Origin of the sequence: Microcoleus vaginatus PCC 9802 (genome assembly GCA_022701275.1) — a bacterium.
Classification (GTDB): Bacteria; Cyanobacteriota; Cyanobacteriia; order Cyanobacteriales; family Microcoleaceae; genus Microcoleus; species Microcoleus vaginatus_A.
The window spans coordinates 2,153,497-3,076,242 of sequence record CP031740.1; the positions used below are offsets into that span (position 1 = coordinate 2,153,497).

At 46.1% G+C, this 922,746-nt stretch carries 651 protein-coding genes, 6 tRNA genes and 67 pseudogenes (1 of these 724 only partly in view); 388 read left to right on the forward strand and 336 right to left on the reverse strand.

Annotation, left to right across the window (positions count from 1 at the left end; translation table 11 throughout):
• The 3 genes and pseudogenes from D0A34_08815 to D0A34_08825 all read right to left on the reverse strand — a co-directional run.
• A protein-coding gene (locus D0A34_08815; protein ID UNU18959.1) for a GAF domain-containing protein crosses the window boundary here: on the reverse strand, window positions 1–4,476 show its 5' portion. It extends 861 nt beyond the left edge of the window; 4,476 of the gene's 5,337 nt are visible here — the first part of the coding sequence; it begins with the start codon at window positions 4,474–4,476; its stop codon lies beyond the left edge, outside the window.
• Window positions 4,469–4,597, reverse strand: coding sequence for a tetratricopeptide repeat-containing protein (locus tag D0A34_08820; protein UNU18960.1), 129 nt, complete (start codon window positions 4,595–4,597; stop codon window positions 4,469–4,471). The genes D0A34_08815 and D0A34_08820 overlap by 8 nt, the downstream gene beginning before the upstream one ends.
• Before the next feature lie 160 nt (window positions 4,598–4,757).
• Window positions 4,758–4,916 (reverse strand): annotated as a pseudogene (locus D0A34_08825) (integrase).
• 598 nt (window positions 4,917–5,514) lie between these two features.
• Between D0A34_08825 and D0A34_08830 the strand changes: the two are divergent.
• A complete protein-coding gene (locus D0A34_08830; protein UNU18961.1) occupies window positions 5,515–6,105 on the forward strand; it encodes a class I SAM-dependent methyltransferase in 591 nt (196 codons plus the stop codon).
• A gap of 159 nt (window positions 6,106–6,264) precedes the next feature.
• Here D0A34_08830 and D0A34_08835 read toward each other — a convergent pair.
• Window positions 6,265–6,357: pseudogene (locus D0A34_08835) on the reverse strand (glutathione S-transferase family protein).
• A 229-nt stretch (window positions 6,358–6,586) separates the two neighbouring features.
• Between D0A34_08835 and D0A34_08840 the strand changes: the two are divergent.
• A pseudogene (locus D0A34_08840) lies at window positions 6,587–6,688 on the forward strand (IS1 family transposase).
• A 22-nt stretch (window positions 6,689–6,710) separates the two neighbouring features.
• A pseudogene (locus D0A34_08845) lies at window positions 6,711–7,049 on the forward strand (Uma2 family endonuclease).
• Between the two features lie 95 nt (window positions 7,050–7,144).
• On the opposite strand, the gene D0A34_08850 reads toward D0A34_08845, so the two are convergent.
• Window positions 7,145–7,330 carry a hypothetical protein gene (locus tag D0A34_08850; GenBank protein UNU18962.1) on the reverse strand — a complete coding sequence of 62 codons (186 nt, stop codon included), beginning with the start codon at window positions 7,328–7,330 and terminating at the stop codon, window positions 7,145–7,147.
• A 25-nt stretch (window positions 7,331–7,355) separates the two neighbouring features.
• Window positions 7,356–8,435, reverse strand: coding sequence for a PIN/TRAM domain-containing protein (locus D0A34_08855; protein UNU18963.1), 1,080 nt, complete (start codon window positions 8,433–8,435; stop codon window positions 7,356–7,358).
• 375 nt (window positions 8,436–8,810) lie between these two features.
• Here D0A34_08855 and D0A34_08860 point away from each other — a divergent pair, with 375 nt between their 5' ends.
• The 4 genes from D0A34_08860 (at window position 8,811) to D0A34_08875 (ending at window position 12,976) form a co-directional block, all read left to right on the forward strand.
• Window positions 8,811–10,154: a coproporphyrinogen III oxidase gene (locus tag D0A34_08860; protein ID UNU18964.1), complete on the forward strand. Its 1,344-nt coding sequence runs from the start codon at window positions 8,811–8,813 to the stop codon at window positions 10,152–10,154.
• A gap of 225 nt (window positions 10,155–10,379) precedes the next feature.
• Window positions 10,380–10,640 (forward strand): hypothetical protein, encoded by a 261-nt coding sequence (locus D0A34_08865; protein ID UNU18965.1) that lies wholly within the window; start codon window positions 10,380–10,382, stop codon window positions 10,638–10,640.
• Window positions 10,641–10,741: 101 nt separating this feature from the next.
• Window positions 10,742–11,014 (forward strand): DUF1830 domain-containing protein, encoded by a 273-nt coding sequence (locus D0A34_08870; protein UNU18966.1) that lies wholly within the window; start codon window positions 10,742–10,744, stop codon window positions 11,012–11,014.
• Between the two features lie 396 nt (window positions 11,015–11,410).
• Entirely contained in the window at window positions 11,411–12,976 is a 1,566-nt protein-coding gene (locus D0A34_08875) for an FAD-binding oxidoreductase (GenBank protein UNU18967.1), read from the forward strand.
• A gap of 177 nt (window positions 12,977–13,153) precedes the next feature.
• Here the strand turns inward: D0A34_08875 and D0A34_08880 are convergent, their stop codons facing one another.
• Window positions 13,154–14,023 (reverse strand): lipid kinase, encoded by an 870-nt coding sequence (locus tag D0A34_08880; GenBank protein ID UNU18968.1) that lies wholly within the window; start codon window positions 14,021–14,023, stop codon window positions 13,154–13,156.
• Window positions 14,024–14,247: 224 nt separating this feature from the next.
• On the opposite strand from D0A34_08880, the gene D0A34_08885 reads away from it, so the two are divergent.
• On the forward strand, window positions 14,248–15,540 hold the full coding sequence (locus D0A34_08885; GenBank protein UNU18969.1) for a HEAT repeat domain-containing protein: 1,293 nt from the start codon (window positions 14,248–14,250) through the stop codon (window positions 15,538–15,540).
• A 112-nt stretch (window positions 15,541–15,652) separates the two neighbouring features.
• On the opposite strand, the gene D0A34_08890 is transcribed toward D0A34_08885, so the two are convergent.
• Entirely contained in the window at window positions 15,653–19,075 is a 3,423-nt protein-coding gene (locus D0A34_08890) for a PAS domain S-box protein (protein ID UNU18970.1), read from the reverse strand.
• Between the two features lie 591 nt (window positions 19,076–19,666).
• On the opposite strand from D0A34_08890, the gene D0A34_08895 reads away from it, so the two are divergent.
• The 7 genes from D0A34_08895 (at window position 19,667) to D0A34_08925 (ending at window position 26,534) form a co-directional block, all read left to right on the forward strand.
• The gene (locus tag D0A34_08895) at window positions 19,667–20,641 is read left to right on the forward strand and encodes a LysR family transcriptional regulator (protein ID UNU18971.1); all 975 of its coding nucleotides are present in this window, start codon (window positions 19,667–19,669) and stop codon (window positions 20,639–20,641) included.
• Window positions 20,642–20,755: 114 nt separating this feature from the next.
• Window positions 20,756–21,820 carry a hypothetical protein gene (locus tag D0A34_08900; GenBank protein ID UNU22227.1) on the forward strand — a complete coding sequence of 355 codons (1,065 nt, stop codon included), beginning with the start codon at window positions 20,756–20,758 and terminating at the stop codon, window positions 21,818–21,820.
• A 145-nt stretch (window positions 21,821–21,965) separates the two neighbouring features.
• A complete protein-coding gene (locus D0A34_08905) occupies window positions 21,966–22,571 on the forward strand; it encodes a molybdenum cofactor guanylyltransferase (protein UNU18972.1) in 606 nt (201 codons plus the stop codon).
• A 56-nt stretch (window positions 22,572–22,627) separates the two neighbouring features.
• Complete coding sequence (locus D0A34_08910; GenBank protein UNU18973.1) at window positions 22,628–23,803, forward strand: aminotransferase class V-fold PLP-dependent enzyme; 1,176 nt, start codon at window positions 22,628–22,630, stop codon at window positions 23,801–23,803.
• A gap of 420 nt (window positions 23,804–24,223) precedes the next feature.
• Complete coding sequence (locus D0A34_08915; protein ID UNU18974.1) at window positions 24,224–24,571, forward strand: hypothetical protein; 348 nt, start codon at window positions 24,224–24,226, stop codon at window positions 24,569–24,571.
• Between the two features lie 14 nt (window positions 24,572–24,585).
• Window positions 24,586–25,932: a LytR family transcriptional regulator gene (locus D0A34_08920; GenBank protein ID UNU18975.1), complete on the forward strand. Its 1,347-nt coding sequence runs from the start codon at window positions 24,586–24,588 to the stop codon at window positions 25,930–25,932.
• A 92-nt stretch (window positions 25,933–26,024) separates the two neighbouring features.
• Window positions 26,025–26,534, forward strand: coding sequence for a pentapeptide repeat-containing protein (locus D0A34_08925; GenBank protein UNU18976.1), 510 nt, complete (start codon window positions 26,025–26,027; stop codon window positions 26,532–26,534).
• A 128-nt stretch (window positions 26,535–26,662) separates the two neighbouring features.
• Here the strand turns inward: D0A34_08925 and D0A34_08930 are convergent, their stop codons facing one another.
• On the reverse strand, window positions 26,663–27,916 hold the full coding sequence (locus D0A34_08930; protein ID UNU18977.1) for an S-layer homology domain-containing protein: 1,254 nt from the start codon (window positions 27,914–27,916) through the stop codon (window positions 26,663–26,665).
• A 346-nt stretch (window positions 27,917–28,262) separates the two neighbouring features.
• Between D0A34_08930 and D0A34_08935 the strand changes: the two are divergent.
• Window positions 28,263–28,838, forward strand: a pseudogene (locus D0A34_08935) (amidase).
• 24 nt (window positions 28,839–28,862) lie between these two features.
• On the opposite strand, the pseudogene D0A34_08940 reads toward D0A34_08935, so the two are convergent.
• Window positions 28,863–30,071, reverse strand: a pseudogene (locus tag D0A34_08940) (transposase).
• A gap of 170 nt (window positions 30,072–30,241) precedes the next feature.
• Between D0A34_08940 and D0A34_08945 the strand changes: the two are divergent.
• A pseudogene (locus D0A34_08945) lies at window positions 30,242–30,940 on the forward strand (amidase).
• Between the two features lie 17 nt (window positions 30,941–30,957).
• On the opposite strand, the pseudogene D0A34_08950 reads toward D0A34_08945, so the two are convergent.
• Window positions 30,958–32,101 (reverse strand): annotated as a pseudogene (locus D0A34_08950) (IS4 family transposase).
• A gap of 112 nt (window positions 32,102–32,213) precedes the next feature.
• On the opposite strand from D0A34_08950, the pseudogene D0A34_08955 reads away from it, so the two are divergent.
• Window positions 32,214–32,432 (forward strand): annotated as a pseudogene (locus D0A34_08955) (amidase).
• Between the two features lie 42 nt (window positions 32,433–32,474).
• On the opposite strand, the gene D0A34_08960 reads toward D0A34_08955, so the two are convergent.
• Together D0A34_08960 and D0A34_08965 are read right to left on the reverse strand one after the other, a co-directional pair.
• Window positions 32,475–34,046: a DUF262 domain-containing protein gene (locus D0A34_08960; protein UNU18978.1), complete on the reverse strand. Its 1,572-nt coding sequence runs from the start codon at window positions 34,044–34,046 to the stop codon at window positions 32,475–32,477.
• A 160-nt stretch (window positions 34,047–34,206) separates the two neighbouring features.
• Window positions 34,207–34,899 (reverse strand): G-D-S-L family lipolytic protein, encoded by a 693-nt coding sequence (locus D0A34_08965; GenBank protein ID UNU18979.1) that lies wholly within the window; start codon window positions 34,897–34,899, stop codon window positions 34,207–34,209.
• 80 nt (window positions 34,900–34,979) lie between these two features.
• Here D0A34_08965 and D0A34_08970 point away from each other — a divergent pair, with 80 nt between their 5' ends.
• The 5 genes from D0A34_08970 to D0A34_08990 all read left to right on the forward strand — a co-directional run bounded on the left by D0A34_08970 (window position 34,980) and on the right by D0A34_08990 (window position 37,096).
• Complete coding sequence (locus tag D0A34_08970) at window positions 34,980–35,210, forward strand: DNA-directed RNA polymerase subunit omega (GenBank protein ID UNU18980.1); 231 nt, start codon at window positions 34,980–34,982, stop codon at window positions 35,208–35,210.
• 248 nt (window positions 35,211–35,458) lie between these two features.
• Window positions 35,459–36,103: a hypothetical protein gene (locus tag D0A34_08975; GenBank protein UNU18981.1), complete on the forward strand. Its 645-nt coding sequence runs from the start codon at window positions 35,459–35,461 to the stop codon at window positions 36,101–36,103.
• A 149-nt stretch (window positions 36,104–36,252) separates the two neighbouring features.
• Window positions 36,253–36,621 carry a DUF1818 family protein gene (locus D0A34_08980; GenBank protein UNU18982.1) on the forward strand — a complete coding sequence of 123 codons (369 nt, stop codon included), beginning with the start codon at window positions 36,253–36,255 and terminating at the stop codon, window positions 36,619–36,621.
• A 37-nt stretch (window positions 36,622–36,658) separates the two neighbouring features.
• Window positions 36,659–36,732 (forward strand) — tRNA-Pro (locus D0A34_08985).
• 133 nt (window positions 36,733–36,865) lie between these two features.
• Window positions 36,866–37,096: a DUF3596 domain-containing protein gene (locus D0A34_08990; GenBank protein UNU18983.1), complete on the forward strand. Its 231-nt coding sequence runs from the start codon at window positions 36,866–36,868 to the stop codon at window positions 37,094–37,096.
• A 170-nt stretch (window positions 37,097–37,266) separates the two neighbouring features.
• Here the strand turns inward: D0A34_08990 and D0A34_08995 are convergent.
• Window positions 37,267–38,111, reverse strand: a pseudogene (locus tag D0A34_08995) (IS630 family transposase).
• A 742-nt stretch (window positions 38,112–38,853) separates the two neighbouring features.
• Complete coding sequence (locus D0A34_09000) at window positions 38,854–39,333, reverse strand: Hsp20/alpha crystallin family protein (protein UNU18984.1); 480 nt, start codon at window positions 39,331–39,333, stop codon at window positions 38,854–38,856.
• A 795-nt stretch (window positions 39,334–40,128) separates the two neighbouring features.
• On the opposite strand from D0A34_09000, the gene D0A34_09005 reads away from it, so the two are divergent.
• Entirely contained in the window at window positions 40,129–40,539 is a 411-nt protein-coding gene (locus tag D0A34_09005) for a hypothetical protein (GenBank protein UNU18985.1), read from the forward strand.
• A gap of 64 nt (window positions 40,540–40,603) precedes the next feature.
• Here the strand turns inward: D0A34_09005 and D0A34_09010 are convergent, their stop codons facing one another.
• Window positions 40,604–42,283 carry a hypothetical protein gene (locus tag D0A34_09010; protein UNU18986.1) on the reverse strand — a complete coding sequence of 560 codons (1,680 nt, stop codon included), beginning with the start codon at window positions 42,281–42,283 and terminating at the stop codon, window positions 40,604–40,606.
• An 84-nt stretch (window positions 42,284–42,367) separates the two neighbouring features.
• Window positions 42,368–43,585, reverse strand: coding sequence for a transposase (locus D0A34_09015; GenBank protein UNU18987.1), 1,218 nt, complete (start codon window positions 43,583–43,585; stop codon window positions 42,368–42,370).
• A 147-nt stretch (window positions 43,586–43,732) separates the two neighbouring features.
• On the opposite strand from D0A34_09015, the gene D0A34_09020 reads away from it, so the two are divergent.
• Window positions 43,733–44,197, forward strand: a complete 465-nt coding sequence (locus tag D0A34_09020) for an SRPBCC family protein (GenBank protein UNU18988.1) — start codon at window positions 43,733–43,735, stop codon at window positions 44,195–44,197.
• A 147-nt stretch (window positions 44,198–44,344) separates the two neighbouring features.
• Here D0A34_09020 and D0A34_09025 read toward each other — a convergent pair whose 3' ends face one another.
• The 7 genes from D0A34_09025 to D0A34_09055 form a co-directional block, all read right to left on the reverse strand.
• Window positions 44,345–45,031, reverse strand: coding sequence for an alpha/beta hydrolase (locus D0A34_09025; GenBank protein UNU18989.1), 687 nt, complete (start codon window positions 45,029–45,031; stop codon window positions 44,345–44,347).
• A 319-nt stretch (window positions 45,032–45,350) separates the two neighbouring features.
• Window positions 45,351–46,175, reverse strand: a complete 825-nt coding sequence (locus D0A34_09030) for a hypothetical protein (protein ID UNU18990.1) — start codon at window positions 46,173–46,175, stop codon at window positions 45,351–45,353.
• Window positions 46,176–46,498: 323 nt separating this feature from the next.
• Window positions 46,499–48,376: a DNA mismatch repair endonuclease MutL gene (gene mutL / locus D0A34_09035; protein ID UNU18991.1), complete on the reverse strand. Its 1,878-nt coding sequence runs from the start codon at window positions 48,374–48,376 to the stop codon at window positions 46,499–46,501.
• Window positions 48,377–48,573: 197 nt separating this feature from the next.
• Window positions 48,574–49,668 carry a cyclic nucleotide-binding protein gene (locus D0A34_09040; protein UNU18992.1) on the reverse strand — a complete coding sequence of 365 codons (1,095 nt, stop codon included), beginning with the start codon at window positions 49,666–49,668 and terminating at the stop codon, window positions 48,574–48,576.
• Window positions 49,669–50,004: 336 nt separating this feature from the next.
• Window positions 50,005–51,261: a beta-ketoacyl-ACP synthase gene (locus tag D0A34_09045; GenBank protein ID UNU18993.1), complete on the reverse strand. Its 1,257-nt coding sequence runs from the start codon at window positions 51,259–51,261 to the stop codon at window positions 50,005–50,007.
• 211 nt (window positions 51,262–51,472) lie between these two features.
• A complete protein-coding gene (locus D0A34_09050) occupies window positions 51,473–52,252 on the reverse strand; it encodes a peptidylprolyl isomerase (GenBank protein UNU22228.1) in 780 nt (259 codons plus the stop codon).
• 322 nt (window positions 52,253–52,574) lie between these two features.
• Window positions 52,575–53,141, reverse strand: a complete 567-nt coding sequence (locus D0A34_09055; GenBank protein ID UNU18994.1) for a photosystem I assembly protein Ycf4 — start codon at window positions 53,139–53,141, stop codon at window positions 52,575–52,577.
• A gap of 203 nt (window positions 53,142–53,344) precedes the next feature.
• Here D0A34_09055 and psbD point away from each other — a divergent pair, with 203 nt between their 5' ends.
• From psbD to D0A34_09080, 5 genes and pseudogenes are all read left to right on the forward strand, one after another.
• Window positions 53,345–54,403, forward strand: a complete 1,059-nt coding sequence (gene psbD, locus D0A34_09060; GenBank protein ID UNU18995.1) for a photosystem II D2 protein (photosystem q(a) protein) — start codon at window positions 53,345–53,347, stop codon at window positions 54,401–54,403.
• A gap of 157 nt (window positions 54,404–54,560) precedes the next feature.
• Window positions 54,561–55,940 carry a photosystem II 44 kDa subunit reaction center protein gene (psbC, locus tag D0A34_09065; GenBank protein UNU18996.1) on the forward strand — a complete coding sequence of 460 codons (1,380 nt, stop codon included), beginning with the start codon at window positions 54,561–54,563 and terminating at the stop codon, window positions 55,938–55,940.
• 228 nt (window positions 55,941–56,168) lie between these two features.
• On the forward strand, window positions 56,169–58,976 hold the full coding sequence (locus D0A34_09070) for a helicase (GenBank protein UNU18997.1): 2,808 nt from the start codon (window positions 56,169–56,171) through the stop codon (window positions 58,974–58,976).
• 321 nt (window positions 58,977–59,297) lie between these two features.
• Window positions 59,298–59,492 (forward strand): annotated as a pseudogene (locus tag D0A34_09075) (Photosystem II reaction center protein).
• Between the two features lie 413 nt (window positions 59,493–59,905).
• Window positions 59,906–63,763, forward strand: coding sequence for a GAF domain-containing protein (locus D0A34_09080; GenBank protein UNU18998.1), 3,858 nt, complete (start codon window positions 59,906–59,908; stop codon window positions 63,761–63,763).
• Between the two features lie 303 nt (window positions 63,764–64,066).
• Here the strand turns inward: D0A34_09080 and D0A34_09085 are convergent, their stop codons facing one another.
• Window positions 64,067–70,117: a response regulator gene (locus D0A34_09085; GenBank protein ID UNU18999.1), complete on the reverse strand. Its 6,051-nt coding sequence runs from the start codon at window positions 70,115–70,117 to the stop codon at window positions 64,067–64,069.
• Window positions 70,118–70,342: 225 nt separating this feature from the next.
• A complete protein-coding gene (locus D0A34_09090; protein ID UNU19000.1) occupies window positions 70,343–71,356 on the reverse strand; it encodes a diguanylate cyclase response regulator in 1,014 nt (337 codons plus the stop codon).
• On the opposite strand from D0A34_09090, the gene D0A34_09095 reads away from it, so the two are divergent.
• Window positions 71,344–71,565: a hypothetical protein gene (locus D0A34_09095; protein ID UNU19001.1), complete on the forward strand. Its 222-nt coding sequence runs from the start codon at window positions 71,344–71,346 to the stop codon at window positions 71,563–71,565. The two genes, D0A34_09090 and D0A34_09095, sit on opposite strands and share 13 nt — an antisense overlap.
• A gap of 328 nt (window positions 71,566–71,893) precedes the next feature.
• On the opposite strand, the pseudogene D0A34_09100 reads toward D0A34_09095, so the two are convergent.
• Window positions 71,894–72,072 (reverse strand): annotated as a pseudogene (locus D0A34_09100) (IS701 family transposase).
• A 157-nt stretch (window positions 72,073–72,229) separates the two neighbouring features.
• On the opposite strand from D0A34_09100, the gene D0A34_09105 reads away from it, so the two are divergent.
• From D0A34_09105 to folP, 5 genes and pseudogenes are all read left to right on the forward strand, one after another.
• A complete protein-coding gene (locus D0A34_09105) occupies window positions 72,230–73,183 on the forward strand; it encodes a hypothetical protein (protein ID UNU19002.1) in 954 nt (317 codons plus the stop codon).
• Between the two features lie 100 nt (window positions 73,184–73,283).
• Window positions 73,284–73,470: pseudogene (locus D0A34_09110) on the forward strand (protochlorophyllide oxidoreductase).
• A gap of 68 nt (window positions 73,471–73,538) precedes the next feature.
• Window positions 73,539–74,264, forward strand: a complete 726-nt coding sequence (locus D0A34_09115; protein UNU19003.1) for a triose-phosphate isomerase — start codon at window positions 73,539–73,541, stop codon at window positions 74,262–74,264.
• 122 nt (window positions 74,265–74,386) lie between these two features.
• A complete protein-coding gene (locus D0A34_09120; protein ID UNU19004.1) occupies window positions 74,387–74,947 on the forward strand; it encodes a Uma2 family endonuclease in 561 nt (186 codons plus the stop codon).
• A 93-nt stretch (window positions 74,948–75,040) separates the two neighbouring features.
• A complete protein-coding gene (gene folP / locus D0A34_09125; GenBank protein ID UNU19005.1) occupies window positions 75,041–75,907 on the forward strand; it encodes a dihydropteroate synthase in 867 nt (288 codons plus the stop codon).
• On the opposite strand, the gene D0A34_09130 is transcribed toward folP, so the two are convergent.
• Entirely contained in the window at window positions 75,898–76,740 is an 843-nt protein-coding gene (locus tag D0A34_09130; protein UNU19006.1) for a paraslipin, read from the reverse strand. The two genes, folP and D0A34_09130, sit on opposite strands and share 10 nt — an antisense overlap.
• A 192-nt stretch (window positions 76,741–76,932) precedes the next feature.
• On the opposite strand from D0A34_09130, the gene D0A34_09135 reads away from it, so the two are divergent.
• A complete protein-coding gene (locus D0A34_09135; GenBank protein ID UNU19007.1) occupies window positions 76,933–77,703 on the forward strand; it encodes a tetratricopeptide repeat protein in 771 nt (256 codons plus the stop codon).
• Window positions 77,704–77,800: 97 nt separating this feature from the next.
• Here D0A34_09135 and D0A34_09140 read toward each other — a convergent pair whose 3' ends face one another.
• Window positions 77,801–78,895, reverse strand: coding sequence for a 3-dehydroquinate synthase (locus D0A34_09140; GenBank protein ID UNU19008.1), 1,095 nt, complete (start codon window positions 78,893–78,895; stop codon window positions 77,801–77,803).
• 77 nt (window positions 78,896–78,972) lie between these two features.
• Here D0A34_09140 and D0A34_09145 point away from each other — a divergent pair, with 77 nt between their 5' ends.
• A complete protein-coding gene (locus D0A34_09145) occupies window positions 78,973–79,074 on the forward strand; it encodes a cytochrome b6-f complex subunit 6 (GenBank protein UNU19009.1) in 102 nt (33 codons plus the stop codon).
• A 347-nt stretch (window positions 79,075–79,421) separates the two neighbouring features.
• Here the strand turns inward: D0A34_09145 and D0A34_09150 are convergent, their stop codons facing one another.
• On the reverse strand, window positions 79,422–79,685 hold the full coding sequence (locus D0A34_09150) for a KTSC domain-containing protein (GenBank protein UNU19010.1): 264 nt from the start codon (window positions 79,683–79,685) through the stop codon (window positions 79,422–79,424).
• Window positions 79,686–79,807: 122 nt separating this feature from the next.
• Here D0A34_09150 and D0A34_09155 point away from each other — a divergent pair, with 122 nt between their 5' ends.
• From D0A34_09155 to D0A34_09195, 9 genes are all read left to right on the forward strand, one after another.
• Window positions 79,808–80,398, forward strand: a complete 591-nt coding sequence (locus D0A34_09155; protein UNU19011.1) for a chorismate-binding protein — start codon at window positions 79,808–79,810, stop codon at window positions 80,396–80,398.
• A 110-nt stretch (window positions 80,399–80,508) separates the two neighbouring features.
• Entirely contained in the window at window positions 80,509–81,657 is a 1,149-nt protein-coding gene (locus D0A34_09160) for an NAD-dependent epimerase/dehydratase family protein (GenBank protein ID UNU19012.1), read from the forward strand.
• Window positions 81,658–82,140: 483 nt separating this feature from the next.
• The gene (locus D0A34_09165) at window positions 82,141–82,323 is read left to right on the forward strand and encodes a hypothetical protein (GenBank protein ID UNU19013.1); all 183 of its coding nucleotides are present in this window, start codon (window positions 82,141–82,143) and stop codon (window positions 82,321–82,323) included.
• Between the two features lie 28 nt (window positions 82,324–82,351).
• Window positions 82,352–83,485, forward strand: a complete 1,134-nt coding sequence (locus tag D0A34_09170) for a glycosyltransferase family 1 protein (GenBank protein UNU19014.1) — start codon at window positions 82,352–82,354, stop codon at window positions 83,483–83,485.
• A gap of 582 nt (window positions 83,486–84,067) precedes the next feature.
• The gene (locus D0A34_09175) at window positions 84,068–86,716 is read left to right on the forward strand and encodes an adenylate/guanylate cyclase domain-containing protein (protein UNU19015.1); all 2,649 of its coding nucleotides are present in this window, start codon (window positions 84,068–84,070) and stop codon (window positions 86,714–86,716) included.
• A gap of 151 nt (window positions 86,717–86,867) precedes the next feature.
• Window positions 86,868–88,010 carry a hybrid sensor histidine kinase/response regulator gene (locus D0A34_09180; GenBank protein ID UNU19016.1) on the forward strand — a complete coding sequence of 381 codons (1,143 nt, stop codon included), beginning with the start codon at window positions 86,868–86,870 and terminating at the stop codon, window positions 88,008–88,010.
• Between the two features lie 150 nt (window positions 88,011–88,160).
• Window positions 88,161–88,991: a hypothetical protein gene (locus D0A34_09185; GenBank protein ID UNU19017.1), complete on the forward strand. Its 831-nt coding sequence runs from the start codon at window positions 88,161–88,163 to the stop codon at window positions 88,989–88,991.
• 717 nt (window positions 88,992–89,708) lie between these two features.
• Window positions 89,709–90,299: a YdcF family protein gene (locus D0A34_09190; protein ID UNU19018.1), complete on the forward strand. Its 591-nt coding sequence runs from the start codon at window positions 89,709–89,711 to the stop codon at window positions 90,297–90,299.
• 165 nt (window positions 90,300–90,464) lie between these two features.
• Window positions 90,465–91,010, forward strand: coding sequence for a GAF domain-containing protein (locus tag D0A34_09195; protein ID UNU19019.1), 546 nt, complete (start codon window positions 90,465–90,467; stop codon window positions 91,008–91,010).
• 266 nt (window positions 91,011–91,276) lie between these two features.
• Here the strand turns inward: D0A34_09195 and D0A34_09200 are convergent, their stop codons facing one another.
• From D0A34_09200 to plsX, 7 genes are all read right to left on the reverse strand, one after another.
• The gene (locus tag D0A34_09200) at window positions 91,277–91,810 is read right to left on the reverse strand and encodes a hypothetical protein (GenBank protein ID UNU19020.1); all 534 of its coding nucleotides are present in this window, start codon (window positions 91,808–91,810) and stop codon (window positions 91,277–91,279) included.
• Window positions 91,811–91,964: 154 nt separating this feature from the next.
• Entirely contained in the window at window positions 91,965–92,603 is a 639-nt protein-coding gene (locus D0A34_09205) for a 1-acyl-sn-glycerol-3-phosphate acyltransferase (GenBank protein UNU19021.1), read from the reverse strand.
• A gap of 242 nt (window positions 92,604–92,845) precedes the next feature.
• On the reverse strand, window positions 92,846–93,787 hold the full coding sequence (locus tag D0A34_09210) for a phosphate ABC transporter substrate-binding protein (GenBank protein ID UNU19022.1): 942 nt from the start codon (window positions 93,785–93,787) through the stop codon (window positions 92,846–92,848).
• 10 nt (window positions 93,788–93,797) lie between these two features.
• Entirely contained in the window at window positions 93,798–94,511 is a 714-nt protein-coding gene (locus tag D0A34_09215) for a PspA/IM30 family protein (protein ID UNU19023.1), read from the reverse strand.
• Between the two features lie 243 nt (window positions 94,512–94,754).
• On the reverse strand, window positions 94,755–95,636 hold the full coding sequence (fabD, locus tag D0A34_09220; GenBank protein UNU19024.1) for a [acyl-carrier-protein] S-malonyltransferase: 882 nt from the start codon (window positions 95,634–95,636) through the stop codon (window positions 94,755–94,757).
• Between the two features lie 405 nt (window positions 95,637–96,041).
• Window positions 96,042–97,043 carry a ketoacyl-ACP synthase III gene (locus tag D0A34_09225; GenBank protein UNU19025.1) on the reverse strand — a complete coding sequence of 334 codons (1,002 nt, stop codon included), beginning with the start codon at window positions 97,041–97,043 and terminating at the stop codon, window positions 96,042–96,044.
• A gap of 163 nt (window positions 97,044–97,206) precedes the next feature.
• Complete coding sequence (gene plsX / locus D0A34_09230) at window positions 97,207–98,361, reverse strand: phosphate acyltransferase PlsX (GenBank protein UNU19026.1); 1,155 nt, start codon at window positions 98,359–98,361, stop codon at window positions 97,207–97,209.
• Window positions 98,362–98,470: 109 nt separating this feature from the next.
• On the opposite strand from plsX, the gene D0A34_09235 reads away from it, so the two are divergent.
• From D0A34_09235 to D0A34_09260, 6 genes are all read left to right on the forward strand, one after another.
• Complete coding sequence (locus tag D0A34_09235) at window positions 98,471–99,805, forward strand: D-alanyl-D-alanine carboxypeptidase (protein ID UNU19027.1); 1,335 nt, start codon at window positions 98,471–98,473, stop codon at window positions 99,803–99,805.
• Between the two features lie 81 nt (window positions 99,806–99,886).
• Window positions 99,887–100,171 (forward strand): 30S ribosomal protein S16, encoded by a 285-nt coding sequence (gene rpsP / locus D0A34_09240; GenBank protein ID UNU19028.1) that lies wholly within the window; start codon window positions 99,887–99,889, stop codon window positions 100,169–100,171.
• Window positions 100,110–100,646, forward strand: a complete 537-nt coding sequence (locus D0A34_09245) for a KH domain-containing protein (protein UNU19029.1) — start codon at window positions 100,110–100,112, stop codon at window positions 100,644–100,646. Before rpsP ends, D0A34_09245 begins: the two co-directional genes overlap by 62 nt.
• Before the next feature lie 374 nt (window positions 100,647–101,020).
• The gene (locus D0A34_09250; GenBank protein ID UNU22229.1) at window positions 101,021–101,974 is read left to right on the forward strand and encodes a PhoH family protein; all 954 of its coding nucleotides are present in this window, start codon (window positions 101,021–101,023) and stop codon (window positions 101,972–101,974) included.
• Between the two features lie 180 nt (window positions 101,975–102,154).
• Window positions 102,155–102,562, forward strand: coding sequence for a heme utilization protein HuvX (locus D0A34_09255; protein ID UNU19030.1), 408 nt, complete (start codon window positions 102,155–102,157; stop codon window positions 102,560–102,562).
• A 253-nt stretch (window positions 102,563–102,815) separates the two neighbouring features.
• Window positions 102,816–103,595 carry a hypothetical protein gene (locus D0A34_09260; protein UNU19031.1) on the forward strand — a complete coding sequence of 260 codons (780 nt, stop codon included), beginning with the start codon at window positions 102,816–102,818 and terminating at the stop codon, window positions 103,593–103,595.
• Window position 103,596: 1 nt separating this feature from the next.
• Here the strand turns inward: D0A34_09260 and D0A34_09265 are convergent, their stop codons facing one another.
• From D0A34_09265 to D0A34_09280, 4 genes are all read right to left on the reverse strand, one after another.
• Window positions 103,597–104,316, reverse strand: a complete 720-nt coding sequence (locus tag D0A34_09265) for a DUF4276 family protein (protein ID UNU19032.1) — start codon at window positions 104,314–104,316, stop codon at window positions 103,597–103,599.
• Window positions 104,304–105,605: an ATPase gene (locus D0A34_09270; protein ID UNU19033.1), complete on the reverse strand. Its 1,302-nt coding sequence runs from the start codon at window positions 105,603–105,605 to the stop codon at window positions 104,304–104,306. The genes D0A34_09265 and D0A34_09270 overlap by 13 nt, the downstream gene beginning before the upstream one ends.
• A 107-nt stretch (window positions 105,606–105,712) precedes the next feature.
• Complete coding sequence (gene fabF / locus D0A34_09275; protein ID UNU19034.1) at window positions 105,713–106,966, reverse strand: beta-ketoacyl-[acyl-carrier-protein] synthase II; 1,254 nt, start codon at window positions 106,964–106,966, stop codon at window positions 105,713–105,715.
• Window positions 106,967–107,063: 97 nt separating this feature from the next.
• Window positions 107,064–107,318 (reverse strand): acyl carrier protein, encoded by a 255-nt coding sequence (locus tag D0A34_09280; GenBank protein UNU19035.1) that lies wholly within the window; start codon window positions 107,316–107,318, stop codon window positions 107,064–107,066.
• 385 nt (window positions 107,319–107,703) lie between these two features.
• Here D0A34_09280 and D0A34_09285 point away from each other — a divergent pair, with 385 nt between their 5' ends.
• From D0A34_09285 to glmS, 3 genes are all read left to right on the forward strand, one after another.
• Window positions 107,704–108,609, forward strand: coding sequence for a heterodisulfide reductase (locus D0A34_09285; GenBank protein ID UNU19036.1), 906 nt, complete (start codon window positions 107,704–107,706; stop codon window positions 108,607–108,609).
• Window positions 108,610–108,878: 269 nt separating this feature from the next.
• On the forward strand, window positions 108,879–109,124 hold the full coding sequence (gene psaC, locus D0A34_09290) for a photosystem I iron-sulfur center protein PsaC (GenBank protein ID UNU19037.1): 246 nt from the start codon (window positions 108,879–108,881) through the stop codon (window positions 109,122–109,124).
• A 160-nt stretch (window positions 109,125–109,284) separates the two neighbouring features.
• Window positions 109,285–111,207, forward strand: coding sequence for a glutamine--fructose-6-phosphate transaminase (isomerizing) (glmS, locus tag D0A34_09295; protein ID UNU19038.1), 1,923 nt, complete (start codon window positions 109,285–109,287; stop codon window positions 111,205–111,207).
• 286 nt (window positions 111,208–111,493) lie between these two features.
• Here glmS and D0A34_09300 read toward each other — a convergent pair whose 3' ends face one another.
• Window positions 111,494–112,972, reverse strand: a complete 1,479-nt coding sequence (locus D0A34_09300; GenBank protein UNU22230.1) for an O-antigen ligase domain-containing protein — start codon at window positions 112,970–112,972, stop codon at window positions 111,494–111,496.
• A gap of 43 nt (window positions 112,973–113,015) precedes the next feature.
• On the reverse strand, window positions 113,016–113,861 hold the full coding sequence (locus D0A34_09305) for a hypothetical protein (protein UNU19039.1): 846 nt from the start codon (window positions 113,859–113,861) through the stop codon (window positions 113,016–113,018).
• Between the two features lie 272 nt (window positions 113,862–114,133).
• Here D0A34_09305 and D0A34_09310 point away from each other — a divergent pair, with 272 nt between their 5' ends.
• Window positions 114,134–115,201, forward strand: a complete 1,068-nt coding sequence (locus D0A34_09310; GenBank protein ID UNU19040.1) for an FAD-dependent oxidoreductase — start codon at window positions 114,134–114,136, stop codon at window positions 115,199–115,201.
• A gap of 39 nt (window positions 115,202–115,240) precedes the next feature.
• Window positions 115,241–115,414 (forward strand): annotated as a pseudogene (locus D0A34_09315) (Uma2 family endonuclease).
• 74 nt (window positions 115,415–115,488) lie between these two features.
• Here the strand turns inward: D0A34_09315 and D0A34_09320 are convergent.
• The 3 genes from D0A34_09320 to D0A34_09330 form a co-directional block, all read right to left on the reverse strand.
• Window positions 115,489–116,373: a polysaccharide deacetylase family protein gene (locus tag D0A34_09320; protein UNU22231.1), complete on the reverse strand. Its 885-nt coding sequence runs from the start codon at window positions 116,371–116,373 to the stop codon at window positions 115,489–115,491.
• A gap of 551 nt (window positions 116,374–116,924) precedes the next feature.
• The gene (locus D0A34_09325) at window positions 116,925–118,514 is read right to left on the reverse strand and encodes a bifunctional pantoate--beta-alanine ligase/(d)CMP kinase (protein ID UNU19041.1); all 1,590 of its coding nucleotides are present in this window, start codon (window positions 118,512–118,514) and stop codon (window positions 116,925–116,927) included.
• A gap of 193 nt (window positions 118,515–118,707) precedes the next feature.
• Window positions 118,708–119,784: a septal ring lytic transglycosylase RlpA family protein gene (locus D0A34_09330; protein ID UNU19042.1), complete on the reverse strand. Its 1,077-nt coding sequence runs from the start codon at window positions 119,782–119,784 to the stop codon at window positions 118,708–118,710.
• A 492-nt stretch (window positions 119,785–120,276) separates the two neighbouring features.
• Between D0A34_09330 and D0A34_09335 the strand changes: the two genes are divergently transcribed.
• Entirely contained in the window at window positions 120,277–121,305 is a 1,029-nt protein-coding gene (locus D0A34_09335; GenBank protein UNU19043.1) for a phosphoribosylformylglycinamidine cyclo-ligase, read from the forward strand.
• A gap of 419 nt (window positions 121,306–121,724) precedes the next feature.
• On the opposite strand, the gene D0A34_09340 is transcribed toward D0A34_09335, so the two are convergent.
• The gene (locus tag D0A34_09340; GenBank protein UNU19044.1) at window positions 121,725–122,513 is read right to left on the reverse strand and encodes a hypothetical protein; all 789 of its coding nucleotides are present in this window, start codon (window positions 122,511–122,513) and stop codon (window positions 121,725–121,727) included.
• Between the two features lie 263 nt (window positions 122,514–122,776).
• On the opposite strand from D0A34_09340, the gene D0A34_09345 reads away from it, so the two are divergent.
• Window positions 122,777–123,325: a hypothetical protein gene (locus D0A34_09345; GenBank protein UNU19045.1), complete on the forward strand. Its 549-nt coding sequence runs from the start codon at window positions 122,777–122,779 to the stop codon at window positions 123,323–123,325.
• 44 nt (window positions 123,326–123,369) lie between these two features.
• Window positions 123,370–123,783 (forward strand): DUF1542 domain-containing protein, encoded by a 414-nt coding sequence (locus tag D0A34_09350; protein UNU19046.1) that lies wholly within the window; start codon window positions 123,370–123,372, stop codon window positions 123,781–123,783.
• Between the two features lie 228 nt (window positions 123,784–124,011).
• Here D0A34_09350 and D0A34_09355 read toward each other — a convergent pair.
• Window positions 124,012–124,146 (reverse strand): annotated as a pseudogene (locus D0A34_09355) (Uma2 family endonuclease).
• Between the two features lie 298 nt (window positions 124,147–124,444).
• Complete coding sequence (locus tag D0A34_09360) at window positions 124,445–125,068, reverse strand: DedA family protein (GenBank protein ID UNU19047.1); 624 nt, start codon at window positions 125,066–125,068, stop codon at window positions 124,445–124,447.
• Between the two features lie 346 nt (window positions 125,069–125,414).
• Here D0A34_09360 and D0A34_09365 point away from each other — a divergent pair, with 346 nt between their 5' ends.
• Entirely contained in the window at window positions 125,415–125,759 is a 345-nt protein-coding gene (locus D0A34_09365) for an anti-sigma factor antagonist (GenBank protein UNU19048.1), read from the forward strand.
• A 44-nt stretch (window positions 125,760–125,803) separates the two neighbouring features.
• On the opposite strand, the gene D0A34_09370 is transcribed toward D0A34_09365, so the two are convergent.
• From D0A34_09370 to psbN, 7 genes are all read right to left on the reverse strand, one after another.
• The gene (locus D0A34_09370; GenBank protein ID UNU19049.1) at window positions 125,804–126,454 is read right to left on the reverse strand and encodes a hypothetical protein; all 651 of its coding nucleotides are present in this window, start codon (window positions 126,452–126,454) and stop codon (window positions 125,804–125,806) included.
• A complete protein-coding gene (locus tag D0A34_09375) occupies window positions 126,447–127,004 on the reverse strand; it encodes a hypothetical protein (GenBank protein ID UNU19050.1) in 558 nt (185 codons plus the stop codon). Before D0A34_09375 ends, D0A34_09370 begins: the two co-directional genes overlap by 8 nt.
• Window positions 127,005–127,399: 395 nt before the next feature.
• The gene (locus D0A34_09380; GenBank protein ID UNU19051.1) at window positions 127,400–127,999 is read right to left on the reverse strand and encodes a class II aldolase/adducin family protein; all 600 of its coding nucleotides are present in this window, start codon (window positions 127,997–127,999) and stop codon (window positions 127,400–127,402) included.
• Window positions 128,000–128,860: 861 nt separating this feature from the next.
• Entirely contained in the window at window positions 128,861–129,856 is a 996-nt protein-coding gene (locus D0A34_09385; GenBank protein ID UNU22232.1) for a hypothetical protein, read from the reverse strand.
• A gap of 561 nt (window positions 129,857–130,417) precedes the next feature.
• Complete coding sequence (locus D0A34_09390; protein UNU19052.1) at window positions 130,418–131,329, reverse strand: MBL fold metallo-hydrolase; 912 nt, start codon at window positions 131,327–131,329, stop codon at window positions 130,418–130,420.
• Between the two features lies 1 nt (window position 131,330).
• Window positions 131,331–132,431, reverse strand: coding sequence for a chorismate synthase (locus tag D0A34_09395; GenBank protein ID UNU19053.1), 1,101 nt, complete (start codon window positions 132,429–132,431; stop codon window positions 131,331–131,333).
• Window positions 132,432–132,675: 244 nt separating this feature from the next.
• Window positions 132,676–132,807, reverse strand: a complete 132-nt coding sequence (gene psbN / locus D0A34_09400; protein UNU19054.1) for a photosystem II reaction center protein PsbN — start codon at window positions 132,805–132,807, stop codon at window positions 132,676–132,678.
• 213 nt (window positions 132,808–133,020) lie between these two features.
• Here psbN and psbH point away from each other — a divergent pair, with 213 nt between their 5' ends.
• The 4 genes from psbH to D0A34_09420 all read left to right on the forward strand — a co-directional run bounded on the left by psbH (window position 133,021) and on the right by D0A34_09420 (window position 134,562).
• Window positions 133,021–133,224, forward strand: a complete 204-nt coding sequence (gene psbH, locus D0A34_09405) for a photosystem II reaction center protein PsbH (GenBank protein UNU19055.1) — start codon at window positions 133,021–133,023, stop codon at window positions 133,222–133,224.
• 151 nt (window positions 133,225–133,375) lie between these two features.
• A complete protein-coding gene (locus D0A34_09410; protein UNU19056.1) occupies window positions 133,376–133,636 on the forward strand; it encodes a TatA/E family twin arginine-targeting protein translocase in 261 nt (86 codons plus the stop codon).
• Window positions 133,637–134,299 carry an aminoacyl-tRNA hydrolase gene (locus D0A34_09415; protein UNU19057.1) on the forward strand — a complete coding sequence of 221 codons (663 nt, stop codon included), beginning with the start codon at window positions 133,637–133,639 and terminating at the stop codon, window positions 134,297–134,299.
• Window positions 134,296–134,562, forward strand: a complete 267-nt coding sequence (locus D0A34_09420; protein UNU19058.1) for a DUF3146 family protein — start codon at window positions 134,296–134,298, stop codon at window positions 134,560–134,562. The genes D0A34_09415 and D0A34_09420 overlap by 4 nt, the downstream gene beginning before the upstream one ends.
• 81 nt (window positions 134,563–134,643) lie before the next feature.
• Here the strand turns inward: D0A34_09420 and D0A34_09425 are convergent, their stop codons facing one another.
• Entirely contained in the window at window positions 134,644–135,018 is a 375-nt protein-coding gene (locus tag D0A34_09425) for an S-layer protein (GenBank protein ID UNU19059.1), read from the reverse strand.
• A gap of 84 nt (window positions 135,019–135,102) precedes the next feature.
• On the reverse strand, window positions 135,103–135,933 hold the full coding sequence (locus D0A34_09430; protein ID UNU19060.1) for a CPBP family intramembrane metalloprotease: 831 nt from the start codon (window positions 135,931–135,933) through the stop codon (window positions 135,103–135,105).
• A 179-nt stretch (window positions 135,934–136,112) separates the two neighbouring features.
• On the opposite strand from D0A34_09430, the gene D0A34_09435 reads away from it, so the two are divergent.
• Entirely contained in the window at window positions 136,113–137,561 is a 1,449-nt protein-coding gene (locus D0A34_09435; GenBank protein ID UNU19061.1) for a DUF697 domain-containing protein, read from the forward strand.
• Window positions 137,562–137,917: 356 nt separating this feature from the next.
• On the opposite strand, the gene D0A34_09440 is transcribed toward D0A34_09435, so the two are convergent.
• Entirely contained in the window at window positions 137,918–139,126 is a 1,209-nt protein-coding gene (locus D0A34_09440; protein UNU19062.1) for an argininosuccinate synthase, read from the reverse strand.
• Between the two features lie 308 nt (window positions 139,127–139,434).
• On the opposite strand from D0A34_09440, the gene D0A34_09445 reads away from it, so the two are divergent.
• The 3 genes from D0A34_09445 to D0A34_09455 all read left to right on the forward strand — a co-directional run bounded on the left by D0A34_09445 (window position 139,435) and on the right by D0A34_09455 (window position 146,589).
• Window positions 139,435–140,373 (forward strand): glycosyltransferase, encoded by a 939-nt coding sequence (locus D0A34_09445; protein UNU19063.1) that lies wholly within the window; start codon window positions 139,435–139,437, stop codon window positions 140,371–140,373.
• Window positions 140,374–140,944: 571 nt separating this feature from the next.
• Window positions 140,945–144,097 carry a PAS domain S-box protein gene (locus tag D0A34_09450; protein UNU19064.1) on the forward strand — a complete coding sequence of 1,051 codons (3,153 nt, stop codon included), beginning with the start codon at window positions 140,945–140,947 and terminating at the stop codon, window positions 144,095–144,097.
• A 377-nt stretch (window positions 144,098–144,474) separates the two neighbouring features.
• Window positions 144,475–146,589, forward strand: a complete 2,115-nt coding sequence (locus tag D0A34_09455; GenBank protein ID UNU19065.1) for a TIGR00300 family protein — start codon at window positions 144,475–144,477, stop codon at window positions 146,587–146,589.
• A 226-nt stretch (window positions 146,590–146,815) separates the two neighbouring features.
• Here the strand turns inward: D0A34_09455 and D0A34_09460 are convergent.
• From D0A34_09460 to D0A34_09490, 7 genes and pseudogenes are all read right to left on the reverse strand, one after another.
• Window positions 146,816–147,883: pseudogene (locus D0A34_09460) on the reverse strand (hypothetical protein).
• The gene (locus D0A34_09465; GenBank protein ID UNU19066.1) at window positions 147,873–151,388 is read right to left on the reverse strand and encodes a hypothetical protein; all 3,516 of its coding nucleotides are present in this window, start codon (window positions 151,386–151,388) and stop codon (window positions 147,873–147,875) included. The pseudogene D0A34_09460 and the gene D0A34_09465 overlap by 11 nt, the downstream one beginning before the upstream one ends.
• A gap of 376 nt (window positions 151,389–151,764) precedes the next feature.
• Window positions 151,765–152,910: a citrate synthase gene (locus D0A34_09470; protein ID UNU19067.1), complete on the reverse strand. Its 1,146-nt coding sequence runs from the start codon at window positions 152,908–152,910 to the stop codon at window positions 151,765–151,767.
• Between the two features lie 236 nt (window positions 152,911–153,146).
• A complete protein-coding gene (gene sixA / locus D0A34_09475; GenBank protein ID UNU22233.1) occupies window positions 153,147–153,641 on the reverse strand; it encodes a phosphohistidine phosphatase SixA in 495 nt (164 codons plus the stop codon).
• Between the two features lie 70 nt (window positions 153,642–153,711).
• A complete protein-coding gene (locus tag D0A34_09480; protein ID UNU19068.1) occupies window positions 153,712–157,362 on the reverse strand; it encodes a diguanylate cyclase in 3,651 nt (1,216 codons plus the stop codon).
• A gap of 871 nt (window positions 157,363–158,233) precedes the next feature.
• A complete protein-coding gene (locus D0A34_09485) occupies window positions 158,234–159,508 on the reverse strand; it encodes a bifunctional oligoribonuclease/PAP phosphatase NrnA (protein ID UNU19069.1) in 1,275 nt (424 codons plus the stop codon).
• 235 nt (window positions 159,509–159,743) lie between these two features.
• On the reverse strand, window positions 159,744–160,241 hold the full coding sequence (locus tag D0A34_09490) for an HNH endonuclease (GenBank protein ID UNU19070.1): 498 nt from the start codon (window positions 160,239–160,241) through the stop codon (window positions 159,744–159,746).
• 344 nt (window positions 160,242–160,585) lie between these two features.
• Between D0A34_09490 and D0A34_09495 the strand changes: the two genes are divergently transcribed.
• Entirely contained in the window at window positions 160,586–161,050 is a 465-nt protein-coding gene (locus D0A34_09495) for a hypothetical protein (GenBank protein ID UNU19071.1), read from the forward strand.
• A 72-nt stretch (window positions 161,051–161,122) separates the two neighbouring features.
• Here D0A34_09495 and D0A34_09500 read toward each other — a convergent pair whose 3' ends face one another.
• On the reverse strand, window positions 161,123–163,963 hold the full coding sequence (locus tag D0A34_09500) for a hypothetical protein (GenBank protein ID UNU19072.1): 2,841 nt from the start codon (window positions 163,961–163,963) through the stop codon (window positions 161,123–161,125).
• A 239-nt stretch (window positions 163,964–164,202) separates the two neighbouring features.
• Between D0A34_09500 and D0A34_09505 the strand changes: the two genes are divergently transcribed.
• A complete protein-coding gene (locus tag D0A34_09505; GenBank protein UNU19073.1) occupies window positions 164,203–164,949 on the forward strand; it encodes a 5-formyltetrahydrofolate cyclo-ligase in 747 nt (248 codons plus the stop codon).
• Between the two features lie 50 nt (window positions 164,950–164,999).
• Window positions 165,000–165,509, forward strand: a complete 510-nt coding sequence (locus D0A34_09510) for an O-acetyl-ADP-ribose deacetylase (GenBank protein UNU19074.1) — start codon at window positions 165,000–165,002, stop codon at window positions 165,507–165,509.
• Between the two features lie 293 nt (window positions 165,510–165,802).
• Here the strand turns inward: D0A34_09510 and D0A34_09515 are convergent, their stop codons facing one another.
• On the reverse strand, window positions 165,803–167,671 hold the full coding sequence (locus D0A34_09515) for a TIR domain-containing protein (protein ID UNU19075.1): 1,869 nt from the start codon (window positions 167,669–167,671) through the stop codon (window positions 165,803–165,805).
• Between the two features lie 495 nt (window positions 167,672–168,166).
• On the opposite strand from D0A34_09515, the gene D0A34_09520 reads away from it, so the two are divergent.
• Window positions 168,167–168,499, forward strand: coding sequence for a hypothetical protein (locus D0A34_09520; GenBank protein ID UNU19076.1), 333 nt, complete (start codon window positions 168,167–168,169; stop codon window positions 168,497–168,499).
• A 152-nt stretch (window positions 168,500–168,651) separates the two neighbouring features.
• Here D0A34_09520 and D0A34_09525 read toward each other — a convergent pair whose 3' ends face one another.
• Window positions 168,652–169,920: an IS701 family transposase gene (locus tag D0A34_09525; protein ID UNU19077.1), complete on the reverse strand. Its 1,269-nt coding sequence runs from the start codon at window positions 169,918–169,920 to the stop codon at window positions 168,652–168,654.
• Window positions 169,921–169,957: 37 nt separating this feature from the next.
• A complete protein-coding gene (locus tag D0A34_09530; GenBank protein ID UNU19078.1) occupies window positions 169,958–170,158 on the reverse strand; it encodes a hypothetical protein in 201 nt (66 codons plus the stop codon).
• On the opposite strand from D0A34_09530, the gene D0A34_09535 reads away from it, so the two are divergent.
• Entirely contained in the window at window positions 170,157–171,488 is a 1,332-nt protein-coding gene (locus D0A34_09535; GenBank protein UNU19079.1) for a serine hydrolase, read from the forward strand. The two genes, D0A34_09530 and D0A34_09535, sit on opposite strands and share 2 nt — an antisense overlap.
• 86 nt (window positions 171,489–171,574) lie before the next feature.
• Here the strand turns inward: D0A34_09535 and D0A34_09540 are convergent, their stop codons facing one another.
• Entirely contained in the window at window positions 171,575–171,946 is a 372-nt protein-coding gene (locus tag D0A34_09540; protein ID UNU19080.1) for a DUF4342 domain-containing protein, read from the reverse strand.
• Window positions 171,947–172,365: 419 nt separating this feature from the next.
• On the opposite strand from D0A34_09540, the pseudogene D0A34_09545 reads away from it, so the two are divergent.
• A pseudogene (locus D0A34_09545) lies at window positions 172,366–172,690 on the forward strand (AraC family transcriptional regulator).
• Window positions 172,691–172,742: 52 nt separating this feature from the next.
• On the opposite strand, the gene D0A34_09550 reads toward D0A34_09545, so the two are convergent.
• Entirely contained in the window at window positions 172,743–173,900 is a 1,158-nt protein-coding gene (locus tag D0A34_09550) for a hypothetical protein (protein UNU19081.1), read from the reverse strand.
• A gap of 198 nt (window positions 173,901–174,098) precedes the next feature.
• On the opposite strand from D0A34_09550, the gene D0A34_09555 reads away from it, so the two are divergent.
• From D0A34_09555 to D0A34_09570, 4 genes are all read left to right on the forward strand, one after another.
• A complete protein-coding gene (locus D0A34_09555; GenBank protein ID UNU19082.1) occupies window positions 174,099–176,021 on the forward strand; it encodes an ABC transporter ATP-binding protein in 1,923 nt (640 codons plus the stop codon).
• Window positions 176,022–176,704: 683 nt separating this feature from the next.
• Entirely contained in the window at window positions 176,705–177,952 is a 1,248-nt protein-coding gene (locus tag D0A34_09560) for a hypothetical protein (protein UNU19083.1), read from the forward strand.
• 335 nt (window positions 177,953–178,287) lie between these two features.
• Window positions 178,288–178,863 (forward strand): TIGR04376 family protein, encoded by a 576-nt coding sequence (locus tag D0A34_09565; GenBank protein ID UNU19084.1) that lies wholly within the window; start codon window positions 178,288–178,290, stop codon window positions 178,861–178,863.
• Between the two features lie 265 nt (window positions 178,864–179,128).
• A complete protein-coding gene (locus D0A34_09570; protein ID UNU19085.1) occupies window positions 179,129–180,286 on the forward strand; it encodes a transposase in 1,158 nt (385 codons plus the stop codon).
• Window positions 180,287–180,539: 253 nt separating this feature from the next.
• Here the strand turns inward: D0A34_09570 and D0A34_09575 are convergent.
• From D0A34_09575 to D0A34_09595, 5 genes and pseudogenes are all read right to left on the reverse strand, one after another.
• Window positions 180,540–180,974, reverse strand: a pseudogene (locus D0A34_09575) (pirin family protein).
• Window positions 180,975–181,050: 76 nt separating this feature from the next.
• Window positions 181,051–181,485: a hypothetical protein gene (locus tag D0A34_09580; GenBank protein ID UNU19086.1), complete on the reverse strand. Its 435-nt coding sequence runs from the start codon at window positions 181,483–181,485 to the stop codon at window positions 181,051–181,053.
• Window positions 181,485–181,685, reverse strand: a complete 201-nt coding sequence (locus tag D0A34_09585; protein ID UNU19087.1) for a hypothetical protein — start codon at window positions 181,683–181,685, stop codon at window positions 181,485–181,487. The genes D0A34_09580 and D0A34_09585 overlap by 1 nt, the downstream gene beginning before the upstream one ends.
• 181 nt (window positions 181,686–181,866) lie before the next feature.
• Window positions 181,867–182,160, reverse strand: a complete 294-nt coding sequence (locus tag D0A34_09590; protein ID UNU19088.1) for a hypothetical protein — start codon at window positions 182,158–182,160, stop codon at window positions 181,867–181,869.
• Window positions 182,161–182,517, reverse strand: coding sequence for a hypothetical protein (locus D0A34_09595; protein UNU19089.1), 357 nt, complete (start codon window positions 182,515–182,517; stop codon window positions 182,161–182,163).
• Between the two features lie 720 nt (window positions 182,518–183,237).
• Between D0A34_09595 and D0A34_09600 the strand changes: the two are divergent.
• Window positions 183,238–184,085 (forward strand): annotated as a pseudogene (locus D0A34_09600) (IS630 family transposase).
• 240 nt (window positions 184,086–184,325) lie between these two features.
• On the opposite strand, the gene D0A34_09605 reads toward D0A34_09600, so the two are convergent.
• From D0A34_09605 to D0A34_09620, 4 genes are read right to left on the reverse strand one after another with little or no spacing between them, the layout of a single operon-like run.
• Window positions 184,326–185,855, reverse strand: coding sequence for a hypothetical protein (locus D0A34_09605; GenBank protein ID UNU19090.1), 1,530 nt, complete (start codon window positions 185,853–185,855; stop codon window positions 184,326–184,328).
• Entirely contained in the window at window positions 185,855–187,918 is a 2,064-nt protein-coding gene (locus D0A34_09610; GenBank protein UNU19091.1) for a hypothetical protein, read from the reverse strand. Before D0A34_09610 ends, D0A34_09605 begins: the two co-directional genes overlap by 1 nt.
• Window positions 187,911–188,738, reverse strand: a complete 828-nt coding sequence (locus D0A34_09615; GenBank protein ID UNU19092.1) for a hypothetical protein — start codon at window positions 188,736–188,738, stop codon at window positions 187,911–187,913. The genes D0A34_09610 and D0A34_09615 overlap by 8 nt, the downstream gene beginning before the upstream one ends.
• Window positions 188,738–189,280, reverse strand: coding sequence for a hypothetical protein (locus D0A34_09620; GenBank protein ID UNU19093.1), 543 nt, complete (start codon window positions 189,278–189,280; stop codon window positions 188,738–188,740). The genes D0A34_09615 and D0A34_09620 overlap by 1 nt, the downstream gene beginning before the upstream one ends.
• Window positions 189,281–189,492: 212 nt before the next feature.
• Here D0A34_09620 and D0A34_09625 point away from each other — a divergent pair, with 212 nt between their 5' ends.
• The 3 genes from D0A34_09625 to D0A34_09635 are packed head-to-tail and all read left to right on the forward strand — an operon-like array spanning window position 189,493 to window position 191,123.
• On the forward strand, window positions 189,493–190,065 hold the full coding sequence (locus D0A34_09625; GenBank protein ID UNU19094.1) for a site-specific integrase: 573 nt from the start codon (window positions 189,493–189,495) through the stop codon (window positions 190,063–190,065).
• 3 nt (window positions 190,066–190,068) lie between these two features.
• Window positions 190,069–190,410, forward strand: a complete 342-nt coding sequence (locus tag D0A34_09630) for a hypothetical protein (GenBank protein ID UNU19095.1) — start codon at window positions 190,069–190,071, stop codon at window positions 190,408–190,410.
• Window positions 190,411–190,412: 2 nt separating this feature from the next.
• Window positions 190,413–191,123 (forward strand): tail fiber domain-containing protein, encoded by a 711-nt coding sequence (locus tag D0A34_09635; GenBank protein ID UNU19096.1) that lies wholly within the window; start codon window positions 190,413–190,415, stop codon window positions 191,121–191,123.
• A 7-nt stretch (window positions 191,124–191,130) separates the two neighbouring features.
• Here D0A34_09635 and D0A34_09640 read toward each other — a convergent pair whose 3' ends face one another.
• The 7 genes from D0A34_09640 to D0A34_09670 form a co-directional block, all read right to left on the reverse strand.
• Window positions 191,131–191,739, reverse strand: coding sequence for a hypothetical protein (locus D0A34_09640; protein UNU19097.1), 609 nt, complete (start codon window positions 191,737–191,739; stop codon window positions 191,131–191,133).
• The gene (locus D0A34_09645) at window positions 191,714–192,109 is read right to left on the reverse strand and encodes a hypothetical protein (GenBank protein ID UNU19098.1); all 396 of its coding nucleotides are present in this window, start codon (window positions 192,107–192,109) and stop codon (window positions 191,714–191,716) included. The genes D0A34_09640 and D0A34_09645 overlap by 26 nt, the downstream gene beginning before the upstream one ends.
• A gap of 68 nt (window positions 192,110–192,177) precedes the next feature.
• Entirely contained in the window at window positions 192,178–192,657 is a 480-nt protein-coding gene (locus D0A34_09650) for a hypothetical protein (GenBank protein UNU19099.1), read from the reverse strand.
• A 183-nt stretch (window positions 192,658–192,840) separates the two neighbouring features.
• A complete protein-coding gene (locus D0A34_09655; protein ID UNU19100.1) occupies window positions 192,841–193,374 on the reverse strand; it encodes a hypothetical protein in 534 nt (177 codons plus the stop codon).
• Window positions 193,375–193,483: 109 nt separating this feature from the next.
• Complete coding sequence (locus D0A34_09660) at window positions 193,484–193,762, reverse strand: HU family DNA-binding protein (protein UNU19101.1); 279 nt, start codon at window positions 193,760–193,762, stop codon at window positions 193,484–193,486.
• A gap of 103 nt (window positions 193,763–193,865) precedes the next feature.
• Window positions 193,866–194,279 carry a hypothetical protein gene (locus D0A34_09665; GenBank protein UNU19102.1) on the reverse strand — a complete coding sequence of 138 codons (414 nt, stop codon included), beginning with the start codon at window positions 194,277–194,279 and terminating at the stop codon, window positions 193,866–193,868.
• A gap of 80 nt (window positions 194,280–194,359) precedes the next feature.
• On the reverse strand, window positions 194,360–194,794 hold the full coding sequence (locus D0A34_09670; protein ID UNU19103.1) for a hypothetical protein: 435 nt from the start codon (window positions 194,792–194,794) through the stop codon (window positions 194,360–194,362).
• A gap of 151 nt (window positions 194,795–194,945) precedes the next feature.
• On the opposite strand from D0A34_09670, the gene D0A34_09675 reads away from it, so the two are divergent.
• The 6 genes from D0A34_09675 (at window position 194,946) to D0A34_09700 (ending at window position 199,990) form a co-directional block, all read left to right on the forward strand.
• Window positions 194,946–196,226 (forward strand): hypothetical protein, encoded by a 1,281-nt coding sequence (locus D0A34_09675; protein ID UNU19104.1) that lies wholly within the window; start codon window positions 194,946–194,948, stop codon window positions 196,224–196,226.
• Window positions 196,227–196,346: 120 nt separating this feature from the next.
• Window positions 196,347–196,760, forward strand: a complete 414-nt coding sequence (locus tag D0A34_09680; protein ID UNU19105.1) for a hypothetical protein — start codon at window positions 196,347–196,349, stop codon at window positions 196,758–196,760.
• Between the two features lie 4 nt (window positions 196,761–196,764).
• Window positions 196,765–197,583 (forward strand): hypothetical protein, encoded by an 819-nt coding sequence (locus D0A34_09685; GenBank protein UNU19106.1) that lies wholly within the window; start codon window positions 196,765–196,767, stop codon window positions 197,581–197,583.
• 11 nt (window positions 197,584–197,594) lie between these two features.
• The gene (locus D0A34_09690; protein UNU19107.1) at window positions 197,595–198,086 is read left to right on the forward strand and encodes a hypothetical protein; all 492 of its coding nucleotides are present in this window, start codon (window positions 197,595–197,597) and stop codon (window positions 198,084–198,086) included.
• Between the two features lie 85 nt (window positions 198,087–198,171).
• Window positions 198,172–198,474 carry a hypothetical protein gene (locus D0A34_09695; GenBank protein ID UNU19108.1) on the forward strand — a complete coding sequence of 101 codons (303 nt, stop codon included), beginning with the start codon at window positions 198,172–198,174 and terminating at the stop codon, window positions 198,472–198,474.
• Window positions 198,475–198,754: 280 nt separating this feature from the next.
• A complete protein-coding gene (locus D0A34_09700; GenBank protein UNU19109.1) occupies window positions 198,755–199,990 on the forward strand; it encodes an IS110 family transposase in 1,236 nt (411 codons plus the stop codon).
• Here D0A34_09700 and D0A34_09705 read toward each other — a convergent pair.
• From D0A34_09705 to D0A34_09725, 5 genes and pseudogenes are all read right to left on the reverse strand, one after another.
• Window positions 199,980–200,453, reverse strand: a pseudogene (locus tag D0A34_09705) (pirin family protein). The gene D0A34_09700 and the pseudogene D0A34_09705 sit on opposite strands and share 11 nt — an antisense overlap.
• 155 nt (window positions 200,454–200,608) lie before the next feature.
• Window positions 200,609–200,824, reverse strand: a complete 216-nt coding sequence (locus D0A34_09710) for a hypothetical protein (GenBank protein ID UNU19110.1) — start codon at window positions 200,822–200,824, stop codon at window positions 200,609–200,611.
• A 592-nt stretch (window positions 200,825–201,416) separates the two neighbouring features.
• The gene (locus D0A34_09715) at window positions 201,417–207,302 is read right to left on the reverse strand and encodes a CHAT domain-containing protein (GenBank protein ID UNU19111.1); all 5,886 of its coding nucleotides are present in this window, start codon (window positions 207,300–207,302) and stop codon (window positions 201,417–201,419) included.
• Window positions 207,303–208,010: 708 nt separating this feature from the next.
• On the reverse strand, window positions 208,011–209,624 hold the full coding sequence (locus tag D0A34_09720) for a glutamine-hydrolyzing GMP synthase (protein UNU19112.1): 1,614 nt from the start codon (window positions 209,622–209,624) through the stop codon (window positions 208,011–208,013).
• Between the two features lie 335 nt (window positions 209,625–209,959).
• Window positions 209,960–211,117 carry a cobalt-precorrin-5B (C(1))-methyltransferase gene (locus D0A34_09725; GenBank protein UNU19113.1) on the reverse strand — a complete coding sequence of 386 codons (1,158 nt, stop codon included), beginning with the start codon at window positions 211,115–211,117 and terminating at the stop codon, window positions 209,960–209,962.
• A gap of 812 nt (window positions 211,118–211,929) precedes the next feature.
• On the opposite strand from D0A34_09725, the gene D0A34_09730 reads away from it, so the two are divergent.
• The 7 genes and pseudogenes from D0A34_09730 (at window position 211,930) to D0A34_09760 (ending at window position 220,294) form a co-directional block, all read left to right on the forward strand.
• Window positions 211,930–213,363: an MFS transporter gene (locus D0A34_09730; GenBank protein ID UNU22234.1), complete on the forward strand. Its 1,434-nt coding sequence runs from the start codon at window positions 211,930–211,932 to the stop codon at window positions 213,361–213,363.
• A 324-nt stretch (window positions 213,364–213,687) separates the two neighbouring features.
• Window positions 213,688–214,375 (forward strand): annotated as a pseudogene (locus tag D0A34_09735) (IS1 family transposase).
• A 392-nt stretch (window positions 214,376–214,767) separates the two neighbouring features.
• On the forward strand, window positions 214,768–215,832 hold the full coding sequence (locus tag D0A34_09740) for a DUF2235 domain-containing protein (GenBank protein ID UNU19114.1): 1,065 nt from the start codon (window positions 214,768–214,770) through the stop codon (window positions 215,830–215,832).
• A 31-nt stretch (window positions 215,833–215,863) separates the two neighbouring features.
• Window positions 215,864–216,520 (forward strand): annotated as a pseudogene (locus tag D0A34_09745) (heme peroxidase).
• A gap of 98 nt (window positions 216,521–216,618) precedes the next feature.
• A complete protein-coding gene (locus D0A34_09750) occupies window positions 216,619–217,818 on the forward strand; it encodes an ISAs1 family transposase (protein ID UNU19115.1) in 1,200 nt (399 codons plus the stop codon).
• 134 nt (window positions 217,819–217,952) lie between these two features.
• A pseudogene (locus D0A34_09755) lies at window positions 217,953–218,848 on the forward strand (heme peroxidase).
• Between the two features lie 243 nt (window positions 218,849–219,091).
• Window positions 219,092–220,294, forward strand: coding sequence for a catalase (locus tag D0A34_09760; protein UNU19116.1), 1,203 nt, complete (start codon window positions 219,092–219,094; stop codon window positions 220,292–220,294).
• A gap of 272 nt (window positions 220,295–220,566) precedes the next feature.
• Here the strand turns inward: D0A34_09760 and rpsD are convergent, their stop codons facing one another.
• Entirely contained in the window at window positions 220,567–221,175 is a 609-nt protein-coding gene (rpsD, locus tag D0A34_09765) for a 30S ribosomal protein S4 (protein UNU19117.1), read from the reverse strand.
• A 196-nt stretch (window positions 221,176–221,371) separates the two neighbouring features.
• On the opposite strand from rpsD, the gene D0A34_09770 reads away from it, so the two are divergent.
• Both D0A34_09770 and D0A34_09775 read left to right on the forward strand, forming a co-directional pair.
• Window positions 221,372–222,001: a hypothetical protein gene (locus tag D0A34_09770; GenBank protein UNU19118.1), complete on the forward strand. Its 630-nt coding sequence runs from the start codon at window positions 221,372–221,374 to the stop codon at window positions 221,999–222,001.
• Window positions 222,002–222,106: 105 nt separating this feature from the next.
• A complete protein-coding gene (locus D0A34_09775; GenBank protein ID UNU19119.1) occupies window positions 222,107–222,454 on the forward strand; it encodes a rhodanese-like domain-containing protein in 348 nt (115 codons plus the stop codon).
• Window positions 222,455–222,546: 92 nt separating this feature from the next.
• Here the strand turns inward: D0A34_09775 and D0A34_09780 are convergent.
• Window positions 222,547–224,271, reverse strand: a pseudogene (locus D0A34_09780) (diguanylate cyclase).
• Between the two features lie 302 nt (window positions 224,272–224,573).
• Here D0A34_09780 and D0A34_09785 point away from each other — a divergent pair.
• The 5 genes from D0A34_09785 to D0A34_09805 all read left to right on the forward strand — a co-directional run bounded on the left by D0A34_09785 (window position 224,574) and on the right by D0A34_09805 (window position 232,121).
• On the forward strand, window positions 224,574–225,836 hold the full coding sequence (locus D0A34_09785; GenBank protein UNU19120.1) for a methionine adenosyltransferase: 1,263 nt from the start codon (window positions 224,574–224,576) through the stop codon (window positions 225,834–225,836).
• A gap of 204 nt (window positions 225,837–226,040) precedes the next feature.
• Window positions 226,041–227,216, forward strand: coding sequence for a hypothetical protein (locus D0A34_09790; protein UNU19121.1), 1,176 nt, complete (start codon window positions 226,041–226,043; stop codon window positions 227,214–227,216).
• A 465-nt stretch (window positions 227,217–227,681) separates the two neighbouring features.
• Window positions 227,682–229,598, forward strand: a complete 1,917-nt coding sequence (locus D0A34_09795; protein UNU19122.1) for a PBS lyase — start codon at window positions 227,682–227,684, stop codon at window positions 229,596–229,598.
• Between the two features lie 88 nt (window positions 229,599–229,686).
• A complete protein-coding gene (locus tag D0A34_09800) occupies window positions 229,687–230,013 on the forward strand; it encodes a hypothetical protein (protein UNU19123.1) in 327 nt (108 codons plus the stop codon).
• Window positions 230,014–230,060: 47 nt separating this feature from the next.
• Window positions 230,061–232,121 carry a sensor histidine kinase gene (locus D0A34_09805; protein UNU19124.1) on the forward strand — a complete coding sequence of 687 codons (2,061 nt, stop codon included), beginning with the start codon at window positions 230,061–230,063 and terminating at the stop codon, window positions 232,119–232,121.
• Between the two features lie 332 nt (window positions 232,122–232,453).
• Here the strand turns inward: D0A34_09805 and D0A34_09810 are convergent, their stop codons facing one another.
• Window positions 232,454–232,639: a hypothetical protein gene (locus D0A34_09810; protein ID UNU19125.1), complete on the reverse strand. Its 186-nt coding sequence runs from the start codon at window positions 232,637–232,639 to the stop codon at window positions 232,454–232,456.
• Window positions 232,640–232,849: 210 nt separating this feature from the next.
• On the opposite strand from D0A34_09810, the gene D0A34_09815 reads away from it, so the two are divergent.
• The 4 genes and pseudogenes from D0A34_09815 (at window position 232,850) to D0A34_09830 (ending at window position 234,783) form a co-directional block, all read left to right on the forward strand.
• On the forward strand, window positions 232,850–233,332 hold the full coding sequence (locus D0A34_09815; protein ID UNU19126.1) for a hypothetical protein: 483 nt from the start codon (window positions 232,850–232,852) through the stop codon (window positions 233,330–233,332).
• A 178-nt stretch (window positions 233,333–233,510) separates the two neighbouring features.
• The gene (locus D0A34_09820) at window positions 233,511–234,011 is read left to right on the forward strand and encodes a hypothetical protein (protein ID UNU19127.1); all 501 of its coding nucleotides are present in this window, start codon (window positions 233,511–233,513) and stop codon (window positions 234,009–234,011) included.
• Window positions 234,008–234,085, forward strand: a pseudogene (locus D0A34_09825) (VapC toxin family PIN domain ribonuclease). Before D0A34_09820 ends, D0A34_09825 begins: the two are co-directional and overlap by 4 nt.
• A gap of 20 nt (window positions 234,086–234,105) precedes the next feature.
• A complete protein-coding gene (locus D0A34_09830; GenBank protein ID UNU19128.1) occupies window positions 234,106–234,783 on the forward strand; it encodes a tetratricopeptide repeat protein in 678 nt (225 codons plus the stop codon).
• 42 nt (window positions 234,784–234,825) lie between these two features.
• Here the strand turns inward: D0A34_09830 and D0A34_09835 are convergent, their stop codons facing one another.
• A complete protein-coding gene (locus D0A34_09835) occupies window positions 234,826–235,410 on the reverse strand; it encodes a hypothetical protein (protein ID UNU19129.1) in 585 nt (194 codons plus the stop codon).
• A 66-nt stretch (window positions 235,411–235,476) separates the two neighbouring features.
• On the opposite strand from D0A34_09835, the gene D0A34_09840 reads away from it, so the two are divergent.
• Window positions 235,477–237,054: an FAD-dependent oxidoreductase gene (locus D0A34_09840; GenBank protein UNU19130.1), complete on the forward strand. Its 1,578-nt coding sequence runs from the start codon at window positions 235,477–235,479 to the stop codon at window positions 237,052–237,054.
• A gap of 229 nt (window positions 237,055–237,283) precedes the next feature.
• A complete protein-coding gene (locus tag D0A34_09845) occupies window positions 237,284–239,050 on the forward strand; it encodes a fibronectin/fibrinogen-binding protein (GenBank protein ID UNU19131.1) in 1,767 nt (588 codons plus the stop codon).
• A gap of 465 nt (window positions 239,051–239,515) precedes the next feature.
• Here the strand turns inward: D0A34_09845 and D0A34_09850 are convergent, their stop codons facing one another.
• On the reverse strand, window positions 239,516–241,606 hold the full coding sequence (locus D0A34_09850; protein ID UNU22235.1) for a porin: 2,091 nt from the start codon (window positions 241,604–241,606) through the stop codon (window positions 239,516–239,518).
• A gap of 300 nt (window positions 241,607–241,906) precedes the next feature.
• On the opposite strand from D0A34_09850, the gene D0A34_09855 reads away from it, so the two are divergent.
• The 5 genes and pseudogenes from D0A34_09855 (at window position 241,907) to D0A34_09875 (ending at window position 247,910) form a co-directional block, all read left to right on the forward strand.
• Window positions 241,907–243,073 (forward strand): glycosyltransferase family 4 protein, encoded by a 1,167-nt coding sequence (locus D0A34_09855; protein UNU19132.1) that lies wholly within the window; start codon window positions 241,907–241,909, stop codon window positions 243,071–243,073.
• Between the two features lie 243 nt (window positions 243,074–243,316).
• Window positions 243,317–244,048 (forward strand): sugar transferase, encoded by a 732-nt coding sequence (locus D0A34_09860; protein UNU19133.1) that lies wholly within the window; start codon window positions 243,317–243,319, stop codon window positions 244,046–244,048.
• 456 nt (window positions 244,049–244,504) lie between these two features.
• A complete protein-coding gene (gene gmd, locus D0A34_09865; GenBank protein UNU19134.1) occupies window positions 244,505–245,536 on the forward strand; it encodes a GDP-mannose 4,6-dehydratase in 1,032 nt (343 codons plus the stop codon).
• A gap of 537 nt (window positions 245,537–246,073) precedes the next feature.
• Entirely contained in the window at window positions 246,074–247,018 is a 945-nt protein-coding gene (locus D0A34_09870) for a GDP-L-fucose synthase (protein ID UNU19135.1), read from the forward strand.
• 232 nt (window positions 247,019–247,250) lie between these two features.
• A pseudogene (locus D0A34_09875) lies at window positions 247,251–247,910 on the forward strand (Uma2 family endonuclease).
• A 142-nt stretch (window positions 247,911–248,052) separates the two neighbouring features.
• On the opposite strand, the gene D0A34_09880 reads toward D0A34_09875, so the two are convergent.
• The gene (locus D0A34_09880; GenBank protein UNU19136.1) at window positions 248,053–250,302 is read right to left on the reverse strand and encodes a DNA-binding protein; all 2,250 of its coding nucleotides are present in this window, start codon (window positions 250,300–250,302) and stop codon (window positions 248,053–248,055) included.
• Window positions 250,303–250,504: 202 nt separating this feature from the next.
• Here D0A34_09880 and D0A34_09885 point away from each other — a divergent pair, with 202 nt between their 5' ends.
• From D0A34_09885 to D0A34_09895, 3 genes are all read left to right on the forward strand, one after another.
• Window positions 250,505–251,932, forward strand: coding sequence for an ATPase (locus tag D0A34_09885; GenBank protein UNU19137.1), 1,428 nt, complete (start codon window positions 250,505–250,507; stop codon window positions 251,930–251,932).
• A gap of 96 nt (window positions 251,933–252,028) precedes the next feature.
• Complete coding sequence (locus D0A34_09890) at window positions 252,029–252,628, forward strand: 5-formyltetrahydrofolate cyclo-ligase (GenBank protein ID UNU19138.1); 600 nt, start codon at window positions 252,029–252,031, stop codon at window positions 252,626–252,628.
• Between the two features lie 102 nt (window positions 252,629–252,730).
• On the forward strand, window positions 252,731–253,504 hold the full coding sequence (locus D0A34_09895) for an FAA hydrolase family protein (protein UNU19139.1): 774 nt from the start codon (window positions 252,731–252,733) through the stop codon (window positions 253,502–253,504).
• 69 nt (window positions 253,505–253,573) lie between these two features.
• Here the strand turns inward: D0A34_09895 and D0A34_09900 are convergent, their stop codons facing one another.
• Both D0A34_09900 and D0A34_09905 read right to left on the reverse strand, forming a co-directional pair.
• On the reverse strand, window positions 253,574–254,047 hold the full coding sequence (locus D0A34_09900; GenBank protein UNU19140.1) for a hypothetical protein: 474 nt from the start codon (window positions 254,045–254,047) through the stop codon (window positions 253,574–253,576).
• A gap of 142 nt (window positions 254,048–254,189) precedes the next feature.
• Entirely contained in the window at window positions 254,190–254,387 is a 198-nt protein-coding gene (locus D0A34_09905) for a hypothetical protein (GenBank protein UNU19141.1), read from the reverse strand.
• Window positions 254,388–254,555: 168 nt separating this feature from the next.
• Between D0A34_09905 and D0A34_09910 the strand changes: the two genes are divergently transcribed.
• From D0A34_09910 to D0A34_09940, 7 genes are all read left to right on the forward strand, one after another.
• Entirely contained in the window at window positions 254,556–255,839 is a 1,284-nt protein-coding gene (locus D0A34_09910) for a serine hydroxymethyltransferase (GenBank protein UNU19142.1), read from the forward strand.
• Window positions 255,840–256,293: 454 nt separating this feature from the next.
• Window positions 256,294–257,349: an undecaprenyl/decaprenyl-phosphate alpha-N-acetylglucosaminyl 1-phosphate transferase gene (locus D0A34_09915; protein UNU19143.1), complete on the forward strand. Its 1,056-nt coding sequence runs from the start codon at window positions 256,294–256,296 to the stop codon at window positions 257,347–257,349.
• 173 nt (window positions 257,350–257,522) lie between these two features.
• Window positions 257,523–258,779: a competence/damage-inducible protein A gene (locus D0A34_09920; GenBank protein ID UNU19144.1), complete on the forward strand. Its 1,257-nt coding sequence runs from the start codon at window positions 257,523–257,525 to the stop codon at window positions 258,777–258,779.
• 542 nt (window positions 258,780–259,321) lie between these two features.
• A complete protein-coding gene (aroQ, locus tag D0A34_09925) occupies window positions 259,322–259,762 on the forward strand; it encodes a type II 3-dehydroquinate dehydratase (protein ID UNU22236.1) in 441 nt (146 codons plus the stop codon).
• Window positions 259,763–259,929: 167 nt separating this feature from the next.
• Window positions 259,930–261,078: an ADP-ribosylglycohydrolase family protein gene (locus D0A34_09930; GenBank protein ID UNU19145.1), complete on the forward strand. Its 1,149-nt coding sequence runs from the start codon at window positions 259,930–259,932 to the stop codon at window positions 261,076–261,078.
• 73 nt (window positions 261,079–261,151) lie between these two features.
• A complete protein-coding gene (locus D0A34_09935; protein ID UNU19146.1) occupies window positions 261,152–261,403 on the forward strand; it encodes a hypothetical protein in 252 nt (83 codons plus the stop codon).
• A 117-nt stretch (window positions 261,404–261,520) separates the two neighbouring features.
• Window positions 261,521–264,055, forward strand: a complete 2,535-nt coding sequence (locus D0A34_09940) for an HDIG domain-containing protein (GenBank protein ID UNU19147.1) — start codon at window positions 261,521–261,523, stop codon at window positions 264,053–264,055.
• Between the two features lie 372 nt (window positions 264,056–264,427).
• On the opposite strand, the gene D0A34_09945 is transcribed toward D0A34_09940, so the two are convergent.
• Window positions 264,428–265,345 (reverse strand): carbohydrate ABC transporter permease, encoded by a 918-nt coding sequence (locus D0A34_09945; protein ID UNU19148.1) that lies wholly within the window; start codon window positions 265,343–265,345, stop codon window positions 264,428–264,430.
• Window positions 265,346–265,360: 15 nt separating this feature from the next.
• On the opposite strand from D0A34_09945, the gene D0A34_09950 reads away from it, so the two are divergent.
• The 4 genes from D0A34_09950 to argJ all read left to right on the forward strand — a co-directional run bounded on the left by D0A34_09950 (window position 265,361) and on the right by argJ (window position 270,214).
• The gene (locus D0A34_09950) at window positions 265,361–265,696 is read left to right on the forward strand and encodes a 30S ribosomal protein S6 (protein UNU19149.1); all 336 of its coding nucleotides are present in this window, start codon (window positions 265,361–265,363) and stop codon (window positions 265,694–265,696) included.
• A gap of 433 nt (window positions 265,697–266,129) precedes the next feature.
• Entirely contained in the window at window positions 266,130–267,662 is a 1,533-nt protein-coding gene (locus tag D0A34_09955; protein ID UNU19150.1) for a right-handed parallel beta-helix repeat-containing protein, read from the forward strand.
• A 601-nt stretch (window positions 267,663–268,263) separates the two neighbouring features.
• A complete protein-coding gene (locus D0A34_09960; GenBank protein ID UNU19151.1) occupies window positions 268,264–268,458 on the forward strand; it encodes a hypothetical protein in 195 nt (64 codons plus the stop codon).
• A 514-nt stretch (window positions 268,459–268,972) separates the two neighbouring features.
• Window positions 268,973–270,214 (forward strand): bifunctional ornithine acetyltransferase/N-acetylglutamate synthase, encoded by a 1,242-nt coding sequence (gene argJ, locus D0A34_09965; protein UNU19152.1) that lies wholly within the window; start codon window positions 268,973–268,975, stop codon window positions 270,212–270,214.
• A 319-nt stretch (window positions 270,215–270,533) separates the two neighbouring features.
• On the opposite strand, the pseudogene D0A34_09970 reads toward argJ, so the two are convergent.
• The 3 genes and pseudogenes from D0A34_09970 to D0A34_09980 all read right to left on the reverse strand — a co-directional run bounded on the left by D0A34_09970 (window position 270,534) and on the right by D0A34_09980 (window position 273,208).
• A pseudogene (locus D0A34_09970) lies at window positions 270,534–271,391 on the reverse strand (hypothetical protein).
• 225 nt (window positions 271,392–271,616) lie between these two features.
• A pseudogene (locus tag D0A34_09975) lies at window positions 271,617–271,853 on the reverse strand (hypothetical protein).
• A gap of 113 nt (window positions 271,854–271,966) precedes the next feature.
• The gene (locus D0A34_09980) at window positions 271,967–273,208 is read right to left on the reverse strand and encodes a decarboxylase (protein UNU19153.1); all 1,242 of its coding nucleotides are present in this window, start codon (window positions 273,206–273,208) and stop codon (window positions 271,967–271,969) included.
• 28 nt (window positions 273,209–273,236) lie between these two features.
• Here D0A34_09980 and D0A34_09985 point away from each other — a divergent pair, with 28 nt between their 5' ends.
• A complete protein-coding gene (locus D0A34_09985; protein ID UNU19154.1) occupies window positions 273,237–273,536 on the forward strand; it encodes a hypothetical protein in 300 nt (99 codons plus the stop codon).
• Here D0A34_09985 and D0A34_09990 read toward each other — a convergent pair.
• The 5 genes and pseudogenes from D0A34_09990 to D0A34_10010 all read right to left on the reverse strand — a co-directional run bounded on the left by D0A34_09990 (window position 273,429) and on the right by D0A34_10010 (window position 280,313).
• A pseudogene (locus tag D0A34_09990) lies at window positions 273,429–275,195 on the reverse strand (asparagine synthase). The gene D0A34_09985 and the pseudogene D0A34_09990 overlap by 108 nt on opposite strands.
• A 146-nt stretch (window positions 275,196–275,341) precedes the next feature.
• Complete coding sequence (locus tag D0A34_09995) at window positions 275,342–275,965, reverse strand: DUF3859 domain-containing protein (GenBank protein ID UNU19155.1); 624 nt, start codon at window positions 275,963–275,965, stop codon at window positions 275,342–275,344.
• Between the two features lie 251 nt (window positions 275,966–276,216).
• Window positions 276,217–276,933 carry an HAD family hydrolase gene (locus D0A34_10000; GenBank protein ID UNU19156.1) on the reverse strand — a complete coding sequence of 239 codons (717 nt, stop codon included), beginning with the start codon at window positions 276,931–276,933 and terminating at the stop codon, window positions 276,217–276,219.
• A 91-nt stretch (window positions 276,934–277,024) separates the two neighbouring features.
• On the reverse strand, window positions 277,025–278,941 hold the full coding sequence (locus D0A34_10005) for a S9 family peptidase (GenBank protein ID UNU19157.1): 1,917 nt from the start codon (window positions 278,939–278,941) through the stop codon (window positions 277,025–277,027).
• Window positions 278,942–279,119: 178 nt separating this feature from the next.
• Window positions 279,120–280,313, reverse strand: a complete 1,194-nt coding sequence (locus D0A34_10010) for an NAD(P)/FAD-dependent oxidoreductase (protein UNU19158.1) — start codon at window positions 280,311–280,313, stop codon at window positions 279,120–279,122.
• A gap of 608 nt (window positions 280,314–280,921) precedes the next feature.
• Between D0A34_10010 and D0A34_10015 the strand changes: the two genes are divergently transcribed.
• Together D0A34_10015 and D0A34_10020 are read left to right on the forward strand one after the other, a co-directional pair.
• Window positions 280,922–283,987 (forward strand): PAS domain-containing sensor histidine kinase, encoded by a 3,066-nt coding sequence (locus D0A34_10015; protein ID UNU19159.1) that lies wholly within the window; start codon window positions 280,922–280,924, stop codon window positions 283,985–283,987.
• An 84-nt stretch (window positions 283,988–284,071) separates the two neighbouring features.
• Entirely contained in the window at window positions 284,072–284,497 is a 426-nt protein-coding gene (locus D0A34_10020; GenBank protein UNU19160.1) for a DUF393 domain-containing protein, read from the forward strand.
• 41 nt (window positions 284,498–284,538) lie between these two features.
• Here the strand turns inward: D0A34_10020 and D0A34_10025 are convergent, their stop codons facing one another.
• The 4 genes and pseudogenes from D0A34_10025 to D0A34_10040 form a co-directional block, all read right to left on the reverse strand.
• Window positions 284,539–284,964 (reverse strand): hypothetical protein, encoded by a 426-nt coding sequence (locus D0A34_10025; GenBank protein ID UNU19161.1) that lies wholly within the window; start codon window positions 284,962–284,964, stop codon window positions 284,539–284,541.
• A 220-nt stretch (window positions 284,965–285,184) separates the two neighbouring features.
• A complete protein-coding gene (locus tag D0A34_10030; protein UNU19162.1) occupies window positions 285,185–290,638 on the reverse strand; it encodes a GAF domain-containing protein in 5,454 nt (1,817 codons plus the stop codon).
• 179 nt (window positions 290,639–290,817) lie between these two features.
• Window positions 290,818–291,693 (reverse strand): annotated as a pseudogene (locus D0A34_10035) (IS630 family transposase).
• Window positions 291,694–291,909: 216 nt separating this feature from the next.
• Window positions 291,910–294,294 (reverse strand): GAF domain-containing protein, encoded by a 2,385-nt coding sequence (locus D0A34_10040; protein ID UNU19163.1) that lies wholly within the window; start codon window positions 294,292–294,294, stop codon window positions 291,910–291,912.
• 492 nt (window positions 294,295–294,786) lie between these two features.
• On the opposite strand from D0A34_10040, the gene D0A34_10045 reads away from it, so the two are divergent.
• The 4 genes and pseudogenes from D0A34_10045 (at window position 294,787) to D0A34_10060 (ending at window position 298,346) form a co-directional block, all read left to right on the forward strand.
• On the forward strand, window positions 294,787–295,569 hold the full coding sequence (locus D0A34_10045) for a calcium-binding protein (GenBank protein UNU19164.1): 783 nt from the start codon (window positions 294,787–294,789) through the stop codon (window positions 295,567–295,569).
• 293 nt (window positions 295,570–295,862) lie between these two features.
• Window positions 295,863–295,997: pseudogene (locus tag D0A34_10050) on the forward strand (transposase).
• Between the two features lie 128 nt (window positions 295,998–296,125).
• Complete coding sequence (locus D0A34_10055; GenBank protein UNU19165.1) at window positions 296,126–297,574, forward strand: signal recognition particle protein; 1,449 nt, start codon at window positions 296,126–296,128, stop codon at window positions 297,572–297,574.
• A gap of 163 nt (window positions 297,575–297,737) precedes the next feature.
• Window positions 297,738–298,346 carry a Uma2 family endonuclease gene (locus tag D0A34_10060; protein UNU19166.1) on the forward strand — a complete coding sequence of 203 codons (609 nt, stop codon included), beginning with the start codon at window positions 297,738–297,740 and terminating at the stop codon, window positions 298,344–298,346.
• A 332-nt stretch (window positions 298,347–298,678) separates the two neighbouring features.
• Here D0A34_10060 and D0A34_10065 read toward each other — a convergent pair whose 3' ends face one another.
• From D0A34_10065 to D0A34_10110, 10 genes and pseudogenes are all read right to left on the reverse strand, one after another.
• The gene (locus D0A34_10065) at window positions 298,679–300,571 is read right to left on the reverse strand and encodes an EAL domain-containing protein (protein ID UNU19167.1); all 1,893 of its coding nucleotides are present in this window, start codon (window positions 300,569–300,571) and stop codon (window positions 298,679–298,681) included.
• Between the two features lies 1 nt (window position 300,572).
• Window positions 300,573–303,371: a hybrid sensor histidine kinase/response regulator gene (locus tag D0A34_10070; GenBank protein UNU19168.1), complete on the reverse strand. Its 2,799-nt coding sequence runs from the start codon at window positions 303,369–303,371 to the stop codon at window positions 300,573–300,575.
• 473 nt (window positions 303,372–303,844) lie between these two features.
• A pseudogene (locus D0A34_10075) lies at window positions 303,845–304,045 on the reverse strand (Uma2 family endonuclease).
• Between the two features lie 79 nt (window positions 304,046–304,124).
• A complete protein-coding gene (lptC, locus tag D0A34_10080; GenBank protein UNU19169.1) occupies window positions 304,125–305,324 on the reverse strand; it encodes an LPS export ABC transporter periplasmic protein LptC in 1,200 nt (399 codons plus the stop codon).
• Between the two features lie 197 nt (window positions 305,325–305,521).
• On the reverse strand, window positions 305,522–306,127 hold the full coding sequence (locus D0A34_10085; GenBank protein UNU19170.1) for an NYN domain-containing protein: 606 nt from the start codon (window positions 306,125–306,127) through the stop codon (window positions 305,522–305,524).
• A gap of 105 nt (window positions 306,128–306,232) precedes the next feature.
• On the reverse strand, window positions 306,233–307,825 hold the full coding sequence (locus D0A34_10090; protein ID UNU19171.1) for a methionine--tRNA ligase: 1,593 nt from the start codon (window positions 307,823–307,825) through the stop codon (window positions 306,233–306,235).
• Window positions 307,826–308,659: 834 nt separating this feature from the next.
• Window positions 308,660–309,796, reverse strand: coding sequence for a heat-inducible transcriptional repressor HrcA (hrcA, locus tag D0A34_10095; protein ID UNU19172.1), 1,137 nt, complete (start codon window positions 309,794–309,796; stop codon window positions 308,660–308,662).
• A 388-nt stretch (window positions 309,797–310,184) separates the two neighbouring features.
• The gene (locus tag D0A34_10100) at window positions 310,185–311,054 is read right to left on the reverse strand and encodes an alpha/beta hydrolase (protein ID UNU19173.1); all 870 of its coding nucleotides are present in this window, start codon (window positions 311,052–311,054) and stop codon (window positions 310,185–310,187) included.
• 266 nt (window positions 311,055–311,320) lie between these two features.
• Window positions 311,321–311,443: pseudogene (locus D0A34_10105) on the reverse strand (transposase).
• Window positions 311,444–311,993: 550 nt separating this feature from the next.
• Window positions 311,994–312,719: a hypothetical protein gene (locus D0A34_10110; protein ID UNU19174.1), complete on the reverse strand. Its 726-nt coding sequence runs from the start codon at window positions 312,717–312,719 to the stop codon at window positions 311,994–311,996.
• Window positions 312,720–313,235: 516 nt separating this feature from the next.
• Here D0A34_10110 and D0A34_10115 point away from each other — a divergent pair.
• The 6 genes from D0A34_10115 (at window position 313,236) to D0A34_10140 (ending at window position 318,117) form a co-directional block, all read left to right on the forward strand.
• Entirely contained in the window at window positions 313,236–313,787 is a 552-nt protein-coding gene (locus D0A34_10115; GenBank protein ID UNU19175.1) for an N-acetyltransferase, read from the forward strand.
• A 494-nt stretch (window positions 313,788–314,281) separates the two neighbouring features.
• Window positions 314,282–314,355 (forward strand) — tRNA-Pro (locus tag D0A34_10120).
• A 152-nt stretch (window positions 314,356–314,507) separates the two neighbouring features.
• Window positions 314,508–315,374: a hypothetical protein gene (locus D0A34_10125; GenBank protein ID UNU19176.1), complete on the forward strand. Its 867-nt coding sequence runs from the start codon at window positions 314,508–314,510 to the stop codon at window positions 315,372–315,374.
• Window positions 315,375–315,535: 161 nt separating this feature from the next.
• The gene (locus D0A34_10130) at window positions 315,536–316,516 is read left to right on the forward strand and encodes a peptide chain release factor N(5)-glutamine methyltransferase (GenBank protein UNU19177.1); all 981 of its coding nucleotides are present in this window, start codon (window positions 315,536–315,538) and stop codon (window positions 316,514–316,516) included.
• A 46-nt stretch (window positions 316,517–316,562) separates the two neighbouring features.
• Window positions 316,563–317,156 (forward strand): Sua5/YciO/YrdC/YwlC family protein, encoded by a 594-nt coding sequence (locus tag D0A34_10135; protein ID UNU19178.1) that lies wholly within the window; start codon window positions 316,563–316,565, stop codon window positions 317,154–317,156.
• Window positions 317,157–317,190: 34 nt separating this feature from the next.
• A complete protein-coding gene (locus tag D0A34_10140) occupies window positions 317,191–318,117 on the forward strand; it encodes a sensor histidine kinase (GenBank protein UNU22237.1) in 927 nt (308 codons plus the stop codon).
• A gap of 192 nt (window positions 318,118–318,309) precedes the next feature.
• Here the strand turns inward: D0A34_10140 and D0A34_10145 are convergent, their stop codons facing one another.
• Together D0A34_10145 and D0A34_10150 are read right to left on the reverse strand one after the other, a co-directional pair.
• Complete coding sequence (locus D0A34_10145; protein ID UNU19179.1) at window positions 318,310–318,798, reverse strand: N-acetyltransferase; 489 nt, start codon at window positions 318,796–318,798, stop codon at window positions 318,310–318,312.
• A 483-nt stretch (window positions 318,799–319,281) separates the two neighbouring features.
• Window positions 319,282–320,265 carry a porphobilinogen synthase gene (locus D0A34_10150; protein UNU19180.1) on the reverse strand — a complete coding sequence of 328 codons (984 nt, stop codon included), beginning with the start codon at window positions 320,263–320,265 and terminating at the stop codon, window positions 319,282–319,284.
• Window positions 320,266–320,705: 440 nt separating this feature from the next.
• On the opposite strand from D0A34_10150, the gene D0A34_10155 reads away from it, so the two are divergent.
• Complete coding sequence (locus D0A34_10155; protein UNU19181.1) at window positions 320,706–321,689, forward strand: DUF1517 domain-containing protein; 984 nt, start codon at window positions 320,706–320,708, stop codon at window positions 321,687–321,689.
• Window positions 321,690–322,020: 331 nt separating this feature from the next.
• Window positions 322,021–322,575 carry a cyclic nucleotide-binding protein gene (locus D0A34_10160; GenBank protein ID UNU19182.1) on the forward strand — a complete coding sequence of 185 codons (555 nt, stop codon included), beginning with the start codon at window positions 322,021–322,023 and terminating at the stop codon, window positions 322,573–322,575.
• A gap of 228 nt (window positions 322,576–322,803) precedes the next feature.
• Here D0A34_10160 and D0A34_10165 read toward each other — a convergent pair whose 3' ends face one another.
• Together D0A34_10165 and D0A34_10170 are read right to left on the reverse strand one after the other, a co-directional pair.
• Complete coding sequence (locus D0A34_10165; protein UNU19183.1) at window positions 322,804–323,250, reverse strand: hypothetical protein; 447 nt, start codon at window positions 323,248–323,250, stop codon at window positions 322,804–322,806.
• Between the two features lie 366 nt (window positions 323,251–323,616).
• Complete coding sequence (locus D0A34_10170) at window positions 323,617–324,387, reverse strand: hypothetical protein (protein ID UNU19184.1); 771 nt, start codon at window positions 324,385–324,387, stop codon at window positions 323,617–323,619.
• A 953-nt stretch (window positions 324,388–325,340) separates the two neighbouring features.
• Here D0A34_10170 and D0A34_10175 point away from each other — a divergent pair.
• The 7 genes and pseudogenes from D0A34_10175 to D0A34_10205 all read left to right on the forward strand — a co-directional run bounded on the left by D0A34_10175 (window position 325,341) and on the right by D0A34_10205 (window position 331,605).
• Window positions 325,341–326,039, forward strand: coding sequence for an SAM-dependent methyltransferase (locus D0A34_10175; protein UNU22238.1), 699 nt, complete (start codon window positions 325,341–325,343; stop codon window positions 326,037–326,039).
• A 223-nt stretch (window positions 326,040–326,262) separates the two neighbouring features.
• Window positions 326,263–326,889: a 7-carboxy-7-deazaguanine synthase QueE gene (locus D0A34_10180; GenBank protein ID UNU19185.1), complete on the forward strand. Its 627-nt coding sequence runs from the start codon at window positions 326,263–326,265 to the stop codon at window positions 326,887–326,889.
• A gap of 121 nt (window positions 326,890–327,010) precedes the next feature.
• Window positions 327,011–327,463 (forward strand): annotated as a pseudogene (locus D0A34_10185) (aspartyl protease).
• A gap of 64 nt (window positions 327,464–327,527) precedes the next feature.
• A complete protein-coding gene (gene uvrA / locus D0A34_10190) occupies window positions 327,528–330,488 on the forward strand; it encodes an excinuclease ABC subunit UvrA (protein ID UNU19186.1) in 2,961 nt (986 codons plus the stop codon).
• A 223-nt stretch (window positions 330,489–330,711) separates the two neighbouring features.
• On the forward strand, window positions 330,712–331,128 hold the full coding sequence (locus tag D0A34_10195) for a fatty-acid oxidation protein subunit alpha (protein UNU19187.1): 417 nt from the start codon (window positions 330,712–330,714) through the stop codon (window positions 331,126–331,128).
• Window positions 331,116–331,436 carry a XisI protein gene (locus D0A34_10200; protein ID UNU19188.1) on the forward strand — a complete coding sequence of 107 codons (321 nt, stop codon included), beginning with the start codon at window positions 331,116–331,118 and terminating at the stop codon, window positions 331,434–331,436. Before D0A34_10195 ends, D0A34_10200 begins: the two co-directional genes overlap by 13 nt.
• Before the next feature lie 4 nt (window positions 331,437–331,440).
• Window positions 331,441–331,605: pseudogene (locus D0A34_10205) on the forward strand (ATP-binding protein).
• A 37-nt stretch (window positions 331,606–331,642) separates the two neighbouring features.
• Here D0A34_10205 and D0A34_10210 read toward each other — a convergent pair.
• Window positions 331,643–332,137: a GAF domain-containing protein gene (locus tag D0A34_10210; protein ID UNU19189.1), complete on the reverse strand. Its 495-nt coding sequence runs from the start codon at window positions 332,135–332,137 to the stop codon at window positions 331,643–331,645.
• Window positions 332,138–332,539: 402 nt separating this feature from the next.
• Between D0A34_10210 and D0A34_10215 the strand changes: the two genes are divergently transcribed.
• The gene (locus D0A34_10215; GenBank protein ID UNU19190.1) at window positions 332,540–333,412 is read left to right on the forward strand and encodes an alpha/beta hydrolase; all 873 of its coding nucleotides are present in this window, start codon (window positions 332,540–332,542) and stop codon (window positions 333,410–333,412) included.
• Window positions 333,413–333,507: 95 nt separating this feature from the next.
• Here the strand turns inward: D0A34_10215 and D0A34_10220 are convergent.
• Window positions 333,508–333,711, reverse strand: a pseudogene (locus tag D0A34_10220) (pyridoxamine 5'-phosphate oxidase family protein).
• 137 nt (window positions 333,712–333,848) lie between these two features.
• On the opposite strand from D0A34_10220, the gene D0A34_10225 reads away from it, so the two are divergent.
• The 6 genes and pseudogenes from D0A34_10225 (at window position 333,849) to D0A34_10250 (ending at window position 343,903) form a co-directional block, all read left to right on the forward strand.
• The gene (locus tag D0A34_10225) at window positions 333,849–335,141 is read left to right on the forward strand and encodes a hypothetical protein (GenBank protein ID UNU19191.1); all 1,293 of its coding nucleotides are present in this window, start codon (window positions 333,849–333,851) and stop codon (window positions 335,139–335,141) included.
• Between the two features lie 78 nt (window positions 335,142–335,219).
• On the forward strand, window positions 335,220–335,417 hold the full coding sequence (locus tag D0A34_10230) for a hypothetical protein (protein UNU19192.1): 198 nt from the start codon (window positions 335,220–335,222) through the stop codon (window positions 335,415–335,417).
• Between the two features lie 157 nt (window positions 335,418–335,574).
• Window positions 335,575–336,728 (forward strand): annotated as a pseudogene (locus tag D0A34_10235) (ISL3 family transposase).
• 161 nt (window positions 336,729–336,889) lie between these two features.
• Window positions 336,890–337,201: a hypothetical protein gene (locus D0A34_10240; GenBank protein UNU19193.1), complete on the forward strand. Its 312-nt coding sequence runs from the start codon at window positions 336,890–336,892 to the stop codon at window positions 337,199–337,201.
• A 348-nt stretch (window positions 337,202–337,549) separates the two neighbouring features.
• Window positions 337,550–337,861, forward strand: coding sequence for a hypothetical protein (locus tag D0A34_10245; protein UNU19194.1), 312 nt, complete (start codon window positions 337,550–337,552; stop codon window positions 337,859–337,861).
• A gap of 549 nt (window positions 337,862–338,410) precedes the next feature.
• A complete protein-coding gene (locus D0A34_10250) occupies window positions 338,411–343,903 on the forward strand; it encodes a response regulator (GenBank protein ID UNU19195.1) in 5,493 nt (1,830 codons plus the stop codon).
• Between the two features lie 173 nt (window positions 343,904–344,076).
• Here the strand turns inward: D0A34_10250 and D0A34_10255 are convergent, their stop codons facing one another.
• Entirely contained in the window at window positions 344,077–344,784 is a 708-nt protein-coding gene (locus D0A34_10255; GenBank protein UNU19196.1) for an ABC transporter ATP-binding protein, read from the reverse strand.
• A gap of 316 nt (window positions 344,785–345,100) precedes the next feature.
• Between D0A34_10255 and D0A34_10260 the strand changes: the two genes are divergently transcribed.
• The gene (locus tag D0A34_10260) at window positions 345,101–345,961 is read left to right on the forward strand and encodes a PEP-CTERM sorting domain-containing protein (protein UNU19197.1); all 861 of its coding nucleotides are present in this window, start codon (window positions 345,101–345,103) and stop codon (window positions 345,959–345,961) included.
• 88 nt (window positions 345,962–346,049) lie between these two features.
• Here D0A34_10260 and D0A34_10265 read toward each other — a convergent pair whose 3' ends face one another.
• The 3 genes from D0A34_10265 to D0A34_10275 form a co-directional block, all read right to left on the reverse strand.
• On the reverse strand, window positions 346,050–346,829 hold the full coding sequence (locus D0A34_10265) for an ABC transporter ATP-binding protein (GenBank protein ID UNU19198.1): 780 nt from the start codon (window positions 346,827–346,829) through the stop codon (window positions 346,050–346,052).
• Between the two features lie 88 nt (window positions 346,830–346,917).
• On the reverse strand, window positions 346,918–347,733 hold the full coding sequence (locus D0A34_10270) for an SAM-dependent methyltransferase (GenBank protein ID UNU19199.1): 816 nt from the start codon (window positions 347,731–347,733) through the stop codon (window positions 346,918–346,920).
• 143 nt (window positions 347,734–347,876) lie between these two features.
• Window positions 347,877–349,442: a branched-chain amino acid ABC transporter permease gene (locus D0A34_10275; GenBank protein ID UNU19200.1), complete on the reverse strand. Its 1,566-nt coding sequence runs from the start codon at window positions 349,440–349,442 to the stop codon at window positions 347,877–347,879.
• Window positions 349,443–349,692: 250 nt separating this feature from the next.
• Between D0A34_10275 and D0A34_10280 the strand changes: the two genes are divergently transcribed.
• The 3 genes from D0A34_10280 (at window position 349,693) to D0A34_10290 (ending at window position 354,538) form a co-directional block, all read left to right on the forward strand.
• Entirely contained in the window at window positions 349,693–350,265 is a 573-nt protein-coding gene (locus D0A34_10280; protein ID UNU19201.1) for a Uma2 family endonuclease, read from the forward strand.
• Between the two features lie 208 nt (window positions 350,266–350,473).
• On the forward strand, window positions 350,474–353,323 hold the full coding sequence (locus D0A34_10285) for a tetratricopeptide repeat protein (protein ID UNU19202.1): 2,850 nt from the start codon (window positions 350,474–350,476) through the stop codon (window positions 353,321–353,323).
• A gap of 111 nt (window positions 353,324–353,434) precedes the next feature.
• Window positions 353,435–354,538, forward strand: a complete 1,104-nt coding sequence (locus D0A34_10290; GenBank protein UNU19203.1) for a response regulator — start codon at window positions 353,435–353,437, stop codon at window positions 354,536–354,538.
• Window positions 354,539–354,624: 86 nt separating this feature from the next.
• Here D0A34_10290 and D0A34_10295 read toward each other — a convergent pair whose 3' ends face one another.
• From D0A34_10295 to D0A34_10320, 6 genes are all read right to left on the reverse strand, one after another.
• Entirely contained in the window at window positions 354,625–354,891 is a 267-nt protein-coding gene (locus tag D0A34_10295; GenBank protein UNU19204.1) for a Precorrin-3B methylase, read from the reverse strand.
• 47 nt (window positions 354,892–354,938) lie between these two features.
• Window positions 354,939–356,015: a branched-chain amino acid ABC transporter permease gene (locus tag D0A34_10300; protein UNU19205.1), complete on the reverse strand. Its 1,077-nt coding sequence runs from the start codon at window positions 356,013–356,015 to the stop codon at window positions 354,939–354,941.
• Window positions 356,016–356,176: 161 nt separating this feature from the next.
• The gene (locus tag D0A34_10305) at window positions 356,177–357,571 is read right to left on the reverse strand and encodes a branched-chain amino acid ABC transporter substrate-binding protein (protein UNU19206.1); all 1,395 of its coding nucleotides are present in this window, start codon (window positions 357,569–357,571) and stop codon (window positions 356,177–356,179) included.
• Between the two features lie 268 nt (window positions 357,572–357,839).
• Window positions 357,840–359,291, reverse strand: a complete 1,452-nt coding sequence (locus D0A34_10310) for an FAD-binding protein (GenBank protein UNU19207.1) — start codon at window positions 359,289–359,291, stop codon at window positions 357,840–357,842.
• A gap of 128 nt (window positions 359,292–359,419) precedes the next feature.
• Window positions 359,420–360,451, reverse strand: coding sequence for a glycosyltransferase (locus D0A34_10315; GenBank protein UNU19208.1), 1,032 nt, complete (start codon window positions 360,449–360,451; stop codon window positions 359,420–359,422).
• A gap of 172 nt (window positions 360,452–360,623) precedes the next feature.
• Window positions 360,624–360,881: a hypothetical protein gene (locus D0A34_10320; GenBank protein ID UNU19209.1), complete on the reverse strand. Its 258-nt coding sequence runs from the start codon at window positions 360,879–360,881 to the stop codon at window positions 360,624–360,626.
• Window positions 360,882–361,060: 179 nt separating this feature from the next.
• Between D0A34_10320 and D0A34_10325 the strand changes: the two genes are divergently transcribed.
• On the forward strand, window positions 361,061–362,161 hold the full coding sequence (locus tag D0A34_10325) for a glycosyltransferase family 2 protein (protein ID UNU19210.1): 1,101 nt from the start codon (window positions 361,061–361,063) through the stop codon (window positions 362,159–362,161).
• A gap of 180 nt (window positions 362,162–362,341) precedes the next feature.
• Here the strand turns inward: D0A34_10325 and D0A34_10330 are convergent, their stop codons facing one another.
• A complete protein-coding gene (locus D0A34_10330) occupies window positions 362,342–362,881 on the reverse strand; it encodes a DNA starvation/stationary phase protection protein (protein ID UNU19211.1) in 540 nt (179 codons plus the stop codon).
• A 466-nt stretch (window positions 362,882–363,347) separates the two neighbouring features.
• Between D0A34_10330 and D0A34_10335 the strand changes: the two genes are divergently transcribed.
• From D0A34_10335 to D0A34_10350, 4 genes are all read left to right on the forward strand, one after another.
• Window positions 363,348–363,554 (forward strand): hypothetical protein, encoded by a 207-nt coding sequence (locus D0A34_10335; protein ID UNU19212.1) that lies wholly within the window; start codon window positions 363,348–363,350, stop codon window positions 363,552–363,554.
• Between the two features lie 638 nt (window positions 363,555–364,192).
• Window positions 364,193–365,374, forward strand: a complete 1,182-nt coding sequence (locus tag D0A34_10340; protein UNU19213.1) for a hypothetical protein — start codon at window positions 364,193–364,195, stop codon at window positions 365,372–365,374.
• A complete protein-coding gene (locus tag D0A34_10345; protein ID UNU19214.1) occupies window positions 365,367–366,437 on the forward strand; it encodes a hypothetical protein in 1,071 nt (356 codons plus the stop codon). Before D0A34_10340 ends, D0A34_10345 begins: the two co-directional genes overlap by 8 nt.
• A gap of 203 nt (window positions 366,438–366,640) precedes the next feature.
• Entirely contained in the window at window positions 366,641–369,004 is a 2,364-nt protein-coding gene (locus tag D0A34_10350; GenBank protein ID UNU19215.1) for a DUF3488 domain-containing protein, read from the forward strand.
• A gap of 216 nt (window positions 369,005–369,220) precedes the next feature.
• Here the strand turns inward: D0A34_10350 and D0A34_10355 are convergent, their stop codons facing one another.
• On the reverse strand, window positions 369,221–372,403 hold the full coding sequence (locus D0A34_10355) for a GTPase (GenBank protein ID UNU19216.1): 3,183 nt from the start codon (window positions 372,401–372,403) through the stop codon (window positions 369,221–369,223).
• Window positions 372,404–372,794: 391 nt separating this feature from the next.
• Here D0A34_10355 and D0A34_10360 point away from each other — a divergent pair.
• Window positions 372,795–372,935: pseudogene (locus D0A34_10360) on the forward strand (Uma2 family endonuclease).
• 92 nt (window positions 372,936–373,027) lie between these two features.
• Here D0A34_10360 and D0A34_10365 read toward each other — a convergent pair.
• From D0A34_10365 to D0A34_10445, 17 genes and pseudogenes are all read right to left on the reverse strand, one after another.
• Window positions 373,028–373,109: transfer RNA gene (locus tag D0A34_10365), tRNA-Leu, on the reverse strand.
• 316 nt (window positions 373,110–373,425) lie between these two features.
• Window positions 373,426–374,133, reverse strand: a complete 708-nt coding sequence (locus D0A34_10370) for a peptidoglycan-binding protein (GenBank protein UNU22239.1) — start codon at window positions 374,131–374,133, stop codon at window positions 373,426–373,428.
• Between the two features lie 628 nt (window positions 374,134–374,761).
• Window positions 374,762–377,182 (reverse strand): sucrose synthase, encoded by a 2,421-nt coding sequence (locus D0A34_10375; GenBank protein UNU19217.1) that lies wholly within the window; start codon window positions 377,180–377,182, stop codon window positions 374,762–374,764.
• 129 nt (window positions 377,183–377,311) lie between these two features.
• Window positions 377,312–378,835 (reverse strand): carboxypeptidase M32, encoded by a 1,524-nt coding sequence (locus tag D0A34_10380; protein UNU19218.1) that lies wholly within the window; start codon window positions 378,833–378,835, stop codon window positions 377,312–377,314.
• Window positions 378,836–378,914: 79 nt separating this feature from the next.
• A complete protein-coding gene (locus tag D0A34_10385) occupies window positions 378,915–380,117 on the reverse strand; it encodes a tetratricopeptide repeat protein (protein UNU19219.1) in 1,203 nt (400 codons plus the stop codon).
• 374 nt (window positions 380,118–380,491) lie between these two features.
• A complete protein-coding gene (locus tag D0A34_10390) occupies window positions 380,492–380,833 on the reverse strand; it encodes a type II toxin-antitoxin system PemK/MazF family toxin (protein UNU19220.1) in 342 nt (113 codons plus the stop codon).
• On the reverse strand, window positions 380,820–381,221 hold the full coding sequence (locus D0A34_10395; GenBank protein ID UNU19221.1) for a type II toxin-antitoxin system Phd/YefM family antitoxin: 402 nt from the start codon (window positions 381,219–381,221) through the stop codon (window positions 380,820–380,822). The genes D0A34_10390 and D0A34_10395 overlap by 14 nt, the downstream gene beginning before the upstream one ends.
• Window positions 381,222–381,459: 238 nt before the next feature.
• A complete protein-coding gene (locus D0A34_10400) occupies window positions 381,460–383,481 on the reverse strand; it encodes a tetratricopeptide repeat protein (GenBank protein UNU19222.1) in 2,022 nt (673 codons plus the stop codon).
• The gene (locus tag D0A34_10405) at window positions 383,478–384,815 is read right to left on the reverse strand and encodes an ATP-binding protein (GenBank protein UNU19223.1); all 1,338 of its coding nucleotides are present in this window, start codon (window positions 384,813–384,815) and stop codon (window positions 383,478–383,480) included. Before D0A34_10405 ends, D0A34_10400 begins: the two co-directional genes overlap by 4 nt.
• A gap of 147 nt (window positions 384,816–384,962) precedes the next feature.
• Window positions 384,963–385,481, reverse strand: a complete 519-nt coding sequence (locus tag D0A34_10410; GenBank protein ID UNU19224.1) for a hypothetical protein — start codon at window positions 385,479–385,481, stop codon at window positions 384,963–384,965.
• Between the two features lie 98 nt (window positions 385,482–385,579).
• Window positions 385,580–386,638 (reverse strand): response regulator, encoded by a 1,059-nt coding sequence (locus D0A34_10415; protein UNU19225.1) that lies wholly within the window; start codon window positions 386,636–386,638, stop codon window positions 385,580–385,582.
• A complete protein-coding gene (locus tag D0A34_10420) occupies window positions 386,635–387,009 on the reverse strand; it encodes a response regulator (GenBank protein UNU19226.1) in 375 nt (124 codons plus the stop codon). The genes D0A34_10415 and D0A34_10420 overlap by 4 nt, the downstream gene beginning before the upstream one ends.
• Window positions 387,002–390,715 carry a response regulator gene (locus tag D0A34_10425; protein ID UNU19227.1) on the reverse strand — a complete coding sequence of 1,238 codons (3,714 nt, stop codon included), beginning with the start codon at window positions 390,713–390,715 and terminating at the stop codon, window positions 387,002–387,004. Before D0A34_10425 ends, D0A34_10420 begins: the two co-directional genes overlap by 8 nt.
• Window positions 390,716–391,004: 289 nt before the next feature.
• A pseudogene (locus tag D0A34_10430) lies at window positions 391,005–391,834 on the reverse strand (IS5 family transposase).
• Window positions 391,835–392,383: 549 nt separating this feature from the next.
• Complete coding sequence (locus tag D0A34_10435) at window positions 392,384–394,897, reverse strand: PAS domain S-box protein (protein ID UNU19228.1); 2,514 nt, start codon at window positions 394,895–394,897, stop codon at window positions 392,384–392,386.
• Between the two features lie 573 nt (window positions 394,898–395,470).
• Window positions 395,471–396,811, reverse strand: coding sequence for an ABC transporter substrate-binding protein (locus D0A34_10440; GenBank protein UNU19229.1), 1,341 nt, complete (start codon window positions 396,809–396,811; stop codon window positions 395,471–395,473).
• Between the two features lie 65 nt (window positions 396,812–396,876).
• A pseudogene (locus D0A34_10445) lies at window positions 396,877–397,827 on the reverse strand (RsmB/NOP family class I SAM-dependent RNA methyltransferase).
• Between the two features lie 420 nt (window positions 397,828–398,247).
• On the opposite strand from D0A34_10445, the gene D0A34_10450 reads away from it, so the two are divergent.
• On the forward strand, window positions 398,248–399,246 hold the full coding sequence (locus D0A34_10450) for a methionyl-tRNA formyltransferase (protein ID UNU19230.1): 999 nt from the start codon (window positions 398,248–398,250) through the stop codon (window positions 399,244–399,246).
• Window positions 399,247–399,330: 84 nt separating this feature from the next.
• On the opposite strand, the gene sbcD is transcribed toward D0A34_10450, so the two are convergent.
• The 4 genes from sbcD to D0A34_10470 form a co-directional block, all read right to left on the reverse strand.
• Window positions 399,331–400,572, reverse strand: coding sequence for an exonuclease subunit SbcD (gene sbcD, locus D0A34_10455; protein UNU19231.1), 1,242 nt, complete (start codon window positions 400,570–400,572; stop codon window positions 399,331–399,333).
• Between the two features lie 188 nt (window positions 400,573–400,760).
• Window positions 400,761–401,336: a Uma2 family endonuclease gene (locus tag D0A34_10460; protein ID UNU19232.1), complete on the reverse strand. Its 576-nt coding sequence runs from the start codon at window positions 401,334–401,336 to the stop codon at window positions 400,761–400,763.
• Window positions 401,337–401,425: 89 nt separating this feature from the next.
• Window positions 401,426–402,703, reverse strand: a complete 1,278-nt coding sequence (locus D0A34_10465) for an ATP-dependent DNA ligase (GenBank protein UNU19233.1) — start codon at window positions 402,701–402,703, stop codon at window positions 401,426–401,428.
• Between the two features lie 51 nt (window positions 402,704–402,754).
• Window positions 402,755–402,952, reverse strand: a complete 198-nt coding sequence (locus tag D0A34_10470; GenBank protein ID UNU19234.1) for a hypothetical protein — start codon at window positions 402,950–402,952, stop codon at window positions 402,755–402,757.
• 102 nt (window positions 402,953–403,054) lie between these two features.
• Between D0A34_10470 and D0A34_10475 the strand changes: the two genes are divergently transcribed.
• The 3 genes from D0A34_10475 (at window position 403,055) to D0A34_10485 (ending at window position 410,641) form a co-directional block, all read left to right on the forward strand.
• The gene (locus D0A34_10475; GenBank protein UNU22240.1) at window positions 403,055–403,360 is read left to right on the forward strand and encodes a glutaredoxin family protein; all 306 of its coding nucleotides are present in this window, start codon (window positions 403,055–403,057) and stop codon (window positions 403,358–403,360) included.
• Between the two features lie 200 nt (window positions 403,361–403,560).
• Window positions 403,561–405,087 (forward strand): UDP-N-acetylmuramoyl-L-alanyl-D-glutamate--2,6-diaminopimelate ligase, encoded by a 1,527-nt coding sequence (locus D0A34_10480; protein ID UNU19235.1) that lies wholly within the window; start codon window positions 403,561–403,563, stop codon window positions 405,085–405,087.
• A 169-nt stretch (window positions 405,088–405,256) separates the two neighbouring features.
• Window positions 405,257–410,641 carry a GAF domain-containing protein gene (locus D0A34_10485; GenBank protein UNU19236.1) on the forward strand — a complete coding sequence of 1,795 codons (5,385 nt, stop codon included), beginning with the start codon at window positions 405,257–405,259 and terminating at the stop codon, window positions 410,639–410,641.
• Window positions 410,642–410,664: 23 nt separating this feature from the next.
• Here the strand turns inward: D0A34_10485 and D0A34_10490 are convergent, their stop codons facing one another.
• Entirely contained in the window at window positions 410,665–412,281 is a 1,617-nt protein-coding gene (locus tag D0A34_10490) for a sensor histidine kinase (protein ID UNU19237.1), read from the reverse strand.
• 268 nt (window positions 412,282–412,549) lie between these two features.
• Here D0A34_10490 and D0A34_10495 point away from each other — a divergent pair, with 268 nt between their 5' ends.
• Window positions 412,550–413,956 carry a TldD/PmbA family protein gene (locus D0A34_10495; GenBank protein UNU19238.1) on the forward strand — a complete coding sequence of 469 codons (1,407 nt, stop codon included), beginning with the start codon at window positions 412,550–412,552 and terminating at the stop codon, window positions 413,954–413,956.
• A gap of 307 nt (window positions 413,957–414,263) precedes the next feature.
• Here D0A34_10495 and D0A34_10500 read toward each other — a convergent pair whose 3' ends face one another.
• The gene (locus tag D0A34_10500) at window positions 414,264–414,473 is read right to left on the reverse strand and encodes a hypothetical protein (GenBank protein UNU19239.1); all 210 of its coding nucleotides are present in this window, start codon (window positions 414,471–414,473) and stop codon (window positions 414,264–414,266) included.
• Window positions 414,474–415,235: 762 nt separating this feature from the next.
• On the opposite strand from D0A34_10500, the gene D0A34_10505 reads away from it, so the two are divergent.
• Window positions 415,236–415,430 (forward strand): hypothetical protein, encoded by a 195-nt coding sequence (locus D0A34_10505; GenBank protein ID UNU19240.1) that lies wholly within the window; start codon window positions 415,236–415,238, stop codon window positions 415,428–415,430.
• Here the strand turns inward: D0A34_10505 and D0A34_10510 are convergent.
• On the reverse strand, window positions 415,411–416,148 hold the full coding sequence (locus tag D0A34_10510) for a dephospho-CoA kinase (protein ID UNU19241.1): 738 nt from the start codon (window positions 416,146–416,148) through the stop codon (window positions 415,411–415,413). The two genes, D0A34_10505 and D0A34_10510, sit on opposite strands and share 20 nt — an antisense overlap.
• A gap of 205 nt (window positions 416,149–416,353) precedes the next feature.
• On the opposite strand from D0A34_10510, the gene D0A34_10515 reads away from it, so the two are divergent.
• Window positions 416,354–421,504, forward strand: coding sequence for a CHAT domain-containing protein (locus tag D0A34_10515; GenBank protein ID UNU19242.1), 5,151 nt, complete (start codon window positions 416,354–416,356; stop codon window positions 421,502–421,504).
• Window positions 421,505–421,573: 69 nt separating this feature from the next.
• Here the strand turns inward: D0A34_10515 and D0A34_10520 are convergent.
• From D0A34_10520 to cobA, 7 genes and pseudogenes are all read right to left on the reverse strand, one after another.
• Window positions 421,574–422,146: pseudogene (locus D0A34_10520) on the reverse strand (restriction endonuclease subunit R).
• A 264-nt stretch (window positions 422,147–422,410) separates the two neighbouring features.
• Window positions 422,411–422,989 (reverse strand): Uma2 family endonuclease, encoded by a 579-nt coding sequence (locus D0A34_10525; GenBank protein ID UNU19243.1) that lies wholly within the window; start codon window positions 422,987–422,989, stop codon window positions 422,411–422,413.
• Window positions 422,990–423,076: 87 nt separating this feature from the next.
• Window positions 423,077–424,267 carry a tetratricopeptide repeat protein gene (locus D0A34_10530; GenBank protein UNU19244.1) on the reverse strand — a complete coding sequence of 397 codons (1,191 nt, stop codon included), beginning with the start codon at window positions 424,265–424,267 and terminating at the stop codon, window positions 423,077–423,079.
• Between the two features lie 81 nt (window positions 424,268–424,348).
• On the reverse strand, window positions 424,349–425,554 hold the full coding sequence (locus tag D0A34_10535) for a tetratricopeptide repeat protein (protein ID UNU19245.1): 1,206 nt from the start codon (window positions 425,552–425,554) through the stop codon (window positions 424,349–424,351).
• A 313-nt stretch (window positions 425,555–425,867) separates the two neighbouring features.
• Window positions 425,868–426,167, reverse strand: a complete 300-nt coding sequence (locus tag D0A34_10540) for a type II toxin-antitoxin system death-on-curing family toxin (protein UNU19246.1) — start codon at window positions 426,165–426,167, stop codon at window positions 425,868–425,870.
• Window positions 426,137–426,382, reverse strand: a pseudogene (locus tag D0A34_10545) (DUF2281 domain-containing protein). The gene D0A34_10540 and the pseudogene D0A34_10545 overlap by 31 nt, the downstream one beginning before the upstream one ends.
• 129 nt (window positions 426,383–426,511) lie before the next feature.
• Window positions 426,512–428,092 (reverse strand): uroporphyrinogen-III C-methyltransferase, encoded by a 1,581-nt coding sequence (cobA, locus tag D0A34_10550; GenBank protein UNU19247.1) that lies wholly within the window; start codon window positions 428,090–428,092, stop codon window positions 426,512–426,514.
• Between the two features lie 141 nt (window positions 428,093–428,233).
• On the opposite strand from cobA, the gene D0A34_10555 reads away from it, so the two are divergent.
• Window positions 428,234–431,452, forward strand: a complete 3,219-nt coding sequence (locus tag D0A34_10555; GenBank protein ID UNU19248.1) for a glycosyltransferase — start codon at window positions 428,234–428,236, stop codon at window positions 431,450–431,452.
• A 73-nt stretch (window positions 431,453–431,525) separates the two neighbouring features.
• Here D0A34_10555 and D0A34_10560 read toward each other — a convergent pair whose 3' ends face one another.
• The 3 genes from D0A34_10560 to D0A34_10570 form a co-directional block, all read right to left on the reverse strand.
• The gene (locus D0A34_10560; GenBank protein UNU19249.1) at window positions 431,526–441,365 is read right to left on the reverse strand and encodes a tetratricopeptide repeat protein; all 9,840 of its coding nucleotides are present in this window, start codon (window positions 441,363–441,365) and stop codon (window positions 431,526–431,528) included.
• Between the two features lie 222 nt (window positions 441,366–441,587).
• Window positions 441,588–442,646, reverse strand: coding sequence for a homogentisate phytyltransferase (locus D0A34_10565; GenBank protein ID UNU19250.1), 1,059 nt, complete (start codon window positions 442,644–442,646; stop codon window positions 441,588–441,590).
• Between the two features lie 36 nt (window positions 442,647–442,682).
• Window positions 442,683–443,636: a methyltransferase domain-containing protein gene (locus D0A34_10570; GenBank protein UNU19251.1), complete on the reverse strand. Its 954-nt coding sequence runs from the start codon at window positions 443,634–443,636 to the stop codon at window positions 442,683–442,685.
• Window positions 443,637–443,888: 252 nt separating this feature from the next.
• Between D0A34_10570 and D0A34_10575 the strand changes: the two genes are divergently transcribed.
• Window positions 443,889–445,223: an ATPase gene (locus D0A34_10575; protein UNU19252.1), complete on the forward strand. Its 1,335-nt coding sequence runs from the start codon at window positions 443,889–443,891 to the stop codon at window positions 445,221–445,223.
• Window positions 445,224–445,363: 140 nt separating this feature from the next.
• Window positions 445,364–446,059 (forward strand): TrkA family potassium uptake protein, encoded by a 696-nt coding sequence (locus D0A34_10580; GenBank protein UNU19253.1) that lies wholly within the window; start codon window positions 445,364–445,366, stop codon window positions 446,057–446,059.
• Between the two features lie 340 nt (window positions 446,060–446,399).
• Here D0A34_10580 and D0A34_10585 read toward each other — a convergent pair whose 3' ends face one another.
• Window positions 446,400–446,669: a hypothetical protein gene (locus tag D0A34_10585; GenBank protein ID UNU22241.1), complete on the reverse strand. Its 270-nt coding sequence runs from the start codon at window positions 446,667–446,669 to the stop codon at window positions 446,400–446,402.
• Window positions 446,670–447,074: 405 nt separating this feature from the next.
• On the opposite strand from D0A34_10585, the gene D0A34_10590 reads away from it, so the two are divergent.
• The gene (locus D0A34_10590; protein UNU19254.1) at window positions 447,075–447,674 is read left to right on the forward strand and encodes a sulfite oxidase-like oxidoreductase; all 600 of its coding nucleotides are present in this window, start codon (window positions 447,075–447,077) and stop codon (window positions 447,672–447,674) included.
• Window positions 447,675–448,300: 626 nt separating this feature from the next.
• On the forward strand, window positions 448,301–448,993 hold the full coding sequence (locus tag D0A34_10595) for a PEP-CTERM sorting domain-containing protein (protein ID UNU19255.1): 693 nt from the start codon (window positions 448,301–448,303) through the stop codon (window positions 448,991–448,993).
• 752 nt (window positions 448,994–449,745) lie between these two features.
• On the opposite strand, the gene D0A34_10600 is transcribed toward D0A34_10595, so the two are convergent.
• Window positions 449,746–450,222 (reverse strand): hypothetical protein, encoded by a 477-nt coding sequence (locus D0A34_10600; GenBank protein UNU19256.1) that lies wholly within the window; start codon window positions 450,220–450,222, stop codon window positions 449,746–449,748.
• 222 nt (window positions 450,223–450,444) lie between these two features.
• Between D0A34_10600 and D0A34_10605 the strand changes: the two genes are divergently transcribed.
• The 3 genes from D0A34_10605 to D0A34_10615 all read left to right on the forward strand — a co-directional run bounded on the left by D0A34_10605 (window position 450,445) and on the right by D0A34_10615 (window position 454,369).
• Window positions 450,445–451,722 carry an adenosylhomocysteinase gene (locus D0A34_10605; GenBank protein ID UNU19257.1) on the forward strand — a complete coding sequence of 426 codons (1,278 nt, stop codon included), beginning with the start codon at window positions 450,445–450,447 and terminating at the stop codon, window positions 451,720–451,722.
• Between the two features lie 174 nt (window positions 451,723–451,896).
• Window positions 451,897–452,514, forward strand: coding sequence for a DedA family protein (locus D0A34_10610; protein ID UNU19258.1), 618 nt, complete (start codon window positions 451,897–451,899; stop codon window positions 452,512–452,514).
• 430 nt (window positions 452,515–452,944) lie between these two features.
• Entirely contained in the window at window positions 452,945–454,369 is a 1,425-nt protein-coding gene (locus D0A34_10615) for an NADP-dependent isocitrate dehydrogenase (protein ID UNU19259.1), read from the forward strand.
• Between the two features lie 255 nt (window positions 454,370–454,624).
• On the opposite strand, the gene D0A34_10620 is transcribed toward D0A34_10615, so the two are convergent.
• On the reverse strand, window positions 454,625–455,233 hold the full coding sequence (locus tag D0A34_10620; GenBank protein ID UNU19260.1) for a thiol:disulfide oxidoreductase: 609 nt from the start codon (window positions 455,231–455,233) through the stop codon (window positions 454,625–454,627).
• Window positions 455,234–455,370: 137 nt separating this feature from the next.
• Here D0A34_10620 and D0A34_10625 point away from each other — a divergent pair, with 137 nt between their 5' ends.
• Window positions 455,371–455,763, forward strand: a complete 393-nt coding sequence (locus D0A34_10625) for a DUF2358 domain-containing protein (GenBank protein ID UNU19261.1) — start codon at window positions 455,371–455,373, stop codon at window positions 455,761–455,763.
• A gap of 306 nt (window positions 455,764–456,069) precedes the next feature.
• Entirely contained in the window at window positions 456,070–457,242 is a 1,173-nt protein-coding gene (locus D0A34_10630; GenBank protein UNU19262.1) for an arsenic-transporting ATPase, read from the forward strand.
• An 86-nt stretch (window positions 457,243–457,328) separates the two neighbouring features.
• Here the strand turns inward: D0A34_10630 and D0A34_10635 are convergent, their stop codons facing one another.
• The 4 genes from D0A34_10635 to D0A34_10650 form a co-directional block, all read right to left on the reverse strand.
• A complete protein-coding gene (locus D0A34_10635) occupies window positions 457,329–457,919 on the reverse strand; it encodes a hypothetical protein (GenBank protein UNU19263.1) in 591 nt (196 codons plus the stop codon).
• Between the two features lie 155 nt (window positions 457,920–458,074).
• Window positions 458,075–460,402 (reverse strand): DNA phosphorothioation-associated putative methyltransferase, encoded by a 2,328-nt coding sequence (locus D0A34_10640; GenBank protein UNU19264.1) that lies wholly within the window; start codon window positions 460,400–460,402, stop codon window positions 458,075–458,077.
• Window positions 460,403–460,608: 206 nt separating this feature from the next.
• Window positions 460,609–464,025, reverse strand: a complete 3,417-nt coding sequence (locus tag D0A34_10645; GenBank protein UNU19265.1) for a hybrid sensor histidine kinase/response regulator — start codon at window positions 464,023–464,025, stop codon at window positions 460,609–460,611.
• Between the two features lie 124 nt (window positions 464,026–464,149).
• Window positions 464,150–464,581, reverse strand: coding sequence for a response regulator (locus D0A34_10650; protein UNU19266.1), 432 nt, complete (start codon window positions 464,579–464,581; stop codon window positions 464,150–464,152).
• A gap of 260 nt (window positions 464,582–464,841) precedes the next feature.
• Here D0A34_10650 and D0A34_10655 point away from each other — a divergent pair, with 260 nt between their 5' ends.
• The 10 genes from D0A34_10655 to D0A34_10700 all read left to right on the forward strand — a co-directional run bounded on the left by D0A34_10655 (window position 464,842) and on the right by D0A34_10700 (window position 475,588).
• On the forward strand, window positions 464,842–465,570 hold the full coding sequence (locus D0A34_10655) for a phosphoribosylaminoimidazolesuccinocarboxamide synthase (protein UNU19267.1): 729 nt from the start codon (window positions 464,842–464,844) through the stop codon (window positions 465,568–465,570).
• 178 nt (window positions 465,571–465,748) lie between these two features.
• The gene (locus D0A34_10660; GenBank protein ID UNU19268.1) at window positions 465,749–468,130 is read left to right on the forward strand and encodes an outer membrane protein assembly factor; all 2,382 of its coding nucleotides are present in this window, start codon (window positions 465,749–465,751) and stop codon (window positions 468,128–468,130) included.
• Window positions 468,131–468,335: 205 nt separating this feature from the next.
• Window positions 468,336–469,190 carry a UDP-3-O-acyl-N-acetylglucosamine deacetylase gene (locus tag D0A34_10665; protein UNU19269.1) on the forward strand — a complete coding sequence of 285 codons (855 nt, stop codon included), beginning with the start codon at window positions 468,336–468,338 and terminating at the stop codon, window positions 469,188–469,190.
• A 68-nt stretch (window positions 469,191–469,258) separates the two neighbouring features.
• Entirely contained in the window at window positions 469,259–469,780 is a 522-nt protein-coding gene (fabZ, locus tag D0A34_10670) for a 3-hydroxyacyl-[acyl-carrier-protein] dehydratase FabZ (protein ID UNU19270.1), read from the forward strand.
• A gap of 241 nt (window positions 469,781–470,021) precedes the next feature.
• Window positions 470,022–470,816: an acyl-ACP--UDP-N-acetylglucosamine O-acyltransferase gene (locus tag D0A34_10675; GenBank protein ID UNU19271.1), complete on the forward strand. Its 795-nt coding sequence runs from the start codon at window positions 470,022–470,024 to the stop codon at window positions 470,814–470,816.
• A gap of 41 nt (window positions 470,817–470,857) precedes the next feature.
• Window positions 470,858–471,460, forward strand: a complete 603-nt coding sequence (locus D0A34_10680; protein ID UNU19272.1) for a Uma2 family endonuclease — start codon at window positions 470,858–470,860, stop codon at window positions 471,458–471,460.
• Between the two features lie 9 nt (window positions 471,461–471,469).
• Window positions 471,470–472,642 carry a lipid-A-disaccharide synthase gene (locus D0A34_10685; protein UNU19273.1) on the forward strand — a complete coding sequence of 391 codons (1,173 nt, stop codon included), beginning with the start codon at window positions 471,470–471,472 and terminating at the stop codon, window positions 472,640–472,642.
• Window positions 472,643–472,778: 136 nt separating this feature from the next.
• Window positions 472,779–474,041 (forward strand): DNA (cytosine-5-)-methyltransferase, encoded by a 1,263-nt coding sequence (gene dcm / locus D0A34_10690; protein UNU19274.1) that lies wholly within the window; start codon window positions 472,779–472,781, stop codon window positions 474,039–474,041.
• A gap of 485 nt (window positions 474,042–474,526) precedes the next feature.
• Window positions 474,527–474,871: a BON domain-containing protein gene (locus tag D0A34_10695; GenBank protein ID UNU19275.1), complete on the forward strand. Its 345-nt coding sequence runs from the start codon at window positions 474,527–474,529 to the stop codon at window positions 474,869–474,871.
• Window positions 474,872–475,216: 345 nt separating this feature from the next.
• On the forward strand, window positions 475,217–475,588 hold the full coding sequence (locus D0A34_10700; protein ID UNU19276.1) for a DUF4278 domain-containing protein: 372 nt from the start codon (window positions 475,217–475,219) through the stop codon (window positions 475,586–475,588).
• A gap of 110 nt (window positions 475,589–475,698) precedes the next feature.
• On the opposite strand, the gene D0A34_10705 is transcribed toward D0A34_10700, so the two are convergent.
• Window positions 475,699–475,956: a hypothetical protein gene (locus tag D0A34_10705; protein UNU19277.1), complete on the reverse strand. Its 258-nt coding sequence runs from the start codon at window positions 475,954–475,956 to the stop codon at window positions 475,699–475,701.
• A gap of 45 nt (window positions 475,957–476,001) precedes the next feature.
• Between D0A34_10705 and D0A34_10710 the strand changes: the two genes are divergently transcribed.
• The 3 genes from D0A34_10710 to D0A34_10720 all read left to right on the forward strand — a co-directional run bounded on the left by D0A34_10710 (window position 476,002) and on the right by D0A34_10720 (window position 480,585).
• On the forward strand, window positions 476,002–476,433 hold the full coding sequence (locus D0A34_10710; protein ID UNU19278.1) for a hypothetical protein: 432 nt from the start codon (window positions 476,002–476,004) through the stop codon (window positions 476,431–476,433).
• A 159-nt stretch (window positions 476,434–476,592) separates the two neighbouring features.
• Window positions 476,593–480,240: an NACHT domain-containing protein gene (locus tag D0A34_10715; protein ID UNU19279.1), complete on the forward strand. Its 3,648-nt coding sequence runs from the start codon at window positions 476,593–476,595 to the stop codon at window positions 480,238–480,240.
• Between the two features lie 24 nt (window positions 480,241–480,264).
• Window positions 480,265–480,585 (forward strand): DUF433 domain-containing protein, encoded by a 321-nt coding sequence (locus D0A34_10720; protein UNU19280.1) that lies wholly within the window; start codon window positions 480,265–480,267, stop codon window positions 480,583–480,585.
• A gap of 12 nt (window positions 480,586–480,597) precedes the next feature.
• On the opposite strand, the gene D0A34_10725 is transcribed toward D0A34_10720, so the two are convergent.
• Entirely contained in the window at window positions 480,598–481,779 is a 1,182-nt protein-coding gene (locus tag D0A34_10725; protein UNU19281.1) for an RtcB family protein, read from the reverse strand.
• Window positions 481,780–482,312: 533 nt separating this feature from the next.
• Here D0A34_10725 and D0A34_10730 point away from each other — a divergent pair.
• Window positions 482,313–483,358, forward strand: a pseudogene (locus D0A34_10730) (IS630 family transposase).
• A 48-nt stretch (window positions 483,359–483,406) separates the two neighbouring features.
• Here D0A34_10730 and D0A34_10735 read toward each other — a convergent pair.
• From D0A34_10735 to D0A34_10745, 3 genes are all read right to left on the reverse strand, one after another.
• Window positions 483,407–484,498, reverse strand: a complete 1,092-nt coding sequence (locus D0A34_10735) for a hypothetical protein (GenBank protein ID UNU19282.1) — start codon at window positions 484,496–484,498, stop codon at window positions 483,407–483,409.
• Between the two features lie 365 nt (window positions 484,499–484,863).
• Complete coding sequence (locus D0A34_10740; protein UNU19283.1) at window positions 484,864–488,091, reverse strand: AcrB/AcrD/AcrF family protein; 3,228 nt, start codon at window positions 488,089–488,091, stop codon at window positions 484,864–484,866.
• A 319-nt stretch (window positions 488,092–488,410) separates the two neighbouring features.
• A complete protein-coding gene (locus D0A34_10745; protein UNU19284.1) occupies window positions 488,411–489,013 on the reverse strand; it encodes a thiol:disulfide interchange protein in 603 nt (200 codons plus the stop codon).
• Between the two features lie 178 nt (window positions 489,014–489,191).
• Between D0A34_10745 and D0A34_10750 the strand changes: the two genes are divergently transcribed.
• The 3 genes from D0A34_10750 (at window position 489,192) to D0A34_10760 (ending at window position 490,495) form a co-directional block, all read left to right on the forward strand.
• Window positions 489,192–489,596, forward strand: a complete 405-nt coding sequence (locus D0A34_10750; GenBank protein ID UNU19285.1) for a 4Fe-4S dicluster domain-containing protein — start codon at window positions 489,192–489,194, stop codon at window positions 489,594–489,596.
• Window positions 489,597–489,661: 65 nt separating this feature from the next.
• Entirely contained in the window at window positions 489,662–490,105 is a 444-nt protein-coding gene (locus D0A34_10755; protein UNU19286.1) for a hypothetical protein, read from the forward strand.
• A 183-nt stretch (window positions 490,106–490,288) separates the two neighbouring features.
• Entirely contained in the window at window positions 490,289–490,495 is a 207-nt protein-coding gene (locus D0A34_10760) for a hypothetical protein (GenBank protein ID UNU19287.1), read from the forward strand.
• Window positions 490,496–491,069: 574 nt separating this feature from the next.
• Here the strand turns inward: D0A34_10760 and D0A34_10765 are convergent.
• The 4 genes from D0A34_10765 to D0A34_10780 all read right to left on the reverse strand — a co-directional run bounded on the left by D0A34_10765 (window position 491,070) and on the right by D0A34_10780 (window position 495,995).
• Complete coding sequence (locus tag D0A34_10765) at window positions 491,070–491,621, reverse strand: shikimate kinase (protein UNU22242.1); 552 nt, start codon at window positions 491,619–491,621, stop codon at window positions 491,070–491,072.
• A 22-nt stretch (window positions 491,622–491,643) separates the two neighbouring features.
• Window positions 491,644–492,528, reverse strand: coding sequence for a LapA family protein (locus D0A34_10770; protein UNU19288.1), 885 nt, complete (start codon window positions 492,526–492,528; stop codon window positions 491,644–491,646).
• A gap of 86 nt (window positions 492,529–492,614) precedes the next feature.
• Complete coding sequence (locus D0A34_10775) at window positions 492,615–493,232, reverse strand: UbiX family flavin prenyltransferase (GenBank protein ID UNU19289.1); 618 nt, start codon at window positions 493,230–493,232, stop codon at window positions 492,615–492,617.
• Window positions 493,233–493,634: 402 nt separating this feature from the next.
• The gene (locus D0A34_10780; protein ID UNU19290.1) at window positions 493,635–495,995 is read right to left on the reverse strand and encodes an RNB domain-containing ribonuclease; all 2,361 of its coding nucleotides are present in this window, start codon (window positions 495,993–495,995) and stop codon (window positions 493,635–493,637) included.
• 868 nt (window positions 495,996–496,863) lie between these two features.
• Here D0A34_10780 and D0A34_10785 point away from each other — a divergent pair.
• Complete coding sequence (locus tag D0A34_10785; GenBank protein UNU19291.1) at window positions 496,864–497,862, forward strand: hypothetical protein; 999 nt, start codon at window positions 496,864–496,866, stop codon at window positions 497,860–497,862.
• Between the two features lie 214 nt (window positions 497,863–498,076).
• On the opposite strand, the gene clpP is transcribed toward D0A34_10785, so the two are convergent.
• On the reverse strand, window positions 498,077–498,685 hold the full coding sequence (gene clpP / locus D0A34_10790; GenBank protein ID UNU19292.1) for an ATP-dependent Clp endopeptidase proteolytic subunit ClpP: 609 nt from the start codon (window positions 498,683–498,685) through the stop codon (window positions 498,077–498,079).
• A gap of 875 nt (window positions 498,686–499,560) precedes the next feature.
• Between clpP and D0A34_10795 the strand changes: the two genes are divergently transcribed.
• Window positions 499,561–503,652: a PAS domain S-box protein gene (locus tag D0A34_10795; protein ID UNU19293.1), complete on the forward strand. Its 4,092-nt coding sequence runs from the start codon at window positions 499,561–499,563 to the stop codon at window positions 503,650–503,652.
• A 125-nt stretch (window positions 503,653–503,777) separates the two neighbouring features.
• Here D0A34_10795 and D0A34_10800 read toward each other — a convergent pair whose 3' ends face one another.
• The 3 genes and pseudogenes from D0A34_10800 to D0A34_10810 all read right to left on the reverse strand — a co-directional run bounded on the left by D0A34_10800 (window position 503,778) and on the right by D0A34_10810 (window position 512,152).
• Window positions 503,778–504,998: a DUF1624 domain-containing protein gene (locus tag D0A34_10800; GenBank protein ID UNU19294.1), complete on the reverse strand. Its 1,221-nt coding sequence runs from the start codon at window positions 504,996–504,998 to the stop codon at window positions 503,778–503,780.
• Between the two features lie 163 nt (window positions 504,999–505,161).
• Window positions 505,162–506,574 carry a response regulator gene (locus D0A34_10805; protein UNU19295.1) on the reverse strand — a complete coding sequence of 471 codons (1,413 nt, stop codon included), beginning with the start codon at window positions 506,572–506,574 and terminating at the stop codon, window positions 505,162–505,164.
• A 48-nt stretch (window positions 506,575–506,622) separates the two neighbouring features.
• Window positions 506,623–512,152 (reverse strand): annotated as a pseudogene (locus tag D0A34_10810) (GAF domain-containing protein).
• A gap of 356 nt (window positions 512,153–512,508) precedes the next feature.
• Between D0A34_10810 and D0A34_10815 the strand changes: the two are divergent.
• Together D0A34_10815 and D0A34_10820 are read left to right on the forward strand one after the other, a co-directional pair.
• Complete coding sequence (locus D0A34_10815; protein UNU19296.1) at window positions 512,509–513,393, forward strand: Cof-type HAD-IIB family hydrolase; 885 nt, start codon at window positions 512,509–512,511, stop codon at window positions 513,391–513,393.
• Between the two features lie 135 nt (window positions 513,394–513,528).
• Window positions 513,529–513,810, forward strand: a complete 282-nt coding sequence (locus tag D0A34_10820) for a hypothetical protein (protein ID UNU19297.1) — start codon at window positions 513,529–513,531, stop codon at window positions 513,808–513,810.
• 144 nt (window positions 513,811–513,954) lie between these two features.
• Here the strand turns inward: D0A34_10820 and D0A34_10825 are convergent, their stop codons facing one another.
• From D0A34_10825 to D0A34_10845, 5 genes are all read right to left on the reverse strand, one after another.
• On the reverse strand, window positions 513,955–514,845 hold the full coding sequence (locus D0A34_10825; GenBank protein ID UNU19298.1) for an alpha/beta hydrolase: 891 nt from the start codon (window positions 514,843–514,845) through the stop codon (window positions 513,955–513,957).
• 171 nt (window positions 514,846–515,016) lie between these two features.
• A complete protein-coding gene (locus tag D0A34_10830) occupies window positions 515,017–515,202 on the reverse strand; it encodes a hypothetical protein (protein ID UNU19299.1) in 186 nt (61 codons plus the stop codon).
• The gene (locus tag D0A34_10835) at window positions 515,181–517,208 is read right to left on the reverse strand and encodes a response regulator (protein UNU19300.1); all 2,028 of its coding nucleotides are present in this window, start codon (window positions 517,206–517,208) and stop codon (window positions 515,181–515,183) included. The genes D0A34_10830 and D0A34_10835 overlap by 22 nt, the downstream gene beginning before the upstream one ends.
• On the reverse strand, window positions 517,174–521,874 hold the full coding sequence (locus tag D0A34_10840; protein UNU19301.1) for a PAS domain S-box protein: 4,701 nt from the start codon (window positions 521,872–521,874) through the stop codon (window positions 517,174–517,176). The genes D0A34_10835 and D0A34_10840 overlap by 35 nt, the downstream gene beginning before the upstream one ends.
• An 812-nt stretch (window positions 521,875–522,686) precedes the next feature.
• Window positions 522,687–523,196, reverse strand: coding sequence for a hypothetical protein (locus tag D0A34_10845; GenBank protein UNU19302.1), 510 nt, complete (start codon window positions 523,194–523,196; stop codon window positions 522,687–522,689).
• A gap of 77 nt (window positions 523,197–523,273) precedes the next feature.
• Here D0A34_10845 and D0A34_10850 point away from each other — a divergent pair, with 77 nt between their 5' ends.
• The 11 genes and pseudogenes from D0A34_10850 to D0A34_10900 all read left to right on the forward strand — a co-directional run bounded on the left by D0A34_10850 (window position 523,274) and on the right by D0A34_10900 (window position 534,362).
• Window positions 523,274–524,191: a histone deacetylase gene (locus D0A34_10850; GenBank protein UNU19303.1), complete on the forward strand. Its 918-nt coding sequence runs from the start codon at window positions 523,274–523,276 to the stop codon at window positions 524,189–524,191.
• Window positions 524,192–524,333: 142 nt separating this feature from the next.
• On the forward strand, window positions 524,334–525,344 hold the full coding sequence (locus D0A34_10855; protein UNU19304.1) for a glycosyltransferase family 2 protein: 1,011 nt from the start codon (window positions 524,334–524,336) through the stop codon (window positions 525,342–525,344).
• A gap of 198 nt (window positions 525,345–525,542) precedes the next feature.
• On the forward strand, window positions 525,543–526,124 hold the full coding sequence (locus D0A34_10860) for a serine acetyltransferase (protein UNU19305.1): 582 nt from the start codon (window positions 525,543–525,545) through the stop codon (window positions 526,122–526,124).
• 34 nt (window positions 526,125–526,158) lie between these two features.
• Window positions 526,159–526,773 (forward strand): acyltransferase, encoded by a 615-nt coding sequence (locus D0A34_10865; GenBank protein UNU19306.1) that lies wholly within the window; start codon window positions 526,159–526,161, stop codon window positions 526,771–526,773.
• Window positions 526,774–526,841: 68 nt separating this feature from the next.
• The gene (locus D0A34_10870) at window positions 526,842–527,357 is read left to right on the forward strand and encodes a serine acetyltransferase (protein UNU19307.1); all 516 of its coding nucleotides are present in this window, start codon (window positions 526,842–526,844) and stop codon (window positions 527,355–527,357) included.
• 99 nt (window positions 527,358–527,456) lie between these two features.
• Window positions 527,457–527,768: pseudogene (locus tag D0A34_10875) on the forward strand (glycosyltransferase family 2 protein).
• Window positions 527,769–527,888: 120 nt separating this feature from the next.
• Window positions 527,889–529,037 (forward strand): annotated as a pseudogene (locus tag D0A34_10880) (glycosyltransferase).
• A gap of 369 nt (window positions 529,038–529,406) precedes the next feature.
• Complete coding sequence (locus D0A34_10885) at window positions 529,407–530,420, forward strand: glycosyltransferase (GenBank protein UNU19308.1); 1,014 nt, start codon at window positions 529,407–529,409, stop codon at window positions 530,418–530,420.
• 46 nt (window positions 530,421–530,466) lie between these two features.
• Window positions 530,467–531,762, forward strand: coding sequence for a glycosyltransferase family 1 protein (locus D0A34_10890; protein UNU19309.1), 1,296 nt, complete (start codon window positions 530,467–530,469; stop codon window positions 531,760–531,762).
• 43 nt (window positions 531,763–531,805) lie between these two features.
• Entirely contained in the window at window positions 531,806–533,050 is a 1,245-nt protein-coding gene (locus D0A34_10895) for a colanic acid biosynthesis glycosyltransferase WcaL (GenBank protein UNU19310.1), read from the forward strand.
• Window positions 533,051–533,111: 61 nt separating this feature from the next.
• The gene (locus tag D0A34_10900; protein UNU19311.1) at window positions 533,112–534,362 is read left to right on the forward strand and encodes a glycosyltransferase; all 1,251 of its coding nucleotides are present in this window, start codon (window positions 533,112–533,114) and stop codon (window positions 534,360–534,362) included.
• A 170-nt stretch (window positions 534,363–534,532) separates the two neighbouring features.
• Here the strand turns inward: D0A34_10900 and D0A34_10905 are convergent, their stop codons facing one another.
• From D0A34_10905 to D0A34_10915, 3 genes are all read right to left on the reverse strand, one after another.
• Window positions 534,533–534,886, reverse strand: a complete 354-nt coding sequence (locus D0A34_10905) for a DUF1257 domain-containing protein (GenBank protein ID UNU19312.1) — start codon at window positions 534,884–534,886, stop codon at window positions 534,533–534,535.
• A gap of 130 nt (window positions 534,887–535,016) precedes the next feature.
• Window positions 535,017–536,537 carry an AAA family ATPase gene (locus tag D0A34_10910; GenBank protein UNU19313.1) on the reverse strand — a complete coding sequence of 507 codons (1,521 nt, stop codon included), beginning with the start codon at window positions 536,535–536,537 and terminating at the stop codon, window positions 535,017–535,019.
• A 107-nt stretch (window positions 536,538–536,644) separates the two neighbouring features.
• A complete protein-coding gene (locus D0A34_10915; protein ID UNU19314.1) occupies window positions 536,645–536,995 on the reverse strand; it encodes a hypothetical protein in 351 nt (116 codons plus the stop codon).
• Window positions 536,996–537,421: 426 nt separating this feature from the next.
• Here D0A34_10915 and D0A34_10920 point away from each other — a divergent pair, with 426 nt between their 5' ends.
• Window positions 537,422–537,886, forward strand: coding sequence for a hypothetical protein (locus D0A34_10920; GenBank protein UNU19315.1), 465 nt, complete (start codon window positions 537,422–537,424; stop codon window positions 537,884–537,886).
• Between the two features lie 97 nt (window positions 537,887–537,983).
• Here the strand turns inward: D0A34_10920 and sds are convergent, their stop codons facing one another.
• Window positions 537,984–538,955: a solanesyl diphosphate synthase gene (sds, locus tag D0A34_10925; GenBank protein UNU19316.1), complete on the reverse strand. Its 972-nt coding sequence runs from the start codon at window positions 538,953–538,955 to the stop codon at window positions 537,984–537,986.
• Between the two features lie 1,080 nt (window positions 538,956–540,035).
• Between sds and D0A34_10930 the strand changes: the two are divergent.
• Window positions 540,036–540,943, forward strand: a pseudogene (locus D0A34_10930) (IS630 family transposase).
• Window positions 540,944–541,229: 286 nt separating this feature from the next.
• Here D0A34_10930 and D0A34_10935 read toward each other — a convergent pair.
• Window positions 541,230–541,412, reverse strand: coding sequence for a hypothetical protein (locus D0A34_10935; GenBank protein UNU19317.1), 183 nt, complete (start codon window positions 541,410–541,412; stop codon window positions 541,230–541,232).
• A gap of 203 nt (window positions 541,413–541,615) precedes the next feature.
• On the opposite strand from D0A34_10935, the gene D0A34_10940 reads away from it, so the two are divergent.
• From D0A34_10940 to D0A34_10980, 9 genes are all read left to right on the forward strand, one after another.
• Window positions 541,616–541,936 (forward strand): sensor histidine kinase, encoded by a 321-nt coding sequence (locus tag D0A34_10940; protein UNU19318.1) that lies wholly within the window; start codon window positions 541,616–541,618, stop codon window positions 541,934–541,936.
• Between the two features lie 159 nt (window positions 541,937–542,095).
• Window positions 542,096–544,639, forward strand: a complete 2,544-nt coding sequence (locus tag D0A34_10945) for a CBS domain-containing protein (protein ID UNU22243.1) — start codon at window positions 542,096–542,098, stop codon at window positions 544,637–544,639.
• Window positions 544,640–544,699: 60 nt separating this feature from the next.
• Window positions 544,700–545,098: a response regulator gene (locus tag D0A34_10950; GenBank protein ID UNU19319.1), complete on the forward strand. Its 399-nt coding sequence runs from the start codon at window positions 544,700–544,702 to the stop codon at window positions 545,096–545,098.
• Window positions 545,095–548,253: a hybrid sensor histidine kinase/response regulator gene (locus D0A34_10955; protein ID UNU19320.1), complete on the forward strand. Its 3,159-nt coding sequence runs from the start codon at window positions 545,095–545,097 to the stop codon at window positions 548,251–548,253. Before D0A34_10950 ends, D0A34_10955 begins: the two co-directional genes overlap by 4 nt.
• Before the next feature lie 286 nt (window positions 548,254–548,539).
• The gene (locus tag D0A34_10960) at window positions 548,540–550,483 is read left to right on the forward strand and encodes a hybrid sensor histidine kinase/response regulator (GenBank protein UNU19321.1); all 1,944 of its coding nucleotides are present in this window, start codon (window positions 548,540–548,542) and stop codon (window positions 550,481–550,483) included.
• Window positions 550,484–552,391: a PAS domain S-box protein gene (locus D0A34_10965; GenBank protein UNU19322.1), complete on the forward strand. Its 1,908-nt coding sequence runs from the start codon at window positions 550,484–550,486 to the stop codon at window positions 552,389–552,391. It abuts the gene before it with no gap.
• 92 nt (window positions 552,392–552,483) lie between these two features.
• Complete coding sequence (locus tag D0A34_10970; protein UNU22244.1) at window positions 552,484–552,714, forward strand: hypothetical protein; 231 nt, start codon at window positions 552,484–552,486, stop codon at window positions 552,712–552,714.
• Between the two features lie 163 nt (window positions 552,715–552,877).
• A complete protein-coding gene (locus tag D0A34_10975) occupies window positions 552,878–553,330 on the forward strand; it encodes a response regulator (protein ID UNU19323.1) in 453 nt (150 codons plus the stop codon).
• A 59-nt stretch (window positions 553,331–553,389) separates the two neighbouring features.
• Window positions 553,390–555,120 (forward strand): diguanylate cyclase, encoded by a 1,731-nt coding sequence (locus D0A34_10980; protein ID UNU22245.1) that lies wholly within the window; start codon window positions 553,390–553,392, stop codon window positions 555,118–555,120.
• Window positions 555,121–555,338: 218 nt separating this feature from the next.
• On the opposite strand, the gene D0A34_10985 is transcribed toward D0A34_10980, so the two are convergent.
• The 3 genes from D0A34_10985 to D0A34_10995 all read right to left on the reverse strand — a co-directional run bounded on the left by D0A34_10985 (window position 555,339) and on the right by D0A34_10995 (window position 569,028).
• Window positions 555,339–560,375 (reverse strand): PAS domain S-box protein, encoded by a 5,037-nt coding sequence (locus D0A34_10985; protein ID UNU19324.1) that lies wholly within the window; start codon window positions 560,373–560,375, stop codon window positions 555,339–555,341.
• A 683-nt stretch (window positions 560,376–561,058) separates the two neighbouring features.
• Window positions 561,059–562,264 (reverse strand): hybrid sensor histidine kinase/response regulator, encoded by a 1,206-nt coding sequence (locus D0A34_10990; GenBank protein ID UNU22246.1) that lies wholly within the window; start codon window positions 562,262–562,264, stop codon window positions 561,059–561,061.
• A 266-nt stretch (window positions 562,265–562,530) separates the two neighbouring features.
• Window positions 562,531–569,028 carry a PAS domain S-box protein gene (locus D0A34_10995; GenBank protein UNU19325.1) on the reverse strand — a complete coding sequence of 2,166 codons (6,498 nt, stop codon included), beginning with the start codon at window positions 569,026–569,028 and terminating at the stop codon, window positions 562,531–562,533.
• A 759-nt stretch (window positions 569,029–569,787) separates the two neighbouring features.
• Between D0A34_10995 and D0A34_11000 the strand changes: the two genes are divergently transcribed.
• The gene (locus D0A34_11000) at window positions 569,788–572,265 is read left to right on the forward strand and encodes a phosphoenolpyruvate synthase (GenBank protein UNU19326.1); all 2,478 of its coding nucleotides are present in this window, start codon (window positions 569,788–569,790) and stop codon (window positions 572,263–572,265) included.
• On the opposite strand, the gene D0A34_11005 is transcribed toward D0A34_11000, so the two are convergent.
• Window positions 572,262–572,441 (reverse strand): hypothetical protein, encoded by a 180-nt coding sequence (locus tag D0A34_11005; protein ID UNU19327.1) that lies wholly within the window; start codon window positions 572,439–572,441, stop codon window positions 572,262–572,264. The genes D0A34_11000 and D0A34_11005 overlap by 4 nt on opposite strands.
• A gap of 273 nt (window positions 572,442–572,714) precedes the next feature.
• Here D0A34_11005 and D0A34_11010 point away from each other — a divergent pair, with 273 nt between their 5' ends.
• The 4 genes and pseudogenes from D0A34_11010 to D0A34_11025 all read left to right on the forward strand — a co-directional run bounded on the left by D0A34_11010 (window position 572,715) and on the right by D0A34_11025 (window position 589,854).
• Window positions 572,715–573,035 carry a hypothetical protein gene (locus D0A34_11010; GenBank protein UNU19328.1) on the forward strand — a complete coding sequence of 107 codons (321 nt, stop codon included), beginning with the start codon at window positions 572,715–572,717 and terminating at the stop codon, window positions 573,033–573,035.
• A gap of 1,317 nt (window positions 573,036–574,352) precedes the next feature.
• Complete coding sequence (locus D0A34_11015) at window positions 574,353–581,354, forward strand: DUF4347 domain-containing protein (protein ID UNU19329.1); 7,002 nt, start codon at window positions 574,353–574,355, stop codon at window positions 581,352–581,354.
• 234 nt (window positions 581,355–581,588) lie between these two features.
• Window positions 581,589–582,651 (forward strand): annotated as a pseudogene (locus D0A34_11020) (IS630 family transposase).
• Window positions 582,652–583,182: 531 nt separating this feature from the next.
• Entirely contained in the window at window positions 583,183–589,854 is a 6,672-nt protein-coding gene (locus D0A34_11025) for a DUF4347 domain-containing protein (GenBank protein UNU19330.1), read from the forward strand.
• Between the two features lie 47 nt (window positions 589,855–589,901).
• Here D0A34_11025 and D0A34_11030 read toward each other — a convergent pair whose 3' ends face one another.
• Window positions 589,902–590,459, reverse strand: coding sequence for an NUDIX hydrolase (locus tag D0A34_11030; protein UNU19331.1), 558 nt, complete (start codon window positions 590,457–590,459; stop codon window positions 589,902–589,904).
• Window positions 590,460–590,549: 90 nt separating this feature from the next.
• On the opposite strand from D0A34_11030, the gene D0A34_11035 reads away from it, so the two are divergent.
• Window positions 590,550–591,878, forward strand: a complete 1,329-nt coding sequence (locus D0A34_11035) for an AMIN domain-containing protein (protein UNU19332.1) — start codon at window positions 590,550–590,552, stop codon at window positions 591,876–591,878.
• Window positions 591,879–592,070: 192 nt separating this feature from the next.
• Here the strand turns inward: D0A34_11035 and D0A34_11040 are convergent, their stop codons facing one another.
• Window positions 592,071–592,667, reverse strand: a complete 597-nt coding sequence (locus D0A34_11040; GenBank protein UNU19333.1) for a DUF3172 domain-containing protein — start codon at window positions 592,665–592,667, stop codon at window positions 592,071–592,073.
• A gap of 287 nt (window positions 592,668–592,954) precedes the next feature.
• On the opposite strand from D0A34_11040, the gene clpS reads away from it, so the two are divergent.
• Window positions 592,955–593,236, forward strand: a complete 282-nt coding sequence (gene clpS / locus D0A34_11045) for an ATP-dependent Clp protease adapter ClpS (protein UNU19334.1) — start codon at window positions 592,955–592,957, stop codon at window positions 593,234–593,236.
• A gap of 239 nt (window positions 593,237–593,475) precedes the next feature.
• Here the strand turns inward: clpS and D0A34_11050 are convergent, their stop codons facing one another.
• The gene (locus D0A34_11050) at window positions 593,476–593,808 is read right to left on the reverse strand and encodes an RNA-binding protein (GenBank protein UNU19335.1); all 333 of its coding nucleotides are present in this window, start codon (window positions 593,806–593,808) and stop codon (window positions 593,476–593,478) included.
• Between the two features lie 287 nt (window positions 593,809–594,095).
• A complete protein-coding gene (locus D0A34_11055; GenBank protein UNU19336.1) occupies window positions 594,096–595,376 on the reverse strand; it encodes a hypothetical protein in 1,281 nt (426 codons plus the stop codon).
• Window positions 595,377–595,786: 410 nt separating this feature from the next.
• On the opposite strand from D0A34_11055, the gene murF reads away from it, so the two are divergent.
• Window positions 595,787–597,169, forward strand: coding sequence for a UDP-N-acetylmuramoyl-tripeptide--D-alanyl-D-alanine ligase (murF, locus tag D0A34_11060; protein ID UNU19337.1), 1,383 nt, complete (start codon window positions 595,787–595,789; stop codon window positions 597,167–597,169).
• A 143-nt stretch (window positions 597,170–597,312) separates the two neighbouring features.
• On the opposite strand, the gene D0A34_11065 is transcribed toward murF, so the two are convergent.
• From D0A34_11065 to rpsB, 6 genes are all read right to left on the reverse strand, one after another.
• Window positions 597,313–597,957: a Uma2 family endonuclease gene (locus D0A34_11065; protein UNU19338.1), complete on the reverse strand. Its 645-nt coding sequence runs from the start codon at window positions 597,955–597,957 to the stop codon at window positions 597,313–597,315.
• Window positions 597,958–598,258: 301 nt separating this feature from the next.
• Window positions 598,259–600,349, reverse strand: a complete 2,091-nt coding sequence (locus D0A34_11070) for an elongation factor G (GenBank protein ID UNU22247.1) — start codon at window positions 600,347–600,349, stop codon at window positions 598,259–598,261.
• 551 nt (window positions 600,350–600,900) lie between these two features.
• The gene (gene recG, locus D0A34_11075) at window positions 600,901–603,414 is read right to left on the reverse strand and encodes an ATP-dependent DNA helicase RecG (GenBank protein ID UNU19339.1); all 2,514 of its coding nucleotides are present in this window, start codon (window positions 603,412–603,414) and stop codon (window positions 600,901–600,903) included.
• 204 nt (window positions 603,415–603,618) lie between these two features.
• Window positions 603,619–604,554 (reverse strand): hypothetical protein, encoded by a 936-nt coding sequence (locus D0A34_11080; protein ID UNU19340.1) that lies wholly within the window; start codon window positions 604,552–604,554, stop codon window positions 603,619–603,621.
• Between the two features lie 189 nt (window positions 604,555–604,743).
• On the reverse strand, window positions 604,744–605,403 hold the full coding sequence (tsf, locus tag D0A34_11085) for a translation elongation factor Ts (protein ID UNU19341.1): 660 nt from the start codon (window positions 605,401–605,403) through the stop codon (window positions 604,744–604,746).
• A 322-nt stretch (window positions 605,404–605,725) separates the two neighbouring features.
• Window positions 605,726–606,556, reverse strand: coding sequence for a 30S ribosomal protein S2 (gene rpsB, locus D0A34_11090; protein UNU19342.1), 831 nt, complete (start codon window positions 606,554–606,556; stop codon window positions 605,726–605,728).
• 435 nt (window positions 606,557–606,991) lie between these two features.
• On the opposite strand from rpsB, the gene D0A34_11095 reads away from it, so the two are divergent.
• The 4 genes from D0A34_11095 (at window position 606,992) to D0A34_11110 (ending at window position 611,963) form a co-directional block, all read left to right on the forward strand.
• Window positions 606,992–609,196 carry a cation/H(+) antiporter gene (locus D0A34_11095; protein ID UNU19343.1) on the forward strand — a complete coding sequence of 735 codons (2,205 nt, stop codon included), beginning with the start codon at window positions 606,992–606,994 and terminating at the stop codon, window positions 609,194–609,196.
• Window positions 609,197–609,335: 139 nt separating this feature from the next.
• The gene (locus D0A34_11100) at window positions 609,336–609,851 is read left to right on the forward strand and encodes a hypothetical protein (GenBank protein UNU22248.1); all 516 of its coding nucleotides are present in this window, start codon (window positions 609,336–609,338) and stop codon (window positions 609,849–609,851) included.
• A 279-nt stretch (window positions 609,852–610,130) separates the two neighbouring features.
• The gene (locus tag D0A34_11105; GenBank protein ID UNU19344.1) at window positions 610,131–610,757 is read left to right on the forward strand and encodes a DUF3038 domain-containing protein; all 627 of its coding nucleotides are present in this window, start codon (window positions 610,131–610,133) and stop codon (window positions 610,755–610,757) included.
• A 3-nt stretch (window positions 610,758–610,760) separates the two neighbouring features.
• On the forward strand, window positions 610,761–611,963 hold the full coding sequence (locus D0A34_11110) for a DUF4335 domain-containing protein (protein ID UNU19345.1): 1,203 nt from the start codon (window positions 610,761–610,763) through the stop codon (window positions 611,961–611,963).
• Window positions 611,964–612,138: 175 nt separating this feature from the next.
• Here D0A34_11110 and D0A34_11115 read toward each other — a convergent pair whose 3' ends face one another.
• A complete protein-coding gene (locus tag D0A34_11115) occupies window positions 612,139–614,217 on the reverse strand; it encodes an abortive infection protein (GenBank protein ID UNU19346.1) in 2,079 nt (692 codons plus the stop codon).
• Window positions 614,218–614,222: 5 nt separating this feature from the next.
• The gene (locus D0A34_11120; GenBank protein ID UNU22249.1) at window positions 614,223–614,894 is read right to left on the reverse strand and encodes a hypothetical protein; all 672 of its coding nucleotides are present in this window, start codon (window positions 614,892–614,894) and stop codon (window positions 614,223–614,225) included.
• Between the two features lie 307 nt (window positions 614,895–615,201).
• On the opposite strand from D0A34_11120, the gene D0A34_11125 reads away from it, so the two are divergent.
• Window positions 615,202–616,137 (forward strand): OmpA family protein, encoded by a 936-nt coding sequence (locus tag D0A34_11125; GenBank protein UNU19347.1) that lies wholly within the window; start codon window positions 615,202–615,204, stop codon window positions 616,135–616,137.
• Between the two features lie 436 nt (window positions 616,138–616,573).
• Here the strand turns inward: D0A34_11125 and D0A34_11130 are convergent, their stop codons facing one another.
• Window positions 616,574–617,686, reverse strand: coding sequence for an AI-2E family transporter (locus tag D0A34_11130; GenBank protein ID UNU19348.1), 1,113 nt, complete (start codon window positions 617,684–617,686; stop codon window positions 616,574–616,576).
• 144 nt (window positions 617,687–617,830) lie between these two features.
• On the opposite strand from D0A34_11130, the gene D0A34_11135 reads away from it, so the two are divergent.
• A complete protein-coding gene (locus D0A34_11135) occupies window positions 617,831–618,787 on the forward strand; it encodes an alpha/beta hydrolase (GenBank protein UNU19349.1) in 957 nt (318 codons plus the stop codon).
• 40 nt (window positions 618,788–618,827) lie between these two features.
• Here D0A34_11135 and D0A34_11140 read toward each other — a convergent pair whose 3' ends face one another.
• Entirely contained in the window at window positions 618,828–619,112 is a 285-nt protein-coding gene (locus D0A34_11140) for a type II toxin-antitoxin system mRNA interferase toxin, RelE/StbE family (GenBank protein ID UNU19350.1), read from the reverse strand.
• A complete protein-coding gene (locus D0A34_11145; GenBank protein ID UNU19351.1) occupies window positions 619,109–619,336 on the reverse strand; it encodes a hypothetical protein in 228 nt (75 codons plus the stop codon). Before D0A34_11145 ends, D0A34_11140 begins: the two co-directional genes overlap by 4 nt.
• A 113-nt stretch (window positions 619,337–619,449) precedes the next feature.
• Between D0A34_11145 and D0A34_11150 the strand changes: the two genes are divergently transcribed.
• Complete coding sequence (locus D0A34_11150) at window positions 619,450–619,641, forward strand: DUF433 domain-containing protein (protein ID UNU19352.1); 192 nt, start codon at window positions 619,450–619,452, stop codon at window positions 619,639–619,641.
• A gap of 50 nt (window positions 619,642–619,691) precedes the next feature.
• Here the strand turns inward: D0A34_11150 and D0A34_11155 are convergent, their stop codons facing one another.
• The gene (locus D0A34_11155; protein UNU19353.1) at window positions 619,692–621,305 is read right to left on the reverse strand and encodes a cysteine--tRNA ligase; all 1,614 of its coding nucleotides are present in this window, start codon (window positions 621,303–621,305) and stop codon (window positions 619,692–619,694) included.
• A gap of 71 nt (window positions 621,306–621,376) precedes the next feature.
• Entirely contained in the window at window positions 621,377–621,538 is a 162-nt protein-coding gene (locus D0A34_11160; protein UNU19354.1) for a hypothetical protein, read from the reverse strand.
• Between the two features lie 337 nt (window positions 621,539–621,875).
• Between D0A34_11160 and D0A34_11165 the strand changes: the two genes are divergently transcribed.
• The 19 genes and pseudogenes from D0A34_11165 (at window position 621,876) to D0A34_11255 (ending at window position 646,376) form a co-directional block, all read left to right on the forward strand.
• Window positions 621,876–623,390, forward strand: coding sequence for an HlyD family efflux transporter periplasmic adaptor subunit (locus D0A34_11165; protein ID UNU19355.1), 1,515 nt, complete (start codon window positions 621,876–621,878; stop codon window positions 623,388–623,390).
• A 73-nt stretch (window positions 623,391–623,463) separates the two neighbouring features.
• On the forward strand, window positions 623,464–624,639 hold the full coding sequence (locus D0A34_11170; GenBank protein ID UNU19356.1) for an ABC transporter permease: 1,176 nt from the start codon (window positions 623,464–623,466) through the stop codon (window positions 624,637–624,639).
• A gap of 53 nt (window positions 624,640–624,692) precedes the next feature.
• A pseudogene (locus D0A34_11175) lies at window positions 624,693–626,603 on the forward strand (TolC family protein).
• Window positions 626,604–626,657: 54 nt separating this feature from the next.
• A pseudogene (locus tag D0A34_11180) lies at window positions 626,658–626,790 on the forward strand (ISKra4 family transposase).
• Window positions 626,791–627,245: 455 nt separating this feature from the next.
• The gene (locus D0A34_11185; GenBank protein UNU19357.1) at window positions 627,246–627,509 is read left to right on the forward strand and encodes a hypothetical protein; all 264 of its coding nucleotides are present in this window, start codon (window positions 627,246–627,248) and stop codon (window positions 627,507–627,509) included.
• Window positions 627,510–627,607: 98 nt separating this feature from the next.
• Entirely contained in the window at window positions 627,608–628,942 is a 1,335-nt protein-coding gene (locus tag D0A34_11190; protein ID UNU19358.1) for a DUF4912 domain-containing protein, read from the forward strand.
• Window positions 628,943–629,079: 137 nt separating this feature from the next.
• Window positions 629,080–629,301: pseudogene (locus D0A34_11195) on the forward strand (hypothetical protein).
• Between the two features lie 593 nt (window positions 629,302–629,894).
• Window positions 629,895–631,211, forward strand: a complete 1,317-nt coding sequence (locus D0A34_11200; GenBank protein ID UNU19359.1) for an ABC transporter substrate-binding protein — start codon at window positions 629,895–629,897, stop codon at window positions 631,209–631,211.
• 202 nt (window positions 631,212–631,413) lie between these two features.
• Entirely contained in the window at window positions 631,414–632,307 is an 894-nt protein-coding gene (locus tag D0A34_11205) for a sugar ABC transporter permease (GenBank protein UNU22250.1), read from the forward strand.
• 71 nt (window positions 632,308–632,378) lie between these two features.
• The gene (locus tag D0A34_11210; GenBank protein UNU19360.1) at window positions 632,379–633,242 is read left to right on the forward strand and encodes a carbohydrate ABC transporter permease; all 864 of its coding nucleotides are present in this window, start codon (window positions 632,379–632,381) and stop codon (window positions 633,240–633,242) included.
• Window positions 633,243–633,378: 136 nt separating this feature from the next.
• Window positions 633,379–634,461 carry an ABC transporter ATP-binding protein gene (locus D0A34_11215; protein ID UNU19361.1) on the forward strand — a complete coding sequence of 361 codons (1,083 nt, stop codon included), beginning with the start codon at window positions 633,379–633,381 and terminating at the stop codon, window positions 634,459–634,461.
• A 339-nt stretch (window positions 634,462–634,800) separates the two neighbouring features.
• Window positions 634,801–635,151 (forward strand): hypothetical protein, encoded by a 351-nt coding sequence (locus tag D0A34_11220; GenBank protein UNU22251.1) that lies wholly within the window; start codon window positions 634,801–634,803, stop codon window positions 635,149–635,151.
• A gap of 332 nt (window positions 635,152–635,483) precedes the next feature.
• Window positions 635,484–636,544 (forward strand): annotated as a pseudogene (locus tag D0A34_11225) (IS630 family transposase).
• A gap of 363 nt (window positions 636,545–636,907) precedes the next feature.
• A complete protein-coding gene (locus tag D0A34_11230; protein ID UNU19362.1) occupies window positions 636,908–637,345 on the forward strand; it encodes a DUF3574 domain-containing protein in 438 nt (145 codons plus the stop codon).
• A gap of 162 nt (window positions 637,346–637,507) precedes the next feature.
• Window positions 637,508–637,711 (forward strand): hypothetical protein, encoded by a 204-nt coding sequence (locus D0A34_11235; protein ID UNU22252.1) that lies wholly within the window; start codon window positions 637,508–637,510, stop codon window positions 637,709–637,711.
• 325 nt (window positions 637,712–638,036) lie between these two features.
• Window positions 638,037–638,546: a hypothetical protein gene (locus tag D0A34_11240; protein ID UNU19363.1), complete on the forward strand. Its 510-nt coding sequence runs from the start codon at window positions 638,037–638,039 to the stop codon at window positions 638,544–638,546.
• A gap of 223 nt (window positions 638,547–638,769) precedes the next feature.
• Window positions 638,770–640,803: an ABC transporter ATP-binding protein gene (locus tag D0A34_11245; protein ID UNU19364.1), complete on the forward strand. Its 2,034-nt coding sequence runs from the start codon at window positions 638,770–638,772 to the stop codon at window positions 640,801–640,803.
• A gap of 665 nt (window positions 640,804–641,468) precedes the next feature.
• Window positions 641,469–644,879: a PAS domain S-box protein gene (locus D0A34_11250; protein UNU19365.1), complete on the forward strand. Its 3,411-nt coding sequence runs from the start codon at window positions 641,469–641,471 to the stop codon at window positions 644,877–644,879.
• 195 nt (window positions 644,880–645,074) lie between these two features.
• A complete protein-coding gene (locus D0A34_11255) occupies window positions 645,075–646,376 on the forward strand; it encodes a cytochrome P450 (protein UNU19366.1) in 1,302 nt (433 codons plus the stop codon).
• 158 nt (window positions 646,377–646,534) lie between these two features.
• Here D0A34_11255 and D0A34_11260 read toward each other — a convergent pair whose 3' ends face one another.
• The gene (locus D0A34_11260; GenBank protein UNU19367.1) at window positions 646,535–647,140 is read right to left on the reverse strand and encodes a DUF98 domain-containing protein; all 606 of its coding nucleotides are present in this window, start codon (window positions 647,138–647,140) and stop codon (window positions 646,535–646,537) included.
• 221 nt (window positions 647,141–647,361) lie between these two features.
• On the opposite strand from D0A34_11260, the gene D0A34_11265 reads away from it, so the two are divergent.
• On the forward strand, window positions 647,362–648,981 hold the full coding sequence (locus D0A34_11265; GenBank protein UNU19368.1) for an NAD(P)/FAD-dependent oxidoreductase: 1,620 nt from the start codon (window positions 647,362–647,364) through the stop codon (window positions 648,979–648,981).
• A gap of 69 nt (window positions 648,982–649,050) precedes the next feature.
• Here D0A34_11265 and D0A34_11270 read toward each other — a convergent pair whose 3' ends face one another.
• Complete coding sequence (locus D0A34_11270) at window positions 649,051–649,602, reverse strand: acireductone dioxygenase (GenBank protein ID UNU19369.1); 552 nt, start codon at window positions 649,600–649,602, stop codon at window positions 649,051–649,053.
• Between the two features lie 228 nt (window positions 649,603–649,830).
• On the opposite strand from D0A34_11270, the gene D0A34_11275 reads away from it, so the two are divergent.
• The 5 genes from D0A34_11275 (at window position 649,831) to D0A34_11295 (ending at window position 654,619) form a co-directional block, all read left to right on the forward strand.
• A complete protein-coding gene (locus tag D0A34_11275; GenBank protein ID UNU19370.1) occupies window positions 649,831–650,796 on the forward strand; it encodes a M48 family peptidase in 966 nt (321 codons plus the stop codon).
• A 220-nt stretch (window positions 650,797–651,016) separates the two neighbouring features.
• Window positions 651,017–651,442 (forward strand): DUF4359 domain-containing protein, encoded by a 426-nt coding sequence (locus D0A34_11280; protein UNU19371.1) that lies wholly within the window; start codon window positions 651,017–651,019, stop codon window positions 651,440–651,442.
• Window positions 651,443–651,669: 227 nt separating this feature from the next.
• Complete coding sequence (locus tag D0A34_11285; GenBank protein ID UNU19372.1) at window positions 651,670–652,236, forward strand: TerD family protein; 567 nt, start codon at window positions 651,670–651,672, stop codon at window positions 652,234–652,236.
• 33 nt (window positions 652,237–652,269) lie between these two features.
• Complete coding sequence (locus D0A34_11290; protein UNU19373.1) at window positions 652,270–652,488, forward strand: hypothetical protein; 219 nt, start codon at window positions 652,270–652,272, stop codon at window positions 652,486–652,488.
• A gap of 151 nt (window positions 652,489–652,639) precedes the next feature.
• Window positions 652,640–654,619, forward strand: a complete 1,980-nt coding sequence (locus D0A34_11295) for a tetratricopeptide repeat protein (GenBank protein ID UNU19374.1) — start codon at window positions 652,640–652,642, stop codon at window positions 654,617–654,619.
• A gap of 94 nt (window positions 654,620–654,713) precedes the next feature.
• On the opposite strand, the gene D0A34_11300 is transcribed toward D0A34_11295, so the two are convergent.
• From D0A34_11300 to hisH, 9 genes are all read right to left on the reverse strand, one after another.
• Window positions 654,714–655,949 (reverse strand): glycosyltransferase, encoded by a 1,236-nt coding sequence (locus D0A34_11300; GenBank protein UNU19375.1) that lies wholly within the window; start codon window positions 655,947–655,949, stop codon window positions 654,714–654,716.
• 47 nt (window positions 655,950–655,996) lie between these two features.
• Entirely contained in the window at window positions 655,997–656,176 is a 180-nt protein-coding gene (locus tag D0A34_11305; GenBank protein ID UNU19376.1) for a hypothetical protein, read from the reverse strand.
• Window positions 656,173–656,520 carry a hypothetical protein gene (locus D0A34_11310; GenBank protein UNU19377.1) on the reverse strand — a complete coding sequence of 116 codons (348 nt, stop codon included), beginning with the start codon at window positions 656,518–656,520 and terminating at the stop codon, window positions 656,173–656,175. The genes D0A34_11305 and D0A34_11310 overlap by 4 nt, the downstream gene beginning before the upstream one ends.
• Window positions 656,521–656,563: 43 nt before the next feature.
• A complete protein-coding gene (locus D0A34_11315) occupies window positions 656,564–657,733 on the reverse strand; it encodes a glycosyltransferase family 4 protein (GenBank protein ID UNU19378.1) in 1,170 nt (389 codons plus the stop codon).
• 27 nt (window positions 657,734–657,760) lie between these two features.
• Window positions 657,761–658,735 carry a glycosyltransferase gene (locus D0A34_11320; protein ID UNU19379.1) on the reverse strand — a complete coding sequence of 325 codons (975 nt, stop codon included), beginning with the start codon at window positions 658,733–658,735 and terminating at the stop codon, window positions 657,761–657,763.
• 18 nt (window positions 658,736–658,753) lie between these two features.
• The gene (locus D0A34_11325; protein UNU19380.1) at window positions 658,754–660,379 is read right to left on the reverse strand and encodes a hypothetical protein; all 1,626 of its coding nucleotides are present in this window, start codon (window positions 660,377–660,379) and stop codon (window positions 658,754–658,756) included.
• Between the two features lie 191 nt (window positions 660,380–660,570).
• Window positions 660,571–662,031 (reverse strand): phosphoglucosamine mutase, encoded by a 1,461-nt coding sequence (locus D0A34_11330; GenBank protein ID UNU19381.1) that lies wholly within the window; start codon window positions 662,029–662,031, stop codon window positions 660,571–660,573.
• Between the two features lie 256 nt (window positions 662,032–662,287).
• The gene (gene rsmD / locus D0A34_11335; GenBank protein ID UNU19382.1) at window positions 662,288–662,830 is read right to left on the reverse strand and encodes a 16S rRNA (guanine(966)-N(2))-methyltransferase RsmD; all 543 of its coding nucleotides are present in this window, start codon (window positions 662,828–662,830) and stop codon (window positions 662,288–662,290) included.
• Window positions 662,831–662,986: 156 nt separating this feature from the next.
• Window positions 662,987–663,622 (reverse strand): imidazole glycerol phosphate synthase subunit HisH, encoded by a 636-nt coding sequence (hisH, locus tag D0A34_11340; GenBank protein UNU19383.1) that lies wholly within the window; start codon window positions 663,620–663,622, stop codon window positions 662,987–662,989.
• Window positions 663,623–663,668: 46 nt separating this feature from the next.
• On the opposite strand from hisH, the gene D0A34_11345 reads away from it, so the two are divergent.
• Window positions 663,669–664,190 (forward strand): peptidase C15, encoded by a 522-nt coding sequence (locus tag D0A34_11345; GenBank protein ID UNU19384.1) that lies wholly within the window; start codon window positions 663,669–663,671, stop codon window positions 664,188–664,190.
• Between the two features lie 113 nt (window positions 664,191–664,303).
• Here the strand turns inward: D0A34_11345 and D0A34_11350 are convergent, their stop codons facing one another.
• From D0A34_11350 to D0A34_11365, 4 genes are all read right to left on the reverse strand, one after another.
• A complete protein-coding gene (locus D0A34_11350; GenBank protein UNU19385.1) occupies window positions 664,304–664,786 on the reverse strand; it encodes a flavin reductase in 483 nt (160 codons plus the stop codon).
• A 152-nt stretch (window positions 664,787–664,938) separates the two neighbouring features.
• Window positions 664,939–665,775, reverse strand: coding sequence for a dienelactone hydrolase family protein (locus D0A34_11355; GenBank protein UNU19386.1), 837 nt, complete (start codon window positions 665,773–665,775; stop codon window positions 664,939–664,941).
• Between the two features lie 71 nt (window positions 665,776–665,846).
• Window positions 665,847–666,683, reverse strand: coding sequence for a precorrin-4 C(11)-methyltransferase (gene cobM / locus D0A34_11360; GenBank protein UNU19387.1), 837 nt, complete (start codon window positions 666,681–666,683; stop codon window positions 665,847–665,849).
• A 120-nt stretch (window positions 666,684–666,803) separates the two neighbouring features.
• Window positions 666,804–667,697, reverse strand: coding sequence for a prolipoprotein diacylglyceryl transferase (locus D0A34_11365; GenBank protein UNU19388.1), 894 nt, complete (start codon window positions 667,695–667,697; stop codon window positions 666,804–666,806).
• A 369-nt stretch (window positions 667,698–668,066) separates the two neighbouring features.
• Between D0A34_11365 and rlmN the strand changes: the two genes are divergently transcribed.
• A complete protein-coding gene (gene rlmN, locus D0A34_11370; protein UNU19389.1) occupies window positions 668,067–669,182 on the forward strand; it encodes a 23S rRNA (adenine(2503)-C(2))-methyltransferase RlmN in 1,116 nt (371 codons plus the stop codon).
• Between the two features lie 194 nt (window positions 669,183–669,376).
• Here rlmN and D0A34_11375 read toward each other — a convergent pair whose 3' ends face one another.
• The 3 genes from D0A34_11375 to D0A34_11385 form a co-directional block, all read right to left on the reverse strand.
• Window positions 669,377–670,411 carry a class I SAM-dependent methyltransferase gene (locus D0A34_11375; protein UNU22253.1) on the reverse strand — a complete coding sequence of 345 codons (1,035 nt, stop codon included), beginning with the start codon at window positions 670,409–670,411 and terminating at the stop codon, window positions 669,377–669,379.
• Window positions 670,412–670,478: 67 nt separating this feature from the next.
• Window positions 670,479–671,150 (reverse strand): phosphoribosylglycinamide formyltransferase, encoded by a 672-nt coding sequence (locus tag D0A34_11380; GenBank protein UNU19390.1) that lies wholly within the window; start codon window positions 671,148–671,150, stop codon window positions 670,479–670,481.
• A gap of 270 nt (window positions 671,151–671,420) precedes the next feature.
• Window positions 671,421–671,996, reverse strand: a complete 576-nt coding sequence (locus tag D0A34_11385; protein ID UNU19391.1) for an N-acetyltransferase — start codon at window positions 671,994–671,996, stop codon at window positions 671,421–671,423.
• A 59-nt stretch (window positions 671,997–672,055) separates the two neighbouring features.
• Here D0A34_11385 and D0A34_11390 point away from each other — a divergent pair, with 59 nt between their 5' ends.
• Window positions 672,056–672,946 (forward strand): sugar ABC transporter permease, encoded by an 891-nt coding sequence (locus D0A34_11390; GenBank protein UNU19392.1) that lies wholly within the window; start codon window positions 672,056–672,058, stop codon window positions 672,944–672,946.
• A 132-nt stretch (window positions 672,947–673,078) separates the two neighbouring features.
• On the opposite strand, the gene D0A34_11395 is transcribed toward D0A34_11390, so the two are convergent.
• A complete protein-coding gene (locus D0A34_11395) occupies window positions 673,079–673,669 on the reverse strand; it encodes a DJ-1/PfpI family protein (GenBank protein ID UNU22254.1) in 591 nt (196 codons plus the stop codon).
• 66 nt (window positions 673,670–673,735) lie between these two features.
• On the opposite strand from D0A34_11395, the gene D0A34_11400 reads away from it, so the two are divergent.
• The gene (locus D0A34_11400; GenBank protein ID UNU19393.1) at window positions 673,736–674,107 is read left to right on the forward strand and encodes a hypothetical protein; all 372 of its coding nucleotides are present in this window, start codon (window positions 673,736–673,738) and stop codon (window positions 674,105–674,107) included.
• A 272-nt stretch (window positions 674,108–674,379) separates the two neighbouring features.
• Here the strand turns inward: D0A34_11400 and D0A34_11405 are convergent, their stop codons facing one another.
• Complete coding sequence (locus tag D0A34_11405; GenBank protein UNU19394.1) at window positions 674,380–674,526, reverse strand: Photosystem I protein; 147 nt, start codon at window positions 674,524–674,526, stop codon at window positions 674,380–674,382.
• A gap of 126 nt (window positions 674,527–674,652) precedes the next feature.
• Window positions 674,653–675,609: a lipoyl synthase gene (gene lipA / locus D0A34_11410; protein ID UNU19395.1), complete on the reverse strand. Its 957-nt coding sequence runs from the start codon at window positions 675,607–675,609 to the stop codon at window positions 674,653–674,655.
• Between the two features lie 198 nt (window positions 675,610–675,807).
• Here lipA and D0A34_11415 point away from each other — a divergent pair, with 198 nt between their 5' ends.
• Window positions 675,808–676,359, forward strand: a complete 552-nt coding sequence (locus D0A34_11415) for a response regulator (GenBank protein UNU19396.1) — start codon at window positions 675,808–675,810, stop codon at window positions 676,357–676,359.
• A gap of 286 nt (window positions 676,360–676,645) precedes the next feature.
• Window positions 676,646–677,737 carry a D-glycero-beta-D-manno-heptose-7-phosphate kinase gene (locus D0A34_11420; protein UNU19397.1) on the forward strand — a complete coding sequence of 364 codons (1,092 nt, stop codon included), beginning with the start codon at window positions 676,646–676,648 and terminating at the stop codon, window positions 677,735–677,737.
• A 165-nt stretch (window positions 677,738–677,902) separates the two neighbouring features.
• Here D0A34_11420 and D0A34_11425 read toward each other — a convergent pair whose 3' ends face one another.
• Entirely contained in the window at window positions 677,903–679,657 is a 1,755-nt protein-coding gene (locus tag D0A34_11425) for a CapA family protein (GenBank protein ID UNU19398.1), read from the reverse strand.
• A gap of 915 nt (window positions 679,658–680,572) precedes the next feature.
• Here D0A34_11425 and D0A34_11430 point away from each other — a divergent pair.
• From D0A34_11430 to D0A34_11480, 11 genes are all read left to right on the forward strand, one after another.
• On the forward strand, window positions 680,573–681,766 hold the full coding sequence (locus D0A34_11430; GenBank protein UNU19399.1) for a HEAT repeat domain-containing protein: 1,194 nt from the start codon (window positions 680,573–680,575) through the stop codon (window positions 681,764–681,766).
• Window positions 681,767–681,873: 107 nt separating this feature from the next.
• Entirely contained in the window at window positions 681,874–682,959 is a 1,086-nt protein-coding gene (locus D0A34_11435; protein ID UNU19400.1) for a UDP-glucose--tetrahydrobiopterin glucosyltransferase, read from the forward strand.
• Window positions 682,960–683,094: 135 nt separating this feature from the next.
• Window positions 683,095–683,856, forward strand: coding sequence for a type I methionyl aminopeptidase (map, locus tag D0A34_11440; GenBank protein ID UNU19401.1), 762 nt, complete (start codon window positions 683,095–683,097; stop codon window positions 683,854–683,856).
• A 301-nt stretch (window positions 683,857–684,157) separates the two neighbouring features.
• A complete protein-coding gene (locus D0A34_11445) occupies window positions 684,158–685,087 on the forward strand; it encodes an LD-carboxypeptidase (GenBank protein ID UNU19402.1) in 930 nt (309 codons plus the stop codon).
• Window positions 685,088–685,252: 165 nt separating this feature from the next.
• Window positions 685,253–686,035, forward strand: coding sequence for a hypothetical protein (locus D0A34_11450; protein UNU19403.1), 783 nt, complete (start codon window positions 685,253–685,255; stop codon window positions 686,033–686,035).
• Window positions 686,036–686,275: 240 nt separating this feature from the next.
• A complete protein-coding gene (locus D0A34_11455) occupies window positions 686,276–687,340 on the forward strand; it encodes a uroporphyrinogen decarboxylase (protein UNU19404.1) in 1,065 nt (354 codons plus the stop codon).
• Between the two features lie 414 nt (window positions 687,341–687,754).
• Window positions 687,755–688,720, forward strand: coding sequence for an NAD(P)-dependent oxidoreductase (locus D0A34_11460; protein ID UNU19405.1), 966 nt, complete (start codon window positions 687,755–687,757; stop codon window positions 688,718–688,720).
• 367 nt (window positions 688,721–689,087) lie between these two features.
• Window positions 689,088–690,680, forward strand: coding sequence for a B12-binding domain-containing radical SAM protein (locus D0A34_11465; GenBank protein UNU19406.1), 1,593 nt, complete (start codon window positions 689,088–689,090; stop codon window positions 690,678–690,680).
• 106 nt (window positions 690,681–690,786) lie between these two features.
• Window positions 690,787–691,032, forward strand: a complete 246-nt coding sequence (locus tag D0A34_11470) for a type II toxin-antitoxin system Phd/YefM family antitoxin (GenBank protein UNU19407.1) — start codon at window positions 690,787–690,789, stop codon at window positions 691,030–691,032.
• A complete protein-coding gene (locus D0A34_11475) occupies window positions 691,029–691,430 on the forward strand; it encodes a type II toxin-antitoxin system VapC family toxin (GenBank protein ID UNU19408.1) in 402 nt (133 codons plus the stop codon). The genes D0A34_11470 and D0A34_11475 overlap by 4 nt, the downstream gene beginning before the upstream one ends.
• A gap of 233 nt (window positions 691,431–691,663) precedes the next feature.
• Complete coding sequence (locus D0A34_11480) at window positions 691,664–692,560, forward strand: protease HtpX (protein ID UNU19409.1); 897 nt, start codon at window positions 691,664–691,666, stop codon at window positions 692,558–692,560.
• 250 nt (window positions 692,561–692,810) lie between these two features.
• Here D0A34_11480 and D0A34_11485 read toward each other — a convergent pair.
• From D0A34_11485 to D0A34_11505, 5 genes and pseudogenes are all read right to left on the reverse strand, one after another.
• Window positions 692,811–693,323 (reverse strand): annotated as a pseudogene (locus tag D0A34_11485) (hypothetical protein).
• A 30-nt stretch (window positions 693,324–693,353) separates the two neighbouring features.
• Window positions 693,354–693,797 (reverse strand): hypothetical protein, encoded by a 444-nt coding sequence (locus tag D0A34_11490; GenBank protein ID UNU19410.1) that lies wholly within the window; start codon window positions 693,795–693,797, stop codon window positions 693,354–693,356.
• 303 nt (window positions 693,798–694,100) lie between these two features.
• Window positions 694,101–695,975, reverse strand: coding sequence for an ATP-dependent zinc metalloprotease FtsH (gene hflB / locus D0A34_11495; GenBank protein ID UNU19411.1), 1,875 nt, complete (start codon window positions 695,973–695,975; stop codon window positions 694,101–694,103).
• Between the two features lie 226 nt (window positions 695,976–696,201).
• Window positions 696,202–696,675 carry a TspO protein gene (locus D0A34_11500; GenBank protein ID UNU19412.1) on the reverse strand — a complete coding sequence of 158 codons (474 nt, stop codon included), beginning with the start codon at window positions 696,673–696,675 and terminating at the stop codon, window positions 696,202–696,204.
• Window positions 696,676–696,787: 112 nt separating this feature from the next.
• A complete protein-coding gene (locus D0A34_11505; protein ID UNU19413.1) occupies window positions 696,788–697,633 on the reverse strand; it encodes a M48 family peptidase in 846 nt (281 codons plus the stop codon).
• Window positions 697,634–697,911: 278 nt separating this feature from the next.
• Between D0A34_11505 and D0A34_11510 the strand changes: the two are divergent.
• The 3 genes and pseudogenes from D0A34_11510 (at window position 697,912) to D0A34_11520 (ending at window position 700,385) form a co-directional block, all read left to right on the forward strand.
• Window positions 697,912–698,292: pseudogene (locus D0A34_11510) on the forward strand (sensor histidine kinase).
• A gap of 252 nt (window positions 698,293–698,544) precedes the next feature.
• Window positions 698,545–699,504 (forward strand): annotated as a pseudogene (locus tag D0A34_11515) (sensor histidine kinase).
• 302 nt (window positions 699,505–699,806) lie between these two features.
• Window positions 699,807–700,385 carry a hypothetical protein gene (locus D0A34_11520; GenBank protein UNU19414.1) on the forward strand — a complete coding sequence of 193 codons (579 nt, stop codon included), beginning with the start codon at window positions 699,807–699,809 and terminating at the stop codon, window positions 700,383–700,385.
• Between the two features lie 370 nt (window positions 700,386–700,755).
• Here D0A34_11520 and D0A34_11525 read toward each other — a convergent pair whose 3' ends face one another.
• Both D0A34_11525 and D0A34_11530 read right to left on the reverse strand, forming a co-directional pair.
• The gene (locus D0A34_11525) at window positions 700,756–701,952 is read right to left on the reverse strand and encodes an N-acetyltransferase (protein ID UNU19415.1); all 1,197 of its coding nucleotides are present in this window, start codon (window positions 701,950–701,952) and stop codon (window positions 700,756–700,758) included.
• Window positions 701,953–702,058: 106 nt separating this feature from the next.
• Window positions 702,059–702,787: a riboflavin deaminase gene (locus tag D0A34_11530; protein ID UNU19416.1), complete on the reverse strand. Its 729-nt coding sequence runs from the start codon at window positions 702,785–702,787 to the stop codon at window positions 702,059–702,061.
• Window positions 702,788–703,076: 289 nt separating this feature from the next.
• Here D0A34_11530 and D0A34_11535 point away from each other — a divergent pair, with 289 nt between their 5' ends.
• From D0A34_11535 to D0A34_11565, 7 genes and pseudogenes are all read left to right on the forward strand, one after another.
• Window positions 703,077–703,460: a photosystem I reaction center subunit IV gene (locus tag D0A34_11535; protein ID UNU22255.1), complete on the forward strand. Its 384-nt coding sequence runs from the start codon at window positions 703,077–703,079 to the stop codon at window positions 703,458–703,460.
• Between the two features lie 2 nt (window positions 703,461–703,462).
• Window positions 703,463–704,395: a DNA-formamidopyrimidine glycosylase gene (locus tag D0A34_11540; GenBank protein ID UNU19417.1), complete on the forward strand. Its 933-nt coding sequence runs from the start codon at window positions 703,463–703,465 to the stop codon at window positions 704,393–704,395.
• A gap of 255 nt (window positions 704,396–704,650) precedes the next feature.
• Window positions 704,651–704,866 (forward strand): NAD(P)H-quinone oxidoreductase, encoded by a 216-nt coding sequence (locus D0A34_11545; protein ID UNU19418.1) that lies wholly within the window; start codon window positions 704,651–704,653, stop codon window positions 704,864–704,866.
• Between the two features lie 116 nt (window positions 704,867–704,982).
• A complete protein-coding gene (gene mdh, locus D0A34_11550; protein ID UNU19419.1) occupies window positions 704,983–705,936 on the forward strand; it encodes a malate dehydrogenase in 954 nt (317 codons plus the stop codon).
• A gap of 125 nt (window positions 705,937–706,061) precedes the next feature.
• Window positions 706,062–706,909 (forward strand): annotated as a pseudogene (locus tag D0A34_11555) (IS630 family transposase).
• A 44-nt stretch (window positions 706,910–706,953) separates the two neighbouring features.
• Window positions 706,954–707,349 (forward strand): sensor histidine kinase, encoded by a 396-nt coding sequence (locus D0A34_11560; protein ID UNU19420.1) that lies wholly within the window; start codon window positions 706,954–706,956, stop codon window positions 707,347–707,349.
• 930 nt (window positions 707,350–708,279) lie between these two features.
• Window positions 708,280–712,839 carry a PAS domain S-box protein gene (locus D0A34_11565; protein ID UNU19421.1) on the forward strand — a complete coding sequence of 1,520 codons (4,560 nt, stop codon included), beginning with the start codon at window positions 708,280–708,282 and terminating at the stop codon, window positions 712,837–712,839.
• Window positions 712,840–713,266: 427 nt separating this feature from the next.
• Here D0A34_11565 and D0A34_11570 read toward each other — a convergent pair whose 3' ends face one another.
• Both D0A34_11570 and D0A34_11575 read right to left on the reverse strand, forming a co-directional pair.
• A complete protein-coding gene (locus D0A34_11570; GenBank protein UNU19422.1) occupies window positions 713,267–717,394 on the reverse strand; it encodes an EAL domain-containing protein in 4,128 nt (1,375 codons plus the stop codon).
• A gap of 101 nt (window positions 717,395–717,495) precedes the next feature.
• Complete coding sequence (locus tag D0A34_11575) at window positions 717,496–717,813, reverse strand: hypothetical protein (protein UNU19423.1); 318 nt, start codon at window positions 717,811–717,813, stop codon at window positions 717,496–717,498.
• Window positions 717,814–717,965: 152 nt separating this feature from the next.
• Between D0A34_11575 and acnB the strand changes: the two genes are divergently transcribed.
• The 4 genes from acnB (at window position 717,966) to D0A34_11595 (ending at window position 722,031) form a co-directional block, all read left to right on the forward strand.
• Window positions 717,966–720,581 (forward strand): bifunctional aconitate hydratase 2/2-methylisocitrate dehydratase, encoded by a 2,616-nt coding sequence (gene acnB / locus D0A34_11580; protein ID UNU19424.1) that lies wholly within the window; start codon window positions 717,966–717,968, stop codon window positions 720,579–720,581.
• Between the two features lie 163 nt (window positions 720,582–720,744).
• Window positions 720,745–721,101 (forward strand): hypothetical protein, encoded by a 357-nt coding sequence (locus D0A34_11585; GenBank protein ID UNU19425.1) that lies wholly within the window; start codon window positions 720,745–720,747, stop codon window positions 721,099–721,101.
• A 9-nt stretch (window positions 721,102–721,110) separates the two neighbouring features.
• Window positions 721,111–721,566: a nucleic acid-binding protein gene (locus D0A34_11590; GenBank protein UNU19426.1), complete on the forward strand. Its 456-nt coding sequence runs from the start codon at window positions 721,111–721,113 to the stop codon at window positions 721,564–721,566.
• A gap of 84 nt (window positions 721,567–721,650) precedes the next feature.
• Entirely contained in the window at window positions 721,651–722,031 is a 381-nt protein-coding gene (locus D0A34_11595) for a cupin domain-containing protein (GenBank protein ID UNU19427.1), read from the forward strand.
• Between the two features lie 191 nt (window positions 722,032–722,222).
• Here the strand turns inward: D0A34_11595 and D0A34_11600 are convergent, their stop codons facing one another.
• From D0A34_11600 to D0A34_11635, 8 genes and pseudogenes are all read right to left on the reverse strand, one after another.
• Window positions 722,223–722,882, reverse strand: coding sequence for a pentapeptide repeat-containing protein (locus D0A34_11600; GenBank protein UNU19428.1), 660 nt, complete (start codon window positions 722,880–722,882; stop codon window positions 722,223–722,225).
• 160 nt (window positions 722,883–723,042) lie between these two features.
• The gene (locus tag D0A34_11605; protein ID UNU19429.1) at window positions 723,043–724,692 is read right to left on the reverse strand and encodes a peptide ABC transporter substrate-binding protein; all 1,650 of its coding nucleotides are present in this window, start codon (window positions 724,690–724,692) and stop codon (window positions 723,043–723,045) included.
• Window positions 724,693–724,857: 165 nt separating this feature from the next.
• Window positions 724,858–729,690: a PAS domain S-box protein gene (locus D0A34_11610; GenBank protein UNU19430.1), complete on the reverse strand. Its 4,833-nt coding sequence runs from the start codon at window positions 729,688–729,690 to the stop codon at window positions 724,858–724,860.
• 42 nt (window positions 729,691–729,732) lie between these two features.
• A pseudogene (locus D0A34_11615) lies at window positions 729,733–729,984 on the reverse strand (XRE family transcriptional regulator).
• A 551-nt stretch (window positions 729,985–730,535) separates the two neighbouring features.
• Complete coding sequence (locus D0A34_11620) at window positions 730,536–732,011, reverse strand: PAS domain-containing protein (protein ID UNU19431.1); 1,476 nt, start codon at window positions 732,009–732,011, stop codon at window positions 730,536–730,538.
• Window positions 732,012–732,081: 70 nt separating this feature from the next.
• On the reverse strand, window positions 732,082–732,426 hold the full coding sequence (locus D0A34_11625; protein ID UNU19432.1) for a hypothetical protein: 345 nt from the start codon (window positions 732,424–732,426) through the stop codon (window positions 732,082–732,084).
• A gap of 46 nt (window positions 732,427–732,472) precedes the next feature.
• Window positions 732,473–733,051 carry an ATP-binding protein gene (locus D0A34_11630; GenBank protein ID UNU19433.1) on the reverse strand — a complete coding sequence of 193 codons (579 nt, stop codon included), beginning with the start codon at window positions 733,049–733,051 and terminating at the stop codon, window positions 732,473–732,475.
• A 77-nt stretch (window positions 733,052–733,128) separates the two neighbouring features.
• Window positions 733,129–735,102 carry a HAMP domain-containing protein gene (locus D0A34_11635; protein ID UNU22256.1) on the reverse strand — a complete coding sequence of 658 codons (1,974 nt, stop codon included), beginning with the start codon at window positions 735,100–735,102 and terminating at the stop codon, window positions 733,129–733,131.
• A gap of 528 nt (window positions 735,103–735,630) precedes the next feature.
• Here D0A34_11635 and D0A34_11640 point away from each other — a divergent pair.
• Window positions 735,631–736,215, forward strand: a complete 585-nt coding sequence (locus D0A34_11640) for a hypothetical protein (GenBank protein UNU19434.1) — start codon at window positions 735,631–735,633, stop codon at window positions 736,213–736,215.
• A gap of 262 nt (window positions 736,216–736,477) precedes the next feature.
• Here the strand turns inward: D0A34_11640 and mnmA are convergent, their stop codons facing one another.
• Window positions 736,478–737,569, reverse strand: coding sequence for a tRNA 2-thiouridine(34) synthase MnmA (gene mnmA / locus D0A34_11645; GenBank protein ID UNU19435.1), 1,092 nt, complete (start codon window positions 737,567–737,569; stop codon window positions 736,478–736,480).
• A gap of 114 nt (window positions 737,570–737,683) precedes the next feature.
• Here mnmA and D0A34_11650 point away from each other — a divergent pair, with 114 nt between their 5' ends.
• Window positions 737,684–739,336 carry a bifunctional ADP-dependent NAD(P)H-hydrate dehydratase/NAD(P)H-hydrate epimerase gene (locus D0A34_11650; protein ID UNU19436.1) on the forward strand — a complete coding sequence of 551 codons (1,653 nt, stop codon included), beginning with the start codon at window positions 737,684–737,686 and terminating at the stop codon, window positions 739,334–739,336.
• Between the two features lie 268 nt (window positions 739,337–739,604).
• Window positions 739,605–740,135 carry a peptidoglycan-binding protein gene (locus D0A34_11655; protein UNU19437.1) on the forward strand — a complete coding sequence of 177 codons (531 nt, stop codon included), beginning with the start codon at window positions 739,605–739,607 and terminating at the stop codon, window positions 740,133–740,135.
• Window positions 740,136–740,541: 406 nt separating this feature from the next.
• Here D0A34_11655 and D0A34_11660 read toward each other — a convergent pair whose 3' ends face one another.
• From D0A34_11660 to D0A34_11675, 4 genes are all read right to left on the reverse strand, one after another.
• Entirely contained in the window at window positions 740,542–741,015 is a 474-nt protein-coding gene (locus tag D0A34_11660; protein ID UNU19438.1) for a TerB family tellurite resistance protein, read from the reverse strand.
• Window positions 741,016–741,123: 108 nt separating this feature from the next.
• A complete protein-coding gene (locus D0A34_11665; protein ID UNU19439.1) occupies window positions 741,124–743,025 on the reverse strand; it encodes a M61 family peptidase in 1,902 nt (633 codons plus the stop codon).
• Window positions 743,022–743,702 carry a Crp/Fnr family transcriptional regulator gene (locus D0A34_11670; GenBank protein ID UNU19440.1) on the reverse strand — a complete coding sequence of 227 codons (681 nt, stop codon included), beginning with the start codon at window positions 743,700–743,702 and terminating at the stop codon, window positions 743,022–743,024. The genes D0A34_11665 and D0A34_11670 overlap by 4 nt, the downstream gene beginning before the upstream one ends.
• Window positions 743,703–743,862: 160 nt before the next feature.
• Entirely contained in the window at window positions 743,863–744,747 is an 885-nt protein-coding gene (locus D0A34_11675; GenBank protein UNU19441.1) for an inositol monophosphatase family protein, read from the reverse strand.
• Window positions 744,748–745,157: 410 nt separating this feature from the next.
• On the opposite strand from D0A34_11675, the gene D0A34_11680 reads away from it, so the two are divergent.
• Complete coding sequence (locus tag D0A34_11680) at window positions 745,158–746,210, forward strand: glycosyltransferase (GenBank protein UNU19442.1); 1,053 nt, start codon at window positions 745,158–745,160, stop codon at window positions 746,208–746,210.
• A gap of 287 nt (window positions 746,211–746,497) precedes the next feature.
• Here D0A34_11680 and D0A34_11685 read toward each other — a convergent pair whose 3' ends face one another.
• The gene (locus D0A34_11685; protein ID UNU19443.1) at window positions 746,498–748,423 is read right to left on the reverse strand and encodes a cyclomaltodextrin glucanotransferase; all 1,926 of its coding nucleotides are present in this window, start codon (window positions 748,421–748,423) and stop codon (window positions 746,498–746,500) included.
• 289 nt (window positions 748,424–748,712) lie between these two features.
• Window positions 748,713–748,829 (reverse strand): annotated as a pseudogene (locus D0A34_11690) (transposase).
• 382 nt (window positions 748,830–749,211) lie between these two features.
• Here D0A34_11690 and D0A34_11695 point away from each other — a divergent pair.
• Window positions 749,212–749,691, forward strand: coding sequence for a hypothetical protein (locus tag D0A34_11695; protein UNU19444.1), 480 nt, complete (start codon window positions 749,212–749,214; stop codon window positions 749,689–749,691).
• Between the two features lie 358 nt (window positions 749,692–750,049).
• Here D0A34_11695 and D0A34_11700 read toward each other — a convergent pair whose 3' ends face one another.
• Both D0A34_11700 and D0A34_11705 read right to left on the reverse strand, forming a co-directional pair.
• Window positions 750,050–750,913: a metal-dependent phosphohydrolase gene (locus D0A34_11700; GenBank protein UNU19445.1), complete on the reverse strand. Its 864-nt coding sequence runs from the start codon at window positions 750,911–750,913 to the stop codon at window positions 750,050–750,052.
• 330 nt (window positions 750,914–751,243) lie between these two features.
• Window positions 751,244–751,458, reverse strand: a pseudogene (locus D0A34_11705) (hypothetical protein).
• A 451-nt stretch (window positions 751,459–751,909) separates the two neighbouring features.
• On the opposite strand from D0A34_11705, the gene D0A34_11710 reads away from it, so the two are divergent.
• Complete coding sequence (locus D0A34_11710; GenBank protein UNU19446.1) at window positions 751,910–752,725, forward strand: cobyrinic acid a,c-diamide synthase; 816 nt, start codon at window positions 751,910–751,912, stop codon at window positions 752,723–752,725.
• A 156-nt stretch (window positions 752,726–752,881) separates the two neighbouring features.
• On the opposite strand, the gene D0A34_11715 is transcribed toward D0A34_11710, so the two are convergent.
• Window positions 752,882–753,886, reverse strand: coding sequence for an AI-2E family transporter (locus D0A34_11715; protein UNU22257.1), 1,005 nt, complete (start codon window positions 753,884–753,886; stop codon window positions 752,882–752,884).
• 171 nt (window positions 753,887–754,057) lie between these two features.
• Window positions 754,058–754,261, reverse strand: coding sequence for a hypothetical protein (locus D0A34_11720; GenBank protein ID UNU19447.1), 204 nt, complete (start codon window positions 754,259–754,261; stop codon window positions 754,058–754,060).
• An 81-nt stretch (window positions 754,262–754,342) separates the two neighbouring features.
• Here D0A34_11720 and gshA point away from each other — a divergent pair, with 81 nt between their 5' ends.
• The 7 genes from gshA (at window position 754,343) to D0A34_11755 (ending at window position 765,101) form a co-directional block, all read left to right on the forward strand.
• Window positions 754,343–755,494 carry a glutamate--cysteine ligase gene (gene gshA, locus D0A34_11725; protein UNU19448.1) on the forward strand — a complete coding sequence of 384 codons (1,152 nt, stop codon included), beginning with the start codon at window positions 754,343–754,345 and terminating at the stop codon, window positions 755,492–755,494.
• Between the two features lie 240 nt (window positions 755,495–755,734).
• Window positions 755,735–756,196: a tRNA (cytidine(34)-2'-O)-methyltransferase gene (locus D0A34_11730; protein UNU19449.1), complete on the forward strand. Its 462-nt coding sequence runs from the start codon at window positions 755,735–755,737 to the stop codon at window positions 756,194–756,196.
• 581 nt (window positions 756,197–756,777) lie between these two features.
• On the forward strand, window positions 756,778–759,252 hold the full coding sequence (locus tag D0A34_11735) for a LysM peptidoglycan-binding domain-containing protein (protein UNU19450.1): 2,475 nt from the start codon (window positions 756,778–756,780) through the stop codon (window positions 759,250–759,252).
• 138 nt (window positions 759,253–759,390) lie between these two features.
• Window positions 759,391–759,463: transfer RNA gene (locus D0A34_11740), tRNA-Met, on the forward strand.
• A 126-nt stretch (window positions 759,464–759,589) separates the two neighbouring features.
• Window positions 759,590–760,189 (forward strand): peroxiredoxin, encoded by a 600-nt coding sequence (locus D0A34_11745; GenBank protein UNU19451.1) that lies wholly within the window; start codon window positions 759,590–759,592, stop codon window positions 760,187–760,189.
• A 105-nt stretch (window positions 760,190–760,294) separates the two neighbouring features.
• Window positions 760,295–760,834 (forward strand): alkyl hydroperoxide reductase, encoded by a 540-nt coding sequence (locus tag D0A34_11750; protein UNU19452.1) that lies wholly within the window; start codon window positions 760,295–760,297, stop codon window positions 760,832–760,834.
• Window positions 760,835–761,048: 214 nt separating this feature from the next.
• Window positions 761,049–765,101 carry a hypothetical protein gene (locus D0A34_11755; GenBank protein ID UNU19453.1) on the forward strand — a complete coding sequence of 1,351 codons (4,053 nt, stop codon included), beginning with the start codon at window positions 761,049–761,051 and terminating at the stop codon, window positions 765,099–765,101.
• A 107-nt stretch (window positions 765,102–765,208) separates the two neighbouring features.
• Here D0A34_11755 and D0A34_11760 read toward each other — a convergent pair whose 3' ends face one another.
• Window positions 765,209–767,677 (reverse strand): ATP-dependent Clp protease ATP-binding subunit, encoded by a 2,469-nt coding sequence (locus D0A34_11760; protein UNU19454.1) that lies wholly within the window; start codon window positions 767,675–767,677, stop codon window positions 765,209–765,211.
• Between the two features lie 429 nt (window positions 767,678–768,106).
• Between D0A34_11760 and D0A34_11765 the strand changes: the two genes are divergently transcribed.
• Complete coding sequence (locus D0A34_11765; protein UNU19455.1) at window positions 768,107–773,452, forward strand: GAF domain-containing protein; 5,346 nt, start codon at window positions 768,107–768,109, stop codon at window positions 773,450–773,452.
• A 4-nt stretch (window positions 773,453–773,456) separates the two neighbouring features.
• Here D0A34_11765 and D0A34_11770 read toward each other — a convergent pair whose 3' ends face one another.
• Window positions 773,457–774,023, reverse strand: coding sequence for a hypothetical protein (locus D0A34_11770; GenBank protein UNU19456.1), 567 nt, complete (start codon window positions 774,021–774,023; stop codon window positions 773,457–773,459).
• A gap of 122 nt (window positions 774,024–774,145) precedes the next feature.
• On the opposite strand from D0A34_11770, the gene D0A34_11775 reads away from it, so the two are divergent.
• From D0A34_11775 to D0A34_11785, 3 genes are all read left to right on the forward strand, one after another.
• Window positions 774,146–775,159 carry a hypothetical protein gene (locus D0A34_11775; GenBank protein UNU19457.1) on the forward strand — a complete coding sequence of 338 codons (1,014 nt, stop codon included), beginning with the start codon at window positions 774,146–774,148 and terminating at the stop codon, window positions 775,157–775,159.
• Window positions 775,160–775,573: 414 nt separating this feature from the next.
• A complete protein-coding gene (locus D0A34_11780) occupies window positions 775,574–776,674 on the forward strand; it encodes a glycosyl transferase (protein UNU22258.1) in 1,101 nt (366 codons plus the stop codon).
• 103 nt (window positions 776,675–776,777) lie between these two features.
• Complete coding sequence (locus D0A34_11785; protein UNU19458.1) at window positions 776,778–777,194, forward strand: YjbQ family protein; 417 nt, start codon at window positions 776,778–776,780, stop codon at window positions 777,192–777,194.
• Here D0A34_11785 and D0A34_11790 read toward each other — a convergent pair.
• The gene (locus D0A34_11790; protein UNU19459.1) at window positions 777,181–777,696 is read right to left on the reverse strand and encodes an ABC transporter substrate-binding protein; all 516 of its coding nucleotides are present in this window, start codon (window positions 777,694–777,696) and stop codon (window positions 777,181–777,183) included. The two genes, D0A34_11785 and D0A34_11790, sit on opposite strands and share 14 nt — an antisense overlap.
• A gap of 421 nt (window positions 777,697–778,117) precedes the next feature.
• Here D0A34_11790 and D0A34_11795 point away from each other — a divergent pair, with 421 nt between their 5' ends.
• Together D0A34_11795 and D0A34_11800 are read left to right on the forward strand one after the other, a co-directional pair.
• Entirely contained in the window at window positions 778,118–779,320 is a 1,203-nt protein-coding gene (locus D0A34_11795) for an EAL domain-containing protein (protein UNU19460.1), read from the forward strand.
• Between the two features lie 53 nt (window positions 779,321–779,373).
• A complete protein-coding gene (locus D0A34_11800) occupies window positions 779,374–780,225 on the forward strand; it encodes a prohibitin family protein (protein ID UNU19461.1) in 852 nt (283 codons plus the stop codon).
• Between the two features lie 112 nt (window positions 780,226–780,337).
• Here D0A34_11800 and D0A34_11805 read toward each other — a convergent pair whose 3' ends face one another.
• Window positions 780,338–781,279, reverse strand: coding sequence for a LysR family transcriptional regulator (locus tag D0A34_11805; GenBank protein ID UNU19462.1), 942 nt, complete (start codon window positions 781,277–781,279; stop codon window positions 780,338–780,340).
• Between the two features lie 383 nt (window positions 781,280–781,662).
• Here D0A34_11805 and D0A34_11810 point away from each other — a divergent pair, with 383 nt between their 5' ends.
• The 9 genes from D0A34_11810 to D0A34_11850 all read left to right on the forward strand — a co-directional run bounded on the left by D0A34_11810 (window position 781,663) and on the right by D0A34_11850 (window position 789,037).
• Window positions 781,663–783,165, forward strand: coding sequence for an APC family permease (locus tag D0A34_11810; protein UNU19463.1), 1,503 nt, complete (start codon window positions 781,663–781,665; stop codon window positions 783,163–783,165).
• Window positions 783,166–783,377: 212 nt separating this feature from the next.
• A complete protein-coding gene (locus tag D0A34_11815) occupies window positions 783,378–784,082 on the forward strand; it encodes a transporter (GenBank protein UNU19464.1) in 705 nt (234 codons plus the stop codon).
• Between the two features lie 20 nt (window positions 784,083–784,102).
• On the forward strand, window positions 784,103–784,765 hold the full coding sequence (locus D0A34_11820; protein ID UNU19465.1) for a transporter: 663 nt from the start codon (window positions 784,103–784,105) through the stop codon (window positions 784,763–784,765).
• A 542-nt stretch (window positions 784,766–785,307) separates the two neighbouring features.
• On the forward strand, window positions 785,308–785,973 hold the full coding sequence (locus D0A34_11825; protein UNU19466.1) for a hypothetical protein: 666 nt from the start codon (window positions 785,308–785,310) through the stop codon (window positions 785,971–785,973).
• Between the two features lie 148 nt (window positions 785,974–786,121).
• A complete protein-coding gene (locus D0A34_11830) occupies window positions 786,122–786,544 on the forward strand; it encodes a DUF202 domain-containing protein (GenBank protein UNU22259.1) in 423 nt (140 codons plus the stop codon).
• Window positions 786,545–786,559: 15 nt separating this feature from the next.
• Window positions 786,560–787,006, forward strand: a complete 447-nt coding sequence (locus D0A34_11835; protein UNU19467.1) for a DUF202 domain-containing protein — start codon at window positions 786,560–786,562, stop codon at window positions 787,004–787,006.
• A 19-nt stretch (window positions 787,007–787,025) separates the two neighbouring features.
• Entirely contained in the window at window positions 787,026–787,262 is a 237-nt protein-coding gene (locus tag D0A34_11840) for a hypothetical protein (GenBank protein ID UNU19468.1), read from the forward strand.
• 172 nt (window positions 787,263–787,434) lie between these two features.
• Window positions 787,435–787,938, forward strand: coding sequence for a hypothetical protein (locus tag D0A34_11845; protein ID UNU19469.1), 504 nt, complete (start codon window positions 787,435–787,437; stop codon window positions 787,936–787,938).
• 304 nt (window positions 787,939–788,242) lie between these two features.
• Entirely contained in the window at window positions 788,243–789,037 is a 795-nt protein-coding gene (locus D0A34_11850; protein UNU22260.1) for a sulfite exporter TauE/SafE family protein, read from the forward strand.
• Between the two features lie 226 nt (window positions 789,038–789,263).
• Here D0A34_11850 and cysK read toward each other — a convergent pair whose 3' ends face one another.
• A complete protein-coding gene (cysK, locus tag D0A34_11855; GenBank protein ID UNU19470.1) occupies window positions 789,264–790,244 on the reverse strand; it encodes a cysteine synthase A in 981 nt (326 codons plus the stop codon).
• A gap of 18 nt (window positions 790,245–790,262) precedes the next feature.
• Window positions 790,263–790,700 carry an Rrf2 family transcriptional regulator gene (locus D0A34_11860; GenBank protein ID UNU19471.1) on the reverse strand — a complete coding sequence of 146 codons (438 nt, stop codon included), beginning with the start codon at window positions 790,698–790,700 and terminating at the stop codon, window positions 790,263–790,265.
• A 110-nt stretch (window positions 790,701–790,810) separates the two neighbouring features.
• Between D0A34_11860 and D0A34_11865 the strand changes: the two genes are divergently transcribed.
• Entirely contained in the window at window positions 790,811–791,044 is a 234-nt protein-coding gene (locus D0A34_11865) for a hypothetical protein (protein UNU22261.1), read from the forward strand.
• Between the two features lie 171 nt (window positions 791,045–791,215).
• Complete coding sequence (locus D0A34_11870; protein UNU19472.1) at window positions 791,216–792,463, forward strand: transposase; 1,248 nt, start codon at window positions 791,216–791,218, stop codon at window positions 792,461–792,463.
• Window positions 792,464–792,660: 197 nt separating this feature from the next.
• Here the strand turns inward: D0A34_11870 and D0A34_11875 are convergent, their stop codons facing one another.
• The 5 genes from D0A34_11875 to D0A34_11895 form a co-directional block, all read right to left on the reverse strand.
• On the reverse strand, window positions 792,661–793,245 hold the full coding sequence (locus D0A34_11875; protein ID UNU19473.1) for a Crp/Fnr family transcriptional regulator: 585 nt from the start codon (window positions 793,243–793,245) through the stop codon (window positions 792,661–792,663).
• An 87-nt stretch (window positions 793,246–793,332) separates the two neighbouring features.
• Entirely contained in the window at window positions 793,333–794,064 is a 732-nt protein-coding gene (gene cysE, locus D0A34_11880) for a serine O-acetyltransferase (protein ID UNU19474.1), read from the reverse strand.
• 156 nt (window positions 794,065–794,220) lie between these two features.
• Window positions 794,221–796,164, reverse strand: coding sequence for a histidine kinase (locus D0A34_11885; protein ID UNU19475.1), 1,944 nt, complete (start codon window positions 796,162–796,164; stop codon window positions 794,221–794,223).
• Between the two features lie 220 nt (window positions 796,165–796,384).
• Entirely contained in the window at window positions 796,385–797,416 is a 1,032-nt protein-coding gene (gene cysA, locus D0A34_11890) for a sulfate ABC transporter ATP-binding protein (GenBank protein ID UNU19476.1), read from the reverse strand.
• A 251-nt stretch (window positions 797,417–797,667) separates the two neighbouring features.
• Complete coding sequence (locus tag D0A34_11895) at window positions 797,668–797,850, reverse strand: hypothetical protein (GenBank protein ID UNU19477.1); 183 nt, start codon at window positions 797,848–797,850, stop codon at window positions 797,668–797,670.
• Window positions 797,851–797,940: 90 nt separating this feature from the next.
• Here D0A34_11895 and gltD point away from each other — a divergent pair, with 90 nt between their 5' ends.
• Window positions 797,941–799,425 carry a glutamate synthase small subunit gene (gene gltD / locus D0A34_11900; GenBank protein ID UNU19478.1) on the forward strand — a complete coding sequence of 495 codons (1,485 nt, stop codon included), beginning with the start codon at window positions 797,941–797,943 and terminating at the stop codon, window positions 799,423–799,425.
• 81 nt (window positions 799,426–799,506) lie between these two features.
• Here the strand turns inward: gltD and D0A34_11905 are convergent, their stop codons facing one another.
• From D0A34_11905 to D0A34_11915, 3 genes are all read right to left on the reverse strand, one after another.
• On the reverse strand, window positions 799,507–802,068 hold the full coding sequence (locus D0A34_11905) for a primosomal protein N' (protein UNU22262.1): 2,562 nt from the start codon (window positions 802,066–802,068) through the stop codon (window positions 799,507–799,509).
• Between the two features lie 79 nt (window positions 802,069–802,147).
• Entirely contained in the window at window positions 802,148–803,218 is a 1,071-nt protein-coding gene (locus D0A34_11910; GenBank protein ID UNU19479.1) for an ATP-binding protein, read from the reverse strand.
• A 184-nt stretch (window positions 803,219–803,402) separates the two neighbouring features.
• Window positions 803,403–803,660, reverse strand: a complete 258-nt coding sequence (locus D0A34_11915; GenBank protein ID UNU19480.1) for a hypothetical protein — start codon at window positions 803,658–803,660, stop codon at window positions 803,403–803,405.
• Between the two features lie 173 nt (window positions 803,661–803,833).
• Between D0A34_11915 and D0A34_11920 the strand changes: the two genes are divergently transcribed.
• Together D0A34_11920 and D0A34_11925 are read left to right on the forward strand one after the other, a co-directional pair.
• Window positions 803,834–804,778 carry a methyltransferase domain-containing protein gene (locus D0A34_11920; GenBank protein UNU19481.1) on the forward strand — a complete coding sequence of 315 codons (945 nt, stop codon included), beginning with the start codon at window positions 803,834–803,836 and terminating at the stop codon, window positions 804,776–804,778.
• A gap of 39 nt (window positions 804,779–804,817) precedes the next feature.
• Window positions 804,818–804,988, forward strand: a complete 171-nt coding sequence (locus tag D0A34_11925; GenBank protein UNU19482.1) for a YqaE/Pmp3 family membrane protein — start codon at window positions 804,818–804,820, stop codon at window positions 804,986–804,988.
• Window positions 804,989–805,120: 132 nt separating this feature from the next.
• Here D0A34_11925 and D0A34_11930 read toward each other — a convergent pair whose 3' ends face one another.
• The gene (locus D0A34_11930; protein ID UNU19483.1) at window positions 805,121–806,401 is read right to left on the reverse strand and encodes a lipid-A-disaccharide synthase; all 1,281 of its coding nucleotides are present in this window, start codon (window positions 806,399–806,401) and stop codon (window positions 805,121–805,123) included.
• A 36-nt stretch (window positions 806,402–806,437) separates the two neighbouring features.
• Between D0A34_11930 and D0A34_11935 the strand changes: the two genes are divergently transcribed.
• Window positions 806,438–806,914: an ankyrin repeat domain-containing protein gene (locus D0A34_11935; GenBank protein UNU19484.1), complete on the forward strand. Its 477-nt coding sequence runs from the start codon at window positions 806,438–806,440 to the stop codon at window positions 806,912–806,914.
• 106 nt (window positions 806,915–807,020) lie between these two features.
• On the opposite strand, the gene D0A34_11940 is transcribed toward D0A34_11935, so the two are convergent.
• Together D0A34_11940 and D0A34_11945 are read right to left on the reverse strand one after the other, a co-directional pair.
• On the reverse strand, window positions 807,021–807,992 hold the full coding sequence (locus D0A34_11940; protein ID UNU19485.1) for a calcium-binding protein: 972 nt from the start codon (window positions 807,990–807,992) through the stop codon (window positions 807,021–807,023).
• Between the two features lie 207 nt (window positions 807,993–808,199).
• Window positions 808,200–809,222: a calcium-binding protein gene (locus D0A34_11945; protein UNU19486.1), complete on the reverse strand. Its 1,023-nt coding sequence runs from the start codon at window positions 809,220–809,222 to the stop codon at window positions 808,200–808,202.
• A 74-nt stretch (window positions 809,223–809,296) separates the two neighbouring features.
• Here D0A34_11945 and D0A34_11950 point away from each other — a divergent pair, with 74 nt between their 5' ends.
• A complete protein-coding gene (locus D0A34_11950; GenBank protein ID UNU19487.1) occupies window positions 809,297–809,524 on the forward strand; it encodes a hypothetical protein in 228 nt (75 codons plus the stop codon).
• On the opposite strand, the gene D0A34_11955 is transcribed toward D0A34_11950, so the two are convergent.
• Window positions 809,506–810,492: a calcium-binding protein gene (locus tag D0A34_11955; GenBank protein UNU19488.1), complete on the reverse strand. Its 987-nt coding sequence runs from the start codon at window positions 810,490–810,492 to the stop codon at window positions 809,506–809,508. The genes D0A34_11950 and D0A34_11955 overlap by 19 nt on opposite strands.
• Before the next feature lie 103 nt (window positions 810,493–810,595).
• Between D0A34_11955 and D0A34_11960 the strand changes: the two genes are divergently transcribed.
• Window positions 810,596–810,826 (forward strand): hypothetical protein, encoded by a 231-nt coding sequence (locus D0A34_11960; protein UNU19489.1) that lies wholly within the window; start codon window positions 810,596–810,598, stop codon window positions 810,824–810,826.
• On the opposite strand, the gene D0A34_11965 is transcribed toward D0A34_11960, so the two are convergent.
• The 3 genes from D0A34_11965 to D0A34_11975 all read right to left on the reverse strand — a co-directional run bounded on the left by D0A34_11965 (window position 810,815) and on the right by D0A34_11975 (window position 814,181).
• Window positions 810,815–811,888 (reverse strand): calcium-binding protein, encoded by a 1,074-nt coding sequence (locus tag D0A34_11965; GenBank protein UNU22263.1) that lies wholly within the window; start codon window positions 811,886–811,888, stop codon window positions 810,815–810,817. The two genes, D0A34_11960 and D0A34_11965, sit on opposite strands and share 12 nt — an antisense overlap.
• A 119-nt stretch (window positions 811,889–812,007) precedes the next feature.
• On the reverse strand, window positions 812,008–813,057 hold the full coding sequence (locus tag D0A34_11970; GenBank protein ID UNU19490.1) for a calcium-binding protein: 1,050 nt from the start codon (window positions 813,055–813,057) through the stop codon (window positions 812,008–812,010).
• A gap of 140 nt (window positions 813,058–813,197) precedes the next feature.
• On the reverse strand, window positions 813,198–814,181 hold the full coding sequence (locus D0A34_11975) for a calcium-binding protein (GenBank protein ID UNU19491.1): 984 nt from the start codon (window positions 814,179–814,181) through the stop codon (window positions 813,198–813,200).
• Window positions 814,182–814,715: 534 nt separating this feature from the next.
• On the opposite strand from D0A34_11975, the gene D0A34_11980 reads away from it, so the two are divergent.
• The 5 genes from D0A34_11980 to D0A34_12000 all read left to right on the forward strand — a co-directional run bounded on the left by D0A34_11980 (window position 814,716) and on the right by D0A34_12000 (window position 820,508).
• Window positions 814,716–818,711, forward strand: coding sequence for a magnesium chelatase subunit H (locus D0A34_11980; GenBank protein UNU19492.1), 3,996 nt, complete (start codon window positions 814,716–814,718; stop codon window positions 818,709–818,711).
• Between the two features lie 214 nt (window positions 818,712–818,925).
• Window positions 818,926–819,201, forward strand: coding sequence for a hypothetical protein (locus tag D0A34_11985; GenBank protein ID UNU19493.1), 276 nt, complete (start codon window positions 818,926–818,928; stop codon window positions 819,199–819,201).
• Window positions 819,202–819,575: 374 nt separating this feature from the next.
• Window positions 819,576–819,836: a type II toxin-antitoxin system HicA family toxin gene (locus D0A34_11990; GenBank protein ID UNU19494.1), complete on the forward strand. Its 261-nt coding sequence runs from the start codon at window positions 819,576–819,578 to the stop codon at window positions 819,834–819,836.
• A 113-nt stretch (window positions 819,837–819,949) separates the two neighbouring features.
• A complete protein-coding gene (locus D0A34_11995) occupies window positions 819,950–820,288 on the forward strand; it encodes a type II toxin-antitoxin system HicB family antitoxin (protein UNU22264.1) in 339 nt (112 codons plus the stop codon).
• 13 nt (window positions 820,289–820,301) lie between these two features.
• Window positions 820,302–820,508, forward strand: a complete 207-nt coding sequence (locus D0A34_12000) for a type II toxin-antitoxin system HicB family antitoxin (GenBank protein ID UNU19495.1) — start codon at window positions 820,302–820,304, stop codon at window positions 820,506–820,508.
• Window positions 820,509–820,571: 63 nt separating this feature from the next.
• Here the strand turns inward: D0A34_12000 and D0A34_12005 are convergent.
• The 3 genes and pseudogenes from D0A34_12005 to D0A34_12015 form a co-directional block, all read right to left on the reverse strand.
• A pseudogene (locus D0A34_12005) lies at window positions 820,572–820,958 on the reverse strand (type II toxin-antitoxin system VapC family toxin).
• Window positions 820,951–821,181 carry a hypothetical protein gene (locus D0A34_12010; protein ID UNU19496.1) on the reverse strand — a complete coding sequence of 77 codons (231 nt, stop codon included), beginning with the start codon at window positions 821,179–821,181 and terminating at the stop codon, window positions 820,951–820,953. The pseudogene D0A34_12005 and the gene D0A34_12010 overlap by 8 nt, the downstream one beginning before the upstream one ends.
• 129 nt (window positions 821,182–821,310) lie before the next feature.
• Window positions 821,311–822,489 (reverse strand): glycosyltransferase family 2 protein, encoded by a 1,179-nt coding sequence (locus D0A34_12015; protein UNU22265.1) that lies wholly within the window; start codon window positions 822,487–822,489, stop codon window positions 821,311–821,313.
• A gap of 156 nt (window positions 822,490–822,645) precedes the next feature.
• Between D0A34_12015 and D0A34_12020 the strand changes: the two are divergent.
• The 3 genes and pseudogenes from D0A34_12020 (at window position 822,646) to glcD (ending at window position 825,560) form a co-directional block, all read left to right on the forward strand.
• A pseudogene (locus D0A34_12020) lies at window positions 822,646–823,038 on the forward strand (transporter).
• Window positions 823,039–823,130: 92 nt separating this feature from the next.
• A complete protein-coding gene (locus tag D0A34_12025) occupies window positions 823,131–824,015 on the forward strand; it encodes a hypothetical protein (GenBank protein ID UNU19497.1) in 885 nt (294 codons plus the stop codon).
• A gap of 69 nt (window positions 824,016–824,084) precedes the next feature.
• Window positions 824,085–825,560, forward strand: a complete 1,476-nt coding sequence (glcD, locus tag D0A34_12030; protein ID UNU19498.1) for a glycolate oxidase subunit GlcD — start codon at window positions 824,085–824,087, stop codon at window positions 825,558–825,560.
• Between the two features lie 204 nt (window positions 825,561–825,764).
• On the opposite strand, the gene D0A34_12035 is transcribed toward glcD, so the two are convergent.
• Window positions 825,765–827,657: a PAS domain-containing sensor histidine kinase gene (locus D0A34_12035; GenBank protein UNU19499.1), complete on the reverse strand. Its 1,893-nt coding sequence runs from the start codon at window positions 827,655–827,657 to the stop codon at window positions 825,765–825,767.
• Window positions 827,658–828,132: 475 nt separating this feature from the next.
• Here D0A34_12035 and purH point away from each other — a divergent pair, with 475 nt between their 5' ends.
• Both purH and D0A34_12045 read left to right on the forward strand, forming a co-directional pair.
• Window positions 828,133–829,677 (forward strand): bifunctional phosphoribosylaminoimidazolecarboxamide formyltransferase/IMP cyclohydrolase PurH, encoded by a 1,545-nt coding sequence (gene purH / locus D0A34_12040; protein UNU19500.1) that lies wholly within the window; start codon window positions 828,133–828,135, stop codon window positions 829,675–829,677.
• A 334-nt stretch (window positions 829,678–830,011) separates the two neighbouring features.
• Window positions 830,012–830,944 carry a proline hydroxylase gene (locus D0A34_12045; GenBank protein UNU19501.1) on the forward strand — a complete coding sequence of 311 codons (933 nt, stop codon included), beginning with the start codon at window positions 830,012–830,014 and terminating at the stop codon, window positions 830,942–830,944.
• A gap of 176 nt (window positions 830,945–831,120) precedes the next feature.
• Here the strand turns inward: D0A34_12045 and D0A34_12050 are convergent, their stop codons facing one another.
• Complete coding sequence (locus tag D0A34_12050) at window positions 831,121–832,602, reverse strand: ankyrin repeat domain-containing protein (protein ID UNU19502.1); 1,482 nt, start codon at window positions 832,600–832,602, stop codon at window positions 831,121–831,123.
• A 96-nt stretch (window positions 832,603–832,698) separates the two neighbouring features.
• On the opposite strand from D0A34_12050, the gene D0A34_12055 reads away from it, so the two are divergent.
• The 4 genes from D0A34_12055 (at window position 832,699) to D0A34_12070 (ending at window position 836,821) form a co-directional block, all read left to right on the forward strand.
• A complete protein-coding gene (locus tag D0A34_12055; protein ID UNU19503.1) occupies window positions 832,699–833,169 on the forward strand; it encodes a DUF4079 domain-containing protein in 471 nt (156 codons plus the stop codon).
• A gap of 305 nt (window positions 833,170–833,474) precedes the next feature.
• A complete protein-coding gene (locus D0A34_12060; protein UNU22266.1) occupies window positions 833,475–833,822 on the forward strand; it encodes a hypothetical protein in 348 nt (115 codons plus the stop codon).
• Window positions 833,812–834,261, forward strand: coding sequence for a hypothetical protein (locus tag D0A34_12065; GenBank protein ID UNU19504.1), 450 nt, complete (start codon window positions 833,812–833,814; stop codon window positions 834,259–834,261). The genes D0A34_12060 and D0A34_12065 overlap by 11 nt, the downstream gene beginning before the upstream one ends.
• A 187-nt stretch (window positions 834,262–834,448) precedes the next feature.
• On the forward strand, window positions 834,449–836,821 hold the full coding sequence (locus D0A34_12070) for a hypothetical protein (protein UNU19505.1): 2,373 nt from the start codon (window positions 834,449–834,451) through the stop codon (window positions 836,819–836,821).
• On the opposite strand, the gene D0A34_12075 is transcribed toward D0A34_12070, so the two are convergent.
• Together D0A34_12075 and D0A34_12080 are read right to left on the reverse strand one after the other, a co-directional pair.
• Window positions 836,822–836,977: a hypothetical protein gene (locus tag D0A34_12075; GenBank protein ID UNU19506.1), complete on the reverse strand. Its 156-nt coding sequence runs from the start codon at window positions 836,975–836,977 to the stop codon at window positions 836,822–836,824.
• A 102-nt stretch (window positions 836,978–837,079) separates the two neighbouring features.
• A pseudogene (locus D0A34_12080) lies at window positions 837,080–837,175 on the reverse strand (hypothetical protein).
• 179 nt (window positions 837,176–837,354) lie between these two features.
• Between D0A34_12080 and D0A34_12085 the strand changes: the two are divergent.
• Window positions 837,355–837,627, forward strand: a complete 273-nt coding sequence (locus D0A34_12085; protein ID UNU19507.1) for a hypothetical protein — start codon at window positions 837,355–837,357, stop codon at window positions 837,625–837,627.
• A 108-nt stretch (window positions 837,628–837,735) separates the two neighbouring features.
• On the opposite strand, the gene D0A34_12090 is transcribed toward D0A34_12085, so the two are convergent.
• A tRNA-Cys gene (locus tag D0A34_12090) sits at window positions 837,736–837,806 on the reverse strand.
• 176 nt (window positions 837,807–837,982) lie between these two features.
• On the opposite strand from D0A34_12090, the gene D0A34_12095 reads away from it, so the two are divergent.
• From D0A34_12095 to D0A34_12105, 3 genes are all read left to right on the forward strand, one after another.
• Window positions 837,983–838,762 carry a 3',5'-cyclic-AMP phosphodiesterase gene (locus D0A34_12095; GenBank protein UNU19508.1) on the forward strand — a complete coding sequence of 260 codons (780 nt, stop codon included), beginning with the start codon at window positions 837,983–837,985 and terminating at the stop codon, window positions 838,760–838,762.
• 188 nt (window positions 838,763–838,950) lie between these two features.
• Window positions 838,951–840,429 carry an alpha-amylase gene (locus D0A34_12100; protein UNU19509.1) on the forward strand — a complete coding sequence of 493 codons (1,479 nt, stop codon included), beginning with the start codon at window positions 838,951–838,953 and terminating at the stop codon, window positions 840,427–840,429.
• A gap of 165 nt (window positions 840,430–840,594) precedes the next feature.
• Window positions 840,595–841,371: an SDR family oxidoreductase gene (locus D0A34_12105; protein ID UNU19510.1), complete on the forward strand. Its 777-nt coding sequence runs from the start codon at window positions 840,595–840,597 to the stop codon at window positions 841,369–841,371.
• Between the two features lie 144 nt (window positions 841,372–841,515).
• Here D0A34_12105 and cofG read toward each other — a convergent pair whose 3' ends face one another.
• Entirely contained in the window at window positions 841,516–842,469 is a 954-nt protein-coding gene (gene cofG / locus D0A34_12110; protein UNU19511.1) for a 7,8-didemethyl-8-hydroxy-5-deazariboflavin synthase subunit CofG, read from the reverse strand.
• Between the two features lie 361 nt (window positions 842,470–842,830).
• Here cofG and psbA point away from each other — a divergent pair, with 361 nt between their 5' ends.
• The gene (psbA, locus tag D0A34_12115; GenBank protein UNU19512.1) at window positions 842,831–843,913 is read left to right on the forward strand and encodes a photosystem II q(b) protein; all 1,083 of its coding nucleotides are present in this window, start codon (window positions 842,831–842,833) and stop codon (window positions 843,911–843,913) included.
• A gap of 436 nt (window positions 843,914–844,349) precedes the next feature.
• Window positions 844,350–845,120, forward strand: coding sequence for a hypothetical protein (locus tag D0A34_12120; protein ID UNU19513.1), 771 nt, complete (start codon window positions 844,350–844,352; stop codon window positions 845,118–845,120).
• A 108-nt stretch (window positions 845,121–845,228) separates the two neighbouring features.
• Here D0A34_12120 and D0A34_12125 read toward each other — a convergent pair whose 3' ends face one another.
• The 3 genes from D0A34_12125 to efp all read right to left on the reverse strand — a co-directional run bounded on the left by D0A34_12125 (window position 845,229) and on the right by efp (window position 846,966).
• Window positions 845,229–845,621, reverse strand: a complete 393-nt coding sequence (locus D0A34_12125; GenBank protein UNU19514.1) for a transcriptional regulator — start codon at window positions 845,619–845,621, stop codon at window positions 845,229–845,231.
• Between the two features lie 30 nt (window positions 845,622–845,651).
• Window positions 845,652–846,209 (reverse strand): acetyl-CoA carboxylase biotin carboxyl carrier protein, encoded by a 558-nt coding sequence (gene accB / locus D0A34_12130; GenBank protein ID UNU19515.1) that lies wholly within the window; start codon window positions 846,207–846,209, stop codon window positions 845,652–845,654.
• Window positions 846,210–846,408: 199 nt separating this feature from the next.
• Window positions 846,409–846,966, reverse strand: a complete 558-nt coding sequence (gene efp / locus D0A34_12135) for an elongation factor P (GenBank protein ID UNU19516.1) — start codon at window positions 846,964–846,966, stop codon at window positions 846,409–846,411.
• Window positions 846,967–847,377: 411 nt separating this feature from the next.
• Between efp and D0A34_12140 the strand changes: the two genes are divergently transcribed.
• From D0A34_12140 to D0A34_12150, 3 genes are all read left to right on the forward strand, one after another.
• Window positions 847,378–848,370: a peptidylprolyl isomerase gene (locus D0A34_12140; protein UNU22267.1), complete on the forward strand. Its 993-nt coding sequence runs from the start codon at window positions 847,378–847,380 to the stop codon at window positions 848,368–848,370.
• 241 nt (window positions 848,371–848,611) lie between these two features.
• On the forward strand, window positions 848,612–848,926 hold the full coding sequence (locus D0A34_12145) for a hypothetical protein (protein ID UNU19517.1): 315 nt from the start codon (window positions 848,612–848,614) through the stop codon (window positions 848,924–848,926).
• A 32-nt stretch (window positions 848,927–848,958) separates the two neighbouring features.
• On the forward strand, window positions 848,959–849,954 hold the full coding sequence (locus D0A34_12150) for a thiamine-phosphate kinase (protein UNU19518.1): 996 nt from the start codon (window positions 848,959–848,961) through the stop codon (window positions 849,952–849,954).
• A 222-nt stretch (window positions 849,955–850,176) separates the two neighbouring features.
• On the opposite strand, the gene D0A34_12155 is transcribed toward D0A34_12150, so the two are convergent.
• The 4 genes from D0A34_12155 to D0A34_12170 all read right to left on the reverse strand — a co-directional run bounded on the left by D0A34_12155 (window position 850,177) and on the right by D0A34_12170 (window position 853,546).
• On the reverse strand, window positions 850,177–850,833 hold the full coding sequence (locus D0A34_12155; GenBank protein ID UNU19519.1) for a hypothetical protein: 657 nt from the start codon (window positions 850,831–850,833) through the stop codon (window positions 850,177–850,179).
• 116 nt (window positions 850,834–850,949) lie between these two features.
• Entirely contained in the window at window positions 850,950–851,771 is an 822-nt protein-coding gene (locus tag D0A34_12160) for a Uma2 family endonuclease (GenBank protein UNU19520.1), read from the reverse strand.
• Window positions 851,772–851,868: 97 nt separating this feature from the next.
• On the reverse strand, window positions 851,869–853,059 hold the full coding sequence (locus D0A34_12165) for a cysteine desulfurase (GenBank protein ID UNU19521.1): 1,191 nt from the start codon (window positions 853,057–853,059) through the stop codon (window positions 851,869–851,871).
• Between the two features lie 85 nt (window positions 853,060–853,144).
• Entirely contained in the window at window positions 853,145–853,546 is a 402-nt protein-coding gene (locus tag D0A34_12170) for a hypothetical protein (protein ID UNU19522.1), read from the reverse strand.
• A 191-nt stretch (window positions 853,547–853,737) separates the two neighbouring features.
• Between D0A34_12170 and D0A34_12175 the strand changes: the two genes are divergently transcribed.
• Window positions 853,738–855,399, forward strand: coding sequence for a DUF655 domain-containing protein (locus D0A34_12175; GenBank protein ID UNU22268.1), 1,662 nt, complete (start codon window positions 853,738–853,740; stop codon window positions 855,397–855,399).
• 199 nt (window positions 855,400–855,598) lie between these two features.
• A complete protein-coding gene (locus tag D0A34_12180) occupies window positions 855,599–856,243 on the forward strand; it encodes a hypothetical protein (GenBank protein ID UNU19523.1) in 645 nt (214 codons plus the stop codon).
• Between the two features lie 136 nt (window positions 856,244–856,379).
• Here D0A34_12180 and cax read toward each other — a convergent pair whose 3' ends face one another.
• The 6 genes from cax to D0A34_12210 form a co-directional block, all read right to left on the reverse strand.
• Complete coding sequence (cax, locus tag D0A34_12185; protein ID UNU19524.1) at window positions 856,380–857,480, reverse strand: calcium/proton exchanger; 1,101 nt, start codon at window positions 857,478–857,480, stop codon at window positions 856,380–856,382.
• A gap of 189 nt (window positions 857,481–857,669) precedes the next feature.
• Window positions 857,670–858,128, reverse strand: a complete 459-nt coding sequence (locus tag D0A34_12190; protein ID UNU19525.1) for a hypothetical protein — start codon at window positions 858,126–858,128, stop codon at window positions 857,670–857,672.
• Between the two features lie 382 nt (window positions 858,129–858,510).
• Window positions 858,511–859,131 carry a hypothetical protein gene (locus D0A34_12195; GenBank protein UNU19526.1) on the reverse strand — a complete coding sequence of 207 codons (621 nt, stop codon included), beginning with the start codon at window positions 859,129–859,131 and terminating at the stop codon, window positions 858,511–858,513.
• Between the two features lie 177 nt (window positions 859,132–859,308).
• Window positions 859,309–860,022, reverse strand: a complete 714-nt coding sequence (locus tag D0A34_12200; protein ID UNU19527.1) for an MORN motif-containing protein — start codon at window positions 860,020–860,022, stop codon at window positions 859,309–859,311.
• A 105-nt stretch (window positions 860,023–860,127) separates the two neighbouring features.
• Window positions 860,128–860,868 (reverse strand): MORN motif-containing protein, encoded by a 741-nt coding sequence (locus D0A34_12205; GenBank protein ID UNU19528.1) that lies wholly within the window; start codon window positions 860,866–860,868, stop codon window positions 860,128–860,130.
• A 183-nt stretch (window positions 860,869–861,051) separates the two neighbouring features.
• Window positions 861,052–862,476, reverse strand: a complete 1,425-nt coding sequence (locus D0A34_12210; protein UNU19529.1) for a hypothetical protein — start codon at window positions 862,474–862,476, stop codon at window positions 861,052–861,054.
• Window positions 862,477–862,706: 230 nt separating this feature from the next.
• Here D0A34_12210 and D0A34_12215 point away from each other — a divergent pair, with 230 nt between their 5' ends.
• The 5 genes from D0A34_12215 to D0A34_12235 all read left to right on the forward strand — a co-directional run bounded on the left by D0A34_12215 (window position 862,707) and on the right by D0A34_12235 (window position 867,126).
• Window positions 862,707–863,354: a hypothetical protein gene (locus D0A34_12215; protein ID UNU19530.1), complete on the forward strand. Its 648-nt coding sequence runs from the start codon at window positions 862,707–862,709 to the stop codon at window positions 863,352–863,354.
• A gap of 426 nt (window positions 863,355–863,780) precedes the next feature.
• On the forward strand, window positions 863,781–865,379 hold the full coding sequence (locus D0A34_12220) for a 2,3-bisphosphoglycerate-independent phosphoglycerate mutase (protein ID UNU19531.1): 1,599 nt from the start codon (window positions 863,781–863,783) through the stop codon (window positions 865,377–865,379).
• 134 nt (window positions 865,380–865,513) lie between these two features.
• Window positions 865,514–865,753 (forward strand): preprotein translocase subunit SecG, encoded by a 240-nt coding sequence (gene secG, locus D0A34_12225; protein UNU19532.1) that lies wholly within the window; start codon window positions 865,514–865,516, stop codon window positions 865,751–865,753.
• 117 nt (window positions 865,754–865,870) lie between these two features.
• Window positions 865,871–866,617 (forward strand): peptidase, encoded by a 747-nt coding sequence (locus D0A34_12230; protein ID UNU19533.1) that lies wholly within the window; start codon window positions 865,871–865,873, stop codon window positions 866,615–866,617.
• Between the two features lie 74 nt (window positions 866,618–866,691).
• Complete coding sequence (locus D0A34_12235) at window positions 866,692–867,126, forward strand: NUDIX domain-containing protein (protein ID UNU19534.1); 435 nt, start codon at window positions 866,692–866,694, stop codon at window positions 867,124–867,126.
• A 171-nt stretch (window positions 867,127–867,297) separates the two neighbouring features.
• On the opposite strand, the gene D0A34_12240 is transcribed toward D0A34_12235, so the two are convergent.
• Complete coding sequence (locus D0A34_12240) at window positions 867,298–867,777, reverse strand: rhodanese-like domain-containing protein (GenBank protein ID UNU19535.1); 480 nt, start codon at window positions 867,775–867,777, stop codon at window positions 867,298–867,300.
• Window positions 867,778–867,913: 136 nt separating this feature from the next.
• On the opposite strand from D0A34_12240, the gene D0A34_12245 reads away from it, so the two are divergent.
• The 4 genes from D0A34_12245 to D0A34_12260 are packed head-to-tail and all read left to right on the forward strand — an operon-like array spanning window position 867,914 to window position 872,417.
• Complete coding sequence (locus D0A34_12245; GenBank protein ID UNU19536.1) at window positions 867,914–868,186, forward strand: hypothetical protein; 273 nt, start codon at window positions 867,914–867,916, stop codon at window positions 868,184–868,186.
• A gap of 2 nt (window positions 868,187–868,188) precedes the next feature.
• Entirely contained in the window at window positions 868,189–868,911 is a 723-nt protein-coding gene (locus D0A34_12250; GenBank protein ID UNU19537.1) for a hypothetical protein, read from the forward strand.
• 48 nt (window positions 868,912–868,959) lie between these two features.
• Complete coding sequence (locus D0A34_12255) at window positions 868,960–870,939, forward strand: ATP-binding protein (GenBank protein UNU19538.1); 1,980 nt, start codon at window positions 868,960–868,962, stop codon at window positions 870,937–870,939.
• A gap of 2 nt (window positions 870,940–870,941) precedes the next feature.
• Window positions 870,942–872,417 carry a DUF1802 family protein gene (locus D0A34_12260; GenBank protein ID UNU19539.1) on the forward strand — a complete coding sequence of 492 codons (1,476 nt, stop codon included), beginning with the start codon at window positions 870,942–870,944 and terminating at the stop codon, window positions 872,415–872,417.
• A 259-nt stretch (window positions 872,418–872,676) separates the two neighbouring features.
• On the opposite strand, the gene D0A34_12265 is transcribed toward D0A34_12260, so the two are convergent.
• Window positions 872,677–875,751, reverse strand: a complete 3,075-nt coding sequence (locus D0A34_12265) for an EAL domain-containing protein (GenBank protein ID UNU19540.1) — start codon at window positions 875,749–875,751, stop codon at window positions 872,677–872,679.
• Between the two features lie 211 nt (window positions 875,752–875,962).
• A pseudogene (locus D0A34_12270) lies at window positions 875,963–876,793 on the reverse strand (prohibitin family protein).
• Window positions 876,794–877,218: 425 nt separating this feature from the next.
• On the opposite strand from D0A34_12270, the pseudogene D0A34_12275 reads away from it, so the two are divergent.
• From D0A34_12275 to D0A34_12330, 12 genes and pseudogenes are all read left to right on the forward strand, one after another.
• Window positions 877,219–878,421, forward strand: a pseudogene (locus D0A34_12275) (transposase).
• A 369-nt stretch (window positions 878,422–878,790) separates the two neighbouring features.
• Entirely contained in the window at window positions 878,791–879,444 is a 654-nt protein-coding gene (locus D0A34_12280; GenBank protein ID UNU19541.1) for a deoxyribonuclease V, read from the forward strand.
• Between the two features lie 453 nt (window positions 879,445–879,897).
• Window positions 879,898–880,128, forward strand: a complete 231-nt coding sequence (locus D0A34_12285) for a stress-induced protein (protein ID UNU19542.1) — start codon at window positions 879,898–879,900, stop codon at window positions 880,126–880,128.
• Window positions 880,129–880,790: 662 nt separating this feature from the next.
• On the forward strand, window positions 880,791–881,321 hold the full coding sequence (locus tag D0A34_12290) for an FHA domain-containing protein (GenBank protein UNU19543.1): 531 nt from the start codon (window positions 880,791–880,793) through the stop codon (window positions 881,319–881,321).
• 102 nt (window positions 881,322–881,423) lie between these two features.
• Window positions 881,424–883,427: an FHA domain-containing protein gene (locus D0A34_12295; GenBank protein UNU19544.1), complete on the forward strand. Its 2,004-nt coding sequence runs from the start codon at window positions 881,424–881,426 to the stop codon at window positions 883,425–883,427.
• A gap of 421 nt (window positions 883,428–883,848) precedes the next feature.
• A complete protein-coding gene (locus tag D0A34_12300) occupies window positions 883,849–884,277 on the forward strand; it encodes a hypothetical protein (GenBank protein ID UNU19545.1) in 429 nt (142 codons plus the stop codon).
• Window positions 884,278–884,457: 180 nt separating this feature from the next.
• Window positions 884,458–885,600: a DNA cytosine methyltransferase gene (locus tag D0A34_12305; protein UNU19546.1), complete on the forward strand. Its 1,143-nt coding sequence runs from the start codon at window positions 884,458–884,460 to the stop codon at window positions 885,598–885,600.
• A gap of 444 nt (window positions 885,601–886,044) precedes the next feature.
• Window positions 886,045–887,388: a tRNA (N6-isopentenyl adenosine(37)-C2)-methylthiotransferase MiaB gene (gene miaB / locus D0A34_12310; GenBank protein ID UNU19547.1), complete on the forward strand. Its 1,344-nt coding sequence runs from the start codon at window positions 886,045–886,047 to the stop codon at window positions 887,386–887,388.
• A 129-nt stretch (window positions 887,389–887,517) separates the two neighbouring features.
• Window positions 887,518–887,733 carry a hypothetical protein gene (locus D0A34_12315; GenBank protein UNU19548.1) on the forward strand — a complete coding sequence of 72 codons (216 nt, stop codon included), beginning with the start codon at window positions 887,518–887,520 and terminating at the stop codon, window positions 887,731–887,733.
• Between the two features lie 184 nt (window positions 887,734–887,917).
• On the forward strand, window positions 887,918–888,988 hold the full coding sequence (locus tag D0A34_12320) for a D-alanine--D-alanine ligase A (GenBank protein ID UNU19549.1): 1,071 nt from the start codon (window positions 887,918–887,920) through the stop codon (window positions 888,986–888,988).
• A 262-nt stretch (window positions 888,989–889,250) separates the two neighbouring features.
• Complete coding sequence (locus D0A34_12325; GenBank protein ID UNU19550.1) at window positions 889,251–890,333, forward strand: AI-2E family transporter; 1,083 nt, start codon at window positions 889,251–889,253, stop codon at window positions 890,331–890,333.
• A 530-nt stretch (window positions 890,334–890,863) separates the two neighbouring features.
• Window positions 890,864–892,153, forward strand: coding sequence for a PDZ domain-containing protein (locus D0A34_12330; GenBank protein ID UNU22269.1), 1,290 nt, complete (start codon window positions 890,864–890,866; stop codon window positions 892,151–892,153).
• 21 nt (window positions 892,154–892,174) lie between these two features.
• On the opposite strand, the pseudogene D0A34_12335 reads toward D0A34_12330, so the two are convergent.
• Window positions 892,175–892,432, reverse strand: a pseudogene (locus D0A34_12335) (hypothetical protein).
• 96 nt (window positions 892,433–892,528) lie between these two features.
• On the opposite strand from D0A34_12335, the gene D0A34_12340 reads away from it, so the two are divergent.
• Window positions 892,529–893,401, forward strand: coding sequence for an MBL fold metallo-hydrolase (locus tag D0A34_12340; GenBank protein UNU19551.1), 873 nt, complete (start codon window positions 892,529–892,531; stop codon window positions 893,399–893,401).
• 77 nt (window positions 893,402–893,478) lie between these two features.
• Here the strand turns inward: D0A34_12340 and D0A34_12345 are convergent, their stop codons facing one another.
• The 3 genes from D0A34_12345 to gcvH form a co-directional block, all read right to left on the reverse strand.
• A complete protein-coding gene (locus D0A34_12345; protein ID UNU19552.1) occupies window positions 893,479–895,158 on the reverse strand; it encodes an endoglucanase in 1,680 nt (559 codons plus the stop codon).
• Between the two features lie 166 nt (window positions 895,159–895,324).
• Window positions 895,325–898,297 carry a glycine dehydrogenase (aminomethyl-transferring) gene (gcvP, locus tag D0A34_12350; GenBank protein UNU19553.1) on the reverse strand — a complete coding sequence of 991 codons (2,973 nt, stop codon included), beginning with the start codon at window positions 898,295–898,297 and terminating at the stop codon, window positions 895,325–895,327.
• Between the two features lie 302 nt (window positions 898,298–898,599).
• Entirely contained in the window at window positions 898,600–898,989 is a 390-nt protein-coding gene (gene gcvH / locus D0A34_12355) for a glycine cleavage system protein GcvH (GenBank protein ID UNU19554.1), read from the reverse strand.
• Window positions 898,990–899,048: 59 nt separating this feature from the next.
• On the opposite strand from gcvH, the gene D0A34_12360 reads away from it, so the two are divergent.
• Window positions 899,049–899,882: an alpha/beta hydrolase gene (locus tag D0A34_12360; protein ID UNU19555.1), complete on the forward strand. Its 834-nt coding sequence runs from the start codon at window positions 899,049–899,051 to the stop codon at window positions 899,880–899,882.
• Between the two features lie 114 nt (window positions 899,883–899,996).
• On the opposite strand, the gene gcvT is transcribed toward D0A34_12360, so the two are convergent.
• The 3 genes from gcvT to D0A34_12375 form a co-directional block, all read right to left on the reverse strand.
• Window positions 899,997–901,148: a glycine cleavage system aminomethyltransferase GcvT gene (gene gcvT, locus D0A34_12365; GenBank protein ID UNU19556.1), complete on the reverse strand. Its 1,152-nt coding sequence runs from the start codon at window positions 901,146–901,148 to the stop codon at window positions 899,997–899,999.
• A gap of 238 nt (window positions 901,149–901,386) precedes the next feature.
• Window positions 901,387–901,459: transfer RNA gene (locus D0A34_12370), tRNA-Ala, on the reverse strand.
• A gap of 152 nt (window positions 901,460–901,611) precedes the next feature.
• Window positions 901,612–901,815: a hypothetical protein gene (locus tag D0A34_12375; protein UNU19557.1), complete on the reverse strand. Its 204-nt coding sequence runs from the start codon at window positions 901,813–901,815 to the stop codon at window positions 901,612–901,614.
• A gap of 361 nt (window positions 901,816–902,176) precedes the next feature.
• Between D0A34_12375 and D0A34_12380 the strand changes: the two genes are divergently transcribed.
• On the forward strand, window positions 902,177–905,512 hold the full coding sequence (locus D0A34_12380; protein ID UNU19558.1) for a class I SAM-dependent DNA methyltransferase: 3,336 nt from the start codon (window positions 902,177–902,179) through the stop codon (window positions 905,510–905,512).
• A 36-nt stretch (window positions 905,513–905,548) separates the two neighbouring features.
• On the opposite strand, the gene D0A34_12385 is transcribed toward D0A34_12380, so the two are convergent.
• From D0A34_12385 to D0A34_12400, 4 genes and pseudogenes are all read right to left on the reverse strand, one after another.
• Complete coding sequence (locus tag D0A34_12385) at window positions 905,549–905,827, reverse strand: type II toxin-antitoxin system RelE/ParE family toxin (protein ID UNU19559.1); 279 nt, start codon at window positions 905,825–905,827, stop codon at window positions 905,549–905,551.
• Window positions 905,814–906,083 (reverse strand): type II toxin-antitoxin system Phd/YefM family antitoxin, encoded by a 270-nt coding sequence (locus D0A34_12390; GenBank protein UNU19560.1) that lies wholly within the window; start codon window positions 906,081–906,083, stop codon window positions 905,814–905,816. The genes D0A34_12385 and D0A34_12390 overlap by 14 nt, the downstream gene beginning before the upstream one ends.
• 83 nt (window positions 906,084–906,166) lie before the next feature.
• Window positions 906,167–906,496, reverse strand: coding sequence for a XisI protein (locus D0A34_12395; protein UNU19561.1), 330 nt, complete (start codon window positions 906,494–906,496; stop codon window positions 906,167–906,169).
• A 90-nt stretch (window positions 906,497–906,586) separates the two neighbouring features.
• Window positions 906,587–906,901: pseudogene (locus D0A34_12400) on the reverse strand (fatty-acid oxidation protein subunit alpha).
• A gap of 199 nt (window positions 906,902–907,100) precedes the next feature.
• On the opposite strand from D0A34_12400, the pseudogene D0A34_12405 reads away from it, so the two are divergent.
• Together D0A34_12405 and D0A34_12410 are read left to right on the forward strand one after the other, a co-directional pair.
• Window positions 907,101–908,155 (forward strand): annotated as a pseudogene (locus tag D0A34_12405) (IS630 family transposase).
• Window positions 908,155–908,559, forward strand: coding sequence for a hypothetical protein (locus D0A34_12410; protein ID UNU19562.1), 405 nt, complete (start codon window positions 908,155–908,157; stop codon window positions 908,557–908,559). The pseudogene D0A34_12405 and the gene D0A34_12410 overlap by 1 nt, the downstream one beginning before the upstream one ends.
• A gap of 62 nt (window positions 908,560–908,621) precedes the next feature.
• On the opposite strand, the gene D0A34_12415 is transcribed toward D0A34_12410, so the two are convergent.
• Both D0A34_12415 and D0A34_12420 read right to left on the reverse strand, forming a co-directional pair.
• Entirely contained in the window at window positions 908,622–913,397 is a 4,776-nt protein-coding gene (locus D0A34_12415) for a glutamate synthase subunit alpha (GenBank protein ID UNU19563.1), read from the reverse strand.
• A gap of 581 nt (window positions 913,398–913,978) precedes the next feature.
• A complete protein-coding gene (locus D0A34_12420; protein ID UNU19564.1) occupies window positions 913,979–914,215 on the reverse strand; it encodes a hypothetical protein in 237 nt (78 codons plus the stop codon).
• Window positions 914,216–914,691: 476 nt separating this feature from the next.
• On the opposite strand from D0A34_12420, the gene D0A34_12425 reads away from it, so the two are divergent.
• Together D0A34_12425 and D0A34_12430 are read left to right on the forward strand one after the other, a co-directional pair.
• Window positions 914,692–920,166 (forward strand): GAF domain-containing protein, encoded by a 5,475-nt coding sequence (locus D0A34_12425; GenBank protein UNU19565.1) that lies wholly within the window; start codon window positions 914,692–914,694, stop codon window positions 920,164–920,166.
• A 451-nt stretch (window positions 920,167–920,617) separates the two neighbouring features.
• Window positions 920,618–922,477 (forward strand): hypothetical protein, encoded by a 1,860-nt coding sequence (locus D0A34_12430; protein ID UNU22270.1) that lies wholly within the window; start codon window positions 920,618–920,620, stop codon window positions 922,475–922,477.
• Window positions 922,478–922,746 lie beyond the last annotated feature (269 nt).

Here is a 922,746-nt window from a genome sequence, read left to right on the forward strand (position 1 = left end):
GGAAATTGCTGCCTGAGAGGAAAGCAGATTTAAGAGTTCTACGCGATCAGAAGTAAAAGCCTCTGTGGTTAGATTATTTTCTAAATAGATAATTCCTGCCAGTTTACCTTGATGTTGGAGAGGGAAGCACAAAATTGATTTAGGCTTATGTACTTTGATATAGGGGGAATGAGCAAATTTAGGGTCATTAGCAGCATCATTCAAGACTACACTTTTACAAGTGCGAGCGACATAGTTGATGATGGACACGGGTAGGGGTGCAACGCCTTGTGCCCCTACAGATTCAATGGGGGTTGATTGTAACACCGTAATGATATCAGAACTTACGGAACCTGACGCTTTAATCCGCAGTTTCCCCTCAATTTCTAAAATCAAATAGCCACATTGCGCTCCAGCATTTTCAATGATAATTCTCATCAAAGAGGTGAGTAATTTATCCAATACAATTTCGCTAGAAATTGCTTGGGAGGCTTTCATGAAGGTAGCTAAATCTAAGGCTTCACCTGACTGACTACCACTTGTGGAGTTGGTAGTTGTCCTGTGGGTGGAATTAATGCTTTTGGTGGCCGATAATTTACGACGTAACTGCGGGTACTTGGCTTCTAAATCCTCCACTTTGCGTTGAGCACCCCAGCGTTGGTAGCCATAGTGAGCTTTTTTCATGTAGAGTTGAGCGATTTCCTCTTTGCCTTTACCTAACCAAAACTTAGCTGCTAGTTCCGACGCTAGAGCTTCGTTCTGCAAAAATTTATTTTCTCGGGCTGAGGAGATCGCTTGGTCATACAAATCCTGCGCTTCCAGAGTCTTGCCTGTAATTCGCGCCAACTCAGCTTCGATTAGCAGACGTTGATGAAGGTAGGTACTCGGAGAATGTTGACTCCAGAGTTTGAATTTCTCAAGATTGGATTTAATCTTCTCCACATACTGTGCCTGTTTTTCACCATCAGCATCGTCATACCCAACTGATAAGGCTAGACATTGATGAAAGTGGAAAGCCGGATTAATAAAAATCCCCGTCGCGCCTATCAAATATTTTTCGGCAGCGTTAGCATAGTCGATCGCTTTCTCAGAATCTGAATACCAGTTGGCTAAAGACAATTTACAGGCTATTTCTATAAATACCGTGAATAAATCATTTTTTTCAAGGCAAGACTTAATGATCTCCTTGGCATTCGGCCATAAGGATTCATCAAGAACACTCCAATCTTCAACTGGTTCAATCAAATTATAAATAGTCGCTTTAACCGCATAATAATATTGCACCATGTTTGGATCAACTTTTTTCAAGCCGGGGATAATCTTATCAATTTTTTCTGATAATTCTTTTAACGAATCAGTCCCCCAAAAACACATGAACAAAAAATTGATTGCACAATATCCTGCCCATTGATAGGCACCGTTTTCTACGCCGCTATAATAACCTCTCATTAAATGCTCTTTAGAGCGATCGAGAGGTTCAGTGTAATGGGAAACAAATCCTCCCCACATATTTAAAATTAATGCTTCATAACGCTTCATTTGATACTGGTCATCGTTCAATCTCAAGGCTAAATTTCCAAATTTATAGGCGGTTTCAAAATCTTGTGCTACAAAGGCCAGTGTTAACGAATAATAGATATACCCAACTGAAGAGTGAGGACTGTTCCCATAGGTGAGCGATAGCTCAATCATTTTTATGCCTAGGATGAACAGCAATCTAGACCCTAAAAAGTAAGCTGGAGGTACACATTCTCTGAGGAGTACCATAGCAGCAAGTTTTTCAGGGTCTTGCATTTCAGGAAGGTCTATAAAATTTTCAATTTTCCGGGCAGCGATTGTCTCATTAGCCTGATTCACTTCTGCGATAAGTTCATCTTCTTCAGGAAAAGCTTTCAACTTGATTCCCAATAGTTCGAGGGTCTGTACTCCCAGATATAAGGAGGATTCCAAATCATTTTTCATTCGATATAACGTCACTTTATATTCATTGACTTTACATCGATCCAACAAATTATCGATATGCTCAAGGGCTTCATCAAAAGTTAATAAAGCTTCGTCCCAACTAGCAGTTAAATATTCTATTTCACCTTTTTCAAGGTGATATGAAAATGTCCCCTGATAGTCTTCCTCCCAGCTATTAGGGGGTAAAAGTTTTATCCCGTTCGTTATATATATTAATGCGGGTTTATAGGCTGAAGATAATTTAGCTTTTCTTCCAGCGATTAGATTCAATCTAGCTAATTGTTCTTTTTCCCATTTATCACTGAGCAATGCTTGTCCTGTGTTCAGGTGATTGACTATATCAAAGATTCGTTCTTCTAACTCATGTTTTTCAAACTTATTCAACAGAAGGCGACCAATTTTTAAGTGAATTTCTTGTTTATGTTTTTCGTCAATTAGAGAGTAAGCTGCTTGCTGCACCCGGTCATGCAGGAATTTATAATTTTGAATTAACAGTTCTTCATCTAACTCGGATGTGGGCAAGATTAACCCGGATTGAACTGCTGCTGTTAGATCCTTAAAAACTTCCGCTGTAGATTTTTCACTGATGATAGAAAGGATGTTTAAATCGAAATCAGCACCTACACAAGCTGCTAATTGTAAAACTTGCTGTGTAACCAGAGGCAGTTTCTTTAACTTGCCAATCATCAACTCTACCACATTGTCAGTAATGCCCTGAGCTTCAATGGTTGAAATATCCCACTGCCAGCCGTGACGTTCAAAATAAAAAGTGATCAGGTTTTCGGCATATAGGGTTTTGAGAAACTCATAGACAAAGAAAGGATTGCCTCCAGTTTTATGCACTACCAACTCCGCCAAGGGTTTTACTGAAGATGTATCCCTGTGCAAAGTATCGGCAATTAACTGGTTAATATGCTGGCTATTTAAGGGAGTTAAGGTAATAAAGTTGACAGTTGCCCCCAGATTCCGTAGCCCCTCAAGAGTTATCATCAACGGATGAGTGGGGTTGACTTCGTTATCCCGATACGCCCCAATTAGAAATAGGTATTCTGTATCCGTATCCGTCATCATCAGTTCGATTAACTTGAGCGTTGCGGAGTCTGCCCACTGCAAATCGTCAAGAAAGATAACTAAAGGATGCTCTTTTGCACAAAATGCCCGAATGAAGTTTTGGAAAACCAGATTAAAGCGATTCTGGGACTCAGCGGGGCTTAATTCTGGCACGGGTGGTTGCTTGCCTATAATCAGTTCCACTTCCGGAATCACTTCAATAATCACTTGTCCATTGGAACCAAAAGCAGCCAGGAGTTTTTCTCGCCAAAGGTTTAGTTGTGCTTCGCTTTCGGTTAACAGTTGGCGCATCAATCCCTGAAAGGCACTGACAACAGCTAAGTAGGGAATATTGCGCTGAAATTGGTCAAATTTTCCGGAGATGAAATAGCCGCGCTTTTGAGTGATGGGTTTATGAACTTCTGCCACCAACACTGATTTACCGATGCCGGAATAACCGGCCACTAGCATCATTTCAGTTGTGCCTTGACTCACTCGGTCAAATGCTGTTAGGAAGGTTTTAACTTCTGACTCTCGTCCGTAAAGCTTTTGGGGAATTTGAAACTTGTCGGAAATATCCTTAGAACCGAGAGGGAAATCTGCTATAGTCCCATTAGCTTGTAACTGAAAGAGACATTCTTCTAAATCAGCTTTGAGTCCCCAGGCACTTTGATATCGTTCCTCTGCCGTTTTCGCCATCAGCTTCATGACAATATCCGAAATGGCTTTAGGACAAGGTTCTCCCCTTCTGCCTCTCTCCTCCTCTCCTCCTCCTAAAAGATGAGGGGGTATTGGCTGTTTGGCGATATGATAATGCACCAGTTCCAACGCATCGGTACTTTCAAAAGGTAACTGTCCCGTCAGTAGTGCGTAAAAGGTAACGCCGAGAGAGTAAAAGTCAGTCCGGTAATCTAAAGAACGATTCATTCGTCCCGTTTGCTCCGGTGACATATAGACTAAAGTGCCTTCTAAAACATTGGGATTTTTCAGCGTAGGATTTTCGCGGGTTAATTGAGTGGAGATACCAAAGTCGATGATTTTGATAATTTCTGTTTCTGGGTTAAAGACGATGTTGGCAGGATTAATATCTTTATGAATAATATTGGCGGCGTGAATCGCGCCCAATATCTCTGCTGTTTGGATGGCTAAGTTGAGGAATTTTGCTAGAGATAAGATATGCCCTGCATCTACAGAGTCCTTGAATAATTGCCTTAAGGATGATGCGCCAAAATCCTCTAAGATAATGACCAGAGTTCTTTGATAAGTTTCTAAGGCATAAGCTTTAACCACACCCTCTATGTTCAGATTGCGAGTGATTTCATATTCCTGCTTATATCGAGTTAGTTCAGAGGGGGTGGGATAGTCTTGTTTCAGAACTTTGAGAATTACTGCTTTGTGGTCTTGTTCTCGAATCCCTCGATAGACAACAGAATTGTCACTTTCATAGATTTGGGCTAAAACTTTAATTCCAGGGAATCTAATCATGTTGGGATCTCCAGTTTTGGCAGTTATGAACGTTACGGGCGATGGTCAATGACTGCTGATGGTACTCGATCGCCTTGACCGAGTTGCCCAGGGAAGTGTAAACATTTCGCAGATTACCCAATGCTGCCCCCTCACCTTAGCGGTCTTTAATCTCTCGCTAGATAATCAAGGTCTGTTGACAAGACTCAAGGCTTCTTGAAATTGACTTGTCTGACCCTACTGAATTCGCTCCAACAACTTAGTATCGCAGCCAACAGGCTAGTATTTTTTCTAATATTCATCTAAGGATAGCCGAGACGCTTGCAGATAGTATTGAGACTGACTCCTTCATTAACCAGTTCGGTCGCGTGTGCGTGTCTGTGTTCATGGATGGTACAGCTTAGGCCTGCCTTGGCACAATAACCAACCCACTTTTCCTGAACCGATCGCTCACGTAATAAGCCACCCCTTCCATTCTTTTGAAGCTAGATGCCAAGTCCCATGAGATTTCTGCCATCCCCAAAGTGCGGGAGATGCTAGAGATGCTGGCCGGGTTGAAGGATGAAGCCCGACACTCATCACTGCTTCTCCACCTCAACCCTGTGCGATCGCCCAATCGAGTCATGTTTGCTTTCACGTTACTTATTGATTTACAAGCAAGGATTTGACAGGCTCAACCCAACCTACAGCGAAAGGCGATCGCACTCCTTCGTGCTCTGCGAAGACTCCGCCTCAAGCAAGCGGTAAAGCTGCATCGGAGCGGTAGATTGCGACATTAGGTTAATGCTGGATAAGACCGACAGAGAGGATATTATCAGCAAAAGTGACAAATAACACCCCTGATTTCCAGGATTAACTATCAGAAGCGATGGATAACACCCAAGAACCCGGACTTAACCTGCAAAGTTTCTGTTTAATTCCTTAAAACTAGGATGTTGTCCAACAGATATGATGGATAATCCTCGAAGGTAAAGGTATTATCCAGCATATCTGCGGTTGAATACATAGCTATATTTTTTTGGCATCAAATGTGCCAACAGCAACAATTGGAGAAAACAGATGTGGGATGAAAGATACAGTGCCCAAGAGTACGCATATGGCACAAACCCGAACAAGTTTTTGGAAGCAAACGTCAGCAGTATTCCAAAAGGTAAAGTTCTGAGCTTGGCGGAAGGAGAAGGGCGGAATGCCGTTTTCCTTGCGAAACAGGGTTATTCTGTAACCGCTGTAGATGCTTCTTTAGTTGGTTTGAATAAGGCCAGAAAGTTGACCGAAGAGAATGGGGTGATTGTTGAGTTTATTCATACTGACTTAGCAGAGTATGATTTAGGCGAAAATAAATGGGACGGAATTGTGTCTATATTTTGTCCATTGCCTTCTTCCATAAGAAAACAACTTCATAAAAAAGTTGAAGCAGGGTTAAAGCAAAACGGTGTTTTTCTGCTTGAGGCTTATACACCCGATCAGTTGAAGCATGGTACTGGGGGCGGAAATTCAGTAGATGTGATGCAATCTAAAGAATCTTTAAGCCTTGAGTTAGCGGGCTTAAAGTTTAGGCATCTAATTGAGCTTGAGCGTGATGTAGTAGAAGGTATTTATCACACTGGCATTGGCGCAGTAGTTCAGGCGATCGCATCAAAAGAAATATAACATTCTGGTGCAGCGGATTGCCTGAAGCTGCTTAGGTGAGATGCACAGATCCCAACAACCGCTGACCAGAACCGTTAGCTATCTTTGCACAAAGGTGTTGTACTCTCTGTGTACAGCCAAGAGTCTGCTTCTGGTGCCATCCCAAATGCAACTATTGGCACCGTTAAACCATTCGCGATCACCTAGCTGCTGTGCTAGCCATTGGTAATACTTAGTGATCTGTTCTTTCGCGTTCCCTTCCACCTCAACCAGCAGTGCGATCGCTCAATCGACTCATGTTGGGTTTCACGTTACCTAGTGATTCAAAAGTAAGGGCTTGACAGGCTCAATCTAAGGTACAGCGAGGGGCGATCGCACTCGTGCTAGTGTTCCGCCTTGGCATACTCCGCGAAGGCTCTGCCTCCAGCAAGTGGCAAAGCGTTTCTAAACGTTGGCTACAACTATATGTCAATCAGAAGTTCTACGAGACTCCAAAGGGGGGCGATAGGTTCGTAAAACCTGGTCGTTGTCGAAGAAATTGAGTAACCATATTGGTGCAATTTGGTACTTTGTGCATCATTACAATGCCTCTGTTGGCTCTTGACCATTACTATTCACCACTACCATTTTTTTACTATCCTGATGTAGCCGTGAGTTGCGATGAACAGGACAGAAATACTGCTGAAGATTTCATTTGCTACCCGCGCTTAATTGGGGAAGTTTTATCGCCGACAACCGCGGCTTTTGACAGAGGCGATAAATTTGCTGATTACCGCACTTCTGAAAGTTTGCAAGAGTATGTATTAATCAATGAATAAAAAGTTAGTGTAGAGTGTTTTCGCCGGAAGGCAGAGGGTTTGTGGGTGCTTTATCCTTACAGTCAAGGACAAGAAGTTCAGTTGGCTAGCGTTAATTTTAGCTGTGCGATCGAGACCTTGTATGAAGATGCGATCGAGATTGGTTGATTTTAATTACTCCTGAATCACTGATATTGATATGATTGAACCGCGAAGACGCAAAGAACACGAAGGAAGAGAAAAGAAGAAGAAGCTGGTAATTGCTATTTTTTCTTGGTGGCTTTCCAAGTGCCACCGTAGAAGTAAAAAGGAGTGTTTTTACTTACCGATTCCCAACATTTAAGACAGAAAAAAAACCACTGCCCCGACTCGTCATACCGGGCGCGGTAGAGAGTCGGGGCAGATTGGGAACAACGATCGCAATATTTGATTCTGATTGCCCTGGCCATTGTTACTCAGTTACAAAACTCAGTTTCAAACAATAACGGACTCTTGAGGGCGGGCGAATATCATGCGGCCGGCGCTAGTTTGCAGGGCGCTGGTGACTACGACTCGGGCTTCGCCGCCGACATAGCTGCTTCCTGCTTCTACGACCACCATTGTGCCGTCATCCAAGTAACCGATTCCCTGAGACGGTTCTTTGCCTTCTTTGCGGATTTTTAGTTCGATCGTATCTCCCGGCAAATAAGTGGGGCGCACCGCATGAGTCAAATCGTTGATATTCAAAACCGGCAGTTTTTGCACGGTAGCTACTTTCGATAAGTTGTAATCGTTGGTAAGCAAAATGCCGTCGATATCCAAAGCAAATCGGACTAATTTCGCATCGACTGTGGCAATATCTTCGTAGTCTGCCGAGTGAATTTGAATCCGTTCTGGATATGTTTCTTTGATGCGGTTGAGTACATCTAAGCCGCGGCGGCCGCGCACTCGCTTTTGATCGTTGGCGGAATCAGCTACAAGTTGCAGTTCTTGGAGAACGAATTGCGGCACGATAATTTGACCTTCGAGGAAACCGGTTTCTAGCAGGTTTTCAATCCGGCCGTCAATAATGCAGCTAGTATCGACTACTTTGGCAGAGGCTGGTTTGAAAGTACCTTCGGCTACCAACACCGTGTCAAAACTTTTGGGGTTGATCAGTCGCAAGAAAGCGCGGCCGTGGGTGTCGGTCAAACTGACGCCTGTGAAGCCGAACATGACGCTACCCAAGACTGCGACTAGAGGTTTGATGAAGCCGAACTCGCGGGGAATTGGCAGCAGGAACAGCGGAGCCAGCATTAAGTTTGCTACTAGCAGTCCGATGATTAAGCCGATCGCCCGCGTCAGCAGCATCTCCACTGGCATATCGCGGACTTGTTTTTCCAGGCGCCGATAGGTTGTTTGAGCCACTAATCCCATCACGAAGCCGATTAATGCTCCAAAGGAACCTAGTACAGAACTTAAGCCTTGTATATTTGTAACTTGCTCCAGCAGCTCGCTCGGCAGGAGTTCGACTCCGTAATAGCCGATGCCTCCGCCTGCGATTATGAATGAGATTATTATGATTGCGTCTAGCATTAGTTCTAGGTTAATGAATTTATTCGTATTATATCTTTCTAGTGCTGATACTTGTTTTCATGCTTTGGTCGGATATCGCTATATTTACTCAGGGATTTTCATAAACTTATATTTCGCGGTTGTACCTTTTAGGGGATGTGCCAGGGAGTCCCTTGGCATTTACGATGCCCCGCCGAAAGCAAGCACGAAGTGCGAATAGACCGCCCTGCGGGCTGTTCGGGAATTGTGGTCTATCAAAATTCGTACGAGGTTAAATTAAAAGAGCCGATCGTTCGCAGCGCTTTTTTGCTAAGAAAATGTCATAATATACATAATTATTCATGATTGTTTAATTAAAACTTTAGATTTGAAGTTGCGCTTTCGGCTTGAAATGTAATGAATCCTACCACCGATTATTTAACATTTGAATTAAAAAAAAGTGTGCAAGCGACAAATTCCGGGATTCCTAGTTCGGCTTACCTGCACATACCTTTTTGTCGCCGCCGCTGTTACTACTGCGATTTTCCGGTTTTTGTGGTGGGCGATCGCAAAAATGGCGAGAATTCCGGCACAATTGTGCAATATGTTGCTGTACTCTGTCAAGAAATTCAAGAAACTAAAAATTTAGGCGCATCTCTGAAAACAGTTTTTTTTGGTGGCGGCACGCCTTCGCTGCTTTCTGTCAGTCAGTTGAGCAATATTTTAGAGACTCTCGACGGCAAATTTGGAATTGCTGCTGAGGCGGAAATTTCTATAGAAATAGACCCGGGTACGTTTACTTTAGAACAGTTGCGGGGATATGCAGCGGCGGGAGTAAATCGAGTTAGTTTGGGAGTGCAAGCTTTTCAAGATGAATTGCTGCAAGCTTGCGGGCGATCGCACTCTGTCGCTGATATTTTTGAAGCAGTGGAAATAGTGCGATCGGCTGGTATTGTCAATTTTAGTTTAGACCTAATTTCGGGACTGCCGCACCAAACTTTAGAAAACTGGGAAGCTTCTCTGAAATCGGCGGTGGAAATTAGCCCGACTCACCTGTCGAGTTACGACTTAATTGTTGAACAGGGAACTGCTTTCGGGCGCTACTTTGAAGCAGGCGCCCAGCCACTACCAGCAGATGAAACGGCGGCTGGAATGTACCGTTTAGCAAGGGAAATTCTGACGGGGGCTGGCTACGAACATTACGAAATTTCTAATTACGCTCGATCTGGCTATCAGTGCCGCCACAACCGCGTTTATTGGGAAAATCGCCCTTATTACGGCTTGGGGATGGGGGCGGCGAGTTACGTGGAAGGCCGAAGGTTGACTAGACCTCGCAAAACTCAAGAATATTATCAGTGGGTGCGATCGATGTCTCGCCTCATTTCCCCTGCTACCCCAAAGCTGGGAGGGGAAACCCAGGCAGATATTGAACCAGCTATTGAGCAAAATTTTCAAGTCTCAGAAAATGACGTTTTGTTGGAAACGCTGATGCTAGGTTTGCGTTTAGCAGAAGGAGTTAGCCTGTCGGCGCTGACTCAGAAGTTTACTCAGCCAACGGTTGATAAAATTTGGCGTTGTTTGCAGCCCTACTGGCGGCAAGGATGGGTGGAAATTGGGCGATCGGATGGATCGATCGCAACTTTAGGCGAGGGCGCGAAACTGCCACTGTCGGGAAATTTGAGGTTGAGCGATCCCGAAGGTTTTTTATTTTCTAATACAATTTTAGCCGATTTGTTCAGCAAGTTAGGCGAGGATAATTAGCTCTGTCGGAGGAAGTATATCCCCAGCAAGCGCGATCGGCACTAAAGCCGGGTCCGCCAATGCGAGCGAAGGAAATTCAATTGCTCCCTAGCTTGATCATCTCAAAAATCATCTATTTTCTATCGATCCCTAAACAAATCTTAAAGGCGAACTAAGCCTTGGGATAGACGCAACGACGGCACTCCAGCCGTCATACTTAAGACTGAACATTTAAAAAGTAATTTAATGAACACTTTAACTATCGATCGCAACCAAACCCAAAACCAGCCCTGCCTTGTAATTAGCGAGCGCGGCTGCAATCAGACTTCCAAATGTAATTTTTGCGGTCACTACCAACAGGCAAGAGGTTCAGTTGGTCACTGTCAATTGTTGAACGCACCTGTTAGGGGCGGATGGAAATCTTGCACTTTAGCAATGCCGGCTTTTGCACCTTCTTGGGAATTCGTGGAAGGCGCTAATGTTTCCCCGGCGAAATTTATTAATTAACCCAAACAATGTAAAAAAAATGTGTCTTAACGGGTAATATGCTATATTAAGTTTAGGGCCGTCGCCGATCGCTCGCACAATTGCACAAACAAGTTAAAAAGATGAATTTGACACTAAATCAGGTAATTTCCGAAGGTCATACGCGCATTTTGTGTTGGTATCTTAATAATACTAGCAAAGTGCAAATCGCTCGCATTACAAATATTCCTAATTGGTATTTTGAGCGGACAGTGTTTCCGGGGGAACGTTTTTTGTTTGAAGCGCTGCCAGAAGCTCAGTTAGAAGTGTGCAGGAGTGCGGATACGGGTAGTATAGTGTGCGAGCGAATTTTGTGCGATCGGCTGCGAGTTGAAGAATTAAGCACGGCTGATTGAAGATAATTCCTTATACTTACCAACGAGAGGTAGAAACCCGGTTTTTTGTCACAAACCGGGTTTCTCTCTGTATGATTATAAAAACTCCGTTCACGATCGTACTTGCAACATCCGAAACCGGATTTATTCGTATATTTCTCGTTACTCAGCCCAAAACTCGTAGAAACTGAGATATTGCACCATTCTCAATAATTATTTCAGAGCGTGCTAGCAGCAACGACCCACAAGAAAAGTGATCGGTTGTGGAACAGGCCGTCGGGCTTTTTAAGCAGAATGGTGCAAGATGTGAGTATAAACCGGGATTCTCGCCACCCTATGCGTCAGCCCTGAAACTGTCGGAAGTGTTGATCTAAGCTAAATTAGATAAAATCCAACACTCTTCAATATAAAAACCCGATGTCCCTCACCGAACAAATCCTCTCCCAACTGCCAGGAGACGCCCTCGGAGGCCTGCGAAAGGTCGATCGACTCTGGGAAAACCTCAAACAAAACACCGCACCAGCACCCCAAGCAGTCAAACACAGCCAACAACCCCTGGAAACCCTCGACTTCGACATAGTTATCGGCGGCGGAACCCTAGGAATATTAATCGGTACAGCCTTAGTCCTCCGGGGTTGGCGAGTAGCCCTGCTCGAACGCGGCACCCTGCGAGGCCGCGAGCAAGAATGGAACATTTCTCGCAAAGAATTAGACGCATTCTTAGAACTAAATTTGCTATCTGTTGAAGAGATAGAAAAGGCGATCGCCACCGAATACAACCCAGCCCGCATCAGCTTTACCAACACCCCAGACATTTGGGTGCGCGACGTACTCAACATTGGAATCGACCCAGTTTACCTCCTAGAAACCCTCAAGCAGCGATTCCTCCAAGCTGGAGGAAAGCTATTTGAAAATACACCATTTAAAACAGCAACCATTCACCCGGATGGAGTCTTGGTAGAATCTGCAAATACCGATACACAACCTGCTACAAATTTATTTAAAACCAGATTATTATTAGACGCAATGGGACATTTTTCGCCCATTGTGCGCCAAGCAAGACAAGGCAAAAAACCCGACGCCGTATGTTTAGTAGTCGGTAGTTGCGCTCAAGGATACCCCAAAAACGACACTGGCGATATATTTGCATCCTTCACCCCAATGCAAAATCAGTGCCAATATTTTTGGGAAGCATTTCCAGCCAGAGACGGCCGCACAACCTACTTATTTACCTACATAGACGCCGACACCGAAAGATTCAGTTTAGAAACATTATTTGAAGAGTATTTGCGCTTGCTTCCCCAATATCAAAACGTCGAACTCGAACAGTTAAAATTCCAAAGAGCACTTTACGGATTTTTCCCCTGCTATCGTCAAAGTCCTCTAAAAACGCCTTGGGATCGCCTACTCCCAGTCGGAGACAGCAGCGGTAGCCAATCTCCCCTCAGCTTCGGCGGTTTCGGCGCAATGGTGCGCCATCTCAAACGCTTGACTCTAGGAATTGACGAAGCTTTGACAAGCGACAGTCTCAGCAAAAATGCCCTCGCACTTTTGCAACCCTACCAGCCGAATCTATCAGTTACCTGGTTGTTTCAGCGTTCGATGAGTGCTGCGATTAATCAAAAAATAGACCCCAATCAAATTAATCAACTTTTGGCTGCCGTCTTTCAGGTAATGGAAGAGTTGGGAGAACCGGTGCTCAAACCTTTTCTTCAGGATATCGTGCTGTTTCCGGCTTTGTCAAAAACCTTGTTTAAAACAGCAATTAGCCATCCCGGATTAGTTATGAAAATTATCCCGCAGGTAGGAATCGCTAACTTGCTAGATTGGATGGTACATTATTTAAATTTAGGGATTTATACGGGATTGCAGCCTTTGGGGAAAGCCGTAGAACCGCAGGTAAAAAATTTAGCGCCGGAGCAGCAATACTATTTTCACCGATTAGTTGAAGCATGGCACTATGGCGCTGGAGGCGATTATTAAGTGATTAATTGTGCCACAGGCATCTTGCCCGTGGCTAACAGATGAACAGGCAAGATGCCTGTTCCACAACACAATATAATTTATTAAGTGATTAATTGTGGCACGGGCATCTTGCCCGTGGCTAACAGATGAACAGGCAAGATGCCTGTTCCACAACCTAATTATATTAGTTGTGAGTTATGAAGGAGCTATAACTGCTAAAGCTTGGGGAATCACTCGGAATTTTGCAGGTGTGTAAGTGGTGATTTCACCGTCGGTATTAATCGGACGGCGTTTGCTAGTATTAACCTCAAATTCTTGAGCGTACAAGACGCGAACTTTAGGCGAAGTGGTATAATTTCCTTGCCTCATAGCCGGCAGCAAAGCAATGATTTCCCACCAATTTATTGTTTCCAAACTGTACAAATCCAGTCGCCTGTCGTCGATGGTGGCATCCTCGGCAACTGTCATGCCACCTCCGTAATAGCGGCCGTTGCCAATGGCAATTTGAATAGTTTTAACCTTAAAAGATTGGTTGTTTATCTTAATTTCTGCTCGGAACGGTCGCGCTGAAAAAATTGTCTGCAAAGCAGTAAAAGCATAAGCTAAAACTCCCCAGCGCTGCTTCACCTTTTTAGTCAGCCGCTGGGTAATTTCCACGCTTAGTCCCAAACTTGCAACATTAAAAAAATGTTGGCCGTTAACCCAACCCAAGTCTATTAGCCGAACTTTACCGCTGGCAATTACTTGACAAGCTGCGGATAAATCTGTAGGAATTGCCAGAGTCCGGGCTAGGTCGTTAGCAGTTCCCATCGGCAAAATACCCAAGGGTAACTTGGTATCTATCAAACCTTCTATGGCAGCGTTGAGAGTGCCGTCGCCGCCGCCGATTATTACTAATTCGACTCGATTTTGGTAGCGACGAATAGTGTCGGAAAGTTCGTGGGCGTGGTCAGTAGATTCTATAATTAACTCGATACCGAGTGCTTCTAATTCTACAGTGGCTTGAGATAATAGCTTTTGCCCTTTTCGGGAGTGCTGGTTTACTAAAAGTAGAGCTTTCTTCATTTGTTAATTTTTCATTAGGAATATTGCGTATTTTAAATTACAAAAAGTATAGCTTGATGCTTTAACTGGATGAAATTAATGCTTTACTTCTATTTTACCAGCTATGATGGATTGACAAAAATGTCAAAAAATGGATAATTGTAGCAAAAGATTCCTAAAAAGTCCCTCCTGCTCTGACCTAGCAGCAAAAAACCTCGCTTCTCGATCGAACTTAATTTAAAATCATGTGTAATATTTTACAAAAAGCGCAAGTCGCTGCCGATCGCCAAAACTGGTCTGGGCTAGTCGAATGCTTGCAGGAAGTGACAGCCAAGGGCAGTAAGCCGCAGGAACAACACATTTTAGAACAAGCTGTCAGTTTAGCAATACAAGCCTTGGAATGGGGCGATTTTCAAGACCGTTGGGAAATTGCTAAAGTATTACCCAATCTAGGAAATTGCGCGATCGCACCTTTAATTGCCGTGCTCGAAGACGAAGATGCAGACACGGAACCCCGGTGGTTTGCCGCCCGCATCCTCGGAAAGTTCGATCGTCCAGAAGTGATTCAAGCTTTAGTAGAATTGGTCAAAAATTCCGACGAAGAATTGAGCCAAATCGCCGCCGAAACCCTAGGGAATTTGGGCCAAACAGCCATAGAATCCCTAGCAACTCTCTTGCAGCAAAAAGACTCGCGACAGTTTGCAACAGTAGCACTCGCCCAAATTCGGCGCACCGAAACCATCGCACCGCTGTTGAGCGTAGTCGCAGACTCTCAAGTTGCGGTGCGAGCAGCCGCAATCGAGGCCCTGAGCAGCTTTCACGACTCCCGCATCCCGCCGGTACTGGTAGCAGCGCTCAAAGATCCGGCGACAGCAGTCAGAAAAGAAGCCGTGCGAGCTCTTGGCGCGCGCGCCTATTTAGACGCAGAATTAGATTTAGTTAACTTGCTCAAACCTTTACTTTCGGACATCCGATTAGAAGTTTGTCAGCAAGCGGCGATCGCGATCGGGCGAGTCAAAACTGATGCAGCAGCGGCGGCTTTATTTGAATTGCTGCGATCGCCCACAACTCCGGTTGAATTGCAAATCGAAACTGTGCGCGCCCTAAGCTGGATGGAAACTGCAACCGCTTTAGCATATTTGCATCAGACCTTAATGGCGCAATTTACTAACATAAATCCTACTGTTTCTCAAGAGATAATCACTGTTTTAGGGCGAGTAGAAAAGCCGGAATTAAAAGCTGTTGCTTCTGAAATTATGATTGATTTGTTGAAAACAAATCATCCGGCCGTGCAGGAGGCAGTTGGCAAAAACTCTTTAGCTTTAGGTTTAGGAAAATTAGGAGATATGAGAGGGCTAGATGCTCTGATTTCAATGTTGGGCGACGCAGATAGCAGCGTCAGGCTGCACTGCATGGCAGCGCTCAAACAGCTAGGTGCTGCCGGGGCCAGGCAGAAATTAGAAAACTTAGTGAAACAAGAGAGTCTCGAACCAAGATTGAAACAAGGAATTGCGATCGCATTGCAAGAATGGCAATAAAATCAAGAGCGAGCGGATTTGCGGAGAACGTTTAAATATAGGGTGCGCCATCAACACCTTACGTAGAACTTAAATATTGAATTTTGAACTCGATAACTGAAAAATCAAAATTTTAGCTCTGCTCAATTGGCAGCCGCACTCCGAAAGTCGAGCCGAGTCCTTCCCCAGGACTTGCGGCCCAGACACTGCCGCCGTGGAGTTCCACGAGATGGCGGACGATCGCCAATCCCAGTCCCAGGCCGCCGTAATTGCGCGTAGAAGTGCTGTCAGCTTGGCGGAAGCGATCGAACACAAAGGGCAAAAACTCCTTGCTGATGCCAATTCCCGTATCGCTGACAACGATCGAAACAGAGTGAACCGGAGACGGCCCAGACAACATGGCGCCACCCCCTGCTCCCGGTTCCCCATCCTCTGAGAGTGTGATTTCCACGCGACCCGACGGCGGCGTAAACTTAATAGCATTCGAGAGCAAATTAGACACCACCTGCTGCAAACGAGTAGCATCGCCCCTCACCAAGCTCACCCCTTCGCCACAAAAACTCACCAATTCAATTCCCCTAGCTTCAGCATCAGGGGTCAGCGCCTTCACTGCCGTTTCTACAATCCGCACCAAATCCACCGGGAACAGCTTCAAACACACTTTGCCACTCACAATCCGGGAAACGTCGAGCAAATCCTCAATCATCTGAGTCTGCAACCGCGCGTTTCGCTCAATAGTCTCCAAACCCACAGCCGTTTTTTCGGCACTCATCTGGCGCTGCCGCAGCATCTGGGCCCAGCCCAAAATGGCGTTCAGAGGCGTCCGCAACTCGTGAGAAAGCGTTCCCAAAAACTGGTCTTTAATCCGGTTGGCCTCCGCTGCTTCCCGGTAAAGCCGCGCATTGTCGATCGCCACCGCCGCATCCCGCGCCAAATCCTCCAGCAAAACCAAATCCTCCTGCCCGCAGCGGCGGCCAGACTCCCCGCACAGCAGCGAAATCGCTCCCAGCGTCCGCCCGCGAGCGATTAGCGGCACGCAGATTGCCGACAGCACCGGGGATTGGGCTCGCAGCACCAACTGCAGCTCCCTGTCCGGCACAACCGCCTCGATCACCCATTCCGGTATTTCTGGGTAGAGCTTCGACTCACCAGTCCGCAGCACCTTTGCTACTCCGTGTCGTCCTTGGGGGTCTAGTGGCATACGCCGATCAATTTGCCACAGCAGAGCGACTTTGCTCGGATCTGAGTGAGCAACTGCTTGCAAGCGGATTGAGCCGTCTGCATCAAGCAAATGCACACAGCACCAGTCTCCCAGCCCCGGTACTGTTAAATCTGCCAAACCTTGCAGCGCCTTCTCGTAATCCAGGGAAGCCGACGACAGCAAAGCCAAAGCTTGAGCGCTAAAATAGGCTGTTTGGGCCAATCGCTGGCGATCGTCAATATCGGTACAAGTCCCGAACCATTTGAGAATTTTCCCGTCAGCGTCCCGCACGGGCAACGCCCGGCCCAGATGCCAGCGGTAAGCTCCATCAGATGCCCGTTTAAAGCGGTATTCCACCTCGTAAGTCTTCCCTGTCTCCACCGAGGTCTTCCAGCTTTCTACGGAATTTTCCACGTCATCTGGATGCAGGGCTAGCTGCCACCCCCAGCCTTGAGTTTCCTCCAGCGTCAAGCCAGTATATTCAAACCAGCGTTGGTTGTAGTAGTCGAACCAGCCGTCGGCTCTGGCAGTCCAAACTATTTGCGGGATGGCTTCAGCGAGGACGCGGTAAAGCAGTTCGCTGGCTTCTGCTTGGCGACGGGCGGCCTGTTCCCGCGCCAATGCCCAATTCCGCTGTTCTTCGGCTTCTTTGCGAGCGGTGATGTCGCTAATCACGCCGATCCATCTGCAGGGATTGCCTTGTTTGTCAAGCACTGCTTTGCCTCGATCGATCCAGTGGAGCAAGCGGCCCCGCTGGCACTGAACGCGGTATTCCTGAAAAAATGGGGCGGCAGAACTGTGTGGCGCACTCAAATACCGATCGACCGCAGCCAAAACTCGATCGCGGTCGAGCGGGTGCAAGATACTGTTCCAAGCTGTTCTTGTCCTCGGAAATCCGCCTTTTTCGTACTCCAAATGTTCGTCTACGTGACCGAACCACAGCACGATGCCGGTTTCGATATCCCATTCATAAATTAAATCACTGGCACTTTCGGCAGCAATCCGAAACCGCTCTTCAGACTGTCGCAGCACTTCCAGAAATTTAAAGCGTTCCGTCACGTCCAAAACCAGAGACAGCACCGATACCAACTGTCCCGAATCGCTGTAAAAAGCCGAATTGTACCACTCGCAATGCACCAACGAACCACCCTTATGATAATTGCTGTTGCGAACTACATTGCAGCGATCACCTGGTTTGTTTAAACTATAAATTGCCGATTCTACCTCTTCAAAATCACCCTTATCAATAAATTTCCATTCGCTAAAATGCTTGCCTAAAACTTCTGTTTCCTTCCAGCCAAAAATCTTCTGGGCTGCCGGCGACCACCCGCTAACCCGAAAATTTTCATCCCACTCAATCACCGCTAGGGGAGTATTTTCAAAATGAGAAGTGAGTTTTTGCAGCGCCTCGCGTAGGGATGCTTCTACTTGCTTGCGCCCAGTAATATCGCCAAAAGAAATAGCAATGCCGTCGCCCAATTTAACGGTCATAATCCGAAACCAGCCGACAATGCCTTCCCTGTTGTAATAAATCTCGGTATCGAGGGGAATTCCTGTTTGGACAACTTGCACGTAATGGTCGAACAAACCGCTATCTTTATGACCGGGCAGGACTTGCAGCAATCGCTTGCCGATTAATTCTTCAGGTGTACGTTGTTGAATTTTTGCCCCTGCGGGATTGACGTATTCCCATTCAAAATCCACAATTGTGGATTCGTCACGAATGCTGCGGAACACGTTAAATCCGTCTAGAGATAATTCCTGAAAAACGCGGAAGCGTTCTTCGCTTTCTTGCAGCTTGTCTACAGTGTCAAGCAGGAGGTTCTCGACTCGCTCGCGCTGTGTTATTTCTGCAAGCAATTGCTGGTTAATTTGCTGGAGTTCGCTTGTGGGGGAGAGGACGGAATTTGTAATAGCAGAGTCGGCTTGCAGTCGATCGACCTTTTCAGTTCCCAGTGCCGTATTTCCTGGAAAAGAGACCGCCCCAGCCAAAGCCAACACTTGAGAAATCCCGGGTATCAGGTACGCTAAAGCCCACAAAGAGATGATAGCGGTCAAGGCGGCGATCGAACTTGACAGCCAGTAGCTGGGATGCACCAGCATCCAAACTTGCACCAAGTGAGTTGTCCCGCCGCAGAAAAACCAGGCTCCCAATAGGAGAAACCCCTTGCTCAAAGGCACGTCTCGCTGCTTCCCGGCATAGTATGTCAGAATTGCTGGAATTGAATAATAAGCCAAGGCAATTAACAAATCGCTGACGGCTTGCAGTCCCATAAACTGGAACTGCCACTGGCAACATCCACCCTGCGGAATAAAATTGTGGTTAAATGACATAATCTTAAGAAATTGCAGCATTTCGGCTTTCCTGTGCGATCGATCCTAGTTGCACTTGTGTTGCTGACCCGCTAATTCCTAGTTTATACACAAAAAAACATAAAACAAGAGTGACTTTAGTCCGGGGAGGAAAGTTCACTACAGGTTTTAACCTGCCTGCAATATTCGTACATTTATTGAGAGGTTTAGGGAGAGTCAGGTACTATAATGCCCAAGGAGGTAAGAAATTTAAGGCTAGTTTTAGAGTCCCAAGCATAGGGATAAACCAAGCAATTTAGCGCAATTGATGAAGCGATTCTGAGTGTGCAGTTCATTCCAACCGTTTAGTTACAATCTTACAAGAATCGATTAATTTATCTTTATTTAATCGATTTTTTGAGGATTTTGCAGATTCATAAATCCCTTCAACATTGGAGAATCGACCTCTACTTGGGCGCTCATAAATCCTACCCGAGCAAATTGATTCATAGAGCCAAGCATCCCCGCCTCTCGCCCCGGAATCAAAACTAATCTCTACCTGTATCAAAGTCTACTAAATTCTTCTACTAAATCGGTTAATGTCACAGATTATCTTCCAGTGAAATTTCTGAAACCATCTCGAATTAAACATCCATGCGCTTAGAGCAGCTTCAAGCATTTCTTTCAGTTGCTGAAACTGGTAGCTTTCAGCAAGCGGCCCGGAAGTGTGGCGTTACCCAATCGACTATTAGCCGCCAAGTGCAGGGATTAGAAGCGGAAGTGGGTTTGTCGCTGTTTCACCGCACGGCCCACGCGAAGCTGACTGTGGGAGGGGAACGCCTGCTACCTCACGCTCGCAAAATCTGTCAGACTTGGCGAAATGCTGCTGAAGAATTGGGAGACTTGTTGTCGGGAAAGCAGCCGGAACTGTGCGTGGCTGCGATTCACTCGGTTTGCGCTGCTTATCTGCCGCCTGTGCTGCAAAAGTTTTGCCGCGACTATCCAGACGTGCAGTTGCGGGTGACTTCCCTCGGGAGTGATCGAGCTCTGAAAGTCCTCAAAGACGGTTTGGTGGACATAGCGGTGGTGATGAACAACCGCTATTTTACTCAAGCCCCGGAAATGTTGGTTGAGGTGCTCTACAATGAGCCGATCGAGGTGTTGATGGCGGCGGGTCATCCCCTGGCCCAGTATGATCGAGTACCTTGGCCGGAATTGATTTGTTACCCGCAAGTGGTGTTTAAGGACGGGTACGGAATGCAGCGGATGGTGCAAGAACAATTTGGACGCATGGGTGCTAAACTTCATGCTGTTTTGGAACTCAACACTCTTGATGCTTTTCGGGGTGTGGTGCGACAGGGAGAATTGATTGCTTTGCTGCCGCATTCAGCTTTGGTGGACGCGAAGGGCGATCGCACTTTAGCAATTCGGTCGATCGCCCAAGAGCGGTCAACTTCCAAGGTTTCGGCAATCGGTCAATTGGCGACCGATCCGACTTGGACTCGCGAAGTGGTGTTGGTGACAACTCACGATCGAATGCAAATTCCGCCGATCGCCCATTTCTGGAATCTGGTACGCGAATTTGTGCCACCATTTGATGTAATCAAGCTAGAAAAATCAGGGAGTTAATTCGATAATTTTGAATTGAGAGTTCGGAATTTTAAATTTAAAACGATTCAAATATTACCAATTACTAACTACCAATTACTAACTACCAACTACCAATTACCAACTTCAAAAGTTATGAGTGACGCATTTAGAGAATTGCTGCGAAAAATTGGCAGCGGCATACACACAGGAGAAAACTTAACTCGCTCCGAAGCAGCAGCAGCCACGCGGATGATGCTGCTGGGGGAAGCAACACCGGCTCAAATTGGAGCTTTTATGATTTCCCACCGCATTAAACGGCCCACTGGCGAAGAATTAGCCGGAATGCTCGATGCTTATGAAGAATTGGGGCCTATGCTTGCCCCCCCAAACCGAGAAAAAGGGTTTTCCGTCTCTACCGTCGCCGTGTTTGGCGTTCCTTACGACGGGCGATCGCGCACGGCTCCAATTAGCCCTTTAACAGCCTTAATTTTAGCAGCCTCTGGCGTGCCAACCCTCATGCACGGGGGGGATACTATGCCAACCAAAGAAGGCATTCCCCTGATTGAAATTTGGCGCGGTTTGGGAGTTGACTGGAGAAAACTGAGTTTAGAAAAAGTCCAGCAAGTTTTTGACAGTACCGGTTTAGGTTTTGTTTACCTTCCCAAGCATTTTCCTCAAGCCACCGCTTTAGTTCCCTACCGCCGCGAAATCGGCAAACGGCCACCTTTTTCGACAATGGAGTTGATGTGGTGTCCCTGTGCCGGCGACGTTAACGTCATCTCCGGCTACGTCCACCCGCCGACAGAAGGTATGTTTCAAAAAGCCTTTGAGTTGCGGGGAATCAAAAATTATACCACTGTCAAAGGATTGGAGGGAAGCTGCGATTTGCCGCGCGATCGTACTGCGATTATCGGCATTGCTAAGCCGGACACTAAGTTCGAGCGAGTGCTTTTGGCCCACGGAGATTACGGTTTTAGCAGCACCAATCCTGCCTTTGAATCAGCCCCTGAGTTATTAAAACAAATGCAGGAAGTGTTGTTGGGAAAACCCTCCGAATTGATGCAGTCGGCTATCTGGAACGGCGGATTTTATCTGTGGCGCAGCGGAGTTTGTTTGGATATGAACTCGGGTTTGATTCAGGCAGAAACTTTATTGAGTAACGGTCAAGTCGTGCAAAAACTTGAGGAAGTTAGCCAAGCCGTTAGTGTTTTTAGTTGAAAATGATTAATCAGGTTTTGTGTGCAGTGGGAACCTACATTGAGCAGGTTTTGTACACAGCACCCTACATGGAGAAATTTTTCTTCCTTCTTCCCTCTTCCTTCTTCCCTCTTCCTTCTTCCCTCTTCCTTCTTCCTTCTTCCCAATGACTCATCATAAAATTGCTGTAATTGTGCTTGCAGGCGGTCAAAGTTCGCGGATGGGTAGGGATAAAGCTCTGCTGGAAATTGAGGGCAAATCCCTATTGCAGCGGGCGTTGGAAGTTGCCACAGTTATAACGCCAGCAGTTTATGTTCTGACTGCTTGGCCCGATCGCTATCGATCGACCTTAACCGAAACATCCCAATTTCTGGTAGAGTACAATCCCGGCTCCGGGCCCTTGGTGGCATTGACTCAGGGATTGAAAGAAATAGTCGCCGAGTGGATTTTACTGTTAGCTTGCGATTTGCCTTTGTTGGATGCCCAGATTATCCAGAAGTGGGCAAGTCAGTTAAGCGAATTTCCCCCATCAACTTTAGCAGTTGTGCCTTATCAAAATTCGCGCTGGGAGCCTTTGTGCGGCTTCTACCGCCAACAATCTCTGCCCAGCTTGCAAAGTTTTATTGACAAAGGGGGACGTTCCTTTCAAGTGTGGTTAAATCAAATCCCCGCAATCCCTCTACCTGTAAGGGAACGAGAAGCAGTAATGTTATCGAATTGCAATACATTAGAAGAGTTTGAGAAATTAAAAGGTAAAATGGTTAACGGTTGACTGTTGACTGTTGACAGTTAACTGACTAATGACTAATGACTAATTACTAATTACTAATGATTAACGCATATTGGTTGCTCGATCGCAATATAACTTTCCTCAATCACGGCTCTTTTGGGGCTTGTCCGATTCCCGTACTGGAAGCGCAAACCATTTTTCGAGAACAACTGGAAAGAGAACCATTGCGCTTTTTACTGCGGGAATTTGAACCATTGTTGGATAATGCAAGAAATCAGTTAGCAGCATTTATTGGTGCGAGTGAGGATGACTTGGCGTTTGTGCCGAATGCGACGACGGGAGTAAATGCAGTTTTGCGATCGCTCTGTTTTGCTCCGGGCGACGAATTGCTAACTACAAATCAGGAATACAACGCTTGCCGCAACACACTTAATTTTGTAGCCGAGCGTACAGGGGCTAAAGTAATAGTAGCAGAAGTTCCCTTTCCAATTGAGTCGCCCGAACAAATTATTGAAGCAATAATTAAGTGCGTTTCACCGCAAACAAAGTTAGCCTTATTAGACCACGTTGTGAGCCAAACAGGTTTAATCTTTCCCATCAAACAGTTAGTCGGCGAGTTAGCTAACCGTGGCGTGGATGTATTAGTAGACGGAGCTCACGCGCCGGGAATGGTAGCCCTGAATTTAGATGAAATTGGGGCGGCTTACTATACGGGAAATTGCCACAAATGGCTGTGCGCGCCCAAAGGTGCAGGCTTTTTATACGTGCGGCGCGACAAGCAAGATGCCATTCGGCCAACTACGATCAGTCACGGCGCTAACTCGCCCCGCGCTGATAAATCGCGCTTTCAATTAGAGTTTGACTGGATGGGAACTGTCGATCCGAGTCCTTATTTGTGCGTGCCTGTGGCTATTGATTTTATGGGTTCTTTGTTGAGTGGCGGCTGGCCGGAATTGAGGGCCAAAAATCATGCTTTGGCGTTGGCGGGGAGAAAAATATTGGCGGACAAATTAGATTTGCGGCTGCCTTGTCCTGATGAAATGGTGGGTTCTATGGCTGTTGTGCCATTGGCAGACTCTCAGTCTGATGTGGTTGCAAAGGGAGGAATTCCACCTTTGCAAGAGGCGCTGTGGGAGATTTTTAAAATTGAAGTTCCGGTGATTCCTTGGCCGAATGCTAGTAAGCAGTTGGTGAGGATTTCGGCTCAGTTATACAATACTTTGCCACAGTATCAATATTTGGCTAAGGCGCTGGTTGAGCTGACGAGAAGTTGAGGGGGAGCTTCAAAAAAAAACCTAACACCCAGCTACAAACAGTTATAGGTTTGTAGTTAGGGTGTCGGCTCTCATAGTTTTGGTGAATAAAGACTATTCCTTACTACCAAGGTAATAAGTGTTATAAAACTAGGCATAATTAGAAGGAAAAATCCTGCAAGGAATTACCTTTAATTTTCTTTAACTTGGCTACCATTTACCTAAACAAAAAACACACAAAAAACTCCTCTAAAGCCCGAGAGCCATCGATTACGCCAATCCGCCCAAACCGAATAAATTTTGTACATAACCCGCAAAATTTCCTAAGTTAAAACAGGGTGGTCAAACCGGATAGTACACAAGTTCCGCGCAACAGAATATAATGTATCCACACTTGCATTTTGGCTGACAAAACAAACGAAATAAAAAGAGGAAAATACCATGTCCAATGCCATGATGGTAATTTACCCCTATCGCCAACAGTACACCTGGGTTTTTGACGACGAGCGAGTCGGGCTTGTCCGAGAACCATTTGTTCAGGGCGTCCCCGAAATGATTAACACGCTTGTCGCAGACATTCCCAATGCCGCTCAAGGTTTCCGACTTTTATTTTCAGCCAATCCATTTCCCGGATATCAAGCAGAAATGCTGTGGTTGAAAGCAGAATACGGCGGTAACTGGTATCGGTGGGAATCGAAAAATCTCGAAGGCTGGCTGTGTCCGGCTTTGCTCAAATACTTTCCAGAAGCACCGCCCAAGTTTTACTGCAAAGCTGAAAAACTGCAATAACCAACAGCAAGTCAATGAAAAACTTGTCAATTTTTAAAAGAAACTTTGTTGAACGAGTCGATCAAACATCTCGAAAAAAGCCTAAGTTCTTCGTATATGTAGTGGGGGTATTTTTCCTAGTCTTCACCGCCGCCATCTCGGCCACAATGGGGGCAATTACTGCCCTGTTAGCTCCCGTGGAACCCCCAATTATCAATAGAGTATTAGAGGCGACTGGCTTTGACTATCTATCCTCCAACCGCTCTGGATACCGCCTGTCGCGGTCAGTTAATATCTTGATATTGGGAATTGACGGCGTGCCGGAACCTGCCGTCGGCCCTAAGATATTTAACGGTCGCAGCGATACAATACTCTTATTCCACCTCGATCCTAGAGATAAATCTATTAGTTTGCTTTCAGTTCCACGAGATACTAAAGTCGAAGTTCCCGGAATGAGCTTCAGCAAAATTAGCGAAGCCAATGCTACGGGAGGAGCAGCTTTGGCGACGCAATTAGTTAGCAGTATGCTGAACAATACGAAAATTGAACGATACGTGCGAGTCAGCAGCAGTGCGTTTCGGGAATTAGTCGATTTGTTGGGTGGAGTTGAGGTATTTGTACCTCGCGCGATGTCCTATACAGATAGCGCCCAAAAGTTAAAAATAAACTTAGCCAAGGGATGGCAAACTCTCAACGGAGAACAAGCAGAACAATTTGCTCGATTTCGCAACGACGGTTTAGGAGATATCGGCCGCATTCAGCGGCAGCAATCTTTAATTCAAGCTATTCGGGACCGCCTCGCAAGTCCATCAGTATTGGTGCGCTTGCCACAAATTGTTCGATTGATGCAAAAATATGTGGATACAAACCTAAATTATGAGGAAATATTGACGCTGGCAAATTTTGGTTTGCAATTGGAGCGAGAGAATTTTAAAATGGTAATGTTGCCTGGAAGTTCTAGTCCAGAACAAGGGGATTTGAGGAGTTATTGGATTGTAGATGTGGTCGGGCTCGATCGCATTATCGCACAATATTTAAACCCGGGCGTGCCGGATTTTGCACAAGGACGATTTCGCAACACAACCGAGTCTGCTTTGCCCAAAAACCTCAAAATAGCTGTCCAAAACGCTTCTAGCAAACCGACAGCCGCCAAAACCGTTGGTGAGTTTCTCACAAAAAAGGGCTTTTTTAATGTATCTGTAGTGCAGGATTCGCCCGAGAAGCAGCGTCACAGTCAAATTATTGTTCAGCAAGGCGATTTAGAGGCAGCCAATCTACTGCAAAAAGAGTTAGGCGGCGGTAAAATTGAAGCATCTTCTACCGGTGAAATCAATTCTGACTTGACACTTCGCGTTGGCGAAGATTGGGTAAAACGATTTTAATTACTTATTAGTCAGTTGTTAGTTGTCAACAGTCAACAGTCAAAAATGCCCAATGCCCCATTCCCCATTCCCCATTCCCCATTCCCATCATCATGAAAAGTGTCTTCCGAATTTTCCTGAGCTTGGTTTTAAGTTTAGTGTTGGCTTTGGGGTGGGTGCTGCTGAGCGCAACTCCGGCATTTGCCCTGCCGAAAACAAGTATTAATTACACAAATATTAATTTGTCCGATCGCGATTTTTCCAACTCTGATTTAGCGGGGGGAACATTTGTCGCAGCCGAAATGCGGGGAACAAATTTTCAAGGTGCTGATTTAACTAATGCGATTTTGACTAAGGGAGTTTTGCTGAATGCCAACTTGTCAGGTGCCAACCTCTCCGGTGCTTTGGCAGATAGAGTTACATTCGACGGCGCTAATTTGACAAATGCTAATTTTTCCGAGGCAATTATGACTCGAACTCGGTTTTTTGATGCTGCCATTTCCGGCGCTGATTTTACTGACGCGATTATCGACGCTTATCAAGTGAGTATCCTGTGCGAGAAAGCAGATGGTGTCAATCCCGCGACGGGAGTTTCTACCCGAGAAAGTTTGGGATGTCCGTAGAAATTCACACTTAAAGAAAATCCCTGACTAATTATTTGATTAGATGCACCTGTAGCGAGATAAAATACACACATTAAAGCCCCTCTGCTGCAAGGCGAGGGGTTTGGGGAAATTTCCAAGTATCGGCTCTATCGAGCGCTACAAATGTCTGTGCTGGCAGTACCAACTACCAAATCGGAATTCAAAAGCAAATCTAAATCGGTGTCAGGATTAACAGCATACAAATCGACTTTATCTCGACCCAAAAACACTCCGATCAAAGTCCCGATTCCCGCACCGCCGAGCACCTCTTCAGTCGCGATCGCCCGATCGCCCGTAACACCTGCGATGGCCGCCGCTGCTGCTGCACCCAACGCCGTATTCTTAACCAGATTACCAACATTAACGCCCTTGGTAACAGTTTCTTTCTTAGTAATCACTTGCGAAGTGGCATTGAGAGGCACTCTGCTGCCGTTGATGATGCTTAATTCTTGAGCCACAAACTGAACGCCCGAAGCAGTCGATCGCAATTCGCCGCTAATTTTCGAGCCTTCGGGTATCAGCACTTGGCCATTATCCCCCGTGATATCCGCAGCTACAGTCAGCGTAATCGGAGACTTGTCATTGGGGCCGAGCAAAATCTTGCCTTTTGTGTACTCAATGGGGATAGTCACCCCCCTGGGAATTTGCACAGCAACAGATTCGCTAACATCAATCTTAGCAATGTAAGGAGAATTAATTGCTCTTGCTTGATTGGTACTCACTAATGTTTGATAGATAAAAGCAGCTACTTCAGCTCGCGTTGCTGACTTGTTGGGTTTGAGAGATTTAGGACTGGGATAGCTGACAACCAACTGTTTTTCAGTAGCAGCAGCAACGCTTTTAACAGCATAACTTTGAATCTCACCCGCATCATTATAGTAGCTGAGAACATCTTGAAAATCGCACTTAGGCTCATAGCCCATGCCGTTATTCAAAGCGACTACAACTTGAACGCGAGGAATCTGCTGTGTCGGCCTGAAAACATTGCCGGGATAGCCAGACATCCATCCCATTTCGTAAGCTTCTGCGATCGCCCCGCTTGCCCAAAAATTAGACGGAACATCGGCAAACCTTACAGCAGCGCGGGTTTTTGCCTTTTTCACAGAACGGATCATTGCCGCGAATTCAGCCCGTGTTACCGGTGCATCCGGGCGAAAACTGCCATCGGGAAATCCTTTGATAATTCCTCTTTCTGACAAATCTTGAATAAAATATTTTGCCCAGTAGTTATTATTAACATCCGAAAAAGCTGTCTGAGCAAAAGAAGGCGCGGGAGCTAGCATCGGCGCTGCGGTTCCGGCAACGGTTCCCAAGGTTAATAAAACAGATGTACCGGATTTGATGCGATGTAATACAGACATTTTTTGATTCTCCAATTTACACAATTTTTTTATTGAGGAGAACTAAGCTTTTGCTAGGCTGATTGATTCCTGTCCAACTTGCTCTTTCCCTCAGTTATGTAATCATTATTGAAAAATAATACTTCTTGTGCGGGGAAGATACGGTCTTTTAAAATAAATATTTTTATTCTTAGTGTGGAATTTTAAAATGCTTAAATTCCTTAAAATCCTTATGTTGCTTATCTCCCTTATCTACCTTGTGTCTGCAATTAACAGGATTTAGGGACAAAGCCGTTTGATATTAGTTAACTAAATTATCTAAAAGTGAATATAATTGACTCGATCGAGAAATACCTGTTTGTTGCTTATGAGTAGCCTGACGTTTGCCTCTGCCCATCAGCTAGCGCGAATGATTCGCGATCGCGAAGTCTCTGCCGTCGAAGTTCTCGACGCTTACCTTACTCAAATCGCAAAGCACAACTCGAAACTAAACGCCATTTGTACGCTGGATGAAGACAATGCCCGTACTAGAGCAAAACTTGCGGATGAAGCCCTAGCCAGAGGAGAAAACTGGGGTGCTTTACATGGGGTTCCCATCACGATTAAAGACATTTTTGAAACAGCCGGACTCCGCACCACAGCAGGCTATATTCCCCTCAAAGATTATGTGCCTCAACAGGATGCAACTGCTGTTGCGAGATTGCGGGCAGCAGGTGCCGTCATTATGGGAAAAACCAACATGGCGGAACTGGCGGCCGATTATCAAAGCACAAATTCTCTGTTTCCACGGGTGAATAATCCTTGGCATCTAGACTACACACCTGGTGGCAGTTCTGGAGGGAGTGCCGCTGCTGTCGCCGCAGGACTTTCACCGTTAGATTTGGGCAACGATTTCGGGGGTTCGGTGCGTCAGCCTGCTCATTTCTGCGGCATATATGGTGTGAACTAGCCAGCGCTGACATAAAGGTACAGCGTGAGCTTCTGACTTCAACGGGGATTGCGTCAACTTGGACTTGCGTCCCAGTTTCGGGCTCACATCCCCTCCATCAGCAGCAGTCCTGGCTCCCAAGACCGATAGCATTCTGATTCCTTCTGCTCTGATATTTATTGAGGCGTTTCCATCCCTATCGTGATGAGTACCACAACTAGGACAAGTCCATGTCCTAACATCTAATGGCATTTCATTCACCTGATAGTGGCAATTTGAGCAGAGTTTCGAGCTAGGGAACCATCGGTCAATCTCTACCAACACTTTGCCTTCGCGATCTAGCTTGTAACGCAAGAAATTGACAAATATTCCCCAACCTACATCAGAAATTGCTTGAGCTAGTTTGTGGTTGCGAACCATGCCCTTAACGTGAAGGTTTTCGACTACGATGACTTGGTTATCGTCAACAAGCCTTCTAGATAGCTTATGCAAGTAGTCTTGACGGACATTGCTAATTCGTTCGTGAACCCTAGCCACCAGTTTCCTGGCTTGATCTCTCGACTTGCTTCCTTTCTCCTTTCTTGCTAGTTTTTGGTGTTTTCTTTTGAGGTTGCGTTCGTGTTTTGCTAAATGCTTAGGGTTAGGATATTTAGATGTCTTGATGCCATCATTGACAATCGCAAAATCTTTCAATCCCAAGTCAATTCCTGCAACTTTTCCACCGGTGCTTGCAACTGGTTTGTCTCCTTCGACTTCTGTCAGCACAGAGGCATAGTATTTCCCTGAAGGAGTAACACTGACGGTTACGGTTTTGATAGTTCCCTCGATCGGTCGATGTAACTTGGCTTTGACAATGCCGACACGACCGGGAAACTTGATAAACTCGTCAACAAGTTTGACTGATTGCGGGTACTGAATTGACTGCCTATTTTTTTTTGATTTGAATCTAGGGTATTTTGCCCGGGATTCAAAAAAGTTTTTGTAAGCAGTTACCAAGTTGAGCGTAGTGGATTGCAAAACTTGAGAGTAACACTCCGACAACCATTGTGTTTCTTCTTGTTTTTTGAGATTTGGTAGGAGTTTGTTCAATGCAATTTGAGTCAAGCCTTTACCCGTATTTTTGTAGGTTTCAATACACATATTGAGTGCGTAATTCCACCACCAGCGAGAACAGCCAAAGTGCTGAGCTAATATCGTCTGTTGTTCAATTGTTGGATACAGTCTAACTTTGACGGCTTGATGTTGCATTGCTTCCACCTCCTTTTAGGATTATATACATTCCTGATAAAAAGTCACCCGAGTTGGCAAATTTTACGCCTGTTTGACCGGATAAAATTTGCTTGGGGTGTCCATGTATCCCAACGCTGACCCAAAGGGTACAGCCTGGGACTTATCGCTCCCCCAAACCCCCTCAAAAGTTAAAGCCGACAGATCGCCGTATTTCTACAGCAGGGCAGATTCCTGAAGTGCCGGGAATGCCACTGTCTATTCGGCAAATGATGACCGTTGGCTGTTTTGCACGATCGCTCGAAGACATCCGGCTATGTTTTTCCTTAATTGCAGGCGCGGATCGGCGACGCCCTGATGTCCCGCCGATTCCCCTCGATAGACCCTCTGGCAAGCCTTTGCAGGATCTCAAAATCGCTTGGAGCGATGAATGGCCCGAAGTTCCCGTTGCTTCTGAAATTCGAGCAGCTATGGAGTCGATCGTGCAGACACTCTCTGAGGCAGGTGTCCAAACCGAACGCTGGCTTCCCAAAGACTTTGACCTTTCAAAAATATTGAATCTCTACGGACGGATCTCAATGTACCTCACTATCTACGCTCAACCGCAGGATAGATATAACCTGCGTCGTAGTTTAGAGTTAATCTTCCGCACCGCAACCCAAGGCGACAAGGAACTCCGAAAATTGGGAGATTTCAGCAGATTCCTACCTGAGATATTGAATCCAAGTTTGAAAGGATATTTCGAGGCACTAACACAGCGCGATCGCTTCACTGCCGATATGGATGAGGCATTAGAACCGTGGGATGTATGGCTTTGTCCAGTTGCGGCAACCGCTGCGTTTACCCATCGTCCCGCTTGGAGTGCCGTTGATGTTAATGGCAGATCCTGGGGGGGTGACAAAGAGGCCTAGGAGATAGACCGAATCAGGGTTGCAGCCCGCATACCTTGTTGATAAAAGCGACGTTTATTTGGAGTTAACTTTATTAACTGTTCCACCACATCAGAATATTGTTCGAGATAATTAACCCACTTTTCTCCATCTAAGCCAACACCAAATGTACTCCGTCTTCGATATCTTTTTTTAGGTTCTTGACGCCGACATACATATTTTTCTACCTGCTTTTTCCGAAGAGATGTGCCTTCAAATATTGCCGAACTGTAGGCGAGTGTCATGAGCAGAATTATGTTAATCAGTCGATTTTCTTTTAAGCTAGTTCCTTCCAGAGCGTAGCCTCCTGTTTTACAATCTCTAAACATTTCTTCAATGCCCATCCGTTGCTTGTAAGCATCGATAGCTGCCGATAATGAACCTAAATCTGTGAGAATAAACCATGCTTCATCAACCTTCCATGCTCCATAGTTTCTTTTCCACTTACAAGCAACATCAAATCCCGTGGCAGGCCGAGTTTTCCTAACTCTTTTACCTTGAAAATATAAAGAGGTTTAAGAGTACTATTCCTAATTCATCTAACCGCTGCCAAACTAAATGTTCTATTTCGATAGAATGATTCCTCTTTATTCTTAAGCAAAAAGACACACCCTTTTCCTTCAGCCAGTTTCCTAAATCGACCGAACAAAATTCACGATCTCCTAAAACGATGACTTTATATTCTGAAAACAATGGTAAAACTTGCTGTAGATTTGTAGTTTGTTCCTCGAAGTTGCTGCTGCCCAATTTCGGCAACAATGACCAGTACAATGGAATTGCTCTTCGCTCCCAGATTAAGCTAACCATGAACAGATTAATACAGCCCCATTGACTGATCTCGATTGCGATTGATAAGCGAGTACCAACACGGCAATAAGTGGTCAACCAATAAGTAATTAATGGGAACCAAATTAATTCGATTGTTAAGTTCGGTAAATCTAAAAATCTTTGTAATTTACGTCGCCGACTTTCGGCTGTAATTAGACAGGGAAATACTCGGGAGAGCCGCTCTAATCTCACTTGTTTTTCTGATTGCATCAAGGATAGCAAAATTGTCATCACCAAAAACTGAGATGGCGTCAGGTGTTTTTGTAAATGAGTCTGGTAGAATCTTGGTATCATTATTTTTTTGGATAGGCAAGCGTGTAACAACTCTGCTGCCTATCTTTTTTTACCACAAGTTGGCTCAATCCTTACTAACTATGGGTTTGGGGCGGGTCGTCACCCCCCCAGTGGCAGATCCTATCCTTATGCAGTGGCAAACGGGGCTTACACCATGCCTTCTAATCTGAGCGGACATCCTGCGGTGGTAATTCCAATTGGACAAACTCAAAATGGTTTACCGATTGGAATGCAAATTGTTGGTAAGCGGTGGCGTGAAATGGAGTTGTTGGCGATCGCAGAAGCGATCGACAAAGTGGTTGGTAGTTTGCAACACCCACCTGGTTACTGATCTTGGGTCGTGTGTCAAGATTAACTCGAATACAATTTTTTTTCAATTTTTATAGGTAGTATTGCAGTATGGGTGAGTTAATTGTGCGTTTTTTAAAGTTCCTAAACCCCCATCAGCTTTTCTTGTAATATGGTCGATACTGTTAAATCGGCTAGGCAGATACCCTCCACAAATTTTACAAACTGGCCAGCCTGGTAGAGCCTCTCTGATAAACGCAGATGCTTTGGTTTCTCTAGAAAATTCTTTACTCTGAATTTCACCTGTGTCGGCTTTCTTTGGAATTTTCAGAGTCGCAAATCTTTTATCGCCCGATCTTATTTCTGTGATAACATTCTTTTTATCTATACCTCCTGACAACTTATTAATGACTTCTAAGTAGAAGTCTCTCACTAGCTCTCTAGCTTGTAATGCGTCACTCTTCTTGGCAACAAGTTGTGGAACCATATCATAATTCCAAATTACCCATTCAAAGTCTTTTCTTACCTTTATCAATTTAGACCAGGATTTAGTCTCTTGTAAATGTAAAATTAAACTGACCACCCCATAAAAGGAACCAATTTTTGGCTTTCCTTGTTGAGTATAAAAGTATACCAGTGGATGTAAACCGAGAGATGAAGGATCGCTGCTATTAATTCTTTGAGCCACTTTTTTGCACTGCTTTAGTAGCTCAATAGTTTGATCGCCTGTTGAATCTTCTCCCAACTGATTATCGGTTGATATGTTATTGACAATATTTATAAATTCTAAAATCAATTCCAGCTTATCCGAAGATGAAAGATTGCCCACAATTGGTACATCTAATGTTTTAATGGGATTTGAAAGTTTGGGCTGAAATATAAGTTGGTGTATTTCTTGCGCTACTGTTTCAATCTCATCCTGTTTTTCTTCAGAGAAATCCGACCAATATTTATGACCATTACCACTTCTCACGATCGCACGCGCCGCTACACCATTGGGTGTTTTACGTGCTTGTAGCAACCTCATCTCAGTCTCGCTAATCGGGGCTGCTTTCTGGTTGATTTTGAAAAAAGATTCCTCCGCTTTCATAGCATCACCTTCAACCCATTGAAGTGAAATCGCTGAGGCCCCTAAGTTCCTGGTTCTTTCCAGCATTTTAGGATTAACTTGGCCTGCTTGTGAAGTCAATGATTGATAATCTTTGTAAGCTCCTATTTTCTCTTTAATTAGTTTGCGAGTTTCTTTGGCGGCCTCTTTCTGTTCGTCAGTGATGTTGCCGTCATAAAATTGTTTAGAAATCTTACCATCGCCATAATCATCATTAATCCAAGCAAGTAACGAACTCAGTCGATGAGAACCATCAACGACAAAATAGTGGCTACTACCTCGCCAAAGAATAACTGCGGGGATTAAATCTCCATCTAAAAAACTTTCAATAAACTCGCATATTTTTTCGGCATCCCATTCATTAGTTTCTCTTTGAAAATCCGGTTTTCGCAAAAACGGATAGAAGAAAGAACTTTGTTCTAGATCGCGAATACCTATAGTGAGGATACTTCTTCCCATATTGCGTTCTTGCTGATCTTTAATTTCAAATGCGTCTCGGGGAATAAGTGCATCTAGACTAACTGGAGCATTTTTGGATGATTTGGCCATTTTAAGTACCGATTGTTACTTCTTAGTGTTTCTTGAGTTTTCGCTTGATAATGTTCCGTTTGAGCGTTGCAAGTCAGATCAATTTTGATTGCTGAATCACGCGGCATATTGCCAGTTCAGAATGCTGCGAAAGTTAGCCCTGATGACGGATGAATACTAACTAATGACTAATAGAGGCGATCGGCTCCCAACTGGTCACATCTTCAAATAAAGATTGATAGCCCGCTGCATTGGGATGAAGCCCATCGGAAGTTAGACACGAACTACACCAAATATTGCCCCGAGCGAGCCATTTATCAAAAATATCTAAATAGGGAATTCCCCGCAACTCACAAGCTAATTTCGTTGCTTCCTTATACCGATATTGGTCAGCATGACTGTAATACAAACAATCTTGAAAAGGCATTTTACTTTCATCCACCGGCACCATCCCGACAAATATCACCGGACAAAGTTGTTTGGAAGTGTCTAATAAATTATCCAAAACAGTCTTAAAATGTTCAAACTCAGTGTAGCTGCGCCCGGTAGGCGACTGCACTCTCGCCGAATCGTTGAGGCCTACGGAAAGAATAATCGCATCCGGGACGCGGTTTCTGAGCTCGCCACGGTGGCGAAACTCGTTTTCGAGCCGCTGGGAGACTTGATAGGTGCGATCGCCCCGAACGCCCAAATTGTATAAAACGTGTCCTGCACTCTCCGGTAACATCCACTGGCGCCGCAATCTTTCCACCCAGCCACCGCCTACACCGTCGCCGAAACCGTAGATTAAGCTGTCACCGAAAGCAACCAATTTGAGGGGATGAGAATTTCCCCGATGCAAGTGACCAAAGGAATAGGCTGTTGCTACCTGCATAAGCAATGATACTCAGTTAATAAATTATGAATCTTGACATACTAGACTAGAATGTAACATTACATAAAGTAGGGAGTCTCATGGCTAAGCGTCCAACTTTCGATTCAACTCAGCTAACCCGTCGGGCGGAAGAGTTGATTAACGGTGCATCCAACCGCTATCGGATTACGGTGCAGGTGGCGAACCGCGCAAAACGCCGTCGCTATGAAGATTTTGATAATATGGACGACCATCAAATGAAACCTGTAATGCGGGCGATATTTGAGATGTCGGACGAACTGACTCAGCCGGAAATTATCGGAGACATCTAGACTTCGGGAGTTTTGGGTTTTGAGTGGTGAATTGCGAGCAATTTTTTTAAACTCCACACTCAAAACTTTCTCAAACTAGACTAGCGGGCAAGGGCGAGAAACCCGGTTTCTTCTTAGCTGTCTCGTTGACAAACTTCTGATTTTCCTAAACCGGGTTTCTTTTCCTAAGTCCTAAAATTAGAAACTAGGACATCTGCTTGGGGGTAAGTTTATGAAATTATTCTATTTTTGAAATTATTGTCAAAACCGTGAATAGATTAAAGCAGGGCTTAAGTTTTCTGTTCGTTACTTTGACTGTGGCGATTTTCACGCTTTTGAGTTGGGTATTGGAATCCGGGGAACTGAGTATGTCGGCTTTGGAACCTTCGCTGCTGCGGAGTTCAGAGTCGGCCTCAGTGCAGCGGGTGGCTCAACAATCTGCGTCACCCCAAGTGAGGGTGCAAGATGCGTGGAAATTGGTGTACGAAAAATTACCGGATTTCCCGATCGAAAATAACTACATTTCTCAAGAAACGGGAAAAGTCGATCCTACCAATACTTTAGTCGGGCGGTTGATTCGATATCACGTATTTGTCAAAGGACGGCCGCCCAATTACCGCTTTGATTGGAAGTTGAGTTTAGCTGACTATTTGGGGGCGACTCCCGATTATTTGGTAGAAAGCGTGTATCCGGGAAAAGACGTTTTGCGCTCAAATCCAATGGAACAGGATCGCGCTGCTATTCAGAGGTTAAATAGAGCACAGCGCGATGCTTTGGTTCAAGCTTTGGTGGATGTTTTTACGGAGAATTCCGGGGGTGGGCGCACACCGGCGGGGGAAAAACCACAAGGGCGATCGAATTCGCCGGAGATACCGCAGCCGCAGCCGGGAGATGCGAAGTTGCTGGCACCTTAATACTCATGGATACAGAAACCGAGTTTTATTACGGAAATATTGCTGTTGAGCCTTTAACACAGGTAAAAAACCCGTTTTCTTTCGTATTTATGGGTAAGCCCCACTAATCTAAAATCCAAAATCTAAAATCTAAAATCTAAAATCCCTTAATGGTGGAACGTGTAATTAAAACGGGTGTTGGGTGGCGTTTGGGATGGAACCCGGAGGCGGAGGAGTTTAAGGGTTTGGTGGCGGGCGACGGTTGGGCGATCGAACTCACAGAGGCTGAGTTAAACGATTTTTGCCGATTGTTGGGGCAATTAGCAGGCACAATGAGTCAAATGGCCTCTGAGTTAATGGACGAGGAAAAAATCGCCATTGAAGCCGAAAGCGACTTGCTGTGGGTGCAGGTCGAAGGCTATCCCGAAGCTTACAGCCTGCAATTGATCTTGAATGCTGGCAGGAGGTGCGAGGGTTTTTGGCCCACGGCTGCGGTTCCGACTTTGGTGCAGGCTGCAAAAGTTTTAAAAGTTTTTTGACTTTTTCGGGAATTCTATGCTAAGCTGTTAAAGCTGTCGGGGCGTAGCGCAGCTTGGTAGCGCACTACTTTGGGGTAGTAGGGGTCGTGGGTTCAAATCCCGCCGCTCCGATAGATGGAATCCTTATACACTAAGGATTCCATTATTTTTGGTAGATTTTCACCCTGTGCTCAGACACTGCCAAATCCTGCCAAATTAAGCCATACTCGGACAAGAAGTGAGATAAAACTGAGATACCGAAAATATGGCTTCCGGCTACATGGCGGTACAGGTTGTTAAGAATCGACTCCCTTTGGCTTGGTCATGGCAGTGCAAGCGTTTTTGGCTGTACATCGGTCTGCCGGATACGATCGTCGATCGCAAAGCCACCTCGATGAAAGCCAGCCAAATTGAACTCGACCTGGCTAGTGGCAACTTTGACCCCTCTCTGGCAGGTAGTCCTAAATATGTAATGATTCGTTATAAGGGTGAATAAAATACCACAAGGCTCAAATATGAGTTTATAATTTTTTATAAAAAGATAAAGTTTTTCACTCCTCACCTCGAAATCCCTTGTCTTAACTTATTATTAAACCGTTCAATATGGCTAGTTTTGCTGCTACTTTTGCTTACAGATTTATAGTCATTTCAAATAAAAAAGAGACACTATTGAGCGCAGCAGGCACAGATGAGTTCATCTAAAGATGTGCCAGGAGGAGCATACATTCGGGTTCGCTTTAAGGCCCTAAAATCCTGTTCAATATCGTTCCGGTCGGGAGAATAGTTCGGGAGAAAAAGAACTGGATAACCCGTTTCGTCTACCAGTTCTCCAATGGCTGTTTTTCGATAATCGGTGCATGATCCATGATTAATATAGATGGCTTTGTTAGAGAGGGTAATCAATATAAAGATAACCACCCTTCAAAGCCTTCTGCATTGAGGCTTCCCGTAAAAACCCTTGGGGCAATTAAGTTCTTTTTTCCTTTCCGTTTTCCTGCTACTAGATTTTCTCTTTTCCCCGTTTTCCGGACTTTTCACCCCAGATTTTTTTTTCTTTTTTGGACCAGCCCTAAGCACAATCTTGAAACGACTCAAATCCTGATTCATCAAGAAAAACCAGACTTTGACTTCCCGATACTTTAATCAATTCTCTGAGAGGAGAGTAGTCTTTCATTCTTTTTTTTCTGTTTCTCTCCTGGTAACCAAGTTCTTTTTTTTCGGGTAATTTTCATTTCTTTAAGAGCATAAGATCGGGCACTGGGTCTGATCCCAAACTTCTTGGCTATGTCGATTAATCTGGCATCTGGATTCTTTTTAACATCCTTTTCCAATGCCTTCCAATCTAGTTTTCTCTTACGTCTTTTTACCTTTGTAGCTTAAATGTCTGACCGACAGAGCCACCGATATATCGTTGTTATTCCTACCTTAAATAGGACAGCAGCGTGGGCGAGACGAACGCCCTTTTCTACTTAGTCCACTACTCTTTTTCTCAAATCTATGCTGTAAGAAATTTTCCTAACTCGTTAACGATTTTTGTTCATTTTTTAATATTCTCATACCTATTTGAAATGACTATATCTAACCCCCCAAAGCAGAACCTCAATTATGCAAGGGATGGAAGAGGTTGCCTTGCTTTTGCCACGCCCGAAAAGCAGGCTCTCATCGCTTGCTCCATTCTTGGAAGGAAGCACTTCTATTCAAGGAAGCAGCAGTTTCAATAGTTTCCCCTGGTGGTATTCTGGTGGCAAGTAACCTACAATTCTGACGTTCTTGGTTGTCATGTAAGGAGAGCGGGTAAAAATAATGCCGTTTCAGGGAATCCGATGCCAACAGAGCTAGTTAGCTATAGTATGCTGTTGGGGTACTCTTCAGGTTTACTGAAGCACGATCGCGCTTTAGCTAGCAGCGTATGTCTAGCTGTGCTACTTTACTACAGATAAGCCGGTGATTAGAGGCGATCGCCAATGCTGTGTAGCTTCGCAGACTCAATGAAATTGGTGTTGACAAGCGTGATTTTTATTTGCAGACTAACTGAAATTAGTGCGGGTTTACGGCACTTGTAGGGAGTTCTTCTAAGGCTTTCCCAAATAAAGAATACCGAGAGCAATTGTAGCTCCCGGTATCAGTTTTTCCAATTCCGTTGTTGTTAGGTAAATCCAATGAGGCTCAATTTGGTAAAATTTGCCTCACTCAATTAAGCACAGCCTTCTGCGTACTGAGTTCACCATTCGGTACACCAAACGCCGATCGTTATTAATTAGCCTGTTCCAGAGCGGGATTTGCTGGAGCTCCAGCAACTTGAGCCAAGTTAATCTTGACGACTTTATTGCGAGCTTCAGTCACTTTGGGCAGGGTTAGCGTTAGAATGCCATCTTTGTATTCAGCTTGCACAGAGTCATTTTGAATGTGTGCGGGCAAGGGAAGCACCCGGTGGAATTTGCCATAGCGGAATTCTGAGCGGACGTAGCGGGGTTTTTCTTCTGTGTTTTCGTAGCGACGCTCGCCAGAGATAGAAATTGCTTCGCGAGTGACTTGAACGTCAATGTCTTTGGGGTCAATTCCAGGCAGTTGCGCTTTTAATACGAAGTTGTCCCCAGCATCAACCAATTCCAGAGCGGGCATCCAAGCGGCTTCTGAGTTATCTCTCGTTGTTGCCCGTTGGTCAAAAACTTTATCGAGTTGCTCGCGGATGGTTTCAATTTCTGTGAAGGGTTGCCAATAGCGCATCAACATAATCTGTCACCTCAAAGATTGGTAAGACTTTATAACGAATGTTTGGGCTGAAGCTCATTGCTTACAGTTATTATGATGGCGCTTTATAAGTAGGAGGAACAGCCAGGAAAACCCCACTAAGTTGGTCGTATTTACCAGAATGAACGTGAAAGAATCCGAATTACTTGGCAGTGAAGAAAACCGTACAAAGCTATTCCTAGAAACCGAAAAGGCTGTAGCAACGCCATGATGAGCCAGCCTCAGAACCCTGCACGGCGCAAGCGTCGCCGGAAGTATCGCCGGTGTTGCCAACCGTACCCAAAACAGGGTGCGGGTGATGTGTAGCAGGCGCGTAAGGACGTGCAGAGCAGGTAATCGCTGCTTTCCCATAGCCATCGCTCGCTGTATGAGGGATCTCGCATAATCCCACTCTTAAACACGCGATCGCCCAAGAGGCTATGTGTCGTTAGTTCAACCATGTAGTAAGAGCCTAAAGCGCTTCTGTAAACTGTGTAAGAGTCAATGGCTGTACTTGGGAGCGATGACTACGCCCCCTTCCGACGCACTTATCTAATCCGTTGGCATCTGGGTTTTGACTCACATTATCTTCCTTCTCGATAAAACTCAAGAAGAGCGCTTTATAAGAGACATAATTTTTGGAAAAAAACGATATCGGAGATATTGGAAGTTAGCACGGGCCCCGAAACTTTACCGCCAAACTCTACTTGGTATGTGATGACAGAAATTTCCGACCTTAGCTACAAAGATGTCGGAAATATATACGGCTGTATAAATTGGGTATAATATGCCCTAAAAATGATAAAAAATGAATTGGGATGGGCGGATTTTCGTCTGAGTCGTTATGAAAGTATTCAGAAATGGTGGCAATTGGTTAGTAGTGCTTACTTATTGGTCAGTTTATTCGCGCCCCCTTGGAGAGACTCAAATTCATCACCTGTGAATCTTCCTAGTCAGTCAGTTATCAATCTGCTCTCAGAACCTCCTAATTGGGATTTGTCCAAGGGATGGAAAAATTTCCTAAATAATTGGCGCTTAATTATTAGCCAGCCATTTATCTACTTCAATCTCCTCCAAGCCTGGTTGAATATATTTCCAATTCCGCAATTATCTTTGGGATTTCCTAGGCTAATTTCTTTGATGAATTGCTTTGCCAGTCCTATGGCTCAAACGACTTTTACCCCTGATTGTCTATTTTCCGGTGCTTAGGCTGACAGAAGAGCGATAATCATAAAAAAAAGGCGTTTGTCAAGTACAAACGCCTTTTATAGAATTACGAACGCGGCGTCTTATCTTGTTTAAACGACGCTAACCATTCGCGAATTTGGTCGGCCGCAATCTCGCGCCCGCCCAAACCAAAAGCTAGAGCAATACCAACTGCGATCGCCCCAAGCAGCAGTCCGAAAGCCAAATTCACAATATCGCTGCCAATGCCCATCTGTTGCAGCGCCAAGGCCGAAACAAAGGCAATAATCGCAATCCGAGCCGTTTGGCCCAAAAGCCGCGCTTGGCGAGTTCCAGAACTGGCAATCAAACTAAACGCCAGATTCGCCAAATACAAGCCGATCGCAAATACCACCAAACCGGCCAGCACCCGACCTGCAACCAGCACAATACCGCTGACAATCGCCGTCAGTGCCGGAATCCCCAGCACATCGGTAGCCGCCACCACAGCAAACAGCATGATGCCCACCTGCACCACAATGCCGACAAACTCAGAAGGCGTGCGGGCCGCCGGAAGTTCCGGTTCCTGAAGAATCGTTGCGTCGGGATCGATCGAACTCGGCGGTAGCCGCAGGCGCTGTTTCGGCTGCTGCACTCCCAACCAAGAAAAGACATTGTTAAAGCCAATTCCCGTCAGGATATTAGTCACCAAATCGCTGATCCAGCGGCCCAAAATGTAAGCAACCGCCAGAATTAGGGCTGCTGTAAAAATGTTGGGAAGCGCGCCCAGAATCGTGTTGAGCATCGCGATTGCCGGCTGCGAAATCGCCTGAATGTCCAAAGCGTTCAGAGCTGCGATCGCCGTTGGAATCAAAATCAAAACATAGACGATCGTCCCGACAATCCACGACAGCGATTGTCCGCCCGAAGTCCGCGAAATTCCAAACCGAGCGCCCAAACCGTCCGCCCCAGCAGCAGCCAACAGATTCGTGACAATCCGCCGCACCACCATAGCCAGCAGCCAGCCCACAAACCCAATCAGCACAGCTTCCAGAATTTTCGGAATTGCCGCCAGAATTTGGTTGAGTAAATTATTAACCGGCAGCAGAGCCTGCTGCATTTCCAGTGAGTCGAGAATCAGCGGCAAAAACAGCAGAAAAATGAACCAGTACAGCGCATTCGCCACAGTATCGCTCAGCAGCAAAGGGCGCTCAGTGGACGCATTGCCCACCTCCTGATTCAAGCGCTCGTCCACGCTAAAAGTCCGCATCGCCCGCGATACAGCCATTTTGGCTACAGTTGCCAACACCCAAGCAATGCCCAACCAAATTAGCGCGCCGGCTAACTTCGGCAAGAAACCGGTAATTTGATTAAGAAAAGTATTGAGGGGTTGCGAGACAGCCGTTAGATTCAGGCGGTTGAAAAAGGCAATTAGGAAAAAGATAAAAATGATCCAGAACACCGCTGTGGAAATCCATTTTTCCACTTGCGGGGCTCCAGCTCCTTCCGGTCGGCCGGTAATCCAAGCCGCCAGCCGATTGTCGAGCGTAGTCTTCTTGAGCAATCCCCCGACTACAGATGAGACGAGGGCTGATACTATCAAGCCAATTAGCAGGATACCGACGGCCCAGAGGAGATTTTCAATGTTTGAGCCCTGAAGGAAATTGTTAATTCCGCGTTCTGCATCTGTCAGGGCATTCCCGGGCTGGGCCTGTGCCAAAATGCGATCGGACAAAGCCGCTATTGGCCCCGATACCGGTTGAGTTATCTCTTGCCAAGTTTCATTCATTTTTTTCTCAGGTTAACGTCAGATTTGACAGGGAGAAGAGGAAACTTTAATAATAGTTCCACAAAATCTAGACATCGCCTAAATTTAATGTTTGTACGCTTTTAATCGTACTGGGTTAACTACAAAACCCTCTATCGAATTAGGGATAAACCCATCTCCGACTGCTTTTCGGCCAATATTCAAAGAACCGTTTACATCGGCATTTATGAAGCGTCCAGTTTTGGTTCTGAACAATCCTCTTTTTACCCTACTGCCAATGTAGTCGGAATGTTGTTGAATTGGTTCCCAATCCAAGGCTGAACATTTGGATGTGTAATTCTCCTCTACTAACACAACTTTAATTCCCGCAATCTGTCCTTTGTAATGCAACATTTGCACGAATCGGCGATGGGGAATACAGGCAAAATTTTGATTATTAACCTTGCCAGTCTTAATCCCATCTTTGAAATCCTGGTTCCAGCCTATAACCAGCAAGCCAATTTGATGATTGACGAGTTCTTTAATAATTGCGGAGCTCGTCGTGTGGAGGTAGTAATCCACTTTACAGTTACGCTTGTGCCACAATTTGGCGAGTTTTTTACTGTTTTTTTGCGCTGCGGGCAGCAATGATTTCAAGGCCGATGAAACTTGATTGCAGTATTGGTTAGTTGACTTAAGAGCCCGTCCGTCGAAGATTGTCGGTACTAACCCAGGAACATTGTAGGTTAATGTTGCCAGATTGTTTAATCCTAAATCTATGGCAGCTACTCTCTGATTAACTTGTAAAGGCTGTTCTAACTTTTCATAGAGCACCTCGACAACATAACAACCTACTTTGGGAACAATCCGGATTTCCAGAATCGAGGTAACTTTTGAGGGCAACCAAATATTTGTCCCAGAGGGACGAGCATATCCTTTTTTTAAGGCTCTTTTGCTGACAGCTTGACAATTAAATACAACTACATAGCGCCCGTCCTCTCTTTTTCGCTCTCTTGAACCTTTATAATGAGGGATTTTCGGGGCGGCTTTAAATTTTGTTGGGTCTTCCTGATAGTTTCGCACCGCCAGATAATAGCTAGTCCATGCTTTGAGCACTAAGCCGAGTGTGCTTTGTGCTACCTTGGCGGGCAGTGCTTTGTAATCAGGACTTGTTTTGAGCGTGTGATAAACAGCCAGAGCGTTTGTTTGTTGGCTAGCGAAAAAGTTTTGACGGTAGATGTAGTTAGCGCTATTGTAAAGATTTTTGCACAGCCAAGACAGTCGATCGGCTTCTCGATAAAACCTATGATTTGGTTTAATGACGTGCCTTTCGACTAACTGCATAATCGGTATATATACTTTAATTCAAGATGATACACTGTATTTATGAGTGTGTCAATCTTTTAATTTCTGGAAAAATTGACGGTACAAGTAAATAAAGGACTATAAAGTAAGCAAAGTTTTGTAATACCCTCGTTGTTGCAGGTTCTCATGTCAATTCGTCAAGTTTTCGAGCAATCCATTGAAATTCACGCTGCTGCTACTCTGGTGGAGCGCTGTATAGTCGATCAAACTTTGATGCACAAGTGGCTTAATCCCCTGCTACGCTGCGAGCCCGAGGGCCAATGGGATACGGCTGTAGGAAGTCGCAGCTTATTTATCATAAAACTTCCCGTTTTGCAACCCACTTTAGAGAGTGTGGTGTTGGAGCGACAACCCGGTTTAATTGTGTGGGGGTTTGACGGATTTTTCAAAGGATGCGATCGTTGGGAATGCCAGCCCCAAATCCAAGGAACTCTCTTGATTAATCGCTTTGAATTTCAAATTCCCAATCGTTTAATTAGATTTGGTTTCAATCGCTTTGCAGCCCCTTGGACGCAGAAAGATATGAAAGACCAACTCCGCCGACTCAAGCGGGTAGCCGAGCAACTATCTCAAAAAATGGGTAAGGGGTAATGGAGAAGGGGTAATTGGGAACTTGTTCGCTCCCGTAGCCGAAGTATTGGTAATTGGTAATAGCTGAAAACTAAGAGCTAATAGGAAAAAAAGCACCAATTTCCAATTCCCAATTCCCAATTCCCAATCCCCTGGAATTTCAGTTATTTACTTCGCACTTCCTGATGGACTGGGCTGACAAATCATTTGTCTGGCAGAATTCACCGCTTGACCGGCGGTATTTTGCAAAGCCGGGGAATTCTGATACAAAGCTTGCAAATCTTGCACGTCTTTAATCACTCGCTCGTAGATAGCCATAGCTTGATTGCCGTCAACTTCTAAAGCCGCAGGGCTGTAATTTTGCATCACTTCAATCAGCGATATTTTGCCATCTTTGGAAGCTGCGACTAAAGCATCGCGCAGTGCGGGAACGCTTTGAAGCCGAGCAGTCGGCGCATAAGCAACCTCGCCCAATTGTTTGAAAACAATTTCCCCAAAATAAGTAGTTGCCAGCCGCCCTACTAATTGGGAATCTAAAGGCACTTCTCGCGTTAAGATTTCGCGCACCGACTCGGGAGTTTGTTTCGCAAGACTCAGAACACTTTGCAGTTGAGATGATGCTTTGCCAGTTTGTGCAAAGCTTTGCAAGTCGCTCATCGGTAATGTTACGTCAACAGCACCGTATTTTACGGTAAGATTGTCTAATGCAAAGGCTTTGTCGCTGCTTAGGACTACTGCACTTGTTCCCAGCAAAAGAGCCAAACCTAATGATAAAGACTTTGACATTCTTTTGGTTAAATGGGCTGACAGCGGTTGCATTGCGTTGAGATAACCTTGTTGAAACTGAAAGTTCATGAGTTTGTGCCTCTTTACTTCAAAATACTTTTTCGATCGCTCGTCTGTGCGGGTATCAGTGCAGGTATCAGTGCAGGTATCAGTCGGGAAAGTGGACTCGGGATTTCCGTAAATGACCTATGATTTTACAGTCAATTCAAGCAAATTTAACCTATCAAAAGATAGGTGTTAATTGACAATTAATATGTTATGCTTAGCTTTTTGACAATTTCAGATACCTTTGTAAAAATGATAAAAGCGAAATTTGGTCGTCGGGCAACAGTTTATTGAGTGTCACTTGAATATGTCTTCTAGTGTGCGATCGATACCAAATTTAAGTTCACATATCCTGATCGAGCCGATCGACCAATTGGCGAATTCTAGCAGCATCAGGAGCATTCGGAGCATTTCTCAGGTATAGTTCCAAATCGTGGCGCGCTTCCACGAAGCGTCCCAGTTGATAATAGAGAATTCCCCGATCGCGCCGTTCCCCCAGCGCATCGGGAAACAGCAGCAAAATCCGTTCGATCGCCAAGAGTACCTTCACAGCATCTCCCTGTTGCAAGTAAATCGCCTTCAGATTTCCCAGCATTCGCCCCAAAAAATGTCGGCGACTTACCGGAGCTAGAAAAGTCGGCTGTAACTCCATAGGTTGACCATAAATTTGAGAAAGTCTGGCTTGACAATCTTCAGGAAACAAGATTTCGCCGCCGTTAAACGCATCAACAAAGATACCAGCATCTTCAAAATCCGGTCTAATTAAAAAATGTCCTGGCATCCCAATTCCCACCATCGGAAAATCAATGCGCTGAGCAACCTCCAAATAAACCAAAGATAAAGATATCGGAATGCCAGTACGCCGATCGAGCACTTCATTCAAAAAGCTATTGCGGGGGTCGTAATAATCAACATCATTGCCCGCAAACTGCAACTCCCCGTATAAATAGGCGTTAATAGTTTGAATAATCCGCAGCGGATAATTCTGTGCCGGCAGGCGTGAGCGCACTTCATCTGCGATCGTGTCCAGAGCATTGAGATACTCCTCTGGCTCAAAATTTGGGTATTCTTCCAAAGCCATATAAAGAGCAGCTTTCGCCAGGTCGATCGAGCCATCAGGCTGATTTATTTCTCGATAAAAAAGTTGTCGGGCGAGCGGAAAATCCATATTTATTATTGATTTATTTTTAATTTACTTTTTCTACCAACATCAGGAACAGGCATCTTGCCTGTTCCACAACAAAGATTATTCTAGGAAACAGGCATTTTTTGTAGTATAATTAACCTTTTTTAGTGTAAAACAGGTACTTCTTATGGTGAAACAGCAATCTGGTCTGTTGCCCAAAAGAGATTAAAAACAGTGAATTATTTAAATTTTAATATATTATAAGTTTTTTCATCGAAATCAGCCACTCTTTTTAATAAAGCTTCACGATTTTTTTTAAAATCGAGCCAGATTGATGTGAACGCCCTCGGATGTTAAATCAACTTTCAAATCCCGTGACTTTTACCAATCACCCAACTGCGGCGAAAAATCTGAGCCAGAGTCGATTCTTCCAAAGCAAAATAGATAGGGCGGCCGTGAGGACAAGTGCGCGGATTGCGAGTTTGCTGCCATTCATCCAACAAATTTTGCATTTGGGAAAGACTCAAAGGAGTACCGTTTCGCATAGCACTACGGCAAGCAGTCGCAACTTGAGCCGCTTGTAAATCTGCGACTTTACTGAGTTCAAAAAGCGCATCCCCACAGTCATCTCGCTCGGCTAATAATTCGGGAACTTCGCGGGCAGCCCATAGCTGTTCGCCAAAACTTTCTACTTCCAAACCCAAGCGAGATAAATTCTCAATTTGCAGCGCCGATAATTGACTGAGAATCACTGGTTTTTCTAGAGATTTTAGCTGCCAAGCCGCGCACAATTGCTCGTATAAAACGCGCTCGTGAGCGATATGTTGTTCCACCAACCACATTCCGCTGGAATGTTCGGCAACAATGTAAGTATTGTGGACTTGAGCGATCGCCCTCAATTCCATCAATCCTATTTTATTAGCTTTTTCCTGTTCGCCACCTTCATCATTCTGCCTAGCCGAAATCCCGACACTGTAAGCACTTTTTTGTTCCGATGCCTTCAGCAATTTTCCCACTCGATCGGGAATTGGGGCAGGCGGCAAAACTTCATCGTTCAAATGCAAAGCACGAGCAATTGCTGCGCTAATTTGTGCTTGCCAAAAACTCGGATCATGCAGATAAATTTCAACCTTAGCCGGGTGGCGGTTCCAGTCAATTTCCGAAGGGGAGATTTGCAGGTGGACAAAACACACGGGATAGCGATCGCGCGGACAAGTGCGGGCAAAGGCGCTGAGAATAGTTTGCTCTAATTCTGGCGATCGCACAACTCGCCGATTTACCCCAACTTTCACCCAATCCGGCCGCCTGCGGTGACACCGATCGGGCAAACCAATTACTAACTCCAAACGCTGGGAATTTGGCATTTGGAAATGGGAGCTGGCAAGTGGTAATTGGTAATTAGGCTTAACTGTAGCGCCAACAAGTTGAGTTTCTATCAATAAATTTGCTGCTTTCTGATTTTGAGGACTCGCCGGCAAATCTAACTTTAAATACTGCAAATCGCTCGATCGCACACCGCGCACGAATTGAGGTAAAAGTTGTTCCGCTGTGCTACCAGGAGTTACGTGCAAACAAGGCGTATTTCCTTGACGCAACTGCCAATTAACGTGCGGGTGACAAATAGCAATTTGCTGAAGGGTTAATTGGATCGATCGCATTTGCTGTGCCGCCGACAAAAAACTGCGGCGCACAGGCCAATTGCCAAACAAATTATCAACAGTCACCACCGTACCCGGAGCGATCGCCGCTGTTTCCACCTCCACAGCAACGCCCGCGTTATTGTAAACCACCCGCCAGCCCGATCGAGCATTTTCAACTCCCCCCTTGTTAAAGGAAGATTTGGCGGGGGTTTGCGCCGACTCTCGATTTTCCGCAAAATCCCCCAATCCCAAATCATTCGATCGGCTCAAAACCTCCAAACAGCCCAACTGAGCTAAACTGTGCAAAGCTTCCCCACGAAATCCCAAAGTATCAATTTTGTAAAGGTCTGCTTCAGTGGTAATTTTGCTCGTACTGTGAGGCGAAGCCGCCTGTCGCAAATTTTCCAGATCCATTCCCGTACCATTATCTGCAACTTGCACCCGCCACTGTTCCGGCCAGACAGAAACAACGATGCGAGTTGCGCCAGCATCCAGAGAATTTTCAACTAATTCTCGTACCGCAGCGGCGATCGAGTCAATCACTTCGCCTGCGGCAATTAAATTGATAACTTCTGTGGGTAAGGTTTGAATAGTAACTGGCATCAGATTTTTAGCGCTTCGTTAATTCAATTCTACTTGATTCTGCAAATCGCTACACAGTATTAGGAATTAGGCTCTTAAACTCGGTTTCTCATAAAAATATTGTTTAATAACAAGATATCTACTCATCAACCAAGTCTCTAACGCTTAGTGAGAAAGTCCTAAGTATATATCTTCTTACCTACTTAAACTCGATCGGCTTAAGCCCTGATTTTCGGCAAGCGGATGTAAAAAGTGGTTCCTTTTTCCTCCTCCGACTCATAAGTAATTTTCCCTTTGTGAGCCTCAACGATTGACTTAACAATCGCCGTTCCCAACCCGGTACCAGTCCGCTTTCCATAAGTCACAAACGGTTCAAATAACTTTTCTTTAATTGTCGGCGGAATGCCAGGGCCGTTATCGTAAATGCTAATTTCTGCCCACTCCTCACTTTGTGTCACAATAATCTCTACTCGCCCCCCTCTTCCGCCAAAAGCCTCAACAGCATTCCCAACTAAATTTTGTAAAACGCGCAAAATTTTATTTTCATCCGCTTCCACTATTACTTCTGTCACCCGTACTACCAAATTTACTTTGACTGCTTCACAATAAACTCTGTTCAATTTTTCAAACTGTTGCAACGTCTGAATTAGATTAACGGGTTTTTTATGTAAGACAGAATGACCGCGCGAAAATTCTAACACTTCTTCAGCCATCCCCAACATTCGCTGAACCTGCAATTGAATAAGTTCACACCACTCCTGACTTTCCTCATCTTCGTGCATTTCTTTGAGCATTTCAGTGGAGAGTTTAATTCCCGTAACAGGGCTTTTGAAATCGTGAATAATTGTACTCACCATTTCTCCTACCAATACCATTTTTTGTTTGTGTACCAACTGGCTAACATAGTGATCCGTGGTTTCTCGTAAATTTTTAGTAATAAAACTAAACATTTGCAGCACCGAACTGCCTTTAGCAAACTGGAGAGTTGCTATTAGTTCTTCACGGGCTATTTTGGCCAAAGTCGAGCCTGCAACTGCCACAGCTCTAGCACTGCGAGGTTCTCCGTCTAAAACTCCGAGTTCGCCAAAATAATCGTCTGGCTTAGCCACAGCAACAGTTTGATATTTATGATTTTCAAGACGCTTGCTAAACTCGACTTTACCTTCTAAAACTAGATATAAAAAATCCGCTGTTTCTCCTTCTTCAAAAACCAGCGTTTCCTGAGCAAAACTCTCCAAAACAGCTATTTGGTAAAGGTGAGCAGCTTGCTCGGGTTCAAAATAAGACATAAATCGATGAGAGGCCAGATCCATGTGAAAATACCTGAGGCTTAATTTAAACAGTTTCTTTTTTCTCTTTTCGCCGATCACCATCGGTGCGTTAATAAAATACAATACTGCTTTAATCTGCCTCTGTTTTCGAGCCTCCTCGGCTTTGACGCAAGAATCAGCGTCGGGATGCAGAGCCAGACTAGGATAGCAGCACCAGCAATCTCACCAAAATTCTCAGTTAATTGACTAAAATACATAAGTATTGTACTATTTTTGAGATTTAAATTGGATGTCCGGGGGGTTCTCCGGCCACCTCAGAAGATTTTAACTGTAGAGAGATCGTGTAATTTAAATGTCGATCGACCGAGTTTACAAAAATTAACGCTCGCCTGATAAAACGATCGCAGCATTCTGCCCGCCAAAGCCAAAACTTAAACAAACCGCATTTCTGACAATAGCCGATCGCGCACAGCGAACAAAATCTAATTCAAACCCCGGTTTTGTCATTCCAACGCAAGGCGGCAACATCTGATATTTAATGCTCATCAAACAAAAAGCCGCGCCCAAAGCTCCCGAAGCTCCCAAAGTATGACCCGTAGCCCCCTTAGTCGAACTAACAGCAACTCCTGGGTGAAATAACTTCTCAATTAACAGTGCTTCGTGTCGGTCATTTAACTCAGTTGCAGTACCGTGAGCGTGAATAAAATCTATATCAATCGCCGCTAAATTGCTGCGTTTCAAACATTGATTTACCGCCGCGATCGCACTTTCCCCCCCCAGCTCCGGTGAGTTAGCATGGCAAGCATCATTTGTCAAGCCCAAACCGGAAATTCGACCGTAAATTTTAGCACCACGACGCCTTGCTAACTCGGCAGATTCTAATACAAATAAAGCCCCGCCTTCACCGAGAACAAAGCCTTCCCGATTTTCATCAAAGGGATAGCAGCCATTGTTTGCCAAAGCACCCATCCGGCTAAATCCAGCGAGAGTCAGCGGTGTGATAGGCGCTTCGACAGCACCTGCGATCGCCCGCTGACACTCACCGGTGCGGATTAAATCAACAGCGCGGGCGATCGACCAAATACCCGTGGCACAAGCAGCCATCGGCGCCAGTACCGGCCCCATCGAGCCAATTGCCCTCGCCGCCGCGATCGCCCCCATGTGAGGCAAAAAATTCACAAATTGAGAATTGGGCATTGGGCATTGGGCATTGGGCATTGGGCATTGCGAATCGGTAATTGAGAATTCTCTATCCTCTTCCTTCTTCCCTCTTGCCTCTTCCCTCTTGCCTCTTCCCTCTTGCCTCTTCCTTCTTCCCTCTTCCTTCTTCCCTCTTCCTTCGCTTGCCAACAGTTCCAAATTTGCCTGGAAGCCTCGGCTAGAACCGATAACAATCCCGCAATCGGGCAAAGGCAAAGTCAAATTAGCATCTTGCACAGCATCTATTAACACCTGCCGAATTAAACTTATTAAATCGACAGGTTTTGTGTTAATTAAAGCCAAAGGTCGCCGTTCAAGTTCTATAAAAGGCTGATGTTGCCGAATTCCTGATTCCCCAGACAACAATCTTTTCCAGCTACAATCCAGACTGCCTAAAGCAGAAACCAGGCCAATTCCCGTAACAACAACATCCACATCTGCCCTCAGATTCCCAAATTTTTAGTCATTAGTCATTAGTCATTAGTTATTTATTATTGGAACTAATTATTAACTACTAACCAATGACCAACGACTGATATCGTTTCCCGTTGCATCGGAATAATAAAATCGAGTCAACCGTCAACAGCCAACAATCATCTCGATCGTGCAACCAGAATTGATATGACGAGTGACGACTGACTACTGACTACTGAACAGGCTTAAAATTTTCCAAACCCTGAGTAACAGTAGCCCTCTCAATGCGATCGCCCGCTTCAATCTTATCAATCACATCCATACCTTGCTTGACGTACCCAAAAACCGCATAGCTACCGTCCAAAAACGGTACATCCGTCAAAGTAAAGTAAAACTGAGAAGAAGCCGAATCAGGACTCTGCGATCGAGCCATAGCAACAGCGCCGCGACTGTGCACCAACACGGGTTTCTCCTTAACCCTAGCTTCTTCTAGCGTTTGGCTGTAAGTAGGGTTTGCAGCACCTTTAGCTTTAATTTCCAGAGGAATCCTGCGTTCTGCAGAAGTTTTCGGGTCAATAAAACCGCCAGTTCCCAGTCGCGCTGTAGGGAATTTAGGGTCTTTACCCTGGGGATCGCCGCCCTGAACTACAAAAGGCTGAGGTTCCCGCACGACTCGGTGAAATACCAGTCCGTCGTAGACTCCTTTCTGAACCAAATCGACAAAATTGCCCGCAGTAATTGGCGCATTTGTGCCGTCGAGTTCGATCGTAATTGGAGCACCTTTAACCGTCATAACCACCGTTGCTTTTCCTTGCAATCGTGGCAAATTGCTAAATTGCGAACTCGCCGCTACAGCAGCAGGAGAAGGAGACGGAGACAAAGAAATATTTTCACCCGACGCCGGATTCGATGTCGGAGTCGAGTTGGCCACAGGGGAACTACCACATCCTCCGACAAACAACGCGCCAATTATTAAAAGTGAGAACAACCACCGCTGAATTTTGATTTGCATTTGCATTTGTATTTTCACTTTGAGTCAATTACGGACTTTGCAACTAAAGATTTTAGTTCAATAGTCCGGACTGTTTTTAGTTCGTAGTCTGAAACCCGCGATTTTGCTTTGGTAGCGAACTTGCCTTGGAGCCTTGAAACCCTTATTCTACGGTTGGCAATCAAAAACTGTCGGAAGTATTGTTAATTGATAGATTCAAAAATTGGTAACGGGCTTACTCGCAGATCGCTCTTTTTCACTTACCGGGTAGGTAAGGTGCGCGGCCCGGCGCACCCTACGAGACATTACCAATCTAAAATCTAAAATCGCAAATCGAAAATCCCTAAAGTCCTTCTAGGGGAACTTGCAAAAATCGAGCCAATTCGGCCGCTTGATTTTCCACTTCCGACAAAGCAATCGGCTGTCCGACTCTAGTCAGGGGAAACTGACGGCGGTCTTTGAGCTTAAGATAAATACTGCGGCGGGGACTGAGACCTTCTTTAATGTCTACCCGCACAGATTGCACGTCCGATGTCTTGCAAGTAAAATCAAGCTTGCGGTTTTTGCCGGGAAAACCCCAGCGAAAGATCCGAATGTTGCCAGTTTGTCGATCGAACTCGCTGTAACCGCCACCGACATCCCAGAGAATAGTCAGCCACAGGTAGAGCGCCAACAGCACGCCACAGACACCGTAGAAACCCATCGCAATGCCTTGGGGGATGAAAACAAGGTGAGTCGGGTCAGCAAAAGGCAGCAGGTTAACGTGCAAGTAGCTGGAAATGCCCGACAGCAGGAAACCAGTCCCTCCAATGCTGACCACCGTCGCCCACCAGTAATTGCTGAAGCGGCGGGAGCCCAAAACCGGGTAGCGCAGGACAGGATCGATCGAGGTCGTTGTTTTTGCAGTCATAAAATTAAACAGCCTTAAAGCCAAATCTTAATTCAATTAGTCCACCGAGCGTCACGCTTGGCTGACGCGATCGCAAGCGACCGATCGGCATTGTGTAACAACTCCTGCTAATTATGTTGAAAAATTCTGAACTTCTAATATATAGTTATGTTAACTTTAATTAGAAACCTTAGTCTTTTAACAAGCAAAAGGATTTTACCGCAATGACAATCGCAGTCGGACGCGCCCAGACCGAAAGAGGCATCTTTGATGTCCTCGACGACTGGCTCAAACGCGATCGCTTCGTCTTCGTAGGCTGGTCTGGCATCCTGCTATTCCCCTGCGCCTACCTAGCCATCGGTGGCTGGTTAACAGGCACCACCTTCGTCACATCCTGGTACACCCACGGTTTGGCAAGCTCCTACCTCGAAGGAGCCAACTTCCTCACCGTAGCAGTCTCCACCCCAGCCAACAGCCTCGGACACTCCCTGCTGTTCCTGTGGGGCCCGGAAGCACAGTGGGACTTTACCCGCTGGTTCCAACTTGGTGGGCTGTGGACATTCGTAGCCCTCCACGGCGCTTTCGCGCTGATCGGCTTTTGCCTGCGTCAGATTGAAATCGCTCGTTTGGTAGGCATCCGTCCCTACAACGCCCTAGCATTCACCGGCCCCATCGCCGTGTTTGTTTCGGTGTTCCTGCTTTACCCCTTGGGTCAATCAGGCTGGTTCTTCGCCCCCAGTTTCGGCGTCGCAGCAATTTTCCGCTTTTTGTTATTCCTGCAAGGCTTCCACAACTGGACGCTCAACCCGTTCCACATGATGGGCGTTGCAGGCATCTTGGGCGGCGCGCTGTTGTGCGCTATCCACGGTGCAACCGTAGAAAACACCTTGTTTGAAGACGGCGAAGGCGCAAACACCTTCCGCGCCTTCAACCCAACTCAGTCAGAAGAAACCTACTCGATGGTTACAGCTAACCGCTTTTGGTCGCAAATCTTCGGAATTGCCTTCTCCAACAAGCGCTGGTTGCACTTCTTCATGTTGTTCGTACCTGTCACAGGCTTGTGGATGAGCTCCATTGGCATCGTCGGTTTAGCATTAAACCTGCGCGCCTATGACTTCGTATCACAAGAATTGCGCGCTGCTGAAGATCCTGAGTTTGAAACGTTCTACACTAAGAACATTCTGCTTAACGAAGGCATTCGTGCCTGGATGGCTCCTACCGACCAACCTCACGAAAACTACATCTTCCCTGAAGAAGTTCTGCCTCGCGGTAACGCACTTTAAAAAAATCAGGATTTGGATTTCAGATTAATTTAAGTTTTTTAAACTAATATGAAATCCACATCCCTATTCCCTGGCGCAGGTGCGGTACTCCCGTGCCCTACTAGGGGAACAAAAAAACCCAAAATCCAAAATCTAAAATCGTTGGAGGTTCTACCGCGTGGTAACGCTCTCTAATTCCTACGCAAGCGGTCGCGACCAAGAATCCTCCGGGTTCGCTTGGTGGTCTGGCAACGCTCGTTTAATCAATCTTTCCGGCAAACTGCTGGGCGCCCACGTCGCTCACCAAGGTTTGATCGTTTTCTGGGCTGGAGCAATGACTTTGTTTGAAGTCGCTCACTTTATCCCAGAAAAGCCCATGTACGAACAGGGCTTAATTTTGATGCCCCACATCGCTACTTTGGGTTGGGGCGTCGGCCCCGGCGGTGAAGTTACGGATATCTTCCCGTTCTTCGTAGTCGGCGTTCTTCACTTGATTTCATCTGCTGTTCTCGGTTTGGGCGGCATTTATCACGCCGTTCGCGGTCCGGAAGTTCTCGAAGAATACTCTTCGTTCTTCGGCTACGACTGGAAAGACAAGAACCAGATGACCAATATCATTGGCTACCACCTAATTTTGTTGGGATGCGGCGCTTTGCTGCTCGTAGCTAAAGCCATGTTCTTCGGCGGTGTCTATGACACTTGGGCTCCGGGCGGCGGCGACGTGCGGGTCATTACTAACCCCACTCTGAATCCGGCTGTGATTTTTGGCTACTTGACTCGCTCTCCTTTTGGTGGCGAAGGCTGGATTGTCAGCGTCAACAACATGGAAGATATCATCGGCGGTCACATCTGGGTTGGCCTGATTTGTATCGCTGGCGGTGTTTGGCACATTTTGACCAAGCCTTTCGGTTGGGCTCGCCGCGCCTTAATCTGGTCTGGCGAAGCTTACCTGTCTTACAGCTTGGGCGCTTTGTCCCTGATGGGATTCATCGCTTGCTGCTTTGTCTGGTTCAACAACACTGCTTACCCCAGCGAATTCTACGGCCCGACGGGCCCGGAAGCTTCTCAAGCGCAAGCTTTGACCTTCCTGATCCGCGACCAACGCTTGGGTGCTAACGTCGGTTCTGCACAAGGCCCCACCGGTCTCGGTAAATACCTGATGCGCTCTCCTACTGGCGAAATCATTTTCGGCGGTGAAACGATGCGCTTCTGGGATTTCCAAGGCCCTTGGTTGGAACCCTTGCGCGGTACTAACGGTTTGGACTTGAACAAAATCAAGAATGACATTCAGCCTTGGCAAGCTCGCCGCGCGGCTGAGTACATGACTCACGCTCCTTTGGGTTCTTTGAACTCTGTGGGTGGTGTGGCGACTGAAGTTAACTCGTTTAACTTCACTTCTCCTCGTTCTTGGCTGTCCTGTTTCCACTTTGTGATGGGTTTCTTCTTCTTGATCGGCCACTTGTGGCACGCTGGTCGCGCTCGCGCGGCTGTCGCTGGCTTTGAGAAGGGTATCGATCGCGAAAATGAACCAGTGCTGGCTATGCCTAATTTGGACTAATCGATCGAATTTATTTCTGATTTGATTGTCTAATCGAAAAAAGCTCCTGCTTAACGGCGGGAGCTTTTTTTTGTAGGGGAATCTTTGGGAAAGTTTGGTTGACAAATAGGGAAGATTATGGAAACATTGAATTCGCAAGGGGATAGAAAAATTAGAGCGGGAGAGGGAAAACCAGCCTCTGTATGGGCTGACGGGTGATGGAATGAATATTATTAGGGTAGAGTAATTATGCAACACAATAAAAAACGTTTAAGTTGGTTTGAATCAGGTAAATCATTGCAATATATTATTGATCTGCTACAAGAAGCTAAACAAAAAATTCGGATTGCTACAGGATTTTTTACAATTAAAGGATGGAACTTAATCCGTCATTACACTACAGGTAAAAAAACCTATCTTTTAGTTGGCTTAGATGATCCTGGTGAACAACGAGCAAGAATGGCTTTAATTCAAGAAATAATGCGAGACTTACGAACAGGATTAGACAGAGATAGAAGAAATTCGGTTCGTGACCTTGTGAAAAAAATAGAGTCTAATCAATTTGAAATTGTTGATGCTAGGGCAAAAGACCACCATAACAAGCTTTATATTTTTGATGAAAGAGCTGCTATTCAAACCTCCTCAAATTTAACAGGAAAAGGACTCATCGAGCAAGTCGAAGGAGGAAATATTATTACAAAAAAATCTGAAGTGATAGACTTAATTCAAGAATTTGATAACTTTTTTAACAAGGCTCACGATTTAACCCAAGACCTACTAGAAATTTTGAGGAAATGGTTAGAATTTGCTACACCTTGGGATATTTATCTAAAAACACTCTTAACTTTAGAGCAAATTAAACCAGTTAAAACTACTTATAGTAAAAAGCCTCTCATTTATCAACAAGATATGATTTCTTTAACATTAAGCCAAATTTATGAACATGGTGGCTCAATGCTAGTTGCTTCAACAGGACTAGGTAAAACTGTGATGGGAACTTTAATTGCGGTTCAATTAAAAGCAGAAGATTTTATTGATAAAGTGATTATTATTTGTCCTATGCCTGTTAAGGCTAGTTGGCGTAAAGAAATGCGAGACGCTAGTATATCTGCTGATTTTTTTACTCTGGAAACTTTAGATAAAGAAGATTCAAATAAAGCAAGCGATCTGGATATGTGGGAGGATTTTATTAAGGATATCCGCTCAGGGAAAGGACGTTATTTATTAATATTTGATGAAAGTCATAAGTTAAGAAAGCGTTATCCCGATCAATTTGGAAATAAATATTCTAAAATTGAAAGAAGAAGAGAAAGAAAAGCATTCACTAGAATCAATGAAGTTGTGAATGAATTTGGAAACTCCGAAAGAGTGAAAGTTTTATTATTAACAGGTTCCCCTTACGCCACAGATATTGATAATATTAATGTTCAACTTCATTTATTACCTCACACAGCCGAAACTTCTGTTTTGTTTCCGCACTTTTTTGATGATGCTTGTGCTTGGAAAATTGAAGAATCAAGTAAATTCACACAATTACCTGTTGCTCACCAATTAACAACTCCCCACGTTGCTAAATATTATGGTCAATCAGATGAAAAAGGACGTTATATCAATTTTGGAGAAGAAAAAAAATATTTTCCTGATGTTTTTCTTTTTACTATTTCTTTTCCTGTAATTTTGGAATCTGAGTTAAGTTCAGTAATCACTCAAGGCTATTTTGATTTAAACATACCTAATCCTATATATCGAAAAAATATTGTTAGTCTTATCAAGAAAGCCTGGGCAAGTTCTCCTTTAGCATTAAAAGAAAGTTTAGAAAGTGTTGTTGATACCCCGGAAGGAGAAAAATCATTTAATTTGGATAAGTCTGAATTTGTAATTTCACAAGAACAACGTCAAGAAGTTTTAAATCCAATTATTAGTAATCTACATAAATTAAAACAACAACAAGATAAAAAGCTCCAAAATTTGCTGAATATTATAGATTTTCACTGTCCTCAAGAAAAATTAGTTATTTTTTGTGAACGTTATCCTACTGCTTTTTACTTAGAAGAAGCAATTACATTGTTAAAGTCATCTTTAAGAATATTTAGCACGATTGAAAAAAGTAAAGATGCTAAATATCAACCAAAAACTTTAAAGAACGTAGAAAAAGCAATTGAAAAATTTGCTCCCATTGCCAATAATAGTTCTCCAAATAGTCAAGATACTTATGATATATTTATCACTACTGATAATTATGGCATTGGCGTTAATATGCAGGATGCCTCAGTTGTAGTTAATTATGACATAGCATGGACTCCTATTGAGCCGATTCAAAGAGCCGGAAGAATTTTAAGACTTTGGGATGATTTTCGGACTGTAAGAATATATACTTTCATTCCAATTCTTACAGATACAAAAGAATTACAAGATGAAGTTGTAGATATAGGTAAACGTTGGGATAAGTTAATGCAACGCCATGAAGAATCTCGAAAACTAACTGATTTGCCTGTTTTAACATCAGATAAGAAACAATTAATTAATATGCCAGATTTTGCTTCTGGTACTAAAGTTAAAAAGGGAATCTTAAATCTTCAGCAGGCCGATGATAAAGACGTTTCTCGTTATTATCAACATACTCGGAAACTACATTCCTATCGTGATTATGCGGAAACTCTCGAAAGTGATTTGGTTAGTGCTTTAAATTATTCAGGTGAATTTATTTTTATATATATTCTTTTAAAACATAAGGATGACTATAAAATATTACTGTACGATCAACAAAAAGAAAAGTTGCGTTCTCCTTCACATGAGGATATTCTAAATTTAATTGAATGTACTCCTGAAACTGAAGTTGCTTTAGTAGAGGCGAATATAGTAGAAGAGTTGGCTGATGTTGTTATTAGAAAATGGTGTCAGCAAAATCAGATTTATGAAGAAGATGTGAGTAGAGAATGCACATTATATTTGAAGCCCAAGGATAATGAAAATTATATCAAACAATTGCTGAGGTATGAACGCCCTGACGAGTCTGAGGCTGCTGATTGGACGCGACCCGACCATCCGCCCGGTTGAGAGAGTTGCTGCTAAACGAAGGTTTAGAGTGTTACACGATGGATAGTTCATCAGTTACTTCGATGCGACCTAGGGGATGAAAAGGTTGGAGGCAATTCGACAATAGCAGAGTCAGCTTTTACAAGAAGCGTCGGCTATTTTAGGCAAGCAATTTAATGCAGAGTGAGAAAGTGTGACCCGATCGCACTCATGGTAAATTTAATAAATCCAGGCTTTTCCTCAAAAGCAGACAAAAGAAGGCTTGCAGTTGATCGCCCAATACGCCATGCCCGATTCCGAATTTTCCGATGACTTAAAATGGACACCTGAAGCCAAGGCAAAGTCGCAACTGAAGTTAACTCGTTTAACTTCACTTCTTCTCGTTCTTGGCTGTCCTGTGTCCACTTTGTGATGGGATTCTTCTTCTTAATCGGCCCCTAGTGGCACGCGGGTCGCGCTCGCGCTGCTGTCGCTGGCTTTGAGAAGGGGATCAATCGCGAAAATGAACCTGTACTGGCTATGCCTGATTTGGACTAATCGAGAGAGTTTATTCCTGATTTGATTGTCTAATCGAAAAAAGCTCCCGGTCGCGCGGCGGGATCTTTTTTTTGAGCAAATATCTGGAAAAAGCGGCTTTGCGGTCCCTCAACCGTTCTCTGAATGAATCTGCAAGTCTTAAAAATTGACAATTTTAATCAGTTAGGGTATAAAGCTTGCAAGGCAGGCTCTACAAAGTTTATATTTAAAGTACAAAAGTTTTCATCCCACACAATGGAAAGTTGCAATGGAAAGTTGCAATTTTAAGGCAGATCGCTACAGGTGCAAAACTAATCGACGATCGCCCTCAGGATATTTATATTTTATTAAATGGCTGTGCTTGCCGATTTTTTTAACAGGCACAAAACTTTTGGGCGGCTTACTGTTATTGCTAGGAAAGCAAAAGATTAATAATGGACTTATTAAAGATCGAAAATGTCAAGGTGATGTTCGATCGAGCAAATTTGCTCGATCGCATCGCAAACCGCATTCGCCGCTCTCTAGAACTGCCAGAAATTCTGAGCGCAACAGCAGCGGAAGTTCAATCGTTCTTGGGAACAGACAGAGTAAAAATATACAAGTTTCATAGCGACGGCAGCGGTGAAGTGATTGCCGAATCAATTAACGGCAACCGCTTGCCATCCCTATTGGGTCTGCATTTTCCAGCAGACGATATTCCCCCTCACGCCCGTGAACTGTTCGCGCAAGTACAGGTGCGATCGATCGTCGATATAGATTCCGGGCTGCTAGGCCAAAGTCCCCACCGCGACCCGGTTTCCGGCCAACTGCTGCCCGACGAAGTGCGCTTTCGCGCGGTTGACCCCTGCCATGCTGAATACTTGACTGCACTCGGCGTCAAGGCTTGCTTGGTAGTACCAATTTTTCACGGCGAAGAATTCTGGGGGTTGTTGGTATCTCACCACTCCGAGTCCCGGAGTGTCGCAGAACACCAACTGCAAGGCGTTCAGATGGTGGCAGATCAGCTCGGCGTCGCCATAGCCCAATCAACCCTCCTCGCCCAAGCGAGGGCGAAAGCTCAACGGGAAGCTGCTGTCAACCGCGTCGCCGCAGCCCTTAACTCCCAGCCGGCGATTGAACTCCAAACAGCTTTGGTAGAATCGGTAGCAGCACTAGACGCCGCCGGCGGCAGGCTGTGCATTTTCGCCACACCATTCATTTTCGACAGCAGCAAGGTTACGAATCTAGTTCCCTATTCGGATAGCTCGAATCGGGAACTCACAGTCTACACTTGCGGCTCAGGGCCGAAGATGGGAATTTTGGCAAAATACCCGCAGGTGGAGCAATACAGCGTTTGGCACGAATATTTTAAATCCGGCGAGCAACAGGTTTGGGCAATTCCCGACTTGTACCAAATTAGCAATTTGAGAAGCCTGCAACCTGCATTTCGATCGACCAAAATTCGCAGCATTTTAATCGTACCGCTCAGAACCCGCCAGCAAATATTCGGTTACTTGACCATTTTTCGAGAAGAATTTGACACCGAAACTCTCTGGGCCAGACAGTTTGATAGCGACGGGCGGCTCGCCCAATCTCGGATATCTTTTGAAGCGTGGAAAGAGTCAAAAAATGCCCAAATTCGCGAATGGAAGGGTGAAGAAATTGAATTGTTCCAAATTTTTGGCAGCCACTTTTCTAATGCTATTAACCACTCCCAACTCGATCAACAAATAGAGGAACTTAACACAAATTTAGAAAATCAAGTTCAAAAACGCACCGCTCAACTGCAGCAGTTGACCCAACAGCAGCGAGTGCTGTTTGAAGTGGTGGCAAAAATGCGGCAATCCCTCGACTTGAACAAGATTTTTAGCACGATGTCCCAGGAAGTGCGGCGGGCTTTAAATGCCGATAGAGTTGCGGTTTACCGCTTCGATCCCGCGTCGGAATTTAACGACGGCGAATTCGTTGCCGAAGATGTTTTGCCAGATTTTGTGTCAGCCATGGCAGTCAAAGTGCACGATCGCTGCTTTGGAGAAAACTACGCCAATCTCTACTCTCAGGGGCGAGTTCACGCAATGTCCGACATCAGACAGGCCGGACTGCAAGATTGTTATGAGCAAGTATTGGAGCAATTTCAGGTCAAAGCTACTTTAGTTGCACCGATTATGAAAGGCAAGGATCTTTGGGGGTTGCTGTGCGTGCACCAGTGTTCGGCTCCCCGCAACTGGGAATCTTCCGAAATTAAGTTTGCTACCCAAATTTCCGCTCAGCTCAGCATCGCCTTAGAACAAGCAGATTTACTCGCTCAAACTCAGCAGCAAGCAGTTGAGTTGCAGCGAGCAGCAGAGCAGGAGCGAATACTGTTTGAGGTAGTTGCTAAGATTCGACAATCTCTAGATTTAAATACAATTTTTAGCACGACAACTACAGAATTGCGCCGGATTTTAAAGGCCGATAGAGTGGGCGTTTATCGCTTCGATACGGACTCAAATTTTAATGAAGGCCAATTTATTACCGAAGATGTTTTGCCAGATTTTCCTTCAGCAATGGATGTGAAAATTCGCGATCAGTGTTTTGGAGAGAACTATGCAAATAAATACAGCCAGGGACGCATTCAAGTGCTGCCAGATATTGAAAGTGCGGGACTATCCGACTGCCACGCTGCTATTTTAGCTCAATTTCAAATTAGATCTCAAGTGATTATGCCGCTGATGAATGGCAGCGAGCTTTGGGGCTTGCTGTGCCTGCACCAGTGCGACAGTTCGCGCAATTGGAAAACTTCGGAAATTCAGTTTGCTACGCAAGTAGGATCTCAGTTGAGCGTAGCATTAGAACAAGCAGATTTGCTCGCTAAAACGCGCCAGCAAACGGTCGATTTGCAGGCGGCAGCCGAGCAACAGCGGATACTGTTTGAAGTGGTGGCAAAGATTCGAGAATCTCTCGATATCAACGCAATTTTTAAGACTGCAACCCAAGAAGTTTGTCAGTTTATGCAAGTCGATAGAATTGCTGTTTATCGCTTTAATCCTGATTGGGGTGGCCAATATGTGGCAGAGTTTGTGAAAGATGGCTGGATAAAATTGATAGGGGAAGGTATCAGTACGGTTTGGCAAGATACTTATTTGCAGGAAAACCGAGGTGGCAGGTATGTCAATAATGAAACTCTAGCCGTTGACGATATATATCAAGCTTGCCACTCGGAGTGTGTTGTCGGTATTTTAGAGCAATTTCAAGTGAAGGCTTATGCGATCGCGCCGATTTTTGTAGGACAAGAACTTTGGGGTTTGCTCACAGCCTATCAACATTCTGGACCCCGCTGTTGGGAAAGTTCAGAAGTTAACTTTTTAGCTCAGATTGCCAATCAGTTAGGCGTAGCTATCCAACAAGCCGATTTGCTAGCTCAAACCAGACGCCAAGCAGAACAAATCGCTCAAAGTTTAAAAGATTTGCAGCACACTCAAGCTCAATTGATTCAAACTGAAAAAATGTCTGGTTTGGGGCAACTGGTAGCTGGGATTGCTCACGAAATTAACAATCCGGTTAATTTTATTTACGGCAATCTCAATCACGCTAGTGAATATACTGCTAGCTTAGTGAGTTTGCTGGAACTTTACCAGCAGCAATATCCCGATTCTAGTCCTGAAATAGACAAATTGAGTGAAGATATTGACGTGGACTTTCTGCTAGAAGATTTGCCAAAATTGCTATTGTCAATGAAGGTGGGAGCAGATCGCATCCGTCAAATAGTTCTGTCTTTAAGGAATTTCTCTCGTCTTGACGAAAGTCAAATGAAGGCGGTTGATATTCACGAAGGGATTGACAGCACGCTGTTAATTTTACAGCACAGGCTGAAATCTAATGCGGACAGTGCAAACATTGTGCTAGTGAAAGAATACGGCACTTTGCCTTTGGTTGAGTGTTATGTTGGACAGTTGAATCAGGTGTTTATGAATGTAATTGGGAATGCGATCGATGCTTTAGATTCGCACAAGTTGCTTGCTGACCAATCGGTGGCTCCTCAAATTAAAATCTCTACTTCTGTCGGGAAACTTAATGGCACTATTCCTAGCGCGGTGATTCGGATTTCTGACAACGGCACGGGAATTTCGGAATCTATGAGAAAACGCATATTTGACCCTTTTTTCACCACTAAGTCGGTGGGGAAAGGTACAGGATTGGGACTGTCAATTAGTTACCAAATTGTGGTAGAAAAACACGGTGGCGTTTTAAAATGCAATTCGGAATTGGGGAAAGGTACTGAGTTTGCAATCGAGATTCCGCTTCGACAGCAGCCAGCAGTCATTACTGATTAGTCATTATTGTAAAATCCAGCCAATAGTCAACAGTCAACAATCACGGACGCTGCAACCATAATTGATATAATTAATCTGCGTTAATCTGTATTAGTATGCCCTTATCTGCGGTAAAAAAAAGAGAATGTATTAACCGCAGATGACAAGGGATTGACGCTGATTCACGCAGATGAAAAGAAGAGAAATATGAAAAATTCCGATGCTAACAGATTTGGAATCAGGCTTGATCGTGCGTATGCGATCGCATAGCCGCCTTGCGGCATCGCGTGTGACAGTTGCCTAAGTCCTGATGCCAAAAGATGCCTATTGAATTGACTTTCCTAGATTAGTTTCGCTCTTTTGTAGTTCTTGTTGGAGAGTATTCTTGACACGATCGTACTCAACCTCGATTTGAGCCAAAAGGGTTGAGGCTTGAGCGAGTTCACCAGAGGTACTCATAACTTCTAGCGTGGCACAAAGCTGGGCCAGAGGGCCCGCGCTTAGGTTCGCACTACTGCCTTTGAGGGTATGAGCCGCTCGGTTTAGGCTTTGAGTATCCGCTTGGACGATCGCAAATTTCATAGCTTGTAGCAACTTTAAAGCTTCCTCCAAGTAGCAGTTCGCCAGCAAGCTCAAAATCTGGGTTGAATCTTCATCGATGCTGCTACAGAAGGCTTGCAGTTCTGTGAGGTTAACCGCTGGCACCTCAATTTCTGGCTTGTGGCTATCTGATTCCTCCTTTTCGGTGTGCTGCTGTTCCTGGTTGAGCTGACACTGACTCAGCGCTTGGATGAGAGCCTCTACTCGAATCGGTTTACTGATATAGTCATTCATGCCAGCATCAAGACAAAGCTGGCGATCGCCCTGCATAGCATTTGCCGTCATTGCAATAATCCAGGGACGAGGAGGAGCCGGCCACTCCTGGCAAATACGACGGCTGGCTTCTAGTCCATCCATCTCTGGCATTTGTACATCCATCAACACTAGATCATAAGGCTGGCGGTGCAGGGCTTCCAAGACTTCTAATCCATTGGCAGCAATATCGGCCCGGTATCCCAAACGCTCTAACAGCAGCAGTGCCACCTTCTGATTCACCAGATGATCCTCTGCTAACAGAATTCGCAGTGGGAGTCTCTGGGCCAGTTTCATATCATCCTCAACAGATATAGGGAGGTGTTGTTGAACTTTTGTCGGTTGAGCTTGTAGCACATGGATCAGTATTTGATAGAGCTGGGATTGTTTGATGGGTTTGCTTAAAAAAGCCGCAAAGTGGGTGGAGAGCGCTGAAGAACTCGCTTCTGGGTAGCCCATTGAAGTCAGCAACACTAGGGGTAAACGGTGGCACTTAGGATGCTGGTGGATGGCTGAGGCTAGTGTGAGGCCGTGCATTTGTGGCATTTGCATATCTAAAATAGCGACATCAAACGTTTCTCCACTCTCAAGCCAGTTGAGCGCTTCCACAGCCGATTGGGCAGCGCGAATCTGCATCCCCCAACTCTGGGCTTGCAGCGTCAGAATTTGTCGGTTAGTGGGCTGGTCATCCACGATTAATAAACGCTTGCCAGATAGTTCTGGTACCATTTCAATCGGTTCCCCTAACTCAATAGCAACAGCGGGTGCCACAATCGTGAAGTAGAAGGTAGAACCCATTGTGATTCGATGAGGCTGACCGGCTTGCCATTTTGGGGAAGGGGTTCCTCCGACGTGGCCTCGGCTCTCAACCCACATCATGCCGTTCATCGTTTCACTAAGTCGCTTACTAATCGCCAGACCTAAACCAGTCCCTCCATACTGCCGAGTCGTCGAAGCATCTACTTGACTAAAAGACTTGAACAGTCGATCGAGGCGGTTGGCTGGAATGCCAATCCCTGTGTCTTGAATGGCAAACTCGATTTCATACAAGCTTTCTGACAAGTTCCCAGGCTCAGAAATCGTTTTGTCAGAATCAACTAGAGAGGCTTGCACCGAAATGGTCACTTCCCCAGTTTCGGTAAACTTAATCCCATTGTTGAGCAAGTTAACTAGAATCTGACGCAGACGGGTGACATCACCCAAAATGAACTTAGGAGTCTGAGGGTAAATGAGGTAGCCCAAGTCAATCCCCTTCTGATCTGCTTTAACTGCAAGTTGGTCGATCGCATTTTCTATGCAATCTCTCAAGCTCAAGGGATACATTTCTAGCTCCAGCTTGCCCGACTCAATTTTGGAGAAGTCAAGGATGTCGTTGATGATACTCAGAAGGGTATCCCCACTATTGCGAATCGTCTCGATAAAGTCTCGCTGTTGAGCCTTGAGTTCTGTATCGAGCAGTAGTCCCGTCATACCAATAACCGCATTCATGGGAGTGCGAATTTCATGGCTCATCATCGCCAGAAACTCACTTTTGGCTCGGCTCGCTGCTTCTGCTTCCCGTCTAGTTTGCTCCAAAGCAAAGTTTTTCAGAGTTAATTCTTCTCGTTGTCGAGTTTCTTGCTCTAGTAATTTGGCTTGAGCTAGGGCAATTCCTACTTGAGCCGCCACTGATTCTAGCAACTCCACTTGATCGGTGGTCCAATGACGGTAGCGATCGCACTGGTGCAAACAAATGGCACCATTCGGTTCTCCTTGGTAAGAGGTTCGCACTGCTAATATCGCTCTCAATTGGAGACTGGTACAAATAGAATGAGCACAGGTGAGCAATAATTCGCAATAGACATCCGGGGAGGCGATCGCTTCATCCCCAGCCATCAACTGTTTTGTATAAGCAGGACTCGCGGCCAGAATGTCATGCTCCCCGCTGGGGGCAGATCCGGGTGCTAGATACTCTGCAACGACAGGAAACTGAGGCTGTGGATTGTCCAAGTATGTGTGAATTAAGCAGCGACTGACCCCAAAAGTTTGCCCAATCTGAACAGCAGCCGTTTCAAATATCTGCTGAGCATTGAGGCTTTGACGAATTTCTTGGGTAATTTGCTTCAGCAGTAGGGCTTTTTCCAATTGTCGTTGTAGTGCTTCTTCTGCCTGCTTGCGATCGCTAATATCCTTCATGAAGCAGTGATGCCCCACAAAGACATTTTGCTCGTCATAAGCAGAGACCATCACAACTTGTTTATAGAACATAGAGCCATTTTTTCGCATCCCCCTAGCTTCCACTTCGAGTCTGCCATCTATCAACATGTGTTGATAAGCAGCCACCATCCTGCCAACATCTTCAGGATGAACGGTTCTTTGCCATTCCATCCCTAGCATTTCCTCTGGCTGATATCCGCAGATGGCGGCATAAGTTTCGTTAACGAAGATATAGCCTCCTTGAGGGTCGAGCCGAGAAATGCCTGCCACGGCATTTTCTAGCGCTGCACTCATTTGTTGCAGTTCCGCTTCGGCGCGTTTGCGAGCGCTAATTTCAATTAGAATGCAACCCACTGCTATAGGCTGCTCTGCATTTTTGAAAATGGGAAAGTGAGAAACGAGCCAGTAGCGCTTGGCACCCGTTTGGCTGGATCCTTCTGAGTTCATTTCCAAGCTGATGGAAGGTTGTCCTGTCATTAAAACCTGTTGTAACAGTGCATTTATACCAGGAGCAAATTCCCCCAACATCTCATCAGTTGTCTTACCTAAGTGAGCCTCCACAGAGTGGCCATTAATTTCAGCTAGTGCCTCATTGATTTGTAAAAATCGAAACTGCCGATCGTGGATACATAGCCCCACTCCTGCCAGGGAAGCTCCTTTAAAGAAAGCATTCAATAATCGCTCTCTGGCTTGGATTTCCTGCTCTAACTTTTTGCGCTCGGTAATATCGCTGTGAGAACCAGTCATACGGACAACTCTGCCCGCTTCATCCGAAAGCGCTTGCCCTCGAGTCAAAATCCATTTGTAGCTCCCATCCTTGCAAAGCACTCGATGTTCTGTAATATAAAAGGGAGTTTTCCCCTCAAAGTGATCTTGAATTACTTGCATCACCCAACCGAGATCATCGGGATGCACCCGCTTGCTCCATTCGTCCAGGTAATTGGGAATTTCATGGTCTTCGTAGCCCAACATTTCTTTCCAGCGAGCCGAGAAGAATACTTCATTGGTGTTGACGTTCCAATCCCATACCCCATCATTACTACCACGTAGGGCGAGTTCCCACCGCTCTTCACTCGCTTGCAGAGCGACTTCTGCCTCATGCCGTTCAATTTCACTACCAATCCATTGAGCCATCAGCTTCAGTAATTCCACATGGGCAGATTTAAAGCTGTCTCTACGGGGAGATTTACTAGAAAAGCTGAGGGTACTGTAGACTTTGCCTGCAACTAAAACTCGTGTTCCAATATAAGCTTCTATGCCAAAGGCAAGATAGGCAGGATGGTAACGCCATTTTGAGGTGCCTGTATGTTGGATGGTTAGCGGTTCATCGGTGTCTAAAACTTCACAGCACAAAGTTTGCTTAATATCAAAGACATCACCTGGTTTCAGGACTTGATCGGGCGATCGTGCCACCATCACCTCATAACGGTTATTTTGCACACGAGCCAAGATGCCACTTTCAAGCCCAAAATTCTGACATCCCATGTCAATCAACGCTTGGATGCGCTGCTCAAAATTGAGATTTTGGGTAGCAGTAACTTCATATAAAGCTCGTATCGTCGCCTCTCTTGTTCTTAGTTCACCTTCGGCTTGTTTACGTCTCTTAATTTCACCTTTGAGAGATCGATTCATTCTCGATAATTTTTGCGTTCGTTCTTGAACCCGCTGTTCTAATGTGGCGTTGGCCTGTTTAATCTCCCTAAACTTTTGATTGAGTGCGATCGCCATGAATTGAAAATTGCGAGCAAGCTCATTGATTTCAGTAACAGGGCTATGTTTCCATTCAAATGTTTCTTCTGAAAGCTTGTTGGGTAAGTCAGTAGTCGCACGAGCTAAATAGGATAATGGCTTGACCAGTCGTTCGCTAACCAGCGTTGCAAACAAAAATGCCAACATTGTGATGACGAGTAGAATACTCAAGTCAGCCTTATAGCGATTTTGTAAATTTTCTATATAGGGAGCCGCTGGAATTTCTAAACGCAATCTCCAATCCAGAGAGGAGCTAATAGTAAATTCCTGTATATATATAGAGTTTTTCCAACGGATCATCGGATTGGTGCTCTTAGAAGGAGTCCACTGCTGCAAGGTTCTCTCTAAGGTGCTAGTGCTGCCGTCCTTTGGCTGCTCAACACTGGTCAAAACCTTTTGGTCGGATTGATTACTAGCAATGACTCGGTTGTTTTCATCGAGTAATGTAATGCGTAATTGCCGATCGTTTCTCTGGAAAATGTAGAGAGCTTTGATCTGGCTCAATCCTAATGAACCGTGGATCACCCCAAGAAAACGACCTTGAACTTGCAGGGGTACATTCAATCCTACATGAGGTTCGTCAATTAATAGCTCTTGGTGGATAGGAGTCATCCAAGGTTTAAACCGCTCTTGAGCCTGGGTAATGAGGGATTTATGTTCGGTGCTTTGTTCGATAAACCGCCGACGGGTTTGATTAAAAGGAGAAGAAGTAGCTAAAATTGTTCCCGATGAATCGGTCACATAAATTTGGTCAAAATCGGGAAACAACTCCTCGATCAGGCTAATGTATTGTTGTAGCTCCTCGGATGATTTAATTGCTTGATTAGTAGCAGTGGTGGCTTCAGGCATCAGCGATTTTTCAGCTAAGTTGTTCAAGGTTGTGAGATGTCGCTGATGCCATCTAGATATTGCGCTAGTGATAGTTTGTGCGTTTGTTTGTAACTCCGTTTGCACCGTCGTTTGGATTTGACCAAGAAAGTATCTACCATCAAAAACTAATAGGAGCAGTCCTGGAACAAAGACAAAAGCAACCAACAGATGAAAAATAGTTTGTTGTAAAGAGACAGCAGAAAAACGCTTTGAATGACTAATCCACCCATAAATCGGCGCATAAGAAATGATTAAGCTGGCAACTAAGGCATTAAAAATGCCGTTGACTGCTTGTTTGCACATAACGAGGATGAGCTGATTCGCCTCCATGTGCATCATTTGACCGTAGAAAAGCCAAACGAGGGGCATTCCAATTAAGAACCAGTAAATCCCATCGAATAAAAGGAGGTTCGGATGTTTGCGCTTCTTGCAAAGAAACCCTACAAACAGAGCCTCAATTACCAAAATAATCGTGGCGTATGGATGATGCCAAAGGAAATAAGTATAGCTGCCTGCTATTAGAGCAGCCAAGCCTCCCCAGCCCCAGCCAAAATAGTAAGCAATAATCAGTATTGCAATACTGCCAAAGAGGAAATCAACCCCAAATAAAAGAGACAAACTGAAATAGTTGCCCAGAAAACCCGCACCAGTGAGAAGGGCGATCGCACCTAACCATCTTTTATCACGCACTGAGCTAGACTCTCCCATAAACTTTTATAATCGCTAGTTGCTGAATATGACCTGATTCCGATAAAAAAAGCGCCCTAGAGCCGATCTGTTATTTACCTGACAGTTTCCATGAAGGTCGCACCACCGATTATTTAAGCTTTAATACTAAAATCAAGGCTTACTCATGCAGGACTTGATATTTCGCTCAACTTTTAAGAAAAAATTATTCCCAATTAGGAGAGGCATAGTTTTTACTCTTATGATTTAACGGGTGAATTCATTAATTGTATTAATCTTGGTACAAAAAGTATTACGACCTTGGTCTTTGGCTTGATAAAGTGCTGCATCGGCAGCCGTAATTAAAGTTTCTGGCAGGCTCTCTTGGGTGGGAATCACTGTGGTAATACCGAAGCTGAGCGTAATGCAATGATGCGGAGAACTCTTATGGACTATTGCTAAAGCTTGGATGCGAGCCTGAATTTTTTTAACGATGTGTACGGCTCCCTCAAGCTCTGTGTCGGGCAAAATCACTACAAATTCTTCACCTCCATAACGTGCGGCTAAATCTCCAGCTCGATTAATACTGCGATTGAGAGCTGCGGCAACTTGCTGTAAACATACATCCCCTGCTTGGTGTCCATAAGTATCGTTGTAAGGCTTGAAGAAATCGATATCACACAAAATTAGTGACAAAGGAGTTTGCTGCCTCATCATGCGTCGCCACTCGTGTTCTAGCTGTTCGTCAAACTGACGGCGATTGGCAATCTGAGTCAAACCGTCAATTGACGCTAGGTATTTTAATTGTCGATTGGCGGCCTCTAGCTGCTTGTAAATTAGGGTTTGTTGCTGTTGCAAGTGGAATTGCTGAATCAACCGCCGCACTCTCTGTCCCAGAACAGCCCAGTGAATCGGCTTAGTGATATAGTCAGCCGCTCCTGCTGCAAACGCTCGATCGACAGATTCTTTGTCTTCCAAGCTAGTAATCATCAAAATAGGTGGGCGATCGCTCTCAGGCACTTCCGATAATTTTTGACAACAAGCAAAACCATCCATAGTAGGCATCACTGCATCTAGCAGGATCAGGTCTGGATGTACTTCCTCATAAGCTGCTAGCCCTGTCAACCCATCACTAGCTTCGACCACTCGGTATTTTTCCTTCTGTAAATACAGTCGAAGTTGCAAACGAATCAAGGCATCGTCATCCACGATGAGAATTAGAGAGGACGGTTCCGTAGATGGGTTAGTCGAAATGGCTGACTCTTCTAATGATTGATACATACGTCATGGTGTATCTTAAGCTTTGGAAACATTCTAGCCTACCATATTTTGAGCTTGGGATGGAAAGTAAAATTGTGGCAAATATGTCAGGAATAATACACCAGCTAAGCTTCCGCAACAACATCCTAGGCAGCGTCGGGTTTGTTAAACCAACAGCCACAGTCTACTTAAAATTTCTCGCTTTTTTTCGGAGATATAAAGTCTGTTAAGTCGCGCTAATTTGTGTAGGTATGTAATTATTTTTGGGGGCGTTAAACAGTTTTTACAACGCCGAGCGAGCTTTGACGGACGATCGCCCGTTATCCCTCGAACGATCGCCCGTTCTCCCGCGATCGCCGATGGGATAATATGCTATATTTCTCAAGCTCATTCAGACTTTTTCAGGTGCCTCAAATTCCTGCCTCATCTTTGAGCGATCGCCAGCTCTATTTTTGGGGAATACATCTGATGGTCACACTATCACGTATAGCTTCGCCCTTAGTTGAGCGTTTGTTCGCACTAGGAAGCTCTGACTGCAAAATGGCGTAAGCTTTGTTAAGAAACATCTACAGCGTTCTGCGCGAGCTGGGATAGGTTTTTTCTCTTTTTTCTCCCAATAATCCCCCCAGATAGTGTCTAAACTCCTGTCTTTGGGCTTGAGTGGGGAACACATCGTCAAAGCGTTGACACCATCTTTCAAAGCATGGGAGCATGGATGTCCAAACTGTTTCTCTCATCAGATTCCCTCAGCCAAGAGACTAGCCTAAAAACCTTACCCTATATATTTTCGCTCTATTTATCGCTCAATTTTGGGCTAAAGTCCCGCTATTAAAAACAGAAGCTATACTATAATCACTTGGAAACAGTAAGTTAAGTTGATGGAGGTCACTTACTATGGAAGTAGCACGGTCTGATGTTTCTCAAAGCTTTCAAAAAACGAAAGAATTTTTGACCGAAAAAGTTGGAAAAGCAGTTGATTCTGTTTCAGAAACAACAGGTCAAGCTAAATCTTATCTCTCAGAATATGCGGAAAAGGCAAAAGAAGCTCTCACTCAAACTACGAATTCTGCCGTGAATGCTGTTAATGAAGCTACGAATAATGCTTTAGGTACTGTAGCGGCTAAAACCGAAAAAGCGACTATTTCTATATCTGAAGTCGCGAATCAAGCCGTTAGTCGCGTCAGTGAAACTACCAACACATCTGTTGATGCTGTTTCTCACTCGGCGGCAACTGCTAAAGAAACTATTAATCAAACTACTAACTCGGCCGTCAATACTCTGAATCCAAGCACTAGCCAAGCTTTAGAGAGTGTAACTCAAGCTACAGAAAAGGCTAAGGCTTCATTAGAAGATAGCCTTCAAAAGGCAGGAATTATCAGCGATGCCACTTCCAATGCCCTTCAAAGTGCTATCGATGGTATGTTTAAAAATTGGATGGATTCGCACCCTGTAGTGTTCTGGTTGGTGAGTCACCCGCTGATATCTTTAGCAATGTTGCTACTATTTATATTCATTATCTTGGGTTTCTTACAGGCTTTAGGTAACTTTTTTGCAAAAGGATGGTTATTTATTCTGCAAATTCCTTTAAAATTTATGCAAGGGGTTTTGAGTCTCGCCTCTAAATCTGTAAGGAATCTGGGTGGAGTGGTTGTAAACTCATTGGTTTCAAAGAATCCCAAAAACAAAAATAATTCAGCTTTACAATTGAGAGGAGTTGAATCAAACAGTTTGGAGTCTCAGGAACGAATTGCTAATATTTTGATAAGGTTGGAGGCAATTCGACAAGAGCAGAATCAGCTTTTACAAGAAGCGTCGGCTATTTTAAGCAACAAAATTAAGGCAGAGTGAGAAGGTGTGACCCGATCGCAACTCGTGGTAAATTTAATACATCTAGGCTTTCCATCAAAGCCAGATCCATGAAGGCTTGTAGTCGATCGCTCAATACGCCATGCCCGATTCCGAATTTTCCGATGATTTAAAATGGACGCCCGAAGCCAAGGCGAAGCTGAAAAATATTCCCTATTTTGTCCGGGGACAAGCTCGCGTCCCGCATCGAGCAGTTGGCCCGCGAAGCCGAAACCGAAGTCGTCACCGTTGACTTAGTTGAGCAAGCTCGCATCGAGTTTGGGCAATGAAGGATCGAAAGGTACGCTAAAGCTTTAGACTATAAATTGCGTTGTAAGGACAAGGACTTAAAGAAATAGTGCGCAAAATAGTTATAGCTGGCAACTGGAAAATGTACAAAACTAGGGCAGAATCCCTAGAGTTTCTTCAAGGATTCATGTCCTGCCTGACGGAAACCCCAGAGGAACGGGAAGTGGTGCTTTGCGTTCCCTTCACTTCCTTGGCTGTCCTGTCGAAAAATTTGCACGGCAGCCGGATCAGACTCGGTGCTCAGAACGTTCACTGGCAAGAGTCTGGAGCTTTTACTGGGGAAATTTCCGGGCCAATGCTGAGTGAACTGGGTGTCCGTTATGTCATCATCGGTCATAGTGAGCGGCGCCAATATTTTGGGGAAACTGACGAAACGGTGAATTTGCGGCTGAAAGCTGCTCAGAAATACGATTTAATTCCTATTCTGTGCGTTGGGGAAACCAAGCAGCAGCGAGATGCAGGCGAAACTGAAGCTCACATTTTTTCTCAATTGGAAAAAGATTTGGTTGGTGTTGACCAAAATAAGTTGGTAATTGCTTACGAGCCGATTTGGGCGATCGGCACTGGCGATACTTGCGAAACGAAGGAAGCTAACCGAGTTATTGGTTTGATTCGCAGTAAATTGACTAATCCTGACGTGCCAATTCAGTACGGTGGCTCCGTCAAACCGGAGAATATTGATGAAGTCATGGCTCAGCCGGAGATTGACGGGGTTTTGGTTGGTGGTGCTAGTTTGGAAGCTGCGAGTTTTGCTCGAATTGTCAATTATCAGTAATAGGTAATTGCTAATAGGTAATTGCTAAGTGGTAAGTGGAACAAGGGCAGCGGGAATTAAACAGCTATCGCCTACAATTGTGATGTGCCGTTCAGTGTTTCTCGGATCGGGAGAATTAACCTATGACTGCGATCGTTCAACCCAAACCCGCCTTAGACGAGTTCCTCAAACTTCCTGAAACTGAACCGGCATCAGAATTTCTTGAGGGAGAAATCATTCAGAAGCCCAGGCCTCAAGGTGAACACAGCATACTTCAAGGTGAGCTCTGCAAGAGTATCAATCAAGTAGCGAAAACTCGGAAAATTGCCAATGCTTTTCCCGAGTTGCGCTGCACTTTTGGCGGCGCATCAATCGTGCCAGATGTAGCAGTATTCCGATGGGAAAGAATTCCTTTTTTGCCGTCTGGGAGAATTGCTAACCGCTTTGACATTAATCCCGACTGGTCGATAGAAATTCTCTCTCCAAACCAAAGCCAAACAAAAGTGCTGAGTAACTTACTCCACTGTTCGCGAAACGGCACTGAGTTGGGGTGGTTACTAGGTCCAGAAGAAGAGAGTATTTTGGCGGTATTGTCCGGACAAAAAGTAGAACTGTACAAAGGTGCAGATCTGTTGCCAGTAATTGATAAAATTGAATTAGAATTGACAGTTGACACTGTTTTTAGCTGGTTAAGTTTTGGTTGAATTAAGAATGGCCCTTCGGGTTTATTCTTGAGTCTTTTAGAGAGGGATTTCTTTTGACAAGAAGCGATTTCCATCGCCGAGTAATGAGGTGATATGATAAATAACAAAAAAATTACAATTAGAAATAAAGTTTTCGAGTGGGAAAAACGCACTTATTTAATGGGCGTTTTGAATGTAACCCCTGACAGTTTTAGTGATGGCGGAGATTTCAACACCCTAGAAGCGGCTTTAGCGCAAGCGGAAAACATGGTAAAATCGGGGGTAGATATTATTGATATTGGCGGTCAATCTACTCGACCCGGTGCAGCGGAAATATCCTCTTCAGAGGAGAGCGATCGCGTTATACCTCTGGTACAAATACTGCGACAAAAAGCCGATATTTTTGGCTCAGTTCCTATTTCTGTCGATACTACCAGAGCGCAGGTTGCCAAAGCTGCGGTTGAGGCGGGAGCTGATATAATTAACGATATTTCGGGAGCAACTTTTGACTCAGAAATGCTGTCAACCGTTGCTAAGTTAAAAGTGCCAATAATTTTAATGCACATTCGGGGAAATCCCCAGACGATGCAAAAACTCACAGATTATCGGGATTTAATTGGGGAAATTGGGGAATTTTTAGAGAGTCGAATTGCGGCGGCAGTTGCTGCGGGGATTGACAAATCTCAAATAATTCTCGACCCTGGTATTGGCTTTGCTAAGAATTACAGTCAAAACTTAGAAATTCTGCGCGAGTTGCGAAAATTCCGTATTTTAAACTGTCCGATTTTAGTCGGAGTATCGCGAAAAAGCTTCATCGGTCACATTTTGAATCAGCCAGAAGCGAAACAAAGAATTTGGGGGACAGCGGCGGCTTGTACAGGTGCGATCGCCAATTCGGCAGATATCTTGCGCGTTCACGATGTCAGAGAAATGCGCGATGTCTCTCAGGTAGCCGACGCCATCTTCCGATATCAGTCTTGAGAAGTTGGAGTATCCATAAGTTTCATTTCCCCGCCGCCGCCAGCTTCCGAAGGGACATCAGGGATAGACTCCATCAAATTGTTGAGCGACTCTGACATATTTCTCGGGTCCATAAACAGAATTTTGGCATTGTCGCTTTCGCCCAATTTTTGTTGAGCCTCTAAGTATTTTTCGGTTACTAAGTAATTCAAAACTTGCGTGCTATTCGGATGGGAGTCCAGAGCCTCAACTAAGAGCCTCATGTACTCCTTAGTGCCGATCGCCTTATTGACCATTGCTTGCCACTCGCTCTTGGTAGCGCGCTCCAATTCCATAGCTTCTTGCACCCTTTTAGGAGGGGTAATGCTTTGAATTTCCACGCGAATTACTTTGACACCCCAAGTATCGGTAGCTTCGTCCAACTTTTTGAGTAACTTTTTATTCATGTCATCTCGGGAACCCAAGATGTCTTGCATGGGCAATCGACCAATTTCAGCGCGAAACGTCGTTAAAACTAAGTTGGCGATCGCATTTTCAATTTGATCGATTCCATAATAAGCTTTCTGTAAATTCACAACCCGCCAATACACAACGGCATCGACTTCGAGAGCCACATTATCTCCCGTGATTGCTGACTGAGGTTTAATGTCTAAAACTCTTTCACGGCTTGTGTCCACGCAGACGACTTTTTCGACCAGGGGACTGATAAAGTGGAATCCTGGCTTAAGGGTGCGCTTGTATTGACCCAAACGTTCCACTAGAGCTTCGTCGCCACCGCTGACTATTTTGACGCTTGAGTTAACAGCGTAGCCGAGGACGAGCGCAAAGAGCATGGTAAGAATAGACTGCCCCATTTCTATTTTCCTGCTAAGGTTGACTGAGAATCGATCGGAATTCTACTCTAATTTAACTCAAACTCGGTCACACAGTGTTAAAATATCTCGACTGTTAATAACTAACTATTTCATCGGGTGGGCCCTGATCTGCTCCGACTCTCACGGCGCTAGTGAAACCCAGGATATCAACAACACGTTTCCACAAAAGACATGAAAAACGATCGAGAGTTTCGCTTGTTCAAACCTTTGAGGTGGATTGCCCCAAGCATTTTGGTGGGTGCAGGAATCTGGAATGCCCCAGTGGCCCAACCGGCACAAGCTGAGCCAATCGCCCTGCAACTCTCGCAAAACTTGCAGTCGCAGAACTTGCAGCCCCCGCGCCGAGGCCCGGCTGTTCGGGAAGTTATGTCCTACGAGATGAAGGGAGACGAACTCAGGATTTGCAAGCAGGAAGGCAACTCCGAGAAAAAGTGCCAAGTTGTAGGTAAAGGCTACACGGTGGGCTTGAGAACTGCTAACGACCTTTACGGTCAAGGAAATGCTGTGAATGCCGAAGCTTTGTACCGCCAACTAATGGCTCGCTATCCCAAACAAGCGGATGCTTATTACAAGCTGGGAACTATGCTGTCGGGGCAAGGTAAAATGAGCGATGCGATCGTTCTCTTCCAAAAAGCAATTGAAGTCAACCCACAGCACGCCAAAGCTCACAACGATTTAGGCGTGGCGATGGCAAGTCAGGGGCAGTTGCCCGAGGCAATTGTTCAGTGGAGACAAGCCGTTAAAATTAACGATCGATATCCCGATGCTTTAAACAATTTAGGAGTCGGTTTGTACCAGCAAGGAGGCCAGGAAAACCAAGCCGAGGCCGTAGCCAGCCTCACAAAAGCTAAGGAGTTATTTATCAAGCAAGGCAGAACTCAAGCCGCTAACAGAGTAGATAAAATTTTGGAGGAAATTAATTCGCGGTCGAGCGGTTCCTAAACTCAACCGCCGATCGCCGATTGAAAGAAAAAACATCTTTGGCGATCGGCGTTAATCAGCGTTTAGCGACGGTTAAACAACCCCGAAAAACGGGAATCTAAAGCATTTCCTTCAAAACTTGTATAATCAAATCCCCATCCACCCGATCGCTCACAGCAGCCTCACCCAAGCGCACGGGCAGCACAAACCGCACCTTGCCATCCTGCACCTTCTTATCCAGTTGCAAAGTATGCAAAATTTCCTCAACATCCACACCAGCAGGCAATTTGGCAGGTAAACCCGCTTTTTCAATCAAAGCAGACTGGCGGCGATCGCACTCAGCGTCCCACATTCCCAACTCCACAGCCAATCGGCTTGATGCAGCCATGCCGATTGCCACTCCTTCCCCGTGATTGATCACCTTGTAATTGGTCAAACTTTCCACAGCATGACCGATGGTGTGTCCGTAATTCAAAATCGCCCGCAAACCCGATTCCTTCTCGTCTTTGCTTACCACCTCAGCCTTAGCTTGGCAAGACCTGCTCAAAATTTCTGCCAACAAATCCGCCTTCACATAGCGCATTTGATCCAAACGCTTGCAATCCTCCAACATTTCAAACAATTCAACATCCCAAATCACCCCGTACTTAATCACTTCCGCCATCGCCGAACGAAACTCCCTCGCCGGCAGAGTTTTGAGTACATCCGGGTCAATTAACACCAAACGTGGCTGGTGAAAAGCCCCGATTAAATTCTTCCCTAAAGGATGATTTACCCCCGTTTTGCCCCCTATAGAAGCATCAACCATCGCCAGCAGCGAAGTCGGAACCTGCACCACATTAATTCCCCGCAGCCAAGTCGCCGCAGCAAAACCCGTCATATCGCCCACAACCCCGCCGCCCAAAGCCACCATTGTCGAGGAACGTTCTAAACGGTTTGCCAAAGCCGCACCGTAAATTTTCTGCACCGAATTTAAAGTTTTGTACTGTTCTCCCGGTGGTAAAATGCAGCTACTGACTTCCAGACCGGCCGATTCGAGGGCTGCTGTTGCTCTTTCGCCGTACTGCCGAAAAATCGACTGATTCGACACCAACAGAACTTTTTTGCCCAAACTTAGATCGCCCATCAGACTGCCGAGTTCGTCTAAGCCGCCCGATCGCACGCAAACATTGTAAGATTGTGGCCCCAAGTCAACTTTAATTATGGATTGCATATTTATCTAATTTAGATATTAGATTTTAGATTATAGTTCTTATAGGTCTTTTTATTGATTGTTTTGGAGAAATTGCAATGACTCTTAGCGGAGCAATAACTTATTTTGGGATTTTTGGCGGCATGATCGGCTTGGCGACAGTGCTGATGTTTGGTTTGCGGGCTGTCAAACTCATCTAATTTGCTAATTTAGATGTCTCAACCAGAGGATTTAATCTCTGGAAAAAGTATCAATTGGACAAAGTATTTGCGCCAAAAATCTCTGATTTAATCTGTGGATTGACGGCGCAAATACTTGGTTTCATAGAAGTTGATGCTACACTTGGCTAATTTAATATTTGACCCTAAGTAATTTGGTTAATGATAAAATATAAAATATAAAATCGCTCGATTCCCCAATGCTCTAAAAGATGAGGAAAATGATTAATTAGAGGGAGCTTATCAGCAATATATTGAGAGGAACGCTAAATCTGAGGTTGATTCGCCTTGAAAATGAGAAGTATCCTCAGCCTAGATTAATGCCGTACTTATCGTCGTCGTTTCTTTACTTGTTCATAGGGAAAACAATCAATAACGTTGGATAGCATATAACTACCTTTGGAATCGGATTCCATCAGTTCCAAGTAGACAGTCTTGGGAACTTCAAAGTATCGATAGGTTTTGCCACTCTTGAAAATAACCTCAAGGTTAGACGTGGTTTCGTCATAACCTACAGCTTCGATCATGCTAGATTCGACTGCTTGTAGTTTCATGATTTCCTGATAAGTAAGGCTACCTGGAAAAAACAGAATACCCAGATTCCCGACTTATTTAAGAAGTCAGGGATCTAAAGTGCGATCGCGTCTTATTTCCCCTAAAATAACTTTTACTAGACCCGCCATCTAAAATCTAAAATCTAAAATCTAAAATCGAAATGACTCATTCCACCGATATCGTCACCCTCGCCCGCTGGATGGCCGCCGACTTCAGCAACCAAGCCCAAGCCTTTGAAAACCCGCCATTCTTCGCCCACATCCGCGTCTGCATGAGGCCTTTGCCGGTCGAAGTTCTGGATGGACTCAGCTTGTACCTAGAACAAGCCTACGATATTGAACTGAATGTACCGTACCGAGTCCGAGTTTTGAAATTAGTCCCGGTGGACGATCGAATCGAGATCGAAAATTATGCCATAGAAAACGAAGAACAATTCTACGGCGCTTCCCGCGACCCGCAACGGCTGCAAGAAATCAAAAAAGCACAACTGACACTGCTTCCCGGCTGCACCTTTATTACGCAGTGGACGGGCAACAGCTTCAAAGGGTTTGTCGAACCAGGAAAAGGCTGCATGGTGGTCAGAAAGGGCAAAAAAACCTATCTAGACAGTGAATTCGAGATTGACCAAGACAAATTTATTAGCCACGATCGCGGACGTGACCCCGAAACCGATGCCCACGTCTGGGGAGCCCTCGCCGGCCCTTTTGAATTCACCCGCCGCGCCAGTTTCGCCGACGAAATTCCGGTTTAATCTAAAAAAACAGACTCCCTCCTGGGCGAACACGCTTGATTAAAGGTTCAGAATGCACCAATACCTGGTACATTAACCCAGTATTGGCAAGCAAGATTCACCGTTGATTTATGAAAGTCCTGGTTATTGGTGGCGATGGCTATTGCGGTTGGGCAACCGCACTCTACCTTTCTAACAAAGGTTACGAAGTTGGCATCCTCGACAGCTTCGTGCGGCGGCACTGGGATCTGGAACTGTGCAGCGACACCCTCACTCCCATCGCACCGATTCAGCAACGACTCCAGCGATGGCAAGATTTAACGGGCAAGTCGATCGACTTGTTCGTCGGTGACATCACCAACTACGATTTTCTCAGCAAAAGCATGAGAAAATTTGCACCAGAGGCGATCGTCCATTTCGGCGAACAGCGTTCGGCACCTTTCTCGATGATCGATCGCGAACACGCAGTCCTCACTCAAGTCAATAACGTCGTCGGGACACTCAACCTGCTGTACGCCATCCGCGAAGACTTCCCCGACTGTCACCTAGTGAAATTGGGGACAATGGGCGAATACGGCACGCCGAATATTGACATTGAAGAAGGCTACATTACGATCGAACACAACGGCCGCAAGGATACACTACCCTATCCCAAACAACCAGGCAGCTTCTACCACCTGTCAAAAGTCCACGACTCCCACAACATCCATTTTGCTTGCAAAATCTGGGGTTTAAGAGCCACCGACTTAAATCAGGGCGTAGTATACGGCGTGCTCACAGATGAAACCGGCATGGACGAACTGTTGATCAACCGTTTGGACTACGACGGAGTATTCGGTACAGCATTGAACAGATTTTGCATCCAAGCTGCGATCGGTCATCCTTTGACGGTTTACGGCAGTGGCGGACAAACCCGCAGTTTCTTAGACATTCGGGATACCGTGCGGTGCGTGGAATTGGCGATCGCCAACCCCGCCGAAGCCGGACAATTCCGCGTATTCAACCAATTCACCGAACAATTCAGCGTCGGCGACTTAGCCTCCTTGGTGCAAAAAGCAGGCATGGCAATGGGATTAAAAGTAGAAATCAACAACATCGAAAATCCCAGAGTCGAGAAAGAAGAACATTATTTCAATGCCAAAAACACCAATTTGCTAGACCTCGGTTTGCAACCGCACTATCTCTCAGATTCCCTGCTCGATTCTCTGCTGAATTTTGCTACAAAATATCAGCACCGTGTCGATAAAAACCAGATTTTGCCGAAAGTTTCTTGGAAGTAAGTTCTGGTATCTACCTGCAGGGTAAGAGATTTTTTAAGGAACCGCGAAGGCGCGAAGGGCGCGAAGTAAGAGAAAAGAAGGGAAGAGAGGAGAAATGTTTGCAAGTTCAGAAGGGATTTCTTTGTAGATTAATTTTTTCATATCTATCTTTTTGATCTTTTGCTCTGTGTTCTCTGCGTCCTCTGCGCTTAATTGAAAAATGGCATAAGGTTTTTACGGCTGGCTTTTTGGGAATAAAGCCCTGAAAAGTCAAATTCTCATTCTGTAGCTTTTGGTTGTTCTGCCTGGATTGTCAGCGAGTGCAGTTTGTGCTTATTATTTAATAGCCGAAGGGGTTGCAGTAACGGCGAGTTATCAAAATTAGCGCCGAGCGAGTTAGCGAAGCCCAATCTGTCACGGAAACAGCAATATTATAAATTGCCAGAACAGCACAGGAAATTCACAGAATTAATTGCTTTGCCGAAAGTGGGGGATGGCTTTTAGGTGGGAGAATTTTATCAATTGGCATTCCGGGAATTTGCATCTTATCCCAAAAACCTCTCGCTCGAAATTAGCGGTAGTGAAACAGAAAGAAGAAGTGTAGAAAAGCAGCCGATCGCACGCCATGACTTAGCTCCCCGCGAGACAGTGTATCCTGTTACCGATGACCTTGGCCACAGGCTATGATTATCGGCTCCCTAAGTAACTTATTTTTATGAAAATTGCTCTGTTCACTGAAACATTTCTGCCGAAAATAGACGGCATTGTGACGCGCCTGATTCACACTGTAGATCACTTGCAGCGCGCGGGCGAACAAGTTCTGATATTTTCTCCAGATTACGGGATTAAAGAATACAAAGGCGCCCGAGTTTACGGTGTGGAGGGTTTGCCTTTGCCGATGTACCCGGAATTGAAAATGGCACTTCCTTCTCCGGCTGTCGGTCGCCAATTAGAGCAGTTTAAACCGGATATTATTCACGTTGTCAATCCCGCTATTTTGGGATTGGGCGGTATATATTACGGGAAAAAGTTCAATATTCCGATTTTGGCTTCTTACCACACGCATTTGCCCAAATACTTGCACCACTACGGTTTCGGAGTCCTCGAACCTTTATTGTGGGAACTACTCAAAGGAGCGCACAACCAAGCAGAATTGAATCTGTGTACTTCTACAGCAATGGTGGAGGAATTGAGAACCCACGGCATTGAGCGAGTAGATTTGTGGCAGCGGGGCGTAGATACTGAAATGTTTGTCCCGGAATTGGCAAGTCGAGAAATGCGATCGCGCCTTTCTGAAAATAACCCAGACAGTCCCCTGCTGCTGTACGTCGGCCGCCTCGGTGCAGAAAAAGAAATCGAACGCATCAAACCAGTCCTCGCAGCGATTCCCGACGCCCGCCTCGCCCTAGTGGGAGACGGCCCGCACCGGCAAACCCTGGAACAATATTTTGCCGGTACCCCCACCAATTTTGTCGGCTACCTCAAGGGGCAAGAACTCGCAACAGCTTACGCATCGGCCGACGCCTTCATTTTTCCGTCCCGCACCGAAACCCTGGGCTTAGTGCTCCTAGAAGCAATGGCTGCGGGGACGCCCGTAGTCGCGGCGCGCAGCGGCGGAATTCCCGATATCGTCACCGACGGTGTTAACGGATATTTATTTGACCCCGCCGACGAAGAAGGATCTCTGGTTGCCACCAAGCGTCTGTTTGCCAATCCCGAAGAACGGGAAACCCTGCGCCATAACGCTCGCCGAGAAGCCGAACGCTGGGGTTGGGCCGCCGCCGCCGCACAACTCCAGCGGTACTATCAATCAGTGGTGTTTGCCGAGTCCATGCCCAGAGCGGCCTAAATGTCAGGATCTGTAGCACCTTTAAACATCACCGCCAGCTTAGCTTCGCTGTTCGATCGTCAGTTGGTAGTGAGGAGGGATGTTTTCAAAGACCGATCGAACTTTTTTGCTGCATAAATTACCGTCGTTATCCTGCTGTTGCGTTTACCATTAAACTATGAGTAAGCTCTGTAGGAATGCCTTGCGCGCTGCTTTTATAGCGCCCTTTACCTGACCGGATATGGTCGCCGAGTGCGCTAAAACAGTTACACCGCGCGCTGGGGCCGAGCACAGAGCGTCAAATCCACACTGCACTCTCGATCGAACTAAAGCCTGTCACCCAATTTTCAGGCTAGCAGTTTTGCGAACTCAAGTTCAGCTTGAATTGACGAACCCTCATCAGTATCGAGGTTGTAAAAAAGATCGATCGAGCATACATAACAAGCAAACTGAAGTTGCGTGCGACACTTTTGAACTCACGATTCATTAAAGCGACAAGCGAGTGGCGATGCGCTTGCAAACAAATTCAAGAGTTTGCACTGCCGCCGAATCTAGCGCCGCTCAACCTGCAGTCAGTTTACCCCTCTGAGCAAGCAGTTAATCATGACATTCTCCAATACTGGTAGCGTTCTGGCTACACTGACTCAAGTCAATTTTATGGGGGCATTGACCTCCCGTGTTAAGAGCCTGCCAGTTCCTGAATTAGTGTGCCTGCTGGACTTTATCACGGCTGAATTTCAGCAATTTATCCGGGCGATGGACCTGATTAACAATGAAGCGCTCGAAAGTCTCTTAGAGCAACTTTTAGATGCCTTCACTGTCAAAATTGGTCAAATTTTGCAAGCAGAGCGGACAACAATTTTTTTGGTTGACTGCAACAAAAAACAACTGTGGCACAAAACAGTCGATCCACTTGGCGAGGATGTAGAAGTGCGCTTGCCGATGGATGCAGGCATTTTAGGCTACGTAGCAACCACCGGAAAATCGATCAATGTCGCCGAAGCTCGATCGCACGAGTATTTTAATTCCGAAGTAGACGAACCACCGGGCTACCAGATCGAGACCATGCTCTGTATGCCCATTTTTAGCAGCAAGAGCCAACACGAACCCGTAGCGGTGGTCAGACTCTTAAATAAAGCTGGCAATGTCCCTTTTAGCGAGGAAGACGAACAGCAATTCCAGGCTTTTGCAGATTCGATCGGGATTATTCTCGAAAGCTGTCAGTCTTTCTACGTCGTGGCCCGCAACCAGCGAGGGGTTGCTGCACTTTTGAGAGCCACCACCACTTTGGGTCAAAGTCTTGACTTGGAAACAACTTTGCGCTCTGTCATGGATCAAGCTCGCGACTTGATGCAAGCCGATCGCAGCACGCTATTTTTGTTAAATCGGGAAACCAACGAACTCTGGACAAAAGTCGCCAAGGCCGACGGCAAAACGATGGTAGATCTCCGCATTGCTGCTAATAAGGGAATTGCTGGCTACGTGGCTTCGACCGGTCAACCTCTAAATATTACAGATGCTTACGACGATCCCCGCTTTGACCCCTCTACAGACCAGCAAACGGGATACCGCACTCGCACTGTCTTGTGTATGCCCGTGCATAACGCTAAAGGTGAGCTCATCGGGGTGACTCAGCTAATTAATAAGAACCAAGGTACTTTCACCCCTTCCGACGAAGAGTTTTTGCGAGCGTTTAATTCCCAAGCGGGAATGGCGTTGCAAAATTCTCAACTGTTTCAGAACGTGATGGTGGAAAAACAGTATCAGAAAGATATGCTGCAAAGTCTTTCTGATGCAGTGATTTCCACGGATTTGAAGGGGCGAGTTGTGACGATCAACGAAGCAGCCTTAGAATTGTTGGGCTGTCCGGTCAATCAAGCTAAAAGCAAACACAATCCCCAGATTTGGGAAGATAAACTGGTGAATCGCTATGTTTGGGAAGTTGTGCCGATCGAAAATTTGCAATTTCGACTCGAAGACAGTCTCAACAATGCTGCCCGACATTACGTTCCCGAACAAAGTTTAACTGTAGGACTGTTGGTAGAAAAAACGTTAAATTCCCAACAAAAAGAAGAAGAAGAAAGTTATATTTTGGCCGTGCCCGATCGCGCCGATCCGAATTTATATTACGCTTGGGGCGAAAACAGCGCGTGGACTGAGGAAGTAGCGCTGGCAGAATTAGCTAATGCCCAATCTCTATTTTCGCTGCGAAATTCTGCCTTGTATCACCCTTATTGTCCGCTGCCCATCCCCGCCTCTAGAATTAAAGTAATTGAACGTAGTTTGAATTTGACTGTCAACCCGCTGATCAATCCAGAGGGTGGCGTGCGCGGCGGTTTAGTGGTACTCGAAGACATCAGCCGCGAAAAGCGGATGAAAAATACGATGTACCGCTACCTGACTCCTGGAGTCGTAGATAAGGTGATGGCCTTGGGTGAAGGCGCCATGATGGTGGGCGAACGCAAAGAAGTGACTATTTTATTTTCCGACATTCGCGGCTACACCACGCTGACGGAAAATCTGGGAGCGTCCGAGGTGGTATCCCTGCTAAACCAATATTTTGAGACGATGGTGGAGGCGGTTTTCCCCTACGAAGGCACTTTAGACAAGTTTATCGGCGATGCTTTAATGGCGGTGTTCGGCGCGCCCCTGCCGCTGAATCCCCCGGAAAGTCACGGTTGGATGGCGGTTCAGTCGGCTTTAGATATGCGCCGGCGTTTGAAAGAGTTTAATGATTCTCGCCCCGGCGAAGTTCCGTTTCGCTTCGGAATTGGGATTAGTTCCGGAGAGGTGGTTTCGGGAAATATTGGTTCCCAAAAGCGGATGGATTACACGGTAATCGGGGATGCGGTGAATTTGAGTTCGCGATTGGAACAGCTTACGAAGGAGTACGGTTGCGATATAATTTTGAGCGAATTTACATACAGTTTGTGCCGCGAAGGGATTTGGGTGCGAGAGTTAGACAAGGTGCGGGTTAAGGGCCAAAATCAGCCAGTGGGTATTTACGAGTTGCTGCAAAATAGTTCTGAACCCATCGATGGGGAAACCCTTCGGTTTTTGGAACTTTACAGTAACGGTAGGGATGCTTATATTGCTAGAAATTTTCAGAAAGCTATTAGTTATTTTGAACCAGCTTTAGCCATGCGACCCAGCGATCGACCTGTGGAAGTTCACCTCGACCGATCCCTGAGCTATTTGGAAGTACCCCCGCCCGATGATTGGGACGGCGTGCATACGATGACAACCAAGTAGTAGATTATATTACATCCGAGTGCTCAAAAGTAAAAAGATTTGATAAAGTGGTGAGATCTTCCTTATGACAGAGTTAACAGATGTAAAAATGTGAAAACATAAATCGGATGCCATATTAAACTTTAGTATTTATTTCCAGGCTAGCAATTAAATGAGTTATTTATCTGTTCCGAATGCCACAAAAGCCGATCGGATTCTGGTGGTAGACGACGCACCAGATAATGTTTTGTTGGTTCAAACAATCCTAGAAGAAGAAGGTTACGAAATTAGCACGGCAGAAAACGGCTTTTCTGCCTTGAGTCAAATTGACAAGTCAGCCCCGGATTTGGTACTGCTAGACGTGATGATGCCGGGAATGGACGGTTACGAAGTCACTAAACGAATCCGACAAAATAAGGAATTGCCCTTTATCCCGATTTTGCTGATCACGGCTCACGACAGTGCGAGCGTAGTGCAGGGGTTGGACATGGGAGCAGACGATTTTATCCGCAAACCAGTCGAAATGGATGAACTGCTGGCGAGGGTACGATCGCTCCTGCGGCTAAAACACAGTGTAGACGAGCGGAATTCGATCGCCCTCCAGCGCGAAGATTTTGTCTCCCGACTCGCTCACGACTTGCGGACGCCCCTCGTAGCCGCCGATCGAATGCTAACTTTAATGCAGCAGGGAGCTTTGGGAGAAATTTCCCTTCCCATGCGGGACGCTTTCGGGACGATGGTTCGCAGCAACAAAAACCTGATTACGATGGTAAATATGTTGCTGGAAGTCTACCGCTACGAAGCAGGCGCCAAATCCCTAAGTTTTGCTCCCGTGGACTTGCGCCAGCTTATTACTGAGGTAGCTGAAGAACTAGCTCCCCTAGCGGATGCTAAAGGTTTGTCGGTAAATTTAGACTTGACCGAAAGTGCAGAAAGTGCACCGATTGCGAAGTATCCGGGCGATCGTCTGGAACTGCACCGCTTGCTGACAAATTTAATCGGAAATGCGATTAAATTCACGGACAACGGCTCAATAGATGTCAGCTTAAAAGCTGCAAATTCACCTGCTTATACGAGCTTCAAAAACCAACCGCTGGCATGGGTAATCATAGAAATCAAAGACTCCGGCGCCGGCATTTCTCCCACCGAGAAAGCAAAGTTATTTGAAAGGTTTGGCCCGGGAACTCACAAGAGATCCGGTACAGGTTTGGGACTACACCTCTGTCGGCAAATTGTCGAAGCTCACCGCGGCACGATCGAAGTAAAATCAGATTTGGGCAAAGGCAGTTTGTTTAGTATTCGCTTGCCTTGTTAGATCGGTATAATTAACTCTAACTTTGGGGTGCGAAAAGCGCACATTACTACAGATAAACTGTAATTGTAGGCGGCAAAGTGCGTACCTAATCGAATTATGGTTAATCTACCCGATGTCATATAATTACTTGGCAACCGAATTTATGGCAATATGTCTAACTGTCCAGTGTGCGGTGCTGAATACATAGAAAAAAAAGCAGAGTTTTGCTCGATTTGTGGCTGGGATTTGACTCCCTACCCGCAACGTGCTAAGCCTTCCAAAACTTATTTAAAAAAAGAACAAGTTAGATTGCAGTGGGCAAAACAAATGTGGGAAGTGGCTCGCAATCAACAAAATTGGTCAGCTCAATTTGAGCAGTTGCAGAGTGAATTTCAGGAAGGGGCGATCGCCCGCACATACATTCAATCTCAGTTAGAATGGGTTCTGTACCGCCTCGAACAACTAAACCCCGAATTGATTGTCAGCACTCTACTGCGACTGGAAGACAAAATCGGCGCCATACCTGACTCTCCTCCGGCTATCTCCGAAGTAGGGATGGACTACCGCCAACTGACAAAGCTATTAGAAACCGGAAAATGGCGCAAAGCTGATGAACACACTTGGGAAATCTTGCTGAAAATCGCTGTCAGGGAAGACGAAGGCTGGCTGAGTGCAGCCGATATTGACAGTTTTCCTTCTACAGACCTTCGCACGATCGACCAACTTTGGCAACAATACAGCAGCGGGCGGTTCGGGTTGAGCGTGCAGCAGCAGATTTGGGAAAGTACCGAGGCAAATTATACTGAATTTTGCGATCGCGTCGGCTGGCGAGTCAAGGAAAATTGGAAATATTACAGCGAGCTCTCATTTAACGAAGATGCTCCCGCCGGACATCTCCCCGTCACCGCATGGAGACAGCGCGCCTGTTACGGTGCTGGTAAACTCACTGCCGCAGAAAACTTTGCCCGCATCGCTGCGAAACTGGCAACTGGCGATCGCTAATCATCCAAAATAAAAAATTCAAAATCGACATTAACTGCTATAATCAAAACGGTTTAGCAACTGGGGCTGTGGCTCAGATGGATAGAGCAAGCGCCTCCTGAAGAATCGGGCACCCTGCGAGGAAACTCTAGGAGTGAATGTGGTCAAATTTGGTGAAACCTAAAGAGTTCGTGGGTTCCTATGACTCTAAGGCAATACCAAGCCAAGCCTGAGTTCAGCGCGATTAAACAATCGCCTATATTGAAATCAGGAAGGTTTAGAGACTAGACGGTCACCACCTAAAAGCTGCAAGCATATGGTGAAGGTATAGTCCAGAGAGTGGGGAAACTCACACAAATCTGAAGCGCTAGGTCGCCGGTTCGAACCCGGCCAGTCCCGTTAAAAATCAAGAAAAATTAAAAGCAGGAGGGGAAAGCTTAAGTTTTGCCCCTCTTTTTTGCATATCTGCTAACGAATTCGCCCACAGACGAATACTTGCTGGAAGACGAGGACTTACGCAGAACCTCTCTCTCTAGGGTCCATCTGAAATCTAAAATCTAAAATCACCTGTTTAAGCCCCACCACAAGCGTAGAGTCAATCTACAATCTAAAATCTAAAATCTATGATCCCCCGACCCTTTTTTAATTTTTAATTTTTAATTCCTGTTAGTGGGCTATACGTGCGGTATTTTTTGTTATGGTTCCTTTGTGAGTTACATAAAATTTTTATAGGTTTAGATGTGGTTAAGAATCAATTCCAACACGCAGCGTTACAAGCGTTTGAACACTTCACGCAGTTTTTGGTTCGTAGTAGGGCTTTTGATGGCGTTTTGGTTTGGCTATCAGCAGGTTAAGAGCGAATTTCAGAGACCCCAAGCTGTGTTAGTTCTAGGTGGGGCTACGGAGCGAGAGGTGTTTGCCGCCAAATTTGCTCGCGATTACCCTGAATTGCCGATTTGGGTGTCGTCTGGGAGCAATCCGGAGTTCGCGGAATGGGTGTTTTCAGAAGCCGGAATTGAGTCCGATCGCCTGCACTTAGACTACAGAGCGGTGGATACGGTAACAAATTTTACCACCCTGGTAGATGAATTGAAAGCTCAAGGGATTGAGAGCGTGTATCTGATCACTTCTGACGATCATATGCGGCGAGCTCAGATTATCGGCGAAATCGTGCTCGGCAGTCGAGGCATTAGCTTTAAGCCTGTGGCAGTTCCGTCTGGGCGAACCCCCGAACCGGTGGAAAAAGCTGTTCGCGACGGCGCTAGGGCTATTCTTTGGCTGACAACCGGTTATACGGGTGCTAACTTCAGCCAAGCCAGAATTGAATAAACACAAGGAAGCATTGAGCAATTGTTAATTTTTTGCCATTCGCTCAGGTTTTAAAACTTGTCTTCTACAGCTATTTCAGGAAGGGGGAAGATGCTGATGATAAATGCGTAACAGAAGAGAACGAGTAGTTTAAAATCAGTATATGAACTTCAAGAGCCAAAGTTAATGACCGACCAAATTCTGCCGCAAGTTCTGGAGCAAATTTTGAGTGACACCAAAACGCCGGATGCTGTTTTTTCGGCTTTGGTGCCGGCTTTAGGCGAGGTGTTAAATTGCGATCGCGTCTTTCTCTACCTCCGCAATCCTGAAACGCAAATGGGCAGAGTACCTTACTGCTGGCGTCGCAACTCAAACTATCCCGAGGTTTGGGACGCGGAATGGAAAAAAGAACCTGAATCTTTAGGGGAAGAAGACCCTTTGTTTGCAGCAGCTTTGCGAACTGAAGCGTCGATTTTTGTTGAGGATGTTGAAACAGCCAATCCTGAAGTAGTCAACAAAAATTTTGAGGCCAAAGAGTTCGGACATCGAGCTTTAATTCACGCTCACCTTTGTGCTGACGAGTTATTGTGGGGGGTTTTGCAGCCTTGTATGTTCGATCGCCCCCGAGTTTGGACTGACTTCGATCGCCAAGTTATCGCAGCAGTTACAGAAAAAATTTCGCCTTTAGCTGTCGCTTATGTCACCGCCTCCGCATCAAAAGATGAGCGATAAAAATCAATAATTTACTTGTAGAGAGCGGCTGGGCCTTGAATGAATGTCAACTTAAGACTAAAACCACGTCTAGATCGGGGTTTTAGCCCAATCTCAATCCCCTTTCCGGCAGACGAAAGACCGTTTCGGGTTCCCCCCTTTTTAAGTTAGGGGGGATCGAGGCGCTAATTTTCACACAAAAGTGTGGTACTCAATTTGAGCTGAGTGTTCTCACCAATGGTGAGGTGTGCATCGCCCTGAGGATAGACTTGGTGCACAATTCTTGTTTAAAAAACGCCCCAATTTTGAATGCCCCGACTGCTGAAAATCCCTTGAGCTCGACTAATATCATCCTCAGCGCCATCTACTACCACCAAATAATCGCCGGCCCGCAGGCGATCGGTGTAAATTCTAGCTGTTTCTTCGGGAATTCCCAAGTCAGTCAAAGCCTTCACCACTCCACCGAAATTCGCAGCCGCGACGCCAGTGCTTGCTACGGTAGCCACCAGTGAGGCGCCGAAAGTCCCCGCTGCAATCATCGGCCCGATTCCGGGAATAGCTAAACTTCCGAGACCCACTAGGAAGCTGGCTAAAGCACTATTTGTCAGAGTTTCTCCAACCACTGCTGATCCTGTGTCTAGATTTTTGTCGCCCACCTGAGTGCTAGTTTGAGTATCGCCTACAGACTCACCTGCCTCCCTAGCAACAACCGAAACTTTATCCATTGGAAACCCGGAAGATTTCAATTCTGTCAGAGCTTGCTCGGCATCTTCGCGGTTAGAAAACAATCCCAACGCGCGGGTTTGATTGCTTGTTACCATATCTTTCTTCTTATCTCCTGTCAAATTAAACTCAAATTCAAGCCTAATTATTGCGCTTGTTTTCAATCACTTATATTGATATTTTTCGATGTTTATCTTCAGCCTTCATCTATCTGTAGATATAACCTGAAAAACAGCAACAAAAGTTATAAAATCAGCGACCCAAATCGTGCATGGCATTAATCTCGATCGCACATCTTTGAGTCAGCGCTTGCAATTCCTCGCGATCCGAGGAACCGGGCGCTTCAATTAGCTTGCCAATTCGCACCGTCAGCGGCACCGGACGCGGCACTGCCGAACCTTTGGACGAAATGGCGTGAGTTCCCCACAAACTAACAGGTAACAGCGGCGCTTTTGCCTTAGCAGCTATCAGCGCAGCACCTAATTTCGGTTCAGTAATTCTGCCATCTGGCGTGCGAGTTCCCTGCAAAAATACACCCGTCGCCCAGCCATTTTCCAAAGAGTGGATAGCCGATCGAATTGCACTGCGATCGGCACTTTCTCGCTTCACTGGATAAGCGCCATAAAGCGTAATTGCCTGCTTCAAAATAGGAACTTTAAATAACTCTTCCTTTGCCATAAATGCGACAGGTCGCCTCATGCAATTAGACAAAATCGGCGGGTCAAAATCGCTGGCGTGATTGCTGACTACCACCAGCGGCCCTTCTGCTGGAACATTTTCTGCACCGTAGATGCGGCCTCGAAAGTACAGGTGCAGCATCGGGCTGACAATTGACCATTTGAATAAATAGTAGAGAAGTAAACTTTCGACCGGTTCGCGACTTTTGCTCACAGAAAAACCTTAGATTTTAAATTACATCGAATATTAGCCTATCAGATCGAGTCCGTTTGAGATTATTCGGCGCTTGAAACCGCTTCTTGTCAAACGAAGTCCGCCTGCGCGGACTGAAGAATATAGTCCGCGCAGGCGGACTTTGCTTGTGTAGCGGCAGAATTTATTCTGGCGGACTATTTGCTTGTGTAGCGCCAGAATTTATTCTGGCGAATTCCTAAATGTCAAAACTTTGCAAAGGCTCAATTTCCAGCCAGCATGGCTTTCTGTCCTTCCGAAGAAGTCGCATAGCCCAAGAAATCCTTAACTGCTTGGCTAGGAGGATTTTTGTAAGCGTAGTACAACTGTCGCTTGTAAGGATAGTTACCAGCATCCGGCGTCGCACCGTTGACGGGAACAACGCGCACCGTTTTCTGATTGACTACTTGAGCGAAAGTCGCATAGCCAATACCGTTGTTGCCTAAAGCTTGCAGCAGGGGAGTTGTCGCATCTCGATCGAGCGTGGTAATATTTGGCGCCCGGCCAAACTCGCCACCTCCGAGCACTTGTTCTTTAAACGTTTGGTGAGTGCCACTAACTTCTGGTCGATTTATCACTTTAATCGGGCCTTGGGGGCCACCGACTTTCGACCAGTCTTGAGCATTTCCCTTGAAGATATCTTGCGTTTGAGCGGAAGTTAAACCTCCTTTAAACGGGTTGTTAATGCCGACTACGAGGGCGATCGTATCTAGGGCAACAGGCACCGCTGCCAAACCCTGACCTTGTTCTTGAGCCGTCAAAGGTTGCGATACCGCAGCAATATCGGCTGTTCCTGCGACCAAATCTTGAATTCCCTTTGCAGAACCGTTAGCTTTGGAATCAACTCTAGTGCCAGGAAACTTGGCCTGAAAGCCATTCTTAAGGTTGAGGTTGATTGTCACCATACTGGTAGAACCTTGAATCCTGACAGTCGTACCCGCAGGAACAGAAGCTGGAAGCGCAAAGGAACTAGCTGCAACAGGCGAAGCACGGCCGACTACTGGCGCGACGGGAAGTGGGACGACATCGCCTGCAGGTGTGGGAGTGGGGGGATTGTTACTAACATCTTGCGACGCTGGTTTGTTCAGAAAAAAGAACCAGCCACCACCGGCTAGCAAGAGAAATAACAGGATAAAAACTATGGGGGAAGGCCCGCTCTTAGCCATAAAATTGTCCTTAGCTGGGAAGTTCTTTGTTGTTGGAGTCGTCTAACATTTCCAGCCTGCGATTAACTTCATCGTCTAAGGTCATATTTTCTAATTCTGCCTGAAGTCTTTCTTGGGGATTCTCAGATAGCTCTGCTAAAGCTTGCTGTTTGAGGTTGTGGCCGTGGACGGCGTTTTTGGCTTGCTCAAATTGCGATCGAGCTGAATCAATACTGAGGTCGTTGTGGACTTTGGATATGGCTCGGAGGGCTTCGTTAATCTCGGCCATATCTTTCATATTTTGCATATCGGTTTTGTACGCTTCCAGCTTCATCCGTTCTCGATTTAGCTTGTCTTTGGAAGCGTTCACAAACTGTTCGGCTTGTTTTACTTGAGCTTCTAACTGCGGCAGAATTTGTTCTGTCTGAATTACCTTCGCCATTGCCAAGCGGGCTGCTTCTTCGTTGCCGTGGCGCTTGGCTGTGATGACTTGGCGTTCTACGGTTTGCATTTCCCTAACTTTTTCTTCATATTTCGTTTTGGCGCGCTGGTAGGCTGCAACTTGGGTGGAGACTGCTGCTGCCAATTTTTGTACGGATTCTTGCATGGATCGCAGCGACTCTTCGGCTACCGCCACCGACACCTTGCCGCCGGATTCTACGGGCAGTCCCCACATCCAATTCCAGGCACCTACTATGGTTCTGCCTGCCTTGTCGCCCATCAACCAGTAAAGAACTTTTTTCATATAAATACCAGATAAGCTTGGTTTTTACGCCTAGTTTACATCAGGATTTGTCGATCGTCCCGTCAGGTCGATCGATTTCTAGATTTTTGATTAATATTTTCTAACTGTCTGGATCGTCTATCCCCAATTGGCACAACAGCCAATATTCGGATTTGCCTGTTGTGCTCTTTATTTTTCGACACTCTTCGGGCCAATTAACTCTAAATTTTATAACCTGCCGTTTAATAACAGGCTAAAAATAGATTAAGCGGGCAAATCTGCAAAACTGCTAACATTTACCAGTGCTAAATCCGGACAAGTCCGTTTGATCAAACCTGTGAGAACTTTGCCGGGGCCAATTTCCACTACCCGATCAATTCCTTGTTGTGGCAATTGCAGAGAAATTTCTCGCCACCGCACGCCTTTGGTCATCTGCTGAGTCAACCGCTGCTTTAAAGTGGCTGCGCTGGTAGTGGCTGACGGTTCTGCGTTCGAGAGCACCAGCATTTTAGCATCGGAAAACCTTGCAGACTTTAACGCTAGTTGAAACTCTGCCGCCACCCCGGCCATCAGGGGAGAGTGAAACGCACCAGAAACATTCAATTTAACGGCGCGTTTGACTTTGATTTTGGCAAGCAAATCTTCTACTGCTGCGGGCGTTCCAGAAATCACGACTTGTGCTTCGCTGTTGTCGTTTGCCAGCACTACGTCTCGGCTGTATTGAATTTGCAGTTCTAGTTCCTGTCTGTCGAAACCGATCAAAGCCACCATTTGCCCGCCTGAGGCGGTGTCCATGAGTTCGGCGCGGCGTTTGACTAAGCGCAATCCCGTTTCAAAGTCAAAGACGCCTGCTGCGTAGAGGGCAACATATTCTCCTAAACTGTGACCGGCAACTACCGCGGGCCGATCGCTTTTTTCTCGCATTAAGTCGGTCAAAATACTTTCTACTACGAACAAGCAAGGCTGAGTGTAGAGAGTCCGAGATAGTTTTGCTTCTTCTTTTTGGCAAACTTCCGGCACAGACCAACCTAAAATCTCTTTAGCGAGCTCAAATTTGGCTTTGGCTGTTGGCAAGTTTAATAAGTCTGCACCCATCCCGATCGCCTGGGAACCTTGTCCGGGAAATACCCATGCTGTTTTAGTCATTTTTCCGGTAATCTGCTAATTGGTGGTTGCTAATTGGTGATTGCAAAAATTCTTTGTTTCCCGCTTCTAAGTTCGCTCGCTGGTATCCGCTATCTTTGGGTTAACGAACTATCTACTCGCGACTCACAATTCTAACATAATAATTGCAGTTTTTACGAATTTTATATTTTTTTTGCTACTTTAATTAAATTAATAGCCGTAACAAAATTTTCCACTTTCTAGCTGGGGAAAGTCGATCGAAGAATAGAGTATTTTCTATTTCAGAGCGCGCTTGTCAAGAACTCCTGTCCCGGGGGTGTGCGGCTGCACACCTTGCCCTATGTATGGCGTGTTCAAGGATTTGTATTTTGCAAGTGTCACAGACCCAACAATAAGCAGGGCAAGTTTACAGCCGGCCGCCAAATATTACCTTCCCCATTGAAAAATCGCCGCCCCCCAAGTCAAACCTGCACCGAAACCAGCCGCAGCAATAGTATCACCGGGTTTAACTTTACCCAGACGCACGGCTTCGTCTAAGGCAAGGGGAATTGAAGCCGCGGAGGTATTGCCGTAATTTGCCAAATTGCTGATTACTTTTTCGGGGGGAATCTTTAGCCTTTGGGCAACTGCATCGAGAATCCGCTGATTGGCTTGGTGCAACAGCAGCCAGTCAATTTCTGCAGCGTTAATATTGGCCCGAAACATAGCTTTTTCTATGACTTCCGGGACTTTTTTTACGGCAAAGCGATAAATTTCTTGACCATTCATTGTGATGGGATTAAATCCGCCAACTCCGACGCTGACGCCCTCAATTAATTCTTTTGACTCGGCTTTGTAAGCCAAATTGAGAGACGAATTTTGCGTGCCGTCGCTGCGAATTTCAAATCCCAAAAAGCGATCAACTTCTGAAGCTTGCAATACCACCGCACCTGCACCGTCTCCAAATAGAATGCAAGTACCCCGATCCGACCAATTCACCCAACGAGACAAAATATCTGCTCCGATCAGCAAAACATTTTGATAAACCCCTGTCCGAATGAACTGCGAGGCTGTAACTAAACCAAAAACAAAGCCTGAACAAGCTGCTGTTAAATCAAAAGCCACAGCTTTTGTTGCGCCCAATTGATATTGAATTTTACTGGCAGTGCCAAACAAATCGTCAGGACTGGAAGTCGCCAAAATAATCAAATCAATATCGGTCGGCGAAATTTCTGCCATTGCGATCGCCTGAAGCGACGCCTCCGACGCTAAATCGCACAAAGAAGTGCGATCGTCCGCCAGCCTGCGGGAGCGAATGCCCGTCCGCGCCCCAATCCACTCGTCAGAAGTTTCTACTATCTGACTCAAACCGTTATTATCCAGCGAAACCTGCGGTGTACAAGAACCGCTACCCGTGACGGCAATGCCGAACCCTGATTGCTGCAACATTCCTCTCCATTTATGAGCGATCGATCGAGGAATTAAAAATTAAAAACTACCAATTAAAATTATTTTTTAAACTGCTGAAATTACTTTTTTTTAAGCAAAACAGTGGGTTTAAGCTGACATTTTTAATTTTACATTTTTAATTTTCAATTCCTACTTACTGCCTCTAATTCACAGCTTCTTGTTCCATAGCGCTTTGGTGATTGGACGATCGAATTCGCTCCAGCACTTGGTTGTCAATAGCCTCCTTCGCCAAACGAATGGCATTAAAAATCGAGCCAGCTTGAGACGAACCGTGGCTGATAATGCAAACTCCAGCAACGCCCAATAGCAAACCGCCGCCGTGTTCAACGTGGTCTACCCGCTGCTTAAATCCTTGCAAGCTTTTTTGCAGCAGAGGATCGTTAATTTGATGTTGGAGTCCTTTGACTAATTCTTCCTTCAGCACTTGCACGACGACTTCGCCCACCGCTTCGGCAAACTTCAACAACACGTTGCCGACAAATCCGTCGCAGACAATCACGTCGAATTTCCCCGACAGCACGTCGCGGCCTTCGGCATTGCCCACAAAAGGAATGTTCGGATTGTCCACCAATAACTGGTGAGTCCGCACTGCCGCGTCGTTGCCTTTTGAAGGTTCTTCGCCAATGTTGAGCAGGCCGATTTTAGGTTCAGCGACGCCCAGCACGCACTGGCTGTAAATAGTTCCCATAAGAGCGAACTGCTCCAAAAATTTGGGGCGGCAGTCCACATTAGCGCCGACATCGAGAATGAGTACAGAGGTGCCCGCTACCATTGTCGGTAAAACCGCACCGATCGCAGGGCGATCGATTCCGGGGAGCCTCCCCAACCTCAGCAGGGCAGCAGCCATTGCCGCGCCGGAGTGACCGGCGGACACCACAGCATCAGCTTGCTGCTGCTTTACCAAGTTCATCGCTACGTTAATCGAAGCGTTGGGCTTGCGTTTGAGGGCACTCAAAGGTTCTTCGTGCATTTCCACCGCTCCTTCAGAAGGAACGATTTCTAGCTGACCTGTAGAGACGCGGCCGATCGCGTCTTGTTGCCGGAGCGAGTCTTCTATTTGCTGCGGGTCGCCCACGAGCAAAATCTCTACGCCTAATTCTTCTTGTGCCTTAAGCGCTCCAGCTACAACTTCGGCGGGGGCATGATCCCCGCCCATAGCGTCTATTGCAATTCTTGCGCGTGTCGATCCCATTGACCAATGTTTGAGAAACACTAAAAATTCTACCAGGAAGTCAGGAGCGTGAATCCAGAAGTCTGAATAAAGAACTAAAATCCGCTCGCAACGGCGATCGGACAATTCTCATTTCCGACTACTCTGATAGAACTTGTTTTGTCACTACTTTACTATTTTTGACTGCAAATTGAAAAAATCAATGCAATAGTTTACATGACTTTAGGAGTAAAAAATGCTGGATTTATTTAGCTCAGGGATGATGTCTCTGTGGCTGGACATGGCTGGGGTAGGCACTGCCGCGCCTAATGCTGCGTCAGTGCTGGCTTGGCGGGGAGGGATACCCGGGTTAGTGGTGGCCGAAGATTTGGCTTTTGGGAGAATAAATGTGGCAAATCCAGACTTGCCCGCAGAAGCGACGGTGCGAGAATATTTAAAAGAGTTAAAAGACAAGAACCTGATTGATGGGAATCAGGGAATTTGGGTGCAAGCGGGAATGGTGCCGCTGGTAAATCAGCAGGGGACAGTGCTGATGCCTGGGGCTTCTCTGACTAAGATTGCGACTTCTCTGGCGTCACTGGAGACTTGGGGCGCGGATTATCAGTTTGAAACGCGGTTCCGGGGAACGGGGCCGATTAGGAATGGTGTATTGCAGGGAGATTTGGTGGTCAGCGGCGGGGGCGATCCGCTGTTTGTGTGGGAGGAGGCGATCGCCGTTGGTAATGCTCTCAATCAAATGGGTATCGAACGTGTGGCGGGGAATTTGGTGGTGACAGGCAATTTCCGCATGAATTACCAGTCCGATCCTTTGGTGGCGGGGGACATACTGCGGCAAGCCCTCGACGGGAGCAGTTGGCCACAGGAGGTGGTGGCAATGTATTCTAAGATGGCTCCGGGAACTAGAAAGCCGCAAGTAACGGTTGCCGGCAGCGTCATTGCTGAGAAATTTGTGAGTTCGGGGCATTTGCTACTGAAACGCCGATCGCTTCCTTTAGCCGAAATTCTCAAGCAGATGAACGTCCACAGCGATAATGAAATAGCTCAGATGCTGGCCGACGATTTGGGCGGGGCAAAAATAGTGCAGCAGCAAGCGACTTGGGCTGCGGGGGTGCCGGAGGAGGAACTTCAATTAGTTAACGGTTCGGGATTGGGAGTGGAAAATCAGATGTCTCCGAGGGCGGCTTGTGGGATGATGCAGGCGATCGGGCGTAACCTTCAGACGACTGGGCTAACAGTTGCTGACTTGTTTCCGGTGTCTGGGCGCGATAAAGGAACTTTGGAACACCGACACATTCCGCCATCGGCTGTGGTGAAAACTGGTACTTTAGACACGGTGATTGCTTTGGCTGGAGCCATACCCACGCGCGATCGGGGTTTAGTTTGGTTTGCAATTATTAATCGCGGTACCGATTGGGACGCTTTGAGGGCGCAGCAGGATATATTTTTGCAAAAATTGGTGCAGCAGTGGGGAAGTGCATCGATTTTGCCACTAGCAATTACACCGCACATTGACGGCGCTAGACCTGCCTTGGGGGCAGCAAATCGTAGTGATATTTTGGTGGGAGGTTAAGAAATAGGGGTTGAGTTGGAGTTCGGGGAAGGAGCGCTGACAAAATAGCTTAGAATTGGAACAAGACTATTGTGCAAGAAGATGATCAAACTGCGATTGAAGAGATACGGGAAAAAACGAGAGACAAGCTACCGGATTGTAGCGATGAACAGTTCTACTCGCCGCGACGGCCGTCCCCTAGAAGAGCTCGGCTATTACAACCCCAGAAATAACGAAACCAGGCTGGATGTTCCAGCGATTGTCAAGCGCCTGCAAGAAGGCGCTCAGCCAACTGACACCGTGCGTGACATCCTGAGAAAAGCCCATGTATTTGAACAAGTCGGAGCCGGAGCCAACGTTGAATCCAGCACAGCAACAGTCAGCTAGTCCCAACTATGCTGGACTGGTTAAGTTTTTAATTGGGCCTTTTTTAGAGACCCCAGGCTCTTTGCGGGTTGATTGCGAACTGCACCCGCGCCAATCGCGGGTCTGGGTTAGGCTTGCTTTTGAAGATCCCGACAAAGGCCGGGTTTACGGTAGGGGCGGACGCAATATTCAGGCAATTAGAACTACGCTCGAAGCAGTGGCGCAGACGGCGGGTCAGTCCCTCTACTTAGATATATACGATGGTGAAGCGGGCGAGCGTGGATCTGGCCCGCCCCGGGGCGATCGCGATCGCCCGGATCGCGACCGCCCGGATCGCGACCGCCCAGAGCGTGGGTCGCGGGAACCACGAGGCGACTTCCGACCCCGGACGCCTCCTCCGTCGCCGAGTCCCTTAGCTAGCAGAACTCCGAGAGAACAACCTCGCCGTACTAACACACCTACGTTTAGAACGAGCAGAAATACTCCCGGTTATTAACTAACTGCATAGCCCAGAAAGAATTTTAGATTTTAGATGGCCTGTTGTAGACTTTGTATTACAAGCCCTGTTTGGTTTGAAATTGCCGGTTTTGCGATCGGAAACAAATGTAAAATTGAAAATTTCAAATGTCAGTGGCATCAGGTTAATCTAAAATCTAAAATTTCAAATCTAAAATCTAAAATTGCCTGACTTAATAGAAGGGAGATTTGATTTGTGCCTCAAGCACCAAACTCATTTGGGAGCTAAATCTAAAAGACGCCTTAGATACTAGGTTTTACCTAGTAACGGGCGTCTTTTTGTTCGCAAATAGTGACTGGTTTAACGTTGATTTGTTAAGTTTTAATTGCTTATTTGGAGGAGCTTATGTTGGCATGAATGAAAAACTAACCATAGAGTTACCGAGCGCTCAAAGCGCAATGTCGCTGGCCGGTAATCAAGAAGAAAACCTGAAAATGATCTCTAAGCAAACCGGTGCTACCCTGGTAATGCGAGGGCAAGAACTGCTGATTTCCGGCACAAAAAGTCAAGTAGAATTGTGTCATAAATTAGTGCGATCGCTCTCCGACTATTGGAAATCCGGCAAAAATATTACCGGAGTTGAAATCCAGACGGCGCGCCAAGCTTTGGATACCAACCGCCAAGGCGATTTACAAGACTTGCAGCGAGACGTTCTCGCCAGAACCCGCCGCGGCGAAGAAATTAGAGCCAAAACCTTCAAGCAGCGGCAATACGTCCAAGCCGTACGCACACACGACCTGACATTTTGCATTGGCCCCGCTGGTACCGGCAAAACATTTCTAGCTGCTATTTTCGCCGTGCAAGCGCTGTTGAGTAAGCAGTACGAACGGCTGATTTTAACAAGGCCAGCCGTGGAAGCTGGCGAAAAATTAGGGTTTTTGCCGGGAGATTTGCAGCAAAAAGTCGATCCATATTTGCGCCCGCTTTACGACGCCCTGCAAGAAATGATCGACCCTGAAAAAATGGCCGATTTAATGGAAAGAGGCTTGATCGAAGTAGCTCCTTTAGCTTATATGCGGGGACGCACTCTCAGCAATGCTTTCGTAATTTTGGACGAAGCTCAAAATACGACGCCAGCTCAGATGAAAATGGTGCTGACTCGTCTGGGCTTTCGATCGAGAATGGTTGTAACGGGCGATATCACTCAAACAGATTTGCCGCCCAACCAACAGTCGGGATTGTCAGTTGCCCAAAATATTCTGCGTAACGTTGAGGGCATTGCTTTCTGTGAATTTTCTCAGGCGGATGTGGTACGACATCCGCTAGTGCAGCGGATTGTCGCTGCTTACGAACTGCACGAAACATGAAGGAAGAAGGAAGGATGAAGGCTTTAGTTATCTACGAGAGAAGGAAAGCTTTAGTTATCTAGGAGAGAAGGGAGAAGGAAGAATTATCCTTTTTTCTCTACTTCCTTTTCCTAATTCCCAACTACCATTTTCTTCTTATCGATTTAATCCCAAATTCACAATCCACAATCCAAAATTGATATGACTGCGACTCTGAAAGAATTCTTGGAAGCTTGCGAACCATTGGGAACGCTGCGTTTAATCGTGACTAGCAGCGCGGCTGTGCTGGAAGTGCGCGGTTCAATTCACAAGCTGTTTTATGCGGAGTTGCCGAAGGGTAAATATGCCAATATGCACGCCGATATATTTGAGTTTCACTTGAATATGGACAAAATCAAACAGGTGAAGTTTGAAACTGGCGAGGCGAAAAGAGGCAATTTTACTACTTATGCAATCCGTTTTCTGGACGAACAAAATGATGCTGCTTTGAGCGCGTTTTTGCAGTGGGGAAAGCCGGGGGAATACGAACCGGGACAGGTGGAAAACTGGCACCAATTGAAGGAGAAATACGGAGATGTGTGGGAACCAGCACCTGTTGAGGCGCTTTAAAACATAGGCTTTTCCACCTTTAAATTGCATACTGGGGGCGGGAGAGCCTGCCCAACCCCTACTCCCCACAAGCAGAACATTTATTTTTGTGCAACAGGCATCTTGCCTGTTTGTGAAAAGGGTAGAAAATATGATGTTTAACTGATTTGTTGTCTAATTTTTGAATTAATGAACCACAGAGGACGCAAAGAACGCCCAGAAGAGAGAAAGAAGATAAAAAAATATAAGGTTAGTTGTTTGAATGTAATGTGGTATGAAGGGAATTTGGAGTTTTTGTCTGGTTTTGGCGGTACTGCTGTGGGGTGGCGTTGCCAGAGCGGGGGTTTTGGGCGATCGCATATCAAGTTTTCCCAATTGGGAAAGCAAGCCTCCTATCGCTGTAGCTAAGGGAGATTTGGTATATCCCGACTGGATGGCGGGGAATTGGAATGTTGCTAGCACTTTGGTAGACTTAGCCGCTCCTTTAGCGCCAAATATTGTCACGCCAGGGTTTGAAAGCAACCGCCAGTATTTGCAGCAGCCGGTATTATTTAAAGTGCGATTTCAACCGGAAAAAAATATTGGTTTTATTTATAAAAATACATCTAAAAAAGCTACAAAGATTGTAGCCGATCGCACTTTTAACGGTTTGAACATTGCCAAGGCTTATTTAGGCGATGGTGGCGTACTTTCGGTGAAAGTCGATCCGACCAATCCCAACCGCCAAATTACTGTTTTGAAAGGGGAACGCCAACTGATTTCGATTGTTACCAGTCGGGGAACTGAGACGCCGAATCCTCGCGAGTTTGTGTCTACAGAGATTTCTCAGCAGATTTTTCGGGGAGAGTCTGATATTTATTTAAACGAGGTGGAAACTACAACGGCTTATCAAGTTGTTGAAGGCAGGAAAAATGGCGATTCTGCGAGTAAAAGAATTGAGGCGGATCAGGTGACAGCGATTTATTTGTCGCCGCAAGACCCGGATTATTTTGCTGCTGGGGGGCATCCTGTGGCTTTGTATCGATATCGGTTGGAGTTATTGCCGGGAGAATAAGCTAACAATAACGACAAAAATTATTGAGATAGTTATAGAGTTCGCGAAATAACGGACATTTTTTTTGAACTTCATTGGGATCAATTTCTCTCAAGAGCAAAGGAGTATGTAATCCTTTAGAAAAGCGTGCTTTATCGCGATCGACTTCATCTTGAACACTTGACTCAATTAAAGCGTCTGATAGTTTTTCGAGACAGCAATCTCTTTGAGAATCATATTCACTAAATGATTCGGGATTCTCAAAAGAAACTTTTTTTTCTGTACTCAGCCACCAACACATACGTTTATGTCTGGCTCTAAAATCTGAATGTTTAGCTATTGAATTATTCCAATCAGCAATAATCCAAGCTTCGATTTCCGGCGCGGCAAACCCAACAAATTTTTCGATGGCAGCACATTGTGGTATTTTTGATATCTCTGACAATATTTTTAATTTTTGTGTCTCAGAATCGCGACAATCCAAATCGTCAAAAACTAAAATTAGGTCGCATTTATTTGGTTCTGCTTTTAAGGCGCCCGGCAATTCTTGCTTGATTTGGTCGATTAAGCTTTTACCTGTTCTTCCATAACTACTTGCTTTATTAGGTTTAGGGCCAGGTTTGTCACGAACTGGTGTTTTTCGTTCAAATTTACACCCAGGAAAAGTTTTGTCTAAAAAAGGAAATAATCCTCTAACCTCAGCTTCACCGCCTCCAGAGTAAACCCACACTACCACGGCCATCCTCCAATACTTGGATCGCCAACACGGTATAAGTCGCCTAATTGCCATCCCTCTTCAAGTTTTTGCTCCAGCATTTCTTTTGAAAGAGATTTGACTGAGAAATGCGTTCTATTTTCGGAATAAAAACAAAGAACATTCTCTACACAATCAGTAAAGTGATCTAAAAGGTCGGGACTATGTGTGGTAATAATTATCTGAGTTTTTGTCGCAGCTTTTTTAATCCAGTCAGCTAAAATTGGCATCCAGGATACGTGCAATCCTAATTCCGGTTCATCAATAACTATCAAAGAAGGAGGAAGTGGAGAATGTAAAATAGTTGCCCAACAAAGCATCCTCACAGTTCCATCTGACATTTCATTAAGGTAAAATCCATCTTTGATACCTTCAAAATACCATTCTACAGTAAGAGATAGGCGACCAGAACGTACAGGTTTAAGGCGACGAGTTTTGGGTAATATCGACTTCATCGCTTCGTTAAGGCTATCTTCAAAATCGATATTTTGGCTTAAATTCTCCAAAACTAACGGCAGATTATCTCCCGATGCAGATAGGTAAATATCACTTCCACCTATTTTAGGCTCGACGGTTCTAATTAAATTCAAATTCATGTTATTGGCATTATAAAATTGCCATTTTGAAATAAATTCAATTAATTCTCTTCTAATTTTGTAAACAGGTGTAGTTTCTGGGGGCGATTGACTATTTTCAAGCAGTGTCGGAATTGTCAACAAACCAAAAGAATTTGTAGGAATGTTATCTAAAGGTTCAAAATGAGTTGACTCTTGGCCCACAGAGTTGTAAACCGATAAAACTCCTTGCCCTAATTCTCTGTTATGGAATTTATAGTAATAGAAAGGTTGCCTGCTGGAAGTTTCCTGCAAATCTTCTCCACCATATAGATATTCTTCAGAGATGCTCGCTCTTACTTTTTGTCGATCGGTATAAAGTTTGAAATCCAGAATTGCGCTGTCTTTTTGAAGATTACCAGTTTGGTTAATTTGCGAAAAACAGCAAGCTATACTGACCTTTGCCGGACTTTCAACATTGACATCTAAGATTTTATCACCGCCAAATTTAGAAACAGCATCCTCAAAACTACTCACGCCGCGATTTTCGTCGGGAATAGCTATTAGGCAATCTTTTAAAAATTTTAAACAACTGATGAAATTGCTTTTGCCTGAACCGTTTGAGCCGATAAATATATTAAGGCTGTTTAAATTTACAGATGGAGCTAAGTGTAGATTTTTATAATTCTTGGTTGTCAAAAATCGAATAATTGGTTGATTCATACGAGCACTAGGGTTATACTTCAGAAAGTTAGGGCAGGCAAGATGCCTACCCTAAAAAGGTAAAAAAATATTTTTTTACCTTTTAACTCTCGATTTTGGATTAGCCGTTACTGAACAAACTTCTTGAATGCCAGTGTCACGTTGTGACCGCCAAATCCAAAGGAATTCGACAGCGCCACATCAACTTTTAGATCGCGGCTTGTATGAGGAACATAATCCAAATCGCACTCAGGATCGGGATTTTCCAGATTAATTGTCGGCGGGATTTTGTCATTGGCGATCGACATTACCGTCGCCACCGCCTCAATTCCCCCAGAACCGCCCAAAAGATGGCCGGTCATCGACTTGGTAGAACTAATTGCTATTTTGTAAGCATGGTCTCCCAAAGCCTTTTTAATCGCTTTCGTTTCCGTAGAATCGTTGGGAAGCGTGCTCGTGCCGTGAGCGTTGATATAGCTCACTTGATCCGGCGTCAAACCCGCATCCTTGAGCGCTAAAGCCATCGCCCGCGAGGCACCTTCCCCCCCCGGTACCGGAGAAGTCATGTGATACGCATCGCAAGTTGAACCGTAGCCGACGATTTCTGCGTAAATCTTCGCGCCACGCGCCAGAGCGTGTTCCATTTCTTCTAGAATCAGAACGCCAGCACCTTCGCCGACGACAAAACCATCACGATCACGATCGAACGGACGAGAAGCATGAGTCGGGTCATCGTTGCGAGTCGAAAGCGCCCTCGCCGCAGCAAAACCCGCCACGCACAAAGGTGTCACCGCAGCTTCCGTACCGCCGCAAATCATGGCTTGCGCGTAACCCCCCTGAACTAAGCGAAACGCATCGCCCACCGCATTTGACCCGGCAGCGCAGGCCGTCACCGTACAAGAGTTTGGCCCCTTAGCACCCGTGTGAATCGCCGTCAGCCCCGCGGCCATATTCGCAATCATCATGGGAATCATAAACGGGCTGCATCGATCGGGGCCGCGAGTTAGATAGATCTCTTGCTGCTCTTCCAAAACCTTCAGGCCACCAATGCCAGTGCCAAGAATGACACCCACCTGTTCTGCGTTCAGGTCGTTAATCTCAAACTTCGCATCAGCAATCGCTTGTTTGCTCGCTGACACCCCAAATTGAGCAAAGCGATCCATGCGCTTTGCTTCCTTGCGCTCTAAATAGTCGTGTGGGTCGAAACCCTTCACCTCTGCGGCAAAGCGGCAGTCGTGCCGCGACGGGTCGAATAAGGTGATCGGGCCTATACCATTCTTCCCGGCAAGCAACCCGTCCCAATATTCGGACAAGGTATTGCCGATCGGTGTAATCGCGCCGAGACCCGTGATAACAACGCGCTTACGCTCTAAATTTGTCATGATTTCAGTTTCAAAAAATTAAACACCCAGAACGCAGAACAAAAGAGGAGTTTCCAGTTTTCTAACTTCTCTCCTCTTAGGGGAAAAGACAGGTATTTTATGCTTTTGGAGCTGCAAGTTTGCTGCTGATGAAATCTACAGAAGCTTGAACCGTAGTAATTCCTTCGGCTGCTTCGTCGGGAATTTCAATATCAAACTCTTCTTCCAAGGCCATGACCAGCTCTACAGTATCTAAGGAATCTGCTCCTAAATCGTTAGCAAAGTTGGCTTCGGGCTTGACTTCGCTCTTATCGACTTCCAGTTGCTCTGCCACAATTTTCTGGACTCTAGCAAAAATGTCGTCTTGGCTCATAACATCGTGTCCTCATTGGTTGCTGCGTATCTAATCTTATCCGAAAGGGGGATCTGCAGGAGAAAGCCTGGCCGCTTTTCTAAGTGACACGGGTCAGCGACAATTGGGACACGGACGATCGCAGCAACTCTGGGACTAAGGCAAAAAAAACCCCCATAGCCCAAAATCAATCATCTCGTTTAGGCACCTGATAACCTTGAGGAACCGGATTTTTGGTCGATGGTGCGTCAGTCATCAACTAAAAATGCTTGAGAAAAGCTGACAATTAGCTCCTAGCTAGGCGGTGATACGTTAATTATAAAGAGGGAAAACTAAGCAGGAAGCCTCCCGACTTCGATGGCTCAAGTTTCTTTTCCCGAACCTTGTGTCCCCAGCAGAAACGACTATGCCATCCCAAACTCTCAGATATGCTTACTTTCCCGGTTGCGTTGCCCAAGGGGCGGCCCGCGAACTTTACTTGTCTACAATGGCGCTAACTCAAGCGTTGGGGATTGAACTGGTGGAACTAAAGAAAGCTTCCTGCTGCGGTTCTGGCACTTTCAAGGAAGATTCGCAGTTACTGGAAGATACTGTCAACGCTCGCAATATTGCGTTGGCTGAGGAACTGAATCTGCCTTTGCTGACGCATTGCAGCACTTGTCAAGGAGTAATCGGTCATGTGGACGATCGCCTCAAGGAATCTCAAAAAACCGATCCCAACTACATAGAAAAAGTCAACGGTTTACTAAAAAAACAAGGCTGTTCGCCTTATCAAGGCAGTACCGAGGTGAAACATCTGTTGTGGGCGATCGTTGCAGATTACGGGCTCGACGAGGTGCACAAGCGAGTCACCCGGAAGCTTTCGGGCTTGAAGTGCGCGTCTTTTTACGGATGCTACCTGCTGCGAGCTCAGGATAAGCTGCTTTACGATGACCCGCACCAACCGGAATCGATGGAAAATGTATTTCGGGCGATCGGGGCAACTCCGGTTTACTATCGAGGGCGGACGCAGTGCTGCGGCTGGCCGTTGGCGAGTTATGCCACTAACCAATCTTTTCAGATGGCAGGCAAACATATTCAAGATGCTCTTGACAATGGCGCTGATTGTATGGTAACGCCTTGTCCTCTCTGTCATTTAAATTTGGATTCGCGGCAGCCGGAGGTGGAAAAAGTAATCGGGCGCAAGTTGGGTTTGCCCGTGTTGCATTTGTCGCAATTGGTGGCTTTAGCTTTGGGTGTGGAGCCAAAAAAACTAGGACTCGATCGACATATTGTTTCAACTAAGCCCGTGTTAGAAAAATTAGGCTTTTAGTCGATCGATTTGCACAGATTTGTAGTAAAGAAGTCCGTCCTTGATAACTCCGCTTTAAGGACGGACGTGTTCAGTAACAACATACTTTGATAAGACTCCCAGCGTGAATAACTGTGAAGTTTTGTCGCTTTTTCGCGAAGTGCTTCCAGGCACTGCGGTAGACTAACCTTTAATTCTCTGTGCAGGCTATAGCGGTGTCACCTCGCCGTCAAATCTGTTAATTCGCAGAGCTAGCAAATTTTTAGTGACTCGTTGGGAGCCTTTATTCAATGTCTCATTCAGTCAAAATTTACGATACCTGCATCGGCTGCACTCAGTGCGTCCGCGCTTGTCCGACTGACGTTTTGGAGATGGTGCCCTGGGATGGCTGCAAAGCAGCTCAGATTGCCTCCTCTCCCCGCACAGCAGACTGTGTAGGCTGCAAGCGTTGCGAAACTGCTTGCCCCACCGATTTTCTGAGCATCCGGGTTTACCTGGGAGCAGAAACCACTCGCAGTATGGGTCTAGCTTACTAAAAATCGATCGACACGCCGATCGAATTACGGGCACAAGAGAGGGGGCAATTTAATCGCCCCCTCTTTTTTTGTCGCGGAATCTGCATTCTGGGGCCCGAAGAAGGTAAAAATGATAAAACTTGAGTTTTATTGCGATCGCTAAGCAGGAGTAGTACGTTAAATGTGCGGAATCGTTGGCTATATCGGCACGCAAGCAGCAAGCGAGATTTTGCTAGCAGGATTGGAGAAACTAGAATACCGGGGCTACGATTCAGCGGGCCTCGCTACCATCTCCGAAGGAGAAATTACCTGCATCCGAGCAAAGGGCAAATTGCACAACCTCCGGGAAAAGCTAGCAGAGATAGACTCCCCGGCTCCCATCGGCATCGGGCACACCCGCTGGGCAACTCACGGCAAACCCGAGGAATATAACGCTCACCCTCACCGAGATAATAGCGGGCGAGTTGCGGTAGTTCAAAATGGAATAGTCGAAAATTATCGCGAGTTGCGCGAAGAATTGAAAGCGAAGGGGCATAAATTTGTCTCGGATACGGATACAGAAGTTATTCCTCATTTAATAGCTGAATTTTTGAAAGAAGCAAGAAGCCAGAAGCAAGAAAGAAAAGATAAAAAAGCAGAGGAAATTGCTGATACATCGTTTTTGGAAACAGTTTTAAAGGCGGTAAATAAATTAGAAGGAGCCTTTGCAATCGCCGTTATCTGTGCAGATTATCCAGACGAACTAATTGTCGCCAGACAGCAAGCTCCTTTGGTGATTGGCTTTGGTGCAGGCGAATTTTTCTGCGCTTCCGACACGCCGGCCTTAGTATCTTACACCCGCACTGTTTTGTCCTTGGAAAATGGCGAATTGGCAAGGCTAACTCCGATGGGAGTCGAAGTTTACAGCTTTGCAGGGGAAAGGCTGAAAAAAAGCCCGCGCATCCTTGGTTGGAGTCCGGTTTTAGTCGAAAAACAAGGCTTCAAACATTTCATGCACAAGGAGATTTACGAACAGCCAGCCGTAGTCCGAGCTTGTCTGGAGGCTTATTTAGACAGCGATTGGCAGCCGGGAAATCCGCGCTCTCCCATCAATCTCAACTTGCCCAAGGAACTTTGCGCCGATGTCGAACAAATTTCAATTCTCGCCTGCGGAACGAGCTGGCACGCCTCGCTAATTGGCAAATATTTGTTGGAACAATTAGCTAATATTCCCACTGCGGTGCAGTACGCTTCTGAGTACCGCTACGCCCCCCCACCGCTGACAGCAAATACTTTAACTATTGGGGTAACACAGTCGGGAGAAACGGCGGACACGCTGGCTGCTTTGGGGATGGAACAGCAGCGCCGCGCGGCTTCTACCGATAAATTCCGGGCGAGAATGTTAGGCATTACTAACAGGACTGAAAGTTCGATCGCCCACATGATGCCGCACGTGATCAATACCCACGCCGGTATAGAAGTCGGCGTTGCTGCCACTAAAACTTTTGTCACTCAGTTGATGGCATTCTATTTCTTAGCTTTGGATTTGGCGCACCAGCGGCAAACAATCAGCAGCGAGAGATTGGCAGAAATTCTTGCAGGTTTGCGGCAGTTGCCAACAGAAATTGAGAAGTTTTTGGAGATTCAAGAACAGTATGTGGAGGAATTGTCCCACCAGTTTACAGAAACCCAAGATTTTATCTTTTTGGGGCGGGGAATTAACTTTCCCATTGCTTTGGAAGGGGCGCTGAAACTGAAGGAAATCAGCTACATTCACGCCGAAGGATATCCGGCGGGAGAGATGAAACATGGCCCGATCGCCCTTTTGGATGCGAAAGTGCCTGTAGTGGCGATCGCCATGCCAGGAAGCGTCTACGAAAAAGTGCTTTCCAACGCTCAAGAAGCGAAGGCGCGCGACGCCCGTTTAATTGGTGTTACGCCGAAGCAAGGTGTGGCGGAAGCCGATATTTTTGACCACATTTTGCCGGTGCCTTTGGTGGATGAATTGTTGTCACCGATTGTGACAGTGATTCCGCTGCAATTATTGGCTTATCACATTGCAGCCCGTCGGGGTTTGGATGTGGATCAGCCACGAAATTTGGCGAAGTCGGTGACGGTAGAATAAAAGAATTCAATTGGCAGTTAACTTGTATTCTGAAAATAAAGTTGTACACTACCTCAAACTCCTTACTGACTAAAGGTTTTGGTATCTGGTGTACAACTTTAGTCGCAAAACTTTGCACCAGACATCAAAGCTTTCGAGGGTTTTCAGTGTACAACTTTATTTTGCATATACATAACTGTTGACAGTTAACTGTTGACTGTTGACTGTTGACTGTTAGCAGTTGTTATTGGTTATTTGTTATTTGTTATCAATAACCTTCCAGGCTCTGCCTCCAATGCGCGATCGTCTATTCCCTCTGGCTGACTCCCCAAATTGCGGCTAACAGCAACCAGCTTGTAGTATTGAGTCGAAAATCAAACAGCGTCACATCTACAGTGTTAAAAAGCGTACAGGCGGCGAAGGCTAATAAATAACTGAAAAAAATTAGGCGATCTGCCGCTCTTGCATCTTCATAAGCAACCTGACTTGTGATAGAAACTAGAGATTTTCTATGGATAAATAAAGCATTTTTCGCTACTTCCTGTGTGGCTATTTTTTCCGGTTTAATATCCCCAGGAAAAAGCGGCCAATTCGCCAGCAGCAAAACACCCCTAGCCAAAACCCCGCCGACTAAACTACACAACAGAAGCGTTGCCGGTATTCCCGTTTCCGCAGTCAACATCAGTATCAAACTGTGAGGATGACCAAGCCATTGTTGCATTTGAGCTTGATAGAGAGGCGTAAAATTTCGCAGTCCCCAACCAGTCCAAGGACGCTGCTGAGTCATAGACCAAGCAAATTCCCACTGAGTAGTTCTCAAAGTAGCAGTCGGCCGATTTGGGAACATTTCGTCGGTGAGTCTAGCCCAAAAGAAAGCCGGAACAATTCTTCGTAAAGATTGCCGCAGTGGTTCCGGGCCAAAGGCAGACAAAAAAATTGTGCTAGCCACACTCAAAACAGCAGCTAATAATTTTTTATAACCCGCATAAAATGCAAAAGCCAAAACTGCCATAACTGCCAGTCCCCAAGCATTGCGAGAATTAGTAAAAATCAAAGCAACAGCATTTCCGATCACTGCACAACTTAAAAATAGGAATTGGGCATTGGGCATTGGGCATTGGGCATTGGGCATTGGTAAGTGGTGACGACTGACAACTGCCAACTGACAACTGACTTCTTCCATCCACAGTCCCAGTGCTAAAATAAAAGCAATTGTCAGATAGCAAGCTAAAATATTTGCGTACATAAACACAGAAGCCATGCGGCCGGGGGGATTGCCTTGGGGTTCGAGTACCCAGCCAAAAACAGGCTGCAATTGATTGATGCCGCTCCAACCTAAAAATTGCTGTCCCAGACCTAAAATTATCACCGGAATTGAACTAATTACAATCATCCAAGATAATTGTCGCAATTGAGCAGAAGTTTGAATTAAACTGCTGAAAGCGGCAAACAATATAAAGAACGGCAAGAAATTGTACAACCCTACAAAAGCCTCAATGCGGTTGTGGGCAAAGACCGCTGTGATGACTAGCAGCCCGCTCAGAATTGCGAATCCTCGATTCAACGGGCGGCGACTAATTTGACGGAACTTTTGCTGGCAAGTGCCGGCCAATCCCAGGAATAAACCTAAAGCTCCCAAAATCGGAATTAAGGGAAAAATCAGCATCCCCACTTGGGCGAAATTCCAAGGGATTTGCAGGCGGGGATCTGGATGTTTTTGGAGGCGAGACTTGAGATTTTCGGCTGTCTGTTTGGCAGCTAATTTCAACCGATTTTTGATATTCACCCACACTCCCAATCTCAAATCTAAAATCTACAATCTACCATCGTTAAGCTAGTTCCCAAACGCATTCCGATCGCGTCAGGCGAATTTGAGCTAAGGCAAAAATGGTCGGGATAATGCGGCCGTAGTTCGTGGAAATCGATCGCCAACCTAAATCCGCGAAAAACCAAGTCCACATCATCGGGCCGAGCAACGAAAATACGCTCCGCGTCGCACCGTAACGAGCCGCACTCACAGCCATACCGCGCCGCGCCGTCTGAATTGCGACATAATTTTGAAACTGGGTTGCTGCGGTTGCAGTGCCTGCAAGCACTCCTTGTTTGGCCATTTGATAGGTGGCAAAATGCAGCGCAAATTGATTGGCCATTAGTTTGAGCAGGACTGGTTTTAAGATGGAACTCACAGCTAAAGCGCTGCCGCCTTTGAACAGCAAACCGAGCGGGTCTTTTTCTGCAGAAATTGGCAGGGGTTCTGAGAGTTTAGAATCAACGATCGCTCGCTGTACGCGCACTGTCAGCGCTTGCTGTTCATCTGCCGGTAAACGCTTCCACGCGCGGCCCATTAAGTGCAGAAATACTTCTGCCTCTAAGTCGGTGGTTGACAACTGTCTGGGATAAGGGATTTTGAGATAGCGACAAACTTGAATTAGTGCTTGTCTGTAAGTTACTTGTTCGGTTCGCCCTCGGAGTACCGTCAGCCCGTCGGCTGCAAGATAGCGAAACCGCTGCTCTACGGCGTCTAGCCAGGCTTGGCGATCGCGACTTTGTACATCTATCGGTGCGGGGGTTTGCACGTAATCTAAAGGGTTAAACTTGCGGCTGAACAGAAGTTCTGTTAGTTGCTGCAATTCTTCTTCTGTTGTCAATTCGAGTGCTGCTCTGAGTTCGTCCAAAATTTTGCCCTCCCCTATTCGATTTTAGATTGTAGATTTTAGATTTTAGATTGCTGCTGATTGACAACCATGAGGATTTAGGATTTACCTACAGTGGCATTTTTTGATCTGGTCTTAATCATGGATTCGTGCTGTCCTTTATTCTACTACTTGGTGCAGGGCGATGGCGTCGGGCCCCGCAAGCTACGGCTCTTTTGAGTCATCGGTAAGGTACAAATTCAGCTCGCAGCCTTTAAGCTGATGTTTAGATTCACAAGGCTGACTGATTGATTATGTTTGATGTTGCGGTGATTGGTGCGGGTATGGCGGGGCTGAGTTGCGCTCAACGGTTGCGTCAAGCTGGTTATTCTGTGGCTGTTGTTGAGAAATCTCGCGGCGCGGGGGGACGAGTCGCTACCCGCCGCGTACAGGGTACTAGAGCCGATCACGGCGCGCGGTATCTGGAACTGCAGGGGGATGCGGTGCAGGGGTTAATTGAGGCTTTGGTCGATCGGGATATCCTCAAACTCTGGACTGATAGTGTCGGGGAATTCAGACAGGGAAAACTTTCTGCTATTGCTAGTTCTTGTTATGTCGCACCTGCAGGTATGAATGCTATCGGTAAGTATCTGGCTGAGGATTTAGAGATTTGGTTTGGCCGCCGCGTACAAGCTATTTCTACTACAGATAACCAAATGTGGCATCTTTCCCTAGAAGTTACTGATGACAATTTACAGACGCCTCAAGAATTGATTGCTAAGGCTGTTGTAGTAGCAATTCCGGCTCCTCAAGCTTTAATGTTTTTGAATTCGGAAATTGGTTTTAAACCTGATTTTCTTGACAAATTGCGTTCTGTGGATTATGACCCTTGCATTACGGTTATGGCTGGCTATTCTGCAGCAGAACAGCAAGATTTAAGCAATCTAAATCCGCAGTGGAAATCTGTTTCTTTTCCCGATAATTCTGATTTAGCTTGGGTTGGTTTGGACAGCAGCAAACGGCTCGATCCGCTACAGCCAGTGTTTGTGGTTCACAGCAGCGCAATTTTTGCAGAACGCTATTTAGAAGCTGCTGATTTGGAAACTGCCGGTCAGGAATTGCTTTCGAGAGCTTCAGAATATTTAATCCCTTGGCTGAAGCAGCCAGAATGGTTGCAGGTTCACCGCTGGCGCTATGCTTTTTGTCGAAATCCTTTGCGTGTTTCTTGTTTGCCTGCTGGGGGAAATTTGCCGCTGGTTTGTGCGGGGGATTTGTGCGGGGAAGGTCAAATAGAGGGTGCTTTGCGATCGGGTTTGGCGGCGGCTAATTGGGTGAATTCTCAGTTGCAGCATTTGCCCTTAGATTCAAGCCTAAATTGGTAATATGGCTACCGTTAATGTATCGATTTTGCCTCTAACGCTATGATTGCCATCCCCTCTGGGTTTAGCCCGGAAGATTACCTTCCCCTCGAACGTGATAATACCGTCCGACATGAATATCGGCGCGGTTTGGTGTACGGGAGGGCGGGAGGTAGTGATGACCACCGCCGTCTCTGTATTAATTTTATAACTGGGATTAACCTTCACCTGCGCGATATAGTTATAAAAAATCCATCTAATGACTTAGAAAAAAATGGAAAAATGGTGTAAAATCCCACTTTTCCAAATTTTTATTTTTGTGCTGTTTCCTGCTGTTTTGACTCTTGTTCTTGCATATGCAATAACTCGGGAACTGTTACGAAAATGTACCCTTCATTTCTCAATCGAGCAATAATATCCGGCAAAGCTTTTACAGTTCTCGCTCGATTGCCGCCGCCGTCGTGCAGCAGCACAATGCCGCCGGAATTTGCCTGCCTCATCACGTTGTCTATCAAAGATTCCGTAAGAGTTCGCCAATCAAAAGAATCAGCAGACCACATCACAACTGCATAATTTTTCTTTTGAGCATAAGTGGCCAATCCATTGTTTAAAATGCCTCCAGGCGGGCGGAACATCGATGTTTGGACGCCGGTCAACTCCTCAATTAAGGATGAAGTGCGATCGATCTCGCGAGCGGCACCGTCTTCGTTATACTGAAGGTATTCATGGTTCCAAGTGTGATTGCCGATCGCGTGACCGGCTGCTACGACCTGTTGGCCAATTTCGGGAGAATTTTTCAGGTATTTTCCTACCCAGAAGAATGTAGCCTTAATATTATTTTCCTTGAGAATATCTAGGATTTGTGTAGTTGTTTTCGGCCAGGGGCCGTCGTCAAATGTCAGGGCGATCGCCTTGTGCTGGGAATCGAGTTTCGCGTGACGAATGGTTGTACCTTGAAACTGCGACGGTACGGCTGATTGAAATCGGATTGCCTGCACTTGGGCTAGAGCCTGTTGGGAAAATTCTACTCGATTGGCGATCGCCTCGGAGAACTTATTAATATTGGACATCGGCTGTTGTTCTTGGGACTGGGATACGGCCAAGACTTGCGCCTGAATCGGTTGCAAGGGCTGATTGGCCCGCAAGAAGTTAATCGGCCATGTCACACCCAGCAAAAAACTTCCTGTGGCTGCCATAAAAGCAACGATGAAAGTTTTTCGCCGCCTCCACAGCAGTTTCAATTTTGTCACGTCATTCTCTCCTTCACACCTTGCACAGTTAATTTGAGATTTTATGTTTATATCAAGTTAATCCACTTAAGAGGATAATCTTAAATTGGACTGTTCCTAAAAATGCTACTGGAAATAACCGATCGCGGGGAAGTCCGTCCGGATAAAAAAATTTAAGATTTGTGTGCGAGAAATCCCCTAACCCATAAAAACGTCGGATGGTTGAACTTTTTCCCCAGCCAGGGGACGGCGCTCAAGTCGGATTCATGGCACGATATTCTTAGGGACTCAGCCCGCATCAGCCCGCGTCCCTACCTGACACTGCAAGATGTGAGTTTAACCTGAGACGTTGCACTATTGTTAATAAGCCTTTTAAGGGCGGGTTAGAATATCCCACCCCACAAGAAAATTTAGTCTTTGTGGGATAGACCGGAAAGCCTATTAAGCGAGAATGGTGCAAGATGTGAGTTTAACCGGATTTGATATGAGGGCGATCGCGCGCCCCCAGGCTCGTAAAATTAACTTTTAGGGCCGATTCTCTCTTTGTACAAGCCGACAATCCGATCGATAACTTCAGCAACAGTCAGATTGTCTGTTTGAATTTCCACAGCATCCGCCGCTTTACGCAAAGGTGCAACCTCGCGGGTGCTGTCCTTTTCGTCCCGTAGGGCGATGTCTTGTTCCAATTGCGCCAAGCTAGTATTAGCCCGATCGGTATCTTTAAGTTCTAACAGCCGCCTGCGCGATCGCTCTTGTACCGAAGCCGTCAAAAAAATCTTCAGTTCCGCATCGGGAAACACGTTAGTGCCGATATCGCGGCCTTCTGCTATAATTCCGCCTTTTGTGCCGCAGCGCCGCTGTTCCTCCACCAGAAACTGCCGCACGGCGGGAATCGCCGCCATTTCCGAGACGCGGGAGGTCACTTCCAAACTGCGAATTGCCTCGGTTACGTCTTCGCCGTTAATCTTCAACATCTTTGATGCGGGATCGAGGTTGTATTCCAAATAACTGGAACTGATTAATTCGGCGATCGCGCATTCGTCGGAAATCGGCGTGTCTGTTTTCAATGCCAGCCAAGTCAGCGCCCGATACATCGCACCGGTATCCAGATAAAACAAGTTCAAAGCAGTTGCGGCAAGGCGAGTTACGGTAGATTTGCCTGCTCCCGCCGGGCCGTCGATCGCCACAATGGGCCGACGATTCCTGAGAATTATATTGTCAATCAAACGAGTAGAGCCAACTCTGGCGGCCACGGCTAAAAGTCCCGCTGTTTCCACAACTTGCAAGGGCGTTAAAGTGTCGGGATCGACGAGTTCGGCGTATTCGAGATCGACTGCGGGTTCTTGTGCGACTGCTGCGTGGGCTGCTGCGAGTGCGGCTGCTGCCGTGCGAGCCCCTGAAGAAAAAGTTTCCGAGGCTTGTTGCAGCGCGCGGTAGAGTACGGAGGCTTGCTGTTTTTGCTCTACTGTTAAATACAGATTGCGAGAACTCATTGCCAGTCCCGACTCTTCGCGGACGATCGGACAAGCGACAATCTCTACAGGCAAATTAAAATCAAAGACCAGCTTCCGAATAATTGCTAGCTGCTGGGCGTCTTTTTGACCGAAATAAGCTTTTGTCGGCTGCACCAAACTCAAAAGTTTAGTAACAATTGCCGCGACGCCCTGAAAATGACCGGGCCTTGCTTTGCCGCACAAAACCGATGTCATCGCCGGTGGCGGGACTACTTGAGTTAAGGATGAAAGGTGAATCTCTATCTGTTTTTGGGCGGTTTGCTCTGTTTCTGCGCCGACTGCTTGGTTGCCGAACATTTCGGTTGCTGAGGGAGCAAATATGGCATCAACCCCAGCTTGTTCGCACAACAGCCGATCTTGCTCGAAATTCCGAGGATAATCTTGAAAATCTTCTGTCGGCCCAAATTGCAGCGGGTTGACAAAAATGCTGACCAGGGCGATCGCATTTTCTTGCCTTGCCCGCTGGATCAAGCTCATATGCCCTGCGTGCAAAGCTCCCATCGTCGGCACCAAACCGACTGTCAAATGAGGTGCAGCAGACTTTTGTAAATTTAAGTAGCAGCGAAGTGCTGCAATGGTAGTAAACAGGCGCACCGGTAGAATCTCCTGAAGGCATTCGGCAGAATACAGAGTTTATTTGTCAGAATTTGTTCGACTTGACATCTTGCATCCTCCTCCAGAACAGGTAAGATGCCTCTCTACAAAGAATGGTGCAAGATGTCAGTTTTATTCTACTTTCTGCCTTCTACACTTCGGATAACTTTTGTATTCTGCCTTAGACTACCGTTCAGCGTTCAACTTTTGTTGGCTGCGGCGGTTCGATCACTTCGATTTCCACTCTCGCAACGCCGCTACTCATCATTCCCAGCACGCTGGCGGCGCCGGCGGACAAGTCAATGACCCGATCGCCGACATAGGGGCCGCGGTCATTAATGCGGACGACTACGGTGCGGCCGTTGTCGAGATTTCTCACCATGACTCTAGTTCCGAATGGCAAGTGGCGGTGGGCTGCGGTCAAATCATTTTGGTTGAAACGCTCGCCGCTGGCGCTGAGGTTGCCGTCAAATCCCGGGCCGTACCAGGAAGCCCAGCCGCTGAGGCGCACTTGAACTGGGCCCAGAGACAGTATGGGGGGTTCTGGTTGGGGTTTGCCTGCGACTTCTTCCAGGGGTGGGGCGTTGCCCAGAAGCCGGCGGAGGCGATTGGTTGCTTGCAGGGCGTCTCGGCTAAAGTCGCTGGTGGTGTCGGGGAGGATTGTTTCGGCGTTGATGTTTACCAAGTCCTCGCCGTTTGCTTGGATAATGTAGCGATCGCCTTTTTCCCACTTAACGGTAATGCTGTTGGGATCGATGTTGTTGCGGGCTAGCTGGTTGAGTCTTGCTGCTAAGGTTGATGCCCGCCAAACTGAATCGGGTTCTTGGTTGTTGGAGTTGCTGGCAATGTTTCCGACTTTGGGATTTTCTCTGGCGCCCGTTACTTTCGACGGACTGCTAGCACCGGCTTGGCTGTTGCCAGCTTCTCCCATTTTCGTGTTTGTTTCCGGATTGGCGTTCAGAAAGGTGATGACTGGAATGTTTCGCACGTAGACTGTCGCTGCTTGTCGCCCGTCTAACTCGTGGGGCTGGATTTTGGCGATCGAGTCTCGGGCAATTTCAGCTCTTGCTTGATACTGATACTGTCCGACTTTTTGCGCTTCGACCCGACTCGCGTTTAACTGCCGGGACGGTTGGGTGGCAATTACTTGCTCGGAAACCGGAGAGTTTTGGTTGTCGGCACCTGTTGCTTGTGCGTGACAAGAGGATGCCGTTCCTACCACAGGAACTAACAGGATAGCGAGTAGACCACCAACAAATTTTTCCTTCATACGTCCATTTTTGTGAATAGCCATTGCCAACCGAGATTGGAGGATTGGCCATTTGGCGGCGGGCGTCAAGGATTTCTCTCTTGCCCTTCGCCATTCCCCCGTGAGTCAAAGCAAAGTATCGGGGTGCGTTTTTGCTTTAATGCTTCCGCCCCAAAAAAAATTGGCGGAAACTTCCCTGACACTTGACAACTCGTACTCGATCCGCAATTTGTGTTTTGTTCACGAACTGCAACAGACTACCACAAACTTTTGCGGTTGGGGATCGCTGCGATCGCGATTTTCACCAAATCTTCATCAAATTTTCTCCAAACCCTCTATCATAAAATCCTTTAGTTACAGTGCTTACAGCCGTTTCAGTTATTCCTGAAAAATTTACAAAAATTTACAAAAATTTAGTGTCTGTTGTGGGCTGCCGAATGGCTAGTGTGAAAAAAGCTGTTTGTCAACTGTTATGGCCATAAACTAAAAATTAGAAATCGATTTGGCGGACTTATGGATTATCGAGAAGCAGGTGTGGATGTTGAAGCGGGCAGAGCTTTTGTCTCGCGCATCGGGAGTATGGTCAAGAGCACGCACCGATCGGGAGTTTTGGGCGGATTCGGCGGGTTTAGCGGGTTTTTCAGCGTTCCGGAGGGTTTAAAAGAGCCGATTATGGTTTCGGGTACTGACGGCGTTGGGACTAAGTTGAAATTGGCCCACAATCTCGATCGGCACGACACGGTAGGTATCGACTTGGTGGCGATGTGCGTCAACGACGTGCTGACATCCGGGGCCGAACCCCTCTTTTTTCTCGATTATTTAGCGACCGGAAAGTTAAATCCCGAACAATTAGCTGCGGTGGTGGCCGGGATAGCTAACGGGTGCAAGCAAGCGGGCTGTGCTTTGTTGGGCGGGGAAACGGCAGAAATGCCCGGTTTTTACCAACCGGGAGAGTACGATTTAGCTGGTTTTTGCGTGGGAATTGTCGAAAAGAGCAAATTGTTGGACGGTTCGCAGGTGCGGGTAGGAGATGTGGCTGTGGGGCTGGCAAGTTCGGGCGTGCACAGCAACGGTTTTAGTTTGGTGAGAAAAATTGCGGGCGATCGGGGTTTTGACTGGAATTCCCAACCCGAAAAGTTAGGTGGCAAAAGTTTAGGAGAAGTGCTGCTAACTCCGACTACAATTTATGTTAAACCAGTCCTCGAAGCAATTAAGAGTGGTTTAGATATTCACGGCATGGCTCACATTACGGGCGGCGGTTTGCCGGAAAATTTGCCCCGCTGTTTAGGCGCAAATCAATCTGTGAAAATTGACAGCAATAGCTGGCCAAATTTGCCAATTTTCCAGTGGATTGCTGAAGCTGGCCAAGTTGCCACAGCAGATATGTTCAATACCTTTAATATGGGGATTGGGTTTGTGCTGTTGCTCGAGCGCACAGAAGTCGATCGGGCTGTTAAATGGTTTGAATCTCAAGGAATTGGTGCTTGGGCGATGGGGGAAGTGATTGAGGGGAAAGGAGAATTGATAATGGATAATGGGTAATGGGTAATTAGTAAGAAGCAATCGCAGGGGCTGAAGATTGCTTCGCTTTGCTTTGTGCAATAACAGACAATCTCACTCTGCATTCATCTGTGTATATCTGCGGTTAAATTTATACTTTTGAAAGTAAACGCAGAGGACGCAGAGAAGACAGAGCAAGAAAGAGAAAAAAAATCACAACAGATGACTTGTTGCTACAATTTTAAATAAAATTGAAATAAGCTCTTGTGCCTTTAAATAAGATATAATTCAAAATTATTTCCGTGAATTAGTGTAAAATTTTCCGCCAACGTTTAAATTAATTGAAGAGCTATACTATTTATTACATCGGCTCTGAAATGAAGGTCACTTAATTCTTAAAGGAAAAAAATATTAAAAACTAAGGTAATGTTTCTATCACATTTTAAATAAAAAACACCTTATTAGGCTTGTACGTGACTCAAAATTTCCAAAAACTCCTGCACAACTAGATCCGGTTGTTCGCTGCATCGGGTAGCGTCGTAATGTTTGACAAGAAAGATGCCAGAATCTCTCAAAAGCCGCTGGCACATTTCATCTTCTGTTGCGTTTGGATGGGATGATTCACGGTCAATTTTCAGCATCCCTAGCTTGTTTTGGTGGAAGATCAGAAAGTCAGCTTCTTGGTTTTGTCTCCCTGCGGGTGTTGCGAGTCGGAGTTGGGAGTTGGGGATGAAGAGAGTGGAAGTGTGATCGAGTATTTCAGCAATTTTCACTTGTGCGTCGGAGTGAAAGCAAAAACCGTTCCAGTTAATTTCGTTTTCTGAGTCAGATAATTCAGTTTCACTGCCAGCGGTTATTTTTTTATCTAAATCGGTTTGAACATAATCAGCTTCATTCAAGTTTGCGAATAATCTAGCTCCACTTAGGTTTGCTCCGCTGAGATTTGCGCCGCTGAGATTAACTTCTATTGTCAGATTTCGCTGTAGATTCACTTGACTCCGCCGTAAATATCGCTTTAAGACTGATTTGAGGTTATCTTTTTTGACTTTTTCTTCTAGTGCTTTTGAAAGTAATTTCCAGAGTTTAGCACCAGCATCTTTGATATAATCGTATTCATATTCCGTGCTGGCTGCAATTTCTTTATAAGACCGTCCTTCCCAGGATTGACGAAACACTATCTCTTGAATTTTGTTTAGGCGATCATAGTTGAGGGCTGTTTCTGCGATCTCTATGGCTTCGTCAACTGTCATGTGTTAAAGTCCCTTACTAGCGGAGCGTTAAGGTAGGATTAGTACAGATTGTACCGCAACAGACACCTAAAATTACTTTTCCATTACTATTTTATTACTTTTTATTACTTGGCAGCCAATATAAAGTTGCTATTATATCTCTAAATACACACCGATGTCAATGCCAATAACACCCACCAGCAGTCTTAAAAACCTGATTGAATAAGGTCTAAGATAGATGCTTGCTAATTGGTAGCTTCGCTGTTCCTTGGAAAGGAGTAATTATGGCTGCAAATAACTTATTGCCCAAAGATGATAATGACAGACCGCTCAGGAATACCAGGATAGAAATTACTAAGCAAACAGTTAGATTTGATTCTGATGTCTATCAGTTTCGTAACGTCACCGGTTTTGGGTTAGCTCCTGTTATCAACACAAATCTATTTCCCATACAATTTATTTTAGTAGTGTTTGTAATTGGACTTTTTTGTGCAAATATTCCTGAGTGGAGATTTTGGGGAATAATATTTGTTTTAGTAGCAATAGGGGGAGTTTATGCAAACACTTCACAACCCAAAAAGTACGGTCTAAAATTGTACCTAAATTCCGGCTCTCCGTGCCCAGTATTTATTACTAGCGATATGCCAGGTTTAGAAAAAGTAGTTTCAGTATTATACAAATTCATGGAAAGTAATGCAGAAGGTACTTATGTAATCCATGCAGAAGATAGATCGATCCGAATAGAAGGAAGTGTTGGAGGTTCCGTCACAGCAGGTAATATTGGAGGCAGTTCATCAAGTCAAGTTAGAGGGAATGTCTCTCGAAACGACTAAAAATAAAAGTGTCACCCAAAGATCAATTAAATTAGGAGGGAATAATGGAAGATAAACAAGGTATTCAGATCGGAGGAAGTGTTGGAGGTCCTGTTACTGCAGGTAAAGTTGAAGGGGATTCATCAAGTTATGTTGGAGGAAATGTTTCCTTCGCTATAAACGAGTTACCTTCATCCTCTGAACCTGATAAACCCGGAATCAAAGAATTACTCACCAAACTCAAAGCAGAAATTGAAGCCGACCCAAATTTAAGTGAAGAGGACAGGGAGGATGCTTTAGAACAAGTAAAAGACTTAGCTGAAGCTGCTAAAAATCCTAATGATGCAGAAATGCAAAATAAAGCCAAAAAGGCAGATAGGATGCTCGGACGAATTATCTCCGCTGTACCACAAGCCACAAAACTCCTAGAATTCTGTAATAATCTACTGCCATTGATTACTAAAGTGTTTGGGTTTTAGTAAGCGATCGCCTTTCAGTAAACACCCCTAATAATTACGATCGCACTTCCTCTCCTCTCATTTGTTCGCAGAACTCCTTGATCTATGGTGAACAGGTTTGTGAAGTGCGATTTAACTCAATCCAGGAACATCCTCCTACAAAGCAGAGATTGGATACTGAAAATTCATCCTAGCCAAATCCAGAAATTCCCCCTCGCTGTAGAAAGAAAAACCCCAACCTTCTGCCACATCCCGACGATAGCAATCCACATTCATCACTTGTTGACCGATTAATACATATTCTTGTATAGTTTAGAGCGAGCGATAATCCGCAAATTTATCTCCTCTATCAAACGCCTCAGTTGTGGGAGATAAGACTTCCACTTTATATGATGTTATGTTAATTGCAAATAAAAATGCTTGGTAGTCAGGAGTTTAGTCTTTATTGACTAATATTTTCCTTATTCAGTACAGAATTACTCCCTACCAACTTGATGATTTTGCTGCCAGAAGTTCTCGCTACAAATTCGATAATTTTGAGGACAGAAGTCCTGACTTATTAATAGGCGATCGACAATCCTTAGACTTTTTGCAAAAATAGATAATATCTGCATTCATTTGCGTTCATCCGCAGTTAAAAACAGAAAATCCAGAACTCTTGCAAAAAGTCTAACCACCAATCTTATTTAGTCTTGTCCAAATTCCGCGACTCCAACCAAATAGGAATTGCAATCCAAGCCACTGCTAACAGCAAAGCAAATACCGCAAATTGAGCGGCCCAAGCTACCAATTTCTCCAAAGACACAACTTGTCCCAAGAAGTAGGATAAACTCACCATTACAGATGCCCAGCTTGCAGCACCCAGAATATTGAACAGCGAAAATTTCCAAAAAGGCATTTCTGCAATACCTGCTAGGGGGCTAGCAAAAATTCGCAGTAGTGCGATGAAACGACCCAAAAATACGGCTTTAGCTGCATTTTTGCTAAACTGTTCTTTTAAGTCAAACAGTTGTTCTTCTCGAAAGCGGAAAAATTGTCCCAGCTTCAGCAGCAGTGGCCAGCCACCGTACCTGCCGATCGCATAACCAAAATTTCCCCCCACAGTCGCACCCGCGATCGCACTGCCGAGTACAAACCAGTAATTCAGTTCCCCGCTGCCAGCTAAAAACCCGCCAGCAATCGTAATAGTCTCGCCTGGAAGAGGAACTCCCAGATTTTCCAGCAAAATTCCCAGAAATACTGCCCAGTAGCCGTAATCACGCGCAAACTGCTGAATAGTCTCTAACGATAAAAACTCAAAAGACATTCGATACTGCCTTCGTAAACTTTTGCAAAGCTCAATACATTTATATATTGGCTCGATTCAGCCAATAGTGCAATCTTTCGCTGTGATGAAGAACACACTGTTGTCGCGATCGCTAATCCAACTAAAAATTAGCCTTTCAGGCATACTAGAGGAATAGAGAATTGTTGCGGTTGCGTTCCGCGCGATCGCTAGCCAGTTTCTTACTAAATTTATCACAACGGCTCTCCCCATCGATTCCCTAGCCCGATCGCGCATCCTAAAACATAGGCTGAACTCCCCTGAGTCTCTCAATAGAGTCAGCAAATAAACTCACTTATTCATACTTTACGAGCGTAGGATAACTGCTATGGAATTTCCCAACTTCAACCCACCCATCGTCCTTCAACCTCACAACTGCCTCGACTCCCAAGCCGGCAGCCTCCTCCAGCAACAGCTAGCCGAGATTATGCCGGATCGCCACAAACTCTGGGTAATAGACATGGCCGCCGTTGATTTCATCGACAGTTCCGGGATCTGCGCCTTAGTCGGCGGACTCAACGCCGCCCGCCACCGGGGATGCCGCCTCGTCATCTGCAACCTCTCAGCCACAGTCAAGCTAATTTTTGAAATTACTCAACTCGACCAACTCTTTGAAATCTTCGACAGTTTCGAGCAAGTTATCTCCACTGAAACTCCGGCTTTAGTTGCTTGATTAAAATGAGATCCCGAGTTTAAATCTCAAGTTTGCAAGAGACTTCAAGCAACCGCAGAGTTAATTTCTATATCATAAATAGGTTTATTTGTCAAGCAATACCAATGACAAACAAATAAATCCGGCACTTGAACGCCGACAGAAGCGATCGCAGGTGCAGCCGGAAAAGGCCAAAGTCGATCGAAACAAATCCTTTCCCCTACGAACCCGAACTGCATCAAATAAGTCGCCGGCGGCGCATTTAAAAGATTCAGCAAGCGGTAAGCCAACTCATACAACTGCTGCCGCCAAACATCCGACAAATGCACCGGTTGAGAGTAACTCAACTCGCCAGACTGCTTGTCAGATCCCGCACCAATCACCTCAGCATACAGTGGCCCCTTTGCCGTCAACACCACAGGCAGCCAAAAATTGCCCTCGCCGACGGGAAAAAGCAGATCCTGAGCCACTCGATCGCGCGCCACCGAAACATTGCGGCAAAATCGAAACACCTCTTGAGCCGGAAAAACCAGATTTTCTGGCACATCCAGCGTCAACGGACAAAGGATCGCCCCACCCGGAGCGATCGCGCCTGAATTGAGTTCCGTAACCCCACAGATATTGACTTCAGTTAAAGGATTAGATTGAGCGATCGCCGCCTTGAGACTGGCGGCCGGGCCTTTCTCGTCACCCGCCACAATCAAAACCTTAGGCATTGCCAAAGCTCGGCATTTGAATTCCCCGATCGTCCTCAGCATCGACGCTCGGCAGATCCAAGCCCTTAGCCTTGCGACTCCGCACAGCGAGACGGTAAGTGACGCTTTGCAACTCAGTGTGCAACTGGCGGTTTTCCTTTTGCAGTTGATCCAATTTTTCCTTAATTGGCTCGATCCGTTCGGCAAACTTCTGGCGGTAAACCCCCGGCAATTCCTGAACCACCTGTTCTAGCATCCTAGACCGATCCGTCAATTCCTGCACTGACTGCCGCAGTTGGTAAACCTCAGCATCCCGCTCGGCGATTTGTTCCTGATAAAAACCCACCTGTTCTTCAACAGCTTGGAGTTGTTCCCGCATTGCCTGCATTTGAGCTTGGTGGCGATCGGAAACTTCCGGCGCCGGCACAAAATTAGAATTGCCCTTCACCAGCCTGAAAAGTTCTTGAGACAACTGCTGCACCAATTGGTCGCGCATTTGCAGCTCTTCGGTGAGACGAGATACCTCTGATTGCAATTCTTTTGAGCTTACAAGTTTAGTTGGATTCACGATGACTCTCAGCTTTTGTTATATAATGTGTTTCTATTTAAAAATATCTTTCCCTTACCGCAGAGGCAAGAGGCACTTCAAAAGTTTTGAACCCCTTAGGCTAAATCGAACCCGCAGCCCGATGTCAAGGGTAAAGCTCAGTCTAACTCAAATCAGGCATTCACGTCATCACCTTAGTTTCTTGTCACTGAGATGTTGCACCATTCTCAAGAACAGGCAAGAGGCCTGTTGCACAAAGAATTAATTTGTTGTGGGGTGGGCAGGAGATCCCGCCCAAAAAAGGATTAAGGATTATTGATATTGGTGCAACATCTCAGTTGCCATAGACACAGGTAAAACCCTAGGTTTTTTGTCAATAAACCAGGTTTCTTAGCTTTTTCTCAGAATAGTGCAAGATCTCATGTGTAACCAATCACAGCCGAAAGCACTTTGGCAGCTTCGTCCACGGTGCTGCCAAAACAGATAATGCCGTCCTCGTGACCTGCCATCGCCAGAATTTTGCGTTCTGCCAAATTCTCCTCCTCAAAAAGTCTAAACATTTCTAAGGCCATCTGGGGAGTGCCGTAAGGTATTTCTTTTCTAGTAGTAGGAATATTAAACAGCAGTTGCTGCCATAGCGTAGGATTATGGACATGAATTATCCCGCCCACCTCCTCTCTCTGAAGGTACAGGGCCCCGTGAGTCAGGGACTCCGACGAAGCTTGTACGGGGCCCCGGCAGCCGAGGAAATTTTGTTCTAAATTAAATTCGGTAACAGTACAGTAGGATTCTGGTCCCAGATTTCTCAAGTGTGCAGTCTGGGTTCCCGAAATCACGAATTGGCAAGAATTGCCGAGTCTGACGCTGACGTTGCCAAACCCTATGCCATTTTCGTAGACGCCAATTAATCCCCAAGCGTGGAGCCGATCGCGCCAGTCCATCAAATCTGCTATGTTCCGGGCAGCTACAGGGTCTGCTTTTTCCCAGTCACAGCGGTACTTAACGACTCCTTCATCCATCCATTTTTTTGTCCGACCTGACACGACAGACATGGCCCAAGCTGAGACTTAATCGAAGTTGTCAAGAAGTTGTCAAACAGCTTTTTTTGCCTGCTGCCTTATGTCTCGGTGCATAAGTGCCTTAACTAATCTACATTCCAGTGTCGCCGTAATTAGCGACCGACATTAGCAAAAAGTAAGCTAGGAAAGTTGAACCAATTATTCCAAAAATCATGATTTAGCCTCTAGGTGATTACAAAAGTTCAATATGAAAATGCACGCTTTCATTCGGGGAGTTTGATTCCAGGCTTTTGCCCGATCGAGTTTCTGATGTGAAACTACATAACATCCCTGAATCCGTTATTGTTCTACCCTACAGCATTTTTACTGAGTGTAGTTCTACCTTAAGAAAGACTTAAGGATAAATTACCCCTTAATCAGGTAAATTAGGTAAAAAGCAACCGTACATTTACTGATTTTTTATCATTATACATATATTTAAGCAAAAAGCAAGCGGAACACAAAAAATATTTTTTAGCCAGTCTTGGAGGAACTGGCACAATCTTCGGGTACTCAACGTTAGTCAACACCTCTGTTGATCGAGCAATTTTTAGCTCCGGGGCACCCTACAAGCTAAGAAACTGGGTTGAGCGTAATATGATGTCGGGTAAAATCACCGCAACGCCAGCTCGCGTCGGCGGGTTCACCAAAATCTGTAAGTAGTAGTATAAGTTATAGATCCCGTAAACCCGCGCCTACCTAGAGGGGGATAGTCGATCGACCGAACCTGATATAAGTCCTATTAAGAAAAAAACCAGCCGATCGAGCAGTGAGGGCCCGATCGGCTAAATTTTTCTGTGGAGCGCGATCGCTCGCAGCCCTTTAAATGTGGAAGTGATACAAGATACTGCCGTCGTCTTTAATTTCGCAATTGGCATTAAAGACTTCAGCTTGTTGGTTCAAAAAACGCTGAGCGACATCCGGCGACAGCCGCGTTTCCATTGCAAACCGCACCAGAGTTATTTCGCCGCGGCCTTCTTTGATCAGTCGGTACAAAGCACTTTGGAGCCTTTCGCTCTCTTCTCGCTGAAAAGCTGCCTTGTACCTCCAATCCGCCACCGAAGGAATCAAACCCCGGCTGACCAAAATCGCCAACAGCAAGCCAATTCCCAAAATCAGAGGCACTGTCGGATCGCTCGTGGGCGTCGCCACAATTTGCGGCACTGTAGCGGCGGCCAAACTGCTAACCATTTCTTTTTCCGACGCTTGCGTATCCGCCATTGCAAGCTGAGTTTTGTTGTAAAAATCTTGCTGAAGCTTCATTTGCTGCAACAGGCGAGCGCGCTCTCTTTCGTATTGGTCGAGTTTTTGCTGAGCTTGTTTCAGGTCTTGAGTGACTTGTGCCAAGCGTTGGTTGAGCGACTGATTGACTGATTGCCACCGATATCTGTTAATCAGGCGGCTTTTTTCAACCATGCCCTTCATCAACATATCCGCCGTTTGGATTGCTTGCTCCTGATCGAGCGAGCGATACCCAACAACAATCTCTAGGGGTTGTTCCGGCTTAGAAATTTTGACACTAGCATTTTGTCGAACTTGCTGGGGCGACAGCTTAACTGCATCTGCCACTGCTTTGACAACATTATCTGCCAGCAGAACCTCTGGGGTGAGTTGCTCTCCCTGCTTGAGAATTGTCGTGCCCGTACTCGAAAATTTGACTGGCGGATTATTAGAAGTGAGAGTGCCTTGAGCCATGAATCCGGGGGGCGGGGCGAGGCGGTAGGCCAGGGCGCCTGAAATACCCATAATTACAGCAAAACTGCCTAAGGCAATCCATCTGTATTGATGTGCTGAAGATTTAAAACGTAAATTTCCCATTTTGATAGTCAAATCATAACATTCGCTTGCCGCAGCTACTGCCAAACGCAAGAGCGATCGTTTCTTTCTGGTTAGTCAAATTGACTGCTGAAAATTTTCTCAGTTTGTACCTAAAAGCTACTAGCTTTTGAGAGTTGTCAATATTCATGATCCGAAAAAACCGATCGCGCTTTTATTTGATCCGAGCTATAACTTCAGTTTTTGTCCTTAATAATTAATCTGTAACAAGGCTTCTGGAAGTATACTGGCCTCAGACTAGCACTCAGGCGTGCGATCGCCTCGCCTCCCCGTGTTTGTTGACATTCAAAACAGTCTCCTTTTCACCCTTGGCAATTCTCCAATTATCTTACGTCTTGGCGTCTTGCGGACGCGGTTGAAGAATAAAAAAAACCTTAAATACTGGACCTAAAAACTTAACAAGCAAGAATTATACCATGCAGTTAAGAGTTTGCTGCGTATTAAAAAAAATTGTGGAGCTGGTTTCGCCCCCAGATCCACATATTCACATAACAATTATGGTTCGATCGGTTGATGGTTCGAGCAACCGTCAGAGGCGAATGTTCAGAAGCCGATCGGCAAAATAAGACCCTCGCGGGCCATGACAGCCTTCGGAAAAGCGATTTGCACATCTTCGGCGATGCGATCGAGAAAATCGTCAGTATGAGCCGGATCATGGTGAAAAATCACCACTCGTTTCACCCGGGCTTCCTTAGCCATTCTCACCGCTTCCTGCCAAGTCGAGTGTCCCCAACCCACCTTCGGAGATTTGGGGTTGTGATATTCCTCGTCTGTGTACATCGCATCGTAAATCAGCACATCAGCGTCGAGGGCTAAATTGTAGACATTCTCATCTAGGCGATCGGGAAAATGTTCAGTATCCGAACAGTAAACAACTGATCGTCCCTGCCAAGTCACCCGATATCCCATAGCAGTATTCGGGTGATTCAGAGAACCCGTCCTAATCTCAATATCGTCCAGCATCATTGTCTGGTTGTGATGGAGTTCGTAGAAATTCAAATCTGCCTGCAAACCCATCAGTGGCACCGGCGAATTCGAGTGCAACACCCGTTCGACAAAGTGCCTTTTCATGCAATCTCCATCCGGCGGAGTCGCCCCGTAAATATCAAAGCTATTGCCACGGATGAAAGCTGGGGCGAACAGCGGGAAACCTTGAATGTGATCCCAGTGATAGTGAGTAAAAAACATATAAGCTTGCACGGGCATTTCTTGCACCAACTGGTCTCCCAGCATCCGCAAGCCAGTTCCGCCGTCAAAAATCAAGCGTTTGCCAGCGACTCGCATTTCCAAACAAGAAGTATTGCCGCCGTAGCGAACAGTTTCCTGTCCGGGTGTCGGAACACTGCCCCGCACGCCCCAGAACTGTACTACAAAATCATCTATACCTTTTATTGATTCGGAGGGTTGAGGGCAATCAACGGGAGTTGCCGCTACAGAGGACAAGCTGATTTCCATTTTAAAATTCAGGCTTTAAGGTTCCACATTGTCCGTGATGGCGCAGCAGATGGTCGCACAACACTAAAGCTACCATCGCTTCCACCATTGGCACAGCTCTTGGCAAAACGCAAGGGTCGTGCCGTCCCTTGGCAGCCAGCAGCGTTTCTTCGCCTTCTCGGGTAACGGTGCGCTGCTGCTGGCGAATTGTCGCAGTCGGCTTGAATGCGGCCCGCAAAATGATATTTTCGCCGTTAGCAATCCCACCCTGAATTCCGCCAGAGCGATTCGTCACTGTACGAATTACACCCTTATCATCAGTATAGTATTCATCATTATGTTCGCTGCCCTTGAGCCGAGTCCCGGCAAACCCGGAACCAATTTCAAAGCCTTTGCTGGCGGGCAAGGACATGATGGCTTTGGCCAAGTCGGCTTCGAGTTTGTCGAATACGGGCATTCCCAGCCCTTTGGGTACATTGCGGGCGACGCATTCGACTACACCGCCGATCGAATCTCCACTGTCGCGAACTTTTTCGATCAGTTCAATCATTCTTTCGGCACATTCGGCATCTGGACAGCGGACGATGTTGCTTTCTACTTGTTCTAAGGTAACAGTGTCCGGGTCGGCGACACATTCTAAGTCTTTGATGCGTTTGACGTAGCCGACTATTTCGACTCCTGCTGCTTGTTTGAGAATTTTTTTAGCGATCGCCCCTGCTGCTACTCTACCAATTGTCTCTCTCGCCGAACTGCGACCTCCGCCTTGCCAGTTACGAATTCCGTACTTAGCATCGTAGGTAGCGTCAGCGTGGGAAGGGCGGTAAGTTGTCGCCATTTCGCCGTAATCTTGGGGGCGAGTGTCTTGATTGCGGACTAAAATGGCGATCGGCGTTCCCAAAGTTTTGCCTTCAAACACCCCGGACAGAATTTCGCAGGTATCTGCTTCTTTACGGGGCGTAGTAATTTTGCTTTGGCCAGGGCGGCGGCGATCAAGTTCGGCTTGAATTTCCGATGCGTCGATCGACACTAGGGGCGGGCAACCGTCAATTACTACTCCCACACCGCCGCCGTGAGATTCCCCAAATGTCGAGATCCGAAATAAATGCCCAAAGGTATTGCCCATGATGCTTTTGCCTGAAACTTAATAATTTTTAGCTTAAATGGAATAGAGATTTACTGTATTTCTGAAAAATATACCATTGACGAGTAGGCGACACGCGATCGCCCCACAGCATCACTCCCTTCCCACCCCTAGAAGAATATCTACCAGGGAGAGAGGGAGAGACAGAGAATAGGAGATATCTGGAAACACACTTAAATTCATCCGTGTATCCGTGTCCGAATCCGTGTTGTGCCTTCCTTCTTCTTTAGTCCTCGTGTTCTTCAAAAGGATCTCTCAATTCCTTAGAAGGGGGACCGAAAGCGGTGTAGATCGAGAATCCGGTGATTGCCACCAGACACACGCCAAGTGAAATGCCTAGAACTGCTGCGGGTTCCATATTTTTGATAGATTATGAGTGCTCCACTCTATAATATTACAAAAAATAACAATCCGTCTGAAAGTCTAGTGATTTTAGGCGCAATACGGTATGGTCGCCAACCCTCACTCCCCCTTCTCCCAGTCCCCCATGCAGCATTTCTGAGAAATTGCGATCGCAATTAGCGGTGAAAATATGTCAAACTTCTCTGTAGAGATTCATTGTAGGTGACTTATGGCACAACGGACTTGGTTAGGAGATATACTCAAACCCCTTAACTCAGAGTACGGCAAGGTCGCTCCGGGTTGGGGCACCACGCTGTTGATGAGCGTTTTCATTGGACTGTTTTTCGTGTTCTTGTTGATTATTTTGCAAATCTACAACTCTTCTCTGATTCTGGAGAATGTAGATGTCGATTGGTCGAGCCTAGGCCGCTAAAAATTGATCACAAAACAGTAAGGCTAAAAGTAAAAGCTGAGGGTTGAGGAGAAAGGGTAAAAGGTAAGTTTTCCCATTTTTCCTTACCCTTTCCGGTTACTTTTTCCATAAATAAACAAGAAGTAACTAAAGAAATTGCAGGAGAGAAAAAATGAATATTTTTGGCATTGGTTTGCCGGAAATGGCAGTTATTTTTACGATCGCCCTATTGGTATTTGGTCCGAAAAAATTACCTGAAATCGGTCGAAGTATGGGGAAGGCAATTCGGGGCTTTCAAGATGCTTCGCGGGATTTTGAGTCGGAGTTCACGCGGGAAGCCAAGCAGTTAGAAGAAGCAGTAGCAACTAGCAGCAAACCGGAAACTGAAAAACTCACGGCGGCTACTCCCAAGGAAGATAGTACAGACAGTTAAATGAACAACACTCAGAAGTCGGAAACACCAGCGGAGTTAGTGATTCCCCAGCTAATTGTTGGGTTAGGCAATCCCGAACCTAAATACGATCGCACCCGACACAACATAGGCTTTAATGCTGTCGATGCCTTGGCTAAATCTTGGCAGATTGCGCTGTCGGAAAATCGCAAATTTCAAGGCACATTTGGCGAGGGAAACCGGCCGCGGGGACAGAAAATCCGCTTGCTGAAACCGCTTACTTACATGAATCTGTCGGGTCAAGCGATTCGGGCGGCGACGGATTGGTACAAAATACCTGCTGAGTCGGTATTAATAGTATACGATGATATGGATTTGCCGATCGGGAAATTGAGAATGCGGCTTGCCGGTTCGGCCGGCGGACACAACGGCATGAAATCGACAATTTCTCATTTGGGTACAGACAAATTTCCCCGCTTGCGGATTGGCATCGGCAAACCTCAAAACGATTCTGCTAAAAATGAGAAAGATACGATTTCCTTCGTTTTAGGAAAATTTTCCTCAGAGGAAAGTCAGTTAGTAGAGAAAGTGCTTAAACTGGTTGTAGAAGCTGTGGAACTAAGTCTGCACCAAGGAGTAGAAAAAGCCATGAGCCTTTACAATAGTCGCACAATTGCAGAAACAAACGCGGAAACAAAAAGGTGAGTTCGAGACGTTTGCCTGAAACAACTGCATATGTCCGAGTTACTGGTCAATCTTGGCAAAAAGGCACGATTGAGGGTGAAGTGACTGCCGGGAATTTTGAGTGGCAGTTTCAGTGGCGTTTCACGTCAGAAAAAACACTGATACTTGAGCCTTCTCAGGGTAGGGCATTGATTCAGGAACCGCTGCACCGTTTCCTGGAAAAATGGGATTATCAGCTTGAACCGGGCGGGGATTATTCGTTTACGGTTCGGGCTCAATTTTAAAATCTTGGTAATGGGAAATGGGGAAACGGTAATCGGGAATAAAAACTTCCTCTAGTAGGAGATCCCGCTTCCAGTAATTCTTTAATTAATCACGGGAAATTGCTGTAATGGGAAATTGGGAAACGGTAATCGGGAAGGCAAACTTTCTCTAGTAGTATCTCCCGATTCCAGTAATTCTTTAATTAAACCAGGTGGCGTCGCTTCTCGGTAAGCGCCGCAATAATACATTGTCAAAACAGCTTTGTAAGCCCAGTGATTGGAAGGTACATCGCTAAAAGGATTTGGCAGGGTTTCAGCCTGATTCTGCACGCAAGCATTGAGAATTTGTTCTCGCATTAGCTGCGCTTGAACTAAAGAATTATTTGGCTTGGCTTCTGTGGTATTTTCTGCTTTGGCAGGAGCCCAAATACCTGTATAAATTAACAGTGTAGCAGTGGCAAAGAGGGTGAGTTTCATACATTTATAAATTTCTGAATAAGTTGATTGGTAGTGAGGAGTTTAGTCATCAAAATTGCGGAAAATAAGGAGTCTTCGTCCTTACTACAAACCTTTGGAATGTTCAGACATTTTTCGCATGCCCAAGGCCAATACACTCAAAAACAACAGCCCCACGGCCCCAGCTAGCGGATTGCCGTTAACTCCTGTCACCCACTCGGGAACAGATGCCGAATATCGCACTAACTGTCCGATGTTAATCACGTAATATCCCCAGACTAAACCTGCATGAAGCCCGATCGACAAACCGAGGCGATTTTGGCGCGATCTTTTTCCCCAAACCAGAATCAAACCCAGCAACAACAACCCCGGAAACTGCGGCCAACTCCCGAGCATTGCCGCGACAGGTTTGATAAAATGAGATAGGGCAAACACCAGGCTATTCGCCCACAGAGATATTTTATAATTGTAATCCCGCTGCAACTCGTCCAGCAACCAACCCCGGAATACCAACTCCTCCGCAAAACCGACTCCAAGGGCGCTTAACAGCCCTTCTGCGATGATTCTCGGCAAATTATCTGAATTTTGCCACGCGACTAAGCCGAACACCCCTTGCACCGCAAATAGGGTGAAAGTGAGACAAAGCCCGATCGCCAATCCGATTAAAAGCTCAAAACCGTTTTTTCGGGTATTGATTAAACCGTAACTTTTGAGTAATTGGGTTTGTCCGTAAACCTGTTTTCCCCAGGGTGGCACTAGGAACACAAACTCTGCAAATAGCAATCCCATTGTCAGAATAGTGGCTAGGTTACTATCTTTAACTAAGAGATAAATGGGTGCTGCTAGCGGGAGCCAAATTGCTAGCAAGATTAATAGGAAAATTATTACACGTAAAGGAAATGGATAACTGGCTATTATTTGGAGGCGGTTAATCATTGTTGTAAATTAAACAGGTTTTACATGATATCTGTAGGGACACAGCATTGCTGTCTCCCTACCCGGATTATAAACACGCCATTGCCCTACCCCTAATGTACAAAGCAGACGGAAAAAGCTAGAATGGCATCGTATCGGTTGAAACTTTAAGTGAAGCAAAACTATAACATCAGGTAACAATGACTGAAGCCTCGGATTTTTCAAATGTCGATCGCGAATTAGATGACACAATTTTAAGCTTCGCAGACATTCAGGCAGAACTCAACCTGCGCCACGCTAAAGATGCTCTGCGAGATATAGTAGAAAATCTCGACTTGACAGTTCAAGAGCGAACTGGACTAGAACCGGAAATTGGCGGATTGGAGAAAATGCTCGACAAGCTAGAGCGCGCTTGCGTGCAAATAGCTGTGTTTGGGATGGTGGGAAGGGGAAAATCTTCGGTTTTGAACGCGCTGCTAGGTCAAAATGTGTTTGAAACTGGCCCGACTCACGGGGTGACTCGCACGACAACTATTGGCCAGTGGGATGTCGGAGAGGGAATTGATGAGAATTTGCCCGATCGACTTTCGCCAGTTATTTACCGTTTGTCGCAAGTTGAATTAATCGACACTCCGGGAATAGATGAAGTTGACGGCGAAACTCGCGAACTTTTAGCCCGCCGCGTTGCTAAACAAGCAGATTTGATTTTGTTTGTAGTTGCTGGCGACATTACAAAAGTGGAATACGCAGCACTTTCGCAGTTGCGGGAAGCCGGAAAACCGATGTTATTAGTGTTTAATAAGATTGACCAGTATCCTGATGCAGACAGGCTGGCAATTTATCATAAAATTCGAGACGACCGCGTGAGAGAATTGTTGTCTCCCGATGAAATTGTGATGGCGGCGGCTTCGCCTTTGACGGCGAGGGCGGTGCGCCGTCCCGACGGAAGTATGGGCGTGCAAATGACTCGCAGTTTGCCACAAGTGCAAGATTTAAAATTAAAGATTTTGGAGATTTTAGACCGGGAAGGCAAATCTTTGGTCGCGCTGAATACGATGCTCTGTGCGGGGGATATTAACGAGCAGTTGGTGCAGCGAAAAATGGAGATTCGAGATGACGCCGCTAATCGAATTATCTGGAACGGGGTAATGACTAAAGCGGTGGCGATCGCACTTAATCCAATTACTGTAGTTGATATTCTTAGCGGTGCGGTAATTGATGTGGTGATGATATTAACTTTATCTAAAGTTTACGGCATTGCGATGACGGAAGCGGGCGCGGTGGAATTGCTGCAAAAGATTGCGATTAGTATGGGGGGAATTACTGCGGGCGAATTGGTGGCTAATTTTGGTTTGAGCTCGTTGAAAGGATTGTTGGGTTTGGCGACGCCGGCGACGGGGGGTTTGGCTTTAGGGCCTTATTTGTCTGTGGCAGTGACGCAAGCTGCGATCGCGGGGGTTTCTTCCTACGGTATCGGTCAAGTTACTAAGGCTTATTTAGCTAATGGTGCTTCTTGGGGAGATGATGGGCCAAAGGCTGTTGTGAGCAAGATTTTGTCTTCTTTGGATGAGGAGTCTATTTTAAATCGGATTAAGGAAGAGTTGCGGGCTAAGTTGGATTTGGGAAGTGTGGAAAAACAGAAATCTTAGCGAGCGGCTGTTTTACGTTGACCCAGCAATCCTGGCGCAGCCCTGCCGCAATCAGGCAGGGGTTTAAACCCCTACCTCAAACCTAAATTTGTGTGAAGACAATTTAACAAATTATTAGGATAAAAACCTGTTACCAATTACCAATTATTACTGTATCTTACTAACTCATAACTTAGGCAATTGGCAGAGGTTGGGCGATTGCGGCAAATAAGGTGTGCTGTGCACACCCTACTCTAATTCCGCGAAGGTGGACTTTGTTTGTGTAGCCGCCAATTCGATTCGGCGGGTTAAGATCGAATTTTTAATCCGAATTCGATTCGGCGGCTTAACATCAGGTTTTTAACCCTAATTCGCTCCTATTTGTAACCTCTATTTTTCTCCGACCAAATGCGGGTTGGTAGCCCCCAAACATAGACAAATCCTTCGGCAGCTTTGTGATCGAATTCGTCCTCTGCGCCGTAGGTGGCTAAGTCGAAACTGTACAGGGAATTTTCAGATTTGCGGCCAACAATTGTCGCATTTCCTTTGAATAGTTTGAGCCGCACGGTTCCAGTTACTCGCTTTTGCGTGTCCTGAATAAATGCGTCTAAAGCGGTTTTCAAAGGATTGTACCAAAGGCCGTTGTAAATCATTTGGCTGTAGGTTTCTTCGATGCCTCGCTTGTACCGCGTCACATCTGCTGTCAACGTCAAACTTTCTAAGTCTCGGTGCGCCTGCATCAAAACTAAAATCGCTGGTGTTTCATAAATTTCCCGCGATTTAATCCCGACTAAGCGGTTTTCAATCATGTCAATCCGGCCGACTCCGTGGTTTCCAACTATTTCGTTTAGTTGGGAAATTAGGGCGACTGGTGATAAATTGTTGCCGTTCAAAGTGACAGGATTTCCGCAATCGAAACCGATTTCTATGTATTCGGGTGTGTCGGGAGTTTGTTCGATCGCCTTTGTCATCAAATACACCTCTTCCGGCGGTTCCGCCCACGGATCTTCGAGGATTCCGGCTTCAATTGCCATTCCCAATAAGTTGCGATCGATACTGTAAGGGGAAGACTTTTTCACCGGGGACGGAATGCCACATTTCTCGCCGTATGCGATCGTTTCCTCGCGGCTCATTTTCCACTCCCGCGCAGGTGCTAAAATCTTAATCTTGGGGTTGAGCGCGCCGATCGACACATCGAACCGTACCTGATCGTTTCCTTTACCTGTGCAACCGTGGGCGATCGCATCTGCACCGTATTTTTCCGCAGCTTCTACTAACAATTTAGCAATCAGCGGGCGAGCCAGGGCAGTCGAAAGGGGATAACGGTTTTCGTAAAGTGCGTTAGCTTGAATCGCTGGAAACGCATAGTCTTTGACAAATTCCTCGGTAGCATCAATAACTAAAGATTCCGAAGCACCGGATGCTAAAGCTTTTTTGCGGATCGGTTCTAATTCGTCTCCCTGTCCCAAATCCGCAGCCAGAGTAATTACCTCTTCCACACCCCACTCATTTTTGAGGTAAGGAATGCAGACGGAGGTATCGACTCCGCCCGAATATGCTAGCACAACTTTTTTAGCGCGACTCATTGCTATTTACATCCTGAATTTAACTGACATCTTGCACCCTTGTCACTAAGCTTTTCAGGGCGGGCAAGATGCCCACCCCACAAAAAAATATTATTTTTGTGGAACAGGCATCTTGCCTGTTCTTGAGAATGGTGCCTAATGTGAGGTTTAACCGACTTTTCATTATGCACCTAATTGAGATCGATTCTTGTCAGAAATAGTACAGATTTATATATTCTTTTTTTGCTAAACTTTGCTATTTCCCTGCGGAGTTGCTGCGAAAAATCTGCTACCGTGGGATACGGTAACTGTGGAGATGGGGAAAAACCGTGTTTTTTAGTGTTGTGATTCCGACGTACAATCGTAAACCGATTTTGGCCAAATGTCTACTGGCTTTGGAAAATCAGCAGTTCGGTGAGATTGTTAGAGACTATGAAGTAATTGTGGTGGACGACGGATCGACGGACGGGACGCTGGAGTGGTTGGCTGCAGATGCCGACTTGTTGCCTCATGTACGATCGATCTGTCAATCTCACCAGGGCCCGGCGGCGGCCCGGAATTTGGGCGTTGAAGATGCTAAGGGCGATACGATTATTTTTATTGACAGCGATTTGGTGGTAACAGAGCATTTTTTGCAAGCACACGCCGATGCTTTACTACAGGGTTACAAAGATACTGATGCTGTTTTTACTTACGGCAGTGTGATTAATACTTGTAATTTCGATAATCCTACCTCAGAGCCTTACAAAATCACCGATTTTTCGGCGGCTTATTTTGCTACGGGAAATGTGGCGATCGCGCGCCACTGGCTACTGGCTGCTGGACTGTTTGACACTCGCTTTCAACTGTACGGATGGGAAGATTTAGAATTGGGTGTTAGGTTGAAAAAATTAGGTTTAAAATTGATTAAATGTCCGGCTGCTGTGGGCTATCACTGGCATCCACCTTTTAGTTTAGAGCAAATTCCGGGCATGATTGATCGAGAAATTCAGCGTGGGAGAATGGGAGTTTTGTTTTATCAAAAACACCCAAGTTGGGAAGTGCGGATGATGATTCAAATGACTGTTTTGCACCAAATCCTGTGGGGATTTTTATCATTAGGTGGGATGCTGAACGAGCGAACGATGACTCCTTTTTTGCAGTGGTTGATTGACCAAGGTAAGCCGCAGTTAGCTTTAGAAATTGCGCGAATTTTTCTGAATTGGTATAACGTGAAAGCCGTGTACGCCGCTTGTGGGAAATTGCAGGTCGAGACAAAGATACCATAAATCAGCCGGACGCTGCAAATAAAATATAAGATATTGTAGGAGTGGTTCAGGGCCCATTGGTGTCAACTTAAGCTCAAATGTAGTAACGGTATACTGGTTGACACTTATGCCTAAATTCTCCTAGCCTTGCTTAAGAAAGGGGATTTGCCGGACTCAAGGCTTGGATACAAACCAGAGAAACAAAGGATTTTAGTCTTAAGTTGACACCACTGATTAGGGGGTGTTTTAATTGTCATTTCCACTAAGGATATTTACTTAGAAAACATAATAGCGAGCCACCAGGTAAAGGCAGGCGAAACCCGGTTCTAGATCTTGTAAAAATTTTACCTTTAATCAAAGTTGCTTGCTGAGCCTGTGATTTGAGGAATCTCGGCTGCTTTCTTGATGGGCTGCGATAATTACATTTCCCGACATTTTCCAACTATTCTTATTTTTGATATAATTATAGATAATTTAGGAGTGTGCTATATACCCAAGAGTTGTGCTGATTTACCTGAAAGTGTTAGCTACAAACGGTTAAGGACTTACAAGTATTCCCACATAAAAAATTTGAATAATTTGAGGGTCGGCTGTGAATACAACTGATGAGAAAAATCCAAGACGAGAAACAATTAGACTTCCAAACACTGCTTTACAAGAAAATATTTTAATGGTGGACGACAATCCAGAAAGCTTGCGACTTGTATCCCGGCTTTTGTCTAAGCGGGGATATAAAGTGCGGCCGACACGAGATGGCAAATTGGCTCTCAACTTTGCTCTATCGAGTCCACCGGATTTGATTTTGCTGGACATCATGATGCCCGGTATGGATGGCTATCAAGTCTGCGAACAGTTAAAAGCGTCTCCGAAAACGAAAGATATTCCTGTGATTTTTATCAGCTCTTTAAATGAAGTTTTTGATAAAGTCAAAGCTTTTTCGCTGGGGGCGGTAGACTACATTACTAAACCGTTTGAAATAGATGAAGTCGTGGCTCGCGTCGAAAATCAACTGCTGCTCAGTCGGCTTTCTAAGGAAATTTTAGCAAAAAATGCGCTGCTAGAAGCTGAAATAGAAGAACGCAAGCGGATCGAAGCACAACTAAGAGAAAGCCAGCACTGGCTGTCGGCAGTAATTAAAACGAATCCTAATTTATTGTACGTTTACGATGTGATAGAAGAGAGAAGTCTCTACGTCAACCGCGAAATCTATAGCGATATTGGCTACACCTTTGAAGAAATACAGGAGATGGCAGCCACATTTATTCCTAAGTTAATACACCCTGACGATATCCCTGGATTCTTAGAACAAAGAAAAAAAATTGAGACAGCAAAAGATGGCGAAAGCTTTGATTTTGAATACCGGATACAGCACAAAAATGGTGAATATCGGTGGTTTTGCAGCCGGGAGAGCGTGTTTGCCAGAACAGCGCAGGGCAAACCTTGGAAAATTCTGGGAACTGCTGCTGAAATTAGCGATCGCAAACAAGCAGAACTCGAACTTAAAACAGCTTTAGCTGCTTTGGAACGGCAAATCAAGCAAAGATTTCTGTTAGAAACAATTACTCTCGAAATCCGCTACAGCTTAAATCCCGATCAAGTTTTTCAAACAGCAACGGCCCAGATAGGTCGAATTTTTAACGCCGATTCCTGCTTGATTCACACCTACACAGAAAGCCCAGCTCCCCGAATTTTTAATGTCGCTGAGTACAGAAAAGACGCAGCAAAATCGCTTTTAGATTTAGAAATTCCCGTACAGGGCAATCCTCACCTTCAGTTTTTATTGTCCCAAGATCAAGCGGTAGTTTGTGACGATGTTTTTTCCGAACCCCTGCTAGAAAATGTCAGAGATTTGTGCGGTCAAATAGGTTTGAAGTCGATGATATCCATCCGCACTTCCTACCAGGGAAAAGCCAACGGAATGATATGCTTGCACCAGTACGATAGCCCGCGTCACTGGACGCAGGATGAGATCAGATTATTGAAGGCTGTGGCGGCACAGATGGGAATTGCGATCGCTCAAGCCAATCTTCTCGAACAAGATAAACAACAGCGACTTAAACTTCAACACAGCGAAGCTAGTCTAGCAGCAGCCCAGAAAATTGCCCATATCGGCAGTTGGGAATTGGATTTAGTCACCCATAAAATTACTTGGTCAGAAGAAGTATTCCGCATTTTTGGTCTTGACTCAACCGCAACTGAACCGACATCTGCCCAACTTTTAAAGATGTGTCATCCCGAGGACAGACACTTGTTTCAAAAAACTGTCACTCTCACTATCTCACAAGGCATTTCCTACAAAAGAGAGTTCCGATTTTTTCATCCTAGCCGTCAAATCATATACGTGGAAGGAAGGGGAGAAGCTGTTTTTAACGAAACCGGGGAAGTAATCAAACTTCTGGGAACAGTAATGGATATTAGCGATCGCAAACAAGCCGAAGCTGCTTTGCTTCTTAGTGAAGAACGTTTTGAGCTGGCATTTGAAGGCAGTGCGATGGGATTGTGGGATTGGAATCTTGTCACGGCCGAAGTCTATTTTAATTCGCGGTGGAAAACGATGCTAGGATATGAAGTAGAGGAAATAGAAAATAATATCGCATCGTGGGAGGAACTGGTACATCCAGAGGATTGGCGTTCGGTTAAAGCAGCGCTAAATGCTCACCTAGAAGGCAAAGAACCCACTTACGAAAAGGAATTTCGGATGCTGACAAAATCCGGCGAGTGGAAGTGGATTTTGAGTCAAGCGAAGGTGATGGAACGCGACGCTTCGGGAAATCCTGTGCGGATGACGGGCACGCATACCGATATTAGCGATCGCAAACAAGCCGAAGCAGATTTGCTGCTTAGCGAACTGCGAGAACGGGAAAAAGCGCAACAGTTAGAACAAACTCTGGAATACTTAAAAAATGCTCAATCCCAGCTCATTCAATCCGAAAAAATGTCAAGTATCGGGCAAATGGTAGCGGGAGTTGCCCACGAAATTAATAACCCTGTCAACTTCATCTACGGCAATATTCTTCCCGCCAAACAGTACGCTTGCGATTTAGTAAAATTGCTCCAGCTATACCAGCAATACTATCCTGAACCAGTTCCTGAAATAGCCCAAGAATTGGCAGAAGTCGAGGTGGATTTTATCGCTGACGATTTTCCGAAAATCATGGCTTCAATGCAAGAAGGTGCTAACCGGATTAAGCAGATAGTGCTGTCTTTGCGAAACTTTTCGAGACTCGATGAAACAGCTCGCAAAGTAATAGACATTCATGAAGGGATAGAGAGCACTTTGGTGATTTTGCAGCACCGATTGCAGTCACAGCCCAAACGGGGGGAAATTCAACTTATTAAAAATTACGGCACACTGCCAAAAGTCGAGTGTTATCCGGCTCAATTAAACCAGGTATTTATGAATTTATTGTTGAATGCGATCGACGCTGTGGAAGAGTCATCAGCAAACTGTACTTGCAAAGTTAAGCAGATTCGCATTGTTACTGAACTCAGCGGAGAAAATCAAGTGTGTGTGCGGATTTCTGACACCGGGCCCGGTATCCGTCCCGAAGTTCAGTCAAGGATCTTTGACCCGTTTTTTACTACCAAACCGATCGGCAGCGGCACTGGTTTGGGGTTATCGATTAGTTACCAAATTGTTAAAGACAGGCACGGCGGTAAGTTGGAGTGTCATTCAGAAGTTGGCCGGGGAACAGAATTTGCGATCGAACTACCGATTTCGCAAAAGGTGAAAGTTAAAAGTTAGGATAAGCTGTTAAATCAGGTGCGGTAAATTAACCAGAATTCTTGTAGCGGCCGGTTCACCAACCATCTATAATATAAGCCAGAGATGAGCCTAAACCCGCCCCGACCGTAAGAGTGGGGGCAATTCAACGGAGAGCATATTAATCGTCTCTCAGAACCTATTTTAGAGTGCGTCATAACCTGACATTTTCTCCAGTATTTCCTGCGAACAATCTGTCATTTAGTGTAATCTCATCTTAAACATGATATAATAAAAAGTTAGCCTTTTGAGGCTCCAGACGTTGCGCTGCTAAAATTAGTAGTGAATATTACAGTTACTATTATACAAACTCTGTCAACATACGTCTGCTGTAGCGTCTACCACATTTTAACTGAATTATGACTGACTCAATTCGCTTCCTCATGTGTGCTCCCGACCACTACGATGTGGATTACGTGATTAATCCGTGGATGGAGGGAAATGTCCACAAATCATCGCGCGATCGCGCCGTCGAACAGTGGGAAAAACTTTACCACGTCCTCAAAGACAACGCTGTGGTAGACCTCGTACCGCCCGAAAAAGGCTGGCCGGATATGGTTTTCACCGCCAACGCAGGCTTACTTGTAGGCAATACCTTCGTCCTCAGCCGTTTCTATCACAAAGAGCGCCAAGGCGAAGAACCCTATTTCAAAGCATGGTTTGAAAGCAAAGGTTTCACCGTGCATGAACTCCCGAAAGACTTGCCGTTTGAGGGCGCTGGCGATGCTTTGCTCGATCGCGAAGGACGCTGGTTGTGGGCCGGATACGGCTTCCGTTCCGAACTCGACTCGCACCCGTTACTAGCAAAATGGCTCAACATTGAAGTGCTTTCGCTGCGTTTAGTGGACGAACGTTTCTATCACCTAGACACTTGTTTTTGTCCCCTAACAGGCGGCTATTTGCTCTACTATCCAGCAGCATTTGACTCGTATTCCAACCGCTTAATTGAAATGCGAGTTGCCCCGGAAAAACGCATTGCCATTGAAGAAGCAGATGCCGCCAATTTTGCCTGCAATGCCGTCAATATTGACAAAGTTGTGGTAATGAACAAGGTGAGCGAAGCCTTGAAAACGCGCATTACTAAGGCCGGTTTTCAAGTAATTGAAACGCCAATGACCGAATTTCTGAAAGCGGGCGGCGCCTGTAAGTGTCTGACGCTGCGGGTAACGGAACCGGTGCAAGAAGATCGATCGGCAAACGTGATGGTAGAAAGTCGCACCATTCGCATGGACGGCCACCTGCTCGATGCCGGTTTAATCAGCCGCGCTTTAGACTTAATTATCGAAAACGGCGGCAGTTTCCAAGTGCTCAATTTCAATTTAGGAGAGCAGCGGCAAAGCACCTCATCTGCGGACGTTAAAGTTTCGGCTCCTTCCCACGATGTGATGGAAGAAATCATGGGAATGCTGATTGACTTGGGTGCAGTTCCTCCGCCGCAAGAGATTTGCGACGCTATTTTAGAACCGGTAGTGCAAGATGGCGTCGGCCCGGACGACTTTTATGTGAGTACGATTTATCCCACGGAAGTGCGGGTAAATAACCAGTGGGTGAAGGTACAAAATCAGCGGATGGATGGAGCAGTAGCTATTACTGAAACTGCTGAGGGCCCAGTGGCTAAATGCAAATTATTGCGCGATTTAAAAGTAGGAGAAAAAGTCGTTGTAGATGTAGTCGGTATCCGCACCATCCGCAAAACAGAATCGCGGGAACAGCGCAATTCTCAAGAATTTAGCTTTATGTCCGGCAGCGTTTCTAGCGAGCGCCGTGTAGAATTGGTAGTGGAACAAGTAGCGTGGGAATTGCGCCAAATTCGCGATCGCGGTGGCAAAGTTGTAGTTACGGCGGGGCCTGTTGTTATCCACACTGGCGGTGGCGAACATTTAGCGCACTTAATTCGTGAAGGTTACGTACAAGCGCTTTTAGGTGGAAATGCGATCGCAGTTCACGACATGGAACAATCGAATATGGGAACCTCTTTAGGGGTTGACATGAAACGCGGTGTTGCTGTGCGTGGCGGACACCGACATCACTTGAAAATAATTAACACTGTGCGACGTTACGGGAGTATTGCAAAAGCTGTTGAAGCAGGCCTGGTTACTAACGGTGTGATGTATGAGTGTGTGAAGAACAATATACCGTTTTCTCTGGCCGGTTCGATCCGCGATGACGGGCCACTTCCCGACACGCAAATGGATTTAGTTAAGGCTCAAGAAGAATATACCGAACTGCTGCGCGGTGCGGATATGGTGTTAATGCTGTCGTCTATGCTGCACTCAATTGGTGTGGGAAATATGACGCCGGCTGGTGTGAAGATGGTGTGTGTGGACATTAATCCGGCGGTGGTGACGAAATTGAGCGATCGGGGTTCGATCGAATCTACTGGAGTTGTTACCGATGTGGGATTGTTCCTGAGTTTGTTGGTGAATCAATTGGATAAATTGACTAGCCGCCATCATGTAACTCAATCTGTTTAGATTCGGCGGTTGAAACCGCGTCTATACAAACGAAGTCCGCCTGCGCGCACTGAAGAATAGAGGCTGGTAGGGTACGCATTGCGTACCTTACAGAGCCGATAATAATGCTCATTATCATCGCTCAAAATGCGCCCCAATAAATTGAGCGATTGCCCTTTCGATCGCCGTTTTCTCCCGCAGAGGATGTAATTTCTAAATTAGGGGCGGTGACGCCAGACAAATCGCCCGGTAAAGACCTAATTCGCAACTCATTTAGCAAAGCATTAATATTGTTCGGCTCAGCATCCAGAATGCTTGCTAGCGGCAGCAGATTTTGCACTGCATATTCGCCGAGTCGAGCATTAATACTCTCGGCTAAATAGCAGAGCATAATGTATCTGCTACTGCTACTGATAATATGAAATATTTTATTCAACTCATCAAAGTATTGAGTCCCCGGTATAGATGCCGCGATTTGGGTTTCACCCTTCCAGAATAAATCTACATGAATTTGACTAGCTGGCGAAACTTTAGCCTTTGTAATCCAGATGATATCGAGGATTAGTTCACAGTCGCGCTCGTGGAAAATCAGCCGCTTTAAACCAGATAGAAATTCTGGGGAATTTAGCGTATTTTGCCATTCTAGACACCAATCATTACTTTTAGCATTTAGAGCATTTTTTACCGTCGTCGGACGTTCAATCACATCTTTTAATAAAGAAAGACTTCCCGCAGCTTTGGCAAATTTTGGGGAGATTTGCTGGTGCAGTATCTGTTTGGGATCAATGTAATCTTTGCGCCAAGGTGCGTCCGGGATGAGAACTTCACAGGCGGGAGCAAGTGTGATGTTAGCAGTAAGTATCGGTGGGTTTTTAACTGTGCAGCCTTCTAATGACTGTTGAGATTCTAGACGACCGATGACCTCGATCGCAGAGTTTTTATCTGCTGCGTTTAAAGGTGTGTTGCTGTACTCTGCTGCTAATTCTTCGAGAAAATCTAGGTAATCCTGCACAACAGGCGATATCCCTTGTCCTAAAAGCTGATAGACTTCGGAAAATGGATGAGAAACCGCTATAGTTGTGCGGCGGTTGCCGAAAAAAGGCACGTCATCCAAAAAAGCGTGTTTTGGCCGCCAAAACTTACCCCTAGACTCATCCCACAGACATTGACGGTGAGCAAAGCGCTTTTGAATTAGCTGGCGTTGTTCGCTGGAAATACTGCCTTTGATGAAAGTATCATCGAGATACTTGTAAATTGCCTTTACTGATTGTAAATGTGCGTTTAGATTGTCGGATGTCCTGATTTCAACTGTCATTTTCCCAAGTTTTGATTAGTGTATCAAAGTGGTCGATAACTGTAGTGGTATCTACAGGCTCAAAACCAAGTGCAGTTCTGATTTCGGGCTTCAGCAAGTCGCACTCAGGGCGTGCAAATAAAAATTTTTGGCTAGCAACTAAGCGAACATCTTGAATGAAACAGACATCTTTAGCGCGATACAGCCTCGGTTCAGGTATCGCCGCGCCGGGGTATTGGCTTAACTTTTGAGGATTTTGCTCGACAGGAACCCAAGGCTTATCTGCGAGTGTTTCAGCCAGTGTTTTGTTGGTATTGGCAATTTTCGTATGTTTTAGTTCATCCCAATTATCATTATCAACGATGTAGTTAAAAACAGCAATGCAAGCATCGGTTACTGCAACTGCACCTGAACGATTTGCGGTTTGAATTAGATTGTCAACAGCAGCTACAATGTCATCTGCACTCAAGGTTCTTCGCATACCCAAACCCTCGAAAAAATCGAGCCAGAGTAGCTCATCCTGCGAATAAAATTCCATGTCGGGAATAGCTGCTAAATTTCCGACAATGTTGCGGATTACTTGATTTTCAGGAGTGTAAATTAATTCGGCAGAGCGTAATCTGCGATCGCTACAGCGTACCAAACGCGCCTTTTTAAGCTCTTCCTTGAATGAGGAAGCATCCTCTCCTCCCTTTTCTAGTTCTTTGCAAGCTTCACTCAGATGATCTCGAATCCAGGCCAGCGCCGTTAATTGTTCTTCCGGGGCAAATGACGCATACTCAGGCAACAAGCACTCGCGAATTAGTCTAGCGCGATTCAGTACCGGAACTTGCAAAAGTTGGAATAGCCGCAGCCATTCCCGATTTTTTTCTAGGCGTAAAAGCCTCAACGTACCTGCAATTTCTGGCGGTTCGTATCCGCCGCCAGGAAGGTAGACATTTTCATCGTTGAGGGAAACTATTTCGTTGGAAGTTGTGGGGTAAATTGGAAGTTGACGCAGCTTATTGAGGCTATCTTGGTTGTAATCTATTGGCTCTGAATTTGCCAGGAAATTGAGGAGAGATGTATAATGCTTTTGGTGGTAGGGTGGCAAACCTCGGGCGTAGCGCGAAGATACTGTATCTAGGACATCTGGGCCAACGACAAACGAAATTAACTGATTTTTGTGTCGTTGGGCAAATTGTGCGATCGCACTTTCAAGTTTTACTGGTGCTTTGACAAGCGTCACCCCAAAATACTGTACAGCTTCCATCATTTCCGCTGCAATATTATCGCCGCCCAACAAAGGAGTGTCAAGTTTTCCTCCTTTGTAAAGCTTCCCATCATTTCCCGGAACCAGCGGAACTTTCTTCAATTCATCGATTGTTTCTTGCGGCAGATATCTGGGTGAGATATTGAAAAAATAATTGTATACGAGAGTCAGCCACTCTGCATTTGGTGGATGTGGTGCATCAGCTTGCCAATCACATTCTGACTGCGTTGAACCAATTACGTGAACCAATTTCTTCGCTACTTCTGCGGCATTCATCTCGGAAACGCCAATCATGTTATGTGGAGGCAATACATTGGTTAAATCTCCGTGTAAAAACCATTCTAGATGATTGGCAAATATCTGCCTTGGTGTATACTCTGAAATGTAAACAGTTCCTATCGGGTTGTAACCAAAGACTTGTAGAGTATTATTAGCGAGAATAGCTAACGGCAAACCGCGCAAATTTCGGTTGTTGTCGCTGATGCAATAGCGGAGCATATTCGCAATCCACTGTCTATTTTGCAAGCTGGGTTTCGGTGCATTTTGCAAAGGCACGCCTAGCTGTTTATTTTCGGTTAAGTGCTTTCGCAAGTTCGCGGCAGTGAATGTTTGCAATGGCAAACCTGCATCTTTGAAAACTCCCAAAATTGACTCGGGCAATGGCGGTTCAGGAATGTCGATATTGTCGGCGCGCAGCGGTTCTAATAATTCGTCCCACAACTTTTTAGAAGGTAGATTTCTGATTGTCGGAGGCGTCACCCATCTTGTTTGCGACATCACTACCACGCTGAATACACGTTCAGTTACAGCGTGTTCTACAGCGGATCGCACAACTTTTTTATGATATAATAACTCGATTACAAAGCGGGGCAGTTCTTCTAGAACTTTGCTGACAGTAATTTTGCTAACAGGCCAAAATTTATAAAATTCCTCTGTCTGATACCTGCCGATATCTTGCACTAAATCAACAATTAAGTTAGCATAAGCGTGGGACAAAACGTGCTGCGCGAGTAGTTGGTTCCAAATCGATCTCGGTCGGTCTTTTCCCGTTTGTCCGCTGTCGCTGCTGAGGTTGTCCCGCGAACTATTTAAATTAAAAAAACCGTTGATGTGAACCGGTAGCCCTGTTTCCAGGGGAAGTGGCAAAAAACAGTAAACTTTTCCGCCCACAGGTTGAAGGTTTTCCTCGGTACTAACAGCATTAATCCTAGCAGCAGCGCCCGCCCAAGGCAAGACTTTTTCTTGGCTTTCGTACATTGCTTTTATGACTTTTGCCAACTCGCCGCCTTCATCTGTGCGAATTAAACTTACTGTTCTCCAAGTTGATTTGGTATTCCGATTCCCGCTAATTGTTTCAATCTCGTGGCGGTAAGAAACTGATATTAAACCCGCTGGATTATTGTGGCACAATTCCAGCAATTTGTCTGCTGTCTTGGGAATTGCATCAAGGAGTTGTTGCCGCGCTTCTCGTACTTCTTGCTGGTTCTTCGTAACAATCGCCAGAATTTCTTGCCGAGTTTCTTGACTGTTGGCGGGGATTTCGTAAACTCTAATTTCCTGAACAGATTTCAGGAATAGCAGCAGTTCTTCACCTGAATTAATCAGTGCGTCTAGTAGTTCCTTGACGTTGGATTCGGTAAAAGCTTGTTTGCGAATTTCGCTATTTTTAGCGTGTTCTGCGGTTCTCAAGGGCAACCGAAACAAAGTGCCTTGAAAATTTGTATCTCCTAATGGCAATCCTCCCGCTGCGTAGACTTGCATAAAATCGGGATATTGTTCGTACCATTTAGCGTCTGCTAAATTCCACTCGCGTCCGGGTTCTTGTCGGGAAGTGCCGGCAATAGCTGCACCGTGAGGATCAAAAAAGATGATGCGATCGCGCGATACGAAACTCGGATAATCTGTAACGTGATATATTGCATTAAACCCGACGCCAAATCTACCCGTTTTCTGCAAATCTCGTGCTTTTTCGCTTTGTCCCAGACTGCGAATACTCTCAAAATCTTTATCTGCAAATACGCGATCGTTGTAGACTAACATCGCCGGCCCCATTAGCACTACCATACGATCGTCAGGCAATTGTTTGACCGGATGGTGGCGCCAATCAAGAGTAATTTCTACCCGCGTTGCTTTAGCGTCGTCAGCATTTTGGATCAACTCTTTGATAATGCCAACGCCTTCGGGATAATCTCGGATAATCCCTCTCAAGCGGGCGATCAAGGGTTCGGATTGGTAGAAAGACTTGCCCTCAATTTCGCTGTTGCTGTAAGCCATAGATGTTCTGACGACTAAAAGCGGGAGGAATTTAAATGCGATCGCGCATCTTAACTTTGTACCTAATACTATACAAGCGAAGCGTAAATACAAGTAGGGTGCGCGCGCAGCAACCTACCGAAAGCTATTCGTAATATTGCAATAAAAAACCTCAGACCCGCAAGCCTGAGGACCGGAGTTCCTGAAAATCGTCACTTCTTACTATTGTCGCCAACAAACAGCACACCATACAAGAGGGGTGTAACCCAGCACGGAAGCTTGTGGCAGACAGAGATTGCTTCCTGACTCCGAAGGCGAAAGCAATTTTTAATTCAACACTTCATGAAAGCAAAACAATTCTTCTCGCCATTTTCAGATCTGGGTTGATAATTTTGCTTTAGGATGGGAGTCTGTCCTCGATCGGAATATAAGGAGCACCGTGAGTCCCCGTATATATTTGAGTCGGGCGGTAAATGCGGTTTGCCTCTAGCTGTTCCTTCCAGTGGGCCAACCAGCCAGCAACGCGGGCGATCGCAAAAACCGGTGTAAATAAGTCGATCGGAATTCCCATTTTTCGGTAAACCAGACCCGAATAGAAATCTACATTTGCATAAATTCCTTTGTGACCCAATTTCTCCTCAACCACTTCTTCCAACTCGACAGCAATGTCGTAATAATCGTCGTGACCGAAGTTCTCAAACAACTGTTCTGCTAACCTCTGAAGAATAGTTGCTCTCGGATCTTTCACCTTGTAAACTCGGTGACCGAAACCCATGATTTTGTCCTTATTTGCAACGCTCTTCTCGACAAAAGCCCGCACGTTTTGTACCGAACCAATTTGCTCCAACATATCAATCACTTCTTCATTAGCTCCCCCGTGCAGCGGCCCCGCCAAAGTGCCAACTGCTGAAGCAATCACTCCGTAAGGGTCTGTCAGCGTCGAAGCTGTTACCATTGCCGAAAATGTAGAGGCATTAATTGTATGTTCAGCGTGGAGAGTCAGACAAGTGTCAAAAATTCTAGCTAACAGCGGATCTGGTTCTTGCTCGTTGAGCATATAAAGAAAGTTAGCCGAGTAGTCCAAGTCATCCCTCGGTCGCACCGGGTCATTTCCCCGTCGCATTTGCTGGAACGCTGCTACCATTGTGGGAATCTTAGCTAGCAGCCGCACTACAGCTTCTCGAATGTATGCTGGGTTAGCCAGAGCTCTGCGGGAGTAAAACAAGCCCAAGGCGGCCGCTGAAGCTTGCAGGGCGTCCATGGGATGTCCTCTTTCTGGAAAGCATTTCATCATGTCCCGGATGCGATATTTGATCCGGCGGTGATAACGAATTTCATGCTCGAAAGCTTCGAGTTCTTCCTTTGTCGGAAGTACCCCCCAGATTAATAAATATGAAGTTTCGAGAAAGGAGCTTTTCAGTGCCAGTTCCTCGATGCTAATCCCGCGATATTCCAGCAACCCTTTTTGTCCATCGACGTAGCTAATGCTGGACAAGGTGGCGGGAACACCTTCTAAACCTGGTTTGAATTCGCCGACGACCATTGCGATACCGTTTTGTGTGAGTTCAATCTACTAAAAGTACATTACCAGAAACGAAGATAGTGTCACAGTGTTGACAAATAATCATTTAATTGGGGTTCAGAAACCGGGTTTTTCAACAGACAGCCCGATCGCACCGCTGCGTATTGTCGTCGCCCCTCAAACCCGGTTTCGCCGTCCCAGAATGCGGTTTTAAGAGGGCTGGCGCGTCCTGTTAATGTCGGGGCGGTTCGCTGTTTCTAGGGGAGCAAAAACTTGGGCGCAGTTAGCCAAAACATTTGGCTGCGGCCCACTGGGGAGCCTGTTTCGGGGACGATTAAGCCGATGATCCCTGCTTTCTTGAGAATCAGGGCATCTTGCGATCGAGCCCAAAGCAAATTTTCTGCCCAGTGACCTAAGTCTGGTTGGTGGCCCACTAGGGCCAAGCTGCGGCTACCTATTTCCTGCCACTGTTTGTACCACTCCAACCAGTTTCCGATGTCTCCTGAAGGTGCGAGGGTGGCGGATTCTTCTATTTTGGAACTCAAACCGACTGTTTGCAGGATTTGGGCGGTTTGCTGCGCCCGCAGTAGGGGACTGGTGAGAATCAAGTCAAACTGAATTTCGAGCTCGTACAGCCGCTGGGCGATTTTCCGGGTTTTACGCTCGCCCTCTTTAGTCAGCGGGCGTTCTGAGTCTGTATCATATTCTTCGGGTTCGGCTGCGATACCGTGACGGATCAGATATAAATGCACTGTCGCTGTCCTTTTGATAGCTGTGCGATCGAACTTATGCGTGAAGTTTGGCGCGATCGACATCTTTTGCCTATTCTACAACTGCATTGAAATCTTCCGCCCTCATCGGGTTTGCGTTAGAGGCGTAGCGATCGCGCCCTTGTCGTTTCGCATCGTACAATGCTCGATCGGCGAAGGCAACGAGTTCATCCGGTGAAGTTCCCAAGCAGGGAATCACAGTCGCAATTCCCATGCTAACAGTCACGATCGCGCTCACATCAGATTGCTCGTGAGGAATTGCCAAATGGCGGATTGCCTGACGCATCGACTCAGCAACCGCGATCGCCCCTGCAGCATCCGTACTCGGCAGGATAGCAGCAAATTCTTCGCCCCCATACCGCACAAACAAATCGGTGGAACGCTTAACCGCGGCTGCTGCGGCTTTGGCGACTTTCACCAAACAAGTATCCCCAGCTTGATGTCCGTAGCAATCGTTATATCGCTTGAAATAATCTACATCCAACATAATCAACGAAAGCTGTTGTTTGCCCTGCAGCATCAGCCGATGCCATTCCGACTGCAATCGCTCATCAAAACAGCGGCGGTTTGCTACTTGTGTTAACCCATCTGTCGTAGCAATTAATCTTTCTCGTTCCGCCCGGTGTCTTAGCATCTCATCTGCCCGCTTGCGTTCTGTAATATCAGCAAAAGTCGTCACTACTGCATAGGGTTGAGACTGATTGAGATGGAACAGCGGTTGAGAATTAATCGAAATCCAAGTCAGCGTTTTATCCGATTTGTGAATGCCCATCACCACATTCGATCGCCCTTGTCCCGTGCGTAGGGTGAGGATTGCCGGATGCTGTTGGCCCGGGAACGGTTGGCCATCCTCCCGAACGATTCGCCAGTCTAAATCTACGGATGTGCGCCCCATCATTTGCTCGGGGGTCAGTCCGAGAATTCTTTCGGCACTAGCATTACACGCAGTAATTTGTCCGTTTGCTAGCTGGAGTACGACACCTTCTGTCATGCTAGTAATCACAGAACGGTAGCGTTCCTCACTTTCCTGTAATTGACTCAGGAGAATGTTTTTGGCATCAAACTCTGAAGCCAGATGCAGGCTGCTTGCCAGAAACCCGGCCATCAGTTGTAAGGTATGAATATCTGACTCTGTAAAGGCACAGGGTGTAGCTGAAACAACTTTTAAGACGCCAACCCGATCGTCCTGATAGAACAAGGGAACAACCACCATTGACCGCAGACCAATGCGCCCACAGGCAGCCCGATCCACCCGTTCATCGGTTTCTGAATCCTCGCAAAGCATGATTTGGCCGGTCGCAATACATTTTCCCGATAAACTTGTCCCTACTTTGAGCCGTAATCCAACATACGGGGTGACGATACCGCTGGCTGCCCGATACACCAATTCATCCCCTTCAACCATTTCAATCACCGCTCCATCGGCGCGGGTCAAATCTTGAGTCCTCTCTGTAATCACCGCCATCACTGCATCCAGGTTAGGATTGCGGATGGCGATTTCCTGTTGGGTGGCAATCACCACAGCCCGACGCTGGAACTCTTGCTGTAATAATGCTTCTGCTTGCTTGCGAGCGGTGATATCCTTCATAAAGCAGTGATGTCCGATCGATCGCTCCTGCGAGTCGTAGGCTGCCAACAGCACCACCTGCTTGTAAAAGATCGAGCCATCTTTCCTGATACCCCGGGCCTCAACCTCCACTCGACCCTCGGCTAGCATTTTTTGATAAGCCGCCATCATCCTGTCGCAGTCTTCGGGATAAACTGTTTTCTGCCAATTCATACCAACCATTTCTTCAGGCTGATAACCTGCTATATTCGCGTAGGCTTGATTAACGGTGATGTACCGTCCGAAAATATCCAGCCGCGAGATGCCCTCAACGGCATTAGCAAGAGCTGTACTCAATTCTCTGAGTTCTGTTTCTGCTTGGACAAGATCCGTAATGTCTTGAAATGTACCAAACAACCGAATGACTTTTCCCTCTGCATTGAGTTGGGCTTGCCCTCTAGCTTCGGTATGGCGGAGAGAACCATTCGGGCGCACGATTCTGAGGCGCAATAGATAAGGCTGCCCGTGAGTGAGTGCTCGTTGAACTACCAGGTGTAGGTGTTTGGCACTTGCGGGATGGTAAAGCCGCAGGTTTTCTTCATAAGTAGGTTCGCCTAGGGCGCTGTCGCGTCCCACAATCTCAAAGAGTTCGGGAGACCAGGTAATTTTACCCGTAATTACGTCCCATTCCCAGTTACCGATGTGGGCCACCCGCTGGGCTTCTGACAACCGGGTTTGACTCTTTTGCAGGGCTGTTTCTGTGTGCTGGCGGTCGGTAATGTCCTTTTCGTTCACGAGCAACATCGGGTTGCCTGTTACCGGGTCGTCGGTACACCGCACGTCCATCCTATGCCAGCGCATTCCCGCCACAGTAATCACTTGAGCCTCCGTGCTAAATACCTCACCGGACTTAAGAACTGCCATTGCTCGCTCTCCTACCTGAGAGTCAACAAAGCGGCTCACAAAAGCATTATCTGTCGCAGATCCCGGGTGCAGCGCCTCCCCGTAACAGCGCAACGCCGCCGGGTTTTGCAGCAGTGGCACACCTTCGAGGGTGTACAGCGAAACCATCAGTGTCGTGTGTCGGAGTGCCTCGATCGATCGCAGGGTTTCCGGCTCGATTTGATGAGCGGTTTTGACCGTACCCTCGACCAGGATTGCCAAACCCCCGCTATCCATCCTGATCCCAGAGCACCGACAGCCGACAGAAACAGGCTGACCGCCCGGATAAAACGTCCACTGCTCGGACAAGGTTTGGCCTTGCTCAAACTGCTGCAGATAGCTCTGCAAGCGAATCCGACTAAACTCTGACAACATATCCCTAAAGTTGTGGCTCGCGAGTTGCTGGCGCGTGGAAGCATCCCACAGGTACAAGGATGCTTGGTTGGCCCACCGGATTTGCCAATGCTCAATATCAAATATCCAGATCGGGTTTTGCAACAAGTCAAAGGCTTTGAGGTGGACAATATCCCCGCTCAGGGAACAGGCAAACTCTGGTTGTAGACAATTTTGATGATGATTGACTCTTGGCGCGCTTTCTGTATTGGGATCAGTTTGATTCGGTTCTGTTTCGAGTTCCGGCGGTTGATTTGGCCCCAGCACCGGGCGGTGAAATTCCAAGTGCCGCATCCTCAACCCGATGTGCATTGCAACCTGTTGCAGGATCTGAACGTCGAGAGGTTCCCACTGACGCGGACTTCGGCAGTGATGAGCAATCAACAGTCCCCAAAGCTTCGGAGATTGCTGCTGTTTGCCATCTAGCAAGATTGGCGCAACTAAATTTGCCTGAACTTGGAGGCGCTCGAGCAATTCTACATAACAAGCTTGAAGATGACCGCTGGGAATATCAGAAATGCTGCTCGTTTGTCCCTGGCTGTAACGCTCTACCCAGGTAGCTTCCAAGCAAGGAGCATAAATCAGTTTTCCTAGGATTCGCGGCCACTGGGCATCAACCGATTCAGCCCATACTACGCCATTTCCTTTTGGTAGGAAGCGATAAATAATCAGGCGATCGGTTTCCAGCAGCACCCTGGTTTCTTCTAGCGCACATTGCAAAATTGTCTCCAGCTCCCCGAAATCGTTGATTTGAAGTGCAATTTCAGAATTTTTTTCTAGGATTTTCTCTAACGACCAAGAGAAAGTCTGTTTTGTAGACATCTCCGTGTTCCTTTTTTTTTAAGCTATTTGTTACTATTCTAGCCCGCAACAAATAAATAAATATAATATTTTTTTAAATCCTAAAAGTCTGTTGTTGGATTTATCAAAAAACACTACTTGACTTGTGTTAAAAAATTTGGTAATACTACAACTCCTTGTTTTTTAGAATTTAGCCCATAATCTAAACTCTCCTGTATTTGTTTTGCCTTTTCTACGCCGTTTCTTTTATAATTATGATCGGAAACCTCCTGCACCAACTCTAACAAATTATGATTGAGTTAGCGAATTTATAATCAAATATCTAAAAATTAACCCTGTAGAAGTTTTATAATTGAATAATTATGTTTTGAATTTTAGTAAACTAGAGCCAACTAAATTTTTCCCAACACCAGCTTTTTCACTAAAATACTTCGTTGCATCCCTTGACAATATTTAAAAAACTAGGTTTTTTGGGTGTGTACTTTTGGAAAATGGGGATAAAATTTATTAGTGTTAGTCCTGGAGAACTCAACCGGATTTTTTAACCCCCTTACTTCGTTCAAACTGACATCTTACACCATTTTCACTAAGCTTTTTATGCGCGGGTTCTCCTGCCAGACCCCTACTACCCACAAGAAAATTTAATTTTTTTGGAACCGGCCGGAAAGCCTGTTCATGAAAGAGGTGCGCTGGGGGGTGAGTTCCCACCCTCAATAAGAGTGAAAAAACCCGGTTGAGGAGAGTTGAAGTGCCGGCAGGACTGATGATCAAGTTGAGATTTTGCCCTTCAGTAGAAAAAACATGGCAAAACCTGGTAGCAACCGGAGGCCGAACCCAGCATCGCATTTCCAGACTGTTGTTGGAATCAAGACCGCATCTACAAACTCCCGAGTTAATGATCGTAAACAGGATTGTCTTTAGGACTAATTAATTTAAGCAACTTTTGCTTGATCTGAGCATCGAATACTTCCCATTTGTGCCTTGCATAATCGCTATTCTCATTCCCGCCCGAAAGAAATCCCACCGGAATTTCAAAACCTCCTGCTTGACTTCTGCCACCGCCAAAAAAGCGTCCTTGAGCATCTTGTCCGAAGGCTTCTTTAATGAATTCGTCGGGGTCGAGAGTGAGTTTATTAGTCCGCAGCGACCCAATTACTACTTCAATCTCCTCATCTTTGTCGTGAACAATTCCGTAAACAACGGCTGTATGTACGTTCTCCTCTGTTACTAAAAAGTCCGCCGCTTGGGGAATAGAATCCCGATCGTCATAGCGGAGGTAGCCGATGCCGGCGATCGAAAAATTGTTCTGGACGGTGCGGTGTTTGAGCGATCGCTCGATCGCGTCCATCACCCACTTAGAACGAGACGACTGTAACACGGCATTCAGCAACTGCGGGTCGTAAAACCGGCTCAAATAAGCCGCAGCCAAAAAGTCCTCCTCCTGAGCTTGTCTGAGGGCGATCGTATCCGATCGCAAACCGTGCATCAAAGCTGTAGCGCACTTGATGTGCAGACTGACGCTGGCGTCTAGAGCTAAAAGTCCAGACTGTAAATACTCGGCAAAAATCGTGGCTGTAGCGCGGATTTGAGGGCGCAAATCGGTAAATTCTGCGTTCATTTCCCCCTGCAGATTGTGGTGGTCGATGACGGAGGCGATCGGAACTCCAGCCGCTAAAATAAACTCGGTTAAGTTACAAGTCGTCCCTTGGTTGTCGATGAAAGCACAGCCCTGATACGCGGACAAATCCTTAGTTTTTAGTGTTTCCACCGTCCAGCGCTGCAACGGCAACCCTGTCAATTTAACTAAGGCAATATTTTCTTGGTGGCTGAGGGCGCCGGCGTAGATAATCTCGCATTGGATATCGTACTGTTCGGCGATTAATTTGTAAGTCCAAGCGCTTGAAAGGGCGTCGGGGTCTGGAAAATCTTGCAGCAAGATTAACTGGCGAGTGCCTTTGTGCCGATCGAACATTTGGCGCAATTGCTCGACTTTGCGATCGTGCAATTCCTCGCGGAGACGGCCACGATTCTCTTGGGAAGCAACTTCGGCTTTGCTGCGCCGTTTCCCAGGCGCACTCACTGCGGGTACAACCTCGCTGCTGGTATCAAGTTCACCTTCGCGGTTGCCAGATGTTCCATCGGAATTGGTAAGGGCGTGGTCTTTCATCATTAAAAATTAACTTAACTATTTCAGGATGTGCGCGACATTCTATCTTAAACCCGGTTTCTTTGTAGATGCCTCGTTGTCAAAGCCAATACTTCTGACGAGAAACCGGATTTAAGAGCGTAAATTCTCTCTTTAATTTTTTAATTCATGCAGAGAGTGTGTGTTGCCAGGAACGAAGCAATCTCATAACTAACAACTCCTGCAAAAAACCCCCGCGCTTGCGCTGACAGGGGTTTTAAAGGCCTATTACATATTTTTGCCATTCTTTGTGCATACCGCTCTTAACGTGTTTAGTGACTTCAAAATAAAGACCGCTGTGAGGTTTCCTAGGCGGATAGCGCAGCGACATTCCCGCTTCTTTCGGGGTGCGGCTGCCTTTATTGACATTGCAGCGCACGCAGGCGGTGACGAGGTTTTCCCAACTGTCGCCTCCTCCGCGCGATCGGGGAATTACATGATCGAGAGTTAAATCGTCCCCCGTGTAACTACAGTATTGACAAGAGTGTGCATCCCGGTGCAAGATGTTCCGGCGGGTCAGCGGAATATCCTTATAGGGAACTCGGACATAATGGCGGAGTCGGATCACAGTTGGTAGCGGGAAGTTTGGCGCAATAAATTTCCCGTTGTGTTCAACCTGTTCTGCTTTTCCTTTCAGCAACAAAACTACCGCCCTTCGCCAATTGGTGATGTTAAGGGGTTCGTAGGAGGCGTTCAGCACCAGAACATTGCCCATTGTTGATTATTAAAGAGAATATTTTTTTCGATGTTAACACAGGTTCCCCTTTAGGTGGGACGGCCTCAGGAAGGGCAAGGCTCAGCAAAAAACGGTGCAAAACCACTCCTTTACCCTATACCTTCGTGCTTGCGCCCCCTGTGGCTGCACCTGTTTTCTGCCTTTGGTGTTTGTCAGGGAGCTTTTTTCCCGGAGTTTTGGCTTAGATGAGGCCAGTGTGTGGGATCGCAAAAATTTGCAGAATAAATTTTATTTTTTTCTCTAAATGCCTAATCTTCCCGGCAACAAACAGTTTAACTTTTTAGACTATTAGTAACCTTAAATGAAAAAGCTTATTTCTGCTCATGAAATTTCGGCTCTTAAAGTCTGCTTTTAGCGCGTCAATTATTGCCCTTGCTGCTCCGATTTTAGCAAACAGTCCAGCCTTTGCCCAAGCGCCTTCATTCTTCTGCGGCGCTGCTGGCGGCCGCCCAGCTACAATTGCTGTCCAACAAGGCAAAAATATTCCCGTTATTTTGTGGCTAGCTGATAACTATTTCAATGAATCAGGAGAAGATGCGATTACTCGATGTACCAGAGTCTCAGGAATTCTCAACAACTCGCAACCGCAAGGAAGCTGGGATAATATTGTCACAGCAGGTGCATCGACCACCGGTAAACTAATTATTTGTGCAGCTAATCCTCAAGACGGTTCCTGTAGATTATTATATCAAGTACCCAAAGGTCAAAATCCCGAACAAGCCCGACAAGAACTCTTAAAAAGAGTTACAAATCCTAATGTAAGTGTTTCACCTGTTAAAGTAAATTGATAGTCATAACTCATTAGCTACGGATAGGAGATGGCAATGCTGTGTCCTACGTGCTAAAGTCAGGTATGCACCCTACTTACAGATAGTTGAAACTCTGGTAAAATACTTCGGTTGAGTGGTGAAAAAATTGCAGCTTTGCTTCAGCAATTCTTCTAACCCTTCAACCTGCCTCAGCCAGACAGTGCCGTTGCTTCCAGCTACAGCAATTTGCTTTCCGTCTGGACTCCAACTGACACTAACAACATTCTCCTCGAACTCAAATTGAGCAACCTGCCGCCCCGCTAAATTCCACAGCCGTACAGTCTTGTCAATTCCCACTGTAGCCAGCCGTTCTCCGTCGGGACTAAAACTAATTGATTTCGCATCAAAATGCAAGGTTTGAAATTCCTTAACTAATTCTTTTTCTGACAGATTCCACAGCCCCACTTTGCCATTCAATGTTACTGTAGCAAAGCGATACTGGTGTTGAGCCGGAGTGAAACTGAGCCCAATTGCCTGAACAGGCAGTGTTTTTTTCCGCTTGCCCGACAAATTCCAAAGTCGCACTGTAGAGTTGCCATCTAAAGTCGTTATGAAATTGCCGTTTGGGCTAAAATTTACGCTTCTCACTAAGCCGTTATGACCTGGGAGTTTCAGGCTAGACGATACTAATTGTGGCAGTTTAGACAAATCCCAAATTGCAGCATAGCTGTCTATCCCTGCCGCCGCTAATAACTTTCCGTCGGGACTAAAACTGATGCTGGTAACAGAGCCTTGAATTCCTTTCAAATTAGAAATATTTTTACCTGATAAATTCCATATTTTAACAGTGCTGTCCCTTCCGGCAGTCGCTAAAAAGTTACCGTTTGGGCTAAAATTTACCATATTAACTGACTGCTGTAAAGCTCTCCATTCAACAATTTTTTGCCCGGAAAAGTTCCATATTCTAACTCTACCGTCTATTCCTGCGGTTGCTAAAATTTGCCTCTTTGGGCTAAAAGTGACGCTGGTAACTGCACCTTTATGAGCTTGCCACTTTATCTTTCTTTGCGGGCTTAATGAGGCTTTGAGCTGCTGTGTTTCACTAATTTTATCGAGAATTATTTGTAAGGCTAACAGCGGTCTAGTTGCCGGGTATTGTTCTAGCTTATGTTTGTTTTCAACCAAGGTTTTTAATTTTTTCCCGGAGGCGATCGCCCTCAGTAAAGCTTCTGATAAAGCTTCGCTATTTTCTGTCTTTTGAGAAACAGCCAACAATAAAGCATCGCTGCCATTTTGTTCGATTTCAATACTTGCTTGTGCTAGTTTAAACCGCTGGTAAGCGAGAGTTGAAAAGCCGATCGCCGCCAGTAACGATGCTGCCAGTACCGCAGAACCGATGCCGATCCACTGTTTGGCTTTTTGTTTGGCAGAGTCAGCTTCACTCCAAGCTTTTTCCGCATCCCAGACAGCTTTTTTGGTTTCTAGTGTAGCTGAATGCAGCAGTTGATTTTGGTCGCTCAAAATAACTTTCTGGCTGGCAGTCAAAAACTGAAAATCTTCGTTTCTCAAACTTTTTCCTGCCGCCCAAACTAATGCTGACTGCAAATCATTCCCTCGCAACAGTTGGGAATCATCTTCACAGCTAGAATTTAGCCAGACTTTGATCGCTTCCGAGTAAGGCGAGAGTTTTTCTAATTTTTCTTCAATTAATTGTTTGTTAAATACAGCTTCATAAATAGGATTAGAAATTGTTAATTTCTCCCCACGCTTAACAATTAATCCGCTTAATCGCAACTCCATTTGTTCGGCACTACCATCGGGGACAATTTCAGTTTGTTCTAAAATTTGCTGATACAATCCCAGTCTCCTGACAATGCGCTGGTTTTCTTTGAAAAGCCGATCGCGAATTGTGGACAAATGTTCTGGGACATCCTGAGATTCCCAATTCTCCACTATTTTCAAGCGCACTACCTTTTCAACCCACTCTTTAGAAGTGTTAATTTTATCTTTTTCCCCCCCTTGGGCACGGGCGGCTGTATTTTCCTCTCCCCGTTGGCAAGGGGCGGCTGCATCTTTCTCTCCCCGTTGGCAAGGGGCGGCTGCATCTTTCTCCCCCCCTTGGCAAGGGGGGGCTGGGGGGGGTAAATTCGGGATTAATTCGGCATTTTCCAACAATAGTTTGCACAGCTTTTGAGTCAGGAACGGCTGCCCGCCCGTCCAATACAAAACCTCTCTCAAAACTTGATTAGGGCTGTCTGTAAACTCTGCCAACCCCGCTGCTAGCGGTTGAGCTTCGGTTTCGTCAAAACCCGTTAATTCGATCGCCTTGCCAATATTAAAAGGAGTATTGCTGCTGGCATTTTTCTCGCGGCACAAATCCGTCGGCGATGCTACGCCTAAAAGAGCCCAAGTTAGGCGATCGAACTCTGAATTGTTGGCCCGCTTGTTGTAGCACGATCTAATTAAGGCTAAAAAATCGTCGGCGGGAAAATCTAGGGCGAGAATGCTGTCGATTTCGTCAATAAAAATGACAATATTACTGGAAATGTTGGGTAATAGTATGGTTTCGATGAATTCGCTCAATCTTTGAACCGGGGTTAAAAAATTGCGATCGCGCCACCAAGTCCGCACGTTGACAATATCTGACAGGTTAAAGTTATTTTCGAGAATGCGTAGCAAACCAGCATACCACTGTTCGGGAGTGACGCCGCGGTTGCCAATTTCCGAAATGTCGATCGCAGCACAAGCAATTCCTTCATTTCTCAGCCGCTGAATTGTCCGCACCTGCAAGCTAGATTTGCCCATTTGCCGGGAATTCAAAACATAGCAAAATTCCCCGGCTTTTAATCCGTTATAAAGGTCGTCGTCGGCTTGCCTCTTCACATAATTCGGAGCGTTATTTGTCAAACTCCCACCGACTTGATAGTAACTGGGCTTTGTGGTAAAATTCATAAAATAAAAAAGAACATTCGGCGGTTTAAACCGCTCAAGAGTCAAACGAAGTCCCTCTCTAAGAGACTAAATAATCGAGGGCTTATTATAATTTTGTATGATTAATTGTACCACAATAAATGAATATACTTAATTAAATCTCAGATACAAATGGCTAAAAAAGTTGCTAGATGAGCATTTTTCCTTCTTCCTTCTTCCTTCTTCCTTCTTCCTTCTTCCTTCTTCCTTCTACTTACAGCATGAAAACTGATTGGACTGGATATAACGACGACAAAGACAAGTTAAGAGCTGAAATTTGGTCTTTGCTGAAGCAGCAAGCCGCATCTATTGGCGATCCGTTGGGTCATATCCCCAACTTTGTCGGTACTCAGTTGGCTGCCGAAAGATTGGCAAATTTACCAATATGGCAACAAGCAAAAACGATTAAGTGCAATCCAGATTCGCCACAAATTCCGGTGCGGATGCGAGCTTTGCAAGATGGAAAACGCCTGTATATGGCAGTACCGCGATTGACAGACGATCGCTGTTTTGTAGAGTTAACTGCTGAAGATTTGCAGCGGCAAAATATATCTATTGCCGAAAGTGCGATCGCCCGCAAAGCACTGACTTGCGGAAAACTGGTAAGTTTTGCAGAAATGGAGCCGATTGATTTAGTAATAGTCGGCTGCGTAGCAGCAGGGCCGGGCGGTGGAAGAACCGGGAAAGGTGCAGGTTTTGCCGATTTGGAATTGGCTATGTTGAAAAAATTCGGGTTAGTACAAATCGATACGCCAATTGTCACAACAGTGCATCCTTTGCAAATAGTCGCCGATTCGCGTTTACCAATGCAGGCTCACGATTGGGCGCTGAATTGGATTGTTACTGCTGAGGATGTAATTGAGACTAATACAAGTTATCCGCGTCCAATTGGGTTAAACTGGGACTGTATACGGCCGGAACAGTTGGAACAAATTCCGATTTTGCGAAAGTTGAGAGCGCAAGACTAGATAAGGAGTTTCTTTGCTAAACTTGCCTAGAGTTTACTATTACAAAAAATATGAAAGTTATTTTGGGCGACATCACAAAACTGGAAGTTGATGCAATCGTGAATGCTGCAAATACCAGTTTACTTGGGGGTGGTGGAGTAGATGGAGCAATACACCAAGCAGCAGGTTCAGAACTTCTTCATGAGTGCCGATTGCTTGGAGGATGTAAGATTGGGGATGCTAAGCTAACTAAAGGATATAACTTGCCGGCGCGGTTCATCATCCATACAGTAGGGCCAGTATGGCGGGGAGGTAATCATGGAGAACCTGAACTCCTGGCCGAGTGTTACCGCAAGTGTATGCAAATCGCCGCAGAGCAAGAGTTAGAGAGTTTGGCATTTCCTTGCATTAGCACTGGGATTTACCAATATCCTAAAGCTCTAGCAGGTGAGATTGCAGTGAAGATATGCTCAGAAGAAATACAAAAGAATGGTGGTTCTCCAAGAGTAATTTTTTGCTGCTTCGATCGAGAGAATTATGAAATTTATGAAAGGATTCTATCTAACTACAGTCTGAGGTAGTGAATTTAGTTAGGTTAGGGTTTTTACCCTAGTCTTAATATCTACATTTTTTACTATTTATTTAACAAACCGCGAAGGCGCGTTAGCGCTAGGAGGCGAAGCAAGACAGAAGAAGAAGGTAATTTCATGATATATCTACTTTGTGGTGAACACGCGCCATGCAATGAAAGCTGTAAAGGCTAGATAACCAAACACGGTTATCCAATCTAGCCAATTATCGGAAGTTATCAAAAAAATATCGTTCATAGGTATCATTCACCTGATTATTACTTACCGCACTTACAGACAAAATTTTACACGATCGCGCTTAAGTGCGATCGAAAATATTGTCGATACAGTTCGCACCTCGGCACGCACTCGTTCCCCTGCAATTTCACCAACCCCAAACTTTCCAACTTAAACGCCTGCATTGGCTTTAATTGCACGGGATTTTCTGCCTGTGCAATCTCTCTCATCCCCTGGGCCAATTCTGGATATTCTTCTAAATTCCACAGTTGGCGGCGCAAATGGTCGCTGTAAATTCCCGCATCTGCGATCGCAGTTTCTTTTAATTCATCGAGTGTCAAACCCGATCGCGAAATGTGATATAATGCAACTCGCACTAAATACGGATGTCCCCCGACAAGGGCCATCAATTCCTCAACTTTCGCCTCCGACCAATTCAACTGGTGGCGCGCTGCTAAATCTTGTATTTGCTGATGGTTGAATTCTGGCAAATCTACTGGCAGCCCGACGTTGAAAGGCGATTGATTGATGTTCATTGGGATGTAAACTTCGGTGGAGTGAACTACAATTAATCGCAGTTTTTTCCAGATATCGCGCCGCTTCGATTCTTCGTGCCACGCCCGCAGCAGTCCTAAAAAGTCTTCGGCAATGTCGGGATATTGGAAAACGCGATCGATCTCGTCTAATCCTAAAATTAAAGGACTGTCGATTTGCGGTAAAATGTATTTTTCAAAGTAATCTTTGCAGTTGACTTTGCTGCCAAAAATCTCGTCCCAATAATCGTCTAATTGATTGGCTAAGTGCAACTCGCGGCCGACGTAAGCGCAAAACCATTTTAAGAATTTATCTAAGTTGGCAAAGACGCCTTTATCTACTAACTGAAAAGTTAGCGGCACGGTGCAATAACCTTGACGGGCGCCGTGATGCAAAATTCTTGCCATCAAGGAAGTTTTGCCCATTTGTCTCGGTGCTTTGATTCTAATTAACGCGCTGGGCTGCACAATAGTTTGATAGCAGTGTTCTTCGATGGGCGGGCGTTCTACATAAAATTGAGAAGCGACATCCACTTGTCCTCCCGGTAATTCCGGTTCGGCGGCGGGTAGAGGTATTTCGTCGCTGCTAATTTCTAATAGCTGTTTTTGCGTTAAATCTTCCGTTTGTTCTGTGACTGGTGCGGGTTTTTCTGCTAGCAAATTCACAACTTCTTCGATAATAATTGGAGTGTCGGCGGTGGTTTTCCATTCCCTCTGTTTGATGCGGTACAGATAGCCCCGCAAGTCGTGATTGAGAGGCGCGTTCAGGGGAAAGCCGACGCGGATAGGGAGAATTATGGGTTTTCTGTCAGGGCGGGAGTCTTGCAGTTCTTTTGCTTGCTGAACTTGATATGTTAGTAGTTCGCTTTGGTTTCCCGTTGGCGGCAAAAGTATCAGCAAATAATCGCATTCTTGAAGGAATAAATTAATGCGATCGAACCAATTATCTCCCAATCTAATGTTATTTTCTGCTGTGAAAACTGTATGACCGATCGCGCTTAAGGCCGTTTCTAACTCTTTTCCCAATTCGCGATCGGGATCGGCGCTGCGATAACTGACAAATATTTTAACAATTCTGCTGCTGGTGGCTGTATCTTCCGCTGGTGGCAAATTGTCCAGCTCGTCTAAATTTTCCGGTTCCTCAAGTTTAGCCGATCGATGGTCGCTAGCAGCCAGAGTCATTTCAAAAGCCGCGAACAACTGTCGAATTTTACTCAAATCCGCACCTTCTCTACCCTGCTTAATTTTGCTGACTGTATCGGCACCAACGCCAGACTCAGCCTCGATTTCAGTCAGAGTACCTCTAATGTTATTTCGGTCAGACCATTCTTGGAGCGCCTCGTTAAGTTTCTTTAAGCCAGAGGCAGTGAGAATGCGACCGCGATCGCGTTTTGACTTGAGCACTTCGCTTGCAGTGAAAGGAGAACGAATCTAGAAATTTTAACGCCTTAAGTTCCTATTTTGGGCGATTTTAAGGGAGATAGTCCGCTAGGCGGAATTTAAGAAATTTTACGACCAGAGGTTTTTTGGGCGATCGACTCCTCAAACTCTGTCCTGATAACGGCTTCAACAGTTGAATATATTTGAGGAGAAAAAGTTTTTCTTAACTCCCCAATCTCCGCCGCTAATCACCACTTAACTTTTTAGAGTAGATACACCAAGCAAAAAAGGAGCAGCCAAATGAGCAAAATCTTACACAGACTGGCAATGGCCGCTTTGGGAACCGCCGCCATTTTCACAATTAATACACTTAATAATTTAACAGAAGCATCAGCCGCTGGTAAATTTGACCAACCAGAAATTTATCAAAACACTGTTTTTCCACTTGGCGTACCGGGGTCAGTTCCATAAATAGCGCAATTCATTGATTGATTGATTTAATTGAATTAAGGAGAAATTATGAAGTCTACACTGTGTTCGCCACAACCTATAGCTACCAAATCTGACTCCGTTGACGCTGAGGCGATCGATGCCTGCACTGCACTTGCATGGGTGGAATTGGTAGCATTAGATGCTAGCGCTCTCACGGGGGACGATTGGCTGGCTTTGTGCGATGATATAGATAGCGGGGAAATCTACCGCTGCTGGTTTTTGTGGCGCGATCGCGAAGTTAGCGGTAATTGGGAAGCTTACGATCCTTTGAGCGATCGCCGATTTGTTGCTAAAGGAAAAGTGTTTTTAAAAGCCGCGATCGACTCGCTCGAAGATGCTAGAAATCGAGAAGTCGCCTAAGTTTAATTCATCGCAGGTGAATAAAATTTGTGCCTACAAAACAAGAATTCTGCCAAGAGAATCCGCCAGTGTACAAAGTTTTGTCGGCCTGCGCGAGACTGGAAGAAAAAGGGGTAATAGAACCGGATTTGATAGTGGGACTTAAACAAGTTTTAAGCCCAAACAAAGCCCAAACTGGCTTTATATAAAGTAAATAGGTCCCTGTTTTCTTGCAACCAGCCAAAAAACCTGTAAGATATAGCTGTTCTAAAAGCTGACAAAGCTTCAGTAAATGTTGTTAAAGGTTGGTTAGCCCACTGCCGACGCAATCCTCCTGTTAACTGATGCCAAATGATAAAAGTATAAGCACAAAATACTAATATTAAATGTCGATAAAGGCTTCTCTTTCCTCGGATTTGATATTCTTTTAACCCTAGCCATCCTTTAGCTTCACGGTAAAACACTTCTACCCAATTACGTTGGGAGTAAGTTGTTACTATCCATGATGCTGTTGCCCGCTCACTGGCAGCGTTAGTCACTAAATAATCAACTTCTGTGGCGGTAGAACAAGTCGGAGCATTCATGACGATAGCGACTGTTTTTGGCCCGGACATGGTTGAGAATTCTACTGTGATAGTTGCTACCCACACAGTTCTGGGCTTTTCCCGATTTAGTGTAATAGCACTTAAAGCCTCTGCTGGTAAACGTTTTGCTAATTCTGAGAGTTTGAGTTCTTCGGGTTGTCGCTCGGGTTCTATTTGACAGACTACTTTTCGATTTTTGGCTAATCCTCCTACATAGGTTAACTTCCTTTTCTCTAACTCCTGCAAAAATCTACTATTATTCCCATAGCCTGCATCGATTAAAACTACTGCTGGTCGCTCTTTCCTTTCTAAGCATTTGTCAATTAGTTTGATGGCTATATCGGGTTTTTTAATAAATTCTGGATTTTCTTTTCCTTGAGGTAACGAATGAGCGTGTTGATATAATTCAACATCAAGTGGTAGGCTTTTCACTCCATCATATAAGTGTGTAGTTACCACTACTACACCATTATCTGTTTTTCCGATTTCTCCAATATATTGCCGACCAACTCCTGCTGTTAAATTGCCACTTTTTCTGTGACCGGAATCATCTATTATCAGAGTAAACCCTCTGCTGATATGAGTCTGCCTACACTGCTGCATCACCTGCAACCGTCGTTGGTTAACTTGCTGGGCATTCCAAGGAGCTTCTGTCAAAAAATGATGCAATCGGTTGTATGTAACTCCTATACAGTCTCTTGACATCTGAGTCAGGTTTTTTCGCTCACTTTCTCCCAATAATCCCCCTAAATAGTGCTTAAACCCTGTTTTTTGGGCTTGATGGCTAAAAACATCGTCAAAACGACGACACCATCGATCGAAGCATGGTGGCATGGCGCTAGGAGTTGTTTCTTTCATTGCGCGTTTTTGACGTAAAAAGCTTAACCTGACTACATTATACTATTTTTAGCACAATTTTTTTGTTTAAGTCCCGATAGGAGTGCCGGAAACGAAATACTCCCAAAGAGAATAAAAACATTACGGCTGCGGGCAAGAGTTGACTGTATGATGCTAGGTGCTTCATCTCGAAAGCGGTTGATAACGTTTTTCCAGTCGCTTTCTTGCTGCAGCCGTTAAACTCTTTCTCTTCAAACATGACTCCTAAACTGCGATGGCTGTTGCCGGCCGCCCTTAGTCTTTTCTCGCTCGCCCTGCCCGCAAAAGCTGATACACTAACATCTTGGCACTTCGATCCCAGGGGAAATCAGCTCAATTTAACCACAGATTCAGGAGTTCAGCCGGAAGTTAAACTAATTGCTAATCCCACCCGCTTAGTAATTGATTTACCGGGAATAGTCTTGGAATATCCCGAAAGTCCTCAAAGTTACAACTCAGCTATTCAACAAATTAGAGTCGGGCAATTTGACACCGGAACTACCAGGTTAGTCATACAATTAACTCCCGGTTATAAGTTAGACCCGCAAAAAATCCGAGTCATTAGAGAATCTGCCACGCGCTGGTCATTTCAGTTGCCAAATCCCGAGCAAATAGCGGGGAACGAGTCTTTTATACCCACAGCTATTACTCGCATAGAACAAGCAGCAGGTCAAGTTACGCCCTCTGTTTCGCCGGGAAATAAGATAAACTATTCCACTGATTTGGTGATGTCAACAGGCTCGGAAATGACAGCCATCAAGCCTCAAATCGAAAGTGCGATCGAACAGTATAGATCCCTGAGCGCCGGAATGTTTTTTCTGGATTTAGATACAGGCAACTATTTAGATATCAAAGGCGATCGAGTATTTCCGGCCGCCAGTACCATCAAATTACCTATTCTGATTGCTTTTTATCAAGATGTAGACGCGGGCAAAGTTAGCCTAGACGAAACATTAGTTATGAAGTCTGACTTAGTAGCCAGCGGTTCTGGCACTATGCAAGACAGACCAAATGGAACTCGGTTTAGCATCAGAGAAACCGTAGATAAAATGATTACCATCAGCGACAATACAGCCACCAACATGATTATTGAACGTTTGGGGGGAATTGCTAAACTTAACGAGCGTTTTCGCAGTTGGGGATTAACGGACACCCGAATTCGCAATTGGTTGGGAGATTTTCAAGGAACAAATACCACAAGTTCTGTGGATATGGTAAAGTTGCTGGCGATGCTATCTCGCGATAAATTAGTTTCTGAATCGAGTCGGGAACAAGCTTTAGAATTACTGCGGAACACAACAACTAGAACGCTTTTGCCTTCGGGTTTAGGCCCGGGAGCCGTGATTGCTGACAAAACCGGAGATATCGGCTTTGTGGTTGGCGATGCGGGAATTATTGATATGCCCAACGGTAAGCGTTATTTAGCGGCAATATTTGTCAAACGTCCTTACAATGACCCGATTGTGAGAGATTTTGTCCGTCGGATTTCGCGGATTGTTTACAATTATTTAGACCAACCTGCGGCGAGAGTACCGGATAATTTGCGTTGAGCAGACAATTCGGCGATTGAAATCGCTACTAAACAAACAAAGTCCGCCTTCGCGGACTTGAAGAGAAGATTTTTAATTACTAATGACTATTCTTTGCGCTCGATGGCTACAGTCAAATGAGCCACAACTGCCCCTACTGTAGCAAGTACAGCAGCAATTGGAAAGACTACTGAGCCTGCCACGCCGCCTACTAATCCCGCCATCAGCGGAATGTCTGCCAAAGTCCGCCCTTGCGAGTTTTTGATGACGAGGCGGCGGAGTTTTCCTTGCTGAATTAGTTCTTTGACTTTACCAATTAGGCTGTCGCCGCTAATCTTAAATTCTTCCACTCTGACTTTTTCCTCTGCTGCAAATTCTGAGGCGTATAAAGGAGTTTCAACTGTTGGGTTGGCTGAATTTCCTGCCGCTGCTGTTTCGTCTTGTAGAATTGTTACTTGTTGTTCTTTTTGTAAGTTCATTTTGTGTAAGGGCGGGTGAAAACCAGCCGTTTAATTTCTATACTCTTATCTTCGGCGATCGCACTTGGGAATGACAGGCCAGGAAACCCTACAATGTGCATTCGTACTTTCCACCCCCGCCTTTTTACTCAAAACTTTATTTTTGTCTGGTTAGAGCGGGGCGGGTTTATCTATTCCTAAAGATAGAGAAGATTTTGTTGAAACAACCCGTCTCTAGATACAAGTAAGGTGCGTACTGCCAGCCCGGGTCTTGGTGGCGACTGTCGGTTGAATCTTTAAGTTGGACACCAAGTGAACTAAAGTCAGGGAAAATTATTAAAATTAAAACTTTATATTTCTAGAATGACTTCAAAACTGATTGCTATCTAGGCACAATCGACCTATGTCTTGCAATGCCAGTTCCCAAAAGCATCCCAGAGATAGCATCGCATTGGCGAAGCACAATAAAATCAGAAACTCAAACCGAGTACATCAACTAACATCTGAATCAAGATATTAAATTGGCAGATTTACCTCCATTGCTGGATACGAGTCAATTTCATGTCAGCCATGTATTTAAGCAGTCGGCACATCCCCCTACAAATACCCGATCGCCCAACGGGTAAAACGGGCAAAGCAATTGTTGAAATTTTCTAGATCGATGATGGACATTGCCGTATTGGTGTGAATTCAACAGCCACAGCCATTGGCAGCACACAGTTTCGGCAATTTACGGGGATGACACCGAGAGTCGGAGCGAATTAAGCGAGCGAGGTTTTGTACAGTACACAGTTTGTTATGCCGCTTTTCAGTAGTCCTAATCTTCGTCTCCCCAATCTGGATCAATATCCCCAAAATCAATGCTGACAGGTGTTTTCATCTCCACTTCAACCTCATCTACTTTGACCTGTGCGCCAACCCTTTTAAAATCACCTGCAAATGTAATTAAAACCTCCACCTCCAAATTGTCTTGAGTATTTACGCTATAGCCTCCTATTCCAACATAATCTTTGTCGATATGATCGTAGACATAAAATGAAAAACTGCACTCAACATTGACATCAACACTTAATTTTGATTCAACTATCAAGCTATTGTCATCAAAATTAACAGGTCTAAATATTATGTTAGGAGACTCAAGCAATTCAAATTCAAATTCCGTGACCTTGATTTGTGTTACTTCTTGTTCATAATTAAAAGAAGAGTTAGCCTCTGGATAAATATCCATTTCACAAATTTTATAATCTAAAGCATTAAAGACAGCTTGTTTTACATCTTCAAGAACGCCATTTTCATATTGTTGGGATAAATGTCTACATAGATCATCAGCATTTTGAAACAGTCCTAAAACGCCGGCAAAGTCATCACTAGAGTAAAGTCGTTCAGAGCCTTTGCAGAAATTTTTCCAGTCATTGTCAGATGTAACAACAATAATTTTTGTTTTGTTTTTATTAGCCCAAGTCTCAAGAGAGATTAAAGCAATTGCATCAGGAAATTCATTTTTTTTCTTACCATTTTCAGAAAAAGGGGGCTTGGCTCTAAAATATTTTTGTATTAGTTCGGTGACTATTAAATAATCTTGAGCTTCGAGAATCTCCAGAGATGTAGCCTCTATAAACTGACTAAATCGCTCAGACGCAACTTCTTGTGCTTCACGTCCACCGAAAAGTGAGTTTTTTATGTCTTCAATATCACTATCCTCAACTTGCCAATAATCCTTAGCGTCTTTGAGGGATTTATCAATGTCCCTTTGTGCATCTTTGGTTTTTTTAGTTAAGTGCGATAATACTTCCTCTTTAACCACCTCGGAGATAATCAACTTTGTAGAATTATCTAGAAATTGGTCTAATTGCTTAAGCAGCCCAGACTCTAGCTTTAACCCTTGAGACTCAAAAATTGATGTATCCAAACTAATTGCTCCAAACTCTCCCATTCTGACAAGCTCCTTAAGTTCATTTAGTTCCATATGTTCCATATATTTAAGTCACGAAGATACAAGATATTAATATATAAATTTTATCACATTCTTAACATTTATTAAAGTTTATATCCTCATAAAAATCAAGTTCGCCCTTGTCTTGAAGAAGTTTCATCGGAACGACAGACCATACCGATGCAACCCGAAAGGATCGAACTAAGTTAAACTAAGTCAGGTAAATGACTTTCTATACAGATGACTATTTTTACTCTACGATCGATCAAAAAAGACTTCGGCATCAAGGAACTCTTGACAGATGCCAGTTTCAGCCTGGATGAAGGCGATAAAGTCGGACTCATCGGCACCAACGGTTCCGGCAAATCAACGCTGCTGAAAATGATTGCGGGTATGGAGTCGATCGACTCTGGCGATCGCTGGGTCAATCCAGGGTCTACAATTGTCTATCTCCCCCAACAGCCGGATTTAGACGAAAATCACACTGTCTTAGAGCAAGTATTTGCCGACAGTGGCGAACAAATGGCTTTAGTGCGCGAATACGAGGAAATTTCCGATCAATTGTCCCACGGCAAAGGCGATACAGACAAGTTGATGGCGCGTCTGTCTGCAGTGTCTGAACGCATTGATGAGGTGGATGCGTGGGATTTGGAAACCAAGGCGAAATTGATTTTGACTCAGTTGGGGATTGAGGATTTTGATGCGAAAATTGCCGATTTGTCCGGCGGCTACCGCAAGCGAATTGCCTTAGCAACGGCATTGTTGTCCGAGCCCGATGTGTTGCTGATGGATGAACCGACAAACCACTTGGATGCGCTGTCTGTAGAGTGGTTGCAGAACTATTTGAACGGCTATCGCGGTGCTTTGCTGCTGATTACCCACGATCGCTATTTTCTCGATCGCGTTACCAATCGGATTCTGGAGATCGATCGCGGCGACCTTTACAATTATGCTGGCAATTACGCTTATTACTTGGAGAAAAAAGCCTTAGCTGAAGAATCCGCCGCCAGCACTGTTCGCAAACACGCGGGTGTATTGCGGCGCGAATTGGAATGGCTCAAACGCGGGCCGAAAGCGCGGAGTACCAAGCAAAAAGCTCGGATCGATCGCATTAAAGATATGCGAGCCCAGGAGTTCAAAACAGCCAACGGCAAAGTCGAAATTGCCACAGCGGGCCGCCGAATTGGTAAGAAGGTGATTGAGTTATTGAATATCTGTAAAGCTTATGGCGATCGCACTTTAATTAAAGATTTTACCTACAATTTCACACCCGAAGACCGGATTGGAATTATTGGTAGCAACGGTGCGGGAAAATCGACGCTGATGGATATCATTACCGGACGCATTCAGCCGGATTCGGGTACGGTCGAAATTGGCACAACCATTCATATCGGTTATTTTGACCAGCATTCAGAGGATTTGACGCCGAACGAAGACCAACGAGTTATTGAATACTTGAAAAGTGTCGCGGAATTGGTGCAAACGGCGGATGGGGAAATCATTACCGCTTCTCAAATGTTGGAAAAGTTTCTGTTTCCACCGAACCAACAGTATGCACCGATTAACAAACTTTCTGGCGGGGAAAAGCGCCGGTTATTTCTGTTGAAAGTGCTGATGAGTGCGCCGAACGTGCTGATTTTGGACGAACCGACAAACGACTTAGACGTGCAGACTTTGGCGGTTTTGGAGGATTATCTCGAAGATTTTAACGGCTGCGTGATTGTGGTGTCCCACGATCGCTATTTTCTCGATCGCACGATCGACATGGTTTTCGCCCTAGAACCGGGCGGCAATTTGCGTTTGTATCCCGGCAATTATTCGGTGTATTTAGACTACAAGAAAGCCGAAGAAGCCAAAGAAATCAAAGGGCAAAAAGAAAAAGAAAAAATTACACGCACCGCTGAATCTAATAATTCTAAAAGCCCAACTTCTACTCAAAAATCTACCAAAGTTTCCTTTAATGAGAAGCGGGAATACGAACAATTAGAAAGTCAAATTCCACAGATGGAAGCTGAGAAACAAGAGATTGAAAAGAGGTTGTCTAACAATGCTCCCAGCGGGTTTGCCGAGGTGAAGAAGTTATCGGATCGTTTGGCTCAGTTGACGCAGCAGATCGATCGCGCGACTGAGCGCTGGTTGGAACTGGCGGAACGGGTGGGTTAATTTGGGTTGTCCGAGTGTTGTCTTTAGCTCCTGCTCACAATGACAGGAGCTAGAGTAATTATGGATGAAAAAATTTCCTGCTGAAACGAATATATATTGACAAATTTCAATATTTTTTTCTTTTTGTATTACAAATAGTAGTGTAAAAAAATATTAGGAATAATGCTTGTTTAGCAGACCATTTGGCAACCTTTGACAATTTATTACCTAAGTGTGATGAAGCTATGGTACTATTAAAGTTATAAAATCGGTTGCTTGTTACTACTGTCAAGCAAACTGACCAACAAACTTAAGACGAGTAAAAGTCTGAAATCCTTGTTAAACCTGCAAGGCGATCGGAAACAGCGCCAAAAAACCCGCTTTTTTTGCGAGAGCCTCAAGTAAAGCTGTATGTCAAAAACTGTGAAGACCCGGAGGGTGGGATTGACACAAGCAGTGAATATGCAGTAAAAGTCAGCGTAAGCAAATAAGACTGGCAGCAGAAAACAGGGACTAAAAGGCCCAAAACAGGTAAAAAAAAAGTCGATCGGGCAAAGTAAGTTGGCCGAGGACTAAAAATATGGTGATGAGTGAGATACAATTGACCTGTTCCGAGCCAAGAATTGGTCAACATCACAAGTATCCTGTAGAAGTCAAAAGTTAACAGTCTCAGGGTTGTCGAGCAGCGCGAATCAGAGAAAACTATGCCTCAAAAAGTAATCGCCAAACAGATGTCTTTGGAATCAGCGTCCGATCCGATCTCCGTGGTTGCGACCGTCGAAACAGTGCCAGCCGAAGCAGTGGCAGTAGAGTCCTACGCCGATCGGTTGATGGACGAACTGTTTGAAGGAGTCGATCGAGCATTCGACGGCAGCGACGGACTGCCATCGGAACCAGTGCAGCCTGAATTCGTGGCGCTCAAGTCGATCTCTGTACCTCAAATAGTTTTGTCGCAGTTGGCACCCCCCCAGCCGCAGAGGGGGGAAAAAGACGTAGAAGCGATCGCCCGCCAAGTCGCCCTAGAAACAGCCAAAAAACAGCAGTCCAAACAATCATTCGACAGAATGCTGCTGGGAGCAGCATTTGGGTCGCTGCTGCTAGTCATGGGGTTATGGCTCGCAAGCAGGTCGGGATTGGTGCGCTTGCCCGCCGCCCCCGCACCAGAGACACCCGCAGCAAGTGGCAAAACAGCACCAGATACCCAGTTTGTCGAATATGTGGAACGCTCCCTAGAAGCGATCGAACAAAAAAAAGCACCCCAAGCTAACCCCCAACTTGCAGGAGTTCCCGGAGCCCCCACCCCAGGGACACTGCCGAGCATTCCAATTTCCGGCGCGCCGCCGGCAACCGCAGGTCTTTCGACAGCAGTCAACCGCATTGCTAATGCCCTCGAACAAGCTGCCTCGCAGCCGGGAGCACCAGCACCTCAAGTCGTAGTCATCCCTCCCCCCGCTCAGGTGACTGTGGCTCCGGCTGCTCCGGTAGCTGCTGCTCCGGCTGCTCCGGCTGCTCCGGCTGCTCCTCAAACCGCTGCAGTTTCCCCCTCGCCTGCTGCTCCAGCCTCGGGTCGTGCGATCGCCGCTGCGGGAACTCGCTCTCCCCTCGCCGCTTCGCCTTCCCCCTCGGAGTCTCCCCAGCCAAAGATTTTGGCTCGCGAAACCGAACCGGCACCAGCGCCCCCAGCAGCAGCAGCCCAGCAATCCGCGCCCGCGCCCGAGCAATCCGCACCGGCCGTCAGCAGCGCCCCGACTTCCGCCCACACGTTGGTAGGGATTTTGGAGTTGGGCGATCGATCGGCTGCTTTGTTTGAAGTAGACGGCGTAGCCCGCAGAATTTATGTGGGCGAAAGCATTGGGGCTAGCGGTTGGACGCTGGCAGAAATCAAAAATCAAGAAGCCGTTATCCGCAAGGGAGGAGATGTGCGATCGGTTTTTGTCGGCCAAAAGTTCTAATCAGTCATCAGTTATCAGTCATTAGTCATCAGTCATTAGTTATGAGTTAGGTCATCGGTAATCGGTAATGGGCCGCGATCGGGCTGTATATCACGAGCAGTGACAACAGTTATAATATAGGAACCGCCAAGACGTTCTTAATGGCTGAAACCATTGCTCTTATTACTTCTTGCTTCTATCCGTTAAATCGGTTCCCCCATTCGTTGCCGAACTTTCTTCTGCTATAACTAACAACTCAGGATCAATAATCGATCTCCAGTGACTAAGAACCAATGACTAATAACTAATGACCAATGACTAATGACCCAGGACTAATGACTGAGGAATTATAAAAAATGGGCTTATTTGATGATTTCAGCCGCTTTCTAGAAACCAGATTAGAAGAATTTTTGCGTAGCAATCCCCATCTGGAATTGCAGGCAATAGAAGAACAACTGAAGGAACAAGAAGAAGACACTCTGCGGCTGATTCTCGATATCCAAAAACAAGAGAAAAAACTGCAAGCCGAAATTCTCTCCGCCGCTCAAGAAATTCAGCGTTGGAACGATCGCATCAACAAAGCTAAAGCTGCTCAAAGGCTCGATTTAGCTCAAGCCGCCCAAGAGCGGCAAGCAGCTTTGTTGCGTCAGGGAAATCAGCGCTGGGGTCAAATGCAAGGCTGCAAAGAACGGATTGAACAAGCAAAAGAACTCTACCGCCAAATTCAAGTACGGCGAAAAGAAGTCCGAGCAAAAGCCGCAGAAGCTGCAACTCGAACTACCACTAAAACAGAGCCAAATTGGGATACAAAGGGTTGGAATCAGAGTTCAAATTATAACAGTTTTAATGCGGCAGATCCTTTAGAAGAAAAGTTTCAACACTGGGAAGCTCAGGAAGAACTAGATCAAATGAAGCGGAATATAGGCCGATAGTTACGAAATTATCCCAATTTTTTAGGGACTGGTTCACTCGAAACTCGGATTCCCAACGCTTATATTCGTCAACCCCCCAGACTCTCAGGTATGGCGATCGCTCGCTCAGACTTTATCAAGAAATTGGGTTTAAAACCCCGTCCTTCGCTCGACGGCTTTCTCCTAATGTAGGGGATACGACACGTACTTGTAAAGCTTTGTGAACAAGTTTAGCGATGTTAAGCTAGCGTTGCTAGCATAAGAGTATCGTGATTAGGTCGAAGTCATGCTAGTTTTTGAATTCAAAGCATACGGTAAAAAGCAGCAATTAGATGCTATAGATGAAGCAATTAGAACAGTGCAGTTCATCCGCAACAAAGCATTGCGCTTTTGGATGGACAACCAAAAAGTCGATAAATACGACTTAAATAAGTACAGCGCTGTTTTAGCTAAAGAATTTTCGTTTTGCGATGACTTGAACAGCATGGCTCGGCAATCTAGCTCAGAAAGAGCGTGGTCGGCAATCTCCCGATTCTACGATAACTGTAAAAAGAAAATTCCGGGAAAAAAGGGATTTCCGCAGTTCCAGAAAGACAACCGCTCGGTCGAATATAAGACAACCGGATGGCGTCTGGCAACCGACCGGCAATCTCTCACTTTTACCGACAAGAAAGGAATCGGGAAACTCAAACTAAAAGGGACGCGCGACTTACATTTTTATCACCGTAGTCAAATCAAGCGAGTACGCTTAGTAAAGCGAGCAGACGGATATTTCGTCCAGTTTTGCGTTCAAGTTGACCGCTCTCAAAAGATTGAGGTCACAGGCAATGCCATTGGATTAGACGTGGGGCTCAAAGAGTTCTACACAGACTCAAAGGGCGTTGCCGTCGAAAATCCGCGATTTCTGGGCAAGGGAGAGTACAGATTAAAAAAAGCCCAAAGACGAGTTTCAAAACGAGTCAAGGGTTCGCACAACAGAAGAAAAGCTAGAGTGATTCTAGGAAAGCGCCACCTCAAAATAAGTAGACAGCGTAAAGATTTTGCCGTGAAATTGGCAAGATGCGTCATCCAGTCAAACGACTGTGTAGCCTACGAAGATTTGAGGATTAAAAATATGGTGAAGAATCACTGTTTAGCCAAATCGATTAACGACGCATCTTGGTATATGTTCCGAACATGGATGGAATATTTCGGCAAAGTATTCGGAAGGATTACGATTGCCGTGCCAGCCAATGGAACAAGTCAAGAATGTTCTAGCTGCAGGACTGTTGTTAAGAAAAGTCTATCAACGCGAACCCACGCTTGTCAGTGCGGATGCACCCTTGATAGAGATTGGAACGCCGCTAGAAATATCCTCAAGGAGGGGATTAAGTACGGTGGGGCACACCGGAACTTGGATCTTAGATCCGAACGCTTGTGGAGAATTGACCGCTACCGATGTTGAAGCAATTCTGCATCGGCAAGTCGATTCTGCGAAACAAGAATCCCCTCGGCTTTAGCCAGGGGAGTGTCAAATAATTACCATCCTAAACTTGTAGGGACAATTAATTAATCATCCCTACAATATTCTCACCTAATTAATTAGAATCTATGCCTAACGGCATCAAAAGTTTGGGAATAATAGGCGTGAAGATTAGAGTAAAAAAGAGAGATTCTGAATCAACAAAAAGTTTTTTAATTTAAATCGCTGCGGTTATTCACAACGGTTGCTCTGCTTGAGAAGGTGGCTCTTCTGGCAGCGGAATAAACTCTGTCTCTTGAGGAACCTGAGCAAACCGTCCCTCTCTCCAATCGAGTTTAGCTTCCTCAATGCGCGAGTGGCGACTTGAAACAAAATTCCACCACTTATGCCGCTCACCAACAGGTTCACCGCCAATCACAATACAACGAGCCTTGCCTGAAGCAGAAATGTTTACTTCAGTGCCTGAATGTAGAACTGCCAACCGATGTTGTTCCAGAGGCACTCCATCGATAACAAGCCCCTCTGTTACGCTGTAAACCGCCTGTTCGCTGTAATGGCCAGGTAAGGTAAATTCTCTTCCAGCAGTCAGTTGCACGTCCAGATAAATCATGGGTGAAAATATTTGAACTGGGGAAGTACGACCATAGGCCTCACCGGCAATTAGGGTGAATCCCCAACGATGATAGGATTTTGATGGCTCGCGACTAAAGCAATGGAACCGCTTCGGGTTGCGGGCCTCCCCGAATTCAATACTTCACAGTTAGCGGCAAACTCTTCACCCCTAAATCGGCGATTGACGCGAGCCGATCGCACAAACGCCGCCAGCCATCCCAATTTTTCAGCACCACACAGCCCGCGCTACCGGGATAATTGGCGTCAAAATGCAGACCTAACTCGGCTCGAATTCCTTTATCCGAAACTACCGGGTCGGGCGTGATGTGGAAAAAATCGCCCTCTACTCCCCTTGTCTCTAAATAGTAAGGCTCGGTTGGGATTTGGTATTCACCTGCCGGAATCGGGCCCTTCCCCCTCACCCATTCATCACCGGGGCGCTGCCAGTCGGCACAGCCCGAAGTTGCCACATAGTCGATCGCTCGATCGTCTGGGTAAATTAACTGCAAATTTCCATAAATTAGCTCTGACGATTGGTGCAAATCCATTGTAAAAATTAGTTGGTGCATTATATTTTGTGCTTAATTTGTTCGATTAATGATTGAATTTCTGCAAGTGTTTTTCGCCCTGATACTAAATCGCGCCGACCCGCAATCGTCATACCCTGTATGTATCCGTACTCTTTGCCTAAATCCTCTAAGCAATCTACTAACTGAGATTTACTAGAGTTAGGAATTTCTAAAAGTTGTTTAGCTTTGTCGATTGTCATGCTGCGCTCTCGGGGGGGAAACGAGCAAACCGCCCAACAGTGTTAGAATCGGCGCTAGAAAAGGAATAAGTGCTGTAGGGTTTTCTTTTTGGAAAATTAAGACTATGCCCGCGCCAACTAACATAATTACAGATATATTTAACGAGGCAATAGTGAAACGATACGAGTATTTGTCCACTTATTAAAAGTCTGTATGTTGGGGTTTATTCTCTTCTGGCAAAGAGGGTTTTCGCCGCATATCTAAAACCCTAAAAATGTCATTTACAGCATTTTTTAAGAGCCCGAGTTCTACCATGGTGTGATTGTCATTCTGGATAGATTTTTGGGCGAACCTATTCCATTCCTTAATCTCGTTTCTCACATCTTTCATGTTTGATTCGGCTCGCAGTGTTGCAACGGTAAAGGCTCCCGTTGCAACAGCACCAGCGCAACCGATGGAGATTCCAATAATCTCTATCAAATCTCTAACATTCATTTAATTTCCAGTATATATTTCAATAACTAGCGCGATTTCTTTAAGCCAGCGCACAGGCTCAAACTTGATGCGGTATTCAGCGGTGAAGACGGGCAGCTTTATTAATGTTTGCCTTTTCAATGGAACGGCCCAGCGCGAAGCCTCGAAGTCCGGCCCTGACGTGCTACTGCCTAATAATTGCGTTAGTCGTCCTGCTAACCACCACGTAGGCTTAGCTTGCAAGGATGTTGTATAAGCTCTAATTGTGTGATTAGTGAAGCTTCCCGGAATTAGTATTTTTTCAATTGGATTTTCACCCGCAGCCGAGTAAAAGCCATTGTGTACAACTTCCCAATTACTCTCATCGTCGAGGCTCATTTCTTTATTCGCAATAGTAGGGCGGCAAGGTAATTAAATACCGCCCTAAAAATTACCCTGATTAGGTTGTGGGAGGTGCTACCGCTACCGCTTTTTTCTTGCGGCTCTTGGTACCGGCCAAGATTGTCACTTCGTCGGCTGGAGTTCCTGCCGCGTCGGTGTCGGTGGTGGCCTCTGCTTCTGTCTGCAGCGGGATCGGATAAGTACCGCCGCCTTTAACTGTGAAAAATGGATCGATATCAGCCGCGCCTGTTGTTCCAGTGCGGTTAACTTTTGTGGCGGGGATTATGTCGCCCAGAGCGTCCCCGATTTCAGCAATTGACAGATAACTAGGAAAGGTAAAAGATAGTTTCCGCCGTGTTCCTTTCGCCGTTTTTCTGCCAGTAACTAGGAAAACTGTGCGCGCGTTTGGTTTGCCGCTTGCAAGATAAGTCCGCTTGCCTTCTGGGACTGTGATTTCTCCTTCTGTCCCGTCCGGCTTGGTGTATGCGCGAGTGTAGCCAGCGCGATCGACTAAATCGTCTAGGTTTGGTACGTATTGCTTCGTGTCGATGTCTAGAAATTTGGCAACTCTAGGAATGCAGCTGCAGGTAGTGCGATAAAAATCGGTGCCCGTGCCTGTCTGGCCTTTATCCTTATATTTATAGTCATTTCAAATAAATCTGAGACAAATGCAAGATGATGTAAAATCAAGAAAAATTGTTAACTCGGAGCCGAAAAATGGCATACAGTCTAGATTTAAGAAAAAGAGTAGTGGATTATGTGGAAAATGGAGGGGGTATAACTAAAGCCGCCGCCCTGTTTAAAGTAGGAAGAGCAACAATATACAGATGGCTAGGGAGGGAAGACCTTCGAGCCACTAAGGTAGAACACCGTGAGCGAAAGATAGACTGGGAAGCGCTCAGAAAAGATGTAGAAGAAAATCCCGAAGCAAGATTAATAGAAAGAGCAAGGAAATTCGGGGTGAGAGCGAGTGCCATATGCTATGCCTTAAAGAAAATGAAAATTACGAGAAAAAAAAAGAATATCGTTATAGAGAAAGGAATAGAGAAGAAAGAATACAATACTACCAAACACTGAGAAATTTAATTAAAGCTCATGGGAGTAAAAGCCTTGTATTTATTGATGAGTCAGGGTTTGAAGAGTTTCATGCTTGTGTTTATGCGTGGTCAAAAAAAGGAAAAAAAGTATATGGGGATAGACAAGGAAAACGCGGAAAGAGAGAAAATTTAGTAGCAGGAAGAAGAAAAGGAAACAAGGACTTGATTGCACCTATGGTCTTTACAGGGAGCTTGAATGCAGAAAGTTTTGAAGGGTGGTTAGCTTTATATTTATTGCCATCTTTAACAATACCATCAATATTAATCATGGATAATGCACCGATTCATCGTAAGACAGCAATTAGACTGCTGGTGGAGGAAGCAGGCCATCAGATACTTTTTTTACCAAAATACTCTCCTGACTTAAATGATATTGAGCATGATTTTAGTGCATTAAAGAGAGCTATAATGTATTCGCATTCTGCCACATCTCTTGATGAGATTATTCGCGCTTATTGTGCAACTTAGTGTCTCATTTTTATTTGAAATAACTATAACAAGAAAGCTAGTTCGAGCCATAATGATTCTGACTGGGGTCTTAAGGTTTTGTTTGGTAACTTCACCTTAAGTTTTCCCTTTCAAGCTGTCAACCTCTAAAACCTTTGTCTGGCGAGGGTTTCAGTTATAAAATATTTTGCGGAGGCCTAGGGTTCCGCAAAATATTTTATAGATGGATTTTGCAGAATGTAAATTTTTGTTAAGCCCGAGTTAACCCAGAGGTTTTATCCCCGGTGGCTCTCTGTCAGGCCACAAATCAATTTCGATCCGCTGTTCTTCCCAGATGTTGCCTGCTATATCTTCTCTACCTTGCAAGTCAGCCGCTCGCCTCTTCCAAGTAAGCACCGCTTTGCATGGGTAAACAAGATAGGGTAATGAGCGCCGCCGGGGTGTCGGGTTAATATAGCCAGAGTCACGGGCACCGTTAGGCAATATTTCAGCAGTTGAGAGCACCAACAACTCCTTAATCTTTTGTAGACCTTCGTTTTCTGTGCTTGCATAACACTGCATCTGACGACCATTGTTAAGCCTCGCGGTAACGAGTCGTTGGCCGCTGGTGTACTGTTTGGCGGCCAATTTTATTTCGTCCCACGTTAGACCACGCTTGATATCAGGAATTGTGATTTCACGACAGCGTGCTCTTTTCCCGCTCGGCATTTTCCACGGCGGCGCTGTTTTTTCTCGAAATTCGATAAATAATTGCCGCTCTTGAACGCCCGGAGTAATGTAATCATCTGTCGGGGTTCCATTAATCAGAACTCCGACATCACGGTTATCTAACATTTGATGTGTTGCTAGAACGCTAACAATTGTTGGCCTCAATACCGCTTCAGAACCAGTTAATATGATCCGCTCGTCCGGCGCGCTGCGGTCAGGGGTAATTTCCACAGTCCGATCGGGCCCGAGTACAGAGTTATCTTGCATCGCTTGTTGAGCAAGAAAGGCATCAATACCACCTGCGACGGCAAAACCTGCTTCTATACAAGCCTCTGAACCTTCTTCGAGCATTTCCTCTGTGAAGTTTCGCCAGAAAGCGTCGGGGATTTTTTCGATGGTTTCCTCTACTGCTTTGGCGATCGTCCAAGATTCGCCGCTTCCCCAGTTGTCGATTGTTTTGGAGCCTAGTACAGCCCGCAGTCCTTGCCCAAAAACATTATTTGGGTCTTTGAGTGCGCGGCGCACATCTTTGTACAACCACAAGAAAGTCGCTTGAGTCCCCATGCGAAAGCCTGCATTGATAACCTCACTAGCAGCGTCTAGCATTTCATCTAGCGCTTGCTCGCCAACTTCTTTCAGCAAGTGCGTGCCCAGCGACTGATTGAAACTAAAAACTGTGGCGGCCGGCACTACTCCGCAGCCGAGCCAGCCGATCGCCCGACCGACAGCGCCACCCAAAATTCCTCCAAAAGAATTCCAAAGTCCTTGAATTTGTTTATCGATTGCAGTATCACTAATATTCCAGTTGAAGTTATAAATAAACTGCACGCCGGATACTATCCAACTCCAAAGCTTTGTAAAGCTAAAAGAAATTACACTGGCAATTCCTGAAATCAAAAAATTGCCAAAACGGATAGCACCATTTATTACCGTCTCAAGAAAACCGCCGTTGTTTTGAGTTGTAATCGCGCTGGCTGACCAAGTTCTGATCAGGTTTCCACCCGTTGAACTTGACCGAATTTTTCGCGATGCCAAATCCTTAAGAATCATCCCTATTTTAGGAATTGCTGAAACAGTTGGCATTAGTTATCATCCCCAGCTTGTGAAATGTTATCGCCAATTTGTCGAATCCTTGGGCGACGGTCGGGCGTCTTTCCGTAGGGGTTTTGTATATCTGTAATCCCCGTCGTGTTTGTAAATCCGCTTTCTGCACTGTCAAGGAAGTCTTCAAAGTTTTGGGCGGGGTTCGGCTTTTCCTCGCCGTCTGTTGGCTTAGTGGGATTTTTAATGGAATTTGCCAAGTCAAGACTGCCTTTCAATATCCCCAATAGTTGAGATTTTGTATCTTTTTTGGTGTCAATTCTTTGCCAATGCACCGCACGAATTACAGCAGCAGCTTGCAACAAATCTAAAAGGATATCGCGTAACGTTTCTTTTTCCGTGTAATCCAATCCCTTTAAGTGGATTTCAGACTCTGCGATCAATTCATGTATTGTTTCGGCACCCGGAGTAAAACATGAAGGCACGGTAACATCTATTTCCGTGCTTTTAAAAGCCATGTATTTGATGATTGACTTCGAGGCTAAGTAACCTTTAATTGCCTCTTGCCTAGCCAGCCCCGACTCTACTAGGTTCTTTGTTGTAATAGCAATTAGGGCGTCGAGATTTGTAGTCACTGACAATAATTGACCTTCCATCTCCGCGACAGATTCTGCTAAGTTTGGAAATTTAACAGACTTGCCCTGATCGCCTTCTTTCGTTAAATCAGAATCCTTGACGTTTATTTGTATTTCCCATTGTCCCCAGCGTTCATCATCGCGCCTAAATTGCCAGTCAAGCAAACCCACTAAATCTGTAATCGGTTCCTGTAGTGGCTCTGCGGGTTCCTCTCCCTCGTTCGGCACTTCTTGAATGATAGTTGAAGGAAGCTCACCCGGAAATCTAGCAAGCCCTAATTTTGTATAAATTGCTCTTAGAAACTTTAGGTTTTCTTGACAACAAGTATCCAATTCTTTTCTCCTTGGTGGTGGGTTGGGAAAAGGAGCGAGGGAAGGAGGAAGAGGTGTAATATGCTTTGGTAACGTTGGATCAGTGTTGTTGCGACTGCAAGGGATTTCATAAGCTGAAATATCCCATATTTGATTAGCGGGTCGAGTATTGGCAATATGATTTTTCAGGTAATCGCCAGTACCTGTTAACATGAAAGGCGCTAACAACCTATCGAAGTATTGAAAACTTTGAGGAGAAATTATTATTTGTGGGCCCCCATCAAGTACGCCCCATGCTTTAAAATTAGCGCTAAATTTATTGTAATTTGCAGAAAAAGGATCTCTAGAGCCATTAGGATCAGGCGGCTCATGATAGTCAATAAAAGCGGGAGTTCTACTATAAGGAATCTCTTGATAAGACGCGTAAAACAAAGGAGTTTGTTGAGTCCAATTACCACCACCATAAGGGCTGCTAGGTGAAGATTGACTTATGAATTTAAGGGCGTTTTTATGTACTATATCCCACGTATAAATAGCAAGTGAGGCTGTATGCCACAAAATCACTAAGTGATAACATTTGTTATCTTCGAGCAAGGGTACTATCTGATCGTGCGAAAAAGCAATGCCCGGTATTGAGGGAGTTGGAGATATTGGGGTTGTCGGCTCTTCTTTTTTAGGAAATCCAAATCCGAGGCTTATTTCTACGGGGGTAAATGGAATTTGCAACGTAAACTCAACGCCTACATCTCCCTCTGATGAGGAAACATTAATTCCTAATCCTCCAATCTCTCCCCCAATACTTCCCCCTATAACTTCGCCTGTATTTGTATTAATCTTTACGCCCCCACCGACTCCTAAAAAGCCGCCGGGAACCTCTGCACTGCCGCTGATAGAAATACTATTTTTATTGGGGTCTTCAGCGTTCGTTTCGCCGCTGACATTGACAGCAAGCGGCGACACATCGACGCTCACGCCGCCAGTTACGGAAACGCCCCCAATATTTGCAACTTCTTGAGTGACGCCAATTCCTCCACTCGTTGCTGACGGTCGCGCCTTTCGCCCCATATCAACGCCGCTGTCCTTGCCGAGGTCGATTCCACTCGCCCCCCTGGTAGCGCTTGGTGATAGCCCTGACTTGCGACTGACTCTGCTAGACATAACTAGCTTCAACTCCTGAGAGGCGAGAGGGGCCGCCATCTGCGATCGCCCAAAGTTCCCCCGTCAACGTTTGCTCGGTCAGGTTGCCGCCGCCGTTGCGAGCAAGAAAAATGCCGCTGCCGACAGCGACGCTCGAATTGCCAGCAATCCAGATATCGGTGTTGCCAGTATTGGTGGCATAGAGGATGGCGCGGTTTTGGTTTGCTGTTCGGAATCGTGTAGGTGCTGCTGAAGGGATTTCGATGCCGTAGGGCAAGCCAGCGCCGATCGTCCTAATTTGTGGTTTGGCAATTAGGTCGAGATTAAATCTAAAATCTCCCTCTAAATTGATATAGTCGCCATTTCCGAGAACTCCATGCCCGTAATTAATAATAGAAATTCCAAGCCGATCGTCGGGGCTTAGTAACTTTAGTTGATTAATCGTTAGGTAGGGAATCGTGAAAGGAATTGTTGTTTCCCTTCCCTTGTTCTGAAGCCGTGCGGTTGCTAGAGTTGACCACGCGCCTGTTCCCTTGCGAGCGTGAAAACTCAGACCTACAAACGGATAATCCTTTTCAATAGCAAGCATTGCAGCGATTTTTTCAGCCGCCGACATTTCAGGGTAAATATCTGGATAAGGTGCCTCTTGATAGGATGGCAAGTAAATTGCGCCGCTCAAGGCTTCTAGATAAAAACTTTTGCCTAAGTAATAGGAAGCAGACAACAGATCATATTCAGCAAAAGCATTAGCGCAATTGAGAATTTCAATAATTCCCGTTCCGTCGGCGCTTGTGATACTTCGCCTAAAAGTCCTTGTGTTCCCAAGTTGATTTTCAGCCATCAGGTTAAGTACACCTTTCCTTCGATTACACTGCCGCCACCGGGTAAGCTAATTACTTCTATGGGGAATTCCATCAAAGCGGTGAATGTTGCGTTAGTACCCCCGCTCGCTGCGAGTGTATGGGTGCAGCGGGTGATTACATTTTTGTTATCAGGATTGCGCGATTTATCGAGTTCAATGAGCTTGAGGGCGATGACAGCCTCCATTGCCGCTTGAGCGAGGTTAGGGGCGCTGCTGCCACCCGTGCCACTGGTAAAAGTTGAACCTGTCAAATAATGAGTTGCGTTGTAACTTGTACTGCCACCTACTGCGTTGCTGGCTGTTACGTTTAACAGCAAGTCAATGGCCGCTGTTTTAGTGGATAGATTGGCGGTAATTGTTATGCGATCGGTTCTTTCAGCGACTCGCGTTAAATTATTTTCCTCCTGCTCCAAGAGTGCCAAAATTCCGTATACATACCGCTCCTTGCTTGCTGGGCCGGTAGGGTTGGCGTGAGAGGTTCCTGAAACCGAAGCGCCGGAACCCGAAGTGTGATCCGCCATAAATGATTTAATATAATTCTTACTTCTCAAGTTTAAGTAAGATTAGAAGGCGGCTTGGTAGGCTTTTAAATTCTTAAGAAGTTGCTGAAATAGATAAATTACCAACCTTCCCAAATTTAAAGACAACGTGACACCAACAGTTTGGGGCGCTAGAATAAAAACAGCAACTAAATGGTTGCTGTTTTTACGGTATTTACAGGGAAATAGCAACTGTGAAACTTTTAAGACTAGGACAAGCTACGCCGCTTTGTCACTCGACTTTTAACCAAATCAGCAACCATTTTGTAACAGATGTTTACAGATTATTCTTAGGAATTGCGTGGTACACTGGGGAAAGACCAGGCGCGATATTAAAAATGGATGTTAACCACATCTACCAAAACCCTGTAACACGTCAACCGCGCGAAAAAGTTATCTATCCGGCTGCTAATCGCAAGGACAAACAAACGCGCGAACTAGACATCAACTGGAATCTTAAATTACTACTAAAGGCTTACCAGCCGCCGGAATCAGGCTTTTTATTCCCTTCTTTGTATCGCGCTGATAAGCATTTGAGTTCCCAAGCTGTAGATAAAGCTTTTAGGCGGGCGGTTAAGAAAGCTGGCTTAGAGCATCAAGGATTCTCGCTTTATTCGGCGCGGCGCGGGTTCATCACTCGGTTAAATGAGCAAGGATGCGATATTAAATTAATTCAACGCGCAACAGGTCACAGAAGTCTATCTTCATTGGTGCGCTATATCGAAGTGTCAGAAGCTCAACTCAAAAATGCAATTGATAATTTTTAAATTATGACTTTAGTTAATTTAAGCCCCAGCGCTGTCGCCGTTAATATTGCCGAGGATATCCAAGGCGCTGATACCGTAACGGCTGTCAGTGCGCTTTCAACTGTAACCGTGGCTCTGGCGGCTAATGCTTCAAGGGCTTATTATTCGATTTTTAATGCTGGCACTCAAACAGTTTATTTAAGAGAAAATGCGACGGTATCTGCAACGCTCTACAAGCATCCTATCCCTCCGAACCATTTACTAGAGCGAGAGTTTACAGGGACGCGCTACACGGGGGTAGTTAGCGTGATAACCGCGAGCGGAACTTCTAACTTAATGGTTGCCGAAAGCTCGATCGTTCCCTAACTATGAGTAAGATCACAAATCTCGGCCCGCCTGTAGCGTTGACTGATTCTGATATTCCAACGTCGATCGCCCGCGACGCTGAAGTAGCGACCCAAATAGCCGCACACGTAGCCGCGTCCAGTCCCCACGGCGCGCAAAATTTCACCCTTTCCACCAAGGCAATAGGACTAAGTTTAGGCATCATTCAAAGTAGTAACCCTGTTAATACTTGTGGCTTTGAAGTGCAAGCCACTAATAGCGATAGTGCCGCTTTTCTATCTTTTCACCGTCCCGGGTTTTTTGGCTGTCATATGGGCTTGTCTGCTGATAATCAACTAAAGATTGGCGGCTGGTCATATGGCACCGCTTCCTACAATATTTGGCACCAGGCTTACGGAACGCCTGTCTGGCAAACCCCCAGCGATGCGACCCTCAAAGAAAATATTCGGCCGATTCCTTCAGCACTACAGTTGATTCTTGAGTGCAAACCCGTAAGCTTTCGTTATAACAAAATTATTCGCAATCAAAAAGATTTTTTTGGCGATACTTTTCAGAGAGATAAAATTCATTACGGCTTTTTGGCTGACGAAGTACCACTACAGGATCTAGTCAGTCGGCGAGAGAATGGTTTTTTAGGATTAGATTATTTAGAATTCATTCCTTTTCTATGTCGTGCCATTCAAGAGATGCACGTTCAGATTACTGAGCTAAAGACACAGCTTAAGGATGCCTAATCAAGCGCTACCTACGAAGCGTAGCGGCAATTTCGGCGGGGGGGATTCCTGCTGCTAATTGCGATCGCACTTCGGCAACTTTCGCCTGGGCGATCGGGGAGTCGGTGTTGCCGCCCCTGATGTGAATGTGTCTTACTCGGCTGCCTTCTTTGTAAGACAGTCGGTAATACTCGCCGCTGCGGGCCGTGCCACGTGGGCGGTAAATCGAAACTGCATTGAGTGCTAAATACTCACCCTCGCCGGGGGGATTTGATTCTGTAACCGCAGGCTCAACAGGAGTTACAGAATCATCAGCGGGCGGGGGTGTTGATTCTGTAACGGCAGGCTCAACCGGGGTTACAGAATCAATTTTCTCGGTGGGGGCGAGGGCGAGCCTCACTTCTTCGGGGTGCAGGTAATCCCACTGGCTCGCGAACGGATTCCAAAATTTGAGCAGTCCGTTGCTGGGATCGACTGCGTGGATTTTATAGGTGTGCCCACATTTGACGTGTTTTGCGATCGTCGGCACTTTGCAAATTTTCACCCAATCGCCGGGCTTGTAAAAACTACCGATTTCTGCAGCAGTAGTATCAAAGAGTGAAAGTTGAGCGCTAACCATCTCTGTTGTAAGCTCCATCCCTTGTGCAGCCTGAAGTTTTTTCTATTTCCACAAGTTGCAAATCGGGAAATATGCAGCGCAGTTTGTCGTTGATGTAATCCAATTCCCAGCCCTCTATCTGGAGTTTTGGTTCACCGGGACAGTGAGCGCTGGTTTTAGTAAAATCCACTCCCTGCTGCTTGAGGTTTCTCTCGCAGATTTTGATGTACTCGTTAATCAGGCCGGTGAATTCAATAAATGTGTGGCAGTTGGTGGCAATCGCTTCACGGTAGTAGTTGTTTGCCGCAATCTTCATTGCCTCCAATATCTCCTCTGGGGTTTGGGGGGAGTCTGGGAGTTCTTTTCTAGCTCCTCCCAACAGAGATACAGCTTCCTCTTTCGTCAACATTGATTCCTCCACATTTGGTGTCTAGTGTTGGTCTAGTAGCCGATCGCCCTTCACGACCGATCGCCCGTTTACATATCGAGTTCAAAACCTTCTCTCTCCAGATTCCGCTGGAGCTGGTACATCATCGCAGCACCGGCAGCTAAAGTTTTGGGGTCAATATCTTCATCGCCCGCCATAACTTCCGCCCTCTTGTAGCCAGTGCAGCGGCAGCCGAGGTTTTGCAGAAATCTGTCGCAGAATTCCTCGCACTGTTGCCAAGGTTCCTCCTCGACTCCCTCCGGCACCATAATGTCGGCTTCTGGATTCCAGCCGAGTTCTAGCACTTTGTAAGTTTCGGAATTTTCGCTAAACAGGTTTTGCAATTGTCGCGCTGTGTCGATCGCAATCTTGGTAAATTCATCATCCACAATGCCGGGGTGACGAGTTGCCAGTTGAATGTGGCTGATAATTGCGATCGCTGCTAGCGGTGGAAGTAATACCGTTGCGGGCGGCAAGTCCTGCATCGCGTTCATTTCGTCGGTGTATTTCTTTAGGTCGGGAGGTTTCATTGTGTCTACAAGTTGTTTACAAATTGTCTACAGCCGATCGCCCTTCACGACCGATCGACAGATTGTCTTACTGGTGACTTACAGCATCCCTGACTTCTCTAGATTGGTTGTCTAGTAGCAGCCGATCGCACTTCGAGCCCGCTCGCTCTCAGGGCAAAGGTAAGAACTTCGAGTAAAACCAGCTTAATCGGAATAATAAAAGTCGGAAAAATCCCGGAGCAAACGTTTGAGGCTTCTTTGGTTAATAGGAAGCGCTACATTGAGCGAGCAATGACCTTCCCATTGATTGCTAAAATTCAAACCCAAAGTTAAGGCAGCCATAATCAAACATCCATTGGAGATGTAAGAACTTCGTACAGGAGAAAGCTCAAGTTTTTCCTGAGTACGACGCCACCAATTTTCGGCTCCGTGCTTGTATCCGTAACTAGAGTGACGCCTGTTAAGCGTTTTAGTAAATTCAAGTCGCGAAAGCCAATAGCGAGAACGGTAGACCTGATCCAAGTAGTCCTCATTCTTCCATTGGTTTACATTCCAAGTGGTGTTTGTAATCCGCATTGAGGAGCAATGCCTCAGCCAAGACAATTCGTTATCGAAATATCCGTGATAATTTGACCAAGGATGCTTCTTTGCTGCCGCTCGTACTTTTATCCATTCGGAACGAAAGTCGATTGCTGGCAAAAAAGGAAAGTCATATTCACTGAGATATTTTGTGGTCATGTTACCTCGCTACTAATTGAATTTCTTCAGGTCGGGAGTTTTCACTGTGTCTACAAATTGTCTACAGCCGATCGCCCTTCACGACCGATCGGCAGATTGTCTTACTGTCTTACTGGTGACTTACAGCATCCCTGAACTGCTTGCCTGCTGAAAATGCAGGAATTGTAGTTGCTGGAATTTCCATCTTCTCCCCGGTCTTGGGGTTGCGGCATTCCCTAGCTTTCCGCTCTCTCGCTTCCCAAGAGCCGAAACCTACCAGAGTTACTTTCTCGCCACCGGAGACAGTTTCCATAATTACCTCGAAGCCGGCACTTAACACGGCATCTGCCTGCTTTTTCGTTACGCTGGCCTTTTCTGCTACTGCATCAATTAATTGTCCTTTGTTCATAAGTGCGATCGCCCCTAACGACTAATAACTAATGACTAATATCTAACGCAAAACCAGCACCCGAGGGCGACATTTTGAGCAAATGCGGGCGACTCTTGCTAGTTCAGCAAAATACCAAGTCCAAATCGCTGCACAGGAGGCTAACTAAGCGCTGTTGTTTAACACAATTGGGATATACCTTAAATCCACCGTCCTCTGCTTCAATTTCAATGTCACAAGAGCGAAAAGCATTGATCACATAATTGATAATTTCTGGATCACGCTCTTCTGGGCCCATGAAACATATGTTCGTTAGGCGATCGCCTCTAGTGAATAGTTTTTCTAGTGCAGTTAATGCTTCCAAGGCTTCATCGCAGCAATTGAATGTTCTCATGTGTCTTCGCAAGCTACTAGCGGTTGTGCCGGTCCAGTTTGACAATATAGAGAAGCTGTCGCGAGCTAAATCGCCAAACGGACTATCTTCTTCTAGGTAAGTTCTCAAAAAAGCCCGAAAACTTTTAGTTTCATTCGTTGCCATACGTCTGCTTCACTTAATTCGTTATTAACGCAGTAATGCAAAACCAGCACTCCTTGTGGGGGCGCTGGTTTCTGTTGCGATTATTCTGCGAGGTTTTCCCCGCCGTTAGTGGTGGATGACTGTGTTTGTTGCTGTTGCCGCTGCGCTTCTTGCCAGCGGCGCATCTCTTGCTGTTGCTGCTGCTGCAACTCCTTCAGTTTGATTAAGTTATCGAGCTTTTGCTTATATTCTTCAGCTTCTGAACGATACCAAACGATGCACTCCTGCGACTTGACCCACTGCTTTCTAGCATCGTCGATTAGCTGGTCAATAACTCCCCCAAAGGGGTCGAAATCTCCAATTCCCTCCGTGCCAATTTCTCGATCAAGTGTGAGGGACTGACCCCCAACCCGTGCGCCAACTCCCGAAAGAGCCTCGCCCCCGTCGGCGTGAGAGTAAACATCTTGTTTTTCTTCAGTTCGCCATACTCCAACTGTTGAGCCTTCTTGACTTTGACCATGTTCTTGATGATTCATAACGTCTTCCTTAAGAGATTAGCAAAGTCACATATGCGATGTTGACATTTACACATATGTGACTTTATGATAGACCAAAGTCACGTATGTGACAAGATTGCAGAGTTCACCCCTGATGTTGGCGGGTGGGTAACTCCCACCCTTTCCCCTTATGCACTACACGCTCGAAGAACTGAAACAGAAAAACCTCAAGGAACTGAAGGAAATCGGCTATCAGCTCAACGTACTCCCGGAGGACGATCGGCGGTATGCCCGGAACTGGGTTAAGGCACTCGTTGGCAAACAGCCCCCGCTGCTGCAACTGCTGGAAGCTTCCCCGGTGGCGGAAGAAGTCGAACCAGTCCAGGAGCCGATCGAAATTCAAGCCCAGGAGTCGCCACTAGAATCCAATTTTGGCCGCATCGTCTACCCCAAACCGGCCACTAAGCCGATCGCACAAAATGCAGAAACTCAACCCCAACTCGCCAGAACAGAAGGTGCTGATGTACATCACCGGCGCTCTCATCCCGCCCAATCAGTTCGAGATAGCAATGGCGCTCAAGCTGAAGCACTGGGAAGCGAAGAAGGCGATCGAGTTCTGGCAGTGGCAGGGAATCATCAAGCAGGTCGAGGGGGAGTTTTACCCGATCAGTCAACTCAATTAACCACCCTCACAGAAGGCGAACGCCCGCCCAACCGTGGCGACAACGGCCGCGACAGACTCGAAAATGAGGCAAAAGTGAGCCAAAGTGCGATCGTACAAGCGGCCAAAAATTCCCCCGGTGTTTGCTGCTACTGCACGTCTCCCGAATACGCTTCGCTTCGCAATCAATCGTATCGGTGTTATGTCTGCGAACCTGAGACTTCGCCGCTTACTCTTTCCCCTAAATTCCTCGCCACCTACCCGCCCTACTTCGGGGATGTTCACTACAAAGCAGAGGAAGACACCGGACAACTCAACTTACTCGAACCGGTGACAGACGACGAACCGCCTGACCCCGACGATTTCCCCGGCATCGATGCGTTCCGCGAGGCGATGGCTCGCTGGGATGCCGAAAACGCCGAAGCCCTGACTATATCTATGGATTCGATGTGTGAGTGGGCACCGTGTCCTGATGAGTGGTACGAGCCAGAAGCCGGAATTATGCCGCTAAAACCTTCCTCCATGCACGAAAGTTCCAGCACTTCCCAATTCCTGATTCCTGTTTTTGATGCTTGGTGCGATCGCACAAACCGACAAATCGACACCGACGAACCGCCCGACACAGGGATTTTTGCTCGGTTGCCCAAGCCCAAACCTCCCAGCTTTCCGCCGATGGCGAGTGCTTTAAAGCAAATCGCATACCAATCACACACCAGTCACATACCAGTCACATACCAAACAGGTACTTGTCGCGTCGCCGCTGGCAGCAGTCAGCCCGGGCGAGCTCCTCCGGGAGGTGATGCTATGTAGCAGCTATTTGCTTTTTACAAGCGTTTTGAACTTTATCACCCTTCTGAATCTGAACAGCGCGATCGTCTTTGATACTTTTGGCGATCGCTTCCTCCCTACCAATTACCCAAAATTAAAACCATGACAACTCATCTATCAATCACCATCCCCGTTTATAAAAAAGACCGCTGGGATAGAACTGAACGCGACGGAAAACTTGAGGTTAGCAGCGATGTAGATTCCTTGTCAGAGGGCTATGAGGCGTTAAAGCAACAGTTAGACCAACTGCTGGCAGAGTTAGACGCTCAAAACCGTTTAGCCGAAAATGCCCTCGTGCTAGACCATCAAATCCAGCAAAAAGCCTACACTCTCAAGCGCCTCACCGACGACATAGAGCGAGCAACTCAGCATTACAACGACTTGAAAGTATTGTTAAAAGCCTTGGGAATTGACCCTCAGCAATCTCGCTTAACTTTTGATAAAGATCTGCTGTTAAATGCAGCATCCGTCGCAGAAGTTGAAGTGGTTACAAGCAAGCTAGGCGACGAATTTTAAAACAATGCAACTCACTCTAGATTCTGATTTTTCAGACGAGTGCTGGCAACCCCCAGAAGCGGAATTTCAGCCGCTTCTGGACTTCGAGAACGAAATTCTCGACCAAGCACCCTATAACGATATTTCACTCCTTACCCAGCGGATCAAGCGCAGTTTTCTCGACTACGTGCGCCAAGGCATCATGCTTGACGCCGTGCGCCGTTACCGTCTCTATAAACGGCAATACCGCGACTTTGCCGAATACTGCAAGCTCGCACTCGGGCGATCACACTTCTACTGCAAGCGCATAATTCAAGCGGCCCAAATCTGCCTGCACTTAATCAAATCCAAATTTAAAATCCTTCCGACCTCAGTTGCTCAAGCCTTGCCGTTGGTGAAATTTGCTCAAGTGGACGAGTACGGACAAACCCAATTAGAGGAAAAATGGCAGACCGTGCTTGACGGACTCCCCCCGCAGTTAATCACAGCGGCCAAAATTCAAGAAGCCCTAGACGAGAACCCAGAGGACAGAGCCAAGCAAGTCCGCATTGGTGGCAAAGCCTACCAACTGTTGCAACAGAAAGCACTAGCAGCAGGCATGGCAGTTAGTAAGTATCTCGAAATGCTTATTGGCGCTACCGAACCGCCCGACGATGAACCCGACGACGTGGAGCCGACAGAACTGACACCCGAAAAAGAGGAAATTTGCGATCGGGCTGAAGCCTTCGCCCGTCGCCAAAAGCCAAAACGTGTAGCAGGTTTTGGGAGCAAGAATCTATCAACTTGCCCTCAAAAAGCTATCGGTTCCCCCATTAGATCGGACAAATCGTCCGACTCATCCTAGTTTTTAAAAAAATGACAAACGAAACAAACGAGGCTGCCAAATACCCGACTGTCAGGCCTGAAATTACAGCAGAGACAATCGCCCTCGACTGCCAACTCACCGATTTAATCCTTAAATGCCAAGGCAACGCCCGCGAGCTCGACGAACTAGCAGGAATGCTTGACGCCCACCTAAGGTGTTGCGAAGAAGCCCGGGATTCACTCATGGGATTTAACACCGAACACCCGGAACCGTTAGACATGACAGATTTACCCGCCGACCAACAGCGGCTTATTTTAGAATCCGCAGTTTTCGGGGGATTAGCGATGCAAACATTGCAAAATCTAACCGATAAAGACGTTGCATTTTTAATGGAACGACTATCGGAGGGAGTAAAAACAATTACGGGAAAACTGAACGATAAACAAGTGACGGAAAGCTTGCAAAATTACTTAGAGATGCACGAGCAAAATACAGTCAAATTAGTATTTTATTCGAGTATTCAGCCAGCCGACAACAACTAAAAAAAACAAGCGACTAATTCATAACTTTAGTCGCTCGCATCCAAGCTATCTGACTATTTCACCACAATTCATATACCAATCTATCATGAAAACTCAATCCCAAAGCAAACGAGTCGCCGAGCTAATCGAATCAGCAAAGCAGCGATTCGGCGACTTTAGCGAAGCTAAAAAGCAAGAAATCTTCCTCACAATCAAAGAAGCCAAAGCACGGGGATTGCTGCGAAAACAGCCCCCCGACCGCTGCTTAAGTGAGTATGTCAACGCGGCGAATCATCTCCTAAGAAGCTACGCAACGGATGAATTCACCGCCGCACTCAACCGCAACCTTGACTATATATACGTTTACGTCGCCCTCGTCAGTACCAACTCGATCACCGTTACCGCCTGACGAGCGCCGCTCGGAATCAGCGGCCGAAACTCCCCTTAATAAGGGGAAGTCGCGGATCGATTCCAACCCGACCGCCGATTAAACAGGTTGTGGTTTAGGGCTTTCAGGGTGAACCAAGCTGTTATGGCTTTTTTTCGTTCATAAGCTCAGTCACAACCTAGTTAATTGTTTTATCTCGCGCACTTAGAAGCTTTAAGAGTGAAGTAGGCTCATTTTGTGGCCTTTGGGTGATTCATAAGCTACTGCTGCGGGATTTGGAAACCTCACCTACAAAAATTAAATGCTGCAAATTATTGGGCTAGATATCAGTAAAGCCTCAGTTTCCGCTTGCCTAATTTTAGGAAAAGTGGACGAGCCAAAGGAATTTTACTATCACTACAACTTCCACAAATTCAACGCTACAGCGCATGGAATTTCAGAATTGCTCGCCCTAATCGGAGTCGAAAATTTAGCCAGCACGATCGCAATAATGGAGCCCACGGGCATCAATTACCAAATCCTTTGGGGAACCCAACTCGCCCGCGCCGGGGTAGAAGTGCGCTTAGTCGGTCACAAGGAATTAAGAAGTTTTCGCGAGCATCACCTATCGCTGCCGGACAAAGACGACGACGCCGACGCGCTGGCACTGGCGATTTATGGTTGGGATTATCAAACTAACCCACGTCGGTTTGTGCAAATGCGCGATCGCACAATCGTAGAGATTCGCCGCCTAGTCCTGCGGCTCGCGCACCTCAACCGCATACAAAGCCCCATTATTAATAGGGCAAGGCAAGATTTGGCTTGGCAATTCCCAGAAGCGGCACTGATTAAATCGCTGCGGTCTGGCGAGAAAGTGCCGCTGCTTTGGGGATGGCTTTGCAGCCAGCGGCAGTCTGTAAAATACGATCTACTTTATGAGCGGTCGATCGGACTGGGAATCACGGATGAAGTCCGCCGCCACGCCGCCCGAATTTGCGATTTGCAGCGAGAAGAAATGGCGATCGAGTTTGAGCTTTCCAAATTGGTGGGCGAGGCGCAGTTCTTGCCCTACCGCAAAGTTTTTGCCCGATTCGGTTTTGGTCGCAGAGTCGAGGCGCTGTTACTTTCCCAAATCTTCCCAATCGAAAATTATCTTGCTGCCGACGGCAAACCCGATGTCAAAATTCGCACTGGTCGGCGATCGGGCAAACCTACCAAGCGGCATTTGTCTCTTCGGAGGTTTTGCAAAGCCCTGGGCTACGCGCCATCCCAGGAAAGTAGTGGCGACTTGCAAAAGTCTAAAGTTGTCGGCGGCAGTGATTTGTGCCGGAAAGCCTTATGGCAGTGGGTTTTTACTAGACTTGAAGTTCAACGCTGCCGTATGGCTAACAACATCGGCGATCGGTTGGGGGAAATCATGGATGCAGAAAAACTCAGCGGCCGGCCGGTGCGACTTGTGCGATCGCGCGTGGCAGCAAAAGCAGTCAAGCTGCTGTTTAAAGAATTGGTTCGCGAGCTTGTTCGCTCCCAAAGCCCAAACCAAAAATTACTAGAGTGAACGAAACTCCTGCATCCTCCCACACAGGCAGCTCAGAAGCCGGATGATGCCGAAACCAGGGGTCGGTTTCTTCGTATTCCTCGGGAAGTGCTATCCAGGTTTGAATGCCATGCAGGATGGCTTCTTTGCTGCGCTCGTCGTCAGGCGTGCGTTCGGAGTGGACAATGCCTCGCCCTGCTGTCATCCAATTCACCGCACCGGGACGGATTTCTTGAACGCTGCCGACACTATCACGATGCAGCAAAACCCCTTCAAACAGGTAGGTGACGGTTGCTAAGTTGATGTGCGGGTGCGGCCTGACATCCACGCCCCGGCCGGGTGGAAACACCGCAGGGCCCAGATGGTCAAAAAAGATGAACGGGCCTACCAGTGCTAGAACGTCTGAGGGAAGCAAGCGACGGGCTTGGAATCCACCCAAATCTTGAATGTGTGGCTCAATGAGATGCTGGATGGTATCCGTCATAATGTTTATGAAGTTGCGATCGCTAATTGTCTATGTCAAAAGCGCATTATACAAAAACCTATCCTGGTAGAGGGCGATCGCAATATCAGTGACTGGTCTAAACTTTCCCAATCGAAAGCTGTTGTAGAGTGTCGAGTTCTCAACGAGCTTTCTGCTTACGAGACGATGGAGAGTTCATCACTGACTTGAATCCGACCTTTGACCAGGGAGCGAATCAGACGATCGAGTGAGCCACGTTCTTCTTCACTGATGGACTCATCAAGGATGGCGGCCATCATGCCGTAGCGGTCAGCTTTGGTAACGCGGTGAGTATCCGTGACAGTGGCAATTAATTCGTTGATAGCGCCGGGGAGAAGATTAACTGGAGACATGGGATTATTTTGAACTCGACACCTTAATCATCTCGTGGTTTCTTCTAAGAGCAAGTGATGGTGCTGGTTTTTTTCCGTGATAATACTGAAAATATTGGGTGAACCAAGTCCGTGTTACCAGTGATCGAAGTCACAACATTGAAACCAATGCAGCGGTGGAAAAATTACAACCCACCTTCCGCCCTTTGACTATCACACCGTGATAATTTTCGTCTTTCACGAGTCTGAACTTCCTGCTGTGCAAAAGTTTCAGACCTTCATAGGAAGAACTGCCCCTTCTTCAACTAATTCTCAACAAGTAACGACTGTTGACTTTTTATTTCCTCAAAATTGATGCAAACCTCATGGCTTGGGCAAAAATACCTGAATGTGAGAGTCATATCAAATCCGCCCATGATCGGAATTATTCATCTGTCTTCCCTTCCTCTGTATCCTCTGCGTCCTCTGTGGTTTAATCATTCCGATATAACCGGAATTGATATCCAAGGGCCGGACGTGGGGTGTAAGACACCAGAAAAATAATAATTTGGCACACTAAGTACGCAAGAGTAGGTATTAGGTCTCTTGACGACAGGAAATCAGCTTTTCCGAGTTAACGTTTCTCTGCTTCGCCAATGAGGGTAAAAGCGGCCCAATCTACAGGATTAGGATGTTTGACCAATGTCACCAGCATGGCCTTCCGCAGCGCTTGGGCAATATCAGGCGTTAGCTGCATCTGCCGATAAAATTCCGCCATCAAGTCGGCTGTTGATTGGTCGGTTACTGACCACAGAGAAACTACAACACTCGGAACGCCTGCTGCAATAAACGAGCGCGATAAACCAATGATGCCATCACCTGTAATACGACCGCGACCCGTATTGCAAGCACTCAAAACGACGAGTTCGGCATTCAACCTCAAATTGAAAATTTCGCTAGCAGTGAGTAAACCACTGTCACCCTTGCTTGGAGCAAGTGCGATGACTCCAGGTACCCCCAATCCCTCCACGTCATCCAGGATGCCGTGAGTTGCTAAATGCACGATGCGCGATCGCTCTATTTGCTGTAAAACTGCTAATTTTGTCGCTTTGTCGCCTGTAAGCGGTTCAGCATTCAAAAGCTGAGCAATCGCGATCGCCTCGGTTTCAGCGTGTGGGAGTGAGGACAGTTGTTGAGGAGGTTGGTTCGTCGTAAAGGCAACACTTGGCATGGTAGGATTCCCAACGACTAGCGCACCTTTTCCTGAAGCAAGCTGTTGCTGTTTCTTGGTTAAAGACAGCACTTGAATTGAAGGTGCTGTTAAAATAGTATGTTTTTCTATCAAGTAGTTTCCCGAACTATCTTGCAACGCCGCAAAGGGAACTAAGAACAAAGATTCATGAGGAATAAAGGTAATTCGCGACGCTGGATCTTGAGGTAGAAGGTCAGCAATTGGTTCGATCAGTAGTTGATAAAGCTCTTGCAATGACGGGTATAAAAATCGTTGCTCGCCAATAGGCATGGTTCCGGTGGGATTTGTAGCTGGTTGGGATAGCTGCTTGTTTTCCAGGCAACTGGGAATGAAGCAACGACCTTGAGTAATCAAGGCTTTTAATGAAGTTTGTTCCTCAACCAAACGTTTCAAACTGATGCGACGAAATTCTATTTTTCCGGTCGGCTGCATTACCCAGATATAAAGTTCTGAATCTTGCAGCTTTCTTTGGCCATCAGCTTCTCCAACTTCTTTGATAATCGAGTAAGAAACTAAAGTAGAATTTTGTTCTTTAGCAATTTGCTGAATTTCCTGGATGTCGAGCGGTTTTATTTGAGTTTCCGATGACTTTAGGGTAGCCTGTCCTGACTGGGAAGAAAAACGGTTGGTCAATAATCTAACAAAAGCTTGCGCCCGTCCCCGCTCTGTTATTTCTAGCGCTTTCTTAGGCTGATTTTGATTAGCAAGCACTTCTTGCAATGTACTATAACTTGTTTCTTGGGTTTCAAAAATTGAAACTAAATTGAGGTCGTTATTTTCTAAATTTGACCGCAGAGATTCCCAAATTTCAATGGCTGAAAATAAAACTTTGATAGCTTCTGCTGGTTGCTTTGCTTTGTATAAAGCGTCACCTAAATTTGTGAGTGCGCGGCCTTCAGCGTGGCGATCGCTCAGTTCTCTGGCAATGGCTAAACTTTGTTGGTGAGACTCAATCGCTTGACGATAATTTTTGACAGCATAGTAAGCAATTCCTAAATTCTCTAGAACACGACCTTGAACGAAACGATCGCCCAGTGCTGAGGCGATCGCTAAACTTTGTTTGTGATCATCAATTGCTTTGGCATAATCGGTTAGGGAATAGTGTACTAATCCCAAATTGCTCAAAGCAAGAGCTTCGCCTCGGCGATCGCGCTGCTGTTTAGCGATCGCTAAACTTTGCTCTTGATATTCAACTGCCTTTTTATAGTCTTTTTGGGCATAGTAAAGTAATCCCAAATTTCTCAGAACACTGGCCTCTAAATCAGCGGATTTTAGGGAATGCGCTACTTCCAAACTTTGCTGGTAGTATTCGATTGCTTTTTTATAATTGCCAATCGCGCCGTAAGCAGCCCCCAAACCAATAAAAGCTTGTCCCTTTCCCAATAAATCGGCCCTGGATTCAGCTTGTGCTAAGCGCTGCTGGTGGTAAGAAATTGCTTTTTCATAATCTCCGATCGCGTAGTAAGTCGCGCCTAGATTGTTGAGCGCGTAGCCTTCCCTAGCGGGATCGCGGGAGAGTCTCGCCAGCTCTAAATTTTGCTGGTAGCAGGCGATCGCTTTGCTGTAGTCTTTTGGCGCAGTCTGGAGAGGCAATCCTGGTTGCTGCCCCAGTAATTGTTCCTCAGTTAAGCATTGAGCGGCACTCGGTGTCAGGCTTGCTAAATTTTGCGGTTCGCGATTTCGATCGCCATTAAGCTGGCTCAATTGTTGAGCGGCAAGGGTATTAGGATTTCCTGGCTGTGTATTAGAGACTTGCACTGAGACAGGTACAGTGGCTGCCGCAGTTGGTATTGCATCTGAGTTTGCAAGCGTTGGTACGAGTGGTGTGATGGTTGGGAGACGTAATGGTTCTGGCACGCCCCTTTCTGCGGGCAGCGTAGGAGCTAACCCAGAGGAAGGAAATTCTAATGGTTCTACCACGCCCATTTCTGGTGGCAGCGTGGGAGTTAACCCAAGGGTAGGGGTAGGAGTAGGAGTATCTGGTTGCGATACACCTGAGCCTAGAGGTGCGATCGCAGGGAATTGAATCGCAGGTGGTGCGAGTGCTGCGAGTGCTGGTGGTTCTGGGGGTACGCTGGGAGCATACCCACCACTCCCAAAGCCGAGACCTCGCCACATATCTAATGGTGGACTGCCCAAAACAAGGGTAGGATCGGTCAGAGATATTAATCGGCTGCCACTGGTATCAATGCTGTTGGGGTCATTACTGCTAGTAGCGAGGCGAATCGTACCCTCATAGCTGAGGATAGTACCGGGAGCGATCGCGCCCAAGGCTTGCAAAGTGATGTTTCCATCTGGTATACCCATCGGAGCGACAGAGGTGAGGAAGCTGTTTTTGGCATTAATACTGCCATCAGAGCTAAGCAAATTGATGTTGCCCCCTCCAGAAAGGATAGAACCCGCTACAGTCATGTCTTCGTAGGAGCGGAGTAGAATATTACCGCCAACTCCTGCGCTCGTGCTCGAATCTATTCTGTCTCCGGTGGTGCTAAGACTGGATTCTGCTTCAAGGAGAATCGCGCTACCCCCAGAAGTTATGTTGCCTACAGTAGTTAAACGACCCCCCCTAATCTCAATATTGCCACCCCTCCCTTGGGCAGATGTAGAATTTAAAGCGCCAATATCGAGCGTGATTCCCCCAAGTGGCTCATTCCGAAAACCAATCGCGCTATCGCCGGAAATAATATCTCTGACACTAACATCGGTTCCATAAATCTCGATTGCGCCACCTTTCCCCGTGCTGGAACTTGAATTTATTACCCCACTGACGTTGACTTCGCCTAGGATCGATAACTCGATCGAGCCACCTCCAGAAATGACATTTCCAAGAGTTACAGGCCCTGCATTTACTTTGATCTGGCCTCCAACTCCACCGCTATAGCTGGAATTTAGGGTACTATTGCCAGCGTTAAAGCCGGCGCTTTCGCTCAACACATAAATGCGACCGCCACCGGAGGTTATATTACCAGTCACAATGTCACCCCCAGTATCACCCCCACCAGCTTTGAGTTTGATCGCGCCTCCCACTCCTCTGTTAGAACTCGAATCAAAATTTCTGGCGCTGATGCTGCTGTTGTTGAAGCTGAGACTATTGAGGCTGATACTGCCACCGTTTGAGGCAATGTTGCCGGCTGCAATGCTACCAAATGCCACAAGCCCTACATCGCCACCTGCACTGCCGCTGCCAGAGTTGAGCTCGCCGACGCCGATCGCACCTGCTTGACTGCTGAGGGTAATGTTGCCACCGCTAGAGACAATATTTCCCGTTGCTATATTCCCGTAAGCATTGAGAGAGATGTTACCCCCTCCGCTGCTACCAGTCGCGTTCAGAGTGCTGGCACCGGTGTCGATCGCACCTCGATTGCTAAGCAAGCTGATCTCGGCTGCCGTGATTCCGCTAGTGTCGATGTTGCCGGCACTGATGTTGCCTTCTCCATAAAGGGTGACTTTGCCTCCGTTTCCAAGGAAGCTAGAGGTTGTAATTCCACCCGCGGCGATCGCGTTTGTCCCATATAGGAAAATTGACCCACCGTTACCGACAATCGAGGAAGCGTTCAAGGTGCTGGCGCTCGTATTAATGCTTCCCCCCGTGCTGTAGAGGGTAATATTGCCGGCATTGCCCGTTAAAGTGGAAGTATTCAGGTTTTCCACTGCGATGTCCCCGGACGCTACCAGCGCCAGATCTCCGCCATTTGAAGTAATGGATGCTGCTTGAATGCTGTTTGCAGCGCCTAAAAAAACTGAACCTGCGATCGCGATATTGCCAACTTGAATGCTGGCAGGTGAAGAACTGGCGGGTGCTAGAGTGCTGTTTCCAGCGAGGGGAGTGGGTAGGTTGCCAGCCGTTAAAACCAACTGCGGTCGATCGCTAGATGCGGAAGTGATAGCGAGATCGCCGACTGCGATCGCGCCTTCGGCTTGCACTCCCAGAGAAGCGCCTGCGTAATTACCAAAAGAGACGTTTCCGCCTGAGACGATCGTAGAACCGCCTGAACTTGCCAAGTTGCCGGGGCTACCTTGAAGTGTGGCAATTGAGAAATCGCTGCCAGCTCTGAAGAGGGCATCACCGGATACAGTACCGTTACTGGTAAGTGTGATGCGGCCGTCAGCGCTCAGTAAGCTTTGGGAGTGATTGCGCGCCTGGATGTCTATTTGGCGATCGCCCTGTACGGCTAGGTTTCCACCCGCATTAGTAACAAAAGAGTTAGCCGCGCTGTCGCGGATACGGACAATTTCCCCCGCTTGCAATTTCAAGTCCCCGGTTGTTTGTAGTTGCCTGTTTGCTAGGGTCAGGTTACGCGCGGCTGACACTGTAGCCGTTTGAGCAGACACTGCTACTTTTTGGTTCGCACCTGTTACCTGAGTATCGGCGATCGCCACATCGCCAGCTTCTACCCGCAAGTCTGAATTTGTGAGCTGTACGCTTCCGTCGCTGTTAACTGTAACGCCTGTAGCGTTGTTGCTACCTCCTGTGAGCAGTTGGGACAGGGTGAGGGGACTCAACGGCACAGAAGCAGAATCTAGATTAGAAGAGGGGGAAATTTCTAAACTCAGCAGATGCCCTGCTTGAGAAATGCGGACTAAGTTTTCTCCGGGCACCGATGCGATCGCAATTTGCCCGGACGGTGCTGACAAAGTACCGGGGCTGAAAACTGTTCCGCCTATTAAAGCTAGCGTTTGCCCGTTAGGTACGCGCAGTTGACCGAAATTTGCGATCGCCCCTGGCTGAGCTGTACCAAAATTTAAAATGCTTGGCGTTCCTATCAGCATAGCGTATTCATTAACGCCAACTGCCTGAAACCAATTGTTGCCAAATCCGATGCCGGTTGCTGTCGTTGCCAAGAAGGAACCAGGCACGTTGAGTTGAGCGTTAGAACCAAAAACAATCCCCGCCGGATTCATCAAAAATAAGTTAGAACTACCGCCTATTACTTGAATTAAACCGTTAATATAAGAAGCATCGCCACCCACAACTCGCCCTAAAATGTTGCGGATATTTGGCTGAGAAATAAAGTTAACAATTTGACCGTCTTTGAGTCCAAACTGCTGAAAGCTATGAAAGAGATTAGTGCCGTCTTTTGAGAGCTGTCCCCCGTTGATGTTAAATTGATTGCCGGAGGCATTAACAGCAGTTCCTGTGCCATCGGGAGACGGAGTAATTGGCTGTCCTGTAGCGGCAGGTGAGAACAATAATAAACCTAAAGATACCACCCAAGTACAAGTCAACAGTTGCTGTTGATATCTTTGAGTTATTCTTGTTCTAATCATTAGACTTCTCCGTAAAATAAATTCTTTGCTGAGTGCGCTTAAATTATAATAAAACTTTTTCCTCAAAAAACATGAGTCGAGTTTAAGCTAAGCACGTTAAACAGTGCGCTCGTAGCTCAACTGGCGAACGTTTATAGAATTCATTTGATATCTAAGCGGCTGCAAGCCCGATCGGCATCAGCCTAATAACAATAGTCCGGAGAGTTTTTAGTTCCTAGTCTGAAATCCTTGATTTTTCCTTGGTAGTTCGATTGCCGAATCGCCTTAAAAGCCATATTCTACGGTTGGTTATCTAAAAACTGTCCGAAGTCTTGTAATAAAACAAAAATTAACCTGGGCACTCGCATCAACCAGAGTTCTCTCAAAATTAGTGACGAGGATTTTGCACGTCTCTATCCAAGCATTTGCCCGTTCTCTTCTCCTACCTTGTCACAACCGGAAAAAACAAGGATTCGAGGATGATCCACTCTTCGTCTGTGAGGCGGGTAGAGTAGGGCATAACTGCTGGATACGAATTTTGCACTCACTTTACTTCAATACAGTAAAAAATGTCAAATGGGTTATATAAAAGCGATCGCCCTTCCCACTCCCCCATCCCCTGAAGCCCGTGAAGCGTAGCTATCCCAGAGGGAATCGCCCTTTTATCCAAAATCAAAATAAGTAGACAGACAAAAAAATTAGTCCGCCTACTTAATCGCTAACTACAAATCACTCCCACTCGATCGTTCCCGGTGGCTTAGAAGTAATATCGTAAACCACCCGGTTCACCCCCTTAACTTCATTCACAATCCGGTTCGAGATCAGTTCCAACAAATCGTAAGGAACCCGCGCCCAGTCAGCCGTCATCCCGTCTTCACTCTTAATAAATCGCAAGACGATCGGGTAAGCATAAGTGCGCTGATCGCCCATCACGCCTACACTGCGAATCGGCAGCAAAACTGCAAAAGCTTGCCAAAGTTCACCGTACAATCCGTGCCGGTTAATTTCTTGGCGAACAATGAAGTCAGCATCCCGCAAAATATTTAGTCTCTCGGAGGTAACTTCTCCTATAATCCGAATCGCCAATCCCGGGCCGGGGAAAGGTTGCCGGTTCACGATTTCTTCGGGAAGCCCGATCGACCGACCGACTTTTCGCACTTCATCCTTAAACAGTTTTCGCAGCGGTTCGATCAGCTTAAATCGCAAATCTTTCGGCAAACCGCCGACGTTGTGGTGGCTTTTAATTTTAACAGCAACTCGCTCGCCGCTTTTCGGGTCTGCATTAGTGTCAGCCGACTCAATCACATCAGGATAAAGAGTGCCTTGGGCGAGGTAGTCGAAGGGGCCCAGACGCTTCGATTCTTCTTCAAATACGTTGATAAATTCGTGACCTATCCGCTTGCGTTTTACTTCCGGATCGGTTATTCCTTCAAGTTGAGCTAAAAAGCGTTCGCGAGCATTAACATATTCAACGTCAATGTGGAATTGCTCTTTAAATAATTTTACCAACCGTTCTGGCTCATACTTCCGCATAAACCCTTGGTCGATAAACATACAGGTAAGTTGGTCACCGATCGCCTTGTGCAGCAAGAAAGCCAAAGTAGAAGAATCTACACCACCGGATAGAGCCAGCAAAACTCGTTTGTCTCCGACTTGCGCGCGAATTTCGCGAATCGATTCCTCAACAAAAGTAGCTGTCGTCCAAGTCGGTTCGCACTCGCAAATGTGGTAAACAAAATTGCGAATTAAAGCTATTCCCCCGATCGAGTGAACTACTTCTGGGTGAAACTGAACCCCGTACAAATTTTTCTCGTGGTGAGCAACAGCAGCAGACGGAGTATTGTCCGTGTGAGCGAGGATCTCAAAACCCGACGGCAACTCGGAACAGGAGTCTCCGTGGCTCATCCACATCGTGCTGCCTTCTTCGACATTTGTCAGCAAATCCGTAGGATCGTCAATAAATAGCGATGCCTTGCCGTATTCGGCTAACTTAGCCCGCTCAACCGTTCCTCCGAGCTGCTTTACCATCAACTGCATCCCATAACACACTCCCAACACCGGTATTCCCAAATTCCAAATTTCTGGGTCGCAGTGGGGTGCTCTTTCATCGTATACAGAACTCGGGCCTCCTGACAGAATAATTCCTTTAGGATTGATAGCTTTTAACTGTTCTGCAGTAGTGCGGTAAGAAATAACTTCTGAATATACTTGAGTTTCGCGAATGCGGCGAGCAATCAGTTCGGAATATTGCGAACCGAAGTCGAGAATCACGATCGTCTGGCGATCGCTCTGCCCCAGAGAAGAGTTTGTGAGGTCTGATTCAGTTTTTATTTGAGTAGTCACGGTTATTGCGTAATTGCTAATTGCTAATTGGGTCGAAAGTAGGGGAGGTATTTGTCGCGGCTTCACTACAAGACTGAGGAAGGCGAGCAAGCATTAGTCACTAGGAATAAATCTTATTTATACTAGATTGCAGTCAGCGCTCGTAGTCGATTAATAGGGTCGAGGGCAAGCATAGATTTACTTCAATCCTTACCCTAATTAATTGAACTCTGGCGTCAAAAACTGCGTCCCCAAGCAACCTAGTATAATTAAGGTCTAGGGACAAAGAATTATTACTTGTTAAATATTATCCCTGAGCGATGTTTTAAACAGAATTCAGGGATATTCACACTACATTAACAAATTTGGGTCAAAAATGTATCTCCTATATCACTTTTAACAATAATTTTGCGATCGCGCCCGAACATCACCGATCCCACGGGGATGCGCCGATTAGTGTGAGTAAAAATACAATCCGATGACCGCAAGTCTATTTGTCGGGCGATGTCGCCGTAAATTCGATCGACCCAATTGCTCCCAAACTCGGCGTCTAAAGCCCGCAGTTGCCCGAGAGCCTCTTCGGCTGTCGCTGCGGCAAAAATTGCGGAACAAGCATCGGCAGGCATTCCAGCCTTAGCACAGTAAGCTGTGAGAATTTCCCTGCGCCCGTCAGCGAGGTGGTGGTGAGTGTGAAAAATTCCCGCAGCCAATTTCATCAGTTTCCCGTGATAGCCAAAAAGCAAAATTGACTGCACGCCCTGATATCCGGCTTCTACCAGCAGCGGGCCGAGCCAGTTAGCGGTTTTGACTAGCCTCTCAGGATTAATCCCCAGTTGTCGCGCCAAATCCAAACCGTTTTCGCCGATGCAAAAAACCAAACAGTCAAACAGTTCGGCTTTTTGTTGCAGTTGTTCGCGGTAAACTTCCAACTGTCCAGGGGCACTCAGCGGTTGAGAAATGCCAGTTGTACCCAGCAGCGAAAGTCCTTCTACCACGCCGAAAGCTTCGTTAGAAGTGCGGGTGGCTAGTTGCCGCCCAGACGGCAGAATCAGGGTGACAGTAATTTTTTCTCCCCGTGCGAGTTCTCGGCTCAGATTCGATCGCAACAACCGCATTGCGTAATCATAGATTGCGGCCGCTCCACCGACTGTGTGACGCCCGATACCTTCACCGCCGAGAATCACAATTTGCTCTCCCTCTCCCCGATTCTCTCCCTCTCTCTCTCTCTCTCCCTCTTCCCAATTCCCCAATTCCACCATTGCCCAAACGGGGGTATTGCGAGTCAGATCGAGATTGTCCCCCGGATCGGAGCGAGTCACGCCTAAAGCGGTACCAGTTTTGAGTACAGACGCCTGTTCGATCGGAATTTCTGCAGTTATTTGCGGTTCCAGTAAATATACTGATACGCTCTCTAGAGACTGAACACCCTCACGCAAGCACCGCAAAGCTGCAAGTGCGGCCGCACAGGCAAATACTGGCAGTGTATACCCGGATAAAGGTTGAGTTTTTGTCACGTTCTAATTCAGAAATCCGTAAATTTGCTGGCGATCGACATCACGCCTTAGCAGTGATACCGCTCAAACCCTTAAGCTTAATTCTAGGGTTTGCTATTATCTGCAGTTGGCGTAATTTTTGTCAAGTAATAATTTTGTACTACCAGTTGCCTTGAAGCAAGCAACACTTTTCTTGAGGTGCGTTAGCGGAGTCCTCGTAGAGGATCGCCAAAAACCCACTCCGAAGCCTTACGGGCACGTGCGGGGGATTTCCATAAACAACGCGGAATCTCGCTCGTGAGCGCTGGGACTGAACAAACCGATTCCAGGAATTAGGTACAAATCGTTAGCAGCTATACTCGGCAAGTCGATCGTCTTTCATTCTATAGATTTAGCTAGCCGTAAAGGTTTGAGAGCGGAATGGAGGAACTGGCGCGAAATTTGCTTTGGCCCTTGGGGCGACTTGTTTGAGGCGGAATTCCAGCAATTTTTGGCAGGCGAAATGCTGCGATCGCTTCCTTGTTAAGCGCTAAAACCTACTTTTTGACAATTAGCAAATTTATATCTCCCAAGCGGTTGATGTTCCAGTAATCGCTTGCCATCTATATTAATAACCATTACCCGGAACTGCCAGTCTAGCTTTCAAGCTCACATCTTGAAGGCAGGGCTGGTTTTATCTTAACAGGCTAGCTCAGCAATTTTTAGCAGAAAGATTAAATTTTATTGACACCGGCGCGTGAAAAATAATTTAATGACCAGCCAGCCTCAAACCATTACCAAACGTGGGTTTGGCAGTTTTTAATCTAAAATCTACAATCTACAATCGATTGACTATGGTTGAACCAGTTGCAGAGTTAAATGAACCTCTATCTCTTCAGACTCCAGAAATAGTAGACCAGAAAATATTTCAGCTCGTTCTCTCTGCAAAAACAGCTCTCAAATTTTCTAAAAAAGACGTTCGATCAACCCTGAAAGCCTCAACTCTAGACGGCGTTTTTGCCACTATCTTCGAGTCGGCGACCACCGGCGTGCTGCTGAGCAACTTCTTGCTGCAACTCGGCGCGAGCAGCGTGGAAATAGGTATATTCTCGGCTATTCCTATGGTGGTAAATCTCCTGCAACCACTAGGAGCGTACATCGCAGACCGCACAACCAGCCGCCGCTGGTACAACCTATTTGTATTCGGCGCGTCGCGGCTGCTGTGGCTGGTGCTCGCGGTGGCAATTGTTTGGGGTTCCCAGCACGCAGACCTCCACCAATTGCTGCAATGGACGCTGTTAACAGTCGTAGCAGCTAGTGTGCTGGCAGCTTTTGCCAATTCTAGCTGGTTCAGTTGGATGGCTGCTGTGGTTCCTCAGCGCTTGCGGGGACGCTATTTTGGCTTTCGCAACAGTGCTGTCAGCTTGATCACTTTGCTGGGAGTGCCGTTGATGGGATTGGGAGTGTCAACTTGGGACGGCGGCCCAATTTTTGGCTACGGTATTGTTTTATTTGTGGGTGTTTTGGCGGGAATGATTAGTTTGGGGTGTCAATCCTTCATGGGTGATGTGAATCCCCAGGTATACAAAAAAGATGCAGAGAGCGATCGACTTACAGAGAAAAAAGAAAAGCAAATAACAGATTTTGTGCCTTCGGTGCTGAAAGATTCTAATTTTTTAATGTTTATTCTTTACTTCAGTGTGTGGACATTTGCTGTGAATCTTAGCGCGCCTTTTTTTAATATCTACCTGCTGAAAGATTTAAGCTTGGATGTGAGTTTGGTAACGATTTACACCAGCTTAAGTTCCGGCGCAAATCTACTGCTGCTGATGTTTTGGGGCAAGTTGGCCGATCGCTGGGGAAATCGGCCCCTGCTAATTGCGGTTGGGCTGGTGGTAGCGGTAACGCCTTTGTTGTGGTTGGGTACGGGCAATTACCCGTTTGCCCTATGGGTGTGGCTGCCGCTGCTGCACTTGTTGGGGGGAACGACTTTAGGCGCGATCGGGCTGTGTACTAACAATATTCAAATGGAGATAGCGTCGATCGAGCAACCTTCGACTTATTTTGCGATCGCCGCAGCAGTTTCGGGAGTAGCTGGGGCTTTGGGAACTACCGCCGGCGGCTTTCTTGCTGAACTTCCTGGCATGAGTTTGGGAGCAGTGTTTGCCCTCTCGGCTGGTGTTCGCTTGATTGCCCTTCTGCCTTTGGTTTTGGTGCGAGAACCTCGTAGCCAGTCGCTGCGGTCGATCGTCCCCACTTTGGGACGTTTCAATTTAAACCGCGGCTAGGAAATTTTCGCACAAATTTACTGATCGAGAAACCAGAAAAGCCCACAGATTGTTAAAAACTTCAAGCACATCACAGAAAACCTAAGAGTGCTTGAAACAAATTTTCATCCAAAACATAGTCCCAACCTGCTATGTGTTCTGCCAATACGTCACTATTATCTTGCAGTCAACTGACAAAGCGATAAGATATAGCTGTTTTAAAAGCTGACAAGGCAGAGCGTAAATATGTTTAAAGGTTTGTTAGCTAGGCGTCGGCTCACTACTCCTGTTAGGGCGTTGCACATATATGGTATGATATACAGGGAATGTGTATCAAGTTAAAATATGATTTGTCCTGAATGTCAGTCCACCAATATAAAGAAAAATGGCTTGAAAAGAGGAAAACAGAACCATATTTGCAAGGGCGGCGGTCGGCAATTTATAGAAATTTACTCCAGCAGAGGCTATTCAGAAGAAGTCAAACGACAATGCTTACAGTTGTATGTTGAAGGAAATGGATTTAGACGCATAGAACGTCTGACTGGAGTGTGTCATAACACCGTGATAAATTGGGTAAGAGCTGCGGGAAATAGCAAACCCACCCGAACCCGATTACCAAGACATTCCCGAGGTTGCTCAAATTGATGAGTTACAAACTTACGTCGGTAAAAAAAAACAAAATCTGGGTCTGGACTGTTGTAAACAAAAGCTTTCCGGGGATTTTAGCCTTTGTTTTAGGGGAGCGGTCTTCAGAAACATTTAAACCGTTATGGAAGATTATTCGGGGATGGGAATGTTTCTTTTATGTGACCGATGGCTATGTAGTTTATCCGCAATTTATTAATCAGGGTGAATATAGTCAGCAAAACCTATATGACTCGTGTCGAAGGAGAAAATACTCGCCTGAGGCATCCGGATAGCTCGCCTAGCGCGAAAAACTTTATGTTATTTAAAATCTTTATCCATGTTAGAAATTTCCCTTCGCCTGGTTATTTACTACCTAAAACACAAGACCGTGCCCCTGCCCTCTTGAATCATCCCCCAATTGTGCAACGCCCCTGTTAGCAGAAGCGAGCATTTTTCCAGAACCAAAGCTACTATTTAACGCTCTGAATTTTTTACGTTTTAGGAGAAGCGAGCATTTTCCCAGAAGCAAAGCTACTATTTCACGCTGTAAATATTTTATCTGAGTAAATATAAATAAAATTAACATTTTAATACAGCCAACTAGACTATAGGGTATTTTAGGACTAATATCCTGAGAATTGAAATAACTAAAGATTGCCCAGCTACATAACAATTTCGATCCAAAAACTAGCAGGGAGCGCCTGACTCGATACAAAAACGGGAATTGGCAATTCTCTTGTAACCTATTACTAATGACAGCTCGCTATCCAATTTCAGATTCAAAGAGATAATTTAAAAATGAAACGTTTAATCGTTTGCTGTGATGGAACTTGGCAACAACTAAATAGTAGTTACCCAAGTAATGTGATTAAGCTTGCCCAGGCAGTGAAATCGAGCGCTCGTGACGGGGTTCCGCAGATCGTGTTTTATGACGAGGGAGTTGGATCGGATAGTAACAAGATTTTGGGCGGAGCCACTGGACTGGGAATCGATAGAAATATACAAGATGCCTATCGTTTTCTTTCTCTCAACTATGAGCGTGGTGACGAAATCTATCTATTCGGGTTCAGTCGCGGTGCTTACACAGTCAGGAGTCTAGCGGGAATGATCCATTGCTCCGGTCTCCTAGACCGGCCTCATATTACCAGGGCCTCAGAAGCTTACGAGCTTTACCGTAATCGAGACATTAAACCAAAGGATCGGATAGCCGCCAATTACCGCGAAGAATACGGCGATCGGGTTCCGATTACCTTGCTTGGTTGTTTTGACACCGTTGGAGCCCTTGGTATTCCTACTCTACCCGCCTTTAAGAAGTATGGCGAACAGCTCAATAAGAGGTACAGATTCCACGACACCACTTTAAATAAGTCGATTCAGAATGCGTTGCACGCCGTGGCGATCGACGAAATTCGCGAAATCTTTGATGTTACCCTGATGAAGAAAAATCCTGATGTTGAAAACCAGCGGGTTATTCAAGTTTGGTTTCCAGGGGAACATGGCTGCATCGGCGGTGGCACCGAAGAACACGGCGGCTTATCAGATGCTGCCTTGCAGTGGATGTTGGATTCAACACGTAACCTGGGATTGGGGCTTGAATTCGATCCAAGTGTCATTCCCACAGGTATCAATCCTAATTATGAGATTGATTTTAAAAACGATCCAGGGATCTTCAAATTGGCAGGAATCAAGTTCCGCGAGGTGGGCGATGCCCTTGAGGAGCTTCATGAAAGCACGATCAAGCGTTTGGAAAGCCGAAAGGACTACCGCCCCAAGAATCTAGAAAAGATTTTATCCAAACTTAATTCAAAGCGAAGAGGACAGATAAGACTTCATCAAGATATCGGAATTAAGGCTGGGCAATAAATCGAATCTGCCATAAAAAGGAAAAACAATTATGTCTTCCAAAAGAGACACATCAAGAGACGGGCTGAAAAACAAGATCGAGACTTTCCTTTTAACTAACTTAAAACCGTTTTGGAGCTTTATTCAAAGCAACGAGGGGCTTAGCAAAAAAGTTAACAAAACTCTGATTAACAATGCCATTCTAAAAATTCCAACTCGCCCCTATCCGTTTAGTGCTATGTCTCCCTACACCTCTTGGGATTCATTAAACGATCGCACTTATTCGGGACTCCAACTACCGCCTACGGATTGGAAGCCATTAACGAAGAAAAACTACATAGGGGTTAATTTAGCTCCCACAGAAAATTTTGAAAAGAATCTTCCAGATGTCAAGGAACTGGAGGTCTTGTATCGCAAAAGAGGAGAGACTAAATACTCGCCCAAATCTTCTTTGATTTTCCCCTATTTCGTGCAATGGTTTACCGACAGTTTCCTGCGGACAGATCGGCTAGAGCCCCGCAGAAATAGTTGCAACCACCAAATTGATCTATGTAACGTCTATGGGTTGAACGCAAATATTACGCGCCTGCTGAGGTCTTATCAAGGAGGAAAGCTAAAAAGCCAAATTATTAATGGGGAAGAATATCCTCCTTTTTATTATGATGAGAACGGACAGCCTAAGGAAGAATTCAACGGAATTCCCCATCTAATAGCAGGGTAAACGCATCTTAACTTTAACCCAAAATATGCTACAGTTAAATCCGACTAAATTTTAATGTAGTTTGTTGTAGTTTATGGGTGCTATCGATGGCAAGAGGTTTTAGTAAAGCTGTAACTTCCCTACAAAAACAAACAGATTCATTGCCTTCAAGGAATATTTTAAATGCCAGCTTTTTAGAACATTTTGCCCATTTAAACGACCCAAGAATAGAAAGAAGTAAAGAACACTTACTCAAAGATATTATCGCGATTGCGATTCTAGCTATCATCAGCGGTGCAGACGGATGGGTGGCAATAGAAGCCTATGGTAACGCCAAATATGAATGGTTAAAAAGCTTTCTAGAATTACCGAATGGTATACCATCTCATGACACATTTAGTCGAATATTTGCCCGAATTGAACCGCAGCAGTTTCAAGAATGTTTTTTGAGTTGGGTAAATGCGATAGTCGGGGAATTAGAACTAAACGTGATTGCCATTGATGGCAAAACGATGAAACAATCTTATGACCGAAATGACCAGCAAAAAGCGCTCCATATAGTTACTGCGTGGTCTTCATCTCATCAATTAGTTTTAGGGCAAAAAAAAGTAGATAAAAAATCTAATGAGCTAACAGCAATTCCGGCATTAATAGAAATGTTAGAAATTGCGGGCAGCGTAATAACCATAGATGCTATGGGATGTCAAAAAGACATAACATCTTTGATTATCAAGAAAAAAGGAGATTATGTTTTAGCTTTAAAAGGGAATCAAAAACTCCTCTACAAAGCTGTGAAAGAGTGGTTTGAAGTAGCTCAAAAAGAAGATTATTTAGGCAGAGAGTACAATTATTATGAACAAGTAGAATCGGGACATCATCGAGTGGAAAAAAGACAAGTCTGGACTGTTGATGTATCCGAGTTACCACCTCTGCATAATCAAGAATTATGGACGGGATTAAAAACAGTTGTCATGATAGTTAGTGAACGACGGCTGTGGAATAAAACCACGACTGAAGCTCGTTTTTACGTGAGTAGTTTAAGAAATAATGCTGAGACAATTGCCTTAGCGATCCGCAGTCATTGGGGCATTGAAAATAGCTTACATTGGACGCTAGATGTTACATTTTGTGAAGATGAAAGCCGAATTCGGAAACAGAACTCTCCCGAAAATTTTGCACTTCTACGTCGGTTAGCTATAAATTTACTGAAACAAGAACAAACTTCTAAACAAAGTCTAAAAATGAAACGGTATCGAGCGGCAATGGACAATAATTATTTAATTAAAATTTTAAACTCTGCCAGTTAATACTCGAAATCTAACACCTATCTAAGAAGGAAAATTATCCGGCTTTAAGAAGTTCAGAAAATCTTAAGGTTCTGATTTGAGCTGCTCAAGTCGGGTTAAAATTAAGAATTTTAAGAATGTTTTTTTAGTTATTTAGTAATGCACAAATTCACGTTTTTGTCAAATTAATTTAGATGCGTTTACCCTGAATCGCGTGTGCGACCTCTTAGCAAAGAACTATCCAACTTGGGATGATGAACGCCTTTTCCAAACCGCCAGAAATATCGTGATGGCAGAGTTTCTGAAAATTGTGCTAGAGGATTATATCAACCACATTACTCCCTATAACTTCCAATTCTTCACAGATCCCCCAGCATTTAATAATGAAAAATGGTATCGCACAAATTGGATGTCGGTAGAATTTACTTTAGTTTATCGTTGGCATAGTATGCTGCCCGATAAGCTAATCCATGACGGCAAAGAAATGTCTATGCCGGAGACGATGTGGAACAATGATATGATTATCAACAAGGGTTTGGGAGCTATGTTTGAAGAAACTTGTTCCCAACCAGCAGCGCAATTGAGTTTATTCAATACGCCTGAGTTCCTAATACCAACGGAGACAGCCAGCATTCGTGTAGGTCGTGCGGCGAAATTAAGAAGCTACAATGATTACCGCGAACTGTGTAGGTATCCAAGGGTGACTGATTTTGCTCAAATTACTAGCAATGAAGATGTCCAAAAAGAATTGAAACGATTGTACGGTCACGTAGACAACATTGAGTTGTATGTGGGACTCTACGCCGAAGATCTGCGGGCAAATTCAGCTTTACCTCCTTTAGTAGGACGATTGATAGGAATTGATGCCTTTTCTCAAGCTTTCACCAATCCCCTGCTAGCCGAAAAGGTCTTTAATCCAGAAACTTTTTCACCTGTAGGTTGGGAAGAGATTATGAATACCAAGACCCTCTCGCAGGTGTTGAATCGTAATGTTCCTCCCGGTAAAGAGTACAGAGTTTCTTTCTATAATGAGGGTTGGAAACGAGCTTAAGGATCTGACTGAACACGAGTGGGGTTAAAAATTGTAAAGGGTACGGCTTTATTTCAAATATATAACTCCTATTCAATAATCGCCACCAGTCGCAGTGTTGAGTTGTTCGTGGTTTATAGGATTATGCAATTAACCGCGAACAACTTAAACCTGAGTTCCCTCGACATCCCGTTAAAAATGAGGTGACTTAGAAGGGAAAAATGCCAACAATTATCGCCACAATCAGCTTTTAAAAGGTTATTTATGAGCAAGAAGTTATTTACCGAATATCCCGAACAGGATGAGCTCAAATACTACGATCTTTTGGTTGAGCAAGCCCAGCTTCGGATGGATAATCTTTACGGGGATAAAGAGCGGGCGCTGCGAGATACTCACGCCAAAACTCATGCGTGCGTTAAAGGAACTCTGGAAATTTTTGACTTTGATGAGGAAGCGATTAAACGGAAATTGGGCAAACGCGCTTCGTTAACTTCTTCGCAACTCAATGCGATTTCCATTAAGCAAGGTTTGCTAGCAAAACCCAAACAATATCCTGTTTGGTTGCGATTTGCTAACGGGGCTACCAAAGTAGCCAATGATTACGCCCGAGATTCGCGCTCAATTTCAGTGAAAGTCATGCGGGTGGAAGGGGAACGACTCGCGCAAAGCCACGAGTCAAAAACCCAGGACATCATTGTTCACAATTCAGAGATATTTGTGAGCCAAACCATCAAAGATTACTACGGCTTTTTTTCTGCTCTTGTTGAATCACCAGATACATTGAAAAAGTGGCTAATGCGACATCCCAGACACTTTCTAGCGGTGTCAACGCTTACGGGTAGCCGGACTCCGAAGAGTTTGCTAACAGCAAAATATTGGAGCGGTTCACCCTCTGCTTTGGGTCTCAATCCCGATTTCGATCCCTCCCAGCCTGGTGTAGTTCCTGTCGAATATCCGGCTGTAATTAAGTATGGGTTTACTCCGGTTTCATGCGAACCACCGCACAAGATAATTCCAGAACAATCTCGACCGGGAATTCCTAAAATGCCCTTTGTTGATCGCGCTAAAGCCTTGGGTTTAGATCCCAATCAACCAGACAATTATTACCGGGAGGATCTAATTCAAGCCTTGGCGAAACCTGACGCTCAATACTGTTGGGATTTTGGCATTCAGTTCCAAACCCGCCTAAAAATGCCGATCGACGATGGCATCAATGTCTGGAAGGAAAAGGAATCACCCTTCTTGAGAGTAGGTCGTCTCACCGTCAAGCATCAGATTATTGATTATGAAAAACAATCTGATTTCAACGAAAACCTGCGATATTCTCCCTGGAACGGCTTAGCAGTTCATCGTCCAGTAGGTGCGATCAATCGGATACGCGGTGTGGTTTACCCCGTTGTAGCGAATTATCGCCTTCAAAAGCGAGGTCTTGTCCACCAAGAACCAACCGGAGAAGAAACATTTTAAGGGAATAATTTGAGGCTGGGACATCATTTAATGCCATCAACCAGGTCTCGTCTGAGCACAGGGCTACTCAAGGAAGTTAACCAGGGAAACCTTCAAAAAATCCCATCCCTTTTTAGGGGGTGGGAGTGTTGAAAATTATTAATTTTTAGTGCTCAGTCCTTAGTTTTCATTATTCAGTAGCAATTAATCAATAACTGGGTTCGTACCCAATTATTAATTATTCTGCTAGCAACCAACTGATGACTAATGACCAACGACTGATGACTAATAAATTAGGCTTGCCGTGAGTAGTATTCCACGACTAGCAGTTCGTTAATCTGTAGAGCAATCCACTCGCGTTCGATAACGCCGTTAACTTTGCCAATTAGTTTTTGCTTATCAAATTCCAAGTGATTGGGCAAGTGAGCCAAGCCTGGGTCTTTGAGATTAGCTTCTACCATTGTGCGCGAGCGCTCTCTATTTTTCACCGCAATCACATCACCAGGCTTGCACTGATAGCTGGCGATATTGACTTCACGGTCATTGACAGTTATGTGACCGTGATTTACCAATTGTCTAGCGGACGGAATGGTTGGAGCCATTCCCATCCGAAACACAGTATTGTCCAAGCGCATTTCCAAAAATTGCAGTAACACTTGACCTGTGGAACCCGTGACACGGCGGGCTTTGCGGACGTAACGGAGCAGTTGGCGTTCCGTCACACCGTAATTGAAACGGAGTTTTTGCTTTTCTTGCAAGCGAACCGCATACTCAGAGAGCTTTTTGCGGTTTTGACCGTGCTGTCCAGGCGGATAATCTCGTCTGGGGGTTTTGCGGGTTAGACCCGGCAACTCTTTCAGGCGACGGACGATTCTCAATCGGGGGCCTCGATATCGAGACATTTATTTTCCTCTCTAATATCTGTATGCAATTTTATGCAGACTCTATATTATATGTTGGTAACGGTCAAAATTCCAACAAAGATCGATAAAAAAACGATCGACCGGAGGGCGATCCATAATGTGCGGTAAATTCTGAAGGAAAAGCCGATCGCTCGATCGCCCCAATCAGCCAAAAAAACTCACTACTCGATCTGCCATGCACAACCGCAATTTTTCCCGCACTTCTTCCTCAAAGCCAGCACCGACAGGCTCAAGCCCTACCGCGCGCTGGATATTGGCTTTCGGCACACAGCTAGCAGCACTTGGTTTGTTGGCAACAGCACTGCCAATCTCACCAGCATCAGCCATCACTATTAGAATCCCTCGCTCTAGGAATCCCTATCGCGTCTGCGCCCTGGAACTAATCGACGCCGGAGTGGGAGCAGAGGCCGCCGCCGCCGCTTGTGCTGACGCGCTCCACCCCCGCGACATATCTAAATGCGCCCTCCAAATCAACCGCAAAACCAATATTTCTGGTGTCGAAGCGCTCTCTAGCTGTCGCCGGGTGAGGCGTCCCAAGGAATTGGCTAGTTGCGTAGTAAATATTAACGGCAAAAGTCGAACTCAACCTGCAGCTCCCCTGTTAGTGCTTGATGGATGCCGCCGCAGTTTATTGCCACAACAGTTTGCTGAATGCGTAGTCGGTTTGAGCGGCAGGCTCGACTTTGCCACTGAGCGGTTAATCGCCACTTGTCTTGACCCCAGGGACAGCGTGAGCCAGTTGGACGGGCGCCCTGCACCTACCCCTCCTGTGGAGCTAATTCCACCGCCTTCGCCCCCCAATTAATAACGGTTGACTGTTAACGGTTAACTGTTAACTGATGACTGTTAACGGTTAACTGATGACTAATGACTAATGACTAATGACTGATGACTACTTTTTCCTAATCAAATGTCAGCAATTTTTTCTCAAATTACAGTCGAAGAATTAGGTCGCCAATTAGCAGAAATCAATGCTGATAAATGGCAGCTTGTAGACGTGCGGGAACCTTACGAAATTGAACTCGCGGCGCTGCCGGGATTTGTAGCTTTTCCGCTGAGCGAGTTTGCCGAATGGTCTGGTGAAATTGACGCTAGACTCGATCGCGACACAGAAACCCTAGTTCTGTGCCATCACGGAGTGCGATCGGCTCAAATGTGCCATTGGTTAACGGAGCGAGGATTTACCAACGTTAAAAATATTGTTGGCGGCATCGATGCTTACTCAATGGTGGTCGATCGAACCGTCCCCCGCTATTAACATCAAATCCAGTTCTTAACTATCGTTTTCTTCAGAGTCCGCGCGGGCGGACTTTGTATGTGTAGAAACGAATTATATTTCCCCGGAATGAGCTAATTCACAGCAGCAAATCGAAAATTTAAAAGCGTACTCATAGTGAGCCGATCGCGCCCCTGCCTTTTCGAGTCATAAAGAGCCTCATCAGTCGCCAGTAGCAGCGTTACCGCATCATTTTCCTCGTCCGGAATAACGCTGGCAATTCCTAAACTAATCGTTACCACATAATTAGGCAGACCGTCAAGACTCTCCGGGTTAAAAACAATATTCAAATCTTTCACTTTCGCTCTAATTTGTTCGGCAACAACCACAGCCGCCGACGCATCAGTTTCCGGTAACATTACAGCAAATTCCTCGCCCCCGTAGCGAGCAGGTACATCTGCAGGACGGTCGAGCGATCGGCGAATTGTCTGAGCTACTAATCGCAAACAATCATCTCCTGCTTGATGTCCGTAGGTATTATTATATATTTTGAAATAATCGAGGTCGCACAAAATTAAAGATATCGGAGACCCCTCGCGAGCCATGTGTTTCCATTCGGTTCGCAAGCAACTATCAAAATGCCGTCTGTTGCCAATTTGAGTAAGTTCGTCCACATTCACCAAACCTTGCAGCCTTGGATTTTCTTGCTGCAACTCCTCAAAACCTACCACCGACAACTTGTACTCGCACAAATTTTGCTCTTGAAAATACAGGCGATATAATACGCAAGACAAACTACAGCTATTTCCCTCTAATTAGATAAGTCCCATGCTGTCTAACTGATAAGCCATCAAAGGTTCGAGGTGAATGCTATTTTTAGCATCGACAACTTGTTGGAATGCGGAGGCGAGTTCGGGCTGCTCTTGAATGGCGATCGACTGATTTTGCAAGTAGTCGCTATAAATTCCGCTGTGAGTAGGAGCTGCTGTTAACAGTTCTGCCAACTCTGCTCGCCCCAGTTCCTTCCCGGATTCCTCCCGATCGACAGACAGGCGGTTTTGTTGCAAAATTGCCAGGTGATACAGCGCTAAATGCACTAAATAAGGATGCCCGCCTACCATGTTCATTAATTGCTCTATCGGATCGCGATCGCTCCTGTTTAGTCCGTATCTGCACGCCAAATCTTGAACTTTTTCAACAGTAAATTGTGAGAGTTTAGTCGGCATTCCTACATTAAAGGGAGATTGATTAACATTCAAAGTAATATAAATTGCGGGCGAATGAATAACCACGGTGCGGAGTTTTTGCCAAGTTTTGCTAGCACGAGCTTGTTCGTGCCAAAAACGGATAACCTACAGAAAGTCTTGAGCAATATGGGTGCGTTCAAATACTCGATTGATTTCGTTGATTACTAAGACAATAGGACTGTCAATTTGTTCAAGCAAAGAGTTTTCAAAGTAAATAGTGCAGCTTACCTTGCTGCCCATATCTTCATCCCAGAAGTCATCAATATTTGGTTCGAGTATGAGTTGCCGAGCGACATTGACACAAAGCCAGCGCAAAAATTTATCTAAACTAGCAAAAACCGCTGTGTCGGCTTGCTGAAAGTCTACAGTTACTGTGCGGTATCCACGATCGACTGCCGCGTGAATTATCCGCAGCATCAGCGAACTTTTGGCCATTTTTTTGGGAGCTTTAATGCGAACAAGGCCTCCGGGTTTGCTAATTTCTGCACAGGCCAGGGCTTCGGCTCCTGAGCGATCGATATAAAATCGAGAGTCAAGGGGTATGGGGCCGCCGGGAAATTGTAGGTCGGCAACTGTTTGGAGCAAGTTTGGTGATTTTTGGAGTCCTGCCATAGTCCTTGCACAAGGCGATACCCTGACTGTATCTTACCTTTGTCAGGTTAGGGGGTAGACCGGCGGTGTCCAAGATCGATCGACAATCCTAAAAAATCTAAGTTTTTAGGGACTTCTCGGAACTGACTTTGCTATAGTAGTGTCACTTTACCCAGTCTCAAACCCTGCTTCAACACGGCTCTGCAGATCGACAAAAATTCGACGGTAGCCCAGACGCGCTCATTCTTGGCTTTTACCTGAAAAATAACTCGTTGGTCGTCGATGTCGCGCAGGAAGAGCCCCTATCTAAGGAGAAATAATCATTGTCACGTCGCTACCTGTTTACCTCTGAATCGGTCACTGAAGGCCATCCCGATAAAATCTGCGATCAAATTTCAGATACGATTTTAGATGCCTTACTGACTGAAGACCCTAAAAGCCGCGTCGCAGCCGAAGTTGTCGTCAACACCGGCTTAATGCTGCTGACGGGCGAAATTACCACTAAAGCTCAGGTAAATTACATAGAATTAGCCCGGAAAAAAATAGCCGATATTGGCTACATCCACGCTGACAACGGCTTTTCGGCCAATAGTTGCTCAGTGTTGGTGGCTCTTGATTCTCAGTCTCCCGATATTGCTCAAGGGGTGAATACAGCCCAGGAAAGCCGGGAACAATCGAGTGAAGAAGAATTAGACGCAATCGGCGCTGGCGACCAAGGTTTGATGTTCGGCTTTGCTTGCAACGAAACGCCGGAAATGATGCCTCTGCCCATCAGTTTAGCGCACCGGATTTGCCGTCAACTGGCAGCAGTCCGCAAAACCGGTCAGTTATCTTACCTGCGTCCCGACGGCAAAAGCCAAGTTACAGTCATCTATGAGGACGGCAAACCTGTTGGCATAGATACGATTTTAATTTCTACGCAGCACACTGAAACGATCGGCGACATCACAGACACAGCGGCAGTTCAAGCCAAGATCAAAGAAGACCTGTGGACTGCGATCGTCCAACCGGTGTTTGCCGATATTAGTGTGAAGCCGGATGCAGAAACTCGCTTCCTTGTCAACCCCACCGGCAAATTTGTGGTCGGCGGACCTCAAGGAGATTCGGGTTTGACGGGCCGCAAAATTATTGTGGATACCTACGGCGGCTATTCCCGTCACGGCGGCGGTGCTTTTTCTGGGAAAGACCCCACCAAGGTAGACCGCAGCGCGGCTTATGCTTGTCGCTACGTTGCTAAAAATATCGTGGCGGCTGGTTTGGCCCAAAAGTGCGAAGTGCAGTTGAGTTATGCGATCGGCGTTGCGCGGCCTGTTAGCATGATGATCGAAACTTTTGGCACTGGAAAAGTTGATGACGATCGCCTTTTAGAAGTTGTGAAGCAGCATTTTGAATTGCGTCCTGCGGGAATCATTCAGGCATTTAACTTGCAGAATTTGCCTGCTGAAAGAGGCGGCCGTTTCTATCAAGATGTGGCAGCTTACGGTCACTTCGGGCGCACTGATTTAGATTTGCCTTGGGAGGAAACTGATAAGGCGGAACTTTTGAAAGAAGCTTTGAGCCAGAAGTTGTCGGGAGTAGCTGGATAGTACGATTTTGGGGTGCGCGCAGCGCACCTTATCGATAAATAAGATCGGGTGCTACCAATGAATGTAGGGTGCGTACTCCGCACCTTATCCATAAATAATATAGGCGGTTCTTCGGCGCATCTTATTCATAAATAATACCGGGTTCTACCAATCAATAACGTAGCGGGTTCAGTACCCACCTTCAAAGAAAAAAAGAATAAATAAATGCGACTTTTCACACCTTTCCAATCAGCAATTCGCAGTTTTGCCTCTTCCCTCCAACAGCGGTTGGCGACGACTGGATCTTCGGCACCAAATCCAGCAACGCTGCCCAGTTCGTTTGCGACTAAGAATCCTGGTGGAATTCGCGGCATTTGGATACCCACCACTGACTCCAAAGTTCTCACATCAAAAGAGCGAATTGCTGAGGCAATGGACTTTCTCGCCGATACGGGATTTAATACCGTTTTTCCTATAATTTGGAACCAGGGTTATACGGCTTATCCTTCTAAAATTATGCGAGAAAAATTTGGGGTGGAAATTGACTCGCGCTATCAAGGTCGCGACCCCTTAGCAGAAATATGTGTTGAGGCCAAGAGAGTTGGTTTAAAAGTGATTCCTTGTTTTGAATACGGATTTGTGAGTTCTTACAATCGCAAGGGCGGTCATTTGCTGGCGAAAAAACCTGAGTGGACCGCCCGTGATGCCAGCGGCAATTTACTTAAGAAAAATAACTTTGACTGGATGAATTCTCTTGACCCGGAAGTGCAAGACTTTGTGCGGGGGTTGATGCTGGAAGTTGCTAAAAATTATCCGGTAAACGGGGTTCAAGGAGACGATCGCATAGCGTTTCCGGTAGAAGGTGGTTACGACGAAAAAACGGTTAAACGCTATCGAGAAGAATGCGGTAGAGCCGCACCATCGGATTGTAAAGAACAACATTGGGTGCAGTGGCGCGCTGATATTATTACTGAGTTTGTGGCTCGTTTATACCGAGAAGTGAAAGTGATTAATCCTGATTTGTTGCTATCGATGTCGCCGAGTCCTTATGACTGGGGGCTGGTGGAATATTTGCAAGATTCTAAAGCTTGGGTTGACAAAAATGTGGTCGATCTCTTTCACCCGCAGTTTTATCGCCGCGATTTTAATGCTTACAAACAATTGGTCGATAAAATGATGTCGGGACAGCTTAGCGGGCAGCAAGTAAAGTGCGTGTCGCCCGGTATTTTGTTGGCGAATCGAGGCACCAAATATAGCATAACTCCCGAGCTGTTGTTGCAAGTAATTGCCTACAACCGCTCTCAGGGCATTCAAGGAGAAGTGATGTTTTTTTACGAAGGTTTGCGAGATAACGATAACGCTTTGGCTAAGGTTTTGAAAAAAGGGCCCTATGCTCGTTGAGAGATTGTCCCGCAATCAAGCTGTTTCCGCTTGGCTGCGGTCAACCCCGTCGATCGCTATTTCAAACCAAGTTGGTATAAAATAAGAGGTTGCACCATTCTCAATAAGCTTTATTAACAGGCAAGATGCCTGTTCCACAAAGGGTGAATTTTCTTGTGGAACAGGCATCTTGCCTGTTGCTGACAATGGTGCAAGATGTGAATATAAAATGATGATATAGCAGAGCTAGGCCAGTTAAAAGCGCAGCTATGCCCATCAGCAAGCGCAACTAATTGTCAAGCCGATAGCCCAAACAAACCCGATAATTAATAATTGGGGAGTTGCAAAAATAGGGGAATGAGACATATTTTAGAAGTGGTGCAAGCTTTTTTTGATTAGAAGTAGCGTTTTGTAGATGCCATATTTTTTTTAAAAATAGTTTAAAAGAGCAATCTCAACCGCTCGCCAAAATATCAGGATAAATCAGTGAACTCAGCAGCAACCCTCATCCAACAGCTACCCGAGCTCAGCGATGCTCAATTTCATCAAAAATATTTGAAACAAAAACAAGGGATGCGAACCTTGGCAACAATATTGCCGCAAGTAGAACAGCAAAGTCTGGCTTTGCGGGCAGTAAAATTAGCTCTAAAAGTAAATTTAAAACTCGGCTCGAAGCTAGCAGGAACGGTAAAGCCAGAATTTCAAATAGCCACAATAAAATTAATCGAAAAAATCCCCACTTCGCCTCTGCTCAAAATTCAACTGCTGGCCCTAACAAGTTCGGATATGGCAATTCCGATGCTGGTGGCGGCATTGAACCACAAAGAAAGTGCCGTGCGCCTTCATGGGATTCGAGCGATCGGGAAAATCGGCTCCGAAGCGGCAGTAATTGAATTAGCCCGATCGCTCGAATCCCAAGATTCCCAAATGCAAGCTTGGGCCGCTTGGGCTTTAGGAGAAATTGACTCGAAACCAGCCGCCGTCGCACTGTTCAAAGCCATCAAACACCCAGAGTCCAAGGTGCGCGCCTGGGCTGTTTGGGCCTTGGGCAAAATTAACCCGAAAACAGCCGTCCCCGCGCTGCTGAGAGCCCTCAAACACCAAGATTCCGAGGTGCGCTGGCGGGCGGCGGTCAACTGCGGGAAAATCGGCGTCTCTGAGGCAGTACCCGGGCTGCTGAATGCCCTCAGAGACGAAAATCACATCGTCCGCGCTAGGGCCGCGGCGGCTTTGGGGAAAATCGGCGATTGTGAGGCAGTACCCGGCTTAATAGAATTGCTTCACGACGATCCAGACTCCTATGCAGTTTCTTTGAGGGCCGCCGAGGCCTTGGGACAAATCGGCACGGAAACGGCTGTGGCCGGGCTGGTGCAAGCCCTCAACCATGACGACTCAGACGTGCGCGGCAGTGCAGTTTCTGCCTTGGGGGAAATCAGCAGCGAGGTGGCTATGGTGGCGGTAATCCGATCGCTCTCGGATCGAGATATTTTCGTGCGCGGCAGAGCGGCGGTTGCCCTCGGGAACATCAATACACAGGGAGATGCGAAATTGCAAAAAATGGTGGTCGCCGGACTGGCGAGCGCAATTGGCGACAGCGAATCTTATGTGCGGTGGAGAGTTGCTGCTGCTTTGGGGGAAATAGGGACAGAGGAAGCTGTGGCAGGTTTGGTGCGGCTGCTGGGGGACGAAACTTCTGGAGTGCGCCAAAAGGCTGTTAAATCCCTCGGTCAAATTGGCTCAACGGCTGCTATTTTGGCTCTGGAAACAGCTTTAAATCGCGAATTTGCTGACGTTCGTGCGCTGGCTGCCCAATACTTGGCGGATGTCAGCACTCAGGCAGAAACAGTTGATTTTGAGCCCTCTGTTTCCCCAGATTTATCGAGTGAAAAACTGCCGAAAATCCTGATTGCTTCGCAAGTAGAAGCCAGCGAATACATTGTTGAGCGCCCTGCGCGACGCGAGATTAAATACCTGATCTCGATCGGCAGTCCGGGTGTGCCCGAACCCAAAACTTTTCATCAAATCCCAAACCGAATGTGCCTGGAGTTTAACGACCTCGACACTCCCGTTGACGACCCCGATCAAATCTTGCCTACCCTTGAGGATGTACTGAAAATTATTGACTTCGCCCTCAAAATGTCGTCGCAGGGAGGCAGTTTGCTCATCTGCTGCCAAAGTGGGATCAGCCGTTCAACGGCCACAGCTTTGACTGTTTGTGCTGCGCTGTTGGGTCGTGGCAAAGAACGGGAAGCTTGGGCGTTAGTGCTCGCCGCCAGACCCCAAGCCAAGCCTAATCGCTGGATGGTACACTTGGCCGATGAAGCTTTGGGTAGAGACGGTAAGCTAGCACTGGCGATCGAATTGACCACCGCAACTCCAGAACTGGCAATCGCCAACAGTTGACTGGCCGAAACCGGGTTTCTTTTCACAAGCCCTACAGTTATACTCAACTAACGACACTTCACCTCAGACTTGTCTGTGCGGGGCAACGATGCCAAAAGTCGATCGCCAGGGTGCAAAAGTTCGATCGGCTGCTGCATTTGTGACATTCTGTGCTAAAAAGTCGTCGCATGCTCAACAAAAACCGTCCAGCAATCGTCGCATTGCTGGGAGCAAAACTTCCAAGCTGAGGAATCGGGTGCATTGTCAACAGACAATATCAGCTTTGGGCTACTCACAGGCAAAACAGGTCAGAGAGAATTTTCTGCCTGCAGAATTCCATGCTTGGATAAAATTTTCTTTATTTTGCCTGCTACAGACTTGGACGAGCCGAAAAAGTAATTTGACAACAGCCATCAACAGCCTAATTATCTATTAGACATCCACTAAATTTAAGTTTCTCCTCTGACTCGACAAGAGTTTCAGATGCTTTTTCACAGATGTCTACTGGAAAATAGACCAGATTTCCCGTTTGGAAAACTTAAGAGCGTGGTAGATTTCAACAGAATACAGGGGTTGCATATGTCAAAAATTAACTTGCTAAAAAAAACAGGGAACGAAGCAAGTTTATCGGTTGCCGTTTCGGAATACCAGGGCGAGTTCAATCCAGAGTTAGAACCATTTAACCCGCAGAAAGAACCTATGGCAACGCGAAAGGTAAACCCAAAAAATAGCAAAGTAGGTAAACTGATGCCGCTCTTTATTTCTGAACAAGTTGCTTCTCTAGAAACCCGACATAAGAAAATCCCCAGCCAGGATATTGCAGAAAGATCATACTTAAAACTCCGCAAAATGTTGCCATCTAAAATTGGCGGTTGGTCCATCCATAAAAAAATTGGCGGCGGGTATTTCCTGGCAATAGGAATCGGATTTATTGGCTCCCTGAGCGGGCTGGTGATTGCCGATTACTACCAAGGACAAGGATTAGAACAATTCAATGACGCTCACCTACAAGCGCAATTGCTGGGCAATTTTAAAGATGCAGCGCTGGCGGCACAATTGCAGGGAGCGCAGCTAGATTCTTTTGTAGATAATCCTGCCAAGTTGGAACTGAAACAAGAGCAGTTTGTCAAGAGTATTGTTCAGGCAAAAGAGCTGCGGTTGCGTATAGAGAAGTTTGCCGACAGCAAACCTGCTTGGCGGGCAGAAAAGCCGGAAGTTCTAAAAAGTTTACTGCAAGATTGCACCGAAGATTTAGAATCCTACGCCGATACTCTCAAGCCAACTTTGCAGCAAATCCAGCAATCGCAACTGTCACCTCGGGAGATAGAGTCGGCCAGAAAACTTTTGGCGACAGAAAGCGGAGAAGGTGTAAAACAGCTTAACAGCAGCCTTGAGAAATTGAGCAAAATCCTCGATATTGCCCAGCAGCAAGAGGGGCAAGGCGGTGAAGTGATGGAGGAGGCTCAAGGAATGGAAAAAGCCATAATTATTATTAGTATGCTGCTGTCGGTAGTGGTGGCTGGAATGGTGGCTGACCGCACCAGTCGGGCGATCGCCAAACCAGTGGTGAGCGTCACTCAGATTGCCGAACAAGTGGCCGCCGAGTCAAATTTTGATTTGCGAGCCCCCGTCACCGGACAAGACGAGATAGGGTCATTAGCTGTGTCTCTCAATCACCTGATCGAGCGAGTTTCCGAACATACAAAAGAATTGGAACAAGCTAAGGAAGCCGCCGTCACCGCTAACACTGCTAAAAGCCAGTTTTTAGCAAATATGAGCCACGAGTTGCGGACGCCTTTAAATGCGATTATCGGCTACAGTCAACTACTTTCAGAAGATGCCCAAGATGCGGGATGTGATGAGTTTGTACCCGACTTGGACAAGATTCAGAAGGCGGGCACGCACCTGCTATCTTTGATTAATGATATCCTCGATTTGTCAAAAATTGAAGCGGGGGGTATGAAACTCGAAATCCAGGAGTTTGACATCGAATCCCTGGTTGACAATGTTGCGAGTGCCGCGAAACCGTTGGTAGAGAAAAATGGCAATGTTTTAGACATAGAGTGCGATCGAACTGCGGGTATCATTCACGCAGATTTCAAAAAAGTGCGGCAGGTTTTGATCCACCTGCTGAATAATGCTGCTAAGTTCACCAAAAACGGCAGGGTGAAACTGAGTGTCAGGCGCATTGAAGGCAGTGGCAAATTGAATACAGCAGATCAATCGGCGATTGACGATTCAATGCTTGCCGATGAAACTCATTCTGCGGCGATCGCTTGTCCCCTGCTGAATGTTCAAGAGTCGGATTGGATTTGCTTATCTGTTAAGGATACGGGAATTGGAATGTCGGAAGAACAACAGCACAAATTGTTTGAAGCTTTTGTGCAAGCTGACTGTTCATCAACGCGACCGTACGACGGCGCCGGATTGGGGCTGACACTTAGCCGCTACTACTGTCACATGATGGGCGGGGAAATTTTGGTAGAAAGCGAAGAGGGAAAAGGGTCTATTTTCACTGTCCGCATACCGGCGGGAAATGGGTAATGTGATGTTTGGGCGAGAGATTTAGGGGGTAGGCAGAGGGGCGAAAATTTATGTTTCAAACCTCTGGCGGTATGTCCAAATGCTTTCCCCTTGTCAGTGGGGGCGCTCGCACTCTATTAATTCTAATTGGTTATTTTACCAATTCAAACAGCACAAACCGCTTGCTTTTGAACTCCAACCTAAATCGATTCCGATAAATTTCATTTACTATTATTGAACATTATTGAACCGCGAAGACGCGAAGGACACGAAGGAAGAAGAGGGAAGAAGAAGGAAGAAGTAGATAATTTTCTACCGGGAAGAGAGTAAAATATTGATCGCACAAACTGCCCTCAAGTTTTATCTTGTTTCTCATCCGATGGTGGGGACTGTTTTTGCATTTGTTTTTGACGTTCCCTCACAGCTTGTTCCAAAATGAATGCTGACAAGCCGCTGATTGAACGGCGTTCCTCATTGGCCCACTCTTGAAGTAGGTCATAAATTCCTTCTCCTATCGAGGTTGATATGCGTTTAGACATTAGAAGTTAATTGTTTCTTATTTAAGCCGATCGTCATTGTCCAGTATTTTAGACAATCTTGTCGAGGATGCAGCAAAATGTTGCATTGTGCTGCATTATGCGCTATATTCTTAGAGAGTCAAAAGCCAGCGCTGAACTTTTGCAGGGCCCGCGCTGGCTGATGGTTCCCCAAATACAAGGAGACAATCCACATAAAAGGAGACTATTACTATGGTAAAGCCTGTGAGCGACGGCAGCGAATATAACCGCGGCTATCAACAAGCTTTGAATGATTTTGGCATCACGCAACTGCTGTCGGGTATCCGCAGCTACTCTGATGAGGACTTTGATGCCGATCGCGCGCGCATGACTGGGCCAGAGATCGAAAGCTTTGCGGTGTTTCTGATTCTGCGCGTCGGGGCGAATCTCAAAGGTAGTACGATCGCCCGCTACCTCAACACTCTCAGAAAAGCAAATTCCCCGACGATCGCCGATCGCCCCGCGATCGAACTCAACTCAAATTCGCCAGGGAAAACACCTGAAAAGTCAAAGCAGGGCGAGATCAATTCTTGGGCGATCGTCCGAATTTTACCGAATGCTGAGCATTATACAATTGCGCGTTTTGTCAACCGCCAAGATGCGGACGATCGGCGGAGGGCTTTGTGTCGGTTTATTCGAGGGGGTGTGTTTGAAGTTGTGTGCGATCGGGCCTAATCAATAAACACAAAGGACGGGGACAATTGTAGCGACTCCGTGTTAAGTCCGTCGGGGGTTTTAACCCTCGCCGGACTGTTGTGTGAAATATCAATTGCAATGGACTTTCGCTAAAAGGTCTATCGCTTCAATACCGCTTATACTACAATTAAAATCTCTACTCTCTTTACTAAAACCGATGGAAACTATCAACATCAAAGAAGAAGCCCGCAGCTTAATCGATCGACTGCCTGAAAACTTTACTTGGTATGACCTAATATCCGCAATTTATCTCAGACAAAGGATGCCTTCTCAATCAATTCAAATCAAAGACATCAAACCAGGAGTTGAACCAGAAACTTTCGACGAAGTTGAAGAATCCTCGCCTACACCCCGCCGATTTGGGAGTGAGCGAGGATTAATTACAATTTCTGATGATTTTGACTACCCCCTGGAGTTATTGCCATCGCCGTGGGTCGATCGCTTGCTTGAAAAAGCTAAAAAATTGACTAAAGTATCCGCAGAATTAGCTGAAATTATTACTAAAGTTGAGAAAGAACGCCATATCGATAAACCTGATAATTTTTGGGAAGCACTCCACAACTTTCGTCAAAAAAACAATTTAGAAGCAGTAGGAATTGAGCCAGAAGTTTTTGAGGTAGTCAGGGATTCATCACCGGGGCGCGAGGTTATTTTGTGAGTTGGCGATTTTTATTAGATACTAACGTGCTTTCGGAACCAACTCGGCCACTTCCCAATTCCAATGTAATCGACTTTGGTGAATTATAAAAAAGATGAAACGAATTATTAGCAGTGTTTTGGTTTTGGGTGTGTGTCTGACTCCTCTGACTGTGCCAGTGATGGTGCAACCAAGTTGGGCGCAAAGTCAAAATTTACAGCTTGAAAAATTAAAGCAACTCATAGAACAAGCAAAGCAACAGACACAACAAGGACAAGCCCGACAAGCGATCGAAACATGGCAGCAGGTTATAGCTATTGTGCGACAATTTAAAGAAAGAAAAATTGAAGCTATAGCACTCAATTATATTGCTTTGAACTACAGTGCCCTCTCCCAACTGCAAGAAGCTTTGAAATACCTGAAGCAAGCTTTACCAATTTTTCGGGAAGTGGGCGATAGCGGGTGGGAAGCTACTACGTTGGGTACTATTGGTTTAACCTACCTTGGCATCTCCCAACCACAAGAAGCATTGAAATACTATAACCAAGCTTTACCAATCTGGCGGGAATTGGGCGCTCGCGCCCGGGAAGCTGCTACTTTGAATACTATTGGTTTAGTGTACGACAGCATTTCCCAACCGCAAGAAGCATTGAAATACTATAACCAAGCTTTACCAATCTGGCGGGAATTAGGCGATCGCGCCCGGGAAGCTGCTACTTTGCGTTATATTGATGAAGTAAACAACAGAAGTCAACCGCCAAGCAGAACAAATATCCCGCCAATTCCCCAATAAACCAGGTTATTTCCCTGCTGTATTCCAGGCAATTAAGAACCGCTAAACTCTCCCCCACAAAGCCAACCCGCCGCCCCTTCCCCTAGCAGCAATTATCCCATCTTCTACCAGAAAATATGCAAAAAATGCCTGCTTCCCCACACTCAAACTAAAAAATTCCGCCTCCCGCGCTTCACCGCCGCGAATAAATCCTTGATACACAGTTTTTCCCAACAACTTGATCGCAATTCTGGTAAAATCAAAAGCTAAAATATTATTAGGCAAAAACTTAGTCGGCCCGGAAAGAGTTAGTACGATCGCCCCAACTTGCACCGAATTTTCCACCCGGCCCCTTTCGCTAGGCGCTTCTCCTTCAGCAACAGGTTCAGCCGAATAAGCAATTTGAATTTTCGCCACCCACTCAGGGATATAACGTCCCGCACCTAACACAATTCCCGCTTTTTGTCGAGTCTTTTTCGTGCCGGTGATAAAGCAGAGTTGCCAGTTGCCGATTAATTGCTCGAAAGAATAGCGAATTTTGGTTTTTTTCGCGCTTTTCTCAGCTTCTAGGAGGGCGGCAACTACGGCGTTGGAAGATGGTTTAGAATTAGATTTAGCAGCTTGTTCTAGAAGAGATATATTTTCCATTTAATATACAAACCAGTTTTATTGTTGGTAACAGAGATAATATTAGCTGATGTAGCGGAGAAAAACATGGTTGCGATCGCCCCCACAGACACAGAAATCATCGTCATCGGCAGCGGGATTGGCGGCCTGACTTGCGCTGCAATGCTGGCCCGCTATGGCTTTGAGGTTGTGGTGTGCGAAAGCCATTCGATCGCGGGCGGCGCCGCACACGGTTTTGAACGCGACGGATTTAGCTTCGACTCCGGGCCCTCCCTGTACTCAGGATTATCCTACAGCCCGTCTGCCAATCCGCTGCGGCAAGTTTTGGATGCGATCGGCGAAAAACTCCCCTGCATCACCTACGATACCTGGGGTTGCTGTTTGCCAGAAGGCGATTTCGACACATCCGTTGGTGCGAGTCAATTTGCCGAAGTGCTCGCACAACTGCGCGGCGCGGAAGCAGTCGCCGAATGGCGGCAACTCCAGCGCGTCATGGAACCCTACGCCAAAGCTGCCACAGCCTTGCCATCCCTGGCTTTGCGCTTCGATTTGGGCGCTGTTTTTACCCTCGGCCAATTTACGCCGGCTTTCCTGCAAAGTGCTGGCGACGCGATCGCACTTGCAGGCCCTTTCAGCAAAATTATGGACAAAAATGTCAAAGATCCGTTTGTCCGAAATTGGCTGAATTTGTTATGTTTCCTGCTGTCTGGACTTCCCGCCGACGGAACGATCGCAGCCGAAGTCGCTTTCATGTTCGCCGATTGGTATCGCCCCAATGCAGTTTTGGACTATCCGATCGGCGCTAGTGCAGCTCTGGTAAATGCCCTGGTACGCGGTTTAGAGCGCCACGGAGGGCGGTTGCTGCTAAATTCCCACGTTGCAGAAGTTTTGGTGGAAAACAACCGGGCTGCGGGCGTGCGGCTGCGATCGGGCAAAATTATTCGATCGCACAAAGCCGTCGTCTCCAACGCTTCCGTTTGGGATACACTGAAACTCTTGCCTGAAACCTCAGTCCCGCAAAGGTTTCGGCAACAGCGGCAGGCGACGCCCGAGTGCGACAGCTTCATGCACCTGCATCTGGGAATTGATGCAGCCGGAGTGCGATCGGAGTTGGCTTGTCACTACATCTTCGTGAAAGACTGGGAAATGGGCGTTTCGGCGCCTCAGAACGTCGTTCTCGTCTCGATTCCCTCCCTCCTCGACCCCCACCTCGCGCCTCCGGGAAAGCACGTCATTCACGCATATACCCCCGGAAACGAGCCTTACGATTTGTGGCAAAAGCTCGTGAAGCGCAGCTATCCCGTAGGGAATCGCACCAGCGAAGAGTACAAGCTGCAAAAACAAGCGCGCGCCGAGGTAATGTGGGAAGCCTTAGAGAGAATTATCCCCGATATTCGATCGCGCGCAGAAGTCACCTTAGTTGGGACACCCCTAACCCACGAAAGGTTTTTGCGCCGCCATCGCGGTTCCTACGGGCCCGGAATTCGGGCGGGTAGCGGCTTGTTTCCCGGGCCGAGAACGCCTTTAGCGGGGCTGTTTTGCTGCGGAGATTCGACGTTTCCGGGAATTGGTTTGCCGGCTGTTGCTGCTAGCGGTGCGATCGCAGCCAATACGATCGCACCTTTGTACAAACATTTGCAATTGATTGGGGAAGTTATTAGTTAGTTGTTATTAGACATCTGCCATAATTCTTGTTGAACAGGCACGGTGCCTGTTCAAAATCTGCTTTTTAGGAGATGTCTATTAGTTATTTGTTATTTGTTAACGAAATTATTGAAGAGCTTTCCTAGCGAAGGACGCGAAGCAAGAGTAAACAATAATTTCATATAGTTCGTAAAATGTGACCGATATCTGTCAGCATAGAAATAGATAGTTCGATCGCCCTGAGAATACCGTGCAACCCGTAGACTTTACAACTTTAACCGCCACTTGCAGCGAACTGCGAGCCCAATGGCTGCCAGCGCGCTTAGAACAAGTCTACCAGCGCGATCGCTTCACCGTGTCCCTCGCCCTCCGCACCATGAAAGGGCGCGGCTGGATTGACCTTTCCTGGCATCCTGTGGCCGCCCGCATCTGCGTCGGCGACCCCCCGCCCCGCCTTCCCGATACCTTCACCTTCAGCGAACAACTGCGGCACCAACTCAGCGGTTTAGCCTTAGTTTCCATCGCCCCTGTTTCATCCTGGGAAAGAGTCATAGACTTGCAATTCGCCAAACGCCCCGGAGAACCCGCCCTGTGGCACCTCTACGCCGAAATCATGGGCAAATATAGCAACGTCATCCTCACCGCCCAAGACAACCTCGTTGTCACCTGCGCCCACCAAGTCAGCGCCAAACAGTCCACCGTCCGTCCCATCCAAACCGGGCAACCCTACGAAATGCCCCCGTCTTTGACCGATGCGGTGCCGAGTCTGAGCGAATCTCAAAACCGCTGGCAAGAACGAATTAGCCTGGTTCCTGGGCAATTAAAGGGCAATCTGTTGAAGAATTACCGAGGGATGAGTAAAGCCTTAGTTTTGTCAATGATTCGATCGGCTTCTTTAGACCCCGAACAATCCACCGACAGCCTCAATCCCGACCAATGGCAGCAACTATTCCAGCGCTGGCTATACTGGCTGCAATGCCTAGAAAACTCCAAATTTCAACCGAGTTTTACCCCCGAGGGCTACACCGTCATCGATTGGCCCGCACCAGATGCAAAAGAGGCAGAACCTGCAAAGGAATCTAACTCCTCTGTGCCTTCTTCCTTCTCTTCTGTTCAAGAAATACTTAACAGCTACTACACAGGCCAAATCAATCAAGAAGTATTCGCCCAACTCCGGCATCAGCTTACCCAAAAACTCAACAACGTCCTGGCAAAACTGCGTCTCAAAGCCAACACATTTAAAGAACGCTTGCAGCAATCAGCAGACGCAGACACGCACAAATCCCAAGCCGACTTGCTGATGGCAAATTTGCAGCATTGGGAACCGGGAATGAAATCAATTTCTCTCCCCGACTTTGAAACCGAGAAACCCGTTATCATTGCCCTAAACCCGGAAAAAAACGCCGTTCAAAATGCTCAAGCCCTATACAAAAAACACCAAAAACTTAAAAGAGCCCGCATTGCAGTAGAACCTTTGTTAGCCGCCGTACAGGAAGAAATCGACTATTTAGAACAAGTTGAAGTCGCACTTTCGGTGTTGGAAACCTACCGCCACACCCAAGATTTGCAAACCCTCGCCGAAATCCGCGAAGAACTGATCCAGCAAAAATATCTAGACGTACCAGATTACCGCAGTACCGACAAAAATGCTGCGATCGAATTTCACCGCTACGAAACCCCCAGCGGCTTTGAATTATTAATCGGGCGCAACAACCGCCAAAACGACCAACTCACTTTTCGCACCGCCAACGACTACGACTTGTGGTTCCACACCCTAGAAATTCCCGGAAGCCACGCTTTGCTGCGTCTCAAACCCGGTACTGTGGCTGAAGAAACCGATTTGCAATTTGCCGCTGACATGACTGCTTACTACAGTCGCGCCCGCCACAGCGAACAAGTTCCGGTGGTTTATACAGAACCGAAATATGTATACAAGCCGAAAGGTGCTAAACCGGGTATGGTTGTATACAAGCAGGAGCGGATTGTCTGGGGAAGACCGCAGCAAGCTCCGGCATAGTTTATATAAAGTGAGGTAAAAGGTCGATCGGCAAGCGAAACTTCGTTTTCACCCCAAATAACCTGTTTGGAACCGATAAACCTAGGCAGGAACCGGGTTTTTGAACCCAGGCTTGATTATACAAAGTGACCGAGAGTGCGATCGCCCCCTCAAAATTAAAATCCGTCTGTAATGTAAAGTATTATTACAAAAAATTAAATTTTGTTGTTATAATACCGCTTAAGAGAGATGATATTTCTTTTAGAACCCTTTGCAAAGAAACGTGCAACTTGGGTTTCCTCACTGTGAGAAAAACACTGTGGGAACACAACACAACGGATTTAACTATTTGTGCAGACCAGCTTTAGCAAAAGCTGGTCGTTTTTGTTGAAACCTTAAACCCAAGCTGGGACAATTTTAGATGGGCGACTTTAGATTTTAGATTAAAACTGCCAATCTAAAATCTAAAATCCCCAAGGGCTGCTGCTAGAAAGTAAACGTCGTTCTGACAACCCCAATCACCAAATCAGAATTATTCTTATTGTGGTCGGGAGCAGTCAGCCAAATCAGACCAGGAGTGATAGAAATATTGTCGCTCAACTTAAACTGATAGAAACCTTCAACGTGCAGCGAAGTATCCTTATCTTCCGGCAAAGTTCGATTAGTAGAACTCGTTACCCGCGGCTCCATACCTACGACAATTCCCGCCACATTTCCTTCTTTGAGCAAATCGGGAAAAGCCAAAGTAACCGCCCAGTTCCAGATTTTTTGATCGCCCCGCTGCACAGAACCCGTAGGAGTAGCCAAGTTGGATAAAATGCGCTGGTTGGTGTAACCCGCCCAACCGCCAATTGCAAATCTCCGGTTCAACTGCCACGAAGCTTGCGCCCCGTAGGAATTGCTAGAAACTGGCAGATTGCTATCGCTGTCGAGCCCGAAGGAAGCGAGACGCGCCGGGAAATTAGAAGCATTGCTGCCGGTACCGGTGAGGACGTTGTAGGAATTAACGTAAGTTAAACCTAAAGCAATGCTGTCGCTCGGTGTAAAAGTCAACTGAGCCAAACCGCCGTAAGAGCCGTTAAACAAACCATTTCCCCGCGTCGGGTCCGCAGCATTGCCGGCCATATATCCCAAACTCAGTTCGAGTTTTTCCCCAAACTGATGCCGCATAGCGATGCCAGAACCCCCAATCAAATAGTAAATTGGGTTGCGAGTACCGAAGTTAGAAAGAGCGCCGTAGCTGCCGTCTCCGTCAAAGTAAGGGTTGACAGTGTTAACAAAATCATCAGCAGCGCCGGCATTAGCTTCAAGAATTACAGTAGTGCTTTTGCCGATAGGGAATTGATAAAGCAGCGCATCTAAACCTACCGTATTGCTAGCCTCGGCAAAAGGCCCGGCATTAAACCGCAATTCCCCTTCAGCGGTTTTCGTATTATTAGTCGAAAACGAACCCAAATTTAAAACTTGCAATCGAGTTCTCAGCAAATCTTCTCCAGAGAAACTCGTGTCGAAATTGATCCGAACCCTGCTGCCAAAAGCCGTGGATTTATCAGCTTCGCGGCCCTCGGCATCCTCTCCCCCAGCGATACCCGCCAAACCAAATATGACTTCGCCGTTGAGTTTAGTCGTAGTTGAAAACTGATTTGCTTCTAATTCAGACGCGCGCGCTTCCAAAACATCGACGCGGCCGCGCAAAGTTGCCAATTCTGCCGCAAATTCTTCTTGCAACCTTTGCACAGAAGCCAAATCTTCTCGCGTCGCCAGATTTCTGGAACCGCCTTGAATCAGCTCGCTAACTTTATCCAAACACGCATTTAAACCTGCTGCAAACTCGTAGCGAGTCATCGCCCGGTTGCCGCGAAAAGTGCCGTCAGGATAGCCAGCTATGCACCCGTAGCGCTCTACTAGAGACTGCAAAGCTTGGAACGCCCAATCCGTGGGTCGAACGTCGGAAAGTTGCGACACAGATGTTACTTGGCCGGCCGCATCTTCGCTGCTACTGCCTTCTGTGCTGTATTCATTGATTTGTTCTAAAAGATTAGACTGTGCTTGAGGTTGGGCACTTGAATCAGTGGATTGCGAAATCCGATCGGGCTGTGCGGCGGATTTTTCTGCGTTTAAATTAGCCAGTGGTGCGGCGGGTTGCGTTTCGCTTAAGTTTGCGGGCGCTACTGCGGGGATTTGCTCCGCGACTGGTTGTTCGGGACTTAAATTTGCGGGCGCGACTGCGGGTTGGGTTTCGCTTAAATCTGCTGCTGCAACTTCCGGTGCTTTTGCTTGTTCGGCAACTGGGGCGATCAAATCGTTAGTGAAGCCCTCGTAGAGGTTCGCACTTTCTTTCTCAATAGTTTCAACAGTCGATTTGCTAGCTAGTGACGCTGGTTCGGCTGTCTCAGGCTTTGCCGTCTCAGACTTGGCTGCCTCGGTGGCAGCACCTGCTAATGGCAATTGATGAGCTTGATATGTGATGGCAATTTCTACAGGTTGCTCTGCTGCTAGCGCCGTCGAAGATACGACTAAACTTGCTGCCAATACACCCGGACTAACTAAAAGTCCCTTCCACAAAAATTTGGACATTTTTTCCTCACACCACATTGAGCCGATCGCCGGTTCCGAAGATTTAGGCGCCCGCAAATCACCTTTAGTATTCCGCCTAATAGTATTTCTTGTCAACAATCGGGGAAATCACTGCCGGAGAGTGCAGTTTGGCTGTGGCTGATTTGACAAAAACTCCGTTTATTCCCAAAATCCTTGGTTTGAGCTAAATACCTACCTAGAAACCTGGTTGATGGCTGGATATTGCGTAAGTTATCCCTCAGTAAGACTAATATTGACAGCACTGGCGCTAACAAATCGTTTGATCGGCTACAAATACAAGTGAAAAAACTCAAATACGCCCTAGTTCACGAATGGTTGACGCCGTTAGCTACTGGCGGTTCAGAACTCGTAGTGCAGGAAATTCTCAAACACGTAGACGAGGCAGATGTCTATGCCCTCATCGACTTTGAATCAGCCAATCCCGAAAGCTATCTTTTCGGGCGACAGATTGGCACAACATTTTTGCAGCACTTTCCCAAGGCCCGCAGCGGTGTCCAAAAATATTTGCCATTTCTGCCGATCGCGATCGAACAACTAGATCTGCGAGAATACGACATCATCCTCTCATCATCCCATGCCGTCGCCAAAGGCATCCTCAGCAGTCCCCAGCAACTGCACGTCTGCTACTGCCACACGCCCATGCGCTACGCTTGGGACTTAACTTTTGACTATTTGCGTAGCAGCAAAGCCGGACGGGGCATCCAGGGTCTGCTGACGCGATATTTGTTGCATCGACTGCGGCAGTGGGACGTAATTGCTGCCAATCGTGTTGATTATTTCATCGCTAACTCTCAACACACTGCGCGCCGAATTTGGCGGTGCTATCGGCGGCGGGCCCAGGTGATTTATCCGCCGGTAAATATCGAGCGATTTTCCTTGATGCGACAAAAACAAGACTTTTACGTCACAGTTTGTCGGTTAGTAAGTTACAAAAACGTAAGTGCGATCGTCCAAGCATTCAATCAACTCGGGCATACTCTAATTGTCATCGGCACCGGGCCAGAATTAGAAATGATTCGGCAAATCGCCAAACCCAACGTGCAAGTGCTCGGCTGGCAGCCCGCCTCCATAGTTGAAAAGTACATGGCAGAGGCGAAAGCCTTTGTATATGCAGCTTGCGAAGATTTTGGCATAGCTTTGGTAGAGGCTCAAGCTTGTGGAACACCGGTAATTTCCTATGCAGCAGGGGGCGCTTTGGAGACAGTGCTCGACATTCGCCAACACCCAGAGACAGGGACTGGTGTATTTTTTTCCTCCCAAACCGCAGCAGCATTAGTCGAAGCTGTCAAGGAATTTGAGCAGTTGCAAGGCAAATTTCGGCCAGAAATCTGCAGGTTGCGCGCTCAACAGTTTGCCCCGGAAGTTTTTGGGCAGCGCTATCTAGCTTTTGTGGAACGCTGCTATCAGGAATTTCACTCCCGTGATTTTACCGAGTCTGGGGCTTGAGAGTGCCAGAACCCGATAGCGGGACAATCTTCCTTCTGCCTTGGTATAAGTGCCTTCAGAAGACCTCTGCATAAGTGCCTTGTGCCTTTTTCCTTCTGCCTTGAGAAGCCCTCTTTTTTCTTCCTTCTGCCTTTTAAAGCCTTCTGAAGGCAGAAAATTGAGTATTGGAAACATAATTCAGAGAACAAAGCGTCTTGAGGCTTTATGATCAGGACTGTGTGTGGTGTGAAGTGAAGGAGTAAGATGACTGCCGACAGCCAACTAATCTCCGGCAAGGTAATTCGAGCGATCGCAAGACGCGGTTTTGGGTCTGTCCTGCAAGGAGATAGACGCATAAGTCGTTCTCTACAGAACCTCGACGGAGAACTTTTCAAGCGGTTATTTGACATCCTGTTTTCCTTATCGGTTCTGATCCTGTTTGCTCCGGTTTACCTGCTTTTGGCTTTCTTAATCGCCTTAAGCTCGCCCGGTCCTATTTTTTACGTACAGGAACGAGTAGGCAAAAACCGTAAAAGGTTTTATTGCCTTAAATTCAGAACGATGGTGGAAAATGCGGACGATATATTGCTGGAAATCATGGAAAATTCTCCGCATTTGCGTCAAGAGTTTGAGGACAATTTCAAGCTGAAACAAGACCCTCGAATTACCTGGATTGGAAGATTTTTACGAATGACCAGTTTAGACGAGTTTCCCCAGTTTTGGAATGTTTTAAAAGGAGATATGAGCGTCGTCGGACCGAGACCTTTAGTTGAAGAAGAACTGCCGAGATACGGTCGTCACATCAACAAAATTCTCACCATAAGACCTGGAATTACAGGCTTGTGGCAAGTGTCCGGTCGCAACGACATTCCCTATCCCCGCCGAGTCCAAATCGACCTCTATTACGCAAATGACAAAAACCTTTGGATGGATATGTGGATTGTTTTCAAAACAATTGGAGTTGTGATTTTTCCCAAAAATAACGGCGCATATTAATTTTTGTCCGCAGTCAGCAATCGGTAGTTAGTTTTATTTGTTACTGACCACTGATGCTGACTACTGACAATCAGCCACAAACTCTTTGTCAAAACTAAACAGTTCCTGGATGCCGATCGAAGAATTGTGAGCTTAACTAAAGGGGCAAATAGTTAAATAAACCTACCTCTTCTTCATCTAGAAAGATCAGTTCTTCTAGATAGACTACTTTAGGTTTAGGTGCTAAACTTAACTCTATAACCTTTGGCTTAAGGGGGATAGCCTACTTATCTGGGGATAGCCCACTACCCAACAGCGTAGGAAGTAAACTTCAACGGGCTTTAGGTAACTAAAGTTAAGTTTGAGTAAGTTTTATAAAGCAGTTAACGTAGAGTTTGAGAATACGGCCGGCAGGGAGCAACAGCCTCTGCCAAAAAATTTATTGTGAAATAACACAGCCTGTCAAAGGAAAATCAGATGACGCAACGTAAGCGAGCGCTAATAACAGGTATTACAGGTCAAGACGGCTCCTACTTGAGCGAATTACTGTTAGAGAAAGGATATGAAGTTCACGGCATTATCCGGCGCAGTTCGAGTTTCAATACCGATCGAATTGACCACATCTATGTTGATCCTCACAGCGAGGGTGCGCGCCTGTTTCTACACTACGGCGACTTGACGGACGGCACCACTCTCCGCCGGATATTGGAAGAAGTTCAGCCGGTAGAAATTTATAACTTAGGCGCTCAATCTCACGTTCGAGTCAGTTTTGACTCGCCGGAATATACGGTTGACGCAGTAGGAATGGGAGTATTGCGCCTGCTAGAAGCAATTCGGGACTATCAGCGCCGCACCGGCATAGAAGTGCGGTTCTATCAAGCAGGTTCTTCGGAAATGTTCGGTTTGGTGCAGGAAGTTCCGCAGAAGGAAACAACTCCTTTTTATCCCAGAAGTCCTTACGCCTGCGCCAAAGTTTACGGTCACTGGCAAACAGTAAATTATCGCGAATCTTACGGACTTTTTGCCTGCAACGGCATCTTGTTCAATCACGAATCTCCCCGCCGCGGCGAAACTTTTGTAACTCGCAAAATTACTCGCGCTATTGCCCGAATACTCGCCGGCAAGCAGAAAAAGATTTTCTTGGGCAATCTCGATTCCAAGCGGGACTGGGGCTATGCTAAAGACTACGTGCAGGCGATGTGGCTGATGCTGCAACAAGAGAAGCCTGACGATTATGTCATTGCTACTAACGAGACCCATTCCATTAAGGAATTTCTGGATTTGGCTTTTACTTACGTCAATTTAGATTGGCAAAAATATGTGGAGTTCGACGAACGCTACTTGCGTCCGGCAGAAGTCGAACTGTTGATTGGCGATTCGACTAAGGCGCGCCAGCAATTAAATTGGGAACCTTCTGTAACTTTTCAGGAGTTAGTACATTTAATGGTAGATGCTGACATGAAAGCTTTAGACGCGCAAGGTCGGGGTTCGGGCAACGGATTTGATTAAGTCGCTAAACAAAGCGGTCACTGGGAACAATTTGTAGGGGTAGTGCCCCGTGTCTACCCCCGCGAAAGGCTCGCACCGGGGGGGTTGCCCCTGCACACAGTCCATAAATGATGAGAGGATTGTTACACAACGGATTCAGCTAAGTAGGTGGCGACAAATAAACATTACATGGGAGGACGGGTGAACTCACTGCTCTACTCGCTTGTATTTCGCTATCTTAATCGGCACCGGCCCCTACAAGATACTATGGTTTTTGTCGATCATCTACTCATTAGGGCGAGCGGCATTCAAAAAACCAGCTTAATTGCTCGCAAAATTTTCGGAGGTGCGGGCTAATAAAAACATTAAAATGACAGTTGAGGACTGGCTACTCATAAATCTAACTTTCCGGTGTGCACGCAGCAGTCCCTATCAGCAGCAGCTAAAACAGATTTGTGGGCAACCGCGTCCTGTAGCTGGAGGCTTTTTTAGCTAAAGCAACAATTTTAGAATTGAAATTGTCGATCGACCTTTATTCAAAATCCCGAGGCTAAAATTATGACAAGCTTGGATTTAAGCAGCAAACGCATTCTAGTAACAGGTGGTGCCGGTTTCTTGGGCCGTCAGGTAATCGACCAGTTAGTCAAAGCAGGGGCCGATGCTGATAAAATTTCTGTGACTCGATCGCGTGACTGCGACCTCCGCATCATGGAAAACTGCAAGCGCGCCGCCGACCAACAAGATATCATCATTCACCTCGCCGCCCACGTCGGCGGCATCGGTTTAAACCTAGTCAAACCCGCTGAATTATTTTACGACAATTTGATGATGGGCGCGCAACTAATCCACGCCGCCTACGAAGCAGGAGTCGAAAAATTTGTCTGCGTCGGCACGATTTGCGCTTATCCCAACTTCACCCCAGTTCCTTTCAAAGAAGATGACCTGTGGAACGGCTATCCAGAGGTAACTAACGCACCTTACGGAGTAGCGAAAAAAGCCTTATTAGTGCAACTGCAATCCTACCGCCAGCAGTACGGATTCAACGGTATCTACTTGCTACCAGTAAATCTGTACGGCCCGGAAGATAACTTTGACCCAAAAAGTTCCCACGTCATCCCCGCATTAATTCGCAAAGTCTACGAAGCGCAAGAAAGGGGAGACAAAACACTGCCAGTTTGGGGCGACGGCAGCCCTAGCCGCGAGTTTTTGTATTCCACAGATGCCGCGCGGGGAATTGTGATGGCGGCTCAATCTTACAGTGAATCTGACCCGGTTAATTTGGGAACGAATAGCGAAGTTAAAATTCGCGATTTAGTGGAAACGATTTGCGAATTGATGGGATTTGAGGGTGAAATTGTTTGGGAAACAGACAAACCGAACGGTCAGCCGCGTCGCTGTTTGGATACGGCAAGGGCTAAGGAAAAGTTTGGTTTTGTTGCGGAAGTGAAGTTTAAGGAAGGGTTGAAAAATACGATTGAGTGGTATCGAAAACACGCAGTTTGAGTGTGAAAAACCCGGTTTCTTGAAGAAACCGGGTTTTTTTATGAAAGGTGGTGAATAGAAGTAAATCAGCAGAAAGAACTTTTCAGTAAAGCTTATGTACCCGCTGTGGTGGCAGTTGCAGGTTTTTCAGTCGATTGGCTAGAGTTAGACTTTGAAAGCATCGAGCGGCAAATCACTGCTGGCAGCGGTGAAGGAAGCGTTAGTTTTCCAGAGAGTTGAAGTTACAGTTAAAATGTACTTCCAGGGATGTAATAGATGGCGATCGGGTGAGATTTCTGCTCAAAGTCAAGAACTACAACGATCTAACAAGGAACGTCCGAATACCCCGCATCTGGGTTGTCGTTTTAGTCCTAGACATAGAGATCTTCAGGGCGAAACCTCTGCAAGGGCTGGTGCAAGCGATGCTCACGTGACGGTTGCCGCCAACTTATTGGCACTTTTGAGAAATCATGTTCGGCGTAGTGGCTGTCGTGTCTATATGTCGGACATGAAAGTTAGGATTGAATCTTAGAATATTTACTACTATCCTGACGTGATGGTAACGTGCGATGAACGGGACAAAGCTTTTCAATATTATAAAAAATTTCCTCGTTTAATTGTTGAGGTTTTGTCCCATGTTACTGAAGGATTCGATCGGGGCGATAAGTTGACTGACTATCAAGAATTAGAAAGGCTTCAAGAGTATGTGTTAATTAGCCAAAAACGGCAGCGGGTAGAGTGTTTTCGTTGCAAGGCTGAAGGGTTGTGGGTTTTGTATTCCTATACTCTAGGAAGCGAAATTCACTTGGCTAGCGTAGATTTTCGCACAGGTATTGATACTATTTATGAGGATGTAATTTTTACTAAGGAAGATTCAGAAGCAGAATTTGAGGAACTGCGATCTAGGGGATAAATGGAAAGTGCGATCGCCCTTCAGTCACAAAAGGGCGATCGCACTTGCGGATGTGATTAAAAAAAGGGCGATCGCCTAGTTAAAACTCAATACGTCGTTTTATTGGGTTGTGGTTGTTTGCCACGAGAACCGCTGGTTTTTTTTACAAACATTCTCCCTGGGTATCCCAAGGAATGTTGGCGAAAAAAACCCTGAGTTTCTCCAGATTTATGATAATCTCTTCAATTCGTTCTTTTGACTGGGTATCAGGTGAAGTAATTTCATGCAGATGCTTAAGAGACTCTTTACATTTTGCTTCAACTGCATCCGCACCTTTCTCAAAGGCTGTGGCTGTCTCTTGCCAATACTGGTCGATTCCTTCTAAGAATTTATCAACAATACCCTGTTTTTTGAATTGTTGGTGAATTTCTTTTGCTAACCGCTTCTGCCAAGCTTCCCCAAAACGATTCCACACAAAAGAAGCCAGTCCAGCAGCTAAACCGATCCCTAGAACTATTGGGCCACCAATCGCAGCTACGAAAGAAATTACTGCTGCCGTGCCACCACCGATACTAATACCAAGTGCTGACAAAAGACTGACTAATTTCGCTACTAAGATATAGCTGCCAAGATTGCCAAGGCCTGCTGCCCAAGCGGCTAAGGCACCATAAGCACCTAATCCCGCTATCCCACCAAGAAAAGCTCCTTTTGTATCGAAGGGAATAGAGACTACTGTTCCGTCTTTGTTGGGAAGCTTAGGTACTGGGTATTTTTCCAGAAAAGCGTCAATCTCAGCCTTGAGTTTTTCAGAATTGACACTAATCCGATTTTCTACATGACTTTGTAGCAGATCGAGTAAATAACCGCGAGCGTATTCTTGAGCCTCTTTCTGTTTGTCGTATCTCTGGCGAATCATTTGTTCTATGGAATCTACATCAATCTGTTTTTCCGCATAGGTCTGAAATGATTTGCGAGTATCTTTCTCTAATTCCTTAATTTGTTTGCTCACTTGACTGCGTTTTTGCCGCATTTCTCGCTGACGTTCAGGTTCATTTTTCTCCGCTTTCTCAAGCTCTTTTCGATACTCCTCTATTTTTGCAACAGTTGTTTGATATTGCTCAATCGAGTTAGCGTATTCTTGGTTTTTGTCCTTTTTGACCGCATTAATTTCGCGGTCGATACGAGAGATGACTGTTTTAGGAAGAGTCTCGCAGAGGAGTTGAGTTAAATCATCAAAGAGACGCTGACAGCGCTCCGGCCTTTCTGACCAGAAAGTGAAGAAACGCTTTTGCACATCTTCCTTCGTAATATCCCGCTTTGTTAGCTTCCGACGAAACTCTATAGCAGTTTCATCAAGTTCTTTATACAGTCTGGCTGAAGCTTTATTGAGAATTTTGGGAAGCTCATCGTCAGGGATACTCGGATCTGCGTGTGTCGCCACAATAAAGAAATTGCCTAGCGTCGGAAAGTCATTGCATTCATTCTCTGGGGCCGGCAACAAACGCAGCAAATTCCGAAGTCGCACCATATCTTGACCATTGATGTGACCCTTGGCAGGAGAAGCATAAAGCAAGACATTAGCAATCTTGGTGGCACTATTAGCTTTCTCAACATCCTTTGATACTTCATCTTGTTTATCAGAGTAACCGGGAAGGTCAATCAGGTTACACGCTCTTAACAAAGGAGCATCTACATAAACTATAGCTGTATGTCCGCCGTCATTGCTGTCGTCAGAGTCATCATATTGGTGTACGCCATATTTTTCTAGCAGGTCAAAGGAGCCGAATTGCAAAAAATGCTTCTGACAACGCTCCCGATCCTCTAAATATAGGAAGTCAAAATTTAGCTTGCCGTTTTCATCTTGCCAAAATTTCTCCTCAATAATTCCCACGTTTCCATCAAACCATTCGGGGCGACTTTCCACATGACAAACAATGGTAATGACTCTTGTTGCAGGCTGATAGCCTGTTGGCAATACTTTTTGACCTAAAAGAGTATTAGCAAGATAGGATTTACCAGAGTCAAATGCTCCTGTCAAGACAACATTTGGTTTTTGGTAATACTGGTTAATTTGTTCTTGCAGAGCGTTAGGTTTACGTAGTTCCGTTGGCAATTCTAGCCAAGGTAAAAAAGAATTTTCATCGATATACTGATTAAGTAAATTTAGCCGGCGATAAAGTTCAGCGTAGGGACTGCCTGGTTCAATTCCTGGGAGTGGAGGTATTTCCTCTGACATGGCAGTTGTAATGTCAACACCTAATATTTGCAGCCATTTTACTGCCATTCCCATCGGAACTTTTGCAGGGAAATGCTCATAATTTTTAACCTGATCTACAGAAATGCCGATCCCGCTGGCAACTGATTCTGGACTGATACCTTTCTGTTCCCGATAGCGTCTAAAATTAATGTTCATAGCATTCTGCTACCCGCTAGTTTAACCCACAAGAAGTTATTGGTTTTTTATAATTATCTTCTAATTATAAATTTATCGAAGTAATAAAATGTCAAATTTTATCAGCAATTGAGACGAGCGATATGTCTGAATTGGTCAGAAATGTCAGAAAATGTCATAAAAAGTCTGATAAAATAAGAAAAAACCCTACACCACTCGACCAATGGACGTTAAAGAAGTCTTGAGATTTGCCGAGGAGCTGGTTTTCGCCAAAACAGGAGAACACTTGGACGATCTGCAAGAAGCTATCTTGCGGGGTGCATGGAAAGGTCAAAGATACTCTAAAATTGCAGAAGAATTTCACTGCACTGAAGGTCATGTCAGAAATGTAGCCTCTGAATTATGGCAAGTTCTCTCTAATGTCTTAGGTGAAGAACTCAATAAATCAAATTTTAAAACAACATTAGAAAGATGTCGATTCTCAATTATTTCATCAAAGTTTGCGAAAGACTGTACACAAATTAATAATGTCAATGTTTGTGGAGACACTTTGCAACCTCCCGAAGTTCCAAAAGAACGATCGCCCTCAACCCCCACCTCAGACACCTCCCAACCCCAAACCAGACTAGACTTAGCAGACGCACCTCATATTTCATTATTGTGCGATTCGCCTGATGGCGATAGCTTCGCTTCACGCACATCCGAACTCGCCACCCTCGAAAAATCTATCGTCGAAGACAAGTGCAACCTTGCAGCCATATTAGGAATAAGCGGCATTGGCAAAACCGCACTTTCCCTCCACCTAATACAAAAAATTCAGCATAACTTTGAATGCGTCATCTGGCGAAGTCTCCGCCACTCCCCACCCTTAGAAACTACCCTAAAAACTCTGCTAGAATTTCTCTTAAATAAACCAGCAATCGAACTCTCTAGCAGCATCCCCGATCGACTTTCCCTGTTAATGGAATATCTGCGAAAAAACCGCTGTCTCATCATCTTCGACGACGTGCAAACCATTCTCAGCAGCGGACAACTAGCAGGAAATTACCGCCCAGAATGCGAAAATTACAGCATTCTATTCAGACAAATCGGAGAAACAACCCACAACAGTTGTTTAATCCTCAACAGTTGGGAACCACCCAGAGAAATTACCGCCTTAAAAGGTGAAAATTCCCCAGTGCGCGCCTTGCAACTCAAAGGCATAGGTATAGCCTCTACCGAAATTTTCCGACATAAAAGGTTACTCAATCCCGAAAAATGGGAAAACCTAATTAACGCCTACCGAGGCAATCCATTGTGGTTGAAAATAGTCGCCACCACGATTCAGGAAATATTCCGAGGTAGGGTTGCAGAATTTTTAAAATATGATAGGCTATTCTTAGGGGAAGAATTGGCAGCAACATTGCACCCGCAGATAAATCGTTTGTCAGAATTAGAGAAAAAGCTAATCTCCCAGCTCAGCCACGAAGTGAATCCAGTTTCAATAGAGCAGTTGCTAAAAGATGCGGATTTATCGCCCTCCGAGTTATTCAACGGGCTGCAATCTTTGGGGAGGCGATCGTTCGTTGAAATAGAAGAACAGGAGAATGAAACGCTATTCAGCGTTTGTCCTGTGGTGAAACAATATGTGGTTTCAAATCCAGTTAATTAGCCACGATATCTGTAGGGACACGGCAATGCCTTGTCCCCAATTTTGAGGACACGGCAATGCCGTGTCCCTACCGGCAGCGATGATTTAATATGAAATATGAATACTGCTGAACCTTCATTAACTAAAACAGAATTAAGAAAATCGCTCCTCAACACCCGCAAATCCCTATCAGCACAAGAATGGAGACAAAAGAGCGATCGCATCTGCAATCACCTACAAAACTCGCCCCAATTCACCGAAGCAAAAACAATCCTCGCCTACTTCAGTTGTCGCCAAGAACCAGATTTAAGTCCCCTATTTGTAACTCACCGCAAATGGGGATTTCCACGCTGTGTCGGCAAAGAGCTATCTTGGCACATCTGGCAGCCCGGAGACGCTTTACATACTGGAGCTTATGGCATACTCGAACCCCTGCCGGATGCTCCTAAAATAGATTACTCAGAAGTAGATTTAATCCTCGTACCCGGTGTAGGCTGCGATGTTCGCGGGTATCGCTTGGGCTACGGCGGTGGCTATTACGACAGAATGCTCAGTTTAGCTGAGTGGGAATCACAAATTACGATCGGCATTATCTTTGAATTTGCCTTGCTTGCCCAACTACCAGTTGACTCCTGGGATAAACCGCTGCACGGAATTTGCACGGAAAGCGATTTGACAATCGTACAGCAAAAATCAAGAAGGTCGATCGAGCAATAAATTTTCAGAAATTATCCCTAGATCCATGTTTATATATATTCTATTTAGGACTTGCACAAGTCTTTTTGAATCTAGAATCTAACACCTAAAATCTAAAATACTATGGCCCAGCGCTACGTTCGAGTAAAAACAACACAAGGACACATCCATTACGGTTTACTGCAACTCAGCCACAGCGTTCAAGTATTTGATGCACCGCCCTGGTTAAAAGGACAACCAACCGATTTGGAACTTTCACCAGATACTTACCAAATTCTCGCCCCGTGTTCTCCCTCAAAAATTGTAGCCGTAGGCAAAAATTATGTCGATCACGCCGCCGAGATGGGAACCCCAGTACCGGAAGAACCCCTGCTGTTTTTCAAGCCTCCGAGTGCTGTCATCCGTGCTGGTGCAGCGATTCGCTATCCACAGCAGTCGGAAAGGGTAGACTACGAAGGAGAATTGGCCCTGGTAATTGGCGAACATTGTACCAACTGCACTCCCGAACAAGCACATAGCAAAATTTGGGGCTATACGATCGCCAACGACGTAACAGCCAGAGATTTGCAAAAGCGGGACAACCAGTGGGCGAGGGCCAAAGGGTTCGATACATTTTGTCCGTTGGGGCCTTGGATTGTCCGCGAACTGAGTCCTGCTGCACAATTGCAGACTTTTGTCAATGAGAGCGAGCGACCGGTACAGTCATCCCAGATCGATCGCATGGTATTTTCGCCAGACTTTCTCGTCTCCTACATCAGTCAAGTAATGACCCTAATTCCAGGCGATGTGATACTGACTGGAACTCCGCAAGGAGTAGGGCCGCTACAAATAGGCGATCGAGTCCGCATCGAAATAGAAGGCATTGGCAGCCTTGAAAATACAGTTGTCAGTTGTTAGTAGCTGTTGGGAATTGGAAATTGGTAATTAGAACCAACAGTCAACAGTCAACCGTCAACTGCCAATTGACTAACGTACCTGCATATAAACAGCATCCGAAAGCGGAGGAATCTCTGCATAGCGTCCCAAAAGCGACTGCACGACTGCATATACAAATGCAGCAAAAGCGCCCAAAAACACCATGTTATAAAGAGTTTCCGCAATAAATGCGACTTGGACGCCGTTAGAAAAAATCGGCAAAACCAGACCGCACAGCATCAAAACAATGTCTAAAAGAATCGCCTGCATCGCATTAAAACGAATGAAGTGACTGATGTTTTCGTTTCTAACTACTCCTAAATACAGAGCAAAGAAGATAATCAAGCTAGCAAAGGGCAAACTATAAATCTGCATCAATGGAGCTAGCGGTATCAACAACAGTTGCAGGACAGGAAACTGTTGAAACAGAAACCTGCCAAAGGCAAGCCCGTCAATCAGCGGGAGCAAATAAGGCAAAGAAGCAAAAATCCGGTCTCGAACAGTTGTAGACCCGCGCCAAGTCATAATGAACTCTCCTGAGTCGATCGATTAACTATTAATTCCATTAAACTCAGGATAACGCAGCAGCAGGGTTTGTGTTTCGACTCTGCCGGAACTTGCTTTTCACTCAGCACGGAGCAGCCTCAACTACCAACGGCAGGCTTTCTTATTTAATATTGGCAATGACGAAGCCCATTTGACACTCGTACCGATCGGGCAAATTTTCCGTAGGTTTAGCAACTGGATGTCCGCAGCGAAGCTCTCCACCGCTCCAGCGCGGTTGGCCAGTGCGATCTGCCAGCAAACAACTTTGGCAAACACACTGAGGGGCAAGCATCTGATTTTCCATTAAAATGACTAACATTTGATACCTCCGGCAGGCTTCACACCAGTAATTTCATTGTATGTCAGGAGTTGGGGACAAACCGCTTAACCTGAACACAACGTAATATTTATGTCAATGGTGCGAAATCCGTAGTAGGGTATAAGATCCCCAATTCCCAATCCCAAAATTGTCAAGAGGTTGATTATTGTGACGGACACTAACTTAGAATTCCTTTCCAAAACCGATCCGCTGATTGCCGATTTAATCGGGCAAGAGCTCCAGCGGCAACGAGACCACCTAGAACTCATCGCCAGCGAAAACTTTACCTCCGCAGCCGTAATGGCAGCTCAAGGCTCAGTGCTGACCAATAAATACGCCGAAGGACTGCCAGCGAAACGGTACTACGGCGGCTGCGAATTTATTGACGGCATCGAGCAAATCGCGATCGACCGCGCCAAACAGCTCTTTGGAGCCGCTCACGCCAACGTCCAGCCCCACTCCGGCGCTCAAGCCAACTTTGCAGTATTTTTGAGCTTGCTGGAACCCGGAGACGGAATTATGGGCATGGATTTGTCCCACGGCGGACACTTGACCCACGGTTCGCCGGTCAACGTATCCGGGAAATGGTTCAAAGCTTTTCACTACGGCGTCAGCCAAGAAACAGAACAGCTCGACTATGACGAAATTTTGGCACTTGCCAAAGAAAACCGACCGAAATTGCTAATTTGTGGCTATTCAGCATATTCGCGAATTATCGACTTTGAGAAGTTTAGAGCGATCGCCGACGAAATCGGAGCCTACCTGCTCGCCGACATCGCCCACATCGCCGGGTTAGTCGCCACAGGGCACCACCCCAACCCCCTCCCCCACTGTCACGCAGTCACCACCACCACTCACAAAACCCTGCGCGGCCCCCGTGGTGGCTTGATTATGACTAATGACCCGGAATTAGGTAAAAAGTTTGACAAAGCTGTGTTCCCCGGCACTCAAGGTGGCCCCTTAGAACACGTCATTGCGGGCAAAGCAGTAGCTTTCGGCGAAGCCTTAAAGCCTGAATTTAAAACTTATTCCGCTCAAGTAATTGAAAATGCGCGCGCTTTAGCTGCACAGTTGCAGCAGCGGGGTTTAAAACTCGTTTCCGGCGGCACGGACAATCACTTAATGCTAGTTGATTTGCGATCGGTAAATATGACAGGCAAGCAAGCGGACCAATTAGTCAGCGGTGTGAATATTACTGCTAATAAAAATACCGTGCCTTTCGATCCGGCATCGCCCTTTGTCACCAGCGGTTTGAGACTCGGTTCGCCGGCGATGACCACCAGGGGAATGGGAACAGCAGAATTTACCGAGATTGGCAATATTATTGCCGATCGCCTGCTAAATCCAGATGATGAAAGCGTCGCCGCCGACTGCCTGCGTCGAGTAGCAGCACTGTGCGATCGCTTCCCCTTATATCCCCACTTGTACTTGAAAGTGCCGGCATTAGCTTAATTTTCCTGATCGGCAATGGGAAATTGGTAGTTGGAAGTGTACGGGTAAAAGGGTAAAAGAGCACGAAAAGATTGAGAGTTGCCGGTAGCGATATTGACAAGCGGTTTTCACCAAAAATATCGATCGCCAATACGGTTTTTAGTAAAGATATTTGTCGGGCGGGGCTGGTTTGACTAACGGTATTTGTCGGTTGCGAAAGATACCGCTCAACTGAGCTCGCTCGCCAAATATTGATTTTTTTGCTCGCGAAAGAGTCGATATTTCCAATCGTTAATTCGAGAGTTATGAATGAAAAACCTCACAATTCGCCCCAGGGCAACTGCCATTGCGGCAAATCTCCGACTCCCAAACCCCCAGTCGCTCTTCAAGATGTTTCCTTGTTATAAGCCATCTGAAATGTAGTAGACTCTGCCTGACAGCCTAATTGCCCCGCACTATTTAAAATTGATTTCAGATGCCGTACCAGTATCTGTACCACATACTCGCTTTTCTGGTTTCTGCGATCATCGTCCTCTGGAGTACGCCAATAGTCAAAAAAATTGGTCTCAAAAGCGGGCGAGTCGATCGGCCAGGCGAGCGAAAAGTCCACAAGCGCCCGATGGTGCGCCTGGGAGGAGTTTCCATCTTTCTCGGCACTATCACTGCCCTCTTATTTGTCTGGCTCTCAGGAGGCTTCATCGATGCTAACGGACAAGTTCTCAATCCCAAAGACGAATACGAAATTTGGGGAGTCACCCTCGGTGGCATCGGATTCTTCCTCATCGGTTTAGCAGACGACCTATTTTCGCTCTCGGCATTAAAACGCTTGCTCATGCAAATTGGCGTATCCAGCATCGTTTGGATGGCAGGCGTACAAATTGAGTTTCTCACAGTTCCCTCCCTGGGATTGACTAATATTGGCTGGCTGAGCTTGCCAATTACCGTGATTTGGCTTGTAGGCATGGCGAATGCCATCAACTGGATTGACGGTTTGGACGGTTTAGCTGCCGGAGTTTCAGGGATTGCAGCAGTTGTAATGCTGATTGTCAGTCTGGCGATGCACCAACCGGCGGCGGCCCTGATTGCAGCGGCTTTAGCTGGCGGGGCCTTGGGATTTCTGCGCTACAACTTCAATCCGGCTCAAATCTTTATGGGAGATGGCGGGGCTTATTTTATCGGGTTTACTCTTGCTGGAGTGGGAGTAATTGGGTTAGTTAAAACTACGGCTGTTACTTCTGTGTTGCTGCCATATTTAATTTTAGCTGTACCGATTTTAGATATGTCGGCGGTGATTCTCGATCGACTTCGCAACGGCAAGTCACCGTTTATTGCTGACAAGCGCCACCTCCACCACCGACTTCTACAAGCCGGACTATCCCATCGATTTGCGGTTTTATTTATTTACTCGCTGACACTGTGGGTAGGAAGTTTAGCCCTAGCTTTTTCGCTTCCCAGCGGCGTAATTTACGCTATGGGTGCAACAAGTTTGCTGGGATATGCTAGCTGGAAAGTTTGGAGACACGCTAGGTGAAGGAAGAAGGAAGAAGGAAGAAGGAAGAAGAAAGAAGGAAGAAGGAAGAAGGAAGAAAGAATAAAAATAATTTCTAATGCCCCATGCCCAATTCCCCAATTCCCCAATTCCCCAATTCCCCAATTCCCCAATCTAAAATCCGAAATCTAAAATCTAAAATCTAAAATCGAATAATGGTTGCTGAAATTATTTGTGTTGGCACTGAATTGCTGTTAGGCGATATTCTTAATAGCAATGCCCAGTTTTTAGCCAAAGAATTAGCGAGTCTGGGAATCCCTCACTACTATCAAACAGTGGTGGGGGATAATCCAGAACGCATCAAACAAGTGTTAGAAATCGCTGTCAGCCGATCGCAGCTTTTGCTCTTCACCGGAGGCCTGGGCCCCACACCAGACGATCTGACAGTCGAAACGATCGCCGATTTTTTTGGGGTTCCTCTCATCGAAAAGCCGGAAATTATTGCCGATATCGAATACAAATTTGCCCAGCGGGGACGCACCATGAGTCCCAGCAATCGCAAACAAGCTTTAATTCCAGAAAGTGCGGACATTCTGCCGAACCGCAGCGGTTCTGCACCGGGCATTATTTGGCAGCCGGTTTCTAACGTGACAGTAATGACATTCCCGGGCGTACCGGCGGAAATGCACTTGATGTGGCAAGAAACCGCGGTTCCTTACCTGAAAAATGCCGGCTGGTGCAGCGCAACTATTTACAGCCGGACATTAAAATTTTGGGGGATTGCTGAGTCGGCATTGGCCGAAAAAGTAGATAGTTTTCTGAATTTAACTAATCCTACTGTAGCTCCCTACGCCAATCACGGCGAAGTCAAACTGCGGATTTCGGCCCGCGCGGAGTCGTCCCTGGCTGCGAAAAACTTGATTGAGCCGATCGAACAACAATTGCGCCAAATTGCGGGCTCGGACTGTTACGGTGCTGATAGCGATACCCTGGCTTCGACTGTGGGCCAATTGTTGCTGGATGCGGGGCAAACTCTTAGCGTGGCTGAATCCTGCACCGGAGGAGGATTGGGGGCGATGCTAACTGGAGTTCCCGGCAGTTCATGCTACTTTTTAGGTGGGATAATTTCTTACGACAATCGGGTCAAAGAAGGATTATTAGGTGTTAATCCACAAGATTTAGCGGAATTTGGGGCAGTCAGCCACCAAGTGGCAAAACAAATGGCTGCGGGAGTTCGCGCCAGCCTCAATACCAATTGGGGATTGAGCATTACAGGCATCGCCGGGCCCGGAGGCGGCACAGATGCTAAACCAGTGGGACTGGTTTATGTTGGTTTAGCAGGGCCCCACGGCGACGCAGAAAGTTTTGAATACCGCTTTGGCGATGCCAGAGGCCGCGATTGGATTCGGAATCTGAGTAGCTGTACGGCGCTCGATCGGCTCCGCCGTAAATTATTGTTGGCAAAAGCGTAGAAAAAATCCTACGGTTGGTCAATTGTCAACAGTCAACCCTAAGCTTAAGCTTTATTTAACACTCTCTACTCCGAGATAGTTCGGCAATATTCCGCTGGCCTATTGATTATCTGTAAAGATTCGTTATGATAATAAGATAGGACTGATTGGCCAATATACTGACTCTCTCCATTGCTCAAAATAACCAGCAAGTGAGAAAGCAAGTTTGACCTTTGGTTTCAAAGTCGTGCTTGCTTATTTTCAGATATTTAGCCGTTGGTTTAGCAATCTAGACTATAAAAAAAGGAGCTATCCGTTCAATGGAAGACATTGAAAAGGTGCTGGAACAAATTAAAGAATGGGTTCGCAAGCTGATAGAAGGACTGCTGAGTCCCGAACCTGAACCGGAACTAGAACCGATTCGTATACCTGTCAACCAACCGAGGAATCGCAGGTAGTCGGGACTGAATTAGAAGTTTGAGGTTTGAGGTTTGAGGTGGCAGACTGGTTCTAAATCTCATGTCAAAACTCTCATAGTTTTTGTTGCGCTGGAAATTTTAAAATTGTTAAATATCCTGGTACTTCACGGCCCTAATCTGAATCTATTGGGTCAGCGAGAACCTGGAGTTTATGGTTCTGCGACTTTAAATGATATCAACAAGTTGCTAGAACGAGAAGCGCAAGCCCTCCAGGTGCAAGTCTCAATTCAGCAGTCGAATCATGAAGGGGTCTTGGTGGATGCAATTCACTCGATGTTAGGGCAGCACCAAGGCTTATTGATTAATGCTGGAGCTTATACTCATACGAGTGTGGCAATTAGAGACGCGATCGCCGCAGTGAATATCCCTGCGGTAGAAGTTCATCTGAGCAATATTTACCGGCGGGAAGCTTTTCGGCACCACTCGTTTATCGCAGCGGTGGCGATCGGGCAAATCAGCGGTTTTGGCTCAGAAAGTTATCGGTTGGGGTTGCAAGCTCTAGTTAGTTACCTGATTAAAAATTAAAAATTTACCGATTGTAGCGATCGGATGAGGGCAGGTTTTAGATGGAAAACCAGCCCTTATATGTTTGGGGTGAATTCAAATTAATCACAAGAGTTAGGCAAAGAAGCAAACCAGGAAGAATTCTAAATTACCAATTACCAATTACTAACAACTTGAGTTAAATTCAAATGCGGCATTCCCTGTTGAGCAAGTTTCAAGGAACCATCCTGGGGGCAGTTTTAGGAGACTCTATAGGCCTGCAATACCAAAGGCAACTCGTGGGTATTCCCCCCCAAACAGAAGACTTGCAGCCGATTTTACAACTGACGAAACACCAACAATTGACCTTAAGTGGGGCAACATTGGCGTTGAATTCTGTCAACAGTAAAATCCCAAGTGGCAAAGACTCATCCGAATCCGGGAGACTTGCGGTGGCGTGCGCTCAAAGTTTAATTCGGTGTAGCGGTTTAGATTTAAAAGATTGGCGCGATACTTGGGAAGCATTTGCCAAGTCGGAAATCTACCATCGGCCAAGCACTGAGTTTGAAAGCATCCTTAATCCTTGTGAAGCTGCCGTTGCGACGCTTCCTGCTGCGATGTTTTTTCACGAAAATAAAGCCAAGCTGCGAGAAAAAATCATGCTGGCGATAGAGGTTTGGCCCAACGAAAAGCAGCCAGAATGGGAAACAGCAATTTTAGCAGTAGCATATATGCTCGCCCGAGCTCTCAAAGAAAGACTTGACCCGGCAACAGCGATCGAGCAAACAATTGCCTACGTGAAAACAGATCATGGCTTAACAGAGCTGCTACTGCAAGTACAAATACTATTAGAAAAGGGAGCCGATTTAGAAACAGCCACAACTCACCTGTGCAAAAGCGCCACAGCTTTGCGAGAAAGACAGGACGAGGGCAAGAAAAAATCACACACCAACTCAATTATCAACCCGGGAATTTTCATTCCCATTGCCGTAGCTTTCTACTGCTTCTTGAACACCCCAGAAGATTTACGCTTGTCAGTGGTGCGGGCGGCCCGCTGCGGCATAGCCGGGCAACTCACCTGCGCTTTGACGGGAGCTTTGTCTGGAGCATACAACGGTGTTGCTGCGATTCCTGTAGAATGGCGACAAGTATCTTCGGCTGCGCTTACATCGGTGCCGCTAGCTGAGGGCCCTGAACCCTCGGTCTGGGAAACCCGCAGCGATGCAAAAATTGTAGAGTTAGCAAATAACCTGTTTGCTGTTTGGGCGGGAGTTTACAGGCCCGATGCCACCCAGGATTCCGCAGCACTAGCCCGAGCGGTGGCTGCACCTTATGTCATTAGACCTCGTAATATATAAAAAAGTTTTGAGCTTTTCATAGGGAGGGGTAAGCAGAAATTAGCACTTAGCAATTAGTAAGCCAAAAGCGCAAGTGGAAGGAGAGCGACAATTAAATATTAAAAACTCAAAAATTAAATCGGACGCGCCTGCCCCAAAAAACAGGGTTTCAACGAGAATATGGGGTTGGGAAACGAAGCATTTACGGAGAAACAGGGTTTGTAGGCCTCGCGCGCGAGTTCTGTTCAAGATGGACAAGGGAAGGAAAAAAGGTGCTTGCGTTGTTGGTCACAGTCAGGAAACCCAACTGCTGGCCATAGTCAGGCAAAGTAGGCTGGGGGGTTGAATATTCAGCCAGGGTAGTTCGCATAAAATCAATCAAGATGCATAGTCAGAAATTCTGACAAAGCTGCTGGATAACAGTGATATATCTTCGACACAAATGAATACGCTCTCCTCATTGATGCGGCAGATTGAGCAGCTAGGGGCTGCGCGCTCACTGCGCCAACACATTGCTAAAGTGCAAAATGTCGGCAGCAAAGCAGATACCTCACGCGCTGGCGGGTCTCTCCTGAGCCGTTTGTCGCGCCAGAAATGGGATTTGCCCGAGACTTTTACTACTAGATTTACAAGTAAAGCCTCCAAATCAAGCCTCAAAAATCAAGCTCGTTCCCCTATGTTGGCGCTGGTCGCGGTAGTTTCCCTAAGCAGCACTCTGGGCCACCGCTTCTACAACCAGCCGAAACTGGATGTGGGGACGAAAGCTCCTCAGACGATTAAGGCTCCTGCTAGTGCTAGCATCCCTGATTACAAAACTACTGAAGAACAGCGGAAAGCAGCGCGGATCGGAGCTGTAGCGATGTTAATGCTCGATCCAGCAGTTGACGGACAAATTTATCGAGAATTACAACAATTTTTGCAGCAGGGAAGCGAGCTGCGGGAAGCGGTAGGCCCGTTTCCGTTTGCGAGTCCCTCGGTGCTCTCAAATACGGCTCAGGTTTACTTGCGGGGCTGTCCGGAGTGGGAGTGGCGATCTATTGTGGCGCAAGCGGGTGACACAAGTGCAACTTCCGAGCGATTGAGTTTGGATTCCCCCGCAATTGCTGCGGCAACAGATAACAAGTCTCAGCAAGATGCTATCGCTCAACTGCAAGCTTACAGCCGATCGGTCCGGGCAGCAGAGTTTCAAAGCCTGACAGACAGTATTTCCTCTGCTCGCCGCCGCTATCTCCATGCTGTGGAGGCGCTGGGAGAACCATCGGTTTTGGGGCTCCCACAGATTTACGATACTTCGCTGTTTGATTTGTCGGATGCAGCTTGGCAGAAAACCCAAACCGGTATGAGTCGGGCGGCAAAAAGGATGGTGGCTCAAGGTATCCCGCAGGGGTTGCCAAAGGAGATTTTGAAAGAAGCTGTGAAGTTGCAAGTGGCTGAGGAAGTGCCGTTAGAGTCCCAAGCTTTGGCGGTTGAGGGTTTAACAGCCATTTTGCAGCCAAATCTGGTGAGAGATCCGGAGGAAACCAAAGAGTTAGCTGAATTAGCGGCGCAAAAGGTGAAACCGGTGATGATCGCAGTCGATCGGGGCGAGATAATTGTTGCACAAGGACAAGAGATCTCGCAGCAGGATTTCGTGTTGCTGGACTATTTTGGTTTAAGCCGGCGGGGGGTAAATTGGCTGGGGCTGACGGGTTTTGTTTGTTTAGTCGCGGGGGCAATTGCGATCGTACTGCTGGTGGAAAGGCACTACCGCTTGCGCCGCAGAGATCATTTGCTATTGCTGCTGCTGACTTTGAGCGCGCCGGTGCTGGTGAGTTTGGGGCTGCCTTGGACGAGTTTGCCCGCGATCGGGATTTTAGCGGGCGGCTTCTACGGTTCGGCGGTAGGAGTGACTGTGGTGGGGCTGCTGTCGGTGGTGCTGCCCGTTGGCTTAAATGTGGAGTTGATTCATTTAGTCGCTAGCGGGGCGGGGGGATTGCTGGGCGCTTTTATGGCCGGGCGGCTGCGATCGCGCGAGGAATTGGCTCTTTTGGGCTTGGCTCTTGGGTTGACTCAGGGCACGGTTTATCTGGTGGGAACTTTGATTGCCAGCGCCGCTGTCGGTGCGATTTGGTACGTCGTGCTCGGTACTGTGGGCGCGCAAAGTTTGGCCGGTTTGGCTTGGAGCGTTGTGGCGATCGGCATCAGCCCTTATTTGGAACACGTTTTTGACTTGATTACGCCGACTCGGCTGGCGGAACTTGCCAATCCCAACCGCCCGCTGTTGAAGAAATTGGCTGCCGAGGCTCCGGGGACTTTTCAGCACACGCTGTTTGTGGCGAGTTTGGCGGAGGCTGCGGCCCGGGAACTCGGCTGCAATGTTGAGCTGGTCAGAGCTGGGACATTATACCACGATATTGGAAAAATGCACGACCCCCTCGGATTTTGTGAAAATCAAATGGGCGGGGGTAACAAACACGATGAAATTAATGACCCTTGGGCGAGCGCGGAGATTATTAAAAAGCACGTTAGCGAGGGCTTGGTGATGGCGCGGAAGCATCGATTGCCGAAGGCAATTCAGGCGTTTATTCCCGAGCACCAAGGTACAATGTTAATTGCTTATTTCTACCACCAAGCGCAGCAAATTGCTGCAAAAGAAATAGAAGATTTAAAGATTGCTTTGCCAGATGCGAATAATTCAAAGTTAGCAATCGCAAGTCGCCAAGTGAGGGAGGAGGATTTTCGCTACGATGGGCCGATTCCGCAGTCGCGGGAAACGGGGATTCTGATGCTGGCGGATTCTTGCGAGGCTGCTTTGCGATCGCTCAAGGATGCTACTCATGAAGAGGCTTTGAATATGGTTAATCGGATTTTGAGGGCTCGCTGGCAGGATAATCAGTTGATGGATTCGGGTTTAACGCGGGAGGATATGTCTCTAATTGCGGAGATTTTTGTGCGGGTTTGGGAACAGTTCAATCACAAGCGGATTGCTTACCCTAGTGCAGTTTTTACTCCTAGGTAGGAGGAAATTTTTAGTTAGGGAAAATCAGCTCGCATTTCAGTTGTGAATGAGATTTCATTGCGATTTGCCCCGCGAATAACGATGCACTTCAGAATTGTCGCTGACAATTACCACAGGTTGTTTGATTCCTCAAAACTCCGAAGAGTCGATATCTCTTTCGCCGGCTAGGTGCGATCGCAATTTTTGCCAGTCTTCGGCATCGATCGCATTTGCAAAAGCGATGATAGTATCTACAACCGCAGCGCCGTCAACAATCCAGCGGATTTGGGGCCGTTCCTACATCACAAATAAATTTGGTGAGTTGTGAGTTCAAAAGATTTTAATTTTTAACCGCCGATGAACGCGGATAAATGCCGATTGTTTATCTTAATTCTATCCTTTGACTCCCGCAGCAGTTTCTGTTGGCACAATGTATTTTTGCAAGAGCAAAAATAGCCCTAAAACGGGAACAATAGAAATAATAGAACCCGCCGCAACTAAACGCCAATCTAAAGAAAAGGTCCCGGCTAAATTGGCTACCCCTAAAGGTAAAGTGTAATATTCCGGTCTGTCTAAAACTAGCAGCGGCCACAGAAAGTCGCTCCAAGAACCGATAAATACGAAAATTCCTAGAGTGACTAAAGCTGGCTTAATTGCCGGAATCATGACGTGCCACCAAATGCCTAATTCACTGCAGCCGTCGATGCGGGCGGCTTCTTCTAGTTCTTTGGGAACTGCTAGGAATGCTTGTCGCAATAAAAATATGCCGAAGGCTGAGGCTAGTCCGGGAAAGATTACCCCTAAATAACTATTTTTTAGTCCGAGTTGTACAGTCAATATGTATAGGGGAATCATGACTATTTGGAAGGGAATCATGATTGTGGAAATGATTGTGATTAAGATGGCTTCGCGGCCGCGAAATTTGAGTCGGGCTAAGGGGTAAGCGGCGAGGGCGCAAAAGAGGACGTGGATGCTAACTGTGAGGCCGGCAATTAGGGTGCTGTTGAACAGGTAACTGCCGAAGGGGTTGGTTTGCCAAACTTTGATGAAGTTTTCGAGGGTTGGCTGTTGTGGCCACAGTTGCGGGGGAAATTGAAAGATGTTTTCGTTGGGGGATTTGAGGGAGGTACTGAGCAGCCACAGCAAGGGAAACAGCATTAAAAGTGCGATCGCGCTCATGATGCTGTACGTCCACAGGGTGCTCCACGGCGAGGGAGTGTTGTTTGGGGAATTTGGTTTTTTAGTTTTGAGATTGTTCATTGTTGGGATATGATAATAAGTCCTTGCTTCGTGAGAAGCCTTGTTGTCCATAAGGGGATTATTGCCATGAAACCGTTTATTTACGAAACTATGTACATTCTGCGCCCTGATTTGGGTGAGGAAATGACAGACCAGGCGATCGCTAAATATCAAACTATTTTGCGCGATCAAGGTGCTGAAAGCATCGAAACTCAGCACCGTGGCAAGCGCCGTTTGGCTTACGAAATCGGCAAGCACCGGGACGGAGTATACGTTCAAATGAACTATACAGCTCCGGGCGCTGCAATTTTTACCCTGGAGCGCGCGATGCGTCTGAGCGAAGAAGTGATTCGCTATTTGACAATCAAGCAAGATGTGCCCGATGCACCTGAAGCGGAAGCGGAAGCTGAAGTCGCCGAGTAGCATTCGTGTCAACTTAAGGTCTTATGTAGTACCACTCTACTGTGTGACGATTAGGGCCGCTTATGCCCCGGCACGCCTTTCTTAAGGGCTACCCTGTACACACAACTTGAAAAACTAACGTCAGAGCCTTTCCCTCCCCCTGGCATCCTCCTGAAAAAGAGGCTAGGGGGATCTCTGTAATTGTGGGTACAGCATAGTTTCTTAAGGGCGGGACTTGATGTTAATTGAAATTATAAGTAGGTAAGCGGGATTAAACCGAGCTATGTAACAATATGTAAACAGGGCTAACTTAGCCATGCTTAGGGATAAGGATACTTTACAATCCTTAATATAAGTGTGTTTTACAGCGCCTACCTACTTACTAGATTTACAAAATTACGAAAGTGCTTTAATGTTTAAACAGTGAGGATTAAATGCTGCCTAAAAAGACTTCATGATTAGAAAAACCCTTCATAGGTTCATCACGTTAGTATTAGCAGGATTTCTATTGGCGATTAGTGGCGAGTGCTGGACATCGCAAACTTTAGCACAAATCCCTCCTCATGTTTTTTATGTTGCACCAAATGGCAGTGATACAAATAACGGTTCACTTGAGCATCCTTGGTCAACAATTAATCACGCAGCGGGGGTATTAAAAGCGGGTGAAACAGTTTATATTCGGGGGGGAAATTATCGCCTCACCGAACAAATTCAAGCTAAAAATTCAGGGACAGAAAAGGCTTGGATTACTTATCGAGCCTATCCTGAACAACGGGTTATTATTGATGCGGATGCAGTTAAAGTAGAGCCTCCCTCTGGTAAGAAATCCCATTATCCTCATGATCAAGGTGCATTTTTGTTACAAAATGTTAGTTATATTAAAGTCGAAAATTTAGAAGTTATTAATTCCCATAATTCTGGGATTACAGTTAGAAATAGCCATTTTATTAACCTTTATAATAATAAAACAGAAAATACATTTTCCCCAGGTATTGGTGTTTGGTGGGGTGATCACTATAAAGTAATGGGAAATACGGTTATTAATGCAAACGATCTGAAGATGGCTGACTTTTTAAATGATTTCCCAGAAGCTCCCCATGAAGCAATTTCAATCGGTGGGGTTGAAAATTTTGAAGTTGCTTATAACTTAGTTAAGGATGGGAAAAAAGAAGGGATTGATGTTAAAGAAAAGAGTAAATATGGAACCGTCCATCATAACTATATTCACCACATGGCACGACAGGGATTATATGTTGATAGTTGGTTTGGAGTCTTAGAAGATGTTGAGGTCTTTAATAATGTTGTTCATGATTGTAATGGAGCAGGATTTGCTTTAGCAGTAGAAGGAGGAGCAGAAGCAAAAAATATTCGATTTCACCATAACTTAATTTATGATAACTGGGGAACCGGAATTCTCTTTGCCCGATGGGGAAATGATGGGTTACGGCATAATATTAAAGTTTATAATAATACGGTTCATCATAATGGTTATGGTAAACCGAACCTAGGAGAAAGCTTTTTTTGGATTACTGGAGGGTTATATTTATTTTCTGATAATCTTCAAAATGTTGAAATCAAAAATAATATTTTTAGCAAGAATAGGGGATTTCAAATCGGTTATAGCGATCGCTATTTGGCGGCTAACTCTGACATCGAAAAGATTTTTCGTCAAAAAGATATTGAGATTAGCCAGAACTTAATCTTTGGAGAAAATAACACCACCCGTCCGATTTATGCTGGATGGCTTCCTGATAACTATGCTAATATCTATGGAACGAATGGAACTGCTGCAGTCAGAGAAGAACCTCAATTTGTTAATCCTGAAGAAGGGAATTTTTACTTAAAATCTCCGGTCAGTAACCCAACCCCATTAACTGCTAATTCTAAAACATCTCAGATGAGAGTTGGAGCTTTTCCCAATGGAGAAAAACCCCATTTTTGGTGGCAGGGTAAGTTCCCACCTCAATTTCCTGATTTACCCCAATAAACCCTTCATTAAAATAAGTTGTGTCTGTAATAATTAATTGTTAATAGTTGTATTAAGTACCTAAACAAAATTAATTACACAACTCAATAATAATGATTTAAGTAGGTAAGCGGGATTAAATCGAGTTATGTAACAATATGTAAACAGGGCTACCTTAGCCACGCTTAGGGATAAGGATACTTTACAATCCTTAACATAATTGTGTTTGACAGCGCCTACCTACTTAGCTACTTATTAAGTTTACTGTTAACTAAGGCAAATTCTACTTTCTTGAGAGGCAAAATTCTGCATCTATAACTCTGAACCAAACTATAAAGTTATTTTTGCCCTTGGCAATTAGGTAGCCGCTAAAATGTGGCTCTTAGAAGTGGAATATTGTCAAATTTTGCCAACTGCTGCTTGAGGTTGGGTCTGAATCAACTAGCCCAAGCTCGATCGCACTCCCTGCAACCTCGATCGAGATTCTCGCCCCATAGCCCCATTGTAAAGTTTTGTTACAATTTTAATTTGGTAGCTTTAGATACAGAATTGTCTGTTATAGTGATAGAAGAGAAGAAAAAACCAGCCCAACATTAATCTAAAGAATACCGAGGAACTCCCTATGTCTACCGAAAATCAAGCTCGCTCTCTGATGATGCGCCACCACCAACTGGTGAAGAACCGCCAGCAATCCATGCTCAACCGCACCGCCACCGAAGTCGGGATGGAAGATACGCATTACTGGGGTCACATACAAGGCAAACCGCAGCCGAGCTTTCAAGCCAGTTACGATCGCAGCAACGCCACTATGAGCTAGGGCAAGCTCAATTTCGACAATTGTCTACGAAGTTATTACCTATAATTGGGAGAAATCAGTTATGTCAACTCAAGAACAAGCCCGCACCCTGATGATGCGCCATCAACACCTCGTCAAAAACCGTCAGGAATCCATGCTGAGCCGTGTGGCTGCTGAAGTTGGTTTAGAGGCTGTCTCTCCAGCGAGTATCGATCGCAAATAACTCCTTTTTTCAACGGCGAGATAGTTGAATCGAGTTTGTTGTTTGCCAGCTAAAAATTAATAATGTCAATTACAAAACCGTCGCGACTTCTTCTTGAGTTCTAACTCTAGATTGGAAGTCGCGATTAGTTTTATGGGAATTGGGAATGGGGAATGGGGAATGGGAAATTGGGCTCCAAAGAATGGGGAATCTAAAATCTAAAATCTAAAATCGTTCGACTGAGCGCTCACGCCAAAGTCTAAAATCTAAAATCTAAAATCTAAAATGGTATAATCCCCTTTCAGCAGATTGAAGGCTACTAGGGAGGTCATCATGTCGGACTGGAAAGAAATTGACGGCGGAGTTACAGCACCCAGAGGGTATCGAGCCTCGGGAATTACAGCGGGCTTGAAGCCTTCAGGCTTGCCAGATTTAAGTTTAATTTTGTCAGAGGTAGACGCGATCGCCGCCGGAGTCTTCACCACATCGACTGTCCGGGCTGCTTGCGTGGACTACTGCCGCCAGCTTTTGCAAGCTAAACCCAGCGCGAAAGCAATTTTGTGCAATGCGGGACAAGCTAATGCTGCTACTGGCGAACAAGGTTGGGCAGATGCCCTCGAAAGTGCCAAATTGTTGGGAGAAGCGCTGAATATTCCTCCAGAATCTATTCTTTTGGCCTCCACTGGCGTCATTGGACAGCGAATTAAAATGGAGCCGCTGAGGGCGGGAATTCCGCGATTAGTCGCTGAGGCATCCGAAACTGGTTCCGCTGCGGCGGCTAAGGCTATTTGTACGACGGATTTAGTGCCGAAAACGATCGCCCTGGAAACCATGTTTGGCGATCGACCTGTCCGCATCGGCGGCATTTGCAAAGGTTCGGGAATGATTCACCCGAATATGGCAACAATGCTGGCATTTGTAACTTGCGATGCAGCAGTGTCATCGCATTTGTGGCAAGAAATGCTGAGTCGGGCTGCTAACAGAAGTTTCAATCAAATTACTGTTGACGGCGATACCAGTACCAACGATTCGCTAATTGCTTTGGCGAATGGTCAATCCCGCACACCGGCAATTACGGAAATGGGGGCAGATGCTGAAAAATTAGAAGCGATGCTGACAGAAGTTTGCGTGCATTTAGCAAAGGCGATCGCCCGTGACGGCGAAGGTGCAACTTGTTTGGTAGAAGTGCAAGTTAGTGGCGCGCTGGATGAAGTTTCTGCGAGTAAAATTGCCAAAACAATTGTCGGTTCTTCTTTGGTAAAAGCTGCTATTTTCGGACGCGATCCGAATTGGGGCAGAATTGCGGCGGCGGCTGGGCGCGCTGGTGTACCTTTCGATCAAGAGAATTTGCGGATTCAATTGGGGGATTTTTTGATGATGGAAAACGGACAACCTAAAGAGTTCGATCGCGCTGCTGCGAGTAATTATATGAAAGCGGCTGCGGAGGGGGAATATTTGAAGGCTGATACGGTTTTAATTCAGGTTAGTGTCGGGAATGGCAGCGGTTTTGCGAAAGCTTGGGGATGTGATTTGAGTTACGACTACGTGAAGATTAATGCGGAGTATACGACTTAAATAAGTCCAGGCGGTTAGAAGTCCGGGCGGTTAGAAACCGCGCCTACACAAACAAAAACAGACGAGAGAAAGTTGAAGGCAAATTTCACACAATTTAAACTAAATTTCCCCCCTTGGGGGGAAATCCAAAAATCTCAAACCTTTACTCACCGAGTTAATCTCAGCTTTTTTGCTCCTCATTTTAAAATCGCTAAAGCCCTTACAGAGATCAGCTTTTTATGATTTTAACAAAAGAGCGCTAAAAATCTTATTCAGACTAAGTTTCAAGACTTTTTAAGCTTATTATTAATAAGTCTAATATAAAGTTTGAAAACACGCCCTAACCAAAACTATCGGAGACAAACACATAGCCACCACCATACCCGACAGCATTATCCACTAATATTAAGCCCTCGTTACCCTGTGGCTCGCCACTTTGGGCAAGTCCATAATTCACCAAGCGCAACAACCGCTGCGGCGTAAATGATTCTAATTCCACAAAATTGCCTGCATCCAGCCATGCTAGTTCTTCTGTTGTTAAACTTTGCCTTACAGCCTCGGGTAATTGACGGGCGATTTGTGCCATTGTTTGAGATTGTTGCACAAACATATCACGGGTTGCTAAGATTTGACGGGGAGAAATTCCCAAATCAAAAATGGTCACCGCTTGATTCGTAAACCACTCGGGATTAGTCCGCAGTTGATTTACCAAACCAACCCCACCAGGACTCGCATTGTGCAGTGCATACACTTTTAAATCGGCATTGCGGCGCAGCATTTCAATCACGGTGTTGAAGATGCTTTGGGGATAGCCGCTGATGCTTAGAATGGCGCAGTTGTTTTCAAAATGGACGTTGTTGGCAATGAGGAATTGAGCTATTTCGTCACTGTCACAGATAATTGCGCGATCGAAGCTGTAGGCGCTAACTTCGGGATCGATGCTGGCGCGTAAAGCTTCTTGGCGAGGTGCAGGCAGCAGTTTTTCTAGTGTACCGTTCACTCTTTGCCAGCGTTGTAGCCACTCATCATTCTGCGCTGCATTGACAATAAATACTTCACTAATTTCGTGTAGGCGATTTTTTTGTGAAATGCCGAGCCAGTAGGAAAATAGCCCTAGTGTAATCGCTACGATGTATCCTGAAAAATAATCAAATATCAGGCTTCCTGAAATGCCCAGAACTAAAATAATTCCCCCTAAAATCTGGAGGAGTTTAGCATTATTTTTTCGACCGCGAATACCTTGAGCAGGAGATTTGCTGTCGTAGAAAACTCGCCATATCCAAATCAAATTGTAGAGAGCGAAGGGAATAACCACTGCGAATTGTGACGGAAAAATAGCAGTAGCCCAGGTAAGGGCGAAGATGCCCACAACTCCGCTATAAAAGAAGTATAAAACAATCCAAGTGGTTGGTGGGACGCGATATTTAAGCTTTTGGTCAATAAAATACAAAAACTGTTTGTGCGTAAAAAACAACATATTTTGGCTGGAAATATTTTCGATCGCCTTCTTGAAAAAGGGATCGGTGAATGCCAACTTTTTATCAGTGACGGTAGTCGGTTCAAAGACAAACGGATGGTTGCACCGTTTACAGCGACCTGAGTTCCTGGTACGATCGCTCAAAATGTTGTCGGTTTGACACTGGACGCATTTCATTCCCATTTCGCTTACTCCTGATTAATTTAATGGATTTATATCGTTGGCGGTTGTTTCGGAATGATTTAAGCGCAGAGGCCGCAGAGGCCGCAGAGGAAGAGAGAGATGAATAGTTTGGTTTAAAAGATTTGCCCGTTCAACAAGATAGAATAGTCTTCTCGCTGTCGAATTAATCGATCGCCCTTAGCATCAATCAACACCTCAGCAGGGCGGGGGCGGTGCAGAAAATGCGACGACATCGCATAGCCGTAAGCCCCGCTATCCAAAATCAGGATCGCATCTCCAATTTTGAGTTTCGGTAGCCAACAGTTGCGCCCCAAATAATCCCGCGAATAAGTAGTGTTGCCACAAATATCCGTTTCATGTCGCGATACATCGCCAGTTTCCCAAGTTGCGATCGCCCGATAGCCCCCGTGCACCGCAGGCACCGATAGATTTGATACAGTCGTATCGACGCCGACAATTTGCCGTAGCTTGCGGGGCGGGACGCCATCACCCAACCACTTCACCGACACAACTTTTGCAAGCAAAACGCCACAACCTGCGATCGCCGATCGTCCCGGTTCAATCACCAACTCGATCGGGCGAGATAGCGCACTCAATCGTTCAGTAATCGCCGCACCAAACTCCCGCCAGTCAAACACTGCACCGCCTCGATAGGGATAGCCAAAACCACCGCCAAAATCGAGGGTTCGCCAATGGGGCAACTGTTGGGCGATCGCAATTAGGCGATCGATCGCCTGCGTAAAAGCACTCGTGGCGTTCGTTCCTGTCCCCCGATAAAAATGCAATCCGGTAATCCTCAACCCCTGCTGCTGCGCGATTTCGTTGGCTTTCTCGAATTCGGCGGGACGCACTCCAATCCGACTGTCTCCCGTCAATTCCGGTGAGTTGAGGCGCAGTCCGATTTCGGCACGGATCGATCGCGGTTGACTGCGCGAATATTCGCAAAAATCCTGGAGTTGCGACAGACTATCGAAATTGAATCGATCGATCTTCCATTCAATCAATTGCTGAATATCCGCCCTATTGAGGTTACTGCCGGTGTAGACAATGCGATCGCTCGTAAAACCCGCTTTCAGTCCTAAAAAAACATCCCCTGGTGTATTCGCGTGTAGCCCCCAACCAGCCTGCTGAATCAATTTCAACAGAGCAATATTGCCGTTAGTGACGGTGGCAAAATGAAACTGAACGTGCGGATAGTCGATCGATCGCGTAATGTGCTCAAGGGTTTGATGGAGGCGATCGGCCTGATACACATATAAGGGCGAACCATAAGTTGACAAAAGTCGCTGGGCTAATGCTTCCGAGAACGGCGGCGAATGTATTTTGGTTTCATTCTGTAGCAAAGATTCAGTCATATAGAAGAAGGAAGAAGGAAGAAGGAAGATGGAAGAAGGAAGAAGGAAGATGGAAGAAGGAAGATGGAAGAAGGAAGAAGGAAGATGGAAGATGGAAGATGGAAGAAGAAAGATGGAAGATGGAAGAAGAAAGATGGAAGAAGAAAGATGGAAGAAGAAAGATTGTAAAATCGAGGGAATAGTAGTCAACAGTCAACAGTCAACAGTCAACAGTCAACAATCAACAGTCAACAGTCAACCTCCTTCGATATTTCCAAATGCGCTGCCCGATCGCCGGTGGCAACCAAAACACATGATCCAGCGATCGCTTGCCCGGAATTTCGCCTAAAACCTCGGTTCGCCATGCCTGCCACATCAGCAGCAGCCAGAGATTATTGCCAATATAGCGATCGCGCATAGCAACTCCGAGTTGTCCCGATAACATTGAGTCGGGCAAATGGGGCTGCCAGCAATTTTGCGATCGCAACAGATTCGGATTCAGCCGATCGCCGATCGCAGCTCAAAACTCCCGGTAATACCAAACCTTCAACGGCACACCCATCCCGCGCTTTTCCCGCCAGACAATTTCCGGCGGCAACCAGCGTTCAGAGGCTTTTTTGAGGATGTATTTTTCGCACGCACCTTGCAGCAGCAGCTCTCCTGGCAGTTGAAACGTCCATGCTGTGAGGTCGGGGTCGCAGAAGGGCGATCGCACCCACAAACCGCAAGCAAACCCCAATGCCGTTGCCCTCGGCTGAATATTTTGGGCACCTTTGAGCATCAGCGAAGCGCGCCGCAGCCTCGCTAGCAGGGAAGGACAGGTTTCGGGATCGATCGCGTCTTGCAGGTAAACGCTTAAATCGTGAGACTGGATGCGATCGAGCATTTCTGGCGAAAAAATCTGTTTTTCATAACCATAAAATCGCTGAAACGTCCGCAAATATTGCTGTTCAAAAGTTTCTTTTCCGGCGGGATGCTCTGCAGTGTAAACTCCGTGTGCAATCAAAGGCTTGTTCGTCCATCCAGCAAATAGCTGATCGCCATTCTCGCCATTGAATACAACTCGCACGTCTTGCGCCGCCGCCTGTTTGAGCAAAAACAGGGCGGCTGTTGTGCCATCTCCATAGGGTAAATCGAGGGCTTTGGCGGTTGGCGCGATCGCCCGCAACACTGCATCGCCCGTCGCCGCCACCCGGATCAGCGGAATCTGGAAAAAGTCCGCCACCTGTTGGGCGTAGGGCAGTTCGGAATAGGCTTCGACACCAAAATCGAGGGCATAGGCGCGCACTTGCAAGCCCGCTTTCACTAGCAGCGCCGTCACTAGGGAAGAATCGATGCCACCGGAGAGTAAAACGCCTACGGGTTCGTCGATCGGCAAATCGGCCACTTGTCGATCGATCGCCTTTTGCAACAGCCCTTGCAACTGTGCGATCGCCTCATCCTCACGGCGCAGTAATTGGGGCGCTTCTTGCCAAGCCGATTGCAGCGATTCCCTACAGGATAGCTTCGCCGCGCGTACTTTCGGCCGATCGTTAACATCGGCGATTTCCCAAATCATCTCGCTTCCGGCTGCTACGGATGCTATTTGCTCGATCGGCGTTAACGGCGTGGGTACGTAGGAAAAACAAGCATAGCTGTGTAGGGCGATCGGGCTAATTTGAGGGGAAGCAATCAGCGGTAGCAGCAATTGCAGTTGCGTCGAAAACCAAATCGTTTCTCCCAACTGCATCCAGTAAAGCGGCACTCGCCCAAACGGATCGCGCCCCAGCCGTAGCTGTTTCGCTTCTACCGCCGCCCAAGCATCTCCCGGTAAATCGGTTGGCTGAAATCGCCCGCAAGCATTCAGCGTCACTGTGTCAGCCGTGAGTACAGATGCAGAGGCGATCGCCCACTGGGATAATTTGCCCTGCCGAATGCAGTAGTCTGGGACTAAACGGCTGAGCGTTTTTGTGCGATCGTCCTCTCCCCAGTAGCCGATAAAATGTGAAGGTTTGTCGATCGCACCCATTAGATGTCTCCAATAATTATTGTGGAACAGGCATCTTGCCTGTTCAAAACAGGCTGTTTTTGGATAAGTCTATTTAGATATCTCCCATAATCCTTGTGGAACAGGCATCTTGCCTGTTCAAAACAGGCTTTTTTGGATAAGTCTATTTATTTCACAGTGAAAGGTTCAGTGCTGATCGCGCGCCCATCCAGGGACATCCGAACTTCCCATTTGCCTGGGGCTGCTGCAGAGCCGAGATCGTAAAAGCAGTGCGTATTCCAAACCGCAGTATCGATCGTGCGAGTTTGATACCTCCCCTGATGCACAGTTTGACCGCTAGAATTAATCCAGTCGCATTGTAAAGACAAGTCACGACCGATCGGAGCATTTTTCAACGTCACCTGGTAGTAGATGCGGGGGTTGATTAGACGGTTGACTTGAGTAAGGCTGTCACCACCTTTTTTCGATAGCGCAATCCTGTCTTCTCCTCCCACAACTTGAGCAGTTTTTTGTTGCTGATTTTGCCCGAACAGCACGCCTATACCGATCGCAGAGATGACAACGGCTGTCGAGGCGATCGCGATCCAACGGTTGCGTCGCTGCTGTTTTTCTAGGACTTCGCGGCGGCGCATTTGGGCGATCGCATCTTCTAAAAGCTCATCAGGAAGATTCAACTCTCGTAAAATTTCTCTTACCTGATCTGGGGCCAATTCTAACTCGCGCTGCTGCGATAACTTGTCGATTTCAGCGACTACCTGTGCTAACTGAGTTTGAGTGAGCCGAGTTTCCATAAAGTTCACGATTAGTATCTGTAATGTTCTTTCCCACTAGAAAGTTAAATATAGCGATCGCCTCTCTCTTCTCGAACTCAGCGCCCTCTGCGCTCTCTGCGGTTAAATTACTCATATTATTCAATAAACAGCTCTCTAAGTCAATTCATAAAAATCATAACCTTAACCTCATAAAATTCATATTTATAGTCTTGGACGCATCGGGACTCATGCAAAACCGGGTTTTTTGTGTGAGTGTGTCTAGGACTGACTTATATAAAATCCAGACTAGAAAACTCTTCTACTTTTTGGGAATCAGTTAAATTAAACTTTCCTGAATCTATTTTTTCCTGTTGGCGATTCAACCAAATTGCGTTTAATCCCGCATTTTTAGCACCGCAATAATCTGCTTTGAAGCTGTCGCCGATATGCAACACCTTCTCGGCAGTGCAGTTGTGCTTTTGCAAAGCAGCGGTAAAAATTTTAGAGTCTGGTTTTGCTGCACCAACCTCGGTAGAAATTGTCACTGATGTGAAATAATCAGCTAAATTTAGTGCTTTTAATACTGGATAAATTCTGGAATCGAAATTCGATACTACTGCTAATTCAATTCCTTGTTGCTGCCACTTATTTAATGCTGGCAATACGTCGGGATAGACGGACCAAGGTTCGGCGGTGGCAAAATGAGCGTAGAGTTCCACAAAGAATGTGGAAAAGTCGGAAAATTGGTGAAAAATTCCTGCTATTTGGAATGCTTTTGCGGCAACTGTTTGCCACCACTCAAATTCTAATTCGGGAATTTTGGCTGTTTCTATCCCTGGAAATGCCATCGGACTTGCTGAGGCGAAGCTTTGGGAAAATGCTGCATTTAACTCTTCACTCTTAACTGTTACTCCAAACCTCTGGGCTATTTGTCCGTATACCTCGCCGACGCTACCGCGAACATCAAATAGTGTACCGGCGGCGTCTAAAAAAATTACTTTGGTCATTTGTTATTTGTTATTGGTTTGTAGTAAGAACTTTAGTCTGGAGTGCCTAGGATTTTAGGTTTGAGGACTGAAGTCCTCACTACAAACTTTTTCAGTTGTGAGTTGTTTGCGGATTCACCACGCCAGAATGATTGGCAATGTTGCCCGCAGGTTCAAATCTGCCTCCTAAATATTTGGCTAGGAATTCTTCGGCGATCGCATAAAAGTGCAGGCGATTTTCTGGTCGCGCAAATCCGTGTCCTTCGTCTGTATAAAGCACGTATTCTACAGGTTTGCCGGCTTGCTTCATGGCATTGACAATTTGCTCGCTTTCTGATTCTTTTACTCGCGGGTCGTTAGCACCTTGGGCGATTAGTAAAGGTTTCTGGATGCGATCGACAAAAAATAAGGGCGAGATCGATTTTAGAAACTCTGGTTCTGTTTCCAGGTTTCCGACGCGGTGATACATATTTGCTTTGAGCGGTTCCCAGTAAGGGGGAATAGTTTGCAGCAGTGTAATCAAATTGCTTGGCCCGACAATATCGACGGCACAGGCAAAAACATCGGGACTAAAAGTCAATCCCACTAAGGCAGCATAACCACCGTAAGAACCGCCCATAATCGCAATGTTATCGGGTTGGGAAATTCCTGTTTCTACAAGCCAATTAACCCCATCTAGTAAGTCGTCGTGCATCGAGGCCGCCCATTTGCGATTGCCGGCATTGAGAAAGGCTTTGCCGTAGCCGGTGGAACCGCGAAAATTGATTTGCAAAACGGCGTAACCTCGGTTTGCCAGCCATTGGGCTTGTGGATTGTAACCCCAGGTATCGCGTGCCCAGGGGCCGCCGTGAACAAGCAAGACTGTCGGTACGGGTGTTGAGACACCAACAGGTTTTGTCAGGTAGCCGTGAATGGTTAAACCATCTCTTGCGGTGTAAGAAATGGGTTCCATTGATGATAGTGGTAGCCGTTCGAGTTTGGGTTGGTTGCTGAACAGGAAGGTGAAGGTTTTGGAGGCGCGATCGTACGCATAGTAGTAAACTGGGCCGTCGTCTGTCATGTAAGCGACTAGCCAAGTTGTATCGGCGAGGTTGCGGCTGGTGATGGAGAATTCGCCGGGGCGGAATTTGCCGAGATCCTCAAAATCCTCTGCTATGCTTTGGTCTAAAATCTGCCACTCTTGCTTGTCCTTGTAGAAGGAAACCGCCTGAATCTCTCGCTTGGTGGGGTGTACGACAATGCCGCCGACATCGTATTCTGGGTCAGAGGCGAGATCAGTTTCTTGTTTGGTTTCTAAGTCTAATGCGATCAAACGTTCGGCGTTAGCATCATGATTGCCCATGATGTAAAGAATTTTGCCGTTTTCTGAGAACATGACGGCACCACCTTCCTCATCGGGCCCCCACCTTCGCAGGCTTTCCCAAGACTTGTCGGGAGTTTCCCGAAACACCAATTCTGAGCCACCGTCGGCAGTGGTGGCTGTGGCCGCCCGCACTTGGAATTGGGCGTCAGCAGTCCAACCGACGATGTTACCTGGGTTGTCGGTGTCAAATTCAACGGCACCATTTTTGAGGTTGATGCGGTAAACGTCGTGTTTGCTGCGATCGCGGATGTTCATTCCCACTAATATTTCATTGGGGAAGTTGCGGTCAAAAGCGATCGGCTGAGCTTGAACGCCTTGAAATGGTGTCAAGTCGCGAACCTGATTTGACTGGATATTGACTGAGAATAAATGCCAGTTTTCGTCACCCTCAGCATCTTGGAGATAAATTAGCTCTTCGTCGCTGTAAGTCCAGAAAAAGATGCGGATGCCTCGTTTTTTATCTGCTGTCAGTTGGCGATCGTCTGCTTGACCGACGGTACGCAATTGCACTTGCAAGACGTTGTGTTCATCTGGTGCAATGTAGGCGAGATACTTGCCGTCGGGTGAAAGTCGGGGGCTAGTTTTTTCGGGATTTCCGAACAGAATTTCCCGCTCTATCAACGGTGGAAGTTCAGTTTTGGGCTGTTGAAATGGGGAATTTTGCATTTTATATCGTGCCTAATATTCTCTGAATCTACACTCCGACAGAAAAAACCAGGTTTTTACCAAATATGCGGGTAGTAGTGAAGTATTTTCGTGAAAAACCCGGTTTCGTGACCGCCATCATAAGTCCTACTATCAACAATCAACCGTCAACGGTCAACAGTTAACAGTCTACAATTAACTAACTTTTAAGCAAATCCTGAATCGGCTTGCTAATCCAATTGAAACCAACTTTTAGTTGATGGTCAAATGTTGGCATCCGATAGAGATAAGCTAAGCGGCGAGCAATGTGGGCTAGTTGTCCGTCGAGTTTAATTCCTAAACCGGCCAGGGTGGCGTTGTCAATTCCTAATGTCATCATTTCTCCTAGCGGCTGATAGCGGAAAGGAAGTAATGGGCGGCCGGTGAGGGAGGCCCAAATGTTCCAGGCGGTGTAGTCAGCTTGCTGGAAGGCTGTTTGGGCTGTTCCGGGGACTTTTTGACCAGTTGCATCGTGACATTCTGCTAAGTCTCCTAAGGCAAATATGTCTGGATGGTCGATAATTTGCATTTGCGAATTGACTATTAATTGACCGCGGCGGTTTTGTTTGAGGGGTAGCGATCGCACTGCTTGACTAACTTGAGTTCCTACTGTCCACAGCACTATGTCTACGGGGAGAACATCTAATTGTCCTTTGTAAAGTAAGGATATTGTCTCCGCTTCGATCGCCTCTACTTCTGTTTCTAGGTCGATCCACACTTTCCGTTTTTCTAAAGCTTGGCTGGCGGCTTCGCGGTTAAACTCCGGTGATGTCCGCAGAATCATGTCCCCTTGCTCAACTAACCGCACGCGACCTTTTTCTCCGAGTCGATCGGCTAATTTACAAGCTAATTCTACTCCTGAATAACCGGCCCCGACGATCGCCACCCGAATTTTGTCGTTGTTGCTGGCTTCTAAAAACCGCAGTCTTTCTTCTAAGCGGTAGGCGTCGTCGAGAGTGCGAAACGAGTAAGCATATTCAACCGCACCCTTGACCATATCTAGGGGCGTTTCGCCGCCTAAAGCTAAAACTAGGCGATCGCACGGAATTTCGGGCCCGTCGTGCAACTGCACTCGCTTTTCCTCCACATCGATGCCGGAGACAGTACCTTGACAAAAGCGCACACCTGTTTTTTGCAAGAGTTCGGCAAACGGTGGGGCAATTTCCCAGGTTTGGAGTTCGTCGGTCAGCAGTTCGTACAGCAGGGGAACGAACAAAAATCGATCGCGACGGTCAACTAGGACAATTTCGGGTTTTTCGGTTTTGGAGAAGGGTAACTGACTCAAGCGCAGGGCTGTGTAGAGTCCGCCGAAGCCTCCGCCGAGAATGCAAATCCGGGGTTGTTGTTGAGTCATGGTGTTTTGTTTGAGGGGCTCACGGTAGCAAGGCAACTTATCTTATTGTAACGAGAGTGAGGGAGTGGGGAAGGGGGAGAGTGGGGGAGTCGGAGAGTGGGGGAGTGGAAAAATCTTCCCTCTTTCCCTCGAACCTCAAGATCCATCGGTTAAATCCGTTCAACTCACATCTGGCACCATTCTCAATAAGGCAGGACTTACGCACTCAAGGGCGTTAAATCAAGGGTTTGAGATTGCTTCACTACGTTTGCAATGACAGAAAATCCTAGTACCTGCGTCCAGGACTATAAGGATTTTAGGGGAGGGATCTCCTGCCCAACCCCTACTGCCCACAAGAAATTCATTCTTTGTGGAACAGGCCGTCGGGCCTTTTAAGCAAGGATGGTGCAACATCTCAGTTAAATCCGTTAAATCCGTTGTCGAACTTTTTTCTACATCTCTAGCCTTGATTAGCTCTACCTATTAGCCAACCTCAAATTTTCTGAATGTTCGCAGAACTAATTTTGTACTATATTAGTTTATAACGAATTGTTACGCAAATTAAATTCACTTTTTATAGGGCCATCTACTCTAACACTTGCCCCCGCACTCACAAGTGAAAAAAAACCATGCAAATTTCTTCCAATTCTTCTACATTTAAGAACGGCGAGCACAATAACGAAGACGGATCATCGTTGTTAAAAAGCGAAGAACGATATAAAAATTTAGTAGCTAATATTCCCGGTGCTGTCTACCGCTGTAGCTGCGAGTATACGGACGGCGGGGAATTAACACGGACAATGGCGTTTTTGAGCGAGGCTGTTCAAGAAATATCAGGCTATCCCTCTTCTGATTTTATCAACGATCGCGTCCGTTCCTTGGCAAGCATTATCCATCCTCAAGACCGCAAAAATGTGGATGCTGCTGTCAAAAAAAGTGTAGAATCGAAAACTCCGTATATCCTTGAATACCGGATTGTCCGGGCGGACGGCCGAATTAGCTGGGTTTACGAAAAAGGCAAAGCTATTTGCTACGAGGCGGACGAGGCTAGAGGAAGACAAGAGGGACAAGGAGAAATCGAGGGCTTTTTGTCGCCTGTGGTTTCGCCGATCGCAAATTCTCTGTGTCGGGTTGTTTATCTCGACGGAGTGATTTTGGATATTACTGAACGAAAGCGAGCTGAGGAAAACCTGCGAAACACTCAAGATTTTCTCAATGCGGTACTGCAAAATCTGCCGATTAGCGTCTTTATTAAAGATGCTGTAGAGCAAAAATTTATTTATTGGAATACTGCTAGCGAAGAATTGTTTGGCTATTCCAAGGATGAAGTGCTCTTAAACACTGCTGCTGAGTTGTTGAAATCAGAGCAGGCAAATTACTTGCAAGAACAAGATTTAGAAGTGTTTGCAACGAGAAAATGTGTCGATTTGCCAGAAGAAACTCTCCAACTTCCGCGCCGGGGAAAGCGGATTTTACACACTAAAAAAGTTCCTTTGTTTGACGATTATGGCGCGCCTAAGTACATTTTGGGTATTGCTGAAGATATTACGGAAAGCAAAAAAAATGAAACTGAATTGTCACGCTTAGCCATTGTGGCTCAAAAAACGCAAAATGGTGTGATTATTACTGATGCTCAAGGCTGCATTGAATGGGTGAATGAAGGATTTACTCGGATTAGTGGTTACGTGCTGGCAGAAATGCAGGGAAAAAAACCGGGTGATGTGCTGCAAGGCCCTCAAACAGACCCGCTAACTATTGCTCAACTGCGATCGGCTTTGGCTGGGGGCGTGCCGTTTAATCAGGAAATTTACAATTACAGCAAGGATGGAAAGGGTTATTGGGTGGCGCTTTCGATCGCTCCAATTTATCAAGAAAATGGGGAACTCGAAGGTTTTATTGCGGTGCAAACTGATATTACCGATCGCAAGCAAGCAGAGGAAACACTGAGGGAGAGGGAGAATTATTACCGCTGCATTGTCGAGACGGCTTTGGAGGGGGTTTGGATGTTTGACGCCGAAAATAAAACAACTTTTGTCAACACTCCGATGGCCGAAATGTTGGGGTATACAGTTGACGAAATGCTGGGGCGATCGCTATTTGAATTTATTGAGGGTGAGGAGAGGGCGCTCGCCCAAACTTACGTGGAGCGCCGCAGGAAAGGTATTCGGGAACGCTACGATTTTAAGTTTACTCGCAAAGACGGTTCTCACTTGTGGGCGATCGTGTCGGCGACGCCAATGTTCGACGCTGAGGGCAAATTTTCCGGGGTTTTACGGATGATTACTGATATTAGCGATCGCAAACAAGCCGAAGCCGAATTGCGCCAAACTCTCCAAGAGTTGGAATTTGAAAAATTTGCATTGGATCAATCTGCGATCGTTTCGACAACCAACGAATTCGGCCTCATTACTTACGTCAACGCTCAATTTTGCGAACTTTTTAAATACGCCAGAGAAGAACTAATTGGCAAAACCCACAAACTTGTCAATTCTGGTTATCACTCCCCAGAATTTTTTAAACAGCTTTGGTCAACCATCTGCCAGGGTAATGTGTGGCGGGGAGAAATAAAAAATCAAGCTAAAGATGGTACATTTTTCTGGTTGGATACTACGATTGTACCTTTCTTAAATAGTAGTGGGGCCCCCTATCAATATGTAGCAATTCGCAAAGATATTACCAACCGCAAACACGCAGAAGAAGCGGTGCGACTTTCTGAAAGTCAATTGAGGGCTAAGAATCAAGAATTGGCAAAAGCCCTACGGGACGTGCATAAAACTCAAAGCATGATGGTTCAAAATGAAAAAATGGTAAGTTTGGGGCAATTAGTCGCTGGGGTTGCTCACGAAATCAACAATCCAGTTAGTTTTATTTACGGCAACGTCATGCACGCTGACGATTACTTTAAAGACTTGCTAAAAATGCTCCAACTTTACCAGCAGGAATACCCGCAGCCAACACGGACAATTCAGCAAGAAATAGATGATGTCGATTTGAATTTTCTGCTCACAGATTTGCCAAAGCTGTTAAATTCGATGAAAATGGGAGCAGAGCGAATTCGCCAAATTGTGCTGTCACTGAAGAATTTTTCGCGATTAGATGAATCCGAACAAAAGCAGGTGGATATTCACGAAGGGATTGAAAGCACTTTGTTGATTTTGCAGCACAGGTTGAAAGAAACGGCAGGGCGTCCTAAAATTCTGCTGCTCAAAGAGTTCGGCAACTTACCCCGCCTACAGTGTTATGCAGGACAGTTGAATCAGGTTTTTATGAATATTATTGGCAATGCAATTGATGCTTTGGAAGAGGCAATGGAGACTGGAAAGTGGGCGGAGGGGGAACAGGCGCCTATTCCTTATTGTCCTTCGCCGACGCTGCGGATTTGTACGGATGTAAAATATGAACAGGATGCTTTGATGCAGGCAGATTCTGCTGTTTCTGATGCTTCGATTCGGCATCCTTCTCATATTGTGATTCGGATTGCTGACAACGGCCCGGGGATTCCGATCGATGTTCACGAAAGGCTGTTCGATCCGTTTTTTACTACCAAAGAGCCTGGTAAAGGTACTGGTTTGGGGCTGTCTATCAGCTATCAAATTGTGGTGGAAAAACACGGCGGGCGGCTTAAGTGCGATTCTGCACCGGGTCAAGGCACGGAATTTGCGATCGAGATTCCTGTCGGCAAAATAGTTAGTTAGTAAGGTGCGGCCGTAAGCACCCTACAATTAGTAAGTAAGGTGCAATTCCTGCAATAGTTCATCCCAAACTTAGGAAGTGATAAAATGAATTACAACGTAATTTACGACGGCAAGTGCAATCTCTGTGTCACCTTGGTACAGTTATTAGAAAACTTAGACCAAGGCAATAGGTTTGAGTATATTCCCATGCAAGATTTAGAGCAATTAAATCGCTTTGGGATTACGTCTGGAGACTGCGAAATGGGGATGATTTTGATAGATGGCAACACCCCGGAACGGCGCTGGCAGGGCAGCGATGCGGCGGAGGAAATCGGGCGGATATTGCCTGGAGGTGAGGTGTTTGTGGCTGCTTACCGGGCAATGCCGGGGATGAAGTGGATGGGCGATCGCGTGTACGAACAAGTCCGCGACAACCGCTATACTTTATTTGGCAAGCGATCGACTACTTACAAATCTGTTTATCCGGTTGGCTGTAGGTCGATCGACAATTGCGATAATAGCAAGGACTAAAGTCCTTACTAGAAACAGGTTCGCAGTGACAACTGAATTCCTCAAAAAGATTGATTAAACAAATCGAATATCTGCTGGCAAAAGTCTTTGAGTTTTTGCGCCGACTCCACCGCAGGTTCGGTTTGGCCGAGAAAATTCCAATTTTCCACGGTAGAAAAGTGCCACTGCTGACCGCTATGATCGTAACCGGCGGCCTCAACTCCGATCGCCCGCCGATATCCTTCCACCGGATCTTGGTAAAATCGGATTTGAATCAAAATGCTGCGGCTTTGCAGCAAGCGACTTCTACCGGGAAAATGGAAGCCAATGTCGATCGAATCTGGATCTACAAGTTCTCTGGTATCCTCGTCATTCATCCAAGGTTTCAAATCGACTTTTGCATCCGGGAATTCCGACTTGAATAAGTTAACAACCGCAGCAATTTTGCTGGCAACTTCTATATTTTTGGCTTGTTCGGCAGCGTTCACTCGAAAAACTCCTATCAAATACAGTTATTACATGATTTAGCTAACAATGTAACTGCATACTGCCTGCTTTAAACAGTGAACTGTGGACTATTTGATAGATATTGAGGAATTGACAAATTTCCAAGTGTGTGTTAAGCACAAGTCATAACATTTGAGATTTTAGATTTTAGATTAAACCATTGGCAATGACTGATTCGGTAAGGGGGGTGAATAAATTTTATCAAAGCGGCAGGGCGATCGCAAATTCCGTACCTTCTCCCAGCACCGATTCGCAAGTTAGTTTACCGCCGTGGGTTTCTTCTACAATTTGCCGACTGATAGACAACCCCAAGCCCGTACCTTTTCCTACTCCTTTGGTAGTAAATAAATGGTCAAATATTTTCGACTTGACCTCTGATGACATCCCTTGACCATTATCTTTAATTTTAATCACCACGCTGTTGTTATCCTCCCCGAGATGAGTGATAATGGCGATCGTATTCGGTAAAGCTTCTATTTCAGCGTAAGTGCAACCCTGATTGAATTCGTCAAAACACTCGATCGCATTTGCCAGCAAATTCATAAATACCTGATTCAGTTGCCCAAAATAACATTTAACGGGCGGGATATCTCCGTATTCTTTGATAATCTTAATCGCCGGGCGAGTATCTGTAGCTTTGAGGCGATACTGTAAAATCATCAAAGTGGTGTCGATGCCCTCATGAATATTTGCTAACACTTTATTCGCACTGTCAGCGCGGGAAAAAGTACGCAAAGACGTGCTAATATTGCGGATGCGCTCTGTACCTGATTTCATAGATAAAAGCATTTTCGGCAAATCTTCGATCAAATATTCTAAATCGATCTGCGATGCTTTATCCTGTAATTCATCTCCAGGATTAGGAAATTTTTCTTGGTAAAGTTGTAAGCAATCAATCAAATCTAAGCTCGCCTCAGCAGCAGCATCAAGATTGCCCGCAATAAAACCAAGCGGATTGTTAATTTCGTGAGCAACCCCTGCAATCAAGTTGCCGAGAGCCGACATTTTTTCGCTTTGAATGAGTTGCAGTTGCGCCTGTTGCAATTCATTGAAAGATTTTTCTAACTGTTGAGATTTTTCTTTCTCGCGCGCGTACAAACCAGCATTTTCTACAGCAATAGCAACTTGAGAAATTAACACTTTGAATACTTCTACTCTCTCTACTGTAAAAGCTCCTACCGTCAAAGCATTTTCTAGATAAATTATTCCGCGACGCTGAGATTGATAAAGAATCGGCAAACAGAGAATTGATTTGGGTTGATTTTTCCGAATATAAGCATCCACATTAAAAGGTTCGGCGACAGTCGCATTGTCTAAAACCAGATGCTTTTGACTGCTGTGTACGTAATTAATCACAGACAGGGGAACATCTTGACGATTTTCTACGGGAATAGAGGGTAAAAGTGTCACTTTATCCTCCGCAAAACTGCCAGTAGCTTCTATGCAGAGGATATCGTTTTTCAGCAGCAGCAACACTACTTTTTGAGCTGCGGCATTTTCTAAAATAATTTTGATTAATTTGGTTAACAATTTTTCGAGAACAATTTCACCGTTAATGGCTTGCGCCGACTTAATAAAAGTAGCTAAGTCTAAGAAATCGCCTAAACTACTACTGGTAGTATTTCCCGTGGTAGTGCTGGTGATATCGAGGGTTGGGGTTTCTGTTGTACGCGTTTGTGCTACTAAGAAAGGATATCTCAATTCCAAGTCTTTAACTTTGGCAATTGCTCCCCAGCGGATGTAAGCATAATAAGCTTTGGTAAGGTAGGCTGGATAAATTATGTGTTTTCCCAAAGATTGATAGAATTCTCCTGCTAATTCATAAGCTAATGCTTCCTCTGGGATGTAACCGTTTTTGGAGGCTCCCGAAATAGCGCGATCGTAATAATCCATTGCTCGCTCATTCTGCCCTAACACTCGCGCTTTCTCGGCTTCTACCAAATCATATTTGTGTTGGTGGTTGATGGGAGCGTGATCTCCCCATTTTTTCATCTTTTTTTGTAACTGTATCACTTTTTTAAGATATTGCTTTTGCTCACCTTTGCCAGCTTGGGGAAACAAAGCGAGGAGACTGAGAGAGTAGTAGAAGTTGCTGATGGAAACCACATAAAATCCCGCAGCGGCTTCTTCATATTTTTCAAATAACCTTGAATTATCCAAGGCTTGCACGTAGTTTTTGAACAAAAAATTAAGCTGAGCTTTGGCGCTATAAATCGAACAAAGTAAAAGAAAGTTTTTAGAGTCTCTAAAAGCGGGGAGCGTTTCAACTTCATTAAAACTCTCGCCGACTAAATGGCATGGTTCGACAGCTTTTCCGCATAAATTGAGACCTGTCTGCCTCCGTATACTTATATACGGTACAGCCATTTCTAATTTAAGTTGCTGCATTAATTTCACATACTTCCCAGTTTCCTGTTCAACCAATTCTAGAGGCTCTCCCATCCATAGTTTGTAACAACAATATTCTCCTATAGAATAACCAGCAAATTCTAAGTCTCCTGTTTCCAGGCCGGTTTGAAAACCTTCGATAAGATAGCCTAATATTGAGTAAAGGGGGGATTTCCAATGTTTAATAAAACCACTAAAGAGTGTATAAACTTTACTTTGGATCGAACGGGAGGGAAATTTGTCTAACAGCCTAATTGCCAGTTCGCCGAATTGGTATCCCGAATTGATATCCCCTAGCCTGCACAAAATAGCGCCATAATAAGCGTAGGCGATACTAGCATAAAGTGAGTTACCATATTTAACGCCCTGCTGGATCATCATAAATGTCAGCAGCGGTACCAGTTGCGGTTTTGCTTGAACAGCACTGCTGAGAATCCCTGATAAAATCCCCATGATAGCTTGTTTATTAGGATCGGTCATTTCTGGCAAATTAGCTAAATCCTCAACTCGTTTCGTTCCCAAACTTAGTTTGGTCTTAATCAGTCCCGCCACAATATTTAGCAAAGTGGGGTTGGGAGGAAAAGAAATACCTAATAATTTCAGTACTTCCATTCCTGTATTTAGTGCTTCTAACGGTCTATTTTGAGAATTGTAAGACTGGATTTGAAGTTTGTAAACCTTCACTTTTTCCAGTAGAGTTTTAGCTTGGGGTAGGATGATATAAACCAGTTTTGTTGAGTCTTCAAAGTTGATGTTTAAGTATTCAGCTTCCGCTGTTAACTCGTAGATAGAGAGCGTTAATTCATACTGACTCTGCCAGCTAACCTCTGGTAATAATCCCATACCAACTCGCAAATACCTAACAGCAGCTTCATAAGCAGCAGCCGCTTTTGCCTTGCGTCCAGCCGTTAAATTTAATTTTGCTAACTGCGTCTTTTCTGATTGCTGGCTAATCGTGTCAATTCCGACATTCAATTGATTGACGATATCAAAGATGTTTTCTTCTAGCTGGTCTGGTGGAGTATTGTTTAACAGTAATTGACCGATTTTTAAATGGGTAAATTGCTTTTTGTCTTCGGGAATTAGCGAATAGGCGGCTTGCTGAACGCGATCGTGCAAAAATTTATAACTAACCCGTGAAGTGTCTAACTTGAAATTAATTGATTCGGCTCGATTGAAAACTAAAGGAATGCGATAAGCATCGCTCAAGGGTAGAATTAACCCGGCTTGCAAAGCTGAATGAAGTTCAGTTGCTGTAGTATTAGGTGACTTTTCGCTAACAAGTGACAGCACATCTAGAGCAAATTTATCTCCCACGCAAGCTGCTAGCTTCAACACTTCTTGCGTGGGTGCGGGCAGCTTTTCAATGCGAGAAGCTACCAGTTCCACCACACTTTTATCGGTAATTCCAATGGCTTGGATTTCATCGATACTCCAATACCAGCCACTTTCACTTCCCTCATTTGTAATGTTATTAAATTCAAATTTCAGAAGATAGTCTTGATAAAGTGCTTGAAGTAATTGAGTCAAGAAAAAAGGATTGCCGCCCGTTTTATTCCAGATTAAATCGGCTAAATTTGTTACTTTTTCTGTGCAAGTGTTAAGTGTTTCAGTCACTAATTCCGTCACATTTGCTAAATCCAGCGGTTGCAACACGATATTGTTGACTATTGTACCAGTTTTTTCAATCTCTTCTACAGTCTGAATTAAGGGGTGGGTCGGACTAACTTCATTGTCTCGATAGGCACCAATTAGCAACAAATATTTTTGATCAGGGTCAGTTATCAGTATTTGCATCAACTTTAATGTTGCTGAATCTGCCCACTGCAAATCGTCTAAAAAGATAACTAGGGGGTGTTCTTTTTGGGCGAAAACGCGAATAAATTCTTTGAATACCCGATTGAATCGATTTTGGGATTCTACAGGGGCGAGTTCTGGGACTTCTGGCTGTTTGCCGATGATTAATTCAACTTTTGGAATTACGTCGGCAATTACTTGGCCGTCGGTTCCCACGGCTGTTAAAATTTTAGTGCGCCATATTTCTAAGGAAAGTGCACTTTCTGTTAGCAATTGCCGCAGCAAGGAGTTAAATGCTTGGATTAATGAGGCATAAGGAATGTTGCGTTTTAATTGGTCAAATTTGCCGCTGATAAAGTAACCTTTTGACCTAGTAATTGGTTTGCTAACTTCGTTGACTACGGCTGATTTACCGATGCCTGAGTAGCCTGATACTAGCATTAATTCGCTGCTTTTTGATGGGGGCGACTTTTGTTCTAAGGTGGCGGGTTTTTCTAACAAATTGTTGGCTAAACCCGCTCTTACACGTTCAAATGCGGCTAGCAATTCATTAACCTGATTTTCCCGACCGTACAATTTTTGGGGGATTAACAATTGGCTGAGAATATCTAAGCGTCCGGGGATGAAGTCGGCAATTTGTCCGGTGGTTTCTAACTGATGCAAAGAAATTTCTAAGTCGGCTAACAATCCCGCCGCACTTTGATATCTATCTTCGGCATTTTTTGCCATCAATTTCATCACTATCTCAGAGATGGCGACAGGTATTTCAGAATTGATTTTATGGGGATATATTGGTTGAACTGCAATGTGGCTATAAACTATTTCTAAGGGGTCGGTGCTGGAAAAAGGCAATTTTCCCGTCAGCATTTCATACAAGGTGATGCCGATAGAATAAAAGTCGGTGCGGTAGTCGAGGGTGCGGTTCATTCTCCCGGTTTGTTCGGGTGACATATAGGCTAATGTGCCTTCGACTGAGTTGGGATTGTTAAATTGCGGATTTTCTTTGTTGAGTTTTGTAGCAATGCCGAAGTCGGTGAGTTTTACTTGTTTAGTTTGCGAGTTAATTATGATGTTGCTGGGTTTGATGTCTTTGTGAATAATGTGCTGAAAATGCAGGTATTGTAAGGCTTTGACTATTTGGATGGCGATGTTTAAATTTGCTTGCAGGCTCAAGGTTTCTCTTTCCAGCAGTTTTGCGAGGGATTCGCCGCCAAAGTCTTCTAAAACCATTCCTAATCGGTGGTCAAATGTTTCGAGACTGATGGCTTTGACGATTTGTTCGCTGTCTAAATTTTGGCGGATTTGATATTCGTGTTTGAGCCTGGTAATGGCTTCGAGGGTGGGATATTCGGCTTTGAGGACTTTCAGAATTGCTGGGGGCGCATTTGTCGGTGTTTGTCCGCGATAGATTATTGTTTCTACGCCTTCGTGCAGAGTAGAATTTATTTGGTATTCTGATAAGGTTAACATCACTTAACTTATAAATTACAGGGTCTAATTATTATTAATAGATTAACACTACTTAATCTGGATTTTGTGTGATTCAGATCGTGTATTTTGCGATTTCCAATCACACGGAATATACAATAAGTGAAAATGTGGCCTTGCTCGTTGTGTCAACAAACATCTTATAGCAACCGTCAAGGCAGTTAGGACGAAAAGCGCAATACATCTTCGATCGCATCTCGTAAACAATTAAACCGATCAAGTTGTTTGCGGATGCGACTTTTTAACCAAGACCAGCACTGTTCAATGCAAGTTGAGGTCTGGGGAATAAGGGGGTAAGTACAGCAATTGACAGTTTGCATCCTGTATCAGTTGGAAGATGCGACCCCCTTTATGAAATGTGGCATTATCCATGACTAAAACCTGTCCAGGTTCGAGAGTTGGAAGTAAACAAGTTTCCAGCCACATTTCAAACACTGTTCGATTACAGGCTCCTTCAACTGTAAAAGGAGCTATCAGTTTTTGGTTGCACAGGGCAGCAATCATGTTGACCCGCCCCTGGCGCCGTCCTGATTTTAGGCTGTGAAAGCGTTCCCCTTTTTGATTCCAGCCATAATCATACTCGTCTCGATTATCCATGCCAGACTCATCAAGGTACACAATTTGAGATGGGGACAAAGTTGACAACTGCGCTATGAATGCTTGCCGTTTCTCCTCATCTCTTTCACGGTAGCCATAGGTCTTTTTTTTCGAGTAAAGCCAATTTTCTTTAATGCCCGTGAAATAGTGCGATCGCTAATCTCTCCTTCCCACAGTTTTGCCATCTCCACTTGGGTTTTATCCCCGTAAGTTTTAGCAAACTCTCGGAATTTTTCCCAGTCGGTAATTTTATGACCATTACCTTTTGGTTGATTGGGCAATGCTTCAAAGCCCCCTGTTTGGGCTTGTCGTTTCAGCCATAGACCGATCGTGTTGCGGCTAATATTGAACAGTTGACTGGCTTCGGTAATCTTCAAGCCATCGAGCTTTATAGCGAGTATAACCTTTTGGCGAAGGTCGTAACTGTAGGGCTTGGGCATGAGTTGTGCGATCGCGCTTGGCAATTGGGACTACTTACAGTTTATGCCCTAACCGCCTTGGCGGTTGCTATAAATATAATCTCGGTCTTGTGTGTGAGTCCGGAATGCTTTCGTTTTACCGTTTTTCAGGGGGGAGGAGTGCGATCGCACTCTGCCTCAAACAGCAGGAGATGGGAGCGATCGCACTCCGCCTAAAACAGGCAATTGAACGGGTTCTCAATCGCTGACTACCGTAACTTCACAGATAGTAGAAATAGATTCCGGTTCAGGCAAAATACGCACCCGGGCGAATTTTAAACCGCTAACTCCTTGTTGTGATTCTACCATGCCCGTCTGAACTTTTGGCTCTACCCAACCTTCGCGAGACAAGTAGCGCAAGTATTGCTGATACTCTTCCCATTCCTCCTCGGTGGAATAAACGACAGTCAACATCCCCGACTGGGTAATCCGCTCTTGTGCGTCTTTGTCAACGGCTTTTTCGATCCGCTTTTTGACGAGTTCGTAGCGGATGTCGCGAGTGCCTTTGACATCAAACATTTTTTCGGTATTTTCGTTGTGAAAAATGTCGATGGTGGTATTCTGCACTAAGACTAAATGTGCGAGTTCCATGTTAATTTGAGACTCGGCTTGCAGGCGAAAAACAGTGCGGCAGCAGTCGCAAATTGCTCGCAGTTGTTCATACCGCAAACTGTGTAGGTGAAACTGGCTAAATTTGGGGTCGATCGATTTTCCTACATAAATCATGTGATCGAGCCCGTCGGTGCATTCGATGTCGCAGTAGTGGGGAAGAATTTGCTGCATTTTTTCTTGCCAGCGGGCCCAAGTTTCTTGGAGTTTGGTGCCGATTAGGTTCAGCATTTGGTCGTAGCGGGTGCGATCGCTGTAAACACAGTTGTGTTCGTTGTCACAGGCTGCTTGGTAAGCTTCAACGGCTGCCTGAACCCTGGGGCTGCACTGCACAAAATAGTCAAAATATACTTCTAAATGCTCGTTTAAATATTCGGCTGCTCGCACCTCCATATCGACGGTTACTTTTTGTTTTAAACGCTTGATGTAGTCGAGCAAGTCGAGCCGCAGTTGCTCGCCGAGGTGGGTAGTTTGTGTTTCGCAAACGGCATCAACTATGACTAAACCTAAGCGGAATTGTTCGAGCAAATCAGTTTGAATGGCTCGGTTTCTTTCGTCGCTAGAACCACGAATGTCCGAAATGCCGTACAGCGGATGAACGTCAGCAAATACGATTGTTTCTGGGGGCAGTCCCCAACTTCGCCTTTCTGCTTCTTGGGCGAACCGCCACTCGACTGCGGGGTGGATGTTGTGAATGTGGGTAAACCGCTCGTGGATGGCTTGCCGCAGGGCTGCAATGAAAGCGGGAATGAGTTCTTGGGCGTGTTGAGCGTCAATGCCGTTGAAGTGGTTGGGCCGATCGCACAACAGCCCCACGACGCCCAAAACCCGCTGCCCGCAACCCTCACGGGTGACGGATTTGACTACCAGGGGCACCAGCAGCATCGATCGAGTCCCCATTTTCCGCAAAGTTCGATCGCACTCAGTTTCGCACTCCCTACGCAAGTCTGGCACGTTCCAAACTTGATTCGCTGCTGTGGCCTTCAAAAAGTGAGAAGCTTCTAGGGAGTACATTGAATAAATAATCGGCTGTAAATGTTGGCCGTCTTTTGCAACTAATAGCTGTACCTGTTCGCCGTCGAGGCGCAGCAGCAAAGTGCCGTCAGCATTGAAGAGTGATCGCAAACACCGATCGATTCTCTCAAATTTATCTGGCCGTAGCATCGAATCTCGATCGATCAATAACTGAGTCAGACGGCGAATTTGCTCCTGCACGGTGACATCAAAACCTTCTAACAGCAGCAAACCTTCTACGCGGTAATTATCCAACTGCAATCGAGCGGCTAAATTTTCCAGTTGATTCGGCTGCATCAGCCAAGCTTCCCGTTCCGTAACAGGCATTAATTTTAAAGGAATATCCGCAAATTCATTTATTTTTGAGTCAATTCGAGTAATTTTTAACTGTTCCGAACCGAGCCAAAATTCTATAAATCTTGGTTCTCGGTGTTTGGGGTTTTTTACACTCGCCGTGACAGGTTCGTCTAGCACCCGCAAACCGTCGATGTCAATTTGATAATATTGCTTAAATACCCAGTGCAAAAGGTGGCGGCGGTACAATTGTTCTGCTGTTTTGCCGTCCCCATCCTCGAACATTTGCAGCAGAGTGATGTCGGTTTCTGCATACAAACCGTTGGTAGATTGAGTTGCCAAGGACGTTTCCTCCCAACCGGCCAAGCGACAAAATGCCGCGTTAGCGTACCGTAGGGCAAAAGTTCCTGGTTGCATTACTGCGATTAAAACGCGGCGGTCACCGAGAAATTGAAACAATCGCTGTAAATCTTGTTTCCACGTTTTCAAGGGTTCAATTTCAGCAGATTGAGTGGGTACTTGGCCCGCCAAAGCTTCCAGTAGCTGTTCTATACTTGGTTCGCTGGGCAGGTTGTTACTGTCTTGCTGTGTTGCGACGATATCTGTCGCTGGCGATTTTACCGAGTTGTTGTTGTTTTGAGGGGAAGACGATTTAGGAGTAGACATGAGTAAAACACCTGAAAGCAGTGGATTTTGCCAAAAATGTCAGCGATCGGCGATTATGGCTTTGTAAAGAGCTTAGATCCTGTTGGTAAAGTTTGTGTATTGGTATCGGAAACTGGGTTTTTTCTCGGACGATGGGCCCAGGGACTTTTACTTTTATTCACAAACAACCTCTCAGTCTCGACGTTATAGGTGATATTAACCGGTTTACAGCCTGGGGGGTAACACCCATTATAAGCGGTAGACAGTAGCGGATAGTGTCAGCAACTAATGCTATTTGACTCTGAGGCGAGAGATATAGCAGCTTTGGGTTGAATGAGGCACAGCCCTGGTAATTGGTATTTACCAATTGGTAATTACCAATTGGTAAACAGGTTGCTGGTCACTCAATTAGCCAAAAAACTTGCGACCAAAGTTCCAATATTACTTGCTATTTGGCAACGCAAGAATTAACATATATAATACAGCTAACAGGATTTTTGAAAGGACATAGTTATGGCTTTAACGGTTAACAATCTCATCGGCGATGTGACGGGATTTCCTGTATTTGCTGGGGGTGGGCCACGTCTTTTGGGATTCGCTACACCCGATGAGATTAACGTAGGGAATGGAAATTTGTCGTCTTTTCCCTGGGGAGTTTGGGGACTCGACGGCAACGATACTATAGGAGGTTCGTCGGATTCCAACGAACGGCTGCTAGGAAATAATGGCAGTGATATTATCGGCGGTGGTGGCGGAAATGACATAATTTACGGCGGGAAAGATGACGATCGCCTGGATGGAAATGATGGCAACGACGTAGTTAGGGGCGACGCCGGAAATGACCTTATCTTCGGAGGGTTCGGGAACGATCTCCTGCGAGGAGGGCAAGGAGACGACGATTTAGAGGGCAATGAGGGCAACGATTTCTTAGCAGGCGATCGGGGAGTTGACGTGCTGACGGGAGGTCTCGGTGCTGACATATTTGTGCTCAGAAGCAACGATGAAGCATTTGGTATAAATGGAGCAGATGTCATTACCGATTTTAACTTTGACGAGGGCGATCGCATTGGTTTGACGGACGGTTTAACAGAACTAGACCTTTTCTTTGAAGACGACAATTTGATTGCTTACGATAACGACGGAATTATCAACGACATGGTAATTGAAAACATAATTAACGGGCAGATTGTGGGGATAGTTTTAAACACGAACAACTTTGAACTTACGGGTGCATTTGAACAAGCGAGTCCGTTTGCATTGGCAGTTAACGGTTCTCAATTCCAGTTTTTAGCTTAGTTATGTGTAGGGAATTAGACAGGCTATAGAGCGAGTTCCGGGTAGGGGACACGGCAGTGCCGTGTCCCTACAGATAGCGGGCAATCTATCTATACGCAAGCGTACTTGACCGAATTGATATTAAAACATTTATCCCTTTAGAGATTTTTTAGGCTCATCATTCCTCAAAGCCGTCGAATCCTTGAGAAGGAGGTCATTAATTGAAAAAGTCGAAAAGGGCGATCGCACCATCTTCACAGTCCAACCAGCGATCGCAGAATACATAAAAACTCACATCTTATAGCAGTTTTAGGAACAGACAAGATGCCTGTTCCACAATAGATGAGTTTTAGGGCAACAGTTTTAGGAACAGACAAGATGCCTGTTCCACAATAGATGAATTTTGTGGCAGCAGTTTTAATAACAGGCAAGATGTTTGTTCCACAATATATGAATTTTCTTGTGGGGTGGGCTTCTAGCCCGCCCTGAAAGGATTATTCAAAAATTAGCAAAACATTAATCCAAACATCCGCATTTAGCCTTAAAATTAAAAAGACTGACTAGCCAACAATGCCCTATGTTTGAAGCCCTTGCCGATCGACTCGAATCCACCTGGAAAAAACTGCGCGGACAAAATAAAATCTCCGAGTCCAACATCCAAGACGCGCTCAAAGAAGTCCGCCGCGCCCTCCTGGAAGCCGATGTCAACCTCCAAGTCGTCAAAAACTTCATCGGAGAGGTAGCGGCAAAAGCACAAGGCGCAGAAGTCGTTTCAGGCGTCCGTCCCGACCAACAATTCATTAAAATCGTCCACGACGAACTCGTGCGCGTCATGGGGGAAACCAATGTACCCCTCGCCACCGCAGACTCCGGGCCCACAGTTATCCTGATGGCTGGTTTGCAAGGAACCGGGAAAACCACAGCTACCGCCAAACTAGCGCTGCACCTCCGCAAGCAAAATCGTACCGCACTGCTAGTCGCAACCGACATTTATCGACCAGCCGCGATCGACCAATTGCTGACCCTCGGCAAACAAATCGACGTACCAGTATTTGAATTAGGCAAAGATATTGACCCCGTAGAAATTGCCCGCCAAGGCATCGAACACGGCAAACAAATCGGCATTGATACCATCATCGTCGATACAGCAGGCCGCCTGCAAATCGACCAAGACATGATGGCAGAATTGGGCCGCATCAAACAAACAGTACAACCCCACGAAACGCTGTTAGTTGTTGATGCCATGACTGGCCAAGAAGCAGCAAATTTAACCCGCACCTTTCACGAACAAATCGGCATTACCGGCGCAATCTTAACCAAATTAGACGGCGACAGCCGCGGCGGTGCAGCCTTATCCGTGCGACAAATATCCGGCGCGCCGATTAAATTTGTCGGCGTCGGCGAAAAAGTGGAAGCCTTGCAACCATTTTATCCCGATCGCATGGCATCCAGAATACTTGGCATGGGCGATGTCTTGACGCTAGTAGAAAAAGCGCAAGAAGAATTCGACATCGCCGATGCCGAGAAAATGCAAGAGAAAATGCTGACGGCAAAGTTTGACTTTACCGACTTTCTCAAACAAACCAGACTGCTAAAAAATATGGGTTCCCTCGGTGGCATCATGAAAATGATTCCGGGGATGAACAAACTCTCAGATGAACAAATGCGGCAGGGAGAAGTGCAGCTAAAACGCACCGAAGCCATGATTAATTCGATGACAGTTGAAGAACGCCGCAATCCCGAACTTTTAGCAAGTTCTCCATCCCGCCGCCGCCGCATCGGCAAAGGCGCAGGCTACGCTGAAAACGACGTAACTAAGCTGGTGAGCGATTTCCAGAAAATGCGTACCATGATGCAGCAAATGAGTCAAGGCAACTTCGCCGGCATGGGAGGATTGCCCGGAATGCCCGGAATGCCCGGAATGGGCGGCCCCGGAATGCAGCCCGGTTCCCGCGGCTATATGGGTGCCCAGCAGAAGAAGAAAAAGAAAAAAGATAAGCCTAAAAAAGGTTTCGGACAGTTGTAGAAAGCGTCAAACATATTGCACCATTGTCAAAAATTTCTAGGGGCGGGTTCACGGATCATAATTGCGTAAAACACACAATCTCGTAAACCCGCCCCACCCCGTGCGAGAGTCCTTTAACTTTTTTTTGTTGCCGAGTTCAATCTAAAAAAAACTGGAATTGAAGATGGTACAAATATTTACTGAACCAGAAACCATCTCTATAGAATTGCCAAACGCGATCGGCCTTTTTGTCACCCCAGAACAATTCGAGGCCCTAGCATTGGCAAATCCCGACTTGAGATTAGAAAGAAGTGCACAAGGAGAATTAATAGTGAATCCACCCACCGGAGGAGAATCAGGCAGTCGCAATCTCAGTATCAGCGGGCAAGTTGATCGCTGGTGCGAAGCACACGAAGATTTAGGAGAAGGCTTTGACTCTTCTACCGGATTCATCCTCCCCAACGGTGCTCGCCGTTCTCCCGACGCTTCCTGGGTGAGTCGAGCTCGCTGGGAAGCACTAACTGCAAAAGAACGTAAAGGCTTCGTTCCCCTGTGTCCCGACTTTGTAGTAGAATTGCGCTCGGCATCTGACAGTCTCTCCACCCTCCAAACAAAGATGCGAGAATATATTGACAATGGTGCGAGATTGGGCTGGTTAATTGACCCGCAAAACCAACGGGTAGAGATTTACAGACAACAGACAGAAGTAGAAATATTAATTAATCCAACCGAGTTGTCGGGAGAGGATGTATTGCCAGGATTTGTGTTGAATTTAAGGCGAGTGTGGCGTTAGAGAGCTTTTGATACAAAATCCGCACAATCCCACATTCCGCACCCCCCAACGGGTAGCATACACTGCAAGAGTGCGACTCGAAGTCGATCGTCCGAGACAATAGTGAATCAAAATATCGGAAATTCTGTGTTACGAAGCATAAACCCGTTAGGAATTCCTAAAAATTAACCTTCGGGCATGAGGTAAATTTTATTAATTCATAAAATATCAAAAATCCCAGCCAAACTAACTCTTAATTCCCAGCAGAATTGAGTTCGCATTATGAGAGTAGGGTTTGGGGCTTTTCCCACCAAAGATTCATAAAATTTATTGCGGCCAAACTAGATGGCAGGTCAGCTTACTACCCCTACTTTTAGGCCTAATAGTTCGGTTGCCTTTTCGCTGTCTACAGGCTCAGAAAATAAATATCCTTGCCCCAACTCACACCCCAACTCTCGCAGTTTCTGTAGCTGTGTGGGCGTTTCTATGCCTTCGGCCACGATATCCATACCTCGGCTGCGAGCCAGCGTCACAATTGTCTGGATAATTTCTACGCCACTGTTGTCTGTCCCAATGCGGCTGACAAAAGAGCGGTCAATCTTTAAGGTATCAATGGGAAACTCGTGTAAGCGGCTTAAAGAAGAGTAACCGGTGCCAAAGTCGTCGATACACAACTGAATGCCTAGAGCTTTTAGCTGCTTCAACATCTTTTCTTCCCTGGATACTGTTTCTAAAATACAACTTTCAGTAATCTCTAGTTTTAGACAGTAACTGGGAATGCCAGTCTGCTGCAAAATGTCCTCAATTCGATTGAGTAGGTTTACTTGCTTAAGCTGCACGCCGGAAAGATTGACATTAATCGCCAAGGGAGGTGTTTGGGGAAACTGTTGCTGCCAAATACTGATCTGGTGACAAGCTTCCTGCAAAACCCACCACCCTAGTTCATTGATCAAACCAGTTTCTTCAGCCACAGGGATAAACTCGGCAGGCGGGTAGATTATGCCAGATGGGTGATGCCAGCGCACCAAAGCTTCAAAGCCACTCAGTTGCCCGGTAGAAAGGGAGACAATTGGCTGGTAGTGAAGGCAAAATTCTTGTAGCGCCATTGCCCTTCTCAAGTCGTTCTCCAACTGCAACCGCGTCATCGCAACAGTTTGCATCGCTGGATCGAAAACTTCGTAACGCCCTCTGCCTTGAGCTTTAGCATAATACATTGCGATATCCGCATCTCTGAGCACGTCTTCGGGGCGATCGTAACCCATTGTGCTAAAGATAATGCCAATGCTGATCTCGGTAAATACTTCATAATCATGCAAATTAAACGGCTGCCTTAATTGATGTTGGATGCGTTCAGCCACCCTGTTTGGTTCATCAATATCTTTAATATCTTCCAGCAAGAGCACAAATTCATCTCCTCCAAACCGCGCAACTGCATCTGTATGGCGTAAACAAAGTTGCAGTTTACGAGCAACGCTTTTTAGTAATTCATCCCCAACCAAATGCCCGAGGCTATCATTCACTACTTTAAAGCGATCTAGGTCAATAAATAGCACCGCATATAGATAATCTTCACGTCTGTACGACAAGTCGATCGCCTGTTGCAGCCGATTCATAAACCAAGCGCGGTTAGGCAACTCCGTTAGAGCGTCGTGAAACGCATCATGTCCTAATTTTTTTTCTCTTTCCAACAACTGAACTTGAGCGTGTTGAAGCTCGTTGTACGCTTGTCTAAGTTCAGCCGTTTGAGAAGCCACCCGTTCCTCTAACTCAGAAGTGAGTTTCTGCAAGGCCGCTTCCGCCTCTTTTCGCGCTTCAATTTCCTGTTTGAGAAGCACATTTTGCTCTTCCAGCGTCTTGGTCAAATTTCGCAGTCTCAGGTGTAGTTGCACACGGGCTAGGACTTCCTCTTGCTGAAAGGGTTTGGTGATATAATCTACTGCACCCATTGACAGACCTTTAACCTTATCCACGCGATCGGTAAGAGCTGTCATAAAAATCACAGGGATATCTTTCGTTGCCACCGATGCTTTTAAGCGGTAGCAGGTTTCAAACCCATCTATCCCCGGCATCATCACATCTAACAATATGATATTTGGCGAAACTTCTTGTAACTTCTCAATAGCACTTTCCCCATCCTTAGCTACTAAAACCTTGAAGCCTGACTCCTTCAAAAAATCGAACAGAAGTTTGAGGTTATTCGGGTTATCGTCAACAATTAAAATTACATTGTCTTTTTGGTTGAGCATTTTATTTTCCCAAATGTTTTTTTACAAAAGCTAGTAGTTCTTTTTCTTCAAAATTTTTCGCAAATTGCAAGATTTTATTAGCAAAGGGTAGATAGTTGCCGTCTATCTGCTTTAGTCTATCTGCTTCCTGCTCAACCACTTCAATATCGCCGATCCGAGCCGCATTAAACAGCGCTACCAGCTCTGTTGATGGTGGTATCACAAGCTCACCACTCTGAACGTTTAATAAATCAGTGAAACCTTCCGGCTGTGCGTTCGCCAAATCCGCAGGTTGGTCGTAAATCCATTCTATTTGTAAGTATTTTTTTAACACTTCTAGCAATTCTTCTACTTGCAGAGGCTTTGACAGGAACTCGTTACAACCTGCTTCTTGGCTATTTTGCCGATCAAATTCAAACACGCTGGCGCTGGATGCTATCAATATTACATCCTTAAACTCTGATGACTTTCGGAAGCACCGCGACATTTCAAATCCATCCATTACTGGCATCACTAAGTCTGTGATAATCAGATCGGGTTGAAAATCAATGGCTTTATTTAAACCCTCTTGTCCATTACAAGCTTCCATGATTTTAAAACCTAGTGGTTCTAAAAACTTTCTAATAAAACCTCGATTTTCTAATCCATCATCTACTAACAGAATTTTATTTTTATTTCCTTTAAAACCCTTTAAATTAATTGAAGTATTTAGCGAAGGTTTATCAATAAATTCCGAGGATTCAGTCAACTCTAAATCAAAGCAAAAAATGCTGCCTTGACCGAGTATACTTTCGACTTTTATTTCGCCTCCCATCATTTGAACAATTTTCTGTGCGATCGCTAATCCTAATCCAGTGCCTTCTGCCTTCTGCTGGCTATTTCCTACTTGTTCAAACGGTAAAAATATTTTTTCTAACTGTTCTGGTGCCATTCCAACCCCAGTATCTTGGATATGGAAACGAATTTTAGTAATAGGTGAGTGGTTGGAGTCTTCCCCCTCACCTATTACGCCTACCTTAAAAATAACACCTCCTTTTTCTGTAAATTTAATAGCATTGCCCAAAAGGTTAATCAAAACTTGGCGCAGTCGTTTTTCATCAGCATTGACTGCCTTAGGAAGTTGATTTAATACTTGATAATTAAATGTAATTTCTTTTTGTTCGGCTCGGATGCGGCACATTTCCACAACGCCCATCAGAAAAGAAGAAAAATTAAAAACTGAACTATAAAGCTCCATTTTACTTGCTTCAATTTTAGAAATATCTAAAATATCGTTAATCAGAGTGAGTAAGTGGGAACCACACTGGTGAATAATTTGGATAGTATCTTTTTGTTTAGGAGTTGTACTTTTATCGCGTTCCATAATTTGAGCGTATCCTAGAATCCCGTTCAGGGGGGTGCGGAGTTCATGGCTCATGTTGGCGAGGAATTCGCTCTTGGCATGGTTAGCAGTATCAGCGGCAATTTTTGCCTCTTTTAGCTCACTTGTTCGTTCTTCTACTCGATTTTCTAGCTCTGAGTTGGTCTTTTCTAAAGCAGCAAAAGACTCGCGCAATTGCTGTGCCATTTGGTTAAAAGATTGAGCGAGAACTCCCAGTTCATTTATCGCATTTACGTCTACTTTTTGGTTTAATTGACCGCTAGCGATCGCTCTACTCGCTTTACTCAAAAGAAAAATAGGATAGGTAATCCAGCGGGAGGCGAGGATTCCTAACAACGTCGCTAGCACTAACGCTAAAACGCAGAGTAGGATAGTGCTGCGGGTATTGGCATTGATTTGCTCCATAAAGTCGGCCTCTGGAACGACTACAACAATCAGCCAATCAAGACCTCTACCATCTTGGAAGGGGGATACTTGCACGAATTCTCGCTGACCATTTAGCATGAATTCGAGTTGCGAGTTGCTATCTATTTCCGTGAAGTTACCAAAGCGTTCTATTAAATGCTGCGCTGTTCCCTGTATCAAAGGCACTCTGCTTTCAATCGCTTTTAATCTTTGCGTTTCTTTGCGATTTTTTTTATTTATAAATGGCTTCTCGGGGGTGGAAGAAGCCACTAGAAAGCCAGAGCGTTCTATGATGAAAGTCTTTCCGGATTTACCAATTTTTAAAGTTTGGAGAAAGTCGCCGATTTTTGAGAGAAACAGATCGGTACTTACAACTCCTCGAAAAGTGCCATTTTTATCGTAAACAGGTTGGCTAGCGGAGATTCCTAGGCTAGGTTGAATATAATATTGATAAATTTTATTCCATTGGGGTTTGCCTGCAACTTTTGCGGCTTTATACCAGGGTCGGATGCGGGGATCGTAGTCTGGGTGGGTTTCCTTAAACTGAGTCGGGTTGCCCTCTCTATCTACGCGGACGATCGTATTGATAAAATTAGTAGATCGATCGGTTATTTCAATAACCACACTGCCATCATCCTTATATCCAGCACCCGCGTATTCTTTTTTTTCCCCTCCAAAACTGATGTAACTAACAGTGGAAAATTGATTGAGCTGCCAGAAGAAGTAGCTTCTCATAGAACTCATATTGTCTGGATTCCATAATCCAAAGCGGCGAATGGCATCGACGCTGATGGCATTGACCAAATGGGGGGTTTCCAAGTAAGTGTTTAGTTGTTGATTGATGCGGGCGAGTACCTCGGTTCGTAATTGGCTAGTAACGTTGTTGACGGCCGTTTTGCCGTTGCGTAGCGAGAGCCAACCTGTCAGTCCCACAGCGACAAAGATTTGCAGCACGAATGGTACGACTAAGACGAGGCGCAGCGGGATTTTTTGAGGGCTTTTTGCAAGTTCATGCTCACTTGCGATTAGTGTCATGGCGGAGTTATTTTAGTATTTGGATTGTATCAATAACAACAGTCGCTTACCCTTGGTCATTTAAAGCGATCTCTAGGGAAATTCTTGATTCCCTCTATATTAAGTACACTTCCATTTACTTGTAGGTCAAGACCTCAATATGAAGTTATCTAAGCATACAATTATATTCAGGACTTAGGCACTATACGGTCTGAAACCCAGAGCCATCCTGACCCCCAGAGCCACCCTTAAAAAGGCGGGAACCACTCCCGGGAGAAACCGCTTCAAAAAGGGGGAACCGCTCCCGGGAGCCACTTGAAAGCCCCTTGGTCAAGGCATTGGGGGGATCTGGTAAGTCCTCATACTGTTGAGTGCATAGTGCCTAAATCAACCCTAAACTCAAGTTTGCCATTAGTTCAGGTTGAATCAGATGCGAAGCTTAAAAAGATTTGGCTGCAGGGGCGATCGCCGCAAACGTAGGGGGCTGAGCGAGATAGCGTTGAAATCCGCTGTTTGGCAGTTTCGTTTTTTCTTCCAGGCATACGTCTAATCTCTCACATCCCATCTCAAAACGAAAGCCACACGCCCGGAGGCGAGAGATGCAGTTCAACAGCCTTAAACTCTCTCCAACTTAATCCGTCAATTAAGATAGGTTCATCAAGCCTTTCTAAAATTGTTTGTAAATTTGTTGTTATCCCAACCCCTGCTTACTCAATCTAATCTTAATTAGATTTGCGTTTATGGGTGTTCATCTGCCCGCATCTGCGATCGCAATTATTGCTGTCCCAAAGTTCCCTTGTACTCGTCGGGTACAAATTCCGTAACCACTTGGCCGCCACCACCGTCGCCTTTGACAATCACAGTTTGATTTTTCAACTCTCCCGCCGCCCTCGGCCCAGTCAAATTAAACACCGGATTTAGTTGCTTGTAAACAACATTTCCTTCGGCGTCGAAAGTCTGGTTAGTTAAATACCACGTTACGCGATCGGTATTTAATTGAGCTTGACGTTTTTCCCCAATCCCTACCACATTTCCCGTCAAATAAAAAACTTTTTTCTCTAAATCTCCGCGCCCCGTATCCCCAGTCATCGTCACCTTTTCCACGCGGTGAAAAACCTTCACAGGCCCGGGCGATATCACATATTGCGCCGGAAAATTCCAACTCATCAAACTGCTTTCTATTTGTAGCGGCGGGTCTGATGGCATCAACTGAGCGTTTTGCGTTAGCGTCGCTATCTTAGTTTTTAAGTCTACATCTACTTTGTCGGCAAAACCGCTATCTGTTACTATTTTATTTTTGTATCTGTCAATTTGAGTCGGTTGGTCGCTGTTTACCTTTTGTTGATCCACAAACCACACTAAGTGCTCGGTTCGCAATTGCAAAACCGGTTCTTTAACATTCGCCACCACAGAGCCGAATAACTCCATCCTCTTAGCCCTACTGAAAACCCGCGCTTCCTTCGCTGAAGCAGTGACCTGTTTGTTCTCTCCGGTCAAATTGTTGCGAACAACTAAAACATCTTCCTTCGGTCGCCACTCCAACTCATTTCCGCGCAAGACCACTCCATTTTTTAGGTCTGTAGCGACTATCTTACCTTTGAGAAAAACCTGATTTCCTTCCTGAAATACCTGCCCGGTTTCTCCCTGAATATCGTAAATTTCTTTGCCGTCCTGAAACAATTTGCCTACTGGTTTCTGAACGTTAACTATCTTTTTGTCTTTGCTGTAAACGGCATTTTCCGAGTTTACTTTCCAGAACGTCTCGCCCTTTTCGTTTGCTTGTTCTAGAGTTACTTTGTTCAAAGTTAAAGTGCTGTTTGACTGTTGAGCAGTTTTGAGATCCTCAGCTAATTTGTTTTTTTGAGGCTCTTGCGGAGCCGCACAAGCACCAATCCCCAAAATCAATGCTGCTAAAAATACCAGCATCAATTTTGGGGATTTGAAATTGGGAATTAGGGATTTGAGATTAATCATTGGGAATGGGGAATTGGTAATCGGTAATTGGGAAGGGGGAATTGGTAATTGGTAATTGATAATTGGGTCTTGAAAAACACTTAATCAAAAATTAAAAATGTGTCATGCTTTGTCTAAATTTTTAACTTCTAATTCTTAATGATTCAACCCATCAACCATCACCTATTAACCGTTACCAATTACCAATTACCAAATCCCTATCTGTCGTCGTGTTCCTCCATCAAGCTCAGACCCGACAAAGGGCGGTAAGCATAATTAGGGCGCGATGTTTTTTGGATGTCGTCCTTAATCATTTCCAAATCGATATAGCGATCGGCTACATTAATCAAACTGTCGCTCGTCATCGATCGCAAACTTACCACCTCCACCCGCACACCGCGATAGCTCACAGCATCTACAGCATAAGCCAAATCGCCGTCACCGCTCACCAGTACCGCCGTGTCGTAAGACCCCACTAGAGCCATCATATCCACAGCGATTTCTACATCCAAATTCGCCTTCTTAGAACCATCTGGCAACTGTACCAAATCCTTAGAAATCACCCGGTAGCCGTTGCGGCGCATCCACAGCAAAAACCCCTGCTGTTTCTCGTTAGTGCGATCGACACCTGTGTAGAAAAAAGAGCGCAGCAGCCGCGAACCCGCAGTTAAACGGCACAGCAGCTTAGTGTAATCAATCTCAATTCCTAACTGCAAAGCCGCGTAAAAAAGGTTAGAACCGTCAATAAAAATTGCTACTCGACCGCGATTTTCTAGAACCTGTTCCGGCGTAAAAAGATCGTTGCTTTCTATTCTATTCAACATGATTGTTATGCCTCAATTTTTATGAAAGATTGGTAAGGAAATAACTGCTAATTCGTAGTCTGTCATAACACCCAGAGCGCTGGCTGCCAAATATGAAGGTACTGTTTACAGCAGTTCGAGCCGCTTAAAAACAGGTTGGGGTTCCCCCAGAGTTTGGTTTGCCGGCAAAGCGCCCCAGGCAGCATGAGCTGCAAAATTCGCTAAACTGTTAACTGTAACTCGATCGTTAAAGTCAATTGAAAAACCTAGCTGTTGATAGATAGCGTTGCTGATATTGGGAATAATCGGCGATAAAAGGTAAGATGCTAGTCTAACAGATTCCAGAACAGAATATAGCACTTGTTCGACACTTTCGATCTGTCCCTGCTTGTACAAACTCCAAGGTGCTTGCACGTCAATAAACTTGTTACCGGCTCGAACTAATGCAAGCACGGCTTCGGAAGCCTTGCTAAAAGCCAACTCTTCGTAAAAACCCGCTACTTGAGTGCCCAAATCCAGGCTCATAGCCTTGAGAAGGTTGTCTCCGTCAATGTTTTCTCCCAACACATTTGGTACGCTGCCACCGCAATATTTTCGAGCCATGTTTAAAGTGCGGTTAAGCAAATTTCCCAAATCGTTTGCTAGCTCAGCATTCAATATATTGATAAACCGAGTTTCGTTAAAATCGCCGTCCTCTCCGAACTCAATTTCTTTGAGGAAATAGTAACGTACTGCATCAGCGCCGTATTTGTTGACCAATTCGACAGGGTTTAAAGTATTACCCTCCGTTTTCCCCATTTTTTTGCCGTCTTTGGTCAAAAACCCGTGTGCGAAGACACGACCCGGCACCGGCAGATTCGCTGACATCAGCATTGCCGGCCAGTAAACTGCGTGGAAGCGAAGAATATCTTTGCCAATCAAGTGCAAGTCAACCGGCCACCATTTAGATAAAGCATTCTCCAACATCGGGTCGCTGTCCGGATCTAGCAATGCGGTGACGTATCCCAGCAAAGCGTCAAACCAGACGTAGATGCTGTGACTGGGGTCAACTGGCATTGGCAGACCCCATTCGAGATTCACTCTAGAAATCGAAAAGTCTTGCAGTCCAGAGTTGACGAAACTAAGCACTTCGTTGCGTCGGCTTTCCGGGGCGATGAAGTCGGGACGTTCTGCGTACAATGCCAGCAGTTGGTCTTGATACCGCGACAGGCGGAAAAAGTAATTTTCCTCGTCGCGCCACTCAACTTCCTTGCTGGTGTGGACGGAGCACCGATTTCCCGGCAACAATTCCCGTTCATCCTTAAATTCTTCACAGGAGACGCAGTACCAGCCTTGTTGCTGGTTCAAGTAGATGTCGCCGGAGTTCCAGACGCGCTGGAAAAATTCTTTGACAATGTACTCGTGGCGCCGCGAAGTTGTGCGGATGAAGCGATCGTACTGGATGTCGAGTTGCTCCCACAGCGCCTCAAACGCCGGAACCACTGAATCGCAGTGAGCTTGGGGCGATCGTCCCAAACTCTCGGCTGTCCGCTGAATTTTCTGCCCGTGTTCGTCCGTCCCCGTAACCAGCAAAACAGATTTGCCCCGCAGCCGCTCAAATCGGGCTAGGGCATCTGCAGCCATAGTCGTGTAAGCACTGCCAACGTGAGGTAAATCGTTTACATAATACAGAGGCGTTGTTATCGCAAAGGTATTTTTAGTTTTATCAGTCGATTTCATTGAATGCTAAAAGAAAATTCCCTAAATTTCGTTTCGATCTTAACTCAGCGGTTAAATTTTTTATGAAGTGGCAATCAAGCCAAATTTACTGCAAGTTATTTGCAATTGTCTAACCCGGGCTATTCCCAAAAGAAATATTGCTTTCATATCAACACTAATCTTTTTTAGTTCTTTTTGACGAACTCTCTAAAATGTCTTAATATTTTGACATTCTGCTGCCTTGGGAAGCGACGATCGCGAGGTTAGCACCTCCTCAATTTATTGGTCGCAGCAGCTATCCCTAGAGCGGGCGATCGCCCTACCCGGTTTGCAACAAAACTCATCGGTTAGGCTGCTAAACCCGCCATTCGACTAACACTCCGCGACCACTTTCTGTAAATGCGCGATCGCTCGCCATCGCAATCTTTTTCTCCCAATCGCTGGAAAGTCGCTCCCCCGTAACTCCTGCCACTTTCCGCTCCGCTCATGGACGCAGAAACCGTGTTGTTTAGGAAACTCTCTGGTCAAGCGCGAAGCTTTAGTTTCTTACCCCAAAAAGAGTATAAAACCCACATTTCCCACCCTCTGTCACTATCGGTTTTTACTTATTTTGATCCAGAAATAAAACTATAAATTCTACTATTATACCGTAGATTAACGGATAAATAACTCTTTAAAGGCATAATTTGTTACTTTAAAGATATAGTTTTCTCCGTAATTATACTGTGTACTACCCCTGGGTGCGGAATGTGGGATAAAAGCCTAGCTTTTTTGTCACAAAACCCGGTTGATAAAGGTTGCGAGTACGTCCACAGACAATAAAACCCCAAGCCAGTTAAGCTTGGGGCTATCAAATTAGGGTGCATCTAACAAGGGATGATCCGATCGCCCTCGATCGCCATCAGGAAAACTCACTCGATTTCCGCCAATAGCTTCTGACAAATAATCCGCAGCAGCTTCCACAACCGCGATCGCATTTTCATAAACCATCCGCGTCGGCCCCAAAACCCCAACACTACCCACCGGCACTGATCCCCGGCGGTAAGTCGAAGAAATCAGAGTACAGCCACGAATTGGTTCTAAAGAATTTTCCGAACCAATACGCACCGTTACTCGCTTCCCGGGGATGTCCAACTCAGGCGATTCAAAAATCAAAGGCCAAAGCAGTTCTTGCTCTTGTTCGAGCAGTTGCACCAGGGTTTGAACTTGCTGCAACTGCGAAAACTCAGGCAAGCGCAGCGCTTCTGCTAAACCGCCGATCAGAATCCGCGTGTAGGTTGGATTGCTTTGGCGGCTGCTCAAAGCAGTCAGCATGGTTCCCATCCACTCAGCGTACAGCTCAAAGTCCCGGTCTAACTCGCTCCAGTCTACAGTCGAGAGTTCCGAGAGCGATCGTCCCCGCAACTTGCTGTTCAAAAAATTCGACAAAATCTGCAATTGGCGATCGACGATTTCGACATCAGGCGTGTTACCTTCTGCGTCCCTCGGCAACTGCACCAAAACCGACTGAGTTTCGTAGGCATCCGTCACCACGATCAGCATCACCTTTCCCGGCTCTAGCTGCACCAGTTGCAAGTGGCGCAAGCAAGCCATATTGGTTTGCGGTATGGTGATCATGGCTATGTAACCGCTGATAGTTGCCAGGATTTGAGCCGCGCCGCGGAGTGCCGCGTCCATGCGGCCGTCCGACCAATTGAGCTGGTCTAGTACCTGTTCCACCTTGCGGGCCAGCGTATCAGACGGCTGAATCAACTGGTCTACATAAATTCGGTAGCCCGAGTCAGAGGGGACTCGTCCTGCCGAAGTGTGGGGCTGATAAAGCAGTCCAGCTTTTTCAAGAGTCCCCATCGCATTGCGAATTGTAGCTGGGCTGACGCTGAGGTTGAATTCGTCAGCCAAAGCTTTTGAGCCAACGGGTTCCGCTGTAGCTATGTAGTGGCGAACCGTTGCCCAAAGGATGTGTTGTTGCCGATCGGTGAGGTTAACGCGCACAGATATTTAAGCAGAATTAGAATTTAGAGTTGAAAGCCACTATTTAATCGAAACGTCTGTCCGAAGAGGGCGAGCGGGCAGACTTATCTATTTAAGATAACAGATTTAGGCGAAGGCAGAAGGAACAAGGAAGAAGCAAGAGGTAAGAATGAACAACGAACAGGGAAGAATGTTTTAACTTTTAACTTGTATAGCAACCGCCCGGACGTTTAGGACGTTCTTAATTGCACTTTCCCCATCCGGCCAATTACTTCCCTCTCTCCTAGAGAACAACTAAAGCCTTCTTGCTTCTTCCTTCTGCTATAACTTTCTATTTGCGAGCTTCGTTTCCCCGAACCGGATCTCGGCCCGATGCCCGATTCCTCGGCTTTGTTTTGCCCAATTCCCTTTAAGTGTGTTCTTGCAGAATATTTTGCAGATAACTAGCCACTGCATCCGGCTGTTCCACCATTGCCAAATGGCCACAATCGGGAAGCTGAAGGACATTCTCGCCACAACCTTGGAACATCCAGTGAAAGCTAGCCAAATGCAGCACGTATTTTGGTTCCATAATTTTATCTTTAGTACCGGCAATAAAATAAACAGGCTGCTTGAGTTTGGAGACAATTTGTGGTAATAGGTGAATCTCCGCTTCTGTGGTCGAGTCCAACAAAGCCCCCAAAGCTGCCTCTGGATGAGCTCCCACGAAATCTATTAAGCGCTGCCGTCCCCAGGAACGGCCGATCGAGCGGGCTACAGAATCGCGGGCAAACAGGTAATCTGCTAACGGCAAGTGAGGCAGCCAGCCGGGACGCATTGTCACTAGCTGCTTGCCGACCGCTCGAAACCGCTCGAATTCTTCCTTAAGATAGATGCCCCCTCCTGCATTGATGCAGACCACGCCTTTAACGCGATCCGACAATTTGCTGGCTCCCCATAGAGCGATCGTACCGCCCAGAGAGTGTCCCACGAGCCAAGCAGAAGATATATCGAGTTTTTCGAGTAAAAGTTCCAAATCGCGAGCGTAAGCTGCGGGAGTGTAGCAGGAATTTAGCGGTTCGGAACATGGGCGATCGTCGCCTGCGTCCGATTGAGACTCGCCAAACCCCCGCAAATCATAGGTAAGGCACTGATAGTTTGATGCCAAGCGATCGGTCAAAGGTTGCCAGTAGTGGCGGCTTAACAGCCAGCCGTGGACAAATACCAGAACCGGGGAAGTTGCAGTCGGAGCCGTCAAATCGTAAGTGTGCCGAACCCCTAGGATGTCGATTGTTGCCATACTTTTATCCTACCCGTTCCATAAGACCTATGTAAACCTATGTATAGCCTTTCTCAGAAAGCTGGAGTAAGCCGAAACCCTGTGTTCTCAAGCTTTTTCAGTGGAATTGTTTACCTCATCTAGCCAAGAAGCGCTATAAGTAAGTCAAAAAGACTCAACTTTATCGATTTACCGCTTACTTCCTGCTGCAACGCGCGGTCTTAAGTTGACGCTACAAGATTTTTGTCCACTTCACTGGCAATCTTGGCCTAGCTTGCCCTTTTATGCGATCGCCCTGGAATAAATATTCCTTCAAACCAGCGTTCTATGGTTTTTGCAGTATTCAAATTTCTGTCTGCTGTACGATCGCAAGGGGGACATACATCAGCGCGATTTTTTAAGAGCATTTTGCGGCAATAATTTTCCAAATTTTAGCCGATTTTAAAGTCGTAACCCATCGGGATATCAGTGTCAATTTAGACCAACAAATATTTTTGTATGCTAGTTACCAATTAAATTAGTAACTCCCATATTCAACTATTAAAGCCGCACCAAAATATTGAAATTTTAACAATTTTTCCAAAAATTAACACTTACTTGTATCTTGTTACTTTGCCATGATTTGGGGCTAGTAATACGTAATTTTATGGAGCGCATTTGTGCGGATATTTGCGACTTTTGCGTGTAGTTGCGCGAGCTTATTTACTGCATTTATACGGTTATAACATAGGGCTTTACGACTCACCACGCGCTGTTTGCGCTTCAAGTTAAAGTACGCCATCAAACTTAAAAAGCTTGACAACATCGTTTCGGCGTGTCTCATGTTTATGAGAACCGCTATCTACACTCGTTTGTACGAACAATGTTGCCGAGCTTTTTATCCTATCTCACTGGACAACTTCAGCAAACTAATGTCTACTTATAGAAATCTAGTTATTTAGGGAGCATCGGCAGCTTGCCCTAAAATCGCTCGCCTAGCAATCTTTGTCGCACCCCCTCAGCGATTTTTTGACCCAGATATTCGGGAATTAAACTTTCATTGGGCCCCAACAAGTAGAGAATTAGGCGAGTTCGCCCCCGCCAAACCAGCAAATTAGCATTTACGACCAACAAATCCTCTTGCCAGATGGCATACATAACTTTGTAAAAAAGTCCAGGTTGATTATCTGCTTCAATCAGCAAAGCTGGCAAGTGGAAAACCGGATCGACGTAGAATTCAGTTGCCACATCTTCCAAACCCGCGTCTAAATTAAATTCCACCGCCAACATCTCTTCAACCTCAAAATGCCCCGCCAATGCCTCTCGAACGGCTCTACAGACGTTTTCTGCTGTTTTATCTGCCAGTACCTTGCCACCGCGAGATACGACCAATTTGATAAATACCAGCATGGGCGGGTAAATTTGACCGTACAGACTCAGACTGTGAATCGTCAGTCCGTAGGCCGCGAGCACTCCAAAAATATCGCTCAATAGAAAAGACTGGTTCCGGTAAGCAAAATGCAGGGCACTTTTGTTACCTTCGGCTCTGATTTCGATGACTGCTTGCCGAGTTTTGTAAAGCTGGTAAGCTAATTTGAGGTTTTGCAACTGGATTTCGCTGCTGACAAATTGCTCATAAAACTGCGGAAACGCTCGGTTAAAGCGCTTGAGAAGTTCTAGTGTAGATGGTTTTAAACCCGAAGCCATAATTGAGGAGAAGGTGCGGGAGATATACTAGGTATTGACTCTCCCATGCCTTATGGCAATGGGATTTTCGATTTGACGATTCGACTTAAATTGTCCCCGTCTCCTCACTAAAAGCAAAAGTCAAATCTGTCTGGGAACTGATCACAAGAATGTCACCGTTGCGGCATTCCAGTGGTATTTCCCACCAAGGGTATAAGTTCCGGCGCGATCGGCGGCACTCAAAAGAAGCAATTCCCAAAATGCCTCTGTCCTGGTTCGGCAATAAATTTTACCTTAAAAGCGAGTTGTACGGACACTGGCTAGCAGAACAGTTCTACCAAACTTGACAAGAATCAAGAATCAAAAAAGGGCCGACCCAATGTTGGACGACAAATCCCTGTTTTCGGCGTAAGATGAGTGTACCGTAAACTGTTCATCAAGAGGCTACCCGCAATTCATCCTACGCCAATCGGAGTGGGTTGATCTTTGGGATTCTCTTTCTCGTCGTCCAACTTCTACTACCTTAACCGCGCCTGCATGGGTTTTTGGAAAAACTTATTTAGTAGTTCTGAGTCTGCCTCTGTACCCCAAACAGCGGAATTTGAGGAAGATGTGGCTGTTGGGTTAGGCGATCCGCTTTCCCCAACGTTTCGCAAACCCGCCAGCGGCAACGCTCGCATCTTTTTCAGTTGCGATCGGGACATTGACCTCTACGAACTCGAAGAACTTTGTAATGCAGTGGGTTGGTCCCGCCGTCCCCTGCGTAAAGTCAAAAAAGCTATTCAGCACAGCTTCCTAGTCGTCTCTATGTGGGAGATGCGGGGCAGCCAGCGACGGCTGGTGGGTTTCGCCAGAGCGACTTCAGACCATGCTTTTAATGCCACGCTTTGGGATGTGGTAGTTCATCCCGACTACCAGGGCAAAGGCATGGGCAAGGCGCTGATGAAATACATCATTAAAAAACTCCGCAGTGAAGATATCAGCAACATTACCTTATTTGCTGACCCTCAGGTGGTGGATTTTTACCGCAATTTGGGCTTTATGTCCGATCCAGAGGGGATTAAAGGTATGTTTTGGTATCCAGATTAGCCCAGAGGTGCAGGTCGGCGTTGATTTGTTGAGGATATACAATACAATATTGACGCTGCCAACACCGAATGCACCTGTGCGCTGTGGTCAGTTAGGCTTTGATGTATCTCGGCACCAGCGCCGTTATGAAGTTGTGCAAGTATTGTCAGTCAATTGGAGATTTGAGACTGTGGCGTGAGACTTCCGCGATCGCTCAGACCATCGGCGCTCAGTCGAGGGGTCAAGTGCCCGTCAGTCGAGTTGCCCTCAGTCGAAGGAACTATTTGAGATTGGAGATTTATTCCACAGATGAATCTGGGAGCTTGAACTAGGGTCTAAAATTGTGAGCAGCTCACGATAGCAGTCAGGGGCTGGTATCGGTTTTTGGGTGGGGTCAAACCGCACAACCTGAAAAAAAACTTCGCCTTAGCTACATCGAGAGCTAAATATTTAATAAAGCTTGACAAGCAAGCGGTTTTGTGTGTTAATGGTTAGAGGTTAGCTAACTATACCACCGGGATGTAGCGCAGTTTGGTAGCGCGCCTGCTTTGGGAGCAGGATGTCGCAGGTTCAAATCCTGTCATCCCGATCGCACAATGTTAAATAATAGATTGAATCAGAACTGTCTCTGATGTTTACATTTCGTCAAAATGAAAACAAATTGAGGCAGTTTTTGCCGACCGTGTTAAGTCGCCAGTCTTTGCGTTAATGTGTTTCAGGATCGCTCCTGATGGAAAAAACATGAAATCATTAGTTCGTTTGGGCGCAATATTGGGAATTGTCGGCTGCACTCTGGTGGGCCCCTCCCCCATTGGCAAGATGTCTGCACTGGCACTGCCGGAGCCGCAAATTTTGGAAAAATTGCGCTCGGTGCCAGTATTTACGATTACAGACGCTCAGGGTGCCCCCCTGATCGCTTCTGTTCCCAAGCAGGGCCAGGGTCAAACTGGTAATGCTTCCGTGGCGGGAATTTTCATCAGCCAGAAAGATGCTCAAGCTTTTGTCGATCAACTGAAAACCAGAAATCCTCAGTTGGCCGCCTCGGTGCGCGTGATGCCAGTATCCCTGGGCGAAATTTATCAGATCACTCAAGCAAATAAAGGCAAGCCGGAGGAAGTGCAATTTGCTTTCGTTCCGGCTCCGCAGCAGGTGCAGTCGGCAAAAACTGTACTTCAGCAGACTGGTCAACAAGTTAACGAGTTCAACGGTGTACCTCTGTTTTTGGCAAGAGGCGGCGCAGAAAATGGTTATTTGACGATTCAGCGGGGTCAGCAAGAGGTGATTCCCTTGTTTTTTAACAAGGAGGATTTACAGGGAATGGTCGATCGTTTTAAGCAGCAGCAGCCCAACGTGACAGCCACAATTAAGATTGAGGTGGTGAACTTGGAGAGCGTTTTGGAAGCTTTGCGTACTGAGAACGACCCGTTTTTGACCCAAATGATTTTGATTCCGTCGCGGGAGTCGCTGGAATTTGTGCGATCGCTCCAACCTGCAGGTGCGGGCCAAAATCCACAGCTTGCTCCGGCTCCAGCTCGACCGGCTCCTGCCTCTCCGGCTCCTGCTCGGCCGGCTCCTGCCTCTCCGGCTCCTGCTCGACCGGCTCGCTAATAGTTAGTCAGCAGTCATTAGTCATCAGTTATCACTCATGAAATAGTAGGTTGAGTTTCTAGACTCAGCCTACTATTTACCAATTACTAATTACTAATTACTAATTACCAGTTAGCAATTGCTAATTACCCATTAACAATTACCGATTACTAAAAAGCCTTATGTTTGTTTCTGGTTTAGAGCTTTGGCAGTGGGTGAATCAAGCTAAAACAGAGGCGATCACCTATGACATTCCCCTAGCAGAAATTGACTGGCTGCTGCAAGAGCTGGCTGGTTTGGATAGGTTGGCTCTGCGTTTGGAGTCGTTTAAAGATTTGCCAAAAATTGAATTAAAGTTTTCTTTATCTGAACTTGCTCAATTGTGGCAGCGGCGCTTGCAGGAACGGGTGCCGGTGCAGTATTTAACGGGAGTTGCACATTGGCGGCATTTTTCGCTGAAAGTAACGCCGGCGGTGCTAATTCCGCGTCCTGAAACGGAATTGCTGATCGATTTGGCTGTAGAAGCTGTTAAAAGCCGTTTAGAAGCAGAAAATATCAATCAAAAATCTACCCCCCCCAACCCCCCCTTACTAAGGGGGGGAGAAGATTTAAACTTATCCGAGCTTCGGGGGGGAGAATTTGGCAAATCGCATTGGGTGGATTTGGGGACGGGCAGCGGGGCGATCGCGATCGGCTTGGCTTCTGCGTTGACAAATGCTAAGGTTTATGCAGTAGATTGCAGTTCGGAAGCTTTGGCAGTTGCTCGACTGAATGCTGAGAATTTGGGTTTTGGAGCGCGAATTAATTTTTATCAAGGTTTGTGGTGGGAACCGCTAGCATTTCTCAAAGGTCAAGTGAGTGGCATGGTGTCTAACCCGCCTTACATTCCCAGCAGCACGGTGTTGACTCTGGAACCGGAGGTTGTCCGACACGAACCTCATCTGGCGTTAGACGGCGGCTTGGACGGGTTAGATTGCATCCGGCATTTGGTAGAAACGGCTCCCGATTATTTAGAATCCGGGGGAGTTTGGTTGGTGGAGATGATGGCGGGACAAGCTGAGGCGGTAGCTGATATGCTGCAAAGTCACGGGAGTTACGGTGAAGTTCAGATATTTTCTGATTTAGCAGGAATCGATCGGTTTGCCTTAGCCTACCGTCTTTAGGTTTCAAGAATATGCCGCAATTCTCAAATCATAAATCTAAAATGGCATGACACAAGTTTTGATGGATGCCCTAGTTCAAGGGGCAATTTCTGGCAATCATATCGTCAGTTTTCCTACAGATACTGTACCCGCTTTGGCTGCGCGACCCGATCGCTCGGAGTTGATTTTTGCAGCTAAACGTCGCAGTCAAGACAAACCGCTGATTTTGATGGCCGCATCGGCCCAGGCCTTGTGGCCCTACGTGCAGGGAAGTGCAGCAGAGTTAAACTTGTGGCAGCAAGTAGCCGAATCCTATTGGCCGGGGGCGTTAACTTTGGTGCTGCCGGCTTCGCCAAAAGTCCCGGCGGCGATGAATTCGATCGACCCCACTACAATCGGAGTACGAGTGCCTAACCTTCCCCTTGCGCTCAAAATTCTAGAACAGACAGGCCCTTTGGCTACTACCAGCGCTAATTTATCCGGTCAGCCGCCTCTGGAGTCTGTGACAGAAATTGAGGCTGTGTTTCCCGAAGTCTTGACATTAATGCCTTCTGAATTAGCAACAGCGACAACAGCTTCGAGTTTGCCTTCCACTGTGGCTAAATGGACTGGCAGCGATTGGGAAATATTGCGACAAGGCGCTATCGAGTTAGAATGCTAAAAGCTAAACTCCAAGGCAAAGCAATATGGCGCCGATCGGCTGGAGCGACTTTATATATTTAGGTATGGGACTGGGGCTGGGTTTGGGAAGCAGTTTGATTTGGCGCCTGCGGCAAAAAAGCTCGCAACAGCCCGAACCTGCGCCCGAAGTGCCACCTCCTCTTCAAGAAATTCACTTAGAGAAGTTTGATGCCCTTTCCGACAAACTTAAGCAAACTCAATTGGCTTATCAGATGGCATCGGAGATGAGCCAATTTAAGGCGGGTTTTTTGGCTCGAACTTCTCACGAGTTGCGATCGCCCCTGAGCACTATGATTGGTACCCTGCAATTAATTCTCTCGGATTTGTGCGACGATCCTGCTGAGGAACGAGAGTTTGTCGAGCAAGCTCACGTCGCGGCACTCAAGCTGGTGAAATTAATAGATGAAATTATCTCTGTTGCTAAAACTGAACACGGCACTGAAAGGATGGATATTGAGCCGATTCAGTTAGCTAAGGTTTTTGACGAGGTTGATGATTTAACTTACTTGCAAGCTGCTAATCGCGGCATTCGTTTGGAGATATTGCCGCCCGATCCCGGGATTTATGTATTGGCAGATTTGCCGAGGTTTAGGCAAGTTTTAGTCAATTTGGTAGATACTGCGGTTGCTCAGATGGAGGAGGGGAGTATTTCTGTGTGTGCCCATGCTTCGCCGGAATCTGGATACGTTCACATTTGGGTGGACGATCAGCGTTCAGTGAGTGCTTGGAGCGAGTCTTGGGATTTGCTGAAGCACGATTTGAAGTGTGATGTTACCAAGAGCAGCGATAATTCTCAGGTGTCTTCTGGAATGAGGTTATTGATGAATCAGACTCTTTTAAGTTTGATGAGCGGAAAGTTGGAGGTTCTGGCTGTGCCTTCTGAGTCCGAAGAGTGCAATTTTAACCGGACTCAGTGTTCTATTCCTTTGGCAACTTTGTGATCAAGGAAGTTCGGCCACGAGCAATCTACGGGATGTAACGGAGGTCGGGAAAAGGGCAAAGGGTTTAACAGATTTAACGGAGGTGGGGAAGAGGTTCGAGGGAAGATGAAAGAAGGAAATTATTTATAGGGAGTAAGGTGCGCCCTTACGCACCCTACATATTATAGATTTTGGTGCCAATCGGGTGATTATTTAACAATTAGCAGTTAGCAATTCGCCGTTGCTAATTTCTAATTCCAGATTCTCTTCTAGAAGCTGATTTTCAAGTACCATGGTGGTGCTAGCGTTTTGCTGAAAACCGATGCGCTCGTAGAAGCTTTGTTTGTAAGTTGTCATCAGGTAAACTCGCTCTACTCGGCACATTCGAGGGTGACTCAAGACGGTTTGCACTAATTTACGGCCGAGTCCTGCACCTTGGTAATCTGGGTGGATGGCGACATCCCAGATGGTAGCTCGATAGATCCCGTCTGAGGTGGCTCTGGCAAAGCCGATCGCCCGTGAGCCGTCCCAAACTGTAACAACTGGTTCGCTGTTGGCGATCGCAATTTCCCAATCTTCTCTCTTGCGTTCCCTCGCCCAAAAGGCGGCGGCTTTAAATAGTTCTTGGATCTGTGCGATGTCTGCGCGATCGCGACCTATACAAAATTGAATGTGACTGGAATCCCTAGTCGTTGATGTCATGCTCAATCTTCCTTCAAGTTGTATCTAAACTGTGTTACTTTTACTGTCTTAGCGGGTATAGTTGATTTTGCTTGGGAACAATCAATGATTTAATTCCCGATTTACAAAACTATTTTTATTCATACATATTTTCTAACTAATTTCGGTGATTATTAATACTTTTTGGGGTAAATTTTGTAAAAAAGTCTTTGACTCAAAATTCCCAACTTATAATTTCTAGCATTTGAAATTTTAGATGGGAATGACTGATTTGGTATGGGTTTAGAGTTCGCTTACAGAGAAACCAATTTTTTTGTAGTTACAGCCCACTGCACTGACAAAAAACCCGGTTTCTGAAAGTCTTAATGCGTAAGTGAGAGCTTAATATATGCCGTAATGGCTCAAAAATCATCTATCGATCGAGAGAGGTTTTGACTCCACGGGAACACCCGAAGATTGTGCTGTGGAGTCAATTCTTTAATCTCTAATCTCAAATCAAGTGAATCAGTTTTTCAGCCAGCGGGCGGCGTCTTTGGCGTGATAAGTCAAAATCAAATCAGTACCAGCACGCTTGAATCCTGTCAAAGTTTCCATCACTACTCTTTCTTCATCTATCCAACCGTTGAGGGCGGCGGCTTTCACCATCGCATATTCTCCAGAAACGTTGTAAGCAGCAACTGGCAGGTTAGTTGCTTCCTTCACGCGCCAGATGATATCCATATAAGCTAAAGCGGGTTTAACCATGAGCATATCTGCGCCTTCGGCAATGTCGAGAGCAATTTCTTTAAGAGCTTCGCGACCGTTTCCGGGATCCATTTGATAGGTGCGCCGATCGCCAAATTGCGGAGCAGAATCGGCCGCATCCCGAAACGGGCCATAATAAGCTGAGGCGTATTTTGCCGCGTAAGACATGATGGGAATATCTTCAAATCCAGCGGAGTCCAATCCTTCGCGAATTGCTCCGACAAAACCGTCCATCATTCCCGAAGGCGCGATAATATCTGCACCAGCTTTAGCTTGAGCAACTGCGGTTTTCTTCAGCAATTCTAGTGTGGGGTCGTTCAAGACGCGGCCGCTTAAATCTCCGACTTCCAAATAGCCGCAGTGACCGTGACTGGTATATTCGCACAGACAAGTATCGACGATGACGATTAAATCGGGTACGGCTTTTTTAACTGCTTCCGTCGCTTGTTGGACGATGCCGCAGTCGTGCCAAGCACCTGTCGCATCTGTGTCTTTGTCTGCGGGAATGCCGAATAAAATAATCGCGGGAATGCCGAGGTCGTAGACTTCTTTTGCTTCTTCTACTATTTTGTCTACCGATAGCTGGTAAACTCCCGGCATCGATGTGACTTCTTTAGCAAAAGCTTCCCCCGGTACGGCAAATAAGGGGTAAATTAAATCGCTCGTTGTCAAGATATTTTCCCGTACCATCCGGCGGAGTTGGGGATGGTTGCGGAGGCGGCGGGGGCGGTGAGTTGGAAACATAATGTTTTTTTTACGGTAGATAAAGCCCTGTTTTTGAGGACTCGTGGCGTTTCTTTAAAAGTCTAGAGCTTATTGTTGGCCGATCGCCCTGTACTTAAGTAAAGTTCTGTAAAAGCCAGGATGTCGATTGTTTGTAGTAACTGAGATGTTGCACCATTCTCAATAACCATTTTATGAGCGGGCTAGAAGATCCCAACGTGTACTCCCCACAAGAAGTTCAGTCTTTGTGGAACAGGCCCGAAAGCCGGCTCTTGAGAATGGTGCAAGAATTAAGTAGTAAGGAATGCAAGTCCTTTCTAGCTTTTCTCGTTTGCAGACTCAGGCCTAACTGTGGTTGGATCGGTTGGTACGGATATCTCGCTGGCTTCATACCTATAACCAGGCTGCCCAGAAGCGAGGATAGACTGTAAATTATAAATGTATCGAATAGTAACGGTCTTATGTACAAGCAACTAATTTCAAAGATGAAACCGCTTTTGAAATCACTATTTGCGATCGGTCTGGTACTGACGCTAGCCCTCGGTAACGCTGATGGAGCTCTGGCTGCCCGCAGCGGAGGACGCATCGGCGGCGGATCTTTTAGAGCTCCGGCGCGCAGTTACTCGTCTCCTAGTCGCACTTACGCGCCGTCGGGAGGAGGCTACTACCCGGGTGGCGGCTTTGGAGGTGGCTTCGGTTTCCCGTTCTTGCTGCCGTTTTTTGGCTTTGGGGGCGGGTTTGGCGGCCTGTTCTCGATTTTGATTTTTATCTCTATCGCTAATTTCCTTGTCCAAAGCTTCCGCCGCGCCGGGGGATCAACTGACGAACTCGGCAACAGCGCCCCCACTACCACCGTATCTGTTGCCCGCTTGCAAGTTGGTTTGCTAGCAGAGGCCCGCGGTTTGCAAGCCGAACTCGACACCCTAGCGCGCAAAGCGGATACCGATACAGCGGCCGGTCGCGCTCAAGTGGTGCAAGAATCTACTCTGGCGCTGCTGCGGCATCCTGAATACTGGGTTTACGCGGGCGCTGAATCTGTGCAAACTCGCTTGGAAGCAGCCGAAGCTAAATTTAATCAATTGTCTTTGGCAGAACGCAGTAAATTTACTGAAGAAACGCTCTCGAATTATAACAATCAGCTCCGGCAAGCAGGGAACAGCAATGTCCTGCCAGGTGTGCAGGAAGATGGTGCGCTGGTTGCTTCTGATTTGAATTCAGATCCCGGGGAATTTATTGTGGTGACGGTGATTGTCGGTACTCAAGGTAAATTGCAATTGCCCGCAGTGAAAAACTCTGAAGATTTGCGCCAAGCTTTGCGTCAGATTGGGGGAGTATCAAGCGAGCAGTTGCTGGCGGTTGAGGTGCTATGGACTCCTCAAGCCAACGGGGACACTCTGACTGCTGACGATATGTTGGCGGGCTATCCTGATTTGCGATCGATTTAGTGAGCAAGACTGGGCGCGGAGCATTGTCTCCCGCGCCCCATCCCTCAGCAAAGCTGGGCGGGTGAACCCAATTGCTTTTGAGACGCGAATTTTACACGAGTTTTTTGAGGTCGCTCAAGTTAAAGAAGATTGTTTAACAAATGCTAGTATTGAGAAATTATGATTCAGCCTGATTCATCTGCTATGGGCAAAGCCGGCCTGAGATGGGTTTTGCAAAGAAGTTAGGCAGGATAAGAAAAACTGTATTGAGCGAGGACTGCTTCGGAAGAAGTTGCGACCGCGCGCCATCTAAATTATATATGAAAGAAGAAGCGATCGAGAGCTAAAACTTATGGCCGACAGCAGCAGAAAAAAAGCACTTTTTATTTTGAGCCAGTTAAATAATGACGATATCAACTGGATCGTCCAAAAAGGTAAAAAGGAAGTTCTCGCTCCGGGTGGGGTTTTGATCCATGAAGGAAGACAGATCGATGCGCTATATATTGTTTTAGATGGAAGTTTGAGCGTTTTGATCGAGGCTGAGCGGACTAGAGAACTCGCTAAAATAGCCAGCGGAGAACTGGTGGGAGAAGTCTCTTTCATTGACGCTCGCCCTCCTTTGGCAACGGTGAAGGCGATCGAAGAAACTCACTTGCTGGCAATTCCTAGGCGACAGTTAATAATCAAACTTCAAAACGATATGGGCTTCGCTTCCCGGTTTTATTATGGAATTTCACTGTGTCTGGCAGACAGGATGCGCGGTACGATCAGACATATAGAATACGGTCGCAATATAGAATTAGATCAACCAGAATTTGAACGAGAGGATATCAATCCTAACGTCCTGGAAAATTTGGCGCTAGCTGAGGCTAAGTTTAATTGGCTGAGGGAAAATGTTAAAGCTTGAGGAATTTTAAGGCTTTTTTGAGCTGGGTCGGAAAACTTGCCGATTGATACGGTAATTGAGAGATGTACGATGTAACCTCTCAACTCCAAAACAGATGTCCAAAACAAAACAGGGGGGGTTTGTACCGGAAATATCGCTCGATAACTGCCGGAACTATAAAAACCCGCCCCTTTGGTTTGCAGTTGCAATTTCGCGCGCTGAAACGCAACTACCAACCAACCACACAATCTAGAGAATTCCCGGCCCTTTGCCGCGGGTGTCTGCATCCATTGTCAGTTTTCCTTCCTCGCCTTTTTTATCTTTGATTTCTGCGAGAATTCGAGCGCGTTCTGCGGCTTCGGCTTCTTCTTTTGCTCTCAAATCGCCCGGTTCGTTGATGTACATTTCCGGTTCGATCGCGTAATTGTTAACCAGACCTTCTTGGTCTACTGTATAACCATCTGTAGTGTGAATGCTTTCGTCATCGGTTTGGTCATCAGTTTTTGCACTTTTCTGCTTCCCTTCGGTGGTTGTGTGCATGAAATTAGCGCCTTCCCGGTCTTGCCGCGCTGCTGTCTCAGCAGGAGTAATTCCCCTGTCGTAGTGGGGGGCTTCCATATTGGCTTCGATTTGTTCGTCGGCCGGTGTTGATTTGCTAACTTCTTCTTTGGGGGGTATTGGTTGACGATTAGTCATGATTTATTCCTGGGTTATTTTTTCAAAAAGGTCTTTGCGTTATGTTTAAATATTAGACCAAAGCTAGCTCATTCACAAACTATCTTTGGTTATAGTTGGCTAAAAATTGCTGTTAGGGAAAATACCTTGAGTGAGTCTTCCTGAAGACTGATAAAATTCTGTTTTTATTTAAATTTTTACTATCTGCGACTATTTGGCATCTATCTAAAGATAGGGAATTGGCAGTTGCCGGTTGAGGATTGGGAATTGGACTAATGACTAATGATAGCAGTTTAGAACCAGAATTTTACGGTAGGCCAGTTCTCAAGCCAGATAGTCATCAGTCATTCCCAATTATTCAATTCTTTAATCTAAAATCGTCTGACTTTACGATTCTTTAAAGAAGCGGATGATTTCGCGGACATGGTTGAGAAATTGTCCGTCATCGGTGAGTTGGGCGATCGCACTTTCTGCATCTCTTCTGAGTTTAGTGTGTTCTGCCTGATTTGTCGCTTGCAAAGATTGTAGAGATGCGGATACAGTAGTTAATTCTCTTCTGATAGCTTCCCGTTCCCGATTTTGGACAGCCGCCCACGAATTCGGATCGTCTGAATTTAATTGAGCGGTCAAATTTCTAACTGTAGATTCTAACCCTGCAAAGCGGCTGCGGAGTTCGACAATATCTTCGCGGGGGTACAAAAATTGGCTGCGGATAGTTGTCAGCCGCTGGGCTAAATACTGATAACCTCGGATAGCTGGACGCAGTACAGTTAACAGCAGTGCAGCACCGGAACTGAGATAGCCAACAGCACTAATTCCGGCGGCCGCTAGGGCGTAAAGTGCGATCGCGCTAAACAGGTGAAGTGCGATCGCCGCAAAGAGCGATCGGCGAACTAATACAGTAACGTATTGGAGTTGTTCCCGATCGACAGCAATGTTTTTTTTAGTCGATTCTGCGGCTTGCGCTAAAACTTCTTTAGCTTCAAAATGGATATTCCAGGGAACTGTAACTATCAGCAACAGCCATTCAAAAATAGCAATGGCAATTACCCAATCAATAAAACTGCCGGCCGAGACGTGCAGCCATTGGAGAATGGCAAAAACTAGCAGCAAAAATATGCCTGTGACGGCACCAAAACCTGCGAAAGTGTAATACATAGCGATGCCTTGGTGGAATGTTGTTTTGATTGTGGGTAGGTGCTTTAGGTCTGGAGTAATAAACTGTGACAGTTAAGTGAGCGTCCTATTAATCCCGGTTCATTAGTTATGAGTAACAATGCAGGCCAAGGGTTGCGCTCAACCTGTTTTTTCCCACAAATACTTCCTCTACCTCAATCGTGGAAGGTAGTTGAGATTTGGGGTAGGTTGTTTAGGTATGGATTCATAAGGTGTGACAGTTAAGAAATCGTCCTATTGAACCCAGTTTATTAGTGATTAGTAATACTCCGGGAGACAAGGTTTCCAGACGCCTGGTTTGTTCCAAGAACATACACGGGCTTGAACCCATCCATAATATTTAAATGAAACGGTTTGCTGGTTTGGGAGTGCGTAAGTCCTTAATAATTACTCATTGGCGATTAAGTAGAGCGACACACAAAAACTTGACAATGTAACAAAATGTAAACGAATCACAACCTCTGGGATTGCTTCATTGAACTGGCAATGACATACTTATGTTTTTCGCAGTTCGTCTACTTCGCGATCAGGATGAAGTCACTTTTTCCCCGACTCATATCATTTGAGATTTATTTCAAATTTGAGATGGGCAATAGCTTATTATGTATGACTTTGCAGCTTGTGTAGAGTTGCATTCATTTTTTGAACTGCTATCACTAACGGCGTTACACGCTGCTAGCAACCCAGCAATCTCAAAACGCTGCCCTCTATCCATTTTTATTTTCCAGAGGTGCTAAATCACCTGTAGCTGAGATAAACTGATTTGAAAGTAGATCGCGCGTTTTGCAAGTTGCCTCTGTGTAACCGAGACACTGCTACTGCAACCTGTCATCAGCTACAGCAAAATAGGTGCCAAAATTAACTCTACAGTCTCCAATTTCCCTTAACAGCGCGTCTACAATCTAAAATCAAAAGTGAGCAGCAAGGACAAACCGATGGCGAACTCAACTCTTGGCCTAGAACATCAACTTTACGATTATCTGTTATCTATTTCTCTGCGGGAGCCCGATATTCTCGCTTCACTACGGGAAGAAACTGCTAAACATCCTATGGGTATGATGCAGATTGCTCCCGAACAAGGTCAGTTTATGGAGCTCATAGTGCAGCTTATGGGAGCGACCAAAACCTTAGAAATAGGGGTTTTTACTGGTTATAGCTCGCTGTGCGTAGCTTTGGCGCTGCCTCCTAACGGTCAGATTATTGCTTGCGATGTCAGCGAGGAATATACTGCGATCGCACGACGCTATTGGGAAGCTGCGGGCGTTGCTAATAAGATTTCTTTGCAGTTGGGCCCAGCCATAAATACTCTGGACAAACTAATAGCCGAGGGACAAGCAGGAACCTTTGATTTTGCTTTCATCGACGCCGATAAAGAAAATTATGAGGCTTATTTTGAGCGATCGCTGCAACTTGTACGCAATGGGGGTTTAATTGTAATTGACAATGTTCTGTGGTCAGGACGAGTTGCTGACCCTCAAGTACAAGACGAAAGTACCACCGCCATTCGTACTTTTAACGACAAATTGCGTAACGATCCCAGAGTTACTCTCAGTGTTGTCCCCATTGCTGACGGGCTGACTTTGGCATTGAAACGCCGCTGGGCTACTATGATGGAACCGGAACAGGATAATTAAAGAGTTATTTGCGGTTTGTGGTGGATTTCTAAGGACTTATAGAAAAGCTATGAAGAAACCGGGTTTCTGAGTCAAGCTTCTGGGATAAAACGGATAATTTTTTTTCATAAACCCCGTTTATGCGTTCAGGACGGTTTTTATTTGCTGCAAACCGCGAAGGAATAACAATTTAATAATATTCTATCTAAACAACGTAATTAATTGATTTGAGGCGTAACTTCGGGTGTCTAATTTACAACTAAAATTACCAATTCACGAAACTTTTCAGTGTACTGTTCAAGGCGAAGGTTACTGGACGGGGACTTTAGTTGATTTTATCAGATTGGCCGGTTGCCCTGTGCGGTGTCCTTGGTGTGACACAGGCTACGAAAATGGGGGCAAAGGTTTGCCGTCGGTGCCGCAGTCGATCGCACAATTGCTCGCTCAATTGCAGTCTCCGAGGGTTGTCATTACTGGTGGCGAACCTTTCATTCACCGCGATTTGCCTGAGTTAGTGGAAGCTTTGTTAGAAGCTGACAAGCAGGTGAGTATTGAAACTTCGGGTGCTTACTGGCAGGATGTTTCCCCACAAGCTTGGATTACTCTTTCTCCGAAGGAACACGTCAATCCTAAATATCCGGTGCAAGAGCTTTTTTGGACTCGAGCAAATGAAATTAAGTTAGTGATTAGCACTGGCGAAGAAGTTGAGTTTTATCACAAGCATTTGGAAAATAATGTGAACATTCCGGTTTTCTTGCAACCAGAATGGAACTCAAAAAAATTAGCGATTCCCATTATTTTGGAATTGCTGAAACAAAATCCTAGTTACAGGCTATCTTTGCAAACTCACAAGTTTATTGGCGTGCAATAATTTGATGATTTAGCCCGAGCTATTCGTCAGGTGGGCGGTGCAGAATAAGGAGTGCATCGCCTTACAAGATGTGGGAATATGTACTATAATTAAAGCAGCAATTTATGATAATTTGAACGTAATGGAAACAACTACGGAAACCCCAATGGGAAAAGTGATCGCAACCGTAGTAATTACGAATTGGCTGGATTAAGCTAAAGCAGAAGATGGTCTGATTCCAATCTAGCAAGTCAGGTCTGTTACTCTAGAAAATGTTTTGGTGGATACGGGCGCGACAACTTTGTGTTTACCCAAAGATGTCATCGCCAGACAGGGTTTGAAAATCCTCAAGCAAGTGGTTGTGAAAACAGCCACGGGCATTAGTGAGGCGAGGATTTTTCGGGATGCTTCGATTTGTCTGTGCGGGCGCGAAGAAACTTTTGAGTGTTGGGAATTGTCCGAGGGGAAAACGCCACTTTTAGGCGTGATTCCGATGGAAGCGCTGGGAATTGAAGTGGATTTGAAGCATCAAAGTTTGAAGGTTTTGCCCGACGGGCCGACGGAAACTTATTTGACAATTCTTGGATATTCTTGAGTTTGGATGCCAGCAATTCGATCGGCAGCGCTAAGATGGTTAAGCACTGTTTTGCACTACTCTCATGTCCCAACGCGCCAAAACCTCAAACAGCCAGCCAAGTGCATCCCGCAACGGGCATAATGTGACGAATTCTCACTCTAACAACCAAAATACGATTCGGGTTCGCGGTGCGAGACAGCACAACCTGAAAAATATCGATCTGGAACTGCCGCGCGATCGCCTGATCGTTTTTACTGGTGTCTCGGGTTCTGGTAAGTCTTCCCTCGCTTTCGATACAATTTTTGCCGAGGGACAGCGCCGCTACGTCGAGTCTCTCAGCGCTTACGCGCGCCAGTTTTTGGGACAGTTGGACAAACCGGATGTGGACGCGATTGAAGGCTTGAGTCCGGCTATTTCGATCGACCAAAAGTCAACTTCTCACAACCCGCGATCGACTGTTGGCACTGTTACAGAAATTTACGATTATCTCAGATTGCTCTACGGCAGAGCTGGCGAACCGCACTGTCCGATTTGCGATCGCTGCATTGCGCCGCAGACAATTGATGAAATGTGCGATCGAGTCATGGCACTTCCCGATGGCACTCGCTTTCACCTTCTGGCACCAGTTGTGCGCGGAAAAAAAGGCACTCACCGCAAATTATTGTCGAGTTTAGCTGCGGAAGGATTTATTCGCGTCAAAGTTAACGGAGAAATTTTAGAACTTTCGGAAAATATCGAATTAGATAAAAATCTAACGCACAATATCGAGATAGTTGTCGATCGGTTAATTAAAAAACCAGGTTTAGAAGAACGTTTAGTGGATTCTCTGGCAACTTGTTTGCGCCATTCTGAGGGGATTGCGATTATTGAAGAGTTACCGAATGATGAAAATTCCGAACCACAGGGGCCGATCGTATTTTCCGAAAACTTTGCTTGTCCCGAACACGGCGCAGTAATGGAAGAACTTTCCCCCCGGTTATTTTCGTTTAATTCGCCCTACGGCGCGTGCCAGAACTGCCACGGTTTGGGGAGTTTGCGGACTTTTGCGCCGGAGTTGGTAATTCCCGACGAGAAAGCGCCTCTTTATTGTGCGATCGCGCCTTGGTCAGACAAAGACAATTCCTATTATCTCTCTTTGCTTTGCAGTATTGCTGATACTTGCGGGTTTGATATCGACACTCCTTGGTATCGATTAAGGCCCGAACACCAGCGCGTGATTTTGTACGGCAATGAGCAAAAGCGCAGCGCAGAAGGTAAAAAGCGCGAGGGCAGCACTGATTTGAGGAGAGATTTTAATGGCGTGATTGCCATGTTGCAGCGCCAGTACGACGATACTGGTTCTGATTTGATCAAGCAGAAGTTGGAACAGTACCGGGTCGATCGCTCTTGCGAGGTTTGTCACGGCAAACGCTTGAAAACCGAGGCGCTTTCGGTGCGGTTGGGACAGTACGGAATTGTGGATTTAACCAGTATTTCGATTCGCGAATGTCGCGAACGAGTAAATAATTTGGGATTGAGCGATCGGCAATTCCAAATATCCGACTTAGCCCTGAGAGAAATCAAAGCAAGGCTGCAATTTTTGCTCGATGTCGGGTTAGATTACCTGACTTTAGACCGCGCAGCAATGACGCTTTCTGGCGGAGAAGCCCAGCGAATTCGGCTAGCGACTCAAATCGGTTCGGGTTTGACGGGTGTTCTCTACGTTTTGGACGAACCGAGCATCGGACTCCACCAAAGAGACAACTTTCGCCTGCTGCAAACCTTAACAAAATTGCGCGATTTAGGCAATACTTTGATTGTCGTAGAACACGATGAAGAAACCATGCGAGCGGCCGACCACATTGTGGATATCGGACCCGGCGCCGGCGTTCACGGTGGCAAAATTATCTCGCAAGGAAGTTTAGCAGACTTGCTGGCGGCCGAGGAATCTTTGACCGGGGCTTATTTGTCGGGAAAGCGAGTAATTGAAACCCCTAGTGAAAGGAGAAAAGGCAACGGCAAAGCTCTCTCAATCATAAATGCGACGCGCAACAATTTAAAAAATATCGATGTGGAAATTCCCCTCGGAAAACTCGTCTGCGTGACCGGGGTTTCCGGTTCGGGCAAATCCACTTTAATCAATGAATTGCTGTACCCGTCGCTGCAACACTATATCACCAAAAAAGTGCCTTTACCGCCCGATATGGACGCCCTCAAAACTAAAGGCGAACGCTCTCTAGAGGATGTGGTGGATAAGGTAATTGTAATTGACCAATCTCCCATCGGCCGCACTCCGCGTTCTAATCCCGCTACTTACACGGGAGTCTTTGACGTGATTCGGGATTTGTTTGCCGAAAGCATTGAAGCGAAGGCAAGAGGTTACAAAGCGGGGCAGTTTTCTTTTAACGTGAAAGGGGGAAGGTGCGAAGCTTGTGGTGGCCAAGGCGTGAACGTGATTTCAATGAATTTTCTGCCCGATGTTTACGTGCAGTGTGAGGTTTGCAAGGGTGCACGGTACAACCGGGAAACGCTGCAAGTTAAGTACAAAGGGAAGTCGATTTCTGATGTTTTGAACATGACCGTAGAGGAATCTTTGGAAATGTTTAAAAATATTCCCCGGGCGGGCGCTAGACTGCAAACCTTGGTTGATGTTGGTTTGGGTTACATTCAGTTGGGACAGCCGGCGCCGACGCTTTCTGGGGGCGAAGCGCAGCGGGTAAAATTGGCAACAGAACTGTCGCGCCGCGCTACTGGGAAGACGCTTTATTTGATTGATGAACCGACGACAGGTTTGTCGTTTTATGATGTTCACCATTTGTTAAATGTGCTGCAAAGATTGGTGGATAAGGGGAATTCAATTTTGGTAATCGAACACAATTTAGATGTGATTCGGTGCTGCGATTGGGCGATCGATTTGGGGCCGGAAGGGGGAGATAAGGGCGGCGAAATTATTGTGGCGGGGACGCCGGAGGATGTGGCGGCAAATCAGAGGTCTTATACTGGGAAGTATTTGCAAGCGGTTTTGCAGCAGCATCCTTTGGGGGAGGCTGTAGCCGTTAGTTAATAGTAACAGGAATTATGCAATTGGCATACTAAAATCAAATTGTAGGGTGCGTCAGGTGAGCTTTGAGAACGATTGATTATTGAGAGTTAAAATATCTGACGCACCTTACAACTGCAATTCCTACTACTCCAAGGGCGCAATCGGTTACAGTTATTGGTGCGTAACATTCGGGTATAATATGTACTAATAGTGTCCGATGTAAATCCTTGGGTAAAATCTAAAAATGGCAAAGGATCTCTTCCACAACACGGTCAAAATCGCCCTACAAAAAGAGGGCTGGAAGATAACCCACGATCCCTACCAGTTACGTTATGGTGTTGCTGATGTCTACATCGATCTTGCAGCCGAAGAAGCGATCGCCGCTGAAAAAGAAGGACGTAAAATAGCTGTAGAAGTCAAAAGTTTTGCAGGTGGCTCCACCATTTCTGAATTCCACACCGCCCTCGGTCAATTCCTCAACTATCGCATTGCCCTCGAAGTCTCTAGCGAACCAGAACGTATACTGTATCTGGCAGTGCCCACTGATACCTACCAAATGTTTCTCAGATTTGAACCTGCAAAAACTGTCATCGAACGTTATGAAATCCGACTAATTATTTACAATCCAACTCGTGAGGCGATCGACCAATGGATAGACTAAACGAATACCGCAAAATTGTTTGTGACTTTCTCGAAGACTTTTCTAAAAATGACGCAAATGCTCAGTTAATCTTCGATATTGCCCGCGATAGATATCTCGTGATGCACAACGAATGGCGCGACGAATATCGCATCTATGGGTGTGCCATGCAGCTCGATCTCATCGAAAATCAAATCTGGGTTCAACACAACAGTACCGAAATCTACATCGATCGAGAACTGATTGAACGCGGCGTGTCTCCTCAAGATATCATTCTTGGGTTTCGCTCCCCCAGCATCCGAAAACTCCTTGCCACCAACTATTCCTAGAGACAAAGGTTTGGAACAGTTAGATGGATATCTGGCTAGATTGGGACAAGATTCCGGTTGGTTGGTAATATTCGATCGCCGAGAGAATGCACCCGAACTCGAAGAACGGTTGAACACTGAGATTCATATTACTCCAATGGGGCGATCGATTACAGTAATTCGAGGGTGAAATCCTGGTATATTATGTACTAATAGTAGATGCGATATTAACTATCTTGAATTGTGGGAGACATGGCCATATTTTGCGCTTGTTTTTGCATGAATTCAATATCGGACAGCGACCAAGTGCGGGGCCCGCTGCACTGATGAGCAATTAACAGCCCCCACAGTCCTTTGTTCGTTAAAATTGGCACAACTAAATTGGCACGAACTTTCAGGCTACGCAGGAAATCTCGGTGGCATTCGTGGATTGGTTCTACTTCAATATCTGTAATTGATTTAACTCTGCCGGCTTCGTACAAAGCAGCGTATTCGTGGTTAAAACACTCGTCTGGCCCTGTTGAACCCAAGATTGAGAGTTCGATCGCACTCAACATCTCGTAAGTCACTCGACCTTGCCACTGTTTGTAAAAATGATAAAGCACTGCCCGATCGCTCTGCAAAATTTCTCGAATGTCGTAGAGGGATTTTTCAACTAATACGTCGCGCTTTAGACGATCTGTCAAGCGGTTAACAATGTTTTGCAGCCGATCGCCCGACATAGTATTAACTCCTTTAATTCCTGGTACACTCGCCCGATCTTAATTATTGAACTGGCAGCATCCCAACACCTCAAAATGTTGCGCTTCGGGATTTTCGCGCGCTCAAAAAGAAGTAATTTTGGGCTTGACAGTTGTTGATATGCCAGCAATATTATACTATTATTTTGCCTGAGATAGCAATCTTTTCGGGAAAGGGGCGATGGCGTCTAGCCCTCGCCCGTGCTACGGCTTTTTTTTACGCAGCCCTTTTGCTAAGAACCACCGACGGGACGCCTGTTCCACCCAGGAACAGAAAAGGAAGAGTTTACAAGTGCTGGGAGAATTGCTAGATCTGCCTAAAGTTGGTTCCTCTCAAAGAGAGTAATTGCTAAGATTTCTCGAAAGCTAGAGGAAGCATCAAATATGTCAGTGCTAGAAGCTGCTTGGAAACACGAATTTATCGCTACGAACGGCATTAAACTGCACTATGTCACTCAAGGTTCTGGGCCGCTGATGCTGATGCTGCACGGATTTCCTGAATTTTGGTATTCTTGGCGGCATCAAATCCCGGAATTTGCATCAGATTATAAAGTTGTCGCTGTGGATCTCAGGGGTTACAATGACAGCGACAAACCTCAGGATAAATCTGCTTACGTGATGTCAGAGTTTGTGCAAGATGTCAAAGGAACTATTCAGGGTTTGGGGTATGAAAGTTGCGTCTTAGTTGGTCACGACTGGGGAGGCGCGATCGCCTGGAATTTTGCTTATGCTTATCCCCAAATGGTAGATAAATTAATTGTGATGAATCTACCACATCCGGCAAAGTTTGCTGAAGGGTTACGCACTCCCCAACAATTGCTGAGAAGTTGGTACATCTTTTTGTTTCAGTTGCCAGTTTTGCCGGAGTTGTTAATTCAGTTGGGCGACTATCAGGCAATTTCGGCTGCTTTGGAAGGTATGGCAGTTAACAAAAGCACCTTTAGCCCCTCAGATATCGAAGCTTACAAAGATGCGGCGGCCAAACGGGGCGCTCTGACTGCTACTATCAATTATTACCGCAATATTGCTCGCGGATTTCTCGATCGCCAGAATTGGAGCGTGCTGCAAGTTCCGACGCTGATGATTTGGGGAGAAAAAGATGTCGCCCTCGGCAAAGAGTTAACCTATGGAACCGCAGATTACGTGCGGGATTTTCAGATTCAGTACCTTCCCAATTGCAGCCACTGGGTACACCAGGAAGAGCCGCAGTTAGTGAATCGGTACATGAGAGATTTTTTGGCAAGTAAGTTGATTTAATATCATATCCAGTTTGATCGGAATGCTACTGAGCCTGGGAGTAGGACGATCGCGATTCACTCAGAAAATTATTATTCCCATGCCACCAGAGACATTCACCGACTGCTGATGCCCTCCGTCGTGCGCCCGCTCATTTCGCTGGGGTGAATGGGGTAGATTGCAATTACCTCCGCACGTCCCAGCGAGTCAATCTAGGTGCGATTGATGGCGGGTGAAAGCGTGGGGTTGTGTTCTTTGACCAATTGCATCGCGCGATCGATGTCTGGCTGTTCCGTGAGGCGTTCTGCTCGCCCGTTCACATTAAATATAAATATAATCTGTGGTATAAAAACATCAATTCTCCAACAAAAAGATGGAAGGTGAAATGATATAATTTTTGCCATTCCCAACCTAAAAAATTGGGAGCAAGCAAATCAAATCTTCGCAGTCAGTTTTTATGACACCAGACATCTCCGCAGCGCAGCAGCCAAGAAACCACCGCATAATTCTCTGGGTACTGATTGGTCTGACGCTGCTGGGACTGGCATCCCGCCTTTATTTGGCGTGGGGCACCAACCAAACTCTCCCCGATACTCCCGCCCGTCTCAGAGGGGATGAATCGGGCTATGAGGGTTTGGCATACTGGTTGCTGAATGGTCACTTTTTTGAGTGGCCGGGCCGGACACCAATTTATCCATTTTTTGTGGCTGCATGCTATGCAATTTTTGGTCGTTCTCCCGCATCTGTAGTCTACGTACAAGCTTTTTTGGGGACGACAATCATCCCGCTAACCTTTATCCTAGCACGGCGTTTTACTGGCGCTCAAAGTTCCTTAGTAGCGGCTGGATTAGTTGTGCTGCATCCCTCCCTTATTTTTCATGTCAGCCGGGTGCAAACAGAGGTTTTATACGCGCCTTTAATACTTTTAACAGTGCTGGGTCTGCTGCGGGCATTGGAACAGCCGCAGTGGCAAAATTTTTCATTAGCAGGTGCGCTGTTGGCAATTACAAATCTTTGTCGGCCGACAGCGATGTTGCTTCCAGCAATTGTGCCACTATTGATGCCGCGCCAATGGCATTTGAAGCGTAAGGTAGCTTTGTTTCTTGCTTATTTGGGCGCAATTATCATTATTACTGCACCTTGGACTTACCACAATTATCGAACGCACAAAACTTTTTTGCTTTACAGCGTTTCTACGGCGCTGCTGTGGCAAGGAAGTCCAGAGTTTTATCATTTGGCTTATGAACAACTGCCAAAACGCCATATTGTTCAGATTTGGCAGGAAGAACTAAATCCGGCTCGGAATGGGGGACACGATCCTTTTACAATTGAGGGCGATCGCTATTTTACCAAACGGGCGATCGCTTCCATCCTCCGCGAGCCTGCTGTCTATCTCTGGTATTGTTTGCAAAAGGCAGTTTTTTTCTGGTTGGGAAACCCTATAAGTGATTGGCCTGATCACGCTATGTTTAATGTGGAAGCAATGCGGTCAGTCTTTTCGCCACAACGGATTGTCGGCATTTTAGCGTCACGAATTTTGCCTGTATTTGCTGCTTTGGGCATGATAGTTTTGCGGCATCGCTGGCGGGAGTTTTTGCCACTGTTGCTAGTCTGTGGATATTTTACTGTGATTCATGCGCTCACTTATGCAGAAGTTCGCTACAGTGAGCCGCTGCACCCGATATTGGCGGTCGTAATTGCTACGGCGGCGGGCGAACTTCAGCGTCGCTTGAAGTTAATTAGTCAGTAGGTATTAGGCAGTTTGTCATGAGTTATTAACCCAGTGTTATCGAAAACAATTATTCGGAATTTTACCATCGCCATTTTAATGGCTCTTGGCATAGGGTTGTTCAGCGTCACGACTACTTTTGCTCAAAACATCGAAACAATTAAATTTTCCGGTACTGCTGCGGGTGTTAGCACTCGCTACATCGGTGCAGTCGAGGGCAATATCAATTTCGACATCAAAGATTTGCAAGAGTTGGGAATTAATACCTACCGCATTTACGGCGGGATGTCCCGGTAGGAACCCGAAGATGATGATGGTAAATACGGCTGGCCAGAAATATGCCAAATTCAGGCAAATCCAAATATAATTAATTGGGCGCACTGGGATCAGATTATGACTAATCGGCTCTCCTGAGTTTATGGTGTAAAATAGATCAACCAATACAGTTAGAGTGATGAGCTTTCATTTAGACTATCTATTAGACTTGCCTGGAGTCAAGGTTGAAACTTGGACTCAAATTGAAGGACAAATTTACTTTCGCCTCAGTGCTTTAGCATCAGGAATAGTTTGTCCTCACTGTGAGAATTATACAGAAGAACTCCATCAGAATCGACCTATATTAGCCAGAGATTTGTCAGTTTTCGGTCGTTCTGTGTATTTACAAGTACCTCGTCGGCAGTTTTACTGTGCTAGCTGTCAACGTTACGTTACAGAAAAATTAGAATTTTTGGACAAAAAAAGACGGCATACTCAACGATACGAACAAAATATTTATGCGCGTGTTCAACAGTCAAGCATGGAACAAATTGGGCGAGAAGAAGGATTGAGTTATGACGAAATTAAAGGTATTTTTACTCATGTAAATTCCGCTCAAAAAAAAGCTGTTGGGACTCAGTTAAACGAGTCAGTATAGATGAGATAAGTATGCGCAAAGGAAAAGGAAGTTTGGTAACTGTTGTCAGTGACATTGAGGGGGGTAATTTGATTGAAATGATTGACTCTCACCGTCAACAGGATATAATTGAAGTCCTTATAAGGCAACCATTAGAGGTTCGAGGACAAGTTGAAGAAGTGAGTGTTGATATGTGGGGAGGATTTCCAAAAGTTATAGAACAAGTATTCCCAAATGCACAAGTTGTTATTGACCGTTTTCACGTGATGAAAGCAGTTAATAAAGACTTGAATAAGGTGCGTCGCGCAACAGGAATCACAGATAAAGGCAGCAAATATTTATTGTTGAGTAATCGAAGCAACCTTAATTCCGACCAAATCGAAAGGTTAGCAATCACATTGGAAAAATCAGAATGCTTAAGAATTGCTTATGAGATGAAAGAAGAGTTTCGGGAAATATACGAGACCAATATGACTGTCAAAATAGCCCAGACAAAGTTCAAGAATTGGGTGAATTATGCGAGGATATTTTTTAAAGAATCATGTTCGACTATTGTCAATCATTTTGAAGGAATTTGTAACTACTTTCTTAATCGTACAACAAGTGGAGTGATGGAAGGGATAAATAATCGAATTAAGTTAATTATGCGACAAGGGTATGGCTTTTCAAACTTTGATAATTTTCGAGAACGCCTATTAGCTTGCTTCTCTAATTAGATAAAAATATCACCATAAACTCAGGAGAGCCGACTAATCCGCCCCAGGGTAGCGATTATTGGTGGTCGGGAGAACCCGGTACTGTTTGGCAAGGCAATGCCAGGACGATTTTTAATACTCTAAAAAAAGCAAATATTCGCCCGGTTGTCAGTATTCGTAATGTGGATAATAGCTGGCGGCCGAGTTGGGCGCTGCAACTGAATCCGCCGCGCACAGGAGAAGATTGGAATGAGTGGTGGGAAGACGTTTTTGCTACGGTTTATTGGCTGAATGTTGGCAATGATTACCGCGTTGATGATTGGGAAATTCACAACGAACCGGATAATCGCAATCAGGGTTGGGGCGGGACTAGGGCTGACTATTTTGAATTGGTTAAGGTGGCAAAAGATGCGATCGACTTTGTTTACCAAACTTATTTGCCTTCGCGCACTTACCGCATCCACGGCCCGAAAACCGTAGGAGGCAGCAATTAACCAGCTAGTGCTTTGCAGGAAATACCGAATTATTTCGATACAGTCAATGTCCACAACTACGATGCATATATTTCTAACTTGACCCGCAAAGTGCGCCGCTGGATGAACGGTACTGTCCGCGCTAACTCGCAGCTTTGGGTAGGAGAATGGGGCAGTTACGAGATTAGCTACGGCGATTTATCTTGAGCTTTAAATTTGATTAAGAATTTGATTCGAGGTTCCCAACCGGGGGATAATTATATTTACGGCAGTCACATATTCTGTTTGTACGACTGGGGAAAGCCGGGACTGCCAGAAGGCTTGCTAGGTGATGAGGGAAAACGGCGCGCGGGCTACTATGCTTGACGGATGGGAATTAGGGCATTGCAGGGCGGTAAAAATACATTTTTTGCTATCACTAACAGTTCGGATTTAATGGCAGTTGCAACTGTCGATGCTAGCAAGAATGTTTACTTGCTGGTTGTCAATGACCGATCAACATCTTACACTGTTAATGCTGATATTTCGGCTCTGATAAAAACTGGTAATGGTACGGTGCGGGAGTTCAGTTCTAAAAAAATGGATGAGGTTGTTACTCGCTTAAGGCTGAAGGGCGGAAATGCGAGTTTTGCACGGGCGGGGAACAGCGCTATTCTCATCAAGTTCGATCGCCAGAATTGAAGCTCAAATCCTCTGGGCCATAATTGAGATAAGATAGAATTAGTTATGCTCAAAATTATTTATTTTCTGCCTATTTGGCCATCGAACCCTCGAACCCTCGAACCCTTGAACCCCTAATTGCACAGTTACCATACCTAAGTCGTCCTGTTGTGATTCCCCTCCTGTCGCTGGTAAATTGGTAGCGTGCAGGTATCTTGCCTCAAACAGAATGCGAGCGAGAGTTCCGTTGAGGGCCAGAAAGTAGGGTGCAGTCTAGACAATCCCAGAAATTCTTGCTCGTAAACCCGCAGCAGTTAGGCTAGGCGAGGAATTGCCTGCCCGCCTTCGTGTCCGCCGTCTGGCAGATAGCATTGGTTCTGAAAGTCAGAAGCCGTCAATTATCAGGATATGGCACGGAATTAATTTTAAATGCCAAGATGCTGGAAGTAGGGGTGAGTTTAATCGTACAGAAACTTTGAGCGCGCTTGGAAATCTCGCGGGCAAAGCCTCTCAATCAATCTGCTGCTTGCGATCGGGTTTTTCCAACAAATATCACTTTTATGCCCCCTGATGTTTATTCCCTCCCTCAGTCAGGTCATCAACCGCAATCCCCTCACCGTCACCCCTGAGACGCCCGTAGAAAAGGCGATCGAGCTGATGAGTAGCACAGGAGCCAGTTACGTCCTCGTGGTAGAACCGCGCGACAATTCTCAACTTGGAAATCCCATGAACGGGACTTCCCCACAATCGCGGGAACAGTCGGGTTTCTACAACGGTGTACCGCGTGCGGTACACGCAGGAGGCAACGGGCTGCGTCTCAACGGCTCAAAAGCTCCCTATCCGAGCAGCCAGACAGTCCTGGGAATTTTTACAGCGCGAGATGTCGTACAGCTAAATTCGATCGGCGCTGCTTTGAGGGGATTTGCGATCGAGCAAATCATGATCCGAACCGTAACTGTAGCCCGAGAATCGGAAATTCCCGACTTTTTTGCCTTAGCAAATCTCTTGGAGAAAAGTCAGATCAGCCATTTGCCGATCGTCAGCGAGGCTGAAGAACTTGTCGGTTTAATTAGCTCTCAAAGCTTGGTGCAAATGTTGCAGGGAATTGGGGAATCCACACCAAAAGCAATTAGCAGCGCCTCGCCACCTGCGGCTTTCGCGTTCCCTCCGCCGCTGCCAATTGTGAATCAGAAATTAGAGCTACCCGCAAGTTTAATTAAACTTTATCAAATCCCTCAAATAGCAGCCTCACGAATAATTCACGCTCCTTCTAATTCTTCGGTTCGCTATTTGGCGCAACTGATGTTTAGACACAATGTTAGTTATGTATTAATCACTGAAACCCCCGATCAACACTCGACTGGTGCGGCTCACAATTCCAAATTTACAAATCCCAACCTTCACAAACTGGTTGGGGTGGTAAGTTCGCGGGATATTGTGCAGTTGCAGGCGCTGGGTAGAGACTCTAACAAAATTAAAGCGGGATCAATTTGCAGCAGTTCGCCGCCGCTGGTGCGATCGCACTCTACCCTCGAAGCAGCCGTCGCGCTGCTGCAAAAACACTACTGCCAGTTGCCTTTATTAGTCATCAACGAAACAAATCACCCGATCGGGATTATCAATCCTAAAACTATCCTTTTACAAGCGCTTGATTCAAAATCTCTGCATTCTGGCTTGATCGCTTTGCAGCGCCAGCTAGAATCTAGCAACGCTCAATACAAAAAACTCTCTGCAGAAATACAGCGGACACCAGCAAATAGCCACGAGATGGCTGAAATTTCTCACCACAGTTTCGTAGAGCGACCAAATCTCCCCCCTGCAGTCAACAATCAGGGGATTTGGGATTGGAACCTCGAAACAGATGAGTTTTTTTATTCGGCCCGGTGGCAAGAAATGCTGGGCTACCAAGAAGGGGAAATCTCGAATCGCCGATCGGAATGGTGGAGTCGCATCCACCGAGATGATATTGACTCGGTAAAGGCAGCTTTAGAAGAACACTTCGCCCAAAAGACACCGGATTTTGCAGCAGAATATCGGATGTACTGTAAAGACGGCAGCACTGTCTGGGTGCTGAACCGAGGTCAAGTTTTACGCAGCGCTACCGGCAAACCGCTGCGGGTAGTAGGAACTCATACAGATATTACTCCAAACAAGCAGTTTGAACTCAAAAACCGCGAGCAGGATCGAGAACAATTCCATCTATTTGACTCTTTGAAAGCAACAGTAATTTTCCACATAGATGCGGCGGGGGTTTGGAAATTTATCAACCGCGCTTGGACGGAAATTACGAATTTTTCGGTGTCCGAAAGTTTGGAAACTAATTTTTTAGAGTGGGTGCATCCAGAGGAGCGCGAGCAATGTGCAAATTTATTGGAGTCTTTGCTGTCGGGGAAGTCGGAATTTGAACGCCGAGAACTGCGATTTAAGTCCAAGTCGGTTTCGGGGAAAAACTCCTTGGGAATTCAGAGTAATTCCGGCTTTGTTTCCGTGGAACTATTTGCCCAAGTCCGGCGGAATTCCCAAGGCGAAATAGCGGGAATTTTCGGGACTTTGCACGATGTCTGCAACCGCCTCGAAGGAGTTGAGGATCTGCGGGAAAGCGAGCGGGCAATTCGATCGCTCTACGAGGTAATGGTGACCTCGGAAGGCTCTTTTGACGATCGAACGATCCGGTTGTTGGCAATGGGCTGTAGTCAGTTTGGGATGGATATCGGGCTGTTGGGCAGGGTTTTGGGCGATCGCTACGAAGTGATTGCGGCTTATGTACCGGAAGATTTTCCCTTTGGATTTGCTAAAGGAGACGGTTTTGCTTTGAGCAGAACCTTTGAGCGAGAGGTTTTGCGATCGAGTGAACCTATTTCTGTCGAATCAGCCGGCACTACTCAGTGGCGCAACCACCCCGCTTACAGCGTCCGCAAGTTGGAGGCTTTTGTGGGGACGAGGGTAATAGTGCAAGGACGAATTTTTGGCACTTTGAGCTTTACTTCCCGCACCACTAAATCTCCTTTTAAACCGCTGAATTTTGAAATTTTAAAGTTGATGGGCAATTACATCGGCGCAGAAATTGCCCGCGAAGAGCGAGAGCGAACTTTGCAACGTCAGTACCAGCGCGTTTTACTACTCAAACAAATTACCCAAAAAGTGCGCTCGACCTTAGATACTCAAGAAATTTTTCAGACTACCGCCACCCAAATCGGCCGCGTGTTTGGTGTCAATCGCTGTACAATTCATACCTATCTTTCCGAACCTTATCCCCACCTTCCTTGCGTTGCGGAATACTTAGAACCCGGTCACGAATCGGCTTTAGATTTAGAACTTTCTGTCACTTATAACCCGTACACCGAAAAACTCCTCGCTGAAGATATAGCCTTGGCATCTCCCGATGTGTTTGCCGATCCTTTGCTGGAATCTTCGGGGCCGATGTGCCGCCGCATCGGATTAAAATCTATGTTGGCGGTTCGCACTTCCTATCAAGGAGAACCAAATGGAATTATTACTTTGCACCAGTGCGATGCAACTCGCCAGTGGAATCCGGACGAAATTGAACTCTTAGAAGATGTGGCCGCTCAAGTGGGCATTACCTTAGCTCAAGCACAACTTTTAGAAACGGAAGTTCAGCGACAGCGACAGTTAGCCGAGCAAAATGAAGCTTTGGATCAAGCACGACAAGCGGCGGAAGTTGCTAATAGAGCTAAGAGCGAATTTTTAGCGACTATGAGTCACGAAATCCGCACTCCCATGAATGCGGTAATCGGGATGACCGGCTTGCTGCTGGATATGGAACTAACTCCTGAACAGCGGGATTTTGTGGAGACAATTCGTACCAGCGGCGATGCTTTGCTGACTATTATTAACGATATTCTCGACTTTTCCAAGATTGAATCTGGAAAATTGGATTTGGAACGCAGCCCCTTCGAGCTGCAAAACTGTATAGAAGAATCTCTGGAATTACTGGCTCCGAGAGCCTCAGAAAAAGGTTTAGAGCTGGCTTACTTTATTGATGATTCTGTTCCGAAAAACATTTTAGGAGATGTCACGAGGCTGCGCCAAATTTTGGTAAATCTGCTGGGCAATGCAGTTAAGTTTACAGAATCTGGAGAAATTGTGGTGTGCTGTACGGCTAGGCAAATTGAACAGGTAGCTGCTAACAGTTCGCCAGATAGAATTAATATTCTAGCGCCACAACCGCTAGCAATTAACCAAGGAGAGTTGGCACGTAGCAGACAATACGAGATTCAATTTGCTGTCCAAGATACGGGAATTGGCATTCCGCCAGACCGGATGGATCGCCTGTTTAAAGCTTTTTCGCAGGTGGATGCTTCGACAACGCGACATTACGGCGGGACGGGTTTGGGATTGGCTATCAGCCAGCGTTTGAGCGATATGATGGGCGGTACAATGTGGGTTGTCAGCCAGGTTACTCCGGGAAGTTCTAAGTCTCAACCGGCCGTTTCTGCGATCGGACAAAGTATCGCTGGAAGGTCGCCTGCAGAATTTACTCCGCCGTCGATATCGGGTTCGGGTTCGATTTTTTATTTCACGGTGACTGCTGAAGCGAATGACATCCGGGCTGAGGAAAAAAGGCCCGAATTTGCCGCTGGTAAGCGCTTGTTAATTGTTGAGCATCATGCCATTAATCGGCAAGTTTTGATCCGGCAGGCAGAGTCTTGGGGAATGATACCCGTGGCTGTAACTTCGGGTGCTGAGGCTTTGGAAATCATCAAAGGAGACTCGCCGCTCGATTTAGCTATTTTGGCGATGAATCTACCAGATATGGACGGTGTGGCTTTGGCTGTGGAGATTCGGAAATTTGAGCTGAGCAATTTGTCCGGCGGCGACGGTCTAAATCCGAATGGCATCGTTAAAAACACTCGCAAAATAGCACTACCTTTGGTGCTGTTTACTTATTTAAGTAAGGCGGAAGTTTGGAAAAAACTTGAAACTACAGAAGTACATTTTTCTGCTTTTTTAACTAAGCCTTTAAAACAGTCCCAGTTTTATAATGTGTTGCTGCAAGTTTTTGGATATGTTACTGGCAGAAGCGGCAGGGGAGAAGTTTCAAATGTGGCGACTTTGACTTCGGGATTGAAGTATTTTGAAAATTCTCAAGAACAGCACCGCGTGCAGCGGACGCCTGCTGTTTTGAGGCAGGTTGCGGCGAATTCTGCCGGACAGGATGCAGCTAATTCTAGTCAGATTCGGATTTTGCTGGCTGAGGACAATGTGGTGAATCAAAAAGTCGCTACGCATTTACTCGACAGGATAGGATATCGGGCTGATATTGCAGCTAATGGGTTGGAGGTTTTGGAGGCGCTGAAGCGGCAATCTTACGATGTTGTGCTGATGGATGTGCAGATGCCGAACATGGATGGGTTGGAAGCGACGCGCCGCATTTGTCAGGAATGGCCTGCTAACAAGAAGCCGAGAATTATTGCAATGACTGCTAATGCGATGCAGGGCGATCGCGAAAAGTGCCTGGAAGCCGGTATGGACGATTATATTACTAAGCCGGTACGCCGGGAAGAGTTGGCGATCGCCTTGAGCAAGTGCTCACCTCTGATTCGGGATGAATTGGATGCGGTTACTGAGCAAAACAATCAAGATATTTCTGATCAAGTTGACAGGGATACTACGGCATCTTCGAGCGTTCAACCGGGAGCAGATTCGCCGATTGATTTTCATATTTTGCAAAATCTCCGCGAGCTAGACGATGATGAAGACCCAGATTTTTTGGGGGAGCTGATTAAGATATATTTGGAAGACGCACCGCAACATTTAGAAACTATTAAGGAGGCTATTTTTCTCGGCGATGCTGATAGTTTGAAGCTGGCTTCTCACACGCTGAAGTCGAGTAGCGCCAATTTAGGAGCGGTGTCTTTTTCTGCTGTTTGCAAGGAGTTGGAGTATATGGGTCGCGTGGCGGTTGAGTCTGGAGGGGAACAGGTTTTTGATGTGAGTACGGCGCGCGATCGCCTGTTGGAAGCCCAAGCGGAGTGGGAAAAGGTGCGGGCGGCTTTTGAGACGGAATTGGAAACGGGAAAGTTGCGATCGCAAATAGGGTAATTGGTTATATCAATTCCGGTTGCACTCCTCCGGAATTGTTGACTGTTGACTGTTGACTGTTGACTGTTTGAACAATACCGATGCAACCGGAAACGATATTATTTGTTATTTGTTGGTTTTTGGTTGTTAGTTGTCACTTTCAATAACCAATGCCCAATGCCCAATGCCCATATTTAACTTTCACCTAAATATGCTTTGCGAACAGTTTCATTTGACTGCAAATCACTAGCAGTACCAGCGACTACAACCTGACCGGTTTGGATGACATAGCCGCGGTGGGCTACACTTAAAGCCATACGGGCGTTTTGTTCCACCAGTAAAATAGTTGTTCCTTCAGCATTAATATCGCGGACGATCGCAAAAATTTGACTGACTAACATCGGTGCCAACCCCATACTGGGCTCGTCCAATAATAACAAGCGGGGGCGCGACATCAAAGCCCGGGCGATCGCCAACATTTGCTGTTCGCCACCGCTGAGAGTTCCCCCTTTTTGACTAATTCTTTCTCGCAAACGAGGAAATAAATTTAATGCTTTTTCCATATCGGACTTGATACCGAGAGTATCGTTGCGGAGATAAGCACCCATTTCTAGGTTTTCTTGCACCGTCATTCGCGGAAAAATCAATCGGCCTTCGGGACTTTGAGAAATCCCCAAACGGACGATCGCCTCTGTAGATAGTGCTTCTAAAGGCTTTCCCTCAAATAATACAGTGCCCTGGCGCGGGCGCAGCAGTCCTTGAATTGTGCGGAGAGTTGTAGTTTTCCCCGCCCCGTTGCTGCCGATTAATGTCACAACTTCTCCCTGCGAGACTGTTAGCGATACTCCTTTGAGAGCGTGGATATTTCCGTAGTAGGTGTGAATGTCTTTAATTTCCAACATAATTACTCTTTCTGCTTTGTGCTTTATTGTATTATCCAGACTAATTATAAATTTTTATTGCATTTATTGAAAATTAACTTTTTTAGAGTAAGCAGTAATTTTACTTATAGGAAGACTCAGCCTTAGCTCCCCTACGATCTATTTTTAGTAGTGGGGCGACCAACTTTACAGAAATTTTAATCAAACAGAAGATTTCTTGACACTAGCTTTACAAAAATCTCTCAGTAAATAGGTAGTATTAATTCGTAAGCGAAACCAACCGCTACAAGTTACCAATAACCGAACTTAAACTTTTTCAAATTTAAGGAGATTCACAATGAAATTACATCACAGTACCGGAGCGATGGCATTTTTATTAGCAACTCCTTTAGTAACCGGCTTGACTGTAGGCATTGCCCCTAGTAGTGCTGCAATAATCGCAGGTTCTGCAGCAGCAGTAACCCTTGACAACTTCAGTCACAGACCGAATGAGATAGGTACAGTTACTAACACTTACACTGAGACCATAGCTAACACCGGTTCAGTTATTAGCCAAGCGAACGCTGATGCAGTTTTTATATCTAACTGTCACGAATTGCTGGCAGCAAATCTCTCGCAAAGTGAAGTCATAGGCAGCGGGAATAACTATTTCGGTTTAGCCCAAAGTGAAGCAGCAGTGATCGGTGATTTCTCTATTAAGGCTCAAGAAACTTTTTCCTTCACTGTGGAGACTATTTTACATCTTTTAACATCTGTTAGTAATCCCCAATCAGAACGGGCTAGCGCCAAAGGCAGTATATCTTTTGCATTAATTGACACTGTTTCTAACCTTCTTTTAGAATCCTTTCAATTTGGGATCGGTGTGCACTCTTTTAAAGCCCCGGAAGTGAGTTTGTCATACAACCTCGCTGGAAGCTTTAATCCCACACAAATTAATTTTGCTTTTCTCGCTCAAGGTAATACAACAAGCCTGAGCTTGTATACTTCCGGAGTGTATTCGCGGACTTTTGACAGCACCACTAATTTAAGATTAGTAGAAGTTAAGAACAATATGGCAGTGGCACAAGCGCAAGCAGTTCCCGAAGCAGAACCAGTTCCAGAACCTACTACTATATTAGGCACTGCCATGTTTTTCGGTTTCCTGACCAAGAAGAGAAAACTTAAGAATAAATTGTCTGAAGTTAAATCAAAAGTTTAGGAATGACGCAAAACATCTAACTAGGTCAACTATCGCTGTTAGATACCAGACTTCTTATTAAAGAAGTCTGGTATCTAGTTATTCTGTATTACCCATTGCCTTCTTCTTCTTTTCCCAAATATGCCTCAATCACGCGAGGATCTGCGCGAACTTGTGCCGGAGTGCCCTCAGCAATTTTAGTACCGTACTCCATAACACTAACGCGATCGCTAATTCCCATCACCACCTTCATATCATGTTCAATCAGCAAAATACTCAACTTCAACTCATCGCGAATCCGGTAAATAAAGCGAGTTAAATCAGCCGTTTCGTTCGGGTTCATCCCGGCCGTCGGTTCGTCCAAAAGCAACACTTTCGGATCGGAAGCCAAAGCCCTGGCAATTTCCAATCTCCGCTGGTCGCCGTAGGAAAGGTTCTTTGCCAACTCCGGCGCTTTAGAAGCACCTAAACCGACAAAATCCAGCATAGTGAGCGCTTTTATTTTAGCTTCCCGTTCCTCAATCATCGCAGCCGGAGGACGGAGGATTGCGCCCAACAAACCTGTTTTTAATCGGCAGTGTCTGCCTACTAAAACATTATCCAGGACAGTCATGTTGTTAAACAAACGGATATTTTGAAAAGTTCTAGCAATGCCGAAAGTTGTCAGGCGATCCGGAGGCAAACCCGTGATATTTTTATTTTCAAGTACCAACTGTCCCCCACTCGGTTTATAGATCCCCGTCAGCATATTAAAAAAAGTAGTTTTGCCCGCACCGTTGGGGCCGATCAAACTGGCGATCGATCCTTTTTCCAAGGTTAAACTCACCTGGTTGACCGCAGTCAAACCGCCGAATCGCATTGTAAGTTGCTGTGCTTCTAATAATGACATTTTGCTTCTGTTTCCTAAGATTTTATAGTAGTGCGATCGTCCGGGTCACAAGCTTTCACGCACACAAATCAATTTGGGATGGGAGATTTTAGGACATATTCTCTAACGTACAAACAAAATAGAACTTAAAAAGATTAGATTCTAGGGAACGTCGAGGGCGATATTGTGCGTGTAAATCGGCCGTCGAAAAGTTTTCAATAACTTTGAGATTGAGTTCGTCAGCCAAAGTTGCAATCTTTTCAAAGCCAGTAATCCACGGTGCATACATACTTTCGTATTTATCTATGTAATCATTGATATCTTGGTAACCCGTCGTTCTCAAAATCGCCTTTTCCGACATATAATCAAAGGACAATCGAAAATTATCAACATTGTCGCGAATTTGTTCTAACACAAATATTACCTCTTTTTTGGCAAGCAAGGTTGTGTTGCCTTCCCACAAAAAATAGGTCGGTAGACTGAAATCAAATTCACTCTGTTTCCGCAAGGAGATTAAACCGTCTTTTACGTAATCGCCGGGAAGGTAGCGAACATTAGCAGCAACTTTGTTAGCTTTGAGAGTTTTTTCTTTTAATTGAAGAGTCGCCTGGTCGTCTATTTCAAAATAAATCACTCCTTCTCCATTAATTCGAGCAGCGCGAGTATCCAAACCAGAACCTAAAATAACTACTTGTTTGCAACCTCCTAAAATTTGATTTGACAAAACATCATCAAAATATTTAGTCCGCAACTTAACCATTTCTTTAGCGGCGGGAGAGTTTTGAGCTAGTTGGCTAGCTAGTTTTTTTGTTTCCTCATTGAGCCATATTTTTACTACATGATCAGTATAGAGAGGAATGGTCTCTTCATTCTCTTCTGCTCTAAATTCCCCAACGATAAAAGCAGTACCAGTTACATTTTTCATGGCTAATGTTTCACCCTTACTAAGTAGTTGGTTACAAATAAACATTAGATGGGGACGGGGTGTTTACACCCCTAAACTCCCTTGCATCCTAGATTCTTAGCTAAACCCGCCTACAAAATACTATGGTTTTTGCCCTTACCTATTTATTGACTTCTCGCATCGGCTAAAGACTCATTGCTCGCTTCAGCATCCGAATGCAGTTCAGCTTGGCGTATCTTATCAGGAATCAGCCCCTCTGGCCGCACGAGCATCATGACAACAAGAGTTAGGCCGAATAGAAATAAGCGCATTTGAATTGGGTCTAAACTGGTTGCCAGAAAGTCTCGCAACTGGGGAATTGCAATCCTGGGGAGTACAAAAGTATTCAGAAAACCCTTGAGGACTTGCGCTAATTGTGGCAAATAAAGTCTATCGGCAGACATGATAATGATCGCGCCCAAAATCACCCCCGTCATATTCCCCAAACCGCCTAAAATCACCATACACAGGATGATTACCGACACCGAGAAATCAAAAACGCTAGGGAAAATCGCGCTGATATAGGCGGCGTAAAACGCGCCTGCAAAGCCCGAAAACGTCGCTCCCATCGCAAAAGCCGAAAGTTTGGTTTTCACCAGGTTAATGCCCATCGCACTCGCCGCTAATTCATCTTCGCGCATGGCATTCCACGCCCTGCCCAAGCGGGAATCTCGCAGCCGCGAAATCATGAAGTAAGCAAAGACAACTAGCAGTAAAATTAGGTAGTACCAGGGAAAGTAGTTGCCGGTGCTGAAAGTGCCGACGATGGGGAGAGATGGACGCCCGATCGGGTTTATTCCCGCTTCGCCGCCGGTGAGGTTAAAAGGTCGATCGCACCCAACCAGACACAGCACCAACTCGGGTTTCCCCAACAGGGAAGCGACAATCTTCGAGACTGGTTCGTCGATGCGAATCGCGGTTAAATTCCTAAAGACAACCGGGATAATTTCGCCAAAACCGAGGGTAACGATCGCCAAATAATCGCCCCTGAGTCGCAGTGTCGGAATACCCAGGATTACGCCCGCGATCGCAGCTACACCCGCGGCGATCGGCAATACCACCCAAAAATTCCAAGCAATATTTAACTGTCCAGAAGATAGCAAAGCCGTCGTGTAAGCGCCGATCGCAAAAAACGCCGCATATCCCAAATCCAACAAACCCGCAAAACCCACAGTAATATTCAAACCCAGCGCCAGCATAATAAAGATTTGAATCTGTACTACAGTAGCAATCCAGCCAGTCTGAGCCTGAATGTCGATAAACGGAAACAGAATTAGAATAAAAGCTAATGTCACCAGAGTTGCCAGCCGCTGGCGTTCCCCCGGCAAGCCCTGCAAAGCACCCATTAACGTAGCTGTCAAAATTGCGATCGTCAAACTGCAAATCCCGTACAGCAGCGTCGTCGGCAAAGCCACAGCAGATTGACCAGACAAAGGTCTAATCAAAACCCCTTCTAACACACTCGCAACTAACAGCCAAACTCCTAATCCCAATCCCGCTAAACTGCCGATAGCCGCACCCATTTTCGGGCTGTAAACCTTCTGACCCCGACCGATCGTAAAACCCGCCGCCGTACCCATCAGCCAGCCGATTACGGTGCCGCTCCAACCGCCGAATAACAAAACAGTCAAAGAGGCGATCGCCCCTAAAATACCGCTCGATTTAATTGCTTTAATTATTTCTTTTGACATAGGAAGAAGTTATTAGTCATTAGTCAGTAGTTAGATGAAAGAATGCTAGGAATCGCAGTTATAGATGCGACTGACGCGGGCCGTGCCAAATTCTGCCTCAATGAATGTGATCGACTGCTTATCGTGGAAACGGTCGATCGGGCTAGCTACAGTTTAGAGTCTTTTGAGTTCGATTATTGCACCAAAAGTAACGAAACTTCAAATATACTGGAACTGTTACCCCAACACACTTCAAACGGGCGATCGCTATATGGTACAAGCACCTCAAAAAACTATCAGCCTCGACGAGTTTTTGCAACTCCCAGAAACCAAACCCGCTAGCGAATACATCAAAGGTGCGATCGTACAAAAACCTATGCCGCAAGGAAAACACAGCACAATTCAGGGAGAACTCATCACGAGGGTTAATGCAGCGGGCAAACCTCAGCGGATTGCTTGGGCATTTCCAGAACTTCGCTGCACCTTTGGCGGACGTTCCATTGTTCCCGATGTCGCGATTTTTGTTTGGAATCGCATTCCCCTAGACGCTGACGGCGAAATTGCCAATACATTTAATGCTCACCCAGACTGGACAATAGAAATTTTGTCCCCAGCCCAAAGCCAAACCAAAGTCACAAACAATATTTTGCACTGTTTGAACGCCGGTTGTGAGATGGGTTGGTTGGTCGATCCGGATGAAAAAAACATTTTAGCCTATCCCGCAAGGCAGCAGCCGATTTCATTGCAAGAACCAACAGATATACTTCCGATGCCCAAATTTATGCCGGAAATGCAGTTGACTTTAGGCGAAGTTTTTGGCTGGCTCAAACCAGGGAATGTTTGATTGGGCGTTGTATAATGAGGTATCTGCATCTGGTGAGAGCAAAAGGTGAAACTATTGTAATGACCTGTTTTTAGCAATTTAGCTAGGTTTTGAGGTTGTTATCTGCTAGGGATCTTCATATAATACACTAGAGATGACTTTGATCGTTTAGCTTTATTCAGCAACGCCATTATTGAACTACACCCACTGTTACCGGAGATCAGACACGATGAGTAGCGACGATCGCCTCGAAACCTTAGAGAAGCAGGCAGAAGAACTCGTACAAGCAAAGAAGTATGAGGAGGCGATCGCTATCTTCGAGCAGATGCTGAGAGATTTTCCTCAGAGTGCTAAGGTATGGAGCAAATATGGGCAAACTCTAGCTCTACCAGAGGTTAATCGAGATGACGAAGCCTCTATTTCATTTGAAAAAGCACGTCAAATTGATCCTAATGATAAAAAAGTTTTGAGTAGGTACTGTAAATTCCTGCAAGATCCAAATAGGTTTAATAGGTCTAAGAATCTTCTAAGTATATATGAAGATTTACTTCAACTTGAACCTTCTAATGTTGTTACACTAACGGGTTATGGAAAAGCTTTGGTTAAAGAAGGAGAATATGAAAAAGAGAAAGGAGAATATGAAAAAGCCCAAGTAAAATATGAAAAAGCTATTGGTATTCTTGAAAGTGCGCTTAAATTTGAACCCGGCAATAAAATTACTTTAAATGTTTATGCCGAGGCCTTGATTAAAAATGAAAATTATAGAAAAGCATTTGATATATTGGAAAGGTTATTAGTGATTGAACCTACTAATAATACAACTGTCCGCACGTATGCTAATGCTTTGGCTTCAAATGGTCAGTTCGAGAAAGCTCAGCAAATTTTTGAGCGAGCGCTACAGCGTGAACCTGATAATCCGATAACACTTAGTCAGTATGCTAATGCTTTGGCTTCAAATGGTCAACTCGATCAAGCTTTAGAGTTCTTTGAGCGCTCGCTACAGATTCCACCTGATGATGCAGTAACCCTTAGTCGGTATGCTAATGCTTTGGCTTCAAATGGTCAGTTCGAGAAAGCTTGGCAGTTTTTTGAGCAATCGCTACAGATTAAACCTGATAATGCAGTAACACTTAGTTGCTATGCTAATGCTTTGGCTTCAAATGGTCAGCTCGAGAAAGCTTGGCAGTTTTTTGAGCGCTCGCTACAGATTGAACCTAATAATCAGAGAATACTTAATCAGTATGCTACTGCTTTAGCTTCAACGGGTCAGCATGAGAAGGTTGTTCAAATCTTGGAGCGATCGCTACAGCTTGAACCTAATGATCCGATAACACTTAATCACTATGCTACTGCTTTAGCTTCAACGGGTCAGCATGAGAAGACTTTGGAATTATTGAAGCGCTCGCTAAAGCTTGAACCTAATGCTCCGATAACACTTAGTCGGTATGCTAATGCTTTGGCTTCCACGGGTCAGCATGAGAAGGCTTTGCAGTTTTTTGAGCGATCGCTACAGCTTGAACCTAATGATGCGATAACACTTAGTCGGTATGCTAATGCTTTGGCTTCAAATGGTCATCCCGATCAAGCTTTGCAGTTTTTTGAGCGATCGATACAGATTAAACCTAATCATCCAAGAACGCTGAGTTCTTATGCCCATACTTTAGCTACAACTGGTCAATATGAGAAGGCTTTACAATACTTTGAGCGATCCCTTCAAATTCAGCCTCAAAATTCTAGGATGCTCAGCAGTTATCTTGATTTTCAATATGCTCTGGTATTAGAGAAAGTAGGTAAACATCAAGAGGCAATCGACCAATTAAAAGCCATCAAAATCGAAGCTCTTACTCCATACCAAGCTAATGTAATTCGAGTCAACTTAGGTAGGCTGTACTACCAAATTAAGCAACCAGAGAAAGGTAAAGAATATTTCGAGGCAGCAATCGCAAACTCGGATGACAAAGAGCGAACCGATGACAAAGAGCGAACCCTCCTCTACATTTCCAGAAGTATTCTTGCCCGTAATCCTTATAGCGAAACAGCAGTTGAACTGCTGCGGCAGATTAAAGAAGATTCTCCACGCTATGCTCAGGCACTGGAGATGCTAACTTTAAATCTCAGTGAGGAAGGCTATTTTGAGATGTTCAACACTAACACCCAAACAGGGTTGAGTGACACCGAAATGCTCAACAGGGCGATGTATCACAAAATTGCCAATGAGATCAGCATCCTCAAAGGAATTGCCTATAGAATTTTGCGCCGTTCCGAACGGGAAGATCCCTTGCTAAGTGGCATCATTCAAGATATTGAGGATGTTTTTGCAGAGGTAGATAGACGACGGGTAGTGCAAAAGTCTGAAATTGAAACTATTCCTCACGATGACTATTGCCGCATTCTGGCAGTCATTTCTAAAACAGCCCATGACATCTCTGATTTCGTCAATAATCAGCTTGCTGTCATTGAATCTAAGACACGACGAGCAATGCGGAAATTGCAACCAAGTGATGCTCACTATTCCCAATTTGAAAAGTTACTGACGCAACTAGAACTCACCCAAACTGCCCTCAGTGACTTAAAAGCAATTAACGAAGGTATTACCATCAAAAATCATCGCTTTAAGGTGAAAAAGCTATTTGAAAAATGGGAAACAATGCCTCAAATTGATCGGGCTCAGATTCTTCTGGACATTCACAACGGTGATTCTGAATTTAATGGAGATGAAGAAAAAATAAAAAGTGCCTTAAATGAACTTGTAGAAAATTCCCTCAAACATAATTCAAATCAACAGAATCTAACCATTCGCATCACTTCTCAAGATGTCATAAATCCACCAGAAATCAGAGGAAGAACGATGCCTGGTGAGCAAAAATATCTGTTCATTGAGCTTGTTGATAATGGAGAAGGGGTTCCCGAAGATAAGAAAGACTGGATTTTTCAACCTCTAAGAACTACCTCTCAGGAAGGAAAAGGGAGTGGCTTAGGGCTATTCATTATTCGTAAAACCTTGACCAAGATGAATGGGCACATCCGTGAAACTGGGTATAATAAAGCCCAATTTGAAATTTATATTCCCTATAAGTAGGTAAGCGCAAAAAAAAAATAATATTCGATCGCCGACCTCTTTCAACATACAAGGGGCGAGTTTAGTTAGGGTCTATATTAAGAGCGAGTTTATTGCTGCAAAACCTGCTCGATTCATGTTAGATTTATTTGTACCTACTTACTGAGGGAGAGAATAGGTAAAATGCAAACCGAAGACGTTCATTTGTTGGTGGTAGAGGACAACCCCCGTTTTTTAAGTGAGTTGCTCGAATGGTTGAAAGAGTTTGGTTATCAGCAGATTGAAACCGCAACGAGTGCAACCCAGGCAAAGGAAAAGTTGAACGCTCCCTTCGATGTGATTATTGCAGATATGCGAATGGAGGAGGACGACAGTGGCTTTGCTGTTGTCAATGAGGTGAAAGCTCGAAATCTTTCTTCTGTAGTCATTATTTTGACAGCAAACGATACAGTGACCGATTGTCGAACTGCCTTCAAACTGGAGGCGTGGGACTACATTTCCAAAAATATGCAAGGTAATATTTTTGATATTTTACATGAGTCGATTCAAGATGCGATCGCGTATTTCAACCGTTGGGGCAATGTCCAAAACGAACAGTGGATCACCGAGAATCTGGAAACACTGGAACAAACTTATTTTGGTCAATATATTGCTGTGATCAACAAAACAGTCATTGATGCAGCAGATACAGAGGAATCCTTAAAGCAACGAATTGAAGACAGGCAACTCCGCCGATTTTTAACCACAATCCGAAAACTTGGCGATCTGCGTCCTATTTCTGAGCTGATAAAGTTGCCTGAAAGTCCTCGGTTAGAATACAAAAGCACTTTTCAATGGGATGTCAAACGAAACTGTAAAAACGAGGATCTTAGGATAAATCTTTTGAAAACTATTGCTGCCTTCCTAAACAGTGAAGGAGGAACATTAATTATTGGTGTTGAAGATAACGGCAATATTTTTGGCTTAGAAAAAGATTTATCCTTACTTTCCCAAAAGAGTCTGGATCAGTTTGAGCAGACAATCATACACTTAGTCGGCGATTCCATGGGTAATAGCTTTACACAGTTGCTCAAAATTCGCTTTGAAATCATTGAAGGTAAAAATGTTTGCGCGATCGAGGCAAAAAAGTCAACCAAACCAGTTTTTGTCAAGAGCAAAAAAGGTCGGGAATTTTATATTCGAGCAGGTAATACATCAAAATCTCTTGATATCCAAGAATTCTACAATCACCTCTAATGCCATCTGTTTCAAGATTACAAAAACCCTCCTGGTCATCTTCAATTAGTCAAGATTCATCGGTTCAAAACGATGCGAGGAAATTACTACTTCAACTTTCGTCTCGACTTGGGTGGCGTTCGGTGTACTCCAAAGTATTTTTCACTGCGGTAACGAAGCCACACCCGCAACACCTGTGGAATCTGTTCTTTTTGTTCTTTGGTCAGCGTGTTGTAAAGGGTTAATGCGCGCTCGCGCTCTCCCCGACAGGCAGCGTTATTATGAGCATCCCAGTAGCTATGGGCAACCCGAATCCGCCGACAGACTTCTTTGATTAGTGTTTCTCCAGTGAGGGGATTTTCCTGCTTTGCCATACTTCATTATGATAAATGTCTCTTGCCATCAATTCCACCCTGCAACTTCAAACCTTTTCCTGAACATTCTCGCCCAACAAGCCGCCTGGCCGAAAAGCCAAAATCACCACCAAAACGCCAAACACCCAAGCATTAGTCCAGCGGCTTGACAAATACTGATCACTCAAAGACGAAAGCAAGCCAATCAAAACCCCTCCTAACATCGCCCCGACAATATTGCCAATTCCCCCCAAAACTGCTGCCGTAAAAGCCCTCAAACCTGCCGTAAACCCCATCGTAAACACAATAGTATTGTTGTACAAACCAACCAGAATCCCAGCCGAACCAGCCAAAGCTCCCCCAATCAAAAAAGTCAGAGCAATAATCTGATCCACATTAATTCCCATAATTTTAGCAGCATCGCGGCTTTGAGCCGTTGCCCGCATCGCCTTTCCCAGACGAGTGTATTGCACAAACACATGAAGCAAAACCATCAATACCACCGCCACCACCAACACAATTAAATCTTTCGTAGTAAATACAATACTCGTTTGAATTCCCAAAGCTTTGAAAATATCAACTCGCGGTAACAAATCGGGAAAACTTTTCGGCGCAGCAGAATTAGAACCCATCACCGGAATAAAAGCTTTCAATCCTCCCCAAAACAGGCCCATATTTTGGAAAATAAAAGAAACTCCAATCGCTGAAATTAAAGGAGCCAAACGGGGAGCATTTCGCAAAGGCCGATAAGCGTACTTTTCCACAACAATATTCAGCCCAGCACAAAACACCGAACAGACAATTAAAGCGACTAACATCACCGGTATAGCAATACCTAAAGGTGCGCCATCTTGCATCCCAAAAGCCCCGAACACAGTTAGGGAAGCAAAAGCCCCCAACATATATAAATCGCCGTGAGCAAAATTGATTAACTCAATAATGCCATAAACCATAGTGTAACCCAAAGCAATAATTGCAATTAGCGCGCCGTTGACAAGACCAACTAATAATTGTTGGATAAAAACTTCAGGACTGCTGACTATTTCTCCAACGATTTTTGGCAAATCAAATCCTGCGATCGGACCTAATAGCAAAACTATATAAACTACACCTAGATATAAGAGAATACTTTTCCAGTTCTTCATGTTTTTGGGTAATTGGGAATTGGTAATTGGGAATTAGGAAGGCGAAATAGGGAAGGGGAAATTGGAAAGGGGAAATTGGGAAATCAAACAACTTGAATGATTTTTCTCCCTTCTTCCCTCTTCCTTCTTCCTTCTTCCTCTTCCCTCTTCCTTCTGATTAATTATTCGAGCTTGAGCGCATTCACGAACTCCCACTTGCCACCTTTAACAACATTTCCTGACATTGTAGTCAAGCTCGTGTCGCCGTTGGTGTCAAAACTCCAAGTGCCGAGTACCCCGTTAAAATCTTTAGTTGCCAAGACAGCTTCGCGGATAGCAGCGCGGTCATTTTTGCAAACTTTATTAATGGCGCCGATCGCAACTTTAGCAGCTTCATAGGCGTAAGCTGCATAAGCTTCCGGTTCAGCATTATATTTTGCCTTGTAATTTGTGTACCACTTGGCGCCCGCACCAGTCAATTCTTGAGGAGGCAAGCCGCCAAAAGTAGCGTAAATTCCTTCGGCATCTTTGCCCGCCGCGTCAATTAAAGCTTGCTCTTTAATGCCGTCAGGTCCCATGAATTTAACTGCCTCAGGCGTCATTCCGACATTTCTCATGTCTTTAATTATTTGTCCGGCGTTGCTCTGAGTAGTGCCACCGAAGTAAATCATGTCGGGATTTAAAGCTTTGATCTTATTCATTAACGCCTTATAGTCGCTAGCTTTAATATCAATTCCCTCTCTTCCGAGGACTTGAATTCCCAACTTTTTAGCAGTTGGTTCAAAAACATCAGCGATGCCTTTGCCGTAGAGTTCTTGGTCGTCGAGAATGTACACTTTTTGCACGCCTAAAGATTTCGCCCAGTTGCCCGCTACAGCCCCTTGAAGGTCGTCAGCGGGGACAACGCGGGTGAAATTACGAGTGCCAGCGGGATAATAAACGTTCGGTTCTTTGGCTTCGCCTTTTCCTGGTTTAGTCAGTCCCGGATAAGTGTTGGCCGGACTGATCATGACGATGTTAGCTTGGTTGAGCACGGGAATGGAAAGTTTGGCGGCACCGGAGTTATAGTGACCGATGACGGCAACTACCGAACCGTCAGCGACGGCTTTGTTGGAGTTGGACGTTACTTGGGCCGGGTCCCATTTGCCGGCGGCGGCGGTGGCGTCATCGTAAACTTCGTATTGGATTTGGATTTTGCCGTCGCAAGCTTTGGAGTTGGTTTCTGCCAGTGCTTGTTGGATGCCGTTGACGAGTGTTTGAGCTTGACCCAAGGCGCTGCCTGTCATCGGCAGCATGGAGACAATTTTGACAGTATTTGGATCTCCGGGGCTGCTGACTGCGACGGGAGTGGCTGCGGGACTTGTTCCGGGGCTGCCTCCGGGAGTTGTGGCGGTGGGTGCTGGAGGATTTTGACAGCTAGCGCACAGAGAGGCTATTCCGGCGGCAAAAAGTAATTTCCGCAATCCTGCGGCGCCGAGATTCTGTGTTGAGTTGGTTTTTGGGCGTGTGGGACTTTTGCCCCCTGACTTCTGGGAAAAGTTCATAGGTTGGTTCGTTTGTTGCTTGCGTTTTAGCATATTTCCACTCTCTAAGTCTGTAAGTCAAGAGTTAGCACAGATTTTCAAGTTTTACATGAACTCTTAAAGATACACCGCTGCAACAAGCTTCTTCTCTCGTTCCCGTGACTTGGGAAGGCGTACCAGGTCAGGAAACGAGGCAGAGCCTCGGTCAATGGGTTTCCAGGAGCTTCCGGGGAACGAGTTAAAACCGGTTCAACCAGTTAAAAACTAAAAAGGAAAGGAAAATACAGATTTCCTTTCCCTTTCTCAACCCTGCAGCGTCAAATCAGCTTGATTGCGAGATTAAAGACGAATCGCTTTTTTCTTTTGAGCGATCGACACTAAAGTCTTCATAGTACGATCGCTCAGTATTCACATCCCACAAATCGTGCTTTTCGCCGAGAATATTTCTCACAGCCAGCATCCCCGTCAGCATGGAATGGTCTTGGTTGTTGTATCGGTGCATACCGTTTCGCCCGATCGTCTGCAAATTCTCAATTCCCTTCACAAAACCTTCAAGTACCTGCAAGTGTCCTCGATATTCGCCATCATAGACTGGATAAGCTTTGGGTTGCCGTATGACAACTCCATCTTCAACCTCGGCAGTTGTTGCTAAACCCAAACCAACCAACTCGCGAGTTGCTAATTCGATAAGTTGCGCGTCCGACATTTCCCAAACCTCGTCGCCTACGCTACAGAAATATTCCATTCCCAAACAACTTTTGCTGGCGTCGGGAACTAAAGCGGCGCTCCAATTCTTAAAGTTTTGAATTCGTCCCACTTTGACTTCAGGGGAGTGAATGTAAATCCAGTTGTCAGGAAACAAATCCTTGCGATTGACAATCAGTGATACAATCAAAAAATCTCGATATTTGAGCGATCGCGCGGCGTGCAGCACCTCTTCGGGCGGCTGCGGTTTCATTCTTGCTACCAGTGCCGATATCGGCATACTCGTAATGAAATTATCCGCCGAATATTGAACTACTTCTCCGTTTTGCTCCGCAGTAATACTTTTAATCTTATTACCTTCACGCTCAAAGCTAATCACTTTAGTATCCAGATAAACTTTGCCGTCTTTATTCTCCACAGCTTCCGCGAACTTTTCCCACATCATCCCCGGCCCCAAAGCCGGATAATCAAATTCTTTGATTAATGTTTTAGTGTCGTTGCTGCCAAACAAAGCATTAATAATTGCTGTCGTCAGTGACAATCCTTTAATCCGCTGGGCCGCCCAATCTGCTTGAATTTCCGAACAAGGAATGCCCCAAACTTTTTCAGTGTAAGTCTTAAAAAATGTTTTATACAAGCGTTCGCCAAAACGATTGATCACCCACTGTTCAAAAGTTTTTTCTTCCGTAAGTGGCCAAATTCTCACTTTCAGATAACTCAAAATAATCAGCGTACTCTCAATTATGCCCAAATTAAAGAGAGTATTGAAGGCACTGATCGGATAGTTAAAAAATTTACCTCGATAAAAAATTCGCGACAATCGTGGCACTTTAATAAACTCATTTCCTAATACCTCTTGCCACAACTGCTGCACGGCTTCAACTTTAGTATAAAAGCGGTGGCCGCCAATGTCGAAACGATAGCCTTTGTAGGTTTCGGTGCGAGCTATTCCCCCAACTTTATCACCTTTTTCTAGTACAACAGGGATAATGCCTTGCTTGACGAGCTCGTAGGCAGCAGTCAAGCCCGCAGGACCTGCACCGACGATCGCAACAGGATAATGTTTCACTCAGCCTACCTCCAGCTTTTTTATCGAAACTATACAGTTATTTATAACTTGTCAAAGGGATAGATGCACCCGTGAATACCCTGAGAAACTCTCGATCGACCTGATGTTTAAGCACAATTTGCCTTGATTTATTGAGCCGATACTGGCAAGCTAACTTTGCCAGTCACAGGCTTTTTTTGGTATAAGTAGCGACCAGTGCCGATCGCGAATGCCAGTCCGCTGTAAAAGTAGAAAAGCCAGTGCCACGGAATAGTTTTCAGGGCAAATAGGATACCGTGTTTACGGTGAAAAAATCTGTAAAGTGGTGCATTAATTGCTACCAGTGGTATGGCTAGCAAACCAGCCAGTAGGAGAAAGCTCAGCGACCAGCAGGTTCCCAAAATTGCCAGCAAGACGGCATAAGTTAAAATCACGCTGATGCGGTTTGAAACTTGCAAGTTGAGGTCGTTATTCAATTTCCGATCGCGCCAAATCAGTTCTGTCCAAGGCAGTGCTCGGTAGAAAAAGTCAGCTTTTACCATACCCATCGGTTTCCACTGCTTTAAATGTTTCACCTGCAATGTTTTGCACAGCCGAATGTTATAACCTGCTTGTTTCAAACGGTAGCCGAACTCAATATCTTCGATCGAAGCTTGGCGGTAACTCTCATTAAAGCCGCCCATCTGCAAAAAAATTTCCCGGCGAATCACTCCGCAAGCGCCCCAAAAAGTCGAAGCTTCTTCGTTACCTGTTTGGTGCACGTAGTGGTGCAGCAAGTTCCTGTACTGCGATAGAAAATCAGGATCTCCAGGATCATCGTCGTAAGAGCCAATGAAAGCAGCTAAGTAGGGATTATTTTTGAACACCGATATCGCATAGCCCACAGCTTCTGGACAAACAGCGACATCAGCATCCACAAAAAACAGAATATCTCCCTTTGCAGCTTGGGCACCCAAATTCCTTGCCCGCGCTGGCCCCCCGCATTCGGGAATCCTGATGACTTTGGCGCCGAATTCCTTGGCCAGACGCCAAGAACCGTCGCTTTCGCCATCTGCTACTACAATAATCTCGATCGGCCTGGGCACAGCTTGAGCCAGTTTTGACAAACAGGTGCGGAAGTAAGCGCCCCCGTTGTGGACTGGGATAATAACGGATACAGTGGGGTCGGCGGTAGAAATCATTACCTAAATTGTTTAAATTCTAGGGGCTAAAATTTGCTGGAATTTTATTGGTGCTACTTTACGAAGGGTAAAATCAGCTCTACTTTTTTATTTATAACTCGATTTCTGTTTGTCTTCAACTAGATTTTTTGCTGGTATTCTCGATTTGATTTCCCCCATTCTTACCTCTATTTTAGGCCAGATCTTGCTGAGACTGACGAGAGGTAGACAACAGCTTTACAAAATCTTTAAATATATCATTGTTTGTGTAAACTTGGGAAAAAGCCCCAGCAGCATTTTGGTGTGGCTGTGTTGCAATGCACAAGACTTTGATTTTATAAGTAGGTAGATCGTATAAAATCAAACAATGTTTATACGGACACCCCGGAACTGTCAGCACTTGCGCGGTACAATTTCTTTTAAAGACCTCATCCGCGAGTGACTCCTGCACCAAGTCTCGATCGCGACGGCAGACTTAATGCACATTTTATAATTTTTGGCAATATATATTTTTAAAGATACGTCTTAAAATTTCCGACGCTGTACGATCGAGCTTTGGTAATTTGCTAACATACCCTTAGCCAGCTCCCTGTGAACCAAAAGTTTTATCTAAACCATTTTTTACATTACATGAATACCTCACAAAACACTTTAAATCAGCCATTAGTTTCAGTCATCATACCAGCTTTCAACGCTGAAAATTTTATTGCTAAAACCTTAGAGTCTGTCTTATCTCAAACTTATCAAAACATACAAGTTTTAGTAGTTGATGACGGCTCTACAGATACAACAGCCGAAATAATCACATCTTTTGTTCAAAAAGATAGCAGAGTCAGCTTATTCCACCAGCCAAATGCCGGCGTCGCCGTCGCCCGCAACTTAGCAATTGAAAAATCAAAAGGCGAATATATTGCTCCCATCGATGCCGACGATATTTGGTATCCCCACAACCTAGAAAAACAAGTGAAATGCCTGACTTCCTCAGCACCATCTGTCGGAGTTGTCTATTCCTGGTCAGTTGATATAAATGAAAAAGACTTGCTCACAGGTGGATTTTATAACTCCACCATCGAAGGAGAAGTTTACACAGCATTAATTTATAAATATTTTATAGGCAATGCCAGTTCATCTCTAATCCGCCGCGTTTGTTTTGCAAAAGTCGGCGGTTACAACTGCAAACTTAAACTAGAAAACGCTCAAGGCTGCGAAGACTGGGAACTTCACCTCCGCATAGCCGAACATTATCAATTTAAAGTCGTGCCAGAATACTTAGTTGGCTATCGGCAGATTGCCAGCAGTATGTCTAGCAACTATGCAGCAATGGCAAAATCTCACTCTTTAATTATGGCCGATGTCCGGCAGCAACATCCCGAAATTCCCAGCAGCATTTATCGCTGGTCTAGCAGCAATTTTTACATTTACTTAGCTGTTAAAAGCAACCGCAGCGGCAATCACCGGAGTACATTATCTTGGCTTTATAGAGCTTTCAAAGAAGATTTATCAATGGCACTTTTGCGACACAATTTGTATCTGCTCTTTATAGAAAGTATATTAAAAATAATAGTTACACCGCCACCTGCATCAGAGTTAGAGTTAAAACCAGCATCTGAATCGAGTGAAGGAACGACACTTGCTAGGATTGAGACGCGGACGAAGGCTCACAGAATGTTACCCTCGCAAGTATATGAAAGAATGCGATTTAACAGTTTAGGAAATCTAAAATCTAAATAAACCGAACATTGAAAAACCCGGTTTTTTGAATAACCGGGTTTTTGAGGAAGCTAGAGGGTGTTTAATTATGTCAGCTTGCTAGATCAAGAATTAGGAAAGAGGGTTAAATAAAAAAAATCTAAATTTTCCCTTCTTCCTTCTTCCTTCTTCCTTCTTCCTTCTTCCTTCTACTTAATGTCTCTAAGCGTGAGAAGCTGTAGGAGTTTGAGCTTTCGGCTGCTGGCCGTCTGGCGCCAGGGATTCGCCTTCAATAAACGAGCGCAACATCCAAGCCATTTGCTCGTGCTGTTCCATCAAACCAGTCAAAAAGTCTGCGGTGCCGTCATCGTTAAACTCTTCACCGCACTGTTGGACGTGTTGGCGGAGATTGCGAATAACTAATTCGTGGTCATCCACTAAACGCGATACCATTTCCGTAGCCAAAGGCAAATCGCCGATATGTTCTTTAATCGAGCCATACTTCAGAAAACCCTCAGCAGTACCAATTGGATACCCACCTAAAGTTCTCACCCGTTCGGCCATAGCATCGATATTTAGTGTTAACGCCTGATAGTGTTCTTCCCACAACTGGTGGAGCGATCGAAACTGTGGGCCCACTACATCCCAGTGATACTTTTTGGTTTTGATTAACAGCAGATAAGCATCTGACAGGTCGTGATTCAACAGTTCGATAACGCCTGCACGTTGCTCGTCAGATAGACCTATGTTTAACTTACGCATTGAAAATTGTTCCTTCAACTCTAACTTTATATTTATTAGAACAAATTTCGCCAGCGACTTACATCAACCCAGAGGACGATCGAAGACGATCGAACTTTAGTAAAATATCGACATTTCAGGTTAAAGTAATCGCAATATTGATACCCTTAGATAGATGCAACGAAACTTAGTGTTCCGGATCACCTTTGCTTGGTGAACACAGCGATTGGGCCGCCGGTAATTTCCTGCTCAATCTTGCTAGAGAAAAAGGGTGGAGGCTGATAGCCCTTACAAATCCAGGAATTTCTGCGGAAGTTAAGCAACACCCCACCGCCGGTTAACCAAAATCCACACACTTAATTGTGCGGGCTGCTTTAAAGGCCGGCATAAGGGACTTGTAATTAAATATAACCCTGTTATCCTAGAAGGCTAGGAAAGAGATTTTCTGACATGAACAGTTCTGACCTCTGTGATTGGGACGCTATAAATGATATCGAGTGCAACCGTTAAATCGACGTTCAAGGATGCTGCCAAGAAACAGACGGGCGATCGCCGTCGAGACTTTATGGCAAAAGTGGCTGAAGATTACTTTAATGGTTTCAGCTCCGAAAGTATAAATATTTCTAGGATGGAACCCTTGATAGTGTTCAAATTGGCTTACATGAACACAGATAATCTTGGGTTTGTTAAATAGCGATAAACCGAATCAAGGAGATGTATATCATGACCTGTGAGGCAGCCGATAATCGCTGATCATCCTTTCTCAACCCTCGATACTAAATTGAGCCAAGCAAAAGTTTGTTCAACCAAGGCTCTTTTTTTCAGAAAAACAAAGCCTTCGATCTTGCGATCGTAAAACCACCTGAATCATCCATCCCAAGCTATCCATCACCGATTTGAGAAACCGTTCGCCACTGTCACCTCGATCGACTCTACCAAATACAGCCACGCAACCCTTTGTCCCATCTAGTAGACCACCGGGAGAAGCTGTGTGCTCGCTTCACCTTCAGGAACACTTGCGCTGCTGTGACCCCCACAGCACTAAGCCGAACCTATCAACGGCAGTGTCGCGTTTTCGCCCCGCAGGAAGGCTTTGTTAAACCCGACACTTTGATGAACCATCCTTGTAGTGCCAACTATTGAAACCTAGTTTTGGGGGGATGGCGCGTCCAAGACAGATAAAAAAAAGCAGTCCTCTGTGTTTGCACTGAGGAGGAGATAGAGCGCCTTGCAGTTTGTCCTCTCAGGGAAATACGGGCTAAAGTAGCGGTAGGAAAGATTGATCCATACTTTTACTAACTGTGCTACTTTCATTGTTAGCTGTAAACCATCATGCGGGAAATCTGCCAGAGCGTGGAAACCATATTTGAACTGCTGTTAGACGAACTTAAAAAGTCCACTCGCGCGTCTGAGCAGAACTGCCAAGATGTAGCAGGGCGACTCGCAGCAGAAGTCAACAGGATATGCACTGAAAGCCAGCGGATTCAAGCCTCCGGAGATATAGAAGGTTCAGCCCAGAGCCTCGCTCAGCACCGCTTGCAACAATGCCTGCATTATTACAATTTAGGCTCCGGGCCCGGGCGAGTAGAATTGCACAGTACCCTCAGCGCGATCGTCTATCGCTACATCACTCCTCCGCAGGTGCAGTCTAGCTATCAGGCGCGAGTAGAACTGATCAAAGATTTTTTGCAAGGATTTTATCTCGAAGCTTTAAAGGCATTCCGGCGCGAAACCCAACTGCCACCTACCTACAGTCCCCGCACTCGCTTAGAACTAGCAGAGTACATGGCCTTTGTAGAGCGCTTCGGCAAGCGGCGCATTCCTTTACCTCGGAACCGCAGCCAGCAACTAATTATTTTACGGGCCCAAACCTTTTCCCAGCAGCAGCCTAAAGAAACCTCGGTAGATATGGAACAAGCCGCCGACGGCGGGGCTTCAGATTCCGACCAAACTTGGAACGACACCTCGGTGCACTCGGTGCGGGAAGCGATGGCAGGACAGGGTTCGGCGGCAATTCGTCCGCTAGGCGACGAGTCAGAATCTCTGCGGCAAAACGTGATTGATGAATTAGTCGCTTACTTGAAAGAGCGCAACCAACAAGACTGCGCCGATTACTTCGTGCTGCGCTTGCAAGACTTGCCGACTAATGAAATAGAGTCGCTTTTGGGCATAACTCCCCGCCAAAGAGACTATTTGCAGCAGCGCTTCAAGTACCATTTGCTCAGGTTCGCCATGTCGCACCGCTGGGAACTGGTTCACCAGTGGCTGGAAGCAGACTTAGACCGCAATTTGGGTTTGCTGCCTTCTCAGTGGCAGGCGTTTGGCGAGCAAATTGGTCCAGAGGGACAGCGTTTGCTAAAGTTGAAACAACAAGGTCTGTCAGAGTCAGCGATCGCGCAAAGCCTCGGCAGCACGGTAGCCCAGGTACAGAAACGGTGGTTTAAATTGCTGGAACTTGCCTGGGAATTGCGAAATCGTTCAGATTCCGGAGAAGGGGCATCTAGTGATGAATAACGAAACGAACAGGGATGCAGAGGCTTTCGATCGCCATTTTTTAGACTGGATATTGCAGGCGCCGATCGCGAATGCCTCTAGCGAAGATGAGGACAACCTCAATCAGTCCCCTCGCTCACAAGAGTGGGGCGAAACAGAAGAGAATTCCGGGGTGGAATACTGGGAATGGGACGAACCAGACCCGCTGGACTATCAAGTGGGGGCGCACAGCAATGCACCCGCACAACCGCAGACAATTGGAGAAATACCGACCGTGCAAGACCGTTTTCAGACCTTGTTAAAACAAAGGCTTAGAGCCGAAATTGAATCCAACCCGCCGCTGTTCCCCTGGGAAACAGAATTCAAAAGCTACGACCACGATTACCCAGACGATGTAGCCCCGCAATGGGTTCCCCCCCTACACCTCTGGACTCCCCAACTACAAAATATCAGGTGGGGCCGCCTGCCAATTCCGATCGCCCAAGGAGTTTTTGCTCAACTGCTAGAACCTTGTCAGGAACTGGTAATGTCGTCGCTGCGGGAAGGCTCGAAATTAGTTCGCGCTGTAGATGGCTTGTTTCCGGGCCATTCTCAGGAACTCAACGAGTTAGCTGGTTTAGTGCTCCGAGGTTCTTTGCGGGGACTTCTAGATTTAGAAGATTTCCCGACTTACGAAGCAGCGAGTACCGATCAACAAATGGTGCTGTCGCTGTTGGCCGCCAAGGAAATCATTGAGTCTCTAACTTTGGATTGTCCTGTGAATCAGCCGCCGGTTTCGCGGGAGTGGCTGACTGGTTTGGGTTCGCTGACTCTGGAGGCTCAATACCTGTCGAACCACAACAGAGAACAGCCAATGCCGTGTTTAAGAGTTGAGTGCCAATTTCCAGGGGCAGGAAGTTTGGAACTCAAGGGAGGAGATGCCGAAGCAACTGCACATCGTCCGAATTCCGGGCATTTAAGTGTGGAGTTGTTTGACGCACAACCTGACAAAACTTATGCCCTAGAAGTTCGATTCCAAAACTTCGAGACCAGACCTTTGATGTTTGCTATTCGTCCAATTGGGACAGGACAAGATAGCAACTAGAAAGGTCTAATTAGAGTAAATAATTTAGGTTTTTACTCGCTGGTTTGACCTCACACAAAAACAAATGCAATTCCTCGACTACTGTCGTGGAAAGCCAAAAATTTTAGATCTTAGTTCAAGCCCCCAGATTCATCGGTGGAGTCAATCTAAAATCTAAAATCTAAAATCTACAATCTACTGCTAGTTGACTTGGATGGGTGCACATGACAACTGATAACCTGCGAAATATACCTGTTTTGGGTAAACTGTGGGAGCAGATCGAGGCTATGCCTCCGCCGGTGATTGAGGATTCTTTACTGCTGCGAATCCTAGTTCAGTTGTTGGTAATTGTGGGAATTGTAGCTACTGACGTTGCTGCTGAAGAAGCCCAGAACCTGTGGGCTGTGCCTGTTAGTATTGTGGGAGCAACTTGGAGTTGGTACCGCCGCCGCGATCGCAATGTAGCTGCTAAGTTCTGCATAGCTATTGGAATGCTGGTGGCGCTGTTCGCTTTTTTTAGCCGCTTGGTGGGAGAATTGAATGATACGCGGTTAGTTTTGGCGCAACTGTTAATCCAACTTCAAGTGCTGCACAGTTTCGATTTGCCCCGCCGCAAGGATTTGGGCTATTCGATGGTAATCGGGCTAATTTTGTTAGGGGTAGCAGCGACTCTCAGCCAAACCTTGACTTTTGGACCGCTGCTGTTGCTGTTTTTGGCTTTAGCGCTTCCGACTTTGGTGTTGGATTATCGATCGCGCTTGGGGTTCTCAAAGGTAGAAGATAGAAAGCATTCGGTAGAAGGTAAAGAGAAAAAAAATAACTGGTCGTTATTTGCTGCTACTTTATCGCCAAAGTATTTTGGTTGGCTGCTGCTGATAACTGTCGGGTTGGGGCTGACTATTTTTGCGTTTTTGCCACGCCTCCCTGGCTATCAGTTGCGGACTTTTCCAGTGAGTGCTCCTATTCAATATCAGGGGGAGTTTGACTCGCGCAGCATTCTGAACCCGGGGTATGTCAGAGGGGGAAATGAAAAAGGGACTGGCGGAGGAAGGGGGAGAAACCCAGACAAAGGGCCAGGAGAGGTGGACTCTACTTTTTATTACGGTTTCAACCAGCGCATCAATCAAAATTTGCGGGGGGAAATGAAACCTCAAGTGGTGATGCGGGTGCGATCGCAGGCTGCGGGTTTTTGGCGAGTATTAGGCTTTGACAAATACACCGGTCAGGGTTGGGAAATTTCTCGCAACGAACAAGCTCAAAAGCTGACTCGGCCTCGGTGGTCTTATCAATTTTATCTGAATCCGTTTCCCAATGCGCCTCGGACTCAAGAGGTGATTCAAAGTTATACTATTGTTGCTCCAATGCCGAATTTGATTCCGGCTTTAAACAAGCCGAGGGAACTTTATTTTCCGAGTCCAGAGGCGGCGATTGATGCGGAGGGGGGTTTGCGAGCGCCTGCGGAATTGGGAGAGGGTGTGACTTATACAGTTATTTCTAATGTACCTTTTCGCGATCGCTCTTTGTTGGGGAAAACTGGTACTAATTACCCGAAAAATATTCGCAACTTCTATTTGGATGTGCCACCGGAAATTGCCCAGAAGGTGCGAGAAAAAACAGAAGACATATTGGCGGCAAGAACTAGAGTATCCCAGTCGGACAGACCGATCGATTCTCCTTACGAAAAAGCTTTGTATTTGGCTCAATATTTAAAGCAAAATCCGAATTACAAAATAGAAAAAGCTTTGCCTTACTTAGAAGAAGGTGAAGATTTAGTCCAGGCTTTTCTGTTTGGCTACAAAAACACCCAGGACGGCAAAAAAGTTACAGGTGGATATCCAGACCACTTTTCGACGGTACTGACAATTATGCTGAGGTCGGTCGGGATTCCGGCGCGGTTGGTGGGCGGTTTCGATACGGGAGAATTCAACCCGTTTACTGGTTACTATATTGTGAAAAATACCGACGCTTTTTTGATGACCGAGGTATATTTTCCCAATAATGGCTGGTTTGCTTTTAATCCGATTCCCGGTTATCCGCTGATTCCGGCTTCGGTGGAAGACAACCAGACTTTTAGTGCGCTGCAATCGTTTTGGCAGTGGATCGCGGGTTGGCTACCGACTCCTCTCAGAAGCGGGCTGGATTCAGTTATAGGTTTTGTAATTGGCTGGATCAGCTTGATTGTGGGCTGGTTTCTGGGACAGTTTGCTAAGGGTTGGGTGGGGTTATTTACTGGCTTGATTGCTGCGATCGCCTTTGGCTTTATTGGCTGGTTAATTTGGCAAGTGTGGCGCAAGTGGCGCCACCGCCGCTGGCTGGCGAAGTTGCCGCCGGTGGAGGGGGTTTATCAGGAAATGCTGAAGGATTTGGCGAGTAGGGGATTTGTGAAACCTCGCGCTCAAACGCCTTTGGAGTATGCTGAGGCAATGCGCGGGAATCATGCAACTGATGAAGCTGAGGTGATTGATGAAGTTTCGCAAGCTTACGTGCGGTGGAAGTATGGCGGCGAAGCGGGTAATTTGAGTCAGTTGCGGGGGTTGGTGGAAAATTTGAGACGATCGCACTTGAAGAAACTCAAAAAGTTAAGATAAAAATCGGTGATCGAAATCGCTTCTACACAAGTAGGAGTTACGGAGAAAAACCAAAGAAACCGGGTTTTTTGCGCCCTTAAAGGGGTGTAACGCCTCTTCTGGCCCAAAACTCGGTTTCTGCGCTCCCATGCGTAATCAAATCCGGTGGCCTCGGAATTGATATTACCCACAGTTAGGACACCGCGCCCGGGATATATAAGTATTATGTTTTTTTATTTAACGTGCCGATGGAATCGTGATTTCGACACCAGCCTTTTGAGCTAAATCGGTGACATTGTTGGTAAAATCTGTCATGTTTGCGATCGGAGAAGCAATACTCGCCGCGAGCGCTAAAATAACACCCAATTTTTTCGCAATGAGTTTCAGATTGCGCTTTTCTGTGGGTTTCTTTAGTTGTTCTTCCACGTTGCCAATTTCCATCAACACTTCTTCGCGTTCGTCTTCGGGGAAGTGTGCGGCGGTTTCACGCATCGATGAAATCAGTTGCAGAAGTTCGGCGGTATTGGCGTTATTGGTTTGATTGAATGTATGGCCACTAGCTTGGGCATTATCTTGAAGTTGGTTGGCGTTAATGCCGGAGAGATTAGCGCCTTGCAAGTTGTTTGTTTGGGAAGAATCTTGATTCATGCTGTTACCGTCGATGTACAAGTGTAAATTGTTTACAGTTTGCTGAGTTCTAGAATTATCTACCGTATCCGATCGATCGCTTCCAGGAACTTTCTCTTGGGAATAGTCGGGAAAATCCTCGATTAAGCGCCGCACCTGGACTTCTTCATATGATGGCGGTTTGCCACATTCCACTGTGTACTTGCCATTTGCCAAACGGTCGCGCAAATCCTCAAAGTCATAGGAATAGGGATTTTGGCTACCTTTGCATTGGGAACAATTGCAGGGAATTAATTCTTCGTATTTGAGGCGCTTATCGTAATCATCATGAATTTCCCGGAGTTTGTGACGAATGCTATTTAGGAGATAGTTTTTCGGGGTTCCAGATACGCGGATGCGGATTTCTCGTTGATGATAATTCTCGATGACTTCGGCTTTGGCGTAGTTGTCGGCGAGGAGAACGCCGTCACGCCAGACAATATCCCCACTAGCCGCACCTGAAGAGGGAGGGGTATTCGGGCGGCAAATCAAGCGGTGCATCTCTACAATCAGCCTGGTGATGATGCCTTTGGGCATGAAGTCGTATTTGTAGCGCACAATCAGGTTGTCGGTGTCGTCCCAGTCGTACTTTTGTCCTTCGAGGGGGAGCCGTTGCGGGGCGATGTAGTGTCCCCGTTGGCCGGGGATTGGGTAGCAAATTTTGAAGTTTTCCATGAGCTCAAGTAGCTCATCGTGGAGGCATTCGTATTGTCTATCGCTCCAGATTTCGCTGAGGTTTTCGTCGGTGAAGTATCCACAATTGGCGATGACTTGTTGGTTATCGGTGACTTTGTAGACGGCGTTGGTTGCCCATTCGGGACGCAGGATGACCCAGTTGAGGAGGATAGATTTTTTCTTGTCAGTATTTGTTTGGAAGTGGAGGATAATACCCAAGTCGTGCAAATACTTGCTCAGACTCAGCATGGCCTGTTTGTCGGACTTGTCGAAGCCTTGGTTAGCGCAGATGTCGTAGAACTCAGAGACTTCGATGTGGGTTTTGCGTTGGGCGTAGTTTTCCAGGACGTGGCGGACTTTTGCCCAGTGTTTGGGGATGGGCGTACTGATGTGATCCAGGGTGGTGATGCGGTTTTGTAGGGTGCGCTGGAGGGTTTCGAGTCCGCGATTGTCGGCGAGGTTGGTGGTGAGGAGTTTTTCTAGGTTGTCAAAGTCACCGCGCAGTTGGGAAAAGTTGATTTCGCAGCGGCGGTCTTGTTTTTCGTTCTGGACGAGGAAGACGGGACTGCTGTTGCTGAGGAGTTCGATGATGTTCAACCAGTAGCAGAGGTTGGGGTTTTCGCGGCGGTTATCGACGAGGAGGATATAGAGGGAACGTTCGGTGAGGAAAAATTGGTGCGTGGCGTGGTAGATTTCCTGTCCGCCGAAGTCCCAGATGTGGACGCGGAAAGGTTTGCCGTTGGCTTGTGGGAATTCCCAGCGGATGACATTGATGCCTTCGGTGCTGGGTTCTTGTTCTTTGAGTTCGTAGTCGGGGTTGAGGAGTTTGTTTGCTAGGGTAGTTTTTCCCGATTCGCCTTCGCCGACAATCAAAAGTTTGGCTTCGTTGAGTTCTTCGGTATCGTTGGGATCGCGGGTTTGGAAGTAGAAGTCGAGGATGGTACGCAAATCGCCTGGTTCGGACAATTCTTCGCCTTGGAGAATTTCGGGAGGAATCGGGATCGGATTTCCCCGCAAGTCGAGTTTTTCCAGCTTTTCCATGCCGCCAATCGCCTCTGGGATGGAGGTAATCTGATTGTTACTGAGGGAAAGGTCTGTCAGATTCGACAGTTGCCCGATCACCTCTGGGATGGAGGTAATCTGATTGTTACTGAGGGAAAGGTCTGTCAGATTCGACAGTTGCCCGATCACCTCTGGGATGGAGGTAATCTGATTGTTATCGAGGTGAAGCAGTGTCAGATTCGACAATTGCCCGATCACCTCTGGGATAGAGGTAATCTGACTTTCACTGAGCAAAAGCAGTGTCAGATTCGACAGTTTGCCAAGCGATTCTGGGATTTCGGTAATCTGATTTAAACCGAGCAAAAGCACTGTCAGATTCGGCAGTTTGCCGAGCGCATCTGGGATGGAGGTAATCTGATTGCTATAGAGCCAAAGCTGTGTCAGATTCGACAGTTTGCCGAGCGCATCTGGGATGGAGGTAATCTGATTGTTATTGAGGTTAAGCAGTATCAGATTCGACAGTTGCCCGATCGCTTCGGGGATTTCGGTAATTTGATTGTTATTGAGGTAAAGGTGTGTCAGATTTGACAGTTGCCCGAGATCCTCTGGGATGGAGGTAATCTGATTGTGGCTGAGGTTAAGCAGTATCAGATTCGACAGTTGCCCGAGATCCTCTGGGATGGAGGTAATCTGATTGTTATTGAGGTTAAGCAGTATCAGATTCGACAGTTGCCCGAGATCCTCTGGGATGGAGGTAATCTGATTGTAACTGAGGTCAAGCCGTGTCAGATTCGACAGTTGCCTGAGATCCTCTGGGATGGAGGTAATCTGATTGTGGCTGAGGTTAAGTATTTTTAAGTTGGTTAATTGAAGAACAGCATCAGGAAACTTAGTTAACTTATTCCCAACCCATTGCATTGTCTCTTCATCGAACTTCGCCAACACCAGCATCTCAAGCTGCGTACACTTGCCAATCTCCGGCGGCAATTCCTCCAACCCCAACCCCGACAAATCCAGTTGGGTCAATTTTTCCTCGGCTGCCCGGTGAATTCGCCGCACTGCTTCCTCTCGCGTCATGCCCTTTGTCTCTCGGTAGGATTCATTTTATTGTGACAGTCAAAACTCAAGAAACCGGGTTTTTTCGAGTTTCTACGACTGCATGGCGTCTTCTGGGCAAAAACCCGGTTTCTGGCCACCCGCGCGTCATCTAAGAAACCGGGTTTTTTTTCGGTTTCTACGACTGCATGGCGTTTTCTGGGCAAAAACCCGGTTTCTGGCCACCCGCGCGTAATCTGATGGCGATCGCAAAATTTTCACTCTTAATACAGCCTCACGCTTTCAATCATCGGTTTGATGAGCAACAATGAGGCGATCGATTTCTTCGTGATGGCGATCGTAATAACGCCAAGCATTCTCTCTTCTCGAAATCAGGCACAAGAAGCACTAGCTGACAGTGAAGCCGAAGGATTTGGACTATGAAAAGATTGCTGAGAGCGAGGAAGTGCGAGGGATAAACTTTGAATTACTGTTGTGCTGCATTAATCTGGTTAATCATGTTGATGCTATCAAAACTTTTCAGCAAGCACTCAAGAACGATAAAAATAAGTAACGGTTTTCAACTCAGATTGAGTATCAACCCAAATAAAAAACACCCCCCCGACAATAGGCTGGGGTTGTGTGTTTTACTATAAAAATTTTAAGTGCGGATAAAAGGACTTGAACCTTCACTCCTCTCGGAACCAGAACCTAAATCTGGCGCGTCTGCCAATTTCGCCATATCCGCATTTTGACATTTAAATACTATAGCACACAACAGAGCGATCGGTCAATCGATTTTAGATTTTAGATTTTAGATTTTAGATTGAAGGAAGCGACCCACTGATAAATCCGCAGGGTGATGACCCAATTGCTCGATCGCCCAATCGATTTTAGATTTTAGATTTTAGATTTTAGATTGAAAAAAGCGACCCACGGATAAATTCCCAGGCGGATTACCCAATTGCTCGATCGCCCAACATCGAGAAACCCGGTCATTTTTGGACACCGGGTTCAATCATGAGTTATCGCCACAGCAATTTTCCGTATTTTTCACTTGTCACTTACTTTTGGCCGAGCGCTTTCCAGGTTGTTTCGTCCACCATGCCGTTAGCCGTCAAACCCTTAAATTTCTGAAAGTTCTTGACAGCCGTAGTAGTGCGAGCGCCAAAAATGCCGTCGATCGGGCCCGGATCGTAACCCTGTATTTCCAAACGCACCTGTAGCGTCTTCACCTTGGAACCGACAGCGCCTTTATTTAGAAGAGTTGGAGGATTGCCCGGAACAGCAGCATTGCTCAGAATTGGAGGATTGCTCTGCACAGTTTCAGGAGCTGATGCCGGATCTGCTGCTAAAGCTGTCCAAGTTTCTTTGTTCACAACCCCATCGGCCTTCAAACCCTTAGACTGCTGAAAGGCACTCACAGCCGATGTGGTGCGAGAGCCATAGGTACCGTCGATCGTCCCTACCTTGAAATTGTGCACCTGCAACCGTTGCTGTATGGCTGCAACTTCTGGCCCGTCAGCTCCCGCCGAGATAGTTTTTTCCTTTCTCACTGGCTGCTCGCCCGCGTAAAAAGGCTTGTGAAACATATCTCCTTGGGAATTTCCCTCGGGCGATGCTGACGCACCCGGATCGGCGGGAGCCGTAAAGTCTCTGCGGTACTGTTCCTGCACCAAGGGTTCGGAGTCGAAAGCAGCAGTTGCCTTTTTGGTCAAGGCGGGAACGAGCAGAGCCATCAAGCTGAAAATCGTAACAGTAGTCACACGCATAAATTTCATCCTGTTAGTGAGGTTTGACAAGGTTTCGCTGATTTCATGTTTCTAAATCTAATTGTATTACCCGGACTGCTTTCTGAAACATATAGCAAAAGGAAGAAGGAACAAGGCCATTTCACTTGGCGATCGGGTAACAAGAAGTCCGAGAGAAGGGGTAATAGACCGCATTGGTTTGGGCCATTAAGAAAGTTCTAAGCGTCTGGCGCGGTTGCTATATCTGCTGCAGCTTCTAGAAGTTCGGCAATGGGGACAGACGCACTCAGGATTTACGAGTTGGAAGTTACTTGTTAGAAGTAGGGGCCGGTTCGCACTATTCCTAATAAACCCGGTTGATTCCGAGATGTTTAGTTACCAAAGCCCATATTTTCGTATAAACCACGTCTTTTAGCCTCAGTCTTATGGTACAAAACCTGCCGTCCTTCACAAATCTTTACAGGCAGATTGTGTACAAAGTTGATTTATGAAAGGCGAAGTTTTTTCCTTCTATCCCCCCCCGTAATATCAATTTCGGTAGTATCGGAATTATTAAACCCCTCTTGACGCAGAAGATATAGAGAAAGGGAAGAGAGAGATGAATAATTCCGATACTACCGAAATTGATATAAAAAGCAAAATTCGGCAGTTATCGATTTGCGTGTTCTGCCAATAAAGCCTTCGCTTTCGGCTTGTAAATCAGATAAAACAGCGATTCTATGTAGCGGAGCATATCTTCGCGGTTTTCCTTGGACGAGTAGTTCCAAAAACCGTAAGTCCGCGCCAGGGTCAGCAGCTTGGTAGTGTGAATTTTCCAGGTATACGTGCTGTAAACTCGGTCAATTCCTCGCGTTGAAATTTCATACCAATAGTTGGGATTGTGTTCGCACTTCGATAAAAAATCTAGAATTTTTTGGGCAGTGTCCTCGTGGTTTGTCGGGTTGATATAAAACCCATTTACCCCATCTTGAATAATTTCCAGCGGACCGCCAAACTGCGTCCCGAAAGTGGGAATACCAGTAATCATTGCTTCGAGAATTGTCAATCCGAAAGCTTCAAATAAGGCTGGCTGAACAAATATACCTTGGGTGTCGGCGATTACCCGGTAGATTTCGCCGGACAGGCTTTTGGAAAGCCTCACTCCCAACCAGCGAATTTTACCGTGAAGGTTGTATTGGTCGATAATTGCGTAAAGCTTTTTAATTTCTTCTGCTTCTTCGTAGTCTTCGGTTTCTTCGACCCGCAGCTTGCCAGCTACTAGAATTAAGTTGCATTTTTCTTGCAATTCTGGGCTTTTGCCAAACAATTCTGCTAAGCCTGTCATGTTTTTAATGCGATCGAGCCTGGCCATGGAAAACAAAGGGCGCTTGTGCGGGTCGTCGAGTTTTCCAAAGACTTGTTCGGGATCTTCTAGAGTAAACAGCAGTTCGTTGAGCCGATCGCGATCGCCTTGAACCCGGTCTTCGATCCGCGTGTATGGAAAGTACACACTTTCATTAACTCCCGGTGGCACTACGTTGAATTTAGGGCTGAACAGTTCAATCCCGTTCACAACGTGGTACAAATCCGGCATGGTAAAACAATGGTAAGATTCGTACTGACCGACACTATCGGGTTGGCCCACAATCTCTTGATAGGTGCTGCTGACAATACAATTAGCGGCATTCATGGCAATTATATCAGCCGTAAATTGCAGCGAAAAATGGTATTTGTCCTCTGATTCTTGCCAGTAGAGATTGCTGAACAAATATTTAGATTTTTCCAGCGCATGGGCAATATTGCACTGAGTAGTTTTGAGTTTGCGAGACAGCAAAAACGCTACCAAATTGCCGTCGGAATAGTTGCCGACAATTAAATCGGGCTTGCCCTGAAACTCAGCCAGCAGTTCTTTTTCTGAATCGAGCGCGTAAGTTTCCAAATAAGGCCAAATCTCGAATCTAGAAATCCAATTTTGAGTCAGTTTGGGATTGAACTGCCGGAAGGGAACCCGCAAAATCCAAGCATTTTCTGTGGCGTGAACTTTTTCCAAACGTTCGTTGCAGCGCGTACCGTCGCTGTTAGGAATTAACCGGGTGAGAATAATTACTTTAGGTTTGACTCCTAAACTATCGAGACCTGCAAGATGAATGTCTTCTTGCAATTGTTTCTCTAAACTCTTGGCTTGATCAAGCACATAAACTACCTGCCCTCCCGTATCCGGCCGCCCCAAAACTCCTTCTTGGCCGAACCAGCCGTGAGGAGAAACTAGAACGATTTTGAAAATCATCGGAATGCGAGAAATAAATGCTTCTAGGGTTTGGGGATCGGGCGAATCAATTAATTCGTCAAGAATTCCTAGGGTTTCATGGACGCGGGCTGCGGTATTTCCCCAACCTGCCTCAAAACCCATCATTTGCAGAACCAATCGAAATCTCTCGTAGCCTTCTTCTTCAGAAAGATCGCTGACAAAGGTGAGGGCTTTTTTGACTTGTTCTGAAAGTTGTTCTTGGGATTTTATGCGATCGTTAATTAGCAATTGTACGCCGTTGTAGCGGTGAAGGCGCAAGAAATTAAATAGAGTTTCCTGCCACTGTCTGGCGTCTTGAAACAGTTTGCTGGAGAGATATCGGTTGAGGAATTGTACTCCTTTGCCGATGTTTTTGGGGTCGCGAATTGTGGGGGAGTAGTCGTAAAACGGGCCGAAATCTAGTTCGAGAATGTCGCCTTCTTGGGGATGAAAGTGGTTGACGAAGCGATCGCGCACGTCCAGCAATTCTTGCACTGTCATCTGCTCAACAGTCAAGTCGTCTGCAACTCGCACTATTTCCATACTAGCAATTTTTGGCCGCAGCAGGACGCAAAGGCTGCCATCTTCAAGAATAATTTCCTGAACGTAGTAAATCAGTTTGCTTAAAAGAGAAGATTGATGGAACTGTTCGGGCTTTTCGTATTTGGTGCAGTAGGCCGCAAAAGCGTTAACTATGTCGTTTCGCAGTAAATATTTGTTTCCCAAAGCGCGTAAATCGCTGACAAACTGACGCAACTCGGTTTTTTCGTCGCTGGCGATCACAGCCTGAAAGAGTTCAGACATACATACTCCCTTATTTAAGACTTTTGATTTCCGCTCTGAAACTAGGCGATACTCAAACAGTATCGCCCTTTCTTTTAAGCGGCTACTTTTTTTGTAATTTTAAAGTCGGCAAAGTGAAGTTGCTATCCCTCAAATGACATAAAACTCCCCGTATTTGTGGCGAATGTAACGGATAAAGGGATCGATAGTTAAAGGTGAACCTGTAACGCGATCGATCAATTCGACAGCGGTGTATTTGCGGCCGTGCTGGTAGATGTTTTGTTTTAGCCAGTCGTGGAGTACGGTAAAATTGCCCCTTTCTATTTCTACGGGAATTTCAGGATTGTTTTTTACTGCTGTTTCGTAGAATTGAGCGCTCATCAAGTTGCCGAGGGTGTAACCTTGGAACATTCCGCCGATCGTACCAACATACCAGTGAACATCTTGCATCGCGCCTTCGCTGTCGGTGGCGGGGACAACCCCAAGGTCGGTTTTATAGCGTTCGTTCCAGGCTTCGGGGAGGTCTCGCACTGCTAGTTTTCCCTCTACCATTGCCAATTCTAAGTCAAAGCGGATGGCGACGTGGAGGTTGTAGGTTACTTCGTCGGCGTCGGTGCGGATGAGCGATCGCGAGACTTTGTTAATTGCCCGGTAAAATGCGTCAGTGGATACGTGTCCTAACTGTCGCAAAAATACGCCTTGGAGTTGCGGGTAGAAACATTCCCAAAAACCGCGGCTGCGCCCGACCATATTTTCCCAAAGTCGCGATTGACTTTCGTGCACGCCGGAGGAAATGCCACCTGCCAGAAGCGTGCCTTCAAATTCCGGGGAATTTCCGAGTTCGTAGAGGGCGTGTCCGGCTTCGTGGATGCTGCTGAACAGTGCTTGATCCAAGTGGTCTTCATAGACGCGGGTGGTAATTCGCACGTCGTCTATGGAGAAGTTGGTCATGAACGGGTGCAGGGTGGTGTCTTGCCGTCCCCGTTGGAAGTCGAACCCCATGCGTTCTACAACTTTGCGAGTGAATTCTAGTTGTTGGGATTCGGGGAAGTCTTGGTGCAAGCAGGAGTCGTCGGCGGGAGGTTGGGAGGTGATTGCTTCGACTATCGGCACTAATTCTTGACGCAGTTGGGCGAAAAGCGGGCGCAGCAGGGATACTTTCATGCCGTAGTCGCTACGATCGATCAAAGGATCGGCGATGTGTTCGTAGCCGGGGAAAAAGTCGGCGTATTGCCTGCTTAATTCTAGGGTTTTTTCTAGATACGGCTCAACGGCTGCGAAGTTGTTGGCTGCTCTGGCTGTTGCCCAAGCTTCGTAGGAGTCGGCTTGGTGGCGGCAGAGTGCGGACATGAAGGTTGCTGGGACTCGGGCTGCGCGATCGTAGTCTCTGCGGGCAATGCGGATCAGGCTGGCTGCGGTAGAGTCATAGGGGAGCGTCTGCTCGTAGAAACGCAAGTCTTCTAGGAGTTCACCAATCTTTGGATCGGTAAATTTTTCGTGGGATATTTGTTTGAGAGTAGCCAACTGGCGGCCTCTGGCAGTTGCACCTTTGGCGGGCATATAAGTTGATTGATCCCAATGCAGCAACGACGAGGCTGATTCGATGTCGGTAACTTCTCTGAGGTGGGCTGCCAGTTGAGCGAATTTTGCTTGAGTCTTGTCTAGGGTTTGCATGATCGGGGTTTATGGTGCTGTTTTGCCTACAAAGGTTGCAGTGCGGCATCCGTCTCCATCAATCATAGCTACCCTGAAATCAAGCTAAAAACCGCACTTCTTCCCGTATTGTACGCAATTTAGAGTCATTTTTGCACAATTTCCGGTATTTCTGCGGATTGAGTTCGATCGCCTTGGATAAGTTTTCGAGCGCCAGCCGGATGCTGGTGGCTACAATTTCCTGGCTGTTTGTGAGCTCGCCTGCTTGTTTTTCCAGGGCGTACACGCAAGCTTTTTGATAGTACAGGTTTGGATCGTCGGGTTTGAGCGCGATGATTTTATCGTAGGAGGCGATGGCTTCGGTAAATCGTTGAATTTTTTTGAGGGCTATGGCGCGGTTGTACCAGGCTTCGGTGTTGTCTGGCTGCAACTCTAGGGTTTTGTCCCAAGAGGCAATTGCTTCTTCAAAGCGTTGTAAGTTGGCGAAGGCTAAGCCGCGGTTGTAAAAGGTTTCGCTGTCGTTTGGGTTGAGTGCGAGGGCTTGGTCCCAGGATGCAATCGCTTCTTCAAATTGTCCCATTTGTGCGATCGCGGTGCCGCGTTTGTTCCAGGCTTCGGCGGAATTCGGCCGCAGTTGCAGGGTTTTGTCGTAGGAGGCGAGGGCTTCCGGGTATAGTTTTTCATCGGCTAGGGCTAAGCCGCGGTTGTACCAGGCTTGATGCAAGTCTGGTTTGAGTTCGATCGCTTTGTCGTAAGAGGTGATCGCCGCTGTATTTTGGTCGGATTTTCTCAGGGCAAATGCTTTATTATACCAAGCTTCGCAGTAGTCTGGTTTGATGGCTATGGCTTTGTCGTAGGAGTCGATCGCTTCTGACAATTTTTCTAAGTTGACGAGGGTGTTGCCGCGGTTCGTCCAAGCTTCGGGGTAGCTGGGGTTGAGTGCGATCGCCTTTTCGTAGGATGCGATCGCTTCTGAGAGTCTGTTGAGCTTCCGCAAAACGTTGGCGCGATTATACCACGCTTCGGGATTGTTTGGTTTGATTTGTAGGGATTTGTTGTAGGCTGCGATCGCTTCTTCTAGCTGGCCCATTTTTTTGAGGGCTACGCCTTGGTTGTACCAGGCTTCATAAAATTTTGGTTCAAGTTCGATCGCTTCTTCCCAAGATTCGATCGCAGCTTGGAATCGTCCCATTGATTCTAGGGCGTTGCCGCGTTCATACAATGTTTGAGCCTTTTGGGTGTTGACTGCTATGGATTTTTCCCCTGAGTCGATCGGCTTTTCTATGCTGGCTAATTTTTGCAAGGGGTTTCACCTCATTATTTTCTGTCTAATTGATTCTTTTCTTTTTTATATGCGATCTTTTTCGCGTTTGAGTGCTTTTGATCGCGACTATTTGGTTATTTATGGCAATTTTACAGGAATATGGGAGCTTTTTCAATTTTTTTCATTATAATTCTAGAGCTGGGATTTGTAGGTATAGATTAATACTATTTTTTTATATGACTGCGTAGAAAAGAGGAAAGGGCGATCGTACTGAGGTGTGACAAACCTCACCCAATATCTAACAGGACTTACACATCCACCCTATTTGTAGCGCATTGCGGCCCTTATTACTACGGGTAGTGTAAAAATTTAAAAGTTGCGTAAGTCCTGATATAATTTTCACCTATCGGCGATCACTGAGTTAGCAAATTGCAGAGCTTTTCAGCAATTTGAGCCTGTGTATCTGATGACAATTCACCCAACTCACGCTGAATAACCACTGTAGAAACAGTTACCACTTGATGCAGCCTGATAGTAGATGGCACCCGCAGCCCCGAAGCCTGAAAGTCGAGATGAGAAGCATCTAATACGATATCTGTTTCCAGTAGATTTGTTGGCAAGCGACTTGTAATATAAGCAAGAATAACATGACGCCGCGCTCCCAAAGGGTTAGTCAAACAAGCTGCTGGACGCAGTTTGTTTGCCGATAAATCATCATAGGGAAACGGTAGTAGGAAAATCTTACCCTTGGTCATGGAATGGTTTACCGTCAGCTATGGTATAAATGTCTTCTTCGGAGTCTAGGATCGAACCAAAATGAGGCTCGATTGCTACTGTTTTAATCCATTCAGGGTCGTGGAATGGCACGCCATCAGCTAAAGTGTATATATCTTCTGCTGAGTCTCTCAGAGAATCAAAAGCTGGATGGCGGATCGCACCTTTTAGCCATTCATATTCTTCTAGTTTTGCTTGGTTAATTAGGGCAGCTTCTAGGGCTTCCAGTCGCTTCAGGTCTGCATAAGTAATGATAGCAGCGATCGCTCTTCCTTCCTGTTCTATGACAATTCGTTCTCCAGTATCCTCGACATGGGCGATGAGTTCGGGAAATTTGTCATTGGTTAGATTAACATTTAGTTGAGTCATCTTTTACCTCGCTATTAATTCTCCTATTATATCGTGTCCATTAGCTTCGTTGAAAAGTGTTTTTGATGATGTAGGGGCGGGTTTTACCAACAATAATCGCCTCAAACCGACAATCTCATAAACCCGCCCCGCCCAAGGGCAAATCCCTATTCTTGAATCAAGGCTTGAAACCGAGTATGCGATCGAAGGCTGTCAAAATCCGAGTCAGTTTTTGCCATTTCTCGGTATTCGTCAGAATTCAGATTGATGGCTTGCTGCAAATTCTGAATCGCTTGGTCAATTTGACTATGCAACTCATAACAGCAAGCTTTATTATAAAACGCAGATGTCTAATACTGTACCAGGCTGCGTCATCATCGGGTTTGAATTCTAAGGCTTTGTCGTAGGAGGCTATCGCTTCTTCCAATCTTCCTAAATTACCCAGTGCAAGGCCCCGATTGTTCCAGGCTGCGTCATCATCGGGTTTGAATTCTAAGGCTTTGTCGTAGGAGGCGATAGCTTCTTCCCCTCTTCCTAAATCATCCAGTGAAATGCCCCGATAGTACCAGGCTGCGTGATCATCGGGTTTGAATTCTAAGGCTTTGTCGTAGGAGGCTATCGCTTCTTTCCCTCTTCCTAAATTACCCAGTGCATTGCCCCGATTGTACCAGCCAACGTGATAATCTGGTTTGATTTCTAAGGCTTTGTCGAAGGAGGCGATAGCTTCTTCCCATCTTCCTAAATTACCCAGTGCAATGCCCCGATTGTACCAGGCTTCGTCATCATCTGGTTTGATCTCTAAGGCTTTGTCGAAGGATGCGATCGCTTCTTCTAATCTTCCTAAATTACCCAATGCAATGCCTCGATTGTTCCAGGGAACGTGATAATCTGGTTTGATTTCTAAGGCTTTGTCGTAGGAGGCTATCGCTGCTTCCCATCTTCCTAAATTATCCAGTGCAATGCCCCGATTGTACCAGGCTTCGTATGAATATGCTTTGATTTCTAAGGCTTTGTCGTAGGAGGCTATCGCTGCTTCCAATCTTCCTAAATTACCCAGTGCACTGCCCCGATTGTTCCAGGCTTCGTATAAATCTGCTTTAAATTCTAAGGCTTGGTCGTAGGAGACTATCGCTTCTTCCCATCTTCCTAAATTACCCAGTGCAATGCCCCGATTGTTCCAGGCTTCGTGATACTCTGGTTTGATTTCTAAGGCTTTGTCGAATGAGGTGATCGCTGCTTCCAATCTTCCTAAATTACCCAGTGCAATGCCCCGATTGTTCCAGGCTTCGTGATAATCTGGTTTGATTTCTAAGGCTTTGTCGTAGGAGGCTATCGCTGCTTCCAATTTTCCTAGATTACCCAGTGCAATGCCCCGATTGTTCCAGGCATACTCCTCATCGGGTTTGAATTCTAAGGCTTTGTCGTAGGAGGCTATCGCTTCTTCAAATCTTCCTAGACTACCCAGTGCAATGCCCCGATTGTACCAGGCAACATGATTATCTGGTTTGAATTCTAAGGCTTTGTCGAAGGAGGCGATCGCCTTTGCAGATTCTTCAGCATAGCCATACAATAAACCTTGTTCATAAAACAATTCTGCTTGTTGTTCGGGTGTTTGCCCATCCTCATCAATTAAAGATTGAATCCTCACCAATTCCCGTTTTCTTTCTTGGGGAGTCAAAGCTAGATAATCTTCTTGCTTCCATCTTTCGGAACAAGCCTGCCTTGATTCTAGTTGCAGCAGTTCTTTATCCATTGACAACTTAAATAAACTCGATCGCCAATCGAAAAAGTCAGGTGCCCGTTGAATAAAATAATCAATAGCAAACTTAGGCAACAGAAAAACAAAACAGATTTTAAAATTATCTCGAAATCGTTCTCGCTGCTGGTTTAAATTAATAAAAACAGGCGGCACTCCCCGCCAACTGTAAGAGTAAATATCCTTACTTTCCCAGCCGATATCCTTTTTCTCTTGTTCGTATTCATAAAGTGAATATTCTAAACCCTGGACAAAGAGGACATTGATGCGAGCGCGATTTGGCAACTCTTCAATTAGATTGTAAAAATCATAAACCGATTCCTTCAGCCGCAAAACCTCAATATTTTGCTGCGGAATATCTGTTTTAACTCTAGTAATCCAGCGTTCTCCCTCCGCCGGTGAACACTCCACAAACAACAAGCTAAACCCATCTGTCCGCTTGAGAGTGCGTACCAGAGTTAGATATTCTTCCTCCGGTTCTGCAGGTGGCAAATCTTCGTCCCAATCAATTGCTTCTGGTTTCATGGCTGAAGTAGAGCGACTGCTTCCTTAAATTCCTGAATGCCTTTAATTAGCGGGTGAACATCATACCAAGGCTGCATTTCTCCTTCATCATCAAAATATCGGTATTCCAAAATACAGCGGTTAAATAGCAAACTGCGGTGCTTTTCTTCATTAAGTATCCGGTGAGAAATAGAGACTTTTGCTAAAATTGACCATTCATCTTGTCCGGGAGTTTTGCGGTAGACATTCCGCTCTTTCGTGATTGCTCTTTGGGCCGCTTTGGCAGTAATTGGCAAATTCTGTGTTTGATTCACAGATTCTCGCATCATCTTCATCAAATCCCTAACGTGACCTCCACTCATCAAGCACAGCCGTTCTAGGGTTTCTTCGGTGTCAAACAATCCTGTCTCTAAAGATAGATTTGGAGCGATTTTTTGCACCCGCTTCTTAATCAACTCTTTAATTTTAGCAAGTCCCGGTTGGTGAGCGCTACCATCTAGATTCTGTACCAGAATCATTGGCAGCACTTGCGGAGTATTGTACTTATCGCTTAAATCAGCAGCGCGATTGGAATGCACCATCGAAATAGGTACAGTGTAAACGACGTGGCAATCTAAAGCTTGGAGTTGTTCGCTGCGGTCTAAGAAAATTTGGTCTAGATTGCTGCGTCCTCCTGCGTCTGCTGCAGAAAAGGGCACAATCCGGTCTAAATTATCGGCAATCGCTACCAGTTGCGAATATTTATTGGGCAACTTTTTTTTAGCGTCGCCAATAAACTCATTTAGCGCATCAATCAGCGTTTGTGTTTGGGGCTCAACTTTTTCTCGGATTTTGTGGCGCAGACTCGGTTGAGTTCTCACATTCGCCGTCAACTTGGCAAACTGACTAATTTGCGCCTCTAAGCTCAATTTTTCAAAAGATATTTCTGTTAGCCCTAAATCTTTTAAATCGTCCCAGCGGTCTTTCATCCAATTGACCAAAGGCTTGGAGTCAGCCTCTTTAATTGCTTCTAATAAGTGTCTGGTGCAAGCTAGCAAAATATCTGTATATTCAGTATCTTCGGGATTGATATCTTCGGCGTCAGCCGCGAAATAAACTACAAAATAACCTTTGTTGTTCAAGTGTTGCTGTAGCCGCAGCAATTCGGTTGATTTTCCAGCACCGCGATGTCCTGCATACAACTGGCAAGTCATCGGTTCTGAACGCTCAATGTTGAGGCCCAAGTCTAGGGTAATATTGTCATCTCCTCGCACTTCCCCACAGTCAACATATTGCGGGTCGCCTGCTGGTAAAGGAGAAGATGGGTTAAAGGCGTTGTAGAGGTCTTTTAGTAGTTTTTCTGTATTTTGAGTCATAAATTTTTTTTAGTATTTTTGGTTTTTTATAGGCTCAACCGCAGATTTAAAGCAGATGAACACCGATAAACGCAGATAATTATAAGAAGAGCGATCGAATCTATGCAAAAGGCTGGGTGCACATGGCGCACCCAACAATCACTACTTTTAGGCTTGGTATTTTTTCAAAATTGCGACTTTTTCCGGGAAGATTTCGATCGCCATTTTGTCATCATAACGAGTCGCGAGCGATCGCCTCACCTCGCCCAAAAACAGCGGCTGCGACAGCCCAGGTTCAGGATGTACCACTGTACGAACCCGGATTGTCATGTAGTCTCGGCCCCGCCCAGAGCGCCCTGGAGAGTACAAATCCGCAGCCGCTTGCTGCATCGTTGCTTCTAATTCCGATTCCGTGATCGTAGGCGGCACAGTAACTACTGTTTGAGCGCCGCCTGTATCGTAAACTAAAGAATAGCGAACTGCACCGGGAATTTCTGTGCGGGAAAACAGTCCCAAACCCAGACCAAATATACTCGCAGCAATTACTCCCATAAAGCTTGTCACTCCTACCAATCGGAAGCGAAAACCCCATTTGAAGATAAATGCTATAACAGTTAGAATAGCCAAGGCTACTGTTAGAATTCCCGCCCATTGGGCGTACATTAAAAGGTTAGAATTTACGTTCATTTGATAATTTGTTGACTGTTGACTGTTGACTGTTGACTGTTGATATTAGTTACCGATACCCGATGCCCAATGCCCACTGCCCAATGCCCAATGATTAATTAAGCGTTTCGGCCCATAAGCAGATAAGTCATCATATCGCCTTTCCCCTTCACTGGAATCACGCCGCGCTCTTCAAAAACGTACTTATCCCGCAGGCGCTCGTAGGTAGCAACTGTCACCTGAATGCTGCCGGCGACGCCTTGAGATTCCATCCGGGAAGCTGTATTTACCGTATCTCCCCACAAATCGTAAGTAAATTTTTTAGTACCGATTACCCCAGCTTCTACCGGGCCTGTGTGGATGCCGATGCGGATGCTGAGCGGCTGACCTCCCTTGGTATGTATCTTAGTCATTGCTGCTTGAATTTCCAGCGCCATTTCGGCGATCGACTCAGCGTGGTCGTCGCTGGGCGTAGGCAAACCGCCAACAACCATATAAGCATCGCCGATCGTCTTAATTTTCTCAAGTCCGTAGCGCTCGGCCAACTCGTCAAAAGCCGAAAAAATCTCGTTGAGCAACTCCACCAATTGGGCCGGCGATAAATGAGCCGAAAGCTTCGTAAAACCGACCAAATCGGCAAACATCACTGTTACCTCAGCGAAACTGTCTGCGATCGTAATTTCCCCGTGTTTCAGGCGCTGCGCGATCGCCTTGGGTAAAATATTTAACAGCAAACGCTCGGACTTTTCCTTTTCCTGGGCCAACTCATGTAAATAAGCCTGTTCCTTATCCCGCAGCCGCTTCTTTTCCAGACAAGCGCTAATCCGAGCCTTGAGCAATACCGGATTGAACGGTTTAGAAAGATAATCCTCCGCCCCCAACTCTATACACCGGACGATACTGTCGATATCGTCCACCGCCGAAATCATAATCACCGGGATGTAGCGCAAATTCTCGTCCGCCTTCAGACTTTCGAGCACCTGATAGCCGTTCATTTGCGGCATCATAATGTCTAAAAGAACCAAATCAAAAGGATCGCTTCGCAACATTTCCAGAGCTTGGAGACCATCTTCAGCAACAGTCACCACATGGCCTTGACGCTGAAGTCGGCGGGCCAGCAAATCGCGGTTTACCTCATTGTCGTCAACAACCAGCACGCTGCCCTCATCACCTTTCATGTCATGGCCTCTTTGAGAAGCGTTTCAATTTTACCCAAAAGTCTGGGAAACTCGACCGGTTTAGTGTCGTAGTCATTGCAGCCGGCCGCAAGACACTTTTCACGATCGCCCGCCATTGCGTGAGCCGTCAGCGCAATCACCGGAATCCTGCTAGTTTCAGGAGCCGCCTTAATTTGCTGCGTTGCTTGCCAGCCGTCGAGAACCGGCAGACTCATATCCATCAGAATCAAATCGGGTACTTTCGCGAGCGCCATCGACACTCCCTCAGCACCGTCAACAGCAATAAAGACCTCATGTCCCTTGCGGGCCAGACGCCTGGAAAGCATATCCCTGTTCATTTCGTTATCTTCGACCAACAGGATTTTAGCCATTGGTGTTCTCCTTGCCTTTCGAGTCGTACCTGCGATCGAACCTGTCATTGACTATAGAGCGAACATCGCGCAACAAAGTATCGCAACTGTAGACTCCCTTTTGTAGCACCCGCTCGACGTAGCCGTTTAGTTGCTGGCTTTCGGCCGGTGTCAAGTCTTTCCCCGTGATCACAACAATCGGTATAGGATCTCCCGAATGGGATTTGCGAATTTCCCCGATCAACTCAAAACCATCCATTTCTGGCAGCGTCAAATCCAGTAATATCAGGTGCGGGCGAGCAACTTTTAGCCGATCGAGAGCAGCGCGTCCGCTGTCAGCTTCCGTTACTGCCCAGCCTTGTGTTTCTAGTACGCATCGCAGTATTTCGCGCGTGGCAACGTCGTCTTCCACAATTAGAATCTGACAGGTCAAATTGTTACTTGCAACGCCGTCTTGGTCGCGTCGGTACTTGTTCAACAAGGCAGCCAGCCGTTTGCCGTCCACTGGTTTGGTGAGGTAGTCCGAGGCACCCAATGCGAAGCCGAGGCTTTTGTTGCCCACAAAGGATAGCAGGATTACGGGAATTTCGGCAAGCTCAGGATCGGCCTTCAGCGCTGAGAGTACCGCCCAGCCGTCCATTCCGGGCATTATCACGTCCAGGGTAATGGCGTCTGGCCGTAGTTGCTTAGCGAGCCGGAGAGCTTGCTCGCCACTGCCGGCGACTTCTATGTGCAGTCCTTGGCGACTAAGGGCGCGCTGGATTAAATCCCGCGAAATCGGGTCGTCGTCCACTACCAGCACCGTGCCGACAGCGGGGGCGTCCGGAGGGCTAGTGCTGTCGTGGACTTTGTTGGGGATTTCCGGCTGTTTGATGGCTGTGGGCAAGAGCACGGTGAAAGTGGTGCCTGCGCCCAAGGTGCTGCTGACCTCAATACTGCCACCCATCATCTGACAGAAGCGCTGACTGATTGCTAGTCCCAAACCGGTGCCACCGTACTCGCGGGTAGTCGAGGCATCAGCTTGGGTGAAAGGTTGGAAAACTCGCTCCAATTGCTCTTGTGTCATGCCGATGCCAGTGTCGGCGACGCGGAAACTTAAAAATTCGGAGTTGGAAATTAAAATTTGGGAAGATTCCTCTTGATTTTTCATTTTTAATTGTTCATTTTTAATTCTTTCCACTCCGATCGCAATTCTCCCGTTTTGTGTGAACTTGGCAGCGTTGCTGAGCAAATTAAGCAGCACTTGCCGCACTTTGGTCATGTCCGCGTGCATGGTGTCGAGGTTGTCTGGACAGTACACTTCTAGGGTATTACCGTTTTTATCTACCAGCGGCCTCGCCGTGGCAACAGCACTTTCAATTAAGGTATGGATCTCGAAGGTTTCTAAGTAGAGATCCATTCGGCCTGCTTCAATTTTAGAAATATCTAGGATGTCGTCAATCAGGGACAGCAAGTGTTTGCCGGCGCTGCAGATTTTTTCGAGGTCGGGGACGGATTCGCAACTGCCCAATTCTTCGGCTTCTTCTTTGAGCATTTCGCTGTAGCCGATGATGGCGTTGAGGGGTGTGCGAAGTTCGTGGCTCATGTTGGCGAGAAATGTGCTTTTTGCCCGGTTGGCTGATTCTGCTGCTTCTAGGGCTAACTGCATGGCGGATTCTGCCTGTTTGCGATCGGTGATGTCTTGGACTGTGCCTTCGTAGTACAAAACGCTGCCGTTTTCGTCGCAGATGCTGCGCGCGTTTTCGGAAATCCAGATCGTGCTACCGTCTCGGCGGTATATTTGGGACTCAAATTTTGACACTTGGCGGCGCGCGCCCAATTGGGCCATAAACTCGGCGCGCCGATGGGGGTCAACGTAAAATTGACGGTTGATATCGGTGAATTCGGCAAGCATTTGGGTATAGGATTCGTAACCGTAAATTCTGGCTAGTGCGCGATTGCCGTTGAGGTAGTGCCCTGAAGGCGTTGTCTGGAATATGCCTTCGACTGCGTTTTCAAAGATGCTGCGGTATTTTGTTTCGGATTGTCTCAAGGCTGCTTCTGCTCGCTTGCGCTCTAGGACATTGGCGAGCATTTCTCCTACCATTTTTAGCTGTGTGGAGATTTCGGTTGCTCGACCTGCTGTTTGCTTTAAGCCATCGAATCCGAGAAATCCTACTAGGTTTTTACTACAAATTAGGGGAACAATTATCAGCGATTGAATATTTTGTAGCTGTTTTTTAAATTCTAAATTATTTAGGGAAGCGCCAATCGAAGGTATTGAGGCGGTTGCTGTTTGATTGAGTGTTTGGGATGGGGAGTCTGTCTGGAATTCGGCTGAAATTTGACCGATAAAATAGCCAATTTCGGCTTTGGCTGGGGGCGCGAGTTCGCCGATTTCTGGAATATAGAGGCATTCCGCGCGATCGAGTTTTTCTGCGATCCAAGGGATTTGTGCGATGTCTATTTGTTTGTAGGTGCTGTCTTTGACTGCCGGAATGCTTTCGCGGCACCACTCGTAGGTTTTGTCGGCGCGGGTGTTGTCTTCTGATAACAGGTAGATGTAACTGCGGTCAAACCCGCTCAAGGTGGCTATCGCTTCGAGGGTTTGATCGATGCCTTTGTTTATTTCTGATAAGGGCTGGCTGATGAAATGGCTTGACAAACGGGCAATCAACTGAGCGGATTCTATTTGATACTGCAAAGATTCTTCTACTTTTTTGAGTTCGGTAACGTCTCGAAAGCTCCAGACTCTACCGACTGTTTTCGCTCCGACTTTTGAGGGCAACGAATTTAATTCAAGAATTTTTCCGTCTTTAAATTCTAATAATTCGTTGATTTTAGTATCTGGATCTGCGGACACTTTGATCACGTTTTGGAGAAATCTTTGCGGGTATTTTAATTGTTCCCTGTCCAAGGGGAATCCTGTTTTGATTGTGTTTTTGAGTGTGGCGAAGGTCGAGCGGCTCAACTTTCCTTGGCTGGCGGACAAACCCCACATTTCTAGAAATTTCTGATTATAATTACATATATTGCCGTTTCTGTCAACCGCCAGAATTCCTGCATCTGTAGATTTTAGAACTGCTTGCAGTATCGAGAGCGATTGCTTCTGTTCTCTAATGTCAAAAAACACCAAGACGGATATTTCGCTGCCCTCAACTGCGGGATGGAAAAAATAGGAAACTGGTAAAATCTTGCCGTCGCGACACAAAAACTCGTCGTCCCAATTGTTGCAAGGTTGACTCGAAGCGATCGCCTCTTGTAAATTTAGTGTAGGTGCGATCGTCACATCTTCACTCTTGCTTGGCGACTGTTTCGGAGCCGTCAGAACTGGGGATTTGTTGCCTTTCTTTTGCTTGCCGATGCGCTCTAGCAGGGAAACGCCTGCAAGTTCCGACTCTCGCCATCCCAGCAAGCGTTCTGCCTCTGGATTCACCGAGATTACACAGCCCTTCCTGTCAAGGATACACACTCCCGCCCCCAAACTGTTGACACTCGTCGCCCGCAGTCGATCGAATTCTGAAGCTGTTGGAGAGTCTTGAGGGGACTGGGGCGAGTTAGTTAAATCCTTGAGCGCCACCGTCTCCAAGTTAAAACAATCTTCCCGCTGAAGTTGTTGCTGACTCTGAACTCCGTCATAGCTACAACTTACCTGCTCTAATAAAAGCTGCCACTGCTCAGCAGTGGGAGGGGGAGACTCGCCGACTAAACCGAGCTGTTCGAGTTGGCGCTGGAGGTGGGGGTGCATATTTTCTGGCGCTTTGTAGGCAACTTTCTACAGTATATCTTTATTAATTAATAGTATATATACGTAAGTATACCGTTAGGGGACAAGTACGCGATCGAAGTCTATAACAGGTTTTATTGAGAAGCCGAGGGCTCCTGTCTCCTCTCCAAAATCTTTCAAACTGCGCTAATTATATTAATTCTCAGAAGTTTTAGGGGTTGTCAACCAACCAAGCCTCTGAATGTCGGAAGCACACTCAAAAATCATAATATCATCTTATCTGATCAAGTCAATAGACCTCTTGCAAAAGTCATTCTGAAAGGTTAAGTTCATAGTTATAGATACCTGCAATCAGGTTGAAGCGTAAACCAAATCTACGTCGGCGATTTCGGTAACGTTCCGACAGAATCCGAAAAATTTTCAGTTTCCGATTGACGTGTTCAATGACAATACGTTGGGTTGCCAGAGTACGGTTTTCTTGCCGTCCAACCTTAGATAAATTAGAGCTTTTGGGCTTTTTAGTAGGGATCTGACTATTGGCATGAAGTTTCCTAATTCCTTGATAACCCTTGTCACCTAAAAGCTTAATTGTAGTGGCTAGCCTGACTTTACTGCTCTTGAATAGTCGAAAGTCATGCCTTCTGCCTTTACCATGAGCTATGCAGATAATTGCTCCCGTCTTTTGATTGACCACTAATTGTGACTTCAAGGTGTGATACTTTTTTTTGCCCGAAAACACTTGTCGTTGTTTTTTTTTGGACGCTCGACTGGACTTTCGGTCACATCGACCACAACTACTTCTAAAACTGAGTCAGGTTGTCGCAGTGCTTTCTTTCCGGGTAAGCTAAACCGACCTGAACGAATCAATGTATCCTCTACGTGCCTCACGATCCGGAACGCAGTCGATTCATTGATGTTCCAGCTTTGAGCAATGTGAAAGTAGGTACGGTACTCTCGCCAATATTGTAATGCCAGTAGTACCTGATCTTCTAAGCTCAGTTTAGGCGGACGACCGGGTTTCCGTTTCTGAAGTTGCTGTTGTTTGAGAACTGACACCATTTCTGCAAAAGTTGTATACCCAACGCCACATAATCTCTTGAAGGCTTCTGGCTTTAAGCTTTGCACTTGTTCGTAAGTCATCAGTTTTTCCTCTCAATCACCTCACTATTGCCCTTATTGGGGACTTTTGCAAGAGGTCTAATATTCCCACAACTTTTGGTAGCGATACTACAAGCTTTACAGGACAAGGATAATAAAAAAATAAAATTAAATGCAAGTCACGGATGGAGACGGCATTGATTTAATTATCCACAGTCGATCAAAGTCCTATAAAATAAGCCACTGCACCAGAGAAAAACTATCCGGAGTTTTTATCAAGTGAACTTACCCTCAAAAACTAGGTGACCCCCAAAAAACGATCACGTACGCTTGTACAGGACTGGAAAAATTATTATTTCCCTGCCAGCGTAAACGATTTAAGCGCTTTTCGTACTTACTCATAAATTAATTTAATTATGGTTATCTAACCCAGCCTAATCTTCTACCTCTATATTATAAAAACCTAGGAAAAAAAGTGAGTTGCTCATGTGATAAATTATCTGCCAAATCTCCCTAACTGCTAGCGAAGTAATCAGCAACTGGCGGAGGGAAATAAAATTTGCAGGCATCAAAAAAAATGTCAAAAAAATATTATTCGTCAGACTTTTCGGTTGAGATCGAAAGGTCGGTGAAAATAGCTGGCAGCCGAATGATAAAAGTAGAACCTTTGCCCACATCGCTGAATGCAGTAATGTCTCCGCCCATCATTTCGCAGAATTTCTTAGTAATCGTCAGCCCCAAACCAGTGCCGCCATACTTCTTAGTAGTTGAAGAATCGGCTTGGGTGAAAGGCTCAAAGATTTTGGCTAACTGTTCGGGACTCATGCCAATGCCGGTATCTTTGACCGTAAAAATGATCCAATCTTGAGCGGAAGATAACAGAGACAAGCTATTTTCAGCTTGGCCACCTCCTCTATACGCTCCAAGTCTTTTGGCTTTATTTGCAGTGTCGGCGGGGGTTTCGACGGATCGGGTAACGGCGAAGGTAATCGCGCCGGAGCAAGTAAATTTCGCGGCATTGCTGAGGAGGTTGAGCAGAGACTGCCGGAGTTTAGTCAAGTCGGCCTGCATCGAGCCAATATCCTCGGGGCATTGTATATCTAGGATATTGCTATTTTTGTCTGCCATCGGCGCGATCGTGGTTACTACTTGCTCAACCAGAGTTGAAATGGTGAAGGTTTCGAGGTGGAGGTCGATGTGGCCGGCTTCAATTTTGGTCAAGTCGAGAATATCTTTAATCAGGTCTAGTAGGTGCTTGCCGGCCGTGTTAATACTCTTGAGGTCGTCTATGAGCTCTTCGACACCGAGGTCTCGGGCGTCTTCTTGCAGGATCTCGCTGTAGCCGATGATGGCGTTGAGGGGGGTTCTGAGTTCGTGACTCATGTTGGCGAGAAAAATGCTTTTGGATCTATTTGCAGCTTCGGCTGCTACTGCGGCCCGGCGGAATTCTTCGGAACGCAAGCGTTCGGTGATGTCGGTGGTCATGATTAAAACGCACTGAGTGCTGCCGAGGTCGATGAGTTCCATTGACAGCAGCCAGTCGCGCACTTCGCCGACTTTGGTGCGAATTTTGATTTCTTGGTTGCTGATCGAATTTTGTGATTGCAAAATCTGGGCGAGCCGCCCCCCGTCTTCTGAATGGACAAACATTCCTAAGTCGCTGGGAGTGAGGCCGATAAATTCGTGCCGCAGCCAGCCTAATGAGCGCAAAAAGCTTTCGTTGGCATCCAGGAAGCATCCGTCTGTGAGGGTGCAGATGCTGATTCCGACTGGGGAGGCGTGAAAGGCCTTGGAAAATCTTTCTTCTGAAGAACGCAGGGCGGCTTCGGCTTGCTTTCTGTCTGTGATGTCTTGGACGGTGCTGGTGATGTAGAGGGAGTTGACGGCGGCTTGTTCGTAGACTGTGCGGTTGCTACCGTCGGGGAGTATGAGCCTGTAGTCGATGCTGTAAGGCTGTTGCTGAAATAAAGCCGCTTCGATCGAGGTTTTGACTAATTCTCTGTCTTCAGGGTGTACGTATTCCAAGAAGGCTTCCAGGCTGGGTTCAAAAGTTCCCGGCCGCTGTCCCAGGATACGATAAATTTCCTCTGACCACCGCAATTGCTGGGTGTTGCGGTCTAAGTCCCAGTTGCCTAGTTGGGCAATGCGCTGGGCGTTGGCAAGGCTGGCTTCGCTGGCGCGCAGGGAGGCTTCTGCTTGGTGGCGTTCGGCGACGGTGGCGGCTAAGACTAAGCCGGTAACGGCGATGACGGCGATGAAGGCTTGCAGGGATAACAGTGCTTGGGGCATACTGTTGGCGTGTTTGAGGAAGGGGCCGCTGCGTCGGGCTATGCCCCAGATGGCGAAGCCGCAGAGGATGAAGTTGGAGAGCGCCGTGTAGCGCTGACCGAATCGAAAGGCAGCCCAAACTACTAGGGGAAATGGTAAGTATTCGAGGGGGTAGCGGGCGTAGGCGGCGCGGGTGCGCGAGCAGAAGACGAGCCAGCCGACTGCTAGCAGCAGCAACAGCCAAATCGCTCGTTCAGCTATCTGTTTGCGATGGGTGGGGACTTTCGGCAATTGTTGCCACGTCAGCAGCAGCGGGGCGACGAGCAAAATTCCCATAGCGTCTCCCACCCACCAAGTCCCCCAAATCGTGCCAAAATTGCTCCAGCTAGATAAACCGCTCAGGCATACGAGGATGCTGCCGATGGTGGAGTTGATCAGAGTAGATGCCAAGGCTCCTAGTCCGACTATTCCTAAAACGTCTTTGAGCCGATCGAGCCCGGCGCTAAAGTTAATGCCTTGGAGTAGATAAGTTCCCGTCCACGCTTGCAGGGTTCTGGCGCCTGCCGAGATCACTGCGGTGCCGATGTTGGCCGACGGTACGCTCATGCTGAACAGGAAGCCTCCGATCGCGATTCCCGGCCACAGTTGCCGCCCGAACACCAGCAGGGCGACTTGGGCAATTCCTGCTGCTGGCCACATTGGGTAAATTTCTGAACTGAGGGTGAGGGTGGAAATGGCGAATTGCGACGCCCAATAGTAGACCAGGGCGATCGCGCCTACTGCGAGGAAGTACCGCCAGGAATGTCCTTTGATTGCGTTAAGGAACTTTGTCTGCATTGTCGTTTGGGGAAAAGGTGGACGGTTGTTGGGATCTCAGTAGGTGGCACGGGACAGGCACAGGGTAGAGAAAATGTTTCTATTAGGTGATGGTAGGTCATGGGTGGTAGGTAGTGGGAGAAGCTTTTGAGCTAACTTTTTGTGGTGCCGTTGAGGGAGCCGTTTTTTTTGTTCGATCAAATCTGCCCATGAATTTCGGGAGTATTGCTTTTTTGTAAATATATCTCTAATGGCTAAGCAATTGGTTTGTAAATTTTTGGTTTTTGTTAAAAATTTATTACCGAGGGACAGCGGGTGTCTTTTTGTGTCGGGCGATCGCAACGCAATTCACCCTAACATTTTGCACCGTGCTCAATAATACCTAAAATACCTAAAATACCTAAAATACCAATAACAGCGACGTAAAATCTCTGCTTTTAGGTAAGTCTGGGGCCAGAAACACGGTTTCTGATTATAAGTTGAGGCTGAAGTGATTTTCACTTGATTTTTCACCAATCAATCGAGGCTTCAAGTCTTTCGCTCGAATACAGTAAAAGTGGATAATTTACAGCAAAAAAAAATATTTTTTTTTGTCTATTTCTCTGTGGCTGTTGCAATATCTAAGGTGAGTGTCAAACGCTCTTGAGATTCTTTAAGGGCGTCTTGGGGGTTGCGGCCGAGAAGGGTTGCCTCTATGGCGCGACCGAGGTTTTCTGAGAGGCGGGAGTAACCTGATATAATGGGTCGCGCTCTGGCTGAGTTCATTTGTTCTAAAAATACTCGCAAAACAGGGTTTTTTTCCACAAAGCTTTGATAAGCTTGGCTCTGTCTCGATTTTAAGTTAATGGGCAAGTAACCGGTTCCCAATGCCCATGCTGTTTGGAATTCTTCACCTATAACGTATTCTAAAAATACTAGGGCGGCTCGCTCTCGTTCTGGCGAGGTTTTCATTAAAAATAGGTTTTCACCCCCTACGACGGCTGCGGGGCGTTTGAGGAGCGGTAAAGGCATTGCTGCGTAGTCGATCGCGCTTTGCTGCAACTGTGCTAGCGTCCACGGCCCGGTGAGTTGCATGGCGACTTTCCCGGCGATGAAGTTGTCGAGTTCGTAACCGCGTTCGGGTGCTGACAGTATTGCTGAACCTTCTTTTAACAAGTCGCTCCACAATTCTAAGGCGGCGTGAGAACCGGGATTATCTATTTGGGGTACAGGACTTTGAGGTATTTCGCCTTTGAGTTCGCCACCTGCGCTGAACATGAATGGCAGCCAAGTAAATACTGTCCATTCTCCTTTGCCTAGGGGGAGCACTATGCCGTGTTGGTCTGTGCGGCCGTCTCCGTTGGTGTCTCGCGTGAGCGATCGGGCTACTTGCTTTAATTGCGCCCAATTCTGCGGCACTTTTTTGATTCCTGCTGCTGCAAATAAGCTGGGACGGTAAAAGATGGCGACGTTGTTTGTGCCTAGGGGAACTGACCAAGTGTGTCCGCCGAGTTCCATTGACTCAAAGAGTGCGGGGTAGATTTCCGCTTTCCGGGGCGATTTGTCGAGCCAGTTTTCTAAGGGTTCAATTGCGTTTAGTTCTGCTAGTTTTCCTGAAATTGTGGCAGCATTCCAAAGCAAATCCGGCGGTGCATTTCCAACTATTGCTGTTAGTATTTTTGGCAGTTGTTGGTCGGGCTGACCGATGTAAACTGGTTTGATCTGGATGTTGGGATGGGTTTTGTTGAATTTGTCTGTGAGGGTTTGAAATACGTCGCGATTTGGCGGAGGATTGATGCCGTGCCACAGTGTGAGTTCGATCGGTTCGCCGTTTTTTGATGCTGGGGTTGTGGTGTTTTGACAGCCGCTTAGTATGAGCAGATTTAAGGTAATTAAAATGCCGACGGCTATTTTGAGCGGTCTTTTAATTGCTTTGGATAATTGGGAGAAAATCATTTGTTAGTTGGATTAATGGAAGAATATTTTTTTTACTGCAGATGCACGCGGATGGACGCGGATAGTTAGATGTTGGTAAAACGAGGTAAATCTAGAAAATCTGCTCGTAGCTGATTTCTCTCTCCCTCCGAGGTGTTTTGAAACAAAACGGTGAAACCTCCTGCTCCTAGTCTATCTTGCGGCCACATCCGATAGCAAGGAATTTCTGTCAGGTGCGAGCGATATTTTTCTAAATGAGGAACAGTGACTGGCCCAAATTCGGGGAATTTGTTTAACAGCCATTCGCTGACTTGTTCATTTTATGCGGTTGAATAAGTGCAGGTCATGTATGCAAGATAACCTTGCGGCGCTACAATTTTAGCAGAATTGGCTAAAATTCTTTTTTGGCGGTTGGCATTGCTGTTGATGGTGACATTATGAAAGCAGCCGGGTGCTTTGTCTCATTTTGCTAAGAGTGATTGACCAGTACAAGGAGCATCTACTATTACTAAATTAGCCGTTTGTGGCATCTTTTCGGCAAGTATTTTTGAATCGAGGTTGGCGGCGGCGGATAGGTTAATTTGGCAGCGTTTTAAATTAGAGATCAGCATTCCCATGCGTTTGCCTATGACTTCGTTGCACAACAGCAATCCTGGGTTTAATGTTTTCCAGGCAAATATACTTTTTCCTCCGGGAACGGCGTACATATCTAAGATTAGTTTGACTGGCTGGCGTATTGTTAACAATGTGGAGGCTGCGAAGATTGAGGAAAAGTCGAGACAGTAGTAATGTCCTGCTTGATGTAAGCAATGTTTTCCCGGCTGTGATTCTAAGGCTAGTCTATCTACCAATCCTCGTTACCAAGAAACTGGAATTGCTCGATCAAATGGGTTTTCTGTTGGTTTTGGTTGCACCCAAAAGATAGCAGGATTAAAAGCTTGGGAATTGGTGACGGCACGAATAAATTTTTCTTGTTCGGCGGTGTCGGCAAATAAGCTGCGGCTGAGTTTAAGCAGCAGATGCGACGGTTTTTCCATGTTCGAGGAGATATGATAAGATTGAGATTAGCAGTGACAAAGGTAGATTAGATGATAATTGTTAGTGTAGAACAGTTATAGTTAACTTGGGAAGAAGGGATGCAAATGTGGTTGCGTCTATTAAACCCATTGCTTGGGAGCGTTCGAGTCGGGCTGCACCCGAGTATCAATCGAGATCCTTTTTGCCGATCGCACAACTCGGAACTATTCTCGAAGTGTATAATCTATGAGCCAACTACTATTATTTGATGTGAAAATAAAAATTACATGAGTCCGGCGACTGAAAACACTCCTAAACTCGCTTGTATGATAGCTCCTACGCGTTTAAGAGTCTCTACAATATACTATGGTTTTTTGCCATTACCTACTTGATGGCTAATGAGTAATGACTGAGGACTACTTACTAATAACGAACAATCTATGAAAATTGTCTTTTTTGGCACTCCCGACTTTGCTGTTCCTACTTTATCCAGTTTGCTAAGTCACCCAGAATTTGAGGTTGTGGGTGTGGTGACTCAGCCGGACAAACGCCGGGGAAGAGGGAATCAATTGATGCCTTCACCTGTAAAAGATGTGGCTTTAAATCACAGTCTCCCGGTTTTGCAGCCGCAGCGAATCAAGAAAGATGCTGAAACAATTGCCAAATTGCGGGAAGTGGAAGCTGATGTGTTTGTGGTGGTGGCTTACGGCCAAATTCTTTCTCAAGAAATTCTGGATATTCCTAGTTTGGCTTGCGTTAACGTTCACGGTTCAATTTTGCCGAAGTATCGCGGTGCCGCGCCGATTCAGCGCTGTCTTTTTGACGGGGAAAAGACAACAGGAATTACTACTATGCTGATGGATGCTGGCATGGATACTGGCGGGATGCTGTTGAAGGTTTTTGCGGGTATTACGCTGTTGGATAATGCTGATTCTTTGGGTGACAGGTTGGCGGAACTTGGGGCCGATTTGTTGGTGGAAACTTTGGTGAAATTGAGGGACGGCCAAATTGAAGCTGTTGTTCAAAATGATGCTGAGGCGACTTATGCGCCGATGATTAAGAGTGCAGATTATGTGCTGGATTGGTCGAAAAGTGCGAGCGACCTTCACAATCAAGTTAGGGGCTTTTTCCCGGATTGCACGACGACTTTTCGCGGCAATTCTCTGAAGGTGATAGCTACTGTGCCCGTCGGGCCGGAATATTGGCTGCAATTACCGCCGGATTTGAGAGTTTTGGAACGCGAATGGCCTGTTTTGGATCAGTTGTCGGGCGCAAATGGGGAAGTTGTGAAGGTTGTGAAGGGCTTGGGTGCGATCGTCCACACCGGTGATGGTTTATTATTGTTGCGGGAGGTGCAGTTAGCGGGGAAAAAGGTGCAGTCTGGGGTGGATTTTGCCAACGGAACTCGGTTGGCCGTGGGCGAAATTTTTGGGAGTTAAAAAGTATATTTAGGGCGGGCAAGATACCCACCATACAATATTTGGCAGCCAAATCATCCTGTAATTAGATGCGCGATTCTTGAGTTAAAATTCCACCAAAACTTCCTCCGTACCGCCCAACAAACCCTGCGCCGCCTCTAACATACTCTCAGCAACATCTTTCAAATCTTCGCGACTTGCCAGATAAGTTTTCAAAGCTTCTAACGGTTCTATACTATTATTAGCATTCAATTCGGGTAAACGTGGCCTCGCTAGTTGACTGACTAATTCCGGTTGAATTGTGTAGCTGTGCGCTTCGCCGAGAAGTGCGTGCAATTCTCCGTTGTCGATTAAATCTAATTGTTCCGATCGCAATTGGTAAATTAATCTCACAACCGCGTCTTGTATCTCTTTCTTGCCAATAGCTTTAACTAAGTCGGCTTGCGGGTTGTCCGATTCGGAAACATTCACTTTAATAGTTTGAAATACCCGCACGGGCAAAGTGCAAAATTCCCACTCAGCTTTTCCCCGTTCCAAATTAACTAACACAAAACCTTTATCTTCTTTCTCTTCGCTAAAATCAACTCGTTCGATACTTCCGGGATAAATTACTGGCGGATTGTTGGAAGCATTGAGATTTTGGTGTTTGTGTACGTGGCCGAGAGCAACATAATCAAAACAAGGGCGAGTTAGCATGGAAACGGGAATGTTAAAACCTTTTCCAACTGCTAAAAAACGTTCGGCGCCCAGACTTGCTTTATCTGCCATTAAGTGCGCTAAAAGTACGGTTGGTATGTCGGGGTTGAGGCGGCGAATTTCGCCTTCCATTGCGATCGTCAGTTTTTCGGTTAATAATTGGTTAACATCGCCCATAGACAGGCTTTCAGTCTCGGAACGTGTCATTAAGGTCGATCGAGTCAACCAAGGCAATGTTACCACCTGTACGGGCCCGCTGCGGGTTTGAATCAGGTGAGTGTCCAGGCGATCGCCTACAATAAACTTAGGTATTCCCAAAGTCCGGTAAATTCCCAAACTCGCGCCGCCTTGTCCCTGAGAATGTTGGTCGTGATTTCCTACTAACAAAACCGTCGGAATTTGGGCGTCAACCAAGCGGCTGAATTGGCGAGCAAAAGCCTCTTTGACAAACGGTGGAGGCGTCGAATCCGGGAAAGCATCGCCGCCGAATATGACTAAATCTACGGGTTCAGAAATTGCTCTATCCATACATTTGCTCAGCGTCGCCGCGAAGTCTTCTAGCCGCGTATTTAAACCGGTTTCTGGATTAATCCGGCCGTGAGAAAAGCCGCTGCCCATGTGAATGTCTGAAAGGTGTAAGATTTTAATCATTGTTTTTTATTTGTAAATTATCTTTTGGGTTCGTAGTGAGCACTTCAGTCCTCATCGGTTCGTAGTAAGGACTTCAGCCCTTCTTTAGCTTAGGCAGAAAAACTAAAGTCTTTACTAAGAACTAGGTTTAAGGTTTTTGTCCAAGTACAGACGAGAGGAGATTACTACTAAAAATTTTGTTTCATACATCACAATACCATGCCGGGGACTTTTTGATCAACTTGTGCGATCGGACAGCGAAAATCTATACTCATTAACTCTAACTCATCTCCTTGTCGGTAAGTCTGAGAAACCCAATTTCCCTCAACATTGAGTCGAAAACACTCTATTTTGATTTCTGATTGAGTTATGAGCACGTATTCCTGCAAACTCGGAGAAGTTTGGTAATCTGCAAATTTATCACCTCTGTCAAAAGCTGCTGTTGAAGGCGACAATACCTCAACTACTAAAGATGGATATAAAATGAAATCTTCAGTAGTTGAGGTATCCCTTTCGTCGCAAGTCACCGCTACGTCAGGATAGTAATAGCAATTTGCCTCTTCCAGTCGGACTTTTATATCTGATGATAAAACTAAGCAGTCGGTGTTATCTAAGTGATTTCCCAGTCGCCTTACTAAGTTGCTAGCAATAATAATGTGAGGCTTTTTTGCCCCTGTCATTGCATAAACGTGTCCGCGTCTGTATTCGTGTTTGATCGGGCTTACTCGCTCGCCTTCTAGGTACTCTTCTGGAGAGATGTAGAAAGTGTTTTTGCTGATAACCATTGATTTTTACTCCGCTGATGTTATCTGATACTATGTGTTGGAACTCAAATATTCCGGGAAGGAAACGGCAGTGCCGTTTCCCTACAAATTTAACAGAACTCCAGAAATCGTGCGTGCCATAGTTTGCCGCTTTCCGTCAAACCCTGCGATCGCACTTTAATTTTGACACTTTTGGGGTTAGCCTCGTAGAGTCGAGCAATTTCCTGCATTTCCTCCCCGCTAAACCCGGTTCCCACGCTTCCTACTGGGAGTAATTTGCCATCAATTTCTTGCGCTACTTTGACGGCACTAAACGGCCGCCCTGCAACTTTTGTCGCCGTCAAGCCCACAATAAACAAATCGTGTTCTTGACAGTATTTCGTCCTCACCATCGGATATTTCTTAACATCTTTTCCGCCGATATAGTGACAGTGGTGCAATACCCAAACTTCGCCTTCTTTATTTTCAGATTCCTGCTGATTTACCAGTACGAGTTTTTCGGTGGTGGTGCGAAATGTCGGTACAACTTCAAAGGCGGGAGATAAATTTGCCAGCATTTCGCCAACTTCAACTCCCGCTGCAATTCGTTCGGATTCTGCCACGGTAGTTAAATCATTGCCTTTGAAAAACAAAGTTTTAAAAATAGCATAAATTGCGTTGGGCTGGGTTGTAGGAAAGCCGCTTTCAATATTAACTGTAGCAGCTTGCGCGCCCGTGCGGTGTTCGCTACCCGTACAGCTTTTGTAATACAGTTCGCCGTCTAAAACAAAGGTGCCAATTTTAGCGGCTGTGTCGATTAATGTGCGATCGCTCTCAATCGATGCTTGCTGTCGCAGGTTAGTCGATCGCGATTGGTAGTATACTTTATCTGGCGTCGCAATGACAACGACTCGATTGCCGTCGCGCTTTGGCTGTCCCCAATAATCGGGATTTTCAATATAGTAAGAACGATCGCTCGGCGCGTCAACCGGCTGCATGGTTACAATCCTTCCCGGCTGCAAGTGCGGTGGCAATTCGGCAACAATGGGATTGTTGACAGTTTCTATTTTTGGGGCGGAAGTTGATTGTTTAGCAGGAGCGAAATCGGCGGTAGAATTGTTTTGAGGATTCAGGGCGATCGGCTTTTCTCCGGTTTCCAATTCAAACGCTCTTTTCCAAAAGCCGATCGCCATTTCCGGGTATCCTTCCAACTCCGCGCACAGTGCAAAACCAATAACTTTTGCCGTACCAATTCCGCGCCCATAATCAGCGAAATACTGCACTGCCCCCGCTTCTCCCATCAAGTGCAATCCTCGCGTCACGATGCGATTGTTCCAGCGTTCTCGAATGTCGGCGCTAATTTTTTTAGCTGCTTTTCGCTTGGCTTCTGCGTATTCGGTGCAGTCCATACTGCCTCCTTTATGTAGGGCTATTTATATACTCTACTAACAATTGACTTATTAGTCAAGTTTAATTTGACAATTAGGTGGTGTGAATAAATTTAACTCTTTCATTTGTGAACTAGATTTATTTTTTAACCGCAGAGGCGCAGAGGGCACAGAGGAAGAGAAGAAAGAAAGGTAGGGGGTTGTAGTTTTTTGATTGTCAAGCGCGGTAATCGGTTCGCTGCCAATGCTAAGATAACTTCGATCGCGCATTGCGACCAATAAAGCCGTGAGTTGCGTCTTACTCGCGTTGAGTTCGCCAACTGGCGATCGGACGTTTCAGAATTTAAGATCGAGTTTAATCTTACTGTTATGATGCGATTGATTTTGTACAGCAAACCCGGATGCCACTTGTGCGAAGGGTTGCAAGAAAAACTGGAACAGATTGAAAGCCTGAAGTTTCAACTCGAAGTCAGAGATATTACCGAACGCGATGACTGGTTTCAAGCTTATCAGTACGAAGTTCCAGTTTTGTTTAAAGTGCAGCCCCAGCCCAAAAATTTTGGTGGCGAGGCTGCATTCTCCGCTGAAGAACTGTTACCCCGTCCTTCTCCCCGCTGTAGTGTCGGTCAATTGGAGCAAATGTTACAGAAATATTTGCAAATCGATCGGTCACAATAATACGATTTACCCAAAAACTCAGGTTTTAATCCGGGCATCGGGGTGCGCCTAGCGCACCTTATTTTAGGCCTGTAGGGTGTGCACGGCATACAGAAAAAACCGTAGGGTTTGCACTGCGCGCAGCAAAAACCTGTAGATAATGGCTCAAACAATGTGTTCCGCCAGTCCTATTCAAGACATCCAAGTGAGGAGTTTTTCAGATGAAATTGAGAGAATTATTAGCAGCAGTTCCCAGCATTTCCTTTGACGCCCAACATCCCGCCCTCAATGCCGAAGTCAAGGGTTTATCCACTAATTCCCACGCTTGTCAGGCGGGCGATTTGTTTTTGGGAATGCCGGGAACTCGGGTAGATGGGGGAGATTTTTGGCAAAGTGCGATCGAATCTGGTGCACTTGCCGCCATAATTTCCACCCAAGCCGCCGAGAAAACACCCCCCCAACCCCCCCTTGCTAAGGGGGGGCTAGAAGATGCTCCCTGCGTCATCGCAGCAGCCGATATGGCCCAAGTTTGCGGTCAAATAGCAACTGCTTTTTACGGCAATCCAGCTAGCAAATTAAAACTTGTCGGCGTTACCGGGACTAACGGCAAAACTACAACAACTCATTTAATCGAATTTTTGCTCAATGAAATGCAGTTGCCGACGGCGATTTTCGGCACGCTTTATACTCGCTGGCCGGGCTTCCAACAAACTGCTGTTTACACTACACCTTTTGCAGTTGACCTGCAAAAGCAATTAGCAGAAGCTGTAGCAGCCGGATGCAAACACGGGGTGATGGAAGTCAGTTCCCACGCTTTAGCGCAGCAGCGAGTTTTAGGCTGTAGTTTTGAAGTTGCTGTTTTTACAAACTTGACTCAAGATCATCTAGATTATCACCGCGATATGGAAGATTATTTTGAGGCTAAATCGCTTTTATTTGGTTCGGATTACCTCGCAAATCGCGCTGTAATTAATATTGACGACCCCTACGGGCAGCGGATATATGAAACCCTAAAATCTGACCGAGTTTGGAGTTACAGCACTGTTCTGAAAACGGCAGATTTGTATGCTTTTGATTTGGAGTATCAGCCCAATGGAGTTAAAGGAATGCTGCACACTCCGAAGGGCGAAACTACTTTTTCTTTGCCTTTAGTCGGTCAGTTCAATTTATCAAATATGTTGGCTGCTGTCGGTGCTGTTTTAGAATTGGGTTTAGATTTGTCCGCAATTGTGGAGAAATTATCTCAGTTTTCCGGAGTTCCGGGACGGATGGAACGGGTGCAAATTAGTCCCGACCAAGATATTAGCGTCATTGTCGATTACGCGCACACTCCAGACAGTTTGGAGAACTTGCTGAAAGCCTCGCGGCCGTTTATTCCGGGTCAGATGATTTGCGTGTTTGGCTGCGGTGGCGATCGCGATCGCACTAAGCGGCCGATTATGGGTAAAATCGTTGCAGAATTAGCCGATTTAACTGTTGTTACTTCCGACAATCCGCGCACGGAAAATCCCGATCGCATTTTGGAGGATATTTTAGCAGGAATTCCCGCCGCAGTAAAGCCGATGGTTTTGTGCGATCGAGCCGCTGCAATTCGCACTGCTATTATGGAGGCTAAACCGGGAGATGGCGTGCTGATTGCAGGAAAGGGACACGAAGATTATCAGATTTTGGGCACAGAAAAAGTCCATTTTGACGATCGAGAACAAGCGCGAGATGCCTTGAAAGCCAGAAGGAATTCGGTTAACTGAATTCGGTTAACTGTTAACGGTTAACCGAATCCGGTTAACCGTTAACGATTAGCTGTTCGCGGGCTGCAAAATTTGTTATATTTTTAAGTATTAATACGAAGGAAGAATCAGATTTGCACTAGATTATAATACTAAGCTCAAATATATTTATAAAAAAATAATTATTGCTATGATAGAACTAACTGGGTATCAAATTCTCGATCGAATTTACTCAGGCACTCGCACCCTAGTTTATCGCGGCTCTCGCCTCTGCGACAAAAAATCGGTCATCATCAAAGTATTGCGGAATGAATATCCCAGCTTTAGCGAACTCTTGCATTTTCGCAATCAATACACGATCACCAAAAACCTGAATTTGCCCGGAATCATTCAAACCTACAGCTTGGAAGCCTACCGGAACGGCTATGCGCTGATTATGGAAGACTTCGGGGGCATTTCTCTGAACCAATGGACAGGGACAGGAAAAACGGTACAATCTCTGGTGGATTTTTTCCAAATAGCGATCGACCTAAGCAATACATTAGATATACTTTACCGCCACCGCATCATTCACAAAGATATTAAACCAGCCAATATTTTAATTAATCCTGAGACTAAACAAGTCAAACTCATTGACTTTAGTATTGCATCTTTGCTACCGCGAGAAACTCAAATGCTGATGAGTCCCAACGTGCTAGAAGGGACACTAAGCTATTTGTCTCCTGAACAAACAGGAAGGATGAATCGCGGCATTGACTACCGCACAGATTTTTATTCTTTGGGTGTCACTTTTTATGAATTGCTGACCGGAGAGTTGCCGTTTCAATCTAACGATCCGATGGAATTGGTACACTCTCATATTGCCAAACAACCGCCGCCCCTTGGCGAAAACAGAAGGGGAGAAATTCCCCAAGTTCTGTGGGGCATCGTGATGAAATTGATGGCGAAGAATGCCGAAGACCGTTATCAGAGTGCTTTGGGGCTAAAATTTGATTTAGAATTTTGTTTGCGTCAATTAGAAGGAAGTGGTAAAATAGAAAGCTTTGCAATCGCGCAACGGGATGTTTGCGAACGGTTCATCATACCAGAGAAACTCTACGGCAGAAAAAGCGAAGTTGCACAATTATTGGCAGCGTTCGATCGCATCTCTGGTTGCGAGACTCTTTTTGGGAAGGAGGGAAGGCGCGAGTTAATGCTGGTGGCGGGTTTTTCTGGCATTGGCAAAACTGCCATTGTGAACGAAATTCACAAACCAATTGTCCGCCAGCGCGGCTACTTCATCAAAGGCAAGTTTGACCAATTTAATCGCAATATTCCCTTCTCAGGTTTTGTCCAAGCATTTCGAGAATTAATGGGTCAATTGCTGAGTGAAAGCGAGGCTCAACTAGCAGCTTGGAAAACCCAAATTTTAGCTGCGCTGGGTGACAGCGCGCAAGTAATTATTGAAGTAATTCCTGAACTAGAGCCAATTATCTCCCAACAGCAAACCGCAACAGAACTGTCTGGGACGGCGGCACAGAACCGCTTTAATTTACTCTTTCAAAAATTCCTGCAAGTATTCACCACAAAAGAACATCCCTTAGTAATTTTCCTCGATGATTTGCAGTGGGCTGATGCGGCATCTTTGAAATTGATGCAGTTGTTGATGAGCGAGTCAGACGCCAGATATCTATTATTAATAGGAGCTTATCGCGACAATGAAGTTTCTGCAGCTCATCCTTTGATGTTGGCGCTAGAGGAGATTGGGAAAGCACAAGCTGCAATCAAAACGATTACATTAGCCGCTCTGACTGAAACCAGTTTAAATCAACTCGTTGCCGATACGCTTAGCTGTTCGCCCGCAATCGCACAACCATTAACTCAACTAATTTATCAAAAAACCAAAGGCAATCCCTTTTTTAGCGTGCAGTTCCTGAAAATGCTGCACGATGAGGGGCTGATTAAGTTTGACTTTGATGAGGGCAATTGGCAATGCGACATTGCCAAAGTAAAAGCATTAGCAGTAACGGATGATATCGTTGACTTTATGGCCTTGCAGTTGCAAAAATTGCCGCCAGCGACTCAGAATGTCTTAAAGTTGGCGGCTTGTATTGGCAATCAATTTGATTTGGGTACTTTGGCCGTTGTTTCTGAGCAATTAGCAACAGAAACGGCGGCGGATTTGTGGAAGGCATTGCAAGAGGAGTTAATCCTGCCTGAAAGTGAAGTCTACAAGTTTTATATGGGGCAGGAAAAACAGGAACAGGCACAAAATTCCGAGGTGGTGAATTACAAGTTTCTGCACGATCGCGTCCAGCAAGCCGCCTATTCCCTGATTCCTGAAGACCAAAAACAATCCGTCCATTTGCACATTGGGCAATTGCTATTCGCTCGAACCTCAGCAGAGCAACTAGACGAGAGAATTTTTGCGATTGTCAGTCAATTTAATCGGGGCATCGATCGCATTGCAATTCAGCAGCAGCGAGACCATCTAGCCAACCTCAATTTGATGGCTGCGCGTAAAGCACGGCTCTCGGCTGCTTACCCAGCATCGGCTCAATACTGTGAGATAGGGCTGCAACTTTTAGCCACTGACAGTTCGGATCAATGGATGAGACAGCCCCTTCTTACTTCAGAACTGCATATTGAAGCTGCTAATTCAGCCTGTCTGATTGGGGCATTTGAGCGGGTAGATGCTTGCGTCGAGGCAGTTCTCCAACATACGTCAAACCCCCTAGAACAAGTTAAAGCCTTAGAAATAAAGATTCAATCCTTGATTGCCCGCAATCAATTATCAGACGCGATTCAGGTGGCAGGGGCAATTCTTCAAGAGTTGGATGTGGAGTTGCCAGAACATCCCACCCAAGACATGGTAGCCCCTGCTCTCAATGCTATTGGCGATCGACTGATGAGTGTGGATGTAATGAATTCACCAAGGATGAGCGATCCACAGAAGCTGGCTGCAATGAATATTCTCAGCAGTATGGCTTCAGCAGCCTATATCGGTTCGCCAGCCCTGTATCCCTTGATTGTTCTCAAACAAATTGAATTGTCACTTCAGTTTGGAAATGCGATCCAAACACCCTATGCTTATTCAACCTATGGACTAATTCTCTGTGCATATGGTGGGCAAATTGTAGCCGGAAATCATGCTGCTGATATCGCGATCGCCTTGATGGAAATGTTTAAAGCATCAAGTTTTAAAGCGAAAATTTTCAATTTAGTTTATCCATTTGTTCGCATTTGGCAGGAGCCGATGCACACTGTACTGATGCCTTTGCTGGAAGGCTATCAAGGGGGTTTGGAAACGGGAGATTTGGAGTTCGCTGCTTACTGTGCCTATAACCGCTGTCAACTCGCTTATGCTGCGGGAAATGAACTTCTACAACTGGGAGAAGAGATGCAAACCTATACAGAGGCGATCGCCCAGCTCAAACAAACAACTGCTCTAAACTTTCAGCAAATTGTGCAACAGGCCGTCTTAAATTGGACAGGTGAAGCCGACTATCCCCAGAAATTGGTTGGAGAAGCTTACGATGAAACGACACGATTACCTCAGCATAAATTAGCAGGAGATACTTACTCGATCGGGAGCGTCTATGCTCATAAATTGATTCTGGCTTACCATTTTGGGCAACCCCAGGAAGCTCTGGAAATAGCTCAAATTGCCGAGAAAACTATTGGTGGCATTATCGGAACTGTGTTCTATGGAGTCTTTTATTTCTATCATGCACTGACGTTACTCGCAAACACAAACACCTTGCCAATTAGTGAAGCGGTTACGAAGGATCTTGAGCAACTTACTAACTGGGCAACTCATGCACCCATGAACTTTGCCCACAAATGCGATTTAATTCGAGCCGAACAGCAGCGAATTTTAGGACACAAAGCAGAGGCGATCGACCTCTACGATGGCGCGATCTTCCTCGCTAAAGAAAACCAATTTCTCAACGAAGAAGCCTTAGCCAACGAACTCGCCGCTAAATTCTACCTCAATTGGGGCAAAGAAAAAGTCGCCGCAGGCTATATGCAGGAAGCCTACTATTGTTACGCCCGCTGGGGAGCAAAAGCCAAAACCGATGACCTAGAAAAACGTTATCCCGATCTGCTGCGCCCCATCTTACAACAGGCAGCCCAACCCCTCTCTATTTTAGAAACCCTATCCACCCTCACCAATTCAACCTACTCCTTTCATTCGAGCGCCCACCACACTAGCTCCAGTACCTCCATCAACCAGGCTCTAGATTTTTCTACCCTGCTGCAAATCTCCCAAGTCATCTCCAGCACGATCGACCTGGATGAGTTGTTGCAAATTGTGACCCAAACCATGTTACAAAACTCGGGAGCCGATCGCTGTGTACTGATGCTCTGCCAAGATCAACAATGGCAAGTGCGGGCGATGGCTACCGGGGAATACATTAGCCTGCAAACGGAACCCCTAGAGAACAATCCTACCGTTCCGGTTAAATTAATCCACTATGTAAAAAACACCATAGCAACAGTTGTCATCGATCAGCTCAAAACTGATCTGCCTGTGATTGACGATTATTTAGAGTACCACCAACCAGAGAGTTTGCTGGGTTTGCCAATTCTAAATCAGGGGAATTTGGTCGGCATTTTGTATCTAGAAAATCGGATAACCAGTGGAGTGTTTAGTCGCGATCGCGTCCTACTGCTGAATTTTCTCTCTAGTCAAGCGGCGATCGCTCTGGAGAATGCCCGCCTCTATCACCAAGTGCAGCAGACTTTGAATGAACTTCAGCAAACTCAGATGCAAATGATCCAAAGTGAAAAGATGTCAGCATTAGGTAATCTCGTGGCAGGGGTTGCCCATGAAATCAATAACCCCGTTGGTTTTATTACCGGGAACATTAATGAAGCTCATGCTGGAGTCCAAGACTTAATTGATTATTTGCGCCTCTATCAAGAAACGTTTCCTCAACCGGCAGCAGAATTGATTGAGAAAGCAGAGGAAATAGATTTAGATTATCTCGTAGAAGATTTACCCAAAATGTTGAGTTCCATGAAAATAGGATGCGAGCGCATCAGAAACATCAGCACCTCACTCCGCACTTTCTCTCGCGCCGATACGGCACATAAAGTTGAGGCTAATATCCACGAAGGACTCAATAGCACTTTGATGATTTTACGCCATCGCCTGAAAGCGAACGACAAGCATCCTGAAATTAAAATCATTAAAGAGTACGGCAATGTTCCAAAAGTAAAATGTTATTTGGGACAATTAAACCAGGTATTTATGAATCTGTTGGCCAATGCGATAGATGCCTTAGAAGAATCCAATCAAGGACGGACTTTTGCCGAGATTCAAGCCCACCCCAATCAAATTACTATTCGGACACAAGTAGAAAGGAAAAATGTAAGAATTTCCATCGCCGATAACGGAAATGGAATGTCCGAAGAGGTCAAAAATAGGATTTTTGACCATCTATTTACCACTAAGGACGTGGGCAAAGGAACTGGGTTAGGACTGGCGATCGCGCGTCAAATTGTAGAAGAAAAACACGGCGGTAAACTGAGTTGTATTTCTTCACTGGGAGAAGGAACGGAGTTTGTCATTGAGATTTTAATTGATTAAAACTCATGACTAAAGACTAAGGACTATTGCAGCGGCAAAAATACTGTCATCACCTCACCCTTTTGGGGCCGCTGGCGAATTACCAACTTCCCGCCAGCAGCCCGAAATAAATTCTTAGTCACGCTCAAATTTAAACTCAAACTTCCCGTCTCCGGCTGCACCATCAACAAAGGCCCGATCGAGCGCAAAGGACCATTAGCCTTAGCTGCAAAAGTCGATGCGCCATTATCTTCAGGTAGGTGTTCCGATTCCAACTGCAACTTTAACTGATCACCGGCCAATGTCACCTCCACCTGAATGCGACTCCCCGAGGGCAAAGTTCGAGTAAAATTCTCAATCAAATTAGTTAAAACCTGATCCAACATCGTCGGATCGCTGACTACCGCCGGCAACTTTTTCGGCACAATAACTTCCAAAGTATGGTTGCGAACACTCGCCTGTTTTTGCCAGCGGGGAATGCTATTTTGCAGAACTTCACCTAGGGACATTGCTGTTAGCTGCACGCCCGAATTTTTAGCTTGCGACATTTCCAATTCCACGGCGCGGAAAATTAAACCGAAGCGATCGATCTGAGCGGTACACTCAGCATCAATCATTTCCAAACGCTTGACCACGATCGGCTCAAGTTTGGGACGTTTGAGCAGCAATCGAGTCAGGGTGCGAATGGTAGCTAAAGGTGTGCGGACTTCGTGGGCGATCGCCTGTAGCAATTCCACCTCTTTAGTAGCCAGAGGAATTGGAGATTTGCAGTTGATATCTGTAGCCGATAACTTTTGATGCCTCGGGTTCAAACCATCATCAATTCTTTCATCCTTTATCCTGCCTGCTTCATCTTTCCCAAGCGGTAAATTATGTAACAGCAAGCGGCTGAACTGCATCACTGTTTGATAATGGGGTTCCACAGGCAAAAACTGCTGGAACAGCGCGTCTAATTTAGTAGAATTATTAGTTAATTGGCTAACTGGTAAATTGAAGCTAGCGTCAGAATTGGCAAGCAAACATTCGCTTTCAGTCACCCTGCGCCGCAAAACCTCCCAAGCTTTGGCGACTACTTGCGGATCGAAAGAAAATAGAAAAGCCGGAATTCCCGCAGAATTTTCACCCAAAACCATCACCAGGCTAAAACTAGCAGTTAAAACCAAACAAAACTGCTCGTTGGCTAAGGGATCACCACTTGTCAAAGCCAAAGCCGGGGCCGCCGCAGGCATAGATGTTTGGACATCAGCCGCGGGCATTAAAGCTAAAGTTTGTCTAGCCCGAAAAGACCACAAAGCTGCATCGTTTTCGGGAATACTGGTAAAAATCCAATTGGCAAAGCCCGAAGCCAAAGCGGGGTCAGTCAAAACCGAAGACGGGCCCGACAAAACCAATCCCTGACAGGAATTGGGGATTGTCGATCGACAATTTGCTCGATCGGCATCTGTTTTTTGTCCTGATTTTTGCCGGTCGAGCATTTGATTCAAAGCTGCGATCGCTCCGTACCATTCCTGTTCAGCTTTCAGCCGAGAAGCCCCACGGCTTGCAGGACACCGATGGCGGTTGTTTTCTCCCGCCAACTTAGCATCAAAGAGACTCAGGTCATTTTCTTGGCCTTCGGAGGCTAAAATTTCGCTTATTGTCGGTAAAAAGTAAGTATTCACAGTTATAAACCCACCTTCGGAGGCATGAAGGGTGAAGTATTTATGTATAGGAAAGTTCAGGAGTTAGGAGTCAAGCACTAGCACGATCGAAAAATCCCGCATAACTTCTTGCACCTTCCTCCTAACTCACAGGATATCCACATTTGTCAACTAACGATATTGGCAGAACCGTACCAATAAGCCGCAATCTCCGCGCTTGGGGCGATATTTTGCACGATCGCCCTGACAAAAGTGCAAAATGAAGTAAGTTAAACACCGTGCTTTCCTTATGCCCACCTCGATCGCCGACTCGAAAAATCTGCTGTCAGACTTAATGGCACGCTACCGGAACCAAGTCGATTATCTGGCAATTCGACTCGAAGAAGCCGAAGGCACCGACATCCTGCTGCGGGGCGAAAAAATTGAAACCCTCAGCGAAGGAGTCTCAATTGGCGGCCAAGTCAGAGCTTGTCACAAAGGCGGCTGGGGCTTTGCCAGTTTTAACCGACTTTCCACCCTCGCCGAAAGAATCGAAGAAGCCATCGCGGCAGCCAAACTGATCGGGGAAGAAGAAACGATTCTGGCGCCTGTCACCCCAATACAAGACATTTGCTTGCTGCCGCTGACAGGAACAGACCCCCGTCTGGTTCCCCTAATTGACAAAAAGCAATTGTGCGATCGCTACGCGGCGATTCTCCGCAGCATTGACCCCCGCATCGCCACAATCTCCGTGCGCTACGGCGACAGCACCCAGCGGATGCTCCTGGCCACCTCCGAAGGCACCATGCTCGAACAAGGTTGGGCAGACATGGAAATGCGCTTTGCAGCCACCGCCCGGAGTGGGGAAACCGTACAAACCGGCCGCGAAACCACCGGTTCCCGCAAAGCCTACGAAGATTTAACCGATCTCGATGTTCAAGTTCGCAGCGCCGCCCAGAGAGCCGTAGATTCCCTAGCCTTACCCCCCGTCCAAGGCAACACCTACACCGTCGTCATTGACCCGATTTTGACCGGATTGTTCGTCCACGAAGCCTTCGGACACCTTTCCGAAGCCGACATGGCCTACGAAAATCCCGACATCTTGGAAATTATGACCCTCGGTCGCCAGTTCGGTCCCAAAAACTTGCAAATTTTCGACGGTGCAGCGCCAGAGGGACACCGGGGCAGCTATTTCTACGACGATGAAGGCACTCCGGCGACTACTACTCAGTTAATTAAAGACGGCGCTTTAGTCGGGCGGCTGCACTCGCGGGAAACTGCTGGCAAGTTGGGAGAAACGCCTACTGGCAATGCTCGCTGTTTGAATTATCATTATCCGCCAATCGTCCGCATGACGAATACTTGGATCGAACGGGGTGACACGCCAGTTGCTGACTTATTTTCTGGTATCAAAGAAGGAGTTTATGCGCGCAATTGGCAAGGCGGCATGACTAACGGCGAAATGTTTACTTTCAGTGCGGGCGAAGCTTGGATGATCCGCGACGGAAAACTAGACAATCCGGTGCGCGATGTTACTCTTTCGGGTAATGTTTTCACCACTTTAGCTGATATTGAGGCGATCGGCGACGATTTCTACTGGGATGAATCCGGCGGCTGCGGCAAGGCAGGACAAAGCGGTTTGCCCGTGGGGTGCGGCGGCCCGAGTTTGCGGATTCGCGATGTCGTTGTTGGTGGCGAAGCTGCGGAAGAAGATTAAAGCTTCAAAAGTTTAAAAAATAAAGGTAAAGCGCCAGATTCCTACTCGCGCTTTACCTTTATTTTTTGAGTGCAACATTTCGCGCCCGTTTGTGGTGTCTGATATTGTGACGAGATTGGGCAAAAAAACCGGAATAGCGAACAATTATGCCTTGAGTCGTCAAATACCGCTAAAAAATCGGTTTTTTGCTACGCAGTACGTAAGTCCCCAATTAATAAATCGAAATCTTCAATTTTTCTCTTCTTATCCCAATTTTTAATTCTCCCATTCTCCCCCTAATTCCCTGCAATTATTGCTTTTTTCTGCTTTATCTCCCCCCGCCTCGGTCTGGCGGCTCATTTTTATCGTTATCTGCATCTGCGTCAAAGGTCGGAGTGTCGGCTAGAGTGGTTAAAATTTCGGGAGCAGAGTTGTCTTGAGCAAAAAAGGTCGATCGAGTTTCTAAGCTTTGAGCGTTAACTGCGGTGCCGCTCAGTAATAGGCTTGACATCAGGATGGAAGAGTAAAGGCGCATCATAAATTTTGGTGTTTGTATTTTCCCCTTCTTGATACGCAGTCTGTACTCGGCTATCAGGATAAAAAAAATAATTGCGGTGAAATCATCAATTAGTAAGTAAGGGCACCTGCAATTTTTTTGAGTTTTGGTTAAAAGCGGGTGAAATCCATCATCTAGCTCGCTTGTTCGCGGATAATTTCTAGTTATCTGCTACTGGCGGGCAACCATCTGAATTCAAGACCATGTTCAAAAAAAGAATGCTACTCTATGCCCGTGTTCCCAACCGTGGTAGTTATATAGCAATCCTTGCTGGAGTCGTAAATTTTTTACCCCACCCCAACCCTCCCCGAACCCGCTCGCTCGGGAGTAAGAAATTCACAAATGATGCGAGGATTGCTATAAATCATTCCCAAATCTAAAATCTAAAATCTAAAATCTAAAATGGTATGACCCTGGAATCCTCTTGAAACGGCTTTCCAACAAGGAAAGGGAAACCCCCAATTGTAAAGTTTTACTACTTTTATGATTAACTTCATAATTTATTGAGGTGAAGCGGCAACCCGGGGATTAAACACGCAACAGGAGAGTACCCAGGCGCGCCATCAGCACCTTACATATAAATATCTTGGTGAATGAGATTTATTAAAGCGGGCACTGCCTAATTTTTCACATTAACTTCATAAATGGTTGCTATTGTATTTTTAAATAAATTGTGAACCTTTGATTTTTTCTGATTTTTTCTGATTTTTTCCGATCTTTTCTGATCTTTTCTGATCTGGCTTTGTGACAAGAGCGGTTACGCGCCACCCCAAAGGAGGAGTCGAAAGCGGTTGGGGAAAAAAAACCCGTTTACAAAATGGTGGAGTCAATCTCAAATCTCAACTCTCAAATCGAACTGGCGCGCAGGGAGTAAAAAAAATTGGTTTTAAAACTGATATCGCGGAGTCAATCTCAAATATCAAATCTCACAGCGATTGACTTGCACATCTACCTGCAGGAATAGCGAGTCGAGGGTGGACGAGTTGTCCAAAATAACATCAGCTTGTTGACATTTTTGAGCTAGCGGCAACTGAGTGTTAATGCGGGCCTGAGCTCGATCGTAACTCAAGCCGTCTCGCTGCATTAGGCGTTCTAACTGCACTTCGGGTGAACAGTACACCACCCAAATTTCGGTACACAAGTCAGTCATATTAGCTTCAAACAGCAATGGCACTACTAAAACCAAAGTCAAAGTGTCAGTGGGGGCGCAGAAACCGGAGTTTTTTTCAACAATTCTTCGTTCTAGGTTTTGATTGCGGTGAAAAAACCTGGTTTCTTGAGTTTTTGTACCTAAATTCTGTGTGTCCTGGGATACGGGAGTCAATGCCGCAATGCCGCTTTGAGTTTCCTCAACAAATCTGCGACGCACGTAAGGGTGAATCTGTTGTTCCAACCACTGGCGCTCCGCTGGGTTACAAAAAATAATACTTCCCAACTCTGGCCGATTTAAAGTGCCGTCGGGGAGCAAAATACCGGCGCCGTATCGTTCTACAATAGAGTCAAGTATTGGCGAACCGGGGTTCACAGCTTCGCGGGCGTAAATATCGGCATCTAAAATCGGAAATCCACAGGTATCTGCCAGATAATTAGATATAGCGGTTTTACCGGTGGCTATGCCCCCAGTTAAACCAATCAGACGCACAATTCGATCGCTCATAATTTTCTCTGTTTAAACTTCCTGTGTTTCGACACTTACTGTCAGTCTTTGCTATGTTGGTGACACAATCAAATTTAGACTTAAAATTTAAGATTTGCGATCGAGAGTTCGCGTTAGGAAGTGTCAGCATTGGGGTGCGATCGACTCTTTTTTACCTAAAATCTCAATTTTAAACTCGAATCAAGGTCTAGACCGAGGCAAACTTATGAATGCTCAACGTGCTGTGCGGTCGATTCTGGCAGCCATTCCCCTTGCTGGATTTTTGATATTAGATTTTTTCCCCAACCTGGTTTTCCTCAAAGAAAACAGCAGGGGATGGATACTCGTGGCAATTTATCCCCAATCTCAAATTGCTGCGGCACAATCTATTATTTCAGCCCCAGACGGCACCGGAACCGCTGTCACCGCCCCAGGTACAGGGTCGCCCCCTCGCTACGACATTAAAGGCGGCACTCCCTCCAGAGACGGAGCAAATCTGTTCCACAGTTTTACTCGGTTCGGTCTGAATTCTGGCGAAACTGCCAATTTCATCTCCAATCCAACCGTTAAAAATATCCTCGGGCGCGTTGTCGGCGGGGACGCTTCCTTAATTAACGGTCTAATTCAAGTTAGTGGCGGCAATTCTAACTTGTTGCTGATGAATCCCGCAGGCATCATCTTCGGAGCCAATGCCAGACTCGATGTGTCCGGGTCTTTTTTTGCTACCACCGCTAGCGGTATCGGTTTTGACGACCGTTGGTTCAACGGTACAGGCGCGAACGACTACCCAGCCCTAGTCGGAGCGCCGAATGCTTTTGTTTTTGGCTCACAGCCCGCGAGTATTGTCAATGCCGGTAACTTGGCTGTCAAAACCGGGCAAAATTTGACTTTGCTCGGCGGTACGGTCATCAGTACAGGGCAACTTTCAGCCCCGGGCGGTCAAATTACTGTGGCGGCTGTCCCGGGGGAAAATCTCGTGCGGTTCAGTCAAAACGGACTTTTGCTGAGTTTAGAAGTTTCTCCAGCAGCCGGAGTGTCGGGTTCGGAAGCTGTTCCCTTCTCTCCCCAGAGTTTACCAGGGCTGCTCTCGGGTCCCGGCGTGGCTAACGCTACGGGTATAACTACGAACGCTCAAGGTGAAGTTGTGCTGACAGGCGGCCAAACAGTGCCAGGAGGTGCTGGAACTGCGCTGGTAGCGGGTTCTGCGGACGTGTCTGCTACGGGGGGCGTGGGAGGAAGCGTCAACGTGTTGGGCGACAAGGTAGGGCTGTTGGGAGCGAAGATTGAGGCTTCGGGACCCGACGGCGGCGGAACGGTGCGGATCGGGGGAGATTACCGAGGCGAGGGAACTGTGCCGGATGCCAGGATAACTTACGTGGATGGCAAAAGTTCGATCGCTGCCAACGCAACTGAATCAGGGAACGGCGGCAGAGTTGTGGTCTGGGCTGACAACACAACAGCATTTTTGGGCAGCATCAGCGCCAATGGCGTTTCTGCAACAACCACCGCAGGTGTTGGGGGGTTTGTGGAAGTTTCGGGCAAGCAAAGATTGATTTTTAACGGTACTGTTGATACCTCTGGGACAAACGGTTTGGGGACTTTGCTGTTAGATCCAGAAAATATTTTAATTACAGATTCCCCAGAACGTGCGGGCGATGCGGAAATAATTGCCAACAATAATATTTTGGCAACAGGAACGCTACCAGGACAGGAAAACAATTCTGAGCCTTCGCTGACAATTTCGGCTAGAGCTTTGGAAAGTATGTCGGGTACGTCAAATGTGGTTCTCGAAGCGCTCAATGATATTACAATTGCTGATTTGGCGGACAATCAGTTGAGCTTTCAAGCAACTACTGGTTCGGTAACATTGAGAGCAGATGCCGATCGCAATGGTGCGGGTGCTTTTTCGATGAATGCGGGCGATACAATTAGCACGGCTGGCGGTGCGATCGCCATTTCGGGAAATCAAATTACTGCGGGCAATTTGTCGAGTAACGGCGGAAATATTAGTTTGATTAGTCAGGGTTCGACAGTTGCAAACAATATTTCTTCATCCAATCCCAGCAGCGGCAGCAGCGGGAATATTTTGCTCGACGGCGTGAACGTAACGGCCCAAAAACTTGATGCCAGCGGCCAGGAAGCGACGGGAAATGTAACTGTGACGGCTCGGAATGTTCTGGGAGTGAGCTTCGTCGCAGGGGGTTCGGGAAACATTACTTTGACTGGTGATGAAATTAATTTTAAAGGCGACAAAAATTCAGTCAGTGGTACTGGCTTTTTGGTACTGCAACCTTGGAGTCCCGGTCAAAATATTGCGATCGGCGGTTCTGGAGATGTCGGTACTAATATTTATTTGAATCTGACGGCAAGCGACCTCGGAAGTTTGGAAAATGGGTTTGCTGGAATTACGATCGGCCGCAGCAACGGTATCGGTTCAATTCTGATTGCCAACGATTTCACATTTTACGATCCGCTAATTATTCAATCGCCAGCGGGTTTGGGAACAATCACTACCACAAGTTCCCTGACAGGGGCAGACAATGCCTCAATTACTATCAAAGGTGATGGTAATATCCGTACCGGAAATATCACTACCAACAATCAGGAAATTCGCATCGTCAGCACCGCAGGCAATGTCACAACCGGTCGGCTACTTACTGGAACTTCCCGCACCATCAACACTTCTGTCAATTCTTCCGAAAATACAGGCAATTCGGCGGGAGATGTTAGTGTTACCGCACAAGGCACGGTAACTGCCGGGGCGATCGACACGAGGGGCGATCGCGCGGGGAAGGTGACGCTGACGGGGCGCAATCGAGTCACCGCAGGGGCGATCGAAGCTGGCGACTCGCAAACAGGCGGAGATGTTACCCTGACGGGCAACGAAATTGACTTGACGGGTGACAAAAATTCGATCGCCAGCAACGGCAATCTGGTGTTGCAACCGGCTGATCCAAGCCAAAATATTATAATTCAAGGTTCTGACGATACAGAAGCTCTGAACTTGACTGCTGCTGAATTGAACACTTTTCGGAATGGGTTTGCTTCGATCATGATCGGGCGCGCTGACGGTAGCGGGGTGATCTCGATTCCTTCTGGAACGCCAAATTCAACGCCAAATTCAACGCCAGTGGCGGTGACATTTCAAGATCCGACGACGATTCGATCGCCCAATGGTGCAGGCGCGATCGTGGGAACGGGTGCGATCGTCGGCACTGATAACGCCACGATCTCTCTGATGGGCGGTACTATAGCCGTCGGAGACGTTACCTCGACTGCGGGGATTAACATCACTACCAGTCAAGGCAAGTTGACCGCTGGTACGGTTTCATCTCGCTCAACTTCCGGGGTGGCGGGCCCTATCAATATTCGCAGCGCCGGTGCGGTAGAAACCGGCAACATCGATGCTTTTGGTGGCAGAAGCGGGGGAGATATTTCGATTGCGGCGCCGGGCCGGATCGTTACAGGGGTGATCAACTCGAGTTCGCAATCGGGAAGTGCCGGTTCGAGCCAAATTACGGGGCGGAAAGATATTGAAGTTGTTTCGATCAAAGCTCGTGGCAATACCGGCGGCGATGTGGCAATCGAAGCCGGGGGAGCATTTCGGGCTGCGGGAACCGGAACGGCTGCTGAGCGCGCCCCGGTCAGCATTTCTACAGACGGGCTGGCTCAATCGGGTTCACAGACGCTGCTGCAAAGCACTTGCCCGTCGGGAACCTGCACGGCGGCGACTGTTGGGACGGGAAACTCGAAGTCGAACACTGCCACATCCTCAACGGCGATCGGGCCGCTGGCGATCGTGCCGAGTCCGGCACCAACTAGCAGCGTGGAACTGCAAACTACAGGCAATTCTCAACAAATTGTGACTCAGGTGAGTCTCCCTCCCGCAGCCTCGGTGCCAAAGGGCAGTACCACAAATGTCTCGCCAGAACCTGCTGCTACGTCTGTTGATGCGCGACCCAACGAGACTGCGGTCGGCTCCTCGGTAGTGCTGTCGCCCTCGGTGTTAAAAGACAATTTGGGCGCGCCTGCGACGAGAGAAAACGGCAGCGTGGCAACAACTCCACAGAAGCCTGCGAGTGCGGTGAGTGCAGAAAGTATCGGGAATGTGAGGGTTCCTGAGATTTCTAGATCGAGTTCGATGGCGCAAATAAGTCCGATCGACGCAGTGCAGCAAAGGGATAGAACTCAGGGCCGGGAATTTGAACGTTACTTTGGGGGTAATCTCACTGAAAAGTCAGTCACGCAGCAAAGTATTCGAGATACTCTCAGCAGCGTCAATCGGTTGACTGGGGTTAAACCCGCCATCCTTTACGTGTGGGCGAAAGAAAAACATTTAGAACTTGTGTTGTTATTGCCAGACGGCAAAAATGTTTTTAAAAGCGTGCCTGCAAGCCGCGAGACAGTGCTGCAAGTTGCTAAAGAATTCACTAATGCTATCAGAACTCCTAGGAGATTGAATGCTGCTAATTACAAGGAATCTGCCGAGCAACTTTACCAGTGGTTAATTGCACCGCTGCAACCGGAATTGGAGGCTAACAAGATTGACACTTTGGTGTTTTCGATGGACGCCGGTTTGCGAACTTTGCCTTTGGCTGCTCTTTACGACGGCAAGCAGTTTTTGGTAGAAAAGTACAGTTTGGGGCTGATTCCGAGTTTGAGTTTAACTGATACTCGCTATGCCGATGTTAAGGGTTCTGAAGTGTTAGCGATGGGGGCGTCGAATTTTCCTGCCAAATACGATCAAAATCCTTTGCCTGCGGTGCCGTTGGAAATATCGACAATTGTCGGCAAGATTTGGCCGGGTTCGTCTTTTCTCAATGAAGCTTTTACTTTGGCAAATTTGAAGGACAAGCGCAATCAACCGCAATACAAAATTATTCATTTAGCTACTCACGGGGATTTTCAGCCTGGGGGGGCGGAAAATTCTTATATTCAGTTTTGGGATACTAAGTTGCGGTTGAATCAGTTGGAGCAGTTGAAGCTATCTAACCCGCAGGTGGAGTTGTTGGTTTTGAGTGCGTGTACTACGGCGGTGGGAGACGAACAAGCTGAGTTGGGGTTCGCGGGGTTGGCGGTGCACGCGGGGGTAAAATCGGCTTTGGCGAGTTTGTGGTATGTCAGCGATGTCGCTACTTTGGGGCTGATGACTGAGTTTTACCAGGAGTTGCGTACAGCGCCGATTAAGGCTGAGGCTTTGCGGCAAGCGCAGTTGGCGATGCTGCGGGGAGAAGTGCGGTTGCAAGATAATTATTTGGTGCGATCGGGCAACAATCAAGCTCTGCCTTTGCCGTCGGAGTTGACCACCAGGGGCGATCGAAATTTCTCGCATCCTTATTATTGGGCTGCTTTTACCATGATCGGTTCGCCTTGGTAATTCTGAAGGAGGAAGGAATCAGGGTGCGATGTTCAAACTCACTAATAACTCATGACTGATGACTCATGATTAATTGCTAGCTGCGATTTGACTCAAGCCTTGGAGGATTCGGAGTACATCATGTAAATTATTAGTGCGAGGGCTAATTCCACATAAATCAGATCTGCTATATCGAGGTGATTCTCCTTTGACTAATTTAACAAGGATGAAACTGCCACCTGTAGCAATCATGCCCTAATTAGGTTTCTCCGGGTTGGGATTTGCCAGCATATAAGCTAAGATTTGCGCCAAGCCTGCTTCGAGCGAAAACGAAACTCGTTTCGTTTCTATTGCCATCAGCTACAAATGCTCTTTTAAAACAAAACTATCGATGCTGCCTTTGATGATAACGCCTTCACCCTCTTCGGAAATTTCGACTGATTTTTCTGCTTTAATTTAGAAAGGATGCAGATAAAACTCGCCGACCAATAACAGCGGAGAGACGAGCGACAAACTGATGGTTTTTTCCAGCATCGGCGGATAATCCAGCAAGTTGAAGTAACCGGCTTTAATCTGATATAGGTGTCGTTTTTGAAAGTGTGTGATTTCTGGCAACTCGTCTTGCCATTCTATGAAAAATTGGTCGTGTGTGACAAGTTGCAGGTCAAAAAGTGTTTTTAATTATTCTAAGGTGACATTTGTAACGGCAATTGTTGGAGCCCTAATTTTAGCCTGTTAATTTTATGGCTAGTTAGAATTTTATCAAATTTCCAGCTAATATTATGTCTCCAGGAACGATAATAACAAAATTGGTTCGTAGTGAGGACGGAGAGTCCTAATCCAGAGCGCTCTGACTTGCATTCCTCACTACGAAATGGTAACGGTTATTTTATTGAAGATGATATAATAAGTCAAAATTGAATTCTGCTAATTCCAAATTTTTTGCAAATTGAGAACAAATCCCGGCAAAACATTTTCCCCAGAAAGCGTGAGAGGAGATTGTAGAACTTCCACATCTTGGCCGGGGCGATAAATTTCAACTTCCCGTTTTTTGCGGTTAATCAGCCAACCCAAACGGCAGCCGTTTTCCATATATTCTTGCATTTTTTCCTGAGTCTTTTTCAAGCTGTCCGTTGGGGAGAGGATTTCGACAGCAAAATCGGGACAAAGCGGGATGAATTTTTCTCTTTGTTGAGGTGTTAAAGCTTCCCAGCGCGATTTTTCTACCCAAGACGCATCGGGAGAGCGATCGGCTTTATTTGGCAGAGTAAATCCTGTTGAGGAATCAAAGGCTTCACCGAGTTGGGTTTGTTCGTTCCAAAGTCCAATCTGTAAGTTAAATTTTGAGTTGCTTCTTCCCGTTTCTCCTCCGGTTGGCGGCATGGCAATTAATTCTCCGCTGGCATTCCTTTCGAGTTTCAATTCCGGGTTTTCTTGGCACAGTTGATAAAACTGTTCTGAAGTTAGTTTAATAATGGAGTTGAGGTTTAAGGTGATAGCAGTCATTGTTATTTACCTGCTGTTTGTATGAACTTGATTAAGAATTAAAAATGAATAATCCCATTTTTAATTCTTAATTCTTAAATTCTAATTCTACTGCAATTGTTTGATTCTGTTGAGCGCGTCTAGATACGCACTTGTTCTGCCACCTTGCTTGTAAAGTTCTGCTGCTTTTTGAAAGTCAGCAATTGCTTTCGGTTGGTCTTTGTTGTCCATGTAAGCTAAAGCTCGGTTGTAGTAAGCGTCGGCAAAACCGGGATTGGCTTCGATCGCCCGCGTGTATGCTTGAATAGCATTGGAACCGCGTGTGGGTTCGGTTTGAGACAAGCCAGCGGTGATGAAAGTGCGGGCATTACCGATATTAAAATACAATTCAGGGGTATATTTGGGCTTGAAAGCGAGTGCTCTGTTGAAATGGGCGATCGCCTCCCAAGCATCTCCTTGATCTAACAGCGAAAGTCCTCGAAAATAATAGGCTTGGGCGTCTTGCGGATTGGCGGTGGAAACCGGGCCGCTGGTTGGGGGAGTATTGTCTACTTTCAACTCGGATTTGTTGATTCCCGCCGCCACTAGCTTGGCGATAAATGTATTGATGGGAACTGCTGCGTTAAATCCGGTTTTAATCGGGGCGACTTCGCCGGAACTGGTTTGAGCGAAACCGAATTCCCCTTGTCCGTGTAAACCGATGACTCGGCCTTCGGAGTCAAAAACTGGGCCGCCACTCATGCCACTCCAAGTTACGGCCTGATACCGCAAAGTGTAACCTTCCGGGCGGTTGCCCGGGCGGCTGGTAACGAGTCCGGGAGAGAGTTCGGGTTCTCGTTCAGCGCCGAAAAGTCCGCCCGTAGCGGGATAGCCGTAAACGAAGATTTGAGTGCCGATGACGGCTTGATCGGAATCTGCGATCGTCGCGACTGGATATTCTTCGGGGCTTTCAAATTTGACTACGGCTAAATCTGGGTCAGTGTCGGCGGTTTGCAAACGGGTGACGGAGGTTGCTTGATAGTTTTTGCCTTTAGAGGTGCGAACGGTGTATTTCACGTCTGCTTTTTCTACGACGTGGTTGACTGTTAAAACTGTGTAAGTTTTGCCTGTTTTGGCAATAATTACGCCAGAACCGTCTCCGAGGGAACTGTTAATTTGTACTGTCAGCGGCCCAGCAATGCTGGCGACTTCTTGGGGAGTTTTGGCGATCGCAGGTTGGCTGATGACTATGGTTAAGGCTGCGGTAGTTCCTGCTAGCAGGGTGGTTAAGGTGTCATAACGAGAAAAGTTTATATTCATGGCTGTTGGTAATTTGTAGTTGGGTAGGGATAATTTGCGGATTTAGGGCGATCGATCGTTTTAATTCTTAATTCTTAAATTCTAATTCTCCTGCAATTGTTTGATTCGGTTGAGCGCGTCTTGATAGGCACTTGTTCTGCCGCCTTGCTTGTAAAGTTCTGCGGCTTTTTGAAAGTCGGCAATTGCTTTGGGTTTGTCTTGTTTTACAAGGTAAGCTAAAGCTCTGTTGTAGTAGGCGTCGGCAAAACCGGGATTGGCTTCGATCGCCAGCGTGTATGGTTCAATAGGGTTGGGATGGCGGCCGCTGTCCAATGCGGGATCGAGTAGGGCGACGTATAAAGTGCGGGCATTACCGATATTAAAATACAATTCAGGGGTGTATTTGGGCTTGAAAGCGAGTGCTCTGTTGAAATGGGCGATCGCGTCCAAAGCCTCTCCTTGATCTAACAGCGAAAGTCCTCGAAAATAATAATAATAAGCTTGGGCATCTTGCGGATTGGCGGTGGAAACCGGGCCGCTGGTTGGGGGAGTATTGTCTACTTTCAACTCGGATTTGTTGATTCCCGCCGCCACTAGCTTGGCGATAAATGTATTGATGGGAACTGCTGCGTTAAATCCGGTTTTAATCGGGGCGACTTCGCCGGAACTGGTTTGAGCGAAACCGAATTCCCCTTGTCCGTGTAAACCGATGACTCGGCCTTCGGAGTCAAAAACTGGGCCGCCACTCATGCCACTCCAAGTTACGGCCTGATACCGCAAAGTGTAACCTTCCGGGCGGTTGCCCGGGCGGCTGGTAACGAGTCCGGGAGAGAGTTCGGGTTCTCGTTCAGCGCCGAAAAGTCCGCCCGTAGCGGGATAGCCGTAAACGAAGATTTGAGTGCCGATGACGGCTTGATCGGAATCTGCGATCGTCGCGACTGGATATTCTTCGGGGCTTTCAAATTTGACTACGGCTAAATCTGGGTCAGTGTCGGCGGTTTGCAAACGGGTGACGGAGGTTGCTTGATAGTTTTTGCCTTTAGAGGTGCGAACGGTGTATTTCACGTCTGCTTTTTCTACGACGTGGTTGACTGTTAAAACTGTGTAAGTTTTGCCTGTTTTGGCAATAATTACGCCAGAACCGTCTCCGAGGGAACTGTTAATTTGTACTGTCAGCGGCCCGGCAATGCTGGCGACTTCTTGGGGCGTTTTGGCGATCGCGGGTTGGCTGATGACTATGGTTAAGGCTGCCGTAGTTCCTGCTAACAGGGTTGTTAAGGTGTCGTAACGAGAAAAATTTATATTCATGGCTATTGCTAATTAGTAGTTGGGTAGCGGGATTTGGGGGAGAAAGGGCGATCGGCGGTTTGTGCTTTTTTGTGTTTAGTTTGATTACTGATTTGACGCAAAGGATCTCGGCTTTGTTCTTTAGTGATAATTTTACTCGCTTTTTTGTTCCTCGATTCCCTTTTTCACTGTAGGTGCTTATGGGCGCACCTTACTTAATCTCAATGTAGGGCGCTGCCGAACTTACTTATTAAAACTAAATAATACATGACTCAAACTCCGTGCTTAATTCTTCCTTAGTCATCGTTCCCCGTGCGACTCGCATGACTAAATCCTATGCTCGATCGTCCGTCAAATTCAGAGTGCAAGCATTTAAACGCAAAAAGGTATCTGTCACCGCAAAAGCCGTTCGTTTATTGCCGTCAATAAAGGGGTGATTCATCGCTATGTGATAGAGATAAGCGGCAGCTTGTTCGCTAATTGTGGGATGCAAAAAATCACCGCCCAAAGTTGCTTGCGGCTGAGTTAAATGCGACTCCCACAAGCCTTCGTCTCTGGCATCTGGAGGGCCACCAAATCTCTCTATCTGTCGGGCGTGAATACTTAAAAACCTACTTGTGCTGAGTGAGAAAATAAGGAGTTGGCAAGGCGACGGTAAACGTCATTTCTTTTGCGTTCTAAATCTAGAGAGGCTTGCCATGCTTTGGATTCTATTTTTTGCTGCTCCTCAGTCTTTAAAGAACGAACAAATTCAAGCACTTTCAGCAGTACGGGTTCTGGTACTTGGTCTAGTTATTGAAAAAGTTGGTCTTTTGCAGTCCTATTTTTTTCTAAATATCTTACAACCAGTTTACAACTTATAGCTTGGTTGATTTAGATACCTGACTTCTTGAAGAAGTCAGGTATCTCGCCTTCAGGAATTATACCAAATATTTTTTAGTCCCCCTCTGCCGGGACTTTTTTTGTAGAGTAGCGGTTTCAACCGCCGATCAATCTTTGATATCCTGCCACCCATTCCACGATCGCCTCAGTCAATCCATCTAAGGTATATTCTTTGGCTTCCACATCTAACTTACCCAATAAATTTTGGCAGCTTTTGGAAGTTTCCGGGCCGATGGATGCGATGCAAACGTTTTCCAACCAATCCTTAGACAGGGACAATTTTGGGCTTTCTTGTATGAGATTGCAAAAGTTATGTACGGTTTTGGAACTGGCAAATGTTATGATATCTACGGCTTGATTTTGGAGTGCGGATAGGGCGATCGGATCGATTGTTTCGGGACAGCAAGATTGGTAAGCTGGCACTTCTATTACTTGCGCTCCTTTGGTGGTGAATTCTTTAACTAAAACTTCTCTGCCGCCGCTTTCTACTCTTGGAAATAGAATCTTGCAGTTTTGCAAGTTATCGGGGAAGTTATCGACTAGGGAATCGGCGACAAAGTTGGGGGGAATAAAGTCTGGTTGTAGAGAGTGCGATCGCAAACTTTCTGCTGTTTTTTTCCCGACAACGGCGATTTTAATACCAAACAAACTCCGGGCGTCTTTGCCTTTTGCTTGTAATCGTTGAAAAAAGCAGTCTACAGCGTTATGGGAAGTGAGAATTAACCAGTGAAAGCTTGACAATTGTGCGATCGCGCTGTCTAATGGTTCCCAACTCGAAGGTGGCCCAATTACCAAGGCGGGCATTTCGATAACGCGGGCTCCTTGTTGCTGGAGTCGATCGCTAAATTCAGCCGACTGAGAAACCGATCGCGTGACTAAAATGGTTTTTCCTGCTAGCGGCAATTTGCTGTTATTAGTGGTGACAGGTGTATCGATCATATTTGTGCTTTCTGGCTGGATTAAATATTCGCGCAATCTAACTACTTCCCCAATTACGATCACGCAAGGCGATAAAGATTGGCCTGCTGTTTGCTGTACAATGTTGGAGAGAGTGCCCAGCCAAATTTGCTGTTCGGGGCGGCCACAATCTCGGATAATGGCGATCGGAGTTTCGGTCGAGCGTCCGTGCTTGTGCAATTGCCAGATGATCTCACTTAAATTGCGTCCTCCCATCAATATTACCAAAGTTTCTATCTGCACTAATGCTTCCCATTCCAGAGCGTCCGGCTCATGGGCGCTCATCACTGCAAAACAGCGACTCATTACCGGATCTGTGAGGGGAATTCCTGCTAGTAAAGGTGCGGATAGGGCGGAAGAAATTCCGGGTATTACTTCAAAGTTGCAGCCCGCTGTGATTAATGCTTGAATTTCGGAACTAGAACGACCAAAAATAAACGGATCGCCGCTTTTTAGCCGCACGATTTGTTTTCCGAGTTGGCAATGTTCTACCAGCAAACGGTTGATTTCTTGCTGCTGCGTGGAAGGTTTGCCGCCGCGTTTACCGACTTCGATTTTCCGACAAGTTGCTGGGATTAATTCGAGTTGCGGGATGTCGATGAGAGCATCGTAGATTAAGACTTCGGCTTGGGATAGCAGTTGGTGCGATCGCACTGTCATCAAGTTACAATCTCCGGGTCCCGCACCGACTAGATAAACTTTCCCTTTTTGGTTTTTCACAATTCCTCCTCGATAGTATAGTTTTATGAATATTGCTAGCCTATAGTAAGACGCGCCGAGGCGCACCCTACACTATAGTAAGACGCGCCGAGGCCCACCCTACGGTATACTCAGCAGTTTATTGTATAAGAAAAGCTATTTATGCAGATTATCATCATCACGGCCGCCGATGCAAATTACTTTGAATTGGTGCGAGGTACTATTTTATCGGTGCGGGAAAAACCCGAGGGCGAAAATGTGGCGATCGGCTTTTTCGATCTCGGCTGCACTCCCCAACAGTTGCAGTGGCTGGAAACACAAGTTAATATCATTCAAAAGCCCGATTGGGACTTTGACTTTCCTGGCAGAAATGAAGCTCCCGAACATTTAAAAGGATTATTAGTTAGACCTTGTTTGCGAAAATACTTTCCCAATTTTGATATATACCTTTGGATCGATGCGGATGCTTGGGTTCAAGACTGGAGAGCCATTAATTTGTTGGTTGAAGGAGCATCGCGCCGGGGACTGGCAATTGTTCCCGAAGTTCACAGGGCGAGCTTGCAGCAGTACGGGCAACTTCCTCAGTTTTGGCAGTGGGTTTATCAACAATACGAAGCTAACTTTGGTGAAGAAATTGCTAATAAATTATACAGTTATCCGATATTAAATGCCGGAGTTTTCGCACTCCGAAAAGATGCTTTGCACTGGGAAATTTGGGCTGACAAACTCAATCAAGGATTGCAAAGATCCGGCTGTGTCATGACAGATCAATTTGCCCTCAACCTCGCTGTTTACAGTGGCAAATTGTTCAATCTGACTGAAATGCTCCCAGCTTGGTGCAATTGGATATTCAACGGTTTTCCGGTTTGGGACAAGCAGCGAGGCTGTTTTGTGGAGCCGTACTTGCCGCAGGAGGCGATCGGCATTTTGCATTTAGCTGGCCGCCAGCAGTTTGACCGAGTACAATTGATGGCAACTGACGGCGATATACTGGAAATTAGCGTCCGTTATCAACCTAAAAAACAGGCAGCAATACCAATATTTCAAAAACCCAAAATGACTTACCAACAATCTGAACTAAGCAAAAATAATTTATTACAACCAGGCGATTATGTTTCCCCAGGCTTCCAAATAATTATACCTGACTCCTATTTCCCCAATATGATTATTGCCGATCCAAATGCAAGTAACTGGCCTTACTTGCGCCGGGAAATTCCGCATAATTGGTATGCAGACAAGCGCTATCCATTCATCGGGTTTTTGAATCGCGACGAAGCGCACATCCTTTACAATACAGCCCTGCAATTCAAAGGTAAAAAAGCCTTAGAAATAGGCTGCTGGCTAGGGTGGTCTGCCTGTCACTTAGCCCTCGCAGGAGTTGAGTTAGATGTCGTCGATCCGCTGTTAGAAAGAGAGGACATTAGACAAAGCGTAATCGACTCAATTCAAGGTGCTCTAAATGCGTCGGGCGTTCAAACATCAGTCGAGCTAATACCCGGCTATAGCCCCCAAAGAGTAGAAGAATTTTCCGCTCAATTCAACCGCAAATGGTCGTTAATTTTTATTGACGGAGAACACGGAGGTGATGGGCCGTTAAATGATGCCATTGCGTGTGAAAAATTGGCTGAGGAAGATGCAATAATTTTATTTCACGATTTAACCGCTCCAGATGTTGGTACAGGTTTAGATTACTTGAAGCAAAGGGGATGGCAAACGGTAGTATATCAAACAATGCAAATTATGGGGGCTGCTTGGCGGGGCAATGTCGAGCCAGTAAAACATCAACCCGACCCCAATATTTCCTGGCAGTTCCCAGCACATTTGCACGGTTACAATATTAGCAGTTTAGAGACAATTAATTCTCAAACAGCCAGCCAAATTAATCAAAACCAACAGTCATCTTATACAAGAGATTTTCACCAATTAATCGGAGAAGGAACTCGCAGTTCTGCTAGAGAAATTATTCCCCTGCTGTTAGACTTGCTGCAACCCATTTTACCTAAAAGTGTGGTAGATGTGGGCTGCGGTACGGGAAGTTGGTTAGCTGCGTTCCACAAGTTGGGAATTGCTGATTGTTTGGGAATAGATGGTGATTATGTCGATCGCACTATTTTACAAATTCCTTTAAATCAGTTCCAATCCGCCGATTTAAAGCAACCGCTGCAACTAAACAGAAAATTTGACTTAGCAATTTCTCTGGAAGTTGCCGCACATTTGCCGGCTACCTGTGCCGAAAACTTTGTTAATTCTCTCACTCAACTAGCACCGGTGATTCTGTTTTCTGCTGCGATACCATTTCAAGGAGGCGTCGAACACGTTAACGAACAGTGGCCACAATATTGGGTTTATTACTTTCAGAAAAACGGCTATGCAGTTATTGACTGCTTGAGAAAAAAGATATGGAACAATGACAAAGTAGAGCCTTGGTACGCTCAGAATATCTTGATTTTTGTTAAACAAGAATACTTGTCGGGATATCCGAGGTTAGTAAATGAATATCAAAATACCGATCTGAATCAATTAGCCATCGTCCATCCCAAGATTTATTTTTACAGCTTGCAAGCTGCTAGAAATTCTGCACATAATTTACAATCAGAAAGTGTCAAACAAGTTACAGCATCGCCCCAATTGGCAGATAGACCTTTGGTATCTGTGATTATTCCCTGCTACAATCAATCTCATTTTTTGGTGGAAGCAGTAACTAGCGTGATTAACCAAACTTACAAAAATTGGGAAATTATCATTGTCAATGACGGCAGCTTAGATACTACCAGTACAGTAGCAAAAAATGCGATTGCAGCAAATCCCCAGCATCAAATTAGGCTAATAGAACAAGCTAATCAAGGGATATCAATGGCTAGAAATACTGGCATAGCGGCAGCAAACGGCCAATACATAATGCCCTTAGATGCCGATGATATCTTAGCTCCAAATGCATTGAGTTGTCTTTTAGAAATATGTCTAAAATCCACAGTACCTTGCATAGCATTTGGTTCTTATCAACTTTTTGGCGGCAATGAAAATCACACAATACCCAGTTATGATTTATATTCACCAAAAAAGATCAAACAATTTAATATGATTTGCACGTCTTCATTGTATCACAAATCAGTTTGGAATTTGGTCAACGGTTACAAAGCAGAGATGAAAGAAGGTTATGAGGATTGGGAATTTTGGGTTAATTGTCACAAACATAGCATTCCTTTTTTGGGAACGAGAGAAATAGTTCTTAATTATCGTCGCGTTCATGGTTCTAGGAATGAAACTGCTCAAAGTTACCATCATAAATTGGTAGCACAAGTTGTTTCTTACAATCCCGAACTATACGATATTGAAAGTGTAAACAGTGCTAACAAACTATTGGAATCAATCGCAAATTAATCTTTTTTATAAGGACTAAAGTCTATACTACGAACAATTTTCCGAAAGTTTGTAGTCAGGAGTTTAGTGTTATCTACATATCGGCAATCACATCCAAAAAACGCTTAACCTGTTTTTCCCAAGTCCAATCCAGCATAAAATTAGCCGCAGCTAAACCGCGACGTTTTGATTCTTCGCGATTAGTATAAACTTGTTCCAAAGCCTCGACAACTTCTGCAACCTCAGACTCTCCCCAACCTTCTACACCGGAAAAAGGAGCAGTAAGTTTAACTCGTCCTTGACTCCATAAAGGATAGCAAATGTGGCTGTAAATCAAGTCTAAATGACCAGTATTTGCTGATAAAATAGTCGGAATTCCGCAGGCCATACTTTCCATCGCGACTAAATTAGTGCCACCTTCGCAGCGGTTGGTGAAAATAGCGCAGTCGGCTTCTCGCAAAATCTGTCCAGCGAGGTGATTGGGAATTAAGCCGATGTCGATAAAAGAGTCAACTGGCAAACCGTTAGCCACTAACCATTGGGAAATTCCTAAACTTCCGTCGCCGTTGATATTGGGAAGTCCGGCAACGTTTCCGGTTTGTTCGATTCCCAGCATATACTGAGGCCAGAAGTTGTGCCAGGCTGTTAGTAACAAAGCCTCTGGATGTTTAGCGCGAAATCGTTTGAAAGCGGCAATTACAATATCTTGACCTTTGCGATATTCCAGTTTGCCGCCGGAGAAAATGACGAAGCGATCGCCAAATAGATTAGATTTAGGTGCAGGATGGAAAATTGTTGGGTCAATTCCTTGATGTACCATCGCCACATTAGTCAAGCCACAGCTTCTCAAAACATCCGCATTCCAGTTGGAACCTGCGACAATCGCGCTATATTTTTTGGCTGTTTCTAGTGCTTCTGCTGTGATTCGCGTGTCTTCAAAAAATATGACTCCTATTTGACAAGCGCTGGTAATTTGATTGTCAACTCCAGAGGATGCTAAATTATTCCCCAAAGCGTAAAGTACGGGAAAATTACAACTGATTTGTTTGTCGGAATTTGCTGCTACTAATTCCTGAAAACTTTTTTGCTTTTCTATTACAGGTAATAACAGGGATTTATGCAGCGGATTCATCGCTTCTGAGGTGATGGATGGCGGTGCTAAAAGCGCAACTTGCCAGGCTGGATTTTGCAGCAGTTGTAGTGTTAAATTCACGCCGTAAATTCCCCAACCGCTAGTGATGCTGATCGGCCAACTGATGCCCATTCCTGTAATTTGTGGGGGAGTTTCTGGGGGTTGGATTTGAGGCGGAGCATAAGAATCTGCGTTAGCAGGCTGAGGCTGGGAACGAGTAGATTGTAGGGGCGGTGCCCCCGTGCCCGCCCTCTCTAGCAAGGCTGCTTTTATACGATCGCAAACTCCATCCCAATCACCCGGTTTTTGCTGCCTAAACAACCGCGCAGTGGGATACCAAGGGCTATCTTCGCGTTCCAGCATCCAGCGCCAATCCGGAACAAAAGACAGCAAAATCCACACGGGTTTGCCCAAAGCACCGGCCAAGTGCGCGACAGAAGTATCTACGCAAATTACTAAATCGAGTTGCGAAATAATTGCTGCGGTGTCGGCAAAATCGACGCAATGTTCGCTTAAATCTTCAATTTGGTGTTGCTTTAATAAAGTGCGTGAAGCGCAGCTATCCTGTAGGGAATCGCCCGCTGACAAATCTTTCTGAAGACTGTAAAAACTCACTCCCGGAACATCTACAAATTTCAGAAAATCGCTCAATTTACACGATCGCCGATGATTGTTGCGGTGCAGCGGGCCGCCCGCCCATACAATACCTACTTTTAGTTTATTGTTCGGCTGTAGGGAAAATTTAAAATCCTGTGGCGGAGCTAAATAAGGAATATTCGCCGGTATATTTTCCAAAGTCGTCCCCAGAATTCGTGGCAAACTTAGCAGCGGGGCTTGTACTTGAAAATCTATCAAATCGCTCGGCCGGACTCCTACTCTATCGACTCCTGCAATTCCTTCAAATAAACGCTTCAGCAAGACATGACAAGCAACAATAACTTTGCCACCTTTTTGCTTAACTAAAGGAGCATAGCGGATAAACTGTATCGTATCGCCAAAACCTTGTTCAGGGTGCAATAAAATTGTTTTTCCCTGCAAATCCGAGCCGTCCCAAATTGGTTTCTCAAAAGAGCGCCGATCCAATTGTTGAGTTTGCCAGCGCGATTCGTACTCTGCAAAACCAGCATCAAAATTCCCAGTTAAAAGCAAAGCTAAGGCTAGTCTCAAGCGCCAATTTGGCGAGTTGGGGCGTAGTTGAATTGCTTTATTGTAGAAGTCGATCGCGTCTGCGACTTGTCCCTGTTCTTCAAGGGCAGAACCCAAATATAAGTTAGTTTCAGCCTGGTTAGAATTGATTTTTAGCGATTTTTGGTAATGAGCAATAGCCTCGGCTATTTGCCCGTTTTCCTGTTTGAGATAACCTAAATAACTGTGGGCTTCGGCATGGCTGGGTGAGGCGGCAATTACTTGTTCGTAACGAGCGGCTGCCTCTGCTTTTTTACCTTGTTTTTCTAAGGCATTTGCTATGTGAAATTGTACCTGTGCGGGCGATAAAGAAAATCGAGCCGAAGCTTCGGTATCTTCCTTACCAGGCACAGCTTGGGAACGAGTAGAAATTAGGTGTTTTAAGGCTGTTTTTATGCGAGCGAATACTTCCTCCCAATCGCCCGGTGTTTGCTGCCGAAACAGTCGCGCCGTCGGATACCAAGGGCTATCTTCGCGTTCCAACATCCACCGCCAATCCGGCATAAAACACAGCAAAATCCATACGGGTTTACCCAAAGCACCAGCTAAGTGCGCGACAGCAGTATCCACGCAAATTACTAAATCTAGTTGCGATATCACCGCCGCAGTATCGGCAAAATCGTTCAAATTTTCGCTTAAATCTATCACGGGAATTTGAGTTAACAAACTACGATTGTCAGCCGAAATTTCTTTCTGAATACTGTAAAAACTTACACCTGAAATATCTAACAATGTCAGGAAATAGCTTAAATCGCTCGATCGCTGAGAATCCTTCAAATGTTCTGAACTTCCCGCCCACGCAATCCCAACTTTGAAATTGCGCTCGGAAGTTAGGGAAAATTGCCAATTCTGCGGCGCAGCTAAATAAGGAACATTTGCCGGTATATTTTCTAAATTTGTTCCCAGAATATGAGGCAAACTCATCAGCGGTGCTTGTACTTGGAAATCCGGCAATTCATCCATCCGAACCGCCACTTGTGCGATGCCAGGAATCTGCTTAAATAAACGCTTCAGTTCTTGATAGCAAGAAATGATTATTTTACCACCTTTTTGCTGCACAATTGCCGCGTATCGCACAAATTGAATGGCATCGCCCAAACCTTGTTCGGAGCGGAGCAAAATAGTTTGTCCGTTCAAATTTGACCCATCCCAAACTGGTCGGTCAAAATTCAACCGTGGCAATTTTTTCGCCTGTTCTGTTTGCCAGCGCCACTCGTATTCTGCTAAACCGCGCGGCAAGTCCCCAGTCAACAGCAAGGCTAAGCTTAAATTGAAGTGAGCTTTTACACAATTAACATCGATTTTTATTGCTTTTTTATAACACGAAATTGCTCGCTTTACGTCTCCTAATTGTTCAACAGCACTGCCTAAATTAGTAAGAGCTTCTAGATAATTAGGGTTCAAAGATATGGCTCGTTCCAAGCTAGAAATTGCCTGTTCTATTTTTCCCGCCCCCAAGCATAACGTTCCCAGGTGATAGTGTCCTGTAGGATTGTTTGGTTCTACTCCTATTGCACGCTCGTAAAGCCGTTCAGCCTCGTCTAGCTGAGATTGTGTTTGCATCGCCACACCCAAATTTACCAGCGCGGGCACGTAATTGGAATTGACAGAAAGTGCTTGATGAAAACACGCGATCGCACTTGGCAACTCGCCCTGCTGCTGGAGTATCGCGCCGAGATTGCTGAGAGCTTTGACGTAAACCGGATTCAGGGCGATCGCCTTTTGAAAGCAAGATATAGCAGCCATTATATTGCCTTGATCTTGCAGCAAAATACCCAAGTTATTGTGGGATTGAGCGCAGTTGGGATCTATTTCGATCGCGCGCTGATAATAGGTGGCAGCTTCGGCTAAATCGCCTGTTTGGTGCAGGGTCACTGCCAAATTAGTCGTAGCCTCTATCGAACTCTGCTGCAAAACCAAAGCATTTTTAAAATAAGCGATCGCCTCGGCCAATCTTCCTTGCGACTTGAGAATATTTCCCTGATTAAACTGTTTTTGATATAATTCAATATTGGTTTGAGTTTCTCTTGGCGGTAGAGCTGGTTTATGCTGGACAATTCTTTCTCTCAGCGCCAAAGCAGCTTCTTCTAAAACTCCTTCCCAATCTCCCGCTGTTGACTGGCGAAACAGCCGCGCCGTGGGATACCAAGGACTATCCTCGCGTTGCAACATCCACCGCCAATCCGGCACAAAACACAGCAAAATCCACACTGGTTTGCCCAAAGCACCAGCCAAGTGTGCCACACAAGTATCTACAGAAATTACTAAATCCAGAGCCGAGATTGCCGCCGCAGTATCCGCCAAGTCGTGCAAATAAGAGCTTAAATCTGTTACAGGCATTTCCTCTAACAAAGCGCGATCGTCTGCTGTCATTTCCTTTTGCAAACTGTAAAAATCGGTGCCGGGAATATCTAACAGTTTTGTCAACAAATTCAGGGGTAACGATCGCACCTTATTGTGGGAATTTTTAGGATTTCCAGACCACACAAGCCCCACTTTCAAATTAGGAGTTTGACTGAGAGTAAATTCCCAACCGGGCGGCGGAGCTAAATAAGGAACCTTCGCCGGTATAGTTTCTAAAGTTGTTGCCAGAAGGTGTGGCAAACTCATTAGCTGCGCGTGAACTTGAAAATCCGGCGCATCCTCGGGATTAACTATTAACCCATCGATTCCCGAAACTTGTGCAAACAAGCGCTGCAAGTGCGGCAAACACCAAACAATTACCCTACCGCCTTTTTGCTTGACTACATCGGCGTAGCGGATAAACTGAATTGCATCGCCTAAACCCTGTTCCGGGCAAAGCAAAATAGTTTTTCCCTGCAAATCTTTACCATCCCAAAGCGGCTGAATAAAGTTGTGGGAGCGGAACTGTTTTTCTTTAACTAGGAGTCGCCATTCGTACTCGTAAAAACCGCGCTGAAAGTCTCCCGCCAGCAGCAAGGCTAAACCTAAATTTAGGTGAGATTCGGGATGGCCGACATTGAATTTAACTGCTTGGCTGTAGCAGGTGACAGCATCTGCAAATTGGCCGCGATCGTGCAAAGCACTTCCCAAATTGGTGAGGGGATTGATATAACCGGGTTTGAGTTCGATCGCCCGACGGTAACAATCGATCGCCTCTACCATTTTTCCCGCTTCCTCAAAAGCTTTGCCGAGATTGTTCAAAGCTTCTGGAAAGTCGGGTTTCAGGCTCAAAGCTTGCTGATAGCAGCCGATCGCATCTTCAATTTTGCCCTGTTTCTGCAGGACAATTCCCAGATTGCAGCGAGCCTGTGCACTAGCTGGCAATTGCTGAATCGCTTGCTGGCACACGGCTCGAGCCTCATCTAACTTGTCTTGCTGTTGCAGGGAACTCCCCAAACCAATCAGAGTTTCTGCTAAATCCGGTTGCAGTGCAGTCGATCGCTCGTAGTATGCGATCGCGCGGTCAATTTTGCCCTGTCGGATCGAGGCGTATGCTAAGTTGTGCAGGGCCTCCACATAATTTGGCTCGATCGCGATCGCCCGTTCGTAATTGGCGATCGCCTGTTCGTAATTCGCGCCCGCTTCCTCCCCTTGTGCCTCCAAAGCAATTCCCAAATTCAAATAAGCCACCGCGCAATTAGGATTGACTTGAATCGCTTGCTCGTAGCAGCTTATAGCCTCTGCCACATCCCCTTGCTCTTCCCGCAACAGGCCCAAATTAATCAGCGCTTCCGCGCAATTCGGGTTCAAAGAAAGCGCCCGCTCGTATTCTGCGATCGCCTGTTCAGTCTCCCCTGCTTCTGCGAGCGCGCTGCCCAAATTGCTCGCAGTTTCCGCCAAATTCCCGTCGATTGCTAGCGCTTGTCTGTAGTGCGCGATCGCCTCTGGGAGCCTGCCCGCTTGTTGTTTGACAACGCCTAAATTGCTGTGCGCGGCTGCGTAATTAGGATCGATCGCGATCGCTCGCTCATAACATTCGATCGCACCGCCAAAATCGGCTTGCTGCTGCAAATCTACGCCCAACCGAAACTCTGCATCCGCCGCATCCGAGGGCACAAATGCTGCAGCAACCGCGCCTAGAGCTTCCGCCACCCGAGCGAAAACGTCCTCCCAGTCGCCCCGCTGATGCTGGCGAAACAGCCGCGCCGTCGGATACCAAGGACTATCTTCCCGTTCCAGCAGCCACCGCCAATCCGGCGAAAACGCCAGCAAAATCCACACTGGTTTGCCCAAAGCGCCCGCCAAATGGGCGACAGCGGTATCGACACTAATGACTAAATCCAGTTTGGCGATCGCAGCGGCAGTATCGGCAAAATCGCCAAAATACGGGCTCAAATCTACGATCGACGTTTGATTCAACAGCGCGCGATCAGCCTCGGAAACCTCTTTCTGCAAGCTGTAAAAACTTACCCCCGAAACCTCCAAAAGCGGCAGAAACTGGCTTAAACTGCACGAACGCTGCTTATTTTTGCGGTGTTTTGGATTCCCCGCCCAGACAATGCCAACTTTCAAAGTGCGATCGGGCAGAAGGGTAAATTCAGCACCTGCAGGCGGAGATAAATAAGCTGTATTTGCTGGTATTGTTTCCAGCTTTGTACCGATAATATAGGGCAAACTCAACATCGGCGCTTGCACGTCAAATTCCGGCAGTGGCTCGCCTTTAACTATTAGCAAATCAATGCCGTCAACCGTTGCAAATAAACGGTGCAATTGCGGGTAACAGCCCACAATAACCCTACCGCCTTTATTTTTGACGATCGCAGCGTAGCGAATAAACTGAAGCGAATCACCTAAACCTTGTTCGGCGTGCAGCAAAATAGTCTTTCCCACCAAATCAGAACCGTCCCACAGCGGTCGGTATTCTCTCGCCGAAACAGTATTATCCGGCCCCGTCAAAAAACACGAGTGACCAGTGTGAAATTCTTTGATTTGCCAGCGCCACTCGTATTCGGCGAGACCATTTTCCAAATCTCCGACCAACAGCAAAGCCAAGGATAAATTCAGGTGAGCGCTAGCGTGATTTGGACTTAAATGAATCGCTCGTCTGTAGCAGGATATCGCATCTTCTACCGCGCCTTTTTCCAGAAATGTCCTGCCTAAATTGTTGATAGCTTCCACAAAATCCGGCAGCAATTCTAGAGCTTTGTGATAATACTCCAGCGCATCTTCTAAATTGCCCTGTTCTTGCAACACTGTTGCGAGATTGTTGTAAGCTTCCCAGCTATGCGGATGAATTTCCAGCGCTCGCCGGTACAGCTCGATCGCCCTTACAAGTTCGCCTTTTTCTTGCCGCGCCACTGCTAAATTAATCAGGGCGGGTACGAAATCCGGTTGAGCTACAAGAGCTTGCTCGTAATGTGCGATCGCCTCTTCCACTTGACCTTGTTCCTCAAAAATCTTTGCCAGGTTGTAAGCTGTTTGAGGAATATTTGGAGCGATGGCTAAAGCTTCTCGGTAATGGGGGATAGCGGCTTCCAATTCGCCATTTTCTTGCTTGAGAAAACCAAAATTAATCCGCGCTTGAACGCAATTTGGCTCAAGAGATATAATCTGTTCGTAAAGGGCGAGGGCCTCTTCCTTATCACCTGTTTCCATTAACTGTTCTGCTTGCCGCAATAAGTCCTCTAAAACAGCTAAATCCTCGCCAGCCGTTCCGATCGCAATCGATGTCTCAATCCCCTGCGATTGCTTAGCTGCGGAGCCTTCTGCTAACCCTTCGCTCGCCATCGCAAATATTTGTTTACTCTCTTTAACCACCGTTGCACCTGTCATTTTGAGAGCCACAGAATCGAGGTCAGGCGTATTATTAGCAGTCATTGCGAGTGAAACGAAGTCAAGCCGATCGTGGGCAGAATCCTCGGAATAACTAGCAGTATTGGCGATCGCAAATAAACTCAAAGCCGCCTGTACTTCCTCAAACAATTCTTGCCAACTTTCCGGCTGACTTTGGCGGAAAAGCCTCGCAGTTGGATACCAAGGATTATCTTCACGATCCAGCAGCCAACGCCAGTCAGGAGCAAAAGAAAGCAGCACCCAAACCGGTTTTCCTAAAGCACCGGCTAAGTGCGCCACAGCCGTATCGACACTAATGACTAAATCCAGTTGAGATATAGCCGAAGCGGTATCAGCAAAGTCGTTCAAATGCGGAGTTAAATCCGGCACTAAGTGTTGGTTCAACAAAGTGCGATCGCTCTCGGACAAGTTTTTTTGTAAACTATAAAAAGCGATTCCCGGAACATCCAAAAATCGAATAAAATCGCTCAACCTACAAGAACGCTGATTGTCTTTCCGGCGCTTCGGACTCCCCGTCCAAACAATCCCTACCTTCAATTTGGCATCAGAAGAAAGCGCAAATTTGCACTCAGCAGGCGGATATAAATAAGGAACATTTGCCGGTATTGTTTCCAGAGTTGTCCCCACAATTCGCGGCAAACTCATCAGAGGTGCGTGAAGGTCAAATTCTGGCAAACCTTCCAGACTAACTGATAAATATTCAATACCAGGAACTGTCGCAAACAACCGCATCAGTTCTGGATAGCAAGCCACCATAACTTTAGCGCCTCGGCTCCGAAGAATTGGGGCGTAGCGAATAAACTGAATAGAATCGCCAAAGCCTTGCTCGACGTGGAGTAAAATAGTTTTCCCCTGCAAATCCGAACCATCCCAAACCGGCTGTTTAAATTGCCTCGGTTGTAGTTGCGGAGTACGCCACCGCCACTCGTATTCAGCAAAACCGCGCTTAAAATCTCCGAACAATAGCAAAGTTAAAGCTAATTCCAGGTGGGCGGTGGCGTTGTCTGGCTGCAATTCCAAGGCTCGACTGTGACAAGAAAAAGCCTCTTGAAATTCTCCTAAATCGACCAAAGCGTGTCCGAGATTGTTAATAGCTTCCACGAAATGTGGCTTTAAGTTTAATGCTTGTCGGTAGTAGGATATTGCGGCTTTTACATGGCCTTGTTCGTGGTAAAATGCTCCTATATTGTTGTGAGCTTCGGGATTGTTTGGTTCTAGTTTTACAGCTTGCTGGTAGCAGTTGAAAGCTTCGGCTAATTTCCCCTGCTGTTGCAAAACTGTTCCCAAACCCATCAGAGAATATGTCAAGTTGGGATTGATTTTTAAAGCGTGGAGGTAACAGGCGATTGCCTCGTTTAATTGATTTTTTTGTTTAAATAAATGTCCTAAATTGTGCGCTGTTTCGTGCAGGTTGGGGTCAAGTTGCAGCGCTGTTTGGTAATATAAAATAGCCGCGTCTATTTCGCCTAATTGCTGTTTTGCCCACCCCAAATTATTGTAAGCGAGTGCGGAATTTGGCTGGATTTTGATTACTTGTTCGTAACTGGCGATCGCCCTTTGATACTCGCGTACATCCAGTAAAAGATTAGCCTTATTTAAATGTGCTTCTACAAAATCGCGGTTTTGGGCGATCGCTTGTTCATAAAAGTCGATCGCTTCGGCAATTTTTCCCTGCTGTCTCGCCGCGATTCCCAGCAAACACAGCACGTTTGCTGATTCCGGCTGCACTTCTATTATTTGCCGGTACAAATTTTCAGCTTCTAACAAACGTCCCGCTTGGTGATGTTCCCAAGCTAATTTCAAAGAGTCTTCGGCACCCAGTTTGCAGGCAGATTTCCGAATTTTTTTTTGAGAAGCCATAGTTGTCTTTGTTGTTTGGGAGTTCGCTAACTGGTAATTGCCCAATTGTTCTAATTTGTTAACTCTTCCTTCCTTCTTCCTTCTTCCCCCTTCCCCCTTCCCCCTTCCTTCTTCCTTCTTCCTCCTTGCTTCTTCCTTCTCCCTGACATCCGTTACATCCGTTACATCCGTTACATCCGTTACATAATCCGTTGCCGAACTTCTTTCTTCCTTCTTCCCCTTCTACCCCAACAAACAAGCTGCGGGAAAAATCAGATATTCTAAGAAAAACAACTTCCAGATAAACTGATAAAATGCAGCAATTTCTATTTTATCGTCCAAATCAACTTTCGCGCTCCAAAACCACATCAAACCCAAAGCCGCCAAATGAGAAACTGCCAGAAACACTAAATTAACATTAGACAATACGATCGCTCCCGCCAAAGTCGCGCCCAAATAACAAACCGTCAACACCCAGCGAGATAAATTAAAGACGGCCGGCTTGCCCAGCTCAATCGTAAACGTAGTAATATTGTATTGCTTGTCCCCTTCCATGTCGGGGATATCTTTAAAAATGGCGATCGCAAACGTAAACACCACAACAAAAACCGTCAGCACCCAAACTTCCGCAGGAATCCCAAAAGACACACTCTCCAAATTCCAGCCAGAAAAAGCGCTTTTCGCCATTCCCAAATCCAACACCCAATTAAAGTGCAAAAATAACCCTAAATTTACGATCGCGCCCCGCACCGTAAAAATGCACAGCGCCGCCCAAAAAGGAAACCGTTTCAGCCGAATTGGCGGCAGAGAATAAGCAGTCCCGATCGCCAAACTAACGCCAACGGTAGCCAGCAAAAACGGGCCTTGTAAAACAGCCGTCAAAATTGCTATAATTCCCGTTGAAATTACAATTAATTCCCCGGTTTTTCGAGAAAAAACTCCCGAGGCGATCGGCAAATACGGCTTATTTATTTTATCAATTTCAACATCTTCTAACTGGTTTAATCCCACAATATAAATATTGCCGCAAATGCAAGCCAACCAGGCCAAAGCTAGGGGTCCAAATACAGGATTCACAAACAGCCGCGCACTTTGGGCGATCGCGTACAACGCCAATACACTCAAGCTAGTACCCACAATTGTGTGCGGCCGAGAAAACTCCCAAAATGCCCTCACCCAGCTTTGCGGAGCCGAGCCATTTTTATCAATCCAAGACTTGCCAATCGAATCATTGCCCATAAATCTCACACCCGCACCACACAAATAATATGCTCTAGGGTGTGCAATGCACACCTTACTCATCAACTCAACACTCAAAACTTCTCTGATATATGCCTGCTATTTTACAGCACAAATCATCCCAAAACGAATCAATCCGCTCTGATATCCACGGCTCATCAATCCGAGAGCAAGTGCAGCTTGAATAGTCGTCCAACCGCTCGTGAGCAAACCCCAAATCGCGCTCGGAGTCAAAGCAGAATCGATCACCACATCCCAAAAAGGAGCAACAGCTTTTGACCAATCAGCGGTGCGAATACTTGTCAAAGGCAAACTGCGGACAATCTCCTCGTATTCCGGCAAAGAAATCACATAAGGCAAAGCATAAACCCGGTAAATTTCTGCCAATTCCTTTCTCTCTTCATCAGTTAATTCTCCCGCCGTTTCTCCCAGCGGGCGGTGACACCAAGTTGCCAAAATCAAAGTTCCTCCCGGCTTGAGCACGCGGCAGCATTCCTGCAAAAACTTAATTTTGTCGGGCATATGTTCGCCACTTTCGAGCGACCAAACTAAGTCGAAGGACTCGTCCGGAAAAGGCATATTCAAAGCATCGGCCACCAAAAAATTCACCTTGCTTTCTAGCCCAGCTATTTTAGCGCGTTCGGTCGCTCTGTTTGCCTGTACCGGACTCAGAGTAATCCCGGTAGCTGTAACGCTAGGGCCCGTTTTATGTTCTTCGGGCGATCTGCTATAATCTTGATCCGCCCCGCCATCAAACTTTAAATTATTTTGAGCGATCGAACTAAACTTTTGAGTCAAATACAGCGTGCTGCCGCCGATCCCACAACCGACATCGAGAATGCGGTAAGGTTCACAGAGTGCCTTCTCTGACGGCACTCCAGCCCAGCCCAGCAGTTCTTCTATCAAATCTATCTGAGCCTGTCGGCGCTCTTTTTTCAAATTGCCATCCGGGCCGTAGTAACCGTGGTGCATATGTTCGCCCCACACCTGCTCCCACAAACCGCTAGAAGCGTCGTAAAGTTGCTGAATTTGCTGGTAAAGTGTTGATGTCATCGCCGAATCGCAAGTTATTAAAGGAATTCTACCGTTATTTTCCCGCTGTTGTCATAGAATTTCGCCATTTAGTTCGATCGGTCTCCGGCATTCGCCAGACAGAGATATCCTTATTTGAAGCCCGAGGATCGATTTGTGGGCTTCCTCTAAAACCTCAAATCTAAAATCGATTTGTGGGTTCCCTCTAAAACCTCAAATCTAAAATCGATTTGTGGTTCCCTCTCAAATCTAAAATCTAAAACCTAAAATCGAATGACTGTCTCGCGAACCATTGCTTTGGGCTTTTTCGCTGTCATCCTCATAGGTGCTCTATTACTGATGATGCCCTTTTCCACAATTGATGGAACTTGGAGCGATCCAATAACAGCACTGTTTACCTCTACTTCCTCTGTGTGCGTCACGGGCTTGTCGGTTGTGGATGTCGGAAAATATTACTCTTTTTGGGGGCAACTGTGCCTAGTTTTACTGGTGCAAATAGGAGGCTTGGGCTACATGACAGCCACGACTTTCTTGCTCTTGTTATTGGGCCGCCGCTTTGGCTTGAAAGACAAAGTTGCCCTGCAACAATCTCTCGACAAACCCGGGCTAGCCGGTGTAGTGCAACTCATTCAGTCAATTCTAGCAACAACGCTTTTGTTTGAATTAACAGGAGTGTTTTTGCTGATGACGGTTTTCGTCCCCCAATACGGATTTAAACAGGGTGTGTGGTCTGCTATATTTCACAGCGTTAATTCCTTTAACAACGCGGGTTTTAGCATCTATTCAGATAATTTGATCGGCTACATCACTTCGCCTATGGTTAACTTCACAGTCAGCGGTTTAATCATATTTGGGGGAATCGGCTATCAAGTAATTATGGAAATGTACCTGTGGCTGCGCGATCGCTTAAACAAAAGCCCAATCTGCACAGTTTTTTCCCTGAACTTCAAAGTTGTTACTACTACAACGGCTGTCCTTTTAATTTTAGGAACGCTAGCCTTTTTGGTGCTGGAATACGACAACCCAGACACTTTCGGCTCTCTAACTTTTCCTCAAAAACTGATGGCAGCTTGGTTTCAATCTGTTACTCCCCGCACGGCGGGGTTCAATACAATTAGCATTGGCCAAATGACCGAAGCCTCGCTATTTCTGACCATCGCGCTGATGTTTATCGGCGCCAGTCCTGGCAGCACCGGCGGCGGAATCAAAACCACAACTTTTAGGCTATTGTTTTGCTGTACCACAGCAGTTATCGAAGGCCAGGAAGATGTGGAGTGCTATCAGCGTCAAATCCCGCCACCAATGATTCTGAAAACCATTAGCGTAGTCTTCGGTTCCCTGTTGGTCGCGTTCACATCTGCAATTTTAATCGAGCTGACCAATCCCCAAGTAGAATTTATCGCAGCGCTGTATGAAGCAGTTTCAGCTTTTGGCACGGTCGGTCTTTCCACTGGGATTACACCCACGCTTTCAGCGATCGGTAAGTTGATTTTGATTGCTACAATGTACATAGGTCGGGTTGGGGTGCTGCTGCTGGTGAGTGCTGCATTCGGCGACCCAAAACCCAGGTCTTTTAAGTATGCTGAGGAAAGTTTGTTAGTGGGATAAAAAAATCCTGCCTACTTGCTGATAATCTAAACAATGGGTGACAACCCAAATCAACTTTTACGACTTACCTAAAAACCAAAAGGAGGCGGCGCTGTCTCTGCTAAAATTTAAACAGCAAGACGCTCAGCGCTGGATATTCAGTGAACCTGTCATCTTTAAATTTTTTTCGGACTTTGCGCGCCGACAACAAGCAGTTTGCAGTTATTGGTTTGGGACGCTTCGGCAAAGCTGTGTGTTCGACTCTGCACGGCTTGGGTTACGAAGTCTTGGGAGTTGACACCGATGAAAAAAAAGTAACTCAAGCTTTGACCGAGCGTATTGCTGCTCACGTTGTGCAGTTAGATTCTACTGAGCCTAGCGCTCTTCAGGAAGCAGGTATATTTGAATTTGAAACAGTGATTGTGGCGATCGGCAATTACCTAGCAGAAAGCATTACCACCACCCTAAATCTTAAGGAAGGGGGGGTAAGTCACGTAATAGCCAAAGCTTCTTCGGAAACTCACTTAAAACTGTTGAAAAAAGTCGGCGCAGATCATGTAGTTTTTCCCGAACGAGAAATGGGCTGCTCTGTGGCCCGCCTTCTTACAAAACCCAGCATTTTAGAACGCTTTGACCTCGACCCAGATCACAGCATCGTTGAGTTGCTCGTTCCTGAAAAGTTTGACGGTAAAACCATCTCCGAATTGGAGCTCCGGCGCAAGTATGGTTTGAACTTGCTAGCAGTCGGGCGCGCCGAAAAGTTCGAGATTAATCCGGAGCCAAGCGAACGCTTGAGAAAGGGCGACGCGATGGTAGTAATTGGTTCTAATAAAGATATCAATCGCTTGCCAATTTAACAGCTTGCCATTTTACGCACATACAGCAACACTCCTGGACTCAGAAACCCGGTTTCTTGAGTTCGGAATGCCTAAGTCCTATGCAAGTGTTGCGGGATGTGTGAAAATTTCCGACCCCTGCAAACCCGGTTTATCTTAGATAAACCGGGTTTCTCTGTCAATCTTTATGTTCTAATTTTTAACCGAAATATCTAAATTGAATTTGACCAATTCTAGGGTTGGTTCCGCCTTGGCGACCTCCTCTGAGAACCTAGCTAGACAAATCGCGAAAAATTTTAACAAAAAAGTAGCAGCACTAGATCGCGCTCCCGCAAATCATAGGAGCGCTAGCCCTGAAAATTCAGCCGACTTTCAAGATTTTTTGCAAATAAGCTTTGCCCAAAACCACCACCGCCAAGACTAGAGCTAGTTCAACAGGCCAAGGACACACCGCCAGCAACCAAATTAACGAACACACTCCAATAATTGCAGCTATGGGAGCCGGAATTCCGTCTAGCGTTCTATTGTCGGTTCCGGCAGTCACCCACCCAGCAATCAAGCACACCGTCAACGGAATCAAGCAACTTGTGATCATGATTTTTACCCCATCAATTTTTTTGACATATGGCATCTGAGCATATTGTAACAATACATCAAAAATTGGGAAATGCACCATGAATTGCGATAAAATGTAAGATTAGATACTTAATAAGTATATAGGCGGAATTAAACTCAGCTATATAACAGTATGTAAACAGGCCTGACTTAGCAACACTTAGGGCATTTGGATACTTTACAATCGTTTACATAATTGCGTTTTACAGCGCCTAGCTACTTACGCTGGAATCATAATAGTTGGTAATTTTTAGCTTCGGCTATCTCCGAAGGCAGAATTAGGTTGGCATCAGGTAGAATTTAGGGATTTTTTTTATTTCTACAGAAGTGCTTTTGCTTTCTACCTGGAGATGAATTGCGATGCGCCCATCTCTGCAAGTTATACTCAGGATTGCAGTCAGTTACTGTAGAGCGTGAATCAATGCTGGGCAAATTTTTTCGCAAGCCAGAATTAGAAAACAGCGATCGCGTCCCCCCGGGTCAATACCTCGCCAACGGCTTTCCTGTGCTGACCTACGGCGATACACCCTCCGTCAGTATTGAGAGTTGGGAATTTAAAGTCTGGGGATTAGCAAAACCAAAAACCTTCACTTGGTCGGACTTCCAGGCGATGCCCCAAAGTAACTTTACGGCGGATTTTCACTGCGTCACCCGGTGGTCAAAACTCGACGTGCAGTGGACGGGAGTCAAAGTCACAGATTTTATGAACTACATAGAAGTCGATGCGAAAGCTCTGCACGTCCTGGAACACTGCTACGGCGGCTACACTACTAACATTGCGATCGCCGACTTCCTCCGAGAAGAAAACTTTTTCGCCCACACCGTCTTCGGCGAACCTCTATCCGCAGACCACGGCGGCCCAATGCGGCTCGTAGTTCCCCACCTGTACGCTTGGAAAAGCGCTAAATGGATTAACGGCCTGGAGTTTACAGAAACCGAAGAACTCGGTTTTTGGGAACGCAACGGCTATCACCAGCGGGGCGAACCTTGGGCAGAGGAACGGTACAGCGGTCTGTTTTGATGCGGTCGATCGGCAGCAAAGACTGGTCCAGAACTTCTCTATACAATCTTTGTGGAGGGGCAATCCGCTCTTTTACCGCTTCAGTCTGTGGAAATTGCATCTCCTCGATCGCATCTTTAGGATATGTCACGCCACGCGCTCTATTTAATTCAACCAAAATACGTAGACCCAACGATCGCATTTTGTAGGTAATTTACCCGATAGATAAACTACTTTAACTCCCCTATACAAGTCCCAAAAAACAAATATTCCCAGTTTCTGGTTAATAGAAAACTCCTTTAACTATCAGTACACACGAATATTACCGTATTTATACTTAAGTGTTTGCTGTGGAGGATTTAGACTTCAGAATCTAATAAAAAATTAGCAGAAGCCCGCTCTAAATCACTTGGGCTTACCCACGCTCCCATGCCCGCAACTGCAAGGTTTCAAGCCACAATTTTTATAATTATTTGGTGTGTATTTTTAGGGAGCGAGCGCCCGCGAGCCGAGGCTATCGAGAGCATTTGTGAAGGTTATGTAAAGGCTTGATAAAGAATAGGTCAAACTTTACCTAAAGTGCCCCAAATACAAAAAAAGTATCGCATAATGAAATTATTAAGACCCTCGCACAAAAGGAACAGGTTATGAATACCAAACTCTTATCCGCCCTAACAGCTACCGCAGCCGCCACAGCTCTGTTTGGCGCCGGAGCTCCAGCTCAAGCCGCTTCCTTTGGTACCACCGGCATCCAATTCGACAAAGATACCGATATCAAGCTTAACTTCAAACAATCTCACGGTATGTACCAATCCTCTTTGGGAATCTACAGTGTGAAGGACTCGGCGGTCTCTCTAGTTAAGACCCTGTTTTCGGAAACTAAATCCTCAGACAACCAGTGGGAAAACGAATGGAAAGGAACTCTGGGCAATACAGTCGTGGGTTCTGGCTCGGTAGTATTCACATTCCTGGCAAATCAAATTTACACTTTGGGGCTCGACAGCGGCTGGGGTGGCAGTGTCTACTCGACCTCAAGCTTGAACAGCGGCAGCCAGCAAGCGGTGTTTGGCGGGCAATCGCAACTGTGGAACGCGCTCGACAGAGAATCAACTAACACATTCCAAGCAGCCGGACAATTCACAAACGGATTGGGTTCTCTGTTTAACGGAGGCACGCTAATTGGCTTCGACGATCGCGGTAACAGCAACGACTCAGACTTCCAAGACTTCACAGTGAGCGCAGAAGCAGTTCCAGAACCGATGACAATGACTGGTTTGGCTCTCGGTTTGGGTGGCTTGGTTGCAGCGCGTCGCCGCCGTGCTAGCAAGACGACTTCATAATATTTTTCAACCCGAACTATGTGCTGAATTACGTTTGACCAAATAAAATTCTATTAGGAGGCGCGCTAATGAGAAATCGGCTCGCCTTTTGCTTGATTTGAAAAGTCAGAAGGGAGAAGTCATATCAATTCTGGTTGCACTCCTCATGATTGTTGACTGTTGACTGTTGACTGTTGACTGTTGACTGTTGACTCGGGATCGCCAAACTGAATAATGGTTGAGTGTTGGAGATTGACTTGATTTTACGCCCGACGATGAAGCGCGGATTTGATATCAGGGTGAAGTTCGGGAACGCGCAGTGTACGGGATTTAAGGGATGGGTGTTGAGGGAAGAAGTCAAGCGTGAAGAAGTCAAGCGTTAAGCAAGACGATTTTTCCCACTCTCCGACTATCCCACTCTCTCCCTCTCCCAACTAAAAATTCAAAACTCACTCACGGTAAAGTGTTCGATCGTACAAAGTCACCGATACCGGTTGAAGAATTTGGCGTTGCATAATAGCGGGATGATTTTGATTGTTTTGTGGGACGGGCCCATGAGCCCGAAGGCGTGTATTTTCACAGCAGGCGGGACGCCTAACCCCTACTCCCCACAATAATCATCCTCAAATTGTGCAACGCCAAGAATTTTAATGTCGGCCCGGACGCACGCTACTTTAATCGCCACCACAACCACGGTTTTTGTCCGTCGCACCTGTGCTTGTTCCGGCAGCTTCCAAAGCGGAGAATAAGATGTAAAGAACCTTGGTTAATGCCTAAACTATCAACTTCTCGAGTTGTTTGGGACAAAACGCCTTCGACTTCGGAAATAGCTTTAACCAAGGTTTCAATTGCTCAGGAAGGCCGGTTTCGTAGCCTAAAATTAAACGCAGGTTGGTTCGCCTGTGTGGAAGGGTTGTTAGTACCCGCACTGAATTGGTAAATATGATCGCCTTCGGCACGATAACTCGCTCTCCCCGATCACTAATAATTTGAGTTGAACGCCGCAAAATCTTTTCAACAGTACCTTCAAAGTTTTCTACAATTATCTGAGCGCCTACTTGAAACGGTTCGTGCAACAGCAACAATATTTCCCCTAAAAAGTATTTGAAGATTTCTTGGAACGCGAAACTAATCGCTACTGAACCAAGTCCTAACCAACTGATGATATCTGCAGGCCGCCAAGCTGGGAACGCAATCACGCAGGCGCTCAAACTGCCAGCAGCCCAAGTGAGAGTGTCAAATAATTCCAGAACGCCACGCTAACACAAAAGATTGAGATCGATCGGCCGACAGGAATGTTTGACTCTCACTGTGGGGGTGACTCCATCGACTCGTTCGCTAATCATTAAAACACAATCAAAATTTAAGATTAGCAGCGCCGAGCCCGATCGAGTAAAATCACAGCACTTGCCCGCCGATGACTTAATCTGCTAAAACTAACAAAGTTTGATGATTTCTGAGAAATAACATACATGGTTGCTACATCCGTCAAGATTAAACACGAAGTCAAAGACTTGTCCCTCGCCCCCTTGGGAAAGCAACGCATCGAGTGGGCCGGCCGGGAAATGCCCGTTTTGCGGCAAATTCAAGAACGCTTCGCTAAAGAAAAGCCTTTCGCTGGCATTCGCTTGGCTGCTTGCTGCCACGTAACCACAGAAACCGCTCATTTGGCGATCGCCATCAAACTCGGCGGTGGCGACGCCGTACTGATCGCCAGCAACCCCTTGAGCACTCAAGATGACGTAGCGGCTTGCTTAGTTGAAGACTACGGCATTTCCGTCTTCGCCCTCAAAGGAGAAGACGCAGCTACCTACGAACGTCACGTCTACACAGCCCTAGACCACCGCCCCAATATTATCATCGACGACGGCAGCGACGTGGTAGCGGCACTAATCCAGCACCGCCCGAACCAAATTTCCGACTTAATCGGAACTACCGAAGAAACTACCACAGGCATCGTGCGCCTGCGGGCTATGTTGAAAGACGGCGTGCTGACTTTCCCCGCAATGAACGTCAACGACGCCGACACCAAGCACTTCTTTGACAACCGCTACGGCACCGGTCAATCTACTCTAGACGGCATTATCCGCGCTACCAATATTTTGTTAGCCGGTAAAAACATTGTGGTTGCAGGTTACGGTTGGTGCGGCAAAGGCACGGCACTGCGCGCCCGTGGTATGGGTGCTAACGTAATTGTCACCGAAATCGATCCGATTCGGGCGATCGAAGCCGTGATGGACGGTTTCCGCGTCATGCCGATGGACGAAGCAGCAACAGTGGGAGATATATTCATTACTGTTACGGGCAACAAACACGTCATTCGTGCGGAACATTTCGAGACCATGAAAGACGGCGCAATTGTTTGCAATTCCGGTCACTTCGACATTGAGATTGACCTCAAATCCCTCGGCGCAAAAAGCACCGACGTGAAAACAGTCCGGTCTTTCACTCAAGAATATCACCTCAATAATGGCAAGTCGGTTATTGTATTGGGCGAAGGTCGTTTGATCAACTTGGCAGCAGCCGAAGGACACCCCAGCGCCGTGATGGATATGAGCTTTGCTAACCAAGCTTTAGCCTGCGAATATCTGGTTACGAACAAAGGCAAACTAGAGCCTGGTATTCACTCAATCCCCGTGGAAGTTGACAAAGAAATTGCCCGTCTCAAATTGGAAGCAATGGGTATTCACATTGATACCTTGACGGCAGAACAAATTGAGTACACAAACTCTTGGACTTCGGGCACTTAATCATCGTTTATCGTTCCCACGCTGTGCGGGGGAATGAATACAAGGAGGCTCTGCCTCCCTCATGGGGAGTCGAGGCAGAGCCTCTAGATATGCGTTCCTAGGCACAGCCTAGGAACGAGTGATGACTACTGACTAATGATTACTGACTTCTTCTTACCAAATTATTAAATCAAAATGGTTGAATGGATAACTAACACAATGCAGTCGATGGGCTATCTCGGAATTGGCCTGTTGATGTTTTTAGAAAATCTTTTCCCGCCCATACCCTCAGAATTGATTATGCCGCTGGCAGGATTCACGGCATCAAAGGGTGATGATATGCAGTTAGCGCCGGCGATCGCAGCAGGAGTAATCGGTACAATTCTGGGCGCGCTTCCCTGGTACTATGCGGGTAAGTTATTGAGCGAAGAACGCTTGAGGAATTTAGCCGACAAATACGGCAAGTGGATCACAGTATCGGGCGCTGATATTGACAAAGCAAATAGATGGTTTAACAGACACGGCAACAAAGCCGTGTTTTTGTGTCGCCTCGTACCGGGAGTTCGCACCCTGATTTCCCTGCCCGCTGGCATCAATAATATGCCTTTAATTCCTTTTTTACTATACTCAACAGGAGGCACTCTTTTATGGGTAAGTTTCCTGACTTTTGCCGGATATAAACTAGGGGAAAATTATACCGTTGTAGAGGATTATCTGGGCCCGGTTTCCAAAATAGTTGTGGTGATTATTGTCATTTGGTTTATATTGTGGGTTGTCAAAAAGAATATGCAGAGGGAAAAATATCGCAAATAAATGCAAATTTTGTGAAAATAATCTGCGTTTATTTGCGTTCAGCGGCGGCTACAATCACCATTCTGACCCCGCCCAAAAACGCATACAACTTTCCCACAGGAGTCGTGTTCAGCCAAAAATTTTAGACTAAGGTTCAACCTCCCAGATTCATCGGTGGAGTAAATCTAAAATCTAAAATCCACTGACTTCTTTCCAGCATATTCTCAACCGTAGCGCTGAAAGATAGAGAGGGAGATTTGATAGAAACTTCTGCTATCTTTGCTACTTTTTTAAATTAACTTTTAAATTGGCGCTCGCCCAAAAGTCACAGTGACGGGCAGCCGATCGCCCAAAAATCCAACTTAAATTTATACAAATATTTAAGATTGGTTGAGGTTTAGGCAGATAATCGTGGCAAAATAGGGAACATTCCTATCCGCGCTGTTAAGATATGTACGAAAAGATTGTAGCCCCGACAACAGGTTCTAAAATTACTTTCAAAGACGGTTTGCCGATCGTCCCCAATGACCCGATTATTCCCTTCATTCGCGGCGACGGTACCGGCGTTGACTTGTGGCCTGCATCCCAGAAAGTCATGGATGCTGCGGTAGAAAAGGCTTACGGTGGCGATCGAAAAATCAACTGGTTTAAAATCTATGTAGGCGACGAAGCCTGCGATGTCTATGGTACTTACCAATATCTGCCCCAGGATTCCTTAAACGCCATCAAAGAATACGGAGTCGCCATCAAAGGGCCGCTGACAACGCCGGTAGGGGGCGGCATTCGATCGCTAAACGTAGCTTTGCGGCAAATCTTCGACCTTTACGCCTGCGTGCGACCCTGCAAATATTATGCTGGAACACCATCGCTACACAAAACTCCTGAACTCCTAGATGTAATTATTTACCGGGAAAATACAGAAGATATTTACCTCGGAATTGAATGGGCCAAAGGCAGCGAAATCGGCAAAAAATTGATTGAATTCCTCAATAATGAGTTAATTCCAGCAACACCCGAACATGGCAAAAAACAAATTCGCCTCGATTCTGGAATCGGAATTAAACCCATTAGCAAAACAGGTTCTCAGCGTTTAGTAAGGCGCGCCCTTACCCACGCTTTACGGTTGCCAAAGGATAAGCAGCAAGTGACTTTGGTGCACAAAGGCAACATCATGAAATATACTGAAGGAGCTTTCCGAGATTGGGGTTATGAATTAGCAACCACCGAGTTTCGAGAACTGTGCGTAACGGAAAGAGAGTCTTGGATTCTGGGCAACAAAGAAAAAAGTCCAGACATTACCTTAGAAGATAATGCTCGCCAAATAGACCCGGGATACGATGCTTTGACCCCAGAAAAACAAGCCAAAATTCGTCAAGAAGTAGCCGACGTTCTGTTTGGAATTTGGGAGAGTCACGGCAGCGGTCAGTGGAAAGAAAAAATCATGGTCAACGACCGAATTGCTGACAGTATTTTCCAACAAATTCAAACCCGACCGGCCGAGTATTCGATTTTGGCGACAATGAATCTGAACGGGGATTATTTATCCGATGCGGCCGCAGCCATTGTGGGTGGATTGGGTATGGGCCCTGGTGCGAATATTGGTGATGAATGTGCAGTTTTTGAGGCGACTCACGGCACTGCACCGAAACACGCTGGTTTGGATAAAGTCAATCCCGGTTCCCTGATTTTGTCCGGGGTGATGATGTTAGAATACATGGGATGGCAGGAAGCAGCAGACTTGATTAAGAAGGGTTTGGGAGCGGCAATTTCTAACGGTGAAGTTACTTACGATTTGGCGAGGTTGATGGAGCCGGCGGTGCCTGAGTTGAAGTGTTCGGAGTTTGCTGAGGCGATTATTAAGCATTTCGCGGATTGAGTTTGAGGGCTTTTTTTGAACGGGCTAGAAGCCCGTTCCACAAAAAGTCAATTTGCTTGTGGGGTGGGCTTCTAGCCCGCCCGCTGTTTATTAAGAACGGGCTAGAAGCCCGTTCCACAAAAGTCAACTTGCTTGTGGGGTGGGCTTCTAGCACGCCCGCTGTTTATTAAGAACGGGCTAGAAGCCCGTTCCACAAAAGTCAACTTGCTTGTGGGGTGTCCCGCCCCCCCCGAAAATACAATTTAGATGGGGGGTTTATAATGATGGAACAGCCATTCCGCGCTCAACTGCGGGACGCTTCTGCAAGGTTTCTACCCAACGTTTGAGGTGGGGGTGGTTGTCGAGGCTTAATCCTTGAAATTCGTAAATAGCAACCCAGGGATACGTAGCAATGTCGGCGATCGAATAGTCGCCGCAGATGTATTCATATTTTGCTAGTTGAGTGTCTAATACTCCGTAGAGGCGCAAGGTTTCTTTTTCGTAGCGCCCAATCGCATAGGGAATTTGTTCGGGTGCAAAGCGTTTGAAGTGGTTTAGCTGACCAAACATCGGGCCGACGCTGGCCATTTGAAACATCAACCACTCTATAACTTGAAAGTATTTTTGTTTGTCTGTGGGAAGAAATTTGCCGCTTTTTTCGGCAAGATAGATTAGAATAGCGCCGGACTCGAAGACGGTGATGCCGTTATCTCGATCGACTATGGCGGGAATTTTGCTGTTGGGGTTGATGGCGATGAACTCTGGGCTAAATTGGTCGTTTTTTGTGATGTCGATGACGTGCACGTTGTAGGGTAAACCTATTTCTTCGAGCATGATCGAGACTTTGCGACCGTTGGGTGTGGTAAAAGTGTAGAGGTCAATCATAGTTGTGATGTTAAGTTGAAAGTTGGCAAGGCAGGAAATAACCCTATATATTATCACAATTTGGACGAGAATTGCGGATTTTCGATCTCTTGTGTTAAAATTTTATTTTAATAATAGAAGAATAACGATCGCTCGAAATGGACATTATTGAAATTCTCAAAGATGATTATCAAAGATTTCCCGATAATCAGACTTACAGCATCTATGCAAAAGATGTTTATTTTGAAGATCCGGTGAATCGATTTACAGGAGTCGATCGCTACCGCAAAATGATCGGGTTTATGGGGACTTTTTTTCAGGATGTAAATCTCGATTTGCACGGGATTTCGCAGTCGGGAGATACTATAGAAACTCGCTGGACTCTGAGCTGGATCGCACCGTTACCTTGGAAACCGAAAATGGCGATCGCCGGTAGGAGCGAACTGAAAGTCAACAGCGACGGTTTAATTGTTTCTCACATTGATTACTGGGACTGTTCGCGGTTGGATGTGCTCAAACAGCTTGTATTTCCTCTGAAAAGTAATGTTTGAAAATTAAAATTTTTCTGAGGTTTTTTAGCAAAAAAAAATAGTGTTTCAAGAGCAATATCCCTTTTTTAACCGCAGATATTAGCCGATAAACACAGATGAACGCTGATGGATTTTTAGGCGCGGCAATTGATATTTGAAATAAATGATTTTAACTGAGCTTGACATGGCAGCAATTTCGTGAATGACCGAAAATATGCTGTGTCCGGCGGCTGCTTGTCGCCCAAATTAATTCCCCCAGTAAATTAATCTCTGTTACAGAACGTTACAATAAAGAAGTAAAGAATTTTCAGGCGAGCTAAACAATCAATGCGCTTAATATTAATGACCGGAAAAGGCGGCGTCGGCAAAACCTCTGTAGCCGCTGCGACTGGGCTGCGATGTGCCGAATTGGGATACAAAACCCTAGTGCTGAGTACAGATCCCGCTCACTCCTTAGCCGACAGCTTTGACATGGAACTCGGACACGATTCGCGGCTGGTGAAACCGAATTTGTGGGGAGCAGAATTAGACGCTCTCAGGGAATTAGAAGGCAATTGGGGAGCAGTTAAGCGCTACATTACTCAAGTCTTGCGAGCACAGGGACTCGAAGGGGTGCAAGCTGAAGAATTAGCCATCTTGCCAGGAATGGATGAAATCTTCGGTTTAGTGCGAATGAAGCGGCATTATGACGAAGGCGAATTTGATGTTTTAATTATCGATTCTGCCCCAACTGGCACTGCATTGAGACTGCTAAGTTTGCCGGAAGTTGGCGGCTGGTACATGAGAAAATTTTACAAGCCGCTGCAAGGCATATCAGCCGCCCTTCGGCCTTTAGTTGAACCTATTTTTAGACCACTTGCAGGTTTTTCTTTACCAGACAAAGAGGTGATGGATGCACCTTACGAATTTTACGAACAAATCGAAGCTTTGGAAAAGGTTTTAACTGACAATACTGTCACTTCGGTAAGGTTAGTCACCAATCCAGAAAAAATGGTAATTAAAGAGTCTCTGCGCGCTCATGCCTATTTGAGTTTGTACAATGTAGCCACTGATTTAGTAGTAGCTAACCGGATTATTCCCGCAGAAGTAACTGACCCATTTTTTAAACGGTGGAAAGAAAGCCAGGAACAGTACCGTCAGGAAATTCACTCAGATTTCATGCCGCTGCCAGTTAAGGAAGTGCCACTTTATTCAGAAGAAATGTGCGGTTTGGCAGCTTTAGAACGGTTGAAAGAAACGCTTTACAAAGACGAAGACCCCAGTCAAGTTTATTACAAAGAAAATACGATTAAGATCGTGCAGGAAAACAATCAATATAGTCTTGAACTGTATTTGCCCGGAATTGCTAAGGATCAAATTCAGTTGAGCAAAACGGGAGATGAGTTGAATGTTCGGATTGGGAATCACCGCCGTAATTTGGTGTTGCCCCAAGCTTTAGCGGCGCTGCAACCTTCAGGGGCGAAGATGGAGGATGATTATTTGAAGATTAAGTTTGCTTAACAGAACTTACGCAGGCACGCTATATGTAGTGTACCTGCGTAAGTCCTGTCTCTCTGGAGGACATTGGGTGCAGTCTATGGGGGGTATCAACCATTACCAACTGCGCGATCGAGTATTTCAAAGTCAACTAGATCGACTAACCCATAACCATCCTCAGAGAACCGATAGTCTCCTCGTTCTAGTGCATCTGCAAAGGTTTCCAGATAAACTCGAAAACTAGGTGCAATAAGCCCTCTAGTAGCCTCCTGCCACTCTACAATAATGACTTGTCCAACATTTCCGCCTGCTGCTGGGGCTAAATCTACGCATTCGCAAGCACCATTGCCTTCCATTGTGAATGGAATCCAATTCGGGTTCCACCAACCGTTCCAGATTCCTTCAAAAATGTCGTCACGATCGCACCTAAAATTATCGTCTGAACAATCCTGCCATTTTTCAGATATTTTGATCGCGCTTTGGAGAGAGAGGAACTCCAAGTTGGGGAACAGGGAATAAGATTCTTCATCCTGACCGTTATGCACGCGGTAAGACAGCTTGAAATCTTCGGGAAACTCTACACCCAAGAATACTTCTGCTCGATCGATCTCCTCATCAGTAGCGCCGGGTCTGAGACTTTTCAGCACTTGAGGTGCATTGGCTGCCAGCCAATTATCAATTCTTTCCCAAATTATTTTCATGAGAAAAGCTCCGAAGCTGGAAACTCAGTCTATGCGAGAGTTCAGAGGAAAGCGAGATAGCGGTTTTAAGCGCCTAAAATTAAAGCGGGGTGCTGACTCTCTTTCCCTGCTACTTTTTATCGACTCTAACGATCGCTCAGGTGATTATAGCAATTCTAACCACGCTCAACTGCTTCAATCTGAACCTTTTGTCCATCTTCTTTTCCCTCCTCTGCGTCCTCTGCGGTTTGTTCACTCCTTCCTGGATTCAACTCAATCTTTTTCTGCTGACGTTCCGAGGCAGCTTTTTGCAGCATTTTCAATTTTTCTGAATCAGCATTCGATCGCCAAAACAACTTATGATCCTTAATTTTAACGCAGTTTTCCTCCAAACACTTAACCCATTCCCGATGTTTCTTAACTGCGCCACTATCGAGAATGCCTAACTTTTCTTCTTGGCGGGTGAGTTTCGCAAACTTTTCATAATGGGGATAATTAGGACTAACAAAAGCTTCTTTTCTCACTAAAATGGGCGGATTGTACACATCAGAATAGTCTTGATAGCTGACAGAAAGGTCGCGCAAATGTATGTGCATAGCCGTGTGGAGGGCTGGATGCGGGTTAGTGTCAAAATCGGGATAAAATAAATAGGAAATCTGAGGTTTGCGAGCGTAAAACTTGATGATTGTCGCGCCGTCAAGCCTGCCAATTGTGCGGTTAGCGCAGCCTTCGTACAGACGCAGCAAAGGGTCTAGTTCTTCTAAAACGGAGACGTGAACTGAAAGGGAACCGGGCTGTTTGTAGCCGATCGCACTATCTTCACAGCAGTCAGCCACAATATCAGGTTTTCCCAAACTATATAGCATTAAATCTGCCAAAGTGCAAGCTTTTTGATAATTGTCAAACAAACCTTTGATGTCGTTGCGGATTTGAGCCGGGAGTCGGCGCATCGAAGGTCGATCGCCCAAACCGTTGAGAGCGAGATATACCAGCAAATCTTGGCGGCGCTTGTCGGCGATTCTCTCCCAATCATCCGCATCCGTTGCTTGCAAAATGACTCTCCAAGCGCGATTAAAACTGTGAAATTCCTCCTTAATCGCCGATTCTTCCGCTAGTTCGCCTTTAACCGGAAGGCGGCCTCGATCGCTCACAAAAGCCATCAAAGGAGCGAGCATTTCCGCATAATCCTCAAACCGCTTAACTTGCGATCGCACTCTGGGAGTCGATAAGTGCGATCGAAACCGAGAAGCACGAAAACCTTCACCCTCCGCTGCATCCCGAAACACAAAATAAATTCCCAAAGCCACAGGAATTGCATCAACATTCAAAACTTGGTCAATATAAACCTTCAACTCTTCTTGTTCGTAATACTTCTGAAAAGTATTTCGAGAAGTAATCACCCCATCCCCATAAGCAATTTGGCCTCGATCACTATCATCAATCAAAACCTGAGCAGCCACAACTAATAAATTCTTAGTTAAATCCCAAGCATTCAGCAAAGCGTCTCGTCGTTCCGCCAAAGATTCAATGACATTAATCACATAACCAATATTCACAATATCCGCACAAACTCGCGGAGTATCCGGCTGATAGTATGGGTCCCAACCAGAAATAGCATAACCCTGTTGTGCAATATATTTAATATCCCCGCCGTAGCCGCAACCGTAGTCAAAAAAAGTCGCCCCGTCCCTCACTAAATCAGCTTCTAAAACCAGACGCAGGGGTTTAGAAAGAGAGTGGCGCACCATTGCAGCTTTGTGTCGCTCGATCTTAGGAATTGATAACTCACTATTCTCCTGTTTCAAACGCTCGACAACAGTATGATCTTGGATTTCTACACCGCAATATCCCAAATATTTGAGCCAACCTTCGCGAGTGCCGATAACGCTAGTATTGTCAAGCAGCCCCCACTTTTCCTCGCAGCGAGTCAGCCGCGCAAACTTTTCGTAATTGGGATAATCCGCAGCTACAAAAGTTTCCTTGCGGTGCAAAACAGGGGGATTTTCGCTGTTGCTGTAATCAAAATATTTAACTTCCCCTGTTGCTAGATTAATCTGGATGCTGGTTTGCAAAGCAGGATGAGCATCTGTATCGAAATCAGGGTAAAAAAGATAAGATATTTTAGGTTGATGGAGTGAAACTTTAACTAAAGTTGCTTCATCAATATTTTCGAGAGTGCGTCTGGCACAATTTTCGTAGATTACGAGGACAGGGCTGAGTGTCTGCAAAGCCGAAACGTGAACGTAAAAAGCCGTCGGTAATTTTTTTCCCACCTTGCTTTCCCGACAGCAGCGAGCCACTTTTGCTAGGAGATTGTCAACACATAAATTAGTTATTTCATCGAGCGGAGACGGCACAGCATTTACAGAATCTTGCTCAGAAATAACCTTGTTTTCATACAATAAAATTTCCCGAGCAAAAATCATCAAAGGCGTTAGCCGTTTTTCATCATTTTCTAATGAATCGCTATCTAAAATAGTGTTTGTACTGGTATCGTAATTCATAGCTAAATTAATTATTTTTTTAATTAACCGCAGAGAACGCAGAGGACACGGAGTGAAGAAACAAACAAAATTTTCCTAGATTTTTTATATGTAGGATGCAGACTCCGTACCGTACCGCTTTATTTCTTAGTCTTTTAGAGAGGAACTTCGTTTTTGTAAGGGCGATTTTAATCGCCGACTAATATCGGCTAGGAGCCAGTAAGATACTAACCAAACATTCTAGTTTCCACAAATTCTTGAACCCGGGCTAAATGAGTTGACAAACTCACTAATATGTTCTCAACCCTCTCAATATTTAACAATTCCCCCTCTGGTGGTTCAGCTTGAAAGCCTCGCGCTTGATGCTCCAACTGTGCAGCCAAATCCGACATCAGAACAACTCCCACATTAGCCGAAGTTCCCTTGAGACGGTGTGCTTGATATTCCACAGCTTGCCAATCTTTAGCTTTTACAGCTATTTTGGCAGCAGCCATATCAGCTTGGGCGTCTGCCACAAAAGCTTGCAAAAGTCGCTCTGGCAATTTAATATTAACTCGTCCGAGTTGCTCCAATCTGCTCTTGTCGAACAGTCCGTCGTAGTCTCTGTGTTCCCAAGCTTGAAGTGCGATCGCCCTTGGTACCGGCTCAGCCACAACCTGTGCTTTTTCCACAACTTCTGTATAATTTGTTGCTAATTGAGATTTATTTTCCGAATTAATACTTTTAACTCCATACTTATTTTCACCCTGAACATTTAGGGCTTCATACTTTTTCAGGGCCGCCGCCAAAGCATCTAAATCTACAGGTTTGCTGAGATAATCGTCCATCCCCGCCGCCAGACACTTTTCTCGTTCCCCCGGCATAGCATGAGCCGTTAAAGCCATCACGATAGTATGCCGATCGCTTCCTTCGATTTGCCTCAACTTTTGCGCCGTTTTGTAACCATCAAGTACCGGCATTTGACAGTCCATCAGCACTAAATCATAGCTTTTTTTTGCCAGCAAATCCAGCGCTTCTTGACCGTTGACCACGCAGTCAGCCTGATAGCCTAAAACAGCCAACTGTTCGACAAGAACTTGTTGATTGATCGGGTGGTCTTCCGCCACCAAAATTCTCAGCGATGACGGCGAATCGGAAGTAACATATTGAGAATTAACTGGTGGCAACTTGCAAGTATTAGCAGCCTCCACTCTCCCAAAATCTCCCGTTCCCTTCACCGGCGCAAGCATTGCCTCAAGCAGGTGGCTTGGCCGCACCGGCTCGATCAAATATCTGTTAAAACCCTGACGGCAAAGCGATTCAGCCTGCGGCTGTTCTCGCAAAGCAGTCATGGCGATTAACGAGCCAACTATAGAGGTCGATCGCACTTTCCTAGCAAATTCCTCCGCATCCAACTCCGGCATTTGCAAGTCCACAAGCACCACATCCCAGCTTTTTTCCCCCTCCCCTGAATGCTGAGAAATCCGGCCCTGGGCATTTTTCAACCAACTCAAAGCCTCAGCAGCAGTTTCTGCCTCATCGCAGCGGGCCCCCCAACTTTGAGCGAGCGATCGCACCGCTGCCCTCCTCAAAGCGCTTCCAGAGACTACTAATAGCTTCTTGCCCGCAAGTTCGGGATCATGAGGCTCAACTGGCAACTGTTTTTCCAAAGGTACAGTAAACCAAAAAGTAGCACCGCTGCCTAGCAAACTGCGAACTCCAATGTCCCCTCCCATCATCTCCACTAACTGCTTACAAATAGCCAAACCCAAACCCGTCCCGCCGTAAGGTCTAGTAGGAGAATCGTCTACCTGAGAAAAAGATTGGAACAGCTTTGTTTGCCCTTCTGCCGAAATCCCAATGCCAGTATCCCGCACCGAAAATAGCAATCTTGCTTCTTGTCTACCGTCTGCCAGTCGGTTGCCCTGTTTCACAGTTACGTGAACGAGAACTTGACCCTGATCGGTAAATTTTATGGCATTCCCTGTCAAATTCAGCAAAACTTGCTTCAATCTGCCCGAGTCGCCCACCAACTTCCTCGGCACCGAGCTGTCAACTAAAATATTCAATTCAATACCTTTTTCTTCGGCCAAATGCGCTACGATTTCTATCACCGACTCAACGCAGCTATCCAAATCAAAATTACTCTTTTCCAGCCGCATTTCTCCAGCTTCAATCTTAGAGAAATCGAGGATATCATTAATAACATTCAGCAAATGTTCAGCACTGCGGTAAATAGTCTGAGCGCAATCCCGCTGTTTCGGTTCCAGTGGAGCGCGCAGCAGCAATTGAGCCATTGCCAAAACCCCATTCATCGGAGTACGAATTTCGTGACTCATGTTCGCCAAGAATTGCGACTTCACCCGGCTAGCTTCTAAGGCAGTTTCCCGCCCTTCCACCAACTCATTAATCTTGTCGGCAACCATCACAATTCCCCCGACTTTCTCGTCTGGATCGTACCAAGGGTGAGCAGCCCACCGCAGGTACAGAACAGATCCGTCTGCTCGTTCCCAGGCCTCTTCGCTCACAGAAACTACGTTGCCTTGGAGCGCTTCTTGGTACATTACTTTCCAGCGATTCGGCGTATCTGGAAACAATTCGTAATGGCTGAGATTATTCAGGGACGGCAAGTCCAAATTAAATTGACTAACCCATTTTTTAGAGTTAGCCATATAGCGCATTTGTGTATCGAACATCGCCATTGCTACAGGCACGCAAGTAATAATTTGTCTCAGTTGCTGCCGTTCCCTTTCCAGAGCATCTTCCGCCTGTTTGCGCTCAGTAATGTCGCTAATCATACCGGCCATCCGCAGCGCTTTTCCTTGGGAATTGCGTTGAGCTTTTCCCTGAGAAGTGCAGTAGCGGTAAACACCGTTCGAGTGCAGCAGCCGAAATTCTACATTGTAGTCTATTTCTTGTTCCAAGTGAGCGGCGATCGCCCCGACGATTCCCTCCTTGTCATCGGGGTGTAGGCGGTTGTATAGAGCGTCCATAGTCTTGCCAAATTGCTTTCGCGACAAACCGATAATTTCCAAAAGGCGATCGTTCCAATAAACCTCATTTTTACTTAAATCCCAATCCCAAATTCCGTCGTTCACTCCCTCTAAAACTAACCTGTATCGTTCCTCACTTTCCTTGAGTTTTTGACTGGTGTGAAACGCCTGAGATTCGGCGCGATAAACGCGCATAGCATTGTACAAACTGCGAGACAAACTCTCGGGAGAAAGCTTGTTTTTAGCAATATAATCAGAAGCTCCAGCCTTCATTAATTCCACAGCAATTTGTTCGTCGCCTTGACCGGTGAGAACAATTAAGGGAACTTTCAGCCCCGCTTCTCGTAGATTTTTTACCAAACTCAGTCCGTCTCCGTCGGGCAATCCGTAGTCGAGCAATACGCAGTCAAATTTGCACTCAAATATTTGATTTAATAGCAGCCCCTTTTCTGTCTCCTCAACCTCCATTAAAGGTTGAGATTTATTGTGCTTGGAGAGTTTTGCGGTAGCCTGGGTATAATTTTTGCTGACCGAGAGTTGCGTCAGGGCATCCGCGCAGTCTTCTGCCTCAGTAACTTCTGCCGAAACACCAGCGGACTTGAGCGAGCGTTTGATCGCCATTCGATCGACTGCATCGTCATCAACTATCAGAATTGTGAGAATTTTGTCCATAACAACCGAATTGTGGATTACTCCGAAAAAGCTGCAGTCTGGAAAAATGAATTAAAACAACTGCATCCCTGAAAAATCACCCAGCCACATTAAAAAATTTATTTTTTATTAAATTTCCCCTATTTTAGGGAATTTCACTCAGCATCCAGTATCTGTTTAGGGTAGCCATCACTTCCACAAAGTTAGAAAAAGTAACAGGTTTAAGAATATAGCCCGCTACATTCAAATTATAAGCTTTTACTTTATCTCTATCTTCATTAGAAGTTGTGAGGACGATTACCGGAATCGACCTCAAACATTCATCCAGTCGCAATTCTTGCAAAAACTCGATCCCGCTCATTCTCGGCATATTCAAGTCCAGCAAAATCAACCGGCGCGCTTGAGGCATGGGAGGCTCTATTTTTCCTTCTCCACGTAATATAGCCAGAGCTTCTAATCCATTGGCAGCAATATAGAGGGGGTTGACGATGTTATTTTTTTTGAATGCTCGCCGGACGTTCATCACATCAACCTCATCATCTTCTACCAAGAGAATATGAATTTTTTTGTCTTCCATAAATGAGCCACTTTGCAGATGTTTTTTAACCGCCAGTCTCGTTGGCGAGGTTTAGTCAGCACGGATTGCGAACCCAGCAGGTTTAATCTCTATTGTCCTTTGTCAAGAATCATTTATGCCTGGGCCGCTCGCGGGATCTATCTGCAGGTGTACTCGCCCCTCATGCTCTGAGGGGCGCAGCCGAGATCCAAAAACTCGCCAATAACGCCCGATCGAGCTACGGTAAAATCTAAAACTCATCTACATTATTATTAATCGCCATGTCAGCCGATCGCAAACTCTACGAAGGCAAAGCCAAAATCCTCTACTCCACCGAAGACAGCGAAATTTTGCTGACCCACTTCAAAGACGACGCTACAGCCTTTAACGCCCAGAAACGCGGCAGCATCGTCGGCAAAGGCGAAATCAACTGCGCCGTATCCGCCCACCTGTTTCGGATGCTAGAAGCCAAAGGCATCCCCACCCACTTCATCGACACGCCTGCCCCCAACCAAATGCGAGTCTGTCGCGTCCAAATCTTGCCATTGGAAGTCGTAGTCAGAAACATTGCCGCTGGCAGTCTGTGCAAGCAAACCGGCCTCGCCCTCGGCACAATTGTCAATCCGCCGCTGGTGGAGTTTTATTACAAAAACGACGATTTGGGAGACCCACTGCTGACCCGCGACAGGCTGCTGCTAATGCAGCTAGCCACCCCCCAACAAGTAGACCAACTAGAAATCGCCGCCCGCGAAATTAACGAAATACTCAAAGAATTTTTCAGCCAGTGCGGCATCACCCTGGTAGACTTCAAACTAGAATTCGGTATCGACCAACATCAAAATCTGATCCTCGCCGACGAAATCAGTCCCGACACATGCCGCCTCTGGGACAACGCAGAAGCCGACCCCGACGCCCGTGTTATGGACAAAGACCGATTCCGCCGCGACTTAGGATCGGTAGAAACCGCTTACCAGCAAGTTCTCCAACGCGTTCTCGCTCAGAAAGTCTAGAGGCCTTGGTAATGCGCTAGAATTGCACAGTTTGTCACCCTTCTGCTTTCGATGTCAGCAATCAGCGGTCAACAGTCATCAATTAGCGGTCAGCGCGAAATTCAACCGACTTATATGACTAATGACTAATGAATAATGACTAATGTGGTGTGTGGATTGCCCAAAAAAGTGAACAAAAATGCGTTTATCTGCTGTATTGGTGGCAGTTTTTACTGCCTCAGCAACATTCGGGTTATCAAATTCGGCAAGTGGCCAAACATCCTACTCTGAATCAGCAGAGGAAGCTTTGGCTGCCGTTCCGCCTGCCCCGTCGATCGAATTACCCGATCGCCCCATTCCAGAATTAACCCAAAACCCTCCTCAAAACCGCAAAGCAGCTAAAACCGGCAAAGGGGAAGCCCTAACAATAGCTGTGGCTCCTGCCAGAGGAGAAAACGACCGCAAACCCCCAGACCGATTCACAGACACGCCCTCGCCGGTTTCGCCTTCCTTGCTTCAACTCAAACCCGAGCTAGCATCCAACCCCTCCCCCGCCTCTAGCAGCCAAAACGCCCTGCCAGAGGCGCAACAGGACAGCTCGCTCGCCCCATCGGAAGCGGCTGTAACGCCCGCCTGGATCGCAGCAGAGCTAGGGAAACCAGAGGAATCAGGGGCGCTCGCTCAAAACGCCCAAGTTACCCCCAGACCGGCCCCGACCAGACCGCCGGCTAACACCGTTCCCCCATTGCCCCCTGGCCCAGCACCGCAGCCCAGACAAACCCCCGCACCCGCCGGGGCGGCAGAACCGCAAGTGCTAGTTGCAGAAGTTACAGTCACCGGGGCGACGGACGACCTGGAAAGCGAAATTTACCGAGTCATCAGCACCCAACCGGGACGCACGACCAACCGCAGCCAACTGCAACAAGACATCAACGCCATTTTTGCCACAGGCTTTTTCAGAAACGTGCGGGCAGTACCCGAAGACACCCCGTTGGGCGTCCGGGTAACTTTTATTGTGCAGCCAAATCCGGTGCTGCGGGGAGTGACAATCACCGGTCAGCAGGTGCTGCCCCAAAGCGTAATTGACGAAAGCTTCCGCGATCAATACGGCAAAATTCTCAACCTCCGGCGCTTTGAGGAGGGAGTGAAAAAAATTAATGCGTGGTATCAAGAGAACGGCTATGTTTTGGGCCAAATCACTGATGCCCCGCAAGTAGGAGAGGACGGCACAGTCACCCTGGTAGTGGCAGAAGGCCAGATCGAATCCGTTGATGTCCGCTTCCTGAACAAGGAGGGAGAGGCAACAGATGCCACGGGTCAGCCGATCGGAGGCAACACCCGTCAGTTTGTCATCACCCGCGAAGTAGAACTCAAGCCCGGAGACATCTTTAACCGCACCAAGGCGGAAAGAGATTTGAGACGGGTGTTTGGTTTGGGAATTTTTGAAGACGTGCGACTTGCCTTGGAACCGGGAACGACTGACCCCCGCAAGGCAAGGGTAATTGTCAACGTCATCGAGAAAAATACCGGTTCTCTGGCGGCGGGTGCGGGTTTGAGTTCGGCGACGGGTTTGTTCGGTACGCTGAGTTACCAGCAGCAAAACTTGAGAGGTAGGAACCAGAAGTTGGGCGCTGAAGTACAAATCGGGGAACGCCAAACGCTGTTTGACCTGAGTTTTACTGACCCCTGGATTGCGGGCGACCCTTACCGGACTTCTTATACGATTAATGCGTTTAGAAGACGATCGATCAGCGTGATTTTTGACGGTGGCGAACGGGAAGTCAGATTGCCCAACGACGATCGACCCCGCGTCGTCCGCACCGGTGCCGGCATCAATTTCACCCGTCCGCTGTCGCGCAATCCTTTTGCCGATGCTGAGTGGACAGCTTCAGTCGGCTTGCAGTACCAGCGAGTCTCAATTACTGATCGCAAAGGCAGGCGCGAATCCGAGGACGAACTCGGCAACCAGTTGAGTTTTAGCGATTCGGGATCGGATGACTTGACAACACTGCAAGCAGGTGTTGTGCGCGATCGACGCAACGACCCCCTCCGCCCCACTAGCGGTTCCCTGCTCCGGTTTGGGATGGAACAATCGATTCCTGTAGGTTCCGGCAGCATCCTGTTAAACCGCCTGCGGGCCAGCTACAGCTTTTACCTACCAGTCAAGTACACTAACTTTACCGCCGGCCCTCAAACCCTGGCATTCAGTTTTAGAGGCGGCACCGTATTCGGAGATTTGCCTCCCTACGAAGCCTTTGCCTTGGGCGGCGCCAACTCGGTACGCGGGTACGCCGAAGGCGACCTCGGAGCCGGTCGCAGTTTCCTAGAAGCCAGCGTTGAGTACCGTTTCCCCATTATTTCGTTTATCGGCGGAGCGCTATTTTTGGATGCTGGCACCGACTTGGGCACGGGCGAAGATGTCCCGGGCGACCCTGCCGGTATCCGCGGAAAGCCTGGTAGCGGTTACGGTTACGGCCTCGGCGTGCGGATTCAATCTCCTTTAGGACCGATCCGGATCGATTACGGTATCAACGACACTGGCGACAATCAAATTCACTTTGGGATTGGTGAGCGTTTCTAATTAACTAAGACTCATTAGTCAGCAGTCATTAGTTATTAGTTAGGAGTAATTGCTAATTGCTAATTGCTAATTAGTAAGCTGCGCCTCGGCGCACCCTACAAATAATGTCTAAGGTGCGCGACCCGGCGCACCCTACTGTTAACTTCCCTCTTTCTTCTTCCTTCTTCCCTCTTCCCTCTTCCTTCTTCCCTCTTCGCTCTTCCAAATGACTCAACGTACCTTAAAATCTGAATTTGAACTGTCGGGAATCGGTTTGCACAGCGGCACACAAACTCGCGTCCGAGTTTTGCCTGCTGCGGTTGGGGAAGGCCGCTATTTTGTCAGAATTGACTTGCCTGGTGCTCCGATAATTCCTGCAACAATTGAGGCGGTTTGCCAGACTGCACTTTCAACTGAACTGGCAGGTATCGATGCTCAAATTCGCACTGTAGAGCATTTATTAGCCGCTTTGGCGGGGATGGGAGCGGATAATGCTCGAATAGAGGTTGATGGGCCGGAAGTGCCTCTGCTGGACGGTTCGGCTCTGGTTTGGGTAGAGGCGATCGCCCATACCGGCTTAGTTCCTCAAGAATCAAAGCAAGACCCCACTTCCTCCGGCGTCCTAGAACAGCCTATTTGGGTGCGTCACGGGGATGCTTTTGCAGCGGCTTTACCGTCAGCGGAAACTCGGTTTAGTTACGGAATTGATTTTGAGGAACAGGCGATCGGCAATCAATGGTACAGTTGGTCGCCAGAGGCCGAAAGTTTTGCTAGCGCGATCGCCCCAGCCCGCACTTTTGGACTTGCTCGCCAAGTTGACCAATTGCGACAAGCAGGTTTGATCAAAGGTGGTACCCTAGAGAACGCCCTAGTTTGCGATCGATCCGGCTGGGTTAACCCGCCTTTGAGATTTACAAACGAACCGGTGCGCCATAAAATCCTAGACTTAGTAGGCGACCTCAGTCTGCTCGGAACTTGGCCAAAAGCTCACTACTTGGCTTACAAAGCCAGTCACAATCTGCACGTCCAACTCGCCCAAGCCCTGAAATCGGAAGATCTAGCTACGCTAGATAAAAGTTAGGAAAAAACACGTGCTCTGTTAAGATTGCATATTCCTTCTGCCATACTACACTCAAAAGTCTTCAAGCAATGTCCACGCTGACTGAAGTTAACACCCTCAATACTGCGAATTCTGAATCCCTCCCCACTGAAAACGGTGAGGATTCTCCAGCGGTTAAATCTACTTTTACTCTCGAAGAAATTCAGAAATACTTGCCTCATCGCTATCCTTTTGCACTGGTTGACAAGATTGTTGATTACGTGCCGTCCGAGAAGGCGATAGGAATTAAAAATGTGACTTTCAACGAACCACATTTTCAAGGGCATTTTCCCGGACGGCCGATTATGCCTGGGGTATTAATTGTTGAAGCAATGGCTCAAGTTGGCGGTATTGTTCTCGCTCAGTTGCCCGACATCAAGCAAGGATTGTGGATGTTTACCGGAATTGATCAAGTCAAGTTCCGTCGTCAGGTTGTACCGGGCGATCAGTTGCTGATGACTGTAGAATTACTGTGGGTAAAACGCCGTCGCTTCGCAAAAATGCAGGCTCTGGCTGAAGTAGACGGACAAAAAGTTTGTGAAGGAGAATTGACGTTTTCGATGGTAGATTAAATTTTGGAATTGGCGAGGGCTGGCACGTAGTTTTGAGTTGTGAGTTTTGAAGTTAAATTGAAACCGCAAAGCGTTCCTCGGAACGAAGCAATCTTAAAATTTAAAAAATTCCTTATTCCCTCTTCCTGCTTCCCTCTTCCTTCTTCCCTCTTCCTTCAACATCCATCGGTTTAATCCGTTTAATCCCTTACACTGCGCCTTGCCGAACTTCCTTCCCACTTACCAGCAAAAAAACTGACAAATGCTTACTTTGATTCACCCAACTGCTGTGATTCATCCCGGTGCTGAACTTCACCCGACTGTAGAAGTGGGAGCTTATGCTGTAATTGGGGAAAGAGTGAAAATCGGGCCGGATACTAAGATTGGCGCTCATGCAATTATCGACGGGCTAACCGAAATAGGCGCTCGTAATCAAATTTTCCCCGGTGCGGCGATTGGTTTGGAACCTCAAGATTTGAAATACGAGGGTTCTCTGACTAGGGTGAAAATTGGCGACAACAATCTGATTCGGGAATACGTGACAATCAACCGCGCTACTGGAGCGGGGGAAAGCACGACAATTGGCAATAATAATCTATTGATGGCTTATGTTCATGTGGGACACAATTGCACGATCGCCGATCGAGTAATTATCGCAAATGCTGTAGCCTTAGCCGGACACGTTAAAATCGAGTCTCAAGCCCGCTTGAGCGGTGTTTTGGGCGTTCACCAGTTTGTCCACATCGGCCGCTTGTCTATGGTGGGCGGCTTGAGCAGGATCGATCGAGACGTACCTCCTTATATGCTAGTCGAGGGGAATCCTTCGAGAGTGCGAGCAATCAACAAAGTAGGTCTCGAACGCGCCGGTTTTACCGCAGAAGATTTGCTAGTTTTGAAGAAAACTTTTCGTATTCTATACCGTTCTGGCTACACTCTCAATCAAGCTTTGGAACAGTTGGATTTGTTGCAGGAAAACCCCCATTTGCAGCACCTGCGGAGATTTGTACAGCAGTCTGTAACCAAAGGGCGGCGCGGTTTGATTCCAGGCAAGAAGTGAATGAGGTAGAATAAACCTATGAACTAAGCGACTGTTGCCCTATGAATGTATATACTTCAGTCAAATCTACATCCCCAGAAACAGAACAAGATGGCTGCATTAGGTTCTCAGATGTTAGTTGGCAGCAATTTGAAGCGATAGAAGCAGCTTTTAAAGATGTCAGAGGTGTGAAATTTTTCTATCTCGATAAATTACTGCAAATTATGACTGTCTCGCCCGAACACGAAATAATCAAGAAAACTCTCTGTATGCTCCTAGAGGCATATATGAGAGCAAATGGGATTCGATTTTACGGCAAGGGCGGGCCGACTCTGGGTGACAGAGAATTAGGGGGTAGAAAAGAGCCGGATGATTCCTATGATATAGGAACCCAAAAAATAGTCCCAGATATTGCTATTGAAGTCGTAATTACCAGTGGCGGGATAAATACTCTAGAGTTCTACAAAAGATTGGGCGTTCGGGAAGTCTGGTTTTGGCAAAATAGTCAGTTATCTCTCTATTACTTAACAGGTGAAAATTATGAGCAGGTGGCTCGGAGTACATTCCTTCCCGATCTAGACTTAGAATTACTCCTACGCTGTGCTAATATGCCCGATCAATATGATGCTGTTACCGAATTATTAGCAAACATCTCACCTGTTTAAAGTCAAAATATGAAAATTTTTATCAGCACTGGTGAGGTTTCTGGCGATTTGCAAGGAGCTTTGTTAGTTGCCGCCTTAAAACGTCACGCTGTCGCCGCTGGTTTTGAGCTAGAAATAACCGGATTGGGCGGCCCTCGTATGGCAGAAGCTGGGGCTACTATTTTAGGCGATACTGTGGGCATTGGTTCTATGGGTCTGATAGAATCAGTACCGTATATTTGGCCAACGATTAAAGTTCAGCAAAAAGCTAAACAATATCTCAAAAACTTCCGCCCCGATGCTGTTGTATTGATTGATTATTTGACTCCAAATCTCGGTATTGGCAGCTATATCCGCCGCTGTTTGCCTGATTTGCCGGTGGTTTGGTACATCGCACCTCAAGAATGGGTTTGGTCGATTTCTCGTCGCAATACTGATCTGATTGTCAATATTAGCGACCAACTTTTGGCAATTTTCCCCGAAGAAGCTTGTTATTATCGAAAAAAAGGAGCCCAAGTGAGTTGGGTTGGTCATCCTTTGGTGGATAGAATGCACTCTGCCCCCAGTCGGGAAGCTGCCCGCAAAACTTTGGGAATTGGGCCGGAACAGGCGTCGATCGCGCTAATTCCCGCTTCCAGACACCAAGAGCTCAAGTACCTGATGCCAGTCATATTTGAGGCGGCTCAAATTATTCAAGCTAAATTGCCGGAAGTTCATTTTTGGATTCCGCTTGCTAACAAAGCTTTCCGCAGCAAAATCGAACAGGCGATCGAGAATTACGGTTTGCGGGCTACTTTGTTAGAAAATCAAACTCTGGAAATCTTGGCTGCTGCCGATCTGGCGATCGCTAAATCTGGTACGGTTAATCTGGAGCTAGCTTTGCTCGACGTTCCCCAAGTTGTCGCCTACCGCGTCAGTCCGATTACGGCGATTATTGCTCGCCACGTGCTGAAATTTTCGATTCCTTTTATGTCTCCGCCCAATTTGGTGCAAATGAAGCCGATCGTCCCGGAGTTGCTGCAAGACGAGGCGACTGCGGAAAATATAGTGAACCACGCACTGGAATTGCTGCAAAATGCCGATCGACGCCAGCAAACTTTGGCAGGTTATCGGGAAATGCGCGAAAGTCTTGGAGATGTGGGCGTGTGCGATCGGGCCGCTGCGGAAATAATGAAAAATGTCCAATTAAATACAGCTTCTTAAAGCACTTTTGGTATTGAAAGGTTATGTATAAACCCGGTTTCTTTGTGGATGGCTCCTTGACAAACCCAAGATTTATTACCAAAAACCCGGTTAATTTTTTTAATTTCTCTTAAAGCAACTTTTTTATTGAAATGTTATGCCAAGCAATCGGAAAAAGCGACCGATCGCTGTTGATTTATTTGCAGGCGCGGGCGGCATGACCTTGGGCTTTGAACAAGCAGGTTTTGATGTACTTGCATCAGTCGAAATTGACCCTATTCACTGCGCCACACACGAGTTTAATTTCCCGCTGTGTTCTATTCTGTGCAAAGATGTCACACAGCTTACGGGATCGGAAATTCGGAAAAAATCGGCGATCGGGCGGCGCGAGATAGACGTAGTAATCAGCGGTTCGCCCTGTCAAGGATTCTCCATGATGGGCAAGCGCGATGTAGACGACCCGCGAAATTCTCTGATTTTTCACTTTCAGCGCTTAGTTTTGGAGCTAAAACCCAAGTTTTTTGTAATGGAAAATGTACCGGGAATTGCGTCAGGGGAACACAAAGAACTGCTGAATATTTTAATTAGCTCTTTTATGGAAGCAGGCTATAAAGTAGAAGAAAACTATCAAGTTCTCAACGCCGTTCACTACGGAGTGCCGCAAGCTCGCAAACGATTATTTCTGATTGGCTGTAAAAAAGATTATGAGCTGCCAAAATACCCTCAACAAACTACTATACTGCCGAGAATTAAAGTTCCTAAACGCTATAAAAAAGTTAATTTACCTGCTGTCCCGACAGTTTGGGATGCGATTGGAGATTTGCCGGAAGTGGAAAAGTACAGCGAGTTGCTGCACCGAGATTGGGTAATCGCGGAGTACGGAAAGAGCAGCACTTATGCGAGTATAATGCGCGGAATCGATGGTTTGGATGATGATTATTCCTACGATCGCGAGTACGATCGACAAATCCTCTCTTGTAGTTTGCGAACTAAACATTCTCTGGAATGTATGGAAAGGTTTCATGCTGCCAAACACGGCGAAAAAGAGCCGATCAGCCGTTTTTACAAGCTGCATCCCGAGGGAGTTTGCAACACTCTCAGGGCCGGAACCGACAGGGCGAGGGGGGCTTATACTTCGCCGAGGCCGATTCACCCGATCGCCCCTCGGTGCATTACAGTCAGAGAAGCTGCGCGGCTGCATTCCTATCCTGACTGGTTTAGATTTCATGTCACAAAATGGCACGGTTTTCGCCAAGTCGGAAATTCTGTACCACCGCGATTGGCGAAAGTTGTAGCAGCGCAGATTATTAGCGCTTTGGGCGTGAAAGCAATTAAGCCGAGTCTCAAGCTGACATGGGGAGATGATTCGTTGCTTAAACTGAATTGGTCGGAAGCAGAACAATATTATCTAAAAAGTTAAGAATTAGATTTAATTATCTGTAATTGGGAATTGGTAATTGGGAATTGGTAAATAAGTAGTGATTTTTGTCTTTCATCTCCTTATACACAGCGGGTTATATCAAATCGCACCACTACTTATGCAGGACTGCCCCCAAGTAAGCGCCAACGGCCGCCCCTGTATCATTGGGCGCTGGTCAATGACGGTTACGAGATGAGATGTCCCCGGTAGTTAAACAAACCGGGAAGGTATTGTGGCGCGCTGTGCAGCTTTTTCAAGGTGACAGTGGAAACTACTTTGACTACGCGCCTGCAATCCAAGGCGTAGCGATCGTCCTATACATCAAATAGCAACATCAACATCTGGATACCATTAGAGATTTTAGATTGTGAAAGTCTGCCGGGAAAACATTTTGATAAATTTCGCTGAGTTTTGCAACAATTACGAGTCTTTTGGAATTCTAGAGCTATCTTGTAAAAAGTGTATTTTCAGGAGACTCAACTACTATGGGTTGGTTTAAAAGACTGTTCGGACTCGAAAAGCCTGCACCCCAGGCTGAACCGATGGCACAAGTAGTACAGCAAGCTGCCCAAGCGCAATCAATCGCTCCTGCTAAAGTCGGCCCAGACGGAAATTTTGACGAAAGCGGCCTCGCGAAGCGCGTTGCTTTAGCTTTTGACGGCGATCCAGAAGTTGCTGATATCGAGACTGTTTATGTGGCTCAGCTCAGCGGCACGGTTGTTCTCAAAGGTCAAGTTCCCAGTCAGGAAATTCTCGACAAGTTGGTGGCGATCGCCTCTGCTGAAGAAGGTGCCGCAGGCGTGCAAACCGATCAAGTGACAATCGGCTAGAGCCTATTGGCTCACTTCTGCGATCCCTCCTCGCTTCCCTGTCTAAGGGGAGTTGAGAGGGGATGCCAGGGGCTTGTCAAAGCTCGGAAACTAGAGCTCAAAAGTTTTTTAGCCATAACTTAGTTGCTGGAGTCGATCGAATTTGACCGCCAGCAAACCTTTAGCTCCCGCTGTAGCGGGCTTTTTTGTGCGCTCTGACCGTTAAAATATTAATTTTTGTTGAGTTTGCTGGTTATTCCAGTAAACGGTAAAATAGAATACAGAAAGGAAAAAGTTTTTACTGACTAAAAAGCAAACCTGACCTGACTGCCCTTTTTATCTCCATACATATAAGGATCAAAAAATATGAAACTCACTTATCGCGGCGCCAACTACGAGTACGACATTCCCACAGTCGATATGATCGAAGGCGAAGTGGCGGGCAAATATCGGGGCCAAAACTGGAACTATCGGTATCCGAGACACATTCCCAACCCCAACAAATACGGCGGCACAAACTATACCAAAAAGCGAGATGCTGAAGCTGGCGATCGGGATGTCGCAGCAGCTCGGGCCTCAGAGAGGGTTGAATCTTATCCAACAGTTGTGGAAGTGGCGCAAGTGCACCGGGCGAATATTTGCAATATTCTCGATCGCAGACAGCAAGCAGCCAAGGCCAAGGGCGATGAAACACTGCTGCGCTTGCTAGAAATTGAGTGGCAGCAGATGGCCTGTTAGAGAACAGCCTGAGAAAACAAAGCGTTTGTCAAGAGGGGGAAATCGAGTTAAGCTCAATTTCCCCCTTTTGATGCTGTTTGTGCGATCGATCTTGCACCCTCGAAGCGATATCAATCGTCGGGGTTTTGGGCGATGCGATCTTTTTTAATGCGATCGATCTCCTCAGCACTCTTTTGGGTGCGATGGGTTTTGACGATTAACTGTATAGCTTGAGTAATCATCGACGGGATAACATCGACGACGGGTTTACCTGAACGCACATCGAGATTTCCGTTGATGCCGATAATGATGGCTTGTGTAAGAAATGCACTTGCGATCGATCGGCGGATGAACTTGTGTTGATTGCTTTGGCTGTTATCGCTTAACACTCTAAGTATAATGAGTAATCAACTGTTTATTAATGGAAGTGATAAATGGAACCTCTAACCATCACTCTGGCGATCGCAACCGTACTGGGAACAAAAGCTTTGGAAAAAATTGGAGAAAACCTTGGAGATGCGGTGACTCAACGGGTTGAAAAATTCCGGTCATTGCTCAAACACGAGTCTCCAGATACGGCGAGTGCGATCGAACTTGCGCCAGAGCAGCCTTTGGATTATGGTCAAGCAATACTGGAGGTACAGTCAGCAAGCGATCGTAATGACGAACTGAAACAAATATTAACGGAATTGGTAGCAGCAGCACAGGCAGATCCAAATCCCACACTTGCACAATATCGCCAAGCAGTAACAGATACGCTGCAATCTCAACAACCAACTGTCCAAAACTTGGCTAAATTGGCAGAGAAAATCAATAATCTTAATCAGGCTCAAACCATTAACATTACTCAAAACAACACCTTTTGACTGGAGTCGCCTTCTGGGAACGGGGCAAAGTCAATTCTCACCAAAACTATCCAAGTTGACTGGCGCGATGTCTGCAACAAAGTTATAGCAACTCAACAACTCCGCCGCCAAGCAACAGCACAACAATATGAATTAAATATTTACGTTCCCTTGGGATTAATGGAACGTCCCAAAACACCAAACCCCATACCAAACCCCACAGGCGAAGAGTCACGCCAGAAAGAACCAAAACTGCAAATCGTCCAAACTTATAAAGATGATGCTTTTTTCCAGAAAGTAATTGCCGAAAATCGCACCGAAAAAGGCAAGCATATCGCGATTATTGGCGAACCCGGGGCGGGAAAAACTACGCTGTTAGGAGAATTGGCGGAACGGTTGCCGAAAAATTCCCCAAATTTTCCGATTTGTATTCGATTAGCAGATTTAAGGGATAGCACAATTGCCGATTATTTACTCAATAATTGGCTGGCAAAAGCATTGCAATTTATCGATTCTGATGCCGAAAATGTCACGCCAGAAATCAGAAAAGAATTGAAGCAACTATTCGCTGAAGGTAAGGTGTGGTTGCTGTTGGATGGGGTGGATGAAATGGCGGCGACTTCCCCTATCGAGGCGTTAGCGAGAATTCGGGAACAACTGACAGACTGGGTAGGTAAGGCGCGGGTGGTGCTAACTTGCCGTTTGAATGTTTGGGATGCGGCGATTAGCAATACCCTGACAAATTTTGATACTTATAAAACTTTGGAATTTGAACCCGATGATGTGGATGAGTTTATTCGTCAGTGGTTTGAAGAGGCGAGTCACGATGAGAAACGGCGCAATTCTGGCAATGAAAATTTTTGGCGAGAACAGGGAAAACGCTTAACAAGACAGTTAAAGGAACCGGGAAAAGAGCGAATCAAAGAACTGGTACGCAATCCCCTGCGGTTGTCGATGTTGTGTCAGTCTTGGTGCGTACCCGAACAGGAATTGCCCGAAACGAAGGCGGCACTTTACGAGCAGTTTACCATTTATTTTTTTGAGTGGAAACAAGAGGAATTTGAGAAGAAACAGCGAGTATTAAACCAGAGGGATAAAAAACAGATTCAACAAGCTTTGGGAAAGTTAGCTTTAGCGGCAATGGAAAGCGTTAATCGGTTTCGGATTGAGCAAGATTTTGCCATTGAGCAGATGGATGAAGAGTGGTTTAATTTAGCAGATGAATTGGGATGGTTGGTTTTAGTTGATAGGGATACCCGCACGAAAAAGCCTATTTACGCTTTCTTCCATCCGACGTTTCAGGAATATTTCGCCGCTTGTGCAATTGGGGATTGGCACTTTTTCTTAAATCACCAAATTCCCCCTGTTTCTTGTGAGTGTTACCGCATTTTTGAGAAGCAGTGGCGAGAGGTAATTTTGCTGTGGTTGGGTCGAGGGGAGATAGAACGAAAGCAGAAAGAGGAATTTATTGATGCTTTAGTTAATTTTGAAGATGGATGTGTAGGTTTTTATAGATTTCGAGCCTTATTTTTAGCTGCTGCTGGAATTGCCGAGTTTCAGGATTATTCCCAAATAGATGAAGTAATAAAGGCAATTGTTACGTTTGGTTTTGGTTATTTTAATACTGAAAAACACGATAGGATAACTTTTTTCAAGGTAATTAGTAATGCAGCTAGGGAAGCATTGCAACAGACGCAAAGTCCAAAAGCGATCAATACTTTGGTGCAACTGCTCAAATCATACCAGCTTGGTTGTTACACCCGTTTGCAAGTAGCAGAAAGCTTAGGAAACATTGACCCAGGCAATCAAAATGCGATCAATACTTTAACTCAACTGCTCAAATCAGAGGAACTTTATTATTACACCCGTAGGCAAGAGGAACTTTATTACTACACCCGTAGGAAAGTGGCAGAAAGGTTAGAAAACATTTACCCAGGCAATCAAAATGTGATCGATACTTTAGCTCAACAGCTTTTATTTAACCTTTATTATCACATCCGTAGGCAAGTGGCAGAAAGCTTAGGGAAGATTGACCCAGGCAATCAAAATGCGCTCGATACTTTAGCTCAACTGCTCAAATCTAATGAACTTGATGATTTAGCCCGTTGGCAAGTAGCAGAAAGCTTAGGGAAGATTGGTCAAGGCAATCAAAATGCGATCCATACTTTGTTGCAACTGCTTTCATCTAACCAACTTAATGAGAACACCCGTAGGCTAGTAGCAGAAAGCTTAGGGAAGATTGACCCAGGCAATCAAAATGCGATCAATACTTTAGTGCAACTGCTCAAATCTAACGAACTTTATTTTATCACCCATATGCAAGTGGCAGAAAGCTTGGGAAAGATTGGTCAAGGCAATCAAAATGCGATCCATACTTTGTTGCAACTGCTTTCATCTAACCAACTTAATAATAATACCCGTAGGCTAGTAGCCGAAAGCTTGGGGAACATTGACCCAGGCAATCAAAATGCGATCGATACTTTGTTGCAACTGCTTTCATCTAACCAACTCGATGATGGCACCCGTTGGCAAGTAACAGAAAGCTTAGGGAAAATTGGTCAAGGGAATCCAAATGCGATCCATACTCTGGTGCAATTGCTTTCATCTGACCAACTTAATCATGTCACCCGTATGCAAGTGGCAGTAAGTTTAGGGAAGATTGACCCAGGCAATCAAAAAGCGATCAATACTTTAGTGCAACTGCTTTCATCTGACCAACTTGATGATGTCACCCATATGCAAGTAACAGAAAGCTTAGGGAAGATTGGTCAAGACAATCAAAATGCGATCAATACTCTGTTGCAACTGCTTTCATCTGACCAACTTAATGATAATACCCGTAGGCAAGTGGCAGAAAGCTTAGGGAAGATTGACCCAGGCAATCAAAATGCGATTGATACTTTAGTGCAACTGATTTCATCTAACCAACTTGATAATTTAACCCATAGGCTGGTGACAGAAAGCTTAGGGAAGATTGGTCAAGGAAATCAAAATGCGATCAATGCTTTGGTGCAACTGCTTTCATCTAACCAACTTGATGATTTCATCTGTATTATACAAGTGGCAGAAAACTTAGGGAAGATTGGTCAAGGCAATCAAAATGCGATCAATGCTTTGGTGCAAGTGCTTTCATTTAACCAACTCGATGATGACGCCCGTTGGCAAGTGGCAGAAATTTTGGAAAAAATCCCTACGAACAAGCAATTAGCCGTCATCAAAACCTTAAAAGTCAACTTTAACAACTCTCAGCAAATTGATGAGTATCTCTACAAATTAATCTGGCACTACGGCCAAAATCTGCCCTACCCCGACTTCTATCAAGCTTGGCACCAAGACACCCTTACCAACTCCGCAACAGCAAGCCTCAACATAGCAAACTTACCCCAAATCCTTGCCGAAGCCATTAACGAGCGACCTGATTTATGCAGCAAAGTCAAACTAATTTGCATCGACAGTGACAAATTCGGTAATCCCGAAAATCCCGCTACCAAAATTTACAACGAAATGCGCTTACAAGGTTGTGACAAAAGTGAAGATAGTAAACCAAAAACAATGGCAGAATTACAAGATTACTGGGATGAGTTAAGGATAGAAAGCGAAATTCCTCTATTTTTCATCTGCTACGACTCCACAGCACTCTCCGCCACACCCACAGGATTTAACGATTCATTTCTGAAAGCTTTAAGCAAATTTGATGGCGCGATTTGTGTGGTGTGCGAACAAGAAAATATTCCCTTGCCAACTTTTTCACCCAGCCAACCCGATTTAGTCGCTGCTGTTGTAGCATGGATTCGGCGAAGTCTACTAGAAAATAGACATCCTATTTAAGAGCCGATCGACAAAGCAGGAACCATGACACTTACAAAGACCGAGTATAAATATATAGAACTCAACGAAGACAATGTTCCCATCCTAGCCGGAACTACGATGAAAGTCGTTGAATTAGTCGAAGCTGAGATAGCTTATGGTTGGAGTCCAGCAGAATTACACTTCAATCATCGCTACTTAACTATGAGCCAAATTCTTTCTGCGTTAGCTTATTATTGCGATCGCAAACAAGAACTCGATGCAGAAATCAAGCGACGAGAAGAGTATGTTAAACAGGCAGAAATTGAAGCTGGCGAATCTCCTTTTGCTGCTAGACTACGTGCACAAGGGCTATTGCCTTTGTAGCTTCCCTTAAATTCACCCCTTGACACAAACCACCTGCTTCAAAGTCGCCACAACTTCCACCAAATCCGACTGCTGACTCATCACCTCATCAATCGGCTTATAAGCCCCCGGAATTTCATCTAAAAATTCCTTATCTTTCCGGCACTCAACCCCCTCAGTCTGCCGCACAAAATCATCGAGAGTAAATACATTCTTCGCTTGATTGCGAGACATCAACCGCCCCGCGCCGTGACTGCAACTACAGTAACTCTCAGCATTTCCCTTCCCCTTAACAATGAAAGATTTCGCCCCCATCGAACCCGGAATAATCCCGTAATCCTCTACATCTGCGCGCACAGCACCCTTGCGAGTCACATACACATCTTCGCCAAAATGCACCTCTTTTTCCGCGTAATTGTGGTGGCAATTCACCTCTAATAACGGCTTAACAGATTTGCCGCCCGCGACGTGCTTTTCCACAACTCGCTTAAACCGATTCATCATCACATCGCGATTAAAACGAGCATAATCTTGCGCCCACTGCAAATCGTGCCAGTAAGCAGCAAACTCCCGCGTACCCGCTACAAAATAAGCCAAATCTTTGTCAGCCAGGTTAATTTCTGCGAGTTTAGCTAAATCTTTAGCCGTCTCGATGTGCTGCTGTGCGAGCAAGTTTCCAATGCCGCGAGAACCCGAATGCAGCATCAGCCAAACAAAGTTTTCAGTATCAACGCAAACCTCAATAAAATGATTGCCGCCGCCGAGGGAACCCATTTGTTTTAAGGCTTTATTGTTTTGGTGCTGCACGCCTTGATGAAGTTTCTTAAACTCGCCCCATCCCTGCCAGTTGGTGACAGTTTTTTCTACTTCCTTGTTTTCCGCAAATCCCACGGGAATTGCGGCTTCGATATCGAGGCGAATTTGTTTGAGTTTGCCTTCTAATTTGTTAGCGGTGAAAGGCATTTTAATAGCAGCCATCCCACAACCAATATCCACGCCCACAGCAGCGGGAATAATCGCTTCTTTTGTGGCAATTACTGAACCGACTAAAGCACCCTTTCCTAAATGTACATCGGGCATTAGTGCGACGTGTTTGAATACAAAGGGCAAAGATGCTACGTTGGCGGTCATCTTAGTTTCTTTTTCGCCCAGGGCGTGATTTGCCCAAGATAGCACGGGTTTTGGGGTTGATATGTCTAATTTTTCGTAGGGCATTTTTGTTTAAGTTGGTTTTGCCAGTTTGTTATGTAGTATTATTGTAACATGAAATTTTTGGATGTCAAACGCATCTGACAGACTAATTCTCGTAGGGTGCGTCAGTCGGGAATTTCTTTTGGGAGTCATAGAATGTTTACTGACGTACCTTACCCACTAATTCTTGCGGCGTCAACTTCACATAAAATGCACTAGCGGTATTGTTTGTAAGTCCGACAGTCCGACAGGGAATGAATTCCCTGTCTCATAGCTAAAGTCCTCTAAAAGAGGACTAAAATCCATGGCACTTCCCGTCAAAATCTACAGTCGGTTTTAACCGACTTTCGCTATGAGGCAGGGGTTTCAACCCCTGTCGGACTGCCGGAAAGCGAGTCAAAAGCTAACACGGCACAAGAAGCGTCCTGTATTGGAAATCCTTAAGAAATGCCTAAAGATTGAATGAATAATTTACTGTAAGTAGGTCGGCGCAAAAAAACCGAAGTATGTTAAAATAAGTAAAGAAAGAGAATACATCTACTGAGGTAACTCAATATATGGGCGCTAGATTAAGGGTATTCCTGACTCAACAACAAGACAAAACTCTATTAGAACTGAGAATTGCGGATGTTCCACAAAAAGTCAAAGATAGAGCAGAAGTAATTAGATTAAATGCACATGGCTGGTACGTTGAAAAAATAGCTGCTCATTTTAACTGGACTCCACAAACAGTGAGAGAGGTTTTACATAAATGGTCGCATCTAGGCATGGAAGGGCTTTGGGAATCGCCTGGTCGAGGGGCAAAACCCAAGTGGAAAGAGTCAGATATAGAGTTTTTAAAAGAATGCCTCAAAAACGAACCACGTACATATAACAGTCTTCAATTAGTCCAGAAATTAGAAAAAGAACGTTCTGTTAAACTAAGTGCCGACCGATTAAGACGGATACTAAAAAAAAAGGTTTATTTGGAAATTCGCTTAGAAAAAGTCATAAAGGAAAACAAGACCTCATAGTACAAGAAACGAAGCAATCCGACTTAGATATGTTGCAATTAGAGGCAGCGGCGGGAGGAATTGACTTAAAATATTTAGATGAATCAGGATTTTGTGCGTGGAGTGAACCTGGTTATACTTATTACCAAATAGGTGAGCAAAAACGGTTGGAACAAACGAAACGGCGTGGTCGCAGACTAAGTATTGTCGGACTTCTTCAACAGGGAATCAGTTTTGTTTACGGTTTAATCATTGGGGGTGTTGATCGAAAAGCTTATATCAAAATGATGGAACGAGAAGCCCAGGAAGCTGCTGAGATTGGACGACGGAGAGTAATCGTACAAGACAACGGCCCAATACACCGATGCAAAGAAGTCCAAGAATTATGGCCGCGTTGGGAAAATCAAGGTTTATATATCTTCTTTTTGCCCAAGTATTGTTCGGAAATGAACCCCATTGAATTGGAGTGGCAACACATTAAAAAAGATGAATTGGCAGGACAAATGTTTGATGATGAGTTAGAACTCGCCTACGCCGTAATTCATGGAGTAGAAGTTAGAGGACAAAGGGGAAATTACACTACACAACGTCTTAAGTTTAACTCCAATTAGGTAACTTAATGTTTTGTTACATAGATAGGTTTTTTACCGCCTACCTACTTAGGGTGCGGATTCTTGTACCTTCGCCAAGGAACCAAACAACTCTTTTTCCCCGAAAATAACTAATGTCTTTTGTTTAGAGTCAGGTTGTTGACTCAGGGCTTGTGAGTGAACGGACAGAATGCTATCTGAATCCCAACGATAGAAATATTTCAGGTCGCCGCAAAGCATTTCTTCAACATCCTTGAGATTGGGGTAAAGTTCTTTAGACGAACGCGGCTCGTGACCGATTAAAATTAGTTGATCTGATATTTCCATTTTGTTAATATCGATTAGATACATGAGCCCTTCATCAGTATTAACTAGAATGCGATCGTCTGAAAGGTAGCACATATAGCTACCAAAACCGTCACTCAGCCCAGGCCAAGGCCATTCGCATATACCCAGTAGATTGCGGTCAGGAAAACTGAATCGGCTGATTTTTCGGCCGCAATCATGTACTATTAGAAATTCGCCACCAGCAGGGTGAAATTCTGGAGGCCCCATGTAATCATCGGCACAGAGAACCTCTACGGCATGAATTGTCATACCATCATCATAAAGCCAATAGATTTGCGATTCGCCCTGACCCTCGGTAGTCCAAACAGCTAAAATTTGATTTTCTGGGTGTCGTTGAAACCAGAATCCACGGTCATAAAAAGGGTCTTTGAGCCTAATTTTTCGCTGGATATGCCATGAATTAGTATCGCGAATTTGAATCTCGACTTCCTCGCCTTCAATTAATTTGATACACCAAAAATGCACGCCGTCTGCATCAAACCAGCAGTCCATAAATCTATTCTTGCTATACGAAAACTTAACAGGAGGGTTAGGTAGGAGTTCTTCAAAAACTAGCTGGTTTTGTGATGTCACAATTGCTAAATGATTGCCCTTTGCCATAATTGCTGCCAGCAAATCGCCTTTGGGACTAATGGCTAAACAGCTAATTTCGTCGGGAAGCTGGTATTCGTATTTTGGCGACAAGTTGCGATCGACTAAAGTGACTTTTTTGCGATCGCCACTGACGATCGTCGCCCACTCGGAATTAATGGGTTGATTTATATATGAGAATGACCAGTCAATTTGTATTTCATGTTTTGGTAAAATTAGCATAAAAATACTTAGATATGCTGCGTAGATTGGCTCTATTTTAACTAAAATTTTGCATCATTTATCGTATGGTGCGTCAGTCTTTAATTTATCTGGGAGGGTGAGAAAATATGTACTGACGCACCTTACCCACTAATTCTTGCGGCGTCAACTTCACATCAAATGCAGTAGCGGTATTGTTTGTAAGTCCGACAGTCCGACAGGGAATGAATTCCCTGTCTCATAGCTAAAGTCCTCTGAAAGAGGACTGAAATCGATCGCACTTTCCGTCAAAATATACAGTCGGTTTTAACCGACTTTCGCTATGAGGCAGGGGTTTCAACCCCTGCCGGATTGCGTCGAAGTGCGTAAAAAGCTGACGCTACATTTTACAAATTCGGAGTCTTTCTCGCCGTCTTCTGGAGGGGAATAGCAACTGCCTGCGGTTTCTTCTTCGCTGCAAACATCCCGAAGAAGTCGTGCAGCAAAATATAGAAACAGGGAATAATAAACAGCGTCAGCAGCGTCGCCAGCGACAAACCGGAAAACACCACCACACCCAAAGGTTGCAGAAACTCCGAACCCTCTCCAATTCCCAAAGCTAGGGGAAACAAACCCAAAACTGTAGTAATAGTTGTCATCAAAATCGGACGCAAGCGCTGAGGTGCCGCCCTGAGAATTGCTGTCGTGCGATCGACCTTTTCCTCTTCCAGAATTTGGTTCGCCAACTCAATCATAATGATGCCGTTATTTACCACAATTCCCACGAGCAAAATTGCACCGATCATCACTGTGGCACCGATCGCAGTTTTGGTCACATAAAGCCCGAATACTCCCGCCGCCAACGCCAGCGGCACTGTCAGCAAAATCACCAGCGGATCGACCAAAGAATTGTACTGCACCGCCATCGCTACAAACACTAAAAAAGTCGCCAACCCTCCCAACAGCTTGAGAGAAGTTTGCAATTGATCATTAGTTTCAGCAGCCGAACTCGGCAGAATTCTTACTCCCCGCGGCAACTTCAGTTCTGATAAAACTGCATGGACTTGCTGGACAGCATCGCCGAGACTGGCACCCTTATTCAAGTTGCCGACAACTAAGAAAACTTGCCGCTGATTGAGACGCTGAATTTCTCCCGGTGCTTTGCCGATCTTAATTTGTGCCACGTCGCTTAAACGGATGATGCTATTATTACCACCCGATAACGGAATTTGTCCGAGTTGGGCAATAGATTTTACAGAAGTGCGATCGAACTGCACCCGCACATCTATTAATCGGTTTCCCCGTTGCAACTGAGTGGGAACAGCACCTTCAATTGCTGTCTGAATTGTCTCCCCAATATCTTGGGCTGTCAGCCCGTACACAGCGGCCCTTTCCCAGTCTGGACGAATCTGTACCTCTGACTGCGGCGCGTCTGCATCCGGCCGAAACCGAGCTAATTTTACCTTCTCATCTAATTCTTTTAATATCTGACGGCCGGCTTCCTGCAATGATTCTTCAGTTTCCCCCTGAACCACAACATCAATTTCCCCACCCCGCACGGGAGAATTAGTTAAAACTAAACCCCTAATGGATTCTGGAACTAGCCGCAGACGAGTTCCTTTAGGAAGGTCAAGCTTTTTAAATTCCTCAGTCAGTCTTTCTGTAAAATCGGTGGTATTCGTACCTGGTTTTAGCGTAATTGTGCTGCTTCCCCTGAGCAAATTTTCCACCGTATTGTTGCCGAAAAGCAGCCCCCCTGCCGTCGTTAAAGTGTAGTCTGTTTCTGGCTGTGCAAGCAGAAGTTTATCGGCTGCTGCAATCACTTTTTGATTGGTTTCCAAGTTAGTCCCCGGAGGAAACGAAGCAAATAATCTGGCTTGACTTGTATTAACTCTCGGTAAAATTTCTTGGGGAATTTGACCAGCCATCACCCAAGTGCCACCGCCTAAAATCACAAAAGCAAGTGCAATGATAATTAACCGCAAACTCAGAACTTTTGACAGCATCGAACCGTAAGCCCGCGTACCGTTCTCAAAGCCGCGGTTGAAATGTTTGATCGGCCCGAACTGACTGATACCGCTGGAATAAGACATTCCCATCAGGCGAGAAGTCAGCATCGGCACTACCGTTAAAGCTACTAGCAGAGATGCTGCTACTGCAAAGCTAATTGTCAAAATTAATTCGTTAAATAGCAGAGAAAAGAACCCGCCGATCAGCAAAAATGGCAGCACTGATACTAAGTTAGCCGCTGTTGAGGCAACCATTGCTGATTCTACTTCTTCACTCCGCAATACTGACTCTTCTATTGTGCGTTCTTTTCGATCTTTGATTCTGCCTTTTTTCAGATGAGGGTTGCTGTCTAGACCGACTACAATATTTTCTAAAATAACTACGCTGGTGTCGATCGCCTGACCGATACCTAAAGCTAAACCGCCTAAACTAAACAAGTTCAGCGACAAGCCGAACAGCCTCATTAAAATAATGGCTGCTAGAGTACACAGGGGAATAGTCAGAGAAATAATCAGCGTTTGTCTCAGAGAACCTAAAAAGAACAAAACTGCGACCGCAGCTAGCACTGCCCCAGAAACTCCTGCATTCGCCACATCCGCTAAGGAATTGCGGATAAATCGGGATTCGTCTAAGGTAGTAACTACGGTCATGTCTGCAGAAATTAAGCCGGACTCCTGCATTTCTTTGATGCGATTTTTCACTCCGTCTACAACAGTAATGGTGTTGGCGTCCGGCTGTTTCAAGATGCTAATTTTAACGGCTGGTTTTTGATTTAGAAAAACTTTGACTCGCTGTTCTTCCGTGCCGTCATTGACTTGGGCAAAATCGCGCAGGTAAACTCGTTTGGGCGGGTTGGAACCGGATACTTGAAAGGAAACATTGGCGATTTCAGAGGCTGTTCTAAAGCGACCGATTGTGCGCGTCAGCGGTTCGTTAGATTCTTGCCGCAGTCGGCCACCGGAAGTGTCTAAATTGCGCGATCGCAAAGCATTAAAAACGTCGTTAAGATTAACTCCTAAACTTTGCAGCCGATTCAGGTCAATATTAACTTGAATTTCTTCTTGAACGCCGCCGGAAACGTCAACGGAAGCTACTCCTGGAATAACGTTAATTTCCCGGGCTAATTCGTCATCGGCAAATACCCGCAAATCTACCCCTTGCCGTGAGTCTGAAGTCAGGGCAAATTCATACACTGGCTGTTGAGAAGGGTCAAATTTAAACAGAGTCGGCGATTCAACTGTATCGGGAAGTCGGTTGCGAATTCGGTTGACGGAGGCTGTAGCGTCGTTGAGGGCTTGGTTGATGTCGCCCCCTGGTCTGAAAAATAAATCGACGCTGACTTGTCCTTCACGGGTACGGGAAAAAACTTGCGTGACGCCTTCTGTCGCTGAAAGTCCTTGTTCGAGGGGGCGGGTAATTTCGTCAACTGCAACTTCTGGCGAGACTCCGGGGGCGTCTAAGCGCACGCTGATGCGGGGATAGGTGATGGAGGGCAGCAAGTCAACGGGCAGTTGGGTGATGTAGAAAATGCCCACGACTATAATCGCAAGTGTCAGCATGAGGGTGCCGATGTGGCGGCGAATGGCAGTCGCGCTAATGCTGAATCCGGTTTGGTCGGCGGTCATCTGTCAATTTTCCTCACTACTTGTTGGCGGTTGACTTGCGTGAATCTGACTGTTCGACCAATTCTAGTAGGGTGCGTCCGTCTTGATTTTTTGGGAGGATCAGAGAATATTTAGGGTCGGCACCTTACAACTACTATAATAAATCTTAATAAATTATGAAAAAGATTTTTTTGAATATTCCTTTAGAGGTAGTCGATCGCTCAAAACGCCGATTGTCAGAAATTGCGATCGGCTTTTGAATCTCTGTAAGTTATCGCAATCAGGAACAGGCATCTTGCCTGTTCCTAAAGTCTTCTTTCCTTGTTCTCTCTTTCTGCTTTTACTGTACTTGACTGCCGTGAGCGCGGGGGTCGGAGCTACTTGTTTTCACAGGCCCTGTGGGGGGAGTAAAATTAGAAACTTGACCGCCAGCTTGGACGTGTGGCAGAGGTTTTCCTGCTATTAAAGCTTCTAAGTTAGCTTCCATAATACTGCGTGGCATTTCGCCCATCGTTTCCGCAACGGGGCTGCCTTTATCGTTCAAATAGACAAAGTGCGGAATGCCGTCTACTCGATATTTGGTGATTTCTGGCAGCCATTTGTCATTGTCTACATTCAGCATCACCAAATTCATCGGTTCCGCGTATTTCTGTTTGATTTCGCTCAGATCGTTAGCCATTGCCTGACAGCTACCACACCAATTAGCATAAAATTCCATGAGTGTCGGCTTGCCGTTGATCAAAGCTGTTTCTAATGGCGTTGAAGCTTTTGCCATATCGGTGAGACTGCTTGATGGCGTTTGGGTTTGCAGCCCTAAGAAGATAGATACTGAAAGGGCGATCGCTGTTAACACGATCAATAAGTTTCTGAGGCGCGTGGCGACTTTTGTTTCGGGATTTTTGGCGGCGGGGATGACTGTTGAGTTAGGGGAATTCTGGGTCATAAAATAAATTGCGCTTTGATTTCTATGTTTTTATTTTAAATAATAGATTAAGATTATACCACATTTTGAGATAATCAGACCCATCTCATAAAAATTTGTGTTAAAGGCAGTAATTAGACCAAGTGCGCTAAAACATAAGATAACAAAGATTGTTTGTAAATTACCGAGGACTTGCAGGGTGAAAAAACGGGTAACACTGACGTTTCCCCAACGATCGATCCAAATGCCTGTCACCTATCGACTGGCAAAGGATTTTAATGTTGCAGCCAACATTATCCGTGCTCAGGTGGCTCCGAATCAAGTGGGCAAACTGGTGCTAGAGTTATCAGGGGACATCGACCAACTAGAAGCGGCGATCGACTGGATGCGATCGCAAAATATCGGCGTTTCCCTAGCCAGTCGGGAAATACTCATAGACGAAGATATCTGCGTTCACTGCGGTTTGTGTACGGGAGTTTGCCCGACAGAAGCCTTGACCCTTGACCCAGAAAGCTTTAAACTAAGTTTTGCTCGATCGCGGTGTATCGTTTGCGAGCAGTGCATCCCTACCTGTCCGGTGCAAGCTATTTCTACTAACCTCTAGCCCCTGTACAAAGTCCTCTGGATCATCATCTTTTTTTTGCCTGGTTCTTGTAATTGTGCCATTGGATGAAAAAAAACTCTTGGGTTTCCCTAACTCTACTTTTTGTTACTTATTTCACCTTGGGCTGGAAACTATCTGAGTTTGATGTTCCCCCGCATCTGACTTGGTTTTTAGCCATAGCTTCAATTTTAGTGTTGGCTGTCGCCTTGTCGTTCCCGCTGAAAGAGATAAAAGCCTTAATTATGCGGTGGTTTTCCAGTGACCTCGGTGCTTTTCTTTCTATTATTGTAGGAGCTTTTGTGGCAGTGGTAGTTTTTGCCTGGATGCACCTTTTTGCTACTTGTTTACTCTTGATTTCAGCCGGAGCTTTGGCAAGACTCGATATTCAAATATCTGGTTGGAAAAATTGGCGGGCTTTTGCGGTATTAGCTACCATTTCTTTAACAGGTGTGGGGCTGGGTGGAGCGATCGAGTTTTGGTCAAAAACAGGCAGGCTCGTATTCTCTTAATGAGGAAGGGGAAATTGATCCAACCAAATTTTACAACTCGCAACGGATATTTAGCCGAAAACTATCCGATCGCCCATCAATAAATACAGCTTATTTTTTTTCAATCCCCCACCCCCGGGTTAAGGCCCCGTTCCGCGCCGTAATCATAGCAGTTTGCAAGCCTGGTGAGCTACAGCATCTCAATTGCCGATTCCCCGCTGGTTGTTACCAATACACAATTCCCCACTACCCCTTCCCCATTACCAATTACCAATTACCGACGAACCTGGAGTGGAACAGAAAAGCGCTATGGCAGTATTGAGGTGTAGCCACTGTTGCTCAAAATGTTATTCCCCAGAATCGGCAGGTCGGGCAGCCAAAAACTCGATTGCAATAAAAAAGCAGCTTTAGGGAGCTGCTAGTCAGAATGCATGAGGTATTGTTTTTAGAATAGGACAGGTTGAATTCGATCGGTGCTGGGTTACATTTTTTGATACAGGAAAATTGATGAGTGAATGGACGATCGTAAAATCGTCACATAGGACGATAGCATTTATGCTAAATTTCCCGACAATCAAGTTAGCGTTTAACTGTCCTTGCGCCCTACAGCCCTTCAGCGGTGGGGCCCTTTTATTTTTAGGGAGAACTCAATAGCCGACTTTAACCGATCAGATGAGTCTGCCATTAGTTTTTGCACAAATCTCCGCATCGCCACATCTTCATACTTATAAAACCTACGCATCTCCTCCACTCAAACCCGGTGGATTCCCAAACATTGGAAGGTTAAACGGAGAGACTCAGGCAAAAACCAGTATTTTTACCGAAGTCATACCATTTTAGATTTTAGATTTTAGATTTTAGATTTTGGGAAGGATTGATCAATCTGGTGGTTTCGAGGTTGCGTAGGGTTGCATTCTTTTTGCGAACTAATATCAAAAGTCTTCAAAAACCTGTTATTTTCTCACAAACCCGGTTTATGAATGTATCAATTGAGATCAGGCCGCCTTTCTGATTTGATAACTTTTTGGATTTCCTCGATCGCCCTAGTCGCCACTGCTTCAGGCTTTTCGCCCACACCAGCATAGACTCGGACATCTGCTTGAGTGTAGAAACGCTCTCGCTCTTTCAAAAGGCTTTGCAGCTTAGATTTGATCTCGCCTTCCTGCAGTAGGGGTCGAGCGGTGTCCGAACGAAGTCGATCGTACAGTTGATCTACAGGCACATCCAGCCAAACCACTACACCGTAGTGCAAGTAACCCCAATTCATCGATCGGGCCACAATGCCGCCGCCCGTAGCCACAACCGAATTTTGATAAGCAGACAATTCGCCGAGCACTTTAGTTTCTAGTTCCCGAAAAGCCTCTTCCCCTTCTTGAGCGAAAATCTCAGCAATTGACTGATTAGCAACTCGAACAATTAGTTCATCAGTATCAAAAAAACGGTATTTTAATTTTTTTGCCAAAATCCGTCCTACCGTTGTTTTTCCCGAACCCATCATCCCGACGAGATAAATATTTACTCCCCTCAACCCATCCACTGCCAAATCCTCCAATATTTTTCTATTTTTTTAGGTTAATCGATCCGCCACTGGCGCGATCGTCGTCCTCAAACTCATCACCCTCATCCAATCCCCAATCATCCTCTGCTTCTGCCAGAGGATTTATTGGTGCTTCATCAGCGGGTTTAGGAATCTCCCCTCCCGGAGGAACCAGCACTCGATACTCCGCATCGTATACAGCCTCAGTTTGCCCCACCCCAGACTGGCTCGGATCTCGATAGCCGTAAGAATATATTGAGCCAGCCCAAGACTTGCTTTTCGGTTCCTGCTTAGCTTCGTAAGCCCTCGGATTTGCCGCTGGAACATCATTTACCTGCGGTTGATCGGGAAAATCGCGATCGTCCCCCCAATCGTCCTCACCCCCTTGAGAGCCGGATTTTGAGCCATCAGAAACCCAATCGTCCTCATCGTCTGCTGCTGCATAAGTCCCCGGTTTAGCGTAATCCTTCGCCCCATCCGGGTTCGGAGTTTCTTGGTGGAAAGTCCGGGCATTGTAACCCGCCGACGTGCCGTACTCTGTTCGGTAGGAACCAGCAGCCTGAGTTTGGCTATTTTCCCTATTCATATCCGGGTCAATTCCCTCTTTTCTAGGAGGGGGAGGTGGCGTGTAAGGTGTTCTCCTGTCTTCTGGGAAAGTATCGGGACGGCTGCGACTGGATCTGCCGGTACGGTCTCTCGTTAGAGATAGGTAATTAGAAAAAGCCAGCAAACCAGAAATCAATAAAGATGTGAGAGCTCCCACCACCATGCTGAGCAGAATCCAGATAGATAAGGGTAAAGCAGGCGATCGAACTCCCAAAAACACCAGGGATAATGCCGGCTCAACATTTTGCAGGGCAAAAATAGTTAGCCCTACCACAATCACTAGCAAAAAAACAGCACGCATATCAAATTTTAATTTGTAATTTGTAATTTGTAATTTGTAAATGACTAATAACTAATAACTCATGACTAATGACTCATTACTAATTACTACTCTTCTTCCTTCCAGCGTTTGAGAGGAACGCAATCAATCCCCAACTGGTCTAAAGCGCGAGCCACCACAAAGTCTACCAAATCTTCAATAGTTTGCGGATTGTGATACCAAGCAGGAATCGCTGGTACAATTCTAGCTCCAGCTTCTGCCAAGGTAGTCAAATTCCGCAGGTGAATCAAGCTAAAAGGCGTTTCGCGAGGCACGAGTACCAATTTTCTCCCTTCCTTGAGCTGAACGTCGGCCGCTCTTTCGAGCAAATCCGAACTCAAGCCAGCCGCCAATTTGCCCAGCGTACTCATGCTACAGGGAATAATGATCATCCCTTGGGTACGAAAGGAGCCACTAGCAATATTAGCACCGACATCTTGCCAAGGATGGCACCGAAGTTTACCCATTGTGGGTACTCCTGCTTGTTCCCGCCAGAATTCCTCTTGAAGCGTCGGTTCTGCGGGCATTCGCGTGTTCTGTTCGCTTTGCCAAACCATGTAAGTAGACTTGGAAGCGACCAGTTCAATAGCGCGATCGGCCTCCAACATAAACTTCAGAGTTCGCACCGCATAAATCAGTCCCGATGCACCGGTAACTCCTACAATCAGGGGGTAATTATTCGTCATTAGTTATTTTTTAGTTGACGGTTGACTGTTGTTAGTAATTAGTTGTTATATCAAATCTGTTACCATCGGAATTCTTCCTATCTCTCTTCTCTTCATCTGCGTGAATCAGCCTCCATTCCTTGTCATCGGCAGTTAATAAATTCTCTTTTTTTTACCGCAGATACAGGCAGATTAACACAGATTAATGCTGAAAAATTATATAAATTCCGGTTGCACCGTCCGTGATTGTTAACTGTTGACTAGATTTGACAATTCCGATGCTATCGGATTTGATATTAGTCCTTAATTATTTATTGAGTATTGCTGAATATAGTTAGCAGCTAACTTCTTAATACTTAGTTGCTAGACAATGACAACTAAGTATTGATAAAAGTTAACTGTCAACTGTCAACTGTCAACTGATTATTCATCATCATCAAAAGCTTGACTGCCGCCACCAACTGCAACTAAATCAATTTGCTGGCGGTAGTAATCCACACTCTTGACTTGAACTTCCACCCGATCGCCCAAACGGTACTGATTGCGGTTTTTCCGGCCCACCAGAGTTTGCTGGCGCGATCGATATTCGTACCAGTCATCCTTCAGTGAAGAAACGTGTACCAGTCCTTCAACTCGCAGGATGTCGCTCTCCGGCGGCCGCACCTCAATTTCCACAAAGAAACCATAAGACTGCACCCCTGTAATCAAACCCTGGAAAGTTTGCCCGGTGCGTTCTTTCATCAATCCGGTTTTCTTCAATCCCTGCAAATCGCTTTCGGCATCCTCAGCAACCCTTTCGCGTTCCGTCAGGTGTACCACGGCCGATGCAAACTCTGTCTCAAATTCGTGGTGCAAATCTGGCGGGAGAACATTCCAAGTAATTTGACCGTGACAGGAGGAATGGTGCAAGTCAACTTTTTCCTTAGCCCGTGTTGTGCGGCTGCTGCGGCCTTGCTCGAACACCGCTTGCAACACCCGCAGCACCAGCAAATCGGCGTAGCGGGAAAGCGGCGAAGTGCACCGCGTGTAACCCTCTGACAGCCCCAAACCGAAGTGCGGCTTGGGAGTGGTGCTGTAAACAGCGGGCTTCATGGTGTCTTCTAGCAGGTAGGTGAGAACTCTTTCCGACTTAAGGCCGGCAAACTGCTGGGTAAATCGCTGAAAGTCCAAGGGCAAAACTTCTTCTTCGGTTTCGAGATACAGTTCGCCTCCGAGGTTGTTGGAGAGTTTGATGAACTCTTGAATGTCTGCCGGGTCTGGCATCGGCTGGACGCGGTAAATTGCTGGGACTCCCAAGGCTTGCAGGTGGGCGGCGACAGCTTGGTTGGCGAGTACGACTAACTCGGAGACAGCCGACTGAGCGGGGGGAGCTGTTGCAAAAGCTCCTAATTCGCCTTCGTCGTCGAAGTGAGAGTTAGCATCGGGCAAATTTAGTTCAAAAGCTCCTCGCTTTAGCCTTGCCTGTCTCGCTGCCTGTGAGGCGGCCCCAATTTGATCGAGGAAAGGACGGAGGGCAGATGATAAAGGGTGATCTTCGGCATCGCCTGGTTCGAGAATTGCTTGAGCTTGCTGGTAGGTGAGGTGGTAGTCAATTTGAATGACGCTGGCTTGAATTTCGTATTCTAAGAGTTCTCCAGATTCGTCTAGGGTGAGCAGTATGCTGAAGGTCAGCCGTTCGGTATCTGGCAGCAGAGAGCAACGCTCGTTGAGGATTGCTGGGAGTACGGCGATGATTTTTTCTCCCAGATGGGCGGCGGTGCCTCGCTTGCGGGCTTCGCGGTCGATCGGGGTTTCTGGCTGTACGTACTCGGCGGCGTCGCTGATGTGGATTCCTACTTGCCAGCCGCCAGACTTGCGGGTTTCGATCGACAAAGCGCGTTCCACTGGCGGATCGGAGAGGAATGATGTCGGGTCAAACTCGTTTTCGGCTCCTCCCTCGGAGAGTTTTTCCTCCTGGGTTTGGGGGGCATCGTTGTTGGTTGTTCCCGGTTCGTTTTTGCTGAAGCTAACAGTCAGGATGTTACGCAAATCTAGGCGTTTTTTGATGTCGGTTTTTTTGACTTTGCTGGGCAAATTTTCGGCTGCTTTGATGACGGCGGCGGGGAACGATCGCGGCAAATCGTGTTTGCAGCATACGATGTCGAGGTCGTCAGCGGCTTCGGCGTCGGAACCGAGTACCTGTACTACTTTGCCGACTGGGCGATGTGTGCCGAGGGGGTAGCGTTTGACTTCGACGTGTACTAGGTGGTCGATCGCTTCTTGGAGATTTGTGCCATTTGCGAGCAAGTCTAGTTCAAACAACAGGCGATCGTCCAGGGGGATTGCTCTGTAGCTGACGCGGCCGGTGGGGGTGGCGGTTTGCTTGACTCGCGCCAGTACCGAGGGGTTGGCGCGTTCGAGGATGAGCATGACTTCGCCTTCGGGCGATCGGCGGCGGCTACCTTCTTTGATGATTTTGACTAAAACTCGATCGCCGTTCCAAGCTGTCGAGAGGTGACTTTCCCGCACGTAAACGTCTTCTGAGCCTTCGGCGTCTTGAATTGCAAAGCAAAATCCTTTGCTCGAACAGCGCAGTTTTGCTTCTACTACGTCGTCTTCAGCTACTCGGCGATACCGGCCTTTGTCTTTGACTAATATGCCAATTTTCTCTAGAGCTTCTAATGCGATTTGAAGTTTGAGTTGACTGGTGGCGTCGTTGCAGTCGAGTTTTTTCTCCAATGCTTTAGGAGCCACTAATTTGTCTTCTGTAAAATTTGCCAGCAGTGCAGCGATAGAAAATTCCATGTAGCGATCGATCCTCTTGTTTCCAGCAATTAGTCTAAATTTTGGCGAAATCAGCCGCACCCCCTCGGGCCCTCGCAGTGCCTGCTTCCCAACAAATGCGCGGGTTAATAGGTGGAGACGCGAGCACAGCCACCTTGTTCGATCGCGAGGTTTTTTTGAGATTCTCTCCCGACACCGGCTTCGTGCTTTGTCTGCTGTCTGTCTTGAACTGACTGCTGACGGTGCAGAAAAATGTCCCGCACGCTATTCCCCAATACAATTTTTTAGCGTTGGTTTGTTTGCTTTTAGGTCAGCAGCGCTGAGCACTTCGCGAATTAGAAAGCCCCTGTCGGTTCTTAAAAGATGGCTCGATACTGAAAGCGACGGCTTGAGTCGAGGATGAGCCGATGGAGGGATGGAGAGGAAGAAAATGTGCATTTCTGCCTTCTGCCTTGTTCCTTCTGCCTTGTTCCTTCTGCCTTTTGAAGTGCCTCTTGCTTTAGCAAAGAACTTACCGGATCAAGGCAAAATTGCTAGTAGCTCGCTGCTGCGATGCCCCTGTTTTTTGCACACTATCTGTCCTTGCGGACGCAGGTGCAACGAGCGGGCCGGGAGCAATCTGTGCTGTAGAAAGTGCAAGGTACACAAAACCGGAGACTTTTACTACTTTTGCTTAGTTGCTGTGTCATCTCCTAGAGATAGAAATGACGCCCGATGCTTGTTAGCTTAAACCGCTGGATGTGGGATGGGGTTTAGTGGCGTGTAAGGTTGCGCGGATGACTCACCTTTAATTTATTGTATGTTGAATAGGTGCTTTCAGAAAATTGTTTTCTCTGGGCTGTACTACACTTAAGTCATAAGCCCCTCCTGGTTTCGGGGTCAAAAAATTATGTTTGCTGAATTTCGCGCCCTTTATCCCGCTGGACAGTTAATTTGTGAGTTGCTGACTGTTCATCACGGTAAGTTTGTTGTTCGCTGTCTGGTTCAGGTTGACGGCAAAACTCTGGCTACGGCTATGTCGGCTGCTGAGTCTGTTGAGGATGCTGAAGACCGCGCCCGGTTGCGAGCGATCGCTGTCCTCGGATTTGCTGCACCCGATCGTGCTATCGCGAGTGTTTCTCCGGCTCCGGTTGCTCCGGTTGCTCCGGTTGCTGCTGTTTCCGCTGTTTCCACCGTTCCCGCTGTTCCCGCTGTTCCCGCTGTTCCCGTTCCCCCTCCTCCTGCTGTTCCCGTTCCGCTTGGGCCTGCTCTTGCTCCTCTTCCGGTTCTAGAAATGCCTGTTGCTGAAAAATTGCCTGAAACACATCAAAGCAATTTTGTCAATAGTGAAGCGAAATTAAATGAAGAGCCGATCGCACCTGTACCGGAACCGCTGCCGCCAAAGGTCGATCGCGTGGAGGCTACTGGATTTTTACCGAAGCAGTTAGACTCAGACGCTTGGCTTTCATCTAGCTACGGCGAACCACTTCAGGAACTGGAGGTGCCGACTGCTAGCCCAAGTGAAGTGCTACAGGGTGCCGCCGAAGCCAGGGAATTGCAACCGATCGCAGTAGGAATTCCGAGCGATGCGATCGAGGATAATTCTGATACGATCGCCCAAATAGACGCCATCCTCAAACGGCTGCAATGGAAGAAAAAACAGGAAAGCGACTGTCTTGAACAAAATTTCGGCAAGTCGTCCCAGAGAGAGCTTTCTAGCGAACAGTTGGTAGATTTTCTAGAATATTTGGAAATCTACAGCAGAACTACTGAGGAAATCAAACGATTGGGCTGGACTCCCAACCAAGGAAAAGATTATCTCAAACAAGGTTATGGCAAAGAAGCGCGCCATTTCTTAAATCAAGTAGAATTGTTCGACTTCCTGCAATATCTCGAATCTTTGCCTTAGTAATTTTGTAGGGTTTCTAGGTGTGAGGTTTTTTTAGAAAAAGCTACATATAGCAGTTTTCAATTGTATGAAATACAGTAAGGACTTAACTATGACGCCGTATCATGCGCCCCAGCATCTGTAATTCACTCCACTGAAAACTGCTATATGACAGTTAAAAATTAAAAATCAAAAATGAGGAAATATTCTTCATTTTTGATTTTTAACTTTTTATTTAGACGACAGCGGCGATCGGGCGGCTGGCGGAAGGACGGCGATCGATCACTTGATCGACTAATCCGTAGTCCTTTGCTTCTTCAGCGGACATGAAGAAATCCCGTTCGGTATCTTCTTCAATGCGAGAAAGCGGCTGACCGGTATGGTTGGCAAGATGTTCGTTCAGGCGGCGTTTGTGGTACAAAATCTCTTTAGCCTGAATTTCAATATCCGTTGCTTGTCCTTGAGCTCCGCCTAGAGGTTGGTGGATCATAATCCGGGAGTGAGGCAAACTCATCCGCTTGCCTTTAGCGCCGGCACTCAACAGAAAAGCGCCCATGCTGGCGGCCAAACCGAGACAAATAGTGCAAATGTCGGGGCGGATGTGGTTCATCGTGTCAAAAATGCCCATACCTGCTGTTACCGAACCCCCTGGGGAGTTGATATAGAGGTAAATATCTTTCTCCGGGTCTTCGGCGTCTAAAAATAGCAATTGGGCAACGATCAGGTTAGCTAAGTCAGAGTCAACCTGTTGGCCCAAGAAGACGATGCGATCGCGCAGCAGTCGCGAGTAGATGTCAAAGGCGCGTTCGCCGCGACCGGATTGTTCTATAACGGTTGGGATCATTGACAGGGCCTGCCTATTACGTATCTTTTTTTAATTTTAGCGATTAGGGCTCAGTTATAGCTAGCGATCGGTGGCGGGCGATCGGCTTGTACGCGCTAAATCCTTAAGCTGCGATGGGTTGAGGCATTTGGGCCGTCGTAATTTCTCGATCGGAAGCTCGATCTGCTTTTTCTGCTTTAGACTAATTGCAATCTAAGTGAAATAACGAGATAACGAGTCGGATATAAATAAACAATGCTGTGTCAAGAAACATGAGGCAATTGGTAGGCAGTAGCCCTTATGCCAGTCTTGACAGTCGGCTTAAATGTTGTCGGGCAGAGTTTGGTAGGCTGTTGAACTCCTTCTTAAGGCAATACTCCAGACAGTTTTTAGATAGGGATGCGATGCCTGTGGCAAGCTTCGCTAAGGCAGTACAGCACAGAAGCGAAAAAAGTTAGTGGAATCGGATCTAAAAACAAACAGAAAAAAAGCACTCTTTTAGGTTAAGCTAAAAAAACACACAACCTATTCAGATTGCCTGATGAATATTAGTGAATCAATCTTAGAACAAATACTAGAAATTAGTTAACCAAAAAAAGTTTTTAGTGGTTTTATTTTCAAGTATTTTGCTCGTTTAGAGCCAGGTTAAGTTTACCACTCTCACTCGTTATAATTATTGAATTTAAAAAACTGATAACCGTCACGTTCGCAAAGGCTTTAGCTTTAACTTTCCACAATTTAATCAATAATTTAATCAATGCTGCTTAAAAAGTGTCGGGACTATTTTTAAGGGAGATCAGCCTGTATACTTTTTGACGGATTTTTGACAGATATTGAGTATGATAGATACCATGTGCTTAAACTGTATGAAATCTTCTAAGAGTAACGATTAATCGTTGGGAGAATCGACGGATTCAACCCTCACCTTTGGCATTAAGGCAAATTCGGACGCTGGTTGCGGAACTGGGTCAATCCTCTTCAATCGTCATTCCAGAGGGCAGCAAACAGCTTTTAGCTCAGTATTTTTCAGCGAGGTAGGATGTGTGATTGATGCGGTAGATGAGGCTGCTCCTCAAAATTTATTGGCAGGCGATAGTGAGATGGCGATGCGGATGCGATCGCACGATTGGTCGCAAACACCACTGGGGGCGGTCGAAACCTGGTCGGACAGCCTGAAAACGGCCGTGCAAATCCTGTTGACCGAACTCGATCGCACCCAGCACCCAGAAAAGACGCAGCTAGAATCCGATCTGCCACAGAAACGCCCATCAACAGATGCCTTGCATCAAACTGCCCAAGCCGATGCGTTTCGAGTTAAGCTCACCAATGCGCTGCGCCCGCTGACTGATGCCAATGAGATTCAGGCAACCGCTGCCCGTGTTCTGGGCGAGTCTCTAGGAGCAAGCCGCGTCATTTACGTTGAAGTGTTACCCGGCGGCAAAGAGGTTATCGTTCATAAAAACTACACGAACGGTGTTGCCGAACTGAGCGGGCTGTACAATCTGGAGGACTTCGGACGCAACCTGACAGACGACCATAAAGCGGGGCGAACAGCGATCGTTCCCGATGTGGCAAACTACCCTAAATACACAGCAAGCCAGAAGGTAAGTTATCAAGCAATTGATATTGCCGCGCACATTGATGTGCCGCTGATCAAGAACGATCAATTTGTCGCGTTGTTGGCGGTGCATCAGGCAAACCCTCGCCAGTGGATGGAAGATGAGGCAAGACGAGTCGAGGAAACCGCAGAGCAGACGTGGGCAGCCATCGAGCGTGCCCGTGCCGAAGCCGCATTACGCCAGAGCCGCACCGAACTTGAACAGCAACTGCGGAAATTCGATGCGATCGTAACTGCAATTCCCGATTTTATTTACACCTTCGATTTGGCGGGACGGTTCACTTATATCAGTCCAGGGTTGCTCGATCTTTGGCAGAAAACTTCGGATGAAGCTTTGGGAAAGAACTTTTTCGAGCTAGATTATCCAACCGATTTAGCGACCCGACTTCAACATCAGATTCAACAAGTCATCGAGACGTGCCAGTTGCTCAAAGACGAAACGCCCTACACTAGCGCCATCGGCACGCGCACCTATGAATACATTTTCGTGCCACTTTTAGGAGGCATAAACGGTGCAATAGAAGCAGTGGCAGGCGTGATGCGAGACATCACCGATGGCAAACGGGTAGAGCAAGCCTTGCGCCAAAGCGAGGAGCAGACTCGGAATATTCTGGAGAGCATCGCTGAAGCGTTTTTTGCCCTGGATGAAAACTGGCGGTTCACCTACGTCAATCGATCTGCCGGGACACTGCTCGATCGCACTCCAAGGGATTTGATTGGCAAGAATTTATGGGAAGAATATCCAGGACTGATTGGCAATGATTGGGAGCAGATTCACTGGATCGCCATGCGCGATCGTGTGGCTGCGTCAAAGACCGCGCTTTACCCGGATCACGCTCGTTGGTACGAAGTTCGCACCTACCCCGCCCCAAACGGCATCACCGTTTATTTCAAGAATGTTACCGAGCAGATTCAAACTGCCGCAACCCTGCGTCAATCCGAAGAACGCTACCGCAGTCTATTTGAGTCGATCGACCAAAGCTTTTGCCTCTGCGAAATGCTGTTTGACGAGAACGGTGAACCGATTGATTATCGCTTTCTGGAAGTCAATCCGATCTTTGAAAAGATGACGCGACTTCAGGATGCAGTCGGGAAAAGGGTGCGGGAACTGGTTCCAGATCTGGAAGCGCACTGGTTTGATATCTATGGCAAAGTCGTGCAGACTGGTGAATCTGTGCGGTTTGAGAATCAATCCGCTGCGATGAATCAGTGGTTTGATGTCAACGCTTTTCGCGTCGGCGAACCGCAAAATCATCAGTTTGCCCTCTTGTTCACTGATACAAGCGAACGCAAACGGGCAGAAGAAATTTTGCAGCGAGCCGCCGAATTCGATGCTTTCCGTGTTTCTCTGACCGACGCGCTGCGTCCGCTTGCCGACCCAGTGGAGATTCAGGCTACGGCCAGCCGTGTGCTGGGTGAATATCTCGGCGCAAACCGGGTGGCATACTTTGAGGTTCGCGGTGCTGATTACGTCGTTGAGCGTGATTATATCAATGGAGCCTTAGGGATGGCTGGCAACTATTCGATTGATTCGTTCGGGCCGAAGCTGCTCGCAGCATACCGCACTGGTCGCGCCGTGTCCGCATCTGATGTGGAAGCCGATCCCAACCTATCTCCAGATCAGCGATCGGCCTACGCCGCGATCGAGATTGGGGCATACATCGGCATACCCCTGGTCAAGGAGGGCGAGTTCGTAGCGGGGCTGGCAGTCCACACATCCGAGCCGCGAGCTTGGACACTGGACGAGGTGTCCCTGGCGGAAGAAGTGGCCGAGCGCACTTGGGCGGCAGTCGAACGCGCCCGCGCCGAAGCAGCCTTGCGAGACAGTGAGGAGCTAAAGCAACGCATACTCGAAAGCAGCCAAGATTGCATTAAAGTCTTAACGCTCGATAGCGAAATCGTCTATATCAATCCAGGCGGATTCTGCTTGTTGGAAATCGACGATCCGTCACTCGTTCTAAACACCTGTTGGCAAGATATCTGGCAAGGTAAATATTATGAAAATGCCAAGGCCGCGATCGCGGCTGCCAAAGCAGGCAAAGTCGGTCAGTTGCAAGCCTATCTTCCCACTTGCAAGGGCACACCAAAGTGGTGGGACATCATTATCACACCCGTGCGGAATACCACTGGAGAAGTGACGCAACTTTTAGCAATTTCACGTGATATCACGAAGCAAAAGCAAGCTGAAACTGAACTGGAACTAATGCTGGCGCAAGAGCAAGTTGCACGAGAATCTGCCGATCGCGCCAACCGGATCAAAGATGAGTTTTTGGCGGTGCTGTCCCATGAATTGCGATCGCCACTCAATCCGATTCTCGGCTGGTCAAAACTATTGCAGCAGAGAAAATTCGACGCGGCAAAAACCGCAATGGCATTACAGACGATCGAGCGTAACGCCCGACTCCAAGTGCAACTCATTGACGATTTGCTCGACATCTCTAGGATTTTGCGCGGCAAACTGATTTTAACCGTGATGCCCGTCGATCTGAGTAAAGTCATCTCAGAAGCCCTGGAAACCGTTCGCTTGGCCGCAGAAGCGAAAGCCATTCAAATTGACACAACGATTTTACCCAGTGTTGGCATCGTAATCGGCGATGCTGGGCGGTTGCAGCAGGTGGTTTGGAATCTGTTGTCTAACGCAGTCAAATTCACACCTCACCAGGGACAAGTCGCTATCACTCTAGCTTTCGATGAAACCCACGCTCAAATTCAAGTTACCGATACTGGAAAAGGGATTCGCTCTGATTTCCTGCCCTATGTCTTCGAGCATTTCCGGCAAGAAGATGGAGCTACCACCCGCAAATTTGGCGGCTTGGGATTAGGACTGGCGATCGTGCGGCAAATTGTGGAATTGCATGGGGGAACAGTCGCGGTTGATAGCCTTGGTGAAGGACAAGGAGCTACGTTTACAGTTCGCCTTCCGCTTGCGCCTCGCTCTCAGGAATTGCCAGCGATCATCGAGCAGCCATCCGACTCAACCGGAGATTTAAGCGGCATTCATATCTTAGTCGTGGATGATGAGGCAGACTCACGCGAGTTTGTGGCGTTTGTTTTAGAACAAGCGGGGGCGATCGTCACCAGCGTTGCTTCTGCAGCCAAAGCACTGCAAGCATTTTCCCAAGCGGTTCCACAGATCCTTGTCAGTGATATTGGGATGCCAGAAATGGATGGCTATATGCTGATGCGTCAGATTCGCAGTCTGCCGCTTGAGCAAGGCGGACAAATTCCAGCGCTCGCCCTGACGGCTTATGCTGGGGAGATGGATCTAAAGCAAGCGATCGCCGCAGGCTTTCAACGTCACCTTGCCAAACCTATTGATCCAGAGGCAGTGATTGCGATCGTCACCGAATTAGTATGCTCTTGTAGTTAATTTCGTAATTAAACAATATAGTCAGCCCGAGTTTTGCCGTGGTATTCATCGACAATACCCAAAGCCTTTTCAAGTAGATCGGGCGCTACCCAGAAAAGAGTTATATCCACTACATACCAAACCACTCAAATTTTTATCGCCCAACCACCTCGGTACATTCCATACAAAATTAACCACCAAAATAAGACTGCAGTCACGGCAAATGCTAGGGAACCATTCAGCGGCCCCGCCCACGGCACAAACCAGTTTTCATAAATCCAAGTGTAGGTTGTTGAAGCATTTTGACCAGTATAGATATGGGTTTTTAGAAGAATTCTGGCGACAATACCGGAAGCAACAAACAGGAAAATAGCATTCAATCCCATGATTTCACACGGTCGCCCCCATTTCCAATCCCGCACTTCAATTGTTTCGTAGCAAGTTGCTAGCAATAGCAAGGCCCAACCAGCAGTAAAAACTACATAAGAACTCGTCCAAAGTTGTTTGTTGATCGGAAATAAAAATCCCCACAAACGGCCGATTACCACGCAACTGAGGCCGCAGATTGCTAAGTTGATACTGGTGCGGGTTTTGATTGGCTGGACGCGGAGCCATTCTCCTGTAAAGTAGCCGATCAGGACTGTGACAACTGCGGGTAAGGTACTCAACAATCCTTCGGGGTCGAAGGGGCCACCTTTGTACAGGTGTTGGCTACCGAGAATTAGCCGATCGACATATCCTCCTAAATTTCCTTCTGGCGTGAGTTCACCGGCAGTGTACCCCCCTACAGCAAATACGGTTAAGGCAGCCCAATAGCCCAAAAGTACCGCAACAGCGAGCAGTTTTTGATTGCGGGGGGAAAGGTTGATAATGGCGATCGCACTAATGAAATAAGCTAAGCCGATGCGCTGCAATACTCCCATGATGCGGATTTTACCGAAGTTTTCCACTGGGGCGCTGTTGAGAAGTACGTCAAGGGCGATCGAAGATGTATTTAGCAGCAATCCTAATATAAATAGAATCGCGGCGCGGCGCGCAATTCGCCAGTAAATATTTGAATAAGGAAGAAGGAATAAGGAAGAAGGAAGAGGGTTTTTGGCGGATTCTGATTTTTCTTTTGTTTGTGTAATTTTTGAGGTTTCTATTCCGGTTTGTGGATAATTTTGAGTATATTTAGACAGGGAGAAAGACATCGCGCAGCCAACGATGAACAAGAAAAACGGAAATATTAAGTCTGTCGGGGTGCAGCCGTGCCATTCTGCGTGATCTAGCGGTGGATACACCTGTTCCCAACTACCGGGGTTGTTGACTAGAATCATGGAGGCGATCGCAATTCCGCGAAAAACATCAAGGGATTTGAAGCGCATAAATTAAGTTGTTTGTTCACTGTTCACTGTTCACTGTTCAATGTTCACTATCTTAGCTGATGCCTATTTCCTAATTCTTTTCGGCCCAATTCCCAATTCCCCATGCCCTATGCCCTATACCCCATTCGCTATGCCCACTTCCCGATTCCCGATTCCCCATTACCTATATCTCTATCCCTTCCAGAGTCATAATGACTGCATTCTTCATCAACATCTCGCAGCGTTCTGCATAAAAAGCTGCTGCCTTATCATACTTGTTGACTTGCAAGACGCGCAGAAACATTTGCCTTGCTTGCGCGAATTGCTGCTGGTAGTGAAAAAAAATTCCCTGTTCAAAATAAGTTTGGGTTTGTGCTTTTAGTTCGATCATTGTCGGCGAGTCGCCATCGTAAATTTCAAATACAGCAACTGGTGTTTGTTTTCCTTTTACTTGAACGCGATCGAGAAACCGGCACTTGTAATGTTGAGGATCGTCTATGCGGCAAAGGGTTTGGACGCTAGCTACAATAGCCACCCCATAAAGCTTTGTCAATCCTTCCACGCGGGAAGCTAAATTAACGGCATCAGAAATCACCGTACTTTCCATTCGTTCCGCTTCGCCAATCGTACCTAACATTAAAGTCCCCGTATGCAAGCCAATCCCTATCGAAATAGGTTGATAGCCACTGTTTTGCCTGTGTCTGTTATAAATTTTCACTTGCTTCTGCATCTCAATTGCTGCTTGCACAGCATCTTCAGCCCTGTTAGGAAACAAAGCCATAATCCCGTCACCAATGTATTTATCTATAAAACCGTTGTACTCGCGGATAACTGGGCCAACTCGGCTTAAGTAAGAGTTAAGAAATTCAAAGTTTTCTCGGGGAGACATACTTTCTGACAGACTTGTAAATGAGCGAATGTCGGCAAACATAATTGTCATTTCTGCTTGTACAGAGTCTCCTAGTCTGGCATCAACGATGCTTTCTCTTTTGAGAAATTTCAAAAATTCACGGGGTACAAAGCGGGCTGATGCGGCTGCAATTTTTTCTAGTTCGCTTTTGCTGGATTCGATTTGATTGAGTGATCTAAATGCTCTCAGTGCGGTGACTACTGTGGTAAATAATTTTTTGTTAGTAAGTTCTGTTTTGGTTTTGTAATCATTGATATCGTAGCTGACAATTACCACATCTTCTGGTACTTGCCCCGGCTGTCCAGTGCGTAAAATAATCCGCACTACTTGATTATTTAAAATATCGCGGATGTATTTAACTACTTCCAAGCCGGCTTCTTCTGTTTCCATAACTACATCGAGTAAAATCAATGCTATGTCGTAGTTATCTTGGATTATTTCTTTAGCTTCTTTTCCTGAGTAAGCGCTGATAAAGGTTATACTTTTTCCTTCAAATTTAAAATCGTTTAACGCTAGCTTAGTAATATTGTGAATTTCTATTTCATCATCTACAATTAATATTTTCCAACTTTCTTCTAGCGGTTTTTGTTCCACCTCGTCTTCCTCGGCAAATATTAATTCATCGTCGCCCGCGGCGATTAATTCGTCCTCACCAACAGCCAACAGGTTTTTACTAGCTTCTGACATATATCGTTCTCCTATATAAAACTTATATCTATGTTGGCGGTCTAATAACTAATTGCTCATTTTAGCGGGAAATTCAATCATAAATTTTGTGCCTTTATTTACTTGACTTGTGCAGTTAATTGTGCCTTTTAGTTTTTGAGTAACAAGGTTATAAATAATGTGCAGTCCCAATCCCGTGCCTCCCTGACCTCTTTTGGTGGTAAAAAACGGTTCAAAAATTTTACTGAGATTTTCTGGGTCAATTCCTTTGCCGTTATCGGCATATTCAAATATTAGCCGATCGCCCTCTAGTTTGAAATCAAAAGCCAGAACGCCTTCGTCTTCTCCGTCGTAGGCGTGAATTAGGGAATTCAACACCAGATTTGTCACAATTTGACACACTACGCCGGGGTAACTGTCCACTACAATGTTTTCATCACACTTAATCTCTATTTTATGCTTAGTTCTTTTTAGTTGGGCTGTTAAGGAGGTCAAAATTTCCTCTAGATAGTTTTTAACATTAAACGTGCGTTTTAACTCGCTCGACTGATCTACAGCTACTTCTTTAAAACTGTGAATCAAGTCGGCTGCCCGCGTGAGGTTAGATAAGATCATATTACTGCTTTGCATGGCGGTATCCAGAAACTTTTCTAACTCGGAACGTTTTATTTGGCCGTTACTGTAAACCTCAAAAAACTTTGTGGCTTTTTCAGCAAGCAAGGAGGCGGCGGTGATGCCGATCCCGATGGGAGTATTGATTTCGTGGGCAACACCTGCAACCAACCCGCCGAGGGCAGCCATTTTTTCCGACTCTACCAGTTTATTTTGAGCCGATTTTAAGTCTTCTAAAGTTTGGGAGAGCTCGGAGGTACGCTGCTGTACTAAATTTTCGAGATTCTGATTGAATTGGTGCAAGTTGGCGTAAAGTTGGGCATTTTCGATGGAGATAGAAATTTGAGAAGACAGCAGTTTTAATATTTCTAACCTGTCTTGTGTAAAAGCGCCTGTAGTCAGATTGTTTTCTAAATATAGAATGCCAGTGAGTTGGCTTTGATTAATTAAGGGAGTGCAAAGAATTGATTTAGGTTGAACGGCCATTATATAGGGTGTGCGAGTAAATTGTCCTTCGCGGCTGGCATCATTTAAAACTATACTTTCCTGGGTGCGGGCGACGTAATTCACAACTGCAACTGCCAGCAAAGTTACTTCTTGATCGTCGGCTACAAAATCTATAGGAATTGATTGCATGACAGCAACGCGCTCGACATCTACCGATCCTGATGCTTCAATCACCCATTGACCCTCTTTTTCTAGTATTAAAAAACCTCTTTGCGCCCCGGCATTTTCAATAACAATTTTCATCATTTTTGCCAGCAGTTTGTCTAGAACTATTTCGCCGGCTAAGGTTTGCGATGCTTTAACGGCCGTGGTCAAGTCTAGCACGCCTGCACTGTCGTTCGTAGTGGAAGCACTGCTGGTAGATTTGTGAGTTTCAATATTAGTTGAAATCGAGCCTGAAGTTAGTAAGTGCGAGTATTTCGATTCTAAATGCGCTGCTTTGGCTGTTGCTCCCCAGCGCTGATAGCAATAACGCGCTTCTGTCAAGTAAGTTTTAGAAGTTTTTTCTCGTCCTATGGATAGATAAAATGCTCCTGCCAATTCTGCTGCTAGTGCTTGTACTTGTATGTATCCGTTTTTTTGCGCTCCTTCAATTGCGCGATCGTAGTATTCCATTGCTCTCACAATATCCCCCAACACACGTGCTTTTTCGGCTGTAATTAAGTCGCATTTGTGCTGAAGATTCATGGGCGCCAAAAGCGCTTTTTGTTGAAGTTTTTTCCTATTACTGACAGCGCAAAAAATATGCTCTTCTTGTTCCTCGTCTGTTGCAGATGGATAGGCTGCTAGGCGGGCTAGAGAATCGTAAAACTGGTATTCAGAAACATTAATAAAGCCTGCAACTCCGTCTAAATATACTGCGGCTTGCGCTGCATTTTCTAGCGCTGTAGCGGTATCTTCAAATAAATACGCTAGTATTAATTTTTGCACATAAAAGTGCTGTAGTCCCACCCGATCATTAGCTTTCAACAGCAGCGACAACAATTTTTTTTCGCTGTATTCTTCACCTAATATAAGGTGTGCACTTTCCAATTTTCCCATCAATTGCCAAATAGTTTTTCGATATATTTGATTCCAAGTTAATACAGTTTCTTGCTTGAGTTGAAACAGCAAATGGTTGTAACTTACCATTCTCCGTTCCAGTTGTGGCAAGTCTTGACCGATGAAATACAAAGACTGACAAATATTTACGGCTGAATATCCGACACATTCTAAATCCCCATTTTGTAGCGCACTTTGATAGGCGTCCTCTAATAGCGACAAAGAGTCTTTAACGTGATGCTTGCCGTTCATCAAAATGAATGCTACTAAATTAAGCGTTTTGCTTTTGAATTCTAACGCATTTAATCTATCGCTCAAATTTAAAGCTAATTGACCGAAGCGATCGCCCGATTCAATATCTCTAACTATTCCTTTTAAAATTGCTCCGTAATGAGCATATCCGAAGGCCGAAAAAGCAGAGTTTCCGTAGTTTAGAGATAAATTAACTTGCTCGCACACAATCAGCGGCAGCAGCACAGGTTCAACTATAAATGTAGCTGAAAACATACTGGAAAGCACACGCATCGTTGCTAATTTGTGCGGATTGGTCATAATTGGCAAGTTAATTAAATTTTCTATTTTTTTGTCTGTTAAATAAGCGGCGGTTTTAGCCAGCGCTTGCTGAATGTGGAGGGGAATCGGCGATTCGGGAAAGTTTATTCCTAACATTTTTAGTGCTTCGCGACCAATTTTTACAGATTCTTGGAGTTTGGTTTGCATCGCACAAGCTATGATTCTGATTTCAAAAACTTTGATTTTGTCTAGTTCATTTTTTGCGTGTTGCAGAACAATTTCCGCCCATTTTTCCATTGGTTCAAAGTCGGTATTGAGGTAAGCAGCTTCTGCTGCTGACTCGTACAGTGCAAGAGTCAAGTCGTAGTCAGTTTGCCAACTTTCGGGGGGAAGCAGTTCAATACCTGCGGTTAAATACTTGAGGGCGAGTTCGTAAGCTGCACTTGCTTTTGCTTTGCGACCTGCCATTAAATTTAATTGGCATAATTGAAATTTTTCTAATTTGCTGCTGATTATGGGTTTTGCTAAATTTAGTTGATTTACGGTATCAAAAATATGCTCTTCTAATTGCTCGGGCGGTGCGTTTTGTAGCAGAATTTGACCTATTTTAAGATGGGTTTCTTGTTTCTGATAATCGGATATTAAAGCATAAGCTGCTTGCTGAACTCGCTCATGCAAAAATTTGTAAGTTGCCCTAGGAACATCAGCCACGGGTAGAGACAAGTCATCGGTAAAGTCTCTAGATATTGTGTCTGTTATTTCTGTGCTTGCTGCTAGTGCGATCGGAATTTTGTAGGCGTTATTCACGAGCAAAATCAGACCGGACTGAAGTGCCTCACCGAGGTCTGTTGCTGGCGACGCCAGAGGTTTTTCGGCGATGAGCGAGAGAATTTCTAAATCAAATGTGTTACCGATACAAGCGGCTAATTTGAGCAGTTCCTGCGTATTATGTGAAAGTTTTTGAATGTTATTTATCATTAATTCGACAACATTGTCAGTTATTGCCATTTCTTGTATTTGTTCGATATCCCACTGCCACTCGCCTGGGATTTGGCATTTTTTTACAATACGCTCTGAGATTGGTTGGGCTAAGTCAGAAAGGTTTGGTTCAGCTAGCTCGACCAAATTAGCCGAGGGTGAAAATTTAAATTGGATCAAACTTTTTGAGTTAAGAAATTTTATTAATTGAGTTAAAAAGAATGGATTTCCACCCGTTTTTTGAAAAAGCAATTCTGCTAAACTTAGGGATTTTTCTGGGGCGCAATTCAAAGTATCGGCAACGAATTGGTTGACGCTGCTTATATCTAAAGGCGAAAGGGCGATCGCACTTACAGTGCCGCCTGCTTTTTTAATTGCTTCGGCGGTCAGCATTAGAGGATGATTTGCATCTACTTCCTGCTCTCTATAAGCTCCAATTATTAATAAATATTGAGTTCCCAGGTCAGTTGCTACCAGTTCTATTAACTTGAGAGATGCTGAATCGACCCACTGCAAGTCGTCCAGGAAAATTACTAGGGGGTGTTCTTTTTGAGCAAAGACGCGGATGAAGTTTTGAAATACTAAATTAAAGCGATTTTGAGATTCATTTGCTCCTAAATCGGGCACGGGGGGCTGCGGCCCGACAATCAGTTCTACTTCGGGAATAGCTTCAATAATTACTTGGCAGTTGCCGCCGAGTGCTTTTAAAATTTTTTGTTTCCAAACATGGATTTGTGCGGCATTTTCTGTAAAAATTTGCCGTAACAAATCTTGAAAAGCTTGGAGCAAAAAAGCGTAGGGAATATCGCGCTTAAATTCCTCAAATTTGCTGTCAATAAAATACCCGTTTTCCTGCCGAATCGGCTTGTAAACTTCATATACTAACGAGGATTTTCCCACACCTGCGCCACCAGAAATCAGCACGATTTCTGTATGGCCTCGCCTCATCCGCTGGAAAATACTGAGAAGCATATTAACTTCTGCTTCTCGCCCGTAAAATTTTTGCGAAATTTGCAGGTGACTTGACTGATCTTGTTCGCCGAGGGTTAGGTGGGAAATTTTGCCTGTTGTTTGCAGTTGAGCGAGACAATTTTCCAAGTCGTACAAAAGTCCGAAAGCACTTTGATACCTGTCTTCGGCTGTTTTTGCTAAGAGTTTTATGGCGATATCGGAAACGACTTGAGGAATCTCTTTGGTTCCTACTTGATTGATTCTGCCTTCGATGCTTCTGCTTTCTACTTTTTGCTTTCTGTTTTCACAAGGAGAAACTGGCGTTTTGGCAATATGGCAGTGTACTAATTCCATGGGATCGATCGCCTGAAAAGGCAATTCGCCACAAAGCATTTCATAAAAGGTGACGCCTAAAGAATAAAAATCAGTGCGGTAGTCGATCGCCCGATTCATGCGTCCCCGTTTGTTCAGGAGACATATAGGCGAGAGTGCCCTCGAGTAAATGGGGATGGCTGGGGGCGGGGTTTTCGCCCGGTAGCAGGGAGGCGATCGCAAAATCAGCAATTTTGACATCTCCTGTCTCGATATTGACAATAATATTGCTGGGTTTAATATCTTTGTGGATAATGTGGTGTTCATGGAGTTGCCCAATAGTTTCTGCTAGTTTGATGGCAATATGCAAAAATTGTTGTAACTCTAGCTGGTTGTTCCTGAGAAAGTCTTTTAGGGAAATGCCACCAAAATCTTCTAAAACTAAAACAGGAAAGTGATTGTATGTTTCTATTTTGTAAAGCTTGACTATTCCGGGCAAACTCAAATTTTTAATAATTTCGGATTCGTGGAGGAGTTGGGATATTTGCGCTGGGGTAGGGTATGGGGGCGTGAGAGTTTTGAGGATAACGGGTTTTTGTTCCTCAAGCTGCATCCCTCGATAAATAACTGTGTGAGGGTTTGTATAAAGTTCTTCGTCAATGCGGTATCCAGGGATAGAAATCATGATATTTGCGGCTAATTTGAAATATCTGGTTATACAATTTTAAATGTTAGATTGGGAATGATTGATGACATAAGGTTTTGGTTCAGACCTACAGTTGCATTCTTTTTTGCCACAAGTATTATTAAGTAAGTGGAAATACACATCGCGATCGAGTGTGGTTTTTACGGCAGTAAACTGGCTACTATGATATAGCTGAGCTAAAACCCTCCCTAAAGAGTTCTCCTAGATACTTTTTTTGTCGCTTATTTACTTATCTATATTTTAGTCTTCAAAAAATCTGAAGTTGCCTTTTGCTATCCCGCCAGTGCCAAAATAAACGGGTGTGTGCAAATCAACAGCTAAAATCTAAAAAAATCATGCAGAATATAACTGCCTCAAATCCAGCTAATGCGACCGATCGCCCTTTTGGCACCGCAGACATTCAATTGCTGGTAGTGGATATAGACGGCACGATCGCAGGTTTGTCAAATACCATCCGAGAACCAGTCAAGCAGGCAATAATTTTGGCTGCCGAGTCGCGGGGAGTGAAAGTAGCCGTCGCTACGGGCAGGATGTACCGCTCAGCTTTGCGTTTTCACCGCGACATCGGCTCAACATTGCCACTGATTTGCTACCAGGGTGCATGGATTCAAGATCACGCTACTCAAAAACGGCTGCGGCACTTGCCGCTGTCGAAACAAACTGCTCTGCAACTGTTAGATTCTTTTGAAGAACCGCATTTGCGACCGCTCCTTTCGATCCATTTCTACATTGAGGATCAACTTTACGTGCCGGAAATTACCGCAGCTACCCGAATTTATGCCGAACGATCGGGCATTGAACCAATGGTGATTAAAGATTTGCGGCGAGATCTTCCGGGCGAACCGACGAAAGTTTTGGCATTGTGCGAGAATCCGGGGGTACTCGACGGCTTGCTCAGCAGTATGCGGCAGCGCTACACGCCTGCGGAGCTTTATTTGACTCGATCCGTTGCTACTTTTTTTGAAGCTACGCATCCTTTGGCGAATAAGGGAGATGCCGTGCAGTATTTAGCCGAGGAACTTTTGGGTTTGCAAGCGGCGAATGTGATGGCCATCGGCGACAATTTTAATGATGTAGAAATGATTGCCTACGCGGGTGTGGGCGTGGCAATGGGCAATGCTCCTGATGCGGTGAAGGCTGCTGCTGATTGGGTGGCACCTGATGTGGAGGAAGACGGAGTGGCGGCTGCGATCGAACAATTTGTTTTGGCCGATCGTTGATATTTGTAGCACCAATACCGCAGGGGCGGGTTTAGCGGCGAGATTTGGAAAAAATGTATATCAACCCGCCCCGACCCAGCGACAATTTATTATTATATAACTCTCTAGTTTTGAGTTCTATGCAATCAAATTTTGATGATTAAAAAAATCCACACTTTCGGATTTTTCGATATCAAGTGCAGTCAATTACTTTTTTTGCAACATCAGAATATTTATTTAACGAACCGCGAAGACGCTAAGAAACCGAAGGAAGAAATGAAGAAAGCGGGGCGGGCTTACAGATCTTCTGGATGTGAATTTATAGATAATTTCAAACTCTTAAAAATGGGTTCCAACAGAAAGAGCACCGACGACTGGCCGTGTTTCGTCTCGGTGCTCTTACTGGTTCGCTCCTCACACGTCCATCAATATAGCTGACTCAGGAAATTGTGTCAATACTTTTTCCAAAAATTGTTTTGTTAGTCGGCTGCTGCCGGGGTGCCGATGCGGTGGAGCGAGGCTGAACCTGTGTAATGCAGGGGTTTTTGTCGCTCGCCCGCGATTGGATTGAGCAGAAAAATTTTACTTCAATTCCAGCAGCCAGTCCAAAATCAGAGCGTTGACTTCACTCGGCCGCTCGTCGTGGGGACAGTGGCCTGTGTTGGGAATTGAGACAAATTTCACTGGTTTATCGTTGGCGGCCAATTGTTGATAAATCTGGCTGCCGGCGATTGGCGTCCAGGGGTCGTCTGCGCCCCAAAGTACCAATAACGGACGATCGACTTTGGGCAGCAGTTCTGAAGGTTGAGGGCCTGGAGGGGCTGTGAGAATCGAGGCAAACACCTGTTGAGCTCCCGGTTCGCAGGAGGGGGCGTGGAGGAGTTCTACGAGTTCGTCGGTGATGGCTTCGCGGTTCCCGTAAACTTGGCGCAGGGTGTTGCGGATGCGGTGTTTTTGGCGGATGTTGTTGAATACAAATGGGCCGATCAGGGGCGATCGAACTAATTTAGTAAAAGTCCCCATCACTACTCGCAGCGGGAAATTCAGTTCGTCGGGCCGGTGGTTGAGTCCGCCAGCACAGTTGATTAAGACTGCGCCGGCTGATATTTCTGGATGGTTGGCGACTACCATCAAACTCAGCAAAGCGCCGATCGAATTCCCGACAAATACAGCCGGTTCCTGTACAAGATCCGCCCAGAAATCAGTCAGCAATTCTTCCCACAATTCCAGAGTGTAATCGAGGGGTGGTTTGGCGGAAGCACCGAATCCCAGCAAGTCCAGAGCAAATACGCGATAGCCGCCGGCCGCTAGTGGGGGGATATTTTGCCGCCAATGTCCGATCGAAGCGCCAAATCCGTGAATCAAGATCAGAGGGCGGCCGGTTCCTTGGACGGTATATTGGATTTTGTGACCTTTCCAAGTCCAAATTAGCTTTTCAAAACTCGTTGCAGATACTAGCTGTTGTGCTGTCACGGCTCTTAATGTAAATTTTCGTTAACTTCTTTGATCATACCAGCACAATCCCTCTAAGGGCGGCATCGGAGCAACGGGCCACAAGAACATTGAACAAATAGTGGAACGGGCTTCTAGCCCGTTCTTGAGAATGGTGCAAGATATCAGGTTAAATAAACATATAAACTTCCTTCATTCTTCCTCCTGACATCCGTTACATCCGTTACATAATCCGTTGCCGAACTTCCTTCTTCCTTCTTCCTTCTTCCTTCTTCCTTCTTCCTTCTTCCTTCTTCCTTCTTCCTTCTTCCTTCTTCCTTCTTCCTTCTTCCTTCTTCCTTCTTCCTTCCCAATTTTTAGTTTTTTTCTAGCAACCAATAAGTCATCATATTCCCCTTACCTTTGACCGGAATTACGCCTCGCCTCTCAAACAAATACTTATCTTTCAAAAGCTCATAAGTAACATCAGTAACTTGAATTCTGCCTGCAAAACCCGTAGCTTCCATCCTCGCCGCTACATTCACAGTATCTCCCCACAAATCATAAGTGAACTTGCTCACACCAATTACTCCCGCAACCACCGGCCCGGAATTGATGCCAACGCGAATTGCCAGTTTTTCCCCTGTCTCGGCGCACAACTTTGCTATTTTTGCCTGCATTCCCAAGGCCATTTGGGCGATCGCCTCGGCGTGATCCTGTCTGGGGGTAGGCAATCCCCCGACTACCATGTAAGCATCGCCAATAGTCTTAATTTTCTCCACCCCGTACTTTTCAGCTAACTGGTCGAAGTGCGAAAAAATTACGTTCAAGCGCTTTACCAACTCGGTGGGAGACATTCTCGCCGACAGTTCAGTAAAGCCCACAATATCAGCAAATAAAACACTTACTTGGGCAAAACTGTCGGCGATCGTGCTTTGCTCTGCCTTCAAGCGTTCTGCGATGGGTTTTGGTAAAATATTTAACAGCAACTTCTCGCTTTGTTGTTGTTGAACTTTTAGCGCTTCTTGCGCTAATTTGCGCTCGGTAATGTCCGAAACAGTACCCTCATAGTAGATCAGCTCACCTTTTGAATCTCGAACAGCCCGGACATTTTCTGACACCCAAATCCGCCGCCCGTCTTTGCGACATACCATAGATTCAAATCCCGAAACGGCATTTTCAGCATCCATAGCAGCCACAAATTCGAGGCGGCGTTCTGGGTCAACGTACAGTTGCTGAGCAATATTTTTAATCTCAGACATGAGTTCTTCTGGCGAGTCGTAACCGTACAATTTTGCCAAAGCTGGATTAGCGCTGAGATAGCCTCCTGAAGGCGTGCTTTGAAAAATGCCTTCCATCGCATTTTCTACAATGCTGTGATATTTTTCTTGAGCGATACGCAGCAATTCTTCTGCTTGTTTGCGCTGAATTAAAGAACCTAATTGAGTGCCGACTGCATTAAAAACGTCTATAAATCGTGCGTCTTTCCGACAAGAGGACATTTTAAAGAAAACTAGCACCGCCAATACTTCATCGCCTACCAAAATCGGTACGCCAAAACCAGCTTTGAATCCAAGTTCTAGTGCTATTTGACTTCGGAGAAAATGGGGGTAGCCCCGGGAAATATCTTCTACCCATTCCGGTTGCTTGGATGCCCAAACTCGTCCGGGTAGCCCTATATTCATGGCAAAGGTCAGTTTTTCGCTTTGCCTGCGGAACGATTCCATCATCGGGTTGCTCGCATACCAGCCCCGGGCAGATTGCAGCACACTTCCTTCTGCATCGGGAATCCAAGCTTCTCCTACATCCCATCCGATTGTTTCGCCAACATGGTGCAGAATTACTTCTAAAGCTGAGTGAAAGTCTACAGCTTCGCCGATCGCCCGCGTAGTTTCCAGCAAAAACCGGATTGATTCTTCAGCCCGCTGACGTTCTGCGATTTCTTCCTGCAATCTAGAATTGCGATCGTGCAGTTCCCTAGCTTGCAGTTGCAGTTTGGCTTGCAGCGAACGAAGGGAAAGTTGGTTTTGGACGCGGGCTAAGACTTCTTCTACTTGAAACGGTTTAGTAATATAATCCACTCCTCCTACTTGAAAAGCTTTAACTTTTTCCAGCACGTCATCTAGCGCACTAATAAAAATTACCGGAATATCTTTAGTTTTTTCGCTTAACTTTAACTGCTCACAAACTTCATACCCGTTCATTTGCGGCATATTAATATCTAGTAAAATTAGGTCGGGAGGAGATATTTGCGCCCCTTGCAGAGCCAAGTGTCCGTTAATAGCCTTCCTGACATGATACCCGTAAGATGTCAGCATAGTGGATAAAAGTCGCAAATTATCCGGCATATCGTCAACGATCAGAATGTCTTTAGGAGTCGCTGGTAATGGATGGTCGTTCATCATAATATAATTGAGTTAAATCGATAATGATATCTATCCGAAAATTATCGACTAAATCTGTTAAAGCGTTAGCGAGATTTGCCTCAGTTTCGGGAATTTCCTCGATCAGTTCGAGGATGCGCTGGTCATCTACACAAAGTGCTGCTCGGTGCAACTCGACCACCCAGTCTGTGGGCATTACACTCAAATCTTCGGTGGTCAAACTTTTAAGCAGCGTCGGTGTTGAAAAAGAAGTAGATAAGTTTTCTTTCTCATAAATATAACGCAGGTTGAGGTGATGCGCTATCTTTTCAAAGAGTACCTCTTCCCGAAACGGTTTACAGATCAAATCGTTACAACCAGCCGACAAAATTATTTGCCGCTGCTCGTCAAAAGCACTGGCAGTCAGGGCAATAATTATTGTTTCTCTACCTTCTAGAGTTTTTTTGATCTGTCTTGTCGCTTCATACCCATCCATCACGGGCATCAGCATATCCATTAATATCAAGTGCGGCTTCCAAGTTGAATGCAAAGCAATTGCTTCTTGACCGTTTGTTGCTTCCCGGACTTCAAATCCCAGGGGTACCAGCAGCTTAAGCAGCAGTTGGCGATTTTCTGCTACATCTTCAACTATTAATATCCGATAAGTTTCTTGTCCGGCTTCTAAAGCAATAACTTGTTTAATCGGTAATTTTTCTTGTTCATCACTTTCTGTTACTAAGTTAACCCAGATATTAAAGCTGAAACTTGTGCCTTGACCGAGTTGACTTTCAACAGCAATATCACCTCCCATAATCCGGACAAACTGTTGGCTGATCGGCAACCCCAGACCAGTTCCCTGCATGGAGTTTCGACCAGTTTCGGTTTGTACAAAGGGCTTAAATAATGTGGAAAGTTCCAAGGGAGAAATGCCGGGCCCCGTATCGGCAATTTCAAAAGACAATAGGGATTTGTTTTCTTCGGTGGCGTCTTTTTCAGCTTGGCTGCTGACGCGCAAAGTAACGGTTCCCTGTTGAGTAAATTTAATCGCATTGCCGAGGAGGTTAATTAAAACTTGCCGCAATTTAGCTTCGTCTGTTTGAATGTACTGCGGCAAATCCTCGGCATTTTCAAAAATTAGGTGCAAACCTTTTGAGTTTGCTTTTAGTTGCAGCATTTCTTTGAGACTGTTGAGAAGGTTGTATAGATTAAAGCGACTGGGATTGATAGTAATTTGACCGGATTCTATTTTGGACATTGACAAAACATCATTGATGAGTTCCAGCAAATGTTCGCCGCTGCGGTTAATAATTTCTATGTATTCTTTTTGTTCTTCCGTGATAGAACTGTTGCGGGCCATGACTTGGGAAAAACCGAGAATGGCGTTGAGAGGTGTGCGGAGTTCGTGGCTCATCGAAGCGAGAAATTGGCTTTTGGCGCGGTTGGCAACTTCGGCGTTTTCTTTGGATTTAATCAGTTCCATTGACTGCCTTTGAGTACGGGCGAGCAATTCCGCTTGCTGTAATGCTACTCCTAGCTGAGTGCTTACATCAACTACAACGTTGATTTCAGCTTCGCTCCACTGGCGGGGAGCTGAATTTTGATAGGATGCTAGTAATCCCCAGAGCGTTTTCCCGCAGAAAATTGGCACAATAATGTAGGATTTAGCTTGAAATTTTTCTAGCAAATGGATGTAACAAATATCGAATCCTTGCTTGTAAATGTCTGGGGCACAAAGGTAAGTTATACCTCGGCTGAAAACTCCGCCTTGGGTTTCTTGCAAATAGGTATCGCGTACTTCTTGTGAGGGGCTATCTAATTCTTTGACAACGCAACGTTCGCTGTCTAAAGCGCCTTCAGTAAAGTGAGAATCGAGTTCCTGTTCTTGGATGAAAGAAACCCACTTGTGGTCACGGGATTCGGCTACAAATTCGCCGCTCCAGTCTGGATTGAAACGGTAAATGGCGACTCGATCGCACTTCATGGTTTGGCGCAATTCTCGGGTTGTGGCGTAAAAAATTTCTCGGATATCTAAAGTCTGCCGCATTCTTTCAATGATGCGGGCGATCGCTCTTTGTCGTAAAGCACTTTCTTGCAGTTCGGTTTCTGCCTGCTTGCGTTCGGTAATATCTACAGCCATTAAAGCAATGCCGATGGCTGTACCGTTATCGTCAATTAGCTGAGTATTGTACCACTCGCAGATGATAATTCTGCCGTCTTTGGTCAGATTTTCGGAAGTGCCACTGGATTTGGCGTTCAAGCCGTGATTGAAAATCTCAGATAATTGCGGGTGGTAGCTTTCAGGTACGATCAAATCGGAGGCGACTCGACCAATCGCTTCTTGCTCGCTGTAGCCAAAAATAGCAACGGCCGCGGGGTTCCAAGTGATAATTTCTAAATTGAGGTTTAACTCGATAACTGCGATCGGCGTTTGCTGCAATAAAAACGAGATTCTTTGCTGCGATGCTAGCAGTTTCTCTTCGGCTAATTTGCGGTTTGTGATGTCATTAGCGGTGCCGAGAATTTGTTTGGGTTTACCATCAGTTGTTCTGAGAAATACTGTATCCCAACTGTGCATCCACCGCCATTCACCGTTTTTGTGTTTCATTCGGTATTGAAATTGAATGATCTCGCCGTCTTTGGCTCGCTGCAATTTTTGGATATTTTCAAAAAAAGCTGGCCAATCCTCGGGGTTTATCAGCGTTGACATCATTGCTGTACCCAGATCTTGTATTTCTCGGGCGGTGTATCCGAGCATCGTCCAAAGTTGTCGGTTGCTGTAGACATTCCGGCGTTCAATTACATCGTAAACGTACAATAGGTTGGGATTGGAATCGGCGATCGCTTGAATGAAGTGCTGGCTTTCTCTGAGTGCAGATTCTGTTTGTTTGCGAACGCTAATATCTCGCGCTACAATAATTACTGAATCTGGAGTAAGCGGAGAAACTTTAGCGTCGAGGCAAACTTCACGCTCTCCGAGTCTAAAGCTATATTCAACATTCATGCTTTGTTCCGTACTTAGAACTTGTTGGATGGCATTTAATACCAAATCGGCCACAGGTTCCGGCAAGACTTCGTGGACGGTTTTGTTAATCATTTCGCTTGGAGGCTTCACCAAATTCGTTGATGCTGTCGGAGCGATTTTGATGCAGCGCCCTTCTGCATTTCTCACTAAAACTGTGTCAGTCATGGCGGCAAAAATAGCCCGCAATTCTGCTTCAGATTCTTGCAGAGCTTGCTCAGCGCAGATGCGGGTGCGAATTTCTGCTTGCAGCACTTTATTTTGCCGATCGAGCTGCTCAAGCCGGTTTTTTTCTCGATCGATCAGTTGAGCTTGAGCCATCGCAATCCCTACTTGAGCCGCCACAGCTTCTAACAAGTCGATTTCATCGGATGTCCATTCCCGGTAGCGATCGCACTGGTGCAAACAGATAGCGCCGTTTGCCCTGCCTTGGTAGGAGGTGCGAATTGCCAGCATCGATTTCAACCCAACCTGGTGGCAAATCGGTTGAACAGCTTGCAAAAGAGGGTCTGAGTAAACATTGTTGGAGGCGATCGCCAGATCTTGTATCATCATTTGTATGACGTGAGGATTGCCCCAAATTGGAATGGGTACGTTCCAAATAGATTCGCACTCGGGTTCCAGATACTCCGCCGCCAGAGGGATATCGACTTGGGGGGTAGTAACGTAAGTATGAATCAAACAACGATTGGCGCAGAATGCCAGACCGATTTGAGTTGCAGCTATTTGAAATATTTGTTCTGGCTGCAAGCTTGAGCGAATTTCTTGAGTTATTTTTGCAATTAACAATTCTCGTTGAACTTGCCGTTCTAAAGCAGCTTTAGCTCCAGCCATTTCTATTTCTGCGTGCTTGCGCTCGCTGATATCAAAAACTACGCCATACCAAACAATATCGTGATTATCGCGTATTTCTGGCCGAGAATTAGATTGCAGCCATTTGAGTTTACCCGACGGTGTAATAATCCGCCATTCAAAGGCAAAAGGTTCTAAAGTTTTGGCGCTAGTAGCAATTTTTTTGACCAGATAATCTTGGTCATCTGGATGATTTTGAGAGAAGCAAAATTCGGGATTTTTTAATATTTCCTCACTCTCTAATTCGTAAATCTCCCGACAAGCATAACTAATATATTCAAACTTGAAACTTCCATCGGCCTTCTTTATAAATTGATAAAGAACTCCCGGTATATTGACTGCCAATTTCTGCAACCGTGCTTTGCTTTCCCGGAGTGATTGTTCTGTTCGCTTGCGAAATTCTACCTCTTGTTGCAGTTGGGCATTCTGCTGTTTTAATTGTTTTGATAGCTGTTGTATAGTCAATTGACTTTCGATCCGCACTAAAATTTCTTCCACTTGAAAAGGCTTAGTAATGTAGTCAACACCGCCGACTTCAAAAGCTTTGACTTTGTAAAAAGTTTCATCAAAAACGCTCCAGAAAATAACCGGAATCTCCCTAGTTTTTTCGTTAGCTTTCAGTCTGGCGCACACTTCATAGCCGTTCATTTTGGGCATGGCAATATCCAGCAAAATTAAGTCTGGGAGGACGGTTAAATTAGCATTAACCACCATTTCTCCCGAAATCGCCCGCTGAACTTTATACCCTTCTTTCGTTAATATGCTTGATATAAACCGCAGGTTTTGGGGCTGATCATCAATAATTAAAATGTGAATATTTTCTTTATTTAATATCATTTTTGTCTGACTATTGTGATTTTTGTAGTGCTAGCAGCAGGTTGATGATTTAATAAGTTTAGCGATTCCTTCCCGGTCATAATTATTCTTGATTAAATATTTTTTTGCTCAGCAACAAAAAAAGTAATTTTAGATATTAGTTCATCAAATAACGCACCTTCTCTACTTTCAACTTATTAGTTGCTAGTCTTAAGTTACCAAGTAAAGTTAACCGTATTGTAATTATATTTAATGGATCACAAAAATCCCCTTATTTGCTTTCCCAATTAAGTTTGCCTAAAAACAATCATCGCTTAGGCCCTCCCGACCAAAGCAACCGGGTTTTTTAACTTTGTTCAAGGGCTGCGACAACGTATTTTCTTACAACCAGGTTGAGCCGCTTGGGACAGTTTTTTTTACTTGACTTTAGCATTAAAGATCCCAGGATGATAACGCAAGTTTCTTGACATTTTGCTGCCATCTTCAAAGAGTTTTAGCACATATACATACCTGGACGCAGTGCGAGGCGAATAAACCGGGTTTTTTACTTTTGCCCCAGGGAGCATCTCAATGAAAGCAACCAAGCTAGAAATTGGAGTTTTGAGGCAGGAGGCAGGAGGCAGGAGGAAAGAGGAAGGAGGAAGGAGCCAGAAGAAGTGTTTTTACAAATATGAGATGCTGCCTTGCCCCAGGGTGCAACGAAGTATGGCTGTGAAAAAACTCGGTTTCGACGCACCCGTCCACAAGTCTTAAGATATTTATAGGTGACTAAGAGTATACATCGCTCATCCCGCACCCAAAGCCTACCATATCAACTATTTTCTCGGTCTTTTCTATGCCAGCAATTCCTTAAGTTTAGCAAAATTTTCATTGCTGAAGTAAATTTTAATTTCTAGTTCTTGGTCAGATTCCCACAGCAGCAGCATATTATCTTCGCCCAAGGCGATTTCGGGATTGTTTAATTCAAGTGTTTGATATTTAACTTCGGGAATGCCTACGCGAATTACCAGTTCCGATTCCAACTGAGGATAGATGTACAATTGCTGTTGCAAGTTGTCAAGTTCTAATTTGTCAACAGTGTTGTTACGTTGGACAGGAGAAGCGGGTGTGTACCAATAGAGAGTTTGCTCCCGAATTTCGGGATTGACTATCACAAATGTTTCGTCAAAACGCTGGGGATGCCAGTGAATTTCGCTCAAACCGCCGATTTGCGGAATTAGTCGCTCTACCCAGCTAATTTCTTTGCCGTTGAGGTTGCCCCACCACTCACTGATATTATTGAGGTTGTCAGCATTTTCGGGGTGGCTGCTGCCGGACTGCCAGACTGTTTTTAGTTGTTGCATATACAGGTTCTCCAGCGAATTTAAATTTGAGATTGCAGGCTTTCAATTGGAGATTCATTCGTTATACAATAATTTTAATGGACTTACCAATTATTTACCACGAAGATTACGTTGCACCTCTGCCACCGGATCACCGCTTCCCGATGGCCAAGTTTCGGATGCTTTACCAGATGCTGCTCGCGGACGGGGTAGCAGATAAATCCCAATTTCACGCTCCCGAACTTCCCCCTCAAGAATGGATTGAATTAGTCCACGACCACTCCTATGTTCAAGCTTACTGCAACGGGACGCTCGATAACAAAGCGACTCGGCGAATTGGTCTGCCTTGGAGTCGCGCCCTTGTTAATCGCACTTGCACTGCGGTTGCAGGAACTGTATTAACTGCCAAGCTCGCTTTAGACTACGGTTTGGCTTGCAATACTGCGGGCGGAACTCATCACGCCTTCCCTGCTTTTGGGTCTGGTTTTTGTATTTTTAATGATTTGGCGATCGCCTCTCGCGTCTTACAAAAAAATGGTTTAGTTCGCAAAGTTTTAATTGTCGATTTAGATGTCCACCAAGGAGACGGAACCGCCGTAATATTCCAAGATGACAGCAGCGTTTTTACTTTCTCAATGCACTGCGAAGTCAATTTTCCCGGCACTAAACAAAAGGGCGATTTAGATGTACCTTTGCCTGTGGGTATGGAGGACGACGAATATTTACAAACCTTGGATAAATTCTTACCCGATTTGCTTTCAACTGTCAAGCCAGATTTAGTTTTGTACGATGCTGGAGTAGACCCTCATCACGGTGACAAACTGGGAAAATTAGCTTTAACTGATACGGGCTTATTTCGGCGGGAGATGCAAGTTTTGATGGCGTGTTTGGCTGGCGGCTATCCCGTTGCCTGCGTGATTGGCGGGGGCTATTCCGATGACGCTCAGGGGTTAGTTTACCGGCATTCGCTGCTGCACCGAGCCGCCAGTCAAGCCTACAGGCAGTATCGACTGTGATCCAGAGCGGCGAGATTTAAGAAATATGGCACAAACAACTGTCTCCCTCACCCAAACAACTAAAAATACTATTAGCGATCGCTCCTGCTTGCCAGATGGGTACAACTTGAGCTAAAAAGTTGTTAAACAAACAACGGTACTTATGTCGAACGCCAGCGAGTCCAATCACCCCTATCCACTGCTGGTTGTCATTGTTAACTACCGAACCTCTAGTTTGACAATTGACTGCTTGCGCTCTCTAGTTAGCGAAGTTCAATCGCTGCCCGGTATGCGAGTTGTAGTTGGCGACAATGCTTCAGGCGATCGCTCAGTCGAAGAAATTAGTAGTGCGATCGCCTCAGAAGGCTGGAGCGAATGGGCATCCTTCGTTCCCCTAGACCGCAACGGCGGATTTGCCTTCGGCAACAACGCCCTGATCCGTCCCGCCCTGCAATCCACCAATCCCCCCCCTTACTTCCTGCTGCTCAACCCAGACACCATTGTTCGCCCCGGTGCCTTAAAAGCCCTCGTCGATTTCATGGACTCCCACCCCGAAGCCGGCATCGCCGGCAGCCGCTTGGAAGACCCCGACGGCACCCCCCAGGAGTCAGCTTTTCGGTTTCACAACCTCTTGACCGAACTCGATTTTGGTTGGCGCACAGGCTTTATATCCAAGTTATTAGCCAACTGGGCCGCAGCGCCTCCCATTTCCCAAGAAACCTGTCAAACTGATTGGGTAGCTGGAGCCAGCATGATCGTCCGTCGCGAAGTATTTGAAAAGATTGGCTTGATGGATGAAGCTTATTTCATGTACTGCGAAGAAATGGACTTTTGTCTGCAAGCGAACAAAGCTGGCTGGAGTTGCTGGTACGTACCCGAAAGTCGCGTTGTCCACTTAGTCGGCCAAAGCTCAGGCGTCACTGACACCAAAAAGCCCGCCAAGAGGCTGCCCACCTATTGGTTTGATTCCCGGCGTAGGTACTTTATCAAAAACTACGGCTTGGTTTACACAGCATTAACTGATATATCCTGGGCTTCGGGTTTTGCAGCCTGGAGGGTGCGCCGCGTACTTCAAGGCAAACCCGATGGCGATCCACCACAATTACTGAAAGATTTTGTATTAAATAGTGTATTTTTTAAGGGGGGTAAGATTGAAAAATCCAAAAACTTTTAAAGGGAGTTGGTAAATCCGTCAAAGCCAAATCAACCAGGTCAACCTAGGCCAGCAAAATTTTTTATGATGCAGCCCAGAAATTAGTATTCTTGACGATGGATAAAACCGGGTTGCTCCTTCCTCAAAAACCTGAGAAACCAATTAATATCCTGGTCATCAAGAAATAGAGTAAACAATAAATAGTGTGAATTAGAGCTTATGGTAACTGAGCAAAACTTAATCACCAGTGAAAATCAAGTAGAAACCCCCGCCCTGGGACTGTGGCAGCAAATTAAAGAAGATTGGATTGCTCATGGTCGGGATTGGACAAAACCGGGATTTCGTGCCGTAGCAGTTCAACGCTTCGGTGTCTGGAGAATGAAAGTTGAACCCAAGCTACTGCGGGCTCCTTTGAGCATTCTTTATAGATCGCTCTACCGAAAAGTCCGCAACACCTACGGCATAGATTTGCCTTACACTGTGAAGCTCGGTCGTCGCGTGGTGATTGAACATCAAAACGCTATTATTATTCACGGATACTGTACGATCGGCGACGACTGCATTATCCGCCAAGGCGTCACCCTGGGAAACCGCTATTTGGAAAAACCGCTAGAATCGCCTCAATTGGGCGATCGGGTTAACGTCGGCGCTGGTGCAAAAATCCTTGGAAAAGTAAACTTGGGAGACGACGTAAATATCGGTGCCAATGCTGTAGTTTTATCAGATATTCCCCCAGGCAAAACAGCAGTAGGTATCCCCGCCAAGATTCTTCAATCTACCAAAAACCAGGAAAATGCTTAGATCAACATTGCAAAAAATTATCCGCCATCTTGCCATGCGTTACGGCAAGTTCCGTGGCCTTTACATCCAATTCTGTAACCCTGGCTGCAAAGAATACACAGAATTTCTCCGCCGCCACGGCAATTTGTACGCGATCGGCGAAAATTGCAGCATCTGGCCCAATACCGTCTTTGGAGATCCCGCCTACGTCCGCATCGGCAACAATGTTCACTTCTCATCTTGTACCGTGCTCGGCCACGACGGCTCGATCGCCATGCTTGACCGGGCTTACAACGTTAAACTAGATGCCGTAGGCAAGATAGACATCCGGGACAACGTATTTATTGGCTTAAATGCGATCATCCTTCGCAACGTCACCATCGGCCCAAATGCGATCGTCGCCGCCGGTGCCGTCGTCACCAAAGATGTCGCCGAGGGCGATATAGTGGCCGGCGTCCCCGCCCGACCGATCGGCCGCGTCGAAGACTTAGTGAAAAAATTGCAAGCCGAAACTCAAAGCCTGCCCTGGGCCGATTTGATTAACAGCCGCGAGGGCAGCTTCGACCCGGAAATTGAACCCGAGCTCGTAAAGTTACGAGTGTCGCACTTCTACGGCAACACATCCACTCCAACAGCAGCGCAATTCCAGCAATCTCCCCTGTCAAGTTAGAGATTCTTCTTAAGATAAATTGCACAAATAGGCACAATTGTCTACATCCTTAAAACACTGCACAAACAATGGTTGAGTCAGTCACTAAGTCAATCATTTCTGCTACAGAAGCAGACTGGAGCCGCGAAAAGTCTAGCAAGTGGTGGGAACCGAGTCGCCAACTGCTCAAATCTATCCGCCACTATCAAAAGTGGCAGAAGCAGGGTGGAATTGCAGGATATGTTTTATGCCGTTGGAACGTGATCCAGCATCGATTTTGGAGCGTGGTAACTGCAACAGACATCCCTTTAAACTGCCAAATACAAGGAGGACTGATCCTGCCTCATCCTAATGGCATTGTCATTCATCCCAGTGCTTCCATTGGCCCTAACTGTCTGATTCTTCAACAGGTGACAATTGTTGCTGATGTGAAAATCGGCGGTCACGTCGATATCGGTGCAGGAGCGAAAATTATTCGCTCGGTAACGATCGGCGATCATGCTTTGATTGGTGCTAATGCTGTGGTGATTTGTGATGTGCCACCGGGTGCAACCGCAGTGGGGATTCCCGCAAAAATCATCGAAAAAAAACCCAAGGAAGTCTGAAAAATAATTTCTAGAAGTCGCAGAAAAATTATGAAATTAGCTGGGCTTTTATTAAAATATAAAACGAACTACTCAGTAGTCGAATTCAAGAGGTAAACCTTGAAACAAATTGGATTAGTAGCGAGCGGACGAAATGAAGGGCAGCGCCTCCGCCCATGCCTAGTCTCGGCCACCGACAAAGTTGCCCGCGTCGTCTATGTCGATTCCGGCTCAACAGACGGTAGCCTAGAGTTAGCCCGATCGATCGGAGCCGATACAGTAGAACTAGACTTATCTATACTCTTTACCCCAGCACGCGCCAGATACGAAGGCTTTGCCCGCTTGCTGGAATTAGCACCAGCCATCGAATTTGTCCAATTTGTCGATGGCGACTGCGAATTGGTTGACGGCTGGGTCCAGAGAGTCGCACAATAACGGGCAGCCCAACCAGAATTAGCAGCAGCCGACTGCCGTACGAGACATTCCCCGCAGCCACACCTTGCAGGATCAATTCTGCTCGAGAAACACTACTCAAACTAAAACAATAATTCAATGGGTACACTCAAGCAGCCAGCGCACATTGCTATTTATCTGCATTGCCTGTTCAATGGGGGTATAGAGCGGGTAATGTTGAACTTAACCCGCAATTTTGTAGCTCACGGTGTCAAGGTAGATTTGGTACTTAACTTTCCCGGGAATCTTTTCCTGTGGGACTTCCCCCCGTCGGTTCGGATTATCAACCTTGAAACTGAAAAGATATTAACAAGAGTTCCTAAATTAGTGCGTTACCTGCGACAGGAACAACCCACAGCTTTAATGTCAGCAAATCATTTTGCTAACGAAGTAGCACTATTGAGTAAGCATTTTGCTGGCTTACCGACACGGGTGGTGGTATCAGAACACACGCATCTTTCCCAGGAAGTGAGAAATTCCTCTCCCTTAACCTTTAAGCATTGGTCGCCTCTGACAGCGCGACTTTTCTACCCCTGGGCCGACGGCATAGTAGCAGTTTCTCAAGGAGTAGCTGAAGACGTAGCGGCTATAACTGGCTTAGCTGGCGAGCGAATCCAGGTAATTAACAACCCAATAGAGATTGATGAAATCATAGAAAAAGGTAAAGAACCTCTAGACCACCCCTGGTTTAATTCCCCAGAATTGCCTGTAATTCTGGGAGTGGGAAGATTAGAAAAGCAAAAAAATTTTCCTAACTTAATTAAGGCTTTTGCTAAAGTACGACAGGTGCGCTCGGCCCGGCTGATGATTTTAGGCGAGGGGTCAGAGCGGGAGTGACTGGAATATCTAATCCGCGAATTGGGCTTGGAAAATGACGTGGCAATGCCCGGTTTTGTAAGAAATCCTTTTGCATACATGGCACGATCTACAGTATTTGTCTTGTCTTCATCTTGGGAAGGCCGGCCGGTGGTACTGGGAGAAGTAATGGCTTTGGGAACCCCAATTGTTTCTACAAATTGCAAAAGCGGCCCGTATGAACTTTTAGACGGAGGCAAGTACGGCGAGCTAGTTCCAGTAGGCGACACTGAAGCGCTGGCACAAGGTATTTTAAAAGTATTGTCCGGTCAAACAAAGCCTGCCGATCCAGCTTGGCTTGCCCAATTCAACCTGGAGGCTACTGCTCAAAAATATCTGGATATTCTGGGCATCACTGATGGCGGATTCCGCTCAGCAGTTCCGGTAAAGTGACTACAATACTCCTAGGCGCGGGCTTCACCAAAAATTTACAATTCAGACTAGCAATCTACATCAAACCGCCCCCAAAGAAATCGACAGAATTTGATTATGGGCAATTCCACTGGTGGCAGAGAGACAAAAATGTATGGCTGGCTCACCGATCGAGACAGTAAATTGCGAAGAAATAACTTAAATTTAGCATTTGTGACCGATCAGCACTCATAAGTATTAGTGTGGTTTAATGCACAATAAGCTACCAGTAGTTGAACACCGAAGACAGGAACTCGTGGGGATTTATTTTATAAAGATATTGTGAAGTTAGCTTTACAGTTACTAAAATATTAAAATAACAGCTCGCGAGTCGAATTTAAGAGGTAAGAGTTGAAACAAGTTGGATTAGTGGCGATTGGACGAAATGAAGGGCAGCGCCTCCGCCAGTGCCTAGTCTCGGCCACAGACAAAGTGGCCCGCGTCGTCTACGTCGATTCCGGCTCAACAGACGGCAGCCTAGAGTTAGCCCGATCGCTCGGAGCCGATACAGTAGAACTAGACTTATCTATACCGTTTACCGCAGCACGCGCCAGAAACGAAGGCTTTGCCCGCTTGCTGGAACTAGCGCCAGACATCGAATTTGTCCAATTTGTGGACGGTGACTGCGAAGTAGTTGATGGATGGATCGATCGGGCTTACAACGAACTCGCCGCCAAACCCGAGGTAGCAGCAGTATGCGGGCGCAGGCGCGAACGATACCCCGAAGCCAGCATCTACAACCAATTGTGCGACATCGAGTGGGATACCCCCATCGGCGAAACCAAAGCCTGCGGTGGCGACTCCATGATGCGCGCCTCAGCATTTCAGCAAGTCGAAGGTTTCAATCCCGCACTAATAGCCGGCGAAGAACCCGAACTGTGCGTGCGGTTGCGCCAAAAAGGTTGGAAAATCCTCCGCTTAGATGCAGAAATGACCCTGCACGACGCGCAAATGACCAGTTTCGCTCAGTGGTGGAAACGCGCTCAAAGAGCGGGTCACGCCTACGCCGAGGGCTCCTGGATGCACGGAAGCGAACCGGAGCGCCATTGGGTCAAAGAAACCCGCAGCACCTGGTTTTGGGGCTTAGCCTTGCCAGCCCTAGCCTTGGCAATGACATGGCCGACAAAAGGCTGGAGCTTGTTACTATTGACTGGCTACCCCTTAGCAACCTATCGCACCTATAACTATTATATAAAGCATCGGGATCTCACAACTAAAGACGCAGCCATCTACGCTTTGTCATGTGTATTAGCCAAATTTCCCCAGCTACAAGGTCAAATCCAGTTTCACCAGCGCCGATTGCTGGGGCAGCAGAGCAAGCTAATCGAATACAAAACCACTAACTCTATTAATTCAGCCAGCTAGAATTACAGCTAACGTCCCAGAAAACCCACCCCTGAGTAGTAAACAAATGAGTAATAAAAGATTAAAAGTTTTACTAATTGTAGAACAGTGCAACCCGGACTGGGCATCAGTACCTTTGGTGGGCTACAATTTTTTTCAACAAATAAACAATTTAGTTGATGCAACACTGGTTACCCATATTAGAAATAAACCAGCCCTTGAAAAACACCCAGAATATGAAAAAACCATCTACCTTGAAGAAGGAAAGTTAGCCAAGCAATATTATAAAATAGTCGAAAAGCTTACCGCAACCGGGCGAGTAAATTGGCCGATTTATCATGCCTTGAATTACCCAATTTATGAGCAATTCAATCAACAAGTATATCAAAAATTTAAAGGAAAAATCCTCCAGGGAGATTATGACATAGTTCATGCTATTACCCCCATGATGCCGCGCTATCCTTTTAAGGTAGTCAGTGTATGCCAGCAGACTCCTTTTATTCTAGGGCCGGTGAATGGAGGCATTCCCTTTCCCCCAGGTTTTCAAAAAACGGCAAGACAAGAATTTGTTCAGTTCAACTTTTTGAGAGCAGTTGGTAGAGCATTAATTCCAGGTTATGCAGAAACTTACCAAAAAGCCCACAAAATTTTAGCAGGTTCACAATATACTTTAAATATGCTAAAAGATTTGTTTGCCATCCCTGATCAAAGAATTGATTTGTTTTACGAAAATGGGATTTCCGAGGAATTTTTATATCACAAAAATATCCTTAATAAAGATGTCAGCAAGATCAATCTGCTTTTTGTGGGTCGGTTAGTTCCTTACAAATGCGCCGATATTGTCATTGAGTCTATTGGCAAATTAGACCCAGAAATTCAAAGTAAAATCCGCTTAAGCATAGTAGGAGACGGCTCAGAAAGAAACAACTTGGAAAACCGAGTGAAGGAGCTTAATTTAGGCGAAATAGTCAGCTTTGCCGGATGGGTTAATCAACAAGAAACTCTCGATTATTACAGAAAAGCAGATATTTTTTGTTTCCCTTCGATCCGAGAGTTTGGCGGCGCAGTGGTAATGGAAGCTATGGCTTGCGGGCTGCCCTGCATAGTGGCTAATAACGGCGGTATTGGTGAATACGTGAATGAAGAAACTGGTTTTAAGATCGAGCCGATTTCTAGAGAGTATCTCACCCAGGAGTTGACAAGTAAAATTAAGCTGTTAGTCGAAGATGAGCGGCTGCGGGAAAGTATGTCAGCTAAGGCGATGGAAAAAGCCAGAGAATTTGCATGGGAAAACAAAGCCATAAAAATCGTCGAGATTTACGAAAAAACGCTCGGTGAGAAAAGTGTTAGTGCATCGATATAGTAGAGCGATCTTGTTGAGTTAAAAATTAGAAAGCAGGTACGACATGAAGGCAAAAATTGGATACTTTATTCCACAATTTCCCGGACAAACACACATCTTTTTGTGGCGTGAGCGACAATTTCTTGCAGAACTTGGAATTGAAACAGATTTAGTATCAACTCAACCGCCCCCCAGAGCGATCGCTTCTCACGTATGGGCACAAGAAGCTCAAAAAAATACTGTTTATCTATTTCCCTTTGTTGCGAAAGATTTTATTAACTCATTCCTAGAGGTTCTCAAAGCTGGTCCCGCTGCATGGTGGCAGTGCCTCGCAGTTATTGCCAAAGCGAATGACACATCCTTATCTGAAAAGGTGCGACTCTTGGCATGGATTGTTGTGGCTGGCAAACTAGCAGGGTTAACAAAAACAAAAGGTTGGTCTCACATCCACGTTCATTCCTGTGCCAATGCCGCCAATATAGCCTTATTTAACTCAATTCTTACAGGCTGTACTTACAGTATGACTCTTCACGGGCCTACTCTAGAAGTGTACGGGTCAAATCAAAAACAAAAGTGGAAAAATGCTGCTTTTGTGATCGTCATATCTCAACTGCTTCTCAATGATGTCACACATAAATTAGCTAATTTTCTTCCCAAACAATTAGCTGTTGCTCCAATGGGAGTTAATATTGCAGAAATTAAACGCAGCCGCCCTTACACACCTTGGCAAGAAGGAAGTCCGTGCAAGATTTTTGCTTGCGGCCGCCTCAACCGGGTGAAAGGTCATCAATACTTGATTGAAACTGTAGGATTGCTGCGAAATCGGGGATTTGACGTGAGGCTGCAAATTGCAGGCGAGGATGAACAAGGGGGCAGCGGATATCACCAAGAGCTACAACAAATGATTGAAGATAAATCGATGTCCGAATGCGTGGAGCTACTTGGGGCTGTTTCGGAACAGACAATTCGCCAAGGTCTAGAAGCAGCTCACGTTTTCGCTTTGGCAAGTTTGAATGAAGGAGTTCCGGTTGCTGTGATGGAAGCAATGGCGATGGAGGTGCCGGCGGTAGTTACTAATGTAGGGGGAACTTCTGAGCTAGTAGATGACGGCGCGGATGCTGTATTAGTCCAATCAGAAAAACCCGCAGAAATGGCAGATGCGATCGCCAATATACTTCAAAATCCAGAACTTGCTTTGAGCATCAGTCAGAAAGCTCGGAAAAAAATCATCGCCAAATTTAGCCATAGTCGCAGTGCAGAAACTTTGGCTCAGTGCTTGGAAAAACTTGGAATAACTAACCCGTCTTAGTTATTCCAAAGAAAAAATTTAATCTCAGAGTGCATAAATCCAGTGGGACCCAAAACAAGTTATGCGAATTTTAATTGTTGCTCAGAACGCCTCAACTAAATTCGGCGGCGAGTCATTGCTGCCGGTCAACTACTTCCGGATACTTCGAGCGCGCCAAATAGAGACATGGTTAGTGGCGCACGCCCGCACCCAGGCAGAACTCACAGCACTGTTTCCAGAAGAGTGTGATCGAATGCACTTTGTACCCGACACTTGGGTGCACCGGCTGCTTAACAATTGCGCGCGATTTATCCCTGAAAGAGTGAATGACTTTACTTTTGGGCTGCTGACTCACCTGTACACCCAAGTGCTACAGCGTCGTATTGTCCGGCGGCTGGTGAGCGAACACGAGATTGATATTGTACACGAACCGACACCTGTCTCGGCAACAGTTCCTTCGTTGATGTTCGGGTTGGGAGTGCCGGTAGTTATCGGGCCGATGAACACGTCGGTTAAATTTCCTCTGGCTTTTCGATCGCGCCAAAATCCTACGATTGATATTTTAATCGAGCTCGGTCACCAGTGCGTCGATTTCTTCAATCGTCTTTTTCCAGGTAAAATCAAAGCCGAGACGCTGTTAGTGGCAAACGATCGGACGAAGCAGGCACTTGCATCTGGGGTGCAGGGTAAAATTATTGAACTTGTGGAAAACGGCGTGGATTTCTCGGTGTGGCGATCGGACTCTAGCTTATCAAGAGGAGCGACCGGGCAGGTTCATTTTATTTTTTTAGGCCGACTGATCGACTGGAAAGCTGTAGACTTGCTGCTCGAAGCCTTCGCGCCCGTCGCCGGTCAAGCCGATGCAGTCTTGGAAATCATCGGTGATGGGCACATCCGAGGGGAACTCGAAGCTCAAACAGCTCGTTTAGGCATCGACAGCAGCGTTGTATTTAGTGGCTGGCTGTCTCAGGAGGAGTGCGCTCTCAAAATGCAACAAGCTGATGCAATGGTTTTTCCCAGTTTGCGAGAACCAGGGGGAGCCGTGGTTTTGGAGGCAATGGCCGTGGGCTTGCCAGTCATAGCAACGAACTGGGGCGGCCCGGCAGACTATCTGAATTCCACTTGCGGTATTTTAGTAGAACCGACATCTAAAGAAGGATTTGTCAAGGGACTGACAGATGCGATGCTGAAGCTCGCTCATTCACCAGAATTGCGGCAGAGTATGGGTTGTGCGGGACGGGAACGGGTCCGGCAGCATTTTGATTGGGAACGCAAAGTCGATCGAATACTTGAAATTTATCAACAAACGATCGACCATTGCTCGAAGCATTAGGTAGCCGAGCATTAAAGCATAAAGCAGCAGCTTTCAGGTTGAAAGCTGCTGCTTGGGGGTGCTAAAAAAGTATGTGGCGGCCTAAAGACCCCCCTGTACATCCTAGCGATCTAAAAACGGGTTAACCCGTTTGTTTGGTTAACCCGCGAGCTTGGAAACTTGCAGATCAATTAGTTTTGCACTACCAGCTTAACGTTGGCATTTTGCAAACCGCGCTGCTTGACTGCGGCCAAGGTCTTGTTAACTGCGTACTTCTGGTTAATGGAGTTGATTAACTCAGTTTGATTGTGTTTTTTGGCGACGCCCCAGAGGTCGGCAATCAGGTCAAAGGAACCATCGCTATTGCGAGACCAACCTAGGTCATATTCGCCTTCGAGAATCGCTACGATGTCGGAGCGAACGCGCTGACCGTTATAGCCACGAACATCAGCTTCTGACTTGACTGAAATGCCCAAGTCGCGCAGGGAAGCTTTCAGGATTTCGGCATCGGTGATTTTGGTACGCAGAGTGCTAAAGTGAGACATTGGATTTCCTCCTAATAAAACTGAGAGAGAAACAACAACGGTCTGGATTTAACGGTGCCGCTGGGCGGCTCTTGAATCGAACTGCTAGCTGTTGCTAGCCTTTGCTCCTGTTTGGACCAGGAGAAAGCTTTTAGAATTCCATTCGCTGGTATTCAGCGACGGAAGACGCAGCGGGCCGTGCACGCTGTCTAGCCCAATCTCGAAGGGCGGTGACCTGTTCGGTCATTGTTTTAGACAGTGGCATTGTAGATTTAATGGCCGCGATGATGTCTAGCTGCGTAAACTCTCGATCTTGAGCGAAGGCTTCGTACATTGCGGCTACTAGCGCTTGCTCAATCTCTGCACCTGAAAAGCCCTCGGAAACATTGGAAAGTTGCTCTAAATCGAAGCGAGTAATTTCCCGACGCCGCTTTGACAGGTGAATCTTAAATATATCTTGGCGTTCTTCTTTGGTAGGCAGATCAACAAAGAAGAGTTCGTCGAATCGGCCTTTCCTCAAGAATTCTCCCGGCAACCGCTCGATTCGGTTGGCTGTTGCCATTACGAAGACTGGGGAAGTCTTTTCTTGCATCCAAGTGAGGAAGGAACCGAAAATCCGGCTGGAGGTGCCTCCGTCTGAGTCTGCCGAACCAGTGCCTCCTGCAAAGGCTTTGTCTAGTTCGTCGATGAAGAGGAGGGCTGGAGAGATGGATTCTGCGGTTTTGAGGGCATTGCGGAGGTTCGCTTCTGAGCGACCCACCATCGAGCCGTCGTAGACTCTACCCATATCTAGCCTCAGCAGGGGCAGTCCCCAGAGGCGGGAGGTGGTCTTGGCAATCAGTGATTTTCCGCATCCTGGTACGCCGAGAATTAACATCCCTTTTGGTTGGGGCAGACCGTATTCTCTGGCCCTTTCTGTAAAGGCGTTGGAACGCTGTCTCAGCCACCGCTTCAGCTCTTCTAAACCGCCGACTGCATCCAGGGTTTCGTCTTCTTCAATGAACTCTAGAATGCCGTTGCGCCGAATTAATTGCTTTTTCTCCGAAAGAACTATGTCTACTTCTTCTTCTGTGAGGCGCCCAGTCGAAACTTGGGCTTTACGATAAACTTTTTCAGCTTCGTCCTTGGTCAATCCCAAGGCTGCTTTTAAAAGTTTTTCTCGCGCTTCTGTGGTAATGCGTCGCGATTTCGTTTGCTCCAACTGACCAGACAATACTTGGTTTAGTTCCTTCATGTCTGGCAACGCGAAGTCTAATACCACTACTTCCTTTTCTAGCTCGATCGGAATTTGCTGCAAAGGAGACATCAGTATAATTGTCTTTTGCGTTCCTTTGAAGTTGGCGATCGCATCGCGCAACCACCTCGTTACCGGAGGAGAATCTATAAAAGGATGCAAATCTTTGAAAATGTAGATGCTAGCGTTACTGTTGGGTTCTCGCTGCCTGATCACCCATTCAATTGCTGCCTCTGGCGAGACGGTGTTGTGTTGGGTGGTGGTGCGAGGTTGACCATACTCCACAATGCCGTGAGTTACAGTCCAGATAAATACTCGTCGCTGTGGTTTTGCTTGAGCTATTGTCGAAATTGCTTGCTCACACCGCTCTTCCTCGGATGTCACGAGGTAGATCAGAGGATATTGAGCTTGGATTAGAATACTGATCTCTTCTTGCATAGTCCTCGACCCACTAGAGACGGTGCTATCTTTGCTGAATCTCAATGCTGCCCTTCGTCCTCTTACTGAAAATTTCAGTTTTAGCTTTTTGGGGAAGCAAGGCATTCTTAGCAGGGAACCAATTCTTCCTCTCCCGGTTTGGCCGTGCTGGCGCTGACGCCCGACACCTGCTTTACTGGAAGATCCTGTTCAGCCAATACGCTCGGCTGACTTGTTACGGATGCCAGTTCTCCATCTCGCATTACTACTGAACCCGTGCATTCTGGACAGTTGTATACCCGATGGGTTTGTCCGTAGGAGGCTTCTACTTCGTCAACCAGTTCGGGATTTCCTAGGTAGAAGACAATTGCCCTTTCTGCAATTGATGACATCGGTTCAGTTTCGACTGCGGCTCGGATTTTGAGCTGGCGATGCAGTTCTGGTGGAAGATACAATGTAACTTTTTGCTTTTCTTGCATATGACAGTGAATTGACTTACCCGGGTATGTATATCAGATTAGCCGCTTAATTCTTTGCTGTCAAGCCTCTATGCTGCTTTAGCGTCATCTTGTAATATTTCGTTACATTTTAGGTAAATCTGGGGCTGTTAACAACGAAAAAGTTAGGGGTGTAGCTGATGAGGCCGAGGTGGAGCGGCAGGTATGGGTAGCGTCAAGGACGATCGACCAACTATAAATATGAACAATAGATATATAAGAGTAGGGCCAACAAATCCTTTGAGTGGCCATCTGGGGTAAGGTGCGCCATCAGCACCCAGCCCGCTCATGAGTGGTGAAGAATACCCCCAAAAGCTTGAAATGTCATAGGGGGCGATCGGTAATATATACTTGGATGCGAACCTGCTAACCTGAAATTTTTAATTTTAGATATCCAAGAACTGACTGATGGATTTAGACCAACAGATTCAAGCATTGATCGAAAAAGCTCCGCCCGACGGTTCGACGCCACAAATCTTAAAGGCGATCGCCCCGGCACTGGTGTTAATTGCCCAACAGCTACAGCACCTCGAATACTCGATCCTACAAGCGGTAGACCAAAGTTGGGCGATCGTGGTTTTGAGCAATCTCAAGCAACCGGGACGGGAGAAGAGGGTGATTTATGCTTGGAACAGTCTTAAAGATGCGTCGCAGGCTGCGGCTGCTGGGGGCGATCGGCTCAGACCGGTGCTTTTGCCTGTCACTCACATTTTATTTCAAATGATAGCTCTTGAAGGTCTTGACAGCATTGTTTTTTTTGAAAGTCCCGGAAATCAGGAAGTCGGGACGGAAATCCCTCGCGAGCAAGTACAGAGTTTAATTAACGTTTACTTGCAACAGTATCGATCGGCTCCACCGCCGGATATTGCCTAAATAACTCCATTTTCTATTAATTGGTAATAGGGCATTAGGCCTTGGGAATTCCCCATTACCAATTCCCCATTACCAATAAAGTGTAACTTTTTAACCTCTAATAAAGTCTACTCAAAACGTATTCAGCCAAATCAATCAAAGCTTGACGGGACTCTGAATGGGGCAGCGCAACTAAGTATTCGACGGCTTTTTGTGCGTGATTTGTGGCTAGTTCTCGCGATCGCTCTATGCCTCTAGAATCTTCTACCAGTGCCAGGGCCTGCTCTAGATCTCCTTCTTGGGCAAATTCGCGTTCTATGAGAACTTCCAAGTAAGGTTTTTCTTCTAGGGCGAATAGTGCGGGTGCTGTCAGATTACCGCTTCTGAGATCCGACCCTGCTGGTTTCCCCAAAGTTTCCGTTGAAGCAGTGAAATCTAATATATCATCTACTATTTGGAATGCCAAACCAATGTTGCGACCGTAGTTGTACAAATCGTCTGCTATTTCCGCTGAAACTTCGCTCAAACAGCCCGCTGCTTTGGAACTGTTGGCAATTAAAGACGCTGTTTTGTAATAACTTTTTTCGAGGTACGCTTCGATCGACAAGCTGGTGTCAAATCCATTGAGTCCCTGTTGAATTTCCCCCTCAGCTAAATCCATAATCACTTCTGAAAGCAGTTTGACTACTGGCAGGTTGTCAAGATTTGCCAAATGCCAGGAAGATTGAGCAAACAGAAAATCTCCCGCCAATACTGCCACTCGGTTGTTAAACCGACTGTGAACCGTCGGCACTCCCCGCCGCAGATCCGACTCGTCCACCACGTCGTCGTGTACGAGACTAGCTGTATGGATCATTTCCGTGATTTCAGCGAGCCGGCGGTGTTTTTCGGTGATTTCCCGATCGGGCATAGTCGCCTTGGCCATCAACAGAACGATTGCGGGTCTCACTCGTTTTCCCTTTGTGCCGAATAAGTATTCTGCAGCCGCGTACAAGATGGGATGACGGGCACCCACTAACTGTTTTAAGTTTTCTGTCAACAGTCGCAGGTCTTCTTCAACCGAGGAAAATAGGAGAGTGCTAGAGATCATGGATACGCCGACTCAAGCCGTAAAGTAACAAAATTTTACAAATCATATCTTTATTTTAAGGTAATTCTCTGCAATAGAAAAGAAAAATCTAGGCGATCGGCAGTTATTTGTCATCTGCCACCCGATGGGAATCACCCGCCTGCCAGAGGTGAGTAGCCGGCTGCCAGAGGGGTTGCCCCTATTGTATCGAATTGTTAAGGACACTGCCAAAAAATCTCTAAATCCCAGAAACCCTGTGTTATTATGGGTATTAAGGATTTAAACAATTCTATACATTAAGTACAGCCAGACTGGCAGGTCGCTTTTAGGTGCCTGTAAAAGTTTCGTAGAGCCAGCCTTGTTAGTCGATCGCAGCCAAAATTTCTGGGACAGATTTTTAGTTCCTCGCGGCTAAAAGTTTTCAGAAGTTAAGAGTAGCGCATCTTATGTGCACGGTAGCTCAAAGCAGCCAAAGTGGATGGTTTTAGGCTGTTTAAGCATCTGTAAAGCAGTAAATCATTATTGATGACCGGGAACGCCTAAATGTTCCCGCAGGCTGGATATGGAAAAACAGCCTTCAGAACCAAGGCATGGTCTTGCGTGCTGACTTAATGTAGTAGGTCTTGAACTTGTCCTGCTCCTCCTCGTCCTTGACTTTTGGTTCTAATTATGATTTATCGCGATATTCCTCTAATTATTCCCATTCTGGCCGCCGGCTATGTAATGACTATTTATGTAGTGCTGATGTTGGCCCAACGCAGCACTAAAATCACTCGATTGGGCGAGTAGTGTACTGCTGGGCAGCCGAAGTCGGCAGCAGCCTCCTCGCTTCACCCTTGAGAATTCGGAATACTCAATAATAACCCTGCCTTGAATGCTTGCGCGCAAAGGCAGGGTTATTATTTACAATTGCGGGCACCATGATTTTCTGGGCTGCTAGTTACTGCAACACGTAGCTACAGTTATCGATGTTCAAGGCCAACAGCCTCTGAGGCAGGATATTATATTTAGTAGCAGCTTGTAAGTACGTCGGCGCGAAAAAACCTAACTATGTTAAAATAAGTAAACACAGAGAATACATCTACTAAGGTAACTCAATATATGGGCGCTAGATTAAGAGTATTTCTTACTCAAAAGCAAGACAAAACCCTATTAGAACTGAGAACTGCGGACGTACCACAAAAAGTAAAAGATCGAGCAGAAGTAATTAGATTAAATGCACATGGCTGGTACGTTGAAAAAATAGCGGCTCATTTTAATTGGACTTCACAAACAGTGAGAGAGGTTTTACATAAATGGCAGAAGCTAGGTATGGAAGGGATGCAGGGAATTAGCAGGTCGAGGGGGAAAACCCAAGTGGAAAGAAGAAGACATAGAGTTTTTAACAGAATGTCTCAAAAATGAACCACGTACATACAACAGTGTTCAATTAGCTCAGAAATTAGAAAAAGAGCGTTCTATCAAATTAAGTCCCGACCGATTAAGACGAATACTAAAAAAAAAGGGTTTATTTGGAAACGAGCCAGAAAAAGTCATAAAGGAAAACAAGAAGTTGCAGTACGCCAAATCAAACTCTTCAGGCCTAGATATGTTGGAATGGGGGGCTGCTGCGGGAGAAATTGACTTAAAATATTGGGATGAATCAGGGTTTTGAGCTCCCAAGCGAACCTAGTTACACTTATTACAAACGAGGTGAGCAAAAACGGCTCGAACAAACCAAGAGGCGTGGTCGTAGATTAAGTATTGTAGGGCTTTTTCAACATGAAATCAGCTTTGTTTACGGTTTGGTAATTGGGGGTGTTGATCGAAAAGCTTATATCAAAATGATGGAGTCAGAAGCCCAGTCAGCGTCTCAGAGCAAGCGAATTAGAGTAATAGTACAGGATAATGGTCCCATACATCGATGTCATGAAGTCCAACAATTATGGTCGAAATGGGAAAGCGAGGGTTTATATATCTTATTTTTACCGAAATATTGCTCAGAAATGAATCCCATAGAATTGGAGTGACAACATCTCAAAAAAGATGAGCTAGCAGGACAAATGTTTGAGGATGAATTAGAGCTGGCTTATGCCGTAATTAATGGGGTAGAAGCTAGAGGAAAAAAAGGAAACTACGCTACAAAACGCCTTAAATTTAGCTCTGAGCGCCCTACTTAATATTTTGTTACCTACTTGTAAATTTCCCCACCGACTTACTTATCGCTCACAGCAAGTTTCATGTCAGGGAAACCCGGCCAATATTCCGAGAAAGCTATTAAAGTGCTCTCAAAAACGCTGAGTTTGAAGTTGTCGGTTATGGTGCCAAAAATCTCAATATTCCTATTTTGTAGGGCAAGAACTTACAGAAATAAAACGCGAAATTTCGGAATCTAGCAACCTGGGGGTTCAACGGAAGGAATCCATAAACTTGCACTGCAATGAAATATTTCATCAAAGGGTGCTTAAATTGCTGAGTCAGGAAGATAGTCTCCGCCATTTATTCACAGCTTCCCAAGAAGAGAATTGGCTAGAGAGAGCCACAAAAGTAATTTTTAATTTAAAAAAATATTATCGTTCTCACTGTAGGGAAAAAAACTAATTGCCAATATTACTGACCCATTAAAACTCTATTAACTTTTGATTAAAAGAACTAAAACACAGAGTAGAAGTTGCCAGAAATTATTAAGCTCCACTGCCTAAATTGTTGTCAGAGCCAGACAAACTAAAACAAGTTTCGATAAATCTGATGCACAATGCTTTACAAGTTATAGAGAATTGCCGAGTTTTAAAAGTAGAGGTGAGAGCAGAAAATCAGAGCCTGCTCGTCAGTGGCAACTGAATTCCCGGGGAATTTGGTCACGAATATTTGATCCGTTCTTTACCACAAAACCCGCCGACGAAGGCAGGGGGTTGGGACTGGAGATTGTTAAAAAAAGTGTGGAAAAACATTCGGGTAAAATAAAAGTAACATCAGTTATCGAGCCAAGGACGTGTATTGTGTCAATTCCGATCGCCGTTTAGCGTGAGCGCACTAAAAATCATACCCCTGCGCGACTAAAAATGCAACTCTAGACCGATGTCGAAGCTGGACTGGGGTGAGCATACCGCGACTGTAAAATCGGAAATCTAAAATGGTATTAAGTGTCGGTTCCGCCTGCATCTATCCCCCTTGATTTGCCCATGTTAACAACAGTGTCTGATACCCAAAGCTTGCTAGAACAGGCGATCGACCCCAAACCACCGGTGCTGCCTCCAGACACACCCTTGAAAGTCGCAATTGCTGCCATGACAGAGGCGAGTGCCAGTTGCATTTTAATCGCCTTTGAGCAGCAATTGCTCGGAATTTTTACAGAAGGCGATGTTGTGAAAATAACTGCTAGCGAAATACCGCTAGCAGGGGTGGCAATTTCTGAGGTAATGACTGAAAACCCGATCGCCATTTCCCTCGATAAAACGGGGAATATCTTCAAGGCATTGAGCATATTGCGATCGAAAAGAATCCGTCATTTACCCCTTACAGACGAAGGTGGCAACTTGCTAGGCGCTATCACTTGCGAAAGCATCCGTCAAATCCTCAAACCAGCCGACTTGCTGAAAATGTGGCGCGCCGAAGAAATTATGACTACACAATTAATAGTTACCTCAAGCAGCGCCTCAGTTTTAGAAGTCGCAAAACAAATGAGAACCCAGCGGAAAAGCTGCATAGTCATCTGCACTGACAGCGACAACAAAAATCAGAAACCTGTGGGCATAATTACAGAACGCGACATTGTTAAATTCCAAGCTTCTGGACTAGATTTCGCACGTACTCCCGTCACCGCCGCGATGAGTTTTCCGCTGATACCGTTGCAGGTAAAAGCCACCTTGTGGCAGGCTCACCAGTTAATGCAGCAGCACGGCATCCGGCGCTTGGTGGTGGTGGACGAGGAAGGATATTTAGCCGGAATTGTGACTGAAATTAGCCTGCTGCAGGCCTTAGATCCGGTAGAAATGCACGCAAATGTCGAGCTTTTGCAGGAAACAGTTGCCGACAAAATTCAGGAGTTGAACAAAATGAACGAAGAATTGCAAAAAGAAGCGTTGCGGAGAACAAAAGTCGAGGAAAAGTTGCGAATCTTAAATGATAATTTGGAAGAACAAATCCAACAGCGAACTTTAGAATTAATTAATGCCAACAGTCAGTTAAAAAAGGAAATACAAGACCGCACCACCGCTGAAGCTGAAGTTCGCCGCCTCAACACCCAACTCGAACAGCGAGTTCTAGACCGCACAGTTCAACTAGCAGCCAGTAACGAAGAATTGCAGCAACAAATTAGCGGTAAAAAATTGCTCGAAGAAAAATTGCACTTTTCTGAAAGGAAAGTCCGCGCCGTTTTTGAAGCGATGACCGACATCGTTCTCGTGCTAGACAGTCAGAGGAACATAGAAGTTTTGCCAACGAATGTGGCAGCGGCTCCTGAGCCTGATTGTGATATAGTCAGCTTGACCATAGAACATTTTTTTGACGACGACAACCCGGATGATTGGTGGGTGTTAGTTCAGCAAGTATTAGAAACACAACAAACTCTCAATTTTGACTACAGCTTAACAGTTTGTGACCGCGAAATTTGGTTTTCCGCCTGCATTTCTCTGTTCTCAAAAGATGCAGTCATTTGGGTTGCCCGCAACATCAACGCCCGCAAAATAGCCGAGTCAGCGCTGTGCCAAAAAAATGCAGAGTTATCTCATACCTTAGAAGAACTGAAGCGGACTCAAAAAGAACTCATTCAATCAGAAAAAATGGCAGCCCTCGGACAGTTGATTGCCGGAGTTGCTCATGAAATCAATTCTCCTTTAGGGGCGATTCGCTCTTCTGTGCAGAACATCGCCGACTTCTTGACCGAACAATTGCAGCAGTTGCCGACATTTTTTCAACAACTATCCCCGGAACGGCGGCAGGATTTCTTTGCTTTGCTACACAATTCCCGCCACGAAACAGATACATTATCTAGTAAAGAAAAACGTCAGTTAAAAAAACTTTTGCAGGGGCAATTAGAATCAGAAAACATTGACGACGCCGCCAGTCTTGCCTGTACTTTATTAGATATCGGCATCTGCAATAATGTAGAACGTTTTTTGCCTTTGTTGAAAGACAGCCAAAGTCGAAATATTGTAGAAACTGCCTACCAATTTGCTACGGTACAAAAAAGCACTAAAAATATTGCTACGGCTACGGATAGGGCAGCCAAAATCGTTTTTGCTTTGAAAAGCTACTCTCGTTACGACCAGTCGGGTTCCAAAGTAATCGCTAATATTACCGACGGTATTGATACTGTTTTAACGCTTTACCACTACCAAATCAAACACGGTGTGGAAGTAGTCAGAAACTATGGTACTAATTTGCCCTCTGTGCTATGCTATCCTGATGAACTAAATCAAGTTTGGACAAATTTGGTTCACAATGCTTTACAAGCGATGGGCAACAAAGGAGTGTTAAAAATTGATGTCAAACACCAAGGGAACGCAATATCAGTCAGTATTACGGACAGTGGTCCAGGCATTCCCCCAGAGATTATGCCGAGAATTTTTGAGCCGTTTTTTACAACTAAACCTCCAGGGGAAGGCAGTGGTTTGGGATTAGATATAGTTCAAAAAATTCTGGAAAAACACCAAGGTGAACTGCAAGTAGAAAGCGTGCCTGGTCAAACAAAATTTACTATATCCTTGCCCATCGAAATCCCTTGATAGTAATTAAAAAAAGAGGGAAATGCCCCTAAGTTTAAAATTTAATAGAAGTAAACTTTTATGCCTAAACCAGTAATTTTGTGCGTTGACGATGAAGTTGTAGTCTTAAATAGTTTAAAAATTCAACTTAAAAAAGAATTTGGGGATGCTTACCTCTATGAAGTAGCAGAAAATGCAGATGAAGCTCTGGAAATTATCGAGGAAATTCAAAAAGAAGATGAAAGTCATATTTTGATCATAGTATCTGACTGGTTAATGCCAGGTATTAAAGGAGATGATTTTTTGATTATGGTTCACCAAAAATATCCCAAAATTGTGAAAGTCATGCTAACCGGGCAAGCCGACGAAGTAGCAATAGCACGGGTGAAAGAGCAAGCCAACTTGCACCGTTGTTTGTACAAGCCGTGGGAGCGCAAAGAATTAGTAGAAACTATAAAATCTGGTTTGGCAAAAATATGAACAATAAACCTGTGATTATTTGCGTGGATGACGAACCGATAATTCTTGAAAGTTTGAAAATTGAGTTAAAAAAAACCCTGGGGGAAGAACACTTATTAGAAACCGCTGAAGGCGGCGAAGATGCTTTGGAGTTAATAGAGGAATTACTGGCGGAGGGTTGCGAAATCGTAGCAGTGATTTCCGACTATCTGATGCCAAATATCAAAGGAGACGAATTACTGAAGCAGATACACAGAATTTCGCCAAAAACTATCAAAATCATGCTGACGGGGCAAGCAGACCTAGAAGCAGTGGCGAATACTATTAAATATGCTAAATTGTACCGATACATATCGAAACCTTGGCAGTCAGAAGATTTGAAGTTGACGGTAAAAGAAGCGATTAACAGCTATTTTAGGGAGAAGCAATTAGCGGAACAAAATGCTCAACTCCAAAAGCTAAATCAAGAATTGGAAACTTTAGTCGAGGAGCGGACTGCACAACTGCGCTTGTCTGAGGAAAAGTTTGCTAAAGCTTTTCGTTCTTCTCCCAACCCGATTACTATTACCAGACTTAATGACGGTCGTTATTTAGAAATTAATGAGGCTTTTTGCCAGACCATCGGTTATTCAGCAGCAGAAATCCTCGATCGCACGGCGCTTGATTTGAATCTTTGGGAAAATATACAAGCCCACGCCGAGTTGTTTAAAATGTTAGATGAAAAACAAATTATTCTCAACTACGAATTTAATTTTCGCACTAAAATAGGGGAAGTCAGAACCGGGTTGCTGTCAGCAGAAATCATTGACATTCATGGCGAAACCTGCGTGATTTCTGTGATTCAAGATATTAGCGATCGCAAATTAGCGGAAGAAAAACTCCGAGCTGTAGCGGCTTCTTTAGCAGCAGCGCAAAGAATCGCCCGTGTCGGTAATTGGGAATGCGATTTCTCTGCCAACACAACTACTTGGTCGGAAGAGTTATCTCGGATTTTTGGACTCGATCCAACCCAGCCTGCGCCAACACTAACTGAGTTTTCGCAATACGTGCATCCGGACGATCGACAAAAGTGGCAAACAACGATCGACACTGCTATTGCTAGCGGGCAATCTTACAGTTTGGAATATCGAATTCTGCGCCTGGAACCGGAAATTGCTGCGGATAATTGCCCCTCCCAAATAAGTGAAGCCGGCTTCATCCGCTACATCGAAGCCAGAGGAGAAGTAGTTGTCAACCAACAAGGGCAAGTGACAAAACTCTTCACAACTTTGATGGACATTACCCCACGCAAGCTGGCAGAAATAGCCCTAGCAGAGAGCGAAGAAAAATACCGTCATTTAGTTGAAACTTCCCAAGATATTATCTGGTCTTGCAATGCTCAAGGCCACATTACTTTTGTGAACCAAGCAGTTAAACAAATATACGGTTACGAGCCTGAAGAAATGCTCGGTTGTTCTTTTAGCGATTTCTTGGCACCAGGAGAAATAGACTGGAAATGGGAACTTCAGCAGCGCTTGCTGACGGGAAAAACTGTGTTTCAGTACGAAAATATAGTATTGGGAAAAGACGGCAGAAAGATTGATGTAAATACCAAGGCGATCGCGCGCATGGACGCTGAAGGAAACATCATCGGCACAACAGGCACTGCTAGCGATATTACCGAACGCAAACAAGCTGAAATAGTCCTGCAAAAAGCCAAAGAAGAAGCTGACAGAGCCAACAGGGCAAAAAGCGAATTTCTCTCGAATATGAGCCACGAATTGCGGACTCCCCTCAACGCAATTCTCGGTTTCAGCCAACTGCTGGCCCGCGACCCAAACCTCGGTGCCGACCAACAGCAATACTTAGGAATTATTAGCCAGAGCGGGGAACATTTGCTCGTTCTGATCAACAATATTCTGCAAATGTCAAAAATTGAAGTCGGGCTGGTGACACTTAATAACAGCACCTTCGACTTGCACAAAATGTTAAAAAATACTGAAAATATGCTGAAGCTGCAAGCCGGAAAAAAAGGCTTGCAGTTAATTTTTGATTGTCGACCAGACCTACCTCAATATATAGAAGCGGACGAAAGCAAATTGCGACAAGTATTGATAAATGTCGTCGGCAATGCTATTAAATTTACTGCAGAAGGTGGTGTTAATTTGAGAATTAAACATGAGCTGCTAAAAAACAAAAATTACCCCGAAATTTCGGCAAGTGACAATTGCTGTTTGCTATTTGAAGTGCAAGACACTGGTTCAGGAATTTCTGCGGAAGAAATGGACAATTTGTTTAAACCTTTCGCGCAAACAGAAAGCGGAAAAAAAGCTCAAGAAGGAAGCGGTTTGGGCTTGCCAATCAGCAAACAGTTCGTTCAGTTAATGGGAGGGAAGATGACGGTAACAAGCACCCTCGGTCGCGGCAGCATTTTTAGATTTGATGTTAAAGTTTCGCTCCCTAATGAAATGGAAATTCAGGTGGCTCAAACAGCTCGCCGAGTGGTGGGTCTTGAACCCGGACAGCCAGAATACCGGATTTTAGCTGTTGACGATCGCCTGGAAAGCCGCTTGCTGTTGGTCAGAATGCTGACATCGCTCGGCTTTGTGGTGCAGGAAGCTGAAAATGGCGTTCAAGCTGTGGAAATGTGGTCGAGTTGGGAACCTCATTTGATTTGGATGGATATGCGAATGCCGGTGATGGACGGTTACGAAGCTACTAAACAGATTAAAGCGCATTTGAAAGGTCAAGCAACGGTGATTATTGCTCTGACTGCAAGTGCTTTTGATGAGGAGCGATCGCTGATTTTGTCTGCTGGTTGCGATGATTTTGTAGCGAAGCCTTTTCGGGAGCAAGTGATTGTGGAAAAGATGGCTAAGCATCTGGGAGTCCGCTATGTTTATGATCGAGAAGCTTCGCTAAGTTCTGAGGCTGCGGTGTCCGCCGAGGTTTCCATGGCAAATGAAACGGCTGATTTGGCTTTTACGCTCAATACTTCATTTTTGGAAGCTATGCCTGCTGAATGGATTGATGAATTGTATTCTGCGGCGGATGCGGTTGATAACGAGGAGATTTTTCGGCTGTTGTTGTCGATTCCTTCTATTAATGCTAGTTTCCGCAGCGCGATCGCCGATTTGGCGAATAACTTCCGATGTGATCGGATTATCGATTTGATTGAGGAGTTTAGAAATTGTTGAAGGATGAAAGAAGAAGGGATTGAACCAGGTTCAGGATTATTGATAATTTAGGTCGCTCCCCTCTTTGTAAACTCCTCTGTCGGCGATCGGGTAATTTACTTCTAGCCAAACTCCACACCCTGGTAATCATCAGTCATTCCCAATTCTTTAATCTCAAATCTCAAATCTCAACTACGATAAGTTCTGTAAATATCAAAGCAGTTGATTGAAAAGGGAGTGCTATAATGAGTATTTAACCAGTTTTCCTAATTTCAACAATTCTTAAATTAACAAAAAATAGCAATCGATGACACAAAATCAAATAGAAGAAAATAAAGGCAACATATTAATTGTTGACGATACTCCAGAAAATTTGCAAGTTTTATCAGCAACGCTGTCGGATCGCGGCTACAAAGTCCGCGGCGTAATTAACGGCAAAATGGCCATCAGAGCCGCGCGATCTGGTTCTCCCGATTTGATTTTGCTTGACATCAAAATGCCGGAAATGGACGGCTACGAAGTCTGCAGGCAGCTCAAGGCCGATCCGAAGACATCAGAAATTCCTGTTATTTTTATCAGCGCTTTAGATGAAGTATTGGACAAAGTAACCGCCTTTCAAGTAGGAGGGGTAGATTATGTCACAAAACCGTTTCATGTAGCAGAAGTTTTAGCGCGAATCGAACACCAAGTGACTATCCAAAGACTGAAAAAACAATTGCTCGATCGCAATAAAGAACTGCAAGAAGAAATAATAGAACGCAAAAAAGCCGAAGAAGCAGCGGCCGCTGCATCGCTCGCAAAAAGTCAATTCGTTGCCAACATGAGCCACGAATTGCGGACTCCCCTCAACGCCATCCTGGGTTTTACCCAAGTCATGAGCCGCGACTCTTTGCTCAGCCACGAAAATATCGAAAATCTCCGAATTATTAATCGCAGCGGTCAACATTTGCTGGAACTAATTAACGATGTTTTAGACTTGTCGAAAATAGAAGCAGGGATAATTGGCTTAGATGAACGCAGCTTTGACCTTTATCAACTCCTCGACACTCTCGAAGAAATGTTTCAAATCAAAGCTGAAACAAAAAAAATGCAACTGAGATTTTCCGTCCACACCAATGTTCCCCAATATATAAAAACTGACGAAAAAAAGCTGCGCGTCTGCTTAATTAACCTGCTGGGAAATGCCATGAAATTTACTCACGACGGGGGCCGTATCTGGCTGCGCGTGAGCGTGGAAAGCAACCAGCCGCAGCAGCCTGCAGAATCGGAAAGTCATCCTAACTCTACCTCAGTCGAACCGTTGTTAATTTTGTTTGAAGTTGAAGACACGGGAATTGGCATAGCAACACCAGAAATTGATACTTTATTTGATGCTTTCGTCCAAACACAAGCTGGGAGAAAAGCGGCTGATGGTACGGGGTTGGGTTTGACAATTACTAAAAAATACGTGCAGATTATGGGCGGCAATATTTGGGTAAAAAGTGTTTTAGGTGAGGGAACCAGTTTTAAATTTAATATCCCAGTATTTGCGGCTATTTCGTCTGAAATAACAGTGGCGACATTGCAGCGGGTGATCGGACTAGAAGCAGATCAACCGGTTTATCGGATTTTAGCAGTTGACGACAATCAAGAAAATCGGCTGCTCCTGGTTAAATTGTTGCAACCAATTGGTTTTGAAGTCCGAGAAGCAGAAAATGGCTACCAAGCTGTTGAACTTTGGGAAAGTTGGCAGCCTCATTTAATTTGGCTGGATACGCGAATGCCGGTAATGGACGGTTTTGAAGCTGTGCGACAAATTAGAGCTAAAGAGAAACAAACTCAGTGGCGAACTATAATTATTGCTCTGACTGCTAGCACTTTTGAGGAAAAAAAAGGCGAAGTTATCGCCGCAGGTTGCGACGATTTTGTGCGGAAACCTTTTCAAGAACAAATCCTCTTTGATAAGATGGCTTGCTACTTGGGAGTGCGCTATCTTTATCAAGAGTTGCCCCGCCTCCCAGCCGGGGCTTTACGGCGTTATTGTGTGAGGGAAAAACCCGATTCATTTTTCGGAGGGCTGCTGGCTCAGATGCCTCAAAGCTGGGTGCAGGAACTCTACGATGCAGCTAATGATGTTAATGAAGAGCTGGCGATTCAACTTGTCGATCGCATCTGGGAAAGTCATCCAACTTTAGCTGATGCTTTAAAAGATTTGCTTGCCGATTATCGGCTCGACAAGATCATGGATTTAACTCAATCGAGTTTAAAATAAATGGATAATAGCGAAATTAAAGTATTGGTGGTTGATGACCAACCGAGCAATCTGCGGTTCTTATCCAAACTACTAACATCCCAGGGATATCAAGTTTACCGAGCTATTTGCGGTCAACTGGCGTTGAATGTTGCGAGCACCCATTGCCCCGATTTAATTTTGCTCGACATTAGAATGCCGGAAATGAACGGTTATGAAGTTTGTCGGAGACTGAAAGCGACACCGGAAACCGAACAAATTCCGGTGATATTTTTAAGTGTATTAGATGAAATGAACGATAAATTACAAGCTTTTCGAGTAGGAGGGGCCGACTATATTACTAAACCATTTCAAGTAGAAGAAGTTTTAGCACGCATCGACAAGCAAGTCGGCTTGCAAAAACTGCAACAGCAATTAAAAGAACAAAATTATCAACTGCAACAGTCGCAGTCGCTGCTTGCTAGCATATTAAATAGTTCCTTAGACTGTGTGGTGGCTTATTCTGCAGTCCGCAACAGTGAGGGAAATATTGTAGATTTCCAGTGGCTCTTGATCAACCCTGCTGCCGAAAAATTTTATGGTTTCCTATTAAATGAGATAGTTGGCAAGAATTTGTTAGCCAAAGTTTCCCAAGTTAGCAATAACGGGTTATTTGATTTGTATGTTTCTGTAGTAGAAACAGGAGAAACTGTAGACCAAGAATTTTATTACGAACAGGAGGCAGATACAATTATTTGGCTGCACATTGTGGCGGTCAAATTAAACGATGGTCTGGCAGTAACCTTTCGTAATATTACCGAGCGCAAACGAGCAGAAATTGCTCTACGAGACAGCGAAGAACGCTTCCGCGCGATATTCGAGCAAGCTGCGGTCGGCATAGCTAAAACCGCGCTTTGCGGTAAATTTATACGGGTAAATCCCGGCTTTTGTCAAATTGTTCGCTATGCACAATCCGAATTGCTACACCAAAACTGGGAGGCAATTACTCACCCCGATGACAGAGAAGCGGACAGAGAATACTTGCGCTCGCTGTTATCCGGGAAGATTCAAACTTTTTCTGTGGAAAAGCGGTTGCTATGTAAAGATGATGCTGTGCGCTGGGCAAATGTTACTGTTTCGGCAATGCGCGATGTCAAAGGGACGCTGCAGTATTTGATTTGTGCGATCGAGGATATTTCCGAACGCAAGCTAGTACAAGAACTGCTGCAAGCGAGTTTAGACACTCAAACCCGCTACGCTCAAGAATTAACTCGTTCTAATGCCGAACTAGAACAGTTTGCTTACGTGGCTTCTCACGATTTGCAAGCGCCTTTGAGCACGATTGCCGGTTACGCTCAACTATTAGAAAAACGCTTTCCCAACCAACTTGATGCCCAAGGGAATAAATTTATCCGCAATATTGTTAATTCTTGCGAGCGGATGCAGGCGCTGATTGATGACTTGCTGGAGTATTCGCGGGTCGGTCGCAGTCAGAAACCTTTTGAGATGATAGATTGCAATCAGGTTTTTGAGGATGCTTGTGCTAATTTGCATTTGGCCATCCGCGAGAATCAAGCTTCAGTTACGAGGGGGGATTTGCCCATGGTAAAAGGTGACTGTTTTCAACTGCTGCAACTGTTTCAAAATTTAATTGGTAACGCCATTAAGTACCGCAGCAGTGAAGCGCCAGTGGTGCAGGTGGACGCTTCGCGTCAGGGGGATAGCTGGGTGTTTTCAGTGCAGGATAATGGTATTGGGATTGCCTCAGAGTACCATCCGCGAATTTTTCAGATTTTTCAGCGCTTGCACACCCAAAAACAGTATTCGGGAACTGGTATCGGTTTAGCGATTTGTCAAAGAATTGTCGATCGGCACGGCGGCAGCCTTTGGGTAGAATCAGAACCCAATCAAGGCTCGACTTTTTATTTTTCTATTCCTCTAACAAAGTGAAGTCAGCAGTCCGCCTGAAGCAGTCACCCGTCCTTTACTTAAGCTTTAAATATCTTTATCTTTTCTTTACAAAAATGCTTATAAAGTGTAGCATATTCACTGATGACATGGAGCTAAAAATTTATCAATATAAATCTATTAGCTCTCTCCTTATACAACTTATAAATCAGCGGTGCGCGCAAGACTTGTTAATTTTTTTCAACTGTATCGAGAGCATCTTGCTTTGGGATGCAGTAGTTTCCCTCGTAGTTCGCGGACAAGGATTTGTGATGTGTTTGCAGTTTGCCGCTTCTCGCACAGACTGCCAAGTGAAACAAGCATGATTCGCAAACCTTTGCAAATGGAGAAAAACTGTAAATTGCTGCAACACAATTTCAGTGTTGTCAGCCAGATTTACCGGATGATGGCAAGAGATGCTTTGCAGGTACTCAGACACGGCTCAAAGTGCCGCAACCTCACAAAAGACGTTCGTAGTGAGGCAAAGCCGTGAATTATAAAACGAAAAAATTTACTCTTTTAATAGCAAACGATGACGAGGATACGCGCTTTTTGATGAAGGAAGCACTGCGAGAAGTTCGATTAGCAATTACGAGTGAATTTGTGGAAAATGGAGAACAAGTGCTAGACTACTTGTATCGTCGTGGTCAATATTTTGCTAGCAGCAATTGGCATCAACCAGACTTGATACTTTTGGATCTAAATATGCCGAGGCTGGACGGGCGCGAAACACTAACTTCGATCAGATCTGACCCCCATTTGCAACAAATTCCGGTTGTAATGCTCACAACTTCCCACCGCAGAGGAGATATCTTGCTTTGCTACCGCTTGGGAGCCAATTCTTTCATATCCAAACCAGTCACTTTTGAAGGATTGCTTGAAGTAATGAAGACTTTATGTGAGTATTGGTTTGAAATAGTTTCACTCCCGCCGGATATGTAAAGTTTAATGGAGGGCTAAATCCATAGTTTGAGTGTATAGTGAATTTGATAAGCCGAAATATTTGCCGATCGCAAGTATCGCTCTCAAAACAAAAAAGTTGCCTTCGACTCGCTCCGAACGCTATAGTTGTGTTAACACGTAACCAATGTCTGAAAATTTTGTTGGTTGAGGATGACCTGGGAAATCCGACAATGATCGAAGACCTTCTAGGGTCATTCAGCGACTCTCTATTTCTTCTCCAAACTGTTAAGTCTCTGGAGATAGGAGTTGGGCGTCTGGAAGTAGACAAGTTTGACGCCGTACTATTAGATTTGTCAGGGTCAGACAGCTTGAGGGGAAGCGAGGATCTCGCAGTTTTGAAAGGGCGATGGCCCACATTGCCAATTGTGGTGCTGACAGATATCAACGATGAAAATATGGCCCGGTCGGTATTGCGCTGGGGCGCTCAAGATTGTTTGGTAAAGGGAAGATTTCACAGAACTCTGCTGGTGCGGGCAATCCATTACGCAATCGAACGCCAGCAAATCGAAGAACAATTGCGGCAGCAGGCTCTCCGACAGCGGCTGTTGGGCAAAATGATCGAACATATTCGATCGTCAATAGATCCGGCAAGCATTCTCCAAAATACCGTTGCAGAAGTGCGCCAATTTCTCCAAACAGACCGCGTTTTAATTTATCGCTGTCAGGATTGGGTGTCTCAATTGGACGGGGAAGAGCAAAAAGGTGCGATCGTCGCCGGTGACGGTTTGCCAGAAGGTTATATTGAAAACCAAAATATTAGTGCTGCTTTGGCGGTGTCATGCTTTGTTTTAGTCGAATCCCAGTCGGTACAAGCAATAGCAGATGTCAGCACTGCCCCCTTGGCTGGCAGTTGCAAAGAATTGCTGGCAGATTGTGAAATTGCAGCAGTTATCAGCGTGCCAATTTGGCAATCAGGCGACTGGGAAACGGCAAAAGAAACACAAGAAGCCCCTGTTTGGGAAGGCGAAAAAAATCAAGATGCAGCAGAAAATTATATCTGGCAGCAGGCGAGTGGCAAACCGCAGGCGCAGGGTAAAAATTTGCCGGATTCGATCGCAGAAAATGACAATAGTTTGTGGGGAATGCTGACAGCCTACAATTGCAGCGGTGTCAGGGAATGGCAGCAGTGGGAAATAGATTTTTTACAGCAGTTGGCAAATCAAGTGGCGATCGCGATCGAACAATCTCAACTTTACCGCAAGCTAGCAATAGCCAATCAAAAATTGCAGCAACTGGCAACTACTGACGGACTGACTGGCATTGCCAATCGCCGCCAGTTTGATCGCGTTTTGAGCTTAGAGTGGCGCCGATTGGCAAGAGAGGAACTGCCGCTGTCTTTAATTATGTTTGACATCGACTTTTTTAAACTTTACAACGAGTTTTATGGGCATCTCGGCGGGGACGATTGTTTGCGCCAAGTTGCCGGGGCGATGGCCAGAGGCACCAACCGGGCTGGGGATTTGACTGCCCGCTACGGTGGCGAAGAATTTGCCCTAGTGCTGCCGAACACCAGCGCCCAAGGGGCAAACGTTGTCGCCCGGAAAATTTGCGACGGCATCGCCAGCTTGAAACTGCCCCACGCGCGATCGTCGATCGGGCCCTACGTTACCCTCAGTTGCGGCATTGCGACAGCGATTCCTTCTGCCCAGGAATCTCCCAACACCCTAATTCGCAGCGCTGACAGCGCCCTTTATCAAGCCAAAACCGAAGGCAAAAATCGCATTTGTCACGCCAGCAGTAACTCGGAATCTTCCCCGATTTTTATGTAAAAGTTGAAGGTAATTGGTAATTAGTAAGAACGTGTTTGATTTTTCACTCACAACTCACAACTCATATTGTTGACCTTTGCATCAGAATAATAATTTTCTGAGTGCACTGCCAGCGGGATGCTATCGAGTGACCCAGAGCAAGGATAATGCTCGCTGGCAGGGTATAATTCCCATGTTACGGTATTTGATATTACTCATTTCCGCTTCCCAATTTCCAATTACCAATTGCTAATTTCTTGTCCCAAATTTGAATTCCTACCAGTTACATTCGGCCGCACGGGAATTTCAATCAAAAACTCCGCTCCCTCACCCGGTGTCGAAATACAACTCAATCTGCCGCCGTGGCGATCGACGATAATCGAGTGAGAAATCGACAATCCCAAACCCGTACCCTTGCCCACAGGTTTAGTCGTGAAAAACGGGTCAAACAGCCTCGATCGCACTGACTCCGGTATCCCCCGCCCGTTATCCGCAATGGATACCGCTACGAAGCCGGAAGCAGCCTGATAAGTGCGAATAGCGATCGTGCTGGGATGTCGATCGCACTCCTGGATCGGACGCTGCTTGTCTCGTTCTTCCAAAGCATCGATCGCATTAATTAAAATATTCATAAATACCTGATTCAACTCGCCCGGAAAACATTCAATTTGTGGCAATAGTTGGTAATCTTTAACAATCTGAATTTCCCGATGACTGCTGTGAGATTTTAACCGATTTTGCAAAATCATCAAAGTGCTGTCCATTCCCTCGTGAATGTTAACCGACTTCCCAGCAGACTCGTCCAATCGGGAAAAGTTACGCAATGATTTCACGATTTCGACAATTCGCTCGGTTCCTACTTGCATCGAATTAAACAATTTCGGGAAATCCTCAGCAATATAATCCAAGTCTATTTCATTAATTTTATCCAAGACTTGGGCTGGAGGATTAGGACAGTAATGCTGGTAAAATTTAATCAACTCCAGCAAATCTAAAGTGTAATTGCGAGCCGGACTGAGATTGCCGTGAATAAAGCTAACGGGGTTATTAATTTCGTGAGCAACACCAGCAACTAACTGACCCAAACTCACCATTTTTTCATTTTGAACGAGCTGAGCTTGAGTGGTTCTGAGTTTGTTAATAGCTGCTTCTAACTCTAGCGCTTTTGAACGTTCTCGCGCTTCCGATTCCTGCAAAGCTGACTCGGCTTGTTTGCGATCGGCAATTTCACTTTGTGCTTGCTCAAACAGCATCGATTGCTGGATCGCGATCGCCAACTGCACGCTAATTTGTTTGAGACACTCGACCTCAATTTCCAGCCAGTGGCGGGGACCCGCGCACTCGTGAGCAATCAATAGCCCCCACAACTTCTCGCCTTGCAAAACTGGCACTACCAAATTAGCTCGCACCTGAAATTGACTTAATAAATTAATGTAGCACTCGGAAAGATCAGCTTGGTAAATATCATCGACAGCTACAGCACGACCGTGTTCGTAAGCAGAAGCATAGCTGTCTTCAAAGCAGGAATCGTTAATAGTTATTCCCTGAATAGCCAGCCAATCTTGGCCCACCGACTCGACATTTACAAAACCGCTCCAATCGGGATTAAACTGATAAATAACTGTCCGGTCTGTTTGTAAAAAGTGCCGTACTTCCGCAACAGTTTTTGTCAAAATTTCTTCTAAATTGAGAGAAGAGCGAATGCGTTCCAGCATTCCTACGACCAGGCGTTCTCGCTTTAATTGCTGGCGCAAGATAGCCTCGGCAAGTTTGCGAGCGCTAATATCTTCAATCACCCCAATTACATAGCTAGGTTCCCCAAACCCATCCCGCACTAAAGATACAGTCATATTAGTCCAAACAAATGAACCATCTTTGCGAATAAAGCGTTTCTCAAGGGAATAATTAAAAATTTCCCCAGCTAACAGTCTGTCGCGCGACTCGACATCGGCTGCTACATCTTCGGGGTGAGAAATATCCCCAACATTTCGCGCTTTCAGTTCCAATTCCGAGTATCCGACAATATTGCAAAAGCCTTGATTTGCATTCAAAAATTGACCGTCTGGCCACACTTTAACAATGCCGATCGCTGCTTGTTCAAATACAGCTCGAAATCGCTGTTCACTTTCTTGCAAAGCAGTTTCGGCTTTTTTGCGATGGGTAATGTCCATTGCCGTGCCAAACAGCCGCACCACCTGACCAAACTCATTTTTAACAGATTGTCCTTTAGCGTTAACGTGCCTGATTTCTCCTGATGGAAAATAGATGCGGTGGTCGATGTCGTAAGCTGTCCCTTCAGTCACTGCCTTTTGGACAACTTCTGCAAACCTTTCTTTGTCATCCGAATGAATTTGCTCGAAAAGTTCTTCCATTGTCGGTGGCAGATTCAATTCTCGACCGTAAACTCGAAACAGTTCTTCCGACCAAGTAATAACTCCTGCCTCCCTATCGAATTCCCAATTGCCGATGCGGGCTATTTTTTGCGCTTCTTGTAACTGTTCGGCAAGTAGTTGTAGAGATGCGATCAACTGCGTTTTTTCCGCTTCTGCTGCAACGCGGGCACTGATATCTTTGTGAGTGCCTGTCATCCGCAACGGCCCGCCCCATTCATCGTACTCGACTACCTTACCCATCGCCATAATCCACTGCCAATTTGCCGCTTTGTTGAGCATCCGAAATTCAACTTCATAGATATCAGTGCCACCTTCCAAATAGGAGTTTAAAGCTTCCATTACCTTCCCTCGGTCTTCGGGATGCAGCAAAGTTTCCCAACTTTTGAGGTTGTTTTCTATTTCTATTTCGGCGTAACCCAGCATTGATTTCCAATGAAAGTCGAAATAAGTTTCGCCAGTAGCTATATTCCAATCCCACAGCCCCAAAGAACTGGCTGAAACCGCCAACTGCAATCGCTCTTGACTGAGTTTTAATGCCGATTCGGTGCGTTTTATTTCGGTGAGGTCGGCAATTATGGCTATCATTCCTATCGGTTGACTAGCGCTATCTTTAATGCAGTTAGCTCGCAATAAAGCTTCTCTACTATCGCCATTTTTACTCTTAATTTCTATTTCACTGTCCCAGGAAAAACCTTTCCGCAGCACCCTAAATAACTTTCTCAAATCTTGAGATTTGGGGTACATTACTGCTGGGCCGCCGGCATTATTGAGGTCCTCCACTGTATAGCCGTAGCGCTGAATAAATGCTTGATTGTGATAAACGGAATAACCGTCCAAATCTGCGATCGCGATCGCATCACTAGCGCTGTCTACAGCTTGAGTTACCAGGCACAGAGTCAGTTCGGCTTGTTTGCGATCGGTAATGTCAAAAATCGCTCTGTCGAGCCACAAAACCAGCCCTTCTAGATTGTAAGTTGGCCTACCTCTTTCCGAGATCCACCGCACCGCCCCGTCAGCGCGAACAATCCGGTATTCTAGATTGTACGGCTGTTTTGACTCTACTGCTGCGCTGATTTGTCGATCGACCATTTCCTTGTCTGCCTGGTGGACAATGCTGCCAAAACTCAAGCGGTTGTTGCGAATAAAATCCCCAGCAGGATACCCACTAATTACCTCAATTTCATCGCTAATAAATACCATCGTCCGCTCAGCATCATACAAGCTGCGGCAGATAGCGCCGGGAATATTCTCAACGAGCGATCGAAATCTGGCTTCGCTCTCCCGCAACGCTGCTTCTGCCTCTTTTAAATCAGTAATATCCAGCACCATGCCTTCCCAAACTATATCCCCTTCCTGCCCTATTTCCGTCGGACCCTCGACTCGTTCCGGTCTCGAAACCCCTTGCATCCACTTAAGTTTTCCCGACGGTACAATCGCGCGCCATTCCTGCTGCCATGGCTGCATATTTGCCGCAGAAACAGCAATAGATTCTTCAAATTTTTGACGGTCATCTGGATGAATAAAACTAAAAAGTAGTTGAGGATTCTGCTGAATATTTTCTGGTTCCACTTCATATAAATCGCGGCTAGCCGAAGAAATATAAGGAAAACTTTTTTGACCGTCGGTTGATAGGCGAAATTGATAAATTATTCCCGGCAAATTGGCAGCAAGTTGCCGCAGTCTAGCTTCGCTTTCTTGCTGGGCTAATTGTTGGCGCCTATCCTCAGTGATATCTCGAATTATCCCCACGAGAATTTTACTGCCATCGGTATTTTCAAAGACAGTTTTTTTAGTAGACACAATGTGCTTTGCACCGTTGGCGTCCGTAAATATTTCCTCACTCTCGTTTTCTTTCCCCGTCCTAAACACTTGTTGGTCAGTATGCCAAAAAATCTCAGCTTCTTGTTTTGGGAAAAAGTCATAATCCGATTTGCCCAACAGTTCCTCGCGCTGCTTCCCGATCAGCTTGCAAAAAGCATCATTTAACAGTATCCAACGGTGCTGTTCATCCTTGACAAAAAGTGGGTCTGCAACTGCATCGATCGTATAATTCAAAAACTTTTTACTAGCTTCGACTTCTGAAAAAGCTAAAATTTTATCTGTAATATCATTGATAGTTCCTGTCGTCCCCTGCGCCTCTCCGTTCGAGCCCACAATAAAAAATTCTTGCACTTCCACCCACCGAATTTCGCCATTTTTGGTAACATATCGACTTTGATAACAACAGGGTGCGTCTAGATTGGGTTTCCGACCTCTAAACGAATTTAAATAGTGGTATTGCTCCTCAGAATGAATGTAACTCAAACAGGAAGTTCCTAAGCTTTCATCAACGGTAAATCCGGTAATTTCCGTCCAAGCTGGATTGAGAAAAGTCCAATTGCCAGCAGTATTTGTTTCAAAAACGACTTCTTTGATATTGCCAACAACCTGCTGGTATTTTTCTTGACTTTTTTGCCATTCTGCTTGCCGTTTCTGGCGGGCGATCGCGCACCTGAGGGTTCGCACCAGCAGCCGACTGTCTACCTGTCTTTTCACCAGATAATCTTGGGCGCCGGCGGCAATTAGCTCGACAGCCAGTTCTTCGTCATCTGCGGCTGTCAGAATGACGATCGGAATATTTATACCGCAATCTTGAAGTCGGAAAAAAGTATTAAATTTTGGGCTGTCAGGAAGTGAAAGATCTAATAAAATTACATCAAAAATTTTGTCGCTTAAAATTTCTATAGCTTCCCGGAGGCGAACTACATTGGTCATATCAATTGATTGTCCTAGTTGGGGTTCAGACAGCAGTTCTTGAATGAGTTCTGCATCTTCTGCACAGTCTTCTACTAAAAGAATTTTCAAACCAGCAGGCGTTAAAGTTGACTCAAAAACAGATGTCATACCATTTTATATTTTATATTTTTGATTTGAGAGTTGGAATGACTGATGACTATCGCACTTTGGTTCTTGCCTACAGTGGCATTTTTTTTTACTGCTATCCTTTTGCTATTTTTTAGTAATTATAAAATCTCAGCAGCGGATGCAGCTACCTAGCTCATGATTGGGGAATTTTAACCGCACGCTTGAGACTGCGCTGTGTGCTTGCATACCCCGCAGATTTATTTGTAGAATTGAGTTGTTCGCTGCAAGTTTTCCGCCTCGCCCCAAACCTAGTGGCCCAAAACTATCATACTCTTACCAATATTGCAACTCAACTCTGTTTTAATTTACAACCTTTGGCAGGGGAATAGCAAGAGGCAAGTCAAAAGAGCGCGGAGTAATCAAGATTTGCATTGCTGATAGCCTTTGAAACTTTAGATTTTAAATAGCCATTTAAAGCTTGCCTGAAGTAGGATTATTTTTTTTAAATGGTATTACTACTAAGCTAGGAGAATTACCGTTGATTTACAAAATACGCTCTGAAATTGTCTTCGGTTAATGGCCCGAAATTAGCGCCTATTTGTATTGAGAAATGCAAGTCCTCTCTTGAGCGAGGAACCAAGACTTGCATTCCTTGCTACAAACCTAATTACCAACTTAATTACGGTTGTGTAACCGGACACAATTTAACTCAGTTGAGTCGCTCAGTTTTTCTGCGGTTTTGGCAGCACAACTGTAAACACGCTGCCTTGACCGACATTGCTGCTAATAGCAATTTCACCATTAAAAGGTTTTAAAAGTTCAATACAAGTATAAAGTCCTAGGCCAGTTCCTGTCGGTTCCCCTTCGGTTTTTTCCTCGCCTTTAGGCGGCTTGGAGGTGTAAAAAGGGTCAAAAAGTTTTGGCAAATCTTCAGATGATATGCCGCATCCCGTATCTGCAATATCCATGTATATGTTCGAGTCGTCTTGCCGAGTCACGATAGTTATTTCTCTGCTTTTCTTTTCCCACATTGCATCCATTGCATTATTGATTAAATTATAAAATACTTGAGAAAGATAAGAATAAATTAGTGGAATACTGGCAATCTCTTCGTCATAAAAGTATTTTTTTCTAATCTTATTTTTAAAATACAGGTTACCTTCCAATAGCTGAATTTCTCGCTGCACTAAATCGTTGATATTCACAGGGTGCAAATCTTGCTTTTGCTCGTTTCGGCTTTTCATCATCAGAGTATCCATGATCTGATTGATTTTTGTGACAGCTTGAAATATATACTTAGTATAATTAAACAGAGAGTCTTCTTGAATTTGTGTGGCTTTTGTTTCAATCAAATCGACGCTAGTTTGGATCACTTGCAAGGGACTTTTGAGGTTGTGAACCATTCCCTGGGTCAAACGTCCGATGATGGCTGTTTTTTCCTGGTTTATTAATTGCTTGGTTTTTTGTTCAACAAGTCTTTCCAGGTTTTGGTTGAGGTGGGCAAGTTCGAGGTTTTTTTCTTCGAGTTTTTTTTGCAAGCTGCGGATTGTCAAGTGGGTTTGAATGCGGCTCAAAACTTCTTCGTGCTGGAAAGGCTTAGTGATGTAGTCAACGGCTCCTGTCTGAAAGCCTCTTACTTTATCAGGGGTATCGGAAAGGGCGCTCATAAATATGATGGGAATATCTTGCGTTGACGGGTCTCCTTTCAAACGTCGGCAAGTTTCAAAACCGTCAATTCCTGGCATCATGATATCCAAAAGAATCAAGTCTGGATGGATGTAGTCAATTTGCTCGATCGCACTTTCGCCGTCTAGAGCCACTAATACTTTAAACCCGTAATTCCTTAACAACTCGAAAAGTACGTCAAGATTTGTTTGGTTATCATCGACAATTAGTATGATGCTTCTTTCGGAATTCTTATCGTTCATATTCAAGGGAAACATTCAATTGTTTTACTTTTTAGTTGTGGGTTGTGAGTTTAAATCGGATTCAAGTGATTTTCTGCGGCTCTAGAAATCCGGTTGCTTCATAGATGCTTTTATTTCCAATCACTCTTTGAGGAGCTCGCTGCGAGTCAGGGCCGCCCAAGCAAATTAAGTTGTCGCTTCGCGGGAGGCCAGAGCCCCTGATTGAGAAGGGTACTCAGGGCGCGAGATTTAACTGATTTTGAGTTGTCTGTTAGCTACCGTCAATTTTAGGACAAATGTTGCTTCAAAAAATCTCGAATTTGCTTGAGCTGAAATCCTTTAGCAAGTTGGCGCAGGTGATGAACGAAAGGCACTAATGTCGCGTCCGAATGTTCGAGTTTAGCAGTTTCTTCCAGAATAGCTTCAATATCCCCCATTGCAGCCAATCTTAATAACGCCAAGACTGACTCTGAGGCAGGAGACACCATCCTTGAGTCAGCAGCAGCAATCTCAGAAGATGCTTTTGCAGTTTGATCTATCCGCTTTTTGGTTGGTGATCTTTCTTCGTAAACCCATTCTAGTCTCAAATGCAGGCGCAATAATTCTAAAAGCTCGTTAGTTTGAATCGGCTTGGTGAGAAAATTATCGCAACCTGCAAGTATACTCTCTTGCTTGGTAGTCTCGTAAACGTTAGCGGACAAAGCCAGGATAACCGTATCTTTTAATTCCGGCAACTGTCGCAGCCGCCTGGTAGCTTCCCAACCGTTCATTACGGGCATCAGCAAATCCATTAAAATTATATCCGGTAGAAATTCCTGTGCTTTGTGCAAGCAGTCTTCGCCATCTGTAGCTTCTGCAATTTCAAAGCCTAAATGAAAAAGCAGCCTGTGCAACATGGCGCGATTTACTTCGTGATCGTCCACTATTAGCACTTTCCGCCGGGAGCCGATAAAACCTACAAGCCGCCTTTTTTGTTGCCGGGAGGGGAGTTCCGAACACTGGGCGACTGCTGGCAAGTCTACATCCAACCAAAATATGCTGCCTTTGCCGGGGGTACTTTGGACGCGAATTTGGCTGCCCATCATTTTGACTAATTTTTGGCTGATGGAAAGTCCCAGTCCAGTACCTTCGACGAAATTGTTATGATCGCCCACTTGATGAAAAGGCAAAAATATTTCTTCTAATTTATTCTGCGCGATGCCAATGCCGGTATCTTCGATTTGAAAGCGAATTTTAGGCGTAGGGGCACGATCGTCGGTATTGTCTGCTGTTATCACCTCGCGCGCTTCTTTTGTTTCCAGCGGCGGGAGCGACATTTGCTGCGCGTCTAAATTCGCGGTCAAATGGATCATCGTTTTAGTGGCAATTTCCGCTGTCAAATTACAAGTGTCGCAGTTGGTTTGAGGATAATTCTCGGGGAAATTTTCTGCATAACCCACTTTGAATGTAACGCTGCCACGGTTCGTAAACTTAACGGCATTGCTGAGCAAATTAATCAAAACTTGACGCAACCTTTTTTCGTCTGCCAAAATGCCGTCGGGAAGCGCTGACACCTGCTCGTAATTAAAGGCAATTCCTTTTTGAGCCGAGCGCATCTGGAACAAATCAATAATACTTTTAACAAAACTGGCAAAATGCACGTTTGTCAGCGACAGCTCCATTTTACTAGCTTCGATTTTTGAGAGATCTAAAACATCATTGATCAGCATCAGCAGGTGATTGCCGCACTGGTGAATGTTGTTAAGACTTTCCTGCTGATCTGGGGTAAGGTTTTTATCGACTTTGAGCAGTTGAATGTATCCCAAAATCCCGTTCAAAGGCGTCCGCAATTCGTGGCTCATGTTGGCGAGAAAGTCGCTTTTAGCGCGGCTGGCGGATTCGGCGGCTTCTTTAGCTAATTGCAGGGCGGCTTCTGCAAGTTTGCGATCGGCAATTTCGCTTTGTGCTTGTTCAAATAGCATCGATTGCTGAATGGCGATCGCCAACTGCACCCCCAATTGTTTTAGGCACTCTCCCTCCAATTGCTGCCAGGGACGCGGGCCCGTGCAGTGGTGGGCAATTAACAGCCCCCACAAGTTTTCGCCTTGCAAAATCGGCACTACCAGATTCGCTCTCACATCGAGCCGAGTCAACAAAGCCAAGTGGCAGTCGGCCAGGCCAGCATTATAAACATCTTCTATGGCTCTAATTCGGCCGTCTCGGTAAAGAGTAACGTAGGCTTCCCCAAAACAGGGGTCATAAATTTCCATTCCTACAATTGGTAGGAAATTTTCGGCAACCGACTCGACAGCGATAAATCCACTCCCCTCCGGATTGAATTGGTAAATAATAGTGCGATCTACTTGCAAAAAATGCCGCACTTCTTCGACACTTTTGGTAAGAATTTCTTCTAGATTTAGAGAAGATCTAATGCGTTCCAGCATGGCTACTGCTAACTGTTCGCGCTTTAATTTTTGGCGCAATATCAGTTCTGATTCTTTGCGTTTTGTGATGTCGGTAATTACTGCAATTAAACCGATGGAATTTCCATTAATATCTTGAATACTGTCGGCTCGCACCAGAGCAGTTACTGCTTCGCAGCTCTTAGTTTGCAGCGCAACTTCACCACACCAAGAGCAACCTTGACGAAGGCTTTTATAGATTTGTTTGTAATTTTTATGCCGGACGTAAAGCGCTGCCATATCGCCAATATCATTGAGTTCTTCCACCGTGTAGCCGTAGCGCTGAATGAAGGCTTGATTGTGGTAAATAGATCGCCCTTTCAAGTCGGCGATCACGATCGCATCGCTGGTACTTTCGACGGCTTGAGTGACCTGCACTAAAGCTAATTCTGCTGCTTTGCGATGGCTAATGTCCGTCATCGAACCCACCATCCGCAGAGGGTTTCCGGCTTCGTCCCACACTGCTTGAGCGCGGGCGAGCACCCACTTATAGCTACCGTCTTTGCACTGCAAGCGGTATTCGGCGGCGTAATTGGGAGTTTGGCGATCGAGATAAGCTTGGATCGCTGCTTGCACTCGTGAGCGATCGTCTGGATGGATGCGATCGATCCATGCGCTGTTGGTGCTGTCGATTTCGCCGTCTGTGTAACCGATAATTTCTTGCCAGCGGGCCGATCGAAAAGCTTCATTTGTCTGAAGATTCAGATCCCAAATTCCGTCTTGATTGCCTTTGAGAACTAACTGCCAGCGTTCTTCACTTTTACGCAATTCTTCTTCGGCTTGTTTGCGCTGAATATGATCGCCCAACTGAGTCGCTACAGCCTTAACCAACTCTACTATACGCGGTTCCATAATCGAGCGCTCGCGCTTGCAGAATACTAAAACTGCCAGCACCTTTGAGCTAGCGTGAATTGGCACTCCGAAACAAGCTTTCAATCCGACTGATGCCGCCATTTGCGATCGGGCAAAAAGATGATTTTTAGCTAGAGAAATATCTTCAATCCATTCTACATTTCTGGTTGACCAAATCCGTCCAGGTACTGCCACTCCGGTGGCGAATCTAATTTTTCTACTTTCGCGGCCGAACGTATCTAAATCGCGATCGCTAGCGTACCAAGTTTCGCTGTGTTCCAAAAAAGTACCATTAGCAGTCGGTATCCAAGCTTCCGCAAAATTCCAGCCGATCGCATTGCACAGCAACCGCAGGATATCTGGGAGGGCGCTGTGAAAATCTGCCGACTGACTAATGGCTTGACTTGCTGCCAGCAACAGCTTTATTTCATCTTCTGCTTGCTTGCTTTCTGTAATATCAGTTCCCGTGCCGAGAATTTGTTTTAACTTACCATCGGCTGTTTTTGCAAATACGGTATCTCTGCTGACAATCCAGCGCCAAAAACCATCCTTGTGCCTAATTCTGTATTCAATTTCAAAGATATCCCCTTCCGCACCAGTTTCGACTTGCTGTAAATAATCAGGTATTTTGAGTGAATCTTCCGGGTGCATTAAAGTTGACATCATCCACGGCCCGATTGCCTGAATCTCCTCTACTGTATAGCCGAGAATGCGGTATATAGAAGCGTTCGCATAGATATTTTTTTGTTCTATTAAGTCATAAACATACAACATATTAGGACTTGCCCCAGCAATTTGTTGAGCGAACCGCTGGCTTTCTCGCAGTGCTGCTTCTGTTTTTTTTCTTTGGGAAATATCGCGAACAATGCAAATGATTTCCCCGTCGGGCAGCATTGTCAGCGAGACATCTATAGGGACTTCCGAGCGGTCGCGACGGCATCCTACTGCTTCGGTGCTGTAAGAACCTTTCTGCACTAAAGTCGGCAGGACTTCTTGCTCGAACCTTTGCAGCTCTGCACCTTGGTAGAATGTTTGCCAACTTTTACCTAAGATTTCTTCGAGAGAGTCGTAACCGTAGATTTTTAGTCGGGCTGCGTTGCAATAAATCACCTCTTTGTCGGCACTGAATATGGCGATACCTTCGGAAGCTTGGGCCATGGCTGCTGCTTGCCTCTGGAGGACTGACTCGGAGCGTTTGCGTTGAGTGATATCGCGGACGATAGCGATAATTTCGTCCTCCGTGCAGAAGACCATTCTCGCTTCAAAATCGTACAGTTCACCATTAACTGGCATTTGATATTCTACGACTTGAATCTCGCCAGTGTCGATCGCTTGTTGATTGCCGGACAAGATTTTTTCAGCAAAAGCAGCCGGCAATATGTCTTGTGCTTTTTTACCAATTAGTGATTGTTGTGGTAGGATATTCTCGAAATCTTTGGCCGGCTTGAAGTCTACAAAAGTGCCGTCTGCCCGACAGCGAAATATCATGTCTGGTATCGCATTTAAAAGAGCGCGGTTGGTGGCTTCGCTCTTACGCAATTCAGCTTCAGCTTGCTTGCTAAATGTAACGTCGCGAGCCACTGCATAAATCAAACCTTCTCCTGCAAACGGCGATGCTGTCCACGACAGCCATTTATAAGTACCATCTTGGCAAAGATAGCGGTTTTCTAAGCTAATAACGGGGTGGCCTTTTTTAAGTTTTTCTAATTCGGCTACAGTAATTTCTAGGTCTTCGGGATGGACGAATTCTATCAAAGGTTTGGCTAAGATTTCATCCCTGCTATAACCTAATACATTTGACCAAGCGGGGTTTAAGCGTTTGAAATACCCATCAAAACCTGCAATGCAAAGTAAATCCAGCGAGAGATTAAAAAATCGATCGCGGTCTTGCTGGGTTTGTTTCAATTCCGTAACATCCATCACCAAACCGTCCCAAACTATATCGCCGTTGGCTTGCTTTTCTGGCTTGGACGCCCCTTGCAGCCATTTCACTCGATCTCCCATAACTTGTCGCCACTGGTGTTGCCAAGCTTGCTGAGTCGCCGCTGAAGTTGCGATTGAGCGCTGCAAGTCTGACATGTCGTCAGGGTGAACTGTTGCAAAAGCCAACGTAGCATTTTCTTCTATTTGTTCTGGCTTTAAATTGTAGAGTTGCCAACTGCCCGAAGAAACGTAAGTAAAAGATGTTTTACCATTTGCATAAAGCCGATATTGATAAATCATTCCCGGCACATTGTCTGTCATTATTTGAAAGCGAGCTTCGCTTTCCTGCAATGCAATTTGCTGCCGTTTGTAGTCAGTCACATCTCGCATTGTGCCGACCAACATTTTACGACCATCGCCGTTGTTAAAAACTGTTTTTTTGGTAGAGATAATGCGTTCTTTTCCGCCGCCATCGGTAAAATTTTCTTCTGTTTCCTGAGAAAGACTTCTTTGCAATACTTGCTCGTCTTGTTGCCAAAAAAAAGCGGCTTGTGCTGGGGGAAAAAAATCGTATCCTGACTTGCCAATCAGTTCCGATCGCCTTTTTCCTATCAAATTGCAAAAAGCATCGTTTAATACGATCCATCTGTGCTGCTCATCTTTGACAAAAATCGGGTCAGGAGTAGAATTTATTGTGTGATTTAAAAACTCTTCTGATGCTTTTAATTGAGCTTCGTAACGGTAGCGATCGCTCACGTCCAATACTACTTTAATCAGGTGGTCAATCGAGCCGTCGAGGGCGCGAATACAGCGCAGAGAAACTCTAGTATAAACTGTTTTTCCGTCTTTTCGGCGCCACCTTTGGTCTAAAACATAGCCTTCACTCTCCGCTGCCAAAATTTTATTTAGCTGCTCTAAGCTAGGCTGCACGTCTTCAGGAAAAACCCACCTATCCCAATTCTCGTGCAAAAAATCTTGGCGATCGTATCCCAGCAAATCGCACAAAGCATCGTTCACTTCCAACCACTCGCATTTTTCTGGGGCTGAGGGGGAAATAGGAGGAGCCAGAATGGCAATTCCGACGAGAGAATTCTCGACTACCGACCGATATTTTTCTTCGCTTTTTCGTAAAGCTTCTTGGTTGTGCTGTCGCTCGATTGCGTAGCGAAGCGATCTAATTAACACTTCGCTGTCGATTTTTCGCTTGACTAGATAATCCTGAGCTCCGGCTTGAATTGACTGCACGGCAAGCTCTTCATCGTTGCGGGCAGTCAGTACGACAATCGGAGTATTTAGGCTGTATTCTTGTATTTTGACAATTGTACTTAAGTCTTGGCTGTCGGGCAGCGAAAGGTCTAGTAAAATCACATCAAAATGTTCACCGACCAAAAGTTGCTGCGCTTTGCTCAGACGGTCTGTACAGCTTACTGAGAGACTTTGACGCTCGCCTCGGCTGACATTTGTTTCTAATAATAATTCTTCGATAAGATCGGCTTCGGCTTGATTATCTTCGACTAGAAGAACTTTAAAGCCGTTTCGCTTTGCGGCTGGGCTCAAAACTGATATCATATACCTTGTTCTTTGTCATAAGGCAGTCGAGCTAACTATTATAGCATATAAATAATTCTATCGCCCGAAATCCCGCCACTGGGAGTTAAAAACTCTGTGGTTCAATAATTACAATCCACGCTATGGGACTGTTTTTTTGCTCTAAGTATATCCACGCAATTAGAGGCATTTTAGGGTTTTTAGGAGCTCGGTTTCACAAAAAAACTAAGGTGCTTCGTGTGGTGTTTTTTTGGGCGAGCGCCCCGGTCAGTCGATTTTAGATTTTAGATTTACTCTACAAATGAATCGGGGAGGTTGAACCTTAGTCTAAAATTTTTGCCGACTCAGGACTCCTGTAGGAAACTGGTATCCGTTTTTGGGCGGGGTCAGCCGATCGCGCGATCGAACCGCACTCTTTGTTGTCTTTCAATTCCCCTAGCAACACCCTCCAAGCGATATCCCCGCACCAATGAGCACTCAACGCCAAAAAAGCGGTGGGAACTATCTTCGCTATTCATATTTTTACCAGTTCTTTTATGATACCTTACATAAACTCATTACTGCGATTTCTTTACTTTTTGCAATCAAATAAAAAATCTCCACAGGCCTTGCTATTTAGGAAAAAAGTGATAATCTTGAAATAGAGGCAATCGAAAACTCGGTTGATACAGCCTAGGAAAAAATCAGAGAATTTCGGTAACAAAATTACAATTAAAAATAAACTGTCTTTTGTTTACTGGCTTTTGACAGAACTGAGATGAAGTTGAGAGGAAAAAAGTAATGCTCGACAATTTAGCAATTGCATCACGATCCGTTTTAATTCCCAAAGAAAAAGCCTTAGTATTATTGTTTGATGAAGTCGGCATCGCCGACATCCCATTAGTAGGCGGTAAAAATGCTTCTTTGGGCGAAATGATTCAACAGTTAACCGCCCAAGGAGTCAGAGTTCCCAACGGATTTGCAACTACAGCACACGCTTATCGGCACTTCATCCAGTCAGCGGGTTTAGAAGCTAAATTGCGCGAAATTTTTGCCGACTTAGACGTAGAAGATCTGCAGAACCTGCGACAAAAAGGCAAGCAAGCGCGGGCACTGATTCTCGACACACCATTTCCCCGAGAACTGCAAGCGGCGATCGCGGATGCTTACGAAAAATTGTGCGATCGCTACGGCGACAGTACAGACGTAGCAGTACGTTCCTCCGCCACCGCCGAAGACTTACCAGACGCCAGTTTCGCCGGACAGCAAGAAACCTACCTCAACGTCCAAGCTTGCGCTGGCGTCCTCGAATGCTGTCACAAATGCTTTGCTTCCATATTCACCGATCGCGCGATTTCCTACCGCCAACAGCGAGGTTTCGATCACTTTGAAGTCGCCCTATCAGTCGGCGTCCAAAAAATGGTGCGATCGGACTTAGCATCCTCCGGCGTCATGTTCAGCATCGACACCGAAACCGGATTCAAAAACGCTGTATTAGTCACCGCCGCTTACGGATTAGGCGAAAACGTCGTCCAAGGCACCGTCAACCCCGACGAATACTTCGTGTTTAAACCAACATTAAAACAAGGTTTTCTCCCGATTTTAGACAAACGCCTCGGCAGCAAAACACTCAAAATGGTGTACGATATCGGCGGTTCTAAATACACCAAAAACGTCTCCGTCATAGCAGCCGAAAAAAATAAATTTGCCATACAAGATGATGAAATTCTGCAACTAGCAAAATGGGCAGTCCTCATCGAAGAACACTACTCTAAAGTGCGCGGGACTTATACCCCGATGGACATTGAGTGGGCCAAAGACGGCAATACGGGCGAATTGTTTATTGTCCAAGCGCGACCCGAAACAGTACAATCTCAAAAGTCTGCTAAAATTTTGCGAAACTACAAATTGCAAGGCACCAGTGCAGTTTTAGCAAAAGGACGCGCCGTTGGCGAATCAATCGGACAAGGCAAAGCCCGTGTGATTTTAGATGTTCACAGAATCGCTGACTTTCAATCAGGAGAAGTTCTTGTCACCAACAAAACAGACCCGGATTGGGAACCGATTATGAAAAAAGCAAGTGCGATCGTCACTAATTCCGGCGGTCGCACTTGTCACGCCGCCATCATCGCCCGAGAAATGGGAATTCCCGCCATTGTCGGCACCGGCGACGCCACCCAAATCTTGAAAAACGGGCAAGAAATCACGATTTCTTGTTCAGAAGGAGACGAAGGCAAAGTTTATGCCGGTTTGCTTCCTTTTGAAATTCAAGAAACTGCGATCGAGAATTTACCCCGCACCCGCACTCAAATTTTAATGAATGTCGGGAACCCAGAAGAAGCCTTTGGTTTATCAGCAATTCCTTGCGACGGCGTAGGCTTAGCGCGGCTAGAATTCATCATTGCCAATCACATTAAAGCACACCCGCTGGCACTAATTCACTTTGACGAATTGGTAGATGAATCAGTCAAAGAAGAGATTGCAGCACTGACAGCACTTTACCCACACAAACCCGATTTCTTCACCGACAAACTCGCCCACGGAATTGCCACAATTGCCGCCGCATTTTATCCAAATCCAGTCATCGTGCGGATGAGCGATTTCAAGAGCAACGAATATGCTAATCTCTTAGGAGGGCGGCAGTTTGAACCCAAGGAAGAAAACCCGATGATCGGGTGGCGCGGCGCCTCTCGCTACTACGACCCAAATTACCGCGAAGCTTACGCTTTGGAATGCAAAGCATTAAAGCGAGTTCGCGACGAAATGGGCTTGACAAATGTGATTCCGATGATTCCATTTTGTCGCACCCCGGATGAAGGGCGAAAAGTGTTAGCCGAGATGGCAAAACACGGTTTAGTTAAGGGCGAGAACGGCTTGCAAGTGTATGTGATGTGCGAATTGCCGAGCAATGTGATATTTGCTGACGAATTCGCCCAAGTTTTTGACGGATTCTCGATCGGCTCTAACGATTTAACTCAGCTAACATTAGGATTAGACCGGGATTCTGCTTTAGTCGCGCACATTTTTGACGAACGGAATGAAGCTGTCAAGCGAATGGTAGAAATTGCCATTAAAGCCGCCAAGAAGTACAATCGCAAGATTGGCATTTGCGGTCAAGCCCCCAGCGATTATCCTGAGTTTGCTCGTTTCTTGGTTGAGTTGGGAATTGATTCGATTAGTTTGAATCCCGATTCAGTTTTGAAGACTTTGTTAGATGTTGCTAAGGTGGAAGGTGCGGGTTCGTTGATGGATTTAGCAGGGGATGTTGCTAAGGTTTAACCGTTTTGGTTTTTGAGAGCAACCGGGTTTCTCAAAGAATAGCTGCCCCATGTTCTGACTTGGTTGTTTTTGAACTCGACCCGGTTTCTCATATCTAGTCCTGTAAAATAACTGATTTCGCGTTTGTAGTGATTAATCCAAGTCCTCTGATTTTTATCAGAACTTGCAGGCGTCACTACAAACCTATTTGATTGCGGGTAATTGACCTGACATAATATCACATCATATCTGCACTCCTGGCTTTATTGAACCCTGGCGCTGCGCTTTACCAAGAAAGTGTCGCCAACAGCGATCGCCCTCCTCACGCGGCAGCTAACGCTTAACACAGGGGTGGCCTAGTTTGAGACTTGATCGGGAACTTTTCTTATTTAAAACCGTCTTTTAGAGGACAATTTTCTATTGCCATCGCCTAAATTAAAAAAAATATTCTCCACATAAGCTCTGAAAATGTGCTAATAGTTCTCCTGATTATTTTCATTGGTTTAGCTCCGTCGCTGCTGTCTTTGTGGGTGATGCGCTCTGCCGAGAGCCAAGCCCGCGACAGAATTGCAGCGGCCAGGCTTGCGGTAGCCAATAGATCCCTGCGAACTCAACTAGCAACTGCCGATCGCACTTACATACAAGGTCTCGGTTATCCGATCGGCGATATCACTTGCGAGTATAACGCCCGCTCTAATTACATTCGCTGCGCTGTCAATCCTTCTGGGCCCTGTCAAGATTGTCGGTACTACCAAGCCAGAACTCTTGACGCTCGCGGTGAAAAGATATAGCTTATATTGATGCTTGTATCTATGCCTATTTGGGGATGTAATAATCAATGAGTTAATATATACTTAAGTGTAAGGATTGTTGTTGGAGCTTGTTTTGGACGAGCCACGCCCAAACTCAGCAATTAAAACCTAATCGAGCATTATTGCTTGGTTACAGTTGCTTGGTTACAGTTGTCATAACAGGGGAATTGCGTTCGGTGTTTTTCTAGTTGAGGATTTACGAGCAGAAACAAAGTTTAGATGATAAATTTTGGTTGGGCGGCGAGAAATCTAGGAATAAATTGGGTTTCTAGTCTCCTGGGCGTAACTCCTGCACTTAAGAAAATTAGCCAACAAAAATCGTAAGTAGCTGAGGGGCAAATCTCCAAATCAGTTTCTCCAAAACATCATGAAAAATTCTGCACGAAACATTGTCCCGAGCATTTATCTTAAACAGAAACCAGCTCGAAGACTCTAAGTTGACAAGTTGAGAAGTTGCTTGTGGGCGGCACTAATCTGTTTTTGCGATCGTAGCGAAACAGTCTCAAACCTAGATTGCTATCTCCAGACTCCAAGTCATGAATTTTTAAGACGCTTCGTCGATACAGGGTATGCCAATTTCAATTGAATCTCATATGTTGCACCATTCTCAAGAATAGGCTTTTCGGCCTGTTCCACAAAAAGTGAATTTTCTTATGGGCTGGGCAGGAGAACCCGCCCATATAAGGGTTGTTGAGAATGGTACAAGATCTCAGTTGAATAACACTTCGGGCACGGCCGCCATAATTATGTCACGGCTATAACTCCCTAATTAATGTCTGGTTGGTATTGTGAACAGGGCTTGCACACCAAAACCAAAGAAACCGAGTTGTTTACCGGGAACGAGGGCTGCAAAGAAGTCTTTTCGTCCCTCAAACCCGGTTTATACGTCTAGAAATAGTGAATTTTCTCTGCAAATTAAAGTGCATTAGACCATGTACAGAAAACCTCATCAAGTAAATTTTTGAGAACTCGTGTTATTATCTACTGCCCGATGTAAGAGATAAGCGTGTAACAGATAGACTCGCTAGCAGAAAAGAAAAAAGCCGAAGGCAAAATATCACCCGATAGAGAGATTATTGGGATTTAACCCCCAAATCCTCAGCGCTTCTGCCGGCGATATTGGCAATGCTATCAAATATCAATGTAGCACTGCTTTGTGCTGAGTAAAATCCGCTTTTTGCTTTTGCTCCAAGTTAAGCAGCAGAGCCTCTTACTCTGCAATTAAACCTTTTCAATAGGTGATAATGATCATCGGGAAATGGGTACATCATCTACAATCCGTGAGCCAATTTGACCATGCAAAGCATCTGCAACAAACCAATTTTTATTACCCCACAAATATGTGAGTCCACCGCAACGATTGCGGGCGAAAACTCCCGAACAACAGCAACTTATCATCAGAAAAAACCAATAAAACAAGTAAAAACAGAGGAGTGTTTCCTGTCCCAGAAACTCCGTGGCGACAGGGGAATTGGGCATCCCCACAGAGAATTTTTGCGAGCAACCGAGTCTGTGGGCGCCCGGACTCTAAAAAATGTACTGTTCCTCGATGCCAGAGTAGAGAACTGCGACAGCTTGGCAAGAGGAGCAACAGCCGATACAGAGGTATTTGTACTGGACTCAACGCGAGATGGAGTCGAGCAAATTACTAGAATTTTGACCCATTGCAGCGATTTAGACAGCCTTCAGATAGTTTCTCACGGTCGAGAAGCGGGGATGCAGCTAGGGTCGATCGAACTCTGCAACGAGAACTTAGAAACCTACAGCCATTTGTTACAGCAGTGGGGAAAAGCCCTCAGCGAGAGAGGAGATATCTTGTTATTCGGCTGCTGCGTCGCAGCGGGGGAAAGCGGCGAGGCCTTCGTGCGGCGGCTGAGCTTGATAGTCGGTGCAGATATTGCAGCTTCCGACAACTTGACGGGGAGTGCGGCACTCGGCGGCGACTGGCAATTAAAATTTGCGACCGGGGAAATAAAAGCGAGAATCGCCATTGAAAAAGAAGTGCTCGAAGCCTACCCTTACGCCCTCGGCACATTAGTTAACGAAACTTTCAAAAACTCCACAGTTAGGGGGCCTTGGATTTACGGGGGAAACAACGGGGCACTGTTCAATCCCACCAGCGGGGTTCCAGCAGCCAATCAACGTATCCCCGGCATTACCGGAGGCACAGTATCCGGCGTACTTCCGGCTTTGGGCGGTTCGAGTCCCGGCGATGGCGCTCTGCAATTAACTCCAGCAGCAGGTGATAGGGAAGCCTTTGTCATCTACAACAACCCCCTTCCTTCAACCGACGGTCTCAGAGTCCAGTTTGATTTTTATTCTTACGGTTCAAGCCAGCAATATAGGGCTGAGGGCCCATTTATTAGCCCTCAGCCAGGGGACGGGCTGGGTTTCTTCTTGATTGACGGCACTGTTAGCCCAACCAGGACTGGGGGTTATGGCGGTTCTCTGGCTTACGCCCCACGAACGGGTATACCCGGTATTGAGGGAGGTTATTTAGGCATTGGGCTTGACGAGTTTGGCAATTTTTCAACATCCACAGAAGGGCGCTCCGGCCCGGAGCCGCCTCGGATTCCCGGCTCCTCTATTGGTTCTTTTAGACCAGATTCAGTAACGGTTAGAGGAAATCAAGCAGAAGGTTATCCGTTTTTAACAAATGCGATCGTTCCCTTCGGCATCGATAACATTCCGACGAGCATTGACTTTAGTGGCCCTGAACCCGGCAGTAGTTTTAACTTCAGCAATACGTTCACCAGTGATCGCAATTTAGCCAAAAGATCCGTTCAAATTACGCTGAATCCATCTAACGATCCGGTGAATCCCTCTCGCCTCACCGTTGCCTTCGATGAAAATTTCGACGACATCTACGAAACTACATTGATCGACATCCCCAACTTGGCCACCGAAAACGGCCCAGTACCGCCACTTTTCAAATTTGGTTTTGGCAGTTCCACCGGAGGCGCCAACAACATTCACGAACTTCAAAACGTGGTAGTTGAAACTATCAATCCTCCGAGTATCGCCGCTGAGGTTGCCACTATTAAGACCGGCCCCCAGTTCGTCAAGTCCGAAGGCAGCATTACCTACAGGATTACTACAGTAAACAAGGGGCCAGCGCCTGCTACAAATGTTCTGATTCAAGACGAAATACCTTTAGAACTGCTGCGTCCGGGCGGATTGCCCCCGGTTCTCAATGCCTCCAACAACGGCACTTACGTGAACCAAACCAAGGCTGTCACCTGGCCGTTAATTCCGGTTCTCAATGCCGGCGAGACTGTGACTTACACCCTGACAATTGATTTGCCGCCCGGTTTAACCAGCGGTAGGAGTTTTGCCAACGTTGCATTCAGCACTAGCTCGACTTTCGACCCCGACCTTAGCAACAACAGCGGTGTGCTTGCGCCAGGGCAAATCGAGGCGCCTGGTGTAGTCTTTACCACAGTTGTCGATACAGTCGCGGATTTAGTTACTACCAAAAGTGGCCCTGTGACTACTTCGGCCGGGTCAAGCGTCGCCTACACATTGACTACGACTAACATCGGGCCAGACCCCGCTGCCGATGTGACCATCACTGACAGCATTATTCCGGGTTTAACAGGAGTCAGCGTATCGGACGGCGGCACTTACGACCCAGTTTCGGGCATTGTCACCTTCCCAGCACTGACGGCGCTGGCAAATGCGGCTACTGCGACCCGCACCATCAGTTTCATTGCCCCAGCCACCCGTACCGACATCAGCAACACCGCCCGGAGTAGGGCGGCGACTTTCGATCCGATCGCCACTAACAACAACGGCTCGACAACCAACAAAGACGGCACTCCCACTAACTCTACGGTTACGACAAGTATTGCGCCCAACGCGGATCTGGCAACCACCAAAACCGGCTCTACGAGTGCTACGGCCGATAGCTCGGTCAGCTATACGATCGCCACAGTTAACTTAGGGCCGAGCCCAGCAGAAGCTGTAACTATCACTGACAGCATAGTTCCCGGGTTAACCGGAGTCACGGCATCTAACGGCGGCGTTTACGATCCAGCGACAGGCATTGTCACCTTCGCCCCCGTGGCAATCGCCAATGCGGAGACTGTCACCCGGACGATCGGCTTCACCGTACCGCCCACCCTAACTTCCATCAGCAACACGGCAAGAAGTACCTCCATCACTCCCGACTCCACTCCGGCCAACAACAACGGTACAAACCCCAACGCCACCGTCACTACCTCGATCGATGCTGTGGCCGATGTTGTCACCCAAAAAACGGCTCCGGCCAGCATCAAGGTGGGCGACACGCTCCTTTATACAATTACTACTACCAACAACGGGCCGAGTCCCGCGACCAACGTAGTCATCACCGACAGCCTGATTCCCGGCTTAACGGGAGTCACCGTATTCGACGGCGGAACCTACAATCCTGCCACAGGGACGATCGATTTCCCAGCGATCGCGACTTTAGCCAGCGGCAGCAGCGTCACCCGCCGCCTGACTTTTGTACCGCCGCCTACCCTGACAAGCATCACCAACATTGTATTGAGCCGATCGGACACTCCAGACCCGGACTTAACGAACAACAACGGCTCGACATTCGCAGTACCCGGTGAGGCGGGGGGCCGAGTCACCACCTCGATCGATCCTGTGGCCGACGTGGTTACGTCCAAAAGGGGTCTCACATCTGCTCCTGCTGGTAGTTCCGTAACTTATACTATAACTACCGCCAACAATGGGCCGAATGCTGCTGAAAACGTAGTGATTACAGACAGCATCATTCCCGGTTTAACGGGAGTCAGCGCATCCGATAACGGCACTTACGACCCCGTGACAGGGGTTGTCACCTTCCCAACAATTCCCAGTTTGACTAGCGGCAGCAACATCAACCGCGAGGTAACAGTAGTCGTTCCAGCGACGGGCACCATTAGCAACACTTCCCAGAGTCGATCGACCACTTTTGACCCCGAACCCAGCAATAACAACGGTTCCGAGTCCAGAGCCACTGTCACCACCGCCATCAGCGCGCAGGCAACACCCAACAAACTTCCATCAGCCAACAGCAGCAACGCTGCGCTAGCGCCCAACAGCGTTGTTCAAATTAGCGGGCTCGGAGGCAGAGACTCAGACGGCACAGTGGTTACATTCACCATCAGCACCCTGCCACCGGCAAATCAAGGCGTCCTGTTATTGGGCGACCCCGCAACGGGGGGAGTCGCCGTCACGGCTGGTCAAACCCTGACAGTCGAGCAAATGACGCAGTTATTCTTCCAGTCGGCCGGCAATTTTACAGGGGCAAACTTTAGCTACAGCAGCACGGACAATCTCGCTGGCAGCAGTCCTGCAGCCACAGTTTCTCTGGTGTCGCTGGCGTTCAACGACCCGCCGGTACCCACAAACTTCAGCAAGACCCTGGCGCCAAACAGCACCGTCAACCTCACAGGGCTGACGACCAAAGACCCCGACGACTCGATCGAATTCTTCACCATCCACACCCTGCCACCCACTAATCAAGGCGTCCTCTTCTTGGGCGACCCCAGCCAGGGAATCCGGGTCACGGCCGGTCAAAGACTCAGCGCAAGTCAAATCAGCCAGCTATTCTTCCAAGCAACCAGCGAATTCGCAGCCACCAACTTTACCTACAGCGCCACAGACAGCCGGGGCGCCATCAGTCCAGCCCCCGCTACAGCCTCCCTGCTAGCACTATTACCTGCCGCCGACGAGCCACCCGTCGCCAACAACACCAGCGTCGCTTTGTTGCTGGGAAGAAGCGTGAACATCCCCGAACTCGGAGGAACCGACCCCGACGGTACAGTGGTTTCCTTTACCGTAAACACCTTGCCGCCAGCCAATCAAGGCACCCTGTTCTTGGGCGACCCCAGCCAGGGAGTGCGGGTCACGGCAGGCCAAAGCCTGACAGCCGAGCAAATTACCCAGTTGTTCTTCCAGGCTTCCGCCAATTTCACAGGGGCAAACTTCACCTACAGCGCTACAGACAACCTCGGCGCCACCAGTGCGGCAGTCGCCACTGTCTCTGTAATTCCCCTTAAGGAACCGATATCCACGCCGACGCCCGCGCCCATACCTACGGCGACACCAACGCCCGCACCGATAACGACGCCGACACCCGCGCCGATACCGACACCCGCGCCGATACCAACGCCGACGCCCGCGCCGATACCTACGGCGACGCCAACGCCCGCACCGATAACGACGCCGACACCCGCGCCGATACCAACGCCCGTGGCGATACCAACGCCCGCGCCGATACCAACGCCCGCGCCGATACCAACGCCCGTGGCGATACCAACGCCCGCGCCGATACCAACGCCCGCGCCGATACCAGCCCCGGAACCAACGCCAACACCACCAACACCCGCGCCCGTCCCGGAACCAACACCACCAACACCAGCCCCGGAACCAACACCAACACCAACTGCAACTCCAACACCAACACCCGCGCCCGTCCCGGAACCAGCACCACCAACACCAGCCCCGGAACCAACACCAGCCCCAACACCAGGGCCTATATTCGGCCCAGTACCCGAACCCGATACCGGTTGCGGTTGTGACCCCTTGCCCCTGCCACCGAACTTCACATTTATCCCACCCCAGCCTTCGCAAATACTTAACTTCGACTCCAACGCCGCACAACTCATCGACATCCAAAACACGATACTAGGCACTGCGGCAAACGATTATTTAACAGGGAACGAAGCTAACCAACTGTTTGTCTCATTTGAGGACGACGACACAATTTTAGGTGAAGCAGGCAGCGATATCGTTTACGCCGACCAACAGCAAGACTTCATCGCAGCAGGTAAGGCCAACGACATCGTTTACGGCGGCAAACAAACCGATGCCGTATTTGGCGGCAAACAAGATGATCGCGTTTTTGGCGATCGCAATGGAGACACATTGTACGGTGATCGCGGTGCCGACACCATAGTCGGCGACAACGGCAACAACATCGACTTGACCGACAACGACAGTGACCTGATTTTCGGCGGGTCTTCAAGCGACGCCATTGCAGGCACTCAAGGTTCGGACACGGTTTACTCGGGCAAAGCTGGCGACATCGCCTACGGTGGCATCGACAACGACCTAATTTGGGGTGACAAAGGCCCGGACACCCTTTCCGGCGACAACGGAGACGACTCTGTGTTTGGTGGCGTACTCAACTCCCTAGACAGTGACCCCGACGGCTTCGATTTGCTATTGGGAGGTGATGGCAACGACGTACTTAACAGCCAAGAACAAGACGACACCTTGCTGGGCGGCAACGGAGGGGATTGGGTGTTTGCAGGCAAAGGGGGCGATCGCATTTTCGGCGAAACTGACTCGGATACTCTCTACGGCAATCAAGGTTCCGACACCATACTCGGTGACTACGGCACTCAACAAGCCAGCACAATTGCCACCGAAGAAGCCGACTTAATTTTTGGTAACGACACCGGCGATATCATCGGTGGCGGCAGCGGTAACGACAGCATTTTTGGCGGCAAAGGTAACGACTTAGTTTACGGCGGCAAAGATAATGACAGGATTTGGGGCGAACTCGGTTCCGATACCATTGTCGGCGATGAGGGAGACGACTCGCTTTATGGCGGCTTGCAAAACCAGTTAGTCTCCGATGTTGATGGCCGCGACTTGCTATTTGGAGGAGATGGAAATGATTTCCTCAATGCGGGTGAGAGTTCCGACTCTTTGAGTGGGGGTTTGGCTAACGATACCCTTCGTGGAGGCAAGGATGACGATGTAGTACAGGGAGATGCTGGCGATGACTTGATCTACGGCGATGATGGCAGCGATATTTTGTGCGGTGATCAGGGTAACGATACCATTAGTGGCGATCGCGGGGAAAATCTGCGAGGCGCTGTGGGTGAAGACGGTCAGCAAGACTGTATTAACGGTGGTAGTGGCGATGACCTGTTATATGGCAATGAAGGTCAAGATACTATCAACGGTGATGATGGTAATGACACTATTTACGGAGGGAAAGATAGCGATATTCTCAATGGGGGTGTTGGGGATGACTGGCTGTTTGGTGATGGCGGAGATGATACTTTGATTGGAGGTAATGGGAATGATCAGTTTGTGTTAAGCGCTAATAGCGGTATGGATACTGTGCTCAATTTTTCTGTAGGAACTGATAAGTTTTTCCTGGCTGGTGGCTTGAGTTTTGAGGCTTTGCAAATTAACTTTACGGCGAATGCCACACTGCTACAAGTTGCGGAGACTGGGCAGATTTTGGCTCAGGTTTTTGGCGCTGATAATTCTCTGACTTCTCGGGATTTTCTGACTCTTTCTCCTTAATACCAAATCGCAGTTAATCCGCTGCATTTCTCCTAAAATTCTAGCAACTCGGTTTATTTAACAAACCGAGTTGCTTAATATTTCACAATAAGAAATATTAACCTGGTGAATTATTGGGTGATTCGACTTGCTAACGAACATGAAATTGGTTGTTAGTGAGTGATATCATGTCCGGTAGTACAACCATAGTAAAATAGCTAAGTATACCCTTTGTAAAAAGCATCTATCTGACGAATGCCAAAAGGTATTAGCATTGAACCACATCTATCGTTACGAGAACTAGAACAGCGTTACCGTCAAGCTTCATACCCGGTTGAAAGAAGTCATTACCAAATTATCTGGTTATTAGCATCTGGCAGAAGTAGCCGAGAGGTTTCACAAATAACTGGTTACAGTCTCAGTTGGATTTATGAACTAGTTTGGGGGTATAACCGCATTGGTCCCAAATCACTTGGAGATAAAAGGCATGAACATCCAGGTGCCGATACACTTTTGAATGATGTACAACAAGCACAACTATGGCAAGCGCTACAATCACCTCCTACTGAAGGTGGGCTTTGGAACGGACAGAAAGTTGCAAATTGGATGAGTGAATTATTAGGACATTCAGTTAGTAGACAACGAGGCTGGGAGTATTTGAAGGCAATGAGACTACGTTTGAGAGTAGCTCGACCCTCTCATCAGGAAGCAGACTTTACGGAACAGGAACAATGGAAAAAAAAACTAGCAAAAACGGTGACTCAAGTTCAAGAAAATTACGCCGACGCCGATGTAGAAGTTTGGACAATGGATGAGCATAGAGTCGGGCTTAAACCAATAATTAGAAGGATGTGGGTAGATGAATGGACAGTACCCGTAGCAAAGGTTAATTGGCGATTTAAATGGTTATGGTTATATGGTTTTGTTCATCCGCAGTCTGGAGAAACATATTGGTGGATTCTACCCTTTGTAAATACCGAAATTTTTAATCAAGTTTTGGCTGATGCAAGCTCAACATTTTAAGCTCGGGGAAAATAAGCAAGTTGTACTAGCTTTGGAGCGAGCTCTTTGGCATACTGCCGGGAAGCTTGAAGTCCCAAAAGGTATTCACATTGTTGAGATGCCATCTCACTCTCCAGAACTTCAACCAGCAGAAAGACTTTGGCCACTTACAAATGAGCCTCTTGCTAATCGAACATTTGAAAATCTTGATGAATTAGAAGAGGTTTTATTTGAGCGCTGCAAACAATTACTCCAACAGCAAGATTTAATTCGGGGTTTAACAAACTTTCACTGGTGGCCTCAAGTTCCAGTTTAGGCTTAATTATGGGTAAGTACCCGGACATGATATGAGTCATTCATTCATCTTTGATAAAAGCTAAAAAACGAAGTTGATGACTACAAAATTTATAACCATTTTTTGAGTGAAATATAGATTATCTGAAATTCCGCGGATTGACCCCCCTAAAATTGGTTTTTGATAAGGACTCAAGTCTTAATAAAAGTCAGATAAATTAAGCCACATTTACTACAAATACGAACGCTTGTCAACTGCTTTTAGGTAAAAAATATCTAATTACACGGTTTATTTTCGTACATAGTGGTTGTTTTTTTTATCGTAAAATAATTGAACGCCACGTCTGAATTGGCTAAAAAACCCTTGATTTTCCAGGTAAATACAGCGAACTGCTACTTTGGGAAGATGTCGCTCAAAAAAAAATCGAAGTAAATAGAACTTGTTAAGTATGCGAAGTCGAGAAATTAGCAATTAGAAATTTCCCATTAGCAATTAACAATAATATCTACCACTGAAGATTGACAATTAACAAATCCAGGAGCTATCTAACTCATGAAAAGTTTATGGTGCAACTACTCTTCACCAATTCACAAATCAAGTTGCGATCGCCGCGACACCGACTGCATAAAAGCTTCTTTTATGGGGGCGCCGTTAGTCAGTGATCGGGCGATATATATTTCCTGTTTAACAAAAACGAGTCCGGGCGTCAAGACTAAACATGAAAAACATTTAGTGTGCATCGACCCGAGGGTAGAGAATTATCAGCATCTTGCCAGCGGAGTCAAACCGGGGACAGAGATAATTGTCCTTGATCCAACTCTGGACGGAGTAGAACAAATTACCGAGATTCTAGCTAAACGCAGCTTAATTGCCAGCCTTCAGATAGTTGCTCACGGCAATGAAGCTTCCGTGCAACTGGGGTCAACTGTACTGAAGGATGAAAACTTGCAAAAGTACGATCGGCATTTGCAACAGTGGCGCAATGCCTTCACGGAAAAAGCCGATATTTTAATATTAGCGTGTAAGGTTGGGGCTGGAAAATCCGGGGTTGCTTTTGTGCGGAAGCTGAGAAAATTAACAGGCGCACATATAGCGGCTTCCAACCATCTAATTGGCAGTGCAAAATTAGGAGGAAACTGGCAATTAAATGTTACAGCAGGACGAGTAAAAACCGCAATAGCCTTTGAAACAAAAACCCAGGAAACTTACAGCGCTGTCCTCATTAGTTTAGTGGACGAAAGTTTTCAAGACGCACGTCTAATCGGGCCTTGGATCTCTGGGGTTACTGGCACGTCAGACGCTCCAGCTTTAACAGCAGGAACCGGAACGGAGAGTTTTCCGGGTTTGAACGTAGACCCTGCCGGCAGCGGGGCGTTGAGATTAACTTCAAGAAGTTTTGACCAATCTACTTTTGTTATCTATAACAGTCAGGTTCCAGTCAACAGCGGTCTTAACATTGTCTTCGATATATTTGCCTACAACGGCACTGCACGTCCGAATTTAGCAGGGCGGACAGGGGACGGCATAAGTTTCTTTTTAATTGACGGTACTGTGACCCCAACAGTAGCTGGAGGCTATGGAGGGTCTCTCGGCTACGCCCAAAATACAGATACAAATCAGTCCGGTTTACGGGGAGGTTATTTAGGAATTGGATTGGATGAATTTGGAAATTTCTCAACTACAACTCAAGGGCGTGTAGGCGGAATTGGGGTGGCTCGTAGAGCTGATTCGGTAACACTTCGAGGTAGCGAAGTTACGCAATATAAATTTTTAACTTCTACCTTTGTGCCGCAGGGAATAGATAATATTCCCGATACCGTAAATCCTCTGCCTCCAAACGGGCCGATCAACGCCATTACTACCACTCGCGAAACAGCCCGAAGAAGAGTTCAAATTATTTTGCAACCCCCCAATTCTGCAACGCCAAACCGTCTCACTGTTAACTTTGATCTCAACAATAATGGTTCGTTTACAGATCCGGGTGAGACTATTATCGACATTGCCAATTTAGTGTCGATAAACGGGCAAATCCCGGCAACATTCAAATTTGGTTTTGCTGGTTCAACGGGAGACGCTACAAATATTCACGACGTTCGCACTTTGTCTATCCAAACTATAGACGTGCCCGTTACTACAGCAGATGTTGCCTCAAGGAAAACAGGCCCGGCCGCAGCGGCACCGGGTAGCCCCATTACTTACACAATTACGACAGTAAATAACGGCCCGAACGACGCCGAAAACGTGGTGATTGAAGATAGATTGCCCGTCGGGGCAGTATTGAGTAGTGCCGAGGGCGGCGGCATTTTCAACCCGACAACCAGACTGGTCACCTGGCCCACTATTCCGAATTTACCTGTTGGGGCTACCACCACGCGCACCGTAACTGTTACGACCCCAACTACACTTGGCCCTATTACCAACAGTGTATTCAGCAGCAGCAGTACGATCGATGCCGTACCCGGTAACAACAGCGGCAGCAGCCCGGAGGCGCGAGTCACGACCACTATTACGAACGATATTGCCGATGTAGTGACGGTCAAAAGCGGGCCCGGTACTGCAGCAGCCGGATCGACTGTCACCTACACAATTACGGCAACCAACAGTGGGCCGAGTCCGGCAGCCAATGTGGCGATCACCGACAGCATTGTTCCGGGTTTAACAGGAGTCAGCGTCTCGGAGGGCGGCACTTACAACGAAACTACAGGTATTGTGACTTGGACGCCGATCGCATCCCTAGCCAGCGCAGCCAGTACCAACAGAACCGTCAGTTTTCCACTTCCCGCGACCGGCGGCCCCATCGCCAACACTGCTAGCAGCACCTCAACGAGCCCCGACCCCAATCTCGACAACAACAATGGCAGCAGCCCGTCAGCAAGAGTCACCACCACGATCACCGATAGCGCCGATGTAGTGACGGTCAAAAGCGGGCCCGGTACTGCAGCAGCCGGATCGACTGTCACCTACACAATTACGGCAACCAACAGTGGGCCGAGTCCGGCAGCCAATGTGGCGATCACCGATAGCATTGTTCCTGGCTTAACAGGAGTCAGCGTCTCGGAGGGCGGCACTTACAACGAAACTACAGGTATTGTGACTTGGACGCCGATCGCATCCCTAGCCAGCGCAGCCAGTACCAACAGAACCGTCAGTTTTCCACTTCCCGCGACCGGCGGCCCCATCGCCAACACTGCTAGCAGCACCTCAACGAGCCCAGACCCCAATCTCGACAACAACAATGGCAGCAGCCCGTCAGCAAGAGTCACCACCACGATCACCGATAGCGCCGATGTAGTGACGGTCAAAAGCGGGCCCGGTACTGCAGCAGCCGGATCGACTGTCACCTACACAATTACGGCAACCAACAGTGGGCCGAGTCCGGCAGCCAATGTGGCGATCACCGATAGCATTGTTCCTGGCTTAACAGGAGTCAGCGTCTCGGAGGGCGGCACTTACAACGAAACTACAGGTATTGTGACTTGGACGCCGATCGCATCCCTAGCCAGCGCAGCCAGCACCAACAGAACCGTCAGTTTTCCACTTCCCGCCACCGGTGGCACCGTCGCCAACACTGCTAACAGCACCTCAACGAGCCCAGACCCGAATCCTGCGAACAACAACGGCAGCAGCCCCGAAGCACGAGTCACCACCACGATTACCGAGAGTGCTGATGTAGTGACGCTCAAAAGCGGGCCCGCTACTGCAGCAGCCGGATCGACTGTCACCTACACAATTCTCACCGAAAACAGAGGGCCTAATACCGCCACCAACATCACCCTTACAGACAGCATCGTTCCCGGTTTAACGGGCGTTACAGCATCCAACGGCGGTATTTACGACCCAGCCACAGGCATTGTCAGCTTTCCGCCCATTGCCAGCTTAGCTGACGGCGTGACCCTCAGCCGGACTGTCAGATTCCCAGCCCCGGCGACCGGCACTGTCAGCAACACAGCAAGAAGTACCTCAAACACGAATGACCCGAATCCCGGCAACAATAACGGCAGCGAGCCCGGCGCAACTGTTACCACCAGCATCGACTCTGCCGCGACTCCGACTCCCGCACCGACTCCGACTCCCGCCAACCAACCGCCGATAGCTAACAACGTCAACCTCGAAATCGCCCCCAGCAGCGCTGTGGCGATCGCAGGACTTGGAGGAACCGACCCCGACGGGTCGATCGCATCCTTCACCATCAACACCGTCCCACCCGCCAATGAAGGGCTGATATTTTTAGGCAATCCTGATACGGGCGGCACTATTGTCACCGCTGGTCAAATTCTGACACCTGCTGACATTAACCAATTATTTTTCCAATCGACAGCCAACTTTAGCAGCGCAAATTTCACCTACAGCGTTACAGACAACCAGGGCGCTACCAGCCCCGCCAGCGCTACTGTATCCGCGCTGCCGCCATTGCCAAACCAACCACCCATAGCTAATAACGTCAACGTCGAGATCGCCCCCAGCAGCACTGTGGCGATCGCAGGACTCGGAGGAACCGACCCCGACGGGTCGATCGCATCCTTCACCATCAATACCGTCCCACCAGCCAATGAAGGGCTGATATTTTTAGGCAATCCCGAGACGGGCGGCACGATTGTCACCGCTGGTCAAATTCTGGCACCTGCTGACATTAACCAATTATTTTTCCAATCGACAGCCAACTTTACCACCGCAAATTTTACCTACAGCGCTACAGACAACCAGGGCGCTATCAGCCCCGCCAGCGCTACTGTATCCGCGCTGCCGCCATTGCCAAACCTACCGCCAGAAGCAGCCCCAGTCACTCTTGATATTGCGCCCAGCAGCACTGTGGCGATCGCAGGACTTGGAGGAACCGACCCCGACGGGTCGATCGCATCCTTCACCATCAATACCGTCCCCCCAGCCAATGAAGGGCTGATATTTTTAGGCAATCCCGATACTGGTGGCACGATTGTCACCGCTGGTCAAATTCTGACACCTGCTGACATTAACCAATTATTTTTCCAATCGACAGCCAACTTTACCACCGCAAATTTTACCTACAGCGCTACAGACAACCAGGGGGCTACCAGCCCCGCCAGCGCTACTTTAACTGCCATTCCGGCGCCCGCACCAACACCAACACCCGCGCCCGCGCCAACACCAACACCCGCACCTGTACCGACGCCGACACCCGCGCCTGCGCCAACACCAACACCAACTGCACCGGAACCAACACCAACACCCGCGCCTGCGCCAACACCAACACCAACTGCACCGGAACCAACACCAACACCCGCGCCCGCGCCAACACCACCAACACCAACTGCACCGGAACCAACACCAACACCAACACCAACTGCAGCGGAACCAACACCAACACCAACTGCAACTCCAACACCAACACCCGCGCCCGCCCCGGAACTAACACCAACACAAGCGCCGGAACCAACGCCCGCGCCCGAACCAACCCCTATATTCGACCCTGTGCCCGAACCGGATACCAGTTGCGGTTGCGACCCCTTGAAAGGGCCCCCGAACATCACATTTATCCAACCCCAGCCAGAGCAAATACTCAACTTCGACTCCAACGCCGCACAACTCATCGACATCCAAAACACGATACTAGGCACTCTCGGAAACGATTCCTTAACAGGAAACGAAGCTAACCAACTGTTTCTCTCATTTGAGGACGACGACACAGTGTTAGGTGAAGCAGGCAGCGATATCGTTTACGCCGACCAACAGCAAGACTTCATCGCAGCAGGTAAGGCCAACGACATCGTTTACGGTGGCAAAGACAACGATGTAGTGTTCTCCGGCAAACAAGACGATCGCGTTTTTGGTGATCGCAATGGAGACACATTGTACGGTGATCGTGGTTCCGACACCATAGTCGGCGACAACGGCAACAACATCGACTTGACCGACAACGACAGTGACCTGATTTTCGGCGGGTCTTCAAGCGACGCCATTGCAGGCACTCAAGGCAGCGACACCGTTTACTCCGGCAAAGGCCCTGACAGCGCCTATGGTGGCATCGACAACGACTCGATCTGGGGTGACAAAGGCCCGGACACCCTTTCCGGCGACAACGGAGACGACTCTTTGTTTGGTGGCGTACTCAACTCCCTAGACAGTGACCCCGACGGCTTCGATTTGCTATTGGGAGGTGATGGCAACGACGTACTTAACAGCCAAGAACAAGACGACACCTTGCTGGGCGGCAACGGAGGGGATTGGGTGTTTGCAGGCAAAGGGGGCGATCGCCTTTTCGGCGAAACTGACTCGGATACTCTCTACGGCAATCAAGGTTCCGACACCATACTCGGTGACTACGGCACTCAACAAGCCAGCACAATTGCCACCGAAGAAGCCGACTTAATTTTTGGTAACGACACCGGCGATATCATCGGTGGCGGCAGCGGTAACGACAGCATTTTTGGCGGCAAAGGTAACGACTTAGTTTACGGCGGCAAAGATAATGACAGGATTTGGGGCGAACTCGGTTCCGATACCATTGTCGGCGATGAGGGAGACGACTCGCTTTATGGCGGCTTGCAAAACCAGTTAGTCTCCGATGTTGATGGCCGCGACTTGCTATTTGGAGGAGATGGAAATGATTTCCTCAATGCGGGTGAGAGTTCCGACTCTTTGAGTGGGGGTTTGGCTAACGATACCCTTCGTGGAGGCAAGGATGACGATGTAGTACAGGGAGATGCTGGCGATGACTTGATCTACGGCGATGATGGCAGCGATATTTTGTGCGGTGATCAGGGTAACGATACCATTAGTGGCGATCGCGGGGAAAATCTGCGAGGCGCTGTGGGTGAAGACGGTCAGCAAGACTGTATTAACGGTGGTAGTGGCGATGACCTGTTATATGGCAATGAAGGTCAAGATACTATCAACGGTGATGATGGTAATGACACTATTTACGGAGGGAAAGATAGCGATATTCTCAATGGGGGTGTTGGGGATGACTGGCTGTTTGGTGATGGGGGAGATGATACTTTGATTGGAGGTAATGGGAATGATCAGTTTGTGTTAAGCGCTAATAGCGGTATCGATACTGTGCTCAATTTTTCTGTAGGAACTGATAAGTTTTTCCTGGCTGGTGGCTTGAGTTTTGAGGCTTTGCAAATTAACTTTACGGCGAATGCCACACTGCTGCAAGTTGCGGAGACTGGCCAGGTTTTGGCTCAGGTTTTTGGCGCTGATAATTCTCTGACTTCTCGGGATTTTCTGACTCTTTCTCCTTAAGACCAAATCGCAATAAACAGCGTGTAAGGTTCCATTCACACAGCACCTTACCGCTGTTTATTCAAAAATCCTAATCCTAAAAAAATAGCTGCGATGCTTCCTGCTACACAAATTTCTCGGTTTTTTATTTTCACCATAACTTCAGCTATGGGGACTAAAACTACTTCAATATCTTCTGTAATATCTAATTGTATTTTGGTGGCAAGCTTGACATTTTTAGCAAAATATAGGTAGATAGAATTGGTGTCTTTTACAGGGTTATCATATAAGGTTGCTAGTTCCAAAATTTCTTCAGCAACATATCCCGTTTCTTCGGCAAGTTCTCTGGCTGCTGCCGATTTCCCGCTCTCTTCAGCAGGGTTGAAAGATCCAGCAGGCAGTTCCAGCAAAATTTCGCCTACTCCGTGCCTGTATTGGCGCACTAATACAAGTTCTTGCTGCTCTGTCGTGGCAAATACTAGGGCGATATTGGGTCGGACATTAACAAAAAAGTCGTCTATAATTTGTCCGCTTGGCAATTCTATTTCATCTTGTCTAACCTGACACCACTTGTTGTTAAGAACGAAGCGCGATCGCAATATTTTCCATTTAGTTAAATTTTTCATATCGCCATAATGCTAAACTTTCAGCGTCATCCGAAGGCACAATTTTCCCATCCATAATCTATTTCAGATCAAAAATTTCACCCAGCCACCATGCCATACAAAAAATTACTCACCAGATTTGGGGAAGACTTACCAAAATGGACTGTGAATTTTCTAGCACCCCGATTGTTGGCGATCGAGTCACTGAGTCTGAGTCTAGCAGTCGTCGCCGCAGTTGCAGCAGTGCCTGCAGCACAACAACCAGCAAATGCTTCTACAGTCACAAGTTGGCAATTCGATCCGGCGACGAATCAGCTAGAAATTACTCTCCCGGAGGGAACAACCCCCAAGTATTCTCTACTAAATCCCAGTCAGATTGCTGTGGATTTGCCCAATACTGAGATCGGAGTAGATGCAACTCAGCTATACCCACAAGGCAGAGTGCGTTCTGTGGGAGTGAGCCAACTGCGGCCGGGAACGGCGAGAATTTTGGTCAATTTGGCTCCGGGAGTCGGTTTTAGCGCAGGGAAAGTTCAATTCCAAAGAAGTGGGGTAGAAAATCGCTGGGTGTTACGCCCTTCGATCGAACCGACTGCAAGTATGGAAACTCCCCAAACTCAACCCCAGCCTGCAATACAAGTACCGCAAAACCAGCCGCCGACAGATTCCAACTCAACTGCTGCCACAGAGGTCGATCGAGCTGAATCTCCTACTTCCCCGAATCCCGCTACAAGTTTTTCGCCGCCGCCAACTCCAAATGACCAAATACGGCCGATAACAGTGCCTTTAGTCAATGTTCGCCTTGACGAACGCCGTGGGGTACAAGCGGCAGCAGTACCCCGCCTAGAGCGTCAAATAACGGCTGCTGCTGCAACCCAACAGCGGACGCTTACCTTTGGTGAACCACTTCCTCGCGGCGGATCAAATGCTGCTTTGCAGGCTGCGGCTGAGGCAAATGTCTTGTTGCCGGCGGGCACGGAGCTAAGTTTGCTATACCCGGGCGATCGGGCTTTGCGGCTGCAAGCGAAGCCCAGCCGGGAGGAAGTGCTGCTGCTGCAAGGGGGAATTCTGGACAGTCGCGGTAATACGATCATACCTGCTAATACGCCAGTCATCGGTCGGTTTGAAACAACCAACCTCGGCAGTAGATTTGTGGTGGAAGCTATTAGTCTCAACGGTCGCAATATTCCTCTGTTGGCTCGCTCGGAACCCGTGGGAGGCCGACGAGCTCAGCCTTCCGATCGCAGTTTGTTGCGAAATACTGGTATTGGTGGCTTAGCTTTGTTCTTGCTGAGCGGCTTTTCCGGCATCGGTTTGTTGGTTGGAGCAGCCGGTGGTGTTGCTACAACTTACGTGGCAGCCCCTCAACCTGCTACGATTCAACCCGGTCAAATTTTGCAAGTTCAGTTAACGGAAGATTTCCCCCAGTTCAGTTTTTGAAGCAAGAAGGAAGAGGGGACAAGGAAGAACGAAGACGTTCGAGGGAAGAAGGAAGTCTTCCATCGAACCTCTTTGTTCAAAATTTACTGAGAGCACTTTTCCCTTCTATGAAATAAACTAAGGACTTAGGCAAAGCCTAAGTCCTACCCCCTATCTGTAATTGACTCAAGTGAAAACCGCTATATCGGGGATTTAGAAATTTTGACCTTCAGTGGTTGGAGCTATCGAACCCGGTTGGTTGAGGAACAGGTTTTTAGCGCCGTCGTTTTGGTAGATACAGTTAATTTCGGGTTGAGCTTCCAGGGGGCCGGTGAAGCCAAAGGTGTTCATGCGATTTTTGCACTCTCGCACTTGGTTTTGGCTGATGAGTTTTCTTTGTTCCAGAATTGCCCAGTTATTGGTTCGCAGGACACATCCGGGGCGCATACTCGGCTGCGAGATGTAGACGTTGAAGGGGTTGAGGGTGACATAGAGGCGCATATCTGTCACCATGGCGCTTGCTCCAAACTGCACGCAAAGTTCTGGGTTCGGGGCGCTGCGATCGATAAATTCACGGGAGGCTACGTTCTCAGGGCTAATTGTAGCTGTAGAGCTAAAGGCAATGCCAATCCCAATTCCCAGAATAAAGACGGCTGTTAAAATCCCTAGGGTGGCGGAATTGAGGAAAGAGGGTTTACCGGACTGAGGTTGACGCCACGACTGTCCGCCAAATGAGCCGGAGTCTTCATCTCCCCGGGAGGGGTCGCCGCTGAATCTGTCGTCGTTGTAGGATTTAGGTTTGCGTTTCATATAAGGTTCCCTCAGTTCTGGAGACTCAACAGGTAGTAGTTTGTTATTTTTAACCGATCTCGCCTTTCTAATATTATGGCGCTAGGAAGGTGGTTGCTACAGGCCCAGGACACCCCGTCTGGGTTTGGTGTTGGGTTCACAACTCGCGATCAACCAAGGGGCTGCCTTGTCTGAATTTTCAGATTTCAATAAAATAGCTGAAAGTGACATACTCTTGCACAGCGGAGGAATCCGGCTCAAGACTGTTAACAAATTTTAACATTTTACAAGTCAGGAGGTATAGATTAGTGTCTGTCGAAATTATTCAAAAGGCTTCCACAGTCCGCAAGCTTGCACCGCGCTACCGCGTTCTGCTGCACAATGATGATTTCAATCCTATGGAGTACGTGGTGCAGACTTTGATGGCGACGGTACCGAGTCTGACTCAGCCACAGGCGGTAAATGTGATGATGGAAGCCCATACTAACGGGATGGGATTGGTGATTGTTTGCGCTCTCGAACACGCTGAGTTTTACGCTGAAACGCTCAATAATCACGGGTTGAGCAGCAGCATCGAACCTGACGATTAGAATCTGACGGTACTGCAAGGGATTCGCCCAGCCGATTTCCGACTCATACCGTCAACCCTCATACCAAAAAGCCAAGGGTTGGGCCCTTGGCTTTTTGGTATATTTAATCCGGTAGATATGAAAATTTGAAGAGCATAGGTTTTTCGGAACGGCCGGAAGTGGTTCGGAGCTAGGTGAGCTCGATCGCCAATTTCAACTCTCCAATCTCAAATCTTTATCCCAGGAAACTAAAGAGGAAATTAATAACGTCCTCCTCCGCCTCCTCCTCCGCGAGCAAATTTTCCAGGGCCGCCGCCGCCCCGGTTGCCGCCACCCCGGCCGCCTTCATCTTCGCGCGGCTTAGCTTTGTTAACTTTGAGGTCGCGACCCATCCACTCTGCTCCGTCGAGAGCACTAATGGCTGCATCTTCTTCTGCATCTGTGGACATTTCTACAAAACCAAAGCCGCGGGGGCGACTGGTTTCTCTGTCGGTAGGTAGATGTACTCGCTTAACGGTTCCGTATTCGGCGAAGACGGTGGTGATGTCTTCTTGGGTAACTTGGTAGGATAAGTTACCGACGTATATCGACATGAGGAATAACTCCAAAATTTAGACAGTGCGAAGATTTCAGTTTCGGAGAGTCCCCTGCCGATACAGAAGGGCAAGTTTTTAGACAATTCTGTAGCAATGAACAAAGCCTGCAACTGAATCTGATTCACACTTGGTACTTTAACATAGAATAGCGTCTTTTGAGTAGGTTTCAGCAGTTAATTAAGTCGTTCTAATTAAACGTAAAACTTTTAGGGTATTCATAAACCTGGTTTATCGGTGTAATGTTTTGGCTGCAGTGGAAGCAGAGAAAGTTGTGGCGCGCGCTCTCACCGCAGGAAAGATACATCCACCTTGCCAAAGTTGGTACTCAAAGCTAGGTTTACGTTTTCCAGGGCTTTGACTAACCACACCACGCCTTCTCGGGTACTGCATTCGTAGTGACCGAACAAAATTGCCAGCCGCTTTTCTAGATAGGGCTTGACTTTGCCGCAAATGAGTACGATTTTCAGCAGCAAACCAGTGGTTTGGGTCGGCCCGAGGTTTGAGATCAGGTCGATGAAGACAAAGTGGTTGGGTCGCACAGGACTCTCTACTACTAAAAAGTTCAATAACTGGCTGCAAGTTCTGATCATTAAAAATTCATTAAAGTTCTGATCATCGCTGTGGGGCAGGGTATTTTGTAGTTGCTTATACAATTTTTCGTTAAAGAGACGTTTACCGTAGCGGTCATCGGTGACAGAAGAAATCAGGTATTCGTACAAGTCGTCTTTAAAGGAGCGGTAGGACTGATTTGTGCTGGCGTTCGCCGTGAAACGGCCCGCTAGCTGTCTGTAGGTATCGGCTCCTTCTACTTTTCCGACAAATTGCTTGAGGGCAAAGAATAGTTCCGGGTCGGTCAACAGGGTCGGATTTTTTATAACTTGTATATTTCGGCCGAAGGAAATGGAGGTTTCCCGACGCGCTATCTGGGCTTTTCTCACTTGGTGAGCCACGTATTGTGAGAGATTGATCTCAAATTGCTGCTGCTTTTGAGCTTGGATTTTTTTAATGATTTTTTGCTGTTCGTAGGTGCTGTCGTCGCTGAGGAGGCAGTGTTTGTAGAGGTAAGGGTAACGGGGAATTAAGGTTCCGAGGGCAAGGCTAGCAGGGCTTTTGCTGTTGCTGCTATCTTCATTGCTGTGAGTTATGACTTTGGCTAAGCGTTGGAGGGTGAGGTACTGTTCGCTTTCGATAAATTGATTTACTAATTTAGGGATGGAGCCTCGCCCCCCCGATCGATTGTATCCAAATAATATTTTGGGCGCTTCTTCAAACACAGCGATCAATTCAGGGATGGCGGCTTGCTTGCTCGGGTAAGTTTGCCAGCGGTTGATCAGGATGTGGCAGCAGCGGTTGAGGATGTATTTGAATTCTTGTTCAGCGTGTTCTGAGCGTGCTATTTTTTCGAGCGCGTCGGCGACGGAGCGATCGGGATATCCGGTACCCTGGATAAACAAAGTGCGAAAGCGACTGATGAGTTCAGCCGGCTGCTCTCGCTGTACCAACTCCAGCCAGTGCTTGTAAAGTAGCTGTTCTTCTTCGTAACTCTGTCTATTGTAGTCGTTCACTGTGGTTAACCCTCCGAGGCTGGGGCAGTAGCTTTCAGCGCTATTAGCTGGATAAATGGGCCTATGAAGCGCAACAATTGAGTCAACCAAGCTTCTCGCCGGATGAAGCTTAGGGGTAGAAGCTGTCAGCAGCTTAAGCCGATCGATATTTTTTGCTTAGTTAAACTATTTACCAATACCAGCATGACATGAATTGTTGGTAATTAGCAAGGCCTTAAATCACCATTGACTTTGTAAAGTATTGGTAAAGATTGTGGGTAGGTACGGGATAATTTCTTGGCTGGCTAACGATTTAGTATTAGGATTGTCAAGGTCTATTCTGGTCAGCAGCACCCTGTCAGTTAAATTTGAGGTCGGGCAAGGTAAGATTAGCTGTGAAAATAATTATTTGAAATGTGAGTGCTGGTAATATGGTTTGTTGCGTAAGTATCGCCCGACTTGCTGAAATTTTAACTGTACCTTTGCCTGCTGTGCCTGAGGGCGTTTTGACAGCTTTAGGGACAGGTATTGCCACAGATACGCGCACTCTTGAGGGGGGGGAAATATTTTTGGCGCTGCGGGGAGATAATTTTGACGGGCATCAATTTGTGGCAAAAGCCCGGGATTTAGGGGCGATTGCGGCGATAGTCGATCGAGATTGGCAAGAGGAATTGCCGAATTTTCCGCTGTTGCGCGTTGACGATACTTTAAAAGCTTATCAGTCGATCGCCCGCTGGTGGCGCGACCAATTCAGTATACCTATAGTTGCTGTTACTGGTTCTGTCGGTAAAACTACTGTTAAAGAGTTAATTGCGGCGGTTTTGTCAACGAGAGGAAATGTTCTTAAAACTCAATATAACTACAACAATGAAATTGGAGTACCAAAAACTTTGTTGGAGCTTTCATCGGCACACAATTATGCTGTAATTGAAATGGGAATGCGCGGGAGTGGCGAAATTGCGCTGCTGTCGCAAATTGCGCGTCCTACGGTTGCGGTAATTACTAATGTAGGAACGGCGCATATTGGACGATTGGGATCGGAAGACGCAATCGCCCAAGCTAAATGCGAACTTTTAGCCGAAATGCCTACAGATAGCATTGCTATTCTCAATCACGATGGTGACAGATTAATCGCAACTGCAGCCAAAGTTTGGCAGGGAAAAACTTTAACTTACGGTTTAGAAGGCGGGGATTTGTGCGGGGAATTGCTGAATCATAATACAATGCTTGTAGAAGGTCTGGAATTGCCGCTGCCACTGCCGGGACGCCACAATGCTGTAAATTATTTGGCTGCTTTGGCGGTAGGAAAAGTGTTAGGTATTGATTGGGAACTTTTAAAGCAAGGTTTGTCTGTGCAGTTACCGGATGGACGGGCGCGCCGCTACGATTTGCCGCAGGATATTGTGATTCTGGATGAGACTTACAATGCTGGTTTGGAGTCGATGTTGGCGGCGCTGAGACTGTTAGCAGATACTGCAGGAAAGCGCCGGATTGCGGTGTTGGGAACGATGAAGGAATTGGGCGATAGGGCGATCGAATTTCACCGGCAAGTGGGAAGGGCGGCGCGAGAGTTGAATCTGGATGCTTTGTTTGTTTTTGCTGATTTTGAGGAAGCGGCGGCAATGGCTGCGGGTGCGGCGGGTCTGCCTTTTGTGGAGGTAGAAGATATTGCGAGGGAGAATTCCCGGGAAGATTTAGCAAGGCATTTAATGGAGTTTGTCACACCGGGCGATCGTATTTTATTTAAGGCCTCTCATTCGGTAGAGTTAAATAGAGTTGTGGAGAAGTTTCGCGCTGATTTAACTGGCGAATAATATCAGAGCCGCGTCAATAATTATAATTAAGTTGGTAGTGAGGACTAAAGTCTTCATAAAACTCTATCGGGCTGAAGTCCTCGCTACAAACCTATGTTTTACACGACGATATGATAAGATTTCCCAAGTGCGATCGCCCTGCTTCACTCCCCTGACTGAATTTGACTCCTCACCCACTCCCGGAACAAGCGAATTAAAGCATTTTCTTTTGTAGTCCTCCTCAATTCCAAAAAGCGCAGCATCTCAACTTGCGACAAAAAAGGAAAAGTCGGAGACACATCTCTTTCTCTATATTCCTGTGCTTCCAACTGATAAATTATTAAACGATTTCCGTCGTAGCGCCAAACTTCCGGTACGCCTAAACTTGCATATAAAGAAAGTCGATCGATCGAACTGCTAGTCACGTCAATTTCCACCACTAAATCTGGGGGCGGATCTTGATTGAGATCGATTTGTTCTTTATCCCAAACCACATCCTCATTTTCGATATAGTAGCACTGATCCGGTTCCAAACCGCGAGCCAAATCCTCCCGCCTGCAAGTTAGAGAACCCAAACTGCAAATTTCAACATTCAATTCATCACTCACGCTTTCTACAAAACGTCCCAAGATTTTTTTGTACTTTTCGTGGGGTGCTGATGGAGTCATAATTTCTAAATTTCCGCGATCGTAAGTCAGGCGAATTCCTCCTTGTTCGGCTAACTCATTCACCAGGGATTCGTAAGTTTTCCAGCTAATGTTTTTCAGCAGAATTCCGCTACTTTGACTCGGGATCAGGGTGGCTGTCATGGCTACCTGCCTGGGTTTTAAATTATTGATTGTATATTAGGAAACATTATATTGATTGATGCGCGATCGCCCTTTTAGAGAGACTTTTGAAGGGAGCGTCTCTTTTGGAGAGTAAAAAGCATTTGTGAGGAGTGCGAGCCGGACGTTGGCTAGGTTGTATATCCCTAGCGCGTTCTCACAGCGAACACTCCTGCCAAAAGAAAATTGGGATACTTCCATTGACCAACGTTAAAAACTAGATTTTCCTAGTTTTTAACGTTGGTGATTGACTGCGACAAATCAATTCGTCGCAGTCAATACATTACTTCGCGGCAGCTTGACGCTCTTTTGCCGCCTTAATCACTTCTTCAGCGATGTTATTCGGACAAGGAGCATAGTGCGAGAAGGACATGGAAAACTGACCGCGGCCAGAGGTCATAGTACGCAAATCGCTAATGTAACCAAACATTTCGCTCAAGGGTACATCTGCCTTGATCCGTGCTCCTGTTTGTCCTGTCTCCTGAGATTTCATCATCCCCCGGCGGCGGTTGAGGTCGCCGATCACGTCGCCCATGTAATCATCTGGAGTGAATACATCGACATTCATAATCGGTTCGAGCAACTGAGGCCCCGCTTTCGGCAGAGACTGCCGATAGGCCGCTTTGGCAGCAATTTCAAAGGCCATTGCTGACGAGTCAACGGGGTGGAAACCGCCTTCTAGAAGCGTGAATTTCAAGTCCAAGCAGGGGAATCCGGCCAAGACGCCTTTGTCGATGCAGCTTTCAAAGCCTTTTTCGACGGCTGGCCAATATTCTCTCGGCACGCTACCACCAGTCACTTTTGACTCAAACTGGAAGCCACTTCCAACCTCACCAGGCTCGATCACATAGCCGATTTTGGCAAATTGACCGGAACCACCTGATTGCTTTTTGTGGGTGTATTCGTCTTCCAAGCGCTTGGTAATCGACTCGCGGTAGGCTACCTGTGGTTCGCCGACTTCTACTTCGATGCCGTGGGTGCGCTTGAGAATGTCTACTTTGATGTCGAGGTGTAACTCGCCCATCCCCTTGAGAATCGTTTCGCCGCTTTCTTGATCCGTCACCATGTGGAAAGATGGGTCTTCTTGCACCATCTTGGTGAGGGCTGCTCCCATTTTTTCTTCGCCGCCTTTTTGTTTCGGTTTGACCGAAATCGAAATAACGGGATCGGGGAATACCATCGGCTCTAGGGTGGCGGGATTTTTGGGGTCGCAGATGGTGTGTCCGGTGCGGACGTTTTTCATGCCGACGATCGCCACAATGTCCCCTGCTTGCGCGGATTCAATTTCTTCGCGAGAGTTGGCGTGCATCTCCACCAAACGGCTGACGCGCTCGGTTTTGCCCGTGGCGGTATTGAGTATGGTGTCGCCCTTGGACAGAGTACCGGAGTACAGGCGCGTGAATGTTAGAGCACCGTAGCGATCGTCCATGATCTTAAACGCGAGTGCCCGCAATGGCCTGTTGGGATCGACAACGGCAAACTCGCCGGTTTCCTCGCCCTCGAGATCGACTTCTGGCTGCGGTGTGACTTCCATCGGGTTTGGCAGGTAGTCAACTACGGCATCGAGAACCAACTGCACGCCTTTGTTTTTAAACGATGAGCCGCAGTAGGTGGGGAAAAATGCCCGATCGCGAGTACCTTTGCGAATGCAGCGCTTGAGGTCTTCGAGGCTCGGCTCGTTGCCTTCGAGATACTGTTCCATCACAGCGTCGTCTTGCTCGACGGCCAGTTCGATCAACTTTTCGCGCCAACTTTCGACATCATCGACCATATCGGCGGGGACATCTTTAATTTGATAGTTCATGGGATCGCCGGAATCATCCCAGATCCAGGCTTTGCGGGTCAGCAAATCGACTACGCCGCAAAACTTTTCTTCTATGCCGATCGGCAATACCATCACCATCGGTTTAGCGCCAAGGATTTTATCGACTTGCTTGACAACGCGGTAAAAATCTGCACCGGTGCGATCGAGCTTATTGATGTAGATGACGCGAGCGACTTTGGAATCGTTAGCGTAGCGCCAGTTGGTTTCAGATTGCGGTTCAACTCCACCCGAACCGCAGAACACACCAATGCCACCATCGAGAACCTTCAAAGAACGGTAAACCTCGATCGTAAAATCGACGTGTCCCGGAGTATCGATGATGTTGAGCTGATGCTCGTTCCAGAAGCACGTGGTAGCAGCGGACTGAATCGTAATACCGCGCTCTTGCTCCTGTTCCATGAAGTCAGTAGTCGCCGCGCCTTCGTGAACTTCACCAATTTTGTGGATTTTACCTGTCAGTTTCAGGATTCTTTCTGTTGTGGTGGTCTTGCCAGCATCTACGTGGGCGAAGATGCCGATATTTCGATAACGAGTGAGATCTTTCATAATTACTGTTGAGATTAAATGCGACGAACCGTCGGCGACCACCTGCAAGCGTAACCAGCGAGGAATCAATGTTGCCTTAGGCGCCAGTACAGGCTAGATTTCCTTTCCCCTGTTTCTGGCAGAACTATCTTAATTTTGACACTTCTTCGTCAATCCTGCGAAGGATTCTTGGTGGAATAAGTACCCCAAGCCTGGCTCCTCATAAAAATAGCGTAGATTAAGGCCAAAATCCTCTCCTAAAGTAGTTTGGGTTGAGGCACTCGTTTCTAACAAACTCGTGTTTTTGACGTTTCGATCGATCTGATATTTTGCAGCATTCTCAGCAAAAAAGTATAAACCGCGTTTCCTGACAAAAAACCTAGGGTTTTACGTGAGTTTAGGGGAACAAAATCGGTTTCTGACATTAGTGACATTAAATAAGTAGCTGCAAATAAACCGCCCTATGGGGAGGAGGACGGGTGAGTGCAGCAATAAACTGGCGGCTTTGATATATATTCGCTTAACCTGCGACTACAAAATATTATTAAAAACCCCGTTGCTGCGTCCAAAACTATCTAAGTCAAAATCGACCCACTCATCATCCGCTGATATCTCCGCTCCAATTCATCCCGCACCACCGGCCATTGATTCAAACTTTCATCATTATCAATTACCATTTGAGCCGCCGCCCTCGCCAACTCCAAAACCTCCTGATCCTCCACCAAGCTCGCCAAAGCAAAATCTGGCAAACCCGACTGCCGAGTTCCCAAAACCTGACCAGGCCCGCGCAATCTCATGTCCATTTCCGCAATAAAAAATCCATCTTGAGATTGTTCTAAAACCTTCATTCTCTGCATGGCTTCCGCACTTTTGGAACCGGGCATTAACAAACAATAAGAACGGTTGCTGCCCCGACCGACTCGCCCCCGCAACTGATGCAGTTGGGACAGTCCAAAACGCTCAGAATTTTCAATCAGCATTACCGTTGCATTCGGCACGTCCACTCCCACCTCGACCACAGTAGTAGATACTAAAATATCCGTTTCTTTGTCTCGAAACTTAGTAATTGCCTCATCTTTGTCAGCACTGCTCATCCTGCCGTGGAGCAAACCCACCTTAAACTCAGGAAATACACTTTTTTCTAGTTTTTCTTTTTCCTCAATTGCCGATCGCACGTCCAACTTTTCCGACTCCTCCACCAGCGGCAGCACCACATAAACTTGACGCCCGCTCGCCACTTCCCGCCGAATCAAATCGTAAGCTTGGATTCGTTCTTTGGCAGACAGTACAGTGGTTTGAATCGCCTGCCTACCGGGGGGAAGTTCATCAATTTGACTCACATCTAAATCCCCGTGCAGTGTCAGGGCCAGCGTCCGGGGAATGGGAGTTGCCGTCATCGTCAAAACGTGGGGAGCTTCGCCTTTTTGCTGCAATTTAGCGCGCTGGTGCACACCGAATCTGTGCTGTTCATCAATTACCGCCAAACCCAATTTATGGAAATTCACCGTATCTTGAATCAGCGCGTGAGTTCCCACTAAAACAGGTAATTCTCCGGTTTCTAATTGGTTGTGAATTTCGCGGCGCTTGGCTATTTTTGTGGAACCAGTTAACAGTTCGACAGACAAGTGCATCAAGTTAAACCAACCTACCAATTTGCGATAGTGCTGTTCTGCTAAAACTTCTGTCGGCGCCATTAAAGCGGCTTGATAGCCGGATTGAATTGCTGCTAGCATTGCCACTACGGCGACTACTGTTTTGCCAGCACCGACATCGCCTTGCACTAATCTGTTCATCGGTTGCGACGAAGCTAAATCGTTGAGGATGTCGTTAATTACTCTTTCCTGAGCATTAGTCAAGGCAAAAGGCAAGATTTCATAAAAATGTTCGATCAATTTGCCAGTAGGAAGGATGACTGCACTAGCTTGAGCTTTCCTTTGGGTTTGCCGGCGCTTCAAAAGTCCTAATTGCAGGTAGAAAAATTCGTCAAAAACTAAGCGGCGGCGGGCGGCGGCCAAACAATCTCGATCGAGCGGAAAGTGAATATTAGTTACCGCATCGGCTAAACCCATTAAACCGTAACGCTCGCGCAAATCTTCCGGTAGGGATTCTGGCAACATTTTTGCCGCCGGCATTGCAGCCAAAATCGATCGCCTCACCGAACCAGCATCCACCCCCTCCGTCAGCGGATAAACTGGTATCAAGCGACCGACTTTCATCGATTCGATCGCACCCTCGGAGTCGTCTAATACTTCTAACTCAGGATTTTCTAAAGTAATTCCATATTTACCCTGCTTCACCAAGCCGGAAGCTGCCAGCACCGCACCTGTACAATACTCGCGCTTTTTGAATTCTTGCCAACCGCGATTACTGTAGCGAGGACCTGCAAAAAAACGACTTATTTTTATTTCTCCGGTACGGTCTTTTAAAATAACTTCTAATATGGTTAATTTCTTATTTTTCGGACTAGAAAAGCAATTGCAGCGCTTTACTTCTGCGATTAAAGTGACAGTTTCCCCAGCTACCAGCTCGCGAATTTGTACTTGCTTTGCATAGTCGATGTGGTTGCGCGGATAGTAGTAAAGCAAGTCGTATACAGTGTATAAACCCAGTTTTGCCAAGCGGTTGCCGTTGGCAGGGCCGATGCCGGTGACACGGGTTAACTGTTGGTCGAGAGTCAGGCTGGGCGGTGGGGGTGCTGTACTCAGGGGTGCAGTTCGGGGAACGGAAAGTGCTGGGGCGGTTGGTTCAGAAGCGTTAGCGTTTGCGGGTCTGACTTGTCCTACTTGTTTTTGCTGGTGGCGAGTTTCTTGTTCCCAAACTTGCTCCATTTGCCTCAAAAAACTGACCGTAATGGCGATCGAATGTTGGCGCTGTTCGAGATCTTTCTGAGGGTAGATGTCAAATTCAGCGGCTAGTTGTCTGGCTCGATCGCGCGAAGAAGCCGCCACATTAGCTGCCAACTGTCTTAAACTCAGACCCAGAAACTCGCTGAAGCGGTATTGACTGCCTTGGATGTCGTTAAATCCGCGATCGGCTTCTACTGAAAGAGCTTTTTGCAATCGCTGCCATTCGGGTCGATCGATAGTCATATCAATTTTAGATTTTAGATTTTAGATATTAGATTTTAAATTTTAACTTTTTCTTTTAAGAAGCTTCTACCAAAAAAAGTATAACACCGAGAAACCCGGTTTCTTTAAGAAAGCGGGTTTCCCAATAGCCTAAAAGTTTTACGTTTTTCCTTCTTCCCTCTTCCTTCTTCCTTCTTCCTTCTTCCTTCTTCCTTCAACGTCCGATCAATCTTCAAACCAACTCGATCGCCAAGCCGACTCAGCCTCCACTACAGCGAGTTCCCGCTGCTTTTTCTGGTAATCGCGGCCCAGCGAGTTCAACTTTACAGACAGGTTACGAATTTGCTGGCGCCAAGCCGAGGTTCCCGCATCGGCAAACTCTATTTCCGACAGCCGCAGTTTAATCGCTGTAATGTGCAGCGCCCTACTACCCAAGGTTTCTGCCAATTTTCGCGATGCTGATGAGGCATCAGTTTCAATGATTAAGTTTAATAAGTTAGGCGGCCCGGCAACACTATCGCCCGAGGATTCAGCTTGAGAAGCAGCTTCTAGAACCGGTTCTGGCAATTGACTCGGCAAGATTCCCGACTGTTGCAGCAAGCGGTTGGTGTCGCGAGAAAGCAGCTTGAGTATATGGGCGATCGACTTTTCAATACTATTTTGCCAGCGTGCCAAACTTTCTGGGGAATTGGCACTTGGCAATTGATAATTTGCCAATGAAAATAGATAGTTAATGGCGGAAACTTGGTTTTTTTCCTTTTCGTCTTGTTCCTTTTCGTCTTCTTCGTCTTCTTCCTCTTCGTCTTTGTCGAAGTCGTCTCCGTCTTCGTCTTCCTCTTCGTCTTCCTCTTCGTCTTCCTCTTCCTCTTTCTCTGCTTCTGATTCAGTCACCAGCGATCGCAATTTTTCCTCCGACGCCGCAGCCAAAGCCCTTACAGACTGCTGCATTTTTTGCCTCCCCTCGAAGGACAACTTGAGAAACGACTCCGGTACTGCTTGAGTGCAAAGGTGATAGCAAGCCAAAATTAACTGCTGTCGCACCGCTTGTCCCAACGCAGTTAAATAACCTTCGTAGGTACTGCGAAACTCCAACTTCAAGGCTGCTAAAGCCTCTTCGAGTCCTGCCAAATCTTGCTCTATTCGCTCTCTTGGTCGCACCATATCTCTCGTATAAAATTAAAATAATACTTACGCAAGTTTTAAATTCTTACGCTATCTGTAATAGTAAGGTGTGCAGTGCACACCTTACAAATATACTGGGTTCATAAGTCCTGTAAAAATTAAAAATTAAAAATGCAAAAAATCCAGGTTTCACATTTTTAATTTTTAATTTTTAATCTTAATTTGGGATTATTGAACACCCATTTGGGCTGCCACTTCATCGGCAAAGTTAGCTTCTACCTTCTCAATGCCTTCGCCCAAGACAAAACGCACGAAGCGGCGCACTTGGACATTTTCTCCAATTTGGGCGATCGTTTGTTTCACCAACTCTTCCACCGAGATATTCTGATCTTTAATAAAAGGCTGATCCATTAAAGATAACTCTTTCATGCGCTTCTCAATCCGCCCTAGAACAATCTTTTCTTTGATGTTCTCCGGCTTGTTGCCCAAGTCATCTTTGCCCATTTCAATTGCCTTTTCTCTTTCGACAACTTCGGCGGGGATATCTTCAACTTTCACGTATTCCACATTCGGGCAAGCTGCAATTTGCATCGCAATATCCCGCACCAACTTTTGGAATTCTTCGCGACGTGCCACAAAATCTGTTTCGCAGTTAACTTCCACCAGCACTCCCACGCGGCCGCCGGTGTGAATGTAGCTGCCTACAAGTCCTTCTGAGGCGACTCGTCCACCTTTTTTACCTGCCGAAGCCAGACCTTTTTTCCGCAGCCACTCAATGGATGTTTCCATATTACCTTCGTTTTCAACGAGGGCTTTTTTGCAGTCCATCATGCCCGCGCCAGTTTTTTCGCGCAGTTCTTTAACAAGTTTTGCAGATATGTCCGCCATCTTCTTTAAGTTCCCAATCAAAATTAGTTATTAGTCATTAGTCATCAGTCATTAGTCATCAGTCATTAGTCACTAATTTTAATGTTAATGATTCGACCCGAGTGAAGAAATACCCACTCGATCTTAGTACCGACTTTGTAGGTGTAGCGCCAGAATTAATTCTGGCGCTGACACAATCAATGCTTTTGCCAGAACTCTACTAATGACTTAGACTCGTGCTATGTACAATTAAAAATTAAAAATATCCAACTAAAAATAATTATTATTTTTAATTTTCAATCTTTAATTTTTAATTTCCTGGTGTCAGATGCCGAGAGCAATACTAGCTCTCGGTTTCTTCGCCGTCAGCGTCAGCGGCGTCGTCGGGATCTACATAATCGGGGTCATCCAATTCTTCGATTTCGACATCATATTCCGCGCCTTCGTAGCCACCTTCGTAGTCGTAGTCTTCCTCAGAGTCACCGCCCTGCTGACCATGACGACCTTCGTAGATGGCATCAGCTAACTTGCCGACAATCAGCTTGATCGATCGAATAGCATCGTCATTCGCCGGAATCGCAATGTCAACCAAATCCGGGTCGCAGTTGGTATCCAACAGAGAGACGATCGGAATTCCCAACTTTTGGCATTCCAACACCGCATTATACTCGCGGCGTTGGTCTACCAGCACCACTCCGTCGGGAATCTTCCGCATAGATTTAATCCCGCCCAGATATTTCTGGAGTTTTGCCATTTCTCGGCGCAGTACCGAAGCTTCTTTTTTCGGCAGCAAATCGAGGGCGCCGATTTCCTCGCGACGCTCCAAATCCTTGAGGCGCTCCACGCGGGACTTAATAGTCGTCCAGTTGGTGAGCATTCCCCCCAGCCAGCGCTGGTTGACGTAATAAGCACCGCAGCGTTGAGCTTCTTGGGCTACAATCCCTGCAGCTTGGCGCTTCGTACCCACGAACAAAAACTTTTTGCCTTTTTCTGAGGCAACTCTCATGTACTCGTAGGCGTCTTCCATAAGCTGAGCGGTTTGCACGAGGTCGATGATGTGAACCCCGTTGCGCTCTGTAAAAATGTATGGAGACATTTTCGGGTTCCACCGACGGGTTTGGTGTCCGAAGTGAACCCCTGACTCTAACATTTGAGCCAAACTGACTACTGGCATTGTATTTTTAACTCCTAATTCGGGTTAATCCTCCACCCGGTCGTATTTCTGAAGGTTTGCGCCCTCGAAACACCCGAAAACCCGGATGTGCGAATTTAAACAACTTTTCTAGTTTATCACAGCGCGCGCTACTTTTTCTGAAAATTTGATATCCGTAGGGTTGGCTTGGCACCCGGATGTGAGATTTAATGGGCGGGTTGGGTGCGGGGTGTGCAGGCGGCGGTTAAAGTTACTCGCAAGCGCTTCTTACAACCGAAAAATGCCGGTGGGAGGTTGCCAAAGCCTTTGTTCGCTTGTGAGAGAATGGCGTTGTTGGTGGGCCTCTTGTGCCTTCTACCTTCGATCGAGCTGGTATCGATTTTTTTCGATCAGCAATTCAGTCAGCGTTAGTACACTGCCCTCTCGATCCGCAAAAATCCCAAAGCTAAAAACGCCATGCCCATACCCATTCTCGTCCTGCTTGAAGTTCTAATTGTCATCGCACTTTCGAGACTTGTAGGTTTAGGATTTCGAGCGATCAAACAACCTCAAGTCATTGGAGAAATTGTAGCAGGAATTATGCTTGGACCTTCTCTGTTTGGCTTAGTTGCACCAGATTTAGCAACAGCACTTTTTCCCGCCGAAGCCGTTCCCTTCCTCAACGTGCTATCAGAGGTGGGGCTAATATTTTTCATGTTTTTGATTGGTTTGGAACTGAATCCCAAGTATCTCAAAAGCAATTTAGATATAGCGATTTTAACTTCCCACGTCAGCATTTTACTGCCCTTTTCCCTGGGAAGCTTGCTAGCGCTGCAGCTGTATCCCATCGTTTCAAATAATAGCGTTTCCTTTACCGCCTTTGCTTTGTTTTTGGGCGCTGCGATGTCAATTACGGCCTTTCCGGTGCTGGCAAGAATTATTACAGAACACAACTTGCAGAATACAAAATTGGGAACGTTGGCCTTGACTTGCGCTGCGGTAGATGACGTAACGGCGTGGTGTTTGTTAGCGGTGGCGATCGCAGTTACTCGTACTAATTCGATGATCGGTGCTGTGCCGACAATTATTGCATCTTTAATTTACATCGGTTTCATGCTGACTGTAGTCCGTTGGTTCTTGCAGCGACTTTCCAAACAGTACAACCGCACTGGCAGATTAACACAGTTATTGCTCTCCGGCATTTACATGGGAGTTGTAGCTTCGGCATTAATTACTGAATGGATCGGCATTCATTTAATTTTCGGTGCATTTATGCTGGGTGCTGCCATGCCTAAAAATGCGGGATTGACCAGAGAATTAGCAGAAAAAACAGAAGACTTTGTACTAATATTTCTCCTGCCCATATTTTTTGCTTATAGCGGGTTGCGAACTCAAATCGGCTTGCTCAACAGTCCTGAATTGTGGCTGCTGTGCGCCGCAGTTTTAGGAGTGGCAATTGTCGGCAAATACCTCGGCACTTACGTTGCAGCTAGAGTATGTGGCATCAGCAACCGCGAAGCTTCAGCCCTGGGATGGCTGATGAATACTCGTGGTTTGACTGAACTAATTGTGCTGAATATCGGTCTTTCCTTGGGGGTGATTTCGCCGCTGCTATTTACGATGTTAGTCATCATGGCTTTAGTGACAACTTTTATGACTTCGCCACTGTTGGAGTGGACTTATCCAAAACGGTTAATTAGATTAGATATTTCAGAAGTTAACTCTGAGGATTCCGAATTAGAAGATTTACAAATGGCTGACATCAACGAAGAAACTGCTAACAAATTGCTGCCCACTTATCGAATTTTAGTACCTGTTGCCAACCCCAGCACGCAGAAAGGTTTACTGAGACTAGCGGTAGCGCTGGCGCAGCCTGCTGCTGGTATGGGCGGTGATGATTTAAAGTCGGCGGCGGTTCATCCTCTGAGTTTGATAGAATTAAATGATGACTATGCTTTTGAAAGTACGCCGGCGGAAGCCGATCGCATTATTCAAGAGCGTCGCTCGAAATTATCAGAATTGATTGATAGTTTGGAACTGCCCGAGGCAAGAAAATTCGTACATCCCATCATTCGCGTTACTAATGATGTCGCCCGGGAAACGGCACAAATTGCGGAGATCGATCGCGCGGATTTGATTTTAGTAGGATGGCATAGGCCTACTTTTAGCAGCAACCGTTTGGGAGGACGTGTCGGTCAAATTCTCAGCAACGCAAAGGTGGATGTAGCAATTTTTGTTGACAGAGGCAGGGAAAAATTGAATAACTTGTTAGTACCTTACGCCGCAAACATTCACGATGACTTGGGGTTAGAATTGGCGCTGAGACTGTTAGTTAATAGCGAGGAACGCCGTTTGACGGTGCTGCGGGTGGCGGTTGACGGGGAATCTGGAAATGAGCTGAGTTACGAGTTTCAGCGAGTGATGGATCAGTTACCAGTTGAGGTACGATCGCGCATTGAAACTCCGATTGTGGAGGCTGCTGAGCCAATTCAAGCAGTGGTTGCGGCTTCTGCTAATGCTGATTTGACTATTGCGGGTACGAGTCGGGAGTGGGGAATTGAGCGCCAAACTTTGGGACAGTATACTGATGAATTGGCTGTGCAGTGTCATTCTTCGCTGCTGATTGCGCGGTGTTACGTTAGAGTGCGATCGCACTTGGCATCGGTACTTCCTCAAATGTAGTCAGTTGACTGTTGACTGTTGACTGTTGGCAGTTGTTATTAGTTATTGGTTATTGGTTATTGGTTATTTGTGAGTTAGTACCAATGCCCAATGCCCAATGCCCAATGCCCAATGCCCAATGCCCAATGCCCAATTATTAATTACCAAGATGATGAATCATTTAAGCCTCAAATCGCTGGCATTTTACGGGATTGCGATCGGCTCAGTTGCACTGCTGTTTAAAGTAGTAACTGCTTATGGGGAAGCAAATTTAAAGGCTCCTTCGGCAATTGCGGGAAATTATCGCTTCGATCCTAAAAGTTTGCCCGAATGTCTGAAATCTGATGTTTTGGTATTGACAATCGAGCAATCGGGTGTTTATTTGAGCGGTAATTTGCGATCGGGCAGCAGGGAGGGCAGGGAAAAAACAGCCCAGGAGAAACCTTCTCTATTTGGTAAGTGGGAAACTCAAGGATTGAACTTGTCGGGTGCGGTTGCTAATTTAGCTGGTTGCAGCGACTCCACAGCAACCGGTCAAAACAGTTCTGTTAAAATGCGCGGAATTGTGGAGCAAGAAAGCCTCAAAGGAAAAATTAGTCTAACTGATAAGGCGGCGGCTACAGATTTTACGGCTCAAAGAGAAGCGGCGGTGCAACCCCAGAAGCAGGAACATTGATTGATCCCAATAGAGAATAAGAAATGGGAAATGGGTAATTCTTTGTCGCTTTTCGACTCTCCCCTTCTCCCCTAACGAAGCAAGGAATCACAAAGCTCCGGCGACGTGGGTGGGGAGTGGCAGATCAAACTCCCGCTGGAGCTCGCCTGTGACGGTCGGTTGCTGCTAAATTAGAAAATATGCCTAAAAGTCAATGATAAAAATAAAGTATCCCAGAGAAGTTCTTGGTTGAGAATTTGTCTTGCTCAAGACCCCCCGTGCCCGTATAGTTTGTTTGGAATGGATGTTGCCGTGATATTAATGCCGTCAGAAACTTCGCTTACCCAGTCAAACCCGTTAATTTTAGACAGTTTGCCAGACTTGTCGCCTTCCGATGGGGGATGTCCCCGCCGAGCCAGATTACAAATTGACTTGATGTTGCTGGCGATCGAAGCCTTGTATCTCGGAGGTGCCGAAGAAATGCTGGTGGTGTCAAAGGACCTGGAATTGGAATCAATTATCAAAAATCGGGTTGCCCTTTGGCTGATGCGTAATACTAACCCGCTGAGACGCTACACCCAGCGCCGCTCGCTTACTATGGTGGAGGCAAAAGCGCTGGTGGCGATCGCCTGTAATATGGCGCGTAAGTTAACCGCCACAATTCGGCAGTTGCTGCTAGACTCGCAGCAGTTGCGATCGAGAAATATCCCCCTCAACCAGAACCTGCCGCTGGCCGAGTATTTAGAACGCTTTAGAGCTCACTTTCGATCGCGCATGAACCCCAAGCGATCGCTAGTTGCCGCTTACGATTCCGACGACAAGCTCAACGAACTAGCTTTGAACTTGTTGAGCAAACTGCTATTTTGTACAGGCACAGCCGGAATGCAGCGCTTCTGGGTTAGCCTGTTTGATGGAGAAGTTGAATAAAAAATGACTATTAGGCGTCAGTACAGTCTGCCAAATTGCACCCTAGTTCTAGAAGGGTTGAGCGATGGATCGGCAACCAGCCAGTTAGATATACGACCGGTGCTTTCCATACTAATGAGCGCTGAATGCTATGTGAAAGGTCTCGGCGAGCCCCTGACGGGGGGGCGGGAGTTTTTTGAAAGCTTGGTGAGGGCCGTCAGCAGCTACGCTCAAGAATTTATGAGCGGGGTGCATTATCCCGATCGCTACGGCCCGAATGTGGGCATGGTGCAGTTACACAGAATTGACGGGAATTTGCACCGATTGACCGTTCTACCCGCCTCCACAGGCAGCCCAACCCCAATCGATCAAAAAACAGAACTGTCGGCAAAAGTTGATTTGACGACGGTACAGCTATTTGACTTGGTAGAGGCGATCGATCAGTTTTTTGCCGACACGCAGACGCTGCCGGAATTATCGCTGCAATTAACCCCAATTTCCAAGCGTTACGTCAAGTCGGCCGAACCTTTGGCGAAGCGGACTTTGCCTGCTGTGGTGGGGGTGTCGAGTTTGGCTTTGGCTGCGATGGCGTTTTTCTTGGTGCCGGTGCCAGAAGTCCAGCGCCAGAGAGATCCGGTGCCGCAGCCCAATCCAGCGGGCCAGAATCAGGGGACGCCGAATCCGGGCGGATCGGGTTCGCCTAATCCCAATCCCACGCCCCCTGCAGACGGTTTGGTGCCTGGGACTCAAACTCCGAACGCTGAATCGATTTCGCCGACTCCGAGCCCCGCGCCGCAGTCGGACGCTTCACCAAGCCCCACACCGCAGTCGGACGCTTCACCAAGCCCCACACCGCAGTCGGACGCTTCGCCGGAAAGCACGCCCAGTCCTGTTGCTGAAGGTTTGGCAAGCCCTGAAGCAGCAGCCGTGCCAATTACCGACCCAGGGGAAATTGAGCTGTTGAGGGGCAAACTTTCCCAGCAAATTGACGGATTTGTGAAGAATCAGCCTCCGGGTGATGCGGAGTTGGTTTATCGGGTGAGTGTGGCCCAAGACGGGGCGATTGTCGGTTACAAGCCCGAGAATTCGGCAGCAGTCGATCAATCCGAAACGCCCTTGTCGGAGTTGCTTTACAAACCGGTTGGCACCAGGTCACCGGCGGAACCGCTGGCTGATTTCCGCGTAGTTTTGGCACCAGACGGCACTGTTCAAGTCACTCCTTGGTAATGGTTGATTGTTGACTGTTAACGGTTAACTGTTGACTGTTAACGGTTGACTGTTGACTGTTGAGTGATACCAAATCCCGCTTAAATGCTCCCTCAATCTCTTAGTCTGCGGAGGCAGACTTTGTTTTTGTAGTAGCGATTTCAATCGCCGAATTATCTACAAACCGATTGCTGATTCAAAGCCCTGTTGGTGCGATTGGCTCAATGTTTGGGTCAAATCCTCCAACTTGATTTGTGCGAATTATCCACAAAAATGCTCCCTGTTTTAAGAAAATTTTGGCTATTTCATCTTGGGTGCGCCTGGGTAGCATTGTTCGGTAACTAATAGCAGCTTTTATCAGGTTCACTATACCGACAAAAAAGGTTTTTTTCAGTTCCGCATCAATCCCCGCCAATCTTGCATTTTTCCGCCAATCTGGACGGACAATGCCGAGGGGCATTAATACTTTTTCTAAACTCTCTCCTAAAGCTACTAACTGGTGAAACCTTTGGGTTTGTGCGTCGGTGGGATGTGTTTTCAACCAGTCTTGAATCTGAGGATTTGACTCTATTTCGGAAGTAATTTTTTTAATTGTCGCGTAAATTGCCTGACTTGAATCTTGGACGCAAGAAGTTGCTGGGGTGACTAAACTTGCGCCGGTGCCGTCTCCGCTGCGGTAGCGGGCCATCATGATATCTAGTTGCTGGTTTAATTCGGTTAAAGGCGACAAGGTGATGCCGTCAAAATCGTAGTCGCAACACACGCAATCTAATTTACAGATGATATCGCAAACCGGGCGATCGCCCAACCAGCCGCGCTGCAAGTCTCCCATGTAGCTTTGCCATTTGCTGGAACCGGCAACAATTCCGTCGGGATTATGGGCGTAAACTTGTTTGTATTCTATGTCAAAACGCAGTTCGCTGGTAAAGCGATCGCGCACCACTTTTGCTACTCCCAAAGCAAAATGTCCGGTGACAATTCCCAGCGGTGGCCGTTCGCCTTTTTTGCCGCCGATACCGCCGAAACTGTGAATCACTATCCCGATATCTCCTTCTTGCCAAGGAGAGATTGAAGCGTTTTCTGTAGCCTCATTTGGGGTTAACAATATTCTTTTTGCTTGCCCTTTTTGTGCTGGTGTATTTTCCCAATTTTTGTTACTTAAATAAGCGAGAGATTTTTTTAGACCGAAATGTGTTTCATCTGGTGTTAATTGGGCAACTTTGCGGGGTTCGATTGCCTGCACTACAAATATACTGTCTTCGTCTCTATCGCCATAAATGTACCAGCCGTCTGGATTTAAGGGGGATTGTTCGATCAGGTGATTGGTAGACCTCGCTACGCCATTTTTGTCGGGCTGTACTTGTGGAATCCGAATAATTTCAGCGGCGCCGTCAAATTGTTGAGATGTTTTGTTGAAATGCCGGACAATAAATTTGTCGCTGTCGGCTTCTTTTCGCTGTAAAATTGAGACTAAGGCGCAGAAACGTCCGATAATTTGTACGGGTTCGCGATCGATCGTGAGTTCCTGGCGATCGCTGCTGCTATAATTAATCGCAATCACCGGCCTGCGTAGCATCACAGTCACGCTGTCTTCGAGTCTGCTGCCTGTTAGAGTTTCTAAAGGGCTTACATTTCGCCAGCCGTTCAATCTATCTGGATGGATGTTGCCAGATTTTTGACTTTTTTTAGTTTGTTGTGTGAAGTTTATATCTTGACTGACTGCGTGGACAAAAAACTGTACTTCGCGATTTGTACTCCATTTCAAAAATGCTGTTTTGCCAATGAAATTTTTATATTTTTTGGGGGCATTTATTACTTCAAAAAAAACTGTCCCGTAGGGTTGGCGCTGTTCGCTTGAGGGCAAAACTAAGCGCCCGTGCCAAAGAGCTATCGGCTTGTAGAGATAGGCAACCGCTGCTGAATTTTCGCAGATTATCGGCGGCTCAGGCACTTCTGAAATATCGTTTTTGTCTCCAAAAATTGCAGCAGTTAACTTGCCGTCACTTTCTACGAAAACAGGTTCTAAAAAAACGTTTTCAGGCTCTGAAATAGTAGCGGTTAAATTGTCCGTCTTTCTTTTGAACGAGCGTTTAAAAAACAGGCTATTTTTTTCCAATTTTGCCTGCAACCAAGTAATAAAAAGGCGAAGAAAAATAAAAGCTGTTAAACCGAAAACAACAGCTAATATTATCATGCCCAGAGTCAAAATGAATTGGTCGAAAAACTGACCTGACAGTAAAAAAAGGGTTGGCCCGATCCAAGGAAATGCCGCCATAATGTCTAAAAACGAGTTTTAGGTTCGATCCAGTCTTTGCTGGCTTGACTGCCGAAAACTAGGGGTTTGTCCTCGGTGACAGGTACCGTTTGCCCTGTCATATCCACTGCACAAAGAGGCCAAGATCGATCGCCCAAATTGCCTGCGCGGAACAGAACTTTTCCGGGACAAACTTGACTCCAACCCAACAATACAGCATGAGTGTAAAGACTGCGAGCCGGAGCAACGGTATAAGTGTAATTATCATTTTTGTCCCAAATGACACCGTAGTCGGACATATCGGAAGAGTTGAAAAGTGCTTCAAATTCCCGGGCGAGAACGCGGGAACCGTCTTGATTCCAAGAAACAGGCACTAAAATGGCGATCGTCCCAGACATATCTGTATCATCGCTACCATACATCCCACTTTCCGCCAGGGGCGAAGCAGCCGCTACTGTTTGCAGTTCCCCGGTTTTGAGATTTTCCACAAACATGACGCTGCTAACCCGACACCGGGAGAATTCCGGCTGCACTTGCAACTCAATTCGACTGTAAGCTGCGTATTGGCCGTTAGTTGAAACTAGGGATGGACTGCGATAGTAGCGGAGGCCTGTGCCGGCAGTGGAACTCACTTTAGCATGAGTGGCACTAATCCATTCCCAAGGGACGGGATAAGGGCTATTTAAAGGGTCAGTCATCGGCTTTTCTTCCAAAAGTTTTACTGGATCATCCAACAGATTCAGGCTTGCACGCAACGGACTAGAAACCGGGTTTCTGCCTCGATGCTTCGTCGCCAAACCCCAGATTTGTAGAAACCGGGTTTCTTTTTTAGATTTTAGATGGGAGGCAAAATCTAAAATCTAAAATCTAAAATCGACTGGCAAAAGCGGCAATGTCTGCTAACTTAATTTAGTTGGTAACAGAACTTAACTCAAGTCCTATTAAAATCCAATAGGTAAGATAGTATCGAAATTAATCTGGTATGTGCACCGAGAGGGATGAAATATGACGCGATCTTTTAACCAAAAACCTTCAATCCCCCCCACTCGCGTCTCCAAGTCGCGGGGAAAAGGTTTGCTTGTACTGTCGCTGATTTTTCGACTGCTGCTGCTGGGGGTGGGCAGCGGTTTTGCGTGGGTTTTGGGGATGGCGATCGCTCAAGTTTATCCGTCAGGCGCGACGGAGATGCCGCTGGCAGAGAGATTGCTGCGTGTAACCCAAAATTTGACCTCCAGCCCGAAACGCGCCCCAGCAACGCCAATTCCGGCGCTTCCGCCACCAACCGCTACACCGACTCCCCAGTCCAAAGTCAGTCCTGCCCAGAGAGAGAAATTGCAGTCGGATTTGAGACAGTTGCAGGGTGAACTCAACGCGCTGATTGGTCGCACGGCGGCTTTGGAGAGTCAGTTGGGCAGCAGCCGCCCGACGGAAACTTTGGAAAAGCGTTTGCAGTTGATGTCGCGGGAATTGGCGGCGCCGGAAACGGCGGCAAGTGTTGCCCCTGCTTTACCGGCGATCGGCAGCAGCCCGAGTCTGAACCCTGAAACGGTGAATACTACGCCACAGAATGCCAATAATCCGGTGTTTGGGGGGGATGGGCTGATGGTGACTCTACCCAGCGATGTTTTGTTTGATACTGGCAGCATTTCTTTGCGCGCGGGAACTAATGCGATTTTGGACAATTTGGTGGCGGAGTTGGGCAACCACGAGGGGGCAACTGTGCGCGTTGCCGGCCACACTGACGACGCGGGGGAAGCGGCGGACAATCGCAATGTGTCGTTTGCGCGGGCTCAGGCTGTGGTGCAGTATTTGTCTGGTGTGCTCGGTCAGAAGTATCATTGGGTGGCGATCGGCTATGGGGAAAGTCGCCCTTCGGTGGATAATAGTTCCGATACTAATCGGCAGCGCAACCGCCGCATTGAAGTGGCAATTAATCCTTAGTTTTTAGTGATCAGTAATCAGTTACCAGTCATTAGACTTATTGCATAAATATTTTGATTGAGAGGGGAACAGCAGAGCCAACGGAGAGGCACTTCAAGATTGTTTGGGAAGGCTAAAATTCAAGTCTAGTCTTTAGTTGATAGTGCGAGATTAAGATCTGGTGAGTGTTTTTTTTGCAATTTCTTAAGCTCGCACTGAACTTTCAAGCATATTATGCCGATGCCAACAGAAACGATATAAATTAAATAGTTCAATTCCCCTCTCCCTATGGCCCCCTTTCGGGAGCATCTCATATTTGTAAAAACACTTCTTCTGGCTCCTTCCTTCTTCCTCCTTCCTTCTTCCTCTGGCCTCCTGGCTCCTAACTTCTAACTCCAATTTCTAGCTTGACTGCTTTCATTGAGATGCTCCCCCCATTTCCCCATCTTCACGGCTATCACGCCGAAGGTGTAACAGGTGGCAAGTCAGAGTTATTTTTAGCCCGATCTATTGCTTCTCGATGTTCGCTCCTAAGTTTTGGTTTTAAATACAAGTTTTCAATCAAAGCTGCCACTCCCGCAAACCAAGGCGGCACAATTACAGCTCCAATAATTCCTAATACTTGAACGCCTCCCAAGACAGAAAGCAATTGATATAAAGGATGCACACCAACCGATGAACCAACCAGCAAAGGATCGAGTACGTAAGTTTCTAAATTTTGGATAATTACAAATAACAGTAATACCCACAAAAGTACCCAGCCACCTTTAGCTAAGGCTACGATTAATGCTGGTACTGCTCCCAACACTGGGCCGATGAAGGGAATCAAGTTGGTAACACCTGCGATCGCACCCAAGCCTAAAGCAAATTCCGGCATTCCCAAAATGCTCAAACCTGTGGTAATAAATATCCCTAAAATCCCCGAAACTAACACTCGCCCGCGAATATAACTCCCCATTCTTTGACCGATTGGCGCGGCTTGTGCGGCTAATCTTGTGTCCCAAGGTTTAGGGAAAAATTGCACCAAACTTTTGATTAATGTGTCGCTGTCGGCCACCATGTAACCTGAAATAAATAATGCTAAAACTAGGCTGAAGACCCCACCTAGAATGCCTCTCGTTAAACTGTACGATCGCAAAACCAGTTGTTGACTCGATCGAATCAGCCAATTAGTCAGCGATTGAGTGTCCACCAACTGACCCACCAAGGTTGGGGCATCGTCGGTTAGGCGACTCAATAGATTAGTTGCCACAGTTCGCAAACTTTCAACATACAGTGGTAACTGTCGCAGCAGTAACTCTATTTGTTCGATTACCGTGGGCCCGATTAACACTACCGTGCCGCTAAATCCGCCGATGAGAGTTAAATAAACCATAATCACCGCCAGCCAGCGCGGAACCCGCATCGTTTGGGCCCAATTAACGATCGGGACGATCGAAGCAGCCAGCACGACTGATATCATTAGAATTACTAGCAGGCTCCGCAATTGCCACAGCAGCACTAGCAGCAAGGACGATGCTACAATTAGCAGCAAGTTAGGTAAAGAAATGGTTATCCGCTGTTCTGACATGATTAAGTAATAAAGGTTTGTATTCGCGCTTATGTCCTCCCGCAGGGCGGGTTTATTTATCTTATCAGTTACCACATATATGTCGGGTAAAACTCACACTTACTCATATTATAATAAAAAGTAACATCGGCACAAAAAAATAATATGCAACCGCAATATTCAAACCAAGATTTTTCCACCATGTCGTCTATAAAATCACCAACGCTGTTTTACGAATGGCAAAATTATCGCTGTGGTTATGATGTTTATAACCAAACTACGGCGACAGAAGATAGCATCCCTTTGTTATTAATTCATCCGATAGGAGTGGGATTGTCAAGAATCTTTTGGCATAGATTTTGTGAGAGTTGGTACAAAGCAGGGAACACTAATCCGATTTACAATCCCGACCTTTTGGGCTGCGGCGATTGCGAAATGCCGGCTGTGGCTTGCTATCCTGACGATTGGGCCGCACAGTTGCAGTATTTCTTGGAAACTGTAGTCAAAAAACCTGCGATCGTCCTCGTACAAGGTGCTTTACTATGTGTAGCCTTGGCTTTAGCAAAAAGGCAGCAGGAAAGCGGCTCAAATTTAATTCGTGGCTTAGTTCTCGCAGGGCCTCCCGCTTGGGCGGTGATGAACAAACATTCGACAGAAAGACAGCAACGGATTGTCTGGAACTTGTTAAATTCTCCCTTGGGAAACGCTTTTTACCGCTACGCCAGACGCGCTGAGTTTTTGCGTTCTTTTTCAGTGAAACAACTGTTTGGCGATGCGGCAAAAGTCGACAGCGAATGGTTGGATGCTTTGCAGGCTGGGGCGGCAAATCCTGACAGCCGACACGCGGTTTTCTCGTTTTTAGCGGGGTTTTGGCGCCAGGATTATAGCGGTACGATTCAAAAGTTCGATCGCCCCGTACTCGTTGTGATGGGAGAAAAAGCCTCAAGCATCAGTCAAGCGGGTAAGGAAGAGAAACCGGATGAAAGATTAGCGCAATATTTAGCTTATTTTCCCAACGCGGAAGGTTTATTAATGCCGGGGCGCAATGTTTTGCCCTATGAATCCACCGCAGAATTTGTCGCGGCTGTTGCGGAGTTTGTGGATAAGTTAAAGAAAAATTAAATCTATTTGTGGAGTTATTATCTAATAATAACTGACACAGTTAATAGACTTCATCATGTGTCCCGATGTCGAGTAAAACAATGACTTCACTATTTGTTTCCGTATCCTCTTCTATCGAGAACACAATCCGACAATTATAGCCGCAAGAGCAGGACTGAAGACCATCAAGTTTGCCACCTAATTTATGAGTACCTAGGTTGGGAAAAAATACATCTGCTTCCATTTGTTGAAGAGAGTCTTCAATACGTTGCTGGAGGTCAGGATTTCGTTTCACAAACTTGCGGAATGCTCGTTTGAATTTGGGAGTCAGAACCAGTGGTCTCATGTTTCGGGCTCGTCCAAAGACTGGCGTAATGTTGAAATAACATCCTCGGCTGACTGCTGTCGGAATTTGCCTTTACGGAAATCAGCTAAGGTTTGTGGAGCATCCGCAGCTATTTCGGCGCGGATACTCTCGCGGTGACGGTTTTGCAGGATTTTTATCAGCATTTCCTGCTGTTCGTAGGACAGTTGCAAAGCAGTTTCTAGCACTTGGTCGAGGGTATTCATAGAACTAGGCTATTACCTCTAAGGTTGAACAACTTGCGAAGTTTAGTAAATTGTATCGCTTATTCCAAGACTAGGCTAAACTTCAAGAAAAATGCACTAAACTAGGTCTTGTCATGAGCGAGCGCAAAATCATTACGATCGAACCAGGTAAACGCGGTGGAAAGCCTTGCATCAGCCGAATGCGAATTACCGTGTATGATGTGTTGCGCGGGCTGGCTGCGGGAATGTCTCATACAGAGATTCTAGACGATTTTCCAGAGTTGACGGAGGAAGACATTAGAGCGTGTTTAGAATTCGGCGGTTGAAACCGCTTCTGGTCAAACAAAGTCTGCCTCCGCAGACTATGAATTTAGTTTCAACCCCGATGCCAGATGGTTGTACCATCCTTTTGATCGATCAAAGTAATCCCATTATCCTTAAGTTCATTGCGAATGCGATCGCCCTCAGCAAAATCCCTCGCCTTTCGGGCATCTTTCCGCTGCTGAATCATTGCCTCAATCTCCGCATCACTCAAACCGTCAACAGCATCATTGCTATCACTTTCCGGCTGAACTTCTAAACCCAAAACCCCAGCCAAAGTCACCAAAGTCACCCATTTTTGCTGCAACAATTCCGGTGAAGTTTCTGTTTTGCCTTGATGCACTAAAACATTGCCTTCCTTGCCCAATTCCTTAGCCAATTCAAACAAAACTGTCAAAGCGCCGGGAGTATTGAAATCATTATCCATAGCTGCTTGAAATTGCTGGACTAATGTGTTATGTTCTCCAGTCAATTTATCAATTTTCTCAACATCCCAACCCAGTTTAGAGCCGTGTTGACTGCCAAAAAGTAAGCCTTCCTTAAGAGTGTGCCAGCCATTTTTAGCGGAGGCGATCGCCTCTTCGGTAAAATCTATTTGACTGCGATACTGCGCCATCAACACAAACAGCCTCACCGCCATCGGTTCCACCGCTTTTGACTTCTCGCTTTCACTCTTACTCCCCCCCTTACCAAGGGAGTCTTCATTCTTACTCCCCCCCTTACCAAGGGAGTCTTCATTCTTACTCCCCCCCTTACCAAGGGGGGGCTGGGGGGGGTTAGATTCCAAATCCCCCGACCAATTGCCCTCCAACAAATCGCGAATTGTAATAAAATTGTGCAAAGATTTCGACATTTTTTTGCCGTTGACAGTCACAAAAGCATTGTGCATCCAATAATTAGCAAGTGACTTGCCAGTCGCCGCTTCAGATTGAGCAATTTCGTTTTCGTGGTGCGGAAAAGTTAAATCGGAACCGCCGCAGTGAATGTCAATTGTTTCGCCCAAGCAATCGCGCACCATCGCCGAACATTCGATGTGCCATCCGGGACGACCTTTTCCCCAAGATGAATCCCAAGCAGGTTCACCGGGTTTAGCGCTTTTCCACAGGGCAAAATCAGAGGAATCTTGCTTTTTTTGAGCTTCTATTTCTGCGGTTTCCAATCTACCGCTAGCCCCGGCTTGCATTTCTTCCAACTTGCGTCCGGAAAGTTTTCCGTAATCTGCAAATTGTCTGACGCTGTAGTAAACGTCGCCGCCGGAAGCATAGGCATAACCTTTATTTTCTAATTCGTGAATCAGCCGTTTAATGCCGTCAATTGTATGGGTGGCGCGGGGATATTCATCCGCCCTGAGAATATTCAGCTTGTCCATATCTGCAAAATATTCATCGATGAAACGTTCCGCCACGGCTTCCATTGTGGAATTAGTTTCGCGGGCGCGATCGAGAATTTTGTCGTCAATATCTGTAAAATTCTGCACGTAGCGCACATCGTATCCCCGCCACATCAGATAGCGGCGCACCATGTCCCAAACAATATAAGCGCGGGCGTGGCCGACGTGGCAGTAATCGTATACCGTAACGCCGCAGCAGTACATCCGCACCTTTCCTGGTTCGAGGGGCTCAAAAGGTGATTCGCGACGGGTCAAGCTGTTGTAAAGCGTTAGGGGCATGGGATTTGAGATTTGGGATTGATGTACTGCTCTAATTTATTATATTGCGGTTGGTGAATCTTTCGGTGTCGCTACCAAACATCTGTTAAATCTAAGACAAATCCCGGTAACACATCTTCCCCTGACAAAGTGCTAGGATTATCTAATATTTCCACATCCTGATTTTGTCTGTATATCTCAACTTTCTGGTTTTTGCGATCGATTAACCACCCCAAACGAGATCCATTCGCGATGTATAGCGGTTCTCAAGAAAGTGAAATACACGGGCTAGTTCGATGCCCCATGCTTTTAGGTCCGATGCCCAACGCCCAAGAGCACCTCATGTTACTGATAAAGGCTATATTCCCGCATTTTTTCTCGCAATGGTTCCAGGTTGTCAGACTTAGAACGCAATACAGATTCAGAAGAAATAGCGACCTTAGAAGGGAAGAGAGAAAGTAGTACGTCAACAGATGCTAGAATATCTCAGCCCCAAAGTTGCCATTTTTTTATCCAAACAGTAACCAAAACGGTTAAAGGGCGATCGCGCACGCTTAACAGTTATTTACAGTTTGTAGGGGGGAGTTGACAGTGAAATATAAAGAAAAAAATAGCTTCAAAACAGGAGTCAAATGGCTACTGTGGTCTAGTTTTCTCACTCTAGGCATCGGTGGCAGCTTATTTGCCTACGGGTTATATCAAAATCAACCTCCGGAACCTGTAGAAGTGGGCTTGATACCCGTCAAACTTGGCGATATTGAAGATACGATTAACGAAAGCGGTATTGTTGAATTGGGTGGTCAACAAACTCTGAAATCTCCTGATGATGGTACTGTCGATCGGGTGTTAGTAAAGATCGGGCAAACCATCACCTCTGGTCAGAACTTAATTACCCTTCGTAACCCCGAACAGAAAACAACTCTCATCAAGCAAGAGTTGGAGATTCAGAAACAAAAACTTACTCTAGAAAGCTTACACCAAAAAGTTGTCGAAGCTCAGGAAAAGTTGAGTGCTGCCCAAGGGAAACTTCAAGATTATAAATCCAACCAAAATGACGAGTTATTAGAAATCCAAAAACGGGAACTAATCTTGGCAAACAACCGTAAAAAAGTTGTTGAAACTGAGGAAGATTTGACCGCTGCTGAGCGCAAACTAACCACTACAAAATTATTAGTTGAAAAAGGTTATATTCCGAGAAATAACGTGCAAGACCAAGAAGACCTAGTTCGCAAGGCTAAAGCACTTTTACGAGAGGCACAGTTTCAAATCAAGAACGATCTGCTCGATCTTACAATTTTGCAGAATAAACTAAGAGGTAAGGAAAACGAACTTCTGAAAGACGTAATTAATGCTGAGTCTAAACTGCGAGAAGCTCAGTTAAACGTTAGTACAAATAGTCGCGGACTCAAAAGCTTACAGCTTGATTACCGAGAAAAAGAACAAAAACTTAAAAACAATATTGTGACTGCATCTATTGATGGTAACGTACTTGATATTAAAGTGAAAAATGGCGACGGAGTGAAACGTAGTGATGAACTTTTGACATTAGGAGACCCTTCACAAGAACTCATAAAAATACAGCTTTCTACGCTAAATGCTGCTAAAGTTAGACCCAAGCAGTCCGTCCGTATCAGCATTATTGGCCCCAATCCTAAGCAGTTTTCAGGAAAAGTAGACAGCTTATATATTCTTGCTCAAAGTGGTGATAGTAAAGGAAATGACGACTCTAATCAAGGCAGTCAACCAACGGTTCCTGCAACAGTAAGACTCGATGCTCCAACCCGGACTTTGATTCCAGGGAGTCAAGTGAATGTGGAGATAATTTTGCAGCAGCGCCAGAAGGTAGTAGTTTTAAATACAGAGGTAATTGTGCGATCGGAGTCTAAGCCTTTTGTGTGGATTCGTGACAGTCAAGGCAAAGCCCAGAAACGGTCAGTTACATTAGGTTTAGAAGGATTGACACAGGTAGAAATAACTTCTGGTTTGCGGCCAGGTGACAGTGTTGTGATACCCCCTCCTGAACCTTCCTTAAAGCCAGGAACTCCTATTCAGGAAGAAAAAACAACTAAAAAGAAAGAAAAAACAGACGGTGCCGATCAGGAATAAAGATTAAAGAATAGGATCAAATCAGCTAATTTTATTAATGTACGAAATGTTGAGTTGTGATTTTTAATTACTTATGAGCCTTTCTCCTATTGACCTCCTCCGCCTAACTTGCCTTTCCCTAAGTGGCAATCTTTTGCGTTCTGTCTTAACTACAGTTGGAGTTTTTATGGGTGTAGCTGCGGTCAGCGCAACGCTGCAAGTTGGTAACATTAGCCGCGCCGTGATTGCCAAGCAATTAGCTGAGCGAGAAGCGCCTCAAGTGCGAATCTTTATGGGGGGTGACACAAGCTTGAAATTAGAAGATATGGAATTTTTGCGGCAAAGGCTGAAAGGAGTTCAGGCGATTAGCGCAGCAAATTGGTTGGGATTTAATGACAATAAAGTTATATTTCAGGCTGAAGAAGCGGAACCTAGCAGCGACGCTGTTTCTCAAGACTACTTGCTGACATCGGGGCGGCGATTAATGACGGGGCGTTTTTTTTCCCCTAGTGATTTTGCTGACTATCGACCCGTAGTAGTAATCGATGAATGGCTGGGATCGCTACTTTTTACAGGTGACGTGGAACCTGTAGGTCAGCGCATTTATGTTGACCGCAGACCTTATATTGTGATCGGCGTGATGGAGAGTAAGCAAGATTCTTCGGAAAAACCAAAAGGTGAAATACTGGTGTCGATGTCGGTTTACAAAGCAATGACAGGTAGCCAGAGGATTGACTCAATTTCAGTGCGTCCTTACAATCTCAAAGATATTAAAGGAATGGAAAAGCAGGCAAAAAAGGTTTTGAAGCAGCGCTTTCCCCAGGCAGAGGTTTATACTTGGAACAATGTTAAGAAAATTTTGGAGCAGCAGGAAATTCTGGAACTCGCTTCACAGGGACTATTGGCAGTGGGGGTAATTTCGCTATTGGTGGGAGGGGTTGGTATTGCTAATATTACGATCGCGGCGGTGATGGAACGTACCCCAGAAATTGGTTTGAGACGTGCGATCGGGGCTACTCAGAGAGATATAATGTTGCAGTTTATTCTAGAAGCAGTAATTCTGAGTTTAGCGGGGGGAATTGCTGCTATTGTGACGGTACACGGGTTAACGGTGGTGGTAGCGGATGTTTTTAAGTTGCCTTATAAATTTGACAGCAACACAGCAGCTTTGGCTTTAGGATCGGCATTAGCTGTGGGAGTGGGAGCTGGATTTCTCCCGGCTCTGCGAGCTAGTCAACTCGATCCTGTTAAAGCGCTGCGTCAAGGGTAGTCATCCCGTAGGAAATCGCCATAGAATTACTTGCAGAAATCACTGGAGTTAGCATGACTGAGCAACCGCACGAAGATTATCTCCCAAATAGCGATTCCCCTGCTCGCTACGAGATTCCTTGGATATTTCGTTTTAGCCTAGTTATGGTTGCAAGCTGTGGGCTATTGGCGATATTTGCTGTTGCTTTTAAGTCTAGTTCAACAGTCAAAACTGATGTTAGCTCTAAATCTGCGATCCCGCCCAAAATTCTGCCACTTACCACTAAAAAACATCTCCCACACATCCAAAATCTACCGCAAAATCAGGCGCTCATTAAACCCCAAAATCAGAGAGAAACGCCAACTACCAACCAGAGAATAGTTATTCCTCAATTCCCCGGCGAAAATCCCACAAGTAAAATCAAACACTCACCACTTCCCAATTCCCAATCCCCAGTTCCCAATTCCGAAGTATTAACAAAATCTACTCAAAAGAAACCTGTCCCACCAGAATCAATAGTAATTTCTGAAGTTCCACCAAATCCAGAAATAACAGCAGAATCAATACCTGAAAATACCCAAAATTCAACTATTCAACAGCAATCTATAGCGGATGAATTAGGGGTTGAACTGACACTACCGGAAGTTATATTTTTAGGCTTAGAAAACAACAGAGATATCAAAAATCAATACCTGGAACGCATCGCCCAAAAACAAGATTTAGCCGTAGCAGAAGGCTTGTTTGTCCCTAGTTTTACACCGAAACTGTCCGTCTCATCAATTCCTTTGAGGAATGGGGGAAGAGTCGCCACTACTGGCGAAGTCGATTTATCGGCCCAGGTGAGTGTCAAAATTCCCACAGGAGGGAATATAAGTTTTGGTTGGAGTAGTAAACAAGGACAAGATGCGAATGGTTTTGGCATTAATAGTGAAGGTTCTTTAAGTCAAAATCTCACGTTAAATTTTACCCAACCTCTGTTAAGGGGAGCTGGAGTTGCTGTCAATCGAGCACCAATTGAGATTGCTCGCCTGAGTGAAAAAAGAAATATTCTGAGTTTGAAATCGAGGCTAATTGAGACAATTACCTCAGTAATTTTAACCTATCGAGAGTTGATTAAGGCTCAGGAACAAGTTAAAATTTCACAAAGTTCTCTGAAAATTGCCCGTCAGCAACTGGAGATTAATCAGGTTTTGATTGAGGCAGGAAAGCTAGCAAAAGTTGATATTTTTACAAGTGAAAAAGCTGTAGCAGATCAGGAAGTGACAGTATTAAGTAGTGAGGAGCAACTGAAGAAAGCAAGATTAGCACTGCTGCAAGTTCTAGACATCGATCGCAATCTTAATATAACAGCAAGAGAAGCTGCTACTGTACAGACTAACCCTATGGATTTATCTAATATTCTACCCTTAGCTCTGTCAAATAGTCCTGATTATTTACAAGTACAGATCGAGCGGGAAATCGCTAAATATCAATTGCTCGTAGCGGAAAATAATCGCAAATGGAAATTGGATGTAAATGCAAGTTATAAGAATAATGCTACTAATCTTTCAGACAGCAGCTCGGATTTGAGAGCGGGACTGGTTTTGACTCGCGAATTTGGAAATAGAGGAATTGAGCGAGATTTTCAGAATAGTCGTGTTAAGCTATTACAAGCTGAGAATAATTTAAAGGAGTACAATCAAAAGCTGGAAGTTGAGGTCAGAAATGCAATTCGAGATATAAATTTGAATCTTAAGCAAGTAGAACTAGCTCAAAGGTCAAGGGAGTTAGCGCAAAAGCAATTAGAAATAGAGCTAGACAAAAGAAGATTGGGAGTGGAAAGTTCTCGGAGTATCGATATTGTGACTTTTCAGAAGGATTTAATAGAGGCTAAAAATGCAGAACTTAATGCGAGAATTGCCTATTTTAATGCTTAGACAAATCTTGATAAAATAATAGGTACTACTTTGGAGACTTGGCAGGTGAGGATTGAAAATGAAGAATGATGTTAGTTAGTTGTTATCGGATTGAATGAGACTTGTCAGTAATTCCAACCAGCCTCCATCGGATCGGGAGCGGTAGAATCAGCCGTCAAGCAGATAGGTACAAGGCTAAAAATTTCATTCTTCACAGTAGAAATCTGAAAGTGTTTCGCAAATGTTACAACTGCGTTGTGCCTACTTGAATGGTTAATTTGCAGTTTAATATTTTTGCAAAATCGGGATGCTCCCGCGAAGCCTTCTTGTTAGAAGGATTATAGAGCAATACGGTTCAGTTAAGGAAAATTGTAGCGAAAATGTTGGGCGGAGTGAAACGGAGGGTTCGTTCCACGGGCCCAACCTACGCACGATCTGTTTTTTAGCACTAACCCAAGCGTATTGGATTATAGAGAAAGTCTTCCACTTTGTCATATTCGCAAAGACATATCCATTCTAAACGATCGCCCCCACCCTCCAAACCCATCAAAAGCCCCCTATCGCAATTTGTCATCAAATCCTGACATTCGCGGCAGCACCGATCCCCAAACCTCCAATTTGTCAAGATTCCCTGACAAATTGATCCCCAAAATCACGAAAATGCGTATAAGTACCCAGGATTGAGGCAAAAGACCCCTTGACCCGATCGCAAGTTGTCTGCAACATTAAGTCATGACAAAGCGATCCCAAAGAAATGCTTCGATTAAGCAGCCCTGGGAGTCGAATAGCGCTTGTGCTGCCAGCACAGCGTTGCTAGCAGCACCGATCGCACTCACAAAATCGATCTTGTCAATCAAGAATCGACAGATAAAGCTTTATTTAGATCTGACGGTGCGCGCAGAAGCCCAGAAGTCCAAACCCCCGATCGCATGGGGGACAAGACAAGCTAAAAACAAGCAAGGCTTCAAAGGTTGGAGAGATTTGGAAGCTCGATAATATGTGGATTTAAAAGAGTTTCTAACTCAAAAAGTCAACACATTTGTGTTGAGAGGAAAAATCTAACCCGCCATCCCAAATTAGTGGAGAACAAACTCATGGCAAAAGAACGCCCACCATTAGAAGAGATGACTTTGCGACAACTCCGCAGAGTTGCTAGCGAATGTGGAGTCTCTCGCTACAGTCGGATGCGGAAATCGCAACTTCTGGCATCAATTCAAGAAATTCAGCGCACCAAATTTTCCTACAGCCCATCTCGCAAACTAGAGGCACAAGAAGCAGTGGAAGCAGCAAAGTTTGAACTCGGTCAAGAAGATAGAACAGGCGGTTCTTTGTCATCTGTAGATGAAGGTTTAGCAGATTTGCCCAACGGCTACGGTGAAAGCCGGGTGGTGTTAATGCCCCGCGACCCAGAATGGGCCTACACTTACTGGGATATTCCCAACGCTCGCAAAGAAGAATTGCGCCGTCAAGGAGGACAGCAACTCGCCCTGCGGATCTACGACGTTACAGATGTTAACCTCGAAACTCAGAGCCCGCACAGCATTCAAGAATATCCTTGCGACGAACTGGCGCGGGAATGGTACGTGCCAATCCCCGTGAGCGATCGGGACTACGCGATCGACATCGGCTACCGCTGTGCAGATGGGCGCTGGCTGGTATTAGCTCGATCGGCCCAAGTCCGCGTTCCTCCCGTCTATCCCAGCGACTGGATTGAAGATCAATTCATCACCCTCGATTGGGAAGAAGAGTTGCAAGGCAAAACCTTCGCCGAACTGGTTCCTCCGGCCAAGAAAATGGCACAAGCAGCTAATGGCTTCGGTTTCAGCCCCAGCAACGCCATCTACGAACAAATCTTCGGCATGGCAGAATCTGCCGAATCCCTGCGCGTAGCGGGTTCAGTCTTCGGTTCCATGCAGCACGTCGCCGGTTCCGTCCAGCAAGTCGGCATCCACGAACAAGCGCTCAGTTCCTACGTGTTCCCGTCCGGCGTCGGAATGTGGGCGGCTCCCACCATGTCCGGCCTCACCGCGTCGGGTGTCGGTATGTCCGGCCTCACCATGTCGGGTGTCGGTATGTCCGGCCTCACGATGTCCGGTTTCGGTATGTCAGGTGTTGGTATGTCGGGAGTTGGCTTCGCCGCCCCGATGCGCCCCCGCCAGTTCTGGTTAGTTGCTGATGCCGAATTGATCGTTTACGGTGCCACCGAACCCGACGCTACCGTCTACGTAGGCGGACAGCCGATTAAACTCAATGCTGACGGCACTTTCCGCTTCCAGATGTCCTTCCAAGACGGCTTAATCGACTATCCGATTTTTGCAGTAGCAGCAGACGGCGAGCAAAACCGCGCCATCCACTTGAAATTCAACCGCGAAACCCCAGAACGGCGCACCAATAGCAAGCACGATGCCGTTGTGGAATGGTTGGGTTAATCCCAAAGGTCGAAAGGTCGATCGAGCGGCGGGCGCTCATGCAGGTTTGTGCCAATTTTTTAACCATCACAAGGCATAGCCTGAGCCGATCGTGATTTGTTAAGGTTAATCGCAGACAACAACCCATAACACCCCCTATACACCGTTCTCCTGTTTTGAGGAGCGGTGTTTTTTGTATTTAGAAGGAAGAAGGAAGAAGGAAGAAGGAAGAAGGAAGAAGGAAGAAGGAAGGAGGAAGAGGGAAGAAGGAAGAAGGAAGAAGGAAGAAGGAAGGAGGAAGAGGGAAGAAGGAAGAAGGAAGAAGGAAGAAGGAAGAAGGAAGGAGGAAGAGGGAAGAAGGAAGAAGGAAGAAAATTTGAGTTATCTAGGAAAGAAGTTTTAGTTATCTAGGAGAGAAGGAAGAATCAATCTACTGCATGGGTTTTAGCAATTAAGAATGTCCTCACCCTCACGGCAGTTGCTATATGGCAAAATACCAGGCAAGTGGGCGATCCGTAAAAGTTATACCAATTCTTAAAAGTAGGGATAAAGATAGATTGTATGCAACCATCTGTAGAAACTTAGGCAAGGCCTAAGTTTCTACTTTATTTCACCCGATTGACAACGGGTATCTTACTTATATCGTTTCTGGTTGCAGCGGTATTGTTCAAATGTCCAAAAAGTCAGTTGGCGCGAAAGCATAATTTTAGTCAACAGCAAACAGTCAACAATCATGAGGAGGGCAACCGGAATTGATATGAGACCATTTTCTTAATATCTATCTCTAGATAGATGTTTACTTAAATCCCGTTGTTGCTAGTTAAATCAAAATTTGCACTCTTCACTCAAGCATTATTAAGTAAGCTAAAGTTTACTTAAACTTTTATTGCACAAATTCACTAAATCCAGCGAAACAAAAGAAAGCGAGTTATGAGAGAAAGAAGGCGATCGCACCGCCATTTCTCAAAAGCAAATGCAAAAAATAAATTCCCCCCAGCAACGAAGCCAGAAGCATCCCCGTCTTTTAGCCTTATTTGCTGCCACATTAACCGCGGTCTTACTTTTATTTATTCTGCCGGCACTGACTCAACAGCCAGTCGTGCTCACCATGTTAATGCAAGGCCAAGACATTGTTAACTGGAGACCCTTTGTCAAAGAATTTGAACAGAAAAACCCCGACATTCGCATCAACCTCATAGAAGGGCCTTTTGACACCAACCTCATAGAAAATCTTTACACATCTGCCTTTCTTTTAGGCGAATCGCCCTACGACATCATTAACATGGATATTGTCTGGGTTCCCAAATTTGCAGCCGCAGGTTGGGTAAGCGATTTGACAGACAGAATTCCCCCCGAACAACTATCAAAATTTATCCAAGGTAACGTCGAAGGCGGGCGGTATCGAGGCAAACTTTACCGAATTCCCCACGCTTCCGATGCTGGAATGCTTTATTACCGCAAAGACATTTTAGAACAAGCGAAAATTCCAGCGCCGAAAACCTTTGAAGAGATGGTAAAAATATCTCAAAACTTGCAAAAACAGGGAAAAGCAACCTGGGGTTATCTGTGGCAAGGTAAACAATACGAGGGAGTATCTGCGATGTTTGTCGAGGTGCTCTCCGGTTTTGGCGGCTTCTGGGCTAACCCTCAAACTTTTGAAGTTGGGTTAGATAAACCCGAGGCAATTAAAGCAGTGGAATTTCTCAAAAAAACGATCGCCTCTGGCATTTCTCCTCCGGGTGTCACCACCTACGGCGAAGAAGAAACCCGGCTGTTGTTTCAAAACGGCAAAGCGCTGTTTTTGCGAAACTGGCCGTATGTTTGGAAGCTGGCAAATGCCGAAGGATCGAATGTTAGAGGCAAAATTGCGATCGAGCCAATGCTCAGCAGTACGGGTAAAACAGGCGGTTCCTGCTTGGGTGGCTGGGGCTGGGGAATTGCCAAAACCTCAAAACATCCAGAACAAGCCTGGAAAGCAATTCAGTATCTTACCAGCGAGGAAACCCAGCGCAAATTTATTTTAGAAACCGGTTTAATTCCCAGTTACAAATCCCTATTTACCAACAAAGAAATAGTCGCCAAATATCCCCACTACCCGCAACTGCTAAAAGTAGTGGAACGGCCAGCTTTGCGCCCGCCCCTGGCACAATACGCTCAAGCTTCTGATATTTTGCAGCGTTATTTGAGTTCAGCTTTTACTGGGAGAATGAGTGCAGAACAAGCAATGAAAGCAGCAGCTAGCGAAACTCGCAATTTATTAGGCAGTTTGAAACAACCCCAAGCTTCGTAAAACTGACATCTTGCTATTCTGTTAGAAACAGGCAAGATGCCTGTTCCACAAAGAGTGAATTTTTTTATTGTGGGGTGGGCATCTTGCCCGCCCGAACAGGCAAGATGCCTGTTCCACAAAAAGTTAATTCAATTGTGGGGCGTTGCTCCTAGCCCGCCATAAAATAAATTAAATAAAGGTGAACAATATGCAATTAGACAAGATGCGACAGCGCGAACAAAAAACCGGATGGATATTAGTAGCACCAGCTTTAATAATTCTGATGCTAGTATTTGCTTACCCAATATTACGCGCTTTTTGGCTGAGTTTATTCACCCAAAACCTCGGTACAGAATTAAAACTGGTTTTTTCCGGTTTTGCTAACTACAGTCGAATGTTAGGGGACGGGCGTTTCTGGCAAACTTTAGGCAACACCACCGTATTTACAGTCGCCTCTGTTTTACTGGAATTAATTCTCGGTATGGGCATTGCCTTAGTTTTAAATCAATCCTTCACAGGGCGCGGCATTGTTCGCACAATCTCCTTGCTACCTTGGGCGCTGCCCACTGCATTGATGGGAGTAGCTTGGGCGTGGATTTTTAACGACCAATACGGCGTAATTAACGACATTTTAAGGCGTTTGGGATTGATTCAAAATAGCATTAGCTGGCTGGGAGATCCGACTTTGGCAATGATGGCAGTGATTACAGCCGATGTGTGGAAAACTACGCCCTTTGTCAGCTTGCTTTTGCTAGCGGGATTGCAATCAATTCCCGGTGATTTGTACGAAGCACACGCGATTGACGGCGCGAGTAGCTGGCAGAGTTTCCGTCAAGTTACCGTTCCCCTGCTGATGCCCCAAATTGTGATTGCTTTGCTGTTTCGATTTGCCCAGTCTTTCGGCATTTTTGACTTGATTCAGGTGATGACGGGAGGGGGGCCTGCGGGGGCAACGGAGACGGTTTCTATCTACATTTACAGCACGGTAATGAGGTATTTAGACTTTGGGTATGGGGCGGCTTTGGTGGTGTGTACTTTTTTGCTGTTAGTGGCAGCAGTTGCGATCGCCGCTTACCTGTTATCGAGAGCCCGCACCAATGCAGCAGGAGGAAACTAAGACGATTTTAGATTTGGGATTTGAGATTTTAGATAACCAACAGTTGCACTTTTATTTCATTGGTATAAATTATGTCGATCGCCCGCGAACAACCTAGCAAAAAAACCTTTGACATCCGGCAATTAATCTTGCCAATCTCAGCGCTCTTAATCGTCGCATATTTTCTCGCACCTATTATTTGGCAGGTGCTAACTTCTTTCAAAGTAAATGCAGATATTTCAGCGATTCCCAACGTCTACATTCCCAAACGAATTACTTTCGAGCATTACCTGTCCCTATTCCAGCGCCGCCCCTTTGCACTTTACATTTTAAATAGCGCTTTTGTTTCCATTACTTCAACATTGCTGTGTTTAGCAGTAGGCGCTCCCGCAGCTTACGCTTTAGCCCGGTTGCGGCTGTGGGGCGAGAGAATCATCCTGGCAACTGTGACGATAGTTACCTTATTTCCGGCGGTGCTGCTATTTTTAGGACTTCTAGAAATTGTCAAAGCTTTGGGTTTAGGGAATAATTATTTAGCATTAATTATTCCTTACACCGCTATCAATCTACCGCTGACAATTTTGGTGATGCGGAGTTTCTTTCAACAGTTGCCCAAAGATTTGGAAGATGCGGCTAAAGTAGACGGATACAACACTTTTCAAATGCTGTGGCAAATCGTGCTACCGATGACATTTCCAGCTTTAGTCACAACTGGAATTTTGACATTTATTTCAGCTTGGAACGAGTTTATTTTTGCACTAACATTTATGACTCGCGAATCTCTAAAAACAATCCCCGTCGCCACGGCTCAACTCAGCGGAGTGTCAGTATTTGAGATTCCTTACGGCCCGATCGCCGCAGCCACCGTTTTGGGAACTTTGCCCTTAGTTTTCCTAGTTTTAGTATTCCAGCGGCGCATTGTTCAGGGTTTAACGGCCGGGGCTGTAAAAGGATAAATCGATTTTAGATTTTAGATTTTAGATTTTAGATTGGAGAGTAGTCAGTAGCCAGTAGTCAAAAAAGCCACAGAAGATTAATCCGTGTATCGGTGTCGTACTGTTCTTACCAATTCCCAAATACTCATTAAAAATCATGGCCAAATTGCAACTAAAAAACCTCAATAAAACCTACAGCCCTAAAGTAGTTCCCGTAAAAGACATTAGTTTGGATGTCAACGAAGGAGAATTTCTAACCTTGCTGGGGCCGTCGGGGTGTGGCAAATCTACGACTCTCAGGTTAATTGCAGGGTTGGAACAGCCAACTAGAGGCGAGATTAGAATTGGCGATCGCGATGTCACTTATCTCAGACCGGGCGATCGCGATATTGCAATGGTTTTTCAAAGTTACGCGCTGTATCCACACATGACAGTATACGAAAACATGGCATCGAGCCTCAAACTTCGCAAAATCTCCTCCAGCGAAATCAACCGATTAGTGACAGAAGTTGCAACATCCCTCGGATTGACGGAATTAATCGATCGCAAACCCGGAAAACTATCAGGTGGACAGCGGCAGCGAGTCGCCCTCGGCCGCGCATTAGTGCGCCAACCGGAAGTATTTTTGCTCGACGAACCTTTGAGTAATCTCGACGCATTATTGCGGGAAAAAGTTAGGGCAGAACTCAAACAATTATTTTCCTCCCAAAAAGCTCCTGTAGTGTACGTAACTCACGACCAAACCGAAGCAATGACGCTTTCTACAAAAGTGGCAGTTCTCAACAGCGGCAACGTGCAGCAGCTCGCTCCGCCACACTTAATTTATACCCGTCCTGCCAATCAGTTTGTAGCCGGTTTTGTGGGCAGCCCGCAAATGAATTTGCTAGTGCTTAAATGCCAGGGAAATTTTGCTAAGTTGGGGGATTTTCGAGTTCCACTCCCAAATATGCCGACTGTGCCCCCAGAAATTGTGTTAGGAATTCGTCCGGAACACGTCGGCTTTGCAGATGCAGAGGCCGGCAATATGCCGGGCCCAGACGCCATTAAAGGTGAGGTTTATTTAGTGGAAAACTTGGGAATGCAAAATTTAGTTAGCGTCCGAGTTAAAGGTGTGGACTCAGTAACGGTGCGGGCTTTGCTGCCAAATGACCGCCACTGGAATTCAGAAATTGTAGAGCTGGTTCTTCCGCCTCAGTTGCTGCACTGGTTTGACGTGAAAACGGGCGATCGCTTGCAATAAGAATTTGCCCTGCATAGCATGATTGATTAGAAATGGTCTAACCCTGTGCTGAAAAATATTTTTTTTGCTTATAACTAAGTTATGACTTTAGTTAGAGGTAGAACTCTTTGGCTGCTGTTAAGGTGATATTCATGTGTGAAAAAGCTAATTGGCTGACACATAGGTTGCGTGTTTACCAGATGTTATCGCTAACCTATAACTCTATTATTTATGTGGTTAATGGCAAGTTGAAGCTAAGTTGGCTTTCCCTCGCGTTAGCTGCTGATTTTGGAGCAAGTCAATTAGTAGATGAAAAAATGTTGAAAATTATCACCAATCAACTTAGGGAGTATGACCGAGATGAATTTGATTTCCACAGCCATTGCTCGCATTAGTTCCCTGCTTAAGGGCTTTCAAATCAAGAGTTTTTTGAGTGTTGTCCTAGTCGGTTTTCTGCTTCTGACAACAAATGTTGATTCGGCGCGCAGTAACCAAGGTTTTGGCGGGCAAGCCAGCTCAAAGACCGATCTAAACAATTCTGAAAGACCCCAAACAACGCGGGAATGGAGGCAAGAAGCTCGCGAAACGTCAGACTCTCCGGGCGAACGAGTTCAGAAGATTGGGCAAGAGGCAGGAGCAGCCGTGAAAGAATTCGGTGAGATGTACCAAGACACTGCTAAGAGAAGTGTCCGCGAATTAAAGGATAAGTAGATCCAGCTAAAAAAATCTAACACTGAGAAACCTGATTGCTGTAGGGGCAGCGCCAAGAGTGTTCGCCCTTGCGGGTTTCTCAACACCTGAACAGTTTGACGTTTAAATAGGTTGAGCTACTTAATAAGGCAGAGACCATCAAGTAGGCGAGCATAAATAAACTAAGGCTGACGTTCATAAACCCGGTTTCTCATGTGAAACTGGGTTTTTGAGTTGGAAGCTTTTTATGTTAAATTAAATCAAAGTCGCGTTAAAAACCCCTTGATATCAAGTCCGGTAGCACCGGACTTGTATAATGGGGTGTAGTTAATCGCTCATGGGATCGTACAATTATGGGAAAGCGTCTAGTCATTGAACCACATCTTTCAGTAGAAGAACTTCAGAGCCACTACCGAAGGGCCGCCGACCCCATTGAGCGGACTCGCTACCAAATTATCTGGCTATTGGCTAAAGGATTGGTGACCGAAGAGGTAGTTTCAGTCACAGGCTATCACAGAGATAGAATTCGTAGAATTGCCCGTCGTTACAACCAAAGTGGCCCACAAGGATTAATCGATGGTCGTCGCTCTCATCCCGGCCGAATACCAATGTTGTCGGATATTGAGCAAGCACATTTGTGGCAAGCACTCAACTCTTTGGCAGAGGATGGTGGACTGTGGAATGGTCGTAAAGTAGCCGACTGGGTGGCGCAATTGAAGGGAAAGCCAATTCACAGGCAGCGTGGGTGGGAATATTTGCGGCAGATGAATTTCAGACAACTCGTGCCACGAGCCCAGCATGACGAAGCTGATATCGAGCAGCAGCAAGAATGGAAAAAAAACTAACTTTGGAACAGGCGCGGCTGCAAGCAAAGTATCCCGAAGCTGAAATCGAGGTTTGGGCTATGGATGAACATCGATTGGGACTTAAACCCATACAGCGACGTGTCTGGGCGCAACAAGGAGAACAACCAATTGCTGCTGTTAAATGGCGTTTTCAATGGTTATGGCTCTATGGATTCGTTCATCCGGAGTCTGGGGAAACTTATTGGTGGATTCTACCAAGAGTCAATATCAACCTATTCAACAGAGTTTTAATAGATTTCGCACAACATTTTGGCGTAGGTAAAAATAAGCGTATCATCTTAGTTCTTGATCGAGCAGGTTGGCACATTCGCTACCAAGTAGAGCTTCCTGAAGGAATTCATTTGTTTTTTCTGCCTCCTTATTCCCCAGAATTACAGCCGGCTGAACGTTTGTGGCCTGTGACTAATGAACCAATAGCCAATCGTTCTTTCAAGTCATTGGATGAGTTGGAAGTTGTGCTATTCCATCGCTGTCGGCGCTTACTTCAACAGCAAGACTTAATCCGTGGTTTAACTTTCTTTCATTGGTGGCCAGCGTGCGGCTGCTAATTGCGCTCCCACGCCCACCATACAAGTCCGGTGCTACCGGACTTGATATGATAAGACTCGGCGGTTGAAACTGAGATATTGCAGGATTCTCAATAAGCATTTCAAGGGCGTTGCTTTGAGCAACGCCCCACAAGAAAATTGAACTATGAGTGGAACAGGCCGGAAAGCCGGTTCATGAAAATGGTGCTTTTGGGTCAGTTAAAACCGCTTTTCACCTCGAACTCCGATGTGGCTTCGATCGCCCCTGGAATGCGAGTTGGGAGTCAAACTAGACAAACTTTCGTCCCTCTCGCTTGAGAGTAATAAATAAGGGGTAAGGCACTTAGGTTGCACCCTACATATAGAAGTTCCGCGTAATTCCTGATGAATAAACATTTTAACAGTCTTTGCTTGACCGGCCTGCTGTTCATCCTGCCTGTTTGTCCGGCAACAATTGCCAGCGCTCAACCTGCCGAAACTTCAGATACTAATGCCAAGCCAACAAATCTCCTCAAAGATGAACTGTATTTTGGCTTAAGAAAACCAGGAGGCGAGACAATTTCTGAATCCGAATGGCAGGAGTTTGTCAGCGCAGTTATTACCCCTCGCTTTCGGGAAGGGCTAACGGTATTAGACGGAGCGGGGCAATTTGTCAACAGCTCGGGAATTCTGATTCGAGAAAACTCTAAAATAGTTATTTTGATTTATGAAAGTAGCCCGGAGAAAAATCAAGCTATTAATGAAATTATCGAAACTTACAAGCGCACTTTCCAGCAAGAGTCTGTGTTGCGGGCTACCAGCGAAGTTAAGGTTTCTTTCTGATGCGGTTATCCAATCAGTGTATTTATGATATTATTTGTGCTGAGCAAGGTCATACCCTCAAAGATAAGTAGGGTGCTGGTGCAAGAAAAATCATAATTTTTGGGTATCGATCGCACACTGCAACAAGTCGTTAGAAAAACCTGCCCGGGAGAAAACAAAAACATGACGAACGACGGCAACCAAAAAGCTGAACCGCCGGAAAGCGAGGATTCAAAAGAGTTGGACGGTATGGCGAAAGCTTTTCTTGTGAGCGTGGCTTGGTCTTACGCAGAGGCATTGGAGCGAACGAAACGATCGCAAAATCCACAGGAACCAGCGCCGGAATCTTCGACAGAACAAGTCGAACGCGATCCTGAAAAAAATTAATGAAAGACTATTAATGCGATCGATTTGCCAAACTATCTGTGCAATCGAATGCAATAGTCAGTTCGCTGTTTTGAGTTAAGAACAATCAACTCAGAACAGCGAACTGTGCAGCTAAAAGCGGATTTGTGTTGGATTTTACAAGAAAAAAATTGGAAGCCCCGTGACCCTTCAACAAGCTCAGGAAAAGCTTTAGTCCGGTGATGACAACTGCGTTGCAGGTGTGAACCTCAAGCTATATCTATTCTTAAAAGAGATTTAAACTAAACAATGTACGGTTTTACCGCTACAGTGTACAAAACAAATAACTAATTTTTAGATCGGTCTCATGTCTAATTCAAAAATGATTGGTAAAGCGATCGCAGGTAGCCTTTGCTTGGGCATCCTCATTAGCTTCAACGCCTCACTCGGCCCCGCATCCGCAGCAGCACCAACAATTGCTCAAGCTACAGCCCCCGCCACGAGCAACATCGACACGCAACTCCTAGGCCAATGGCAAGGCACAGTCCCCTCCGGTCAGTCTTTCACCTTCGTCTTTGCCCCAGAAGGCAAATTATTTCTCATGGCTAAAGGCCCCGACGGAGCAGCCCGCGCCAAAGAAATGAGGTACAAAGTTAATCTCGGTGAAAAACCGATGCACCTTGATGTCGGCCTCAGTAGCACAGAAACCGTTCAGACTGTTTTTGAATTGACTCCCGAAGGTCAAATGCGGCTTCAGTTGCAAGGCACCAATCCCGGACAGGCCAGACCTAATTCCTTAAACGAACAGGCAACCGTGTTTAAAAAGGTCTCCGAAGCCACTGCACTGCCTGCTGACACTCAAGTCATCGGTTTTTGAGGAAAATTACTCGCAGGCAGAAGGCACTCCAGTAGTTCTGAGTTTTGAGTTTTAAGTTATACACCATTTAAAATTCAAAACTCATCCACGGCGAAGCGTTGCGAAGAATGTTAGCTTTCGCCATCTGTTATGCAAAGCAATCTTAAAATCTTCCTACTGCCTTCTGCCTTCAACAGGCCCTGCTACAATCCACTTAATCTCCATTTAACTGCCATAGACCTCCATGAGTGAAACCGTCCTCGAAGTTCGCAACCTGCGGGTTCAATTTCAATCTGCGGACGCAGGCGATGCGTCTGCAACCGTCAAAGCGGTTGACGGCATTTCGTTTGAGGTCAAGCGAGGGCAAACTCTGGGCATCGTGGGAGAGTCGGGGTCGGGAAAATCGGTAACATCCCTCGCTGTTATGGGTTTGCTGTCGAGTTCGTCAACGAAAATCGATGGCGAAATTTGGTTTTATTCGACAAAAGACGGCGCTAGCAAGGGGCCTGTGAATCTGCTGGAAATGCGGGACAGGGAAAAACAAACATACCGGGGCAGCCAGATTGCGACGATTTTTCAAGAGCCGATGAGTTCGCTAAATCCCGTTTATACGATCGGATTTCAACTCACAGAAGCCATTTGTTTGCACCAACAGGTGTCGCAGACAGAAGCGCGGCGCCAAGCTGCTTCTCTGCTACAAGAAGTGAAGCTGCTACCGGGCGACGATGAGATCAGGCAGCGGTGTTTGACTTTGCGGCAAGAGCATTCCCGGGCTGCTGCAGGGAATCAAGCAGTTATAGAGGACGATCGCGATTTGATGCAGCTCGTCAACGGCCAAAAACAAGCTATGCTCGATCGCTACCCCCACGAACTCTCAGGCGGTCAAATCCAGCGCGTGATGATTGCAATGGCCATTTCTTGCAATCCAACTTTATTAATTGCTGATGAACCTACCACGGCTTTGGACGTAACCGTGCAGGCAACAATCTTAGCTTTGCTGCGGGAGTTGCGGGACTCTAGAGGCATGGCAATGATTTTTATTACCCACGATTTGGGCGTCATTGCTGAAATTGGCGATACGGTGGCGGTGATGTACCGAGGCAAGATTGTTGAGTGCGGTGCGATCGAACAAATTTTCAGCAATCCCGAACATCCTTACACAAAAGGTTTATTAGCTTGCCGCCCAACTCTCGATCGGCAACTGCGCCGCTTGCCGACTGTTTCCGATTTTATGGATGTCACCACAAATGCTAGCGGCGAATTAGTAATTGTCGAGAAAAATGCCGAGTTAGACGGCGACAGCAGCGGGGGAAATCCCGCTTTTGCAACCGGAAAACCGCCTCGGCTGCCGCATATTTCCGGCCCTTTGCTAGCTGTTGATAACTTGCGAGTCGGTTTTCCGGTGCAGGGAATGTTTGGCGAAACTAAACGCTTGTTTATGGCGGTAAACGATATTTCTTTTGAGGTTTACCCGGGCGAGACTTTGGGTTTGGTGGGCGAGTCGGGCTGCGGCAAATCAACTTTGGCGAGAGCTTTGCTGCAATTAATTCCGGCGGCCAGCGGTAAAGTGTTTTTTGAAGGTCAAGAAATTACGCCTCCTGCGAAAAGTAGTTCCGCATCACAGTGGATGGCTAATTATCGGATGCAAAAAGAGTACGATCGCAAATTGCGGTGGCTGCGGCGCGATATGCAAATTATTTTTCAAGACCCTTTTAGTTCTCTCGATCCGCGCCTAAATGTTGGGGATGCGGTGATGGAACCGATGGTAATTCACCGCTTTGGTAAGAACCAGAAAGAACAGCGCGATCGCGCTGCTTATTTGTTGGAGAGAGTGGGTTTAAATCCCGATTTCATGCGCCGCTACCCTCACGAGTTTTCTGGCGGACAGCGGCAGCGAATTTGTATTGCTAGAGCTTTGGCTTTGAATCCTAAGTTTATTATTTGCGATGAGTCGGTTTCGGCATTAGATGTGTCGGTGCAGGCGCAAGTTTTAAATTTGCTGAAGGAGTTGCAAACAGAGTTTGGACTGACTTATATTTTTATTTCTCACGATTTGAGCGTGGTCAAGTTTATGAGCGATCGCGCGATCGTCATGAACAAAGGTAAAATCGAAGAAATTGGCACTGCCGAGCGCATTTACCGCCAACCCCAACAAGCTTACACGCGGCAACTTATAGCTTCTATTCCAGCAGGGAATTTGGAGCGAATTCGGCAACAGCAACTAGGTCGCCAAGCTGCTTGGCCCCCATCACCTGCGGATGAATCGAAACAGGTTTGAGCTCTAGTGTTTTAAACTGGTATCAATTACCCATTGCCCGTTACCAATTACCAATTACTAATTAGCCATTACGCGCGAACATCTCGGTCAACGAAAAACTGCTACGAAGATTTTTTTCATTTTATCTTCACAAATTAGCAGTTTATTTTTATTTTAAATTCATAATTTATGGTCAAATTCAACCTGCTTGAACTTGACTCATATTCCGGGTTTTTCAACCCACAGCCAGGGCGCTCCGCGCAGTATTTTCCTAAATCAAACCCAGTTATTTCTACACGAAAAAAGTTGGGTATAACACGCTAGTCTAACGCGGTAAGCAGCTTTAGGCACAGCCTACATAATTAGGTACTGCACCTAGGAGTGCGAGTTTCTGCGCCCAGGACTAGCTAAATTAGGCCAAATGTCCAATGCCTAACAGCAATATCTAAGGCAGTATTATAGATAAACTCTCTCTCTGAGTCGGAAAAATTATAAAATGTGCACCCCAGCTAAAAAGAGATTGCTCGCTACTGCCGTAAATACACTTAGTTATCGGGTGGTTTTGCGTAAATTTACGCATATCTTTAAATGCTAGAGCTTGCCAATAAGGAAATTTTTACAATATTTAAACCTCTTTATTGTAATTTTTAAATCAGGAAAAGTCCAAGTTAATCTCGAGTCAAAAAATGAAACACTCACTTCAACTCGAAGCCTCAAAAAACGCTAAAGTGTTTAACTTACTGCCAGGGTTTTTAATAAAAATCCGAGAAGCCTTCACTAGAATACAAAAGGTAGAAAGCAGAAAGCAGGATGAAAAAACCAGATTAGCGACGATCGCCCCTGGCAGTGTCTTCTCAATTTTGATAATTGTACTGCTTGTCTTAAACGGGTGGCTCGTAGCTGGCAGCGCTGATAATTTCTACGATAGCCAACTCGCCCTGGGATTTTTGGCAATAGCAAATATTGTCTTTTTGGGGGTATCGGCGCGCTCAAACGCCTCTTGGGTCCTAGCGCGCAACGATCGCCCATCCACCGAACCCAACGGAAGCGATCGCTTTTTTAGCCTTTCGCTAGATTTACTGTGCGTCCTTAGTTTTGACGGTTATTTAACACTGATCAACCCAGCAGCAGAAAAAATGCTCGGCTATGCACCAAGAGAAATGATTGGCCAACTCTTCCTTGAATTCGTGCATCCAGACGATCGCGAAGCTACTTTAAAAGAAGCTGAAAGTATTGCTGCGGGGAATAATACCGTTGGGTTTGAAAACCGCTGGCGCTGTCGCAACGGTTCTTACAAGTGGATAGCTTGGACTGCTACCCGTTTCTGCGAGGAAGAATTGCTCTATGGTGTCGGCCGCGACATTACCGCTCACAAACAAGCAGAAGCAGCGCTGCAAGAGAGTCAACGTTTTGTGGAGCGAATTGCCAATACCAGTCCGAATCTTCTCTATGTTTACGACGAAACCGAGCAGCGAAATGTCTACAGCAACCGCGAAATCGCTGACACCCTCGGCTATACCCCCGAAGAAGTTAAAAAAATGGGTAGCAGTCTGTTACCTACCATTATCCACCCTGAGGATTTAGCTAAATTTCCCGAATATTGGCATCAATTAGAAAATGCTCCCGACGGCGAAGTTGGTGAGTACGAATACCGGGTGCGCGACAAAAATGGCTGTTGGCGCTGGCTAGTCAGCCGGGAAATTGTGTTTAGCAGAACAGAGGAGGGAAAAATTCAGCAGCGTCTCGGTGCTGCTACGGACATTACAGAGCGCAAAATAGCAGAACAAGCTTTAGCAGAACAACTTAAACTTTCTGTATTTACAGCAGATGTGGGCATTGCTCTGACTCAAAACCAGACTTTGCTTGCAACTTTGCAATATTGCGCCGATGCAGTTGTGCGCCATTTGGATGCTGCCTTTGCTCGGATTTGGACGCTGAATGAAGAGGAAAATGTATTGGAAATGGAAGCAAGCGCGGGGATATATACTGGCATTGACGGCGCTTACACCCGCATTCCTGTCGGCGAGTTCAAGATTGGTTTAATCGCCTTGGAGCGAAAACCTCACATCACTAATTCTGTGCAAGAAGATCCCCGACTCCACGACAAAGAATGGGCCTCACGAGAAGGAATGGTGGCTTTTGCTGGATATCCGCTAATTGTTGACAATCAGTTGCTGGGAGTAATAGCGATGTTTACTCGCCAGGAGTTGAAGGAATCAACGCTGGTTGCTTTGGCCTCGGTAGCAGATGCGATCGCCCTGGGAATTAAGCGCAAACAAACAGAAGAAGCTCTCGCCAGACAAAAGCAAACTTTGAGGGCAATTATTGACAACGCTCCGATTTGGGTGTGGATGGCAAATGCTAGCGGGCGGATGTTATTAGTTAACAAAACTTTCTGCGAAGATGTGGCTATACCTGAATCAAGATTTTTAGCTGCATCTCACTATTTCGAAGTTTTGGGCTTAGAACAATCTGCTAACTGCATGGCATCTGACGCGCAAGCGTGGAGCCAAGATATTCCCTATTATTCTGAAGAAATTTTCGAGCTTACTGAGGGTAAATATCACGAACTGGACACAATTAAAACTCAGGTCAAAGATGATTGTGGTAACGCGATCGGCTTAATCGGTTTGGGTTTGGACGTTACAAAACAAAAAGAAGCTCAAAGACAGTTGCAAGCTTCGGAAGCGCGATTCCGCAAGTTAGCGGAGAAGGAAGCACTGCTGAACCAGCTAGCTAGCAATATCCGCGAATCTCTAGATTTAGATACTATTTTGGCAACAACTGTGCAGCAGATTCGCGACTTGCTGCAAGTCGATCGCTGTGTGTTTATCTGGTATTTGCCCGACGCTTCACCACCTGCTTGGGATGTCGTCCACGAAGCTAAAAAGGATGATTTGTTCTCGCTTTTGGGTTATTTCCGTGCTGACATAACGGGTACGCTGCCGCAAAAAATCGCTAAGTTGGAAGTTTATCAAATAGATGATGTTGCAACTGTCAGCGATCCCGTAGAACAAAAATTCTTTTTGGAGCTTGGTTGCAAGTCTGTCTTGGATTTACCGATTAAAAGTGCCGGCGGTTTAACTGGTGTTGTTGGCTGCGTTTCTTGCAGGGAGGTACGCAAGTGGACAAAAGAGGAAGTGGAGTTAATGGAGGCAATTGGCGATCAATTGGGCATCGCCATCAGTCAATCCGAGCTCTACACTCAAAGCGTCCATTCAGCCCGGATAGCACAAGAACAAGCTGCCAAACTCGAAGTAACTCTGTGCGAACTCCAGCAAGCTCAAACTCAACTCGTGCAGGCAGAAAAAATGTCGAGTCTCGGTCAGATGGTAGCAGGAATTGCCCACGAAATCAATAACCCGGTCAGCTTTATTTTCGGCAATCTTACCTACACAGAAGAATACACCACAAACCTGATGAAACTGCTGCAAATGTATCGAAATGAATACCCAGAACCTTCTCCAGCTCTTCAGGAGGAAATAGAGGTGTTAGAAATGGATTTCTTGCTAGAGGACTTGCCGAAAATGCTGTCTTCTATGCAGATGGGAGCTACTCGCATCCGGGATATCGTGAGGAGTTTGCGGAATTTCTCTCGCCTGGATGAATCTGACATGAAAAAGGTTAACATTCACGAAGGCATCGACAGCACATTAATGATTTTAGAACACCGTCTGAAAGTTCAGCCCGAGCGCCCAGCAATTCAAGTCGTTAAAGAATACGGACAATTGCCACTGGTGGAGTGCTACGCCGGACTGTTGAATCAGGTGTTTATGAATATTATCGCTAACGCTATTGACGTTTTACAAGAACCGCTGGAAAATCCGGGAATTATCCGCATTCGTACAGAGGTAGAAGGTACTCTCGCTGTGATTAGAATTGCTGATAACGGTGCAGGTATTACCGAGCAAGTCAAGCAGCGGATATTTGACCCGTTCTATACTACAAAACCGATCGGTTCGGGTACTGGGATGGGTTTAGCGATTTCCCACTCAATTATAGTCGAAAAACATAAAGGTGAAATCAATTGTATTTCCGCTCTAGCGAAAGGAACTGAATTTACGATTAAGATTCCGATTAAAAGCACAAAGATTTAAAATATATTTGTAGGAAAAATCCCTAAGGTGAGTTAGTGGGAAAAACTAGAATTTTTTGTACTAACCTTAAGACTGGCGCATCCTAGAGACTACACACAGATAATAGTTATTTTACCCAAAAGTTGTAGGGTACATATTGCCTACCCTACAACTAAAATTGATATGATATTAAAAATCTAAAATCTAAAATCTAAAATGGCATTACCTCCCGGCAGTTTCGGTTTACCCCTAATTGGCGATACTATCAACTTTTTGCAAGATTCCCAATTCGCCAAAAAACGCCACCAGCAGTACGGGCCCCTTTTCAAAACCAGCCTTTTCGGACAGCCTACCGTGTTTATGCGTGGCCAAGAGGCTAAGTTGTTTGTTTTAAGCAATGACAACCGATATTTTGTTGTGACTTGGCCTCCCAGCACGAAAGCGCTTTTAGGGCCGCTTTCCTTGGCACTGCAAACGGGTGCTAACCACCAAAATCGGCGCAAGTTGCTGTACCAAGCGTTTCAGCCGCGAGCGCTGGCTGGCTACATCGGCGCGATGGAAAATATCACTCAGCGCTATTTGGAAAAATGGGTCAAAAGGGAAACGCTGACTTGGTATCCCGAACTGAGAAATTATACTTTTGATGTGGCGGGTAAGTTGTTAGTAGGGATTGAAAATGGTTCGGAAACGGCGCTTGGACATTATTTTGAAACTTGGTGCAATGGTTTATTTTCGATTCCTTTAGATGTGCCGTGGAGTCAGTTTGGTAAAGCTAAAAAGTGCCGAAAGCTGCTGTTAACCGAACTTGAAAAGATTATTCGCGATCGCCAACAAGGAACTCCAAGTGGCAATGATGCTTTGAGTTTGCTGATTTCGGCTCGCGATGACGAGGGAAATAGTTTGAGTTTGGAGGAGTTAAAAGATCAAGTGCTGTTGCTGCTGTTTGCGGGACACGAAACTTTAACTTCGGCGATCGCCTCTTTTTGCCTTCTCCTAGCCCAACATCCCGATGTGATGGCAAAAGTCCGCACCGAACAGCAGCAGTTCCCCGCTACGGAACCCCTAACATTGGAACAACTCAAACAAATGACCTATTTAGAACAGGTGCTGCAAGAAGTGCTGCGTTTAGTTCCACCCGTGGGAGGTATTTTTCGGACAGTCATTAATGCTTGTGAGTTCGGCGGCTATGAAATTCCAAAGGGTTGGAGTGTGCTTTCTCAGATTAATCAAACCCATCAGGATAGTCAACTTTATCCTGAACCCGATCGCTTCGATCCCGATCGATTTAACTCCGAGCGATCGGCAAAACCGTTCAGTTACGTGCCATTTGGTGGAGGTTTGCGGGAATGTTTGGGCAAAGAATTTGCCCGGTTAGAAATGAAGTTGTTTGCGGCAAAGATTGTTCGGGAGTTTGAATGGGAGCTTTTACCGGATCAAGATTTGAATTTAATCACAGTACCGACTCCGCATCCGCGCGACGGTTTGCGAGTAAAATTTCGTCGAACAACAATGAAATAAGTAGAAGCTTCAGTTATACACCCTCCTGATTTTCCTGTTCTTCTTGAGAACAGGCTTTCCGGCCTGTTCCACACGAGATGAATTTTATTGTGGGGAGTAGGGGTTGGGCTTCTAGCCCGCCCTGAAAGCCTGATTGATAATGGTGCAAGATCTCAGCCTCAATCAATATCCAATTGCATCGGCCCCAAATACTTAGTTAAATAAGGAGAAAAAACCTCATAAATCAGAGTCAAGGGCTTCCCATGATGCCAAAACAAATAGTGTCGCCCCCAAAAAGGGCCCGACTCTTCAAACGCTGATTCCAAAGCAGGCGAATCACCGCAATAAATGCCCTGCACATCGCGATACAATTCTGTCCGCAGTCTCGCTAAACTGGCCCAAATTGGCAAAGATTTATTTTGTAAATATTCGTCTACGTGGCTCGCTTCCCACCAAGAAGTTGCATAGGCTAAGCGCTGTCCCGAAGCAGTCCGCAGCCACACTTGGCGGCGCAGGCGCGGCCCCGGAACCGCGACAATTTGCTGGGGCGCGCCGTCTGCGTCTTCACCCACTAAAGACATATCGATCACATCTACTTCAGTGGGTTCCCCTGTCAGCAGTTGCAGGTGACGGGTGGGGGAACCGTCACCTAGCAGCAGTATTTGCCATGCCGGTGCTAGCTTGGTGTGGGGTAAACCCTTCTGTACTGCGTCTTCTGCTCCTTGCCACAGGGGGTTGAGAGCGTGCCAGGTGCGGCTGTTTTTGGGTGTAAATGTTGCAGTCAAGGGTCTTTACAAAACTTAATTTTTTGTTTATTATAACGCTTCTTCAATTATCCGCTCAAAAATCAAAAATTGCTCGACCGAGGACGATCGCCCATAGGATGTCCGGTTAAATAGTTATAATACTTCTGTTCGGGATTTTTATTCTTCCTTCTTCCTTCTTCCTTCTTCCTTCTTCCTTCCTTCTTCCTTCCTTCTTCCTTCTTCCTTCTTCCTTCCACTATATGTTACGAATAACCGAAATAAAACTCCCCCTAGATCATCCTCAAGATGCGATCGCCAGCGCGATTCTCAAAAAGCTGCAAATTCCCCCCGAAGAATTACTCGGCTATTCCATCTTCAAACGCAGCTACGATGCTCGTAAAAAAGCAGAAATCCTCCTTGTCTATATTGTGGATGTAGAGACGACACAGGAAAAGCAACTTCTCCAACGCTTCAAAAAAGATCCTCATGTGATGGTGACGCCAGACACGAATTATCGCTATGTAGCCAAAGCCCCCAGCAATTTGACGATTCGCCCCATTGTGATTGGTACAGGGCCGTGCGGTATGTTTGCGGGCCTGATGCTGGCACAAATGGGGTTTCGCCCCATCCTTTTAGAACGCGGAAAAGCAGTGCGCGATCGCACGGTTGATACCTTTGGATTTTGGAAGAAAAAAGCAGAATTCAACCCAGAATCTAACGCCCAGTTTGGCGAAGGTGGTGCGGGTACTTTTTCCGATGGCAAGCTCTACAGCCAAGTTAAAGATCCTCAGCATTATGGACGGAAGGTGTTGACGGAACTTGTGAATGCAGGAGCTTCACCGGAAATTTTATATATTAATAAACCGCATATTGGCACGTTCAAACTGGTGGGAATTGTCCAAAGCCTACGCGCCCAAATTGAATCATTAGGCGGAGAAATTCGGTTTCAAAGTCGTGTAGAAGATATCCACATCGAAAATGGAAAAGTGCAGGGACTTACCCTCGCCAGTGGAGAATATATTGCTAGTAATTATATAGTTCTGGCGGTGGGACATAGCGCCCGCGATACTTTTGAAATGTTGTTTTCGCGCGGGGTTTACATCGAGCCTAAACCTTTTTCCATTGGTTTTCGGGTGGAACATCCCCAAACTATCATCGATCGCTGTCGTTTTGGCGATCGGGCGGGCCATAAGCTTTTGGGTGCCGCCGATTACAAACTGGTTCACCATTGCCAAAACAATCGTTCTGTGTATAGTTTCTGTATGTGTCCCGGCGGTTTGGTAGTGGCGGCTGCGTCAGAACCGGGGCGACTTGTCACTAATGGGATGAGTCAATATTCTCGCAATGAACGCAATGCTAACAGCGGGATTGTGGTGGGTATCACGCCGGAGGATTATCCGGGTCATCCCTTAGCCGGAATTGAGTTTCAACGTCGCCTAGAAGAACGGGCATTTGAGTTAGGTGGTGGCACTTACAACGCCCCTGGGCAGCTTGTGGGTGATTTTTTGGCGAATCGCCCTTCCACGGCGCTAGGCAGTGTGCAGCCGTCTTATACGCCGGGAGTTGTGATGACTGATTTGAGCCCAAGTTTGCCAGATTATGCGATCGCAGCTATCCGCGAAGCACTTCCGGCTTTTGACAAACAGATTAAAGGATTTGCGATGGATGATGCGGTTTTGACTGGGGTGGAAACGCGCACTTCTTCACCAATTCGGATTAAACGCAAAGATGATTATCAGAGTTTGAATACAGAAGGTCTTTATCCTGCTGGGGAAGGTGCAGGATATGCGGGTGGAATCCTGTCGGCGGGGATTGATGGGATTAAGGTGGCGGAGGCAGTTGCTTTGAGTATTTTGCAATCTTCAAACCACAACATTTGAGGCTGGATTTGAGGATTTTTAGATGATTTGAAGATTGCCGTCAACCGTCAACTCTCAACTGTCAACTGTTCAAACAGCAGCTAAACGCGATCGAATTTCCGTATCGGTATACTCCGGCGTCCAGCCTTCTTTGGTGGTAAAATAGCGCACCGCTTTAACTTTCCGGGCTGCTGTCAAATAAAACCAGTGTTCTGTATTCGCCGGCACGTTGATAAATTCTTCCGGCTGCACTGTGAGTTCGACTTGGCTGCCGTCAGGTCGCACGAAGCCGAAAATGCCCTCGCCTGCTACGATATAGCGGACTTCATCATCGGCGTGGATGTGACACTTGCTGAATTTGGACAGCATGGTGTCGAGGTTGGGAATGTCTGGGTGCAGTACGATTAAGTCGCGATCCTGATAGCCTGCACTTTCCGACAACTGTTGAAAGTAGCCGTCGAGGGCTTGCAACACTTGCTCTTTTTGAGTGTCGTCAAGAGCATCTTTAGCTAACAAATTTTGAATTTCAGCGCTGTCACCCACCGGCCAGCGGTTGAGTTGTATGTTTAAGGAAGCGAGTTCTCGGGTAATGTCGCTTTGTTGAGTGTAGGTTGTACCGTTTTCGAGTCGCAGGATAGCCATTTTTGCACGTTCCAATTTTTGGGTGAGGCGATACACAGGCACTGTGAAAGATGTTTGTCGATCGCGCCTGTACCAGAATCACAATTTTAACGCTAATTTGAACAGGCAAGATGCCTGTTCCACAACAGTTCAATATTTGTCGCGATAACATTGATAAGTCAGGCGCCAGCTAGCACCAGCAGCGATCTGCAACACTGAAATATTTTAGATGTAATTTTTGCAACAACCATGCCTACTTATACTGGAATTTCTAGCGAAGCTTTTCAGCATCCCCTCGATCGCCAAGCCGAGGCAGCATTGCGGAGCGTGCCTGGATTTGACTTAATTGCCAGCAAATTTGTAGAATTTGTCTACGAACGACCGCAATTCGTTTACCTAATGGGAAATAGCATTCAAGTCGGTCCACGCCAATATGCCAGCATTTATCATATATTTCGCGAGTGCGTGCAGGCTTTAGATGTTTTCCCAGAACCAGGTTTGTTTGTTTCTCAGAATCCCTCAGTTAACAGCTATGCCCTGGGAAAAACCCAGCCTTATGTAGTATTAAACACTGGTCTTTTAGACTTGTTGGACGAGGCGGAACTGCGGGTAGTCTTGGCTCACGAGTTGGGACACATTAAATGCGGCCATCCAACTTTAAATCAAATGGCGATGTGGGCGATGAGCGTCGCATCGACAATTGGCGAGATGACTTTCGGTTTAGGAAATATGGTCGGTAGCGGTTTAATTTTCGCTTTTTACGAGTGGCGGCGCAAGGCTGAATTGTCGGCGGATCGGGCGGCTTTGTTGGTGACGGATGACTTGAACAGTGTGATGAAGACGATGATGCAACTGGCGGGAGTTAGCAGTAAATATGCTGACCAATGCAGTTTGCAAGAATTTATCCGCCAGTCTGACAACTATCAAGAGCTCGATCGAGACAATCTCAACCAAGTGTATAAATTTTTACTTTACAACGGCGGGCAAGGCGTGATGCTGAGTCACCCTTTCCCGGTGGAACGGCTGAGGTATTTGCGAGACTGGGCCAGTTCCGAGGAATACCGCCAAATTAAGCTGGGGAACTACAAGCGGGCGGTATCCGAGGGTGCGGTTGATGTGAAGTCGCAAACGCCTAACAGTGAGACGGAGGCTTTGCGCCGTCAGATTGAAGAGTTGCAGCGGGAGATCGATCGGCAAAAATCAAAGCGAAACTAAGTTTCCTCGTCCCCAGGCTGTGCCTGGGAACCAGCTAAATGTTTTGTTGAAGATTTACCGGATTTGAGGGAGGGAGAAACGTAAAAGGAAGGTAAACCAGTGAGAGACTTACTCGCAACTGGCCTCCAATCTAAAAACTGTCCCCTCCTTTCGGAAATCTGTTTCTGAGGAGGTGTAGTTTAAATCAAGAGAAGCTTATAAATCAACGGGGCTAAAAAAAATGATTATTGATAACGCAATGAATACTAACAAGCCAACTTCTAATTTTTTCGGCAATGTGGGAAAAGTCGCGATGGCTCTGACTCTTCTGGCCGCCGGCATGGCATTTACAAATCCTGGGAGAGACAAATATCTAACTTATGCTTCCGGCGTACTCCAAACCGAGTTGGAAAGCACTGTGTGCAAAGATTCTCGGGTTCCGAAAGCTTTGAGCGGCATTACAGATACTTTGATCGGCAGTTGCAAGAATTTGCTGACTTCGCAGCGGGACACGATCGAAAGCTTGCTCGACAATACAACGCAGCGTCAAAATTTAGGTGTGGTCAGTATTTACACAACTGAATTAGGCAAAAAAAGCTATCAAACGGTTGGAGCTTTTGGTAACTTTGTGACGCTGCCACCTAGTTCGGAAAATGCTCAAAATTAGAGTCAAATTAAGTTCAATTGTTGAAACCGGGTTTTGTAGAAAGCCCGGTTTTTGCTTACGTAATTCTCTCTCAGTTAATCTCAATAAATTCGGAGAGCGGTAGCACATATTTTTAATGAGGCCCGCTATTAGAGACAAAATATTAAGTTTTATTAAAGAAGAAAAGTTATTGTGCCACTTAATATTAACATAAACGCTATAAAGTTTGATGTTTAACAAATAAGCAGATGGCAATGCAATTAAGTAAGGGTGAGAGATTTAATATCTCTAAAGAAGCGCCCGGTTTAAAAAAAATGGCGATCGCCCTAGGTTGGCAGGTGACAGGGGCAGGAGAAAGCTACGAGATTGATGTCTCTGCCTTTATGCTAGGTGCTGACGGCAAAATCCCTAACGATAAATATTTTATCTTTTACAATAATCTGCAATCCGGTGACAGTTCGGTACTGCAATTGATTCGGGATAAAAACAACCGAAGTCAAGAGAATAAAACGATTTACGGCGTTATCTTAAAAAGAGTTAATCCTGAAATTGAGGAAATAACTTTTGTTGTCACTATTGACGAAGCAGAAAAAATTAATGCAAATTTTAGCAATATCAAAAATGCTTTTATCAAAATTTACAATTTGGATACAGAAAACGAACTTGTTCGTTATGAATTAAAAGAGAATTTTTCGCGAGAGACTGCTGTAGAATTTGGTCGCTTGTATAGAAAGAATGGAGAGTGGAGATTTCAAGCGGTAGGAGCAGGATATCAGGCAGGATTGCAGAGTTTTGTGGATAAGTATTGCAGCTAAAATAATAATAAAATTGCTCCCATTACTCACGAGTTGGCAAGGGGAACAGCAGATGATTGGCAGTTGTCGGCTGGGGAGTTGGAGGTAGAGTCACAACCGGAAGCGGAACAGTCTCGTCTGGAGCTTTTGGTAAATTTGTTACCTTGTTACCTAGTTCTGAAAATGCTCAAAAGTAGGGTCAAATTAAGTTCAATTGTAGAAACCGCTTTGGGAGAAAGGCAGGTTTTTAATTACGTAATTGTACTTAAGTAAATATCAATAAATTTCAGATACAGGCAGCACATATTTTTAATCAAGCCCGCTATTAAAAGCAAAATATTAAGTTTTATTGAAGAGCAAAAATTATCCGGGGACTTAATATTAACATGAACACTATAAAGTTTGATGTTTAACAAATAAGCAGATGGCAATGCAATTAAGTAAGGGTGAGAGATTTAATCTTTCTAAAGAAGCGCCCGGTTTGAAAAAAATGGCGATCGCCCTCGGTTGGCAGGTGACAGAGGCAGGACAAAGCTATGAGATTGATGTCTCTGCTTTTATGCTAAGTGCTGACGGCAAACTACCTAACGATAAATATTTTATCTTTTATAATAATCTTCAATCCTGTGACGGTTCGGTACTGCAATCGATTCCTGACAAAAACAACCGAGGTCAAGAAAAGAAGACTATTTACGGCGTTATTTTAGAGAAAATTAATGCTGAAATTGAGGAAATAACTTTTGCGGTCACTATTCACGAAGCAGATAAAATAAAGGCAAATTTTAGCAATATCAAAAATAGTTTTATCAAAATTACCAATTTGGATACGGGAAGCGAACTGGTTCGCTATGAATTAAAAGAGAATTTTTCGCGAGAGACTGCTGTAGAGTTTGGTCGTTTGTATAGAAAGAATGGAGAATGGAGATTTCAGGCAGTAGGAGAAGGATATCAAGCAGGATTGCAGAGTTTGGTTGACAAGTATGACAGCGGAAATAGCAATAATATTTCTCCAATTACTCACGAGTTGGCAGCGGGAACAGCAGCAGATGATTTGCAGTTACCGGCTTGGGAGTTGGAGGTGGAGCCCGAACCGGAAGCGGAACAATCTCGTCAGACTCGAAGGGTACAGCCATCACGAATTAACAATCAAGTTAATAACTCGCGAAGCCGCAAAATACCCGCAGCTTTATTAGCAAGTTTAGGGGTTTTGATGTTGGGGGCAGGTGCAGGGATGAGCGCCTTTATGCGATCGGGAAATGAAACGCTCAAGCAAGCGCAAATACTGGTCGTTGAAACGCAGAATGCAGAGAAAGTCACGGATGTCAATTTACTCAGAAGTTTCGATAAACGACTTAAAGAAACGATCGCCAATTTAGAGAAAATTCCTAACTTACCCGGCTTTGGGTATCAACAAGCTAGAGCTGATTTGCTGCAACTGCGCCCGAGTTTGGTTCCTGTAGAGCAAAACTTACAGGCGGCAGAAAGTCTAGCAACGGCTCAAAAATTGGCGATGGAAGCTGCTGTGGTTGTGCAAAAACCGCCTCATCCGATAGAAGTTTGGCATCAGTCGCAAAGTAAATGGCAACAGGCGATCGCACTTTTAGAAGCGATCGATTCACGTACACCTGTTTATAATCTAGCTCAAAATAAGTTATCTAATTACCGGGCCAATCGCGCTCTTATCAGTCAAAGAGTGGCGATCGCTCAAAAAGCTGCAAATTTTAGCAACCAAGGTTCTTTGAAAGTTCAGAAGGGCGATGTTCCGGGGGCGATCGCCAATTTTACTCAGGCTTTAGCGCTGAATCCGAATATACCTCAAGCTTACCTCGGATTGGGAATTGCTACTGGCCAACAGGGAAACAAGCAGCAGGCAATTTACAATTACGATCGAGCGCTGCAATTTAATCCTAACTTGGCAGAAGCTTATTTCGGTCGCGGTCAAGCATACTATGAATTGGGAAACAAACAAAAGGCGATCGCCGATTACGAACAAGCTATTCGCGTTAATCCTAATTATGGTTTGGCTTATTTGGAACGAGGTGCTATTCGCTGTATGTTGGGAACTAAATCGCAAGCAGTAGCAGATTTCAACCAAGCTGGAGAACTTTTCTCAAAGCAGGGAGACGGCAAGAATTACCAATTAGCACAAAGCTTTATTAATGATTGTCAAGAACCCATTGCAGAGGCTGCAATCTGCGATTATCGAAGGAAAATAGACTCCTTCGGCCGACCCTGCGGTCGCTCTCTTAATGTTCCGATTATAATTAGAAGAAAATCGGCGATTGATGCCTCAAACTCTGACTCTACTAATATTAAAAGCAATAGCAGCGTTGAAAAAATCTCGCCTGCAAATTCTGATAGCAGCAGTACAAGAACTCGCAGCAGGCGAAGAAGCAGAAGGTAAACCGCTGTGGCATTAGTCAATATAGCAAGCGCCAAGAGGGTTAGGAGGTTGTTAATGGCTGAAACGATGGATTTTATTCCTTCTTCCTTATTCCTTATTCCTTATTCCTTCTTCCTTCTGCTATAGATGACAAAATCTGCTGGTAAGCATCGATGGTTTGCTGGGCGATCGCATCCCAGTTATAATGCTTTTTGGCATACTCTTTGCCGTTCAATCCCCGCCGTTGGCGTTCCTGTGGATTCAGAAGGGCAGATTTAATTGAATTGGCGATCGCCCCTACTTCCAAAGGCCCCACCCAACCAGCTTCTGCTTGCTGTATGTCTTCGGCAATATGTATGCGATCGGAAATGGCGACAGGTACACCCGCTGCCATCGCTTCTGCTACAGCAATGCCAAAGTTTTCGTAATAAGAAGGCAAGACAAATAAGTCGGCGTTTGTCAACAGTTCACTTTTTAAATCGCCGCTCACAAAGCCAGTTATTGTTGTGTATTGTGCTAAGATTGAATTCTGAATTTGTACTTTAATTCTTGTTTCATAACCAGCATCTTGGGGATTTGAACCCGCTAAAATAAACTTAAAATTTATTCCCGATGCCAAAATACTTTCTAATGCTGTAATTAGCAAATCAAGCCCTTTTTTAGGTTCAATTCGCGACATAAATAAGATGATTGGCACTTGAGATTCTGGCAATCTCTTAGGAAACAAACCTGCTGTCACCCCCAATGGAATCACCAGATCCAGTGGCCCAGGCATCTTGCCTGGGAAGTCCAAATCCCGTGGCACAGGCATCTTGCCTGTGCAGTTCAAACCAAATCTTTCTGAGATTTTAGCCTCTTCTTTACTTGTGAAATGAATGGCGGCCGCCCCTGCTAAATTAGGGCGTTCTAAAACTGCTGCATAAATCTGTTTTAAGCGCTTTTTTTTCTGCAAATCTGCGGGGTCAAGCATACCGCAGGGACGGATAATATACGGTAAGTGGCGATATCTAGCAATTGTAGCAGCGAGGGTAGTTACTGGTGAGAAAAGAGCGTGAATGTGGGCCAGGTCAAATTGTCGCGCATTTTCATTCAACCACTGCAATAACGAGAATGAAAATTTATATCTGCGCCAGGGATAACAGCGGAAATAAATAATCTGATAGCCGTTTTGTTGTATTGGTTGATTTAGAGGGACATCTAAGGGATGTTGACCGATATCTCCGTTAGAATCTGTGGTGATAATGGTGAGATCAATACCTCGGGAAGCGAGGGCCGCAGAAAGTCCCAGCACCATTTGACTTGGCCCGCCGTAGACGAGGGAAATCGAGGGGATAATTTGGAGAATTCGCATGGGGGATAGTTCTTTCAATCAAAATATCAACATCTCCCATGACAAATTTAATTATCTGGAAAAGGCTGCCCGTCTAGCTGTTCCGCTTCCTCTCTCTTTGTCGCTGTAATTTGGGTATTGTGAGCCATTGTCTTGGAAAATTCATACATTTCACTGGCTTTGGCTTCCGCAGCTTTCACAATTTCAAGGATTGCCAGCAGTTGGCTTTCATCTGGTAATTGTTTCATGGTAATGCTTCTAATCTCTCAATTACTTGGTCTATCATAATTCTCGCTTCAGGAGCCATACGTAGCAATGCTGCTAAATAATCTCCTGCTTTTTGAACATCTTCATCGGGCACACTAGCCATCAATACATTGCCCACAATGTGCTCTGCTTGTAAGCGAACACCTGATACGCAGAATTGAAAATTACTGATCGAAGAAAAGTATTGCATCAGTATTTCATTTTCTGGAAAAAGAGACATTGCTCTTCTAAGTGCAAAAAGTCCCTGCGTTGCTTGGCGTTCGGTCTCGTGTAGTACCTGGTAGAGTTCGTCAACCAAAGAGCGTAGGTCGGAAGGAATAGACATTTACTACAACTTTTATTTAACACTTGCATTATACTGCTAAAAGTTACAACAATTCTTTGTAAAATTCCAACAACTGCTCAGCTAAAGCTTGATTGGTATAATTGCTCATCGCTCTATGATAACCCCGATCGCCCAAATCAGCCGCCAACTGCCGCCGCTCCATCAATTGCTGCAAACACTCGCGCAAAACCCCTGCATTTCCCTCGGGGAATACTAACCCCGCATCCCCGATGACATGGGGAATTTCCCCGCAGTCGGAACCAATAACCGGAATTTTACAGGCCATCGCTTCAATTAAAACGTGACCGAATTGTTCTTTCCAGCCCACAGTGGTCAAAGTTTTGAATTTATAGCTCGTTTGCGAGGGCAATACCAAACAGTTCATTAAGTTAATGTAGGGGGGGATTTCCTCGTGGGAAACGCTTTCTACCCAGATTATTCGGTCGCTGATTCCCCATTCAATACATTTTTCGGCAAGGCGCGTCCGCAATTTTCCTTGTCCTACTAACAGCCACTTCCAAGAGCTTTTTTTCAACCCTGCCAAAGCTTCAGCTAAAGTTAACAGTCCTTTTTCTTCGACAAATCGCCCTACAAATCCTACCACAAAATCGGTCGGCTCAATGCCGAATTGACTGGATAAATCAGCGTCTTTACCAGTGCGGCGAAACAAAGTTTCATCTACTCCCAGTTGTGGCATTACTTTTACCGCACCTTGATACCCCCGCTGCCGCAAAATTTTAGCTCCATCTAGGTTGCCTGCAATAATTCCGTCGGTGTGCTGAAGATTGTAATTTTCTAAAAGTGAAACAGGCCAATTCAATTGATAAGGCAGATTCCACCAAGTAAATAGTATATTTTTGGCTTTTAATTTAAGCAGTTTATTTAATAAAATTAATTGAGCGCAAGCAAGGGATTTTGAACCTTGTTCAACTTGGATTATCTGGGGTCTAAAGTTTTGCAAAACTTTAATTAAATCCAAACCAAAGCTTAGCAATCCTTGATTATTTTGACTAAAGTTGGAGACAGGGATTACTTTAAAGGAACCCTTTTGATAAAATTCCGTTTCTATAATTTTATTTTGAACCCCTCCGGGTTTCCAACGCTGCGGCACTACAACTGTTACTTCAATATCGGGTTGTAGGCTTGCTAATATCTTGAATTTTTCCCGGTTAATGTCCACAATATAGGTGTGACTGGCAACGAGAATTCTCATTTAGGGAAAGGGGGAAGGAATAGGGAATTATTCAGCGTTAATGTTGTCTTGATGGCTGTAAATTTGTCCATCATTCCACAGAGATTGAATTAGTGTATTTATAGCACTGAGAAAACCAAACATATAAAAAGCAAATCTAGTTATAATTTTAATGGGCGAGTGGCTTTTATAACAAGGCGGATTTCCCAAAACGTGGCAATCAAAGAGTTTGGCAAAAAATCGCAGGCATTGAAAGGCTGTTAAATTTTTCAATCCCATTAGAAAGTGATTGTGATAAAATGTGATTTGATATTCGAGCGATCGCGTGCTGACATCGTGACATCCGCCGCTCTCTTCCCCCAAGTGAACTAAACACGCATTGGGATCGTACCAAATTTTCATGCCCGTCGATCGCAATCTCAAACAAAAATCCGACTCCTCCCGCACTGCACTCCCTGCAAACCGCTCGTCAAACCTCAGCCCCCATTCAGCAAAAACCTGCCGGCGAAATGACATATTGCAGCCTCTAGCCGAGAGCACCTGCTGCGGTTTGACTGTATGCACCAAATCGATAAAATACCAGGCAATGCCCGCATCCATCGCTTCTGAGGGCAAATATTCGATCGCCAAATCCCCCCCAGAATTATCTAGTTTCATTCTGTCAAAAACCCGACCCGCCACACATCCCACATCGGGTTTTTCTAAATAGTTGTCAGCGTGAGCAGCCAAAAAACCCTCTGGCAATTGTACATCATCATCAATAAATAAAATAATCTCTCCACCTGCGCGTCGCACTGCATAATTTCGAGCAGCCGGCAAACTTGCCCAATCTACCCGAAACCACCGAATTTTGCCAGCATTTGCCAATTCCTCTAAATAAACTTGAGTTTCTGATTGGTGGGTGCGAGTTTGATCGATTACCAGCACTTCAAAATTCGGGTAATTTTGCCGAATCACCTCAGCCAATGTCTCTCGCAGAGGTTGCTCGCGGTTGTATGTGGGTATCACAACAGAAATCATCATGTGCAGTTGCCACTTTCCTTATTTCTCTACACGCCAAAGCCAGACATCACCCGGTTTGTAAATTGGTGTGATTTTATATTTTTGCACTTTTTCTAGTTCAAAGTGCAATGCTTCTGTAGCTCGGTAGAGAAATACATCGCTAAAACCATCAGGAATTTTTACTTGTTCGGGTTTAACTGCCAGCAAAAGCTGTACTTGCGGCTTCAGGAGATAGCTGACAGACAGTATTTTTCCTGTGATGTTGTTGCCTCCGTGAGTTATTACTAAAGGTTTTTCCGCTTGATTGACAATCGCCGCTAGTTGCGGATTATATTTAGTGCTAGAAGGATACTTGTTCCACCAAAGTTGCGACTGTGAGCTGACCCCACAAGAAACTATTCCACTCGATATTAGCGCTATTAAACCGAGCTGCCACAGCTTTTGTTGTCGGGGATTGGTGGCGACTGCAATTTTAGCGGTGAATAGATAGGCAACAGCTATCTGGATTGCTAAAATATAGGGAACCAGATAGCGAGCGGCAACGCCTCGCACTGCTATCAATACTATCGCTGTAATTCCGATCGCTGTCAATACAAACAGCCAAACTCGTTTGGGAGTTGAGTGGCAGAGCGAGTATATTGAATGTGCGATCGCTAACAGCAATACGGCCACTACAATCAGTCTGATTAAATCTGTAGCAATATTGCTCGAACCAAATTTGATAATTCCGCCCGCCGAATGCGTGTCGATAAACATTCGGCAGGTGATGAGAGTTAAAGGTTTAAGTGAAGACATCAAAGGCATGAAAAAGCGGGGAAAGCCTAGTGTTGCCTCAATTTTTTCCGAGTTATAAAGTAAGATCCAAATCCAAGGAGCAAAAATAATTATTGCTGCCGCTAAAGCTAGTAAATAAGCAATTAATGTTTTACTAAAACGCCAATTTTCTGTGATAATTACATAGATGCCGTGGGCGCATACTACTAAAAAAAATAATAAACTAGAATAAAGTCCAAAAGTCAGGGCGATCGCATAAATAGACCAAACAGTCTTACTCAATTTAGATGTTTTCGGAGAATTTTGTAGGGCGATCGCCCGCAACAGAATTGCATTCGACAGAAAGACGAGGACTGCAAACATCATGTAGGGTCTTGCCTCTTGCGCGTATAAGACGTGAAAGGGTGAAACAGCAACGATTGTAACAGCCATCCATCCCACAGACGCAGAGCCAAATAATTCCCAGCACAGCCAATAAATGCTGGGGAAAACTAACAAACTAATCAAAGCTGAAAGACTTCTGACAGTCGCCACTTGCGGGCCGAACAACTGCACCCAAAACCGGGCTAAAATAAAATACAACGGCGATAGTTGGGGTTCTTCTGTAGCTAAACCTTTAACAGTATCCCACCAAGTTTTTTCGGGATTTATCTGCTGGTATTTCCGCTGCAAATCTGCGGCGCTAATTGTTTTGCCTTGAAAATCTTGCTGCACCATTTCCGTCCAAGTGTAGCCAGAAATTCGCAGCGAGGTAATAGATTCGTCGAACGAGTAGACTTTGCGATCCAGGTTAGTAAAGCGAAAAAATATCCCCGTTATTAATAGGACGACAATTAAAAATTTTAACGAAATTAGATGCAGCCGCCCATTTTGAATTGATTTGGTGTTCATACAATCAGAAATGGGGAAATGAAGAAAGAAGGATTTAGTTATTTAGGAGAGAGGGAATAAGCAAGAGGGAATAAAGAATGAGAAATTGGTTTCAATAGCCCCTATATTTATCTAGAGGCTTCTTCCTTCTTCCTTCTTCCTTCTTCCTTCTTCCTTCTTCCTTCTTCCTCCAGATTAATTCCCCATTTCCATCAGATAGCTATGTGTTGCTGAACGGCTAAAACTAAATTTTCAGTCCAGAAATTAGCCAATTCGGCGCTGGCAGCTTCCACCATAACTCGAATTAGCGGTTCAGTGCCAGAAGCGCGAACCAAAACCCGTCCCTGTTCGCCCATTGCTGTTGTAGCACGTTCGATCGCATTTTGCATTGCCTCGCACTCGTGCCATTTCAGGCGTTTTTCGCGATCGTCCACCCGAATATTTCGCAGCAACTGCGGATAAGTTTGGAAACTGCCACTTACCAATTGTGCCAAAGATTGCCCGGACTGGCGCACCAGCGAAGCCAAATGCAAAGCTGTCAGCAAACCGTCGCCGCTGACACCGTAATGCGGACAAAGAATGTGGCCCGACTGTTCGCCGCCCAACATCGCACCGGTGCGCTGCATTTCAGCGTGAACGTACTGATCTCCCACGTCGGTTCTAGTTAGTTTGCCCCCCAATTCTTCCCAAGCTCGCTCGAAGCCGAGGTTAGCCATTACAGTAGAAATAATTAAATTGGAGGGTAACTGTTGGGAGTCGCGCAACTGTCGGCCCCACAGATAAAGAATGTAATCGCCGTCAATCGTTCGACCTTGGTTGTCAACACACAAAACTCGATCGGCATCGCCGTCAAAAGCAAATCCCAAATCGGCATTGTGTTCCAAAACTGCCGCTTGCAAACTGTCTAGATGAGTAGAACCGCAGTTAACATTAATGCGAGATCCATCAGGAGAGTCGTGCAAACAGATCACATCCGCCCCCATTTGCGCGAACACCGCCGGCCCCAAACCCGCGGCCGCCCCCCAAGCCAAATCCAAAACAATCCGCATTCCCTCCAAATTCATCTGTTGCAGCGAATCACAGAGCGAAGTGGCATAATCTTTAACCAACTCAGACCGATGGTAGTGGTGTCCCCAACCCAAGCTAGCAACCGGAACCTTTGCCCCCCGGATTCCCGCTTCGATTTGTTCCTGCAACTGCTGCGACAGCTTTGAGCCGTTTGAGTCAAAAAACTTAATGCCGTTGTCTTCTGGGGGATTGTGAGAAGCCGAAATCATCACTCCGCCAACCGACTCCGAAACGCTTGCCAGATAAGCAACGCAGGGAGTGGGACACAATCCCAAATTCCACACTTCCAAACCGGCGGCCGTCAAACCTGCTGACAGTGCCATTGCCAGCATATCGCTGGAATTCCTGCTGTCTTGCCCCAAAATCACAGGCCCCTGGTTGGGGGAATGTTGCCGTAGAACTTGTCCAGCCCAGAAGCCCACTTGCAGGGCTAGGGGTGCATTCAGCAATTCTCCAACTTTCCCGCGAATGCCGTCTGTGCCGAAGAGTTTGGTATTTGGCAGGGAGAGGCTATTTCCCAGCAGAATCGTATCCAGTTTGGCTGGCTGTACCGAGTTAACAGCCGGAAACTCGCTGCCACGAGGGCGCGAAGGTGTCTGAACCATATTCACTCCTTTAGGAATATTCACACTCACACTTTGGGTTCATGTTACAACTGAAAGTCTTTATTTTCAGCGTAAACTCCATTTATTTCGTCGATTGCTCAAGCAACTTGCTGTGACAACCTACGCACAAAGCTTAACTTCATCGGAAAAATTTGTATTGTACCCAAGGGAAAAACTTTTAGTCCCGGGCGCGCCAACGCCATGAAACCCGGTTTCTTTCTGCGTCGAGGAATGACGCTGCTGCTGTTTGAGCCTGTCAGGCACTGCGTGTGTAGAAGGTTAATGCTGTATTGCCGTAGACTTTGTGGCGGCAAATTTCTAGGCCGGAAATCGCTTGTGCCGATCGCTCCGGGCTGTGTTCGATCGCGATTTCGCCGTTTGGTGCTAGCATTTCTTGGCTGGCGATCGTGTTTAACACAGGTTCGTACAAGTCGCTGGCGTAGGGCGGATCGAAGTAAATGCGATCGAACTGCTGCCCCGCTAGTGTTGCCAACTTCGCCGTCGCGTTTCCCCGCAGTATTTGGAATGTTTGGGACGAGTCTGCTACTTGCTCCCAGTTTTCGCGGATAATCGCACAAGCTTTCGCCGACTGTTCGATGCCAGTGACACTCGCGGCTTGACGACACAAAGCTTCTGCACCCATCGAACCGCTGCCGGTACAAATGTCAAGCCATCTGCAATCTGCGATCGTCCCTTGCCAAATATTAAATAAAGCTTCTCTGACTCGCGAAGGTGTAGGGCGAGTTGCGAGTCCCGGCAGAGTTTTTATTTGGCGGTTGCCACAGATTCTCAGGCTCATTTAGGAAGAAGGAAGAAGGAAGAAGGAAGAAGGAAGAAGGAAGAAGGAAGAAGGAAGAAGGAAGAAGGAAGAAGGAAGAAGGAAGAAGGAAGAAGACTTTTAAAAATGTCAAACCCGGTTTCGGCAATCTACCGGGTTTTTCCAGACTCATGCCACCTAAGCGGGTACTTTTTCCCTCACCAGACTGACAAAATTTGACAGCATTTGCAATCCCGTACTCGAAGACTTTTCCGGGTGAAATTGCACGGCCATCAAATTGTCTTTAGCTATAGCCGCCGTCACGTTTTGACTGCCGTGACTCACCATTGCCGATCGCACTTCCCAATCAACCGGATCGACATAATAAGAATGCACGAAATAAACCCAAGGATCAGACGGTAAATTTTGCCACAGCGGCAAATTCTGCTGAGTAAGTTCCAATTGATTCCATCCCATGTGCGGAATTGTCAAACCCGGTTCCGACCGAAATCGGCGCACTTTTCCCGCAATAACGCCCAATCCCGGTTCTACGCCTTCTTCGGAACTTTCAAACAGAATTTGCAAACCCAAACAAATGCCTAAAAAAGGTTTTCCCGAGGCGATCGCACTTTTTATCGGTTCTATCAAATTGCGCGATCTTAAATTCTGCATTGCCGGATCAAACGAACCAACTCCCGGCAAAACCACCGCATCAGCCTGCTCGATTATAGCAGGAGAATCTGTAATTTTTGGCACTGCACCCACATTTTCCAAGCCTTTACAGACTGAGTGCAGATTGCCCATGTCATAGTCTACTACTGCAATGACAGACATTGACTTACTTGCCTTATATTATCAATATCAGTATTATTGCACAAATATGACGGCGAAAATCCTGCTAACCTCATTTGATACTTGGCTTCCCTATCAGCCATCCAACTCTTCGGACGACTTATTAGCCAAGATTTCCCAAATCAAATCTTTGCCTGATTCCCTGACTTTTTTGAGGAAACTGCCAGTAGATTTTCAGCTAGCACCTAATTTAGCGATCGCCCAAATCAACCAACTCCAACCCGATACTATTATCTGCTGCGGCATGGCCGAAAGTCGGCAAAAATTAACCGTAGAATCTGGCGCTTGTTGCGATAGCGACATTCGGAAAACCGCAGTTAATCTCGAACCGCTAGTTGCTGATTTAGCTGCCACAGAAATCAGTCACGAAGCCGGAAAATTTGTATGCGAAGCCCTATATTATGCGGTTTTAAAACATATTTGCGATTCTCAAATAGCCGCTAAATGTATTTTCATCCACGTACCAATTTTAACTCCCGACAACGCTGACAGAATTGTCGCCGATTTTTTATTAGTTATGGAACGCCTAACTCTCGCAAGTAATAAATAGGTCGCTCTAATTCAACTTAAAAATTTGTTTAGTATTCAGAAACCCGGACTTTTAAAGAAACCGGGTTTCTCAGTGTTAGTTTTTTTTACTAACAACTGCCAACTGCCAAGTCTTTAGCCGCCGTAATTCCAACCCGTGCTTTCTAGCAGCAACGGATTGCCTTCTCGGTGGACGCCGGCTGCCAAAACTTCTCCCACATAAACCGTGTGATCCCCGTGTTCCACAGCACCGACAACTTTGCACTCGACGTAACCGAGAGAATCCGAGATAATCGGACAACCAGTTTCCGCGCCGGGATAAAATTCTACATCCTCAAATTTATTGCCAACGCGGCGCTGCTGCTTGAAGAATTTCTGGGCTAACTCTTTTTGCCCTGCTTCTAGGAAACTCAAAGCAAAGACACCGCTGGCTTTGATCATGCCGTGGGATTTGGAGTCTTGCTTGACGCAGTTGACAACTAAGGGAGGGGTAAAGGAAGATTGCATCACCCAGCTAGCGGTGAAACCGTTGACTTCCTCCCCGTCTTTGACACCGCAGATGTACAATCCGTGAGGGATTTTCCGCAAGATGGTCTTTTTAGCTTGTTCGTCTAGCACGGGCTTACCTGTTCGATCGATAATTCTACACCGCCCAGTTTACCAATGTCGCGCCCCCAAACCCAACTGTCTTAAGGGCTATTCGCTAATATTGCCTTTTTCGATCCCAAACTTGACACCTGTTTTAAGTCAAAATTAACAACTCACAACTACTATGAAACTCCATACTTTTTAAACCAATCTTGCATCCGTTTCCAAGCATCCTCAGCTTCTTTTTCCCGGTAACTGGGGCGATAGTCGGCGTTAAAACCGTGCGGCGCATCTGGATAAAGCACAATTTCGGAACCGCTGCTGCCAGTTTTGAGAACTTGCTGCATTTTCTCGACTGTATCGTTGGGAATTGACTGGTCTTTGCCACCGTAAAGACCCAATACGGGCACTTTCAAACTTGCTGCAATGTCGATCGGCTGTTTGGGAGTTAAATCCGTAGAATTGCCAACCACACGCCCGTACCAAGCAACTCCCGCTGTGACTTTAGGGTTGTGGGAAGAGTACAGCCAAACAATTCTGCCACCCCAGCAAAATCCTGTAATTCCCAACTTATTAGTATTGCCTTTTCCTGACTTTTGTGCCCACTCTAGGGTAGCATCTAAATCAGACATAACTTGAGCGTCAGGAACTTTCGAGACAACTTTACTAATAATTTCTTGAACCTCGGTGAGTTTAGAAACATCACCTTGACGGGCAAACATTTCTGGGGCGATCGCTAAATAACCTAATTTTGCAAAACGGCGGCAAATATCTTGAAGGTGGGCGTGAACTCCGAAGATTTCTTGAATTACTAAAATTACTGGAAAATTGCTGCCGCTGGCTGGCATGGCTCTGTATGCTGGAATTGAGCCGTCTTTTACCGGAATTTTTATCTCACCTGCTATTAAACCAGCAGCATCCGTATTGATAACGGCAGCCGCAATAGGATGAACTGCTAAGGCAAATCCGGCGCTTAATGCGGTGACAGTGATAAATTGTCTGCGAGTTAAATCAGTCATGGGGATTTTAGATTTTAGATTTTAGATTGGGGAATTGAGAATTGGGAATTGGGAATTGGTAATTGGTTATTTCATAATTGCTCCTTCTTCCCTCTTCCTTCTTCCCTCTTCCTTCTTCCTTCTTCCTTCGAGGGTCTAAAAAGCCGATCGTGCTCTGGATGGTACAAGCGCGATCGCCCTTCTGCTGATTTTCCCAACGCCGGACTAATCACATACATTGTCGTTCTGATCAAATTATTTTCGCGCGTAGCAACGGCCATTTTGTCAAGGGGAACTAGCACAATTTTTTCATCCGGCCAGCCCAACCGATAACAAATCGCTACAGGCAAATCTGATGGGTAATGTTCCATCAATTTAGCTTGAGCCTGTTCGACATGGCGAGCACTCAAATACAGGCACAAACTCGCTTGATGAGCCGCTAAACTCGCCAATTCTTCGCGTTCCGGTACTTCTGTTCTGCCGCTAATTCGCGTCAAAATAATTGTCTGCACAACTCCCGGAACTGTCAACTCAATTTTTAGTTTAGCTGCGGCAAGTTGAAAAGCGCTAATTCCCGGGATTACCTCAAAAGCAATTCCCTCGGAAGCCAAAGCTTGCATTTGTTCGCCGACAGCCCCGTAGAGACAGGGATCGCCGGAATGGAGGCGGACGACGCTTTTTCCGCCGCGCACTCGTTCCACCATCAAAGGTACAATCTCTTCGAGGGTCTTATCCGCAGTTTGGATCACTTCAGCATCCGCGCGCACCCCCTGCAAAATTTGCTCTGGGACTAAGGAATCCGCAAATAATATGACATCAGCCGCAGCCAGTAATTTTTGAGCCTTAACAGTCAACAAATCCGGGTCTCCCGGGCCTGCACCTACAATGTATACCCTTGGAATTAAGGCTTCAATCTCTGTCAAACTCATTGCTGCTAAAAAATTTGCTAAATTTACGGACTCTTCCGGATGTACCTATTTTGCTGGGAAGTAAGGGATGGTAGATGCACCCTGGTTTTGAACCCTAGAGACTAACCTCTCTGGGGTTTTTTATTGATCCTCTGGGGATTTATGAGTGATATTTGCCCGATCGCTATTTGGGGAGACAACATCGGGCAAAGGTCGATCGAGCAAATAAAGCCAAGCTAACCCACCCAAGCCTAAAACAATCCCAGTCAAGCTTACCATTTGTGCCGTCCGCAGCGGCCCCAACATCAAACTATCAGTTCGCAACCCTTCAATCCAGACTCGACCGGAACTGTAAGCTGCGATATAAACCAAAAATAAAGCACCAGTTTTTAAGCGAATTTTGCCCTGCAAATCTCGGAAAAATAAAGTCAGAAGCAACCCAAATACTGTCAAATTCCACAGAGATTCGTAGAGAAATGTGGGGTGGAAGTATTCAAAATTAGCGTAGGCGGGCGGGCGGCTGTTTGGCGGAATATAGAGTTTCCAAGGCAAATCCGTAGGACTGCCAAAAGCTTCCGAGTTAAAGAAATTTCCCCAGCGTCCGATCGCCTGACCGAGAATTGCCGAGGGCGCGATTAAATCTGCCAATTGCCAAAAAGAAACTCGCTGGATTTTCGCAAAAATTAAAGCTGCGATCGTGCCACCCAAAATCGCCCCGTGAATCGCAATTCCGCCTTTCCAAATCGCAATAATATCTTCAGGCCTCTGGGCGTATTGCTGCCACTCGAAAGCCACGTAATAAATTCGAGCACAGGGAATAGCGCCCAGAACCAGCCAAATTGCCAAATCACCCAACAATTCCGGGTTGACGCGGCGTTTTTGGGCCAAGTATTGGGACAGACTGACCCCAATCAAGACGGCAGAAGCTATCAACAGCCCGTACCAGCGGATGGCTACGGGGCCAAGTTGAAAGATAATTGGGCCGGGCGATGTAAATTGAAACGCTAAGGGCAGCGCCAGAATATTTAGCACCATAAAAGTTGCATTAATTGTGATGGAAAGCTGTCAAATTTGCATACCCTTTAACCAACTCCAGAGTTTATTTTAGGTGGCTACGGTCATTTACACGCAATATTTGGGGAATTTTACCAAAAATTAACTGGATTCTTGATTGTGCAGATTTCTGTCTTGAGTTTTCTTTGTGAGTCCACAATAAGAGCCCCCTAACCCCCCCTTTTTAAAGGGGGGAACCGGATTATTCTTAAAGTCTCCCTGATTAAGGGGGGCTAGGGGCGATCGAGACTCCGCCTTCTGCCTTCTGCATAAGTGCCTTCAGGAGGATTAACGGCAGCTTTGGTCGAGAAGTTTTAAGATAGAGGGTGGCTTTAAATTTTCTGATGACTTATGTCTCCTACTTCCGTTTCTCAGGTGTACTCTTCTGGTAATTCCAGGGGCGCGAATCAGTCTCGCAAGACTGCTGCTTTGGCTGTTGAGTCGGGTAAAATTCCGCCCTTGCTGGGGGCGAGTTTGGCTGAGTTAACGGACTGGGTGCAGCAGCAGGGACAACCAGCTTATCGGGGAAAGCAGTTGTACCAGTGGATTTATGAGAAAGGTGCGCGATCGCTCTCTGATATTTCTGTATTCTCGAAACAGTGGCGCGAGACTGTTGCTAAAATTCCGATCGGGCGATCGACCATTCATTATCGATCGGTCGCACCAGACGCCACCGTAAAATATCTCTTAAAATTGGCAGACGGTCAAATCATTGAAACAGTCGGCATTCCCACCGATAAACGGCTTACTGTCTGCGTCTCAGCCCAAGTTGGCTGCGCGATGGGCTGCGACTTTTGCGCTACCGGAAAAGGCGGTTTCAAGCGCAACTTAGAAAAACACGAAATCGTCGATCAAGTCTTGACAGTACAGCAAGATTTCGGCCGCCGAGTCAGCCACATCGTATTTATGGGCATGGGCGAACCCCTGCTGAATTTCGATAATGTTGTAGCTGCTGTCCAATGTTTGAATCAAGACGTAGGAATTGGACAGCGAAATATCACCATTTCCACAGTAGGAATTCGCAATCGCATCAGCCAACTAGCCGAACATCAACTGCAAGTTACCCTCGCCGTCAGCCTCCACGCTTCTAATCAAAGATTGCGCGAAGAGTTAATTCCTAGCGCCCGCCCTTATCCTTTGGGTGAGTTAATCGCAGAATGTCGCGAATATGTGCGATCGACTGGACGCAGATTAAGTTTTGAATACGTACTTTTAGCAGGCGTGAATGACTTGCCGGAACACGCAGCCGAGTTAGCAACTCACTTGCGCGGTTTTCAGTGTCACGTCAATTTGATTCCTTACAATCCGATTCAGGAAGCTGAATATAAGCGACCGACTCCCAATCGAATTAACAGTTTTGTATCGGTTTTGAAGGAAAAGAAAATTGCAGTTAGCGTGCGGTATTCTCGCGGCTTAGAAGCAGATGCAGCCTGCGGACAATTGCGGGCATCCGAGGTTGAGAAGTGAATTTTTAACCCCTAAAAATTGTCGTAGGGTGCGTCCGATTGCGTTATTTTATCGAGGATTGAGAAAGTATAGCAATCCTAAATGAGTTGTAAATGTTTTACCCCACCCCAACCCTCCCCTTACTAAGGGGAGGGAGTAAGAAATTCACAAATGATTTAGGATTGGCTATATCTTCTGACGCACTCTACTACTCTCTACAAGCGTTTAACAAGTATCCACCGCAACTCTAACGGCGGTGTTTGTTTCACAGAAAATAAATCCCGCCCGCTAGCCCAACTCACAAACCAAGGTGTCGGCGGCCACGCAGAATCAGGCAAATGTTTTTGTTCGTATTCAATCACCGATTGATCAGAAATAATTTCTAACGGCAAACCCTCTATGGCTGCTTGCAATTCTTGTCTGGTAATCAGATAAGACCAACACAATTCAGACATTTGTTTTGCCATCTCATCGGGTTCGTAACCCTCTACAGCTAAGAAAGCACTGAATAATATAAACCCGCCACTTAAAACAGCATCGGACATTTTGCCCAGGAACAAACGAATTTGTTCCGGGTAGCGGAAGTGTGAGAGAACTTCGGTAGCAATGGCTAATTTGTACCGATAAGTTTTCATTCTCAATAATGGGTCTAAAACGTCGCCTTGGGTGACATTTATCGGCAAGTTTTCGGCGGTTGCTGCTGCTGATAGCTTCTCGGCAAAAATCGGCGTTAGTTCGATCGCATCCACGGAATGGCCTAACCTTGCTAAAGGCAAACTATTGCGCCCTGGGCCCGCACCCACATCTAAAATAGGTGCTTTTCCCGGTTCGCCTAATTCGGCGGCAATGGCGATGACTTTGGCATCGGGATGGCTGCCGAATAAAGGTTCGGGGCGAATATCCGGCCAGCTATGATATTTCTGGGCCATCGATTCGATTTGAATCTTGGTATTCAGAGTAATGCCACCGGCTAAACCGCTTTGGGAATTAGCGGGAAAATAGGAGACTATTAGATTAGCGTGGGGGGAATTTTTGAATCCTTCTGCTAAGGCGTTGGCGATTAATGTTCGCAAGTTTTCGGCTTGGGCAGCGTCGATGTTTTGTCCGAGAATGTTTAAGAAGTCTGAGAGTAATTTAAGATAGTCGTCTAGCATCGATGGCAAGCAAGGCAGATAGAATTCTCCCTTGAGGCCGATGCTCCTTTTGAGCCTTTCTTTGAGAATTAATTTCAGGCGATTCGAGTCTGTCAACGGCGGGCCTGTTTCGGGTGATTCGCTGACGGACAATTCGGTGACAGATGCGGCACTGGTGAGGTTTTTAGTCACAATATTTTTGATTAGATTCGGCAATAAGTGCGATCGCACCGAGCATAATCTTGTGCTCTTGCACCTGAATTCTCGCGTGCAGTGTTTCTGCGGTATCATCAGGCAATACTGGCACCGCAGCCTGCATTAAAATCGGCCCGCTGTCTACTTCTAAACGGGCGATATGTACCGTACATCCGGTGATTTTAACCTTAGCTGCCAGTGCTTGCTCGACGGCGCGAATTCCTGGGAAACTCGGCAATAAGCTGGGGTGAATGTTAATAACGCGATCGGGAAAAGCATCAAACAAAACTTTGGTAACAATTCGCATCCAACCCGCCATCACTACCCATTCTACATCATATTCTTGAAAAGTTTTGACAATTTTTGTATCTAATTCTTCGCGGCTTTTGCAGTCGCGGTGATTGAGAAGAATCGATGGAATACCGTATTTTTCGGCTCTGGCTGCGGCTTTGGCTTCGGGGTTGTTGTAAATTAATATTGGTATTTGAGCGTTGAGTTGTTGATTTTGGATGGCTTGGGCAATTACCTCGAAGTTGCTGCCGCTTCCTGATGCTAAAACTCCTAATTTTAATGGAGGATGGGCCGGAGCGAGCGCACTTTGGCCAATCTCAGGAGAAATCAGGCAGGCATTGGAATTAACAGATACTGGATTAGCGGTCATTCGATTTTAGATTTTAGATTTTAGATTTTGGATTGACCCCACGGATAAATTCGGGGGCTGGAGGATTTTAGATTTTAGATTTTGGATTGATTCCACGGATAAATCCGGGGGGTTGTACCATCAAGAAATTCTTGGTCATAAAGATAAAAACTATTCACTCGTCTTCTACAATACAGGTAAAGGGTAAGGTGTGCTGGGTCGCACTCTACATGGAGATATTGCCTAAGTCCTAAGTATATTATTTTTTTTCGCTGACCTACTGATTCACTCCTATTCTACAATATTCTCAAAAAACTCTTCCCTGAGAATCGAATAAAGTTTTAGATCCCAATATCTGTCTTTGACAAATAGGTGCTGTCGCAATACCCCTTCCAATTGCATCCCCACTTTTTCCATCACCCGAGCGGAAGCAATATTGTTAACTTCACATCGAGCCATAATTCGATTCAGCAACATCTCCCGAAAGCCGAATTCAATAACTGCATTAACAGCCTCGCTCATGTATCCTTCGCCCCAATAGCTCCTAGAGAGTGCGTAGCCAATTTCCGCGCGGCTGTGCGTCATGCTCCATTCCACAAATCCGCAAGTCCCGATAAACTTTTTCTCGACTTTGTGGACAATTCCCCAATCTACAAGCTCTCGTCTTTTGTACATTTTTGTAAGTGACTTGAGAAAGTCTTTAGTGTCTTCGATCGAGGTGTGGGTTGACCACATTGTGTATTGGGATACTGCGGGGTTTGAGGCATACTCAAACATATCCCTGGCATCGTTTAAAGTAATTTTTCGGAGCAGGAGCCTTTCAGTTTCTATAGTGGGTAAATGAGCTAATATATCGAGAAGGTTCATTTTGATATTGACCTATATTGTGATACCATTTAAAACTAAAAGCTAAAATTTACAAGCCAATGGTTCGGATTAAATTTGGGCGTTTTAACTGGTTGGATAATGATGCGATCGCAGCTTGGACTTTCCTGGCCCCAGCTTTGCTGTTTCTGGGTACTTTTTTGATTGGGCCGATCGCCTATTTATTTTACCTCAGCTTTACCAGCGGCAGCTTTACCCAGTCGGGAGTGCGTTGGATTGGCTTCAACAACTACTGGCGTCTAGTCACAAACCCGGATTTCTGGCAAATTCTCCAAAATACGCTCTATTTTACTACTGCAACAGTCATTCCCAGTTTAGTGATTCCATTGGGCTTAGCAGTTTTGCTAAATCGCTCGTTTGCTTGGCGAGGAGCTCTCCGCACCGCTTATTTTATTCCCTCGATTACCTCTTTAGTTGCAGTTGGCTTGGGTTGGCGGTGGTTGTTTCAAACCGAAGGCCCGGTGAATAATGCCCTGAATGCGATCGGCTTAAATCCAATTCCTTGGCTGAGTAGCACAGTTTGGGCAATGCCAGTGATAATTCTGCTCAGTGTTTGGAAACAATTAGGCTTTAATATGGTAGTATTTTTAGCAGGCTTACAAGCAATTCCGGTCAATCGTTACGAAGCCGCAGAATTGGATGGAGCTAATGCTTGGCAGCAATTTTTGTACATCACTTTACCCGGTTTGCGACCGACTTTAGTATTTGCTACCGTCACTACTGCTATTTTTACTCTGCGGAGTTTCGAGCAAGTTTACGTCATCACTGGCGGCGGCCCTTTGAACTCTACTAATTTGCTAGTTTATTATATTTACGAGCAAGCTTTTTCACAATTTGATTTTGGCTATGCAGCCGCTGCGGCAACTTTCCTGATGGCTTTAGCTTTGATATTAGTCTATTTACAACTAAAAGTTTGGGGCGAAGATGCTTGAGATCACGTCCGGTAGCATCCTTCGTGTATGGGCGGGGCGGGTTTACCAAATTGTTTTTTTTAGGCAATTATGTTTGGTAAAACCCGCCCATACGCGCCAATTATACAATTAACCAGGCCCAATGCCCAATTACTAATTCCCCATTTTATATTCCATGTACTCGGCTGTTTGTTCAGCCTGTGCTGTACCCAAAAGCTTGCCGACAACGTGCAAAGACATATCAATTCCCGCAGCAATTCCCCCAGAAGTGATGATTTTGCCGTTATCTACAAATCGCTGATTTTCGATAATAGTTGTGTTGGGCGCTAATTCTTTCAATAAATCCAATGCCTGATGGTGGGTAGTTGCTTCCAAACCTTCCAACAAGCCAGCTTTTGCCAAAAGCAGTGATCCCGTACAGACAGAAAGCACTAATTCTGCTGTTAGCGCACACTCTTTTATCCAGTTAATAACTGCTGAATTATCGATTAACTTTCTCGTACCTTGTCCTCCCGGTACAATTAAAATATCCGGTGGCGGACAATCGGAAATGGTGCAGTCAGGATTTACACTCAAACCATTGCGGGCGTTGACAGCACCCGGATGTTCGGCTACGGTAGAGACTGCAAAAGGTCGCTCGCCCTTACTTAATTGTGATGTCACCGAAAACACTTCAAAAGGGCCTGCAAAGTCTAGTACCTCGACATCATCAAACATTAAAATAGCTACCTTCCTAGTTGCCATAAGACATACTTCTGATAGAGACCAAAAATATTGGCGATTTGTTATCGTAGAACTGGTATAATTTAAATCATTAAAGCTATGCCGAAAAAAATTCGCCATCGCGCTCTGAAACTCTTTGTTTTGTGTCTGGCTTGTGCCTTAGCAAGTGCTGTTGCGCCAATTTTTACGCCCGCTCAATCCACAACTCAATTAGAATTTCGCATTATTCAATTAGAACGTCAAATTTCAGAACTCAGAGGACAAATCTACAGTTTGCAGAATCAAGGTTCTAGAGTTAACAGGCCTCCGTCTCCTTCCGGTTCTGGTCGGACAAATGCTAGAATGCCGTCGGGAGACCCGATGTTTGACAATTTAGCAACTTTGGCAATTGAAAATAAGCAAGATATTATCAAAATTCAAGAGCGGTTGTCAAAGCTAGAATCGTCGAGAAATCGCTAGAGAACTCATTAGTTAGAAGGAAGAGGGAAGAAGGAAGACACGAGACGGATGTTGACACGGATACAGGGATTAATTATTGAACCCAAGTCGGGAGTCCGGAGTCCGGAGTCAGAGGGAAGAGGGAAGAGGGAAGAAGTCAGTAGTCATTAGTTAGAAGAATAAAGTCATATTCTCCCCAGCTCCCAACTCCAAACTCTCCCCCTCTCCCCCTCTCCCATCCTCCGACGTTGAGGTCGAGAACAGCAGGGTCTGCTAAAAGTTAACTTGCAGAACTATTCAATGATATGGAAATAAAAGCCTGCAACCACAAAATTGATTACTAGCAGCAAGAGAAACCAGCCTGCGCGAAATGTGTAAGGGAATTTGCCCGTTTTCATCACGGAGTCGGATTTTAATTGGTTCTTCGCTATCTCTGGCATAGGTAAAGCTCCTAATTCATAATGTCACTCTATTCACAAATAGCAGAGAGCGTCGCACTTATGCACAATCCTCTAGAGTTATTTTTTGTAACAAGGAGTTTATACCGAGTTGAATTCACATTAATTTCAATCGCTCTCTCCGGCGTGGTAGGAACTGCGGACGAGAGGCCCCGATCGCACGCGCTCAAACCCCATCTCCCGGGCGATCGACCCGAAACGGTCAAATTCGCTCGGCGTCCAGTATTTACGCACTGGGAGGTGATCTAGAGATGGTCTCATGTATTGACCGAGGGTGAGCCGATCGCACTTGGCATCTCGCAAATCGGTCATCGCTTCGACTATCTCGGCTTCGGTTTCCCCGTGTCCCAACATCAAACCGGATTTTGTGGGAATAGTTGGGTCATATTGCTTAACAATACGCAGAACGTCGATCGAGCGATCGTACTTGGCCCCCCTCCGCACCGGCCCTTGCAATCGGCGCACCGTCTCAATATTGTGGTTGTAACAAGCCGGTTTAGCCTCCACCACCGTGCGAATCCGATCTCGCTGCAACTCCTCGATCCCTGAATTCTCCCCCTCTGAGCTCCTCCCGATTCCCCCCCAAAAATCCGGCGTTAGTACCTCAACTTCAGTATCCGGGTTCAGAAGGCGGATTTGGGCGATCGTCCTTGCAAACCAACCCGCACCCCCATCCGGCAAATCATCCCTCGCCACCGAAGTCAGCACCGCATAGCGCAAACCCAACAACTGCACCGCCTCAGCCACCTTTTGCGGTTCCTCCGGGTCTAGCGGCATCGGAGAATGACCTTTATCTACTTGACAAAAAGCACAAGCGCGGGTGCAAGTCGGCCCCATCAACAAAAAAGTCGCCGTTTTTTGCGCGTAGCACTCGCCCCGGTTGGGACATCTGCCCTCCTCGCAAATCGTGTGAATTTGCCGCTGTTTAATAATTTTTTGCACTTGCGAAAGTTCGCTAGCTTTGCCAACGGGCCTACGCAACCACTCCGGCATCGCCTCAATTTCACCCCGCATTTGGGCAGCAACTGCTTTGACAGTAGGAGTTTTAGGAGTTTGGGGCGACATAAAATTAAGTGGCGATTGAGTTAATTCCTTCGATCGTATCCGAAATCAAAGCCCCTGAACTTGTAGGAGTATCACGCGAAATCAGAATCGCGCCCAAGTGCAACAAAACTAAACTCGCCCAGAATTATGGGTAGAATTCTGTTAGGGATATACTGAAGGTTGCAAATCATCACTCATTCATTACTGAAGGAGTCAGTCGTGGCTGGTCAAAAAATCTTGGTAATCGATGACAGTAAAGTCATCCGCGTCCGAGTCCGAGAGATGTTGCCTCAGGGTAACTTTGAAGTTCTAGAAGCAAAAGACGGCGAAGAGGGACTCAAACTGATCCGTCAAGCCCGGCCAAATCTAATTATGTTAGATTTCCTACTGCCCAAAGTCAGCGGTTGGGAAGTGTATCAAAAAGTGCAAGCCCATCCTGAGCTTTCTAAGATACCTTTGGTGATCATGTCGGGCCGCGAAGAAGAGGTGATGGAAAAAATTCCGAAACCCTTTGAGAAGCATTTTTTTGCATTCATCGCCAAGCCGTTTGAGAAGAAGCAGCTAACCGAGGCAATCAAATCGGCGATGGTACTGGCCAAAAAGAAACCAGTGCCGGAAGCCCCAGCCGCCGCCGCTGCACCCACTTCTGGAGCGGGCGCCGCCGAAATTCAGGCGATGACTGCGAAAATGGCGAAAATGCAAGCGGAAATTGATGCACTCAAAAAACAAATGACTCAGGTGATTACGATCATCAAGCAGAAATTGAAATAATTCTGCTGTTTTTTGAAGGCACTTATGTAGAAGGAAACTTCCACACCGTGCAACTTTCAGTTGAGTCTCAAAGGCTGCGATTTTATCTGCATTTTTTTGCCAAATTGTTTGAGCGAGTGCGATCGCCAATAGCCTGCAACTGGTTTCTCAAAATCCCAGTGAGAAAATCAATTAAAAGTTAAAAATAAAACAAGGGAGGAAATTAATTATTAATTAATATTAGGATTTTTAATTCCCGCTCGTTCCACACTCAATTATTAACTCCTCAGTCTCATTTTTTTGGTTAATGACTAACGACTATTCCGATTTTTTGCCTCAACTGCGTGCCTCAACAGAGCAATTATTGAAAAGACTAGACTGCTTCGATCAAGCGCAGGTATTAGCGATCGGAGATTTGACCTTGGACGAGTTTCTTACCGGACAAGTAGAGCGAATTTCCCGCGAAGCACCTGTGTTGATTTTGCGCTACGAAAATACTCAGCAAGTACCCGGAGGTGGCGCAAATGCTGTCTATAATTTAGCCAAACTGGGAGGCAAAGTAAAAGTTGCTGGTTTGGTGGGAAAAGACGACCAGGGAAAGGCTTTGTGCGGTATTTTTGAGGCGGCGGGAATTGATACGGGTGGGATTTTAATCGATTCGCAGCGTCCAACTGTCACCAAAACTCGAATTTCCGGGCACGCGCGGCAGTCGGTGACTCAGCAAATTGTCCGAGTCGATCGCAAATCGGACGAGTTGCCGGATTTAGATTTGCAGTTGCAACTGGCAGACTACATCCGGCAGCAAATACCGACAGTAGATGCAGTGGTTTGTTCCGACTACGGCGACGGAGTTTGGACGAATTTGGCGATCGAATCGGCAGTGGTTCCCGGCAAAACAATTGTAGACGCTCAAATCAATTTGCAGCGATATTCTGGAGCAATGTTATTTACTCCGAACTTGCCCGAAGCCGAGCAAGCCGTCGGATATCCTATCAAAAACCCTCAAACTTTAATGCAAGCAGGACGGGATTTGTTGCACTTAACTCAAGCTCAAAAAATCCTGATTACTCGCGGCGAAGAAGGGATGACTTTGTTTGAAAGGGCGAACGGCGAAGAAATCAAAAATTCACCCCCTCCAACATCTATTTGTGAAAAGGGGGAATTTGCCATTCAAAGTTGGGACATTCCTCCTTTTAACAAGACTGATGTATTCGACGTAACCGGTGCTGGAGATACAGTTGTAGCAGCAATGACTTTAGCTTTGTGCGTCGGTGCATCTGGTTGGGAAGCGGCAGTTTTGGGCAATTTGGCGGCTAGTATTGTTGTGCGTCAATTCGGTACGGCAACGACGACAGCAGAGGAAATGAAAGAAGCTTTGAAAACGATGATTGATCACTAATCAGTTGTAATGGGTGATTGATTATTACTTGTTCCCAGGCTCTGCGGGGTAACGTATATCCGGAGGCTCTGCCTCCCATTTTTGCCAGCAAGCGAGGCAGAAAAAGAGTGATCTCGGTTCCCAGGCAGAGCCTGGGAACCAGTTAAAATTCCCAATTCCCAATAACTACTTACTCTTTTTCAAAAGTTGTCCCTTGTCATCAATTGTCAAACCGCTATTAGGAAAATCGCTCTTTGTCAAACGGTCAATCAAGCCCACAGTCCTAAAATTGTTATCAACAGCCGGCACACCTCGCCCGTCAAGTTGGATGGGGATAATCTTACCAGAAACAAAATCCCCTTGCGGAGTCATTTTCACATCCAAAATTAGAGATTTACCGAGTGCTCCTGCCGTGGACAAAGTGCGATAACCCAAAAAATTTCCCAGAGAATAAGCAATCAATTTCCCTTTATAAAGTTCCATCGCTCGGGGAACGTGGGGGCCATGTCCCAAAATCAAATCTGCTCCCGCATCAATCATCGTCCGCGAAAACAAAACCATATTTCCCCGGTTTTCTCCGTAAAAGAACTCAGTTTTATTTCTCACATTCAGAGCTCCCGTTCCTTCAGAGCCAGCATGAACTGATATCACTACAATATCAGCTTTTTCCTTAGCTTTTTTGACAACTTCTGATCCTGCTTTCAGTTCCAGCAAAGAATTGTGAACGTCGCCGTAGTTGCTGAAACCGATAAATGCAAAATTCACACCCTTGACATTTTTATAAACAATTTGATCTCTTTTGCCAACAGACTTCATGCCGTTGCTTTCGATGTTTTTAATCGTGTCATTAAATCCCTGCTCGTTAAAATCGTAAGAGTGATTGTTGGCAATACTCAAAATATCAAAACCAACATCTTTGAAGATTTTGGCATAACTCGGAGGCGTCCGAAAGGCAAACAGCATTCGTCCGCCGCCTGCTTTGGAACTGTAAGGATAATCGGTCATCGTGCTTTCAAAATTGCCAAACAGAATATCAGCTCCTTTGAGGTACGGTTTTACCGACTCTAATAACATCTCTTTTTTTGCCGGCAGTTTGTTGTAGGGATAATTTGTGCCGGGGATCATGTCACCAACTGCTTTGATGCTGACAGTGGCGGGCACAATGGCAGGTTTTTTGGCAGCCGGGGAGGGCGATTTTGGAGCGGGAAGAGGTTTGGCTGCGGCTGCTGGTGCTGGTGTCGAGCTCACTTCTTGTACCGCAGGCTTGGACGTTAGAGGGTTGTTAGTAGCGGTGTTTGAGGATTTGTAAAATTGAGAAGCCAGAACAAAGCCGGATATCGGTACGAGAATTAGACTCAGAGCACCGATTGACAGCCGAGATTTTTTAGTTTTAGTGCGGGCTAACTCTGGCTGCGGTGATGGCTTTTGCTGCCTTTGGTTTGGGGGTTTTGGAGTTGGGATTTTAGGGGGTTGGGGCGGAGATTTTTCTGGTGTTTGAGTGGGCGCAGTTGTGACATTTTGAGGTTTTTCTAGCTTGGGCAAAGTCACAGGAATGGGAGAAGCGGCTACACTAGCGGCTACTGCTGCACTCGCAGCTACTGCGGCATTCACGGCAACTAACGCACTCACGGGTTCGGAAGTCAAGCGTTTTTTTAATTCTACCGTCTGAGTCCAAGCGGGTAATTGCTGGTCGCCCTGCCGCCCGTAAATAGTCACTGAGTAAAGGTTATTTGGTTGCAGCCGCTGCAACCCTTTGACTGCGACTCGGAGACAGGCTTCTTCTGCGGGTAAATGTTCTCCTTCCAGCAGCAGGTGCAGGGTGTCATTTTCCCGGCTGGCTTTAGCCGTGACGCCGAAGCTTTGGAGTGCTTGGCTGATCAGAAATGCGATCGCCCTGGCATCGCCTTCTTTTGCTAAATTTAAAATATCTTGTTGGCTCACAAACGCCTCTACTCTCACACTAGAAATTTAGCTCGATCTTATATCAAATTTGGCGACACAGCATTAAATACCGATTGATTTAACTTAAGTAAGTGGGTACAAATAAACAGAACGTTGGCAGAAGACGCCTGCGTGAAAGGGTCTACTCGCTCTCACTATAGCTCCTAACTAAATCCGACCCTACTTTTACAAGATAGTATGATTCTTGGCGCTTGCTAGGTGAATACAATATTTCCTAACGGTTATCTTAGTCGATCGCCCAAACACTTCTATCCGGGATAATTGCCCCCTTCAAATTAACATCGGTCAAATCAGCGCTCTCTTTCTTAAAGCATTTTTGGTAAATAAAACTGGTTTATGAGATCCAGAGTGCGTCATTAGAATGTACTGAAAATATGCGGTTTAGCAGCGAAGAATTAACGAAAAAACCAGGTTTCTCGTTGCCAGTGCCAATCCCCCTGTCCCACTTCCGCCCAAATTCAGACAAAAACGATCGACCCGCAGGCTCGGAAGCTTGTTAAACTCTTGGTCATGCCACGCTATTAGTGAGAAATCGACGGCGAGCCACAATCGTCTGCTAGCGCCCCCGCAGTGCTGCGCTGCGGGGCCTGCACTGCAAACTGCACGTAGGTGAGATTAGCTGCAATCAACTTTCGGGATGCCACTGCTAAAGTCGCGGCCGCCGATGTAGTTGTTCGTTTTAAACTAATTAAACTAATTATTTAAAGGAGTTGCAGGTCAATGACACAATTGTGCTTATGAGAGCTGGCTCGGTGCCCTCTCAAACCAGGGTTTTTCGTTAGTCTGGTGCTATTAGTGAGTTAGTTAAGCCCATAGCAGCTAGGATCGAGCTAACTCAAGGTTAAACTAAAGCTCGTCATGCGGCGTTGCCTCTCAAAACCCGGATTGAGTCTTATGGCGCATTACCGCTCCTCTGTATGTTTGTTCACCTGCATTGCCTGTCTGGGCGCTGCGTTCAGTCCAAGTGCGGACGGAAAGCACCAGGCTCTCAATGCTTCCTACCGGGCTGTTTCCCCAGAAATTGCTCAGGCGAACTCTCCCCCGGACGATCGCCAGGATTCCAAGCCTTCAAAACCGTCTCCAGCGCCCGATAAAAACAAATCTCAGCCGTCCAAAACGTCCAAATCTAATTCTAAGATCCCGAAATCGGTATCCAATTTGAGCGTCATTTTGTCTCGTCAGCGGGGGTTCTTAATGTTGGGTTTGGCAGCAGTTGTCGTCACGGCAGCGGCAGTATTTATCATGCTCAAATTAGTTAGCAGTGACGAGTCAAATTATTCTAAGCGAAGACGGGGAAGATTTGATCGCCACAACCAAAGAAACTCTCAATTTACTAATCCCGATTCTCCTACAAACTCGCACGGAAATACACAGCAAGAGAATTCTTCTGGGCTATCAAAACCGCTGTCAGCCTTGCCCTACGGTTTTGATTTGCCAAAAGACAACAGTCTCGACAGCAGCGATCAACCTTTTATCCTGGAATCCGGGGAATCAGCATCCGACGATGCAGCATTCGAGGGCGATGGAATTAATTCCGACACCTCACCCTTGGAAACTCACAGCAATGGGTACAGCAACACAGGTTTCAACATTCCCGAAACAACTAATCAAGGCGATTCCCTAGCGAGTCGCAAGAAAGATATTGCCCTTCCCGAAACGGATGGTAGACCTAAAGTTGATATTATTGAAGCACTGATTGAAGATTTGCAGCACCTCAATCCGGCAAAGAGGGGCAAAGCAATTTGGGAACTAGGCCAGCGGGGAGATTCCAGAGCAGTTGAGCCGTTGCTCGATTTGCTAGCAAATTCCGACTCCAAGCAGTACAGTTTAATTTTGGCAAGTCTCTCGGAAATTGGCATTCGCACGCTCAAACCCATGAATAATGTGTGGTCAATTTCGCTGCAAAATGAAAATCCCGAAGTGCGTAGAAATGCAATTCGCGACTTGACGCGGGTTTACGAATTGGTGAATCAAATCAGTTACTTGTTGCACCGTGCGACGGACGATCCCGATCCAGAAGTTCAGGAAACTGCTCGCTGGGCAATCAATCAGTTGAATCGCATCCGTCCGCGTTCTGGGATGGATTAATAAATGTAGCAACTTTCAAATTATTTGAAAATAGAGATTTGAGATGGGAGAATTTATAATTTAGATTATGTTAAAATTAGTGAAGGGTGACTAATGATTAAGGACTAATGACTAATAACACTTTAAAACTATTGTTCCTCTCAACTTCGGTCGGTCAACTAGGTTCGGGGTTGGGTGGCGGTGTCGAACTTACAGTCCTTAATATTGCTAAAGAATTGCAGAGTCGCGGTCATAAAATAGCAGTTGTAGCGCCGATAGGTTCAGTCTTAGAATCAATTCCAGTAATCGAAATAACGGGTGATTTGCAAGTAACCGCCCAAACACAAGATTACAATGATCCTATTGTGATGCCCGCAGATTCGGTGCTGGCGAATATGTGGGAATATGCTCGCCAAGTTCAGGATGAATGGGATGTCATTGTTAATTTTGCCTACGATTGGCTGCCGTTTTATTTGACACCATTTTTTAGGACTCCGATCGCACATTTGATCAGCATGGGCTCCCTTTCTGCTGCCCTCGATCGCATCGCCGGACAAACCGCCCTCCAGTTTCCTGGTACGATCGGAGTTCACACCGCCTCTCAAGCCAAAACATTCGCCTTTGCCGATGAATGTCAGTTGTTGGGAAATGGCATAGATTTATCCCTGTACGAATTTTGCAACAAACCGCAGTCTAAATTAGCTTGGCTAGGCCGCATCGCCCCGGAGAAAGGCTTAGAAGATGCAGTAGCAGCAGCGAAAATTACAGGCATTCCCCTGAAAATTATGGGCAAAATGCAAGATGAGGATTATTGGCAAAAAATTTGTGCAGATTACCCGGATGCTCCGGTAGAATATTTAGGGTTTCTGACAACAACCCAAATGCAAGAGCAAGTCCGTCAGTGCCAAGCATTGTTGATGACACCACGTTGGGTGGAAGCTTTCGGAAATGTCGCGATCGAGGCTTTAGCGTGCGGTGTGCCCGTGATTGCTTACGAGCGCGGGGGGCCGGCGGAAATTGTGAGAGACGGACTGACGGGCTTTTTAGTGGCTCCTGATAGTGTAAATGGCTTGGTAGGTGCGATCGCCCGCTTAGACCAAATTGACCGCAGCGCTTGCCGACGACAAGTAGAGGTAGAATATTCTTTAGCAGCTTTGGGCGATCGTTGTGAACACTGGTTCAAATCTATCACTGCTAGTAGGGTTCGTCAGTAATAATACTGGCAGATTTTTATAAAGATTCGCTGACTGATGCACCTTACAAGTTTATTGAACAGCAATTCAAATCTATTCTAAAATTGAGTTAAATAAACTCTTAATCGATCACAAAAAAACCAAACTGAAAAAACTATGGCAACCGAACGTTTAGTGCTTTTATCCAGTAGAGAAATCGAAAAAATGCGCCAAGCAGGCCGTTTAGCGGCCGAACTTCTGCTACATCTTGAACCGATGGTAAAACCCGGTGTTAGCACTCTGGAAATTAACGACGAAGCCGAACGCTGGACTTTGGCACACGGAGCAAAAAGCGCTCCCCTAGGCTATAAAGGATTTCCGAAATCTCTGTGTGCTAGCGTCAACGAAGTAGTCTGTCACGGCATCCCGAATGCGAAACAAATTCTTAAAGAAGGTGACATTATTAATATTGATGTAACGCCTTTAGTGGATGGTTATCATGGGGATACTTCCAAAACTTTTTTTGTGGGCCAACCTTCACCTGTAGCGAAAAAGTTAGTTGAAGTAACCGAGGAATGTTTAAGAAGAGGAATTGCTGAAGTCAAACCAGGTGCTCGTACCGGCGACATCGGTGCAGCGATTCAAGAATATGCTGAAGCACAGGGTTTTTCGGTAGTGCGAAATTTTGCGGGACACGGGATTCACCGAGTCTTTCACACTGAACCGGAAATTTTGCATTACGGCAAGCGGGGCACAGGAAAAAAGCTCAGACAAGGCATGGTTTTTACGATCGAGCCGATGATTAATGAGGGTACTTGGGAAGTGGAAATTCTCGCCGATGGTTGGACATCTATCACCAAGGATGGAAAGCTTTCGGCTCAATTTGAACACACTCTGGCTGTGACTGATTCTGGGGTGGAAATTCTGACTTTACCGTAGTAATGATTAACAAACAATCTGAATAACTCCCTCCTAAATCAATAATCAACCATATCCCGTAGGGGCGGGTTTCACAGGCAATATCTAAGGATTATCGACAATCTAGATAAACCCGCCCCGCCACAACCGATAACCTATATCAACCTGAAATTTGCATCGAATCCGAAAATGTAGGTTTGTATTTATGGGTGGGGGCGGGTTTGCGAGATTGTCTGTTTCAGTCAGAAATTGTCTGTAAAACCCGCCACTACAGAATTACGATCGATTCACCAAACACGATATAACTAATAACTAATAACTAATGACTGACATAAAATTTCTGCAACCAGGAGATTTGCTCAAAGTAATTGCCCCTAGTGGCACTTTGCGAGAATCAACTAACTTTGAAAAGGGTGTAGAAATTTGGAAATCCCGCGGCTATCGAATTCAATTAACACCGGGTTTTGACGATCGCTGGGGCTATTTGGCCGGTTCCGATGAAAACCGCGTCCGACAGCTCGCAGATGCCCTCAATGACCGCGATTGTCGCGGTATTCTCTGTGTTCGAGGCGGTTTCGGCAGCACTCGACTTTTGGAAAAAGGAAATGTGGGAAAGGCGGAAAACTCCCAATTTCCACCTCCGGATTCCCATTCGCCGAAATGGTTAATCGGCTTTTCAGATATTACTGCTTTGCTGTGGAATCAGGCTAAATTGGGTGTTTGGGGTGTTCACGGGCCGATGCTGACAACTTTGGCTGCTGAACCGGATTGGTCTGTCGATCGACTTTTTGACTGCATAGAAGGTCGTCCCTTACAATCTTTGCAAGGTAAAGGATGGGGCAGCGGAAAAGCCACCGGGCGACTGTTTCCGGCGAATCTGACGGTGGCTTCTCATTTGCTCGGAACCCCGTATCAACCGGATTTGACCGGGGTTATTCTCGCCTTTGAGGATGTTTCCGAGGCTCCTTACAGGGTCGATCGAATGCTGACTTTGTGGCGGATGGCCGGGGCTTTCGCTGGGGTGCGGGGCATTGCTTTGGGACGCTTCAGTCGTTGCGAGATTGATCCAAGTATTCCCAGTTTTAGCATTGAAGAGGTTTTGCGCGATCGGCTGGGGGATTTGAATATTCCCATTGTCTCGGATTTGCCCTTCGGCCACGAGGGGGTTAACGCTGCTTTACCTATGGGAATCATGGCTTGTCTCGACGCTGAATCGGGATTGCTGATTTGCGGCGATAAATCGCAACTTTAGATTAGAGATCAACGTCTATAACTTTAACTTGAGATTTTCCACCAGCTAAATAGCGGGGTTGGGTGAGGTTGACACGGTTGGCAGAAATTACATTTAAAATGGATTGTGTATGCAAATGTCGGCGCCAACAAAGCAAAAAGATTTTAAATTTTTCCAGAGGTTGATATGAGAACGCACAACTTGTTAAACAGTATTGCGGCCACTGTGCTAGTTGCAGGATTGGCACTCACTGGCATTTCGTCTAGTGCAGTTGGCGAACAGATACAGAATAACGATCGCATAGATGGAGTAATTCGCCGCACTTCCCCGATTTACCGTTTCCGGAATATGTGGGTTCCGGGCTCTCCGACGGAAGAATTGCGCGGCCAAGAATACACATTCAGCGCTCGGGAAGGCGATAACATTGAAGTGTTTTTAGACACAGATACAAGGAGCGGTTTTGCTCCCGTCATGGTGCTGTTTTACGGGAACAACAAACAAGTCGCTTTTACCCAAGAGCGTTCTTTTAATTATCAAATTCCTCGTAGCGGCGATTATAAACTGTTAGTGTTAGCAAAAGATGCTGCCAGAGGCGGTAGCTACACGCTGGAAGTGGCGGGAATTGATGGGGGCGACAGACGAGCTCGCAATTCGCGGGACGATTGGTACACCAGGCGAGATGACGGTCGATATGACGGTCAATATGACAGAGCACAGCTTCTGCAAGATGATTTTGGCTTGCGGTCTGTTGATTGTCGCGAGAGACGTTCTATGGTGAGAGTCAGGTTTGACGATGCTAATCAAGACTCGACTTACTGCGCTGTCCCGACTAGAAACTTCCCGGCGGGAGATTATTATTACAATTCGCGGACGAGAGATTTAGACTCGGCGAGGCGGAATGATAGTAGATTCGATGCGGGCCGAGATCAATGTCGGGTAGTGGTGGGCGGAATCTGCGTGACGAGGTAAGATAGGTCAAACTGTAGCGCGGAATCAGAAACCCGGTTTCTACGAAGAAACCGGGTTTCTGAGCCTATACATAGGACTTATACAGTCCTTTATATACGAGTCGATCTCTGGCTATCGCCTCACTTTCTTTGGCAATGACAAAATACACATTTGTACACACAACGATTTTGTCAAAAAGGACGATCGCACAGTGGTAAGCTACCAAAGGCATTGAAATATCTAAGGTAGAGAAAAGTTAAAATGTCGGCATTAAATGAAGTTCCCTTGTTGTTGCGGGCAGCCCGCGGCGAAACCCTAGACCGCCCGCCCGTTTGGATGATGCGTCAAGCCGGCCGCTACATGAAGGCTTATCGAGATTTGCGAGAAAAGTATCCCTCGTTTCGCGAACGTTCCGAAATTCCCGAAGTTGCGATCGAAGTTTCCCTTCAGCCGTGGCGCGCGTTTCAACCAGACGGCGTAATTCTGTTTTCCGATATTGTCACCCCCATGCCGGGTTTGGGCATCGACATGGACATCGCCGAAGGCAAAGGCCCGATTATCCACGCACCCATCCGCACTCAGCAGCAAATCGACAACCTGCAACCGCTGAACCCGGAAGAAAGCTTGCCGTTTATCAAAACAATCCTGAAATCCCTGCGCGAGGAAGTCGGCAACAAATCCACCGTGCTCGGTTTTGTGGGCGCGCCGTGGACGCTGGCGGCCTATGCCGTTGAGGGCAAAGGTTCTAAAGATTATGCCATCATCAAAAACATGGCATTTTCCGATCCAACTTTACTGCATCAGTTGCTGTCGAAATTCGCAGATGCGATCGCCGTTTACGTGCGCTATCAAATCGACTGTGGCGCGCAAGTAGTGCAAATGTTCGACTCCTGGGCCGGCCAACTCTCCCCGCAGGACTACGACACCTTCGCTTTACCTTACCAGAAACAAGTATTCGAGCAAGTCAAAAAAACCCATCCCGACACACCGCTAATTCTGTTAGTAAGCGGCAGCGCCGGCATCCTCGAACGTATGGCAACATCCGGCGCGGATATCGTCAGCGTCGATTGGACTGTTGACATGGCCGACGCGCGCCGACGTTTGGGCCCGAATATGAACGTTCAAGGAAATCTCGATCCGGGCGTGTTGTTTGGTTCTCAACCGTTTATTCGCGATCGAATTCTTGATACAATTCGCAAAGCGGGCCCGCGCGGACACATCCTCAACTTGGGACACGGCGTATTACCGGGAACTCCCGAAGACAACGTGCGTTTCTTCTTTGAAACGGCAAAACAAGCGGACAAATTGCTTGCAGTTGCTGCTTGATTTGATTTCGATTGTAGAATCCGATCAAATCCGGTTAATTGCACCTGATATTTGTAGAGATACGGCAATGGGCATTGCCGTGTCAACTTAACGTTAAACGTAGTATCTGTCTGCTGTCTGACGATTAGGGATCGATCCCCCCTAGCCCCCCTTAATAAGGGGGGACACGAATCTTCTCTCGCGTCCCCCTCCTGCGGGGGATTTAGGGGGATCGAGACTGAGTTAAAAGCGAGATTTATCAGGGGTTCCAGTCTTAAGTTGACACCAAGAGGCAATGCCGTCTGCCTACCGTCGAAAAAGATTATATAATCGGAGCGAATCCGGTTAATTGTACATTATATTTGTAGGGACACCGCAATGCCGTCTCCCTACCGTCGAAAAAGCGTCAAATCCTCCCTCTTCCCCTGCGGCAAAATGAACTCCAAAAAAATTTTTGTGACGGGTGCAAGTGGCTGTATCGGTCACTACATGACCGAAACTTTGATTCAAGAAACAAACCACGAACTTTATTTATTAGTTCGCAACCCCGAAAAATTAAAATTTGACTGGAAAGCCCGCCCCGGCATCAATATAATACAAGGCGATATGCGAGATATCGAGCAATTTGCGGAACTTCTCCAAACAATAAATGTAGCAATTGTAGCCGCCACTGCTTGGGGAGGTACTCAAGAAGTTTTTGATGTTAACGTAACCAAAACTCTCCGCCTAATTCAACTACTTTCGCCACAGACTTGCCAGCAAGTAATTTATTTTTCAACAGCCAGCATTCTCGGTCGAGACAACAATTTGCTTAAAGAAGCCGGGGAACTGGGGACAGATTATATCCGCTCAAAATACAACTGCATGGTGCATTTGTCAGCCTTGAAAAATTTGCCTCCGATTACGGCACTTTACCCGACATTAGTATTGGGAGGAGACGCAGAAAAACCAGTCTCTCACTTGTCCTCTGGTCTGCCACTTGTCGCAAAATGGATTGGTTTGATTCGCTGGTTTAAGGCAGATGGAAGTTTTCACTTCATCCACGGCGCAGATATTGCCAAAGTAGTTAATTATTTAGTTGAGCATCCGCCTGCTTCCGAGGAACCGCGACATTTTGTGCTAGGAAATCCGGCGATTACAGCTAACGAAGTGGTAGAACAAGCTTGCAAGTATTTGAATAAAAACATATTTTTTCGGATTACTCTTTCAGCTTGGCTAGCCGATTTCTTTATTTGGCTGTTCCGAATTCAGGTTGCTGCTTGGGATAGATTTTGCATCAGCTACCGCCATTTTACTTATCAAAATCTTGTGAATCCCGAAAGCATAGGAATGCCGAGTTACTGCGGCACAGTTGCCGATATGTTAAGAACTAGCGGGATTCCCGGCACAGATTCAAAGTAGAAGGAAAAGGAAAGAGGGAAGAAGGAATGCGCACCAAACGAGTAATGTAGGGTGCGCAGTGCGCACCAAACGACTAATTGAGTGTTTCAAATTCTTTTTTGCCTTAGTCCCAGGCTTTTTAAATGCGATTATCGTTAATTAAGGGTCAAATACGATAAAATATCAGCATTTGCACACTTTAACAGGGAACTGCAAGCTAAAAATTGCGCTTATTTTGTTTGTCTTAGGGGGTGTCACCCCTCGCCAGATATTCGATCGAGTGCAAGATCGTAATTTTAGCATTAACATTAAGTCTTGAGAGTCGATCGAACTCTCAAACACGCCAGCCCGATCGCAAGTTGTTTACTGATGTGAGGTTTAACATATAATGCGAGTTCTTCTAGTTTACCCGCTGTTTCCGAAAACATTTTGGTCTTACGAGAAAATCCTAGAATTAGTCGATCGTAAAGTGCTGCTGCCACCGCTGGGTTTGGTAACGGTAGCAGCTATTTTACCCCAAGAATGGGAATTTAAGTTAGTCGATCGCAATATCAGACAAATCACCGAAGCAGAATGGGAATGGGCAGAGCTCGTTATTCTCTCCGCAATGATTGTCCAAAAAGAAGATTTGCTAGACATAATTCGCGAAGCAAAACGGCGCGGTAAATCCGTAGCTTGCGGCGGCCCTTACCCGACATCCGTACCCGAAGAACCTCAAGCAGCGGGCATAGATTACCTGATTCTCGACGAAGGCGAAATCACCTTGCCGATGTTTGTCGAAGCAATAGGGCGCGGCGAAAAAAGCGGAATTTATCGATCGGACGGCGTAAAACCCGATGTTACCACAACCCCAATCCCCCGCTTCGATTTGCTGGAATTAGACGCCTACGACTCGATGTCAATTCAATTTTCCAGAGGCTGTCCTTTCCAGTGCGAATTCTGCGATATCATCGTCCTCTACGGCCGCAAACCCCGCACCAAAAACCCCCAACAATTGATAGCAGAATTAGACTGTCTGTACAACTTGGGCTGGCGGCGCGGCGTGTTCATGGTAGACGACAACTTTATCGGCAACAAACGCAGCGTCAAACTGTTGCTAAAAGACTTAAAAGTCTGGCAAGAAGAACACAAATTCCCCTTTACTTTCAACACAGAAGCATCCATCGATTTAGCCCAAGACCAAGAATTGATGGACATGATGGTTGCTTGCAATTTCAATGCAGTGTTTCTCGGGATTGAAACTCCCGATGAAGAAAGCCTGCAAATGACGAAAAAATTCCAAAATACCCGAAATTCCCTGATCGAATCCGTAGAGTTAATTGCCAAATCCGGTTTGCGAGTAATGGCCGGATTTATCATCGGATTTGACGGGGAAAAACCCGGTGCCGGTCAGCGGATTGTCAAGTTTGCCGAAGCAGCAGCCATTCCGAGCACAACCTTTGGAATGCTGCAAGCTTTGCCGCACACTGCATTGTCCCACAGATTAGCAAAAGAAGGGCGGTTGCGCGACAAATCGGGCAACCTCAACCAAACTACCTTGATGAACTTTATTCCGACGCGGCCTCTCGAAGATATCGCCCGCGAATATGTCGAGGCATTCTGCGAAGTGTACGATGCTGAGAAATATTTAGACCGGACTTATCGCCATTTCTTAATGTTAGGTGCACCTACAGCAAATATACCTGCTCGAGTTCCTAGTTGGATAGACTTGCGAGCACTGTTAACTGTGGTGTGGCGTCAGGGAGTCAAGCGCAAAACTCGGTGGAAGTTCTGGCATCATTTGTTCAGCATTCTCAGACGCAATCCTGCGGTTTGGGATCATTATTTGACAGTGTGTGCTCACAACGAGCATTTCCTCGAATACCGCCAGATTGTGCGGGATGAAATCGAAGCTCAATTAGCCGACTTTTTGGCTAATGAGTCTCAAACTGTATATCAAGAACCTGTTGCTGTTGAGGAAAAGCAAGTGCAAGCGGTTTAGGGTTGGAGAATTAAACCGCAGATAAACGCAGGTAAACGCAGATGAATGTAAGATTGTCTGCGTTTATTTTGTTAAACTTATTTTACAGACTTAGTTTTTTAAGATCATGGAAACTGTAAATATTCATCAAGCTAAAACGAATCTCTCACGACTATTGTCGCGTGTGGAACTGGGAGAAGAAATCATTATTTCCAACGAAGGCATCCCAGTCGCAAAATTGGTTCCGTTTCGTACTTCATCCAATCGACGAGCTAGTTTAGGGAAAGATCGAGGGCGATTTCTTTTGCCAGAGGACTTTAACGATCCTTTGCCAAAAGAGATTTTGACAGCATTTGAGGGAGATGAAGAGTGAAACTCTTGCTGGATACGCAGTGTTTTTTGTGGTGGTTTGCCCAACCAGATCGATTGAATGAGGAGGCGATCGCACAGATTGCCGATGAAACGAACGAATTGTGGTTTTCTGTTGCTAGTGTGTGGGAAATGGGCATCAAAGTTGCGATCGGAAAGTTACCACTCCCAGAACCGATAGATACCTACATTTCGACACGCATGATACAGTTAGGTGCGCGATCGCTGGAAATTACAGCACCTCATGCCCTGCGAGCGGCTGCCTTACCATTACATCATCGAGATCCCTTCGATCGAATGCTGATTGCCCAGGCTCAGATGGAGGAGATGACGCTTGTGAGTGCTGATTCAATGTTCAAGCAATACAGCGATATTGCTATTCTTTGGGCGGCCACTTCGTGAGATTAATCTCGTTTCCAAGCTCTGCCTGGGAATGTCATATTCTGCGGATATGCTGGCTCAAGAAAGCAAGCAGATAGAGCCTCCTTCGGCATTCTCATTTTCTGACTGAAAAGGTGAAATACTACTATTGGCTGCTGCACTTATTTCGGCAGATAGAGGCGCGATCGCCCGCAGTTATGAAAATCTAATTACAAGATAAAAAATATCAAAATAGCGATCGCCCTCAACCCGCCATGCTAGGAACCAATCAACTCAGAACAGCCGCTCTCTTAGGACTTCTAAGCGGCCTTCTCGTTTTAGGAAGTTATTATTTAATCGGCAACGAGCAAGGACTTTACATCGGTTTAGCGCTAGCAGCGTTCTCAAGTTTTAGCTCTTGGTACTATTCCGACACGGCCGCGTTAATGGCTTACCGCGCTCAGCCGCTCGCGCGCAGCGAAGCTCCCGAACTCTACGATATGGTAGCCTCGCTGAGTGAAAAAGCAGAAATTCCGGTGCCGAAAATATTTCTAGTTCCCACTCAATCTCCCAACGCATTCGCCACAGGAAGAGACCCGGAACACGCGACAATAGCAGTTACTGAAGGCATCATAAAGCTGCTTTCTCGCGAAGAATTAGAAGGCGTTTTAGCCCACGAACTCACGCACATCCGCAACCGCGATACCCTCACTCAAGCAGTTGCAGGCACAATTGCCGGTGCAATTACATTTGTCGGGCGAATACTGACTTTTGGAGCGCTTTACGGCCCAGTGACGCGGGATAGCAGACAAGGCGCGAATCCGTTTGGTTTGCTGTTTTTAATCATTTTAGCACCGCTATCAGCAACCGTAATTCAAATGGCGATTTCTCGGACGCGGGAATTTGCAGCAGACAGCGGTGCGGTAGAAATTACCAATAACCCGATCGGCTTAGCAAACGCCCTGCAAAAGTTGGAGAAACTGGGTCATGAAATTCCTATGCACGGCAATCCTGCGATGTCGCCGCTGCTGATTGTCAATCCTTTTTCGACTAAAGGTTTGCAGTCACTTTTCCGCACTCACCCGCCGACAGAGGATCGCATTCAACGCCTTTTGGAAATCGCGCAGCAGCAGCAAGGTACTCCAGTTATGGCCTACGTCCCCGGAATTTGATCGCTCGAAAATGCAGCAACAATATTTAGAAACCCGGTTGTTTGAAGCAGCCGGGTTTCTGTTTGTTTATAACGATCGCTGTATGAAACGACTAATTCTTCGATTTCGATAGGTGAAGGGCGATCGCTTTTTCCGTAAATATCGGACTGTGATTTCGATAGGTAAAGGGCGGTCGCTTTGGCCGTAAATATCGCACAGTTTTGTCTTTACTGTGAGGCGTGATGCCTTTATTGAAAGGATTTACCCCACCCAGCAATTCATCAGGCTTGTTCTTTAAGTCCGGTGATGCTAGTAGTGGTCTATAAACTTCACCTTCATAGGGCTTCCAAACATATCCAAGACTGAACGATCGAAAAACCGAAGATGCTCCCGTTGCTTGCCAAACAGCTTCAGCTAAAACCAATCCAGCAAAAGCCAAGCCAGGCTCTTCAATCAATTCGCTGTAGGTTCTAAACTCATCTACTTCCATACCAACTAAAGCATACCGAAACGGTGGAGCAAACCGCAAACGCAGATACAGAAATCTACCTATTTCCGTCATTAAATAAGCACTTTCTGGAGTGTTAATTCCAATCTCACTGATGCCACTTGGACAAACTCGACACCACCAATTTTCTTCTATATCCTGAAAAATTTCTGCCCGACATTGGGAAACCCTACCGTTTGAGAGCACGCAGAAAATTTTATTGAAATATTGAGCAAATTGCTGTGCTTCCGATTGCTTTGTGCCACATTCAGCCGATAAGCTAAACACCCATGCCATTGCTGTTCTCCCGTTGAGTAAATTAAACTATCAAACTTTCTCCCATTCATTCTGTGTCTGGGCCAGGGCTGCTTCATATTTCTCTAAAAGCATTGTAGCGCTTGGCAAAATACTGACATGAGTTGGACTATCTTTCACAGCTTCAATATCTCCGAGGATCTTGCTGTCGTCAATCTGCCAAAGAGGATCTTTTCCTGTGCCGCCAAATTTTGGGGGTTTGCGGGATTGTGGTAAGCCTTCGATAGAGAGGGATACAGACATTCCTTTTGTGTTTCTAATGGCTACAGTGACAGACTCCTCTGAAGACTTGCGCTCTGTTTCTGGTAGTAAATAACCTTGTTCATCCAACCAGTCTTTGGGCACTTGCTCAACATCAATGTCAGTACCGTGTCTGACTCCCAGTAGCCTCGCGCTGCGTCCCATTTTGGGTTTACCGTTTTCTTCTGCCATGCCTCGATAATAGAGTGTTGCCATTAGCCTTTTATCAGCCCAACTCGATCGCCAGACCAATCATAATGTAATTGCTGCATTGGTTGGATGCGATCGCTCTTTGTTTTTGCAGCTAATTCGTGAGATGTCACTGCTCATTTATTTTGATTTGAGTATCAGGGAGAGCGCCCTGTGATTGCTCTCCCTTAATACGATTACTTGCGATCGTACAAACGCGGGTTTGTCTGTTTGCCGTTGTCTGTTTCAGTCGGCTCATCGTGGAGTGCGATCGCAAAACGCAGATGATTTGGAATCATCTGCGTTCATCGGCGGTTTAATTAAACCCTATTAAACTGAAGCCGCAACCTTATCTAAAGGCCGCACTTGACGGAGGAATTCGCGAAGTGAATCACCTTCCACCACCTCAGTTTCCAACAGTTTCTGGGTAATTGTTTCCAACAATTCCCGATTTGCTTTCAGAATATCCAAAGCTTGCTGATGTGCAGTTTCGACAATTTCCTTCACTTCTTGGTCGATCGCCTCAGCAGTCTGAGCACTTACCGCGCGGCGGGCATTTCCCATACCGTCATTGAGGAACATTGATTGTTGACCTCGATCGTAAGCTAGAGGCCCCAAAACCTTACTCATCCCGTAAGTGGTCACCATCCGTTCAGCTAAATCCGTCGCCCTTTGCAAGTCGTTGGAAGCGCCAGTAGTAATGCTACCAAACACGACTTCCTCAGCCGATCGCCCCCCCAACAAAGTCGCAATTTGACCCCGCAATTCCGATTCATCTAACAAGAAACGGTCTTCAGTCGGTAACTGCAAAGTATAACCCAAAGCAGCCATACCGCGAGGGACGATCGAGATTTTCGCAACTTCGCCATTACCAGTCATCAGAGCACCCACCATCGCGTGTCCAACTTCGTGATAAGCAACGATGGTTTTCTCTTTTTCATTGAGCACGCGGCTTTTCTTTTCCAAGCCAGCTACAATTCGTTCGATCGCCTCTGCAAAGTCTTCCTGCGCTACAGTTAGGCGTTTGTTGCGGGCCGCCAACAAAGCAGCTTCATTCACCAAATTTGCCAAATCAGCGCCGGAAAAACCGGGGGTGCGAGTGGCGATCGCCTTCAAATTAATATCCGGGCCCAACTTCACTTTTTGAGCGTGAATGTTCAAAATTTCTTCGCGACCAGATAAATCGGGGCGATCGACTAAAACTTGGCGATCGAAACGACCAGGGCGCAACAAAGCAGCATCCAAACTTTCCGGGCGGTTAGTTGCAGCAAGCACAATTACCGTAGTATTGCCCGCAGCAAAACCATCCATTTCAGTTAACAATTGATTGAGAGTTTGTTCGCGTTCATCATTCCCACCGAAGCTAGCGTTACTGCTACGAGATTTGCCGATCGCGTCCAATTCATCAATGAAAATAATACAAGGAGCCTGTTTCTTAGCCTGCTCGAATAAATCTCTAACTCTTGCAGAACCAACACCTACAAACAGTTCCACAAACTCCGAACCGGAGATGCTAAAAAACGGCACGCCAGCTTCACCAGCCACTGCTTTTGCTAACAGCGTTTTGCCAGTTCCCGGAGGCCCGACTAACAGCACGCCTTTCGGAATTCGCGCACCAATTGCCGTAAACCTGTCGGGAGTTTTCAGGAACTCAACAACTTCGACTAATTCAGTTTTAGCCTCTTCTACTCCAGCCACATCAGCAAAAGTAATTTTCGCCGATTCGCCTTCTACATAGACCTTAGCTTTGCTTTTTCCGAGCGAGAGCGCACCCTGAGGCCCGCCACCCTGCCTGTTCATGAAAAATTGAAAAATCGCCACAAAAATCAGCGGCGGAACCACCCAGCTTAAAACACTGCCGATCCAGCCATTTTTGGCAGGGGGAGTTGCCGCAAATTCAACGCCTTTTTCTTGCAAAAGTTTAGGAAGTTCCAAGTCAAAAATCGGCGTCGTTGACAGCACTTGACCGGGTTGGTCGCCTTCGCCTTTTAGTTGGTAGCGAATTTCATTTTGGCCTACCGAAGCTCGGACTACATCTTGTTCTTGAACCTGATGGACGAACAAGCTGTAAGGCACTTGGGGAATTTGAGGGCCGAACAAATTGGGTAAAAAGATGTTTGCCAGCAGGAACAAACTTGAGAGCAATAACAAGACATTGCTAATTTGTCGAAAACGAGGTGGTTGGGGCTGGTCTTTAATGGCCATTGATAGCTGTCATCCTTTGATTTAAAGCAGTTTTATTCATCTATTTTCTCATCAACTAGGCAGACAATGTTAAGCGGATTTCCTCACTTTATCGGGTGGGTTAACCCGCTAGCACGGATTTGCTATTATTAACAATGCTTTTTTTAACGAACCGCGAAGATGCTACGGACACGAAGGAAGAGAAGAGCGTTATAGTATGTAGGGTGCGCCGAAGATCACCGAATATTTATGCCGCTTCTGGGTTTAATTGAATCATTTCCCAAGTAGTATAAGTGCCGATCGCACCCCAAATCACGTAAGGCAAAAGTAACAAAGCCGCAGTTTGAGAAATCGGCAAAACAGCCAACGTCAACACAGCTCCCACAATCTCGCCAGCCCCTCCCAAAATTGTCCCTACTTTGAGACTTTTGGCTCTGAGAGTAGCAGGAATATAAGCAACTGTGACAATTTCTAAAAGCAAGTACAAAGCCATCAACAGCCATGTTTTAAGGCTCCCTGGCTCCTGTTCCCACACGAAAGTAGCGCTGCCGGCCGCGCAAGCAAAAATCACCGTCCAAATTAACGGAATAGCAGGCTCAAAAAACATCCAATCCGGTCTTTGAAGTTTAACGGCCCAGTTAATATCCCGCAGTTTAAAAGACAGAGTGCCGAAGGCGACTGAGAAAGTCACGCCGCCGATAATCATCCAAGATTCCATCATGGTTTTCCACTCTCAAATTGCTCGATCGCTCATTAACTTGATCGTGTCAAATCCAAGCCGAACTTAGATCCGCCTTTAGTAATAACTTTTGTAAAGCCCGATGCAATTATCGCTAACCGCCAGACAAATTCTTAGCAAACTCTTCGCGTCCAGACACCAAATTAGCTGGAACGCCGTTCGGGTAATTTTGCGCTATTAAAGCTTGCAACTTTTCAACTCGGTTTTCAGGGTTTGGGTGAGAACTCAAAAACTCCGGTGGCGCTTCGCCCTTCCTAGCAGCACCGAGAATTTGCATCACCTCAACAATAGCTCTAGGATCGTAACCCGCCTCCGTCATAAACCGAAAACCGAGCCGATCGCTCTCAAGTTCATCAGACCTACCGTACCGCAAACCGACAACTTGATTGACAGCTTGAGCAATTAATGCTGCCTGCTGACCCCCACCGCGCTCGTCGCTAGTAGCCACCCCAACCGCCGTTACCAAAGACCTCCCCAACTGCTGTTTTGCCAAGTGTTCCGCACCGTGCCGGCCCACAACGTGACCCGCCTCGTGTCCCAGTACAGCAGCCAACTGAGCCTCGGAACTCAGCCGCCGCAGGAGTCCGGCGGTAATGAAAACTTGTCCCCCCGGCAAAGCAAAAGCATTGACAGTTTGGGCGTCTCGCAGCAGGTGGAATTCAAACGGATAACCCGCTTGTTTAGCCGCCGAACTGTTGACAACTCGTTCGCCGACTTTATCGACATACTGCTGAATACTCTGGCTGGGATAAAGCCCCCCATGCTTGGCGGCCATTTGATCTCGCGCCTGCAATCCCAAAACTATCTCTTGGCGGGGAGAAAGCTGCACCCGCTGTCTCTCTCCAGTTACCGGATTTTGTACGTCGTTTGTAAAATAGGTGATTGCTCCAAAAAATGCCATTAATAGCCCGATCGCGGCCCTGAATAAAAATGTGGTCACAGGCTTTTACCTAAAAAGTTGCGCGATTAGAATACTAGGGTGACAACTACCTCCACATCTGTCTGAAGTATCAAGAATGGAAAGTTGTTAGAGTTTTTTTGGAGAATTTGCGAACAAGGCTTTTTTTTTACGAACTGCTTTCGTCGCGTTAGCGAAGCGGCGCGTTTTCGTTACCACACGAAGGAAGAGAACAAGAGAAGAGAAGAAGGTTATAGTTATTAAATCGGTTAAATCTGTTAAATCAATTACACAATCCGTTGCCGAACTTCCTTCGCAATATGTTTCAAGCTACCCGCCGCCGCCTCGCTATTTGGTATACTGCCGTTACTGCCGTATTCTTACTTTTATTCGCCACTGGTTTCTATTTCTACGTCCGCCATACTTTGATCGATCGCATAGATGACACCCTCCATCACGTTGTCGAAGTAATAGAGCGAACTCTCGTTATCGAACCGATCAATTTCCCTACTACTGAAGATAAAATTAAGTTGCAAGTTAATATTCAAGCGAGTTTTCGAGATAGCACCGATGCAGTAGAAGACGACCACATTGATTTAGAATGGTTCAGTCCTACGGGGGAATTGCTATGGTCTACTTTATCGGAACCGCTGAATATTCCCATTCATGCTAACCGCACCGGCGAAACAGTTTGGATAATTAATAAGTTGCAGTTTGAGGACACAAATCAGGCACAAGAAAGTTTGGCAACGGGCTATGTAGGGGATGTCACGGATTTAAGGGATAGAACGAAGAGGGATTTAACCGCAGAGGGGCAGAGGCAAGAGAGAAGAGATTTGGATGGGGATTTGAATGCAGGTTGGCAGGAAAATCTAAATTTAGGTAGTGAAAAGTCGATCGCACAAAATACAAATCGCGTTTCTACCAAACCAATTAGCATTCGGACAACTCAAAACTATTCCCTCAGACAAGTAACGCAGCGAGTACAAATCGGTCGCCAAGTTCTGGGATATTTGCGAGTCAGCCATCCTTGGTTTGAAGTGACAAAACCCATCCGCCAATTAATTCTCGATTTGATTTTGGGCGCGGGTTTAACTCTAATTTGCGTTGCAGCTATTGGCTGGCTGCTGTCGGGATTGGCTATGAAACCTGTGCGGGAATCTTATCAGCGTCTCAAACAGTTTACTGCTGATGCTTCTCACGAACTCAGAAATCCGATCGCCACTATTCAAACTAACGTGCAAGTAGCTTTAGCGGAACCGGATATCGAACCGCAGCAGCATCAACAGCTACAAGTTATCGAACGTCTCACCCGCCGTTTGGGGCGCTTGGTTGATGATTTGCTGTTTTTAGCCAGACAAGATAGCGGTATCGTGCAGCAGCAGTGGATTGAGGTTCCTCTCGATGCTTTGCTGATGGAGGTAATTGAAGAACAACAGGCGATCGCCACTACCCAAAATCTCTCTCTTTCTTTGGAAATTGTCGATCTGCCCAACGCTGAGGAAAACTTTACACTTTTAGGCGACTGGGATCAACTAGCCCGACTTTTTACCAATCTCGTCAGCAACGCCGTGCAGTACACGCCCTCTGGCGGTCAAATTCAAGTAGAATTGCAGCTTGCAGCTAAAAACAAAAGAAATTCGGCGATGTTAAATCCTGCGCTGCAAATAAAAGTAACAGACACCGGCATCGGAATTTCCGCAGAAGCCCTGCCGCATTTGTTCGATCGATTCTATCGCGCAGATCCCGCCCGCACCCACCGCAGCGCCGCCGGTTCCGGCTTAGGATTAGCCATCGCCAAAGCAATTGTCGAAAATCACCGAGGCCAAATCCGCATTGACAGCCAAGTCGATCGAGGTACCGCCGTTACCGTCACCCTCCCCGCCCACAAATCAGAAGCATCTCGCCCCTAAAACTTCCCCTCTCCTCTGCGCCCTCTGCGCCCTCTGCGGTTAATAAAAAAACAGGACTTAAGCAGAAACGATGAAAAATAGATCCTGCGATTGCTTCGTTCCTTTCTTCCGACACAAATCCCCCTCTAAACTTCCTCTCTTCCCCTCGGACTGTGCACCCTAGAAAGGTTAATCACAAAATCTACCCCTCAAGCCTGATTCTTCCTACCTCTGGCCCCAAGCAAGCTATTAAAATTCAATTCCCGCATAGATTAACATGAACTTTGTTGGAAAACCTCGATCGAACTTGTGAGGAGTTATTTATGTTTCGCCACAATCTACCGTTAAAAAAAATCAGCTTGCTAGCAGCCACCTGCGGAGGTTTACTCGTTAGTCTCGCAACACTTTCCCAGGCCGGCGGCCCACCGCCCCAACAAGGAAAACCCGTTTCCCAACCCGCAGAGACTCCCTCAGAGACTCCCGCAGCCACTGAAGAACCCGTCAGCCAACCAACTCCGGCTGCAAGTCCGGGCCTCAGCGGGGTGCCATCTACACCCACAGACGCACCTCCCCGCTTTCCCCTGCCCAGTGCGCGAGTTACGCCTGCTGAAGGCGGGATAGTAATTAAACTGGTGAATACCACCAATGCTGTCATCAATTATCAAATCGTAGGCGTGACCCAGCCGCGCACTCTGGGCGAACAATCGGAAATTTTGCTTCAAACCCTCCCAGTGCCAATCACTCTCACTTACCAGCGCCCAGACGGCGGATTGGTGCTGGTTCGCCCCCAAGCAACCGCGATGCCGGGAATGTTGCAAGTCAGTTTCGGCGCGACAACTGAGGTGGCCGCTGATACAAAATCCCTGGAAATTCAGGAAGATGGGAGAGTATTTGTGAATTAGGTTAATTGGTTGACTGTTGACTGTTGACGGTTGACTGTTGACGGTTGACGGTTGACTGTTGACTGTTGACTGTTGACTGTTACCATTCGTGTCAACTTAAGACTAAAATCCCTAATAAATATCGTTTATAGTTGAGTTTGGCTCCCCCCTAACCCCCCTTATTAAGGGGGGGACAAGAGTATTCTTACGTCCCCTCTAACTCCTATTAATAAAGGGGGAAGAGCATTTAAGTTCCCCCTTCTTAAAGGGGATTTAGGGGGATAGAAACTTCGATACAAACGAGATATTATACACAGGGTTTTAGTATTATGTTGACACCGATAGGCTGTTACTAATTCCCAATTTCCAATTCCAAATTCACAGTCAACCGTCAATCGCCGAGTACCAAAGGAGGTAACTTAGTAAAAGGTAAATCCTCGTTGACGGCATCAATTTCTTGCTGTTCTCTTTCGTTGATTTGACCGATATAAGACTTGAGAATTTGCGCCAGACGGTTGTTATAAAATCGGTGCAAACTATAATTGGGCGTAGCTGGAAAGCCGCGCCGTTTTTTGTGCCTGCCGCCGGCACCGGGATCGAAGCTTTGGATGCCCCGATCGATCGCCCATTCGATCGGCGTATAGTAGCAAGCATCGAAGTGCAAGCAGTCGATTTCCTGCAAACTGCCCCAATAACGCCCGTACAGTCGATCGCCCTTATACAAACAAAAAGACATACCCACAGGCTGTCTGTCATCTTCCTTGTCGTAGGCGGCTACAAATAAAACTCGATCGCGATAATTGTGGTGCAACTGTTCAAAAAATCGCTTAGTCAGATACTTGCTTCCCCACCAACCAAATTTGTCGCAAGTATTCTCATAAAAAGCATACATTTGAGCAAACATGGCTTGGGGAATTTCATCGCCTGTCAGCGTTTTTACCAACAAACCAGCTTGGTCAACTGCTTTGCGTTCGCGCTTGATATTGCGGCGCTGGTTAGCATTAAATGCGCCTAAATAATTGTCAAAATTTTGATAGCCTTGATTTTGCCAAATATAGCTGTGGTGCAGCCAACTGCTGAAACCATGGCGTTCCATTCTTTCGCGCCATTCGGGATCGACATAAAGGAAATTGCAGCCGGAGATATTGTGGCGATCGCAAAAATGGTCGATCGCGCTTACCATTACTCCCGTTAACTCGTCTTCATCTTCCCCCTCGGCAATCAAAAACCGATAGCCTTCAGCCGGAGTAAACGGCGTCATGCCCATCAATTTCGGATAATATTGAACACCCAAACGTTGGGCTAAATCCGCCCACTGATTATCGAATACAAATTCCCCGTAACTGTGGCTTTTGACATAAAGTGGCGCGCAAGCAATCAACTGTTTGTCTCGCCAGACTGTTAAGTGATGCGGTAGCCAACCGGTTTTACCTGTCGCACTGCCCGAGATTTCGAGATTGTTAAGCCAATCCCATTCCAGAAAGGGAGTTTTTAGTGGCATCGCCAGGGCATCCCACGACGCTTGCGGGATTTCGCCTATTTTGCTAATCCAGGCTACAGAATATTCAGGTTTTGGCTGTTTCAGCATAGGGAGATTTGAGCGTAGAGCGATCGAACTTCATTTAAGTTAATATAATTTCCCCTGTTCGACACTTGTTAACAGCCTCTGCCGGGGAACCAGTAAAAATGCCGGACTATCGATCGACCCGATAATGCAAAAATACCTCTTGTCCCACCTGTTTAACTGCCAAAAGCTCCAATTTCGGCGCTACATCCGCCAAAAAACCCTCTCCCTCAACAGCCGTCGGTGCATCCGCGCCGCCCAAAATTAACGGACACACCGTCAGCCAAAGTTCGTCTACCAAGCCTGCAGCCAGCACAGAGGCTACCAGTTTTCCCCCGCCCAGAATCGCCAAGCGTTTGATATCGAAGCTTGCTAGCTGTTGAAACGCATCAATCCAATCAATCTCTCCACCTGCGGTTTTCGCATAGATAATTCGATCGAACATCGAAGGAAGAAGGAAGAAGGAAGAAGGAAGAGGGAAGAGGGAAGAAGGAAGAGGAGACGGCAATCCCGTGTCCCTGCTGTCTTGCCCCGTCAGCAGCCACCGAGGCACCGGTTGCTGGAAAAATCGCAAGTTGGGGTCAAATTGGGGCGATCGCGAACATACAATTTGCACCGGTTGTGGGGGCTTCCCTTGCAGTTCCCTCTGTTTGACCAATTCTGGCGAAATCACTCTCATCGTCGTCCCATAAGCCTGTAAAGTGCCGTTGCCGAACAAAACCGCGTCACTTGTGGCTACTTGCTGTTCCAGGTGGGATTTGTCGTTGGCAGAACCGAATCTCGCGGGCGATCGTACTGCATCTGCTATTTTACCGTCAGCACTGATCGCGAGTATTACTGTTGCGTGAGGTTCAGTCATGGCTTATCAGAATTTCGCAGAACAACATTTAACTGTACCAATTCACAACTATTTGTAAAGTTTGTTTTCAACTCGCTCGTACTGGTTTTATTTGACGGATAATGTGGGTTTATTTATTTTGCAACCGCAGCGATCGCCCTACCAAAGTATTTACTTTTCTTTACAAACAGCAGACAAAAAACGGCGTGGGAGGTAAAAAATTCGTTGCAGACTTTAAATGCGCCGCGCGATCGACTAGAGTAAAAAAAATGGCTTGATCCGTTTATTCATCGCAAAGGAAAAAAAGCTCATGGTTCAACGCGGTTCTACAGTCCGGATTCTCCGCAAAGAATCCTACTGGTATCAAGAAGTGGGCATCGTTGCTACGGTAGACAAAAGCGGCATTAAATACCCAGTTATCGTTCGCTTTAACAACGTAAATTATGCAGGCGTCAACACCAACAACTACGCCGAAAGCGAATTAGTTGAAGTGGCAGCACCCACAGCAAAAACGAAAGCAGGGACTCCAGTAGCTTCCGGCGGCAAACAAACCACGCTCGACGAGAGGACTCGGCAAACCGGCCAGGGTACCCCCACGCAGCAGCCGAAAAGTTACACGGGCAGCGAACCGGGCTCCGAAACGCCCGGCACCGTCCAAGGTTCGCCTCAAGGTCAAGGAACAGAACAACGCTAATTGTGCCAGAACTGCCAGAAGTTGAAACTATTTGCCGGGGTTTGAATCAAGCAACCCTCGATCGAGAAATGTTGGGCGGCGACGTGTTGTTAAACAGCACGATCGCCCGTTCCATCTCTGCGACCGATTTTTTGACAAAACTCAAAGGAAAGTCGATCGCCCGCTGGTACAGACGCGGCAAATATCTACTGGCAGAACTATCTCAATTCCCAGAAGGAGAAAGAGAGAAAGGGAAAGGGGGAGAATTTAGGGCTCAAACTCCAAGCTCTTCCCCTCTTGCTTCTTCCTTCCTCCTTCCTTCAAAAGCCGGCTGGTTGGGCGTTCACCTGCGGATGACGGGACAACTGCTGTGGGTGAACCGATCCGAACCCCTGCAAAAACACGCGCGAGTGCGGCTGTTTTTTGAAGGAAACCAAGAATTGCGGTTTGTAGACCAGCGCACCTTCGGGCAAATGTGGTACGTGCCGGCAGAAACCGAGGTTTCCAGCACAGTCATCGGTCTGAAACTCTTAGGCCCCGAACCGTTTTCAGACGAGTTTACAACAGAATATTTGACCCGCAAGCTGCACCGGCGGGCGCGACCCATTAAAACAGCTTTGCTAGACCAGGCCCTGATAGCTGGTTTGGGCAATATTTACGCAGACGAAACTTTGTTTTTGTCGGGAGTGATGCCCACAACTCTCTGTGCAGATTTGACGGCAGAGCAAATTGGGCGCATCCATACAGCTATTATTCAAGTTTTACAGAAGGCGATCGCATCCGGCGGCACGACTTTTAGCAATTTTCTCAACGTCCAAGGTGTCAACGGCAACTACGGCGGCGTCGCTTGGGTGTACAATCGCGCTGGTCAACCCTGCCGCACTTGCTCGGCAACCATCGAACGTATAAAATTAGCAGGGCGATCGACTCATTTTTGCCCCGCGTGTCAGCAATAAGCAGAAGGAAGAAGGAAGAAGGAAGAAGGAAGAGGGAAGAAGGAAGAAGGAAGAACTGATATCTTGTACCCTTGTCAATAAGGCTGTCACGGGCGGGCGCGACACCCAGCCCACAAGAATATTGAACTCTTGTGGAACAGGCATTTCCGGCGTGTTAAGCGAGAATGGTGCCAGATGTCAGAAGAAAGAAGAAGTCCTTTCCAGCCAAATCTAGATTAAAATTTGTATAGTTTTTTAAACTAAACAAAGCAAGTTATGGCAATCAAGAAAGGCAGTATAGTTCGCGCTGTACGCGAAAAATTGGAAAACAGTCTAGAAGCCAAAGCCAGCGACCAGCGCTTTTCCTCGTATATATTTGAAACAAAGGGCGAAGTGATGGATGTTCGCGGCGACTACGCCTTCGTCAAATTTGGCAAAGTACCCACCCCCAATATTTGGCTGCGGGTAGACCAACTCGAAGATTTTAACTAACTCACCAAAACTCAACATCACTGTTCTTAATGTAGCGAAGGGTGCACACCGCGCACCTTTCCCCAATTAAGCTGATTGCTAAAATCTAAAATCTAAAATCTAAAATCTAAAACCCAATGAATTCTCCATCAAACCGCGTATCAATTATTGGTGCAGGCAAAGTCGGCAGTACGTTAGCCCAGCGAATTGCTGAGAAAAATCTGGCAGATGTAGTATTGCTAGATATTGTGGAGGGTTGGCCGCAGGGCGTTGCTTTGGATTTGATGGAAGCCAGGGGAGTGGAACGCCACGATCGCCAAATTGTCGGTACAAATGATTATACAGATACGGCAAACTCAAATATCATAGTAATTGCCGCCGGAGTGCCGCGCAAACCAGGTATCAATAGGGAAGATTTAATTAGAATCAATGCTCGAATTGTCACCGAAGCCACAAAACAGGCGATAGAGCATTCTCCCGAAGCAATCTTAATCACCGTCACAAATCCCCTAGATATCATGACTTATTTAGCTTGGGAAGCAGCGGATTTGCCAAAAAACCGAGTCATGGGTATGGGGGGAGTTCTCGACTCCGCCCGCTTTGAAACTTTTATAGCAATGGAATTGGGCGTTTCAATTGCTGAAATCAATGCAACTGTCATCGGTTCTCATGGCGATTTAATGGTTCCTTTGCCCCGCTATTCTACTGTCAACGGTATTCCCATCAATCAACTTATGGATGCTGGGGCGATCGATCGACTCGTACAGCGGACTCGCCACGGCGGCGCCGAAATTGTAGAATTGATGAAGACTGGTAGTGCTTATTTTGCACCCGCATCTGCTGTCTGTTTGATGGTAGAATCTATTTTATTTAATCAGTCGCGACTATTGCCTTGCTGCGTTTATTTGCACGGCGAATACGGCGTGCAAGATATCTTTTTAGGAGTGCCCTGCCGCTTGGGATATCAGGGAGTCGAACAAATAGTGGAACTCGAACTCAGCGATACTGAAAGAGCAGCCTTTATCGACTCGGGCAAATTGGTTGCCCAAAATATTGAGGAAGCCAGGGCAATACTGAAAACGGCTTCTTAAGTTTGTAGCAGTTCGTTGATCATAGCAGCCTGCTCGCCACTTCAATATATAGTCATTTCAAATAAATCTGAGACAAATGCAAGATGATGTAAAATCAAGAAAAATTGTTAACTCGGAGCCGAAAAATGGCATACAGTCTAGATTTAAGAAAAAGAGTAGTGGATTATGTGGAAAATGGAGGGGGTATAACTAAAGCCGCCGCCCTGTTTAAAGTAGGAAGAGCAACAATATACAGATGGCTAGGGAGGGAAGACCTTCGAGCCACTAAGGTAGAACACCGTGAGCGAAAGATAGACTGGGAAGCGCTCAGAAAAGATGTAGAAGAAAATCCCGAAGCAAGATTAATAGAAAGAGCAAGGAAATTCGGGGTGAGAGCGAGTGCCATATGCTATGCCTTAAAGAAAATGAAAATTACGAGAAAAAAAAAGAATATCGTTATAGAGAAAGGAATAGAGAAGAAAGAATACAATACTACCAAACACTGAGAAATTTAATTAAAGCTCATGGGAGTAAAAGCCTTGTATTTATTGATGAGTCAGGGTTTGAAGAGTTTCATGCTTGTGTTTATGCGTGGTCAAAAAAAGGAAAAAAAGTATATGGGGATAGACAAGGAAAACGCGGAAAGAGAGAAAATTTAGTAGCAGGAAGAAGAAAAGGAAACAAGGACTTGATTGCACCTATGGTCTTTACAGGGAGCTTGAATGCAGAAAGTTTTGAAGGGTGGTTAGCTTTATATTTATTGCCATCTTTAACAATACCATCAATATTAATCATGGATAATGCACCGATTCATCGTAAGACAGCAATTAGACTGCTGGTGGAGGAAGCAGGCCATCAGATACTTTTTTTACCAAAATACTCTCCTGACTTAAATGATATTGAGCATGATTTTAGTGCATTAAAGAGAGCTATAATGTATTCGCATTCTGCCACATCTCTTGATGAGATTATTCGCGCTTATTGTGCAACTTAGTGTCTCATTTTTATTTGAAATAACTATAATAATTTATATTGAGTATGACAGTGCGATCGATCTTCGGAAGTTGGCTTCTCGGAGTTCAACCGCGCTTTGATAAAAAGATCATGCTTGTTAGGCTGTATTTCACAAGCCGACAAATGGCAGCAAGGAACCGATCGATAAATATAAAATTTCCTCTCAAAAATTTGGTAAAAACGCAAAAACTGGCCAAAACAGTTGAACTTGGTCTGCGCGACAATACCATCAGAGTTTCTCTAGAAATTAAAGCAAAAATCTGCCATCTTTTCTTTACTCCTAAACCAACAGCCGAAGCAGTCGGTTTTGGCTTATCTCTCACTCGCGATCGCATGGCCCAACAACACCGTGGCACTTTAAAGGTAGAAAGTGAAATGCGAGTTTCTACGAAATTTATCATTACTTTGCCCAAACTTTAATCCTCGCGCTCGCCCTTTCTATTGATCAAGCTTGAAAGACCTTTACTTTAGTCAAAAATGTGATACCGTAAACATTGGTATTATCTAAAATTTTTACACTTGTCAAAAATGGCAAAAATCGGGCAAAAAGTCTCCGCGCGTGCGAAGCTATCCCGAACGCGCGTGCGGGCCCGTTGCGGTAAGCAATCGCCCTTGAGTTGAGCCAATTTAACCATAGCCTGCAACTACCTCAACTTTTTGACCGAAAACTAACCTTTGATTCGGTGAATTTTAATCTGTTTAAAAAATCCAATCAATCGCATGAAATAACGAGAAGGCAAGGAAAACATTTTAAAATTTTGGCTTACCCCAAAGGCTGTATAAAATCTAATTTAGGAGAGATAAATCGAGAATAATGAAAACTCTAAAAAAGGCGATCGCCTAAATTCAAACAAATTTTAATAAAGGCGAACCCAACAGAACATTGGATCGCCAAACCAAGGAAACCATAGATAGAGTTTGCGGTAATAATAAAAAGGTGACAATTGCAACCTAAGGCGAGCCAAAAAAATGTCAAAATTAGTCAGGGCGCTCCTCCGGAGCCCGCAAGGGAACCGGGTTCCTTGTTTCCACTTTCGGAGCTTCCCTGACTTAATTACGTTAAAAAACGGGGTTTATGTGTAAGTTTTGTTATCATACTTCTCAATAATTGATAATTTATGACGTAGCAAGTTATGCCTTTTTTCAGTAAATGTACGGGAGCTAAGATGGTCGATTGATTTCCCAATCTCGAAAAAATACGGAAATGCAGCGTGAGTAGGTGCTAAGTGCTAGCAGAAGGAGGAGAATATGTTCTTTGCCTTTTTGAGTTACCAGGCTCAACTTGCAGAGCGCTATTGAGATGCCATCAACCTTGATAACAAACCGCAAAATAACTAAAGAAAAAGCATTATGTTTCATGAATACCTGTATCACGAAGTCAGCAACTTGCGCGAGAAACTAGCTCACCTAGAAAGAGAAACGCAGTCTCAAACCTGGTTCAAAAAGCTGCAAGCGCTGATGGGAGTTATTAGCAAAATTCGTGAATCCCTAGACTTAGAAACAATATTCAAAATCACAGCCACCGAAGTTCGGCAACTCCTAAATGCCGATCGAGTCGCCGTCTACCGCTTTCTTCCCGAATCCGAATGGAATGAGGGCGAAGTAGTGTCCGAAGACGTACTGCCGCAATACAGCCCATCTTTGGGAGCAAGAGTCCGCGACTACTGCTTCGGCGAACAATTTGCCGCCAACTATGCCAAAGGATACGTTCAAGCAGTCACGGACATTTACAAAGCCCGGTTGAGCCCTTGTCACCTCAAAATCCTCAAGCGATTTCAAATCCGAGCCAACTTAGTCGTACCCCTACTGCAAGGGCAACACCTGTGGGGATTGCTGTGCATTCACTCCTGCGGTCAACCCCGCCAGTGGCAAGAAGACGAAATCGAATTTGCCAGACAAGTAGGCGACCATTTAGCAATTGCCATCCACCAAGCCGAACTACACTTGCAAACCCAGAGGCAAATAGCAGAAATCGAAGTCGCGCAGCAGAAACTCCGCGACAGCGAGCAAAAATATCACCAAATTCTCGATTCGATCGGCGATATGGTATTAGTCAAAGGCCCCAAATCCAAAATTGTTTGGGCAAATCAAGCATTCCGCGACTATTACGGCATGACTCAAGAGGAACTTCAAGACATAGTAGACGCACCTTTCGCCGATACCGACAATACTCTCCAGTACATCAAAGATGACGCCTTTGTATTTGAAACCGGACAGACTCTGCAAATTTCCGAAGAACCGGTGACGCGCTACGACGGAGAAGTGCGGCTGTTCAGCACCGTCAAAACACCGATCCGCAACGCAGACGACCAAATCGTCATGACTGTCGGCGTCTCCCGCGACATGACGGAACGCAAAAAAACAGAAGAAGCCGTCAAAGCCAGCGAAACCAAATACCGCAGCCTGGTAGAAACCTCCCAAGACATGATTTGGTCTGTCGATGCTTTAGGACGCTATACCTTCGTCAACCCAGCAGTTAAGTATATCTACGGTTACGAACCCGAAGAAATGATCGGTAGGCCATTCTCCGACTTTGTGACACCAGAACAAAGCCAGAAAGATTTAGAAGTTTTCGCCCGCCTGTTGGCCGGAGAATCAGTTTTCCAGTACGAAACCACCCACATCGCCAAAGACGGCAGCATGAAACATTTGATGTTCAACGCGATCGCCCTCTACGACGAAACCGGAAACTTCCTCGGCACCACCGGTACAGCTACCGACATTACCGATCGCAAGCGCGCAGAGTCCGCATTGCAACACGCCAACGCAGAACTAGAGCGCCGAGTAGAAGCACGCACGGCCGAACTGCGCCAGACTTTTGCCGCCCTCACTGCCAGCGAAACCAAGTTTCGGACGATCGCGGCCACCATGCCGGGAGCTTTGTTCCAGTTTTGCAACCGGGACGGAGTTTGGCAAGTTGACTACGTTAGCGATCGCGTCTTCGCTCTCACTGGCGTCACAGCAGCAGAAATGACGCGAGACTTAAATACATTCATTTCTCGCATCCACCCCGAAGACTTGGAAAGCTACATCGCTTCCGTCAGCGAAGCCGTAGAAAACCTCTCTCCCTGGCACTATGAAGGGCGGTTAGTCAAGCCCGACGGTGAGATTCGCTGGTGGCAGGGCGACTCCATGCCCACCCGCAGCGAGAACGGCGAAATCGTATTTTGCGGCGTTCAGCTCGACATTACCGATCGCAAAGTTGCCGAAACAGCCATCCGCAACAGCCAGCGGCAGCTAAAAGAAGCCCAGAGACTCGCCCACGTCGGTAATTGGGAAGTCGACGCAATAATGGGAACCGTCACTTGGTCCGAAGAACTCTTTCGCATCTTCGGACTCGAACCGGCCGCCTCTGCCCCCAACCTAGCCGAACAGGTCGCTCTGATCCATCCAGAAGATTTGGAATTGTGGCAGACTCAAGTGGAGCGGGGGCTCGCAGCAGGCATCCCCTTTGATTTGGACCTCCGCCTTTGCCGTCCCGACGGCACGCTGCGGCATCTCAACGCCGTAGGCCGCGCCGAAACCGATGCCAGTGGCAAAGTGCTAAAATTGTTCGGTACGGCGCTCGACATTACCGATCGCAAAGCCGCCGAAGCAGCCCTGCGACAAGCAGCAGCCGAGTTAGAAGACAGAGTGAGCGATCGCACGGCCGAACTTTCCCAAGCAGTCGCCCAGTTAGAACAAGAAATTGGCGATCGAAAAGAAGCAGAAGCAGCGCTACAAGTTTCCGAACAAAACCTGCGAACCATATTTAACAATGTCTACGATGCTATCTTCATTCACGATTTAGAAGGCAACATTCTCGATGTCAATAATCGAATGTTAGAAATGTACAAAGTGAGCCAGGAACAAGCAACACAATTATCACTTAAAAACGACTATTCAAGTGGCGACAATCCCATTGAACAAATGGAAGAACTGTGGGAAAGAGTATTAGCCGGCGAAACACCCCGCGTGGAATGGAAAGCGAGGCGTCCCAACGACGGTTCAACTTTTGATGCAGAAATTGCCCTCTCCAGGATTCATCTCAACGGCAATCTCAGCGTCATTGCCAACGTCCGAGATATTAGCGATCGCAAACAGGCAGAAGCAGAACTGCAACAGGCTCAACAGTTTATGGAATCAGTGCTCAACACCATACCTGTAGGAGTATTTGCCAAAGAAGCAGAAGACTTGCGATTTGTACTGTGGAACCCGGCGGCCAAAGAGTTGCTCGGTTTCAGTGAAGCAGAAGTTAGGGGCAAAAATGATTACGACTTTTTCCCCAGAGAACAAGCCGAATTTTTCACCGCCAAAGACCGGGAAGCGCTCGCCAGCCGGCAAACTGTAGACATTCCCGAAGAACTGATTCAAACAAGAGAAGGCGATACTCGCATATTTCATACGAAGAAAACCGCAATACTCGATGCTGATGGCCAACCGCAATATCTATTAGCTGTCACCGAAGACATTACCGATCGCAAGCGGGGAGAAATTGCCTTGAGGCGATCGGAAGCCCGACTCAGACAGCAGGCCGATCGAGAAAAATTGCTCAACAACCTCACTACTCAAATCCGCAATTCCCTCGATTTCGACAGCATCATTGCTGTCGCCGTCCAAGAAATTCGCGCTTTCCTGCAGATTGATCGTTGCAACTTTAGCTGGTATCACTGCGACGGGGAGGAACCTTTCTGGGAAATTATTAAAGAATCTTGCCTCCCCGAACTTCCCCATTTAATAGGTCGCTATAAAGCTTCTGACTTCGGCGCTTTAGGAGAACCGATCTTGCGTCTAGAAACGCTGCAAGTCGATGATGTCGAAGCAATCGCAGACCCTGTTTGGAGAAAGTCTCTTAGTTCTATGGGGTACCAATCTATATTGGCAATTCCCATGCAGGCACTTTCGGGGGTCGTGAGTGTTGTTACCTGCTCCCACTCCGCTTCTGTGCGGCATTGGAGCGACAGCGAAGTAGAATTGTTGCAAGCGATTACAGTTCAATTGGCGATCGCTCTCAACCAAGCCGATCTTTACGCCCAAACTCGCAATAAAGCTCTCGAATTAGAACAAACCTTGCAGCAATTAACCAGCACTCAATCGCAGTTAATTCAAAATGAAAAAATGTCGAGTCTCGGTCAACTTGTGGCAGGAGTCGCCCACGAAATCAACAACCCAGTTAACTTTATTTACGGCAATCTCACCCACGCTAACGACTATACTCAAGACTTGCTACACCTGATCGAACTTTACCAAAATCACTATCCCGATCCAGTCCCGGAAATTCAAGAGGAAGTAGACAATATTGAACTCGACTTTCTGATGGAAGACCTGCCCAAGTTGCTTTCTTCAATGAAAGTCGGTGCAGACAGAATTCAACAAATTGTTGCTTCTCTCCGCACATTTTCCCGCATGGACGAAGCGGAAATGAAAGCAGTCAACATCCACGACGGCATAGATAGCACCCTGATGATTTTGCAGCACCGACTCAAAGCTAAACACAATCATCCAGAAATTGAGGTGATTAAAGAATACGGTCAACTGCCCTTAGTAGAATGTTATGCCGGACAGTTAAATCAAGTATTTATGAACATCTTGAGCAATGCTTTGGATGCTTTGGAAGAACGGGATCTGCGCCGTTCTGCTGAGGAAATGCGGAAACAGCCGAGCCACATCCGCATCCGCACTGAAATATCGCCAGCGGGCAAGGTAATCATTCGGATTGCTGACAACGGGCCGGGAATACCGGAGACTGTCGGCACTCGGCTTTTTGACCCGTTTTTTACCACTAAACCCGTGGGTAAAGGCACTGGGATGGGCTTGTCAATTAGCTATCAAATTGTTACAGACAGACACAACGGGTCGCTGAAATGCACTTCTTCGCTGGGACAGGGTACAGAATTGGCGATCGAGATTCCCCTCAAAGCTAATGGTTAATGGGGAATTGGTAAATTGTAATTGGCAATTCGCCATTGTGAAAGCGTTACTCTGCGTCAGTGGGGTAATTTTCCACCATATCAAATCCGGTAGCATCGTCCTGATAAAATCCAGTTAATACTCAACAATCAGCGACGGTGCAATCGGAATTGATAGAATTCATCGGCGTTAATGTGTGTTTATCTGCCCTCATCTGCGGTTTTAAAAAGATAATTCCTTAACCGCAGATGACAAGGGATTAATGCGGATTCACGCAGATGCAGACAATAGATATAGGAATAATTCAGATGCTAACCGATTTGATATCATCAGCGAAAATCTAATTTTGATGCACCATTTATTCCCTGGTGCATCAGTTTTGAGATTGTGAGTTTGTAGCAAAAATGTCTTCACGGGGTGACGCACCATTTACCAATCTGTACCTCACTCAGTCCATAATTTCTATATTACCGAGATTTATCAGCATTTGGGTCACGGTGGAACTGTCCAAAGGTTTAGAAAACCAATATCCCTGAGCTAATTCGCAGTCGAGTTCTCGAAGCTGTGCTAACTGTTCGCCTGTCTCTACACCTTCGGCGATCGCATTCAATCCCAAATTGTGAGCCAAAGTTACGATCGCCCGCACAATCTGCAAAGGCTGACCCCCGTCGTCACCATTTTCGACAGCCCCCAAGCGGCTCACAAAAGATCGATCGATCTTCAGTGTATCCAGCGGAAAACGGTGCAAGTAACTCAAAGACGAATAGCCAGTACCGAAATCGTCGATCGACAATCGAATATTTCTAGCTTTTAATTGGGCTAGCACAATATTGGCTTTCTTCACATTTTCCACGATCGCGCTTTCAGTAATCTCCAATTTTAAACAGCTCGGATCGCAGCCCGTTTCTGCTAAAATTTCATCGATTTCCTCGATTAAATTCGGCATACCTAACTGTTTAGGAGAGAGATTGACGCTCATTGTTAATTGCGAAGGAGCAATAATTGGTAATTTAAAATTCGGAATTGGTACCTGGGAACTTGTACGGAACGTAGCCGAAGTATTGGTAATTGGGAATTGGGAATTGGTAATAGAGGAGTGAAAATCGCTAATCGGGAATTGGTAGCTGGGAATTGGTAATTTTTTACCGATTCTTTCTTGCCTGTGACCAATACTGGGGCTACGCTCAGTAAAAGTTCCGTGTTCCTCATTCCCTGTATCTGTTACATCTAAATCCCCTACATTGCCCGTTGCCCTCTTCCCTGTTGTCACCGTGACCGAAGTCGAAGCGCCTTCTTCATTTTTGTTACCCTGAGCGAGTTGCCCTAAGTGAAGCCGAAGGGAGTCGAAGGGTTTTGTTCCGACTTCCATTGGACTTCTTCTCTCTTCCTCCGTTAACATTTCTTGCCAAATCCGCAATTGCTGACAAGCTTCCCGCAACACCCAGGCTCCCAGAGGCACGATCAAACCTGTTTCTTCAGCTACAGGGATAAAAGTAGACGGCGGAACTAGACCCCGAACTGGGTGGTGCCAGCGCACTAAGGCCTCAAAACCTTCGATCGCACCGCTGGCGATCGAAACAATCGGTTGGTAGTGCAAAATAAAGTGCGAACATTGATCTTTTGTCTCCCCTAATTCCTCCTTGCCCAAAATAGCCAACCGCAGGTCAGTTTCTAACTGCAACAGCGACATAGTTTGGTCGTGCATCGCCAAATTAAAGACTTCGTGGCGCGCCTTACCCAAAGCTTTAGCGCGGTACATAGCGATGTCAGCATCGCGTAGGAATTCTTCCGGGTGAGTGTACGAATTTGATTCGCCACTGGCGGTGGCGTCGCCTCGACTGAAAACAATGCCAATGCTAGCGGTGGTAAATACTTCGTGCCCTTCAAGATGAAACGGCTTCGTCAGTTCTGTTTGTATCTTTTTAGCTGCGAGGGTGGCGTCGCTGAGGCTCTGAATGTGGTCTAGCAGGATGGTGAATTCGTCTCCCCCCAGCCGGGCGACGGTATCAGAAACCCGGACGCAGGTTTGCAGTCGCTGCGCGAGGGCGATTAGCAGTTTGTCTCCTAAAACGTGTCCTAAAGAATCATTAACTACTTTGAAGCGGTCTAAATCTAGGAAAAGTAAACCAAATTTGTAATCGGGGGACTGATTGGATCGGCGGATGGCTTGTCCTAGCCTGTCTAGGAACAAAAGGCGGTTGGGCAAACCTGTCAGCGCATCGTGAAAAGCGCCGTGCAGCAGTTCCCGTTCTACTCGCTTGCGCTCGGTGACATCTCGGATAATAATCTGGGCGGCGGTCGAGCCTTGATAAGTAGCGGGGATGCCCGCAACTTCAACGTCTATTATTTGTCCATCGAACCGAATCAGTTTTTGTTCGGCAAGGTCGAGCGGCTGATTTTCTGTCTCGACTAGCCGAATGCGCTCTCTGGCTGTTTCCACATAGTTTGGATGGACGAAATGCAATACCGGAAAGCCGATTAGCGCCTCGGGAGAGTTCGCACCGAGGAGTTTAGCGCCGGCAGCATTGATGTAGGCGATTTTCCCTTGACTGTGAACGGCGATCGCTTCGGGAGATAGTTCTACTAAACGGCGATAGCGTTCTTCACTTTCTTTGAGAGATACTATCAACTCGCATCGCTCTTTTTCAGCCTGCTGGCGTTCGACTTCCATTTGGTGAACCGCCAGAATTTTGCCAATACTTTGAGCCATCAATTCTATAATTTCTATTTCCTCGTACTGAAATTTCTTTTTCTTTATTTCTCTAGAGCTAAAACTCAAAGTCCCGTAAGTTTTGTTATTAACAAATATCGGGGTTCCGATGTAAGATTCCGAGGGGCATTTTTGATAAGCTGGATGTTTTCGCATCTCAGGAACTACTCCTATATGAGAATACGAAACTGTTTTGTTAAGTTGAATGACGGCAGCGCAGTAAGTATCGCTGAGGTTCAATTCACAACCTCGCACTAAGTATTCTAAATCTGTTTTCGCTGCTCGGACAATAAAAGTCTCGCGGTCAACTTCAGCCATGATCCCCCTAGAAAGTCCAAACATCAAACAGCCTGCTGTTAGATAATCGTCAACCAGTTCTTCAAAGTTTTGATAATGATAAGTTGTAATCCGGTGCAAGTGTTTGAGATTAGCGCTAAAAGCTGCTAAAGCTTGAGAATTTAAAAATAATTCTTCTTCCGAACGCTGGCGGTCGGTAATGTCTGTTTGTACTCCAATAAAGTGGGTTAAGTGTCGCCGCGAGTTGTAAACCGGAGCGATCGACAGTTCGTGCCAAAAAGGCGTGCCGTCTTTCCGAAAGTTGCGTAATATAACTTGAGATTCTCTGCCTTCTTCAATCGCAACTCGCAATTGTTTGGCAGCGGGAGTGTGAGTGTCTGTCCCCTGCAAAAATCGGCAATTTTTCCCCATTAACTCGTCTCTGCGATAACCAGTAATCCGCTCAAAACTGGGATTTACATAAATAATCGGATTATCTGCAACTGTCGCGTCGGTGATGGCAATGCCGTTGCTACAACTTTCGATCGCCCGTTCCATCATTTGTAAGCGCTCTTGCGATAGAATGCGCTCGATCGCCGCAGCTAACAAGTTGGCGATCGCTTCTACAAAATAAACGTCATCTTGACTGAAAACCCGCCTTTGGCTGGTATGAACCCCCAAAATGCCCCAGGCCTGCGAGGAGGAACTGTTCGTTGGTTCTGCTTGTCCCCAGTTGCTCCCCAGTCCTCGATTGCCGGGAATAATTACAGTAACGCCGCTGACAGCCCGGTGGTTATGCAGTAGCGGCAACTCGCTAAAGCGCGTTTCCACCCGCAAATCTTCGACGATTGTCGGTTCGCCCACTAGCAATGTGTAACCTGCTTGCGATCGGGCAGAAGCGGCAACAGTAGCGCTGCCGACGAGGCCCGACTGCCAGCCAACCCCCGCTCGCAGCAGAAAAGCATGACCAGAGGGCAACAGTTCTAACAACTGACAATAATCAACGTCCAGGGTTTGAGCAATTAAAACCGCAGCTTTGTCCATCAGTGCAGACAAATCTGTTTCGGCCAGGGCCTGCTGCCCCAAGTAAGCGACTGCCGCTTGCTGGCGGGCCCGCGAGTGGATTGACGTGAGCAATTCCTGCTCCTTCGCGGCCGCTCGTTTCCGATCAGTAATGTCGCTGAACACCGACAGAACAGCTTTCCCCGACACCAATGTCAGATACCGCATTGATACACTTGCCCAAAACAGCGTGCCGTCAGCTTTTTTGAGGCGGACTTCTGTCTCGCGGACGTGTCCGTTGCGGGCGAGTCGCACCAGCAGTTCCTGGCGGTCTGCGGGGTTGTGGTAGAGCATTTCGGCTTTTTGGCGGTCGATCGACTTGAATCCTGTGAACCCGAAAGCCTCACGGCATAAATCGTTGCTATAAAGAATTGTGCTGTCCGCCAGACTGCTGACGATCAGGGGCATCGGCATTGAGTTGGCGATCGTCAGCAGTAATTCTTTGGTTCCTTGCGGCTCTTTGTACAAGTCTGGCTGGGAGGCCCAGCCGTGATAGTCTTCAGAGTTTTCAGGGATAAAACTTTCCATTTTTTAATCGATCCATTAGCAGGATAACTTTTTTAAACTTGTGGTAAATGACGATTTCAGATGCAGAGCATTGGTAACAACTGAAGACTTAATTTCATTTGTCAATCAGTAAGATTACTCAAAAAAACTGCTTTTCTAGGAGTAGAAAATTCGCGATTTGGGAGTGGGTCGGCATAAATATGCTGCTCGGCATGATTCCTCGATCGCGCCAATCTGAGTTTTGTACCCACAATCCGAGTAAATTCTGAGCACAATTGCTCATTGACAAATGCTTCCCTAGCTTTAGTTGTCAGGGATGGATGCAGAGGACGATCGACAGTAGCCCACAACACATTAATCTTAACCACAACAATGCAACTGACGGCCTCTACACTACTCGACTGGAGTTTGATCTCCTGCACTCCCGGTGGAGAACACATCTGCCTTTGGTATGAAAATCTACAGTTTTTAAAGTTGCGTTAAGTTTTGATAAGAGCGAGGTACTTTACCCAATGTGCAGCGGAAGCTCCTAATCTAAAAAGTAAAGTCACCTGCAAACAACCACCGAATACTATCCGAGGAGAGAGGAGAAATGCTTGAATCTTACCGCCGTAACGCTGCCGAACGGGCGGCTTTGGGAATTCCACCGTTGCCGCTAGACGCCCAGCAAACATCGGAACTGTGTGAACTGCTGAAAAATCCGCCGGCTGGAGAAGAAGAAACGTTAATAGAATTGTTGCGCGATCGCGTCCCGCCCGGAGTAGACAACGCCGCCTACGTCAAAGCTGGTTTTTTAACGGGCATTGCTAAAGGGGAAATCCACAGCCCCCTAATTGCTCCCAAATGGGCCGTTTACCTGCTGGGGACAATGATGGGCGGTTACAACGTCCAATCTTTAATCGATTTACTTAATCCCACTGCCGAGGTCGCCATTCCCGCCACCGCAGCCCGGGCACTGAGCAAAACGTTGTTAGTATTCGACGCTTTCCACGACGTTATAGCTTTGTCTGATACCAATCCCTACGCCAAGCAGGTAGTCGATTCTTGGGCGGATGCCGAGTGGTTTACGGGTCGTCCTGTGTTGCCAGAAGCGATTACCGTTACAGTGCTCAAAGTTCCTGGAGAAACGAATACTGACGACTTGTCGCCAGCACCTGATGCTACCACGCGGCCCGATATTCCCCTGCACGCTTTGGCGATGCTGGAGAGTAAGATGCCAGGAACCTTGCAAACCATTGCACACTTGAAGCAAAAAGGCCATCCCGTAGCCTATGTTGGTGATGTTGTCGGCACCGGTTCCTCGCGGAAATCGGCGATTAATTCTGTGCTGTGGCACATTGGCAATGATATTCCGTTTGTGCCTAACAAGCGCAGTGGCGGTTATATTTTAGGAAGTGCGATCGCCCCGATTTTCTTCAATACCGCTGAAGATTCCGGCGCTTTGCCGATCGAATGCGATGTCTCCAAAATGGAAACAGGAATGGTAATTACCATCCATCCATACAAAGGCGAAATCACCAACGAAGCCGGAGAAATCATCTCCACCTTCACCCTCAAACCCGACACCATTTTAGACGAAGTTCGCGCCGGTGGTCGAATTCCGCTATTAATTGGACGAACTTTAACGGACAAAACTCGCGCAGCTTTAGGACTAGAACCCAGCACTATTTTTACCCGTCCTACAATCCCAGTAGATACGGGCAAAGGCTTCACTTTAGCACAAAAAATGGTAGGCAAAGCTTGCGGTTTGTCCGGCGTTCGTCCCGGTACATCTTGCGAACCAGTCATGACAACAGTCGGCTCGCAAGATACCACCGGGCCGATGACTCGGGACGAATTGAAAGAACTTGCTTGTTTGGGATTTAGCGCCGATTTGGTAATTCAAAGTTTCTGCCACACCGCCGCTTATCCGAAACCAGTTGATGTCAAAACTCACCATGAATTACCCGATTTCATCTCAGAGCGGGGCGGCATAGCTTTGCGTCCCGGAGACGGCATAATTCACTCCTGGCTGAATCGAATGTTATTGCCGGATACAGTGGGAACTGGCGGCGATTCTCACACTCGTTTTCCTTTGGGAATTTCCTTTCCTGCGGGTTCGGGATTAGTGGCATTTGCTGCTGCTTTGGGCGTCATGCCTTTGGATATGCCGGAATCGGTTTTAGTGCGGTTTAAAGGTGAATTGCAGCCGGGAGTAACGCTCAGGGATGTGGTGAATGCCATTCCCTATGTAGCAATTCAAAAAGGTTTGCTAACCGTCGAGAAACAGAACAAGAAAAACATCTTTTCTGGGCGGATTATGGAGATTGAAGGTTTGCCGAATTTGAAGGTCGAGCAGGCTTTTGAATTGACCGATGCGACTGCTGAGCGTTCTTGTGCTGGATGCACGATTAAACTGAGCGTGGAGACTGTTTCTGAGTACATTCGTTCTAATGTCGCGCTGCTGAAAAACATGGTGGCGCGGGGCTATCAAGATGCGCGGACGATGATGCGCCGGGTAGCGAAGATGGAGGAATGGCTGGCAAATCCGGTACTGCTGGAGGCTGATGCTGATGCGGAATATGTGGAGGTAATCGAGATCGATCTGAACGAGATTAAAGAGCCCATTGTGGCTGCTCCCAATGACCCGGATAATGTTAAGTTGTTGAGTGAGGTTGCGGGCGATCGCGTTGACGAAGTATTTGTCGGTTCCTGCATGACAAATATCGGTCACTACCGCGCCACTGCAAAGGTGTTGGAAGGTGCAGGGGAAGTGAAAACTCGCCTGTGGATTTGTCCGCCAACTCGGATGGACGAACAGCAACTCAAAGAAGAAGGTTTCTACAGCATTTTTGGAGCCGCTGGAGCTCGCACAGAAATGCCCGGTTGCAGTCTTTGTATGGGCAATCAAGCGCGGGTTAAAGATGCCACAACGGTTTTTTCAACTTCTACTCGCAACTTTAACAACCGCATGGGCAAAGATGCACAAGTTTATCTTGGTTCAGCGGAATTGGCGGCAGTTTGTTCGCTGTTAGGTCGCATTCCTACAGTCCAAGAATACAATGAGATTGTGGCGAAGAGAATCGATCCTTTTGCTGGCGATTTGTATCGGTATTTGAATTTCGATCAAATTGCTGGTTTTGAGGATGAAGGGCGAGTGATTGCTTTGGAAGATATGCCTCGAATTGAGGATATTTTGGGAATTCCCGATGGTGTATTGAGCAAGTAAAAAGTGGGGCGGGCGAGCGCTCGCTCGCCCTTTTTTTATAATATGAGTAGGGGTTCACGCCTGCATCTCTAATTCACATCCAGGATATTGATCGACCCGGCCCCATCCCCTTTTCGTAAATCAATCGAACTTTATATAAATCTGAGAAAGGAGAAAAGTGATTATGCCTGAGCAAGCTTTAATCAGCGAAAGCCAAGGGACAGCAACTTCAGCGCCAGAAACTCGCATAGGCGAAGAAATTGTAGATTTTTTGCGGGAGATTCAGCAAACTCCGAGAGAATATTGGCCAAACTTACTTCAGATGATTCGGCTATTTCGCGAAACAGTAACAATGAAGCCAGGAACCTTCGATACTTCGATAAAAGCTACAGACGAAATTAAGACCATAGATCCCGTACAGCAGCACGAAGCTCTGAGCAAATTGCTACAGTCTTGGGTTGACGATGGAGATGAACAGGAGCAAACAGAAACCGCTGAAGTTCTCCGCAAGGCACTAGAAAACAACCCCGTGCATATATAAGAGCATTCCATGAGCAGAATAGTGTTGTTAGATTCTGGGCCTTTAGGAATTGTTACCAATCCCAAAGCCACCTCTCCTTTTTATCAAGAGAGCAAACTTTGGCTGCAATCTTTGCCACTGAAAGGTTACATTGTAATACTCCCTGAAATTGCGGACTATGAGGTGAGGCGCGAATTAATTCGTGCAAGTAAGGCGGCCGGCATTAGACGACTTGATGAACTTAAATCGCAACTTCCCTACCGTCATTTGACTACAGAGGTAATGCTTTTAGCGGCTCAGTTGTGGGCTGATTCGAGAAGGAGGGGAAGACCAACCGCAGAAGCCAATGCACTTGACGGGGGTGTGATTTTGGGGGCGCAAGCAATATTGGAGGCAACTGAAGGCAATGAGGTGGTAATTGCTAAAACAAATGTGGGACATTTGTCGCAATTTGTTGATGCTCGCGAGTGGCGACTAATTCAGTAATCTTTAAATCATCGTACTTACCTAATCCCTGCTATACTTTCAACTACAGATATTTTTACAGACACCGTTAGCGAGATAAACAGCATGGTGGAAACAGTGGACACAATCGAAAAAATGGACGATCGCACACAAACCAAGTTTTGGGGTCAAGTGACAGTCATAGACGCGGGCGATCGTTACAAGATCAATCGCATTGAAGTCAAACCGGGGCATCACATCAGAACCCAAATGCACTATCACCGCAGCGAACATTGGGTAGTCGTCTCTGGAACCGCTAAAGTTATTTGCGACGACAAAGAGACGATTCTCATGCAGAAACAGTCAACCTACGTTCCCATGAATACTGCTCACCGCGTAGAAAATCCAGGCGTTATTCCCCTGGTGATGATTGAAATCCAAAATGGCGAATACCTGGGCGAGGATGATATTATCCGTTTCCCGCAAGATGCTCACGAGGAAGATTGATCCCACATTATAATATGAAGCAATCGCAGAGGCCAGCGACAAGCTTCGCACACCGAACAATAACCCACGCAGCGACCGGAAACAAGATAAATCCTACAATTAAAACTGTAGGGGCAATTACAGAATTGCCCCTACCTTATTATATTAAGTTTGTTAAGCACCAGAATTTGATATAGCAATTGGCGATCGTCCTACGGCAAAGAAGCGTTTTTCAAATCTACATTTGCCATATTGGCATTCTTTAAATTAGCACCTGTCAAGTCTGAACCGTTCAAATTTGCACCATGCAAATTTGCATTAGTCAAATTTGCATCCCGCAAGTTGACTCCCTGTACGTCTATCCCCGACAAACTGCCGCCTCTGAGGCTGACATTAGCTAAATTCGCTACAGACTGGCGAGCATTTTTCAGGTTCGCACCCGCCAAATTGGCGCTTTCTAAATTAGCGCCGATTAAATTAGCGCTGGTGAGATTGGTATTTTTCAAACTGGCAATCACTAAACCCGCCAGACTCAAATTAGCGCGACTCAAATCAGCACTCTCCAAATTAGCCCCGTGCATTTTAGCCCCTATTAAACTCGCACCTTGCAATTTAGCTTGTTTCAGATTTGCTTCATTCAGTTTGGCTTCGTCCAAATTTGCACCGTTCAAATTTGCACCTCTGAGATTCGCACCGCTCAAATCTGCCCCGCTCAGATTCATACCAGCAAGTTGCGCTCCTGTCAAGTCACATTGGTTACATTTTTTAGTTTCTAATAGTTGCTTGACGTGGGATACGTTTTCTGCCTTTACTCCCGAGGCAAAACCCATCGCAATTACCAGCCCTGTTGTTGTTAAAATTCCAAGTTTCATATACCCACCCTCCGCAATATCTCTCTTAAATAATATCCCACATTATTAAAGAGGTTAGGGTGATCAGTCTCTTTGAGAAACTGTGACAATCATCACCCTATTGTGCACAAAACCTGCAATAATTATTGAGTTTTAAACTCCTCAAAATTATTGTAAAGAATTATTGCTTTTTCAGGAACCAAAAAGGAAAAGATTGCGTCGGTTCGAGACGGACGCCGATAATGCTGTTCTGAGCAAAAGTATAGTCCTTATCCTGCCAAAGAGGGATGAAGGGTACATCTTGACCCAGTACGTCTTGAATTTCGGCAAATATGCCTTTTCGGGTTTCAGGGTTTGTTTCTTTGCGCTGCTTGTCGATCAGTTGATTTACCCGATCGCTATAATAAAACGAACCTTGACCTTGACTTTGACCCTTGGAGCAGCCCCCAGCCTCCGAACCTGTGGCACAATCTAAAAACGGGTGGATGTAATTGTCAGCGTCAAAAAAGTCGGCGGACCAATCCACTAAAACCGCAGGATAAATTCCCTTCTCTATGTTTTGAAACAAAGTCGGAGATTCAACGCTGTTAATTTCTACCTGCATTATCCCATCCATTTTGAGTTTAGCTTGCGCCTCGATCATACTCGCCACTAAAGCTCGTTTTGTGGAAGATGAAGGATACCAAAGTGGCAGAACAAAAGGATTTGTGGCCGAGTATCCCGCTTTCGTTAAAAGTTCCTTAGCCTTTGTGGTGTTGGCATCGCCGTACAATTCTTTAAAAACCGGTTTTTGAACGTCGAAGGTTGTGGGAATCAGACTGTAAAGTGGTTGTGCTTGTCCCCGCAGTACGCGCTCGTTAATCATGGGCCGATCCATCACTGCTGCGATCGCCTGCCTCACTTCTAACTTGTCCAGCGGTTTAGACTGCATATTCAGCACCATGTAACTAACCGTACTGCTTTCCCCCGCGATTTCCTGCCATTTCCCTTTTTTTGCTCCCTCGTCCAAGCTTTGAACTTGGTCTGCATCCAGAGACAAATAAGCCACATCGACTGCACCAGTCTGAAAAGTATTGAACAAATTTGAGGAACTAGAAAGCAGCAAAATGTCAATTCCTTGATTAACCGGCTTTTCCCCCCAATACTTTTCAAACACGTCAAACTTGAGAGAATCGCTGCCGTACTTCGCCAGCTTGTAACGTCCAGTTCCCACAAACGTATCGGGTTTAAATTTACCCTGTCCAATCTCGTAAGCTTTCGGAGAAACAGCACACATACCGGAAAATGTCAACAGGGAAGTAAAAGCAGAAAAAGGCTTTTTGAGTTGAAAAGTTAATTCGTATTCGCCCGTGGCTTTCACCGATTCTACTGCATCGCTCAACAACATAGCCGGACTGCCACCATTTTTGATAAACCGCTGCAAGGAAAACTCCATTGCTGCGGCGTTAAACGGTGTGTCGTCGTGAAAAATAACGCCTTGACGCAAGGGGATTGTATATGTCAATCCGTCTTGGCTAACTTTTGGCATTGCTGTCGCTAAGTGGGGGATTAACTCAGTAGTTCCCGACTTGTAAGCGTAGAGAGTGTCGCCCAAATTCCGCAGCAATTGTCCTGATAAGGTTTCGTAACCGTCCGCAGGATCGATCGTCCGCAATTTCAAGGTTGTGCCAATAGTAACGCGGTTATTAGCATTTTCGCCGGTCGCAGTCACTGATCGACGTGCTCCCTGTCCGCAACTTGCAGTTAACAAGCAGCACAAAAAGAACAGAGCTATCGCTTTAATCACTGAAGGTTTTATATGTATTCTAGGCTGCTGCTTGTTAATTCCCATCGTCTTTTTTTGACACTCCAAATTATTGATTATATTATCAGGACTTACGCACTGTTAGACTAGAAACCGGATTTATTTGTAGATTCTCCTGTAATACAAATATCGCTGCTTAACCACAGCAACTTAAAAGCTTGGTGATGTTTGATCGGTTTGAGCTCCTTCGGCTCAATTTTTATAGCTTGCTGGGTCATGAGTGTTCTTGCTAAGAAGAGCGGCGATCGTCTTAATTAATTGATCCGGTTCGATCGGCTTTGCCAGATGTCGGTGAAATCCAGCTTGCAAAGCTTGCTGTTGATTAAACTCGCCCGCATAGGCAGTCAGGGCGATCGCGGGAATCAGCCCACCCCGTTCTGGCGGCAGGGATCGCACTTGGCGCAACAGCATATAGCCATCCATCCCCGGCATTCCAATGTCACTCAACAGGACATCTGGCTGGAAATTAGTCAACGCTGTGAGGGCTTCTTGAGGGACAGCCACCGTCACTACCTCTGCACCTGCATCTTCTAGCAAAAAGGAAATCAAGTCTCGCATATCCGGCTCATCATCTACCACAAGTATCCGCATCCCGGATAACGGTTCATCCGCAGTCGATCGTTCGGAAAGTCCTGCAAGAGAGTTTTCTTGTCCCTTTACCTTCCCTGATAGGGGCAGTCTTACGGTAAAGGTAGCTCCTAGCCCTTCACCCGGGCTATCTGCGACAACGGTGCCGCCGTGCAGTTCGACTAGATGGCGCACGATCGCCAGCCCCAATCCCAAGCCACCAAACTTGCGGGTTGTAGCGCCATCTTTTTGCCGGAAGTAGTCAAACACATAGGGTAAAAACTCCCGTGCGATGCCAATCCCTGTATCCGCCACCGTAATTTGAGCCTGATTACCAACACGAGTCAAATTCACCTCAACGCGCCCTCCGGCTGAGGTGAATTTGACCGCATTGGAAACAAGATTCCAAACAATCTGCTGCAAACGGCCCGAATCCCCCAAAATCTGTCCCACCTGAGGATCTAACACAGTCCGAATATCAATGGATTTGGCAACTGAAGCCAAATTGACGGTTTCGATCGCCGATTCCACCGTTAAAGCTAAATCGACTGGACGCATATTAAGACTGAGCTTGCCTTGAAGAATTTTCGAGACATCGAGCAAATCTTCAATCAGTTCACTTTGCAGCCTGGCGTTGCGTTCGATCGTCGCTAACGCCTGTGCCGTTTTCGCCGCATCCAGCTTGCCAGTTTGCAGCAGCTTTGACCAGCCCAAAATGGGATTGAGGGGCGATCGCAATTCATGGGATAGTACCGCTAAAAACTCATCCTTGATGCGATTTACCTGTCTTAGCTGTTCCGCTTGCTGCTGGAGTGAATCGTTCAGGCTTGCCCGTTCCAGAGCGATCGCAATTTGGTCACAGGTCGATCGCAGCAGCTCGATTTCTGCAGGTGTAAAGTGCGTCCGAGTCCGACTGGCAAATGAGAGCGTTCCTAATAACCGCCCTTGAGCGATTAACGGTTGACCCGCGTAAGCCGTGATGCCCATTTCAGAGATGGCTTTAGCATTTGGATGAGTGGAAATTTGGGCTTGATTCAAGACAAGTTGCTGCTGCGTTTGGGCAACCAGTCCACAGAGATATTCACCTAATTCGATCCATGCGATCGCCTGCGCCCTTTCTTCAGAGAGGCCATCGTAGTTTCTCAAATGCAGCATCAGGCGGTTGTCTTTTTCTTCCACCATGAAGTTGTAGTAACAGTGCAGATCGAGTTGCACTGAAAGTTTGCGGAATAGCGTGTGCATCAAAGCCAGAGGCTGTTGTGTCTTCAACAGATCGCGGGTAGTTTCATAAAGCAATTGCAGTCGCTCACTTGCTTGCCGTTGTGCGGTCTTGTCCTGCATGATTTTGACAAATCCCTGCGGACAATCGGCTTCATTAAGCAGGGGCATCATCAATCCACTGGCCCAAAAGCGATTCCCATCTTTGCGGACGTGCCAGCGTTCGTCTTCGGCCCGTCCTTGCAGTAGAGCCGTTTGCCTCTCGCACTCGGCTTGTCCTTGTTCGTTATCTTCGGGCGTGAAGATCATCCGAATCGAGCAACCAATTGCTTCTGTCTCGGTATAGCCCAACAACCTTTCTGCCCCTGAGTTCCAACTGGCAATGATGCCGTTAAGGTCGAGGGTAAAGATGGCATAATCTTTGGCGCTTTCAAAGATCAGACGGAGGCGAGATTCACTCTGGCGCAGGGCTTCCTCAGCTTGCTTGTGGTCTTCAATATCAACACAAGAGCCTATGTAGCCCAAGAACTCACCTTCCAATCCGTAGCGAGGAACAGCTTCATCCATAACCCAACGGTATATGCCATCAAAGCGTTTCAAGCGATATTCCATCTTGAACGGTTGACGGGCATCAAAGGCAGTCACATAAGTGCCTAAACATCGATCGAGGTCGTGGGGGTGGACTCCTTGTGCCCAACCATTGCCCCTTTCTTGCTCGATCGTCCGCCCCGTAAAGTTTAGCCACGGGAGGTTGAAGTAATAACAGAGTTTATCGGTGTCCGACATCCAAATCAGCACAGGGGCAGCATCTGCCATCAGCCGGAACCTTGCCTCACTTTCCCGTAGTGTGGCTTCGGCTTGTTTGCGATCGGTGATATCGTTGACCAGTGCTACAAACCCTTCAACTTTTCCCTGGCTATTGAAGCGGGGAACATAGGTTGCATTGACATAACGGGTTACACCATTTTTGTAGGGAATTTGACTTTCAAAGGTCACTTCCTCTCCTGCCAAGACTTGCTCAACATAAGGAAGAACCGCTTGATACCCCGTTTCGCCTAAAACCTCTGGGAGATGCTTGCCGTAGATTTCTTTTGCCTGAAGTCCAAACCATTCTTCATATGCTCGATTGTGGAAGCGGTAGCGTTGGTCTGAGTCTACAAAGGAGATCAAGGCAGGCACGGCATTGGTGACTAAACGAAGTTCTGCTTCTCGTTGTTGCAATACCTCCTCGCCAAGTTTTCGATCGGTAACATTTCGGAAATAAATGGTAATCCCGTTCGCGGCAGGGTAGGTGCGAACGTCATACCACCGATCGTGATCGCGATAAAACGCCGTGACTGATAAGGCCACGCGCTCGTTTGCCACGCGCCGATGAACCCGCTCAAACTCGCTGCCCTCGAGTCCTGGGAATTCTTCCCACAAATTCTTCCCCATCAGATCGCCCGAAGTGCGGTCTAGCAGAATTTCTGCTGACCGATTCATGTAAGTGAAACGCCAATTCTCATCAAGGGAGAAGAATCCATCATCAATGCTCTCAAGAATGTTCCGACTCTGCTCTTCGCTTTGACGCAACGCTTCTTCGGCTTGTTTGCGATCGCTGATGTCGATCAATACGCCCCGCGTCGAAATTAGGATGCCCTCAGCGTTGTAGGCGCAATCGCCCTTTGCCAAAATCCAACGAACGGTGCCATCTGCCCAAAGCGTCCGATATTCTATTTCAGTATGCGCTTGATTCGCTTTTAGCTCACTGATGACGGTGTGAACGAATGGGCGATCGTCGGGATGCACGGCTTCTAAAAACACCTGCAGCGACATTGCTGTATTGACGGGTAAACCAAACATCGCTTTGGCTCTATCCGTAAAACTCAGCGCGTCTGTTTCTATATCCAAATACCACAAACCAAAATTGCCGCCTTCGCAAGCCAATCGGAGCTGTTCTTCGCTCTCGCGCAACGCCTGGAACGATCGATCTCGCTCGAAGGCGATGCTGGCAACTTGGGTGCCGAACTCGGCGAGTTTATATTCCCAATCCGTCGGCCTCCGCGCCTCGCTAAAGCAAAGCATCAGCGACCCCAGAGCTACATTGTCCTGCCCGATCACGGGCTGAGAATGACACCCTAGAATGCCATGAGCCACGCATAAATTTCGCCATGCTTGCGACCAGCCATCGTCGTTGGCAATGTCGGCGCAGGTCACGGGCTGACCGCAATACACTGCTTCGCCGCAGGTTCCCATGCACAAATCGTTAATCGGAGCATCCTTGAGTCCTTCACCAAAAGACGGTGGAAAGTCTGGAGTAATGGAAGCGTTAAACGTCAGTCGCCGATCGTCGGCTAGCAGGAAGCAGGCGCGGGTACTCGGATTTAGCCTGGATACTGAGACACACACGGCTGCCAGACAGTCGTCTAGTGGCTGTCCGAATGCGAGCGACTCCAGCAGTCGTTTCTGCTCGATTAGGATGAGTTCCGCCTGTTTGCGATCGGTGATGTCAGCAAGCAAAACGGTCAGTCCACTGGAGGAAGGGTAAATTCGATGGTCGTGCCAACCATTCCAAGGAGAGTAGAGATAATCAAACTGAAGCGACGTTTGTTCGCGCATTGCCCGATGAAACTGCACGTAAGCATCGGTATCAACGGCAGCGGGAAATAGCTCCCAAACGTTCTGACCCAGAATCGCTGACCGCGGCATTCCAACCATTTCACAGTAGCGATCGTTGGCATAGGTGTAGCGCCAATCGCGATCGAGGATGTAAAACCCATCGTTGATGCTAGAAAGTACCGTTTCTAGCTGTTCTTTTGCCTCAGTCGTCGCAGCTTGTGCTGCTTCGCCCTGCACCTGTTGTTCTAGTTCCATTGCCTCCTGTAAATTTTGCAAGGCTGCTTTCGCGTTTTTTATAGCAGTGCGCCACGATAGATTGAGTGAAGCGATCAATCCTGCCACGATCGAAAACATACCCAACCGAACTATTGTCTCTACATTAGCTATCTGTAACGAATAGAACGGCTCAATAAAAAAATAGTTGATTGCCAGCGTGGATAAAATTGTTGCCAGCAACCCAGCCCCTAAACTGCCATACCAGGTACTTACTATCACCGCGATGAAAAACAGGGGCGTCGTGGTTGGGTATATCCACGGTAAAAGCGATCGCGTTAGCCCCAGTGCCAGTGCCACGGAGAGGGTCGCCACACCATAGGGAAGTAGTCTAACTCTGAAAATGCTGTTGATTCCCTCTAAACTCACCCTTTGTACTCCTTATCCGAAAAATATCTTGCTCCCAGCGCCTTACTGCAACGCTTCGCGAATGCAGTAAGGCGAATTACCTAACTCATCCAGCAAGATGTAAATTTGCTCGAGTGCCCAGCGAGAAGGGATAGCGTGTCCATTTTCCCAACGATTAATCGTGGGAATGGTCATCCCTCATTCATCCGCCAACTTTTTCTGAGACAGCTTCAGCGCTTGCCCCAGTTCTCGCCCCCAATTATCGATCGCTGGTTGTTCCGCCCTCAGCCGTTCTATTTTTTTGAGAGCCCTCAGAATTAACAGGTATAAAGCTTTTTATATTGTACACCTTTGACAGATCCCGGAGGTCCGTCATCTCTCTCAAGATAGGTTTTAGTTGTTGCGACTTGAACATATAAACGCTTCAGCTTACAAACGCGCGTCTATTACCGGGGACGGTTTGGCTTTGCTGGAAAGTCTCTCGTTTATGCTTGCCCTAAAAGCTCTATTTTTGATGGTGTTGTGGCTTATTTTAAACACGCCATAGGCTTGAGTTTTCTTCATCCCAGAAAGCTCTCGGGCCTGGGATGACTTTGTGACGCAAGTCGTAACTGTAGAGTTTGGCCATGAGCGGATTGAACATTATCAAGACGAGGGACTATCTCTAGTATCTGTCCTAACAGCCTTGGCGACTGTTAGTTATATTATTCGGATGTAACCGGATTGGATATGATTCATGATTCATGACTCCGCCCAACAATGGATACTTGCTTTCCGACAGGAGTTGTAAGCAGTTCAAAATTTTAGACCAAACTTTAATGTCCCAGATTCCTCTGTGGAATAAATCTAAAATCGACTAACTTGCTTTAAATTCCTTTGAGGAGCGATCGCCAATCCCGACAGCGTTTCAGGTAAATGCGAGCTACCTGATCGCTCGGATTTGTCCGCAAACATTCTTCAAACAATTTCCCCGCTTCTCGGAAATCCTTGCGATCGCACAATAACATAGCTTCATTATATACAGGCAAATTTGCTAGCTTGGCCGACAGAATTTCCGGCGAATCTGCATCAAATACCTCATATACTACGACATATTGAGATTTTCCTTTTACCTGTACTTTATCCACAATCCTAATAGCATAATCGTTCGGATTTCGCAACCGTTCCAAAGTCTGCTGAGAAATTAACAGAGGTACGCCGTAATCTTTGGTCAATCCTTCAATGCGAGATGCTAGATTAACAGCATCGCTAATCACAGTGCTGTCCATTCGGCTTTTACCCCCGACTGTCCCCAGCATCAAAGAACCCGAATTGATGCCAATTCCAATTTGAATCGGGACGTAGCCGACGCCTTGACGGTATTCGTTGTAATTTTTCAGGATATTTAGCATTGCAATACCCGCTTTCACTGCATCATCTGCAAAGTCACTAAACAAAGCCATAATTGCATCGCCGATGTATTTGTCAATAAACCCGTTATTGCTAGTAATGGCAGGCTCCATCCGCGAAAGATAAGCATTAATAAATTTAAAATTTTGTTGGGGAGTCATAGTTTCTGAAAGCGTCGTGAAATCGCGAATATCCGAAAAGAGCACCGACATTTCCTGCTGCACTTGGTCGCCTAAATTGACATCTATAATACTTTCATATCCCAACAAATTTAGAAATTGGTGAGGCACAAATCTACCGTAGGCATCAGTTAACTCTGATTCGGCATCCAGGGATTTTTCTAAATTTTGATTAAGATCAAATAGTTTCTTAATAAATAAATGGCGATCTGCTTCAGCTTCTTTGCGTTCCGTGACATCTTGAAAAACTGCGATCGCAAAAGCAACTTTGCCACCCTCGTCAAAAATTGGCGTTCCCCAAATCTCAAGGGGAACTTTCTTGTGGGGGTGATGAATTTCCAGATCCTCAGCCGTCGCGTTTTCGCCCCTCAAAGCTCGGACGATCGGCAAATTCTCGAAAGGGTAAATAGTCTCAGTTCCCGCAATATAAACTTGATAACTTTCTGACAAATCCTCAACTGCATTTAAGGGCAAAACTCCTTGACCGAGTAACTGCTCTCCGGCGTTATTTACGTAGTAAGGTCTGCCTTGAGAATCCAGCACGAGCACACCTATGGGAATCGCTTCAAGAAATTGAGCCAGCTTGATTTCGCCTTCGCGCACCGCCTCAAATGCGCGATATCGCAACTCATTTTCAACCGTATCGGAATGTTGAGCAGTAGTTTCCAGCAAGATTTCCAGATCCGCTTTTTCCTCCTTCAAGTCTTCCACTTGCTGGCGCAATCTTTCTATCTCTAAAAGTAGCTGTTCTCTAGATGGTTGTTCTTCCAGCATAACTCGAGAATTTGCGCCTCGACTAACAAAAAAATTCTCAACAGCTCGCGCCCTAAAAGTAATCGTGTTTCTAGAAAAATTCCAACTGCAAACCAGGCATCAGGCGCTGGAAATTCTTCAAAGATTTACCGTGCCAAGCTATGCTTTGAGAACCTTGTACCGCCAATTGCACCCTGGCTGTTTTGCGGACCTCGATAATAAACTTCGATAGCATATTGATGCCCGAACTGTTCAAAAATTCTAACTGCTGCAAATTGAGGGTAATTTTCGTCGGTTCCACGTCGGCAGCCTTCGTCAGCAACTGCGCTATCGGCGTGTACTCTGCAGGCCCGCTCAGTCTTAGAGATCCAAGAAAACTCACGGTTGCCGTTGCTGGATCGTAACAGATCTGGTAATCTTCTGTATTAATTTCCATAGCCACAAAAAAAAGTCCCTTAGATATTATCGATCACCAGCGTTGCTTATACTGTTAATTGCACCATAGTTGTCACCGCAATTACTTCCGGGTCTTGGTGCACGGTCTGGAATTTCCAGCCAAGTTTAGCAGTATAATCGGTGAGCATGGTCAACAAACCCAATCCAGAATTGGTACAGCTTTCGTCAGCAGCATTTTTTTCCAGCCGCTGAAGGTAAAGTTCGCTTGGCTCCGAGGACAGCAACTGCTGAATATAAGCCTGAAACTTGTCCACAGCTTGCGGAGAGATGCTGTTAGCAACTGAGAAAATCACACCGTCGCTCTCTAATTGCAGTTTAATATCGATCGGGTACTCCGAGGTTTCATCATTAAACTTCATGGCATTTTCTAATAACTCGTTGGCAATGTAGCTAACAGCGCCTTTTATTTCAGCTTGTCTTTCAATTGTCGAGGGATCGTCTTCGTTGCGCGGAAAAAAAGTCGTCAGGTAGTCAGCGAGAAAATCCGCCGACAAACCGTTGTTCCGCCACCGCTGCTTGAGAGGAACCGAACTCGGAGAAAATCCCATTATTAAGTATTCTTGGCTAGCGGGCTGCTCGATGAAATCGCCGAAAATCTGGGTCATATCGGTGTAAGAGCTAAAGTTTGAGATGAGGGGCATCACTAAATATATTTTAAACTTTAGAAGGGATATCCAAGTAGTTATTTTTGTTTGAGTACCAGCAATGTGATGTCATCAAAAACTTTTTGTTCGCCGATGTGCGATCGCACGTCGTTAATTACAGCCTGCCTGATTTCGGCAGCCGAACGCTGCGAATTAATCTCTATTACCTTAATTAACCGCTCTAAACCATAAAGCAGTTTATCCATATTTTTAGCTTCCGTAATCCCGTCAGTGTAAAGCACTACCACATCTCCTGAATACAACTGCACAATTGTTTCAGCAACAAATTCAGCAATATCTGCATCCAGTCCGATCGGGAAACCCAAATCGATCGTATCAAACCGCTCTACACAACCGTTAGACCGCACTACAATCATTTCTTCGTGCTGGCCGCTCAACTTCAGCATTCCCTGCTGATAGTCGAGCAAGGCAAGGCTAGCGTTTCTGTCGCATTTCATCCGCTGGATGTTATCGTAAATTACACTGTTAATAGCGCTTAAAAATTTAACCGGGTCTGATTCATTGTAAGCGAGCAAAGTTCGGACGGCCGTTTGAACCATAATCATTACAACGCCGCTCTCCAATCCATGTCCCGTCACGTCGCCAATGCCAATTTTCACTCTACCTTTGTGCTGGAGTACGTCGTAATAGTCGCCGCCTACTTCATCGGCAGCTTCCATAAATCCCGCAATATCTAAGCCCGTAACTTCCTTGAGTTCTCGGTCTTTCGGCAGCAGCATCTGCTGAATCTTGCGAGTAACGTCTAGTTCTGCGCTCATTCGGAGATTTTCAGCTTTTAAGCGATCGTTGAGAACAGTAATTTCTTGATTAGCAGCAACTAAGGCATCGGCAATTTTGTTAAACGCAGCCACCACTTGCCCCAGTTCATCTCTGTTATCCAAAATAATTTTGTGATCTACATTGCCACTTGCCATCTTTTTTGAGGCTTCGTCTAGGACAAATACAGTTTGCATAACGCTTCTGTAAAAAGCTACAAATAAATAAATAACTATTAGTAAAGTTATTAACACCAAAACCGAAATAAAAATTTTTTTTGTAATAAAAGTCTCAATACGTTTGTGCAGTAAGAAGTCTAATTCCTTAGAAGTTTCGTCCCATAGTTCAAAACTCGAATCCAGAACTCTATCGCTTCCATCAAGATAGGCATAATATTCCACTAAGGCTGTGGGATTAATCAGTTTATCTAGTTGCGCGGTTAGCAGATCTACTACCGAGTTAAATTTTGTCAATTTATCGCTTAATTTCGATCGCAGATTCCCGTGACGATTATTGCTAAATCCTACCTCCATATTGATTGCTAAATCATGATTAAGTTCTCTCAATTTGCCAGCCAAAGTAATCAGTTTTGCTCTTGTTTCAGGTTTGGCATAGGAAAGCAAGCTGTTTTTTTGAGAAATTAGTCTAATTTCTGATAAAATTTTTTGCATTTCTGGAATCTTCAGCAAAGTTGCATCCATTAAATAATAGGTATCTAAATCAGGGTCTAATATGAGATTGGAAATATCGCCGACGTGAGCGCTCAATCTATTAATATCTTCTGTTAAAGTTTGACATACAAAATCGTAAGTTTCTCTACTCCAATGGCTGCGACGAAGTTTAAAATTTTGCCACTTGTGATAGATTTTATTAAAATACTCGCTAGAAACTAATTCTTTTCGTAACTGACGATCTGTATATACCAGGGATTGAAAGTTCGCGTCAATCTTAGCTTCTAAATCTGCTATCGTATCTGGCGGGCTTAAATTGGTATTTAAAGGCTGATAATTTAACAGTTGAAGTTTAGGTATGTATTGCCTCAACTGGCGGAGCGGGCGCAGGTATTCATTACCGTAAATTTCTTTTTGGGCAAAATCAACCCTGCTATTAATTTCGGAAATCAGCAGGTACATGACTAAGGTTAACGGTATTGCAAATAGAAAACCGATTAGGGTAAATTTTTGAGGATAGCTCAACCGATTCATTAAATGGATTCCCAGGGATTTTCTACTCATAATCGATAGATTTGAAAAATATTGAACTAAAAAACTAACGTTGGCTACTAAAGTATTTCCCGGGACTATCGCTCTAAAAAACAATAATGCTAATACAATTAATCAGCGATAGCTAGCTTAGTTTATAATGCGTTTCCGTCCTGTTGCAACAAGTTTTGTGGCATCCCTTTCATCTCGTCGGCTCAGCTCGCCTACCACAGTCTAAAACACCTTTAGCAGTTTTGGAACGATGAAAAGTCATTCGTACTGAGATTGTGGGACACAATTAGAGGATTTTAAGAATATTTACTTAAGCATAAATTTTTCTTAATACCCCGAGACAAAAAGTAAAAATTAAGTGATAACTGGGTAGTGCAAGTTTCCTGAAACACAACTGCCGGCCGCGAGTAGGAAATACTTGGGCCGCACCAGCAGTCAAGTTAGTTCTGCACAAAGGAACTAGCAGCATCAGCAAAAGTGCCTAAATAAGTATCTGCAGTTGAGTGTTCAGGAGCGATCGCGCATTGTGTAAAGTGAGGCAGAGGGCGTATGATGAAAAGAATCTCCACAAATAAGTTTCCCCAGAATAAAAACCGAGACCAAAAGCAGCCCAATCCTGTAATCTTGGCTTTGGTGCTGACAGGAATTCTGGTATGGGAAATGTATCCGGCGCTAAGACACACCGCTGCGGCGAACGCGGGCGCTCTCAAAGATTCCCTTGCCCAGTTGGAAAAGCAACAGCAGCAAACCGCGCAGCAATTTTCCTCAGCAGCGCTGCCCCCAAAAATCAGCTATTCGGTATTGGCACTTAATACTCTAATTTCCGAACCGGGCAAATTGGCCGAGGCTACACGCCAAAATCCCCCGAACAAATTGCCCGCAACCGTAGCAGCAGCAGTCCGGCGAGAGTTGTCGGACTCCACTGGCATTGCTGCTGACAAGTTGAAAGTAACTGAATCGAGCGGACAAAGTTGGCCGAATACTTGTTTAGGACTCTCCAAAGCGGATGAAATTTGCGGTCAAATGATTGTCGAAGGTTGGCGGGTTGTGGTTTCTGATGGTAGGCAAACTTGGGTTTACCGTACTAATGCTAGGGGAAATATCTTGCGTTTGGAAAAAAAGTTAGCTAGGTAAATGTACCCCTGTGAAATGAAATATAAGTTTCGTTTTGGGACAGGCTTTTGGGCCTGTTCCACAAAGAGTGAATTTTCTTGTTGGAAGTTTGTTGTGGGCTTCTGGGAACAGGCAAGATGCCTGTTCCACAAAGAGTGAATTTTCTTGTTGGAAGTGTCTTGTGGGGTGAGCTTCTGGGAACAGGCAAGATGCCTGTTCCACAAAGAGCGAGTTTTTTTGTGGGTGGTTTCTTGTGGGGTGGGCTTCTAGCCCGCCCCTTGTCTTAATTGGGGAGCTGGTTTCTTTCGATGATGCCGCCGCCCAACAGCACGTCTCCGTCATACCAAACAGCCGCTTGTCCGGGGGTAATGCTCAACTGCGGTTCGTCAAAAATCAACTTAACTCTTGTACCGCCGGCTTTTTCCTCTGCTTGGGATGGTTCCACAGGAATAATTGTAGCGGGGACGGGGTGCGATCGATATCGAATCTGTACCTGAGCCCGAATTGGAGCCGTGGGCGCAGCCACAGAAACCCAATTCACTTTCTGGACAGTACATTCAGATTCTACTGCCAACTGTCGATCGCCCACAATTACCCGATTGCCAGCAGCATCGAGTTCAATCACATACAGCGGTTCCGGTGCAGCAATCCCGAGTCCCTTCCGCTGGCCGATGGTGTAGTGGTGCACGCCGTCATGCTGTCCGAGCACCCGCCCTGACTTGTCCACAATGTCACCCTTTTGCGGCGCAATGTACTTATCCAGAAAAGCCCGCATCGAACCGTTACTTTCCACCAAGCACAAATCCTGACTTTCCGGCTTATCAGCAGTTGTCAAGCCAAATTCCGCCGCAATTCTGCGAGTTTCTGTCTTGGTAATTTCCCCCAAAGGAAACTCCGTACCCGCCAACAAATCCTGTGTTAAATCATACAAGAAATAAGACTGATCTTTCGCAGGGTCGATCGCCCGCAGCAACTGATAGCGACCTGTAGCAGCATCGTAAGTAATCCGGGCGTAGTGCCCTGTAGCGATTTTTTCAATTCCGAGTTCTTCGCGAGCATACTTAAGCATTGGCCCGAACTTCACAGTTTTATTGCACTGGGAACAAGGTAAAGGCGTAACTCCTGCACTGTAACCCTCCACCAAATAATCGACAATACTTGCCTGAAAGACCTCGCGGCTGTCAACAATGTGGTGGGGAACGCCCAAATCTTCGCAAATTTTAGCTGCATCGACCATTCCCTCAGAGCAGCACTGACCTTTGCCCTTCATCAACCACAGCGTTAAACCCACCACTTCATATCCCTGATGGTGTAAAATTGCGGCTGCTGCGGAACTATCGACCCCGCCGGAGAGGCCTACAACAATCTTGTTCATGGTTGGAGAGAAATTGCTATTTTACTGTTACTTTGTTCGATCGAGCTAATTTATTATACCACAAGTATACTACAACTTGCCACTGCTGCTGTTAGCTGAAATTTTAGCACTAATATGACTATTCAAAAATTTGTTGTCACCGCCGACCAAATGCGGCAAATAGAAACGAGAATCTTTGCTGCTGGAATGCCAGTCGCAGCTTTAATGGAAAAAGTCGCGGGACTGATTGCTAGACGCATTCAGGCGCTTTTGAAAGCGGAAGGAAGTTCGGCAACTAGCAGTGTACGGGATTTAACCGATAGAAGGAAAAGGGAAGAAGAGAAAAATCTTGTTAATTCTCAATTGCCAGTTATCGGCGTATTGGTTGGGCCGGGACACAACGGCGGCGATGCTTTGGTTGTTGCCCGCGAATTGCACTTTCAAGGGTTCCAAGTAGTTATTTACTGCCCCTTTTCTAAACTCAAAGAACTAACAAAAAGTCACGCTGATTATGCGCGTTATTTAAATATTCCATTTGTTAACAAAATAGAAGCACTAAAAAACTGCGACTTGCTCATTGATGGTTTATTTGGATTCGGATTAGAAAGAGAAATTACTAACTCCACAGCCACCACAATTGAGGAAATAAATAATTTAAATATCCCCGTTGTCAGTATAGATATTCCATCGGGAATTCATACAGATACCGGAGAAGTTTTGGGGACGGCTATCCGGGCAAAACATACATTATGTTTGGGTTTGTGGAAAATGGCATTTCTGCAAGACCGAGCGTTAGAATATATCGGCAGTTCCGAATTAATTGATTTTGATATTCCCGCAGCAGATATTGCAGCAATATTGGGTGAAACGCCAGCAATACAACGCATTACAAAAGCCTCGGCAACTCAGCATTTGCCGTTACCCCGATCGCCAATTTCACACAAATACACCAACGGTCACTTACTACTTATTGCAGGTTCCCGCCGCTACAGCGGAGCAGCAATTTTGGCAGCATTGGGAGCAAGAGCTAGCGGCATCGGAATGCTGTCAATTGCCGTTCCTGAGTCGATTAAACCGATGTTGAGCAGTCAGTTGCCAGAGGCTTTAGTTATAGGATGTCCCGAAACCCAAAGCGGTGCAATTAGCGAATTGCCAGTAGCAATTGATTTGAGTTCTTATGATGCGATCGCGGCAGGGCCAGGTCTGACATTGGAAGCGGCAATAGCTGTAGAATCTGTACTGGAGAGCGATCAACCTCTGGTTTTAGATGCTGACGGTTTAAATATCCTCGCTCAACTCGGCACAGTCCCGATTTTGTCCGAACGCTCAGCAGTGACAATCATCACGCCTCACCCGGGCGAATTCAAGCGTTTATTTCCCGAATTAGCCGAGCAAACGGGCGATGATCGAATTGCCGCAACTCAAGCAGCAGCTCAGCTTTGCGGTGCAACGGTATTGCTCAAAGGAGCCAGAGTTTGCATAAGTTGGAAGGATGAGGGCGATGCCCTACGAGATAGCTACGCTTCACGTACCATCACCTACCTCAATCCCGAAAGCACCCCAGCCCTCGCCAGAGGCGGCAGCGGCGACGTTCTTACAGGCTTGTTAGGGGGACTATTAGCAACAGCGATCGCCCGCAACTCCCCCCCCCAATCAGTTGCTGCAACAGCAGCTTGGTGGCACGCTCAAGCCGGAATCCTGGCTGCAAAAGAACGGACGGAATTAGGAGTAGATGCTTTTACTTTGACACAGTATTTAATTCCAACATTGCGAGAATTTGCTGAGTAAACAATCAACAGTAGTTGGTAGGGTGCGTATCCCGCATCTTTGTATTGGGTAGGTGTCCACCGCGCACCTTAGCCCTTGGTTTGTATTGACAACGAAAGTCCTCATAAAAATATTACAACTTGCATTCCTTACGACAAACCAACGGGTAACTCAAACGAGTGACACTCACATGAGTGACACTCGAAAAAGTGACTGTGTATTCACAAATCCCACCAGTTATACCTGAAATATAAAAGACCAAAACTTAAATGTTGAGAGGAACCACATTATGTACACCGAAGAAAGAAGCTTGAACAATGAAACTCTGGCTCTCGTCGCCGATACTACTGCTCAATCAACTCTTGCATTTGCTGCAACCACTGGAGTAAACAAACCCACTTTACAAATCGGTTCAACAGGCGAAGCTGTCACGGAACTACAACAGCTTCTATATCATTGGGGATATTATTTCGGCCCGATTGACAGTATCTTCGGCGTCCAAGTTCAAAACGCCGTCAAAGGCTATCAACACCGAGTCTTTTTAAAAGAAGATGGGATTGTGGGTTCTATAACTTGGGAAGCACTATACTCTGGTGCACCTGTGAATATGCCGATCGTCATGAAGGGCAGTTCTGGCAATGCTGTTAAAATTGTTCAGAATGTCTTGAAAATCAATGGATACTATTTCGGTTCGATTGACGGATTCTTCGGGACGATGACAGATGTAGCAGTGCGGCAATTGCAAATCAACAAGGCTTTACCGCAAGATGGAATTGTCGGCTATAGAACTTGGCACGTCCTCAGCAAGTTACCCCACTAATGACGGGTTGGATTCACTTTCAGTCATCGCCCAAAATTGGTAGCTCAATTAGGGATTTAGGCTTTGCCTAAGTCCCTAATTATCGTTAAGGGGAATGCTGCGCGGGAATGGCGATCGCAAATTATGTTACCGTTCCCGGCTCTGAAAAATATTCTTAACTTTCCCGTCTTTTTTTGTTACTATATGGCGGGAAATTGGTAGTCTCTATCCGGTTCCTTTACCTTCAGTTTTAGTTGTAAATTTTAGTTGTAAATAGTTGCACTCAGAAAATTATTATTCCGATACTTCCCTAACAAGACTTAGGCATGGCGGGCTTATTCCCGGTTTATACGAAAAATTCCAGGTTTAGTAACGAGAAATCTAGGAATCAACCGGGTTCTTAAGCCAAGCGCGCGCAAGTCCAGAACTAACCTTTGATGAACTTTTCTAATTTTTGAGCCATCTTCTCGACAATTCCCTCCGAACTATCTCCCGCCGATGCTTCTGCTTCAATACGCTTGACCGCATCCTCTGGAAGATTGAGCAACTGCACTAATTTTTGATAAGCTGCGGCTTCTTCAGCGTTAATTTTTGGTTCGTCGGGAGTGCGAGAACTAGAGGAAATGACTTCATAGCCGAGTTGCAAGACTAATTCCCTTTCATCTGGAGTTTCTAGTTGTCCGATCAACTCGTCAAGGGGGATATTTTGCATGATGTAATCCCGCAGTTCTTGTTGCATTTGTTGTCCGTCGGTATCAGGGGCAAACAAAGTGCAAAAGCGCTCGAGCATTAAATTAACTTCTTCGGTCGCGAGTTGGCCGTCAGCCCAGGCCATAGAAGTAACAATCCTCAGCAGATTCATCTGGCGGGGCGAAATTGATGGAGGAGGTGGGGTTTGCATAATCAAAATTGGTAATTGGTAATTGGGAATTTAGAAAAGGGAAATTGGGAATTGGGAATTGAGCCTGATTCCTTCTTGTCTTTTATTTCCCTTTCCCCTTCATTTATGTCACAATTTCGATAAAGGAACTCCCAGCCATCCAGTAAAGTTTTGTTTCTGAATAGCAGTCGGCTGTTCCACCGACACGATCGAGTAACGCGTCGGTCGCGGCGGGGCGAGAGTAACGCGACAAGTCCGCAGTTCGTCTTGGTGAAAAACTGTCACCGACACGATATCCCCAGGCTTGAAATCTTTTAGTCTCTCGCCCGCTTGTTCTGCATTTACCCGAAAACCTTCGATCGCCAGCAACTCGTCCCCAGCATCAATTCCGGCCAATTGTGCCGGAGATCCTACTTCGACAAATTTAACCATTTCCCGCCCGTTTTCCGCTCCCAACGTCCAACCGATGCGAGGCGTTTGGTCAGTTTCATCTACCCAAAGTTGCAGCCCGAAAGGTTCCAGATACTTGTTGTAAGGCAACTCTTCTGTGCCGTCTATATAGCGCGCGAAAAAGTCGCTCAAATCCATATCGGCGACCGACTCGATCGCACTTTGCAACTCTTCGGGAGTAAAGCCTATTTCTGCGGGCAGCGAAGGAGAATTTAACTGTCCATTTGATGTCAGATGCGCCGGCTTGGCGTCTGTTTCCGGCTTCAGTTCAAAATCGTCATTTTTACTGGAATTAGCATTGCCAAACTGCTGCCACATCAAACGCATCACATCGTCGAGCGATCGCTCGTTGCCGTGTCTGGCTCGAATCAACAAATCGAGCAAAAACGAAACAACTTCCCCTTTCAAATAATAGGAAACCTGGGAGTTGTCGCTGTTAGCATCCCTGCGATAAAGTTTAATCCAAGCATCCCAGCTCGACTCACTGACAGGCTGCACACCCCGCCCCGGAGTCGTCTGCAAGCGAGTGATTTCCTTAGCCATACTTTGGAAATAACCTTTCACGCTGTAGATACCAGCTCGAAAAGGAATGACCAAATCGTAATAACTGGTCGTGCCTTCAGAAAACCATAAAGAAGGAGTGTAGTTCTCTTTTTCGTAGTCAAATACTTCCAGAGCTTTCGGTCGAATGCGCTTGACATTCCAGAGGTGAAAAAACTCGTGAGCCACCAACTGAATAAAGCGTTCGTACTTTTCCTTAGCCCGAAAATTAAAACGCGGATAGTTGAGAGTGCAGCACTCCTTGTGTTCCAAACCACCAAAACCCGAGCCGGACAAATGCAGGAAAAACACATAGCGTTCGTAAGGCAAACCGCCGAACATTTTGGCTTCAACCTCAATGACTTTTTGGATGTCTTGAATCGCCCGCTCTGGTTCTAAATTGCCTTTTCCCCAAACAACTAGCTGGTGGGGTTTTCCCCTCACTTCAAAATCGTAGACTTCGTGACAGCCAATCTCAAAAGGACTGTCTGCGAGAGTGTCAAAATCCGCTGCAGCAAAAGTAAGATTTTGGCCGGAAACAGGTGGCAAAGCAGTAACTGTGCGCCATTCCGGCTGCGGTGGCACAACTGTCACGGTGTAACAGTTGCGCTCAAAACCGGGCAAGAAAAAGCACAAAGCCGCCGGATTGAAATAACCGTGAGTCGAGTCTAAATGATTGGTTCGCACTGTCAGTTCGTTGGCAAAAATACGGTAGCGAACCGTGACATCTGACACCGAATGGGTCTCGATTTGCCAGTGATTTTTGCTGAGCTTGCGCCAAGGTAAAGCTCTATCGCCCGAGAGCGAGCTAAAATCTTGCAGGTGGCGGGCGTACTCTCGAACCAAGTAAGAACCGGGAGTCCAGACAGGCATTTTTAAATCCAGAACCGGCTCCGACCAACCTTGCACGCGCAAAGTCACTTCAAACAGGTGGGATTCAGGATTGGGCATCGCCACCGAATATTGAATTGTCGGTGCTGTTAGTTGCCCCTCACTGTTGCCAGCAGCGGACGAGGTATCCAAACAAGTAACATCTGTCATTGACTTGCCAAATTAATCAAGTGCTTGAGGTTGATCAAATGGATAGTTTGGTGGTCTGGATCGATTTTGATCCAACCTTTACTATCGAGTTTTTCCATAATTTTGCTGGTTTCATCTAGGGTGATATCTGTTACATCAGCTAAGTCTTCATAAGGAATATTGAAGATATCTTTGCCCTCAGCAGTTTTCTGACCGTAGTTTTCTGCCAGCTCGACTAAAGTATTTGCTAGTTTAACCGCTGGCTGCCGATTTCGGAGTTGATAGCGGTGATTGGTTTGGCGCAGCCGCCGCACCATCAGTTGCAGCATTCGGTGGTGCAATTGCGGGTCTTTAAACAGGGTTTGGATAAATCGCTGAGCTGTGACGCTCAGCAGCCGCACCGGCGAGAGAGCAAGTACGTCATTCGATCGGGGAGATTCGTCAAGAATTGCCATTTCGCCGAAGAAGGCACCCCGCCCTAAAATAGCCATTGAGACAGCTCGATCGTTTGACAAGCGCCGGACTTTTACCCAGCCAGACACGACAAAGTAAATCGCGTTGCCCCAAGAATCCTCCATCACCACAGCTCGGCCCGGGGGATACTCATGCTTGACGGCATTTGATAGCAGCCCTCCCAAGGTTTCTGGGTTAGCACCCTTAAATAGAGGGAATAGCTCACTGAAAGCTTCTGTCTTCATGCAAACTCGCGGAGGTGGGAAATATGATTAGGCGACACCCAACAGCTAGGGAACGATCGATGTTTGGGAACACAAACAATCCGTTGCTCCTTTAATTGATGATAAGGGTGCAGAGGCCCGGTTCACGTAAAATTGGCAGATTCTTTAATCTTAAACGGGTTTACAAGCCTGCCACTGCCTGTTGAACTTTGCCCAACAGAGGTTCTATGTATTCCGGCCAGCCGATCGCGATTGACTGCGTGTGGGCCAGAGTCTCCGGCTCGATCGCATCTTTAGTCCACCTCAGCGGTTGACCTTGCATGTCGCAACACACCAATCCGGCTGCTTTTGCTAAAGCCAGAGGACCGGCGGTATCCCACACTTTAACTCTGCCGTTGAGATACAGGTACAAACCAGCTCGACCGAAGATAACTTCCATCACTTTTAAGCCAAAGCTGCCCAGCGAGTAAAATTCTGCTCCGGGAATGCTTTGGGCGATCGCCCGGGCGTAGTTTTTTTGGTCTTTGTCTCCGAGAACAATTTTACAATTTTCCGCTGTCGGAGCCGGGGGTTTGCACAGCGCGATCGGCTGGGGCGCTTGGGTTCCCACAGTTTGGAACAATCCCCAATCTTTGCCGCCAAAATACATTTGGTCAAAAGCCGGGGCGTAGAGCCAGCCGGCCACGGGTTCCCCTTCAAGCAGCAGACCCACCATCGAAGCGTAGTGCAGTTTTCCCCGAATAAATTCTTCAGTCCCATCGAGGGGATCGATGCACCAGAGACGCTGGTAATTGGCCCGGTAAGCTGCTCTGGAGGCGCTGTTTTCCTCCGTGATCCTGCCGTCTTCAGGAAACAAAGCGCTAAATGCTGCCGATAGTTGTCGGTCTAGGTATTGATCTATACTCGTCACGTAGTCGTTGGGCCCTTTCTCGGAAACTTCAAAAGGTTCGGCTGCTAGCTTGTAAGCTTCTTGACCGCATTCGCGCAGGGTGTAGCGAATTTTTTGATCTTGCTCTGGAGAAATATACATGAGGTTAAACATAAATTTTTTAGCTAACTTCAGCATAAAAGCTTAAGTCCTTGGAATCGATCGGCGCGTTTCACTGTTTTTGACTCGTACAGGATTTGCGCGCCGATGCCGAGAAACCGGGTTTCTTAACCATCTGGGCTGTTGCTATACAAGCGCCAGACAGGATTCGGGGATGTCAAAAAAATTTTAGAGACTAAGCAGATACTAAGCTGTCCCGTATCTAAATTGTATTTTTGGGGCGGGCGAGACACCCCACAATAATTTCATCAAACTTGACTATAAAATTTAGATGCGCCTTAGCATACTAGAATTATCTGTTTTAAAATCTCAAATCTCAAATCCAAAATCCCGTGACCGATCGGACCAACACGTTCAACAGCAGAGGATAAAATCTTCTGAGGTTAGATAATTTGTGCCAGCACCAGCATAATTAAAAGGAGAATAGTTTGAAATACCACTTGGCATTAGGTCGCAAAATAGACCTAGATGGAATTGACCGCGATGCAAAACTCGGCAAATGCCCTCGCCACGTCCTGCGATCCCTCAGAGACCGCTTAAATGCCACCGTTCATGCCCCGGATGGCGAAGCGATATCGTTGAGCGACAAGCTGCGATCAAAAATTTCTTCTAAACCCGAACATTGGGCCGCCGCGCGCAAATTGTCCAAGCAAGTCAGCAGCGACGACGTGATATTTTGTACGGGCGAGGACATTGGGATTCCAGTGGCGGCGGCGTGTAGCCAATTGCCCAAGCGCCCGAAAATTGTGGTATATTTCCACAATATCGATCGGCCGCGCGGCCGCCTCGCCCTGAAACTATTCGGTTTGGCTGAAAAAATTGACCTATTCATGGTCAACGCCCGCCCTCAAACTGACTTCCTCCGCAGCTATTTAGCTATACCTGAATCCCGCATTTTAGTGCTTCTAGACCAGACAGACACTCAGTTTTTTACACCGGGTCCAGTTTCTGCCGAGAAAAAGCGGCAAACGATTGTTAGCGTCGGATTAGAAAAGCGCGACTACCGACTCTTAGCAGCAGCAACTGCTGACTTAGATGTTGACGTAAAAATTAGCGGTTTTTCTATAGATGCCAAGGCTTTATCGAAAGCTTTCCCCGATACTATGCCAGAAAATATGTCCCGCAAATTCTACGAATGGCCAGATTTACTGCAGCTTTACCGCGATGCAGACGTAATTGCAGTTTGTTTGGTGGACAATAAATATGCTGCTGGAGTGCAGGCTTTACTGGAAGCAATGGCCTGCAAGCGGCCCGTCGCCATTACTCGGACTCCAGGTATGGTCGATTATTTAGCGGCCCCGAATATTGCTAAAGTCGTAAATGTGGGAGATGCATCAGGTTTGCGCGAGGCGATCGTCCATTTGCTAAAAAATCCTCAAGAAGCTGAATCGCAAGCGCAGCGGGGCTACGAAATGGTTGTGAACCAGCACAGTAGCGAACGTTATGTCGATGTTTTGGCCCAGAAGCTGCGATCGCTTTAATAAAACTTTATGGTGCGCCTCGGCGCACCATAACTCTGGTCCGGAGGATGCACAAGGCACACCTTACTGCTATAAATAAAAAGCCAAACTATTTATTACCTAAGTCATCTTTAAAAAATAATGAATTATGAGTAGCAGTTACTAATTAAATCTCACAGCAGTTACGTAGCTAGTAAATAAACCGGGTTGTTAAAACATAATCGAAAGCCTTAAGGAAGTATTTTCGTTCATCAAACCCGGTTTCTGTGCCTAAAACGGTTTCACTCAAAACTCCCCCATCCAAACTATTAAGACTCCCGTCCACTAGCCCACTTATCCCGCCATTTCACCGTCCCTTCCGAAACTAAAACCCAGCGGCGACAAACCAGATTTTCTCGCAGTGGCGACTGTCCTTCCCGTAGCAGCGCATACTTATAAGAAATCAACTTACCCGCGCTTTCATTAAAAGGAATTTCCCCAAACCAAGTATTAGTATTGATATACTCCAACGGGTAACCCTTACTAATATCCCAATTCCCCAATTCAGGACAATCTCCAATCACCACAATTCTTTCTCCAGGCTGAGTTTGAACGCTGTTAAGCTGCGCCCGCACAATAGTTGTCGCCTTAACTCGCTCTCCGACGCGGCTAAAAATCATTACTTCCCGCGCACCCAACTCTAAATTGTACAACATCCCATCTTTAACTTCAAACTTGCGACGCGATAAAACCTCCGTATGCTCTCCATCAGGCAGCTCCGTATCAACCTCTTCAATTGTAACAGCATTGCCACGATTCATCGCTACAAACACCACAGAATCGCGATAGCGGCGCACGTAACAATAAACATCAGCAGTTAGATATTTTTGCCACTGACTCCCCATCGAAATAGCTGGGTTCAGCCGCCGCAATCCAGACAGCAACCGCACATCTCGGTAAATCGGGGAATCATTATCCCACTTTTCCATCATCGGGCGATTGTAAGGGTCATTTCCCCCATCTGTATCATCATGCAGATACTGTTCAGTGCCGTAATAAATGCAGGGAATGCCACGAGTCGTCATAATTAAACATATCGCCAACCGCAGCATTTCTAGATCGGGATTCAACGACTGAAACCTCGGCATATCGTGGTTGTCAATAAAAGTAATCAACTCCGTCGCCCCGTAGTAGCGGTGATCCAAATTCAGTACATCTTGGACTAACTGAAATCCCGCGCCAGCACCCTTTCCCAATACTTCTCGAATTGCCACGCACAGCCCAAAATCTAAAATAGTCATCCCCGACTCGTTGGCAAATTCCACAGAACGATCGTTTCGAGGGTCGCTGTAAATCCATTCGCCAAAAATGAAAACATCAGGTCTGTGTGTTAAAATGTCAGCATTAAATTCCTGCCAAAACCAAATAGGCATATGCTTGACTGTATCCACCCGCAAAGCATCAACGCCTCTGTCCAGCCATTGTTTAATTGCTGACTTAATGTAATTGCGGTATGCAATATTGTTTTCGTTGAAAGTTGCTAAACCCGACAGTTCGCAGTTTTGGACTTGCCATTCATCTTCCCAGTTTTTGACTTCGCCGTAGTGGTGATACCAGTTATCTGCATCGTCGTTAAAGTCAGCTATTTTTACGCCGTCGTCGTAGAGTTCCCCTTTTTTTCCACTAAAATCTGGGTTGCTGTGATTGCAGACAATATCCAGTACGAGTTTCATATTTCGCTGGTGCAACTCGTCTACTAACTTGTCAAATATGGTATTTTTAGTTTCTTGTGTTTGGTTGATAGAAGGATTGTCGCCTTTGGCAATAAAGCGGGGATTTAGTCGCTTGAAATCTTTAGTCCAGTAGCCGTGAATCGCTGCTTGTTCGACAAATAATGCTTCTACTTGCTCGAACAGTGGAGTTAGCCAAACTGCGGTAACACCCATATCTTTTAAGTAGTCGAGTTTGTCGATAACTCCCTGCAAGTCGCCACCCCAATATTTCCCCCAATCTTTGCCTTCTGGATCGTAAAGTTCTGGGTTTGGGCCTTCGTTATTTTCGGGGTCGCCGTCGTAAAAGCGATCGACTACAATAAAATAAATTGTTTCTTGTCGGAATTCAATGTCTCTGGTGTAAAGGAATTCTAAATCGAGTTCGCTTTCTGGCTTAACTTCTTCTACCAGAGACTCAATTTTGTCTTCTGATTCTGTAACTTCGTATTGAGAGGAAGTTTGATTGGGAGTGACTGATGTCATGAGATGTATATTTTTATATTGTAAGATTGGTCAGTTATGCGGAGCTAGAGTCCGAGATAGCTTTTCCATTTAACTGATTTTTAGAGCATCATACGGAATTTACTCGTTTAATGAAATCTTCCTTTAGATGGAGGGCAGACTCATCCTTGAGCATTAAGTGGATGAGACTTCATATTTTTAGCGTCATTCTCAATCAAAGAGGCAGAGCCTCAAAAGCCTGCGCTACCAGACTGAGCCTGGTAAGGAGAAAAGCTGCACTAATTGTGCGATCGCACTTTTTCCCTTCCTTTCATTCCTCCCGCCAATTTTGGATATCTTCAACACTCAAACCAGTAGTTGGACTGATTGTTTGATCGTCTAGTATATGGACAAGGTGCCTAACAATTTCCAAAGCCTTTTCTCTCATTCGCCGTTCCCTTCGTTGCTGCATTTCTTGCCCGAGTCCTTTACCCTTACTATGTAGCAGTAGCTAAAAGTGGTTGGTAGTGAGGACTTTAGTTTTCATAATCTGAGGACTAAAGTCCTCACTACAAACACTGTTTATTGCGAGTAATTGAGCGGAGATCATATGGGAGGTTGACATCCACATAGCCTACTCTACCGACTACTTTTATTCTATTGTGTCAAATTGACTTCTCGAATCTCTTCTAGCGTCAGATACCACGATTTTGCGATTTGTTCATCGCTCCATCCTATTGCTTGCAAGCGAGCAATAGCCTCTATTTTCGCGTGCTGCTTTCCCTGCAAAAACTCCGGCGAATCTTCCTGTAAGGCGCAGAAATTTAGGGATGGAATGTATCGGTTTTTATCTCAAACTTTTTAGCCACGCTAAATGGGCTAATCACTACTATAAAATTAAATTGCCATCTCATCGAATCAATCAGATTCCAATTGCTCACAAACTGGGTATTACTCTCCCTCCAACACTCGTAACCAATTCCTACGAAGCGGCTTGCAACTTTGTGACCGCACAGGGAAAGTGCATTCTCAAATCGATGTGCTACTCTGGATTCCTACATGATGAAAAGGAATATGGTTGCTATACTTGCCCCATTGATGTAGAAACACTCTTAGCATTTCGAGACAGTATTCGATTGGCGCCAGTTTTCATTCAAAAACAAATTCAAAAGAAGGCAGAATATCGCGTTACATTAGTTGGCAAGCATGATTTTGTTTACCGGATTGATGCCAAACATACCAACGATTCAGATGTGACTTTGGATTGGCGCGTCGCCGAACCGGCCAAACTCGTTCACGTTCCCGATTAATTGCCAATGGATTACCTCAACAAACTTTATCAAATGCTTGACGAGTTTGGTTTAAATTTTGGTGCATTCAACATCATTCGCGACGAGGATGATACGGTCTATTTTATTGAACTTAATCCCAACCGATAGTGGTATTGGAGTGAAATTCTCACTAAAATGCCTATGGTTCGCGCAATGGTGGAACTCATGGAAGATTTAGCGCTTCAATATCAATAAGTAAGCTTACCTAAAAAAACAGAAGACCCAGAACCACGACTTCTTTAAGTGCGGCGGCGCTCTAAAAGAAGAGCATTTTACGTTTAATTAGAGCGAGCTACTTATCCGAAAAAGGAAAGATCGCGGGAGATCCACCCCAACCCTAGCTAACTACAGCCACCGCAGACTCTGGCACCTGAGAATGCTCCACCCGAAAAACATTGGCGCTCAGATTAGCAACAACTTGTTTCCCCTGCTGCGTCAATTCCAAGTAGCCGATCGCATCCTTCACATACCGATACACCACATTCCAATAAAATTTCGGATAACCATCCCGCAACTCCCCCGGATTTTGATAGCCCAAAACCAGATTCTGCCCAGTTTCCTCAAACTCGTAAAACAGCGCAGCAATCTTTTGCAAATATCGCGGATCGCTCAACTGACCAATTAAATCAGCAGCGCGAACTAAACCCGGATAATTTACCGTATCTTGATAATCTTCATCGGCAGGAACCGGAAAACGAGTCAGCTCAATATTACGCTTAACCAGCTCAGCATCAATCAGTTTATGACCGCCAAAACGCTCGTCAATAAACATTTTTCCGCGATCGACATGATAATTCATCAAACTAGCATCCGTCCCCCCCGGAGCCAGCGTTAATTTCAGGTCGCCTATTCCCGTCGCATACAGTCCCAAATCTGTTCTATCTTGCCTGCAAACACCTTTAACATACCCGATATCGTGACATAGCAAAGCAATGTGGAAGTGCAGCCAATCTTCGCAGGAAACACCCCCTTCGCGGATGTGCTTCCCACCCAGAATTGCTTGTCCCACCAAGGTTACTAAAATAGTGTGTTCGACATTGTGGTAAAGAGCATCGCTATTAGCAATATTTTCTAAAGCCATACTCGCCACCCAAGCAATAATCTCTCCATAGTCAGATTTAAACCCGCCATAAGTGTGGCGGTAGCCTTCAATCAGGCGATTGACAAAAGCCTTAATCAGCAGTTCAGTTGCGTTAAACATATTCACTTCCCTGAGTCCACGTAAATTATTAAATTATTTTTATAGTTATTGTTTTTGCTGCTACCGTTTGATGTTATTTTTGGCTTAATCGCCACAATGGATACCCGCTCCTATCGAGAGGCATCCATTGATATTATCAACAATTATGGCTTAAATTATGGCTCTCGCAACTACCAGAGCGACAGACCCTATAAATAATTGATATCAAGGGGCGATCGAGGTATGACACCCCTCAATCAGCAGTACCGTGTTACATCTTCCGCGCATACGTCAGTCGATTTTAGAGGTTAGATTTACTCGACAGATACATCTGGGGGCGGGAAGTAGGATCTAAAATTTTGGGTTGCTCACCACTGTTGTCGGAAACTTGTCTCTGTTTTGGCTGACGCCGCCCAAAAACGAGAGCGAGCGAAAGCGTAACCCCATTAATTCCTCATACACAGGATTAAGCTTGCACAGAGGCGGTATGTAGAAAAGATGGTGTCCCCATCACGGAATATCTCTCTCACAAGAACACCGGGCGAGTATAAGTTGGCACACAACATAGTTACTGATGGCTCTCCCACTGCAATGCTATCAAGCCACTCTCCCACTGGTTGCACGAGGCGGGCGATCGCGAAAAGTTAAGTCTTGGCACTGATTTTCCGGGAAAATACTTGTAGTCAAGTTCATGATTGATATCAGTAATCATTACTAACAAAAACTTATGAATCACCCGACTTCATCATCAACGAAACCCGCTGTTGCTCCGGTGACGTGAATAAGTTTTATCCCTGACACTTGCCGCCCCCAAATGTGATGCGAAGAGCTAGCATTTGTGATTTAAAATTCGCAAAAGTGTGAGACAGATCACGGACGCTCTTCCCTACAGAATCTATATTTAGATAGATGGCAATAAAATAACACAAAATAACTTGCAATCCTCCGTCGCAGCTTCCCCCTCTCATAATCTGCGCTCTACTGCTCTTTATACTTACTAATATAAGGTTTCAGGCAATGATTAAACCAAAACATAAATATGCCGACCTTGCTCAACTCCCCCACACAGATACCGTGTTCCAAAAACTCCCTGTAGAAGTTAAAGATTGGGCCCAAAGCTTGCCTTGGAACCAACGGCGCTATGTCCTGTCCCTCTGCTACATATTGTGTGCATCTACTCCCGACTTGCAAGCAGAATTTTTAGATGATTATACAGCCGACGGTTTAGTCTCAAAAATGTTTGAAGATGTAGATACTCTACACCGAGTCAAAGAGTATTTAATCAGATTTCGAGTCAAAAAGCAATTAAACCAATCCGATTTAAGAAGCTACATCAAACAATTTTATATCCACTCAGCTCAACAATCGCGGCGAGAAACTGACCAATATTTAGAATCTGCACTCCGCTTCGTCTTGAATACAGAAGAACGCAATAATGTTTTTAACTACATTTTGGGCTTTGAATTTATTAAAATTGTGTTTCAAATGAGCTGGTTGCAACACGAAAGATTAGCGAGACTGCAAAAAAATCAGTCGCAATTTATCGACACCTATATCAAGCCGATTCAACACGCACACAGAATTAATGGCATAATTCTACCGAAAGATGAGAGAATTTTTTTTGCCAGACGCACCTATTACGTTCAACTGCCTAACATTTCCTACAGAAAGCTCATTGAGTTAGTCCTGGCAACTTTTACTACAGAAATGGTGAGTAATTGCGGATTTTCAATCAGCCGCCACTCTCAAGCTCTGCGCTTTGACTGCGATTACATTTACGATCCAGAACCAGAAGAAGAAAGATTTCCTACCGACTTGCAATTTATTCATTGATTTTAGGCAGTAAGGTGTACCCTACATTGCTTTTTTCTCTTTACTTTTAGTGTCGCTTTGGGTACAGGAGAGTTTTTGAAGCATGGGAATTCTAGCCAGCCAGTTAAAACCGAATTTTTCAGTCGGATGTGATATAAAATAGGATGGCTGTATCAATTAACCTTCCGCTTGCATTTCTTCAATGTCAAACCAGCTAACTATCACTCCCGCTAGGGGAATAGCCAGAAATATACCTAGAAGTCCTGCGGCTCTCGCCCCCACTAACAGTGCAAAAAATACCACTACCGGATTTAAGTTAAGGGAATTTTGCATCAGTCTCGGATGAATAAAGTTGTCTTGAATTTGCTGCAAAACAATGCAAGCTGCCAATACTTTTAAAGATAGCCACACATTTTGAGACAATACAATAAAACAAACTAAGCTAATGCCCAGCGTCGCTCCGATCCCTGGAACTAAATCAAACAATCCGATAATAAAGGCTAAAATTAAGGGAAATTTCACATCTAACAGCAGAAAAATTAAAAAACTTGCTGTTGTCAAAAATAACATTAACAAAATTTGGGCCTGAAAAAATCCTAAAAAGTTTCGCTCTATTGTTAAACTTAAACGCCTGTGCAGGTGTCGGGGTATAAATTTGAGAACCAACACCCACAGCCTCTCTCCATCAAGTAACATGAAAGAAGCCACGACCATAATTAATATTAAATTCAATAAATTGGTTAAAAATACTTGTAAAAAAGCAATACTCGAAACAACTCCTGCCAAAGCTTGATTTCGCAGTTGTTCCTCAATAACTCGCAGGTTAACTTGTAGGTTTCTCGCCCGCAGGAATGTTTCCAGGCGCTCGGACAGAGGCGCCAGAGCATTCAGAAATTCAGTCATGCTGTCAATTAATTGCTGTCCTTGAGATAAAAGAGTGACGCCTACCGTGACGGTGAGACCGCCAAAAACTAAAATAGTGAGCAAGACAACGAAGGCGACAGCTAAACTTCGCGGTAAAAATCTCTGGAGAGTTCGCACCGGATAGTTGAGCAAAAAAGCCACGAGGGCAGCAATGGTGAAAACCGCGACTGCTGTTTCAAAGTAAGCTAAAAGTTGCAGTCCAGCCCAACCAGAAGCAAATAAAAGCAAAAACCGGACTAAGGCTAAATTGCTTAGCATATTCCAAAAATTGGGAGGGGTTCTTTCTTGTTCTTTCACAGGGATTTTTAGGGGTTAATATTATAGCTCAAAAATATTGCAGAGCCCTCTTTTACAATCGCACCCAAGATATATCTGCGGCTATCCCCCTCAAGGCAGAAAACAGATGTCGAACTGAGGCAGGAGTGGGTTCTATTCACCATAAGTTCGATCGTCACGAATACCCAATGAAACACGCTCGCGATCGAAACAAACAGGCTTTTGGAGTCTAAAACCGCCTCGGAAACTCTTTGCGAGGGAAGGATTTGTCGTGGCAGGCCCCCAATTAGGAAACAAACGCTCCAACTTGCTGGCGCCGAAAAACCCGGTTTCAGTGCCAGTGGCGAAAAATTTCAACTCTGCTCCGTGGAAGATAGTATGAACAGGTCAATTTTTGGGATACTAGAAACTAGCACTCAACTTAGCTGAGGAATAAACGTGCTGCTATCAAAAGGCTTTGAAGTAGAAATGTATACCGGCACTCCCGAAGGTGAGGTTGTCGGTCTCTCCGATCGCATAGTTGCCGATCTAGAGGGATTTGTCCGGGAGCCTGATAGCCGCAATGTGGAGTACACGACCGCCCCGCTGTCCAGCTACGATCGCCTGCTGTGCGCCTTAGTCAAGCCGCGAGTCCGGCTGCGCGAGTATCTCAAACAATTGGGCGACTATACCTTGCTGCCAGGAAGTACCTTGTCTCTCGGGGGGAGCGATCGATTTTACCGCTCCGATCCCAACAACCCCTACCACACCTACATCGAGCAAACCTACGGCACCAAAGTCGTCACCGCCAGCATTCACATCAACATCGGCATCTCCCAACCAGAACTGCTGATGCGCGCCATCCGCCTCGCCCGCGTCGAAGCACCGCTGTACCTTGCCTTGAGCGCATCTTCCCCCTTCCTCGACGGCGAAGTCACGGGCTATCATTCCACTAGGTGGGGTTTGTTTCCCAAAACTCCCGCCATCGTCCCCCTGTTTGAAAGTCACAGACATTACATCCAGTGGACTGAAGAACAGCTAGAACTTGGCACCATGCAAAACGTCCGCCATTTGTGGTCTGCCGTGCGACCAAATGGCGATCGCCGCCCCTACTGTCTCAACCGCCTAGAACTGAGAATTTGCGACCTCGAAGTCAATCCTCTGGCTTTGTTAGCCATCACTGCCTTGCTAGAAGCTCGCATCTGGCAGATGATGGAAGACCCCAGCTTAGACCCTTTAGAACTCAGCACCTTGCCGGCGGCCACCCGCAACGAAGACTTAGTTGCCCTCACAGACGCCAACGAAATTGCTGCATCCCGGCAAAGTTTGGATGCCGAACTCACCCATTGGCAAGACGGCAGAACTATTCTGGCACGAGATTGGATTGAGGAAATTTACCGAGAAGTGTGGCCTATAGCCAAAAAACGCGGCTTTAGCTGCTTTCTCTCGCCGCTCAAAAAGATTCTCCGGGAAGGCAACACGGCCCAGCAGTGGTTGAAGCTGCACGAGGGCGGTTCGGACACCCGCAGTATTATTCTGCAAGGGATTAATGGCATGGCTCACCAAGAATGGGAGCTCGAAGACAACTTGTGCGCCCAGTTAGTTGCCTGAAGTACCGGCCGTTATTATAACGGGGGCTTTCACTAGCCCCCTGAGTATGCGTACTCAGCCAATAATACAAATAGCCGAAACCTCCCGCGAAAAATTTGCAGAGCGGCGTCGAAAAACAAATCAGAATATTTAATCAATGGAGCTGGACAAAGGTTATAAATAAAAGCTATAAGGTAGATCTACCTTTGGGTAGTTTTATAAAATTCCCAGTTGCTGTATATATTGCTTTTAATTAGCTTCATGCCCCAACTTGTCTTGATTCACCCGCAAATCCCCCCGAATACTGGCAATATCGCCCGCACTTGCGCTGCCACAGGCACGGAACTGCATTTAGTGGGCCCGCTGGGGTTTGAAATTAGCGATCGCTACCTGAAACGGGCCGGCTTAGATTACTGGCCCTACGTCAATCTCCACTGCCACGAAGACTTAGCGGCTTTTCTGGCCTGTCGCCAGCAGCGCGGGGGACGATCGATCGGATTCAGCACTGGCGGGCGATGCAGTTACGCGCAATTCCAATTTCAGCCCAGCGACTGGCTGATGTTTGGCTCGGAAACTGTAGGCATTCCCCAATTCGTCTTAGATGCCTGCGACGCCACAGTTTTTATTCCGATGAGCCAGCCTGGAGTCAGGAGTTTGAACCTCTCCGTCAGCGCCGCTGTAGGTTTATTTGAGGCTAAACGACAGTTGGGCGAGCTGGGATAAATCATTATCAACACATAAATATATAGATATTTAATAGCTGCAGCCGGCTGCCAAATCTCCATTTAAATATAAGAAATTTGTATCAAAGCCGTTAAAATCTAGATAGCCGAGATTAATATATTTTATTCATTCTAAAACTGATTGTTATCAGCAACACCAAATTACTCGTAAGAGGATTCAGCAACAAAAACAGAGGATTTTAGCGATTTAGGGCGTTAGCGAGCACCAGCTTGGGTCTGAACACTATATCTAGTAAATATACGGTTGTAGGCTGTCCGGAAATTAGCATAAAGTCGGATAATAGGTGAGAGTCATAGCCTTACCGGAACGAAGATTTTAGGTATTCGTTCTAACTATTGCGGTGTAAGGCTTTTGAGGTTAATTGCACCAGGTTTGACCGAGAATTTAAAAATTTCTGACGGTTTGAGCTTGTCTAAATTAAAAAAGCAAGGTAATCTGGCCTAAGCATGATAGCTGTCAACAATCAGAATATTTTTGCTTGTTGATTTAAATTCAGCGTCATGCGATCCCCTTGAGTGTTTCCAAGGACAGTTAGCGCTTCTCAGTAGGAGGTCGTTTTTTTGAAACGAACATATCCCCAAATTAAGCCTGTTCAGGCTAGTGAAATCGACAGAGACGGTTCTGCGGAACCATCCAAACAGACAACGCTCAGCACAGGCAGAGTTCGCTCTCTCGCCACGATCGGGCTGGCAATATCGGTAGGTGCTTCTAGCATCCTGCTACCGAGAAATGGAGACAGCGCTCGCGCGTCTGAACTCGCACCGACATCCGAATCCACCGCTGAAGTACAGCCAGTATCGGCCAACGGGCCCGCTACGTCGGCACAAGTTGACGGTTCCAGGGCAGAACAGCCCGGATCACCTTCTGAACCCGCGACGGTTAAGGTCCAGGAGGGGCAAAGCCTTTGGGAGCTTTCTCGGGATTATGAAGTTGAACCGTTGGCACTAGCAACTGCCAACGAGATCAAACCCGATACTCTACTCCAAGTTGGCCAACAGCTCAGAATTCCGACTGCGACGGAAGCCACACCACAACAGAACGCCGGCTATAGCACATCGGCTTCGCTAGATCGCGCAGCGACGGTCAATCCCGAACAAGAGTTAAATCTGACTGGCTCCGAGCCATTGGATAGTGCAGCCATGACAGCGCTGCCATCAACCGCAGCGACCCCGCTGGTCACGACGGTACCGGAACAAAGTTTGATCGACATCCCGAATGCAGACGGGGCGATCGACAGTTTGAAAAAACAGGAAAACCGCACCACAGAATCGGGTCGAACTATGTTCGGGTCGGAGGGGGGAGCAAATTTATCTACACCTGCGGCATTTTTGCCCGAGTCAGCACCGACGCTGACCGACCCCGGATATGCAACTGGGAAAACTATTCCTGACCTCAATGCCACACCTGTAATTCCCAATTCCGGGGTCGGTCAAGCAGCATCGCCCGATCGAGCATTCGAGTCAATTGAACAGTCTTTGGCAACACCCAGTTTGCCCTCGGCTGTGGTAGTCCCCCCTGCGGGAAGTACCGCCGCGCCGGCTGAGGCTCTCTACAGCGTGCGTCCGGGAGATACCCTAGATGCGATCGCCAAAGGTCACGGCGTATCGCCCAAAGATCTGATCTCCGTCAACAAGCTCGGCAACCCCAACTTGCTGAATGTCAATCAACGGCTCAAAATTCCCCAAGTTGGGTTTAAAAATCCAGGGGTGGAGGCGGCAGCCTCTTATTCTGCATCCAACTCTACATCTGTCTGGTCGGCGACTTCGGTTCCCGCATCTTTGAACCCCAGCTCGTCTACTTCGGAAATAGCCGGTGCTGGCGTTGCAGCACCCGCTCCCACAGTGCCTGTTGTCTCTCCCCTGGAGAACCTGGAAGGTCTGAACAATATTTCAGCGCCGATGGTTCCTCAAATTAACAGCATTCCGCTCACTCAAGTTTCCCAAACGATTCGCGATCCAGGGAAGCTGGCTCTTCAAGGCGAACCAACATTTACAGGTGCAGTTGACACCAGTGCCCTGCCTGGGCCAGCCAGTGCAACTGCTACCGCCATAGCTACGGGAGAATACCCGCAGCCGCTCAGCTTCGTGGCAAATACTAGCGCCCCGGCTTCAAATGCCGATCCAACTAGCGCTTTACCAGAGTCGAATTCGGAGGCCCTCCCTACCGCAGAAGCTCTCAACCCTTATTCCGAACGCTTGAGGGCAGAAGTTGTCAGGCTGCGAGAGGAATATCGCGCCTCGCGCAATTCGATCGGGGCCAATGCGGTGTCCCTGACTCCAACTGAGGGGCCCTCGGTCAACCCATCTGAGGAGATGCCAAGTGTCAATCCATATCTCTACACCCCCGACTATACTGAGGCGGTGCAGAATGAAATCAGTAGACCGCCATCGAGAGCCTGGTCTGAACAGGTTCAGAAGCAGCAGCAAGAGCGTTTAAACCCCGATCGCGCAGCCGAAATGCAACCGATCAACCTGACGCCGACCTCTGCTCAGCAGCGGCCTATGGTAGCAACTGCTCCTTTGGGATCTGAGGGTTACGACCCCCTAAGCAACCCGTCTTTGGGACGCATGGTTTCTCCGGAACTGCCTCCGCTGTCGAACCCTGATACTTATCTGCCTAACGGCAAACAACAGTCGGCTAACGGGTTTATTTGGCCATCTAAGGGCGTTCTTACTTCTGGCTACGGTTGGCGGTGGGGACGGATGCACAAAGGAATTGATATTGCAGGGCCGATCGGCACGCCAATTGTGGCAGCATCAGACGGGGTGGTTACCTATGCTCAGTGGAACGACGGCGGCTACGGGTATCTGGTGGAAATTACCCATCCTGACGGCACTGAGACTGTCTATGCCCACAACAGCCGAATTTTGGTGCAAAAGGGTCAGAGAGTCGCTCAAGGGGAACAGATTTCAGAAATGGGCAGCACTGGCTTCAGTACCGGGCCACACTTGCACTTTGAAATTCATCCCGCCGGACAGGGTGCTATCAATCCAATGGCTTTGCTGCCCGACGATGCGTCCAGCGCTTCTCGGTAACGACTGGGCGAAAGTTATGGGTTTTGAATGATTACCAAAACTCATAACTTTTACTGGAAGTCATTAGAAAGAGTGTTGTTTAAAAACAAGACATAGCTAGCCCTACCGTGCTACGATAGTAAATCGTGAAGTAGATTTGGCTCAGTGGCGCAGTGGTTAGCGCAGGGGACTCATAAGCCCAAGGTCGCAGGTTCAAATCCCGCCTGAGCCATTATTTAATCAAAAAAACTGCGCTCTCAAATTTGAGAGCGTCTTTTTTTGATTGGTCGAGAAGATACTTGTAGTCGTTATGAGTATGATATATTTGTAACAGTTCGTAAAAAAGGAAACAAAATCTATGACCAGTGAATGCCTCCGGGTTGGTCAAGCTGCACCCGATTTCGCAGCGACAGCCGTAGTGGATCAGGAATTCAAGACAGTTAAACTGTCAGACTATAAAGGCAAAAAGTATGTAGTCCTGTTCTTCTACCCCTTGGACTTCACCTTTGTGTGCCCAACTGAGATTACAGCATTTAGCGATCGCTTCGAGGACTTCAAGAAAATCGATACCGAAATCCTCGGCGTATCCGTTGACAGCGAATTCTCTCACCTCGCTTGGATCCAAACAGACCGCAAATTAGGCGGTGTCGGCGACCTCAACTATCCCTTAGTTGCTGACCTCAAAAAAACAATTAGTTCAGACTACAACGTCCTCGACCCAGAAGCAGGCGTTGCCCTCAGAGGCCTGTTCATCATCGACAAAGAAGGCATCATCCAACACTCTACTATTAACAATCTTGCCTTCGGCCGCAACGTGGATGAAACTCTCCGTACTCTGCAAGCTATCCAACACGTCCAGTCTCACCCCGATGAAGTTTGTCCCGCTGGCTGGCAGCCCGGTGACAAGACTATGACTCCCGATCCTGTCAAGTCTAAGGTATTCTTTGCTGCGGTTTAAGCAGATTATATTTGTAGGGACACGGCAGTGTCGTGTCCGTACCTGCAGGGGCATTCATTTAACCGGATTTTTAATTAGCAATTAGCAATTACCCAATTAGGAAATATGCTGACTTCTACTAATTTTAGCGGCTTGTTAAATCAGCGGTTTTTCCAAAATTTATTGCCTGTTCCGGCGACTAATGTTCTGAACCTGGGACAGATGACGCCAGATTTTGAATTGCCGGATATTAATAATGGCAAATTGGTGCGGCTGTCGAATTATCGGGGCGATAAGCCGGTAATTCTGGCTTTTACGCGGATTTTTACAGAAAAGCAATATTGCCCTTTCTGTTTTCCTCACATTAAAGCTTTGAATGAAAACTGGGAAAAATTTGCCGATCGCAATATAGAATTATTGATGATTGCCAGTACCGACGATCGCCAAAGCCAAATTGTGGTTAGAGATTTAGGCTTGAAAATGCCTCTGCTTTCTGATCCAGGCTGTCAAGTTTTTCGGGCTTATCAAGTCGGTCAGGCTTTAGGTGCTCCTTTGCCTGCTCAGTTTGTTTTGGGTGCAGATGGAAAACTCCTCTTCAAACATTTGTTTTCTTTCATAGACCACAATGCTAGTGTGGACACTTTGTTGAAATATGTTGATCGGTAAGGAAACCGCTGCTGTGTCCTAATTTGGAGTTTTTCACCGCTGATGTACGCTGGTTTAGGCCCATCAGCGGGATTTTTTCATCGGTTGACACTGGCTGCGACAGATCTTTAGTCCTAAATACTTATTGTGCCAATTGCGATGGCGGAATGTTGCCATGTTCGCTCGACATTAATCTAGGCTATAGCTTGAAGGTACGTAGTACAAGTTTAAGCCAATGTCGTCTCCCAAAGGTCGATCGAGCAAAATTGAATTGAGCGTCTTAGCCTCGCATCCTGAGTTGTTGACCGGTTTAGATGCGTGGCTGCGGATAGGTTTACTTTCGCCCGCTGAGGTTGAGGAATTGTGCCGACAGTATTTAGTCTGCCCACTCAGAGAGCCCGCTGTAGAACTTTCTGAAATTGACGATAGCCCGATCGCTCCTATTGCCGAGCCAAAAGTACCTGCCTTATCAACGCAAAAAGCAGTAATTAGCAGCAGAGAAAGCGTTGCTAGGCCCACAGAAACTACTCAAACCCCTAGTTTTATCACTCAAATTTTGCACTCACTAATGGCAGAAATTAGCGTGGTGTGGCTGTTGTTTTTAGGAGTGTTCATGGTAGTTGTCTCGTCTGGAGTCTTAGCTGCCAGTCAGTGGGAAAGATTTCCGGCCGCCGGACAATATGGAGTTTTGTTAGCTTATACTTTAACTTTTTGGGCGATTAGCAGTTGGGCAAACAGACAGCATAATTTGCACTTGACTGCTAAAACTTTGCAAGAAGTGACGCTGTTGCTAGTGCCGATCAATTTTTGGGCAATGGATACTTTTGGATTGTGGCGGTATCCTGGGGATTGGGCGGTAGCAATCGCAGCGGCACTTATTTTGACTTGGATAACTGCCCGGATTATCAAAGATCAATATCAAAGCTTTTCAGGAAAAAATATCACTCGTTCGATCGCCCTAAATCACTTGGGATTGAGTTATTTGCACTGGGGGTGGGCATTTGCAGGCTTTTCCCTGGCTGCGGTTTATGTGGGTACAGTGGGAACGGCTGCTGCTAGAGTTTATCAAGTTCAGCAACAACGATTGCAATCTATCCAACGTGGGGGAAATACTGAAACATTCCCCGCTGCTTTCAGTTTGAGCCGAGATTTTCTGACTTACAAAAAAGCGGCTTTAGTAGCTTTTTCGTTAGGAATTTTACTGGGTCGAGCGATATTTGTCAAGGATGTAAATATCGCTGAAATGGGTTTAGCTTTGGCGATTTGTGGCGTGCTTTTAGCATGGGTAGATTGGCAGCAACCCCTCGCATCTGGGGCTATTGAAAACAATATATCCGACCAGCCAAATCCCAGCAATTTTTTTAAATGGCAATTAGCGGGAATGGGTTTGTTGGGTTTGGGATACCTGGTTTGTTTTCGCGACATTCCGCTACAGGCGATCGCAGTTAGCGGATTGGCTGTTTGGTTTTTTTACAACCGTTTAGTGCGGTTTTGGCAAGAGTTTGATTTGCTAATGCTTGAGGCGGTGGGACTTCAGAGTATTTGGCTGTTTTGGCGAGTGCTTCCTTTAGGGATTAAAACACAACTTGTGGCATTTTTAACTCAGTTTACAAACTCTCAGCAAACTCCTTGGGCTTTTTGGGGTGTTCTGCTGTTGCCTTATTTAATTTTAATGGTAAGTGGGGGGCAGTGGCTCTACCGCAAGCGAAAGTTTCAACTTGCCCGTTTTGGCGAAAACCTTGCTCTCGGTTTGGGGATTGTTTTAACTGTTATTAGTTTTGTCAATCCGTTTTGGCGATCGCTCAATTTATTAGCCTCTACTTTAATTTTAGGTTGGATCACTTGGAAATACGTAATTCCCGATAATTTCCGGCGAGTTTCGAGGCCTGCTTCTGCGGCTGAACCACACCGAAATCCGGTAATTTTGATTCCCATAACTCAGCTTATGGGTTTAGGCGCGATCGCTTCGGCAATTGACTTATTTTTCCCCAACCTGACACCCAATATTTGGTCGGCAATATTATTAATATTAATGGCGAGTGAATGGGTATTTTTTCTCTGGATGAAAGCGGCAAATGCCCGCGAAAGTTCTGCGTTTTTCCGCTGGCCTCCTGCATGGTTCCAAAGTTCTTGGTATCTGGGCTTAGTATTAGCAGGATTCAGCTTTATATTGTTGCAAAATTATTTAATTGCCGCTACTGCCACTCATCGCCCTCAGTGGAGTTTGCTCTGGCTGGCTACTCCTTTGGCTTTGACTGCTGTTGCTAAATATACTGAGCTCCCTCACAAACAAGTTGCCAGTACCTTTAGTGTGATCGCCTTAATATTCGCACAATTTCTAATTTTTACTTTTCCGGGATATCGGTTAATTGGTTTTGGCTTTGCATCCTTATTAATGTTGGTCAATACTTACTATTTACTAGAGCTACCAGCGGCTGTGATTGGAGTGGGGTTTGGCTTGAGTTTCGTAGCTGCGGTGATCGATCAATTAGGTTTTGTGTCAGGTTGGGATTGGGGAATTGCCGGGGCGATCGCTCTTTTGTCTCTGTGGTGGCTTCGCAGCATAATAGTTCGTTTTTCTAGGGGTTTACCTGAGCCTTTTCCATTAGCTGAAATTTACGAGCGAGCTTTAGATGGGTGGGCAATCTTACTGGCAAGCTTGCTGTTAACAACTATTACATTTTATTCCTATGAACTCTACGCAGCCAGTAGCTTGAGTTTCCCGCCCTCTGCTGAAGCTTTGGCTGCGATTTTGGTGATCATGGCTGCGATTGTTTTCCGAAATTTACGCCAACTTTCCCCTCTGGCAATTTATGCCTTGGCTTGGAGTGTGGAGTTGTTGACAGCAGTGGGTTTGAGTTTTGTCGATCGCACTACGATTAATTTGGCAGTTGCTAATATCGCTCTCGGATTGTTTACTCAATTATTGGGTGACGTGTGGCGGCGCCGCCGCCCCGATCCAACAATTTTACCTAGCATCCATTTTATACCTTTAGTTTACGGGGTATTGGGTTTAACTTTCCGATCGCACACTTTGACGAATTGGACTGGTTTAACTGTGTTGGGTGCGTCTTTAATTGCGATCGGCATTGGTAGGCGGGAGCCAGAATTCAAACCTTTGGTTTATTTAGGATTAATTGGCGTGTCCCTTGCTGCTTACGAATCGCTACTCTATCAACTTTTTCAAACACCAGGAGGAGCTTTTGGCGATGGCTTAATTGTCCTGGCCACTCTTGGCACAACTTTAACATATATCTATCGAATTTTATCTCCTTGGCTCAGTAATTATTTACATTTAACCAATGCAGAGTTAAAAATATTTGCTCACCTGCACTGGGTTGTGAGCAGTTTGCTCCTGATTTGGGCTTCTGCCTATGATATTAAATCTGGCCTAAGTTTAGGATTAGTCACTGGTGCTTTATTAGTTCAATACGCTTTCTTGCAAGGGCGAAATAATCTCGATCGCCCATGGGCAGAAATTTGGATTTACTTGGGTTGGCTAGAAGCCTTTGGCATCCGGCTTTACTGGATCAATACACCTTTAGTTAAGTATATTTCCGGGCCGCTGGGGCCGTGGAAAGTTGCCTTCGCTTCTCTATTAGCCTATTTCATTTATATTTTGCCTTGGGACAACTGGGGTTGGTCCAAAAAACCTTGGCAGGTAATTGCTTCGCTGATTCCAATAGTTACTATTTTGGAAAGTCCGGCTAAGTTTTATCCGATTAGCTTGCTGATAGCTGGCGCCTTCTATGTTTTCCTGGCTTGGGAAAGGCAGGAAGTCCGTTTTACGTATGTGAGTGTGGCGATAATTGACTGGATATTGCTGCGGTGGTTCTGGCAAATAGGATTGACTCAGCAAGAGTTTTATGTTACTCCTTTAGGGCTTTCTTTACTTTATATTGCTCAGTTCGATCGCACTCTCAAATTACCAGCACAAAAACCGCTGCGCCACACTCTGCGAATGCTCGCAACTGCGCTGATTTGCGGGATACCTCTTTTGACTCAGCAAAGCTACGGTTTAGTGGCGGGAGTTTTTAGTTTGGTGGCTATTGCAGCCGGTTTGGCGCTGCGAGTTCGGGCGTTTTTGTTTGTGGGAACGGCTGTATTTTTAATTAATGTTTTCTATCAGTTGGTGATTCTGATATTGGATTATCCGCTGATTAAATGGGCAATTGGTTTGGCTTTTGGGATTGCGTTTATCTGGATTGCTGCTACTTTTGAAACTCGGCGCGATCGCATTTCTGCTTTTGTGCAGCATTGGGTTGGGCAATTGCAATCCTGGGATTAGATTCATCGATAAGTTGCTTTTTTTTACTGGTATTTTTTAATTAAAAACCCGGTTTCTCTAAGAAACCGGGTTTTTAATCAACAGTATTTATCCGTTTTTAGAGGGCATTAATGGCTCAATGCGAATTCGGGCAATTTCGGCTCAGATGAACCATCGGGCACTACCTTAACCTGACCGTTTTCATCCACATCAACGATCGCCTTTTGGCCGTCTTTCAGCTTCCCAGACAGCATTTCCTCAGCCAGTACATCTTCCAACAACCGCATGATTGCGCGGCGTAAAGGTCGAGCACCGTAGCTGGGATTGTAGCCTTCTGTAACTAACAAGTCCTTGAACCGGTCCGTCACCGACAAAGTAATACCCTGTTCGGTTAAGCGGCTGAAGACTTGCTGCAACATGATGTCCGCAATCTGCTTGACTTCTTCCCTGTTCAACTGGCGGAAGACGATAATCTCATCCAAGCGGTTGATAAATTCGGGACGGAAAACCTGTTTCAGTTCTTCGTTTACCAAGCTGCGAACGCGGTTGTACTGACCGTCTGCGGCACTTTCAGCAAACTCGAAACCGAGACCGCCACCGCCTTTTTCAATCACTCGCGAACCGATGTTGGAGGTCATGATCAGCAGTGTATTCTTAAAGTCAACTGTCCGACCTTTAGCATCCGTCAAGCGGCCGTCTTCCAAGATTTGCAGCATCATGTTGAAGACATCCGGGTGAGCTTTTTCGATTTCGTCGAACAAGATGACCGTGTAAGGACGGCGCCGGACTGCTTCTGTTAGTTGGCCACCTTCGTCGTAGCCGACGTAACCGGGAGGCGAACCGATGAGTTTGGAAACCGTGTGGCGTTCCATGAATTCGGACATATCTAACCGAATCATGGCTTCTTCGGAACCGAAGAAATAAGTTGCCAGGGCTTTTGTAAGTTCGGTTTTACCGACGCCTGTGGGGCCGGAAAAGATGAAACTGGCGATCGGGCGATTGGGATTTTTCAAGCCTACCCGTGCGCGACGGATAGCCCGAGAAACTGCGCTGACAGCTTCTTCTTGACCAATCAAGCGCTGGTGCAAAGTATCTTCCATGTGCAGCAGCAATTCCGATTCGGATTCTGTCAGCTTGCTGACCGGTACTCCCGTCCAATTAGCCACGATGTGGGCGATGTCTTCTTCGGTGACGATGGGAGAAGTTTTGAGTTGGCTTTTGTTGATCGTAGCTTCGGCGATTTCGGCTTCAATTTCTAATTCGCGATCGCGCAATTTTCCAGCTTTGTCGAAGTCTTGCTCGCGCACTGCTGCATCTTTTTCTTTTGTTACTGCAGGCAGTTGTTTTTTGAGTTCTTTAACTTCGGGCGGGGTTTGTGAATTCATCACGCGGACGCGGGAACCTGCTTCGTCAATTAAGTCGATCGCCTTGTCTGGCAAAAACCGATCATTAATGTATCTGTCTGACAGTGTGGCCGCTGCTTCTAAAGCTGCATCGGAAATTGTCAGTCTGTGATGCTGTTCGTAAGCCGAGCGCAACCCGTACAATATTTCTATTGTTTCAGCCACGCTCGGTTCACCGACTTTGATCGGTTGGAAGCGGCGTTCTAAGGCTGCGTCGCGCTCGATGTGCTTACGATATTCCTCCAAGGTAGTTGCGCCGACACACTGCAATTCGCCTCTAGCAAGGGCTGGTTTGAGCATATTGGAGGCGTCCATGCTGCCTTGAATTGCGCCTGCACCGACTAAGGTGTGAATTTCATCGATGACCAGAATGATGTTGCCTGCAGCGCGAATTTCGGCCATGATTTTCGTTAGCCGTTCCTCAAATTCGCCTCGGAACTTTGTACCAGCAATCAGCGAACCCATATCGAGGCTGATTACTTGTTTGTCTTCTAAAATTTCCGGGACGTTTCTATTAACAATCCGCTGGGCTAGGCCTTCGGCGAGGGCTGTTTTGCCTACTCCCGGTTCGCCTACTAACACAGGATTGTTCTTCGTGCGGCGGCCGAGCACTTGGATCACGCGCTCAATTTCATTTTCGCGGCCCACCACGGGATCGAGTTTGCCGGCTGCGGCTAACTTGGTCAGGTTTGTGCCGAATTCTTCTAAAGTGGGGGTTTTGCGATCGCCGCTCTCCCCCCTACCTCCGGGTACCGCCGCGACTTCTCCCACGGCACGAATTACCTGTGTGCGGACTCTCTGGCGATCGATCCCCAAGTTTTGCAGCACCTTCGCCGCCACCCCTTCATCGTCCTGAATCAGCCCCAGCAGGATGTGCTCGGTGCCGATGTAATTGTGGCCTAACTGCCGCGCTTCGTTGAGTGCCGTCTCAAAAATGCGCTTGACGCGGGGCGTAAAAGGAATTTCCGGCGGGAGGAACCCAGAACCTCTACCGATGATATTTTCGATTTCATTGCGTGCCTCTTTCAAGTTGAGGCCCATATCCAGTAATACTTTTGCAGCGATGCCAGTGCCTTCGCCGACGAGTCCCAGAAGAATTTGCTCGGTGCCTACAAAATTGTGACCGAGGCGCCGCGCTTCCTCTTGGGCTAGCATGATTGCTTTAATGGCTTGTTCTGTAAAGCGTTCAAACATATTTTTTCTATCCTACTGTCTTGGCGAGGGCTGTATCGCTGCTGGTGAGGAGCGATTTGGAACACTACACAAATTATAGATGTAAATTTTTGTGTATTTCGTTCTCTAACAATGTATCTTGCTAAGGGAGGAGGGACAGTGGGGAGAGCCGAATAGTAGGGGTGTGGTTGCCGTCCGCTGTCGATCGGATATTAATTGAGAATAATAGTAGCAAAATGGCTTGATTGCATAAATACTATCATTTTATGTACAAGTTGTATTCTTGTTCGAGCAAATAAAGCTTGATTTTTGTTGGCCTAAGTACATGGTTGAATTAAGCATATAACAGTTGCCATGTCAAGGCTTTTGACTGTTGAGGGTGGTCGTGCCCTCAGTCAACAGCGAACAGCGACTCGAATCAGATATATTTTCAACTCTCAGGAGAACTCCATGCAATTTCTCTCCCAATACCAAATCCACTGCACTCTCCACGAAGGTATCGAAACGATTATTTATCGAGGAAAAATCCCCACCCACCAGGATACAACCGTACTCAAAATCCTGAAAGCTGAATATCCCACCCTTGATGCAATTACCCGGATCAAGCACGAGTATCGCATTCGCCAACATTTAGACCATCCGGGCCTCGTTAAAGTCATTAGCCTAGAAACCTTTGACAACCGTCTCGGCTTGCTTTTAGAAGACTTTGAGGGCGAATCTCTCGATCGCCTCATGTCGAGACAAAAGCTCGAAGTCATAACCTGTTTGAGGTTTGGCATCCAACTCATAAAAACCTTAGAATATCTACACCTTCAAAAAATTATTCACAAAGATATTAAGCCGAGCAATATCATCATCAACAGCCACACAGGAATTATTAAACTGACCGATTTCGGCATTGCTTCACGATTAACCAAAGAAAATCCCCAAATTAATAATATTAACTCGCTAGTCGGTACTTTTGCTTATATGTCTCCAGAACAAACCGGGAGAATGAACCGCACCCTAGACTACCGCACCGACTTTTATTCTCTCGGTATTACCTTATATGAAATGCTGACAGGTCAATTACCATTTATGAGTAACGACCCCTTAGAGATAGTTTACAGTCACATAGCATCTCAAGCAATTGTACCCCATCAAATTAATTCAGAGATTCCACCAGCCCTCTCACAAATTGTGATGAAACTGATTGCCAAAAATGCCGAACAGCGATATCAAAGTGCGGGCGGATTGCTTGCAGATTTAGAAAATTGTTTACATCAGTTAGAAACTACAGGCAAGATAGTCAATTTTACGCCGGGAAACTTAGATATATTGAGTCAGTTGTTGATTCCTCAAAAATTGTACGGTCGGGAAACACAAGTCAGCGAACTATTGGCAGCATTTGAACGTGTAGCTAATCCTTGCGAGGAAAATTCTTCCCCTTCCCAAATTGAACTGATCTTAGTTTCTGGTTATGCAGGTATAGGCAAATCGGCCGTAGTCAGCGAAATCCAAAAACCCATAACCCGACAGCGGGGCTATTTTATTTCAGGTAAATTTGACCAATTCAAGCGGAATATACCTTACGCATCTTTAATTCAAGCTTTTAAATCTTTGATCCAGCAATTACTTGCGGAAAATAGCAAAAAAATACAAGATTGGCAACATCAACTTTTAGCCGCACTAGGCAAGGCCGGACAAGTAATTATTGACGTGATTCCCGAACTAGAATTGGTAATTGGCAAACAGCCTCCAGTTCCCGAACTTGCCCCCACAGAAGCACAAAACCGCTTTAACAGGCTATTCAAAGAATTTATCCACGTATTCGCACAAAAAGAGCATCCATTAGTCATATTTCTCGATGACTTGCAGTGGTCAGATTCAGCGACCTTGAAATTAATGGAATTGCTGGCAACTGACCCCGACAGCAAATATTTACTATTAATTGGAGCCTATCGAGATCGTGAAGTTAGCTCTACCCATCCTTTAATGCAAACAGTAGAGTACCTTGAACAAACGGGGACTATTATCAACAAATTGGTGCTGCAACCTCTTTCTTTAGCCCAGGTAACTGAGTTAATTTCGGAGACGTTGAATGACTCAGAAAGAATTCACCCCTTAGCGGAGTTAATTTGGAATAAAACTGGTGGTAATCCTTTTTTCGTGACGCAATTGCTCAACACTCTTTATCAAGAAAAACTTTTGAAATTTGACTTTCCCCGGCTGCTCTCTACCGGAATAAAAGGGCAGTGGCAGTGGAACATTGAGGATATTCAAGCTATTGGTATTACAGATAAGAGTGTAGTTGAACTGGTAGCCAGTCGGATTCAAAAACTGCCAGACATTACACGAGAAGTTTTGAAATTAGCCGCTTGTGTTGGCGACAATTTCACTCTTGATGTTCTCTCTACTGTCAACGCAAAATCTCCATCAGCGACTGCGACGGAACTCTGGGATGCTTTGCAAGCGGGGTTAATACTTCCATTGAATGAGAGTTACCTTATTCCTTTATTTTTAGATCGAGAATCAGCCGTTAATTTAAATTTCAATTCTTCGCGAGTGGGCTATAAATTTTTGCACGATCGCGTCCAGCAAGCTGCATATTCGCTGATTCCTGATGATGAAAAGAAAGCCACTCATCTTACCATCGGTAAATTGCTACTTGAAAATACGCCACCCGATAAAGTAGAAGAGAGAATTTTTGATATTATTAACCAGTTGAATGTAGGAATTGATTGTCTCACCCGGCAATCAGAAAAAGATGAATTAGCAGGGTTAAATTTAAGGGCTGGGCATAAGGCAAAAGCAGCTAACGCTTACGAACCCGCTGTTAAGTATTTGAATGTGGGAATTTCCTTATTAGCACCTGATAGCTGGGTTCGCAACTATGACATGACGCTGCGGCTGTATGTAGAGACGCTGGAAGCGGAATATTTAAACACCAACTTTGAGCAAGCAGAAGTTTTGGCAGAAGTGGTTTTGCGATCGGCTAAAAACCAGCTTGACATAGTGAAAGTGTATCAGCTAAAGATCCTATTTTATCAGGCTCAAAGCCAGATGCTAAAAGCGGTTGAAACAGGTCTAGAAGTGCTGGCAATGCTGGGAGTAAACCTATTAGATCAGCAAACCATTGCAGTGCCAAAATTGCCGCGAATTGAGGAATTAGAAAACCTGCCAGTTATGACAGATCCTTATCAACTGGCAGCTATGGAAATCCTGACAGCCCTCTATCCTCCTGCTTATATTGCCAAACCAGAAATTGTGTCCTCCCTCGTCTTGACTATGGTCAATCTTTGTATTGATCGCGGTCATTCAGCATTAGCTACTTTTCCCTATACTCTTTATGGAACGATCCTATGCGGCATCGAAGGCGACATCGAAGCTGGCTACTACGCTGGGCTAATCGCTTTAAAGCTGCTAGAACAATTTAATGCTACCCAACAGAAAGCTAAGGTTTATGTAATGTTTAATGGTCATATAAGAATCTGGAAAGAGTCTACTAAGAATACACTTCCTTCCTTTCTAGAAGGAAGGACTTTTGGTTTGGAAAGTGGTGACTTAGAATGGGCAGTTTATAATTCTAAGCACTATATTGCCAATTTATTCTTGGTGGGAGAAACCCTAGATTTGGTCAAAGAAAAACAAACCATTTATATGGAATTTTTGATAAAAAATAAACACGAATTTGCCATAGGTTATGCTAAAGTTTGGCAAGTAATTGCTTCAAGTTTAAGAAGCAAAACAGCAGAGCAATTACGATTAGTTAGCGGCAGGTTGGATGAACCTGCTGTGATGTCGCGTTGGCAGAAAGAAAATAATCGAATGTCGCTGTTTGCAGCTTATGTTGCTAAATTGATGCTGCTTTATTTATTTAAAGATTATGCTCCGGCTGTTGCCCACGGTAAATTAGCGGCAGAATACGCAGATGGGGCGATCGGCTTAATCACTGTTGGGGTACACAATTTCTACTATTCGCTGGCCCTCCTCGCTCACTATCCTCACAGTGACAATCAAGAAGCATCTCTAGCTATTGTTAACTCTAATCAGCAACTTATGAAAAAGTGGGCCTACCATGCACCCATGAATTATCAGCATAAATACGAGTTAGTCGAAGCAGAAAAAGCGCGAGTTATCAACGATAAGCTTGCCGCCATGGATTATTATGACTTAGCTATTAAAGGGGCTGCTGCTAACGGTTACATCCACGAAGAAGCATTAGCTTATGAATTAGCTGGAGAGTTTTATCAATCTTTGGATAAAGAGATAAGTGCTCGAGCTTATCTGACCAAAGCTTATTATGCTTACATCCGCTGGGGAGCTACAGCCAAAGTTAAAGACTTAGGATCCCGTTATCATTATTTAGTTGAGCGCCATCAAGACGCAATACATAAAAATGTTATCACCACTGCCCAAACTACTATTAACAATAGTTGGGTGCTGGATTTTTCAACAGTTGTAAAAGCATCACAAGCTGTTTCGAGCGAAATTATTCTCAGCCACTTGCTAGAGAAACTCGTACAGCTTGTAAAGGAAAACGCAGGCGCTCAAAAAGTATTATTTCTTGCCAAGACAGGTAATCAATTATTCATAGAAGCTGGACTTACAGGTCAGTTTAATGATGTAACCTTGTTACAATCTCTCCCGATTGCCGAATCGGAGAGCCTCCCAATTTCATTAATTAACTATGTAGACAGAACCCAAAAATACTTGGTTTTAGATGATGCTACCCAAGCCGAGCAATTCCAATTCGACCCTTATATTGCGACCAATCAACCCCTATCTATCCTCGTATTGCCAATTATCCATCAAGGCAACCTTACGGGAATTTTTTACTTAGAAAATAATTTAACAAAAGGTGCTTTTACTAGCGACAGGCTAGAAATTTTGGGAATCCTGTCTGCACAAGCCGCTATTTCTCTAGAAAATGCTCGTTTTTATAGTATTCTGGAAACGCGAGTAGCCCAAAGAACTGAGAATTTGCATACTGCATTGGAAGAACTTCGCCACACTCAATTGCAGCTAATTCAAAGTGAAAAAATGTCCAGTTTAGGGCAAGTGGTCGGGGGAATTGCTCACGAAATTAATAACCCGATTAACTTTATTTATGGAAATTTATATTACACCAACGAATACGCTGAAAGCTTACTAAATCTACTACGTTTATACCAAAATAATTACCCAAATCCTGTGCAAGAAATAGTACATGAAACAGACCAAATAGATTTAGATTTTTTAATGAATGATTTCACTAAAATGATCGATTCAATGAGAGTGGGCGCTGCGAGAGTTCGCGATATTGTGCTGTCGCTGCGAAACTTTTCTCGGCTAGATGAATCAGATAGAAAATGGGTTAATATCCACGAAGGTATGGACAGTACCTTGATGATTTTGGATCACAAATTACTTAATATTCAAGTGATCAAGGAGTACGGCAATTTGCCTTTAGTGAACTGCTATCCGGGAGAAATTAATCAGGTATTTATGAATGTACTGACCAATGCGATTGATGCTTTTTGTCGCGAAAGAGGGAGTGAAGTTGACTCGAAACGGACTCCGACAATCCAGATTTGCACTGAAGTGGCGGAAGGAAATCAAGTAGCGATTCGCATTGTTGATAATGGTGTGGGGATGAATTCGGAGGTGCTGGGTAAAATATTCGATCCGTTTTTTACTACTAAACAGGTAGGTAAGGGGACTGGTTTGGGATTGTCTATCAGTTATCAAATTGTGGTAGAACAGCATGGAGGAAAGTTAATTTGCAAGTCGGAACCTGGAGAGGGCAGCGAGTTTACTATACTGCTGCCGTCTTGATGAATTAAAGCCATCGTGAAAGCAACTGTTCAATTACTTCCACAAAGCCGATCGCAATTTGGATCAATGGCCAGCCCACAAAACAAATTAACACCGCCCAGCGAGTTTGAATATCCAAACCTTGGCGAACCGCCACAATTACAGCTAGCAAACTCCAGACCGCTAATATCCGCTCTATTCCTTCTCCCAGCAAGGGAATTAGCGTTAAAAAATTCAGCACCTGGGGGGCGTATGCAAACCCGATCGGAACCAACAACTCCCCATAATTTACGTGTCCCGGCTTCAGCCACTCCCCGATTTTAAAGATAGTGAAAGTCCAAAAATAATAACCCCCCGCGACTGCCAAACCCTCTATGAAAAGTCCTAAAAATAATACTGATAGCTCAGTTCGGTTGATTAACAAGATGACAGCACTGCCCAACACGCGGGACAGCGCAGCTAACATTACAATTGTTAAAGCTATTCGCTTAGTTCTGCCAGTGTAGGGAGTTTTTTCGTAAAAATTGCCGTTCAAAGAAAGTGCGTTCCAAAGCGTTGCCCCCAAACCTGCAATTGAATCTTCTCCCTTCACGTTGAACTCCTGCTCCTCAAGATAGTTGACAACTTTTACAAAATAAGCTCTAATACAGCAGAATCACCGAACTAATTCTAGGTAATTAGGTAATTAATTGGCATTCTACCAGATTTTATTAAATGCTAAGATTGATTTTACGGATACTTGCATGGCTGCGCGGGGGAAGTTTAAATTTGTTGCTCATCGCAGGTGTAATCCTAATAATTTGGGGCATTCTTTCGCCGGTGGGGACTGTTATATGGTGGCTGAATCAAAGTGCCGAAACTTTGGGTATCAAGAAAAATCCGCCGGAGATATTGCCCTCTAAGAAGGGCAATCTAGAAGCGCGTAAGTCTTCGCAACTCAATTGTTATATCATCTTTTTACCGGGAGTTGGCGATTTTTCGGGGGATGAATTAACCCCTGGTGAAGAGTTGTTTCTCAAGCGTTTAGTTAAAAGTCACCCGCAGTGCGTAGCAGTGGGCGATGTTTTTCCTTATTCAGCGTCTAACAAAAGTTTAGGAGGAGAGCGGTGGCTAGCTCCTTTTTGGCGGTTTGCAGAACAGGCAAAAAGCGGGCCGATTGCGGGGGATATATTCATCAAAATTCGCAATCTCTGGAGGTTTGCAATTTCTCTAGATTATCGCTACGGCTTTGCATACAATCAGGGACTGGCTAATGCAATTATCGAGCGCATGAATGCTCAATCTCCCATTTCAGTTAATTCTCAACAACCTTTGAAAGTTATTTTAATTGGCACTAGCGGCGGCGCACAAGTTGCTTTGGGTGCTACTCGCTATCTTAAAGAATGGCTGAAGGCAGAAATTACGGTTGTTTCGGTTGGGGGCGTGTTTTCGGGAGTAAATGGTTTTACAGAGGCCGATCGCATTTTCCACTTTCGTGGCACTCGCGATTCAATTGAGGATATTGGCGGCATAGTTTTTCCGAGTCGCTGGTACTGGTACGCGACTTCTCCTTTCAACCAAGCTCGTTTGCAAGGCCGCTATGCAGAAGCTGTGAGTGGCCCTCACAAGCACGACGGCGATGATGGATATTTTGGGGAAAATCGGGCGGCGGACGGTAAAAAGTATGTAGATATAACCCTGGACAAGATTAATCAATTGCCTGTTTGGTCTGAGGGCGCGTCCCATTGATGAGTTCTTGCATATTCGATGCCTGTACAATTATAATTAAGTTAGGAGGGAAAATTTTAGTTTTAATTTATTCATAAAGAGAGGAGTGGCGTTCATCATTAAAAACTAATTTTATTAGAGTCAATTGGTCGGAGAGCAGGTCAATCGGTAACATAAGCTAGTCCGCTTTTAAATTGCATTTAAAATAAAAATAATAATAAAACTCTTCTCGGCAGTTGCTCAGAGCAAGGCTAGGAATATACAAGTTAAATACACAACCGCTTAGTCATTAGCCATTAGTTATTAATTGTGTCATTGTTCGGTGTGAGTCGCTTGAAGCTTGGCCTGGTTGGCTTCCAGTCTCTACCTCCAATTCCCGATGCCCGATGCCCGATGCCCGATGCCCAATTCCCAATTCCCAATTCCCAATTATCAATGTCTCGACCAACATTATATATTGCCATCACCAATCACGGATTCGGCCACGCTGTCCGAGTCTGCTGCGTAGCTGCAAAAATTCAAGAATTAAATCCAGATATCTTACTAATTATCACCACAACAGCACCTCGCTGGCTGCTAGAATCTTATATTGGCGGCGACTTTATCCACCGTCCCCGCGCTTTTGATGTCGGTGTCGTGCAAGCTGACAGTTTGAATATGGATAAAGACGCAACGCTGGAAAAATTGCGGGAAATTCGGAAAAAGCAAAATTCGCTAATTGCGAGCGAAGTTAATTTTATCAAGCAAAATCGGGTGGGTTTGGTGCTGGCAGACATTCCTCCTTTGGCAACGCGAATGGCGGCAGCGGCTGGGGTTCCTTGCTGGATGATGAGCAATTTCGGGTGGGATTTTATCTATCGAGATTGGGGTGGGGAGTTTGCAGAAATGGCAGATTGGATTGGTGAATGTTTCGGAATGTGCGATCGCCTTTTTCGTCTTCCTTTGCACGAACCGATGACAGCTTTTCCAAATATTCAAGATGTGGGCTTGACTGGTGGCAATCCTCGCTACAGTAACGAGCGAGTTCGCGAAATATTCGGCATCGAAACACCGCTGGAAAAAACTGTATTGTTGACTTTCGGCGGATTGGGTTTAGAGGAAATTCCTTATCAAAATTTACCGCAATTTAGCGACTGGCAATTTATTACTTTTGATGCGGGAGCTCCCGATTTGCCGAATTTGATTTATGTCAAAAATCAGGAGTTTGCAAAATCTTTCCCGATTTTACCGCGTCCGGTTGATATTATGCCTATCTGCGGGCGCTTAGTTTCTAAACCAGGATACAGCACTTTTGCGGAAGCTTTGCGCTTGGAAATACCTGTTATTTCTATAATGAGAGAAGGTTTTGCGGAAGCTGCGGTGTTGCTGGAAGGGATTCAAAATTATGCGGAACATCAAATCTTGACAGAAACGGAGTTTTTTGAGGGGGATTGGGAGTTTTTGCGAAAACCGCTGCATCCGCCCCGTTTGTCGGATAAATTGGATAAAAATGGTACGGAGGCGATCGCCCAAGCTGTTGTAGACTATTTTTCATAAGTGCAATTAGAAATCGATCTTACACAAACAAAGTCTACCTCCGCCGACAGAAGACTTTTGCATCAGTCTCATCCAAAATCTAAAATCTAAAATCTAAAATCGAATGAATCACTATCAACAGATACTCAAGATTCAAACTACAGGGAAATCTCTGTCCAAAATCACTCCTAAGATAGAAGATGCCGTGGCGAATTCAGGTATTAAAACGGGACTTTGTAGCTTATTTTTGCGCCATACTTCTGCTAGTTTGGTGATTCAAGAGAATGCTGACCCGGATGTACTTAAGGATTTGGCTAACTTTTTGGCTAAACTGGTACCGGAGGACGATCGCTACATTCACGATGCGGAAGGCCCAGACGATATGCCAGCACACATTCGCACTGCACTGACTCACACTTCCGAACAAATCCCGATCGATCGCGGCAGGTTGCTGTTAGGAACTTGGCAGGGAATTTACCTGTGGGAACACCGCCAGCGGGGTCACATTCGCGAATTAGTTGTTCACGTCAGCGGCACTTGATCGGAAGTTGTACCTCGCTGATTTTAGTTGCTTCCGGCGTCATCGGGGAATTGTAAAAAAAGCGGCGCGGCGGCCCGACTATTTCGTATTCGGGATGTTTTTGAAGCCAATCTTTGAGTTTCTGGAGGTTATTTTCGTAGCTTTCCCAACTGTAGGCCCCGCGCACGCCGATGCTGACAACCGTCATCGGCGAAGTATCTGTGACTTCTACAGCGGAGTTAACGCTGCTGGGGGCGATATTTGGTGCGGGATAGAGGAACGAAACTTTTGCTTGGGGAACTGCATCGATTTGCCCGGAAGTTTCGGTGTAGCGCGCTTCTACTGGCGTTGTCATCGCAATTTGGTTGTTGCTGATGTGTTGAAATAAGGGATTGAAGGCGATGCCAGTTGCTTGTCGCAAATCGCCCGCGTGGGTGTAGGTGACAGCGCGGTAGTGAGGATATTGCTTAACTTCTATGACCCCAATCTGTGCGGGTTCAGGAAATCCAGTAGGTAATACCATTTGAGATTTAAAAGTTTAGATTTTACATTGAAGAATGGGGAAAGACTGACTCCGCAAGGGTTTGGAACTTGCTTCGAGTTGCATTATTTTTGGCAACTGGTATAAATAGGCTGAGATTGTTTGCAGACAATCGTTCAGGCGGCACAATTAGTTTAGCAGTTATTTAAGGCGCTGCTAACTGTCGATCGCCTAGAATTAGTTTAGAGATTATTAATTAACCTCGTAATAATACGGACGGCACTGAGTAAGCAGAGAAACATTAATCTAGTTGTGCTTGAAAAATTAGCGTTTTTCAGGTCTTTGCTATTTGTGTCGGAAAATATTCCGCTGTTGAGCCGATCGAGCTGTGCGTTCTCAGTTATTGGGACGCTTATCGCGTTCAGTAACGCCTATCAATTATACCGCTTTCAGGGAATGACGTATGAAAAAGATTCTAGTGATTGAGGACGAGCAACTAATTCGCGAGAATATTCTCAAACTCCTCAAAGCTGAAGGTTTCGACGTGACGGGTGCAGAAAATGGAGCACAAGGTTTATATGCGGCGGTGTCAAATGTTCCCGACGTGATTATTTGCGACGTGATGATGCCCGAACTTGACGGGTATGGGGTGCTGGTGGCCTTGCGATCTAATCCTGTTACTGCTACAGTACCTTTTGTTTTTCTCACCGGTAAAGCCGAGCGATCTGAAATGCGGCAAGGTATGGAATTGGGAGCAGATGATTACCTGACTAAACCCTTTAGTAAAGCTGAACTTGTGGGCGCGATCTCGAGTCGCTTGAAAAAACAAGAAGCTGTCGCCGAACAGTACAATACCTTGCGATCGCAAGGCAGCGAATTTATCCAAAATACTGCCGACAAATTAGAGCAGATAAAAACCACTTTGTGCAACGCACTGGAACGAGAAGAATTCCAAGTTTACTATCAGCCGCAAGTCAATGTCCAGACAGGTAAAATTATGAGCGCAGAAGCTTTAGTGCGCTGGGTACATCCAGAAAAAGGGCTGATTTCGCCCGCCGAATTTATTCCGGCGGCCGAAGAAACTGGCTTCATTGTACCGTTAGGCGAGTGGGTTTTGCAGACAGCTTGCAAGCAAATGCAAGTTTGGCAAAATGCTGGTTTTCCGCTCCGAATAGCTGTGAATCTGTCGCCGCGCCAATTTCACCAACCGAATCTCAGCAGCAGAGTTGCCCAAATTTTAGCAGAAACGGGTTTGGAAGCGAGCAGTTTGGAATTAGAGCTGACAGAAAGTTTGATGGTAGAAGATGCCGAAAGTGCGATCGCGACTTTGCAACACTTGAAAAATTTGGGAGTTTGTATATCTCTTGACGATTTCGGCACTGGCTATTCTTCTTTAAGCTATCTGACGCAATACCCCTTCGATACTTTAAAAATAGACCGCTGTTTTATCAGCAAGATCACCGATGGTTGCACCAATGCAGCGATTGTGAAAGCTATTATTGAAATGGCGCACAGTCTCTGTCTTGAGGTAATTGCCGAAGGAGTGGAGACGGAAGCAGAAAAAGATTTTCTCTGGCGCTACGAGTGCGATACAATGCAAGGATATTTATTCAGTCCTCCTTTGACAGCAGCGGATTTTGAACAGTTGTTGCTCCAAGGCAAATAGAAGATTGGTTAAGTCAATATTTGTCCTATAATTAAGTTCGTTCGGGGTGAAATATGGTTTTAGAATCTAGCAGTAACGTTGACTCACTTAAATCAAGCCCTAAAAAAAATAAGGAATTTTACGTAGCTGTTCAACTAGCTATAGTGATAGTTTTTCTAGCTATTTTGTCCAAATTTTTTATCATAGTCAATGCTGGAGAACGGGGCGTGCTTATGCAGTTCGGTAAAGTCCAGGAACAGGTACTCGGAGAAGGAATTCACGTAATATTACCCACAGTTTATACTGTAAAAAAATTGAGCGTCAGGGTACAAAAACAGGAAAGTTCCGCGGAAGCTTCCTCAAAAGATTTGCAAGATGTTTTTACAGATGTAGCGCTAAATTGGCATATTATCCCAGAAGAAGCAAATGCTATTTTTCAACAAATAGGTGACGAAAGAGAAGTAGTTGCTCGCATTATAGATCCGGCGGTTGAAGAAATATTAAAAGCAGTTATGGCAAAATACACGGCTGAAGAAATTATTACTAAACGGGGAGAAGTTAAAGCCGCCGTTGATGATTCTTTGACCTTGAGGCTGGTTACTTATCACATTGCCGTTGACGATATTTCTTTAGTACACGTTCACTTTTCTGAGCGATTTAGCGAGGCGGTGGAGGCGAAACAAATTGCCGAACAGGAGGCAAAAAGAGGGGAGTTTTTAGCGCTGAAGGCAGTAAAACAGGCCGAGGCTAAGGTGAATTTGGCCAAGGGAGAAGCCGAAGTGCAAAGGTTGCTGCGGGACAATTTGACTCCAGAACTTTTGGAAAGGCAGGCTATAGAAAAATGGGATGGGAAATTGCCGCTGATTGTTGGTGATGGGGGTAAAAATTTATTGGATTTGAGGAAATTGGTTGAGAGATCATTATAATCCGGGACGCACGGGTGGGCCGAAACCGGGTTTTTTACGAAAATACACGGCGTTTAGCTTTTGATGTCGGTAAAAAACCCGGTTTCTTGAGTATGGGTACGTAAGTCCTGAATTACCAATTACCCGCACCTTTACTTAATATCTCTTCAAAAGCTTTAGTAATTCTAGTTTGAAAACGCTGTCGGTGCTTCAGTTTCAAAACAGGTTTAATTATTTCAAGACCTACATTAGAACTTAGTTGGCTATCTATAATTTTAATCGATCGCAGTGTAGATAGCTGCAATTCTTTTTTTACCATCAATTCAGGAATAGCCGCTGCACCTGTGCCGCTTTCCACCACTGCTTTTACCATTTCACTACTGTTCAAAACTAAAGTTACATTCAATTCATGGGGATTAATGCCCCAACTTTGCAAAGCTTGTTCCAACATTTGCTGAACTCCCGAACCAGCTTCTCGCATCACCCAATCAGTTTTGGCAATTTCCGTTAAACTCACCTCTGCACGTTCAAACCAAGGGTGAGATTTGCCAACTACAATCAGCAAGCGTTCGCTGCCTATAACTTCTTCCTCCAGAGTGTTCTTAAGTGAAGCTTTAATATCTCCCGTCACTAAACCCAAATCAAATGTCCCCGTCGCCGTACCCGCACAAATTTCTTCGGCATTTGCCAAAGTACAATTCACGGAAATACCAGGATATTGCTGTTTGAACTTGCTAATTTTATCAGGCAACCAATAATTGCCAATGGTCAGACTGCAACCCAATTTTAAATCGCCTCGCTGTAAGTCGTTCAGCTCCCGCAAACCTCTCTCAGTCAAAGCAACTTGGTCGAGAATTTTCTGCGTTTCAATTTGCAGCAACTTCCCGGCTTCAGTGATTTCGATGTGGCGGCCAATGCGGTGAAATAGTTTTACTCCATATTGCGCCTCTAAGCTTTGGATTGCCGCACTAACAGCGGGTTGAGTGATGTAAAGTTCCTCCGCCGCGCGGCTGAAGTGCAGGTGTTCCGCGACAGCTAGAAAAACTCGCAGTTGGTCAAGTGTCATTCCGGCCATGCTGAGTACCCTTTTACTAAATACAGTTATTTTTTGAGATTAAAATCTTTGGCGGCTCAGCTTTGACCTGAACTTTTCGATCGACTCTATTGTAGAGGTTGGAATTACCAAAAAAGCACGGTTGCCAGCCGCTATTTGAAGTTTCCTTTTAACCTCAAGGGTTTGAGCTTTTGGGGACAGATAGATCTCGTATTCCAACAGTTATTTTCGGGGCGGCACTGCATCACTTGTATTTATTAATTCGATAAAAAACAACATTTGATTCTACCCCTGAAGAGCCTTAAGGTGATAGTTAAGCTTCTAATGCAGGGCCCGATGCTGAAGCACGATCGATAAGTTTAAGCCGATCGCCAAAAGTCGATCGACAAAAAGAGAGAAGATAAATGACCAAGAAAACGCCAAAAAATCAGAGTGCACACGGCTTAAAGCCGGACTGCCTCTCCTTCGGGGAGGTTTTAGCTCAATCCTTTGCCGTCATTGCACCTACAACTATACCCGCATCTAATCTAGGGTTAATTGTCGCTCTTTCGGGTAACGGGGCTTGGCTGAGCTTTCTCATCGGCTTGATAGGCCTAGTATTTGTCAGCATCAATATCAACCAATTTGCGAGTCGATCGGCTTCTGCAGGTTCTCTTTATTCTTATATTGTTAAAGGACTAGGCCCGACTGCCGGCGTAATTTGCGGCTGGAGTTTGGTACTCGCTTATTTATTTACTGCGATGGCCGTTTTGTGTGGTTTTGCCAACTTTACGGGTACTTTCATCGGTCATTTGGGCATTCATCCCTCACCGATTACGTTATTAGCGATCGGGGCCGGAGTTGCTTGGTATGCAGGTTATAAAGATATCCAACTCTCAGCTATGGCGATGCTGTGGCTGGAGGGGGCATCAGTTGCGGCGATTTTTATCTTGGGAATGATCATTTGGGCGCACAAAGGTTTTGCCCTGGATATGTCCCAATTAACTTTGGAAGGCGTAACTCCGGGGAGCATAGCGACGGGACTTGTATTAGTCATGTTTGGTTTCTCTGGTTTTGAAAGCGCTACATCTCTGGGAGACGAAGCGAAAAAACCCTTAAAAAATATCCCCAGGGCTGTCATGGGCAGTGCTGTCATGGCAGGCTTATTCTTCATTCTGATGACCTATATTGAGGTTTTGGGTTTTAGCGGTACTGGAGTTTCTATTACTAATAGTGAAGAACCTCTGACTTTTCTAGCGCAACAAGTCGGGATGGGCTGGCTGGGAGAGTTAGTGGCTTTCGGCGCTTTATTTAGCTTTTTTGCTTGCGTGCTCGGCAGCATCAATCCAGCGGCGAGAGTGTTTTTTATGATGGCGCGCCACGGTTTGTTTCACTCTTCATTAGGTGTAGCGCATTCATCTAATAGAACTCCCCACGTTGCAGTAACCATGTGTACGTTTCTGACATTTTTGGTGCCTGCTGTGATGTCTATGTTTGATATCAAACTGTTCGATTGCATGGGTTATTTGGGAGCACTTTGCAGCTACGGATTTTTAACCGTGTACGTCTTAATTTCGATCGCAGCCCCGGTTTACCTGCACAAAATTGGTAAATTGCGTGTGCGGGATGTAGCGTTCTCGGCTGTGGCGATCGCATTTATGATGATTCCGATTGCGGGCAGCGTGGGCATTCCCGGCAGCACTATGTTCCCACCTCCCGAAGCTCCTTACGATGCCTTTCCTTACTTGTTCTTGATGTACTTGGTGGTTACTTGCGGATGGTTTTTCTGGCAGCGGCTGCGTTCTCCTGAACTGGCGGGCTCGATGCAGCAGGGTATTGACGCAATTCACGCCAAATTCGAGGAAGATAATACAATTTACGGCGGTGTTCGATTGAAAGCCGTCCCCTTTGACAGTGAGCGTTTTTGATTAGCAGTTACCAGTTCGGGGTTCGGAGAAAGAGTTTTTAAGCAACTGGGTTTTTACTGAGCTATTGCAGCATTGTCAATAAGCATTTCAAGGGCGGGCTAGGCTCCACAGCCCACAATAAAATTTAATTTTTGTGGAACGGGCCTCTTGCCCGTTCCGAAGATACGATCCCAGCGAGTACAACGAAATAAAAAATCTGAGGAGACACAGAAATGAATGAATTACTAACAGCAATTTCTACGGCCATGACAGCTTTTACAGCTACGAATCTTGACGATATTCTGATTCTGTTGCTGTTTTTCTCGCAGGTGAATGCAGTATTTCGGCGCAGGCATATCGTCTTCGGTCAGTTTCTGGGCTTTAGTGCACTGGTTTTGGCTAGCCTCCCCGGCTTTTTTGGCCGCTTAATCTTTCCGCCAGATTGGATCGGAATGCTGGGTTTGCTGCCAATTGCGATCGGGCTTAGCCGCTTGCTGAATCCAGAAACTGACGATTCGGAAGCTGAGGCAGAATTAGAGCAATCTGAGAAATCTTTTTTTAGCAGTTTTCTGTCTCCTGAAACTTACAGCGTAGCAGCGGTGACGGTGGCAAATGGGGGCGACAATATCGGGATATATGTGCCGCTTTTTGCTAGCAATACTTTAGAAAGTTTGGCGGTGATTCTGGTTGTATTCTTCGCGATGGTGGGCGTTTGGTGCTACGCTGCTTATCGGTTAATTCAGATGCGGGCGATCGCAGATACTTTGACTCGCTACGGCAATCAATTAGTACCTTTTGTTTTGATCGGATTGGGAATGGCGATTCTGGTTAAAAGCGGCACTCTAGCAAGCCCGACTTTAAGTATAATATCTTTAGTGGGTTGCGCTTTCTGTTTGATAACTATGAGCAGAGGTAACGCCAGGGAAACTGAAGTCTAGAAAAATTGCAGGAACAGCACATGAATTGGATTGCAGCAGCGATTATTGCCGGGATTACATCTTTTGCCGCAACCAATATCGACGATATGGTGCTTTCGATGCTGTTCTTCGCCCAGGTAAATGATACTTTCCGCCCCCGGCATATCTTTGTGGGTAAGTACCTCGGATTTGCAGCACTCATCGCTGCTAGTTTGCCCGGTTTTTTTGGCGGTTTAATTGTGCCGAAAGCTTGGATTGGCTTGCTGGGTTTGGTTCCAATCGCGATCGGCATCAGTCACTTAGTCAAAAGAGAAAATGAGGAAAATGACGTACAAGCGGTATCGGGCGAATTTAACCGTCAATCTAATTCATCTGCTGTGTCAAAATTAGCAAATCTTTTCAATCCCCAAACTTTGAATGTGGCTGCGGTAACAGTGGCCAACGGGGGTGACAATATCGGCATTTATTTGCCGCTGTTTGCTAGCAGCGATTTGCCGAGCTTGGTGGTGATTTTGGCGGTTTTCTCGGTGATGGTAGGTGTTTGGTCTTATGCCGCTTACCTGTTAACTCGCCAAAGGGCGATCGCCCATATTTTGACTCGCTATACTCAGGCTGTTGTCCCTTTTGTATTAATTGGTTTGGGAATATTCATCCTGATTGAAAGCGGTACTTATCGCCTGCTCCCGGCATTTCAATCTAACTAATAATTAGCCCAGGTTTCGCTACTTCTATCCCTCTATAGGTAGATACATTGCCAGCGATCATAAGTTCTAACTCATCATTTTTACCTTAACAATTGTTTGCTTAAAAAGAGCGCTAAATCGTTTGAAATATATCAAGAAATATGCTAAGTTAATAATGAAGTGAGTGAGCAAGCTAAAAGCAGCTTCAAACTAATTTAGCCTCAAGTATTCACGAAAGTTGAAACCATCTTTTGAGCTAGCCAATTGCCCGACTTAGGCAACAATATACCTCTTGTCTCAACAAATTCTGTAGTAGTGGTGAATCAAACCAAGCTAAAAACTTGAGGATTAATCCATAACATATCGCCCGAGCACTTCGCCACTACTCTACCCAGAGCGACTTTGACAATAGGTATCATGCTAAAAAAACAGATTTTTCGCTTTTGCAAAATTTTGTTTTTCAGGCAAACCATTTAAAGAGATATCGTTTTTGCCTAAGTCCTAAAATAGCAAGCAAACAGAAAGTTGGAAAAAACCTGACAATAGAGAAAAGGAGAAAAATTGTGAAAATCTTCAAATTTGTTTTAGTGCTCTTGGTAATGGCCGCCAATTTAGTATTCGTTCCCCCATCCTGGGCAGACGCTCCAAAAACGCCGAGATATGCGAGCAATCCCGACTACATAGAGGTGAGTGAAGCTCTGAACACTCTCAAGGCAGCGAAAGACGCACCCGATACCGCCCAGAATTATACCCCTGAGGAACTCCGGAAAAAAATCGCTCAATTGGAGTTTCAAAAATACACTTTAGAAACGGGAAAACCTTGGGGTCAGTGCCGCAACGAAACTGGAAAAACCCTCGGTGTCTACGGCCCGAAACGCAAAAAAGCAGCGGAGTCTTCTTACGAGAATGCCCTTTATTTTCTAGCTGACGGTCAAACAACTGAACATAAATGGGATTGCGATGGAATTTATCTAGCCAGCGATGTCAAAGCAACCGATTTAAGAACGACCGATCAACCTTCAGAAGAATTGACTGGCGGTCTAGCTGTTAAGATAGTTGACGGAACTCAAGTTGTAGCCAGAGCTAATCCCGATACGGGGGCTGTAGAATTCAACGTTCCTACTGCTAAGGTTTTCCAGCCTGGGGATGCGAATTGGTTTGTTCCTGATGTGACTCAGGCTTACATAGATGCACAAGTTCCCAACGCACCTACTGAGGAAAATGATTAGTTTTGGTAAAGTTGTAATGCGATCGCCTGTGTAAAGCGCGTTGCAACGCAAGAACCTGCCGGGGATCGATCCCCGGCGGATAATCCGTCCCAGCGAAAATATATCGGTTTCCCTTCTTAATTTGGCTTTAAAATTAAAAGGTTTATCTATGCTATTAAATTGGAAATCCACGAAAGTAAATACAGAAAAGACTAAGCGACCAAATCCTTCGCGGGTGCGCGATCACTTGGCAAACGAGCGCACTTATTTAGCATGGATGCGGACAGCAATATCGCTGATGGGTTTTGGCGTAGTTATCGTGCGCCTTCGCGCCTTCCATCCCCCTCTGGTGCCAACTCCCGGCAATGGTTGGAAGTTAGGTTTGCTTTTTTCAACAGTGGGTTTGCTGACGGTGCTATTATCAACTAAGCACTACTTCGGCGTCCGCCAGGATATCGATTACGATACTTATGAACCTACCGATCGCTGGGTAATTCTTTTCAGCCTGGCGATCGCAATCCTAGGGGCTGGAGTAATTTATTATATGTTCACCGTTCCTTCTAGCTTAGAAGGTTTGATGGCACCAGAATAAGGGCGCCGGTTTTATATCAATCTTAAAGAGTTCGATCGCGTGCAATTATCGTTCAAACCGATGCAAGTAGATGATGAGAAACCAAAGCAGCAAAATCTGTCGCGGGCGATCGATCGATCGGCAAATGAGCGCACCTTCTTAGCATGGATGCGGGCTGCAGTCGCCCTCATGGGTTTTGGCGTCGTCATCGTCCGGCTTCGCGTCGTGCAAGTGCCCGTACAGTACCGCCTGGGGATGGGGTGGAAGTTGGGTTTAATCTTCTCTCTAATAGGTTTGGCGACAGTCTTAATCTCTACTTTGCACTACTTCACCGTTCGCCGCCAAATTGACGAGGATACCTACGAACCGTCAGATTGGTTGATATTCGTCTTCAGTTCGGCTGTCGGCTTACTGGGGATTGGAGTAATTTATTTTATCTTTGCAGCCGCCGTCAGTCCAAGTAGTTTTGTAATACCCGATTGATTGTCAACAGGAGTTAATTATGAACAGCGATACAGTTGCCACGATCGCTTCCATTATCATCTTAGCTGCTGCTATCTGGGCAGCATTCGTAGTGCTGGAGACTGTCGCAAAAATAGTCCCTAAATTGCTGGGCGTCACAGTCGCGATCGGGCTTTTGCTGGTTTACCTGCAATTTTACTGGGGCATCGATACAGCATATCTTTGGCAAACTGTCAAGCATTTGCCAGAAGCTTTCAATTTCTCGATCGGCGCCTAAACTAGCACCCGCCAGCATTCTCAACAACCTCTCTCGGATAGATATTTTTGTACCGCAAACAAAGTATGTTTAGCCGAGCGCCAATAAAATACGGTAACTAGATTGACTTACTAGACATAGCTGAGTTGGGATGCTAAACTACGGTAAGTCGATCGAGTAATGAGCTATTAACGTGGAAAACGCTAAAAAAGTCATTGAAGAGTACCAGCTTGCAGGACAACTCACCCAACAGTTGCCACAAGCTAAGGGCTTTAAGGAAGTCTGGTTTAAAAAGCTCAGAGGCGGGTTGCTTCTGGCAATTGGATATTTGCTATCACCGCTGTGTTGGTGGAACGACATATTTTTCAATCTGCCAATTGCCTACGCCTTTGGGTATATCTTTAGTTGGCTTTCCCCAGATTTACTGTTTCCTTGCACAATAGTCGGCTACTGGCTTTCTAATATTGCGGGAATTCTGTTGATGCAGCTAGGAACTTTAGATGTTTTGGCCGACAAACCCAAGGAAAAAAACCTCAAAAAAGAGTTATTGACGGGTTTAGTATCATCAACGGCTTTCACAGTTGTCATTGTGGCATTGATTCATTTTAATGTTCTCGATACTCCCGATTTCTTTGCCGGCAAGCAGTCGGTTAACCTCAGCTCTACTTTACCTATGACGATCGTCACTTCAAGGTAGAAGACAAAATATAAACCCCATAAATGAATCCAGGATTTTTGATCGGTTACACAGGTACATTTAAGAAAATCAGGGAGCTTTTACACTACAATTTCTGTAGTCTCGTTTATTTGCATTTACTTACTTTTGCCAAGAATTTTGTAGCTGAGAACGCGGCCACTCTAAAGCCTTGAAGAGACAAATTTTTGGTAAAAAATCTTGAAATGCAAGTGAGATTTAGCCTGTGTAGCTGTGTTACAGGAGCCCTCCAAGTTATCTATTTGTGGGTGGGCAGCGCTTAAATACACAGTTTTTGGGCATAACCGTGAACTACTTATTACTATCCTTTCTCAGCTTTTTTGTGGGCATTATCGTTGGTTTGACCGGAGTTGGCGGAGCGTCGCTCATCACCCCAATGTTAATTTTTGTTTTCCAAATTCCAGCATCAATTGCTATTAGTTCTGATGTCGTAGCTGCCACACTGATGAAAGTTGTTGGCGGCTTCAAACACTGGCAGCAAAAGACTCTAGACTTGCAAATAGTTAAGTGGCTGGCTTTGGGCAGCGTGCCCGGTTCGCTGACTGGCGTGTGGATTTTACACTGCATCAAATCCAGCGGAAGTCAGGACTTAGACAGCATATTGCTGCGCGTTCTCGGAGTAGGGATCGCACTAATTGTCGCTTTATCGCTGAGCCAATTAGTGGTCAAAACATTTTTCCCTAGTTTTAAATTACCTTCGCCCCCTAAATGGGACTTAAATACTAATTATGGTCGTTTTTGTACTGTGGGTGCAGCAGCAATTTTAGGCTGCATAGTGGGAATCACTAGCGTGTCTTCCGGTGCGATGTTTGCACTGTTGCTGATTGCTTTTTTCCGCCTGGATACTTCTAAATTGGTGGGTACAGATATTTCCCAGGCGGCAATTTTGTTGATGTTTACATCTCTGGGACACCTCAGCCTCGGAACAGTAGACTGGAGTTTAGTTTTGCCAATTTGGTTAGGTTCGGTGCCGGGAGTTTTGGTAGGTGCTAAATTCTGCCAAATTATGCCTCAACGCCCGCTAAAGTTTGTGATTTACGGAATGTTGGCGATGGCTAGTTGGAAGTTGTATCAAGTCTGAAAAGTAGAGTAATGTCAGGAGTATTGCTGTCAACAATCCCCTAAAAACCTTTGTATATCTTGTTTATATCCGAGTCTATATCCCCCTAAATCCCCCTTAAAAAGGGGGACTTTGAGAAGAATCTTGTCACCCCCTTATTAAGGGGGGTGAGGGGGGATATAGACTTCGATACAACAAGAGAGACGGTCGGTTTGACGTTAAGTTGTCACCAATGCCCTACTACAATTTAATACTTGCTGACTAATGCTTCGAGTTCGCTGACGGTCGGCAATTCTAAATCTTTGAACAAGGCTGTACTGAGGTAGCGTTCGCCATAAGAAGGCTGCACAAAAACTATCAATTTTCCAGCATTTTCCGGACGCTTGCCGACTTGAATTGCGGCACACAAAGCGGCGCCGGCAGAAATTCCTGACAACAATCCTTCTTCTCTGGCAAGTCGGCGACTGTAGGCGATCGCATCTGCGTCGCTAACTGCGATCACCTCATCAATTAGCTCGGGTTTCAACACTTCCGGGATGAATCCTGCACCAATCCCTTGAATTTTGTGAGCACCAGATTTACCTCCAGAAAGCACGGGGCTGGTGGCTGGTTCAACTGCGATCGTCCTAAAACTCGATTTCCGCTGTTTAATTACCTCAGCAACTCCAGTAATCGTACCGCCGGTGCCAACTCCAGCAACTAAAAAATCTACTTTACCCTCTGTATCTTCCCAAATTTCCTCGGCCGTGGTTTCCCGGTGAATTTTCGGATTAGCGGGGTTGCGAAACTGTTGCAGCATGAAAGCATTGGGGGTTTCTTCTACAATTTCTTCCGCACGGGCGATCGCACTTAACATCCCTTCATGTCCCGGAGTTAATTCCAACTGAGCTCCGTAAGCTTTCAACATCGATCGGCGTTCCGTGCTCATCGTATCCGGCATCGTTAAAATCAGACTGTAGCCTTTCGCCGCCGCGATCATTGCCAAAGCTATTCCAGTATTGCCTGAAGTCGGTTCAACTAAAATAGTTTTCCCGGGTTGAATTAACCCCGCATCTTCTGCCGCCTGAATCATGCTCGCCGCAATCCGATCTTTCACCGAAGCAGCCGGATTCATCCCTTCCAATTTGGCCACAATTTGAGCAACTACTCCTTCGGCTTGGGGAATTTTATTGAGCTGAACTAAAGGAGTTCTGCCAATTATTCCTGTAACATCCTTAGCAATTCTCATGGCTTAATTTCTCTCCCCTTAAATGTAGTACATGGGATGTGCTTGTTTGCGAAGATCCCGCTGTTCGCACAAATCTTGTAATGTGTATTTGCCCAAAACCGCCCAAGATGCCTGTTGAGCTTCCTGCCAGATTTCTAGCACCGCAGTTTTTTCTATTGTTACAGATTCCGAAACTTTTTGGGTCTGGCCGCTGCCGTCCCCTTCGAGAGTCGAAAACACCTCTAGCAAAGTAATCTGCCAAGGCTCTTTCGCTAGCAAATAACCGCCTTTAGCGCCCCGCAGACTCTGGACAATACTTGCACGCCGCAGCACGGCAAGAATTTGGTCTAAATAGCGTTCCGGTATCTCTTGAGAAGCAGTAATTTCGTTTACTGTTAGGGGCGAATCCTTCGGGTGGTGGCTCGCCAGTTCCAAGAGCGCTAACAGGGCGTATTCTACTCTAGAAGATAGTTCCACATTCCCCACTGGCGATCGAGTTTAAATTGTACATTATATAATAGTACACAATTCCGGTAGGTGTACTGGTGTTAGTATATTTTTATTACAAAAACGGTTGGAGAAATCCCGTGAGCAACGTAAATGTAGGTTTAAGCTGTCGGCACTTTCGGTATTACGAGCAGCACGGGCACAGGGGCGGAAACTGCCTGATGCTCGGTGTGGGCGTACAGGGTGGGTGGAAAGCTTGCTCCTTCTTGGTTCCACCCTTTGCACCGTCTTGGGAACACCCCGAAGCGGGTAGAGCCAAAAAGTCTCAAATCTTGCAGGGAGCGAGTATTTTACAGGCAATACCGCCGCCTTAACTTTTGAGGGGGTTTGGGGGAGCTATAAGTCCCACGCTGTACCCTTTGGGTCAGCGTTGGGATACATGGACTCCCCCAAGCAAATTTTATCCGGTCAAACAGGCGTAAAATTTGCCAACTCGGTTGACTTTTTATTAGGAATATATTTAATCCTAAAAGGAGGTGGAAGCAATGCAGAATCAAGCCGTCAAAGTTAGACTTTATCCGACAATTGAACAGCAGACGATATTAGCTCAGCATTTTGGCTGTTCCCGTTGGTGGTGGAATTATGCACTCGATATGTGTATCGAAACCTACAAAGCCACGGGCAAAGGCTTGACTCAAATTGCATTGAACAAGCTCCTACCGAATCTCAAAAAACAAGAAGAAACACAATGGTTGTCGGAGTGTTACTCTCAGGTTTTGCAATCCACTACGCTCAACCTGGTAACTGCTTACAAAAACTTTTTTGAATCCAGGGCAAAATACCCTAGATTCAAATCAAAAAAAAATAGGCAGTCAATTCAGTATCCGCAATCAGTCAAACTTGTTGACGACTTTCTCAAGTTTCCCGGTCGTGTCGGCATTGTCAAAGCCAAGTTACATCGACCGATCGAGGGAACTATCAAAACCGTAACCGTCAGTGTTACTTCTTCGGGGAAATACTATGCCTCTGTGTTGACAGAACTCGAAGGAGACAAACCAGTTGTTCACACCGATGGAAAAGTTGCAGGAATTGACTTGGGATTGAAAGATTTTGCTGTTGTCAATGATGGTATCAAGACATCCAAATACCCTAATCCTAAGCATTTAGCAAAACACGAGCGCAACCTCAAACGAAAACAGCAAAAACTAGCAAGAAAGGAGAAAGGAAGCAAGTCGAGAGATCAAGCCAGGAAACTGGTGGCTAGGGTTCACGAACGAATTAGCAATGTCCGTCAAGACTACTTGCATAAGCTATCTAGAAGGCTTGTTGACGATAACCAAGTCATCGTAGTCGAAAACCTTCACGTTAAGGGCATGGTTCGCAACCACAAACTAGCTCAAGCAATTTCTGATGTAGGTTGGGGAATATTTGTCAATTTCTTGCGTTACAAGCTAGATCGCGAAGGCAAAGTGTTGGTAGAGATTGACCGATGGTTCCCTAGCTCGAAACTCTGCTCAAATTGCCACTATCAGGTGAATGAAATGCCATTAGATGTTAGGACATGGACTTGTCCTAGTTGTGGTACTCATCACGATAGGGATGGAAACGCCTCAATAAATATCAGAGCAGAAGGAATCAGAATGCTATCGGTCTTGGGAGCCAGGACTGCTGCTGATGGAGGGGATGTGAGTCCGAAACTGGGACGTAAGTCTAAGTTAACGCAATCCCCGTTGAAGTCAGAAGCTCACGCTGTACCTTTATGTCAGCGCTGGGTAGTTCACAGTAACTGCTAAGTAGGTAGGCGGATATATGCTGTGTCATGGTTAAGTTTCTTCATACTCACCTACTTGGCGGCACTCAACAGGTGCGAGATATCGCTTCTGTTGGCAGTGAGAAGAAAGAAATCAGGAGAAAGAGAAAAGCAAGTGCGACGATCGCACTTGCTTTTGAACTTATTGACCTGTGGATGAGAAAATTTAATAAACGCAAATTATATTTCGTAGTGCCAAACCTCGGAAGGTTGCAGAATAATCCGGTGGAGCGGCAGACGATCGATCAAGCCTTGCTGCTCAAAATTACCGAGGGTGCGAGTGACAGTTACGCGACTTGTACCGAGGATGTCTGCAATGTCCTGATGCGTTAAAATCATATCGATCAGATGTCCTTGGCCTACCTCAGAACCAAACCTCTTAGCCAGCCAAGTTAATAGTTGATAGAGCATAAAATCCACTCTTTTGTAGCCTCTAATTACCATAAAGTCTTCAGCCTGCTGAATGTGATTGAGCAAAATATCTCTATTTAGCCAGCGCTCGCCCGATAGTAAAATTGCCTCGACTTTAGTGAGGCATTCAATTTGAAAAGGATCGCATTTTGATATCGCTTTGCCGATCGTATCACCAGGCCCCCACAATCCCAAGGTGATAATTGTGCCATCTTCAAGCCACGTTACAGTTCGCACTACTCCAGTTTCAATTCGCCACAGAGCATTGCTTCTGTTCGGCAAGTGCGAGCGGCGAGAAAATATATGTCTGCTCGTTTCATCAAAAGTTTTAGTGGAAAGAGAAGCAATAGTCATAGCCAGTTACTGAAAGAATAAAAGTTAGTTTGTCCAATGACCACAGGATAGTGTGGCGGGCAAAAATCTATAGAAATTAAAGCTTTACTAGATTCCTGCACCGTCTAAAAACTGTGTAATGAATAAATCAGAAGACAGGAATAATTCATGTTTTTCGACCTCTGCTTGCTCTGATTGAGTTGTTTTGAGCGGAGATTGTTGAGATTTCAAAAAAGCAACCTGCTCTTCTAAATCCTTAATTCTATCGAACAAAGCTCGAATCGCTTGAGCTTCCAAATCCGGTAGACCTTGAGAATTTTGAGCATCTTCCACCTGCTTTTTCCGAGAGATAATGCGGCCGGGAATTCCGACAACAGTGCAATCGCTAGGGACATCTCGCAGCACTACCGAACCCGCACCAATCCGAACATTATTGCCAATTTGAATATTGCCTAAAACTTTAGCACCCGCTCCTACCACTACATTTTCTCCGAGCGTTGGATGCCGTTTCCCTATTTCTTTACCCGTGCCACCAATGGTCGCTCCTTGATAAATTACAGCATAATCTCCAACGATCGCAGTTTCGCCAATTACCACCCCCATGCCGTGGTCGATAAACACGCCCCTACCAATTTTCGCTCCTGGGTGGATCTCAATACCTGTTAAAAAGCGGCTCAGTTGCGAAATCAAGCGCGGTACAAACGGCAGGCCAGCGGAATAAAGCCAGTGTGCTATCCGGTGCAAAAAAAGTGCTTGCAGTCCGGGATAGCAAAATAATACTTCCAGCCAGTTGCGCGCCGCGGGGTCGCGTTCGTAAATAATTTGCAAGTCACTGAACATATTTACTCTCGCCGTGTTTGGGTTATACAGTATCGGCAGTGCCGATGGTTTAAGCTGCATAAAGCAGTATTGATTGCGGCATTCTTACATATAATACTATAATCCGACCGAATTACAGTAGTTAATGAGAAAAAAATTTTTCTTCCCCAGCCCTTTCTAAGCTGCCTCGGATATTTTCCGCGAAACAAACGGTACAGCTTGTCTGACTTCTTGCCGCAGCGGAATCTCGATCGAGAATTCCGTCCCCAATCCCGGTGTCGAATCGCAGCGCAGCGTACCTTTGTGCTTTTCTACGATAATTTTATAGCTGATTGACAGTCCCAATCCTGTCCCTTTTCCGACTGGTTTCGTCGTAAAGAAGGGGTCGAACAGCCGTTTTTTGACATTTTCTGCCATACCGGGACCGTTGTCAGATATCCGCACAATTATTTTATCGGGACTTGAATATTCTGTGGTTATGGCGATCGCGATCGGATTGGCTTTCGCTGCTTTGGGCCCGCGATCGAGGTTGTAACTCTCAAGGGCGTCGATCGCATTAGCCAGAATATTCATAAACACCTGATTTAATTGTCCGACATAGCACTCTACTAAAGGTAAATTGCTGTAGTTTTTAACAATCTCGATCGGCGGGCGATCGGCTGTAGCTTTCAGGCGGCTTTGCAGAATTAGCAGAGTGCTGTCAATGCCTTCATGGATGTTAACAGGTTTCATTTCGCTTTCATCTAAGCGAGAAAAATTCCGCAAAGATTGGACGATTTGAACAATGCGATCTGCTCCTATTTTCATCGAAGACAGCAGTTGCGGCAAATCTTTGCTGAGAAAGTCAAAGTCAATATTTTCTAAATACTCGGAAATTTCCGATGGAGGGTGTAAATATTGTTTTTGGTAGAGTTTTACCAACTCTAACAAATCCCTAGTATATGCGCTGGCGTGGTGGATATTGCCGTAAATAAAACTAATAGGATTGTTCACTTCGTGGGCGACACCAGCGACTAATAAACCCAAACTCGACATTTTTTCCTGCTGAATCAGTTGACTTTGAGTTTGCTGCAACTCTTGCAAAGTTTGTTCTAGCCTTTGAGATTTAGCCGTGCGTTCTGCTGCTATTTTTTCAATTAGAGCAGTATAATTCCACAAGCTCATTAGATAAAGTGTCGCCGCCAAAGTTAAGATTGTCCCAAAAATTAAAACAGTCAAAGAACGCCAAAATCTTAGAGGATTAATGTACTCTGGCGTTAGGCGCAGTTGCAGCAACCACCTGCGATTTTCAATATTGAGAATGCGGGTGCAACTGCTGCCATCCGGGCAGTAAGCTCTTTCCCCAATTGGGAGTTGATTTTTAATCTTTTCGTCGGTGACGATTCTTTTAGTCTTTGCTTCGTAAAAAGCGAGAAATCTTTCTGCTTCAGGAGCCATAGCATCTTGAAGATACACATTAACAAAGTTGAGTTGAGTTTCCTGTAAAGCTGACTTAACAATATCATCAACAAGCAAAATTCCCAAAGCAAAACCTTTCAAATTTTCTGGATTTCTAGCAGGTAATTTTTGCGACCCTTCTGCGGTGTCGCCAGCATAAATTTGAGTAAAAATTGGCAGAAAAACGAAGACGCTTGGTTGATTTTGTGAAGACCATTTTTGGCGGTCAGTCGCGATAATTTCTTGTCTTTTGGCCGCTTTTTCTAACGCTAGCCGATTGGCAGTCAAATCTAAACCTAAATCTATTTCATCAGTCAGGAATTGCGGAGAGTCAGAAACACGGGGCAGCCAAGCGATCGCCTTCAGGCTCGGATGCCGGTACAGGGCAGAACCAACAAATGTCTTGATTTCTGGTTTTTTAACGCCGTCAAATACGCTGTAAAATGCTCCAGCAGCACGAATTATTTCTAAATTGCCGCTAACATCTTTCTGAATGTCGGTAGCTATTTTGTCCAGCCGGTCTTGCAGTTCGGCTTGCATGGATTTGTATTCCCAATTGTACGCAACTGAAGAGGCGATCGCAGACAGTCCCAATCCTGCACAAAGTGTTAATCCTGCCTGGAGGTAACGGCGATAACTAAGTAAAGTGCTAGTTGCTAAATTCTTGAATTTGTTAGCAGTCATATTCTTCACCTATCTTTTTTCTAGTTCTCGTCCCCAGTCTCTGCCTGGGATTTCTCGTTTTTCTCGTTCTCAGGCTCTGCCTGGGAATGGATTTCAGGAGGCTCTGCCTCGGGTTTGGAGCCACGAGACAGCATTACCAGGCACGAGCCTGGTAACGATGTGGGAGCAGTGTTTTGTAGAAGCGCCCGGATAGTATTTTGAGTAAGATGCAGTTGCTGATTTAAATTGAATAAGCAGGGAAAGTCATCGCGTGTTTGGGCTTGACGTAAACGTGCTGATCTCGCGTTAACTGTAGAGAATCGAAGCGCTCGCGACTCACGTAAGCTGTTACTACCTGCTGCGATTCTAACACTAACTCGGTTTGTATTTCCCGCCCTAAATGAATGATGCGACTGACTTTTGCTAATGAAAAACCAGACTCCGGCTTAGTTTTAATTTCCACGTCGTGGGGGCGCAAAAACACTACGTCCGAATGAGCGGCTCCATTATTGCGAGCCGTTGTGCCGTTGCTGGCGAACAAACCCGCAGCATTCGACAGCACATTGACCGGCCCAATAAAACTCATCACAAAAGCTGATGCCGGTTTGTCGTAAATTTCAGCAGGAGTGCCAACTTGTTCGACTCTACCTTTGTTCATTACCACAATTTCATCGGCTACTTCCATAGCTTCTTCTTGGTCGTGAGTCACAAAAACTGTGGTGATGTTAACTTCTTTGTGAAGGTTGTGCAGCCAGGATCGCAATTCTTTGCGGACTTTAGCATCTAATGCTCCAAAAGGTTCGTCTAGCAGCAGCACTTTTGGTTGAACTGCTAGAGCTCTGGCCAAAGCAACCCGCTGCCGCTGGCCCCCGGAAAGTTGCGAAGGATAGCGATCGCCCAAACCTGTCAACTGCACTAAATCCAAAAGTTCATCCACCCGCCTGCTAATTGAGCCTTTAGGAACTTTGCGAATTTCCATCGCAAAGGCAATATTTTTCCGAATACTCATGTGTTTGAACAAAGCGTAGTGCTGAAACACAAAACCGATATGCCGTTCCTGCACCGACTGATGAGTAGCATCTTCACCGATCAGGTAAATGTGACCGCTGTCTGGCGGTTCTAGCCCCGCGATCATCCTCAGCAGAGTCGATTTCCCGGAACCGGAAGGTCCTAACAGCGCGACTAAAGAACCCCTTTTAATTTCCAAATTCACGTTGTCAATGGCGTGGAAGGAGCCAAAGTGTTTCGATACGTTCTGAACTGTAATACTCATGAGTTTATTTACCTATTTTAGGAGTTACAGAGCTAAACCCCAGTTATCTGACAGATTTACAGTAGTATATCCTGAAAATAATATTTTGCAAGGTCTGTAACTTTTTGTATAGGATCTCGATGCCCTCCTGATGGGGACTGCGTTTCAAAGTTGAGGCTAAGAGTCGGAAGGCTTAACCCGTGAGCGTTTCGAGATGTGGCTGTATCGGTAAATGCGATAAATGCGATCGTCCCAGAGTAAGCAATGTGAAATTACGCAGAAACCGGGTTTGATGGACGAAAATACTGCATCAAAACCTTTAAAACCTTTAATCCGCGTAAAAAACCCGGTTTCTTTGCTGTCGCTGTATATTTTACGGCTGCCGACAATTCCCCGACTCCCGGCGATATTGAAGATTTCAGGTAGGAATTGCTCAATCTGAGCTGCGATCGCACACAATTTAGATCACAATAGTTAATTCAGAAGCCCGCCAGCTTCACCTTTGAGAAACTGACAGAATAGTAAATTCTAACCAGAACACCACTATGGGAAAACCAACAGGCTTTATCGAATTCTTGCGCGAATTGCCCTCCGAACTCTCACCAGTCGAGAGAGTCCACAACTGGGACGAATTTCACCTACCGATGGAGGAGGACAAACTCCGCACCCAAGGCTCGCGCTGCATGGATTGCGGCATTCCGTTTTGCCACACGGGCACAATTATTAGCGGCATGGCAAGCGGCTGCCCGATATACAACCTCATCCCCGAATGGAACGACCTCGTATATCGCGGACTCTGGAAAGAAGCCCTAGACAGACTCCATAAAACCAACAACTTCCCCGAATTCACCGGCCGCGTCTGTCCCGCACCCTGCGAAGGCGCTTGCGTGCTCGGCATCACCAACCCGCCGGTCACGATTAAAAACATCGAAGCCGCAATTATCGATAAAGGCTGGGATGAAGGCTGGGTTACTGCCGAACCACCCGCCAAACGCACCGGCAAAAAAATCGCCGTCATCGGTTCCGGGCCCGCCGGTTTGTCCGCCGCCGCGCAACTCAACAAAGCCGGTCATTGGGTAACAGTATACGAAAGAGCCGATCGACCGGGCGGCCTGCTAATGTATGGCATCCCCAACATGAAGCTAGACAAAGAACAAGTCGTAATGCGCCGCCTGAAAGTCCTCGAAGACGAAGGTGTGACATTCGTCTGCAACACCGAAGTCGGCAAAGACTTACCTGCCGAACAACTGCTAAAAGAATACGACTCCGTTGTGCTCTGTACCGGCGCCACCAAACCCCGCGACTTGGGGATAGAAGGCCGCGAATTAAAAGGCATCCACTTCGCAATGGACTTCCTGACAGCCAACACCAAAGCAGTTTTAGACAAGAGCACCAACGATAACTTCATCTCCGCCGAAGGCAAAGATATCGTAATCATCGGCGGCGGCGACACCGGCACCGACTGCGTGGGCACCTCCATCCGCCACGGCTGCAAAAGCCTGGTACAGCTTGAAATTCTACCCAAACCGCCTTCAGAACGCGCCGCCAACAATCCCTGGCCCGAATGGCCAAAAGTCTACCGTCTCGACTACGGCCAAGAAGAAGCTGCCGCCAAATTTGGCGACGACCCCCGCGGCTATCTCACCACGGCGACAAAGTTCGAGGGCGACGAAAACGGCAACGTCAAAGCCGTGCACACCGTTGAGGTGGAGTGGGCGAAAAACGAGAAAGGGCAGTTTATTCCGAATCACATCCCGGGCACGGAAAAAGTGTTGCCGGCACAGCTTGTCTTGCTAGCGATGGGCTTCCTCGGCCCGGAACAGCCCTTGCTGGATGCGCTGGGATTGGAACGGGACGCGCGCAGCAATGTGAAAGCCGAGCACGAAAAATATACAACCAGCATTCCAGGAGTTTTCGCGGCTGGGGACTGTCGCCGGGGACAAAGTTTGGTGGTTTGGGCGATTAATGAAGGGCGGGGCGTGGCCCGGGAGTGCGACCTTTATCTGATGGGGAGCACGGATTTGCCTTAGCCCAAGCGGGGGCGGGTTTATTAGATTGTTGGTTTCTAACATAAATGGTTGGTAAAACCCGCCCCACCCAACCAATAACCCTCAACCAAAATTCAACGGATCGACATCAATAGTTAAACTAACAGAACGCGGCGTGCGATCGCGCAATCCGATCAAATCCGACACATCCACCGACTCATCCAAAGGCAACTTCAGCAAAATCTGCCACCGATACCGATTTGCCACCCGCATAATCGCCGCAGGTGCAGGCCCCAACAACTCACACCCCGGTACAGACAATCGCTCAATATACTCCTGACAAACCGACGCCAATTGTACCGCCGTCACCGCCACTTCCGCCGCATCTACACTGCTCAACCGCAACAAAATCAGCCGCCCCGAAGGTGGATAATTCAGGGCCGCTCTTTCTGCTAATTCGGTTTCCACAAAATCTGCATATTCGTGGCGCCTAACTGCTTGAATTACCCGGTGTTCGGGAGTGTAAGTTTGAATAATTACCCGCCCCGGATCGTCGCCTCTGCCCGCACGGCCGGCGACTTGAGTTAATGTTTGAAAAGCTCGTTCGCTGGCCCGATAATCGGAGAAGTTTAGCAACCCGTCAGCAGACACAACTCCCACCAATGTGACTCCAGCTACATCTAACCCTTTCGTCAGCATTTGCGTACCCAACAAAATGTCAGCTTCCCCATTGGCAAATTGCGTTAACAATCGGCGGTGATCGCCCTTATTTCTAGTCGTATCGCTGTCAAACCGAATTGCCCGCAATTCGGGAAATAATCTCGTTAATTCCTGTTCGACTCGCTGAGTGCCACTACCAAAGTTTTTGAAGTAAGGAGAACTGCATTCCGGGCAGTTTTGGGGGTGTCGTTCCGTGTGGTTGCAGTAGTGACAGCGCAATATTTCTGCTGTCCCTTCGCCGACGTGGTGATAAGACAGGGAAACATCGCAGTTCGGGCATTCCATCACATAGCCGCAACTTCGACAAGAGACAAAGGTACTGTGTCCTCTTCTGTGAATAAATAGAATACCTTGCTGTTGTCTTCCTCGCAATTGTTCCAGGGCGTTTTGCAGGGAAGCACTGAAAATTGAGCGGTTTCCTTGCCGCAATTCTTGGCGCATATCGACTATTTCCACAGGCGGCATCGGGCGCGAGTAAATGCGATCGGGCAATGATAAATAATGGATATTGGGTAACGAGTAATAATCTCTTCGCGTCCCGACAAAAGTCTCTAAAGCTGGCGTTGCGGAACCTAAAATTAAGGGACAATTTTCTAATTCGGCGCGCCATTTGGCAACGGTGCGGGCGTGGTAGCAGGGGGCTGGTTGGTCTTGTTTGAAGCTGCTGTCGTGTTCTTCATCGAGGATAATTAAGCCGAGGTGAGGTAAAGGCGCAAAAATGGCCGATCGCGTGCCGATGACAATTTGCGGTGTTCCAGTCAGCATTTGACGCCATGTATCGTAACGTTCCCCATCGGATAGGGCGCTGTGGTAGACGCAAATTTGCTCGCCAAAACGGGCGCGGAATCGATCGGTAAGTTGCGGTGTCAGGCCTATTTCGGGAACGAGTACGAGGGCAGATTTGCCGCTGGCTAAGATTGGGGCGATCGCCTGCAAATACACTTCGGTTTTCCCGGAACCTGTAACGCCGTGCAGCAGCACTTGACGGAATCCCGAAAAAGAGTTAATAAACGCTAAGGCTTGAGCTTGAAAATGAGTTAAAGTTTTCGGTGCATCGGGCAATTGAGAAATTCCGCGATCGCCCCTGAGCACTTCCCTTTGATCGATAACAACACAGCCTTTTTCTTCTATTTTTTTGACAACCGAAGGACTCGCGCTGCAAATCCTCAGTAAATCATTCAGCCACATTTCACCGCCACCGCGCCTCAAAACTTCCAATACTTCTTGTTGCCGCTTGGTTAAATCTGTGACAAATGCACTAGCAATTAATGTCACTGCAGGTTTGAGTTGTGGTTTGGGAGGATGGGGAGGTTCTAAATAACTTTCTACCCAACCGCGTTTCAATAAATCTTTCAATCCCCGATAACTTCCCTTGACTTGTCGCTGGAGGTATTGCCAAGTGTAATCGCCGTGTTTTTGAGCTTGCAGCAATTGTAAAATTTGATTTGCTGCGGGATTGAGAAATGTTTCGGCATTCGGAGAAATAGCGTCCTTAATTAAGCGAATTCGGCGCACGGCACGCCTTAACAAACCGGGCGGCAGCGAGGCTCTAATTACTTGAATTAAAGGTGTGCAATAATAGGTGGCAGTACGATCGAGCAATTCCGAGTAAGTAGGCGGGAAAAAGCCCGTACAGACAACATCTTCGACATCTTTAACCCGCGCCGGATCTAAGTCGGGTGGCAGTTGAGAAATGAACCGAATCGCGATCCCGCCTAACAGTTGACTGTCAAAGGGTACACTCAAAATATCCCCTGGTTGCACGCTAAGTTCCGCAGGCAAGCGATAGGTAAATAACTTATTTTCCTCCCCAGGGGAGTCCCCCGCCACCCTGAAAGGAGGGTTCACCAATACCTCGATCCACTCTGCCCGCACTGTGGGGCGCTGTGGCGGTTCGCTGCTGCCGTAGGATGCCCCGGGCTCTGCCGCTATAGGGGTTGACAAACCAAAAGTGACAGTAGACATAGGGTTGCACATCAAACTAGGAGGAGCCGCGGTCAAAGGGAGTTTTCATTATCCCTCAGTTTAGCTCGATCGATCGATCTTAGCTGCGGGAATTGGCGATCGGAATCTCGATCACGAATTCAGTGCCTTCTCCCATTGCGGATATGCACTCCAACCTCCCGCCGTGTTTGTCCACAACAATTTGATAGCTAATTGACAGTCCCAAGCCCGTCCCGTGACCGACTGGTTTTGTGGTGAAAAACGGATTGAAAATTTTCCCTTTTACAGCTTCATTCATTCCCAAACCATTATCTTTGATGCTAATTCTCGTCCAATTTTCGGAAATAATAGAAGTAGTAATTACAATCTGGCTGGGGTTGGCTTCTATTTCGCCTATGGAAAGCTTTTGCTCTCGCTCCCGCACGGCATCAACAGCATTATTAATGATGTTCATAAATACCTGGTTTAATTGCCCCGCATAACATTCAACTTTCGGCAATTGTCCATAATTTTTAACAATTTTTATAGCCGTATGACCGGGTTTTTCTTTAGTTAAATTTTGCAAAATTAACAATGTGCTGTCAATTCCTTCGTGAATATTAACTGGTTTCTTTTCTGCTTCATCTACCCGCGCAAAGTTGCGTAAAGTCAGCACAATTTCACGGATGCGCTCGGAGCCCACTTTCATGGACGAAAGAGTTTTCAACAAATCTTCGCGCAGAAAGTTGAGGTCAATTTTGTCAATAAAAGCTTCAATCTCTGCATCTGTTTCGGGATAGCGATCCTGGTACATTGCGAGCAATTTTAAAATGTCGCCAGCGTAATCATTGACATAGGTAATATTGCCGTAGATGAAGTTGACGGGATTGTTGATTTCGTGGGCGATACCAGCTACCAAAATCCCCAAAGCCGACATCTTTTCGGCTTCGATCAATTTGAGCTGCATTGTTTGTTGGTTTTCCAGAGCTTTTTCTAGGGTAGACATTCTGGCTTTTAAAATATTTTCGTAATCTCTAAATTCCTCAGTAACTATTTTTAGCAAAGATTCTTTTTTTTGATTAAGGGCTTCTAATTGGTTGCGTTCGCTTTCCGAAGTTTCGAGTTTTTTCCGCAGGATTCGATTTTCCTTTTCCAGCTCTTTGATTCGGTTTTCCCAGTCGGTTGGTTCCATCGGCTATTATTTTGAACCTAAAAATAGTGTCTGAACAGTTTTATTAATAAATTTAATTGCACCCTTTACCTAGTTAGAATCTCCGCGCCCATCGCCTCGGCAATTTTGTCCGGAAAATTCAACACTTCCTTTAGTTGGCTCGATCTAAAAATCTTATCTAATATACATTCAAAATGTCAACATATTAATAACAAATCTCGGTAAAACCGATCGCTACTTTTATTTCGCGCTCTCGCATTTGCAGGGTTTTCATGCGATTCTTGATAAATAAGCAGGGCGATCGCAAACTTACAAAGGCGGGCCCAGCGCAAAAAATTGCCCGATTCAGACAACCTTTGTACAAAACCCGTCGGCAATGCAAAGCGAAAATATTAAATGTGAGTGCGATCGACTCGTGGGCGACGGGAAAAGTGCGATCGACTGGGCGCGCGATCGCCCACAAGCAATCTCAAGTAACAAGCTCATTGTTCTCTCCCAGAACGCAATCACACTATAGCATTGCTGAGAAATCTCACTTTAATGTGTTGATCGTACTCACACACCCGCACCATTTTGTGCTAATAACTACTACTTGTGACAACATCGACACAGCAGTTTATATTTGGAGAGTAATTGATGTCAGGTAGCGAAGTTCGTGCCGATTTTTGGATGAGCGAGTACATTACCCCTTGGGATATTTACGTTCACGGCGTCATCGCGGTGCTCGCTTACAAGAAAACAGCCTATCAAGAAATGTATGTCGTTCAGACCGGTACTTACGGCAAAGGCTTAGTTTTAGACGGTAAGTGGCAATCTTGTACAGGCGACGAGTTTCTGTACCACGAACCCCTGGTACACCCAGCCATGATTTGTCACGGTTCACCCAAAAAAGTCCTCGTTCTCGGCGGCGGAGAAGGAGCTACAATTAGAGAAGTGCTGCGCTGGAAAACAGTTGAAAAAGTCGTGATGATCGACATTGACGGCGAAGTAGTAGAAGCTTGCCGCGAACACCTGCCCGAAATGCACCAAAATGCCTTTGATGACCCCCGCTGCGAAGTAGTAATCGGCGATGCTTTGGACTATTTAGATAAAACTGACAATGATTGGGATATTGTCATTTCTGACTTGTCCGATCCCATTGAAGAAGGCCCATCTTTCCAGTTGTTTACCAAGGAGTATTTTGAGAAAGTTCGCAGCGTAATGTCACCTAACGGATATTTCGTAGTGCAAGCCGGGCCAGTTTCTCCTGCCGAAATGAAAATGCACGCTCGCATTGTAAATACCCTTAAATCTGTTTTTTCCAATGTTCAATCCTGCACCAGCTTTATTTCTACTTATGGAGCTCCTTGGGGTTTTGCCGTAGCTTCTAATCAAGAAATAAATACGCGACCCGATCCCGAAGCTACTGACAAATTACTCGCCGAGCAAACAACTGGCGGGTTGCGGATGCTCGACGGAATTACACTGTTGGGGTTGATGCAAGTTCCCGGTCACTTGCGGCAGGTAATCGCGGCTGAAACCGAAGTTTACACTATGGCAGCACCGCCTAAATTTTTCGGGAAAGGCTCTGTCAGTCAGTGAAGTTAAATTGAAAGAGAAAACTCGTTTGGAGTAACTGAGATGGGCAATTTAATCCGCATAGTCGCTGCAATTTTTATTCCCCCTCTGGGCGTATTTTTGACTGTAGGCCTCGGGACTGATTTTTGGATCAACCTGGTTCTAACCTGTTTTTTCTGGTTTCCGGGTATGATCCACGCCATTTGGATAATTGCCAAGCACGATGGAGCTTAACTTGAAAGCAAATCGAGTTGTGGGATAATAAACAGGCAAGAGAAAATAAACTTTCTTTTGCCTGTTTTCACCACTTAAGCTGGATTAAATCTGCGTTCATCCGCGTTCCTCTGCGGTTAAAAATAAAAAAATCTAATTCTCATGACAATTAGATTGCACCTCAATTTCTTCACAAACTAATTCAGCAATTTTTTTCGCCGCCCCTGATTGTCCTCGAACCGCACGCAAACGATCGCCCATTTGTGCTAATTTATCAGGATGGCTCAAATAGTCGATCGCCAATTGAGCCACAGCATCGGGTTCCAGCTTCCCAATTAACTCCGGCACAATCTCTTCCTGTGCCCAAATATTCGGCCAAGCATAAAGCTTTCCCTTTCCCAATTGCCAGATTAGCCAATTAATCGCAGTCGCAAAAGCTGAACCGACTAACGGCAAATTTGCCAGCAATCCCGGCAAACCATCCCAAGCTTTCATCGCATCCAATTGCTGCGTCGGAATCAAAACAATCATCGGTACGGCTAACGAACCCAATTCGGCAGTATTCGCTCCCACAGTAGTTAAACATAAGCTGCATTCTGATAGCAAATCGTAGGCGGGTGTCTGCGTCCAAAGTTCTACTTGCAAGTTATTTGCTGTCTGCAAAAACGGCCGTTCTGTTAACTGAAGTTCGGCGCTAGCATTCTCAAATAAATGCAGGCAAGGATTTTGTTCAGGGTCGGCAAAACGTGCTAGAGTTTGCACATCTATGGTAGGAGCAACGGGAATTACAAAGCGAGTTTCAGGGCGGATGCGGTGGATGGATTGGGCGATCGACAAACATAACGGTACACCTAAAGCTAATTTGGCGGCTTTAGAACCGGGCAACAATCCAATTAATTCTATTTTCCGTAGGGGCGGTGCCCCCGTGCCCGCCCTGCCCGATTTCCCGTTCGCTACTTCGGAAATCAAATCTCCGACAACTGTAAATTTTTTAGCATATTTTTCGGGAATTTTAGCAAAAACTTCTGGTTTCATCGCCGCAAATTTATCAATCCAGCGATACCACCGCGCGTCCCATTCAGCATAAATAACAGTGCGATATTTGAGCCTTTTGCCAATAACAACCGTAAAAAATTGATCGCCGCCTAAAAATAAAACAACTCCTGTTTCGTGCCAATCCCAATTTTCAGCAGTTTTGCCAGATAATAGGAATGGAAAAAAATGCTCCGGCGCCTGCACCCTGTCCACTTCAGGGTAGGAACAGGCTATTTCTGCTTCTTTCCCGGTGGCGTGCGGACAGGGGGACAGCACCACAGAGATTCGCGCTTGAGTGCCCGCGTTTCCCAATTGCTCGCGCAAAGCTTGCACGGCGGGACGCACCCAAGTTGCCAATTCTCCGGGGCCGTTGGAGAGGATTAAAATATCTACTGCCATAGGATTTAATATTTGAGAGGATGCAACGGAGATTTTATGACAGATTTAATTAATGCCGTCAAGACGGGTGATGTTGCGGCTGTAGAAAGTGCGATCGAACAGCGTGCAGATATCAATGTCAAAGATGATGAAGGCGCGACGGCTTTGACGGCTGCGGCTGAGGCTGGCAATTCGGCGATCATCAACAAATTGCTGGCGGCTGGTGCGGATGTCCACAGTCACGACAATGACGGGTGGACGCCGTTAATGAGTGCCGCTGCGGCCGGACATAGCGAGATTGTACAGCTTTTGCTGGAGGCGGGGGCGGATGTGAATGCTAAAACTAATTTTGGTTTGACGGCTTTGATGAGTGCTGCAGGCAGCGGGCGCACTCAAGTTGTGGAATTTTTAATCGATAAAGGAGCTGATATCAAAGCTAAGGATAATAATACTTGGACTGCGTTAATTTGGGCGTCTTCGGAGGGTCACAAAGATACTGTTGAGGTTTTGAAGCTAGCGCGCGATCGCCATTAAAGACTTAGCAACCGGGTTTATTCGATAAATCCGGTTTCTGGAGCGTACAATTAATTATCGCACTCCCCAGCAGCAATCAGGCACATCCCGAATAGCTGCGAGAATTCTATCCAATTAAAAGTGTCGGATAAGAGGATTCGGGTAATTGATTCAACTTGAGATTTCCGCCACCTTCAATAACTGCGATCGTGTCACCGCTCCTTTGGATTGCTAAATCTCGATTATTGTTGGTGGGAACCAGCATGAAGCCATTTAAAGACCCACTGAGTTCGATTCTATCCTGACCTTGGGTAAAATTCCGAATAGTAGCAAAACCCTGCCCAATGTAGTAAGTTTTAGTTCCAAGAAGATTCTGTCTACGGCTTAGTAAAGCTTCCCCGAACACGAATGTATCGCGACCGGTACCGCCAATCAGAGTATCGAATTCGTTGCTGCCGTCACTTTGAGTCAGTGGGTAGCTGTTAAAGGGGTTTACAGCAACTCCAATTAATTCGACATTCCCTACACCAACGCCTGTGAGGATATCATTGCCGGGGCTTCCGACAAAAGTAGCGGAGCGCCCCTGCTCAAATTGCCCAAATTTGAAATAATGTTCTCGACCAGTTTTCAAGGCTCCTGAGTTGACAAACGGCGCGATGTCGCGGTTGTCGATTAAGTATTTCGGTTCCCAAAAAGAAGTCGCAAATTCATTACTTCCGCTTTTGATGAAGCGCTGATAGCCATTTTTGAAAGTTCCGTTCTGAACAAGTGGGTAATTTGCTAAATAAAAATCTTCGTCGTACTCAGGCGACACGCGGGTGCGGCCTTCTTCGTAGCCAAACTGAATAAAGTGATCGAGGCCCGACGCAAAAGGCGCGTTTGGATTGTTTGGCGTGCGAACCAGGGGAGTAATATCTGGATTTAGAGAGAGATAGGTTTCTTCGTCAAAGTAACGCGATACTTGGGTCAGGCCGCCGGCTTGACCGAACTTTTCAAAGTGTTCTCTTCCAGATTTGATAACTCCTGCATCAATAGCCGGTTTCACCCAAGGATATTGCGCCAGGTAGTATGGTTCGTCAAAAATGTCATAATTAGTCATAATTTTGGCTCCAAGCTTAGTCTGCTTACTTGTCGATTAAACTTGACCCACTATTACTAACTTTACTAACTAAGTATGTCAAGTTAATTATTGTTAAGCCTGTTTTACTATTTTCAGGGCAAACACAAAAGTGCGATCGCCCTTTTTCCGAATGTGCGATCGTACCGACATCAGCAATCAGGCAAATCCCGAATATCTTCGAGATTTCTATCCAAGTAAAGGTGCCAAAAAACGAGATTCTGGTAATAGATTCAATTTGAGATTTCCGCCACCTTCAATCACAGCGATCGTGTCACCGCGGCTGGTTTGGCTAACTCCATTTTGATCCAAGGGCAAGCCGTTCGTTTGGATTGCTAAATCTCGATTATTGTTGGTGGGAACCAGAATGTAGCGATCTAAAGAAGACCCACTGAGTTCGATTCTATCCTGACCTTGGGTAAAGTTCCGAATAGTAGCAAAACCCTGCCCAATGTAGAAAGTTTTAGTTCCAACAATACTCACTTTAGGGCCTAGTAAAGTTTCCCCCAACACGAATGTATCGCGACCCGTACCGCCAATCAGAGTATCGAATTCGTTGCTGCCGTCACTTTCAGTCGCCCCGTAGCCTACTTCAACTCCAATTAATCTGACATTCCCCACACCAACGCCTGTGAGGATATCATTGCCGGGGCTTCCCACAAAAGTAGCGGAGCGCCTCTGCTCAAATTGCCCAAATTTGAAATAATGTTCTCGACCAGTTTTCAAGGCTCCTGAGTTGACAAACGGCGCGATGTCGGGGTTGTCGATTAAGTATCTCGGTTCCCTAAAAGAAGTCGCAAATCTGCCCTCTTTATTTCCGAATTTGATGAAGTGCTGGTAGCCATTTTTGAAAGTTCCGTTCTGAACAAGTGGTAGCAGTTCTCGGTTATTTGCTAAATAAAAATCTTCGTTGTACTCAGGCGATACGCGGGTGCGGCCTTCTTCGTAGCCAAACTGAATAAATTGGTCTAAACCAGACGCAAAAGGCGCGTTTGGATTGTTTGGCGTGCGAACAAAGGGAGCAATATCTGGATTTTGAGATAGATAGGTTTCTTCGTCAAAGTAACGCGATACTTGGGTCAGGCCGCCGGCTTGACCGAACTTTTCAAAGTGTTCTCTTCCAGATTGGATAACTCCTGCATCAATGGCGGGTTTGACCCAAGGATATTGAGCAAGGTAGTATGGCTCGTCAAAAATTGCGTAGTTAGCCATGTTTTTATACTACGGATTTAATGATTTTGATATTTAGAAACCTGGTTTCTGAAGCGTACAATTAATTAATAAAGTTGTCAACTTTCTGTCAGGGTACTGTTCGATACTGGCACGATGAACACGGTTCTCGGTATTTGACAGCCGAAGCAAAAGCTGAGCCAGCAGAAGAACAACTCGATCGCTATCGACCGCAATTTGGCAACTGCTATAATCTGAGTTCAGTAGGGTGCGTTATTAACGCACCCTACCATGTTAACCGAGAAAGAGATAACCGAGGTTCCGGTTATTTAAGGAATAGGTAGAAAGTGCCGTCTTCCTTTGGCTGAGTTGTAGACCAAGATAAATTTGGTCCCTCAATAATACCAATTGTTTCATATCTTGGGCTGAGGATTATGAGCTCGTTAACATCCGAAAGTGTTGTGTAGATATCGGGACTTCCTGCCAACTGGATCTTGTCCAAGTCTTCATCAAAGTTCCGAATTCTAACTATACCGGGGGCAGCCGCATAGAGTTGACGGGATGTGGGATTACCGGAGGTAGCAGGAACTCCGAGTACGAATGTATCTCTCCCAGGGCCGCCAATCAGGACATCAGATTCATAAAATCCCAAGCTTTCATACTGCCGATTGCCTTGGGGATCGATACCTACTTCCACTCCAATCAGTTCGTTATTCCCCACACCAACGCCTGTGAGGATGTCATTGCCGGAAGTTCCGACAAAAGTAGCGGATCGGTTTGGCTCGTTTTTTCCGAAATTGAAGTAGTGTTCCCGACCGGTTTTCAAGGCTCCAGAGTTGACAAACGGCACAATGTCGGGGTTTTCTTTTAAGTATTCCGGTTCAAAAAATGAAGTCCCAAAACGACCGTCTTTGAGTCCGAATTGAATGAAATGCTGGTAGCCTGATTTGAAAGTTCCGTCCTGAACGAACGATCGCAACTCTGAGTTATTTGCCAAATAAAACTCTTCGTTGTATTCAGGTGACACGCGGGTGCGACCCTGTTCGTAGCCAAACTGAATAAATTGGTCTAAACCAGACGCAAAAGGCGCATTTGGATTGTTTGGGGTGCGAACCAAGCGAGCAATCTCTGGATTTTGAGCTAGATAGGTTTCTTCGTCAAAGTAACGCGATACTTTGGTCAGGCCGCCGGCTTGACCGAACTTTTCAAAGTGTTCTCTGCCGGATTTTATAATTCCTGCATCAATAGCAGGTTTCACCCAAGGATATTGCGCCAGGTAGTATGGCTCGTCAAAAATGTCATAATTTGTCATAAGTTTTGCTCCAAGCTTAGTCTGCTTACTTGTCGATTAAACTTGACCCACTATTACTAATTCTACTAACTCAGTATCCCAAGTTACAGCACTTTTTAGGTAAATGAAGCACAAAAAATTGGTTGTTGTAGGGGCGGTGCCAACAGTGCGCGCCCTTCGGGGTTTTCGAGGTTTACTTGAGCAAGATGGAGCCTGCTGTAATTATTGTCAAGCCTGTTTTATTATTTTTATGGCAAACACAACAGTGCGATCGCCCTTTTTGCGAATGTGCGATCGCACTCCCCAGCAGCAATCAGGCAAATTCCCAATAGCTTCGAGATTTCTAGCCAAGTAAAGGTAGATTAGCTCTAGTTTCTGCTAATAGATTCAACTTGAGATTTCCGCCGCCTTCAATAACAGCGATCGTGTCAAAGCTACTAATTCCCGAACCTCCATCTGGACGCAAGACGAACAAGCCCTTCGTTTGGATAGCTAAATCTCGATTGTTGTTGATGGGAAATATCAAGAATTGATCTAAAGAAGGTTGGATATTGTTTGATGCTAGCTGAATGCTATCCTGACCTTGGGTAAAGTTCCGAATTGTAGCAAAACCCGGTCCGATATATAACTTTGTTGGGGAACTGTATCCCTTACCACCGCTGCCTACTAAAACGTCTCCGAGCATGAATCGATCGTTGCCGCTACCGCCAGTGAGAGTATCGAATTCATTACTACCATCACTTTCATAATTTCGACCGGGGATGGAAAAGCCATCACTGTTTGTAACATAACCTACTTCAACTCCAATTAATTCGGTATTTCCCACGCCGGCACCAGTAATGATGTCATTCCCCGAAGTTCCGATAAAAGTCGCAGAGCGGCTTGGATCGGAACTTCCGAACTTGAAGTAGTGTTCTCGACCGGTTTTCAAGGCTCCAGATTCCACAAACGGTCGAAGATCGGGGTTTCTTTGTAAGTATTCTGTTTCAAAAAATGAAGTCCCAAACTGACCGTCTCTGATGCCGAATTCAATGAAATGCTGGTAGCCGTTTTTAAAAGTTCCATTCTGAATAAACGGCTGCAACTGTCGGTTATTTGCTACATAAAACGCTTCGTCATACTCAGCAGATACGCGAGTGCGACCTTCTTCGTAACCGTATTGGATAAAGTGGTCTATGCCCGTCGCAAAAGGTGCACTTGGGTTGTTGGGGGTGCGGACTAAGGCAGCGATATCTGGGTTGCCTGCAAGGTAAGTAGCTTCGTCAAAATACCGGGATACTTTGGTTAAGCCGCCGGCTTGACCGAATTTTTCAAAGTGTTCTCTTCCAGATTTGATAACTCCTGCATCAATGGCGGGTTTGACCCAAGGATATTGAGCAAGGTAGTATTTTTCGTCAAAAATTGCGTAACTAGCCATATTTTTTGCGGCGGCTTTAATGAGCTGTTTGTGCATTTTATCAATCATCCCGAACTGATACAATTACCTGACCGGGTGACTTTTTCCAACAGTTCTATCGCACTTAAGCTCTATGCTTTCTAGCCCAGGAAAGTGAGACCGACTGGAGGACTAAACGGATTTATTATCCCAATCGGTTGCAGAGTTAGATTTGATCCGCCCTGAATTGTGGCAAGTGTATCTCCCGATTTTTGAATTAATAAGTCTACCCCTGATGGAAATATACTCAGTTCATTAAAGTTTTCCACCAACTGAATAAAATCTTTTCCTTTTTCAAAGTTGACAATCCTTGCCTCGCCGCTGCCCGTATAGAAATCTACCCGGCTGATAAAACTACGTCGGTTGTTCGGAACAGCATCTCCGAGGACAAAGTAATCAGTGCCGGGAGTGCCAATTAATGTATCGAATTCATTGGTAGTCAGGAAAGGCTCTCTTGTGATGTCATCCGAGTTCAAAGCGTCATACTTATTCTTATTAATGCCAAAAGGTGGATTGGGGCCGGCGAAAGCTACTTGCAGTCCGAGAATTTGATTTTTTCCCGCTGTAAATCCCGTGACGATATCATTACCGTTGGTTCCTGTAAAAAATCCGTATCGATTTGACTCAAATTGCCCAAATTTTAGATAGTGTTCTCGACCAGTTTTTAAACTTCCAGCCTCCACAACTGCCGCCACATCTGGGTTATCTCCCAAGTAACGTGGTTCAAAGAAACTTGTCCCGTACCTACCTTCTGTTTTTCCGAATTTGATAAAGTGTTGAAAGCCGGATTTAAAAATTCCGTTCTGCACGAAGGGAGTTATCTCCGGGTGGCGCTTAAAATAAAAAACTTCGTCGTAGTCAGGCGATACTCGCGTGCGGCTTTCTTCGTAACCAAACTGGATAAAGTGGTCTAAACCTGAAGCAAAGGGTCGGTTTTGGTTGTTGGCGGTGCGAACAAAGGGTGCAATATCTTGATTTTGAGCTAGATATGTATCTTCGTCAAAATACCGCGATATTTTTGTGAGCCCGGCGGCTTGACCGAATTTTTCAAAGTGTTCTCTTCCAGATTTGATGATTCCTGCATCAATGGCTGGTTTCAGCCATGGATATTGCGAAAGGTAGTATTGTTCGTCAAAGATATCGTAATTCATCGTTGCTTTTTTAAGAATGTAAAGTGCGATCGTACTTTTTTAGAGAACCAGCGCCCACCACCAATAAAAAATCATTAATCATCAGCATTAGCTAATGACTAATGACTAATGATTAATGACTAATGACCAATGACCAATGACTATCCAATCAAGAAAGTACCATTACCGTTAGATTCTTGGAAAGTCAAACCCAAGGTCGCCCCTCCTTCAATCACGCCCAGCACATCTCCAAAACGCTGGATTGACAAATTGTTGCCAATGGGAGTCAGGCTGTAGCCGTTTAAAGAAGTTCCTTGCAGTTGGATAAAATCGCTTTCGATGTCAAAGTTGCGAATGGTAGCTTGACCGTTACCCAAATACAGCGGTGTCGGGGTGACATTCCCGGCTGTAGCAGGAACTCCGAGTACGAATGTATTGGTTCCCGGAGCACCAATCAAGACATCGAATTCATTGGCGCCAAAGCTTTCATACTGGCGGTTGCCTTGGGGATCTATACCTACTTCCACTCCCACAAGTTCGACATCGCCCACGCCAACACCAGTTAAAACATCGTTGGTACGGGTGCCGACAAAAGTCGCGTCGCGGGCCGGCTCAAATTGCCCGAAATTGAAAAAGTGTTCCCGGCCTGTTTTCAAGTTTCCAGAGTTGACAAACGGCACGATGTCGGGGTTTTCTTTTAAGTATTCCGGTTCAAAAAATGAAGTCCCGAAACGACCTTCTTTGGCCCCGAATTGAACGAAATGCTGGAACCCTGATTTGAAAGTTCCGTTCTGAATGAACGGTTGGAGTTCAGAGTTATTTGCTAAATAAAAGGTTTCGTTGTATTCGGGTGATACTTGGGTGCGGCGCTGTCCTTCATCGTAACCGAACTGGATAAAGTGATCGAGGCCGGTCGCAAAAGGCGCGTTTGGGTTGACTGTGCGGACGAAAGGTGCGAGGTCTGGATTCCCAGCAAGGTAAGCATTTTCGTCAAAATAACGCGATACATTAGTTAGACCGCCTTCTCGCCCGAATTTTTCAAAGTGTTCTTTCCCAGATGAGATGACTCCTGCGTCAATGGCTGGTTTGATCCAAGGATATGAGGCGAGGTAGAATTGTTCGTCGAAAATTGCGTAGTTAGCCATGTTTCCCCCTAAAGTTTTGATGAGTTTGAGATTCTATAGCAATTAGCTATCCATGAACTCGATCGCCAATCAGGAATTTAGACAAAAGAGACGTTAGGAAATGGTTTTAAATTCCTGGTAAAATACCAATCTTGATGACGCAGCAATTATCCGAAGGCTACATTCTGCTTTCAGAAATTATGCCTTTTTCCCCTCAGTTAATTGCTCGATCGCAAGTTTGGTCAATTCTACAAAACTTGAAACTTTTTTCAGGATTTCTTTCTCAATCGTTGGTTAATTTTTAATTATTTTTATCCCACTCATTAGTCTTTTACACATAATTGCGCTTGTGTCAAGTAAATTTTTGTAAACAAAATATGGAGTATTTGCTCAAGGAATTTATAAAAAAATGTAACGAAAAGTTGCCATAAATTTGTCGAATTGTGTCATGTGCAGGCTCAAATCGCCTAATGGCAAGCGTTTTCTGGTAAAAATGCTTATGGGATAAAAAAATTCCCGATTCGCGAAAACAGCATCTTAAAGGAGCCTAACCGGATGTTCACTCACGTCAAGCCCACCATTCGCCACGTCGTGCCGGAAAACTTGCAGGGGCGATCGCTCATGAAGGTGGTCTATGTCGTACTGGAACCGCAGTATCAAAGCGCCCTGTCGGCAGCGGTTCGATCGATAAACAAGAAAAATCCGAATTTGGCAATAGAAATCAGCGGCTACCTGATCGAGGAACTCCGCAGCCCGGAAAATTACGAAGCCTTCAAGCGGGATGTGGCGGATGCCAATGTATTTATTGCTTCTCTAATTTTCATCGAAGATTTGGCAGAAAAAGTGGTAGCGGCGGTGGAACCGCTGCGCGACAGCTTGGATGTCGCCGTCGTCTTCCCGTCGATGCCTGGGGTGATGCGCCTCAATAAAATGGGCAGTTTCTCGATGGCACAATTGGGACAAAGCAAAAGTGCGATCGGCGAATTCATGAAAAAACGGAAGGAAAAATCCGGGAGTTCCTTCCAAGACGGAATGCTGAAACTGCTGCAAACTTTGCCGAAAGTGCTGAAATATTTGCCCATCGACAAAGCCCAAGATGCCCGCAACTTCATGCTGAGTTTCCAGTATTGGCTGGGAGGTTCCCAAGAAAACTTGGAAAACTTCTTGCTGATGCTGTCACATAAATATGTATTCAAAGGCCAGGAACAGCTAACTTTCCAAGATCCGGTGGTTTACCCGGATATGGGAATTTGGCATCCTTTGGCACCGTCGATGTTTGAGGATGTAAAAGCCTACCTCACCTGGTACAACGCCCGCAAAGATATTTCTGCTGACCTCAAAGACCCCCTCGCACCTTGCATCGGCTTGGTGTTGCAGCGGACTCACTTAGTCACCGGAGATGACGCGCACTATGTAGCAATGGTGCAGGAATTGGAGGCAATGGGGGCGCGGGTGGTGCCGATTTTTGCCGGCGGTTTGGACTTCTCGAAACCAGTCGAAACTTTCTTCTTGGAAGTTGGAACCAAAGGTGTTGCACCGCTGCCGATCGTTGATGCGGTGGTTTCTCTGACTGGTTTTGCGCTGGTGGGCGGCCCGGCGAAACAAGATCACCCGAAGGCGATCGAGACTTTGAAAAAGCTAAACTGCCCTTACATGGTGGCTTTGCCGCTGGTTTTCCAAACGACGGAAGAGTGGGAAAATAGCGATTTAGGCTTGCACCCGATTCAAGTTGCTTTGCAAATTGCCATTCCTGAGTTGGATGGCGCGATCGAACCGATTATTTTGTCGGGACGTGATGGCGCAACTGGCAAGGCGATCGCCCTACAAGACCGGATCGAAGCAATTTCCCAGCGCGCCATGAAGTGGGCAATGCTGCGCCGCAAACCAAAATTAGATAAAAAAGTTGCGATCACAGTTTTCAGTTTCCCGCCGGACAAAGGCAACGTCGGAACTGCCGCTTATTTGGACGTTTTCGGCTCGATTTACCAAGTATTGAAAGCCTTAAAAGGCAACGGTTACGACTTGCCAGAATTGCCGGATTCCGCCGAAAAACTGATGCAAGAAGTCATCCACGACGCAACAGCCCAATACCAAAGTCCCGAATTAAATGTTGCTTACCGGATGTCGGTAGCTGAATACGAAGAATTCACTCCTTACTCAGAACGCTTGCAAGAAAATTGGGGTCCGCCTCCGGGACATTTGAACAGCGACGGACAAAATTTGCTGATTTTCGGCAAACATTTTGGCAATGTGTTTATCGGCGTGCAACCTACTTTTGGATACGAAGGCGATCCGATGCGGTTGTTATTCTCTCGTTCTGCCAGCCCGCACCACGGTTTTGCTGCTTACTATACATATTTGGAGCGCATTTGGGGTGCGGATGCGGTGCTGCACTTTGGCACTCACGGTTCGCTAGAATTCATGCCCGGTAAGCAGATGGGAATGTCTGGGGATTGTTATCCCGACAGTTTGATCGGCAAAATTCCTAACCTCTATTATTACGCCGCCAACAATCCCAGCGAGGCAACAATTGCCAAGCGCCGCAGTTATGCTGAAACAATCAGCTATCTGACTCCTCCGGCTGAAAATGCTGGTTTGTACAAAGGTTTGCAGGAACTCAGCGAGTTAATTGCTTCTTATCAAACTTTGAAAGAGACTGGGCGCGGTGTGCCGATTGTTGATGCGATCGTCGAAAAATGCCGTTTGGTGAATTTGGACAAGGATATCGCCCTACCTCCCGAACAAGAAAGAGGGGTTGCTGCGGGAATGACTTCGGAGGAACGGGACAATTTAGTTGGCTTGGTTTACCGCAAGTTGATGGAGATTGAGTCGCGGTTGTTACCTTGCGGTTTGCACGTTATCGGTAAGCCGCCGACTGCGGAAGAGGCGATCGCAACTTTGGTGAATATCGCCAATTTAGACCGCGAAGAAGACGGGCTGATCAGCTTGCCGCGGATTATCGCCAACAGTCTGGGACGCGATATCGGCGAAGTTTACACCAATAGCGACAAAGGCATTTTAAATGATGTCGAATTGCTGCAAAACATCACCTTGGCCTGTCGGGATGCCGTTGGCGCTTTGGTGAAGGAACAAACCGACGCTGAGGGCCGAGTTTCCCTTGTTTCTAAGTTGAATTTCTTCAACATGGGCAAGAAAACACCTTGGATTGATGCGCTGCACGCCGCGGGTTACAAAAAAATCGATCCAGAACCGATTAAACCGCTGTTTGAGTATCTGGAATTCTGCTTGCAGCAAGTTTGTGCCGACAACGAATTAGGCGCTTTGTTGCGCGCGTTAGAAGGCGAGTATATTCTGCCTGGCCCCGGTGGCGATCCGATTCGCAACCCGGATGTTTTGCCGACTGGCAAGAATATGCACGCTTTAGACCCGCAGTCAATCCCTACAACGGGGGCGGTTAAGTCTGCTAAGCTTGTAGTCGATCGGCTGTTAGAAAGACAGCGCGTTGATAACGGCGGAAATTACCCAGAAACGATCGCCGTTGTGTTGTGGGGAACCGACAACATCAAGACTTACGGCGAATCCCTCGCGCAAGTAATGTGGATGGTGGGAGTGAAGCCAGTTCCCGACGCATTGGGCCGGGTAAACAAACTCGAATTGCTTTCTTTAGAAGAGTTAGGACGCCCTCGGATCGACGTAGTAATTAACTGTTCGGGCGTATTCCGCGACTTGTTTATCAACCAAATGAATTTGTTAGATAAAGCCGTGAAAATGGCAGCGGAAGCCGACGAACCGTTAGAGATGAACTTCGTCCGCAAACACGCCCTGAAGCAAGCGGAAGAAATGGGAATCAACCTGCGACAAGCAGCAACCCGGGTATTTTCTAATGCCTCTGGTTCCTATTCGTCTAACGTCAACTTAGCGGTAGAAAACAGCACTTGGGAAAGCGAAGCCGAGTTGCAGGAAATGTATTTAACTCGCAAATCCTTCGCCTTTTCTTCCGACAATCCCGGAACAATGGAACAAGATCGGCAGATTTTTGAATCATCCTTGAAAACTGCTGAAGTCACCTTCCAGAACTTGGATTCTGCTGAGATTTCCCTAACCGACGTGTCGCACTATTTCGACTCAGATCCGACTAAATTGATCGGCAGTTTGCGCGCAGATGGGAAGAAACCGACATCCTTTGTTGCTGATACAACCACAGCCAACGCGCAGGTGCGGACGCTATCAGAAACCGTGCGTTTAGATTCGCGGACTAAGCTGCTGAATCCGAAGTGGTACGAGGGGATGTTGTCGCACGGCTATGAAGGCGTGCGGGAGATTTCTAAGCGTCTGGTGAATACGACTGGATGGAGTGCGACGGCGGGCGCTGTGGATAATTGGGTGTATGAGGATGTCAACACTACGTTTATCCAAGATGAGGACATGCAGAAGCGTTTGCTTAACTTAAATCCTCATTCTTTCCGCAAGATTGTCAGCACTTTGCTTGAGGTGAATGGCAGGGGTTATTGGGAGACTTCGGAGAACAATTTGGATCGCTTGCGTGAACTTTATCAGGAGGTGGAAGACCGGATTGAGGGAGTAGAGTAGGATTGTAGTAGGCATCAATTAGTAGAGAGATTTTATACAACGTCTTTACTAATTGATGCCAAGCAATGAGGCAGAATTTAAAAGCTCAAATATTAGTTAAATTATCATATTTACAAAGTATTTATTGCCAACCAAAATGAATGGTATAAATGTCATAATCAAATTTATAAAGTTTGAGAGGTTCAGAAAAAATTAAGTAAGGTTCAGAGGTAGTATGTATATAGTCAAGGAAAAAGATCATGACTACATTGGTCAAACACTTACAACTACTTTCCATATAACTTATGAATGGGATGGCAAAGAAACAGTAATTAAAACGGTAGAAGAAGAAAATGTAAGTCGAGCTTTCTTCAGTATGCCTCGATGGGAACCCACCCGTCGTCAAACAGTAAAGTTTTCGGAGTTAGTCGATCGGATTCAAACTGCTCTTTTACAAGCAAAAGAAACTGGCGAAGAAGTTGATATAGGTGAGTCAGGAATTCCAGATTAAGCCAGTAGCTATTCCATACTTCAGCGCAGTGGATAATATAGAAGAGGTAGTTCAACTCCTGAACCCAAAAGTCGCTGGATTGTCAATTAGTTAAACTCCTATAAAGGCGATCGCCAGTCTCTTACCAGACGAGCGCTCGCCTCTCTTTTGCCCAAAAAGCGCTCGCCCCTCTCTTACCAGACAAGCGCTCGCCCTTATCTTCCCCTAAGTGCGATCGCCCCAGAGCTTTCCCCCGATCGAACTTTAGGGAGTATTCTCGAAGAAAGTGGTGTTTGTTCCAGCCTCAAGTAGTCTTGGCGCGAGATTAGCTCACCTTCTTGACATTGATATCACATTATGATATCATAAAGTAAATTATAATAAATAAATTTTTTATGGAACTAAATAATAAACATCGTAAGATTTTAGAATCAATTTTTACCGATCCTATACCAGCTAATATTAATTGGCAAGATATGGAAAATTTATTTACAGCACTCGGTGCTACTGTTACTCAAGGTTCAGGTTCGCGGGTTCGCATTTTATTAAATGAGGTTAAAGCTGTATTTCACGAACCACATCCTCAAAAAGAGACAGATAAAGGAGCCGTTAAATCTGTCAGGGAATTTTTGATAAAGGCGGGGGTTGAACCATAATGACTTAGGTGTTAACGGGAAAATCCTTGTTGATTACCCAAATCAACAAGGGTATTAGCATAAAATTTATCATCCACAAGTTTCACTTATTGAAAGAGGAAAAATTAACAGCCATGATGACTTACAAAGGTTACAGTGCTAGCATTGAAGTAGATTTAGAAGCGGAAATTCTTTTCGGGCGAGTCCTCGATATTAATGACGTAGTGACTTTTAAGGCACAAACTATTGAAGAAGCTCGCCAAGAATTCCAAAACTCGATCGATGATTATCTAGAGTTTTGCAAAGAATTAGGACAGGAACCTGATAAAGCATTTTCAGGTAAACTTCCCTTCCGCACTACTCCCGAACATCACCGCAAAATCTTTATTGCGGCAAATAAGGCTGGCAAAAGTATTAACAATTGGATGGATGAGGTTTTAATTAGAGCAGCAGAGCAAGCAATTAACACTTAATTAGCTTAGGATAATGAAGTATGAAATCATCATATACTGGAGTGAGGAAGACCAGGCTTTTATTGCAAAAGTGCCTGAATTGCCAGGATGTGCGGCGGATGGCGAAACTTATCAAGAAGCATTGCAAAATCTAGAGATTATTATGCAGGAGTGGATAGAAACGGCTAACGCACTGGGTCGTCCTATTCCTCAACCGAAAGGTCGCTTGATGTTTGCGTAGTTGAAATAGAATCACAGCCGCTCGCCCTTTTCTTTCCCAAAGTACGATCGCCCCTTCTTTTACCTAATCAAAGGGATTCAATATAGTTAACCCATCAACGCACTTAAAATCCTTAGCATTGCGAGTTACCAAGACACATCCCTCCACTAAAGCACAGGCTGCAATTACACCATCACCTAATTTCAAGCGATAATCTCTACGAATTTTGGCTGCACGATATAAAACTGATTCTGTTAATGATACACACTTAATAAGCCTCAAAAATTCCCGCATTTCATTCGCTTGTTCTTCTGTCAAGGCCGGGTAACAAAGTAACTATACCCAACTAATCGGAGAGTAAAATGCCTCTGCATCTCCAGCTTCAATCTCATCAAATATAGGCTGAACCTCCGGCTCGTCATAGAAGTAGTAAATCAGAATGTTGGTATCGAGAAGATATTTATTAATCATCCCATTCTTCTCTAAGTTGCAACTGGAATTCCAAAGCATCCACACGCTTAGGCAAAAAACCGCGCCATCTCTTTAGATTTTTCCTGGGCAATCTTTGACTGCTATCCTGAGTCTGGGTTGTTACCCGATCGCGAACCAATGCTGACAATACTTCTAACAGTTGCTGTTGCTCGTCAGGAGTTAGATTTTGAGCCTGACTCAGTACCTCGCTATAAGTAGACATAGGCTTTATGTTGAGATTTTTGGGCTGATTGTCATTATAGCAATTTAGGATCGAAGGAAGTGCGATCGCCCTGAACTTCCCCAAACTGCGATTTAGTTTTGAGGAATGTTGCCAGTAACTTTAATGTTATCACCTACGCTTCAAGCTCAGCACGCTGAGAAAAAAGCTCGACAAAACCATCTGCAAACCGACAGTCAGGCAAGTGAGTGAGGGAATAACCAAACGCAGAGTTTTAGAAGGGTCTAGAGAACCGAAAGCTGTTTCGCTCCAAATAGTTAATGACAAGAACGAGCAAACTATTCCGATTAAAATCAGCGTGACTCCGACAATCAATCCTGTCTGTAACGTGACATAGCGAAATATTTTGTTGAGTTTGGGGTCTTCGGCCAGGAATTTCTCGCTGATGGCGAAAATCTTGGTGAAAAAAGCGAAAGTTACTGCTTGAAAACCGATGATAATTGCGATCGCACCATAAAGCAGCGTGTGTATATCAAAGCTGATACTCCCAATCTTTTGACTACCGGGTAACAGCCAAACGACGATAATTAGACCCCAAATCATCAGCGCAGTACCCGGATACAAAAACAGCCACCGAGGACTGTATAGCAGCAAAAATCGGAGGTGCCGCCAGCCATCTCGCCAAGTTCGCAAGTGTGGCGGTCGGCTGCGGCCGTCGGGAGAAAGTACGGTTGGGATTTCAGTTATCCGCAGCTTGTATACAGAGGCCTTGACCACCATTTCGCTAGCAAATTCCATCCCCGTTGTTTGCAAGTCGAGTTTCAAAATTGAGTCTCTCCTAAAACCCCTGAGTCCGCAGTGAAAATCGCCGACGGGATTTGCAAAGAATAGCCGCCCAACCCATGTCAGCACCGGATTTCCTAAATATTTGTGCAGCGGCGGCATTGCACCCGGTTTGATGCCCCCTTGAAAGCGGTTTCCCATCACTAAGTGGAAACCTTCTCGCAATTTGTTGACAAAAAAGCCGAGGTTGGAAAAATTGTAGCTGTCGTCAGCATCGCCCATGATAATATAAACTCCGCGCGCTGCGATGATTCCTCCCATCAGGGCGCTGCCGTAGCCTTTGGCTGCTACGGGCACGACTCTCGCTCCCATTCTGGTAGCGATATCTTGAGAACCGTCAGTGCTGCCGTTGTCTGCTATGATGACCTCGCCGGCAATATCAAGTTCGCGCAGCGACCTCAGTGCTTTCTGTATGCAGATTTCTAAAGTTTCTGCTTCGTTCAGACAAGGCATGAGTATCGATAGTTCTAGAGTATATTCTCCGCTTGGGTTGGTCTGCTCTGCCATATATTTGTTCCACTCTCGATCGCGATCGACCATACTTGATTTTCCCGTATCTCTGCTTAAAATATTAGTGCTGAATAAAACCCAACAAAACTTAATTAAAGTTTTTTAGGTTTTTGGTAACGGCAATTTTTGATTGTACTATAGGTTACTAAACTTATGAATAGAAGCGTTTTTCTGTTATTACTTGCTGCTATTTTGTGTGGCGTCGCAGGTCAATTCAGCCTGAAGGCAGGAGCTAAAATATTAGGGCCCATTGGCCCTGCTAATTTAATGGAAAAAATTCTAGCAATGGCTACCCAGCCGTTGATAGTAGGCGGTCTTTCTTTGTATGCAATTTCTTCGATCGGGTTTATTGTAGTTTTGTCGCGGGCAAACCTTAGCATAGTCTCGCCTTTACTGTGAATTAGTTACCTGTTTACTGTTTTAGGGGGCAAACTGATATTTCACGAGCCTTTGCCACCGCTTCGGTGAGTAGGGGTGGCGCTAATTATGAGGGGAGTAATTTTTGTACTCAGAGGTAAAGCTGGGGGAGTGACTGGAGGCAACTAGCGATCGCTTTTAAGATTGACACTTGAGTGCTGAATTGATAACTTAGGTCAAAGGGTGTATTTGAGCCTTCTGTTATGAAAGGATGCTGCTGTATGTCTAATATTTCTGAGCCTGTGAATCCCAATCAATTATTGAGCGATCGCACCGCAGTTATTGCTACCATGCACCAAAAAGAACGGGTGATGGCTCCCGTTTTGGAACGAGAATTGGGTGTAAAAATCTTAGTACCTGCGGAGCTTGACACTGACACTTTCGGCACCTTCACCAGAGAAGTTAAACGCTTAGGAACACAAATAGAAGCGGCTCGCCATAAAGCACAAAAAGCTCTAGAAATTGCGGGGGAAACTCTTGGCTTTGCCAGCGAAGGTACTTTCGGCCCTCACCCAATGATGCCGTATCTGCCAGCTAACAGAGAAATAGTAATTTTATTAGATCGAGCCAACAATCTAGAACTAATCGGCGACTCTTTCTCCGTTGAAACTAACTACAGTCACGAGTTAGTTTCCAGTATAGAAGAAGCAGAGGATTTTGCTAAAAAAGCTGGATTTCCCGAACACGCACTGGTGGTTGTAGTTGGCGAAGCTGCGCTCGGTAAAGGCGAAATTCTCAAGGGCATTAGGACAGAAAAAGAATTTTTTGACGCTGTGACAGCAGGCTTAAAAAAATCGTCAACCGGTCGAGTTCACATCGAAACAGATATGCGGGCGATGTACAATCCAACTCGGATGAAAAACATCGAAAATGCAACTCTGGATTTAGTTAAAAAATTCAAGGAATTCTGCCCGGAGTGCGGTTGGCCGGGATTCGATATTGCTGAGATGAAAATCGGATTGCCCTGCGGACTGTGCTATTTTCCGACTCAGCTAGCGCGATCGGCAATCTATAAATGCAAAAAGTGCGGTTATACTAAAGAAAAACTATTTCCCGACGGTCGAGAGACTGCCGATCCTTCCCTTTGTCAATATTGCAACCCTTAGAAAAATAATTGCACAAAAATAGTAAAGTTTGCAACAATATTATTGATAGTTCCCTAATTAAATTCACTAATGATAGCCATAGAAACAGAACGCAACTGGAAACCCGTTATTAAAGAATTTGAGGCTGTAGTCGGCAAAAATGGGGTGGTGCAGCGCCGCGAAGAATTGATTGTCTACGAGTGCGACGGACTCGCCAGCTACCGCCAGCGCCCCGCCATGGTGGTATTGCCTCGAACTACCGAGGAAGTGGCGCAAGTGGTCAAAATATGCGATCGCAACTCAATTCCCTGGGTTGCTAGAGGCGCAGGCACCGGTCTTTCGGGCGGCGCTTTGCCTGTAGAAAACTGCGTGCTGATTGTCACTGCCCTAATGCGAAAAATTCTGCAAGTAGACTTAGAAAATCAGCAAGTAGTCGTGCAACCGGGAGTAATTAATAACTGGGTAACGCAAGCAGTTAGCGGCGCCGGTTTCTACTACGCGCCAGATCCTTCCAGTCAAATTGTTTGTTCGATTGGCGGCAACGTTGCCGAAAATTCTGGCGGCGTTCACTGCCTCAAATACGGAGTCACAACGAATCACGTTTTAGGATTAAAATTGGTACTTCCCGACGGTTCAATTGTCGATGTCGGTGGGGAAATTCCCGAAATGCCCGGTTACGATTTAACTGGTGTATTTGTCGGTTCCGAAGGGACTTTAGGAATCGCCACAGAAGTTACTCTGCGAATTCTCAAAGCGCCGGAATCGATTTGCGTTCTCCTAGCGGATTTTTCCAGTATAGAAGCAGCGGGCGAATCAGTTTCCGATATTATCAGCGCTGGTATTATTCCCGGTGGCATGGAAATTATGGACAACATCAGCATCAATGCTGTGGAAGATGTGGTGGCAACTGGATGTTATCCCCGGGATGCGGCGGCCATTCTCCTCATAGAAATCGACGGTTTAGAAGTGGAAGTTGCCACAAACAAACAGCGGATTGCCGATATTTGCAAGCATAACGGAGCGCGAAATATCACGACAGCAAGCGACCCGGAAACGCGCCTAAAAATTTGGAAAGGGCGGAAAGCTGCTTTTGCCGCTGCGGGTCATCTCAGCCCGGATTATTACGTGCAAGACGGCGTAATTCCGCGAACGCAAATGGCTTATGTTTTGAAAGAAATTGAGGGTTTGAGCGAGAAATACGGTTATCGGATTGCTAATGTATTTCACGCGGGAGACGGGAATTTGCACCCGCTGATTTTGTACGATAACTCGGTAAAAGGTGCGCTGGAAAAGGTGGAAGAATTGGGCGGAGAAATTCTCAGGCTTTGCGTGAAAGTTGGGGGGAGTCTTTCGGGGGAACACGGCATCGGTGCTGACAAGAAGTGTTTTATGCCGGATATGTTTTCCGAGATAGATTTGGAGACGATGCAGTGGGTACGTCAGGTGTTTAATCCGAAAGGTTTGGCGAATCCTGGGAAGATGTTTCCGACGCCGAAGACTTGCGGGGAAGCGGCGAGGGCTAAGGTTGAAGCTTTTAAGAAGTTGGAGGGGGCGGAGGTTTTTTAATTGGCTATTTATGTGGGTAATGTGAGCAGAAAAGCACCCTAAAATTGTCTCTACAATGAGGAGGCAAAGCCTCTAAGTATGCGTTCCCAGCCAGAGTCCGGTAACGAGAAAAAACGATTTTTCTCGTTTTTTAGGAGTACGAGCGTCCCGCTCGCTTGTTGGCCTATATATCAAGTTGGTAAGCAGCAGATTGCACATTCGGCGCTAAGGTGCGATCGGAATTTTGATAGTAAATTCCGTACCCTTGCCCAATTCCGAAGTACAATATAATTCGCCCTTGTGTCTTTCTACAATAATTTGATAGCTAATTGACAAACCCATTCCCGTGCCTTTACCAATGGGCTTGGTAGTAAAAAATGTATCGAAGATCTGTTGTTTGACTTCCTCCGTTATTCCCGGCCCGTTGTCGGCAATTTTAATTTCTACCAAATTGCCCACCACTTCCGTACCAATCCTAATCTGGCTAGGATTTTGTAGCATTTCTTGACAATTTGGCTTATTCTTGGCATCTTCTAAAGCATCGATCGCATTGCTGAGAATATTCATAAAAACTTGATTGATTGGCCCCGCAAAACACTCCACCGGCGGCAATTCTCCGTATTGTTTTACAATTTGAATTGGCGGCTTTTCTCCGTTTCCTTTCAAACGGTGATTGAGAATTAACAGCGTGCTGTCAATACCTTCGTGCAGGTTAACGGCTTTCATCTCTGAATCGTCGTGCCGCGAAAAGTTTCGCAGCGACTGCACAATCTGGCAAATCCGCTCGACACCAACGCTCATTGAAGATAGTATTTTAGGTAAATCTTCAGCTAAAAAATCGAGTTCATTTTCTTCTCTTTCCTGCTGAATTTCCGCGACTGGATCAGGATAATGCTTTTGATAAAGTTCGAGGTGGTGAAACAAGTCTTGAGTATAATTTGTGAGATGAGTGAGATTGCCGTAAATGAAGCTGACTGGGTTGTTAATTTCGTGAGCGACGCCGGCAAGTAGCAATCCCAAACTAGACATTTTTTCGCTTTGAACTAATTGGGAATTAGTGGCTTTGAGTTGGTTAAGTGTGGCTGCTAGTTCAGCGGCTTGTTCTCTGCTTTGTGCTTCGGAAATATGCAAGGCTTCTTCGGCTTGTTTGCGCTCAGTGATGTCTCTTTGTACGCCAATAAAATGAGTTAATTTCCCCAGGCGATCGCGCACGGGAGATATTGAAAAACAATTCCAGAAAGCGGTTCCGTCTTTGCGATAATTCTTTAATATTACCTTGCATTCGCTTTCTGTTTGCAAGGCTTGGCGAATTATTTCTACGGCCGCCGGATCGGTATCGCTTCCGTGCAAAAATCGGCCGTTTTTCCCGATAATTTCCTGCCGCCGATAACCGGTCATGCTTTCAAATGCGGGATTGCAATAAATAATTGGATGTTCTGGGTCAGTGGCGTCATAAATCGTAAATCCGGTGCTACTAGCTGCTATAGCTCGATCGTACAACCAAAGCATTTCTTCTGCGCGCTTGCGATCGGTAATATCCCGTAGCGTAGCTAAATAAGCCATTTCTCCATCCCATTCCGTTTCCACCACCCGCATTTCTACTACAGCATTTGCTTTTTGCTTGCGAATAGCTTCAACTTCTGTTTGCACGACGCGAGTTCCTGGCGCTTCTGTTTTTCCAACTTGGGGAATAATATCCGTCGCCATCTCAAGGTCGCAAGCTGAAACTTCTACTACTAAATTGCCAAAAAATGCTTGACCTAGAAGTTCCTCTGCCGTGCAGTTAAACAGCGCTTCTGCTGACGGGTTGGCAAAACAGACAAGTCCTCGCTTGTTAACGATTGCGATGCCGTCGGCATTTTTTTCGATCACATTCTGAAACCGAGATTCGCTAGCTTTCAAATCCTGCTTTAGCTGTTCCATTGCTCGCTCCATCTGCTGCAGTTCGCACAGACTAAGACTATAAGCTTCGGAAATGTTGGCATCTGTCGAATTCTCGGCTCTTTTTTTGGGAATCTGTTGGTAGTCGGTTCTGTGAATCATATTGTGAGCAGTTTTTTTATGATTCCTGCTAATATTACTGACCTTATTTTCTGGATCGGCTTCTTGAAAAAACATATTTCTACCCTACCAAGTTATTTTTTCGATTAAGCTATTGCGATCGCCCAATTTTCCGGGAAATTTAGGGAGATAGCAATTTACACCCGATGCTAGCACATTACTTTTCTAATTCATCCTAAAACTTCGTTAAAATTCCTGAGTAATCGCGCTATAATTATCTATTAACTTTTATTAAGTAATTTCAACAACATTGATACTTACGTAGTGAGAGGAATTGTCCAGGATCGATATGGCTGCAATCCCCCTCCCACTCACAAAATAATCCGTTCCACGCAAAAGTCCTAAATATTTAGAAGCCACGGGTCAGTATAAATTATTATATAATTTATACAAAAAATATACTTAAAAATGAGCGGACTCATCTTTAAATAGTCCAAAATAATCATAATTAGCCATTATCAAATCATCTCCCTGCAGGCAGATGTGATATAGAATATAACCTATCTATTTTTGCGATCGCAACTTCAAACCAATGGCACGTCTAGCACTTCTGAGCACATCCAATAAAAGCGGACTAATCGACTTAGCGCGCACTCTAGTAGAAGAATTTGAATTTGACATAATTAGTAGTGGCGGGACAGCAACAGCCCTCAAAGAAGCAGGCATCCCAGTGACCAAAGTTGCGGAATATACTGGTTCTCCCGAAATTTTGGGAGGGCGAGTCAAAACACTTCACCCGCGAATCCACGGAGGTATTTTAGCACGCCGCGATGTACCGGAAGACCTCGCAGACTTAACAGCAAATCAAATTCGGGCGATCGATCTAGTTGTAGTCAATTTGTATCCATTTGAAGAGACAATTTCTAAGCCTGGAGTTACTCTAGCAGACGCAATTGAGCAGATAGATATCGGCGGGCCCGCAATGTTGAGAGCCTCAGCCAAAAACCACGCTCATTTGACAGTGTTGTGCGATCCAGAACAGTACAATACTTATTTAAAAGAACTGCGGGAAAATGGCGGCGAAGCATCCTTAGAGTTTCGGCAAAGATGTGCGCTAGAAACCTTCAAACATACAGCAAACTACGATCGCGCGATCGCAAATTATCTCAGCAGCCAATCCGCTGAAGAATCTTCGCTACCAGAAGAGTTTAATTTATCAGGAAAAGAATTGCAAACTCTCCGCTACGGCGAAAATCCCCATCAAGCCGCCACCTGGTATCAAAGCGGAAGTACACCGACAGGCTGGACGACTAGCACCATCCTGCAAGGCAAAGAATTGAGCTACAATAATTTAGTAGATTTAGAAGCAGCAAGGCGGCTGATCGTAGAATTCCCCGACACTCCCGCGGCCGCTATTCTGAAGCATACAAATCCTTGCGGCACAGCCTTGGGATCAACTATTTCACAAGCGTATCAAAAAGCCTTTGACACCGATTCAGTCTCAGCTTTCGGCGGAATTGTCGCTCTCAACCGCCCCATAGATGCTGCTACCGCAACGGCGTTAACTCAAACATTTTTAGAATGTATCGTCGCGCCGGGGTGCGAACCGGAAGCGGAAGAAATTATCAAGAAAAAGGCGAAAGTTCGAGTATTAATTTTGCCTGATTTGACTCAAGGGCCGGCCCAAACTGTTAAAGTTATTGCAGGCGGTTTGCTGGTGCAAGACTCAGATAATATAGTAGAAGAAACTAGCAAATGGCGGGTTGTTACTGAGAAACAGCCGACGGCCCAAGAGTTGGAAGAATTGCTGTTTGCTTGGAAAGTAGCGAAACACGTCAAATCAAATGCGATCGTTGTGACGCGCGATCGCACTACAATCGGTGTCGGCGCCGGACAAATGAATCGCGTTGGCTCAGTTAAACTAGCATTAGAACAAGCAGGAGACAAGAGCAAAGGAGCGATTTTGGCCAGTGACGGTTTCTTCCCCTTCGACGATTCAGTCAAAACTGCGGCTGAGGCGGGCATAATTGCGATCGTCCAACCAGGCGGAAGTATGCGCGATCGAGATTCCATTGAAGCAGCCAACCAACTCGGAATCACAATGGTTTTCACTGATATCCGCCACTTCTTGCATTAGGAATAATACCTAAAGCAATTCTCACTTGTGTATTTTATTGTAGGGATACAATAGTGTTCGCGGGTGTCAACTTAAGTTGAAAAGCTTTCATAAATCTCGTTTCTCCCCGAGTCTAGATCCCCCTAAATCCCCCTTAAGAAGGGGGACTTTGAGAAGAATCCTGTCCCGTCTTAAGACGGGAGACTTTTACACTCTTGTCTCCCCCTTAACAAGGGGAACTTTTACACTCTTGTCCCCCCCTTTTTGAAGGGGGGTTAGGGGGGATCTGGAAGGCTATGACACCAATCAACACTGTTATGTCCTACCAAATTCCCAGTTGCGTCCTTCAAAAATTATGACTTACACTCAACCGCAAATTAAACCCCAAGACATAAAAGTCAAAATCCTCCTCACAGGCGGACATCAGTGCACCGTCACGCTCAAATCTGATACACCATTATTGCACAGCCTGATCAAAACATTAGTCGATCGCACTCAACAAACACCGGGTTTTTCCACCTTATTTCAAATCCCTATAGACGGAGGTCGTTCCGCCCTTTCTTTTCCCGGCGAAAACCTAGTGGGATTAGTCACCGAACCCCCAATTTACTTGCAGGAACTGCAACCGCAGCAGCCTGCAACTCCCGTAGAAATTCCCGCCGCAGAAATTCCCGCCCCTGCGCCGCCTGTAAATGACGATTTAATATCTCGCTACGCCCAAATAGACAACTTTTTGACCCCCGCCGAAAAGAACAAACTGATTAAATATGTCTTAGCAAAAGAATCAGAATTTGTGAGTACCAGCACCTCAACTAATGCGGAAGATTACCGCCGTTCGATGGTACTCCACTCGTTCCCCGAATTTTCGGAACTGATGGTTAATCGCATCAAAGCAATTCTCCCCGACGTGCTGAAAAGTTTAAATATTCCGTCATTTCCCCTGGGTGAGATAGAAGCTCAGCTAACCATGCACAATGACAACAACTTTTATAAACTTCACAACGACAGTGGCTCGCCAGATACCGCCAGCCGATTTTTTACTTACGTTTACTATTTCTATCGAGAACCCAAGGGTTTTTCAGGTGGCGAGTTGCAGATTTATGACAGCAAAATCGAGAACAATTTTTATGTTGCGGACAAGACATTCAGAACCGTTGAGCCTCGCAATAACAGCATCGTATTTTTTCTAAGTCGCTATATGCACGAAGTTTTGCGAGTTAGCTGTCCCTCAAAAGCTTTTGCTGATAGCCGCTTTACTATTAACGGCTGGGTACGCAAAGCAAATTGAGGTTAATTCATAGTCCTGGACGCACTAATCACCTAATTTTGTCATTCTGAGTAAAGCGAAGAATCTCAATTATTGTCACACCCTTACAGTGCGTAAGTCCCGATATGTGAGCTTTTTCACTTCCCAAAGCCGACCCTCAGAATGACAGAATTACCTTACTCAAAACTATTTAATTCTTACTCCAGTGCTCCAGCACTTTTGAGCAATTTCACCACATTGGAATAACCCTTAAACTCAGCAAGCATTAAAGCTGTATAATTTCCCGGATTTTTGTGGTTTAGTTCTGCACCAGCATCAATTAAAATGGTTACTGCCTCAGCATAACCCCGATGTGCAGCCCACATTACAGCGGTTGCGCCCGAATCATCGAGCAAGTTGACATCTGCACCTTTTTCGACTAATAATTGGACGATCGCAATATAACCTCGATCGCACGCTTTCATTAAAGCCGTTTTCCCCAAATCCGCCGGGACATTGGGATCAGCACCGCCGTCAAGCAAAGCCTTCACAGTCTCGGTATGTCCGTGAAACGCAGCCAGCGTCAAAGCCGTCTCCCCAAAGTTTTTAGCATTCAGAAACTCAGCGGGATTTGAATTTACTTTTTGCAGCAAAGCCGATACGATCGCACTATGGCCGTGAACAGCCGCCACCAGTAAAGGCGTATCGCCCAACCGATTTCTCGAACCGACACTAGCACCTCGGTTTAAGAGCAATTCCACCACATCTTCCCAGCCTTCCACCACGGCAAAATTCAAAGCAGTTTCATCATCTTTATCCTTAGCGTTGATATCCGCGCCAGCATCGAGTAAGATATGGGCGAGCGCCGCATTTCCGCCAGCAGCAGCCGCCATCAAAGCCGTACCCCCATCTCCATTTTTCACATTCGCATTAGCACCCGCAGCAAGCAAAGTTTGCACCACATCAGTATTGCCGGCATCCGCAGCCAAAGTTAAAGCAGTTTCGCCCTCTTTGTCGGGAATTTCGACATCAGCACCAGCAGCCAACAGCGCCTCGACAACAGCCAAATTTCCCGCCGTCGCAGCCAGCATCAAAGCAGTTTTGCTCTCTAGATTTTTAACATTAGCATCCGCCCCACAATTGAGCAAAATTCGCACAATTTCAGCGTTACCTTGACGGACAGCTAAAAACAGCATAGAATTGTCAGCAACAGCACCCGCATCTGCCAAAGCTTTGACAACAGCTTCATGACCCGATAAAGCAGCTATTTTCAGAGCCGAATCTCCATCTTTATCTTGTACATTCACATCAGCATTAGCATCAAGTAAAAGCCGGACAACATTGATATCGCCTTTCAAACAAGCCGCCATCAAAACCGTACTTCCATCATCATTTTTACCATTAACATCAGCACCCGCAGCCAGCAACAGCCGCACAGAGTCAGCCTGTTTGTGAGCCGCCGCCAGCATCAAAGCTGTCAAGCCAAAACGCCTGCTCACCTGGTTGACATTAGCGTCATTGTTTAGTAGAATACGCACGATTTCTGTATAGCCCTTTTGGGCAGCAAACATCAAAGCCGTCGTCCCCTCAGAGTCTTTGGCGTTAGCGTCAACTCCCTTAGCGAGTAAAGCTTGGACGTGAATAATGTTGCCAGTCTTGGCGGCTTGAATCAATACAGCGTCTTGTTTAGTGGCAGGCATAATACTTTCTCATCCCGTATATTTGTACCGTCGCACGAGACGGACTGACTGGTATGCTAAGTTTTATGAAGTATGTTTGCTAATCCTGAGAACACCATGAATCTTGAAATTCCTCAGTCAGTGAAAGTTTGGAGCCAATTCATCCACCCAATTTTAATGTGGGTACTGCTGGTCATCTCATTTTATGCTTTGTATCTGGGCATTCAAATCCGACGTACCAGAAGTGCCGAAGGCGAAGTCAAAAAAGAGTTACTTAAGGGCAAATTCAACGTCAAGCACCACCAGATGGGTTCTTTGCTGTTAGCCTTGATGGTTACGGTTGCGATCATCGGGATGGCTGTCACCTACATCAATAACGGCAAGCTATTTGTGGGCCCGCACTTGCTAGCAGGGTTGGGAATGATGGCAATAATTGCGATCGCAGCCTCGCTGACTCCTTTGATGCAAAAAGGCAGTGATTGGGCGAGAAACACTCACATCTTTCTGAATATTGTGCTTTTGGGGCTGTTCGGCTGGCAAGCGGTATCAGGCGTGGAAATCCTGCAAAGAATTATCAGCAAAATGTGAGGATTTGGGTAAGATTGCTAATTGCTAATTGCCGTGAGGTGATTAGTGATTAGCAATTAAGTTGCCATATTTATTAGAGGTTTGACTAGCCCAGCGTTGAGTTATAGGTAAAAAACATGAACCATGATGATTTAGTCAAGATACTAGAGAGTATTGTTCCTATATATGCCTTAAATAAAAGTTCGACATTGACACCCGAAGAATTAGCGAATGAGCTGATTAATGCTGTTGACCAATCTGAAGAACTCTCTAACTTATCAAAACAAGAGAAAGAGCGTTTTTGCCAAAAAATGAATGATTTGTTGATGCGTAATTTTTTAGAATTTCCCTCAAAAGCAAAAAATGTTTTAGAAAGCCAGGTAGAACTCGAAGCAGAGTTTAAGAAGTTCGCCGAAGAATGGCGTGTCGAGACAGGGATGCTATCATTAGTTACACAGAAATCAATGCACCCGGCTTATCAGAGAATTATCGGCATGGGACAGCCAGTTATCCCCTTGATTTTGCGTGACCTCGAACAAAAGCCAGACCATTGGTTTTGGGCGTTGAGGGCAATTACTGGTGACAATCCGGTAAAACCCGAACAGCGCGGCCGCATGAAGCAAATGGCCCTAGCGTGGATACAATGGGGAAAAGAACACGGTTATGAGTGGTAAGCTGGATTACCGAAAAATATTGAGATTTCCTAACTTAGAGCGTACTGAATATGAAGTAACAAGTGAAGAAACAGTAGATTATAATTGTTTTGCTTTCGCTGCTGGCGAAGAAGACTGTAGATGGGACCCGGTAGATCCTGATGGATACTGGCCCGATGGTGTGCCAAGAGAATTAACACTCGACGCTTTTATCAAGGCTTATCAAACTATTGGATATGAATGTTGCGATAATGGTGACCTTGAACCGGGCTTTGAAAAGATAGCAATATACACCTATAACGGTGAGCCGCAGCACGTTGCGAGACAAGAAAACGATGGTATGTGGAAAAGTAAGTTAGGGGATTGGGAAGATATCAAACATGAATTAGAAGGGTTAGAAAATCCTCATTATTATGGGGTTGTTCCACAAGTTTTAAAGCGATCGACAACTCCGGTGTAAATTTTGCCACTGAAATTGTAAGCTGTGGGTGATCGCTTGTCACGTGGTTATCTGTCCCCTAAATATGGTTAGGGGGATGCAAGGTGCGATCGCGATGGCCCTAGAAGTTGAGGTATAACGTGGGGCGTGTTATACTGAGTCATGGTTAGGCAAGGCAAAAGTAACCTCTAGGGGACGAATAACAAAAATGACTGTAAATGAGCTTAAAATAAGATTTAAAGTAGTCATACCACCTGAATGGGATAATCGTCAAAAAGGTAAGTTTTGGGAAGAAATATCAGCCCCTTTATTCCGTCGTCACAGATGGGAAGTGATTGAAAATATAGAGTTTCAAGGAATGCAGACTGATATCTACGTCAAGCACTTAGATACTGGTAAAAGAGGATTAATTGAATGTAAATTCGAGAAAAACCCTATAGAGGCTCCTGCTATATATAAGTTAATGGGTCAAGCTGATTCCGAAGAGGTTAAATATGCCTACTTACTCTCAACTTCTGATCTTAATCCAAAAGCAAAGGGAATTGTTGAGAAATATCATAAGAAACAATATGATTTAGTGATTTGGAGTTCAGATATACTTGCTCAAGTATTTATGGATATATATAATATTAATCTCCCTGAAATAGATATAACCTCTACCAATCGTGTTGAAGCCATTACATTATTAATAACGCATAAAAAAGACTTCTTTTGGGTTGCAGAAAAAATTGGAGACGATGGTTATCCATCTCATGCTATTATTTTTCCCATTCCCAAAAGAAGTGTTAACTCAGAAAACTGGCAAGAATATTTTTCCAGGTACAAGATTTTTTCGCAAAGTCTTGAAATCACAGTTTTTAATCAAACAGTAATTGAGCCTGAAGATAAATCAACTAACCAGTTGAGTTCAGAAATTGAAAAAGTAACAGTATCGAAAATTAATCAGGCTGATAGCTTTGATGATTACCATCGTCCTAGCCGTCCAGAAGATTTCTTTGGACGTGCGGAAACTCAAAATGAGTTTTGGGATTTTCTCAAAAATGTAAGAGATAAAAAAACAGACTTAAGAGTTGTTTGTTTTCCGGGAAGTACGGGCATAGGTAAATCATCTTTAGTTCTTAAACTAGCATCAGACTGCAAAAGACAAGAATATAAAAATAATTTTATATACCATGTAGATGTTACGAGCAGCTACCTAGAGAAAGAAACTCTATATGTCATAGCTGTTATTAGAAAAGCATTACAAGAAGCTATTGATACTGGATTTATTGATATTCCGAATCACCAAGTATTTATTGAAAGTTCGGAACCACCTTATTTCGATAGTAAATCAATTAAATTGGTAAGACAAAAACTGCAACAAGCAGATCAAGTTATCTTAAGATTTTTCGATCAATTTGAGGAAATTTTAACTAAAAATTCTCTGTCGTCTATTTACGAAATGTTTGAGAAAATAGCTTATGAAGTTGATTCTTATAAAGAGAACATAGTCTTAGGTTTTTGCTGGAGAACAGATGTTAATTTACCCGCAACACATCAAGCTTATCATACCTGGCACACTCTCAAAAAAGTCAGAAGAGATATTGATTTTAGTGATTTTAATAGACAAGAATCATCGAATTTATTAGATAGATTTGATCATTATTTAATTGAAAATCGTAAGGAATTACAGCCAAGGATAAAAAAGTGGTTATTGGATAATTGTCAAGATCAACCTTGGTTATTAAAAAGATTTTGCGGTGACATTTACAATCAAAATATTAATAATCAATTTCAGCTTTATTCAGAACAGAAAAAAGTAATAACCAAGTTTGATATTAAAACAATTTTTGACAAAGATATCCAAAGAGCTACTGTCACTCAATATCATCAGAGTTGTTTAATCTATATAGCTAACTGCTCTCCTGTTTCTAAGGTGGATGTGTGTAACAAGTTTAATGAAGATGTAATTGACAGCCTCTTAAAAAGCAAGCTAGTTATTGAAAATGGGCAAAATTACAAAATATACTGGGATATGTTTCGTGAGTATCTGTTGGAGGGTAAGCTACCTGAGATGATAATAAGCTATAAACCCAGAACAAAAATTTCAACTGTTTTAAAAATATTTAGGATGCTTGATGAATATGAAACAATATCAGACTTAGTAAGTGTATCGGGATATGAATATGGCACTATTGAAAATGCTATTTATGATTTGCAAAACTTCTTTGCAGTAACAAAAGACCCGACCAGCAGTAAAATAATAGCATCACAGAGCTTTTTGCCAAAGTTAACAAATGAGGAAATAGCCGACAAACTAGGGGAAGAAGTCGAGGCTCATGTAGTTATCAAAAAAACCTATGAACAACTGAAGCCTGGTGAATCGATGTCGCTATATAAATTTCAAAAGTTGTTGTCTAATAGACAAACAACTGCAAAAGATTACGCCAGTAAAATGTTGTCATGGTTTTATTTTACTGGTTTGCTTGAAAAAAGACGTAACGATATAGTAAGACCAACTCATGCAAAGCAGGGAAAAGAAAAGGGGAAACTTTTAGATCAATCAGATTGGGTACAACCTAGCTTATTAGACTTGTTATAATCACAAAGTTATATTTGCTAGGGAATTAGTAATTGACTGTCCAGCACAAAAAGGGCATTTTTTTCCTTTAGTCCTATTAGCAGGAGAAACATCCCACTCATGCTCAGGATAATTGGAACATTGCCACCAAACTTTTTTTCCAGAATGCTTTGTCACTTGATCTGGAGTAAGATTTTCATTCTTAGTCGGATGCCATTCTTGAGCAAGTTTAGGGTAAAGACTTGCTAGGGAATTAGTTACTGAAGGCTTCTGTCCGTTACAAAAAGGGCATCCTTGACTTGAGTTAGTTCTTTTACCAGGCGATGTATCCCATTCATGATCAGACCCTTCGGGACATTTCCACCAAACTTTCTTGTGTTAGCCTGCCGAAACTTGGTCTGGAGTGCGTCCACCATTTTTTGTGGGATGCCATTGCGCTGCTAGTTAGAGTATTACCATTAACAACGCACAACAATGCTTTTTATTCAGGAGAGCTATGGTATGCTTTTTATGGATGGATAGATGCTCCTATATAGGAAGAATTTAGATGGGATATGGTTAACGATGTAGTAAAAATGCGTCATCAGGGACGATTTAGACAGGAGACCAAGTTAGATGCGGTGGTCGTATCATTTTCTAGAGATACGATAATCCTAGAAAATCCTTACAGTCGAAAACCTATTAAACCTTGGTTATGGAAAAGGCTAGTTGTTCTACCTAGGTTTAATTTTGAGATGTCATATACCAATTGGCCGGCGGTGAATTTAAGACAAAGAATAGAGCTAGAACAAGAAAAGTTAATAGCGTTATCATCTATAGCTTTATAAGCAAGCGTAAGCTTCCATTCCTGCTGCTTTCCAATCTTCATTAAAATTCACCCAACAAGTCTAATCTATCACCACAGACAAATAATGTGGCGATCGACAAATAAATTAAGGCGGCACCCAGATTTGAACTGGGGGTGGAGGTTTTGCAGACCTCTGCCTTACCACTTGGCTATGCCGCCGTCACGCCTGAAATTTGACGTTTTCTTATAGTACACCAAATCTCGATTATTTCAACATAGTTGTCAAAAATTTCGTGAAACGAAGCTATCGCGTAGGGAATCGCCCTTTTTTCCCATATCCCCAAAACCCATCCGAGGCTATTCTAGAACTACATCGATCGCCCGCAACACCAGCCATGACACCAGTTTCTCCCCTACTCGTCGCCCAAATCACCGACACTCACTTGTTTGCAGAGATCGATCGAGAATGGAAAGGCCTCTCAACAACCCGCACCCTCCAAGCAGTTCTCGATCGCTTGCAACAGATACAGCCGCCGCCCAACTTACTCCTACTCACAGGCGACTTGTCCCAAGACGAAACACCCGAATCCTACCAGCGCCTCGTCTCCCTCATCGCCCCCCTCGGAATACCCGCCTACTGGATACCTGGGAACCACGACAACATCCCAGTCATGGCAGAAATCTTAAATCAGCCGCCTCTTTCCCCAGAAAAATCATGGATGCTAGGAAACTGGCAATTTCTATTACTTTCGAGTGTGGAAGCGGGATGCGACGGCGGGCGGCTTTCCCCAGAAAGCTTGCATTGGCTCGACTCTCAACTGCAACAAACCGGCGATCGACCTGTTATCATTGCCTTGCACCATCACCCGCTGCCGATCGACTGTGAAATCATGGATGGAATGATGCTGCACAATGCCGATGAATTTTTCGCAATTGTCGATCGATATCCTCAAATCAAAATCGTTCTTTGTGGTCACATTCACCAAGAATTTCAACAACAGCGGGGTTCAGTTACCTACTTGGGGACACCCAGCACCTGCATCCAACTTTTACCCAAAAGCCATCCGATTATAGTTGACGAAATCCCGCCGGGATTTAGATTGCTTGAATTGGCGATCGACGGTACTTGGAACACAAGAGTTGAGCGAGTGACCGAAGCATCGCCACCCTGTTAATAATTTTCGATAGCCTAAAAATTTATATCAAATTTACATTTTTTTGTCAATCCATCAACAGATAGATTGTTGTGAGCAACCCCATCTATTATGATAATTATTGGCTATAGATTGCAGGCATAGCTAGAGCGATCGGCAACCAACAAAAATATATCTAGCAACATTACAAAACAGGAAAAACTAAATATATGTCTGAACTAAATGGCGTGATGATGCAGTATTTCCACTGGTACAGCCCCGCTGACGGGAACCTGTGGAATCAGCTAGCGGAATCTGCAAAAGATTTAGCCAAAATAGGCATTACATCCCTTTGGTTGCCACCCGCCTATAAAGGAACAGACGGCGCTGAGGAGGTAGGTTACAGCGTCTACGACTTATTCGATTTAGGCGAATTCGACCAAAAAGGGTCGGTACCCACGAAATACGGGACAAAAGATGAGTATTTGCGCGCGATTAAAGCTGCACAAGATGCAGGAATTCGGATTTATGCCGATGTTGTCTTCAACCACAAATTAGGTGCCGATGCAGAAGAAGAAGTCGAAGCTACACCCTTCCATCCCGAAGACCGCAATGCCCCAGTAGGCGAATATCAAAAAATCAAAGCTTGGACGCATTTTACCTTCCCCGGCCGCGACAAAAAATATTCCAGCCTGGAGTGGCATTGGTGGCATTTTGACGCCATTGATTACAACATTTACAACACAGAAACCCATGCCGTTTACCTGCTAAAAGGCAAAGAATTCGATCAAGGAGTAGACTTAGAAAAAGGTAATTTTGACTACCTCATGGGTTGCGATTTAGATATGGACAACCCAGAAGTCACGGGCGAATTAAAATACTGGGGTGAGTGGTATATCGATACAACAAACGTTGACGGCTTTCGCTTCGATGCCGTCAAACACGTATCAGCAAAATTTTTCCAAGAATGGTTGGAACACGTCCGCCACTATGCCCAACGCGACCTATTTGCCGTCGGCGAATATTGGTCTTACGAAGTGGAAGCTTTGCACTACTTCATCGAAGCAACGGAGGGTAAAGTCTCCTTATTTGATGCACCCCTCCACTACAACTTCCACGCTGCTAGCAAAGCCGGTAATAGCTACGATTTGCGAACAATTTTTGATAACACCCTCGTCCAACAGCAACCAGCCCTCGCCGTTACCTTGGTTGACAACCATGATTCCCAACCCTTACAATCCCTAGAATCAGTTGTCGAGCCTTGGTTTAAACCCCTTGCCTACGCTTTAATCCTGCTGCGGCGCGAAGGATATCCGTGCATTTTTTACCCGGATTATTACGGCGCTAACTATAAGGATAAAGCAAATGATGGCAATGAATACGAGATTTGGTTAGACCAACATCAGTTTATGGTAGATAAATTCTTGTTAGCGCGCCAAACTTATTCCTACGGCAATCAGTACGATTATTTCGACCACCCCAACACTATTGGCTGGACGCGACTTGGAAATGAAGAACATCCAGGCGGCATGGCTGTGGTACTCAGTAACGGAGGCGATGGCACTAAGTTTATGGAAGTCGGACAGCCGAATCGAACTTATATTGACATCACCGAACACATCCAAGAACCCATCACGACGAATGAGGATGGTTGGGCTGATTTTAGGTGTAACGCCGGTTCAGTCTCTGTCTGGGTTCCGCAGCCGTAAGGACTGTGTTAACAGCAAAAAGTAAAAAGCAAGATATGTTTTTACTTTTTGCTTTCATATTTTTGATAACTAAAATCTATCTATAGTTAGGACTAAAGCTCTCTCTTTAGTCCTATTTTTAGGATGTGCGATCGTGTATAATGTTATTTTACATAAAAAATAATTATGAAACTTTCAGAAAAAGTTGCCGTTATTACTGGCGGTGGGTCGGGAATTGGTCGTGCAGCAGCAATTTTAATGGCTAAGGAAGGCGCAAAAGTTGCTGTTATCAATCGCACTTTAGAAACCGGGCAAGAAACCGTCCGCCAGTTGGTCGATGAAGGAGGCTGCGGGCTAGCTATTGCAGCAGATGTGGCCGATTCTATGCAAATGCAACAGGCATTTCAAACCATTTTTGATGAATATCAAAGAATTGATATTGTGTTGGCAAATGCAGGTATTAACGGTGTATGGTCGCCCATAGAAGAGATAGAACCCGAAGAGTGGGACAAGACAATTAATACCAACCTCAGAGGAACATTTTTGACTGTTAAGTATGCTGTTCCTTATCTGAAAAAACAAGGAGGTTCCATCGTCATTACATCGTCGATTAATGGCACCAGAAGTTTCAAGAAAGTTGGCGCCACAGCTTACGCTTCCACCAAAGCGGCCCAAGTAGCTTTAGCGAAAATGCTGGCGCTAGAACTTGCTCCCAGCCAAATCAGAGTCAATGTTATATGTCCGGGCGCGGTGGAGACTTCCATTGACGAAAGCACAGTTAAGCGCCATCTTGATGACATTCCACTCGAGCCTGATTCCCTTCAAGACCTGATTCCTTTGACGAATAATACCCCCGGTTCTAGCGAACAAATCGCCCAATTAGTTTTATTTCTGGTATCAGATGCGTCCAGCTTTATCACAGGTACTGAAGTCTGGATTGATGGTGGCGGTTCTTTGATTTAAAATCTCTATAGCAGCAATTTAAAGAATGTTGCTACCAATTACCCATTACCCATAATTAATGACTGAATATCAAGCAATTTGGTCACAAGCCCCCGGATTTATCAGTAGGCTCAATTCTTCAATCTAAAATCTAAAATCTAAAATCTAAAATCGATTGACTCTCCATTGTTTGACAGCACTTTGCAATGTCTGCGGCAGCCACTTATCGTACTGAGGATAAACAGGCAAACGCTTTACGAGTTGCCATCCCGATGCTGCTAAAATTTCTGTTAAAGTTTGGTGTTGCAGGTGAGGATAATCGGGATTAACTTCATCCCGCGGCCCAATTCCTCCTAAATCTCTAGCACCTGCTTCTAAACAAGCCAGCAATATGTCTGGCTGTGCAACTAAATTGGGGGGAATTTGCAGCCTGATTTCAGATGGTAAAATGCTGCGGGCGATCGCAATAACTTCCGGCATTTTTGTAGCATCAAAAACTTCACCGTCCCAACTTTGCTGATTTCCCGGACTGTGTGGCTGGAGGATAACTTCTTGAATGTGATTGTAACGCGAATGAATCCGGGCGATCGCCTCCAGCGTCTCAATCCAATCTGCCTCACTTTCCCCAATTCCCAGCAGCAAACCAGTTGTAAACGGAATCTTCAATTCCCCAGCCCATTCTAACTGTTGCAGCCGCAGCGCCGGCACTTTACTCGGTGCGTGCCGGTGAACAGTTTGTAACAAATGTGGGGCAAGCTGTTCTAGCATCAGCCCCATCGATACATTTACCTCTTTTAACTGTGCCATCTCCTCAAAGCTGAGCGGCCCCACATTAGTATGCGGCAAAAATCCCAGAGCAAGTGTTAGTTCGCACAAATCGTAAATCCGCTGCAACCAAGCTTTTCGCCGTTGACTGTGAGGATGTACCTCGCCGCTGAGGATGAGAATTTCAATTACACCTTGAGTTTGCAGCAACTTAAGCTGTTTTTCGGCTTGTGCGAGTGTCAACCAAGGACTTTGCAGCGGTTCTGCTCGAAAATTGCAATAGGTGCAGCGATTGTAACACTCGTAAGTGGGAACCAGAGTATAAGCAGGGCTGTAGGTGACGGTGCGGGACATTCCTTGGGATTTTTATCGATCGGACTTACGCAACAACATATATCTGTGCAGTGCGAGTTTTGCGGTTGGCGATCGCAACCCTTCATCTATCTTAACACTGACGCCCCTCCCGAATCTGCCTATCCAGGTAGATTATGAGCATTCCGCTTCTCGTGCGATCGCCCACAAATTCCGCTTTCTGCTTTTAAAAACCCCACACAGCAAGCTTTGTAGGCTTATATAAGCTATCTTTATAACACGTATAACAAAAACTGTGCTTAGAAACCCTTTACAAACGGAAATAAAAGCTTTATGTTTATTTACATGGCGGAACACAAAGCCGTCACGAACATTGAAAACCAAATAAAGCAATCATAAGCAAATGACAACAACCTTACAACAGCGCGAAAGCGCCAATGTCTGGGAGCGCTTCTGCGAGTGGGTCACAAGCACAGACAACCGCATTTATGTAGGTTGGTTCGGCGTCTTGATGATTCCTACCTTGCTCAGCGCCACCATCTGCTACATCATCGCCTTCATCGCTGCCCCTCCAGTGGACATCGACGGCATCCGTGAACCAGTAGCAGGTTCCTTGATGTACGGTAACAACATCATCACAGGTGCAGTTGTTCCTTCATCCAACGCCATCGGCTTACACTTCTACCCAATCTGGGAAGCAGCTTCCCTCGATGAGTGGTTGTACAACGGCGGCCCTTACCAATTGGTAATTTTCCACTTCCTGATCGGTGTATTTTGCTACATGGGTCGCGAATGGGAATTGTCCTACCGCTTAGGTATGCGTCCTTGGATCTGCGTCGCTTACTCTGCACCAGTTGCAGCAGCAACCGCAGTATTCTTGATCTACCCAATTGGACAAGGTTCTTTCTCTGACGGTATGCCCTTGGGTATCTCCGGTACATTCAACTTCATGATCGTGTTCCAAGCCGAGCACAACATCCTGATGCACCCGTTCCACATGTTGGGAGTTGCTGGTGTCTTCGGTGGTAGCTTGTTCTCCGCCATGCACGGTTCTCTCGTTACTTCTTCCTTGGTTCGTGAAACAACCGAAACCGAATCGCAAAACTACGGTTACAAATTCGGTCAAGAAGAAGAAACCTACAACATCGTCGCAGCCCACGGCTACTTCGGTCGTTTGATTTTCCAATACGCTTCATTCAACAACAGCCGTTCTTTGCACTTCTTGTTAGGTGCATGGCCAGTTGTCGGCATCTGGTTTACCGCTTTGGGTATCTCCACGATGGCTTTCAACCTCAACGGTTTCAACTTCAACCAATCGATTATCGACTCGCAAGGTCGTGTCATCAATACTTGGGCTGATGTGATCAACCGCGCTAACTTGGGTATGGAAGTAATGCACGAGCGCAATGCTCACAACTTCCCGCTTGACTTGGCTGCTGGTGAAACAACTCCCGTAGCAATGGTTGCTCCTTCTATCAACGGCTAAGTTTTAGTCCTCGATTACAAAAAGCGCTCCTAGAAATAGGGGCGCTTTTTGTTTGGGTAAAAATATTTTTAGAGACCTGTTTCTATCCCTTAAATCCCTTAAATCCGTTACCCCCTTACCTCCGTTACATCCATTCGTGGCTTTCCTTCTTCCTTTTTACTTATTTTTTCTTCCTTTATTCTTTAATTTTTTATGATTACTATAGAACATAGCCACTAGGCCGATCGAGATACTGTGACATACTCCACGGGCGAAATCTTATATTATGGTCTAGGATTCCAATAGTCGGATTCAGGATATGTTGGGCTTGCTATAAAGTGTTCGCTAGCAGCAATGCAATTGTGTCAATTCCAGAATCTAACCATAGACAAATGTAGCTGATCGGGAGTCGCTCCTCACCGTCCCAAGCGCTCTATCTGTAAGGAGAATTTGTATTATGAAAGATGGACAAGAAGTACGCCGCGTCTCCACAGCCGTCATTGCCGGTGTTTGCGGGTTGGCTTTACTGGCGGGAGGGGGCATTGCCTGGTGGACCGCGAACCGTTCGCCAACCCCCGCAAATACGCAGTCTTCTGCTCAAACTACCGCTCCGCCGCTGTCCCCAAGTCCTGCGGAATCTCCTGCTGTAGTTATCCCCGTACCCCCTCCAAATCCTGTACAAGTGCCACAGGTTCAGAGGCCACAGGTTCAGACGCCGCAGGTTCAGACACCTCAAGCTCAGACGCCGCAGGCTCTAGTCCCAAAGTCGCCGCAGCCAAAGCCTTTGCCGCAGACGGATGTCCAGACAGTGCAAGTCTACTGGGTTAAAGATGCCAGCGGTAAATTTGAGGGAGTTCCTACGAAAGTAGCTGTCAAACAAGCTGACAAGCCTGATGCAGCTTTACAAGCTGCTTTTAACAGTTTGTTGGCCGGGCCGAAGGATGGAACTGTTTCTAGCGAAATTCCTAATGGGACAAAACTCAGGGGTTTGAGTGTCAAGAATGACGGAGTTTATGTCGATTTGTCAGCCGAATTTACTTCGGGGGGAGGGAGCAATTCGATGACGGGCCGGTTAGGGCAAGTCATCTATACGGCTACGAGTTTACAACCGAATACCAAGGTTTGGATTTCGGTGGAAGGGAAGCCTTTAGAACTTTTAGGCGGCGAAGGTTTGGAGGTGGCTCAGCCGAGTACCCGCCAAAGTTTTGACAAAAATTTTCCCCTTTAGTAATTATGAGTCATTAGTTACAAGCCATTAGTCATCGGTCTGAAGACCGATCGTAGGAATTGATAACTGATGACTCATGACAGACGACTGAGAACTGGCAACTAATTTTCAGTGCTTCGTAGTTAGGCTAAATGCCCGAAAGTGTAGGGCTTGCTGTTCGATCCTGCTGGCAAGCCGATCGCACACCATATTACACAGCTCGAAAATTAACTCGTCTTGCACCTTATAATAAGCTGAAGTTCCTTCACTCCGGCGAGTGAGGATACCAGCTTGGAGCATGAGTTTTAGGTGCTTAGAAACATTGGCTTGACTCGTTTGAGTAGCTTCCACCAATTCTTGCACGCATTTTTCGCCGTCGCGAAGCAAGTTCAAAATTCGTAAACGCATGGGTTCGCTCAAAATACTGAAATACTCAGCAACTTGTTGCACAACCTCTTGCGGGACAGGCTGGGATGACTTCATCAAACTCACCGGAGAGAAGTGATCGGGAAATATTAGCATTTATTCTGTCCATAACAATAAAGTAATCCTTCAATCCGGATTAATTCGCATCAAAACTTGACCGTATTCGACAGGTTCGCCATTTTGAACTAAAATTTCCATCACTTGACCGGAGACTTCATCCGCATCGATCTCGTTCATCAGCTTCATCGCTTCGATAATACAAACTGTCTGATTGACCTTGATGCGATCGCCCACATTGACAAAAGGCGGCTCGTCGGGAGCAGCAGCGCGATAAAAGGTTCCTACCATCGGCGAGATAATTGGCACCCATTTCGTATCGACAGAAGCAGGTACGGCAGCAGGTACGGCCACAGGGGCGACGGGTACAGGGGCAGCCATATCCGCTGCTAAATTTTGGTCAACAGCAGGAGGTGACGCTAATGTGGGGCTAGCAACCGCGCCCAACGCGCTCGGAGCGACAGTCGCCACGGCAGCAGGGAGCGCAGCAGAGGTGCTTGGTGAACTTGCCAGAATGCCTTTGCGTACTGTCAGTTCAATATCCCCACTTTTTAAAGTCAGTTCCGAAATGCCAGTTTTGTCTAATACAGTTAGCAGGTCACAAAGCTGGTTTAAGTCTAGTTGCACAGCAGATTCAAGGGTAATTGAGAATTGAAAATTGAAAATTGAAAATTGAAAATTCAGAATCAGCCGAAGCTAGGAGCACCAACGACTTTGGAGGCAAAAGGGATAGTTTTTAAGCTGTGAGCAATGAGTATTGAATTTGGACTTCTTTAACTCATAACTCAGAACTAAAAACTAAAAACTCCCTTTTCCTTCCTCGTTTCTACTCTCGGCCGAGGTACTTGTCTTCACGAGTATCAATCCGAATCCGTTCTCCAATGGAAATAAACAGAGGCACCATAATCTGAGCGCCAGTGGAGAGGATGGCGGGTTTGCTGCCACCAGTGGCAGTATCTCCTTTGACTCCGGGATCGGTTTGTATCACTTCCAAGACAACAGAGTTGGGCAGTTCCACTTCCATGATTTGGTCGTTCCAGCGCAGGATGCTGACTTCCATACCTTCATTGAGGTACTTGACACGATCGCCTATTTGCTTAGCACTGAGCCGACTTTCCTCGTAAGTTTCCATATCCATAAAGACGAGCTCGTCGCCCTCTTTATAGGTATGTTGCATCACGCTCTTTTCCAGGTTGGCTTGAGGCATTGTCTCGCCCGCCCGGAAGGTTTGTTCTACTACGTTTCCGGTTTGGACGTTTTTTAATTTTGTCCGCACGAAAGCCGAGCCTTTTCCTGGCTTGACGTGGAGGAATTCGATAACCCGCCACACGCCGTTATTCCATTCAATTGAAACACCTGGTCGAAAGTCGTTACTGGATATCATATAAATTTTTGCGGGCAATCCCGTCGCCTTGCGGGCACGGGGGAACTACAGTCAGGTTAAAGCCGCAGTCTAGCTGACGGCATCAAAAAGCAATTGGCATTTTATTTTACCGTTCAAAGGGAGCAAGTGCTGTACGGAAATGTTAATGGCAGGGAGCAAGGGGCTGTTGTTAGTGGGTAACTCCTTCCCGGGCCAAACCAACAGACACTTTAGATGGGTAGCAGCTTAGAGGGCGGGCAGCGCTGTGGGAAGATAAGAGAGGCAATAAAAGTTAAAGTTATGTTGCATTGGTCTAATTTCTCGATCGATACGTGCAAGCGCTGGGTCAAAACCGTCGCTTTAGCGCTCTTGCTGTTCACTCTCTCCCTGAGTTTCAGTGCAGTCTCCCATGCCAAACGCCCCAGCAGCAGTATGCCTGCGGGGAATGCGATTACGGACGGCCGGGCGCTGCTGCGCTTCGCTTTACCTCTTGACAATCAGACTGTGCGAGATTTGCAAATCAGTCTCGAAGACATTAACAACCACATACGGGCCAAACGTTGGGGGCCGATTAGCAGCGATGTCAGCAAGGCTTCCAGGATTCTCAACCTTCGGGTGTCTGACATTTTAGAGAGTATTCCCGAGGCGAAAAAGCCACAAGCTGAGGCGCTACTGGCACGAATCAAGGAGGGAATTGCTCAACTGGAAAAGGCTGTTGAGGCTAAAGACAGGGACAAAGTGACGGACTTGAAAGCCACAATCCTGGCTTCGGTAGGCGAAATCGAAGAGTTGATGGTGACAAAGTTTCCTTTTGAAGTGCCGGCCAAGTATGCTAATCTGCCTCAACTGAAAGGGCGCGCTACTGTGTCTGTACAAACTGAAAAAGGGGAAATTACTGTTGTGGTTGACGGCTACAGCGCGCCGGTTACGGCTGGTAATTTTGTCGATTTGGTCGATCGAGGTTTTTATGACGGTTTGCCGTTTATTCGATCGGAAGAATCCTACGTTTTGCAAACCGGAGACCCCGAAGGCAAGGAAGAGGGTTTTATTGACCCAGCTACTGGCAAATACCGGAATGTTCCGCTGGAAGTGCTCGTCAGGGACGAAAAGGAGCCTATTTACGGGATTACTCTAGAAGATGCGGGGCGTTATCGGGACGAACCTGTTTTGCCTTTTTCTGCTTTCGGTACTGTGGCAATGGCCCGTACAGAAACTGACCCTGATAGCGCTTCTTCTCAGTTTTTCTTTTTCTTGTTTGAGCCTGAACTCACGCCCGCTGGCCTGAATCTGTTGGACGGCCGGTATGCTGTTTTTGGTTACATGATTGAAGGAAAAGAAGTTTTGGAGCAACTGAAGCAGGGAGACAAGATTGTATCTGCTAAGGTAGTTAAAGGACTCGAAAATTTGGTGCGACCTCAAGTTTAATTAATGACGGCGATTACAATCGCTTCTACACCAAAGTGACGGCGATTAAAATCGCTTTTACACAAATAAAGCCCGCCTGCGCGGGCTAAAAAAATCACTATTGACAGCCAATGAAATCGCTTCTAAATAAAGGTTACAGCGATTGAAATCGCTTCGGCACAGACAAATTCAGCCTCTGCGGGATGGAAGAAGAGATAATTTTTATAGTTTCGTTATTGAAATCAGGAATTTAATCGACAGTATGGCAATTTTAGAATTTTTATTGGTAATGGGTTTGGGCGGATTCGCAGGCTTGTTGATAGTAAAAAATGTGAATGAAAACAAGCAAAAACAGCGGTTGGATGAGGCTTTTTATCAGTTATTGGAAACTCAAAATAGTCAAATTTCGCTGATTCAACTGGCCGCTAATGCTAGGGTTGAGGCTGAAGTTGCTCAGCAGTATTTAACTCGGCAAGTTAAGATTTTTTCGGCGGTTTTAGAGGTAGATGATGAAGGAGATACTTTTTATAGATTTCCTAGGTTGCGCTTGCCGCCGAGTTCGAGTAAGGAATGGTGAAGTGAGAAAGTGCGATCGACTAATTCAAATTTATGCAAGTTAAAGATATCGGTGAACAAGGTCTTTTAAGAATATTGCAAAAATTCTGCCCCGCAGAGATAGTTGGTGATGATTGCGCTGTCATGCCTACAACTCCCAACCAATCTCTCGCTATCACTACAGATATGTTGGTGGATGGAGTGCATTTTAGCGATCGCACTACGGGGCCTTATTACGCAGGATGGCGCGCCGCAGCGGCGAATTTGTCGGATCTGGCGGCTATGGGAGCAAAGCCTCTGGCGGTGACTGTAGCCCTCGCTGTGGCGGCGGATACGGCTGTGGAGTGGGTTGAAGAGTTTTATCGGGGGATGACGGCTTGCTTGCAAGAATATGATACGCCGATCGTCGGTGGCGATGTTGTGCGATCGCCCGTGGTGACTGTGGCGATTACTGCTTTTGGGGAGGTTGAGTGCGATCGTACCATTAGTCGGTCAAATGCGCGATCGGGCTGGGCGATTGTCGCTACTGGGGTTCACGGAGCCTCCCGCGCGGGATTAGAATTGCTGTTAAATCCAGAATTCGGGCAAAATCTTTCAGAAGTCGATCGGGCTTCTTTAATTCTCGCTCACCAGCGCCCTAAACCGAGGCTCGATGTTTTGCCGGTTGTTTGGGAGATTTTAGATTCTGCAGGTGAGTTTTCCATCGCCGGAATGGACAGCAGCGACGGTTTAGCTGATGCGATTATTCAAATTTGTCGGGCTAGCGGTGTTGGCGCAAAAGTCGATCGCACAAAAATACCAATTCCCAATATTTTCAGCGAAATCTTATCAACCGAAAAAGCTTTAGATTGGGCATTATACGGCGGAGAAGACTTCGAGTTAGTGCTGTTTTTGCCCATCGCGAATGCTGAGTTATTAGTGGAAAAAATCGGTAATGGTGCTGCAATTGTGGGAATCGCTACGGATAGCACCGATATCTGGTTAACTGATAGCAGCGGCATTTATCCTGATGCTATATTAAAACTCGATCGAGGATTTCAACACTTCTGAATTATCTTTTAGTCCACTGGGAGTGGATGAAAGTTGGTTTAAAGGCGGTTTCAACCGCCTAGTTTCTGCTCTTTGGTGGATGTATTCGGGTTGTTCTAGGTTGATTTTGTCGAGTTTTTTCAGATCAGCCCAGCCCTGATTATCTAACCTTGATACGTTAGGGAAGGAGAAAGCCTCAAGGGTATAGACTGTTAAAGTTTCCTCAAAACAGCCGATCGCCCGTTACAGATTTTCCGCCAGCGAACCGTTGACTCTGTTATTGTAGGCAGTAGCTAGATTATTTTGGGTTTGCGTCCATTTTTCACTACCGGGTTCGCGATTATTTAAAACTATTTGATAACCCGTAATGGCAATTTCAATATTATTCGATCTATTCCCACTGGGAAAGTCACTAATATGAATACTCAAATCTTCAATAAGACCGATAATTGAGCTAATTGTTTCTGAGTTTTCGCCGGCAATTAACTTCTGCGCCACTTGCTGTAAAGTCTCGGCAAAACTGGCATTAAGGAGATGTTGTCGCCCTTCCAGCATGGGGTAAATTACTGCTATATCCCCCTTGCTATCTTGTTCGGCTTGCAATAATTCTAGGAAAAAATTTGCATACTCTTGGAAATTTTCGCTGCCCGAGTTAGTGCTACCTCCGTCATCGTTCATATCGAGGATTTGCGCTAGATAACTAGCTAGATGTCGCAGGAATTTAGCCCCATTTTCCCCTCCTTGTTCTGCTAAGGTTGATGCTACTAACTCGCAAGTTTCCAGAAATCCGCGATCGAGTAATTCTGAGTTATCCTGTAATATTTGCGGTTCGTCTCCCTTGGGGGCATTCAGCAGGGTGTGAATTAATTGCAGATAGGCTTGGGCGCGGTTTTCTTCCATTTTGGGGAGTTGTGAATAACACCGGAATTGATTTTATCATGATTCGATGGTTTGGCGGTTGAAACTGCGTCTACACACACGAAGCGACTCGGCGATTTCCACCGCCGAATCATCTATTACAATTGATTTAGATCGATTCCCATTTCTCGCAGTCTTGATTCTAAAGCTTGCGATCGCGATCGTTCTTGTTCCAGCAAAGTTTCTGTCTCAGTGGCGCGTTGCTCTGCTTGCTGAGCTTGTTGCTCGGCTTGTTGTCGCAGTTGCTCGGCTTGCTGAGCTTGTTGCTCTGCTTGTTGTCGCAGTTGCTCGGCTTGCTGAGCTTGTTGCTCTGCCTCAATAGCCCGCGCTTCCGCCTGTAGTCGCAATTGAGCGAGTTCCACAAAACTCATAAACGCTTCTCCAGACGGCCCAAACATTTCGAGTCCCGTTTCAGATAATTGAAACCGGACGCCCAGTCTGGGACTGATCCAACCGTCTATTTGTTCGATCGCTTCTAATTGTTCCTCTTGACGTTGCCATCCAGTCAACTCTAATGTTTGTGGGTCGTACAAATAGTATTCTTCCACACCATAACGTTCGTAAAATTTGAACTTTTGAATCATCGGAGCGGGCCGATTTCCCGGCGACCAAATTTCAAACACTACTTGTGGCCCAATATTATCTTCACTCCACTGTTGATAGGAACCACGATAACCTTTTGGTCTACCAAAAACTACCATCACATCTGGTGCTTGGCAAAGTTTATTATTTCCTTCAACGGGATACCAAAGCAAGTCGCCGGCAACGAAAACATTCGGGTCATTCGCAAACAATAGTTCGGAATTTTCCTTAATCCAAACGATTAATCGAAACTGCTCGGTATTATCTGACATTGGTTCGCCGTTATCGTCGGGGTAGATGATATTTTGTTTGTCTGGAGATTGCAGTTTTGTAACCATTGCTTTTTCCCCAAAATAGATGGTGATTTTATTTTAGTGTAAATGATATCAAGCGGATTTTTTGTGTGTAGACGTGCTTTCAAGATCAGAATCCTTCCTAACGCCTCGATAATGCTACCTTTGGCATTAATCTATCCAAAATTTGCTCGATCGCAATTACTGTCCAATCAATATCAGCTTCTGTGGTTTCTCGTCCCAGAGTTAAGCGAATTCCACCAACGGCACCGATTTCGTCATATCCCATTGCTAATAATATCGGACTGGGAGTTAGTTTTCCGCTGCTACAAGCAGAACCGGAACTAATGCCAATTCCTGCTAAATTTAGCTGCCGCACCAGAGTTTTGCCTGTGATTCGCCCTGTATCTCTCTGTTGATAAGGGCGGGAGGAAGGGGAGACTATACAAAAACTGACGTGGTGCGGCAGCCGACAATATCGATCGCCAGTTGGTACTAAACTGGGTAGATGAGATAATCGGTCAAAAAGTCGATCGCGCAATCCAATTAACCTCGGCGTTTCCACATCTATTTCCTGCAATGCTAACTCCGCCGCCACCCCAAAACCGACAATTGCCGGCAGCGCTTGTGTCCCGGAACGCAGTTTCAATTCTTGGTCACCACCCCCCAACATTGGCACTAATTCTACTCCCGGACGCACGTAAAGCGCGCCTGCACCTTGTGGCCCGTAAAGTTTGTGACTGGAAACCGAAAGCAAGTCTACGGGCAGTTTCTGCACGTCAACTTGCAGCTTGCCGGCAACTTGAACTGCATCGGTATGAAACATGATATTGCGATCGCGCGCAATTTGTCCTAATGCCTCAATTGGTTGCAGCGTCCCAACTTCGCTTTGTCCGTAAATGATTGAAATTAACACTGTATTCGATCGCAGCGACTCTTGCAAATCCAAAGGGTGAATTCGTCCAAATTTATCCACCGGTAGGCGCGTCACTTCCCATCCCAACTGTTCGAGTTGTCGCGCCGGTTCTGCTACTGCGGAATGCTCTACGCTGGAGATAATCATATGCTGCGGCTTTGTATAAAGACGGGCAACTCCCATAATTGCCAAATTGTCCGCTTCAGTGCCGCCACTCGTAAAAATCATCGATTCCGGTAGCGCATTAATTAAGCTAGCAACCTGCATTCTTGCTAATTCTAAAGCTGTCGCCGCCCTTTGTCCCCACTCGTGCAAGCTGGAAGGATTGCCCCACTGCTGAGTCAGGGCTTTTTGCATGGCTTGAATCGCTTCTGGGCGTGCGGGTGTTGTGGCGCTATAGTCGAGGTAAATTTGCATGATAAATAACTAATTAATGAATGTTGACTGTTGACTGCTGACTGTTGTGAGTGGCTACCAATAACCAATAACCAATAACTGATGACTAACTTCCTGGTTTGCAGACGTTGTAGTCTTCGTGCGACAAAACTTTTTGGGGAATTAAGAAAGTGCCGCAATCTTCACAAAGCATTCTGTAGTTGCGAGTTACAGGAATACTGATTATCAAACGGTTATGACGCAGGCGTTTGCCACCGAAATCTCTGTAATTCTTATTTTCGCCCAAAGCTGCTATAATGGCCCGGGCTTTAGTGACTACGTGGTCGGGCAGACCTCTGAGATCGATGATATCTCTAGCAAATGATGCTTCCCTCTCTTGTTTTTTGGTTTGTTTTTCTGCGAGCACTTCAACGTAATGCTGCTGCGCCACCAACTCTTGCGTGCAGCGATGGCACGCTTTACCATATCCTTTGTGACCGCACGGAAAAATTGTTTTTCTTTTAGCCATAAAGCAGCGGTATCGGGTTTGACCCACGCCCCTGAATGCTGCTACCCTACCAGTGATGCTTCCGGCATCGAGGCAGTTCTACAAGACGCAAAATCTATTCCCTTGCATAAATTTAATAGGTTGTAACTTTACTTGATCCAATAGCTTTGAACTTTGGGAAGGCTAATAACCTCTATTTTTTTAAAAATTTTGTGGCTGTATTGTATTATCATTTAGTCGGTTTCTGTTGTGCTGGGCTGGTGGCACTCAATCTGGTGGGCTGCGGACAAACAAAGCAAGACGTGCAGAATTTACCTCTCAGCCTGGCTCTATTGCCTCAAGACCCCTTGTTGCAAGTATACTTCAATCAGTCGATCGCTTCGAGTTATACAGAGCCTTACCGCCAGCAAACTAGACCTGGAGATGATTTAGAAAACTTGATCGCTGTTGCGATCGCCAGTGCTGGATCGACGGTAGATGTAGCGGTTCAGGAGTTTCGCTTGCCCAGTATTGCGAGGGTTTTGGCCGATCGACAGCGATCGGGAATTAAAGTGAGATTAATTGTCGAACATATCTATAGTCGCCCTTGGAGCGATTTTACAGCTCAGGAGTTAGCGAAATTACCCGAAAGAGAGCGCGATCGTTATACCGAATTTGTGCAACTTGCCGATCGCAATAAAGACGGTAAATTGAGTGCCGATGAAATCAAGCAAAATGATGCTTTGGTAATTGTCAAGGATGCGGGGATTCCTGTAATTGACGATACTGCTGACGGCAGTAAAGGCAGCAGTTTGATGCACCACAAATTTGTGGTAATTGACGGCAAAACCGTAATCGTCACTTCGGCTAATTTTACCACAAGCGATATACATGGCGATTTCAAGACACCAGCAAGTCGCGGCAATGCGAACAATTTGTTGAAAATTGAAAATGCTCAAGTAGCGCAACTATTTACTCAAGAATTTAACATCATGTGGGGCGACGGGCCCCAGGGCAAACCGGACAGCAAGTTTGGCATCAAAAAGCCGTTTCGTCAAGTGCAAAAAGTAAGAGTAGGGAATTCGACTGTTGGGGTGCAATTTTCGCCGACGGCTGCGACTTTGCCTTGGGAAAAAAGCGCCAACGGTTTGATAAATCGAACTTTGGGTAGTGCGAAAAAGTCGGTTGATTTGGCCCTGTTTGTATTTTCGGCTCAGCGGTTGTCAAATACTTTGGAAATTGAAGCTAGCCGGGGAGTTGCGGTGCGAGCTTTAATTGACTCTAATTTTATTTATCGCTCTTATAGTGAAGGGTTGGATATGATGGGGGCGACTTTGATGCAAGATTGCGGGTTAGAAACTGACAATCGCCCTTGGAGAAAGCCGCTGACTGCGGTGGGAGTGCCGCTGTTACCAATGGGCGATCGCCTGCACCACAAATTCGGCGTTGTGGACGGCAAAACGGTGCTTACAGGTTCTCACAACTGGAGTGAGGCTGCAAATCACGGGAATGACGAGACGCTGCTGGCGATCGAGAGTCCCACAGTTGCAGCCCATTTTGAGCGGGAGTTCGATCGGCTTTACAAAGGTGCAACCTTGGGAATTCCCGCCCGAATCAAACAGAGAATTGATGCTAAGAAAAAAGAGTGCGATTCACTACAAGCAGCATCAAAATCTGCGGCTGCCAAACCTCAAATTGCTGCTAAAAAGTTAGTTAATTTAAATGCAGCCAGTCAGGAAGAATTAGAAACCTTGCCCGGGGTTGGCCCGAAGTTAGCCGAGAGAATTATTGCAGCGCGGCAACAGCAACCTTTCACCTCTTTGGAGGATGTGGCACGGGTACAGGGAGTCGGGGACAAGATTTTAGAGAGATGGCGCGATCGAGTAACTTGGTAGTTAAGTTCATACTCAGGACTTCATTCCTGGCTCTACAAATTTCGCAGTCAGGACTTCTGTTTTTCCTTTCGCAACTCAGCATCAAGGACTCAAATCTTCACTAGAAAACTATCCGAGCGACTTTGACAACATATCTGCTCTCAAGTTAAAATAATAACTTGTTAACAAAAGGCTATCTATTTACATTAGAGGTAGAGAGATGAAACACGCCCTATTTGTTACGGGGAAACCAAAAATCCAACTTCTAGCTATTTTTCTCGGGGCCACTTTTTTGACGCTAGCAGCTTTCACAGTCAGCGCTCAGCAGACTAACAACGCACAATTTAGGGTCAAAAACGAAAACACTTTTAATATTAATTTGATTCAATTTAAGCGCGTTGAATATGTAGGTACTTGTGCCGGTACTGTGATCACCCCTGATTCGCAAAGCGCTCGATTTGCCTCCAGCAAAACTCCTCCCGCCCCTAACAGGAGGGTAATGATTAAAAATGTGACTGATGGCATGGAAAGTAACCCCTATCCCTACACAGACAGAAGTTACAATAAAGGTGAGTTCTCCGAGGATTTTGGATTTAAGTTGGGTAACAGTCACAAAACAAGAACTTTTTCGGTTTTAGAGGGAGAAAATAACTTTCTCTATGAAATCAAAGAAAATGACCAAGTTATAGAACAAGGTTCGCTTACGGCTCAAGTTTCTATACAAAACTTAGGTACTTTTCCCCGTCAGCAAATTTGTGAAGATAGGGTAGAATGTCGAGATACTTCTGATTGTCGCGACCGTAAAGGCAGAAAAAGAAGTTGCAGACGAGAGTGTTTTCCTGTTCAACAGTGTCGCTGTCCGTAATCACTTTCTGCCCTAAAATTATTTTTTTAATTAACGGCAGAAGACAAAAAGGAATAACAAACCAGAAAGAAGATAAGTTATTTTCCAGGGAAGAGCGGCAACCACGGGGGATTGCCCCTCCAAAAAAATTGTTAGTTCAAGTAATGGGGTGAAAGTAAAATGCTGCTCCTAACACGATATATGTTGCTAAAAGCAGCACTCCTTCAAGCCAATTAGAGCGCCCGTCGATACTAATTAGATTGGCAATTGTCACTGCGATGGCAACTGCAACTACTTCAAACGGATTGAAGTTTAAATCCATCGGCTGATGAATTACTAATCCGATAATCACCAACACCGGCGCTACCAGCAAAGCAACTAGCAAACTCGAACCCATTGCGACAGAAACTGACAAATCCATATTGTTTTTCATCGCAACTCCTACCGCAGTTACATATTCGGCCGCGCCACCAACAATCGGCAACAGAATTACCCCTGTAAACAGCGGCGTCAATCCCAATCCTTTGGTAGTTTCTTCGACAACACCAACGAAAATTTCTGATTCAAAAGCAACGGCAACAGTTGAGGCAACTAGCACTCCTATCCACAGCCACAAATTCGGTTTGTGCGTAGTAGATTCATCTTTGGTATTTTGCGGATTTTCTGACTCTAGTTCGAGTAACCCAACCTCGTAAAGATAGCTGTGAGTTTTTAATGAAAATAGGAGAGTTAGAGCGTAAACTGCAATTAGGACGATCGCCGTTATTAAGGAAAGATTCTGAATAGCTGCGGGTTCGACTCCATTGGAGGTATAAATTACCATTGTCGGCAGCAGGATGGCAATAACTGCTAGAGTCATTGTGGAACCGTTCACCCGCGCGATTATTGGCTTAAATTCCTGTTCTTTGTAACGGATTCCTCCTAACAGCATGGAAAATCCCATCACTAAGAGCAAGTTGCTGATAATTGTACCAGTTATGCTGGCTTTCACAATGTCAATTAAGCCAGCTTTCAGGGCAACTATTGCAATAATTAATTCCGTAGCATTGCCGAAGACTGCATTTAATAAGCCGCCTATGGAGGGGCCTGTAACGATCGCCACTTCTTCTGTTGCTGTACTCAACCAAATCGCCAGAGGTATAATGCCTAAAGCGGATGTGATGAAAACTGCAAGGGAACCCCAGTGCAAATACTCAGCGGCGAGGGAAATGGGGATAAAAATTAACAGCGCTATGGAAAGAATCTTTTTGATTGACATAGGAACTCGGATGGTGTAAGGAAGGGTGAGGTCGAGTTGTCGGGGCGATCGTCAAGTTGATTTTACATGATTCAACTCTTGTCTGACAATTGCTGGGTTAAGGGCGATTGAACGTTTTAGCCACAGATACACACAGATTAACGCAGACATATATTTAATGAAGGTTACTTCTTTAAATTTGGCAGTTTTCTATCTGAGAAAAAGTGCACCGTCATTCCGAATCCTTAAAGATGTTTTATCCAAACCTAAATCATTTGTCTCGTCTAATCTTACCTCTAGAGTTCCTTCGCCACCAGGTTTCAAACTGGGTTTCAATAATGCCCCATCTAGTCGCCTAAATACAATTGAGGCCGGTAGTGTCAATGCTGGCAACGCGATTGTTGAATTTTCCGCTAAACTCTGGCGGTTAGTCTGTCCAACCACGTAAAAAAATAGTCGATCGTTGGTTTTATTCGTTAATCTAACATTGACTTTTCCATTAACTGGAACTATCTTGCCGTCAGGAACTCTTTCTGGTTCGTTAGTTGGGGATATTTCGCTAGCAAAACTCGCATAGTGGGTTAAAGGCAAAAAGCTGTTGCCTGCTACGGCTAAGCTGACAGCCACTAGACTTGGCAGCCAGGTTTTATCGATCGGTAATTTGCACATTTTTTTTATTGACTTTGCCGCGAAAAATTCTAATAAGCGATTTTACCTTATCCTGCTATTTTCTGACAAGTCGCCTAGGAAGTAAATCCGAGCTTTTCATAGCTGACACATTAGCGGTAAAGATGGAATTTGAATATAATATGAAGTTATAAAAATATGGAAAATATAGATATTAGTATGTAGTATCAAGTTATCGAATAAAAGTAAGTTGATAAGTCGCCCCAATTAACTTTTGAATAGTACCGATTCTCTCAAAATGATGAAGAAGGAAGAAGGAAGTTCGGCAACAAAGCCGTGTAGGGAATTTAACGGATCGAAGTTGAGGGAAGAAAGAAGATTTTGTCAACTTTCCCCCTCTCCCACTCTTGCCCTCCCGCAGCAGCTATTCAACCCAACGCACCCGAACAAAATGAGCTTCGCGTCCCCAGAAGTCGTGACTTACAGTAATATCAACAACACTCAAATTAAACGGAATAGCAGTTGTGACGTACCGCTGAGCCAGAGATCCCACATCAGGAGCTAACTGAGCCGCAGCAGCCGCCGCTGCACCCAAACCTAAAAGTTGCAGAATAGGCCCCCGAGGCAGGGCTAAATTGATGCCAACAGCAAGTCCAGCCGTTAGCAGCATTGCCACCGACAAATTCGTGCCACAGCGGGGATGTACAGCTAAATCCCACTCTCCGCTTGCAATCCGCTGCAAAGCCTCGCGTACTGCCTGATGCAACTGTACAATGTTAACGTGGCCATAAAGATAAAACCCTTGGTCTGTGGACATCCCGCCCAATAACTCATTATCGGTTCTTGCTGTCGTTGCACCAATCGATTGGCCAAGTACCCAAACCGTAGCGTGTTCCAAAGCATGAACTTGTCGCAAAGCCAATATTTCCTTCAAGCCGGGCACAAAATTGAGTTGTCGCAACAAATCAGCATCTTGAGTCCGCTGCGGGGCAAAGTCGAAGGGAAACTGGCCAGTGCGGCCGGAAGCAGAAGTAGTAGTTGTCATATCAAAACGCCTCCATTAACTCCATTAAGTGGATATTTAACATTAGCAATTCGGCTGAGAAAAAGCCGATCATAAATTATCAATAGTTGTAACTTTAAAACCTAGCAATGGCAGGTTGTGTGCAAAAATTCTTAGCCATCAACCTGCCCTTACTAACAGATAGCACTTATTCCCAGTTTATTGCTCTAGTCGCTGGCCCTCACGGAATACTCCCGGAAGCCGCCGACCTCTGGTATCGATAATTGTGCCCTTACCGTGAGGCAATCCCTTGCGTAACTCTCCCTCATAGCGGATACCGTTGGAGAACGAACAGTTACCCCTACCATCAAGTTCTTGAGTATAGAACTGTCCCGAACACCGACTGCCGTCAGCGCGGGTGAACGCTCCCGTACCTAAAGGCTTGCCCCCTAAAAATTGACCCACAAAGCGATCGCCATTAGCAAAAATGAATTGCCCTTGTCCCGTGGGCACGCCTACTTTTTGATCAAGAGAAAACGACCCTATATAGCGATCGCCATTAGTAAAAATAGCTGTCCCGGAACTAACTTTGCCATCTCGGAATATGCCCTCCACGCGGGCGTCGTCCTTAAATATAAATTGTCCTCGACCATTTGGTTTGCCCAGACGGAACTGCCCCTCATAGCGATCGCCGTTGGAATATACGTATACCCCAGTGCCACTGGGCAAACCGTTAACGAACTGTCCGATGTAGCTATCACCGCTGTCATAATCGCACCTAACTCTACCTGTAGCGATAGCTGGCACGCAGCGACCGGTTTTAGCTTCTGTTCCTTGCGCCATTGAGGGCAGGGGATCAATCGCGTAACTACCAATTCCCAACACTGATGCAACTAATAAAGCGATTCCACTGAGCCAAGAACGGGAAATCATCAATCAACTTTCTCCTATGCGCTGTTAGATATTATCTTCTTCTGTCCTTTGTCTTTTGTCCCATTTGTTGTCAAAAGTTGGCTGAAAACCTCAATCATTTATCCTTTACGAAACTCCGGGCTTGCCGTTGCGAAATACCCCCGGAAAGCGCCTACCGCTAGCATCGATCATTGTCCCGACACCGTGAGGCACTCCCTTTCGCAATTCTCCTTCATAGCGCGTACCGTTGGGGAAACTGCAGGAGACACTAGCGTCAAGTTCTTGATTGAAAAACCTGCCGGAACAGCGAGTGCCGTCTACCCGCACCAATACCCCCGGGCCAAAGGGCGAACCTGCAAAAAATTGTCCTTCGTAGCGATCGCCATTGGTATAAAAAAATTGACCCCGCCCTGAGGGTTGGCTGCTAATGGCATCAGTCTGAACGTTCCTGACGACTGCGAACTCTCCGACGTAGCGCTCGCCGTTGGCAAAAACGACCGTCCCAGATCTCATTGTGCCGTCTTGGAACACGCCTGTGTAGCGGGCATCATCTTTAAAAATGAATGTCCCTCTACCATTTGGCACTCCCTTCCGAAAATTTCCTTCGTAGCGATCGCCATTAGCATACACGTAGACTCCAGTGCCGTCGGGCAGGCCATTGACGAAATTTCCCTCGTAGTTATCGCCTCCCTCGTAATTGCATTTTACTCTTCCCGTAGGAGGGTTGCCTTGGCAGAAGGGAGAGCGTTTTCCTTCTTCTGGTTTTGGTTGAGCCATTGATGGCTGCGGATTCAAGAGATTAGTGGCGCTGCCGATACAAGAAGCAACTAATATCACCATCCCTAATTTTTGAATTGAACCGAGCATGATCAATCTCCTTTAACTTCAATTACTAATAGGGATTTTATAGAAGCTAATACTCGCTGAAAAGTCCTCTATTTTTTAATCCCTCTACTAATTTTACCTTCAGGTTCGAGATCTGCCCTAAATGCAAAAAGGCAAAAACTCTAATTTTTGCCTTTAGCATTTTTCCTGCTTTACTGTCAATTTTCAGCGTCGCGCTGAGCTATTCGGATTTGGGAGACGGCTAATAACTGCATTGGCTGGTTGTGATTGGCGACTTGCGGGTTTTTCGCCAACACCTTTGGCTACCTCAACGCCGTTTTCCTCCAGAATCACGATCGGATCTGCTCCTTGCTTGAGATCAACCCGCTTCACCAACACTTGCCCGTTAGACAGCCGCTGCCCGACTTTGACATATCGGCTAGTTGGTTCATTCGGTACTTTGACAATCACTTGCGTCTCGTTCCCGACTTTTACCACCCCGCTGACTTCAGTGCCTGTAGCGATGTCAGTAGAAGGCGGTGGCGGCGGTGGCGGAACTACTGGGATCACGGGAGGAGGCGGCGGATTTGGGTCTACCCACTGGGGCGGGCGCTTGTCTACTGGCAGTTCCGGCAGATCCGGTACTCCTATAGGCCTAGCTGCTATTGGCTGGGGCGGGCGCGGGGGACCCGCACGGCGAGGCTGGCGAGGCTGCGGATTCGGCGCACCTTGGGGTCTAACTGCTATTGGCCCAGTTGCAGGAGGACGGGTGCCAGTATTTCTTCTTGCCCTGGCATTGGGGTCTCTCCATTGGGGCGGGCGCTTGTCTACTGGCAGTTCCGGCAGATCCGGCACTCCTATGGGTCTAGCTGCAATCGGTTCGAGTCCCGGCGGGGATGTACGAGTACGACCTAACTGAGGAGGAGTGAGCCCCGGAACTTGGGGCGGCGAGCCAATTTGCACCCCGGTGCCTCCGGGTAAGGAACCATTTCTGCCACCGCCACCTAACCGAGGAGCAGTTAGCCCTGGAACTTGGGGCGGCGAGCCAATTTGCCCCCCCTCACCTCCGGGAAGTAAAGGGCCTTGTGATCGACCTCGTACTTGCTGAGTGCCCCCTCGACCGCCCGTGGGTGGTCTGGGGATAGTAACCGTCTGATTAGGCCTGTTAAGTGGGGGGGGAGCCAATAACTCGGGAAGCTCGGGTAGCACGGCTACTTCTCGCTGTGGCAGTTTGGGGAGTTCTGAGGTAATCCCACCCGCTCCGTTGGCTCCTGCTGGGATTTGTAATGCGATCGGCGGCAGCGGCCCAAAGGGGTCTAACTGAGAGGGATTCGCTGTCACAGGGCCTTGGGGCACCGGCTGAAGCGGAAGCGTTGGATTTCTGTCCTTTTTGTCGCCGATATTTGTTTGAGCCTGTCTCGCTCGTTCCTCTGGGTTGGTCGATCGAATTAACCCTGGAGGCTGGGCGGCTACTATTGGAGACTGGAAAGGCTGAGTTGCTGGGGTGGGGCTGGCAGAGGCGGCCGGAGACGGAGAGGCTGCACTGGGGCTGGGGCTGGGGCTGGCTGTGTTGCTGGCCTCGTCGCCACCGCATCCTCCGATCGAGAAAGCTAGTAGTCCTATAGTCGCAAAATATAAAAGTTTGTGCATTGCCGATCGCCCCTAACTGCTTAATTTCAAGATCTCCAACAAGGCTCTGCAATTACAGCCTGTTGCCGTTTATAAGTTTATCTGTGTTCGATGTTATGCGATCACTTGAAAATTGCCAAGTTTTCCTCATGCTCTGATCAGGCTCTTCGGGCGCTGGGTTTTCAGGAGCAAGTTAGGATATCAATGGCGGTCGTTGTGGGAAATATTGAATCAATCAAGGTATTTAGATCATGGCAAAAGTGATTCTCAAGCGAATTTGGCGATCGGGCTTTGTTTTTGCGACCGTTTTGGTGGGTGTGGGATCGGTGGGGGGCGGCGAGGTGCATTCTGATTCACGTCAGCCAGAAACTCAGGTGATGACATTGGTGCCCGATGTGAGTTCCCAGTCGCTCGATCGCACTATAACGGGATCAGGATTCACCACTGGCAAATTGTACTCTCAGTTTTGGAACCCATCCAATCCTGGTGCCAAACCCCCAGCCACTCAACCGGCTAAGCCACGGGGGAATCCACAGGTATTTCAAGCTAAAATCAAGCGTCGCGCAGGCGGGACGCCGGTGATTGATGTGGTATTTAACGGCAACAAGACTTTTGAGATGATTCTCGATACCGGGGCGAGTGGCACTTTGATTTCTCAGCGGATGGCTACTGCACTGGGAGTGAGGCCGGTGCGTACCGTGAGAGCGGGGATCGCTGACGGTAGCGTTGTCGAGTTCCCGATCGGTCTGGTGCGATCGATCCGGGTTGGGGGTGCTGTGATCCAAAATGTCGAAGTGGCGATCGCCAAACAAATGCCAATAGGTCTGCTCGGTCACGATTTCTTTGGCAATTACGATGTCAAAATTAAAAAAGATGTTGTAGAATTTTATGTCCGCTAAAAGTGAGCCGATTCGGAAACGGATTTTTGCTCAACTCGTTTAAAGTTATTCCCAGCCCAGTCAAAGCTATTTAATCTATTCCTTGAGGCAGTAGTAAAAGTCCGCAATCTGTGGTAATCTTCTTAGTGTTTCAATAGCAACCTACCGTTGAACAATTCGTGAAAATGCGGCGGCAAAAGCAGGGTCGCTGTTGGTGAGATCGGTAACAGTCTCCGACTGTGCATTCACAGTACAGGGCAAGGCAATCAATTAAACCATTCCCAAAGCAGGTCGAAATTAGTTCCAAAAATGCTGTGGTTAAGGGAATTTTGGTGGGCTGTGTTCAGCCGGAGCCGAGAAAATATGTAAACTGATGAGCGGAAGATGTTCCGCAAAATCGGAAATCATGAAAATCGAGAAATTAATTATTGTAAATAAGGTATTCGCATGGCACAAGCGTCTGTATCTCCTGTAGTGCTGATTATTCTAGACGGCTGGGGTTATCGTGAAGAAAAAGACGGAAATGCGATCGCCGCGGCAAAAACACCCGTGATGGACAGTCTCTGGGCCGCTTATCCCAAAACTCTGATTCACACATCGGGTCGGGCGGTAGGGCTGCCAGACGGGCAAATGGGTAACTCAGAGGTTGGTCACTTGAATCTGGGCGCGGGCCGCGTGGTTCCTCAAGAGTTGGTGCGGATCTCGGATGCAGTGGAAGATGGTTCTTTGCTCAACAACCGGGCGCTGGTTGAGCTTTGCAAGAAAGTCCGCGCCACGGGCGGCAAATTGCACCTGACTGGTCTTTGTTCTGAAGGTGGGGTTCATTCCCATCTCAGTCATATTAAGGGTTTGCTGCTATTAGCAAAAGCACAAGGAATTTCTGAGGTTTGCATTCACGCGATTACAGACGGTCGTGATACTACTCCGAAAGAGGGTGTCGAAGCTCTAGGCAAGATTGAAAGTTATATCGCAGAGGTAGGGGTCGGTCGGATTGCGACCCTCAGCGGTCGCTACTACGCGATGGACAGGGACAAGCGCTGGGATCGGGTGCAGCGCGCTTACGAGGTGATGACGACTGAGGGCGCGCCTGACGGTCGATCGGCTGTGGATGTGTTGCAGGGCTCCTATGCTGAAGGAGTGACGGACGAGTTTGCTGTTCCGACTCGGATTTCTCCGGGGGCGGTGGCATCCGGGGATGGGGTAATTTTCTTTAATTTTCGCCCGGACAGGGCGAGAGAATTGACTCAGGCTTTTGTGGCACCGGATTTTAAGGGGTTTGAACGGAAGTTAATTGAGCGCCTGGCGTTTGCGACTTTTACTCAGTACGATCCGAAACTCTCGGTAATGGTGGCTTTTGAACCGCAAAATTTGAACAATATTCTGGGCGAGGTGATTTCTAGCCATGGTTTGCAGCAGTTGCGGACAGCGGAAACTGAAAAGTACGCTCATGTGACTTATTTTTTTAATGGGGGTCTGGAAGAGCCTTTTATCGGGGAACACCGGGAGTTGGTGCAGAGTCCGATGGTGGGGACTTACGATGAGGCGCCCCAGATGTCGGCGGATCTGGTGACGGATGGAGTGGTGACGGCTTTGGAAAAAGGCATCTATTCGTTTATGGTGATTAACTACGCTAACCCGGATATGGTTGGTCATACGGGGATGATGGATGCGACGATAATTGCGTGCGAAACTGTGGATAAATGTTTGGGGCGGCTGTTGAGCGCCATTAGTAAAGCTGGGGGAACGGCAATTATTATTGCTGACCACGGAAATGCTGAGCAAATGTTTGACGATGACGGGAATCCCTGGACGGCTCACACTACTAACCCGGTGCCGTTTATTCTGGTAGAAGGTGAAGGTCGGAAGATTCCGGGTCACGGAACGGATGTTCCTCTGAGGACGGATGGTTGTTTGGCGGATATTGCGCCCACGATTCTGGAGCTGTTGAGGTTGCCTCAGCCCCCGGAGATGACGGGACGATCGATGATTCGATCGGCTGAGTTTGAAGTTCGCGCCAATCGCACTCCGGTGCGAGTCCGATTGTAGTAGGGACGCAGCAGTAGGGACACGGCACTGCCCTGTCCCTGCATAAATTGCGGTCGATCGACTGGATGTGCGCGATCGACCGAATTTGATATGATAATAAATTACCGATTACTAATTACCAATTACCCCAGATTATGAATATTATTTCTGTGTTACAAGTTATCTGGTCTTTGTCTGCTTTAGGACTTGTAATTTTTGTGTTGCTGCACAGTCCTAAAGGCGATGGTATTGGAGGGATTGGCGGACAAGCTCAATTGTTTACCAGCGCCAAGAGTGCAGAAACGAGTCTGAACCGGATTACTTGGGGTCTGTCTATTGTTTTTATGGGTTTGACTGTGATTTTGAGTGCTGGTTGGTTGGCGCCTAAGTTATAATATTTCGATTTTTAACCGCAGATAGCTCACGGGCGAGACGCCCGTGCCACATAAATAAATATTGTGGGGTGGGCTTCTAGCCCGCCCTAAAGATGAAATTTAAGTGCAGTCAGAAAAATGCGGTTGTGGAAAGTGACAGTAAAACCTCGATTGCTGTCTGGTTTGGGATTGGCTTTATGTTGTTTTAGCTTCATAATTTTTACTCAGGTTAATACTCCGGCGGCGACTCTTTCTTCTCTCCCTAATAGTTTGCCGCAGCCACAGGTTCACCCTTTGCCGCCAACGCTAGCGAATTGGCAAGATTCCACGGATAGTGGTGATTATTTTGACCAGCTTAAGCCACCGAATTTCGGTCATTTGTTGTGGTCTAAGTTTCCGATTCAGGTTTATGTTGAGCGTCCAGTGGATGCTAATAAGTCTGAAGAATGGGTAGCGGCTGTGTTGGAAGTGGTGCGGGAATGGGGGGTTTATTTGCCTTTGGAAGTGGTGGATAGTTCGGAGGTGGCTGATATTAGGATTTTACGTCGGGCTCCGCCTTTGCGTCAAGGGGTTTTGCGATCGCGCTCTGGAGAGGCTACCTATGAATTGTACGCCCGTCGGGATGGGGATAAAACTGTGTTATCTCATCGGTTTTCGGTTTATTTGAATCCGAATCAAGTGGGTAAGTATATTCCGGCGACGGCGCGGCACGAGTTGGGCCACGCTTTGGGAATTTGGGGTCACAGTTTGATGGAAACTGATGTGCTTTATTTTTCTCAGGTGAGAAATCCTCCGCCTATTTCAGCGAGAGATGTTAATACTTTGAAGCGGGTTTATGAACAGCCGACTCGGTTAGGGTGGGAATTTCAGAGACTCGGCGATTGAAACCGCATCTCCCCAAATTAAGTTCGCTTACGCGGACTAAAAAAACATAATAGTTAATAGGAAATATCAGAAAAATGAAAGATGAATGTTTTGGGATTGTGCCGATTTTTGGCAAGGAAGCTGATGCTTTGTTTTTGTTGATTCAACATCAAGCGGGACATTGGGCGTTTCCGAAAGGTCACGCGAACCCCGGGGAATCTCCTGCGGAAACGGCAAAGCGGGAATTTGAGGAGGAAACAGGTATATCGGATTTTGAAATGCTGGATGAGCCGAGTTTTACAGAACACTATTCTTTTGTGAAAGATGGGGAGCCGATTGAAAAAACTGTCACTTATTTTTTAGGTTTTGTCAATTCGATGGAAGTTGTTTTGCAAGAGGAGGAAGTTCAAAATTCTGCTTGGCTTTCTTTTGATGAAGCTGTTAAACGGATTACTTTTGATGCAAACCGCCTCATGTTTGGGGAAGTTAAGGCATATTTGGATGGCAGAAAATTAAGAGTCGGCGGTTGAAATCGCTATTAGACAAACTTTCGTCCGCCTAAGCGCTGGCTTCGCCCACGCGGACTAAGAAAATTTAAGAGGGATTTGGTATAAGTTCTGATTGAAAAACCCGGTAACTTTTGCGATACCGGGTTTATTAAGTGTCAGATTTTATGGGCGACTCCTGCCGCCAATCTGAGGTTATTTGTTGATTTTCTGAGCTTCGGCGTGGTGTTGCAAGCGAGAAAAAACGTTGTAGGCGTCGGGGCCGGGAGTATCGTGTTCGCCAGAGCCGTCTACGGGGCCATCGATGGCTTTCCAAGCAGGAATTCCGCCTTTTAGTTCGGCTACTTTTTGAAAGCCTGCTGCGCGGAGAAGATTGGCCGCTTCGGCGGTTTGTTGGTCGTTTTCGCCGTAGATGTAGATGTCGCGGACGGGTTCTAAACTCGATTGTGCTCGACCGACTAATTCGTCCATTGGCATCATTACGGCGCCGGTAATGTGGCTTTTGGCAAAGCTTTCAAAAGGACGAGCGTCGATGATTGTGAGTCCGGGTTCGCCCCAATCTAAACGGGCTTTGAGGTCGTGGCTAGATGCTTGAGCTTTTAAACCAGGAGGGGTGGGAGTCAAATCGGGAAGTTTTTCTTTGATGTCGGAAATTTGGTCGGGAATATTTTTCATGGGTAAAATGTTGTTCAATTTTTTGATTGCCTTTGCAATGTAACAAGATGTTGAGGTTGAATTCGTCTTTCTAAAGGCTGAATCTGGCATTGAACTAAAGTCGCAGTTAAGCTGGGTTACAGGTTGTTAGCTGCGGTTGGGATCGCTAGATTTGTTGAGTTTGCTGGATGAAAGCGGGCTGTGCTTCAGAGTGTTTCATCGCATTTGCTGTGGAGAATTGGAAGTGCGATCGCTCGTTAGATTAGGTATTCTATCAAACGATTTCCTTTTAGTCAATCACAATTATTTTGAAATGAAATGGGTCGAAGTTGTGTACAGCCTCGCGCGGGATTTTACGGAAAAGTGGAGAGGTTTGGCAGCAAGATTTATGATAAAATTTGATACTAAGAACAAGTATTTAAAGGTATGAATATGTCTGAGAAAGATGAAATTCCGGTGTCTAACACTTTGACACCGGAAGAGCAAGCGGTGTGGGATGCGAAGGCAAAAGTTCGGGTACTGCTGAATTTGTGGGATTTGGGCGGCGGGAGGATGAAGGTCAAAAAGGGGGATTTGACTAAGCGGATTGTGCGGACTAATGAGACGAGTCAGAGATATGTGGAAGTGCTCGGCGAGTTGCAGGCGACTGGGGCGATCGAGTATTCGCTGGTAAATCGGGTGACGCTGGTGGAATTGAGCGCTAAGGGGAAAGAAGTTTTAGCGCAGGGGCTCAAAAGTAAGGATTCTTTGTTTGAGTTTGATGGTTCTCAAATTGGTACTCGGCTGGGAAATTCTTTGTTGAAGTGGATTCGGCATCAGGATGGTACGGCGAGTGTTGCGGTTGATAAGGGGAAGGGGGATGTAGGGACGATCGCATCCTATGACGATTTTAAGGCTGTGGCGCTCGATGTGTATGACAGCTTGAACCGGGATTATAACTTAGACGATTTAGTGCCGATTTATCGGATGCGTCGGGCGATCGGGGAAATGGTAGGGCGATCGGAGTTCAACGAGTGGCTGTTAGAAATGCAGGCTAATGATATTTTTCAGCTAATGGCAGGAGAAACGCAAGACATCACCCCAGATAAACGTGAAGACTCAATCACCATTCCTGGTGGTGCATTGCGTTACTACGCCAAGCGTTTGAATTCATAAAATTGCCCTCAATCTTTTTGTAGTTCGTTAACCTCACACCCGCTCGCTATGAACAATATAGAAGTTTCTCCGATAGAAGCCGTCAATGCTGCAATCCAAAATCACAATCCATTTAGCAAAGCTGGCATTGTCAAAGAACAAGATATTTGGGGAAAAGGGTTCCCCGATATTCCCACTCTAAATGCTCATGCTTCCGATGCCATTTTTCAGGCCGTTGAAAAAGTACAGACAAGTCAATCCAGTCAAGAAAAGGTGACTTCCCTGGTATTAACTGCTCAGCAGGGAGTGGGAAAAAGCCACATTTTAAGTCGCATCCGCCGCAGACTAGAAAGTAATGGTGGTGCTTTGTTCGTTTATGCCAGTGTTAATAATTACACCGACTTAAACTTGATAAAATACCAATTTCAGCAAACTTTAGCTAACAGTTTGAGCCATACAGGGAGCCAAAGTGTCATGCAATGGCAGGAAATAGCGGCAGCAATGGCAAACGAAGGTTTCAAAGCTATCAATTCTGCTTCACAGAATCTTTCTCCTCAAGAACTGATAGATCGATTTGACAGAGTATGTGCTAGTTGGGCCACTAAAAATAAGAATTTCATGAACACCCTGACTAAGCAAGTTCTCAAAACAAAATTAAAGGCAGATCCTTATATTGTTCGAGCTGTGTTGTGGACGTTATCAGAAGCTGAAACACCTTTTGCTATCAAATGGTTATCTGGTGAAGAGTTAGATAAATCTAAAGCTGAGGAACTAGGATTGCCGGCTAATTCCGGCAAGACTAATCAGGACAGAGAAGCAGAATCTCTGAATAATGTCCAGCAAATTTTGAATTTGGTGAGTTACTACAGTCCTGTAATCATTTGTTTTGATGAAATAGATGTAAATACAAGTTGTAGAGATGATGGCTTGACAACACCGCAGGTAATTGCCGATCTAGTTAAGCGTTTGTACGATACTCTCGAACACTCAGAACTCGGTCAAGGTTTGGTTATTATCACAGTAATGATGCCCTATACGTGGACAGAAACTGTTCACGTAATGTCTGGCGGCATACCAGATAGAGTTTCAACATACACGCAGCGAAAACCAATCGATTTAAAATACTTGAATGGCGATTCTTTAGTTGATTTAGTCCAGTTATGGTTGCAAGATTTTTATCATCTCAGGAATTTAAACCCTCCTCATCCGGTCTACCCATTTGAGGAAAGTCAACTGAGAGAATATGGCAGAGGTAAGCCAACGGTACGGGAAGCTTTGACGTGGTGTGCCGAGAATTTTAAAGTTTTTATGCCTCCAATGCCTGAACTTCCAGAAGATCCTGCTGAACGGTTTGAGCTTGCTTTTACCAAGGAACTTGAGGGAGACATCCGAGATGATATGGAGGATAATTCCACACTTGCTAAGGCTATTTTCTTTGGCTTTGAAACCTTGAAAGGTCAGACGATTGACAAGGTAACAGTTGATGACCTTACCGCCGATATTAAACCAAAAGCAAAAAATGCCGATTGGATAAATTTCAAGATAATTGGTACAGAAAACGGAAGAGCTATCAATATTGGTGTTGCGATAATTCAATCTTCTCAATCCGAATTAGTTGCTGGATTAAAACGCTTAATTGATTATCAAACATTTGATTTGACGCGCGGTTGTTTAGTCCGTTCCCAATCAAAAATCGACAATATTAAGAAAAATTCTAAAGCCTACCAACTACTGGAACAACTCGTATCAGTAGAAAAAGGCGGTGAGGTGGTGTATTTGATTGAAGAGCAAATAAAACCGCTGCTGGCTCTCTGTGCTGTTTGTAAAAAATGCCGAGATTATAATTTAACACAAGACCAGGTTTTTGATTTCATATCTCAGAAGCAGCTCACTTTTGAGAATCTTTTACTGCGGGAAATTTTGAGCGATCCGTCCGGTGAAATGCCTGCGGTTGACGATGAAGATGAAAGCCTACTTTTAGAAGACATTTTCAACCCTCCCAGTAGTGATGATACAGATGATGGGGATATAAGTGACCTATTTAGTTAACCATGGGCAACTCTATTTTGCTTCAAACAGCTCTGGCTTTACCCAATCCCGATATTGAGGCTTTAATTCAAGGACGAACGATAGCAGCTATGCCTCGGATGTTTCTGAATCGGGGGCGGACATTTGCTTTGTATCCAGCTAATCTTTCGGTTGATTTGCTACCCTACGAGCAACATTATCGCTCGCACTTTTTGCCCATTGCTCAAAAGGCACTTGCTCAGTTAAATTCTGATCGAGTTTTGATAAAAGCTTGGGCTAGGTGCGAATCGTGCAAACCACTGGATAATCCTGAACCTTTAGATTTAGAGGCTTTGTCGCGATTAACCATCTGGAAAACAGAGGGATTACAGCAAATTCTCCTACAAGGGCGTTACATTTTTCTAGCTCATCTTCGCATCTATCTGCTACCTCAGCCGCTTGAAATGTCAGTGCAATCTAGTGGCAATTTTGTATCTTTGCCAAAATCCCTAACTGTTACTGATTCAACGCCTGTGTTGAGCGAGTCTATCTTTGCTAAACGCAGTCACAAGCTGAAAACATTTGAGCCTCCTGAACATCCAGAATTGGAAGAGTTGCAAAGTGCATTAGTGCATTTATCCACCACTAACCCAAAAGCTAAACAATTAGAGGCAGAAATCAAAATGTTTCTAGGTTGGTCGGAAAAATTACCAGCAGCAAAACCAGATCCTGATTTAGATTGGATTAAAACAATTGCACAAATCGGAAACTCTAGCGATGGTAATACATTTGAAAAGTTAGTCCGCAAAAGTTGTGTCAAGTTAGGTTTTGCCAATTCTAACACTAATCCGAAAGCTAGTCTCAATCCAGAATCAACAGGCGGCGCGGGTGGTTTGGACTTTTATTGCGAGACTCCCTATCCAGTAGCGGGAGAGTGCAAAGCTAGCAAACATGAAAGTGTACCTAATAGTGTAACGGCTCAACTAATTCATTTAGGTTTGACTCACTTGGGTCAAGATAGGTTCGATCGATCGGTTAAAATTATTTTGGCGGCTGGGCCTTTAACTAATCCAGCTAATCAAGCAGCTATTGGTAGTAAAATGAATGTAATTCGCCCAGAAACATTGCAAAAGCTGGTTGAACTGAAAGCTAAGCAACCAGGTTCGATCGATTTATTACAGTTAAAACCTTGTTTGGAACAACAGCCGTTTGGTGAGGAAGCCGATGCTAAGGTTAATCGCTATATTGACGATGTGCGGGAAAAGCTTAAAGTGCGATCGCACATAGTTCAGCTAGTCAAAGACTTTTTGGAAAGAACAAAATCAACAAGTGTTGAATTTAATCAGCTTCACGGTGCTTATGCCTTTTCTATGTCGCCCCAACCTTTAAAATATGAAGAAATGCACCAAATTTTAATAGAACTTTCCTCACCTTTGACTGGTTACTTAGGGCGAATTAAAGGCGAAGATTTAGGGCGCGATCGCTTTTATTTCCTGCGCGACTTGCCACTAGATGATTGAGATACATCAAGGGCGATTCCCTACGGGATAGCTTCGCCGCGCGTACTTTATCCAATTTCCTACACAGCATCAGGATCTATGCCCAATTCCCGCAACCTCGCAGCCAATCTTTCAGCAGTTTGCTATTATACTCAATTGTAATTTTAACACTCAAGACATCGATTACTAAAAGATCGATCGCCCTTATTGACTTTGCAATAAGCACAGACCGCAAGAGTTTTAATATTTTTCAAAATACAAATTAAATATTTGGTTCAGTTCACCATTTCGGCGATCGCCTCAACAAGGCTGTAGCTGCCGCACTGTCGAGAGGTTTAGAGAAAAAGTACCCCTGACCGTACTCGCAGCCGATCGCCCGCATTTGAGCCAATTGGGCGGCGGTTTCGACCCCTTCTGCCACTACCTCCATCCCCAAACTGCGGGCCAGCATGACGATCGCCCGCACGATTTCCAAATTTTCGCCCATTTCCCCGATGCGGGTAACAAAAGAGCGATCGACCTTCAAAATATTAATCGGGAACTTGTGCAAATAACTCAGAGACGAATAACCAGTGCCGAAATCATCAATACACAGCCCGATACCCAAGTCTCTCAAATGCGAAAGCATCGCCGCCGCCGCTTCTCCATCTTCCATCACCACACTCTCAGTAATCTCCAACTTCAAACAGCGAGCGTCAACACCTGTTTCCAGCAAAACTTGCTTAATTTGCTCGATCGACTCGGGTTCGGCAAACTGCCTTCCGGAAAGATTTACTGCGACTGTCAGCGGCGAATTTCCCACAGATAAATTCAAACTCTGCCACTTAATAATTTGGCGACAGCTTTCGTTTAAAACCCACAAACCCAAAGGCGTAATTAACCCTGTTTCCTCCGCCATCGCAATAAATTCCATCGGGGAAACTAAACCCCTTTCCGGGTGCAGCCAGCGCACCAGTGCCTCAAATCCGATAACCGATCCGCTTTTTAAACAAACGATCGGCTGATAATAAACAGTAAAAGGACATTCCAATTTTAAAGTAGTCAATTGCGACTTAGGACGCTCCAATCTCCGATCGATTTCACTCATCGGCGAGTTTTCCGCCGCCCCACAGGCGAAATCCACTATGGGATATTTGAAATTTAGTTCTTCAACCGACTCCCGCAAATCGTGTTCCAAGTGCATCAAAGCCACAGCCCGAGTGTGCATCGCACTGGTAAAAACTTCGTAGCGAGCTTTACCGAGAGCTTTGGCCCGGTACATGGCAATATCAGCATCGCGCAAAATATCTCCCGGCCACTGATATTGGTCGGTACTCAAAGCAATGCCGATGCTAGCAGTAATTAAAACTTTATTACCTTCCAAATAAAGCGGTCGTTCGATCGTTTTGAGAATTGCCTTTGCTTGGGCGATCGCCTCCTCAACACCGTGAATTTCTTCTAGCAAAATCACAAACTCATCTCCCCCCAGACGAGCCACCGTATCGCCTGGTCGCAAACAGGTCAAGAGACGGCGAGCCACAGCCACCAACAGCCGATCGCCCATGCGGTGTCCCTGACTGTCATTAATCACCTTAAACCTGTCCAAATCCAGAAACAGCACCGCAAACTGATAGCTCGGATGCCGTTGGGCGCGGGCAAAAGCTTGCCCCAACCTGTCAGTCAACAAAGCACGGTTCGGCAACTCTGTGAGCGCATCGTGCAAAGCATCGTGCAACAGTTGTTCTTCAGCCATCTTGCGCTCAGTCACGTCGTGACAGTTGACCACAATTCCCCGCACCGAAGGTTCGTTGAGCAAATTCGTCGCCACCGCTTCCAACACGCACCAGGAACCATCCTTGTGTTTCACTCGGTATTCCGCCATCCCCAGGCTAACTCTCGGCGTTTGCATCACACCTTGGAACACTTGATCCACTATCAGCAATTCGTCAGGGTGAATCAAGTCAAATATAGATCGGCCGAGGACTTCCGCCGTCGGGTAGCCCAAAATCCGCTCTAGGGAAGGAGATACATAGCGGCAAAAGCCTTTCTCGTCGAGAATCACAATAATGTCTCTAGCATTTTCAATCAATGATCGAAAGCGCTTCTCGCTTTGCCGCAGCTCTTGTTCCGTGCGCTTTTGGTCGGTAATATCGGTATTCATGTAAATCAGACCGACAATTTTCCCCGTGCGGTCTTTAATAGCATCGGCCCGCAGCAACACTTGCAAAGTTTTACCGCTTTTAGTGCGCTTGGTAATTTCACCAAACCAAGAATAACCCTGGGCGATCGTATCGAGTACGTCCCGGGCGACTGCGGGGTCAGCAAAAACTGCCGATATACCTCCGGCTAGTTTACATTCCTCTGCGGTGTCCCATTCAAATAGCTGAGAAAACGCTTGATTTTGATAAATGTGAGTGCCGTTGGCATCGCTGATGCCGATCGCGTCACTCGAACTTTCTACCGCCTTGCGAGTCAGCACCAGAGCTTCTTCTGCCCGCTTGCGCTCGGTAATGTCAATCCCTACCAGACAAGCTGCTTTGCCCTGATCGTACTTTTGAGCCACAATCAAATAGTATCCCTCCGACTCTCTCCCGTCGGTTTGTAGCTTAACGTTGAGTTCTTTAACCGCTTCCGTAGCGTCGCCGGCAAAAAACTCCACCACAAAAGAGTTAAAATCCGAGCTAGCGCCCAGAAAACCAATATCTTGACCGACAAAAGCCGAGGGCCGCAAACCATGCAATTTGGCTAAGTGCTGGTTAACCCCCAAATAGCGCAAATCCGAGCTAATCCAAGATACTGTTCCCGGAACTGCTTCCAAAATCGTTTGCAATTGGTCGTTAGCTTGCTGCAATGCTTCGTGCACGTCACATATCCGTTCCGACAAGTCCGACTGAATCCCTACGAAGTGAGTCAAGTTAGCGCTGTCGTCTCGCACGGGAGATAGCGACAATTTGCTCCAAAAAGGACTGCCGTCTTTGCGGTAATTTTTGATTGTTGTCTGGATTTCTCGACCTTGGCGCAAAGCGTCGCGGATGTTAGCTACGGTAGTTCGATCTGTATCGGGGCCTTGCAAAAATCGGCAATTGCGCCCCAAGATTTCACTGGCACAGTAACCTGTCATCCGTTCAAAGGCCGGATTGCAATAAATTATCGGACAATCGGGTGCATTGGCGTCAGCAATGACTATGCCGCTGCTAGTAGCTGCCAAGGCTCGATCGCACAGCCACAGTGCTTCTGATGCAGTATGGCGATCGCCGGCACCCCCCACTTCACCTAAATTAGAAATTGACTGGTTCTCCCGATCTCCCATCAGCCGAACTTTCAAGCAAACCTTTACAATTTCCGAGTTGCTTATTACTTTAGCCTTTTTCAGCATTTGTGCCACGTAAATTGTATCTTCGTACTTAAGTAAGCGGAATCTAACCTTAGTTGTTAATTGTATTTTGTACGCTTGCTGTTGGGCCTTGAAAAAAGCACATCTTCACTTCCGCAGCGAAGAACCCTCAATTCCTCTCCCCGTCAGGCTCTCTCCCCCTCAGACCCTCTCCCCTTCTCCCCGCGGCCTAGCAATCACGATCGGCAGCAGCTTATTTAGCAGGAGTTGCAGCTTGAGAACTCGGCGGCGCAATATTAATTAATGGCAAAGTTCCGCCTCCTCCCATTACTGTCGGAAACTGACCGTTCCATTTTTCAATTGCTTGCTGCTGCAAAATTTCGGCTGTTAAAGTTTGTCGCTGCAAGCGTTGAGCTTCTGCCTGACCTTTAGCGCGGTTTATTTCAGCTTGAGCGTCTTGGGTTGCTTTTTTAACTGTAAATTCTGCCTGTTTAGCTTCTTGTTCTGCTATTTGTTTGGCTTCGATAGCTTTGCTAAATTCTGGAGAAAAGCCAAAATTTATTAACGAAACATCTCTGACAATGACCCCGTAAGGTTCCAAGAGCTTTTTGAGGCTGTTGTCTATTTCGGTTTTGAGTGCCGTGCGCTTAGTAATAATTTTTCTGCGTTTTTTTTAGAACTTGCTGGTTTGAGAACTTCAGAAATTGCCGGACTCAAAATGCTGGTAACAATTTGTTTTTCGTCTCCCAATTGTTGGAAAAATTGATTTACTTTCGCCGGATCAACATTCCAGTTGACTGCCAAATCTGTAGTAATGCTTTGCAAATCTTTGGAGACTGCATCTGCTTTCAAATCTGTTTTTTGTACGCACGCTGAGAGTTTTTACAGAGGTGACGATCGGTAAAATCGGGTGGATGCCTTCATCTAAGATCGCATCTTGAACTTTGCCGAAGCGCATCATGACACCGCGATCCCCTGCGCCGACGAGGGCAAAAGGTCTTAAAATTAAGGCGGCGATGATGAAGACGATGCCACCGACTAGGTAGAGAGCTAGGTTGTACCGAACACCTTGCATGGTTTTCATATTTTAATTCAGCTAGGTTGTTTTACTGGATGTTAGTTTTCTATTCGCTCTTATCTAAGATTATAACTTCTTTTTAAGGGTGCAACAACTCATAAATTCCTTTATTTTTATCATAAAAGTCATAGGATTTTGAGGGTCGGAAAGCTTCTTAAATCAAAAAGATATTAGATTGCCGTTACAGTGAGGCTTTGGTATGAACAATGGCATTTGTACCTAGCTGGAATTATTGATGAATAAATGTTTCAATGATCTTGACAATGAAGAGGATTTTAGATAAAGAAGAAGTAAATAGATAGCTCTATCGCTCTTTGACCAAGGATCTGGGTGCAAGCCTCGCCCTTATAGGGCGACTTTAATTAAGACTTGTGAATAATCGAGTTAGCCCTTAGTCACGACATTATAATTAGGGCAGGAGGATAGAAAGAATGTTTAACTTAACTTACGAGTTCAAATTGAAACCAACCGCAGCACAAGTAGCCTTCTTTGAAGATTGGCTGGAACAGTGTCGCTGCGTCTATAACTACGCGCTAGCAGAGCGCAAGCATTGGTTTCAGTCTCGCAGTTGCCAAGTTAACGCTTGTTCTATCCGTTCTGAGTTCATCATTCGGGCCCAAACAAAGCGCCCAACTTATGCCAGTCAGTGCAAAAGCTTAACCGCAGCTAGGGCAAACATACCTGCTTTGTGTGCCGTCGCCGTACACGTTCTACAGCAAACCTTGAGAAGGCTTGAAAAAGCGTTCGTGAGTATGTGGGAGCAAAAGCACGGTTTCCCTCGTTTCAAAAAAGCGGGAGCAATGCGATCTTTTGTTTTTCCGCAACTGGGTGTCAATCCTGTCAACAACGGGGTACTAAAACTCCCTAAGATTGGCTTCGTTAAATTTCATCAATCGCGTCCTATCCCTGATGGCGCAAATATTAAGCAAGCGAGAATAGTTCGCAAGGCAAGTGGTTGGTACGTGATGCTAACCCTGCAATGGGATGTTTCCGTACCGTCAGTTATGCCACACGGTGAAGCGTTAGGCGTTGATGTTGGATTAACTAACTTCATAGCAACTTCCAATGGTCTTTTAGTTAAACGCCAAAAGTTTTTTGCTGATGCAGAGTGCAAGCTGAAATTGCTGCAAAAACGTGTCAGTCGGAAAAAGTTAGGCTCAAATAATTGGAAAAAAGCCCAGAAGAAAGTTGCCAAATTGCATGAGTACGTCGCTAACTGTAGAAAAGATTGGCACTGGAAATTGTCTCACCAACTCTGCAAAGACGTGGGGATGGTTTTTGTCGAGGACTTGAACCTGGTTGGTTTGTCTAAAGCTATGCTAGGAAAACATTGCTTGGATGCAAGCTGGGGACAGTTTTTTGCGATTTTAGAGCAAACCTGTTTTAAATACGGTGTGTATTTTCAAAAGGTAGATGCTCGTAAAACCAGCCAAATTTGTCCTAGTTGTGGTTTGGAGACAGGCAAGAAAGAACTGTCAGAGCGTATTCATTCATGTTCCAATTGTGGCTATACCACAGACCGAGATGTTGCAGCCGCACAAGTAGTTCTTATTCGAGGACTTGCAGCCGTAGGGCATACGGTCAAGATGCTTTCTGAGGGTAAATTCGTCGGAATCCCTGCGAAGAAAGAATCCTCGTACCTAAAGGTACGAGGAGTGTCAAAAGCGATAAAATGGCGATCGGATAGAGAAAGCTTTCTAGAAAGCTAAAAAATCAGCATCAAATAGGTATTTTTTATAAATTTTGAGTAGAAAATTGGAGGTGCTTGCCGCTAAAACCTTTGGGGGTTGGTTCAAGCACAAGCGAAAGATAGAATTTCACTCTCCGACCTACAGACTCTATTTGTAGAATTGGCATCGGCCGGCCTTGCTCAACCCACCTGAGTAGAAAAAAAGACTTCTTGGGCAAGCTAGGAATTTATAGCTACAAACGATAAAAATCTGAGTTTAAAAATGCCCGAAAATAAGTTAAGCTTAGATGAGAACGGTTGAAGAAAAATCAAAATGTTGCAGCGACACCCTTGGCCGCAGACAGTTGAAGAGGCGATCGCCATTCAAGAACAGCTTCGGTCAGAGGTAATTACCGCCCATCAACTGGACACAGTTCGGTACGTCGCCGGTGTAGATGTCGGCTACGACAGTGCAAACGATGTATCGCGGGCCGCTGTAACAGTTCTGAGCTTTCCCGACTTACAGTTGCAGCAGCAAGCTGTGGTTCGCAGTCCTACAACTTTTCCTTATATTCCGGGTTTCCTGTCTTTTCGAGAAGTGCCGGCAGTTCTCGAAGCTTTGGAAAATATTAGTTTGAGACCAGACTTGATATTGTGCGACGGTCAAGGACTAGCGCACCCCCGCAGATTCGGTCTTGCCTGCCATTTGGGGGTTTTGACAGGGATTGCCACGATCGGAGTTGCCAAAAATCGATTTATTGGAGAACATTCAGAAGTCGGACTCGACCGGGGCAGTTGGCAACCCTTGCTGTTGGAGGGATCAACAGTAGGAGCAGCGCTGAGGACGCAAACAGGGGTAAAGCCAATTTATGTTTCGATAGGTCATAAGGTAAACTTGATAACTGCGATCGAGTACGTCCTGCGCTGCGCCCCAAAATATCGCTTACCAGAAACAACTCGATCGGCAGACCAACTAACATCGGGATAACTGGCAAGCGCCGAAGGCATCAAAAAAAAAGTAAAAAGACCAAAAAAGCATCCGTCTTTGGACTTTTAATTTTTGAGGTGGCGCGGTTAAGTCAAAAAATCCTCTGAGTCTACTGCCAATCAGCTTTCGGTTCCATCCTTCCAGCGAACTAAAGAATGACTATACCTGAGAAAGAGGTATAAAAGTTGGGGGGGTTTATAGAATGATTGAAAGACAGTAACCAGCTTAAAACATTGGCGGCTCTAACAATAGTGCCCGGGCGTGAACTATTTTTAGTTCACATTTGTAAATTATGAAAGAGGCATCCTGCGAGTTAAACCAAAAGCTTAGATTCGTCTGATGAGGTTTCATAATTTACCGTCGGATATCTCACCACTGACTGGGAGTAACCACGACAGTGGGAGGCGAAGGCGCGATCGAGCTAAAAAATCAGAAAAAAACAAGGAGACAGTCATGGCTGAGAAAAGCAAACGCGGATTCGCTTCTATGGATGCAGAAAAACAGCGCGCAATTGCTAGCAAAGGCGGAAAAGCTGCACACGAGAAAGGAACTGCCCACGAATTCACCCCTGAAGAAGCCAGACAAGCTGGTCAAAAAGGTGGCGAAGCTGTCAGCAGAAATCGCGAACACATGGCTCAAATTGGTCGCGAAGGCGGTCGGAAAAGCCGCAAGAGCGAAGCTTAAGTCTCTCAAGGCTGGTGCTGTAATGAAAGATTGCACAGTTGCAGCGTTAGAGATAGCACTAGGACAGTGAACGTTTGAGGAGGTGGGGCGATCGAAGTTACCGAGGTAGTTCGATCGCCTAACCTCCAAAATTCGTCACTAGCGCCCTACAGCCTCGCAAATGTGAAAACCCCACAGGAATTAGTTTTTAGCAATCCCTGGCAAACCTTGAACAGCAATTTTTTAACCAAGCTGCACTGCGGTCAATAATTTTGGGGGAAAGAAAAGCTGATGAGAAGTAGTCAGAAGACAGAATTCAGAATTCAGAATACCCCATGCCTGAAGTCAGGTGTAACTTCAGGGAAAGAATTTTTTGTATTCCACGATTAAAATCGGGGGCCTTAAACCCCGATTCTCCATCCTGTCGCACACAATCTATTCTGGATTCTGGCTCCTAAATTCTGAATTCTTCTTCGGTAAGCGCGATTCAGTCTCTCAAAAAAAGCCAATACAAGCACTAAAAGCCCCGAACTCAGGGCTTTTTTGTATAGCTGCACATAATATTTTTAGAAGTTCGATCGAGTCGGCCCCAATAATTATAATTAAGTTTTTTGGTGAGGAACTCCGTCCTCAAAATAAATCAGTTAATATTTTTTTATATTTTTGAGCAAACCTATACAATCATGACAAACCAGCTAACTTTAGCATGGACAGAAGCTGGGGTGCGTCAAACTCGAACAATTCAAAACGGAGAGCCGAGCAAAAATCCGGGAACCGTGAGGCTAGGGCGCGATCCGGCGAAGTGCGATATAGTATTTTCGCATCCCAGCGTATCGGGGCTGCACGTTGAAATATTTTTTAATCAGGAATTGCAGGAGTATGCAGTGCGGAATTTGCGCGAAAGCAATCCGCCGCTGGTAGATGGAAAAATTCTCGCCCGAGGCGAAGCAAAATTGAACTCGGGAAGTCACATCCATTTAGGGCAAGTGCAAATCGAGGTGGTGAATGTGACGGAGGTGCAGGTAGCCGCGCCCCAGACAGTTTTGCTGTCTGGGCCTCCCGCACCTGGTAATTTTCAGCCGACGGGGCCTTCAAAATATGGTTTGCAGTGTCCCAAATGCAGCCGAATTTCGTCTTACGCGCAGTTGAATGCGGGGTGTCCGTGGTGCGGTACTTCTTTGGCGGCGGCGGCGAGTGTGGTGATGTCTCCGTGAGGGTTTGAAAAAGGGAAAATCGGGCTATGCGCTAAACACTCTCAACTTCAAAAATCTTTTTTTGCAGAAAGCTCAAAGCCGACGGCTGATGTTTAAAAAATCATGAATTCTCAACCCTTGCGCCTGCGACTGACTTGGACAGATACAGCTACGGGGGATTGTCGATCCCCGATACTCGACTTACCCATCGCTTTGGGACGAATTTTTGAAGCTATGCCCCCCACAATCAACGGGGAACGAGTTTCTCGAATTGCCCTCAGCAGCAGTCAAGTTTCTCGCTTCCACGCAGTGATTGGCACCGAAGGCAACAGTATTCTACTTACTGACACGGGTAGCCGCAACGGTACTTTTGTTAACGGCATTCGCCAAACCCGTTGCGTGCTGGCAAACGGGGATATGCTGCAAGTTGGGCCCTACGCGATCGGCATTTCTTTTGCTGTGAATTCCCCTGAAACGCCTTCGGTCAATTTTCACATTTTCTTTAACCCGCAGACCAATGGGCCAGATCCCGCATTGAACCAGCCAATAATGTTGCAGCTTCCTCAAACAAGTAGTAGGGGAGAATTTCCGCCGATCGCATTTTTGCAAGCTTCTCAAGTGTCAATGCGATCGCTCCAATCTAGGGGACTCCCTGTGACAGAAGTTGAGTGGGCTGCCGTTGGCGGTGGTTTAGGCAGCTTTATTTGGGTGGATTTGCTGAGAATTTGCGGCGTGAAAATTGAGCGAATTGCGGTTTTGGGTCTGGAAAACCAGCCTTACGCCCGCTATCTGCGTCTGTGCCTCAATTCTCAAATTCCGCTGCGCGAACGCCTACGATCGAATTCTGACTCTTGTCCAGACAACATTTGGGGGTGGCCTCCCTATGCTTTGCGGGAAGCTTGGCAGGAAGTGCTCAAGGGGCGTTTGGGGATGTCGTTGAAGTTGATGTGGCAGGTGTTTGCTGAACCGACTTTTGCCGAAACTTATACGCCTCGCGCGGGTAATGTGTTTGATTCTATTGACAGGGAAGTCGATCGAATTGGGTGGAATCAGATGTTTCGCTACGGTAGAGTGCGGGGAATTCGCAAAACAGATGACGGCAGGTACGCGATCGCTTATTCTCGATCGGATGCGGATCACCGCGAGCACGCTTTTTTAATCGCCAAATACGTACACTTAGCCACCGGCTATCCCGCCATTCAATTTCTGCCCGACTTGCAAGCTTACCGCGAAAAAACCCAGGATTTTGAGTCGGTTGTCAACGCTTATGAAAGCCACGACGGCGTTTACGAAAAGTTGGAGGCCAGCGGCGGCAGCGTGTTAATTAGAGGTCGGGGAATTGTGGCTTCCCGCGTGGTGCAGCGAATTTACGAAGCGCGACAGCGGAACCGCAACATTCAAGTATTGCATTTGATGCGATCGCCCAAACCTCAAGGTAACAAATTTAAACTCGCTCAGCGAAGAGTCGAAAATCACTACGAATTTCAACCTTTCAACTGGCCAAAAGCTTGCTGGGGCGGGGAACTTCGCGTACTTTTGGAACAAGCCGCCCCGGAATTGCGGCCGCAGTTGCTCACAGACTGGGGCGGCACTACCACAGCCCAGCGCAGCGACTGGCGGCGGATTGTCAAAGAAGGTTTAAGTCAAGGATGGTATCAAATTACCTTCGGTGAAGTCGAGCGAGTCGAGCGCGACAGTCAAAACCGCACAGTGACGTACATTCAGGAGAAGGAACTCAAGGGGCAAATTAAGTTAGAAGCTGATTTTATTATTGATGCTACGGGTTTGGACGCTAAGGTAAAAACCAGTCCCCTGTTAAACGATTTGGTAGCTCAATATAATCTTCCCCTCAACGGTTTGGGGCGACTGAGTGTTAACAACGATTTTGAAGTACCCGAATTGCGGAATTCTTCTGGTAGCAACACAGAAGGCCGGGTATACGCAGCAGGCGCGATTACTTTGGGGGGGCCTTACGCGCCCGTAGACAGTTTTTTGGGCTTGCAATACGCCGCCTTGCGTTCGGTTGAAAGTCTGGCCGCCAACCGAGTTCCTGGTGTGCGGAAATTGAGCGTTTGGCGATCGTTCGTGCAGTGGTGGAAGTGGATTTTAAATAAATCTCCCGACTAACTTGAAAGACGAAGTTCGGCAACGAGGAATGTACGGGATTTAATGGATTTAACTGAGATATTGCAGTATTGTCAATTACTTGTTTAGGAACAGGCAAGATGCCTGTTCCACAAGAGATGAATTTTATTGTGGAACAGGCATCTTGCCTGTTCTTAAGAATGGTGCAACATCTCAGATTTAATAGATTTAACTGAGATATTGCACTATTTCAATAGTTTTTTTACGGGCGGGCAGGATGCCTACCTCACAATAAAACTCACTATTTGTGGAACAGGCATCTTGCCTGTTCTTGAAAATGGTAAAAAAAAATGTCATATTTAACTGATTTAAACGAGGTTCCCATTCAATCTAAAATCTAAAATCCACAATCTAAAATCGAACAACCTTCCCATTCAATCTAAAATCTAAAATCTAAAATCGCATGACTCCCACATTATTCGGCCGTTGGCAAACTCGGTTACTGTTATTTGCAACCGTAGGCGTTTTAGTAACGCTGCCCTTTTTTCTGGGTTTAATTACCTCCCAATCAGGCTCAATCTTTTTCTGGATTTTAGGGTATGTAGCGATTTTTGGCATCTGCTGGGATGCTTTATATATATACATCCAGCAGTTCCGCTGGGATCGAGATTGGCCCGGCGCGTTTCAATTACTCGCTGGAATTTGGGAAGCACTTTTTGTGTTATTTTTAATCCAAATTATCGGTTTGCCCGGGATACCTGCACAAGATTTTGACTTGGGAGCTTTTGCTTTGCATTATAGTTTAGTGTGGCTGGCTATTTATCTGGCATCCCAAACACTGATGCGGATTTTGTTTCCCCACTGGCGTTTCCGAGGCGGGCAATGGTTGTAATAATACCTATAGGGGCGGTTTTTACTTACAATAATCGCCTCAAACCAATAATCTAATAAACCCGCCCCGGCTATTCTACCAATTCCCAATTCCCTACAGAATTTACAGTCAGGTGTACCCATCCCTAGGCACCCAACATAATTTATAGTAAGCTCAATTCAAAATTGCTGTGATCCTTCAATGCACCGTCCTCCTTGTATTTTCTCATTTTTTTCGGGTTCTGGCTTGCTCGATCTGGGTTTTGAGTCGATCGGCTTTAATGTAGCGTATGTCAATGAAATTTTCCCACCTTTCATGCAAGCATACCGCTATTCTCGGCAGTGCCTGAATTTGCCGCTACCAGAATACGGATATTGCGAAGGAGAGGAAGCAGATGTAACTCGACTTGTAGGGGGAGCACCAGCTTTTCGGTTGCGGGAATTGATGCAGGATGCCCGCAAGCATCACGATATTGTGGGGTTTATCGCGGGACCGCCTTGTCCTGACTTTTCTATTGGTGGCAAAAACCGGGGTGGGGAAGGAGATAAAGGTCAACTTTCAGCTTCATACATTGAATTGATTTGTCAGCAGCAGCCAGATTTCTTTTTATTTGAAAATGTCAAAGGTTTGTGGAGAACCAAAAAACATAAAGCTTTTTACGGCGAACTAAAACATCAGTTGGCTGATTCGGGATACGTTTTTGCCGAACGTTTAATTAATGCGATAGAATACGGTGTGCCACAAGATAGGGATAGAATTATTTTGATTGGAATTAGAAGAAACCTTGTCAAAAATCTGGGCATTTCCCTAGAGGAAAAAAGCCCAATGTTAGCAGAAAGTTTATTTCCTTGGCAAAGTCAGGTATTATATCCCAAATCAGAAATTTTTTCTCATCCTTGGCCTAAGAGAACCGCCTTTGCAGATGATGGTTTCGTGCCTTGTCCTGAGGGCATTCCCCAAGATTTAACGGTAGAATTTTGGTTCCAAAGAAATGACGTTCTCAACCATCCCAATGCCACACACTATTTCCAACCCAAAGCAGGCCTTAAGCGGTTTGCTTCCGTTGATGAAGGAGATGATTCAAAAAAATCTTTCAAGCGATTGCACCGATGGCGTTATTCGCCAACAGCTTGTTACGGCAATAACGAAGTTCACTTGCACCCTTACAAACTTCGTCGGCTTTCTGTTGCAGAAACACTGGCTATTCAGTCACTGCCAAAAGATTTTGCACTGCCGGCAAAGATGACGTTGACTAATATGTTTAAAACTGTTGGCAATGGGGTTCCTTATTTGGCTGCACAAGGTATTGCCAAAACAATTTTACAGTTTTTACAGACAAAATAAATAGAGAAATACGCCCAAATAAACCTTAGCATCAGCACTTTCGCTGTGGTGCGTGAGGGCGAGGAATTTTTGAATTCAAACTGTTGTGAGATTTTTAACACTCACCCACGGCCCCAACTACATTTTTGTGCCTGACGCGCGGTTTAAGATTGATTGTCGGTGGCGCAAGTTACTAGCCGCGCCTCACACACCCTACAGATTTGTGAAAGTGGTTTTTTTAAGAGACAAGATTGTATGGCTTCGCCAACTATTTTCAAGGGCATTTGCGTTTATCTGCTCTTTCCCCTATCCATTAAAGATTTATGCAATAAGTCTAATAAACAGCCGAGGGTGCTGAGAAAGAGAAAAGACGGAGAAAAATAAAAGTTCACAAAGGGTTTAGACTTGTTATATAATAGTTGGTTAAGGTTGAAAACCTATATTTTTTATTGCCTGCAATTCGCCATGACCGTTAAACCCCGCCGCTATCACATCACTACTTTCGGATGCCAGATGAATAAAGCCGACTCGGAACGGATGGCCGGCATTCTGGAAAATATGGGCTTTGAGTTCTCGGAAGACCCGAACGAAGCTAGCTTGATTCTCTACAATACTTGCACAATTCGCGATAATGCCGAACAAAGAGTTTATTCTAACCTAGGAAGGCAAGCTCATCGCAAACGCCAAGAACCAGGTTTAACTTTAATTGTAGCTGGATGCGTGGCGCAGCAGGAAGGTGAAGCGCTACTGCGGAGAGTGCCGGAATTAGACTTAGTAATGGGGCCACAACACGCTAACCGACTTGAAGATTTGCTGGAACAAGTTTTTGAGGGCAATCAAGTTGTGGCGACTGAAGCTGTTGAGATTATGGAGGATATTACTAAGCCGCGCCGCGACAGCAAGGTGACTGCTTGGGTGAATGTAATTTACGGCTGCAATGAACGCTGCACTTATTGTGTTGTCCCCAATGTTCGCGGGGTTGAACAGTCGCGAATGCCGGAGGCAATTCGGGCGGAAATGGAGGATTTGGGCCGTCAAGGTTACAAGGAAGTAACGTTGTTGGGGCAAAATATTGATGCTTACGGACGCGATTTGCCGGGGACAAAACCGGACGGCAGCAACCAGCATACTTTGACGGATTTGCTTTATTTTGTGCAGGATGTGCCGGGAGTCGATCGCCTCAGATTTGCTACTAGCCACCCGCGCTATTTTACGGAGAGATTGATTAAGGCTTGTGCTGAATTACCGCAGGTGTGCGAACATTTTCACATTCCTTTTCAGTCCGGAGATAATGATATTTTGAAAGCGATGTCGCGGGGTTATACTCAGGAAAAATACCGCCGGATTATTGATACAATTCGCCGTTATATGCCGGATGCTTCGATTACTGCGGATGCGATCGTCGGTTTTCCTGGCGAGACGGAAGCGCAGTTTGAGAAGACTCTGAAGTTAATCGAAGATGTTGGTTTCGATTTGGTGAATACTGCTGCTTATTCGCCGCGCCCGGGAACGCCTGCGGCTTTGTGGGAAAATCAGTTGAGTGAGGAGGTGAAAGCCGATCGCCTGCAACGAATCAATCATGTAGTCACAACAACGGCGATGGAACGATCGCAGCGCTATTTCGGACGCACTGAAGAGGTTTTGGTGGAAGTCCAAAATCTGAAAGATTCAACTCAGGTGATGGGACGCACTCGCGGCAATCGTCTCACATTTTTTAAGGGCGATATTGCTGAATTGGCGGGTAAAATTGTGCGGGTTAAAATTACAGATATTCGCGCTTTTAGTTTGACGGGAGAAATGGTGGAATAGTTTGGACTTTTGAGTTTTGGGTTGAACCAAAAATAATGTTTGCCCACTCAATACTCAAAACATAAAGTGTAGAGTGTTAAATCGCAACTAGATTTGTGGGAAGAAGTAATTTAACATCAGCAGCAAATTATGCTGAATATAATTCGCATTTTGCTGCCCACAACTCTTCCTAAAAATAAGCATGACTGGAGTATTGAGTTCCGGGAATATCTAAGTGCGCGAAAAGACGATGAAGGAAATAAACTGTTTCAAGCTAGGGCAAGAAACTGGAATCGAATGCGGAGGGAAATGATGCAATTTTTGAGTAAAGGTGGCTGTTTGCTGTGGATTCTGGCGACGGTTTAACTGAAAATGACCGGGGGGAATTGAGGCTTTTGACAGGCGGGAGGGGGATTTTAACCGCAGAGATCGCAGAGGAGAGAGAGGAAGAGTGGAACAGAGGAGATAAATAGTCTTAAAGCGGTTCGTCTCTGCGTTAGCTGCGCTAACTGCGTGTATATTTGTCGAAAAGTCCTAGGAGTAGTGAAAAATGACAACGATGCGGATCGGGCTATTGTTCGGGGGGCGATCGGGCGAACACGAAGTCTCAATTAGTTCAGCGCGGGCGATCGCCCGTGCCCTCGCTGCCGACGAAAATGCCTCTAAATACGAAGTTCTGCCCTTTTACATCCAAAAAAACGGCCACTGGCTGTCGGGAACATTACCTCAACAAGTCTTAGCCAGCGGAAAACCTCTGGAAATAGAGCAAGAACCAGGACAAAACGACTCTCCCGCTGGACAGTTTCCTAATTTTAATGCCGTAGATGTTTGGTTCCCGGTTTTGCACGGGCCAAACGGCGAAGATGGTACAGTGCAAGGATTGCTGAAATTAATGCAAGTTCCTTTTGTCGGTTCCGGGGTTTTAGGTTCGGCGCTGGGAATGGATAAAATTGCCATGAAAATGGCTTTTGCTCAGGCTGGTTTGCCACAGGTAAAATACATCGCTGTCAACCGTTCAGAAATCTGGTCTAATCCTTGCGTTTTCCCCAAACTGTGCGACAAAATTGAAGCTGATTTGGGCTATCCTTGCTTTGTAAAACCCGCTAATTTGGGGTCGTCAGTGGGAATTTCTAAAGCTCGATCGCGCGCTGAATTAGAAGCAGCTCTCGACAGCGCCGCCAGCTACGACAGGCGGATAATTGTCGAAGCGGGTGTGGTTGCGAGAGAATTAGAATGTGCAGTTTTGGGTAACGATAATCCCCAAGCTTCAACGGTGGGAGAAATTACTTTCCAAAGCGATTTCTACGACTACGAAACTAAATATACCCAGGGACAAGCCGACTGCTCAATCCCGGCCAAAGTCAGCGGTGCGATCGTCTCGCAAATCCAAGAAATGGCAGTGCAAGCATTTTTGGCTATAGACGCGGCAGGTTTAGCGCGAGTAGACTTTTTCTACATTGAATCAACCGGAGAAGTTTTGATTAACGAAATCAACACTTTTCCTGGCTTTACAGCTACCAGTATGTATCCGCAAATGTGGGCAGCCGACGGCATTTCTTTCCCTGAATTAGTAGACCGTTTAATTCAATTAGCTCTCGAACGGCACGGGGAAAAAGGTTGAATTGCGAGCCGCAAACAGTTTGCCTGCCAACAGCAAAGAATATTTTTTTCGCAGGTAATATATCCATATCAGCGGAAACGATATAACATGGTTGTGGCAGGCACTGCCTGCCAGCAACCCAATTTCCGCTGGGGGTCGATGGACTGGGAATTTTCAGCAGTGGGGTATAAATTAAATGCACCCTAAAATGTTTAAGCGAGAACGGCGAATAGCAGCGTCAATCTCACATCTGGCATCTCAAAATTTAACTCGGTTAACTTAGATGAGACGTTTCACTCAACTGCCGCAGTGGTGGACTTACGGACTGGTATTTCCCCTAGCGGTACTCAACTGCTGGTTAGCCCTCCTAGTCTTTGAATATTTTCGCGCCCTGATTACAGTTTTGGTAGTCGCTACAGTGCTGTCTTTTTTGCTAGATTATCCAGTGCGCTTTCTGCACAGATACGGCTTGAAGCGCGATCGAGCAGTTTTGTCGGTATTGTTTTTGACTTTACTGCTATTGGTGGTTTTAGGTCTGACTCTAGCCCCCATTCTGCTAAACCAAATTACTGAACTTGCCACCCGACTGCCGACTTGGATAGTTTCTGGCACAGAACAGATTGAAGCGTTCAACAAGTGGGCGGAAAATCGCAATCTCCGCATTGATGTTAGCGGTTTGACTACCAAATTGAGCGATCGACTTTCAGCTCAGTTGCAGTCTCTCACTGGCGAAATTCTCAAATTTGGCTTGGGTGCTGCAGACAGTCTGTTGAATTTCCTCCTCACAATAGTCGTGACATTCTACTTGCTCTTGCACGGCGATCGCGTCTGGGAAGGATTGTTTAAATGGTTTCCCTCCAAGCTGAGCCTTCAATTGCGAGAGTTGCTGGCGCGAAGCTTCCACAACTACTTCGTCGGGCAAGCAACTTTGGCGGGTTTGATGGGACTGTCTATCACTGTTGTTTTTTTAATTTTGCGAGTTCCCTTCGGACTTCTGTTCGGTTTGGGTGTGGGTGTAATGACTATGATTCCCTTCGGGGCACCTTTCAGTATTTGCATTGTCAGTTTGCTGATCACATTAAACAACTTTTGGCTCGGCGTCACAGTTTTAGCTGTCGCTACAGTAATTGAGCAAATAATTGAAAGCGGGGTTGCTCCTCGGTTATTAGGCGGTTTTATCGGTCTCAATCCTGTGTGGATTTTGGTGGCGCTGCTGGTGGGGGTTAAGGTGGCAGGAGTAGCAGGTTTGTTAGTTGCTGTGCCGATGGCTGGTTTTATTAAGAATACTGTTGATGTTTTGGAAATTTCGAGGAACAAGTCGAAGGAAATCGATTCGGTTAGTTCCATTGAACCTATGGAGCAATAAAATTCCTCCATAGGTTCAAATTTTAGATTTGAAGAGAGTTTTTGCAGGCTATTTGACTTCGGTTTAGTTGGTACTTTAGCTTGAGGCTTTAGAGGTTTTTTACTTCCTGCTTTAGGGTGAGGCTTTCCGGTGCTTTAGCTGCTATCCTTCCTGGATGCAGGCGGGATCAAAAACCCCGTTTCTAGGTTAACGTCGAGCGCTCACAACGAAGATTTTGCGTAGAAACCTGGTTTTTTTGAGTGCAGGATTGTTGTTGACTTCGGATATCAATCCTGTGAAAAGTTTGCGGGAAATACGGAATATGCGAGCTGGCTAGCGTAGTTTGTATTATCGCACTCAGGCGGTAATTCGCCCGTGAAGACCCAGTTCGATCACACTCAAAAGCTGGAATTCACAAACAATTTGCCTGCGACTGTCCGGTTTCTACCCCAGCTTGTAGGGTAAACCCCACCAGTCAAGCAGAGCTCATCAATGCTTGAATTAAAATTAAAGAACCTTTAGGTCTAATTTAATTACAGTAGGTGCTAAAAATGCAAAACCATAATTATAACTCTCGCTCTAACTCTCACCAAATCAATACTCTATCAACCAAAAATATGCCTGCTACAACTGTGCGTTCTCGCCGTTTTTATTTGCCGAAAAAACTTGCTTTTTTATCCCTCATTTTGCTCGGTTCCACCGCAACTGTTGGGTGCAACGCCATAACTTCTCAAGTTCCTGGAAGTTCTAACGCCATTCAAGCTGAACCTTCAACTACAGCGCCAATCTCAGCATTGCCGGCGAATATACTGCCCTCTCAAGACTCTAATTTTGTCACTAAAGTTGTGCAGGAAGTCGGCCCGGCAGTGGTGCGGATCAATTCGTCTCGCACGGTGACGAACCAAGTTCCAGAGGAGATACCCGAGCAATTCCGCCGCTTCTTCGGTTCAGAATCTCCGATTGCGCCGGGAAATCGGGTAGAACGGGGTTCCGGTTCGGGTTTTGTTTTTGGTTCTGATGGCCGCATTTTGACTAACGCTCACGTCGTTAACGGGGCGGATACGGTGACGGTAAAACTGAAGGATGGCCGCGAATTTGTCGGCAAAGTTTTAGGCGTAGATACAGTTACTGATGTGGCTGTTGTTAAAATAGAAGCTAACAATTTGCCTGTGGTGAGTTTGGGCAAATCTGAAGAGTTACAGCCGGGAGAATGGGCGATCGCGATCGGCAATCCCCTCGGTTTGGACAATACTGTGACTGTGGGCATTATTAGCGCTACAGGCCGTTCTAGCGCCGATGTCGGTGTTCCTGACAAGCGCGTCAGCTTTATTCAAACCGACGCTGCGATCAATCCCGGCAATTCCGGCGGCCCGCTGCTGAACCAGCGCGGTCAAGTTATCGGCATGAATACGGCGATTATTCAAGGCGCTCAAGGATTGGGTTTTGCTATTCCGATCGATCGAGCACAACAAATTGCCGACCAATTAGTAACAGCAGGAAAAGCCGAACATCCTTATCTCGGCGTTCGGATGTTGAGCATTACTCCCGAAATCAAGAGAGAATTTAATCAAAATCCCAACACCAAATTGAGGCTGACTGAAGATAAAGGCGTGTTAGTTTTGGGAGTTGCGAAAAATTCTCCAGCGGCACAAGCTGGAGTTCGCCTTGCCGATGTCATCAAGAAAATCAACGGTAAAGAAGTCAGCGATGCTGGCAGCGTACAAGAAATTGTTGAGAAAAGTACCGTGGGCAGCGATCTGCAGCTTGAATTAAGCCGCGGCGGACAACCTGTCACTGTGGCGGTGAAAGCGGGTGCTTTTCCAGCGGAGCAGCAGCAGTAGAATAGTTGATTGAAACTTATATCTTGCACCATTGTCAATAATCCTTTTATGAACAGGCAAGATGCCTGTTCCACAAGAAAATTTATCTCTTGTGGAACGGGCATCTTGCCCGTTCTTGAGAATGGTGCAAGAGGTGAGTTTTAACTCATATGTTGCACCATTGTCAATAATCCTTTTATGAACAGGCAAGATGCCTGTTCCACAAGAAAATTTATCTTTTGTGGAACGGGCATCTTGCCCGTTCTTGACAATGGTGCAAGATTTAAGTTTTAACCGAATTGTGCTGTGAGATGGGGTTTAAACCCCGGCGGGATGTGGGGGGTACTCGTTATAGTAAGTTACCATAATTTATAGGGGTTATTAAGAGGTAGAAAAATGGCTAACATTAATCGGAGGCGTACTGAAAATATTAACGGTAATTTTTATGTAGACAGTACCTGCATTGACTGTGATACTTGTCGGTGGATGGCACCTGAAGTATTTACTCAAGAGGGAGAACAGTCTGCGGTTTACCACCAGCCAACTAATGAAGCTGAAGAAATGCGATCGCTCGCGGCTCTTTTGTCTTGTCCCACAAGTTCGATCGGCACTGTTGAAAAACCGAAAAAAATCAAAGAAGTTCAGCAAAATTTGCCCGCACTCGTAGCAGAAAATGTCTATCACTGCGGCTACCACTCAGAGAAATCCTACGCCGCGGCCAGCTATTTAATTGTCCGTCCCAATGGCAATATTTTAGTTGATTCTCCCCGTTTTGTGCCGCCGCTAGTCAAAAACATAGAAGCAATGGGCGGCATTCGCTATATGTACTTGACTCACCGCGACGATGTGGCAGATCATCAACAATACCACGATTATTTTGGGTGCGATCGCATTCTCCATGCTGACGAAATTAACGCAGGTACTCGCAGTGTAGAAATTCAATTGTCGGGCCGTGAACCCCATCAAATCGCAGATGATTTGTTGATTATACCTGTTCCCGGTCACACGAAAGGTCACACAGTTTTGCTTTACAATAACAAGTTTTTGTTCAGCGGCGATCATCTTGCTTGGTCGGAAAGTTTGCAGCAGCTAGTTGGCTTTCGCGAAGTCTGTTGGTATTCTTGGCCGGAACAAATCAAATCTATGCATAATTTGGCTAATTATGACTTTGAATGGGTGTTGCCGGGACACGGCCGCAGGTATTATGCCGATCGAGGAACCATGCGCGAGCAAATGCAACAGTGTATTGCTTGGATGGTCGATTCTTAATAGATACTCGGCGGTTGAAACCGCTACTACACACCCAAAGTCCGCCTAGGCGGACTAAGAATAAGAGGGATTTTGTATTACGCTTTGGGAATCGCCACCAAAGTCATAGAATTAGCCGGGTAAGTTGCCTGAAATCCAGTACCACTGGCACCTAAATCGCTCTGACGGACGATCGCCCCCAAATTCCCTTCACTGTAAGTGTAAAATTGAGCTTTCCCCGCAGGTTTAAATCCTTTTAAACTCAATTTGCTAGTCAAATTGTTGTTGGTTTTATTAATAATTACCAGCGTCAGAGTACCATCACTGCTGCGATCGGCTGCGTAGATTGACACAAGTCCCTGATCTTGGCTAAGCGATCGCACCCAAGTATCGCCATACTTACCGCCCTTACCGTCGTAATTCATGTACATTCGGAAAGCATAGGCCCCCGGTTCCGAAGACTTAGGAGGCCCCCATAGCGTCGCTAAATCCACTTGTTCCCGCCCAAAAATCCCCAGTACATCGGCTTGGGCTAATGCCCCGTTAATTGACTCTAAACCGCCCCAATTGTATTCAGTAATCGCGAGTTTTGTACCTGGATAATCTTCCTTGATCCACTCTCGAAACCGGGGAAGGATTGTTAATGGCGGATTGTATTTTCCTATCCAACTTTCATCAGTATAGGTAGTATCCCACAGAGAACGAGTCGATCGCAGTCGTAGCGCTTGGGTTTTGGCATCGCCGGCGGGACAATTGGCCAAACAGGTATCGTTCGCCGCAGGATAGTAGTGTTCGTCGAAATAGTCGAGAATCCGAACACCTTTCTGCTGTTCGTAAGCGCGCATTTGTTGCAAGTACCACCGCGCAAACCAGACACCGCCGTGTTTTTCACGATCGCCTTTTACCAGAGAGTCCACATAGACAGGCCAGCCAAAATCCGACGGGCCGAGTACCTTAGCAGTGGGCTCTGTAGCTTTTACCATTGACGCATATTGATAAGTGCGATCGCGCAATTCATCGTAACTTGTCGGTTCTGGATGAACATCGCGGTGAGTATTTCCCCAGCCGCTTGGTTCGTTGTCCATTTGATAAATTTGCACACCGCCGTTAGTAGCAGTACCGTGGGTTTTAACTAAGTGTTGAACCCAAGCTTGTTGAAAAGCTGGGTCGCTAATAATACTGACATCAAGGCGATTATTATCAGTTATCAAAGTGCCGTCGGGACGCTTACCGTTGCCGCACTTATCGCCTTCTGGAAAAATGTAGGGGTTTGTTTTTTCTTGCGGGCCGTATTTGGATACTCTAAAGCCACAGTTCCAAGTGCTAAATTTATTTACATAGCCAATCATCGGAATAGTAACAATACTTTTGCTGCCGTTTTGGCGGTTAGTTTTGATAATTTTCTCTATAGAATCGCCGGGAACAGGATTTTTATTGTCGCCGCCACCCACGAAAAAAAAGTCGTCCCCGCTGTTGGAAGAATCGACTAGCCAATTGTAACGGCTAGTCTGATTTCCTCCCCAGCGTGCTACTGGAATTGGCAACTCTTGGGTGAGGGCTGGATCGATAAAATCGTTCATACCATAGATGTCGGGACTTATGGAATGTCGATCGGCTGTAACATCAACAGATAAAGGCGGGCCGATAGTCTGGGCGATCGCCATTTTGATGTAAGCTGCTGTTGCTACCACCCCCAAAGCAGCCAAAACACCTAACAATAATAGGATAATCCAACGCGGTTTATTTTCGCGAGCAAGCCACAAAAATCGTCTATTCATTTTTTATTTTACCTGGGGATGTTTAGATTATTGTATTACATTGTTTTCGGCGCGTTTATCTAGCTTGATAAGCTGTTATACATTTAAATTTATTTTTTGGGCGGGCTAGAAGCACCCCACAAGAGTATACGTGTAAGGTGCCCATTGCCCACCCGGAGAGACTTATTTAACCTTGACTGTAAGCCTCCATTGGCAAACAAGAACAGACAAAATTGCGATCGCCAAACGCATTATCTATCCGCCCCACCGCCGGCCAAAACTTATGTTCGCGAGTCCAAGGTGCCGGATAAGCCGCTTGTGCGCGAGTATAAGGACGATTCCACTCATCAACCATCAGAGATTCTGCGGTATGCGGCGCATTTTTCAATACGTTATTTTGCGCGTCCACATTACCTTTTTCAATTTCCGCAATTTCAGATCGAATCGCAATCATCGCTTCGCAAAAACGGTCTAATTCCTGCTTCGATTCGCTTTCCGTCGGTTCCACCATTACTGTACCAGCGACCGGCCAAGAAACCGTCGGCGCGTGATAGCCGTAATCCATCAACCGTTTAGCAATATCTTCAACTTCAATAGCCGCAGATTTTTTGAGCGATCGCAAATCCAGAATACACTCGTGCGCCACCAAACCAGCTTTCCCTTTGTACAAAACCGGATAGTAAGATTCTAAGCGTTTTGCCATGTAATTAGCATTAAGAATTGCTACTTTTGTTGCCTCAGTTAAACCCGCTCCTCCCATCATCCGAATGTACATCCAAGAAATAGGCAAAATGCTAGCACTTCCCCAAGGCGCTGCGGAAACAGCACCAACTGATGTTTGTTGACTGTTGACTGTTGACTGTTGACTGTTCGCTGTTGACTGTTGACTGTTAAGAATAGAATGACTGGGCAAAAATTCTACTAAATGAGACATTACCCCAATCGGCCCCATTCCCGGCCCGCCGCCACCGTGGGGAATACAGAAAGTTTTGTGCAGATTTAAGTGGCAAACATCAGCACCAAAATCACCGGGGCGGCACAAACCAACTTGAGCATTCATATTTGCGCCGTCCATATAAACTTGTCCACCGCAGTTGTGGACAATATCGCAAATATCTTTAATCTCTTCCTCAAAAACGCCGTGCGTTGATGGATATGTCACCATCAAAGCCGCCAGTTCATTTTTGTGTTTTTCTGCTTTTTTATGTAAGTCAGCAACATCAATATTGCCCTGAGAATCGCACTCGACAGCAACTACTTTCATCCCCGCCATCACCGCGCTAGCCGGATTTGTACCGTGGGCTGACTGGGGAATCAAACAGATATTTCGGTGAGATTCGCCTTGGTGTTCGTGGTATTGACGAATAACTAACAAACCCGCGTATTCGCCCTGAGAACCAGCGTTTGGCTGCAAAGAAATTCCCGCAAAACCGGTAATTTCGGCTAGCCACTGTTCTAGTTGCACGAACATCATTTGATAGCCGCGAGTTTGATCGCGCGGTGCAAAGGGATGTATCTTGCCAAATTCTGCCCAAGTCACCGGGATCATCTCTGCTGTTGCATTCAATTTCATGGTGCAAGAACCCAAGGGAATCATCGATGTATTTAGCGATAAATCTTTGGCTTCTAAACGGTGCAAATAGCGCAAAAGTTCAGTTTCGGAATGATAGCTGTTGAAAACTGGATGCGCGAGATAGCTGCTGGTGCGATCGCAAAAATCTGGTAATGTCAAATAGCCACTCAATGCGTCTGCATCCAACGCCATGTTGAGAGCATTCTGCCCGTCAGCCCTGATATAATCCTTATCCTGTGCAAAAATTTTCCACAACTCTTGCACATCTTCAACGGTGACAGTTTCATCTAAACTAATTCCCACTGTCGAGTTATCGAAAATTCGGAGATTAATTTTGCGACTTTTAGCAGCTTCTAGAATTTCGGACAGCGGTTTGTCTCCCAATTCTACCCGCAAAGTATCGAAGAAATGTTGAGAACAAATTTTGTATCCGAAACTTCTTAAACCGGATGCCAAAAGGGCAGTTAAATTCCATACTTTCTCAGCAATGTCATTCAGTCCAGACGGGCCGTGATAAACAGCATACATACTCGCCATCACTGCCAGCAAAACTTGAGCCGTACAAATATTGCTAGTAGCTTTTTCTCGGCGGATGTGCTGTTCACGAGTTTGCAAGGCCAAACGCAAAGCAGATTTGCCGTTAGCATCTTTAGAAACGCCGACGATTCTCCCGGGAACTTGACGTTTAAACTCTTCTCGCGTGGCGAAATAGGCTGCGTGGGGCCCTCCGAATCCCATCGGCACTCCGAAGCGCTGAGTGCTTCCTACGGCTATATCCGCGCCGAATTCGCCGGGGGGTTTGAGCAAGCAAAGGCTCAAAATGTCCGCGGCAACTGTGACTAATGCGCCGACTTCGTGTGCCGATCGAATAAAATCGGTATAGTCGTAAATTGCGCCGTCTGTGGCAGGGTATTGCAGGAGAGCGCCGAAGATTGTACGATCGAACTCAAAGCTGTGATGGTCGCCGACAATTATCTCAATTCCCAGCGGCTTAGCGCGAGTTTGCACAACTTCAATAGTTTGAGGGTGGCAATCTTGGGAAACAAAAAACGCTTTTGCCTTATTTTTGCTGGCGCCGTAACTCACCGCCATCGCTTCCGCCGCCGCTGTCCCTTCATCCAGCAAAGAAGCGTTGGCAATTTCCAAACCCGTAAGGTCAATAATCATCGTTTGGAAGTTCAGCAAAGCTTCCAATCGCCCTTGAGCAATTTCGGCTTGGTAAGGAGTGTAAGCTGTATACCAGCCGGGATTTTCTAGGATATTCCGCTGGATGACCGGGGGAGTGATGCAGTCGTGATATCCAGTGCCGATGTACGATCGAAATACCTGATTTTTTGCAGCAATTTCTTTCAATTCTGCCAAAGCGCTGTACTCGCTTTGCGCTGCAGGAAGTTGTAGGGGTGCAGAAATGCGAATCGCCGCTGGAACCGTTTTGTCAATCAAGTCATCGAGGCCCGAAAGGCCCAAAACCTCCAGCATTTGCTGGATTTCGCTGGGTGTCGGGCCAATGTGTCTGCCCGCAAAACCATCAATGGATGAAAGGTCTTGCTGCTGGTTGGGTTCAAGTTGAGGGCTGTAGAGTACCAAGGCTGATTCTCCTGAATTGACTTTTCTTCTTTGTTTGTAACATTTTGCTAAGAAAACAAGGAAGATTTTCTGCGTCTATCAAAGTCCGCTAGGGGTTGAAATCCCTGTCTCACACCTAAAGTCGTCTTCAGACAACTTTAGATTAAGCTGCACTTATCGCAACTCCCCGCGCCACAGCTTAGTATTTCAGTCATCTTTAGACGACTTGTGCTAAAAGCCCCGTCGGTTTCAACCCCTAGCGGATGGTGGAGGAATCAAGGAACCCTAGCCCCAAATTTCAACTCAAAACCCAAAACTCATAACTACTCCCCTTCCACCATTTTGCGATACTCCGGGGCCGAGAAAGCCTCGTCTGCGTCGCTGGTGTTGTCAACGCGCACTTTCAGCAGCCACCCAGCGCCATAGGGGTCTTCCGCCAAATTTTCGGGAGACTCTATAATTTCATCATTGCGTTCTACGACTGTACCGGTAACTGGTGCTTTCAAGTCTTCAACCGCTTTCACTGACTCGACTGTACCGAAAGCCTCGCCTTTTTCCAACCCAGCACCCACTTCTGGCAAATCTAGAAACACGATATCGCCGAGTTGGTCAACTGCAAAGGCACTAATGCCGATCGTGGCAATTTCGCCTTCGAGTCGAATGTATTCGTGGGTGTCTAGGTATTTCAAGTCATCGGGGTATGTTAGTGCCATGTCTTTTCTCGCAATAAAAAAGTATTAGTTAAATCTTATTCAACTATGAGCCTTTAGTGATGGCTAACTCGAACAAAAAAAATATTAAACGCTTGCTTTTCGGAGAATTTTCTGTCAAACGACTTATGCGCTCTATAATTTTTATTTACGCATTTCTGTGTTTTTACGGTTTCTTTTTTTCAGAACGACTAATTTTTCAACCTCCCCCATCTAGTCAGAGTGAGAGCAGGGAAGTTATCAAAGTTAGCTCAGCTAATGGCGTGAAAATTTCTACTGTTCATTTTCCTAACCCGCAAGCTAAATATACGATACTTTACAGTCACGGAAATGCGGAAGACTTGGACGGCATTTTGTGGCTACTCAGAGAGATTCGAGATAGCGGGTTTGCTGTGTTTGCCTATGATTATCAAGGTTACGGCACGAGTCAGGGAAATCCTTCTGAGTATAATACTTATCGTGATATTGATGCTGCTTACAATTATTTAACGCAACAGTTGGGAGTACCTGCAAACCAAATTATTCTTTATGGCCGTTCTGTGGGCGGTGGGCCGACCATTGATTTAGCTTCGCGGCAAAAAGTCGGCGGTTTGGTAGTTGAAAGTTCCTTTGTTTCGGCTTTTCGGGTGTTGACGCGGATTCCGATTTTACCCTTTGATAAGTTTGTGAATCTTAATAAGATTGGCAAAGTTCGATCGCCTGTTTTGGTGATTCATGGTAAGGCTGATGAGGTGGTGCATTTTTGGCATGGAGAGCAGTTGTTTGCGGCGGCGAAGCAGCCGAAATTAAATTTTTGGGTTGATGGGGCCGGTCATAATGATTTGATGGATGTGGCGAGCGATCGCTATGCTGCAACTTTGCGACAATTTGCTAAGCTAGTAGATGAGTCTTCTTGACCACAATTATGAGCAACGGGCTAGAAGCCCGTTCCACAACAACACATACACTTATACTTTATTGTGAACCGTTGCTATGAGCAACGCCCCTGAATTAAGGCTTATCTACTTAATTTAACTGGGGCGGTTTGGCGATCGATAAAATGGTTTTTTTACCACACTAGCCGGATAGTTTTTCCCGCGAATTTCGATTTCTAATTGCTGACCGATTTTAGCTAATTTTGCCGGAACAACTGCGAGGGCAACTGCCCGATTCAAAGTAGGCGATAATGTACCGCTACTCACTTCTCCTACTTTTTCACCTTCATATATTAGCGGATAGCCGTGGCGCGCAATGTGCCGCCCCTGCATTTCTAAACCTACCAACCGCTTTGATACTCCACTCGCTTTCTGCTGTTCCAAAACCTCCCGACCAATAAAATCGCCTTTGGTGTCGAGGTGAACTACCCAACCCAATCCAGCCTCTAAAGGTGTGATATTGTCGTCGATATCTTGACCGTAAAGAGCCATTGCTGCTTCTAAACGCAAGGTATCTCTGGCACCCAAACCGCAGGGTACAACGCCAGCGGCTAACAATTTTTGCCACAGTTCTTTTCCTACTTCGGCATCCACCATGATTTCAAACCCATCTTCGCCGGTGTAACCAGTTCTGGCGATAAAACTCGGCTGTCCCAACAGATTTGTTTCTAAGTGGCCGAATGCCTTAATTGCTGCGAGGTTGTCTTCCACAAAAGACTGGAGATAGTTAACAGCCTCTGGCCCTTGAATGGCAATTAAAACTTTATCTTCGGAGATGTCTGTAAAACAGAGTTCGCTCAATTCTAAGTGAGTGGCTATCCATGCTTTGTCTGCGATGCGAGTGGCAGCGTTGACAATAATTACTGCACGTTCTTCGCTAGTGATAGGGTCTGGTTCTTGGCAGTAGAAAATAATGTCGTCTAAGATGCAGCCTTTGGCATTTAGCAAGACTGTATATTGAGCTTGACCCGGTTGCAAGCGGCTCAAGTCTGAGGGTACTAAGGGTTGAAATTTTTCTATTACTTGTTTCCCTCTCAAACCAAATTTTCCCATGTGGGAAATGTCGAACATTCCTGCTTGCTGGCGTACTGCTTGGTGTTCGCTGCTGATGCCTGCGTACTGCACCGCCATCTCCCACCCGGAAAAGGGCACCATTCGGGCTTTGAGTTCTAATGATAGGTCGTACAGAGGCGTGCGGGCAAGTTGGCTCGGACTCTCTGGATTGCTGGGTTCAGTTGACTTTGCCACAGGTAGCGCTTTGGTTGCGGGTAGACTGTTTTGATTTTACGGGAAAATTGGTTTTCGCGGTGTGTAGCGCGATCGAAATTAAGGACGCGCCAATGCTGTTTAGGTACAACTCGCGATCGAAATTAAGGACACGGCAGTGCCGTGTCCCTACGAGTAAGGACACGGCGATGAGGACACAGCAGTGCCGTTTCCCTAGGAGTAAGGACACAGCAGTACCGTTTCCCTACTGTAATGTTTATGGAGAATAGCGGGCTCGAACCGCTGACCCCTACAATGCCATTGTAGTGCTCTACCAACTGAGCTAATTCCCCTTTCTTTTCGCGCTCTCAATCATGCCTTAACGGACCAATATTTGTCAAGCTTTTTGGGCAAATTAGTTTTGAACCCTGGAGTGGCAAGGCTTTCGGCTTTTTTTTCCCAAAAATCTCATCGCTTCTGGACAATGGTCAATCCCTACTATCATTTAGTAAGTGTGTTGGGATATTTCGGTCAAATGGCTCAAACAAGACCCCATGAGGAAGTAGACGACTACCAGGGCCGCGGCTGAGACCGCAACTAGGGTGCCGGCTAGCATTAGTGAAAATTCCCGTTGCGCGATCGCCTCCTGCATTAAGTGCAAAGACCAGGCAACGAGGGCAACGTCAATTATTAAAATAGAAACCAGCATAAGTTACGATTTGTAACAGCTTACCTATTGTAACAAAACTTTTCGCTCAGTGCAGAGAAGCTCAGGCGTATTTAACTTTTGCTGTAAAACCCGAAGGGAGCAGCGGAAAGCTACTGAGAAAAAATTATAGCTTTTGGTGATAATTACAATATGCAAAGTAAATGAGAGCTAGCTCAGCTTTAGAGGTGGCGTTTTTGACTCTTGAGCCAGCGGTTCCCTGGGGGATAGCTGCGCTTCACACGCTTTTTTGAGGGGGTAGGGTGCGATCGACCTTTGAGTATAACTGGCTTGATAGCAGAAGGTCTGAGCCACTGTGGCACTTGGATGCTGTAAAATTAACTTTATTAACCTGCTTGAAAAGATGACAAATCGCTCTACTCGCGCCCTTTTTCACAGCAAAACACTCAACACTGCTTTGCGTGCTTTTAGCTTTCCGCAAGATATGGAAGTGCGCCACCAAAAATTGGGAACGTGGATTGCTGCACTTAAAACGGGTACGTTAGACGAAGTTAAAGAACTTTCGCTGCACGGCAATTTTATTAATGATATTTTTCAGGATATTTTGGGATATCGCTCGGTAATTCAAGGTGCGGGAAAAGCTTGGGAAATTAACGCGGAACAAACGATATCTGATGGCGGCGGTTCTGCTGACGGGGCGATCGGCTTTTTTACTGCTGCTGACAATCCTAAAGGTAAAGCCGTGTCCCTGCAAGGTAAAGTGATTGCTCCGATCGAACTCAAGGGAGCGAAAAATGATTTAGACCGTCCCGCATCCGGGCGATCGGAATCAGCAGTTGACCAAGGTTGGCGCTACGCTAATTATACACCCGATTGTCGCTGGATTATTGTCTCAAATTATCGAGAGTTGCGACTTTATCATACCAATAAAACTCCCGCTTATTACGAACAATTTTTTCTGACTGACTTGGCGGATATTGAAGCTTTTAAGCGGTTTTACTTTCTGCTGTGTCGCAGCAATTTTTTGCCTAAAAACCAAGCTCAAACAGTTTCTGTTATTGACAGACTGTTAAAAGACTCTGACGAAGCTCAAGAGGAAATTACCAATAAATTATATCAAGAATACAAAGCAATTCGACTGGCTCTCGTCAAGCACTTTCGCTTTTCTGGGCCGCAGGATATCCCCAACTGCGATCGCGTACTCATCGAAAAAGCTCAAAAAACTTTAGACCGCGTTTTATTCATTGCTTTTTGTGAAGATAAAGGGTTGCTACCGCGAAACACCCTCAGCAACGCTCACGACCACAAAGACCAATACAATCCTAGATTAATTTGGGAAAATTATCAATCTGTATTTCGCTGGGTAGATGTGGGAAATGATGACCCTCCTGTACCGGGATACAACGGCGGCTTATTTAAATTCGATCCGGTTTTAGACGCACAATTGACAGTGCCAAATCCTTTATGCAGTCTGCTTAATAAGCTGACCAGATTTGATTTTGATACCGAAGTTTCCGTCGATATTTTGGGGCATATTTTCGAGCAGTCTGTTACAGATTTGGAAGAGTTAAATGCTGAGACTACCGGACAGGAATACAATCCGAAAAAAGGCAAGCGGAAAACTCAAGGTGTGTTTTACACGCCAGCTTATATTACTCAATATATTGTCGAGGTTTCTCTCGGCGGCTATTTGCAGCGGCGAGAGCAAGAGTTGCGCGGTTTCTTCCTAATGGGCGAAGTTGCTGAAGAGTCGGTTCAGCCACCAAAGAAAACTGCAATTAAGTTTTGGAAAGCGTATCGAGACGAAGTGTTGCAAAAAACGCGCGTCATCGATCCGGCGTGCGGTTCGGGTGCTTTTTTGATTGCGGCTTTTGATTATTTAATGCAGCAGTATGAAAGAGTCGATCGAGAATTGAATGCTTTGGGGTATAAGCCAAAAAACGGCAACTCGGTGGAATTTGACAGAAGCATTTTAAGCAACAACCTGTACGGCGTAGATTTGCTGTCGGAATCGGCGGAAATTACCAAGCTTTCGCTGTGGTTGAAGACGGCCCAAGCGGGTAAAACGCTGACTTATTTGGATGATAATATTAAAGCGGGAAACTCGATCGTCGCTGACAGTAATGTAGCAGATACAGCGTTTGATTGGCAAGCTGAATTTCCCCAAATTTTTGCTGATAGCGGTTTTGATGTTGTCCTTGGCAATCCACCTTACGTGCGACAGGAATTGCTATCTCCAATTAAACCGTATTTGCAAGCAAATTATGAATCCTATAACGGCGTAGCAGACCTTTATACTTACTTTTATGAACTCGGGTTAAAGATTCTCAAACCGGGGGGAGTGCTTTCGTATATTGTCACAAATAAATGGCTGAGGTCGGGATACGGCGAACCTCTACGCAAGTTCTTTGTCAGTCAAGGTTTACTCGATCAAATTGTTGATTTCGGACACGCCCCAATTTTTGAGGATGCTGATACTTTTCCCTGTATTGTCGCAGTCAGAAAACCTAACGCTTCTCTATGTATCTCTGAAACTGAAAGCGAGATTGAGCAAGGTAAATTTGAACCTAATTCGTCTGTGATTGTTTGTCCGGTTCCGCGCGAGGAACTTGCTAATATCAACCTTACACAATACGTTCAAGAACACGGTTATCAAATTTCGAGATCGCGTTTCACTGCGAATTCTTGGAGTCTGGAACCTCCTGCTGTTGATGAGTTGATGCAGAAAATTCAACGAGTGGGTGTTCCGCTCAAGGATTTTGCAGGGGTTAAGCCTTATCGGGGTATATTAACAGGATTTAACGAAGCTTTTTTTATTGATGAAGCCACTAAAAATAGTTTAGTTAAAGCAGAGCCTAAATCCGCTGAAATAATCAAGCCATTATTGCGAGGTCAGGATATTAAACGCTGGTATCCTCAATGGGATGAAGTTTGGGTAATCTTCGCTCATAGAGATATTGAGATAGAAAACTATCTTATGATAAAATCTCATCTGCAAAAATATAGAACTAAGTTAGAAGCAAGATCAGGTAAACAATTATGGTGGCAGTGGCAAGCATCTCCATCTTTTTGCAATCTATTTCTACAGCCTAAACTTATATATCAGGAAATTCAATTTCATCCAGCATATAGCTATGATAATAGGAGTTATTTGACCAACAATAAAGCTTTCATTATTCCGACCTCTGAATTGTATATCTTGGGAGTGCTTAATTCAGCACTTATGTGGTGGCATAATTGGCGGTATTTACCCCACATGAAAGATGAAGCACTGAGTCCGCTTGGCGAATTGATGGAAAAGCTTCCGATCGCACCACCAACCGACTCAATTCGTGCCGAAGTCGAACTAATTGTCAGCCGTTTAATTGAAATCACCAAAACTAATCAAGAAACTCACCGAGATGTCTTGCAATGGCTGGAAATCACTTATTTAATTGATAAACTCGGACAAAAACTCGAAGATTTTTCTGCCCTTTCCTTTGCAGAGTTCGTAGCAGAAATCAGAAAGCGAATGCCGAAAACTAAATCCTCCGATCCTCTCGGCGTTGCTGGACTAAAAGCAGTCCGCGAAACTTATAATGAATATGCACCGGCCATTCAATCTCGCAAAGCTGAGGCGTTGAGACTCGAACACCGTTTATCTGACTTAGTTAATCAAGCTTACGGATTGACACCGGAAGAAATAGATTTGATGTGGAAAACAGCACCTCCGCGAATGCCGATCGCCCGACAGATTTGATCTAATATTAGAGCAGCATCACTGAGAATGAGTTTATTATAAAAGGCGCTCTAATTTTTTGTACACTTCATCATCGTTACGCTTGCCAACTAGAATAACTTCTACCAAATCTTCATCTGGATTAAAGTTGTAAACAATCCGATACTCGCCACTATCTACCCGATAATAACCCGGATATCCTATTAATTGCTTGCTATCATTAGGTAAAGGCTCGACATTCAGCGCTAACACTTTTTTAGCAATTTGAGCCGCTATTTTAGGTTGCAAACCCTTGAGAAAGTCGAGAACTGTTTGTAAACCATCAAGTTTCGCCATTTGCCAGTTGTTTTAGTGTTTCTACAAAGGTTTGGGTACCCACCATTTGAGACTGACTCAGGGCGGATTTTGCTGCTTTGCCTAAAAGCATATCTTCTAATTCCATCAGTCGCTCTATCAAGCGCTGATAGGCATCAGCGGACATAATTACGTGACTGGGCTGTGATTTATCAGTGAGTAAAACTGGCTCGACAGCAGCTTGGTTAAAGACTGTCCCCTGTGGATTGCAGGCTTCTGCGAGGGTGTAACTTTGCATGACAGATGTTATGAGTGTGGGTTATGTCTATTTTAGGCAAAATCGGCAGTAATTGGGAGCTCGATCGATCGCCACTGCGACATTTAGCCAACAGCAAACTCGGTATATTGCCGTCTGTAGGGAGCGTAAAATGCCAAAACAATATCTGTCTTGGGCACTCCGGCTTCTACTAATTCATTAGCCACTCCGATTTCTGTTCCATCGCGCTCAATCCAAATTTTGCCATCTTTGATTTCGATGTAGATGATACAGCCAAATACCCGCGTCATATCTTGCCAACCGATATGCAAAACTTGATAGCGATCGCGCTCTTGGTCAAATATTAAATGAGTTTCTGTCTCCCTCTGCGAATAATTTTCGGTGCGAGTTTTAAGAATTTTCTGCACCAATTCGCGATAATTTAATTTCTCCACAAGACAATCTCCTGCCGCTCTACATTAAAAATTAAAAATCTTAGGTTGATGTTCTGCAATTACTCTTTGAATAAATCGGCGATTAAAAAATTACTCGTAAATATCTATCGCTACTGCCAAATATAACACCCGTTCGGGCTGCGTCAATCTTAAAGCTGAACGGTAATTGAGAAATTGACCGAGAGCTGAGTGAAACTAATTTACTTCTGATGCTCCTAGAAACGATTTGATCTCTACTGCTATCTTTTGACCAGCTTTTTCGGCTGCTAAAACTTTTTCAGCCCCTAAATCTATATAAAAATCAACATCTTCAGCCCGGATGAATAGAGGATCGTCTGTAATCGTCCAACCATCTTTTTCTATAGCTATTTTAACTACATTGTGGAATTTATCTTTAGCTGCCATGAATAAACTTTAATTTTGCACTAATTTTAGTATAACAAATAGAAGAAACCGACGAGGATTAACCAATGGGTAGAAAATACATGATTTTTCGTGCCGAATGGACTGAAGATGAAGGGGCAGATAAGTAGGTCGGCGAGAAAAAACAAAACTATGTTAAGATACATAAATAAAACTCTAGCTCTAGTGGGGTAACTAATATATGGGCGCTCGATTAAGAGTATTTCTGACTCAAGAGCAAGACAAAACCCTATCAAATTTGAGAACGGCGAAAGTACCACAAAAAGTCAAAGATAGAGCAGAAGTAATCAGGTTAAATGCACATGGCTGGTATGTTGAGAAAATAGCTGCTCACTTTAACTGGGCTTCACAAACAGTGAGAGGAGTTTTACATAAATGGGAAAAGTTTGGTATAGAAAGCCTTTGGGAAAAACCAGGTCGAGGGGGAAAAGCCAAGTGGAAAGAAGAAGATCTAGAGTTTTTGGAAGAATGCCTTAAAAAAGAACCACGTACATATAACAGTTTTCAATTAGCTGATAAATTAGAAAAAGAGCGCTCTATTAAATTAAGTCCCGACAGATTAAGACGGGTACTAAAAAAAAGGGGATTATTTGGAAAAGAGCTAGTCCAAGTCATAAAGGAAAACAAGACTCCAAAGAACGAGAAATAAAGCAATCAGACCTAGATATGCTGGAATGGGCTGCTGCTGCGGGAGAAATCGACTTAAAGTATTTAGATGAATCAGGATTTTGTGCGTGGAGTAAACCGAGTTATACCTATTACAACAAAGGTCAGCAAAAACGTATACAACAAACTAAACATCGAGGTCGTAGATTAAGTATTGTGGGGCTTTTTGAACCTTTAAGTAGTTTCGTCTATGGTTTGGTCATTGGAGGTGTTGATAGAAAAGCTTATATTCAAATGATGGATCAAGAAGCCGAAGCTGCTGCTAAGATGAAACGGCTCAGAATCATCGTACAAGACAACGGACCCATACACAAATGTCAGGAGGTTAAACAGTTATGGTCAAAGTGGGAAGAGCAGGGTTTATATATCTTTTTCTTGCCCAAATATTGTTCCGAAATGAACCCAATTGAATTAGAGTGGCAACACATTAAAGAAGATGAATTAGCGGGACAAATGTTTGACGATGAATTAGACCTCGCCTACGCCGTAATTGATGGAGTAGAAGTTAGAGGCCAAAGAGGAAACTACAGTACACAACGTATTAAATTTAAGTCCCATCACCCTACTTAATTTTTTGTTACATACTTGTGATTTTCCCCGCCGACCTACTTAATAGGTTGTTAGCCCACACAGGGGCATACACTGATATCCTTGCAGAGTATTTTGACTCATCCAACGCACCTATCCCCGCACCGGGGTACAGATTGCTTGAGTTTCACAGCGCTGATGGTTCCGGTTCTAGCACCCACTACCGTACTGGAGACTGGGAAGTGGTGAGGGTGGAAGAGTACCCAACAGCAATACCTACTAACGAGTTTGAGGCGATTGTAGTTGGATACTGCAAATATGTTCCCGTCGAAACTCCGCTGATACCAATGCCAAAAGCTCAGGTTTCGATCGACTCTTTTGGAGATGAATCGGCTTATCAAGAATTCCTTCAGAGCGAGGCAGTTAAAGATTACACATTAGTGTAATTTAAATAGATGAAAAAAGGGGCAACTCGCGTCGCCCCTCATCTATTTAACCAACTGCAAAATTACACTTCCACAGCTATCTTTTGTTCCGAAGCCTCCGGGGAATTCGCTTCACTTGGCGGCACAACTTGCCAGAACTTAGGCAAATATTCCGACCAATTTGCTAAAATCTTCTCAGCTTTCTTGCTACCCGTTCGATCGCGCTGAGCCTCAATCAACTCCTTCAATTGCGCCTCCCCAGCCGCCGTACAAACCCGCTGCACCTTCACAATCTCCCCGTTGACGTGAGCTGGGAAAGCCCCATCTTCATCGAGGAAATATGCCAAGCCGCCAGTCATTCCAGCGCCGACATTCCGGCCGACTTTTCCTAACACGACAATCACGCCACCAGTCATGTACTCGCAGCAGTGATCGCCCGCACCCTCGATCACAGCTTTCGCCATCGAGTTACGCACCGCAAACCGTTCGCCAGCTTTACCCGCAGCCAACAGAGTTCCCCCCGTCGCGCCGTACAAACAAGTGTTACCGACGATCGCATTTTCGGAAGCATCATAAGTAGCACCAGCCGGAGGTGCGATCGCGATTTCGCCACCGTGCATCCCTTTACCAACGTAGTCATTGGCTTGGCCTGACAGTACCAGCGTCATCCCCGGCAAATTGAACGCGCCGAAGCTTTGGCCCGCGCTACCAGTGCAATTGAGGGTGATTTGACCACTAAAGCCGGTGTTGCCGTGTTGCTGTGCGATCGCACCTGCCAAACGCGCTCCCACAGTGCGATCGGTATTCACCAATTTTACACTCTTGCTAACAGTGCCGTGATTGGCGATCGCACTTTGAATCTCAGCATCCGCCAGCAAATCGTCATCCAAAACCGGGCCGTTGCTGTGCACGGGTTCGTGTACCAAGAAAGATCGATCGCTCTTAGTATCCGGTAACTTGGTCAAACAATCCAAATTAATCGCTTGGGTTTTAGTTAGTTTCACCCCATCGCGCATTTTCAGCAAATCCGCGCGGCCGATGATATCTGCGATCGACTTATAACCCAATTTCGCCAGCAAACTCCGCACTTCTTGTGCTACGAAATAGAAGAAATTAACAACGTGTTCCGGTGTACCAGGGAACCGTTTCCGCAAGTGTTCTTGTTGAGTTGTCACCCCCACCGGACAACTATTCATGTGGCAAACGCGAGCCATAATGCAGCCTTCTGCAATCATTGCCACCGTGCCGAAACCGTACTCTTCGCCGCCCATCAAAGCGCCTACAATCACGTCCCAGCCGCTTTTAAAGCCACCGTCAACGCGGAGCAAAACTCGATCGCGCAATTTATTTTCCATCAGCACCCGGTGAACTTCTGTTAATCCGAGTTCCCACGGAGAACCTGCGTGCTTAATCGAACTCAATGGCGAAGCACCGGTGCCGCCATCGTGGCCGGAAATTTGAATCACATCAGCATTTGCCTTGGCGACACCGGCCGCTACAGTCCCGATGCCGACTTCCGACACCAACTTCACCGAAACTCCTGCTTGCGGATTGATTTGGTGCAAGTCAAAAATCAACTGCGCCAAATCCTCGATCGAATAAATGTCGTGGTGAGGAGGAGGCGAAATCAGCGTAACACCCGGTTTCGATCGGCGCAAATAAGCAATGTACTCGCTCACTTTCGCCCCTGGCAATTGACCGCCTTCACCTGGTTTCGCACCTTGTGCGATTTTAATTTCGATTTGTTTGGCGTTCATCAGGTACTCAGGAGTCACCCCGAAGCGCCCCGAAGCTACTTGTTTGATGGATGAAGAAGCTGTATCGCCGTTCTGCAAACCTTTTAAGTGAGGTAGCGTTTGTGAGAAACCCGCCGCACTCACATCGTTTAGCACTTTGTAGCGCACCGGGTCTTCGCCGCCTTCGCCCGAGTTCGATTTGCCGCCGATGCGGTTCATCGCAATCGCTAGCGTTTCGTGGGCTTCCGGGGACAAAGCGCCGAGGGACATACCGCCGGTGGCGAACCGCTTGACAATATCTGCTACAGATTCTACATCTTCGATGGCAATGGGAGGGCGATCGCTCTGGAAATCCAGCAAATCCCGCAAAGCCGTTACCGGGCGATTTTCGAGCTGTTGCTTGTAAACCTCGTAGTGATCGTAAGCCGTTTTTGCCTCAGTGCGATCGTCCCCGCTCGCGCCAAGGACTGAATTACCGTTACCGTTGCTTCCTTCTTCCTCTTCCCTTCTTCCTTCTTCCTTCTTCCTTCTTCCTTCGTTAAAAGTAGTCACAGCCTTGTGCAAAGCCTTGGCCATTTCCGGGCTGTTCATGTGATATTCACCACCGCGGCGGTACTGCACGAAGCCGAAGTTTTCCAGCTTTTTCAGAATCAATTCTGGGAAAGCCTGACTGTGGAAAGACATTACCTCATTAGCCAGTTCCGCCACACTCAAACCGCCGATGCGGGAAACAGTGCCTTTGAAACCCAAATCGAGCAGATCGCCGCCAATGCCGATCGCCTCAAAGATTTGCCCTCCTTGATAGCTAGACAGCAGCGAAATCCCCATTTTTGACAAAATCTTCAGCAAGCCGTTTTCCACCGCTGTGCGGTATCTAGCTTGAGCCTGCGTCACGGTAATATTGGGAACTTTGCCGTGCTGCATCAAGTTTTGAGTCTTCGTGTCAGACCACCAGGCGCGCACGCTTTCCAATGCCAAGTAAGGGCAAATAGCCACCGCACCGTAACCCATCAAACAAGCGAAGTGGTGAGTGCTCCAACATTGGGCGGTATCCACAACCAGCGAAGTTTGCATCCGCAGCCCGACGCTAATTAAGTGGTGGTGAACCGCACCAACTGCCAGCAAGGGCGGAATGTAAGTACATTCAGCGCTCAATCCAACAGCAGAAGATTCGCCTTCTTTCTTCAAAAGTCGATCGCTCAAAATCAGAATTCTCGAACCCTCGCGCACCGAAGCAGCCGCCTTTTGACAAAGTTGCTCGACTGCGGTTTTCAAACCAAAAGGCCCGGCAGCAATTTTGTAAAGCGTTGACAATTCGGTTGCGGGGAAAGACTTTTGATCTTTCAAGAAAGACAGTTCAGCGTCGTTGAGTACGGGGGAATCAATTTTCAGCAGCTTGGCATTTTCCGGCACTGCTTGCAGTAAATTGCCCCGCAGACCCACATTCATAGTCAGCGACATCACCATCCCCTCGCGCAGGGGGTCGATCGGCGGATTTGTCACTTGAGCGAACCGCTGTTTGAAATAGTTGTACAGCAACTGAGGCTTTTCTGACAACACAGCCAAGGGAACGTCATCGCCCATGCAGAAAGTCGGTTCTTTCCCAGAACTCGCCATCTCGACGATCACCATGTCCAAATCTTCGGCTGTGTAGCCAAAAGCAGTTTGGGTTGCTAACAGCGTTTGCGAGTCGAGGGTTGGTGTTTCGGCAAAAGGCTGCGGCTGCAAGATTTCGCGGTTTTGTTTCAGCCATTCGCCGTAGGGGTGCCGCTTAGCAATTCGCTGCTTGAGTTGCCAATTTTTGAGAATTTCTTGAGTTTGCAGGTCAACTGCAATCATTTGTCCGGGCCCCAAACGGCCTTTTTCGACAATATCTGCTTCGGGAATATCGACAACTCCCGCTTCGGAAGCCACAATTACCAAACCGTCTTTAGTAATGCAGTAGCGGGCCGGCCGCAAACCGTTGCGATCGAGCGTAGCACCTACTTGTTTGCCGTCGCTGAACACCAGCAGTGCCGGGCCGTCCCAAGGTTCTTGAATGCCGCTGTAATACTCGTAAAAATCGACAATTTCTGGGTAGGGAGCCAAATCCGGCTGATTTTTGTAGGCTTCGGGTACCATAATTGTCAGGGATTCTAGGGGAGTGCGACCCGAGTGCACCAACAACTCCATCACGTTGTCCAAGTTTGCCGAATCGCTGCTTTCGGATTTGACAATTGGGTTGAACGTGTCGATGTCCGCTTGACTCCAATTCGGGTGAGATAAATTGGCTTGCCGCGCCTTCATCCAGGTAATATTGCCCAACAGCGTGTTAATTTCCCCGTTGTGTCCCAGCAAGCGCATCGGCTGGGCTAAGTGCCAGCGGGGCATCGTGTTCGTGCTGAAGCGTCGGTGATAGACGGCAAAGGAGCTTTTATAAGCGGGATTTTTCAGGTCTTCGTAAAATTCTGCCAGTACGGCCGCTCGCACCATGCCTTTATAGACGATCGTGCGGCAGGAAAAAGAGCAAGTATAAAAGTCTCGGCGGGTGAAGTTGGGGCGATTTGACAGCGCGTGTCCGATCGCGCGGCGCGCCAGAAATAGCTGTCTGTCGAGAAAGTCTCCGGCTAAGTGCGGTGAACTGACAATTACTTGTTCGATTTGAGGTTGATTTTCTAGCGCTTGCTCGCCCAAAACCGACGGTACAATGGGAACTTGGCGCCATCCCCAAAGTTTCAGCCCGCGATCGGCCAGAACTTGCTCAACCACCTGCCGCGCTATAGTCGCTTGAAATTTATCTTGAGACAAAAACAGCATTCCCACGCCGCAGTTTTCCCGTGCCGGAGGCGCAATTCCCTGTTCGGCAAACCAAGTATCCAGCAATTCCCAAGGAATCGCGGTCATCAAACCCGCACCGTCGCCGGAATCTTGGTCGGCGGTGCAACCGCCGCGATGTTCCAGACAAGTTAAAGCTGGGAGCGCTTTTTGAATAATCGAGTGGGTAGCTTCGCCGCTTTGGTTGGCAATAAACCCCACACCGCAGGCATCTCTTTCTTCCACCAACCAGCTTTGGCCGGCATAGGGAGTTCCTCGCTCAGTTTGATGCACGTTTCTGTTTCTGTTTGGATCGATCGTGTTACCCATGTTGATTGAATGTTATTTCCGTGATTGTGTGGTTGATGCGTTTTTATAGCTCGGAGAGAGAAGGCTGCCGAGCGGTGGGAGGCTAGTAAACTTTAAGACAGCACGTTGGAAGCTGATTTGATTAAAAATTTACGTCTATGCGGCCTGTACTTAGCACTGAAACCCTGTTTGCAGATTTTAAATTATCTCGCTCGCATCGCCTCGGAGATGTCTCCTAGAATACCCTGCTGTTAAAAAGCAGTGATTCTTTGGGCGATCGCCGCCCTGCAACTAGATACATTGCAGGCGATTCCCTACGGGATAGCTGCGCTTCACGAGTTTTTTGTCTGTTTTTTTCCTGAGTCCGCAAGGGTAGCCTTGCAGCGAACACAGGTAGATAGTAAATCTAGCTTTATTTTGCTTGCAGCGCTGTTGAGTTGCTGTCGTCAGCGCCCGCAGAGACAAAAGCCACCTGCCCGCTCAGTCGGTAGGTGCAATGTTGTAGCAGCGCGGTTCACAACTGGTAAAACCTGTCTTATTGTGCAGTCAACCCTCGGGCCGCGAACATCAAGTGTATCAAGAAATGGATAAAATTTCACCGCTTACAGTTCGAGTTTGCACGCAAGTCTGGTCAGCGATCGTCCAGAACTCACGCTAAGATGCCTTGCCGAAAAAGGTTGACAGTTGTGCATAACCCTAATTTGTATTTTTTTAGCCACCAACGTTTGTAACTCATCAACGAAGCCTATTTCAAGGATTTCTGACACCTTGGGAGCATCTGGTAGAGCCAGCGCAGCCTTTTTTACCGCGCCCAAAAACAGATACTTACTTGCTGACAAAAGTCGTGGAGAGGCAAAAATTTTAGACTCTTGTTGAATCTCGCAGATTCATTTGTGCAGTAAATCTCAAATCTCCAATCTCAAATCGACTGACGCCCACCAACTTGGCAGTAGTAATTTTCTTTAGCTCAACGGTGGCAGTTCTTACGGATTTGAGTGGATTGCCATTTGGGACATTTCCTTTCTATCCATAATGATGCCACCCCTATTAATTAGCTTCTTAAGTTCCTCTTCAATGAACTGCTGTGGTTCCATCAGCGTTCGCGGAGTCATTTTCTACTTAGTCTCAACTCCCGTCTCAACATCTCTTACATAAAATATTAAGTCTTGCTCTTAAAATCGCTCTTTCATAATTGGTTTTTCAAAATATATTAAGAAAAATGTAATTAATGAATAGCACCGCAGATAGAGCGAAAATAGTAGATATGAACTCTAAGAATCTTCAGGCTTGAAAGAAGCAGTAGGAATACGTAGATATGGCTAGCATAACAAATCTTTTTCTAGGATATCACATTAACGAGCAAATATATGTAGGTAATCGCACTCTAGTTTATCGCGGTCTTCGCACTTCAAATGGGGAGCCGGTCGTGATCAAACTGCTACGGAATGACTTTCCCCGCTTCAACGAGTTGGTTCACTTCCGCAACCAGTACGTCATTGCTAAAAACTTAGAGATCCCCGGCAGTGTCAAGGCATACAGCCTGGAAAACTACCATAACCACTATGCTCTGGTAATGGAAGACTTTGGCGGAATCTCCTTGAGTAGCTACCTCGCTCGTCTAGCAGCCGAGAGTAAGGAACCCCTAGAAGGCTTGCCCATTAACGAGTTTCTTCCCATTGCAATTCAAATTGCCCACGCCCTTGACGGACTTTATCGCCACCACGTCATCCATAAAGACCTCAAACCGGCCAACATTCTAATTAACCCCACCAGCAAAGAAGTGAAGCTGATTGACTTCAGCATCGCTTCTCTGCTGCCTCGCGAAACCCAAGAAATTCAAAATCCCAACGTCCTTGAAGGCACCTTACCTTACATATCTCCCGAACAAACTGGGCGAATGAACCGAGGCATTGATTACCGCACAGATTTCTACTCGCTAGGAGTAACATTCTACGAATTACTAACAGGAAAGTTACCCTTCCAAACGGATGACCCAATAGATTTGGTACACTGCCACCTCGCCAAACAGCCACTCCCAGCCTCAATTGTCAACACAAGCGTTCCATTGGTGCTGTCTGAGATGGTAAGCAAACTGATGGCGAAGAATGCTGAAGCTCGCTATCAAAGCGCCCTAGGACTCAAGTACGACTTAGAAACTTGCTTATCCCAGTGGCAAGAGACAGGGACGCTCGCTAACTTTGATTTAGGGCAGCGAGATTTGTGCGATCGCTTCATCATCCCCGAAAAATTATACGGTAGAGAAAGCGAAGTATTCTCCCTGCTAGCGGCGTTTGAGCGCGTGAGTGCCGGCAGCGCCGAAATGATGCTCGTTGCCGGTTTCTCCGGCATTGGCAAAACCGCTGTTGTCAACGAAGTTCACAAACCAATTGTGAGACAGCGCGGATACTTTATTAAAGGCAAATTCGACCAATTCCAACGTAACCTTCCCTTTTCAGCATTTGTCCAAGCTTTTCGCGACTTTATGGGACAATTGCTATCGGAAACAGATGCTAAAGTTGAACAATGCAAGTTGGAAATTTTGGCAGCTTTGGGCGATAGCGCTGGGGCGATAATTGAAGTCATTCCCGAACTAGAACGTATTATCGGACAGCAACCGCCCGTCCCAGAACTTTCTGGCAGCGCCGCTCAAAATCGATTTAATTTATTGTTTGATAAATTTATTCAAGTGTTCGCAAGAAAAGAACATCCTTTAGTGATTTTCTTAGACGATTTGCAATGGGCAGACTCAGCATCATTAAAATTAATTCAACTGCTGATAAGTGCTACTGACAACGGCTATCTCTTATTAATAGGAGCTTATCGTGATAACGAAGTTTTTCCAGCACATCCATTGATGCTAACGTTAGCAGAGATTCAAAAAACTCAAGCAAAGGTGAACACTATTACCTTAGCGCCGCTTGATCGAGCGGGCGTAAATTGTTTAGTTGCCGATACTCTAGCTTGTTCTAAACCGTTAGCGGAACCCTTGACAGAATTGGTTTATCAAAAAACTAAAGGTAATCCATTTTTTGGCACTCAATTCCTAAAGTCTTTACACGAAGATGGATCGATTACATTTAACTTAGATACGCGCTATTGGCAGTGCGATATTGCACGAGTGCGATCGCTAGCCATCACCGAGGATGTGGTTGAATTTGTGGCGATTCAGTTACAAAAGTTGCCAACACAAACGCAAGAAGTTTTGAAGTTGGCAGCCTGTATTGGCAATCAGTTCGATTTGGCGACCCTGGCAATTGTTAGTGAAAAAGTTGCCGTAGACACTGCATCCGCTTTATGGAAGGCACTACAAGACGGGCTAATTTTACCCATTAGTCAAGTTTATAAATTTTATCAAGCAGAGGGGAATAGCGAATCGGTAGTGGCTAATGGAAAGGAATCTGAGCAATTACCAATTACCCATGACCAATTACCCAAATATAAGTTTTTACACGATCGCGTCCAACAAGCAGCCTATTCCCTCATTCCTGAAGGCCAAAAGCGATCGACTCACTTAAAAATCGGTCAACTGTTATTAAACAATACACCCGAAGCCGAGCGAGAAGAAAGAATTTTTGATATTGTCAACCACTTAAATGTGGGAGTTGAGCTAATTACTCAGGAGGCAGAACGGGAGAAATTAGCACGCTTGAATCTGGTTGGTGGAAAGAAAGCCAAAGCTGCTACTGCCTATTGTGCAGCAGTTGAATATTTCAATAGTGGCAGAGAATTACTGGCAGTAAATAGTTGGGAAAATCAATACGAACTAACATTAGCGTTGCATACCGAAGCAGCAGAAGCGGCATATCTAAGCGGTGACTTTGACCGGATGGAAGAATTGGCATCAGTCGTGGAAACCTGCGCCAAAACCCTACTGGACAAAGTGAAGGTATATGAAGTACAGATGCAAGCTTGTATGGCGCAAAATAAGTTACAGGAAGCGCTGAATACGGGACTACAAGTTTTAAAACTGTTGGGGGTAGAGTTTCCCTCCGAGCCCAATCCGTCTGATATTGGGCAGGTTTTAGGGGAAACTGCGGGAATTTTGAACGGGAAGCGAATTGAGGATTTAATTGAGCTGCCTGAAATGAGCGAGCCCTATAAACTAGCAGCTATGAGACTTTTATCAAGTATCTTTGCTCCTGCATACATTGCTGCTCCTGCACTGTTGCCTTTGACGGTGTGCAAACAAGTACAATTATCCGTCCAATATGGGAATGCTTCTGTTTCTCCCTTTGCTTACGCCAATTATGGTTTTCTTCTTTGTGGAGTTGTGGGAGATATTGAGTCAGGTTATCAGTTCGGTCAATTGGCTTTAAGTCTAGTGTCAAAGTTAAATTCTCAAGAAATCAAAGCCAAGACAGCCTTCATAGTAAATTTATTTATCCGACATTGCAAAGAGCATCTCAGAGAAACCTTAGAGCCTTTGGTGTCAGCTTACTCTAGCGGAATGGAGGCAGGAGATTTAGAATATGCAGGCTATAATTTATTACAGTCCTCCTGTTCAGCTTACTATAGTGGCAAAGAACTGACTGTCCTGGAAAGAGAGATAGCAAGAAACAGAGATGCTCTTCATAAAATTAAGCAAGAAACAGCGCTTAATTATATAGAAATCTATTGGCAGGCTATCTTGAATTTGCTGGGAAAAAGTGAGAATTACTGCCTTCTAAAGGGTGAAGCCTGCGATGAGCAGATGAAGTTGCCATTTTACCAGCAAGCGAACGATAAAGCGGGAGTTGCATACATATATTTAAACAAACTTTTACTTTGTTATTGGTTTGAAAATTACTCAGAAGCGATTGAGAATATCGCTATAGCAGAGAAGTATTTAGATGCAGTGGTAGGAATGCCCGTTGTTGCTATCTTCTATTTCTACGATTCTTTGGTGTGGTTGGCGGTGTATTCTGATGCTCCACAGTCAGAGCAACAGGGGATTCTTGACAGAGTACAAGCTAATCAAGAAAAAATGCAGAAATGGGCGCATCATGCCCCCATGAATCATCTGCATAAATTATATCTAGTGGAGGCTGAACGGCATCGGGTTTTAGACGAAAAAATAGAAGCGATCGAGATGTACGACAAAGCGATCAATGTTGCTAAAGAAAACGAGTACATCAACGAAGAAGGTCTTGCTCACGAACTCGCCGCCAAATTCTATTTGGAATGGGGCAAAGAAAAAATTGCCAAACCCTATTTAATTGATGCTTACTATGCTTACGCTCGTTGGGGAGCAAAAGCAAAGATTGATTATCTAGAACAGCGTTATCCCCAATTGCTTGCTGTGATCCTGCAACAGGAGCGAACTCGCCAGAATCCGAGCGAAACAATTCACACATCCACCCATAGTGAATCATCCCTATCTAACACGAGTAGAACAATTATCGGTAGCACCAGCAGTTGGGGGTTAGTAGATTTGCCGACAGTTATCAAAGCTTCTCAAACTCTATCTAGCGAAATTAAACTCGATCAATTGCTCACTACCCTCATGCAAGTGGCGGTGAAGAATGCCGGAGCACAAACCGGAGCATTAATTTTGAATGAAGAGGGAAACTGGAGGATAAACGTTCACTGCACAAACCGTCAAGACTGCCTTCTGCAATCAATTCCGGTTGAGGAGAGCGATGTAGTTCCTCTCACTCTGATCAACTACGTCAAACGTACAAAAGAAACCGTAATTTTTGATGATGCTAGCAATCAACCAAGATTTGCATCTGACCCCTACATTATCCAACAGCAACCTCAGAGCCTGCTTTGCACTCCGATCAGCGAGCGAGGGAAAATGCTCGGGATTTTGTATTTGGAAAATAATTTAGCAACAGGGGTATTCACGAGCGATCGCGTCGCCATCCTCAACATCCTGTGCTCCCAAGCTGCAATTTCCTTACAGAACGCCCGACTGTATCAGCAATCCCAGGAGTATGCCCAAAAACTAGAGCTTTATCTCAACGATCTCAAACAGATGCAACTGCAACTGGTACAGAATGAGAAGATGTCTGCTCTCGGCAATTTAGTCGCAGGAGTAGCCCACGAAATTAACAATCCGGTAGGCTTTATCGCCGGCAACTTGCAACCGGCTCAAGAATACCTACAAGATTTGTTCGAGCTAATCGATGTATATCAAGATAGTTTTCCCAAGCCAGGAGCTAAAGTTGAAGAAAAAATCGAGGCCATAGACTTGGAGTATTTGCGAGAAGATTTGCCCAAATTGATTGGCTCGATGCAGGAGGGAGTCGAGCGCATTCGCAATATCAGTACAAGTTTGAGAACGTTTTCGAGGGCAGATAGCGATCGACCAGTTGCTTTCAATATTCATGACGGACTCGAAAGCACTCTCCTGATTCTCAAGCACCGTTTAAAAGCGAGCGAGTTTCGCCCTGCCATTGAAGTTGTGAAAGAGTATGGTAACTTGCCCCTCGTGAAATGCTTTCCCGGACAGTTAAACCAGGTATTTATGAACGTACTGGCTAATGCCATTGACGCTCTGGAGGAGTCAAATAAGGGGCTCCATTTTAGTGAAATTAAAGCCCTAGCTAATCAAATAACGGTTCAAACTGTTCTGAGCGAAGACCAAAATCAGGTTTTGATTCGCATTAAGGATAATGGAGTGGGGATGTCTAACGAAGTCAAGGAAAACATCTTTAACCACTTATTCACAACCAAGTCTGTCGGTCAAGGAACCGGATTAGGATTGTCGATCGCCCACCAGATTGTTGTGGAAAAACATGGAGGTACGTTAACAGTGAATTCCTCCCTAGGGCAGGGTTCGGAGTTTGTTATTTGTATTCCAGGGTGAGCAGTTCGTAGTAGGTCTTTAGCGCAATTAGCGCCATCGGCTAACCTAGACTCGATCGACAGCTTCATGCCGATCGTAGTCATCCTCAAAAATATCGGGTTTAGTAGGAAGAAACATACGGATATTCCGGGTTTCTAGACACCCATGCGTTTAGAAGTGAAATTGTGAGTTGTAAGCTGTGAAACGTAATTTATCTTATTGGCGTCCAATATTGTCAGTTTCGATTTTACCCGTACTGGCGATCGCCCCGTCTTTGCTCTGGAATCAACCCGGAAGAACACAAGAGGGGGAGAGGGCCGGCCTGATTGATGCTTCGAGAGCCCGCCAGGGAATTCATTCCCTGGCTGATAGCGAAAGTCGGTTAAAACCGACTGAAATATTCACCGATAGTTCTCTTGAGAGAACTTCAGCTATGAGACAGGGGTTGCAACCCCTGTCGGACTCTAGGCTTTTGGCTCAATCTGTACCGCCCTCTTCGATCATGAGACAAGGCCGCCAAGTATCTCTAAACGGTCGCATTCTCCCCCTAACTTGGACTCAGCAGCCGGAAAACAGCACTTCTGGGAATTTCCGAACTTGGATTGCTGACGTTGGATTGATGCAAAGTGCGGGAGTGGATTTGCTCAGCGCCGCCGACAGTGCCAAACAACCGGTGCAGTGGTTTTCGGTATCTTTAACCGGCGCTCAAAGCTTAGCAGCGCGGGCAACAGGCCCGTATCGTTACTTAGATGTTACCGATTTTGCTAGACTTGCGGGCTGGGAGATATCTGCTGATGGGAATATTCTAAAAATTACTTCTCAAAGTGCAAGTGTTACCGGAATTCGGCAAGCAGAAATAGAATCGGGCGATCGCATTGTTGTAGATCTCGATCGGCCCGCCCCTTGGCAAGTCAACTTTGTCGATAAACCAAGCCCGTCGCCGACACCCACACCCAACCCGCCCGACGACCCCACAAAGCCCGCTATCCCACTGCAAAACCTCAGCGCAGCGCCAAACCTCGAAACACCAGACGACCCGACCAAACCCGCCGTCCCGCTGCAAATAACGCCCGCAGCGCCGATCGCCGGTCAAGAATGGTCGATCGCGATCGATGCCAAAGTCGCTCCCGCCTTACTTCAGGACACTTTTCAAACCAGCAAACAATTGCTATCACTAAAAATCGAACCTGACGGCGCTCAAACTAAAGTCAAAGTGAAGATTCCTTTAGGTTGGCGGCCGCAAGTTTTCAGCCTGGGAAATCCCAATCGATTAGTTATCGACATTCGGCCAGATTCGTTAGTAGAAAAAAATATTGTTTGGGCGCCCGGTGTGCAGTGGCGGCAGCAGTATCAAAATTTAGGAACTGCTCGTTTTCCAGTAGTTTGGTTAGAAGTTAATCCGCGTCAATCCGGTGTAAAAATTCGACCAATTCTCAGCAATCCGCCTGCCGATCAAGGCACTGCACCTTTATTGCAAACAGCAGAAGTGTCGGGTGCGGCTGCGGCGATAAATGCAGGGTTTTTCAATCGGATAAATCGGTTAGCTTTAGGGCCAATTCGGCGCGACAATAAATGGCTTTCCGGGCCGATATTGAACCGGGGGGCGATCGCCTGGAACGATCGGGGAGAATTTGCGATCGATCGTTTAACTTTGCAAGAAACTGTGATAACTCCGGCAAATCAACCTTTGCCCGTTTCTCATCTCAATAGTGCCTATGTGCAATCGGGAATCGGTCGCTACACTCCTGAGTGGGGAACAACTTATACTCCGTTGTCTGGCAATGAAATAGTTGTGACAGTTGCGGGCGATCGAGTTGTCAGCCAATCCCCCGGAGGTGCGGCGGGAACAACAACTTTTCCCATTCCAGCTAACGGTTATATTTTGGCTTTGCGTTCGGATTTTTTCCCTGCTGATCAACTCTCTATCGGCACTTTATTGCGTTTAGAAACTAACACTTTTCCTGCTGATTTTAACCGTTTTCCTTACATTCTCGGCGGCGGGCCGATGTTGGTACAAAACAGTCGAGTTGTGCTGGATGCTAAGGCGGAAGGGTTTAGCGATGCGTATGTTCGACAGACAGCAATTAGAAGTGCGATCGGGCGAAATGCTGCGGGGAATTTGCTGATTGTAGCCGTGCACAATCGCGCGGGCGGGGCGGGGCCAAATTTCGCAGAACTGGCGCAGATATTGCAGCAAATGGGTGCTGTGGAGGCTTTAAATTTGGATGGGGGAAGTTCGACGAGTTTGTATTTGGGAGGTAGTTTGCTCGATCGACCTCCGTCAACTGCTGCGAGAGTTCATAATGCGATCGGTATTTTCATTCAACCATAAACCGTCACCTTAAATTGTAGGGGGCGTCAGTGTGCGTTATTTGCTCAAAAATTGAGAATCTCCGCACTGACGCACCTTACAAACTCTTGTCCCCCCCTTATTAACTACCCTGTACACACAAGCCTTGCTAAGGGGGGAGTAAGAGTTAATCCCTTGCTCAGGGGGGGGAGTAAGAGTTAATTCCTTGCTAAGGGTGGGAGTAAAAGTTTCTATAATCCCAAGTCGATCGGCTTGTTTGTATGTGATGATAACGGGATCTTCCCCGCGCC

Bases quoted from the DNA above. Each gene is read 5' to 3' on its own strand.
- D0A34_11830 (UNU22259.1), top strand. From the start codon at position 786,122: ATGCTATTAAATTGGAAATCCACGAAAGTAAATACAGAAAAGACTAAG.
- D0A34_10530 (UNU19244.1), bottom strand. From the start codon at position 424,267: ATGAATATAAACTTTTCTCGTTATGACACCTTAACCACCCTGCTAGCA.
- D0A34_10230 (UNU19192.1), top strand. From the start codon at position 335,220: ATGGCTCTTGGCATAGGGTTGTTCAGCGTCACGACTACTTTTGCTCAA.
- gltD (UNU19478.1), top strand. From the start codon at position 797,941: ATGGGAAAACCAACAGGCTTTATCGAATTCTTGCGCGAATTGCCCTCC.
- D0A34_09960 (UNU19151.1), top strand. From the start codon at position 268,264: ATGTCTACCGAAAATCAAGCTCGCTCTCTGATGATGCGCCACCACCAA.
- D0A34_11145 (UNU19351.1), bottom strand. From the start codon at position 619,336: ATGAATACCCTCGACCAAGTGCTAGAAACTGCTTTGCAACTGTCCTAC.
- D0A34_09775 (UNU19119.1), top strand. From the start codon at position 222,107: ATGTCAGCAATTTTTTCTCAAATTACAGTCGAAGAATTAGGTCGCCAA.
- D0A34_11745 (UNU19451.1), top strand. From the start codon at position 759,590: ATGACCAGTGAATGCCTCCGGGTTGGTCAAGCTGCACCCGATTTCGCA.
- D0A34_09390 (UNU19052.1), bottom strand. From the start codon at position 131,329: ATGGAAATCAGCTTGTCCTCTGTAGCGGCAACTCCCGTTGATTGCCCT.
- D0A34_11525 (UNU19415.1), bottom strand. From the start codon at position 701,952: ATGCTGAAACAGCCAAAACCTGAATATTCTGTAGCCTGGATTAGCAAA.
- D0A34_09880 (UNU19136.1), bottom strand. From the start codon at position 250,302: ATGAACATTAATTTTAGACGCTATCGGGAACAGAAAGGTATCAGTCCA.
- D0A34_09250 (UNU22229.1), top strand. From the start codon at position 101,021: ATGAATGAAAAACTAACCATAGAGTTACCGAGCGCTCAAAGCGCAATG.
- D0A34_09020 (UNU18988.1), top strand. From the start codon at position 43,733: ATGTCAATTCGTCAAGTTTTCGAGCAATCCATTGAAATTCACGCTGCT.
- D0A34_11655 (UNU19437.1), top strand. From the start codon at position 739,605: ATGTACACCGAAGAAAGAAGCTTGAACAATGAAACTCTGGCTCTCGTC.
- D0A34_11975 (UNU19491.1), bottom strand. From the start codon at position 814,181: ATGGCTAACTACGCAATTTTCGACGAACAATTCTACCTCGCCTCATAT.
- D0A34_08965 (UNU18979.1), bottom strand. From the start codon at position 34,899: ATGCAGGTAGCAACAGCCTATTCCTTTGGTCACTTGCATCGGGGAAAT.
- D0A34_09365 (UNU19048.1), top strand. From the start codon at position 125,415: ATGGAATTTCCCAACTTCAACCCACCCATCGTCCTTCAACCTCACAAC.
- D0A34_12010 (UNU19496.1), bottom strand. From the start codon at position 821,181: ATGTCTACTTATAGCGAGGTACTGAGTCAGGCTCAAAATCTAACTCCT.
- D0A34_10070 (UNU19168.1), bottom strand. From the start codon at position 303,371: ATGACACTAATCGCAAGTGAGCATGAACTTGCAAAAAGCCCTCAAAAA.
- acnB (UNU19424.1), top strand. From the start codon at position 717,966: ATGCTTGAATCTTACCGCCGTAACGCTGCCGAACGGGCGGCTTTGGGA.
- D0A34_09950 (UNU19149.1), top strand. From the start codon at position 265,361: ATGAAACCGTTTATTTACGAAACTATGTACATTCTGCGCCCTGATTTG.
- D0A34_09535 (UNU19079.1), top strand. From the start codon at position 170,157: ATGACTCCTAAACTGCGATGGCTGTTGCCGGCCGCCCTTAGTCTTTTC.
- D0A34_10995 (UNU19325.1), bottom strand. From the start codon at position 569,028: ATGATATCAGTTTTGAGCCCAGCCGCAAAGCGAAACGGCTTTAAAGTT.
- D0A34_11000 (UNU19326.1), top strand. From the start codon at position 569,788: ATGCTCGACAATTTAGCAATTGCATCACGATCCGTTTTAATTCCCAAA.
- D0A34_09800 (UNU19123.1), top strand. From the start codon at position 229,687: ATGCCAAAAGTCGATCGCCAGGGTGCAAAAGTTCGATCGGCTGCTGCA.
- D0A34_09700 (UNU19109.1), top strand. From the start codon at position 198,755: ATGCTGCAAATTATTGGGCTAGATATCAGTAAAGCCTCAGTTTCCGCT.
- D0A34_08890 (UNU18970.1), bottom strand. From the start codon at position 19,075: ATGCTGCAATTTCTTAAGATTATGTCATTTAACCACAATTTTATTCCG.
- D0A34_11140 (UNU19350.1), bottom strand. From the start codon at position 619,112: ATGAGACCACTGGTTCTGACTCCCAAATTCAAACGAGCATTCCGCAAG.
- D0A34_10685 (UNU19273.1), top strand. From the start codon at position 471,470: ATGAAAATTTTTATCAGCACTGGTGAGGTTTCTGGCGATTTGCAAGGA.
- D0A34_10650 (UNU19266.1), bottom strand. From the start codon at position 464,581: ATGGAAGACAAAAAAATTCATATTCTCTTGGTAGAAGATGATGAGGTT.
- D0A34_10910 (UNU19313.1), bottom strand. From the start codon at position 536,537: ATGCAAGAAGAGATCAGTATTCTAATCCAAGCTCAATATCCTCTGATC.
- D0A34_11545 (UNU19418.1), top strand. From the start codon at position 704,651: ATGGCAATCAAGAAAGGCAGTATAGTTCGCGCTGTACGCGAAAAATTG.
- D0A34_12295 (UNU19544.1), top strand. From the start codon at position 881,424: ATGAATTCTCAACCCTTGCGCCTGCGACTGACTTGGACAGATACAGCT.
- D0A34_11040 (UNU19333.1), bottom strand. From the start codon at position 592,667: ATGAAACGCAAACCTAAATCCTACAACGACGACAGATTCAGCGGCGAC.
- D0A34_12305 (UNU19546.1), top strand. From the start codon at position 884,458: ATGCACCGTCCTCCTTGTATTTTCTCATTTTTTTCGGGTTCTGGCTTG.
- D0A34_12045 (UNU19501.1), top strand. From the start codon at position 830,012: ATGACTTACACTCAACCGCAAATTAAACCCCAAGACATAAAAGTCAAA.
- D0A34_09160 (UNU19012.1), top strand. From the start codon at position 80,509: ATGAAAGTCCTGGTTATTGGTGGCGATGGCTATTGCGGTTGGGCAACC.
- D0A34_09005 (UNU18985.1), top strand. From the start codon at position 40,129: ATGATAAAAAATGAATTGGGATGGGCGGATTTTCGTCTGAGTCGTTAT.
- D0A34_10110 (UNU19174.1), bottom strand. From the start codon at position 312,719: ATGGCTTCGGGTTTAAAACCATCTACACTAGAACTTCTCAAGCGCTTT.
- D0A34_11930 (UNU19483.1), bottom strand. From the start codon at position 806,401: ATGGCAGTAGATATTTTAATCCTCTCCAACGGCCCCGGAGAATTGGCA.
- D0A34_10475 (UNU22240.1), top strand. From the start codon at position 403,055: ATGCGATTGATTTTGTACAGCAAACCCGGATGCCACTTGTGCGAAGGG.
- fabZ (UNU19270.1), top strand. From the start codon at position 469,259: ATGTCCACGCTGACTGAAGTTAACACCCTCAATACTGCGAATTCTGAA.
- D0A34_10330 (UNU19211.1), bottom strand. From the start codon at position 362,881: ATGCGTAAGTTAAACATAGGTCTATCTGACGAGCAACGTGCAGGCGTT.
- D0A34_12345 (UNU19552.1), bottom strand. From the start codon at position 895,158: ATGAATAGACGATTTTTGTGGCTTGCTCGCGAAAATAAACCGCGTTGG.
- D0A34_12215 (UNU19530.1), top strand. From the start codon at position 862,707: ATGGCAAAAGTGATTCTCAAGCGAATTTGGCGATCGGGCTTTGTTTTT.
- D0A34_11240 (UNU19363.1), top strand. From the start codon at position 638,037: ATGTCTAATTCAAAAATGATTGGTAAAGCGATCGCAGGTAGCCTTTGC.
- D0A34_09595 (UNU19089.1), bottom strand. From the start codon at position 182,517: ATGAGCCTCGACGATGAGAGTAATTGGGAAGTTGTACACAATGGCTTT.
- D0A34_09605 (UNU19090.1), bottom strand. From the start codon at position 185,855: ATGCCAACTGTTTCAGCAATTCCTAAAATAGGGATGATTCTTAAGGAT.
- D0A34_08880 (UNU18968.1), bottom strand. From the start codon at position 14,023: ATGAAGAAAGCTCTACTTTTAGTAAACCAGCACTCCCGAAAAGGGCAA.
- rsmD (UNU19382.1), bottom strand. From the start codon at position 662,830: ATGAGCCTGAGAATCTGTGGCAACCGCCAAATAAAAACTCTGCCGGGA.
- D0A34_11530 (UNU19416.1), bottom strand. From the start codon at position 702,787: ATGACTGAACCTCACGCAACAGTAATACTCGCGATCAGTGCTGACGGT.
- D0A34_09090 (UNU19000.1), bottom strand. From the start codon at position 71,356: ATGTATCAATCATTAGAAGAGTCAGCCATTTCGACTAACCCATCTACG.
- D0A34_11480 (UNU19409.1), top strand. From the start codon at position 691,664: ATGCTAGGAACCAATCAACTCAGAACAGCCGCTCTCTTAGGACTTCTA.
- D0A34_09440 (UNU19062.1), bottom strand. From the start codon at position 139,126: ATGAGTCGCGCTAAAAAAGTTGTGCTAGCATATTCGGGCGGAGTCGAT.
- D0A34_09650 (UNU19099.1), bottom strand. From the start codon at position 192,657: ATGAAACCTCCCGACCTAAAGAAATACACCGACGAAATGAACGCGATG.
- D0A34_11955 (UNU19488.1), bottom strand. From the start codon at position 810,492: ATGACAAATTATGACATTTTTGACGAGCCATACTACCTGGCGCAATAT.
- D0A34_11150 (UNU19352.1), top strand. From the start codon at position 619,450: ATGAGCGAGCGCAAAATCATTACGATCGAACCAGGTAAACGCGGTGGA.
- D0A34_11790 (UNU19459.1), bottom strand. From the start codon at position 777,696: ATGGTATTACCTACTGGATTTCCTGAACCCGCACAGATTGGGGTCATA.
- D0A34_11885 (UNU19475.1), bottom strand. From the start codon at position 796,164: ATGACTGCTAACAAATTCAAGAATTTAGCAACTAGCACTTTACTTAGT.
- D0A34_11210 (UNU19360.1), top strand. From the start codon at position 632,379: ATGTCGATCGCCCGCGAACAACCTAGCAAAAAAACCTTTGACATCCGG.
- D0A34_09665 (UNU19102.1), bottom strand. From the start codon at position 194,279: ATGGCAACGAATGAAACTAAAAGTTTTCGGGCTTTTTTGAGAACTTAC.
- D0A34_10395 (UNU19221.1), bottom strand. From the start codon at position 381,221: ATGACTCAACTAAATGTTAATCTAACCAATGACAAATTTCCCGAACTC.
- fabD (UNU19024.1), bottom strand. From the start codon at position 95,636: ATGACTAAAACAGCATGGGTATTTCCCGGACAAGGTTCCCAGGCGATC.
- D0A34_11675 (UNU19441.1), bottom strand. From the start codon at position 744,747: ATGCTGAAGTTAGCTAAAAAATTTATGTTTAACCTCATGTATATTTCT.
- D0A34_08925 (UNU18976.1), top strand. From the start codon at position 26,025: ATGAAAAGTGTCTTCCGAATTTTCCTGAGCTTGGTTTTAAGTTTAGTG.
- D0A34_09900 (UNU19140.1), bottom strand. From the start codon at position 254,047: ATGACTTGGCGCGGGTCTACAACTGTTCGAGACCGGATTTTTGCTTCT.
- D0A34_10010 (UNU19158.1), bottom strand. From the start codon at position 280,313: ATGACTCAACAACAACCCCGGATTTGCATTCTCGGCGGAGGCTTCGGC.
- D0A34_11235 (UNU22252.1), top strand. From the start codon at position 637,508: ATGACGAACGACGGCAACCAAAAAGCTGAACCGCCGGAAAGCGAGGAT.
- D0A34_09750 (UNU19115.1), top strand. From the start codon at position 216,619: ATGGCAAGAGGTTTTAGTAAAGCTGTAACTTCCCTACAAAAACAAACA.
- secG (UNU19532.1), top strand. From the start codon at position 865,514: ATGAATATTATTTCTGTGTTACAAGTTATCTGGTCTTTGTCTGCTTTA.
- D0A34_12200 (UNU19527.1), bottom strand. From the start codon at position 860,022: ATGATTTCCCGTTCTTGGCTCAGTGGAATCGCTTTATTAGTTGCATCA.
- D0A34_12065 (UNU19504.1), top strand. From the start codon at position 833,812: ATGAGTGGTAAGCTGGATTACCGAAAAATATTGAGATTTCCTAACTTA.
- D0A34_09635 (UNU19096.1), top strand. From the start codon at position 190,413: ATGAGTAAGATCACAAATCTCGGCCCGCCTGTAGCGTTGACTGATTCT.
- D0A34_09095 (UNU19001.1), top strand. From the start codon at position 71,344: ATGATTGATACATACGTCATGGTGTATCTTAAGCTTTGGAAACATTCT.
- D0A34_11115 (UNU19346.1), bottom strand. From the start codon at position 614,217: ATGGCGGCATTTCCTTGGATCGGGCCAACCCTTTTTTTACTGTCAGGT.
- D0A34_09530 (UNU19078.1), bottom strand. From the start codon at position 170,158: ATGTTTGAAGAGAAAGAGTTTAACGGCTGCAGCAAGAAAGCGACTGGA.
- D0A34_10225 (UNU19191.1), top strand. From the start codon at position 333,849: ATGACACCAGACATCTCCGCAGCGCAGCAGCCAAGAAACCACCGCATA.
- D0A34_09660 (UNU19101.1), bottom strand. From the start codon at position 193,762: ATGAACAAAGGACAATTAATTGATGCAGTAGCAGAAAAGGCCAGCGTA.
- D0A34_10990 (UNU22246.1), bottom strand. From the start codon at position 562,264: ATGAACGATAAGAATTCCGAAAGAAGCATCATACTAATTGTCGATGAT.
- D0A34_11920 (UNU19481.1), top strand. From the start codon at position 803,834: ATGTCAGGTAGCGAAGTTCGTGCCGATTTTTGGATGAGCGAGTACATT.
- D0A34_10425 (UNU19227.1), bottom strand. From the start codon at position 390,715: ATGCACCCCCACCTCCAGCGCCAACTCGAACAGCTCGGTTTAGTCGGC.
- D0A34_10005 (UNU19157.1), bottom strand. From the start codon at position 278,941: ATGCAAAATTCCCCATTTCAACAGCCCAAAACTGAACTTCCACCGTTG.
- D0A34_12165 (UNU19521.1), bottom strand. From the start codon at position 853,059: ATGCAAATTTACCTCGACTATAGCGCCACAACACCCGCACGCCCAGAA.
- D0A34_08980 (UNU18982.1), top strand. From the start codon at position 36,253: ATGGTGGAACGTGTAATTAAAACGGGTGTTGGGTGGCGTTTGGGATGG.
- D0A34_09760 (UNU19116.1), top strand. From the start codon at position 219,092: ATGAGCAAGAAGTTATTTACCGAATATCCCGAACAGGATGAGCTCAAA.
- D0A34_10275 (UNU19200.1), bottom strand. From the start codon at position 349,442: ATGTCAAAAGAAATAATTAAAGCAATTAAATCGAGCGGTATTTTAGGG.
- D0A34_09170 (UNU19014.1), top strand. From the start codon at position 82,352: ATGAAAATTGCTCTGTTCACTGAAACATTTCTGCCGAAAATAGACGGC.
- D0A34_12140 (UNU22267.1), top strand. From the start codon at position 847,378: ATGCCTGCGGGGAATGCGATTACGGACGGCCGGGCGCTGCTGCGCTTC.
- D0A34_10255 (UNU19196.1), bottom strand. From the start codon at position 344,784: ATGTTGGAAATTAAAGACATTCACACCTACTACGGAAATATCCACGCT.
- D0A34_12235 (UNU19534.1), top strand. From the start codon at position 866,692: ATGAAAGATGAATGTTTTGGGATTGTGCCGATTTTTGGCAAGGAAGCT.
- D0A34_10860 (UNU19305.1), top strand. From the start codon at position 525,543: ATGGTAACTGAGCAAAACTTAATCACCAGTGAAAATCAAGTAGAAACC.
- D0A34_12220 (UNU19531.1), top strand. From the start codon at position 863,781: ATGGCACAAGCGTCTGTATCTCCTGTAGTGCTGATTATTCTAGACGGC.
- D0A34_12380 (UNU19558.1), top strand. From the start codon at position 902,177: ATGACAAATCGCTCTACTCGCGCCCTTTTTCACAGCAAAACACTCAAC.
- D0A34_11730 (UNU19449.1), top strand. From the start codon at position 755,735: ATGCCCCAACTTGTCTTGATTCACCCGCAAATCCCCCCGAATACTGGC.
- D0A34_12160 (UNU19520.1), bottom strand. From the start codon at position 851,771: ATGGTTACAAAACTGCAATCTCCAGACAAACAAAATATCATCTACCCC.
- D0A34_11815 (UNU19464.1), top strand. From the start codon at position 783,378: ATGAATGAATTACTAACAGCAATTTCTACGGCCATGACAGCTTTTACA.
- D0A34_11520 (UNU19414.1), top strand. From the start codon at position 699,807: ATGTTTCGCCACAATCTACCGTTAAAAAAAATCAGCTTGCTAGCAGCC.
- D0A34_10900 (UNU19311.1), top strand. From the start codon at position 533,112: ATGCGAATTTTAATTGTTGCTCAGAACGCCTCAACTAAATTCGGCGGC.
- D0A34_10315 (UNU19208.1), bottom strand. From the start codon at position 360,451: ATGATTTCTACCGCCGACCCCACTGTATCCGTTATTATCCCAGTCCAC.
- D0A34_11750 (UNU19452.1), top strand. From the start codon at position 760,295: ATGCTGACTTCTACTAATTTTAGCGGCTTGTTAAATCAGCGGTTTTTC.
- sds (UNU19316.1), bottom strand. From the start codon at position 538,955: ATGATCTCTAGCACTCTCCTATTTTCCTCGGTTGAAGAAGACCTGCGA.
- D0A34_11325 (UNU19380.1), bottom strand. From the start codon at position 660,379: ATGAACACCAAATCAATTCAAAATGGGCGGCTGCATCTAATTTCGTTA.
- D0A34_12035 (UNU19499.1), bottom strand. From the start codon at position 827,657: ATGTTTTTTCAAGAAGCCGATCCAGAAAATAAGGTCAGTAATATTAGC.
- D0A34_11910 (UNU19479.1), bottom strand. From the start codon at position 803,218: ATGGAACCAACCGACTGGGAAAACCGAATCAAAGAGCTGGAAAAGGAA.
- D0A34_09155 (UNU19011.1), top strand. From the start codon at position 79,808: ATGACTCATTCCACCGATATCGTCACCCTCGCCCGCTGGATGGCCGCC.
- D0A34_11285 (UNU19372.1), top strand. From the start codon at position 651,670: ATGGCAATGCAATTAAGTAAGGGTGAGAGATTTAATATCTCTAAAGAA.
- D0A34_10630 (UNU19262.1), top strand. From the start codon at position 456,070: ATGCGCTTAATATTAATGACCGGAAAAGGCGGCGTCGGCAAAACCTCT.
- psbD (UNU18995.1), top strand. From the start codon at position 53,345: ATGACAATCGCAGTCGGACGCGCCCAGACCGAAAGAGGCATCTTTGAT.
- D0A34_09790 (UNU19121.1), top strand. From the start codon at position 226,041: ATGCGACTTTTCACACCTTTCCAATCAGCAATTCGCAGTTTTGCCTCT.
- D0A34_09350 (UNU19046.1), top strand. From the start codon at position 123,370: ATGGAAGATAAACAAGGTATTCAGATCGGAGGAAGTGTTGGAGGTCCT.
- D0A34_09890 (UNU19138.1), top strand. From the start codon at position 252,029: ATGAATACTGCTGAACCTTCATTAACTAAAACAGAATTAAGAAAATCG.
- D0A34_10465 (UNU19233.1), bottom strand. From the start codon at position 402,703: ATGGACTGCACCGAATACGCAGAAGCCAAGCGAAAAGCAGCTAAAAAA.
- D0A34_11945 (UNU19486.1), bottom strand. From the start codon at position 809,222: ATGGCTAACTACGCAATTTTTGACGAGCCATACTACCTTGCTCAATAT.
- D0A34_11535 (UNU22255.1), top strand. From the start codon at position 703,077: ATGGTTCAACGCGGTTCTACAGTCCGGATTCTCCGCAAAGAATCCTAC.
- D0A34_11695 (UNU19444.1), top strand. From the start codon at position 749,212: ATGGAATGTATCGGTTTTTATCTCAAACTTTTTAGCCACGCTAAATGG.
- D0A34_09640 (UNU19097.1), bottom strand. From the start codon at position 191,739: ATGGAGCTTACAACAGAGATGGTTAGCGCTCAACTTTCACTCTTTGAT.
- D0A34_10780 (UNU19290.1), bottom strand. From the start codon at position 495,995: ATGGAATTTTCTATCGCTGCACTGCTGGCAAATTTTACAGAAGACAAA.
- D0A34_11760 (UNU19454.1), bottom strand. From the start codon at position 767,677: ATGTTTGAACGCTTTACAGAACAAGCCATTAAAGCAATCATGCTAGCC.
- D0A34_11080 (UNU19340.1), bottom strand. From the start codon at position 604,554: ATGGTGCGACCAAGAGAGCGAATAGAGCAAGATTTGGCAGGACTCGAA.
- D0A34_10575 (UNU19252.1), top strand. From the start codon at position 443,889: ATGACTGTCTCGCGAACCATTGCTTTGGGCTTTTTCGCTGTCATCCTC.
- D0A34_09320 (UNU22231.1), bottom strand. From the start codon at position 116,373: ATGGCAGCCACAGGAAGTTTTTTGCTGGGTGTGACATGGCCGATTAAC.
- D0A34_12105 (UNU19510.1), top strand. From the start codon at position 840,595: ATGAAACTTTCAGAAAAAGTTGCCGTTATTACTGGCGGTGGGTCGGGA.
- D0A34_12205 (UNU19528.1), bottom strand. From the start codon at position 860,868: ATGCTCGGTTCAATTCAAAAATTAGGGATGGTGATATTAGTTGCTTCT.
- D0A34_12240 (UNU19535.1), bottom strand. From the start codon at position 867,777: ATGAAAAATATTCCCGACCAAATTTCCGACATCAAAGAAAAACTTCCC.
- D0A34_08850 (UNU18962.1), bottom strand. From the start codon at position 7,330: ATGGCCAGGGCAATCAGAATCAAATATTGCGATCGTTGTTCCCAATCT.
- D0A34_10820 (UNU19297.1), top strand. From the start codon at position 513,529: ATGATTAAAAAAATCCACACTTTCGGATTTTTCGATATCAAGTGCAGT.
- purH (UNU19500.1), top strand. From the start codon at position 828,133: ATGGCACGTCTAGCACTTCTGAGCACATCCAATAAAAGCGGACTAATC.
- D0A34_10680 (UNU19272.1), top strand. From the start codon at position 470,858: ATGAATGTATATACTTCAGTCAAATCTACATCCCCAGAAACAGAACAA.
- D0A34_11500 (UNU19412.1), bottom strand. From the start codon at position 696,675: ATGATGGAATCTTGGATGATTATCGGCGGCGTGACTTTCTCAGTCGCC.
- dcm (UNU19274.1), top strand. From the start codon at position 472,779: ATGCCAAGCAATCGGAAAAAGCGACCGATCGCTGTTGATTTATTTGCA.
- D0A34_10450 (UNU19230.1), top strand. From the start codon at position 398,248: ATGAAAATTGTCTTTTTTGGCACTCCCGACTTTGCTGTTCCTACTTTA.
- D0A34_10155 (UNU19181.1), top strand. From the start codon at position 320,706: ATGTACAAGCAACTAATTTCAAAGATGAAACCGCTTTTGAAATCACTA.
- D0A34_11470 (UNU19407.1), top strand. From the start codon at position 690,787: ATGGAAACTGTAAATATTCATCAAGCTAAAACGAATCTCTCACGACTA.
- cysK (UNU19470.1), bottom strand. From the start codon at position 790,244: ATGAGAATTGCTAAGGATGTTACAGGAATAATTGGCAGAACTCCTTTA.
- psbA (UNU19512.1), top strand. From the start codon at position 842,831: ATGACAACAACCTTACAACAGCGCGAAAGCGCCAATGTCTGGGAGCGC.
- D0A34_11390 (UNU19392.1), top strand. From the start codon at position 672,056: ATGGTTCGGATTAAATTTGGGCGTTTTAACTGGTTGGATAATGATGCG.
- D0A34_10525 (UNU19243.1), bottom strand. From the start codon at position 422,989: ATGACTGCTATCACCTTAAACCTCAACTCCATTATTAAACTAACTTCA.
- miaB (UNU19547.1), top strand. From the start codon at position 886,045: ATGACCGTTAAACCCCGCCGCTATCACATCACTACTTTCGGATGCCAG.
- D0A34_11330 (UNU19381.1), bottom strand. From the start codon at position 662,031: ATGGTTCAGACACCTTCGCGCCCTCGTGGCAGCGAGTTTCCGGCTGTT.
- D0A34_10555 (UNU19248.1), top strand. From the start codon at position 428,234: ATGCAGATTATCATCATCACGGCCGCCGATGCAAATTACTTTGAATTG.
- D0A34_11670 (UNU19440.1), bottom strand. From the start codon at position 743,702: ATGAAGACAGAAGCTTTCAGTGAGCTATTCCCTCTATTTAAGGGTGCT.
- D0A34_11220 (UNU22251.1), top strand. From the start codon at position 634,801: ATGAATTTGATTTCCACAGCCATTGCTCGCATTAGTTCCCTGCTTAAG.
- D0A34_09140 (UNU19008.1), bottom strand. From the start codon at position 78,895: ATGCAATCCATAATTAAAGTTGACTTGGGGCCACAATCTTACAATGTT.
- D0A34_12060 (UNU22266.1), top strand. From the start codon at position 833,475: ATGCGTAATTTTTTAGAATTTCCCTCAAAAGCAAAAAATGTTTTAGAA.
- D0A34_09610 (UNU19091.1), bottom strand. From the start codon at position 187,918: ATGTCTAGCAGAGTCAGTCGCAAGTCAGGGCTATCACCAAGCGCTACC.
- D0A34_11355 (UNU19386.1), bottom strand. From the start codon at position 665,775: ATGACTGATTTAACTCGCAGACAATTTATCACTGTCACCGCATTAAGC.
- D0A34_12085 (UNU19507.1), top strand. From the start codon at position 837,355: ATGGTTAACGATGTAGTAAAAATGCGTCATCAGGGACGATTTAGACAG.
- D0A34_11185 (UNU19357.1), top strand. From the start codon at position 627,246: ATGACAAAGCGATCCCAAAGAAATGCTTCGATTAAGCAGCCCTGGGAG.
- mutL (UNU18991.1), bottom strand. From the start codon at position 48,376: ATGCCAGTTACTATTCAAACCTTACCCACAGAAGTTATCAATTTAATT.
- D0A34_11110 (UNU19345.1), top strand. From the start codon at position 610,761: ATGACTATTAGGCGTCAGTACAGTCTGCCAAATTGCACCCTAGTTCTA.
- D0A34_12280 (UNU19541.1), top strand. From the start codon at position 878,791: ATGTTGCAGCGACACCCTTGGCCGCAGACAGTTGAAGAGGCGATCGCC.
- D0A34_08970 (UNU18980.1), top strand. From the start codon at position 34,980: ATGGCTAAGCGTCCAACTTTCGATTCAACTCAGCTAACCCGTCGGGCG.
- D0A34_09285 (UNU19036.1), top strand. From the start codon at position 107,704: ATGCCATCCCAAACTCTCAGATATGCTTACTTTCCCGGTTGCGTTGCC.
- D0A34_10345 (UNU19214.1), top strand. From the start codon at position 365,367: ATGAATAACGAAACGAACAGGGATGCAGAGGCTTTCGATCGCCATTTT.
- D0A34_10100 (UNU19173.1), bottom strand. From the start codon at position 311,054: ATGGCAACAATCGACATCCTAGGGGTTCGGCACACTTACGATTTGACG.
- D0A34_11575 (UNU19423.1), bottom strand. From the start codon at position 717,813: ATGTGTTCTCCACCGGGAGTGCAGGAGATCAAACTCCAGTCGAGTAGT.
- D0A34_09805 (UNU19124.1), top strand. From the start codon at position 230,061: ATGCTTTTTCACAGATGTCTACTGGAAAATAGACCAGATTTCCCGTTT.
- D0A34_09630 (UNU19095.1), top strand. From the start codon at position 190,069: ATGACTTTAGTTAATTTAAGCCCCAGCGCTGTCGCCGTTAATATTGCC.
- D0A34_11460 (UNU19405.1), top strand. From the start codon at position 687,755: ATGAACTCCAAAAAAATTTTTGTGACGGGTGCAAGTGGCTGTATCGGT.
- D0A34_09310 (UNU19040.1), top strand. From the start codon at position 114,134: ATGTTTGATGTTGCGGTGATTGGTGCGGGTATGGCGGGGCTGAGTTGC.
- D0A34_11650 (UNU19436.1), top strand. From the start codon at position 737,684: ATGACTATTCAAAAATTTGTTGTCACCGCCGACCAAATGCGGCAAATA.
- D0A34_12055 (UNU19503.1), top strand. From the start codon at position 832,699: ATGAATCTTGAAATTCCTCAGTCAGTGAAAGTTTGGAGCCAATTCATC.
- D0A34_10165 (UNU19183.1), bottom strand. From the start codon at position 323,250: ATGACTAATCGTCAACCAATACCCCCCAAAGAAGAAGTTAGCAAATCA.
- D0A34_11320 (UNU19379.1), bottom strand. From the start codon at position 658,735: ATGATGATTTCTGTTGTGATACCCACATACAACCGCGAGCAACCTCTG.
- D0A34_10870 (UNU19307.1), top strand. From the start codon at position 526,842: ATGGTTGAGTCAGTCACTAAGTCAATCATTTCTGCTACAGAAGCAGAC.
- D0A34_10865 (UNU19306.1), top strand. From the start codon at position 526,159: ATGCGTTACGGCAAGTTCCGTGGCCTTTACATCCAATTCTGTAACCCT.
- D0A34_11925 (UNU19482.1), top strand. From the start codon at position 804,818: ATGGGCAATTTAATCCGCATAGTCGCTGCAATTTTTATTCCCCCTCTG.
- D0A34_11995 (UNU22264.1), top strand. From the start codon at position 819,950: ATGATGACTTACAAAGGTTACAGTGCTAGCATTGAAGTAGATTTAGAA.
- D0A34_10655 (UNU19267.1), top strand. From the start codon at position 464,842: ATGTCAGCCGATCGCAAACTCTACGAAGGCAAAGCCAAAATCCTCTAC.
- D0A34_08855 (UNU18963.1), bottom strand. From the start codon at position 8,435: ATGCTAGACGCAATCATAATAATCTCATTCATAATCGCAGGCGGAGGC.
- D0A34_08990 (UNU18983.1), top strand. From the start codon at position 36,866: ATGGCTTCCGGCTACATGGCGGTACAGGTTGTTAAGAATCGACTCCCT.
- D0A34_10775 (UNU19289.1), bottom strand. From the start codon at position 493,232: ATGACGAATAATTACCCCCTGATTGTAGGAGTTACCGGTGCATCGGGA.
- D0A34_12190 (UNU19525.1), bottom strand. From the start codon at position 858,128: ATGTGCAAATTACCGATCGATAAAACCTGGCTGCCAAGTCTAGTGGCT.
- D0A34_12210 (UNU19529.1), bottom strand. From the start codon at position 862,476: ATGCACAAACTTTTATATTTTGCGACTATAGGACTACTAGCTTTCTCG.
- D0A34_09770 (UNU19118.1), top strand. From the start codon at position 221,372: ATGCACAACCGCAATTTTTCCCGCACTTCTTCCTCAAAGCCAGCACCG.
- D0A34_09435 (UNU19061.1), top strand. From the start codon at position 136,113: ATGACTGAAGCCTCGGATTTTTCAAATGTCGATCGCGAATTAGATGAC.
- D0A34_10585 (UNU22241.1), bottom strand. From the start codon at position 446,669: ATGCCATATGTCAAAAAAATTGATGGGGTAAAAATCATGATCACAAGT.
- cax (UNU19524.1), bottom strand. From the start codon at position 857,480: ATGTCAATCAAAAAGATTCTTTCCATAGCGCTGTTAATTTTTATCCCC.
- D0A34_12315 (UNU19548.1), top strand. From the start codon at position 887,518: ATGCTGAATATAATTCGCATTTTGCTGCCCACAACTCTTCCTAAAAAT.
- D0A34_10920 (UNU19315.1), top strand. From the start codon at position 537,422: ATGGATTTAGACCAACAGATTCAAGCATTGATCGAAAAAGCTCCGCCC.
- D0A34_08865 (UNU18965.1), top strand. From the start codon at position 10,380: ATGAACACTTTAACTATCGATCGCAACCAAACCCAAAACCAGCCCTGC.
- D0A34_10510 (UNU19241.1), bottom strand. From the start codon at position 416,148: ATGAGCGATCGAATTGTGCGTCTGATTGGTTTAACTGGGGGCATAGCC.
- hflB (UNU19411.1), bottom strand. From the start codon at position 695,975: ATGGCCATTAAAGACCAGCCCCAACCACCTCGTTTTCGACAAATTAGC.
- D0A34_09190 (UNU19018.1), top strand. From the start codon at position 89,709: ATGTGGTTAAGAATCAATTCCAACACGCAGCGTTACAAGCGTTTGAAC.
- D0A34_11685 (UNU19443.1), bottom strand. From the start codon at position 748,423: ATGACATCAGTCACTCCCAATCAAACTTCCTCTCAATACGAAGTTACA.
- D0A34_11170 (UNU19356.1), top strand. From the start codon at position 623,464: ATGAGCCTTTCTCCTATTGACCTCCTCCGCCTAACTTGCCTTTCCCTA.
- D0A34_10030 (UNU19162.1), bottom strand. From the start codon at position 290,638: ATGTTAACCTTATCAGAATACCAAATAAATTCTACTCTGCACGAAGGC.
- D0A34_12170 (UNU19522.1), bottom strand. From the start codon at position 853,546: ATGGCTAAAAGAAAAACAATTTTTCCGTGCGGTCACAAAGGATATGGT.
- D0A34_11300 (UNU19375.1), bottom strand. From the start codon at position 655,949: ATGCGAATTCTCCAAATTATCCCCTCGATTTCCCTCGTCTACGGCGGG.
- D0A34_09570 (UNU19085.1), top strand. From the start codon at position 179,129: ATGCTAGTTTTTGAATTCAAAGCATACGGTAAAAAGCAGCAATTAGAT.
- D0A34_09370 (UNU19049.1), bottom strand. From the start codon at position 126,454: ATGCCTAAGGTTTTGATTGTGGCGGGTGACGAGAAAGGCCCGGCCGCC.
- D0A34_10060 (UNU19166.1), top strand. From the start codon at position 297,738: ATGGTACAAATATTTACTGAACCAGAAACCATCTCTATAGAATTGCCA.
- D0A34_10285 (UNU19202.1), top strand. From the start codon at position 350,474: ATGAGTAGCGACGATCGCCTCGAAACCTTAGAGAAGCAGGCAGAAGAA.
- D0A34_10085 (UNU19170.1), bottom strand. From the start codon at position 306,127: ATGTTGAATAGAATAGAAAGCAACGATCTTTTTACGCCGGAACAGGTT.
- D0A34_09180 (UNU19016.1), top strand. From the start codon at position 86,868: ATGAGTTATTTATCTGTTCCGAATGCCACAAAAGCCGATCGGATTCTG.
- rpsD (UNU19117.1), bottom strand. From the start codon at position 221,175: ATGTCTCGATATCGAGGCCCCCGATTGAGAATCGTCCGTCGCCTGAAA.
- D0A34_10380 (UNU19218.1), bottom strand. From the start codon at position 378,835: ATGCAAACCCTAGACAAGACTCAAGCAAAATTCGCTCAACTGGCAGCC.
- D0A34_09835 (UNU19129.1), bottom strand. From the start codon at position 235,410: ATGGAAAATATATCTCTTCTAGAACAAGCTGCTAAATCTAATTCTAAA.
- D0A34_10850 (UNU19303.1), top strand. From the start codon at position 523,274: ATGGACTTACCAATTATTTACCACGAAGATTACGTTGCACCTCTGCCA.
- D0A34_10935 (UNU19317.1), bottom strand. From the start codon at position 541,412: ATGGCGGAGACTATCTTCCTGACTCAGCAATTTAAGCACCCTTTGATG.
- clpP (UNU19292.1), bottom strand. From the start codon at position 498,685: ATGATCCCAACCGTTATAGAACAATCCGGTCGCGGCGAACGCGCCTTT.
- D0A34_11570 (UNU19422.1), bottom strand. From the start codon at position 717,394: ATGGAAAGTTTTATCCCTGAAAACTCTGAAGACTATCACGGCTGGGCC.
- D0A34_09655 (UNU19100.1), bottom strand. From the start codon at position 193,374: ATGACCACAAAATATCTCAGTGAATATGACTTTCCTTTTTTGCCAGCA.
- D0A34_10355 (UNU19216.1), bottom strand. From the start codon at position 372,403: ATGACGCGAGAGGAAGCAGTGCGGCGAATTCACCGGGCAGCCGAGGAA.
- D0A34_11465 (UNU19406.1), top strand. From the start codon at position 689,088: ATGCGAGTTCTTCTAGTTTACCCGCTGTTTCCGAAAACATTTTGGTCT.
- D0A34_10305 (UNU19206.1), bottom strand. From the start codon at position 357,571: ATGCTAAAACGCAAGCAACAAACGAACCAACCTATGAACTTTTCCCAG.
- D0A34_09135 (UNU19007.1), top strand. From the start codon at position 76,933: ATGAAAAACGATCGAGAGTTTCGCTTGTTCAAACCTTTGAGGTGGATT.
- D0A34_10055 (UNU19165.1), top strand. From the start codon at position 296,126: ATGTTTGAAGCCCTTGCCGATCGACTCGAATCCACCTGGAAAAAACTG.
- D0A34_12000 (UNU19495.1), top strand. From the start codon at position 820,302: ATGAAGTATGAAATCATCATATACTGGAGTGAGGAAGACCAGGCTTTT.
- D0A34_09495 (UNU19071.1), top strand. From the start codon at position 160,586: ATGAAATTTCGGCTCTTAAAGTCTGCTTTTAGCGCGTCAATTATTGCC.
- D0A34_09210 (UNU19022.1), bottom strand. From the start codon at position 93,787: ATGGCTAAGAGCGGGCCTTCCCCCATAGTTTTTATCCTGTTATTTCTC.
- D0A34_10950 (UNU19319.1), top strand. From the start codon at position 544,700: ATGCCTAAACCAGTAATTTTGTGCGTTGACGATGAAGTTGTAGTCTTA.
- D0A34_11395 (UNU22254.1), bottom strand. From the start codon at position 673,669: ATGGCAACTAGGAAGGTAGCTATTTTAATGTTTGATGATGTCGAGGTA.
- D0A34_09480 (UNU19068.1), bottom strand. From the start codon at position 157,362: ATGTCTACAAAACAGACTTTCTCTTGGTCGTTAGAGAAAATCCTAGAA.
- D0A34_11155 (UNU19353.1), bottom strand. From the start codon at position 621,305: ATGCCCCTAACGCTTTACAACAGCTTGACCCGTCGCGAATCACCTTTT.
- D0A34_09930 (UNU19145.1), top strand. From the start codon at position 259,930: ATGCGGCATTCCCTGTTGAGCAAGTTTCAAGGAACCATCCTGGGGGCA.
- D0A34_09620 (UNU19093.1), bottom strand. From the start codon at position 189,280: ATGGCGGATCACACTTCGGGTTCCGGCGCTTCGGTTTCAGGAACCTCT.
- D0A34_09265 (UNU19032.1), bottom strand. From the start codon at position 104,316: ATGGCCGTGGTAGTGTGGGTTTACTCTGGAGGCGGTGAAGCTGAGGTT.
- D0A34_10805 (UNU19295.1), bottom strand. From the start codon at position 506,574: ATGTCAGAAGCTAGTAAAAACCTGTTGGCTGTTGGTGAGGACGAATTA.
- D0A34_09485 (UNU19069.1), bottom strand. From the start codon at position 159,508: ATGAAAGACCACGCCCTTACCAATTCCGATGGAACATCTGGCAACCGC.
- D0A34_11385 (UNU19391.1), bottom strand. From the start codon at position 671,996: ATGAACCTTCTCGATATATTAGCTCATTTACCCACTATAGAAACTGAA.
- D0A34_09840 (UNU19130.1), top strand. From the start codon at position 235,477: ATGGTTGCGATCGCCCCCACAGACACAGAAATCATCGTCATCGGCAGC.
- D0A34_09820 (UNU19127.1), top strand. From the start codon at position 233,511: ATGGAAACTATCAACATCAAAGAAGAAGCCCGCAGCTTAATCGATCGA.
- D0A34_11450 (UNU19403.1), top strand. From the start codon at position 685,253: ATGAGAACGCACAACTTGTTAAACAGTATTGCGGCCACTGTGCTAGTT.
- D0A34_11625 (UNU19432.1), bottom strand. From the start codon at position 732,426: ATGGAAATTAATACAGAAGATTACCAGATCTGTTACGATCCAGCAACG.
- D0A34_09540 (UNU19080.1), bottom strand. From the start codon at position 171,946: ATGAACTTACAAAAAGAACAACAAGTAACAATTCTACAAGACGAAACA.
- D0A34_09410 (UNU19056.1), top strand. From the start codon at position 133,376: ATGAATATTTTTGGCATTGGTTTGCCGGAAATGGCAGTTATTTTTACG.
- D0A34_08930 (UNU18977.1), bottom strand. From the start codon at position 27,916: ATGTCTGTATTACATCGCATCAAATCCGGTACATCTGTTTTATTAACC.
- D0A34_09345 (UNU19045.1), top strand. From the start codon at position 122,777: ATGGCTGCAAATAACTTATTGCCCAAAGATGATAATGACAGACCGCTC.
- D0A34_10645 (UNU19265.1), bottom strand. From the start codon at position 464,025: ATGGACAAAATTCTCACAATTCTGATAGTTGATGACGATGCAGTCGAT.
- D0A34_11200 (UNU19359.1), top strand. From the start codon at position 629,895: ATGCAAAAAATAAATTCCCCCCAGCAACGAAGCCAGAAGCATCCCCGT.
- D0A34_09430 (UNU19060.1), bottom strand. From the start codon at position 135,933: ATGATTAACCGCCTCCAAATAATAGCCAGTTATCCATTTCCTTTACGT.
- D0A34_08960 (UNU18978.1), bottom strand. From the start codon at position 34,046: ATGGCCAAATCATCCAAAAATGCTCCAGTTAGTCTAGATGCACTTATT.
- D0A34_11420 (UNU19397.1), top strand. From the start codon at position 676,646: ATGACTAACGACTATTCCGATTTTTTGCCTCAACTGCGTGCCTCAACA.
- psbH (UNU19055.1), top strand. From the start codon at position 133,021: ATGGCACAACGGACTTGGTTAGGAGATATACTCAAACCCCTTAACTCA.
- D0A34_09395 (UNU19053.1), bottom strand. From the start codon at position 132,431: ATGGGCAATACCTTTGGGCATTTATTTCGGATCTCGACATTTGGGGAA.
- D0A34_09670 (UNU19103.1), bottom strand. From the start codon at position 194,794: ATGAATCATCAAGAACATGGTCAAAGTCAAGAAGGCTCAACAGTTGGA.
- D0A34_09675 (UNU19104.1), top strand. From the start codon at position 194,946: ATGCACTACACGCTCGAAGAACTGAAACAGAAAAACCTCAAGGAACTG.
- D0A34_12300 (UNU19545.1), top strand. From the start codon at position 883,849: ATGACTCCCACATTATTCGGCCGTTGGCAAACTCGGTTACTGTTATTT.
- D0A34_12250 (UNU19537.1), top strand. From the start codon at position 868,189: ATGTCTGAGAAAGATGAAATTCCGGTGTCTAACACTTTGACACCGGAA.
- cofG (UNU19511.1), bottom strand. From the start codon at position 842,469: ATGTCCCGCACCGTCACCTACAGCCCTGCTTATACTCTGGTTCCCACT.
- D0A34_11785 (UNU19458.1), top strand. From the start codon at position 776,778: ATGAATCACTATCAACAGATACTCAAGATTCAAACTACAGGGAAATCT.
- D0A34_09385 (UNU22232.1), bottom strand. From the start codon at position 129,856: ATGGGAAATTTACGTTTTAAATCTTCAGCACATCAATACAGATGGATT.
- D0A34_11985 (UNU19493.1), top strand. From the start codon at position 818,926: ATGTATATAGTCAAGGAAAAAGATCATGACTACATTGGTCAAACACTT.
- D0A34_08920 (UNU18975.1), top strand. From the start codon at position 24,586: ATGAAAAACTTGTCAATTTTTAAAAGAAACTTTGTTGAACGAGTCGAT.
- D0A34_11990 (UNU19494.1), top strand. From the start codon at position 819,576: ATGGAACTAAATAATAAACATCGTAAGATTTTAGAATCAATTTTTACC.
- D0A34_10350 (UNU19215.1), top strand. From the start codon at position 366,641: ATGACAACTGATAACCTGCGAAATATACCTGTTTTGGGTAAACTGTGG.
- D0A34_09715 (UNU19111.1), bottom strand. From the start codon at position 207,302: ATGATTAGAACAAGAATAACTCAAAGATATCAACAGCAACTGTTGACT.
- D0A34_10640 (UNU19264.1), bottom strand. From the start codon at position 460,402: ATGAATTACGATACCAGTACAAACACTATTTTAGATAGCGATTCATTA.
- D0A34_09080 (UNU18998.1), top strand. From the start codon at position 59,906: ATGGACTTATTAAAGATCGAAAATGTCAAGGTGATGTTCGATCGAGCA.
- D0A34_09500 (UNU19072.1), bottom strand. From the start codon at position 163,963: ATGAATTTTACCACAAAGCCCAGTTACTATCAAGTCGGTGGGAGTTTG.
- D0A34_11565 (UNU19421.1), top strand. From the start codon at position 708,280: ATGTTTCATGAATACCTGTATCACGAAGTCAGCAACTTGCGCGAGAAA.
- psaC (UNU19037.1), top strand. From the start codon at position 108,879: ATGTCTCATTCAGTCAAAATTTACGATACCTGCATCGGCTGCACTCAG.
- D0A34_11640 (UNU19434.1), top strand. From the start codon at position 735,631: ATGATGAAAAGAATCTCCACAAATAAGTTTCCCCAGAATAAAAACCGA.
- D0A34_11105 (UNU19344.1), top strand. From the start codon at position 610,131: ATGGATGTTGCCGTGATATTAATGCCGTCAGAAACTTCGCTTACCCAG.
- D0A34_12095 (UNU19508.1), top strand. From the start codon at position 837,983: ATGACACCAGTTTCTCCCCTACTCGTCGCCCAAATCACCGACACTCAC.
- D0A34_12340 (UNU19551.1), top strand. From the start codon at position 892,529: ATGGCTAACATTAATCGGAGGCGTACTGAAAATATTAACGGTAATTTT.
- D0A34_09585 (UNU19087.1), bottom strand. From the start codon at position 181,685: ATGACAATCGACAAAGCTAAACAACTTTTAGAAATTCCTAACTCTAGT.
- D0A34_10660 (UNU19268.1), top strand. From the start codon at position 465,749: ATGCGTTTATCTGCTGTATTGGTGGCAGTTTTTACTGCCTCAGCAACA.
- D0A34_12155 (UNU19519.1), bottom strand. From the start codon at position 850,833: ATGGAAGAAAACCGCGCCCAAGCCTATCTGCAATTAATTCACACCCTG.
- D0A34_11600 (UNU19428.1), bottom strand. From the start codon at position 722,882: ATGAAACTTGGAATTTTAACAACAACAGGGCTGGTAATTGCGATGGGT.
- D0A34_10745 (UNU19284.1), bottom strand. From the start codon at position 489,013: ATGACCCAGAATTCCCCTAACTCAACAGTCATCCCCGCCGCCAAAAAT.
- sbcD (UNU19231.1), bottom strand. From the start codon at position 400,572: ATGATTAAAATCTTACACCTTTCAGACATTCACATGGGCAGCGGCTTT.
- D0A34_10590 (UNU19254.1), top strand. From the start codon at position 447,075: ATGCTGGGCAAATTTTTTCGCAAGCCAGAATTAGAAAACAGCGATCGC.
- D0A34_11295 (UNU19374.1), top strand. From the start codon at position 652,640: ATGGCAATGCAATTAAGTAAGGGTGAGAGATTTAATCTTTCTAAAGAA.
- glcD (UNU19498.1), top strand. From the start codon at position 824,085: ATGATAGCCATAGAAACAGAACGCAACTGGAAACCCGTTATTAAAGAA.
- D0A34_10675 (UNU19271.1), top strand. From the start codon at position 470,022: ATGCTTACTTTGATTCACCCAACTGCTGTGATTCATCCCGGTGCTGAA.
- cysE (UNU19474.1), bottom strand. From the start codon at position 794,064: ATGTTCAGTGACTTGCAAATTATTTACGAACGCGACCCCGCGGCGCGC.
- D0A34_09175 (UNU19015.1), top strand. From the start codon at position 84,068: ATGACATTCTCCAATACTGGTAGCGTTCTGGCTACACTGACTCAAGTC.
- D0A34_10160 (UNU19182.1), top strand. From the start codon at position 322,021: ATGGCCGACAGCAGCAGAAAAAAAGCACTTTTTATTTTGAGCCAGTTA.
- D0A34_10170 (UNU19184.1), bottom strand. From the start codon at position 324,387: ATGTATTACACTTTCGCAGGTTTTGGTGCCGTCACAGGCATATTTTTG.
- D0A34_10115 (UNU19175.1), top strand. From the start codon at position 313,236: ATGGGTTTTTGGAAAAACTTATTTAGTAGTTCTGAGTCTGCCTCTGTA.
- D0A34_09050 (UNU22228.1), bottom strand. From the start codon at position 52,252: ATGCAAATCAAAATTCAGCGGTGGTTGTTCTCACTTTTAATAATTGGC.
- D0A34_12025 (UNU19497.1), top strand. From the start codon at position 823,131: ATGTCTAATATTTCTGAGCCTGTGAATCCCAATCAATTATTGAGCGAT.
- D0A34_11280 (UNU19371.1), top strand. From the start codon at position 651,017: ATGATTATTGATAACGCAATGAATACTAACAAGCCAACTTCTAATTTT.
- D0A34_09590 (UNU19088.1), bottom strand. From the start codon at position 182,160: ATGAATGTTAGAGATTTGATAGAGATTATTGGAATCTCCATCGGTTGC.
- D0A34_10405 (UNU19223.1), bottom strand. From the start codon at position 384,815: ATGACTCAAAATACAGAAAAACTACTAAAAGACCTCTACAACGCCTTT.
- D0A34_10625 (UNU19261.1), top strand. From the start codon at position 455,371: ATGGACATTATTGAAATTCTCAAAGATGATTATCAAAGATTTCCCGAT.
- D0A34_10610 (UNU19258.1), top strand. From the start codon at position 451,897: ATGGTTGAATGGATAACTAACACAATGCAGTCGATGGGCTATCTCGGA.
- D0A34_11870 (UNU19472.1), top strand. From the start codon at position 791,216: ATGCAGAATCAAGCCGTCAAAGTTAGACTTTATCCGACAATTGAACAG.
- D0A34_11715 (UNU22257.1), bottom strand. From the start codon at position 753,886: ATGCTAAGCAATTTAGCCTTAGTCCGGTTTTTGCTTTTATTTGCTTCT.
- D0A34_12050 (UNU19502.1), bottom strand. From the start codon at position 832,602: ATGCCTGCCACTAAACAAGACGCTGTATTGATTCAAGCCGCCAAGACT.
- D0A34_12180 (UNU19523.1), top strand. From the start codon at position 855,599: ATGAAACACGCCCTATTTGTTACGGGGAAACCAAAAATCCAACTTCTA.
- D0A34_10595 (UNU19255.1), top strand. From the start codon at position 448,301: ATGAATACCAAACTCTTATCCGCCCTAACAGCTACCGCAGCCGCCACA.
- D0A34_11435 (UNU19400.1), top strand. From the start codon at position 681,874: ATGACTAATAACACTTTAAAACTATTGTTCCTCTCAACTTCGGTCGGT.
- D0A34_09870 (UNU19135.1), top strand. From the start codon at position 246,074: ATGACAAGCTTGGATTTAAGCAGCAAACGCATTCTAGTAACAGGTGGT.
- D0A34_12425 (UNU19565.1), top strand. From the start codon at position 914,692: ATGGCTAGCATAACAAATCTTTTTCTAGGATATCACATTAACGAGCAA.
- D0A34_09905 (UNU19141.1), bottom strand. From the start codon at position 254,387: ATGTTAGTCATTTTAATGGAAAATCAGATGCTTGCCCCTCAGTGTGTT.
- D0A34_09615 (UNU19092.1), bottom strand. From the start codon at position 188,738: ATGGCTGAAAATCAACTTGGGAACACAAGGACTTTTAGGCGAAGTATC.
- D0A34_09030 (UNU18990.1), bottom strand. From the start codon at position 46,175: ATGGATTTTCCGCTCGCCCGACAACTTTTTTATCGAGAAATAAATCAG.
- mnmA (UNU19435.1), bottom strand. From the start codon at position 737,569: ATGAACAAGATTGTTGTAGGCCTCTCCGGCGGGGTCGATAGTTCCGCA.
- D0A34_09955 (UNU19150.1), top strand. From the start codon at position 266,130: ATGATTAGAAAAACCCTTCATAGGTTCATCACGTTAGTATTAGCAGGA.
- D0A34_11490 (UNU19410.1), bottom strand. From the start codon at position 693,797: ATGGCAACACTCTATTATCGAGGCATGGCAGAAGAAAACGGTAAACCC.
- D0A34_10635 (UNU19263.1), bottom strand. From the start codon at position 457,919: ATGAAAATAATTTGGGAAAGAATTGATAATTGGCTGGCAGCCAATGCA.
- D0A34_09550 (UNU19081.1), bottom strand. From the start codon at position 173,900: ATGGAACATATGGAACTAAATGAACTTAAGGAGCTTGTCAGAATGGGA.
- D0A34_09465 (UNU19066.1), bottom strand. From the start codon at position 151,388: ATGGCTTACAGCAACAGCGAAATTGAGGGCAAGTCTTTCTACCAATCC.
- D0A34_11095 (UNU19343.1), top strand. From the start codon at position 606,992: ATGCCCATACCCATTCTCGTCCTGCTTGAAGTTCTAATTGTCATCGCA.
- D0A34_11120 (UNU22249.1), bottom strand. From the start codon at position 614,894: ATGACTGACCCTTTAAATAGCCCTTATCCCGTCCCTTGGGAATGGATT.
- D0A34_10485 (UNU19236.1), top strand. From the start codon at position 405,257: ATGATAGAACTAACTGGGTATCAAATTCTCGATCGAATTTACTCAGGC.
- D0A34_11455 (UNU19404.1), top strand. From the start codon at position 686,276: ATGTCGGCATTAAATGAAGTTCCCTTGTTGTTGCGGGCAGCCCGCGGC.
- D0A34_12260 (UNU19539.1), top strand. From the start codon at position 870,942: ATGGGCAACTCTATTTTGCTTCAAACAGCTCTGGCTTTACCCAATCCC.
- D0A34_09455 (UNU19065.1), top strand. From the start codon at position 144,475: ATGACTGACTCAATTCGCTTCCTCATGTGTGCTCCCGACCACTACGAT.
- D0A34_11630 (UNU19433.1), bottom strand. From the start codon at position 733,051: ATGACCCAGATTTTCGGCGATTTCATCGAGCAGCCCGCTAGCCAAGAA.
- D0A34_11255 (UNU19366.1), top strand. From the start codon at position 645,075: ATGGCATTACCTCCCGGCAGTTTCGGTTTACCCCTAATTGGCGATACT.
- recG (UNU19339.1), bottom strand. From the start codon at position 603,414: ATGACTATCGATCGACCCGAATGGCAGCGATTGCAAAAAGCTCTTTCA.
- D0A34_10560 (UNU19249.1), bottom strand. From the start codon at position 441,365: ATGGCTTCTCAAAAAAAAATTCGGAAATCTGCCTGCAAACTGGGTGCC.
- D0A34_09120 (UNU19004.1), top strand. From the start codon at position 74,387: ATGACTGCGATCGTTCAACCCAAACCCGCCTTAGACGAGTTCCTCAAA.
- D0A34_10615 (UNU19259.1), top strand. From the start codon at position 452,945: ATGTACGAAAAGATTGTAGCCCCGACAACAGGTTCTAAAATTACTTTC.
- D0A34_10270 (UNU19199.1), bottom strand. From the start codon at position 347,733: ATGAAAAATGTAACTGGTACTGCTTTTATCGTTGGGGAATTTAGAGCA.
- D0A34_11030 (UNU19331.1), bottom strand. From the start codon at position 590,459: ATGAAAAATTTAACTAAATGGAAAATATTGCGATCGCGCTTCGTTCTT.
- D0A34_11980 (UNU19492.1), top strand. From the start codon at position 814,716: ATGTTCACTCACGTCAAGCCCACCATTCGCCACGTCGTGCCGGAAAAC.
- D0A34_11265 (UNU19368.1), top strand. From the start codon at position 647,362: ATGTTACGAATAACCGAAATAAAACTCCCCCTAGATCATCCTCAAGAT.
- D0A34_12360 (UNU19555.1), top strand. From the start codon at position 899,049: ATGGCTAACTCGAACAAAAAAAATATTAAACGCTTGCTTTTCGGAGAA.
- D0A34_08905 (UNU18972.1), top strand. From the start codon at position 21,966: ATGACTCATCATAAAATTGCTGTAATTGTGCTTGCAGGCGGTCAAAGT.
- D0A34_09215 (UNU19023.1), bottom strand. From the start codon at position 94,511: ATGAAAAAAGTTCTTTACTGGTTGATGGGCGACAAGGCAGGCAGAACC.
- D0A34_09555 (UNU19082.1), top strand. From the start codon at position 174,099: ATGACTATTTTTACTCTACGATCGATCAAAAAAGACTTCGGCATCAAG.
- rlmN (UNU19389.1), top strand. From the start codon at position 668,067: ATGTCTCCTACTTCCGTTTCTCAGGTGTACTCTTCTGGTAATTCCAGG.
- D0A34_12145 (UNU19517.1), top strand. From the start codon at position 848,612: ATGGCAATTTTAGAATTTTTATTGGTAATGGGTTTGGGCGGATTCGCA.
- psbN (UNU19054.1), bottom strand. From the start codon at position 132,807: ATGGAACCCGCAGCAGTTCTAGGCATTTCACTTGGCGTGTGTCTGGTG.
- D0A34_10695 (UNU19275.1), top strand. From the start codon at position 474,527: ATGGGTTGGTTTAAAAGACTGTTCGGACTCGAAAAGCCTGCACCCCAG.
- D0A34_09270 (UNU19033.1), bottom strand. From the start codon at position 105,605: ATGAATCAACCAATTATTCGATTTTTGACAACCAAGAATTATAAAAAT.
- D0A34_11765 (UNU19455.1), top strand. From the start codon at position 768,107: ATGCAATTTCTCTCCCAATACCAAATCCACTGCACTCTCCACGAAGGT.
- D0A34_08860 (UNU18964.1), top strand. From the start codon at position 8,811: ATGAATCCTACCACCGATTATTTAACATTTGAATTAAAAAAAAGTGTG.
- D0A34_10755 (UNU19286.1), top strand. From the start codon at position 489,662: ATGAAAAAAAACTCTTGGGTTTCCCTAACTCTACTTTTTGTTACTTAT.
- D0A34_09645 (UNU19098.1), bottom strand. From the start codon at position 192,109: ATGTTGACGAAAGAGGAAGCTGTATCTCTGTTGGGAGGAGCTAGAAAA.
- D0A34_11585 (UNU19425.1), top strand. From the start codon at position 720,745: ATGCCTGAGCAAGCTTTAATCAGCGAAAGCCAAGGGACAGCAACTTCA.
- D0A34_09340 (UNU19044.1), bottom strand. From the start codon at position 122,513: ATGACAGTTGACGAAGCCATAGAGATCGCAGAAACAGCCCTCAACTAT.
- D0A34_08830 (UNU18961.1), top strand. From the start codon at position 5,515: ATGTGGGATGAAAGATACAGTGCCCAAGAGTACGCATATGGCACAAAC.
- rpsB (UNU19342.1), bottom strand. From the start codon at position 606,556: ATGCCAGTAGTCAGTTTGGCTCAAATGTTAGAGTCAGGGGTTCACTTC.
- D0A34_12325 (UNU19550.1), top strand. From the start codon at position 889,251: ATGAGACGTTTCACTCAACTGCCGCAGTGGTGGACTTACGGACTGGTA.
- D0A34_10000 (UNU19156.1), bottom strand. From the start codon at position 276,933: ATGACCAAAGTAATTTTTTTAGACGCCGCCGGTACACTATTTGATGTT.
- D0A34_11605 (UNU19429.1), bottom strand. From the start codon at position 724,692: ATGGGAATTAACAAGCAGCAGCCTAGAATACATATAAAACCTTCAGTG.
- D0A34_10195 (UNU19187.1), top strand. From the start codon at position 330,712: ATGGCAAAGGATCTCTTCCACAACACGGTCAAAATCGCCCTACAAAAA.
- D0A34_10835 (UNU19300.1), bottom strand. From the start codon at position 517,208: ATGATGAACGACCATCCATTACCAGCGACTCCTAAAGACATTCTGATC.
- D0A34_09685 (UNU19106.1), top strand. From the start codon at position 196,765: ATGCAACTCACTCTAGATTCTGATTTTTCAGACGAGTGCTGGCAACCC.
- D0A34_10710 (UNU19278.1), top strand. From the start codon at position 476,002: ATGGAACCTCTAACCATCACTCTGGCGATCGCAACCGTACTGGGAACA.
- D0A34_09000 (UNU18984.1), bottom strand. From the start codon at position 39,333: ATGTTGATGCGCTATTGGCAACCCTTCACAGAAATTGAAACCATCCGC.
- D0A34_09940 (UNU19147.1), top strand. From the start codon at position 261,521: ATGCGGCAGATTGAGCAGCTAGGGGCTGCGCGCTCACTGCGCCAACAC.
- D0A34_09520 (UNU19076.1), top strand. From the start codon at position 168,167: ATGAAGTCTACACTGTGTTCGCCACAACCTATAGCTACCAAATCTGAC.
- fabF (UNU19034.1), bottom strand. From the start codon at position 106,966: ATGACAAATTTAGAGCGTAAGCGCGTTGTTATCACGGGTCTCGGCGCG.
- D0A34_09580 (UNU19086.1), bottom strand. From the start codon at position 181,485: ATGCACCAACTAATTTTTACAATGGATTTGCACCAATCGTCAGAGCTA.
- D0A34_11875 (UNU19473.1), bottom strand. From the start codon at position 793,245: ATGACTATTGCTTCTCTTTCCACTAAAACTTTTGATGAAACGAGCAGA.
- D0A34_10480 (UNU19235.1), top strand. From the start codon at position 403,561: ATGAAATTGAGAGAATTATTAGCAGCAGTTCCCAGCATTTCCTTTGAC.
- D0A34_10415 (UNU19225.1), bottom strand. From the start codon at position 386,638: ATGAAAGGTGATGAGGGCAGCGTGCTGGTTGTTGACGACAATGAGGTA.
- D0A34_10960 (UNU19321.1), top strand. From the start codon at position 548,540: ATGACACAAAATCAAATAGAAGAAAATAAAGGCAACATATTAATTGTT.
- D0A34_11590 (UNU19426.1), top strand. From the start codon at position 721,111: ATGAGCAGAATAGTGTTGTTAGATTCTGGGCCTTTAGGAATTGTTACC.
- D0A34_10570 (UNU19251.1), bottom strand. From the start codon at position 443,636: ATGACATCAACACTTTACCAGCAAATTCAGCAACTTTACGACGCTTCT.
- D0A34_11970 (UNU19490.1), bottom strand. From the start codon at position 813,057: ATGAATTACGATATCTTTGACGAACAATACTACCTTTCGCAATATCCA.
- D0A34_11215 (UNU19361.1), top strand. From the start codon at position 633,379: ATGGCCAAATTGCAACTAAAAAACCTCAATAAAACCTACAGCCCTAAA.
- lipA (UNU19395.1), bottom strand. From the start codon at position 675,609: ATGTCGCCCCAAACTCCTAAAACTCCTACTGTCAAAGCAGTTGCTGCC.
- D0A34_09085 (UNU18999.1), bottom strand. From the start codon at position 70,117: ATGGGAGAGTCTAGCTCAGTGCGTGATAAAAGATGGTTAGGTGCGATC.
- D0A34_11130 (UNU19348.1), bottom strand. From the start codon at position 617,686: ATGTCAGAACAGCGGATAACCATTTCTTTACCTAACTTGCTGCTAATT.
- D0A34_10090 (UNU19171.1), bottom strand. From the start codon at position 307,825: ATGAAATCGACTGATAAAACTAAAAATACCTTTGCGATAACAACGCCT.
- D0A34_09850 (UNU22235.1), bottom strand. From the start codon at position 241,606: ATGTCCAAATTTTTGTGGAAGGGACTTTTAGTTAGTCCGGGTGTATTG.
- D0A34_11810 (UNU19463.1), top strand. From the start codon at position 781,663: ATGACCAAGAAAACGCCAAAAAATCAGAGTGCACACGGCTTAAAGCCG.
- D0A34_12265 (UNU19540.1), bottom strand. From the start codon at position 875,751: ATGCTGAAAAAGGCTAAAGTAATAAGCAACTCGGAAATTGTAAAGGTT.
- D0A34_10985 (UNU19324.1), bottom strand. From the start codon at position 560,375: ATGACATCTGTTTTTGAGTCAACTTTAACGCCTGCTGGTTTGAAAATT.
- D0A34_11245 (UNU19364.1), top strand. From the start codon at position 638,770: ATGAGTGAAACCGTCCTCGAAGTTCGCAACCTGCGGGTTCAATTTCAA.
- D0A34_09690 (UNU19107.1), top strand. From the start codon at position 197,595: ATGACAAACGAAACAAACGAGGCTGCCAAATACCCGACTGTCAGGCCT.
- D0A34_12320 (UNU19549.1), top strand. From the start codon at position 887,918: ATGACAACGATGCGGATCGGGCTATTGTTCGGGGGGCGATCGGGCGAA.
- D0A34_09425 (UNU19059.1), bottom strand. From the start codon at position 135,018: ATGAAACTCACCCTCTTTGCCACTGCTACACTGTTAATTTATACAGGT.
- uvrA (UNU19186.1), top strand. From the start codon at position 327,528: ATGTCCCAACGCGCCAAAACCTCAAACAGCCAGCCAAGTGCATCCCGC.
- D0A34_09245 (UNU19029.1), top strand. From the start codon at position 100,110: ATGTATTTGAACAAGTCGGAGCCGGAGCCAACGTTGAATCCAGCACAG.
- D0A34_09560 (UNU19083.1), top strand. From the start codon at position 176,705: ATGCCTCAAAAAGTAATCGCCAAACAGATGTCTTTGGAATCAGCGTCC.
- D0A34_09185 (UNU19017.1), top strand. From the start codon at position 88,161: ATGTCTAACTGTCCAGTGTGCGGTGCTGAATACATAGAAAAAAAAGCA.
- D0A34_11635 (UNU22256.1), bottom strand. From the start codon at position 735,102: ATGAGTAGAAAATCCCTGGGAATCCATTTAATGAATCGGTTGAGCTAT.
- D0A34_10665 (UNU19269.1), top strand. From the start codon at position 468,336: ATGACTCAACGTACCTTAAAATCTGAATTTGAACTGTCGGGAATCGGT.
- D0A34_10020 (UNU19160.1), top strand. From the start codon at position 284,072: ATGAATTACAACGTAATTTACGACGGCAAGTGCAATCTCTGTGTCACC.
- D0A34_11965 (UNU22263.1), bottom strand. From the start codon at position 811,888: ATGGCTAGTTACGCAATTTTTGACGAAAAATACTACCTTGCTCAATAT.
- D0A34_10150 (UNU19180.1), bottom strand. From the start codon at position 320,265: ATGTTTCCAACTCACCGCCCCCGCCGCCTCCGCAACCATCCCCAACTC.
- D0A34_11015 (UNU19329.1), top strand. From the start codon at position 574,353: ATGCAAAGCATCTGCAACAAACCAATTTTTATTACCCCACAAATATGT.
- D0A34_10800 (UNU19294.1), bottom strand. From the start codon at position 504,998: ATGCGCTTCAAATCCCTTGATGTTTTTCGCGGAATTGCGATCGCCTCC.
- D0A34_08885 (UNU18969.1), top strand. From the start codon at position 14,248: ATGTGTAATATTTTACAAAAAGCGCAAGTCGCTGCCGATCGCCAAAAC.
- D0A34_08900 (UNU22227.1), top strand. From the start codon at position 20,756: ATGAGTGACGCATTTAGAGAATTGCTGCGAAAAATTGGCAGCGGCATA.
- D0A34_09235 (UNU19027.1), top strand. From the start codon at position 98,471: ATGCTGGATTTATTTAGCTCAGGGATGATGTCTCTGTGGCTGGACATG.
- D0A34_11660 (UNU19438.1), bottom strand. From the start codon at position 741,015: ATGCAAACCCCACCTCCTCCATCAATTTCGCCCCGCCAGATGAATCTG.
- D0A34_10890 (UNU19309.1), top strand. From the start codon at position 530,467: ATGAGTAATAAAAGATTAAAAGTTTTACTAATTGTAGAACAGTGCAAC.
- D0A34_09415 (UNU19057.1), top strand. From the start codon at position 133,637: ATGAACAACACTCAGAAGTCGGAAACACCAGCGGAGTTAGTGATTCCC.
- D0A34_09260 (UNU19031.1), top strand. From the start codon at position 102,816: ATGAAGGGAATTTGGAGTTTTTGTCTGGTTTTGGCGGTACTGCTGTGG.
- D0A34_11700 (UNU19445.1), bottom strand. From the start codon at position 750,913: ATGTTTAACGCAACTGAACTGCTGATTAAGGCTTTTGTCAATCGCCTG.
- D0A34_09710 (UNU19110.1), bottom strand. From the start codon at position 200,824: ATGTCTCCAGTTAATCTTCTCCCCGGCGCTATCAACGAATTAATTGCC.
- D0A34_11430 (UNU19399.1), top strand. From the start codon at position 680,573: ATGGCGCATTACCGCTCCTCTGTATGTTTGTTCACCTGCATTGCCTGT.
- D0A34_10915 (UNU19314.1), bottom strand. From the start codon at position 536,995: ATGCAAGAAAAGCAAAAAGTTACATTGTATCTTCCACCAGAACTGCAT.
- D0A34_11125 (UNU19347.1), top strand. From the start codon at position 615,202: ATGACGCGATCTTTTAACCAAAAACCTTCAATCCCCCCCACTCGCGTC.
- D0A34_11025 (UNU19330.1), top strand. From the start codon at position 583,183: ATGAAAAGTTTATGGTGCAACTACTCTTCACCAATTCACAAATCAAGT.
- D0A34_10740 (UNU19283.1), bottom strand. From the start codon at position 488,091: ATGACCGCCGACCAAACCGGATTCAGCATTAGCGCGACTGCCATTCGC.
- D0A34_10375 (UNU19217.1), bottom strand. From the start codon at position 377,182: ATGTCTGAACTCTTTCAGGCTGTGATCGCCAGCGACGAAAAAACCGAG.
- D0A34_12195 (UNU19526.1), bottom strand. From the start codon at position 859,131: ATGACAACTACTACTTCTGCTTCCGGCCGCACTGGCCAGTTTCCCTTC.
- D0A34_09810 (UNU19125.1), bottom strand. From the start codon at position 232,639: ATGTCTAAACGCATATCAACCTCGATAGGAGAAGGAATTTATGACCTA.
- D0A34_11800 (UNU19461.1), top strand. From the start codon at position 779,374: ATGGTTTTAGAATCTAGCAGTAACGTTGACTCACTTAAATCAAGCCCT.
- D0A34_09280 (UNU19035.1), bottom strand. From the start codon at position 107,318: ATGAGCCAAGACGACATTTTTGCTAGAGTCCAGAAAATTGTGGCAGAG.
- D0A34_11345 (UNU19384.1), top strand. From the start codon at position 663,669: ATGACGGCGAAAATCCTGCTAACCTCATTTGATACTTGGCTTCCCTAT.
- cysA (UNU19476.1), bottom strand. From the start codon at position 797,416: ATGAGTATTACAGTTCAGAACGTATCGAAACACTTTGGCTCCTTCCAC.
- D0A34_10770 (UNU19288.1), bottom strand. From the start codon at position 492,528: ATGCGTGCTGTTTTTTTGCTAGTGATTGTGGTAGGGCTAACTATTTTT.
- rpsP (UNU19028.1), top strand. From the start codon at position 99,887: ATGATCAAACTGCGATTGAAGAGATACGGGAAAAAACGAGAGACAAGC.
- D0A34_10420 (UNU19226.1), bottom strand. From the start codon at position 387,009: ATGGCTAAAATCCTGTTGGTCGAAGATAACGAAATGAACAGGGATATG.
- D0A34_12150 (UNU19518.1), top strand. From the start codon at position 848,959: ATGCAAGTTAAAGATATCGGTGAACAAGGTCTTTTAAGAATATTGCAA.
- D0A34_10335 (UNU19212.1), top strand. From the start codon at position 363,348: ATGATATCGAGTGCAACCGTTAAATCGACGTTCAAGGATGCTGCCAAG.
- D0A34_09490 (UNU19070.1), bottom strand. From the start codon at position 160,241: ATGGGCAATGTTCTGGTGCTGAACGCCTCCTACGAACCCCTTAACATC.
- D0A34_12255 (UNU19538.1), top strand. From the start codon at position 868,960: ATGAACAATATAGAAGTTTCTCCGATAGAAGCCGTCAATGCTGCAATC.
- D0A34_11445 (UNU19402.1), top strand. From the start codon at position 684,158: ATGACTGACATAAAATTTCTGCAACCAGGAGATTTGCTCAAAGTAATT.
- D0A34_10040 (UNU19163.1), bottom strand. From the start codon at position 294,294: ATGTCTACTCCTAAATCGTCTTCCCCTCAAAACAACAACAACTCGGTA.
- D0A34_08915 (UNU18974.1), top strand. From the start codon at position 24,224: ATGTCCAATGCCATGATGGTAATTTACCCCTATCGCCAACAGTACACC.
- D0A34_10965 (UNU19322.1), top strand. From the start codon at position 550,484: ATGGATAATAGCGAAATTAAAGTATTGGTGGTTGATGACCAACCGAGC.
- D0A34_10145 (UNU19179.1), bottom strand. From the start codon at position 318,798: ATGACATCAACGACTAGGGATTCCAGTCACATTCAATTTTGTATAGGT.
- D0A34_12070 (UNU19505.1), top strand. From the start codon at position 834,449: ATGACTGTAAATGAGCTTAAAATAAGATTTAAAGTAGTCATACCACCT.
- D0A34_10295 (UNU19204.1), bottom strand. From the start codon at position 354,891: ATGGCAAAGCAGGAAAATCCCCTCACTGGAGAAACACTAATCAAAGAA.
- D0A34_10895 (UNU19310.1), top strand. From the start codon at position 531,806: ATGAAGGCAAAAATTGGATACTTTATTCCACAATTTCCCGGACAAACA.
- D0A34_09360 (UNU19047.1), bottom strand. From the start codon at position 125,068: ATGTCTTTTGAGTTTTTATCGTTAGAGACTATTCAGCAGTTTGCGCGT.
- D0A34_11795 (UNU19460.1), top strand. From the start codon at position 778,118: ATGAAAAAGATTCTAGTGATTGAGGACGAGCAACTAATTCGCGAGAAT.
- D0A34_11935 (UNU19484.1), top strand. From the start codon at position 806,438: ATGACAGATTTAATTAATGCCGTCAAGACGGGTGATGTTGCGGCTGTA.
- D0A34_10945 (UNU22243.1), top strand. From the start codon at position 542,096: ATGTTAACAACAGTGTCTGATACCCAAAGCTTGCTAGAACAGGCGATC.
- D0A34_10175 (UNU22238.1), top strand. From the start codon at position 325,341: ATGGCGAACTCAACTCTTGGCCTAGAACATCAACTTTACGATTATCTG.
- D0A34_10460 (UNU19232.1), bottom strand. From the start codon at position 401,336: ATGGTTATCAGCAAAAACACTTTCTACATCTCTCCAGAAGAGTACCTA.
- D0A34_11960 (UNU19489.1), top strand. From the start codon at position 810,596: ATGAAGCACAAAAAATTGGTTGTTGTAGGGGCGGTGCCAACAGTGCGC.
- D0A34_10435 (UNU19228.1), bottom strand. From the start codon at position 394,897: ATGCAGACAAAGTTCCTTAACGCAATCAAAGGACATTCCTGGCGGTAC.
- gmd (UNU19134.1), top strand. From the start codon at position 244,505: ATGACGCAACGTAAGCGAGCGCTAATAACAGGTATTACAGGTCAAGAC.
- D0A34_10045 (UNU19164.1), top strand. From the start codon at position 294,787: ATGGCTTTAACGGTTAACAATCTCATCGGCGATGTGACGGGATTTCCT.
- murF (UNU19337.1), top strand. From the start codon at position 595,787: ATGGTTTGTTGCGTAAGTATCGCCCGACTTGCTGAAATTTTAACTGTA.
- D0A34_10390 (UNU19220.1), bottom strand. From the start codon at position 380,833: ATGACCAAGGGTAAGATTTTCCTACTACCGTTTCCCTATGATGATTTA.
- D0A34_10210 (UNU19189.1), bottom strand. From the start codon at position 332,137: ATGTCGGGCGATCGGCTGCAAAACATTGTTAACCGCTTGACAGATCGT.
- D0A34_10785 (UNU19291.1), top strand. From the start codon at position 496,864: ATGTTTGCTGAATTTCGCGCCCTTTATCCCGCTGGACAGTTAATTTGT.
- D0A34_11135 (UNU19349.1), top strand. From the start codon at position 617,831: ATGCAACCGCAATATTCAAACCAAGATTTTTCCACCATGTCGTCTATA.
- D0A34_09470 (UNU19067.1), bottom strand. From the start codon at position 152,910: ATGGTCGTCGGCGAATTCAAACCAGGTTTAGAAGGTGTTCCCGCCACC.
- D0A34_10280 (UNU19201.1), top strand. From the start codon at position 349,693: ATGGTACAAGCACCTCAAAAAACTATCAGCCTCGACGAGTTTTTGCAA.
- D0A34_09010 (UNU18986.1), bottom strand. From the start codon at position 42,283: ATGAATGAAACTTGGCAAGAGATAACTCAACCGGTATCGGGGCCAATA.
- D0A34_09830 (UNU19128.1), top strand. From the start codon at position 234,106: ATGAAACGAATTATTAGCAGTGTTTTGGTTTTGGGTGTGTGTCTGACT.
- D0A34_09815 (UNU19126.1), top strand. From the start codon at position 232,850: ATGGTAAAGCCTGTGAGCGACGGCAGCGAATATAACCGCGGCTATCAA.
- D0A34_11050 (UNU19335.1), bottom strand. From the start codon at position 593,808: ATGTCGATATACGTCGGTAACTTATCCTACCAAGTTACCCAAGAAGAC.
- D0A34_10735 (UNU19282.1), bottom strand. From the start codon at position 484,498: ATGCTAATTTTACCAAAACATGAAATACAAATTGACTGGTCATTCTCA.
- D0A34_10400 (UNU19222.1), bottom strand. From the start codon at position 383,481: ATGAAACCAGAAGCAATTGATTGGGACGAAGATTTGCCACCTGCAGAA.
- D0A34_10370 (UNU22239.1), bottom strand. From the start codon at position 374,133: ATGCGTGTGACTACTGTTACGATTTTCAGCTTGATGGCTCTGCTCGTT.
- D0A34_11620 (UNU19431.1), bottom strand. From the start codon at position 732,011: ATGCTGGAAGAACAACCATCTAGAGAACAGCTACTTTTAGAGATAGAA.
- D0A34_09335 (UNU19043.1), top strand. From the start codon at position 120,277: ATGGATTATCGAGAAGCAGGTGTGGATGTTGAAGCGGGCAGAGCTTTT.
- D0A34_11230 (UNU19362.1), top strand. From the start codon at position 636,908: ATGAATAAACATTTTAACAGTCTTTGCTTGACCGGCCTGCTGTTCATC.
- D0A34_11560 (UNU19420.1), top strand. From the start codon at position 706,954: ATGACAGTGCGATCGATCTTCGGAAGTTGGCTTCTCGGAGTTCAACCG.
- D0A34_09680 (UNU19105.1), top strand. From the start codon at position 196,347: ATGACAACTCATCTATCAATCACCATCCCCGTTTATAAAAAAGACCGC.
- D0A34_10245 (UNU19194.1), top strand. From the start codon at position 337,550: ATGGGAATTAGGGCATTGCAGGGCGGTAAAAATACATTTTTTGCTATC.
- D0A34_10605 (UNU19257.1), top strand. From the start codon at position 450,445: ATGGTTGCTACATCCGTCAAGATTAAACACGAAGTCAAAGACTTGTCC.
- D0A34_09380 (UNU19051.1), bottom strand. From the start codon at position 127,999: ATGGATGAAGGAGTCGTTAAGTACCGCTGTGACTGGGAAAAAGCAGAC.
- D0A34_11665 (UNU19439.1), bottom strand. From the start codon at position 743,025: ATGACAGATGTTACTTGTTTGGATACCTCGTCCGCTGCTGGCAACAGT.
- D0A34_11270 (UNU19369.1), bottom strand. From the start codon at position 649,602: ATGGCTATCCTGCGACTCGAAAACGGTACAACCTACACTCAACAAAGC.
- D0A34_10300 (UNU19205.1), bottom strand. From the start codon at position 356,015: ATGAAGAACTGGAAAAGTATTCTCTTATATCTAGGTGTAGTTTATATA.
- D0A34_12385 (UNU19559.1), bottom strand. From the start codon at position 905,827: ATGGCGAAACTTGATGGTTTACAAACAGTTCTCGACTTTCTCAAGGGT.
- D0A34_12330 (UNU22269.1), top strand. From the start codon at position 890,864: ATGCAAAACCATAATTATAACTCTCGCTCTAACTCTCACCAAATCAAT.
- D0A34_12120 (UNU19513.1), top strand. From the start codon at position 844,350: ATGAAAGATGGACAAGAAGTACGCCGCGTCTCCACAGCCGTCATTGCC.
- D0A34_12375 (UNU19557.1), bottom strand. From the start codon at position 901,815: ATGCTGGTTTCTATTTTAATAATTGACGTTGCCCTCGTTGCCTGGTCT.
- D0A34_11205 (UNU22250.1), top strand. From the start codon at position 631,414: ATGCGACAGCGCGAACAAAAAACCGGATGGATATTAGTAGCACCAGCT.
- D0A34_08870 (UNU18966.1), top strand. From the start codon at position 10,742: ATGAATTTGACACTAAATCAGGTAATTTCCGAAGGTCATACGCGCATT.
- D0A34_12230 (UNU19533.1), top strand. From the start codon at position 865,871: ATGCGGTTGTGGAAAGTGACAGTAAAACCTCGATTGCTGTCTGGTTTG.
- D0A34_12125 (UNU19514.1), bottom strand. From the start codon at position 845,621: ATGCTAATATTTCCCGATCACTTCTCTCCGGTGAGTTTGATGAAGTCA.
- D0A34_09730 (UNU22234.1), top strand. From the start codon at position 211,930: ATGGTTGAACCAGTTGCAGAGTTAAATGAACCTCTATCTCTTCAGACT.
- D0A34_11315 (UNU19378.1), bottom strand. From the start codon at position 657,733: ATGAGAATTCTCGTTGCCAGTCACACCTATATTGTGGACATTAACCGG.
- D0A34_10340 (UNU19213.1), top strand. From the start codon at position 364,193: ATGCGGGAAATCTGCCAGAGCGTGGAAACCATATTTGAACTGCTGTTA.
- D0A34_10250 (UNU19195.1), top strand. From the start codon at position 338,411: ATGTTTATTCCCTCCCTCAGTCAGGTCATCAACCGCAATCCCCTCACC.
- D0A34_09915 (UNU19143.1), top strand. From the start codon at position 256,294: ATGCCGTACCAGTATCTGTACCACATACTCGCTTTTCTGGTTTCTGCG.
- D0A34_11305 (UNU19376.1), bottom strand. From the start codon at position 656,176: ATGAAACAATTACCAGATGAAAGCCAACTGCTGGCAATCCTTGAAATT.
- D0A34_08875 (UNU18967.1), top strand. From the start codon at position 11,411: ATGTCCCTCACCGAACAAATCCTCTCCCAACTGCCAGGAGACGCCCTC.
- D0A34_11065 (UNU19338.1), bottom strand. From the start codon at position 597,957: ATGACAGCCACCCTGATCCCGAGTCAAAGTAGCGGAATTCTGCTGAAA.
- D0A34_10125 (UNU19176.1), top strand. From the start codon at position 314,508: ATGAAATCATTAGTTCGTTTGGGCGCAATATTGGGAATTGTCGGCTGC.
- D0A34_09740 (UNU19114.1), top strand. From the start codon at position 214,768: ATGAAACGTTTAATCGTTTGCTGTGATGGAACTTGGCAACAACTAAAT.
- D0A34_11310 (UNU19377.1), bottom strand. From the start codon at position 656,520: ATGTCTATTCCTTCCGACCTACGCTCTTTGGTTGACGAACTCTACCAG.
- D0A34_08895 (UNU18971.1), top strand. From the start codon at position 19,667: ATGCGCTTAGAGCAGCTTCAAGCATTTCTTTCAGTTGCTGAAACTGGT.
- D0A34_10135 (UNU19178.1), top strand. From the start codon at position 316,563: ATGACACAAGTTTTGATGGATGCCCTAGTTCAAGGGGCAATTTCTGGC.
- D0A34_10440 (UNU19229.1), bottom strand. From the start codon at position 396,811: ATGATTTTCTCCCAATTATCCAAAGCAATTAAAAGACCGCTCAAAATA.
- D0A34_09505 (UNU19073.1), top strand. From the start codon at position 164,203: ATGAAAACTGATTGGACTGGATATAACGACGACAAAGACAAGTTAAGA.
- D0A34_12015 (UNU22265.1), bottom strand. From the start codon at position 822,489: ATGGCAGAGCAGACCAACCCAAGCGGAGAATATACTCTAGAACTATCG.
- D0A34_10815 (UNU19296.1), top strand. From the start codon at position 512,509: ATGCAGAATATAACTGCCTCAAATCCAGCTAATGCGACCGATCGCCCT.
- mdh (UNU19419.1), top strand. From the start codon at position 704,983: ATGAATTCTCCATCAAACCGCGTATCAATTATTGGTGCAGGCAAAGTC.
- D0A34_10725 (UNU19281.1), bottom strand. From the start codon at position 481,779: ATGCCCTACGAAAAATTAGACATATCAACCCCAAAACCCGTGCTATCT.
- D0A34_09200 (UNU19020.1), bottom strand. From the start codon at position 91,810: ATGGTAACAAGCAATCAAACCCGCGCGTTGGGATTGTTTTCTAACCGC.
- D0A34_09945 (UNU19148.1), bottom strand. From the start codon at position 265,345: ATGGACAACAAGGCTTCTCACGAAGCAAGGACTTATTATCATATCCCA.
- D0A34_09510 (UNU19074.1), top strand. From the start codon at position 165,000: ATGAAAGTTATTTTGGGCGACATCACAAAACTGGAAGTTGATGCAATC.
- argJ (UNU19152.1), top strand. From the start codon at position 268,973: ATGTCGGACTGGAAAGAAATTGACGGCGGAGTTACAGCACCCAGAGGG.
- D0A34_10720 (UNU19280.1), top strand. From the start codon at position 480,265: ATGACACTTACAAAGACCGAGTATAAATATATAGAACTCAACGAAGAC.
- D0A34_09695 (UNU19108.1), top strand. From the start codon at position 198,172: ATGAAAACTCAATCCCAAAGCAAACGAGTCGCCGAGCTAATCGAATCA.
- D0A34_11940 (UNU19485.1), bottom strand. From the start codon at position 807,992: ATGACTAATTATGACATTTTTGACGAACCATACTACCTGGCGCAATAT.
- D0A34_09920 (UNU19144.1), top strand. From the start codon at position 257,523: ATGGTTGCTGAAATTATTTGTGTTGGCACTGAATTGCTGTTAGGCGAT.
- D0A34_10620 (UNU19260.1), bottom strand. From the start codon at position 455,233: ATGATTGACCTCTACACTTTTACCACACCCAACGGTCGCAAAGTCTCG.
- D0A34_09025 (UNU18989.1), bottom strand. From the start codon at position 45,031: ATGAACTTTCAGTTTCAACAAGGTTATCTCAACGCAATGCAACCGCTG.
- D0A34_09055 (UNU18994.1), bottom strand. From the start codon at position 53,141: ATGACTGCAAAAACAACGACCTCGATCGATCCTGTCCTGCGCTACCCG.
- D0A34_12390 (UNU19560.1), bottom strand. From the start codon at position 906,083: ATGCAAAGTTACACCCTCGCAGAAGCCTGCAATCCACAGGGGACAGTC.
- D0A34_12415 (UNU19563.1), bottom strand. From the start codon at position 913,397: ATGGGTAACACGATCGATCCAAACAGAAACAGAAACGTGCATCAAACT.
- D0A34_10700 (UNU19276.1), top strand. From the start codon at position 475,217: ATGAAACTCACTTATCGCGGCGCCAACTACGAGTACGACATTCCCACA.
- D0A34_10265 (UNU19198.1), bottom strand. From the start codon at position 346,829: ATGTCATTATTAGAAGCACAGCAACTTACAATGCGATTCGGCGGTTTG.
- D0A34_10515 (UNU19242.1), top strand. From the start codon at position 416,354: ATGAATGCTCAACGTGCTGTGCGGTCGATTCTGGCAGCCATTCCCCTT.
- D0A34_10015 (UNU19159.1), top strand. From the start codon at position 280,922: ATGCAAATTTCTTCCAATTCTTCTACATTTAAGAACGGCGAGCACAAT.
- D0A34_09225 (UNU19025.1), bottom strand. From the start codon at position 97,043: ATGTTGCAGCAATCAGGGTTCGGCATTGCCGTCACGGGTAGCGGTTCT.
- D0A34_11190 (UNU19358.1), top strand. From the start codon at position 627,608: ATGGCAAAAGAACGCCCACCATTAGAAGAGATGACTTTGCGACAACTC.
- D0A34_09130 (UNU19006.1), bottom strand. From the start codon at position 76,740: ATGGGGCAGTCTATTCTTACCATGCTCTTTGCGCTCGTCCTCGGCTAC.
- tsf (UNU19341.1), bottom strand. From the start codon at position 605,403: ATGGCGGACATATCTGCAAAACTTGTTAAAGAACTGCGCGAAAAAACT.
- D0A34_11905 (UNU22262.1), bottom strand. From the start codon at position 802,068: ATGTCTACTGTCACTTTTGGTTTGTCAACCCCTATAGCGGCAGAGCCC.
- D0A34_10410 (UNU19224.1), bottom strand. From the start codon at position 385,481: ATGAACGTAAATTCTAACCTTTTAATGTACGCCCAATGGGCGGGAATT.
- D0A34_10065 (UNU19167.1), bottom strand. From the start codon at position 300,571: ATGCTCAACCAAAAAGACAATGTAATTTTAATTGTTGACGATAACCCG.
- D0A34_10260 (UNU19197.1), top strand. From the start codon at position 345,101: ATGAAATTACATCACAGTACCGGAGCGATGGCATTTTTATTAGCAACT.
- D0A34_09040 (UNU18992.1), bottom strand. From the start codon at position 49,668: ATGGATCTGGCCTCTCATCGATTTATGTCTTATTTTGAACCCGAGCAA.
- lptC (UNU19169.1), bottom strand. From the start codon at position 305,324: ATGATTAATCTCAAATCCCTAATTCCCAATTTCAAATCCCCAAAATTG.
- gcvH (UNU19554.1), bottom strand. From the start codon at position 898,989: ATGGCACTAACATACCCCGATGACTTGAAATACCTAGACACCCACGAA.
- D0A34_11250 (UNU19365.1), top strand. From the start codon at position 641,469: ATGAAACACTCACTTCAACTCGAAGCCTCAAAAAACGCTAAAGTGTTT.
- D0A34_09525 (UNU19077.1), bottom strand. From the start codon at position 169,920: ATGAAAGAAACAACTCCTAGCGCCATGCCACCATGCTTCGATCGATGG.
- D0A34_09995 (UNU19155.1), bottom strand. From the start codon at position 275,965: ATGGAAACTCGGCTCACTCAAACTCAGTTAGCACAGGTAGTCGCTGAA.
- D0A34_11035 (UNU19332.1), top strand. From the start codon at position 590,550: ATGCCATACAAAAAATTACTCACCAGATTTGGGGAAGACTTACCAAAA.
- D0A34_10565 (UNU19250.1), bottom strand. From the start codon at position 442,646: ATGAGTAAGGTGTGCATTGCACACCCTAGAGCATATTATTTGTGTGGT.
- D0A34_10840 (UNU19301.1), bottom strand. From the start codon at position 521,874: ATGATATTAAATAAAGAAAATATTCACATTTTAATTATTGATGATCAG.
- D0A34_11595 (UNU19427.1), top strand. From the start codon at position 721,651: ATGGTGGAAACAGTGGACACAATCGAAAAAATGGACGATCGCACACAA.
- D0A34_11365 (UNU19388.1), bottom strand. From the start codon at position 667,697: ATGGTGCTAAATATTCTGGCGCTGCCCTTAGCGTTTCAATTTACATCG.
- D0A34_11275 (UNU19370.1), top strand. From the start codon at position 649,831: ATGCCTACTTATACTGGAATTTCTAGCGAAGCTTTTCAGCATCCCCTC.
- D0A34_11780 (UNU22258.1), top strand. From the start codon at position 775,574: ATGTCTCGACCAACATTATATATTGCCATCACCAATCACGGATTCGGC.
- D0A34_11805 (UNU19462.1), bottom strand. From the start codon at position 781,279: ATGGCCGGAATGACACTTGACCAACTGCGAGTTTTTCTAGCTGTCGCG.
- D0A34_08910 (UNU18973.1), top strand. From the start codon at position 22,628: ATGATTAACGCATATTGGTTGCTCGATCGCAATATAACTTTCCTCAAT.
- D0A34_10905 (UNU19312.1), bottom strand. From the start codon at position 534,886: ATGTCTCACTTTAGCACTCTGCGTACCAAAATCACCGATGCCGAAATC.
- folP (UNU19005.1), top strand. From the start codon at position 75,041: ATGATAAATAACAAAAAAATTACAATTAGAAATAAAGTTTTCGAGTGG.
- D0A34_10470 (UNU19234.1), bottom strand. From the start codon at position 402,952: ATGCGCGATCGAAGTTATCTTAGCATTGGCAGCGAACCGATTACCGCG.
- hisH (UNU19383.1), bottom strand. From the start codon at position 663,622: ATGTCTGTCATTGCAGTAGTAGACTATGACATGGGCAATCTGCACTCA.
- D0A34_09885 (UNU19137.1), top strand. From the start codon at position 250,505: ATGGACGTTAAAGAAGTCTTGAGATTTGCCGAGGAGCTGGTTTTCGCC.
- D0A34_10325 (UNU19210.1), top strand. From the start codon at position 361,061: ATGAATACCTCACAAAACACTTTAAATCAGCCATTAGTTTCAGTCATC.
- glmS (UNU19038.1), top strand. From the start codon at position 109,285: ATGTGCGGAATCGTTGGCTATATCGGCACGCAAGCAGCAAGCGAGATT.
- D0A34_09145 (UNU19009.1), top strand. From the start codon at position 78,973: ATGACTCTTAGCGGAGCAATAACTTATTTTGGGATTTTTGGCGGCATG.
- cobM (UNU19387.1), bottom strand. From the start codon at position 666,683: ATGAGTTTGACAGAGATTGAAGCCTTAATTCCAAGGGTATACATTGTA.
- D0A34_12290 (UNU19543.1), top strand. From the start codon at position 880,791: ATGACAAACCAGCTAACTTTAGCATGGACAGAAGCTGGGGTGCGTCAA.
- D0A34_09980 (UNU19153.1), bottom strand. From the start codon at position 273,208: ATGACTGAATCTTTGCTACAGAATGAAACCAAAATACATTCGCCGCCG.
- D0A34_11755 (UNU19453.1), top strand. From the start codon at position 761,049: ATGTCGTCTCCCAAAGGTCGATCGAGCAAAATTGAATTGAGCGTCTTA.
- D0A34_10715 (UNU19279.1), top strand. From the start codon at position 476,593: ATGGAACGTCCCAAAACACCAAACCCCATACCAAACCCCACAGGCGAA.
- D0A34_10215 (UNU19190.1), top strand. From the start codon at position 332,540: ATGTCAGTGCTAGAAGCTGCTTGGAAACACGAATTTATCGCTACGAAC.
- D0A34_09070 (UNU18997.1), top strand. From the start codon at position 56,169: ATGCAACACAATAAAAAACGTTTAAGTTGGTTTGAATCAGGTAAATCA.
- D0A34_10130 (UNU19177.1), top strand. From the start codon at position 315,536: ATGTTTGTTTCTGGTTTAGAGCTTTGGCAGTGGGTGAATCAAGCTAAA.
- D0A34_09895 (UNU19139.1), top strand. From the start codon at position 252,731: ATGGCCCAGCGCTACGTTCGAGTAAAAACAACACAAGGACACATCCAT.
- D0A34_09565 (UNU19084.1), top strand. From the start codon at position 178,288: ATGGGCTTATTTGATGATTTCAGCCGCTTTCTAGAAACCAGATTAGAA.
- D0A34_12100 (UNU19509.1), top strand. From the start codon at position 838,951: ATGTCTGAACTAAATGGCGTGATGATGCAGTATTTCCACTGGTACAGC.
- D0A34_10495 (UNU19238.1), top strand. From the start codon at position 412,550: ATGCCCACCTCGATCGCCGACTCGAAAAATCTGCTGTCAGACTTAATG.
- D0A34_09255 (UNU19030.1), top strand. From the start codon at position 102,155: ATGACTGCGACTCTGAAAGAATTCTTGGAAGCTTGCGAACCATTGGGA.
- efp (UNU19516.1), bottom strand. From the start codon at position 846,966: ATGATATCCAGTAACGACTTTCGACCAGGTGTTTCAATTGAATGGAAT.
- map (UNU19401.1), top strand. From the start codon at position 683,095: ATGGCAACCGAACGTTTAGTGCTTTTATCCAGTAGAGAAATCGAAAAA.
- D0A34_09860 (UNU19133.1), top strand. From the start codon at position 243,317: ATGACTGCCGACAGCCAACTAATCTCCGGCAAGGTAATTCGAGCGATC.
- D0A34_11380 (UNU19390.1), bottom strand. From the start codon at position 671,150: ATGACCGCTAATCCAGTATCTGTTAATTCCAATGCCTGCCTGATTTCT.
- D0A34_10500 (UNU19239.1), bottom strand. From the start codon at position 414,473: ATGATGCGCCTTTACTCTTCCATCCTGATGTCAAGCCTATTACTGAGC.
- D0A34_12285 (UNU19542.1), top strand. From the start codon at position 879,898: ATGGCTGAGAAAAGCAAACGCGGATTCGCTTCTATGGATGCAGAAAAA.
- D0A34_10200 (UNU19188.1), top strand. From the start codon at position 331,116: ATGGATAGACTAAACGAATACCGCAAAATTGTTTGTGACTTTCTCGAA.
- D0A34_09015 (UNU18987.1), bottom strand. From the start codon at position 43,585: ATGCAGTTAGTCGAAAGGCACGTCATTAAACCAAATCATAGGTTTTAT.
- D0A34_09985 (UNU19154.1), top strand. From the start codon at position 273,237: ATGGAAGAAGGAAGAAGGAAGATGGAAGAAGGAAGATGGAAGAAGGAA.
- D0A34_09105 (UNU19002.1), top strand. From the start codon at position 72,230: ATGGAAGTAGCACGGTCTGATGTTTCTCAAAGCTTTCAAAAAACGAAA.
- D0A34_10845 (UNU19302.1), bottom strand. From the start codon at position 523,196: ATGCAACAACTAAAAACAGTCTGGCAGTCCGGCAGCAGCCACCCCGAA.
- D0A34_09330 (UNU19042.1), bottom strand. From the start codon at position 119,784: ATGAAGGAAAAATTTGTTGGTGGTCTACTCGCTATCCTGTTAGTTCCT.
- D0A34_11405 (UNU19394.1), bottom strand. From the start codon at position 674,526: ATGCCAGAGATAGCGAAGAACCAATTAAAATCCGACTCCGTGATGAAA.
- D0A34_11710 (UNU19446.1), top strand. From the start codon at position 751,910: ATGATTAAACCAAAACATAAATATGCCGACCTTGCTCAACTCCCCCAC.
- D0A34_11820 (UNU19465.1), top strand. From the start codon at position 784,103: ATGAATTGGATTGCAGCAGCGATTATTGCCGGGATTACATCTTTTGCC.
- D0A34_09195 (UNU19019.1), top strand. From the start codon at position 90,465: ATGACCGACCAAATTCTGCCGCAAGTTCTGGAGCAAATTTTGAGTGAC.
- D0A34_10955 (UNU19320.1), top strand. From the start codon at position 545,095: ATGAACAATAAACCTGTGATTATTTGCGTGGATGACGAACCGATAATT.
- D0A34_10855 (UNU19304.1), top strand. From the start codon at position 524,334: ATGTCGAACGCCAGCGAGTCCAATCACCCCTATCCACTGCTGGTTGTC.
- D0A34_10535 (UNU19245.1), bottom strand. From the start codon at position 425,554: ATGAATATAAATTTTTCTCGTTACGACACCTTAACAACCCTGTTAGCA.
- D0A34_11840 (UNU19468.1), top strand. From the start codon at position 787,026: ATGAACAGCGATACAGTTGCCACGATCGCTTCCATTATCATCTTAGCT.
- D0A34_11775 (UNU19457.1), top strand. From the start codon at position 774,146: ATGCTAAGATTGATTTTACGGATACTTGCATGGCTGCGCGGGGGAAGT.